The following is a 914,465-nucleotide window of genomic DNA, read 5'->3' as shown; positions in this document are numbered from 1 at the left end:
AAGGGCCGTGCCCACACCCCCCGTAGCCAACGCACCCGCATTGCCATGGGTCAGGATCGCCTGGGCGTTGCCCTGGTGCTTGCGGATCAGCTCGACACCCAGTTGGGCCATGTTCAAATTGGCTTCCCGATCACTTTCGTGGATCGCAATGGCCTCGGCCTCCAGCACGGCCAACGGATCGGCGTGCTTTTTGAGGCGATCCAGACGATCGCGCATGCGTTTCAGGGCCCAGAACAGGTTCGACGCAGTGGGACGGCTTTCAGCCAACATTGCGTAGTCTTCTTCCCACGCAGCCTGCCAGTCACCGCCCTCGGCGATACGTTCACGGGCCGCGAGCACCAAGCCATAGGCCGCGCTGATGCCGATCGCCGGCGCACCGCGCACGACCATGGTGCGAATCGCTGCAGCCACGGCCTCAACCGTGGAGCACGCCACCCAGCTTTCCCGGGACGGCAAGGCACGCTGATCGAGCAGGTACAGCGCGCCATCACGCCAATCGATGGCCTTCACTTTCTCCGCAGCCAACAGTCGATCGCGCATCCCTTACTCCGCACTCATGAACAAAAGCCGCCGATTATAGCGATCCGCCAGCCGGGACGCTCGGGTATACTTCGGCCTTCTTTTATAGCTGCCTGGGAAGAAGCCTGCGATGACCGCCACTGCCGCCCCGCTCGACTTGGTATTACTGCCCACCTGGCTGGTGCCCGTCGAACCTGCCGGCGTGGTGCTCAAGGAACATGGCGTGGGCATCCGTGATGGGCGCATTGCCTTTATCGGCCCACGGGCGGCGGCATTGAAGCTGGCAGCCACCGAGGTCCGCGAGTTGCCGGGCATGCTCCTCAGCCCCGGCCTGGTCAACGCCCACGGGCATGCGGCGATGAGCCTGTTTCGCGGCCTGGCCGATGACTTGCCACTGATGACCTGGCTGGAAAAACACATCTGGCCCGCCGAGGCCAAGTGGGTCGATGAGGCTTTCGTACGCGACGGCACCGACCTGGCTATCGCCGAGCAGCTCAAGGGTGGCATCACCTGTTTCTCGGACATGTACTTCTACCCCAAGGTCGCCAGTGACTGCGTGCATAACAGCGGCATGCGTGCGCAAATTGCGATTCCGATCCTCGACTTCCCGATTCCCGGCGCCGGCAGCGCCGACGAGGCCATCCGCCAGGGTGTCGAGCTGTTCGGCGACCTCAAGCACCACCCGCGCATCAAGGTCACCTTCGGCCCTCATGCGCCCTACACCGTGTGCGATGCCAACCTGGAAAAAATCCGCGTGATCGCCGAAGAGCTGGACGCCGCGATCCACATGCACGTGCACGAAACCGCCTTTGAAGTGCAGCAAGCCGTCGAGCAGACCGGCGAGCGCCCACTCGCGCGCCTGGGCCGCCTTGGGTTGCTGGGCCCGCGCTTCCAGGCCGTTCATATGACCCAAATCAGCGAAGATGACCTGGCTTTGCTGGTAGAAAGCAACACCAGCGTGATCCACTGCCCGGAATCCAACCTGAAACTGGCCAGCGGCTTCTGCCCGGTGGAGCGCTTGTGGCAGGCTGGCGTCAACGTGGCCATCGGCACCGATGGCGCCGCCAGCAACAATGACCTCGACCTGCTGGGCGAAACCCGCACGGCGGCGATGCTGGCCAAAGCCGTCGCCGGTTCGGCCACTGCCCTGGATGCCCACCGCGCCCTGCGCATGGCCACCCTCAACGGCGCACGGGCCATGGGCCTGGAAAGCGAGATTGGCTCACTGGAAGTCGGCAAGGCGGCGGATATGGTCGCCTTCGATCTGTCGGGGCTGGCGCAACAACCGGTCTACGATCCAGTCTCACAGCTTATATATGCCACCGGACGCGATTGCGTGAAACACCTTTGGGTCGCCGGCAAGCAATTGCTCGACGACCGGCAATTGACCCGCATGGATGAACAGCAACTGACCGCCACGGCCATGGCCTGGGGCAAGCGCATCAGCGGGCACCACGAATAACGCCGGCCTTGAAGCCGTACGTTCAAGACCGACAAACCGATTTATCAGATTTAGAGGATGCACCATGAGCAACGTCGACCACGCCGAAATCGCCAAATTCGAAGCCCTGGCCCACCGCTGGTGGGACCGCGAAAGCGAGTTCAAACCCCTGCACGACATCAACCCGCTGCGGGTCAACTGGATTGACGAACGCGTCAACCTGGCCGGCAAGAAGGTGTTGGACGTCGGCTGCGGCGGCGGCATCCTCAGCGAAGCCATGGCCCAGCGCGGCGCCACGGTGATGGGTATCGACATGGGCGAAGCGCCACTGGCCGTGGCCCAACTGCATCAGCTGGAGTCCGGCGTTAACGTCGAATACCGCCAGATCACCGCCGAAGACCTCGCCGAAGAAATGCCCGAGCAATTCGACGTGGTCACCTGCCTGGAAATGCTCGAACACGTGCCGGACCCGTCCTCGGTAATCCGCGCCTGCTTCCGCATGGTCAAGCCGGGCGGCCAGGTGTTCTTCTCCACCATCAACCGCAACCCCAAGGCCTACCTGTTCGCGATCATCGGCGCCGAATACATCATGAAGCTGCTGCCGCGTGGCACCCATGACTTCAAGAAATTCATCCGCCCGTCCGAGCTGGGCGCCTGGAGCCGCCAGGCCGGGCTGACCGTCAAGGACATCATCGGCCTGACCTACAACCCGCTGACCAAGCACTACAAACTGGCCAGCGACGTGGACGTCAACTACATGATCCAGACCCTGCGCGAGGAGTAAGCCTGTGAAGTTGCGAGCGGTTCTCTTCGATATGGACGGTACGCTGCTGGACACCGCGCCGGACTTTATCGCCATCTGCCAGGCCATGCGCGCCGACCGTGGCCTGGCGCCGATCAACGATGCGCACATCCGCGATGAAATCTCCGGCGGTGCGCGGGCGATGGTCGCCGTGACCTTTTCGATGGACCCGGAATCCCCAGGCTTTGAAGAGTTGCGCCTGGAGTTCCTGGAGCGTTACCTCAAGGGTTGCGCGGTGCACAGCAAACTGTTCGATGGCATGGCCGAACTGCTGGCGGACATCGAGAAGTCCAAACTGGTCTGGGGCGTGGTCACCAACAAGCCGCTGCGCTTTGCCGAACCGATCATGCAGCAACTGGGCCTGGCCGAGCGCTCGGCCCTGCTGATCTGCCCGGACCACGTGAAAAACAGCAAGCCGGACCCGGAGCCGATGATTCTGGCGTGCAAGATGCTCGACCTGGACCCGGCCAGCGTGTTGTTCGTGGGCGATGACCTGCGTGACATCGAGTCTGGCCGCGATGCCGGCACCCGCACCGCGGCGGTGACCTACGGCTATATCCACCCGGACGACAACCCGCGCAACTGGGGCGCCGACGTGGTGGTGGACCATCCGCTGGAACTGCGCAAGGTGCTGGATAACGCACTGTGCAGTTGCTGATAAAACACTGAGCCTACAGGTCAATGAAGATCCAAATGTGGGAGCGGGCTTGCTCGCGAAAACGGAGTGTCAGTCACAGATACTTCAACTGAACCACCGCATTCGCGAGCAAGCCCGCTCCCACAGGGGATCTTCACTGTTTTCAAGTCTGGTGTTTGCAACCTGTTGAATTTTGTCGAGGCTATTTATGTTTGATTACTCTGCACGTCCAGAACTGCTCAAAGACCGGGTGATCCTGGTCACCGGCGCCGGTCGCGGGATTGGCGCGGCAGCGGCAAAAACCTACGCCGCCCACGGCGCCACCGTGCTGCTGCTGGGCAAGACCGAAGCCAACCTGGCCCAGGTCTATGACGAAATCGAAGCAGCCGGCCAACCTCAGCCGGTGGTGATCCCCTTCAACCTGGAGACCGCCCTGCCCCATCAATACGATGAGCTGGCAGCGATGATCGAAAAGGAATTCGGCCACCTCGACGGCCTGCTGCACAACGCCTCGATCATCGGCCCACGTACGCCGATCGAGCAGTTGTCCGGTGAGAACTTCATGCGGGTGATGCACGTGAACGTCAACGCGATGTTCATGCTGACCAGCACCTTGCTGCCGCTGCTCAAGCTGTCCCAGGATGCGTCGGTGGTGTTTACCTCCAGCAGCGTCGGGCGCAAGGGTCGGGCGTACTGGGGGGCTTATGGTGTGTCGAAATTTGCCACTGAGGGTTTGATGCAGACCCTGGCGGATGAGCTTGAGGATGTGGCAGCGGTACGCTCCAACAGCATCAACCCAGGTGGCACACGCACCAGCATGCGCGCCCAGGCGTATCCGGGGGAGAACCCGATGGAGCGGCCGGCGCCGGAAGAAATCATGCCGGTGTACCTGTACCTGATGGGGCCGGACAGTGCTGGCATCAACGGCCAGGCGTTTGACGCGCAATAACACCTGACACACCACAGAACCAAATGTGGCCACAAAAAAATGTGGGAGCGGGCTTGCCCGCGATGGCGGAGTGTCAGGCGAGGTATTCGTCACTGACAGACCGCCATCGCAGGCAAGCCAGCTCCCACAGTTGATTTATGTTGTTGGTGAGGACTTAGTTTTTTACGACTTCTTCAAGGGTGAAACGCCCCAGCGGGTTTTGCAGGAAGTTGCTCACATTCTTGCGTGAGATGTTGATGTACGGGCTGTAGTACAAGTCAATCCAGTTCACATCCTGCTTCGCCAACTTCTGCAACTCCACATACATCTGCTCACGCTTGACCGGGTCGGCCTCGATCCGTGCGGCTGCCACCAGGTCCTTGACCTTGTCGTTCTTGTAGCGGGTCATGTAGTTCTGGTTGGTGTCGTGGCCCAGCACGAAGGTGGTCTTCTGGTCCGGGTCGAGGATGTCGTTGGTCCAGTACATCACCGAAATATCGTACTCACCGTCCACCAGCATCTGCCAGCTTTGGGTCGGGTCGACCTTTTGCAGGTTGGCGGTCACGCCGACCTTGGCCAACTGGTCCTTGATGATCACCGCGATCTGCTCATCGGCTTCGTTGCCGGCGTTGACCACGTAGTTGAGCTTCAAGTCCTTGGCGCCGGCATCGGCCAGCAGCTTCTTGGCGGCCGTCGGGTCATACGGGCGCTGCAGGTTGTTGGCGTAGTGGTACAGCGAGCCTTTGGGGATGTAGGAATAGGCAACGGTGCCTTGGCCGTAAGTGGCGGTCTTCACCAGCGATTGTTTGTCGATGGCCAGGTCCAGCGCCTGACGCACTTCGGGCTTGGCCAGCAGGCCGTGCTCGTGGTTGATCAGCAGGTGATCTTCACGGGTCGACGGATCGGCATGGATCACCACGTTCTTGTCTTTCTTCAGCTCTTCAACGCGGGAGAACGGCACGAAGATCGCCGTGTCCAGTTCGTTGTTCTGCACCATGCGCATGCGCGTGTTGTCGTCGGTCACGGAGACCCACTCCACGCCGTCCAGGCTGACGTTCTTGGCCTGCCAGAAGTTCGGGTTCTTCTTCAGGATCACGCGGTCGCCCTTGCGCCACTCGTCCACGGTAAACGCGCCGGAGGTTACCGGGTTTTCCGAGTAGGCGTCTTCGCCCATCTTGGTCATGGCCTTTTCCGACAGGATCGACACCGTCGGCGACGCCAGTTGCGAGAGGAAGGCTACAGCTGGGGTCTTGAGGGTGACCACCAGGGTCTTCGGATCGGCCGCCTTGGCGGTGTCGATCAGGCTGAACGGATCGCTCCACAGCGAGGCCTTGTTGTCACGGATGCGCAACAGGCTGAACGCCGCGTCGTCGGCGCTGATCGCCGAGCCATCGGAGAACTTCGCATCGCGCAGCTTGAAGGTGTAGGTCAGGCCGTCCTTGGAAATGTCCCAGCTTTCTGCCAGCCCCGGTTCCATTTTGGTGCCCAGGTTATCCACGCGTACCAGGGTGTCGTACACGTTGGCGAATACCCAGGTGTCACGGTTTTGCGCGCTTTTGATCGGGTCGAACGTGGTGCTGTCTTCACGGCAGCCGATGGTCAGTACACCGGCGGCTTGCGCCAACCCGGCAGTCAGGGACCATGCGGTCAATGTAGCGGCGGCGAGAGACTTCAAATGGCGCGATTGCATATCACAACTCCTTGTTAATGAATGGCAGAAGGTTAAAGCAACGGTTCTTCAAGCACGCAACTGTACCGATGCTCGTGCAGGAAATGGGTAGGCGGCAACACCACGGAACACATCGTTTGCGCATGCCGGCAACGCGGGTGAAAGGCGCAACCGGTAGGCAGGTTCAGTGGGCTTGGCGGCTCACCGGGCAAAGGCTCCGTAGGCAACGGCCGATGGGGATCGATCTCGGGAATCGCCTCGATCAACGCCGCCGTATAGGGATGGCGCGGCGCGGTGAAGACCGCTTCCACCGGCCCTTCCTCGACGATCTTGCCCAGGTACATCACCGCCACGCGGTCGCACAGGCGACGCACGATGGCCAGGTCATGGGCGATAAACAGGATCGCCAGGTTCATGCGCTGTTGCAGTTCCAGCAACAGGTTGATGATCTGGCCCTGGATCGACACATCCAGCGCCGCCACGCACTCATCGGCGATGATCAGGCGCGGCTCCACCGCCAATGCGCGGGCGATACCGACGCGCTGGCACTGGCCGCCGCTGAGGGAGCCGGGCTTGCGGCTGGCCAGTTCGGGGCGCAAGCCGACCAGGTCGAGTAGCTCATCGACGCGGCGCGGGATTTGGTCCGGCGTGACCTTGCGCTGCACCCGCAGGACCTCGGCGATGGTTTCGCCGATGGTGTGGCGCGGGTTCAGCGCCGCGTAGGGGTCCTGGAAGATCATCGCGGTTTCATGGCGCAGGCGGGCGATGTCGATAGGGCTGCCATGGGCCATGTCGATGCCATCGAACAGCACCTGCCCGGCGCTGATCGGATTGAGGTGCAGGATCGCCCGGCCCAGGGTGCTCTTGCCACTGCCGGACTCGCCCACCAGTCCCAGGGTTTCCCCCGCCGCCAGGTTCAGCGAAACACCGTTCACCGCCCTCACCCACTGCTTGTTCAACCCCAGGAAACCGCTGCCGGACGCGGCAAACTTCACCTCCAGGTCCTTGATCTGCAACAGGCTCATGCGTGCGCTCCCAACGGGTAGTGACAGGCCACGCGCGCACCTTGCGGTACCTGCTCAGTACACAAGGCGCCCACCTGCGGGCAACGCGGGTTGAAGCGGCAACCGGCGGGCAACGCATCAAGCAGCGGCGGCTGGCCGGCAATGGTGCGCAGCAAGGCGTGGCCGCTGCTGTGGGCCGGCTGGCAAGCGATCAGGCCGGCGGTATACGGGTGTTGCGGGCGCGCCAACAGGTCGTACTTGCTGCCCTGCTCGCACAGGCGCCCGGCGTACATCACCGCGATGGAATCACAGGTCTGCGCCACCACGCCAAGGTCGTGGGTGATCATGATGATCGACAGGCCGCGCCGGTCGCGCAGGTCCAGCAGCAGGCGCAGGATTTGTGCCTGCACGGTCACATCCAGGGCCGTAGTCGGCTCGTCGGCAATCAACACTTTAGGGTTGCAGCCCAAGGCGACGGCGATCATCGCGCGTTGGCGCATGCCCCCAGAAAACTCGTGGGGATAGTTGTCCACCCGCACCTGAGGGTCGGGAATGCCGACTTGGCGCAGCACCTCGATGGCTTGCCGACGCGCGTCTTTTTTCGACGCGCCCTGGTGCAGGCGAATGCCCTCGGCAATCTGCTCGCCGATGCGCATCAGCGGGTCGAGGTGGCTGCTGGGGTTCTGGAAGATCATGCCCAACTGTCCACCGCGTACGGCGCGCATGCCGGCATCGTCCAGCGTCAACAAATCCTGGCCGGCCAGCCGCACGCCACCACCTTGCACCCGCAGGTTCGGCGACGGCAACAAGCGCATGAGCCCGCGACAGGCCATGGTCTTGCCCGAGCCGCTTTCGCCCACCAGCCCGAGGATTTCGCCTTCGGCCAGGTCGAAGGACACACGGTCCACCAGCGTCACATCGCGCCCGGCGTTGTTGGCGATCACGCTCAGGTCCTGCACCTGCAACAGGCTCATGAGCGGTCCCCCAACACTTGCGCGACACCGTCGGCCAGCAGGCTGAAGCCCATGGCCAGGGTGACGATGGCCAGGCCCGGGAATGTACAGATCCACCAGGCCGTGGTGATAAACGCCTGCCCTTCGGCAACCATCGTGCCCCACTCGGCGGTTGGCGGTTGCACCCCCAGGCCCAGGTAACTCACGGCGGCGCCATTGAGCAGCACCAGCACCGCATCCGACATGGAAAATACAATGGAGCCGAACATCGCATTCGGCAGCAAATGCCGGAACAGAATGCGCCCATGGCCAAAGCCCAGGCTCTTGGCGGCCAGGGCAAAGTCGCTTTCCTTGAGCACCAGGATCTGCGAGCGGATCAACCGCGCATACGACACCCAGCCCACCAGCGCCATGGCGATATAAAAGCTCTTCAAGCCCGGCCCGAGGATGGCCATGATCGCCAGCATCAACACCAGGAACGGGAACGCCAGGATCACGTCGATCACGCGCATGCAAAAGCTGTCGAACCGCCCGCCGATGTAGCCGGAGACCGCGCCGACAAAGGTGCCGATCATAAATGGGAAAATCACCCCGACGATGGCCAGTTGCAGGTCGATGCGCGCGCCCCAGATCACTCGGGAGAGAATGTCGCGGCCATAGTTATCGGTACCGAAAGGATGGGCCAGGCTTGGGGCCAGCAAACTGAACTCGGTGTTCTGCGCAATCGGGTCGTAGGGGGCGATCCACGGCGCAAACAGTGCCAGGGCAAACCACAGCAACAGGATCAACAGGCCCCACGCAGCGGTCAGCCGGCCATTGCGAAAACCAAAGCGCAGGCGCAGGCGCCATGGGGCAATCAACGGGCGGCTGCTCATTGCATCTTCACCCGTGGGTCGAGGGCTACCGTCACCACGTCGGCAACAAAATTGACCAGTACCGTCGCGCAGGCCAGCACCATCGCCACGCCCTGCACCACCATGTAGTCGCGGGTAAAGATGCCGCGCACCAGCAATTGGCCGATGCCGGGGATGGCGAACAGGCTTTCGATCACCACCGTGCCGCTGATCAGCCAGCCGATATTCACCGCCAGCAGGTTGACCGCCGGCACCAGGGAATTGGGCAGCACGTGTCGGCGAAACACCGCCGCTTCCGACAACCCGCGCGCCCGGGCGGCGGTGACGTGATCGGCCTGCAACTCCATCAACATGCTCGCCCGCAGGTTGCGAACCAGCACCGCCGACAGCGCCAGGGCAATGGTCAGGCACGGCAAGACCATGTGATGCGCCTTGTCGAGAAAGGTGCGGCCGTAGCCAGACACCGGAAACAGACCCCACTTCACACTCAGCAGCAGGATCAGCATCAACCCCAGCCAGAACGCCGGCATCCCCAGGCCGACCGTGGTGAACACACGGATCAGGTTGTCCACCCAGCCGCCCTTGTTGCGTGCCGCCAGGGTGGCCAGCGGCACCGCGATCAACAGCGCCAGCAGCACGCTACCGAGCACCAGCACCAGGGTCGGTTCGATGCGGGTGACGATCAGCTTCAGGGCATCGACCTTGTACAGCAGCGATTGGCCGAGATCACCCTTGAGCAGGTTCTTCAGGAAGTAGAAATATTGCAGCCACAACGGCTGATCGAGGCCGTACTGGGCGCGGATTTTCAGCAGCGCGTCCGGTGTGCTGCGCGAGCCCAGCAAGGCGCGCGCCGGATCGCCGGGGATCGAGCGCACCAGGATAAAGGTGATCAGGCTGATGCCAAACAACACCGGCAGCAATTGCAGCGGCCGGGACAGCACAAAACGGTAGCGCGCCAGATTCATCCGTCAGCCTCGGTGACGCGCGAGGAAGTCCAGCAACACCGGGAAATAAGCCTGGGGCTCTTCGTAAAACGGCATATGGCTGCTGTTGGGAAACACGTGCAGCTCGGCATGCTTGACCGCCATCTTCATGCGCATCGCACAGGCCGGGGTGAGTTCGTCGTGCTGGCCGGTGGTGATCAGCGTGGGCATCTTGAAGGTGGCCATCTCGGGGATGCGGTTCCAGTCCTTGAGGTTGCCGACATAGAGGAACTCGTTGGGCCCCTGCATGGTTTCGTAAGGGCCCATGTTCCAGTCGCCGAGGGAGCGCTTGACCGGCTCGGGCCATTCGTCCAGGCGGCACACGTGGCGATAGTTGAGCAAAGTGATGGCGGCCTGGTACTGCGGATGGTCGAGGGTGCCCATGGCTTCGTGGCGCTGCATCATTGCCACGGTTTCACTGCCGAGGGCGCCGCGCAGGCGTTCAAGCTCTTGGGACAGGTGCGGAATGTCACCGACGGTGTTTTCGAGGATCAGGCTTTTCAGTGCATCGGGGTAATGGATGGCGTATTCGATGCCGAGCCAACCGCCCCAGGAATGCCCGAGCAGATGCACGCGCCCAAGGCCCAGGGTTTGGCGCACGGTTTCGACTTCTTCGACATAACGGCGGATTTCCCACAAGGAAACATCGGTCGGTCTGGCTGATGCGCCAGTGCCAAGCTGGTCGAATGCTACCACTCGCAGGTTATGGTCCTTGAGCCAGCCATGGGCGTCGCGCAAGTAGTCACACGGCAGACCCGGGCCGCCGTTGAGGCACAAGAGCACCTCATCGCCTTCGCCGAAGCTGTAGACCACGAGGTTATGGCCGTCGACTTGCACGTTGTACTGCTGGTCGGGGGCAATTTCACGCCACATGCATACATTCCTTGTGTGGTATCGGCCTGGCTGGCAGCGGCCGTTGATCAGGCCAACACTACCGAGGATGCCGTGCGTCCATAACCTAGTATTTCTTATAGGTTTGGCCTGGCAGTCCTTCGCCGGGGCGTGGCATTCTACTTGCCGCAAGTCGAGATTCAAATGAATTCGGGAGCAGAACGGATGCTGGCCAAGCTTACTGCCTTCAATAACCGTCTGATGCCGGGCAGGAGCCTGGACGAACAGATGGACAACACCTTTATCCTTGCCCAACAGTTGGGCTTCGATGCGCTGGTGTACGACTACACCCCGGTGCCCATGGACCATGACGGCGCCTTGATCACCCCCTCGGTACTGGAACTGCGCAACACGCCGCCCGACTGGCACGCGTTGTGGTGTGGCGAAGGGTTCTACCAGATTGACCCGGTGCAGCACCTGGCCTTGAGCACGGTATCGCCATTTGTCTGGTCCTACGAGGCCAAAGCCCAGACGGCCCTGCAAAAGATCATCGACCCCTGCCACGCCCCTGTGTCCTCGTACCTGCATGAACGCCAACTGACCTGCGGCGTCAGCGTGCCCATCCACTTGCCACGCGGTGGCTTCGCCTCGTTGACCGGCTTGCGCATCGGCAAGGCCCGCAGTGTGTTGCAGGATGCCCAGCAGACCCTGGCGGATTTCAGCCTGATCACCCACGCCTTGCAGGAAGCGGCCTACCCGCTATTCAGCAAAGAGCTACGCACATACCCGCATATCCACCTGACCAAACGCGAGCGCGAATGCCTGAAATGGGCCGCCGACGGCCTCACCGCCGCTGAAATCGCCACGCAATTGAGCCGTTCACTGGCAGTGGTCACCCTGCACCTGGCCTCGGCGATGCACAAGCTGGGGGCCAAGAACCGCGTCCAGGCGGTGGTGCGCGCCACCCATTACCGCCTGTTGGAAGATTGACCGATGGGTAAAACCTAGCTGTTTTGCTAGTTACCTAAATCTGGCGTGCCGACTATCGTGTCCCTGATCCTTTTTCCAAAGAGCAGGGTACGAAATGGAATTCATCGAACAGATCCGCGAAGGGTATGCGGCTTTTGGCGCCTACCAGACCTGGTACCGCGTCACCGGCGACCTGACCACCGGCCGCACGCCGCTGGTGATCATCCACGGCGGCCCCGGTTGCACCCATGACTATGTCGACGCCTTCAAGGACGTCGCAGCCAGCGGCCATGCCGTGATCCATTACGATCAACTGGGCAACGGCCGCTCCACCCACCTGCCGGACAAAGACCCTTCATTCTGGACCGTCGACCTGTTCCTGGACGAACTGGACAACCTGCTCGACCACCTGAACATCCGCGATAACTACGCGATTCTCGGCCAGTCCTGGGGCGGCATGCTCGGCAGCGAACACGCGATCCGCCAGCCCAAGGGCCTGCGCGCGTTTATCCCGGCCAACTCGCCGACGTGCATGCGCACCTGGGTCAGCGAAGCCAACCGCCTGCGTAAGTTATTGCCCGAAGGCGTGCATGAAACCCTGCTCAAGCACGAAGCCGCCGGCACCTATCAAGACCCGGAATACCTCGCCGCCTCGCGGATTTTCTATGACCAGCACGTGTGCCGCGTCAATCCGTGGCCGGAAGAAGTCGCGCGCACCTTTGCCCAAGTCGACTCGGACCCCACGGTGTACCACGCCATGAGCGGCCCGACCGAGTTCCACGTGATCGGCAGCTTGAAGGATTGGAAATCGATTGGCCGGTTGTCGGCGATCAATGTGCCGACCCTGGTGATCTCCGGGCGGCATGACGAGGCCACGCCATTGGTGGTCAAGCCGTTCCTGGATGAAATTGCGGATGTGCGCTGGGCGCTCTTTGAAGACTCCAGCCACATGCCCCATGTCGAAGAACGCCAGGCGTGTATGGGCACTGTGGTGAAGTTTTTGGATGAGGCGTGCTCAGTCCCGTTCAAAACTCTCAAGGCCGGGTGAGTTCCCAATGTGGGAGCGGGCTTGCTCGCGAAAGCGGTGGGTCAGCTTGCACATGTACTAGCTGATCTACCGCTTTCGCGAGCAAGCCCGCTCCCACATTTTTCAAACCTCAGTGGTCTCGGGCTTTGCGCTCTTCTTTTGGACATCCGCCACCAACGGAATCTCCTTGCCCTCAGCATCAAACAGCTTGCCGCCCCGGAAGTAATCCCCGTCGCGCAACGCGGCCACATCGTGGAAACACAAACTGCGCTCCGTCCCCGCCACAAACACCGATTGCTGGTCCGAGTTACCGGCAGTGAAGTGGTTGAACGCCAGGTTCAGCAGGATCGCCATGATCGCCGACGAACTGATCCCCGAGTGGAAAATGGTCGCGAACCAGGTCGGGAAATGATCATAGAAGCTTGGAGCGGCAATCGGGATCATGCCAAAACCGATGGAAGTGGCGACGATGATCAGGTTCATGTTATTGCGATAGTCCACCTTCGACAGCGTACGGATACCGCTGGCCGCCACGGTGCCAAACAGCACAATGCCCGCCCCGCCCAGCACTGAAGTCGGCACCGCTGCGATCACCCGCCCCATAAATGGCAACAGGCCGAGGATCACCAGGAACAACCCGCCCGTCGCCACCACAAAGCGGCTCTTCACCCCGGTAACCGCCACCAGTCCTACGTTCTGGGCGAAGGCACTCTGGGTGAACGAGCCAAAGATCGGCGCGAACATGCTCGACAGCATGTCGGCGCGCAAACCATTGCCCAAGCGCTTGGAATCGACCTTGGTGTCAATAATCTCGCCCACCGCGAGGATATCCGCCGAGGTTTCCACCAGCGTCACCATCACCACGATGCACATGGAGATGATCGCGGCCACATGGAAGGTTGGCATGCCGAAATGGAAGGGTGTGGGGAAACCGAACATCGGCCCCTGGGTCACCCCGGAGAAGTCAGCCATACCCAGGAACACGGCAATCACGGTGCCGATCACCATCGCCAGCAGGATCGACAGACGGGAGATGGTCGCGCTGCCGATCTTGCTCAACAGCAACACCAGCATCAGCGTCAACGCGGCCAGGCCGATATTGGACATGCTGCCAAAATCCGCCGCGCGGCTGTTGCCGCCCATCGCCCAACGCGCCGCAACGGGCATCAGGGTCAGGCCGATGGTGGTGATGACGATACCGGTCACCAGGGGCGGGAAGAATTTGGTTATTCGCGAGAACACCGGGGTAATCAACAGCCCGATGAACGACGCGGCCATCACCGCCCCGAGAATCGCCGGCACCCCGCCGGCGCCATCACTGCCGACGATCGCCACCATAGTGGCCACACCGGCAAACGACACGCCCTGCACCAGCGGCAACTGACAACCAAAAAACGGTAAACCCAAGGTTTGCAACAACGTGGCCAGGCCACCGGCAAACAGCGACGCGGCGATCAACAAGCCAATGTCTGCCGGCGACAACCCGGCCGCCTGGCCGACGATCAGCGGAACGGCAACGATGCCGCCGTACATGGTAAGCACATGCTGCAGGCCGTAAGCCATGTTGGCGGCGACGCCGAGATTTTCATCTTCAGGCCGCTGCGGTGACGCCTTCGGGATAGTCATGGTGAGGGGATCTCTGTTTTTGTTGTGCAATCACTGTATGCAAAGGAAACACGGGATGTCCATAGAGTTGTATACAATCAATTCCACAACAAGCTTGTAATCATCGTTACAAAAATCCATTCAGCCGCCCTATCCCATGGCCTGAAGACCTGCGCAAAAGGACCTGAAAAAAATGCTCAACCGCAAACTGCGCATCCACGCCCCGGCGATCTATTACTTCGACATGGTGCGGCGCTGCCATTCGATCCGCGAAGCCGCGCGGCGCTTGAACGTGGCGTCATCGGCGGTGAATCGGCAGATCCTCAAGCTGGAAGATGAGATGGGGGCGACGCTGTTTGATCGCTTGCCGGGCGGCCTGCGTGTGACGGCGGCCGGCGAAATCCTCACGCGCCACATCACGCTGCTGTTGCAGGATGTGGAACGGGTGCGCGGTGAACTGGATGGATTACACGGGGTGCAAACCGGCCATGTGGAGATCGCCACAGTGGAAGGGGCTGCCGTCGAACTGCTGCCCGCCGCCCTCAAGCGCATGCGCGAGCGCTATCCAAAGGTGACGATTGGCGTCACGGTGCAAGGCTCGCAGTCCATTCCCAGCGCAGTGGTCAATGGCCAGGCGGATTTGGGACTGGCTTTTGCCCTACCTCGCGGTGGCGAAATCACCCAACTGTGTATCGGCCATTTCCGCCTCGGCGCGTTGATGACACCGAGCCATGCGTTGGCCGGCGAAAGTCATGTCAGCTACGCACAGTGTTGCGAACACGGAGTGATCCAGGCCAAGAGCGAGCTGTCGGTGCATCACCTGATCGCCCCGCTGCACAAGCGTGCTGCGCCGAACAAGGCGCTGCTGCACAGTAACTCCATGGAGTTGGCCCGGCAGTTGGCACGCCAGCAATTGGGCATTGCCTTCCAGACCCGCATTGGCATCGAGGCCGACCTGGCACGTGGCGAATTGCTGCATATCCCCTTGAGTGACCAGGGTGGAATCTTCAGCGACCTGGGCGTGTGTGCGCGCAAAGACCGCGACTTGCCCGTGGCAGTGCAAGCGTTGGCGCATCTGCTGGGTGAAGAAATTGCCTTGCGCGAACGCGATGAAATGAGCGCGGCCCCGCGTATTTCCTGACTTCCAGGGCAGCCCAGCTGCTGCCGTTTCGGCATCGGCCCAGGCGAGATTCTGTTCTTTGGCGTGCGCCATCCTTGTGTCGATACTGCGCCCGGCGACCCCTGCAAGGTCGCCATGAGCCAAACGCCAAAGGAATTAAAACAATGAAAAAGGCACTGCACGGCGCGACCGTATTGCTCACCCTCCTCGGCGGCGGGGAGGCTGTCGCGGTGGAATGGATGAACAACAGCGTAGGATTCCGCTACGGCCAACAGTTCACTAATCCGAACAACCCCGACGAATTCAGCAAGCGTATCTACAGCTTCACCCATGCCAGCGGCTACACGTACGGCAGCAACTTTCTCAACCTGGACGTGTTCCTGTCCGACAGCAGTGACCCGCGCAAGGGCACCGATCACGGCGGCAGCGAAGTGTACGCGGTGTATCGACACCAGCTGTACGCGTCACGGGTGTTCGATGTGCCGTTGGGCACCGGGCTGGTCAAGGATTACGCGCTGACCCTGGGCTTCGATGCCAACCGCAACAACAACTTCGCCTCGGCGAAAAAACGTGCGGTGGTGGTCGGCCCCACCTTGAAGTTCAACACCGTCGGCGTGTTGGATCTGAGCCTGCTGTACTACAAGGAAAAGAACCACACCGGCATTCCCGGCGCGCAAGAGTCGAACCACACCTTCGACGACACCTACATGCTCAACCTGACCTGGATGCGCCCCTTCGAAATCGCCAACCACGCGGCGAAATTCCAGGGTTTCATCAACTACGTCGGTGAAAAAGGCAAGGACTACCACGGCCGCGACACTGCGCCCGAAGCGCTGATGCGCGGTGCACTGATGGTGGCGGTGCTTCCGGGGAAAAACGTGAAGCCGAACCTCTATCTCGGGGTGGGTTACGAGTATTGGCACAACAAGTTCGGGGTGGACGGCGGCCGGGGTAGCCGCACGTCGACGCCAACGGTGAATATGGAAGTGACGTTCTAGATCTCTACTGGCGAACCCGGATCAAAATGTGGGAGCTGGCTTGCCTGCGATGCTGGCGACTCGGTGTTTCAGATACACCGAGGTGATGCTATCGCAGGCAAGCCAGCTCCCACAGTTGATCGCATTACACTTCTAAGCTTGTGCCAGCTTCGAACCGTCAGCCTTCGGCCGCGCCAACCAGTACCCCAACACCGCCAACGGCGCGGTCGCCAACATCACGATCACGGTAATCAGCAACGGTTGGTCAATCATCGACGACACCAACAGGCTGCTGAGAAAACACAGTCCCAGTTGCAGGGTGTTTTGCAGCGCCGCCGCCTTGCCAGAATTTTCCGCAAACGGCATCAGCGCATTCGCCACCACAATCGGGTAGCTGGCACCGTTGACCAGCGCCATCAGGCAGAACGGAATCAGCAAGGTGGTGAGGGTTGGTACGGTCAGTGTCGCGACCAGGTACAGCGCCACCATGCTGATGCAATACGCCACCAGCAACCAGGGCAACAGGGTCTTGCCCTGGAAGCGCTGCAAGGCGCTGCGGCAACTGTAGCCCCCCACCAGAAACGCCAATGTCGGCAGCACATAGCTCAGGCCAATATCATTCGGGCTGTAGCCCATATCGCCGAGGATAAAGGGCGAAGCCGTCAGCCAGGCGAAGAAACTGGCCGAACACGCGGCAAAGATCATCACGTTGCCGGTGAACACCCGAGAGCTGAGCAATTGGCCATAGCCGAGGCGCGAAGGTGCGCCCTCTTCTGCCGGACGTTTCGGCATACGGCGCAGGAGCAATGTCGGCAGCAGCAACAGCAGCGACACCCCCAGCAACACGCCAAAGATCGCCTGCCAACCAAAGTGATTCAACACGATCGCCCCCAACAACGGCGCCAACGCGGGCGACAGGGACATCAGCGGCATGATGCTGGCGAACACGCGGTGGGCCTTCTCAGCCGGATAGCGGTCGATCACCAGTGCCTGCCAGCTCACGGCGGCGGAACATACGCCAATCGCCTGGATAAAACGCAGCGCGAGCAGTTGCGACGCGGTCTCGACCCAGAACATGCCCGCGCAACCGAGCACGAACAGGCTCAAGCCGGCGAGCAGAATCGGCTTGCGCCCCAGGCGGTCGGACAATGGCCCCCACAGCAACTGCCCTACCGCGAAGCCGGCGAGAAAAATACTCAAGCTGGCGCCCACCGCGCCCGCGCCAATCTGCAATTGCTCGCCCATGGCGCCGAACGCCGGCAAGTACATGTCCATGGCGAGATAGCCGAGCATGCTCAGCCCCGCCAGATACCAAGTGAAACCAAAAGAGTTTTTCATCGAAGCCTTGTTAATCCTGCCATCAAACTATTTGCTGACTGGCGCCCATTATGAAGCTGACAGTTTCTGTGTGAAGCGATAATAATTGAACACTCTTATCAATAAATTTGAAGGCAACGGCCATGTGGTCCGAATACTCCCTGGATGTAGTCGATGCGGTGGCACGCCACGGTAGCTTCAGCGCCGCAGCGCAGGAATTGAACCGCGTGCCGTCGGCCATCAGCTATACAGTGCGTCAGATTGAGGAGTGGCTGGCGGTGCCGTTGTTCGTGCGTCGGCACCGCGATGTCGAGTTGACTGCCGCCGGGCGCCTGTTTGTCGACGAGACACGGGGCGTGATGAAAAAAATGCTCGGCACCCGGCGCTTGTGCCAGCAGGTGGCCAATGGCTGGAGCGGCCAGTTGAAAGTGGCGGTGGACTCCATCGTCAAACCCCAGCGCTGTCGGCAGTTGGTGCTGGATTTCTATCGGCAGTTTCCCGAGGTGGAATTGCTGCTGGAGTACGAGGTGTACAACGGCGTGTGGGACGCCCTGGCCGACGAGCGCACTGATATCGTGATCGGCGCCACCAGCGCAGTGCCGGTGGCCAGTCACTTCACCTTTCGTGACATGGGCCTGTTGAACTGGCTGTGCGTGGTCAGCGCGCGGCATCCGTTGGCGGCCGTGGAAGGCTTGCTCAGTGACGATCAACTGCGGCCCTTTGCCTCGCTGTGCATGACCGACACCTCGCGCAACCTGCCCAAGCGCGACACCTGGACCCTGGATAACCAACGCCGGCTGGTGGTGCCGAATTGGGCCTCGGCCATCGATTGCCTGCGCGACGGCCTGTGCGTCGGCATGGCGCCAGCACATCAGGTGTTGCCGTGGATCGAACGCGGTGAGTTGGTGGCGTTGCAGTTGAGCCGGCCGTTTCCGGCCAGCCCATCGTGTGTAGCCTGGGCGCAGAGCAAGTTGTCGCCGGCGATGGCTTGGTTGTTGGAGTACCTGGGGGACAAGGAGACGATGAATCAGGAATGGCTCAATGGCCTCTGAAACATATGGGTATCCCTATGTGGGAGCGGCGGTGCGACGATTCGACTTGCTCGCGAAGGCTGTGTATCAGACACGGATTTATTCACTGATACACCGCCTTCGCGAGCAAGCCCGCTCCCACACAAGCCCGCTCCCACATTTTTTGATTGGGGTTAGTCCAACAAGCGGGTGATGGCCCGTACGATCATCTCAACCTCTTTGGCATCCAGGGTCAGCGGCGGCAACAGGCGAATGATCTTGCCCCGTGTCACGTTGATCAACAAGCCATGCTCCTGCGCCGCACGCTGGGCCAGGTCACGATAGGGGCTGGCCAGCTCGATGCCGATCATCAAGCCCTGGCCACGAATCGCCAGCACCTGTGGGTGCTCACTCAACTCTACCCGCAGCCGGGCCAGCAGGCGCTCGCCCTGTTGCGCAGCGTTCCGGAGCAAACCTTGCTCTTCAATAATATCCAGCACCGTGCAGCCTACGCGGCAGGCCAGCGGATTGCCGCCAAAGGTGCTGCCGTGACTGCCCGGGGTGAACAGCTGCGCCACCGCCGACCGCGCCAGGCAGGCGCCGATGGGCACGCCGTTGCCAAGGCCTTTGGCCAGGGTCATCACATCCGGGAGAATGCCTTCGTGCTGGAACGCAAACCAGGTGCCAGTGCGGCCGATGCCGGTCTGTATTTCGTCGAGCATCAGCAGCCAACCGTGGCGTGTACAGTGATCACGCAGGGCGTGTAGATAGCCGGGCGGTGCGGGCAGCACGCCACTTTCGCCCTGGATGGGTTCCAACAGGACGGCGGCGATACGCGCGCCGTACGCCTTGGTGATCGCCTCGATCGCCGCGATATCACCAAACCCCACCTTGATAAAATCCCCCGGCAGGCGCTGGAAGCCCAGCCGCACCGATGGCCCGTCGCTGGCCGCCATGGTGCCCAGGGTGCGGCCGTGGAAGGCGTTTTCCATCACCACCACCAACGGCTCTTCGATGCCCTTTTTCCAGCCATGCAAGCGCGCCAGTTTCAGCGCCGTCTCGTTGGCCTCGGCGCCGGAGTTGTTGAAGAACGCGCGGTCGAGGCCGGACAACCGGGCCAGACGCTGGGCCAAGCGTTGTTGCCAGTCGATGTTGTAGAGATTGGAGGTGTGCAGCAGCAGTCCTGCCTGCTCACTAATGGCACTCACCAGTCGGGGATGGGAATGCCCCACATTGGTCACCGCCACACCCGCCACCGCGTCCAGGTATTCGCGGCCTTGCTGGTCCCACAGGCGCGTGCCCAGACCACGGGTAAAACTCAGGGCCAAGGGTTGATAAGTGGTCATCAAGCAGGTGGCGGTCATGGTTGCAGCTCCAATACATCGTTGTGATGCTTGCAGTATCGTTAGCCACCTGAGCTGGATAAACTGCGCTTTCATGCAATGACTTTGAACCAGGACTTGATAATGGATTTGTTCCAGGCGATGTCGGTGTACGTAAAAGTCGTGGAAACCGGCAGCATGACCGCCGCCGCACAGGCCTGCGGGATGTCGACCACCATGGTCGGCAATCACCTGCGCGCCCTCGAACAGCGCCTCGGGGTCAGCCTGCTCAAGCGCACCACGCGTAAACAGAGCCTCACGGAATTCGGCGGGCAGTATTACCAGCGTTGCCTGGAAGTGCTGGGGCTGGTGGCCGACTCCGAGCAACTCGCCGAGCAGGCCCACAGCGACGTGCCCAAAGGCACCCTGCGCATCACCGCGCCACCGGCCTTTGGCACCGAGCGCCTGGCCCCGGCCTTGAGCGAATTTTCCCAGCGCTACCCGCTGATCAAGCTCTATGTCGTACTCAGCAACCAGCGCATGGACATGGTCGACAGCGGCTTCGACGTCGCCATCCGCCTGGGCGACCTGGAACCCTCCAGCCTGATCGCCCGCCCCATGCAGGATTACACCATCACCCTGTGTGCCTCGCCGAGCTACCTGGCGCGACGCGGCACGCCGCAAACCCCCGACGACCTGCAACAGCACGACTGCCTGGCATTCGCCTACCCCTCCACCGACGATTGGCGCAACGCCGACAAGCTCTGGCGCATGAGCGGCGCCGAAGGCGAAGTGGAAATTCCAGTGTCCGGCTCGCTGACCATCAACAGCTCGCAAGCGCTGCGCCAGGCTGCCGTGCAAGGCATGGGCATCGTCATGCTGCCCGATGCCCTGGTGCAACCCGACTTGCAGGACGGCAAGCTGACGGCCTTGCTGACCGCCTATCAACTGCCCAGCCGCCCCATGCACTTGCTGTACGGCCAGGACCGTTATCGCCTGCCAAAACTGCGGGCGTTCGTCGATTTCGCCATGGAGAAATGGACGCGCTAGAAACCCACCCCCAACTCCCGCAGGCAGGCGGCGGTGTGCTCGGCAGATACGTGGTGAATGCCCTGCCAGCCCAGGGCTACCGCCGCCTCGATATTGCCGGCCACATCATCGATGAACACCACCTCCGCCGGCTGGATATCCGGCAGGTGGGCGCGTATCTGGTTGAGGCTCGCGTGGTAGATCGCCGCGTCGGGCTTGATCAACCGCAGTTCGCCGGACACCACGATGTCGCGAAAACACTGCAGGAACGGGTAGTTGGCCCGCGCATAGGGAAAGGTCTCGGCCGACCAGTTGGTGAGCCCGAACAACGGCATGTTGGCCTGGTGCAATGCCTTGAGGATCGCCACGCCTTCCGCCAGCGGACCGCGCAGCATCTCGTGCCAACGCGCGTAATAGGCTCGGATCAACGCTTCATGATGGGGGTGCTGCTCGACCAGGCTGCGGGTGCCTTCAGCCAATGAACGGCCCGCGTCCTGCTCGGTGTTCCAGGCCTGGGTGCAGATGGTGTCGAGGAACCATTGCCGTTCGCGGTCGTCGGCAATCAGTTTGCGGTACAGATGGTGCGGGTTCCAATCGAACAGGACACCGCCGAAATCAAAAACTACTGCACGAATCGTCATCAGATCCTCCGTTAGCGTGAGTGATAGCTAGCGGAGTCTGGCAGATCGGATAGACCAAGCGCGCTCAAAAAAGCGTAAGAAAGTTCTGAGAACACACAAAACAAATGTGGGAGCGGGCTTGCCCGCGAAAGCGGTGCATCAGTCGCCTTATTCAGCGCCTGACACTCCGTATTCGCAGGCAAGCCCGCTCCCACATTTTTTGCTCTACCGGATTTTAGGCCTGGATCAAGCCTTTGATCTTCACGTCCGGGTTCACGTCAGCGTCGTAATCCACGCCGTCGATTTCAAAGCCGAACAAGCGCAGGAACTCCGCCTTGTAGCCGGCAAAATCGCTGATCTCGTTGACGTTGTCGTCGGTCACCTGGTTCCACAGCGCCGCCACGGCGTCCTGGACCTTGGGTTCCAGCTCGGCCAGGTCGGCACGCAGGCGACCGTCGGCGTCGAGTTTCGGCTCGCTGCCGTACAGGCTGTCCTTGAACAGGCCGTAGACCTGCTCGATGCAACCTTCGTGGGTGCCCTGCTCTTTCATCACCTTGAACAGCAGCGACAGGTACAGCGGCATGATCGGGATCGCCGAACTCGCCTGTGTGACCACGGCCTTGAGCACCGACACACGGGCGTCGCCCTTCAGCGCTGCGAGGTTGTCGCGCAGGGTCAGGACTTTTTTGTCGAGGTCTTTCTTGGCTTCGCCGATGGAGCCGTTCCAGTAGATATCCTGGGTCAGCTTTTCACCGAGGTAGGTGAACGCGGTGGTCTTGGCGCCTTCGGCCAACACGTCGGCGTCACGCAGGGCGTCGATCCACAGCTGCCAGTCTTCGCCACCCATGACTTTCACGGTGCCGTCGATTTCTTCCTGGGTCGCCGGCTCCAGGGTGGTGTCGACCACGACGCCTTTGTCGGTGTTGATACCGCGCAGGGTTACGGCCTTGCCGATCGGCTTGAGGGTGGAGGTGTGCACCACGCCTTGCGGATCGGTACGGCGTGGCGCGGCCAGGCTATAGACCACCAGGTCGATCTTGCCCAGGTCTTTCTTGATGGTTTCGATGGTCAGGCGCTTGATCTCGTCGGAGAACGCGTCGCCGTTGATGCTCTTGGCGTACAGGCCTTTCTCGACAGCGAACTTCTCGAATGCGGCGCTGTTGTACCAGCCGGCCGAACCGAGCTTGCCGTCTTCACTTGGCTTCTCAAAAAACACGCCCAGGGTGTCGGCACCGCAGCCAAACGCAGAACTGATGCGCGCGGCCAGGCCGTAGCCGGTGGAAGCGCCGAGGACCAGCACCTTCTTGGCGCCGCCTTCGATGACGCCGTGTTGGGTCACGTAGTCGATCTGTTGCTTGACGTTCGCTTCACAGCCAACAGGGTGAGCGGTCACACAGATAAAGCCACGAACCCGCGGTTTGATGATCATAAAATTTCTGCCTCTTCCAAGGGGTCGATGGCCAGTGGTGGCCATTCAACTTCAATCGTACCGGTCTATGACGCCCGAAAAACCGAAGCGTCACGATAGTCGCAAATCTTCTGTTTACAAAATCCAATCGGTAAACACGTATGCCGTTAAAAACTGTGTAAAGCGTTCACAATTTCGCAATATTTGTAACGCCTGCCCGGCGCTGGACGCCTTATCATGACGCAGTTGTTTCATTATGTTTCAAAACCCACCACTCGCGGCCACGGATCCGGACCTGTCGATTGGCGTCCAGCCGGAGCTGAGTTTCATGAACAAGTCTGCCTTACGCAAAAAAGCAGTGTCCATCGCCTGGATACTTGGCGTGCTCCTGATTATTAGTCTGTTCCCCCTGACCACCATGGTTTTCCTCGGCCTGGTGCTGGTGTGTGGTGTGTATGATTTCCTGCGCAACGGCCTGTATGACGCGCCCACCATCAAGAAATACTTTATCGGCAGCGGCCGCAACACCTGGTTGCTGGCGCCGTTCAACACGTTGTTCGACCTGTTGAGCTCACGCAACCGCCACGTCTACACAATGAACGACCTGCCACCTGCCTGGCGTGAGGACCTGCAACAAGTGCTCAACGAAGCCATGGGCCACAAGGATGAAATCATCGGTTACCTGGACGAACGCATGGCCGAGAAGAAGCGCGGCATGTTGTTTTTCCAGTGGTACGGGCGGCCAATCGAAACCACCCTGGACATTCCGAAACTGCGCGAAAAGCTGCCATTCGTGAAGACCATCGGCGTATCGGTGTTCAACGAAAACCGTTCGACCTCTTTTCACTTCGGCCCACTGCGCATGATGTTCCGGGTGCTCTACAACATGGCACCCGCGCCCCATCATGACGGCGTCTACATCCAGGTCGGCGAGCACAGACATTACTGGCACGACGACCCGCTCTTCATCTTCGATGACACGCTGATGCACGCCTCCTTCAACAAGAACGATGCAAAGCGTTACTGCCTGTTTATCGATATCGTGCGGCCGACCCCGCTGCCGCAGGTGCTCAATGCCGTGATCGCGGGGTTTGCCGCAATGGTCTTTACCCTGCGTCGGGTTTTCTACAAAAACTGGAAGCTGATTCAGTAAGTTCTGCGGCATGATGATGTGCGACGGTGTTTGCACTCGGCCTTGCGCCTGAGGTAAACAATGGTCACGTGCGACCGAGTTCGGCGCCCATCATTCTCCAGCCATCGCAGCCCCTTGCGGGTGTGGTGGCTGCGCTTTCAAGGAATCAGAATGCCCCAACGTCAAGTCATCAATGCCTCCGTCAGCCCCAAGGGCAGCCTCGAAACCCTGTCCCAGCGTGAAGTGCAACAACTGAGCGAAGCCGGCACCGGCAGCACGTACACCCTGTTCCGCCAGTGCGCCCTGGCGATCCTCAATACCGGCGCGCATATCGACAACGCGAAGACCATCCTCGACGCCTACAAAGATTTTGAAGTGCGCATCCACCAGCAGGATCGTGGCGTGCGCCTGGAGCTACTGAACGCGCCGGCCGATGCCTTCGTTGATGGTGAAATGATCGCCAGCACCCGTGAGATGTTGTTCAGCGCCCTGCGCGACATCGTCTACACCGAGAACGAACTGGACAGCCAGCGCATCGACCTGAGCAACTCCCAGGGCATCACCGACTACGTGTTCCACTTGCTGCGCAACGCCCGTACGCTGCGCGCCGGTGTCGAGCCGAAAATCGTGGTGTGCTGGGGCGGCCACTCGATCAATACCGAAGAATACAAATACACCAAGAAAGTCGGCCACGAACTGGGCCTGCGCAGCCTGGACGTGTGCACTGGTTGCGGGCCCGGCGTGATGAAAGGTCCGATGAAAGGCGCGACTATTTCCCACGCCAAGCAACGCATTACCGGTGGGCGCTACCTGGGCCTGACCGAACCCGGCATCATCGCCGCCGAAGCCCCCAACCCGATCGTCAACGAGCTGGTGATCCTGCCGGATATCGAAAAACGCCTGGAAGCGTTCGTGCGCGTCGGCCACGGCATCATCATCTTCCCGGGCGGCGCCGGCACGGCGGAAGAGTTCCTGTACCTGCTGGGCATCCTGATGCATCCGGACAACCGCGACCTGCCGTTCCCGGTCATCCTCACCGGGCCGAAACACGCCGCGCCGTACCTGCAACAACTGCACGCGTTCGTCGGGGCAACCCTCGGCGAAGCGGCACAGGCGCACTACCAGATCATCATCGACGACCCGGCCGAAGTGGCCCGCCAGATGACTGCGGGGCTCAAGGGCGTGAAGCAGTTCCGCCGTGAGCGCAACGATGCGTTTCACTTCAACTGGCTGCTGAAGATCGACGAAGGCTTCCAGCGCCCGTTCGACCCGACCCACGCCAACATGGCCAGCCTGCAACTGAGCCATGCGCTGCCGCCCCACGAACTGGCGGCCAACCTGCGCCGCGCGTTCTCCGGGATCGTGGCAGGCAACGTCAAGGACAAGGGCATCCGCCTGATCGAAGAACACGGCCCGTACGAGATCCACGGCGACCCGGCCATCATGAAACCGCTGGATGAGCTGCTGCAGGCATTTGTTGCCCAACACCGCATGAAACTGCCTGGCGGCGCGGCCTATGTGCCGTGCTATCGCGTGGTGCAATAACGCCAACGCCAGCAGTTGGTCATACGTTGTAGCGCTTTGGGCGCGTTCCAGGGCGTGCTGATGGTGTGAATCGGGCTAGGGTTCAGTGAGTCCGATTCACTCACAGCAGAAGGCACAACCTATGGACCAACGGATCTTGTCCTCCATAATTCCTTACCCTAAGGTAAGGAGTATCACGATGGAGATTTTCAATATGGCGACCGCCACACTCACCTCGAAAGGGCAAATCACCATTCCTGTCCAGGTAAGGACCGCCCTGGGCCTTGAGACAGGTGATCGCGTTGAGTTTGTCGAAATGGAAGACGGCAGGTTTTCGATCATTGCCGCGAGCAAAACCGTGCATGACCTGAAGGGCCTGATCCAGAAACCCGCCAAGGCCGTATCCTTGGAAGACATGAATCGCGCTATCGCGGCACAGGGAGCAAAAGCCGGATGATCGGCCTGGATACCAATGTGCTGGTGCGCTATGTCACCCAGGATGATCCAATCCAATCGGCCAAGGCTTCAGATCTGATTGAATCGCTCACCACGCTGTCACCGGGCTTTGTAAGCCTGGTCTCGGTGGTGGAACTGGTATGGGTGTTACAGAGCTGCTATCAATCGGCCAAGAGTGACGTGGTGGTAGTTTTAGAGACGTTACTGCGCACCCGCGAGCTGACTATCGAGCATGCCGAAACCCTCTGGCAGGCACTCCGACGGTTTACCGCAAGCAAGGCCGACTTCGCCGACTGCCTGATTGAACGCTGCGCCCATGCAGCTGGATGCGAGTACACCGCCACCTTCGATCTCAATGCCGCGAAGGCAGCGGGCATGAAGCGACTGACCTAGCCGTGCAGGGCTCAACGAACCCAGCCACCGCCCTGCCAATGGTAACCGTCATTGCGCTGCACCCAGTGCGGATGTACATAACGATAGCCTTCGCGCACCGGCTCCCAATGGCCGTGTACCGCGACATAGCGCCCACTCTCCCAACGCCAGTAACCGCGTGACCACACATAGCCGTAACGTGGCACGGGTTCGACTTCGATCACTTGCACCGGTGGCGGCTGTGGCGCGATGACTTCGACATACTCCCGCTGCACCGGCCTGCGCTCATGCACGACACGCTCCTGTACACACCCCGACGCGGCAACCACCACTGCCGCCAATGCTGCATAACGTAGCAACATACAAACCCCTCGGGCGTTATCGCCCTAAGCCTACACCGGTAAAAAATCCCCCCTTGTCGCAGCCGCGCTCCTGCTTGGCCTGGATTCTTTTTAACAGGTGGTGTCTGTCGGATTGCTGAACCCATCGCCGCCAAAACGCTGCAGCACAGCGTCGACAAATCGACGTAACTTGGCGGTGCGCTGCCGGTTCGCGGTGTAGACCAGGTGCATCGGCCGGCTCGGTGCATCAAAGTCTGGCAGTACCCGCACCAACTCCCCCTTGGCCAACGCCGTGCGTAAAAAATCTTCGGGGCCAAGCACGATGCCAAATCCATCCAGCGCTGCCGACATCAACGCCCTGCTTTCATTGATCTGCAACCGGCTGGCTACCCGTATGCGGTAAGAAGCCGAGCCTTGATGCAGAACCCATTCCCGATCCGCCGGGCGCGACCAGAAGGCGTACCCCAGGCATTCATGATCTTCAAGATCCACCGGCACCCGCGGCACACCTCTATTCCGCCAGATAAGCGGGCGATGCGCAGAGCACCAGCCGATACGGCGCCAGGGGCCGGGCGGTAAGACTAGTTGTCGCAAGGGGCCCGATACGAAAGGCCACCTCGTAGCCCTCCTCGACCAGATCGACAAAACGGTCGGTCAAGTGCAGGTCAATTTCCACATCGGGGTGGTCACGCAAAAACTGGGTAATCAGCGGCATCAGGCTGTAGGAGCCGAAGGTCACCGGCGCGGTGATTTTAAGCTTGCCGCGCGGCGTTTCATTCATGATCTGCGCAAGGGAGTCGGCGGCATCAGCCTCTGTCAGGATGTGCTTGCAACGCTCGTAGTACGCACTACCCAACTCCGTCAGGCTTTGCCTGCGCGTGGTGCGGTTGAGCAAGCGGGCGCCCAGGCGCTGTTCAAGCGCAGCAACATGCTTGGCCACCATCTGCGGCGACATGTTCAAGCGCTCGGCAGCACGCGCGTAGGAGCCCAACTCGGCAGCCATCACAAAGGCATTCATGCTTGAAAGACGGTCCATCATTCACCACCCTGAGTAACAACAGCGACATCAAAACGGTTATTTATCACCAAACAGTTGCCAATCATCATAACCACTCCCGCAACTCACCGGAGCAAGGACATGAACATTGGCGTGATTGGAGCAGGCTTCATCGGGCGCGCCGTGGCGCAATTGGCACTGGCTGCCGGGCATGAGGTGATGCTGAGCAATTCCCGTGGCCCGCAGAGCATGACCAGTGTAGTCAGCGGCATACTCGGCGTGCAGGTCGGTAGCGCTGAAGAGGCCGCCAGGTTTGGTGATGTGGTACTTGTTGCCATTCCTTTTGAGCATTACCGCAGTATTTCCCCGCAATGGCTGGCAGGAAAAACGGTGATGGACGCCAACAACTACTACCCAAACCGCGACGGGCATTTCCCTGTGCTGGACCGCTTTGAAACCACCACTAGCCGGCTGCTCGCCGACCACCTGCCACAGGCGCACGTGGTGAAGGTGTTCAACGCGATATTCGCCCCCGACCTGACCCAGGACGCCCGCCCTCATGGCGCAACAGACCGCCGTGCACTCCCGGTGGCTGCGGACAATGCAACGGCCAAGGCGCAAGTGATCCACCTGCTCGACGAGCTAGGTTTTGACGCCGTGGATGCAGGCGGGATAGACGAAAGCTGGCGATTTGAGCGGGCTAAACCAGCCTATTGTGTGTCGCTGGACCAGGCCGGCTTGAAAGCGGCGCTGGCCGCAGCCGAGCGAACAGTGGAATTGCCTGCAGTCGAGCGGGTTCGCACCCTCGCGTAAACACACACGCACAAAAAAGCCCGCTGACCGTTACCGGTTCAGCGGGCTTTTTCTGTCTCAGCGTGGCCCTAGGACCACGGCTGTTTCTTACAACGCCAGGTCAGACGCTGGCTTGCTCGGCTCAGCCGCTGGCTTGGCAGCTTCGACAGCTTTCGGCGCAGCGCTCTGTGGGATCACAGGCGGTGTCGGCAGTTGCAGGACTTCGGCGGTGTAGGCCCATTCCTTGGCAACAGCCTCAGGGCTATCGTTCAGCTTGGTGCCGTAGCTCGGTACGATCTGGTGCAGTTTTGCCTGCCACTCAGGGGTCGCAACCTTGTCCTTGAACACTTTCTGCAGCACGGTCAGCATGATCGGAGCCGCGGTGGATGCGCCTGGCGATGCACCCAACAGGCCGGCGATGGTGTTGTCGGCGGAGCTGACCACTTCGGTACCGAGTTTCAGGACGCCGCCCTGCTCTTCGTCACGCTTGATGATCTGCACGCGCTGACCGGCTTGCCACAGGCGCCAGTCTTCTTTCTTGGCGTTCGGGAAGTACTCTTGCAGTGCCTTGAAGCGGTCGTCATCCGACAGCATCAGTTGGCCAGCGAGGTACTCGACCAGTGGGTATTCACGAATACCGACTTTGGTCATTGGCCAGATGTTGTGGGTGGTGGTGCTGGTCAGCAGGTCCAGGTACGAGCCTTCCTTCAGGAACTTGGTGGAGAAGGTCGCGAATGGGCCAAACAGGATCACGCGCTTGCCATCCAGCACGCGGGTGTCCAGGTGCGGAACCGACATCGGTGGCGCGCCAACCGACGCTTTACCGTAGGCCTTGGCCAGGTGCGCCTCGGCCACGGTTGGGTTATCGGTCACCAGGAACGAGCCACCTACCGGGAAGCCAGCGTATTCCTTGGCTTCAGGAATGCCCGACTTTTGCAGCAGGTGCAGTGCACCGCCGCCCGCGCCGATGAACACGAACTTGGCGTCGGTTTCGGTCTTGGTGCCATCTTTCAGGTTTTTGTAGCTCACACGCCACGAACCGTCGGCGTTCTTGGTGATGTCCTGCACTTCGCTCGACAGTTTCAGGTCGAACTTAGGCGTGGTTTGCAGGTGAGCGACGAACTGGCGGGTGATCTCGCCGAAGTTCATGTCGGTACCCAGCGGGCTCCAGGTGGCCGCGATCTTCTGGTTCGGGTCACGCCCTTCCATCATCAGCGGAACCCACTTCGCGATCTGCGCCGGGTCTTCGGAGTACTGCATGCCGGCGAACAGCGGGCTGGCTTGCAGGGCTTCATAGCGCTTCTTCAGGAACTTGATGTTGTCATCGCCCCACACAAAGCTCATGTGCGGAGTGGTGTTGATGAACGAACGCGGGTTCTTCAGCACGCCCTGCTGGACCTGCCAGGACCAGAACTGACGGGAGATCTGGAACGCTTCGTTGATTTCGACCGCCTTCGGGATCTCAACGTTGCCGTTCTTGTCTTCCGGGGTGTAGTTCAGCTCAGCCAGGGCCGAGTGACCGGTACCGGCGTTGTTCCAGCCGTTGGAGCTTTCTTCGGCCACGCCATCGAGGCGCTCGACCATTTCCATCGACCAGCCCGGTTCCAGCTCATTAAGCCAGACACCCAGGGTCGCACTCATGATGCCGCCGCCGATCAGCAGCACATCGACTTTCTTTGCCTCTTCCGCGTGAACGGACGTGATCCCCATCGACAAAGCCAGCCCCAGCAGGGCAGTGTTTACTTTCTTAAACATCAGTAGCACCTATGATAAAACGCCATCCGCCCCACTGCCCCTGATCATGGGCAACCCTCCTTCACACTGCGCCAGGCAACGCACTGCGGGGTTTGCACACTCACTTAAAGGCCGCAGGGTGGGCACACAAGGCCGACGTATCGACCTCACTTTTATGTCCCTTCTGCGCTGACTTCTTATCATTATTGGCTTCAGCTACCTGGGCGACAGCCAACCGTCGGCGCGTATTCGGGTGAACGCACCTTGGAAAGCGTAGACCAAGACGGCGCGCAGAATATCACGCTCGGGGAGGATGGGGCGTCTGATATGGACTTGGCGGTCGAATGCTGCCGCCGACTGGCTGGCCTGCCATGCCCCCCATGCGCCGATCTGAAACTATTTACCTCTAAACTCTGCCAATCCGCCCTTGGATATAACAACTGTAACAGCAAACATTTTTAACTACTCTACACTCAGCGGAACGTATCTAAAGAGCTATTAGTGAGCAGCATGAAAACGCCAAATGATCAATGTAAGGATGACGAAATTGACCTCCTGCCTCTTATTCATGCGCTGTGGAAGAGTAAACTCAAGATCGTCGTAGCTATCGTGATTGGGATGGCGTTGGCCCTTGCGGCGTTTTATGCCTTGCCGCCGAAATGGGTGGCCAGCACCTACCTAACCAAAGGTTCGCTACTCAGCGTATACAGAGAAGTTCGCAGTACCGAAACGGTACCCGTCTCGACGACACAACCGATAGAAATCAGGCTTTACAACTCAATCCAGGACGATGTGTTTTACGTCGCCATGGGCATCATGACGGCCAACAAAATAGTGGTCGCAGCCACACCCCAGCCGTTCATCCACCTTGCCTCGTCCAAGGCAAGCTCAAAAGAGCTGGCCGTATCAAAACTGAAATCGGTATTGGACAAAGCCAACACTCAAGCCCTCAACCTCAACCTCCCCTCACTGACCGCCGATCACAACCTAAGAGCCTTCAATATCTTGGGCGAAATCAAGGTTATCAAATCAAAAAGCATAGTGGCGTATCTCGCCATCGGTGCTTTCCTGGGTTTTATAGCGGGCTGCTTATTAATTTTCTTCCCACTGCTTAAAGCCTATTACGCACGTGCAATTGACAAATAAAACCGCTAAAGCCGCCCTACTTGGCTGACAATAAGAGCCCGCACCAAAACAATGAAAACTATTTTTAAAATAAAATTTTTTTAGCACTTACGAACCTTCAAGCACCCACACAAATTAGTTGCCATACAACAAATAGGATTTCATCTACGCAACGCGTTCAACTGCCTGTGCCCAAGCTTTCTCGCCCAGCACGTGCGCCCATGGAATTTTGCATGAAACACCTGTCCTAGACGCCTCCGACGATGTTCTTTAGCATCACCGGCTTACCTTGTGCGCCGTAGAGAGCAGACCCCCCCATGTCTATCCACCAAACACCCGGGCACGTCTTGCCCGCGCGCAGCGCCGCCAAAATGGAAGCGGCCATGGCCGTCGGCAGCTTCGCTATCGGTACCGGCGAGTTCGCGATCATGGGGTTGATGCCCGACATCGCCAGCAATCTGCACCTGAGTGAACCCCAGGTCGGACACGCCATCAGTGCGTATGCCCTCGGTGTGATGGTCGGCGCGCCGCTGCTGGCAATCCTCGGCGCCAGGCTTTTGCGCAAACATATGCTGTTGTTGCTGATGGGCCTTTATGCCTTGGGCAACCTGGCCACTGCCTTCACCCCGACATTCAGCTCATTGGTGGCTTTTCGCTTTATCAGCGGCCTGCCCCACGGCGCCTACTTTGGCATCGCCGCTGTAGTGGCCTCTAGCATGGTGTCATCGGACAAACGCGCCGGCGCCGTTGCGCGGGTAATGATGGGCCTGACCCTGGCCATGCTGTTGGGCAACCCAATCGCGACGTTCCTCGGGCAGCATCTGGGATGGCGCTCGGCGTTCGCACTGGTGAGCCTGATCGCCCTCTGCACCATCGCGCTGGTCTGGCGCTTCGTACCCGAGCGTCGCGATGAACCGCGCAGCGACCCGCGCAAAGAACTGCGGGCCTTCACCAAGCCCCAGGTGTGGATGGCCCTGTCGATTGGCGCCATCGGTTTCGCCGGGATGTTCTGCGTATTCAGCTACCTCGCGCCAACCATGCTCGAAGTCACCAAAGTCACCCCTCAGTGGATTCCATTCGGCCTGGCGGCGTTCGGCGTCGGCGGCATCATCGGCAACATCGCGGGCGGCAAACTCTTCGACCGCCTGCAGTTTCGCGCCGTGGGCCTGATCCTGGTGTGGTCGATGGCGGTGCTGGTGTTTTTCCCATTCGCTGCCGGCTCACTCTGGGGCGTGCTGCTGGGCATTGGCCTGGTGGGCACCATGGTGGCACTGGCCGCGCCATTGCAAATCCGCTTGATGGACATCGCCCACGAAGCGCCGAGCCTGGCAGCGGCGTCCAACCACGCCGCGTTCAACCTGGCCAATGCTCTGGGCCCATGGTTTGGCGGGATTGCGATCACCGCCGGTTTCGGCTGGACCAGCACCGGCTATATCGGCGCAGCGACCGCACTGATCGGCCTGGGGGTATACCTGGCAGCACGTCGAATGCACGGTGGCACCTAAAGCAAGACAACACCTGAGTCAATGGCGGCGAAATCAAAAAACTGCCATTGACGATGACTATTTATTCATCGGACAGGCTAGGTTCAGGTTGGATCCAATAGCGGCATACGTGTAACATCCCTGTAACATTTACCTAATGACAAGGATGCGTTTTGATTTTCCCCGACAGAGGTGTCCTTCAGAGTTTTCCCTCGATACTTGACCACCGTAAAGCCAGGATTTTTCTGACAGAAGACACTGATATCAATGTCGAACTGGCCATCCAAGATCTGATCGACAGCCGGCACCAGTTGCAAGATCGCATCAGCGCCCCGCTCCAAGGCATGGAAAGCGACCTCTTCGCCAAATTCCAGCCCCTCGACAGCTTCAAGCCCAAGTTGAGAGTGACCCTCGGACGTGCAAAGCGCGACGGCGCCTTCGATTGGCCGGTCGAAGAAGTCATCAACACCCACACCGCACAACAACGCGGCGCCCCCATCGCCAACCTGCTCGGATTTGGCTACCGCAAATCCGCGATTGGTTTGATCCAGGAATTCTTCATCTTCACCGAGATGCTTGATGACCACGTCAACGGCCTGCAATGGCTCGACCAAAGCCGCGACATCCGCGGCCTGATCAGCCTGTCGTTCGACCTGCTGCGCGCCCTGCATGAAAAGGGCATCGTGCATATGGACTTCTGGGCGAACAACGTAATGATCCAAACCGATGCGCCAGACTCAGCCAAAGCCATTGACCTGGAAAACTGCTTCCTGACCCCTACCGACCACTTGGCCGAAGTACTGGCGTTTCAATTCGGGTTCTATTATCGACGAGAAGTTTTCCGCTTCATGATCGAGCAGGAATACGATCAGATGGTCATGGAAGAACTGCACAAATACGGCGAAATCGACCGCAGCCGGTTTGACGGCATGTATGCAGCATGCAAACACGAGAATATAAGCCGTCGCGCCAGGCGGGAGATTTTTCATAGGGGCACCGTTGTTGCGGGATGACGGCGATGGCACCTGTCGGAGCCGGGGCCGCAGCGCACGATTTCTGCGCCCTGATTCCTGATAAACTCGCGGCCTCTGTCCTGTCCACTCAGATTGTCCAATGTCCTTGACTACTGCTGCATCGCAATCCTTCTCTCGGCGCTTTTCGGTCGCGCCGATGATGGATTGGACCGACCGCCACTGCCGCTTCTTTCTGCGCCTGTTGTCGAAAAACGCCCTGCTCTACACCGAGATGGTGACCACCGGCGCGATCCTGCATGGCGACCACGAGCGCTTCCTGCGTCACAACGACGCCGAGCACCCGCTGGCATTGCAACTGGGCGGCAGCGTTCCGGCAGACCTTGCCGCGTGTGCGCGAATGGCTGAGGCCGGTGGATACGACGAAGTGAATCTCAACGTCGGCTGCCCCAGCGACCGCGTGCAGAACAATATGATCGGCGCCTGCCTCATGGGCCACCCCGCGCTGGTGGCGGATTGCGTGAAGGCGATGCGTGATGCGGTGGCGATTCCGGTGACGGTGAAGCATCGCATCGGGATCAATGGCCGCGACAGTTATGCGCAGCTGTGTGATTTTGTCGGCCAGGTGCAGGACGCGGGGTGCACCAGTTTTACGGTGCATGCGCGCATTGCGATTCTGGAGGGTTTGTCGCCCAAGGAGAATCGGGATATTCCACCTTTGCGCTATGACGTGGCGGCGCAGTTGAAGCGGGACTTTCCAGAGCTGGAGATCATTCTCAACGGCGGGATCAAGACACTGGAACAGTGCGCGGAGCACTTGCAGGTGTTTGATGGGGTGATGCTGGGCCGCGAGGCTTATCACAACCCCTACCTGCTGGCGGAGGTGGATCAGCAGTTGTTTGGCAGTACCGAGCCGGTGATCACCCGGGCCGAGGCGCTGGCGCAATTGCGGCCCTATATCGCGGCGCATTTGGCGACGGGCGGCTCGATGCATCACATTACCCGGCATGTGCTGGGGCTGGGGACGGGCTTCCCGGGGGCGAGAAAGTTTCGGCAGTTGTTGTCGGTGGATATTCATAAGGCGAGCGATCCGCTGGCGTTGCTGGATCAAGCTGCGCACTTGCTGGACGGGCGCTGATACCCTCATCACAGGTCATCAGGGTTGAACCTGCTGGCCTTTTTGCCCTCCTATCTACCAGCAAGGCCGGTCATTCAAACGGCTGTTTTCAGGTTGTTGCCCTCGCAAACGATCGAACGCATTTGCGCCCTTGAGCGCCTGTCGGCGCTCGGGTAATGTCATCAGACCCATAGGACAGAGCACGCCCATGACTTCCAAGCTGGAACAACTCAAGCAAATCACCACCGTCGTAGCCGATACCGGCGATTTCGAAGCTATCGCTCGGGTCAAACCGCAAGACGCCACCACCAACCCTTCCCTGCTGCTCAAGGCTGCGTCGATCCCGGCCTACGCCAAGCTGCTGGACGAGTGTGTCAAAGACTGCAACGGTGATGTCGGCCTGGCCAGCGATCGTTTTGCGGTCGCGGTGGGTCAAGAGATCCTGAAAGTGGTTCCGGGGCGTATTTCCACTGAGGTGGACGCACGCCTGTCGTTCGACACTGACGCGGTACTCAAGCGTGCGCACCGCCTGATCGACCTGTACGAAAAAGCCGGCATTGGCCGCGACCGCGTACTGATCAAGATCGCGTCCACCTGGGAAGGTATCCGCGCAGCCGAAAAGCTGGAAAAAGAAGGCATCCAGACCAACCTGACCCTGTTGTTCTCCTTCGCCCAGGCCGTGGCTTGCGCAGAAGCGGGCGTGTTCCTGATTTCGCCGTTCGTGGGCCGTATCTACGACTGGTACAAGAAGGCCAACGGCAGCGACTACACCGGTTCGGAAGACCCGGGCGTGCAGTCGGTGACGCGCATCTACAACTACTACAAGGCCAATGGCTACAAGACCGTGGTGATGGGCGCCAGCTTCCGCAACCTGAGCCAGATCGAAGAACTGGCCGGCTGTGATCGCCTGACCATCAGCCCGGACTTGCTGGAGAAACTGGCGGCCGACAATGGCAAGCTGGAGCGTAAGCTGGCTCCAGGCCACGCCGGTGAGGCGCGTGTGCATCTGACTGAAGCGCAGTTCCGTTGGGAGTCCAACGAGGATGCGATGGCCACCGAGAAACTGGCCGAGGGCATTCGTCAGTTTGCTCGCGACCAGGAGAAGCTGGAGGCACTGCTGAGCGCCAAGTTGTAAGGCAGGCAGTAACAAAAAGGGCGATACCTGTGAGGGTATCGCCCTTTTTTGTATTTCACCGATCCAAAGCCGAACGCAGATCAACTGTGGGAGCGGGCTTGCTCGCGAAGGCGGAGTGTCAGGCGACTCACCTTTTACTGACCCACCGCATTCGCGAGCAAGCCCGCTCCCACACAAGCCTGTCCCACAGTTGGATTGTGTTTCGCCTGGAGTCTAGTGGCGTTCCAGGGCGTTGACGAGGTCGTGGAACGCTTCGCGGTTGGACTCGTTCAAGCCCATCAGGATCTTGTGCGCTTCCAGCACCTTGACCCGCACCACCTCTTCGGACTGGTCCTGCGACGGCAGGTCGGTCAGGCATTCCGGGCACGGGATCGGGCGATCAACGATGTTGAACACCTGATCGAAACCCATGGACTGCAACAAACGGGTGATGTCTTCGTGGGTGGTGACGACCGTGGGCAACAGGCCGACCTTCTGCCGAGACAAAATGGACAACTTGGCCAACAACCCAAGGGTGGTGCTATCGATGCTGCGGGTTTCGGTCAGATCGATCACGATCGCCGAGAAGTTCAGCGCGGTGAAAATCCGCTCAATCGTCGCATCCAGCGCCGAACACAAGGTCAGGCGCACTTCACCGACAAACTTCAGGACAAAGGTCCCGTCTTGCTCGGCGAATTGGATTCTTCCGGTACTCATCAAAGATTCCTGCTCAACACCAATAGGGCGATATCATCCGGCATCTCCCCCAGCGTGGCCAATCCAAACACTTGCCGCAGGCCATCCAGGCTGCCGCCCGCCGACTTGACCTTTTGGGGCAAGGCGGCTTCTTTCTCCTTGAGTGTAGGCTCTGGAAGCAAGTCCAGGATACCGTCGGACATCAGCGTCAGGCTGAAGGTCGGCGGCAGCTCCAGGATGTGGTCTTCGTAGGTGGCTTCATTGAACAAGCCTACGGGCAGACCACGTCCTTCCAGGTAGCGCACACTGTCAGGCGTATACAAAACAGGCATCGGCAGGTGACCGCCAATACTGTAGGTCAAAAGACCGGTTTCTTCATCAATCACACCGCCGACCATCGTCACGTGCTTGCCCAGCTTGCAGCTGATCAAACCTCGGTTGATGTGGCCCAGCACCTCGGATGGTGTGAACTCCGGCAAGGTGCCATTGCGCTTGGATTCGAACAGCAACCGCGTGGTCATGAACTTCAACAGCACGGTGACAAACGCGGAAGAGGCGCCGTGGCCGGAGACGTCGGCCAGGTAGAACGCAACGCGGCGCTCATCCACGCGGAAATAATCGACAAAATCACCCGACAGGTACAACGACGGGATGATCTGGTGAGCAAACTGGAATTCGTCGATGGTCCACGGGCTCACCGGCAACATGTTCATCTGCACCTGGCGACCAGCGTTCTGGTCTTCCTGGAGCAGGTTCAGGCTGGCTTCAAGTTCGCGGTTGGCGGTTTCGAGCTTTTCGCGGTAGCGCTGGTTTTCCAGGAGCAGACGTGCACGATCCAGGGCACGGCGCACCGAGTGCTCCAGCACCGCCAGGTCTTCCAGGGGCTTGATCAGGTAGTCGGCAGCGCCCAGGCGCAGGGCCTCGACCGCGTCGTTCATCACCCCGGCACCGGACACCACAATCACCGGCGTCTGCGGCGCAAGCTCAGTCACCTGGCGAATCAGCTCCAGGCCGCCCATCTGGGGCATGCGCAGGTCGCAGATCACAAGGTCGGGCTTGTCGCGCTCGAATACCTGGAGACCCTGTTGGCCATTACTGGCCTGCAGGACGCTGAAGCCACTGTCTTCCAAATAGGCCGCGAGACTCGCGCGCACTACTTCGTCGTCATCGATTATCAGCAGCGTGGCACTGGTTTTTTGCATGTGGGCAAACGGCGCCAGAATTAGGTTGGCGTAGGCAGCTCGGCAATGGCCGGACTCACACTACTGGATTCGCTTTCTAGCCACTCTGTCCTACAAAGCACGGGCTTTTGGCCTACGCACAACTGTAAAGCAGAGGTGCCCTTCTAAGGCGCAGACGGTACTCCCATCCGTCAGGGGTTTCAAGCTCATGCCGATGGTCGCCGGGCGTCTTTACATCGCAAATCACTGGGAGTTATAAGAACAGCCAATACCACAACACAAAGTAAGGATGGAACCCGTGAGCGAACACGAGCGCGACTACGCCGAAAAACGCGATTTCATCCGCATGCGAGTGGATGCCGATGTGTCTTTGATCCACGCCGGGCAAGAGATTGCAGGGGTTTGCGTGGACCTTTCCAGTTCCGGCATGCAAGTGCAGGCACCTCGCCAATTCCAGGTAGGCGACAAACTGACCGTACGCATCGATTCCGAGCACACCGCCCTCACAGGTCTGGAAGCGGACACCGAGGTGGTCTGGACCAAGACAAACGGCCCAGACCAGCACCTGGGCCTCAAGATCTTGAAAATGCGCTGAAATCCGCGCACAAAAAAAGGCGACCGTTGAGGTCGCCTTTTTCATTTCAAGACATCACGACTTAAAAGTCGTCAACAACCTTGCCGTCCTTCACCTTGAACTCGCGGTTCTGCAAGTAGGCGTTGCGGATGAAGGTGTATTTGTCGCCGGTGATCAGCTTCTCGCTGTCGAGCAGGCTGGCACGGACATCAACCACGTTCAGGCCGAAGGTGCTGTTGCGCCAGCCGATATCGTTCATGTAGCGGTACGGCTGGGTGTAGCTGTCGACGTACTTGGACGGCGCGTCACGCAAGGTGCTCGGGCCCAGCAGCGGCAGCATCACGTAAGGCCCGCTGCCCACGCCCCAGTAGCCGAGGGTCTGGCCGAAGTCTTCATCACTGCGTTGCAGCCCCATTTTGGTGCCGACGTCGATAAAGCCCAGCACGCCAAACGTGGTGTTCATCAACAAGCGCGCCGTATCCACACCCGCCGCATGCGGCTTGAGCTGCAGCACATTGTTGGCCAGGTTGCCGACATCGCCGATATTGCGGAAGAAGTTATGCACGCCATCCTGCATGAATTGCGGGGTGACGAACTGATAGCCTTGGGCCAATGGCTTGAGGGCATAGGTATCAACGGTGTCGTTGAAGGTGAAGATCGGGCGGTTCACGCTTTCCCAGGGATCATCTTCCGAGGCGGCCTGTGCGGCGAACGGGGCCAGCAGGACAGTGGCACACACTGACAGCTGAGCGAAGTAGTGGCTCCAGCGCATAGCTTTTGCTCCTTGAATGGTCTGTCATGGGCGCTATGCCCTGAATAAGGCCGTGAGTATATGACGGAAGTGTCCATTTAGGCAGTAATCAGGAAACGTCCTGCTAAAAATGCACAAAATTCCTACAATTAAAGCCGGGTGTCATCGGCTTGTCATCCCGCGCCGATAGGGTCAGAGCTATTTCAGGGAAGTCCCCATGCCTCACGCCGAGATTGCCATTGCCAGCGCGCCTGCCTTGACTGCCGTTCTGTTTGGCCTGAGTGGTTGCCTGGTGGACTTCGGTTCCCAGGCACGCAGCGATTCGCCCTCGCCCGACTCCCTGGCCACCCCCGGCGCCCTGAAAATCCTGCGCAGCCTGCAAGAGCAGGGCGTGCCCTGCGCCTGGCTGGACGAACTCCCCGCCTCGATCACCACGCCATTGGCCACGGTGCTGCCCAACTGGCTGAAAGCAACATCGCCCTCCTCCATTCGCTGGCCTGCACCTCATGCCTGCTGGCAGGCCTTGATGGAATTGAACATCGAACGCCTCGAAGGCTGTGTGCTGGTCAGCGGCGAACCGCGCTTGCTGCAATCGGGGCTCAACGCCGGCCTGTGGACGATTGGCCTGGCGTCCTGCGGCTCGCTGTGCGGCATGGCCCCGGCGCAATGGCAGGCATTGAGCGAGCAAGAGCGCGAGCACAAGCGTGGCAAGGCCACCGTGGCCCTGTACGGGCTGGGCGTGCATTCGGTGATCGACCACCTGGGCGAGCTCGGCACCTGCCTCGCCGACATCAGCCTGCGTCAGCTCAAAGGCGAAAAGCCCTGATCGAGATCATGCACAGTCGGCGCAGGTGGATTAGTCTACAGGTCAGCCCGTAGACCTTTCTCGGCGTGCCGCGGTCTATGCCAGTGCCTATCGATAAAAGGAAACACGTCATGCCTGATCGCAAAAAACTGGAAGAACAGGTCGAGATCCTGCGCGGGCAGCTGGAACAGGAACCGCCTCTTTCGGAAGAAAAACGTACAGCACTGGAAGCCTTGATTGCCAAGTTCGAACTACAACTGGAACTTGAACCGGCTACTCAGACACCCAGTATTTCCGACGATGTGAATCAAGCGGCCATAGAGTTCGACGCTGAGCACCCGCTGATTTCCGGGACATTGCGCAATATCATGATCACCCTGGGCAACATCGGGATCTGACCCAGGTTTCAGCCAGACACAGAAACCAATGTGGGAGCGGGCTTGCTCGCGAAGGCGGCGTGTCAGTCAACAGATTCATTGGCTGATCTACCGCATTCGCGAGCAAGCCCGCTCCCACATTTAGTTCTGTGTGAAGGCTATTGGCGGGCCAGGCGCACGTTCTGGAACGCCACATCCTCAGTACTGCGATACGGGTTGATATCCAACCCACCACGCCGCACATAACGCGCATACACCGTCAACTTTTCAGGCTTGAGCAAACGTTGCAGGTCGAGAAAGATCCGCTCCACACATTGCTCATGGAAGTCCGAGTGCTGGCGAAAGCTCACGATGTATTCCAGCAGGCTGGCGTGATCCAGTGCGGATCCGCGGTACTCCACCACCACGCTGCCCCAGTCGGGCTGGCTGGTCACCGGGCAGTTGGATTTGAGCAGGTGGCTGTGCACGCTCTCCTCGACAATGCGCGAAGCATCGCAACGCAGCAGTTCCGGGCGCGGGTGCTCATAATTGCTGACGCTGATATCCAGCTCATCGATGCACACGCCCGGCAACGCCATCACGCCTTCGGCCTCGATCTCGGCCAAGCTGCGGATACGCACACTGACCGGCTTGCCGGCAGCGGCGCTGAGGTCGGTACGCAGGGTCGCCTCCAGGCTCGCCGTGTCGGCGAATGCGGTCTGGTTGAGCGAGTTGAGGTACAGCTTGAAAGACTTGGACTCGATGATATTCGGCGAGTCAGCCGGGATGCTGAACTCACCGATGGCCACCACCGGCTTGCCCGACGGCAGCAGCCAGGACAGTTCGAAGCAGTTCCAGAAGTCCACGCCTTTGTAAGGCAGGGTCTCGGCGCTCAGGCCCAGCTCGGCCCATTTGGCGGCGCGAGGGATCGGAAACAGCAACGACGGGGTGTAGGTGGAGATGTATTCACTGGACTTGCCCAGCGGCGAATGTTCGGCTGCGGGATGCATGGCGGAAACCTGGCTAAATAAACGCCGCCAGTCTACCAGCCTTTGCCCCCGCCTTTGCGGCCTACTCGACGTTCAGCTCTCCCACCATGCCCGCCTGGTAATGCCCTGGCAGGTTGCAGGCGAACTCCAGGCCCGTGGACTGGGTGAAGGTCCAGGTCAACTCGGCGGTTTTCCCAGGCTCGACCAACACACTGTTGGGATCATCGTGTTTCATCATCGCGCCATGGCCCATGGCACTGTGATCCATCTTGCCCATGCCGGTGGCGGTGAGCATGCCACTGGCCTGCATCTGCAACATTTCCTTCTGGTGTTCGGCATGCATCGCCGCGTCGCCCAGGTTGAATTCGTGAAGCAGCTGGCCTTTATTGACCAAGACAAAGCGCACGGTCTCACCGGCTTTTACGTCCAATGACTTGGGCGAAAAGGAAATATCCTGCAAGGTCACTTCCACGGTGCGCGTGGCCTGGCCGGCCGCTGCCGCGTGGCCGAATGCATAGGTATGCGCCGAGTCCGCCATCGCAGCAAAACTCGCCACCAACAGGCAACCCGCCAATAACAGGGGTGTACGCAACGCCATCTCAACTCTCCAAAAATGTGTAACACGCTGAACAGCACTCTAAGATGGGGCTGCTGCCAGCTAGCTGACTGCTAGATTACAACTTTGTCAGGTTGCGCCCCTACCCTGGAACCCACGGTATAAAGCGCCTCGTGCACCGCCACTCAGAGCCGCCCATGAAACTGCTGATCGTCGAAGACCAACCGAAAACCGGCCATTACCTGCGCCAGGGCCTGGCCGAAGCCGGCTTTACCACCGAGCTGGCGGCCGACGGCACCAGCGGCCAGCACCTGGCACTGACCGGTGACTACGATCTGCTGATTCTTGACGTCATGCTACCCGGTCGCGATGGCTGGCAAATCCTGCAAGCGGTGCGCAGCGCCGGCCTGGAGACGCCAGTGCTGTTCCTCACCGCCCGCGACGCCGTGGAAGACCGCGTACACGGCCTGGAACTGGGCGCCGATGATTACCTGGTCAAGCCTTTCGCCTTTTCCGAACTGCTGGCTCGGGTGCGCAGCCTGTTGCGCCGTGGCAGCAGCACGCCACAGGAAACCGCCCTGCAACTGGCCGACTTGCGCCTGGACCTGATCCGCCGCCGCGTCGAGCGGGACGGCCAGCGCATCGACCTCACCGCCAAGGAGTTCGCCCTGCTGGAACTGTTGCTACGCCGCCAAGGCGAAGTGTTGCCCAAATCGCTGATCGCCTCCCAGGTCTGGGACATGAACTTCGACAGCGACACCAACATCATCGAAGTGGCGATCCGCCGCCTGCGCCTGAAAGTCGACGACAACTTCCCCAACAAGTTGATCCACACCGTGCGCGGCATGGGTTACGTGCTGGAGGAGCGCTTCAATTGATCCAGCGCCTGTCCCTGGCCAGCCGCCTGGCACTGTTGTTTGCGGCATGTACCGCGGTGGTCTCACTGCTCGCCGGCGTGCTGTTCAACCGCGCCAGCGAGGCGCACTTCATAGAGCTGGACCAACAACAGCTCGACAGCCAGCTCGTGGCCCTGCGCAGCACTTTGCAGGGTGTGGACTCGGCCGAATCCTTCGCCCAGCGCGAAGCGCAACTGCGCGCCGAACTCAGTCACCAACCCGACCTCACGCTGCGCATTACCCGTGCGGGCCAGCGCTGGTTCGACGGGGCTCCGGGCATGACCTTGCCCGAGCCCCCCGGCCTGCACAGCCTGCAAGACGCCGGCACCGACTACCGGGTGTACAACGCGCCATTGATGGCCGGCACACCAGACTCGCCACAGCTGAGCCTGATGCTCGACATCACCCACCACCAGCACTTCCTGCAACGCATGCAGCACCTGATCTGGCTGACGGTTGGCCTGTCGGCACTCGCCACCGCCTTGCTGGGTGCCTGGGCCGCGCGCAGCGGGTTGCGGCCGTTGCGGCGCATGGGTGAAGTGGCGGCAGGCGTATCGGCCCACTCCCTGACCCAACGCCTGCCTCAGGCGCAGATGCCGGCCGAGCTGGCCGAACTGGCCCAAGCCTTCAATGCCATGCTCGGCCGCCTGGACGATGCCTTCCAGCGCCTCTCGGCGTTCTCCGCCGATATCGCCCATGAGCTGCGCACACCGCTGTCGAACCTGCTGACCCACACTCAGGTCATCCTCACCCAGCCGCGCCCGCTGGAGGACTACCGCGAAGCGCTGCACAGCAATCTGGAAGAGCTGCAATGGATGGCGCAATTGGTCAACGACATGCTGTACCTGGCCAAGGCGGACCACGGCTTGCTGATGCCCAAGCGTGAGCCCTTGGCATTGGCCGAAGAAGTGGACACGTTGCTGGAGTTTTTTGCGTTACTGGCGGAGGACGCCCAGGTCAGCCTGGTGCGCGAAGGTTCTGCACATACGGCAGGCGATCGCGGCATGTTGCGTAGGGCCTTATCGAATCTGCTGGATAACGCCCTGCGGTTTACGCCGACGGGGGGCGAAGTGCGGGTGCGGATAGAGGACGGTGTGCGGCTGACTGTCGAAAATACCGGGGAAGGTATTCCAGCACAGTTGCTACCGAGGCTGTTTGACCGATTCTACCGGGCGGACCCGGCGCGCCATGAGGGCAGCAGCGAGCATGCGGGGCTGGGGTTGGCGATTACCCAGTCGATTGTGCGGGCCCATGGCGGGCGGATTTTTTGTGAGTCGGGGGCGGGTTGGACTAGGTTTGTAATCGAGTTGCCTTCCCTGGATGATCGTTCCCACGCTCTGCGTGGGAACGCCTCACCGGACGCTCTGCGTCCGCTCTTGTGACGCAGAGCGTCACGGGCTGCATTCCCACGCGGAGCGTGGGAACGATCAGGTTTACGAATATCTCAGGGCATGCGCCGGCTCAATCTTCGCCGCCCGATACGCCGGATACAGCGTCGCCAAAAAGCTCAACACAAACCCCGCCGTGCAAATCAGCAACACATCCCCACCTTGCAGCTCCGAAGGCAGGTTGCTGACAAAATACACGTCCGAACTGAAGATATGCTGCCCGGTCACCCGCTCCATCCAGCCCACCAGCGCACTCACGTTCAGCGCCGCAATCACCCCCAGCACGCCGCCGATCAAGGTGCCGACGATGCCGATCACCGTGCCCTGCACCATGAAGATCGCCATGATCTGCCGTGGCGTGGCGCCGATGGTGCGCAGGATGGCGATGTCGGCGCCCTTGTCGTTCACCACCATGATCAGGGTGGCGATGATGTTGAACGCCGCCACCGCGACGATCATCAGCAACAGCAGGCCGATCATGGTTTTTTCCATTTTCATCGCGCTGAACAGGCTGCCCTGGGTGTGGGTCCAGTCGTCCGCCTTGTAGGCCGCGCCCAGGCTACCGGCGATATCCGCCGACACCTTGGGCGCCGCATACAGGTCTTTTACCGCCAGGCGCACGCTTTGCACCTGGTTGGGCTGCCAGTGCTGGATCTCTGCCGCGTCGGCCATGTGGATCAAGGCCATGGAGCCATCCAGTTCGGCGCCGACCTTGAAAATACCCACCACGTTCAAGCGCTGCATGCGCGGGGTGATCCCCCCCGGTGCCGTGCTGATTTCCGGGACGATCAGGGTCAGCTTGTCGCCCACATTCAAGCGAAAGCGCCGGGCGGTGATTTCACCGACCACCACGCCGAACTCGCCGGGTTTCAGGTCCTCCAGCTTGCCCTGCACGATGTGCTGGGCCACGATCGATACCTTGCCTTCCTGGGCCGGGTCGACGCCGCTGATCTCAATCGGCTGCATCGCGCCTTTGTAGGAGAACATGCCGTCCATCTGCGTGAACGGTACTGCGGCGGTCACTTCAGGATTCTTCATCGCAGCGGCGGCCACTGGCTGCCATTCGTCAATCGGGTTCACGCCGACGATGGTAGCGTGGGGTACCATGCCGAGAATGCGTGAGCTCATTTCGCGCTGGAAGCCGTTCATCACCGACAACACCACGATCATCGCCAGCACACCCAGGGCGAGGCCGATCATCGAGGTCATCGAGATAAACGAAACAAAACGGTTGCGGCGCTTGGCGCGGGTATAGCGCGTGCCGATGAAAATCGATAACGGTCTGAACATTCGCGGGCACCGTTGGAAAAATAGAAAACCCGACGTCAGACACCGGGCTTGAAACAGGTCAGATGGCGACCAGATGACCTTCCTGCAGGTGCAACACACGGTCCATCTGGCGGGCCATGCTCATGTCATGGGTCACCACCAGGAACGCGGTGCGCATCTGCGTGCTCAGTTCCAGCATCAAGTCCTTGATGCCCTGGGCGGTGTGGGAGTCGAGGTTGCCGGTAGGCTCATCGAGCATCACCAGGCCCGGGTTGTTGACCAGGGCGCGGGCGATGGCCACACGCTGGCGCTCGCCGCCGGACAGTTCGGCTGGCTTGTGCTCCAGACGATGGCCGAGGCCGACGCGTTCCAGCAGCGCCTTGGCGCGCTGGCGCGCTTCCGGGATGGCGGTCTTGCCGATCAACAGCGGCATGCACACGTTTTCCAGTGCGGTAAATTCCGGCAACAGGTGGTGGAACTGGTACACAAAACCGAGGGAACGGTTGCGCAACTGGCCACGGGCCTTTTCCCCGAGGGCCGACAGTTCTTCACCGGCCAGCCATACGCTGCCCTGGGACGGCGTATCGAGGCCGCCCAACAGGTTCAGCAAGGTACTTTTGCCAGAGCCGGAACTGCCGACAATCGCCACGCGCTCGCCCGGGTGCAACTCCAGTTGCAGGTTCGACAGCACCACCACCGATTCCGGGCCTTCCTCGTAGGATTTGCCCAGGTTGCGGCAGCTCAAGATTGCTTTTTCACTCATGCCCGATTCACTCATAACGTAAGGCCTGTGCTGGCTGGGTACGTGCCGCGCGCCAGGCTGGATACAGGGTGGCAAGGAAACTCAATACCAACGCGGCGCCGCCGACCATCAACACATCCGGGGCCTGCACCTGGGACGGCAAGTAGTCGATGAAGTAGACGTCGGCGTTGAGAAACTTGTGGCCGATCAGGGTTTCGAGGCCGGCGATGGCGGCGCTGACGTTCAGCGCGGCAAGGATGCCGACGGCGGTGCCGATCAGGGTACCGACCACGCCAATCACCGTGCCCTGCACCATGAAGATCGCCATGATCTGCCCCGGCGTGGCGCCAAGGGTGCGCAGGATGGCGATGTCGCCTTTCTTGTCATTCACCACCATCACCAGCGTGGAGATGATGTTGAACGCCGCCACGGCGACGATCAGCAGCAACAGCAGGCCGATCATGGCTTTTTCCATGCGGATGGCCTGGTACAGGTTGCCGTGGGTACGGGTCCAGTCGCGGGCGTAGTACTGGCTGTCGCCCAGGTGCTGGGCGATTTCCCAGGAGGTACGCGGCGCATCGAACAGGTCATTGAACTTGAGGCGCAGGCCCTGCACCTGATCCGGCTGCCAGCGGTGCAGGCGGGCCAGGTCGGTGAGATTGGTCAGGCCAAGGTAGCCGTCGATCTCGCCGGCGCCCACATGGAAGGTGCCGACCACAGTGAAGCGCTTCATGCGCGGGAACATGCCGGCCGGGGTCACGGTGACTTCCGGCGCGACGAAGGTCAACTTGTCGCCCAGGCCCACGCCAAGCTTGGCGGCGGCCTTGTCGCCGATCACGATGCCAAACTCGCCGGGCGCCAGATCATCGATTTTGCCTTGCAGCATGAACTTGTCGATGATCGAGACGTTGCGCTCCTGGGCCGGGTCGATGGCATTGAGCAGGATCTTCTGCACCTTGCCGTCGTTGGTCAGTAACCCCTGCATCTGGGTAAATGGCGCGACGGCCAGTACCTTGGGGTTCTGCTTGACCTTGTCGGCCAGGCTTTGCCAGTCACTGATGGGCGCATCGCCCTCGATGGTCGCGTGGGGCACCATGCCCAGCACGCGGGTACGCATCTCATGATCGAAGCCGTTCATCACCGACAGCACCACGATCATAACGACCACGCCCAAGGCGAGCCCGATCATCGAGGTCAAGGAAATGAACGACACAAAATGATTGCGACGCTTTGCACGGGTATAACGCGTGCCGATAAATACGAAGAGAGGTCTGAACATGTCGGGGCTTGTTCGGAGGAAAAGAAGACGTCCCGGTGGCGGGGTCTGGTAAGCAGCTTTACACTCAGACCATTAACGCTAGCTGGGGTTCGCCATGTCGACATTAGATGAAGAAGAGCGCCGCGAATACTACCGTATCGACGACATGATCGCACTTCAAATCAAAAGCCTGTCCGCCCCTGAAGCGGCGAGCAAGGAAGTGTTGCAGGATGAGTCGCCGCTGTTCAATTTGCTCAGCGAGCTGCACCTCAGCGAATTCGAAGCCCAGCACCTGCTGCGCCAGATCAGCGAGAAGGATCGCAGCCTCGCCGCCTTCCTCAAAGTCCAGAACAAGCGCCTGGACCTGCTCAGCCAGGTCATGGCGCAAAGCCTGCGCACGGCCGTTGGCGAGCCGCAGCCGGTGATCATTTCCGAAGGCGGCATCGACTTCCAACACCCTACCCCCCTCGCCCCTGGCGCACACCTGGCGGTCAAGCTGGTGCTGATGCCCCAGGCGCTGGGCCTGCTGCTGCGCGCGCGGGTCACCCATTGCGATCCCAAAGGCGCAGGTTTTGACGTGGGCACGGAGTTCGAATCCATGACCGACGCCCAACGCCAACTGCTCGCCCGCTACATCCTGCAGAAACAAGCCCAGGAACGCCGCCTGGCGCGGGAACAAAGCGACGCCCAAGACACCTGAATAGCATTCACCCCGCCAGACACGCTGGCGCATAGGAGCAACTGTGACCCTGATTTACGGCCACCGCGGTGCCAAAGGCGAAGCACCGGAAAACACCCTGACCAGCTTTCAGCAATGCCTCAAGCACGGCGTACGCCGCTGCGAACTGGACCTGCACCTGTCCATGGACGGCGAGTTGATGGTCATCCACGACCCAACCCTCAAGCGCACCACCGACCGGCGCGGCAAAGTCGTCGAGTACTCGGCAGCGGACCTGGTGAAGATGGACGCGCGCAAAGGCGGCCCGGGCTGGGTCAAACCGTGCCCGATCCCACGCCTGGAAGAGTTGTTCGAGCAATGCGACTTCGATCACTGGCAACTGGAAGTCAAAAGCGCCTCACGCACCCGCGCAGCCACCACCGTGCTGGCGATTCGCGAGATGGCCGTGCGCCACGGCCTGATGGACAAGGTCACGGTCACGTCAAGTTCGCGGGAAGTGCTGAAAGCGGCGGTGGAACTCACCCCCGACCTGTCACGCGGCCTGGTGGCCGAATACGCCTGGCTCGACCCGCTGAAGGTCGCGCAAAACTACGGCTGTGAGATTCTGGCGTTGAACTGGACGTTGTGCACCCCTGAGCGTCTGGAAAAAGCCCAGCGCCAGGGCTTGCACGTGTCCGTGTGGACGGTCAACGAACCTGCGCTGATGCGCAGGCTCGCCGACTTCGGCGTAGATAGCCTGATTACAGACTTTCCCGGTTTGGCCACTGCCACCCTCGAGAATTACTGAAATCGGTCTCCCCGGCCGGCTCAGGCCACCGGCCGGAGCCGCTCAAAAAAGCCGGTTGAGGCCGTCGTAGGCCGCGACCCGATAGGCTTCGGCCATGGTCGGGTAGTTGAACGTGGTGTTGACGAAGTACTTCAGGGTATTGAGTTCACCCGGCTGGTTCATGATCGCCTGGCCGATGTGCACGATCTCCGACGCCTGGTAGCCGAAGCAATGCACGCCAAGGACTTCCAGGGTTTCGCGGTGGAACAGGATCTTCAGCATGCCTTGCGGCTCGCCGGCGATCTGCGCACGCGCCATGCTTTTGAAGAACGCCTTGCCCACTTCGTAAGGCACCTTGGCCTTGGTCAGCTCGTGCTCGTTCTTGCCGATCGAGCTGATCTCGGGAATCGTGTAGATCCCGGTCGGCACGTCGTTTACATAACGCCAGCTGCCATTGTCGACGATGCTGCCAGCGGCCGAACGGCCCTGGTCATGCGCCGCACTGGCCAGGCTCGGCCAGCCGATCACGTCGCCGGCGCCGTAGATGTTCGGCACGCAGGTGCGGTAGTTCTCGTCCACCTCGATCTGGCCACGGCCGTTGACCTTGACCCCGATGTTTTCCATGCCCAGCTTGTCGGTGTTGCCGGTACGGCCGTTGCACCACAGCAAGGCATCGGCCTTGATCTTCTTGCCGGACTTGAGGTGCAGGATCACCCCGTTGTCCAGGCCTTCGACCCGCTCATACTCTTCGTTATGGCGCACGGTGATGTTGTTGTTGCTGAAGTGGTAGCTCAACGCCTGGGAGATTTCCGAGTCGAGGAAGCTCAGCAACTGGTCGCGGTTGTCCACCAGCTCCACCAGTACACCCAGGCCGCTGAAGATCGAGGCGTATTCACAGCCGATCACGCCGGCGCCGTAGATGATCAGTTTGCGCGGGGTGTGGCCCAGGCTGAGGATGGTGTCGCTATCGTAGATACGCGGGTGGTGGAAATCGATATCGGCCGGACGATACGGGCGCGAACCGGTGGCGATGATGATGTGCTTGGCCACCAGCTTCTCGACCACGCCGTTGGGGCAGACCACTTCGACGGTTTGCTCGTCGGCAAAGCTGCCGGTGCCGAAGAACAGGTCGACACGGTTACGGGCGTAGTAACCGGTGCGCGAGGCCACTTGCTTGGAGATGACTTTCTCGGCGCTTTTCAACACGTCCGGGAACGAGAACCAGCGCGGCTCACCAATGGCCCGGAACATCGGGTTGGTGTTGAACTGCATGATCTGGCGCACCGAGTGACGCAAAGCCTTGGACGGGATGGTACCCAGGTGGGTGCAGTTACCGCCGACCTGGCGACGGCTATCGACCATCGCCACCTTGCGTCCTGCCTTCGCGGCGTTCATCGCCGCACCTTCTCCAGCCGGGCCGGAACCCAGTACCACCACGTCGTAGTTGTAGACAGCCATGCGTACTCCTCAGAACAGGCCAGGCGTACGGTTGGACGCCTGGCTAAATCATGCCGCGGCCAGCGGTCATGAAGGACATTTTGGCTCAAGTGTGTGAACCGGGGCACAGTCTATATAAGGCTCAACGCCGCGCACATTAACCCTTGGTCGCGTCGTAGGCCAGTCTTGCCGTTACTACAGCGTAAGGAAATTGCAATTACACTGCCAGCAAGCACCTTTGCAGGACGGGCCATTATGCGGCATGTCGCTTTCTGTTTATTGATGATGTTGTCGGTCATGGTTCAAGCCAATGAAGCCGACCGGCTCAGGCAAGCCGGTTTTCCTGCGCAATCACGTGAACTGGCCTTGAAAAACCAGGTGGTGCTGACCTATCTCTGGGCTGATGTGTACGCGGCAGCGCTGTATGCCCCGCCCGAGATGCGCGCCAAGCACGCCTGGGCGCAGCAAAAGGCCCTGCGCCTTGAGCTGTATTACTTTCGCGATATCGACCGTGGCGATGTGATCAAGGCCGCCAATACGACGCTGGAGCGCCAACGGGTAAGCGCACGATTGAAACCCGAGGTAGAAAAACTGCATGCCCGCTTTCGCAACATCCAGAAGGGTGATCGCTATGCGCTGGATTTTCGCCCTGGGCGCGGGTTGAATCTGGAGATCAATGGGGAGGTGGTGTTCAGCAGCACCGATGACGAACTGGCGCGGGCTTACCTGGGGATCTGGTTGGCGCCCAAGGGGTTGTCGGAGGGGTTGCTGAATTGAGGGTGTGTCAGTGCTGCCGCCATCGCGGGCAAGCCCGCTCCCACAGTTGAATGTATTCACAAATAGAAATGTGTGAACCCGGTCCAATGTGGGAGCTGGCTTGCCTGCGATGAGGCCCTTACAGCCCCCACAAAACCTTCAGGCACAAAAAAGCCCCGAACCAGTCGGGGCCTTTTCATTCAGCGCAAAGGCTTAGCGCGGAAACGCAGGCGGGTTGACCCCAGCCATGTCTTCCATCACGCGAACCACCTGGCAGCTGTAGCCGAACTCGTTGTCGTACCACACGTACAGCACAACACGGTTGTCCTGGGTAATGGTCGCCTCGGCGTCCACCACACCGGCGTGGCGCGAGCCCACGAAGTCGGTGGAAACCACTTCCTGCGAGTTGACGAAGTCGATTTGCTTATGCAGATCGGAGTGCAGCGCCATGAAGCGCAGGTACTCGTTCATCTCTTCACGGGTGGCGGCTTTCTCAAGGTTCAGGTTGAGAATGGCCATCGACACGTTTGGCGTCGGCACGCGGATCGCGTTACCGGTCAGCTTGCCGGCCAGCTCAGGCAGGGCCTTGGCAGCAGCGGTGGCAGCACCGGTCTCGGTGATCACCATGTTCAACGCGGCGCTACGGCCACGGCGATCGCCCTTGTGGAAGTTGTCGATCAGGTTCTGGTCGTTGGTGTACGAGTGAACCGTCTCAACGTGACCGTTGACGATACCGAACTTGTCATTCACAGCCTTCAGCACCGGCACGATGGCGTTGGTGGTGCAGGAAGCGGCGGACACGATCTTGTCGTCAGCGGTGATTTCACCGTGGTTGATGCCGTGAACGATGTTCTTCAGCTTGCCCTTGCCCGGTGCGGTCAGGACAACGCGGTCGATACCCGGGCAGGCCAAGTGTTGGCCCAGGCCTTCGGCATCACGCCATACGCCGGTGTTGTCCACCAGCAGCGCGTCTTTGATGCCGTACTGGGTGTAGTCCACTTCAGCCGGGTTCTTCGCGTAGATCACCTGGATCAGGTTACCGTTGGCGGTGATGGTGTTGTTTTCTTCGTCGATGACGATGGTGCCGTTGAACGGACCGTGTACCGAGTCGCGACGCAAGAGGCTCGCGCGTTTGGTCAGGTCGTTGTCGGCGCCTTTGCGCACCACGATGGCACGCAGGCGCAGGCCATCGCCGCCACCGGTTTTTTCGATGAGGATGCGCGCCAGCAGACGGCCGATACGACCGAAGCCGTAGAGCACAACGTCAGTGCCTTTGCGGCCACCGGCGTTTTGCTGGCCAACCACATCGGCCATCTCTTCACGCACGAACTGCTCGGCGCTGCGGCCGGCACCTTCTTTGCGGAATTTATAGGCCAACTTGCCCAGGTCTACCGAAGCCGCGCCGAGCTTGAGCTCGCTCATGGCCTTGAGCAGTGGGAATGTTTCGTGGACGGAGAGTTCGCTGTCGTCGGCAGAACGGTGACGCGCAAAGCGGTGGGCTTTGAGAATCGCGATGACAGACTGGTTGATCAGGCTGCGGCCATAGATCGAGCTCACCACATTGTTATTGCGGTACAGCTGGCCGATAAGCGGAATCATCGCTTCTGCGAGTGCTTCACGGTCGATCCATTCACCAAGACACTGGTCGGGCTTCTGAGTCACGGGAACCTTCCACATGTAGGGGCAGAAAAAAGGGGCTACATTATGCCGCCCGACCGGCCTCGGAGCAATGCGCCCCTGGAAACAAAAAGTGCTTGCGAAAAAAAGGCACCCCGCTGGAGCCCAGTAAATACGCGGGTTCCAGAAGGCCACTAGTTAAGCGAAGCGCACGACTTGTCCGTAACCCTCCGAAAACCTGAGCAGTTTTGGCACTACATAATGAGTCAAAACCCGCCTTTGTTTGTCTTAGCCACTACATTTCCTACAAACCGTAATAGGCTCAGTCAGCAACTGACAGACGGCGCCTAGGACCGTTACAATTACCGACTTTGTCGCAACGCTTGGAGCTCAACCTTCCGTGCCCGTCCTGCGTCTACCGCTTCTCCCTGCTGCGGCAGGCAAACAGCACTGGGGCAACCTGCCCGGTGCCGCCCTGAGCCTGGCCATTGCCGAGGCTGCCAGCGCAGCCAAGCGCTTTACCCTGCTGCTGACCGCCGATAGCCAAAGCGCCGAACGGTTGGAGCAGGAGCTGAGCTTCTTCGCCCCCGATTTGCCGGTGCTGCATTTTCCCGACTGGGAAACCCTGCCCTACGATCTGTTCTCGCCGCACCAGGACATCATCTCCCAGCGCATCGCCAGCCTCTACCGCCTACCGGAACTGGCCCACGGCGTGCTGGTGGTGCCGATCACCACGGCCTTGCATCGCCTGGCGCCGACCAAATTCCTGCTGGGCAGCAGCCTGGTGCTGGATATCGGCCAGAAGCTCGATGTCGAGCAGATGCGCACACGCCTGGAAGCCAGCGGCTACCGCTGCGTGGACACGGTGTACGAGCACGGTGAATTCGCGGTGCGCGGCGCGCTGATCGACCTGTTCCCGATGGGCAGCAAACTGCCCTATCGCATCGACCTGTTCGATGACGAAATCGAGACCCTGCGCACCTTCGACCCCGAGAACCAGCGTTCCATCGACAAGGTGGACTCGATCAAGCTGCTGCCCGCACGGGAATTCCCGCTGCAAAAAGACGCGGTCACCCGCTTCAAGGCGCGCTTCCGTGAACGCTTCGACGTGGACTTCCGTCGTTGCCCGATCTTCCAGGACTTGAGCAGCGGGATTACACCCGCCGGTATCGAGTACTACCTGCCGCTGTTCTTCGACGAAACTTCCACGCTGTTCGATTACCTGCCCCAGGACACCCAAGTGTTCTCACTGCCGGGCATCGAGCAAGCGGCGGAAAACTTCTGGAACGACGTACGCAACCGCTACGAAGAGCGCCGCGTCGATCCGTCCCGGCCTTTATTGCCGCCCGCCGAGCTGTTCCTGCCGGTGGAAGACTGCTTCGCCCGCCTGAAAAGCTGGCCGCGCGTGGTCGCCAGCCAGCAGGACGTGGACGCCGGCAGTGGCCGTGAGCGCTTCCCCGCGCAGGCGCTGCCTAACCTGGCGATTGAAGCCAAGGCCAACCAGCCACTGGAAGCGCTGTCCAACTTCCTCGGCGACTTCCCCGGCCGCGTGCTGTTTACCGCCGAATCCGCCGGCCGCCGCGAAGTCCTGCTGGAGTTGCTGGAACGCCTGAAACTGCGGCCAAAAACCGTCGACAGCTGGCCGGACTTTGTTAAGAGCAAAGACCGCCTGGCGATCACCATCGCACCGCTGGACGAAGGTTTGCTGCTGGATGACCCGGCGCTGGCACTGATCGCCGAGAGCCCGCTGTTCGGCCAACGCGTGATGCAGCGCCGCCGCCGGGAAAAACGCGCCGACGCCAACAACGACGCGGTGATCAAGAACCTCACCGAACTGCGCGAAGGTGCGCCGGTGGTGCATATCGACCATGGCGTCGGCCGTTACCTCGGCCTGCAAACCCTGGAAATCGACAACCAGGCCGCCGAATTCCTCACCATGGAATACGCCGAGGGCGCCAAGCTCTATGTGCCGGTGGCCAACCTGCACCTGATCGCCCGTTACACCGGCAGCGACGACGCCCTCGCACCGTTGCACCGTCTGGGCTCCGAGACCTGGCAGAAAGCCAAGCGCAAGGCCGCCGAGCAAGTGCGCGACGTCGCCGCCGAACTGCTCGACATCTATGCGCGCCGTGCGGCGCGCGAAGGTTATGCGTTCGCCGACCCGAAAGCCGACTACGCCACCTTTAGCGCCGGCTTCCCCTTCGAAGAAACCCCAGACCAGCAAACCACCATCGAAGCGGTACGCGCCGACATGCTCGCGCCCAAGCCGATGGACCGCCTGGTGTGCGGCGACGTGGGTTTCGGCAAGACCGAAGTGGCCATGCGCGCCGCCTTCATTGCCGTACACGGCGGCCGCCAGGTTGCGATCCTGGTGCCCACCACCCTGCTCGCCCAGCAGCACTACAACAGCTTCCGCGACCGCTTTGCCGACTGGCCGGTGACCGTGGAAGTGATGAGCCGCTTCAAGTCGGCCAAGGAAGTGAATGCCGCCATCGCCGATTTGGCCGAAGGCAAGATCGACATCGTGATCGGCACCCACAAGCTGCTGTCGGACGATGTGAAGATCAAGAACCTGGGCCTGGTGATCATCGACGAAGAACACCGCTTCGGCGTGCGCCAGAAAGAACAGCTCAAGGCCCTGCGCAGTGAAGTCGACATCCTCACCCTCACCGCCACGCCGATTCCGCGCACGCTGAACATGGCGGTGTCGGGCATGCGCGACCTGTCGATCATCGCCACGCCGCCGGCGCGTCGTTTGTCGGTGCGCACCTTCGTGATGGAGCAGAACAAAAGCACGGTCAAGGAAGCACTGTTGCGCGAACTGCTGCGCGGCGGGCAGGTGTACTACCTGCACAACGACGTAAAGACCATCGAGAAATGCGCCGCCGACCTCGCCGAGCTGGTGCCGGAGGCGCGTATCGCCATCGGCCACGGGCAGATGCGCGAGCGCGAACTCGAACAAGTGATGAGCGACTTCTACCACAAGCGCTTCAACGTGCTGATCGCCTCGACCATCATCGAGACCGGCATCGACGTGCCGAGCGCCAACACCATCATCATCGAGCGTGCCGACAAGTTCGGCCTGGCGCAGTTGCACCAGCTGCGTGGCCGCGTCGGGCGCAGTCACCACCAGGCGTATGCCTATTTGCTCACGCCGCCGCGCCAACAGATCACGTCCGACGCAGAGAAGCGCCTGGAAGCCATCGCCAACACCCAGGACCTGGGCGCCGGCTTTGTGCTGGCCACCAACGACCTGGAAATCCGTGGCGCCGGCGAACTGCTGGGCGACGGCCAGAGCGGGCAGATCCAGGCCGTGGGCTTCACGCTTTATATGGAGATGCTCGAGCGAGCGGTGAAAGCCATCCGCAAGGGCGAACAGCCGAACCTCGATCAACCGCTGGGCGGCGGCCCGGAGATCAACCTGCGCTTGCCGGCGTTGATCCCCGAAGACTACCTGCCCGACGTGCACGCACGGCTGATCCTGTACAAGCGCATCGCCTCGGCCACCGACGAAGAAGGCCTCAAGGACTTGCAAGTCGAGATGATCGACCGCTTCGGCCTGCTACCGGAACCGACCAAGAACCTGGTGCGCCTGACCCTGCTGAAATTGCAGGCCGAGCAGTTGGGCATCAAGAAAGTCGATGCCGGGCCGCAAGGCGGGCGCATCGAGTTTGAAGCGCAAACGCCGGTGGACCCGTTGGTGCTGATCAAGCTGATCCAGGGCCAGCCCAACCGCTACAAGTTCGAAGGGGCTACGCTGTTCAAGTTCATGGTGCCGATGGAACGTGCCGAAGAACGCTTTAATACCCTGGAGGCGCTGTTTGAGCGCCTCATCCCGAAATCTGTTTGAAGGACGCCATCATGCGCCTGTTCCGCATCCTGAGCCTGTTGTTGGTGGTCGTGGCCCCGTCGGCATTCGCCGACAGCCTGTACCAGGTGGAAATGATCCTGGTGCGCCAGAATGCGGAGCCGGTCATCAACAGCCGCGCCGCCCCGGAAAACTGGGATGCAGGGGCTGTGCGCCTGGATTCCGACAAACTGAGCCCGCCACGCCTGAACAATATCGTCGACAAGCTGCGCGCCGATAACAGCTATACGGTGTTGGCGCACAAAGCCTGGGAGCAAAACCTCGGCGAACAACCGGTGAAAATCGCCATCACCGACGGCCAGGAACAGTTCGGCCAATTTCCTATCGAGGGTGTCCTCAATCTGCAACTGGGCCGTTTCACCGACATCGACGCGAACTTCTGGATCAACCAGTTCGACAGCAACGGCAGCGTGATCGCCAGCGAACACCTGAACCAGACAGACGTGCGCACCAAGAACAACCAACTCAATTACCTGGACGGCGGCCACCTCGCGTTGCTGATCAAGATCACCTCGCTGACCGCCAAGCCGCCCAGTGCACCACCGCCCGACGTTCAGGACTGATCACGCGCCATGCCCCTGACGTCGCAGTTGACCAAACCCCTGGCCCCGTCGTGGGCCAATCGCTTTAAAGAGCAGAGCCTGGAGCGCGGGCGCCGTTATGCCCTGGAGAACCGCGTGCGCATCGTCGAGTGCGGCGACAGCACCATCGTCGCCAGTTGCGAAGGCTCGGGCGGCAATGTGTACCGGCAGACCATCTCCCTGCGCGAATCGGCCAAGGGCACGCTGATCCTCGTCGACAGCCGCTGCACCTGCCCGGTGCATACCAACTGCAAACACATCGCCGCCGTGCTGCTCAAGGTCCAGGAAACCCTGGCCTACCCGGCCGCCGCCCAGGATGCCGAGCTGCTGGAAAAGCTCCAGGCCGTGCTGGATAACCGTGTGGTGTTGCCGCAAGTGGTGATGGAGGACGTGCCACCGGTGCCGCGCCTGTGGCTGGCCAGTGTCGAATTCAGCGCGTTTGAACCGCGCAACGGCAAGATGCAGCGTTATATCCAGCACCGTGCGGCGCTGTCGTTCAACTACCTGGACAACTATGTCAGCGGGCAGAAAAACGCCGACATCATCGTCCGCCAGGACACCCAGAGCCTGCGGATCAAGCGCCATCCCGAACTGGAACAGCCCTATCGCGAGCAACTGCGCTTGCTCGGTTTCAAGATCGCCACGCGCCAGAGCAAGGCCTTGCCGGAAAGCGCCGGTGAGCTGTTCGAGATGGTCAATGACAGCGCCTGGCTGAACTTCACCCTGAACGTATCGCCCACCTTGCGCGCCGAGGGCTGGGAGTTGCTGATCGATGACGATTTCGGCTTCGACCTGAGCGCCGTTGACGATTGGTACGCCACCGTCGACGAGGGGCCGGAGCGCGATTGGTTCGACCTGGAGCTGGGGATCATCGTCAACGGCGAGCGCCTGAGCCTGCTGCCGATCCTGTTGAACCTGATGCGCTCCCACACCGAGATCCTCAACCCGGAGAAGCTCGCACGGCGGCGTGATGATGAGCTGATCCTGGTGAATATCCCCGGCCTGCCCAACGGCCATGGCCCATTGCAAGTGGCGCTGCCCTACGGCCGATTGAAGCCCGTACTGGCAACCCTCGGCGAGTTTTACCTACAGGAGGCCGGCACCACCACCTTGCGCCTGGCCAAGGCCGACGCCATTCGCTTGAACCCGCTGGAAGACCTGCCCTTGCAATGGGAGGGCGGCGAAAAAATCCGCAACTTCGCCCAGCGCCTGCGGGACATCAAGGACTTCACCTGCGTGGCACCCGAGGGGCTGAATGCCACCCTGCGCCCGTATCAGCTGGAAGGCTTGAGCTGGATGCAGTCGCTGCGCCAGCTGGATGTGGGCGGCATTCTTGCGGACGACATGGGCCTGGGCAAAACCCTGCAAACCCTGGCGCACATTCTCACGGAGAAAAACGCCGGACGCCTGGACCGCCCCTGCATGGTGGTGATGCCCACCAGCCTGATCCCCAACTGGCTCGATGAAGCGGCGCACTTCACCCCGCAACTCAAGGTGGTGGCCCTCTACGGCGCCGGGCGCAAGAAGCACTTCAAGAACCTGCAGGACTATGACCTGCTACTGACCACCTACGCCCTGCTCCCCAAGGACATCGAACTGCTCGCCGCCCAGCCGCTGCATGTGCTGATACTCGACGAAGCCCAGTACATCAAGAACCCCAACAGCAAGGCGGCCCAGGCCGCGCGCGAGCTGAATGCACGGCAGCGCCTGTGCCTGAGCGGCACGCCGTTGGAAAACCACCTGGGTGAACTGTGGTCGCTGTTCCACTTCCTGCTGCCCGGCTGGCTGGGTGACGTGAAGAGCTTCAACCGCGATTACCGCGTGCCCATCGAAAAGCGCGCCAGCGAAGTGCGATTGCAGCACCTCAACGGTAGGATCAAACCCTTCCTGCTGCGCCGCACCAAAGAACAGGTGGCCACGGAGTTGCCGCCCAAGACCGAGATCATCCATTGGGTCGATCTCAACGAAGCCCAGCGCGACGTATACGAAACCATGCGCCTGGCCATGGACAAGAAGGTGCGCGACGAAATCACCCGCAAGGGCGTGGCACGCAGCCAGATCATCATTCTTGAAGCGCTGCTCAAGCTGCGCCAGGTCTGCTGCGACCTGCGCCTGGTCAACGACGCCGCCCTGCCCGCCCGTGGCAGCAGCTCGGGCAAGCTCGACAGCCTGATGGAAATGCTCGAAGAACTGTTTGCCGAGGGGCGGCGAATCCTGTTGTTTTCGCAATTCACCTCGATGCTCAGCCTGATCGCAGCCGAACTGAAAAAGCGCGGCGTTGCCTACGCCCTGTTGACCGGCCAGACCCGCGATCGGCGCACGCCGGTGAAGGACTTTCAGAGCGGCAAGCTGCAGATTTTCCTGATCAGCCTGAAGGCCGGCGGCGTGGGCCTGAACCTGACCGAAGCCGACACGGTGATCCACTACGACCCCTGGTGGAACCCGGCCACGGAAAACCAGGCCACCGACCGCGCGTACCGCATCGGTCAGGAGAAGCCGGTGTTCGTGTACAAGATGATTGCGCGGGGCACGGTGGAGGAGAAAATCCAGCATCTGCAGAAGGAAAAGTCCGACTTGGCGGCGGGCGTGCTGGATGGGCGTACGACGGGGGATTGGCAGTTGGGTAATGAGGATATCGAGGCGTTGTTTGCGCCGTTGCCCCATAAGCAAGAGAAGCGCTGATTTCGAGACCGCTTTCGCGAGCAAGCCCGCTCCCACATTTGACTGCATTCCAAAGTTGGAACTCGGTCGAATGTGGGAGCGGGCTTGCTCGCGAAAGCCGCGCCGCGGTCTTCAGCCAATCAACTGAGCATCCCGCAACGCCGTCAGCGCCGCCAACCAACGCGGATCCTGCTTGTAATCCGTAGAAGCAATCGCCTGCCCACGCATCCGCGCAATCCGCGCAGAAGGCTTGACCTTCATCCGCTGCGCAGCAGTCAATGCCAACTCCGCCGCCGCACGATCGTTACACACCAGCCCCATGTCGCAACCCGCCGTCAGCGCAGCCTCGATCCGACTGGCCGCATCACCGACCACATGGGCACCCGCCATGGACAGGTCATCGCTGAAAATCACCCCATCAAACTGCAACTCGCCGCGCAGGATGTCTTGCAACCAGCGGCGCGAAAAGCCTGCGGGTTGGGAATCGACCTTTGGGTAGATCACGTGGGCCGGCATGACTGCGGCCAACTGCTGGCTCAAGCGTGCGAAAGGCACCAGGTCATTGGCGCGAATCTGTTCCAGGCTGCGTTCATCATTGGGAATGGCAACGTGGGAATCAGCCTCAGCCCAACCGTGCCCCGGGAAATGTTTACCGGTGGCGGCCATGCCGGCGCTGTTCATGCCACGGATAAAGGCGCCGGCGAGCACGGCGGCACGCTCGGGGTCGCCTTCGAAGGAACGGGTACCGACCACGGCGCTGCGCTGGTAATCCAGGTCCAGTACCGGGGCGAAGCTCAGGTCGAGACCCACGGCCAGCACTTCAGTGGCCATGATCCAGCCGCACTGTTCGGCCAGGTATTCGGCGTTGGGGTTGTCGGCCAGCGCACGCATGGCCGGCAGGCGCACAAAGCCTTGGCGCAGGCGCTGCACACGACCGCCCTCCTGATCGACGGCCAGCAGCAGGTCCGGACGCACGGCACGAATCGCCGCGCTCAGTTCCCGCACCTGGCGCGGATGCTCGATATTGCGCGCAAAAATGATCAGGCCGCCCACTTCAGGCTGGCGCAACAGGTGACGATCCTCGGCCGTCAGCCAGGTGCCGGCCACGTCAACCATCAAAGAACCTTGCAGGGCAGCAGTCATAAACCTTCCTTAAATAACGCACACAACCCGCCGCACTCACCCAATGCGATGAGCACGGTGAGCACAGCAGGTTGCGAGTAAATAGCTGAATTCGGCATGGGCGGCTAGCTTAGCGGATGCAAGCGGCCGCGCACACCCGCAAGGGTCAAACCTTGGCGACTGCCGGCGTGGATTTGCTGCGTGGGCGCAATTGCGCGGCCGCCATGGCCTGGTCGGTCACCCCGGACTCGGCACGCATGCCGGCGGCGAGGAACGGCACCATCAGGCGCATGACCTGCTCGATAGAGGTATTCACCCCGAAGTCGGTTTCGGCAATGGCGCGCAGGGCCTTGATCCCGGACATGCTGAACGCCGCAGCGCCGAGCATGAAGTGCACGCGCCAGAACAGCTCGATGGGCGGAATGCGCGGGGCGGCTTCGTTGACCAGCAACATATAGCGACGGAAAACCTTGCCGTACATGTCTTCCAGGTAACGGCGCAAGTGACCCTGGCTCTGGCTGAACGCCAAACCCAGTAAACGCATGAAAATCGACAGGTCGTTGCCGCTGCGCGGTTGTACCACCAGCGCTTGCTCGACAAGGATCTCCAGCAGGTCTTCCAGGCTTGGCTTGTTTTCGGGCTTGGTCTGGCGGCGTTCCAACTCGCGGTCGAGACTGGCGCAGAACGGCCCCAGGAAGCGCGAGAACACCGCCTGGATCAGGGCTTTTTTCGAGCCGAAATGGTAATTCACCGCGGCGAGGTTGACCCCAGCCTTGCTGGTGATCAGCCGCAATGAAGTTTCAGCAAATCCTTTTTCCGCGAACAATTGCTCGGCAGCATCGAGAATGCGTTCAACGGTTTCCGACTGGGCCATGGCTACTCCGCCTGACAAACACTTGTTTGAAACATACGTTTCAGGTTGTGTCTTGTCAACCCTGAGGGGCCGTTTTCCGGCCGGGCAGTCATCTATTTCATCGCTATTTAATCACATCCGTCCCGCTCTGTAGGCAGCGCTATCTCCGGCTTGTAGGAGGAGTGACGAATGACCGTCCAGCGGAGTGACAGAAAAGGATGATTGCCAAGCGCAGTTCACTGTATATAATCCCAGTCACTGTATAAAAAGACAGAGCGATCAACATGCTAAAACTGACGCCACGCCAAGCTGAGATTCTGGCTTTTATCAAGCGCTGCCTCGATGACAACGGCTACCCGCCGACACGAGCGGAAATTGCGCTGGAACTGGGGTTCAAGTCCCCCAACGCCGCCGAAGAACACCTCAAGGCCCTCGCTCGCAAAGGCGCGATCGAGATGACCCCAGGTGCCTCACGCGGCATTCGCATCCCTGGCTTCGAAGCCAAGGCCGACGAATCGACACTGCCGATCATCGGTCGCGTCGCCGCCGGTGCGCCGATCCTGGCGCAGCAGCACGTCGAGGAATCCTGCAACATCAACCCGACCTTCTTCCATCCTCGCGCCGACTATCTGTTGCGCGTCCATGGCATGAGCATGAAGGACGTGGGCATCTTCGATGGCGACCTGCTGGCCGTCCACACCACCCGCGAAGCCCGTAATGGCCAGATCGTTGTCGCCCGTATCGGCGATGAAGTCACCGTCAAACGCTTCAAGCGCGAAGGCAGCAAGGTCTGGCTCCTGGCCGAGAACCCTGAGTTCGCCCCGATTGAAGTGAACCTGAAAGATCAGGACCTGGTGATCGAAGGCTTGAGCGTCGGCGTCATTCGCCGCTAAAGGAGGCATCATGCAGCTCGTGCACACCCCGCAACACACACAACTGTCGCTGTTCGAGGCCTTTATGGCCCAACCCCTTGCGCCCATCCTCAAGGAAACGGTCGAGGCGCCCTGGAGCGCCGAGCCTGAGGCGTTCAGTGAATTGTCGTTGCGCGGTGCGGCCGGGAGCTGCCTGAGCCTGCTGGCGCCAATCCTGCGCGAGCTGAGCGAAGAACAGGACGACGCCCGCTGGCTGACGCTGATCGCCCCGCCCGCCAGCCTGACCCAAGCCTGGCTGCGGGATGCCGGCCTCAACCGTGAACGCATCCTGCTGCTGCAACCGCGCGGCGCGCAAAGTGCCCAGCAGTTGACCTGCGAAGCGTTGCGCCTGGGCCGTAGCCATACGGTGGTGAGTTGGTTGAATCCGTTGAATGCAAGTGCCAAGCAGCAACTGATCAGTGCTGCACGTACGGGCGATGCACAAAGCTTGAATATTCGATTGGGATAAACGCTAGCAGTGTCAGACTCGCGGCTAGCTGACGGATGTCAGTGCCCGCGATGGACACGAGGCTTCTTCAGGACTGAGAAGCCGATCTGTAACAAACAGCCAAAAATGGACCAACGGACTCAGTGGAGCACCCGCGGCCCATCATCCTTCTCCGGCTCGCCTTCCGCCAGGCGACCTGCCATCTGCACACCCACGCTCAACATGGCTTTTGCCACTTCCACGTGCTGGCCTTGCAGGAACGCCTTTGCGTCCTCGGAAAAGTCCAAAGTCACCAGAGAACCCTCGTCCTCAGCCCGGCGCAGCTCGATTCGACCGTCAGGCAGTTCAACAATTTCCAGAAAGGACGTTGGCATAAAAGTCAGTTCTCCACGAAAGGCCGGGATTATATCAGTCATCCACCCGGCCCCGCTGAGGATCTGAAGAGGTTTCTTTACAGCATGATGAATGGTGCTTTGCGCTGCTTATAGGATAAGTGGGGATGCATTAGCACTCGTTCAAGCCTTCACGAAAACGCAGCGCCATTTTCTTCAGCTCCTGACGCCAGTTTTCAAGCTCTTCCCGGCTCAGAGGCTTGGGCTCGTCTTCTTCCAGCGCCACTGCCACGATCAATGGCTGGGTCACATCACCCTTGGGCACATGGGGAACACGTGGTGGCTGAAACATATCGGCATGGGCCTTAAGCAAGCGCGCAACCCAACTGTCGGGGCTCTGGGCCATCTCTACCAACTCAGCAAGCTCAGGAATCGCCATTGTGTCCAGCACTTCACGATTCATGATCATTTCTGCACGCGGCGAACCAGCCTGGGGCAAGCGATAGAACCCGGCGATTTCATGGCACAACCCCAGCAACGCACCGTAGAGGTGGAACAACGCCGCCTCACGCCCCGCCTGGACCAACGCGATGGCATTCATCTCCTTCCCTTCCTCGGCGCGGCCAAGGGCTTCCAGGGACAAACCCGCGAAGTAAATTTTCTGATTGGTACGGGTATAGAGTTCGTTGGCCATAACGGCAGTCTCCACAACGAAAAGAGGCGTGATGCTGGCTTTGTAATGTGGCGAGGGAGCTTGCTCCCGCTGGGGTGCGCAGCGCCCCCAAAATCTTGGGCCTGCTGCGCAGTCCAGCGGGAGCAAGCTCCCTCGCCACAGCAAGCCCGTCCCTACAACCTGGTCAGACTAGCCGATCAAGCGCCCTGGCGCTTGTCCTCGACCTTCCACTTGCCACCGTCGTAGAACGCTTTCCAGCCAGTAGGCTTGCCGTCCACTTCGGTCTGCACGTACTGCTCCTTGCTCTTGCGGCTGTAGCGGATCACGGCTGGACGACCATCCGGGTCCTTCTTCGGCGCTTCACACAGGAAGTGGTACTTAGGATCGATCTCGTCCTTGTGCGGCACGATCTCCATCACCAACGGCGCACGGGTCTCGCGGTTTTTCGGGAACTGGCTCGCGGCCAGGAACAGGCCCGAAGCACCGTCACGCAGGATATAGGTGTCGTTGACCTTCTCGCACTTGAGCTCCGGCATCTTCACCGGGTCCATTTTCGGCGGCGCCGCATCACCGCTTTTCAGCAGCTTGCGGGTGTTCTTGCAGGTCGCGTTGGTGCAACCGAAGAACTTGCCGAAGCGGCCGGTCTTGAGCTGCATTTCACTGCCGCACTTGTCGCATTCCAGGCTCGGACCTTCGTAGCCCTTGATGCGGTAGGTGCCCTCTTCAATCTCGTAGCCGTTGCAATCCGGGTTGTTACCGCAGATGTGCAGCTTGTGCTTCTCGTCCAGCAGGTAAGCGTCCATCGCCGTGCTGCAGATCGGGCAGCGGTGCTTGCCACGCAGTACCAGCGACTCGGATTCACCCTCGTCGTCAGCCGCAATTTCATCGCCCGGCACCAGGTTGACGGTGGCCTTGCAGCGCTCTTTCGGCGGCAGGCTGTAGCCCGAGCAACCGAGGAACACGCCAGTGGATGCGGTACGGATCTGCATCGGACGGCCGCACGTCAGGCACGGGATGTCCGTCATCACCGGCTGGTTGGCGCGCATGCCGTGCTCTGGGCTTTCGGCCACTTCGAGCTTCTTCTTGAAGTCGCCGTAGAACTCGTCCAGCACGCTTTTCCAATCACGCTCGCCCTGGGCCACGTCATCGAGGTTCTCTTCCATGCCGGCGGTGAAGCCGTAGTCCATCAGGTTGGAGAAGCTCTCGGACAGACGCTCGGTAACGATGTCGCCCATCTTTTCCGAGTAGAAGCGACGGTTATGCAGCGCAACGTAGCCACGATCCTGAATGGTCGAGATGATCGCCGCATAGGTCGAAGGACGACCGATACCGCGTTTTTCCATCTCTTTCACCAGGCTGGCTTCCGAGTAACGGGCCGGCGGCTTGGTGAAGTGCTGGGACGGATCAAGCTTGATCAGTTTCAGCGTATCGCCCTGGGCCATGTCCGGCAGCACGTCGTCGTCACCAGGCTTGGCGATTTGCGGCATCACGCGGGTGTAGCCGTCGAACTTGAGGATACGGCCCTTGGCACGCAGCTCGAAGTCGGAAGCCGCCACGGTCACCGTGGTGGACAGGTATTGCGCTGGCAGCATCTGGCAGGCCAGGAATTGGCGCCAGATCAGCTCGTAGAGGCGCTCAGCGTCGCGTTCCATGCCGGTCAGCTTGGCCGGCGTGGTGTTGGCGTCAGAAGGACGAATCGCTTCGTGAGCCTCTTGTGCGCCTTCCTTGCTGCTGTAGACGTTCGGGTTCTCCGGCAGGTACTTCTTGCCGAACTCGCCTTCAATATAAGTACGTGCCATCGCCACCGCGTCTTGCGACAGGTTGGTGGAGTCAGTACGCATATAAGTGATGTAGCCGGCTTCGTACAAGCGCTGGGCCATCATCATGGTTTTCTTCACACCGAAGCCCAGGCGGTTGCTCGCGGCCTGTTGCAGGGTGGACGTGATGAACGGCGCCGACGGCTTGCTGCTGGTCGGTTTGTCTTCACGCTTGACGATGCTGTAGCTGGAAGACTTGAGCTTCTCCAGCGCGGCCATGGCCTGGGCTTCGTTCAGCGGCTTGAAGGCCTCGCCTTTCTCACGGGCCACTTCGAAGCGCACATTGGCGCCCTTGGCGGTGCCGAGGTCGGCGTGGACTTCCCAATATTCTTCAGGGATGAACGCACGGATCTCGCGCTCACGCTCCACCACCAGCTTCACCGCCACCGATTGCACACGGCCAGCAGAGAGGCCACGGGCGATCTTCGCCCACAGCAGCGGCGAGACCATGTAGCCCACGACGCGGTCGAGGAAACGCCGGGCCTGCTGGGCGTTGACGCGGTCGATGTCCAGCTCGCCCGGCTTGGAGAAGGCTTCCTGGATGGCTTTCTTGGTGATTTCGTTGAACACCACACGCTTGTAGCGGCTGTCATCACCGCCGATGGCTTCCCGCAGGTGCCAGGCAATGGCTTCCCCTTCGCGGTCCAAGTCCGTTGCGAGATAGATGGTGTCGGCATCTTTGGCGAGCCGGCGCAGCTCTTCGATGACCTTTTCCTTGCCCGGAAGGATTTCGTACTTGGCCTTCCAGCCATGATCCGGGTCGACACCCATGCGCGAGACCAGCTGCTTGCGCGCTTTCTCTTTAGGCGTGAGCACCGGACCTTCGCCCGCAGCGGCCTTGCCGCGCTTGGCGGCAGGCTCCTTGCTGGCGCTAGCCGAACCGCTGGTGGGCAGGTCTCGGATATGGCCGATACTCGACTTCACCACGTACTCGTTACCCAAGTACTTGTTGATGGTCTTGGCCTTAGCCGGGGATTCCACAATGACCAGCGATTTGCCCATGGATCGGAAAATTCCTGAATTCGAGAAGTGAGAGGCAGTTGGCGCCTGTCGCGGCAACGCTATATATAGTGGCAACAAGGTGAGGTCAAGCGCAGCATTCTGCGCGACCTGCCGTTATTGCCCGGAAAAAAGACTGGCTTCGGCCTGCACCAAAGCAAAGCGCGGGACCTGCTCGCCGTCAACTTCGACGGTCTCCAGGAACATGCTCAAAGGGCGCACCCAAAAGCCGTAATCGCCATACAGTGCTTGGTAGAACACCACTTCCTCTTCGGTCTCGGAGTGCCGCGCCACACTGAAAACACGGTACTGCGGACCTTTATAATGCTGGTAGAGCCCTGGTTTGACTTGCATGCTCTGGCCCTCTTACAAAATTTGTTAAAAAAAAAATACAAAACCACCCAAAAACAAAAACCGGGGCACTGGGCCCCGGCTTCCGTCAACTCAACGCTTAGACGCGTTCGAAGACGGTGGAAATGCCTTGGCCGAGACCAATGCACATGGTTGCAACCCCAAGGTTGCCGCCATTTTGCTTCATCACGTTAAGCAAAGTGCCGGAGATACGTGCACCGGAGCAACCGAATGGGTGGCCCAGGGCAATCGCACCGCCGTGCAGGTTAACCTTCTCATTCATCTTGTCGAGTACTTTCAAATCTTTCAGCACTGGCAGGGCCTGTGCGGCGAAAGCTTCGTTGAGCTCGAAGAAGTCGATATCGGAGATGGTCAGGCCCGCGCGCTTCAAGGCTTTTTGTGTGGCCGGTACTGGACCATAGCCCATGATTGCCGGGTCCACACCCGCCACTGCCATCGAACGGATCACCGCCAGCGGCTGGATACCCAGGTCCTGGGCACGCTGCGCCGACATCACGATCATGCACGAAGCACCGTCGGTGATTTGCGACGAAGTGCCCGCTGTCACGGTGCCGCCCTTCGGATTGAACGCTGGCTTCAAGGCCGCCAGGCTTTCCAGGGTGGTGTCCGGACGAATGGTTTCGTCGTAGTCGAACAGTTTCAGGAAACCGTTCTCGTCGTAACCGTTCATCGGGATGATCTCATCCTTGAACTTGCCTTCCACGGTCGCCTTGTGGGCGAGCTGGTGGGAACGCACACCGAACGCGTCCTGGGCTTCGCGGGTAATGCCGTGCATTTTGCCGAGCATTTCCGCAGTCAGGCCCATCATGCCCGAGGCTTTCGCCGCGTATAACGACATGTGCGGGTTAGGATCGACGCCGTGCATCATGCTGACGTGGCCCATGTGCTCCACGCCGCCGACCACGAACACATCACCGTTGCCGGTCATGATCGCTTGCGCAGCGGTGTGCAGCGCGCTCATCGACGAGCCACACAGGCGGCTGACGGTCTGGCCGGCAGCGGTGTGCGGGATCTGGGTCATCAGCGACGCCATGCGCGCGATGTTCCAGCCCTGCTCCAGGGTCTGGTTGACGCAGCCCCAGATCACGTCCTCGACTTCGTTCGGATCGACCTTGACGTTACGTTCCAGCAATTTGCTGATCAGGTGCGCCGACATGTCTTCGGCGCGGGTGTTGCGGTGCATGCCGCCCTTGGAGCGGCCCATTGGCGTGCGACCGAAGTCGACAATCACCACGTCTCTTGGATTCAAGCTCATAAATATTCTCGCTCTAGTCGTCTGGGCGCTTAACCGAAGAAGCTCTGGCCGTTCTTGGCCATTTCACGCAGCTTCGCGGTCGGGTGGTACAGCGGGCCCAAATCAGCGTATTGATCAGCCAGGGCAACGAACTCGGCCACACCGATCGAGTCGATGTAACGCAGCGCACCACCACGGAATGGAGGGAAACCAATACCGTACACCAAGCCCATATCGGCTTCGGCGGCGGTCTCGACGATGCCGTCTTCCAGGCAACGTACGGTTTCCAGGCACAGGGCGATCATCATCCAGTTGATGATGTCTTCGTCCGACACCTCACGCTGCTCGTAGATGACAGGCGCGAGTACTTCGTGAACCGATGGATCGGCCACTTTCTTCTGCTTGCCCTTCTTGTCAGCCTCGTAGGCATAGAAACCCTTGCCGTTCTTCTGGCCCAGGCGCTCGGCCTCGTAGAGCGCGTCGATCGCCGAGCGGCGGTCGTCTTTCATGCGGTCCGGGAAGCCTTCAGCCATTACGTCGCGACCATGGTGGCCGGTGTCGATGCCGACCACGTCCATCAGGTACGCCGGGCCCATTGGCCAGCCGAATTTTTCCATGACTTTGTCGATGCGCACGAAGTCCACACCGGCGCTGACCAGCTTGGCGAAACCGCCGAAGTACGGGAACAGCACGCGGTTGACCAGGAAGCCCGGGCAGTCATTGACCACGATCGGGTTCTTGCCCATTTTCTTCGCGTAGGCAACGGTGGTGGCAACAGCCAGCTCGCTGGACTTCTCGCCACGGATCACTTCCACCAGCGGCATCATGTGCACCGGGTTGAAGAAGTGCATGCCGACGAAGTTTTCCGGACGCTTGAGGGCCTTGGCCAGCAGCGAGATGGAAATGGTCGAGGTGTTCGACGCCAGAATGGTGTCTTCCTTCACGTGGCCTTCGACTTCAGCCAGTACGGCCTGCTTGACCTTCGGGTTCTCGACAACCGCTTCGACCACCAGGTCGACGTGGCCGAAATCGCCGTAGGACAGCGTAGGACGAATGCCGTTAAGCACTTCAGCCATCTTCGCGGCGGTCATACGACCTTTGTCCACGCGGCCGACCAACAGCTTGGCGGCTTCCGCCAGGCCTTGCTCGATGCCGTGCTCGTTGATGTCTTTCATCAGGATCGGCGTGCCTTTGGACGCCGACTGATAGGCGATGCCGCCGCCCATGATACCGGCACCGAGAACGGCAGCCTGTTTCACGTCGCGAGCGATTTCGTCGTAGGCCTTGGCCTTTTTCTTCAGCTCCTGATCGTTCAGGAACAGGCCGATCAGGCTCTGGGCTGCCGAGGTTTTCGCCAGTTTGACGAAGCCTGCCGCTTCCACTTCCAGGGCTTTGTCGCGACCGAAGTTCGCCGCCTTCTGGATGGTCTTGATCGCTTCAACCGGCGCAGGGTAGTTCGGACCGGCCTGGCCAGCCACGAAACCTTTGGCGGTTTCGAACGACATCATTTGTTCGATGGCGTTGAGCTTGAGTTTTTCCAGCTTCGGCTGACGCTTGGCCTTGTAGTCAAATTCGCCGCTGATGGCGCCCTTGATCAGGTTCAGTGCGGCTTCGGCCAGTTTGTCCGGGGCAACCACGGCATCGACGGCACCGACTTTCAGCGCGTCTTCGGCACGGTTTTCCTTGCCGGCGGCGATCCACTCGATGGCGTTGTCGGCACCGATGATGCGCGGCAGACGGACGGTGCCGCCAAACCCTGGGTAGATGCCCAGTTTGACTTCAGGCAGGCCGATCTTGGCCGTGGCCGACATGACGCGGAAGTCTGCTGCCAGGCACATTTCCAGGCCGCCGCCCAACGCGATGCCATTGATCGCGGCGACGGTCGGTACGTTGAGGTCTTCGAAATCGCTGAAAATCTTGTTGGCTTCGAGGTTGCCAGCCACCAGCTCGGCATCGGGCAGCTTGAAGTTGTCGACGAATTCGGTGATGTCCGCGCCGACGATAAACACGTCCTTGCCGCTGGAAACGATCACACCCTTGACCGAAGCATCTGCTTTGATGGTGTCTACGGCCTGACGCAATTCATTCAGGGTTAGACGGTTGAACTTGTTGACGGACTCACCCTTGAGGTCGAATTTCAATTCGACGATGCCACTTTCAAGAGCCTTAACCGTGATGGCTTTACCTTCGTAAATCATCAACTGATCTCCACGATATGGACGCTGAACAGTACACATTGGACGCTGGCCTATTGGTTGGACATTGAGGTTTTCGTCAACGTTCAGGCCAATCCGCCAGGCACACCCGCCAATGCGATAGTCGGGGTTCTGTATGAGCGGTCTGACAGACAAACGCTCAATTCATACGCCCGTTTGATTTGGGTACGCCACCTTCATCCAATTCCGGGCAATTGTCAATCGCTCGAAAGGCTAGGAAAAACGCGACTTTCCAGTCATTTCAGAACCCGAACCACGGAGCAGCGCCTCGTCAATATTCAAATATTCACGAAATCAATAATAGAAAAGATCTGGAAAAGGGCTGTACAGAACGGGATATGCGGCTAGGCTAGCCGCAACCGTAAAGCGTCTGGATGAATATCCGCCGCGAGTAGCACGAAATTACCGGCCTGCCTGGCCAACTCCAGCCCGATGATGATGTCGGGCTTTTTATTGCCTGTTGTTTATCAGGCCAGGGCCTTGAGCAGCGTGTCGATGTCCTGCAACACACTCGCCTCGCCCTTCTCGCCCCAATACAAGGCGATCATCTGCTTGTCGGCCTCGATCTTGTAGACGTTGTCCGGCAGTTTTGAAAAATGCGGCAACAACTTCTCATCGACGCAGACTTCACGCCATTGGTTGACCCACACCCCCGGTTCCAACTGCCAGTAACTCCACAGCGCCGGCGTGCTGCCACGCCGTGGCCGACAGTACTGCGCACAAGGGCTCGGCGGCTCCTGCTTGAGCCAATGCGGCCACTCCTGGGGCGACAGCTGCATGGCCAGGCCGATGCGGCGCGCCTCCATGCGCAGGGCCATGCGCCCGCTCTGATGGCGCGACGGACGCAGCCATGCCAGAGGGCTCAACACCACCACAAGGATTGACACCACTATCCAGACCGTCATATGTGTACTCCCGAATTTCTAGATGAGCGGATTTGATCTGACGCAACCCCATCCGCTTGAAAGCAGCCATACTGAACTTATTGCAGTCCCCTGGAGGAACGCCTCATGCCCTACCAACATATTCTGGTCGCTGTCGATCTGACCGAAGAGTGCGATCCAGTGATCAAGCGCGCGCAGGAATCTGCATTGGCCAATGGCGCCATTCTCTCGCTGGTGCACATCGTCGAGCCCATGGCCATGGCCTTTGGGGGGGACGTGCCGATGGACCTTTCCCAGTTGCAGCAACAACAATTCGACCAGGCCAAGGAGCGCCTTGACCGTTTGATTCTCAAATACCCGCACTTGAAAAAGGAAGACTGCCACCTGACCTACGGCCAACCGCGCCAGGAAATCCACCACCTGGCCAAGGAAAAGGCTTGCGACCTGATTGTGGTCGGCAGCCATGGCCGTCACGGTTTGGCGCTGTTGCTGGGCTCCACTGCCAATGATGTGCTGCACGGCGCGCCGTGCGACGTACTGGCCGTCAAGCTGGTCAAAGCCCCTTAAGCCCTACCGAGATCAACCTGTGGGAGCTGGCTTGCCTGCGATAGCGGTGTATCAGTCGCCAAATGCATCGACTGATACACCGCTATCGCAGGCAAGCCAGCTCCCACATTTTTTAGATCGCATTTCATATAAAAAGCCCGGTGTTCATACGAATGAACGCCGGGCTTTTTTATTGCACTGAGATCACTCAGGCATCCAACTCAGCCCAACGCTCAACCAGCACTTCCAGCTCCTGGTTCAATGTCTCCAGGGAAGCAATGACCTTGGCCGTCTCAGCCGCCGGACGCAGATAAAAGCCCGCGTCAGCCATGTCCGCTTCGACCGCCGCGATCTGCTGCTCCTTGGCCTCAATATCACCCGGCAAGGCTTCCAGCTCACGCTGCAGCTTGTAGCTCAGTTTCTTCTTGGCAGCCGGTGCAGCTTCGACAGCCGGCTCATCAGCAGCCACCGGAGTGACCACCGCCGAGTTCAAGTCGGCCTTGCCAGACTTGCTCTCGGTCACGCCCAGCAGGCGCGGCGAGCCGCCCTGGCGCAGCCAGTCCTGGTAACCACCGACGTATTCACGCACCTTGCCTTCACCTTCAAAGACCAGGGTGCTGGTAACCACGTTATCGAGGAATGCCCGGTCGTGACTGACCATCAGCACGGTGCCGTTGAAGGTCAACAGGACCTCTTCCAGCAGCTCGAGGGTTTCCACGTCGAGGTCGTTGGTCGGTTCGTCGAGCACCAGCAGGTTGGCCGGCTTGCTGAACAGCTTGGCCAGCAGCAGGCGCGCACGCTCACCACCCGACAAAGCCTTCACCGGCGTACGCGCACGTTGCGGGCTGAACAGGAAGTCGCCCAGGTAGCTGAGGACGTGGCGGCTCTGGCCGTCGATGTCGATAAAGTCGCGGCCTTCGGCGACGTTATCGATCACGGTTTTTTCCAGGTCCAACTGGTGGCGCAATTGGTCGAAGTAGGCCACGTCGATACGCGTGCCCTCTTCCACGCTGCCACTGGTCGGTTGCAGGCCGTTGAGCATCAGCTTGAGCAAGGTGGTCTTGCCGGTGCCGTTGGCGCCGAGCAGGCCGATACGGTCGCCGCGCTGCAGGACCATCGAGAAGTCCTTGATCAGGAACGGACCGTCCGGGTGATGGAAGCTGACATTCTCCAGCACCATCACCTGCTTGCCCGACTTGTCAGCGGTATCCAGCTGGATATTGGCCTTGCCGGTACGCTCACGACGCTCGCTGCGCTCAACACGCAGGGCTTTCAGGGCACGTACACGGCCTTCGTTACGGGTGCGACGGGCCTTGATGCCCTGGCGGATCCAGACTTCTTCCTGGGCCAGCTTTTTGTCGAACAGGGCGTTGGCGGTTTCTTCAGCGGCCAGCGCGGCTTCCTTGTGTACCAGGAAGCTGGCGTAGTCGCCGTTCCAGTCGATCAGGCCGCCACGGTCCAGTTCAAGAATGCGAGTGGCCAGGTTCTGCAGGAAGGAACGGTCGTGCGTGATGAACAGCACGGCGCCCTGGAATTCCTTGAGGGCTTCTTCCAGCCAGGCGATCGCGCCGATGTCCAGATGGTTGGTAGGCTCGTCGAGCAACAGCAGGTCCGGCTCGGACACCAGGGCCTGGGCCAGCAGCACGCGACGACGCCAGCCACCGGACAACTGGGCGAGGGTCTTGTCGGCCGGCAGTTGCAGGCGGCTCAGCGTGCTGTCCACCAGTTGCTGCAAGCGCCAGCCGTCACGGGCTTCGAGGTCTTGCTGGACATGCATCAGCTTGTTCAGGTCGTCTTCGGTGACGCAGTTCTGCGCAAGGTGATGGTACTGAGCCAGCAACTCACCGACGCCGTCGAGGCCTTCGGCAACCACGTCGAACACTGTCCGTCCGTCGGCCACCGGCAATTCTTGCGGCAATTCGCCGATCTTGAGGCCCGGGGCACGCCAGACAGAGCCGTCATCGGGCTTCTGGTCGCCCTTGACCAGCTTCATCATGCTGGACTTGCCGGTGCCGTTGCGGCCGATGATGCACACCCGCTCACCACGGGCGATCTGCCAGGACACCTTGTCCAACAACGGCATAGCGCCGAAAGCAAGGGACACATCGCTGAATTTGAGCAGGGTCATACGCTTCTCCAAAAACTGGGCGCGCATTCTACCTGAGTTAGGGGTGGGATGCGGCTGGCATTTTCTATATAGACACGTTCTGTAGGACATTTCCGAGCAACCTGAACGAACCGGCTGGCAAAGCTTTCGCCTGCGTCGAGCAAAAGGCTAAGCTAGGGGCAATCAGTGTCGGCCGCGCCGGCGCTATTCGTGATTTCTCTGCACGGACGTCTCATGCGCAGTCGCCTTTTCAACTTTTTATCTTGTCTGCTTCTTTCCGCCACTGCCGCCCAATCTGCCCAGGCCGTGGACCTCACCACCCAACGCCAGTATTACGATGAAGCCAAGCGCGCCCTGGCCAAGGGTGATTCCGGCCCTTACATGCAATACAGCCAGGCGCTGGCCGACTATCCGCTGACGCCGTACCTGGCCTATGACGAGTTGACTGCGCGCCTGAAAACCGCGAGCAACGAGGAAATCGAACAGTTCCTCGGCAAAAACGGCGACCTGCCCCAGGCCAACTGGATGAAGTTGCGCTGGTTGCGCTGGCTGGCCGAGCGTGGCGACTGGCAGACCTTTGAAAAGTACTACGACCCCAAGCTCAATTTCGTCGAGCTGGACTGCCTGCACGGCCAGTTCCAGCTCACCCATAATTTGAAGGCCGAAGGCTACAAGACCACCGAAAAGCTCTGGCTGACCGGCAAGTCCCAGCCTGCCGCCTGTGATGCCACCTTTGCCCAATGGGCTGCCGATGGCCAACTCACCGAGCAGAAGATCTGGGACCGCGCCAAGCTTGCCGCCGAAGCGCGCAACTACGCGCTGGCCAACAGCCTGATAAAAACCCTGCCCACCTTGGGCGCCCAAGGCCGCTTGATGGTGGATGTCGCGCAAAAGCCCGACATGCTCGGCGACCCGTCGCGCTTCCGACCAGTCAACGAGGCCATGTCTGACGCCGTAGGCCTGGGCCTGCGCCGCCTGGCGCGCCAGGACCCGGACAAGGCCATGGCCCTGCTCGACGGCTACGCCAGCAGCATGCACTTCTCCCGTGACGAAAAAGTGTCGATCGCCCGCGAAATCGGCCTGACTCTGGCCCGTCGCTACGACCCGCGCGCCCTCGACGTGATGACCCAATACGACCCGGAATTGCGCGACAACACCGTGTCCGAATGGCGTCTGCGCCTGCTGTTGCGCCTGGCACGCTGGGAAGATGCCTACCAGCTCACCCGCAAGCTCCCACAGGATCTGGCGACCACCAACCGCTGGCGCTACTGGCAGGCCCGCAGCCTGGAACTGGCCGAGCCGAAAAACCCGCAAGCGCTGGTGCTATATAAAAATGTGGCCAAAGAGCGGGATTTCTACGGCTTCCTCGCCGCCGACCGCTCCAAATCCCCGTACCAGTTGACCAACAGACCGCTGGTGATGAGCCAGGCACTGGTCAACAAGGTGCGCAACACCCCAGGCGTACGCCGTGCCCTGGAGTTCTACGCCCGCGGCCAGATCGTTGATGGCCGCCGCGAGTGGTACCACGTCAGCCGCCACTTCAACCGCGATGAAATGGTCGCCCAGGCCAAGCTGGCCTACGACATGAAGTGGTACTTCCCGGCGATCCGTACCATCAGCCAGGCGCAGTACTGGGACGACCTGGACATCCGCTTCCCGATGGCCCACCGCGACACCCTCGTGCGCGAAGCCAAGGTGCGTGGCCTGCATTCGAGCTGGGTGTTCGCGATCACCCGCCAGGAAAGCGCCTTCATGGACGACGCCCGCTCCGGCGTCGGCGCCAGCGGCCTGATGCAACTGATGCCCGGCACGGCCAAAGAGACTGCACGCAAATTCAGCATCCCCCTGGCCTCCCCGGCCCAAGTGCTCGACCCGGACAAAAACATCCAGCTCGGCGCCGCCTACCTGAGCCAGGTGCACAGCCAGTTCAACGGCAACCGCGTGCTCGCCTCCGCCGCCTACAACGCCGGCCCCGGCCGCGTGCGCCAATGGCTGCGTGGCGCCGACCACCTGAGTTTCGATGTATGGGTGGAAAGCATCCCATTCGACGAAACCCGCCAGTATGTGCAGAACGTGCTGTCTTATTCGGTGATCTACGGGCAGAAGCTCAACTCACCGCAGCCGCTGGTGGATTGGCATGAGCGTTATTTTGATGATCAGTAAGGCGTAAAGCAGAAATGAAAATGCCCGCATTGAGAGATGCGGGCATTTTTTATGGGCTGGCGTTTAGTGTGAAACCTGTTCTTCAACCCCATCACTGAACTGCAAGGCCGCCAACCGCGCATACAACGGATTGCTCGCAATCAACTGCTGATGCGTGCCCACCGCCACCAGCTTGCCCTGGTCCATCACCGCAATCCGGTCGGCGTTCTTCACCGTCGCCAGTCGATGGGCGATCACCAGCGTGGTGCGCCCTTGCATCAGTTGCGGCAGCGCTTGCTGGATCAAATGTTCGCTCTGCGCATCCAGCGCGCTGGTGGCTTCGTCGAGCAGCAGTATCGGCGCATCCACCAGCAAAGCGCGGGCGATGGCCAGGCGTTGGCGCTGGCCGCCGGAAAGGCCCATGCCGCCGTCGCCCAGGTGGGTCTGGTAGCCGTCGGGCATTTGCAGGATGAAATCGTGGGCGTGGGCGATGCGTGCGGCGGCTTCGACCTGTTCCTGGGTGGCGGACGGGTTGCCGTAGCGGATGTTCTCTTCGACGCTGCCGAAAAACAGCGCCGGGCTTTGGGACACCAGGGCGAAGTGACGGCGCAGGTCCATGGGGTCTAGCTCGGTCAGCGGCAGGCCTTCGATCAGGATGCGACCGTGCTGGGGGTCATAGAAGCGCAGCAACAGATCGAAGATAGTCGATTTTCCCGCGCCGGACGGGCCGACCAGCGCCAGGGTTTCACCGGGATTGATCGTCAGATTCAGGCCGTCGATGGCGTAGCTGTCGGGCCGCGACGGGTAGGAAAAGCGCAGGTCTTGCAGCTCCATACGCCCGCTGACCCGCCCCGGCAGTTGGACCGTGCCAGTGACCGGCGCCTGGATCTCGTTGCTCGACTGCAGCAATTCACCAATGCGCTCGGCCGCACCAGCGGCGCGCTGCAACTCGCCCAGCACTTCGCTGAGGGTGCCGACCGCACTGCCGACGATCAGGCTGTAGAACACGAACGCCGCCAGCTCACCGCCGGAAATGCGCCCATTGATCACGTCCATGCCGCCAACCCACAACATCACGCCCACCGCCCCCAGCACCAGCATGATCACCAGGGTAATCAGCCACGCGCGTTGGAGGATGCGCTTGCGCGCCGTGGTAAACGCCTCTTCCACGGTCACAGCGAAGCGCTTTTCGTCCTGTACCTGGTGGTTGTAGGCCTGCACGGTCTTGATCTGGCCAAGGGTCTCGGACACGTAGCTGCCCACGTCCGCGATGCGATCCTGGCTCTGGCGCGACAGACTGCGCACGCGGCGGCCGAAGATCAGGATCGGCGCCAACACCAGCGGCAATGCCACCACCACGATGCTGGTGAGCTTGGGATTGGTGACAAACAGCAACACGATGCCGCCGATCACCATCAAGGCATTGCGCAGGAACAGCGACAGCGAAGAGCCGATCACCGATTGCAGCAACGTGGTGTCGGTGGTCAGCCGCGACTGGATTTCCGAGCTGCGGTTGTTCTCGTAGAAGCCGGGATGCAGGTAGATCAGGTGATTGAACACCTGGCGCCGGATGTCCGCCACCACCCGCTCGCCGATCCACGACACCAGGTAGAACCGCGCAAAGGTGCCCACGGCCAGGCCCAGCACCAGCAGCATGAACAAGCCGATGGACTGGTTGAGCAGGTGCGGTGACTGGGTCATGAAGCCCTGGTCCACCAGCAGGCGGATGCCCTGCCCCATGGACAAGGTGATGCCCGCCGTGACAATCAGCGCCAGCAAGGCACCCAACGCCTGCCAGCGATAGGGCGCAATAAAGCGGCTGGCCAGGCGAATCGCACGGCGTTGACGGATCGAGAACATGGAGGGCTTCACCTGCGCAAGGAGGATAGGTATCTACACAGCAACATTGGGGGAACTTGGGTAAATAACAATGAGTCAGGTTAATTATGCCCGCCGATATGGGCCCCTAGAGGCTATCGGTCTAATGCCCGGCTGGAAATCTGTAGCGGTTTCTGGTGGACTGAGGGTTCGAACCGGTGATCTTGCAAGGAGTTGTAACAGCGCGGTCACGCGGGGGAATTAGAGTAGGTACACAACCTGATGAGGAGACAGGCCATGACCTTGCACACTAGCAGCACTGACAAAGTAGAAGTCGTCCGCACAGCGCATCAGGCCAATCTGGGTTGCTCGATCATCGACGCCCAAGGCCGCGAAGTGCCGATTACCGAAGACATGATCCAGCAAGCGTGCCGCGAGCTGGAACAGCGACTGGTCACGCCTGCCAAGCAAGGCTGAAGCGCCCAAGCTCTTTCTGACCCGGCCCAGGTGGCCGGGTTTTTTATGGGATCAAATTGCCGTAGCGCCCAATGCCGACACGATATTTGCCAGCGCCGCAGACTCCCCATTGATACGCACCTTCAAGCCATCGATCTCGCGGCGTGCCGGGTAATGCTTGCGCAGCAGGTCAAAAGCCTTGCGCTGCTCTTCCACGGTACCTACAAGGCTGCGGCGGAAATCTGCATCATCGCGGCGCGGGTCGTACACGCTGCGGCACAAGGTCGCCAGCGCCCAGGCCGGATCGGTTTCGGCATTCAGATGCACTTCGGCCAGCCACAGCTGCGGCAGCAGGTCACTCAGTTGAATGCTCGGCGCCTGGCCCAGGTGCGCACAGAACGCCTGGTATATCTGCGCCGTGCCGCTCTGGCGGCCTTCCAGGCTATAACCGGCGATATGGGGCGTGGCCAGCACGCACAGGTCAGCCAGATCGACATCCACCCCAGGCTCGCCCTCCCACACATCGAGCACCGCTTGCAGGTCTTCGCGCTCCAGCAACACCTCGCGCAGGGCCGCGTTGTCCACCACCGGGCCACGGCTGGCGTTGATCAGCCAGGTGCCGGGCTTGAGTTGCTCAAGGCGCTGGCGGTCGAACAGGTGCCAGGTGGAGCCCTTGCCGGACTTGGTCAGCGGCGTGTGCAGGCTGATCACATCACACTGCTCGATGATCTGCTCCAGGCTGGCGTAATCGCCCCCTTCGGCGCTCTGCCGGGGCGGATCGCATACCAGCACGTTCCAGCCCAGGCCCTTGAGGACCTTGACCAGCCGCCCGCCGACTTCGCCGGCACCGACAATGCCGTAAGTGCGCTGATTGAGGTCGGCGCCTTCGATCTCGGCCAGGGTCTGCAGGCTGCCCAGCACGTAGTCCACCACGCCCCGCGCATTGCAGCCGGGGGCGCTGGACCACTGGATGCCGGCCTGCTTGAAGTAATCCAGGTCCAGGTGATCGGTGCCGATGGTGCAGGTGCCGACAAACTTAACCGGCGTGCCTTCCAGGAGCGCGCGGTTGACGTTGGTCACCGAACGCACCAGCAGCACATCGGCCTGCTCGACCGTGGCACGGTCGATGGCACGGCCGGGCACGCGGCGGATCTCGCCAAACCCTTCGAAGAAGGCGTCGAGCAGCGGAATATTTTCGTCGGCAACAATCAACATGGCAGGCTCCTTTCGCGGACCCGCAGTGTACAGGCTTGCGATCTGTGTTCCAGCGCAGATCCACTGGGATGAACGGGCTGTTGTGGGAGCTGGCTTGCCTGCGATAGCGGTATAACAGCCACCACACTATTGACTGATCCACCGCTATCGCAGGCAAGCCAGCTCCCACAGGGGATTGAGGGTTTGTCAGTTGCCACAGTGAACTTGCGGTGATTGGGAGGGCGCTTACAAATCCGCAACACAGGATTTTTCCTGACCATCACGTCAAGGCGTAGAATCCGCCGTCCCTGCGCCTCCCTTTATTCCTGGACACCCGTACGTGAACACTGCCACCGCCGCCCTCACCCGCCCCGCCCGCATCAGCCGGGAAGTGCGCGACCTGCTGACGCTCGCCCTGCCGATCATGATCGGCCAGTTGGCCACCACTGCAATGAGCTTTGTCGATGCGGTGATGGCCGGGCGTGTCAGCCCGCAGGATTTGGCGGCGGTGGGCCTGGGCAATTCGATCTGGATTCCGGTGTACTTGCTGATGTCCGGCACCCTGCTGGCCACGACGCCCAAAGTCGCCCAGCGTTTCGGCGCCGGCCACTTCAGCGAGATCGGACCGTTGGTACGTCAGTCGCTGTGGCTGGCAGTCGTAGTCGGGATCATGGGGGCGCTGTTGCTGTTGTGCGCCGAACCGATCCTGCACGCCATGAAAGTCGAAGCGGACCTGATCGAACCGTCCATGGGCTACCTGCACGGTATCGCCGCTGGCATGCCGGCCATCGCGCTGTACTACGTGCTGCGCTGTTTCAGCGATGGCCTGGGCCGCACGCGGCCGAGCATGGTCATGGGGCTGTTCGGCCTGGCGCTGAATATTCCGATGAACTACATCTTCATCTACGGTCACCTCGGCCTGCCGGCCATGGGCGGCGTAGGCTGCGGCTGGGCCACGGCCATTTCGATGTGGGCGATGGCGATTGGCCTGGCCGTATGGACACGCTTCGGGCCGGCCTACCAGAGCAGCGAACTGTTCAAGCGCTTCGACTGGCCGCAATGGGCGGTGATCAAGCGTGTACTGGGTATCGGCCTGCCGATTGGCATCGCGATCTTTGCCGAATCAAGCATTTTTGCAGTGATTGCGCTGCTATTGGGCAGCCTCGGGGCCACCGTGGTGTCCGGCCATCAAATCGCCCTGAACGTCAGCTCGCTGGTGTTCATGATCCCCTACTCTTTGAGCATGGCTGTCACCGTGCGCGTCGGCCAGGCCCTGGGCCGCGGCGAGCCGCGTGAGGCACGCTTTGCCGCCGGCGTCGGCATGGGCACTGCGGTGGCCTACGCCTGCCTGTCGTGCAGCCTGATGCTGGTGTTTCGCGAGCAGATTGCGGCGATCTATACCCCGGACCCGATCGTGATTCACCTGGCATCGACGCTGATCGTATTTTCCGCGCTGTTCCAGTTTTCCGACTCGATCCAGGTCACGGCGGCCGGGGCACTGCGCGGCTACCAGGACACCCGGGTGACCATGGTGTTGACGCTGTTTGCCTACTGGGGCGTCGGGCTGCCGGTTGGCTACGCGCTGGGGCTCACCGACTGGCTCGGCGCGCCAAGCGGCCCGAGCGGTTTGTGGCAGGGCCTGATCGTCGGCCTGAGCTGTGCGGCAGGGATGTTGCTGGTACGCCTGGCGCGCAGTGCACGCCGACGCATTCGCGCAGCAAAAGCCGTGGGTTAAGCGGACTTCTTGCGGATCCAGTACAGGTACGTACCGGCCTGTTCCTGCTGATCCACCAGCTCGTGGTCAAGGAACACGCAAAACTTGGGGATATCGCGACGGGTCGACGGATCGGTCGCGATCACCTTGAGCAAACCGCCGGGCGGCAGGTCGCGGATGTGCTGGTGCAGCATCATCACCGGCTCGGGGCAGTTGAGGCCGGTGGCGTCGAGGATGCCGTCGACCGGCAGATCCTGGGATTGGCTCATATCTCACTCCTGAAAACGGCCCGCTCTTGTGTGGGAGCGGGCTTGTGTGGGAGCGGGGTTGCTCGCGAATGCGGTTTTCCAGTCACTGATGATTTGACTGAACCACCGCTTTCGCGAGCAAGCCCGCTCCCACAGGGGTTTTGTGGTCACTTCAAGTATTCAGCGGTTCTTGGGCTTCTTGGCGGTTTCCAGGCGACGCAGGTGGCAGGTCACTTCCTCGCGGTCGTGGTAAAGCTGCTTACAGCCAATCTCCACCCGAATGCCGCGCGCCTTGAAGCCCTCTTCAATGCGTTCCAGCAAACGCTTCACTTCAGCATAACGCTGCTTCATCGGCAGCTTCAGGTTCACCACCGCTTCACGGCAATGCCCCTCGCCGATCCAGGTTTCCAGCAACGCCGCGTTGCGCGCAGGTTTCTCGACGATGTCACACACCATCCAGTCCACCGGCTGCTTGGGCACGAAGGTGAAGCCGTCGGCCATCAAGTGTTGCACCAGGCCGGTGTCCATCAGGCTTTCGGCCATGGGGCCGTTGTCGATGGCGGTCACCAGCATGCCACGGTTGACCAGTTGCCAGGTCCAACCGCCCGGCGCGGCGCCGAGATCGACGCCGGTCATGTCGCCATGCAGGCGCTCGTCCCACTGGTCGCGGGGGATGAAATGGTGCCAGGCTTCTTCCAGCTTGAGGGTCGAACGGCTTGGCGCGTCACGCGGGAATTTGAGGCGCGGGATGCCCATCGGCCACATCGCCGAGTTGTTCGACTCGGCCAGGCCCATGAACACTTCGCGGCCGCTCTTGAAGGTCAGCAGCAGGCGCGGCTTGCTGGGGTCGTCCACCAGCTTGCCGGCGTTGAGCAACGCCTTGCGCAGGTGCACTTCGAATTTCTTGCAAAAGTTAGACAGCTCTTTGCCGTCATTGGTATCGACCATCTCCAGCCAGAGGCTGCCGCACACCGGGAATTCGCGCAGGTGGGCGAGGATCACGCTGATGCGGTCGGTTTCCGGCAGGTCGATGAAAACCCCGCGCGCCCACTGCCGCGGGAAGATCAGCTCGGCAAAACGCTGGCCGTGCATCAGGCGCTGGGCGCCGTCTTCTTCGGTGCAGACAAATTCGGCGCAGGCGCTGCCGGTCTTGGCCTTGGCGTAGCCGGAAACGTTCAGGCGCGCGGCGTGTTCCGCGATCTCGGAACAGACTTCGCCTTCAAAACCCGGGCGGCAGTGCATAAAAAGGGTGTTCATCAACTCTCCTGGCAACTGGCTTGCTGTAGCGCAAGGCCTGTCATGAAAACGCGCGCATGATAACTGAGTTCGGAACCTTGGACTTAACCATAGAGTCCAGTTATTAGCCTGCTAATGAAAACAGGGCTAACTTGATAGCTCTGTCCGTCCCGTCAGGTCCGTAGCCGTGCGGATCATAAGGAGTCGCGTCATGTCATCGCTTGATAGCCTGAAAACCCTTAAAACCCTGGAAATAGACGACAAGACCTACCACTACTTCAGCCTGCCCGAAGCAGCCAAGCGCCTGGGCGATCTGGATAAGCTGCCGATGTCGCTCAAGGTGCTGCTGGAAAACCTGCTGCGCTGGGAGGACGACAAGACCGTCACCGGCGCCGACCTCAAGGCCATCGCCGCCTGGCTCAAGGAGCGCCAGTCCGATCGCGAGATCCAATACCGCCCCGCCCGGGTATTGATGCAAGACTTTACCGGCGTGCCCGCCGTGGTCGACCTGGCCGCCATGCGCGCCGCCGTGGCCAAGGCCGGTGGCGACCCGCAGCGCATCAACCCGCTGTCGCCGGTGGACCTGGTGATCGACCACTCGGTGATGGTCGACAAGTTCGGCAACGCCGACGCGTTCGAACAGAACGTCGATATCGAAATGCAGCGCAACGGTGAACGCTACGCCTTCCTGCGCTGGGGCCAGAGCGCCTTCGACAACTTCAGCGTGGTGCCGCCGGGCACCGGCATCTGCCATCAGGTCAACCTCGAATACCTCGGCCGCACCGTGTGGACCAAGGACGAGGACGGCCGCACCTACGCCTTCCCCGACACCCTGGTCGGTACCGATTCCCACACCACCATGATCAACGGCCTCGGCGTCCTCGGTTGGGGCGTGGGCGGCATCGAAGCGGAAGCGGCGATGCTCGGTCAGCCAGTGTCGATGCTGATCCCGGAGGTCATTGGCTTCAAGCTCACCGGCAAACTGAAGGAAGGCATCACCGCCACCGACCTGGTGTTGACCGTGACGCAGATGCTGCGCAAGAAAGGTGTGGTGGGCAAATTCGTCGAGTTCTACGGCGACGGCCTGGCGGACCTGCCGTTGGCCGACCGCGCCACTATCGCCAACATGGCCCCGGAATACGGCGCCACGTGCGGTTTCTTCCCAGTGGATGAGGTGACGCTGGACTACCTGCGCCTGTCGGGTCGTCCGTCAGCCACCGTCAAACTGGTGGAGGCCTACACCAAGGCCCAGGGCCTGTGGCGCAACGCCGGCCAGGAACCGGTGTTCACCGACAGCCTGGCCTTGGACATGGGCAGCGTCGAAGCCAGCCTGGCCGGGCCGAAACGCCCGCAAGACCGTGTCTCGCTGCCGAATGTCGGCCAAGCGTTCAGCGACTTCCTCGACCTGCAATTCAAACCGGCCAACAAAGAGGTCGGGCGCCTCGAAAGCGAAGGCGGCGGCGGTGTTGCTGTCGGTAATGCCGATTTGGTGGGTGAAGCCGATTACGACTACGAAGGTCAGACCTATCGCCTGAAAAACGGCGCCGTGGTCATCGCCGCAATCACATCCTGCACCAACACCTCCAACCCCAGCGTGATGATGGCGGCCGGGCTGGTGGCGAAAAAGGCCGTGGAAAAGGGCCTCACACGCAAACCTTGGGTCAAGACTTCCCTGGCGCCGGGCTCCAAAGTCGTCACCGACTACTACAAGGCGGCGGGCCTGACCCAATACCTCGACAAGCTCGGCTTTGACCTGGTCGGCTACGGCTGCACCACCTGCATCGGCAACTCCGGCCCGCTGCCCGAGCCGATTGAAAAAGCCATCCAGAAGGCCGACCTGGCTGTGGCCTCGGTGCTATCCGGCAACCGCAACTTCGAAGGCCGCGTGCACCCACTGGTGAAAACCAACTGGCTGGCCTCGCCGCCACTGGTGGTCGCCTATGCGTTGGCCGGCACGGTGCGTATCGACATTAGCAGCGAGCCACTGGGCAACGACAAGGACGGCAAGCCGGTGTACCTCAAGGACATCTGGCCGAGCAGCCAGGAAATCGCCGACGCGGTGGCTCAGGTCAGCACCGGTATGTTCCACAAGGAATACGCCGAGGTGTTTGCCGGTGATGCGCAGTGGCAAGCAATTGAAGTGCCACAGGCCGCAACCTACGTGTGGCAAAAGGACTCCACCTACATTCAGCATCCACCTTTCTTCGATGATATTTCCGGGCCATTGCCGGTGATCGAAGACGTCAAGGGCGCCAACGTGCTGGCCCTGCTCGGCGACTCGGTGACCACCGACCACATCTCCCCCGCCGGCAACATCAAGGCCGACAGCCCGGCCGGGCGTTACCTGCGCGAGCAAGGCGTGGAGCCGCGTGACTTCAACTCCTACGGCTCACGCCGGGGCAACCATGAAGTGATGATGCGCGGCACCTTTGCCAACATCCGCATCCGCAACGAAATGCTCGGCGGTGAGGAAGGCGGTAACACGCTGTATATCCCCACCGGCGAGAAAATGGCGATCTACGATGCTGCGATGCAGTACCAGGCGTCGGGTACCCCGTTGGTGGTGATTGCGGGCCAGGAATACGGCACCGGCTCAAGCCGCGACTGGGCGGCCAAGGGTACCAATCTGCTGGGAGTGAAGGCGGTCATCGCCGAGAGTTTCGAGCGCATCCACCGTTCCAACCTGGTGGGTATGGGCGTGCTGCCGTTGCAGTTCAAGCTGGATCAGAACCGCAAGACGCTTAAGCTCAGCGGCAAGGAGAAGTTCGATATTCTCGGGCTGACGGACGCGGAGATCGTGCCGCGGATGAACCTGACGCTGGTGATTACGCGGGAGGATGGCAGCAGCGAGAAGGTCGAGGTGTTGTGCCGGATTGATACGCTTAACGAGGTGGAATACTTCAAGGCGGGGGGGATCTTGCACTACGTGCTGCGCCAACTGATCGCGTCCTAAGCAACGCTGCAAATCAAATGTGGGAGCTGGCTTGCCTGCGATAGCGGTGGGTCAGCTAATCAAATGTTGACTGGCCTGCCGCCATCGCAGCGATGCGGCGACCCGACAAGCCAGCTCCCACAGTTTTGACCGTATTTCAAATCAGCCGAACAGCCACTTCCAGAGCAGTACCAACACAATGACGGCCAACACCGGCCGCGCAATTCGGTAAGCCTTCGGATGCTTGCGCTTCCACTGCTTCACCACACCACTGAACTTGTCACTGAAGGTCTTGCTCCAGGCATACGCCTGGTTGATCCCGCCGACGCGCTCGTCATCCAGGTTCTGCGGCGCCGTGGCGCGGCCCAGTTGCTTGCTGACCCAACGGTTGACGCGGGTCATGAAGCCATTGCTCAACGGCCGTTCGATGTCGCAGAACAGGATCACGCGGGTCTGCTCGGTCTCGTTCTTCACCCAGTGCACGTAGGTTTCGTCGAACATCACGTCGTCGCCATCACGCCAGGCGTACTCCTGGCCGTCGACAAAGATGCGGCAGGCGTCGGAGTTCGGCGTGGACAAGCCCAGGTGATAACGCAAGGAACCTGCAAACGGATCACGGTGCGGGTTGAGGTGGCTGCCGCCTGGCAACAGCGCGAACATCGCCCCCTTGACGTTGGGAATGCTGCTCACCAGCGCCACGGTTTTCGGGCACAGCGCCTCGGCCGAGGGCAGCGGTTTGTCGTACCACTTGAGGTAGAAACGCTTCCAGCCCTTCTTGAAGAACGAACCGAAACCGGCGTCGTTGTTCTTTTCGGCGGCACGGATGTAACCCTCGTCGAACAGGTGCATGGCCTCTTCGCGGATCACTTCCCAGTTGTCCTTGAGCACATCCAGTTCCGGGAACTTGCTGCGGTCCAGGTACGGTTTGGACGGCACGGCCGAGAACAAGTACATCAAGGCGTTATACGGGGCGAACAGCGCCGAATGGTTGACGAACTGGCGCAACAGCGGCAAACGGGCCTTGCCACGCAGGTGCACGTACAGCGTGCTGCCGATAAACAACAGCAACACCGACAGTTTGGCGGCCAAAGAAAAGGTCATGCAGCAACTCCTGGAAAAATGCGCCGGGCATCATAAACACTTGGGCCATTATGCAGAAGGCCCAAGGTTGATCGTTCCCACGCTCCGCGTGGGAATGCATCACGTGACGCTCCGCGTCACTCCCTACGCGGGACGCGGAGCGTCCGGGGCGGCGTTCCCACGCGGAGCGTGGGAACGATCATCAAGCCTGGTTTTCCTGATCGGTAAACAGATCGCTGAACAGCATGCTCGACAGGTAGCGCTCACCGGAGTCCGGCAGGATCACCACGATGGTCTTGCCCTGCATCTCCGGCTTCTGCGCCAGGCGCACGGCCACGGCCATCGCCGCACCGCAGGAGATACCGCACAGAATCCCCTCTTCCTGCATCAGGCGCAGGGCCATGGCCTTGGATTCGTCATCACTGGCCAGTTCAACACGGTCAACCATCGACAGGTCGAGGTTTTTCGGCACGAAACCGGCGCCGATGCCCTGGATCTTGTGCGGGCTCGGCTTGATTTCTTCACCGGCCAGCGCCTGGGTGATCACCGGCGACACAATCGGCTCCACGGCCACCGAGAGGATCTGCTTGCCCGCGATGTTCTTGATGTAGCGCGACACGCCGGTGATGGTGCCACCCGTGCCCACGCCGGCCACCAGCACATCCACGGCGCCATCGGTGTCGTTCCAGATTTCCGGGCCGGTGGTTTTTTCGTGGATCGCCGGGTTGGCCGGGTTTTCGAACTGGCCCGGCATAAAGTATTGGGCCGGGTCGCTGGCGACGATTTCTGCGGCTTTTTCAATCGCGCCCTTCATGCCCTTGGCCGGTTCGGTCAGCACCAGTTCGGCGCCGAGAGCCTTGAGTACCTTGCGGCGCTCGATGCTCATGGACGCCGGCATGGTCAGCAGCAGCTTGTAGCCACGGGCGGCGGCGACAAACGCCAGGCCAATGCCGGTGTTGCCCGACGTCGGTTCGACAATGGTCATGCCCGGCTTGAGTTTGCCGGTGCTTTCCGCGTCCCAGATCATGTTCGCGCCAATGCGGCACTTCACCGAGTAACCGGGGTTACGCCCTTCGATCTTGGCCAGGATGGTCACGCCACGCGGGGCGATACGGTTGATCTGCACCAGGGGCGTGTTACCGATGGAGTGCGCGTTGTCTGCAAAGATGCGGCTCATGGCGGGTCCTATGTTGGCGGTATTCAGGAAGGCCCCAAGGGTATGCCTCGTGTCGCAACGCGTCCAGTCGAGGAACGTTGCGCGCCTCACAAGAGTCCATCTCCTACAGACATGGAGAATGCCAATGAAACGTCGCTACAGCTGGCTGCTATGGACCGTTGCCGGGCTGGTGGTGCTGCTGGTCGCCCTGGACCTCGCGCTACCCTATCTGGTGCGCAACTATTTGAATGACAAGCTCGCCGACATGGGCGACTACCGTGGCCAGGTCAGCGACGTGGACGTCGCCCTGTGGCGCGGCGCCTACAAGATCAACGGCCTGGAGATCATCAAGGTCGATGGCAAGGTGCCAGTGCCGCTGCTCAAGGCGCCGTTGATCGACTTGTCAGTCAGCTGGCCAGCGCTGTGGGCCGACCATGCGGTGGTGGCCAAGGTGCGCTTTATCAGGCCTGAGGTGAATTTCGTCGATGGCGGCGCCAACAAACAGGCATCCCAGACCGGTAAAGGCACCGACTGGCGCGCGCAACTGAGCAAACTGGCACCGATCACCCTCGACGAAGTGCGCATCGAAGACGGCAAGATCGCCTTCCACAACTTCAGCTCCAAACCACCGGTGAAGATCGACGCCACCGAGGTCAACGCCAGCTTCTACAACCTGACCAACATCGTTGACGTCAAAGGCAAGCGCGACGCGCGCTTCGAAGGCAAGGCCCGGCTGCAAGGCCAGGCGCCGCTGGAAGCCAGCGCGACTTTTGATCCGCTGAGCAATTTCGAAAACTTCGAGTTCCGTTTCCGCGCCAAGGATTTGCAGCTCAAACGCATGAACGCTTTCGCCTCCGCCTACGGCAAGTTCGATTTCAAGGCCGGCAGCGGCGACGTGGTGATCGAAGCCCAGGCGGAAAAAGGCCAACTCACCGGCTATATCAAGCCGCTGCTGCGGGACGTGGAAGTGTTCGATTGGCAGCAGGACGTGGAAAACAAAGACAAGAACATCTTCCGTTCGATCTGGGAAGCCGTGGTGGGTGCCAGCGAGACGGTGCTGAAGAACCAGCAGAAAAACCAGTTCGCCACCCGGGTGGAGCTGAGTGGCAGTGTGCATCAGCAGGATGTCAGCGCGTTCGGTGCGTTTTTGGCGATTTTACGCAATGGTTTTATTCAAGCTTTCAATGCCCGCTACGAGCAACCCAAGCCGAGCGCGGACTAACTGTGGAAGCTGGTTTGTGTGGGAGCTGGCTTGCCTGCTCCCACATGGGTACGAGTACAGATTAAAGGACGTGACCCGCCATTCAGAGACTGAATAACCCGCCTGCGTTCACAGTCGCCGGGGCTGCGCGGTATAGTCCGGGCATTGATGAATGCGAGGAAACACCGATGAAGTTCGAAGGCACCCAGGCCTACGTTGCCACCGACGACCTGAAACTGGCCGTCAACGCCGCCATCACCCTGGAGCGGCCGCTGCTGGTCAAGGGCGAGCCCGGCACCGGCAAGACCATGCTCGCCGAGCAACTGGCCGAATCCTTCGGCGCCAGGCTGATCACCTGGCACATCAAGTCCACCACCAAGGCCCACCAGGGCCTGTATGAGTACGACGCGGTGAGCCGCCTGCGCGACTCGCAACTGGGCGTGGACAAGGTGCACGACGTGCGCAACTACCTGAAAAAGGGCAAGCTCTGGGAAGCCTTCGAGTCTGAGGAGCGAGTGATCCTGCTGATCGATGAAATCGACAAGGCCGACATCGAGTTCCCCAACGACCTGCTGCAAGAACTCGACAAGATGGAGTTCTACGTCTACGAAATCGACGAGACCATCAAGGCGAAGAAACGCCCGATCATCATCATTACCTCCAACAACGAAAAAGAACTGCCGGACGCGTTCCTGCGCCGCTGCTTCTTCCACTACATCGCCTTCCCCGACCGCACCACCCTGCAAAAGATCGTCGATGTGCACTACCCCGACATCAAGAAGGACCTGGTCAGCGAAGCGTTGGACGTGTTCTTCGACGTGCGCAAGGTGCCCGGCCTGAAGAAAAAACCGTCCACCTCCGAACTGGTGGACTGGCTCAAGCTGCTGATGGCCGACAATATCGGCGAAGCCGTGTTGCGCGAACGCGACCCTACCAAGGCCATCCCACCACTGGCCGGCGCCTTGGTGAAGAACGAGCAAGACGTACAGTTGCTGGAGCGTCTGGCGTTCATGAGCCGTCGCGGTAACCGCTGATGCTGCTCAACCTGTTCAATGAAATGCGCGCCGCCAAGGTGCCGGTGTCGGTGCGCGAGCTGCTCGACCTGATCAACGCGCTGAAAATGCGCGTGACCTTCGCCGACATGGACGAGTTCTACTACTTGGCCCGGGCGATCCTGGTCAAGGACGAGCGACACTTCGACAAGTTCGACCGGGCCTTCGGCGCCTATTTCAATGGCCTGGAAAAACTCGATGACCACCTGCAGGCGCTGATCCCCGAAGACTGGCTGCGCAAGGAGTTCGAACGTTCGCTGAGCGATGAAGAGCGCGCGCAGATCCAATCCCTTGGCGGCCTCGACAAGCTGATCGAAGAGTTCAAGAAGCGCCTGGAAGAACAGAAAGAACGCCACGCCGGCGGCAATAAGTGGATCGGCACCGGCGGCACCAGCCCGTTCGGTTCCGGTGGCTACAACCCGGAAGGCATTCGCGTCGGCGACGCGGGCAAGCGCCAGGGCAAGGCGGTGAAGGTCTGGGACCAGCGCGAGTACAAGAACCTCGATGATCAGGTGGAACTGGGCACGCGCAACATCAAGATCGCCCTGCGCCGCCTGCGCAAATTCGCGCGCCAGGGTGCGGCTGAAGAACTGGACATCGACGGCACCATCGACCACACCGCCCGCGATGCCGGCTTGCTGAATATCCAGATGCGCCCGGAGCGGCGTAACACCATCAAGTTGCTGCTGTTGTTCGACATCGGCGGCTCGATGGATGCCCACGTGAAGATCTGCGAAGAGCTCTTCTCGGCGTGCAAGACCGAGTTCAAGCACCTGGAGTACTTCTACTTCCATAACTTTGTGTACGAGTCGGTGTGGAAGAACAACCAGCGCCGCACCTCGGAACGCACCTCCACCCAGGACCTGCTGCACAAGTACGGCGCGGACTACAAAGTGATCTTTATCGGCGATGCGTCGATGGCGCCGTACGAGATCACCCAGGCCGGCGGCAGTGTCGAGCATTGGAACGAAGAACCCGGGTATGTATGGATGCAGCGCTTCATGGCCAAGTACAAGAAGCTGATCTGGATTAATCCGTATCCGAAGGACACTTGGGGGTATACGGCGTCGACGGGGATTGTGCGGGAGTTGGTGGAGGATCAGATGTACCCGCTGACGTTGCGGGGGCTTGAGGAAGGAATGCAGTTTCTTTCCAAATAAGTAATCGGTTAAAGGAGCTGGACTCAACGTCAAGCCCCTTTAATTCACACATCAAGACCTTGGGGCGGAGGGTGGCCTGGCATTGAACCAACCCAGCGTCAGGAAGGCAGTGCAGAACATACGAATCTGATCGGCATCAATGAAGTCAACTTCGCCATCCCCATTGACGTCCGGGTTGACTGCCCCCTGTGGCCCGTCAGCCACGCTGTAGAACTTAGCACTGAACGCCACATGCGCCTCACCGACATGAAACTTCAGATGTACGGTTTCGGAAGAGCAATTACTATCCAAGTCATAGGCCGATACCTTCAGGTATTTGTTGAACGACTGATCGCGGCTGAACCAATTGAATTCAAGAAATTGGCGAGCCAAGGCAATCGACTTGAACCGGTCCCACTCATTACTGACGCCGTCGTTATCAATATCTTCCGGCTGTGCGCTATCCAATTTACCGTCATTGTCCATGTCGAATACAGTGACGCAACGGATAAGCGACGGAGTCCTCTGACTGTCGTGCCATTCCAACGTCACAAGGTCGGGCGTGCCATCGGGGCAATAGTCTTGTGCGGAGAGTTTCATGTAGCGCATATAAGTGTACCTTCGCCTACGAGGTGGACCACCTGGGCGGTTCTCAAAAGAATTAGCAGGATCTCAACGTCACAGGTTCGTCTTGTTACAGAAGCTGTAACTGACAAAACTTATGGTCGTGAGCGCCGTACCAGCGGAATGAAAGGAACTTGAGCGCAAACCCATGGACGAGTTGGGCGTCCACATAATTGGTCTGTTGGTCGCCATTGACGTCGGGAAAGATGGTCAACTCCATGCCTTTGCCATCGGCATTGGTTTGGTAGGCGGCGCTGAAGGCCATGGAGTCTGTGCCTTTAAAAAACTGCAGACGCACCGTTTGAGCCACACCGCAGACGTCAAAATCCTCGGCGAAGATTTTCATGTATTTGTCGAAGGGCGGATCCGGGCTAAACCAGTTGAACTCAAGAAACTGCTGCGCGAAGCTCTCTACCAGGCGTTTATCCGCCTCATCCACTACGCCATCTTCGATAACGTCATCAGTCGTCACCTCATCAAGCTTGCCGGAATCACGCAGATCCTCGGCCAGTGCCTCCTTGACGAGGTGAGGGGGCGTCCCTTCCTCGCGCTCATAAAAACTAAGGTGGACAGCAGGTACATCGTCGTCTTTGGCGTCTTTGGCCGTTACTATCAGATATCGCATATGAAACCCTCCTCCTAAATGGAGAAGGTTTGCACCACGACGCCAAAGGCACCACCTCGAAAAGACTCTTTGCACTGAATGAAATTTCCGAAACTGTAACCCTCAACATTGTGCATCGTACCGAACCAAGGGCCTCACGGTTCTTATTGAGGCAAGTACCGCTCAAACTTCGCAACAGGCGACAGAAACGGTTAAGCGTTTCGTCGCGCGAAGCCTAAATTTTCGCGGCAATTCTTCTAAAATGGCATCCCAGACGGCGTAACGAGCACCCGCAAGCCCAAAGTATTAAACCGGCGTACCGACGAACGAACAAGGCTTTACTACTCGGACGTTATTCCAATTGCACTTTAGAAAATCACGACAAAACTCTTCCACCTGAACTTAAGAAACCGCCTGGCCAATGCACGCGCCAACTCACTATCGACGTTACTAACAACTCCGTTGCCGTCAATGTCATCGGCGATGACCTCGCCCATTAGCCACCTCAAGCTTGCGTGGTCTTGATCCGGGGGTGTTCATCGCCAAGGCCTCGGCAAGCGCTTTAACTTTCACACCATCAAAAACTCTAAATGAATGGTATCGATCACATCGTTATCGCAGTAATCCTGAGCCGTCATCATCAAATAACGCATCGCATATTCCTTAAAAAAGAAAAACGATATTTTCATTACCTGAATGTGAACACCATGGCCGCCTGTGGACAGAGCGTGTCTGAAACTCGATATTGAGGTGCACGATGTTTAAATCACGGCGATGTAACTACAGTGGTTGCGGGCTGCGGTATTGCGCCAAAAACCTTACATGCTGCTCATAAGCACTGTGCTGCACCACCGGCGCCAACCGCACCTTCTCCCCCGGCAAGCACTGCGCCAGCCGCGCCAGCGCCAAGGGCGTCAGCGCGCCCAAGCGCGGGTAACCACCAATCGTCTGCCGATCATTGAGCAACACAATTGGCTGCCCATCCGGCGGCACCTGGATCGCCCCCAACGGAATCCCTTCGGAAATCAGCGACGGCCCCTGGTACTGCAACGGTGTGCCCAGCAAACGCATGCCCATGCGGTCGGCGCGGCTGTCGAGGGACCATTCGGTGTTGAACGCATCGAACAGGCTTTGCCCGCTGAACTGGCCGATCTGTGCGCCGACGATCACGTCCAGCGCGGCCTTGGCGGGCAGGTTGGGATCGTTCAGCACTTTCATCGCACCACCGGCACCGCAATAGGCCAGGCGCCCGCCTTCGACCAACGCCTTGCCAAAACCGTCCACACCGCCCAGTTCCTCACGCACAACCGTGGCGCAACTGCCCAGCACAGCCGGCGCATCAAACCCGCCCGGCGCCGCCAGGTAAGCCCGCGCGCCGTTGAACGGTTGGGTGAAGCGCAAACGCTGGCCCTTTTGCAGGATAAAACTGCGGCCGGGGCTGATGGCCCGCTCGTCGATGTACGCCCCGAGGTCCGCACCAGCCAAGGCCAGCAAGCTGTAGTCCTCGGCCTGCACGGTGAATCCGCCCAAGGTGATCTCTACCACCGGCGCGTCCAACGGGTTGTCCAGCAGCCAGTTGGCCCAGGACATCGACACCCAATCCAGCGCCCCACCCTGGGTCACGCCCAGGTGGCGCACGCCAAAGCGCCCGGCGTCCTGCAACAGGCACAGCGGCGTGCTGGCCTCGATGATCAAGTGGCTCATGCCTGCGCCTCCAACGGCGTGTCATCGCCACCCAATTTAATGAATTCAGCGTGGTCAACGGGCTCGAAGCGCACCGTGTCACCGGGTTGCATCAGGCTGTAGCCGTCGCGATCGCGGTCGAACAACTTGGCCGGGGTGCGGCCAATCAGGTTCCATCCACCGGGCGACACCACTGGATAGGCGGCGGTTTGCCGTTCGGCGATGCCGACGCTACCCGCCGCGACGCGTTTGCGCGGAGTGCTCAGGCGCGGGGTGGCGAGGATTTCATCCACCAGCCCCATAAAAGCAAAACCGGGGGCGAAGCCGAGGGCGAATACCTGGTATTCGTGGGCGCTGTGCTGGCGGATCACTGCATCGACACTCAAACCGCTGCGCTGGCTGAGCAAGCTCAGTTCGGGGCCGACGCTCAGGTCGTACCACACCGGCAGCACATGGCACTGGCCGCTGCCCTGGGCTTGCGGTTGCAGGTCGGTCAGGGCTTGCTCGATCAATTCCCGCGCCTGGGCCGGGCTCAACGCGGCGAGGTCGTAATGCACCATCAAGGTGGTGTAGGACGGTACCAGGTCCACCAACGCCGGGCCAAAGCCATCGCGCAAGCGCTGGGTGGCGGCGAGCATCCACGGCATGTTGGCTTCGGCGATGGCATCAAACAGACGCACCATCAGGCAGTCGATGGCCACTACTTCAATGCGTGGCTTCATGCGCTCTTCAATGCCTCGCGGATGCGCTGCACGGCAGCGACCGAACTGGCGTTGTCACCGTGGACGCACAGGGTATTGGCCTGCAACAGCAGCGGGCTGCCGTCGCTGGCGATCAGCGGTTCGCCACGGGAAATGGTCAGGGCTTGGCCGACGATGATGTCGGCATCGTGGTGCACGGCGCCGGGCAACTGGCGCGAGACCAGATGGCCGTTGTTATCGTAGGCACGGTCGGCGAAGGCTTCGAACCACAGGGTGACACCATATTCATCGCCCAAGGCCTGCGCGGCGCTGTTGTCGCGGGTCGCCAGCAGCATCAGCGGCAGGTCGCCGTACGCCGCCACGGCCTGGATGACGGCACGCAGCTGCGTCGGGTTGGCCATCATGTCGTTGTACATCGCGCCGTGGGGTTTGACGTAGCTCACCCGCCCGCCCTGGGCCCGGCAGATGCCGTCGAGGGCGCCGATCTGGTAGTGCAACAGGTCCTGGATTTCCTGCGGCGTGTAGGCCATGGAGCGGCGGCCGAAACCTTGCAAATCCTGATAAGCGGGGTGTGCACCCACTTGCACGCCGTGCTTGAGCGCCAGGCTGACGGTCTTGCGCATGATGCTCGGGTCGCCGGCATGGAAGCCGCAGGCCACGTTGGCGCAATCGATGAACGGCATGACCTCGGCGTCCAGACCCATGGTCCAGTTGCCAAAGCTTTCGCCGATGTCGCAATTCAGTAGCAGGCGGCTCACTGTGGTCGCTCCTGTAGGTTTTGTTTTTTTGTAGTGTGGGATTGTTTACACAGAACTCGCAACTTGTCCTGACACCCCCACGACGCTTATCGTGGAATAGCTCGATTTTTGGCGCTGGCCCGGTGCGGCGTCCAACTAATAAAAACCGATCCATGCATAAGAAAAAGTTGATCCCATGAATTTGAAGTTCCTCGAAACCTTCGTCTGGGTGGCCAAGCTCAAGAGCTTTCGCCTGACCGCCGAGAAGTTGTTCACCACCCAGGCCTCGATCTCCAGCCGCATCGCGGTGCTGGAAAGCGAACTGGGGGTGAAGCTGTTTCTGCGCGATTCACGCGGCGTGAGCCTGACCCCGGAAGGCGTGAAGGTGCTCGATTACGCCGAGCAGATGATGGTGACCATGCAGGGCTTGAAGCAGTCCCTGGAGACCACCAGCAGCAAGGTCGGGCGCATACGCATCGGGGCGATGGACACGGTGATCCACACCTGGCTCAGCCCGTTGGTGGCGGAACTGATGGACCATTTCCCGCTGGTGGAAATCGAATTGGTCGCCGATACCGCATTGAACCTCAGCGATCAGCTGCAAAAAGGCTTTCTCGACCTGATCCTGCAAACCGACCTGCTGCGCCTCGAAACCGTGCGCAGCCTGGAACTGTGCAGCCACCCCATGGCCTGGATCGTCGCCAGCCAGTCGATCTACCACCGCGACTACGCGTCCCTCGCCGAACTGGCCCAGGAGCGCATCATCACCTACTCGAAAAACTCCCACCCGCACCAGGACGTGCTGCGCCTGATGCAAGCCAACGGCGTGGCCGCGCCACGGATGAACTGTGTGAATTCGGTGTCGGCGATTACCCGCTTGTTGCGCGATGGCTTCGGGGTCGGCGCGCTGCCGCCGGTGCTGGTGATGGAGGAGCTGGCGCGGGGGGAATTGGTGATGTTGCCGATGGCGCAGAAACTGCCGAACTTGCAAGTGGTGGTGTCGTGGCGCGTGGGAGTGGAGTTGGTGGAGGAGATTGTCGGGTTGTGCCAGAGGGTGGTGGCCCGCTATGCCGAAGAAGTCGGCCCAGAGCGGATGATCCTGGCTTGATCGTTCCCACGCTCTGCGTGGGAACGCCTCCAGTGACGTTCCGCGTCACGCTTTTGGACGCGGAGCGTCCTGGGCTGCGTTCCCACGCGGAGCGTGGGGACGATCATTCAGAGGCCTTTCAGGTCACGCTCCTCAATCGGCCGGCTCTGGCGCAAACGCTTGCCGCCCAACACCACCCAATCGATCAACCGGAACAGGCATTCCAGCCCGAACGACAACAGCATCGCCCCGCCCAACCCCCAGCCCATGGCCTCTGGCGTCAGCAGGATCTGGTAGCTGTAGCCATTCCAGGTCTCCTGGCGGATATCCGGGTCAGCCGCCACCGCCACTTGCAGCACGCGGATGTACCACGGCCCTTGCATCGCCTGGAATTGCTTGTCCAACGCCACCTGGCGGTCAAGCATCGCGCCCAGGCTGTTGGCGTCGCTCTGGAACACCGGGTCATCACTGGCGCGGTAATGCGCGACCAGGGCCTGCAAGTCACCCTTGAAGAACTGCTGCGCGGTGGTTTCAAACCCGCGCAAGCCGGTCTGGGCCTCGATCAGATGGGCTTCGACGCGCTTGGCGTAGTCGTTGATAAACCCCGGCACCTGTACGCCGACCAACAAACCGATGGCAAACAACACCAACCGCAGATAGCTGAGCAACATGGTCGATATCCTTACTCGGTGATGCCCTGGCTGACGCATTCACCGCGTCGCCACAGGCTCCATTGGCCCGGTTCGTAGCGGGTCCAGTTTTCGTTGTCGGTCAGTGGCTCGGTGGCGATCACCGTAACCACGTCATTGGGCGTGGTTTCTGCCTGAAAATCGACGATCACGTCGACATCTTTCAAGCGTGCCGGGCCAAACGGCGCGCGACGAGTGATTTGTGCCAGCTTGGTCGAGCAGTAGCAAAACAGCCAGTCGCCGTCGCTGAGCAGGCAATTGAACACGCCTTTGCTGCGGTATTCGGCGCAGGCGGCGATCAGGTCCGGCAGCACCTGCTCAATGTCCACCGGCTCGGGGAAGGCTTCACGCACGCGGTTGAGCAGGTCGCAGAAGGCCGCTTCGCTGTCGGTATCGCCCACAGGCCGATAGAACGTGGCGCGGGGGTTGAAGTCCGCCAGTTGACCGTTGTGGGCGAAGCACCAGTTGCGCCCCCACAGCTCGCGCACGAACGGGTGGGTGTTGGACAGGCACACCTTGCCCACGTTGGCCTGGCGGATATGGCCAATCACCACTTCACTTTTGATCGGATAACGCTGCACCAGCAGCGCGACTTCCGACTCACTGCTCGCCGCCGGGTCCTGGAACAGACGCAGGCCACGGCCTTCATAGAAGGCGATGCCCCAACCGTCGCGATGGGGGCCGGTGCGGCCACCGCGCTGCATCAGCCCGGTAAAGCTGAACACGATGTCGGTGGGGACGTTGGCACTCATGCCCAATAATTCACACATGCCAGGGCTCTCGCTACAACGTTAAAGGCGCGGTTCGACGCGCATGCCGCTCACAGGTGCCGGGCGGCGGAAAGGTTCGTCATCATCGGCCGGCTCGGCGGCCAGGGCTGCATCGGCGGCGGCCTTGCGCTCGCGGCGGGCCTTGGCGGCGCGCTCGATGGGCCAGCGGATCAACACGATCACCAGGTACACGGCGAAGGCGATCATCGTGTACATGAACAAGTCGGAAATGGCCCGCCAGGCGTTGTTGCCGACCTTGAGCACCAGGTCCAGCGCGGTGATGGCCACAGCTGGCGCGAACTGGGTCTTGACCGGGTCGACGATGGTCGGGCTGAACAGCAACACCGCCATCAGCAATTGCAGCGGCTCGCGCAACCAGCGCCAGATCCAGCGGGTCATGCGCCACCACACCAACAGGCAGCCCAAAGCGGCGAAGGCGTATAGGCCCCAAGCGGTCAGATAGTCGTTCTCGGTCATGGTGTCCATGGCAAGGCTGGCAAAGAGGCGGCTATGATAACGGCTTTTGCGTGTCGCGGCTGCAAAGCCTGCCACCGTCCGCCAGATAGAGAATAATCCATGCCTACATCGCCAGCTCCGATTGCCCGCAAGGCCCCAGGCCAGGATCCCTATGCCTGGTTGCAGGAACGCGACAGCCCTGAAGTCCTCGATTACCTCAAGGCCGAAAACGCCTACCAGGAAGCCCGGCTCGCCGACCAGCAGGCCCTGCGTGAAACCCTGTTCGAAGAGATCAAGGGCCGCATCCTCGAAACCGACCTGTCCCTGCCCTCCCCGTGGGGCCCATACCTGTATTACACGCGCACCACCGCCGGTGACGAATACGCCCGTCACTACCGCTGCCGCCGCCCGGCGGACGACAGCAACCAGGTGGACGACAGCAGCGAAGAGCTGCTGCTGGACCCGAACGTGCTGGCCAACGGCGGCTTCTTCTCCCTGGGCGCGTTCAGCATCAGCCCCGACCACCAGCGCCTGGCCTACAGCCTGGATACCAGCGGTGAAGAGATTTTCACCCTGTACGTGAAGGAATTGGCCAGCGGCAAGGTCAGCGAACTGGAGTTCGCGGACTGCGACGGCAGCATGACCTGGGCCAACGACAGCCTGACCCTGTTCTTCGGCGAACTGGACGACACCCACCGCCCGCACAAGCTGTATCGCTATCGCCTGGACGGCACGGCGGCGCAGGAAGTGTTCCACGAGCCCGACGGACGTTTCTTCCTGCATTGCTACCGCTCCAGCTCCGAACGCCAATTGCTGCTGGCCTTGGGCAGCAAGACCACCAGCGAAATCTGGGCCCTCGATGCCGAGCAGCCGCACCTCGATTTCACCTGCCTGGCACCTCGGGTCGAAGACCATGAATACGATGTCGACCACGGCCAACTGAATGGTGCCTGGACCTGGTTTATCCGCAGCAACCGTGATGGCATCAACTATGCCTTGTTCACCGCGACCGACATTGGCGACGTGCCAACCGAGGCCGAGTGGCAGAACCTGATCCCCCACAGCGACGAGGTGATGCTCGACGGCGTGAGCCTCAACGCCAGCGCCATGACCTTGAGCCTGCGCATCGGCGGCCTGCCGGTGATCGAAGTGCATCCAGAAGGTCTGCCCGCCTATCGCGTGGAATTGCCCGACGCCGCCTACAGCCTCTACGTACAAAACAGCCTGGAATTTCCCAGCGACAAGATCCGCCTGCGCTACGAAGCCCTGAACCGTCCGGCCCAGGTGCGCCAGTTGGAACTGGCCAGCGGCGCGCAAGTCGTCCTCAAGGAAACCCCGGTACTGGGCGCGTTCAACGCCGACGACTACGTCAGCCAACGCCTGTGGGCGACGTCCGCCGACGGCACCCAGGTGCCCATCAGCCTGGTGGTCAAGCGTGACCAACTCGGCAAGCCAACACCGCTGTACCTGTACGGCTACGGCGCCTACGGTTCGAGCCTCGACCCGTGGTTCTCCCACGCACGCCTGAGCCTGCTCGACCGCGGCGTGGCGTTTGCCATTGCGCACGTACGCGGCGGTGGCGAGCTGGGTGAGGCCTGGTACCGCAACGGCAAGCAGGAACACAAACAGAACACCTTCAGCGACTTTATCGCCTGCGCCGAACACCTGATCGCCGAGGGTTTGACCACCTCCAAGCAATTGGCCATCAGCGGCGGCAGCGCCGGCGGCCTGTTGATCGGTGCAGTGCTCAACCAACGCCCGGAGCTGTTCCAGGCGGCGATTGCCGAGGTGCCGTTCGTCGATGTGCTCAACACCATGCTCGACCCGGAGCTGCCGCTGACCATCACCGAGTACGACGAGTGGGGCAACCCGGAAGAACCTGAAGTGTACGAACGGATAAAGGCCTACGCGCCGTACGAAAACGTCCACGCCCAGGCTTATCCGCACCTGCTGGTGATCGCCGGCTACAACGACAGCCGCGTGCAGTACTGGGAAGCGGCCAAGTGGGTGGCCAAGTTGCGGGATACCAAAACCGACGACAACCTGCTGCTGCTCAAGACCGAACTCGGCGCCGGCCACGGCGGCATGAGCGGGCGCTACCAGGGATTACGTGACGTAGCACTCGAATATGCATTTGTGTTCAAAGCATTGGGATTGATTTAGGAACTAAGCGCGGCGGTTCTGTCTGAACACAGAACCGCCCTACAAGATTGACGGACCAAGATTGCCGCTATGCCAGAACCGACCTTACTCAATAACGAAATCCGCGACATGCTCATGGACTGCGGCCTGTTCGATCCTCTGCTGCCGGAAGATTTTCACATCGCCGCCGGCTACTTCAACATCAGCAGCATGGCCCGGGACGAAGTGATTTTCCTCGAAGGCGATGCCGGCACCTTCATGTGCATCCTTCACAGCGGCCAGGTGGCGGTGCAGAAAGCCAACCCCAGCGGCCAGCGCCTGACCATCGCCACCCTGCGCAGCGGGCGAGCGTTTGGCGAAATGGCCGTGCTCGATGGCGAGCGACGCTCCGCCAGTTGCGTGGCCGCTTCAGATTGTGTGCTGTTGAACCTGGGCAAGGATTCCCTGGAGAAAATGCTCAATGACGCGCCCAGGGTCGCGGCGAAGATTATCCGTGCCATCGCCATTGCCCTGTCCAAGCGCCTGCGCATGGCCGACGGGCAATTGCTCTCCCAGCAGTTTTAACCGCCTGGGGTCTTCGGCTTGCTGTCGTTCTGCTGCAAACCGGGCACAGTCTGGTCTTTTGGCGGCGTCGGCAACACGATCGGCACCAGCGCGGGGGAACCGTTAGCCGTGGCCTTGGGCGCAACCGGCGGGGTGACCTGCGGGTACAACGTCGGCGTGGGTGTGCCCGGTGCGCCTGGGGTGGGTGCCGGCGCAACCGGTACGGTTTGCAACTCCTGAGCCTGCGCCGCACCCAATGTGAGCGCGCTCAACACAATGACCGTTAGAATGCTGCACTTCATCGATGGCTCCATGGCCTGACCGGAATGTCGTAAGGCTACTCCCAACCGCGCAAGAATGCCCTTCCCAATGAGATTTCCATGAAACGTTTCGTTCTGCTGGACACCACTCCGATCCCCGACAACGGCGGTGCCTTGTGCCTGTTCGAATACGGCGAGGATTTTGTGATCAAGATCCAGGGCGGTGACGGCGGCCAATTGATGAACACGCGCATGCACGGCTCCGAAGACGCGCTGGCGGAGATCCCTTGCCGCAAGGTCGCCGGGCGCGCGGATTCGCGGGTGCTGATTGGCGGCCTGGGCATGGGCTTTACCCTGGCCTCGGCGCTCAAGCATTTGGGCAAGACCGCCGAAGTGGTCGTCGCTGAGTTGGTGCCCGGCGTGGTGGAGTGGAACCGTGGCCCGCTGGGGGAGAAATCCGGTCGCCCGCTGCTGGACCCACGCACGGTGATCCGCATGGAAGACGTGGCCAAGGTGTTGCAAGCCGAACCCCTGGGGTTTGACGCAATCATGCTCGACGTCGACAACGGCCCCGAAGGCCTCACGCAAAAAGCCAACAGCTGGCTGTACTCCGCCGGTGGCCTCGCCGCCTGCGCCAAGGCCCTGCGCCCCAAGGGCGTGCTGGCGGTGTGGTCGGCCAGTGCCGACAAACTGTTCAGCGACAAACTGCGCAAGGCCGGCTTCAAGGCCGAAGAGGTGCAGGTGTTCGCCCACGGCAACAAAGGCACACGCCACACCATCTGGATTGCCGAAAAGCTCAAGGGCTAACTGCGCCGAGAACGGCTAGAATCAAGCGTATCCGTGACCACCAAAATATAGGAGCCATGATGAGCTCAACCAACCCGCCCTCCCACACCGCCAAGCTGGACCGCATCCTCGCCGATGCCCAGCGCGACCGGGAAATGGGCTACCGCGACAAAGCGTTGAAGATGTACCCCCACGTGTGCGGTCGCTGCACCCGTGAGTTCTCCGGCAAGCGCTTGAGCGAACTGACCGTGCATCACCGCAACCATAACCATGATGACAACCCTCAGGATGGTTCCAACTGGGAGTTGCTGTGCCTGTATTGCCACGACAACGAGCACTCGCGGTATACCGACCAGCAGTACTTCAGCGAAGGGTCGACCAGCAGCCCGACGATTGCCAAGGCCACGCATAACCCGTTTGCGGCGTTGGCGGGGTTGATGAAGAAGGACGACTGATAGCCTTTTGTTGGCTGTACTGGCCTCATCGCAGGCAAGCCAGCTCCCACAGTTGACCGCATTTCAAAGTTGGAATGCAGTCAAGTGTGGGAGCTGGCTTGCCTGCGATAGCGATCCGCCAAGCACCACAGCCCCTCAGCACCGTATAATCGCGTTTTTTTCTCCAAGGCACCCTTCCCCGTGGGCAATAAACGCTACAGCTGCATCGGTCTGTACAACCCCAAATCCCCCGAAAACGTCGGCTCGGTGATGCGCGCCGCCGGCTGCTACGGCGTGGCCTCGGTGTTCTACACCGGCGTGCGCTACGAGCGTGCGCGGGATTTCATCACCGACACCAAGAAGGTCCACCACGACATTCCGCTGATCGGCATCGATGACCTGAAAAAGATCCTACCCCTGGGCTGCATCCCGGTCGCCGTGGAACTGGTGGACGGCGCCCGCCCGCTGCCCGAATACACCCACCCCGACCGCGCGCTGTACATCTTCGGCCCCGAAGACGGCTCCCTCGACAAAGAGATCCGCGACTGGTGTGAAGACGTGGTCTACATCCCGACCACCGGCTGCATGAACCTTGCCGCCACCGTCAACGTGGTGCTCTACGACCGCCTGGCCAAGGGCAACAACACCCGTTCGGGCCCCAAGTACTGAGTTTGCGGGAACATCCGGCGCCTGCGGGCGGTCAGCTACGTATCACTTGCCCAGGTTGGAGACAGATCATGAACGACAGCAAAAACGTACACGGTTTGGAACGTATCGGCTCACTGGCCGGTGGCGTGATGATGGTAGGCAAAGGCCTGCGCCGTGGCGGGATTTTCGGCTTGATCCAGGTGGCGATTGGCGGCGTGGCGTTGGCTCGTGGGTTTACGGGGCATAGTTCGCTCAAGGACAAGCTTGAGCAGGGGCGCCAGGAGATGAACACAGTTCGCACGAAGATCGAGCGCGTGGGGGCCGAGTTGAAAAACCTGAAGACCTCGGCTGAAGTGGCTGCCGAAAAACCGATCAAATCAACCGGCTAACCCCAATCCCATGTGGGAGCGGGCTTGCCCGCGATAGCAGTGTGTCAGCTCATACATCTGGCACAGGTAGACCGCTATCGCAGGCAAGCCAGCTCCCACATTGATCATTCCCACATTGGTTTTTGTGTCAGTGCAGTAATTTGCTATCCAGCACCACCGACCCTTCACCGATCACGCTTTCCGCGAGCTGCACGAACTCAGCAGTCGTGATGCTATTGGCCCGCATCACCGCCTGCGCCAGGTCATCCAGCGAGCGCTTGTTGTGGGTTTTCACGCGAATCTCGCGATCCAGTTCCTGCAACACCACCACCGCCCGCGACACCGTGGCGCCGCTGACGTGTTCGCCGCGCAAGGTGGTGACGTCCTTGCCTTCCTTCGCCAGCCGCGCCTGAATCGCCTGATAGCGCTCATCGGTAATGCCCCCGGCACGTCGCACCAGTTCAATGGCGTAATACTCCGCCAGGCCTTCGCTGATCCAGTCGCTGGTGTCGTGATCGTTGAAGCGCCCAATCGCCTGCACCACTTCACGGATCAACGGGCTGCTGCCGTTTTCGCTGACCAACGGCGTGCGGCTGTTGAGGTATATCGAGTCGCGAGCCGAAAACGCTCCACGGCGCATCGGGTCGCTGGCGCCGACGATCAGCAACTTGGCCGGATGCCGTGGGAATGCGGCTTCCACCTGCGGCCAGACGAAGGTCAGCAGCGTCAACACGTCCATACGGCGCATGGCCTGGCCCTTGGGCGAGGCCACGGTGACTTCGGTTTCGCCCAGGCGCACGCGGCGGCTGCCGAGGGTGCCGGCGAGCATCCAGCCAGTGGGCCGGTCGAACAGGCGTGAGACGTTGTCGATGCGGAACTTGTTTTTGCCGATGCGCGGCCAGGCGGTCTCGATGCTTTTCCAACCGGCAGGCAATTCGAACACCAGGCGCGAGACCAACTCGACACCGTCCTGCTGGTCGAGTCGCGCGGCGGGCACCAGGTCTTCGCCGCGAAACAGCGCCCAGCTCGGCGTCATGCGTGCTTCATAGAGGCCTGCCTTGCGCGCGTGGGTGAGGCGTACGCGGTAGGTCAGGCTGGCCTTGTCGGCGCTGGGTTGCCACACGCCACGGCTGTCGCTGATCTTCCACTGGCCGTCGGCCTTGAAGTCGCTGTAGTCACCGTCGTGACCCAGGTCAAAGTCCAGGCTGCGCACCGCCGAACCCTGGGACAGGCTGACCCGCACTTCGGCCTGATCGCTCTGGGGCAGCAACTTGACGTGATAATCCAGATCGACTTTCTTCGCGCACCAGCCCGGCACGCTCAGCGCCAGCAACACCAGGGTGGCGGCCAGCTTGACTGCGATCGTCATGGCGACTCCTTTCTCAGCCTGCGCGGAAGATCAGGTAATCCTCCCAGTCGTCTTCGGGCACGCTGCCTTCGGCGAGCATGCGCCCGGACTGGGAAATACGTTCGTTGTGCACGGCGTCGCGGTCGCCGCAGACCAGGTGGTGCCAGAGGGGCAGGTCCTTGCGCTCGCTGACCAGGCGGTAGCCGCAGGTCGGCGGCAGCCATTTGAACTGGTCGGCCTGGCCGGGCGTGAGCTGGATGCAATCGGGCACCGAGGCGCGGCGGTTGGGGTAGTCCGTGCACTGGCAGGTTTTCAGGTCGAGCAGTTTGCAGGCGATGCGCGTGTAATAGACGCTGTTGTCGTCTTCATCCTCAAGCTTTTGCAGGCAGCACAGGCCACAGCCGTCGCACAACGACTCCCACTCCTCCTGATCGAGGTGTTCAAGGGTTTTGCGTATCCAGAAAGGTTCGACTTTGGCGGCCATGGCTCTACATCAGTATCGGTAGGTGAAAAGGCCGCCAGTCTAGTGCCCAGGGCCCCGGGAACCAAGCGCTTACGACTGGCGGTGTAACAACACTTGTCAGTCTAGTGGCCGCGCAGTAGCTTTGAACGCCGAATCGACCCTCAGGAACCGCCCATGACACGTGTTGCCGATTACCCGATCCACTCCCAGTTCACCGACCGCTGGTCGCCCCGCGCCTTTACTGGCGAGAGCATCCCGCAAGAAACCCTGCTGAGCTTCTTCGAAGCCGCGCGCTGGGCACCGTCGGCCTACAACTCGCAGCCATGGCGTTTTCTCTACGCGCGCCGCGACACGCCGAATTGGGAACGCTTCCTCGGCCTGCTCAATGAATTCAACCGTGGCTGGGCGCAACACGCCTCGGCGCTGGTGATCATCGCCTCGAAGACCGACTTCACCGCCCCCGGCGCCAGCGAAGAAACCCCGGCGCTGTGGCACACCTTCGACACCGGTTCGGCCTGGGGCCACCTGGCGTTGCAAGCCAGCCTCAGCGGTTATCACACCCACGGCATGGCCGGCTTCGATCAGGAACTGACCCGCAAAGAACTGAAAATCCCGGAAGGTTATGCACTGCATGCCGCCGTGGCGGTGGGCAAGCTGGGGGACAAGTCGACCTTGCCGGAGTACCTGCAAGGTCGTGAAGTACCGAGCCCGCGTCGGCCGTTGAGCGAGCTGGTATCAGAAGGTGAATTCAGCCTCTAAGGGCCTATCGGCCTGCCGACGGCGAATCAATCCTGAATCACCGTCGGCGCGTCACCGAGGAATTACGCCGGCATCAACAGCTTGTTTAAATTTTTATACAAGTCAGCCTTAAACAGTTCGTAGTCATCCATAAGATCCTCCGGTATAGGGTCGCCTACATTGAGGTCGCTACGCGAGTTAGGGCTGATATCCACCGGATAAATTTTCTTGTCTCGCGCAGAGTACAAAAAATTCCCCAGATGCAGATCACCCTGGAAGATATTTTTCTCTTCAAGTGATCTGAACACATCATCCAAAAGACCGCGTACTTCCACCGGTAAGCTCTCGGCTTGAAAACTTGCAAGGCTGACACCATCAAGTTTTTTCATCTTGATATAAACGCTGCCCATGCTATCAACCGCCTCTGCAAAACCCTCGCCGTAGTATAAATTCAGGGCATCGGCCTGATTAAAGACAGCATTGATATCAAATGACTCGAGGTCGGTGTCAAAACATTTGTACACACTGGCGCCATCGCGACTCTCATACAGTACAGCCTGCATGCCCGAACCAATCTCGCGCCCACAATCACTGTTCACTCGAGACGGATAGCCGCCCCTGGCGCCCAGACGTTGCCACTGGTCACCCTGGACATGCTGCACCAGCAACTCGGTTTGCCGATTGTTGTGATAAATCCGCGCCTGGATCATCCCGTCTTCACTGCGGGTGACCTGCCGAACCTCATAGACAGCCTGCTGCCCCCGTTGATCGGTGTGGCGTATGAACGATTGATGCCCGTTCGCCGCGGTATAAACGCCTTGGCTGTTGCGCGACAGCCCAGTGATCGTCGACTCCGGCACCTTGAAGGCGGTATGCAACGTATTGTCTAACTGAGCGCCCTGCGGGATTTCCTTCGCGCGGATCACACCTTTCATTGCATGGGTGTTAGGCACAAACGCTTCAAGCGGACTGCCATAGGGCTGCAGTTTTTCCACATCCAGCGCATACCACTGGCCCTTGTGTAAAACCGCCCCACCGTCAACGGTTTCTCCTGCCACCTTGAAGGTGCCTATTGCAGCGGCGCCATGTTGCCGGCTTGCGGCTTTGAGCAAGTCGTAGCTAGCGCTTGCCCCCCTGAGCCGGTTGACCCCGTCAATACTTTTGGAAATCAAGCGGCTGGCGCCTTTTTTGATAAGCCTGCCGACACCCTGGGCCAGGTCACCGGCACCGCTCAAGGGGTTGAATACCTCGATGGCCGCTGCGCCGACAAATCGCGCGGCCTTGGCCGCCCCGCGCACGCTGGAAATACCTTTTGAAAAGGCCTTGCCCGCCTGCGCCGCCTTGCCCGCGCCCAACGTGACCAGGCCAATAAAATCCAGGCTCAGGTCGAACAACCCGGCGCCAATGTCGCCGTTGCCGAAGTTGACGATGGCCGACCGCAGGGGAATCAGGTCCAGGAAAAACTCACCGACCGCCTTGAGGCTGGCCGCCTCCTTGTCGAAGGACGTCACCCCCCGGGCCTGGTCCGACAAGTCCTGGTTGCGCAAATCCAGGGACTCGGCAAACACCCTGCCGATGTATTCACTGCGCGCCGAGCCAAAGGCTGGCAGCTTGTCACCCGCACCGGACTGCGCCTTGGCCAGGTCCGGCTGCTCATCCTTGAAGGGCTTGAACAGCAGCGTTTTGCTGATCAAATCGCCGTCTACCCGTTGCAGGTTCTTATCCGTGTAGGGCGGCGTGTAGCGCCTTATCCAGAAGTTCTGCTTTTCAACCGTGCCCGCCTTGGTGTCGATCTCATAAATATTCACCTCGCCGCCCAACGTGGTTTTGACCCGCAGGGTGTGCCCCCTCTTTTTCAGGGTTTTCGACGGCGCAATGACCATACCAAAGCCCATTTTGTACTCGTTGGTATGAAAGAACTCCAACTCACCGTACTCAAGGTTCTTGCGGTCTTGCGGGGGTAACGTCGCCAGCAGCGCTTGGGCCAGGCCCTGGTGACCTTTTTTGGCCGCCGTGATTGCCTGGTCATATTCGCTTTCAAAGGGCTCAGCGACCTCCAACTTGCCGCTTTCGCGCAACACGCAAAACGCGGCGGCGGGAAGGCGTTTGTCCGCAGATTCCCAATGCTCATGCTCGCCCAGCTTTTTACCGTGCATGACAATGTCCAGCATCGAGCGTGGCCCATCGACCCTGCCGGTTCTTCCGGGGACTCGAAACACGCCAATCATTCCCTCCACTTCGAACAGCGCGGGGTCAAGGTCGGGAAACGCCGCCTTGAGCGCGTCCAGCGCCATCTCCCGGCGGCTGGGGATCGGCGTCTTCGCCAGGCTGCTGGCGGTGGTCAGGGCGAGCATCTGGCGGTTGTACTCGACCCGTACGGTTTCCAGCTCGAGGTCTGTGGGCGTGGCGCGGGTGAGCAAGCCGTTCGCGACGGCCCAGTCCGTCATGGCTTTTTTCTGAATGTCTTGCAGTACCGCGCTGCCGGTATTGAGCTCGGCGGCACACGCCAGCACTTCGGCATAGTTCATCGAGAGCGAACGGCCGGGCGTGTCCGCTTCGATCCTGGCGGCAGCAATCGCCAGTTGGGCCCAGGTGAGGCTGCCGTAGGTGACACTGCGCGGAATATCTTTGACCAGAAACTCCGGGGCTGCTTTGGCCAGCAGCAGGCGCGCGCCCAGGCTGGCTGTTTGTGCCGTGACCCGGCCTTTATCCAGCAAGTACTGGGCGAGGTTGTCGACGATTGTCTTCGCCCCTTGCCCTCTGTGGGCTTCACGCGCCAGGTCGAAGCCGGCGACCGTACCCGGCGCCGGTGCATCCAGCGACTCCGGGTCCAGCCCCAGGTGGATAGCCGCCAGCAGGTATTCATTGCGGCTACTGTCCGTGGCATAACCGCCCAGTTGCGTCTGTATCGCCTGCCCCAGCGCCTGGGCCTTGGCCGAACCGAGCAGTTTTTCGATGGCGACTGTGGGCTTGTTAAAATCGGATTCCGACACAGCACTGCCACTGAGCAGATAACCCAAGGTGCCTTTTCGCTCATCCGCCAATGGCAGGCCAGGCAATTGCGTGGTGGTGCCTTGCAGCAGCGTCACAATCGAGCGCTGATCCTGGGTGCTGGGCGGCGCAGGCCAGGACAGCGCGCCGCTGAAATTGCCCAATGGCGGCGTCTGCGCCCGCTTGACCACCAGGCCGTTGAGCGTGATCAATTCCTCCAGGGTCCTCGGCACGTTTAGCCCGCTGCCACGAATAAAGGCTTCCACGCTGACTTTGTCGGGAATGCTCAGCGCGTTTTGGCGGAAATAGGTGGAGTCTTCACACACCACCATTAAGGTGTTTTTCAAGCGCGAGGCTGGGTTGCTGTCGCCAGTGTCCAGCGCCTGAATGATCGCCTTCAGATGCTTGGCCAGGGTTTGCCAGTCGCAGTTGTCACCGAAGGCGGTTTTCAAGGCTGCCGGGTTGTCGAGCCGGTTCGGCGTGTGGGGCGGGGTCGAAACAGATGCCTGCTCGGTTAGCGTGGGTGACTGTACGACCAATAACGGCGGGATTGAAGGCGTGAAACGAGAGTGCGCAATGAGCGTCATGGGGTACCTGTCCATAGCTAGGAGTCGTCCAATGGGAGGCGCTTGTCGGCGCCTCCCAGGCTCACTGGGTGTCAAAACCCTGGGACGTGGTTCCCGCTTGAATGTCAGGCTTTATGTCAATGGAGAAATGCTGAAGCTTGGCTCAGTAACCCCGCTCGAAGCTGACTTCGCCGCGTAACGCTTGCTTGGCCTTGTACGCTTGCACATTCTGCAAGAACAACTCCACCATCATCGGTGGCGACGTCGGCGCCGAGCTGTGCCCGGTCAACAGCAACCCCCACGCGGTCCAGAACGGATGGCGCTGCGGCAACGGTTCCTGGCGGCACACATCAATCACCGCGCCGGCCAGATGCCCTTCTTTCAACGCCTCGACCAGATCGGCATCCACCACCGAAACCCCGCGCCCGACGTTAATGAACAACCCGGTCGGCTTGAATTGCGTGAACAGCGCCGCGTCGTACAGGTCGTGGGTATTGGGCGTGTTGGGCAGCAGGTTGATCACATAATCAACTTCGCCCACCAAGCGGCCCAATTGATCCAGACCGGCCACTTCGACAAAGGGTGCCTGCTCCCGCGCCGTGCTGGCGATGCCATACAGCGTGACGCCAAACGGCACCAGGAACTCGGCGACGCTCTGGCCGATATCGCCGGTGCCAACGATCAACACCTTGCGCCCCGCCAGGCTCTGGCCCATGCGGCTGTCCCACTTGCGCTCCACCTGGCTGACCAGCCGCGCCAGGACTTCGCGCTCGTGGCCGAGCATGTAGGTGAGGACAAATTCGGCCATGACCTGGCCATAAATACCCACCGCGCGAGTCAGGCGATAGTTGCGCGGCAAACCGTCGGCCAGCAGCGGCGTGATACCCGCCCAGGTCGATTGCAGCCACTGCGGCTGATGGCCTTGGCGCAACAGGGTGGCCAGTAGGTCGGGTTGGCCCAGCCAAACCGGGCAATCGGCGGCCAGGCGTGACAGTTCGGCCGAGTCGCCGCTGGTCAATACCTCAAGGTCCGGTGCCGCTTCGCCCAGCAATTGGGCGTAGAGCGGGTGATCCTGTTCAGCAATCAGAACACGCATGCTTAAAACCTTTCAAAAACAGTGCAGACGGCCGCCCGCATCCTTACGGCCACCGCCCACCAATACGATTGCATTGAAAAATGTGCCCCGAATGGGGCACTGACCGATCACATCGGGTCGTTGCGGCGCAGCAGTTCTTCGGGCAAGTGTTCGATGTACTCGTCCTCGGGTGGCGGCATTTGCAGGTGGTAGCCCTGCTTGTCGAGGTTTTCCAGGACCTGCGCGATGTCTTCCTGTTGCAGCTTGCGCTCAGGGGTCAGCACCAGGTTGAACGCGTGCACCGGTTTGCCGAATACAGTGAGCAGGCCTTCGGGCACCCGTTCCAGCACATCGCTTTTGAGCACGTAGAGGTACATGCCGGCGCGTTTGGGGCTGCGGTAGATGGAGCAAATACGTTTCAAGGCTGTTCTCCGGCAGTGGCCAGGCTGTCGAGCAGCGTCTGGCCCATCAACTCGCGGCGCCAGCCACGCAGCGAGTCTGGCAATTTATAAGGCCCATCGGGGTAGCCACTTTTGACCAGGGCTTCGAGGGTTTTCTTGCGCAGCATCAGTTCCGGGGCCATGTCCAGGCGCTCGGCTTCGGCCTGGCCCAGGGCACGCAGCTGCTTGATCAGCGTGGCAGCGTCCACCGGCAACGGCTCGGCAACGGCTGGCGGCCATTGGTCGATGGAGACACTGCCAGCACGCTTGATCAGGTCCAGCAGGAACTGGCCATCCTGACGCACGGTGCGCGGGTGCATGTCTTCGATCTTGCCCAGGGCGGCGAGATTATCCGGCTGGGTCTTGGCCAGGGGCCACAACGAATGCTCACGAATGATGCGGTTGCGCGGCAGGTCACGGGCACGCGCTTGCTGCTCGCGCCAGGCGCACAGTTCACGCAATACGGCGAGCTGGGCGCGGGACAGTTTCCACGCCAGCTTGGCGTCGCGGTACACCTCGTACGGGTCGGTTTCGCGGCGCAGGTTGGCCACCAGCTCCGCACCGTCTTCCAGCACCCAGGCATATTTGTCATCGGACAGCTGCGGGCGCAGGCGCACGTAGACTTCGGCCAGGTGCACCGCGTCTTCGGCGGCGTAGCTGATCTGCGTCTCCGACAACGGCCGCTGCAGCCAGTCCGAGCGGGTCTCGCCCTTGGGCAGTTCGATATCCAGCACCGCTTGTACCAGGCGCGAATAGCCCATGGAGAAGCCGAGGTTCAGATAGGCGGCAGCCAATTGGGTGTCGAACAACGGCACCGGCAGGCTACCAGTCAGGCGTAGCAACACTTCCAGGTCTTCGCTGCAGGCGTGCACCACCTTGATCACCGCCGGGTTCTCCAGCAATGCGGCCAAGGGTTGCCAGTTGTCGATGGTCAGGGGATCGATCAGGTAAGCGCGTACGCCATCACCAATCTGGATCAGCCCGGCAATGGGATAAAAGGTGTCGACCCGCATGAATTCGGTGTCGAGGGCGACGAATGGCAACTGCTGCCATTCGGCGCAATGCTGGCCGAGGCTATCGTTGTCGCAGATCCAGTGAATATCGATGGCCACACGGCTCTCCCTTGAAGAATGGCGCGCAGTATATATCGCGAAAGGGCCTCGCGAGCACCCGCAGAACACCCGCCATCGTGAAAACTCCGACAAGAGACGAAAGAATAGTCCGACAGGCGGTAGTTATCCTCTCTTACGCAGCACGTAGACCCGCCACAGCTTGGAGCCGGGCATGAATTCCTGATGATTGAGCACGCTGAAACCGGCCTGGCGAAATTCGTCTTCCACGGCCACGGCCGAATTGACCGAGACGATCACCGTGTCGCGGCTGACCCGATGAAACTCGCGCAGCAAGGCCAGGCGCCCTTCGCTGCTGGGCACATGGCGAAACAGTTCCAGGCAGAAAATGCAGTCCACCGCATTCGCCGACAAGCCGATGGAAAACGCCGAGCCCTGGAACGTCTTGATCCGCTTGAGCAGCGCCGCCGGATGGTGGGTGCGGGCGTGGTCGAGCATGTCCTGGGAATTGTCCGAGGCCAGGATCACCCGGTTGACGTGCTCGGCCAACACCGGCCAGAAGCGCCCGGAGCCGCAGGCCAGATCAAGGATCAACCCCGGCTCGCCCGCCACCTTGAGCGCGTGGCGCACCAACCGTTCATCACGCCATGCCGTCAGGCGCTGCAACAGGCCAGGCGGACGCGTGTCGCCGCAGACCCGCGCGTGCTCACGGTCACAGCGCTCGGCGTATTCGATCTCGATGGAGGATGGAGGTTGTGACGACATCACGGGCCCATATGAATGAAACGGTAGTGAACGACCTTATGCCGCAGCTTAACCACTGCAACGTGAAAAAAAGGTCGAAGCCCTCACTGCCGCCAACCCGTTCAGGCTTGATGCAGATACCAGCGCCAATCCTGCTCGCCGACCTCGCCCATGAACTGGCGGTACTCGGCGCGTTTTACCGCGAGGTACACGTTGAGGAACTCGCTGCCAAACGCGTCCCGCGCCCAGCTGGAACCTTCCAGCGCGCGCAAGGTGGTCAACCAGTCGGTGGGCAACAATTCCTTGGCCTGGGCGTAACCGTTGCCTTCCACCGGCGCGCCGGGGTCGCGCTGTTCGCGGATGCCGCGATGGATGCCGGCGAGGATCGCGGCGGCGGCCAGGTAGGGGTTGGCGTCGGCGCCGCAGATGCGGTGTTCGATGTGCCGGGAGTTGGCCGGGCCGCCGGGCACGCGCAGGCTGACGGTGCGGTTGTCCACGCCCCAGGTGGCGGCCAGCGGCGCGTAGCTGTTGGTCTGGAAGCGCCGATAGGAGTTGGCGTTGGGGCAAAACAACAGCAGCGAGTCGAGCAAGGTGCTGAGCATGCCGCCCACCGCCTGGCGCAGCAGCGGCGTGCCATCGGCGGCCTCGCTGGCGAACAGGTTGCGGCCCGCGGCGTCCGCCAGGCTGACGTGCATGTGCATGCCGGTGCCGGCCAGGTCGTCGAACGGTTTGGCCATGAAGCAAGCGGTCATCCCGTGTTTGTGCGCCACGCCCTTGACCAGGCGCTTGTAGCGCACGGCTTCGTCCATCGCTTGCAGGGCGTCGGTGCGGTGCTCCAGGGTGATTTCCACCTGGCCCGGGGCGTATTCGGAAATCGCCGTGCGCGCCGGGATGCCTTGCAGTTTGCAGGCGCTATAGAGGTCGGCGAGGAACGGTTCGATCTGCTCCAGCTCACGCAGGCCGTAGACCTGGGTGGAGCGCGGGCGCCCGCCGTCCACGTCCCGCGCCGGTTGCGGGCGGCCATCGCTGTCGGGCTTCTGGTCCAGCAGGTAGAACTCCAGCTCGGCCGCCATCACCGGGTAATAACCGTCGGCCTTGAGCCCGTCGATCACCTTGGCCAGCAAATGCCGGGGATCGGCCACGGTGGCGGGCAACCCTTCTGTCGGATGCATACTGACTTGCACCGCCGCCGTCGGTATCAGCCGCCACGGCATACGCTGCAGACTGCCGCTGATCGGGTAGGCGCGGCAGTCGATATCGCCGACGTCCCAGACCAGCCCGGAGTTTTCCACGTCATCGCCATTGATGGTCAGGCCGAGGATGGTGCTGGGCAACGGCCGGCCGCTTTCGTACACCGCCAACAGCTCATCGCGGTGCAGCAACTTGCCCCGTGGCACGCCGTTGTTGTCGAGGATAAACAGCTCGAACATCTCGATGTCCGGGTGTTGCGCAAGAAAGGTGTGGGCTTCGTGCAGGCAGGCAAAAACACTCATGGGAATTCTCATACGTGTGCGTCAGGCAGGCGCGCAGGTGCACGCCCTACGGGGGGCGGATCAACGTAGGAGAACGGCGTCTGGTGGGCGCGCGTGCCGGCAATGGAACAGTGCCCAGAAAGCCAGCTCGGGAAGCGTGTCGCGGGAACCGTCCATGGGGGATCACAGTGAGGTCGATGCCCGCAGCGTCACACGCGCGGATAGTTGGATAAATTCAGGGTTGACGGAGTTTGGTTGCAGTTTGGCTAAACATTCGGCTTCGCCTTGATCAATTCGACAAACGCCGTGCGCTGCGGCAACGCAGGGCTGATCGCCACTGCGTGCAAACCCGAATGGGCCGTGGCAATCGCGCTGGGCAGGACTGTGGCCAGCGCGGTATGGCGCACGATTTCAATGATCGCGCTGATGTACCGTTTCTACGAAATGCTGCAGGTCTACGGCTCCACCCTCAAGGCCCTGGATAGCAAGTACCTGCCCACCAAACCCTTCTGAATCGGCAACGACCGTCTACGCTCTTGGCACACAGACAAGAACGAGGGACGGACCATGAAGGCAATGCTGCGCATCACCTGGCTGCTGCTGTTGTGTTGCAGCCAGGTACACGCCGCAACCGTTGAGGAAGCGGACGCGCAAGCCGCCAAGGCTTTGCTGGAAAAAGCCTTGGCGTATTACCAGACCCAGGGCGACAAGGCCTTCGCCGCCTTCAGTCGCCAGGGCGAATTCATCGACCAGGACCGCTACGTGTTCGTGGTCGATACCCAGGGCGTGCTGCTGGCCAGCGGCGGGCCCTCTTCCGCCTTGATCGGTCGCGACGTCAGCGAAGTGCTCGGGCCGGATCTGCGCCAGTCGTTCAAGGACGCACTCAAGGTGCCCGAAGGCCAAGGCATCCAGCAGGCCGACTACCGTTGGCAGAACTGGAACGACGGCAAGGTCGAGCACAAGCATGTGTTCTACCAGCGCGTCGGCGAACGCATCCTCGCGGTGGGTTACTACCTGCCACGGGCCACCCCGGAACAGGCGCGGGCGCTGCGCAACAAGGCGGTAGACGCACTGGTCAAGGACGAGGCCGGCACACTCAAGGCGATCAATTCATTGCAGGGCGGTTTCCTGCAGGATGACCTGTATGTGTTTGTGGTCGATCTCAACACCGGGCGCTACGTGGCCCATGGCACCAACCTGCGGCTGATCAACACCGACTTCAGCAAGATCAAGGACCCCGACGGCAAGCCGGTGGGCGAACCGATCCTCAAGCTGATGAGCGAGCAGGACCAGGGGGAATACAAGTACCGCTGGAAGAATCCGGTGACTGGCAAGGTGGAGAATAAGCATGCGTACTTGCGCAAGAGTGGGCATTACATGGTGGCGGTGGGTTACTACAGCCCCTGAGGATAAAATGCAGTCAAAAACTGTGGGAGCGGGCTTGCTCGCGAATGCGGTGGATCAGTCAAAGATATTTCGATTGATCCACCGCATTCGCGAGCAAGCCCGCTCCCACATAAGCCAGTTCCTACAGTCGGATATTGTGGTGTTCGTTATTCGATGGCTTCGTAGGGAAGTCCCACATAATTCTCGGCAATGGTCCTACGCCCCGCTTCGGAATGAATGAAGTACTCCAGCTCACTCTCTGCAATCCGTTGGCTAAACCCATCCGCCTCAGGAAACTGATGCAACATCGAAGTCATCCACCAGGAAAACCGCTCCGCCTTCCACACCCGCCGCAGGCAGATTGCCGAGTATTTCGCCAAGAGATCCACACGCCCCTCGCCATACACTTTGAGCAAAATGCGGTACAAGGTGCTCACGTCACTCGCGGCCAGGTTCAAGCCCTTGGCCCCGGTGGGCGGCACGATGTGCGCCGCATCGCCGAGCAGGAACAGGCGCCCGTACTGCATCGGTTCCACGACAAAGCTGCGCAAGGGCGCGATGCTTTTCTCGATGGACGGTCCGGTCACCAGTTTTGCGGCCAATTCGCCAGGCAGGCGGGTTTTCAGCTCATCCCAGAAGCGTGCGTCTGACCATTCATCCAACGGCTCCTCCACCGGCACTTGCAGGTAATAGCGGCTGCGGGTCGGCGAACGCATGCTGCACAGGGCAAAGCCACGCGCGTGCTTGGCGTACACCAGCTCGGCATGCACGGGCGGGGTGTCGGCGAGGATGCCGAGCCAACCGAAGGGGTACACACGCTCGAATATTTTCCGTGATTCTTGCGGAATCGACTGACGGGCAACGCCGTGGAATCCATCGCAACCGGCGATGTAGTCGCACTCCAGGCGAAAGGCTTCGCCCTGATGTTCGAAGGTAAGCCATGGCCGATCACTTTTCACATCATGGGGCTGCACGTTGCGCGCTTCATAGAGGGTGCTGGCGCCTGCTTCGGCGCGGGCGTGCATCAGGTCGCGGGTGACTTCGGTCTGGCCGTAGATCATCACCGACTGGCCGCCGGTCAATGCCTTGAGGTCGATGTGGGTGAGCTGGCCGTTCAGGGCCAGTTCAAAACCATCGTGCACCAGCCCTTCACGGTCCATGCGCTGGCTCACACCGGCTTCGCGCAACAGATCGACCATGCCTTGCTCCAGCACCCCGGCACGGATGCGGCCTTGTACATAATCGGCGCTTTGGCGTTCCAGGATCAGGGTCTGGATACCGGCGTTATGCAGCAGCTGGCCGAGCAACAATCCTGAAGGACCGGCGCCAATAATGGCGACTTGAGTTGTCAGGGTTTTCATTATTCTTATCGCCTGTGCATTCCACCCGAACGGATTGAGTGAAAGAGTTGTCATTGGTCGTGTGGCTGACATTTTTCACTTGAGTCACCGGCATAAGAAGGTGAAAACTGAGCCAAAGCCTGCGCTTTTTGCCAATCGGGGCGATTACCGCACCACTCTCCTGGGTATCGGATTGAAACCATGACCAAAACCGCGATTCCGGTCTTCAAGCTTTACGGGGAGGACCAGCAATGGCCGACCCCCGATTTGTTGCACTGCGAAACCATTTCCCGGCGCAGTCGGGAATACCAGTGGGAAATCCAACCCCACCGGCACGCGGATCTGTGCCAATTGTTGTACGTGCACAAAGGCCAGGCGCACCTGGAAATCGAAGGCCAACGCACCACGATCAACGAGGCGACACTGCAGGTGCTGCCGCCGCTGTGCGTGCATGGGTTTCGGTTTGCCGAAGATGTCGAGGGCTACGTGGTAACACTGGCGGCGCCGCTCGTCAGCCACTTGCAGGCGCAACTGGGGGGCACGGTAGATGGCCTGCAGGCCTTGGGAAATTATCCGGCAGGCAAGGACAGCGATTACCTCAACCACCAGTTCGCCCGCCTGCAGGACGAATACGCCGATGAACAACCGGCGCGGGACATGATGATGCACGCCCTGGTCAGCGTGCTGCTGGTGTGGATCAGCCGCCAGGCGATCCAGCGCCGTCACCCACGGGCGCCGCGCGGGCGCGAGTATTTTCGGCGGTTTACCCAGCTGGTGGAGCAGCATTACCGCGAGCATCCGAAGATTGAGGACCTGGCCCACAAGCTGGGGATCTCGGTCTCACACCTGAACGGCACATGTCGGGAATTGGGTGGGCAACCGGCGTTGCAGATCATGCATGACCGCCAGTTGCTGGAGGCCAAGCGCCTGCTGACTTACACCAGCATGAGCATCAATGAAATGTCCGAGGTGCTGGGGTTCTCCGACCCGACGAACTTCTCGCGGTTGTTTCGTCGACGGGTGGGGTTTTCGCCGAAGGCGTTTCGTGAGCAGCTGAAGGCCGAAGCAACACAGAGCTAGAAAGGTGGAAACGAATTTTATGTGGGTATGGGCTTGTGTGGGAGCGGGCTTGCTCGCGAATACGGTGTGTCAGCCACCCGATGAGTCGACTGAACCACCGCATTCGCGAGCAAGCCCGCTCCCACACAAGCCCGCTCCCACATTAAATTTCCAGCAGGCCGGACTTAGCGCAACGCGCTGAAACTGCCGGTATGCGGAACACATTGGTCCTGATGACAGCTGATCGCAAAGCTCGGCTGCATGCGGGTTTGCTCGACGCGGTAGGCGGCAGTGCCGTACAGCGCGCTGGCAAGCGCGCAGAGGGAGAAAATCATCAGGTACTTTCTGGTTTTGATGCTCATGGCACAGACCTCTGAGCGGGACTACAAGGTGCTGTTTAAAGCATAGGCCAGCCGCGGCGAGTTGCCATTATTGGGCGACATTCAACCGGTTTATATCAGCCTACAAACCGACGTCCCATGCTGGCTCCTGCGGAAACCTCACGACCAGAAAATCCAACAAGCTGCGCAACGCCGACGGCATGTGCTTGCGCGAGGCGTACACCGCGTAGATGTTCATCTGCCGGGGCTCGGCCTCGGGCAGCAGGCGCACCAGTTCGCCACGGCGGATGTGATCGCCCGCCTGATAGCTGGGCAGCATGCCAATACCGGCACCGGCCAGCGTCACGCGCAACAGGGTACTGGCCTCGTTGGCGGTGATATTGCCGTGCACCGGCACCGACACGTGCTCACCGCCCTCCTCGAAATGCCACAGGCTTTTGCCGAAGTAGGAATGGGTGAGGCAGTTATGCCGCGCGAGGTCTTCGACTTTCTGCGGCGCCGGATGCTCCAGTAGGTACGCGGGGCTGGCGCACACCACGGAGCGACAGACGGTCAAGCGCCGGGCGATCAGGTTGGGGTCCAGGTCCGTACTGGTGCGAATGGCCAGGTCGATCCGCTCATCCACCAGGTTCACCGTGCGGTCGAGCATTTGCATGTCCACCGTCACCAGCGGGTAGCGCTGGACGTATTCGGCGATGACGTCGGCCAACTGCGCCTGGCCGAACGAGGTGCTGACGCTCAGGCGCAACAGGCCACGGGGCGCGTCGTCGGGTTCGCTGACGGCGGCCTGCATGTCGCAACTCAGCTCCAGCAGTTGCCGGCAACGCGGCAGGGTTTCGCTGCCGGCGGCGGTCAGGCTGAGCTTGCGCGTGGTGCGATGCAGCAGGCGTGCGCCGACCCAGTCTTCCAGCTCCGCCAGGTAGCGCGAGACCACCGGGCGCGACAGGTCCAGATGGTCGGCGGCGGCGGACTGGCTGCCCAGGTCCACCACGGTGACAAACACGCGCATTGCTTGAAGACGATCCATGATTTGCCCGATTTTAGAAACAAACTATGTCCCAGCATCGCATTTTTAGTTGCGTTTGGTGCAACTAAGCTCTGTGCATCCTTTGAATCGACTGCTGGAGCTGCCCGATGCTGTCCACCCTCAAGCGCTTTACCCTAGCCACCGCCGCCCTGGCCTTCGTCGCCCATGCGGCCGCGGCCGACCTGACCCTCGACGTGTATAACCCAGGCGAAGCCGCAATCTTCCCGGTCAGCTCGGTGCTGGTCAGCGGCGCGAAAGACGCGATCCTGGTGGACGCGCAATTCGGCAAGGCCCAGGCCGAACAGCTGGTGCAGAAGATCCGCGCCAGCGGCAAGCACCTGACCACCATCTACATCAGCCACGGAGACCCGGACTACTACTTCGGCCTCGACACCCTCACCGCAGCGTTCCCCGACGCCAAGGTGCTGGCGCCGCAACCGGTGGTCGATCACATCAAGGCCACGGTGGCCGGCAAGCTGGAATTCTGGGGGCCGAAAATGGGCGCCGACAAGCCGGCTAAAACCATCGTGCCGGACGTGCTGCCAGGCCGCAGCCTGAGCCTGGAAGGCCAGCAACTGGAGGTCATCGGCCTCGACGGCCCGCAGCCGGACCGCAGCTTTGTGTGGATTCCGTCGATCAAGGCCGTGGTCGGTGGCGTGGTCGTCGCCGAGAACATCCACCTGTGGATGGCCGACACCCAGAGCGCGCAGTCCCATAAAGACTGGCTGGCGACACTGCAACGCATCCAACAGCTGAAACCGCAGACAGTGATCCCGGGCCACTACCTCGGCACACCGACGCTGCAATCGGTGGCCTTTACCGCCGACTACATCAAGGCCTTCGATATCGAGACCGCCAAGGCCAAGGATTCCGCTGCCCTGATCGCGGCCATGAAAAAGCGTTACCCGACCCTCGCCGACGAAAGCTCGCTGGAGCTCAGCGCCAAAGTCGCCAAGGGCGAAATGAAGTGGTGAATGGTTTCAAAACCCTATCGAACTGGAGAACGTCATGAGCAAGATTGCAATCATTGGTGCCACCGGCCGTGCCGGTAGCCAACTGCTGGAAGAAGCGCTGCGTCGTGGGCATACCGTTGTGGCGATCGCACGCAATATTGAATCCATCGACGCGAAACCTGGTGTGACAGTCAAGCAGGCTGATGCCTTGAACGCTGACGAACTGCAACAGGCTGTCAATGGAAGTGATGTAGTGATCAGTGCTGCACATTTTGCGACCGTGCCAGCCGAGGCCGTAATCGGTCCGGTGAAAAAAGCCGGTGTGAAGCGCTTGCTGGTAGTCGGTGGTGCAGGATCTTTGTTGCTGTCGACCGGCGAGCGCGTCATCGACAGCGCTGGATTCCCCGAGGAATATCGTGCCGAGGCAAGTGCAGGCAGCGCGTTCCTAGACAAGTTGCGTCACGAGAAAGAGTTGGATTGGTCATTCCTGTCGCCGTCAGCAGAGTTCGTTGAAGATGTGCGTACAGAGGACTTCCGCTTAGGCCAGGACCACCTGCTCATCAGCAGTAAAGGCAGAAGCTGGATCAGCTTCTCCGACTACGCCATTGCGTTGATCGATGAAGTTGAATCGCCAAAACACTCGCGCCAACGTTTCACCGTGGGCTACTGACACAACCGGATCAAAACTGTGGGAGCGGGCTTGCTCGCGAAAGCGGTGTGTCAGTCAAAGATGTTCCAACTGACCCACCGCATTCGCGAGCAAGCCCGCTCCCACATTTGGATTCTCAGTGTTGTGCAGATTGTGCCTGGCTGACCAACCAATTCATTAAAGCCTCAAGCCCCTCCGACGGCACCGTCTCCGGCGGATATACCAGGAAATACCCCATCCCCGTCGGCACCCTCAACTCAAACGGCATCACCAACCGCCCCGCCTTCACATCCTCGCCAATCAGCGCACTGTCGCCTATCGCCACGCCGGAGCCTTGGGACGCTACCGTCATTGCCAGATCCAGGGTTTCAAAATGATGCCCCTGGGCCAGGTTGCTCAAGTGTGTGTTCGCGGCTTTCAGCCACAGCGCCCAATCCCGCTCGTCTCGCGTAGGGTGCAACAGCACCTGTTGCTGCAAATCCAGCGGGCGCTGCAAGTCGCCCAGCAGCGCGGGCGCGCAGACCGGTGTAAGTTGCTCATCGAATAAATGCCGCGCCTCGGGTGGTTGCTCGGCGATGGGCGCGTAGATCAGCGCCGCATCGAATTGTTCGCGGCGAAAGTCCACGCTGTAAGCCACGGTGGTGGTGAGTTCCACCGGCACGTCCGGGCGTTCTTTTTGCCATTGCATCAGGCGCGGCAGCAGCCAGCGCATCACGCAGGTGGACGCCTTGAGTTGCAGGGTCTGGCGACGGCGGCCGATCTGCTCCACGGCGTCACCGATCAGGCCGAATACCTGCTGCGCGCGCAGTGACCATTCACGGCCTTCATCGGTGAGGCTCAAGCCGCGCGCCTGGCGTTGGAACAGCGCATAACCCAAATGACTTTCCAGCCCGGCGATCTGCCGGCTCACCGCACCTTGGGTGATGTGCAATTGCTCGGCGGCGCGGGTGAAGTTGCAGCACTGGGCGGTCACCCAAAAGGTGTGCAGCGCGGGCAGCGGCGGAAGACGTTTCATTGGGGCGCAGCCATGACGTGAGGACATGGCTAGTATGACTTTTTATCGATTGTTGCCGCTACCGGCCAGCCGCTCCAATACCGCCTCGAATCCATAACAAGAGCGACCTCAATGGCGACCTGCGGCGAAGTATTGGTCAACCTCCTCGAAGGCTACGGCGTGGACCAGGTGTTTGGCATCCCCGGCGTGCACACCGTGGAGTTGTATCGCGGCCTGGCCCGCTCGGGCATCCGTCACGTCACCCCGCGCCACGAACAGGGCGCCGGTTTTATGGCCGACGGCTACGCGCGCACCAGCGGCAAGCCCGGTGTGTGTTTCATCATCACCGGCCCGGGCATGACCAATATCACCACGGCCATGGGCCAGGCCTATGCCGACTCGATCCCGATGCTGGTGATTTCCAGCGTGCAATCGCGCAGCCAATTGGGCGGCGGGCGTGGCAAGTTGCATGAGCTGCCGAACCAGGGCGCGATGATGGCCGGTGTCGCCGCGTTCTCCCATACCTTGATGTCGGCAGCGGAGTTGCCCGGCGTGCTGGCGCGGGCGTTCGCATTGTTCCAGGCCGGGCGGCCGCGACCGGTGCATATCGAGATTCCGCTGGATGTGCTGGTGGAAAACGCCGATGCCCTGCTGGGCAGCGAGCCGGTCAGCGTGGCGCGCGCAGGGGCCGCGCCGGCGGCGGTGAAGCAGATGAGCCAGTTGCTGGCGGCGGCCAAGCGGCCATTGATTCTGGCCGGTGGCGGCGCCATCGATGCGGCGCCCGAGTTGGCCCAGCTTGCAGAAGCGCTGGGCGCGCCGGTCGCGCTGACCATCAACGCCAAAGGCCTGCTGCCTTCAACGCATCCGCTGCTGATCGGCTCAACCCAAACCCTGGTCGCCACTCGCGCCCTGGTGGCCGAAGCGGACGTGGTGCTGGCCATCGGCACCGAGCTGGCCGAGACCGACTATGACGTCACCTTCGCCGGCGGCTTCAAGATCCCCGGCGCCTTGCTGCGCATTGATATCGACGCCGACCAGACCGTGCGCAACTACCCGCCGCAGGTGGCGCTGGTGGCCGACGCGCAGATCGCTGCCGAGGCGCTGCTCAGCGAATTGAACCGCCAGCCGCTGCCTGCGCGTGATGCAGATTGGGGCGCGCACCGCGTCGCCCAACTGTGGGCCGAACTGGCGCCCACCTGGGACGCCGCCACCCGCGCACAAACCCTGTTCCTCGACACCGTCCTGCAAGAACTGCCCGCCGCCGTCATCGTCGGCGACTCCACGCAACCGGTATACAGCGCCAACCTCACGCTGAACCTCGACCACCCGCGCCGCTGGTTCAACTCGTCCACCGGCTACGGCACCCTGGGCTATGCATTGCCCGCCGCCATCGGCGCGTGGCTGGGGCGTGGCGACGGGCAACCGGTGGTGTGCCTGATCGGCGACGGCGGCCTGCAATTCACCCTGCCGGAACTGGCCAGCGCCGTGGAGGCACGCACGCCGATCATCGTGCTGCTGTGGAATAACCAGGGCTACGAAGAGATCAAGAAATACATGGTCAACCGCGCGATCGAACCGGTCGGCGTGGACATCTACACCCCGGACTTTATCGGCGTGGCCAAGGCACTCGGTTGCGCCGCCGAACGCATCCACGGCATCGAACATTTGCGCAGCGCCCTGCGCGCCGCGACGGACCGCCAGGGGCCGACGCTGATTGAAATCGACCAGACACTTTGGATGCAGGCGGTGGCGCAATGAACGGTGTGTATATCAACGGTGAGTGGCGTGAAGGCAGCCCGGTGTTGGAGGTGATCAACCCGGCCACCGAAGCGCTGCTGGCGCACGTCAGCGTGGGCGACGCCGCGGCGGTGACACTGGCGGTGGATGCCGCCAGCGCAGCCTTTGCCGACTGGTCAAAAAGCACCGGCCGTGATCGCGCCGCGCTGTTGCGCAAGATCGCCGAGGGCGTGGGCGCGCAGCGTGAACAGCTGATGCACTTGCAGTCGAGCAACAACGGCAAGCCGCTGTTCGAGGCGGGCATCGATGTGGATGACGTGATCGCCACGTTCGAATACTACGCCGGCATCGCCGAAGCGCTGGACGCTGGCCAGGACAGCCCGGTCGAGCTGCCCAGCACCGATTTCAGCGCACGCCTGCGCCGTGAACCTTGCGGCGTGGTCGGGCTGATCGTGCCGTGGAATTTCCCGATGGTGACCACCGCCTGGAAACTCGCTCCGGCCCTTGCCGCGGGTTGCTGCGTGGTGCTCAAACCGTCGGAAGTCACGCCGCTGGCCGAGCTGCAACTGGCGCGGATCATCGCTGAGGCGGGCTTGCCGGCGGGCGTGTTCAACCTGGTGTGCGGCACAGGCTTGGCAGTGGGCGCACCGCTGGCGGCGGACCCTCGGGTGGCGAAGATTTCCTTCACCGGCAGCAACGCGGTGGGCGTGCAGGTGATGCAACGCGCGGCCGAAACCATCAAGGGCGTGAGCCTGGAATTGGGCGGTAAATCGTCGCTACTGGTGCTGGCGGATGCCGACCTCGACCTGGCCGTGGAGCTGGCGTGTGGCGGTGGATTTTTCAACGCCGGGCAGATCTGTTCGGCGACCAGTCGTGTGCTGGTAGCTGACAATTTGGCCGACGAATTCCTACGCCGCTTACAGCTGCGCGCTGAAGGCATCCGCGTGGCTGATCCGTTTAGCGACGACGTGGAAATGGGCGCGCTGATCAACCGCGTGCAGTACCAGCGGGTGCTCGGGCATATCAGGCGTGGCATCGAGGATGGCGCGCGGTTGCTGTGTGGCGGTGAGCGTCCTGAGGGGTTGGAGAAAGGCTTTTTCATTCGGCCGACGGTTTTTACCGATGTACCGCTGGACAGTGCGTTGTGGAACGAAGAGATCTTCGGCCCGGTGTTGTGTGTCAGACGTTTTGCCACTGAGGACGAGGCTGTTGCCTTGGCCAACGACAGCGATTTCGGCCTGGTGGCCAGCGTGGTCAGCGCCAATGCCGACACCGCCGAGCGCGTGGCCAATGCCTTGCAGGCCGGGCTGGTGTGGATCAACGCGCCGCAGGTGATCTTCCCGCAGACGGCGTGGGGCGGCTACAAGCAGAGCAGCATCGGCCGCGAGCTGGGGCCGTGGGGGTTGGCGGCGTTTCAGGAGGTCAAGCATGTGATCAGATCCGTCTGACACCGAAGCTCCCCTGTGGGAGCGGGCTTTTGTGGGAGCGGGCTTGCTCGCGAATGCGGTGGATCAGCCACAGATGTGTCGGCTGACACTCCGCATTCGCGAGCAAGCCCGCTCCCACATAAGCCAGTTTCCACATTTAGAGAGGTGGTGTGTCAGTCACCCGCATTTTTTAGATAGCGCCTGCGACTTTCTCATTTGCCCCCCTGCCCCACCCATGGCCTGATTCGCCCTCGCTCATTCAAGGCAGGCCCATGGAAAACGTTCAGGCAAAACCCACCACCGCCGTTTGGCTGATGATCAGCGTGGTGCTGGTCGCCCTTAACCTGCGTCCGTCGATGGCGGCCGTGGGCCCGTTGTTGTCGTCGATTCGCGGCGACGTGCCGCTGAGTTTCAGCAGCGCCGCGTTGCTGACCATGTTGCCGGTGATGGCCATGGGGCTGGCGATGTTTTTCGGCATGGGCGTGGCCAGGCGCCTTGGTGAGCACCGCAGCATTGTGCTGTCACTGTTGGTGATTGGCGTGGCGACGCTGTCGCGGTTGTTTCTGGATTCGGCACTCGAGTTGATCGTCAGTGCGATTGCCGCCGGGGTCGGGATTGCCTTGATCCAGGCGTTGATGCCGGCGCTGATCAAGTCGCGGTTCAGCGACAACGTTTCACTGTTCATGGGGTTGTACGTCACCGCCATCATGGGCGGCGCGGCGTTGGCGGCGTCGTTCGCGCCGTTTGTGCAGGTGCAGACCGGCAGTTGGCGTATCGGCCTGGCGGTGTGGGCGGTGCTCGCCGGGTTGGCGCTGGTGTTCTGGTATGCGCAGCGCTCGGCTTTGCCGCCGTTGGTGCCGGCCGGTTCCACCCGGCAGGAATCGTTTTTCGGCAACCGTCGCGCCTGGCTGCTGGCGATCTTTTTTGGTCTTGGTACGGCGTCCTACACCTGCGTACTCGCCTGGTTGGCGCCGTACTACGTGGAGCAAGGCTGGAGTGAACAGAGCGCCGGTTTGTTGCTGGGTTTTTTGACCGCAATGGAAGTGGTCTCCGGCTTGGTCACCCCGGCCATCGCCAACCGGCGCCAGGATAAACGCGGGGTGGTCGCGGTGCTGCTAGTGCTGATCATCCTCGGCTTCTGCGGCCTGATCCTCAGCCCACAACACCTCAGCCTGTTGTGGCCTTGCCTGCTGGGCCTGGGCATTGGCGGTCTGTTCCCGATGAGCCTGATCCTGTCCCTCGATCACCTCGACAACCCGCGCCGCGCCGGTGGCCTGACGGCCTTTGTACAAGGCATCGGCTACCTGATTGCGGGCTTGTCACCGCTGATCGCGGGGATGATCCGTGACCAGTTGGGCAGCTTCGAATGGGCCTGGTGGTCGCTAACGGCGGTGGTCGTGGTGATGCTGCTGATCGTCACGCGCTTCAATCCCAAGCATTACGCGCGGCATATCCGCTGACGTCGTGTTGCTAACAGTATTTGTCCCACGCCAAACATAGAAACGACCTACAGAGCTTTCTAATGGTACGGCCGTTCCGTTAAGCTTTTGCGCTGTCTTGTACTGAGTTCGGTACAACGGGTTTACGGACGAAACCGATGTTAAACAGTAACTTGCTCAGAAAGCTCGATATGCAGGACCTGATGGTGTTTATCGCCGTCTACGACCAGAGCAGCGTTACCGACGTGTCCGAAACGTTGTTCGTCAGCCAGTCCACCGTGAGCTACAGCCTGAAGAAACTGCGCACCAGTTTTGAAGATGAGCTGTTTATCAACACGCGGGCGGGCATGCGTCCGACGTACAAGGCCACCAGCATGTACGGCCATGTACAGAAGATCCTCGAAAGCATCAACCTGTGCCACGCCGGTGGCCAGGCGTTCGATCCGACGCAAAAGGCGGTGACCTTCAATGTGTGCGCGCCGGAATACTTCGAACAGTTGATCCTGCCGCGCCTGCTGAAGACCTTCGACCGTGCCGACCTGCCGGTGATCGTCAATGTGCAGAAGCTGGAGACGGACATCCCCGCTGACGACCTGCGCGAAGGCCGCCTGGACCTGGTGATCTGCTTCGGCCCGAACTTTCATCGCGCCCACAAAGACTTCAAGACGCAGATGCTGCTGGAAGACGACCTGGTGTGTGTGTTCGACAAGCGCTCAGCGCCGAGGGAGCCCGCGTTCAGCCTGCAATCCTTCGTCGAACGGCGCCATGTGTTCCCCACGCCGTGGACCTCCGACACCAACATGATCGACGGCTGGCTGGGGCGCCAGGCCCACAAGCGCCAGGTGATCGCCCGCGCCAACAGCTACGGCGCGGCGCTGAAGATGATCACCGGCACCGACTTCATCGTGACCCTGCCGCGCCGCGTGCAAAAACTGCTGGCACCGGCCAGTGTGTTTGGCCATTGCGAAGCGCCCAACGGCTTGCCGGGGTTCACCCTGGATATGCAGTGGAATGAAACCAGCGAACAGGACAGTGCCAATACCTGGTTTCGTGAGCAGGTGGTGAAGGTGTGCGCGGATCAGGGCTTGTTGTAGTCCATCAGCCGATGGCGACTTTGCTGTAGGAATCGCGATCCATGTCTACTAGCAGGACACTCAGCTGAACCTGGATACCCTCTGGCCAGTCGCCCAGATCCTGCAAGGCTGCCAGCAGGCTTTCCGACAACTGCTTCTTGACCTGCGGTGAGCGACCGCTGAGCAGTGACAACTTCACCGCGACAAAGCCGCGTGGATCGAGGGACGTGCCCACCTGGAACGTCTCAACCTTGACCGCTCGACTTTTGATATCGAATTCGGACCCGAACTGGCCAGACACCATCAGCACGTTATTGAGCCGCAACAGGGTTTTCTCAACGGCAAGGCCTGTCAGGTTGGCGGTGTATTCCAGGTGCAGGTGTGGCATGGGTGGCTCCGAGACAAACGTAGGAAGATTCCTAGATATATCACGGATAAAACCCTCAGGCTTGGCTTGCCTGCCCTCGGTCACTCATAAACGCTTCCAGCCGTGAGCGCACCCAGCGCTCGGCCGGGTCGGTGTCCACATGACTGAGCCAGACCATGGACAAATCCAGGGTCGGCGTTTCGAACGGGAACGGCTCACAAAACAGGTGGCCCGACACGGCCATGGCCTCGGCGGTGTAGTCCGGCAGGCTGGCGATCAGATCGGTACCGGCCAGCAGTGCCGGCAATGCGCTGTATTGCGGCACCGACAACACCACCTGGCGCTTGCGGCCGATTTCCGCCAGCCACTCATCGGCAAACCCCGACACGTTGGCGGTGTGGGACACCAGCACATGAGGGCGTGAGCAATATTCATCGAGGGTCAACGGTGTGTCGGACGCATCGGCACGCAGGATGCGCGGGAGAATATGGCGCAACAGCTTGCGTTTGGCATTCGCCGGCAGGCCACGGGTCTGGGTGATGCCCACGGTGATGTCGCCGGACGCGAGCAGGTCGGGAATGCGCCAGTAGTCCACGTGCTGCACCACGAACACCACGTTCGGCGCTTCCCGGCGCAAGCTGCGCAGCAACGGTGGCAACAGGCCAAACTCGACATCATCGGACAGGCCGATGCGAAAGGTCATGGTGCTGATGGACGGGTCGAAGTCGTGGGTCAGGCTCAAGGCCGACGACAGCGAATCCAGGGCTGGCGACAGGTGCTGGATGATTTCCTCGGCGCGCGCCGTGGGTTCCATGCGGTGGCCGACGCGAATGAACAGCGGGTCGTTGAATAATGTACGCAGGCGGTTGAGGGCCGAACTGATGGTGGGCTGGCCGAGAAATAGTTTTTCGGCAACCCGCGTGACGTTGCGCTCCAGCATCAGTGCTTCGAAGACCACCATCAGGTTGATGTCGGCCTTGCGTAATTCATTGCGATTCATCGGCGCCTGCCCCTTCCCCAAGACAAGCCGCAGTTTAGAAAGCCCGTGGGGCTGCGTCTATGTGCACACTGTTCATCGGCAGGCTTTGGGACTATAAATCAGCTTTCCAGGGTCGCAGGAACACCATCGTGCTGGTTATTCTCGCCTTGGCCATTGTCGTGGCCGGGTTCTGCCTATGGATTGTCCGGTTTGTCGCACACCCCACGGTGAGGACGTTGCTGCGGGTGTTTGTCGGTTTGTGCCTGGCGGCGCTGGTCGCTTTCCTGGTGCTGGCCTCGGGGTTTCCCATTGCGCTGCTGGTCTCATAATCCAACGTACAGTCATTCTTTGAGCAAGGACCGCTGAATCATGAAATTTGCCTACACCATCATCTACGTGCCCGACGTGGCCGCCTCCCTGGAGTTCTTCGAAAAGGCCTTCGGTTTCAGTCGCCGTTTCCTGCATGAGTCGGGGACGTACGGTGAGCTGGAAACCGGTGAGACCACCCTTTCGTTTGCCGCGCATGAATTGGGCGAGATGAATTTCCAGGGTGGGCATGTGCAGGCGCATGCGTCCAAACAACCCTTGGGGATGGAAGTGGGGTTTGTCACCGAAGATGTGCTTGTCGCCCATGCTAAGGCTCTTGCGCAGGGCGCAACGGAGCTGTCGGCGCCGAGCGCCAAGCCTTGGGGGCAGGTGGTGTCTTATGTGCGTTGCCCGGATGGGACGCTGGTTGAGTTGTGCACGCCGATTTCGGGCTGAGTATTGGACCAATGTGGGAGCGGGCTTGCTCGCGAAGGCGGCGTGTCAGTCAGCGAATTTGCATCTGCCCCACCGCATTCGCGAGCAAGCCCGCTCCCACACAAGCCCACTCCCACATTTGATCTTCAGCGTCTGACGGATCAGGGCTTGAGCGGCCGCTCCTGATCCCTCTCGGAAAGCTCTGTGCCGTCATCTGGATGCTTCCAGGTCTGTGGCTTTTCTTCCTCACGTCGCCGGGGTTGCTCACCCTTTGGCGCTTCCCGTGGTTTCTGTTCGTCAGTCATGTCCATCTCCTGTCCTTAAGAATGGGTCGCACCTTCAAGCATAGAACAGCGCCGGCATTTTCGACGGGCTCACCAATTGATAGCCAACACGCATCAATCCATCCAAATTTGTCACTTATCATTTCTAAATGTGTCAGCCACTATCCTAAGTCTTAGGCGAAACAAGCACTTTAAAAAGAACGCTGGAGACACAAAACCATGACTAGCCCTACCAGGCCCGACGCTGCCCGCTCGAAAGTTGGCGCGGTATTTCGCGTTACTTCGGGCAACTTCCTCGAACAGTTCGACTTCTTCCTGTTCGGTTTCTACGCCACCTACATCGCTGCCGCGTTCTTCCCCGCCGCTAATGAGTTTGCGTCATTAATGATGACCTTCGCCGTGTTCGGCGCGGGCTTCCTGATGCGTCCGCTGGGCGCGATCATTCTGGGTGCCTACATCGATGACGTCGGCCGCCGTAAAGGGTTGATCGTGACCCTGTCGATCATGGCCAGCGGTACGCTGCTGATCGTGCTGGTGCCGGGTTATCACACCATTGGCTTGTGGGCACCGTTGCTGGTGCTGCTGGGCCGCTTGCTGCAAGGCTTCTCGGCCGGTGCGGAACTGGGCGGTGTGTCGGTGTACCTGGCAGAAATGGCCACCCCGGGCCGCAAAGGCTTCTACACCAGCTGGCAGTCGGGCAGCCAACAGATCTCCATCGTGGTTGCCGCCGCGCTGGGTTATGGCCTGAACGTGTGGATGGAACCTGCCGTGGTGGCCGATTGGGGCTGGCGTATTCCGTTTGCCGTCGGTTGTGTGATCATCCCGTTCATCTTTGTGCTGCGACGCAACCTGCAGGAAACCGAAGAGTTCGCCAACCGCAAACACCGCCCGACCATGCGCGAAGTGCTGGCCACCCTGGTGACGAACTGGACCGTGGTCATCGGCGGCATGCTGATGGTGGCGATGACCACCACCGCGTTCTACCTGATCACCGTGTACGCGCCGACCTTCGGCAAGACCGTGCTGCAACTGAGCACCTCAGACGCGCTGCTGGTGACCTTGCTGGTGGCCGTGTCGAACTTTGTCTGGCTGCCCATCGGCGGCACCCTGAGCGACCGTTTCGGCCGCAAGCCGGTGCTGATCGCCATGACGACGCTGACCGTTCTGACGGCTTATCCGGCACTGTCCTACGTGGTCAACTCGCCCAGCTTTGCCCATATGCTGGAAACCCTGCTGTGGTTCTCCTTCCTCTATGGCATGTACAACGGTGCGATGATCCCGGCCCTCACCGAGATCATGCCAGTGGAAGTGCGCGTGGCGGGCTTCTCCCTGGCCTATAGCCTGGCGACCGCGATCTTCGGCGGGTTCACCCCGGCGATCTCCACCTGGTTCATCCACATCACCGAAGACAAAGCCTCGCCGGCCTACTGGATGATGTTCGCGGCGGCCTGCGCCCTGTGTTCGACCCTGGCTCTGTATCGCCGCGCCAACACACGCGGGCAGGTGATGCAGGAGGCTGCGTAATGAAGCCGCTGCTGAACACCCTGACGGCCCTGGCTCTCGGCGCATTGGCGCTGACGGCCCAGGCCGAAGAGCTCAAGGTGATGACCTCTGGCGGCTTCACCGCTGCCTATAAACTGCTGGGCCCGCAATATGCCCAGCAGAGTGGCGACACCCTGGACACCATCCTCGGCCCGTCGATGGGCAAGGCGCCGGAAGCGATTCCCAACCGCCTGGCCCGTGGCGAACATGCGGACGTGGTGATCATGGTCGGCTATGCCCTCGATGAGTTGATCAAGCAGGGCAAGGTTGACAAGGCATCCCGCGTGGAACTGGCGGACTCGCGCATCGGCCTGGTGGTGAAGGCCGGCGCGGCCAAACCGGCAATCAGCACCGATGCCGAGCTTAAGGCCGTGCTGAGCCAGGCCAAGTCCGTGGCGTATTCGGACAGTGCCAGCGGCGTATATGTGGAGAAGGAGTTGTTCCACAAACTCGGCATGCCGGCCAAGGGCAACATGATCGAACGCATCCCGGTGGCCTCCGTGGTAGCCAAGGGGGACTACGAAGTCGGTCTGCAACAGGTCGCGGAATTGTTACCGGTGCCGGGGGTGACTTACGTCGGCAAAATCCCGGAAGACGTGCAGTCCGTGACGCGTTTTGCGGCGGGTATTCCGGTCAACGCCGAACACCCGGCCGAAGCCAAGGCGCTGCTGCAATTCCTCGCCTCGCCCGCGGCGCAACCGGTGGTGCAAGCCACCGGCCTGGACTCGGTGTCACGCTGAACGAAACGGCATCTCCCGCACCAACCGCTCCAACTCCAGCGCCGCCGGTGGCAATGTCCGCCCGCGGCGCTTGATCAAGCCCACATTGCGCATCACCTGCGGCTCCACCAGCGGCACACTGACCAGAATCGGGTGTTCGTTCGCCGGCATCGCAATCGATGGCACCATCGCCACCCCCAACCCTGCCTCCACCAGCCCGATCATGGTGGTCACGTGGTGCGTCTCGCAGATGCTCGGCTTTTTCACCCGCACGCCACGCAGCGCCTGGTCCAGCAGGAAACGGTTGCCGGAGGTCTTGTCCACGGTGATGTAGTCGTGCTCGTAGGCTTCGGCCCAAGGCACGCTCTCGCGCCCGGCCAACGGGTGATCGCGACGACAGGCCAGCACGTAGCGCTCCTGCAACAGCAACTCGAACTCCACTTCGTCGGCCAGGCTGCCGCTGAAACTCACGCCAAAATCCGCCTCGCCACTTTCCACCGCATTGCACACCTCACCGGCACTGGCATCCAGCACCCGCAGGCGAATCTTCGGATACAGCTTGTGGAATTCGGAAATCACGTGGGGCATGAAGTAGTACGCGGTAGACGGCACACAGGCGATGGTGACATTACCCATGCGCGTGGAGGCCACGTTGCTGATGCCCATCAGCGCGATGTCGAGGTCGTCGAGCATGCGCTCCACCTGCGGCAGGAACGCGCGACCGACCATGGTCAGGCTGACTCGCCGCGTGGTGCGCTCGAACAGCTTGACGTCGAGGGCGGACTCCAGCTTTTCGATGCGCCGGCTGAGGGCTGGCTGCGAAATACGGATGGCCTCGGCGGCGCCGCGAAAACTGCCTTTGTCTACCACAGCGCGGAAGGCTTGGAGGTCGTTGAGATCGAAGTTGATGATCACGAGGATGGGCCAGTGAGGTCGATTTGCCGAACATTATCGTACGAATGTAACGGCAACAGGCCTACGCGCATTTAAAAAACACCCTCACCTGCGTAGTCTGCATGCCGAATCCAATCGACTGAGCGATCAATGACCACCCCATCCAATAACAAAAACCCATTGCGTTTCTGGCGCCTCGCGGCGTGCCTCGTAGGCGCTCCGGTGATCGCCGCCCTCGGTTTCTTCGCCTGGCAAAGCTTCTACCCCGTAAGTGCGGCGACCGGTTGGAGCGTGCAAGTGGTACATCGCGACGTGGCGAAAGCGGCATCGCTGATGCCGTTGTCGGATGGTTCGCTGGTGGTCAGCCAGGAACTCGACAAGGGCAAGGGCAGCATCGTGCGCATCCTCCCCGACGGCTCGCGTGAGGTGGTGGTGGCCAACCTGTCAAAACCCGACGGCATGGTGCCAACCCGTGGCGGTTGGGTGTTCAGCCAGGAGTCAGACGGCTTACCCGTCAGCTTCTACAAGGACGGCGTGGTCACCAAACTGTTCAAGGGTGACAGCGTGCAAGGCCTGTGGGTTGAGGGCGACGACCTCTACGCCATCGAGGATCGCAAGCCGGCCGGCCGCCTGCTGCGTTACCGCTGGAGCGACCAGTCGCTGACCGTGTTGCGCGACCAGGTGCAGGAAGGTGAAGCCATCGTGCGCTGCACGGACGGGCGCCTGCTCTACAACGAGAAGCAAAAGGGCGTGGTGCGCGAGCTGACCGCCGACGGCAGCGACCCGGTGGTGCTGAGCAATTTGAACCAGCCGACCTTCCTGATGTGCGACGAGCGCGGGCTGTGGATCAATGAGGATGCCACGCATCGGGCGCGGTTGTTGCTGATCGATAAGCAGGGGCGCCAGCAGACCATTTTGTCGTTCCTCAAAGCCCCCCAGTCGATTGTGCCGAGCGGGCGCGGGACTTATTTGGTGGCTGAGGGTGGGAGAAGTCGGGTGTTGGAGTTGACGCCGGAGTAGCGTCTGCCCCGAGGCAGATCACGGCGGCTGAAATCGTGACGCCGGTAAACGACAATATTGAGAACGTTGAAACATTCCCCCAAGTCGGTTTGAAATGGAAAAAACTCTAATCACCTGCGCACTGATCGCTTGCCTGACCGGCTGTGTCGGTGCGCAGCTTTCACTTCCTGATGAAAAACACGAGGCTGTTTCAGATCAGCGGGATTCAACCGCGAAAGAAGCTGAGCGCGAATGGTGCGGCATGACGCTTTGGGTTGGGTTGCCACTGCCGCTGCAACTGCCGGTTTGCCAGTCACGTCCGCCTCCGTCTTACCTATATGCATGCGGTCCTTTCATGTTTCTGGGGCCGATCATGCAGAGCTATGAGGGAAATGCTTTGTGTGGGAAGTTTCTTTGATCGCCACTGGCGTACAAGAAAACTAACGGTTGCACGGGGCAAGCCCTATGCCAGACGCGTCGCATCGATAGCACTGATGATTACTATCGAAACGAGCGCCTGCTCGATATTCCCGACCGATTCATATAATCCTCGCCTGACTCCCTCCCCTCGCCTGGCTTCAGGCGACATGCACCTTGGAACCCCAACACCATGCCAAGCGCCAGCCAGGCCCCTAGCGGCCTTCCCGAACATAATCAACAAAGCGTCAAACAGCAGTGGCTGGCCATTCTCTCGGTGGCCGTGGGCGCCTTCGCCTTGGTCACCAGTGAATTTCTGCCGGTAGGCGTGCTCAACGACGTCGCCAGCGACCTTGGCATCAGCGCCGGCCATGCAGGCCTGATGGTGACCCTGCCCGGCATCATGGCCGCCCTCGCCGCGCCTTTGCTGTCGGTGTTTATTGGCACCATGGACCGTCGCTACCTGCTGATCAGCCTGACGCTGATCATGATCATCGCCAACTCGGTCGTCGCCTTCGCCAGCGACTTCAACCTGCTGCTGTTCGGACGCGTGCTGCTGGGCATCAGCATCGGCGGTTTCTGGGCCACGGCGATCGCCCTCAGCGGCCGCCTGGCGCCCAAGGGCGTGGGTGTCGCGAAGGCCACCTCGATCATCATGATGGGCGTGACCCTGGCCACCGTACTGGGCGTGCCCGTCGGCACCTGGCTGAGCGGCCTGATGGGTTGGCGCATGACCTTCCTGGTCACCGCGCTGGTGGGAGTGCCGGTGCTGCTGGCGCAGGTATTCCTGCTGCCCCGGCTCACCCCGGAAAAGGCCATTCGCGTCAGTGACCTGCCCGCGTTGTTTATCAACCCACAAGCGCGGGTCGGCTTGATCGCGGTATTGCTGATCGGCTTGGCGCACTTTGCTGCCTATACCTACGTCGCGCCGTTCTTCAAACAGAGCGCCGGCTTCGATGGGCCAACGATTGGTTCGCTGCTGCTGCTCTACGGCGTGGCCGGGGTATTGGGCAATATCTTTGCCGGTTTCGCCGCCAATCGCAGCGTGCGCAACACCTTACTGCTGGTAGCACTGATGATCGGCACCAGCACCGCCCTGTTCCCCCACTTCGCCACCGGCATGACCGGCGCAGCGATGCTGATCGCACTCTGGGGCTTCGCCTTCGGCGCCTTCCCGGCGTGCGCCAGCATCTGGATGTTCGTCGTCGCACCCAAGGACGTCGAACGTGGCATGCCACTGTTCGTCGCCCTCTTCCAGGTAATTATTGCCTTGGGCTCGTTCTTTGGCGGGCGCATCGTCGACCAGATGGGCAGCGCGGTGCTGCTGAGCCTGGCCACGATGTTGGTGGGCGCGGGCTTTGTGACGGTGTTGGTGTTGGGGCGCAAGGTGAGTAATAGCTTGGTGGCTCAGCCGGCCTGAGCAGAACGTTACCGTCCAAAAAAGCCTGCTGAGCATTGAGCCCAGCAGGCTTTTTCAGTTTTAGGCCGGAGCATCATTTCGGCAATCGCAGTTTCGGCAAATCATTCGTAATGAGCCCTCACACAATGGAACGTGTAAGCCCAAGCGCCTGAACTAGCCTTGAAAAGGTCGCCGACGTGGCGACAGGCTGATAAGGAGCTTATATGCCAACGAAGTATCGTGATGCGGTCACCGGGGAGTACGTGACAGAGGGTGAAGCAAAGAAAAGACCGAGGGAGACGGTAAGGGAGACGGATAAAAAACCTTCGCCAAAGCCGAAGGGTAAGAAGTAGGTTCGCGCGGGAGACGTGGACGCCATATGTCGAATCAGACTTGAAACCCTGACACTCTTGATCCAATGTAATGACAAACGTCATTACATGAGGAGTCTTCCATGGCATCCATAAACATTCGAATCGACGACGACCTGAAAGCTCGCGCCTATCTGGAGCTTGAGAGACTCGGCGTCACGCCTTCCGAACTGATGCGCCAGGCCCTGCAATACGTGGCAGATCGCGGTCAATTGCCTTTCAAGCCGGTCCTCATGACTGAAGACGATGAAGCCTTGATGGCCACCGTGCGGGAACGTTTGGCATCCCCCCAACGAGTAAGGGTTTCGATAGATGACCTATAGCCTTGATTTTGATGCGCGCGCATTGAAGGAATGGCAGAAACTCGGCAACACCATCCGTCAGCAGTTGAAGAAGAAGTTAGTGGAGATACTGAACAATCCACGGATTGAAGCCAATCGCCTGCATGGGCTGCCGGACTGCTACAAGATCAAGCTGCGCAGCAGCGGTTACCGGTTGGTCTATCAAGTCATTGATCAGGAAATCACGGTGGTAGTGGTGGCCGTTGATAAGCGCGAGCGTGATCAGGCTTATCAAAAGGCGGCAGAGCGTTTGAGCTAGTCATGCAATGGGTGGCCAATTACAAAAATCACCAAAACAAAAAAGCCCCGTAGCTTATTCAGCTACGGGGCTTTTTCTATGTAATGGCGGAGAGATAGGGGTTCGAACGCTTTGAAGCGGACGCCGGGGCCGGTTCAAGCCGTCTATCTCGGTGGTTTTGGGTTTTGGGATGGCGTGGAGATGCCTAGAAAGGCCTTGGGTTTGCCCTAGAAATGCCCTAAGTCTTCGTAAATTATCTATGACTGTCTCGCAATTGATGGGGACATCAGAAGCATCCGGATTCGTATTGAACGCACCATCATCCACCGCGCTAGAATCCGTCTGCGATTACGTTGCTCTCAGAGACCGCTAGCTGGAGTAGCACCAGCACACAAGTGACTAAGCCCTTCAGGTCGATCGCCCCAGCCAGATAGCATTACACGTAGCATCACTGTGCTACCATCAACGACTTTCAGCTGACGCCAGAGGCGTCGGCAATCATGGTCAATACGGACGAGCATGGCATGGACGATCAAACGCAGACTACACCTGATGCTAATCCAGATGCGCAAACTAAAAGCTCTGAGGTGAAGTCGCTCGTTGTGTTGAACGCATGTGCAGCAAAGTTTTTCAAGAAAAAACTCGGTGGCCTATTATTCTACGATAGTAATAAAGGAAGTGATTGGGATCTTGAGTCTCCAATATGTGTTGACTTTGTTAATCTCATTGGAAAAAAGTTTTCCAAAACTGGAAGAATCTACGGGTACGTAGATCCAAACATGCTCGCTGCTGCCGATAATTTCTCAAAATATTCCAGCAATGCCGATTTTGACGCGCTTGTCGCTGGCGTGATGGAACGGTTGTGCCACGAAGCAAACGACCCCGCACGCCGCTCTCTCAATGAAGGCTACGTGGTATTTTCACACTATCGTGATTACCGGCAGGTGGATCATCTCTTGATCGTTATGCTTGGCAAAAGGGGAGGATATGATTTTGACGATGACACAAATCTTAATCCCAGAGGGACGGAGAGTTTAAACCTCCAGGACTTTCGCCAAGCAGCCTGTATGGACCTGACAGAATTTAGAAAAGGATTCCCGCAGAATACAGGCGATTCCTATCTTTATTTTATTAATGGAAATTCAAAAAGCGAATTTTTCAACGTCGCACTGGGCTGCTCTGATTCAATGCCGGGAAAGGTCTGCGTTAATAACTTAAAAGAAGCCTTGGGTGCATACCTTACGGACCATGCAGGTGACTTGCCTTCCTCGGAACGGCGCACAATTCACAATCGTGTTGTTAGCTATATAGAAAACAAAGCCGGCGAACGTGTGCACCTTTCCGAAATCCAGCACGTTATTAATAAATGTCTTCAACCGGGATCGCCTCACCTTGGCGGCCTCATCAAATTTATTTCAGAAAACTCTGAGCGTTTTAAGGTAAGTGAAGAGTTCCAGCCCTCTGGTGTTGCCGCGAAGAGCATGGGATATGTCGATGTTAAATTACCCTCGGGTGAGTTCGCGGGCCGCTTGAAGCTAGACGCCGTAGCCGTTGGTGAGAGCAATGCCGACCTCAGCGTCGACAAGGATTTCGTGTATTTGAAAATCAAGCTTCCAACCGAGGTATCAAACAGACTCAAGGGCATAAACGCCGATGCCCACTCGTCAGGCTCAAAAAATGCTTGATCGTATCTCGCAGGATGATGATCAGCTCATACTCGATACGAAGTCTCTCGATATAAAAGACGCCCGTGAGTTTCTCAAAACTTATGGCTGTCACAGCCCTGACAGTCTGGATCTGATTGGGAATGAGCTTTTCCTGCTGAAGCCCTCAGCATGGGACGAGGGTTATGTGCCGTTCTTTACGAACGTCGAAACGATGTGGTTTTCGTTACGAACGCGCAGCACGAAGCCTGAACACATGCACATCATCGGCATGGACCAAGATCAACATGCGTCGATTTCCCGACTGTTATCCCTGTATTTTTTGGTCAGAGAAACACTCAAAACGCTCTGCCATAGCGAAGGCGACGACAGCCAGACTCTCAAATATATTTTCTTCAGCTCTAAAGAGTCACTTCTTTCAAAGCTAGAAGTCTCATATTTGATGGAGTGCTGTGACCTAATGAGCATTGAGGTCGATGACAAGGGAGTGAAGCACGCTCAAACAATTCATGCAGCCGCAATGGCCGATGATGACGTTCATTGTGAAGAACGGCGTCATGTTATGAGGGAAACGTTGACGGATTTTTTGAAAGATGAAAAAAACTGCAATATCTACATAATTATGGCATCCATCTCGACTTTCTACAAAAAATACAACGAACGCTATAAGGTTTATGTAAGTAAATTCTCAGTCAACAAAATTCTGACTGATATTGAAAGCGATTGTGTGAATTTTTTAGGAAAAGTTCAAGACGCAATTATTGCTCAGCAAACAAAAGCATTTGCCGTGCCTGGCGGCATAGTCGCAGTGGGTGCTATTTTAAAACCTGCCACAACCACTTGGGACTATCTAGTAATACTCGTCGGACTGATCATTTCGACCTGGATGATAACCTCTTTAAACAACAACGTAATCAGTCATATCAACCTGCTTTCGGAAGAATTTGAACGTTCAACCAAGAAATACGATGACATCGTTGTGGGCGTAGAAGATATTCAAGAAAAAATTGAAGACTCAAGGAAAAGTCTCTTAGACTCGTCTAAATTAGCTAACGCCAAGCTTAATGGGCTAACTCGAGTATGTTGGTTGATTTTCATATTGATAAGCTTGATCTTGCTAAAGCGCTTCTTGGAGGCTGATCAGCTTTGAAAAAAGGGCACACCACTGCACTAGCTGCCGTTGATGGCCGGCAGCTATCGGCCGATTCTGTTGAAAGCAGTCGACTTCGAACTCCACGGCAGAAAAGTACACGCCTGAGATTGAAATCTGAATTCTTGGCAGTAAGTTCGGGGCTCGGATTTCACATAGCAGCGTGCAAAAGAGGTCTTTTCACACATACGTATTCGAGCGTTTTGGGCAAGCCGACTTTTTCAACACAATCGGCCAAAAAGAGTCAGTCGGATCTTTCTACAAAACTAAGGGCTATTCATACTGCTAATCTTAAGAAAGCAGAGGTCAGGCATCGTGGTGCGAACCAATGTCGACATACGTTTGCCAGTCAAATGCTGTCGAGCTACGTGCCGGTCGAGTGGGTAGCTCGGCAGCTGGATCATGCGGATACCACCATGGTGAGAAGGCACCACGGCAGGTGGATTCCAAAAGATACCAAAAGCATGGCGGGCATCGTTTCAAAAATGCTCGGCCTTAGGCATTGACTAGTCTTAAACAATTAAATATGCATGACACCGTAGGTGTACCAACTGAAAGCACCTAAACTTAACCACCACCTCTTCAAAAACATATTTGCGAACCACAAATATGCCATGAAATAGATACCGCACCCTTGCATAAAGATTAATGCATTTAGCAAAACACCATTCACCCTCCTTTTAACTAACGAGTGTTGACAGTATAAAGCTTTGACTTCTCTACAGCACCAGAAAACCCTAACACATCCTTAATATAATGGCGCATAGCATTACAAAGCTCGTCCGGAGCTCTAGGATCAAGAAGTACAGAATCAATTAAATCGACACCAGAGAACTCAACAGAAATACCCTTTAGAACACCACCTTCTTTTCGCTCAGCATTGGAGTCAAACAAAATCGCCCTAACTTCATTCTCATGCTCAAACGCAGATCTTTTGATACATAGTAGATCAGCCCCCAATGAAGGACAGCTATAGTCATCATCAGCTATGAGTAGCTCAATTTGAGTAGTTTCCTTCTTATAACTCGCCTGATCTAGGTATTCAACCTCTTTCAGACGCCTTTTAAAGCCTTCATTCTTTGCGGTATAGCTTTGCATAGCCTTCGCAAGCTTACCAGCTTTCGTACGAAGTCGAACGCCAAGAAAATTAGGCGAATATATTCTCCACATCGCATCCGACATGCTGGCCGTCGTCCAGCACTGAGCAAAAATCGCATGATCATAGTTATGTTTTACATGTGTTTCATAAGGATCTTCCCATTGAGATGGATGCGAGAAGTAGAGCGATCCTTTCAGAACCTGCACAGCATGGTCAAACCTCATAATCCTATACAAAAACTTATTACTTGAAATCATCTAACTCACACCATATAAATTCAACAAATAAAATAAATTACATAAAAATTAAAAACCACCTTACCTCGATCTTAAAGCCCCGTCACCAGCAAGATAAGCTAAACATTACCCAACCCACGCAAACCCTCAAATTGAATAAATCTCCATTCCTCCAAAACTCTAAAAACTCCGCGAAGATCAGTTGATTCTCCGAGAATTTTTTGAATCCCTGAATGTAGAGGAAAATCCATTGTCTCAAAAACATCAAAAGCATTCAAAACCTTCATAGTTCTAGGATCCGGCTTTAACTCCCACTCATCCCTATGCTTGAAAAAATTCGCTAGCGCATTGATAAACTCTACTTGCGTGAACCCATTAATAACTAAAGAGCCCTGCCTATACAACTCAAATTTATTTATTCGGGGCTCACCAAGTAAATTTCTAATTCTATTAACATCTGCGACCACCCCAGCCGCATACGCCTGACATGCAACTAATACAGCCCCATTGAAGTATTCAGAATATTCTAATGCAGTAACATTATCAAAAAGCCCAAACTCACGAAAACTGAGTAGCTCAGAGACCGCATTAGTCGCGGATGTGCAAAGAGTTAGCAGCGGCGTAGATCGAAAATCAACTTCGTCGATGGACATTTGGCAGATCTCCTCATAGCAAAAAAACTATCCGGTATTCACCGCTGGTGGAACATTTGTCATTCCCAATACCAAGTCGCTGCTTTAGCCCCTATCAGCCACAGCAACGCCCTTTAAGCATTCATGCGAACGGTATGGCAATCAGCTATGCCCAGAGGTCCAGGCGCAGTAGCAACAGGCATGCAAACAAAAAAAAACAGCGAAATAGCTACGCGAAATACCTTCATGCTTACTGCCCCGTTGTCATCAGCTTAGGGTATCTGGCAAGATCGCAAAATGCCATCACACCCATCGACTTTCAGAACACTACTCTGATCTGCGTCCAAAAACTGGCAGTACGAACACCAAAGGAACGACCATGCCAAGGAAATGGGATTTAGCAGCACTGAAAGAACACATTCGCATCAACGAACCCAACAAGGCCTGGCTTTTGAGCACTGTGGACTCTGTGAGCCACTCCCTGCTTATCTACCAGTATCACAAGTGTCTTGCTCGCGACGCATTCGCCTCTTATCAAGCTGAGCACGACCCTGATGGGATAAAAATGTTCGCCGGGGCAATGATGATGGGAGCCGATGATGAGTTCGAAGATGCAAAACTCGCCAGCGAAGCGAACCTAATTGCTGCAATCAATATCACTCGCAACGCATTCGACATCTTTGCTCAGATTGTGAATGCCTTAGCCCTGCCTCAGCCCTTCTGCATAGAACACTGCAACATCAGCAAGGTGAGGGATGGACTTCCCCAGGGCCCCCTGAAAAAGGAGATAACCCGAGTCACCAAACTCCCTTGGTTCCGCTATCTCTCGGGTTTCAGCAATACGATCAAACACCGCCAGCTCGTCTCTCATCTACCGTCCCAGAGGCGCCATGATGCTACTGGCGAATATCAGGGAGGGGGAGCTGAAGTAGCAGCCTTCGAATATCAAGGAAGAGCGTTCAGGAGCTACTGGGTGCAGGAGGTACTTTTAGGCACCGTCGAGATACATAACGAAATGCTGACTCTGGGTATAAGTCTCAACGAATGGTGCCTACGTTCAGATCAGTAACCTAACCGCCAGAAGAGATAGTTCAGCAATTCGCAGTTTTGCCCAAAATTTGCCCTAAACCAAACCCCAACAACGAAAAAGCCCCTGAAATGTTCAACCATTTCAGGGGCTTAGTCGTATTCAATAATGGCGGAGAGATAGGGATTCGAACCCTAGGTACCGGTGAAGGTACAACGGATTTCGAATCCGTCCCATTCGGCCACTCTGGCATCTCTCCAACGGCGCGCATCATAACAGTGTGATTCAGGAAAGCAAAGCTCGAAACGAGATTTTTTTCCGTGCTATCAGATGCTTGCGTCGATTAAAGCGGTACGCCGAGACGATTGGCGACTTCTTCGTAAGCTTCGATGACGTCACCGAGGCCTTGGCGGAAGCGGTCTTTGTCCATCTTCTTCTTGGTGTCCTTGTCCCACAGGCGGCAGCCGTCCGGGCTGAATTCGTCGCCCAGGACGATGGAGCCGTCGTGGAATACGCCGAATTCAAGTTTGAAGTCCACCAACAGCAGGCCGGCGTCGTCGAACAGCTTGTTCAGCACGTCGTTGACCTTGAGGGACAACTCCTTCATGCGCGCCAGTTGCTCAGCGGTGCCCCAGCCGAACGCCACGACGTGGGATTCGTTGATGAACGGGTCGCCCTTGGCGTCGTCCTTCAGGAACAGTTCGAACGTGTAAGGATTGAGCTTGAGGCCCTCTTCCACGCCCAGGCGCTTGACCAGGCTGCCGGCGGCGTAGTTACGCACAACGCATTCGACCGGGATCATGTCGAGCTTCTTCACCAGGCACTCGTTGTCGCCCAGCAGTTTGTCGAATTGGGTCGGAATACCGGCCTCTTCGAGTTTCTGCATGATGAAGGCGTTGAACTTGTTGTTCACCATGCCCTTGCGATCCAGCTGTTCGATGCGCTTGCCGTCGAACGCCGAGGTGTCGTTGCGAAACAGCAGGATCAGGCGGTTGGCGTCGTCGGTCTTGTACACCGACTTGGCTTTGCCGCGGTAGAGTTCTTCACGTTTTTCCATGATGGGCTCCGCTTTGAGTGAGGTGGGCTAGGCGATGTGTCGCCAGTCGAGCCCTGAATCTTGATCGGCCAGTTGCAGCCAGTCCGGGTCGCACCCGAGGGTGTCGACAAAACATTGCCGGGCAAGCGTCGGCAGGTTGTTCTTGCTGCTCAAGTGGGCCAGGACCAGGTGTTGCAGGTCTTGCCAGCCCAACTCGTACACCAGGTACGCCGCCTGGTGGTTGTTCAAATGTCCCAGTTCGCCGCCCACCCGCTGCTTGAGAAAGCGAGGGTAATGACCACGCGCCAGCAGGTCTCGGCAGTGGTTGGACTCGATCATCAACGCATCGAGGTCGCGGTAACCGTCCAGTACCTTGGAGCAGTAGGAACCCAGGTCGGTGAGCACGCCGAAACGTCGCTCTCCGCCACTGAATACATACTGCGTCGGTTCATGGGCATCGTGGGCGACGGCAATCACATCGACGCTCAAGGCACCGATTTGCAGTTGCTCACCACCGGCCAGGAAACCTGCGGGTTCTATGGGTTTGCGCATCCCGCGCAAGGTGCCGCGACTGAGGTACACCGGAAGATTGTAGCGCCGAGACAGCAAACCCACGCCATGCACGTGGTCGGCATGTTCGTGGGTCACCAGTATCGCGCTCAGCTGCGCGGGGTGAACCCCCAGGCGCAGCAGGCGTCGCTCGGTTTCTTTTAACGAGAAACCACAATCCACCAGCACATACGTGTCGTCATGTGCGACCAGCGTGCCGTTCCCTTGGCTACCGCTGCCGAGAACGGCAAAACGCATCGGATCAGCCCAGGTTGTCCTGAATCACGCCCAACACTTTGCGCGCTGTTTCAGCTGGCGCAACGGTGTTGATGTTCTTCTCGACGGTGACTTGCACGCTTTCGCCAACCTTGCTCAAACGAACCTGGTAACGCTCGGCACGGGTCTCGATCTCTTCTTTGGTCGGCGCACTGCCAAACAATTTGCTGAAGAAACCTGGCTCTTCATCTTTACGCTCGGCCTTTTCAGCCACGTTGATGTAGTAGAGGCCCAGGCTGCGGTTGATGTCTTCAACACGCCAAGGGCCCTGCTCCAGGGCGCGACCAACGCTGGCCCATGCACGGTCCAGGTCTTCGCCGAGGTTCAGCACCACGTTGCCGCTGCCGTCTTCGGTGAGGCTGACGCGGCTTGGGGTGTCGTAATCACGTGCCGCGAGCAGGGAAACCGAACCGCCCTTCTCGGAGATACGGCTCATGCTGGCCAGCATCTCGTCGACCAATGCCGAGTCGACACCGGTGTTGACCGAACGGTTGGTGAAATCAACGTTGGCCGTGCTGCCGGCAGGACGCTCGGCGCTGACCACATAGACTTCACTGGTATTACGCTGCACGCCTGGCTCGATGCGCACACGCACACGGGCTTCGCTGTCGGCGGCTACACCACCGGCTTGCAGGCGCTTGGCCATGGTGGCGGACAGTTCGCTGCCCTGCTGCCATGCCGTGGTGAATTCGCCGGTCTGCGGGCGTTGCTGGTCGATGCGGAAACCGTTGTCCTGGAAGAACTGCACGGCCACCGGCCAGACTTCGGCAGGTGGGCGCTGAGCTACGATCCAGCGCGAATCACCGCTTTTTTGCAGGCTGTAGTCGCTGGCATCCGCCACGGCCGAGATCGGCTGTGGGCGTGGCACGACGTACTCACCCTTGGTGGTGTCGTCGGCAACGTTGCGCGGGATCGGCAGCAACGGGTCAAGGCGCTTGGCGACGTTGACGTCCGGCGGCAGTTGCATCGGTTTGGTTGCTTGTGCTTCCAGGTAATCGCTGCCGCGGTCACGGAAGTAGCCTTCCGGGCCCCAGATCCAACCGCAGCCACTGGTGCTGGAGATAATCAAGGCAAGTGCGGAAAGTCCGGCCAATCGCTTCATGCGTAGTGCTTCCTCAATTAAACCAGGACGCCGGACTGGCGCAGGGCCTGTCGCAGCGGTTCGTGACAGGCTTCGCTGAGACGGGTGAGCGGCAGACGGATACCGTCCGGCATCATGCCCATTTCAGTCAGCGCCCATTTCACGGGAATAGGGTTGGATTCGATAAACAGTGTCTTGTTGAGCGGCATCAGCTTCTCGTGGATCGCACGCGCGGTCACGGCGTCACCGGCGATGGCGGCGGCGCACATTTCGCTCATGGCACGCGGGGCCACGTTGGCGGTCACGGAGATGTTGCCCTTGCCGCCCAGCAGGATCAGCTCGACCGCAGTAGCGTCGTCACCGGAATACAGCAGGAAATCGCTGCTCACGCCGGCCAGGATGTCCTTGGCGCGCTGCAGGTCGCCGGTGGCTTCCTTGATACCGATGATGTTCGGCACGGTGGACAGGCGGATCACGGTCGCGGCCTGCATGTCGCAAGCGGTGCGGCCCGGCACGTTGTAGAGGATCTGCGGGATATCAACGGCTTCGGCAATGGTGCGGAAGTGTTGGTACAAGCCTTCCTGGGTCGGCTTGTTGTAGTACGGGGTCACCAGCAGGCAGGCATCGGCGCCGGCCTTCTTGGCGTTCTTGGTCAGCTCGATCGCTTCACGCGTCGAGTTGGCGCCCGTACCGGCGATCACGGCGATACGGCCCGCAACGCGCTTGACCACGAATTCGATGACCTGGATGTGTTCTTCCACATCGAGGGTGGCCGATTCACCCGTGGTGCCGACGGCCACAATGGCGTTGGTGCCTTCTTGCAGGTGGAAGTCCACCAGTTTGCCCAGGCTGTCCCAGTCGAGATGACCTTGTGCATCCATGGGTGTGACCAGTGCCACCATACTGCCCGCAATCATGCAACCGCTCCTGCCGGAAAAAGAGAGCCGTAATGGTACTGGCGCCAAGATGCTTGCACAAGCGAAGTACCGCCTGAGGATGCGTTCTGGCGCAACTAAACGACGGGCAATGCCATCATTGGGCCAAAGCCTGCCTTTAAGAGGGTCGAAATCCAGCCGTTCACGCAATGAAAACGCCACCTCCTAGCCCTTGGCTGCGCTTTTCGCTACCCTTCAGCCTTTGATCGATACAGCCCACGCGGTATCGACCGCTCATCGCTTTAGGAAGGCTGCATGTCCACCCCCACAGTTCGCGAACAATTCCTTGTTATCAGTGCCCTCGGCGCCAACCCCATGGAGCTGACCAACGTCCTGTGCCGCGCCAGCCATGAGAACCGCTGCGCCGTCGTGACCTCCCGCCTGACCCGCCACGGCGAGTGCAGTGCACTGGTCTTGCAGATCTCCGGTTCCTGGGACGCCCTGGCGCGCCTGGAAACCGGCCTGCCCGGCCTGGCCAAGAAACACAATTTCACCGTCAACGTGGTGCGCAGCGCCGCCCTGGAAAACCGCCCGCAGGCCCTGCCCTATGTGGCCTATGTCAGCTCGGCCTACCGCTCGGACATCGTCAACGAGCTGTGCCAGTTCTTTATCGACCACAACGTCGAACTGGAGAACCTGACCTGCGACACCTACCAGGCGCCACAAACCGGCGGCACCATGCTCAACGCCACGTTCACCGTAACCTTGCCGGCCGGCGTGCAGATCAGCTGGTTGCGCGATCAGTTCCTGGACTTCGCCGATGCGCTGAACCTCGACGCACTGATCGAACCTTGGCGCCCACAGAACCCAATGTAAGGAACGCTCCATGCCGGTTGTCATCGACACACCCGTAGCCGATTTCGAAGCCCAGGCCACCAGCGGCCAGACCTTCAGCCTCGCCGCCCTCAAGGGCAAGCAAGTGGTGATCTACTTCTACCCGAAGGACAGCACGCCGGGCTGCACCACCGAAGGCCAGGGTTTCCGCGACCAGTACGCGGCGTTCAAGGCCGCCAACACCGAAGTGTTTGGCGTATCGCGGGACAGCGTGAAGTCCCACGAGAACTTCAAGGCCAAGCAGGAATTCCCCTTCGAGCTGATCAGCGACAAGGACGAGGCGGTTTGCCAGCTGTTTGATGTGATCAAGCTGAAGAAACTGTATGGCAAGGAATACCTGGGTGTTGATCGCAGCACATTCCTGATCGACAAGGACGGCGTGCTGCGTCAGGAATGGCGCGGCGTGAAAGTGCCTGGGCATGTGGATGCTGTTTTGGCAGCGGCGCAGGCATTGAACAAGGGATAAAAGCGCGAGCTTGTTGTGGCGAGCGAGCTTGCTCGCGCTGGAGTGCGCAGCGCTCCCAGCTTTTTTGGGGGCCGCTACGCAGCCCAGCGGGAGCAAGCTCCCTCGCCACAGAAGCCCCTACAGTTACAACAGCGGTGCTACCACTGGCTCTTGCCGAGGCCACGCATCCAGCACCGCCTTGAACAGCGTCGCCAGGGGAATCGCAAAGAACACCCCCCAGAATCCCCACAACCCGCCAAACAACAACACCGCGCAGATGATCGCTACCGGATGCAGGTTGACCGCCTCCGAGAACAGCAGCGGCACGAGCACGTTGCCGTCCAGGGTCTGGATAATCCCGTAGACCGCCATCAGGTAGATGAACTGGTCGCTCCAGCCCCACTGGAACAACGCGATCAACGTCACCGGCACCGTCACCACCACGGCGCCGACATAGGGCACCACCACCGACAACCCCACCAGCAAGGCCAGCAGCGCGGCGTAGTTCAGGTCCAGGGCGATGAAGGCGATGTAGGTCACGCCGCCGCAGATGATGATCTCGATGACCTTGCCACGGATGTAGTTGGCGATCTGCCGATTCATCTCTTCGGCTACCCGGGTAATCAACGCCCGTTCGCGCGGCAGGTAGCCGCGCACCCAGCGCCCGATCATGGCGCGGTCCTTGAGGAAGAAAAACACCAGGATCGGCACCAGCACCAGGTAGATCATGATGTTGACCAGCAACGGCAAGCTGGACAGGGAAAAGGTCAGCGCCCATTGCCCGAACTTTCCGATCTCGCCGCGCGCCACTTCAATGGCCTGCAACACCTGCTCATCCGACACCAGGTGCGGGTAACGCTCCGGCAACAACAGCAACAACGACTGCCACTTGGCGAGCATGCCGGGCAGTTCGTTGAACAAGGTGATCAGTTGGTGCCACAGCAACGGCAGCACCACCACGATAAACAGCACCAGCAGCCCCATGAACAACGCGAACACCAGCCCCACCGCTGCGCCGCCCGGAAGGCGCAAACGCTCCAGGGTGGTGACCAGGCCCTGCATCAGGTAGGCCAACACCATCCCCGCCAATACCGGCGCCAGCATGCCGCCCAAGGTGAGCACCGCCGTAAAGGCGAGAAACAGCAGGACCGCCAGCACCACCGCTTCTTCATCGGAAAAGTAGCGCTGAATCCAGTCTCGTAACACTTTGAACATCAATCAACCTCGGCATGGTGGGGCTATTTTTTCAGGCCTTGCGCAACCAGTAGCGGTACACACCGGCGGCGTCTTCTTCGTGCAACAGGGTATGACCGGCCAACCTGGCAAACGTCCTGAAATCCCGCTGGGAGCCTGCGTCCGTGGCGATGACCTTGAGCACTGCGCCGCTGGCCAATCGGTTGAGTTCCAGCTTGGCCTTGAGCAAAGGCAACGGGCAATTGAGGCCGCTGGCATCGAGTTCGGCATCGAAGGCTACAGCGTCGGTCATGGTTTTACTCCGGGCATGCGTTTGGGCTGCTTAGAATATCTGGTCCGAAGCTCAGTGTCCGGCTACAGTAAGCTCTTTGTCGAAAGGCTCTGTGCATGACTTTTTTGCGCCCCACCCTGCTGACGCTGGCTTGCCTGCTGGCCTCCCCAGGCTTCGCTGACGACCTGCCGTCACTTGGCGACGCCAGTTCTGCCATTGTCTCGCCTCAACAGGAATACCAGCTGGGCCGTGCGTGGCTGGCCTACCTGCGCGGCCAGGTCTCACAGCTCAACGACCCGCAGCTCAAGGATTACGTCGAAACCAGCGTGTACAAACTGGTGGAGACCAGCCAGGTGAATGACCGGCGCCTGGAGTTCATCCTGATCAACAGCCCGCAGCTCAACGCCTTCGCCGCACCTGGCGGGATCGTCGGGGTCAACGGTGGCCTGTTCCTCAACGCGCAGACCGAAGGCGAATACGCCTCGGTACTGGCCCACGAATTGGCGCACTTGTCGCAACGCCACTTCGCACGTGGCGTTGAAGCCCAGCAACGCATGCAGATCCCGATGATGGCCGCCCTCCTCGGCGGTATCATCGCCGCTGCCGCCGGTGCAGGCGACGCCGGCATTGCCGCAATTGCCGGCACCCAGGCCGCAGCCATCCAGGAGCAACGCCGGTTCTCGCGCCAGAACGAGCAAGAGGCTGACCGTATTGGCATCCTCAACCTGGAAAAAGCCGGCTACGACCCGCGGTCCATGCCGTCCATGTTCGAACGATTGGGGCGCCAATACCGCTTCGACGCCAAGCCGCCTGAGTTCCTGCTGACGCACCCGGTAACCGAATCGCGGATCGCCGACACCCGCAACCGGGCCGAACAAGCCAAACCTGGCGGCAAGGAAGACAGCCTGCGCTATCAATTGATTCGCGCACGGGTGCAGTTGCAATACGAGGACACGTCAGGCCTAGCCGCCAAACGCTTCCAGGCACAATTGGACGAGAACCCGAAAAACGATGTGGCGCGCTACGGCCTGGCCATTGCTCAGATCAAAGGCTCCCAGTTCAAACAAGCGCGGGAGAACCTGACGGCGCTGCTTGCCAAGGCGCCGAACGACATTACTTACAACCTGGCGCTGATCCAGCTGGAAATCGACAACAACCATCTGCCCGATGCCCAGCAGCGTACCGATCGAATGCTGACCCAATATCCCGGCAATTACCCGCTGAATCAGATCCGGGTAGACCTGCTGCTCAAGCAGAACCGCACCGCCGAGGCGGAGAAGGCCTTGGACGGCCTGCTTAAATCCCGTCCTGATGATCCCGATGTCTGGTATCAAGTTGCCGAAACGCGCGGCCTGTCCGGCAATATCATTGGCCTACACCAGGCACGCGCCGAGTACTTCGCATTGGTGGGCGACTTCCAGCAGGCCATTCAGCAACTGGACTTCGCCAAACGCAGGGCGGGCAGCAACTTCCCGCTGTCGTCACGCATCGACGCGCGCCAGCGTGAGCTGATCGAACAGGAACGCTTGGTGAAAGGAATGATGAGCTAAACCCCACACGGTGAACGTGATCGTTCCCATGCTCCGCGTGGGAATGCCTCCGGTGACGCTCCGCGTCGCCGGTACAGCGGGACGCGGAGCGTCCGGGGCTGCACTCCCAGGCAGAGCGTGGGAGCGATCTGAGCCAGCAAATTCCGCCCACAAAAAAGCCCCGCCTTCGTTAACCGAAGGCGGGGCTTTTTATTGAGCTAGCGGATTACTCGGCCAGCTTGAAGGTAATGAAGCTGGCACGCCCCTGACGCAACACACGCATCGACACCGAGCGATTCTTCGGCAGCGCCTTGGCGATGTCGGTGAACTGCTTGGTGCTGTCGATCGCCTGATTGTTCAGGTGGGTGATGACGTCACCTGGCTGCAGGCCAATCAGGGAAGCAGGACCGTCCTGCACTTCCTTGATCACCACGCCACTCTTGAGGTCGAAGCTCTTTTTCTGCTCATCGGTCAACTCGACCACGGCAATGCCCAGGCGGTTGCTGCTGCGCTCGGCGCCCGACTTGGCGTTGCCCAGGGCATCCAGCGTGGCGCCCTCTTCCGGAATGGCACCGACTGTCAGCTCAACGTTCTGGCGCTTGCCTTCACGGATCACTTCCAGCTTGGCCTTGCTGCCGGCCTTGAGTGCGCCGACCAGATGGGGCAGATCCGCCGACATGACGATCGGCTGACCGTTCATGGTCAAGATCACGTCACCTACCTGCAGACCACCTTTGGCCGCTGGGCCGTCGTCCTGGATCTGTGCAACCAGGGCACCCGCCGGTTTGTCGAGACCAAACGACTCAGCCAGATCCTTGTTCACTTCCTGGATCACCACGCCCAACCAGCCACGGCTGACCTTGCCACCGCTTTTCAGTTGGTTGGAAACGTCCATGGCCACGTCGATCGGGATAGCGAACGACACGCCCATGAAACCACCGGAACGGGTGTAGATCTGCGAGTTGATGCCCACGACCTCGCCGGCCAGGTTGAACAGCGGACCACCGGAGTTGCCCGGGTTGATCGGCACGTCGGTCTGGATGAACGGTACGTAGTTCTCGTTCGGCAGGCTGCGGCCAATGGCGCTGACGATGCCTTGGGTCACAGTGTGGTCAAAACCGAACGGTGAACCAATGGCGACAACCCACTGCCCGGCTTTCAAGTCCTGGGATTTGCCCAGCTTCAGCACTGGCAAGTCTTTGCCTTCGATCTTCAGCAAGGCCACGTCGGAGCGCGGGTCAGTGCCCACCAGCTTGGCTTTCAGCTCACTGCGATCCGCCAGGCGTACGAGGATCTCGTCAGCGTCGGCAATCACGTGGTTGTTGGTGAGGATGTAGCCATCCGGCGAGATGATGAAACCCGACCCCAGGGACTGGGCCTCACGCTGGCCACCGCCACCACGCGGGGAACGCTGTTGTGGCATGCCGCGCTCGAAGAACTCGCGCAGCATCGGCGGCAAGCCTTCAAGGTCTGGCATCTGCTGGTTGGAGACTTTGCGATCCGGCAGTTTCTGCGTGGTACTGATGTTCACCACCGCAGGCGAGGCCTGTTCAACCAATTGGGTGAAGTCAGGCAGCTCGGCCGCTTGCGCAGGCAAGGCCTGGCCCAGCACCAATACCGTGGCGACTATGGATAGATAAGACTTCAAACGTGGTATCGACATACAGCTCCCGTTACGACGAGCAGGGTTGAGCGACAGGGTTCAAGAAACGTCGGAAACTGCGACCGACATTTTTGTTCCGCGAACAAAACAAGGCCAGGGCCGACAAGCCCTGACCTATAAAAAACATGGGGGATTTTTGCAAGTGAAAATGCTGATCCATTCATTTCATGCTCTCGGCAACCGACCCGGCATGGGCCTCACAGTGAAAGCTCAAGATGAACATAGGATTAACAACTCACGGCTGGGCGGTGGTCTTTTTTTCACCGCGCACGGATAGCGCGATACGTTCGGCGGTACCAATGGGGATTTCGCCAACAACCGTCACCATCATCTCACCGTCCACCGTATTCAGGCGGCGCGAGACGGCAACCGTAGGGCCCAGCTGGGTGCGGGTCTCAGTCACGCTTGCGTCGTTGATCGGCTCAAGGAACACCGAGAAACGCGCCAGGCCGTCTTCATACATCAGGCTGTCGACTGTGGCTTTTGTCTGGGTGTCTTTGCGGGCACTGCTGTTGGTCAGTTGAAAACCTGGGGGCAACCATTCCAGATGCCAGTGCTCGGTTGAAGCGACTTCTGGCGCGTTACCGTTGGCCGCGGCAATAGCCTTGCATTCGCTGCTGGGCTGCAAATCGCGATCATCGGGCACCGCCGATGTGTTCAAGCGCGTGAACTGGAAACGCTCCAGCAACTGCCCTTGGTCATTGAGTAACAGGGACTTGAGCGGCAAGGCGGTTTCACGGTCCAGGTGCAGCTCAAAGCCGTAACGGTATTGATCACGCGGCGTGATTGAAACGATCACCGCATGACGACCGGCCACGCGGGATTTACCGATGACGGCCAGTTCATAGAATTCATTGAGTTTTTGCGGATCGAGCGCACGTGATGGTGCATCACGCGAATTACCAAGGCCTGCGACAAGGGCGCCGCTGACACACTGGGTGCGGCCATCCAACCGCACGACTTCCTGGGCAGAGCCATCGAGCTGCAAGAGCCGCTCACGGACCTGACCGTCCTGGACACGATGCCAGATGTCATGGGTAGAAAAACTGCCGTTACGCTCGTAGACGAACGTACCTTGAAAGCTTTGCTGCTGCTCTGCACGCCCAAGTCGAGTCAGCCAGTCTTGGGCTTCATCGGCATGGGCGGGGAGTGCAAACCAACCACTGAGCAAAAGCGTAAGGAGCGGTATGGCGCGCATAAAGCTCCTTACGGATTAGCGGTTTTCCAGGCTTGCTGCGCGAGCATAGGGCAGAGCGGTTTCAGTGCCTTTCAGAGCTGATTCCTGAGCGTGTTGGCGCAGGTAGCCTGGAAGACGCTGGTCTTGCCAGCCGGATTGCCCTTGCAGAACACCATTGGCCATCGGGCCGGTGGTGTCAGAGCTTTCCTTGTAGCCGGCCAGTACCGCTGGGCCTTTGACCTGGGGTCCAGCCATCACCGGTTGCTGAGTCTGCTGGGCCAGTTCGGCACCGGCGATTTCGTCCTGGTTGTACAGGCGAACGCCTGCCAACACAGCAACGGTCACCGAGGCAGCGACTGCCAGGCGACCCAGGCTGCGCCATGGACCACGAGCAGCTTTTGCCGGAACGGCTTCATCAGCCAGAGCGGCAGAAACGGCCGCAGCAATATCCAGACGAGGGATTAGAAGATCCTTGTGCATCACCGCCCGAGCGACTTGGTAACGAGACCAGGTGTCACGGGTTTCGGCATCATCAAATGCGTTGAGCACTCGACGAAGTTCCAGTTCATCCGCTTCGTTATCCATCACTGCGGACAGCGATTCCTGCAGGGCATCACGACTCATGGCGGTTCCTCTCTTGGCTGTCGCCGCTGTCTTTAGTTTTCCTGCAACAACGGTTGCAAGGCTTTATCGATGGCTTCCCGGGCCCGGAAAATCCGTGACCTTACAGTCCCCACCGGACACTGCATGACGCTCGCAATGTCTTCGTAACTCAGACCGTCGAATTCACGTAAAGTTAACGCCGTACGCAAATCTTCTGGCAGTTGCTGAATGGTGCGATGAACGGTGCCTTCGATCTCGTCGCGCAGCAATGCACGCTCCGGCGACTCGAGATCTTTGAGGCCGTGATCACCATCGTAGAATTCAGCATCTTCTGAACTAACATCGCTATCCGGTGGGCGGCGTCCGCGAGACACCAGATAGTTCTTCGCCGTGTTGATGGCGATGCGGTACAGCCACGTATAAAACGCACTGTCACCGCGGAAATTGCCAAGTGCACGGTACGCCTTGATAAAGGCTTCCTGTGCAACGTCCTGCGCTTCATGGGTGTCGTGCACAAACCGCACGATCAACCCGAGAATTTTGTGCTGGTATTTCAGCACTAGCAGATCAAAAGCTCGCTTGTCGCCGCGTTGAACGCGCTCGACCAGCTGCTGATCCTCTTCCTGGGTTAGCATGAACACTCCTCGTTGTACTTGAAGGAGGCTTGCATAACTAAACGATCAGGCTTGCAAACATAGACTAGGACTTTTCGCAAAAGTTCTCCCCCTTCAAGCAAGTTTCCGGCATGCACTGATTTGGCACACACGAAAAACGCAGCACGGGCAACGCCGGCTGCGCGAATAATCTTGTCGCCGGTTTTCTGACGCGTCCAATGCTCCCGACGGGCCAATAAACTCAACGTTTTCCCAGCTTTCGGGCAACCTGCTATTGAGTCGGGGCTCATGCAAAAAGTTCCCACTTCAATAACCGGCCGATTTACCCACGCCGTGCACCGTAATCTCACATTGCCACGAATGCCCGGCTATTGTGCCGCTCCCCCCCTCTATATACTAGTGGTCCGTGTGACCCTTTGATTCGCCGATCCAGGCGTCCTGTTTGCGCCAGCCCTTTGGATCGCTTTTTGCGGAATCCTTCAAATGAGCCAACAGTTTCAACACGATGTTCTGGTGATCGGTAGCGGCGCGGCCGGCTTGAGCCTGGCGCTGACCCTCCCCAGCCACCTGCGAATTGCCGTACTGAGCAAAGGCAACCTGGCCAACGGCTCGACATTCTGGGCCCAGGGCGGTGTCGCCGCCGTGCTGGACGACACCGACACGGTGCAATCCCACGTCGAAGACACCCTTAACGCCGGCGGCGGCTTGTGCGACGAAGACGCAGTGCGCTTCACCGTCGAGCATAGCCGCGAGGCCATCCAATGGCTGATCGACCAAGGCGTGCCGTTCACCCGCGATGAACACGCGGGCAGCGACGACGGCGGTTTCGAGTTCCACCTGACCCGCGAGGGCGGCCATAGCCACCGTCGCATCATCCACGCCGCCGACGCCACGGGCGCCGCAATCTTCACGACCCTGCTCGAACAAGCGCGCCAACGCCCCAACATCGAACTGCTGGAGCAACGCGTCGCCGTCGACCTGATCACCGAAAAACGCCTGGGCCTGGACGGCGAGCGCTGCCTCGGCGCCTACGTGCTCAACCGCGCCAGCGGCGAAGTCGATACCTACGGCGCACGCTTCACCATCCTGGCCTCAGGCGGCGCCGCCAAGGTTTACCTCTATACCAGCAACCCCGACGGCGCCTGCGGCGACGGCATCGCCATGGCCTGGCGTTCGGGCTGCCGGGTGGCGAATCTGGAATTCAACCAGTTCCACCCGACCTGCCTGTATCACCCGCAGGCCAAAAGTTTCCTGATCACCGAAGCCCTGCGCGGCGAAGGCGCCCATCTGAAACTGCCGAGCGGCGAGCGTTTCATGCAGCGCTTCGATCCCCGCGCCGAACTGGCGCCGAGGGACATCGTCGCCCGCGCCATCGACCATGAAATGAAGCGCCTGGGCATCGACTGCGTCTACCTGGACATCAGCCACAAGCCCGAAGCCTTTATCAAGACGCACTTCCCAACCGTCTACGAGCGCTGCCTGACGTTCAACATCGACATCACCAAAGGCCCGATCCCCGTGGTCCCGGCCGCGCATTACACCTGCGGCGGCGTGATGGTCGACCAACACGGCCGTACCGACGTGCCCGGCCTGTATGCGATTGGCGAAACCAGCTTCACCGGCCTGCACGGCGCCAACCGCATGGCCAGCAATTCACTGCTCGAATGCTTCGTCTACGCCCGTTCGGCAGCGGCGGACATCCTCGAACAACTGCCGCGCATCGCCGTGCCAGACGCCCTGCCCCGCTGGGATGCAAGCCAGGTCACCGATTCGGACGAAGACGTGATCATCGCCCACAACTGGGACGAGCTGCGCCGCTTCATGTGGGACTACGTGGGGATCGTGCGCACCAACAAGCGCCTGCAACGCGCGCAACACCGCGTACGGCTGCTGCTGGATGAGATCGACGAGTTCTACAGCAACTATAAAGTCAGCCGCGACCTGATCGAGTTGCGCAACCTGGCCCAAGTGGCGGAACTGATGATTCGCTCTGCCATGGAACGCAAGGAAAGCCGCGGCCTGCATTACACCCTCGACTACCCCGACCTGCTGCCCGAGGCTCGCGACACTATTCTGGTGCCAACCACCTACGGCGACTGAACTTCAAGCGCACCCGCAGGCGTCGATGCAGATCGGCGGCCTGCGAATCGGCAGGCACACAGATCGAGCGCACCCACCACTGCCCCGGCACCCGGTAACGCAGCACCACGATCAACGGCAACGCCAGGCTGTCGGGACGCAACTGCACGCCGTGCCAGCCACGCGCCGCGCTCCACAACTGCCAGCCGCCTTCATCGCGGCGCAGGCCACGAACCGACGAACGGTGAGTCAACAGCACATGGCGCGGCATAACCCAGGCAGCATGCGCCAGGCACACCAGCACGCCGAGGCTTGAGTAAGGCAGGTCGAGGGACAACAGCGCACCCAGCGCGAACAGCTGGGCAAGGAGATACGCCGCCAGCAACAGCCGTGAGGCCTGCCAGCGGCATTCAAACGTATTACTTGGGCTGGACACGATCCAGAATCATCCGAACCATGCGCTGCAGCTCCGGGTCTTCAGATTCGGCGCGTTCCATGAACCAGCCGAACATGTCCTGGTCTTCGCATGTCAGCAGCCGGACGTAGAGGTCGCGGTCCACCTTGTTGAGCGTCGCGTAGACCTCTTTGGTGAAAGGCACCAACAACACATCCAACTCCAGCATGCCGCGACGGCTGTGCCAATAGAGGCGATTGATTTCTACATCTTCGACCATGGAGCGCTCCTCAAATAGGCGGCAAGTATACAGGCCCGGCCGCACCGGAACAGTCGGCTTTGGTCGCCCCATACGGAAACTATCCATTTGCCGGGCGCCCCTCTATGATGCACCCATGACTTTTTGACCTGCGATGACCCATGGCTGACTCCGCTTTCTTCTGCCCCCTGTCCCACGAAGGCGTTCTCGCCGTCCGCGGCGCCGACGCTGCCAAGTTCCTGCAAGGGCAACTGACCTGCAACCTCAATTACCTGAGCGACACCCAGGCCAGCCTCGGCGCGCGCTGCACGCAAAAAGGGCGCATGCAGTCGAGCTTCCGCATCCTGCTGCAAGGTGACGGCGTGTTACTGGCCATGGCCAGCGAACTGCTGGAGCCACAACTGGCCGACCTGAAGAAATACGCGGTGTTCTCCAAATCCAAACTCACCGACGAAAGCGCCGCCTGGGTTCGATTCGGCCTCATCGGTGCGGATCAGGCACTCGCCGCTCTCGGCCTTGAGCTGCCCGCCGACACCGACAGCGTTGCCCGCACTGAACACTTGATCGCCATTCGAGTTTCGCCCGGCCGCGCCGAACTCTGGGTGCCCGTCGAGCATGCCGATACCGTACGCAGCCAATTGGCGGCACAGCTTGAAGAAGCCGGTCTGAACGAATGGCTGCTGGGGCAGATCCGCGCCGGCATCGGCCAGGTCATGCCGCAAACCCGCGAGCTGTTCATCCCGCAGATGCTCAACCTGCAGGCCGTCGGTGGCGTCAGCTTCAAGAAAGGCTGCTACACCGGCCAGGAAATCGTCGCGCGCATGCAGTACCTGGGCAAGCTCAAGCGTCGCCTGTATCGCTTGCGCCTTGATGGGGCCGAGATGCCCGAGCCAGGTACCCCGCTGTTTTCCCCCAGCCATAACAGCTCGATCGGCGAAGTAGTGATTGCAGCAAAAGCTGACCAGGCGGTTGAACTTTTGGCCGTATTGCAAGCCGAAGCAGCCGACAGTGGCGATGTGCACCTCGGCACCCTGGAAGGCCCCGGTTTGCACCTGCTTGACCTGCCTTACACACTCGACCGTGATCGAGAGATCCAGCGTTAGTCGCCGTACCTTTTTGCAACACCCTAGAGATCATGAATGAACAAGCTGGCGGAAAAAGTCCAACAGGCTTTGATTACGGCCATCGATAACGATGACCTGGTTCTGCCGACATTACCGGAAGTGGCGCTGAAAATTCGTCAGGCCGCTGAAGACCCGGAAATCAGCATCAGCCACTTGAGCAAAGTGATCGGGCGCGACACCGCGCTGTCGGCGCGCCTGATCAAAGTGGTCAACAGCCCGTTGTTGCGCGCGACCCAGGAAGTCACCGACCTGCACACCGCCATCACCCGGCTGGGCACCAACTACAGCAGCAACCTGGCCATCGGCCTGGTGATGGAACAGATCTTCCACGCCCGCTCCGAAGCGGTCGAACAGAAGATGCGCGATGTCTGGCGCCGCAGCCTGGAAGTGGCGGGCGTCAGCTATGCGTTGTGCCGCAGCCACAGCCAGCTCAAGCCGGACCAGGCTGCCCTGGGCGGCCTGGTGCATCAGATTGGCGTGCTGCCGATCCTGACCTATGCCGAAGACCACTACGAACTGCTGTCGGACCCGGTGGCGCTCAACCATGTAATCGACAGCATCCACCCGTTGCTCGGCGACAAGCTGCTGCGCGGCTGGGATTTCCCGGAGATGCTCGCCAACCTGCCGGGACAGTACCTGGATATGGAGCGTGACTCCCCTACCCTCGACTACATCGACCTGGTGCAAATCGCCGTGTTGTATTGCTATCGCGGCACTGACCATCCCTTGGCGAATGTCTCGGCCGCCACCCTGCCGGCACTCAAGAAGCTGCGGGTCGACCCCTACAGCGAAGCCCTGCGCGCCGAGCTGGATGAAGCACGCTCGATGTTCTACTGATCAGCCGGCGATAAAGCTCACCCGTACCTTCAAGCCCGCCCGCTCGCCATCGTGCAGGCTGATCTGCGCCAGGTGCGCGCGGCAGATCTCGCCGACAATCGCCAGCCCCAGGCCAGACCCCAGGCCTTGCTGGCTGCGTCGGTAGAAGCGCTCGAACACCCGGTCGCGCTCATCCAGCGGAATGCCCGGGCCGTCATCTTCCACTTCCAGCACCGCCGGCGCCGTGACCCGCAAGATCACATTACCGCCCGGTGGCGTGTGCGCCAGGGCGTTGTCCACCAGGTTGCTCAACAACTCGTTCAACAACGTCGGCTCGCCACGCAGCCACACCGGCTCATCGGCTTCCAACGCCAACGCCACGCCACGCGCATGGGCCAAGGGCGCCATGGCCATGCCCAATTCCCGCGCGAGCTGGCTGAGGTCGAGCAACTGCGCACCGCCCTCGGCAATCGCCCGCGCGCCGTTTTCGATACGCGCCAGGGACAACAGTTGATTGGCCAGGTGGGTCAGGCGATCGGTGCCCTGGGCGGCGCTTTCCAGGGTGCTGCGCCAGGTCGGCGGGTCTTCGGCACGCAGGCCCAATTCGAGACGGGCCTTCAGCGCGGCCAACGGCGTGCGCAGTTCGTGGGCGGCGTCGGCAATAAACTGCGCCTGGCGCTCGAACTGACCGCGCAGGCGTTCGGTAAAGTGATTGAGGGAACGCACCAGCGGGCCGAACTCATGCTGCACTTCCACCAGCGGCAGCGGCCGCAGGTCGTCGGGCTGGCGTTCTTCCACGGCAGTGCGCAAGCGCTCCAGCGGGCGCAACGCCGCGCTCACGGCGAACCACACCAGCAGCAACGCGCCCACCGCGAGCATGCCCAGGCGCAGCAAGGTGTCGGCCATCAGGCTGCGGGCCATGCTGACGCGCGCTTCATCGGTTTCGGCCACGCGGATTTCCGCCATGCCGTTCATGTTCGGCTCGGATACCGCCTTGAGCAGGCTTACCACACGCACCGGCTGGCCCTGATACACCGCGTCGTAAAAGCGCGCCAGGGCCGGATAATCATCGGTGCGCGGCGTACCGGGCGGCGGGCCGGGAAGGTTTTCGTAGCCGGAAATCAGCTTCTGATCAATGTCATTGACCTGGTAATAAATGCGCCCGGCGCTGTCGTAGGCGAAGGTATCCAGCGCCACATAGGGCACGTTGGCGCTGAGGGTGCCGTCGACCTGGGTCAACCCGGCGGCGATGGTCCGCGCCGAGGCGAGCAAGGTGCGGTCGTAGGCGGTGTCGGCCGCCTCGCGCCCGTTCCAGTAGGCACTCATGCCGCTGGCGAGCATCAACAACACCAGCAATAGCGCCAGGTTCCACAGCAGGCGCCAGCGCAGACTGCTGGGTTTATGCATCGCGCGCTTCCAGCAGATAGCCGAGGCCACGGAAAGTCACGATGGCGATCGGTTGGCCGTCGAGTTTCTTGCGCAAGCGGTGCACGTAGATTTCGATCGCATCGGGGCTGGCCTCTTCATCCAGGCCGAACACCTGGGACGCCAACTGCTCTTTACTCATGACCCGCCCCGGACGCGCAATCAGCGCTTCCAACACCGCTTGCTCGCGGGACGTCAACGTCATCAGCTCGCCACCCACGGTGAAACGGCGAGTGTCGAGGTCGTAGACCAGCACCCCGCACGTCTGCTGGCGCTCGCCGCCCAGCACGCTGCGCCGCAGCAGGGCCTTGACCCGGGCTTCCAGCTCAGTCAGTTCGAACGGTTTGGCGAGGTAATCGTCAGCACCGAGGTTCAGCCCGTGCACACGGTCTTTCACATCGCTGCGCGCGGTCAGCATCAACACCGGCAGATTTTTCCCACGCGCCCGCAAGCGCGCCAGCACCTCGAAACCGTCCATGCGCGGCAAGCCCACATCAAGGATCGCCGCGGCGTACTCCTCGCTGCTCAAGGCCAGGTCCGCGGCCACCCCATCGTGCAACACATCGACGGTCAAACCCGTGCTCTTGAGCGCCTGGGCGACACTTTCGGCGAGTTGCAGGTGGTCTTCAACCAACAGGACACGCATGGATTTGTACCTCGTTCAGGGGTGGGCGACGCCACGCTTTGGCGGGCAGTTTACAGGCGCAACCTGCCCTGTGAAGCCCGAAAACATTGAAAGGCCATTGAAAGGTTAGTGAAAGCTTCGCCCTTTAGCATCCAGTCACGGTGGTCTATGCCCACCGAGCTGCCTTCGCGCCGCGCCCGAAAAACGCCTTGAAGCGTTTTCGTCAAAATAAGAACAATAACGGAGTACACCACGATGCTGTCGACACAGCCCCAGGCATTCTCGCCTGTGCGTTTTTCCCGCCTGACCCAGACCGCCCTCGCCAGTGCCGCTGCCCTTGCCGGCTTTTCGCCGCTTAGCCAGGCTGCCTTCTTCGAAGACAGTAGCGGTACCCTGGAAACCCGCAACATGTACTTCAACCGCGACTTTCGCGACGGCACCAGCGCGCAGCAATCCAAGCGCGACGAATGGGCCCAGGGCTTCATGCTCAACCTGCAATCGGGCTACACCGACGGCACCGTCGGCTTTGGCGTGGATGCGTTGGGCATGCTCGGGGTCAAGCTCGACTCCAGCCCCGACCGCACCGGCACCGGCCTGCTGCCGCCCCACGATGATGGCCGCGCCGCCAACGAGTACTCCAAGCTGGGCCTGACCGGCAAAGTAAAAATCTCCGCTACTGAACTGAAGATTGGCTCACTGGCCCCCGAACTGCCGATCCTCAAGCCCAACGACGGGCGCATCCTGCCGCAGACCTTCAACGGCGGCCTGATCACCTCCAAGGAATTCAAGAACCTGGTGTTCACCGGTGGCCGCCTGGACAAAGCCAAGGACCGCGACGACAGCAACTACGAAGACATCGCCCTCAACAACAAGAACAGCCGCTTCGTCAGCGGCGCCACCGGCAAGCACTTCAACTTCGGTGGCGTGGACTACAAGTTCGCCGACAAGATCACCGGCAGCTACCACTTCGCCCAACTCGACGACGTGTACCGCCAGCACTTCCTCGGCTTGGTCGCCGCCCGCCCGATGGGCCCCGGCACCTTCGCCACCGACCTGCGCCTGGCCATCAGCGATGACACCGGCAGCGCCCGTGGCGGCAAGATCGACAACACATCCCTCAACGGCCTGTTCAGCTATGCCCTCAATGGCCATAAGCTCAGCGCCGGCTACCAGCACATGTCCGGCGACAATGCGTTCCCCTATGTGGATGGCAGCGACCCGTACCTGGTCAACTTCGTACAGATCAACGACTTTGCCGGCGCCGAAGAACGCTCCTGGCAGGCGCGCTACGACTTCGATTTCGTCAAACTGGGCATTCCCGGCCTGAGTTTCATGAGCCGTTACATCTCGGGTGACAACATCAAACTCAAGAACGGCGACACCGGCAAAGAGTGGGAACGCAACAGCGAGATCAAGTACGTGGTGCAAAGCGGCACCTTCAAGGATGTGGCCGTGCGCCTGCGCAATGCCACCTACCGCTCCAACTACTCAGCCCGTGATGCGGATGAAATGCGCGTGCTGGTCAGCTACAGCGTCGCCCTTTGGTAAGTAGCCACTCATAACAACAAAGACGGAGATAAAACATGACCCTTTCACTGCGTAAATTGGCCCTCGCCGCCGGCTGCGTACTGTTCGCTGGCCAACTGCTGGCCGCCGAAGAACCCAAGCGCCCGGAATGCATCGCCCCGGCCTCCCCTGGCGGTGGTTTTGACCTGACCTGCAAACTGGCGCAAAGCGCGCTGGTCAACGAAAAGTTGCTGAGCAAGCCGATGCGCGTGACCTACATGCCCGGCGGCGTCGGTGCGGTGGCCTACAATGCCGTGGTCGCCCAGCGCCCGGCGGATGCCGGCACCTTGGTGGCGTGGTCCAGCGGCTCGCTGCTGAACCTGGCCCAGGGCAAATTCGGCCGCTTTGATGAAAGCGCCGTGCGCTGGTTGGCAGCGGTCGGCACCAGCTACGGTGCTATCGCGGTGAAAGCCGATTCGCCCTACAAGACCCTCGACGATCTCGTCAAAGCCCTGAAGAAAGATCCGGGCAGCGTAGTGATCGGTTCCGGCGGCACCGTCGGCAGCCAGGACTGGATGCAAACTGCACTGATCGCCAAGGCCGCCGGGATCAACCCGCGTGAACTGCGCTACGTGGCGCTTGAAGGCGGCGGCGAAATCGCCACCGCCCTGCTCGGTGGTCACATCCAGGTGGGCAGTACCGACATCTCCGACTCCATGCCCCACATCCTCAGCGGTGACATGCGCCTGCTGGCGGTGTTCTCCGAAGAGCGCCTGGACGAGCCGGAAATGAAGAATATTCCGACCGCCAAAGAACAAGGCTACGACATCGTCTGGCCCGTAGTACGTGGCTTCTACCTCGGGCCAAAAGTCAGCGATGCCGACTACGCCTGGTGGAAAGACGCGTTCGACAAACTGCTGGCCTCCGACGAGTTCGCCAAGCTGCGTGACCAGCGCGAGCTGTTCCCGTTCGCCATGACCGGCCCAGAGCTGGACACCTACGTGAAGAAACAGGTGGCTGACTACAAAGTGCTGGCCAAAGAGTTCGGCCTGATCCAGTAACCGCCCCTGCCTGTCACATGGCCACGCCCTCTTCAACCGGGCGGCGTGGCCCAGGAGTTTCACATGCTCTTACAACGCATTTTCGCCAGCGTCATGCTGCTGGTCTGTGCCGGTCTCGCGCTGATGGCGTGGCCGTACCAGGCCGCGTTTTCTTACGAGCCGGTCGGGCCACGTGCCTACCCGCTGCTGATGCTCGGGCTGATGAGCCTGGGCCTGATCTACATGATCATCCGCCCACAGCCGACCAATCACACCGAAGAAGAACCGGCGCTGGACCGCGAAACCTTGATCAAGATCGGCATCTGCGTCGGCCTGTTGATCGTGTTCGCCGGCACCTTCGAGCCCCTGGGTTTCATCCTCAGCAGCATGCTGATCGGCATCCCCATGGCGCGCCTGTATGGCGGCCGCTGGTTGCCGAGCGTGGTGATCGTCAGCCTCATGGCCATCGGCCTGTACCTGCTGTTCGATAAAGCCATGGATGTACCGCTGCCCCTGGGCCTGCTCGACGTTCTGGAGAACTGATATGGATACTTTCAGCTATTTGGGCCAGGGCTTCGGCGTTGCACTGTCCCCGTACAACCTGGTGACCGCGTTGTGCGGCACCTTGATCGGCACCGTGGTCGGCCTGTTGCCGGGCCTGGGTCCGATCAACGGCGTGGCGTTGTTGATCCCCATCGCGTTCGCCCTGGGCCTGCCGCCGGAGTCGGCGCTGATCCTGCTGGCGGCCGTGTACCTGGGCTGCGAATACGGCGGCCGGATCAGCTCGATCCTACTGAACATCCCGGGCGAAGCCTCCACCGTGATGACCACCCTCGACGGTTACCCGATGGCCCGCAAAGGCCTGGCCGGTGTGGCGCTGTCGTTGTCGGCGTGGAGTTCGTTCATCGGCGCGTTTATCGCCACCTGCGGCATGGTGCTGTTTGCGCCGCTGCTGGCCAAATGGGCGATTGCCTTCGGCCCTGCGGAATATTTCGTACTGATGGTGTTCGCGATTGTCTGCCTGGGCGGCATGGCCGGTGACAAGCCATTGAAGACCTTTGTCGCGGCGCTGATCGGCCTGTTCCTCTCGGCGGTGGGCATCGACGCCAACAGCGGCGTGTACCGTTTTACCGGCGACAACATCCACCTCACAGACGGCATCCAGTTTGTCGTACTGGTACTGGGCCTGTTCTCCATCAGCGAGATCCTGTTGCTGCTGGAAAAAACCCACCGTGGCCAGGAAGCGGTGAAAGCCACCGGACGGATGATGTTCAACCTGAAGGAAGCGTCCGCAGTCTTCGTGGTGAATATCCGCTGCGGCCTGCTCGGTTTCATCATGGGTGTATTGCCCGGCGCCGGCGCCACCTTGGCCTCGGCCGTTGCCTACATGACCGAAAAACGCCTGGCCGGTGCCAGCGGTAAATTCGGCCAGGGCGACATGCGCGGCCTCGCCGCCCCGGAAACCGCGATTGGTGCTTCTGCCTGCGGCGCCCTGGTACCGATGCTGACCCTCGGCGTACCCGGTTCGGGCACCACAGCGGTGATGATCGGCGCGCTGTCGCTGTACAACATCACCCCGGGCCCGCTGCTGTTCCAACAGCAACCGGACATCGTCTGGGGCCTGATCGCCTCGTTGTTTATCGCCAACATCATGCTGGTGATCCTCAACATCCCGATGATCCGCATCTTCACCCGTATCCTTGCCGTGCCGAACTGGGCGCTGGTGCCGGTGATCGCGATCATCACCGCGATTGGTGTGTACGCCGTTCACGCCACCACCTTCGACCTGTTCCTGATGGTCGGCATCGGCATCTTCGGCTACATCCTGCGCAAACTGGACTTCCCGCTGTCGCCAGTGCTGCTGGGCTTTATCCTCGGTGGCCTGATGGAGCAGAACCTGCGCCGTGCGCTGTCGATTTCCAACGGTGCGCTGGACATCCTCTGGTCGAGCCCGATCACCTTTGGGGTATGGGTCCTGACCGCGCTGATGCTGGCCTTCCCGCTGGTGCGTATCTACCGCAAACGTGCCCTGCAGCGTCGTGCCGTGGCCGATGTCTGAGGTCACCTTTAAACATTGGTGGGGAACACCGCTGGTCGGTCTGGCCGGCGGTTACCTGGCCAGCCTGGTCGGCTGGCCTTTGCCGTACATGGTCGGCTCGTTGCTGGCGATCATCCTCGTACGTTGCCTCACGCCGTGGCAGTTGGCGGAGATTCCCGGTGGGCGCAAATGCGGCCAGTGGGTGGTGGGGATCGGCATCGGCCTGCACTTTACGCCGGTGGTGATCGAGCAGGTCATGAGCCACTTCGGGCTGATCTTCTTCGGCGCGCTGGTCACCAGTCTCTCCAGCGTGGTTGGCGTGTGGCTGATGCGGCGCAGCGGAGAAGACCGCGCCACCGCGTTTTTCTCCAGTATGCCCGGCGGTTCCGGGGAGATGGTCAACCTCGGCGCACGCAATGGCGCGGTGCTCAGCCGTGTCGCGGCGGGGCAGAGTTTGCGGGTGTTGGTGGTGGTGCTGTGTGTGCCGGCGATCTTCAAGTATGTGCTTGAGGGCGGCGCGCCGCAGTTTCATCCGGCACCGGTGAGTTGGCCTTGGCTGTTGGCGTTGTTTCCGCTTGGCGCGCTGGTGGCCTGGGGTTGGCAGCGCTTGCGTCAACCGAACCCGTGGTTGTTCGGGCCGTTGCTGGTGAGTGCGACGGCCAGTGTTGTATGGGATCTGCATATCGGCCTGCCCGATGGCGGCAGCCAGATTGGCCAGTGGCTGATCGGCAGCGGTTTGGGTTGCCACTTCAATCGGCAGTTCTTTCGCCGGGCGCCGTCGTTCATGGGCCGCACCTTGATCGGCACTGCGCTGACCATGGCGCTGGCGACGTTGGCGGCGGTGGGGCTGAGCGCGCTGACTCATCTGGACTTACGCTCGTTGACCCTGGGCATGATGCCCGGCGGGATTGCCGAGATGAGCCTTACGGCAGAGACCCTGCAATTGTCGGTGCCGTTGGTGACGGCGATGCAGGTGATGCGGTTGTTGTTTGTGTTGTTTCTGGCTGAACCACTGTTCCGACACTGGAACCGCCAGCCGGAAAAACTCTAAACACGCACACAGTTCAAATGTGGGAGCGGGCTTGCTCGCGAATGCAGTGTGTCAGTCACTGAAAATGTTGACTGATGCACCGTTTTCGCGAGCAAGCCCGCTCCCACATTCGATTGCGGATAACTGTTATACCGACGGCAACCGCCACTCGATCGCCTTCTCGCCATTCTGCTCAAGAAACTTGTTGGTGCGGCTGAAATGCCCACACCCCAAAAACCCGCGATACGCCGACAACGGCGACGGATGCACCGAGGTCAGCACCAGGTGCTTGGTGGCATCGATCAGCTTCTGCTTGCCCTGGGCATGGGCGCCCCACAGCAAAAACACCAAGTGCGGCTGATGCGCGCTGACCACTTCGATAATCCGATCAGTAAAGAACTGCCAGCCCTTGCCCGCATGGGCGTTGGCGTTGGCGCGTTCCACGGTCATGGTGGTGTTGAGCAGCAGCACGCCCTGGTCGGCCCAGCTTTGCAGGCAACCGTGGTTGGGGATGTCGATGTTCAGGTCGCGCTTGAGTTCTTTATAGATATTGAGCAGCGACGGCGGCGTTGGGATGCCCGGTTGCACCGAGAAGCACAGACCATGGGCCTGGCCGGGGCCGTGGTACGGGTCCTGGCCGAGGATCACCACCTTGACCTTGTCCAGCGGCGTGGAGTTGAGCGCGTTGAAAATCAGCGGGCCGGGCGGATAGATCTCTTTGCCGGCCGCATGTTCATCGCGCAGGAACTCGCGTAACTGGTTCATATACGGTTGCTCGAACTCATCGCGCAGGGCGTGCTTCCAGGTGGGTTCGAGTTTGATACGGTCGCCTTCGGTCATGTTGGAATGGTCTTGTCAAAAAGAATGAGGCGAACCCTAGGAAAGCCGACCCCGCTTGTCAATTGATCTGACACACCACCAGCACTTTCCTACGAAGCGATCATACTCATCCTCTACCTTCCCGAATGAGGTCACGATGAACCTGCACTTCGAAGAGCTGACCGGCAACGACGGTGCCCGCATCGGTATCGCCAGCCTGGACGCAGAAAAATCCCTTAACGCCCTCTCCTTGCCGATGATCCTGGCCCTGGGCGAACGCCTGGACACTTGGGCGAAAGATCCGAATATCGTTTGCGTGCTGCTGCGCGGCAACGGCCCCAAGGCCTTTTGCGCCGGAGGCGAAGTGCGCAGCCTCGCGATGGAATGCCGTGAACAGCCCGGCGTTGTTCCGGCACTGGCCGCGCAATTTTTTGCGGCGGAATATCGCCTCGACTATCGCCTGCATACCTATCCAAAACCGGTGATCTGCTGGGGGCACGGCTACGTGCTGGGTGGCGGCATGGGCCTGTTGCAAAGTGCGGCGGTGCGCATCGTCACGCCGAGCAGCCGCCTGGCCATGCCCGAGATCAGCATCGGCCTGTTCCCGGACGTCGGCGCCAGTTGGTTTTTGTCGCGCCTGCCGGGCAAGCTCGGGTTGTTCCTCGGCCTGACCGGTGCGCATATCAACGGTCGCGATGCCTTGGACCTGGGCCTGGCCGACCGCTTCCTAGGCGATGACCAGCAAGATGAGTTGATCGACGGTTTGCTGCAATTGAACTGGCAGGAACAAACGCCGATGCAGCTCAACAGCCTGCTCAAGGCCCTGGCCCAGGAAGCGCTCAGCCAGCAACCCGAAGCGCAGTGGCTACCGCGCCGGGCGCAGATCGACGAATGGCTGGATGTCGGTGATGTGCACTGCGCCTGGCGCGCCTTGAGCCAATTGCGCGACCACAGCGACCCGCTGTTCAGCCGAGCCGGCAAGACCCTGAGCGAAGGCTGCCCATTGACCGCGCACCTGGTGTGGGAACAGCTCCAGCGTGGCCGTCAGTTGTCCCTCGCCCAGGTGTTCCAGATGGAATACACCGTGAGCCTGAACTGCTGCCGTCACCCGGAATTTGCCGAAGGGGTGCGCGCGCGGCTGATCGACAAGGATCAGCAGCCCCATTGGCATTGGCCGGATGTGAATACGGTGCCCCAAGCGGTGGTGCAGGCGCATTTCCACAAAGCGTGGGAAGGCCGGCACCCCCTGGCGGATTTATCTGAGCGTTAACGGTGCCCGCGATGGCCGCCGTCACCACGGCCGCCTCGGTCGTGACCACCGCGATTGTCCCAACCCTGGTTCGGGTAAGGCCGGTAACCGGGCCGTGGATAATAACGCGGCGCTGGCTGGTAATAACGCGGTGCCGCTTGATAGTAGCGTGGCGCAGGATAGTAGCGCGGTGCTGGCGTGTAATAGCTGCGCCCATAGTAGGAAGAACCGCCGCCGTAGTAATACGCTGGCGCCGGGGTGGTGTAGACCTCGGAGCGATAGTAGGTGCCGCCACCGTCGTAATAAGGCACACACGCGGATAAGGTCAGGCCGAGCAAGGCAGTGAGTAGCAGTCGTCGATACATGGCGGCCTCCTGGACCGCGGAAGAGCTCCTCCAGCGACGCTGGGGGGCGGCATTCAGCTTTCACCGAATCACGAAATATCTGACATCAAAAACCGAATCTGGTGCGTTTTTGACACAGTTTGAAACACGTAGATCGGACGACCGGAGCGCCGTCATTTTCCGGCCGGTTTGGCACGGTCTGCGGCGACGCTGTATCGTGCCACCCCACCGAGATCCTGCCTGAACCGAGCCATGACCACGCCAACCCTCTGCCCCGCCTGCGGCGCCCGCAACGACTGCACCCTGGCCGACCCACGCACCGCCGACCAAGCGTGCTGGTGCTACGGCGTCACCATCGACCCGGCCGTGCTTGAGGCGTTGCCCGATGCGTTGCGCAACCAGGCTTGCCTGTGCCCACGATGCGCTCAAGTGGACGCGCAATTGCGCGGCGATGAACAGCCGTAATGCGTGTTGATCGGTTCCTCAGCAACCTGCCGCGTTTCAATCGCCAGCAGGTGCGCGTGTTGCTGGTTGAACGGCGTGTGACGGTGGATGGCGTGTCGGTCAGCGATCCCCATCACGAGGTGCGCGAATTCAGCCGTGTGTGTGTCGACGATGAGGTATTGCAGGCCGGCAAACCGGCGCGCTACTTCATGCTGCACAAGCCGCAGGGGTGTGTGAGCGCCACGTCGGACCCACAGCACCCGACCGTCCTCGACCTGCTGGATGTGCCGGACAAAGGTGAGCTGCACATCGCCGGCCGTCTGGATTTCAACACCACCGGTCTGATGCTGATCACCAATGACGGCCAGTGGTCGCGGCGCCTGACGCAACCGCAAACCAAATTGCCCAAGGTTTACCTGGTGGAAACCGAGCAAGCGATCGGCCCGGAATACGCCATCACGTTTGCCGCCGGCCTGTACTTTGCCTTTGAAGACCTCACCACCCAACCTGCCACCTTGGAGCTGCTGGGGCCGAGGACGGCGCGATTGGGCATTGTCGAAGGGCGCTATCACCAGGTGAAGCGCATGTTCGGGCATTTCGACAACAAGGTGATCGGCTTGCATCGCGAACGAATGGGGCCTTTGGTGTTGGATGCGAACCTTGCGCCGGGGGAGTATCGGGCACTGACCGACGACGAGATCCGACAGGTCTGACGACCGTTCAGCCGGTGATGGCAAAAAACCAGTTTGGCGCCTTGCGAGGTGACGCCTGTGCTGCTTGAATCAAATCGTCAGCCGAAATATGACTGGCGAGTCGCCTATAACCTCCAAGAAACACTTTGCCCCCGCCCGCGCTTGATCTACGGGCCTTCCAGGCAAAACCGCCCGCCATAACAACAGCCGTCGACCAGCCGTCATCGGATCGACATGGGCCTCCCTTTTCCAGGCGTATGCCTACCTGTCACAAAGCTCGTGCAGAGTTATCTGCGCGCCCTACCCGCTTGCCAGGAGTCTTACGACATGAGGCCAGAAATCGCTGTGTTGGATATACAGGGTCAGTATCGGGTTTACACGGAGTTCTATCGCGCGGACGCTGCTGCAAAGACCATCATCATGGTCAATGGCTCCATGGCCACCACGGCATCCTTCGCCCAAACCGTGAAAAGCCTGCACCCGCAATTCAATGTGGTTTTGTACGACCAGCCCTACGCTGGCCGCTCCAAAATCCATAACCGCCATGAGCAAATGCTGACGAAGGACGTCGAAGGCCAGATCCTCCTGGAACTCATCGACCACTTCGCCGCCGAACACGTGCTGTCGTTCTCCTGGGGCGGCGCCGCCACCCTGGTCGCCCTCGCCCACCGCCCGCGGCGTGTGGAGAAGGCGGTGATCAGCTCGTTCTCACCGGTCATCAACACGCCCATGCGCGACTACCTTGAACGTGGCGTTGACTACCTCGGCAACCTCGACCGCGACCGCGTCGGGCACCTCGTCAACAACACCATCGGCAAACACCTGCCGTCGTTGTTCAAGCGCTTCAACTACAAGCATGTGAGCAGCCTGGCCGAGCACGAATATGGGCAGATGCACTTCCACATCAGCCAAGTGCTCAACAGCGATCGGCTGTGCTACCTCAAGGCGGCCAAGCAGATCGACATTCCGGTTCTGTTCTTGAACGGCGAATGGGACGAATACACCAGCGCCCAGGACGCCAAGCTGTTCGGCCAGCATGTGGCCCACAGCAGCTTCAGCACCATCCAGGCAACCGGACACTTCCTGGACATGGAGCACAAGGCCGCATGCCGGGACAGCCGAGAGGCCGTTGTTGGGTTTCTGAAGTCGCAGCGGCCGGTCAGTCGATTGCGTTATCACCAGGGTCAGACTCAACATGCCTTTGCGATCTAATTGTGTGGGAGCTGGCTTGCCTGCTCCCACATAGGCCTGTAACCCACACATTTTTGAAGAAAAACTTCAAATCCGGGTGAACATCTGGTACAAAGTCAGCCGCTCTGAGCGGGTATAGTTTAATGGTAGAACAGTAGCTTCCCAAGCTTCCGACGAGGGTTCGATTCCCTCTACCCGCTCCACTTCTGCTTTTCCCTCGCTTTTCCGCATCCTCCCCCACGTTTCCATATCAGCAACCAGCCCAGTAAATTCGGGGCTTTCAGCGATTCCGTACGTTCCCTCGCACTCCGTCGTTTGTCTTCTCAGTCTGGAATTTTTTGTATAGCGGTTTGTATAGTGGAGTTAGATCGAACCACGCTATACAAACGCCATGAAACGTACTGATATCAAGCGCCTGCGCCCGGCCGATATGGTGTTGGCTGCATTGGAGCCTGGCGAAGGACTACTACCAAAACTACGGGGCTGACCGCCTCTACTTCCTTGTAACCAGTGCGGGTCGTAAGCGCTGGGTGCTGCGGTATAAAAAGCCCAATGGGAAATGGGGCTGGCACGGGTTGGGCACCTATCCTGATGTCAGCGCCAAGTACGCCCGAGAAAAGGCGCGTGCTGCGTTGAAGCTTAATGCTGATGTGTAGACCCCATTACGCACAAAGCTGCCCTGAAAGCGGCACAGGCCGTCGCTGAGGCCAATACGTTCAAAGTGGCGGCTGATTTGTGGCTGGAAAAGAAAATCAAAGATGGTCGCGCTAAGAAAACCCTCCAGGGGATTAACGGCGCCCTGAAGAACGACTGTAGTGGTCTAATGAAACCGGACACCTATTTAGGCGAGAATGCTCGCCAGATCGAGGTGTCAGATGACCAAACAACGCCGCTCCTTTACGCCTGAATTCAAACGCGAGCGGCCACAGAGCAAACTCCATAGGTAGCGAACTCGTCAGGAGCAGGTTACCGTCCTGGGCACTTGCAGCTTATCAGGGAACGAAAATGGGTCTGCTTACTAAATGGAAGCTGGCGCGCTACCTACGTATTCAACAAAACGAACTGACGTCATTCACTGACCAACTGCGCCAAATGGATTCAGATGAGATCAGAATGGTAGTGGCCTTGGTTGCAGATACTAGAAACCGACTGGAAGAGGCCGGGTTTCTCCTGATTGATCCAATCGGAGCATACACAGTCGAACCAGAAACCCCGCAAGCTCTCAACGGTATGATCCGAAGCCTGCAAACGGAAGGTCGATCTCAAGAAGCGGCTGCGTTAATGGTTTGGCTCCATACGGCCAGGGTCGGAGCACGGCTTGAATTAAGGCCCCTAGCGCGGGAGATGTGGAGGCAGTTAGAAAGAGGCTTTCCATACGCCGAAGAAGCGGCCGGTGCGCTCATGAGGATCTTTCTGCGCCCGCTTCTTTTGGCGGGTTACGACCAATTTCCGAAAGGCCTTTCTCCGGATCCACTTTGAAACCATGAAAAAAACAATTTCTGCTGTTGAGAAACGCTACCCACGAGATTCATTCACCAAGAAGCTGACAAAGATCTGCGAACGACTCGATGAGTCTAGTCAGCGTAGTGTCACGCACAAATATATTTACGAAGAGGAAACGTCTGAACTCGAAATCATTTCAGTCTGGGTTGTAGGGTCCCCTGCCCTTAGTGCGCTGCTACGTCGGAACACCAACTGACAACACATCAGGTATCCCCTTCGTCGAGGCGGTTCAAATATGGTCAGGGCGTGGCTGCAATTGGTCCTCAGCTCTCGAATCAATCACACCGGATCCTCATGCTGGCCGAGCTGAAAGGGCCACAGATGTCATCCCTCTTCGCGGCGAACAATTGCGCACCTACAACAATGAAACCTACGACGCGGTAGATATGCACCGTGACGGGCTACTGGCGTGGGACTTCGTCGAAATAACGCCGGAAATGCTCATCCCCATCTCTTCCGACAACTTTAAAGAAAATGAACGGGCGCTGAAAAATCTTGGCCCCATCATGGGACGCAAATCTCAGGAACTCGTACCTGTAATCATCAGGCTGATGAGAGATCTGGAGCCCTTCGGGTCCTGGTCGTCAAATGGCAGTGATAAAACCATGTTCAAGTGCGGCAGTACCCACCTGCATTTGGGTCGTCCAGCATTACCGTTGAAGCTTTTCGATAAAAATCCCGCATTACGCCAATTGGTTTTAATCCCTCACCTCAGCGCACGAGGCCCTAATGGGGCGTGGATCCTCCGTCGAGGACCAGAGCACATCGGCTCAAAGTTATTCTCAGATAAATATGCCTTCTACGCTCGAGATGATGGCGCACCGTTCACGTTCCAGAGCTCTAAAGACCTTGAAACCTGGTCTTCGGTCGACACAATGGTGCTTTTTGCAACAGAGGAGGCTGCTCGCTCCTTCGCTCAAAGCTGGGATGACGAAGAGGAAACTGCCTCGACTGATGTCGGGCGAGCTGAAGGCGCAGAGCTTTTTGCCCTTTTCGGTTTGGTGGATGTTGTTGAAACAGAGGAGCATCAGCTAGCAGTCACATTCAGAGGAGCCAGAGGCTTGGATCAACCTGTTTCGAGCCTTGAGACGCTTGCGTCAGCGCTGCCCTCAACACCTGGGCAAGACTAATGCAGTAAGCCCGGCACCAAGCCGGGCTTTGAACCGATCAGCTCAAACAGCGTTCAGCCGCTCAACCATATCCGGGAAGCGCTCAACCAGCTTAATCAACAGCGCCGCCTGAGCATTGGGCTTGGACTTCGACTGCTCCCAGTTTTTCAGCGTGTCAGGACTGGTCCTGATCTGCCGGGCGAATACTGGCTGTGACATGTGCAGCTTTTCACGGATAGAAATGATTTCAGCAGCCGTCACTTCTGGGGGCGCAAGGGCCTCCACTTCGTACTGACGAAGCGTAATCTTCCCCTGCCGGTGTTCAGCCATCTCGCCAACACCTTGCATCAGTTCTGCAAACAGATCGCGCTTTTTCATTTTCCACCTCGTTTTTTCAGCTCTGCATCAATCGCAGCTTTCAGTGCTTTCTCCTGATCAGCGGTCAGGTTCGCCATTTCATCCTTGTCGTAGATCGCGAACATCCAAAACTGACCGTCATTCATCAGCCAGTAGTAAATGACACGCAGCCCACCACGCTTTCCCTTGCCTCGACGAACGTCCTGCCAGCGGAGCTTTCTGAAGCCTCCGGTACGTGGCATCACATCGCCTGCTTCAGGATTCGCCTGCATTTCGGTCTGAAGCTGCCGATACTCATCGTCAGTCAGGTAGTCACCGACAGTGGCGGTGAAGCTTGTGGTTTCGAAGAAGACCGTTTTCATAGGAAAGTATACGCAAATTGCTTACACTTAAAATAACTCATCCACGGGCCGTCGTCACCCCCAGTGCGCTACGTCGTGACAGGCGATGCGGGGTCCGCCGCCCCGAAAATGCTTGTATAGCGGTTTGTATAGCGAACCGAAAAAAAGCCCTGAAACCCACGCACCACGTGGCCCATTCGACCCCCTCTACCCGCTCCACCTAATTGTTGGTCCCGCGTCTGGATGGTTTTGACGGGGGATGCATGAAAAAACCGGCTCTGGTGGCCGGTTTTTTTATGTATGGGATTCGGTGGTTCGACACGCGTGGCAACCTCGCACAGGCATAACCCAGGCGATTCGGATGGCCGCGTAGGCGGTTTCGCTAAATTCAACACTACGCCTACGAGCCCATTCTCCTGGCAAATTCTGGCAACAGAAAACGTCTTTGAAAGCGATGTGTCCCCGCCCCATCCTCCGCGACCTTTCGATCAATCATTCCAGCTGCAAGTCATCGCAAGAAGCCGATATCCGACGGGCAAAAAAATGGCAAAGGAGGTTTGAAAATGCCGAAAACACTGACGACATTCGATATGGCCGAGCTGCTCGACAGCGACGAGTCTATCAGTGAGTACCTCTCTCAGGTGCTGGCCGACGGCGATAACGAAGAGTTTCTGCGTGCAATCGGCTACGTGGCCAAAGCCCGAGGAATGACAAAGATCGCCACTGAGACGGGTATGGGTCGCGAGAGTCTTTACAAGGCGTTCTCCCCCGGCGCAAAACCACGCTTTGAAACAGTCCTCCAAGCACTCCACTCGCTAGGCATTGATCTGTTTGCACGGCCTGGACATGTCACCAATCACTCAGCTATTTGAGTACGTGGCCCGGCCGGATCGGCGACGACGCCCGTCAAGGCATTGAAACCAGCGCAGGTTTAACAGGTTTCCAACCGACCAAGGCGATAAACAACGTCATCAACTGAAAGGCGACAATCAACCCCACACACCCCGCCCAGCCCCACCGCTCCCAGATCAATGCCGGGACGATCGCCCCGCAACTGCCGCCCAGGTAATAGCAGGTGAGATAAATACCCACAGCTCCCGCCTTGTTGTCGCCAGCGTTGGCCGTAGTGAACGCATTGGCGGCGGCCTGTGCGAGGAATACGCCGGTGGAGCTGAGGGCCAGCCCCAACACGATGCACCACAGCGTTGGCATCAAGGTCAGCACCGTACCCGTGATGCCCAGCACGACGGCGACGGTCAGCAATTCGCCATGGGGCCGGGCTTTGCTGAGGCGCCCGGCAATGGGGATCACGATCAATGCCAGCAGGAACACCATGTAAAGCGTACCCAAAGCCGCAGGACCGAGGTTGAATGGCGGCAAGCCAAGGTACAGCCCCACGTAGGTAAACGCCGCAACCTGGGAAAACAACACGCAAAAACCTACGGCATAAGCCGCCAGCAATGGCTGACGAAAAACCCCCGATGAAACGGTTGCCAGCGGCACCGTACGCGCCCGGCTAACCGGCAACAGAAACTGAATGAACCCGCCCACCATCAGGCTCAGCGCCGCGAGCAACTCGAAGGCTTCGCGCCAGCCCACATACTCCGTCATCACACCAGTGACGAACCGCCCGGCAAAACCTCCCAGCACGGTGCCCGCCACGTACAGGCTGGTGACTTCGGTAACCGTGCCACCACTCCAACGGTCGCCGATATAGGCCACGCTGGTGGCGAACACCACCGGAATCACCATGCCCTCGACAAACCGCCACACCAGCACTTCGGTAAAACTGTCGGCATACGCCGTCATCAACGCGGGCACGGCCAACAGCAGCGCTGCCACGCAGATCACCGTGCATTGCTCGAAACGGCCTGTCAGGCGGCTGACAAAGGGCGCCGTGATCGCGACAGCCAACGTCGTCACAGTAATACTCCACCCCGCCGACTTGGCGCTGATCTGAAACTGCGCGGCAAAGGTCTGGAGGATGCTCTGGGTCGCATAAAGGTTAAGAAACGCCGCGCAGCCACACAGGAACAGGGCAAGACGGGCACAATGCAGGCGCGGTTTCATGAAACCTCTCGTTTTATTTTGAGCGGTCTTTATAGAATGCCCGGCAGGTCTTGGACCAATACCGAATCAGGACCGATCAATACCCGAGGGCCAGGATGCTCGACCTACGCAAGCTGCGATACTTTCTGATGGTCGCCGAAGAATTGCACTTCGGCCGCGCCGCCCTTCGCCTGCACCTGGCCCAGCCGCCGCTGACCCGACAGATCTCGGCGCTGGAAGCCGAGCTGGGTTTCAAGCTGTTCGATCGCACCAGCCGCACGGTGACGCTGACGGCACAAGGCCGGTCGTTTCTACCTTATGCGCGTGGCGTGCTGGAGCAGGTGGAGCTGGCGCAAGTCATCGCCGGCAAACTCGCAGCAGGCACCGCCGGGCAACTGACGCTGGGGTATGTCAGTTCAATTGCCTTGTCAGACCTGTTCAGCCAGGCAATCCAGGCGTTTGCCCAACGCTTTCCCGATGTGCAACTGACCCTGGTGGAATGTGCCTCCGGCAGCCTGGGTGCGCAGGTGGCAGACGGGCGCCTGGACGTCGGGCTGAGTCGTTTGTTGCCACAGGGCAAGGCGGTGCAAGCGCTGTCGCTGGGCGAGGAACGGCTGGTGGCGGCCTTATCCACTGACAACCCGTTGGCGAGCCAGGCGCAAGTCAGCTTGGCGCAGCTCAGTGCTTATCCGCTGATCCTGTTCCCGGCGGATTACGGATCGGGGCTGAACCAGTCCATCGAGCAGCTTTACCGCCACCACGGCCAGCCTCTGCGACCAGGGCCGACCGGGCGGCAGATCACCTCGATCATCGCTCTGGTCGCCGCCGGGCAAGGCGTGGCGCTGGTGCCGCAATGCACGCAAAGCTTGATGAACAAAGGCGTGACCTACCGGCCGTTGGTGGAAGTGGATGCGTGTGCCCAGTTATTGGTGCTGAAGCCAACTGAATCAAAAAGTGTACTGGTTGATGCGTTTCTCAGCGTGATGACGCAGGCCCTACATACCCGGTAATACCTGCGCAAAACCTCGCAATACCTCTCTCTGGCGCCGTTGCGGCGTGCTCATACACTTCAGTCACTGCCTGGCGAAATACCGGTCATCGACCGTCGGTGGGTAGAGTGTTGATAACTTATTTTTTGTGGTTATAGTCACCACCAACACACACCACAAGGAGGTGTTGTGGATAGCCGATATTTGATAGGTCACATCGTCGCAGACGGTTGGTATCTGGTGCGTACCCGAGGCAGCCATCACCACTTCAAGCACCCGACCAAACCGGGACTGGTGACCATCCCTCATCCAAAAAAGGACCTGTTGGACAAGACCGCCAAGAGCATTTTGAAACAAGCTCTGCTGAGTTGACCGTCCCTGGAGGACAACAGACATGCTTTATCCCATCGCAATTTCAACCGGTGACGAAAACCACGCCTGGGGTGTGGAAGTACCGGACATTCCCGGCTGCTACTCCGCCGGCGACGACTTGGACGACGCCATGGCCATGGCCCGTGAAGCCATCGAAGGGCACTTCGAGATCCTCGCGGAAGACGGTGCGCCGATCCCCAGCGCGCAGAAAGTCACCCTGCATGCCGCCAACCCACAGTACGCAGGTTGCACGTGGGCAGTGGTCGACATCGATATCACCAAGTACTTGGGCAAGGCGCAGAAACTCAACATCACCCTGCCGGGCTACCTGTTGAAGCGCATCGATGAATATGTGCTACACCATCCTGAAGAAAAAAGCCGCTCGGGTTTCCTCGCATCAGCGGCGCTCAAGGTGCTTCAACAAGAACACTGATTCAGCCAATTCCTACATGAATGAGGAAGCTCGACTATCAAGATCGCAAGCACGCTATCCCAGTAACAGGACAAACCAGAATGCGCCCTCCGGTAGAAAAAACGGCGAGACAAGCCTTTAGAAAAGTGGTGGGTTTGGTGCTGATCATCCCACTGCTGTTACCTCTGACACCGATACCCTTCGGCCTGGGGCGCGTGGCATCGGCAGCAGCCGTTGCAAGTTCCATCTACGGCGCGTGGTATGCGAGGCAGCATGCCAGCCGCGGTGTGACAATCGGCGCAGGAATCATGGCGTTACTCAATCTCGCCTCATTGATAGCGCTGTCGACGCCCTCGATAGTCTGGTTTATCTTCCAAGTCAGTTGGGCGTATGGGTCTGGCAACTGGATTCACTGGAACTTTTACCGGCCGCAGAATTAAACCGCAAGAAACAGATTCCCCCCCGAGGCTCGCACATTGGATAGTGACACTGTACCTCTTCAAGGATTCTACTCATGCCCTACGAATACAAGCTCATGCCTTCCCCCGTCGGCCAGCTCACCCTAGTAGCGCGCAACGATAAACTCAGCGCCATCCTCTGGGAAACCGAACGCGCCAACCGCGTGCGCCTGGGTGAATTGCACGAGGCCAACGACAGCCCGGTGCTGCTGGAGGCGCAGCGCCAATTGCAGGAATACTTCGCCGGCACCCGTAATCAGTTCACCCTGGAACTGGACTTCACCGGCACCGACTTCCAGAAACAAGTCTGGCAGGCACTACTGACTATTCCCTTCGGCGAAACCCGCAGCTACAGCCAGATCGCCCAGCAGATCGGCAACCCCAAGGCGGTGCGCGCCGTGGGCGCAGCCAATGGGCGCAATCCGATCTCGATCATCGCGCCCTGCCACCGGGTGATTGGCGCCTCGGGCGAGCTGACCGGGTTTGCCGGCGGCCTGCAAGCCAAGCAATATTTGCTCGCACTGGAAGGCACCGGCCAGGCGGAATTGGCCTTCTAAACAAGCAACAAAAAACGGCGGTTGGATTGACTCCAGCCGCCGTTTCGCGTTTCAGATGCTCGATTCAACCGTCACCCTGGTGGTCTTTACCGTAGGTCGATGCCAGGGCGCGGGCCTTCTGCAAGCGCTCTTGCAACTTGGGCAGCGTCTCATCCACCAGCGCTTTTATTTCCGGCACATCCGACGCAGCGCCTTCCTGTTTGAACAGGGCAATGGCCTCTTCGTTTTCCTTGACCTGTTGCGCGGTGTAGGCCGCATCAAAGGAGTCGCCGTCCTTGAGCTCGGGCATCAGGGTCTCGGCTTTGTTGACGATCTTTTCCCGCGGCGCCACCGGCAGCTCCAGCTTCTTGGCGATGGCCGCCAGATGTTGGTTGGCCAGGGTGCGCTCGTTGATCACCTCAATGGTGTAATCCTTGATCTCCTGGGACGAGGTCTTGGCGTGGGCCATGCGACTGGTTTCGATATCGGCCATGCCTTTGGCCGACGCCTGTTCGATGAATTCAGCAGGCGACTGGGCGAAAGCATTGCTGGCGCCGAGGCCCAGCAGCATCGCGAAACTGGCGGTGCGTAACCGGATAGCCATGCGGCTCATGATGGGTTCCTCCAGGGCAAAAAAAATAAGCGCGGGGGAACACTCCCCGCCCTGAATTCGAATTTTCACGGCGGCAAAGGTTTAGAAAATACTTGCCAGTGCGACGAACGGTCGTCCCTGTATGGGAGTGCACTGCCTGACCCACCGCTATCGCAGGCAAGCCAGCTCCCCCAATTGATCTCTGTTGTTCTCCAGATTCCACAGCTCAAACTGGCAGCTTCAGCCCCTGTATCTGCGCCATCAACCATTGCAACCCCGAATCCCCACCCCGCCGCACATTCCACGCCAACTCCACCGCAAACGAGGGGATATGAAACGGTGGTGGCACCGCCAACAGGTGGGGGTGATCAATATTGAGCAAGCCCCGCGACGACACCGTCAAGATCAAATCCGTGCCCTGGATCAACTGCGGTGCCACGCCCCAATGCGGCAGGCTGATGGCCACATGGCGTCGCTCGCGAATCGCCGTCAGAGCCCGCTCGATTTCCGGCGTGCCACTGCCGCGCATTTCCAGCAACACATGGGGACGCGACAGGTAAGTGGGCAGGTCTAACACGCCGTCATCCGGCAAGCTGTCGCGGTCTACCAGGCAGGTGTAATGCTCTTCAAACAGCGGCGTAGTACGCAGTTCCGCAGGCATGTCAGGAAAGACTCCGGCAGCAAGGTCGAGATCGCCATTGAGCACGCCATCTACCATGCCCTCGCGGCTGGCCTGGATGATTTGCAGGTCGATACCGGGCGCTTCGCGGCGCAGCATGCGGACCAAGTCCGGTAGGAAAATCGCCGCGCTGTAGTCGGACATCGCCACGCGAAAGCGCCGCTTGGCCGAGGCCGGATCAAACCGATTGGGCGCCAACAGCGCCTGCACCTGGGCCAGCGCCTCGGCAAGCGGTGCAGCCAATTCCAACGCGCGAGCGGTGGGCACCAACGTGCCGCCCTGGCGCACCAGCAACGGGTCGCCGAGCAAGTCCCGCAACCGTGCCAGCGCATGGCTGACCGCCGGCTGGCTCAGGTGCACGCGTTCAGCGGCGCGGGTGACGTGTTGCTCGGCGAGCAAGGCGTCGAGGATCACCAGCAGGTTGAGGTCAATGCGGCGCAGATCATTCATCAACTGCATGCTCGGCATAAGAATTTGGAATTTAAATTTGCGCGACGAATACCTTAGAGTCCAGCAAAACCTCTGGGAGATTCACGATGACAACGTTGCATTGGCTGGGTTTATTGGCGCTGGCAGTGATCGCCGGGGCGGTGGTGCCGTTTCAAAGTGCGATCAACGCCAACCTCGGGCGCGGGCTGGGGCACCCGTTATGGGCCACCTTGGCGTCGCTGCTGGTAAGCATTGTCGTGTTGCTGCCGGTGATTCTGGCGCTGCGCTTGCCCCTGCCGAGCCTGGGTTTTATCAGCAAGGCGCCGTTGTGGATGTGGGCCGGTGGTGCATTTGGCGTGTGCTTTATTTCCCTGGCGTTGATGCTGCTGCCCAAGCTCGGTGCGTCAGGCTTCATTGCGCTGGCCATGGCCGGGCAGATTCTCGCCTCGCTGCTGCTTGATCACTTTGGCCTGTTCGGCCTGGCTGAGCGCCAACTGACAACGCCCCGAGTGCTGGGGGCGTTGTTGTTGATTGGCGGGGTGGCGTTGATTCAGTTCAGCGCCACGCCAGCAAAGGCCTTGGCCGCAGCGTGATAATTCGTCAACGCTTGTCGGATGTACGCAGTTTTTGCGGCAGCCCCCACAGCAACAGCGCAGCGGCGATCAATGCACATACACCAATCACGTAGAGCGCCGGGGTGGTGCTGCCGCTGATGTCCTTGATCCGCCCAACCATTACCGGGCTGACGATACCGCCCAGTTGTCCCAGGGTGTTGATCAAGGCAATCCCGCCCGCCGCACCGGCGCCCGCGCCGGCCAGCAATTTGGGCGGCAAGGTCCAGAAGGTCGGGATGGCGGCGATGATCCCCGCCCCCAACAGGCTCAGCGCAACGATCAGGAACGTGGTGTGGTCGTCAAAGATACCGGCACAGAAAAATCCTACCGCGCCCAATGCCACCAGCCCACTGACAAACTTGCGGCGTTCACCGGTGGCATCCGACCAGCGTCCTACCAACACCATGGTGATCGCACCACAGATGTAGGGGATGGCAGTCAACAAGCCGATCACCACCGAGCTTTCGATACCGGTGCTGCGGATCAATTGCGGGGCCCAGAAGTTAAGGCCGTAAGACGCCACCTGGATCAGGAAGTAGATCAACCCCAACATCAGGAAACCGGGAATTCGCAGGGCCTGGAGCAGCGAGCCCTTCTTGTGCACCTCATGCACGGCGATGCGGCTGGACAGCAAGGTTTTCTCTTCGGCGCTCAGCCACGGCGCATCTTCAATGCGGTCTTTGAACTGCGTCAGCACCATCCACGCCAAGACCACGCACGGCATGCCGCCGAGCAGGAACAGCCAGTGCCAGCCGCGCATTTGCAGCACCCCATCCATGTGCTCCAGCACCAGCCCGGAAAACGGCGCCCCCACTAGCCCGGCAAACGCCGAAGCGAGGAACAGCATTGAGGTAATACGCCCACGGAAGTCCTGGGGAAACCACAGCGTCAGGTAATACAGCACGCCCGGCGCAAAGCCTGCCTCCATGGCGCCAATCAAAAAGCGCAGCGCATAGAACTGCCACTCGGCGGTGACAAATACCATGGCCGCCGTCGCCAGCCCCCAGGACACCATGATCCGCGCGATCCACCGGCGCGCCCCAACCTTGTAGAGCATCATGTTGCTCGGCACTTCGAAAATCACATAGCCCACCACAAACAACCCAGCCCCCAGGCCATACGCGGTGTTGCTTAGGCCAAGGTCGGCCTGCAGTTGGAACTTGGCGAAGCTGATGTTGATACGGTCAAAAAAAGCGAACAGGTAGCAGACCATGATCAATGGCATCAGGCGCCAGGCGACCTTGTTGACCACGGCTTTGATCGGATCGACTTCAACTGCCGGGCGCGCGCCGGCCTCTAACGGATTAGTGCTCATGCTTTCTCTCCAGCGGGCTGCTCACAGGCGCCCGATTGTTTTTGTTGTCTGGTGCGGGGTTACAGCGTGGCGATGTACGCCGGTGGTGGATGCAGGTCGCAATTGCGCCCGGCCTTGGCCACCTGGCCGGGCAACTCGTGCCCCAGCAGAGCCGGCAATCGGCGGGACAGGTGCAGCAGGTGCGGCAAGTCGATCCCGGTGTGAATCCCCACTTCTTCACACAGGTTGACCAGGTCTTCGGTGCAGATATTGCCCGACGCCCCCGGCGCAAACGGACAGCCACCGAGGCCGCCGAGGGCCGCGTCAAACCGCCGGGCGCCAGCCTCGTAGGCCGCCAGCACATTGCACAAACCCAGGCCGCGGGTGTTGTGGAAATGCAAGGTCAGGTCACTGGCAGGCACGCGCTCCAGCACTCGTTTGACCAGACGCGCCACCTGACGCGGGTTGGCCATCCCGGTGGTGTCGGCAAGGCTGATGCCCTGGATGCCCAGTTCGCGATAAGCGTCGACTATTTGCAGGACGCGGTCTTCATCAATCTTGCCCTCGAACGGGCAACCAAACGTGGTGGCGATGCTGGCGTTGAGGCGCACCGGGTGGTCGGCGGCAAAGCTGACAATGTCACCGAACGCCGCCAACGAAGCCTCGCAACGCATGCGCATATTGGCCAGGTTGTGGGTCTGGCTGGCGGACATCACCAGGTTCAATTCATCGGCGCGGGACTCGATAGCACGTTGGGCGCCCTTGAGGTTGGGGATCAACGCCACGTAAATCACACCGGCTTTGCGCTGGATGCCCTGGAACACCTGCTCGCCATCACGCAGTGCGGGAATGGCCTTCGGTGACACGAACGAACCGGCTTCGATCCGCGAAAACCCGGCCAGTGAAAGCTGGTCGATCAGGGCGATCTTGTCGGCGGTCTCGACCCAGGTCGGTTCGATCTGCAGGCCATCACGCGGGGAGACTTCCTGCACGATCAGCGGGTCTGAATAGTCATGAATCATTGCACCACTCCCGACGTTTTCAGGCGTTGTATGTCGGCGCCGGTAAGACCCAGGCTGCCAAGGATGTCATCCGTATGTTGGCCGAGGGCCGGACCCGACCAGTTCACCCCGCCAGGCGTTTGCGAGAGCTTGGGCACGATGCCGGGCATCTTCACCGACACGCCACCGGGCAGCTCGGCGCTGAGCAACATATCCCGCGCCTGATAGTGCGGATCGCTGACGATGTCCGCCACGGAATAGATGCGCCCGGCCGGCACTTCGGCGGCCTCCAGCGCGCTGAGTACCTGGTCGATGGGCAGGCTGCTGGTCCAGTGGGTGATCGCCGCATCGAGCAGCCCGCTCTTGGCGGCGCGGCCATCGTTATGGGCGAACTCGGGCGCTTCGCCCAGGTCGGCGCGGCCGATGGCGGTCATCAGGCGCTTGAAAATCGGGTCGCTGTTGCCGGCAATCACCACGTAGGCGCCATCGGCGGTCAGGTAGGTGTTGGACGGCGCGATACCGGGCAAGGCGCCGCCGCTGCGTTCACGCACATGACCGAGCATGTCGTATTCCGGCACCAGGCTTTCCATCAGGTTGAACACGCTTTCGGCCAACGACACATCGACAATCTGCCCATCGCCCTGCCCGGTCTTGACTCGCAGCAACGACATCAGCGCGCCGATCACGCCGTGCAATGACGCGAGGGAATCCCCCAGGCTCACGCCCACCCGCGCCGGTGGCGAGTCCGGGTTGCCGGTGGTGTAGCGGATGCCGCCCATGGCCTCGCCAATGGCACCGAAACCTGGGCGGTCGCGGTACGGCCCAGTCTGGCCATAACCGGAGATGCGCACCAGGGTCAGCTTGGGGTTGAGGGCGTGCAACACGTCCCAGCCCAGGCCGAGTTTTTCCAGGCCGCCGGGGCGCAGGTTTTCAATGAGGACGTCGGCATCGCCAAGTAGCTGTTTGATCAGGTCCAGGCCTTCAGGGGACTTGAGATCCAACGCCAAGGACTTCTTGTTACGCGATTGCAGGTACCACCACAGCGACGTACCTTCATGCAGCTTTCGCCATTTGCGAAGCGGATCGCCCTGGCCCATGGCTTCGATCTTGATCACCTCGGCGCCAAACTCGGCCATCAACCGGGCGGCGAACGGCGCGGCAATCAGGGTGCCGATCTCAATCACCTTGATACCGCTCAGGGGACCCGTCATGGGATGTACCTCTTGTTCTTGGAATGTGGTGCCAAGACTAGAGGGCCGACACGGGAGAAATCCAACCGTCAGTTGGCAAGGAGCGTTCGCGAAACGCGAACGACCAGAGAATTATCTGTAGGAATCTGTGGTCTTGCTCAGGTAATCAAAGAGCAAACGGCTTACGGGCGATAACTGTGCCTCATCACGTACCACCAGGATCAGGCTGCGATCCGACCAAGCGTCCGTTAGCGGTACGGCATGCAAACCCAAGGCACGACCGAACAATTCATACGCCTTGTGAGGCAGGATTCCGATGCCCATGTTCGCCTGGACCATCCGGCACATCGCATCAAACCCCGGCACATGAATGCGCAGGCGCAACATTTTCCCCGCCTCGCGAGCGGCCGCGTGGGTGCGCATATTGATGGAGCTGGCGGCATGCAAGCCGACGTAATCGCTGTCCAGGGTCTCGGTAAACGCCAGGCTCGTGCGCGTCGCCAAAGGATGATCCGCTGGCATCAACACCACCAGTTTATCCAGGCGATAAATCACGCTGGGCAGCCCTTTGGTGTCTGTGTCGCTGGAGCAGATCCCCAGGTCCGCCACACCATCCAGCACGCCCTGGACCACGCCGTTGCTGGGACGTTCTTCCAGGTCGGTTTTGACCTGAGGGTGCAGATCGGAAAAATCCCTCAGGTCTTCGGGAAGGAACTGAATGATCGCCGAGAGGTTAGCCAGCATCCGCACATAACCGCGTACACCATGGCTGTGCTCGCCCAGTTCCAGGCCCATTTTTTCGACGTTGAACAGCATCTGCCGCGCATGGTGCAGCAAGGTTTCACCAGCGGCTGTCAGGTTCATGCCCTTGGCGCGCCGCACAAACAGGCTAAGGCCCAGCACCTGCTCCAACTCCATCAGCCGCTTGCTGGCGGCCGACACCGCAATCGCTTCGCGCGCAGCGGCGCGGGTCAGCGTGCCTTCTTCGAACACCGCGACAAACAGCTGCAGAGTGATCAGATCCAGGCGGCGCACCAGGCCCTTGTGCAACATCAGCGGCGCTCGCCGGCCAGTCGATTGATCTCAGCCTGCTCCACCACCGGCTGCGGCGCACCATGACTCGCCGCCTGCAACATCGCCCGGCCAACCGTTTCGGTGCTCACCACCCAACCCGGTTTGACCCGGCGCAGCAACGTCAGCAGCGGCCCCAGCACGGAATAAAACGCCTGGTACAACGGCGTCTTCGAGCGCACGCCGTGCAACGGTTGGATCACCCCCGGCCGGAACAGGTACACCGCCTTGAACGGCAAGCGCAGCAAGGCATTCTCGGTCTTGCCCTTGACCCGCGCCCACATTGACTTGCCCGCCTCGGAACTGTCGGTACCGGCGCCGGACACGTAGATAAAAGTCATCTGCGGATTGAGCCGCGCCAGGGTACTGGCCGCAACCAAAGTGAGGTCATAGGTGAGGTGGGTGTACTGGATTTCGTTCATGCCCGCCGAAGACACGCCGAGGCAGAAGAAGCACGCATCAAAGCCTTGCAGCAGGTTTTCCAGGGGTTGGAAATCGAGCATGTCGCTGTGCAGCACCTGATGCAGCTTGCCGTGTTCCTGGGTCAGTGCCGTGCGGCCGACGGCGACGACTTCCTGCACGTCGGCGGCCAGCAGGCATTCACGCAGAACACCCTGGCCGACCATGCCGGTGGCGCCGAATAACAGAACTCTCATAGGGGGACCTCAGCGGCAAGCCGCAAGCTTCAAGCGACAAGTTGAATGCAGTTCAGCTTGTAGCTTAACGCTTGCAGCGTGTCACTGCCCCGTCAGAAAGCGCTGCGAAAGATCTCTTCTATTTGCCTTTGATCCGCGCGCCGTGGATTGGTCAGCCCGCACGCATCCTTCAACGCATTGCTGGCGAGCAATGGAATGTCCTGCAACTTGGCGCCAAGCTCACGCAGGCCGGCCGGGATATCTACGTCCTGAGACAGGCTGCGGATCGCCGCGATCGCCGCCTGAGCCCCCTCTTCCACGGTGACGCCTTTGACATCGGCACCCAACGCGCGGCCCACGTCGCTCAAGCGTTTGGCGCTGACGCTGGCGTTGAAGCTCTGCACATGGGGCAACAACACGGCGTTGCACACGCCGTGGGGCAAGTCATACAGGCCGCCCAACTGGTGCGCCATGGCGTGGACAAAGCCCAGGGACGCGTTGTTGAACGCCATGCCGGCGAGAAATTGCGCGTAGGCCATGTTCTCCCGCGCGGCCTTGTCGCTGCCGTCGCGCACGGCCAGGCGCAGGTTGGCGCTGATCAGTTCGATGGCCTTGATCGCGCAGGCGTCGGTGATTGGCGTGGCAGCGGTGGACACGTAGGCTTCGATGGCGTGGGTCAGTGCGTCCATGCCGGTGGCCGCGGTGAGGCCCTTGGGCATGCCGACCATCAGCGCCGGGTCATTGACCGACAGCAGCGGCGTGACGTTGCGATCGACGATGGCCATTTTCACGTGGCGGCTTTCGTCGGTGATGATGCAGAACCGGGTCATCTCGCTGGCGGTGCCGGCGGTGGTGTTGATGGCCACCAGCGGCAGTTGCGGTTTACTCGACTGGTCAACGCCTTCGTAGTCGCCAATATGCCCGCCGTTGGTGGCACACAGCGCGATGCCCTTGGCGCAGTCATGGGGCGAACCGCCGCCCAGGGACACCACGAAATCACAGGCGCTTTCCTGCAACAGCGCCAGGCCTTTCTCGACGTTTTCCACATTGGGGTTGGGCTTGGCGCCGTCGTAGATCACCGAGTCGATGTCCTGCATCGCCAGTTTCTCGGCGATCATGCTGGCCACGCCGGCTTTGGCCAGGCCCACGTCGGTGACAATCAACGCTTTGCGAAAGCCATAGTTGCGGATGGCGGTCATCGCTTCGTCGAGGCAGTCGGTGCCCATGATGTTGACGGCGGGAATAAAGAAAGTGCTGCTCATGGCTAATCCTCGTAGGCTTTATGCCTACAGAATCAACCGCTGACGGCCACAGCATCTTGATCAGGATCAACGCCCGCTCGTGATAAAGTCACCGCCCAGCCGAATTCGAGTAGACCCGCCGCAATGAAGGATTTCCAGGATATTGACGCCCACCTTGAAGACTGGAGCGCCCTGCGCAGCGCCATCGACTTCAGCGGGATTCTGATCGGCAATGGCGCCAGCCGTACGATTTGGGAAGACTTTGCCTACGACTCGCTGTTCGAAAACGCGCGCACCGTCGAAGAAAAACCCCTGAGCCCATCCGAACTCAGCGTGTTCGACGCCCTGCAAACCCGCAGTTTCGAGCAGGCCCTGGGCGCCCTGAAAACCACCAGCCGGGTCAACAAGGCGCTGGCCGTCAGCTCGGCGGCGCCGCGCAATCGCTACTACGCGATCAAGGAGGCGCTGATCAACACCATCCACGCCGTGCATATCCCGTGGCGCCTGGTGCAGCCGTCGACACTGGAGACGATCAACCGCGAACTGGCGAGCTACGCCACGGTATTCACGAGCAACTACGACTTGCTCAACTACTGGGCGATCCTGCACACACCGGGCATCGACGACCTGTTCCGCAGCGCCGACGCCAGTTTTGACCTGCGCAACACCCACACCAACGCCACACGCATCCTCTACTTGCACGGCGGCCTGCACCTGGTGCGCAACCTCGACGGCACCGCGCGCAAATTGCCGACCACCGACAGCACCTTGCTCAGCAGTTTCGCGATCAACAACACGATCAAGACCCTGGATGATGTGCCGCTGTTTGTCAGCGAAGGCAAGGTGGAAGAGAAATTGAAGACCATCCGCAGCTCGGATTATCTGTCGTTCTGTTATGAGCAGTTGCTCGGCCATGAAGGGGCGTTGTGCATCTTTGGCCACGACTTGGGCGCGCAGGATAAACACTTGGTGGATGCGATTCGCCAGGCCAGGTTGAGCACCCTGGCGATTTCGGTGTCGGGGCGCAGTGATGGGTTTATTCGCCAGCAGAAGCGGCGGTATTCGGAGATGTTCGAGGGGACGGGTTTGGAGCTGAGGTTCTTCGCCGCACGTACCCATGCGCTCGGCAATCCCGCACTGTCCGTCCCTGTCGAACGCTGATCTCCAATACAAAGGAGATCAACTGTGGGAGCTGGCTTGCCTGCGATAGCATCACCTCGGTTCGAATGAATGACCGAGGCGTCTGCATCGCAGGCAAGCCAGCTCCCACACAAGCCAGCTCCCACACTGGACTGCATTTCAAAGGGTAATCAGCGTCACTCTTCGGCGCTGTGAACGACCACCAGCAACTGCGCCTGCACCGGCCCCACCGACCTCAGCCGATGGGGCTTCTGCGCATTGAAATGCAGCGCATCGCCGCGCTCCAGAATCACCCGTTCATTCATGAAATCCACTTCCACCTGGCCTTCATGCACGAACAGAAACTCCTCCCCCAGGTGCTCCTTGAAGGTCTTGTCGGTGAACTCCGCCGGCGGGTAAATGATGAACGGCAGCAGGCTGCGTTCACTGACCTGATGGGCCAGCACCGCATAACCCGGCGCGGTGTCGGGCCGTTCATGGCTGCGCACCAGGCTGTAGCTGTCGAGGCTGACGTTGTCTTCGCTGAACAGCTCTTCGACCTTCACGTTCAACGCCTTGGCCAGTTTCAGCGCGGCCGCAATCGACGGCGTATTGAGCCCGCGTTCAACCTTGGACAGGTAACTCTTGGTCATCCCGGACTTTTCGGCCAGCACGTCCAAGGTTACGCCAAGTTTTTTTCTCAATAATTTCAAACGGATAGACATGTGCTGCGGTTAGTCCATGCAGAAAACGATAAGCTGCGCTTGCCAATGACACTTTGTGTCATATAGCATCTTTAGTGTCATTTGCGTTCACCCAACGACCTTGCGAGCAGCGGGAGACCGGCAAACCAGACGTCCATTGAACCACCCAAAGGACACCGATATGGCCAAGACATTAGCACTCCCCAAAGACCAACTGGTCAAGCAAGCGCTGATCCAGATGCAAAACACCCTGGCGGATAATACGTGGACCGACCGGCAAAAGCTGGCGCTCACGTGCCGCATCCTGTTCGAGAACGGCCACGACTCCGGCCTGGCCGGGCAGATCACCGCCCGTGGGCCAACGCCTGGCACCTATTACACTCAGCAACTGGGCCTGGGCTTTGACGAAATCACCGCCAGCAACCTGCTGCTGGTCAACGAGGACCTTGAAGTGCTGGAAGGCCATGGCATTCCCAACCCGGCCAACCGTTTCCACAGTTGGGTGTACCGTGGGCGGCCGGATGTGAATTGCATCATCCATACGCACCCCACGCACATCGCTGCGTTGTCGATGCTGGAAGTGCCGTTGCAGGTGTCCCACATGGACCTCTGCCCGCTGTACGAAGACTGTGCATTCCTGGAAGCCTGGCCGGGGGTGCCGGTGGGCAATGAAGAAGGTGAAATCATCACGGCAGCCCTGGGCGACAAGCGCGCGATCCTGCTGTCGCACCACGGCCAACTGTCCACGGGGGCGAGCATCGAGGAAGCCTGTGTGATCGCGCAGTTGATCGAACGTGCGGCCAAGTTGCAGTTGCTGGCGATGGCGGCGGGCACCATCAAACCGATCCTGCCGGAACTGGGGCGTGAAGCCCACGACTGGATTTCCCGGCCCAAGCGCCACGGCGCCGCGTTCAACTACTACGCCCGGCAAAACCTGCGCCAACACGCCGATTGCCTGAACTGATTGCCCTTTTTCGACCGGAGACCTCTCATGTCCAGCCCAACTATTCACGGCATCATCGGCTACACCATCACCCCTTTCAGCGCCGACGGTTCACGCATTGACCTCGACGCCCTGGGCCGCTCCATCGACCGTTTGATCGCCAGCGGCGTGCATGCCATCGCACCCTTGGGCAGCACCGGCGAAGGCGCGTACTTGAGCGACGCCGAGTGGGATGAAGTGAGCGCCTATAGCCTGGCAAAAATCGCCCGGCGCGTGCCCACCGTCGTCAGCGTGTCCGACCTGACCACCGCCAAGGCCGTGCGCCGTGCCCGTTACGCCGAAGCCAATGGCGCCGACGTGGTGATGGTGCTGCCCGCCTCGTACTGGAAGCTCAGCGAAGCGGAAATCCTCGCCCACTACGCCGCGATTGGCGACAGCGTCGGCGTGCCAATCATGCTTTACAACAACCCGGCCACCAGCGGCACCGACATGTCGGTGGAGCTGATCCTGCGCATCATCAAGCAGGTCGCCAACGTGACGATGGTCAAGGAAAGCACCGGGGATATCCAACGCATGCACCAGTTGCATCGCCAGAGTGACGTGCCGTTCTACAACGGTTGCAACCCGCTGGCGTTGGAAGCGTTCGCGGCCGGTGCCAAGGGTTGGTGCACGGCGGCACCGAACCTTATTCCACAGCTCAACCTGGATTTGTATGAGGCGGTGTTGGCCAATGACCTGACAAAGGCACGGGCACTGTTCTATCGCCAGTTGCCGCTGCTGGAGTTCATTCTCAAAGGGGGCTTGCCGGCGACGATCAAGGCTGGGTTGCGCTTGACCGGGCTGGGGGTGGGCGATCCACGGTTGCCGGTATTCCCGCTGGGTGAAGCGGCGATCGAACAGCTCAAAGCGCTACTGCGCTAACCACCACAATCCAACGTTAAGAGTAAAAAGTAACCTGTGGCGAGGGAGCTTGCTCCCTCGCCACAGGGACAGCGTGAGCTCTTAATTAGCGCTTTGCATTTCAGGTCTTGTCTTTGATCGTGGTACTCGGGCCATTGCTCTTGACGCTCGCAATGCCATTGTCCCGCGCCGCTGTCGAGGAATACTGCTCGCTGTTGCCGATCACTTGGTGATTGGCGGCCTTGAGGGTGAAATACAGCTGGCCATTGCTGGCCACTTTTCGCTCATAGCGCTCGTCATGCGGGCTGTTGGTCTGCACAGAAGCAATGCCATTTTCAGCTGCGCTGCGGGTGGTGTAGCGTTCGCTGGTCAAAATGATCTCAGCGTTCGCTGCTTTCAATACAAAGCGGAACTGCCCGTCGCTGCTCTTGCTCAACTCATACCATCCAGCCATGACTTTCTCCTTTTTGAGTGGGATTTAGTTCACCAGCGTGTAGGAGTAAAGGTCATGTTCGGCTTATTGCCAGCCAAGCATCGGCAGCGACACATTTAGATAGAGACAAATAGCAATGGTTCTCGATACCATTCGCGACTTTCCTACGTCGTGCTTCGTCAAGAAGGATATCCATGTCTCGTCCCAAGCCCGACCCGTTGTCGGCCGATGCCTTTCGCGGTTTTTATACAGATATCCTGTATTTCCTGCGCAAACGCACGGACAACGCCAGCGACGCCGCGGACATGACCCAGGATGTCTTCACCCAATGGCTGGACTACCGCGACCGCGCCAACGTCGAGCAGCCACGGGCGTTTCTGTTCCAGATGGCGCGCAACCTGCTGCGCGATCACTGGCGTAAACAGAAGGTACGGCAGACCGTCCACCAGGATCAGGCCGAAAGGGAAGTGGAGCCTGCCACCGACGAGCAAAACGAACCCATGGCCGCCGCGCAACGCTTGCAACGCCTGGAACAGTTGAAAGAAGTCCTCGCCGAACTCTCGCCCCGCCGACGAGAAGCCCTTATGCTGCACCGCTTCGAAGGCCTGAGCCAGGCGCAGATCGCCGAACGCATGGGCATTTCCACCAGCATGGTGGAAAAGCACATCGCCTTGGGCCTGCTGCATTGCAAGCGACGCCTTCAACCTGAACCCGGCACGGAGCAGCCAGAATGAACCGCCTGAGCGACATCGACATCGAGGACAGCGACTCCATCGACGCCCAAGCCGCCAGCTGGTTTGCACGCAACCACAGCGACACCGACCGCGCCGACCGCAAGGCCTTTGCCGCCTGGCAGGCCGAGCCGGCCCATGCCCGCGCCTATGCCGAATTCGAGCAGCTGTGGGCGGACCTCGCCCAGTTGCAGCAACTGAACAAACCCGTGGCGCTGCCGCCGCGCAAACCGTCCGTGTGGCGCCCGGCCCTGGCAGTGGCTGCGGCGGTGATCTGCGCGGTGCTGGCCACACACATTGGCGCGCCCCGCGAGCTTTATCACAGCCAGGTCGCCGCCCATGCCAAAGGCATGCGCACCCTCAACCTGCCCGATGGCAGCACCCTGTACGTGAATGCCAACACCCAGTTGCGCGTGGACTTCAACGCCCACCAGCGCATCGTGCACCTGGACAAGGGCCAGTTGTACATCGAGGTGGCGCCCGACAAGGAACGGCCACTGTTCGTACAAGCCGGTGAGGCCAATGTGCGGGTGGTCGGCACCGGCTTCGATGTGCGGCGCAGCCAGCAGCAACTGGTGGTCAGCGTCGCCCATGGCCAGGTGGCGTTCGAGCCGGATGCCAAAACCCCCGTCACCCTATTGGGCGCGCAGCAGCGCGCGATCTTCAGCTACGCCAAGGGCACGTTGCAGCAGCAGACCCTCACCGCCGAAGAGGTGGCCGACTGGCGCAGCGGTCACCTGTCGTTTCGCAACCGCGAGCTGGTCAGCCTGATCGATGAATTGAGTCTGTACCGCCCACAGGCACCGTTGCAGGTCAGTAACGCCGTGGCGCACTTGAAGGTCTCGGGCAACCTGGATGTGAATGATCCCGACGCCCTGCTCAACGCCCTGCCCGCCCTGTTACCGGTGAAAACCGTGGCGTCGGCCGATGGCGTCGTACGCATCGAACCGAGCAAATAACCCTGCAAAATTCTTATTTGAGAATATTTTGCATTCGCAGGTGTGGTTTTTTCGAGCAGCCGCGTCTTCCCCCGGTCTGCGTTTGATACGTACACCTTTTCGGCCACTTGGCCACACCGGGGGATTTCATGTTTCGCGCGCCTTGCCACGCTTCGCACCTGTTTCTTCGACCGACGCTCATCGCTAGTTGCCTGGTATTCAGCCTCAGTGCACAGGCCGATTCGCTCACGCTGCAACTGCCAGCGCAGTCACTGGCCACGTCCCTCAGCCAAGTGGCGCAACAGGCACAGATCCAATTGCTGTTCGATGAAGAGCTGCTCAAGAACGTGCAAGCCCCCGCGCTCAACGGCGACTTCACGCCGGAAGTGGCGATTCGTACCCTGCTGAAAAATGGCGAGTTCACCCTGATCAAGGTCGGCAGCACCTACGTCGTGCGCCCCGATGAGGGCAAGACCACCAACAGTGGCGTTGTTCAACTGGATGCACTGAGCGTGATCGGCACTGGTAGCCAGGTAGACTCCAGCACCGTGGGCCGCTCCACACTGAGCCAGGCGGATATCGACCGCTACCAGCCCGATAACATTCCTTCGCTGTTGCAGACCCTGCCCGGGGTATCCATGGGTGGTTCACCCAAGCCGGGCGGCCAGACCATGAACATCCGCGGCATGGGCGATGCCGAGGACGTGCCGATGACCGTGGATGGCGCGGCCAAAAGCGGTTTCGAGCGTTATCAACAAGGCACTATCTTCATTGAACCCGAGCTGATCAAAAGCATTGAGGTGGAAAAAGGCCCTTACTCGCCATTTACCGGTAACGGCGGTTTTGGCGGCACGGTCAACATGATTACCAAGGACGCACCCGACCTGCTCAAGGACGGGCAAAATGCCGGGGCGATGGTCAAATACGGCTACGCCAGCAACACCCACGAGCAGGTCTACACCGGCGCCGTGTATGGCCGCACCGACGACGGCCGCATGGACGGCCTGGCCTACCTGACCAAGCGCGACGGCGACGACCTCAAGCTTGCCGGCACGCCGCCCGACCCGCGCAATGAATACCCGATCAACCCCAAACGCTTGCCCAACAGCGCGCAGGATGTCGAAGGCCAGCTGTTCAAGTTCAACGCATATTTCACCGATGAACACAGCATGGGCGTGTCTTACTCTCGCGCCCAAAGCCAACGTATGACGCCGTTTTCGGCTAAGTCCTACCCATCACCCCCGACACAATCGGCCATCGACCGCTACGGGTACGCCACCGCGGTGTCTCGCTTCCTGGCCGACCGCGACACGGTGGACACCACCTGGTCGAGCAAGTACGAATACCACCCCCTGAACAACCCGCTGATCGACCTGAAGCTGAGCTACTCGGAGTCCAATACCGACCAGACCGATGAGCGCGCCGAGAATGCCGTCATTGGCCTGGCCACCGGCGGACGCAAGATGGACACGTCCTACACCGACCGCATCCTTGAATTGCGCAATACCAGCCTGCTGACCACCGGCCCGCTGGAGCACGCGGTGACCACGGGCGTGCAGATCCGCAAGCACAAGCGCGAAACCGAAAGCTGGATGCCGGGCGCGGCCTACAACACCGCCAGATACAACTATGGGCATTTCCAGCCGTATTTCATGCCTCACGGCAAGGTCGATACCAACGCATTCTATATTCAGGACGCGATTACCCTGGGCGACGTGACCATTACGCCGTCCCTGCGTTACGACCATGTGCGCAACCGCGGTCAAGCCAATGACGCGCCGTACTACAGCAGCCCTGACCCGAAAGTGGGCCACGACTACAGCGACCGCACCTACACCGGTTGGTCACCACGCCTGGCGGCGTTCTGGAACGTGACCCCGGATGTGGCCTTCTTCGCCAGTTGGAACCGTACGTGGCGCGCGCCGGTGATCGATGAACAGTACGAAGTCCAAGGCGCTATCAGCACCCGTAGCGCCACCAGCCTGAACCTCGACCCGGAGCGCATTACGGCGATTACCGCGGGCAACGTCACCAACTTCTCGGGGCTATTCACCCGCGAGGACAACCTGCAACTGCGCACCACGCTGTTCCACAACCGTATTGAAGACGAAATCATGAAAGCCACCGGCGTCGGCTGCGAGCGGCAACTGACAGTATCGGGCAGCATCGACGCGGTATGCAGTGACGCGGCGTCCAGGACCAACTATCGCAATGTGGGTGGCATGACCATCAAGGGCGTCGAGCTGGAAAGCTACTACGACTCGACCTACCTGTTCGGTTCCCTGACTTACTCCTGGGCCACAGGCAAGCGCGACAACCCCTACACCAATCCCTGGGCGAGCAACCTGCACGTCTGGGCGCGGGATATCCCACCGGCCAAATGGGTGGTGGTGCTGGGTACCAAAATCCCGAGCTGGGATGCGCAGGTGGGCTGGCAGGGCCAGTTCGTACGCAAGACCGATCGCGTGCCTACCGATGTTTACGCGGGCGGTTTGAACTCCAGCATCGGCGACTTCATCTACGACCAGACGGAGAACGCCAGCTACGACACACAAGGCCTGTTCGCCAATTGGAAACCGCAGCAGGCCGGTCTCAAGGGCACCGAGATCAACTTCACCGTCGACAACCTGTTCAACCGCTTCTACCAACCGGCACTCAGCGGTGAAGGTGTCTACAGCCAAGGCCGCAACGCCAAGATCAGCATCACGCGCTTCTTCTGAAAAAACTGTACGGATAAATCCGCACCCAGCTGTAGGCCCTTGATTGGCGGGGGGTGTGGCTAGATGGGCTTCCCTTGAAGCCCTCTAGATTCTGGTTGCCTTCCATGAGCTCGCGCGAAAACACCGGCATGGCCCTCGGCCTGCTCGGCGTCATCATCTTCAGCCTGACCCTGCCCTTCACCCGCATCGTGGTGCAGGAAATCCACCCGCTGCTCAACGGCCTCGGCCGTGCGCTGTTCGCAGCGGTCCCGGCGGCGGCGTTGTTGCTGTGGCGTCGTGAGCAATGGCCGACCTGGCGCCAGGTGCGCGGGCTGTGCCTGGTGATTGCCGGGGTGATCCTCGGCTTCCCGGTGCTGTCGGCGTGGGCCATGCAAACCCTGCCGGCGTCCCATGGCGCGCTGGTCAACGGCCTGCAACCGCTGTGCGTGGCGTTGTATGCGGCGTGGCTGTCCCACGAGCGGCCGTCCAAAGCCTTCTGGGCCTGCGCGGCGCTGGGCAGTGGCTTGGTGTTGAGTTATGCGTTGATCACCGGCGCCGGCAGCATTCAGGCGGGCGATTTGTTGATGCTCGGCGCCATCGCCGTGGGCGGCCTGGGTTATGCCGAAGGTGGCCGACTGGCCAAGGAGATGGGTGGCTGGCAGGTGATCTGCTGGGCGCTGGTGCTCTCGACGCCGGTGTTGATCGGCCCGGTGTGGTACCTGGCGGCGCAGCATCAAGGGGCGATTTCCATGGGCACCTGGTGGGCGTTTGGCTATGTGTCGCTGTTCTCGCAGTTCCTGGGGTTCTTTGCCTGGTATGCCGGGTTGGCCATGGGCGGGATCGCGCGGGTGAGCCAGATCCAGTTGTTGCAGATCTTCTTTACCATCGCGTTTTCGGCGTTGTTCTTTGGTGAACAGATCGAGCCGATTACCTGGGTGTTTGCGTGTGGGGTGATTGTGACGGTGATGCTGGGGCGCAAGACCAGCGTGCAGCCAGCCCCTATAGCCAAGGCTGGTTCAATCTAATGTGGGAGCCAGCTCCCACAGGGACCGTGCTCACTTCAGTTCAGGTAACCATCAGCCCGCAGCAGGGTTTCCAGGCAGTGTTCAGTGATGTGGTAGAACGCCTTCAATTCCTGGATCTTCTCCAGCAACTGCGCATTGTCCATCGGCTCCGCACGCTTCACCGCCAGGATCATCTTGTTCTTGTTGGTGTGATCCAACGAGATGAACTCAAACACCTTGGTTTCATAACCACAGGCTTCCAGAAACAGCGCACGCAAACTGTCGGTGACCATCTCGGCCTGCTGGCCCAGGTGCAAACCGTATTGCAGCATCGGTTTCAACAACGCCGGGCTCTGGATCTGCAGGCGGATCTGTTTGTGGCAGCACGGCGAGCACATGATGATCGACGCGCCGGAGCGGATGCCGGTGTGGATCGCATAGTCGGTGGCAACGTCACAGGCATGCAGGGCGATCATCACGTCCAGCTCGCTGGGTGCCACGCTGCGCACGTCGCCGCATTTGAACACCAGCCCCGGGTGTTCCAGGCGCGCGGCGGCGGTGTTGCACAGGGTCACCATGTCTTCGCGCAGCTCGACGCCCGTCACTTCGCCCTCGGCCTTGAGGGTGTTGCGCAGGTAATCGTGAATGGCGAACGTCAGGTAGCCCTTGCCCGAACCGAAATCGGCCACGCGCACCGGCTGGTCCAGCTTGAGCGGTGAAGTGGTCAACGCATGGCTGAACACTTCGATGAACTTGTTGATCTGCTTCCACTTGCGCGACATCGACGGGATCAGCGCCTGCTTGGCGTCGGTCACCCCCAGGTCGGCGAGGAATGGCCGGCTCAGGTCGAGGAAGCGATTCTTCTCGCGGTTGTGCTCGGCGCTCGGCGCCTCACGCAATTGCTGCGGCTTGCTTTTGAACAGCGAGCTTTTGTTCTTCTTGCTGTATTCCAGCTGGGCTTCGTCGGTCAGCGACAGCAGGTGCGCGTTCTTGAACTGCGCCGGCAGCAACGCGGCAATCGTCGCCACGCCCTCGGCGACGGGGAAGTTCTTGGTGATGTCGCGGGTTTTATAGCGATAGACGAAGGACAGGCACGCCTGCTCCTTGACCGTCACCGCCTTGATGATCAGGCGCTGCAACTCGGCTTCGTCACCGACGTACTTGGCCAGCACCAGCTTGATAAAGGCGTTCTGCGCGAGGCTGGTGCCCAGCAATTCGATGAACTGGGCGTGGTGGTCGCTGACGGGTTGAGCGGTGACAGACATGAACAAAAACGCCTCGGGCAGGGAATGCCGGGCATTTTAGGGGGGATGGCTCGCCAGGGCACGGAGTTATTTGATCAACGGTCAGTGTATTGACTCACACAAAACCAAATGTGGGAGCGGGCTTGCTCGCGAATGCGGTGTGTCAGTCAAAGATATTTCAACTGATCCACCGCATTCGCGAGCAAGCCCGCTCCCACATTTAGAACTGTATTGTCTGGATTACTTGAGTACGACCAGGCGGTTGGGCAGTTCGTTACGGGTCTGCGTCACCGGCACATGCACCTTGAGCAACTCGCCACACGCCTCGATGCAGTCGATAAACCCCGCCAACGTCTGCCCCTGCTTCACCTGCTGGGTAAACGCCTGCACGATGGCCTCCCAACTGCCGTCATCCAAGCGCTTGGAAATCCCGTCATCCACCAGGATCTCCACATACCGCTCCGCCTCGCTGACAAAGATCAGCACGCCGGTGCTGCCCAAGGTGTGATGCAGGTTCTGCTCCAGAAACTGCCGCCGTGCCAGGTTGGACGCACGCCAGTGGCGTACCGACCGCGGGATCAGCCGTGTGGTGACCTTGGGTAGACGAAACACCAGGCACAACACGATAAACGTCGCCCATTGCGCCAGTAGCAAGGTGTACATGGTCAGGTAGCCCGACAGGTAATGCACCACACCCGGCACCACCAAGGCGATGAGGCTGGCCCACAGCAACGGAATATAGGCGTAGTCGTCGGCGCGGGCGGCCAGCACGGTCACCAGTTCCGCGTCGGTGGTTTTCTCCACGCGAGCAATCGCTTCGGCGACTTGGCGCTGCTCGTGTTCAGTCAGTAATGCCATGGTTGTAGACGCTCTTTTCTAGTTATTGTCATTACCAGCCACCCGATGCACCGCCGCCGCCGAAGCCGCCACCGCCGCCCCGGAAACCTCCGCCGCCGCCACCTCCGCCACCGCGACCACTGCTGCTGAGGATCGCCAGCAGGATCGCGCCCACCGGCAGGCCCAGGCGATTGCACAGCCACAACACGCCGATCAGCAGGATAAACAGGCCAATGGAAAACCCCGGATTATCCTTGGCAAAGTTGGCATCCGCCACATGCGCAGGCACCGCCAGCGGTTCACCGCCCACCACCTGCACCATCGCCGCCACGCCGTCGCTGATGCCCTGGCTGTAGTTGCCGGCCTTGAACTTGGGCGCGATCACCTGGTTGATGATCACCCACGACTGCGCATCGGTGAGCACGCCTTCCAGGCCGTAGCCGACTTCGATGCGCAATTTGCGCTCATCGCGGGCGACGATCAACAGCGCGCCGTTGTCCTTGCCCTTCTGGCCGATGCCCCAGTGGCGGCCCAATTGATAACCGAAGTCTTCAATGGGCACGCCCTGCAGGTCGGGCACGGTGACCACCACGATCTGGTCGCCCGAGGTCTGCTCCAGCGCCTGCAATTGCTGGGTCAGTTGCTCACGCGTGGCCGGGTCGATCATCTGGGCGGTGTCCACCACCCGCCCGCTCAGCGCCGGGAACGTCAGCGCTGCCTGGGCCACGCCCACGCAGGCCAACAGCCACAGCGCCAGGCCTATCCTTAATAAACGCATCGACACCTCAATGCAGCGTTATTTGAACTTCACTTGCGGTGCTTTATCGGCATCGGCGCTGGTGGCTTCAAACGTGGCGCGGATCGGCAAGTCGCTGTACATCACGCTGTGCCACAGGCGGCCTGGGAAGGTACGGATCTCGGTGTTGTAGGCCTGCACCGCCTGGATAAAGTCGCGGCGCGCCACGGCGATGCGGTTTTCGGTGCCTTCAAGTTGCGATTGCAGGGCCAGGAAGTTCTGGTTGGCCTTGAGGTCCGGGTAGCGTTCTGACACCACCATCAAACGGCTGAGGGCACCGCTCAAGCCGTCCTGGGCTTGCTGGAACTGCTTGAGTTTTTCCGGGTTGTCGAGGGTGCTGGCATCCACCTGGATCGAGGTGGCCTTGGCCCGCGCTTCGATCACCGCGGTGAGGGTGTCTTGCTCATGGGCAGCGTAGCCCTTGACCACTTCCACCAGGTTGGGGATCAGGTCGGCGCGGCGCTGGTACTGGTTCTGCACCTGGCCCCAGGCGGCCTTGGCCTGTTCGTCCAGGGTCGGGATGTTGTTGATGCCGCAACCGCTCAGCACGCTGCTGATCAGTAGCAAAGCCGCGGCTTTCAAGCCCCAGCGGTAACCTTGTGCTGCTTGCATGGTGTTTCTCCTGGCGAACCTTGATGGAATTGGGCAGTCGTGAGGCATAATCCGCGACCACGACTGGATTGCATCGAATCAATCAGCTAAAAAGATGCCCACCGCTAATAAGAGTTCCGAAGTGTGCGGCATTTGTCGGTATAACACTCGAACAACAACATACGTCCCCCACATTTTGGCAGAGCAGCGCATTTTTGCTGTGCAGTGAGCCGAAAAAGGATATTCATGAAAAAGCTGTGTTTGCTCGGCCTTGTTGCCACTCTGGCCAGTCACCCCGTATGGGCAGAAACAAAGCCTGCTGCGCTTAAAGACAAGGACGCGTTTGTCAGCGACCTGCTCAAGCAGATGACCCTCGATGAAAAGATCGGCCAATTGCGCCTGATCAGCATCGGCCCCGAAATGCCCCGCGAGCTGATCCGCAAGGAAATCGCCGCCGGCCGCATCGGTGGCACGTTCAACTCCATCACCCGCCCGGAAAACCGTCCGATGCAGGACGCGGCCATGCGCAGCCGCTTGAAGATCCCGATGTTCTTCGCCTACGACGTGATCCACGGCCACCGCACGATCTTCCCGATCAGCCTGGCCCTGGCCTCCAGCTGGGACATGGACGCGATCCACCGCTCCGGGCGCATTGCCGCCCAGGAAGCTGCCGCCGACAGCCTCGACATCACCTTTGCGCCGATGGTCGATATCTCCCGCGATGCACGCTGGGGCCGCACGTCCGAAGGTTTCGGCGAGGACACCTACCTGGTCTCGCGCATTGCCGAAGTGATGGTCAAGGCGTTCCAGGGCACCAGCCCAGCCAATGCCGACAGCCTCATGGCCAGCGTCAAGCACTTCGCCCTGTATGGCGCGGTGGAAGGCGGCCGCGACTACAACGTGGTCGACATGAGCCCGGTGAAGATGTACCAGGACTACCTGCCGCCGTACCACGCAGCGATCAAGGCCGGTTCCGGCGGCGTGATGGTGGCGCTCAACTCGATCAACGGCGTGCCCGCCACCGCCAACACCTGGCTGATGAACGACCTGCTGCGCCGCGACTGGGGCTTCAAGGGCCTGACCGTCAGCGACCACGGCGCGATTTTCGAGCTAATCAAGCACGGCGTGGCCAAGGACGGGCGTGAAGCCGCGAAACTGGCGATCAAGGCCGGTATCGACATGAGCATGAACGACTCGCTGTACGGCAAGGAATTGCCGGGGCTGCTCAAGTCTGGCGAGATCGAACAGAGCGACATCGACAACGCCGTGCGCGAAGTGCTCGGCGCCAAGTACGACATGGGCCTGTTCAAAGACCCGTACCTGCGTATCGGCAAGGCCGAGGATGACCCGGCCGACACTTACGCCGACAGCCGCCTGCACCGCGCCGAAGCCCGCGACGTTGCGCGCCGCAGCCTGGTGTTGCTGAAAAACCAGAACGACACATTGCCGCTGAAAAAGTCCGCGACCATCGCCCTGGTCGGCCCGCTGGCCAAGGCCCCGATCGACATGATGGGCAGTTGGGCCGCCGCTGGGCGCCCTGCGCAATCGGTCACCCTGCTGGACGGCCTGAACGCCGTGATCGGTGAAAAAGGCAAAGTGATCTATGCCCGTGGTGCCAACATCACCAACGACAAGGCCGTGGTCGATTACCTCAACTTCCTCAACTTCGATGCCCCGGAAGTGGTGGATGACAAACGCGCACCGCAGGTGTTGATCGACGAGGCGGTGAAAGCCGCCAAAAGTGCCGACGTGATCGTCGCGGCAGTGGGCGAGTCCCGTGGCATGTCCCACGAATCCTCCAGCCGTACCGACCTGAACATCCCGCAGAGCCAGCGCGACCTGATCAAGGCCCTGAAAGCCACCGGCAAGCCGTTGGTGCTGGTGCTGATGAACGGCCGCCCGCTGTCGATCCTGGAAGAAAACCAACAGGCCGACGCGATCCTGGAAACCTGGTTCGCCGGCACCGAAGGCGGCAACGCCATCGCCGACGTACTGTTTGGCGACTACAACCCGTCGGGCAAGCTGCCGATCACCTTCCCACGTTCGGTGGGGCAGATTCCGACCTACTACAACCACCTGACCATCGGCCGGCCGTTCACCCCGGGCAAGCCGGGCAACTACACCTCGCAGTACTTCGATGACACCACCGGGCCGCTGTTCCCGTTTGGTTATGGCCTGAGCTACACCACGTTCAGCCTGTCGGACATGGCGTTGTCGTCCACCACCTTGAACAAGACCGGCAAGCTCGACGCCAGCGTCACCCTGAAAAACACCGGCAAGGTCGATGGCGAAACCGTGGTGCAGCTGTATATCCAGGACGTGGCCGGCTCGATGATCCGCCCGATCAAGGAGCTGAAGAACTTCCAGAAGGTCATGCTCAAGGCCGGCGAGGAGCGCACAGTGCACTTCACCATCACCGAGGACGACTTGAAGTTCTACAACACCCAGCTCAAGTTCGCGGCGGAGCCGGGTGAGTTCAATGTGCAGATCGGGCTGGATTCCCAGGATGTGCAGCAGCAGACCTTCGAACTGCTCTGACCTGATCGTTCCCACGCTCCGCGTGGGAACGCAGCACGGGACGCTCCGCGTCCCAAAGCGTGACGCAGAGCGTCACAAGAGGCGTTCCCACGCAGAGCGTGGGAACGATCAACCCCTTCTATCCAGCAGGTTGACCACCAACCGATCAATCCACCCCCACACCCGCTGCTTCACCCGCCGCCACAGCGGCCGCGACTGCCACGCCTCCAGGCTCACCGCCAGGCTCTGGGCAAAGTCCCGCTCGAAACTGCCCGCCACTGCCCGCGTCAACTCAGGGTCCAACGCCTCCAGGTTGGCATCCAGGTTGAAGCGCAAATTCCAGTGGTCGAAATTGCATGACCCCACACTGACCCAATCGTCCACCAGCACCATTTTCAGGTGCAAAAAGCACGGCTGGTATTCAAAAATCTGCACCCCCGAACGCAGCAGGCGCGGGTAATACCGGTGCCCGGCATAACGTACGGACGGGTGATCGGTGCGCGGCCCGGTGAGCAGCAAACGCACATCCACCCCACGCCCGGCGGCACGGCGCAAGGCGCGGCGCACGCCCCAGGTCGGCAGGAAATACGGGGTGGCAAGCCAGATACGCTGCTTGCCGCTGTTCAACGCACGAATCAGCGATTGCAAAATGTCGCGGTGCTGGCGGGCGTCGGCATAGGCGACACGGCCCAGGCCCGGCCCTGTGGCGGGCATCTTGGGCAAGCGCGGCAAACCGAAACGGGTGGCGGGCTTCCACTCCCGACGCGCAGCGTTGGCGTGCCATTGGCGGTCGAACAGCGCTTGCCAGTCCTGCACCAACGGGCCGTCCATCTGCACCATCACTTCATGCCAGTCGGCCGTGTCATTGCCCGGGGTCCAGAATTCATCGGTAACGCCCGTGCCGCCGACAAAGGCGCTGCCTTGGTCAATCAGCAACAGCTTGCGGTGATCGCGGTACAGGTTGCGCATCCAGCGCCGCCAGTTCAGGCGATTGTAGAAACGCAGCTCCACCCCGGCGTCGGTCAGGCGCTTGCGCAGCCCGAGGGTAAACGCCAGGCTGCCGTAGTCATCAAACAGGCAGCGCACCTGCACGCCACGCTCGGCGGCCAGCACCAGCGCTTGCACCAAGGCTTCGGCACAGGCGCCGGCTTCCACCAGGTACAACTCCAGGTCGACCTGGCGCTCGGCGCGGGCAATGCCCACCAGCATCTGCGGGAAAAAAGCCGGCCCGTCGATCAACAACTCGAAGCGATTGGCGCTGCGCCACGGGAACACCGCGCCGCTCACGGTCAGCGCGCCGTGAAGATCAGCACCGCACCCACCGGCACCGACAAACTGATGGACGCCAAACCGGCCGCCTTGCGCAATGTGGCCACACCCGGCGCCAGGTCAAAGTCCTCGGCGTGCATGACCAACGGCTCCAGGGTCACCACCTGAAACCGCCGGTCATCCAGCCGCGTGGCGAGCAGCTCGGCGCTGTAGGTCTGGGTCTTGCCGTGCAGGGTCACGCTCAACGGCAAGCGCAATTCCAATTGCGCGCCGGGGGCCAAATCATTGATCGGTTGCAGATTGATCTGCGCGCTGATCACCGCCTCGGGAAACGTCTTGACCTCGAACAGTTGATTGCGCATGCGTTCATCGCGCAGCGGAATGCCGCTGTTGACCGACTCCAACTCCACTTCCAACTGCGCCGCGCCGTTGCTGTCGACCTTGCCGTGCAGCACCAGGAAGCGCTGGACTTCAGCGATCTCGGTATTTTTGGTAGTGACGAAAGACAGGCGTGAGGACTCGTTATCCAGGTACCAGTCGGCATGGGCAGGCACGGCAGCGGCGGCCAGCAGGGCGAAGGCCAGGGGTTTGATCAGCATTAAGAACTCGCGGGGGGAAAACCTGCACGAACCTTAAGCGCAATGTCACAAGCGACGCAAATCCAATGTGGAGCGGGCTTGTGTGGGAGCGGGCTTGCTCGCGAAGGCGTAGTGTCAGACATTGAATAGTTGACTGACCCACCGCTTTCGCGAGCAAGCCCGCTCCCACAGGGGGTATGAGGTGTGTCAGGGGTTCAGGCGACAGCCCTGGCGGTCGCCGAGCCAGCGCGCCGTGTGGCTACGCCCCATGCCACTGGCCGTCACTTCGCTGCGCTCGGGGTTATCGCTGAATGCGCTGGTGGGCACGTACTGCTTCACGTAACCCCGGCAATACTCCGCCGGATTATTCGCCACATACCGGCACGAGCAATACTCCTTGGCCGTGTACGCCGCAATGATGTCGGGAAAGGCTTGCAGGTTGACGCGCTCGTGCCACACCCAGCCCACCAGCGCGAGCAACAACACCAGAAGCAGGCTGGTAAACGGCCGACGTCGGATCATGGCTGCACCGCCGCAAGCACGCGCTTGAGCAATTCGTTGTGGCGGTAGCTGCCGTCGCGGTCATCGCCGTAGCGCACGATCACCAGGTGTTCGGCGGGCAATACGTACAGTGCCTGGCCCCAGTGGCCGAGGGCGGCGAAGGTGTCGGCGGGCGCATCGGGCCAGGCTCTCGATGGACCTTTATTGAGCCACCAATGACCACCGGGCACGGCTTCGTCCTGTCCGGCTTTGTACTTATCGAAGGGCTGGCGGTTGAAGGCGATCCAGTCTTTCGGCAGCAACTGTTGCTCCCCCCAACGGCCGTCTCGCGCCATCAACAAACCGACACGCGCCAGGTCACGGGCAGTGAGGTAGGCGTAGGACGAAGCGACGAAGGTTTCATCCGCATCGGTTTCCCAGGTCGCGTTTCGAATGCCCAGGGGCTTGAACAACGCATCCCACGGATAACTCATATAGGCCTTGTGCCCGAGCATCCCTTTGAGCGCGGCGGACAGGATATTGCTGTCGCCGCTGGAATATCGGAACACCTGGCCGGGGGCGCCGACAGCCTCGGTGTCGGCGGCGAACTCAGCCATATCACCGCGCCCCCGGGTGTAGAGCATCGCCACCACCGAGGATCTCAGCGGGGCGTATTCGTAGTCTTCCTGCCAGTCCAGGCCCGAAGCCCAATGCAGCAGATCAGCCATGGTGACCGTGGGATGCTGCTTCATCGGCGGATAGAAACGGGCGGCGGGGTCGGTCAGCTTGAAGCGGTTCTCGCCGTAGGCCACACCTAACACCGTCGCCATCAAGCTCTTGCTGATGGACCAGGTCAGGTGCGGGGTACTGGCCGTGGTCGGCGCGGCGTAACGTTCATAGATGATTTCGCCATCGCGGATCACCAACAGCGCATCGGTGCGGATGCCTTGGCGGGTTTCGTCATCGCGCGGAGGGAACGCGTAGGTGTTCAAGGCATCGACAGCGGGGCCTGCGATCGGTGTGCCCTTGGCCCACTCCTTGTCTGGCCAGGTTTCGGCGTGGGCGGCAGCGGTGACAAACAACAGCACAACACACAACAAGCCTCTGACCATGGACGCGGACTCAACGGGGGCATTCAAGCCCGCGAGCCTAGCCGAGGGCGATGACAGATTTGCTACAGGGCGGGCTGTCATCCAAGCGTCACCATAAGTTCATGGAGATGACACCGGGCCTCCATAGCCTGACTTTGGACAACAAAGTCGACCGGCCGAAATCGTGGCCGGCACTCGGAGACTCGCCATGACTCAGATCGCCCGCATCAGCGACACCGGCAATGAACGCCGTCTGCAAGCCGAACGCCTGGTTGGCGCACAGGCGTTGCAGGAAGCCCAGGCCTTGCGGTTCAACGTGTTCAGCGGCGAGTTCAACGCCAAGCTGAAAGGCGCGGAACTGGGTCTGGACATGGATGACTATGATGTTCACTGCAGCCACATCGGCGTGCGGGACTTGAACAGCGGTCGCTTGGTGGCCACCACCCGTTTGCTCGACCACGCGGCCGCCAGCACCCTGGGCCGGTTCTACAGTGAAGAAGAATTCAGCCTGCATGGCTTGCTGCACCTGCAAGGCCCGATCCTGGAAATCGGCCGCACCTGCGTCGACCCGGCCTACCGCAACGGCGGCACCATCGCCGTGTTGTGGGGCGAATTGGCCGAGGTCCTCAACCAGGGCGGCTACAGCTACCTGATGGGTTGCGCGAGCATCCCGATGCACGACGGTGGCATCCAGGCCCACGCAATCATGCAGCGCTTGCGCGAACGCTACCTGTGCAATGAACACCTGCGCGCCGAACCGAAGAAACCCCTGCCGGCGCTAGACCTTCCGTCCAACGTCATCGCGGAAATGCCGCCGTTGCTCAAGGCCTACATGCGCCTGGGTGCGAAGATCTGCGGCGAGCCGTGCTGGGACGAAGACTTCCAGGTGGCCGACGTGTTCATCCTGCTCAAGCGCGATGAGCTTTGCCCGCGTTACGCCCGCCACTTCAAGGCGGCCATGTAATGAGCCGCCTGCGGGTGTACGGGCGCATTGCCCGCGTGCTGGTGGTGGTGGGGCTGGGCTTGAGCATGGCCAGTGTGTTTGGTCTGTTCGAGCGTTTGGGCATTGCCAACTCGATGGTGCGGCGCCAGCGTTGGTCGCGGTTTTTCATGGCGCGACTGACCAATGCCCTGCCCTTTCGCGTGACCGTACACGGTGAGTTGCCACAGCAGCCGATGCTGTGGGTAAGCAATCATGTGTCGTGGACGGACATTCCGTTGCTGGGCGCCGTGGCGCCGATGTCGTTTCTGTCCAAGGCCGAAGTGCGCACCTGGCCGGTGGCCGGCTGGCTGGCGGCGAAGGCCGGGAGCTTGTTCATTCGTCGCGGCTCGGGCGACAGCCAGTTGATCCGCAAACAGATGACCCGCCATCTGGAGCAACAGCACCCGCTGCTGATGTTCCCCGAAGGCACCACCACCGACGGGCGCAGCCTGCGCACTTTCCACGGGCGCTTGCTGGCCAGCGCGATTGATGCGGATGTAGCGCTGCAACCCGTGGCGATCCGCTATCTGCGCGATGGCCAGGTAGACCCGCTGGCGCCGTTTATTGGCGATGATGATTTGCTCTCGCACCTGATGCGCCTGTTTGCCAATGACCAGGGCGATGTGGAAATTCATCTGCTCAAGCCGATTGCCTGTGCCGGGCAGGAACGTGCGGCGTTGGCGTATCAGGCGCAGCAAGCGGTGCAGAAGGTGTTGTTTGGGCCGGTGCCGGAGGCTGAGCAGGTGGATGTTCGCCCTGCATTCGCCGCCTGATCTCAAGTGAACACAGTCCAAAATGTGGGAGCTGGCTTGCCTGCTCCCACATTTAGATCTCAGTCGTCAGTTGGGTTTGTGCAAACGTCTGCAACTCGGGGTAGAACACGCGGAAGTCTTCGCTCAACGGCTCATACAACTCACGCAATTCCTGCATCGCAAACCCCAACTCCTCAGGCTGCGACAACCGCCGCGAAATCCCGCGCAACACCTGTTCCATCACCGCAAACTCGCGATAAGACCCCAACCAATCATCTGCCGCCATCCAGGGCGCAATCTGCGCCAGCCGCCCCGGCAACTGTGGCTCGGCCGCCAGCACGCGGTACACCTGCGCGGTGAAGCGCTCCAGCGGCTGGTCGGCGTACAGCGCCCAGTCCCGCGCCAGGCAGTGATCGAAAAACACATCGAGGACGATCCCGGCGTAACGCCTGCGGGTGAGGCTGAAGCGCGACAACGCCTCCCCCACCAACGGGTGGCTGTCGGTAAACCGGTCGATGGAACGGTGCAGCTGGATCGCCGCTTCGATTTGCGGGCTGTATTGGCCTTGCAGGCGGCCCTTGACGAAATCGCCATAGAGGCTGCCCAGCAGTTGTGCAGGAAGTTGGCCGCCCAGGTGCAGATGTGCGAGATAATTCATGGCGCGCAGTTTAGCACTGCCGTCAACGTATCGTTATAACCCGATATACCGATTTGATCTCGTTTAAGACCCAATTCATATTGGCATATCGGAATATAACGATTTAAGGTTCGCCTCATCGCGATATAACGTTTCAAGACACCGAGCACCTGCCATGTCCATCGACCTCGACGAAATAATAAAAGCCCTGGCGCACCCAGTACGGCGAGACATCCTCAACTGGCTGAAAGACCCGAAAGTGCAATTCCCCGAGCAACTGCACAACCACGAATACGGCATCTGTGCCGGGCAGATCGACCAACGCTGCGGCTTGTCCCAGTCCACCGTGTCGGCCCACCTGGCGACGTTGCAACGCGCGGGTTTGATCAGCAGCCAGAAGGCCGGGCAGTGGCACTTTTTCAAACGCAACGAGGAAACGATCCAAGCGTTCCTCGATGCGCTCATCACCGAACTCAGCGCACCGCTGTAACAAGGAAACGATAATGCCCCTCTCGCTACTCATACTGGCCCTGAGCGCCTTCGCCATCGGCACCACCGAGTTCGTCATCATGGGCCTGTTGCCCGATGTGGCGGCGGACCTCGGTGTGTCGATCCCCGGCGCCGGCTGGCTGGTCACCGGCTACGCCCTCGGCGTGGCCATTGGTGCGCCGTTCATGGCACTGGCTACCGCCAAGCTGCCGCGCAAGGCTGCACTGGTAGCGTTGATGGGCATCTTTATCGTCGGCAACCTGCTCTGCGCCCTGGCCAGTGACTACAACGTGCTGATGTTTGCCCGGGTAGTCACCGCGCTGTGCCACGGTGCGTTCTTCGGGATCGGCTCGGTGGTCGCGGCCAACCTGGTGCCGGCCAACAAGCGCGCGTCGGCCGTGGCCTTGATGTTTACCGGTTTGACCCTGGCCAACGTCCTCGGCGTGCCGCTGGGCACCGCACTGGGCCAGGCGGCGGGCTGGCGCTCGACGTTCTGGGCGGTCACCGTGATTGGTGTGGTGGCGCTGATCGGCCTGATCCGCTTCCTGCCGGCCAAGCGTGACGAAGAAAAACTCGACATGCGCGCCGAACTGGCGGCTCTTAAAGGCGCCGGTATCTGGTTGTCGCTGACCATGACCGCACTGTTCTCCGCGTCGATGTTCACCCTCTTCACCTACGTCGCGCCGCTGCTGGGCGACGTCACCGGCATCTCGCCCAAAGGCGTGACCTGGACCCTGTTGCTGATCGGCCTGGGCCTGACCCTGGGCAACATCATCGGCGGCAAGCTGGCGGACAAGCGCCTGGCAGCCACCTTGATCGGCGTGTTTATCAGCATGGCGGTGATCTCCACCGCGCTGACCTGGACCAGCATCGCCGTGATCCCGACGGAAATCACCCTGTTCCTGTGGGCCACCGCCGCGTTCGCCGCCGTGCCAGCGTTGCAAATCAACGTGGTGACCTTTGGCAAGGCGGCGCCGAACCTGGTGTCCACCCTGAACATCGGCGCCTTCAACATCGGCAACGCCCTCGGTGCCTGGGTCGGCGGCAGTGTGATTGCCCACGGTTTCGGCCTGACCAGCGTGCCATTGGCCGCCGGTGCCCTGGCGATCCTCGCGCTGCTGGTGACCTTGATTACTTTCCGTCAGAACGGCGACGCCGACCTGGCCCCTGCGACCCACTGATCAACTTCAAAGAGAAAGGTGTTTTCCCATGACGACTATTTTCGACCCGATCAAACTGGGCGACCTGGAACTGTCCAACCGCATCATCATGGCGCCGCTGACCCGCTGCCGTGCCGACGCCGGTCGCGTGCCCAACGCGTTGATGGCCGAGTATTACGTGCAACGAGCTTCCGCCGGGCTGATCCTCAGCGAAGCCACCTCGGTGACGCCGCTGGGCGTGGGTTACCCGGACACGCCGGGCATCTGGTCCAACGACCAGGTGCGTGGCTGGGCCAACGTGACCAAGGCGATCCACGGCGCAGGCGGCAAGATTTTCCTGCAACTGTGGCATGTGGGCCGTATCTCCCATGAGTCGTACCTGAACGGCGAAACCCCGGTGGCGCCGAGCGCGATCCAGCCCAAGGGGCACGTCAGCCTGGTGCGCCCATTGGCCGACTATCCGACGCCGCGCGCCCTGGAAACCGCGGAAATCGCCGACATCGTCGACGCCTACCGCACCGGTGCAGAGAACGCCAAGGCCGCCGGCTTCGACGGCGTGGAAATCCACGGCGCCAACGGCTACCTGCTTGACCAGTTCCTGCAAAGCAGCACCAACCAGCGCACCGACCAGTACGGCGGCTCCCTGGAAAACCGTGCACGCCTGCTGCTGGAAGTGACCGACGCCGCCATCGAAGTCTGGGGCGCCGGCCGCGTGGGTGTGCACCTGGCACCGCGTGCCGACTCCCACGACATGGGTGACGACAACCTGGCAGAAACCTTTACCTACGTGGCCAGCGAACTGGGCAAGCGTGGTATCGCGTTCATCTGCTCCCGCGAGAAAGAAGCCGGCGACAGCCTCGGCCCGCAATTGAAGAAGGCATTTGGCGGCGTGTACATCGCCAACGAACGCTTCACCAAGGACAGCGCCAACGCGTGGCTGGCCGAAGGTAAAGCGGATGCAGTGGCCTGGGGTGTACCGTTCATTGCCAACCCGGACTTGCCGGCACGTTTGAAAGCCGATGCGCCGCTCAACGATGCACGCCCGGATACGTTCTATAGCAAAGGCCCGGTCGGTTACATCGACTACCCAACGCTGGCGATCTGATCGCCTGAAACGCAAAAAGCCCCGGCTCGCAAGAACCGGGGCTGATCGTTCCCACGCTCCGCGTGGGAATGCCACCCCGGACGCTCCGCGTCCGCTGTTGAAGGCAGTGACGCAGAGCGTCACAGGATGAGTTCCCACGCAGAGCGTGGGAACCAGCGTTCAAAGACCGGGAAACACTCCTTCACACCCCTGCAACAAAATCCCTACAAAATACTTAGCCGGCTACCTATCAACCCCTGGCCAGCACGTATATAAAGTCACCCCACAAATAAGGCAGAAGGACGATTGACCCTCCTTAAGCTTTACTGTTGACACAACCGGATGCAATTACGCATTTTGTCTCAATTGCGCAGGCTGGGGCTCAGGCGCAGCATGTCCAACCCGGCATCGACCCAGCGCTCAGCATCCTGATGCAGTTGGAAGCTGTCGGGGACCAGCAGCCACTGGCCAATCAGCCCGTTGATATAGGCATGAATACACACGGCACCACGGGTGGTGTCGAGGTTTTCCGGCAGCTGGCCACGATGCACTGCATTGCGCAGGGTCAAGCCGATACGCAGATTGCACTCTAGGCTGTGGGTCTGGCGCTGACGGCGCATGTCACACATTTCATCGGTGAATTCACACTTATGGAAGAGGATCTCATTGATGCGCCGGGTTTTCGGGTCCAGGGCCACTTGATGAAACAGATGGATCAACAGCTTGCGCATGCAGCCGAGCGGGTCGAGTTCGTCCTCGCTCTCACTGGCTCGGGCCAGTTCGTCCAGCGGCTCGTGCAACGTGTCGAGCAACGCTTGGAGCAAATCGGATTTGTTGCTGAAGTGCCAGTAGATGGCGCCCCGCGTCACGCCGGCCAACGCGGCGATGTCTGCCAGGGTGGTGCGCGCCACACCGCGCTCATAGAAGGCCTGCTCGGCGGCTTGGAGAATCTGGTTGCGCGTTTCCTGAGCTTCCTCTTTGGTGCGACGAACCATGGCAGTAAAACCTCAATCAGGACACTTGGGACGATTGTTAACGCACAATTAATAGCGGCTAACGATCATCTGAATATTTGTGGGACGACACCATCGTGGGTGCCGAACGTAATGAAATCGAGGCTTTGGGCGTTGCTTTGTCAACATTCCGCGAAGCCTGTCAAGAGTTTACAAACAACCGTGAACGTAAGTATATTGCGTAGCAAGCTACTTATCTACTCACAGCTTGTTTTTTACCCTTCCACATTTCTTGTGCGCACCCTGCGCGCCTGACCCGAGGATCTTCATGCAACTTAAGCCAGCTGTTACCGCTCTGGTCACTGCCGTCGCCCTGGCATCGCTGCTCAGCGGATGTAAAAAGGAAGAAGCGGCTCCGCCCGCTCAAACCCCTCAGGTCGGCGTGGTCACCATTCAACCGCAAGCCTTTACCCTGACGTCCGAGCTGCCAGGCCGCACCACCGCCTACCGCATTGCGGAAGTTCGCCCACAGGTCAACGGCATCATTCTCAAGCGCCTGTTCAAGGAAGGCGGCGACGTGAAGGAAGGGCAACAGCTCTACCAGATCGACCCGTCGGTGTATGACGCCACCCTGAAAAGCGCACAAGCCAGCCTGACCCAGACCAAGTCCATCTCCGACCGCTACAAGCAGTTGGTCGATGAACAAGCCGTCAGCCGCCAGGAATACGACACCGCCGTCGCCAACCGCATGACCGCCGAAGCCAACCTGCAAACCGCCCAGATCAACGTGCGCTACACCAAAGTGTTTGCGCCGATCTCCGGGCGTATCGGCCGTTCTTCGGTGACCGAAGGCGCGCTGGTCAGCAATGGCCAGACCGATGCCATGGCCGTCATCCAGCAACTGGACCCGATCTACGTCGACGTCACCCAGTCTTCGGCAGAGATGCTGAAACTGCGCCGCGATCTGGAAAGCGGCCAGCTGGAAAAAGCCGGCGCCAATGCCGCCAAGGTCAAGCTGACCCTGGAAGACGGTACCGACTACAACCAGGACGGCAAACTGGAATTCTCCGAAGTCTCGGTTGACCAGACCACCGGTTCGGTCACCCTGCGCGCCGTGTTCCCCAACCCTGACCACACCCTGCTGCCGGGCATGTTCGTGCACGCCCAGCTGCAAGCCGGTGTGAACAGCAAGGCCATCCTGGCGCCGCAGCAAGGTGTGACCCGCGACATCAAGGGCATCCCGACCGCGCTGGTGGTGAACAAGGACAACAAGGTCGAGCAACGCACCCTGGTTGCCAACCGTACGTCCGGCGCCTACTGGCTGGTGGAAAAAGGCCTCGACGCCGGTGACCGCGTGATCACCGAAGGCCTGCAATTCATCAAGCCGGGCATCGAAGTCAAGGTCAAGGACGCCGACAACGCCAAGCCTGCCGGTTCTGCTGCTCCTGCTGCCGCTGCTGGCAAAGGGGAGTAATCCATGTCGAAATTTTTTATCGACCGTCCCATTTTCGCCTGGGTAATTGCCCTGGTGATCATGCTGGTCGGGGCACTGTCGATCCTGAAGTTGCCCATCAACCAATACCCGGCCATCGCGCCGACCGCCATCGACATCCAGGTGACCTACCCAGGCGCGTCCGCACAAACCGTGCAGGACACCGTGGTGCAGGTCATCGAGCAACAGCTCAACGGTATCGACAACCTGCGTTATGTCGCCTCGGACAGTAACTCCGACGGCAGCATGACCATCACCGCGACGTTCAACCAGGGTACCAACCCGGACATCGCCCAGGTTCAGGTACAGAACAAGCTGAACCTGGCGACCCCACTGCTGCCGCAAGAAGTGCAGCAGCAGGGTATCCGCGTGACCAAGTCGGTGAAGAACTTCCTGATGGTGATCGGTCTGGTGTCGGAAGACGGCAGCATGACCAAGGACGACCTGTCCAACTACATCGTGTCCAACATCCAGGACCCGATTTCCCGGACGGCGGGTGTGGGTGACTTCCAGGTCTTCGGTTCGCAGTACGCCATGCGTATCTGGCTCGACCCGGCCAAGCTGAACAACTACCAGTTGACACCGGTAGACGTCAGCAGCGCCATCGCCGCGCAGAACGTGCAGGTGGCCACCGGCCAACTGGGCGGCCTGCCTGCCCTGCCCGGCACTCAGCTGAACGCGACCATCATCGGCAAGACCCGTCTGCAAACCGCAGAAGAGTTCGGCAAGATCCTGATGAAGGTCAACGCCGACGGTTCGCAGGTTCGCCTGCGTGATGTTGCGCGCATCGAACTGGGCGGCCAGAACTACAGCATCAGTGCACAGTTCAACGGCAAGCCGGCTTCCGGTATGGCGATCAAGCTCGCCTCGGGCGCCAACGCCCTGGACACCGCCAAGGCCATCCGCGCCACGGTTGCATCCCTGGAACCGTTCTTCCCGCCAGGCATGAAGGCGGTGGTGCCGTATGACACCACCCCGGTTGTGACCGAGTCGATCTCCGGTGTTGTGCACACCCTGGTCGAAGCGATCGTGCTGGTGTTCCTGGTGATGTTCCTGTTCCTGCAGAACTTCCGCGCCACCATCATCACCACCATGACTGTACCGGTGGTATTGCTGGGTACGTTCGGTATCCTCGCGGCGTTCGGTTTCACCATCAACACCCTGACCATGTTCGGCATGATCCTGGCCATCGGCTTGCTGGTGGATGACGCCATCGTCGTGGTGGAAAACGTCGAGCGGGTAATGGCCGAGGAACACCTGTCGCCCAAAGAAGCGACGGTCAAGTCCATGAGCCAGATCCAGGGCGCCCTGGTGGGTATCGCCCTGGTGCTGTCGGCGGTATTGCTGCCAATGGCCTTCTTCGGCGGCTCCACCGGTGTGATCTACAAACAGTTCTCCATCACTATCGTTTCGGCGATGGCGCTGTCGGTACTGGTTGCCCTGATCTTCACCCCGGCCTTGTGCGCCACCATGCTCAAGCCAATCGACCCGGAAAAGCACGGCCAACCCAAGCGTGGTTTCTTCGGCTGGTTCAACCGCACCTTCGACCGTGGCGTACTGAGCTACGAGCGCGGCGTGGGCAACATGATCAAACACAAATTCCCAGCGTTTTTTGTGTACCTGGTCATCGTCGTCGGCATGGTCTGGTTGTTCACCCGCATTCCAAGCGCGTTCCTCCCGGAAGAAGACCAGGGCGTGATCTTTGCCCAGGTGCAAACCCCGGTCGGCTCGTCGGCGGAACGTACGCAGAAAGTCATCGACGACATGCGCGCCTTCCTGCTGAACGACAAGGAAGGCGAGCCAGGCGAAGGCAAGGCTGTGAAGTCGGTGTTTACCGTGAACGGTTTCAACTTCGCCGGCCGTGGCCAGAGCTCGGGCCTTGCGTTCGTGATGCTCAAGCCATGGGATGAACGCGACGCCTCCATGTCGGTGTTCGAAGTGGCCAAGCGTGCCCAGGGTTACTTCTTCGGTGCCTTCAAGGACGCCATGGTGTTCGCCATCGTGCCGCCTTCGGTTCTCGAATTGGGTAACGCCACTGGTTTCGACGTGTTCCTGCAAGACCAGGGCGGCGTCGGCCACGAAAAACTGATGGAAGCGCGTAACCAGTTCCTTGGTATGGCCGCACAAAGCAAGATCCTTGCAGGCGTGCGTCCTAACGGCGTGAACGATGAGCCGCAATACGAGCTGACCGTTGACGACGAGAAGGCCAGTGCCCAAGGCATCACCCTGTCGAGCATCAACCAGACCCTGGCGATTGCCCTGGGTGGCAGCTACGTCAACGACTTCATCGACCGTGGTCGGGTGAAGAAGGTGTACGTGCAGGGCGAGGCCGCTGGCCGTATGTCCCCTGAAGACCTGGACAAGTGGTTCGTGCGAAGCGACTCCGGGAAGATGGTGCCGATGTCGGCCATTTCCTCGGGCAAGTGGATCTTCGGTTCGCCGAAACTCTCGCGCTACAACGGTGTAGCGGCGATGGAAATCCTCGGTACCCCGGCACCGGGCTACAGCACCGGTGATGCCATGGCCGAAGTCGAGCGCATCGCCAAGCAATTGCCGGCGGGTGTCGGCTATGCGTGGACCGGTCTGTCGTACGAAGAACGCCTGTCCGGCTCCCAGGCGCCAGCGCTGTACGCACTGTCGCTGCTGGTGGTGTTCCTGTGCCTCGCGGCACTGTACGAAAGCTGGTCGATCCCGATTGCGGTGGTGCTGGTAGTGCCGCTGGGTGTGGTCGGGGCGTTGATCGCCACGAGCATGCGCGGGTTGTCCAACGACGTGTTCTTCCAGGTGGGCTTGTTGGTGACGGTGGGCCTGGCGGCGAAAAACGCCATCCTGATCGTCGAGTTCGCCAAAGAGTTGCACGAGCAAGGCAAAGGCATTGTCGAGGCGGCCATCGAGGCATCCCGCATGCGTCTGCGGCCGATCATCATGACGTCCATGGCGTTCATCCTCGGCGTATTGCCGCTGGCGATTTCCTCGGGCGCCGGCTCAGGCAGCCAGCACGCGATTGGTACCGGCGTTATCGGCGGTATGATCACGGCCACTGTCCTGGCGATCTTCTGGGTGCCACTGTTCTTCGCAACCGTGTCTGCCGCGGGCGAGCGCAAAAAGACTGAACCTACTGAAACCCCTAAAGAGGCTGGCCTATGAGCAAGTCGCTCCTTTCCTTAGCCGTCACGGCATTCGTGCTCAGTGGCTGCTCGCTGATACCTGACTATCAGCGCCCTGAAGCGCCGGTGGCCGCTCAGTTCCCGCAGGGGCCGGCGTATTCGTCGGCCCAGGCGCCGAACCAGGCCGCTGCCGAGCAGGGCTGGAAGCAGTTTTTCCATGACCCTGCCCTGCAACAGCTGATCCAGGTTGCCCTGGAAAACAACCGCGACCTGCGTGTCGCGGCGCTGAACATCGACGCCTATGCCGCGCAGTACCGCATCCAGCGCGCCGACCTGTTCCCGGCCGTCTCGGCCAATGGCAGCGGCAGCCGCCAGCGGGTGCCGGCGCGTGCCTCGCAGACCGGCGAGTCGAACATCACCAGCTCGTACTCGGCCACCCTCGGGATCAGCTCCTATGAGCTGGACCTGTTCGGCCGTGTGCGCAGCCTGAGCGAAGAAGCCCTGCAAAAGTACTTCGCCACCGAAGAAGCCCGACGCAGCACGCAGATCAGCCTGGTCGCCAACGTGGCCACGGCCTACGTGACCTGGCAGGCTGACAAAGAGCTCCTCAAGCTGACCCAGGACACCCTCGGCGCCTTCGAGCAGAGCTACAAGCTGACCTCGCGCAGCAATGAAGTCGGCGTGGCTTCGGCCCTCGACCTCAGCCAGGCGCGCACCTCGGTGGAAAACGCCCGGGTTGCCCTGGCGCGTTACACCCGCCAGGTGGCCCAGGACGAAAACAGCCTGACCCTGCTGCTGGGCACCGGCCTGCCGGCGAATATCGCCAGCCAGCCGCTGTCGGACAACCTGCTCAGCGAAGTGCCTGCCGGGTTGCCCTCGGACTTGCTGCAACGTCGTCCCGACATCCTGCAAGCCGAGTACAACCTCAAGGCCGCCAACGCCAACATCGGCGCCGCCCGTGCAGCGTTCTTCCCGAGCATCAGTTTGACGGCCAACGCCGGCACCCTGAGCCCGGACCTGAGCGGCCTGTTCAAAGGCGGCTCGGGCACCTGGTCGTTCGCCCCGCAGATCAACATCCCGATCTTCAACGCCGGCAGCCTGCGCGCCAGCCTGGACTACGCGAAGATCCAGAAAGAGATCAACGTGGCGACCTACGAGAAGGCCATCCAGACCGGCTTCCAGGAAGTGTCCGACGGCCTCGCCGCGCGTGAGACCTACAAGGAACAGCTGGAAGCCCAGCGTGGTTTCGTCGCCGCCAACCAGGATTACTACCGCCTGGCCGAGCGTCGCTACCGCATTGGCGTGGACAGCAACCTGACGTTCCTCGACGCCCAGCGCCAACTGTTCAGTGCCCAGCAATCGCTGATCACCGACCGCCTGGCGCAGCTCACCAGCGAGGTCAACCTGTACAAGGCCCTCGGCGGTGGCTGGAACGCCCAGACCGCGAAGAACGAGCCGTTGAAAGAAGAAGCACCGGCGCTGAAGTTGTTCTGATTGCGCTGCTGTAGCTAGACAAAACCGCTTCCCTCACCGGAAGCGGTTTTTTTATGCCCTGAATGTGTCTTTTGTGGGAGCTGGCTTGCCTGCGATAGCGTCGCCTCGGTATGACTGACACACCGAGGTGTCTGCATCGCAGGCAAGCCAGCTCCCACAAAAGCCAGCCCACACAAGCCCGCCCTAAACCCGTCACCTTGCATTTCGTTCAACCTTTCAGGATAAAATTGGTCACAGATTCTTACAGACCACAGAGGGAGCTTGTCGTAATGATCGTAGGAATCGACCTGGGGACCACCAACAGCCTCGCCGCCGTCTGGCGCGGTGACGCCGCCGAGATGGTGCCCAATGCCCTTGGCCAGTTGCTCACCCCCAGCGTGGTGGGCCTGGATGACCAAGGCCGCATCCTGGTAGGCCAGGCCGCCAAGGAGCGCCTGCACACCCACCCGCACCTGACCACCTCGCTGTTCAAGCGCTACATGGGCAGCGCCACCGAAGTGCGCCTGGGCGACCGCTCGTTCCGCCCCGAAGAACTCTCGGCACTGGTGCTCAAAAGCCTCAAGGAAGACATCGAACGCACCTACGGCCACACCGTCACCGACGCCGTGATCAGCGTGCCCGCCTACTTCAGCGACGGCCAACGCAAAGCCACGCGCATCGCCGGTGAGCTGGCCGGGCTCAACGTCGACAAACTGATCAACGAACCCACCGCAGCCGCCCTCGCCTACGGCCTGCATCAGCGCGACAAGGAAACCTCGTTCCTGGTGTTCGACCTTGGCGGCGGCACCTTTGACGTGTCGATCATCGAGCTGTTCGACGGCGTGATGGAAGTACGCGCCAGCGCCGGCGACAACTTCCTCGGCGGCGAAGATTTCGACACCCTGCTGCTGGAACACTTCGTCGACAGCCAGCGCCACGCCGCAGGTTTCCCGCCCACCAGCAGCGTCTTGCACGCCCTGCGCCGTGAAGCCGAGCGCGTGCGCAAGGCCCTGGGCCAGGACGACAGCGCCGAATTCGCCCTGCGCGTCGACGGCCAGCAATGGGTCAAAACCATCACCCAGCAAGAACTCACCAAGCTCTACACGCCCCTGCTGGAGCGCCTGCGTGCGCCCATCGAGCGAGCCCTGCGCGATGCGCGGATTCGTGTCGGCGACCTGGATGAAATCCTTCTGGTGGGCGGCACCACACGCATGCCGCTGGTGCGCAAGCTCGCCGCCGGTTTGTTCGGGCGCTTCCCGTCCATCAGCCTCGACCCGGACCAGGTGGTCGCCCACGGCGCCGCGATCCAGGCCGCGCTCAAGGCGCGCTCGGCAGCGCTGGAAGAAGTGGTACTGACCGACGTCTGCCCCTACACCCTGGGCATCGAAACCTCGCACCAATATGGCGGCCATATCGAAAGCGGCCACTACCTGCCGCTGATCGAACGCAACAGCAGCGTGCCGGTGAGCCGGGTCAAGAGCGTGGTCACCCTGCACGACAACCAGAGCCAGGTGCTGCTGAAGATCTACCAGGGCGAAAGTCGCCTGGTCAAAGACAATATCGAGCTGGGCCAACTGGACATTGCCGTGCCCAAGCGCAAGGCCGGCGAGGTCTCGCTGGAGGTGCGCTTCACCTACGATAACAACGGCCTGCTGGAAGCCCAGGTCAACATCCCGCTGACCGGCGAGCAGCACTCCCTGGTGATCGAGAACAACCCCGGCGTGTTGAGCCCGGGCGAAATCCAGCAACGCCTGCAAGCCCTGGCGCTGCTCAAGGTCCACCCGCGCGACCAACAGGTCAACACCGTGCTCAGCGCCCGCCTCGAACGGCTCTACCAGGAAAACCTCGGCGAGCTGCGCGAACAATTCGGCCACTGGGCCGCGCAGTTCCAGCAGGTGCTCGACACCCAGGACGAGCGGCGCATCCGCGAGGCCCGCAGCGAACTGACCCGCCAACTCGAACAGCTCGACAACGGGTTCTGGCGCTGAGGAAACACCCCATGGATTGCTGGACCGTACTGCAACTGCCGGAAGACACCGACGAACGCACCATCAAGCGCACCTACGCACGGCTGCTCAAAAGCTGCCGTCCGGACGATGACGCCGAAGGTTTCCAGCGCCTGCGCGAAGCCTACGAAGAAGCGCTGGCCTACGCACGCTGGCGCGCTGACTGGGAAGACGACGACACCCGCGTGGAAGAGCCCGTGGCCGCACAGACCTACGGCAACCTCAACGACCTCGCCGAGCTGATGGACGTCAGCGTCCTGCACCAGGCCCCGCTTGAAACGCCCAAGCCCGACCCGGCCCAGGCGCTGATCAGCGGCCTCAACCTGCACAATCTCGACGAGCGCTGGGCCCAGGCGCAGCAGCAAGGCTGTAGCGAAGCGTTCCAGGCCGGCCTGTTAAGCCATTGCTTCGACAGCCCCGGCGAGCGCGGTGCGATTGTCAGCTGGGCCGTGCACCACCTGGAATGGCTGACACCCTGGCAACAGGTGGCCATGACCCCGTGGCAACACGACGCGCTGACCGGCGAGCTGCTCCAGGAATACCGCCGCACCTTGCAGGAACTGCTGGAGCAAAAGGCCGAACGCGAGTTCATCACCCAGCTCAGCCAGTACAACAGCCAGGCCTGGCTGCGGGTGTTCGACCTGCAACAACAATGGCAACGCATCGTCCTGCACCTGCTCCACGACACCACCTGGAGCGTGCCGCTGTTCGAGCGCGTGTGCCAGGCGTTCGGCTGGGACGACCAGCAAGGCGTATACCCGGAACCGGCGTGGATGTGGCGCGACCTGGCCGCGCGTTGCGAGCAGGAAAGTTTTTACGAGCACTTGCAGACCAAAGCGCAGGACCCCACCTGGAAATCCGCCGATGCCATGGCGGCGCGCCTGCTGCTGACGCCCCTGTCCGACACCCAGCAAAGCTGGATGACCGCGCAATTCAGTGACAACGACTGGCAGGCCTGCCAACAACTGGCCGAAACCCTCAACTGGCGTTATCCGCAACTGCTGGAACGCCTGCCCCAGGCCGACGTGTTTTTCTGGCGCAAATTCCTCCCGCGCCCGGTGTCCCATCGCAGCTGGATACGGCTGTGGGGCGCGCTCGCCTTGGCCACGGGACTGGCCATCGCCCCCGAGACCAAGACACTGAGCACCGAGGCGGTCCTGGTGGTGCTGCTGACGGTCATTCCGGCCTTCCTCGCGATCCGTGCCACCCAACTGTGGGCCGCCGTGACCTCACGCTTGATCATCCCCGACTTGTGGCTGACCCAGCGCCTGCTGCCCGAACGCTTCAACCCGCATCAGCAGTGGCTGGTGCTGCGCCACGGCATCCCGCAACTGTGCCTGCTGGTGTTCTTCGGCATGCTGCTGGGGGTGATGGGCATGCTGGGGTACGCCGGGATGATCCTGATCCACTGGCTGCACCCCAAGCGCATCGGTCAGGTCAGCGAGCACGTCGAGCACTATTACCCGTGGTTCAGCGGCCTGCATTGGGCGCATTGGAGCCCGTTGCAAGTGGCGTTCCTGACGGTGATGGTGCCAGCCACCCTGCTGTGTCAGCGCTACCTGCCCGAGATCCCCTGGACCAGCCTGGCGCACGTTCTTTAGGCACAAAAACGCCGGGCCCCAGCGCCCGGCAACTTGCGTGCGATCATCGCCCACAACCCGCCCTCCCCCGATTGAACCGCTTGCACCCCGCCCCGCACCATGGCCCGCACCTGCACAACCCCCAATAACAATAGGTTCAACGCCATGAGCACATTCCATCCTCGCCAGCTATTGCTGGCTGCAGCCGTCACCAGCCTTGCCTTGCCCGTCGTCGCCGAAGAGCACGGCTTCCTGGAAGACGCCAGCGCCAACCTCAACCTGCGCAATTTCTTCTTCAACCGCAATTACACCAACCCCACCAAGACCCAGGGCGGCGCGCAGGAGTGGACGCAGAGTTTCATCCTCGACGCCAAGTCCGGCTTCACCCAAGGCACGGTGGGTTTCGGCGTGGATGTGTTGGGCATGTACTCGTTGAAGCTCGATGGCGGACGCGGCACCGGCGGCACCCAGTTGCTGCCGCTGGACCACGATGGCCGCCCGGCGGACGAGTTCGGGCGCCTGGGCGTAGCGTTCAAGGCGAAGATCTCCAAGACCGAATTGAAGGTCGGCGAATGGATGCCGGTGCTGCCAATCCTGCGCGCGGACGATGGCCGCTCGCTGCCGCAAACCCTGCGCGGCGGGCAGATCACCTCCAGGGAAATCGACGGACTGACCCTCTACGGCGGCCAGTTCCGCGCCAACAGCCCGCGTGACGATAGCAGCATGAGCGACATGTCGATGGTCGGTAAAACCGCCTTCACCTCCGACCGCTTCAACTTCCAGGGCGGCGAATACGCGTTCAATGACAAGCGCACCCAGGTCGGCCTGTGGAACGCCCAGCTCAAGGACATCTACCGCCAGCAGTTCGTCAACGTGATCCACAGCCAGCCCTTGGGCGACTGGACCCTGGGCGCCAACCTCGGCTTCTTCTACGGCAAGGACGACGGCAGCGCCCGCGCCGGCAGCCTCGACAACAAAACCTGGTCCGGCCTGTTCTCGGCCAAGTACGGCGGCAACACCTTCTACGTCGGCCTGCAAAAACTCACCGGCAACAACGCCTGGATGCGCGTCAACGGCACCAGCGGCGGCACCCTGGCCAACGACAGCTACAACTCCAGCTACGACAACGCCCAGGAGAAATCCTGGCAACTGCGCCACGACTACAACTTTGCCGCCCTCGGCGTGCCCGGCCTGACCCTGATGAACCGCTACATCAGCGGCAGCAACGTACACACCGGGACCATCACCGACGGCAAGGAATGGGGCCGCGAAAGCGAAGTGGGTTATACCGTGCAAAGCGGCGTAGCCAAGAACCTCACCGTGCGCCTGCGCAACTCCAGCATGCGCCGCGACTACAGCAACAATGAGTTCGATGAAAACCGGTTGATCGTCAGTTACCCGATCAGTTTGCTGTAAGACCTCATTACAACCTCGTAGGAACGTTTTGGCACAGGCGGACACTTCCAGAAGGTAGGCATACCGCCTGACTCTTCGAAAAGGATCTCAAATGGAAGTGTCCAAAAGCCTTGAAAACGCGCACCGCCCTCCTGTTAAAGGCGAGCACAACTCGACGCAAGCCCCTGTAGTCTCAGTTGAGAACAGTCGCTACGTACCCGCCGCCGCCCCGCCACTGCCGTTCACACCAGATAACCAGATCCAGGCCTACGTACAACCGGTACTGGATGACGGCAACTTGAAGGTCAGTTGCCAATCGATCTGGGAACAGGATGTGACCTACAGTCTGCAGAACAGCCTGATCCTCGAAACCGGTGACAAGGCCGATCAGATTCATGTCAGCCAGACACGCGCGGGACAGTTGGACGTTCGGGTCAACGGTCAGTTGTATCGTTTCGACAGTGAGGATAAAGACGGCAAGCCCCTGACCTTTCACTTCAAAACCCATGACGGTGCGGACAACGTCTACCTTGACGCCAATGTGACTCACCCCATCATCGTGGAGGCCGGCGACGGCAATGACCGCGTGCAGGCCGGTAGCGGTTACACCCGCCTGTTCGGCGGCAAAGGCAATGATGTACTGCGTCTCGGCAGTGGCCTGGGTTATGCCGAGGGCAACGACGGTGACGACACGCTCTTGGGCGGCACTGGCGATAACACCCTGTACGGCAACAATGGCAATGACCGTCTCTACGCCGGTGCGGGGCCCAAAGGCAAAACCAGCAACCTGGATGGCGGCAACGGCAATGATCGACTGTACGCCGGTAGCGGCCATACGGTGCTGCATGGCGGTGCCGGTGACGATCGCTTGATCGGCCACGACCGCAGCACCTTCTACACCGGCGACGGCCGCGATACCGTCATTGCCAATCGTCCAGGCGACCTGATCTACGCTCAACCCGGCGACACGATAAACCACCTGAACGGCTCCCTATTGACCACTGTGTCGGCCGACCCCGAGCCCCAAACAGGATTTGTGATCAAGGGCTCGGCCGAGTTCATCCAACGGGTGGAGGACGATCTGGCCCTGCTGCGCCTATCCCCCACCGGTAAACAGATGTTGGCCGTGATGAGCGCTATCGCCCAGCGCAACGGCGCACCAGTCACACTCGTCGAAGACCTTCTCGACATCGGCAGCGGCTATACCTATGGCAGCCAGGAACTCAAGACATTGCAGCAGTACGAACGTCCGCCCGTGGTCGGCGACGATCCTAAGTGGGGTTTTATGGTCAATGGTGTGCCGGGGTCACGGGCTGATCGGGCTGAAATAGTCTATAACCGCTCAGCGTTGGATGTACTGACGGGGGTCACCTACTCCCCCATCACGACGCTGTATCACGAGATGGTCCACGCCTGGAACGCCGCCAATGGCACCGCGTTGGCGGGTTCAACAGCGGAAGTGTTTGAAGGTAAGACCTACGATGTCCCCAACAGCGAACGTCAAGCCGTAGGACTGCCCACATCGGCAGAGCCGTTTGATTTCGATAATGACCCCGCCACTCCAAAGACCACGACCAACCCCGCCCCCTTCACTGAAAACGCCTTGAATGAAGAAATGGGCAAGCCGCTGCGCGCCCAATACGCCGGCTGACACTTAGCGACGCTCGTTTGTCAGCCTGTAACCTTACACAGCCGATCTTGCTGTATGGTGCGCGCCTGCCGCTGCTGAGCTGAATCAGCAGCGGCTTCTTATTCGAGCCCGTGCACACCATGAAATCCTTCGCTTTAGCGTGCGCCCTGTTTGCCCTGGCCTTGAGCCTCAGCGGCTGCATCGGCGCACCCATCGCCCTCACGCCGCAAACCGAACAACGCCTGCAAGCCCAGGCGCCGATCCGTTTCCTGCTGACCTTCGATGACGGTCCCAGTGCTTCCGGCTACAACAACCCGAGCCGCTCGGTGATCGCCGACCTGGCGCACAACCCGGTGTTGCCGGGGATCAAGGCGGTGTTCTTCCTGCAGACCGAGTCCTCACGCTCCGGTGGCAGCTCACGTGGGCGCAAGACCATGGAGCGAGAGTACGCCGGCGGGCACATCCTGGCCTTCCACACGGCCACGACGTTTCATACCAACCATCGCTGGCTGAATGACGCCGAGCTGGAAAGCACCCTCAGCCAAGGCGCAGCCGACATCGCTTCGATCACAGGCCGCCCGCCTCTGCTGGTACGCCCGCCGTTCTGGAACTACGACCGCCGCACCTTTGCCGCCTACCAGCGTCATGGCATGCACGTGCTGCTGACCGACTTGAGCGCCAACGACGGCAAGATCTGGGGCTTCAACGGCAGCCCGCGGCGCCGCGCGAATTTGTATCGCCAACTGTCGGTGGTGCGCGAGCGCATCGCCCTGGGTGAATTGCCGACGGTGGACGGAGTGATTCCGGTGGTGGTGACGTTCCACGACATCAACCGCTACACGGCGCGGCACATTCAGGAGTACTTGCAGATCCTGCTGGACAGCGCACGGATCAACGGCATGAAGACGGCGGCCGAGCCGTTCTACACCGACACGGCCCAGCTCGAACGCGCCGCGCTGGCCCGCACGGTGAAGGATGTGAGTGAACCGGTGCATCTGCCGGGCGTGTGGAACTGGGTGTGGGACGCCGATTCCCACTGACACCCGAAAATGATCGTTCCCACGCTCTGCGTGGGAATGCCGCCGGTGACGCTCTGCGTCACGTCTTCAAGAACGGACGCGGAGCGTCCAGGGATGCATTCCCACGCAGAGCGTGGGAACGATCAACAACAGTTGATTGCATTTCAGGTTCAGGACGGTTGCCGGGATTCCACGCCCAGTTCATCCCATACCGACTCCGCCAGGTGAAAGGTGGCATTCGCCGCCGGTATCCCGCAGTAGATCGCGCTCTGCATCAGCACTTCCTTGATCTCGGCACGGCTCACGCCATTGCTGGCGGCGGCGCGCAGGTGCAGCTTGAGTTCTTCATTGCGGTTCATGCCGATCAGCATTGCAATGGTGATCAGGCTGCGGGTGTGCCGGGGCAGGCCCGGGCGGGTCCAGATATCACCCCAGGCGTGGCGGGTGATCATGTCCTGGAACTCGCTGTTGAACTCGGTCAGGGCGTTGAGGCTGCGGTCGACATGGGCGTCGCCCAGCACTTCGCGGCGCACTTGCAGGCCGTCGGCGTAACGTTGTTTCTCGTCCACAAAAAACTCCTCAGTGGGCCAGCAAAAATTCGATAACCCGATCGCTGAACGCAGCACCGGCCTGGACATTGGACAGGTGCGCCGCATAGAACTCGGCGTATTCGGCGCCCTGCACATGGTTCTGGATAAAGTGGCTGCCCTCTGGTGGCGTAACCGCGTCGTCGGTACCGGCAATCACCAGGGTCGGGGCCTTGATCGACGCCAGTTGCTCGCGAAAATCCGCATCGCGCACGGCGGCGCAGTTGGCGGCATAACCTTCGGGGGATGTGGCGGCCAGCATGTCGGTGATCTGCTTGGCCTGGTGCGGATTGGCCGCCGCAAAATCGGCGGTAAACCAGCGCGCAATCGACGCATCACGCAGGGCGACCATCGCCGCCGTGCCGTCGCGCAGGACCATCTCGATACGCGGGTCCCAAATCTGCGGCGTGCCGATCTTGGCGGCGGTGTTGCACACCACCAGGCGGTGCAGGCGCTCGCCTGCGTTGATGCCCAGCCACTGGCCGATCAAGCCGCCCATGGACAAGCCACAGAAATGCGCGCGTTGGATATCCAGCGCATCCAACAGCGCGATCACGTCGCGGCCCAGTTGCTCGATGCTGTAGGGTCCCTCGGTGACCAGGGATTTGCCATGGCCACGGGTATCAAAGCGCAACACACGGAAATGCTCGGTGAACGCCGGGATCTGGATGTCCCACATGTGCAGGTCGGTGCCCAGGGAGTTGGACAGCACCAGGACCGGCGCCCCCACAGGGCCGTCCAGTTGGTAATGCAGTTCGCCATCGGCGAGTTGTACAAAGGCCACGGTGGTCTCCTCAAGAGAAGTGTTCGGTTACGGCGCGGCTGACCCAGGTGCGGGCCAGCCCCAGGTAATGGGCGGGGTCGAGCAGGCGGTCGAGTTCGGCCGCGGACAACTCGGCGGTGACCTGGGGTTCGTCCGCCAGCACCGCACGCAAGTGCCGCCCTTCGGCGACGGCGCGTTTGCAGCAGTGTTCCAGCAGATGGTGTGCGGTCTCACGGCCCAGGCGCTGGGCGAGCACGATGCTCACGGCTTCGGCCAACACCAGGCCTTGGGTCAGGTCGAGGTTGTGGGCCATGCGCTGCGCGTCCACTTCCAGGCCTTCGCTCACCAGCAACGCCTGTTGCAGTGCGCCGGACACCAGCCGGCAGATCTCCGGCAGGGTTTCCCATTCGGCATGCCACAGGCCCAGGCTGCGTTCGTGCTCTTGAGGCATGGCGCTGAACATCGTCGCCACCAGGCCGGGCACGCGGGTGGCGGCGCTGATCAGCACGGCGGCGCCCACCGGGTTGCGTTTGTGCGGCATGGTGGACGAGCCACCTTTGCCCGGCGCGGAGGGTTCGAATACCTCCCCCGCTTCGGTCTGCATCAACAGGCTGATGTCGCGCCCCAGTTTGCCCAGGCTGCCGGCGATCAGGCCGAGCACGCTGGCGAACTCCACCAGGCGATCGCGCTGGGTGTGCCAGGGCTGTTCGGGCAGGCTCAGTTGCAACTCATCGGCCAAGGCTTGTGCCACCGGCAGTGCTTGTTCGCCGAGCGCCGCCAACGTGCCGGAGGCGCCGCCGAATTGCAGCACCAGCAAACGCGGTTTCAACTCGGCCAGGCGTTGTCGGCTACGGGTCACCGCCCCCAGCCAACCGGCGATTTTCATGCCCAGGGTGACCGGCGTCGCATGCTGCAACCAGGTACGTCCAGCCAGCGGCACGTCGGCATACCGCTGGGCCTGGGCGGCGAGGATATCGCCCAGGCGCGCCAAATCCGTTTCGATCAGCACCAGCGCCTGGCGCAGTTGCAGCACCAGGCCGGTGTCCATCACATCCTGGCTGGTGGCGCCCAGATGCACATAACGCTCAGCGCCAGCGTCTTCACTGGCGATCAACTTACCCAGCGCCTTCACCAGCGGAATCGCCGAGTTGCCCGCCGTGGCAATCGCCACGCCGAGGGCATCGACGTCGTACAGCGAGGCCAGGCAAGCCTGGGCAATCGGCGCGACGGCGGCTTGCGGGATCAACCCGACCTTCGCCTCGGCCCGGGCCAGCGCCGCTTCAAAATCCAGCATGCCCTGCAAGCGTCCCTGATCGCAGAACACCTCGGCCATGCTGCCCGCCGTGAAGTAAGCGTCGAACAGTTGATTGCTCGTGCGCAGTGTCATAACCCGTCCCTTACAAGTCGTGGTGCAAGTACGCCGCCTGTTTCGGCAGGCGCAAGCTGAACAGGAAAGCGATCGCCATCATCGCCGTCACGTACCAATAAAAACTGTTTTCCATGCCGATGGATTTGAGGCTCAGCGCGACAAATTCCGCCGAGCCGCCAAAGATCGCATTGGCCACTGCATATGCCAGGCCCACACCCAAGGCGCGCACCTGAGGCGGGAACATTTCCGCTTTGACCAGGCCGCTGATGGAGGTGTAGAAGCTGACAATCGCCAGCGCCAGGGTGATCAGCACAAAGGCCAGGAACGGGCTGCTGACGGTTTTCAAGGTGAGCAGGATCGGCACGGTGAACAACGTACCGAGGCCGGCAAACCATAGCATTGAGTTACGGCGGCCGATCTTGTCCGCGAGCATGCCGAACACCGGCTGCATGCACATATACAGGAACAGCGCCCCGGTCATGATGTAGCTCGACGTCTTGGCGTGCATGCCGACCGTGTTCACCAGGTACTTCTGCATATAAGTGGTGAACGTGTAGAAAATCAGCGAGCCGCCAGCGGTGTAGCCCAGCACTGTGATAAACGCTGCCTTGTGGTCGCGAAACAGCGCGGCAATGCTGCCGGCGTCCTTGTCTTCGCGCATTTCCTTGCTGGTGGTTTCTTTCAGGGTGCGGCGCAGCAACAGGGAGATCACTGCCGCAATGGCACCAATCACAAACGGAATCCGCCAGCCCCAGGCACGCAACTCTTCCTCAGTAAGGATTTGCTGCAGGATCACCACCACCAGCACCGCTAGCAGTTGGCCGCCGATCAGGGTCACGTATTGGAAGGACGCAAAGAAGCCACGCTGGCCCTTGAGGGCCACTTCACTCATATAGGTCGCGGTGGTGCCGTATTCGCCGCCCACCGACAGGCCCTGGAACAGGCGCGCGATCAGCAGCAGGATCGGTGCCCAGACACCGATGTCGTTATAGGTCGGCAAAAATGCGATGACCAGGGAGCCGGCGCACATCATCAGCACCGAGATCATCATCGAATTTTTACGGCCGTGTTTGTCGGCCACACGCCCGAACAGCCAGCCGCCGATGGGCCGCATCAGGAAACCGGCGGCGAATACGCCCGCCGTATTCACCAGCTGCACGGTGGGGTTGTCCGACGGAAAGAAGGCCGGGGCGAAGTAGATGGCGCAGAAGGCGTAGACGTAGAAGTCGAACCATTCGACGAGGTTGCCGGAGGAAGCCCCGACAATCGCAAAAATCCGTTTGCGGCGTTCTTCTCCGGTGTAGTGACTGGTGGTTGTTGTCATGATTTTTCACTCAGTGGGAACGGTTATAGCCTAGACATACTTTGCAACAAGCTCGTTCCGCAACAAGACCGATCGTTCCCACGCTCTGCGTGGGAATGCCGCGTGTGACGCTCTGCGTCGTGCTTTGGGACGCGGAGCGTCCTGGGCTGCATTCCCACGCGGAGCGTGGGAACGATCATCCCACGTGGAGCGTGGGAACGATCATCCCAAGTGGAGCGTGGGAACGATCACCCTGTCAGGCAACTCAATAATCGAAGAACACCGTCTCCTTATCGGTCCCCTGCAACACCACATTCCACTGATGCACACCCTCTGCATCCTGCTTGGCAATCAACGTCTCACGCCGCGCAGCCGGCACACACGCCAGCAACGGGTCATCCCCATTCATCGGTTCGCCGTCAAAATAAATGCGCGTGAGCAAGTGCTTCACCAGGCCCCGCGCAAACACCAGCACCACCAGGTGCGGCGCCTGGGTCGTGCCCTTCAACCCTGGCACGGCGCCCGGCTTGATGGTGGTAAAGCGAAACCGCCCTTCGGCATCCACCGGCACCCGGCCGAAACCCTCGAAGTTCGGGTCGAGCGCTTTGTCCTGCTCATCTTCCGGGTGGTCATATTTGCCGGCAGCGTTGGCCTGCCAGACTTCCAGCATGGCGTCATTGACGACATCACCATTGCCATCCACCACTTGCCCGCTGATCGCCACGCGTTCACCCAGGGTGGCGGCAGTGGTCAGGTCTTCGCGGTTCAGCCAGGTCAGGCCGATGTGGTAATACGGCCCGACGGTGTGGGACGTGGTCGCGTTGAGTGTCATCTCATTTCTCCATCGGCGTGGCGTCGCGGCCGCGCAGGACGATGTCCCAGCGGTAGCCGAGGGCATAGGAAGGAATGGTTTTTTCCAGGTCGAAACGGGCGATCAAACGTTCCTTGGCCGAGGTATCGGGCACGCAGTTGTAGATCGGGTCGTATTCCAGCAGCGGGTCGCCGGGGAAGTACATCTGCGTGACCAGCCGCGTCAGCACACTGGGGCCAAACAGCGAAAAGTGGATATGCGCCGGGCGCCACGCGTTGTGGTGGTTGCCCCACGGGTAGGCGCCGGGCTTGATGGTCTGGAACTGATACCAACCGTCGGCGTCGGTGACGGTGCGGCCGGTGCCGGTGAAGTTCGGGTCCAGCGGCGCGTCGTGCAGGTCACGCTTGTGGTTGTAGCGACCGGCGGCGTTGGCCTGCCAGATCTCCACCAGGATGCCCGGCACCGGAAGGCCGTTTTCGTCGAGTACACGACCGTGAATGATGATGCGTTCGCCCTGGGGCTCGCCGTCATGCTGGGCGGTCAGGTCGTTGTCCTTCGCGTTGATGCGCTCGGCGCCGATGGTCGGGCCGGTGATTTCCGACAGGGAATGGGGCAGAAACACCAACGGCTGCGACGGCGAACGGACATTCGTCGATTGGTAGGCCGGGTGCAGGTAATCAGGTTGAGTGCCCGCTTGCGGGCGCCGGTAACCGGGCTTGTCACTCATGGAGCAGTCCTCTCTTATTAGATGCGTTCAATCGCCAGGGCCAACCCTTGGCCGACGCCCACACACATGGTCGCCAGGCCTTTGCGGCCACCGGTTTTTTCCAATTGGTGCAGGGCCGTCAACACCAGCCGTGCGCCGCTCATGCCCAGCGGATGGCCGAGGGCGATGGCGCCGCCGTTCGGGTTGACCTGCGGCGCGTCGTCGGCGATGCCCAGTTCACGCAGTACCGCCAAGCCTTGGCTGGCGAAGGCTTCGTTGAGTTCGATGACGTCAAAGTCGGTGACCGCCAGGCCGAGGCGTTCCACCAGCTTGCGTACCGCTGGCACCGGGCCGATGCCCATCACACGCGGCGCAACGCCGGCGCTGGCCATGCCCATTACGCGGGCGCGGGCGGTCAGGCCGTGTTTTTTCACCGCTTCGGCGGACGCGAGGATCAACGCCGCAGCGCCGTCGTTCACGCCGGAAGCATTGCCGGCCGTTACTGTCTTGTCCGGACCGTTCACCGGTTTGAGCTTGGCCAGGGCTTCCAGGCTGGTGTCCCGTGGATGCTCATCGTGCTCCACCACGGTCTCGCCTTTTTTATGGGCGACCCGTACCGGCACGATTTCCTCGGCGAAGAACCCAGCGGCTTGCGCGGCAGCGGTACGTTGCTGGCTGCGCAGGGCGAAGGCGTCCTGGTCGGCGCGGGATACGTGGTAATCGTCGGCGACGTTATCGGCGGTCTGCGGCATCGCGTCCACGCCGTATTGAGCCTTCATCAACGGGTTGATAAAACGCCAGCCGATGGTGGTGTCTTCCAGCTTCATGTCGCGCGAAAACGCCGCGCCGGCCTTGCCCATCACGAACGGTGCGCGGGACATCGACTCCACCCCGCCAGCAATCGCCAGCTCCATTTCGCCGCTGGCAATGGCGCGAAAAGCCGTGCCAATGGCGTCCATGCCCGAAGCGCACAAGCGGTTGAGGGTCACGCCCGGAATACTTTCCGGCAGGCCCGCCAGCAACAGCGCCATGCGCGCGACGTTGCGGTTGTCTTCGCCCGCCTGGTTGGCGCAGCCGAGGAACACCTCATCCACTGCGGTCCAATCCACCGAGGGGTTGCGCTCGATCAGCGCCTTGATCGGCAGGGCCGCCAGGTCATCGGCACGTACGGTGGCCAGGCCACCGCCGAAACGGCCTATGGGGGTGCGGATTGCATCACAGATAAATACGTCGCGCATCAGGCTTCTCCTGGCGCTTGGCCGTGGGCGGCGGCGGTGCGTGCTTCCAGGTCACGCAGGGCCGTCAGTTCCAGGTCCGTCGGTTCGGCGGTGGTGCTGACCTGCTCGGCAAAACGAATCGCCCAGCCGGTGGCGGCCGTCACTTGCTCGCGGGTCACCCCAGGGTGCAACGCGGTGACGACAAATTCATGGGTGCCCTCTTCCGGCTCCATGATGCACAGGTCGGTAATGATCCCTACAGGCCCGGCGCCCGGCAGGCCCAGACGCTTGCGTGAATCGCCGCCTTCGCCATGGCCTACCGAAGTGATGAAATCCAGCTTGTCGACAAACGAACGCGCCGACTGCTTGAGGATGATCAGCACGCTCTTGGCGGAGCCAGCGATTTCCGGCGCGCCACCGGCACCCGGCAGGCGTACTTTGGGCTGGTGGTAATCACCGACCACGGTGGTGTTGATGTTGCCGAAGCGATCGACCTGGGCCGCGCCAAGGAAGCCGACGTCGATGCGCCCGCCTTGCAGCCAGTAGCGAAAGATCTCACCGGTAGGCACGACGGTATCGGCGGTTTCCGCCAGCTCGCCATCACCGATGGACAGCGGCAACACGCTCGGCTTGGCGCCGATCGGGCCGGACTCGTAGATCAGCACCACGTCCGGCGACGAGGTCAGGCGCGCCAGGTTGGCGGCCTTGGAGGGCAGGCCGATGCCGACAAAACACACGGAACCATTCTTGAGGCGACGCGCGGCGGCGACGGTCATCATTTCATTGGTGGAGTAAGCCATCACTTGGCCTCCTGTGCAGTGGCCAGCTTGGCCTGGAATTCACTGAAGTCGGCGGTGCCGTGGATGTATTCGTTGATCCAGGCAGTAAAGGTCTCACGGTCGCGGGCGATGGGGTCCCACGCCTGATAGAAGCGGTTGTCGCGCTCGTTGTAGCCGTGGGCGTAGGACGGATGCGCGCCACCGGGCACATGGCACACCGCAGTCAGGGCCCAGGTCGGCAATACGCAGCTGTTCATCGGTGCATTCAAGTCATCGACGATTTCTTCGACGGTGACGATGCAGCGCTTGGCCGCCAGGGCCGCTTCCTTCTGTACACCCAGAATGCCCCAGAGCAGCACGTTGCCCTTGCGGTCGGCCTTTTGCGCGTGGATCACGGTCACGTCCGGGCGCACCGACGGCACGGCCGCCAGCACTTCACCGGTGAACGGGCAGGTCACGGTCTTGATCAGCGGGTTGACCTTTGGCAGGTCAGACCCGGCGTAGGCACGCAGCACCGCGAACGGCAGGCCGGAAGCGCCGGCGACGTAGGCGTTGGCCAGGTCGGCGTGGCTGTGTTCTTCGATCTCCAGCGGTTGCGGCCATTGCTTCTCGACCGCGTCGCGCAGGCGATGCAGGGAACCCACACCCGGGTTGCCGCCCCAGGAGAAAATCAGCTTGCGGGCACAACCGGCACCGATCAATTGGTCGTAGACCAAGTCAGGCGTCATACGCACCAGCGTCAGGTCTTTCTTGCCCTGACGAATGATTTCATGACCCGCCGCCGTGGGGATCAGGTGGGTGAAGCCTTCGAGCGCAACGGTATCGCCGTCGTTCACGAAACGCTTTACCGCGTCGGTCAGGGTGAGCATTTCAGCCATGGGGTTGGGCTCCCGGTGTGGATCGAAAAAAGCGCAGAGGTGGCGCCGAAGTGCCTTGAAGATTAAGGCGGGGAAATGGCTCTAACAATCCGATAATCGACTAAGTGTTCGATAATCGAACTAATTGTTGCCTGGCTAACTTTTCCTCCGTGCAGGCCTAAAGTGGGCACCGTCCCTTGTGGGAGCGGGCTTGCTCGCGAATGCGGTGGATCAGTTTAAATATCTGTGACTGACACACCGCATTCGCGAGCAAGCCCGCTCCCACACAAGCCCGGTAGCCACAAAATCAGCGTCGGTCCCTAGGTCGCATCCGCATGGCTGACCATGCCCTTGATCACCACCGCAGCAGTGGCGAGTGCCGCCGGAATCACCAACGCCGTCAGCACCTGCTCGAAATTCCAGCCCAGCCCCAGCAACGTCGCCCCCATCCACGCCCCGAGGATCGCGCCGAACCGCCCAATCCCAAGCATCCACGACACACCCGTGGCACGCCCCTGGGTCGGGTAAAACCGCGCCGCCAGCGAGGGCATCGCCGATTGCGCGCCGTTCACACACATCCCGGCGATCAACACCAAGGTCGCCAGCAGCGTGATATTGCCCAGGCTCTGGCCTACCGCGTAGGCAAACACCCCAGCCAGCAGGTAGAACGTGCCGATAACCTTGTGCGGATTGAAGCGGTCCATCGCCCAGCCCACGCCGACGGCGCTCAGCACCCCGCCAAACTGGAACAACGCGCCGATAAACGCGGCTTGCTCCATGCTTGCGCCACTGTCACGCATCAGGGTCGGCAGCCAGCTGGTCAGCAGGTAGACGATCACCAGGCCCATGAAGTAGGTGAGCCACAGCAACAAGGTGCCGGCGCTGTAGGTGCCGGAAAAGATCACCGCAAACACGTTGCGGGCCTTCACGGTTTTTTGCTCGGGCACGCTGAAGTCGCTGGCTTGGGCGACGATATTCGGCTCGATGGGTGCCAGGGTCTTGCGCACCTTGTCGGTGCCGCGATTGCGCACCACCAGGTAACGCGCCGACTCCGGCAGCCACACCAGCAGCACCACCGCGAGGATCAACGGCAGGATGCCGCCGATCAACAGCAGGCTGTGCCAGCCAAACGCCGGGATCAGCTTGGCCGAGATAAACCCTCCACCCGCCATGCCCAGGTTGAAGCCACAGAACATGCTGGTCACCAGCAATGATTTGTGGCGCTCGGGGGTGTACTCGGAGAGCAGCGTGGTGGCGTTCGGCATGCCCGCCCCCAGGCCAAGCCCGGTGAGAAAGCGCAGCACCAGCAACTGGTCGACGTTGGCGGCGTAGGCCGAGGCCAGGCTGAATGCACCAAACACCAGCACCGCGCCCACCAGCACCATTTTGCGGCCAAAGCGGTCGGCCAACGGGCCGGAGCCGAGGGCACCGAACACCATGCCGATCAGGGCAGCGCTCATCACCGGGCCGAGGCTGGCGCGGTCGATGCCCCAATCCTGGGACAGCGCAGGCGCAATAAAGCCCATGGTCGCCGTGTCGAGGCCATCAAGGAAGACAATCAGGAAACACAGGATCACCACGCGCCACTGGTAGCGCGACAGTGGCTGGGCGTTGATGAAGGACTGGACGTCCAGGGTCGTACCAACAGACGGTTGATTCATTATTGTTATTTCCACACCGATGGGCGGGTTGACGACCTGGGGCCGTCATTATTATTGAGTGAGGCGGCGCTCTAGAGCGCTGCCGCACAGTAATAAGCCGGGGGAAACATCGTCAATTGATAGCGCCGGGATCTGTGCGATCACCGAACAGCTTAGGTAAACAGCTGCGCGCTCAGCTCGCGGCTGGCGCTGAGCATGCTCGGCAGGAAACGTTGCTCCAGCTCGCTGCGGCTGACGCGGCCGGCGTGGGTGCTGACGTTGAGCGCAGCCAGCACCTGGCCGGAGGCGTCATACACCGGCACCGCGATGGAGCGCAGGCCCTGCTCCAGCTCCTGATCGACAATGCACCAGCCCTGCTGCCGCACTTGTTGCAGGCATTCAAGCAAGGCCGCCGGGGTGGTCAAAGTGCGGCTGGTCTTGGTTTGCAGGTCGGCGTGGTCGAGGTAGTCCTGTAGCGATGCATCATCCAGCGCGGCGAGCAGGATGCGTCCCATGGACGTGCAGTACGCCGGCAGGCGCCCACCCACCGACAGGTCCACCGAGATCAGGCGCTGGGTCGTGGCGGAGCGGGCGATGTAGAGGATGTCATCGCCTTCGAGGGTGGCCATGTTGCAGGCTTCGTGAAGCTGCTCGCTCATGCGGTCCAGGTAAGGCTGCGCCGACACCGCCAATGGCGTGGACGACAGGTACGCATGGCCCAGGGTCAACACCTTGGGCAGCAGCGAATACGTGCGCCCGTCGGTGGTGGCGTAGCCGAGTTTGATCAGGGTGTAGAGGCAACGGCGCACGGCGGCGCGGGGTATTTCCGTGCGATGGCTGATCTGGGCGATGGTCAGGTGGCGCTTGCGCTCCTGGAACGCCTGCACCACGGCCAGGCCTCGGGCCAGGGAGGTCATGAAATCGGGATCGCCGGTAAACGCCTGGATGCGCTTGGCCGGTGAGGCCACGATCGGTGGCGCCACTGATGCGAAGGAGTTGCGCAATTGATCGTTCATTTCATGAGTCCTTTTTCTTGTTTTCAACCGTCAGCAGGTTTGGCCGCTATTACAAGCCGCACGGGGCGCAATGCACAACGCCAGGCCAGTGACACTGGGCGATTATCGGACACTCCTCCGATTATCGCAATTTGCGGCACCTGCTATTGCTCAAGCACTGAAAACTTTCTGGCGCCAGATTTTCCGCAATCGACTGACGCGCTCAAGTAACAAAACGCTCACACGAAGTTCGCATTTTTTAACTTTATGGTGATAGTGTTCTTAGCATGCGCCGCTATACTGCAACCTGTGCAGAGGTCAACCCGGTTTCACTATCGGGGCCAGAGCTCGCCAGGCGACACATTCAGTGTGCATCGTCGGTCACAAGTAACCGCTTAAAGTATCGACCTCAGGCCACTCACTCGAACTTGAACGTTAAACCGTTCAACTTTGAAAAGTCTGAAGGCGACTTTCCGGTATGGCACTGCACAATAATCAAACTCAACTCATATTAGGTAATACAGTGACGAAAGATGAACTGCGCGCGGAACTTGAGCGCCAGGAACAACGTTACAAGGACGTTTACGGCGGGGAAGTCACCACCTACGCCGCGCAGCCTGAGCCCGAGCGTAAACCTTGGCGTAAACGCGCCAGCTTGCTCGATCAGGCGTTTGCCCAGGAAATCCAAAAGATTGAGCAGGAACTCAAGGCTGAAGAGCCATAAGCCCTTCGACCTGAGCTGCGGCACTTGCCACCTCCGCTGGCGCATTGCCAGCCGAGGGCTGCGATAGATTCGGCACGCGTCCTATCGTCGCAAACGAAATTTCATACAAATGTTTCAGATATGCCGATTCAGTGGCATTTCCCCCCAGAAACACGCCCTCGCTTTATAAATCAAAGACTTGCCAAAGCCCCGTAAATCCTGGGATGGGCGCCTCTCGCCCCTGGCATTTCAATGAAGATTGTGACCGATGAGCAGCTAGTGCATCGATTACCGAGGTTTTCTGGCATAATCGCGCCCCCTTACGACCGGGTCAGAAAACCTTCATGATCGATTTATTCAGCGGACTGGATGCTTGGGTTCTAGTGAGCCTGCTGCTCGCCCTGGCCTTTGTCCTCGCCTTCGAGTTCATCAATGGCTTTCATGACACCGCTAACGCGGTGGCCACAGTCATCTATACCAAAGCCATGCCGCCGCACCTGGCCGTGTTCTTCTCCGGGGTGTTCAACTTCCTCGGCGTGTTGCTCGGTGGTGTCGGTGTCGCCTACGCCATCGTGCATTTGCTGCCGGTGGAGTTGCTGATCAATGTGAACACCGGCCACGGCCTGGCCATGGTCTTCTCTCTATTGGCGGCGGCGATCACCTGGAACCTGGGCACCTGGTACTTCGGTATCCCGGCTTCCAGCTCCCACACCCTGATCGGCTCGATCCTCGGTGTCGGCCTGGCCAATGCCCTGATCAACGATATCCCCCTGGCTGACGGTGTGAACTGGCAGAAAGCGATCGATATCGGTGCATCCCTGGTGTTCTCGCCAATGGCCGGCTTCCTGGTCGCAGCCCTGGTGCTGATCGGCCTGAAATGGTGGCGCCCACTGTCGAAGATGCACAAGACGCCGGACCAGCGCCGCAAGCTTGATGACAAGAAGCACCCACCGTTCTGGAACCGCCTGGTCCTGGTGATCTCCGCCATGGCCGTGAGCTTCGTGCACGGTTCCAACGATGGTCAGAAAGGCATTGGCCTGATCATGCTGGTGCTGATCGGTATCGTACCGGCGCAGTTCGTGCTCGACCTGGGCAGCACCACCTACCAGATCGAACGCACCCGTGATGCCACCCTGCACCTCAACCAGTTCTACCAGCGCAACCACGAGACCCTCGGTGAGTTCCTGGCCCTGGGCAAAAGCGTGAAGGATGACCTGCCGGGCAAGTTCCGTTGCAACCCGCAACAGACCGAGCCGACCATCAACGCCCTGCTGGGTACGTTGAAAGGTGTGTCCGACTACCACTCGCTGACCGCCGATCACCGTATTGAAGTGCGTCGCTACCTGCTCTGCCTGGACGACACCGCGAAGAAAGTCGGCAAGCTGCCGGGCCTGGACGCGCGTGAGAAGTCCGACCTGGACAAGCTGCGCAAAGACCTGACCGCCACCACCGAGTACGCACCGTTCTGGGTGATCCTCGCCGTCGCACTGGCACTGGGCCTGGGCACCATGGTGGGCTGGAAGCGTGTGGTACTGACCATTGGCGAGAAGATCGGCAAGCAAGGCATGACCTATGCCCAGGGCATGTCGGCGCAGATCACCACAGCCACCATGATTGGTTTCGCCAACATCTTTGCACTGCCAGTGTCCACTACCCACGTACTGTCGTCGGGTGTGGCCGGTACCATGGTTGCGAACAAAAGCGGCCTGCAAGGCGGGACGGTCAAGACCATCCTGATGGCGTGGGTACTGACCCTGCCAGCTACCGTTGGCCTGTCGGCCGGGTTGTTCTGGCTGGCGTCGAAGGCGCTGGGCAGCTGATAAGCCGCCTGCAATAAAAAAGGTGCGATCCGCGAGGATCGCACCTTTTTTTATGATCGTTCCCACGCTCCGCGTGGGAATACCGACCTGGACGCTCTGCGTCCGCTCTTGAAGTTGCGACGCAGAGCGTCACAAGATGCATTCCCACGCAGGGCGTGGGAACGATCACGAACTAGCGGGCAAAAAAAAGGGCGACCGAAGTCGCCCAAAATGCCTTGCGTGCTCATGTAATCCAGAAAGATCTATTTTTTCCGCTTATTGGCGTCTTTCCAGATAAAAAAACCAAACCCTACAAAAAACAGCACCATGAGGCTGACAGTCAGCACTCCGGCAAAAACCACATTATCGAAAAACATGACCGGCCTCCTGCACTTGCCCTGTTGCGATAGGGCTAAGTTAATCGAGAAGGCGGATTGGAAAATTGACGGGGATCAATGTCGCCCACAACGGGGCGTAAAGAAGGGTAATAACTGACCTGCATCAACAGATGCAGGCTGTTTCAACGCTTTTTCGGTTTGTTCTTGGGTTTCTTCTTGGCCTTGCCCAACGGCATGGCTTGCTCGAAGGCCTGGCGTACCTCGTTCAGGCGCTTGTCGTTGAGGTCATGCACACGCTTGGCACGTTCGGCGTTCAGGTCGATCAGCTTGTCGTCATCACTCATGGCTTGGCTTACGTTGTGGCGGGAATGCCTCAATAATGCGGCCTGCCCCGCCCGACGGCAAATCAGCGGGCGACAAAATGCAGGCCATCGCCCAAAATCGGCACTTCTCTCAGGCAACGGAGCGCACTCACGTGGCACTGCACAAGGACCTTCCGCCCTTGCTGGCCCTGCGCGCCTTTGAGGCTGTGGCGCGACACTTGAGTTTTATCAAGGCGGCGCACGAGTTGTCGGTGACCCAGAGCGCACTGAGCCATCAAGTGCAAAAACTTGAGCAGCACCTGGGTAAACCGCTGTTTATCCGACGCACCCGTGCGATTGATCTGACCGTCGACGGCCAACGCTACTACGACGAAATCCGCCCAGCCCTCGACGCCATCGCTGCCGCCACCCGCACCCAACGCGCCGCGCCCAGCACCACGGTGCTGCGCATCGGCCTGCTCGCCTCCTTCGCCACCTTGTGGCTGGCGCCGCGCCTGGCCGACTTTCTGCAGCGCTATCCGCACATCCAAGTGGAGTTGTTACCGGCGATTCAACTGGCTGATGTCGCCGCCGCCGAAGTGGACCTGGCGATACGCTATGGCAAGGGCGATTGGCCCGATGTGCAGGCCACACGCCTGATGGCGGAAGTGATCTCGCCGGTGTGCAGCCCGGCGTTCAAGGCCCGGCATGACAGCCCGCTGCTGATGGCCACCTCCCACCGGCCGTTCGAATGGACCGATTGGTCCGAGCAGTACCACGTCGATCTCGCCAGCCACCCGCGCGTGATGCTGCATGACTACAACATCGTGGTCGAAGCCGCCGTGGCCGGCCAGGGCATCGCCATGGGCCGCCACCGCTTGATCGAGCGTCGGCTCAAGGACGGCAGCCTGGTGCCAGCCTTCGACTGGCCGCCGTATCACAGTGACATCGGCTACTGGCTGATCGCCCCCCAAGGCCCTGCCAGCGAAGCGGCCGAATGTTTCAGCCAATGGCTGAAGGACGCCTGTGGCGATGCGTGAGTTTTTTCGATTCATCGGGTGAGATCTATCCGTTTGTCGCCGGCCGGCCTGGCCGACATGCTCAAGCCTCTTTTACCGTTGAGGATTGATCATGAGCGACTCCCTGCGCCAACGCGTGCAAGCCCTTGGCCTCACGCTGCCGACACCCAGCCAGCCTGCCGCCAACTACATCAACTATGTGATCAGCGCGAACCAGTTGTTCGTCTCCGGGCAGATTCCACTGGTGGAAGGCAAACCGGCCTACATCGGCCGCCTGGGCGAATCCCTCAGCGATGAAGAAGGCACCCAGGCCGCCGAACTGGCAGCGCTGGGCCTGCTGGGGCAATTAAGCCATGCACTGGGGGACGACCTCTCGCGCCTGGTACGCACGGTGCGCCTGGGTGTGTTTATCGCCAGCAGCGGCGAATTCACCCACCAGAGCGCAGTCGCCAACGGTGCGTCGAACCTGCTGGTGAATGCCCTCGGCGACAAGGGTCGGCATGTGCGCACCGCGGTCGGGGTGGCCAGCCTGCCCGCCGGTGTCGCGGTGGAGGTTGACGGGATTTTCGAGCTGCAACCATGAACCTGCTCGACACCCAAGCGCTGCGCGACGCCACACCCGGCTGCCAATCCGGCATCGTCCACTTCAATCATGCCGGCGCCTCGCTGCCGAGCCAGGCGACCCTCGATGCAATCATCGCGCAACTGCACCGCGAAGCCCGCGACGGTCCGATGGAAGCCGGCGAGCATGGCGCCCTGCTATTGGAAAACGCCCGCCGCGCGGCCGCGCAATTGCTCAATGCGCCCGCTTCGTCGATTGCCTTCGCCAGCAGCGGCTCGGCGGCCTGGAATATGGCGTTCCAGGCACTGGCCCCGTGGCAGCCGGGCGACCGTATCCTGGTGGGCCGCCATGAATGGGGCGGCAACCTGGCGAGCATGCAGCTCGCGGTGCAAGCCGGCGCCCGCATAGACGTTATCCCCTGCGATGCAAGCGGCGCGGTGTGCCCGCTGGCGCTGGAAGCGATGATCGACGCCAACGTGAAGCTGATCGACCTCACCTGGTTGCCGGCCAACGGCGGCCTGATCAACCCGGCCCAGGCTATCGGCGAGGTCGCCAAAAAATACGCGATCCCTTATTTCATCGACGCCGGCCAAGCTGTCGGCCAGGTGCCGGTGGATGTCCAGGCGCTGCACTGCGATGTGCTCAAATCGGCGGGCCGCAAGCACCTGCGCGGGCCACGCGGTACCGCGTTGCTGTATGTCCGGCCGGCGTTCCTTGCGCAGTTGAACCCGGCCCAGCGCGATGTGTTTTCCGCACCGTGGACGGCCGACGGATTCGACCTGCGCAACGACGCCCGCCGCTTTGAAACCAGCGAAGTGTCCTACGCCTTATTGGCGGGATTGGGTAATGCATTGCAGGAGATAAATCGCCTGGGTAGCGAGCAGGCGTGGGAAACCATCAAGCAGACCAGCCAGCGGATTCGGGAAGGGCTGCGCCAGATCCCAGGCATTTCCTTGCATGATCTGGGCGCCAGCCAATCGGGCCTGATCGCCTTCAACCTGGCCGGTTGGGACGCCTTTGAACTGAAACGGCGGCTGGGCTTGCAGCGCATCAATATCGGCGCCAACGGCGTGGCCTACACCCCGCTGGATATGCAGGCGCGCGGCCTGGCCAACGTGGCGCGGATTTCCGTCAACCCGCTCAATAACGCGGACGACATCGAGCGGCTGCTGGCCGCCCTGCGGGCATTGCGCGGCTAGACTTCGACATCCACCCACAAGCCCTGGCGCGGCGCATCTTCAATCAGCGGCACCACGGGCACGGTATTGTCGGCATTGAGCACATCCCCCGGAATCGCCAGGTGCTGCTCCGGGTCTTCGTCGGCTTCACGCCGGCGCTTCTGTTGCTCTTGCTGGCGCCGCTGTTCTTCGCGCAGCAGCAGGGTCGATTGCTCGGCGTCACGGTTTTTCAGGTCGATGGTGCTTTCATTGGAGCCCGGTTGTACTGGCACCACGGGCGGGATATCCGGCTTCTGGCGCACCGGATCGAGTTGTGACGTGACCGGCACAACGCTCACGGGCAGCATGGGTGGCAGCATAAGGTTTACTCTCCTGATCAACAGGCTGTCGGCACGCCGGATTGCGACTTGAGCGCGCACTCGCCAAGCTGTGACCCAGTCGACACTCCCAAGTGCCCGCCACCCGTCGATCCGACTTCCGCGCAGCCACGCAAACGGAGTAGTTTTTGTCAGGAGTCCTTTGGCTGAGGGCCGTGTTCCGTTAAGATAGTCGGCTTTTTCACGGCGGGAGTCAGGCAGCATGGCGCAGCAGTATCAACCGGGGCAACGCTGGATTAGTGACAGCGAAGCAGAGCTGGGGTTAGGCACCGTTCTGGCACAGGACGGGCGCTTGTTGACCGTGCTCTATCCGGCCACTGGCGACACCCGCCAGTATGCGCTACGGAATGCGCCCCTCACCCGCGTGCGGTTCTCGCCGGGTGACAGCATCACCCATTTCGAAGGCTGGAAAATGACCGTACAGGAAGTCGACGACGTCGATGGCCTGCTGGTCTACCACGGCCTCAATGGGCAGAACGAGCAGGTCACCCTGCCGGAAACCCAACTGTCCAACTTCATCCAGTTCCGCCTGGCCAGCGACCGTCTGTTCGCCGGGCAGATCGACCCGCTGGCCTGGTTCTCGCTGCGTTACCACACCCTGGAACACACCAGCCGCCAGTTGCAGTCCGCCCTGTGGGGCCTGGGTGGCGTGCGCGCACAACCGATTGCCCACCAATTGCACATTGCCCGTGAAGTCGCTGACCGTATCGCGCCGCGGGTATTGCTCGCCGACGAAGTAGGCCTGGGCAAGACCATCGAAGCCGGCCTGGTGATCCATCGCCAGCTGCTGTCGGGCCGCGCCAACCGCGTGCTGATCCTGGTCCCGGAAAACCTGCAACACCAGTGGCTGGTGGAAATGCGCCGCCGCTTCAACCTGCAGGTTGCGCTGTTCGACGAAGAACGCTTTATCGAAAGCGATGCCGCCAACCCGTTCGAAGACACCCAGCTTGCCCTGGTTGCGCTGGAATGGCTGGTGGACGACGAGAAGGCCCAGGATGCGCTGTTCGCCGCCGGCTGGGACTTGCTGGTGGTCGATGAGGCCCACCACCTGGTCTGGCACGAAGAAAAAGCCAGCGCCGAATACGCCCTGGTCGAGCAACTGGCCGAAGTGATTCCTGGCGTGCTGCTGCTGACCGCCACCCCGGAACAACTGGGCCAGGACAGCCACTTCGCGCGCCTGCGCCTGCTGGACCCGAACCGCTTCCACGACCTGGCCGCCTTCCGCGCCGAGAGCGAGAACTATCGCCCGGTGGCCGAAGCCGTGCAGGAGTTGATGGACAAGGGACGCCTGTCGCCCAAAGCGCATAAAACCATCCAGGGTTTCCTCGGTGACGAAGGCGAAGCCCTGCTCACCGCCGTCAACGATGGCGACACCGAAGCCAGCGCACGCCTGGTGCGTGAGCTGCTCGACCGCCACGGCACCGGCCGCGTACTGTTCCGCAACACCCGCGCCGCCGTGCAGGGTTTCCCGGAGCGCAAGCTGCACGCCTACCCGCTGGCGAACCCGGACGAATACCTCGAACTGCCGCTGGGCGAGCACGCCGAGCTGTACCCGGAAGTCAGCTTCCAGGCACAACCGGACATCGAAGAAGAACACCGCTGGTGGCGCTTCGACCCGCGCGTCGAGTGGCTGATCGACCAGCTGAAAATGCTCAAGCGCACCAAGGTCCTGGTGATCTGCGCCCACGCCGAAACCGCCATGGACCTGGAAGACGCCCTGCGCGTGCGTTCCGGTATTCCAGCCACGGTGTTCCACGAGGGCATGAACATCCTCGAACGTGACCGCGCCGCCGCCTACTTTGCCGATGAAGAATTCGGCGCCCAGGTGCTGATCTGCTCCGAGATCGGCAGCGAAGGCCGCAACTTCCAGTTCTCCCACCACCTGGTGCTGTTCGACCTGCCGTCCCACCCCGATCTGCTGGAACAGCGCATCGGCCGTCTGGACCGGATCGGCCAGAAACATGTGATCGAACTGCACGTGCCGTACCTGGAAACCAGCCCGCAAGAGCGCCTGTTCCAGTGGTACAACGAAGCGCTGAATGCCTTCCTCAATACCTGCCCGACCGGCAACGCCTTGCAGCATCAGTTCGGCCCACGCCTGCTGCCGCTGCTGGAAGCCGCCGACGACGGCGAGTGGCAAGCCCTGATCGACGAAGCCCGCACCGAGCGCGAGCGCCTGGAGCAAGAGCTGCACACCGGTCGCGACCGCCTGCTGGAACTCAACTCCGGCGGCGCCGGCGAAGGCGATGCGTTGGTCGAGGACATCCTCGAGCAAGACGATCAGTTCGCCCTGCCGATCTACATGGAAACCCTGTTCGATGCGTTTGGCATCGACAGCGAAGACCATTCGGAAAACGCCCTGATCCTCAAGCCGAGCGAAAAAATGCTCGACGCCAGTTTCCCCCTGGGCGACGACGAAGGTGTGACCATCACCTACGACCGCAACCAGGCACTCTCGCGCGAAGACATGCAGTTCATCACCTGGGAACACCCGATGGTGCAAGGCGGCATGGACCTGGTGCTGTCTGGTTCGATGGGCAACACCGCCGTGGCGCTGATCAAGAACAAGGCGCTCAAGCCGGGCACCGTGTTGCTGGAACTGCTCTACGTCAGCGAAGTGGTGGCACCGCGCGCCCTGCAACTGGGGCGTTACCTGCCGCCGGCGGCACTGCGCTGCTTGCTGGATGCCAATGGCAATGACCTGTCGGGCCGTGTGTCGTTCGTGACCCTCAACGACCAACTGGAAAGCGTGCCACGCGCCAGCGCCAACAAGTTTATCCAGGCTCAGCGCGACCAACTGACGCCACGGATCAACGCCGGTGAAGAGAAGATCACCCCGCAACATGCCGAGCGAGTGGCCGAGGCCAAGCGCCGCCTGGCGGCGGACACCGACGAAGAACTGGCGCGGTTGACCGCGTTGCAGGCGGTGAACCCGACTGTGCGTGACAGTGAGTTGGTGGCGTTGCGTAACCAGCGTGAGCAAGGGTTGGCGATGCTGGATAAAGCAGCTTTGCGCCTGGAAGCGATTCGAGTCCTGGTCGCAGGCTAGTAAAAAGAAGGCCCGCGCAATGCGGGCCTTTTTTATTTGCCTTTCGGGCCTCTTCGCAGGCAAGCCCGCTCCCACATTTGACTGAGTTTCTCCAGTTGGAATGCAGTCAAATGTGGGAGCTGGCTTGCCTGCGATGAAGTCACCTCGGTCTCAAGCTGCCACCGCCGAACCCGGCACCTCCACCGCACTCAACCCCTCCTTCATCTTCTTGGCATCGCGCACAAAACACCGCGACGCCTGGAACAGAAACAGCATGGTCAAGAACAGCGCCACCGGAATCAGGTACATGGCGTCATGCAACCCCACCGCCTTATAAGCTTCCGTCATCTGCTCCGCACCCGCCGCATACATCGCCGAATGGGCAAAATGGTCCGACAAGCCCCCCACCACGATCGGCCCCATGCCACCGCCCAGCAAGTACAGCCCGGCAAAAAACAGCGCCATCGCCGTGGCCCGCAGGCGCGGTTCGACCACGTCCTGAATCGCCGTGTACACGCAGGTGTAGAAGTTATAGGCAAACAGCCAGCCCACACTGAATACCGCGACAAACACGCCAATCTCAATGCGCCCAGCGTGGAGCGCCCAAGCCGTGGTCACGGTGGAGATAATCAGGCTGAACGCAGCAAACAGCAGCCGGCCGTTAGCCACCCGTTGATGGATCTTGTCGGCCACCCAACCGCCCAGGGTCAGGCCCACCAGGCCAGTCAAGCCGACGATCACCCCGGTGGCCACCGCCGCATCCTGCAACGGCATCAGGAAGTAACGCTGCAGCATCGGCACCAGGAACGAGTTGCACGCATAGGTAGCAAAGTTGAAGCACAGCCCAGCCAGTACCAACCACAGGAAGGTCGGCACGGCCAGGACGCGGCGGATCGGGCGGTCCACACGTTCCTGGGACACTTGCACGGTTTCCGCCGCGCCGCGCTTGGGTTCCTTGATATAGAACATGAACACCGCCAGGATCATCCCCGGCACGGCCGCGATAAAGAACGGCGCGCGCCAGCTGTCGAACGCCTTGACCATCCAGCCGATGGTGAAAAACGCCAGCAACAGGCCCAGGGGCAGGCCGAGCATAAAGATGCCCATGGCCCGCGCGCGGCGGTGGGCGGGAAACAGGTCGCCGATCAGCGAGTTGGCGGCCGGTGCGTAGCTGGCCTCGCCAATACCGATGCCCATGCGCACCAGCAAGAAAGTCCAGAAACTGCCGACCAGGCCATTGACCGCCGTCAGCCCGCTCCAGGCGAACAGGCCCCAGCCCATCAGTTTGCTGCGCGAACCGGTGTCGGCCATACGCCCGAGGGGCAGGCCGGCAATGGCGTAGACGATGGTAAAGGCGGTGCCGATGATGCCGAGCTGGAAGTCGCTCAGGTGCCATTCCATGCGGATTGGCTCGATGATGATCGCGGGAATGGTGCGGTCGAAGAAATTGAACAGGTTGGCGAGGAACAGCAGGAACAGAATGCGCCAGGCATTCGCCGCTTGGGTCGAGTTCTGCATGGGTCCGTCTCTTTTATTGTTATGAGAGCTGCGATGCCCGATGCATCCTGCCCGGTATCAGCAACATAGTCAGGCTGGCGGCGGTTGTCTGTAATGATTCGTAAAGCTGATAGGGCATGATTTCACCCACGATCCCGGGACTTTCCCTACGAAAATATATGTGTGCGCCCCTCTTCCCAACGGCCATGGCGCAGATAGAATGGCGAGCCTTCCGGTAGTACCCCCCTCTTACTTTTCTTATCGATGACGTCCATGTCCGAAGCCAGTCCGTGCCTGAATTGTGGTGCCTGCTGTTCACACTTCCGTGTGTCTTTTTTCTGGGGCGAGTGCGCCTCATCCGGCGGGACGGTACCGGACGACTTGGTGGTGCAGATCAACCCGACGCGCGTGGCGATGATCGGCACCGACCAGAAACCCGTACGTTGCTGCAGCCTTGAAGGGGAAGTGGGCAAAGGCACCAGCTGCTCGATCTACGCGCAACGGTCGAGCACCTGCCGTGAGTTTGAAGCGTCCTGGCACGAGGGCGTGCAGAACGTCGATTGCGATGCCGCCCGCGCTGCCTTTGGCCTGGCGCCGCTGGAGATGCCCTTCGAGTTGGACCTGCCCATCAGCGCTTAGCATCAAACGCTATGGCAGGCATGCCAAAATCGTTGAGAGCAAAGTGCCATTATCCATGGCGAATTCCGCGGGGCTTCTATACTCGAGGTCGTAGGCCATTGCTGTAGGCAATGGCGCAATGACTTTAACGGGACATGCTATGGAATGGCTTGGTCTGCATTTCTTTACCGAGCTTCCAGAGAACGGGCACTTATTACTCAATTGCAGTCATAACCCCTTCCTGGTTCTGCTGGCCTACCTGGTCGCCTGTGCGGCGGGTTTTGGCACCCTTGATATGGCTGAGCGGGTTGGCCACGTCGAAGACCCCACCGCCCGACGCCGCTGGCGCTGGCTCGGCGCCGGTTGCCTGGCCGGCGGCATCTGGTCGACCCACTTCATCAGCATGCTGGCCTTCCAGGCCCCCATCGCCATTCATTACGAACTGATCATGACGTTCGCCTCGCTGCTGATTGCCATGATCGCATCGCTGTTCGCCATGCAAACCCTCAGCCACACCCATTTGCGCTTGCATCAGTACCTGCTGGCATCGGTATGGATGGGCCTGGGCATCGCCTTGATGCACTATGTGGGCATGTCGGCCATGCTTTCCCAGGCCCAGGTGTACTTCGAATCGGGGCTGTTCATGGCCTCGGTGGGTATTGCCATCGGTGCCAGCCTGGCGGCGCTGTTGCTGTCGAGCTACCTGCGCAATGGTGCCGGGGTGTTCCACCAATTGCTCAAGTACGCCGCCAGCCTGGTGCTGGGCGCCGGCATCCTGAGCATGCACTTCACCGGCATGGCGGCAATGCGCATGATAGTGCCCACGGGCGCGGATCTGTCATTGCCACTGGACAACAACCCCATCCAACTGGGCCTGTCCGTGGCGGTGATCACCCTGCTGGTGATCGGCAGCAGCGTCAGCGCGGCCCTCGCGGATAAAAAGCTGCAACATAAGGAACGTGATCTGCGCCGGGTCAACGCCTTGCTCACCGAACTGGATCAGGCGCGCGCCTCCCTGCAACAGGTGGCACATTTTGACGCGCTGACCAGCCTGCTCAATCGGCGTGGGTTCAACCAGATCTTTGCGGAGAAACTGGCAGAAAAAACCGCTTCAAACGGCATGATGGCGGTGATCTTCCTCGATATCGACCACTTCAAACGCATCAACGACAGCCTTGGCCACGATGCGGGCGACCAATTGCTCACCGTGCTCGCCGCGCATATCAAGGGTTCGGTGCGCAGCCATGAAGACGTGGTCGCACGGTTTGGCGGCGATGAGTTCTGCATTCTGATCAGCGTCCATCACCGGGATGAAGCCCGGCACATGGCGCAGCGCATCATGCAAAAAATGAAAGAACCCATCGAACTGGCCGGGCGGCGCATGGTGATGACCACCAGCATTGGTATCAGCCTGTTCCCCGATGACGGCCTCACCGGTGAAGAGTTGCTTAAAACCGCCGACCTGGCGCTGTACCAATCCAAGGACGCCGGGCGCAACGGCCTGACCTTCTTCAGTTCCAACCTGAAAACCCGTGCCTTCCTCGAACTGCAACTGGAAGAAGAGCTGCGCGGCGCCCTGCGTGCACGCAACCAACTGGTGCTGTTCTACCAACCGATCTTCGACATGAAGCTGGGCAAGGTCACGCGCCTGGAAGCCCTGGTGCGCTGGCAGCATCCGGTGCATGGCCTGCTTGCCCCCGATCGCTTTATCGGCATCGCCGAAAGCAATGGGTTGATTGCCGAACTGGACCACTGGGTTTTGCGCCAGGCCTGTCATGAGCTGAGCCTGTTGTCTGACCGCGGCTATACCGAACTGACCATGGCGGTGAACTGTTCGGCCCTCAACCTGGCCCGCGACGAACTGGCCGATGAGATCGAAGATGCCCTGCGTTTCAGCGGTATCGCGGCCCACCGCCTGGAATTGGAAGTCACCGAAAACGCACTGATGGGCAATATCAGCAGTACCCTCGCGCTGTTGCGGCAGATCCGTGCGCTGGGCGTCTCGCTGGCCATCGACGACTTCGGCACCGGGTATTCATCCCTCGCCTACCTCAAGCGTTTGCCGCTGAACACCTTGAAGATCGATCGCTCATTTATCCAGGACATCCCCAAGTCCACCGCCGACATCGAGATCGTCCAGGCAATTATCGGTATGGCCCACACCCTGCACCTGCAAGTGGTGACCGAAGGCGTGGAAACCCAGGCGCAATTCGAGCTGCTGCTCAAACATGGCTGCGATTACGTCCAGGGTTACCTGCTGAGCCCAGCGGTGTGTGCCGCTGACGTTATCGGTGTCATCCAGGGCATTCAGATGCGTAATCCGTTGTACCCGTTCAGCGTGGCGGGCACCAAGGACCCGCTGGCCCCCCGAGCCTCGCCCCCGGTCCGTATCGGCCCCACTTCGGTGATTCGGCCAATTCGCTGACGCCGAAACTTTGGCATTTAGCCATCATTTGCTTAAAGAAACCCGACGGACGGCCGATTCATCAGAGTCCGGTCACGATTTCCCTTGAAAAAGCAGGGTTAAACCCGAGCGTCCCGGACTAAGACGCGCTGCAAAGTCGCGAACTCTCATTCCGTGATGGCTCCTTGAATTTTTGCAGCCATCCGCCCAGGTACATGGCGCCCAATGACTTCCAAAAATAACTCTGCCACCGTAGTCCCCGACGTGTTGCCGACAGCACCTGCGGAAAAATCCCCAGGCTCAAAGTCATTGAGCAGCGCCCGCCCGCTGGCGACCCAGCAGTACTTGTACTTCACCGAAACCAATACTGACCGCATCCTCGACAACCTCGACGGCCTGCGCGACATGGTGTTCCCGCGCCTGCCGCAGCAGGAAGGCGACGGCGACCCGCGCAACGAGCAGGAATTTCCCTCGGTGTGCCTGATCGGCCTGGGCCGCTGCGGTTCGAACATCGCGCTGGACGTCGCCGAGCTGGTGTACAACGCGCGCAAGTTCTACCTGAACGAATTCAGCAACGAAGACAAATCGGTGGACAAGGGCTACAGCCCGGCCCAGTGGATCCGCAACAACCTGCGCCTGGGCGGCGGCAAGGCCAGCAAACCGGTGTTCCTGGTGGAACCGCTGGTGATGCTGGGCGACTTGGACAAGGACATCGCCGGGCGCATCCGCTTCTCGCGCAAGGGCGAAAAAAGCGGCTTCTTGCGCGACTACAGCAAGATGAAAATCATGGACCTCTCGGAAGTCCATGCCGGTGGCGCCGGTAACGCGCCGATCCTCGGCCAGTACCTGGCCAAGATCATCCTCAACAAAGACACCCAGCGGTTCTCCAGCCCCGACTGGAAGATGATCCACTCGTACCTGATCGACTCCTGCGGCATCAAGGCCAACCAGTCGCGCCTGTACTTCTCGATCTTCAGCGCTGGCGGCGGTACCGGCTCGGGCATGGCTTCGGAATTCGGCCTGGCCCAGCAGCACTCCTATATGAACAAGACGTTCGACACCAAGCCCGCCGACGAGCACGACAGCAAGAGCGGCCATGCGTTTGTGTTCGAGCCGATCTTCACCAGCGGCATCTGCGTGCTGCCGAATATTTCCGACCACCGCAGCGAAATGTCCGAGGCGCTGCACATCAACGCCGGGCGTTTGCTCTGCAAGTATCTGTCGGAAGAATGGGATTTCTCGTACAACTTCGCCAACGAAGACAGCAGCGAAGCCAGCGTGAAGGGGCGTATCCGGCCGTGGAACGCGATGATGCTGATCTCCAACGACATCATGCGTTACGCCGAAGAAAGCGATGACGGCAATATCCAGAACATTGACGTCAATGCCATGGAAAAACACGCCAACCAATACATCTCCCAGCAGATCTTCAACATCCTCACCGCCCAGGCGGTGACCACCGACTACGACCAGAACTACTTCCGTCGCGCCGGTATCGACATTGGCGAGACCATCCGCCTGGATGCCAACGACCTGTTCATGAGCCTGGCCGGTCCGGTGGCGATTGCCTACGCCGAATCCGTCGTCCCGGAAACCCCGGCGCCGTCCAATGACAAGTTCAAGGTGTTCGATAAAGAACCGCAGCGCCTGAACATCGACGACCTGTTCTTCCGTTCCATCGACCTGCCGCACTTCAACAAGGTCACCCAGGCCATCGAGGGCATCAGCCTGTTGCCGATCGAGTCCAAACGCTACAAGGCGTCCCTGGAGCAGTACAAGAATTCCGGCTACGACGCGGCGGCGCTGCACGACCTGCACTTCTTCAAGAACTGCTCGTCGGTGGTGTCCATCGTCTCGTTGCCCAAGGACTACAAGCTGTCCTACATGGACCTGAACCGGCTCAAGACCCACCTCAACAGCCTGTTCCCCAACACCACGCTCAAGCGCTATGCCTTGGTGATTGGCGCTTCGGCCAACCTGTCGCTGACCACCCTGATCGCCAAGAGCCCGTGCCTGTCGGATGATTTCCTGACGTTGATCGTGGCGTTTATCAAGCGCTGCTTTGCGCGCAACCCGTACCGCTTCGATGAGACGCTGGACAACTCGATCCTGGACTTCATCATCCACGAGGACTTCGACGAAGACCGCATCGACGAATTGCTCAACGAGTTTGAAAACCCGGCGAAGATCCTCGATACCAACTGGTACGCGATCAAGCCGATGTATGAGAAGAAGTACCGCGAGCTGATCAACGACAAAGAGAAGTTTGTCTCGATCAATGACATTCGTCTGTCACGGGATTGCGTGAAAAAGGCGATCAAGTACCTGCGCGAGATCTACCGTCACCGCATCGGCAAGACCAAGGTCATTTCGCTGAATAACTACACCGGCAAGACGTTCTAGGTCGTGGAGGCGGCGCCACTCGGCGCCACCACTCTGTTACTGGGCCAGGCGCTGGCGCAGGAAGGCCAGGATGGTTTGCTCGTCAGCCGCCCTGGCGGGCCGGGGCATGTGCTGCGGCCAACCGGCGTCTTTCGCCTCCAGCAGCTTTCTCTGCTCAGCTTCGTCCCAACCTCGTATTTCCTTGCAGGCTGATTCCCACCAGCCGTGTCGGCATACGTCGTAGTACGGGTTCTGCGGCGCCGAACTGCCGTAGAGCAAGTCACGACCGACCTTCTTCAAATGCTTGCGCTGGTTGCGCAACTGCCACTTGATCCACACGCGTTGCAGAGGCGATGGCATCGGTTTGAAGCGCGGCACATCCAGGCTACGGGCGATCAGCTCAGGGCTGAACGCCTCACCGTGCAGGCTGAAAAAGTGCGCCTGCATGGCATGGAAGAAACGTTTGTCGGCATAAAAGTGGTGCACGAACTTGCGCGCCTCGCGCACCGGCTTGCCGCGCATTGCGAAGGAAATCGCGACTTGCTCGATGGTGTGGATGTCGAACGACTCGCGGGTCCACTCGTCGATAAAGCCGATGGCGGTTTCGAGCAACGGTGCGTCACTCGCCTGCACGCCGCACAGGCCACTGTTGTAAAGCTTGAAACCGTTGCTGGCGCTGATGCCATGGGCCTGCAGGTCGCGGCCCAACTTGAGGTAGTCCGGGCGCTGGCAGACGTAGCTCCAGTCGTATTCAAACTCGTCCATCACATACTGGCCGGGTTCGATCAGTTCGAGTACGCGATGGGGTGATTTGAGAAACAGCGTATCGGTATCGACGAACAGGGTTTTGTCCGCCAGCGTCAGCCCTTGGGCGATGGCGCAGGCCTTGCGGCGGTGGGTATAGCCGTTGTCGCCCTGCCAGCGGGTCAAGGTCGGCTCATCCAAGGCGATAGTTTCAACTGGCCAGCCGGTGTAATCCTGCGGACGATCCGTCATGACCCGAATGCACAGCGATTCGCCCTGTTTGAGCTGCGACAGGGCGGTGAGGATGCTGAACTTGGCCTCGCGTCGATAAACATCCTGTTCACCGTAGACAAGGTAGAGCAGCTGGTGCGGTGTTTTTTGCAAGGGGGGCAGCGTGGACGGCATGACGAGCTCCATGGAACAAGCCGCGAACTTTACCGGAATCCACCGACAAATCCCCGAACCCCACAGATTTATCTTACAAATGGCCCCTGTTTATTCACACCAGGAAACAATTCCCTCACCGGTTTGGCAGGGTCAAAACTGTTCCCATGACGCGCACGTCACCCTGCGCTGTGACCTTTCTCTACGGCAACATGCCATCACGGCTTCAGCAGTTACTCCGCTACACACTTCTGCCAGGGAAAAACACGCACCTTTTTTGTGCGTGGTTTTCTTACGCTGCCCTTTCCTGGATCAGAATCCACGGTGAAACCACCACGGCCCATAGGCTCGGATCACGCTCGACCAGGTCCAATGCCCGCGTCGCAGACACTTCGCCAAGGCTGCCCGAGGCCAGCCAGGCAGCGACTTTGTCACGGTTGTCCTCGGCCATTCCTTCGGCGGCTTCGATCAAATCCAGGCCGGCATCGACCCACAATAGGGCACCCTTGGCAAAGAACGGTTCAAGCTCCTTCCAGGAAATTTCGGCGGTTTCACCGAGCAGCTTGGCATAGAGGGTGCTAGGTTCTTGCGTCATGGGAGTTCACCTTGGGGAAAAAACGGCGCAATCATAACGTCACGCCCCAAGTAGAAAAACCCAGTTGCAAATGAGGCATCGATAGAAAGTGTCAGAAAAGCCAAGGATTGCCCGAGACTCTGGCATTAACCCGCCGCAATTCTGTCTTTTTCTTTCATTTAAGCGACACACCCGGGTTTTGCCCCCAGCAGCCAGCTTTTCAAGCGATCAACCGGCGCTCTACACTGTACCGGTACAGTTGCCAGGCCGCTGCCGGGGGATATCCGAGATATCCGATCCGGTTCTGCAGCTCACAAGGCCGCTAGAACTATAAAAAATACAACAGTAAGAGTGGAGCACTATGAATAAGGCTACTAAGCAGATTTCCAAACTGTTTGCCGCTATGGTCCTGGCTGGGGTTGCCGGCCATTCGTTCGCAGCTGATACCATCAAGATCGGTATCGCCGGGCCTAAGACCGGTCCTGTGACGCAATACGGCGACATGCAGTTCATGGGTGCCAAGCAAGCCATCAAAGACATCAACGCCAAGGGCGGCGTAGACGGCAAGATGCTTGAGGCCAAGGAATACGACGACGCTTGCGATCCTAAACAAGCCGTGGCCGTAGCCAACAAAGTGGTCAACGACGGCGTCAAGTTCGTAGTCGGCCACCTTTGCTCCAGCTCCACTCAGCCAGCGTCCGACATCTATGAAGACGAAGGCGTGATCATGATTACCCCGGCTGCCACCAGCCCGGACATCACTTCCCGTGGTTACAAACTGGTGTTCCGCACCATTGGCCTGGACAGCGCCCAAGGCCCGGCTGCCGGCAACTACATCGCCGACCACGTGAAGCCGAAAGTCGTTGCGGTGATCCACGACAAACAGCAGTACGGTGAAGGTATCGCCACCGCCGTTAAACAGACCCTCGAGAAAAAAGGCGTGAAAGTCGCCCTCTTCGAAGGCATCAACGCTGGCGACAAAGACTTCGGCTCGCTGATTCAGAAGCTCAAGCAAGCCAACGTCGATTTCGTCTACTACGGCGGCTACCACCCCGAGCTGGGCCTGATCCTGCGCCAAGCCAAGGAAAAAGGCGTGAACGCCAAGTTCATGGGCCCTGAAGGCGTCGGCAACGATTCCATCTCGCAAATCGCCCAAGGTGCTTCCGAAGGCCTGCTGGTCACCCTGCCGAAGTCCTTCGACGCAGATCCAGCGAACAAAGCCATCGTCGACGCCCTCGTCGCCGACAAAAAAGACCCAAGCGGCCCATTCGTGTTCCCGGCCTATTCGGCTGTTGAAGTCATCGCCGGCGGTATCGCTGCCGCGAAGAGCGAAGACACCGCCAAAGTGGCTGCGGCTATCCACGCAGGCACCTTCAAGACCCCTACCGGCGACCTGAGCTTCGACGCCAAGGGCGACCTGAAGGACTTCAAGTTCGTGGTCTACGAATGGCACTTCGGCAAATCTAAAACCGAAGTTTCCCCTCAGTAAGCCAGGCGTTACTGGTCCAACAAGCCCACTGTGAGAGCAGTGGGCTTTGTTTTACGAGGTTTATGGGCCTGTCACCCGCGATCCGGGCGCTGGCTCACCTGAAAATCTTAAAACCGTCACCAGCGGTTCGCTGGCAAACGCTTTGTGCAAATGTGCTCGCAGAACACAGCGCAGGGCCGGAACATGACTCCACCAGTGAAATGCGTATCGGGTTTTTAGGAGCGCTGTAATGCCTGAGATCTATCATTTTTTCCAAACGCTGGTTAACGGCATGACCGTTGGCAGCACCTATGCCTTGATAGCCATTGGCTACACAATGGTTTACGGCATCATTGGAATGATCAACTTCGCCCATGGCGAGGTGTACATGATTGGTTCCTACGTGGCCTTTATCGCCCTTGCCGGGCTGGCCATGATGGGGATCCACTCCCTGCCGCTGTTGATGACCGCTGCGTTCCTTGCGTCGATCATCGTGACCAGTGCCTATGGCTACAGTATCGAGCGTGTTGCCTACCGTCCCTTGCGTGGCAGCAACCGTCTGATCCCGCTGATTTCCGCCATCGGCATGTCGATTTTCCTGCAGAACACCGTATTGCTGTCCCAGGACTCCAAGGACAAGTCCATTCCCAACCTGATCCCGGGGAGCTTCTCCTTTGGCCCGGGTGGCGCACAAGAAGTGCTGGTTTCGTACATGCAGGTCCTGGTCTTCGTCGTCACCCTGGTGGCCATGCTGGGCCTGACCCTGTTCATCTCCCGCTCCCGTCTGGGGCGTGCCTGCCGGGCTTGCGCCGAAGACATCAAGATGGCCAACCTGCTGGGCATCAACACCAACAACATCATCGCCCTGACCTTCGTGATCGGTGCCGCACTGGCCGCCGTCGCGGCGGTGCTGCTGAGCATGCAGTACGGCGTGATCAACCCCAACGCCGGTTTCCTGGTGGGCCTCAAGGCCTTCACCGCAGCGGTCTTGGGCGGCATCGGCAGTATCCCGGGCGCGATGCTCGGTGGCCTGGTGCTGGGAGTGGCCGAAGCGTTCGGTGCCGATATCTTCGGCGACCAATACAAGGACGTCGTGGCGTTCGGCCTGTTGGTTCTGGTGCTGTTGTTCCGTCCGACCGGCATCTTGGGCCGCCCGGAGGTTGAGAAAGTATGAGCAGATATCTTAAATCGGCGTTTTTCAGCGCCTTGCTGGTATGGGCCGTGGCCTTCCCGGTACTCGGCCTCAAGCTGAGCATTGTCGGCATCAACCTGGAAGTGCATGGCACCGGTCCCGTGACCCTGACCATCATTGCCTTGTGTTCGGTGTTGATGTTCCTGCGCGTGTTGTTCAGCGATCAGTTCAGTGCCTTGCTCAAGAGCAACCGCGGCCCGTTGGTCTCGCCCAAGGTCAGCCAGTTCCTGACCCTGCCGCGTACCCAGCGCTACATCATCATCGGCCTGATCGTGGCCGCGTTGGTCTGGCCGTTCTTCGGCTCGCGCGGCGCGGTCGATATCGCCACCCTGATCCTGATCTACGTGTTGCTGGGCCTGGGCCTGAACATCGTGGTGGGCCTGGCCGGCCTGCTCGACCTCGGTTATGTGGGTTTCTACGCCGTGGGTGCCTACACCTACGCGTTGCTCTCGCACTACCTGGGTTGGAGCTTCTGGATCTGCCTGCCCCTGGCGGGCATGGCGGCGGCGACGTTCGGCTTCCTGCTGGGCTTCCCGGTGCTGCGTTTGCGCGGTGACTACCTGGCCATCGTGACCCTGGGCTTCGGTGAAATCATCCGCCTGTTCCTGCGTAACCTCACCGATATCACCGGTGGCCCCAACGGTATCAGCAGCATTCCCAAGCCCACCTTCTTCGGGCTGTCATTCGACCGCAGCGCCGCCGAAGGCATGCAGACCTTCCACGAGTACTTCGGGATCGCCTACAACCCGGTGAGCAAAGTGGTGTTCCTGTACCTGGTGGCGCTGTTGCTGGCACTGGCCGCCTTGTTCGTGATCAACCGCCTGCTGCGCATGCCGATCGGCCGTGCGTGGGAAGCGCTGCGCGAAGATGAGATCGCCTGCCGGGCCCTGGGCCTGAACCCGACCATCATCAAACTCTCCGCGTTCACCCTGGGTGCTGCGTTCGCCGGTTTTGCCGGCAGCTTCTTCGCCGCTCGCCAAGGCTTGGTGACCCCGGAATCGTTCACCTTTATCGAGTCGGCGATCATCCTCGCCATCGTGGTACTGGGTGGCATGGGCTCGCAGCTGGGCGTGATCCTGGCAGCAATCGTGATGATCCTGCTGCCGGAGATGATGCGTGAGTTCAGCGAATACCGCATGTTGATGTTCGGCGCCATGATGGTGCTGATGATGATCTGGCGTCCTCAAGGCCTGCTGCCCATGCAACGTCCACACATGGAGCTGCGCAAATGAGCCGCGAGATCCTGAAAGTCGAAAATCTGAGCATGCGCTTCGGCGGCTTGCTGGCGGTCAACGGCGTGGCCCTGACCGTAAAAGAAAAACAGGTGGTTGCCTTGATCGGCCCTAACGGCGCCGGCAAGACCACGGTGTTCAACTGCCTCACCGGTTTCTACAAGCCGAGCGGTGGCAGCATCCTGCTGGACGGCCAGCCGATCCAGGGCCTGGCCGGCCACGAGATCGCCCGCAAGGGCGTGGTGCGCACCTTCCAGAACGTGCGGCTGTTCAAGGACATGACGGCGGTCGAGAACCTGCTGATCGCCCAGCACCGTCACTTGAACACCAACTTCCTGGCGGGCCTGTTCAAGACCCCGGCGTTCCGCAAGAGCGAGCGCGAGGCCATGGAATTTGCCGCGTACTGGCTGGACAAGGTCAACCTCACCGAGTTTGCCAACCGCCCTGCCGGCACCCTGGCCTACGGCCAGCAACGTCGCCTGGAAATCGCCCGCTGCATGATGACCCGCCCGCGGATCCTCATGCTCGACGAACCGGCCGCCGGCCTCAACCCCAAGGAGACCGAAGACCTCAAGGCGCTGATCGGCGTGCTGCGTGAGGAACACAACGTCACCGTGCTGTTGATCGAACACGACATGAAACTGGTCATGAGCATTTCCGACCACATCGTGGTGATCAACCAGGGCACGCCGCTGGCCGACGGGACGCCGGAGCAGATCCGCGACAATCCTGAAGTGATCAAAGCCTATTTGGGGGAAGCGTAAAATGCTGCAATTCGAAAACGTTTCCACTTTCTACGGCAAGATCCAGGCCCTGCACAGCGTCAACGTGGAAGTGCGCCAAGGCGAGATCGTCACGCTGATCGGCGCCAACGGCGCGGGCAAATCCACCTTGCTGATGACCCTGTGCGGTTCGCCCCAGGCCCACAGCGGCAGCATCCGCTACATGGGTGAGGAATTGGTGGGCCTGCAATCGTCGCAGATCATGCGCAAGAGCATTGCCGTGGTGCCGGAAGGTCGTCGGGTGTTTTCCCGCCTGACCGTGGAAGAGAACCTCGCCATGGGTGGGTTCTTTACCGACAAGGGCGACTTCCAGGAGCAGATGGACAAGGTGCTGCACCTTTTCCCACGGCTCAAGGAGCGCTTCAGTCAGCGCGGCGGCACCATGTCTGGCGGCGAGCAGCAAATGCTCGCCATCGGCCGCGCACTGATGAGCAAACCCAAGCTGCTGCTGCTGGACGAACCGTCCCTGGGGCTGGCGCCGATCATCATCCAGCAGATCTTCGACATCATCGAACAGCTGCGCAAGGACGGTGTAACGGTGTTCCTGGTGGAGCAGAACGCCAACCAGGCCCTGAAAATCGCCGACCGCGCCTATGTCCTGGAAAACGGCCGAGTGGTGATGGAAGGCTCGGGTGAGCAATTGCTGACGGATCCGAAGGTGCGTGAGGCGTACCTCGGCGGCTAAGAGAAGGTTACTGTAGGAACCGGCTCTAAAATGTGGGAGCGGGCTTGCTCGCGAATGCGGTGGATCAGCCAAGTATCTGTTGGCTGACAATCCGCTTTCGCGAGCAAGCCCGCTCCCACATTTGCTTTGTGTGCCCCTTGATTCTCAAGAAATCTGAAATTATTTTTGGTGAGTTTGTAACGGATCCAACCCTCCTGTCTCTAGTGGTACAAGCAGGCACTCAAGCCCGCCAACTCAACCCACTGCTGGAGATCCACCATGACCACCAAACTGTCCGCCGCCACCCTCGTCCTGGCCCTCGGTTCCGCCCTGAGCCTGTCCGCCCTGACCTCCACCGCCCACGCTGCCGATGACATGCAGAAATGCTTCGGCGTCGCTGAAGCGGGCAAGAACGATTGCGCCGCGGGCGCCGGCACCTCCTGCGCAGGCACGTCGAAAACCAAAGACCAGGCCAACGCCTGGAAACTGGTCCCGGCCGGCACTTGCACCCAAACCCCAAGCTCCACCTCGCCGACCGGTTTCGGCCAGGAAGCCGCCTTCACTGCCAAGTCCTGAACCCTGCGCCGCCTGAGTACTGATGATGACCCTTTCATCCTTGCCAGCCGTCTCCCAGGCTCAGGCGCCCGGCCTCCCGCGCCGGGCCGGGCTGGGGCTGAAGCACGAGCACTTCGCCGAAGTGCTCGAGACCGCCCCCGACATCGGCTTTTTTGAAGTGCACGCCGAAAACTACATGGTCGCCGGCGGGCCGTTTCACCACTACCTGGGATTGATCCGCGAGCAGTACCCGCTGTCATTGCACGGCGTGGGCCTGTCCATCGGCGGCGAAGGCCCGCTGGACCGTGAGCACCTGGCACGGCTGGCCACGCTGATCGAGCGTTATCAACCTCACTCCTTTTCCGAACACCTGGCCTGGTCAAGCCACGGCCCGGTGTTTCTCAATGACCTGCTGCCCCTCGCCTACGATGCCGCCACCCTCAAGCGCGTCTGCGAACACGTGGATCAGGTGCAAAGCACGCTCAAGCGGCCAATGCTGCTGGAGAATCCGTCAACCTACCTGCAATTCCAGCGTTCGACCCTGGACGAGACGGACTTCATCAGCGAAGTCATCCGCCGCACCGGCTGTGGCTTGCTGCTGGACGTGAACAACGTCTACGTCTCGTGTATCAATCATCAACGCGACCCGCTGGCCTACATCGACGCACTGCCGTTGCACGCCGTGAGTGAGATTCATCTGGCCGGGTTTGCCGAAGACACTGACAGCCTTGGCGACCGGTTGCTGATCGACGATCACGGTGCGCCCATCGATAACGCCGTGTGGCGCCTGTACGAAACCGTGCTGGCACGCATCGGCCCGGTGGCCACGCTGATCGAACGGGATAACCAGGTGCCGGCCTTCAGCGTCCTTCACGCTGAAGCTCGACAAGCCGACTGGCACTTGTCGCAGGTACTCTCATGAGCCTCTATGACACGTTTGCCAGCGCCCTGCTGACGCCTGAACTGCCCTGCCCCGAGGGCCTGTTCAGCAGCAACGGTGCCGACCCGGCCAGCCGGTTTGCGGTGTACCGCAACAACGTACACAGCGCGTTGATCAACGCGTTGGCCGCGGCACACCCGGTGACCTTGCAACTGGTAGGCGACGCATTCTTTCGCGCCATGGCCGGCCTCTACGTACAGGCCAGTCCGCCGACCAGCCCGCTGATCAGTGAATACGGCGCCTCATTTGCTGCGTTCATCCGCGGCTTCGAACCCGCTGCCAGCGTGCCGTACCTGGCCGATGTCGCACAGCTTGAACGCCTGCGCGTACGGGCTTATCACGCCGCGGATACGCCGGGCCTGGAGCAGCACGCCGTCCTCCAGCACCTGCAAAACCAGGCAGACCTGGGGACATTGCGCCTACACCTGCACCCGTCCCTCGCCACGCTAGACAGCACGTATGCCGTCGTTGCCGTGTGGGCCGCGCACCAGACCGAGGGCGCCCTGGCCACCTTGAACCCCTGGCACCCACAGAGTGCGCTGGTGTTGCGCCACGGCCTGGGGGTCAAGGTGTTCGCCATCGACAGCGGCGCGGTGGCGTTTATCAACAGCCTGAACCACGGTTCAACGCTGCAACGGGCCGTCGCTCATGCCCTTGAGACGTCGACCGAGTTCGACTTGCACAAATGCCTGTCGCTGCTGGTCAGTCACGAGGCCATCACCCATCTGCACCTGGAACAAAAGGTATCGCCATGAACATTGCCCCAACCTGCCTGGTAAAACGGGCAATCGCACTTTTAGAGAAAATCCCCTACAGCCTGATCGCCTTTCTCGCACGCTTCTCCATCGCGGCAGTGTTCTGGAAGTCGGGGCAAACCAAGGTCGAAGGTTTTGTCGTTGACCTGATCAGTGGCACCTTCCAACTGGGCGAACCGCGCCTCGCCGCCTCGACACTGCCGTTGTTTCGCAGTGAATATCACGTGCCATTGCTGTCGCCGGAGGTGGCCGCGCACATGGCGGCGTTTGCCGAGCACTTCTTCCCGGTGTTGATCCTGGTGGGCTTTGCCACACGCTTTTCGGCCCTGGCGCTGATCGGCATGACCCTGGTTATTCAGTTGTTCGTCTACCCGGATGCTTACCCGACCCACGGCACCTGGCTGGCCATACTGTTGCTGCTGACGGCCAAGGGCCCGGGGCGCCTGTCCATCGACCACCTGCTCGCCCGACGCTACGGCTAAAGACGGTCCAGGGCCTCGCCGCTGCGCTTGAACCAGTCCACCAGATAATCGGCCAGCACTTGGGTGCGACGGGGCAGACCGCCTTGATAAGGGTGTACCAGGTACATTGGCATGCTCCGCGTCTGATAATCCCGCAGGAGCCAGCGCAAGCGCCCGTCAGCCAATTCCGCCGGTAGTACGTAGGATGGCAGACGGGCAATACCGGCCCCCACCAAGGCGGCCTTCTTCAGCAGGTTGTAGTGGTTGGACGCGAAGGTGCCGCTGACCCGCACCCGCAACAATTCATGTTGCTGGTGGTACAGCCACTCTTCGCGGCCGCTGTAATGACTGTTGAGCAGGCAGGTATGGGCAGCCAAGTCCGCCGGCGTCTGCGGTTCGCCATGCTGTTCCAGGTAAGCCGGGCTGGCGCAGGTCATTTCATGCCAGGCCAGCAGCGGCTTGGCGACCAGGCGCTGGTTTTCAATCGCGCCCGAGCGCACCCCCAAATCAAAGCCATCCCGTGCCAGGTCGCGGTAGCTGTTGTTCAGTTCCAGCTCGATCTGGACCTGCGGGTATTGCTTGGAAAACTCCAGCAATAAGCCATCAAAGAAGGTTTCACCCAGCGACACGGGAACTGTCATACGTACCGGCCCAGCCAAATCGTCTTTCAGCCGAGCCAATGCCTGACGGGCGCGATCAACCTGCACCACCAGCGCCTGCGCCTGGGGCAACAGCGCCGCACCGGCAGCAGTGAGGCTCAGCTTGCGCGTGGTGCGATGCAGCAACACCACCGAGAACTGCGCCTCCAACTGGCTGATGCGCTTGGACAACTGCCCCTTGCTGCAACCCAATTGCTCGGCCGCCACGGTGAAACTGCCCGCTTCGATCAGCACGGCAAAGGCCGCCAGGTCATCCATCTCGCTCATGGATTGTTTCCAATAGAAAACCAAAGGTTGCCTATTAGCACGTTTATCCATGGAAAAAGCCACTCTAGACTGAAACCTCACTTACCCCTGGAGGAACAGCCCCATGAAAATCCTATTGATTGGTGCCAGCGGCACCGTCGGCTCGGCGATCAAGGCAGAATTGGCACAGCGTCACGAGGTCATCAGCATCGGCCGCAGCAGCGGTGACTTCCAGGTGGACATCAGCGACAGCGCCTCGATCCGCAGGCTGTTTGAACAGACCGGCACGTTCGACGCCCTGGTGTGCGCGGCGGGTAGCGTGAACTTCGCAGCCCTGGGTGACATGAGCGAAGCCGACTTTGAGCTGGGCCTGCGCGACAAGCTGATGGGCCAGGTCAACCTGCTGCTGATCGGCCGCGAGTACGCCAACGATGGCGCCTCATTCACCTTCACCAGCGGCATCCTCAACCGTGACCCGATCCGCACCGGCGCTTCGGCGGCGCTGGTCAATGGCGCACTGGATGCGTTCGTCAAAGCAGCGGCGATTGAGTTGCCACGAGGTCTGCGCGTCAACTCCGTGAGTCCTACGGTGCTTGTGGAGGCCATGGGCAGCTATGCGCCGTATTTTCGCGGCTACAAACCCGCTCCGGGGGCTGATGTCGCATTGGCCTACGCGAAAAGCGTCGAGGGCTTGCAGACTGGTCAGACCTTTATCGTCGGCTGACCTTCACGTCTGACAGAATCGCCTGAAGCTGGCAGGCGGGCTTGTGATGCGGCGTCAGCCTGCGTAACGTGGCGGCACTTGTCTGGAGACCCTCTATGCGTGCCGCTCGTACCCTTGCCCTGTTTGCCCTGCTTCCCCTGTTCGCCGCCTGCCAGATGTTCGAAAGCGAGCCGGCCAAGCCGTCAACTGCCGGCCTGACCCGCATGCAGGGCGAGCTCACGGCAGTCAATGGCAAGCTGCTGTTCCAGCCGTGCAACGACCAACGCAACTATGTGGTCAATGACACCGGCGGCACCAGCATCCTGCAGGAGGCCGCCTCCCTGGCCGGCCAGCAAGGGGCGCTGTTCGCCGACCTGCGCGGCAAGTTCTCCGGTGTGGCCAGCGGCACCCAGGGCAACGTGGACCTGCAGCAGCTCTATCGTGTGGAGCGCTCGACCTCGGCCTGCAACGACCCGGACTTCAAGCGCATGACCCTGCGCGCCAATGGCCACAAACCGGCCTGGGCGATGAACGTCACGGCCAAGGGCATGGTCCTGGAACGTGAAGGCCAGCCGCCACTGGCAGTGCCGTACGTGGAAGAGCAAATCGGTGACGGCCGCTTCAACCTGATGACCGAGGCCAACAACCAGCACGTCGAGCTGTGGGTGGCCCCTCAACGCTGCGTGGACAGCGTCAGTGGCAGCCTGCAACACATGACCGCCGAATTGCGCGTCAACGGCCAGGTGCAGCGCGGTTGCGCGGCGTTTGGCGGCTCGCGCGACGACTGACGCGGCCCTCGGTTGTTTTAACATGACGAGAAATGTCCATTGGGGCTTATAATCACCGGTTTGCAAAACAGCCGGCCTCTTTGCCTGCCGCCTACCGGATCCCGTCATGCTACGAATCACCGAACTCAAGCTGCCCATCGACCATCCCGAAGAAGACCTGCGGCCTGCCATCGTGCAGCGCCTGGGCGTCGCCAGTGATGACCTGCTCGATTTCACCCTGTTCAAACGCAGCTACGATGCGCGCAAGAAATCGTCGGAGCTGTGCTTCATCTACACCATCGACTTGAATGTGAAGGGCGAAGCCGCCCTGCTGCTCAAGTTCGCCGATGACCGCAACATCAACCCGGCGCCGGATGTCAGCTACAAAGTGGTCGGTCAGGCGCCCGAAGGCCTGACCGAACGCCCGATCGTGGTCGGCTTTGGCCCGTGCGGGATCTTCGCCGGGCTGTTGCTCGCGCAGATGGGCTTCAAGCCGATCATTCTTGAACGCGGTCGCGAAGTGCGCCAGCGCACCAAGGACACTTGGGGCCTGTGGCGTAAAAACGTGCTGAACCCCGAGTCCAACGTGCAGTTCGGTGAAGGCGGCGCCGGGACGTTTTCCGACGGCAAGCTGTACAGCCAGATCAAGGATCCGAAATTCCACGGGCGCAAAGTCCTGCACGAGTTCGTCAAAGCCGGTGCACCGGAAGAGATCCTGTACGTCAGCAAGCCGCACATCGGTACCTTCCGCCTGACCGGCGTAGTGGAAAACATGCGCGAGCAGATCATCGCCCTCGGCGGTGAAGTGCGTTTCGAGCAACGCGTCACTGACGTGCTGATCGAAGACGGCCAGTTGCATGGCGTAGTCGTCGACGGCGGCGAGCAGATCCTCTCCAAGCACGTGATCCTGGCCCTCGGCCATAGCGCCCGCGACACCTTCCGCATGCTCCACGGCCGCGGCGTGTACATGGAAGCCAAGCCGTTCTCGGTGGGGTTCCGTATCGAACACCCGCAATCGCTGATCGACGCGGCACGCCTGGGTAAATACGCTGGCCATCCAAAACTTGGCGCTGCGGACTACAAACTGGTGCACCACGCCAAGAACGGCCGCTCGGTCTACAGCTTCTGCATGTGCCCAGGCGGCACAGTGGTCGCTGCCACCTCCGAACCGGGCCGCGTCGTGACCAACGGCATGAGCCAATACTCGCGTAACGAGCGCAATGCCAACTCCGGCATCGTGGTCGGCATCACGCCTGAGGTGGACTATCCGGGTGGCCCGCTGGCGGGTATCGAATTGCAGGAACGCCTGGAGTCCCACGCCTACATCCTCGGCGGCAGCAACTACGAGGCACCGGCGCAGTTGGTAGGCGACTTCATCGCTGGCAAGCCGTCCACCGCCACTGGCAGTGTGGAGCCTTCCTACAAGCCGGGTGTGTCCTGGGGGGATCTGGCCCTCGCGTTGCCGGAATTCGCCATTGAGGCGATCCGCGAAGCGCTGCCGGCGTTCGAGAAGCAGATCAAGGGTTACTCGCTGCACGATGCCGTGTTGACCGGTATCGAGACACGCACGTCGTCGCCACTGCGGATCACCCGCAATGAATCGATGCAGAGCTTGAACGTGAAGGGCCTGTTCCCGGCCGGTGAAGGCGCGGGTTACGCCGGTGGGATTCTGTCGGCGGGCGTGGACGGGATTCGGATTGCCGAGGCATTGGCGCGGGATATGTTGGGCATCGAGGCCTAATACTTTCCCTCCAGTCTCCGCACATCGAATGTGGGAGCTGGCTTGTCGAGTCGTCGCACCGCTGCGATAGCTGAGTGTCAGTCGGTGAAAATATCGACTGAGCCACCGCTATCGCAGGCAAGCCAGCTCCCACATTTTTTTGTGGCAGGTCAGATATTGGCGCGCAGGACGCTGGCCGGTAGCGGCTCGCCTCGTTCCACACTCGCAGCAACAGCCGCAATCAACCCCTCCAACGCATAGCCCTGCGCTTCAAGCCACCCCTGATCATAGTAAGTAGTGGCATAGCGCTCGCCCCCATCACACAAGATCGCCACGATCGACCCCGACTCCCCCGCCGCTTTCATCTGCTGCGCGGCCATCAACGCACCAATCAAGTTGGTCCCGCTGGACCCGCCGACCCGCCGCCCCAATCGTTCAGCCAGGTAATGCATGGCCGCCAACGACAACGCATCCGGCACTTTGACCATGGCATCAATCACCTTGGGCAGAAACGACGCCTCTACCCGTGGCCGGCCAATGCCTTCGATGCGTGAGCCGCAGTCCAGGCGCAAGCTCGCGTCGCCACTCAGGTAGTAATCAAAAAACACTGAACGCTCGGCATCGGCGCACAGCACGCGGGTGCAATGCTGGCGATAACGCACATAACGCCCCAAGGTCGCGGTGGTACCGCCGGTGCCTGGGCTGGAAATCAGCCAGCTCGGCTCGGGATAATGCTCAAAGCGCATCTGTTGGAAGATCGACTCAGCAATGTTGTTATTCGCTCGCCAGTCGGTGGCCCGTTCCGCGTAGGTGAACTGGTCCATAAAGTGACCGCCACTTTCCCGCGCCAAACGCTCGGATTCGGCGTAGATCTGCGTCGGATCGTTCACCAAGTGGCTCTTGCCACCGTAAAAGGCAATCTGAGCGATCTTTTCCTGGGAAGTGGTGGCCGGCATCACCGCGATAAACGGCAAGCCGAGCAGGCGAGCGAAGTAGGCTTCGGAAATCGCCGTCGAACCACTGGAGGCTTCGATCACCGGCGCACCCGGTTTCAGCCAGCCATTGCACAGCGCATAGAGGAACAACGAACGTGCCAGCCGATGCTTCAGGCTGCCGGTGGGATGGCTGGACTCATCCTTGAAGTACAACTCGATACCCGGCAAACCCGGTAACGGCAGCGGGATCAGGTGCGTGTCAGCGCTGCGCTGGAAGTCCGCTTCGATGATGCGAATGGCTTCGCGGGCCCAGGGACGGTGGTCGCTCATGAGGAGTTTCTCTAAGGATTTCACCCCCAATCTTAGGAGGTTTCCTACACTCCACACAGATACAGTACCGACTCAATTGGACACACAATTGCTAGGCTTTGGCGCACCGCCATACCGGACCATCGCTTATAACAAATAAGAATATAACTTTTGTTTTAACAACTAACGGTACGGGTTAGGGTAACCCCCTATTGAACCTGGATTGGAGAGCATCCCTTGCCTCTGCGTAGCACTTTCACCCGTTTCTTCCAGCTGGAAGCCGCCAGCGGCCTGTTGCTGATCGCCGCTGCCGCGCTGGCGCTGATCATCAACAATTCGCCGTTGTCGCACCTCTACAGCGCCTTTCTCGACGTGCCGGTGGTGGCACAGATCGGTGCCCTGAAAATCGCCAAGCCCGCGCTGCTGTGGATCAACGATGGCCTGATGGCACTGTTCTTCCTGCTGATCGGCCTGGAGGTCAAGCGCGAGCTGATCGATGGGCACCTGTCCAAGCCCTCGCAAGTGGTACTGCCCGGTGCCGCGGCGATTGGCGGCATGGTCGTCCCCGCGCTGATCTACTGGGCGATCAACAAGGACTATCCCGCCGCACTCTCCGGCTGGGCGATCCCCATGGCCACGGACATTGCCTTCGCCCTTGGCGTCCTGGCCCTGCTGGGCAAGCGCGTGCCGGTGTCGCTGAAGCTGTTCCTGATGACCCTGGCGATCATTGACGACCTGGGCGCAATCATCGTGATCGCCGTGTTCTATTCGGCCGACCTCTCGGGCGCCGCACTGGCGGGCGCGGGTGCTTGCCTGGTTGCCTTGATCGCGATGAATCGCCTGGGCGTGATCAAGCTCGGACCGTACCTGATCATCGGGTTGATCCTGTGGGTCTGCGTGCTGAAAAGCGGCGTACATGCCACCCTGGCCGGCGTGACATTGGCGTTCTGCATCCCGATGCGCACCAAGAACGCCGAACCTTCGCCCCTGATGACCCTGGAACACGCCCTGCACCCGTGGGTGGCCTATGGCATCCTGCCGCTGTTTGCGTTCGCCAACGCCGGCGTCTCCCTGACCGGCGTCAGCCTGGAAAGCTTTACCCACCACGTGCCGATGGGCATTGCCGCCGGCCTGCTGATCGGCAAGACCGTCGGCGTGTTCGGCCTCACTTGGCTGGCGATCAAGACCGGCCTGGCCGCATTGCCCGAGGGCGCCAACTGGGGCCAGGTGTTTGGCGTGGCGATCCTGTGCGGGATCGGCTTTACCATGAGCCTGTTTGTCGGTTCCCTGGCGTTTGTGCCAGGCGCCAGTGAGTTTGCCGGGGAGGATCGGATGGGGATTCTGACCGGGTCGATCCTGGCGGCGTGTATCGGGTATGCGGTGACGGCGATGGCGAGTCGCAAGAAAGCGTCCCACTAAGATCAATGTGGCGAGGGAGCTTGCTCCCGCTGGGCTGCGAAGCGGCCCCAAAAGCCTTGGGAGCGCTTCGCACTCCAGCGGGAGCAAGCTCCCTCGCCACAATCGTCCTGTTCCCCACCCTCCTCAGATAAGACCTACATCCCCCCTCCCCAGCTTGCCATAACGTCAGACCTCGTTATGCGGCAAGCCAGGAGGGCACGATGGCAAACAACAAGGATACAGTCCAAGTCTGGCGGTCTTACGGCACCGGCACCGGTGGTTACCGCATGCTTGAGCCCATGAACGAGGCCGAACTGAAGGCCCGTGCAACTTGGCAAAAAGACTACCAGGCCATGCTGGACCGCCAGCAAGCGTACGAGAACAACCGCCAGGTTGATCCGCCCCCCGCACCAGAGCCCTTAGTGGGCTGCGTGTTTGCCAAGTCCTGCAACCTGCCGGACAGCATCATCGATTATCACGACCCCACCGGTTATGTCCCTCTCGATAACCTTAACGACTATGGCGAGTTCGCGTTGCTGGGTGGTCGCGAGCCTGACGAATCAGGCGTGCTGCCACTCAAGAAGATCAGTGGCAGCGCTCTGCCTGCGGGGCTGGGAACGCTGGCGTTGGCCAGCACTGTTAGCGGATCAGTCGCCGCTGCCGGGGCCAGCACTGTCGGGGCCGCCTTCCTGGCAGGCCTGGTGGGCTTGATCTGGCCCTCCAGCCTGGGCGACAGCGCGATCTACAGCGAAGAGCAACTGCGCTCTATGGCAAGAGCGCGCACGCGCGTCCGCTTGCATGTCGAGCAACGGGAGGACGGGACACTCAAGGGATATGCCTTCTACACAGGCAAGAATCGCGATTGGGAAATGGTCGATGTGGTGCAGTTTCAGCTGCAAGGAGTGCAGTACATCGCCGACCTGGGTGACGGGATTGAACTGATCTGGACACCTGCCGCCGCCCCCGGCGACACCCTCGGCATCCCGGCATTGGAAGCAGCGCCTTCGACACCGCATATTTGGGTGTACCCGGCCAACGAGAAGGCCGCAGCAATTATCGTCGACCCAATATATCCGCCGGATTACAAAGATTTCATCCTGGTGTTCCCGGTGGGCTCGGGCGTTAGACCGCTCTATATCGTGGTCAGCTGGAAGTACGAAGACGCGCCTTATCACAGCAAGAAGGGGAATTCGGTTAAAAGTAAAAGACCTGAAAACGGACTTGATTCGCTTAATGAGTCGATAGAGGTCAACCCACCAAATTCACGTCGGCGTATAGCAATCGACCCACATACCAAGGAGTTCGTGGTCATAGATCGTACCGCAGACGGTTCGTATCACGCCCACGTAAGACCTTGGAGTGGATTACGACAAGAAATGAAAAACGCGTTGATCAGAGCTGGAAAAACCAACCGCAAGGGAAAAATCCTGGGAGAGACCCAATGACTATGCGATACCACGATCCATCATTGACTCATGATGAGGCAGTTCAATATCTAGCCACTTCGGATGTGAGCAAAGTAACAGAAGCTCTGATTTCAATTGGGCTCGATGAAATGGACGGCGCCTGGGCACAGGAAACCTGCCTCCAGTTCATCGAACACAATGAAGGTGACATTGCCGCTGCAGCTATTGTCGCTATTGGTCACATTGCACGTCGATTCGGAGAGGTAGACATGAAAAAAATCGCTCCCGCGTTTGAGCAAGCAAGACGAAGATCCCCTTCTCTGTCGGCTGCAGTGAACGACGCAATGGACGACATAGAAATGTTCACGTGACTAAAACCAAAAAGCCGCCTCGGCCTAAACCGAGACGGCTCCACTTCTCAGACCTTAGCGGTCATCGAAGCTGTCCCGCAGAAACTTCCAGACGTGATAAGCACGCAGGCAGTTCACTACGAGGCTCCACGTACGTCGTGCAAACTTAGACATACTCGGCCCTCCGTGAGTTGGGCCTTACCTCCAGCGCACTTACCGGAACATGTGGGCCTTCGGATACAGGTCATTGTTTCCTGTGAGGCGGCCGGGTTGATGGTCCAGCCGCATTAATCCGGCACGGATTGCAAGCCCGTGGCGACCGGTCCAAATTCGCCCGCGTACCCGACCAGCTCACATAACAACGAACGCAGAACGAGGGCGATACTAACTCGGCCTTCGAGCAAAGGTGTGTCGAGCGGCACTAAGATGGCCAGCTGGTTCCGTTAAATTCTGTTGCCAGTATTTGCAAAACAACACCAAATAAAAGCCAGGAATATCGACCGCCGCTCATCGTCTTTTCTTGCTCCGCGCCTGGAGCGACAGTAGTATCCACGTCAGGTCATTGTTTCCTGTGAACAGGCAACTCCAGCCGCAAACTGGGCTTGCAACAAAAAACCCCAACCGGTCACCCGGTTGGGGTTTTTTCGTTTCTGCGGCTAACGCTTAGCGAGTAACCCGGCTAGTCCCATCAACAGTCATGATGCGCACACGGTCACCGATGCGGAAGATTTCATTCTCCTGCACGGCCTGCACGTAGGCACGCATGCTGCCGTCGTCTTCACGTACGGTGATTTCCACGCCTTGGGTGCGGGTCAGGCCTTCTTCGGTGGCCGAGCCCAGCAGGCCACCGGCGACTGCGCCGATCACTGCCGTCACGATGCTGCCACGGCCGCCGCCGATGGCGCTGCCGCCAACGCCGCCGATGACTGCGCCAGCAGCGCCGCCGATTGGGGTCTTGGTGCCTTCGATTTTCACCGGGCGCAGGGATTCGATGGTGCCCATGCGAACGCTCTGTACACGACGCGCTTCGTCACGGGAGTACGAGTCGCCGGTCAGACTCGAAGCACAGCCACCCAGCAGAAGTGACAGGGTGGTGAAGCAGGCAACTAGTAAAACGGACTTACGCATAGCATCAACTCCAAAGGACAGGTGGTCATTAGACGCTGCGGCTTGGCGCCTGTCACGGCAAGCACCGCAGAAAATAGCTTTCATTCAGCCTGAGTACAGACTGCCGGCACCACAAAACTCGACCAACGGTAGCCAAGCGTTTGTGCCAAGTGATGTCACGACTGTTTCATCATTGTAGCCGCACAGCCGCATACGGCCGAAGTCTCTGCCATAGAGACGTCGGCGCAGCGGGAAACATTCAGGCGGGATGACGAAAGGCGCTGCTCAGGGTGCCAGGCGTTCGCGGGTCCAGTCGGCACCTTGCAGGCGGTAGTTCAAGCGATCATGCAGGCGGCTGGCGCGGCCTTGCCAGAACTCGATGCGCTCAGGCAGCAGGCGATAACCACCCCAGTGCTCGGGGCAGTCGGGTTGGATATCGCTGAAACGCTGCTCGGTAGCCTTGAGCAAATCGTGCAGTTCTTCACGGTCACGAATGACCTTGCTCTGCGGTGAAGCCCAAGCGCCCAGACGACTGCCCAACGGGCGGACCTGGTAATAAGCATCCGACTCCTCAGGCGACACCTTGACCACCCGCCCCTCGATCCGCACCTGGCGTTCCAGGGTCGGCCAGAAGAACGTCATGGCCGCAAACGGTCGCGCGGCAAGCTGTTCGCCCTTGGCGCTCTGATAGTTGGTGAAGAAGGTAAAGCCCTGTGCATCCAGGCCCTTGAGCAGCAGGATGCGACAGTGCGGGCGCCCGTCCTGGTCAACTGTGGCCAGGGTCATGGCGTTGGCTTCTACCGGCGGCTGTTCGGTTTTCACCGCGTCAGCAAACCACTGGTGGAACAACGCAAACGGCTCGCCCGGGGCCTGGGCCTCGCTCAAACCGTCCCGGGTGTAGTCACGGCGCATATCGGCCAGTGCCTGGGTCATGCGGCTTTATCCTTCTACTTCAACAGGTCAGTTTTTTGCCTGGTCGTTAGCCGGTGCAGCAGCCTTGGCCTTGGCCGGAGCCGCTTTCTTCGCAGCAGGCTTGGCCGGGGCTTTTTTGGCAGCTGGCTTGGCAGCGGCTTTTTTGGCGGCAGGCGCTTTTTTCGCCGGGGCTTTGGCAGCAGGTGCTGGCGCAGGAACGTCCTGCACGGCCACCATTTCAGCCACGGGCGGGGTCTTGCCCGAGTTGTACTTGCTCAGCAAGGCCAACATAGTTGTACGCTGAGTGAACATAATTTCCATGCGACGGTTCAGCGCACGGCCCTGGGTGCTGTCGTTGGCAGCACGTGGCATAAGGTCGCCCATGCCACGCAGCATCAGGCGATCCTGCTTCAAGCCGCTGAGGCTGAAGATCGAGGCGATCGACTGCGCACGCTCCTTGCTCAAGGCCTGGCTCGCTGGCGCGGTGCCGGTGGCATCGACGTGGCCCAGGACCAAAACGGCGGTCTTCGGGTCGGCTTCAACGGCCTTGGCCACACGGGTGAACGGGCCCAGGGTGACCGGCAGCAGCATCGCCGGGCGTTTCGGGTTGTAGGAGCCGTCTACCGGGGCGATCACGACGAGTACGTTGTCACGGCGTTCCAGTTGCAGGTTGCTGTCCTTGATGGCAGCGCGCAGGCGCGGCTCATAGTCGTCCAGCCAGGCCTGGGTGATTTTTGGGTCTGGCATCGGGATGTTGGTCACATCGACTTTGGCCAAGGGTTTTGGCTTGCTTTCGAACGGCCACCACCAGTGAGTTTCGCTGTCGGTCTTGGCCACGGCTGGCGTGGTGGCTGGGGCTGGAGTGGCAGCCTTGAGGTCGGCTTTCAGGTCAGCAGCCTTGGCATCGGCGGCGGCTTTGGCATCCGGCTTGGCGGCAACCTGAGTCGCGGCGTCCTTGGCGGCGGTTTTATCAGACCCAAATGACCCAAATGACCACCAATGTCCGCCATCGGCATCATTTTGTGGAGTTTGTGCGCAGCCAGTAATAGTGAGGCAAAGCGCCAGTGCCAAGGACTTGTTCGATAACATGAGATATCCACAAAATGAGAAAAATGCCAGGGGTCTGGATGACCCGTTAAACAGACGCCAGGACAAGAATAAAGTTACAACTTTTCCGTCAGCCTCTTCTTATAGTTGCCTTTGTAACAAAAAAACGTGAAACAGCAAGGGGTTTACAGACAACCGGCCAATATTCTGACCAACTTCTGTGCACGCGGGTCCATAAGTACATAAGGCCCCAATGTATTAGTCACGAAACCAAACGCAACATCATGCTCAGGGTCGGCAAACCCCACCGAACCGCCCGCGCCCGGATGCCCGAAAGCACGCGGGCCAAGGCCGAAGGTGGCATTGGGCAGTTGTGACTGATCCAACATGCAACCCAAGCCGAAACGGGTTTGTGTCAGCAATGTTTTATCCGGCCCGATACTGTGTTCGCGGGTCAATTCTTCAAGCATGTCGCTTTCGAGCAAACTACCGTCCAGCAAACCACTATAAAAACCCGCCAGGCTGCGCGCATTACCGTGACCATTTGCGGCGGGTTGCTGCATGCGTCGCCATTCAGGTTTATTAGTGCTGGTCAGAATAGACGGTGGATTGGCAAATGCCCGCGTTGTCATCGCATTCGGCTCGCGCATCATTACTTGCAATAAGCGTTGCGCGGCTTCATCGCCCATGTTGCCTTTGCTGCGCGCTATATGGGCAACACGATAAAACTCGTCATCCGCCAGGCCGACATGGAAGTCCAACCCCAATGGCCGCGCAACCCGCGCCACGATGGACTCCCCCGGACCGCGCCCGTCGGCACGCCGCAGCAACTCGCCGACCAACCAGCCATAGGTGATCGCCTCGTAGCCATGGCCCTGGCCTGGCGTCCACCACGGAGCCTCGGCCGCCAGGGTGTCGACCATCAATTGCCAGTCGTACAGGGCTTCGGTGGGCAGCATCTGGCGAATCGCCGGCAAGCCCGCCTGATGGCAGAGCAACTGGCGCAGGGTGATGGCCTCTTTGCCCGCCGCCGCAAACTCCGGCCAGTAATCGGCCACGGGGGCGTCCAGTTTCAACTTGCCCTCGGCCACCAGTTGCAGGGCGGTGACAGCGGTAAAGGTCTTGGTGCAGGAGAACAGGTTGACGATGGTGTCGCTGTGCCAGGCCTCGGCACCGTCCTTGTCGGCGGTGCCGGCCCACAGGTCAACCACGGTTTCGCCGCCGACCTGGATACAGAGCCCGGCGCCACGCTCCTGGGGGTCATCGAACAAGGCGGCGAAGGCTTCACGTACCGCTTCGAACTGGAGCTCGTAATGACCCTGAATCTGCACCTAAGCCCCCTCGGAAAACGCCGTAAAAAGTGGCCGACATTGTTCCAGTCATTGCAGGCTTTGTGAACCCGTCAACGCTGAATCAGTGACCATTTCCCGCGTGCCCGCCCGCATGCCCGGCGCCTTTGCCGGCGCTTGCGCCATTACCACTTTGATGTTCACGGACCGCGCTGGCCGCCTTGGCTTTTTCCGCCTCCTTGCCCAGTTGATCGACGGCCGCCAGGTTGCTCTTGCGCACATTCTCGACAAAACCCTGGAACGGCACATCGGTGATGCCGACCAAGCCAAAGTGTCCGTTCTCCGCGTCCAGCAAACGGCCGGTCACCGGCTGGTCCAGGTACTGGAACCAATGCACACCGACAATCGACGGCTCGGCCATGGCCTGCTTGAGGAAGTTGGCGTACGCCGTGCCGCGCTCTTCTTCCCTCGCCACTTGCGTCACGCCGCCCCAGAACGGGCCACGATCCGCGGAGCCAAAGTTGAATTCGGTGATCAGCACCGGCTTGTCCAGCGCACGCAAGGCCGCGAAGTCATAACCGTCCTGGGGTTTGAGCGTGTACATGTTGAAACTCAGCACATCGCAATACTGCGCGCAGGCGGCCACCGCTTCCGGGGTGCTCACCGCGTAACGGCCACCCAGCAGCAACTGGTTGGGCGCGTGCCATTTCAGCGAGTCAGAGATGGTCTTGAAGTAGGCGTCGGCAAAGGTCTTCTGGAAATACTTGAAGTCGGCCTCGATTTCCGGGTGCTCGGCATTCGGCATCGGTGGCTCAAAACCAGGGTCTTCCATCAGCTCCCAGCCCGCCAAATGGATGCCCCAGGCTTTCGACAGGCCTTCCTCGTTGCGGTACTTGTCGCGCAATTGCTTGAGGAACGCGCGCTTGGCCGGCACGTCAGTGGTCATGCGCAAGGTGCCGTAGGCCAGGGCGTAGCGGGACTTCGCATCATCGCCGGGGCCGGCCCAGGCCAGTTCGTTGTCGGCAAAGAAGCCGATCAACCACGGGTCATCGCGGTGATCACGGGCGGCGATGGCCACGGCGCGTTCGGTGGCCATGGCGAAACGCGGGTCAAACGGATCGGGCATGCCGCCCCACCAGTCGGTGCCGGTGCTGATGCTGGCGTAGTCGCCGACAATCGACAGCGGCAAGGTGTATGGCACGCGGTCGGCGCGGGCCAGGTCTTCGTCGCTCCAGTTGCCCAAGGTGTTGAAACCCCAGGCCTGCAGGCGGTCGAGGGTATGGCTGGCCCAACGTTTCTGGTCAAAACCCTCGCCACCGTAGGTGCGTTGCAGGTTGGCGCCGTAGAAATCGTACCAACGTCCGGCGCCAAAGCTGCGCCCTTCGCCGGCGCCGTTGCCGGTGCGGTTATCGCCGCTGCCGTAGTAGTTATCAAACGGCTCGCCAGCTTTGGGCAGCGCCGCAAACATCCATTCACGGCCGGAAACGTAGGTCTGGCTGTTATCCGCCGCCACGGTATTCACGCCCAGGGAGTAGAACGGATGGCCTTCTGGCGTCACCAGGTACCAGCGGCCGTCACGCTTCTCGGTGCGGAAAAACCCGCTGGCGTCGAACGCCGGGCCCTTGTTCCAGCCACCAAACTTGTCCAGCGCGGATTTATCCCGCGTGGCCAGCCAACCTTGCAGCTGCTGCTGTTCCTTGGCCGCCGCGGCCTTGAGTTGCTCATCGCTGCTGACCTTTTCCGGCCAGCGCGCACGGGTGGATTGACCGTAGGCGTCCACCAGTTCGCTGTAGGCGGCCTTGATCACCGGCTCGCTGTCCTGCACACCAAAGCGTTCCAGCAGGATGCTCTGCGCGGCGTTGGGCTTTTGCATCGACAAGGTCACCGATACCACCTGGCTACGGTCGATCTCGCCAAAGCTGCCGGCCAGCAAGACGCGTTGGCCGTCCACGGTAATCGGCATCGGCGGGCCGGCCTTCATGCCCTGGCTCAGCGGCGAGTTGGCTTGCAGCGGCACCAGCAACGTCTGGGCCGGACCGGCCGGCAGGTCGATGCGACTGCGCAAGGTCTTGCCGTCGGCGCTCTGCACCGTGACGTAGAGGGTCAGCGCCCAGTCCATGGCACTTTGGATGCGCAGGCTCATGGCGCTGGACTGCGACCAGTCCCAGGTGCCGGTCTGCGGGCTGAGCACCAGGCTCGGCTCGGCGGCCGGGTTGAAGGTGATGCGGCGCAACACTTCGCCTTCCGGGGTTTGTTCGGCGTTGTATTGCGGCAGGCTGGCGTCCTGGGTCGCCACCTTGACCACATCGGCCGGCCGGACGAAATTGAACAGGGTCTGTTGCCCGGCAGGCGCGGCCAGCAAAGGCGCGGCGAACAGTAGGGCAAATAGAGCGGGCAGCGTGCGAATCATACAGACAAGGTTCTCCCAGACGGCCGGTGAATGGCCTGATGAAATACAGTGAGATAGACCACGAAGTGGGCGAAACCGCCCACGGTGGCTTAAGAAATTTCGCGCCGGAACGGCGGCAGAGCATTAAGGATAGCTTTGCCATAGCGCTGGGTGACCAGGCGGCGGTCGAGCAAGGTGATGGTGCCCCGGTCTTCTTCGGTGCGCAGCAAGCGACCGCAGGCCTGGACCAGCTTCAACGAAGCGTCCGGCACCGAGATTTCCATGAACGGGTTGCCACCACGCGCTTCGATCCACTCGGCCAGTGCCGCCTCGACCGGATCATCCGGCACCGAGAACGGGATCTTCGCGATCACCACGTGTTCGCAGTAGGCGCCGGGCAAGTCCACGCCTTCGGCGAAACTCGCGAGGCCGAACAGTACGCTGGAATCACCGCCATCCACCCGCGCCTTGTGCTTGTTCAGGGTTTCCTGCTTGGACAGGTTGCCCTGGATAAACACCTGCTTGCGCCAGTCGCGGTCGAGGCCGTCGAACACGTCCTGCATCTGTTTGCGTGATGAGAACAACACCAGGGTGCCACGCGAACCTTCGACCAGCTCCGGCAAGTCACGGATGATCGCGGCAGTGTGCGCTGCCGCGTCCCGTGGGTCGGCCTTGAGGTCCGGCACCCGCAGCACGCCGGCGTCGGCATGATGGAACGGGCTTGGCACCACGGCAGTGACGGCCTTTTTTGGCAGGCCGGCGCGCATGCGGAAGCGGTCGAACGTGCCCAGGGCGGTCAGCGTGGCGGAGGTCACCAGGCAGCCGTAGGCGACGTTCCACAGGTTGCGTCGCAGCATTTCGGCGGCAAGGATGGGGCTTGCGTTGACCTCGATATCAAACAGCGCGCCACTTTCCGACAGGGTCAGCCAGCGCGCCATCGGCGGGTTGTCTTCCGGGTCTTCGACGGTGAAGGCGGTCCACAACTCCCAGTTGCCTTGGGCACGGGACAGCAGGCTGCCGAACAGCGGGTACCATTCTTCGGCCTGGTTGCTGGCGATGCCGATGTTGACCTCGCCGTCCATGCCTTCCTTGAGCAGATCCGTGAGACGGGTAAACAGGTCGGTCAGGCGCGAAAAGCCCTTCTTCAACTCGATACCCATTTCGCGCATGTGCTCGGGGATCATGCCGCCAACAAAACGGTGACGCGGCCGCTCGCGGCCTTCCACGTCTTCGCCCGGTTTAAAGTCGGCGACCTGTTCGCAGGCGCTGAACATGAACTGCTGCTGGGTCTTGATCTCCCGCGCCAGCTCCGGCACTTGCTCGATCAACTTACCCAAGTCGCCGGGCAGCGGGTGCTGGGCCAGCAACTTGGTGAGGTTCTTCGCGGTGGTTTCCAGCCAGTCAGCGGTGGAGCGCAAGCGTGTGTAGTGGGCGAAGTGGCCGATGGCCTTGTCGGGCAGGTGGTGGCCTTCGTCGAACACATACAGCGTGTCACGCGGGTCCGGCAGCACGGCACCGCCACCCAGGGCGAGGTCGGCCAGCACCATGTCGTGGTTGGTGACGATCACATCGACCTTGCCCATACCTTCGCGGGCCTTGTAGAAGGCGCACTGGCCGAAGTTGGGGCAGTGACGGTTGGTGCACTGGCTGTGATCGGTGGTCAGGCGCGCCCAGTCGGAATCTTCCAGGGCATTGGGCCAGCTGTCGCGGTCGCCGTCCCATTTATTGCCGGCCAGCTTCTCGATCATGCTGGTAAACAGCTTCTGGCTGACCTCATCCACCTCGATCTTGAAGCCTTCTTCTTCGAACAGCGAAGCCGTGGCGGTTTGCGCGTGGCCTTCCTGCAACAGCACGTCGAGCTTGGACAGGCACAGGTAGCGGCCACGGCCCTTGGCCAGGGCGAAGGTGAAATTCAGGCCGCTGTTGCGCATCAGGTCGGGCAGGTCTTTGTAGACGATCTGCTCTTGCAGGGCGACGGTGGCGGTGGCGATCACCAGGCGCTTGCCAGCGGCCTTGGCCGTAGGGATCGCCGCCAGGCTGTAGGCCACGGTTTTACCGGTACCGGTGCCGGCTTCGACGGCCACGACCGCAGGGTCGCCACTGCGCCGACCTTCGTCGTCGGTGTCGATATCGCCGAGGACCTTCGCCACTTCGGCGATCATCAGGCGTTGGCCGTAGCGCGGTTTCAAGCTCTTGGCTTCGAGAAAACGCGAATAGGCGCCCTGGATCGTGGTTTTGAGTTCAGTGCTGATCATGGATAGTCGGGCGCAAAAAACGCTGGATAAATTTTCAGTGGTTCGGATCGGCCGCTATCATACCCCGCTAATTAATCCCGCGCAGAACGGAGTACCTCAATGACCGCGTTTAGCCTCGCTTACACCCTGCATGTATTGGCCGCCCTGATCTGGGTCGGCGGCATGTTTTTCGCCTGGATGATCCTGCGCCCCGCCGCTGTGGCGGCACTTGAGGGCCCTGCCCGGCTGACGCTGTGGGCGAATGTGTTTCAACGTTTTTTCGTGTGGGTATGGGTCGCGGTGGCGATTTTGCCGATCAGCGGCATTGGTCTGCTGCAACTGCGCTTCAGCGGGTTTGAGACCGCGCCGCGTTATGTGCAGGTGATGATGGGGTTGTATCTGGTGATGACGGCGTTGTTTATCCGTATCCAGGCGTTGAAGTTCCCGGAGTTGCGCGCAGCGGTGGCGGCGCAGGATTGGCCGACTGGTGCGGCGGTGCTGGGGCAGATTCGACGGTTGGTGGGGATCAATCTGATTGTTGGGTTGGTGGTGGTGGCGGTGGCTTCGGCGAGGCCGATGTTTTAAGGCTGTTCTTTAGGGCCTCTTCGCGAGCAAGCCCGCTCCCACATTCGACCGATTTCCACCTTTGGAATGCGGTCGAATGTGGGAGCGGGCTTGCTCGCGAAGACGTCAGCCCAAACGACTCACAGCCGCTGGATTGTCACCGACCCCGCAGGCCCAACCGGCCCCGGCTGCCCTTCCAGCCCCGGGCGGCCCTTCTCGCCGCCATCGGCCTGATACACCAGGCAACCCTTGGACTGTCCACCCTTGCCCGGTTTACCGGCTGTGCCAGCCAAACCACCCGCACCACCTTCAACCCAGACCTTGATCTGCTCCGCCGGGTAGTCCTTCGGCAACTCGACCCGCACCAGCGCACCCGCGCCGCCGGCCAAGCCGTCGCCACCGTTATCGCCATTGGCGCCACGCCCTGCCGAACCCCACGTGCAACCCGGGTCTGCGCCGTTGGCGCCGTCCAGGCCGGCATAACCTTTGGCCCCGGCGCCTCCACGGGCGTCCACCGACAGCTCGTCGGCCACCAGCGAATTGATGCGCAAGGTCAGGTCACGCCCGGCCTTGGCCGGTTTTTCATGGGTGCCGGGAGCGCCGCGTGAGGTGATCTGGCTGCCATGGTCCAGTTGCGCATGGCGCACCTGCAATTGCAGCGCGGTATTGCCGGGGACGATGGTGATGCGCGCTTCGCGGCCCAGGTGCAGCTCATCCACCGTGACCTGGCCGATGCTGGCCGGAATCAGCAAGGTGCCGTAGTCCGCCACGTCCAGGCGCTCCAGTTGCAACACGCTGGTGCTGCTGGGCAGGCGCATCAGCGAGTTGGTTTCAACACTGACGCTCTGGGCCAGGGCAATGGGGCTGACCAACAGGGCCAACAGTAAAACCTTACGCATCTTGGAGCTCCCCTTGAGTGTGATTCAAAGTTGTTTCTAGTTTTTCTTTGGACGCACAGTAACGACTTCTACCGGCGATTTGCCAGTGAAGGTTCAAAAAAGTTGGGAAGTCGGTGGTTTCAATAAAAGTCGCCAGCAATGCCCCTGTGGATCCCACAGGGGCAAGGGCTGTCAGCGGTTGATCTGGATTTCCACGCGGCGGTTCAAGGCGCGGCCTTCTGCGGTTTTGTTGTCGGCGACCGGATGGCTTTCGCCAGCGCCCGTGACCGAGACAAAACTGCTGCGCGGAATGCCGGAACCGATGAGGTATTCGGTGACCGAGTGCGCACGTTTTTCCGAGAGTTTCTGGTTGTAGGCGTCTTTGCCGACGCTGTCGGTGTGGCCGCTGACCCGCAGTTGGGCGGTTGGCGCTTCTTGTTTCAGGCGGGTGGCGATGGTGTCGAGCTTGGTTTTATCCGCCGCCGTCAACTTGGCCGAGTCGAACTCGAAGTGCACATCACGAATCACGATGGTTTCTTCCTTGACCACCACCACTTCCTCGACCACCGCGACCGGCACCGGTGGGCAGCCGTTGGCATCCACCGGCACGCCTTTCGGTGTGCCTGGGCACTTGTCGCGGCTGTCCGGCACGCCATCGCCGTCTTCGTCGCCATCACCATGCACCCAGCAATAGGCGCCTGCCATGCCGCCGATCAACAACGCACCGGCGCCTGCATAGGCCGAGCTTTCGGTGGCGCCGATCGCCGCACCGGTCACACCGCCGAGGGCGGCGCAGGTGGGCCAATCGGTTTTTTGCAAACCTGCGCAACCTGTCAGTACTCCGGTTAGCAGAATCAAGGGTAGAGCTGTCCGCATGATGCTCATCTGATTTCTCCTGAGGGGATCGGCGGGGGCCGATGGGTGGAGTAAAGACCGCTCTTTTCATCTGCGCCAGTTGGCCACACCCCCGGATTCATTGAGGATCGCCACTCAGGGCTGGCTTTTCGCAATCGCCCGCTCTAGGCCCGCACGCTCAGCCGCGCTAGTCTCTACGGTCCTGATGTGAGGATCTCTGATGACCGCTGGTATTTCTGCCCGTACACCCCAGCAAGCCCTGGCCGCCTTGCTCGACCTGCACCAGCCCAAACGCCTGTTGCTGTTGGGGGCCAGCCAGTTCCCGGCGCTGGAGGCGTTTGCGGCTGAACACCCGGACACCCAAGTGTCCATCGCCCCGCCCGGCCCCTTGCCGGCCACGCTGGCCGCGCAGCGTTTTGACCTGGCGCTGGTGGTCGATTGCCTGGAACACCTGTCAAAAGCGCAAGGCCTGACCTTGCTCGGCGGCATCCGCAACCTCAATGCCAGCCGCATTGCGGTGCTGGTGGACCTGGGCGCATGCGAATGGAAGGACACCGACTTCTTTTCCCTGGCCCTGCAGGCCGGCGAGCGGTTCCAGCGCGATGAGCAGGTTCTGACGCTGTTTACCTACGATCTGCTTGACTATAAACAGGTGCCGGACTGGCTCAACGCACGGTTCTGGGCCAACCCGCAAAATTTCGGAAAGTATTGGTGGTAACCCAATGAGTACATCCATTTGCCCCTGCGGCAGTGGCAACCTGCTGGATGCCTGCTGCGGCCACTATCACGCCGGCCACCCGGCACCGTGCGCCAGCGCGTTGATGCGCTCGCGCTACAGCGCCTACGTGCTGGGCCTGGTGGACTATCTGGTGGCCACCACCTTGCCCGCGCAACAAGCCGGCCTGGACCGCGACGCCATCGGCGCCTGGAGCGCCCAAAGCACCTGGCTGGGCCTGGAAGTGGAAAGCTCCGAGGTGTTCGGCGGCCAGCCGGAACACGCCTTTGTGACCTTTACCGCACGCTGGCATGACAGCACTGGCGAACATAGCCACCGCGAACAGTCTTCTTTCGTACAGAATGACGGGCGCTGGTACTTCATCGACCCCACCGTGGAGGTGAAGGCCGGGCGCAACGACGCCTGCCTGTGTGGCAGTGGGCAAAAATTCAAGAAGTGTTGTTCCAGCTACCTCTAACCCACACAGGACAAACGCCATGCTTCGGATCTACAGCTTGATGCTGGCGTTGACCCTCGGTTTGACCGGCTGCGCGTCGTGGTTCGAAGACGACGCCCCACCGCCCCACGTGTCCCTGGTCAAAGTCGAAGTGGTGCGGGCCAAGCTGCTGGAGCAGAAGTTCAAGCTGTACTTTCGCGTCGACAACCGCGACGACGCCGACCTGACCGTGCGCGGCCTGATCTACAAAGTGACGCTGGATGACTTTGTGCTGACCGAGGGCGAGTCCAACGAGTGGCTCACCGTACCGCCGCGCGGGCATGCCTTCTTCAGGGTCACGGTGCGTACCAACCTGTGGCCGCAGATCCGCGATGTGGTGCAGATGCTGAAAAACCCGGACAAACCGGTGCCCTATCGCCTCGACGGCGAGCTGAAAACCGGATTATTCATCGGTTATGACGTGCAGGTCGCCCACAATGGCGAGATAATCCCCGGCGATTTTATTCCGGAGCGACATCAATGACTCAGCAACCCCATGTCCATGGTCCTGACTGCAACCACGATCACGATCACCATGATCACGACCACGGCCATGTCCACGGCCCGAACTGCGGCCACGCTCACCAGGAGCCGGTGCGCAATGCCTTGAAGGACGTGGGTCGCAACGATCCTTGCCCGTGCGGCAGTGCGAAGAAGTTCAAGAAGTGCCACGGGGCGTAAGCCACGCTGAAAAGCCAACTGAATGAGTGGGCTTGTGTGGGAGCGGGCTTGCTCGCGAAGGCGGTATGTCAGATAAAGATTTACTGATTGACCCACCGCTTTCGCGAGCAAGCCCGCTCCCACATGGGACTGCATTTCACATCAGGCTTTGCGTTGAAACAATAGCTCCACCTCAAGCCCACCACCCTCCCGATTCCTCAAACTCAACCGCCCTTCATGCGCCCTGGCGATGGTGTGAGCAATGCTCAGCCCCAACCCATACCCACCCGTTTCAGCATTACGTGACCCTTCCACCCGATAAAACGGCTCCATCACCTGCTCCAGTTGCGCCTGGGGAATCCCCGGCCCGCGGTCGCTGATGACGATCTTCAAGCTGTCGGCCTGGTCTTCGACCCGCACCACCACTTCACAGCCATAACGCACCGCGTTTTCCAGCAAATTCTGCACGCACCGTTTAAGGCTGCGCGCATACCCCGGCAACGGCTGCTTCGCCCGGCCTTCGATGCGCACGCTTTGCCCCACGTCTTCCAGATCCGCCTGCAAGCTTTGCAGCAGCGCATTGATGTCGATGTTTTGCCGCGCCTCGTTGATTTCGCCGCTGCTGACAAAATCCAGGGTGCTGGCCACCATGTGCTCCATTTCCTCAAGGTCGCTGCGAAAACGTTCCTTGGTCCGATTGTCGTCAAGCATCTCGGTACGCAGGCGCAGCCGCGTGATAGGTGAACGCAGGTCGTGGGAAATCGCCGCGAGAAACCGCGTGCGCTCGGCGATGTTGGCGATCAGCCGTTGCTGCATTGCATTAAACGCCTGGGCGGCGCGGCGTACTTCGGTGGGGCCACTCTCCGATAACGGCGGGCGCTGGATGTCGCGGCCGAGGGCTTCGGCGGCCTTGGCCAACGCGTTGAGCGGGCGGATGGCCAGGCGCACGGCTACCAGGGCGATCACCACCAGCACCAGCACACGCAGCAGGTAGATGCGCATCACGTAATCGAACAGCAGGTCCAGTGGCGAGGTACTGGTCCAGCCCTGTTCTTCACGGGCGTCCACCTGCAACCAGCGCCCGTCGGGCAGGCGCAGGTCGATGAGGAACTGCCCCACCACCGGCTTGGACTCCAGCAAGGTCCAGAGCCCGGCGTTTCGCCCCGCGCCGTCAACCAGCGACAGGTGCAGCAGGATCAGGGTTTGCGCGTAACCGGTTTTTTCCGAGAGCACTTTCTTGATCAGCTGCTCAGTCGGCCGGTCGCTGTCGGTGAGGCTGCTAGGCGTATTGCTCGCCTGGTCGCTCAAGGTCAGGCGAAAATTCGGCGCATCCAGCAGCTTGATCAGCAGATCGGCCTGCTGTGGATCGCTGTGCACCAGGCGCACCACATCGGCCAGCCGGGTGGCGATCAACCGCGCGGGGATCTCCAGCACCTGGCCATGGCGCCGGTCGTACCAGATGCTGCTGGTCAGGGCCTGGGCCGCGAGCATGCCGCTGACCAGAATCAGCACCAGCCGCCCAAACAGCGAACGCGGCAGCAGTCTCACGACGCCAGCACCACATCATCGGCGGTGAGCATGTAGCCCTCGTTGCGTACGGTTTTTATCAGCCCGGCCGGCAGTTGCGAGCGCAGGCGGCTGACGCACACGTCGATGGAGCGGTCGAACGGCGTGCTGTCCTTGTCGAACACATGATTGAGCAGAAAGTCGCGGCTGAGGGGGCGATTGGGGTGCTGCAAGAGCAGGCGCAACACGCGGTAATCCGAATTGCCCAGGCTGACCACCACACCGTCCGGCGAGAGCAATTGCCGCGCCCGGGTGTCGAGTTGCCAGCCGGCGAAACGGATGCTCGGCGCTTCATCCAGCCGCGCCCGGTCCGGGAAGCTCTGCACCCGGCGCAACACCACCTTGATCCGCACCAGCAGTTCACGCGGGTCGAACGGCTTGGGCAGGTAGTCATCGGCGCCGATTTCCAGGCCGACGATGCGGTCGATCAACGACCCCTTGGCGGTGAGCATCACCACCGGTGTGTTGGAGCTGACCCGCAGCTCGCGGCACAGGCTCAGGCCGTCTTCGCCAGGCAGCATCAGGTCGAGGACGATCAAGTCGATGACATTCAATTCCAGGCGCCGGCGCATCTCCTTGCCGTCGGCAGCGGTGGACACCTGAAAGCCCGCGTCGCTCAGGTAGTCGCAGAGCAACTGGCGGATTTGCGGGTCGTCATCAACGATCAGGAGGTGGTCTTGCTTGGCCATGGGCAGTCGATCCGAAAAACTATAAAAACGCAGCAAATAGCCGAAAGTTCAGGCAACGGCGTACGCAAATGTAATGGAATGTTGTGGGAAACGATAATCAAGCATCAGCGATACAAACCCGGGGCAATGCAGGCGGAATCGCTCTTTAGACTACCGAACCTAAATGAGAGTAATTGTAATTTAGACTCGGAAGTAGCCCATGTCATCGCCCACACCGCTCCGCAACCCGCTGCACACCACCCTGGCACCGATGTTCGGTTTTCTCGCGGCCGGCAGCGTGGCCCCGACGGCGTGGGCGGATGCGCCCACCGCCAGCACCCAGGATTCAGTGCTGAGCCTGCCGGAAATCCAGGTCGATGGCGAAGCCACGTCCACCTTCAAGGTCGACCGGGTGACCTCGGCGAAAATCAGCCAGCCCCTGCTGGACGCGCCGCAAAGCGTGACCATCGTGCCGCAGCAGGTGCTCAAGGAACAGAACGCACAAACGTTGCAGGAAGTGTTGCGCAACGTACCGGGCATCACCTTTATGTCCGGCGAAGGCAACCTGGGCTGGGGCGATCTGTTTTCGATCCGTGGCTTTTCCTCCGAACAAAGCCTGACCGTTGACGGCGTGCGCGACGCCGGCATGTCCACGCGCACCGACACCTTCAACCTGCAACAAGCCGAAGTGTTCAAGGGCACCGGTTCCATCGAGTCCGGGGTGTCCGCCGTGGGCGGCAGCGTCAACCTGGTGAGCAAGGAAGCACACCTGGGCGACGCCAACCGCGTGTCCGCCGGGATCGGCACCGATGCCTACCGGCGCCTGACCGCCGACTTCAACAAACAGCTGAACGACACCACCGCCGTACGCGTCAACCTGATGAAGCACTACAACCAAGTGTCCGAACGCGACGACGTGGACTACGACCGCTGGGGCATCGCCACCTCGTTCGGCTTCGGCCTGGGCACCGACACACGCTTTTTCATCGACACGTTCTATCAGAAAGACACCAACACCCCCGACGGCGGCGTACCCATCCAGCGCGGTACGAACGGCGACCGCATGCCCGGGGTAAAACGCTCCAACTGGTACGGCGATTCCAGCCTCTACACCCAAGAGAACAAGACCACCTCGCTGACCGCCCGCTTCGAACACGACTTCGCCTGGAACGACGCCAACCTGCGCAACCAGACGCGCTGGGAGCGCAGCGACAACTTCGCGGTGCTGTCCCCGGCGCGCTTCTTCGCCGCCAGCGCCTCAGGCGGAAAAACCTGCACCGGCACCCGCTGTGCGACCTTGGGCTACACCGGTGTAGGCCCGATCAGCCAAGTGCCCGGCAGCACGGTGAATGCCTACACCGACTATGTGAACAACAGCAACACGTCCTACGGCTTCCTGCGCGGTAGCGACTTCGGTTTGTCCAAGCGCTACACCACCCTCGATAACCAGACCGACTTCAGCTTCAAGTTCAACACCGGTAGCCTGCAACACGCGGTGGTTTCGGGCCTGGAGTTCTATCACGAGACCTACGGCGGCCTGAAACGCAACGCCGAAGTGCCGGCCGGCGACATGCTCTTCGACATGAGCAACCCCAGCCATAGCTTCGCCAGCACCTACGTGACCAAAGGCGTCGGCGAGCCGCGCTCGGTGATCGACAACGCCGGCGTCTACCTGGGCGACACCGTCACCCTCAACGAGCAATGGCAAGTGTTGGGCTCGCTGCGCTATGACAAGTGGCAAGCCGAAACCCGCCAGCGCGGCCAAGCCACCACCCGTAGCCGCGACGGTGCAGTCAGCGGCCGTGTCGGCGCGGTGTTCAAGCCGTTGCCCAACGGCAGCATCTACGTGTCCTACAGCGAGGCGGCACAACCGTCGGCACTGGGCGCGTCCACCAACAACCAGATCTACGGCGCGGCCAGCACCAGCAACTACAGCCCGGCCAAATCCAAGACCTATGAACTGGGCACCAAGTGGGACATTGCCCACGACATGCTCAACGTCACGGCGGCGATCTTCCGCACCGAGCTGGAAAACTCCTGGGAATACCAGGACGGCGAATCCGCCCCGGTGCGTGCCCTGCCCGCCAAACGGGTCGACGGTATCGAGCTGGGCCTGCAAGGCAATATCACCCCGCGCTGGACCGCCTACAGCGGTTTCTCGGCACTCAAGAGCGTGCAGACCAAAGGCATCAACAAAGGCGCCGAAGCCAAGAACGTGCCCGACCTGACCGCCAACCTGTGGACCACCTACGCCTTCACCGATGCGCTGAGCCTGAGCTACGGCGAGCAATACGTGGGCCGACGCCGCTACACCGACAACAAGTACGTCGGCGGTTTGAACAACAACAGCAGCTACGCCAGCGGCGCCTCCGGGGTGTACGCGATCTATACGCGCGACCACGAAAAAGCCCCCGGTTACTGGTTGAGCAACGTGGCGGCGCAATACAAGGTGAACAAGGACACCACGGTCAACCTCAACCTCAACAACGTGTTCAACAAGTTTTATTACAGCCAGGTTGGCGCGTCCCTCGACGGCTTCCAGCTCTACGGCATTCCAGGCGCCGGGCGCACCCTCACCGCCAGTGTTGATTATGAATTCTAAATCCCCTTTTTCAGGAGCCCTTGCCATGCGCAAACCCCGTCAACTGCTCAAGCTCGGCGTACTGTGCGCCGCGCTGGTCCTCGGCCACGCCGAAACCGCTGCCGCCCAACAAGTCACCGATGTGCTGGGGCGCAAGGTCGACGTCAGCGATCACGTCAAGCGCGTGGTGCTGGGTGAAGGCCGGCTGATTTCGGCGTTCGCCCTGCTCGACAAGGACGCGCCGTTCCAACGCATCGTCGGCTGGCAGAACGATTTGAAGCTGCTGGACCAGCACACTTACAACGCCTACGTGGCGAAATTTCCGACGGTGAAAGACATCCCGCTGATCGGCCAGGCGTCGGAACAAAGTGTCAGCGCCGAGGAGATTCTCTCGCTCAAACCGGACCTCGCGGTGTTCAGCATTTCCGGCCACGGCCCGACCGAGCACAGCGCGGTGGCAGACGTGCTGGCCAAGGCCGGCATCCCGGTGGTGTTTGTCGATTTTCGCGTCAACCCGGTGCAAGGCACCCACACCAGCATGACCGCGCTGGGCCAGGCCCTTGGCCGTGAAGCCCAGGCCAAGGCGTTCCTCGACTTCTACGACGCGCATATCAAAGCCATCACCGATGCCGTCGCCACCCTGCCCGCCGGGCCACGTCCAAGCGTGTTCCTCGAACTGCTGGCCGGCGCCTGGCAAGCGCCGGGGCACACCACCGGCAAGAGCGGCATGGGGGAAGTGATCAAGCTGGTGGGCGGGCGCAATATCGCCGCCGATGTGGTGCCGGGGGCATTGGGGGATATCAGCGTCGAGTACGCGCTGAAGGCAGACCCGGATGTGTATGTCGCCACCGGCAATCACAAACCGGGGCTGGTCCTCGGCGCAGGTGTGAACAGCGACGAAGCACGCGAGGCGTTTGAGCGCGTATTGGCGCGGCCAGAGTTCGCCAACCTTCGTGCGATCCGCGAGGGCAATTCCCACGGTCTGTGGCATGACTTCTACAACTCGCCGTACAACGTGCTGGCGATTGAGGCGCTGGCCAAGTGGGTGCAACCGGAGTTGTTTGCCAAGCTGGACCCGCAGGCGACGATGGAGCAGATCAACCAACAGTTCCTCGGGATGCCGTTGCAGGGCGCCTACTGGATCGACACCAAAACCCCTGCAAAAACGCAGTAAAAAACTGTGGGAGCTGGCTTGCCTGCGATAGCGGCCTGTCAGTCACTGAATGAGGTGACTGACACTCCGCTATCGCAGGCAAGCCAGCTCCCACATTTAGATCTCCATTGCATCTGAAATTGTGTGAGCCCCCATGACCACTCAAACCCTCGACCTGGCCAGCGCCACCCACGGCTACCGGCGCCTGCTCGCACGGCGCGCGTGGCTGCTGGCCGCGCTGGGCACGGCGCTGGTCGGCGCCATTCTGGTGGACCTGGCCAGCGGCCCGTCCGGCATGGGCCTGCTGGCCTTGCTCGATGGGATCGTGCACCCCGCCCATCTCAGCGCCACTGACCAGGTGATCATCTGGAACGTACGCCTGCCCTACGCCCTGATGGCGGTGCTGGTGGGCTGCGCGCTGTCGCTGGCCGGGGCCGAGATGCAGGCGATCCTCAACAATCCGCTGGCCAGCCCGTTCACCTTGGGCGTGTCGTCGGCGGCGGCGTTGGGTGCGTCCCTGGTGATTGTGTTTCCGGTGACGACGCTGTGGGTGTCGGCCAACACCGCGATTTCCCTCTCGGCGTTTATCTTCGCCGCTGCCTCGGTATTTTTGCTGCAAGCCATGTCGCGTCTGCGTGGCGCAGGGGTGGAAAGCCTGGTGTTGTTTGGCATTGCGCTGGTGTTCAGTTGCAACGCGGTGGTGGCCTTGCTGCAACTGGTCGCCACCGAAGACGTCCTGCAACAGTTGGTGTTCTGGACCCTGGGCAGCGTGACCCGCGCCAACTGGGACAAGCTCGGCATCCTGGCCGTGGTGGTCGCGGTGGTGTTGCCGTTCTCGTTTGCCGCCGCGCCGCGCCTGACCCTGCTGCGCATGGGTGAAGACCGCGCGCAGAGCTTTGGCGTGGACGTGAAGCGCCTGCGCTTTTTTTCGTTGCTGCGCATCAGCCTGTTGTCGGCCACCGCCGTGGCCTTTGTAGGCACCATCGGATTTATCGGCCTGGTGGGTCCGCATATCGCGCGGATTCTGGTGGGCGAAGACCAACGCTTCCTGCTGCCCGCCAGCGCCCTCACCGGCGCGTTGCTGCTGGCGCTGTCGTCGATTGCCAGCAAGGTGATCATGCCCGGCGTGATCGTACCGGTGGGCATTGTCACCGCGTTGGTGGGCGTGCCGATCTTCGTGCTGTTGGTATTCAAGCGTGGGAGGCAGTTATGAGGGATGGTTTGCGCATCGAGCGCGCGAATGTCAGCTATGGCCGTCGGCAGATTGTGCACGACCTGAGCCTGCCCACCCTGCCCCACGGCAGCCTGACCGCGCTGATCGGCCCCAACGGCGCGGGCAAATCCACGTTACTGCGTGCCGTGGCCGGGCTGGAAAAGATGCATGGTGTTGTGCGATTGGGTGACCTGGACCTGTCCGCCATGTCCGTGGCCGAACGTGCGCGGCGCGTCACCTACATGCCGCAGAACCTGCCACCGGGGCTGAGCCTCAGCGTGATGGAAAGCGTGATCGCCGCCTTGCGCGTGGCCAATGTGGACGGCATTCCCTTGTCCAGCGATGCCTGCCTGCGTGAAGCCTTTGCGGCGCTGCAACGCATCGGCATCGCCCACTTGGCCGATCAACTGTTAAGCACGCTGTCGGGCGGCCAGCGCCAACTGGTCAGCCTCGCCCAACTCATCGCCCGCCGCCCCCAGGTGATGCTGCTGGACGAACCCACCAGCGCCCTCGACCTCAATTACCAATTGAAAGTCATGGACTGCGTGCGCGGCCTGGTGCGCGAACACCAACTGATCGCCGTGGTGGTGCTGCACGACATCAACCTCGCGGCCCGCTTCGCCGACCATATTGCCGTGCTGCGCTAGGGCCGCTTGTACGCCTGTGGCGCGGCGGATGAGGTGCTCGACCCGGCGCTGTTCGCCGAGGTGTATGGCGTGCAGGTGCGCATCGAGCGGTGTTCGCAGCAGTCGTTGCAGGTGTTGGTGGATGGCGCGGTGGCTTAACGCAGCACGTCGCGGGAATGGATCACCGTGGCGTACTCACCGTGCAGGTTGCCCAGCGACATGGCGTGCACCAACTCGGCGGGGTGCAGTTGACCGAAGAAGTCCGGTTTGTCGAAGGTGTAGCACGCGTCTTCGATCACCCAGGTATCAAACCCAAGGTTACCGCCGGTGCGGGCGGTGGCTTCCACCGAGTTGTGGGTGGCCACGCCCACCAGCACCAATTGCGCAATGCCAGCGGCGCGCAAATGCGCCTCCAGCGGCGTGCCGCTGAACGCATCCGGCACGCGCTTTTGAATCACTTGCTCACCGGGCGCCGGCGCGCAAGCGTCCTGGAACTCGACACCGGACTGCCCTGGCCAGAACACCGAATCCGGCAAATGGGACAAATGCTGCACATGGATCACCGGCCGGCCCGTGTGGCGCCAATGCCGCAACAGCGCCTGAATACGCTCCTCGGCCTGTAGGTTATTGCGCCGCCCAAGCTTCGGGTGATGAATGCCTTTCTGTTGATCGATCACGATCAATGCCGCGTCCTGCCGAAATTCCATATCGATAGACCTAAATGTTTCATTGAATTTTCGCACTCCGAACATCACCTCTACCTACAGGCATTCGCGCCTTTGGAGAGCTTCATGATCGATTTGTACTACTGGACCACCCCCAACGGTCACAAAGTATCACTGTTCCTGGAAGAAGCCGACCTGCCCTACAAGGTGCATCCGATCAATATTGGCCAGGGCGATCAGTTCAAGCCCGACTTCCTGAAGATCGCGCCCAACAACCGCATTCCAGCCATCGTCGATCATCAACCGAGCGATGGCGGCGCACCGATTTCGCTGTTTGAATCCGGCGCAATCCTGCTGTACCTCGCGGAAAAAACCGGCCAGTTCCTTGCCAAAGACCTGCGCGGCCGCCAGGAAACCCTGCAATGGCTGTTCTGGCAGATGGGCGGGTTGGGACCGATGGCCGGGCAGAATCATCACTTCAGCCAGTTCGCGCCCGAGAAGATCCCCTACGCGATCAAGCGCTATATAGACGAAACCGCGCGGCTGTATGGCGTGCTGGACCGGCGGCTGGCGGATCGGGCGTTTGTTGCAGGCGAGGACTACAGCATTGCCGATATGGCCATCTACCCATGGATCGTTTCCCACAAGTGGCAGAGTCAGCGGTTGGAAGATTTCCCACATGTGCAGCGTTGGTTCAACAGCATCAAGGAGCGGCCGGCGACGGTTCGGGCGTATGACCTGGTGCAGAAGGTGAATCCGCCCAAGGCTTGATCCAAAGTTCCACACGGTCAAATTGTGGGAGCGGGCTTGTGTGGGAGCGGGCTTGCTCGCGAAAGCGGCGTGTCAGTCACAGGTATTTCGGCTGACATACCGTATTCGCGAGCAAGCCCGCTCCCACACAAGCCCGCTCCCACATTAACCATCACCTGATTCAAGAAGTAATGCTTAACCCCAAACTCCCGCTTGCGTCGTTTCACCGCGCTCACTAACGTAGCGCCTTTACTGACGCTACCCCCCGCAGGAGCTTTGCCATGGCCTCGCCAGCCCTCTCACATTTTCTTCCCCGGTTCGGCGTTGCCGCGGCAGTGGCCAGTGCGTTAAGCCTGGCCGGTTGCCAGCTCCAGAGCACCCAGGACACCCTGCCACCGGTCGCCGGTGTGCAACCGATCAAGGGCCTGGCACAGAATGTGTCGGTGCGTCGCAATGCCCAAGGCATGCCGCTGATCGAAAGCAATACCTTCCACGATGCGCTGTTCAGCCTCGGTTATGTACACGCCAGTGACCGCATCACCCAGATGGTCACCCTGCGCCTGCTGGCCCAGGGCCGTCTGGCGGAAATGTCCGGCCCTGATGTACTGGATGCCGACCGTTTCATGCGTGCGGTCAACCTGAAAAAAAGCGCCGGCGAGCTGTATAACGCCTCGTCACCGCGCCTCAAGCGCTTCTTTGAGGTGTACGCGCGGGGCGTCAACGCCTACCTGTTCCGCTACCGCGACAAGCTGCCGCCGGACCTCGCCCAGACCGGCTACAAACCGGAATACTGGAAGCCGGAAGATTCGGCGCTGTTGTTCTGCCTGCTGAATTTCAGCGAGTCGGCCAACCTGCAAGAAGAAATCGCCTCCCTGGTGCTGGCGCAAAAGGTCGGCGTCGACAAACTGGCCTGGCTCACCCCGAGCGCGCCGGACGAAGCGATCCCGCTGGCCGAAGCGGAAAAACTCAAAGGCGTGAACCTGAGCCAGATCACCGGCCTCGCCGGGCTGGACAGCGTCAGCCAGCAACTCAGTCGCCTCAATTCGCTGGCCGTGACCACATCGAGTAACTGGGCGATTGGCCCGCAACGTAGCCGCAGCGGCAAAAGCTTGCTGGCCAACGACCTGGCCGCCCAGCCGCAAGCGCCGTCGCCGTGGAGCTACGTGCAGATCCGTGCGCCGAAATACCAGGCGGTCGGCGCCTCGATTGCCGGTTTGCCGACCCTGTTGTCGGGCTTCAACGGCAAAGTCGCGTGGAGCATGAGCACGGTCAAGGGCGATACCCAGGACCTGTTCCTGGAGAAGGTCAAACGCCAAGGCAGCGCGTTGTACTACGAGAACAACGGCAAATGGCTACCGGCCGGTGTGCGAAACGAAACCTTCTTCATCAAAGGTCAACGCTCGATTCGCGAAGTGGTGTACGAAACCCGTCACGGCGCCCTGCTCAATAGCAGCCAGGCCCTCACCAGCGGTTTTGGCCTGGCCCTGCAAACCGCCGACTTCAAGGACGACAAGAGCCTGGATGCGTTCTTCGACCTGTCCCGCGCGCAAAACGCCGGCAAGGCCTCGGACGCGACCCGCGAAATCCGCGCCATCGCGTTGAACATGGTGTTCGCCGACGCCAGCAACATTGGCTGGCAAGTCACCGGGCGTTTCCCCAACCGCCGCGAAGGTGAAGGCCTGCTCCCCTCGCCGGGCTGGGACACGCGCTTTGACTGGGATGGTTACGCCGACGCGATGCTGCACCCCTATGACCAGGACCCGGCCCAAGGCTGGATCGGCACCGCCAACCAACGCACCGCGCCGCGTGGCTACGGTATGCAACTGTCCAACTCCTGGGACGCACCGGAACGCAGCGAACGCCTGGCGCAACTGGCCAATGCGGGCAAGCATGACAACCGCAGCATGATCGCCATGCAGTACGACCAGACCACGACCTTCGCCGCCAAGCTCAAGACCATGTTCCAGGCCCCGGGCATGGCCCAGCCGCTGAAACAGGCGATCGATGCATTGCCAGCGACCGAACAGGCCAAGGCGCGTGAAGCGTTGAGCCGCTTGATGGCGTTCGATGGGCGCCTGGTGTCCACCTCCGCCGATGCGGCGATCTACGAGCTGTTCCTGCAGGAAAGCGCCAAGCAGATCTTCCTCGACAAGCTCGGCCCGGAAAACAGCGCCAGCTGGAAGGCGTTTGTCAGCACGGCCAGCCTGTCCTACGCCACCACCGCCGACCACCTGCTGGGCCGCGAAGACAGCCCGTTCTGGGATGACACGCGCACCGCGCAAAAAGAAGACAAACCGGCGATCCTGGCACGCACCCTCGCCGCAGCGATCAGCGTCGGCGACAGCCAACTGGGCGCCGATCACAAGGCCTGGCAGTGGGGCAAGTTGCACAGCACCACCTGGAAAAACAGCCAGGGCCAGGTGATTCGCGGCCCGCTGGCGTCCGGTGGCGACCACAACACCTTGAACCCGGCGCCCTACAGCTGGGGGCAGGACTTCAACACCACGCAGGTGCCGGCGTTGCGCATGATCGTCGACTTCGGCCAAGTGGAGCCGATGACGGGCCAGGGTGGCATCGGCCAATCCGGCAACCCGGCCAGCCCGAACTATGCCAACGGCATCGACCCGTCACTCAAGGCGCAATACCTGAGCTTTCCGATGCAGCCGCAGAACTTCGAGAAGGTGTATGGGAAGACGCGGTTGACGCTGACACCGGGCAAGTAACCTGATCTAACTGTGGAGCGGGCTTGTGTGGGAGCGGGCTTGCTCGCGAATGCGGTGGATCAGAAACACATTCAGTGACTGACACACCGCATTCGCGAGCAAGCCCGCTCCCACACAAGCCCGCTCCCACATTTGCTTTCTTTCACCTCTATTCCCGCGTCAGCCCCGAAATGGTGCTCCGATTTTTCCATGCCCATTTTCGGGCAACGCCTACACGCCAAATCCCTTCGCCCTACCCTTGAAAACGACTTTTCAGAACTATGGTTCAGAAATTGCTACCTACGTTGCGTCTGACACCGTTCAGTAACAGTCCTAAACGCGCCACAAGCGCTTATCTTGGTTTCAAGGGATTACATAATGAAAAAAGCATTGCTGACCCTTTCTGCACTGGCTCTGTGCATGGCCGCAGGTTCCGCGTTGGCCAAGGAATACAAGGAACTGCGTTTTGGTGTCGATCCATCCTACGCGCCATTCGAATCCAAAGCCGCCGACGGCAGCCTGGTGGGCTTCGATATCGACTTGGGCAATGCGATCTGCGCCGAGCTGAAAGTGAAGTGCAAGTGGGTCGAAAGTGATTTTGACGGCATGATTCCAGGCCTCAACGCCAACAAGTTCGACGGCGTGATTTCTTCAATGACCGTGACCACGGCCCGTGAAAAGGCCATCGACTTCTCCAGCGAGCTGTTCTCCGGCCCGACATCCCTGGTGTTCAAGAAAGGTGCAGGCTTCTCCACGCCCGAGTCCCTCAAGGGCAAATCCGTGGGCTACGAGCAAGGCACCATCCAGGAAGCCTACGCCAAGGCTGTGCTGGACAAGGCCGGTGTGACCACCAAGGCCTACGCCAACCAGGACCAGGTGTACGCGGACCTGACCTCCGGGCGTCTCGACGCTTCGGTGCAAGACATGCTGCAAGCCGAACTGGGCTTTTTGAAGTCGCCAGCCGGTGCCGGCTATGAAGTCAGCGCGGCGATTGATGACCCGTTGCTGCCGTCGAAAACGGCGATCGGTATCAAAAAAGGTAACAAAGACCTGAAGGCATTGCTGGATAAAGGTATCAAAGCGTTACACGATGATGGCACCTACGCCACCATCCAGAAAAAACACTTCGGCGACCTGAACCTGTACAGCGGTAAATAACACCCTGGCGCCCACCGGTTCGGGTGGGCGCTTTTTTATCGCCATAGGTCCTGAATTCATGTTTGAAGATCTTTTGCAAACCCTGGGGCTGGGTGCCTTCAGCTTGAAGGGGTTCGGCCCATTGTTGCTGCAAGGGACGTGGATGACCGTGAAGTTGTCGGTCGCTTCCCTGGCTGTCAGTGTCCTGCTCGGCCTGCTCGGCGCCAGCGCCAAGCTTTCCAGCCTGCGCCTGCTGCGCATCCCCGCCCAGCTCTACACCACCTTGATTCGCGGCGTGCCCGACCTGGTGCTGATGCTGCTGATTTTCTACAGCCTGCAAATGTGGCTGACCGGCTTTACCGACTTTATGGAATGGGACTACATCGAGATCGACCCATTCAGCGCCGGGGTCATCACCCTGGGCTTTATCTACGGTGCCTACTTCACCGAGACCTTTCGCGGCGCGATCCTCGCCGTGCCCCGTGGCCAACTGGAGGCGGCAACCGCCTACGGGCTCAAGCGCGGGCAGCGGTTTCGCTACGTGACCTTCCCGCAGATGATGCGCTTCGCCTTGCCGGGCATCGGCAACAACTGGATGGTGATGCTCAAGGCCACGGCGCTGGTGTCGATCATCGGCCTGGCGGACCTGGTCAAGGCTGCCCAGGATGCGGGCAAGAGTACCTATCAACTGTTCTACTTCCTGGTGGTCGCCGCGTTGATCTACCTGTTGATTACCAGCGCCTCCAACTTTGTATTGCGCAGGCTTGAGCGGCGCTACTCTGCCGGGTCCCGGGAGGCGGTGCGATGATCGAGCTCTTGCAGCAATACTGGCGCCCGTTCCTGTACAGCGACGGCCAGCACATCACCGGGTTGGCCATGACGATGTGGCTGCTCAGCGCCTCGCTGGTGATTGGCTTTCTGGTGTCGATCCCGTTGTCCATCGCCCGTGTGTCGCGCAAGCGTTGGGTGCGCTGGCCGGTGCAGTTCTATACCTACCTGTTTCGCGGCACGCCGCTCTATATCCAGTTGCTGATCTGCTACACCGGCATCTACAGCATCGCGGCGGTGCGCGAGCAGCCGTTGCTGGATGCGTTCTTTCGCGACGCGATGAACTGCACCATCCTCGCCTTCGCCCTCAACACCTGCGCCTACACCACCGAGATTTTTGCCGGGGCGATTCGCAGCATGGCCCATGGCGAAGTCGAGGCGGCCAAGGCCTATGGTCTGAGCGGCTGGAAGCTGTATGCCTACGTGATCATGCCTTCGGCCCTACGCCGCTCGTTGCCCTACTACAGCAACGAAGTGATCCTGATGCTGCACTCGACCACGGTGGCATTTACCGCGACCGTACCGGATATTCTCAAGGTGGCCCGGGACGCCAACTCGGCCACCTACATGACCTTTCAATCATTCGGCATCGCTGCGCTGATCTACCTGACCGTGACCTTTGCCCTGGTCGGTCTGTTTCGTCTGGCGGAGCGCCGCTGGCTGGCCTTTCTCGGGCCGAGCCACTAAGGAGTTCGCATGCGTCATCAGGTCCATGAACTGATTGCGCCGGTGCCAGGTACGGCGCGGCAGGTTCACAGTTTCCACTTCGGCCCCGAACAGGCCGGGGGCAAGATCTATATCCAGTCGTCGCTGCATGCCGATGAGCTGCCGGGCATGTTGGTGGCCTGGCATTTGAAGGTACGCTTGGCTGAGCTGGCTGCCGCCGGGCGCCTGCGCAGTGAAATCGTGCTGGTGCCCGTGGCCAATCCGCTGGGCCTGGAACAGGTGCTGATGGATATCCCGCTGGGCCGTTACGAGCTGGAGAGCGGGCAGAATTTCAATCGCCTGTTTATCGACCTCGGTGAAGCGGTGGGTAACCAGGTCGAGGAATTGCTCGGCAATGACCCGCAGCACAATGCGCGGTTGATCCGCGCGGCACTGTCCGCAGCCCTGGCGGAGCAAACCGCGCAGACGCAATTGCAGTCCCTGCGCCTGGTGCTGCAACGCCTGGCGTGCGATGCCGATATGGTGCTGGACCTGCATTGCGACTTCGAAGCCGTGGCGCACCTGTACACCACGCCCGAAGCCTGGCCGCAGGTGGAGCCATTGGCGCGTTACATCGGCTCGGAAGCCAACTTGCTCGCCACCGATTCGGGTGGGCAATCCTTCGACGAGTGTTTCACCTTGGTCTGGTGGCAGTTGCAGCAACGCTTCGGCGAGCGCTTCCCGATTCCCCTGGGCAGCTTTTCGGTGACCGTCGAGTTGCGCGGCCAGGGTGATGTGAACCACGGCCTGGCCAGCCTCGATTGCCAGGCGATCATCGATTATCTGATCCACTTCGGCGCCATCGCGGGTGACGTCGCGCCGCTGCCCGACCTGCCCTACCCGGCCACGCCGCTGGCCGGCGTCGAGCCGGTCGCCACCCCCGTCGGCGGCCTGCTGGTGTTCAGCGCCCTGCCCGGCGAATACCTGGAAGCCGGGCAACTGATCGCCGAAATCATCGACCCCATTACTGATCGCGTAACGCCCGTGCACTGCCAGAAGGCCGGCCTGCTTTACGCCCGTTCGCTACGCCGCATGGCCACTGCCGGGATGGTCATTGGCCATGTCGCCGGTACCGAGGCCTACCGTAGCGGCTATCTACTTTCGCCTTGAGGATGCACGCCCCATGTACAAATTGACCGTTGAAGGCCTGCATAAACGCTATGGCGACAATGAGGTGCTCAAAGGTGTCTCGCTCAAGGCAAAGACCGGTGACGTGATCAGCCTGATCGGCGCCAGCGGCTCGGGCAAGAGCACCTTTTTGCGCTGCATCAATTTCCTGGAAACCCCCAACGACGGCGCCATGACCCTCGATGGCCAGCCGATCCGCATGGTCAGCGACCGCGACGGCATGCGCGTGGCCGACGATGCCGAGTTGCAGCGCCTGCGCACGCGGCTGGCCATGGTGTTCCAGCACTTCAATCTGTGGAGCCACATGAGCGTGCTCGAAAACATCACCATGGCCCCGCGCCGGGTGCTGGGTTGCAGCAAGAAGGACGCCGAGGACCGCGCCCGGCATTACCTGGAAAAGGTCGGCCTGCCCGCGCGCGTGGCCGATCAGTACCCGGCGTTTCTGTCCGGCGGCCAGCAGCAACGAGTGGCCATCGCCCGCGCCCTGGCGATGGAGCCCGAGGTGATGCTGTTTGACGAACCGACCTCGGCCCTCGACCCGGAGCTGGTGGGCGAAGTGTTGAAAGTGATCCAGGGCCTGGCCGAGGAAGGCCGCACCATGATCATGGTCACCCACGAAATGAGTTTTGCGCGCAAGGTGTCGAGCCAGGTGTTGTTCCTGCACCAGGGCCTGGTGGAAGAGCAAGGCGCGCCGGCGGATGTGCTGGGCAATCCGCAGAGCGCGCGTTTGCAGCAGTTCCTGAGTGGCAACTTGAAGTAAACCTTTGCGCGCACTGGAAGGTCTGTGGAATAGACCTTCCAGAGTGTCAACGGCCCCATGGCAAAACCTACTGACTACGCCAAGCAATGGTTTGCCGCCAAGGGTTGGAAGCCGTTCGCTTTTCAACGAGACGTGTGGACGGCGGTCAGGTGCGGCCAGTCGGGGCTGCTCCACGCCAGCACGGGCGCCGGTAAAACTTACGCCCTGTGGTTTGCGACCCTCAACCGCTTTGCCATCACGCGCCCACCCGCGACCGGTAAGCGCAATCCCCCTGCTGAACCGCTAAGCGTGCTGTGGATCACGCCGATGCGCGCCCTGGCCGCCGACACCGCCCGTGCCCTCGAAGCGCCGCTGGAGGCGCTACAGATTCCGTGGAGCGTCGGCCTGCGCACCGGCGATACCAGCAGCAGCGAACGCGCCCGCCAGACCCGGCGCCAGCCGACCGCACTGGTCACCACCCCGGAAAGCCTGACCCTGATGCTCGCCCGTGCCGACAGCGAAACGAGCCTGGCGCACCTGCGCATGGTCATCGTGGATGAATGGCATGAATTGATCGGCAACAAGCGCGGCGTGCAGTTGCAACTGGCGCTGGCGCGGCTGCGACGCTGGCATCCGGAACTGATGGTGTGGGGCATTTCTGCCACGCTGGGCAATCAATCCCACGCCTTGGAGGTGTTGGTACCACAGGGCGGCGGGATTAATGTGCAGGGGCAAACAGCCAAGCAGCTGGACGTCGACACCTTGCTGCCACCGCACGCCGAACGTTTTCCCTGGGCTGGGCATATCGGCCTGAAAATGTTGCCTCAGGTGGTGGCGCAAATAGACGTCAGCAGCAGTTGCCTGGTGTTTACCAATACGCGAGCGCAGTCGGAAATCTGGTTCCAGGCGCTGCTGGATGCGCGCCCCGATTGGGCCGGGGTGATTGCGCTGCACCATGGTTCCCTGTCGCGGGAAACCCGAGACTGGGTAGAACGGGCGTTGAAAGACGGCCAGCTCAAGGCAGTGGTCTGCACCTCCAGCCTGGACCTGGGGGTGGATTTTTTACCGGTGGAGCGCGTGTTGCAGATTGGCTCGGCCAAAGGCGTCGCACGCCTGATGCAGCGCGCCGGGCGCTCGGGGCATGCGCCAGGTCGGCCGTCGCGAGTGACGCTGGTGCCGACCCATAGCCTGGAGCTGCTGGAAGCGGCGGCGGCCCAGGACGCAATTGCCCAGCGCCGTATTGAAGCGCGGGAGTCGCCTTACAAGCCATTGGATGTGCTCGTACAACACTTGGTGAGCATGGCATTGGGTGGTGGCTTTACGCCGGATGCGCTGCTGGAAGAGGTACGCAGTACCTGGGCTTATCGCGACCTCAGCAAAGAGGAGTGGGCCTGGGCGCTGGGATTTGTGCGGCATGGCGGTCTGTCCCTGACCGCCTATCCCGATTACCGCCGCGTGGAACCCGATGAACAGGGCATCTGGCGTGTCCCTGATGCACGCCTGGCACGACGCCATCGCCTGAGCGTGGGCACTATCGTCGGCGACGCCAGCATCCAGCTGAAATTCTGGAGTAAAGCCGGCGGTGGCAAGAACCTGGGCACTGTCGAGGAAGGCTTTATTGCACGGCTCAAGCCGGGTGATGGCTTTCTGTTTGGCGGACGCTTGCTTGAGCTGGTCCGCGTGGAAAACATGACCGCATATGTACGCCGCAGCAGCGCGAAAAAGGCCGCCGTACCGCGCTGGAATGGCGGGCGCATGCCGCTCTCCAACGAGCTGGCACAGGCCGTGGTGGCACGCTTTGATGCGGCGGCCCACGGGCACTTTGACGGCCCTGAAATGCGCGCGGTGCAACCTTTGCTACAGACGCAGTTGCACTGGTCCGGCCTGCCGATGCGAGGATGCTTACTGGTCGAGGTACTGAAATCCCGGGAGGGCTGGCACTTGTTCCTCTACCCATTCGGCGGGCGCCAGGTGCACCAGGGGTTGGCCAGTTTGCTGGCGTGGCGGGTCAGCCAAGGGCAACCGGTGACCTTCTCGATTGCGGTGAACGACTACGGGTTGGAACTACTGAGTGCTACCGCGGTGGATTGGCCCGCATTGTTAAACACTGCATTGCTCAGTCCCGAGAATCTGTTACACGACGTGGCCGCCAGCCTGAATGCCGGTGAGTTGGCCAAGCGCCGTTTTCGTGAGATCGCCCGCATCGCCGGGCTGGTATTTGCCGGTTACCCCGGCGCGCCAAAAAGCATGCGGCAGGTACAGGCGTCCAGCGGGTTGTTCTTCGAGGTGTTCAAACAATATGACCCACAGAACCTTCTGCTGACCCAGGCTGGGGAAGAAGTCCTGCGCGACGAGCTGGATATTCGGCGACTGGAAGAAACCTTGCGTCATCTGTCGACACTGGAACTGGATGTGCACCTGATCGAACGCCCTACGCCACTCGCGTTCCCCTTGCTGGTGGAGCGGATGCGCGAAAGCATGAGCTCGGAAAAGCTCTCGGCGCGCATCGCGCGGATGGTCAAGGACCTGGAAAAGGTCGCGGATAACGGGAAGCGCTGATGCATTGTTCACTGACACTTGAAGGCGAAGAGCTGTGGTTGCTGGCGGACAAGGCGATGTACTGGCCTGCACGCCGCTGCCTGTTGATTGCCGATGCGCATTTTGGCAAGGCGTCGGCTTACCGCAGCTTGGGCCAGCCCGTGCCACAGGGCACCACCACGGCGAATCTTGAGCGACTGGATCGATTGCTGGCGGCGTATGTATGCAACCAGGTGGTCTTTCTCGGGGATTTTCTGCACGGCCCCGGATCGCATGCCAGTAGCACCTTGGGCGCCTTGCGCGCCTGGCGTGACCGTCATGCTGGCCTGCCCCTTACCTTGATTCGCGGCAACCACGACAAACGCGCGGGCGACCCGCCAGCGGACTTGAGCATTGAAGTGGTGCCCGAGCCGCTGCTGATGGGGCCCTTTGCCCTGCAACACGAACCGCACGCCCATGCCAGCCACCATGTACTCGCGGGGCATGTGCATCCGGTGTATCGCTTGCGCGGCAAGGGCCGGCAGAGCTTGCGCCTGCCGTGCTTCCAGATCGGCACGCGGGTCAGCCTGCTGCCGGCGTTTGGCGCGTTTACCGGGGGGCATGGGGTGGAACAGGACAATGACCGCCGAATCTATGTGATTGGCGATCATGAAGTCTGGCCGCTGGGCTAGCTGTCAGGCAACGGGAGCGGGAGGCGGCTCGTCCGGCAGGGTTGGAACGCCTTGCTCATCGGGCTGATCGGGTTGACCTGGGGCGGGATCAGGGTCCGGCTGCCCCGGCACACCCCCCTCGAAGGTTGGATTGGCCATCAGGGACCAGGCCATAACACCAATCTGGTTGGGTTCAAGTCGGGCCAGTTCGGCGCTGATTCGCGGGTCGAGCTTCATAGGGGGACTCCTCAAGCGTGGCTCGGGGCGTTGTGCACGCACCGAGGCAGTACACCCAATAGAGTGCCTGCCCGCTGACAAATTCCCTTTACATGTAAGACCTTTCGATCAAGCGCGTGGGAGGGTGACGCCGCGCTGGCCCTGGTACTTGCCTGCACGGTCTTTATAGGACACTTCACACGCTTCGTCGGACTGCAGGAACAGCATTTGCGCCACACCTTCGTTGGCATAGATCTTCGCCGGCAAGGTGGTGGTGTTGGAGAACTCCAGGGTCACGTGGCCTTCCCACTCGGGCTCAAGCGGCGTCACGTTGACGATAATGCCGCAACGCGCGTAGGTGCTCTTGCCCAGGCAGATGGTCAGTACGTCCCGGGGGATGCGGAAGAACTCCACGGTGCGCGCCAGGGCGAAGGAGTTTGGCGGAATGATGCACACGTCGCTCTTGACGTCGACGAAGCTCTTTTCGTCAAAGTTCTTCGGATCGACGATCGCCGAGTTGATGTTGGTGAACACCTTGAACTCATCGGCGCAGCGCACGTCGTAGCCGTAGCTGGAAACACCGTACGAAATCACAGGGCTATCGCCTTCGCCACGGATCTGGCGCTCAACAAAGGGCTCGATCATGCCGTGCTCTTGCGCCATGCGGCGAATCCACTTGTCCGATTTGATGCTCATGGCGGGTGTCCTGAATAGCGAGGTGGAAAAATTCTGTTGGGCATCTTACCGGGGCCGGCGTTGGGGTTCAAAGGGCGTGGGGCTTTTCTTGACGACAGGCCTGCCTGCTATAAGCCGCAGCCAGCGGGGCCGGGACCCTGCTTGTGGCGACCAGTGGCGATAAATACCACCGCCAGTCACGAAAATAGAGAAACCTTCGGAAATACCATTGGCACGTTCCGGAAAAAGGGTTAAGGTGGCGCCACTGTGCTGCTTGTGTCACTGAGAATCTCTACACGATATGTTGAATTTCGATCCAACCATCTCCAAGAATTTTTCCTGCTCTTTGCACTCAGTCTCGGCCAGGGCTTTTCCTGAGTCGCAGTTAACTTTGTCCAAGGAGATACACCATGTCTAATCGCCAAACTGGTACCGTTAAGTGGTTCAACGATGAAAAAGGCTTCGGCTTCATCACTCCACAATCCGGTGACGACCTGTTCGTTCACTTCAAAGCTATCCAATCCGACGGCTTCAAAAGCCTGAAAGAAGGCCAACAGGTTTCTTTCATCGCTACCCGCGGTCAGAAAGGCATGCAAGCTGAGGAAGTTCAAGTTATCTAACTTGTACTGACTTAGTCGAAAAAACCCCGCCCTTAAAAGCGGGGTTTTTTTATGCCGATCGTTCCCACGCTCTGCGTGGTAATGCCTCCTGTGACGCTCCGCGTCACGCTTGGGGACGCAGAGCGTCCGGGGCAGCATTCCCACGCGGAGCGTGGGAACGATCAACAGCAAAACGCCCGGCGCATTCCCATGCACCGGGCGTTTTGTCATAGCTGTCTTTATCGATCGTTATTGAAACAACGACTCACTCGACAAGCCATTCTTCTCCAGGATCTCACGCAAGCGCTTGAGCCCTTCCACCTGGATCTGCCGCACCCGCTCACGGGTCAGGCCGATCTCCAGGCCGACATCCTCCAGGGTGCTGCTCTCATGGCCGCGCAGGCCGAAGCGGCGGATCACCACCTCACGCTGCTTGTCCGTAAGCTCAGATAGCCACTGGTCAATGCTTTGGGACAGATCATCGTCCTGCAGCAGTTCACAAGGATCTGTAGGGCGATCATCTGTAAGGGTGTCCAGCAGGGTTTTATCCGAGTCCGGACCCAGCGAGACATCGACCGAAGACACACGCTCGTTCAAGCCGAGCATGCGCTTGACCTCCCCTACCGGTTTCTCCAGCAGGTTGGCGATTTCTTCGGGCGAAGGTTCATGATCGAGTTTCTGGGTAAGCTCACGCGCCGCCCGCAGGTAGACGTTGAGCTCCTTGACCACATGGATCGGCAACCGGATCGTCCGGGTCTGATTCATGATCGCCCGTTCGATGGTCTGACGAATCCACCAGGTGGCGTAGGTCGAAAAGCGGAAGCCCCGCTCAGGGTCGAACTTCTCCACAGCCCGGATCAAGCCGAGGTTGCCCTCCTCGATCAGGTCCAACAGGGACAGCCCACGATTGACGTAGCGTCGGGCGATTTTCACCACCAGGCGCAGGTTGCTTTCAATCATGCGCTTGCGCCCGGCCGGATCGCCCTTTTGCGACAAGCGCGCAAAATGGACTTCTTCTTCGGGAGTGAGCAGAGGGGAAAAACCGATTTCATTGAGGTACAGCTGGGTCGCATCGAGCGCCCGCGTGTAATCAATGTATTTGTGTTGCTTCAACGCGGTGGAGTTCTTGGATTTGGTGCGAACTGAAGGTGTTGCAGGTCCCTCATTCGACATCGATTCCTCAGCGATACCGGTCTCCATAAGGAGAACCTCATCGTCGATGTCAAACTCCGGCGCTTCTTTACTGAGAGCCATTGTTATAGTCCTTTGGTGAGTTCGACCTCAAGCTCAAGCGTCGCCTTTATCCTTGGCAACACTGGAGCCTGTTCCTTCTACGTGAGGGAACAGGCTGACAACAAATCAACGACGGGGTAGGAATTGCAGCGGATCTACAGGTTTCCCTTGGCGGCGAATCTCAAAGTGCAGTTTCACCCGGTCTGTACCAGTTGACCCCATTTCGGCAATTGTCTGTCCGACTTTGACCTGCTGCCCCTCCCGAACCAACAGCCTGCGGTTATGTCCGTAGGCACTGACGTAGGTATCGCTGTGCTTGATGATGACCAGCTCGCCGTAGCCCCGTAAACCACTCCCGGCGTACACCACTGTCCCATCAGACGCAGCTAAAACAGGCTGTCCCAAATCCCCGGCGATATCAATGCCTTTATTCAAACTACCGTTTGAAGAGAATTTTCCAATAAGCACTCCGTTTGAGGGCCATCCCCAACCCGTCGGCGCAGGTCCGGCAGGTGGCAGTGACGCAGGTGCAGGCTTGCTCGCAACCGTAGGCGCGGCGGTGCCTGCAGGCCGGGTGATGATGGTGGTTTTGCTCGAAGACGACGGCGAAGACGTGCTGTTTGTGACCACGGCCGCAGGCGTTGAACCGGTGCGCCCATCAAAGCGAATCGTCTGACCCGGATGTATCGTGTATGGCACAGGAATATTGTTACGAGCTGCGAGCGCCTTGTAGTCCCAGCCATAACGGAAGGCAATCGAGAACATCGTGTCGCCTTTGCGCACGACATATTGCCCGGTGGTCACCGTCGGTTTTTGCGGTACCGCACTATTGCGGTCAACCACCCGTGCGCCGCTGCTTGGCGAGCTGGAACACCCCACCAACAAGGAACTCAAGACAAGGCCAAGCACCAGTCGCTGAAAGCTTGTTTTACTCATACGCTGCGCAAGACCTGTGAGACTCACCCGCCGCTCCCTTATATGGTGGCTGAACATGAATGCCTGTATCAGGCTTGAAATATGACGCAAGTATAACTGGGCATTGGCTTTTTACCGGCACACGACTGAAACGAAAAATTCATCATGTTTAATCCCGATCACCCATCATGTTGACTCTGTAGACCCCGGCGTAAGACACATCCTCGCCAACAGAATTCACTGCCGGCGCACAAATGATCAGGCCAGCGGGCCATTAAGCAGCGGGACGAAGCGCACAGCGCCCAGCACATGCCGTGAAAAACCTTCGTCTTCGCGGATGATGAGCATCAATTGTTGCACTTCGCCGGAGCCCACCGGGATCACCAACCGACCACCCGGGGCCAATTGATCGAGCAACGCTTGGGGAACATCAGTGGCCACGGCGGTAACGATAATGCCGTTGTAAGGTGCCAGCGCCGGCCAACCCTCCCAACCATCGCCCCAGCGGAACACCACGTTACGCAGATTCAACTCGGCCAGGCGCTCTTTGGCGCGGTCCTGCAGGACCTTGATGCGCTCCACCGAAAACACCCGTTCCACCAACTGTGACAGCACCGCTGTCTGGTAGCCCGAGCCGGTGCCGATCTCCAGCACCTTGTCCAGTGGCCCCGCCGCCAGCAGCAACTCGCTCATGCGCGCGACCATGTACGGCTGGGAAATGGTCTGGTTATGGCCAATGGGTAGCGCCGTGTCTTCATAGGCGCGATGCGCCAAGGCCTCATCGACAAACAAGTGCCGAGGCGTACGCCGGATCACTTCCAACACCTGGGCGTTGGACAGCCCCTCTTCGTACAGGCGCTGGATCAAACGCTCACGGGTACGCTGGGAGGTCATTCCGATGCCCCGGCGCAGCAGGTCGTCTTGTTCGCGGCCCATCAGTTCAGCGCCTCCAGCCAGCCATCGAGGCTACTGAAGGCATCACTGAAGGTGCGATCAAGTTGCAACGGGGTAATCGACACATAACCTTGCATCACCGCATGAAAGTCAGTGCCCGGGCCGCCGTCTTCGGCATCGCCGGCGGCGGCGATCCAATAACCTTCCTTGCCACGCGGGTCGACCACCTTCAACGGCGCTGCCGCACGGGCACGGTGGCCCAGGCGCGTCAGCTGGATGCCACGGATGTGGTCGAGGGGCAAATTGGGAATATTGACGTTGAGCACCGTACGCGGCGGCAGGTCCAGGGAGCCGTGGGCCTCGACCAGCTTGCGCGCAAAATAGGCCGCGGTCGGCAGATTGTCCAATTGGCGCGAAGCCAACGAGAAGGCGAACGAAGTACGGCCGAGGAAGCGCCCCTCAAGGGCCGCCGCCACCGTACCGGAATACAGCACATCGTCACCCAGGTTGGCGCCGAGGTTGATGCCCGACACCACCAGGTCCGGCTCGCGATCCAACAGGCTGTTGATCGCCAGATGGACGCAGTCGGTGGGGGTGCCGTTCACGCTGATAAAGCCGTTGGCCAGAACCTGCGGGTGCAGTGGACGGTCGAGCGTCAGCGAACTGCTGGCGCCGCTCTTGTCCTGGTCGGGGGCAACCACCACGCACTCGGCGTAATCTTCCAGCGCAGCATAGAGCGCGGCAAGACCGGGTGCGGTGGCACCGTCATCGTTTGATATCAGAATACGCATGGGCTGTCCGTCTGCCCCACCGGCACCAGATCAACAAGCTCGCGCACCAAGACAGTGGCGAAGCATCCGGCCGGCAGGACGAATTCCAATTGCAGAATGTCAGGCCCGGGATAATGCCACGTCAACCCGCCAATGGGCAGTCGCAGAATGCGACGCTCCTGGCTCATGCCCGCATTCACCAGCCAATCGCGCAGCTCGGCTTCGCTGGCGGCGACGGCCTGTTCCAGTGCATGGGTTGCGCCGCTGGCGGGCGAATCGCCCTCCCCCCATTGCGGCCCCGTCGGGTGCAGGTCGAGGATCGCCAGGCGCGGGTCGCTGCATTCAGCCTCGCCGGCCGGGAAAAAGCTGCGACTGTCGGTAAACGCCAGCAGGTCACCGACTTGGGCGCGCTGCCAGGAGCCGTCGGCAACACGGGCCGCCAACACCTTGTTGAAGAGGAAACTGCGCGCGGTGGACAACAGCCGCGAACGCACATTGCGCTGCTCCGGCAAGGCCTTGCGCGCCGCCCACTCACGGGCATCAACCACGTTGCCGCCGTTGTGGCCAAAACGCTGGGCGCCGAAATAGTTGGGAATGCCGTGCTGGGCAATCAGTTGCAACCGCGCGTCGATGGCCGCGGTATCACCGGCCAATTGGGTCAGGCGCAAGGTGAAGCCGTTCGCCGAATGCGCGCCACGTTGCAACTTGCGCTTGTGGCGGGCCATCTTGAGGATCTTGAGCGTGTCGTTTTCCGCACCGCTCATGTCTGGATCAGCCTTGCCCGGCAACTGCACGCTGAACCACTGGCGCGTCAGCGCCTGGCGATCCTTGAGCCCGGCATAGCTGACGGTACGCAACGGCACGCCAGCGGCCTTGGCGATGCGTCGCGCGGCTTCTTCGGTATTGAGGCCACGTTTCTCGACCCACAACCACAGGTGCTCGCCATCGCCGGTCAACGGGATGTCCAGCACTTCATCGACCTGGAAATCTTCAGCAGTGGCCTTCAGCACGGCACTGCCCAACGCCTCGCCATAGGCCCGTGGGCCCAACAGTTGCAGGTCGTTCATGCGCGCAGCAACAAGGCGACGGAGTGCACCGCAATGCCCTCTTCACGACCGGTAAACCCGAGCTTTTCGGTGGTGGTGGCTTTCACGTTCACTTGATCCAATTCTATTTGCAGATCCGCGGCAATCAGCGCGCGCATCGATTCGATATGGGGGGCCATTTTCGGCGCCTGGGCCACGATGGTGTTATCGACGTTGCCGACTTTCCAGCCCTTGGCGTGGATCAGGCCTACAACGTGGCGCAACAGGACGCGACTGTCCGCACCCTTGAAGGTGGGATCGGTGTCTGGAAAATGTTTGCCGATATCACCCAACGCCGCTGCGCCGAGCAAGGCATCGCTCAAGGCATGCAACACAACGTCGCCGTCGGAATGAGCCAGCAACCCATGGTGGTGTGCAATGCGCACGCCACCCAAGGTGATGAAGTCGCCCTCAGCGAAACGGTGCACATCGTAGCCGTGGCCAATACGCATAAAAAAACGCCCCGATTTAATTCAGGGCGTGATTCTACCTACTTTTGCCACACATTAACCGAGCAAAGCACGGCCATGATGTCGCAAATGTTCTTCGATGAAGCTAGCGATAAAGAAGTAGCTGTGGTCGTAGCCAGGTTGCAGGCGCAGTTCCAGCGGATGACCGGCCGCCTTCGCCGCTTGCTGCAAGGCTTCGGGCTTGAGCTGCACGGCGAGGAAGTCGTCGCGGTCACCCTGATCCACCAGCAATGGCAGCTTTTCCGAGGCTTCGCTGATCAGCACGCAAGCGTCCCACTCACGCCACTTCGAGCGTTCTTCCCCCAGGTAACGGGAGAAGGCTTTCTGGCCCCACGGGCAATCCATCGGGTTGTTGATCGGCGAAAACGCCGACACCGACAGGTAACGCCCAGGATTGCGCAACGCACACACCAACGCGCCATGGCCGCCCATGGAATGGCCGCTGATGCCGCGCTTATCCGAAGCCGGGAAATGCGCTTCGACCAACGCCGGCAATTCCTGCACCACGTAGTCATGCATCCGATAGTGCTTGGCCCAGGGTTCCTGGGTGGCATTCAGATAGAAGCCCGCGCCCAGGCCAAAATCCCAGGCGTTGTCCGGGTCGCCCGGCACACCCGGGCCACGTGGGCTGGTGTCCGGCGCGACGATGATCAGCCCCAGCTCGGCGGCCATGCGCTGGGCACCGGCCTTCTGCATGAAGTTCTCATCGGTGCAGGTCAGGCCCGACAGCCAGTACAGCACTGGCAACTTGCCGCCCTGCTCCGCTTGCGGCGGCAGGTAGACGGCAAAGGTCATGTCGCAACCGAGCACATCGGAGTGATGCTTGTAGCGTTTATGCCAGCCGCCAAAGCTTTTCTGGCACGACAGGTTTTCCAGACTCATGGCCGACCTCAGAAGTGGATGACGGTGCGGATGCTCTTGCCTTCGTGCATCAGGTCAAACGCTTTGTTGATATCTTCCAGGCCCATGGTGTGGGTGATGAAGGTGTCCAGCGGGATCTCGCCGGTCTGGGCCATTTCCACGTAGCTTGGCAATTCAGTACGACCGCGCACGCCGCCGAAGGCCGAACCACGCCAGACGCGACCGGTCACCAACTGGAACGGGCGCGTGGAAATTTCCTGGCCAGCACCGGCCACGCCGATGATCACCGACTCACCCCAGCCTTTATGGCAGCACTCAAGGGCGGCACGCATCAGTTGCACGTTGCCGATGCACTCGAAGGAAAAGTCCACGCCGCCGTCAGTCAAATCGACAATCACATCCTGAATTGGGCGGTCGTAGTCTTTCGGGTTGATGCAGTCAGTGGCGCCCAGTTGCTTGGCGATTTCGAACTTGGCCGGGTTGATGTCGATGGCAATGATGCGGCCAGCCTTGGCTTTTACCGCGCCGATGATGGCCGACAGGCCGATACCGCCGAGGCCGAAGATGGCCACGGTGTCGCCCGGCTTGACCTTGGCCGTGTTGATCACTGCACCGATACCGGTGGTGACGCCACACCCCAGCAAGCAGACTTTTTCCAGCGGTGCTTCTTTAGGAATCTTGGCCACGGAAATTTCCGGCAGCACGGTGTACTCGGAGAAGGTCGAGGTGCCCATGTAGTGGAAAATCGGCTGACCTTTGTAGGAGAAACGCGTGGTGCCATCCGGCATCAAGCCTTTGCCCTGTGTGGAACGGATGGCCTGGCACAGGTTGGTCTTGCCCGACAGGCAGAATTTGCACTTGCCGCATTCCGGGGTGTACAGCGGGATCACGTGGTCGCCGACCGCTACCGAAGTCACGCCCTCGCCAATCGCTTCAACCACTGCACCACCTTCGTGACCGAGGATCGACGGGAAGATGCCTTCCGGGTCCGCGCCCGACAGGGTGTAGGCGTCGGTGTGGCACACGCCGGACGCGACCACGCGCAACAGCACTTCACCAGCCTTGGGCATAGCGACATCCACTTCAACGATTTCAAGAGGTTTCTTGGCTTCGAAGGCTACGGCGGCACGGGACTTGATCATCCGGGTTTCTCCATGGAGTTAAAAACTGAGGCGCAGAGTGTAAAACATGGCTGAGTGATGAATAATCCAGGCAAAAGCAAAACATTATTGCTACACAGGGATAATCAAAATGTTGGAAAACCGCTGGGAAGGCATCGATGAGTTCGTCGCCGTCGCCGAGTGCAGCCAGTTCACAGCGGCCGCCGAGCGGCTGGGTGTGTCGTCGTCCCATATCAGCCGGCAAGTGGCGCGCCTGGAAGAGCGGCTGCAAACGCGCTTGCTCTATCGCAGCACGCGCAAGGTCACCCTGACTGAAGCGGGCCAGACGTTCCTGCAGCATTGCCAACGTTTGCAGGACGGTCGCGAAGAGGCCCTGCGCGCGGTCGGTGACCTCACCAGCGAGCCCAAGGGCATGTTGCGCATGACCTGCGCCGTGGCCTACGGCGAGCGGTTTATCGTGCCGTTGGTGACGCGGTTCATGGCGTTGTATCCGCAATTGCGTGTGGATATAGAGCTAAGCAATCGCCAACTGGACCTGGTGCACGAAGGCCTCGACCTGGCGATTCGCCTCGGGCGCCTGCAGGATTCGCGCATGGTCGCCAGCCGCCTGGCACCGCGACGCATGTATGTGTGTGCATCACCGTCCTACTTGGCGCGGTATGGTCGGCCACATAGCTTGTCGGAATTGAGTCGGCATAACTGCCTGATTGGTAGCTCGGACATCTGGCAACTGGCCCAGGACGGGCGGGAGTTTGCCCAGCGCGTGCAGGGAAACTGGCGCTGTAACAGTGGGCAGGCGGTGCTGGATGCGGCGCTGCAAGGCGTCGGGTTGTGCCAGTTGCCGGATTATTACGTGCTGGAACATCTGCACAGTGGTGCGCTGGTGTCGTTGCTGGAGGCGCATCAGCCACCGAATACGGCGGTGTGGGCGCTGTATCCGCAGCAGCGGCATTTGTCGCCCAAGGTTAGGAAGCTGGTGGACTTTTTGAAGGCGGGGTTGGCGCAAAGGCCGGAGTACAGCCAGTGATTATGGGTTGTGTGTGCCGGCCTCATCGCAGGCAAGCCTGCTCCCACCTTTGACCGTATTCCTACAGGATAAACGCGGTCCAATGTGGGAGCTGGCTTGCCTGCGACGAAGTCGACCCGGTGCAGCTGACTACCGCCGGTTAGCCCACCGCAACCGCAACCACTCGAGATCTTCAGGCCGGGTCACCTTGATATTGTCCGAACGCCCTTCAATCAAGCGCGGCGCCTGGCCGGACCATTCCATCGCCGAGGCTTCGTCGGTGATCACCGCATCCGCCACCAAACTATCGGCCAACGCGCGGTGCAACGCACCGAGGCGGAACATTTGTGGCGTGTAGGCTTGCCAGATCAAGCTGCGATCAACGGTTTCCACCACCCGCCCGTGCTTGTCGACGCGCTTGAGCGTATCGCGGGCCGGCACGGCCAACAGGCCGCCGACGGGGTCATCGGCCAGTTCCATCAGCAACTTATCGAGATCATCGCGACTCAGGTTAGGTCGCGCCGCATCGTGTACCAACACCCAATCATCGTCACTGGCGCCCAGGGCATTCAATTGCAGCAACGCATTGAGCACCGAACCCGAGCGCTCGGCACCACCGTCGGCACGCTGGATGCGCGGGTCAGCAGCACAGGCCAGGCTGGGCCAGTAGGGATCATCAGAAGCAAGACTGACCACCAGGCCCTTGAGCGTTGGATGGTCGAGAAAACAGCCAAGGCTGTGTTCGAGAATTGTGCGCCCGCCCAATTGCAAATATTGCTTGGGACGGTCCGCGGCCATACGGGCACCGACGCCCGCGGCAGGAATCACGGCCCAGAAGGCCGGCAAAACGGTACTCATTGGGCCAACTGGTAGAGGGTCTCGCCCTCCTTGACCATGCCCAACTCATGACGAGCCCGCTCTTCCACGGTCTCCGTGCCTTTTTTCAGCTCAAGCACTTCGGCATCGAGGACGCGGTTGCGCTCCAGCAGGATTTCATTTTCGGCGTGCTGTGCAGCAATTTGCTCGGTCAGGTCTTTTACCTGCGCAAAGCTGCCATTCCCCACCCATAGGCGGTACTGCAGGCCAGCCAGCAACAAGAGCAAGACGAGGAACAACCAATTGGGACTGCGCATCGAAATCCGGGTATCCAGTGAAAAAAGACAGCCATGCAAAACTTTTGCAGCAACTGATAGCACGAAGCCTGGAAGAACCAGGCTTGTGCTAGATAGCCATGAGATTAGCGTCGAAATCTACACTGTCGTGTTTTTTCCGACGCAATCCGCCGACTTTTTACCATTTACAGCTCAGCCGCGAAACTCATCGCGACCGTTGTACTTGGCTTTACCAGCCAGTTGCTCTTCGATACGCAGCAATTGGTTGTACTTGGAAACGCGATCGGAACGGCACAGGGAGCCGGTCTTGATCTGGCCCGCCGAAGTGCCCACGGCCAGGTCGGCAATGGTCGAATCTTCGGTTTCGCCGGAGCGGTGGGAGATCACGGCGGTGTAGCCCGCAGCCTTGGCCATCTGGATGGCTTCCAGGGTTTCGGTCAGGGTGCCGATCTGGTTGAACTTGATCAGGATCGAGTTGGCGATCTTCTTGTCGATGCCTTCTTTCAGGATCTTGGTGTTGGTCACGAACAAGTCGTCACCCACCAGCTGGATTTTCTCGCCGATCTTGTCGGTCAGGATTTTCCAACCGTCCCAGTCGGACTCGTCCAGGCCGTCTTCGATCGAGATGATCGGATAGCGCTGGGTCAGGCCCTTCAGGTATTCAGCAAAACCTTCGGAGTTGAACACCTGGCCTTCGCCGGACAGGTTGTATTTACCGTCTTCGTAGAACTCGCTGGCCGCGCAGTCCAGGGCCAGGGTCACGTCGGTGCCCAGCTTGTAGCCAGCGTTGGCCACGGCTTCGGAGATCACTTTCAGCGCATCTTCGTTGGACGCCAGGTTCGGTGCGAAACCACCTTCGTCACCCACGGCAGTGCTCAGGCCACGGGCCTTCAGCACGGCTTTCAGGTGATGGAAAATCTCGGTGCCCATGCGCAGGCCTTCGGAGAAGGACTTGGCGCCAACCGGCTGCACCATGAATTCCTGGATATCGACGTTGTTATCGGCGTGCTCACCACCGTTGATGATGTTCATCATCGGCACCGGCATCGAGTAGACACCCGGCGTGCCGTTCAGGTTGGCGATGTGGGCGTACAGCGGCAGGTCCTGGTCCTGGGCAGCAGCCTTGGCCGCAGCCAGGGATACGGCGAGGATGGCGTTGGCGCCCAGGCTGCCTTTGTTTTCGGTGCCGTCGAGCTTGATCATTGCCAGGTCGAGGGCTTTCTGGTCAACCGGGTCTTTACCCAGCAGCAGGTCGCGGATCGGGCCGTTGATGTTGGCTACAGCCTTGAGTACACCTTTGCCCAGGTAACGGCTCTTGTCGCCATCACGCAGTTCCAGCGCTTCGCGCGAACCGGTAGACGCACCGGACGGCGCACAGGCGCTGCCAGTGATGCCATTATCGAGAAGCACGTCGGCTTCGACGGTGGGGTTGCCACGGGAGTCGAGAACTTCACGACCTTTGATGTCGACGATTTTTGCCATTGTTGTAAACACTCCAAAGTTGACGAAAACGACGCAGCTGAAGGAAAACTTTTGACCGACCGCAAGGGTGGAACAACGGGGCAGGCTTGCAGGCGACAAGGCTCAGGCCCGGGGGCCTGAGCATTTAGCGTGGGATACTTTACCGGAGAAACGCGGCTTACGCGGTCTCTACCGTCGGAAAACTCTTGACCAGTTCGTCCAACTGCTTGAGCTGGGCCAGGAACGGCTCCAGCTTGTCCAGGCGCAGGGCGCACGGGCCGTCGCACTTGGCGTTGTCCGGGTCCGGGTGGGCTTCGAGGAACAGGCCCGCCAGGGACTGGCTGATGCCGGCCTTGGCCAGGTCCAGCACCTGGGCACGGCGCCCGCCAGCGGAATCGGCACGACCACCGGGCATTTGCAGCGCGTGGGTCACGTCGAAGAACACCGGGTATTCGAACTGTTTCATGATGCCGAAACCGAGCATGTCCACCACGAGGTTGTTGTAGCCGAAGCTCGAACCACGCTCGCAGAGGATCAACTGGTCGTTACCCGCTTCCACGCACTTGTTCAGGATGTGTTTCATCTCCTGGGGTGCGAGGAACTGGGCTTTCTTGATATTGATCACAGCGCCGGTCTTGGCCATCGCGACAACCAGGTCGGTCTGGCGCGACAGGAAGGCCGGCAACTGGATGATGTCGCACACCTCGGCGACCACGGCAGCCTGCTCAGGCTCGTGGACGTCGGTGATGATCGGCACGCCGAAGGCTTGCTTGATGTCCTGGAAGATCCGCATGCCTTCTTCAAGGCCCGGGCCGCGATAGGAGGTCACGGACGAACGGTTGGCCTTGTCGAAGCTGGCCTTGAACACGTAAGGGATACCGAGTTTCTCGGTGACCTTGACGTACTCTTCACAGACCTGCATCGCCATGTCGCGGCTTTCCAGCACGTTCATGCCGCCGAACAGCACCATGGGCTTGTCGTTGGCAATCTCGATGTCGCCGACGCGAATGATCTTCTGGGCCATCAGGGTTACGCCTTCTTCTGGTGTTGCGTCAATGCGGCCTTGACGAAACCGCTGAACAACGGGTGACCGTCGCGCGGCGTCGAGGTGAACTCCGGGTGGAACTGGCAAGCGACGAACCATGGATGATCCGGTGCTTCAACCACTTCAACCAAAGCGCCATCACCGGAGCGACCGGAGATTTTCAGGCCAGCCTCTTTGATTTGCGGCAGCAGGTTGTTGTTCACTTCGTAGCGGTGACGGTGACGCTCGACGATCACGTCCTTGCCGTAGCAATCGTGAACCAGCGAGCCCGGCTCCAGCAGGCAGTCTTGCGCGCCAAGGCGCATGGTGCCGCCCAGGTCGGAGGCTTCGGTACGGGTCTCGACCGCGCCGGTGGCATCTTCCCACTCGGTGATCAGGCCCACGACCGGGTGGCCGCTCTTGCTGTCGAACTCGGTGGAGTTGGCGTCTTTCCAGCCCAGCACGTTACGGGCGAACTCGATAACGGCCACTTGCATGCCCAGGCAGATACCCAGGTACGGTACCTTGTTTTCACGAGCGTACTGCACCGCAGTGATCTTGCCTTCCACGCCACGCAGGCCGAAACCGCCTGGCACGAGGATCGCATCCACACCTTCGAGCAAGGCAGTGCCTTGGTTCTCGATGTCTTCGGAGTCGATGTAGCGCAGGTTGACCTTGGTACGGTTGCTGATACCGGCGTGGCTCATCGCTTCGATCAGCGACTTGTACGCGTCCAGCAGTTCCATGTACTTGCCGACCATGGCGATGGTGACTTCGTGCTCAGGGTTGAGCTTGGCGTCAACCACGGCTTCCCACTCGGACAGGTCCGCGCCGTTGCATTGCAGGCCGAAACGCTCGACCACAAAATCGTCCAGGCCTTGCGAATGCAGGATGCCCGGGATCTTGTAGATGGTGTCGGCGTCTTCCAGCGCGATCACCGCACGTTCTTCAACGTTGGTGAATTGCGCGATCTTGCGACGCGAGGAGATGTCGATCGGGTGATCGGAGCGGCACACCAGCACGTCCGGCTGCAGGCCGATGGAACGCAGTTCCTTGACCGAGTGCTGGGTAGGCTTGGTTTTGGTTTCGCCGGCGGTGGCGATGTACGGGACCAGGGTCAGGTGCATCAGCATCGCGCGCTTGGCGCCGACTTCGAAACGCAACTGGCGGATGGCTTCGAGGAACGGTTGGGATTCGATGTCACCCACGGTGCCACCAATCTCGACCATCGCCACGTCGGCATCGCCTGCACCCTTGATGATGCGGCGCTTGATTTCGTCGGTGATGTGCGGGATCACCTGGATGGTTGCACCCAGGTAGTCACCACGGCGCTCCTTGCGCAGCACGTGCTCGTAGACACGGCCGGTGGTGAAGTTGTTGTTCTGGGTCATGGTCGTGCGGATGAACCGCTCGTAGTGGCCCAGGTCCAGGTCGGTCTCGGCGCCGTCGTGGGTGACGAACACTTCACCGTGCTGGAACGGGCTCATGGTGCCCGGGTCAACGTTGATGTACGGGTCCAGCTTGAGCATGGTGACCTTAAGTCCCCGCGCCTCCAGGATGGCCGCCAATGAAGCCGATGCGATGCCTTTCCCCAATGAAGAAACAACACCGCCCGTGACGAATATGTAGCGCGTCATGAAAAACCCTAGAAGTCTGCGTTAAAGCGGTCCGAGCCGCCGGGGAAAGCGAAGAGAGGCCGAAGCCCCCGATCACCTGCATTAATCACAGTGCACCTTTCAAAAAAACCGCCGCGTTGTGACAGACCAGCAATGAAACACCGGTACGTTGATCGCTACACATTTTTTGGAATCGCCCAGCAAAGACTGCTTGGTAATCGGCAACTGCTGCGATTCAGGCGAATCCACAGAAGTTGTATCAAGAAGGGAGCGTAGTCTACCGGAAAGGCTCTATCAGCTCAAACCTTGATCGCACGTCTGTGGCATCCAATGTAATTGCCAGTCGCCCGTCGAGTCTGGCCATAGCCCAGCGAGGGTTGGCACCGCCAGCAATTGCCCGCCCTGATACAGCAGCGGCAATCTGCCACGCATGAAGCCTGGCAAGCCACCTTCGTTCAGCAGACGCTTCAAGTCACGCCGGCCTCGGCCGGGCACTTCGACGATTTCGCCGCCTTGACGATAGCGGATCTCCAGCGGGCCTTCGGGTGGCTTGCCGACAAATTCCAATCGACCATTGCCGAGTAACTCTAGTGGGTTTTGCGGTTGGGGCCAGCTTACCGATGCGTCGGAAAAATCCGACCAAGCGGCAGGCACCCACCAGATGCGCTCGGCGCAACGGTGCAGTTCGCCGTCGGCAAGGCGCCACAGCGGCTGCGCGTCACGCTTGGCATCACGCAGGGAATACCAACTGGCCCAGTGATCGCTGTCGGGTAGACGGGTCAGCGGGGTCAGCCAGTAACGCATGACGTTGCGCTGGCGAGCATCGGAAAGCTCGCGCAATGGCGCAAGCGCCAACGACGGCAGTGGCAGCCAAGGAAATGGCGACGGCTGATCGGCGGCATGCAGGTCGATCTGCGCCAGCTCATCAAGCAGGCCCTGGGCTTCGCCCAGGTGTTCGGCGGTGCGTGCAAGGCTGTTGACAGCTTGCGGCCAGCGCTCCGTCAGCAGCGGGAATACTCGCTGGCGCAGGTAATTGCGCGAAAACCGAGTGTCAGCGTTGGACGGATCTTCAATCCACGTGAGTTGATGTTCGTGGGCATAGGCTTGCAACTCAGCACGTGAGGCATCCAGCAGCGGTCGCACCAAATGCCCAGCCGCCAAGTCGCGATGTAAAGGCATCGCCGCCAACCCACGCACCCCTGCCCCGCGCAGCAGGCGAAACAGCAGGGTCTCGGCCTGATCGTCGCGATGCTGGCCGGTCAGCAACACCTCACCGGCGCCGACCACCTCGGCAAACGCCTGGTAACGCGCCTCACGAGCGGCACGTTCAAGGCTGGCGCCGGGCTGGACCTGTACGCCCATGACGCGCAGGGGCACGCCCAGGCGGTCGCAGATCGATTGGCAATGGCTTGGCCAGGCGTCGGCGGCAGCTTGCAGGCCGTGGTGGACATGGATGGCGTTGAGCGGCGGGAGGTGTTCGGTGCTGGCCAGGAGGTGCAGCAGGACAGTGGAATCAAGACCGCCGGAGAAAGCGATATGCCAGGCGGGGGCGTTGCGCCAGGGGGCCAGGGCTTGCAGGAGTTTGGCGGCTGAGGAAGGTGTCATGAAAAATACCGCCATCAATCTGGAATGCGATAACCCAGCATACACAAAGCAAATGTGGGAGCGGGCTTGCTCGCGAAGGCGGTGTGTCAGTCACTGTAAAGGTTGACTGATCCACCGCTTTCGCGAGCAAGCCCGCTCCCACATTTTAGTACTGCGTCAGCTTACAGGCCGTAGCTCATCAGACGCTCATAACGACGCTTCAACAGCGCTTCGTTATCCAGCTTCTTGAGCATCGCCAGTTGCGAGCCCAGTTCAGCACGGATGGTCGCAGCGGCAGCCGCCGGGTCGCGGTGAGCGCCGCCCAGTGGCTCGGCGATGACCTTGTCCACGATACCCAGGCCTTTGAGGCGATCGGCGGTGATGCCCATGGCTTCGGCAGCGTCCGGCGCCTTTTCTGCGGTTTTCCACAGGATCGAGGCGCAACCTTCCGGCGAGATCACCGCGTAGGTCGAGTACTGCAGCATGTTCAACTGGTCGCACACGCCGATGGCCAGTGCGCCGCCGGAACCACCTTCACCAATCACGGTGGCGATGATCGGGGTTTTCAGGCGGGACATCACGCGCAGGTTCCAGGCGATGGCTTCGCTCTGGTTGCGCTCTTCGGCGTCGATACCCGGGTAGGCGCCCGGGGTGTCGATGAAGGTCAGGATCGGCATCTTGAAGCGTTCGGCCATTTCCATCAGGCGGCAGGCCTTACGGTAGCCTTCCGGGCGCGGCATGCCGAAGTTGCGGCGAACTTTTTCGCGCACTTCACGGCCTTTCTGGTGACCGATGACCATTACCGGCTGGTCGTCCAGGCGAGCGATACCGCCCACGATGGCCGCGTCGTCGGAGAAGTGGCGGTCGCCATGCAGCTCGTCGAATTCGGTGAAGATGTGCTGAATGTAGTCCAGGGTGTACGGGCGGCGCGGGTGGCGAGCCAGGCGCGCGATCTGCCAGCTGGTCAGTTTGCCGAAGATGTCTTCGGTCAGGGTGCTGCTCTTGTCCTGCAGGCGAGCGATCTCATCGCCGATATTCAGCGAATTGTCATTGCCGACCAGGCGCAGTTCTTCAATCTTGGCTTGCAGGTCAGCGATCGGCTGTTCGAAATCAAGAAAATTCGGGTTCATAAGCGTCCGTCTTGGGTCGACGGCCAAGGAGTGCCTGGCCAGCCGGTGGTCTATTCGCGCCCTACCTTAAGGGAGAGGCGCGTTTAGGTCGAGATTAAATGTTCAGTCGAGATCAGGCTTTCTATTGCCACCTGGCCATCAACGGTATTGGAGGAAGACGTTGTCTCGCCCGAACTGGTCACGCAAAGCTTGAATCAAGCCATCCGCGGGATCAATTCGCCAGGTCTCGCCGAACTGCAGCATTGCCTTGGCGTCGCTGCCGGTGTACTCCATGGTCACCGGGCACGCGCCACGGTGGCGTTTGAGCAAGTCGCCCAACCAGCGTAGCTGATCGCCCTTGAGCGCCTCGGTTTTGACCTTCAGGCGCAGGCTTTCGGCCAGGTTGGTGCGCGCGTCTTCCATGCTCATCACCCGCTTGATCCGCAGGCGCAGGCCACCGGAGAAGTCGTCATTGCTGACCTCCCCTTCCACCACCACCATGGCATCGGTCTGCAACAACGACTGCGCCGAATGGAACGCATCGGCAAACAGCGACGCTTCGATGCGGCCCGAGCGGTCGTCGAGGGTGATGAAACCCATCTTGTCGCCCTTTTTATTCTTCATCACCCGCAGGGCGATGATCATGCCGGCAACGGTCTGGGTGTCGCGGGCCGGCTTCAGGTCGATGATGCGCTGGCGGGCAAAACGGCGGATTTCGCCTTCGTATTCGTCAATCGGGTGACCGGTCAGGTACAGGCCCAAGGTGTCTTTCTCACCCTTGAGACGTTCCTTGAGCGTCAACTCCTTGGCCTTGCGATGGTTGCCGTAGACGTCCGCGTCTTCTTCGACAAACAAGCCGCCAAACAGGTCGGCGTGGCCGCTGTCGTGGGTACGGGCGGTCTGTTCGGCGGCCTTGATCGCCTCTTCCATGGCGGTCAGTAGCACCGCACGGTTACGGTCGATATTGGCTTGGTAGGCCTTGGGCTCATCGTGGAAATACGGGCCGAGACGGTCGAGCGCGCCGCTGCGGATCAGGCCATCAAGGGTACGTTTATTGATGCGCTTGAGGTCGACCCTCGCGCAGAAGTCGAACAGATCCGCGAACGGCCCGCTCTGGCGCGCTTCAACAATGGCCTCCACCGGGCTTTCGCCCACGCCTTTGATCGCGCCCAGGCCATAAATAATGCGGCCTTCGTCGTTCACCGTGAACTTGAACTCCGAGGCGTTCACGTCCGGCGCGTCGAGGCGCAGTTTCATGGTGCGCACTTCCTCGATCAAGGTCACGACCTTGTCGGTGTTGTGCATATCCGCCGAGAGCACCGCGGCCATGAACGGCGCTGGGTAGTGGGCCTTCAGCCAGGCGGTCTGGTACGACACCAGGCCGTACGCAGCGGAGTGGGATTTGTTGAAGCCGTAACCGGCGAATTTTTCCACCAGGTCGAAGATGTTACCGGCCAAGTCGGCGTCGATATTGTTGGTGGCGCAACCTTCAATGAAACCGCCGCGCTGCTTGGCCATTTCCTCGGGTTTTTTCTTACCCATGGCCCGCCGCAGCATGTCCGCACCGCCAAGGGTGTAGCCGGCCATGACCTGGGCGATCTGCATCACCTGTTCCTGATACAGGATGATGCCGTAGGTCGGTGCCAGCACGGGCTTGAGGCCTTCGTACTGGTAGTCGGAGTGCGGGTAAGCCAGCTCGGCGCGACCGTGCTTACGGTTGATGAAGTCATCCACCATGCCCGATTGCAGCGGGCCCGGACGGAACAGGGCCACCAGTGCGATCAAGTCTTCCAGGCAGTCGGGCTTGAGCTTTTTGATCAGCTCTTTCATGCCCCGCGACTCAAGCTGGAACACCGCCGTGGTTTCGGCTTTTTGCAGCAACTGGTAGGTCGGTTTGTCGTCCAGCGGGATAAACGCGATATCCAGCGGCGCTTCGTCAACCTTGGCGCGCTCGCGGTTGATGGTCTTGAGCGCCCAGTCGATGATGGTCAGGGTACGCAGGCCGAGGAAGTCGAACTTCACCAGGCCGGCCGCCTCCACGTCATCCTTGTCGAACTGGGTTACCAGGCCGTCGCCGGCTTCGTCGCAATAGATCGGCGAAAAGTCGGTGAGCTTGGTCGGAGCGATAACCACACCACCGGCGTGCTTACCGACGTTACGCACCACACCTTCAAGCTTGCGGGCCATGTCCCAGATTTCGGCGGCTTCTTCGTCGATCTTGATGAAGTCGCGCAGGATCTCTTCCTGCTCGTAGGCCTTTTCCAGGGTCATGCCGACTTCGAACGGGATCATCTTCGACAGGCGATCCGCCAGGCCGTAGGACTTGCCCTGCACCCGCGCCACGTCACGGATTACAGCCTTGGCCGCCATGGAACCGAAAGTGATGATCTGGCTTACGGCGTTGCGGCCGTACTTCTCAGCCACGTATTCGATCACGCGGTCACGACCGTCCATGCAGAAGTCGACGTCGAAGTCGGGCATGGAAACCCGTTCCGGGTTCAGGAACCGTTCGAACAGCAGGTCATATTCCAGCGGGTCAAGGTCGGTAATCTTCTGTACATAGGCCACCAGCGAACCGGCACCCGACCCCCGGCCCGGCCCCACCGGTACGCCGTTGCTTTTGGCCCACTGGATAAAGTCCATTACGATCAGGAAGTAACCGGGGAACCCCATCTGGATGATGATATCCAGCTCGAAATTCAGCCGATCGACGTAGACCTGGCGCTTGGCCTCGTAGTCTTCGGTGGTGTCCTTGGGTAGTAGAACAGTCAGGCGATCTTCCAGACCGTCGAACGACACCTTGCGGAAATATTCGTCGATGGTCATGCCATCGGGAATCGGGAAGTTGGGCAAGAAGTGCTTGCCCAGCTTCACTTCGATATTGCAGCGCTTGGCGATCTCGACGGAGTTTTCCAGGGCCTCGGGCAGGTCGCTGAACAGCTCGGCCATCTCGTCGGCGCTTTTGAGGTATTGCTCTTCACTGTAGTTTTTCGAGCGGCGCGGGTCATCCAGGGCTCGGCCTTCGCCGATGCACACGCGGGTCTCGTGGGCCTCGAAATCTTCCTTCTTGATGAAACGCACATCGTTGGTCGCCACCAGCGGCGCGCCCAGCGTGTCAGCCAGGGCCACGGCGGCGTGCAGGTGCTCTTCGTCGTTGGGGCGGTTGGTGCGCTGCACTTCCAGGTAGAAACGGTCAGGGAAGACCTGCATCCACTCGCGGGCCAGCACTTCGGCTTCCTGCGGGTTGCCGCCCAGCAGCGCGAGACCGATCTCGCCCTCTTTGGCGGCCGACAGCATGATCAGGCCTTCGCTGGCCTCGGCCACCCACTCGCGCTCGATGATGATCGAACCATTGCGCTGGCCGTCGATGAAACCCCGGGAAATCAGCTCGGTGAGGTTGCGGTAACCGACACCGTTCATCGCCAGCAGGCTGATGCGGCTCAGGGCGTTGTCCGGGTCTTTGTTGGACAGCCACAGGTCGGCGCCGCAGATCGGCTTGATGCCGGCGCCCATGGCGTTTTTGTAGAACTTGACCAGGGAACACATGTTGTTCTGATCGGTAACCGCTACCGCAGGCATGTTCATGCCCACCAGGGTTTTGACCAGCGGTTTGATCCGTACCAGGCCGTCGACCAGGGAGTATTCAGTGTGCAGGCGCAGGTGAACGAATGAAGCCGGCATAGTGATCCTGTCTAGAAACTTAGAAACAACAAGGCCCGGGATTGTACCGGGCCTTGAGCAAAACATCAGCCTCGCGACTACAGCTCGCCGAGAGCTTCCCGCGCCTCGTAAGCCAGGCGAACCGGGGCAAACGAACGACGATGGATCGGCGTTGGGCCGAGGCGCGCCAAGGCTTCCAGATGAACGGGCGTCGGGTAGCCCTTATGGCCACCAATGCCGTAGCCGGGGTAGATCAATTCGAAGGCGGCCATTTCACGGTCGCGGCTGACTTTGGCCAGGATCGACGCGGCGGCAATCGCCGGCACCTTGCTATCACCCTTGACCACCGCTTCAGACGGCATCGCCAGTTTGGGGCAGCGGTTGCCGTCGATCATCGCCATTTTCGGGGTGATGTGCAGGCCTTCGACCGCGCGCTGCATGGCGAGCATGGTGGCGTGGAGGATGTTCAGTTCGTCGATTTCTTCGACTTCGGCCCGGGCGATGTGCCAGCTCAGGGCCTTTTCACAGATCTCATCGAAGAGCTTTTCACGGCGGGCTTCGGTGAGCTTTTTTGAGTCATTGAGGCCGAGGATCGGGCGGTTCGGATCAAGGATCACCGCCGCCGTGACAACAGCGCCGCACAGCGGGCCGCGCCCCACTTCATCAACACCGGCCACCAGTTCGTGGGCTTCGGCAACCAGGCTGAAGTCCAGGCCCATTTGCGTCGTCATACTGTTTCCTGTTTTTGACCGATCAAGGTCAGCACGGCATCCGCCGCCTGGTTCGACGCATCACGGCGCAAGACGCGATGAATGGCGTCAAAACCGCGGGTCTGCTCTTCGCCGCCATCGATCAGGGGTAATACGGTTTGCGCCAGGGCTTCGGGCGTTGCGTCGTCCTGCAACAACTCCGGAACCAGCAAGCGTTGGGCCAGCAGGTTGGGCAAGGAGATGTAGGGACTTTTGACCATGCGCTTGAGAATCCAGAACGTCAGCGGCGCCAGGCGATAGGCCACGACCATCGGGCGCTTGTACAGCAGCGCTTCCAGGGTCGCAGTGCCCGAGGCGATCAACACGGCATCACAGGCCGCCAGGGCCAGGTGTGATTGGCCGTCGAGCAGGGTCAACGGCAGGTTGCGCCCTTCAAGCAAGGTTTCGATTTGTGCTCGACGTTGCGGGCTGGCACATGGCAGCACGAAACGGATGCCCGGCTTCAAGGCCATCAGTCGTTCGGCGGCATCGAAAAACAACGCACCCAAACGGCCGACTTCGCCGCCACGGCTACCCGGCATCAACGCCACCAGCGGGCCATCGGGCAAGCCCAGCTCGGCACGAGCCGCCGCGCGATCTGCTTGCAGCGGGATGGCGTCGGCCAGGGTGTGGCCGACAAAACGCACCGGCACGCCCTTCTCTTCGTAGAACCTGGCCTCGAACGGCAGCAGGGTCAGCATCAGGTCGCAGCCTTCGCGGATCTTCAGCACACGCTTCTGCCGCCACGCCCACACGGACGGGCTGACGTAATGCACGGTCTTGATCCCGGCCTGACGCAACTTGAGTTCGATATTGAGGGTGAAGTCCGGCGCGTCGATGCCGATGAAGACGTCGGGCTTTTCTTCGATCAGGGTTTGAATCAGCAGCTTGCGCCGAGCCAGCAGCTCGCGCAGACGGCCCAGCACTTCCACCAGCCCCATGACCGACAAGCGCTCCATGGGAAAGTAGGACGTGAGGCCTTCGGCCTGCATCAGGGGGCCACCCACACCGATAAATTCAACCGCAGGATGCTGGGCCTTGAGGGCCCGCATCAGGCCTGCGCCCAGAATGTCGCCGGAAGCTTCACCGGCCACCAGCGCAATACGCAGATTGGCCATGATCAGCGGGTGATGCCGCGAGTCGATGCCTGGATCGAGTCACGGAATATCGCGACTTCCGGGAACAACGCCGACGGCTCGGCCAGTTCGGTCAGCGCCTGGTCAACCGTCAACCCCTGGCGGTAAACCACCTTGTAGGCACGGCGCAGGGCGTGAATGGCTTCTTCGCTGAAACCACGACGGCGCATGCCTTCGAAGTTCATGCTGCGGGCTTCGGCCGGGTTGCCGAACACGGTGACGAACGCTGGAACGTCCTTGCCGATGGCGGTGCCCATGCCGGAAAAGCTGTGGGCGCCGATATGGCAGTACTGATGCACCAGGGTGAAACCGGACAAAATCGCCCAGTCGTCAACGTGTACATGGCCAGCCAACGCGGTGTTGTTGACCAGGATGCAGTGGTTGCCGATCACGCTGTCGTGGCCGATGTGGGCATAGGCCATGACCAGGTTGTGGTCGCCCAGCGTGGTCTCGGCACGATCCTGCACGGTGCCACGGTGAATGGTCACGCCTTCTCGGATGATGTTGTGGTCACCGATTACCAGGCGTGTTTCTTCACCCTTGTACTTCATGTCCGGGGTGTCTTCGCCTACCGAGGAAAACTGGTAGATGCGATTGTGTTTGCCAATACGGGTCGGACCTTTGAGGATCACGTGTGGCCCGATGACAGTCCCCTCGCCGATTTCAACACCTGCGCCGATGATCGACCAAGGGCCGACCTCAACGTCGGCGGCCAGCACGGCCGACGGATCGATGATTGCGCGAGGGTCAATCAAACTCATAGTTTGCGTTCCGCACAGATGATCTCGGCAGAGCACACCGGCTTGCCATCCACCGAGGCCTGGCACTCAAACTTCCAGATCTGGCGTTTGCAGCTGATGAACTTGGCTTCCAGGATCAACTGGTCACCCGGGGTGACCGGATTGCGGAAACGCAACTTGTCGGAACCCACGAAATAGTAAAGCGTGCCGTCGGCAGGCTTGAGGTCAAGCATTTTGAAACCAAGGATACCGGCAGCCTGGGCCATCGCTTCAATGATCAACACGCCCGGCATGATTGGATGCGCGGGAAAGTGACCGTTGAAGAACGGTTCGTTGATGCTGACATTCTTGTAGGCACGAATGCGCTTTTCCTCGACATTGAGGTCCACTACACGGTCCACCAGCAGGAACGGGTAACGGTGAGGCAGGTATTCGCGAATCTCGTTGATGTCCATCATTTCGGGGGGAAGCCTGTAATAAAGATTGGGGGCGGACTAAAAGCACGCCCCGCTAGCAAATCAAGGAGGCAAGTCTAGCGGCTGTGCACACTTGATATGGAAATGGTATCAGCCTTCTGATGAAGCATTACCGCCAGGGGTCACGTCACCCACACGCTTTTCCAGCTGTTTGAGACGTCGAGCCATGTCATCCAGGTGCCTCAAGCGTGCTGCACTTTTGCGCCATTCAGCTGCGGGCTGCATGGCCGTACCGGAAGAATAGGCACCTGGCTCGGTAATCGAGTGGGTCACCATGGTCATGCCGGTGATGAAGACGTTGTCACAAATTTCGATGTGGCCTACCAGCCCAACGCCACCAGCCAGCATGCAATGCTTGCCGATCTTGGTGCTGCCGGAAATACCCACACAGGCAGCCATGGCGGTGTGATCGCCAATCTGTACGTTGTGGGCGATCTGGATCTGGTTGTCGAGCTTCACGCCATTGCCGATCACGGTATCGGCCAAGGCCCCGCGGTCAACAGCGGTGTTCACGCCAATTTCCACATCGTCGCCGATCAACACACCGCCGACCTGGGCGATCTTGTTCCAGATGCCTTTCGAGTTGGCAAAGCCAAAGCCTTCCCCACCGATCACGGCACCCGACTGAATCACCACACGCTCGCCAATACGCACATCGTGGTACAGGGTCACGCGGGGAGCCAGCCAACCGCCGACGCCGATTTCACAGCGTGCACCAATAAAGCAATGCGCACCGACCGTGACACCCGCCGCAATGCGTGCACCGCTCTCGATCACCGCAAAGGCGCCAATGCTGGCCGCAGGATCAACCTGGGCATCATCGGCGATGACCGCAGACGGATGGATACCGGCGACAGCCTTGGGTTTTGGATCAAACAGGTGCGACGCGCGCGCGTAGGCCAGGTACGGGTCAGCCACCACCAGCGCATCCCCGGTAAACCCTTCGGCGTCAGCGGCTTTCAGCAACACGGCTGCGGCTTGGCTGTCGACGAGGTATTTACGGTATTGAGGATTTGCGAGGAAGCTCAACTGAGCTGGGCCAGCCTCCTGCAAGGTGGCTAGCCCAGTGATTTCTTTCTCCGGGGAGCCGCGCAAGGCGGCCCCCAGGAACTCGGCCAACTCGCCGAGTTTAATAGTCGCGGTCATGGCTTACTTCAGCTGGTTCATGCGCTCGATCACCTGACGGGTGATGTCGTATTGAGGCTTGACGTCGATCACGGCGCCACGCTCGAACACCAGGTCAAAGGCACCTTTCTTGATGACTTCTTCCACGGCGCTGTCGAGTTTCGGCTTCAGCTGCTTGAGCATTTCACGGTCAGCAACAGCCTTGGCTTCGTTCAGCTCCTTGGACTGGAACTGGTAGTCACGGGCCTTTTGCTTGAATTCAAGCTCCAGACGCTCGCGCTCGCCTTGCTGCATCTTGTCGCCACCGGCTACCAGACGATCCTGGATGCCCTTGGCGCTGCTTTCCAGGGTCTTGAGCTTGGTCAGTTGCGGACCGAATTTCTTCTCGGCATCCACGGCGTACTTCTTCGCCGCATCGGATTCCAGCAGAGCCATCTGATAGTTCAGGACGGCGATTTTCATCTCGGCGAAGGCCGGGGTGGTTACCAGCACGGTGGCCAGCAGAACCAATTGAGTCAACTTACGCACGATGTACTCCTACAGAATCCGTTGTCGTTATCTTGGGTCAGACGCTTAGAACGTCTGGCCGAGGGAGAATTGGAAAATCTGGGTTTCAGCGTTATCCGGTTTCTTGATCGGCATGGCCAGAGCAAAGCTCAATGGGCCAAGCGCGGTCACCCAAGTCACACCCACACCCACGGAGCTGGCGAGGTTGCTGAGGCTCACGTCGTTGCACTGAGTGTTGGACTTCACGCCGCTAGGGTTGCGGATCTGCTCGCACTTGGAGTCAAACACGTTACCCACGTCCCAGAATACCGAAGTACGCAGGGAACGCTGATCCTTGACGAATGGCAGCGGGAACAAGATCTCGGCACCACCCTGGATCAACACGTTACCACCGAATGGCAGCGGGTCGTTGTCGGAGTCAGCTACGGTGCCCTGGTTACCGGTTATACCAACGCCACGGCTTGGCGTACCACGTGGACCGAGGGTGCTGTCCTTGAAGCCACGTACGGAGTTGAAACCACCCGCATAGTAGTTCTCGTAGAACGGCAGACCATTGGTCGAACCATAACCGTCGCCATAACCCAGCTCAGTGTGCAGGCGCATGGTGTAGTTGTCGCTCAACGGCTGGAACAGCTGGCCGCGATAATCAAGCTTGAAGAACGACAGGTCGCTGCCCGGCGTGGTGGCTTCCAGGGTCAGGCTCTGGGAGTGGCCACGGGTTGCCAGTACGCCTTTGTTCAAGGTGGACTCGGACCAGCCGGCCGAAGCCTTGAAGTTCAGGAACTTGTCGCCTTCGGTACGCACGAAGTTGAAGATTTCGTCCACGGTGTACACACCGGTCTTGATCTCATCCTGTTGCGCGGTCAGGCCGAAGGTCAGACGCGAGGTCTCACTGATCGGGTAACCAATGTTCACGCCAGCACCCAGGCTGTCGATCGCATAGCTTGCAACGTCAACGTCGAGATCTTTGTAGTCGGTGGTGCGATAGAAGGCGTTGTAGCCCAGGCTCACGCCATCAGCAGTCCAGTAGGGGTCGACATAACCGAAGTTATAGCGGCTCTGGTATTCGCTGCGGGTCAGGCCGATGGAAACCTTGTTACCGGTACCGAGGAAGTTGTTCTGGGTAATCGAGCCACCGAGGATCAGGCCGGCACTTTGTGCGAAGCCGACGCTGGCGGTGATCGAACCCGACGCTTGTTCTTCTACGGCGTAGTTCACGTCAACCTGGTCATCCACACCCGGTACGGCCGGGGTTTCGACGTTCACTTCCTTAAAGAAGCCCAGGCGCTCAAGACGGGTCTTGGACTGGTCGATCAGGTAGGTCGAAGCCCAGCCACCTTCCATCTGGCGCATTTCACGGCGCAGCACTTCGTCCGCAGACTTGGTGTTGCCACGGAAGTTGATGCGGTTTACATAGGCACGCTTGCCTGGGTCGACGACAAAGGTGATGTCCACGGTGTGGTCATCGTCGTGCGGAGTCGGCACGCCATTGACGTTGGCGAAGGTATAGCCTTCGTTACCCAGGCGACGGGTGATCAGTTCGGAGGTGGTGGTCATCAGCTTGCGCGAGAACACCTGGTCCTTCTGCACCAGCAGCAGGGCCTTGACCTGATCTTCAGGAACCTTGAGGTCACCGCTGAGTTTCACGTCACGAACCTTGTATTTCTCGCCTTCGTTGACGTTGACGGTGATGTAGACGTGTTTCTTGTCCGGGGTGATGGATACCTGGGTGGAGGCAATATCCATGTTGATATAGCCACGGTCCAGGTAGTAGGAACGCAGGCGCTCCAGGTCACCGGAGAGTTTTTCACGGGCGTACTTGTCGTCGTTCTTGAAGAACGACAACCAGTTGGTGGTCTTCAGCTCGAACAGATCGATCAGGTCGTCATCAGCGAACTTGGTGTTGCCCACCACGTTGATGTGCTGAATGGCCGCCACGGTGCCTTCGTTGATGTTGACCTTGAGGCCGACACGGTTACGAGGCTGTGGGATCACTTCGGTTTCCACGGACGCCGAGTAGCGGCCCTGGGCAACGTACTGGCGTTGCAGTTCGTTACGCACACCCTCAAGGGTGGCGCGTTGGAAGATCTCGCCCTCGGCCAGGCCGGATTGCTTGAGACCCTTCATCAGGTCTTCAGTAGAGATCGCCTTGTTGCCTTCGATCTCGATACTGGCGACGGAAGGTCGCTCAACCACGGTGATGACGAGGACGTTGCCTTCGCGACCCAGTTGGATATCTTGAAAGAAACCGGTTTTGAACAGCGCACGAGTGGATTCCACCAGGCGACGATCATCAGCCTGTTCCCCGACGTTCAACGGCAGCGCACCAAAGACGCTACCCGCGGAAACCCGCTGGAGGCCGTTGACGCGAATATCGGAGATGGTGAAGGACTCGGCGTGAACTTCGGCGATCATCAATACGGTGAGAACCGCAGTTAGCAGCAGACGTTTCATGAAGTCCTTTCTTATTCCAACTGGCAATAAACAAACTGCCGCAAAATGCGGCAGATTCGCAATTCAGCGAAGCGTTACAGACGTCCCAGATCGTTGACCAGAGCTAACAACATCACCCCGACCACCAAACTGATACCGATCTGTATCCCCCAACCCTGCACCCGATCCGACAAGGGGCGACCACGCACCCACTCGACCAGATAAAACAACAGATGCCCCCCATCCAATACTGGAATGGGCAGCAAATTCAGAACACCCAGGCTAATACTCAGATAAGCCAGGAAATTCAGGAAATCTGCGACACCCGACTGGGCAGAAGCGCCCGCCACTTTAGCAATGGTTATCGGTCCACTCAAGTTTTTTACCGAGAGCTCGCCGAACAACATTTTCTTCAGGGATTCGAGGGTCAGCACACTCATGGTCCAGGTACGTTTCGCACCCTCGCCAATCGCCTCCAAAGGCCCGAAGCTGACCTCGCGCAGCATGGAGGGCGGCCACTCCGGACTCTTCACCCCGGCACCGAGGTAACCCCCGGCCGCCTTGGCCTCCCCACGCAACGACAGGGTTACGGGGACGTCGATTTGAGCACCTTCACGTTCGACTTTCAGCACAATTTTGGTATCAGGGCGTACACGCACCAGGTCGACCACTTGCTGCCAGTCGCCCAGCGCCTGACCATCCAGGGCCAACAGGCGATCGCCGGTCTTCAGGCCGGCAGCCTGGGCCGGACCTTTCGGATCCAGCTCGGCGAGCACTGGCGGCAAGCTTGGACGCCAGATACGAATGCCCAGTGACTTGATCGGATCAGGCTCATCAGCACCCTGCAACCAGCGATCAAGCACCAGTTCACGCGGGGTCTCGGCAGTCGAGTCCTGCTCACGGACCACTACCTTGACGGTACCGCTCTCGCCAAGGCGTCGCACCAACTGCAGGTTGACCGCCCCCCAACCGGTGGTCGGCTCGCCATCAATTGCAACAATTTCCTGGCCTGCGGCCAACCCAGCCTTGGCGGCAATGCTATCGGCTTCGACCGCGCCGATGACCGGGCGCACCTGCTCGCTGCCCAACATGGCCAAGACCCAGAAAAAAAACATCGCCAACAGGAAGTTGGCGATCGGCCCGGCAGCAACGATGGCAATTCGCTGACGAACGGTCTTGCGATTGAAGGATTGGTCCAACTGATCGGCCGGCACTTCGCCTTCGCGCTCATCGAGCATCTTGACGTAGCCACCCAACGGGATCGCCGCGATCACGAATTCGGTGCCCTGGCGGTCGTGCCAGCGCAACAACGGCATGCCGAAACCAACGGAAAAGCGCAGTACCTTGACGCCGCAACGACGCGCGACCCAGAAATGGCCGAATTCGTGGAAGGTAACCAACACACCCAGAGCAACCAGGGTGCCGACAATCATGTAGAGCGCACTCATCTAATTTCTCCGCATTCCAATCCAGTGCCTGAAGGCTCAAACCCACCCAAAGGCTAACGCGCGTTGCGGTTCAACCATTGCTCGGCCAGGGCCCGGGCCTTTGTATCGGCCTCGAACACTGCCGCCAAATCATTTACCGCGACCACAGGCTCAAGGCCCAGGACGTCCTCGATGATACTCGCGATCTGCGGAAAGCGGATGCGCCCTTCGAGAAACGCCGCCACCGCCACTTCATTCGCCGCATTGAGCATCGCCGGCGCACTGTTGCCCGCCTCTGCCGCTTGCCGCGCGAGGCGCAGGCAAGGAAACCGTTGCTCGTCCGGCGCTTCGAAGTCCAGGCGGGCCACCGCAAACAGGTCCAACGGCGCCACGCCAGAATCAATCCGCTCAGGCCAGGCCAGGGCGTTGGCGATCGGCGTGCGCATATCGGGGTTGCCCAATTGCGCCAAAACCGAACCATCCACGTAGTCGACGAGGGAATGAATCACACTTTGGGGGTGAATCACCACCTCGACCTGATCAGGCCGTGCATCAAACAGCCAGCACGCCTCGATCAGCTCCAAGCCTTTATTCATCATGCTCGCCGAATCCACAGAGATCTTGCGCCCCATGGACCAGTTTGGATGGGCACACGCCTGGTCAGGCGAGACATGCTCCAACTCGGCCAATGGAGTCTGCCGAAACGGACCACCGGACGCCGTCAGAAGAATCCGGCGCACGCCCACCTGGCTCAAGCCTCGGGCGAAATCACCCGGCATGCACTGGAAGATCGCATTGTGCTCGCTGTCGAGCGGCAGCAACACGGCGCCGCTCTTGCGCACCGCCTGCATAAAGAGGGTGCCGGACATCACCAGCGCCTCTTTATTGGCCAGCAAAATCTTCTTGCCCGCATCGACAGCCGCCAGGGTCGGGCGCAGGCCCGCAGCACCGACAATGGCCGCCACGACGGTATCTACCTCGGCATCCGCCGAGACCTGGCACAACCCCTCTTCCCCCACCAGCACCTGGGTCGCCAGGCCAGCAGCCCGCAGATCATCCTGCAAGCCTCGCGCAGCGGCTGCCTCAGGCACCACGGCAAAGCGCGGCGCATGGCGCACACACAGGGCCAGCAACTCGCTCAGGCGCGAGTAGCCGGTCAGGGCAAACACTTGATAGCGTTCAGGATGACGAGCGATCACATCCAGGGTGCTCAGGCCGACCGAGCCAGTAGCGCCCAGCACGGTCACTTGTTGCAAGCGGCTCACGACGCGATCATCCACAGCAGCACGGCAAAGATCGGAATCGCGGCCGTCAGGCTGTCGATGCGGTCCAGCACGCCACCGTGACCCGGCAGCAGGTTGCTGCTGTCCTTGATCCCGGCCTGGCGCTTGAACATGCTTTCGGTGAGGTCACCCACCACCGAGATAAATACGACAATGGCTGTGCCCAGCAGGCCGAGGAAAATCTCTTTCACCGACCAGTCGCGCACAAGCCCGACAACCAACGTGATCACCAAGGTCAACGCCAAGCCGCCATACACACCTTCCCAGCTCTTGCCCGGGCTGACAGCCGGCGCCAGCTTGCGCTTGCCGAACGCCCGACCGGAGAAGTAGGCGCCGATATCAGCCCCCCACACCAGCACCATCACGGCCAGGATCAACTCGTTACCAATGGGGTAGCGCTTGATCTCCACCAGCCCTTGCCAAGCCGGCAGCAGGATCAACAAGCCAATTACCAGCTTGCAGGCAACGCTGGACCATTGGCTGCTGGTACGCGGAAAAGTCAGCACCAGGAAGGTTGCCAACGCCCACCACAATACTGCCGCCCCCAGCACCCAAGGCGCGATGTCCGGCAGGATGTACATCAGGAACAACAACAGCGCCACGACAGCGGCGTACGTCACGCGCGGCAACTGGCTGGTGAACCCCGCCAGGCGCGCCCACTCCCAGGCCCCAAGGGTCACGACCAGGCCGATAAACAGCGCAAAGCTGGAACCGTCGAGCAGGAAAAACCCGCACAGGGCAATCGGCAGCAGGATCAGTGCTGTGATGATTCGTTGTTTAAGCATTTAAACCCGGGCTCCAGCTTCGATCTGCTCGCTTGTTTTACCAAAGCGACGCTGACGGGAAGCGAAATCGGCCAGCGCATTGCGCATGGCATCGTGTTTGAAGTCCGGCCAGAACAGGTCGGAGAAGTACAGCTCGGTATAGGCCAACTGCCACAACAGGAAGTTGCTGATGCGGTGCTCGCCCCCGGTGCGGATGCACAAGTCCGGCAACGGCAGATCACCGGTCACCAGGCAGGTTTGCAACAATTCGGGCGTGATGTCGTCCGGGCGCAGATGACCGGCCTGCACTTCGCGGGCGAGCCGCTGTGCCGCCTGGGCGATGTCCCACTGGCCGCCGTAGTTGGCTGCAATCTGCAACACAAAACGGTTGGCACCTGCGGTAATGGCCTCAGCCTCGCGCATGGCCGCCTGCAGCTCTGGATGGAACCGTGAACGGTCACCGATGATTCGCAGGCTGATATTGTTGTCGTTAAGGCGCTTGGCCTCACGACGCAGGGCCTTGAAGAACAGATCCATCAAGGCACTGACTTCTTCGGCAGGGCGCTGCCAGTTTTCACTGGAGAAGGCAAAGAGGGTCAGAACCTCGACCTTGGCCTCGGCGCACACCTCAATCACAGCCCGCACCGCATCGACACCCGCTTTATGCCCGGCAACACCCGGCATAAAGCGTTTCTTCGCCCAGCGATTATTCCCATCCATGATGATCGCGACATGGCGCGGCACCACAGAGGGTACAGTCTGCTTGGTCTTTTCCATGAAGGCGTCCTGACCCCTTATACGGCCATCAGGTCCTTTTCTTTTTCTTCGGTGGCCTTGGTGATCTGAGCCTCGGCATCCTTGGTCAGCTTGTCGATATCGGCGACGGCACGGCGCTCTTCGTCTTCGCTGATTTCCTTGTCCTTGACCAGCTTCTTCAGATCACCCAGTGCGTCGCGACGGATGTTGCGAACAGCAACACGTGCGTCTTCAGCGGCACTGCGCGCCTGCTTGGTGAAGCCCTTGCGGGTTTCTTCAGTCAGGGCAGGCATGGAGATCAGCAACAACTCGCCCAGGTTGGTCGGGTTGAGGTTCAGGCCGGCACTCTGGATGGCCTTGTCGACCGCGCCGAGCATGTTGCGCTCAAAGGCTACGACTTGCAGGGTGCGCGAGTCTTTAACGGTAATGTTGGCAACGCTGCTGATCGGCGTATCGGAACCGTAGTACGGCACCATCACGCTGCCCAGGATGCTCGGGTGCGCCTTGCCGGTACGAATCTGGCCGAACGCGTGGTTCAGGGATTCCAGGGATTTCTGCATACGCGCCTGGGCGTCTTTCTTGATTTCGTTGATCATTGTTGGCCTTCCTCGATCAGAGTCCCTTCAGCGCCGCCGTGTACGATATTCAGCAGGGCGCCGGGCTTGTTCATGTTAAATACGCGCAGCGGCATCTTGTGGTCGCGGCACAGGCAGATTGCCGTCAGGTCCATCACACCCAGCTTGCGATCCAGCACTTCATCGTAGGTCAGATGATCGAACTTCTCGGCATGCGGGTCTTTGAATGGGTCAGCAGTGTATACACCATCAACCTTGGTTGCCTTGAGCACCACATCAGCATCGATTTCGATAGCGCGCAGGCACGCAGCCGAATCGGTGGTGAAGAACGGGTTACCCGTGCCGGCAGCGAAGATCACCACTTCTTTCGAATTCAGGTGGCGCATGGCTTTGCGGCGATCATAGTGATCGGTCACGCCCACCATGGAAATAGCCGACATCACGATAGCCGAGATATTGGCACGCTCCAGGGCGTCACGCATGGCCAAGGCGTTCATCACAGTGGCCAGCATGCCCATATGGTCGCCAGTCACCCGATCCATACCGGCCGCACTCAGTGCCGCGCCGCGGAACAGGTTACCGCCACCAATCACCAGGCCAACCTGCACGCCGATGCCGACCAGTTGGCCGACTTCCAGCGCCATGCGGTCGAGTACCTTGGGATCGATCCCGAACTCTTCCGAGCCCATCAGGGCCTCGCCGCTAAGCTTGAGTAGAATGCGTTTATAGCGAGCCTGATAACCACTGCCCTGCTGAGCCATTGCGAATCTCTCCTGCGGCGTATTTTAAAAATTCTTGGCGAGCCGTTTACGGCTTGCGTTCACTCTAGCTGGACGCTCTCACAGCGCCATCGGAACACGGCTTTGTAAGCCAGTTCCGAAGGGAAACCAAATAAAATTGGCCTTCCCATTTGAAAAGAGGCTGCGCGCGTGAGCGGGCAGCCTCTTTCGGGCGACAGTTGAAAACTGTCTTATTGCTTGGCGGCAGCCAGCTGGGCAGCAACTTCTTCAGCGAAGTTGTCGACCGGCTTCTCGATGCCTTCGCCTACTTTGAAGTAAGTGAAGGAAACGATTTCAGCACCGGCTTTCTTAGCCAGTTCGCCAACCTTGATTTCAGGGTTCTTGACGAACGCCTGCTCAACCAGGCTTGCTTCAGCCAGGAACTTGCTGATACGGCCTTTGACCATGTTCTCAACAATGTTTTCTGGCTTGCCTTTGATTTTTTCTTCGTTCAGCTGCAGGAACACAGCTTTTTCACGCTCGATCGCTTCGGCAGAAACTTCCGAAGGCAGCAGGAACTCAGGGTTGCTGGCCGCTACGTGCATAGCGATGTCTTTGGCCAGTTCAACGTTGCCGCCTTTCAGGACAACTGCAACACCGATCTTGTTGCCGTGCAGGTAACCACCAACAACATCACCTTCAACGCGAACCAGGCGACGGATGTTGACGTTTTCGCCAACCTTGCCGACCAGTACCAGGCGAGCAGCTTCTTGAGCTTCGATCAGAGGCTCAACGGTAGTCAGCTTGTCAGCGAATGCTTTTTCAACGCTGGCAGCTACGAACGCCTTGAAGTCGTCCTGCAGAGCCAGGAAGTCGGTCTGCGAGTTCACTTCCAGCAGAACAGCGGATTTGCCGTCTTCTTTCAGAGCGATCGCGCCTTCAGCAGCTACGTTGCCTGCTTTCTTGGCAGCCTTGATGGCGCCGGAAGCACGCATGTCATCAATGGCTTTTTCGATGTCGCCGTCAGCCTTTTCCAGGGCTTTCTTGCAATCCATCATGCCTTCGCCGGTACGCTCACGCAGTTCTTTAACCAACGCTGCAGTAATTGCTGCCATTTTCAAATTCCTCTTGGATAGGTTTTCAACCATTCCACCCGATTGAACGGGGGATCAATTCTTCCCGAATCACCCTTGTAGGCCGCTGCACGTTACAGATGATGTAGCTGCGCTGCCGACAAATGGTTTTCGAGGTGGCAAAAAGGGGGCCAAGCCCCCTTTTTGCTTACTGAGTCAACGCCAGGGCGTCAATTACTCAGCGGCTGCTACCGGAGCTTCTTCAACGAACTGCTCGGTACCGCCAGCAACGTGGTTGCGACCACGGATTACAGCGTCAGCCATCGAACCCATGTACAGCTGGATAGCGCGGATTGCGTCATCGTTGCCTGGGATGATGTAGTCAACGCCTTCTGGGCTGCTGTTGGTATCGACTACGCCGATAACAGGGATGCCCAGCTTGTTGGCTTCGGTGATCGCGATGCGCTCGTGATCAACGTCGATAACGAACAGTGCGTCAGGCAGACCGCCCATATCCTTGATACCACCCAGGGAACGATCGAGCTTTTCCAGGTCACGGGAGCGCATCAGCGCTTCTTTCTTGGTCAGCTTGGCGAAAGTACCGTCTTCGGCTTGCACTTCAAGGTCACGCAGACGCTTGATGGAAGCACGGATGGTTTTGAAGTTGGTCAGCATGCCGCCCAACCAGCGGTGATCGACGTACGGCGAACCGCAACGTGCTGCTTCTTCAGCAACGATCTTGCCAGCGGAACGCTTGGTGCCGACGAACAGAATCTTGTTTTTGCCCTGGGCCAGGCGCTCTACGAAAGTCAGAGCTTCGTTGAACATTGGCAGGGTTTTTTCAAGGTTGATGATGTGGATCTTGTTACGTGCGCCGAAAATGTATTTACCCATTTTCGGGTTCCAGTAACGGGTCTGGTGACCGAAGTGCACACCGGCCTTCAGCATATCGCGCATGTTGACTTGGGACATGATAGTTCCTTAATAAGTCGGGTTTGGCCTCCACGTATCCCAATGACCAACCAGCGGCATCAAGGCCTCCGGCACCCAGGTCATCGTGTCGACACGTGTGTGGATTTAAGCTTCACGGGGTATCCCCGGAAAGCGGCGCATTTTATACCACAGCATCCGCAAAAACGAAACCCGCAATCGCATTTACCACCCACCACGTTTACGCAACCCCTTGAATAGAGCCAACATCACCCTACCTTATAGAGAGAAGCGATCGTCAGGGGCTCATGATTTGCCGCCCACGTCTGCTAGAATCGCGTTTTTTGGGGCTTGTGCGAATTCTGTAACCTTTTGTCGCACGCCCGTGAACCGTATTGATTTCAGCGCGTCGCGCTAGAGAGAGCCTGTATGACCGTTAGTTTGAAAACCGCCGAAGACATTGCTGGCATGCGCATCGCCGGCAAACTGGCTGCCGACGTGCTGGAAATGATTGCCGAGCACGTCAAGCCCGGCGTCACCACCGAAACCCTCAACCAGATCTGCCACGACTATATCGTCAACGTGCAGGGCGCCATCCCTGCGCCGCTGAACTACAAGGGCTTCCCCAAGTCGATCTGCACCTCGGTCAACCACGTGGTCTGCCACGGCATTCCGGGCGACAAGCCGTTGAAGGACGGCGACACCCTGAACATCGACGTCACCGTGATCAAGGACCGCTACTTCGGCGACACCAGCCGCATGTTCCACGTCGGCACCGTGCCGGTCTGGGCCGAGCGCCTGTCCCAGGTGACCCAGGAATGCATGTACAAGGCCATCGAGATCGTCAAGCCTGGCTGCCGCCTCGGTGACATCGGTGAAGTGATCCAGAAGCATGCGGAAAAGAACGGCTTCTCCGTAGTCCGCGAATTCTGCGGCCACGGCATCGGTACCGTGTTCCACGAAGAACCGCAGATCCTGCACTACGGCCGCGCCGGCACCGGCATGGAACTGAAAGCCGGCATGACCTTTACCATCGAGCCGATGATCAACCAGGGCAAAGCCGACACCAAGGTGCTGGGCGATGGCTGGACCGCTATCACCAAGGACCGCAAGCTTTCGGCCCAATGGGAACACACCCTGCTGGTCACCGAAACCGGCTACGAGATCTTCACCCTGCGCGCCGACGACACGATCCCACGCGTTTCGGCCTAAAGCTTGCTTTGGTTTTCCCATGTAGTGTTGTTGCTGACTGAATAGATAGAAAGGAAAACCGATCGATGCCCCAGGTGGATCCCGAACTCTTCGACCGTGGCCAGTTCCAGGCCGAACTGGCCCTGAAGGCGAGCCCCATCGCCGCCTTCAAGAAGGCGATCCGCCAGGCCCGCGAGGTGCTCGATGAGCGCTTTCGCAGCGGCCGCGACATCCGCCGACTGATCGAGGACCGCGCCTGGTTCGTCGACAACATCCTGCAAAAGGCCTGGGAACAGTTCAACTGGAGCGAAGACGCCGATATCGCCCTGGTGGCCGTCGGCGGCTACGGCCGTGGTGAACTGCACCCCTACTCCGACATCGACCTGCTGATCCTGCTGGACAGCGCCGATCATGAGATCTTTCGCGATTCCATCGAGCGCTTTCTCACCTTGCTGTGGGACATCGGCCTGGAAGTCGGCCAGAGCGTACGCTCGGTGGACGAATGCGCCGAAGAAGCCCGCGCCGACCTCACCGTCATCACCAACCTGATGGAAAGCCGCACCATTGCTGGCCCCGAGCGCCTGCGCCAGCGCATGCTCGAAGTCACCAGCACTGCGCACATGTGGCCGAGCAAGGACTTCTTCCTGGCCAAGCGTGCCGAGCAGAAGGCCCGCCATCACAAGTACAACGACACCGAATACAACCTGGAACCCAACGTCAAAGGCTCACCGGGCGGGCTGCGGGACATCCAGACGATCTTGTGGGTCGCCCGTCGCCAGTACGGCACCCTGAACCTGCGCGCCCTGGCTGGCGAAGGCTTCTTGGTGGAGAGCGAAAACGCCCTGCTGGCCTCCTCCCAGGAATTCATCTGGAAAGTGCGCTACGCCCTGCACATGCTCGCCGGGCGCGCCGAAGACCGCCTGCTGTTCGACCATCAACGCTCCATCGCCACCCTCCTGGGCTTTGAAGGCGAAGATGCGAAAACCAGCATTGAAAGCTTCATGCAGCAGTACTACCGGGTGGTCATGAGCATTGCCCAGCTCAGCGACCTGATCATCCAGCACTTCGAAGAGGTGATCCTGGCCCCCGAAGACGAAGCGCCGCCGCAACCGATCAACGCGCGCTTCCAGTTGCACGACGGCTATATCGAGGCGCGCAACGACAACGTGTTCCGCCGCACGCCGTTCGCCATGCTGGAAATCTTCGTGCTGATGGCCCAACAGCCGGAAATCAAAGGCGTGCGCGCCGACACCATCCGCCTGCTGCGGGAACACCGGCACCTGATCGATGACGAATTCCGCAACGACATCCGCAACACCAGCCTGTTCATCGAGCTGTTCAAGTGCAAGATCGGCATCCACCGCAACCTGCGCCGGATGAACCGCTACGGCATCCTTGGGCGCTACCTGCCGGAGTTCGGTTTTATCGTCGGGCAGATGCAGCACGACCTGTTCCACATCTACACCGTGGACGCCCACACCCTGAACCTGATCAAGCACCTGCGTAAGTTGCAGTACACCCAGGTGTCAGAGAAATTCCCGCTGGCCAGCAAGCTTATGGCCAAGCTGCCCAAGCCCGAGCTGATCTACCTGGCCGGCCTGTACCACGACATCGGCAAGGGCCGGCATGGCGATCATTCGGAAGTGGGTGCGGTCGATGCCGAAGCGTTCTGCCAGCGCCACCAGTTGCCGCTGTGGGACAGCCGCCTGATCGTCTGGCTGGTGCAGAACCACCTGGTGATGTCCACCACCGCCCAGCGCAAGGACTTGTCCGACCCGCAGGTGATCCACGACTTTGCCGGAATAGTCGGCGACGAAACCCGCCTCGACTACCTGTACGTGCTGACCGTCTCCGACATCAACGCCACCAACCCGACGCTGTGGAACTCGTGGCGCGCCAGCCTGTTGCGCCAGCTCTACACCGAGACCAAGCGCGCCCTGCGCCGTGGCCTGGAAAACCCGGTGGACCGCGAAGAACAGATCCGCCGCACCCAAAGCGCCGCCCTGGATATCCTCGTGCGCGGCGGCAACGACCCGGACGACGTCGAGCAACTGTGGTCGCAACTGGGTGACGATTATTTCCTGCGCCACACCGCCGGCGATGTCGCCTGGCACAGCGACGCGATCCTGCAACAACCCGCCGATGGCGGCCCGCTGGTACTGATCAAGGAAACCACCCAGCGCGAATTCGAAGGCGGCACGCAGATCTTCATCTACGCGCCCGACCAGCACGATTTCTTCGCCGTGACCGTGGCGGCCATGGACCAGCTCAACCTGAACATCCACGACGCCCGGGTCATCACCTCCAGCAGCCAGTTCACCCTCGACACCTATATCGTGCTCGACACCGAAGGCGAGTCGATCGGCGATAACCCGGCGCGGGTGAAGAAGATCCGCGAGGGCCTGACCGAGGCCCTGCGCAACCCTGACGACTACCCGACCATCATCCAGCGCCGGGTGCCGCGCCAGCTCAAACACTTTGCGTTTGCGCCGCAGGTGACCATCTCCAACGACGCCCAGCGCCCGGTGACCGTGCTGGAACTCAGCGCGCCGGATCGCCCAGGCCTGCTGGCGCGCATCGGCGGGATCTTCCTGGAATTCGACCTGTCGCTGCAGAACGCCAAGATTGCGACCCTCGGCGAGCGCGTGGAAGACGTGTTCTTCATCACCGACGCCGACAACCAGCCGCTGTCCGACCCTGAGCTGTGCCTGCGCTTGCAGGAAGCCATCGTCCAGCAGTTGAGCGTGACCCAGGAACCCGGCGTCGAACTGACACGCCTGACCATTTGAATTGTTAACTGTGTGAACACGATCCCTGTGGGAGCTGGCTTGCCTGCGATGGCATCGCCGCGGTGTAGCGGGCAGACCGCGTTGCCTGCATCGCAGGCAAGCCAGCTCCCACAAGGTCCGAGTACACCGTGATAGAGGCTTACATGAACAACGCCCTGAACCAGCTGCAGCCCTACCCGTTCGAGAAACTGCGCGCCCTGCTCGGCAGCGTCACGCCAAACTCGGCCAAGCGCCCGATTGCGTTGTCCATCGGCGAACCCAAGCACAAATCCCCGGAGTTCGTGGCCAAGGCCCTGGCCGACAACCTCGACCAGATGGCTGTGTACCCGACCACCCTGGGCATCCCGGCCCTGCGCGAGGCCATCGGCGCCTGGTGCGAACGCCGTTTCAGCGTACCCAAGGGCTGGCTCGACCCAGCGCGCAATATCCTGCCGGTCAACGGTACCCGTGAGGCGCTGTTCGCCTTCACCCAGACCGTGGTCAACCGTGGCGACGACGCGCTGGTGGTGAGCCCGAACCCGTTCTACCAGATCTACGAAGGCGCCGCGTTCCTCGCCGGGGCCAAGCCGCATTACCTGCCGTGCCTGGACAGCAATGGCTTCAACCCGGACTTCGACGCCGTGTCGCCGGACACCTGGAAACGCTGCCAGATCCTGTTCCTGTGCTCCCCCGGCAACCCGACCGGCGCGCTGATCCCGGTCGAAACCCTGAAAAAACTCATCGCCCTGGCCGACGAATACGACTTCGTCATCGCCGCCGATGAGTGCTACAGCGAACTGTACTTCGACGAACAAACCCCGCCGCCCGGCCTGCTGAGTGCTTGCGTGGAACTGGGCCGCGAGGACTTCAAGCGCTGCGTGGTGTTCCACAGCCTGTCCAAGCGCTCCAACCTGCCGGGCCTGCGCTCCGGTTTTGTGGCCGGCGACGCCGACATCCTCAAGGCCTTCCTGCTGTACCGCACCTACCACGGCTGCGCGATGCCGGTGCAAACCCAGCTGGCCAGCATCGCTGCCTGGCAGGACGAAGCCCACGTATTGGCCAACCGCGACCTGTACCGCGAGAAATTCGACGCCGTACTGGCCATCCTCAAGCCGGTGCTGGACGTACAGAGCCCGGACGGTGGTTTCTACCTGTGGCCAAATGTGAAGGGCGACGATGCCGCGTTCTGCCGCGACTTGTTCGTGGAAGAGCACGTGACCGTGGTGCCAGGCTCTTACCTGTCGCGGGAAGTGGACGGTTTCAACCCGGGTGCCGGGCGTGTGCGCCTGGCGCTGGTTGCGCCGTTGGCGGAGTGTGTGGAAGCGGCGGAGCGGATTCGCGACTTTATTCAACGTCGCCGCTAAACACGGGCTTACAAACCCTCGCGGCCCGATCGGAACTTTCCTGCGACTGGGGCGAATAAATCCATACATTCGTCCTCATTCGTCGCAGGAAGGAACTTATGATCAGCAGCACCCCACCTCCCGTTTTGCCCTACAGCCCTCTTGCCTCGTCCGCCGAAAATACTGCCGAGCCCACCCAAGCCCTTTCCAGAAGCCGACGCAATATTGGCGAGCCCGCTAAATACTGGCCCCAAAACAGCACCATTAAAATCGCCATGTACGAGTACGACATGAACGATGAATACGTGTTGGCCGTTAAAAAAGCCGCCAGCGAATGGCTGCCCCACATCAATCTCAAGTTCGAGTTTGTACCTGGAGACGAAGGCGACGTTCGTATCACACAGAACATGCTTGACGACCAGAGTGGCACCTCCGCCGTAGGAACGGACGCACTCGACGACCCTTACAACCCTACGATGTCACTGCCCAAGGACCATAGACACCCCAGGTTCCAGTATGTGGTGATGCATGAATTCGGCCATATGCTCGGCGCTCATCATGCTCATCAACACCCCGATGCCAATATCCCGTGGGATATGGACAAAGTCCATGAAGAGTACAAGCGCATCTATGGGATGGACCGGAAGAGGGTGCAAAACGACGTACTCCCCCTACCTCGCTCCAGTCAATACGACTATCAGCCCTACGATGGCGACTCGATCATGCACTATGAAATCAGCTCCAGTGCCACGCACGGAGAGTGGGCCCAGTCTGAAACCTGGTCCCTGAGCGAAGGAGACATCGCCTGGGCAAAAAAGGCCTACCCGAAATCGACAACCGCTATTTCTTGAGCCCCAGGTTCGCCTCGCTCATATCCAGCTCCGCCAATACCTCCCGCAGCACGTCATCCCCAATCTGGTGATGCCGGCTCAAGCTATACAACTCCAGACGCTGTGCCCGCAGGGCCTTGAGGCGCAACTTGCGCTCAAGCACGTCCATCTGCTGCGCCAGCGCCTGGGCTTCGGCCGAGTCGTTGAACACGTCCAACTGATGGCGATATTCCGACATCAAGCGTGCCTTCAACTCGGCCGCCAATGCTGCCTGGGCGGCGTCCTGGGTTTCGGCTTCAGCGGGCTCCTCGGTCTCCAGGGCATGGATCGCGGCCACGGCGGTTTTCTTCCAGGCCTCGCGAACCTCGTTGTGGCGCTTCTCATCAGGGCTCTTTTCGATGCCACGCAATAGCAACGGCAAGGCGATACACGCCGCGATCAGCGACAACAGGATTACGCCGGCCGCGATAAAGATCAGCAAGTCACGTTCGGGAAAGTCCTGCCCCGGCGCCAACAGCAACGGCACCGACATCACACCGGCCAACGTCACCGCACCGCGCACACCCCCGACGGTCAACAGCCAGCAAGAGCGCGCAGTCGGCACCAGCGTCAGCTCTCCTTTGCCCCGCAGCCTGCGCAGCAGGCCCGACAGTCGCCAGATGCTCTGAACCCAGATAAAGCGCAGCACCAGCAACACCAGGAAGATTGCCACCACGTCCAGGCAGCGATAAAACAACGCCGGCCACAACGTCGGCTCATGGCTCACCACCGCCTTGATGATGTCCGGCAGTTGCAGGCCCAGCAGCAGGAAGATCAAGCCGTTGAAGGCAAACTCCAGCAGCGACCAGACACTACGGTTAAGCAAGCGCGTACTGGTCTGGCGCGGCAGCAGGTCGAGCCAGCTTTGCATCATGCCCGCCGCCACAGCCGAGAGAATCCCCGATGCGCCCAAACGCTCAGCCAGCACATACGCGGCGAATGGCAGCAGCAACATAAACACTACATGCGTCGCCGGGTCGTCCCAACCACGGGCGATCATCCAGGTGCGCAAACGGCCTACCAGCCAGCTCAGCGCCACGCCAACGGCCAGGCCACCGACCGCCACCAGCACAAAGGTGAGGCTGGCATCCGCCAGAGAGAACACCCCGGTCAACGCCGCCGCCAGGGCGAATTTGAAGGTCACCAGGCCCGAAGCATCATTCATCAAGGCCTCGCCCTGGAGCATATGCATCAGCGGCGTGGGCAAACGATTCTGGGAAATGGCCGACACTGCCACGGCATCCGTCGGCGACAACACGGCCGCCAGGGCGAAGGCTACCGGTAGCGGGATCGTAGGCAATATCCAGTGAATGAAGTAGCCGGCGCCGACCACGGTGAACAGCACCAACCCCACCGCCAATGTCAGGATTGGCCCGCGCAGCCGCCACAATTCGCGCTTGGGCATGCGCCAACCATCGGAAAACAACAACGGCGGCAGGAACAGAAACAGGAACAACTCCGGGTCCAGCGCCACATGCAGCCCCAGGGTAGGCCAGGCCAGCAAGGCACCTGCGCCGATCTGCACCAAGGGCAAAGGCAACGGTATGACACGCCCGACCAGACGCGAAACGCTGACCAGCATCAGCAGGATAAGAACGGTGTAGGCGGTTTGCATAACGCGGGGTTCCCGGACAATCGACTTGCGAAGACACACTTGAGGCAACGACTGGCCGTTGAAGTGCCATATTCCCCGGCTATATTACTGGCCTGGCGCGCGCCTGGCATTTGCACATAAGTCGCACGCCGGCATGACGAGCGGCACCACAGGCCGCCGGTCGTGGCATAATCCGTGACCTTTCGTTTCCGTTGGTCCAAAGGGGGGCAATTCCTTGACCGCTTCAAGCAAAACCTTGCACCTTTTCGGCATCAAAGCCTGCGACACCATGAAAAAGGCTCGCACCTGGCTCGATGAGCACGGGCTGAGCTACGAGTTCCACGACTACAAAACGGCCGGTATCGACCGCGAACACTTGACCCAATGGTGCAATGAGCACGGTTGGCAGGTGGTTTTGAACCGTGCGGGCACCACCTTTCGCAAACTCGAAGACGAACGCAAAGCCGATCTCGATCAGTCGAAAGCCATTGAATTGATGCTCGCACAACCCTCGATGATCAAGCGCCCGGTGCTCGATCTCGGTGACAGAACCCTGATTGGCTTCAAGCCAGATAGTTATTCGGCGGCCCTCAAGTAGGCCAGCCCTTTCCATTTTTGTAGAGGTAACAGCATGTCCAATTCCCTGTTCAGCCTGGGCTTCGGCGTCGGCACTCAGAACCGCCAAGGTGCTTGGCTGGAAGTGTTTTACGCGCAACCGCTGCTCAACCCTTCGGCTGACATCGTCGCGGCTATCGCGCCGATCCTCGGCTACACCGAAGGCAACCAGGCGATCACCTTTACCATCAGCCAAGCGCTGCAACTGGCCGATGCGCTCAAGAACGTCGACGCCACCCAAGCCGCGCTGCTCAATCGCCTGGCTGAAAGCCACACCCCGCTGGTCGCTACCCTACTGGCCGAAGACGCCGCGCTGACCTCTACGCCTGAGGCCTACCTCAAGCTGCACCTGCTCTCCCACCGCCTGGTCAAGCCCCACGGCCTGAGCCTGGCCGGTGTATTCCCGCAACTGCCAAACGTCGCGTGGACCAGCCAGGGCGCCATCGACATCAGCGAACTGGCCGAACGCCAGCTGGAAGCGCGCCTGCGTGGCGAGCTGCTGGAAGTGTTCTCGGTGGACAAGTTCCCGAAAATGACCGACTACGTGGTCCCGGCTGGCGTGCGTATCGCTGATGCCGCGCGTCTGCGCCTGGGCGCCTACGTGGGCGAAGGCACCACCGTGATGCATGAAGGTTTCGTCAACTTCAACGCCGGCACCGAAGGCCCGGGCATGATCGAAGGCCGCGTGTCGGCTGGCGTGTTCGTCGGCAAAGGCTCGGACCTGGGCGGCGGCTGCTCCACCATGGGCACCCTGTCGGGCGGTGGCAACATCGTGATCAAGGTGGGCGAAGGCTGCCTGATCGGCGCCAACGCCGGTATCGGTATCCCGTTGGGCGACCGCAACACCGTGGAATCGGGCCTGTACGTCACCGCCGGGACCAAGGTCGCGCTGCTGGACGAGCAGAACCAACTGGTCAAGGTGGTCAAGGCGCGCGAGTTGGCCGGCCAGCCGGACCTGCTGTTCCGCCGCAACTCCGAGACCGGTGCCGTGGAGTGCAAAACCCACAAATCGGCGATCGAACTGAACGAAGCGCTGCACGCTCACAACTAAGCAGCCACTCGATGCCACTAGCGGGCCCCGCTCCTGGGGCTCGCTTATACGAGTCTTGAACACCATGCTAGTGCCCTCTCCCTGGCGCGCCGATTTCCCGGCCATCGCCACCCTGCAACGGCAAGACCAGACCTACCTGGACAACGCCGCCACCACGCAAAAACCCCAGGCCCTGTTGGATGCCATCAGCCATTACTACGCCAATGGCGCAGCCAATGTGCACCGTGCCCAGCATTTGCCGGGTGCCCACGCGACCCAGGCTTTCGAAGACAGCCGCAACAAGGTCGCCCAGTGGTTGAACGCAGGTGACAGCGGGCAGATCGTGTTCACCCACGGCGCAACCTCTGCGCTAAACCTCTTGGCCTATGGCCTGGAGCATTTATTCAATGCGGGCGATGAGATTGTCATCAGCGCCCTGGAACACCACGCCAACCTGCTGCCCTGGCAGCAATTGGCCAAACGCCGCGCCCTGGAACTGGTGGTATTGCCCCTTGGCGATGACGGCGTGATTGACCTCGCGGCCGCCGCCGAGCTGATCGGCCCACGCACGCGCCTGCTGGCCGTGAGCCAGCTGTCCAACGTGCTCGGTGCGTGGCAGCCGCTGCAAGCGTTGCTCGCCCTGGCCCAGCCCCACGGCGCCCTGACGGTCATCGACGGCGCCCAAGGCATCGTCCATGGTCGCCACGACGTACAGGCCCTGGGCTGCGACTTCTACGTATTTTCCAGCCACAAGCTCTACGGCCCGGACGGTGTCGGCGTGCTGTTTGCTCGCAACGAGGCCCTGCATCACCTGCGCCACTGGCAGTTTGGCGGCGAGATGGTGCAACAGGCCGATTACCACAGCGCGAGCTTTCGCCCCGCACCACTGGGTTTCGAAGCCGGCACGCCGCCGATTGCCAGCGTTATCGGGCTGGGCGCTAGCCTGGATTACCTGAGTTCGCTGAATCAGCCGGCAGTGATCGCCCATGAAGCCGCGCTGCATGACTACCTGTTGCGCGGGCTGAAAGCGCGCAATGGCGTGCGGGTGTTGGGCTCGCCCCAGGTAGCGCTGGTCAGTTTTGTGGTCGATGGCGTACACAACGCCGACCTTGCGCACCTGCTCACTGAGCAAGGTATTGCGGTACGCGCGGGTCATCACTGCGCGATGCCGCTGCTCAAGGCCATGCATTTGTCGGGGGCAATCCGTGTGTCCCTGGCGTTGTATAACGACTCCGACGACCTGGAACGCTTTTTTGAAGCGCTGGACCAGGCGCTGGATATGTTGCGATGAGCTTGCCCGTTGATGCGATGAATGCGCTTGAGGCGTTCCAGGCCGTCGGTAGCTGGGAGCAGCGCGCGCGGATGCTGATGCAATGGGGTGAGCGCATGCCTGCCCTGCCCGCTGAAGACAAGGTCGAGGCCAACCTGGTGCAGGGCTGTGAAAGCCTGGTGTGGCTGGTGGGGCGTTTGCAGGAGGGGCATTGGCAGTTTGCTGCTGCCAGCGATGCAAGGTTGATTCGCGGGTTGGTGGCGTTGTTGCTGGTGCGGGTGAATGGGTTGTCGGCTGCCGAGTTGCAGGCGGTGGACTTGCCCGACTGGTTCAATCAATTGGGGCTTTCCCGTCAACTGTCACCGTCGCGCAGCAATGGCCTGAATGCAGTATTACAGCGCATGCGAGCGTTGAGCCATACACAAAACTAAATGTGGGAGCGGGCTTGCTCGCGAAAGCGGTGGGTCAGTGAATACATCTTTGGCTGATACACCGCATTCGCGAGCAAGCCCGCTCCCACATTTTGAATTGTGCACGGTTCTGTAACCTAGGCAGGTTTAACCCGCTCTGAAGGCCGTCGCACTCCAGCCACAATCTTGTCCACCGCCTTGGTCGCCGCCACCATGCCAAAGCTGGCCGTGACCATCATCACCGCGCCAAACCCACCGGCGCAGTCCAGCTTCACCCCATCGCCGACAAAACTCTTCTGCAAGCAAATGCTGCCATCCGGCTTGGGATAACGCAGTTGCTCGGTGGAAAACACACACGGCACGCTGTAGTGGCGGGTCACGGTGCGCGAGAAACCATAATCACGGCGCAGGGTGGAGCGCACTTTCGACGCCAGCGGATCGTTGAAGGTACGGTTCAGGTCACACACCTGGATCAACGTCGGGTCGATCTGCCCACCGGCGCCGCCCGTGGTGATGATCTGGATCTTGCGGCGCTTGCACCAGGCGATCAGCGCGGCCTTGGCATTCACCGCGTCGATGCAGTCGATCACGCAATCAATATCTGGCGTGATGTACTCGGCCATGGTGTCGCGGGTGACGAAGTCCGCCACCGCATGCACCGTGCAATCCGGGTTGATGCCACGCAGGCGCTCGGCCATGACCTCGACCTTGGGTTTGCCCACGGTGCTGTCCAGCGCATGCAGCTGACGGTTGCTGTTGCTGACGCACACGTCATCCAGGTCAAACAGCGAAATCTCGCCCACACCGCAACGGGCGATGGCTTCCGCCGCCCAGGAGCCCACGCCGCCGACGCCAACGATCGCCACATGGGCCGCTTTCAAGCGTTCCAGGCCTTCAATGCCATACAAGCGGGCGACGCCTGCAAACCGTGGATCTTCTGTGCTCATGACCATTACCCCAAAAACCGGCGCGCATTATGGGCTACACGGCGACAAGTTTTAAGCTACAAGTTACAAGTTAAGAACTTAGATGGGCTTTCGCTGACTAACGTCCGGCTTTTCTCTGTCTGCTGTACGCTCAGGGAAGCGCCGGTGTAGGATGCGCGCCGTTCGGCGCAGGCCGACACCTCTTTTCGTTCCACACCCTTTGGAACCCGAAATAGCCATGGCATCGCGTAAATTTGGACTCAACCTGGTGATCGTGCTGGCAATCGCCGCACTGTTCACCGGTTTCTGGGCGCTGATCAACCGCCCGGTCACCACCCCCAACTGGCCTGAACAGATCTCCGGTTTCTCCTACTCGCCGTTCCAGCAAGGCCAGTACCCGCAGAAAAACCAGTTCCCGACCGACGACCAGATGCGCCAGGACCTGGCGATCATGAGCAAGCTGACGGACAACATCCGTACCTACTCGGTTGATGGCACCCTGGGCGACATCCCCAAGCTCGCCGAAGAGTTCGGCCTGCGCGTGACCCTGGGGATCTGGATCAGCCCGGACCTGGAACGCAACGAGCGGGAAATCCAGCGCGCCATCGAAATCGCCAACAACTCGCGCAGTGTGGTGCGGGTTGTGGTGGGTAACGAAGCTGTATTTCGTAAGGACATCACCCCGGAAGCACTGATTGTGCTGCTGGATCGGGTGCGCGCGGCCGTCAAAGTGCCGGTCACCACATCCGAGCAATGGGACATCTGGGAAAAGAACCCACAACTGGCCAAGCACGTCGACCTGATCGCCGCGCACATCCTGCCGTTCTGGGAATACATTCCGATGGAAAAGGCCGGCCAGTACGTACTCGACCGCGCCAAGGACCTGAAAAAACTGTTCCCGAAAAAGCCGCTGCTGCTGTCGGAGGTTGGCTGGCCGAGCAACGGTCGCATGCGCGGTGGCAATGAAACGTCCCCGGCCGACCAGGCGATTTACCTACGCACACTGGTGAATAAACTCAATCGCCAGGGCTACAACTACTTTGTGATCGAGGCCTTCGATCAGCCGTGGAAAGTCAGCGATGAAGGCTCGGCCGGCGCCTACTGGGGCGTATTCAACGGCGCGCGCCAGCAGAAATTCAACTTTGAAGGGCCGGTCGTCGCGATCCCGCAATGGCGCGTACTCGCCATCGGTTCGGTGGTGCTCGCCCTGCTGTCGCTGACCCTGCTGATGATCGACGGCTCGGCCCTGCGCCAGCGTGGCCGCACCTTCCTGACCTTTATCGCGTTCCTCTGCGGTTCGGTGCTGGTGTGGATCGGTTACGACTACAGCCAGCAATACAGCACCTGGTTCAGTGTCACCGTGGGTATCCTCTTGGCGCTCGGCGCCCTCGGCGTGTTTATCGTCTTGCTGACCGAAGCCCATGAGTTGGCGGAAGCGGTGTGGACCCACAAGCGTCGGCGTGAATTCCTGCCGGTTGAAGGGGACTCGGACTACCGTCCGAAGGTGTCGATCCACGTGCCGTGCTACAACGAGCCACCGGAGATGGTCAAACAGACCCTCGACGCCCTGGCCGCCCTCGATTACCCGGACTACGAAGTCCTGATCATCGACAACAACACCAAAGACCCAGCCGTTTGGGAACCGGTGCGCGACTACTGCGAAACCCTCGGCCCGCGCTTCAAGTTCTTCCACGTCGCGCCCCTGGCCGGTTTCAAGGGTGGCGCGTTGAACTACCTGCTGCCGCACACCGCCAAGGATGCCGAAGTGATCGCGGTGATCGACTCGGACTACTGCGTGTCGCCCAACTGGCTCAAGCACATGGTGCCGCACTTCGCCGACCCGAAAATCGCCGTGGTGCAGTCGCCGCAGGACTACCGCGACCAGAACGAAAGCACCTTCAAGAAGCTCTGCTACGCGGAATACAAAGGCTTCTTCCATATCGGCATGGTCACCCGCAACGACCGTGACGCGATCATCCAGCACGGCACCATGACCATGACCCGTCGTTCGGTGCTCGAAGAACTCGGCTGGGCCGACTGGTGCATCTGTGAAGACGCCGAACTCGGCCTACGCGTGTTCGAGAAAGGTCTGTCGGCGGCGTATTACCACGACAGCTACGGCAAGGGCCTGATGCCGGACACCTTTATCGACTTCAAGAAACAGCGTTTCCGCTGGGCCTACGGTGCGATCCAGATCATCAAGCGCCACACCGCCAGCCTCTTGCGCGGCAAGGACACCGAGCTGACCCGTGGCCAGCGCTACCACTTCCTCGCGGGCTGGTTGCCGTGGGTGGCGGACGGCATGAACATCTTCTTCACCGTGGGCGCGCTGTTGTGGTCGGCGGCGATGATCATCGTGCCGACGCGGGTCGATCCGCCGCTGCTGATTTTCGCGATCCCGCCGTTGGCGTTGTTCGTGTTCAAAGTGGGCAAGATCGTGTTCCTGTACCGTCGCGCCGTGGGCGTGAACCTCAAGGACGCGTTCTGCGCGGCCCTGGCTGGCCTGGCGTTGTCCCACACCATCGCCAAGGCGGTGCTGTATGGCTTCTTCACCAGCAGTATTCCGTTCTTTCGCACACCGAAAAACGCGGATAACCACGGCTTCTGGGTCGCGATTTCCGAAGCCCGCGAAGAAATGTTCATCATGCTGCTGTTGTGGGGCGCCGCGCTGGGGATCTACCTGGTGCAGGGCCTGCCGAGCAATGACATTCGCTTCTGGGTGGTGATGCTGCTGGTGCAGTCGCTGCCGTATGTGGCGGCGTTGATCATGGCGTTCCTGTCGTCGTTGCCGAAACCTTCGGTAGCTGCGGAGCCCGCACCCGCTGCGTAAAAACTTGCGCAATGCACTAAACGGCGGCCTCTGGCCGCCGTTTTGCTATAAGATAACGGCCGTTTTGCAAGACTTGGCCTGTGCCAATGCCTTATGTGCAACAGGGCTTTTGTGGGAGCGGGCTTGCTCGCGAACGCGGTGTGTCAGCCACACATTCATTGACTGATACACCGCATTCGCGAGCAAGCCCGCTCCCACATTGGACCTGCGCCACTTTACGTCCTGCGCCCAATACACGCTCCCGGAGTTTTCCCATGACGGCCCATGCCGACCTTTCGCCGACCCTTCAACTTGCCATCGACCTGATCCGTCGCCCCTCGGTGACGCCGATCGACGCCGATTGCCAGAAGCTGATGATGCAGCGCCTGGGCGACGCCGGTTTTGCGCTTGAGCCGATGCGCATCGAAGACGTGGACAACTTCTGGGCCACCCACGGCAAGCACGAAGGCCCGGTGCTGTGCTTCGCCGGTCACACCGACGTGGTCCCCACCGGCCCGGTGCAGGCCTGGCAGAACGACCCGTTCGACGCGTTGATCGACGACAACGGCATGCTCTGCGGCCGTGGTGCAGCAGACATGAAAGGCAGCCTGGCAGCCATGCTGGTGGCGGCCGAGCGTTTCGTCAGCGACTACCCGGACCACAAGGGCTCGGTGGCCTTCCTGATCACCAGCGATGAGGAAGGCCCGGCGCACCACGGCACCAAGGCCGTGATCGAACGCCTGGCCGCGCGCAAGGAGCGCCTGGACTGGTGCATCGTCGGTGAACCATCAAGCACCACGCTGGTGGGCGATGTGGTCAAGAACGGCCGTCGCGGCTCCCTCGGCGCTACCCTGACCGTGCGCGGCGTGCAAGGCCACGTGGCCTACCCGCATCTGGCGAAGAACCCGATCCACCTGGCCGCACCGGCCCTGGCCGAACTGGCCGCCGAGCATTGGGACGACGGCAACACCTTCTTCCCGCCGACCAGCTTCCAGATCTCCAACCTGAACTCCGGCACCGGCGCCACCAACGTGATTCCCGGTGACCTGACGGCGGTGTTCAACTTCCGCTTCTCCACCGAGTCCACCGTCGAAGGCCTGCAACAGCGCGTCGCGGCGATCCTCGACAAGCACGGCCTGGACTGGCATGTGGAGTGGGCGCTGTCGGGCCTGCCGTTCCTCACCGAACCGGGCGCGTTGCTGGATGCGGTCTCGGCCAGCATCAAGACGATCACCGGGCGTGAAACCAAGGCGTCCACCAGCGGCGGCACCTCGGATGGGCGTTTCATCGCCACCCTCGGCACCCAGGTGGTTGAGCTGGGTCCGGTCAACGCAACGATCCATCAGGTCAACGAACGCATTCTGGCCAGCGACCTCGATGTGCTGACTGAAATCTACTACCAGACCCTGATCAAGTTGCTCGCCTGATGCTCGCTTGCCCCATTTGCAGCGCCCCGCTCAACGCGGTGGACAATGGCGTCGCGTGCCCCGCCGGGCACCGTTTCGACCGCGCGCGCCAGGGTTACCTGAACCTGTTGCCGGTGCAGCACAAGAACAGCCGCGACCCGGGCGACAACCTCGCCATGGTCGAGGCACGCCGCGACTTCCTCAACGCCGGGCACTACGCCCCGGTGGCCAAGCGCCTGGCCGAACTGGCCGCTGAACGTGCCCCGGCGCGCTGGGTGGACATCGGTTGTGGCGAGGGTTACTACACCGCGCAAATCGCCGACGCCCTGCCCCGGGCGGACGGCTACGCGCTGGACATCTCCAAGGAAGCGGTCAAGCGTGCGTGCAAGCGCAACCCGGCGCTGACCTGGTTGATCGCCAGCATGGCCCGCGTGCCGTTGGCCTCAGGCAGCTGCCAGTTCCTGGCCAGCGTGTTCAGCCCACTGGATTGGGAAGAGGCCAAGCGCCTGCTCAGCCCAGGTGGCGGCTTGATGAAAGTAGGCCCGACCAGCGGCCACCTGATGGAACTGCGCGAGCGCCTGTACGACGAAGTGCGCGAGTACACCGACGACAAGCACCTGGCCCTGGTGCCGGACGGCATGAGCCTGGCCCACAGTGAAACCCTGGAGTTCACCCTGAGCCTGGCCGAGCCCAAAGACCGCGCCAACCTACTGGCCATGACCCCCCACGGCTGGCGCGCCAGCGCCGAGCGGCGCAGCGAAGTGATCGAGGCGGCCGAGCCGCTGTCCGTCACCGTGTCGATGCGCTACGACTATTTCGTGCTTCAATAACCGACTTTTCCGCGAATGGATTTTCGAATCCCGCAACGAGGAACATCCATGCGCCAACCCGATATCGAGATTTACCTGAAGGACGCCGACGTCGACTACAAAGCCGTCGCCGCCTGGCTGGGTGCCGCCCTGGGCCCGTGCACCGACTGGGTCCAGAAAGGCCAGACCTACAAGTGCAAGGCCGGCAACGTGCCCGTCACCTGGCTGCCCAAGGCTGTAGGCAAATGGAACAGCCTGTACCTGGAAAGCGACCAGACCCCGTGGGACGACGACATCGCCTGCGCCCGCGCCGCGTTTGCCGCGCTGAACGTCGAAGTGCGCTGCGCGCCGGGGACGTGGGTTGAGGAAGAGGGTGAGGAAAGCGCTGATACCTGGATTCGGATCAGCGAAGACGGTGAAGAACAGATCACCTGGAAAACCGCCTGAAGATCGTTCCTACGCTCCGCGTGGGAATGCAGCCAGGGGCGCTCTGCGCCCCACAGTGTGACGCGGAGCGTCACTAGAGGCATTCCCACGCAGAGCGTGGGAACGATCAGCCTTACAGGCCCACCACATCCTCCGCCTGCAACCCCTTTTCGCCGGTCACCACGGCGTATTCCACCTGCTGGCCTTCGGCCAACGAGCGGTGGCCGTCACCGCGAATGGCGCGGTAGTGCACAAACACATCCTTGCCATCATCACGCTGAATAAACCCATAACCCTTTGCATCGTTGAACCACTTCACATTGCCGGTTTCGCGCGTTGCCATCTGTTTAACTCCCACATGCTTTTTATTGTTGAGTCGCTCGCATTGAACTGCCGAGTATAAGACAGGCTCCAAAACGATCAACTCAAGTTTACATCGCTGCTTTTTTGCCGATTTTCGGCGAATACGGCACACTACCCGCCCGAGCGCCTGCTCGGTTTTTCCCACTTGAAGCAGCACGCCTATGACCCGCTCCCCGTTCCGCCGTCTGGTGTTTGGCACCTTGCGCCGACTGTTGTACCTCTGGGTTCGCTCGGAGACGATCAACCAGTCGTCCCTTACCCTCAACCTGGACCGCAGCCGGCCGGTGTTCTACGTCCTGCAATCGCCCTCCCTCACCGAATTGGCCGTGGTCGATGCCGAGTGCACCAAGGCCGGCCTGCCGCGCCCGGTACTGCCGGTAGCGGTGGGACCGCTGATGGAGCCTGCGGCGTTCTTCTACCTCACGCCCGAGCCGGACTGGCTCGGCCGCCAGGACAAGCGCGGCGCGCCGCCGACCCTGACCCGCCTGGTCAACACCCTCAGCGAGCACGTCGAAGAGAATGCACAAATCATTCCGGTCAGCGTGTTCTGGGGGCAGTCGCCCGAGAGCGAGTCCAGCCCGTGGAAGCTGCTGTTTGCCGACAGTTGGGCGGTCACCGGGCGCCTGCGGCGCTTGCTGAGCATCCTGATCCTCGGTCGCAAGACCCGTGTGCAATTCTCCGCGCCTATCAACTTGCGTGAATTGATCGAGCACAATAAAGGTCACGAACGCACGGTGCGCATGGCCCAACGGATCCTGCGGGTGCACTTTCGCAATCTGAAGACCGCCGTGATCGGCCCCGACCTGTCCCACCGGCGCAACCTGGTCAAAGGCCTGGTCAACATGCCGCTGGTGCGCCAGGCCATTCTGGATGAGGCCGAACGGGAAAAAATCAGCCCGGAAAAAGCCAAGGCCCAGGCCCTGCGCTACGGCAATGAGATCGCCTCGGACTACACCTATACCGCGATTCGCTTCCTCGAAGTGGTGCTGAGCTGGTTCTGGAACAAGATCTACGACGGCATCAAGGTCAATAACATCGAAGGTGTGCAAAAGGTTGCCCAGGGCTACGAGGTGATCTACGTGCCTTGCCATCGCAGCCATATTGATTACCTGCTGCTCTCCTACCTGCTGTTCAAGAACGGCCTGACCCCGCCGCACATCGCCGCCGGCATCAACCTGAACATGCCGGTGATCGGCAGCCTGCTGCGCCGTGGCGGTGCGTTTTTCATGCGCCGCACGTTCAAGGGCAACCCGCTGTACACCTCGGTGTTCAACGAATACCTGCACACCTTGTTCACCAAAGGCTTCCCGGTGGAGTACTTCGTCGAAGGCGGGCGCTCGCGCACCGGGCGCATGCTGCAGCCGAAGACCGGCATGCTGGCGATCACCCTGCGCAGCTTCCTGCGCTCCTCGCGCATGCCCATCGTGTTCGTCCCCGTGTACATCGGCTACGAGCGCGTGCTCGAAGGCCGTACCTACCTCGGCGAACTGCGCGGCGCGAGCAAGAAGAAAGAATCGATCTTCGATATTTTCAAAGTGGTCGGCGCGCTCAAGCAGCGTTTTGGCCAAGTTGCGGTCAACTTCGGCGAGCCGATCAAGCTGGCCGAGTTCCTCGACAGTGAGCAACCGGACTGGCGCAGCCAGGAGCTGGGCCCGAACTACAAGCCGGCCTGGCTCAACGAAACCACGAACCGCCTCGGCGAACAGGTGGCGCGCCACTTGAACGAAGCCGCCGCGGTAAACCCGGTGAACCTGGTGGCCCTGGCGCTACTGTCCACTACGCGCCTGGCCCTGGATGAACAGGCCATGGCGCGCCAATTGGACCTGTACCTGGCGCTGTTGCGCCGCGTGCCCTACTCGCCCCACACCACCTTGCCCGAAGGGGATGGCCTGGCGCTGATAAAACACGTCAAGGACATGGACCTGCTGTCGGAACAGAGCGACGCCCTCGGCAAGATTCTGTACCTGGACGAGCAGAACGCTGTCCTGATGACCTACTACCGTAACAACGTGCTGCACATCTTCGCGTTGCCGGCGTTGCTGGCCAGTTTCTTCCAGAGCAGCTCGCGCATGAGCCGCGAACAGATCCTGCGCTACACCCACGCGCTGTACCCGTACCTGCAATCGGAACTGTTTATCCGCTGGTCGTTGGAGGAGCTGGACACCGTGGTCGATCAATGGCTGGACGCCTTTGTCGAACAGGGTCTGCTGCGCTTCGAAAACAATGTGTTCCTGCGCCCGGCGCCCAGCTCGCGGCACTTTGTGTTGCTGACGCTGCTGTCCAAGAGCATCGCCCAAACCCTGCAACGCTTCTACATGGCGATCTCGCTGCTGCTCAACAGCGGCCAGAACAGCATCAGCGCCGAAGAACTGGAAGATCTGTGTACAGTGATGGCTCAGCGCCTGTCGATCCTGCACGGCCTCAACGCCCCGGAGTTCTTCGACAAGAGCCTTTTCCGACATTTTATCCAGTCGTTGCTGGAGCAAGATGTGCTGCGCCGCGATGAAGCCGGCAAGTTGAGTTACCACGACCTGCTCGGCGAACTGGCCGAAGGCGCCGCCAAGCGCGTGTTGCCGGCGGAGATTCGCCTGTCGATCCGCCAGGTGGCGCTGCACCGCGTGGATGACACTCCGGTCGAATCCGAGCCTCTCAATTGCGAAGAAAACCGCTAGATTGAATAAGGCGCCGGGCTGTTTCCGGCGCCGCCGACAAGGAGCTGCACCATGAAAAAGATCATCCTCCTGGGCCTCACCGCCCTGCTCGGAGCCTGCCAAACCATGACGCCCGCACCCAAGGCCAGCCTCGATGGCGAAGTGTTCTACCTGCAACGCATCGCCCTGCCGCCGACCGCCACCTTGAGCGTCAGCCTGCAAGACGTGTCCCTGGCCGATGCACCGGCGGTGACCCTCGCCGAACAGAAAGGCCCGGTCAAAGGCCAGGTGCCGCTGCCGTTTCACCTGAGCTACGACCCGGCCCAGGTCAAGCCTGGCCACAGCTACTCGGTCAGCGCTCGCATCGAAGTGGACGGCAAGCTAATGTTTATCACCACCGAACGGCACTCTGTGCAGCTCAACGGCCAGGATCCACAACCCCTGCGCCTGCGCGTCGATGCTGTGGCCCACTGAACTCGATCAAAAGGAAGCGCCCATGCTCCGTAACTCCCTTCGCTTTACTGTCCTGTGTGCCGGCCTGCTGCTGGGGGCCAACGCCATGGCGCTGGACCTTTCCAGCCTGTCCCAGGGCGACGCTTCCGGCGGCCTCAAGGACGCCCTGACCCAAGGCGCGCAGATCGCCGTGAAACAGCTTGGGGTACCGGGTGGTTTCAGCAACAACCCCGAAGTGAAGATCGGCTTGCCGGGCAAGTTGGGCAAAGTGGCCGACAAGCTGAAGATGTTCGGCATGGGGGACCAGGTCACGCAACTGGAAACCAGCATGAACAAAGCCGCTGAATCCGCCGTGACCCAGGCCCAGCCGATCCTGGTGAATGCCGTGAAAAACATGAGCGTGACCGACGCCAAGGGCATCCTCAGCGGTGGCCAGGACTCGGCCACCCAGTACCTGAACAAAAGCAGCCGTGAACAGATCCGCGCCAAGTTCCTGCCGATCGTGAAAGCCGCCACCGACAAGGTTGGCGTGGCCCAGCAGTACAACGCCCTGGCCGGAAAGGCCGCAGCCTTTGGCGCAGTGGATGCCAAGAGCGCCAACGTCGAGAACTACGTGACCGAACAGGCGCTGGATGGGCTGTTCAAGATGATTGCGCAGCAGGAAGAAACCATTCGCAAGAACCCGGCGGCGGCGGCCACCAGTTTGGCGAAGAAGGTGTTTGGCGCGCTGTAACAGCACACTGCATGTCACCGAGCCGGAAAAACCCTTGCCGGTGAAAACGCCCTGATCGACTCAGGGCGTTTTGGTTTTAGCTACCAGGTAATGGAACGGCTGTGTGCGGATGCCGACGAGGCCGCACTACTGCTACTGGAGCTACTGTTTTGGTTGTTGTTATCGTTGTGAATATGAATATTCACATCGGGTTGACGATTGCCGTTGAACTGACCGAAGCCATTCCCCATCCCCATCGCCGCGCCCATTATTTGCAGCGGTAGAACTAATAACGGTAGCAACATACGCACTCCTTAAGCATCACCGTAGAAACATTCCTGCGCGTTTGACCGCAAGAAGAGTTACCTGCTTAACAGGTAACTCTATGTGGCACTTGCGGCGCAGCAGTTCCCCGGTCAGCCAAAACAAACGTTCCACCGGCCCGAATTTCGTTTGCATGGAAATGTAAACCAGCGTCAATGGATGACCGAATCAGCCAGTCGCCCCATCATGATCGTGGCAAAAAAACAGATGGCTACGGACGTTGCGCGATTGATTCTGAGCGGTGTCAGCCAGGCTTTCTGAACCCCTTCGAAACGACTGCCCAGCACAATCCAGGCCGCCCCCACCGGAACCACCACCAATGCCAGCGTGGTCATGAAGCCGGCATAACCGGGCAACGTGGCAAACGCACTGGCCGGTGCGATGAACGACGCGATCAATAAGCCTTTGGGGTTCATGACCGTCAGCCAGAAGAAATACAGCCCGGAAAAACGGTCGCGGGTCGGGCCGGCCGTGCTGTTCTTGTGCTGCCACAAGTTGTAGGCAAGTCGCAGCAGATAGCAGACTGCAGCCAACTGCGCGACTTTCACCGTCCACGGTGACCAGGCCGACAGATAGAACAACGCCACGCCCCAGACGGACACCTGAAGCAAATACGCCAGGCATTCGATAAAGGCCATCCGCCATGAAGCCCAGAAGCCAAAAAGCACCCCTGCACGCATTAACAAGGTGTTGGTCGGCCCAGGCACGACCAGTAACAACACCAGTGCAGAAACGGTCCCAAACATGAAGATTATCCTCGGGCGAATATGATCCAACGCCTTTGCACCGGTAGCGTTACTGCGCCAGCGTCAACGACCAGGCGACCGTCGCTACCATTAAAATCGCGAAGCTTACGTTAAGTCGCCGGCTCCAGGTCGGATGGATGAACAACGTGCGCATCCGGCTGCCGGCAAACAGCCACAGAAAGTCGAACACCACGCACACCAACAGGCAGATCAACGCCTTTGTACCCTGCTCCCACGCGGGCGCCGTGCCCAAGGTAAAACTGCCCAACAAAGCCGCAAACGCCGCATACGCCTTGATATTCGCAACACCCAGCACAAACCCGGCGCCCCAGCCCGGCGTGACTGCGGACGGCACCTCCTCGATCGGCGGCGCAGTGCCAATGCGGTAGGCCAGCCAAAAGATATAAGCGATGGAGATGACCGTCAGCGTCGTCGCCAGCATCGGAAAACGGTGCAGCACCACATACAGGCCCGTGGCGACCACGGTCATGGCGATCACCAGGCCTAGGGTGATCCCGACAAAAAAACGCGTCGAACGCCGCATGCCATAGGCCGCCCCGCTTGCCGCCAATGCCAGCGTGGCGGGGCCTGGGCTGGCGAGCAAAGCGATAGCGGCGAGAGCGAAAGCCAGTACGGCTTGGTAAATGGGCAGCAGGGTATCGAGCATACAACGCTCCTTCGCGTCAGCGCGCGTGACGACTTAGCGGGGCAATCCATTTTCGTGGCAGTAGTAGACCGTTCGGTGGTTCTTCATAAAGTCGATCACACCATTGGCAACGGCCATCGGGTCCACCTTGTGCTGCAACACCTTGGCAATCTGCTCGGCAATCCACGCCATCTCTGGCTCTTTCATGCCCAGCCGGGTGACCTCGACGGTCCCCAGTCGAATGCCCGTTTCCTTGTAGGGATCTGTGTCCCACGGCAATGGCATTTCATTGGCGATGAGATTGGCGGCCTCCAGGCGCTGCACCGCATCGCGCCCGCTGGCGAAGGGTTTTGAGTCGATTACGATCTGGTGCGTCCTTGTGTAACCCTGGTCCCGATAAAACGCGGTGACGCCTCTGCGATCCAGATGGGTGGCCAGCGCCTGGGCATTGCTCACCACCTGCCGCATATAGGCCTGCCCGTACTCCAGCATTTCGGTGGCCGCCACGGCGAGTGCCGCGACCCGATTGATCTGATGGCTACCGGTCAGGGTGGGGAAAATGGCCTCGTGCACTGCGGGGGTCAACGTCTCGTCGTTCCACAGGATCACACCGCCCTGGGGGCCGCTGAAGGTCTTCCCGGAAGAGCCCGTCATCAAATCCGCCCCTTCCGCTAGCGGGTCCTGAAACATCCCGGCGCTGATCAATCCCAGTTGGTGAGCGGCGTCGAAATACACCTTGCCCCCCCAGGGCGCAACGATGCCCTTGATATCGGCCACCGGCAAAGGGAAGAGGGTCAAGGTCATGCCCAGCCCAATCACCGCAGGCTTCAAGTCACGCGCAATTTCGCTGAAACGCGTAAGGTCAATGTCTGCCGTCTTGTGCACGAAGGGAATGTCCCACACCTTAAGCCCACGGACACCGGGCGGCCCATTGGTGCGGTTACTGGTATCGCCCCCCCGGATCACCGGCACCGTCATGACATTGTCTTCGGGCCGGGCCAGTGCCGTGTATGCGGCGAGCACTGCCGCCATTCCGCCCATCAGACGATGATCGGCGTGCCGGGCGCGCAGGGTGGTTTTCAACAGTTCCACGCAGAGCGATTCCAGTTCGTCGATATTTTTCATCCCCGAGAAAAAACGATTGTCCCGGCCGATATGCCCACCCGATGCACGCGTGCCGACCTCACTGGACAGCAACGCGCGCACCGATGGGCTGGTGGGTGACTCGGCGGCCACGAGATTGATGCACTGCTGCCCGCGCCATTGTTCATTGCGCACGACAGCCGCCCTGACCAAGTCGGCCATGGCAGCGTGTGATTGCGCTTGTTTCAGCAAGGCACTGGCGTGCTGGAGACATTGAATGTCATGCATGATCATCATCCCGTGGGTTTCGACAGATGCGCTTCAGGTCAAGCTCTTGGCGGCCTCGGCGTGCTGGTCTTCCCACCAGCGATCATTGCCGTGCAGGTTGCGAGCGAGGTCTTTTTCAGCGGCCCACGTCATGTTGAGGATGATCCGCGTTGCATCTTCGTTAAGCGGGATAGTGCGGTGCAGGGTGGTGTCGGTGCGCAGGAAGTAAATATCCCCAGTCTTGAAGCCGTATGTCGCAATCGGGTTGCTGCACAGCAGCTCATGAATTCTCGGGTTGGATTTATCCCATGACGTATGCGGTACGCATTGCAACATCCCGCCCTTGGCGATCGGCGGCGTTTCGATAATCCAGATCAGCGCGAAACTGTAATCACCCCAGTGCCAGCCGTGGGTATCGCCTTTGCGTTCCTGCTTGGTGATCAGGTATTCCTCGTCCTTGGAGACAGACGCGACAATCTGCGCCCCCGCGATCTGGGACAAGGTATTGAGCAGTACTTCGGACTTGGACAGCGTGTTGATCAGCGGGCTGTTTTCAGCAATGAACTCGCTGCGCACTACACTCATGTAGCGTGGCGTATTGTCGGTGGTTGCCAAGTGCAAGTCGCGGCGTTCAAGTTGGCGATCGATCAGGCTGTTGACCTCACGCGTTATCTTTTCGCGCAGGTCATCATCGACGATATCGCGCAACTTTATAAACCCATTGCGGGCAAACTCATTGCGCAATGCAAATACGCTTTTTTCAGAAAAGTTATTATCGTGATGTTGTTGCAGGCGAACCTCATCAAGTACGTAGTTCATTTCAATCCCTCGATAAATAGATCAAGTTGAAAGAGCGACACAGTACTGCCTACGACTGCTGGCAAAAACAATAGGCAGAGGCCTTCAAAAAAGCCATTGTTTTTTTGTGGATTCGTGGTATGTAAGATTTTCATGCTATTTCATCAATGTTCGTAAGGCCCATCTAATGAAAAAGCTTACAAAGAGCGATCACAAATTAGACCCGATTGATCGCGCCCTGATTACTGCCCTGCACCAAAACGCCCGCGCATCCATTCGCGCACTGAGCCGTCAGGTTGGGCTGTCAGCGCCAGGCTGCAGCGAGCGCCTCAAGCGTTTGGAGGTGGCGGGAGTCATCAGCGGCTTCAGCGTAGAGTTGGACGCCGAGGCCCTTGGCTTTGCATTGCAAGCGCTGGTGAGGGTTAAACCGTTGGCGGGGAACTTTCAAGCGGTGGAACAGTTACTGGCGCAAATGACGGAATGTATTGTGTGCTACAAAATCACCGGGGAGGACAGTTTTGTGTGCCACCTGTATACCAACTCCGTCCCTCACCTGGACCATACACTGCAACGCATTACACCCTTGGCCGACACCAACACTTCAATTATAAAAACCGTAGAAAAGAAACTTCCCACACTCTAATTAAACCTGTGGGAGACACACTGACTGTCGCAACAGTCATCAGGTGTCGGGCATTTCCCACTGTTCTTGTAGTTACCGGGCGCCTGCACAATTACACACACCCGTCCCTATTAAATACTATTGAGTGTCCTGCTTGACGCGAAACCATGCCGCGTAAAGTGCCGGCAGGAACAATAGGGTCAACGCCGTCGCCACAATCAACCCACCCATGATCGCCACGGCCATCGGCCCGAAGAACACACTGCGCGACAGCGGGATCATTGCCAGCACGGCAGCGAGAGCCGTGAGCACAATCGGGCGGAAGCGTCGGACGGTGGCTTCGATAATCGCCTGCCACGGCGCCAGGCCCGCCTTGATGTCCTGTTCGATCTGGTCCACGAGGATCACCGAGTTGCGCATGATCATCCCCGACAAGGCGATGGTGCCGAGCATGGCCACAAAGCCGAAGGGCTGGCGGAATACCAGCAGGAACAGCGTCACACCGATCAGGCCCAACGGCGCCGTCAGAAACACCATCGCCGTGCGTGAGAAGCTGCGCAGTTGCAGCATCAGCAATGTCAGCACCACCACGATGAACAACGGCACGCCGGCTTTTACCGAGTTCTGTCCACGAGCGGAGTCTTCCACCGTGCCGCCGACGTCCAGCAGGTAGCCATCCGGCAGTTCGGCACGTACGCCTTCCAGGGTCGGCAGGATTTGCTGGACCAGGGTCGCCGGTTGCTCCTTGCCGTAGATATCGGCGCGCACGGTCACCGTTGGCAGGCGGTTGCGGTGCCAGATGATGCCTTCTTCGAAGCCGTACTCCAGGGTGGCGATCTGCGACAGCGCCACGCTTTTGCCGTTGTCGGTAGGCACCGCCAGGCTTGGCAGCAACGACAGTTCGGTGCGCTCATGCACGGTGCCGCGCAGGAGGATTTCGATCAACTCGTTGTCCTCCCGGTATTGGCTGACGCTGGAACCGGTGAGCGAACTTTGCAGAAATTTCGACAGGTTGGCGGTGCTCACGCCGAGGGCTCGGGCGCGGTCCTGGTCGATATTGAGGTAGACAATCTTGCTCGGTTCTTCCCAATCCAGGTGTACGTTGACCACGTGGGTATTTTCGCGAACCTTGGCCGCCACTTTCCGCGCCAGGGCGCGGACTTCTTCGATGTGTTCGCCCGTCACACGGAACTGCACCGGGTAACCCACGGGCGGGCCGTTTTCCAGGCGTGTGACCCGCGAGCGCATCTCCGGGAACTGTTCGTTGAGGGTTTCGATCAGCCACGTGCGCAGGCTTTCGCGCTCTTCGATGGTTTTGGCCAACACCACGAACTGCGCAAAACTCGCAGCGGGTAATTGTTGGTCCAACGGCAGGTAGAAGCGCGGCGAACCGGTGCCGACATAGGCCACGTAGTTGTCGATGCCGGCGTGTTCCTTGAGCAGCGCTTCCAGGCGTTTGACCTGATCGGCGGTGTTGCTCAGGGACGTGCCTTCGGCCAGTTTCAGGTCGACCATCAGCTCCAGGCGACCGGAGGCCGGGAAAAACTGTTGCGGCACAAAACGAAACAGCGCCACCGAGCCGATAAACAGCAGCAAGGTCAGGACAATCACGGTTTTGCGCCGGCGCACGCACCATTCCACCAAACGCCTCACACGTTGGTAGAAGGGTGTGCCGTAGGGATCAGGCCCGTCAGTACCGTGCTTGGCTGCGTGAATCTTCGCCAGGTCCGGCAAGAGTTTTTCCCCCAGGTAGGGCACAAACACCACCGCGGCGACCCACGAGGCCAGCAAGGCAATGGTGACGACCTGGAAGATCGAGCGGGTGTATTCGCCGGTGCTCGATTGCGCGGTGGCAATCGGCAGGAAGCCGGCGGCGGTGATCAGCGTGCCGGTGAGCATGGGGAACGCGGTGCTGGTCCAGGCGAAACTCGCGGCCTTGAGCCGGTCGTAGCCCTGTTCCATTTTGATCGCCATCATTTCCACAGCGATGATTGCGTCGTCCACCAACAGGCCCAGGGCCAGTACCAGTGCGCCCAGGGAGATCTTGTGCAAGCCGATGCCAAGGTAATACATGCTGGCAAAGGTCATGGCCAACACCAACGGAATCGCCAGGGCCACCACCATGCCGGTGCGCACCCCGAGGGAGAAAAAGCTCACCAGCAACACGATGGCCAAGGCTTCGGCCAGTACCTGGACGAATTCGCCGACGCTGGTTTTCACCGCTGCCGGTTGGTCCGACACCTTGCGCAACTCCATACCTGCCGGAAGGTTCTTCTGCAGGCGTGCGAACTCGCCTTCCAGGGCCTTGCCCAAGACCAGGATGTCGCCGCCGTCACGCATGGCCACGGCCAGGCCGATGGCGTCCGCGCCCATGTAGCGCATGCGCGGTGCCGGTGGGTCGTTGAAGCCACGGTGGATGTCCGCCACGTCGCCGATGCGGAAGGTGCGGTCACCGACGCGGATCGGGAAGTTGCGAATCTCGTCCACCGTCTTGAAGTTGCCCGACACCCGCAGCTGCACGCGCTCGGTCGGGGTTTCGAAGAAGCCGGCGGTGGAGACTGCATTCTGTTCCTGCAAGGCCTGCTGTACGGCGGCCAACGGCAAGCCGAGGGTGGCCAGCTTGAGGTTGGACAGTTCGATCCAGATCTTCTCGTCCTGTAGGCCAAGCAACTCGACCTTGCCCACATCCGGCACCCGTTGCAGTTGAATCTGGATGCGGTCGGCGTAGTCCTTGAGCACGGCGTAGTCGAAACCGTCGCCGGTCAGGGCGTAGATATTGCCAAAAGTGGTGCCGAATTCATCGTTGAAAAACGGCCCCTGGATGTCCGGCGGCAAGGTCTGGCGGATGTCGCTGATCTTCTTGCGCACCTGGTACCACAGCTCGGGGATCTGCGCCGAGTGCATGGAGTCGCGGGCCATGAAGGTGACCTGGGATTCGCCGGGGCGCGAGAACGACACGATGCGCTCGTACTCACCGGTCTCCATCAGCTTTTTCTCGATGCGCTCGGTGACCTGGCGCGAGACTTCCTGGGCCGTGGCGCCTGGCCAGTTGGTCTTGATCACCATGGCCTTGAAGGTGAACGGCGGGTCTTCACTTTGTCCCAGCTTGGTGTAGGACAAGGTGCCAACCACCGCCAGCAGGATCATCAGGAACAGTACGATCTGGCGATTTCGCAGCGCCCATTCGGAAAGATTGAAACCCATCGGGGACTACTCCTTGGCCGCCAGATTCACCACTCGATTGGAGCGGTCCACCGGGCGCACCTGCTGGCCCTCATGGAGCACATGCACACCCGCTGCGATCACCCAGTCCGTGGGGCTCAAGCCTTCCAGCACCGGCACGCTTTTCTCGCCGAAGGCGCCGATGCGTACCGGCGTGCGCTTGAGGGTGTTGTCCGCCTGTACTCGCCAGACATAGGAATCGCCGTTTTCTGCACTGAGGGCAGACAGCGGCACCGACAAAGGAATCACACCGTCGGCTTGTATGAAAACGCGGGCGCTTTGCCCCAGTTCAGCGGGGACCTTGCCGCCGGTGAACGCGACGCGTGCGGCAAAGGTGCGTGATTTTGGATCAGCGGCCGGCGACAGTTCACGAATACGCCCGGCGAAACGCTGGTCGGGCTGGCTCCACAACTCGACGGACACCGGCTGGCCGATCTTGAACCGACCGAAACCTTGCTCCGGCAGGCTGATCAACACTTCGCGCTCACCGTCGGTGGCCAAGGTGAACACCGTCTGGCCGGCAGACACCACTTGCCCTACTTCCACCGCACGCTTGGCGACAACGCCGTCCTGCGGTGCGCGTAACGTGGCATAACCGGCCTGGTTGCTCGACACGTCGAACTCGGCCTTGATCTGTTTGAGGCGGGCTTCGCCGGATCGGTAGAGATTTTCCGAATTGTCGTACTGGGAACGGCTGACCATCTGACGGTCCATCAGGGTCTTGTAGCGGTCGCGCTCGGCGCGCACCAGGCTCAGGTTGGCCTCGGCGGCAGCCACTTGGGCGCGGGTGGCTTCCAGCTGCAGGCGCACGTCTTGCGGGTCCAGTTCGGCCAGCGGCTGGTTGGCCTTGACCCGCTCGCCCTCTTCCACCAGACGCTTGCTGACTTTGCCGCCAATGCGAAAGGCCAGGTCTGGCTCATAGCGCGCACGCACTTCGCCAGGGTAGCTGTCGCTCGCCTGCGCCGAGGGCTGCGGTTGCACCACCATGGCCGGGCGGATAACGGTCTGGGGGGCTTCCTCGTGACCGCACGCGGCCAGTAGGAAGGCCAAGCTGACAGGCAACGCAAGGGGCAGGAAAGTACTGCGCATGCTGAAGGACCTTTCGCAAATGGAGCTAGGAATAATTATACTGGCCGGTATGTTATTAATACCAAACTCGCCAGTCCAGTATTAAAGGTGAAAATGTCCGACAATCCTGTAAACACCAATAGCCCCGGGCGTCCCAAGGACATGGCAAAACGCCAGGCTATCCTCGAAGCGGCGAAAGTCCTGTTTTTGAGCAATGGTTACGCCAGTACCAGCATGGACGCGGTGGCACTGGAAGCCGGCGTGTCGAAGCTGACCGTCTACAGCCACTTCACCGACAAAGAGACCTTGTTCACCGCTGCCGTCGTGGCGACGTGCGAGGAACAACTACCGGTGATGTACTTCGAGCTGCCCGCAGGCATGCCCGTGGAGACGGTGTTGCTGAATATCGCGCGGGGGTTCCATCGGCTGATCAATAGCGAGGAGTCGGTGAACCTGCATCGCCTGATGATGACCACCGGCAATCAGGACGTGAAACTCTCACAGATCTTTTTCGAAGCCGGCCCGATGCGCATGCTGCAAGGCATGGAGCGCCTGTTGAGCAAGATCGACCAGAGCGGTGCGTTGAGTATCGACAAACCGTTTACGGCGGCCGAGCACTTCTTTTGCCTGCTCAAGGGCACGGCGAATTTCTGCTTGCTGTATGGCTGTGGCGGGCAGTTGAGTGAGGAAGCCGCCGAGGCGCATGTGCGGGATGTGGTGGGGTTGTTTATGCGGGCTTATCGGGCCTGAAGCCTTGTGGTGGCTGAGCTGGCCCCATCGCAGGCAAGCCAGCTCCCACACTTGATCGTATTCACACATCAAAATGTGGGAGCTGGCTTGCCTGCGATGCAGCCCTCAAGGCCGATGAAGATTCAGCCCTTGAGCGCCTTCTTCGGATAAATATCATACCGGCTCGACTTGCCATCCAGCGCATGGCTGGGCTTTGGCCCCTCAATGCACGGCGCCTTGCGCGGCCGCTTCACCACCACCCGGTGGCTGGCCAGGGCCAACGCCGCGGCAAGCAAGGCCGGGGCATCCGGGTCATCCCCGACCAAGGGCCGGAACAGGCGCATTTCCTTCTTCACCAAGGCGGTTTTCTCACGGTGCGGGAACATCGGGTCGAGGTAGATCACCTGCGGCGGCTCGCCTTCCCAATTGCGCATCACGTCGATGGAATTGCCCTTGAGCAGTTTCATGCGCGCCACGATCGGCGCCACTTCAAAATCATCCGCACCGCGTGCCAGGCCATCTTCGAGCAAGGCGCCGATCAGCGGCTGGCGCTCGATCAGGCTCATGTCGCAGCCCAGGCTGGCCAACACGAACGCATCCTTGCCCAGCCCCGCCGTCGCGTCCAGCACCCGTGGCCGCACGCCCTGGGCGATGCCCACGGCCTTGGCAATCATCTGCCCGCTGCCGCCGCCGTATAAACGCCGGTGTGCCGCGCCGCCTTCGACGAAGTCCACGCGCACCGCACCCGGCGCGTCAGGCCCGAGCTGTTGCAGCTGTAGGCCTTGCTCGCCGACTTGCAGGGAAAAATCCGCATCGGCCAGTTGCAAAGGCAGGTCAAGCCGGGCCGCCCACTGTTCGGCCAGGGCCTGGAAACCCTCGGCCAAGGCCTCGACCCGGATGCGGCTGGCCGCTGGTTGTTCGCTCATCAATCGCTACGCTCAAAAATATTAAGGATCGGCAAACAACGGCCGATAAAACCAACAGTCAGGTATTTTGCCAGAGCTGAGCGTCGACCGAGAAAAATGTCAGACATTCTCCCCCAAACCATCGGTGTACTGCCGACCCACAACCACTACGGCCTGCGTAATACCCAAGCGCTGGCCGGGGTGAGTCATGTGTGGCAGGACTTCTTCGCCCGGGCGTTGGCCGAGCAGCTCGGCGCCACGCCGGACGCGCTCGCCGCCCAGGCGCCGGCATCGCTGGACCCGGAAGTTGAACCTCGCGCTGGCGCCGACCTGCTGTCACAGATCCTCACCCAGCGTGAGTGCGACGTGAAAGACACCGAGATCGCCCCGCCTGAGCCGCTGTTCCTGCCGATTGCCGAGTTCGAGACCGAATTGCTGCCACCGGCGGCCACACCGTTCCCGGACGACGAAATCGTCGCCCAACAGCGCCAGCAGAATTTCGACAGCGGCTGGGTCCGCCCTATCGTGTTGACGGCCGGCCAACCGTTGCCGGAACCCGGCCCGGCCCCCGAACCGCGCCCGCTGCACCTGCCCATCGCCGAGTTCGAACTGGACCTGCTGCCACCCGCCGCCACGCCGTACCCGGACGAAGAACTGGTGGAGCAACAGAAGGCCCTGGACTTCGACTACTACTGGGCGCGCCCGCTGGTCACGCAGAACCTGCGCCTGGCTGCCTGACTCAGTCCTTGAAGAAAGCGTTGGCCTGGCTGAACGGCATTTTGCGTTCGGTGAAGGTAAACGTGCCCAACTCATATACCTCCTGTGCCGCCCGATAGAACTCGCCATACGCCGCCAAGGCCATGGCCGAGCCGACGCTGATGCGCCGCACGCCCATCTCGCTCAATTGCTCGACGCTCAGGTTCAGGCCTCCCGACATCAACACGTTCACCGGCTTGGGCGCGACGGCCTTGACCACCGCCAGCACTTCCTCGGCACTGCGCAGGGCCGGCGCGTAGAGCACATCGGCGCCGGCTTCGGCGTAGGCTTGCAGGCGGCGAATGGTGTCAGGCAAATCAAGACGGCCATGCAGGAGGTTTTCTGCACGGGCGGTCAGGGTGAAGGGAAATGGCAGGCTACGGGCAGCGGCAACGGCGGCTTCCACGCGCTCCACGGACAGGTCAAAGGGGTAGATCGGGTCCACCGCAATGCCCGTGGCATCTTCGATAGAGCCACCGACGATACCGCTGGCCGCCGCGCGCAGGATGGTCTGGGCGCACCCTTCGGGGGTGTCGCTGAAGCCGTTTTCCAGGTCCGCCGCCACCGGCAGCGCGGTCGCCTGTACGATGGCGCTGGCATTGCTCAACGTATCTTCCAGGGACAACGCACCTTCCGCATCGGGGCGGCCGAGGCTGAACGCATAACCGGCACTGGTGGTGGCCAGGGCTTCAAAGCCGAGGCTGGCGAGCATGATCGCGGAGCCGGCATCCCACGGGTTGGGCATCACGAATGCGCGATCGCGCTCGTGCAGAGCCTTGAAGGTTTCGGCGCGAAGGGTTTGGGCATCCATGTCTGGCTCCTGGCGAAAAAAGGAGCCTTAGAGTAACCCCAGTTGCTCGGCGGCGGGCGTTCGATTCAGGGTCGGCAACGGCGCTAATCCGGGCAGGCGTGCCATCAGTTGATCATGGAAGCGCAGGGCCAGCTGCGCGGCCAGGCGGTTGTCCGAGGTGTGCAGGAACACGTAGGGCGTGCGGCCCTCTTCGATCCAGTCGGCGACTTTTGCGACCCACGGAATCAGGAACGGATCGTTGGCTTCCAGCTCGGGATGGCCGATAAATCGCACTTGGGGGAACAGCGTCAGCGCTGCCGGACGTGGCGGCACCTTGGGTTTTTTCGACTGGGCATGCAGCACCGCCGCCGAGGTCGACGTGCAGCTGAACAGCGCACGCGGGTCAAGGCAGATGCGCTCAACACCCCGATCACGCAATAGCCGGTTGAGCATGCGCTCGGCATCGCCCTTGGCGAAGAATTCGGGGTGGCGCACTTCCACCGCCAGCGGGCGTTCCAGGCCGTCGATAAACCCCGCCAGCTCGGCGAGCCGCTGTGGCGAGAAAGTCGCCGACAATTGCAGCCACATCGGCGACACACGCTCACCCAGCGGGCTCATCAAGCCGATAAAGCTTTCCGCGGCCGGCAGTTGCTCACGCAAATCGCCGCCATGGCTGATATCACCCGGGAATTTCGCGGTGAAGCGAAAATCCTCGGGCATGATCTCGGCCCAGCGCTGCACCGTGGCGGCTGAGGGGCGCGCATAAAACGTGGTGTTGCCCTCAACGGCGTTGAAGACCTGAGAATAAAGGGAGAGGTAATCGCTGGAGCGCGCATCGGCCGGGTACAGGTACTCGCGCCAGGCGTTTTCACTCCAGGACGGGCAACCGATGAAATAAGGCAGGCGCATCAGATGTGAATGTCGAGACCCAGCACTTCCATATCCCATTCGACAAAGCCGGCGGTGGTCAGGTAGCTGGCCAGGGCGGTGGCAACGCTTTTGCTCATGGAGCGGGGGAAGACCATGTCTTGCTGACGGGCGGGAAGACCACTGATACGCGCTTGGGCATTGGCCTGCGCATCGGCTTGGACTTCGATGAAGTCCGGCGAATCCTCGACAGCGTCATCCACCGTCGCATTTGCCTTACGCGGCTTGCGCTTGATTGGGTAGGACTGTGAGGAAAAGCCATCAATACGCATGGGCGCGAACTCGCTATCAGTAATGGCATTTTAGTGGCGCAATCCGTAGCGCGCAAATGCTCTGGTGATAACTAGAACACATAATTTGCAAAAGGTTTAAAAGCTGGGGCAAATTCTGACGATTGGCGCATTTAGCGGCGTGTTTGCGTTTGTGGAGGACCTGTGGCGAGGGAGCTTGCTCCCGCTGGGTTGCGCAGCGGCCCCAAAAAAAGCGGGAGCGCTGCGCACTCCAGCGGGAGCAAGCTCCCTCGCCACATTTACAGACCGCGTTCTGCCTTGGTCTGCGCAACTTTATCGCGCAGGTAAACCGGCGCCGCCTGGTCGGCGGGAATCCCTTCGCCACGCTCGAAAGCAAAGCGGGCCAAGGTCAGCAGGTCTTCGGCGTGGGGCAACATCGCTGCGTCCTGGCCCACCAACTGCACACCGATGCGCTCGCCATAACCCCAGCCGGTGCCAGCACCGAACCAGTCACCGCTGGCATCCTGCGGGAGCATCGACGATTCCGGCGGCTGCACGGCTTCGACGCCCACCAGGCGCATCTCCCCCGCCGTCTCGCGGTAGCAGCCCCAATAGACCTCATCCATACGTGCATCGATGGCCGCTGCTACTTGATGGGCGCCGTGCTCGCGCAAGGCGCGCTGGGCCAGCACGGCGAGGTTGGACACCGGCAGCACCGGACGCTCCAGGGCAAACGCCAGGCCCTGCACCACGCCAATGGCAATACGCACACCGGTAAACGCGCCGGGGCCACGGCCGAAGGCAATGGCATCGACCGCCGCCAGGGTGGTGCCGGCGTCTTCCAGCAGTTGCTTGATCATCGGCAACAGCTTCTGCGCATGCAGGCGCGGGATCACCTCGTAGTGGCTCGTAACCTTGCCATCGTGCAGCAGGGCAACGGAGCAAGCTTCAGTCGCGGTGTCCAGGGCCAGCAGGGTGCTCATCGGTGTGGGTGTCCAAGTCGAAAAAAAGTGCGCCAGTATAAACAACAACGGCCCGCAAGCGGGCCGTTATAGGTGCAGCAAATCGAGTGATCAGCTCAGTGCTTGCAGCACTTTGGCAGTGATCGCCTCGACCGAGCCAACACCTGGGATGTGGCTGTACTTCGGCTTGCCTTGGGCAGCCGACAGCTTCTGGTAGAAATCCACCAGCGGCTTGGTCTGGGAGTGGTAGACCGACAGGCGATGACGCACGGTTTCTTCGGTGTCGTCTTTGCGTTGCACCAGCTCTTCGCCGGTCACATCGTCCTTGCCTTCAACCTTTGGCGGGTTGTAGATGGTGTGGTACACGCGGCCCGAGGCTTCGTGAACGCGACGGCCGGCGATACGCTGGACGATTTCTTCGTCTTCAACCGCGATTTCAACCACTGCGTCCAGCTCGACGCCCGCCTTCACCAGGGCTTCAGCCTGGGGAATGGTGCGTGGGAAGCCGTCGAACAGGAAACCGTTCTTGCAGTCTTCCTGGCTGATGCGTTCCTTGACCAGGTTGATGATCAAGTCATCGGACACCAGGCCACCGCTGTCCATCACGCTCTTGGCGATCAGGCCCAGCTCGGTGCCGGCCTTGACCGCTGCACGCAGCATGTCGCCGGTGGAGATTTGTGGAATGCCGAATTTTTCAGTGATGAACTTTGCCTGAGTACCTTTACCGGCCCCGGGAGCTCCCAGCAGAATGACGCGCATTGATGTGCTCCTCAATTTTTTATAGAGATGATGCTCGGATTCGCCGCGTGGGGCCAATCGCGTAAAAATAGGATTCGGGCCGCCCAAACGGCCAAAGGCTGATCAAGATACACAGCGGGCCGTCACCATACAAGCCGCCAAAAGTCGCAGGAACCCGCGCAGGGCATGCGTCATAGGTAGGGTGTGCCCGGGTGCAACCCGCCGCCACAAACGCCGACCGCCCGTTTCCGGGCGGCCGCCGTGGTTTATCTGCAAGCCGTTGAGAACACTTGGAAAACCTCAGCCGGTGTTGCGCAAACCAGCGGCAATACCGGCCACGGACACCAGCAGCGCCTGTTCCAGAGGGCTGTCCTGCGCCGCCTCTTGTTGACGCGAACGGGCCAGCAACTCGGCCTGCAACAGGTGCAAGGGGTCGAGGTAGGTGTTGCGCAGGCGGATAAACTCCAGGGTGTCAGGGCTGTGGGCCAGCAGTTGCGACTGGCCAGTCAGGCCAAGCACCACGCTGCACGCCTGCGACAATAGGTCGCGTAAGTGCGCACCCAATGGCAACAGGTCTGGCTGCACCAAGCGCTCGTCATACAGCCGGGCGATGTCCGCATCGGCCTTGGCCAACACCATTTCCAGCATGTCGATGCGGGTGCGGAAGAACGGCCACTGCTCGCGCATCTGCCCCAGCAGTTCACCTTCGCCACGCTCCAGCGCCTTGCTCAACGCGGCTTCCCAACCGAGCCAGGCGGGCAGCATCAGGCGGGTCTGAGTCCAGCCGAAGATCCATGGGATCGCGCGCAGGCTTTCAATGCCCCCCGCACGGCGCTTGGCCGGGCGACTGCCCAGGGGCAAACGACCGAGTTCCTGCTCCGGGGTGGACTGGCGGAAGTACTCGACGAACTGCGGATTTTCCCGCACCACGGCGCGGTAAGCGCTGACACCATCTGCCGCCAATTCGTCCATCAAATGGCGCCAGGCCGGTTCCGGCGGCGGCGGTGGCAGCAAGGTCGCCTCCAGCACTGCGGCCAGGTAGAGATTGAGGTTTTGCTCGGCGATGTCCGGCAGGCCGAATTTGAAACGGATCATTTCGCCTTGTTCGGTGGTGCGGAAGCGCCCCGCCACCGAGCCTGGCGGCTGCGACAGGATCGCCGCGTGGGCCGGGCCGCCGCCACGCCCCACGGTGCCACCGCGACCGTGGAACAACAGCAGTTCCACCTGCTGCTCGCGGCAGATGTCCACCAAACGCTCCTGTGCGCGATATTGCGCCCAGGCGGCGGCGGTGGTGCCGGCGTCCTTGGCCGAGTCGGAGTAGCCGATCATCACTTCCTGCGGGCCTTGCAGCCGCGCGCGATAACCCGGCAGCAGCAACAGGCGCTCGATCACCGGACCGGCGTTGTCCAGGTCGGCCAGGGTTTCGAACAGCGGTACCACGCGCATCGGCCGCTGCACGCCCGACTCTTTGAGCAACAGCTGTACGGCGAGCACGTCTGACGCAGCGCCGGCCATGGAGATGACATACGAACCGAGGGATGCGGCCGGTGCGGCGGCAATTTCCTTACAGGTATTCAAGACTTCGGCAGTGTCCGCCGACGGCTTGAAATAACCCGGCAGCAGCGGCCGACGGTTGCTCAATTCCTTGGTCAGAAAGCTGATGCGCGCGTCTTCGTCCCAGTCTTCATAACGACCGAGGCCGAGGTAATCGGTGATTTCGGTCATGGCCGCCGAATGCCGACTGGAGTCCTGGCGCACATCGAGGCGTACCAGGAACAAGCCAAAGGTCACGGCGCGGCGCAGGCAATCAAGCAGCGGGCCGTCGGCAATCACACCCATGCCGCATTCGTGCAGCGACTGATAGCACAGCTCCAGCGGGTCGAGCAGGTCACGGTTGTTTTGCAGCACTTCGACCGGCGCCGGGGTAGCTGCGGTCAATGACGCGTGGGCCCATTGCCGGGTAGCACGCAGACGTTCGCGCAACTGTTTAAGCAGCGCGCGATACGGCTCGACGCTGTCGCCGACCTGGGCTTGCAACGCCGGGCTGGCCTGCTGCATCGACAGCTCCGAGGCCAGGTGGTCGATGTCGCGCAGGTACAGGTCCGCCGCCATCCAACGCGCCAGTAGCAGCACTTCGCGGGTCACCGGCGCGGTGACGTTCGGGTTGCCGTCGCGGTCGCCGCCCATCCAGGACGCAAAGCGAATCGGCGCGGCTTCCAGGGGCAGGCGCAGGCCGGTAGCGGCGTGCAGGGCCTGGTCGGCCTTGCGCAGGTAATTGGGGATGGCGTGCCACAGCGAATGTTCAATCACCGCGAAGCCCCACTTGGCTTCATCGACCGGTGTGGGGCGCACGCGACGGATTTCCTCGGTGTGCCAGGCCTCGGCGATCAGCCGTTGCAGGCGCTCGCGGATCTGCTGGCGCTCGGCCGTGGTGAGGTCGCGGTGATCCTGCAACGCCAGTTGCGCGGCAATCGCATCGTATTTCTGGATCAGGGTGCGGCGCGCCACCTCGGTGGGGTGCGCGGTGAGGACCAACTCGATCTCCAGCCGTGCCAGCTGGCGGGCCAGGGATTCATTGCTGTGCCCTTCGCTTTGCAGGCGCGCCAGCAACTCGGGCAACACGCGGGACTCGAACGGCGCCGGCTGCGACTCATCGCGCCGGTGAATCAATTGGTACTGCTCGGCGATATTGGCCAGGTTGAGGAACTGGTTGAAAGCCCGGGCCACAGGCAGCAGTTCGTCTTCCTGCAGTTGGTTTAGGCTGGCACTCAGTTCATCGCCAGCGCCACGCCGGTCGGCCTTGGCGCCTTTGCGGATCTGCTCGATCTTGTCGAGAAACCCGTCGCCATACTGCTCTCGAATGGTATTGCCCAACAGTTCACCCAGCAGGTGAACGTCCTCACGCAAGCGTGCATCGATATCACTCATCAGCCAATCTCCAGCAGGAATCCGGGACGCGCAGGTCTGCCAGAGTGCCGCCAGCATCCATTTCTGACAAGACTTTAAACCTTGTGGGATGCAGCTAGTCTCAACACTGAGTCGCCGCGTTTATCCACGCGCGCGGCTGGTCACTCATCACCGCCTGCTATCGCGGGCTTTACTGAGGTTGCCATGAAAATTCGAGAACTGGCCCAACATTGGGAAGAGAACGCCAAGGGTCGCTTGACCAAGACCGAGTACGCGATCCATCTGGATATGGAGTCCGCCGCACGGCTGGCGGCCATCACCGAGATGTACCCCAAGCGCCACCCTGAAGAATTGCTGGGCGAACTGATCGGCGCCGCCCTTGAAGAGCTGGAAGCCAGCTTTCCCTACATCAAGGGCCAGCAGGTGATTGCCACCGATGAAGAGGGTGACCCGCTGTACGAAGACGTCGGCCCTACCCCGCGCTTCCTTACGTTGTCGCGCCGCTATCTACATGATTTGTCAGCGAGTGCCGACGAACAGAAACACTGACACCTTGCGGTAAACCCCTTGTATTCCGGGCCTCCCCCAGGCCCGGCGTACCCCTGCGCAACGCAGAAGTTCCAAGTTTTTTCGCTGACCGATCAGTCAGATATTTTTTTAGGCAAATCGCCATCTTCTCTGAACTATTCAAAAAAGCCTCCGGTCACAGCCAGTAAGCCATCACTTGGAACGGCCGTTTGAACAGGCGTCACGTGCCTTACCCGCCGGACCCGCAACCGACCTCCCAGGATGGATTTGAAGTTTTTCAGGAGTTATCCAATGGAGTTGAAGACGATGAAGACCAGCACTGCCAAATCCTCGTTTAACCACCTGCGCGGGCTTAAATTGGCCGCGCTGGCAATCGGCACCAGCTTCGTTCTCGCGGGCTGCGCCGGCAACCCGCCGACCGAGCAATACGCGGTGACCCAGTCCGCCGTGAACAGCGCAGTCAGCGCTGGCGGTACCGAGTACGCCGCCGTGGAGATGAAGTCGGCCCAGGACAAGCTCAAGCAAGCCGAAATCGCCATGCACGACAAAAACTACGACGAAGCCCGTCGCCTGGCCGAGCAAGCCGAATGGGACGCTCGCGTTGCAGAGCGCAAATCCCAGGCCGCCAAGGCTGAGCAGGCTGTGAAGGACTCCCAGAAAGCTGTTCAGGAGCTGCGTCAGGAAGGCATGCGCCCGGCTGTGATCAAACAGCAATAAGCCGCCGCCACCCGATTGCATTGCACCCGATATCGAATTGAAAGGACGACACGACTATGCGTAAACAATTGATGATCCCTGCCCTGCTGGCGATGAGCGTTGCCCTGGCGGCCTGCTCCACCCCGCCAAACGCGAACCTGGAAAACGCACGGACCAACTACTCGGCCCTGCAAACCAACCCGCAAGCCACCAAGCTGGCGGCGCTGGAAACCAAGGACGCCAGCGAATGGCTGGACAAGGCCGACAAAGCCTATCGCGACAAGGAAGATCAGAAGAAGGTCGACCAGTTGGCCTATCTGACCAACCAACGCGTTGAAGTGGCCAAGGACACCATCGTCCTGCGCGAATCCGAAGCCAAGCTGAAAAACGCCGGCGACGAACGTGCCCGCGCCCTGCTGGAAGCCCGCGACGCACAGATCAAGCAACTGCAAGACAGCTTGAACGCCAAGCAGACTGATCGCGGTACGCTGGTGACCTTTGGTGACGTACTGTTTGCCACCAACAAGTCCGACCTGAAATCCAGCGGCCTGGTGAATATCACCAAGCTGGCGCAGTTCCTGCGCGATAACCCGGACCGTAAAGTGATCGTCGAAGGCTACACCGACAGCACCGGTTCCGATGCGTACAACCAGAGCCTGTCCGAGCGTCGTGCCGCTTCGGTACAACGTGCACTGGCACAGCAAGGCGTGGATATTTCGCGCATCGTGACCCAGGGTTACGGCAAGGAATACCCGGTTGCCGACAATGGCAGCGTGTCGGGCCGTGCCATGAACCGTCGTGTGGAAGTGACCATTTCCAACGACAACCAGCCGGTCAAGCCACGGTCTTCCGTCGCTAACTGATCGAACGTCATAAAAAAACCCCGCTCGTCAGCGGGGTTTTCTTATTTAGCCGAAGCTGACAGGGCCATTGTTGGGCTCAGGCATTTGGATTTGCGGGCCTTGCATCCGGGCCTGAGAGTCACCCCCATTGCCACCCCCTGCCGAATCACCACCGGCACCACCCGCACCGCTACCGCCTTGGGCGCCTCCCCCGCTGGCCATCAACTCCTCCAGAAGCTTCTTCAACTTCTCGACGTCCATTTGCCCTTGTTGGCCACCGACTTGACCCATCTGGTCCATGCTGCCGACCATATTGCCGCCCATGCCGCCGATACCTGAAATCATATTCACACTCCATACGTTCACGATGAGGTAGGTTGTGTCTCAACTTTGCCGACACGCCCATCAGTGGTCCCGTGAGAAATATGGTTCCGCGTATGGCAGATTATTGCTGTAGCTGCGGCGTTTCCTGCCCCATGCAGCGCACGGCCTGTTTCTTGTTGTTCACCAGCACGCCACTGAGGCCTTTCTGGTCGGTATCAAACATCACCAGCACGCCATCAACGCACTGCGCCACTTGCGCGGCCGGCGTCAGGGAAATCTTGTAATCCTCGCCGGGCACGGTCTTGAGCATGGTGAAGTCGCTGAGCAGCAGCGCATCTTCGGGCTTGGCGAAGTGCAGGTAGCCGTAGAACCACAGGCAGCCGACGGTGCCGATAATGGTGCCGATGCCAGTGAGGATCAGCGGGATCATGTTGCGTTCTTCGCTCATTGCGGGCTCTCTGATGAATCAACTTTGGGAATGGGATAATTCGGAATCTCGCCCAGGCGGCGCAGGCCGTTGAAGTGCTGGGGGTCATCCAGATAGCGCAGCATCACGGTTTGCCAGGTCTTGTCGGCAAAAGTCTGCACATGGCCGCCACGGGTCAATTGCAGCACTCTCGGCGGTGGCGCAGCTTGGTACAGGCGGATCACGTTTGCCACCGGCACAATCGGGTCGTCCAGGCTGTGGAACAGCAGTTTTGGCACGCCGGTCAGCTTCGGCATGGCCTGGATTGCACTGTCGGCGTCCGGCACCAGCCAGGACAAGGGCACCTGCAACGGCCATGTTAACCAGGAGGTGCTCAGGGCGAATTGTCCTACATCACGATAACTGGCGGGCACGCCATCCAGGACCAGCGCCTTGAGTTGCGGCTGACGCTCCGGGTGGGCCGCCAGGTAATGCACCGCCAGCGCACCGCCCAGGCTTTGGCCGAGGACGATCAAAGGCTGGTTTTGCGTTTCGGGGGCCTTGTCGAGCCAACTGAACGCGGCGTCGATGTCTTGATAAACCGCCGGCAATGACGGCTTGCCATCGGACAGGCCATAACCGCGATAGTCCAGCAGCAACACCTGATAACCCTGCTCCGGCAACCACCAGCTGCCGCCCAGGTGCCAGGCCAGGTTGCCGCCGTTGCCATGCAGGTGCAGCACCGTGCCCTTGACCGGCACGCCGGGTTTGGCCGGTAGCCACCAGGCGTGGAGTTTTACCCCGTCGGCGGTGGTGAGGGTGATGTCACGGTAGGCCAGGCGGGCCTTTTCCGGGGTGAACGGCAGGCCGGGCTCGGGGTAGAACAGCAGGGAGCTGCAGCCATTCAAGGTCAGTAGCAGGCACAGAATGCCGAGGATTCTCATCCGTTGAAGCCTCCAGACGGCGCAGAGCGCCACGGGCTGCATTCCCACGCGGAGCGTGGGAACGATCATGTTGGACTCATCTCTCAAGAACAAATGAGATCAACTGTGGGAGCTGGCTTGCCTGCGATAGCGGTGTATCAGTCACAACTGTTTCAACTGAAAGACCGCTATCGCAGCGGTGCGGCGACCCGACAAGCCAGCTCCCACATTTTGATCCGGTTTTGTCTGCCAGATCCTTTATAGGATGTTGGAGTAATCCGCCTCGATCCGATCCAGGCTCAAGTGGTTGAGGAAGTTGGAGAAGCACATCCACGCCGCCAGCGCGTTCATGTCGCGGAACTGCTCCGGCAGGTACTTGGGTGGCACCACCAGGCCTTCGTCCACCAGTTGGCGCAGGGTGCGCATGTCTTCCAGGGTGGTCTTGCCGCAGAACAGCAGCGGCACTTGTTCCAACTTGCCTTTGCGCACGGCCAGCTGGATGTAGTTGTAGACCATGATAAAGCCCTTGAGGTAGGACAAATCCTTGGTAAACGGCAGACCCGTCGGCACCGAGCCACGGAATACGCGACTGGCGTTGCCGTAGCTTTCGGCCATTTCAAAACCCTGCTCACGGAAGAACTCGAACACCTGCAGGAAGTCGGCGCCCTCCTCCACCATGTGTATGGCGCGCGTGCGGTTGGTCAGCTTGCGCAGGCGGCTCGGGTAGGAGGCGAAGGTGATGATCTCCATCAGGATCGCCAGGCCTTCCTGGGTCACGGTGGACGACGGCGGACCCTTGGACAGGAAGGTGCAGATCGGCTGGTTCTGCCCGTTGAGGGTGGTGCCGACGTGCACCAGGCCTTCATGCACTTCCAGGGCGCGCACGTCGCGGTCGTTGAACATCGCGTCGGCGCGGATCTTGATGTAGTCGGCGCCCGCCGCCGCGTCGGCGACAATGCCGTCGGACTCGAACACGCGGATGGTTTCCTCGGCCTCGCCAAACACCTTGTTCAGGCGGGTTTGCAGCAGGGCGACGGCGTCCTTGGCGGTGAGGGTCTTGGCCTCGTCCTTCAGGTCGCCACGGCCGTCGATATTGTTCAGGTAGTCGGAGAGCATCAGGCCGAGGTCGGCCAGGGTCGGGTCGCCGGCGTGGAACGCATCGGAGGCGGCGCCGTAGAGTTCCTGGGAGATCAGGCCGAAGTCTTCGGTGCCACGCGCTTCGAGCATGCGCACCACCATGCGGTATTCACGGCACATGCGGCGCATGATCTGCCCCACCGGACTGAACTGGCCGAGGCGACGGGTGATGTCGCGCTCGATGTTCTGGAACTCCAGCTTCACCGCACTGGAGTCGAACGACAGCGGCCGGTTGAGGTAATAGTCGCGGCTGACGGCCGGCATTTCCTTGCCCTTGGCCTTGAGGAAACCCTGGCGAATGCTGTCGTCCCACTTCACGGCGTCGAGGACGCGAATCGGTGTTTGCGCCAGCACAATGCGATCAGACAAGGTGCGTATCGTCTGCTGGTAATCGTCCACCTGGAACTTCCTCTTTAAACGTTATGTGCCCAAGCAGCCTACGTCAGACCGACGCCAACACCAAATGCATGTAGCGCTTGAGGATTTCAAGCATCTCTTCACCGGTCAGGCTGTCTGCGCTGCCGAGCAGGCCCTGATACTCCATCCGACCGATTATAGCCGTCAACACCTTGGCATCCTGCTGCGGCTCGCGCGAGCCCAACACCTGGAAAAACTGCCCGGTGCCCTGCAACAGGATCTGCTGGTGGGAGCGCACCAACTCGGCCAGGCGCGGGTTCAACAGGGCTTCCTGGCGAAACGCCTGCTCGGCCATCAAGTGTTCACGACGGTTGGTCAGTTGGCGCATCACGTAGTCGGCCGTCAGCCGGGCGATGTCATCGGCCAGTTGCGAGCGCGACTGCGGGCTGCCATCACCGTAGGCGACCATCTCCCGCAGCAAGCCTTCGTTGCGCACCCACAGCTTGCCCATGAACGCGGCGCTGCGTTCGACGTATTGGGCGAAGGTATCGGTGAGCAGGTCGTCGATATCCTTGAAATAGTAGGTGGTGGCCGACAGCGGCACACCGGCCTCCGCCGCCACTGCGCGATGGCGAACGCCACGTACGCCATCGCGCACCACGATGCGCATGGCCGCATCGAGAATGTCTTGCCGGCGCTGCTCGCTGCCCCGGCGGCTGGCCTTGCGGCCTTGGTACTGGACACTTTCAGCCACGGCAGCAGCAATGCCGGCGGCGCCTTCTTGAGCCATAACGCGGTTCACCACAGATCTTCCTTTGAAAGGTGACGCAGAGCGTCAGGGGAGGCATTCCCACGCGGAGCGTGGGAACGATCCCTTGGCGCTGTTTGCTTGACGCTTATTTATGTCACATAAAAAAGCCGCCTTATAAAAGGCGGCTTCGGATTTCGCTTCGCTTACGCTTGTGGCCGCATGTGCGGGAACAAGATCACGTCGCGGATCGACGGCGAGTCTGTCAACAACATCACCAGGCGGTCGATGCCGATACCTTCACCAGCGGTCGGCGGCATGCCGTATTCCAGGGCGCGGACGAAGTCTGCGTCGTAGTGCATGGCTTCGTCGTCGCCGGCGTCCTTGTCGGCCACCTGGGCCATGAAGCGCTCGGCCTGATCTTCCGCGTCGTTCAACTCGGAGTAGGCGTTGGCGATTTCACGGCCGCCGATGAACAGCTCGAAACGGTCAGTGACGTTCGGGTTGTCATCGTTGCGACGGGCCAGCGGCGACACTTCGAACGGGTACTGGGTAATGAAGTGCGGCTGTTCCAGCTTGTGCTCCACCAGTTCTTCGAAAATCATCACCTGCAGTTTGCCCAGGCCTTCGAAGCCCAGCACCTTGGCCCCGGCTTTCTTGGCGATGGCGCGGGCCTTGTCGATGTCGGTCAGGTCGTCAGCGGTCAGCTCAGGGTTGTACTTGAGGATCGAATCGAACACCGACAGACGCACGAACGGCTCGCCGAAGTGGAACACCTTGTCGCCGTACGGCACGTCGGTGCTGCCCAGGACCAACTGCGCCAACTCGCGGAACAGTTCTTCGGTCAGGTCCATGTTGTCTTCGTAGTCGGCGTAAGCCTGGTAGAACTCCAACATGGTGAATTCTGGGTTGTGACGGGTCGAAACGCCTTCGTTACGGAAGTTGCGGTTGATCTCGAACACTTTTTCGAAGCCACCAACCACCAGGCGCTTGAGGTACAGCTCCGGCGCGATACGCAGGAACATTTCCATGTCCAGGGCGTTGTGGTGGGTTTCGAACGGCTTGGCCGCGGCACCACCGGGGATGGTTTGCAGCATCGGCGTTTCGACTTCAAGGAAGTCACGCGCCATCAGGAAGCTGCGGATGTGCGCGATCACTTGCGAACGCACACGGAAGGTGTGGCGCACGTCTTCGTTGACGATCAGGTCAACGTAGCGCTGGCGGTAGCGTTGTTCTGTGTCAGTCAGACCGTGGTGCTTGTCTGGCAGTGGGCGCAGGGACTTGGTCAACAGGCGCACGTTGGTCATCTCAACGTACAGGTCGCCCTTGCCGGAACGGGCCAGGGTGCCTTCAGCCGCGATGATGTCGCCCATGTCCCAGGTTTTCACCGCGGCCAGGGTTTCTTCAGACAAGGTTTTACGGTTGACGTAGACCTGGATGCGCCCGGTCATGTCCTGGATCACCATGAACGAGCCACGGTTGAGCATGATGCGACCTGCCACCTTGACCGGGATCGCAGCCTCTGCCAGCTCTTCCTTGGTCTTGTCGGCGTATTGCTTCTGCAACGCATCGCAGTAGTTTTCGCGACGGAAGTCGTTGGGGAAGGCATTGCCCTTGGCGCGCTCGGCAGCAAGCTTTTCCTTGCGCAGGGCGATCAGGGAGTTTTCTTCCTGTTGCAGGGCTTGCGGGTCGAGTTGTTGGTCGCTCATGTCTTTAAATCTTCCATCACAGAATTAGGGTGTTACAGGCCTGATTTCAGGCTCGCTTCCAGATACTCGTCGATGTCGCCGTCGAGCACCTTGTCGCAGTCGCTGCGTTCGATGTTGGTGCGCAGATCCTTGATCCGCGACGCATCGAGCACATAGGAACGGATCTGGTGACCCCAGCCGATGTCCGACTTGGTGTCTTCCAGCGCCTGGGAAGCGGCGTTGCGCTTCTGCATTTCCTGCTCGTACAACTTGGCCCGCAGCATTTTCATGGCGGTGTCTTTGTTGGCGTGCTGGGAACGTTCGTTCTGGCAGCTGACCACGGTGTTGGTCGGTACGTGGGTGATACGTACGGCCGAATCGGTGGTGTTTACGTGCTGACCACCGGCACCGGAGGAGCGGTAGGTGTCGATGCGCAGGTCGGCCGGGTTGATCTCGATCTCGACCTTGTCGTCGATCTCTGGCGAGACGAACACCGCGCAGAACGAGGTGTGACGGCGGTTGCCGGAGTCGAACGGGCTCTTGCGCACCAGACGGTGTACGCCGATCTCGGTCCGCAACCAGCCAAAGGCGTATTCACCCTTGATATGCACGGTCGCGCCCTTGATACCGGCGACTTCACCGGCGGACAGTTCCATGATGGTCGCTTCGAAACCGCGCTTGTCGGCCCAGCGCAGGTACATGCGCAGCAGGATGTTGGCCCAGTCCTGGGCCTCGGTGCCACCGGAACCGGCCTGGATATCCAGGTAGGCGTTGTTCGGGTCCATCTCGTGGCTGAACATGCGGCGGAATTCGAGTTTGGCGAGGTTTTCCTCGAGACGGGCCAGCTCGGCGACGACATCGCCCACTGCGCCTTCGTCGTTTTCTTCGACGGCCATGTCCAGCAGGTCACGGCAATCGGCCAGACCGGTGTTCAGTTCGTCGAGGGTATCGACGATCTGCGCCAGCGCAGCGCGCTCGCGGCCCAGTTCCTGGGCGTATTCAGGTTTGTTCCAGACAGCAGGATCTTCAAGCTCGCGATTGACTTCGGTCAGACGCTCATGCTTTTGATCGTAGTCAAAGATACCCCCGAATAGTTTCGGAGCGCTCGGACAGGTCCTTGATGGTGTTAAGGATCGGGTTGATTTCCATGGCGGGCAGCACTCGTTGGCGAACTTTTGAAAGCCGGCGAGTATAACGGCAAACGGGGGGGAGCGGCAGTCCGCTTGGCGAAAAGGCTGGGGGTTGGTGGTGGTTTGGCTCGTGTACATATCCGTTGCTGCGGTAACGGCGGCTATTGGTTCCGCCCTTACGGCGGCTCACTTTGGAAAAGCCCCAAAGTAAGCAAAGGGCTCTTGCCCCAACACTCGGTGCCTCGCCTAGGCTCGGCATGCCCCAAATCCATGTCGGATTACCCCCCAAATCCATGCCGAATTCCGGCCAGCGTGTTTAACGGGGCGCCTAAGATCAAAATCAAAAGCAAAGCGAGGCGGCCTGGTAGCCGACCTGATCGATGAAGCGTGCGCGTTTCCCTGTGGGAGCTGGCTTGCCTGCGATGGCATCAACTGGGTGTGCCTGATGTACCGAGGTGTCTGCATCGCAGGCAAGCCAGCTCCCACAGGTGCCGGTTCCCACAGTTGAAAAGTGAACACCATGAGAAATACCGGTCGGCTTTAAGGCCGCCGCGCTCTGGCTTTTGATCTGGGGTCGCCCCGTTAAACACGCTGGCCGAACGCAGGCTTGAATCCGTGGGCAACCCGGCAGGACGCCGGGTTAGCCGCCCCGCGCCATGGATGGCGCGTGGCGGCGGCCCACGGATTCAAGCCGGAGTGAGGGCATGCCGAGCCTAGGCGAGGCACCGAGTGTTGGGGCGAAGGCCTTTTGCTTACTTTTGGGCCTTTCCAAAAGTGAGCCGCTGTAAGAGCGGAACCCTAAGCGGCCGTTACCGAAGAAACGGATATGTACACAACACAACACAACACAACACAACAAAACGAAACGAAACCCAGCCCTACTCAATCCCAACTTGATTCCGCCCATTATGCTTGGCGGTGTAAAGCCCCTTATCCGCCGCCAATATCAGCTGCCGACAATCCGTCCCCTGCTGCGGCGTCAACGTAGACAAGCCAATACTGATCGTCAGGCTAGCCCCCTCAGCCGGCGCAATATGCGGAATCTTCAACGCCGCCACCGCCATGCGCAGCTTCTCCGCCACCAACCGCGCCCCACCCGGCGACGTATTCGGCAACACCAGCGCAAACTCCTCACCCCCATAACGCGCCGGCAAATCCGAAGGCCGGCTACTGGCGTCACGGATAGTCGCCGCCACCTTGCGCAGAGCTTCGTCCCCTTCAACGTGACCAAAGCTATCGTTGTAGGTCTTGAAGAAATCCACATCAATCATCAGCAACGACAACTGCGTCTGATCACGCATGGCCCGGCGCCATTCCAGTTCCAGGTATTCGTCGAAGTGACGACGATTGGACAGTCCAGTGAGCCCATCGGAGTTCATCAGCCGTTGCAGCACCAAGTTGGTGTCGAGCAGTTGCTGCTGGCTGACCCGCAGCGCGCGATACGCCGCATCCCGCTGCAACAGCGTCATATAGGAGCGCGAGTGATAGCGAATACGCGCCACCAGTTCGATATTGTCCGGCAGCTTGACCAGGTAATCGTTGGCCCCCGCAGAGAACGCCGCGCTCTTGATCAGCGGGTCCTCCTTGGTGGAGAGCACGATGATCGGGATATTCGCCGTGGCCGGGTGGTTGCGGTATTCGCGCACCAGGGTCAGGCCGTCAAGGCCGGGCATGACCAGGTCTTGCAGGATCACCGTCGGTTTGATGCGGATCGCCTGGGCAATCGCCTGGTGCGGGTCGGCGCAGAAATGGAAGTCGATATTCTCTTCATGGGACAGGCCGCGACGTACGGCTTCGCCGATCATGGCCTGGTCATCGACCAGCAACACCATGGCGGCGTTTTCGTCGGTCTTGATGTCGTCGATCTGTAAATCATTCATGTGCAGTCACCTGAATTACTACCTGCAAGCCAGCACCGCCGGGGGTCTTGATCATTTTGCAAAGACCTCCAGCAATCGGGGCGCAATTCTATCCAATGGGCGAATTTCAACAGCAGCATCAATCGCCGCCGCCGCTTTGGGCATGCCATACACCGCGCAGCTCTGCTGATCCTGGGCGATGGTCAAATATCCTTGTTCACGCATGAGCTTGAGCCCCTGGGCGCCGTCGCGCCCCATGCCGGTCAGCAATACACCGACCGCGTCGCCGTTCCAGTGGCTGGCGACGCTCTCGAAAAACACGTCGATGGACGGCCGGTAAATCTCGTTCACCGGCTCGGCGGTGTAGGCCAGGGTGCCATTTTTCAGCAGCCGGATGTGATGGTTGGTGCCGGCCAGCAACACCACGCCACTTTGCGGCGGTTCGCCTTCGCGGGCCAGGCGCACCGGCAGGCCGGAGGCGCTGCTCAGCCATTCGGCCATGCCGGCGGCAAACACCTGGTCCACATGCTGCACCAGTACGATGGCCGCGGAAAAGTCCCGGGGCAAGCCCTTGAGCAGGATTTCCAGGGCGGCCGGGCCGCCCGCCGACGAACCGATCGCCACCAGGCTCTCGCGTTTGCCGGTCGCGCGTTGGGGCGCTGCCTCGGCACGCACGCGGCTGCCGCGCTGGCCGATCAGCCAGCCGATATTGAGGATCTTGCGCAGCAACGGCGCCGCCGCGTCCTTGGGGTTGCCCACGCCGAGCGCCGGGGTGTCCACCACATCCAGGGCACCGTGGCCCACGGCTTCGAAGACGCGACTGACGTTAGCCTGACGGTCTACGGTAACAATCACGATAGCGCACGGCGTCTCGGCCATGATCTGGCGAGTCGCCTCCACGCCGTCCATCACCGGCATGATCAGGTCCATCAGGATCAGGTCCGGGGTCACTTCAGCGCAACGCTGCACCGCCTCCAAGCCATTGCTCGCCACCCACACCACCTGATGGGCAGGTTCGAAACTCAAGGCACGGCGCAGGGCTTCAACAGCCAGGGGCATGTCATTGACGATCGCAATCCTCATCCCCGTGCCCCTCCGATCAGTTCCATCACCGCGTCGAGCAAGGCATCGTCGTGGAAGCTGGCCTTGGCTAAATAATAGTCGGCGCCGGCATCAAGGCCACGACGTCGGTCTTCTTCGCGATCCTTGTACGACACCACCATCACCGGCAACGATTGCAGGCGACTATCACGACGCAACAGTGTGACCAATTCAATACCGTCCATGCGAGGCATATCAATATCAGTGATCAACAGGTCGAAATCCTCGGAGCGCAAGGCATTCCAACCATCCATGCCATCCACTGCCACCGCGACCTCATAGCCACGATTGAGCAGCAATTTGCGTTGCAGCTCACGCACGGTGAGCGAGTCATCCACCACCAGCACGCGTTTACGCGGCACTTCGGTGGCCTGCTGGCTACGTCGGGCGATCCGCTCCAGGCGGCCGGTGTTGAGCAGCTTGTCCACCGAACGCAGCATGTCTTCGACATCGACGATCAACACCACCGAGCCGTCGTCGAGCAAGGCGCCAGCGGAAATATCCTGGACCTTGCCCAGGCGATCATCCAGTGGCAACACCACCAACGTGCGCTCTCCAATGAAGCGCTCAACGGCAATCCCGTACACGGCGTCGCGCTCGCGGATGACCACCACTTTCAAGGTGTCCGACGGGCTCTGGCCGGCCGGGCGCTGCAATAACTGGCTGGCGGCGACCAGGCCGACATGCCGGCCCTCGTGCCAGAAATGCTGGCGGCCTTCCAGTTGCACGATGTCGTCGGGCGCCAGGTCGCACATGCGTTCGATATGCGCCAGCGGGAATGCATAGGCTTCCTCACCGACTTCCACCACCAGGCTGCGCACCACCGACAAGGTCAGCGGCACTTCCAGGTGGAAACGACTGCCCTGCCCCGCCGTCTGCTCCAGCACCACCGCACCACGCAGTTGGCGCACCATGTGTTGCACTGCATCCAGGCCGACGCCGCGCCCGGACACCTCGGTAACCTTGTCGCGCAGGCTGAAACCCGGCAGGAACAGGAAGGTCAGCAGTTCCTCTTCGCTCAAGCGCAGGGCTGTTTCCAGCGGCGACAAGTGCCGATCGACGATGGTGCCACGCAGGCGTTCCAGGTCCACACCATTGCCGTCATCGCTCAACTCCAGCACCAGCAGACCGGCCTGGTGGGACGCGCGCAGGCGGATCAAACCTTCCGCCGGCTTGCCCGCCAGCAGGCGCTGCTCGGGCATTTCGATGCCGTGATCGACGGCATTGCGCAATAAATGGGTGAGCGGCGCTTCGAGCTTTTCCAGCACGTCGCGGTCGACCTGGGTCTTTTCGCCCTCGATCTCCAGGCGCACCTGCTTGCCCAGGCTGCGGCCCAGGTCGCGGACCATGCGCACTTGCCCGGCCAGTACGTCGGCAAATGGGCGCATGCGACAGGCCAGTGCGGTGTCGTAGAGCACTTGGGCGCGCTGCCCGGCCTGCCAGCCGAACTCGTCCAGCTCGGCGGTTTTTTCCGCCAGCAGGGCCTGAGCTTCGCTGAGCAAGCGGCGGGTATCGGCAAGGGCTTCCTGGGCTTCGAGGTTCAGGTCCAGGGTCTTGAGCTGGCCGTCCAGCGTGTCCAGGGCGCGTGCGCTCTGGCTTTGGATGCGCTTGAGGCGTTGCATGCTGGACAGGTAAGGCTTGAGCCGCTGGGTTTCCACCAGGGACTTGCTGGACAGATCCAGCAGGCTGTTCAAGCGCTCGGCGGTCACGCGCAATACGCGCTCGCCGCCTTCGGTCATGCGTCGGTTCTGGCGCGGCGGCTCAGCGGTGACGGGCGGCGCAGGCTCGGGCTCCAGCGGCAGCTCTTCAACAAGCGGCGCAGGTGCGGGCTCGGGCGCTGGTGGCACTGGCGGCGACACGGCGTTGACCGGCGCCTGGGACGGATCGAGCAAGCGCTCCATCAACGCCACATAGGCTTCGATATCCGCCGGGCCCACGGTGTTGCCCGGCGTGGCGATGCGCATCAGCAGGTCAGTGCCTTGCAGCAACGCATCGATATGTTCGGGTTGCAGGTACAGCCGGCTTTCCTGGGCGCTGACCAGGCAATCCTCCATCACGTGGGACACGCTGACCCCAGCGTCCACCCCGACAATCCGCGCCGCACCCTTAAGCGAGTGGGCCGCGCGCATGCAAGCTTCAAGCTGGTCAGCCTGGGTCGGGTTGCGTTCCAGGGCCAGCAGACCGGCGCTGAGCACCTGGGTCTGGGCGTCGGCTTCCAGGCTGAACAGTTCCAGCAGCGAGGCGTCGCGCATCTGGTCGGGGGTCATGTGAGGCTCCGGGTCACGGCTGACAACAATTGCGCCTCGTCCAGCCATCGCAGGCTGCGGCCTTTCCACTGCAACACGCCTTGGGTAAAGCGCGCGCTGGCCTGGGTGCCAGAGGCCGACGCGGCCTTCAAGGTGCGCTCGTCGATGGCATGGATGCCATCCACTTCATCCACCGGCACCACCACCGGGCCATCCTGCGCAGCGATGATCAGCATGCGCGGCATGATCCGCCCGCCGCTGGCGCCATTGCTGGTGGTGTCCAGACCGAGCAGCTCCACCAGCGACAGGCACGCCACCAGCGCGCCGCGCACATTCGCCACGCCAAGCAAGGCACGGGAGCGTTGGTGCGGCAGGGAATGGATCGGTTGCAACGGCGCCACTTCCACCAGGCAACGGGTGGCGATGCCCAGCCATTCCTCGCCGAGACGGAACATCAGCAATGACCGCGTGACCACGTCTTCGCCGATTTCCACGGCGGCATGCGGGCGATGGTCGTCCTGCTGCAACGCGTAGCGATCCAGCAGCCGGGTGGCGGCGGCGGAGTACACCGCGCAATTGCGGCAATGGATATGGTCCGCCAGCAAAGGGCAGGACTTGTCGCCATGGATGCCGATGCGGTTCCAGCAGTCGTCGATGGCTTGGGTATCGGCCAGGGTCAGGTCCAGGCCAGTGGTGTCAAGCGCGTGTGGGCTACTCATCGTTTGGACTCACTGTCAGCTCGCTCACTACGCGCGGCACGCGCCTGCAAACGGCGCGCCCCCGCACTGTCGCCCTGGGATTCAAGCAACGCGGCCAGGTGCATCAAGGCCTGCGGGTGCTGGGGTTCCAGGTACAAGGCTTTGCGGTAAAACCCCTGGGCTTCCAGGGCACTGCCCGCCACGTCGCTGAGCAGCCCCAGCCAGTAAAACACTTGGGCGGCCGGCGGATGGTTGCTCAAATAGCGTTCACACGCGGCACGGGCCTCGGCACTTTTGCCTTCGTTGGCCAGGGTGGCGATCTGGCTGAGCAAATCCGCCGCGTCGGACGGTGGCGCCTTGATCGGCACCACCTGGGCACTGAACGTGCTGAACGGGCGCGGCTTGACCGGCAACGCCGTCGCACTGCGCGGGGGCGGCGGTGCGGGAATCGGCACAAACACCGGCTCCGGCTTGACCGGCTCGACATGCCGGCTGAACGCAAACGACTGCGGCACGCCAATCGACTTCATGCCGTGGCGCCCCAAAAGGCTGCCCTCGGCCGGGCCGATAAACAGCACGCCGTCCTCGTGGGTCAGGCCCTTGAGCACATCAAACACTTGCTTCTGGGTCGGCTGATCGAAATAGATCAGCAGGTTGCGGCAGAACACAAAGTCATAGCTCGCCTCGTTCGCCAGCAGCGTCGGGTCGAGCAGGTTGCCGACTTGCAGGCGCACTTGCTCACGCACACGCTCGCTGATGTGGAAGCCGTCGGCGGACTCGCTGAAATGGCGGTCGCGAAACTCGATATCCGCACCGCGAAACGAGTTCTTGCCATACACCCCGCGACGCGCACGCTCCACCGACAGCGGGCTGACATCCAGGCCCAGCACCTTGAACTGGTGCGGCGCCAGGCCGGCATCGAGCAAGGCCATGGCAATCGAATAGGGTTCTTCGCCGGTAGAACACGGCAGGCTGAGGATGCGCAGCGCGCGCATCTGCTTGATCTCAGCCAGGCGTGCCTTGGCCAGGCGGGCCAGCGTGGCAAAGGATTCGGGATAACGGAAAAACCAGGTCTCGGGGACGATCACTGCTTCGATCAGCGCCTGTTGCTCGTCATGGGAGCGTTGCAGTTGCTGCCAGTAATCATCGGCCGTCTGCGCGTGCACGGCCTGGCTGCGCTGGCGCACGGCGCGCTCGATGATTGCCTCGCCGACGGAGGCGACGTCGAGGCCGATGCGCTCCTTGAGGAAGTTGAAGACACGCGGGTCGCTGCTCATACGCTCAACTCGGCCGAGAACAGCAAGGCGCGCACGTCGTCAGTGAGCAGTTCACTCACACCGATCCATTGCATCAGGCCCAGTGCGTCTTCACGCACCGGCCCCAGGTAGGGCGCCTGGCGGTTGTCCAGGCCGTAGGGCTGGAACTCCGCGGGGTCACAACGCAGGGTGTCAGTGGCCTGTTCGAGGACCAGCCCCAGCCAGCGCGATTCAACCTCGGCGCTTGGTTGGTAATTGACCAGCACCAGCCGCGTGCTGGTGCGCGCCTGGGCCGGGGCGCCAAAGGTCAGCGCGCTGAGGTCGATCACCGGCACCAGCGCGCCGCGATGGGCAAAGATCCCGGCGACCCACGCCGGCGCATGAGCGATGGGTTTGAGCGGCAGGCGCGGCAACACCTCGGCCACTTCCGTGGCCTTGAGGGCGTAGCGTTCGCTGCCGATATGGAACACCAGGAACAACGCCTTTTTCGCTGCCGGGACGGCGCCGCGTTTAGCCGCGAGGTCGCTCATCAGACTTTGAAACGCGACACGCCGCTGCGCAGACCGACCGCAACCTGGCTCAGCTCATCAATCGCAAAACTGGCCTGGCGCAGGGACTCGACGGTCTGGCTGCTGGCATCGCCCAACTGCACCAAGGCATGGTTGATCTGCTCGGCGCCGGTGGCCTGGGCCTGCATGCCTTCGTTGACCATCAACACCCGCGGCGCCAGGGCCTGTACCTGGTGAATGATCTGCGACAACTGCTCGCCGACCTGCTGCACTTCAAACATGCCACGGCGCACTTCTTCAGAGAACTTGTCCATGCCCATCACGCCCGCCGATACCGCCGACTGGATCTCACGGACCATCTGCTCGATGTCGTAGGTGGCCACGGCGGTCTGGTCGGCCAGGCGGCGCACTTCGGTGGCGACCACGGCAAAACCGCGCCCGTATTCACCGGCCTTCTCGGCCTCGATGGCGGCGTTGAGCGACAACAGGTTGGTCTGGTCGGCGACCTTGACGATGGTCACCACCACCTGGTTGATGTTGCCGGCTTTCTCATTGAGGATCGCCAGCTTGGCGTTCACCAGGTCGGCGGCGCCCATCACCGAGTGCATGGTTTCTTCCATGCGCGCCAGGCCTTGCTGGCCGGAGCCGGCCGCTACCGACGCCTGGTCGGCGGCGGTGGAGACTTCGGTCATGGTGCGGACCAAATCCTTGGAAGTGGCGGCGATCTCGCGCGATGTAGCGCCGATCTCGGTGGTGGTGGCCGCTGTTTCAGTGGCGGTGGCCTGTTGCTGCTTGGAGGTGGCGGCAATCTCGGTGACCGAGGTGGTCACCTGCACCGACGAGCGCTGGGCCTGGGATACCAGGGCTGTGAGCTCGGTCATCATGTCGTTGAAGCCGGTCTCGACCGCGTTGAATTCGTCCTTGCGCTCCAGGTTCAAGCGCTTGCTCAGGTCGCCGTCGCGCATGGTGCCGAGGATTTCGACGATGCGCTGCATCGGCGCCATGATCGCGCGCATCAGCAGCAGGCCGCACAGGCCAGCGGCCAGGATGGCCACGGCGAGGGACAGGAACATGCTCAGTTTGGCGGCAGAGACGGCATCGTCGATGGCGTTGGTCGCACGATCGGCGACGTTCTTGTTTTCGGTGATGATGTCATTGAGCTTCATGCGGCCTGCGGTCCAGGTCGGCGTGAGCTGGGTGTCGAACTCCTTGCGCGCGGCCACAAGGTCACCGCGTTGCAGGCTGTCGAGCACGCTGGACAGGCTTTTGTTGTAGACCTGGTGCAGGGCTTCGAATCGTTCGAACTCGGAACGGTCATCGCTGCCGGCGATGGTTTGTTCATAGTTGCTCATCTGCTGCTGGATGCGCACTTCGAAGGATTTGAATTCGGCCTTGTCGGCGTCGCTGAGTTTCTTGTCTTCGCGCAGGCCCAGCAATTCAAGGGTTTGCAGGTAGCTGTCAACCCAGGCGCTGCGGATCATCGAACTGAGATAAACCCCTGGCACCGCGTCGTCGCGCACCGCGACTTCGCTGGCTTCGATCTTCAACAACCGTGAATAAGAGACCACAACCATTAACAGCATGATGGCAATAATGACCGCAAAACTTGCCAAGATCCGTTGGCGCAGGGTCCAGTTCTTCACAGTAATTCCTCGCAGGGCCATTTAAATGGAGGGGAGTATAGCTGAGCAGAAGCCCTCATTAATCAACGGGTTTTGATGGAATGCTCACATAATCCAAAAACAACCCGGGCACCCCACAAAGGCGGGAGCCGCCCTCCTCCGGAACAAAGCCTGGCTCGGTAAAAAACTGTGGGAGGGCTTTTGTGGCGAGCAAGCTTGCTTGCGCTGGGGTGCGAAGCGCCCCCAAAAAGCCGGCTCCAGCTTCGCTGTCGAGCGGGAGCAAGCTCCCTCGCCACAGCAAGCCCGCTCCCACATGTTGATCCCTGTTGTGTCAGTGATTACGAGTTCAGGCGCACCTGTTTTTCCAGCTCGGCCTTCAGGCCCGGCTCAAGCTTGAGTTGGCGGGCCAGCTCATCGAGGTAGGCCTTTTCCATAAAGTTTTCCTCGTCCACCAGCATCACGCTGGCGATGTACATCTCGGCGGCCATTTCCGGAGTGCCTGCCGCGCGGGCCACATCGCCCGGGTCCAGGGGTTTGTTGAGTTCGGCGTGCAGCCAGCTTTGCAGCTCGCGGTCGTTGTCCAGCTTGGTGAATTCGCCTTCGATCAACGTGCGCTCGCGCTCGTCGACATGGCCGTCAGCCTTGGCGGCGGCGACCAGCGCCTTGAGGATGGCCTGGCTGTGTTGCTCGACCTGGGCCGGTGGCAGGCGGTCGATGGTCTGCGGCTCGCCCTTCGGTGCATTGGCCTGTTGCGCCTGCCAGTTTCCATAGGCCTTGTAGGCAATCACGCCCAACGCGGCCAGGCCGCCGTAGGTCAGGGCCTTGCCACCGAACTTGCGCGCCTTTTTATTGCCCAGCAGCAGGCCCATGGCCCCCGCCGCCAGGGCCCCACCGCCCGCGCCACCGAGCAGACTGCCCAGGCCGCCGCCGCCCAGCAAGCCGCCCAAGGCGCCTTTATCGTCCTGTTTACGCTGGCCGCCAGCCTTGTTTTGCAACATGTCCTGGCCGGATTTGAGCAGTTGATCGAGCAATCCACGGGTATTCATGCGTAGCCTCCAGACACTTGGGTTCATAGGACCAATAGGCCCCCAGCGTAAAACTAAGTGCCAAAAAGCCCCGATCTAGAGTGCTTCCAGATGTAACGCGACGACCCTTCGCTAAAACCGATATACACTCGAACAAATCTATAAAAACACCCCACTGGTAATTCCAGCATGATGACCTTGCGTCAAATCCGGCACTTTATCGCCGTGGCTGAGACCGGCTCGATCTCGGCCGCCGCGCAGACCGCGTTTATTTCCCAATCGACCCTGACCCTGGCGATCCAGCAACTGGAGCAGGAAATCGGCGTCAACCTGTTCAATCGCCACGCCAAGGGCATGACCCTGACCCACCAGGGTCATCAATTCCTACGCCAGGCCCACCTGATTCTCGCCACCGTCGATAACGCCAAGCGCAGCCTGCAACAAAGCACCGACCAAGTGGCCGGGCAGTTGATCATCGGCGTGACCAGCCTGGTGGCCGGCTATTACCTGGCGGATTTGCTCACCCGCTTCCAGCGCGCCTATCCCAATGTGGAAATCCGTGTGATGGAAGATGAGCGCCCGTACATCGAACATTTGCTGGTCAGCGGCGAAATCGATGTGGGCGTGCTGATCCTCTCCAACCTCGAAGACCGCCACGCCCTGCAAACCGAAGTGCTCACCCACTCCCCGCACCGCCTGTGGCTGCCAGCGCAACATCCGCTGCTGGAGCACGACAGCATCAACCTCGCCGACGTGGCGCGCGAGCCGCTGATCCAGCTGAACGTCGACGAAATGGGCCACAACGCCCAGCGCTTGTGGGCCGGCGCCGGCCTACAGCCACGCGTAACCTTACGCACAGCTTCCACCGAAGCCGTCCGAAGCCTGGTGGCGGCAGGCCTGGGCGTGTCGATCCAGCCAGACATGACCTACCGCCCCTGGTCGCTGGAGGGCGACATTATTGAAGCGCGGCCGATTGCCGACCTCAGCCAGACCCTCGACGTCGGCCTGGCCTGGCGCCGTGGCACCGCGCGGCCGGCGTTGGTCGACCCATTCCTGACGGTCGCCCGCGAACAGCCGCACCCGCGCAAGCCATCTATTTAATCGAATGCTGCATTCAGTATTTAGTATTTGTTGACCTCGCGCCTGACCTCTAGTCTCTGTGCATCCATAAGAGAAAGGTCAGGCCCTCGCAAGAGAACGCCCATGGCCACACAAGAAAAGAGATCGCGAAAAATGTCCGGCGCGCCCACCCCGCTGCTCACTGCGTTGCTGATCGACGGCGAACTGGTCCAGGGCCAGGGTGTTGCCGAGCCAATCCTCAACCCGGCCACCGGTGAAGTCCTCACCCAGATCGCCGAAGCCAGCACCGAGCAAGTCGAAAGCGCGATTCTCGCCGCCCACCGCGCCTTTGCCGGTTGGTCGCGGACCACGCCGCAGCAACGCTCGAACATCTTGCTCGGCATCGCTGACGCCATCGAAAAACAAGCCGATTACCTGGCCCGCCTGGAATCCCTGAACTGCGGCAAGCCGTTGCACCTGGCGCGCCAGGATGACTTGAGCGCCACCGTCGATGTGTTCCGTTTCTTCGCCGGTGCGGTGCGTTGCCAGACCGGCCAGCTCAGCGGCGAATACCTGCCGGGCTACACCAGCATGGTGCGCCGCGATCCTATCGGCGTCGTTGCTTCGATTGCGCCGTGGAACTACCCGCTGATGATGGCCGCGTGGAAAATCGCCCCGGCCCTGGCCGCCGGCAATACCCTGGTGTTCAAGCCCTCGGAACACACGCCGCTGTCGATCCTGGCCCTGGCGCCGGCCCTCAGCCAACTGCTGCCGCGTGGGGTGATCAACATTTTGTGTGGCGGTGGCGAAGGCGTCGGCAGCCATTTGGTCAGCCACGCAAAAGTGCGCATGGTCTCGCTGACCGGCGATATCGTCACCGGGCAGAAAATCCTGCAAGCCGCGTCGAAAACCCTGAAACGCACGCACCTGGAACTCGGCGGCAAAGCCCCGGTGATCGTATGCAACGACGCCGACCTGCAAGCCGTGGTCGAGGGCGTGCGCGCCTATGGCTACTACAACGCCGGCCAGGATTGCACCGCCGCCTGCCGCATCTACGCCCAGGCCGGGATTCACGACAAATTGGTCGCCGAGCTGGGTGCCGCGGTCAGCAGCCTGCGCTTTGCCGGCAAACGCGACGCCGACAACGAGCTCGGCCCGCTGATCAGCACGCGCCAGCGCGACCGCGTGGCCAGCTTTGTCGAACGCGCCCTTGGCCAACCGCATATCGAACGCGTGACCGGCGCCGCCGTGCATTCCGGCGCAGGCTTCTATTACCAGCCGACCCTGCTGGCCGGCTGTAAACAAAATGATGAAATCGTCCAACGCGAAGTGTTCGGCCCGGTGGTCACCGTGACCCGCTTCGACGAACTGGAACAAGCGGTGGACTGGGCCAACGACTCCGAATACGGCCTGGCTTCCTCGGTGTGGACCCAGAACCTGGACAAGGCCATGCAGGTCGCCGCCCGCCTGCAATACGGCTGCACCTGGATCAACAGCCACTTCATGCTGGTCAGCGAAATGCCCCACGGCGGCTTGAAGCGCTCGGGGTATGGCAAAGATCTGTCCAGCGATTCGCTACAGGACTACAGCGTGGTGCGCCACATCATGGCGCGCCACGGCCAGCATCTCTAAAACAACAACTAAGCTCATGCGTCACCGGTTTGCGAAAAACTGCCCCGACCATAATTAAAGAAGAGGGAACCCCCATGTCCGCGCACAAGACCGCACTGCTCAGTGCCCTGGCCACCGCGCTGCTGGCCAGCGCCAGCCTGCAGGCCGCCGAACCGCTCAAGGCCGTTGGCGCTGGTGAAGGCCAGCTGGATATCGTCGCCTGGCCCGGCTATATCGAACGTGGCGAAAGCGACAAGGCCTACGACTGGGTCAGCGGTTTCGAGAAGGAAACCGGTTGCAAGGTCAATGTGAAAACCGCCGCCACCTCGGACGAAATGGTCAGCCTGATGGCCAAGGGCGGCTATGACCTGGTCACCGCCTCGGGCGACGCTTCGCTGCGTTTGATCGGTGGCAAGCGCGTGCAGCCGATCAACACGGCGTTGATCCCGAACTGGAAGAATATCGACCCGCGCCTCAAGGATGCGCCGTGGTACGTGGTCGGCCAACAAACCTACGGCACCCCGTACCAGTGGGGCCCGAACGTGTTGATGTACAACACCGATGTGTTCAAGACCGCGCCCACCAGTTGGAACGTGCTGTTCGCCCCGCAGAACCTGCCGGACGGCAAGCCGAACAAGGGCCGCGTGCAGGCGTATGACGGCCCGATCTACATCGCCGACGCGGCGCTGTACCTCAAGTCGACCCAGCCGGAACTGGGCATCCAGAACCCCTATGAGCTGACCGAAACCCAGTACAAGGCCGTGCTCGACCTGTTGCGCGCCCAGCAACCGTTGATCCACCGCTACTGGCACGACACCACCGTGCAAATGAGTGACTTCAAGAACGAAGGCGTGGTGGCCTCCAGCGCGTGGCCGTACCAGGTCAACGGCCTGGTCAACGAGAAGCAGCCGATTGCGTCGACCATCCCCAAGGAAGGCGCCACCGGCTGGGCCGACACCACCATGTTGCACAGCGAAGCCAAGCACCCGAACTGCGCCTACAAGTGGATGGACTGGTCGCTGCAACCGAAGGTGCAAGGCGATGTGGCGGCCTGGTTCGGCTCGCTGCCGGCGGTGCCTGCAGCCTGTAAGGAAAGCGAACTGCTCGGCGCCGAAGGCTGCAAGACCAATGGCTTCGACCAGTTCGACAAGATCGCCTTCTGGAAAACCCCGCAGGCTGAGGGCGGCAAGTTCGTGCCGTATAGCCGCTGGACCCAGGATTACATTGCGATCATGGGCGGCCGCTAAGCCTGATCGTTCCCACGCTCTGCGTGGGAATGCAGCCCAGGACGCTTTGCGTCCGCCTTTAACACCGTGACGCAGAGCGTCACAGGAGGCATTCCCACGCAGAGCGTGGGAACGATCACCTCTGCCTGAGACTTTTCGGAGCACCGCACCATGACGCTTGCAGTCCAATTCACCCACGTTTCCCGTCAGTTCGGCGAAGTGAAGGCCGTTGACCGGGTTTCCATCGATATCCAGGACGGCGAGTTCTTTTCCATGCTCGGCCCTTCCGGCTCGGGCAAGACCACGTGCCTGCGCCTGATCGCCGGTTTCGAGCAACCGAGCGCAGGCTCCATCCGGATTCATGGCGAGGAAGCCGCGGGCTTGCCGCCGTATCAGCGCGACGTGAACACCGTGTTCCAGGATTACGCGCTGTTCCCCCATATGAATGTGCGCGACAACGTGGCCTATGGCCTCAAGGTCAAGGGCGTCGGCAAGGTCGAGCGCCTCAACCGTGCCGAGGAAGCCCTGGGGATGGTCGCCCTCGGCGGTTACGGCGAGCGCAAGCCGGTGCAACTGTCCGGCGGCCAGCGCCAGCGTGTGGCCCTGGCCCGCGCCCTGGTCAATCGCCCGCGCGTGTTGCTGTTGGATGAGCCGCTGGGCGCCCTCGACCTCAAGCTGCGCGAGCAGATGCAAAGCGAGCTGAAAAAGCTGCAACGCCAGCTCGGCATCACCTTTATCTTCGTGACCCACGACCAGACCGAAGCGCTGTCGATGTCTGACCGGGTGGCGGTGTTCAACAAAGGCCGCATCGAACAGGTCGATACCCCACGCAACCTGTACATGAAGCCGGCCACCACCTTTGTCGCCGAGTTCGTCGGCACCTCCAATGTGCTGCGCGGCGAGCTGGCCCAGCGTATCAGTGGCAGCGCCCAGCCGTTTTCGATCCGCCCGGAACACGTACGTTTTGCCGAAGGCCCGCTGGCTGCCGGCGAAGTGGAAGTCAGCGGCCTGCTGCACGACATCCAATACCAGGGCAGCGCCACGCGCTATGAACTGAAACTGGAAAACGGCCAGGCCTTGAACATCAGCCAGGCCAACAACCAGTGGCTGGACATCAGCAGCGGCCATCAGGTCGGCCAATCGATCACCGCCCGCTGGGCCCGTGAAGCCATGACGCCACTGACCGACATCGCAGGCGAGGTGTGACATGAGCCTGGCCCTTTCCCAACCGCCGATGCGCAGGTTTTCCAACCTGCTGTACCGCAAGCCCAACCTGTACCTGGCGATGTTGTTGATACCGCCATTGATCTGGTTCGGCGCGATCTACCTCGGCTCGCTGCTGACCTTGCTCTGGCAAGGCTTCTACACCTTTGACGACTTCACCATGGCGGTCACGCCGGACCTGACCCTGGCCAACTTCGCCGCGCTGTTCCAGCCGTCGAACTTCGACATCATCCTGCGCACCCTGAGCATGGCGATCGTGGTGTCCATCGCCAGCGCCGTGGTGGCCTTCCCCATCGCCTACTACATGGCGCGCTACACCACGGGCAAGACCAAGGCGTTTTTCTACATCGCGGTGATGATGCCGATGTGGGCCAGCTACATCGTCAAGGCCTACGCCTGGACCCTGCTGCTGGCCAAGGGCGGCGTGGCGCAGTGGTTTGTGCAGCACCTGGGCCTGGAGCCGGTGTTGCAGTTCGTGCTGGGCATTCCCGGCGTGGGCGGCAGCACCTTGAGCACCTCGCACCTGGGGCGGTTCATGGTGTTTGTCTATATCTGGCTGCCGTTCATGATCCTGCCGATCCAGGCCTCGCTGGAGCGTTTGCCGCCGTCGTTGCTGCAAGCCTCGGCCGACCTGGGCGCCAAGCCGCGCCAGACATTTATGCAGGTGATTCTGCCGCTGTCGATTCCGGGGATTGCCGCCGGTTCGATCTTCACCTTCTCGCTGACATTGGGCGACTTCATCGTGCCGCAGCTGGTAGGGCCGCCGGGTTACTTCGTCGGCGGCATGGTCTACGCCCAGCAAGGCGCCATCGGCAATATGCCCATGGCGGCGGCGTTCACCCTGGTGCCGATCGTGCTGATCGCGGTTTACCTGTCCATCGTCAAACGCCTGGGGGCCTTCGATGCACTCTGAAAAATCCAGTTTGGGCCTGAAGATCGCAGCCTGGGGCGGCCTGGTGTTTTTGCACTTCCCGATCCTGATCATCTTCCTGTACGCCTTCAATACCGAAGAAGCCGCGTTCAGCTTTCCACCCCAGGGTTTTACCTTGAAGTGGTTCAGCGTGGCCTTCGCCCGCCCGGATGTGCTGGAAGCGATCAAGCTGTCATTGCAGATCGCGGCCATCGCCACGCTGATTGCCATGGTGCTCGGCACGCTGGCTTCGGCGGCGTTGTATCGTCGCGAGTTCTTCGGCAAGCAGGGCGTGTCGCTGATGTTGATCCTGCCGATTGCGCTGCCGGGGATCATCACCGGTATCGCGTTGCTGGCGACGTTCAAGACCCTGGGCATTGAGCCGGGGATGTTCACCATCATCGTCGGCCACGCGACCTTCTGCGTGGTGATCGTCTACAACAACGTGATCGCCCGTTTGCGCCGCACTTCCCACAGCCTGATCGAAGCCTCGATGGACCTCGGCGCCGACGGCTGGCAGACCTTCCGCTACATCATCATGCCCAACCTCGGCTCGGCACTGCTGGCCGGCGGCATGCTCGCGTTTGCGCTGTCGTTTGACGAAATCATCGTCACCACCTTCACCGCCGGCCACGAGCGCACCTTGCCGCTGTGGCTGCTCAACCAGTTGAGCCGCCCACGGGATGTACCGGTGACCAACGTGGTCGCGATGCTGGTGATGCTGGTGACGATGTTCCCGATTCTCGGTGCCTATTACCTGACGCGCGGCGGTGAAAGCTTGGCGGGGAGTGGCGGTAAATAACTGACTGGAGGAATGCGGTCAACAAATGTGGGAGCGGGCTTGCTCGCGAAAGCGGTGTATCAGAAACAGATGTGCTGACTGACCCACCGCTTTCGCGAGCAAGCCCGCTCCCACAGTTGAACCGGGTTTCTTCAGGGAGATAACAATAGTTTGTGGAGAGCTGAATCATGCAAACCAAATTACTGATCAATGGCCACCTGGTCGCCGGCGAAGGCCCGGCACAAGCCATCTTCAACCCGGCACTCGGCCGTGTGCTGGTAGAAATCAATGAAGCCAGCGAAGCCCAGGTAGACGCCGCCGTGCGCGCCGCCGATGCGGCCTTTGAAGGCTGGTCGCAAACCGCACCGAAGGACCGTTCCCTGCTGCTGCTGAAACTCGCGGACGCCATCGAAGCCCATGGCGAAGAGCTGGCCAAGCTGGAGTCGGACAACTGCGGCAAACCCTACAGCGCCGCGCTGAACGACGAGATCCCGGCGATTGCCGACGTGTTCCGCTTCTTCGCCGGCGCCAGCCGTTGCATGAGCGGGTCGGCCGGTGGTGAGTACTTGCCCGGCCACACTTCGATGATCCGTCGCGACCCGGTCGGCGTGATTGCCTCCATCGCGCCGTGGAACTACCCGCTGATGATGGTCGCGTGGAAAATCGCCCCCGCCCTCGCCGCCGGTAATACGGTGGTGCTCAAGCCGTCGGAACAAACCCCGCTGACCGCGCTGCGCATGGTCGAACTGGCGGCGGACATTTTCCCTGCAGGTGTGCTCAACCTGGTATTCGGCCGTGGGCCAACCGTGGGCAGCCCACTGGTGAACCATCCGAAAGTGCGCATGGTGTCGCTGACCGGCTCCATCGCCACCGGCGCGAACATCATCTCCAGCACCGCCGACAGCGTGAAGCGCATGCACATGGAGCTGGGTGGCAAGGCGCCGGTGATCATCTTCAACGACGCGGATATCGACGCCGCCGTGGAAGGCATTCGTACCTTCGGTTTCTACAACGCCGGCCAGGATTGCACGGCCGCCTGCCGGATCTACGCCCAGGCAGATATCTACGACGCGTTTGTCGAGAAGCTCGGCGCGGCAGTCGCCAGCATCAAGCATGGTTTGCAGGATGACCCGGCCACCGAGCTGGGGCCACTGATCACCGCGCAACACCGCGACCGCGTGGCCGGGTTTGTCGAGCGCGCGGTGGCGCAGTCGCATATCCGCCTGATCACCGGTGGCAAGGCCGTGGAAGGTAATGGTTTCTTCTTTGAACCGACCGTGCTGGCCGACGCACAACAGGACGATGAAATCGTGCGCCGTGAAGTGTTCGGCCCGGTAGTGTCGGTGACCAAGTTCAGCGATGAAGCCCAGGTGCTGGGCTGGGCCAACGATTCGGACTACGGCCTGGCGTCATCCGTGTGGACCGCCGACGTAGGCCGCGCCCACCGTTTGGCCGCGCGGTTGCAGTATGGCTGTACCTGGGTGAACACCCACTTCATGTTGGTCAGCGAAATGCCCCATGGCGGCCAGAAACTGTCGGGGTATGGCAAGGACATGTCCATGTACGGGCTGGAGGACTACACCACTGTGCGGCATGTGATGTTCAAGCACTGACATTTCCCCTGTCGGAACCGGCTTGTTGTGGCGAGGGAGCTTGCTCCCGCTGGGCTGCGCAGCGGCCCCAAAATCTTGGGAGCGCTTCGCACTCCAGCGGGAGCAAGCTCCCTCGCCACAACAGCCCGCTCCCACATGGATCTCCCTATAACAATAAATACTCGTAGGTTTCCCCCATGGACATCACCCGCCGCGACTTCCTCAACGGTGTCGCCATCACCCTGGCTGCTGGCATGACGCCGCTGCAAATCCTGCAAGCGGCCCCCGACGGTCGCTACTACCCGCCCGCCCTCACCGGCTTGCGCGGCAGCCATGTCGGCTCGTTCGAAGTGGCGCACCAGATGGGCTGGGAAAAGAAGGTGTTCGACACCGAAAAGCTGCCGATCAACGAGACCTATGACCTGGTGGTGGTCGGCGGCGGCTTGAGCGGTTTGTCGGCGGCGTGGTTCTACCGTGAGAAGCATCCCAAGGCCAAAATCCTGATCCTGGAAAACCACGACGACTTCGGCGGCCACGCCAAACGCAACGAGTTCCAGGCCGGTGGCCGCATGATCATCGGTTATGGCGGCAGCGAGGCGTTCCAGTCGCCCAACCACCTCTATAGCAAAGAGGTAAACGGGCTGTTGAAGAAACTCGGGGTGAATATCAAGCGCTTCGAAACCGCCTTCGACCGCCAGTTCTACCCAGGCATGGGCCTGTCGCGCGGGGTGTTCTTCGACAAGGAAAACTTCGGCGAAGACAAACTGGTGATCGGCGACCCGACGCCGATGGTGGCGGACGATGTGGCGCCGGACCAACTGAATGCGCGCGCCATCAGCGACTTCATCAACGACTTTCCGCTGCCCCAGGCGGATCGTCTGGCCTTGATCGAATTGCACACCGCGCCCAGGGATTACCTGCCGGGCAAGTCCGCCGAAGAAAAGGCCGATTACCTGGCCGCCACCAGTTACCGCGATTTCCTCCTGAAGAATGTAGGTTTGTCGCAAGGTGCGGTGAAGTACTTCCAGAGCCGCACCAATGACTTCATGGCATTGAGCATTGATGCCGTGGCTTCAGCTGACGCCTATAGCGTAGGTTTCCCAGGCTTTGCCGGAATGAACCTGGCGCCGATCAGCGAAGAAGCAGCGGCAGAGATGGAAGAGCCTTACATCTATCACTTCCCCGATGGCAACGCGTCGGTGGCGCGTCTGCTGGTGCGCAGCCTGATCCCCGGCGTGGCGCCGGGGCACACCATGGACGATATCGTGCTGGCGCCGTTTGACTACGCCCGGCTCGACCAGCCGACGTCCGCCGTGCGGCTGCGCCTGAACAGCACGGCAGTCAGCGTGCGCAACGTCGGCGATGGCGTGCATATCGGCTACAGCCGTGGCGGACAACTCGCACAGGTGCGTGGCAAGCGCTGCATCCTGGCCTGCTACAACATGATGATTCCGTACCTGTTGAAAGACCTGCCGGCAACCCAGGCCCATGCCTTGAGCCAGAACGTGAAATACCCGCTGGTGTACACCAAGGTGGTGATCCGCAATTGGCAGGCGTTCCAGAAGCTGGGGGTGCATGAGATCTACGCGGCGACCCAGCCTTACAGCCGGATCAAGCTGGACTACCCGGTAAGCATGGGCGGCTACGACCATCCGCGCGACCCGACGCAGCCGATTGGCTTGCACATGGTCTATGTGCCCACCAGCCCCAACAGCGGCATGAACGCCCGCGACCAGGCCCGCGCCGGGCGCGGCAGGTTGTATGGGCAGACGTTCGAACAACTGGAAGCGCAATTGCGTGACCAGTTGCAACGCATGCTCGGGCCGGGTGGTTTCCAGCATGAAACGGATATCCTGGCGATCACGGTCAACCGCTGGTCACATGGTTATGCGAGCTTCTCCAACAGCTTGTTTGATGATGCCGATGAGAGCGAAGCGTGGATGAATCTGGCGCGCAAGCCGGTGGGGCATGTGAGCATCGCCAACTCGGATGCGGCGTGGAGTGCTTATGCTCATGCGGCGATTGACGAGGCTTACAGGGCAGTCGGTGAAGTGAGCTGAAATACATTCTAAATGTGGGAGCCGGCTCCCACATTGGATCTTCATCGTTCTTGAGTAATGTGTCCGGCTGCGGCCCCCGGAAATGTCTTGTCGCACTTGCAATGCCATCACCCCGCTATCAATCATTTTTCCTACACCATCGAACCGCTTAAGCTATCCGGCGTCTGTTTATTGTCCGTTGCGTTTGGCCGAAGGCATGTCCGAACCGTAATTTCTGATCCAGCACGTGCCAGGAACGGCGCGGGATTTGCTCACGACAGGTTGTCTCTATGCACCGCAGGAATTTGCTCAAAGCGTCCATGGCCATCGCGGCCTACACCGGGTTGTCGGCCAGCGGCCTGCTCGCCGCGCAGGCCTGGGCCGGAAACCGTGCCGCCGACGGCAAGGCTGTGACATTCGATTTTGAAACACTCAAGGCCCAGGCCAAGCAACTCGCCGGCACTGCGTATAAAGACACCAAGCAGGTGCTGCCGCCGACCCTGGCGACCATGAGCCCGCAGAATTTCAACGCCATTGGCTATGACGGCAACCATTCGCTGTGGAAGGACTTGAACGGCCAACTGGACGTGCAGTTCTTCCACGTCGGCATGGGCTTCAAGACGCCGGTGCGCATGCACAGTGTCGATCCCAAGACCCGTGAGGCCCGCGAGGTGCATTTCCGCCCTTCGCTGTTCAACTACGAGAAAACCACGGTCGATACAAAGCAACTGAAAGGCGACCTGGGCTTCTCCGGCTTCAAGCTGTTCAAGGCACCGGAGCTGGATCGGCATGACGTGCTGTCGTTCCTCGGCGCCAGCTACTTCCGTGCGGTGGACAACACCGGCCAATACGGACTTTCCGCACGCGGCCTGGCGATTGATACCTACGCGAAAAAGCGCGAAGAATTCCCGGATTTCACGCAGTTCTGGTTCGAAACCCCGGACAAGGACGCCACGCGTTTTGTGGTCTACGCCTTGCTCGACTCGCCGAGTGCCACCGGCGCCTATCGTTTCGACATCGACTGCCAGGCCACCCAGGTGGTAATGGCCATCGACGCCCATATCAATGCGCGCACCGCCATCGACCAACTGGGCATTGCGCCGATGACCAGCATGTTCAGCTGCGGTACCCATGAACGCCGCATGTGCGACACCATCCACCCGCAGATCCACGATTCGGACCGCCTGGCGATGTGGCGCGGCAACGGCGAGTGGATCTGCCGCCCGCTGAACAACCCGGCCAAGCTGCAGTTCAACGCGTTCGCCGACAAAGACCCGAAAGGGTTCGGCCTGGTGCAGACCGACCATGAATTCGCCAGCTACCAGGACACCGTGGACTGGTACAGCAAGCGCCCAAGCCTGTGGGTCGAACCGACCACGGCGTGGGGCGAAGGCTCCATCGACCTGCTGGAAATTCCTACCACCGGCGAGACCATGGACAACATCGTGGCCTTCTGGACGCCGAAAAAACCGGTCGCTGCCGGCGACTCGCTCAACTACGGCTACAAGCTGTACTGGAGCGCCTTGCCGCCGGTGAGCACGCCGTTGGCACAAGTCGACGCCACCCGCTCAGGCATGGGCGGTTTCACCGAAGGCTGGGCACCGGGCGAGCACTACCCACCTGTGTGGGCCCGTCGTTTTGCCGTGGACTTCAAGGGCGGCGGCCTGGATCGCCTGCCGGCCGGCACCGGGATCGAACCGGTGGTGACCTGCTCCCATGGCGAGGTGAAGGATTTCAGCATCCTGGTGCTCGATAACATCAAGGGCTACCGCATCCTGTTCGACTGGTACCCCACCAGCGACAGCGTGGAGCCGGTAGAGCTGCGCCTGTTTATCCGTACCCAGGACCGCACCTTGAGCGAAACCTGGCTGTACCAGTACTTCCCGCCGGCGCCGGACCAGCGTAAGTACACCTGATGCAAAATGTGGGAGCTGGCTTGCCAGCTCCCACAGGTTTCAACTGTGCATTCAGAACCGCGACACACTCTTCATCGCCCCAATCAGATACCGCATCGCCACCTGATCGTTCTCGGTCAGGGCGCGGTACTGCGCCAGTAATTCGGCCTCATCCGAACTCAATCTTCGACCCCATAAAGACATTCTGCGGGTCAAAAAAAACGCCACTGCACCCACAACACCATAGGACTTGGCCATGGACTACTACTCCTGATTTCAATCAACTGTTCCTGATGCCCATCAACCGCCTCCCGTGAAGCGCAATGCCTCAGCGGACAAACAGACTGACTCCCTGGGCCAGAAATCAGACTTACCCTAAGCGTAGAAACGATCTTGCCAACCGTGCGATTTTTTTAGAGTAATCACTTAAATAATTGGCGTTGAGCAAAAACCTTGCAGAAATTTCTTACCTGGCCTTTAATTGAGTGACCACTCAATTAATGAATGAGACGACGATGCGCACCGCTGATCCGCTGCAACGTGAAAGCAAACGCATGGCATTGCTCGACGCCGCTTCCCGGTGTTTTGCCGAAGCGGGTTTCGTCGCCACCCGCACGGCCGACATCTGCACCGCCGCCGGGATGAGCGCCGGTAACCTGTTCCACTACTTCGCCAGCAAACATGAAGTGTTACTGGCGCTGGTGGCCCGCGAAGGTGAGCAGATCCAACAAGCGATGGCGCCATTGGCCGCTGCCGAAGACCCGATGGCCGCGCTGCTGGCGTTCGTGGACCACACCTGTGAATTGGCGTGTGACCGCCATTACGCGGGCCTGGCATTGGAAATTTCCGCCTTGGGCCACCGTGATGAAGCCGTCGCTTGCCTGATGAAAGCCAACGACCGCTACTTGCGCGAAGGCCTGGAGGCGCTGATCGAGGCTGCCGGCAAGGCCGGGCAATTGCACACCACCTTGACCGTGCCTGAGGCGGCCAATTGGCTGGCCACTCTGATCGACGGCATGTTCGCCCGAGTGGCGGCCGATGCGGACTTCCACCCGAACCAGCAGATTGATGTGCTGCGCGGCCTGGTGACCCACCTGCTGCAAGGCCACTGAACATGACGCCGACACGCCTGGTACACGTAGACGCGCTGCGCGGCTTTGCCCTGCTGGGCATTCTGGTGGTGAACATCTGTGCATTCGCCGACCCCTACTACGCGTCCGCCCTCAGCAACCCCGACTACGCCGGCACCGGCGACCACCTGATGCGCCTGGTGATTTCGCTGCTGTTCGAAACCAAGTTCTACCTGCTGTTTTCGTTTCTGTTCGGCTACAGCTTTACCTTGCAGATGGCCGCCGCCGAACGCGCCGATGCGGCGTTTGCACCACGCATGGTTCGTAGGCAATTGGCCTTGCTGATCGTAGGAGTGGTCCATGGCGCCTTGCTGTATTACGGCGAAATCCTGTCCACCTACGCCTTGCTCGGCCTGGTGCTGCTGGCAGCGCGCAGCCTGGAACCGGCCAAGGCGTGTCGCTGGGGAATCGGCCTTGTCGTCGTTGCCTGCTCGGGGTGGATGTTGCTCGGTGTGCTGCAAATCCTCGAGGGCGATACCAGCGGCGCCGCCAGCAGCGAACCCGCGACCAAACTCGCGGCCTTCAGCGGCAGTGCCCTGGACACGTTGCGCTTTCACAGCGGCCACCTGTGGAACACCGTGCAGGCACTTTGGCTGCTGCAAGGGCCGAGCGCCCTGGCGATGTTCTTCTTCGGCTATGCCGCCGGGCGGCGCCAATGGCTGGTGGCGCCGTACCCCTGGGAACCCCACTTGCGTCGCCTGTTGTGCCTCACCCTTCCCATCGGCCTGCTGGGCGCGCTGATCTATGCGTTGAGCGCCGCCTACGCGCCCGGAGGCGGCCTGGAAACCTTCGCTTTTGGTGTCGGGCAACTCACGGCACCGTTGTTGAGCGCGGCGTATGCCCTGTTGATGCTGGCACTGTTCAGCTCTGCCGTCGGGCCCTCGCTGTGTCAGTGGCTGGCGCCCGTGGGCAAGATGGCCCTGAGTAACTACCTGTTGCAATCGGCCCTGTTGGGGCTGCTGTTCAGCGGCTATGGCGCAGGCTTGATCAACCAGCTGGAGCCCTGGCTGATGTTACCGGTGGTACTTGGGATCTTTGTCTTGCAACTGTGGCTGAGCGCGCGATGGCTGCGCACTCATCCCTATGGGCCGATGGAGTGGCTGCTGCGGGCAGCCACGTTATGGTCGTGGCCAAGCTGGCGGCGCACCCCATAAAAAACCCACCGTCATCGGTGGGTTCTGCCAAGGCGCGCAGGTCAGTCGCGCAGATCGGACTCGTGGATCGGCTGATCCCGATGGGTCGCCCGCTGGTACTGTGCCGGCCAGATCGCCTTGCGCCCGCCCAGGTCATCGTCGGCATGCAACGGCCAGTACGGATCGCGCAGCAGTTCGCGGGCGAGAAAGATGATATCGGCCTGGCACGTGCGCAGGATGTGCTCGGCCTGGGCCGGCTCGGTGATCATGCCAACGGTGCCGGTGGCGATGCCCGCTTCCTTGCGTACCCGTTCGGCGAAACGCGTCTGGTAACCGGGGCCGGTGGGGATCTCGGCGTTGGCGGCGGTGCCACCGGAGGACACGTCGATCAGGTCAACGCCGAGGGCCTTGAGGCGCTGCGCCAGTTCCACGGTTTCGTCGGGGTTCCAACCGTCTTCTACCCAGTCGGTGGCCGATACCCGTACAAACAGCGGCAATTCTTGGGGCCAGACGTCGCGCACCGCTTTTGTCACCTGCAATACCAGGCGGATGCGGTTTTCAAACGACCCGCCGTACATGTCCTGGCGCTGATTACTGATCGGCGAGAGAAATTGATGCAACAGGTAACCATGGGCGGCGTGGATTTCCACCACTTCAAAACCGGCGGTGAGTGCACGCTTGGCAGCGGCGACAAAATCGGCGATCACTTGCTGGATCTGCCCTTCGTCCAACTGTTTGGGCTGGGTGTGCTGGGGGTCGAAGGCAATCGGCGATGGGCCTACCGGCACCCAGCCACCGTCGTCCGGCTTGACGCTGCCGTGCTTACCGATCCATGGCCGGTGGGTGCTGGCCTTGCGACCGGCGTGAGCCAGTTGAATCCCGGCCACCGCGCCTTGGGCCGCGATAAAACGCGTGATGCGTTGCAGCGGTTCGATCTGTGCGTCATTCCACAAGCCCAGGTCCTGGGCAGTGATGCGACCGTCGGCAGTCACAGCGGTGGCTTCGGTAAAGATCAGCCCGGCGCCCCCCACGGCGCGGCTGCCGAGGTGCACCAGGTGCCAGTCATTGGCCAGGCCCTCTTCAGCAGAGTATTGGCACATCGGCGACACCGCGATGCGGTTGAGCAGGGTCAGTTGACGGAGGGTATAGGGTTCGAGCAGCTGGCTCATGGCGCACCTCTTCTGGGTTCTATGGGCACTGTTCAACAGTGCTTAGAGCCTAGTCGACAACGGTGGATTGCACAGGGTTCAGAAGGAAACCGGGAGCCGATTGCCGGCTCCCGTACTGCAACAGCTTACATTTCGACCTGGGTACCCAGCTCGATCACCCGGTTTACCGGGAGCTTGAAGAAGCGCAGGTTGCCGTTGGCGTTCTTCAACATGAAGGCGAACAGGCTTTCGCGCCAGCGCGCCATGCCTTCGATCTTCGACGCGATCACCGTCTCACGGCTGAGGAAGTAGGTGGTGCGCATCGGGCTGAAATCCAGATCCTCCAGATGGCACAGCTTCAGCGCTTCAGGCACATCCGGCTCATCGGTAAAGCCGAAGTGCAGGATCACACGGAAGAAGCCGTCACCAAAGGCGTCCACCTCGAAGCGCCGCTCTACCGGCACCCGTGGGATGTCTTCGTAGACCACCGTCAGCAGCACCACTTGCTCATGCAACACCTGGTTATGCAGCAGGTTGTGCAACAGCGCGTGGGGCACCGCGTCAGGCCGCGCGGTGAGGAACACCGCCGTACCCTGCACGCGATGGGGCGGCTGCACGCGGATGCTGCTGATGAAGATCGGCAGCGGCAGGCCGCCTTCGTCGAGGCGTTCCACCAGCAATTGCTTGCCGCGTTTCCATGTCGTCATCAAAACAAACAACACAATCCCCGCCAGCACCGGGAAGGCGCCGCCCTGGATGATCTTCGGCACGTTGGCGGCGAAGTACAGCCCATCCACCAACAGGCAGCAGACCAGTACCGGCACCGCCAGGATCGGTGGCCACTTCCACAGCAGCAACATCACCGCCGACACCAGGATGGTGGTCATCAACATGGTGCCGGTCACCGCCACGCCGTAGGCCGAGGCCAGCGCGTTGGAGGACTCGAAGCCCAGCACCAGCAGGATCACGCCGACCATCAGCGACCAGTTCACCGCGCCAATGTAAATCTGGCCCTGTTCGGCACTGGAGGTGTGCTGGATGTGCATGCGCGGGATGTAACCCAACTGGATCGCCTGACGGGTCAGGGAGAACGCGCCGGAGATCACCGCCTGGGACGCGATCACCGTGGCCAGGGTGGACAACACCACCAGCGGGATCAGCGCCCAGCTCGGCGCCAGCAAGTAGAACGGGTTGCGCGCGGCTTCCGGGTCGCCCAGCAGCATCGCGCCCTGGCCGAAATAGTTGAGCACCAGTGCCGGCAACACCAGGATGAACCAGGCGCGGGCGATGGGTTTGCGGCCGAAGTGGCCCATGTCGGCGTACAGCGCCTCGGCGCCGGTCAGTGCCAGCACCACCGCGCCGAGAATCGCCACGCCGATGCCCGGGTGCGCCTCGAAGAAACGCACGGCCCACATCGGGTTCATCGCACTGAGTACTTCCGGGTGCAGGGTGATGCCATACACACCAAGGCCGCCCAGCACGAGGAACCAGGTCACCATCACCGGGCCGAACAGCTTGCCGATGTGATCGGTACCGTGTTTCTGGATCAGGAACAGCGCCACGAGTACGACCAGGGCGATGGGCACGACCCATTTTTCCAGGCCATCGAACGCCAGTTCCAGGCCTTCAACGGCCGACAATACGGAAATCGCCGGGGTGATCATGCTGTCGCCATAGAACAGCGCCGCGCCACACAGGCCACACACCACCAGGAAACTGCGCAGTTTCTTGCGCTCCCCCGCCGCCCGCCGCGCCAGCGCAGTCAGGGCCATGATGCCGCCTTCGCCTTGGTTATCGGCGCGCAGCACAAACAGCATGTACTTGATCGACACCACCCAGATCAACGACCAGAAGATCAGCGCCAGAATCCCCAGCACGCCGTCATGGTTGACCTGAACCCCATAACCGCCGTTGAACACCTCTTTAAGGGTGTAGAGCGGGCTGGTCCCGATATCGCCGTAAACCACTCCGACCGCTGCCACCAGCATGCCAATCGGCTTGGTGGTGGAATGCGCGGCGCCTGCCGCCGGACTACTTGCCTGACCCATCAACCACTCCTGCCCTTTGACCTGAGGTCTTTTATAAACAGCGCGTCTCAGCTGACCGTAGCATGCGCTGTTTTACTTCTCGTAACAGACGTTTTATTGACCTTGGCGTTTTACCTGTGGGCAACGGCGCGAAGCATAGCGCAGCGGTTGGGGGATTTCGCGGTTCGCGTGTGCTGGCCTAAAGAGATGAAGGCCATCTGGCCGCTTTTTGCCTGCATTGAACTCTCCTATCGACAAGGCTACTTTTACCTCCCTTTACGGTTTCCGACGCACGGATTGCTGGACCTCGTATTCAACACAAAAAGCGTTTTATCAAGTTCGTCGGGTGACCCCATACTGAAAACGTAGCCACAATGTAGCTACATTTTTTTGTATAGGAGTTTTGACATGTCCGCATTACTGAAAACCACTGACGTGCGTTGCCGCATAGACGAGGATTTGAAAGAGCGTGCCACTGCTGTGCTCAACGCGTGCGGGCTTAGCCTCAGTGAAGCCTTGCGCCTCTTCCTCCACCAGGTCGTGACAACGCAGGGGCTGCCCTTTGAGGTGCGCGTCCCTTCGGAAAAAACCGCTCGTGCCATGGCACAAGCGCGTGAGATTCGTCGCCAGTTCGACTCAATCGACGAAATGCTAGGGGGCGCTGATGGCGAAACCGCAGAAGAAGCAAAAACGCGCCGACCTGCCAAAACAATGCGCACAGACGCCTGAATTCAAAAAGCCCTGGGAACGCTACAAGCGGGCCGGGCACCGAGATATGAATGAAGTACGGACAGTGATGGTGCTGTTGTTCCTGGGCGAGCAGCTCCCCGCCGAATACCGCGACCATCCACTTACCGGCAATTGGGACGGCTTCAGGGAGTGCCATATCGGTGGCGACTTTCTGATGATTTATGAAAACTCGCGGCCTGACCTGATCACCTTTGTGGACTTGGAGAGCCACGCTGAATTGTTCGCGTAGTCATTGGCGAATCCCCTAACACAGCACTCGTCGCATTTCCCCGCATAAAGCTGGTCAAGTGCGTTGCCCATCGATAGAATTGCGCACTTTTTGATCAGAGGCACACCAAGTGCCCGTCCGCTGCCTGCCCTTCACGGCGGCGGCGTCATTCAATACCGAGGTTAGACATGTCCACCACCATCGCAAAAGCCAACCCCAAGGTTGGCTTTGTTTCCCTGGGTTGCCCGAAGGCGCTTGTCGATTCCGAGCGCATCCTTACGCAACTGCGTATGGAAGGCTATGACGTCGTGTCCACTTACCAGGACGCCGATGTGGTGGTGGTCAACACCTGCGGCTTCATCGATTCGGCCAAGGCCGAGTCCCTGGAAGTGATCGGCGAAGCGATCAAGGAAAACGGCAAGGTCATCGTGACCGGCTGCATGGGTGTGGAAGAAGGCAATATCCGCAACGTGCACCCGAGCGTGCTGGCCGTGACCGGCCCGCAGCAGTACGAGCAGGTGGTCAACGCAGTGCACGAAGTGGTACCGCCGCGCCAGGATCACAACCCGCTGATCGACCTGGTGCCGCCGCAAGGTATCAAGCTGACCCCGCGTCACTACGCGTACCTGAAGATTTCCGAAGGCTGCAACCACAGTTGCAGCTTCTGCATCATCCCGTCGATGCGCGGCAAGTTGGTCAGCCGTCCGGTTGGTGATGTGCTGGACGAGGCCCAGCGCCTGGTCAAATCCGGCGTGAAAGAGCTGCTGGTGATCTCCCAGGACACCAGCGCCTATGGCGTCGATGTGAAATACCGCACCGGTTTCTGGAACGGCGCGCCGGTGAAAACCCGCATGACCGAACTCTGCGAAGCCTTGAGCAGCCTGGGTGTGTGGGTGCGCCTGCACTACGTTTACCCATACCCGCACGTCGACGAGCTGATCCCGCTGATGGCCGCCGGCAAGATCCTGCCGTACCTGGACATCCCGTTCCAGCACGCCAGCCCGAAAGTGCTCAAGGCCATGAAACGCCCGGCCTTCGAAGACAAGACCCTGGCGCGCATCAAGAACTGGCGCGAGATCTGCCCGGAGCTGATCATCCGTTCGACCTTCATCGTAGGCTTCCCCGGCGAAACCGAAGAAGACTTCCAGTACCTGCTGGACTGGCTGACCGAAGCGCAGCTGGACCGCGTCGGTTGCTTCCAGTACTCGCCGGTGGAAGGCGCTCCGGCGAACCTGCTGGACCTGGCCGTGGTGCCGGACGACGTCAAGCAAGACCGTTGGGAGCGTTTCATGGCGCACCAGCAAGCCATCAGCTCGGCGCGCCTGCAACTGCGCATCGGCAAGGAAATCGAAGTGTTGATCGACGAAGTCGATGAGCAAGGCGCCGTAGGCCGCTGCTTCTTCGACGCGCCGGAGATCGACGGTAACGTGTTTATCGACGATGCCAGCGGTTTGAAGCCGGGCGACAAGGTGTGGTGCACCGTGACCGACGCCGACGAATACGACCTGTGGGCCGAAAAGCGCGACTAACGCTGTAAAGATTTGAAAAAGCCCTGCCTCTGGACAAGATGCGGGGCTTTTTTACGTCTATCGTTTTGCCCATCGGCGCCAATCATCGGCAAGGGGCAGCGGGCATGCGTCAGCATTCGGTTATCCACACACCTAAAACCAGCGACTACGTGGAGTTGGCGCGAATTTGGGAGGCTTCGGTGCGGGCCACCCATGACTTTTTGCCGGACAGTTACATCGTGTTGCTCAAGGACCTGGTGCTGACCCGTTATCTGGATGCCGTGATGCTGATCTGCACCAAAGACGTACGCCAATGCATCACCGGGTTTGCCGGCGTGGCGGCGGGCAAGGTGGAGATGCTGTTTATCGACCCGCAGCACCGGGGCCAGGGGCTTGGCCGGCAGTTGCTGGGTTATGCCATCGAGCACATGAATGCCGATGAGCTGGACGTCAACGAACAGAACCCGCAGGCGTTGGGTTTCTATTTCAAGCAGGGCTTCGAGGTCATCGGACGGACGGAGCATGATGGTTTGGGCCAGCCTTATCCGTTGCTGCATCTGCGTTTACGCCAGCAGCAACAAGTAAGTAGCGGCTGACTCAACGCCGAACACCTGTGGGAGCGGGCTTGCTCGCGAAGGCGGTGTGTCAGTCGATACATGTTTGACTGACACACCGCCTTCGCGAGCAAGCCCGCTCCCACACAAGCCCAATCCCACATTTAGACCGAGTTGAGCCAAATAAGGCCATCGCCCTGAAATGGGGCCGGGATTAACCGGCGCCAGGCAGGTACAATAGCCGCCCCCTTTTGTTACGGCCCTTGTCATGACTGACCCCATACGCCTCTCCAAACGCCTTATCGAACTGGTCGGTTGCTCCCGTCGGGAGGCTGAGCTGTTTATCGAAGGCGGATGGGTCTCGGTGGACGGTGAAGTGATCGACGAGCCGCAGTTCAAGGTCACCACCCAAAAGGTCGAGCTCGACCCGGACGCCAAGGCCACCGTGCCTGAGCCGGTGACTATCCTGCTGCACGCGCCAGCGGGCATGGACGCGGAAACGGCGATGGCCTCGATCAGCGCCGACACCCTGTCCGAAGAACACCGCTTCAGCAAGCGCCCGCTCAAGGGCCACTTCCTGCGCCTGACCGCCAGCGCCGACCTGCAAGCCAAGGCCAGCGGCCTGCTGGTGTTTACCCAGGACTGGAAGATTCTGCGCAAGTTGACCGCCGATGCCGCCAAGATCGAGCAGGAATACGTGGTGGAAGTCGAAGGCGACATGGTTGCCCACGGCCTCAACCGCCTGAACCACGGCCTGACCTACAAAGGCAAGGAGCTGCCGGCGGTCAAAGCCAGCTGGCAGAACGAAAACCGCCTGCGTTTTGCGATGAAAAACCCGCAGCCGGGCGTGATCGCGCTGTTTTGCGAAGCGGTTGGCCTCAAGGTCATCGCCATCCGTCGCATCCGCATCGGCGGCGTGTCCATCGGCAAGGTGCCGGTCGGTCAGTGGCGCTACCTGTCGGCCAAAGAGAAGTTCTAAGCCGCTGCCCTTTTTCTCGACACCGCCGGATTTGGGCGGTGTCCTCAGTTGAATACCAGGATTACCCACCATGATTCACAACGACGTACTGCGTAGCGTGCGCTACATGCTCGACATCAGTGACAACAAGATGGTCGAGATCATCAAGCTCGGCGGCATGGACGTGACCAAGGACGACCTGCTGACCTACCTCAAGAAAGACGAGGAAGAAGGCTTCGTGTTCTGCCCGGACGACGTCATGGCGCACTTCCTTGATGGCCTGGTGATCTTCAAGCGTGGCAAGGACGAAAGCCGTCCGCCGCAGCCGATCGAAACCCCAGTGACCAACAACATCATCCTCAAGAAGCTGCGCGTGGCCTTCGAACTGAAAGAAGACGACATGCACGCCATCCTCAAGGCCGCCGAGTTCCCGGTGTCCAAGCCTGAGTTGAGCGCGCTGTTTCGCAAGTTCGGCCACACCAACTACCGCACCTGCGGCGACCAGTTGCTGCGCAACTTCCTCAAGGGCCTGACCCTGCGGGTGCGGGTGTAAGCCATGAGCTACAACGTCTCGCCCGTCGGCTTCGTGCGCTCCTGTTTCAAGGAGAAGTTCGCCATCCCGCGCCAACCGCAACTGGCGCCTGCCGCCCGTGGCGTGCTGGAGTTGGTGGCGCCGTTCGACGGCGGCGAGGCGGTGCAAGGGCTGGAACAGGTGAGCCATGTGTGGCTGCTGTTTCTGTTCCACCAGGCCCTGGAAGACAAACCCCGCCTGAAAGTGCGCCCGCCGCGCCTGGGTGGCAACACGTCCATGGGCGTATTTGCCACACGCGCTACCCATCGGCCCAATGGCATCGGCCAGTCGGTGGTGAAGCTGGACAAGGTCGAGCCGGGCAAGCTGTGGATTTCCGGGATTGATCTGCTCGACGGCACGCCGGTGCTGGATATAAAGCCGTATGTGCCGTATGCCGACATCATCGACACGGCGACCAATGACATGGCCAGCGGCGCACCCACGCTGATTCCTGTGCAGTGGCTGAAGACCGCGCTGCACCAGGCACAAAACCACGCCCAGCGGCTGGATGAGCCGTTGGTGGCGTTGATTGAGCAGTGTTTGGCGCAAGATCCGCGGCCGGCGTATCAGACGCCTGGGCCTGAGCGCGAGTACGGTGCGCAGTTCTGGGATGTGGATGTGCGGTGGCACTATCCCGAAGCGGGCGTCATCTGTGTGCTGGAAGTGCTGCCAGCTAGTTGAATACACCGAAAACCAAATGTGGGAGCGGGCTTGCTCGCGAATGCGGTGTATCAGTCAATAACTCTGTCGACTGACACTCCGCTTTCGCGAGCAAGCCCGCTCCCACATTTTTTGGATCTATGGTGTTACTGACTCAGTATTACTTCTCGACGAACGCACGCTCGATCAAGTAGTCACCCGGCTCACGCATGCGTGGCGAAACTTTCAGGCCGAAGCTGTTCAACACTTCGCTGGTCTCGTCCAACATGCTTGGGCTGCCGCACAGCATGGCGCGGTCGTCCTCGGGGTTGATCGGCGGCAGGCCGATGTCGGTGAACAGCTTGCCGCTGCGCATCAGGTCGGTCAGGCGGCCTTCGTTTTCGAACGGCTCGCGGGTCACGGTTGGGTAGTAGATCAACTTCTCACGCAGGGCCTCGCCGAAGAATTCGTTCTGCGGCAGGTGCTCGGTGATGAACTCGCGGTAAGCGACTTCGTTGACGTAACGCACGCCGTGGCACAGGATCACTTTTTCAAAGCGCTCATAGGTTTCCGGGTCCTGGATCACGCTCATGAATGGAGCCAGGCCAGTGCCGGTGCTGAGCAGGTACAGGTGTTTGCCCGGCTTCAAATCGTCAAGCACCAGGGTGCCTGTCGGTTTTTTGCTGATGATGATCTCGTCGCCTTCCTTCAAGTGCTGCAATTGGGAAGTCAGCGGGCCATCCGGCACCTTGATGCTGAAGAACTCCAGATGCTCTTCCCAGTTCGGGCTGGCAATGGAGTAAGCGCGCATGAGCGGGCGGCCGTTGGGTTGTTGCAGGCCGATCATCACGAACTGACCGTTCTCGAAGCGCAGGCCCGGGTCGCGGGTGCACTTGAAGCTGAACAGAGTGTCGTTCCAGTGATGAACACTGAGGACACGCTCGTGGTTCATGTTGCTCATGTACGGGGAACTCCTGGAAATAGGTCTGCGCCAAAGAGATAGATGCGCAATTGCACAGCATTCTAATGGCGGCGACAATATCTGTTAACTGGATTATTAAGATAAGGGTTATCGGTTATATCGATATGCGATTTACTCTCCGTCAACTGCAAGTCTTCGTCGCCGTCGCCCAGCAGGAAAGCGTCTCCCGCGCTGCTGGCCTTCTGGCCTTATCTCAATCCGCCGCCAGCACCTCGATCACCGAGCTGGAGCGCCAATCCAGCTGCCAATTATTCGACCGCGCGGGCAAGCGGCTGAGCTTGAACGCCCTCGGTCATCAGCTATTGCCCCAGGCCGTGGCGCTGCTGGACCAGGCCAAGGAGATCGAGGACCTGCTCAACGGCAAGTCCGGCTTCGGCTCCCTGGCGGTCGGCGCCACGCTGACCATCGGCAATTACCTGGCCACTTTGCTGATCGGCAGCTTTATGCAGCAACATCCAGAGAGCCAGGTGAAGCTGCATGTGCAGAACACTGCGCATATCGTGCACCAGGTCGCGCACTACGAAATTGACCTGGGTCTAATCGAAGGCGACTGCAGCCACCCGGATATCGAGGTGCAAACCTGGGTCGAGGATGAACTGGTGGTGTTTTGCGCGCCCCAGCATCACCTGGCCAAGCGTGGCGTGGCGAGCATGGATGAGCTGACCCGTGAGGCGTGGATCCTGCGGGAGCAAGGTTCGGGCACGCGCCTGACGTTTGACCAAGCCATGCGCCATCACCGCAGCGCGCTGAATATCCGCCTGGAGCTGGAGCACACCGAGGCGATCAAGCGGGCCGTGGAGTCAGGTTTGGGGATTGGCTGTATTTCCCGGCTGGCGCTACGCGATGCATTCCGCCGTGGCAGCCTGGTGCCGGTGGAAACCCCGGACCTGGACCTGGCCCGGCAGTTCTACTTCATCTGGCATAAACAGAAGTACCAGACCTCGGCCATGCGCGAGTTCCTGGAGCTGTGCCGCGCCTTCACCGCCGGGGTTCAGCGCAGCGACGAGATCGTGCTGCCGAGCATTGCCTGAGCGTTAGATCAGGATCACGGCCCACACCAGGGTGATCATGGTCAGCGCGACGAATTGCGCGGCGCTGCCCATGTCCTTGGCGTTTTTCGACAAGGGATGACGGTCCAGGGAGATCCGGTCGATCGCCGCTTCCACCGCCGAGTTGAGCAACTCGACTATCAAGGCCAGCAGGCACACGGCGATGAGCAAGGCGCGCTCGACCCGGCTGACGTGCAGGAAGAAGCTCAATGGGATCAGGATCACGTTGAGCAACACCAGTTGGCGGAAGGCCGCCTCGCCGGTGAAAGCCGCACGCAGGCCATCCAGGGAATAGCCCCCTGCATTGAAGATACGTTTGATACCGGTTTGACCCTTGAAAGGCGACATAGACGTAGGCAACTGAACCAAAGAAGTGGGGAAACTAGATCACGCCAAGTCAAAAAAGCGTGAATCGGTAACAGCTTAATGCTGCGAAATTGTCTCAAGTTGTTGCAAGAGCAGCGCCGCCTGGGTCCGCGTGCGTACCCCCAGCTTGCGGAAAATCGCCGTGACATGGGCCTTGATGGTCGCTTCCGACACGCTCAGTTCGTAGGCAATCTGCTTGTTGAGCAACCCTTCGCAGACCATGGTCAGCACACGGAACTGCTGGGGCGTCAGGCTGGCCAGGCCATCACGGGCTGCCTTGGCTTCGTCAGACACATTGATTTCTTCAAACGCCTGCGGCGGCCAGGACACGTCACCATCCAGCACACTGCGCACGGCGTTCTGAATGTCTTCCATGGCGCTGGATTTTGGAATGAAGCCGCTGGCGCCGAACTCCTTGGAGCGCACCACAACATCGGCCTCTTCTTGCGCCGAGACCATCACCACGGGAATCTGCGGGTATTGCCCACGCAACAGCACCAACCCCGAGAACCCGTAGGCGCCCGGCATGTTCAGGTCGAGCAGCACCAGGTCCCAGTCGGATTTTTCGGTGAGGCGGGCTTCCAGTTCGGCAATGCTGGCCACTTCGACCAGGCGCACGTCCGAGCCAAGGCCCAGGGTCACTGCTTGGTGCAGGGCGCTGCGAAACAGCGGATGGTCATCGGCTATCAGGATTTCGTATGTGGCCATTGATTAAATGATCCTGTTTTTTATGGGAGCCCTGATGGGTTCAGGGTTCGCCAATACACTAGGCGACGGCCAGGCAGCCATCGCCACAGGGCAAGTTCGACGTCAAAAGCACGTGGAACGACGTCGAAAATTCACGGTTGCGCCCCAATCGGCGCTCAGCATGCCCAGCGTAGCCTGGGGGGTCAAGCACTACGCCCTTGGGCATTTTAGCGGCGGCGGGTTTACGGTGCCATCATGCAAACGTCGTCTGGCTATACCGCTGGGATATAGGGTGCAAGACGAGTATGGACGATGTCGGTGGGGTTCAGGGGTAACTGGAATTTCGCCGCCAGGTAATGGGTACTGAAGACGTCGAGGTAGGCGTCCAGCACTTCACTGGCGGCGCCGTCGTCGGCCAGTTCCAGGCACAGCGCCGCGACCTCGGCCGTGCAGAAATGATCATCGCGCTTGGAACGGCGCAGCTTGTAGCGCGACAGTTGCTCGGGCGCCAGGCTTAGTACCGGCAAATGCTCCAGGTACGGGCTTTTGCGAAACATCTTGCGCGCTTCGCTCCAGGTGCCGTCCAGCAGGATAAACAGTGGGCGCTTGCCCTCTTCCACCTGCACTTGGCTGACAACCCGCTCGGGCACCACGAACTCACCGGGGAATACGATATACGGCTGCCACTGCGGGTCGGCCAGCAAGGTCAGCAAGTCGGGGTCAACTTCGGTGCGCGACCAGGCAAACGCGGTGGTGTCGTCGATCACATCGGCGATCAGCCAGCCGGTGTTGCTGGGTTTCATCGGCTCAACGTCATGCATCAGCAGGCACATCGCGGACTTGGCCGCGACTTTGGGCCGCCAGGCGCACAGGCAGTACTCGGGAATGACTCGGCAGCCGGGGCAACGCTCGGCGCGGGAACCACGATTCAGGAATGGCCTGACGGCGCGGGCCAGACGCTGGGTGCGCAGGCGGGAGACGGCGTGGCTCATCGGATGCGCCGTTGGGACGGGTAAATCGACACGGTGAAAACTCGTGGAGGGCTTTAAGTGGCGGCAGTTTACCAGCGATACGCCTGGCTGTAGTGGCAACGGCTCACCTATAATTGCGCGCCACTGAACGCACAGCGCAGTGGCTGGTCTATGCACCAGTACCCGAATCAGGAGAGTTTCATGTTGCGTTCCATGCTGCGCCTTGCCGCCCCATCCATCGCCCTCGCGCTGGTATTGCCTGTGGGCGCCCAGGCGGCCTCGCTGCTGGAGGCACAAATGAACCGCAAGCTGCAAAGCGTCGCAGCTGAAAGCAACAAGGACCTGCCCCGGGAAATCGACGAAAAAACCCTGGAAGTGGCCTACACCGTTGAAGGCATGCAACTGATCGATCACCTCAGCGTACTGCCCGACCGCGCCGAACAGATGCGCGCCAACCCCAAGGCGGTGTATTTCCAGCTCGGCCAGAGCGTGTGCCTGAACAAGGGCTACCGCGAGCTGATGGCCAAGGGGGCGGTAATGCGCTATGAAATCACTGAGAACAAGACCAACCGCCCCGTGGCGTCGGTAAAGTTTGCCGAAGCAGATTGCCCTGCCCCGGCAAAGAAGAAAAAGTAACGGCATGACCTTCGCGCACCGCCGTCCGGTGGTGCGCACTCCCCCGCTTCAAGTCCTTTCGGGCAGCTAGACTCTCTCTAGCAACCAATAAGTGGTTGCCAGCCAAGGGTTTTCCGGCTCATGATCAAGCCATCCCTACCCTTCAATCACAGCATTTCCCCTGCTGTTCTGTAACATTTTCAGGGCAAAAGAAGGTTGCCCCCAGCGGCAAGCAGCGACACATGCAGTGTCGTAGCCTCCGGCGAATGGCTCGTCGGCCACCCGGGCCCTGCAAGAAGGAGAAGTTGAATGCCTTACGAACCGAATGACCGCCTGCTCCGCCATTTTGAACAAAATGGAGCCGACCTCACGCAACAGGTCGAAGCGCAACTCCAGCTGATTGCCCCCAACAGCCCGAACATCCCTCTTTATCGCGACATGATCCTCACCGTGCTGCGCATGGCCCAGGACAACGGCGACCGCTGGAACGCGAAAATCACCTTGCAAGCCATCCGCGAGTTGGACAACGCATTCCGCGTACTGGAACAGTTCAAGGGGCGCCGCAAGGTCACGGTGTTTGGCTCGGCACGTACGCCCGTCGAAAGCCCTTTGTATGCCTTGGCCCGTGAAGTCGGTGCAATGCTCGCGAAATCGGACCTCATGGTGATCACCGGTGGCGGCGGCGGCATCATGGCCGCCGCCCATGAAGGCGCCGGCCTGGAACATAGCCTGGGTTTCAACATCACCCTGCCGTTTGAACAGCACGCCAACCCGACCATCGACGGCACCGACAACCTGCTGTCGTTTCACTTCTTCTTCACCCGCAAGCTGTTCTTCGTCAAGGAAGCCGACGCACTGGTGTTGTGCCCAGGCGGTTTCGGCACACTGGACGAGGCGCTGGAAGTGCTGACGCTGATCCAGACCGGCAAAAGCCCATTGGTGCCCGTCGTATTGCTGGACGCTCCCGGTGGTGGTTTCTGGCAAGGCGCGCTGGACTTTATCCGCAACCAGCTGGAAGCCAATCGCTATATCCTGCCCACCGACCTCAAGCTGGTACGCCTGGTGTACAGCGCAGAGGAAGCGGTGGCGGAGATCAATCAGTTCTACGCCAACTTCCACTCCACACGCTGGTTGAAGCGCGAATTCGTGATGCGCATGCATCACCCTCTCAGCGATCGGGCACTGGCCCATTTGCAAAGCGAATTTGCCAGCCTGCGGTTGAGCGGGGAATTCCAGCAACTCGCTTATACCGGCGAAGAACATGATGAGCCGAGGTTCAGCCATCTGACGCGTCTGGTGTTCAACTTTAATGGTCGCGACCAGGGCCGCTTGCGCGAGCTGGTGGATTTCATCAACTTGCCGGAGAACTGGGCACAGGCTCAGGGCAAGACGCAGCAGCGGATGGCGCCAGAGCCGGCGTGATTTTTTGAGCAAAAAAAAAGGCCCACTATTTTCATAGTGGGCCTTTTTTGTGGGTGCTTTAGTAGTGGGGGTTTGGGGCTGCTGCGCAGCCCAGCGGGAGCAAGCTCCCTCGCCACAACAAGCTCCCTCACCACAGCAATCCAGATAACAACTCAGTCGTCCATGTCTCGACCGCTGAGTAGGCGGCTGATCATTTCCATCGAAAACCCGCGATAACTCAGGAAGCGGCCCTGTTTCGCACGCTCCCTGGCATCAATAGGCAGATGGCCAGAAAACTTGCGTCGCCAGGTCTCTTCCAACTGCGACTGCCAGCTGATTCCGCACTCACGCAGGGCAAGGTCGATATCAGCACGTTGCAGGCCACGCTGGCTCAACTCTTCACGAATCCGCGCCGGGCCGTAGCCGGAGCGGGCTCGATAAGACACAAAGCTTTCAAGGTAACGGGCTTCCGACAGCAGCCCTTCTTCCGTCAAACGGTCGAGAGCGGTGTCGATCATCTCGGGCTCTGCGCCGCGCTGACGCAACTTACGCGTCAGCTCGACTCGACCATGCTCGCGGCGAGCGAGCAGGTCCATCGCAGTGCGCCGAACGGCGACGAGTGTATCCAGTACAACTGTCATCGTTTGCTTCAGATATCAGTGTCGGCTTCTTCTACTTCTGCAACCGGCTCGCGGTTGGCTGCAGCCTTCACGTCTGGCGCGGCGGTCAGCAGCTTGTCGCGGATCTGCTTCTCAAGCGTGGCGGCGATATCCGGGTTTTCCGCAAGGAACTTGGCCGAGTTGGCCTTGCCCTGGCCGATCTTGCTGCCGTTGTAGGCATACCAGGCGCCGGACTTCTCAACAAAACCGTGCAGAACGCCCAGGTCGATCATCTCGCCGTTCAGGTAGATACCCTTGCCGTAGAGAATCTGGAACTCCGCCTGACGGAAAGGCGGGGCTACTTTGTTCTTCACGACTTTGACGCGGGTTTCGCTACCAACAACTTCGTCGCCTTCTTTCACCGCGCCAGTACGACGGATGTCCAGACGGACCGAAGCGTAGAACTTCAGCGCGTTACCACCGGTGGTGGTTTCCGGGCTGCCGAACATCACGCCGATCTTCATACGGATCTGGTTGATGAAGATCACCAGGCAGTTGGCGTTCTTGATGTTACCGGTGATTTTACGCAGCGCCTGGGACATCAGACGGGCTTGCAGGCCCACGTGCATGTCACCCATTTCGCCTTCGATTTCAGCCTTGGGAACCAGGGCAGCCACGGAGTCGACCACGATGACGTCGATGGCATTGGAGCGCACCAGCATGTCGGTGATTTCCAGCGCTTGCTCACCGGTATCCGGTTGGGAAACCAGCAGGTCGTCAACGTTGACGCCCAGCTTGCCGGCGTATTCAGGGTCCAGGGCGTGCTCGGCATCGACGAACGCGCAGGTGGCGCCCATTTTTTGAGCCTGGGCAATCACCGACAGGGTCAGGGTGGTTTTACCGGAAGATTCAGGACCGTAGATTTCAACGATACGGCCTTTTGGCAACCCGCCAATGCCGAGCGCGATGTCCAGACCCAGAGAGCCAGTGGAAATAGCCGGGATCGCCTGACGGTCGTGATCGCCCATACGCATTACGGCACCCTTGCCGAATTGACGTTCGATCTGACCCAGGGCCGCAGCCAAGGCTTTCTTCTTGTTGTCGTCCATTAAAGTCCTCACGTAATCAATAAGGCCTGACGGCCAACACCTGTATAAGTAGACAGTATTGTTCCACAAAGATCGGGGATCGCCTACCCCTGATTTTCTATTTCTGCTGCAGCTCGTCGCAACAAGCCCTCTAGCGCGGCCTTTACCGTTTGTCGGCGGACCTCATCGCGGTTGCCGGCGAAGTGCTCAAGCTCAGCAGTGACGTCATCACCGACACCAAAGGCAAGCCATACGGTGCCCACCGGTTTGTCCGGCGAACCGCCATCCGGCCCGGCGACACCGCTGACTGCCACGGCAAAGCGCGCCAGGCTTTTTTCCTGGGCGCCACGCACCATCGCCTCCACCACTTCCTGGCTGACGGCGCCCACTTTTGTGAACAAGGCCTCCGGCACATTCAGTTGTCGGGTCTTCTGGCGATTGGAATAGGTGACATAACCCGCCTCGAACCAGGCCGAACTCCCCGGAATCCGCGTGATCGCCTCAGCAATACCGCCGCCGGTACAGGACTCGGCGGTGGTGACGTGGGCATTGAGCACCTGTAGACGGCGCCCCAATTCAGCAGCCAGTTGAGTGATTTCCTTCACGGTCGTCTCCAGTCTTGGGCGGGGGTTCGCCTACCCTACAGGAGCCAATCGCACGCGCAAGTGACGGACTGTCTCAAGAAGCTGGCACGCACCTAAGAAACCCATAGCACCGCCTTCGCCCGCGTCCACAGCCGTAAGCGGCTCTCCAGCCCATTGAGCCCGCCATTGATACGCCGCGTGATCGTGGTGAACTGATCCTTGTCGGCCAGTTCATTCAGGCCGTTGCTCTGCCAGAACCAGGCGGCCGACGCGACGGCCCATTGCGGCTGCTCCAGCAGCGTCGGTTCCCGCAACAAACGATCGTCACCGAACAACGCCTGGCTACAGGCCAGGTAGTTGCGCCGGCCAGTGATCTGGATCAGGCCACGGCCGCGGTACCGCTGGCCATCGCCGTCCTGTTCTGGCGTATTGCCCAGGCGCGCGGCCAATAGCCCCGTGTCGTACTTGCTCAGATACTGCTCGCTCCCAAGCTCCCGTACGTAGCGCAATTCGCCGGACTCATGCCCGATTTGCGCGATAAAGGCAGCGACGCGTCGGGCACTGTCGATCCCATACAGGGCAAACGCGGCATTGAACCCAGGCAAAAAAACGCCCGCTCCAAGGCGGGCTCCCGGCAGAATTTGCATCAGTTGCGCCAGTGTGATCTGCATCAATCGCTCCCTCAAAAGCGCCTATTCCGACAAACCGCCGGCGGTGATGGAACTGCGATACCCCGCCACCGGGTCGCTCGAATTAACTACCTGGGTGATCGACCACCGCCCCTGCATGTAAGCCGGCCAGGTCTCATCGAGCCGCAACAGCCCTTCGGCGGCCAGTAACGGATTGCCAGGGCAGTCGATCAGCAGCTCCAACCCTTCGCGCCCGGCCCTGCGCAGTTCGGCTTCAGCGACGGCACGGGCTTCCGCCGCGTTCTGACACCGTTGGCGCACGGCCTTGAACGGCGCAACACCCACTTCAACCACATGCTGCTTGCCCCCCGCCGCATCCCACCAAGTGACACGGCTACCCTGGTATTTCGCGCGCGTCTTGTCGTTGAGCGTGGCGGTGATAAAGGCCGGATCACCGGGGCGATTGTCCTGGGTCACGGACAATTTCACCTCCGGCAACTGTTGCAAGGTCAATGTCCGGGTTTTGCCGGCTTCGGCGAGTACATACAGTTCGTTGAACGGCTTGGTGATCGCGCAATAACGCTTGGCCAGCCGGGTAATGAAGGCCATGTCGCTTTCATTGGACTGGTCGATATGCGGCACCGGAACGTTTTCCAGCGACGGCGCCACACGCGGCGAAAACCCATGCCGGCTGACCAAATGGCGAAACAGCACGCCCAGCGTGGTAGGCCCATAGCTGGCCGATCGACGCTGGCGATAGCCGCTCGCGTCCTTTTCGCTGAACGGCGCCGCTGTCGCGACAATCAACAAGCGCATGGGAAACAGCACGGGGGTGCGCTGGCTGATCAGAAACTGACCTTTTTCCACCAGCCCCGACTCTTTGTAACCCACGCGCAAGCCAATCTTGCCGCTCAAACTCGGCAGGCCTTCCAGCCCCTCGATATTGAGGGTCAGTTCCAGCCGGTCAGACTGGATGCCGACCCCATCGGTATGGCTCCAGCGCATGACGCGCTGATTGAGCAATGCCGCGTTGGCGCCGTAAAACTCCACGATAGGTGTAAATCCATGTGTCATGCAGCCTCCTTAATCCCACGCCAGAACGGGACGTAGCGCCGCTGGCCGCGATGACATTTCCGGCACGATCACCCACACACCCGCCGGCAGCACCGGGCCGTACTCGGCGAGCGTGGGGTTCAGGCGCCACAGGGTTTCTTCGGCCACATCATCGCAACGCCCCAGCTCGCGGTAGAGCAGCAGGTTGACCGAGTCACCGGCGATACTTCGTACTCTACGCATTGACGAATTCCTCCAGCTCAAGGGTCCAGGTCATCAGCATCGCCGTACCGTCATCGATCACGTTGCTCTGGGTTTCCTTGACCGAATTGATGCGCCACAAGCCCCAGTTGCGGCCAATGCCATCCACCAGCGGCAACGGTGTGCGCAAGCCTTGCAAGGCACGCAGCTCATCCAGGCGTTGCATGCCGATGGCGTACATGGCGTTGCCGCTGAAGGTGAGTTTTTCCAGCTTCTGGCCGCTCTGCCGCGATTGCGGCTTGCTGGCAATAATCGCCAGGTCGCTCCAGCCGCCGTCGCTGTTGCGGATCAGCGAGGCATAGGCAAAGCCCCGGGACAAACCAAAAATGAAATCGCCCAAAACCATCTGTTGTCGCATCAATCACCTCCTGGGTCGGCGAGAGCCGCATTGCGGCGAACCCCCAGCGCGTCCGTAACCATCGGCATGCATTGAAATTGCAGGGCATGGATCACCTGGCTGACCACCTGTTGGGCATCGGCAGGGTTCACGCCGGTGATCTGGATACTTGGCGCAATGGACACCTGCACGTTATCCGTGCGGGCACTGTTGAGCTCTTTGCTCACGGCATCGGGCGCCGGCAGGCGATCACTGGGGCCGAACAGTTTGTCACCCAGCCAGGCGCCCGCTTCGCTGCCCAGCAAACCTCCGATTGCGCCGCCGACAGCGGTACCGATTCCGGGAAACACCAGGGTTCCGATGGCAGCCCCCGCTGAGGCGCCCGCCCACGCGCCACCCGCCGTGCTCAGGCCGGAACCGATGGCGTTGGCGTCGCCGTTGCGTACGCCCTGGATCACGTCCACGGCCGCTGCGGCGGTTCTCAATGGCCCAAGCCGGCGAATGCCGACGGATTGCAGTGTGCCGACAGTATCGGCCAAGGCGCCTGCGCTTGGGTTGGATGCGCGAGCTGCCACGCTGGCCCCGGCAAAGGACTGAAAACGTTGCGAGCTCGCCCCCGGCTGAAAGCTGTTTGACGAACCACCCAAGGCCTGGCGGATTTGCTCGTACAGCCCTGCGCTGCGCCCACCGATTTTTTTGCGACCGTTGTATTTCTTGGTGGCCGCGTCTATGACCAGGTCAACCGTTTTTTCTGCGGCCTTATCTTTCAGCGCGTCCCACAACTCTGCGCCGGCCGTCTTGATCGTGCCCATTACGACACCATCAGGCGGCTCCTTGGGCTGATCCTGCGGCGAGCTCGCGGCCACATCGGCAGCCTTGGGCACCAGCGAATCGCCGTTGATGAACAGCGTGCTGTTGAGCGTCTCCAACGTCTCGCGCAGCCGCACTTGCTCCTGGGTCAAGGCGTTGATGTCCACACTGAGCGTGACCAGCGCAGAGCGCAGTTCCAACTGCGGCTGCACGACCCCATCCAGGCTTACGGGGGCCGCCGCACTGGCGGAGAACGGCGCCAGCACATTGCCAAGGTCGGCATCGCCGATCATCCAGCGCAAGTCCTCCTGGGCGAGCCTCATCCCATATTTAGTTTCTTGCATCCCGCTCTACTCCTGTTTGACGCCAAGGCGAGTGATCGCGATGTCGTAGCGGCGCATGGCTTTGGCGGCGTCCCATTCCAGGATCTCCGCTTCATTGACCGAGTAAACCAGCGGCACCACATCGAGGATTACGTCAATGTCCCGTTGCGAAAGAAGGCCGCCGGTTGATTTAAAAAATCGTCAATGCGCTCCTGCAACCCCGTCCAGTCGGGCACGGTCAGGCCGGCGAGATCGGGGATCATCAGTCCGGTGCAATGGGCGGTAATGAATTCGGCGCGGTCCTTGGCGGTGGCGAGTTTTTTCATCACCTTGGTCGCGCGCAGGGCGGGCATTTCCAGGTCGAGTGCGGCATGGGTGCGACCGGCGGCATCCACCGGCAGCAGCAGTTGCACCGGTTGTTCGTGGCTCGATGGCGCCGGTTCGCCGAGGAAGAACGACGCCGGACGGGTCGACATCTCATGCACGAATTGGGCGATGGTCACGTAGTCCGGGCGCTTGAGTTGGTCGAGCTCTTTTTCCGACAGGCCGGTGGCGAGTTTCGCCAGTTCGAAGAACTGATCGTCCTCATCATCACCGGCCCGGGCCAGCGCGTCTTTTTGCGCGGCGTAGTACAGCGGCTTGAGTTGTACCTGCTCGATCGTCACGCCAGTGTCGGCGGTGATCGGCGAGAGCAGGCGGTGCAGCGGTGGCATCCAGGCCATGGGGCAACTCCTTGGGTAACGTTGTAAAAAAGGGCGAGCGCCGCCCCCTGTGGGAGCTGGCTTGCCTGCGATGCAGGCGACTCGGTCATTCAGCTAGACCGAGGTGATGCTATCGCGGGCAAGCCCGGCTCCCACAGGGAACTCGATCGTCCTTAAGGCATCAGCACGGCGCGGCGTGCATCGCCGAGGATATCGACGCCGTTGAGCACGAACTTCTGGGTGCGTACGTCGATGTCGATCACCGGGATGCCGTTTTCCAGGCGGTTGTAGGTGCGGCAGGACAGCTCCAGGGTGGTGGTGGCCTTGTCGCCCATTTTCAGCTTGGCTTCCTCGAGGGATTTGAGCTTGCCGCCGACCGTGTGGTAGGTGAAATAGGTCTTGCCGTCCTGGTCCTGGCCGGCTTCGCGCACGTTCAGCAGGATGTCGTCACCCAGGCGTACACCCAGGGCCAGCATGATTTCCGGGCCGGCGCCTTGCAGGATCAACTTGGCATTGAGCACCTTGCCGCCCTTGGCCATTTCCTCGGCAATAAAGCGCCCGCCGGACATGGCCTCCATGTCGAACTCGATCTTCGGCGGGGTAAATTCCTCCACCGTCGCGGACAACGGCAGGCCTTGAAGGGTGGCCGCAATGGCCTGTCTGACTCGGTTGGTAAACATTAGAGAACGTCCTCCAGGAACTGCTCGATGATTTCATCGCGGGCATTGAGTTGATAAATCATGTGTTCGTTCGGCGCGTAGCGGCCGTAGTCGATGACGATGAACCAGGTGCCGTTCTTGTACTTCTCGACACTGTTCAGTTCCGGGTGCAGGTACACGCTGCCGCCGGGGATGGTTTCGTCGGCGACCAGGGTTTGCAGCCAGTCGTTGATGCGCTTGACCTCCTGGTCCATGAAGGACTTGGTGAGGTTCTTGGCCATGGCTTTCTGGCCGGCCTTGACCAGCTTGCGGCTGATGGCATCTTCCAGGCCGACATAGCTGATGAACTTGCCGGTGATGGAGCGGTTACCCAACAGCGAAAAACCGCCGAGGATGGTGCGCGCGTAGTAGCTCACGCCGTAGCGGTTGAGCAGGTCGCCTTCGGTGGAGGTGTCGAGGATGTTGTACTCGACCACGCGGGAAACATCCTCGGCGAACGTCACCTGATTGCCCGGGCTTTCCCACTGCTTGACCTTGGCCAATGCGGCAATCGCCAGGGACGACGGCGCGAGGAACACATTCTTCTTCGCTGCCTTGGAGTACACCGACGGCATGTTGTGCACCAGCAGGCAACGGTCGAAGCCAAGGTCGGCGCCGCCCAGCTCGCCGCTGTAGGTCACTTGGCCAGCGACCGCCACGTCCTTGCCATCCAGCACCACGCGGGCCTTGATGCGCTTGCCGAAGGCCGCGAACTCACCGGCCACCGCCTTGACGCCGGTGAAGCCTGGGGCACCGATGATGGTCAGGTCTTCCGGCACGCTGGCCAATGCCGCCAGGCCCAGCTTGCGACCGGTGACCGGCTCGTCGCCGCCGATCACGTTGTTCTGGGTATCGGCCGGGGTGGCGCCCTCCTCCACAATCACCACGTAGACCGGCACCTTCACCACCTTGAGGATCTGGTACACCGCATGAAACAACGTGCCCGACTCGCTGCCGGTAGGATCCAGCAACGCCTGGGTGGTGAAACTGTTGATACGGAACGGCGAATTTTTCGGGATCGACGCGTGGGCTTTCGGCGCGGTGCCGACCAGGCCGATCACGTTATCGCCCAGGCCACCCATGGCCTCGGGGGATTCAGTCGCGTTGACGGTGATGCCGTTGTGCTCGAAGTTCAAAACCTCAGCCATGATTAGTCAGCCTTCTCGGTGGTGGCCTTTGGGGCCGGGGTGGCGTTGAGGACGCTGGTCAGTTCCAGACGGCCAGCGGTGCGCAGGGCGGTTGCTTCGACGTCCAGCAGGTCGAGTGCCTCGCCGACGACAGACCAATGGCCGGCGTGGGTGGGGAATGGGATGAGGACGGTGTAGGTTTGGCGGGTGGGCATATGCACTCCATGCACAAAAAAGCCGCTCTAGGCGGCGGGGTTTAGATCAGGAAAGAAAACGCCCCGTCAGTGCGGGGCGTTATTCGGTTTGGTTGGCGAGCCACGACGGCGCAACAGGCCGATGTTCACTGTTCGGAAAGTCGGATGACTGAGGCCAGTCGCGCAACGCCTGCATATACACCAGCAGTTCTTTGAACTGTGCCTCGGAGAGCGTGGGATCAACTTCAATTTCAAGCTGATCACGATGGCGTTCGCGCAGCCACTTCACTGATGACAATTCATAACCGCGCCAGGCTCGTTCCCGAGCGACAACATCTTCAGCGGTTGGAGAAATACCAGGATCCGAAATTGCGAATCCTCGCTCGCTAAGATCTGCATATGCCTTCTCTGACATTTCAATCACATCGGACGGCATGTTTTTGCCATGCAGCGACAACGAGTAAAGCCCGTGGGTGGACGGTGAGTAAAACATGGAACCTCCTCAATAACCGATTGCAATTACCAGCGGAAAGACAAGCCCTTGATTCGCGGTGCCGAACCACTGAGGAAATAGTTTGATGGTCTCTTTGTTCCAGCTACTTACCTGGAACATCTGGTCAGAAAACACCGTGTCATTACCCATGGTCGTGACGGAAGGAATCAGACACGCATTGGGAAATGCGAGAGGAAAACTAACCGCGGGATAAACGACCGATTCGAGACCGCTGACGGGCCCTTTAAACCACTGGATGACCAACCCGCCCAGCCAAGAGGGAAATGCGATATGCCCAGGCATGCCGAGTGAAATGGAAAACCCGGCGCGCAGCTTTTTGGGGGTCACAACGACTGCATCATCCGCCCCGGCACTCACTTGTGCCTGAGTTGCAACTTTCGCAGTGCCTTGATTGATTTCCGTCGCCTGAACGGCCAAAGGCAGCAACGCCGAAACATCAATATTTCCCTGATTGATCGGCGCGCTCCAGGTCTTGATGCACCACATCACCGCCAGGTTGCGCGGACGGGTTTCATTACCGCCCGTGTACCCGACGTCCTGAAGGACATCAAAAATGGTACCACCGAGAGCTTTAGCACCAGCAGGGCCGGACGCAGAGTTGATACCGGTCTGATAGGGCGGTGTATGGGTGTGGCTCTTGAACGCATCAGCCTGGAAACTGGCAATCACACGCCCAGCATCCACGCCCCGCCCATGATCCCAACCCCGAAAAAACTCCCCTCGCGACTCCGGCAATCGCGTATACCCCACCGCATCGCCAGCAACGTTGAACTTCTTCGCCAGATACGCCGCCAAGTCCGGATAAACAGAATCCCTGAACAGGCTGTTATCCACCTCCAGATACCCCGACGGCACGATTCCAAGCGGAAACGGCACCATCGCCCCGACCGGCAACGCCGACGCCTTGGCGATCAACGCCTCGACCTCTGCCTTGGTATACGACCCCTTCGCCAACTGCTGCGCGAGGTAATCCACTACCCACGCCCGAGTCGCCTTCACCACCGTGTCGTCAATCAACAACGTCACATTGGCGGCATTGGTCGTCTCGAAAATCGAGCGGATGTAAAACTCTTTGCCGGCCCCCGACGTCGTCAACACCGGCTTATACGACTCCGGATATTTCACGATGGCGTACAAGATCCCGCTATCCGTCCACAGCCCGGCTTCCCGCACATACCAGCCGCCGACATTCGACGGGATGGTGACTTCAGCCATCAGCCAGTTGGCGTTTTTTTCATCTTGAAACAGCGCGTTCAACGGCCCGCGCCAGACTTCGCGTTTCAGCGCTTTTGCGCTGGCATCGGGGTTATAGACGGCGCCGTTGCCGTCGCCGACGGAAATCTGCGCCAGTTTGATCGGTACGCCCGCGGCCTTGCAGGCGGTTTCGTAGGCGATCCCCGCGTTGGTGAGCAGGGTGTAATAGTCAGCCATTTAGTGCTCCTGTGGATAAAGGGTGGTGGTTTCGACGGTGTAGAGCCCGGCCGCCAGACAGGCGCGGCCCGTGGCCTCGACGCCGGCCAGCACATTTGGGTAGATCGTGGTGAGTTCGCCGCACAGCGTGGCGGCGCCGATGCTGTGGCGGCCCGACGCGCTCAGGCCGATGGAGACCGAGAAGATGTCGCGCTCACTTTTGGCATCGGCCAGGCGTCGATCGAGTCGCAGGTCAGTGGCTTCGCTGTAGGGCATTTCGGTCCAGACCCGGACGGCAAAGCTGTAGGGCACACCTCGCGGTTTCTGCTCGTACCAGGCACGCACTTCGGGGCGCAGTTGCAGGCCTTTGACGGCGTTTTCCAGGGCTTGGCGAGTGCCGGCCTGGCGGGCGGTGGGCCAGGCGAGTTTGACGGTCAGGCGCTTTTCGGCCTCGGGGGCGGTGGTGCTCCATTCGTTCACCGCGCGATCCGCTGCCAGGTAGGGCAAAAACGCTGCCGGTGTACGATCCGGGTCCATCAGTTGGGGAAACGGCGGCGTGACCCGTTCCAGCAAGTAGCCGAAGCCCAGGTCCAGGGCCTTTTCCAGGGGTGAACTGTTGGCGGGCAACAGGCTCGTCTTGGGCTCACTCATAGCGTGCGCACCTCCACCTCGACGCCCGTGCAGTACGGGGCCTGGAATGCCGAACTGATGATCGGCGCCAGCGGTTCAAGGATCTGCAACTGCGCAGCGCCAGCACTGTGGATGGCGTAATCGATCCAGCTCGGATCGACCCGACCTTCCAGGCGATGACAGGAGTCGGCGTAGGTTTGCAGCAACTGCTGTGCAGCAACCTGGGTCAACCCCGAGTCGGGGCCCGCATTGATCTTGGCGACCACACGGATCTTGTAGCGTTGGATCTGCGCACCTTGGACCGTGACCAGATCGGTTTCCGGTCGTACATCGGGCCGTGCGAAATGTCGCCGCACACCGTCAAGCAAATCGGCAGAGGCGCTGCCATCGCCGTCCCGGGAGAGCACGGTGACCATCACCTCGCCAGGGGCGGTACGTCGACCGTTGCCATCCTTGATCCGCGCGGCATAGCCGTCCGGGTTGAAGGTGTAGCTGACCGTCACTACGCCCGGCGCGGCGCTTTGCACCTTGACCGCTGGCCGCTCGCCCAAGGTGAACACTTCGCGGCGGTATTGCATGCGCGAACCCGCCGCTGGGGCGTGGGGTGCCAGGTAATAGCGCAGGCGAGCGTCATCGTCGCTTTCCAGAATGGGCGGCACAGGTGGGAACGCGGCCGGGTCACCGGGGTCGAGGACCTGGCGCTCCAGCCCCATGTCCGCGAGGCGCGCATCCAGATTGCTGCCGGTGGCCCACCACGCCAGCATCTGCTTGATGCGCGCGTTGTATTGGCGTTCATGGGTTTGCAGGCGTACGCAAAACGCTTCCAGGGCCAGGGTCAGCAGCTCGCTTTCATTGTCGAGGCTGAGCTCGAGCTTGGCCGCGCTTTGCGGCGCACGAGTGGCCACGTAGTCGACGACGAACGCCTTGAACTCCGCCAATAGCGACTCGAAGGCATCGACCGCGATAATCGCCGGTTCCGCCAGTTGGTTCTGGCCAGGGATCAGCATGCTCATGTGACGACCTCAAAGGATTGTTGGCGGTTTTTCCAGGTACCGGCAAAACGCAGTAACAAGCCAGCGCCCTGACGGGTCGCGACGATGACCTGGGGTTGAAAGTCGGTGATGCCGTTCTGCGCGTTGTAGAACGCGTCGGCGGCGTGGCTCTGGGCGAGGATCAACAGGTCATCACCCAGGTTCTGGCCGAGCAATTGCGGGATCTTCGAGCCGTACAACGGGCGCTTCTGGCGAGTGCCCACGGGGGTGGTCAGCGCTCGGGTGGCACGCTGGACGAATTGCAGCCAGTCATCGACCGCTGCCCCGCTGTTCCTATCGATTCCGATCATGGCAAATCCTTATGCGCTGCTGATCACGCGGCCTTGGTGGTCCACCACGGGGCCGCTCAAATGCACGCCGGCGGCATCCAGCAACAAGCCGCTGGCGCCGAGTTGCAGGGTGATGCTGTCCTTAGTCAGCGCCAATGTGGCGGCGCCGACGGTCACGTTCACTTGTTCGCGGGAACCGTTGACCGTGGTCGGCCCGTTGCTCCAGTTGAACGTATGGCTGGCATCGTCGTAGTCGCTTTGGGTGCCGTCCTGATAACGACGCCGGGTCAACGAAGCCACGCCGGACACCGGCGGAAAGAGACTACTGTTGAGGCCGAACAAGGCCACGGATTGTGCTCCCCCTTCCCCACCGCCATAGTTGAGCAACAGGCATTGCTCACCCACCGACGGAATGCGGGTTTCGCTCTGCGAACCGGCGCTGGGGTTGAAAAAACGGATCGTCGGGCTGAGCAAATCCCCATGACTGACCTTGCAGGTGTTGCTGGCGGCGTCGACCTCCTGGCACACGCCAATCCGGCAGAAACTTTCCGCACGGCGATACAGGTCTTCGAGCTGGGTTTCCATTTCCACCAGGCGCTCGACGATCGGCCCGAGTTGCATGCGCAGCAATGCGTCGAACATGGACTACTCCTGGAGTGGGCGATATTGATTCGGGTCGTTGATGTCGGAGACTTCCCAGGTGCGGGCAAATAGTGGTTTGCCTGTGGGATCTTCGAGGAGGCGCGGGCCGAGGTAGAGGGTTTGGCTGAAGGACACGGTCCAGGTGTCGTAGTCCGTTTCCGCGCCGATTGGCACGGAAGGGGCCGCGACGATGGCGACCGGTAAATCGCACTGATCCGACGGCAGGCCCCAGCGGTTGTCCAGAGCCAGGTCCATCAGTTGGCTGGCCAGGTCGCACGCATCAAACGCTGCGGCCCCGCTGGCGACAGTGGCCTTGAGTGAAACAGCCAGCACATGCGCCTTGCGCCCCTCAAGGGAGCGCACGCCGGGGCCATTACGCTCCATGCTGACAAGCACGCCGGTCTTATCGCCAGTGCCGGCGAAGTCTTGGTGATTACCTACACGTAATTGTGGGAAAGCGCTCTTCAGCGCATCCTCAATCGCCATGGGCAGTTGGGAAACTTTTTCGATAGAGGTCATCTTGTTGCGTCCTTGCAGCGGTTACTGCTGATCCGGGCGGTTGACGCCGATACGCTTGGCCGCCCAACGTTCATAAAGGCCGATGGCAACGTCTGCGCCGGCCATGGCGGTCAGGCACCCCAGGGCCGCGGCGGTCCAGACCGACAGGCCGGCGGCGTACAACAGCATCACGGCCGAGACCCCGCAGACCATGCACGCCCCAGACCGCAGGGCCAGTCGACGTACCAGCGACCAGCCCCGGGCGCCGTCCTTGTCGGCGCGCCACATTTCACCGCTGACCCCGCCGATCAGGGCCAGTACGATCACCAGCCAGATCGGCATTTCCGCTAACGCTTGCTGCTCGTTTGTCATGTCACGCCTCCTGGCTGAGCAATGCCGGCACAGTGCCGGGGTTTGGATACTTCCGTGTGTCGGTGGGCATTCCAAAAAGCCCGGCTGCCCAGGCTTTTCAGTAATGCGTCCCGCGAACTGTCGGCGCTACTGGCGCGGTACGGTTCTTCCCTCGATGTTTTTCCGACCACGATCCCTGTCTGCCGGAAAACTGCTTCTGGTGCTTTACGCTGCACACCCGGGTCAGTTGCCAACCCTCTGAACCGTTGAGGCCGGTTCATCGCTGCCTGTTCTTGTCATGCGGTGTAACTAAAGAGCGTCGGCATCCTTGCCGGTGTTTCCTGGCGTCCTTGCCATCGCTGTGATGGCGTCCTTGCCGATGTTGCGTGCCTTCCCTGTCTTCCTTGGCAGCATCCTTGCTGCCTCCACCTAGCCTTCTTGGCTGGCTTGAGATGGAGAATATGCATGTATGCATATACAGTCAATGCGTTAATGCATTTATTTTCACGCATGAATCGCATCAATGCATCGAAAGCCTTGTGGGCATTGGGTACGCCTGTTTTTGAAAGGCGAAAAAAAACCCGCGTATTGGCGGGTTTTGTCTTACATAAGGTGGTTAGCGAGCGTACATACCCCACCAGAACACATGACCAAGGATGCTGATCTGCTCATCCTGGATATCCTGGAAGCTGTAGTCCTCGTCCGGGTGCTCATCGCGATTGAAACTGCGCAGGCGAATCCCGGAAGGCAGGCGATAGAGCTGTTTCACCCGCAGTTGGCCGTTGTGATTGATGGCGTACAAATCACCATCGACGATATCGCCAATCCCGCTCTTGCCCGCGTTGACCCCAACCGTCGCCCCGTCACGCAACACCGGCAGCATGCTGTTACCGCGTACAGTCACGCACTTGGCCTGGTCAAACTGCACGCCGTTATGCCGCAGGCTGCGCTTGCCGAACCGCAGGCTGGCCTTTTCGCTTTCCTCGATGACGAATCTTCCTGATCCAGCAGCCAATTCAACCTCGCGCAGAAAAGGGATCGACACCTCGTCATCATTCACGGGGGTATCGTCGTCCCACAGGCTAATGTCCTTGAGTTCCGAATGGGTTGGGTCACGCAGGTCTTCGCGCAAGACGCCGATGGCCACGCGCCCGCGCAGCTGGTCGGTGCTGACGCGAAAGTACTCGGCGATGCGCGAGATGTGCTTGTCCGAGGGGTCGACGATCTTGCCGCTGAGGATCCGGGACAGCGTGGATTGAGGCACGCCGGTGCGCCGGTGAAGCTCCATGGGGGAGATCCGGTCGCGGTCCAGCAGTTCTCGTAAGACGATAGAAACGTTGCGTTTTTGCATAGCGCGGATAGTGACGGGAGTTTTTTGGGTTGGCAAATGCAAAAATGCATCTTTTGCCATTTATTGCGGCTTTGCACCTATCCGCTTGTGACCTGCGAAGCCCCGACCTCGCGTGTTAACCTTGCGGCCATCGCAAAATCAGCAGGGCCAAGCGCCCCCTTTGCCCCACTCCTTTTAACGAATTTGCCTACTATCCAATGAGTAAAAACACTTCCGACTTGTCCTCCCACACGCCGATGATGCAGCAGTACTGGCGCCTCAAGAACCAGCACCCTGATCAATTGATGTTCTATCGCATGGGCGACTTCTACGAGATCTTCTACGAAGACGCGAAGAAGGCCGCCAAGCTGCTGGACATCACCCTGACCGCCCGTGGGCAATCGGCTGGGCAGTCGATTCCGATGTGTGGGATTCCTTACCATTCGTTGGAAGGTTATCTGGTCAAGCTGGTGAAGCTGGGCGAGTCGGTGGTGATCTGTGAGCAGATCGGTGATCCGGCCACCAGCAAAGGGCCGGTGGAACGTCAGGTGGTGCGCATTATTACGCCGGGGACGGTGAGTGATGAGGCGCTGCTGGATGAGCGTCGCGACAACCTGATTGCGGCCGTGTTGGGCGATGAGCGTTTGTTCGGCCTGTCGGTGCTGGACATCACCAGCGGCAACTTCAGTGTGCTGGAGATCAAAGGCTGGGAAAACCTGCTGGCCGAGCTGGAACGTATCAATCCAGTGGAGTTGTTGATCCCGGATGATTGGCCAAAGGACCTGCCAGCGGAAAAACGTCGTGGGGCCAAACGCCGCGCGCCGTGGGATTTTGAGCGTGACTCGGCGCTGAAAAGCCTGTGCCAACAGTTCTCCGTGCAGGACTTGAAGGGTTTTGGTTGCGAAGCCCTGACCCTGGCCATCGGCGCCGCGGGTTGCCTGCTCGGCTACGCCAAGGAAACCCAGCGCACCGCCCTGCCACATTTGCGCGCCCTGCGTCATGAGCGCCTGGACGATACCGTGGTGCTGGATGGCGCCAGCCGGCGCAACCTGGAGCTGGACACCAACCTGTCCGGCGGGCGCGACAACACCCTGCAATCGGTCGTCGACCGTTGCCAGACCGCCATGGGCAGCCGCTTGTTGACCCGTTGGCTGAACCGTCCGCTGCGGGATTTGAGCGTGCTGCAGGCGCGTCAGTCGTCTATTACCTGCCTGCTGGACGGCTACCGCTTTGAGAAACTGCAACCGCAGCTGAAGGAAATCGGCGATATCGAGCGTATCCTCGCGCGGATTGGCCTGCGCAATGCGCGGCCCCGCGATCTGGCGCGCCTGCGCGATGCCCTCGGCGCCCTGCCCCAACTGCAAGCGGCGATGACCGAACTGGACACGCCACACCTGCAACAGTTGGCCGTGACCACCAGCACCTACCCGGAACTGGCGGCACTCCTGGAAAAAGCCATCATCGACAACCCGCCAGCGATTATCCGTGACGGTGGCGTGCTGAAGACCGGTTACGACAGCGAGCTGGACGAGCTGCAATCCCTCAGCGAAAACGCCGGGCAGTTCCTGATTGACCTGGAAGCCCGCGAAAAAGCCCGTACCGGCCTGGCCAACTTGAAAGTCGGCTACAACCGCGTGCACGGCTACTTCATTGAGTTGCCGAGCAAGCAGGCCGAGTCGGCGCCGATCGACTATCAACGTCGCCAGACCCTCAAAGGTGCCGAGCGCTTTATCACCCCGGAGCTCAAGGAGTTCGAAGACAAGGCGCTGTCGGCCAAAAGCCGCGCGCTGGCGCGGGAAAAGATGCTGTATGAAGCCCTGCTCGAAGACCTCATCGGCCAACTGGCGCCGTTGCAAGACACCGCTACCGCCCTGGCCGAGCTGGATGTGCTGAGCAACCTCGCCGAACGCGCGCTGAACCTTGACCTGAACTGCCCACGTTTTGTCAGCGAGCCGTGCATGCGCATCGTGCAGGGACGCCACCCGGTCGTCGAGCAAGTACTGACCACACCGTTCGTCGCCAACGACCTGTCGCTGGACGATGACACCCGCATGCTGGTGATCACCGGTCCGAACATGGGTGGTAAATCCACCTACATGCGTCAAACCGCATTGATCGTGCTGCTGGCGCATATCGGCAGCTTTGTGCCGGCGGCCAGTTGCGAATTGTCCCTGGTGGACCGGATTTTCACCCGGATCGGTTCCAGCGATGACCTGGCCGGTGGCCGTTCGACCTTTATGGTGGAAATGAGCGAAACCGCCAACATCCTGCACAACGCCACCGAGCGCAGCCTGGTGCTGATGGACGAAGTCGGTCGCGGCACTAGCACCTTCGATGGCCTGTCCCTGGCATGGGCCGCAGCCGAGCGTTTGGCGCACCTGCGTGCCTATACGCTGTTTGCCACCCACTATTTCGAACTGACCGTATTGCCGGAAAGCGAACCGCTAGTGGCCAACGTGCATCTCAATGCCACCGAGCACAACGAGCGCATCGTGTTCCTGCACCACGTGTTGCCCGGGCCGGCCAGCCAGAGCTACGGCCTGGCGGTGGCGCAGTTGGCCGGCGTGCCAAACATCGTGATCAGCCGCGCCCGCGAGCACCTCAGCCGCCTGGAAACCACGGCATTGCCCCATGAAACCGTGGTCGCCAGCCCTGCCAAGGCAGCGAGCAAAAACGCTGCACCGCACCAGAGCGATATGTTCGCCACCCTGCCCCATCCGGTGCTGGAAGAGTTGGCAAAGCTTGACCTGGATGACTTGACGCCGCGTAAAGCGCTCGAAATGTTATATGCACTGAAGGTTCGGATATAACGCTGACGCTTGCAAGCTGGTAGACTCTCGCGCGGTTTGGGATGCTGCGGGCTTTTTAGCCTGGCCTGCAGACTATCGCTCCCGAACCTCGCGAGCCCTGCCACAAAGGGTTTCGCTGCCGCCGCCTGAGGAGAGAATTAGAAATGACCTTCGTCGTCACCGACAACTGCATCAAGTGCAAGTACACCGACTGCGTGGAAGTATGTCCGGTGGACTGCTTCTACGAAGGCCCGAACTTCCTGGTCATCCACCCGGATGAGTGCATCGACTGCGCCCTGTGTGAACCAGAATGCCCGGCCGTCGCTATTTTCTCCGAGGATGAAGTCCCGGCAGAGATGCAGGAATTTATTCAGTTGAACGTCGAGCTGGCGGAAATCTGGCCGAACATCACTGAGAAGAAAGACTCGCTGCCGGATGCAGCTGAGTGGGATGGCGTCAAAGGCAAGATCAAAGACCTCGAGCGCTAACAGCGCCGCCGCCAAACAAAAAAAGGCCCTACGGGGCCTTTTTTGCGTCCGGGGACTTTTCTACGGGCAAAAAAAAGGGGCGGTATGACCCGCCCACATTTTTTCCCTAGTCCCTGTATTCCTTTTCATCATCCTGATGAATCGCATCCTGCGACGTTCCTTCAAACCATCGTTCCTTGATGGCTGTGTCAATCCGTGGACACAGGGCTGATCTTAGAGACTTCCAAAGGAAGTTCAACGGGATCCAACCCGTGGAATGACACACCAGCGCGCTCAACGAAACATATTTAATTGTTATATTTCAGTAAGTTAGAAAGATCCTTCAGAAAATCGGGACATACGTGCCCGGTAAAAAAACCAAACACTTACGAAAAAGTAAGCAAATGCTTACACGAGTAATTGGGCAAAAGCGTAACGGCCACAACCCTGGCATCTTGCAGGCGTTAAAAAGCCCCGACACTGTCGAGGCTTTTTCCCTTCACGCTGCTTAGTCGTCGCTGACAGTAATCGTCGGCATTGCCGGCGCCGCGGCTTCCTGCAGGACGATACGTGCGCCCACATGACGGGCCAGTTCCTGATAGATCATGGCGATCTGGCTGTCAGGCTCGGCCACCACGGTGGGCTTGCCACCGTCAGCCTGCTCGCGAATCAGCATCGACAGCGGTAGCGAGGCCAGCAGTTCAACACCGTATTGCGTGGCCAGCTTCTCACCGCCGCCTTCACCGAACAGATGCTCGGCGTGGCCGCAGTTGGAGCAGATGTGCACCGCCATGTTTTCGACAACGCCCAGCACCGGGATATTGACCTTGCGGAACATCTCCACGCCTTTCTTGGCATCGAGCAGGGCCAGGTCCTGCGGCGTCGTGACGATCACCGAACCGGCCACCGGGACTTTCTGTGCCAGGGTCAACTGGATATCACCGGTGCCTGGCGGCATGTCGATCACCAGGTAATCCAAATCGCCCCAGGCCGTCTGGGTAACCAGTTGCAGCAAGGCACCGGAGACCATCGGCCCGCGCCACACCATCGGCGTGTTGTCGTCGGTGAGGAAGGCCATGGACATGACTTCCACGCCGTGGGACTCGATCGGCACAAACCACTTCTGATCCTTGACCTTGGGCCGCGTGCCTTCGGCGATGCCAAACATCACGCCCTGGCTCGGGCCGTAGATGTCGGCGTCGAGGATGCCCACGCGCGCGCCTTCACGGGCCAGCGCCAGGGCCAGGTTGGCCGCGGTGGTGGATTTGCCCACGCCACCCTTGCCGGAGGCGACGGCGACGACGTTCTTGACGTTGGCCAGACCCGGGATCTGGGCCTGGGCCTTGTGCGGCGCAATCACGCACTGGATATCGACCTTGGCCGAGAGCACGCCGTCCAGGCCTTCGATGGCCATTTGCAGCATCTGCGCCCAGCCGTTCTTGAACAGGCCTGCGGCATAGCCCAGCTCCAGCTGGACCGACACGTGGTCGCCCTGTACCTCGATGGCACGTACACAGCCGGCACTGACCGGGTCCTGGTTCAAATAAGGGTCGGTGTACTGGCGAAGAACGGCTTCCACCGCTGCGCGATTGACGGCGCTCATGGGCTACTCCCGAAAAAAGACTGACTGAAACAGGCGGCTATCCTAACCGTTCCCGCCCGTCAGCGGCATGCTTTCGCAGGCCGGGAAGATGCTGAAACAGCTCCACGGGGTGAAATATATTTCGCGGCGCTTTATAGTGGCCGACCTCCGTTTCATCAAGTAGCCGAGCCCCATGTCCGAGCCACGCAAGATCCTCGTCACCAGCGCCCTGCCCTATGCCAATGGTTCCATCCATCTTGGCCATATGCTTGAGTACATCCAGACCGATATGTGGGTGCGCTTCCAGAAGCATCGCGGCAACCAATGCATTTATGTCTGCGCGGACGACGCCCACGGCTCGGCCATCATGTTGCGCGCCGAAAAGGAAGGCATCACCCCGGAACAACTGATCGCCAACGTGCAGGCTGAACACAGCGCCGACTTTGCCGAGTTCCTGGTGGACTTCGACAACTTTCACTCGACCCACTCCGAAGAAAACCGCGAGCTGTCGAGCCAGATCTACCTGCGGTTGAAGGATGCAGGGCATATCGACCAACGGTCGGTCACCCAGTACTTCGACCCGGAAAAGAAAATGTTCCTGGCCGACCGCTTCATCAAGGGCACCTGCCCGAAATGCGGCACTGAAGACCAGTACGGCGACAACTGCGAAAAATGCGGTGCAACCTACGCGCCGACTGAATTGAAGGATCCGAAGTCGGCTATCTCCGGTGCCACCCCGGTGCTCAAGGATTCCCAGCACTTCTTCTTCAAACTTCCGGATTTCCAGCAGATGCTGCAAACCTGGACCCGCAGCGGCACCCTGCAAGACGCCGTGGCCAACAAACTCGCCGAATGGCTCGACAGCGGCCTGCAACAGTGGGACATCTCCCGCGATGCGCCGTACTTCGGCTTCGAGATCCCAGGCGAGCCGGGCAAGTACTTCTATGTGTGGCTGGATGCGCCAATCGGCTACATGGCCAGCTTCAAGAACCTGTGCGATCGCACGCCGGAGCTGGACTTCGACGCGTTCTGGAACAAGGACTCCACCGCCGAGCTGTACCACTTCATCGGCAAGGACATCGTCAACTTCCACGCCCTGTTCTGGCCAGCCATGCTTGAAGGCTCGGGCTACCGCAAGCCGACCGCCATTGCCGTGCACGGCTACCTGACAGTCAACGGCCAGAAGATGTCCAAGTCCCGTGGCACCTTTATCAAGGCGCGCACCTACCTGGACCACCTGTCGCCAGAATACCTGCGCTACTACTACGCCTCCAAGCTGGGCCGTGGCGTCGATGACCTGGACCTGAACCTGGAAGACTTCGTACAGAAGGTCAACTCGGACCTCGTGGGCAAAGTCGTCAACATCGCCAGCCGTTGCGCCGGGTTTATCCACAAGGGCAACGCCGGTGTGCTGGTGGCCGAGAACGCTGCGCCAGAGCTGACCGACGCGTTCCTGGCCGCCGCGCCAAGCATCGCCGACGCCTACGAAGCCCGCGACTTTGCCCGCGCCATGCGCGAGATCATGGGCCTGGCCGACCGCGCCAACGCCTGGATCGCCGACAAGGCACCGTGGTCGTTGAACAAGCAGGAAGGCAAGCAGGCTGAAGTCCAGGCGATCTGCGCCACAGGCGTCAACCTGTTCCGCCAGCTGGTGATCTTCCTCAAGCCGGTGCTGCCACTGCTGGCCGCCGACGCCGAGGCGTTCCTCAACGTCGCGCCGCTGACCTGGAACGACCACGCCAGCCTGCTCGGCAACCATCAGTTGAACGAGTTCAAGCCGCTGATGACCCGAATCGACCCGGTAAAAGTCCAGGCCATGACCGACGCTTCGAAGGAAGACCTGGTCGCCAGCCAGACCGACACCGGTTCGGCTGCACCCGCTGGCAATGGTGAATTGGCCAAAGACCCGATCTCTGCGGAAATCGACTTTGACGCTTTCGCCGCCGTGGACCTGCGTGTCGCGCTGATCATCAAGGCCGAAGCCGTGGAAGGTGCCGACAAGCTGCTGCGCCTGACACTGGATATCGGTGACGAACAACGCAACGTGTTCTCCGGGATCAAGAGCGCCTACCCGGATCCATCCAAGCTGGACGGTCGCCTGACCATGATGATTGCCAACCTCAAGCCACGGAAAATGAAATTCGGTATTTCCGAAGGCATGGTGATGGCGGCGGGCCCTGGCGGTGAAGAAATCTACCTGCTGAGCCCTGACAGCGGCGCCAAGCCAGGCCAACGCATCAAGTAAGCCTGTAAAACAGCCCTGTCGCTTCGGTGACAGGGCTTTTGCGCTAGTCCCCTCTTCTCGCTTGCCGGATAATCAGGCTCTGTTTGTCTAACCGGCATGCCAATGATCCCAGCATGAACCTCATTCAACGTATCGACGCGCTGCTGCCGCAGACCCAATGCGGCAAATGCGGGCACCCGGGCTGCAAGCCATACGCCGAAGGCATCGCTAAGGGCGAGGCGATCAACAAGTGCCCGCCGGGTGGTCAGGAGACTATTGTCGGTCTGGCACACCTGCTGAACGTCCCTGTGCTGACGCTGGACGCCAGCCGTGGTGAAGCGCCAGCGCAGGTTGCCTACATCCGCGAAGCCGAGTGCATCGGCTGCACCAAATGCATCCAGGCGTGCCCGGTGGACGCCATCGTGGGTGCCGCCAAACTGATGCACACGGTGATCAGCGACGAGTGCACAGGCTGCGACCTGTGCGTGGCACCTTGCCCGGTTGACTGCATCGATATGCGGCCGCTGGTCAACCTGGTGCCAATGGTGGGTGGATTGGCGACCAACGAACACGAGCAGCATGAACGCAGCCTCAAGCGTGACCGGGCGCGGCGGCGTTATGAGCAGCGCAACGCGCGCTTGCAGGGGGAAGAGCAACGCCAGCTAGCAGAACGCCTGGCACGGGCCAAACGCGCGGTGCCGACGCACACTGCACCCGCAGATGCAGGGCAAGCTGCCTCGGATGCAGCAATCAAGAAAGCCAAGATCGGCGTCGCCATGAGCCGTGCGCAGTTGCACAAATCCTTGAAAGCCTTCGGCCATCCGCCAACGTTTGAGCAACAATCGCAGCTGATCATCCTGCAACAACAGTTCGAAGCCGCGGAGCAAGCATTGGCGGCGCTAGAAGCGAGCAGCCCGCCTCCGCTCCCTGCCAACAAAGACCCCGAGCTCAAGCGCGCGAAAATCCAGTTGGCCATGCGGCGCGCCGAGTTGAAAAAGGCTCAAGAGCAGTGCGTCGACGAGCAACAGCTGGCAACGCTCAGCGCGGCATTGACCGCTGCCGAGCAAACCCTGCATGACGTCGAGGCGATCTCCGAGCAACCCCGCCCCGACTTGCAGCGCGTGGAAAAACGCCCCATTGATGCCCAGTTGCGCCAGTTGAAAACCGCCCTGGCCTACGCCCGCGCGGATGTCAGCAAATTACAGCGCCAACCGGGCGTCGACGCAGAAGCGCTGGCTGCGGCGCAACACAAGCTGGAAGAGGTGCAGCGCCAGGTCGATACCCATGTCGGCGCCTGACCTCTATCCTATTGAGGTTGTTGCTTACAGGGCTCCGTGCCTGGAACCGCTTTTCACCATTACGCCGACCGTCTGCAAGGAATTGCCTGCCCCATGAACGCCGTAAAACGCCTGGAAATTTTCCGTAGGTTTCACGAAGACAATCCAGAACCGAAAACCGAACTGGCCTACTCTTCGCCGTTCGAGTTGTTGATTGCGGTGATTCTGTCGGCACAATCCACTGATGTGGGCGTGAATAAGGCCACGGCCAAACTGTACCCGGTGGCGAATACACCAGAGGCGATCCATGCCTTGGGCGTCGATGGCTTATCCGAATACATCAAGACGATTGGCCTTTACAACAGCAAGGCCAAAAATGTCATCGAGACCTGTCGGATGCTGGTGGAGTTGCACGGCAGTGAAGTGCCGCAAACACGCGAAGCCCTGGAGGCGCTGCCGGGTGTAGGCCGCAAAACCGCGAACGTTGTGCTCAATACGGCATTCCGACAGTTGACCATGGCAGTGGACACCCACATTTTCCGGGTCAGTAACCGGACGGGGATCGCTCGCGGCAAGAATGTGGTGGAGGTGGAAACCCAGTTGATGAAGTTCGTGCCCAAGCCCTATCTGCTCGACTCCCACCACTGGTTGATCCTGCACGGACGCTATGTTTGCCAGGCACGCAAGCCACGCTGCGGCAGCTGTCGCATCGAAGACCTGTGTGAATACAAGGACAAGACGTCCGACGATTGAGTAATCATTGTTTTTTTCGATCAGTCGATTGAAAAAATCTTTTTTACCCATTCATGGATTATCGTTATAAGGAGCGCCAACGGCAGTCTTAGCCCGGAGTGAACCTTATGAGCACTGGCAAAGAACAACTGGATGTAGAAGACGACCTCGTCGCAGAATCGGATGACGATGGCGAAGCCCCCGTTGCGGAGGTAGCCAAGACCAATCTAAGCAAACGTCGCACTATCGACAATCTTCTGGAAGAGCGACGCTTGCAAAAACAACTGGCCGATTACGACTTCGACCTCTGACCTGCCCGTTGACGACCAGAAGCCTCCCTGACGGAGGCTTTTTTCTAGCTGGCTCACTGGCCGGATATCACGTGAGTTGTTGCACCCTCCCCTACACGAGCCCGTTGCGTTGGGCCAACTCAATCAGGTCTACCAGCGAACGTGCATTGAGCTTGAGCAGCAAACGCGTCTTGTAGGTACTGACAGTCTTGTTGCTCAGGAACATGCCGTCAGCGATCTCCTTGTTGGTTTTACCGCGCGCCAACTGCTGCAGCACCATCATCTCCCGGCCCGAAAGGCGCTCGACCATGTCGGCCTCACTCGCGTTGCCCATGGTTGAGCGCACCGAGTTCAACGCCTGGTTCGGGAAATAGCTGTAGCCGGAGAGCACCGCCTTGATGGCGCTCAACAACTCAGTCAAGTCCTGCTGCTTGCAGACGTAACCCGCAGCGCCAGCCTGCATGCAACGCATGGAGAAATGACCAGGCGCCTGGGAAGTCAGCACCAGCACCTTGAACGGAGCTGGCTGTTTGACGGAGGAAAGCCGGCAAATAACTTCCAGCCCATCGAGCTTGGGAATTCCAATATCCAGTATGACGATGTCCGGCATATGCTCCCGTGCAAGTTGCAACGCATCGACACCGTTATCGGTCTCGGCAACGACCTCATAACCATGACGCTCCATTAGCATACGCACAGCAAGACGAATGACGGGATGATCATCCACGATCAGCACTTTATTCATAAGGAAAGTCCAATTTCGCTGTTCGAATTATTCAGAGCAAGCACAATAGCCTAGTCGTTTCCTAGTTGGCATAGCGCTCCCCCCTGAGTAACAGCAAGCAGAGACCCAAGCCACAACGATATAGGAATAAGCCTACAAAAAAACACTGATTCAGATGTATCGAGTTTTACGGGGGCTTTCAGACTTTTCTGGACCCACACACAATTTGAATGAAATATCCAACGGGTAGGAGGCAAGCGGTAAAGGTAGCGCACATGACTTTCAGCAAATGCCCCTTGCTTGTTGCCTTCGCGCAGATAAGTCGACAAGAAAAAACCTATCATTTCAGTTCCCTTAAACATATTCACTTACACCATTATTTCCTACAGATGTTTCCCCAAGAAACACCCATATCACGCTTACATGAGTGAATATTCTGTAAGACATGGTTCCTACTTCGGTGTAAATAATTCATTCTCCTTTTAATACGCCACCCTAGAACATTTTCCTACACCCACAAAACTTCAGAAGCGCTAACTACTCAACACTCTTTAAACATCGATAAACATCCCCCAACACAAGGTACCGCCTTACTTTTTTAACAGGCAAAAAAAAGGCCCCTTTAACAAGGGGCCTCTCTTAAAGCGTCACGGGCACTCAGAACAACTTGCGACCTTTGTTGGCCGCAATGCGCATGCGCAATGCGTTCAACTTGATAAAGCCCGCTGCGTCCGCCTGGTTGTAGGCACCGCCGTCTTCTTCGAAGGTAGCGATGTTGGCATCGAACAGCGACTCATCGGACTTGCGACCAGTGACGATCACATTGCCCTTGTACAGCTTCAGGCGCACAACGCCGTTCACGTGGACCTGGGAGGCATCAATCATCTGTTGCAGCATCAGACGCTCAGGGCTCCACCAGTAGCCGGTGTAGATCAGGCTGGCGTACTTGGGCATCAACTCGTCTTTGAGGTGAGCCACTTCGCGGTCCAGGGTGATGGACTCGATAGCACGGTGGGCACGTAGCATGATGGTGCCGCCCGGGGTTTCGTAGCAGCCACGGGACTTCATGCCCACGTAACGGTTCTCGACGATGTCGAGGCGGCCGATGCCGTGTTCGCCACCGATACGGTTCAGGGTCGCCAGCACGGTGGCCGGGGTCATTTCGACGCCGTCCAGTGCGACGATGTCGCCGTTGCGGTAGGTCAGTTCCAGGTACTGCGGCTTGTCTGGAGCGTTCTCCGGGGAGACGGTCCATTTCCACATGTCCTCTTCGTGCTCGGTCCAGGTGTCTTCCAGCACGCCACCTTCATAGGAGATGTGCAGCAAGTTGGCATCCATCGAGTACGGGGACTTCTTCTTGCCGTGACGCTCGATCGGGATTGCGTGCTTTTCAGCGTAATCCATCAGCTTTTCACGGGACAGCAGGTCCCATTCACGCCAAGGCGCAATCACTTTCACGCCTGGCTTGAGAGCGTACGCACCCAGTTCGAAACGCACCTGGTCGTTGCCCTTGCCGGTGGCGCCATGGGAAATGGCGTCAGCGCCGGTTTCGTTGGCGATTTCGATCAGGCGCTTGGCGATCAGCGGACGTGCGATGGAGGTACCCAGCAGGTACTCGCCTTCGTAGACGGTATTGGCGCGAAACATCGGGAAAACGAAATCGCGGACGAATTCTTCGCGCAGGTCGTCAATGTAGATCTCTTTCACGCCCATGGCTTGCGCCTTGGCACGTGCAGGTTCGACCTCTTCGCCCTGACCCAGGTCAGCGGTGAAGGTCACCACTTCACAGTTATAAGTATCCTGCAGCCACTTGAGGATCACCGAAGTGTCCAGGCCGCCGGAATACGCGAGAACGACCTTGTTTACGTCGGCCATGCCATCACTCCACGGGGTTGTACGGAAAGGCGACGATTCTACCGATCAAAACCGTGAAATTACAGGGGCGCGACAGCAAATGAAGATAAAGCGACAGATTATGTCGAACGAGCGACCGATGGTCGCACGTTATGAGGTAGCGGCTGGATTGCTTGGCGCAGTGGCCGTGGGCGCCGGGTTCTCGGGGGCTGCCACCCGTTCCAGCTGAATATTGACGCGGCGGTTGCGCGCTCGGTTGGCCGCATTGGTGTTGGGCACCAGCGGGTAGCTTTCGCCGTGAAAACGCAGGGTGACCTGCGACTCCTGGATGCCGTTGGCCTTGAAGTACTCCATGACCGCCAGGCCCCGCCGGCGCGAAACATCGCGATTGGTCAGGCGATTGCCGCTGTTGTCCGAATGGCCGTTGAGCTCGATGTGGTTGACGGTGGGGTCAGCCTTCATGAATTCAACAATCACCGCCAGCTTCTGTTTGGCTGCGGCGTCCAATTCGATGCCGCCACCTGGAAAGCCGACTTCCGTCTGTTTGACCTGGTCGTAGTTCATCGGCAGCAACTTGGCGGTACACAGTTGATAGTCACTGTAGGCCTTGTTGAAGCGCACCGGCAACAGACGGATTTCCGAGTAGCCACCTTCGCGCCCGTAATGTCGAACCGTCGGCGAGCGGCCCTCAAGCAAGCCGTTGAACAGCCGCCCCGCCTGGGCCTGGGAACTGTTGAACAACACATCGCCGCTGCCGGCACGCACCGCACCCAAGTTGATATCACCACGGCCAGGCTGCCAGGGTGCAGCCGCGGCCAACAAGGTAGCCGAGCCCGCCCCCAGCGATCCGCCATAGGCTTTCAGACGAAACGTCGCCTGCTCGCCCGCCCGGCGCACGAACTCACCCGAACCGAAATCGGTGATCGGCTGGGTCAGACGGCACTCAAACTTGTCGCCCTCCACCTTCCACTCAATATTCTCCAGACGTGTCTGGAACGTGAGGGCCATCGCAGGCAGGCTGGCGAACACACTGAGCAGGGCTAGATATTGCTGGCGCACGGGAGGCTCCACTGGTTTCTACAACACTTCAAAGCGTCATACATCGATAAGGCATACGAAAGGCTATCGGATGCATCCTGCAAAACTTGATAGCGAGTGCCTGCAAGAGTCTTTTCCGGTAGCATTCCCACCAGATTGACCCGCCTGGAATCCCCAATGTCCGACCGCCTGACCCTGCTGCGTCCCGACGACTGGCATATTCATCTTCGCGATGGTGCTGCGTTGCCCCAAACCGTGGCCGATGTTGCGCGCACGTTTGGCCGCGCCATCATCATGCCTAACCTGGTACCTCCGGTGCGTAATGCCGCTGAAGCCGACGCCTATCGCCAGCGTATCCTCGCTGCGCGGCCGGCCGGCAGCCGCTTCGAACCGCTGATGGTGCTCTACCTCACCGACCGCACCCAGCCCGAAGAGATTCGTGAAGCCAAGGCCAGCGGTTACGTGCACGCCGCCAAGCTGTACCCGGCTGGCGCGACCACCAACTCCGATTCCGGCGTGACCAGTATCGACAAGATCCTGCCGGCCATCGAAGCCATGGCCGAAGTCGGCATGCCGCTGTTGATCCACGGTGAAGTCACCCGTGGCGACGTGGATGTGTTCGACCGCGAGAAAATCTTCATCGACGAGCATATGCGCCGTGTGGTCGAGCTGTTCCCGACCCTCAAGGTGGTGTTCGAACACATCACCACCGCCGATGCCGTGCAGTTCGTCACCGAGGCTTCGGCCAACGTGGGCGCAACCATTACTGCCCATCACCTGCTGTACAACCGCAACCACATGCTGGTGGGCGGGATTCGGCCGCATTTCTATTGCCTGCCGATCCTCAAGCGCAACACCCACCAGGTGGCGTTGCTGGATGCCGCGACCAGCGGTAACCCGAAGTTCTTCCTCGGTACCGACTCGGCGCCCCACGCCCAGCATGCCAAGGAGGCCGCGTGCGGCTGTGCCGGTTGCTACACCGCTTATGCGGCGATCGAGCTGTACGCCGAAGCGTTCGAACAGCGCAACGCCCTGGACAAGCTTGAAGGTTTTGCCAGCCTCAACGGCCCGCGTTTCTACGGCCTGCCGGCAAATACCGACCGTATCACCCTGGTCCGTGAAGACTGGACCGCCCCTGCCAGCCTGCCGTTTGGCGAGCTGACCGTTATCCCGCTGCGCGCCGGTGAAACACTGCGCTGGCGCCTGCTGGAGGAAAGCAAGTGAGTGAAGACCATTACGACGACGAACACGAGCACAGTGGTGGCGGCTCCCGCCACCCGATGGCCGAGCGGTTTCGCGGCTATCTGCCGGTTGTCATCGACGTAGAAACCGGTGGTTTCAATTGCGCCACCGATGCGCTTCTGGAAATTGCCGCGACCACTATCGGCATGGATGAACAGGGTTTCGTGTTCCCGGAACACACCCACTTCTTCCGCGTCGAGCCGTTTGAAGGCGCGAATATCGAAGCAGCCGCTTTGGAGTTCACCGGCATCAAGCTCGATCACCCACTGCGCATGGCCGTGAGTGAAGAAGCCGCGCTGACCGATATCTTCCGTGGCGTGCGCAAAGCGTTGAAGGCCAATGGCTGCAAACGCGCGATCCTGGTCGGGCACAACAGCAGCTTCGACCTCGGCTTCCTGAACGCCGCCGTGGCGCGGTTGGACATGAAGCGCAACCCGTTCCACCCGTTCTCCAGTTTTGACACCGCCACCCTCGCGGGCCTGGCTTACGGCCAGACCGTACTGGCCAAAGCCTGCCAGGCAGCCGGTATCGACTTTGACGGTCGCGAAGCCCACTCGGCGCGCTACGACACCGAGAAGACGGCTGATCTGTTCTGCGGCATCGTCAATCGCTGGAAGCAGATGGGCGGCTGGGAAGATTTCGGCGACTGAGCCATTTCCCGCCCATAAAAAAACCGGCCTTCTCAGGCCGGTTTTTTTGTACCTCGACGCAGGCTTACAGCTTGCCAGCGTTCTCGGTCAGGTAAGCCGCAACGCCTTCTGGCGAAGCGTTCATGCCTTTGTCGCCTTTTTTCCAGTTGGCTGGGCAGACTTCGCCGTGCTCTTCGTGGAATTGCAGAGCGTCGACCAGGCGGATCAGCTCTTCCATGTTACGGCCCAGTGGCAGGTCGTTGATGATCTGGGAGCGTACAACGCCCTTGTCATCGATCAGGAACGCGCCACGGAAAGCCACGCCGCCTTCGGATTCAACGTCGTAGGCCTTGGCAATGTCGTGCTTCATGTCGGCAGCCATGGTGTATTTGACTTTGCCGATGCCGCCATCATTGATGGCGGTGTTGCGCCAGGCGTTGTGGGTGAAATGGGAGTCGATGGAAACGGCTACCACTTCAACGTTGCGCGCCTTGAAATCGTCCATGCGGTGGTCCAGAGCGATCAGCTCCGACGGGCAGACGAAGGTGAAGTCCAGCGGGTAGAAGAACACCAGGCCGTATTTGCCTTTGATGGCTTCAGACAGCTTGAAGCTGTCAACGATTTCGCCATTGCCGAGGACGGCGGGTACGTCGAAATCCGGGGCTTGTTTGCCGACGAGTACGCTCATTGGGTATCTCCTGATGTGAGGGTGACGATTGAAGTAAAAGGACCGGCCCAGTCTGGCGCGCATAAGCGACAGCCCTGTGACGCAGTCACGCTTCGTGAAGATCGATCATCATACACTGAAAAAACCGTTCGTCAGTGCGGGCACGCTGCCAGCGAATACCCTACGAATCTACTTTGACAATCATTCTCGTTAACATTAAGATCCACCGCACTTAAGCCTTAAACCCGCGACGGTTCTCCCTTATGTATGTGTGCCTCTGTACTGGCGTCACCGACGGACAAATCCGCGAAGCAATCTACGAAGGTTGCTGCAGCTACAAGGAAGTGCGTGAAACCACCGGCGTTGCCAGCCAGTGCGGCAAATGTGCCTGCCTCGCCAAGCAAGTGGTACGGGAAACCCTGACGCAGCTGCAAACAGCCCAGGCCGCGATCCCCTATTCAGCAGAATTTACACACGCTTAAATTGGCGTGTTTTAAAGAACCGGACTTAGTGTCCGGTTTTTTTATGCCCGCAATTCAATTAGTTAGCGCCAAGACGCGGAACACAAACATTCTTATTCCGATTAATTTTCATTTATTATTCAATAACTTAGGTTTGACACTAAGGTTTTCGCCGCTCAAACTCCGCCCTATACACAGCGATTACAGGGCAGGACCCCAGTCATGAAAGGCGACATCTCAGTCATCCAGCAACTCAACAAAATCCTTGCCAATGAACTGGTCGCGATCAATCAGTACTTCCTGCATGCGCGCATGTATGACGATTGGGGCCTGGAAAAGCTCGGCAAGCGTGAATACAAAGAATCCATCAAGGCCATGAAGGACGCCGACGCGCTGATCAAACGCATCCTGTTCCTCGAAGGCCTGCCGAACGTGCAGGACCTGGGCAAGCTGAACATCGGCGAGCACACCCAGGAAATGATCAGCAGCGACCTCAAGTTCGAACACAAGAGCCACAGCGACATTAAGGCCGCCATCGCTCACTGCGAAACCAAAAGCGACTTCGGCAGCCGCGAACTGCTCGAAGATATCCTCGAAGACCAGGAAGAACACATCGACTGGCTGGAAACCCAACTGGGCCTGATCGATAAAGTCAGCCTGGAAAACTACCTGCAATCGCAGATGGGCGAATAAGCCCTCAGCACGCAGGTGTAAAAAAGCCCCGCTCTCTCACGAGAAGCGGGGCTTTTTATTGCAGGCGCATCAAGCGTCGGTCTTGGCCGCCGCATTTGCTGCTGCTTCTTTGATCAGCGCTTGCAGCGAACCATCAGCCGCCATCTCGACGATGATGTCGCTACCGCCGACCAGCTCACCGGCCACCCACAATTGTGGGAACGTAGGCCAGTTGGCGTACTTCGGCAGGTTGGCGCGGATTTCAGGGTTTTGCAGGATATCCACGTAAGCGAATTTCTCGCCGCACGCCATGATGGCCTGGGACGCCTTCGCGGAGAAACCGCACTGAGGAGCGTTAGGTGCGCCCTTCATGTAAAGCAGAATGGTGTTGGCAGCAATCTGCTCTTTGATCGTTTCGATGATATCCATGGAACACCTCGGCTGGAACTTTGCGACTCACAGGTCGGCACGGTGGCGCATTGTAACGCAAAATTCCAGCCGGGTGCTCAGGCAGCTGCTACCTGCACCGGAACGCCATTAAGCGCAGCGTTGCCCGACAACTCGTCCAATTGCCGTTCGTCGGTCAAGTCGTTCGCGCTCGCCCCCGGCTGCCCGCTGGCAATGCTCATCTGCACACCCGGGCGGCCATGGCCCCAGCCGTGGGGCAGGCTGACCACGCCGGGCATCATGTCCAGGCTGGCCAGCACTTCCACCTCGATCATGCCAATGCGTGAACTCACACGCACCCGCTGGCCATCGCTCAACTGCCGGCTGGACAGGTCATCGGGATGCATCAGCAACTGATGACGCGGCTTGCCCTTCACCAAGCGGTGATAGTTGTGCATCCAGGAATTATTACTGCGCACATGCCGGCGCCCGATCAACAACAGTTCGTCAGCCACCGGCAGCGGCTGCGCGGCAAACCGCGCCAGGTCGGCGAGGATCACCGCTGGCGCCGCCTGCACCTTGCCATCTACGGTTTTCAGACGCTGGGCAAGGTTGGCCCTGAGTGGCCCCAGATCCACGCCATGGGGGTGATCGGCCAGCATCGCGACGGACAGCCTATGCTCGGAGGCATCACCGTACGCCCCGGCCCGTAGGCCGAAGTCGATCATCTGCGCCGGCGCCATGGTCGGCTTGAGCGCTGCCCCCGTCTGCGCGGCGAACGCCTGGGCCAAACCGACAAAGATCTCCCAGTCATGCAACGCGCCTTGCGGCTTGGGCAAGATCGCGCGATTGAAACGGGTGACATTGCGCACGGCGAACATATTGAAGGTGGTGTCGTAGTGATCGTTTTCCAGGGCCGAGGTGGACGGCAGGATCAAGTCCGCGTAACGCGTGGTCTCGTTGATATAGAGGTCGATGCTGACCATGAACTCCAAGCCATCCAAAGCCTGCTCCAACTGACGACCGTTCGGCGTGGACAACACGGGGTTACCGGCAACGGTCACCAGCGCGCGGATTTGCCCTTCGCCTTGCGTCAGCATCTCTTCAGCCAAGGCCGACACCGGCAACTCGCCGCCATACTCCGGACGCCCGGAAACCCGGCTCTGCCAACGATTGAAATGCCCGCCACCGGTGGACGCCACCAGGTCCACTGCCGGCGACGTGCACAACGCACCGCCGACCCGATCCAGGTTACCGGTGACCAGGTTGATCAACTGCACCAGCCAATGGCACAGCGTGCCGAAGGCCTGGGTGGAAACCCCCATGCGCCCGTAACACACGGCCTTGTCCGCCGCCGCAAAGTCCCGCGCCAACTGGCGGATCTGCTCGGCCGGCACCGCACACTGGCGGCTCATGGCCTCAGCGGTAAACCCGGCAATGGCGCGTCGCACATCCTCCAGGCCTTCGACGGGCAAATGACTGGCACGGGTCAGATTTTCGCTAAACAACGTGTTGAGCACTGCAAACAGCAACGCCGCATCCCCACCGGGGCGCACGAACACATGCTGGTCAGCCATCGCCGCCGTCTCACTGCGCCGTGGATCAACCACCACCACCTTGCCCCCCCGGGCCTGGATGGCTTTCAAGCGTTTCTCCACATCAGGCACGGTCATGATGCTGCCGTTGGACGCCAACGGGTTGCCGCCCAGGATCAGCATGAAGTCGGTGTGGTCGATGTCCGGGATCGGCAATAACAAGCCATGGCCGTACATCAGGTAGCTGGTGAGGTGATGGGGCAACTGGTCCACCGAGGTCGCGGAGAACCGGTTGCGCGTCTTGAGCTGGCCAAGGAAGTAGTTGCTGTGGGTCATCAGCCCATAGTTGTGCACGCTGGGGTTGCCTTGATACACCGCCACCGCATTCTGCCCATGCCGGGCCTGGATGCCTGCCAGCCGTTCGGCTACCAGCGCAAACGCTTCTTCCCACGGTATAGGCTGCCATTCGCTGCCCACGCGCAACATCGGTTGATGCAGGCGATCCGGGTCATTCTGGATGTCCTGCAACGCCACGGCCTTGGGGCAGATATGGCCACGGCTGAACGTGTCCAGCGGGTCACCCTTGATCGAGGTGATCGCCAGGCTGCCGTCGTCGGCGCGCGTGGTTTCCAGGGTCAGGCCGCAGATGGCTTCACACAGATGGCAGGCACGGTGATGGAGAGTCTTGGTCATGGCCAGTCTCTTTATTAGGGCTTTGAGTCAACTATGGGCCGCGACCGGCTGGGGCGCCACCAAGGTTCGTCCCGTGAATCGACGGACATCAGGCCAAGCCATGGGTAAGCATGAGTAAATGTTTCAGAAATTTCCCATATCGCCGCTGAAACCGACACAACCCGGCCCAGGCCCGCCCCAGCGGATTGCAAAAGGTTGCGGGGCCAGTGTACAAATGGCTCGCTGCTGTCAGGAATTCGTCTTCAAAAGCGCTCAGGCGCCCTTCTTGAACACCCCTAAAAACGTAGCCCCTATTGGTAAGACGCGACATTTAATGTCAATATCGCGCCTTCCCCTATTTCGTCGCCCCGTGCGGCTTTCGCCGCAGGTCTCGCCCGTTGTCACAATAAACAAGGCTTTGAGTATCTGCGGTCTGTTGCAAAAAGGTAGTTAATGATGAGCGCAAGGCACTTTCTCTCCCTGATGGATTGCACGCCCGAAGAGCTGGTCAGCGTGATCCGTCGAGGCATTGAGCTTAAAGACCTGCGTAACCGCGGCGTACTGTTCGAGCCTTTGAAAAACCGCGTGCTCGGGATGATTTTCGAAAAATCCTCGACCCGCACCCGTGTGTCTTTTGAAGCCGGCATGATCCAACTGGGCGGCCAAGCCATCTTCCTGTCATCGCGCGACACCCAACTGGGCCGTGGCGAGACCGTTGCCGACAGCGCCATCGTGATGTCGAGCATGCTCGATGCGGTGATGATCCGCACCTTTGCCCACAGAACCGTGACCGAATTTGCCGCCCACTCCCGCGTACCGGTGATCAACGGCCTGTCCGATGACCTGCATCCGTGCCAACTGCTGGCCGATATGCAAACCTTCCTTGAGCATCGCGGTTCGATCCAAGGCAAGACCGTGGCCTGGATCGGCGACGGCAACAACATGTGCAACAGCTATATAGAAGCGGCGATCCAGTTCGACTTCCAACTGCGCGTTGCCTGCCCGGAAGGCTACGAGCCTGACGCACGTTTCCTGGCACAAGCCGGCGACCGCGTCACCGTCGTACGTGACCCGCGCGAAGCGGTACTGGGCGCGCACCTGGTGAGCACCGACGTCTGGACCTCCATGGGCCAGGAAGAAGAAACCGCCAAGCGCCTGGCCTTGTTCGCACCATTCCAGGTGACCCGCGCCCTGCTCGACCTGGCCGCACCGGATGTGCTGTTCATGCACTGCCTGCCGGCCCACCGTGGTGAGGAAATCAGCCTCGATCTGTTGGACGACACCCGTTCGGTCGCCTGGGACCAAGCCGAAAATCGCCTGCATGCGCAAAAGGCCCTGCTCGAATTCCTCGTGCCGCCGTCGTACCACCACGCATGAGCCAGCCATTCCTGCTGAACCTGCGCAATCTGGCATGCGGCTATCAAGATCAACGGGTGGTGCAGAACCTCAATCTGCACCTTAACGCCGGTGACATCGGCTGCCTGCTGGGCTCTTCGGGCTGCGGCAAGACCACCACCCTGCGGGCAATTGCCGGGTTTGAGCCGGTACACGAAGGGGAAATCAGCCTGGCGGGCGAAGTGATCTCCAGCGCCGGTTTCACCCTGGCACCGGAGAAGCGTCGCATCGGCATGGTGTTCCAGGACTACGCGCTGTTTCCCCACCTCAGCGTGGCGGACAACATCGCCTTCGGCATTCGCAAGCACCCGCAAAAAGACCGTGTGGTCGCCGAGCTGCTGGAGCTGGTCAACCTGAAGAATCTGGGCAAACGCTTCCCCCACGAGCTTTCGGGCGGCCAGCAACAACGCGTTGCCCTCGCCCGCGCCCTGGCGCCGGAACCGCAACTGCTGCTGCTGGATGAACCGTTCTCCAACCTCGACGGTGAGCTGCGGCGCAAGCTCAGCCACGAAGTGCGCGACATCCTCAAGACTCGCGGCACCAGTGCAATCCTGGTGACCCATGACCAGGAAGAAGCGTTCGCCGTAAGTGATCAGGTCGGTGTCTTCAAGGAAGGCCGCCTGGAGCAATGGGACACGCCCTACAACCTCTATCACGAACCGCAGACAACCTATGTCGCGAGCTTTATCGGCCAGGGTTATTTCATCCGTGGCCAATTGAGTTCGCCGGAGTCGGTCAGCACCGAACTGGGCGACCTGCGCGGCAACCGCGCCTACCCTTGGCCAACCGGTGGTGCCGTGGATGTATTGCTGCGCCCCGACGACATCGTCTACGCGCCAGACAGCGCCTTGAAAGCACGGATCGTGGGTAAGACCTTCCTCGGTGCATCAACCCTGTACCGCCTGCAACTGCCGACGGGCGCGCAACTGGAGTCGATTTTCCCTAGCCATGCCGACCATCAGGTGGGCACGGATGTGGGGATTCGGGTGGCGGCGGAGCATCTGGTGTTGTTCCAGGCGTCGGGCAGTGTGGCGGCGCACATTCCTCAATCCGAGTCAGGCGTGCGGCGCTACAGCCAAGCCCACTGACAAAACCGGATCAAAAATGTGGGAGCGGGCTTGTGTGGGAGCGGGCTTGCTCGCGAATGCAGTGTGTCAGTCACCAGATTCATAGCTGATACACCGCTTTCGCGAGCAAGCCCGCTCCCACATTGGTTTTGCATTGGCTTCAAAAGCAGGGTTCAGGCCCGCCCAATCGGCGCAAACTTGGCCTGGGTATGCTCCGCCAACACCGCCGCCGGCAGCTCAACCTCCAACCCCCTTCTCCCCGCACTCACAAAAATCGTCGCGAACGGCTGCGCCGTCTCGTCGATAAATGTACGCAAGCGCTTCTTCTGCCCCAGCGGGCTGATCCCGCCCAGCAAGTAACCGGTAGAGCGCTGCGCCGCTGCCGGATCAGCCATTTCAACTTTTTTGACCCCCGCCGCGTGAGCCAGGGCTTTCAGGTCCAGACTTCCGACGACCGGCACCACTGCCACCAATAATTCACCCTTCTCACTGCAGGCCAGCAAGGTCTTGAACACCTGCGCCGGATCCAGCGCCAATTTTTCCGCGGCCTCCAGGCCATACGAAGCAGCCTTGGGATCATGTTCATAACTGTGGATACGATGTTCGGCGCGAACTTTTTTCAACAGGTCCAATGCAGGGGTCATGCTGGCTCCAGACGTGGCAAACAGATGGCCAATTCTAGGCCAACCCCGCGCAAAACGCTCTACTCCGCGCGCCTTGACGTACACACATAATGTTACAAGCGTGATCATTCACCAGGTCAATAGTTTGAAAGTGACTGACGGTTCACTTTCGACCTTTGACAGCCGTCATTCTTGTCTATATTTTTTCGTTTCCGAATACTGTAGGAATACACCTGCAGCACTCGAGCAGTAAGCCGTGTCCGGGATGGGGATCCTTGCCACGGTGAAAATCGCGCAACGCTCCGTTGAGAGCGTGCGCCAGACAAGAACAACAACTGAGGTTTTCCATGACAACTGCTCTTCAACAGCCTTCACTTTCGAGCCAATGCATGGCCGAATTCCTGGGGACTGCGCTTCTGATCTTCTTCGGTACAGGATGCGTCGCCGCGCTCAAGGTCGCGGGTGCCAGCTTTGGTTTGTGGGAAATCAGTATTATCTGGGGGGTTGGCGTCAGCATGGCGATCTACCTGAGCGCCGGCATTTCCGGGGCTCACCTCAACCCGGCGGTGAGTATCGCCCTGTGCATTTTCGCCGACTTCGAAAAGCGCAAACTGCCCTTCTACATTCTCGCCCAGATCGCCGGCGCCTTCTGCTCGGCCGCACTGGTATACACCCTCTATAGCAATCTGTTTTTCGATTACGAACAAACCCACCATATGGTTCGCGGCTCCCAGGCCAGCCTGGAATTGGCGTCGGTGTTCTCCACCTACCCCCATGCGCTGCTGAGCACCGCCCAGGCATTCCTGGTGGAAATGGTTATCACCGCGATCCTGATGGGCGTGATCATGGCCCTCACCGATGACAACAACGGCCTGCCACGCGGCCCGTTGGCCCCTCTGCTGATCGGCCTGCTGATCGCCGTGATCGGTAGCGCCATGGGCCCGCTGACCGGCTTTGCGATGAACCCCGCGCGGGATTTCGGGCCCAAGCTGATGACCTTTTTCGCTGGCTGGGGTGAAATAGCCTTTACTGGCGGCCGCGATATTCCTTACTTCCTGATTCCGGTTTTCGCGCCAATTGTCGGCGCATGCCTGGGTGCTGCGGCCTATCGCGGGCTGATCGCCCGTCATCTGCCGAGCGCCGCACCTACTGCTGCAGAAGAAACACCTGACACGGCTGTCAACGGCAAGACCCGTATTTCCTGATAGCGCCAGCCTGGACGCACCTGCCCTTTTTGCGGCCCAGGCTGATTACCGACTTTCTTATTTCCCAAGGCATTCGACATGACCGACATTCAGAATAAGAACTACATCATCGCCCTTGACCAAGGCACCACCAGCTCGCGAGCGATCATCTTTGATCGTGACGCCAACGTGGTCTGCACCGCCCAGCGCGAATTCGTCCAGCATTACCCGCAAGCGGGCTGGGTCGAGCATGACCCGATGGAGATCTTCGCCACCCAGAGCGCGGTGATGGTCGAGGCCCTGGCCCAGGCCGGCCTGCACCATGACCAGGTCGCCGCCATCGGTATCACCAACCAACGTGAAACCACCGTGGTGTGGGACAAGATCACCGGCCGCCCGATCTACAACGCCATCGTCTGGCAGTGCCGCCGCAGCACCGAGATCTGCCAGCAACTCAAGCGTGACGGCCACGAGCAGTACATCAGCGACACCACGGGCCTGGTCACCGACCCGTACTTCTCCGGCACCAAGCTCAAGTGGATCCTCGACAACGTCGAAGGCAGCCGCGAGCGTGCGCGCAACGGCGAACTGCTGTTCGGCACCGTCGACAGCTGGCTGATCTGGAAATTTACCGGCGGCAAGACCCACGTCACCGACTACACCAACGCCTCGCGCACCATGCTCTTCAACATCCACACCCTGGAGTGGGATGCGAAGATGCTGGAGATCCTCGACATTCCCCGCGAAATGCTGCCGGAAGTTAAGTCGTCGTCGGAAATCTACGGCCGCACCAAAAGCGGCATCGCCATCGGCGGTATTGCCGGCGACCAACAGGCCGCGCTGTTCGGCCAGATGTGCGTCGAAGCCGGCCAGGCCAAGAACACCTACGGCACCGGCTGCTTCCTGCTGATGAACACCGGCGACAAGGCGGTGAAATCCAAGCATGGCATGCTCACCACCATCGCGTGCGGCCCGCGTGGCGAAGTGGCCTACGCCCTGGAAGGCGCCGTGTTCAACGGCGGCTCCACCGTGCAGTGGCTGCGTGATGAGCTGAAAATCATCAACGACGCCCACGACACCGAATACTTCGCCGGCAAGGTCAAGGACAGCAACGGCGTGTACCTGGTGCCAGCCTTCACCGGACTGGGCGCTCCGTACTGGGACCCGTATGCCCGTGGCGCGCTGTTCGGCCTGACCCGTGGCGTACGTGTGGATCACATTATTCGTGCAGCCCTGGAGTCGATTGCCTACCAGACCCGTGACGTACTCGACGCCATGCAACAGGACTCCGGCGAACGCCTCAAAGCCCTGCGTGTGGACGGCGGCGCCGTGGCCAACAACTTCCTGATGCAATTCCAGGCCGACATCCTCGGCACCCAGGTCGAGCGCCCGCAAATGCGCGAAACCACTGCACTGGGCGCAGCCTACCTGGCCGGCCTGGCGTGCGGTTTCTGGGGCAGCCTGGACGAGTTGCGCGGCAAGGCGGTGATCGAGCGCGAATTCGAACCGCAGTTGGACGAAGTGGCCAAAGAGAAGCTCTACGCCGGCTGGCAAAAAGCCGTTAGCCGCACCCGTGACTGGGAGCCCCACGAAGGCGCCGAATAAGCCAACGTCAGGTTGTAACTGGCCGGGAGCCGATTCCTGCGTCATCATGGGCCACTTTTGTATGGCAGCCCAAAGGACGCCCAATGAATCTGCCTCCCCGCCAACAACAAATCCTCGAACTGGTCCGCGAACGCGGCTACGTCAGTATCGAGGAAATGGCGCAGCTGTTCGTCGTCACCCCGCAAACCATCCGCCGCGATATCAACCAGCTGGCGGACGCCAATCTGCTGCGCCGCTACCACGGCGGCGCGGCCTATGACTCCAGTGTCGAGAACACCGCGTACGCCATGCGTGCCGACCAGATGCGCGACGAGAAACAGCGCATCGGCGAAGCCATTGCCGCACAGATCCCCGACCACGCCTCGTTGTTCATCAATATCGGCACCACCACCGAATCCATCGCCCGTGCGTTGCTCAACCACAACCACCTGAAAATCATCACCAACAACCTCAACGTCGCCACCATGCTCAGCGCCAAGGACGACTTCGACGTGCTGCTGACCGGCGGCAACGTGCGCCGTGATGGCGGTGTGGTGGGCCAGGCCAGTGTGGATTTCATCAACCAGTTCAAGGTGGATTTTGCCTTGGTCGGGATCAGCGGCATTGATGAAGATGGCAGCCTGCTGGACTTTGATTACCAGGAAGTGCGGGTGTCCCAGGCGATCATTGCCAATGCGCGCCAGGTGATCCTGGCGGCGGACTCGAGCAAATTTGGGCGCAATGCCATGATTCGCCTGGGGCCGATCAGTTTGGTGGATTGTCTGGTCACCGACCAGCAGCCGGTGCCGGCGTTGGTGCAGTTGTTGAATGACCATAAGGTGCGGCTGGAAGTCGTTTAGCGCCTGTACCGCCGCCTTCGCGGGAAAGCCCGCTCCCACATTCAACCGCATTCCCATGCTGGAACTCGGTCCACTGTGGGAGCGGGCTTGCTCGCGAAGGCGATCTATCTAGCACCGACCTCCCCAAGCCTGCATCTGGCTCATGTTCACAAATTTTCCTTCTACAGCCCTTCGATGAATTTTTTCAATCAAAGTCGGGTGGCTGCGCGCGCGTTTATCAGCTACCATTTTCGCAAATGAACATTAATGTTCGAATTCCAAGACGAAAAAATCGCGAGGCCAGCCGATGAACCCTTCCACCTTGCCTGCTCCACCGCTTGCCGAAGTCTATGACGTCGCCGTAATCGGCGGCGGTATCAATGGCGTCGGCATTGCAGCAGACGCAGCCGGGCGCGGTTTGTCGGTGTTCCTTTGCGAAAAGGACGACCTGGCCAGCCACACCTCTTCCGCCAGCAGCAAGCTGATCCACGGCGGCCTGCGCTACCTCGAACATTACGAATTTCGCCTGGTGCGCGAAGCCCTCGCCGAACGTGAAGTACTGCTGGCCAAGGCCCCGCACATCGTCAAGCAGATGCGTTTCGTGTTGCCGCACCGCCCGCACCTGCGCCCGGCGTGGATGATCCGTGCCGGTCTGTTCCTGTACGACAACCTCGGCAAACGCGAGAAACTTGCGGGTTCGAAAAGCCTCAAGTTCGGCCCCGACAGCCCGCTGAAAAGCGAAATCACCAAAGGCTTCGAATACTCCGACTGCTGGGTCGATGACGCCCGCCTCGTGGTGCTGAACGCCATGGCCGCCCGTGAAAAAGGCGCACATATCCACACCCAGACCCGTTGCATCAGCGCGCACCGCAGCAAGGGCCTGTGGGAAATGAACATGGAACGCGCCGACGGCAGCCTGTTCTCGATCCGCGCCCGCGCACTGGTAAACGCCGCAGGCCCGTGGGTCGCCAAGTTCATCAAGGATGACCTCAAGCTGGATTCGCCCTACGGCATCCGCTTGATCCAGGGCAGCCACCTGATCGTGCCGAAACTCTACGAAGGCGCCCACGCCCACATCCTGCAGAACGAAGACCAGCGCATCGTCTTCACCATTCCGTACCTGAACCACCTGACCATCATCGGTACCACCGACCGCGAATACACCGGCGATCCGGCGAAAGTGGCAATCACCGAGGGTGAAACCGACTACATGCTCAAGGTGGTCAACGCGCACTTCAAGAAGCAACTGAGCCGCGACGACATCGTGCACACCTACTCTGGCGTGCGCCCGCTGTGCAACGACGAGTCGGACAACCCGTCGGCCATCACCCGCGACTACACCCTGGCGCTGTCCGGCGGCACGGGCGAAGCGCCGATCCTCTCGGTGTTCGGCGGCAAGCTGACCACCTACCGCAAGCTCGCCGAGTCGGCGATGGCGCAACTGGCGCCGTACTTCACGCAGATGCGCCAGAGCTGGACCGCCAAGGCCAGTCTGCCTGGCGGCGAGGACATGACCACGCCCGAAGCCCTGGCCGAAGCGATTCGCCAGAAGTTCGACTGGGTGCCGAGCGAAATCGCGCGCCGCTGGTCCACCACCTATGGCAGCCGCACCTGGCGCCTGCTGGAAGGCGTGCAGTCACTGGCCGACCTGGGCGAGCACCTCGGTGGCGGCCTGTACACCCGCGAAGTCGATTACCTGTGCACCGAAGAATGGGCGACCCAGCCCCAGGACGTACTGTGGCGCCGCACCAAGCTCGGCCTGTTCACCACGCCGGAAGAACAGGACAACGTGCAGCGTTATCTGAACAAGGTTGATCGCAATCGCGGCAAGATCGAAGCAGCCTGACAGACCGTTCGTACAAAAGCCCCTGCACCGGAAGGTTCAGGGGCTTTTTTATGCCCTCGAGCATTCGGTTTTCCGAACGCAACTCCCGCACTCATTCGGTTTGCCGGATCACATCGCGGAAAACCCACCGTCACACAAAGTTAATCACGTTATAAATCACAGAGTTAACCTTTTATTTAAGGTCTGGCACGACTCATGCTCTACACTCCCTGACGATTGCCTGAGACGCCTCAGGAGCCGTCACGGGCATTCGCTGTACAAGAGAGCCGTCTAGCCGGCTTCATAAAAAAAACAAATGTCGAGGAAGTATTGATGCGCATCGTTCCCCATATCCTGGGCGCAGCTATCGCTGCTGCTCTGATCAGCACTCCAGTTTTCGCCGCCGAACTCACCGGCACACTGAAGAAAATCAACGACTCCGGCACCATCACCCTCGCGCACCGCGACAGCTCCATTCCGTTTTCCTACATCGCGGATGGTTCGGGCAAGCCAGTGGGCTACTCCCACGACATTCAGTTGGCCGTCGTTGAACAACTGAAAAAAGACCTGAACAAACCCGATCTGAAGGCCAAGTACAACCTGGTTACTTCGCAAACCCGTATTCCGCTGATCCAGAACGGCACCGCAGACCTCGAGTGCGGCTCCACCACCAACAACGCCGAACGCGCCCAGCAAGTTGATTTCACCGTCAACATCTTCGAAATCGGCACCCGTCTGCTGGTCAAGAAAGACAAGGATGGCAAGCCGTCCTACGCTGACTTCGCAGACCTGAAAGGCAAGAACGTCGTGACCACCGCCGGCACCACGTCCGAGCGCATCATCAAGGCGATGAACGCCGACAAGCAGATGGGCATGAACGTCATCTCCGCCAAAGACCACGGCGAATCCTTCCAGATGCTGGAAAGCGGCCGCGCCGTAGCCTTCATGATGGACGACGCCCTGCTGGCCGGTGAAGAAGCCAAGGCCAAGAAGCCGAACGACTGGGTCATCACCGGTACTCCGCAGTCCTTCGAAGCCTACGCGTGCATGGTGCGTAAAGACGACCCAGCCTTCAAGAAAGCTGTCGATGACGCCATCGTCGCCCTGTACAAATCCGGCGAGATCAACAAGATCTACAGCAAGTGGTTCGAAAGCCCGATCCCACCAAAAGGCCTGAACCTGAACTTCCCGATGAGCGACAAGGTGAAGGAGCTGATCGCCAACCCAAGCGACAAACCAGCGCCTGACGTAAAAATCTGATACCTGACTAAGCTTATCTCCTGAGGGAGCCAACCCTCCCTCAGGCGTCTGTTACTACCTGCTGGCTTTAATTTGGAACACTCGACCTGGCGGTTTTCGAGCCGATCTTGTGTGCCTGGCGTTCACCGCCGGGCGGGAATGGATTTTCCCCAAGCGGGTGCTTGTACATTGATCGACTTCGAGGGGAGACCCTAATGAATTACAACTGGGACTGGGGCGTGTTCTTCAAGTCCACTGGCGTGGGCAGCGAGACTTATCTCGACTGGTACATCGCCGGCTTGGGCTGGACCATCGCCATCGCTGTCGTGGCATGGATTATCGCCTTGCTGCTGGGCTCCATTCTGGGGGTCATGCGCACCGTGCCAAACCGCCTCGTATCGGGCATCGCGACCTGCTACGTGGAACTGTTTCGTAACGTGCCGCTGCTGGTGCAGCTGTTCATCTGGTACTTCCTGATACCCGACCTGCTGCCGCAAAACCTGCAGGACTGGTACAAGCAAGACCTCAACCCGACCACCTCGGCCTACCTGAGCGTTGTCGTGTGCCTGGGCCTGTTCACCGCCGCCCGTGTGTGCGAGCAAGTACGTACCGGCATCCAGGCGCTGCCACGGGGCCAGGAATCCGCCGCGCGCGCCATGGGCTTCAAGCTGCCGCAGATCTACTGGAACGTGCTGCTGCCCCAGGCCTACCGGATCATCATTCCGCCGCTCACCTCGGAATTCCTCAACGTGTTCAAGAACTCCTCCGTGGCGTCCTTGATCGGCCTGATGGAATTGCTGGCGCAAACCAAGCAGACCGCCGAGTTCTCGGCCAACCTGTTTGAAGCCTTCACCCTGGCCACGCTAATCTACTTCACCCTGAACATGAGCCTGATGCTGCTCATGCGCCTGGTCGAGAAGAAAGTCGCAGTGCCCGGCCTGATCTCCGTGGGGGGTAAATAATGGAACTCGACTTCAGCGGTATCATCCCCGCTATCCCTGGCCTGTGGAACGGCATGGTCATGACCTTGCAGTTGATGGTCATGGGCGTGGTCGGCGGCATTGCGTTGGGTACGGTCCTCGCGCTGATGCGCCTGTCGTCCAGCAAGTTGCTGTCACGCCTGGCCGGCGCCTATGTGAACTACTTCCGCTCGATCCCATTGCTGCTGGTGATCACCTGGTTCTACCTGGCGGTGCCGTTCGTGTTGCGCTGGATCACTGGCGAAGACACCCCGATCGGTGCGTTCACGTCCTGCGTCGTGGCGTTCATGATGTTCGAAGCCGCGTACTTCTGTGAAATCGTACGGGCCGGCGTGCAGTCGATCCCCAAGGGCCAGATGGGCGCAGCGCAAGCGATGGGCATGACCTATGGCCAGACCATGCGCCTGATCATCCTGCCCCAGGCGTTCCGCAAGATGACCCCGTTGCTGCTGCAACAGTCGATCATCCTGTTCCAGGACACCTCGCTGGTCTACACCGTGGGCCTGGTGGACTTCCTCAACTCCGCCCGCTCCAACGGCGACATCATCGGCCGCTCCAATGAGTTCCTGATCTTTGCCGGTGTCGTCTACTTCATCATCAGCTTTTCCGCCTCGCTGCTGGTCAAGCGTCTGCAAAAAAGGTTTGCCGTATGATCTCTATCAAGAACATCAACAAGTGGTATGGCGACTTCCAGGTGCTGACCGATTGCAGCACTGATGTCAAAAAAGGCGAAGTGATCGTGGTGTGCGGGCCGTCCGGCTCGGGCAAGTCCACCCTGATCAAGTGCGTCAACGCGCTGGAACCGTTCCAGAAGGGCGACATCATCGTGGACGGCACCTCCATCGCCGACCCGAAGACCAACCTGCCGAAACTGCGCTCGCGCGTGGGCATGGTGTTCCAGCACTTCGAACTGTTCCCGCACCTGACCATCACCGAAAACCTGACCATCGCGCAGATCAAGGTGCTGGGCCGCAGCAAGGAAGAAGCCACCAAGAAAGGCCTGCAACTGCTTGAGCGCGTGGGCCTGTCGGCGCATGCCCACAAGCACCCCGGCCAACTCTCCGGCGGCCAGCAACAACGTGTGGCGATTGCCCGCGCGCTGGCCATGGACCCGATCGTCATGCTGTTCGACGAACCGACCTCGGCCCTCGACCCGGAAATGGTCAACGAAGTGCTCGACGTGATGGTGCAACTGGCCCAGGAAGGCATGACCATGATGTGCGTGACCCACGAAATGGGCTTCGCCCGCAAAGTGGCCGACCGCGTGATCTTCATGGACGCCGGCAAGATCATCGAAGACTGCCCGAAAGAAGAGTTCTTCGGCGACATCAGCGCCCGCTCCGAACGCGCGCAGCACTTCCTTGAGAAAATCCTGCAACACTAAGTCCTACACAGCTTCCACTGTAGAAACCGGGCCCATGTGACAGTGGGCTTGTGTGGGAGCGGGCTTGCTCGCGAAGGCGTAGTGTCAGTCGATAGGTTGTTCATTGACCCACCGCATTCGCGATCAAGCCCGCTCCCACACAAGCCTGCTCCCACATTGGTCCGCGCAGGATGGCTAGCTCTGGTTGACCCAAGGCATCTGTGATGAAATGCGACCCCAACCAATTTCGCGCCGCACCGCCATCACTTGCCGTGAAACCACGCCTGATTCGCCAACTGTTCCTGCCACCGTTGATCATCGCCCTGATGATCGGCCTGGGTTATGTCGGCTTCTGGATCAGTGAGTACTATGGCATCCGCACCCTCAGCGACACTGGCGAACGCCAGTTGGAGCTGCACGCCCGCACCGTCGAAAGCGAACTGAGCAAATACACCTACCTGCCGAGCCTGCTGGAGCTGGAAGCCAGCGTCTCCAAGCTACTGGCCGAGCCGAGCCAGGAAACCCGCAAATCGGTCAACGACTACCTTGAGGGCCTGAACCGACGCAGTCGCAGCCGGGCCATCTACGTGATGGACACCACCGGCCGCGTGCTGGCCACCAGTAACTGGCGCGACGCCGACAGTTACCAGGGTGAAGACCTGTCCTTTCGCGCCTACTTCCAGAACGCCGTACGCGGCCAGCCCGGGCGTTTCTACGGCATCGGCAGCACCAACGGCGAGCCCGGCTACTACCTGGCCCATGGCCTGGAAGAACACGGCAAGATCATCGGCGTGGCCGTGGTCAAAGTGCGCCTCGAAGCCCTTGAAGAGCGCTGGCAGCGCGCGCGCCTCGAAGCATTTGTCAGCGACGAGAACGGCATCATCATCCTCTCCAGCGACCCGGCCCGCCGCCTCAAGGCCGTGCGCCCACTGAGCGATGACACCAAGGACCGCCTGGCCCACAGCCTGCAATATTACTGGGCGACGCTCAACGAGCTGGAACCCCTGGCCCGCGAGCGCCTCAACGAAGGCACCGAGAAGCTGACCTTCCCGGCCAACAGCGAAGTGGTCAACGACGAGCACGAAGTCAGCTACCTGGCGCAAACCCGCCCGCTCAACGACACGCCATGGAACTTCACCCTGCTCACCCCGCTCAACGACCTGCGCCGCGCCGCGATCAACCAGGGCATCCTGGTGGCCGTAGCCTTTGGCCTGGTGGCCTTCCTGCTGATCGCCTGGAACGAGCGGCGCAAGGTCATCGCCACCCGCCTCGCCGCGCGGGAAGCCTTGCAGGAAGCCAACAGCCAACTGGAGCGTCGGATTGCCGAACGCACCACCGACCTGCGCGCCAGCAACGAACGGCTCAAGGGCCAGATCCGCGAACGGCGTCAGGCCGAAGAAACCCTGCGGCGCGCCCAGGATGAGCTGGTGCAAGCCGGCAAACTGGCAGCCATCGGCCAGATGTCCACCAGCATCGCCCACGAATTGAACCAGCCGCTGGCCGCGCTGCGCACCTTGTCCGGCAATACTGTGCGCTTCCTTGAACGCGGCGCCCTCGACACCGCCAGCGCCAACCTCAAGACCATCAACGAACTGATCGACCGCATGGGCCGCATCACCGCCAGCCTGCGCTCGTTTGCCCGGCGCGGTGACGACCAGGGCGAAGCCAATCTGGGCAAGGCGGTGGATGCCGCATTCCAGGTCCTCGGCGCACGCCTGGACAGCCTGTCGCTGACCGTACACAGGGACTTTTCCCACGCCCAATTGCAGATCGACCAGACGCGCCTGGAGCAGATCCTGGTTAACCTGATCGGCAACGCCCTCGACGCCATGCAAGCCCAGCCGGCCCCCGAACTGTGGCTGGACGGCAGCAGCGCCGAGGGCAAATACCGCCTGCACGTGCGCGACAACGGCCACGGCATCGGCCCCGAGGCGCGCAAGCATTTGTTCGAACCGTTTTTCACCACCAAACCCGGTGAGCAAGGCCTGGGCCTGGGCCTGACGCTGTCCGCCAGCCTCGCTGCGGCCACCGGCGGCAACCTTGCCGTGGAGCATCCGGTGGGGGGTGGTACCGCCTTTGTCCTGTGCCTGCCGTTGGCAGGCGCTCAAAAAGCTGAGCCGACATGACTACTGATCCCAAAGACCTTACCGTCCTGATTGTCGAGGACGACCCCCATGTGCTGCTGGGCTGCCAGCAAGCCCTGGCCCTGGAAGATATTCCCAGCGTCGGCGTGGCCAGCGCCGAGGAAGCGCTCAAGCGCATCGGCAAGAACTTCGCGGGCATTGTCATCAGCGATATCCGCCTGCCGGGCATCGACGGCCTGGAGTTGCTGACCCGCCTCAAGGCCCTGGATAAGAGCCTGCCAGTGGTGCTGATCACCGGGCATGGCGATATCTCCATGGCCGTCGGCGCGATGCGCAACGGCGCCTATGACTTCATGGAAAAACCCTTCTCTCCCGAGCGCCTGGTAGACGTCGCCCGCCGCGCCCTGGAACAACGCGGGCTGGCGCGGGAAGTGTGGGCGCTGCGCCGTCAGCTGGCCGAGCGTGATTCCCTGGAAGGCCGCATCATCGGCCGCTCGCCGGCCATGCAGAACCTGCGCGAGCTGATCGCCAACGTCGCCGACACCTCGGCCAACGTGCTGATCGAAGGCGAGACCGGCACCGGCAAGGAACTGGTCGCCCGTTGCCTGCATGATTTCAGCCGCCGCCACTCGCACCAGTTCGTCGCCCTGAACTGCGGTGGCCTGCCCGAGAACCTGTTCGAAAGCGAGATTTTCGGCCACGAAGCCAACGCCTTCACCGGCGCAGGCAAACGCCGCATCGGCAAGATCGAACACGCCCACGAAGGCACGCTGTTCCTCGACGAAGTGGAAAGCATGCCGATCAACCTGCAGATCAAATTGCTGCGGGTGTTGCAGGAACGCACCCTCGAACGCCTGGGCTCGAACCAGAGCGTGGCGGTGGATTGCCGGGTGATCGCCGCCACCAAATCCGACCTCGACGAGTTGAGCCGCGCCAGCCAGTTCCGCAGCGACCTGTATTACCGCCTCAACGTGGTGACCCTGGAACTGCCGCCCCTGCGCGAACGCCGCGAAGACATCCTGCAACTGTTCGAACACTTCCTGCAGCAGTCGTCCCTGCGCTTTGACCGCGCCGCGCCGGAGCTGGACAACCAGACCGTGTCGAGCCTGATGAGCCACGACTGGCCGGGCAACGTGCGCGAACTGCGCAACGTCGCCGAACGCTTCGCCCTTGGCCTGCCTGCCTTCAAGAAAAGCGGCGCCGCCGGCAGCGGCCAAGGCCTGGCCTTCACCGAAGCGGTGGAAGCCTTCGAACGCAACCTGCTGGTCGACGCCCTGCAACGCAGCGGCGGCAACCTGACCCAGGCCAGCCTGGAGCTGGGCATGGCCAAGACCACCTTGTTCGACAAGGTCAAGAAATACGGGCTGAGCCACTGATGGATCTATTCTTGAAAGCCGCCCTGGGCGCGGCCGTCGTGTTGATCCTGGCCGCGCTGGCCAAGACCAAGAACTACTACATTGCGGGCCTGGTGCCGCTGTTTCCGACCTTTGCGTTGATCGCCCACTACATCGTCGGCAAAGGCCGTTCGGTGGAGGATTTGAAGACCACGATCCTGTTCGGGATGTGGTCGATCATTCCGTATTTTGTGTATCTGGCGACGTTGTATGTGGTGGTGGATCGGTTGCGGTTGGAGGCTTCACTCGCCGTAGCGGCGGTGGCATGGTTGATGGCGGCAACGGTGCTAGTGAGCATCTGGGTCCGCGTCCATACCTGACCCAACTCCCACATGATCGTTCCCACGCTCTGCGTGGGAATGCTGCCGGTGACGCTCTGCGTCACGCCTTCAAGAGCGGACGCAGAGCGTCCAGGGATGCGTTCCCACGCAGAGCGTGGGAACGATCAGCGGACTATCTTGTCGACCTGGATGCCGAGCTTTTTCAGGCGATACCAGAAGCTCCGCTCCGAAATCCCGATCTTCTGCGCAGCCGCCGCCTGCACCCCATTGCTCTCCTGCAACGCCGCCAGAATGTATGCCTTCTCCACCTCCGCCAGCGCCGCATCCAGGTCCTGTGGCACCCCCGGCCCATCACTGAGGATCGCCGCAACACCAACCTCGCTCGGCCGCGACGCAAACAGATACCCCGGCAAATCGATATCTTCGATCACCGGCGTAGCCGCCACAATCGTCGCTCGCTCCACGCAGTTTTGCAGCTCACGGATATTGCCCGGCCAGTGATACGCCGCCATCGCCTGCAACGCCTCGGCGCTGAAGCCGGTGATGCGCTTGCCGGCCGTGGCACTCAGGGTGTGGGCGAAGTGGCGGGCCAGCGGCGCGATGTCTTCCACGCGCTCGCGCAACGCCGGCAGGGGAATCGGGAACACGTTGAGGCGGTAATACAGGTCTTCACGAAACTCCTTGTTGGCCACCGCCTCCAGCAGGTTCTTGTTGGTGGCCGCAATCACCCGCACATCCACTTTGCGCTCGCGAGGGTCGCCCACCGGTTCGATCACCCGCTCCTGCAACGCCCGCAGGATCTTGGCCTGCAACGCCAGCGGCATGTCGCCCACTTCATCGAGGAACAGCGTGCCCTTGTCGGCCTGCTGAAAACGCCCTACCCGGTCCGACACCGCGCCGGTAAAGGCGCCTTTGCGATGGCCGAACATTTCGCTTTCCAGCAAGCCCTCAGGGATCGCCGCGCAATTGACCGCCACGAACGGTTTGTCGGCGCGGCTGCCGTGTTTGTGGATGGCCCGCGCGACCATTTCCTTGCCGGTGCCGCTTTCGCCGGTGAGCAGGATGGTCGCGGCGCTGTCACGCACCGCGTTCACCGCCTGCAGCACGCTGCGAAACGCCGGGCTGTCGCCCACCAGGCTGTCGAACTGGGCGTGTTCATCCAGCTCGGCGCGCAGGCGCGCGTTGTCGCGCAGGATGTCGCGAAACTGCAAGGCCTTGGCCACCGTGATGTCCAACTCGTCGATGTCGAACGGTTTGGCGATGTAGTCATAGGCGCCGTTGCGCATCGATTGCACGGCGTTCTTCACCGTGCTGTAGGCGGTCATCACGATCACCGGCACCTGGGGATAGCGCACCTTGATCTCGGCCAACAGCGCCGGGCCGTCCATGCCGGGCATGCGCCAGTCGCTGATCACCAGGTCGATGTCTTCCTGCTCCAGCACCTTGAGCGCGTGCAAGCCGTTGCCGGCCACAAACACCTGCACCTCGTTCTGGCCCAGGGCCGAGGCCAGCAAGTCGCAGAGCTTGGGCTCGTCATCGACTACCAGAATGTTATGCGTCATGACTGTCCTCGTCGTCTTCGCCGATAGCCGGAATGTACAGGCTGAACGTGGCGCCGGCATCTTTCTCGCTGACGCATTCGATGCTGCCGTCGTGACTTTCCATGATCGAATAGACCTTGGCCAGCCCCAGGCCGGTGCCCGAGGCCTTGGTGGTGACGAACGGGGTGAAGATGCGCTCGATCATTTCCACCGGAATGCCCTGGCCGCTGTCGGCGATGCTGATCAGCGTGTTGTCGCCGACACTGCGAATGCCCAGGGTCAGGCGCCCGCCGTCGGGCATGGCGTCGATGGCATTGAGGATCAGGTTGAGGCACGCCTGCTTGAGTTGCTTGGCATCCGCGTAGATCGTCGCGCCAGGCGCCTGGTCATCGACCTGCACATCGACGTTGTGCGCCGCCAGCTCCGGCGCGCAGAAGCCGAGGATCTCGTCCACCAGAGGCCGCGCCGGCTGCAACACGCGCAACGGCGGGTTGGGCTTGGCGAAGTCGAGAAACTCGGTGATCAGCTCGTTGATGCGGCTGACTTCGCTGACCACATATTCCAGGTGGCGCTTGTCGGTCTCCGCCAGGTCGGCACGCCGATGCAACAGTTGGGTGGCAGTCTTGATAATGCCCAGGGGGTTGCGGATTTCGTGGGCCAGGCCCATGGCGACTTCGCCCAGGGCGTGCAGGCGATCACGCCGGCGCAGTTGCGCTTCGAGGTGATGCAACTCGCCCAGGCGCTCGGTCATATGGTTGAACGTGCTGCTCAGTTGCGCCAGTTCATCGCCGCCGCTGACCGCCACGCGGTGCTGGTAATTGCCGGAAATCACCGCATCCACGCCTTGGGACAAGTCGCGCAAGGGCCGGGTCAAGCGCCGAGACACCAGCACGCCCGCGCCCAGGGACAGCGCCGAGCTGACCAGGAAGATCAGCACAAACAGATTGCTTTGGTTGACCAACCCCACCAGGCTGGAATGGCGCAACAGGCCGCTGAAGATCACACCCTGCAAATCGCCGGCGTCGTTGAAGATCGGCCAGTACAAACCGCTGTAGTTGTTGGTGAACTGCTCGCTCGGCTGCTTGGTGTTGCGCATCGCCGCTTCCACGTCCTTGGGGATGCGCGAAGGGTGATCCTGGAAACGCTGGGTGGAGAAAATCTCCGAGAAACCTTTCGGGTTGGCCAGGTACAGGCGCAGGTCGAGTGAATGCACTTCGGCCACGCTGGTGAGGAAACTGCTGTCCAGGTACGTCGCCACCAGCAGCAGGTAATCCACGCCTTCCTTGCTGGTTTCGAAGGTCGAGACCACGATGCCGGTGTCCACGCCGGACACGCTCACCGTTTGCAGGACCGCGTTGCTGGTCAGGCTGATCTGTTTGACGATGTCATCGGAGGCTGTGCTGAACATGATCTTGTGGTCGCTGACGCGAATCAGCGCGACCACATCGATGTCCGTCGCATCGGCAATGTCGGCGGTCAAGCGGTCGTGCTTGGCGGCCAGGCGGTCCGAGGGCGGGCTGGCGTAGCGCAGGAACAGTTTGGCCATGCGTGCGTTGTCGTGAACGATGTCGCCAATCTCGTCCTTGACGATACGGGTGGACTCTTGCAGCCAGATCCGCACGTTGCTGTCGAAAATCTGCGACAGGGTGGTCGCGGCCAACTCGGCGGCGATCATCGTCGGGATCACGCTGACCAGCCAGAACGCCAGCACCAGCTTGCGCTGGACGCTCCAGCGTGAAATCGCAAACGGACGGGCTTTCTGGCGGGTCTTGGTGATCATCAGGTTTCGCTTATCGCAGCAGCCATGGCAGGGTCGGAACGATCCGGTCGAATAAACAGTTTTACAAGCTTGAGCAGGCCGTTGACCAGCCGGTTGCGGTGGCGGAAGAACACACTGTTGCCCTGGAACTCGCAGCCCAGGCGCAGCTTACTGGCATACCCGGCCTGCCCGCACTCGTACAACGCAATATTGTGTTCAATACAGTAGTCCACATTGGTCAGCCAGCTGCGGAAGTACAGGTTGTAGTCGCGGGTGAATTCGACGTCATGCCCGAAAAACTTGTCCACCAGGCGGTGCTCGTCCACCAGGATCAGGTTGAACGCCACCAGGTTGTCATCCACCCAGTAGAGAACACACACCGCGCGCGCTCCAAGGCGTTCCAGCACACCGGTGAAGTAGCCGGCGGGCAAGCGCTCGAACTGCAAGTCGGCGCGGGTGAGCGTGGCTTCGTACAGGCGCATGATTTCGGGCAGCACATCGTCGATAGTGCGCCGCCACTCCACCCGTGGCCCCGGTGCGCGCAGTTTGCGGCGCAGGTCCTTGCGCGTGGATTTACCCAGGGAACCCAGGTAGGCGTCCACCGAGCCATAGGGCAGCGGCAACACGCCCGTAGGCAAGCTTGGCATGCTTTGGAAGCCGGCGGCGCGGCAGCTGTCGGACCAGTGTGGATCGTTGCTTGGCGCGTCCTTGACCGCGACGAGGCCGATGCCAAACTCATCGGCGTCCTCGCGTGCGGCGGCGAGCAGGTGCTTGAGCAACAGCGGGCGGCGCGATTCAGGCACGCTGCTGGCAAAACCCACATCGCAACGCTCGGCCACCGGTGAGCCGAGGGCATATAAACCCAATTGCAAAAGACCCGGCCACAGTCGGTCCAAGCGTTCGGTCAAACGCTTGCCGGCACCCGACACCGTGGTGTCGAGGCGGTAATGGGTGATGAACGCGGCGGCCACGGCCACCAGCGTTCCATTGTCGTACACCGCGAGGTATCGCCATTGGAAATCCGCGATGGCGGCGCTTTCCACGGCGACGTAATAGTCCCAGTCCTCCAGGGCACCGGGAAAACAGTCATTCCAGGCACTGCGCTGGAGGGCCCGGATGCTCGGGAAGGCTTGCGTCGTAATCACGTATTTCCCGTCCTTCTATGACGATCGCCGGTCAAATGTGGGAGCGGGCTTGCTCGCGAATGCGGTGGTTCAGCCAATGAATGTGTTGACTGATACACCGCATTCGCGAGCAAGCCCGCTCCCACATTTAAACTGAGGTCGGCGGACAATTTCGGTTGGCTGTCAGACCGCCATCGCATGCAAACCAACATCGATCTGCGCTGGCTTGAAGGCGGTGTGTTGCTCGACAAACTCGGCACTCAACTCGATCACCCGGCGGTATTGCAGGTCCACGGTGATCATGTGGTAGCAGTTGTCCAACAGGATCTTGGTCACCGGCCCGCCCAGGTGGCGCTCGACGTAATCGGCGTTCCAGCGGCTGGTGATGTCGTCCTCGATGGAATGCAACACCAGCGCCGGCACCTGGACCTCGGGCATGCGTTTCTTGACCACGGCGTTCATCCGGTGCAACTCGCGCACGGTGATGCCCTCCATGGTCAACAAGCCCGCCTCGCTGCTCTCGCCCTCCTTCATCTGCCGCTCGACGATGGCCCGCAGGCGTTCGTTCTTGATGCCGTACGGCGGCTGCTCTTCGAAGCGGCACAGGTGCACGCCGAACGGAATCTTCATCAGCAACGGCGTGAGGAACGCCAGCTTGTTGATGCTCCAACCGTCGTACTTCAAGGTGGTGGAATACATCAGCAACCCGGCGACCTGCCCCGGGTGCTCGGCGGCCACGTACATCGACATCACCGCGCCCATGGACAAGCCACCGACAAACACCTGTTCATGCCGTCGCTTGACCTCGGCGAAGGTGTTGCGCACACCCGCGTACCAGTCCAGCCAGCCGGTGGCCTGCAAGTCGCTGTTATCGCCGCAATGCCCGGCCAGGGTGGGCACGTACACCGTGCAGTTGCCCGCCTTGGCCAGGCCCTTGGCGACCTGGCGCAATTCCGTCGGCGTGCCGGTCAGGCCGTGGATCAACAGGATCCCGACCGGACCTTCACCGAGAACGAAACCGGCTGTACCTTCACCGAGGTCGATCTCTGCCTGGCTCACCGATTGGTCGCCCGCACCAGCAGTTGCTCAAGCAGCTTCAGGCCCAGGTCGATTTCCGGGTAGCTGATTTCCAGGGACGGGGCCAGGGTGATCACGTTCTTGTAGTAACCGCCCACGTCGAGGATCAGGCCGAGCTTCTGGCCATCCACGATCATGTCGCCTTTCATGCCTTCTTCGACCATGTAGTCCAGGGTCGCCTTGTCCGGGGTGAAGCCGTCCGGGCCGCAGATTTCGCAGCGCAGCGCCAGGCCCAGGCCGTCGACATCGCCGATGATCGGGAAGCGTTTTTGCAGGTCTTGCAGGCCTTCCAGGAAGTATTTGCCCTTGGCCATGACCATCGCGCCGTAGTCGACTTCGCTGGTCATCTTGAACATCTCCAGGCCCACCGCCGTGCCCAACGGGTTGGAGGCGAAGGTGGAGTGGGTCGAACCTGGCGGGAAGATCTTCGGGTTGATCAGTTCTTCACGGGCCCAGATGCCGCCCAGTGGGTTGAGGCCGTTGGTCAACGCCTTGCCGAACACGATCACATCCGGTTGCACGTCGAAGTGCTCGATCGACCACAGCTTGCCGGTGCGGTAGAAGCCCATCTGGATTTCGTCGGAGACCATCAGGATGCCGTGCTGGTCCAGCACATGCTTGAGCTCGCGGTAGAAGTTCATCGGCGGGATCACGTAGCCGCCGGTGCCCTGGATCGGCTCGACGTAGAACGCGGCGTATTCGCTGGAGCCGACTTTCGGGTCCCACACGCCGTTGTATTCAGTCTCGAACAGCCGGGCGAATTGCTGCACGCAGTGGCTGCCGTATTCTTCCTTGGTCATGCCTTTTGGCCCACGGAAGTGGTACGGGAACGGGATGAACTGCGCGCGCTCGCCGAAGTGGCCGTAGCGGCGACGGTAGCGGTAGCTCGAGGTGATCGACGAGGCGCCGAGGGTACGGCCGTGGTAGCCGCCTTCGAAGGCAAACATCAGGCTCTTGCCGTTGGTGGCGTTACGCACCACCTTCAAGGAGTCTTCGATGGACTGCGAACCGCCGACGTTGAAATGCACACGGCCATCGAGGCCGAACTTGTTCTTGGCGTCGACCGCGATCATTTCCGACAGCTCGATCTTGCCCTTGTGCAGGTACTGGCTGGCGATTTGCGGCAGGGTATCGATCTGCTGTTTCAGCGCGTTGTTCAGGCGCGGGTTGGCGTAGCCGAAGTTGACGGCCGAGTACCACATTTGCAGGTCGAGGTAGGCCTGGTCTTCGGTGTCCCACACGTAGGAGCCTTCGCAACGGCTGAAAATGCGCGGCGGCTCGATGTAGTGGACGGTGTCGCCGTAGGAGCAGTACTTGGCTTCTTTATCCAGAAGGATCTGGTCTTCGGCGGTAGCGATACGGATATCAGACATGGTGGAAGAGTTCCTGGTTGTCGGCAGCAGTAAAGGAGGTGGCGTTGGCGGCGTTACCCTGTGGGAGCAGCGCCAGCAATGCAGGCACTTCGGCAAAGGTGTCGAAGCGCGCGTGGGGAATCTGGTGGGTGACGCAGTAATCGGCGAGGCTGCCCTTGGCAAACACAAAGTCGGCGGTGGAAGCCACGCACATGTCGGACTTGCCGTCGCCGATCACCAGCACGCGCTTGTTGCGCGGTGTGGATTTGCACTTGCAGTTGCCGGACGCGGCACGGCAGGCGTCGCTGGCATACGGGAAGTCGATGCGCCAGCTGTTCTGGTCAACCTGGCGCAGGCGGTTGGCGAGGATCGGCAGCAAGGTCACGTAGTTGCGCGACAGGATGCGCGCGATGCCCTGCTCGATGCCGTCACTGACCACTTCGATGGACGCGCCGAGGCCGATGACCTGATCAACGAAATCGGGGAAGTCCGGGTCGATCTCGACGCTGTCGAAGTACGCCAGCAGTTCGGTGGGCGTGGCCTTGATCAGCGCCAGTTGGCGGCTCAGGCATTCGCGCGAACCGATATGCCCATCCAGCCATTGCTGCTCGATGGTTTCCCACTCGGGGCCGGCGAAGCGTTGGAGGACGTTGTCGATGACATCGGTGGGAGTGATGGTCCCGTCGAAGTCGCACACGATATGCCAGTCAATCATTGTGGATACCTTGAAAAGGAGCGCGCTGTCTGCGCTTTCACAAGGGGTAGAGCAGGGACTGTGCCAACTGGCCAGCACCCAGCGGGGCTGGGCTTGCGGGCGCCTATGTGTCGTGGAAGCTACAATTTTTGTAGCTTGCTACAAACAAGATCAGTGCTTGCGCGAAGGCAGCCCTTCGCGCGTTCATGCGCGCATGTTCAGAGAAGGAAGCCGTTCCATGCACAAGGTCAGTTCTGCTGTATTCGCCGGTCTACTGGGGCTGTGGGGCGTTGCCAGCGCGGCCCAGGCCGAAGGCATCAGCGGCGAAGTGGGTGCGGGCCTCAGCTACCAACCCCACGACCCCACCGGCAGCCGCTACGAAACCCGCCCCGTGCCCTATGTGGATCTGGACTGGGGCAACGTCAGCCTGAGCACCGATGACGGCCTGAGCTGGAGCGCGCTGAATACCCAGGGGTTTACCGCCGGGCCGTATATCAATTACTTGCAGGGGCGTACGTCCAACGGCTCGCTGCAGGGCCTGCGCAATGTCTCGGACATGGCTGAAGTGGGCGGTTTCATCCAATACGCCCCGGCCGACTTCTGGCGCGTGTACGCCCAGGTGGGCCAGGCCGTTGGCGGCGGGCGCGACCAAAGCGGCGTGCTCGGCAAGGTCGGCGGCGAGCTGGGCTACCCGCTGGGCGGCGGGATCATCGGCAGCAGCGGCCTGATGGCGCACTTTGCCGACGCGCGCCAGACCCAGACTTATTTTGGGGTGGACGCCAATGAGTCCGCTGCGTCGGGCTTTCGGCCCTATAACGCCAGTGCGGGTTTCCAGAACCTGACGTTGACGCAAAGCTTCGAGTTTCCGCTGGCGCCCAATTGGTCGTTGCTGACCAGTGCCAGTTGGGTGCACCTGGTGGGTTCGGCGGCGAACAGCAGTATCGTCAAGGACACTGGGGATGTGAACCAAGGCCAGGTGCAGACAGCCATCAGCTACAAATTCAACTGATTCAACTGATTCAACTGGATCAAAATGTGGGAGCGGGCTTGCTCGCGAAAGCGGAGTGTCAGTCAATACATCTTTGACTGAACCACCGCATTCGCGAGCAAGCCCGCTCCCACACAAGCCCGCTCCCATATTGGTCCGTATTCCAGGGCCATTATCAGTTTTCTTCGCCTTCGGCCAGCAGCGCAATCCCGCCGATAATCACCGCCACCCCCACCCAGTGCAGCGGGCTGATATGTTCCCCCAGCCCCAGCCACGAACCGAGCAGCACCACCACAAACACCAATGAACTCAGGGGAAACGCCAGGGACAGACTGCTGCGCCGCAGGATCAGCATCCACACGAAAAACGCGCCGATATAGCAGGCAATCGCCGCGAGAATCCCCGGGTTGCGTGCCACAGCGGCCAGCCACTGCCAATTGAAATCCATCTGCCCTAATTGATCGCCGGCCACTTTGGTAAACAACTGCCCGGCGCTTTCGGTACAGATCAACAAGGCCCACAGCACCACCGTGCCGAAGCGCCCATGCAACCACGCGTGCGTATTCATGCCTGCCCTCCTGCAATCGCCACCAACATCACGCCCAGGGTAATCACCCAGGTCCCCGCCCAACGGCGACGGCTGACGGTCTCGCCCAACACCACTTTGCCCACCAGCACCACCCCGCAATAGGCCAACGCCGCGGCCGGAAACAACAGGCTCAACGGCGCGCGGGACAAGGCTTCCAGCCAGACAAAAAACTCGATGACGTAAGCCCCGATCCCCGCCCACAACAGCGGCGCATTGAACACCTGGCCCCAGAACGCATTCAGGCGAAAGCCGCCTTCCAGCTCCGGCAAGCGGTCCAGGCCGAGCTTGAAACACAATTGGCCGATCACATCGAGCACGATGGAAAACGCCACCAGCAACACTACGGTCAACGTCACGGGAACAGCTCCTCAAACAGGTCGATCAGGGCTTCATTGGTCGCGGCATTGCGCTGCAAATCCTCCGGGCTCCAGCGCTCGGCCGGCGGCTGATCGGACTTGGCCTCCCAACGTTTGAACGCGTTGCTGAACGCGGGCTTGGCAAACTCGCCGCACACGTCGATGCCGATGATCCGCTTGCCCGCCGCCAAGGCGCGCAGGGCTTGCAGCAGATGGCTCAGGCGCATGCCGCCCTGGTCCCAGTTGGTGGCGGCGTCTTCACTGGCCAGCACGTCTTTGTCGATGGTGATCCAGACCGCGTCGGTGGGCAGGCTGGCGATCATCTGCTCGAGAAACACGCCCCAGTCCAACTCCGCGAGGTTGCGCCAATGCAGGTGATTCTCCTGCTGTTGGTGACCGGCGCCGTCCCCTACCCGGCCCCAGACTTTCGACGGCGGATGCTGCCAGGGAAACAGCTGCAAATGCCCGCGCTTGAGCGCCCCCAGGTTGCCGCCGCGCAGTTGCGGGTTGTGCAGGTCATCGCTGCACGGGCCGAGGGTGACGATGCGTTTGATCGCCGGCATGTTCAACGCACGGTTGACCCACGAACCACAGTGCCGCTTGGGCGCAAAGCGCACCCAGTCGGGGTGGTTGTCGAAGTGGATCAGGCTGACGGGTTCTTTGAGGTCGGCGAGAAACGCCGGCGTGAGGTGGTGATAGTCGCCGGAGCCGACGAACAGGATTTGCGGCCGTGCATCCACCGGCCGAGGGCGCTGGGCCAGGCGCGCGGTGAAGGATTTCCAGGTTTTTTCGGTGGACCACAGGCGCAGCTTGGGGCCCAGGTCCAGCAGGTCGAGGCGTGTGGCCTGACCGCTGGCCAGACGCCGGGCAATCGGTGCCTGGCTGGTAAGGCTGTGGTCGAGATCAAGAATATTCAAGGCAGAGGTGCCCCCTTTATGGCTTCAGGGGGTCAATGCAAAGGCCGGGCCAGCGGATCTCTTGAGGACAATGAGTAACCCATGTGGGAGCTGGCTTGCCTGCGATAGCGGTGGATCAGTCAGTGCAGCAATAACTGATAGACCGCTATCGCAGGCAAGCCAGCTCCCACATTTGGAATTGTGCTCGGCTTTAGTTTTGGGCGTCGTTGATGATCTGCCGAATCGCCCCCACAAACGCTTCAGCCGGCTGCCCACCGCTCACCGCGTACTGGTCGTTGAACACAATGGTCGGCACCGACGTCACGCCACGGGACACCCACAACTGCTCCTGCTGACGCACCTCGGCGGCATATTCGTCAGAGGCGAGAATCTCAGCCGCGCGCTTCAAGTCCAACCCAACGCTTTCGGCGATGATCGCCAGGGTCGCGTGGTCGGAAGGGTCCTGGCCGTCGCTGAAATACGCCTTGAACAGCGCTTCCTTGAGGTTGTACTGCAAGCCTTCCAGCCCGGCCCAATGCAGCAGGCGGTGAGCATCGAAGGTGTTGTAGATGCGGCTCTGGCCGTCGGTACGGAAGGCGAAGCCCAGTGCAGCCCCCATGTCACGGATGCGCTCGCGGTTGGCCTGGGACTGCTCGGCAGTAGAACCGTACTTTTCAGTGATGTGTTCGACGATGTTCTGCCCTTCGGCGGGCATGTTCGGGTTCAGTTCGAACGGCTGGAAATGGATCTCGGCCTGCACCTCGGCACCCAGCTGGTCAAGGGCTTCGGTCAGGCCGCGCAGGCCGATGATGCACCAGGGGCAGGACACGTCGCTGACGAAATCGATTTTCAGGGGAGTACTCATGGCTAGCAACCTCGTAGGCAAAAACGCGCCGTAAAGGTTGCACGATACACCAATGTCACAGCACCTTCGAAGGCTCGCCCAGGTCAATCTGCGCCCAGTGCGCCGCATCTTCGCGATGGGCTTGCAGGTACGGCAACACCGCCGTCAGCAACGGCGCCTTGAACGCTTCCTGGAAACGGTGGGCCATGCCGGGAATCAGCTTCAATTCGCTGCCCTGGATATGCGCGGCCAAATGCACGCCATGCATCACCGGCAACAGCGGGTCGGCGGTGCCATGCACCACCAGGGTCGGCACGCGCAGTTGGTTGAGCAACGGCACGCGGCTCGGTTCGGCGAGGATCGCCATGATCTGGCGCTTGACGCCGTCCGGGTTGAACGCGCGGTCGTAGGACAGCGCCGCCTGGTGCAGCAGGGCCTGGCGATCATCCTTCACATTCGGGCTGCCCAGCGCCGCCAGCAGGTCGGCCTGTTGCTCCAGCGCCACCTCGCGGTTGGGCGCGCTGCGCCGTGACAGCAATTGCACCAGCGCCGCATTCGGTGCCGGCAAGCCTTCGGCGCCGGAGCTGGTCATGATCAACGTGAGGCTTTCCACGCGCTGCGGGGCCATGGCCGCCAGGTGCTGGGCGATCATGCCGCCCATGCTCGCGCCCAGGACGTGGAATTGCCGGACCTGCAACGCGTCCATCAGGCCGAGCGCGTCGTCGGCCATGTCGGTCAGGGTATACGGCGCCGACACCGGCAGGCCGAGCTTGTAGCGCAGCACTTCAAAGGTCAGGTTGGCGCTGGCCGGCGCCTGGCGCCAAGTGGACAGGCCGACGTCACGGTTGTCGTAGCGGATCACCCGAAAGCCCTGTTGGCACAGGGCGACGACCACTTCATCCGGCCAGTGGATCAACTGCCCGCCCAGGCCCATCACCAGCAGCAACGCCGGATCGGACGCACGGCCGATGCTCTGGTAGGCGATGCTCACCTGAGCCAGATCGACCGTTTGGGTCGGGACATTGACATCACATCGAGAAGCCGCAAAAGACGGCAGGCCGAACAAGAGAGCGGCCAGTAAAAGCAACACGCGCATGAAAAACACCGAAACGCAGAACCCCAGTAGAGCGCGAGTCTGATGAAGTTTGTTCAAGCGCGCTGCCACAGTTCCATGACAGTTTGATGAAGAGTGCCCAGCGGTCAAGGTCGACACAACCTGCAACATGAGACAAACTCACGCGATTCCGATTCGTCACAAATTGCCTTCATGGAGAGCCCGTGCTCGAGATCCGTCACCTCAAGACCCTGCACGCCCTGCGCGAAGCCGACAGCCTGGTGGAAGCCGCCGAGCGCCTGCACCTGACGCAATCGGCGTTGTCCCACCAGTTCAAGGAGCTGGAGGAACGCCTGGGCATGCAGCTGTTCGTGCGCAAGACCAAGCCGCTGCGCTTCACCAGCGCTGGCCTGCGCCTGTTGCAACTGGCCGATGCGGCTCTGCCGCTGCTGCGCGGCGCCGAGCGTGACATCGCGCGGCTGGCCGGCGGCACCGCCGGGCGCCTGCACATGGCCATCGAATGCCACAGCTGCTTCCAGTGGCTGATGCCGACCATCGACCAGTTCCGCGATGCCTGGCCGGAAGTCGAGCTGGACCTGGCCTCCGGGTTCGCCTTCGCGCCGCTGCCGGCCCTGGCCCGTGGTGACCTCGATCTGGTGGTGACCTCCGACCCGCTGGAACTGCCGGGCATTACCTATGTGCCGCTGTTCACTTACGAAGCCATGCTTGCGGTGGCCAACCAGCATGCGCTCGCGGGCAAATCCTACATCGTGCCGGAAGACCTGCTGACGGAAACCCTGATCACCTACCCGGTGGAGCGTGACCGCCTTGACATCTTCACGCGCTTCCTCGAACCGGCCGACGTGGAACCGGCTCAGGTGCGTACGTCGGAGCTGACGGTGATGATGATGCAACTGGTGGCCAGCGGCCGCGGCGTGTGCGGCATGCCCCATTGGGCTCTGCATGAATACAGCTCGCGCGGGTATGTGAAGGCCAAGCGCCTGGGCGAGAAAGGCTTGTTTGCGACGCTGTATGCGGGGATTCGTGCGGACATGCTGGATGCGCCGTATATGCGCGATTTTTTGCTGACGGCCAAGGACACGTCGTTTTCAACGCTGGATGGTGTCAGCGCCGTTCGCTGATCAAAATGTGGGAGCGGGCTTGTGTGGGAGCGGGCTTGCTCGCGAATGCGGTGGGTCAGTTAGAACATCTTTTACTGACACACCGCTTTCGCGAGCAAGCCCGCTCCCACATTGGATAGGGTTTCCACAGTTGGATTTCAGTCGGTCTTCAGTTCGCGCCACATGTGGATCTTGTCGAAGTATTCGACGCCCACCCGCACCGCCAAGGGTTCCAGGCCGTATTGGATGAAACCGCAGCGCTGGTACAGCGCAAAGGCGGCGTCGTTGCCGGCGGTGACCGTCAGTTGAATGACCTTGAGGCGCGGCTGTTTGCGTGCCTCGTCCAAAGCTGCCTCAACCAACTGACGGCCCAGGCCTTGTTGCTGATGAGCGGCATTCACATACATGCCAAACAACGTCACCTTGTGCTGGGCCTTCTCCCGAGGCTCGTACGCCAGGCCGACAATGCCCGCCAGTTCATCCCCGTCAAAAGCACCGAGCAAGCAATCCAACGGGCTGTCCAGGCGCTTCTCCCACCAGCTCAACGGCATCCGCGCGCGCTCGGCCACGCTGGAGGTGAACGCCTGGGGATAAACGCCGTACGCCTCCAGCATCAACGCCCGATAAGCCTCGGCGTCCAGGGGCCCCAGCGTGCGGATGATCATGCGCTGCGGCGCTGCTCAAGCATCAGCCGCAGCGCCAGCGCCGCCAATACAAAGCCCATGAAATAACGCTGCACCGCCAGCCAGGTCGGGTTGTTGATAAACCAGCTGGCAATACTCGCGGCAAATATCGCGATCAGCGCGTTGACCATAAAGCTCACGCTGATCTGGGTGAAGCCCAGCATCACGCTCTGGGTGAACACCGAACCGTGTTCCGGGTTGATGAATTGCGGGAACACCGAGAGGTAGAACACGGCGATCTTCGGGTTCAGCGCGCTGGTGAGAAAGCCCATGGTCACCAGCTTGCGCGTGGAGTCCGGCGGCAGTTGCTGAGCCTCAAACGGCGAACGCGCGCCGGGCTTCACCGCTTGCCAGGCCAACCACAGCAGGTATAGCGCACCGGCCCATTTGAGCACTTCGTAGGCCATCGGCACCGCGAGAAAAACCGCCGTCAACCCCGCAGCAGCGGCGAACAGGTGCACAAAGAACCCCGCGACCACGCCCAGCAACGAGACCAGACCCGCCTTGCGTCCCTGGCAGATCGAACGGGAGATCAGGTAGATCATGTTCGGGCCGGGGGTCAACACCATCAGCAGGCATGCAGCGGCGAAAATCAGCAACTCGTTGAGTGGGATCACGGTTCAGTCCTTTGCGCCTGCATGTCAGGCAGTGGTGGTCAGCGATGCGCGATAAAACGGCAGGATCAGGTCACGTGTCAAGGGCGCCAACACCAGGCCGCCATCGCCGGCCGGGTCGATCCAGCGCACTTCTTCGATCTCGGCGGCGGGCTGAACCGCGACGTCGATCGTGACCTGGAACAGCTCGGCTTCGACGGTGAAACCCGGCTCATTGGCGGCCGGTGCCGAGAAGTGGCCAAGGTAGACGGCGGCGTTGGGGTCGATCCGCAGGTTGAGTTCTTCGTGCAGCTCGCGGGCCAGGGCTTCGGCGGGTTGCTCACCGGCATCGATCTTGCCGCCCGGTTGCATGAACGCCTCGGTGCCGCGCTTGCGCACCAGCAGGGTGTGGCCGTCGCGATCAATCAGGAGGGCGGCGGCGATGCGGATGGTGGACGGCATGGGAGGGTTTCCTTGGCGGCAAAGTGGGCAAGGATCACATGACCAGCCGCCGCGCCGCAATTCAATGTGGGAGGGGCTTGCCCCTCCCACATCTTTTACTGCATCTCGGCTGAGGTTTCCGGGTCTGCCTTGATGAAGACGCTGTACTTCGCGCCCTCCATCGCTTCGAACGCAATCAGCTTGTCCACCAACGGCAGGTTCAGCACCTTGCCGGCGTTGAGCAGCAGCATGCCGTTGTCGGCATTCAGGTTGCGCGCCAGGACCATGCCGGCGGCCAGTTCGCGGGTGGTCAGCACTTTGATCGACGGATCGCCAAGGGTCACGTCACTGAGGAACGTGGCGCACGCGTGGGAGAAGTCTTCCACCAGCGTCGGGTCATAGAGGCGTCCGGTGTATTTTTGGATGTACAGCAGCGCTTCGCCACTGTTCATCTGCCGCTCCAGGATCAGGCCCTTCTGCAATTCGATGAAGTCCACCGCCAGCTTCAACAGGCGCGAACCGAACGGGATCGCCTCGCCCTTGAGGTGATCGGGAAACCCCGTACCGTCCCAACGCTCCTGGTGATGACGAATGATCCGCGCCGCATCCTTCATTGGCTCCAGGGTCATCAGCAGCGATTCGCTCTGGGTCGGGTAGGCGCGGTATTGCTCGCGGTCGGTGCTGTGCAGTTTGTCGGCCGGGGCGCTCAGCATGCTGTCGTTCCAGCTCAGCTTGCCGATGTTGTAGAGCGCGGCGGCCATGGTCAGGTCGCGGGTGCTGGCTTCGTCCATGCCCTGGGCCGCGGCGTATACGCGCACCAGTTCGATCAGCGCGCGGTTGGTCTGTTTGTCCTTGGGCAGGCGCAGGTTGGCCAGCAGCGAAAACACCTCGGTGCCGGTCACGTAGCTGCGCTTGAGTTCGTCGTAGGCCAGGTCGAGCATGTCGGCGGTCTGCTGCAACTCGCTGGTGCGTGCGGCGACGCGTTTTTCCAGGGTGGCGTTGAGCACCTTGAGCTGGTCGTTCTGCACCTGGGTCAGGCGCTCCAGGCGCTGGTGCTCAAGGGCCTGTTGCAGGGTCAGCTTCAGTTCGTCGTCATTCCAGGGTTTACCGATGTAACGGTGGATCTGCCCGTCATTGATTGCCTTGATGATCGTCGGCAGGTCAGCGTAGCCAGTCAGCAGGATGCGATGGGTGCCGGGGGACCGCTCGTGGACCTTGGCCAGCAACGTCGCGCCGTCCATGTTCGGCATGCGCGCATCGCTCATCACCAGGTCGATGGGCTGCGCCGCCAGGATCTCCAGCGCTTGGGCGCCGCTGTTGGCGCTCAACACGTCATAGGGCTGGCCACGCAACAGGCGGCGCAGGCTGTTGAGGATCGGTTCTTCGTCGTCCACCAGCAAAATCGTGGCTTTTTCGGTCGAGAGCGTAGCGAGTTGATCATCCATGGAGACTGCGCCTTCAAATTAAACAAAATTAAGCTAAATTGAACCCTGATAGCTGGCCTTTCGCCTTCGTCATGGGCGCCAGGCCGATAAACGCGGAGTGTCTGCGGGTCTAAACTGGATTGATTTGACGCCAACCGGCCGTCGATTTCAAGGGCACACGACGAAGCAGTCACCGCCGATGTGCGCCCTGCAAAGCAATGGATTCAGGGAAGGAATCGTTATGCTGTCGAACCTTTTGCAGTTACGGAGCGCACCATGAATCCGGACGCTGGGCGGGCCAACCGTCGCATTCTGATCGTCGATGACACCGCGTCGATCCATCAGGACTTTCGCAAGATACTCGGGGCCAACACCGACGACGAGCCTTCCCTGGACAGCCTCGAAGAGAGCCTGTTTGGCACAGTGGCGCCAGTGCGCCAGACGTTCGAGCTGCACTCGGCCTATCAGGGCCAGGAAGCGCTCGCCCTGGTGATCGAGGCGCTGGCCGCCAACAGGCCGTACGCGATGGTGTTTATCGACATGCGTATGCCGCCCGGCTGGGATGGCCTGCAAACCGTCGAGCAGCTGTGGAATGTCGACCCCAACCTGCAAATCGCGTTGTGCACGGCGTACTCCGATTATTCCTTCGAGGCCATCGAAGCCCGGCTGAAGTACAACGATCAGTTGCTGATCCTGAAAAAGCCCTTCGACCACCTGGAAATCCGCCAGATGGCCAGCGCCCTGACCTGGAAATGGCAGTTGGCCCAGGACATCGCGCTCAAGGTCATCGGCCTGGAGCGCACCATCGAAGAACGCGTGCAGGAACTGCTGAAAGTCTCGCACCTGCTGCAATACGACGCGCTGACCCAACTGCCCAACAGCACATTGCTGGGCGACCGGCTGAGCCAGTCCATCGCCCTCAGCCGGCGCCACGATACGCAGTTGGCGGTAATGTTTATCGGGCTTGACCGGTTTAAACGTATCAACAATGGCCTGGGCTACCCGGTGGGTGATGAAGTGCTCAAGCAGGTCAGCCAGAGTTTGGTGGCGACGGTGCGCGATTCCGACTCGGTGTTCCGCTACGGGTCTGACGAATTCGTGGTGGTGCTCAACGACGTGCAACATCCGCAACAAACCCAGCATGTCGCGCAGAAAATTCTCAATACCATCAGCGCCACGCGCCATGTCGCGGGGCATGACCTGAGCATCACCGCCAGCGTCGGTATCTGCATCTACCCCAACGACAGCGGCACGGCGGTGGGGTTAATCAAGCATGCCGAAACCGCGATGCACACCAGCAAGGAACACGGCCCGAACGCCTTCAGTTTCTACACCGAAGACATGAACCTGCGCGCCCAGCGCCAGCAGAATATGGAAAGCGCGATTCGCCAGGCGCTGGACCGTGATGAGTTTGTGCTGCACTTCCAGCCCAAGCTGGACCTGAAGTCCGGCCGGATCGTCGGCGCCGAAGCGCTGATCCGCTGGTATCAACCGCGTTCAGGCTGGGTCAGCCCGGCCGAATTCATTCCGGTCGCCGAGGATAGCGGGCTGATCGTGCGCCTGACCCAATGGGTGTTGCAGCAAGCCTGTGAGCAGGCGCAGACCTGGCGTGCGATGGGTTTGGCGCCGCTGCGCATGTCGGTGAATATCTCGGCCATCGACTTTCGCCAGCGCGACTTTGTCGACAACCTGGCGGAGATCCTCAAGCAGACCGGCCTGCCGCCCGCGCAATTGGAGCTGGAAATCACCGAAAGCGTACTGATGCAGAATGTCGAAGAAACCGTCGCCTTGCTGGAAAGCATCAAGGTCATGGGCGTGCGCCTGGCCCTGGACGATTTCGGCACCGGCTTTTCCAGCCTCAGCTACTTGCGCCGGTTTCCCATCGATGTGCTGAAGATCGACCAATCGTTCGTGCGCGGCCTGAGCAGCAACAGCCAGGACGCACAGTTGATCAGCGCAATCATCGGCATGGGCAGGAGCCTGGACTTGAATATCATTGCCGAAGGCGTGGAAACCCTTGAGCAACTGACGTTCCTGCAAGAACAACTGTGTGAGGAAGGCCAGGGCTTTTTATTCAGCAAGGCGGTATCTTCAAAGGATTTTTGCCACTTGTTGCAAGTGGGATCCGCTACGCTGATGCCCAATCAATAGCCCTACGCCAGCAAGGAGTGCTCGCTTGAGCCAAACATTCACGCTGCGCCTCGGCCTCCTGCTTATGCTGTGCATGGCACTGCCACTGATGGCCGCGCCCCTGGACGAGGCACTCAAGCCGTTGCCTGCGGTGCCGGCATTGGACCCGGCCAAGGTCGAGCTGGGCCGCCGGCTGTTCAACGAGCCTCGGCTGTCGGTGAGCAACACGCTGTCGTGCGCTAGCTGCCACCACCTGGAAACCGGCGGGGCCGACAACAAAGCGCTCTCGGTGGGCTTCGACGGCAAGCCGGTCGAGATCAACACGCCGTCGGTGTTCAACGCCAGCCTCAACTTCAAGCAATTCTGGAATGGCCGGGCGGACACACTGGAAGCGCAGGTCGAACAAGTGGTCGTCAGCCCCGTGGAAATGGGCAGCGACTGGAAAACCGTGGTGCAGAACCTCTCCGCCCTGCCCCTCTATCAAAAAGCCTTCAGCCAGGCCTACCCCGATGGCGTCACCGCCGCCAATGTGCAAAACGCCCTGGCCACTTACGAGCGCACGCTGCTCACGCCCAACTCGCGGTTTGACCAGTACCTGCTGGGAAACACCGACATCCTTACCTTGCAGGAAAAATACGGCTACCAGCGCTTCAAGGATTACGGCTGCATCGCCTGCCACCAGGGCGTGAATATCGGTGGCAACATGTTCCAGAAGTTCGGTGTGATGGGCGACTACTTCAAGGCACGCGGCAATCCGGTCGAAGCAGATCTGGGGCGCTACCTGTTGACCAAGGATGAAGAAGACCGGCACGTGTTCAAGGTACCGAGCCTGCGCAACGTCGCCGTCACCGCGCCCTACTTCCACGACGCATCGGCCAAGACCCTGGAAGACGCGGTGGATGTGATGTTCAAGTACCAGTTGGGGCGTAATCCGTCCCAGGAAGACAAAGACCTGATTATTCAGTTTCTCAAGACCCTCACCGGTGAATGGGCGGGCAAGCCTCTATGACCCTGTCCTCACGCCGTGCCAGCCAAGTGCTGCTGACCCTGATTACCCTGTTGCTGGCTTCGACGTTGGTGTTTCTGTACCAAAAATCGTCGCGTGACCAAACCGTCAGCTACACCGAATCACGCGACCTGATCCGCCAGCTCAAGCAACTCAATGCCCAGTGGGACAGCGAAGTACTCAAGGCGCGGATCGCCATCACCCACAACTACGACCCGCTGGTGACGCCACTCACCGAGATGACCCGGTTGTGGGCCAGCCTGGACGATCGCGGCACCTACCACAGCCCTGAAGACCTACCGCGCTGGCAAGCCACCAAAGAGGCGTACCAAGCTGCGATCCAGGAAAAAGCCCGGTTGGTTGACCAGTTCAAATCCCACAACGCCGTGCTGCGTAATTCGCTGGCGTTTTTGCCAACCGCCGAAGATGACATCCAGGCCCAGTTCAACCGTTATGACGCTGAAGGCCGCTTGCAACTGCAAAGCGTGGCGACCGACACCTATGACCTGTTGCTCAGCAGTCTGGAGTTCGCCCAGGTCACCAGCGACGAACGAGCCGCCGACATACTGGTCGGCCTGGGCAAACTGGAAGTCAACAAGGAGCAGTTGCCCAACGAGTTTCAGGCCCCGGTGGAGATCCTCAGCAACCATGTGTCGCTAATCCTGCGCGAACAGCCGATCGTCAACAGCCTGCTCGAGCGAATTGCAGCGGTGCCCGTTCCCGACCGCCTGGATGAGCTGACCACCCACCTCAACCAGGACCAGCAAGCCGCCGACCTCGTCGACCACCAATACCACCGCTACCTGCTGATTTTCTCAACCCTGCTGGTGGTGGTGCTGCTCTACCTGGCAGTACGCCTGCTGCGCAGTTTTTCTGAGATCAACCGGGTCAACCGCGCGTTGCAAGCGGCAAACGAAACCCTCGAGCAACGGGTGGAACGTCGCACCCAACAGCTCAAGGATGCGCAAAGCGAACTGATGGACAGCGCACGCCAGGCCGGCATGGCCGAAATCGCCACCAACGTGCTGCACAACGTCGGCAACGTGCTCAACAGCGTGAACATCTCCGCCGACCTGGTCACGCGCAAACTGCGCAGCAGCAAGGCGCTGGGCCTGGGCAAGGCGATGCAACTGATCAACGAGCACCCGGCCGACCTGGGCACCTTTCTGACCGAGGATGAAAAGGGCAAGTTGCTGCCCGGCTACCTCAACCAATTGGTCGACGCCATTGCCCAGGAACAACAGGGCATGGCCGAAGAACTGGCGCAACTGAGCAAAAGCGTCGATCACATCAAGGACATCGTTTCGACCCAACAATCCTATGCCGGCGCGTCCGCCCTGCTGGAACCGGTGCACATCAGCGCGTTGATGGACGACGCCCTGCGCATGAACGCCGGCGCCCTGAGCCGACACCATGTCACGGTGGTCAAGGACTACGCGCCTGTGCCGGAAATCCTCGCGGACAAACACCGCTTGCTGCTGATCATGGTCAACCTGATCAGCAACGCCAAATACGCCATGACCCACCTCACCGACCGCCCACGGCAGATGATCCTTTCGGTCCAGCCGCTGGGCGACGGCACGTTGCAGATCAGCGTGAAGGACGACGGCGAAGGCATCCCGCCGGAAAACATGGCGTGGATCTTCACCCACGGTTTTACTACCCGCAAGGAAGGCCACGGTTTCGGCCTGCACAGCTGCGCCCTGGCCGCCGTGGAAATGCACGGCCAGCTCAGCGCCCACAGCGACGGACCTGGCCTGGGCGCGGTGTTTACCTTGACGATCCCCCTGACCCTTGCCGGACACCCCACATGAACCAACCGCCCAATCGGCGCATTCTGCTGATCGATGACACGCCGTCAATTCATGACGATTTTCGCAAGATCCTGATGCCGGACGTGGAGTCCAACCCGGCACTGGACGACATGGAGTCGGCGCTGTTTGGCGGCCCGGCGAAAGTCCAGGCGCAGGCCTTCGACCTGCACTCGGCGTACGGCGGCGAAGAAGGCCTGGGCTTGTTGGCCCACGCCATGGCCGAGAAGTGCCCCTACGCGCTGGCCTTTGTCGACATGCGCATGCCCCAGGGCTGGGACGGCGCGAAGACCATCGAAGAACTGTGGAGAGTCGCTCCTGACCTGCAAGTGGTGGTGTGCACCGCGTACTCGGACTATTCCTGGGAAAACCTGCTGGAACGCCTGCACGCCCACGACCGCTTGCTGATCCTGAAAAAACCCTTCGACAACATTGAAGTGCAGCAAATGGCCAACACCCTGGCCAACAAATGGGACATGGCCCGCCGCGCCGCCTTGCAGACCTCGCACCTGGAACACCTGGTGGAACAACGCACCGCAGCGCTGCAAGTGGAAATCAACGAGCGCAAGCTGCTGGAAAGCCAGTTGGTGCAATCGGAAAAACTCGCCTCGCTGGGGCAACTGGCAGCCGGTGTGGCCCACGAGATCAATAACCCGGTGGGGTTTATCTCCTCCAACCTCAGCACCCTCGACGGCTACTTCAAGCAACTGCAACAGATGCTGGAGGCCTACCAGCAGGCCGAAACACTCGTGCCGGCTGGCGCACAGCGCGACGCGCTCATGGCGCTGCGCCAAAGCCTGGAGCTGGATTTCCTGCGCGAAGACATTCCGGTGCTGATCAGCGAATCCAAGGACGGCATCGGCCGCGTGGTACAGATCGTCAAGGACCTGAAGAACTTTTCACGGGTGGACACCGACCAGACCTGGCAGTGGGCCAACCTGCAACAAGGCATCGACTCGACGCTGAACATCGTCGCCAGCGAACTCAAGTACAAGGCCGACGTGGTGAAGCAATATGCGCCACTGCCGGAAATCGAGTGCCTGGCCTCGCAGCTCAACCAGGTGGTGATGAACCTGGTGGTCAACGCCGCCCAAGCCATGGGCCCGGAGCGCGGCACCATCACCATCAGCAATGGCGTGGAAGGCGAAAACGTCTGGCTCGAAGTGGCGGACAACGGCTGCGGGATTGCCCCGGAGACCGTGCAGAAAATCTTCGACCCGTTCTTTACCACCAAACCGGTGGGCGAAGGGACGGGGTTGGGGTTGTCGCTGTCCTACGGTATCGTCAAAAAGCACCGTGGCGATATTTCCGTCAGCAGCGAACCGGGAAAGGGCACGACATTTCGCGTGGTGTTGCCGATTCGGCAGACGGCGGCGTAGGGCACGCCGCCGAATACTACTCACGCCTCCACTTTTTTCGGACTCGACCCAAACGACGCAAAACGTTTGTTGAACCCGGCGATCCGGCCTTCGACCTGAGTCTTGCGCTGTTGGCCGGTGTAGATCGGGTGCGAGGCGCTGGATACGTCCAGCGGGATGTAGGGATAGGTGTTGCCGTCGCTGTGTGTATGAGTGCGGTCGCTGTCGGCGGTGGAGCCGATCAGGAAGAACACGTCGGCGGCAGTGTCGTGGAACAGCACGGTGCGGTAGTCGGGATGGATTCCAGCTTTCATGGGGCCTCCGGGGCACATTTAATGTTATACAGTAACGCAAATAATGCACCCAAACGAGAACCGATTGCAATAAGAATAGACCCGCCGATTCTATGAAGAACAATCCCTTAGGTTGTCTGTGGTTTCCTTACTGGCGCAGAATGGCGGATCGACCTCAAGAGTCCGAACCCAAGGAAACCGTATGAGCCTGTCTTTGCTAAGCCGTTACGCCTTCTTTGCCGTGTGCGTCATATTCACCCTCGCCAGCCTTCCGTTTATCCAGCATGAATGGCTGTGGCCGATCACCGTGGTCACCGGCATTCTCAGCCTGATCGGCATTTTCGACCTGCTGCAAAGCCCCCACGCGGTGCGCCGTAACTACCCGATCCTGGGCAATATCCGTTATCTGGTGGAAGCCATCCGCCCGGAAATCCGCCAGTACCTGCTGGAGTCCGACAGCGACGCCCTGCCCTTCTCCCGCGCCCAGCGTTCGCTGGTGTATTCGCGCGCCAAGAACGAATCCGCCGACAAGCCGTTCGGCACCCTGATCGACGTGTACCAATCGGGCTTCGAATTTATCGGCCACTCCATGCGCCCCGCGCCGCTGAGCGACCCCAGCGCATTTCGCGTGATGGTCGGTGGCCCGCAGTGCAAGCAGCCGTACTCGGCGTCGGTGTTCAATATCTCGGCGATGAGTTTTGGCTCCCTGAGCGCCAACGCGATCCGCGCGCTGAATCAAGGCGCCAAGCTCGGCAACTTCGCCCACGACACCGGCGAAGGCAGCATCAGCCCCTATCACCGTGAACACGGCGGCGACCTGACCTGGGAGCTGGGCAGCGGCTACTTCGGCTGCCGTAGCAGCGATGGCCGCTTCGACCCGGAACGCTTCGCCGCGCAAGCGCAGAACCCGCAAGTACGCATGATCGAAATCAAGATGAGCCAGGGTGCCAAGCCCGGCCATGGCGGCATCCTGCCCAAGCACAAGGTCACCCAGGAAATCGCCGAGACCCGCGGCATCCTGATGGGCGAAGACTGCATCTCGCCGTCGCGCCACAGTGCGTTCTCCACGCCAATCGAGCTGATGCAGTTCATCGCCCAACTGCGCGAGCTGTCCGGCGGCAAACCAGTGGGTTTCAAGTTCTGCCTGGGCCACCCGTGGGAGTTCATGGGCATCGCCAAAGCCATGCTCGAAACCGGCATCCTCCCGGACTTTATCGTAGTCGATGGCAAGGAAGGCGGCACCGGCGCCGCTCCGGTGGAGTTCACCGACCATATCGGTGTGCCGCTGCGTGAAGGCCTGCTGTTTGTGCACAACACCCTGGTGGGCCTGAACCTGCGCGACAAGATCAAGCTCGGTGCCAGCGGCAAGATTGTCAGCGCGTTCGATATCGCCAGCGTCTTGGCCATCGGCGCCGACTGGGCCAACTCGGCGCGGGGCTTTATGTTCGCCATCGGCTGCATTCAGTCGCAGTCATGCCACACCAACAAATGCCCGACCGGTGTCGCCACCCAAGACCCGCTGCGCCAGCGCGCGCTGGTGGTGCCGGACAAGGCCCAGCGCGTGTTCAACTTCCACCGCAACACACTCAAGGCGCTGGCAGAAATGCTTGCCGCTGCTGGCCTGGATCATCCGTCACAACTGTCGGCCAAGCACTTGGTACGCCGGATGTCGGCGACCGAGATCAAGCTGTTCTCGCAGCTGCATGTGTTCCTCAAGCCCGGCGAATTGCTCACGGGTGAAGTGAACGGCGAGTTCTATTCGCGCATGTGGCAGATGGCGCGGGCGGACAGTTTCGAGCCCCAAGAAGTCAATGCTGCTTAAGGAGCCGCACCGTGTTGAAAGTCATCGCCGAAGATTTCATCAAACCCGAACACGTGGAAACAGTGCGTGCGTGGTACGCCGAACTGGTGGAAAAAACCCGCGAGGAACCGCTGTGCATCGCCTACGATCTGTTCGTTGATCAAAAAGACCCCGGGCACTTTATCTTTGTCGAGTTATGGCCTGACCAAGCCGCGCTCGACATCCATTGCCAGACCGAACACTTCACCCGCCTGGTGCCGCAGATCAACGCGTATCAAGCCAAGCCGTGCCGAGTGCTGCTGATGGATGCGTTCTGAGCCAACCACCTGACCCCCGCTGAACCGGACCACCGACGGCATCGTTGAAACAAGGAGATTCACATGCCGTTGCTGGACTTCACTGCCATTGCCGCACAACTGCCCGACACCTGGAAATCCACGCGCCTGGGCCAAGTCGGCCCGGCGCATATCAAGGTGTTGCGCATGGATGCGCAGGCCTATGAGGAAGAGACCCACGATTACAACGAAGGGCTGCTGGTGATCAGCGGCCATCTTCTGTTGAGCATCGCCGATCAAGCGATTCGCGTGGAGGCCGGCCAGATGTACGTCGTAGAAGCCGGCATTGCCCATAGGGTCCTCGCCGGTAGCCAAGGCACCCTGGTGATCATTGATGTCTAGAGACATTCAGTAATACCCAACCTTTGCAATTGCTTACAAATACCGCCAACCTGCCCGCCCGACGTGCGGCGCATGACGTTGCCCGCGTTCACCTGTCCTTATTAAACCTATTGTTCAAGAGCCCGTAGCCATGCCTAACGGACGCGACCCGCGCATCGATTTCTTTCGGGGCCTGGCGTTGATCTTCATTTTCTGGGATCACGTCCCCCACAACCCTCTCGGCCAGATCACCCTGCGCAACATCGGCTTCAGCGATGCGGCCGAAGTGTTTGTATTCCTCGCCGGTTTTGCCGCCGTGCTCGCCTACGGCAAGATCATGCAGCGCGACGGTTACTGGACGGCCTGCCTGAAAATCCTGCGCCGCGCGTGGGTGTTGTACGTGGTGCATATCTTTTTATTGGCGCTGCTGATGGGCATCGTGTTCTTCGCCAACAGCCATGTGGAAACCCGGGACCTGGTCTCGGAGATGGGCCTGACGCACTTCGTCACCCACCCGCAACAGGCCCTCACCGATGAACTGCTGCTGCGCTTCAAGCCCAACCTGATGGACCCGTTGCCGTTGTACATCGTGCTGCTGGCCGGCCTGGCGCTGGTGCTGCCGATGCTGGTGCGCATGCCGTCGGTGGTGGTGGCGGTATCACTCACCATCTACCTGCTGGCACCCTGGATGGGCTGGAACCTGCGGGCGATCGCCGACGGCGTGTGGTACTTCAACCCGGTCACCTGGCAGGCGCTGTTTGTGCTCGGCGGCGCGGCAGCGATACACAGCCAACGGCCCAAACCCTTGGAAACGCGGCCCCTGTTGCGCCAGCCTTTGTTTGTGAGCGCAGCGCTCTACGTGCTGCTCGCCGGGGTACTCACCCTGTCGTGGCGCTGGCCCGAAGTGCACGATGCGTGGATGCCATCGCGCTTGAGCGACCTGCTCTACCCCATCAGCAAGACCGACCTGTCACCGGTGCGCCTGGTGCACTTCCTCGCACTGGCCTACGTCACCGCCAAGCTGTTGCCGGGTGCTGCATGGACGCAGAACCGCGTGGCCGCTGAAGTCTGCCGCATGGGGCGTTACTCCCTGGAAGTGTTCTGCCTGGGGGTGGTGCTTGCGCCACTGGCGGACATGATCAATGCCATGGCCAACGATGCCGTGGCCATGCAACTGACCACAGCCATCATCGGCGCACTGCTGATGGCGGGGCTGGCGGTGTGGCTGGAGTTCATCAAGCGCCTCGATCAGCGCAAAGTCGCGCTACATAGCTAGCGCCTGACCACCCTGGCTGGGTGCTTCCATTTGCCTTTCCACTTACCCCGTGAAAGGACATGGCCCATGCCTACCCACCTACTGCTCAATGGATTGTCGGGCAACCTGCAATCCAGTGAATCCTGGGCGCGTCAGCAAGCCCTGGAGATGATCCGCACCAACCTGGCGCGGACGATGAGCAGCCTGACCCTGCCACAGCAGCGCGATTACGTCAGGCTGCAACGCGAAGCCCACCTCGCCCTCAAGGCGGTGGATGCGCAAAACAACACCTTCCTTCAGGCGTTCGAGACCGAGGGGGTGGGCCAGTTGCGCGACAAACTCGGTGGTCTCGACCCGCAAGCCATCTACCTGCACACCCGCTATCTGGAAGAGCAACAACCGCCACTGCCGTGGGAACCCAGGGCCAGCAAGCTCAGGCTTGGCGCCTCGTTGCGACGGTTTCGCCGGGCCTACGATGAGTGGAAATACCGCGCCCACATTTCCACCCTGTCGCTGTGGGAAGCCGCGTGCCTGAACTTCGATTTCGCCACCCAGCAGCCGCAGGCCTCGGGGCATACCTTCGTGCATGCGTCCTACCTCAGCGGCGCTGAACAGTCGAAGCTGACGGTCAGCGAATTTATCCAGATAGCCCGCGACCTCGACCTCGGCGGCCAACTGCACACCCGCCTGCAGGGTGCCCTCGGCGAAGGCAGCACACTGCAGAAGCTGCTGCACGCCAGCACCCAGGCGTGCCTGCGTTTCGAAGCCTTGGAGGCCTACCGCAACCGCGCCGTCACCGGCGTGACCCGTGCGCACTATGACAGCCTGGTCGGCGCCATCGACGGCAACGGCCCGGCGCTGGCGTTCGAGACGCTGGGCATGAGTACCGGCATCACCCTACTGCCTGCCGTGCCCTTCGTGCCCTCCGGGGAAACGGTCCCGGTGCCGCTGCTGGTGATCCGGGTGGGCAGTCGCGAGGTGTTGTCATATTTTCCGTTTCGCCCGGGCGGGGCCTTTCGCCTGCATACCGACAGCCGGCAAGCAGCGGCCGACTTTCTCAAGCAACTCAAGGACAGCCACGCCAACGGCGACCTCGGCTGGTTCGCCCGGCAATTGCCGATGACCCAGATGCACGGTTTCAAGCAGTTGCTCAAGGACGCACCACGCCCGGTAGGCCTGAGCCCTGCCGCAGGGTTCCTGTACGACACCTTCCACCGCCTGTTCCCGCAACGCACCCTCGACAACCTGCGCTTCACCCCCGACCCCAAGCACGGCCGAGCGGAAACCCTGGTACAAGCCTGCACCTACCGCGAAGTGCAGCGATATCAGGCCAACCTTGCCACCCTGGCCACACGCCGCTCGGAACGTGACCTGCAAGCCGTCATCGACGGCGCCGCAGCGATTGGCCAGGAAATCCTGGAATTTCTGCTCACCCCCATGCCCGGCGGCGTGACCGGCCTGAACCGCGTGATGCAGGCCGCGATGTTTGGCAGCCTCGCCTACAGCGTGATCGTGGGCATCAACCAGGCCGCCCGGGGCGAGGCCAACGAGTTCGCCGCAGCCCTGGCGGACAGTGTCGACCTGGCCGTCAACAGTTTGCTGATCACCACCGCCGGCCGCGTGCATCGCCTGCGCATCGAACACTTACTGCACCGACTGGGCAACCCGCGAAAAATGCCCAAGGCCGATGGCACTCATTGGCTGTGGAAACCGGATATCGGCCCCTACGCGATCCTCGACCAGCACCTGCTCGACGGCCAGATCGCCAACCCCCAGGGCGTGTTCAAGGTCGACAGCCGCCAATACGCCTGGCTGCAACAGAACGGCCAGCGCTGCGTGGTAGAGGTCAGCTACGACACCAAGCTGATGCGTTTTGTGCTCAAGCTGGAAAACGGCAGCCCGCTCACGCCACCGATCCTGTTCGATCCGGCGATCCAGGCCTGGACCCTCGACCTGCACAACGCCCACACCCTCTCCGATATTCAACTGGCCGAACGCATGCTGCCCAATGGCTCCTCCGCCGTACCGCGCGTCGATATGGAAATGATGCTGCGCAGCACCGCCACCGAGCGCGCCATCCTGGACCTGGTGTGGAGCGGCCAGGCGGCGCCGGTCACCTTGATCGAAGGCGTGCGCCGCCTGCAGGCCGACCAGGTGATCGAACAGTTGATCAAGGACTTTCACCGTCGCGGCCACATGCCGCCCCATGCCGACGGCTCGGTGCTCTGCCTGCTGACCCAGGTACCTGCCTGGCCGACTGACGTGCGGATCAACGTGCATAACCAGCACGGCAGACTGATCGAAAGCTATGCCGCCGCCGACAATGGCCTTACCCACCGCATCGAACTGATGCGCCGCGATGACGGTACCTACAGTCGCCTGACGGACCCTGCTTCCAGCGTGCCGGCCCAGGAGCAACTGTTCGAGTTGATCCTCGAAGCACAACCTGCCAGCTCGCTGCTCGGCAGGGAAGGCAGCCCGCACCTCACGACCGCCCAGCGTATTGCGCGGATCCGCCTGCAGATCAGCGAGCTGGCACGGACGCGACGCCTGGCCCTGTTCAGCGCCATGACCCGCTACCACGGCTACACCCGCGCCGAGCTGGCGGTGGATGACCGCACCCGCGACCTGCTGCCGATGCAGGTCGCTCCGCCGCTAGTGAGCGTGACCCCAGTGTTGAAGAACCTGCGCGAACGCTTCCCGCCGCTGACACCCGCCAACGTGCAACAACTGCTGCTGCGCACGCCCTTGGACAGCCACGAGCAAACCGCTTTCCTGCGCAACGGCAGCCTGCCGGACGCAGTGCGCGACAACCTCGAACACCATCGTACCGCGTTACGCATCGACGCCGTGATCGACGGCCTCTACCACCCCAGGGCCTTCAGCCCCGACACCGACCTGTGGGCCAGGGAGTTCACTGCCAGCCTGCTGCTCAATACCTTCGAGCGCCACTTCGTGGTCACCGACATGAGCAGCGGCATGGCACGCGATCGCTACGTACCCAGCGGACCGGACGACACCACCGTGGAGCTGCTGCATTACGGCGGGGGCCGCTATGAGGCCTACGACATGCGCAACGCCGGGCCGATTCCGGTATCGCCGGACGTCGACAGTTTCTACCTGGCCGTGGGGTCGGTGCTGCAACCGGACGAACGCCTGCAATTGGGCATGACCAGCGCCAGTGACGCCAAAGGCCTGCGCAAGACCCTCGGCGACCTGATGAGTGCCCGCCGCAGCCCCGAAGGCCAAGTGAGCCTGTTGGATCAATCCCTGGGCCAATACGAACAGAGCGTGATCCTGCCCCATGATCTCAAGCCCGACGCCCAAGGCATCTATGAATGGGAAGGCCAGCAGTTACTGCCGCTGTATGGCTCGCTTTACCCGATCACCTTCGACCAGCGCCTGCGCCTGTGGCGGCTCAAACACCCGGAAAAAGTCGGCGTCGACACCCCGCGCCTGGCCCACAACCATCGCGGCGCGTGGCGCCTGGCCAGTGAAAACCCCATGGCCTGGGACGATCACCGGCTGTTCTATCGCCTGGGTCCGGAGAACTTTAACGTCGACCAACCGACCGCCACGCACATCCTGCGCATCACCGACACCCCCGCCAGCGCCTTGCGTGATGTGCACAGCAACAGCCTGCCCCCGCCACCGCTGCTGCTCGACACCAGCAAGCGCTTTCGCATCGAGCGGGAGATCCTGCAGTTCATCAAGGCCATGACGGTGTATTCCGCCACGCGCAACGCACGACCGTCCCTGCAATTGCTGTTGATGAGCAATATGCCCAACTGGCCGGACAGCCACGCGCTGGAGATCGTTGGCAGCGACGGACGTGCCAGCCGCTACCCGAGCCGCAGTTCGGCCGACGCCGCCATCATCCGCCTGAGCGAAGAGGAAAGCCGTGGCCTGGAACCGCTGAAAAACATTGCCTTGAACGACACCGTCTGCCGCGCGCTGCTGGGTGAACTGCCTGCCACCCAGCAAGAGCGGCTGTTCAAACTCTCGAAGAAAATCGCCGAGCATGCCTGGCGTGAACGCGCCCAGTTGTTCGACATTCTCTATACCCAGACTGAACGCGGTAACACGGCGTTGGAGCGTCGCCTGCAACGGCATTTTCCGGCGTTGCCCCTCAGCGCGATCACCGCCCTGCTCGATCATTCAAGCCCCGGAGAACTCAAGCGCTTGCACGAGGACGATCAAGTCAGCCTGCGCGTCGCCGAACAGGCGCGGCTCACCGCCAACGATGCGCGTCTGAACCGCGCCTACGAGGGCCTATACCTGGAAACCCCGGCCAACCCCGACAGCGAAAAAATCATCCTGCACCTGCTCAAGGACCTGCCGCACTGGCCCATCAACCTGCGTGTGGACATCCGCGATGCCAGCCTGGGCGGCAACCTGCTGCACAGTGCCGGCCAGCCCAGCGGCATCGACCGCCGCAGCCTGGTCAAGATCGACGGCGGCTACCAGGCCTACGACCGCGATGGCACGTTACTCAATGAACCAGCCGACAGCACCAGCAGCCTGCTGGGTGCCGTGAACCTGGTGCTGACCGATGGCGAGCGCAGCGCCCTGGGCCTGGATGGCAGCGACGACCTGGCACCGCTGCGGCACGCCATCGCCGACCTGGCCCTGGGCCAACGGGTCGCGATCAAGAACCTGCTCGGTGTGCCTCATATACCGTTTTGGTTGCAGCCGCCGATGTCGGTCAACAGCTCGTTCCAGGCTTACCCGTTTTCCCTGCGCAACGTCTGGCCGTTCGGTGGTCACCAGCCGGTGGACCTGGTCAAGAAAGTCCAGGAGATCTACACCAGTTTCAGCGACGCCAAGGCCCGCGACCTGATCGACGCCCTGGGCCTCAGCGAGCCGGCGGCCCTGCTCGAACTGGAGCGGCGCAAGGCCGAGTACCAGTCGTTGAAATACGCCCTGGGTCGCTGGGTCGAGACGCCGCAGCCCGTGGACGATCCCGCCACCGACCCGGTGGGCTGGAACTACGGCGTACGGCGTAACCTGTCCGAACAAATCCTCAAGGCCTGGCGCCAGGAAACCCACCTGGCCTATGACAGTGACACCGGGCTGTTCGACACGCACCACCTGAAGCTGCGCCTGGGCGGCAACAACCTGCCCGACCCGGACTTTATCCTCGGCACCCGCGCCTTCGAACACATTGAATCCCTGCGGATCGACGGTGATGAATTCCCCGCCACCGGGGACGCGTTTCTCAGCAAATTCGCCGGTCTCACGCACCTTAGAATCGACTGCATGCTCGACGCATTGCCCCCCAGCATCAGCCAGATGAAGCAGTTGAAAAACCTCGACTTGACCGACAACGCGATTGTGCTCAACGAGCCCTCTCGCCTCGGACTGGCGGGGTTGACCCGGCTGGACGGCCTCTATCTGGACGGCAACCCCCTGGGCCTGACACCTGACGTTTCACGCATGCCGCACCTGAGGGTGCTGTCGCTGCGCCAGACCAACATCGACCAGTGGCCCATCGGCGCCGAGACCCGCAGCAGCCTGCGCAGCCTGTTGCTGCAGGAAAACCGCCTGACCACGATTCCCGACGCGGTGTACACCGACGTGCGCATGGGCCCCACCAACCGCAACACGATCCTGCATGACAACCCGCTGAGCGACGACACCCTGGCCAGGATTCGCGCCTATCGCGAGCGCACCGGTATCGTGCTGGGCGGAGCACTGCCAGGCATTACGCACCAGCCGGCGTTGCATACCGATGTCACGCACTGGATGGCCGGCGTGCCGATGCAACAACAGACTCAGCGTCAGACCCTGTGGCAGCAACTGCAACGCAGCGAAGGCGCCAGCCCCGACGATGCCTTCAGGGTGCTGCGCGACCTGACCCAGTCCTGGGCCTATCGACGCAACGCCGCCACCCGACAAGCGTTGACCGCCCGAGTCTGGGTGCTGCTCGAGGCGATGGGCGAGTCCACACAACTGCGCGAGCGGGTATTTCTCAACACCTATGTCGCCGGGACCTGCGGCGACGGCGCGATCCTGGCGTTTATCAATATGGAGATCGAGCACAAAGTGCACAGGGCCCGCAGCCAGGCCGGAAGCAACCAGGCCGACCGCGAATTGCTCGCCCTGGCGAAAAGCCTGTTTTATCTGCGGGAGGTGGATCGGCTGGCCGAGGAGCGCATCGAGCGCCTGCACCAGGAAGGCATTGAACCTGACGAAGCCGAAGTGACGCTTCACTACCGCACGCAATTGCGCACGGACTTCAATTTGCCGATCGGCGCCGAACAGATGCTCTACAGCGCGGAACAGTGGGTGACCGAGCAGGACATCACCGACGCCCGCACCCAGTTGCAGGCCCTGGGCCGTACCCAGGCGCAGCAAAATGCCTTACTGATGGAAGAATTCTGGATCGAGTACCTGACCCAGAGCTATCCGGAACCGTTCTCGGTGATCGAAAACGTGATCCGCCAGCAGCTCAACAACCTGAACCAGGAAGTGGCGGACCGGCGTTCGGACGAATACCTGGAGCGCCGCCAATCCCTGGTCGAACTGGAGATTGCCGAACGTAACCGCCTGGTGCGCCAGTTGACCGAGGAGGCACAACTGGCGCAACAGGCGCACTGAGCACTACGCTGGACGCGTGGCGCGCTGGGCAGCGTTCAAGGGTTGCAGCTTGAACACGTAAAACAACACGGTCAGCAGCACCAGGAAGGCCGGCCCCACATACAGCGCCACGCGGGTATCCGGGAAGTAGGCCATCAGGCCGACGACCAGTACCAGGAAGGCCAGGGCCAGGTACGAACTCACCGGGTACAGCCACATGCGGTACTTGAGCCCTGCCTGCTCGGCCGGGCTCAGGCTCTTACGGAACTTGAGCTGGGCCAGCAGGATCATCAGCCAGGTCCAGATCGCGCCAAAGGTGGCGATGGAAGTCACCCAGACAAACACCTGGTCTGGCACCAGATAGTTCAGCAGCACGCCCAGCAACAACGCGAAGATCGACAACAGCAGCGCCTTGCGCGGTACGCCATTACTCGAGGTGGTGCCGAAGGTGGCCGGTGCCTGGCCGTTCTGCGCCAGGCTGTAGAGCATGCGCCCGGTGCTGAAGATGCCGCCATTGCAGGAGGACAGCGCGGCGGTGATCACCACGAAGTTGATGATGCCCGCAGCAGTCTTGATCCCAAGGCGCTCGAACGTCATCACGAACGGGCTGCCCTGGGTGCCGATTTCATTCCACGGGTAGATCGACAGAATCACGAACAACGCGCCGACGTAGAACAGCAGGATGCGCCAGAACACCGAGCCGATGGCACTGGGGATGGTCTTCTGTGGGTTCTTCGCTTCACCGGCGGTGAGGCCGATCATCTCGACGCCCAGGTAGGCGAACATCACCATTTGCAGCGACATCAAAACGCCTTGCACCCCGTTGGGCATGAAGCCGCCGTGGGTCCACAGGTTGGAAATGCCCAGCGCCACGCCATCGTTGCCAAAGCCAAACGCGATGATGCCGACGCCGCCGATGACCATGGCAATGATCGTGACGATCTTGATCAGCGCGAACCAGAACTCGAATTCACCGAACGCCTTCACGGCGATCAAGTTGATCGTGCCCATACTGATCAAGGCGGCCAGGGCCCAGATCCAGCGAGGCGTGTCGGGGAACCACACGCCCATATACACGGCAACGGCGGTGATCTCCGCAACGCAGGTCACCAGCCACAGGAACCAGTAGTTCCAACCGGTGAGAAAGCCCGCCAGCGGGCCGAGATAGTCTTGCGCGTAACGGCTGAACGAACCGGCGACGGGGTTGTGCACGGCCATCTCGCCGAGGGCGCGCATGATCACCAGGATCGCCAGGCCGCCGATGATGTACGACAGCATGATCGCCGGGCCGGCCATTTCAATGGCCTTGGCCGAGCCGAGGAACAGGCCGACACCGATGCAGGCACCGAGGGCCATCAGGCGAATGTGCCGTTCACCGAGTTCGCGTTTGAGCGGGCCGCCTTGAGCGGTCTCGCCGTGGGGCAGTGGGTTGCCGACGGGCATAGGGGTACAACCTCATTTTGTTATTGGAATGCCCGCCATCGAGCAATGTCGGCGGGGCGTGCAGTATAAAAAGCCGGAGTCAGGGTCATTCACTATAAATAAGGCTCTATTTAGTTAAAGAACCCGCAATAACGTGATTTTACAGGAGCATCTTACCTGCCTGGGGCGACCAAAGGTCACACTACCCTTGCTGAAAATCTCCTACAAACAAAACAGATTTCCCTCACACACAGCCCCCAGCGACTAAGCTTCAGGCAAGTCCGATCAATCTGCGTGTTCAGGATCAATCGACTATGGGCGCACTGTGGCAAACCGACTCGACCAAGGCTGCGAAAGTACAAGGCAGTTCGGACCCAGCGCCGTCACCCGAAAATAAACCCAGGCCCCGATACGGCCGCCGCCTGTTCTGGCTGATCGTGATAATGGCTTTGGTCGCCTTGGGTTTTGCCACCGCCAAGGAGATGCGGACCTCGCGCTTGCAGGCTCAGGAACTCAGCCGCCTGGCCCGCAACCTGACCTATCAGGTCAAGCCCGGCCCCAGCGATGCCATTGTCTATCCCGGTGCCGGCCCGTTCGACCGGCGCCTGGGCTACAGCGACCTCGATACCTTCCTGCCGCGCCTGCTCAAGCGCGGTTATGTGATCGAGGCCCAGGCGCATTTTTCCAAGGCGTTGATGGACTACAGCGCCAAGGGCCTGTTTGTGCCGTATGTGGAAAAAATCCAGGCCGGGCTGTCGATCACCGATTGCCGCGCCGTGCCGCTGTACCAGTACAACTATCCACAACAACTCTATGCCAGTTTCGCGGCCATCCCGCCCCTGGTGACCCAGAGTTTGCTGTTCATCGAAAACCGCGAGCTGCTCGACCCCGCCCAACCCCAGGCCAACCCTGCCGTGGACTGGCCGCGTTTCGCCAAGGCCGCCTGGTCGCAGGTTGCCAAGCTGCTGCACCTGCCCGGCCAGAGCGCCGGCGGCAGCACCCTCGCCACCCAACTGGAGAAATACCGCCACTCGCCGGACGGCCTGACGTTGTCGGGTGGCGAGAAACTGCGGCAGATGTTTTCCGCCGCCGTACGCGCTTACCACACCGGGCCCGACACCCTAACGGCGCGGCAGAACATCCTGCGCGACTACCTCAACAGCGTGCCGCTGTCAGCGGTGCCCGGCCATGGCGAAGTGCACGGCATGGCTGAGGGGCTGCGGGTGTGGTATGGCGCCGACTTCAACCGGGTCAACCAGGCGCTGCTCGGTCCGGTGAGTGCCGAGCAAGGCTTGGCGCTGCGCGAAGTGCTGTCACTGATCATTGCCCAGCGACGCCCGTCCCATTACCTGACCAAGGGTCGCGATGAACTGGTGCAACTTACCGACAGCCACCTGCGCCTGCTGGCCCAGAACGGCGTGATCGAACCGGCGCTGCTCAAGGCGGCACTGGCAAGCAAGGTCACCTACCGCGACTGGGTACAACAACCCACGGTGCAACCGATCGAAACCAACAAGGGCATCAGCGTGGCGCGCAGCCGCCTCGCCGCCCTGCTCGACCGGCCGCTGTACGACCTGGACCGCCTGGACCTCTCGGCCACCAGCACCCTGCAAGCGCAACTGCAGGGCCAGGTCAGCGACTACCTCAAGCACCTCGCCGACCCCGAGTACGCACGCCAGATCGGCCTGCTCGGCGAGCGCTTGCTGACCCCCACCAGCACCGCCCAGGTACGCTACAGCTTCACCTTGTTCGAACTGACTCCGGACGGCTCGCGGGTGCGCGTGCAAACCGACAACACCGACCAACCCTTCGACATCAATGAAGGCAGCAAGCTGGAACTGGGCTCCACCGCCAAGCTGCGGGTGCTCACCACCTACCTGCAAATCATCAGCGAGCTGCACGCCAAATACGCCGCCCAGACCCCGGCCGAGCTGAAAAAAGCCAGCGTGGATGAACAGGACCGTCTGAGCCGCTGGGCCGTCGACTACCTGATCCAGGCGCCGGACAAATCCCTCGCCAAGATGCTCGACGCCGCCCTCGACCGCACCTACTCGGCCAGCCCCGGCGAGCGTTTCTTCACCGGCGGCGGCCTGCACACCTTCCATAACTTCCGCAGCCAGGACAACGGCCGCAGCCCGACCCTGCGCGATGCGTTGCGCGAGTCGATCAACCTGCCATTCATTCGCCTGATGCGCGATGTGGTGCGCTACGTCACCTACTCCGGCGAGAACAACAGCGCCGAGCTGCTCAAGGACGACAAGGACCCGCGCCGCCAGGAATACCTCGCCGGTTTCGCCGACCGCGAAGGCACCACCTTCCTGCTCAAGTTCTGGAAGAAGTACCAGAAGAAAGACACCCAGGCGCGCCTCGACACCTTCCTCGACAGCCTGCACCCTACGCCGATCCGCCTGGCCGCCGTGCATCGCTACCTACTGCCCAACGCCAGCGAGGAGAGCTTCAACCTGTTCGTGCGCTCACATATGACGGGCGTCCAGAGCCCGATCAAACTCACCGACGAACGCCTGGAAAAACTCTACAAAGACTACGGCCCCGGCGCCTACGACCTGCCCGACCAAGGCTATATCGCCAAGGTCCATCCGCTGGACCTGTGGTTGTTGGGCTACCTGCTCAACCATCCCGACGCGACCTTCACCGACGCCGTCAAGGCCAGCCAGTTCGAACGCCAGGAGGTCTACAGTTGGCTGTTCAAGAGTCGCCACCAAAGCGCGCGGGACAGCCGTATCCGCACCATGCTGGAGATCGAGGCGTTCCTGGAGATTCATCAGCGCTGGAAAGCCGTGGGGTATCCCTTCGACCACCTGGTGCCGTCGCTGGCAACCGCCATCGGCAGCTCCGGCGACCGCCCGGCGGCGTTGGCGGAACTGATGGGCATCATCCTCAATGACGGCGTACGCCCCAAAGTACTACGCATCGACACGCTGCACTTCGCCGCCGGGACACCGTACGAAACCCAAGTGGTCAACGACCCGGCACCCGGCAAGCAGGTGATCCCGGTGGAAGTGGCCAGGGCGTTGCGCGGAGCCTTGTCCCAGGTGGTGGACGCCGGCACCGCCAAACGCGTCGCCGGCAGTTTCAAGCTCGCCGACGGCACGCCGCTGGCCATGGGCGGCAAGACCGGCACCGGCGACAACCGTATCGAGGCGATTGGTGCCGGAGGACGCATCCTCAGTTCCAAATCCATCAACCGCACCGCGACCTTTGTGTTTTACCTGGGCGAGCACCACTTCGGCACACTGACTGCGTTTGTGCCCGGCCAGTCCGCCGAGCACTTCACCTTCACTTCGGCGTTGCCGGTGCAGGTACTCAAGGGCATGGCGCCGATCCTGATGCCGTATCTGCAGCCGGGGAGCCAGACCCTGTGTGCACCACTGGCTTCAGTCAACACTGAAAAACAGGCGGCGCGACTCCACTAGTCCTCTCACGACGTGATAGCCATTGACTGTCGTACCACCCGCAGAACTATCACTGCGGCCTACCCCGCAGGTCCTGACGTTCCGACGAACCCTGCTGCCTTGGTTGATATCGCCTGCCGGTGCAACGCGCCTAGAGTCATCCTGCATTCATATCAAGTAAGGGATTGTTTAAATGGACATCAGAGTCAACCACCGGCACATGAGCCGTGAGCAAAAAGACGCCTTCGTCGACGCAATACTGCTGCTGAAAAACGACGTGGACAGCGTCCTGCGCCCAGGCCGGCAACGGCGCTATGACGACTTCGTCCAAGTACACAAAAATGCCATGGGCGGTGACGAACAGTTTTCCCCGATGCCCCACCGCAGCCCGTTGTTTTTCCCCTGGCACCGGGTATTTCTGCGCCAGTTCGAACGCGCCTTGCAGTCCGCCGCCAACAACCCAGCAATCACGCTGCCATTCTGGGACTGGTCAATGGCCGGCCCCAATGATCCGTTCACCGCAAACTTCATGGGTGGCAATGGAGATAGCGGGCAAAACAACCGCGTCACCACAGGCCCTTTTACGCTACAACGAGGGAGGTTCGAGGTGCGAATCTGGGACCTTGACCTCGGTGATCCGGGGCTGCGACGTGACTTCGGCGCAGAGGCAGGTGCGCACCTGCCCGACGCCAACCTGATTGCCACGGCAATGAACAAGGTGCCTTATTCGCCTGGGCCAGACAGTTGGGTCAACTTTGCCGAAGGCATGCTGCATGACCCGGTACATCGTTGGATCGGTGGGAACATGTGGTTCCCGACCTCGCCCAACGATCCGATATTTTTCCTGCACCACTGCCACCTGGATTTGTTGTGGGAACGCTGGCAGCGTCAGCATCCCACCACGGCCCCTTATATGCCGGCCGCAGAGCAACCGGGGTTCGACCTCGACGCCACACTCGTCTTCAACGCCCCAGGCAACCTTGCGCCTTGGGAAGGTAACTGGACCGTCAGGGATTGCCTGACCACCGAACCGCTCGACTACACCTATGGCCTGTTCAGCGCCACGATAAACACCTGCGTGCCGCTGCCGACGACCTGTTCACCTACTCAGGAAGAGGCCACCACCTCATAACTAAGTAACCCCAGGGGCGAAGTTCGCACCTTAGGCTGATGGCCTTGTTTTCAAATCAAGGTCATTCGCCATGCAGCCGTCCCAACCGTCCACAGGCGCTCACTACTCGCTGATCAAACAAAAAATACCGCCCTGGCTACTGAACACCTCCGTGAGCAGGGCCGAGGCGTTACGTGCCACGCCACTGGCTATCGCACCCTGGCATGCCAACGCGACCACCGGCCTGCGCCAGGCCAACGCCCGTGCCTGGACCACTCAGAACGACGTTGATGCCCGCCTGCATGCCATCCAGGATGTGTACGGTTTTGCCGCGCCGCTGCTGAGTCAAGCGCTGACGGAACGGTATGGTCTGCACGACAGTGTCAAGGACACTTACCTGTACCTGCACACCGCCACGGGCACTGTGCTCAAGGGCAGCACCAGCCGCACGGTGTCACTGTTGGACGCCGCGTTGCACAACTTTGCCCGCAGCGAAACCTTCAGCGACAGCTCTTGCTACATCAGCCGCCCCAACGCCCGTGGCCACTTCGACATCAAGCCGCTCACGTCGCGCATCAGCATCGAGCAGTTCGTGCGCCTGTGCCGTGAGCTGGACCTTGGCGCCCGTTACCAGAGGCACCTGCAAACCCACCTGATGGGGCCGGACCTGCAACCTGCCGTCATCGCCAGCCAAAAGGCCGCCCTCGACGCGGCAGCGCACATGGCCCTGGCCCGGCAGGACATCAGCGCGGCCAGCTTCCACCAAGTGCAACGCACCCTGCGCGGCGAACGCGGGGTGATGCAGTTTTATGCGCTGCGGATGCACGACACCGTACTGACCGGGCCACTGTTGATTGCAGCGGACTTGGACAAGGCCCGCGCCAACGTACCCATCACCGTCTACCTGCCCCACGATTCACAGGCACCGCTCAAGGACTACCCGAGTATCCCGGCGTTCATGGACGCGCTGAATGCCCGCCTCAAAAGCACCGATTACCGCCGCGACTTCAGCCAGTTCGTCGACCAGCAACAGCGCGGGCATTTCTTCTCCGCGCTGCAACAGGGCCGACGCGTGACCTACGGCACGCACCGCATCGAGCGCGACCTATGGCCCTGGCGCTACCAGCAGGCCCTCGACAAGATCTTCAATGACGCCCGCGAGCGGGCGGTGTCCACCGCCGACAGCGACAGCCGCGCGCGCTGGGCCTGGTGGGACAACGTCAGCAAAATCCTCGACGAACTGCTCAACGTCGTGTTGCTGGTGGTCACGCCCTTCGTGCCCTTCCTCGGCGAGCTGATGCTGGCCTACACCGCCTACCAGTTGCTGGATGAAGTGGTCGAAGGCGTGGTCGATCTTGCCGAGGGTCAAGCACTGGAAGCCACCGCGCACCTGGTGGGCGTGGTCAGCGATGTGGTGCAACTGGGCGCTCTCGGCGTCGCCGGCAAGCTGGTGCCATCGGCCTTTATCGACCAGCTCAAGCCGGTCAAGGTCAACGGCCATACCCGCCTGTGGAACCCGGACCTGCGCCCCTACGCCTTGCAGGATGAACCCGCGCCTGGCGCCCGCGATGCCTTGGGCCTGCACCAGCAGCAAACCCGTCTGACCCTGGCCGGCATGCACTACGCGGTGCAACGGGATGCCAACGACACCTTTCGCATCCAGCACCCCACCCGCCCCGAAGCCTACGCGCCGCGACTGGACCACAACGGCGACGGCGCCTGGCGCCATGAGGGGGAAGACCCGCGCAGTTGGGACGACGCCACGCTGCTGCGGCGCCTGGGACACTCGCTGGATCACTTCAGCGACGCCCAACTGGAACAGGCCCGCGTCATCAGCGCCACCGAATCCGGCACCTTGCGCGCCGTGCATGCGGATAACAATGCCCCACCGCCGCTGCTGATGGACAGCCTCAAGCGCCTGCGCCTCAACGACGAGGCACAGCGCCTACCCGATCACCTGCGGGCCGGCAAAGCAGTGGATCAGGACACTTACTGGAGCCCGCACATGGCCACCGAATTGCCGGGCTGGCCGGCGGACCAGGCCATCGATGTGTACGAAGACGCCAGCCTCAGCGGCAGCCACCAGCGCTACGGCGCCAGCGATGCGCGCCAAGCCCTGGCTATCAGCCGCATGGCCTTGAACGAAGGCAAGCTCGCCGAGCGCCTGGTGGACAGCCTCGATGAGCGCCATTTACACGCGCTGCTGCCCACCGTGCCCGCTGCGCGTACCGAGCGCATCCAGGCCTTGCGTGAACACCTCGCCGATCAACTTGCGGCTCGCCACCGCGCGGTGTTCGACTACCTCTACGGCCACGACGATCTGCTCAACAGCGCCGACGGTGTGCAGGTTCGCAGCGTCGCACCGGACCTGCCGGCGAGCGCGGTGACGACGCTGCTGGCCGAGGCACGGCCCGCTGAACGGGCCACCCTGCGCGACGAAAACCGCGTGCCGCTGCGCCTCGCCCAGCAGGCCCGAGAGCTGGCCGAAGATGCTCGCCAAGCCCGTGCCCAGGAGGGGTTGCACCTGCCACAGCTGTTTCACATCGACAGCGAACGCCTGATCATCAATACCCTGAAATGGCACACCGACGCCTTCGGCGACCTGCGCCTGGAAGTGCGCGAACACAGCCGCAGCGGCCACCTGCGTTGCTCGGCCGGGCCGGAAGAGGCCGCCACCGTACAGGTGCTGGTGCGGGATGAAAACGCCCGCTACCGCCTTGCATCGAACGCCGCCACAGACTTCTACAGTGCGGTGTTGCAGGCTTTACCCGCCGCACAGCGCGAGCGTTTCAGCGATGGCGACGGCTTACGCCGCTGGGTCATCGAGCGAACGCAGACCCAGGAGGCACGTCGCAATGTGCTGCTCGACCCAACGCCAGCGCGACGGGAAACCCAGCGGCTGGTGCAACGCCCGCGCTTCAAGTGGGTAAGCCGGCTGCTCAGCGGGTCGCCGCCTTCCGTGGAGCAACGGGTCCGAGCGCTGTACCCGAGGCTGCGGGGCGAGCGCCTGAACGCCAAGGTCCAGCAATTGGACACGGTTGAGGGCCGCCAGGCCCTGGCCATTCTGGAAACCGAAAAAAAGACCTTGATCGAAGACCTCGACACCTGGATTCAAGCCCCCACTCGCTGGCACGGCGGTAACCTGCGCGCGCGGGAAGACGAACGCCTGACTCGGACACGCTTGAAAACCGCCTTGTGCCAGGCGTGGGAAAACAGCGCCAGCGGTTATGTGGACTACTACGGTGTGCGCCACCCCGGCAGCCACCTGGACCTGGAAGGTTGGCCCTTGGGCAGCCATCTGCACGCCAATACGGCGCCCCGTTCGCCTTTTCCCTTCGTCACCAGCCTGAGCCTCGTCGACAGCAACTTCGGCGACGAACAGGCCGCGTTTCTCGACCTGTTTCCCAACCTGGTCGCCCTGGAGTTGGCCGGCAACCACCTGACCCGCCTGCCCCACGCCATCAGCGCCATGCCGCACCTGAGCCTGCTCGGCTTGGGCAACAACCCGCTGCGCTGGAACCCCGCACGGCTGGCGCGATTGAGCAGCCTCACCCACCTGCGCGCCCTGGACCTGTCCCACAACCGGCGCCTGACCACCCCCCCGGACGTCGGCGCGATGCGTCACTTGCGCGAGTTGTACCTGGCCAACACTGGCATTCGCGAATGGCCCGAGGGCCTGTTCGAGCACACCCGCTCGTCGCACTTTCACCTTGACCTGCAAAACACCACCATCGACCACGTGCCGCAATTTCTGCCCTGGCAACCCGAGGCCGACCTCGTAGCGCGCACCCGCCTGGACCGCAACCGCCTTACCCTGGAGAACGAGGAACGCATGGTCAGCTACCGCCTCGCCTCTGGTCTCGACCCCTATCGCCACTACCCGCCCAGGGGGCTGCAAGACAGTGCTTTCTGGCTGCGTGGCCTGAGCGATGCAGCGCGCGCGCAGCGCCAGCAACAGTGGGACGAACTGGAGCAGGAACACAATTCCCAGGGCTTTTTTGAAGTGCTGCGCGGCTTGCAGCCACCGGACTATTTCGAAAACCTTGTCGACCAGGCTGACTACAACCGCAACCGCGCCGAACTGACCGCCAACGTATGGCGCATGCTCGACGCGATCCACGCCGACGAACCGCTGCGCCGACGCTTTTTCGTGATGGCCGGCCAACCCGGTAACTGTGCCGACGCCAGCGCGCAGATCTTCAACAACCTGGGCGTGCAGACGCTGCTGCATGAAACCTGGCTTGAGCAGCCCTTGCTCACCCCGCAGGCATTCACTCACCAGTTGGCCAATCTGGCTCGCCAAGTCTGCCGGCTGAACGCGGTGACTGCGCTGGCCGAGGATGAAGTCGCACGACGCATCGCCGCCCCCGAACTGGGCGGCCTAGGCCTGCGCCTGAGTACCGATGTGCTTGACGGCGTACCGGGTACGGTGGATGAGGTGCAGGTGCACGCGGCCTACCAGACCGGCCTCAAGCACTCATTGGACCTGCCTTGGCTCGCCAGTCACATGGTCTACCGCGAAACCGCCGACGTTGACGCCGCCATGCTCGAACGCGCCTACCACGAGGTACTGCGTGGCGAGCGCGGCGACGGGCTGGCCGACCGCATGCTGGAAGTGTCGTTCTGGGAAGACTATTTGCATGTCAATCACGCCGAGGCGCTGGCGAGCAACCTTGCGTACTTTCAGCAGCAGTCCGGGCTGGTGGACGATTTGCAGCAAGCCCAGCACGCCTGGGCCAAGGCCGAAGGCACCGCCAAACAGGCGCTGCGCCCGGCCGTGCAAGCCCTGGCCGATACACTGGGCCTGCCCCACAACCGCGTGTTTACCGAAGAACCCATGAGCGACCTGACCTACAAGCGCTTGCAGGATGACCTGGCGGCACGCAAGCAGGCACTCGCCCGCCAGTTGACGCGCCAGGCGCTGAACGCTTGAGGCTCACACCTGCGAATCCCACACCACTGTGACCGCGCCGGAGTAGGTGCTGCCATTGCCCTGTTCCAGCATCTGCGATACGCCGTCGGCCTTGACCTCGAAATGCAGGGTGCTGGGTTTGCGGTCCACGTAGCGGCTCGGCTGGAACAGCTCGGTGCCGCTGCCATCGCGCCGCAGCGGCAGACGATTGACCGGGCGGTTGGCGCTGTCGGTCAAGCCCGGCGGCAAGGTCACGGCGACATCCAGCGGCACTTGATGGCCGGCGGGGTTGCGCACGCTGCAGGTGTTACCCATGGGGTCGCCGCATTCCAGGGTCATCTTGAACGGCGAGCTGGTCCACAGGTTGACGGTCTGGTCACGGGCGAGGCGCGTCGGTTTGCGGCCATTTTGCAACCAGGCCTGCCAGCCGCCCTGGGGTTCGAGCTGGATACGGTTGCCGCCGGGGGGGACTTCGACTTTGAGGATGTGGTCGACGTCCAGGATGAAATCCAGGATGGCAAGATTGTCGTGGGGTACCACGAAATCCCCGAAATCAAAGTCCATCCCCGCCCCCACGGTGTAAGTCTGACGACCACGATAAATACCAGCCGGCATTGCCAGCGGATTGGGCGTGCGCAGTTCATAGCCGAAGTGAATATAGCGATACTCAAACCGAGGTATATCAAACAAGGCTTGCGTAGCACACGCACCTGCGTTTTCCGGGACCAGCCAAAACCAAAGGATGTAATAGTTTGTTCCGTTCAACCCGCCGGTGGGCAAACAGGGCGCCGGTGCTTTATGCCAGCGACCGGTACTCCACAGATTTTCATGATTACCGCCACCTGTAATCGAACTGATATTGCCGTACAAATCGTGTCGGCCACCAATGCCGGATATGCGAACTTCCAACTCTGCCGTATCTCCATTTTCGTTAGTGACTGAAACCGTGCGCCACTCCGAGGGCACCTTCAAATAAGCCCCCTGACGAGGGTCACTATGGTTTGCGGTTACGGGTCGGCCGGTGGTCTGTGGTAACGGCCCCAGCGGCAGATTGAGACTGAACCACCCGCGTGCTTTACAGAGCGTGATAAACGTTTCGCAATAACCACTGCTGGGAGTCACGTTATTAAACCGATTAACCATCGGGTTCGATGGATCGGGACGAAATTCGGCACGGATTTCTGCAAACCCCGCAAAAGCCGTCCCGGCCATCAGCGCAAGCACCGCACCGCACGCCAGCCGTGCGCTCCTGAAAATCTTCATCAATGACTCCCCGGCGCAAGCGCATCAAACACCATATGAACCGTGCCGAAATAATCCCCCGGCTGGTAATCGTCCGCCGGTTTGATCGCGGCAATTTCCAGGGCCACGCGCTTGCCGGCGTTGGCGTCCAGGCGGGAGACCACCTCCGTGGCGCTGAGGCTCAATGGCTGATTGTTGAAGGTCACCCGCAGGTCGACACGGTCACGGCCATTGAACAGGTAGGCTTCCTCAGCCAGCCGCGCAGCGATGGCACCGCCGATGTTTTTCACGTCGAACTGCGCCCGTAACGGGCTCAGCTGCGAGGACACCGGGTTGTAGGCCAGGTGTTGTTCGCGCTGCACCAGCAGCGGGTCGACGGGCAACACAAAAAACTCAGGGGTGGGGATTTGCACGAACACCTCGAAGGTTTCCCGCTCCACGGCAGCGTGGGAAACGGAGCTGGCGAGCGTGCCGGCGATCAGTAAAGCGGCGTAGGCCTGTGTCTTGAACATCGTTTTTACCTCGGACGGAACCGCCAGGGCTCAGCCCTTGACCTCGATTGTTTTTTTCGCGTCGCCTTCGATCAGCTTGAAGCGGTATTCCCGCCCCGCTTGTTTGTCAAAGCCAAACGAGCGCCCGGCCATCACGTGGTGCCTGACTGTGGGGCGGCAGTCCTGCGGGTTGCCGACGGCGCAGTCCTTGAATTCATCGACCACCACCACACTGTTGCCCTGATTGCGCAGGGCGTAGCGCTGAGCCTGGTTGTCGAGGGTGGTATCGAAGCGGGTCTTGCTGGGGCGCACGAAAAACACCGTGCCGTAGCCAGCCAGCACCCGCACGCCGGCAGCGAGGCTTTGCTTGTACTCCTCGCGCTCCTCTTCACTCACGGCGAACTCGTCTTCGCTCTGGGGCACCACCGGTACAAAGCGCACGCGGAAATAACGCTCCTTGTCGCGGTTGCCCATGAACAACAGGCGCGTGCCCTGGGTACCGTTGGCCGCCACGATCAGCCGCGCCGGGCTGGCCATCAGGCCATCCCGGGCGACCGCACCGGCCTGCTCCTGCAGGGGCACTTCGGAGTAGTTGCCGTCCTTGTCGTAGATCATCTCGAGGATATTGACCTTGACGAAGGCGGTGGAGGTACCGCCGTTGAACACCCGTTTCATGTAGGTGCTCTTGCCGGCGTCCAGGTAGTCGTAGACCACACCGACATTGATCTGCGGCCCGGCCTGGGCCACGTGGGAAAACAACAGGGCAGCGCCCAGAATCCAGATACGTTTCATTGTTGCAACCTCGTGAGTCGAAGGGGGGGTCAACCGGCGGTTGGCGTGCCCTGTAACGCGTCGGCCAGGGTGTCCGGGGTGCAGCGCAGGTCGCCGATCATCAGTACATCGCTTTCCTGGCGCGCCTGGCCGGGGTCCACGCGGAACTGACAGAGCAGCCGGTTGGCGTAGCGCACTTCCAGGGTCGGGGCGCCGGTGGTCATTTCCATGGAGAAGAACCCGTCCACTTCGCTGACCCCACGGCTGGCGTGATTGATCACGTGATGCCCCTTGAGCGGCTTGCCCTGGGCGTCAAGCAGGCGACCGAGCACTGTGACGGTCTTCATCACGCTGATCTTGCGGTACTCCACGCCCCCCTTGTTCAGGTGGTAGTTGCTGCGTGTGGGTTGGATGTTGGCGGCGGGCGGGTGATTGCCCTCGAAGTCGAACGCCAGGGTGCTGCTCTTGTAGGCGGTGATCGGCACAAAGTTGCGGCCAGGGCGCAGGGTGGTGCTGCCGCCGGTGAGGTCATCGGCGCGCAGGGTGATGTCGTCCAGGTCGGTGTCCACATCAATGATCATCCCGGCACCCTGCCCCTGGGGTTGGCTGCTCAAGGCGACGGTACGGCCTCCCACGGCCACGGTGCTGCTGAGGTTGAGGCCGCCGCTGAAATCGTCATTGAACGAGGAGCGCTGTACAAACGCATCGCCATACACCGCGTCGGTCTGGAAGCTGCCGCGCCCCGACAGGCCGACGCCATAGGTATCAGCAATGGCGGTGGCGGAAACACTTTGCAGCGCGTGGTCTTCGAGGGTTTTCTGGTAAGTGAGCGAAGCATTGTTGTCGCGGCCGCCATCGCGGTCGGTGCGCGTGCCAAGGCTGGCTGACCATTGCTCGCCGGGGGCGCCGAGGGACAGGCTGACGCTGAGGTCGACGCCCCGGTTGCGCTTGTCACCGGTGGCAGCGGTGCCGGGACGGTCGAACACCGACAGGCGCCAGTTGGCGTCGCTGCCGAACAACTGCCCACGCTGGTTCCAGCCCAGGTCCAGCCCCAGGCCTTCGATGTTGCCTTGGCTGTAGGCCAGGCGCGAACTGATCGAGCTCTTGTTGCTCAGACGATGGTTGAGCGACAACGATGAGTTGCTGTTCTGGCCGATAAACGTCGTGCGGGGCCGCAAACGCGTACCGTCGGGCAGGACTTCATAGGTGCGGCGGGTGTCCAGCCAGCTGCGGTTGTGACTGAGGACCACACTGCCGTGCCCGTAGCTGTGCATGGCTTGCACGTCCATGCCGGTGCCGTGGTCCTGCGTCTGGTAGACGTTGGCATACAGGCTGCTGCTGTTGGCCAGGGTCCAGTCGACGGACACGCCGTTCTGCAATTTTTCGCGCACTTTGCGCGTGGACAGCCCGAGGATCACCCGGGGGTGGGCCAGGTAGTTGACGCCGGCGCCATAGGTCAGGAACCCAGTGGCCTGTTCGTCCCAGTTGCTGAACAACTTGCTTTCGCGACCGATAAAGCTGCTGTAGCGCCAACGCTCGTCAGCGTTACGCCAATTGTTGGGCTTATACACCAGCTCCTGGGTGGTGGCGGTGGTGCGGCCATCTTCGATCAGGCGCACCTCCACCGCATAGATGCCGCCGGGCAAGGGCCGGGTGTCGAGGGTTTGCAGGCCGGCAGCCACCGGTTGGCTGTTGATCAACAGGCCGTTGCGGTAAATCTCCACCGACGCCTGGCGGCTCGCAGTGACATGAATCGGGTACACGCTGGGCTTGGGATTGTTGATCAGCAGGCTGTCGGAACTGCCGTACATCACGCCCACGGCGGTATCAGGGTTGGCACCGAACGCGCGAATCTGCCGGGTAAGGCCGTCCGAACCGGGCATGAAATAGCCCAGGCGCAGGAAATTGCCTTGCATCTCCCGCTGGGTGTAAAGCTCGTGAACAGCGTGGTAGAGGGTGGTGTCGGTGCCGCCAAAACGCGACAGTTGCAGGTTGAGGGCCTGGGTCCAGTTGCCAAGACTGGAACTGGCCTCCAGGCCAAAACGGCCGCCAAGCTTTTCGTCCTGCCCCCCATTGAGGTTAAGTTGGTTATTGATAATCAGGCCGAGGCTGCCGGACTCAGGCTGGTCATAAAATTGTTTAATCTGGGCATTGCGCTCCACATTTTCAGTGAGGATCGACACCAGGGAATTTTCCAGGCTGTAGTGCACGGCCAGCCACTGCGATGGACAACTTCGCTCGCAACTTCCCAAGGGCAATCCTTGCTGCATTAGTTGCTGCAAGTTGTCCCGCTCACCGTTGGAAAACTTGCTGTCACCGGTGTCGGTGAATTCCAGCAAGGTCATCCGATCATCACGCCCTAATACAATCATGGCTTCGCCGAGAAACTGCTGGTCCAGTTCCACACGCACGGCCAGGGGTACATCAAAGAAGTGCTGTTCGAACTCGGCCGGCAGGCCCTGGGACTGGGACAGCAGGCTGCCCGGCGTGGCACCGGGGGCTACCGGTGCAGCCGACGCATGGGCACACAGCGCCAGCGCCAGCGCCGTCGCAATTGGCATCTTCGAAAACATGGACGGAATACTCGCAAATACAAACAGACAGGGCTGCTGAAAGAGCCGGCGGCTGGGCAGCAGCCGACCCTGGGTCACGTCTGCAGGGCCATCGCGGCCCTGCAGTGATGCCGGGTTATGGCGCCGCGCGCGGCACCGCGTCGAAAATCACGGTGTAGCTGGCGGTGTACAGGCCGTTTTGGGAATCCGTCGGCTTGGCCGGGGTGATGACCAGATCCGCCTGGGTACCTGGGGTGGATTGCGGGTCATCCACCACTTCCTGGGATGTGCCGGTCAGCACCACACCGTTGAAGGTGTTGGTCAGCGCGATGCTATTGCTGCCGTTGTACAGCGCAGCGGCGGTCGGGCCGCCTTCAATGTAGGCGTTGACCGAACCGTCGGTGTTTTTCACGTCAAAGGTGGCGCGCAGCGAACTCAACTCGCCGCTGACCGGGTTGTAGTTCATGGTCTCGTCTTTACCAAAGTTCGGGTCACGCGGTTGGGCGTGGAACTGCTTGGTCGGGATGTCGGCTTTGATGTTGATGGCGGTGCGCGCGCCATCGGCGGCGAAGGCCATGGAAGCCGTCATGGCAATGGCAGTCAACGGTGCTGCAACAGCGAGTTTCTTCAACATGGTGTGAATACCTGTCTTTTAAAAAAGATCTGAAAAGTGCGTGGTGTTCGACACTTTCCAACTAATTGCATTGAACAGGTCGGCGACCCGTTCAAGCCCGTCAAGTATTCGGTGCAACGCGTCGAAAATAAGCAGGGACTTTCGACTTATCGCGTAGCCATGTTACGGCGTGTGTCATAGGACAAATATGGCATTTTGCCCAAACTTTAATAATACCTGTAAGACATGGATTACCTGGCAACTAATGAGAATGATTCATCCCTACACCCGTCTGTAAGACGCCCACTACAACTCTCATCCCACCTTACTGTTTACTTGGTTATTCCGAGGCAGATAAGTTATTACCTTATTACTTGAGTATTTACTCTATATGACCGAAGAGCAGTTGACCGTTCGTCAGGACATCTTGCCCAAGCCATAAGATATATCTTACGTTATATCTAAACCTGCTCTGGAGCCCCTGACCATGAGAGACCATCCCCACAGCCGCGACGGCTTCGACCCACGCCGTGAACGCGGTGGCGGTCGCGGCCCGCGCGTCTTTGCGCCCGGCGACCTGAAACTGCTGCTGCCCGCGTTGATCGCCGAACAGCCGTGCCATGGCTATGACTTGATCCGCCGCATCGAAAGCCTGTTCGATGGCGCCTACACCCCAAGCCCCGGCGTGATCTACCCCACCTTGACCTTCCTGGAAGAGAGCGACCTGATTGTCGGCGACGCCGATGGCGGCAAAAAAAGCTACACAATCACCGACGCCGGTCGTCTCTTCTTGAGCGAGCAAGCCGTTGCGCTGGAGGGCGTGCGCATGCGCCTGGATGTGAGCAAGCGCTCATTGCGCGGCCACGACCGCCCGCCGGAAATTCACGAGGCGGTGCACAACCTGCGCCATGCCTTGCACTCGCACCACGGGCGCTGGAGCCCGGAAGAAATCGTTCGTGTCGCGGCGCTGCTCAACGGCACCGCTCAAGCCATTGCCGACGGGAAAGACCAATGAATACTCAAGTAATCCACCGCGTTAGCCACGAAATCAAACGCCGCCGCCTGCAAGTGCTGCGGGTGGTCGACATCACCCCGCGCATGCGCCGCATCACCCTGGGTGGGCCTGAGCTGGCGGGGTTTGTCAGCCTGGGCAGCGACGACCATATCAAACTGTTGTTCCCGCAGAATGCCGCCGAACAGGCCGCGCTGGACAGCCCGAGCTTCAGCATCAAGGGCGACGGCCCGCAACCAGCCATGCGCGACTACACGCCACGGCGCTTCGACCTGAGCATTGGCGAGTTGGACATTGATTTTGTGCTGCACGGCGATGGCCCCGCGTCGACGTGGGCCGATCAGGTTCAAGTCGGCCAGCACCTGTACATCGGCGGGCCACGGGGCTCGATGATCGTGCCGGACATATTCGACAGCTATCTGCTGATCGGCGACGAAACCGCCCTGCCCGCGATTGCGCGACGCCTGGACGAATTGCCGGCCGGGCGCACGGTGCTGGCGGTGATTGAGATTGCCGATGCGGCGGAAAAACAGGCGCTGAACAGCGCGGCCGATGTTGAGGTGATCTGGGTGATTCGTGGCCAGGATGACCTGGTGGAAACCGTGCGCAAGCTGACGCTGCCGAGTGGTTCGCTGTACAGCTTCGTGGCGACGGAAACCAAGTTGTCGCGCCAAGTGCGACGCGTGCTGCTCGACACGCATCAGGTCAACGAGGAGTTCCTCAAGGCCGTGGGCTACTGGCGAGCGGAAGGCAGCGAAGAAGAGTAACTCTCTGAGGAAGAGTAACCCCTGTGGGAGCGGGCTTGCCCGCTCCCACACTTTTAAGCCCGTGGTGATTTCAAGGATTTATCCAGACCCACCACCGCTAAAGCAATCAGCACAAACCCCACCAGAATCCCCCCGGCATTCACAAACACGTGTGGATAACCGAGGCTGTCCACATCAATGAACGGGTACTGATACTGCCCCAGCAAATGCCCACGCAGCAGCACATAGGCGAAGTACACCAGCGGGTAAACCACCCAGGCGCCGATGTGCTTGAGCTGCAAAGTACCCTTGGGCACGCACCGCCACCAGTAGATCAAAAACAGCACCGGCATCACGTCGTGGAGCAGTTCGTCGGCGATGAATTGAAAGCCTTCCGGCTGCCACAAATGCCGCAGCAACAGGCTGTACGCCAGCCCAACCACGGCGATGCTTACGGCAATGCCACTGCTGACCTTGGGCGCGAGGAAAAACCGCTTCACCGCCGAATCACGCCTGACCAGCGCATAACTCAACACCACCACCGCCAAGGTATTGGTCAGTACCGTGAAGAAACTGAAGAAGTTGATCAACCCGCCCAACAAGCTGGCGCCGCTGGACCAGCGCGAATAGAAAATCAGGTATTGCTGGATTGCCAGCCCCGCCCAGCCGGCCAGCGCCGCTGCGGCCACAAAGCGCTTCACCGTCTCAATCCAACGGGCGTTTGGTGCGCATCAGCTTGACGTACAACCCTTCGACTTTCTCCCGCGCCCACGGGGTCTTGCGCAAAAAGGTCAGGCTCGACTTGATGCTCGGGTCGCTCTTGAAGCAGCGGATATCAATGCGCTCGGCCAGGCCGTCCCATTCGTAGTGTTCCACCAGGGTGGTGAGGACGTGTTGCAGGGTCACACCGTGGAGGGGGTCGTTGCTTGTCGCGGTCATGCCGGGCCTATGAAAAAAGGGTCACTAAGGTGCACACCTTATCACCCCGCCCGCCCAGTGCTAAAAAGTTCCCGTTCCCAGGCGAAAAAGAGATGTTATATTGTAACTATACATATCAAATCTTTTCGCCGTTTTGCCAAGGAATGTCCGATGTCCCTCTCTTCTCTGTGGCGCTTGACCCCGCTTGCCGCCGCCCTGCTGATCAGCTCCCAAACCCAGGCCCTTGAGCTGCAACCCCAAGTCATCACCGGCAACCCGCTGGGCAGCGAGCAACTCGCCTCGCCCACCACCGTGCTGGAGGGTGATGACCTGACCCTGCAACAAAAAGGCAGCCTTGGCGAAACCCTGAACAAGCAGCCAGGCGTGTCGTCGTCGTACTTTGGCCCAGGCGCCAGCCGGCCGATCATCCGTGGCCAGGACGGCGACCGTATCCGCATCCTGCGCAACGGCGTCGGCGCACTGGATGCGTCGTCGTTGTCCTACGACCACGCGGTGCCGCTGGATCCGATCAACGTCGACCGCATTGAAATCGTGCGCGGCCCGGCTGCCTTGCTGTACGGCGGCAGCGCCATCGGCGGCGTGGTCAATACCTTCGACAACCGCATCCCCACCGAAGCCATCGAAGGCATCCACGGCGCCGGTGAACTGCGCTACGGCGGCGCCGACACCACCCGCAGCAGCGCGGGCCGCCTGGAAGCCGGCAACGGCACGTTCGCCTTGCACCTGGACGCCAATGCGCGGGAATTCAACGACCTGAAAATCCCAGGCCAAGCCCGCAGCCGCCACGCCCCCGAAACCGAAGATGCACCCGGTAAAAACGGCCGCCTGGGCAACAGCGACGGGCGCCAGGACGGTGGCGCCGTGGGCGGTTCCTACACCTGGGATGACGGTTATGCCGGCCTGTCCTACAGCAACTATGACGCGAACTACGGCTCCCCCGCCGAACAGGACGTGCGCATCCGCATGAAGCAGGATCACTACGCGTTCGCCTCGGAAATCCGCAACCTGCAAGGGCCGTTTACCTCGGTCAAAGTCGACGCGGGCTACACCGATTACGAACACCGCGAGATCGAAGGCGGCGAGACCGGCACGGTCTTCAAGAACAAGGGATATGAAGCCCGCGTCGAAGCCCGTCACCAACCCATCGGCCCGTTCAACGGCGTGGTCGGCGCGCAAGTGACGCGCAACGAATTCTCGGCCCTGGGCGAAGAAGCCTTCGTACCACAGACCGACACCAATGCCGGCGCGCTGTTTATTCTTGAAGAAATGCAGGCCACCGAACGCCTCAAGCTGAGCCTCGGCGGGCGCCTGGAACACACCAGCGTCGATCCCGACGCCAAGGGCAATGCGCGCTTTGCCGGCGCCGACAAGTCCAATGATTTCACCGCTGGCAGCCTGTCGTCGGGCGCGGTGTACACCCTCACGCCGATCTGGTCGCTGGCCGCGACCCTGGGCTATACCGAGCGCGCCCCGACCTTTTACGAGCTGTACGCCAATGGCGCTCACGTGGCCACCGGCACCTACGAGCTGGGCGACGCCAACCTGAAGAAAGAGAAAGCCGTGTCCAGCGACCTGGCCCTGCGCTTTGACAATGGCACCCACAAGGGCAGCTTCGGCGTGTTCTACAGCCACTTCTCCAACTACATCGGCCTGTTGGGCAGTGGTCGTACGCTGAACGATGAAGGTGAAGAAGACGCGGATGGCATCCCCGAGTACACATACTCTGGCGTACGGGCCCGCTTCGCCGGCTTTGAAGCCCAGGATCACTGGAAACTTGGCGAAGGCGCCTACGGCAAGTTCGCCCTGGAGCTGTCGGGCGACTACACCCGCGCCACCAACCTCGACACCGGCGAAGCCTTGCCCCGCATCGCCCCGCTGCGCTTGAACAGCGGTTTGTTGTGGGAACTGGACCGCTGGCAGGCGCGGATCGACGTAGAACATGCAGCGGGCCAGGGTCGTGTACCGGATAACGAGAGCGGCACCGACGGCTACACCACCCTGGGCGCCAGCGCGGGCTATCGCTTCAACGTCGGCGGCAGCCAGTGGCTGGCGTTTGTGAACGGTGAAAACCTGACGAACCAGACCGTGCGCTATGCCAGCTCGATCCTGCGCGATATCGCGCCGGCGCCGGGTAGAAGCGTGCAGTTCGGCATTCGCACCACCTTCTAACAACACCGCCATTTTCCTGTAAGAACAGGGGTTATGTGGGAGCGGGCTTGCTCGCGAAAGCGGTGGATCAGTTGAAGTTTCTGTGACTGACACACCGCTTTCGCGAGCAAGCCCGCTCCCACAAAAGCCCGCTTCCACAGGGTTTATTGCAGCGACACTTGGTCACTGTTACCAATTCAGAAATGATGCATATCGCGATTCGCCCTTTCTCTCCAAGACAACTCCCTTTATCCTTCCCGGCAACAACCTGAAACGTTTCACTCTCCCGGTCGATCCCATCTTGCCGAATTTCCCCCTTCGTAAAGACAGCGCTGTCTTACACCCCTCCGCGCCTGGGAATCAATCGCCCGCCTGTGGATAACCGCCTTTATCCACAGAAAAACCGAATATCGCTGAACCAAGCCTGTGCTGAATCGTCATCTACAGTGAAGCACGGGGTTACATAATTCCAACGTAACGGAGAAACACACTATGAGCACTGATGGTGCTTCAAGTCCAAGCCGCTTGCTGCCCAAGCTGCTAGGCGTCTTGCTGCTGATCATGGGCCTGGCCTTGCTGGCCGGCGGCGTCAAGCTGAGCATGCTTGGCGGGTCGTTGTACTACCTGCTGGCCGGTATCGGCGTCGGCCTGACCGGCCTGTTGCTGCTGGCCAACCGCAGCGCCGCGCTGGGCCTGTACGCACTGGTGTTGTTCGCCAGCACCGTGTGGGCACTGTGGGAAGTCGGCCTGGACTGGTGGCAGTTGGTGCCGCGCCTGGCCCTGCTGTTCGCCTTGGGCATCGTCATGTTGCTGCCGTGGGTCCGTCGCCCGCTGCTCAACGGCCAACCGGCGCCACTGGGCACCGGCGCACTGAGCGTGGCCGTGGTGCTGGCTGGTGCCACGGCTGTTGCCAGCCAATTCACCAACCCGGGTGAGATCAAAGGCCAACTGGACCGCGACGCTGTACCTGGCATGGCCAGCGCTGCACCGGCCCAACCTGATGGCGACTGGAATTCCTACGGCCGTTCGGCGTTCGGTGACCGTTACTCGCCACTGGCCCAGATCACCCCGCAAAACGTGAGCAAGCTGGTGCCGGCGTGGACCTACCGCACCGGCGACATCCCTGGCCCGAACGATCCAGGCGAGACCACCGCGGAAAACACCCCGCTGAAAGTCAACGGCATGCTCTACGTGTGCACCCCGCACAGCCAAGTGATTGCCCTGGACCCGGACACCGGCAAGGAAATCTGGCGCTTCGATCCGAAGATCAGCAGCATGGGCGCCGAGAACTTCAAAGGCTGGGCCCACATGACCTGCCGCGGCGTGTCGTATCACGATGACGCTGTGTACGCTTCCGAGCAGAGCCCAACCGGCAGCGCCAGCCCGGCGGCTGCACCGAATGCCTGCCCGAAACGCATCTTCGTACCGACTGCCGACACCCGTCTGATCGCCCTGAACGCCGACACCGGCAAGATGTGCGAAGACTTCGGTGACAAAGGCCAGGTCGACCTGCGCGCCAATATCGGCGGCTTCGCCCCAGGCGGTTACTACTCCACCTCGCCACCGGCCGTGACCAAGAACCTGGTGGTGATCGGCGGCCACGTCACCGACAACGTTTCCACCGACGAGCCGAGCGGCGTGATCCGCGCGTTCGACGTACACACCGGCAAGCTGGTGTGGAACTGGGACAGCGGCAACCCGGACGACACCACCCCGTTGGCCGAGGGCAAGACCTACACCCGCAACTCGCCGAACATGTGGTCCATGTTCTCGGTGGATGAAAAACTCGGCATGCTCTACCTGCCGATGGGCAACCAGATGCCCGACCAATACGGCGGCGACCGTACCGAAGACTCGGAAAAATACAGCGCCGGCCTGACCGCCCTGGACATCGACAGCGGCCACGTGAAATGGACCTTCCAGTTCACTCACCATGACCTGTGGGACATGGACGTAGGCGGCCAACCGTCGCTGATCGACATCAAGACCGAAGCCGGCGTGAAGCAGGCGGTCATGGCATCGACCAAGCAAGGCAGCATCTACGTGCTCGACCGTGCCACCGGCCAGCCTGTGGTGCCGATCCACGAAATCGCCGTACCGCAAGGCGCAGTCGCTGGCGACCGCACCTCGCCGACCCAGCCCAAGTCCGACCTGAACTTCATGCCGCCGCCGTTGAAAGAACGCGACATGTGGGGCGTGACTCCGTTCGACCAACTGCTGTGCCGGATTGATTTCAAATCCATGCGCTACGACGGCCCGTTCACCCCGCCATCGCTGCAAGGTTCGATCGTTTACCCAGGCAACTTCGGCGTGTTCGACTGGGGCGGCATCTCCGTCGACCCGGTTCGTCAGCTGGCCTTCGTCAACCCAAGCTACATGGCGTTCAAGTCCAAGCTGATCCCGGCCGCCGACATCGCCAAGCAAGGCCCGCGCGTCAGCGAAACCGAAGGCGTGCAGCCGAACAAAGGCGCGCCGTACGGCGTGATCCTCGAAGCGCTGCTGTCGCCATTGGGCCTGCCGTGCCAGGCTCCGGCCTGGGGTTATGTGGCTGCGGTCGACCTGACCACCCACAAAACCATCTGGATGCACAAGAACGGCACCGTGCGTGACAGCTCGCCAGTGCCAATCCCGCTGAGCATGGGCGTGCCTAGCCTGGGCGGTACGTTCACCACCGCCGGTGGCGTCGCCTTCCTCAGCGGCACCCTGGACCAGTACCTGCGTGCCTACGACGTGAAAAACGGCAAGCAACTGTGGGAAGGCCGCCTGCCAGCAGGCGCGCAAACCACACCGATGACCTACACCGGCAAGGACGGCAAGCAATACGTGCTGGTCGTGGCGGGTGGTCATGGTTCCCTGGGTACCAAGCAGGGCGACTATGTGATGGCGTTTAAACTGCCGGATTAAGCTTCACTGGTAGTAAAAAAAGGCGGCGACCCTCAACAGGTCGCCGCCTTTTTCATATGCAACACAGGCCGAAATGTGGGAGCTGGCTTGTCGGGTCGCCGCATCGCTGCGATGGCGGTGTATCAGCCAGAACAGTTTTCTCTGACCCACCGCTATCGCAGCGATGCGGCGACCCGACAAGCCAGCTCCCACACTTTGACCGCACCAATCTTTAGATGGGAGCTCGCTCGCGGCGCATCCACATCTCGAACGCCATGGCATTCAAGGGCCGGCTGATCAGGTAACCCTGGGCCGTGTCGCACTTCCACTGTTTGAGCAGCTTCAGGCTCGGCGCGAACTCCACGCCTTCGGCCACCACCTTGAGCCCCAGGTTGTGGCTCATCTCGATGGTGGAGCGCACGATCACCCCGTCGCCGCTGGTGCTGTCGAGGTTGCGCACAAAGGATTGGTCGATCTTCAACTCCTGCACCGGCAGGCGCTGCAATTGCGCGAGGGACGAATAGCCGGTGCCGTAGTCATCCACCGACAGGCTGATGCCGCAACCGCGCAGTTGTTCCAGCACGTTCAGTGCCTGTTGCGGGTTGTGCATGATCGCGCTTTCGGTGATCTCGAAAATAAGTTGCTCGGCGGCCACGTCGTATTGCATCAACAAGGCGGTGACGCGAATCGCCAGGTCATCATCGGCCAGGTCGTCCACGGAAATATTCACCGACAGCTGGATATGCAACCCGCGCTGCCCCCACTCGGCGATCTGGCGCACCGCTTCTTCGATCACCCACAGGGTCAGGCTGCCCATGCTGCCGGTGCGCTCAGCCAGGGGAATGAATTCGGCGGGCGACACCTGGCCCAGGGTCGGATGCTGCCAGCGCAGCAAGGCTTCGGCTTGGCGCACATGCCCGTGGTTGAGGTCCAGCTTGGGCTGGTAGCAGAGGAACAACTCGCCCTCGACCACGGCGCGGCGCAAGTCACGGATCAGGGTGATCTGGCGTTGGTGGGCCAGTTCGCGGTGTTGCTGGTAGATCTGCAAATGCCCCGGCAGGCTCGCCGCATCATGCCGGGCAATCGCGGCGCGGCTGATCAACTCTTCCACCTGCTGGCCATCGGCGGGGTAGGCGGCGATGCCGATGCTGACTTCGTGGCGCAACTCGTCATTGCCGACACGCTGGGGCTCGGTGAGCAGCGCATAGAGGCGGTCGGCGCGCGCGACGGCGCGGTCGATCTCGGTGTTTTCCAGCAGCACCAGGAATTCGCTGCCAGTGATGCGCGCGGCGGTGTCGCTGGCCAGCAGGCTCATGGACAAGCAGCGGCTGGCTTCGCGCAGCATTTCTTCCACGCCTTGGGGGCCGAAGCCTTCGTTGATCACCCGGTAGTTTTCGATGCCCACGTACAGCAACACCACGGGCCGGCGTGCACTGATCGCACTGCCCAGGCGCTCCATGGCCAGCGCGCGGTTGGGCAGACCGGTGAGCGGGTCATGCAACGCGTTGTGCGCCAATTGCCGCTCGCGCACGGCGATGCCGCTTTGCATGGCATTGAAGGCACGGGCCAGCAGGCCGAATTCATCGTGGCTGCGCACCCGCACCGGCGTGCGGTAGTCACCGGCGCCAATACGTTCAGCCGCCTCCACCAGCGCATTCAGCGGGCGCGATACCCGCCGCGCCAGGAACAACGCGCCCGCCAGCGACACCAGCAGCACCGCCAGGGCAATCCCGAGGAACTGGCGATCCAGCGGCGCAAAGGATTCGAGGGCATGGTCCAACGGACTTTGCAGCAGCACCCGCACTTCATCGCTGGCACCGGTGTTGGCCAGCGACAGCACCTGGCTGAGCATGCGCTGGCCGTGGAAGCCTTCGATATGGGCCTCGGGATTGACCTGCGCCTGGCGCAACGTCGTGACGATATCCGGCTGGACCGTGTCGGGCTGGGTGGTGAACAACGGCCCGGGGCGGCCGTCCTGCACGGCGAGGAACGACACTTCCAGGTTGCTCATGGCGCGCAGTTCGCTGGCGAACTGCGCCTCCATCGGGAAGCCCATGACGATGCGCGCCACGGGCTGCGGGTTGAAAACGTCCTTTTGCACCAGCAGGTACGGTCGCCCATCCATGGCCACGATGAGCATTTGCAGGCCACTGCGGCGCGCATGGCGCAGGGCGTCATCCTGGGGAAACGGCGTGCCACGGGCAAACAGCGGCAAGGTGCTGACCATCACCTTGCCGTCGAGGCCCAACACAAACACTTCGCTGGAACCGATGCCGGTACCGTGGCGCTCCAGCGCGGCCAGGATCGGCGCAGGCTTGCCCTCGGCCACCGCTTGCTTGAAAGGCTCGTCGGCGGTCAGCCAGTCCAGCCCGTATTGCAGGCGGCGGCCGCGCAGGTCGAGCAGGCGCTCGAACACCTGGCTGCCGGTCTCCAACTGGACCTCGGCCTGGTTCTCCACGGCACGGGTAGTGGCGGTCTTGACGGCGAAGTAAGTGGCCGCGACCACCACCAACAGCAACAGCGCAAGCACCCCGGCGATACGGGTCTGGAACGTATGGCGCCACCTCATCGCTGTGCCCTCTGGCAGCGTGCGTCTCTTTCTGCCACTACGTCCCTGTGTCATAGGCTTCCCTGGCGACTGCTGACCCGGCGTCAAAAAAACATCCATTTGGATTGGATATTCGGTTTAAGCAGATTAGCTGGGAGCTGGGATAAGTACACCCAATAAAACAAGGAATGTTGCTGTCAAGTTATTGGCGGCAAGGGCTTGACTTGGGGGCTGAGCTGGGCGCGGAGCGCCCGTGGAGGCATTCCCACGCGGAGCGTGGGAACGATCGATCGATGGACCTACGACGCTCCCACATAAGCCAAGCCCACTCCTGTATTGAGTCCGGTGCTGCGCGCGCGCATGAAATGATCGTTCCCACGCTCTGCGTAGGAATGCATCCTTGGACGCTCTGCGTCCGTTTCTGAAGGCTTGACGCAGAGCGTCACCGGCGGCATTCCCACGCAGAGCGTGGGAACGATCAACATCAACTACGTGCACGCATGAAATCGCCCCAGCGCCGCACCAGGTAGTTATGCTCATCCATCACCGAGTTCCACACCGCAATATGCCCCATGCGCTGCTCATAAGAACCGCCATCACGCACTTCACCGATATCGATCAACGGCAGGCCATCACTGCCCAGCAACTCTTCCCGCGCAGGTTGGCCGGCGTACCAGTAATCCCACTCGGCGCTGCTCAGGTGGTCGCGGCTGCGCGCCGGGTTGCCGATGTAGTAACCCTGGCGCGCCATCACCGCCCCGGGCCAGCCGGACAGCCACCAGTTGAGGTAGGCGTAGGCCGCATCCAGCACCGGCCCCTGGGCGTGGCGCGACAAGGACAAGCCGCCAAACCAGGCGCGATAGCCTTCACGCGGCACCGCCAGGCGGTATTTGACCCCGGCGCGGTGCAGGCGCATCAGGGTCGGCGACCACAGGCTCTGGATGTCGATGCTCGGGCTGAGCATCAATTGCGCGGCTTCTTCGTCATCCGACCAGAAGGCGGCGAAGTGGCCTTCCTTTTGTTTGCGCACGAGGATGTCGGCGAGCACGTCGATCTCTTCGATGCTCATGTTGCCGATGTCCTTGAACTGCGCCAGCCCCGCGCCCTGCACCGCCAGCGCAGCATCCAGGGCGCCGATGGCGGCGTCGCTCTGCAGCGCGGTGCGCGCGCTCCAGGCCGGGTCGAGCAGCCAGCCCCAGCTCTCATTGCCGTGGCAGAACCCTTCGGGCAGGCGCTCGGGGCGGTAGGCAAAACTGTCGGCGTTGTGGGTCAGGGGCAGCATGCTGATGCGTTCGGTGACGGTGCTGCCGAGGCTGCCATCGTGCTGCACGAACAGGCGCTCGCTGGGCACGCTGCCGCTGCCGAGGCGGTCATCCGGCGACAGGCGGCCGCGCTTGGGCAAGTCGTTGATCTCGTGCCACAGCGCGATACGCCGCGTGTCGATGGGCTGGATCGCCCGCGCCGGCCAGACAAAATCGACGTTGTGGAACCACTGGTCATACAGGTCGTAACTGTCGGGCTGCATCACCGCGATGCGCTGGGCCTGCTCCACATCGTGCACCTGATACACCAGGCGAATGCCCAGCTCTTGCTCGGCGCGTACGCGCAGACATTCCAGCAACGTCACGGACGTGCCAAGGACACGCAGGGTAATCATGGGGCGAACCGCCGCGAGAACACGTCAAACGAGCGGCGCAACTGCGCCGGGTCGAGGCCGCGCAGGATAAACACCAGGCGCGATTGGCGATCGCTGCCTGGCCATGCAGGCAAGTGCACCGGGGCATGCAGGCAGTGCTGCACACCATGAATGACGATGGGGGCGTTGCTGGCGTTCACGTTGAGCAGTCCTTTGACCCGGAGGATTCGTTCGCCGTGGCATCTTAACAGCATCGACAGCCACACCCCGAAGCCGACCCAATCCAGCGGCTGGTCGAAGGTCAGGCAGCACACTTGCGCGGCGCCGTGGGTGGCGGAGGTGGGTTGATGCAGTTGCCAGCGGCTGACTTCGACGGCGGGTTCGGCGCTGCGCAAACCTTCGCCGAGCAGCAGTTGCTCGCCGCTGTGGATGTCCTGGGTATTGAGGATCGGCGTGCCGGCGTTGAGCGCCTGCAAATGCGCGCGCAGCGGGGCGCTGTCGCCGGCCAGGTCGGTCTTGCTCAGCAGCAAGCGATCCGCCGCCGCGACCTGGGCCAGCCATTCCGGGTGCAACCGCTCTTGCAGCGTGGCGTGGCTGGCGTCGACCAGAGTGATCACCAGACCAATATGAAAGCGCCCACGCAGTTGCACGTCGTTGTTCAAGGTGGCGAGGATCGGCGCCGGGTCGGCCAGGCCGGTGGTTTCCAGGATCACCCGTTTGAATGCAGGAATCTCACCACGCTCGCGACGTTGCAACAGGCCGAGCAGCGCGTCTTTCAACTCGCCGCGAATCGAGCAGCACACGCAGCCGCTGGGCAGCAGCACGGTGTCCGGCGCGACCTCTTCCACCAGCAGATGGTCGATGCCGACGTCACCGAATTCATTGATCAGCAATGCCGTGTCGCCGAGGCTTTCGCCTTGCAGCAGGCGCTTGAGCAAGGTGGTCTTGCCGCTGCCGAGAAAGCCGGTGATTACATTCAGGGCAATACTCATGGTCGTTTCCCATTGTGGCGAGGGAGCTTGCTCCCGCTGGGCTGCGAAGCGGCCCCAAAAGCTTGGGAGCGCTGCGCACTCCAGCGGGAGCAAGCTCCCTCGCCACATTCAGTGTTCAAGGTGGTCGAGCAGTGTGGGGTCGAGCGGATCCAACGGACGGCCGAGCATGTGTTCGGCGGCCAGCCACAACTGATCCAGGCCACTCGCCAGTTCTTGCTTGCCGGTGGCGCCGAGCAACAGGTACGAGGCGCCCTGGAAGTCTTCGACCTTGAGCCGGAACACCGCCAGCACCTGATTGATCGCCGCGATCCGGCGCAGGCGTTCGCGGCGCCGGGGCAACTCATCGCCCAGGGGGTCGCTCCAGTGCAGGTCTTCGCCAAGCAGCCCGCAGAGTCCGCACATGGCTACACCCCGCTCATGGCATGACGTCGCCGGAGTTCGGGCCGAGGGTCTGGCCGACGAACAAATTACCGCCCGGTTCGCTGGCCAGCAGCACGGCGGTGGGCGCCACTTCATCGGCCAGGCCGAAGCGGCCCAGGGGCAATTCCTTGGCCTTGGCGCGTTTCCAATCGTCGCTGATGCCGCCCACCAACGGCGTTTCAATCGGGCCGGGGGCGATGGCGTTGACCAGCACGTTGTCCTTGGCGACCTCCAGCGCGAGGGACTTGGTAAAGCCGATCACCCCAGCCTTGGCGGCGGCGTAGTGGGTCAGCTCGGCGCCGCCTTTGATACCCAGTTGGGAGGCGACGTTGATGATCCGCCCCCAACGCTGCGCAAGCATGTGGGGCAAGGCGCGCTGGCTGGCGACGAACACGCTGGTGAGGTCGACGCGCAGCATGTCGTTCCACATCTCGATGGACAAGTCGACACAGCGCGCCTGGGTGAGCATGCCGGCGTTGTTGACCAGGATATCGATGCCGCCGAACTGCTCGACGCAGGTATCCACACTGGCCTGGGCGCCTTCGACGGTGCCGACATCGGCCAGGCATTCGACGACTTCGGCGCCGAGGTTGCGGCAGGTGATCGCGGTCTCGGCGAGGCTCGCGGCGTTGCGGTCGGCCAGCACCAGGCGTGCGCCTTCAGCGGCGTAGGCGCGAGCGATGGCAGCGCCGATGCCGCTGCCGGCGCCGGTGATCACAGCGCGGCGGTAAATCAACATATTCATCTGGTTTCCTCAAGATCGTTCCCACGCTCCGCGTGGGAATGCATCCGGTGACGCTCTGCGTCACAAAAGCGGACGCAGAGCGTCCATTGCGGCGTTCCCACGCGGAGCGTGGGAACGAGCGGCATCAGTCGGGCCAGCGGACTGTTAGGCCGCCATCGATGACGATGCTCTGGCCGGTGAGGTAACTCGACGCCTCACTGGTCAAGAACTGCACCAACGACGCCACTTCATCCGCCCGCCCTACCCGCCCCAGCGGAATTGCCCGTGCGGCTTTCGCCAAGCCTTCCGGCCCCAGCGAGTTCTTCGCATCCAGCGACTGCGGCGTCTCGATCAACCCCGGGATCACCGCATTGCAGCGGATGCCCTTGGCGGCCAATTCCACCGCCAGCGAGCGGCACAGCCCCGGCACGCCGGCCTTGGCCGCGGCGTAATGGCTGTGTTCCTGCCAGCCATACACGCCACCGGCAATCGACGAAATCGCCACCAGCGCGCCGCCTTCGCTCATGTGCCGAGTGGCCGCACGGAAGGTGCGCATCACCCCCGTCAGGTCGACATTGAGCATCTCGTCCCACAGCGTGTCGGTCATCTCCAGCAGCGGCGCACGACGCAGCAAACCGGCGTTGGCCACGGCGTAGTCGAGGCGCCCGAAGTGCTGCACCGCTTGCTCGGCCAAGGCGTCCACCGAAGCCGTGTTGCCGACGTCCAACGGCAACATCAGGCATTCGCCGCCGGCTTCTTCCACCAAGGCCACGGTGGTGTGTGGGTCGTGGGGATCGGCCGGGTAATACCCGCCCACCACGGCCACGCCGTTGCGCGCATAGGCCACGGCGAGGGCTTGGCCGATGCCGCTGGCGGCGCCGGTAATCAAGGCAACTTTACGGCTCATCACACACTCCTTACTGAACGGTTTCCGGGCGCACATGGCGCGCGGCGAACATCAACATGCCGGACAGGAAGCACGGCACGGCACCGAACCACAGCGCGGCGGTCTGCCAGTCGCTGCCGGCGGACAACACCTGGGTCGCGCCAAACCCTGCGACCACCGCGCCGATCGGGCCCATGGCGTGGATGATTGCGCCGCCGGTGGCACGGATGCTGGTGGGAAAACTTTCGCTGATAAAAAACAGCGCCGCCGAGTACGGCCCGATCAGGAAGAACAGGCCCAGGCTGTACAGCCCGACCACCATCGCCATATTGCTCGGGCCAAACAGCATGCCGGCGAATGCCAGGCCGCCGAGCATCCAGCCCAGGCCGATGACGTTGCGACGGCCGATCTTGTCGCCCATCCAGCCGTGGCTGAGGTAACCGCAGTAGCCCACCAGGTTCGACAGCACGAGGATGATCAGCGAGTTCTCGAACGAGATGTGGTGCACGCTGACGATCACCGACGTACCGAGCACGCTGAACACCTGGATCGCCGCCCAGTTGAGCAACAGCGCGGCGCCGATCACCAGGGTGGCGCGGCGGGCCGGTCCACGGAACGCGGCCTTGAGGCCGGCCTTGCTGTGTTCGTCGTAGTCGACGCCATAGGTCACAGCGACGTTTTGCGCTTCGGTCACCGCGCCGCTTTTGCGCAGTTGGCTGATGCGTTCATGGATCTGGAACTGCGGGCTCTCCTTGAGTTTGCGCGCCATGATCGCGATCACAATCGCCGGGATCGCGGCGAAGATGAAGCAGCCCTGCCAGCCGATGATCGGCAGCAACAGCGCAGTCAAACCGGCGGCGATCAACGCACCCACCGGCCATCCGCCCTGCACCAGGCTGTAGATAAAGCCACGGCGCTTGGTCAGGCGCGGGTCTTCCGAGGCGCCATACAGCTCGGTCAAATAGGTGGCGTTGACGGTTTCTTCGGCGTAACCCAGGCCGCCCAGGGAACGGATCAGAATCAACGGCGACTTGCCCCACGCGCCACCGATCGCCGTCAGTGCCGAGCACAGTGCGGAGCCGGCCACGGTGAAAATAATGCCTTTGCGGCGCCCCAGCCTATCGACGATAGGACCGATAGCCAGGGCGACCACGGCGGTACCCACCGCCACCCATGTCGCGATCTCGGCTTGCTCCACTTCACCCCAGCCAAAGTGGCGGCCGATTTCCGGCAGCAAGGTGCCGAAGAGGATGAAGTCGTACACCGCAAACACCCAGGCGAAAAACGCGATCCAGGTGGCGAAGCGCACTTCCTTGGAGGTCAGTTGCCGGGGTTTCCAGCCAGTCAGGTCAAGCTTGTTGTAGATGGACATGAGTCGCGCCTCGGGGAGTAGGAAGGTCAGGTACGCGGTTGACGGCGGATAAAGTCATCGGCGATTTCGTCAAAGGTGACGAAGCGCACGCCGGCATGGCTCTGGATGTGTTCGATCAGGCGCTCCAGCATCAGCAGCACTTGCGGGCGGCCGGACACGTCGGGGTGGATGGTCATGGTGAACACCGCGTGTTCGTGTTCGCGGTAGACCCAGTCGAACTGGTCGCGCCACATTTCTTCGAGGTGACGCGGGTTGACGAAGCCGTGGCTGTTGGGGGCTTTCTTGATGAACATCATCGGCGGCAGGTCGTCGAGGTACCAGTTGGCCGGGATCTCCACCAGGTCGGTTTCTTCGCCGCGCACCAGGGGTTTCATCCAGGTGTCGGGGTGCTGGCTGTAGTCGATCTTGGTCCAGCTGTCGCCCTTGCGTACGTAGTAGGGGTGGAAGTCGTTGTGCATCAGGCTGTGGTCGTACTTGATGCCTTTTTTCAGCAGCAACTCGTTGGTGACCTTGCTGAATTCCCACCACGGCGCGACGTAGCCGGTCGGGCGTTTGCCGGTGACCTGGGTGATCAGCTCGATGGATTTATCGAGGACGATTTCCTCTTGCTCGGCGGTCATGGCGATGGGGTTTTCATGGCTGTAGCCATGCACGCCGATTTCGTGGCCGGCGTCGGCCACGGCCTTCATCTGCTCGGGAAAGGTTTCCATCGAGTGGCCGGGGATAAACCAGGTGGTGCGCAGGCCGTAGCGTTCGAACAATTTAAGCAGGCGTGGCGCGCCGATTTCACCGGCGAACAGGCCGCGGGAGATGTCGTCGGGCGAGTCTTCGCCGCCGTAGGAACCGAGCCAGCCGGCGACAGCGTCAACGTCGACGCCAAATGCACAGAGGATGTCTTTAGCCATGGTGTGTCTCCTTAAATAGTCATTGCAGATTCGACGGACAACGCAGCGCGCAACAGGCGCGCGTCTTCCCCCGTCGGGGCGCTGAGCAGCAGCCCGGTGGGCAGGCCCAGGGCGTCGCGGCCGCTGGGCAAGTTCACGCCAGGCATGTCCAGGAAACTGCCGGGCATGGTCAGGCGCAGGGTGGCGAGGTTGGTGTGGATGAACAGGTCATCGTCGGCTTCCAACGGCGCCAGGGGCGGCGCGACGTGGGCGACGGTGGGGGTGATCAGCAGCGCACCGTCAAGGTCGTCGAGCAGTTGTTGTTGCAGGCGACGGCGGGCTTCGATCAGGTGCAGCAATTGGCTGGCGGGCAGCGCGCGGGCGGCTTCGAGGCGGCGGCGTACGCGGGGGTCGAGGTGGTCGGCGTCGGGGCTGTCGAGCAGGGCTTCGTGCAGGGCGAAGGCTTCGAAGGAACCGAGCCAGCCGTGGTCGCGGATCAACGCCAGGGTGGCCTGGAATGTTGGGCATTCACGTTCTTCGATGAGCGCGCCGTGGCCCTTCAGTTGCTCGACGGCGCGTAGCAGGTTGTCGCGCACTGCCGGTTCGACGTCTTGTTGCGCCAGCACAAAACGCTGGCCCTTGAGGCTGCGGGGCGTGTGGACTTGGCGGCGGCCATGGAGCAGATCATCGATGGCCAGCGCGTCGCGCACGCTGCGGGTCAGGGGGCCGAGGCTGTCGAGGGTGCGCGACAACGGGAACACAGCGTCGCGGCTGTAACGCCGACTGCTGCTGCGGTAACCCACCACACCATTCAACGCGGCGGGGATGCGGATCGAGCCGGCGGTGTCGGTGCCCATGGCAATCGGTACGATCCCGGCGGCAACGGCGACCGCCGAACCCGATGACGAACCACCGGGGATGCGCGCCTGATCGCTGCTGTGGGGGTTGAACGGCGTGCCGAAATGCGGGTTGAGGCCCAGGCCGGAATAGGCCAGCTCGCTGAGGTTGGTCTTGCCCAGGCTGACCATCCCCGCCCGGCACAACAGGCCGACGCTGGGCGCATCGAGCAAGGCCGCGGGAGCATTGCGGCGGTAGGCGGCGCCCGCCGTGGTGATGCTGCCGGCCACGTCGAACAGGTCTTTCCAGGCCAGCGGCACACCATCCAGCACGCTCAACGGCTGACCAGCCCGCCAGCGCGCGGCCGAGGCTTCGGCCTCGCGCCGGGCACGCTCGGCGGTCAGGGAGATAAATACGCTGGGGGCCATGCTCGCGTGGAGGAGTGCCTGTTCAAGCACCTGCACCGGGTCGCTGCGACCGCTGGCGAAATCCTCGGCCATTGAAGTGGCGTCTGACATCAAGATGACCCTCACAAAACGTACATATTAATAAAATGTACATTTTACAAAGGCAGCTTTCATGCCAATCTCTGTGTCGCGGGTTTTACCCAACGCAGGTTTTTTGCCTAGATCTACGGGATAGATAGCTTGGATAGCGGGAAAAATAGTTTGACGGAAGCCGGCGCAACGCCTTGAATGAAATAATGTATCTTTTATTAATAAGTACATTTTGGTGCAGAAAAGTAACATTCCTACATTCCCAGCCCCAAAAAAGTGCCACCGACGTGGCGCAGGGTGACAGGCACAACTTATGAGAGAATCCCCGGCCACCGTCCTGATAGCCCCTGAGAACGCAATGAAAGCAGTGTCTGCCTCGGCCTCCCGCTACGCGATGATTCACCAGGTATTGCGTGACGCGATCGTCAACGGCACGGCCCGCCATGGCCTGGTGTTGCTGGAAGCGCCGCTGGCCGAATTGTTCGGCACCAGCCGCGTGCCGGTGCGCAAGGCCCTGGACCTGCTGCACGACGAAGGCTTGATCTGCCGCTTCAACGGCCGGGGTTACCTGATCAACCCCGAAGGCCTGGCGATGGAGCCGCTGCGCCTGCCCTTGAGCCATGCGCACCTGGGGCTCAATGGTGAAGCGGAGCTGGTGGACACGCGGCCGCTGGGCGAGCGCATCGTCGAGGAAATCGGCGCGGCGTTGTCCACCTGCATTGCCTTCGGCCATTACCGCCTGGATGAGCAAGCAGCCGCCGACCACTACGGCGTCAGCCGCGCCGTGGTGCGTGAGGCGCTGATGCGCTTGCGCGACCGCGGCCTGGTGGAAAAGGAGCCCTACTCCCAATGGCTGGCCGGGCCGCTGACCGCGCGGGAAGTCACCGAAGATTACGAACTGCGCGCCTGCCTGGAACCCGAAGCCCTGCGCCTCAGCGCGCCGGGCCTGGATCGCGAGGTGCTGGAAGCGATGTTGCAACGGGTGCTGGACGCGCAGGACAGCCCGCAGTGCAGCCTGGAAGCCATCGAGCAGATCGAAGAGGATTTGCACCAGCGCTGCCTCGCCGGGTTGCAGAATCGCAAGATCGCCGCGCTGATCCGCCAGGGGCAAAGCCCGATGATCATCAGCCGGATTTTTTACCGGTTGCTGGGGATCGGCGCTGATCCTGCCATGTTGGCCGAGCATCGCTTGATTTTGGAGTTGTTGTTGCATGGGGCGGTGGATGCGGCGGCGTTGAATCTGCGCGAGCATTTGCAGCGCGCCAGGCAAAGAATGTTGCAACGCCTGAAAGTGTTGTCGGTGCTACCGGAGCAACCCCTACCCTCCTACCTGCACAAAATCAGCTGACACTGATCGTTCCCACGCTCTGCGTGGGAACGCCTCTTGTGATGCTCCGCGTCACGACCATTCAAGCTGGGACGCAGAGCGTCCGGGGCTGCATTCCCACGCAGAGCGTGGGAACGATCGCTGAATTCATGCAATTTGTTGCTATCTGCCCTCCACCATTGAAACCACCGCTACCCCGCCCCATCTAACCTGCATACTTCCTTATGCAGGTGCCCCATGAGCGACCAGCAAGAATTCCCCGAATACGACCTGAACGACTACGCCGACCCCGAAAACGCTGAATCCCCTTCGTCCAACACTGGCCTGGCGCTGCCTGGGCAAAACCTGCCGGACAAGGTCTATATCATCCCGATCCACAATCGGCCGTTCTTCCCGGCGCAAGTGCTGCCGGTGATCGTCAATGAAGAACCGTGGGCCGAGACCCTGGAGTTGGTGAGCAAATCCGATCACCACAACCTGGCCTTGTTCTTCATGGACACGCCGCCAGAAGACCCACGCCATTTCGACACCTCCAGCCTGCCGCTGTACGGCACGCTGGTGAAGGTACACCACGCCAGCCGCGAGAACGGCAAGCTGCAATTTGTCGCCCAGGGCCTGACCCGCGTGCGCATCAAGACCTGGCTCAAGCACCACCGTCCGCCGTACCTGGTGGAGGTCGAATACCCACACCAGCCGTCCGAGCCGACCGATGAGGTGAAGGCCTACGGCATGGCGCTGATCAATGCGATCAAGGAACTGCTGCCGCTCAACCCGCTGTACAGCGAAGAGTTGAAGAACTACCTCAACCGCTTCAGCCCCAACGATCCGTCGCCACTCACTGACTTCGCCGCCGCGCTGACGTCGGCCACCGGTAACGAGTTGCAGGAAGTGCTGGACTGCGTGCCCATGCTCAAGCGCATGGAAAAAGTGCTGCCGATGCTGCGCAAAGAAGTGGAAGTCGCGCGCCTGCAAAAGGAAATCTCCGCCGAGGTGAACCGCAAGATCGGCGAGCACCAGCGCGAGTTTTTCCTCAAGGAACAACTCAAGGTTATCCAGCAGGAATTGGGGCTGACCAAGGACGACCGCAGCGCCGATGTCGAGCAGTTCGAACAACGCCTGCAAGGCAAAGTGCTGCCGGCCCAGGCGCAAAAGCGTATCGATGAAGAACTGAACAAACTGTCGATCCTGGAAACCGGCTCGCCGGAATATGCGGTTACGCGCAACTACCTGGACTGGGCGACGGCGGTGCCGTGGGGCGTGTATGGCGAAGACAAACTCGACCTGAAACACGCGCGCAAGGTATTGGATAAACACCATGCGGGCCTGGACGACATCAAGAGCCGCATCCTCGAATTCCTCGCGGTGGGCGCTTATAAAGGCCAAGTCGCCGGTTCCATCGTGCTGCTGGTGGGCCCGCCGGGCGTGGGCAAGACCAGCGTCGGTAAATCCATCGCCGAGTCCCTGGGGCGGCCGTTCTATCGCTTCAGCGTCGGCGGTATGCGCGACGAGGCCGAGATCAAGGGCCACCGCCGCACCTACATCGGCGCCCTGCCGGGCAAGCTGGTGCAGGCGCTGAAAGATGTGGAAGTGATGAACCCGGTGATCATGCTCGACGAGATCGACAAGATGGGCCAGAGCTTCCAGGGCGACCCGGCGTCGGCGCTGCTGGAAACCCTGGACCCTGAGCAGAACGTCGAATTCCTCGACCATTACCTGGACCTGCGCCTGGACCTGTCCAAAGTGCTGTTCGTGTGCACCGCCAACACCCTGGATTCGATCCCCGGCCCGTTGCTGGACCGGATGGAAGTGATTCGCCTGTCGGGCTATATCACCGAAGAAAAAGTCGCCATCGCCAAGCGCCACCTGTGGCCAAAACAGCTGGAAAAAGCCGGCGTGGCAAAAACCAGCCTGACCATCAGCGACGGCGCCCTGCGTGCATTGATCGACGGTTACGCCCGCGAAGCCGGGGTGCGCCAGCTAGAGAAACAGCTGGGCAAACTGGTGCGCAAGGCAGTGGTCAAGTTGCTGGATGAGCCGGACTCGGTGATCAAGATCGGCAACAAAGACCTGGAAAGCTCCCTGGGCATGCCGGTGTTCCGCAATGAGCAGGTGTTGTCCGGTACCGGTGTGATTACCGGCCTGGCCTGGACCAGCATGGGCGGCGCGACGTTGCCGATCGAGGCGACGCGTATCCATACGCTCAATCGCGGCTTCAAGCTCACCGGGCAGTTGGGTGAAGTGATGAAGGAGTCCGCTGAAATCGCCTACAGCTACATCAGCTCGAACCTGAAGTCGTTTGGCGGTGATCCGAAGTTCTTCGACGAAGCGTTCGTACACTTGCACGTGCCGGAAGGCGCCACGCCGAAAGACGGCCCGAGCGCCGGTGTGACCATGGCCAGCGCGTTGCTGTCGCTGGCCCGTAACCAGCCGCCGAAAAAAGGCGTGGCCATGACCGGCGAGCTGACGCTGACCGGGCATGTGCTGCCGATTGGCGGGGTGCGTGAAAAGGTGATTGCGGCGCGGCGCCAGAAGATTCATGAGCTGATCTTGCCGGAGCCGAACCGTGGCAGCTTTGAGGAGTTGCCGGAGTACCTGAAGGAAGGCATGACGGTGCACTTTGCCAAACGGTTTGCGGATGTGGCCAAAGTGCTCTTCTGATGGTTATGTAGTGCCTGGACTGGCCCTTTCGCGAGCAAGCCCGCTCCCACATTTGACTGAGTACATCCTTTGGAATGCGGTCAAGTGTGGGAGCGGGCTTGCTCGCGAAGGGGCCACCACAATCAACACAAAACCCAGCTCTGTCACACCTTGTCTCATCTTCGGTTATGCTCGCCCTTCGTCGTGAATCAACGGAGCCCCCATGACCGCTGCCCGCCTGCTTATCCCCCTAAGCCTTGCCCTGCTGGCCGGGTGCGCCAGTGCCCCCAAGCAAAATATCAGCGTAGACGCGCAAAGCGCCTGCCCGCTCCAGCTCAAAACCGGGCAAAACCTGATCCTCACCCTGCCCAGCAACCCCACCACCGGCTACCGCTGGGCCATCCAGGATTCCGCCGGCGGCGTACTCCGCGCGCTGAGCCCCGAGGTCTACAGCAGCAGTGAATCCGGGGTGATCGGCGGCGGTGGGCAATCCACCTGGCGCTTCCAGGCCTTTGCCGCAGGCCAGGGGCGTTTGCGCCTGACCTCCCAGCAACCCTGGGAACCCGAAGCCGAACCTGCCGAAACGTTCGATTGCGCCATTACGGTGAACTGATATGCCATGGATGATTCTTGCGTTGATGGGCGCCGGCACCTTTATCTACGGCCTGGCCACCCACGCCACTTTATTGTGCCTGCTGGTCAAACCGCTGCCGGTACTGGCGCTGCTGGGCTGGCTGCATGATGCGCCGCCCACCGACTATCGACGCTGGATCAGCCTGGGGCTGATTTTTTCCCTGGTGGGCGATGTATTGCTCGCCTGGCCGGGCGACCTGTTTATCTTTGGCCTTGGCGCGTTTCTGTTTGCGCACCTGGCGTACCTCAAAGCCTATTTCAGTGACTGCCGGCGGTTGGCGCTGCTGCCATTGCTATTGGCCCTGGGTGTAGGCGCAGTGCTGCTGAGCATCCTGATTTCCCACGGCCTTGGCGACTTGCTGATCCCCGTGGTGGTTTACGCCCTGGTCATCAGCGCCATGCTCTGGCGTGCGCTGGCACGCCTGGGCAGCGACGTGCCGAAGCGTTCGGCGCAGCTGGCGGCGGCGGGTGCGGCGTCGTTTGTGTTTTCTGACACGCTGATCGGTATCAATCGGTTTGTGCTGGCGTTCGATGCGGCGCCGTATCTGTTGATCGCCACTTACTGGCTGGGGCAGTGGGGCATCACCGCGTCGGCTTTCCATCAGACAACCCGCGCACACGAGGGCCAACTTGGCTAAAATGCCGGCCTTTCCCCTTTTCGTCGCCGGAACAACCGTGAGCAAAGAACCCGATCGCCTATTCGCCCAGCCCCTGCCCCAGGTGCCGGACTTCGCCTTTAACGAGGACGTGGTGCGGGTGTTCCCGGACATGATCAAGCGCTCGGTGCCCGGTTACCCGACCATCGTCGAAAACCTCGGCGTGCTCGCGGCGCAGTTTGCCCAGCCCAACAGCGTGCTGTACGACCTGGGTTCGTCCCTCGGCGCCGTGACCCAGGCCCTACGCCGCCATGTGCGTACCGATGGCTGCCGGGTGATCGCGGTGGATAACTCGGCGGCGATGGTCGAGCGCTGCCGCGAATACCTCAACGGCCAGGACTCGATGTTCCAGGAGTTGCTGCCGGTGGAGGTGATCGAGGGCGATATCCTTGCGTTGCAATTCCAACCGGCCTCGGTGGTGGCGCTGAACTTCACCCTGCAATTTATCGCCCCCGACGAACGCCTGGCCTTGCTCGCGCGCATCCGCCAAGCACTGCTGCCGGGGGGCGCGCTGATCCTTTCGGAAAAGCTGCGCTTCAATGATCCCGAAGAACACGCGTTGCTTACCGACCTGCATATTGCGTTCAAACGCGCCAACGGCTACAGCGAACTGGAAATCGCCCAGAAGCGCAGCGCCATCGAAAACGTCATGAAGCCCGACAGCCTCGAAGAACACCGCGAACGCCTGCTGGCGGCCGGGTTCTCGAAAGTCGTGCCGTGGTTCCAGTGTCTTAACTTTGCCTCGTTGATTGCCTTGCCATGATTGATCTGTCTCCCCTCGCCCGCCATTTGGTCGGCACTCCCTTGGCCGTGTGGGCCCAAGGTCTGCAAGCGCAACTCGATAACAAGATGGAAAAAGGCCATGGCGACCTGGAGCGCTGGCAGAGCGCGCTGGATGCGCTGCCGAAGATCCAGCCCAGCGACGTGGACTTGCTCAACGGCCTGACCCTCGACACCGATTGCGATGACGAAACCCGCGCACAAATGCACACCGCGCTGATGGGCCTGAGCCCATGGCGCAAAGGCCCGTTCCACCTGTTCGGCGTGCATGTGGACACCGAATGGCGCTCGGACTGGAAGTGGTCACGGGTGGCACCGCATTTGAACCTGAAGGGCAAACGCATCCTCGATGTGGGCTGCGGCAACGGTTACTACATGTGGCGCATGCTCGGCGCCGGGGCCGACAGCGTGATTGGCGTCGACCCGAACTGGCTGTTTTTCTGCCAGTTCCAAGCGGTACAGCGTTACCTGTCAGAGCCCAAGGCGTGGCACCTGCCGTTCCCGTTTGAAGACCTGCCGGCCAATCTGGAAGGCTTTGATACGGTGTTTTCCATGGGCGTGTTCTATCACCGGCGTTCGCCCATCGAGCATTTGCTGGCGTTGAAAGACACCTTGGTCAAAGGCGGCGAGCTGGTCTTGGAAACCCTGGTGGTGGAAGGCGATCAGCAACAAGTGCTGGTGCCGGAAGACCGTTATGCGCAGATGCGTAACGTATGGTTCCTGCCGTCGGTGCCGGCGTTGATGCTGTGGCTGCGCCGCGCCGGGTTCAGTGATGTGCGCTGTGTAGATGTAAGCGTGACGACGGTGGAAGAACAGCGTGGGACGGAGTGGATGAAGTATCAGTCGTTGAGTGATTTCCTTGATCCTGAAGATCACAGCAAGACGATTGAAGGGCTGCCGGCGCCGATGCGCGCGGTCATCATCGCCAAGAAGTAGCGGTGAGGTATCCCTGTAGAAACAGAGATCAAACTGTGGGAGCGGGCTTGCTCGCGAAAGCGGTGGATCAGCCACCTTATACTTGGCTGACACACCGTATTCGCGAGCAAGCCCGCTCCCACATTTGATCTCCAGTGTTCTTTAGAGTGGGGGCTTCGCGCGGCGGGCCTTGAAGAATTCACTGAGTACGGTACCGCACTCCTCAGCCAACACCCCACCTTCAAACAACACCTTGTGATTAAGAAACCCCTGGGTAAAAAACTGCCCCTGGCTCTGCACAATCCCCGCCTTCGGCTCCAGCGCGCCGTACACCACCCGCGCCACCCGCGAGTGCACGATCAAACCGGCGCACATGCTGCACGGCTCCAACGTCACATACAGCGTGCTGCCCACCAGCCGATAGTTGCTGATGGCCTGCGCCGCGTCACGGATGGCGACCATTTCGGCGTGGGCGCTGGGGTCGTTGCCACTGATGGGGCAGTTGAAGCCGCGGCCGATGATTTCACCGTCCTGCACCAACACCGCACCCACCGGCACTTCACCCAGTGCAGCGCCTTGGGCGGCGAGGGCCAGGGCTTCGCGCATGAAGTGCTGGTCGCGGCTGCGGTCGATGATCGCCACGGGACGAAACTGGCGCATCACGCCACCTCGATGGCGGCCATCAGGCCGGTTTCCATGTGGTCGATGACGTGGCAGTGGAACATCCACACCCCCGGGTTATCCGCCACCAACGCCACGCGGGCGCGTTCGTTCTTGCCCAGCAGGTAAGTGTCGGTGAAGTACGGGATCACCTTGTGGCGGTTCGAGGCGATTACCTTGAAGCTCATGCCGTGCAGGTGGATCGGGTGCTGGTACTGGGTCATGTTCTTCAATTCGAAAATGTAGCTCTTGCCCTTCTCCAGCTTGGCAATCGGGCGGTCGGCGCAGGTCTTGTCGGTGATGTCCCAGGCCTGACCGTTGATCTGCCACAGGCTGGGCGGCCGACCATCGTCGACCGAAACGGTGCCGACCCACTCGAAATTGAAGTTGAGTTTCTCGGCGTTGGCCAGGTCCGGCTCGGCAATCGGGTTGGCGGGCAATGCCGGTGGCCACTCGGTGGGCGCGTCGGTATTGGCCACGGAACGGAACGTACCCAGGCGTACCGGACCGTTGCGGATCGACAGCTCTTCGCCGGCTGGCGGCGCCTTGATCGCCAGGCAGATACGCATGCCAGGGCCCAGCCAGTATTCCTTGCCCAGCGGACGCGGCTCGATGGGGTTGCCGTCCAGCGCGTAGATCTGCGCTTCAACGTCCGGGATGTTGATGCGATAGGTCAGGGTGTTGTCGAGGTTGAGCAGGCGCACGCGGGTGATCTGCCCGGCCGGCAAGTCGATCACCGCCTGGGACACGCCGTTGATCGTCGACAAGCGCCCGGCCGTACCGCCACGTGCTGCTTCACGGGGCACGCTGAACGCGACGAAAGCGCCCTCTTCGTCCACATGCCAGCTCTTCAGGCTGAGGGTGCGTTCGTGTTTGAAACCGGTGGGCTCGCGCTCTTCGATGATCAGCGGGCCGACCAGGCCACGGCCGAGTTCTTCGCTGCTGTTGACGTGGGGGTGATACCAGTAGCTGCCGGCGTCGGGCACACGGAATTTGTAGTCGAAGTACTCGCCGGGCAACACCGGCAATTGCGAGACGTAGGGCACGCCGTCCATCTCCAGCGGCAAGCGGATGCCATGCCAGTGGATGGTGGTAGCGACCGGCAGGTGGTTGATAAAACGCACCCGCAGCCACTCGCCCTGGCGCACGCGCAACTCGGTGCCCGGGGCGGAAGGGCCGAACGCCCAGGCTTCGGTCTTGTGGCCCGGCACTAGTTCCACGTCCAGCGGTGCGGCGATCAGTTCGTAATCGTGGCCCGCTTCGGCCTCGGCGACTTTCCCCAGCCAGTAGCGATAGGCGCCACCGGCACCGACGCCCACTACGGCCAGGCCGGCAAGGCCACCCAGGATTTGTCGACGGGAAAAGGATCGGGACACAACAACCTCACGTATCTGCCGCAAGCCCAGGGCCTGCAAAGGGCAGATACGATACACCTGCATCGCCTAAACAGTAAGGCTTCGCATTGCCGCATGGCTGAATTCAAAGGGTTTCGCCGGGCGACCACAGTTCTGAACACACCAAAGATCAACTGTGGGAGCTGGCTTGCCTGCGATAGCGGTGGGTCAGCCAATGCAGCTTTGACTGGTTCATCGCAATCGCGGGCAAGCCCGCTCCCACATTTTTTGATCTTCAGTGGCCTTTAGACGGTGTTAGGTCAGGCCTTGGCCGCAGCCAGGATCAGAGCTTTCATCTCGGCCACGGCACCTTTGAAGCCGACGAACAGCGCATGGGCCACCAGCGCATGGCCGATGTTCAGCTCATTGATGCCCTTGATCGCCGCCACGGCTTCAACGTTGTGGTAATGCAGGCCGTGACCGGCGTTGACGATAAGGCCTTCGCGCAGGCCAACCGCGACACCGTCGATGATGCGTTGCAGCTCATCGGCCACTTCGGTCGGGGTGGTGGCGTCGGCATAACGCCCGGTGTGCAACTCAATGGCCGGTGCACCGACGCGGCGCGAGGCTTCGATCTGGCGCTCATCGGCGTCGATGAACAGCGAGACTTCGCTGCCGATCTGCGACAGGCGATCCACCGCGGCCTTGATCCGCGCTTCCTGGCCAGCGACATCCAAGCCGCCTTCGGTGGTGAGTTCCTGGCGGGTTTCCGGTACCAGGCAGATGTGCGCCGGGCGGATGCGTTCAGCGAACTGCATCATCTCTTCGGTCACGCCCATCTCGAAGTTCATGCGGGTTTGCAGCACATCCTTGAGCACCAGCACATCACGCTCCTGGATGTGGCGGCGGTCTTCGCGCAGGTGCACGGTGATGCCGTCGGCGCCTGCTTCTTCGGCGTCCAGCGCGGCCTTGACCGGATCAGGGTAACGGGTGCCCCGGGCCTGGCGCAGGGTAGCGACGTGGTCGATATTGACGCCAAGAAGAATGCGATTGCTGCTGGTCACGGAAGCGCTCCTGAAAAGGGAAAGAAACGCTGCACAGCATACACGGGGTTGTCAGGGCTTTCGAAACAACTCGCGACTGACCAGCGGCCGTCCGCCCAAGTGCACAGCCAGGGCTTGGCGCATCAGGCGCTTGGCGGCGGATAAAGCGCCCGGCGCGCTCCAGTCGGCTTCGCTCATGGCCAGCAGCTCGGTGCCCTGGAACAGGCCCGGTTGCAGCAGGTAGACACGCTCCAGGCCGGCGTCCACTTGCAGGCGGTACATGCCGTCGGCGGCGATGGGGTCGCCGTGCAGGTCGTTGACCAGTTCGAAGCCGTAGCCCAGATCGTCGAGCAGGCGCCATTCGAAGGCGCGCAGCAAGGGCTCCAACGGGCGACCTTCGGCGAGGGCAAGCAACGTGGCGGCATAGTGATCGAAGACAGCGGGATGGGGATCTTCGGCAGGGAGCAGGCGAATCAGCAGTTCGTTGAGATAGAGGCCGCTGAACAGCGCTTCGCCATTGAGCCAGGCGGAGGTGCCGACGCTTTCCAGGCGGCCGACGTTTTTCAACTCGCCCTTGCCGCGGAACTCCACGTCCAACGCCACGAACGGCCTTGCCTGCGTGCCCGCCTTGCCCCGCGCGCTGCGCAACACTGCACGCAGGCGGCCTTGGGGCGTGAGGAAGTCCACCAGGGCGCTGGTCTCGCGGTAGGCGCGGCTGTGCAAGACGTAGGCGGGTTGGCTGAGGGGCTGGGACATGAGACGGGAAATCTCTAAAGAGGAAGAGCGCTTCTGTGGCGAGGGAGCTTGCTCCCGCTGGGCTGCAAAGCAGCCCCTCTATCAGCCACCGAGTTTTATCTGAAAAAACTCAGTGGTTTTGTTGGGGCCGCTGCGCGGCCCAGCGGGAGCAAGCTCCCTCGCCACAGCAAGCCCGCCAACCGTCAAGCGGTGTTCTTACAGGTCGCCGTAGCCCAGGGAGCGCAATGCACGCTCATCATCGGACCAACCACCCTTAACCTTCACCCACAGGTTAAGCATGATCTTGGAATCAAACAGCAGTTCCATGTCCTTGCGCGCCTCGGTGCCGATGCGCTTGATGCGCTCGCCCTTGTCGCCAATGATGATTTTCTTCTGGCCGTCACGTTCGACGAGGATCAGCGCATGGATATGCAAGGTTTTCCCCTGCTGCTTGAACTCTTCGATCTCGACGGTGATCTGGTACGGCAGCTCGGCGCCCATCTGGCGCATGATTTTCTCGCGCACCAGTTCGGCGGCCAGGAAACGGCTGCTGCGGTCGGTGATCTGGTCTTCCGGGAAGAAGTGCTCGTTCTCCGGCAGGTGCTCGGCGATCACGCGCTCCAGGGCTTCCAGGTTGTGACCGTGCTGGGCGGAGATCGGGATGATCTGCGCGTTCGGCAGTTGTTCCTGCAGCCAGCTCAGGTGCGGCATCAGCTCGGCTTTGTCTTCGATACGGTCGGTCTTGTTCAACGCGACGATCAACGGGCCGGTGACGTACTGCACACGCTCAAGGACCATCTGGTCTTCGTCGGTCCACTTGGTGCGGTCGACCACGAAGATCACCACGTCGACGTCTTTCAACGCCGCCGAAGCGGTCTTGTTCATGTAGCGGTTGAGGGCTTTCTCGCCACCTTTGTGCATGCCCGGGGTATCGACGTAGACCGCTTGCACGTTGCCTTCGGTCTTGATGCCCAGCATGTTGTGGCGGGTGGTCTGCGGCTTGCGCGAGGTGATCGCGAGCTTCTGGCCGAGGATGTGGTTCAGCAGCGTGGACTTGCCCACGTTCGGGCGGCCGACGATGGCAACATAGCCACAGCGTGTTGCGGTTGAATCAGTCATGGCCATTCTCCACGCCCAGGGCAATCAGTGCTGCAGCGGCCGCTACCTGTTCGGCAATACGACGGCTCACACCCTGACCTCGGCTTTTTTCGTTCAGTAAGGTGATTTCACATTCCACGAAGAACACGCGGCAATGGGGCTCACCCTGGATATCCACCACTTCGTAGCGTGGCAGTTCGCAACCACGAGACTGCAGGAATTCCTGCAGGCGGGTCTTGGGATCTTTGTTGGTATCGACCAGCGTGAGGCTTTCGATCTCGGAGGTCAGCCACGCGGTAACGCGTTCCTTGGCTGCTTCCATGCCTGCATCGAGGTAGATCGCACCGATCAGCGCTTCAAGGGCATCGGCAAGGATCGACTCACGGCGGAAACCGCCGCTCTTCAGCTCGCCAGAGCCCAGGCGCAGGTACTCGCCCAGGCCGAAACCACGGGCCAGCACGGCCAGGGTCTCGCCCTTCACCAAGCGTGCGCGCAGGCGCGACAGCTGGCCTTCACGGGCTTGCGGGAAGCGCTCGAACAGCGCCTCGCCGGCGACGAAATTGAGGATGGCGTCACCGAGGAATTCCAGGCGTTCGTTGTTACGCCCTGCAAAGCTGCGGTGTGTGAGGGCAAGGACCATCAATTCCTGGTCCTTGAAGGTGTAGCCGAGCAGACGCTCGAGACGTGCTAGAGAAACGGTCACGGTTTACCCATATCTGTGTGGTGGCACCGGCGGCCATCGACGATTGACGCAGTGTTCAAATTCAAATCCTGGTTGGTGCAGCATGGGGCCGGAATTTGTCCAAGCCCCAGAAAAGCATTCGGCGCTGTGTTCACAGCGCCGCCTGTATTACTTGATCAGCCCGACTCGCGAGAAGTTCGGCAAGTGGCTGAGCTTGGACTCCGGCCAACTCATCCAGACCGCGAAGGCCTTGCCGACGATATTCTCGTCGGGAACCATGCCCAGCATGTCCTTGGGAATGTTGGGATCGTTCCAATAGCGGCTGTCATTGGAGTTGTCACGGTTGTCGCCCATCATGAAGTAATGCCCTGCAGGCACTTTCCACTCGCCATCAGGCTGGCGGTAGCGCGACATTTCCTTGCGGATCTCGTGCTCCACCGCGCCGAGTTTCTCCTGGTACAGCTCGGCGCTGCCCAGGGAATTCGGCTCGGAACCGATCAGCTTCTCAGCCACCGATTCACCGTTGATGAGCAGGCGCTTGTCACCGGTGTAGCGGATCACGTCGCCCGGCAGGCCGATCACACGCTTGATGTAGTTGACGTTCGGGTCGCTCGGGAAGCGGAACACCATCACATCGCCGCGTTGCGGGTCGCCGACTTCAATGACCTTCTTGTCGATCACCGGCAGGCGAATGCCGTAGGCAAACTTGTTCACCAGGATGAAGTCGCCCACGTCCAGGGTAGGTTTCATCGACCCCGAAGGGATCTGAAACGGCTCCACCAGGAACGAGCGCAGCACCAGCACGATGAACAACACCGGGAAGAACGACTTGCCGTATTCAACCAGCAGAGGCTCTTTGTTCAGCTTCTCGACCACCACGGCATCGGGCTGGCTGACGCTGCCCTGATAGGACGCGATAGCCGCCCGCCGACGCGGGGCGAAGAACACCAGATCGAGCAACGCCAGGAGACCACAGACGGCAACGGCGATGACCAGCAACAGCGGGAAATTTAGCGACATAGGACCTAACTATCCAACCTGAGCACCGCAAGGAAGGCTTCTTGTGGAATTTCCACGTTGCCCACTTGCTTCATGCGTTTTTTACCGGCCTTTTGCTTCTCAAGCAGCTTGCGCTTACGGCTTACGTCACCGCCGTAGCATTTGGCCAGTACGTTCTTTCTGAGAGCCTTGACGGAGGTCCGTGCAATGATCTGCCCGCCAATGGCGGCCTGGATCGCGACGTCGAACATCTGGCGCGGAATCAGTTCTTTCATCTTCTCGGTCAACTGGCGACCTTTGTAGTGCGCGTTGTCCTTGTGCACGATGAGTGCCAGGGCATCAACCTTGTCGCCGTTGATCAGCACATCCAGTTTCACCAGATTAGCCGATTGGTAACGGTCGAAATGGTAATCCAGCGAAGCATAGCCGCGACTGGTGGATTTGAGACGGTCGAAGAAGTCCAGGACCACTTCGTTCATCGGCAGATCGTAGGTCACTTGCACCTGGGTACCGAGGAACAGCATGTCGTGCTGCACGCCACGCTTTTCGATACACAGGGTGATCACGTTGCCCAGGTGCTCTTGTGGCACGAGGATGTTGGCCCGCACGATCGGCTCGCGCATGTCTTCGATGGAAGACAGGTCTGGCAGCTTGGACGGGTTGTCGACGTAAATCGTTTCACCGGTTTTCAACGCCAGCTCAAAAATAACCGTTGGCGCGGTGGTGATCAGGTCCAGGTCGTATTCGCGCTCCAGGCGCTCCTGGATGATCTCCATGTGCAGCATGCCGAGGAACCCGCAACGGAAGCCGAAGCCCAGGGCGTCGGAGCTTTCCGGGGTGTACTGCAACGACGAGTCGTTGAGGGTCAGCTTCTGCAGGGCTTCGCGGAAGTCTTCGAAGTCGTCGGAGCTGACCGGGAACAGGCCGGCGTAAACCTGCGGCTGGATGCGTTTGAAGCCCGGCAGCACGTCAACGTCAGGGGTGGAGCTCAAGGTCAGGGTGTCACCTACCGGTGCACCGTGGATGTCCTTGATACCGGCAATGATGAAGCCCACTTCACCGGCTTTCAGATCGGTGGTCGCGGTGTGCTTCGGGTTGAATACACCAACGCTGTCCACCAGGTGGATCTTGCCGGTGGATTTGACCAGGATCTTGTCGCCTTTCTTCACGCGGCCGTGGCGCACGCGGACCAGGGACACAACGCCCAGGTAGTTGTCGAACCAGGAGTCGATGATCAACGCTTGCAGCGGATCTTCGTAGTTGCCGGTCGGCGCGGGAATGGTCTTGACCAGGCGTTCGAGCACTTCGTCGACACCCAGGCCGGTCTTGGCGCTGCACTCGACGGCGTCGGTGGCGTCAATGCCGATGATTTTTTCGATTTCTTCTTTGACGCGGTCTGGATCGGCCTGTGGCAGGTCGATCTTGTTCAGCACCGGCATCACTTCCAGGCCTTGCTCGATCGCGGTGTAGCAGTTGGCGACGGACTGGGCTTCAACGCCCTGGCCCGCGTCGACTACCAGCAAGGCGCCTTCGCAGGCGGCCAGCGAGCGGCTGACTTCGTAGGTGAAGTCAACGTGGCCGGGGGTGTCAATGAAGTTCAACTGGTACTTGATACCGTCTTTGGCGGTGTAGTACAGGGTAACGCTGTGGGCCTTGATGGTGATGCCGCGCTCACGCTCGAGGTCCATGGAGTCCAGGACCTGGGCTTCCATTTCACGCTCGGCAAGGCCACCGCACATTTGAATGAACCGGTCGGCCAGCGTCGACTTGCCATGGTCAATGTGGGCGATGATGGAGAAATTGCGGATATGACTCAAATCACTCACGGATCAACACTCAAAAAGGCTGCAGGCAGATTGCCCGCTGAAAAATAGCCGGGAATTGTACCTGATGCTCTGCCCGGGCGTCATCTTTGCTGACCAGAACAAAAATGCCCCGATCTCTCGACCGGGGCATTTTTTGAACATAAGCGCCGTATCAGCCGGCTCGGCGCAACAGCCAGAACCCGGCCACGGCACAGATCGCGGTCGGCACCAGCACCGCAAACAGCGGCGAGAAACCGAACACCAGGCTCGACGGACCGAGCAGGTCCTGGGCGATGCGGAAGGTGAAACCCACCAATACGCCGGTAAACACGCGCTGGCCGAGGGTCACGGAGCGCAATGGGCCGAAGATGAACGAAATCGCCATCAGCACCAAAGCCGCGGTCACGACCGGCTGCAACACCTTGACCCAAAACGCCAGCCAGTAACGACCGTTGTTCAGGCCCTGCTCCTTCAAGTAGTGGATGTAGCTCCACAGCCCGGAGATCGGCAGACTTTCGGGGATCATTACCACGGTATTGAGCAGTTCCGGCTTGAGGGCGATGTCCCACGCCTCAGTCGGTGCGTTGATCACTTCGGTGCTGGACTTGGTGCCTTGGCCCGCGTTGCGGAAATACGTCGTGGTGATGTCGGTCAGTTCCCACTTCTCGGCGCTGTACTGCGCACGTTTGGCGAAACTGGACGACAGCAGGTGGCGCTCCTTGTCGAACGTGTAGCGCGTCACACCAATCAACAGGCCGCCGGGTTGCACGGCGTTGATGTGGATGAACTCGTCACCCTGGCGGTGCCACAGGCCATGCTTGGAGCTTTGTGCATCCCCCGAACCCTGGGCCAGGGCGCGGTTGGCCTGGGCCGTGGTTTCGGCCGGTGGCGCGACGTACTCGCCGATCAGCACGCTGCACAGCATCAGCAGCAGCATCGGTTTCATCACGGCCCAGACGATGCGGCCGATGGAAACGCCGGCGGCACGCATGATGGTCAGTTCGCTGTTGCTGGCCAGGCTGCCCAGGCCGATCAGGCAACCGATCAGCGCGGCCATCGGCATCATGTCGTAGAGACGGCGCGGCGCGGTGAGCGCCACGTAGCTCAGTACGTCCCACACGGTGTAGGTGTCGGTGACGTTGCCGACTTCATCGATAAAGGCGAACAACGAGGCCAGGCCCAGGATGATGCCCAATACCGCCAGGATGGCGATCAGTACGCTGCTACCAATGTAGCGATCGAGCTTAGCCACGAGCCAACTCCTTCTGGCCACGACGGCTCAACATTTTCAGACGGATAGGTTCCCAGTAGAGCAGCCCGAGGCCGATCACCAGGAAGATCCCGTGAACCCACCACAGGCCCAGGGTTGGCGACAGCTTGCCCTTCTCCAGGGAGCCACGGGCGGAAATCAGGATGGTCAGGTACGCCATGTACAGCAGGATCGCCGGCAACAGCTTGAGGAAACGGCCCTGGCGCGGGTTGACCCGCGACAGCGGCACGGCCATCAGGGTCACGATAAACACCAGCAGCGGCAGGGAAATCCGCCATTGCAGCTCGGCAATGGAACGCAGTTCCTTGCTGCCAAGCAGCTCGGTGGTCGGAATGGCATCACGGTCGGTGACTTCGTCGCTGACGTCCGGGCGCGCCAGCAGCACGCCGTAGGTGTCGTACTTGATCGCACGGTAATCGGCCATGCCGGGGCTGCCGTCATAGCGGTAGCCGTTTTCCAGGATCAGGTAGCGGCTGCCGTCCGGGCGTATTTCCTGGCGACCGGAATCGGCCACCAACACAGAGATGCCACGGTCTTTCTTGTCCTGGCCCAGGCGCTTCTCGGAGATGAACACCCCGCCGAGGTTGGCGCGGTCTTCGGTCATGGTTTCGGTGTAGGTGACCCGCGTGCCGTCATTGAGCGCCTGGAAGCGGCCCGGTTCGAGGGTATCGAACTCGGTCATGGCGTCCTGCTTGTTCAGCACCAACTGGAACTGCATGGCCCCTTGCGGCGCCAGGCTCAGGCTCAGCCAGGCGACGATCAGCGCCACACCGGCGGCCGGGATCATGGTCATGCCCAGCAGGCGTTGCTGGCTCATGCCGGTGGCCGAGAGCACGGTCATTTCGCTTTCGAGGTACAGGCGGCCATAAGCCAGCAAGATCCCGAGGAACAGGCCCAGGGGCAGGATCAGCTGCAGGAACCCCGGCAGGCGAAAGCCCATGATCAGGAACAGCGACCCTGGGTCCAGGGCGCCGGAAGCAGCCTGGGCCAGGTATTTGACGAAACGACCACTCATGATGATGACCAGCAATACCGCACTCACGGCACTCAGGGTCAACAGGACTTCGCGGGACAGATAACGGAAGACGATCAAACCAGACACTCCAGGGTTGTCAGGCTAAGGCGGCCAAACAAGCAAGCATACCGAGTCGACCTGTTTGCACAGGCCGGCTAAAAAGATGGCGCATTATCCTGTGATTGGCCGCGCCTGTCACGGAGCATGCTCATCGAGGGGGACAAAGCTTGCGCCAAGGGTTGTCAGGCTCCGCCGCCGAGGTTCAAACTGCGGCCTTTGTCGCTGGCGGTTTACACAGCTGCCAAGCATTAAAGCCTGCGTACAGACGCAAGGCTCTCAGACCTTGATAAGGGACCCGAAAATGGAATTGGTTGTAAAAAGCGTTAGCCCCGAAACGTTGAAAACCGCCACCCTCGTGGTCGCCATCGGCGAAGGCCGCAAACTCGGCGTTGCCGCCAAGCAACTCGACGAACTGAGCGGCGGCGCCATCAGCGCCATCCTCAAGCGCGGCGACCTGGCCGGCAAAGTCGGCCAGAGCCTGCTGCTGCAAAGCCTGCCAAACCTCAAGGCCGACCGCGTATTGCTGGTGGGCGTGGGCAAGGACGCCGAACTGGGCGACCGCCCGTTCCGCAAGATCATCAGCGGCATCCTCACCACCCTCAAGGGCCTGGGCGGCAGCGATGCCACGCTGGCGCTGGATGAAGTCGTGGTCAAGGGCCGCGACAGCTACGGCAAGACCCGCCTGCTGGCCGAGAGCCTGGTGGACGGCGGCTATATCTTCGACGAGTTCAAGAGCACCAAGGCCGAACCCCGCGCCCTGAAGAAAATCACCCTGCTGACCATCAAGGCCGCCCAGGCTGAAGTGCAGCGCGCCGTGACCCACGCCACCGCCATCGCCAACGGCATGTCGTTTACCCGCGACCTGGGCAACCTGCCGCCGAACATCTGCCACCCGACCTTCCTCGGCGAACAAGCCAAAGCGCTGGGTAAAGAATTCAAGGGCCTGAAAGTCGAAGTCCTCGATGAGAAGAAGATCAAGGAACTGGGCATGGGCTCGTTCTATGCCGTGGGCCAGGGCAGCGACCAGCCGCCACGCCTGATCGTGATGCAATACAACGGCGGCAAAAAGGCCGACAAGCCGTACGCCCTGGTCGGTAAAGGCATCACCTTCGACACCGGCGGCATCAGCCTCAAGCCGGGCGCCGGCATGGATGAAATGAAATACGACATGGGCGGCGCCGCCAGTGTGTTCGGCACCCTGCGTGCCGTGCTGGAGCTCAAGCTGCCGATCAACCTGGTGTGCATCCTGGCCTGTGCCGAGAACATGCCAAGCGGCGGCGCGGCGCGTCCGGGCGACATCGTCACCACCATGAGCGGCCAGACCGTCGAGATCCTCAACACCGACGCCGAAGGCCGCCTGGTGCTGTGCGATGCCCTGACCTACGCCGAGCGCTTCAAGCCGCAAGCCGTGATCGACATCGCCACCCTGACCGGCGCGTGCATCGTCGCCCTGGGCTCCCACACCTCGGGCCTGCTGGGCAACAACGACGAGTTGATCGAGCAACTGCTCAGCGCCGGCAAGGCCGCCGACGACCGCGCCTGGCAACTGCCGCTGTTCGACGAGTACCAGGAACAGCTGGACAGCCCGTTCGCCGACATCGCCAACATCGGCGGGCCGAAAGCCGGCACCATCACCGCAGCCTGTTTCCTGTCGCGTTTCGCCAAGAACTTCAACTGGGCGCACCTGGACATCGCCGGCACGGCCTGGACCAGCGGCGGCAAGGACAAGGGCGCCACTGGCCGTCCGGTTCCATTGTTGACCCAGTACCTGCTGGACCGCGCCAAAGCCTGAAAATGAGAACCCCAGGGCGGTTTTTATAAAGCCCCCCTGGGTTCCAGGAACCGCAATGACCCAAGTCGACTTCTATATATTGCCCAGCGCCGACCCGCTCGCGCGCCTGGACTTCGCCTGCAAACTCACCGAAAAAGCCTGGCGCATGGGCCACCGCATCTACCTGCATTGCAGCGATGCCGCCCAACGCGACGAGCTCGACGCCCGCCTGTGGCGCTTCAAGGGCGAAAGCTTCGTGCCCCACGGCCCTGCCGAATCTGAACCCGAAGGCCTGGTTGTGCTGGGTTTGGGCGACAGTTGCGGCGAGCACCATGACCTGCTGGTCAACCTCGACCTGAAAGTGCCGCCGTTCGCCAAGGCGTTTGCCCGCGTGGCAGAGGTGGTGGTGGAAGATCCGGCTATTCGTCAGGCCGCGCGGGAGAGTTTCCGTTTCTATCGCGAACAGGGCTATCCTTTGCAGGATCACCGGCTACAACGACTTTGAGTAAATGATGGACACTCCCAACCCTATAAAAAAAGACGACCACCTGCTGGACGACCTCGAGTCGATCCGCCAGTTGCTCGGTGATGATGATTTGCAACCGCCGCTGTTGACCGATTCGGTCGATCCAGAGGTACAGATTCCGCTGTTGTTCGACATGGTCGGCGCCAAGGCCGCTGCGCCGGAGCCGGTTGCCGACGCTGTAGAACCCGCCCCCGCCGAAAAAGGCCCGGACGCCCTGCTGCTGCACCTGGACAACGAACTGCGCGCCGCCGCGCAATTGATCATGCAAGACGTGATCGATGACTTCGCCCCGCATATCGAGACCGAGATCAAACGCCGGCTGGATGCGCGGATGGAGCGGTTGCTCAGCCAATACCAATCCTGAATTAAACACAGATCCCCTGTGGGAGCGGGCTTGCTCGCGAATGCGGTATGACAGTCAACACATACTTTGACTGATCCACCGCTTTCGCGAGCAAGCCCGCTCCCACATTTGTTCAGCGTACATTTCAAGCCAGTCTTCGCCTCGCCCTGCGCCCTATCCCCCGTTATACTTGCCGGCTTTCCTGAATAAATGCCAACTAGGGTCCCGCCGCGCATGGATAAGACCTACCAGCCGCACGCTATCGAAACTTCCTGGTACAACACCTGGGAATCCGAGAATTATTTCGCCCCGCAAGGCGCGGGCGATTCCTACACCATCATGATTCCGCCACCGAACGTCACTGGCAGCCTGCACATGGGCCATGGCTTCAACAATGCGATCATGGATGCGTTGATCCGTTTCCGCCGCATGCAGGGCCGCAACACCCTGTGGCAGCCAGGCACCGACCACGCCGGTATCGCCACGCAAATGCTGGTGGAACGCCAACTCGAAGCCACCGGCCAGAGCCGTCACGACCTGGGCCGCGAGAAATTCCTGGAAAAGATCTGGGAATGGAAAGACCAGTCCGGCGGCAATATCAGCCGTCAGATCCGTCGCCTGGGCTCGTCCGTAGACTGGAGCCGCGAGCGCTTCACCATGGACGACGGCCTGTCGGAAGCGGTGAAGGAAGCCTTCGTGCGCCTGCATGAAGACGGCCTGATCTACCGCGGCAAACGCCTGGTCAACTGGGACACCAAGCTGCACACGGCCATTTCCGACCTTGAAGTGGAAAACCACGACGAGAAAGGTTTCCTGTGGAACCTCAAGTATCCGCTGGCTGACGGCGCCAAGACCGCCGAGGGCAACGACTACCTGATCGTCGCCACCACCCGTCCGGAAACCATGCTCGGCGACGCCGCCGTGGCCGTGAACCCGAACGACGAGCGCTACCAGGCGCTGATCGGCAAGTTCGTCGAGCTGCCATTGGTCGGCCGCCGCATCCCGATCATCGCGGACGACTACTGCGACCCTGAATTCGGCACCGGCTGCGTGAAAATCACCCCGGCCCACGATTTCAACGACTACGAAGTCGGCAAGCGCCACAACCTGCCGCTGCTGAACATCTTCGACAAAAATGCTGCCGTGCTGCCAGCCTGCCAGGTGTTCAACCTGGACGGCACGCTGAACGAGAGCATCGACGGCAAGATCCCGGCCGAATACGCCGGCCTCGACCGTTTCGAAGCGCGCAAGCAGATCGTTGCGGCCTTCGACGCCGCCGGTTTGCTGGTGAGCGTGGACGACCACGGCCTGAAAGTGCCGAAGGGCGACCGCTCGGGCACCATCATCGAGCCGTGGTTGACCGACCAGTGGTACGTGTCCACCAAGCCGCTGGCCGAGCCTGCGATTGCTGCCGTGGAAGACGGCCGCATCCAGTTCGTGCCAAAACAGTACGAAAACATGTACTTCTCATGGATGCGCGACATCCAGGATTGGTGCATCAGCCGTCAGCTGTGGTGGGGCCACCGCATTCCGGCCTGGTACGACGAGTCGGGCAAGGTCTATGTGGGCCGCGACGAAGCCGAAGTGCGTGCCAAGCACAACCTCGGTGCCGACATTGCGCTGCAACAGGACAACGACGTACTGGACACCTGGTTCAGCTCGGGCCTGTGGACGTTCTCCACCCTGGGCTGGCCGCAGCAGACCGAATTCCTCAAGAAATTCCACTCCACCGACGTGCTGGTCACCGGTTTCGACATCATTTTCTTCTGGGTTGCCCGGATGATCATGCTGACCATGCACCTGGTGAAGAACGAGGACGGCACCCCGCAAGTACCGTTCAAGACCGTGTACGTACACGGCCTGGTGCGTGATGGCCAGGGCCAGAAGATGTCCAAGTCCAAGGGCAACGTCCTCGACCCACTGGACATCATCGACGGCATCGACCTGGAAACCCTGGTGCAGAAACGCACCTCGGGCCTGATGCAGCCGAAACTGGCGAAGAAGATCGAGAAGCAGACCCGCGACGAGTTCGCCGACGGCATCGCCAGCTACGGCACCGACGCCCTGCGCTTCACCTTCTGTTCGCTGGCGTCCACCGGTCGCGACATCAAGTTCGACATGGGCCGCGTCGAAGGCTATCGCAACTTCTGCAACAAGATATGGAATGCGGCGCGCTACGTGCTGGACAAAGGCGAAGACTGCGGCCAGAACGGCGAAGCCTACGAGCTGTCCCTGGCGGATCGCTGGATCATCTCGCAACTGCAACGCACCGAAGCCGAAGTGACCCGCCAACTCGACCAGTTCCGTTTCGACCTGGCGGCACAAGCCCTGTACGAGTTCATCTGGAACCAGTACTGCGACTGGTACCTGGAACTGTCCAAGCCAGTGCTGTGGGACGAAAACGCCCCGGTCGAGCGCCAGCGCGGCACCCGTCGCACCCTGGTGCGCGTGCTGGAAGTGGCGCTGCGCCTGGCACACCCGTTCATGCCGTTCATCACCGAAGAAATCTGGCAGCGCCTCGCGCCGCTGGCCGGTATCGAAGGCAAGACCATCATGCTGCAACCTTGGCCAGTGGCCAATGAAGCGCGTATCGATGAGGCGGCCGAAAGCGATATCGAATGGCTCAAGACCCTGATGCTTGGCACGCGCAACATCCGCGCCGAGATGAACATCGGCCCGGGCAAGCCACTGGCCGTGTTCGTCAAGAACGCCAGCGCTGAAGATCAACGTCGCCTTGCTGAGAACGATGCGCTGCTCAAGAAGCTGGCGAAGCTGGAGTCCATCACTGTACTGGCGGCCGACGCCGAAGCACCGCTGTCCGCCACTGCACTGGTCGGCGAGATGGAAGTGCTGGTGCCAATGGCTGGCCTGATCGATAAGGGCGCGGAACTGGCTCGCCTCGATAAGGAAATTGCACGCCTGCAAGGCGAAGTGCAGCGCGTGGGTGGCAAGCTGTCCAACGCGGCGTTCGTCGACAAGGCCCCGGCCGAAGTGATCGACAAGGAACGCGCCAAACTGGCCGAGGCCGAACAGGCCCTGGGCAAGCTGGCGGAGCAACATGCGCGGATTTCCAGCTTGTAAGCTGCAATCTGTGTAGAAAAGAGGCCTTCGGGCCTCTTTTTTTTGGCCTGACAACCCAATCAATGTGGGAGCGGGCTTGCTCTCGAATGCAGTGTGTCCGGCACTGCATCTGTTTCTGATGGACCGCATTCGCGAGCAAGCCCGCTCCCACATTTAACCGAGTTCACCCTGAGAATGTGTGACAATGCCCACCACTTTGAGCCAACACCAGAATCATCATGACCGCCCCCAGCACACCCAAGCCTCCGCGCAAGAAGCCTAAAACCGCCGCCACGGCCAAACCCGTCGCGCCGCGCAAAGAGGCCACGCTGCACCCGCGCAACCGCCACACAGGCCGTTACGATTTCCCGGCGCTGATCAAGACCACGCCGGAACTGGCGAAATTCGTGATCATCAACCCGTACGGCAAAGAGAGCATCGACTTCGCCAGCCCGGATGCGGTGCGCGTGTTCAACCGGGCGTTGCTCAAGTCCTTCTATGGCATCCAGCACTGGGACATCCCGGCCGACTACCTGTGCCCACCGGTACCGGGGCGTGCGGACTACGTGCACTTCCTCGCCGACCTGCTGGCCAGCGTCAATGACGGCAAGATCCCCCGTGGCTCCATCGTCAAGGTGCTGGACATCGGCATGGGCGCCAACTGCGTCTACCCGCTGATTGGCTACATGGAGTACCGCTGGAACTTCCTCGGCTCCGAGGTCGACCCGATCGCCGTGGCGGCAGCCAAGGCCATCGTGCAGTCCAACGACCTGAGCAAGGTCATCCAACTGCGCCAGCAGACCAACCCCAAGCAGATCCTGCTGGGCCTGTTGGAGCCGGGCGAGCGGTTTGACCTGACCATGTGCAACCCGCCGTTCCATGCGTCCATGGACGAAGCCACCAAAGGCAGCGAGCGCAAATGGCGCGCCTTGGGCAAGGCTGATCCCAAGCGTAAATTGCCGGTACTGAACTTCGGTGGCCAATCGGCTGAACTGTGGTGTGAAGGCGGCGAAGCGCGGTTTGTGACCCAGTTGATCGCCGAGAGCGCCCATTTTGCCCACAAGGTGTTGTGGTTCAGCTGCTTGGTGTCAAAAGCGTCAAACCTGCCCGCGATCGAGACAGCCCTGAAAAAGGCCGGCGTGCTGGAAAGCCAAGTGGTGGAAATGTCCCAGGGGCAGAAACAAAGCCGCTTTGTCGCCTGGACCTTCCAGACCAAGAACGAGCAGCAGATCTGGCGCCAGCGCTGGGTTCGCGACTGACAAATCGCAGGCAACAAAAAACCGTGCCCGGATCGCTCCGGAGCACGGTTTTTTTTGCTGCGTCTTACTTGTTAACAGCGTCGGTCAGGCCTTTGGCCACAACCAGCTTGATAACTTTCTTGGCAGCGATTTCGATGGCAGCGCCAGTCGAAGGGTTACGGCCAGTACGGGCAGGACGCTCGGTCACTTTCAGTTTGCCAACGCCTGGCAGAGTGATTTCGCCGCCGTTTTCCAGCTGATCAGCAACAACTTGGCTCAGTTGGTCCAGCAGAGCGCGCACGGTAGTTTTCGGTGCGTCTACGGCTTCAGCCAAGTCAGCGATCAGTTGGTCTTTAGTAATAGCCATTGTGGTGTTCCTTCCCTATCAAATTCATATGGATTGCAGAGTGCAGTGTCAGCCATCGAGCCCGACCGTCAAGGCCTGGCACCCCTGACCATAACCACGAAGTTCGGGGTTATAGATGCTTGAAACGGGGATTGGTTCGACCTGACAGATGCTGAATGCACGCTTAACGCCGAGACTTGGCGTAAGACCGGGCAAAACTAGCACAGAGACGGGGAAATATCCGCTTCTACCTACCCATTTGGTCAGCTTTATCGCTCTAAAGCGTGAAAAAAAGGAATATGCCCCGTCGGAGAGTGCCAAAACGGCCTTCGGAGCACGTCTTGCCCAATGGGTGCGGTACACTGGGCGACTTTTCGGGGAGGCCAACCGCTCCCCTTCAACCAGCCGAGAAGCCTATGCCGATCCGTCATTGCATCGTCCACCTGATCGACAAAAAACCCGACGGCACCCCCGCAGTTCTCCACGCCCGTGATTCGGAACTGTCCGAATCGGCCGCCATCGAGAACATGCTTGCCGACCTCAACGAGAGCTACAACGCCAAGCAAGGCAAGGCCTGGGGTTTCTTCCATGCCGAGTCCGGTGCGCACCCGTTCAGTGGCTGGTTGAAGGAATATTTCGACGGTGGCCAGGATTTCACCACCTTCAGCCGCACCGCCGTCGAGCATCTGCAAAAGCTGATGGAAGAGTCCAACCTCTCCACCGGCGGCCACGTGCTGTTTGCCCACTACCAACAAGGCATGACCGACTACCTGGCCATCGCCCTGCTGCACCACAGCGAAGGCGTGGCGGTGACCGACGAGCTGGACGTGACCCCGTCGCGCCACCTGGACCTCGGCCAATTGCACCTGGCGGCGCGCATCAACGTCTCCGAGTGGCAGAACAACAAGCAGTCCAAGCAGTACATCTCGTTCATCAAAGGCAAGAACGGCAAGAAGGTCTCGGAGTACTTCCGCGACTTTATCGGCTGCCAGGAAGGTGTCGACGGCCCGGGCGAGACCCGCACCCTGCTCAAGGCGTTCAGTGACTTCGTTGAAAGCGAAGACCTGCCGGACGAATCCGCCCGCGAAAAAACCAAGACCCTGGTGGACTACGCCAGCAGCCAGGCCAAGCTCGGCGAACCGATGGGCCTGGAAGAACTGTCGGGGTTGATCGATGAAGATCGGCCTAAGGCGTTCTATGACCACATCCGCAACAAGGACTACGGCCTGTCGCCGGAAATTCCCGCGGATAAGCGCACCCTCAACCAGTTCCGCCGCTTCACCGGCCGTGCCGAAGGCTTGTCCATCAGTTTTGAAGCGCACCTGCTGGGCGACAAGATCGAATACGACGAAGCCGCTGGCACCTTGATCATCAAGGGCCTGCCGACTCAACTGACCGACCAGCTCAAGCGCCGCAACTGATGCTCGGCGGGGTCTTTAAAAAAGTCCTGCTGGTGTTGCTGGTCGTGGTGGTGATCCAGAACTGGGGCAAGATCGAGCGGGTGTTCAACCCGTCGCAGGTGGTTTCGGAGCAAACCCGGGCTTCGGCGCGGGTGGTGCTCTATTCCACCGAGTGGTGCGGGTACTGCAAGCAGATCCGCCGCTTCCTCGATCAGAAGGGCATTCCGTATCAGGCGTTCGATATCGACAAGGACGCCCAGGCGCGCAAGGCGTATGAGGCGTTGGGCGGCGGCGGGATTCCGTTTGTGGATGTGAACGGCACGTTGATCCGGGAATTCAGCCCGGAAAAAATCACGGCGGCGCTGAAGTAATCAGCGCACCACGATCATCCGCCCCAGCACGTGATGCTGTTCAAACCCCAGCACCGCCTGCAACGCATTCAACACCGCCTGCGGGTCTTTGCTCGGGAAGCTGCCACTGACGCGCTTGGCGCCCATCTCTTCGTTGAGCAGCAGGATGCGGCCCGGGTAGTAACGCTCCAGGTCATTGACCACATCGGCCAATGGCGCCTTGTAATAGTTGAGCCAACCGTCGCGCCAGGCCAGGCGCGATTCGCTGTCCACCGGGTGCATGGCATCGGCCACACCCTCGGCGTAGGCCACTTGCTGCCCGGCGGTAAGAATCTGCTGCTGGCCCTGTTTGGACGGCGTCACGCCGACCCGACCCGACAACACCGTCACCTGTGCGCCCGCAGGTTGCAGGCGCACTTCGAATTGTGTGCCCAGCACCCGCGCTTCACCGCTGCCGGCCTGCACCACAAAGGATTCTCCGGTGTGGGTCACGCTGAAAAAACCCGCGCCACGGCGCAGTTGGATATGCCGCTCGCCATGGCTGAAATCCACGGCAATCGCACTGTCGGCGTCGAGAGTGACTTGGGACTTGTCGGCCAGGGTGACCGTCTTCACCTCCCCCGGCGCGCTCACATAATCGGCGCCAAAGTCATCGACCCAGCGCGAGGGCTGCCAACCCGCACCCATGCACACCATCAACAGCAGGCACGCCGCCATCGCCAGGGCGCCAGACCAACGCACCGCCCGTGAGCGCCTGGAGGTATTCATCGCATTCAGGTAACCCTGCAACGCCAACGCCTCTTCGTCCGCGAGTTTCCGCGCAGGCACTTCACTCAATTCCCACAGCACCTGGGCCTGCGAATAGGCCTCGACGTGGGCCGGGGCGGCGCGCAGCCATCGGCTGAACGTGGCCTGGTCGCCGCTGCTGGGTTGGTCGTGCAACAGGCTCAGCCAGGCCAGAGCGGCGTGTTCCTGGTCAGGCGTGGGGGTGCGGTTCACGGTGCTTTCCCTGGCGTGCGTGGGGGTGATGGCTCACGAAGGCTGGCTTTGCAGGCTTCGAGGGCACGCATCATATGTTTTTCCACGGCACTTTGGGACAGACCCATGGCCTTGGCGATCTCCGCGTACTTGCGGCCGTGGATGCGGTTGAGCAGGAAAATCTGCCGGGTGCGCTCCGGCAAGCTGCGCAACGCAGCTTCGACGTGACGCAAATCATTGCCCGCCTCCAACGCCGCCTGGGGTTCGGACCCCTGATTGTCTTGCTGTTCCGGCAGCCAACCCTCGCTGCTGCGCACCCGCGCGCCTTCGCTGCGCAAGTGATCGATGGCGATATTGCCGGCACAACGCAGCAGGTAGGTGCTGAGCTCTTCGACCTGCACCAGCGGGCGACGCCAGAAGCGCAGGAACAAGTCCTGCACCAGGTCGGCGGCCGTGGCCCGGCAGCCTACGCGCCGATTGACCAGGGCTTCCATCTGCGAACGCTGCGAGAGAAACACCTGTAGGAAATGCGCACGCCCACCCGCTGATTCAGCGCGCTGGCTGTCCTCGGACTCCGGTGGGGTGCTGATCATCATGGGCGGTGCTCAGAGGGTGGCGAAAGCAGCGACGGGGCTGGCCAGTAGGCCAACACCCGCCAGGATCAAGGCCAACCTTGGTCGATAGGGCAACAGCAACACCAGCAGCAACGCGCTGAGCATCAGCACGGCGCACCAGTCCACCAAGCCACGGCTCCAACCGCCGAGCGCCACGGCTGGCCAGATCGACAGCACCAGCAGCAACCACCCCGCTACGCGCAAACCCAGGCGCCGACGGGGCGACGGCTTGCTGTGCAGCAGCTCACCGTGGTGACGGTCAGTGGACAGGCACAGCGCAGTAAACCCTGCGTAGCACATCAAGAGCGCGAGCAGCATTCAGTTCGTCTCCTGCTTGAGGGTCAACGGCCGCGCGCGTTCAGCCTTGGCTTGCGGTGCCACGCGGTGCTGCATCTTCCAGGCTGCCCAGGCGAGAAACACGCCGCTCGCCAGGCAGGTCAGGTCGAAGCCGGCCATGGCCCAGTCGCCCGTCGCCAATGAAACGCCCAGGTGGTGCGAGGTGGTCAGCGCGTTGAGCAACGGAATCACGGCAAACAACAGCGCGCCGAAACCCAATTGCTCGACCCAGCCCTGGCGGCCACGGCGCAGAATCGCGTGCAGCAAGCTCAAGCCCCAGGCAATAAAGAAGGTTTGCACTTCCCAGTCCGAGCGCTCGGCGAAGTTCACCGGCAACAGGCGGTTGGCCCAGAAAAACGCGGCAATGGCGATCATCAGCCCGGACATGCTGGCGATGTTCAGCACTTCCACCAGGCGCAGTTCAAACGGCATCACGCCGCTCTTGGCATGCTTGAGCTGGCGCTTGCCAAGCCAGATCACCAGCCCGGTGCCGATCATCGCCGTGCCCGCCAGGCCGCAGATAAAGTACAGCCAGCGCAGCACCGGGCCGGCGAAATGGCCCATGTGCAGGCCATAGAAACTGCCACCGATAATCGCCGGCAGCGATTGCCCGTCACTGCTGCGCAGCAGTTCGCCAGTGGTGCCGTTGAACGACACGATGCTGTTGAATTCATGCACCACGCTGTCGGAACTGGCGCGAAACACATTGACCGAAGCATTCACATCACTGGGGTTGTTCACCCCCAGCCGGCCTACGTGGCCACCGTCCCACTGCGCCCGCGCCTGTTCGTACATCGGCAACAGCGGCAGCAATTGGCCCGGTTGCCCCAGCGCCGGCGCGTTATTAGTGGCAGGGAACACTTCGTTGAAAAAGGCGCGAGTATCGCCGCTGTAAGAGGCGAGGATCGGCGCTGGCATCACCATGCTCATGAAAATCACCAGGCTGCTGTAGGTGATCATCAAATGGAACGGCAACACCAGCACGCCCACCGCGTTATGCCCGTCGAGCCAGGAGCGCTGGCCTTTGCGGGGGCGGAAGGTGAAGAAGTCCTTGAAGATTTTCTTGTGGGTGATGATCCCGGTGATCAACGCGACAAACATCACCATCGCGGCGATGGTGGACAGCCAGCGGCCCCAGGGGTGAGGCATTTGCAGTTGGAAGTGGAAGCGATAGAAGAAGTCGCCGCCCATGCTTTCGCGGGCCTGCACGTCCTGGCCGGTGACCGGGTCGAGGGTTTTCTGCATGAAGTTGCCGCGCCGGCCAGGGTCGAGCTTGTCTTGCCACATCACCGACAAGGCCGGGTCGCGCTCGTCCGGCAGGTTGATAAACCAGCGCGCGGCCTTCGGCGCCGTTTGTTGCAGATAGGTTTGCGCCACGTTCAGGCTGCGTGCGTTGTCCAGTGGATAGGCCTGCACTTCGGGCTGCATCCAGTGGCTGATTTCTTCCTTGAAATACGCCAAGGTGCCCGTCAGGAAAATCGCAAACAACAGCCAGCCAAAGATCAGCCCGCTCCAGGTGTGCAACCAGGCCATGGCCTGGCGAAAGCCCTCTTTCATGTGCGCACCATCCACAAGCCCACACCCGCCAGGGTGGCAAACGCCGCGCTCGGCAACATCACGCCAAACCAGGCACGCCAGGCCGTACGGCACGCAAAGCACCAGAGCACCGCCAGCAGATAGAACACAAACGAACTCATCATCCCGGTGATCACCGCGTCGGCGCGGGACGTGGGCAGCCACAGCGCCAGGCAGATGGCGGCCAGGGAGGCCATCAGATAGCCGCCGACCACAGCTGCAAGCACCCGTGATGTCACGGCAAGACGGTAAGCGACGGGAAGTGAGGTTTTGCTTTTCATGCAGGAGGCGCCAGGTTCATCAGCGCGCAATATTAATGATAAATATTCTCATAAGCAAAACAGAACGGATGAAACACCGCTGCTGGCGGATTGCCGAACCGTATCGGGCCGCCTACAATGCGAACAATTCTTGTTCTCTAAAGCATGCGAAATGCTTGTGGAGTGATTGCGTTGCAGCCGTCCAACACCGTCGAAGTTCTGTACAACGACCATCACCACTGGCTCACCGGCTGGTTGCGACGCAAGCTCGGCTGCCCGGAAAGTGCCGCCGACCTGGCGCAAGACACCTTCATCCGCGTGCTCACCGCCCGTGAAGCGCCCACGCTGATCGAACCCCGCGCCTTCCTCACCACCGTGGCCAAGCGCGTGCTGTTCAACTTCTACCGCCGCCAGGACCTGGAGCGCGCCTACCTCGACGCCCTCGCGCAGATGCCCGAACACGTGGCGCCCTCGGAAGAAGAACGCGCCATCATCCTGCAAACCCTGGTCGAACTGGACCAGTTGCTCGACGGCCTGCCCACCCCAGTCAAACGCGCCTTCCTGCTGGCCCAGCTCGACGGCCTGACCTACGCACAAATCGGCGCGGAACTGGGCATCTCCATCGCCACCGTCAAACGCCACCTGAATAAAGCGGCCATGCGCTGCTACTTTGCCCTATGAACTTCTCCACCCAAGTCGCCGAACAAGCCGTGCATTGGCTGATGGAAATGCAGCAAGGCAGCCTCAACCCGCGCCAGCACGCGGCGTGGCAGCACTGGCTGAATGCCCACAGTGAACACCAGCGCGCCTGGGACCATATGCAACGCGTCAACCAGCGCCTGCGCGGCATGCCCTCGCCCCTGGCCCATGCGGCGTTGAACGCGCCAACCTCCACCAGCCGGCGCCAGGCCCTCAAGCTGCTGCTGATTCTCGGTGCCGGTTCGGCCGCCGCCTGGAGCCTGCGCCAGCAACATATCCTGCCGCCGCTGACCGCCGACTACCGCAGCCCGGTGGGCCAACGGCGCAAGGTACAACTGGCCGACGGCAGCCAGTTGCACCTCAACACCGGCAGCGCGGTGGATGTGCACTTCGACGGCCAGCAACGCCTGGTCCGCCTGCTCGAAGGCGAGATCCTGCTGACCGGCGTCAAAGGTCCTGCACCGCTCAAAGTCTTGACCGGCCAGGGTCTGCTCAGCAGCCAGGCTGCACGCCTGAATGTGCGCCAGTTCAACGACCACACCCAACTGGCGGTCCTCGACGGCCACGTGGACGTGATGCCCAACACCTACAGCGGCCTGCCGCTGCGCGTCGACGCGGCGCAGCAGGTCAACTTCACCCGCAAAGGTTGGGACACCCCGCGCGCCACCGACGCCAATAGCGGCGCCTGGGCCGACGGTATGCTGGTCGCAGCCCACATGCGCCTGGAAGATTTCCTCAGCGAACTGGGACGTTATCGCCGTGGCCAGCTCAACTGCGACCCGCAAGTCGCCAACCTATTGATCTCCGGCAGCTACCCGCTGGACGACAGCGAACGCATCCTCGACCTGCTCACCGTGAGCCTGCCGGTCAAGGTGCGGCGCTTTACCCGCTATTGGGTGACCGTCGAGGCGCGCGCCTGAAATTATTTTCAATACCTGTGAGCCGTTTTCCACACCTCGCGTGACAGAGAAGGAAAGCCACCTTGATCCTTCCTTCTCAGGACGCTCTTCATGCCCCAGCAACCGACGCTTCTTGCCCGCTCCCTGCGCCAACTCCTACTCGGCGCCAGCTTGAGTCTTACCGTGCTGCCTGCGGTGATGGCGGCTGACGCCAAGCCCTATCACATCGCACCGACCTCGCTGGAAACCGCCCTGAACCAGTTCGGCCGCGAAGCCGGTGTGCTGATTTCCTTCGGTTCAGAAGTCACCGCGGGCATGCAGAGCCCTGGCCTGTCCGGCAACTACAGCGCCGCCGAAGGCCTGCAGAAACTGCTGGAAGGCACCGGCCTGCAAGCCCGCGCCGAAGGCGACAATGCCTACAGCCTGCAGTCGGCCAATGCACCGGCGACCATCGAGTTGGGCACCTCCAGCGTGGTCGGCGACTGGCTCGGCGATGCCGCGCAAACCAACGTCTTCGAACACCCCGGCGCCCGTGACGTGATCCGCCGCGAAGAATTCGAACGCCAGGGCGCCACCCAGGCCCGCGACGTGCTCAACCGCATCCCCGGCGTCAACGCCCCGGAAAACAACGGCACCGGCAGCCACGACATGGCGCTGAATTTCGGCATTCGCGGCCTCAACCCGCGCCTGGCGTCGCGCTCCACGGTGCTGATGGACGGCATCCCGGTGCCCTTTGCACCCTATGGCCAGCCGCAGTTGTCATTCGCACCGATCAGCATGGGCAACATGGACGCGGTAGACGTGGTGCGCGGCGGCGGCGCCGTGCGTTACGGCCCGCAGAACGTCGGCGGCGTGGTCAACTTCGTGACCCGCGCAATCCCGGATGCGCCCACGGTCAAAGGCGGCTTCCAGACCGAAACCAGCCCGTCGTCCAGCCATGATGGCTTCAAGACTACCGGCAACCTGCTGGCCGGCGGCACGGCCGACAACGGCCTGGGCGGCGCGATCCTGTACTCCGGCACCCGTGGCGGCGACTGGCGCGAAAACAGCAACACGCGCATCGACGACCTGATCCTCAAGGGCAAATACCAGCTGGACGAAGCCAACAGCTTCAACGCCATGGCGCAGTACTACGAAGGCCAGGCGGATATGCCCGGTGGTTTGAACGTCAAGGACTACAAGGCTGATCCGTATCAGTCCACCCGGCCCTACGACAAATTCTGGGGCCGCCGTACGATGTTCAACGCCGGTTACCGCTACCAGGAAGACCGCCGCGAATTCACCGTGAACACTTTCTTCACCACCACCCTGCGTAACGGCTACCTGGACCAGACCCGCTTCCTGTCCCTGTCGCCCCGCGAATACTGGGTGCGCGGCCTGGAAACCCGCTTTGCCCAGGGCTTCGACCTCGGCAACACCAGCCACGAAGTCGGCGTGGGCTATCGCTATATCAACGAAGCCGGCCACGAGTTGCGCTACACCACGCCGATCTCGGCCAACCAGCAAATTCCTACCACCAACAGCAAGAACGACCGCGATACCCGTGGCAGCACCGAAGCCAATGCGTTCTTCATCGACGACCGGATTGATATCGGCAAGTGGACCATCACCCCGGGCGTGCGCTACGAGATGATCAAGTCCGAGCAGACCGACCACATCAACAACCTCAACTACAAAGGCAACTACAACACCGCGTTGCCGGCGTTGAACGTGCTCTACCACCTCACCGACAGCTGGAACCTCTACGCCAACACCGAAGGTTCGTTCGGCAGCGTGCAGTACAGCCAGATGGCCAAGCGTGTGCCCAAAGGCCAGGTCAAACCGGAAAAAGCGCGCACTTGGGAAATCGGCACGCGCTACGACGACGGCGCCTTGCGTGCAGAAATCGGCGCGTTCCTGATCAACTTCGACAACCAGTACGAAAGCAACCAGACCGACGACTCGGTGATCGCCCGTGGTGAAACCCGCCACCAGGGCATCGAGAGCAGCATCAACTATGCCCTCGACGGTTTGAGCCCGGCGCTGGCCGGTTTTGATGTGTACGCCAGTTACGCCTACGTCGATGCGACCATCCGTGAAGACGGCCCGAACAAAGGCAACCGCGTGCCCTTCTCGTCCAAGCACAAAGGCACCCTGGGCGTGGGTTACACCGAAGGGCGCTGGAAACTTAACGTGGACAGCAGCTACCAGAGCAGCCAGTTCGCCGACAACGCCAATACCGAGCAGGAAAATGCCGACGGCAACACCGGACGCATCCCTGGCTACATGCTGTTCAGCAGCCGTGCGGCGTATGACTTTGGCCCACAGCTGTCAGATTTGAACGTCGCCGTCGGTGTGAAAAACATCTTCAACAAGCAGTACTTCACCCGCTCGTTCGACGACAACAACAAGGGCAAGTACGTCGGCGAGCCGCGCACGGTGTACGTGCAGACCTCCATCGCGTTCTAACCACATAAACCCCTGTGTCAGGGGAGCTTGTTGTGGCGAGGGAGCTTGCTCCCGCTGGACTGCGCAGCAGTCCCATTCGTTCAAACAACGCGTGGGGCCGCTTCGCGCCCCAGCGGGAGCAAGCTCCCTCGCCACATTAGCTGCCCGCCAGGCAACTGGGGGTCGCGGCGACCAATGCGTCGATGGCGCAGCGGGTCTTGGCCGGCATGTGCGGTGCGGTCGGCCAAATCACGTGGATCGGCGAAGGCTGTTCACGGTAGCCCGGCAGCACCGCTTCCAGTTGCCCACGCAGGACGTAATGGGCAATCAACCAACTCGGCAACCAGGCCAGGCCGACGCCCGCGATGGCGGCATCGGCCACGGCCTGGAGGTCGTCCAGTACCAGCGGTGCTATCAGCCGTGAGCGATGCGGGGTGTTGGTTCTGTAGGCAATCTCCCGACGGCCTGCCAGATCATCGATGGATTCGATGTGCCCCACACGTTGCAGGTACGCCGGCGATGCGGCGAGGCCCATGGCTTGCTCCCCCAGGCGGCGGGCGCTGAGGCGATCGGTGTCGGGCAACGGTCCGATACGCACGGCGATATCAAAACCTTCCTGCACCAGATCGATCATGCGATCAGCAAAACTGATCTCGATTTCCAACTCTGGATAACGATCCATCAGCCCCCATAACGCAGGCGCCGCGTAGTGATGCCCGAACGCCAGCGGCACGCTCGCCCTTAACCGCCCGCGTGGTTGCTGGCGCCCACTTTCCAGCACCGATTCGGCCGCCTCCAATTCCGCCAAGGCGCGTAGGCAATGCTCGTAGTACGCCTGCCCGTCTTCTGTCAGATGCTGTCGACGGGTAGAACGCTGCAACAGGCGCGTGCCCAGGCGTGCTTCCAACCGCGCCAAACCTTTGCCCACCGCCGAACGGGTGAGGTTCAGGCGCTCGGCGGCTTCCGTCAGGTTGCCGCTTTCCACCACTTGCAGAAACAGTTCAACGCCATCAAAACGTGGGGTGGCCATGATTCAATTGTCGCTCTTGATTCCCTTATCAGCGGAAAACTTATCACGAATAAAGAAATTGATTCCCCTGAAAATAGCCCGACTTCACTATGACCAGGAGAATCCCATGCCACCTGCCGCCACGATATCCGCCGCCAACCCACCACACGCCACCAGAGACCGCCTCGCCCTCACTGCCGTGTGCCTGGTGGCCCTGATGTTCGGCCTGGAAATCTCCAGCGTGCCGGTCATCCTGCCCACCCTCGAACAGCAACTGGGCACCGGTTTCCAGGACGCCCAATGGATCATGAATGCCTACACCCTGGCCTGCACCAGCGTACTGATGGCGGCGGGCACCTTGGCGGACCGCTTCGGCCGGCGACGCATGCTGGTGCTATGCCTGTGGTTGTTTGCCCTGGCCTCGCTTGCCTGTGGCCTGGCCAACGATGCTTCCACGCTGATCGCCGCACGTTTCGTACAAGGTATTGGCGCCGGGGCGATGATGATCTGTCAGTTTGCGATTCTGTCGCACCAGTTCCGCGAACCGGCGACGCGCGCACGCGCCTTTGCGGTGTGGGGTGTGATCGCAGGCGTCGGGCTGGGCTTCGGGCCAATGGTCGGCGCGTTGATCCTGGCCGTGGCGGACTGGCGCTGGGTGTTTCTCGTGCATGTGCCGCTGACGCTTCTTACATTGGGATTGCTGCATATCAGCGTGCAGGAATCCCGCGACCCGGCCGGCCATCGCCTGGATATCGCCGGCATGCTGACCTTAACGCTGGCGGTGTTTGCCTTGGTGTACTTCATCACCCAAGGCAGCGAACTCGGCTTCGGCACCCCGGCCATGCTGGGTTGGGCGGGTTTGTCACTGCTCGGCCTGGTGCTGTTCATGGTTATCGAGAAACGCAGCGCCCACCCGATGTTTGATTTCTCGGTGTTTCGCATCCAGCGGTTCAACGGTGCACTGATGGGTTCCATCGGCATGAACTTCAGCTTCTGGCCGTTCATGATCTACCTGCCGCTCTACTTCCAGGCTGGCCTGGGCTACGACACCCTGACCACCGGCGTCGCCCTGCTCGCCTACACCTTGCCGACCTTGCTGGTGCCGCCACTGGCCGAACGCCTGGCCCTGCGTTACGGCGCCGAACGCATCATTCCCCTGGGGCTGGGGTTGATGGGTGCGGGGTTCTTGAGTATGGCTGCCGTCAACACTGCGGCGCAGCCGAGCATCGTGCTGGTGCTGGTCAGCTGCGTGATAGCCGGCGTGGGCTTGGCGTTGACCAACTCGCCAACCACCAACACCACCACCGGCTCGGTGTCGGCCGACCGCGCGGGCATGGCTTCGGGCATCGATCTCAGCGCACGATTGATCACCCTGGCACTCAACATCGCGTTGATGGGGCTGGTGCTGTTGCTGGGCATCGGCCATCAACTGGCAGCTATCTTGCCCGCCAGCACGGCTTTGGATTGGCCAGCCATCAGCCAGGACATTGCGGCGGGCAAGCTGACAGGGTCCATGGGGCTGTCGTTCGCCGAGGCCCAGGCCGCACTGCGTCATGGCACAGGTTGGGCGATGCTATTCGCGGGCATGGGTGCGGGCGGGTTGGCGTTGTTGAGCGGGTACTTCTTCCGACGGAACCACTAAACGCAAACGGGCCTGCAAATGCAGGCCCGTTCTCAGTGGGATGGAAAAAACTGTCAGCTATTGAGTGCAGCGTTTTCGTTTTCCAGGAATTCCTCTTCAAGCGCGTCATCATTCACGCTTTTGGCTGGCTGGGGTTTCGCGGCAGCGCGGGGCTTGCCTTGCAGTTTGCCAAACAGATGCTCCAGCGCGTGGTCCAGCTTGGTCGCAGCACCGTCGATCGCCTGTTCCAGGGTATCGGCCTTGTGCAGTACCGAGAGCGGCTGATGGCCTTTTGGCCGTGCTTCCAGGCGGCAGCTCAAATCGTGGGGACCGGGCTTGTCGCCGTTCTCATCCCGCAGGTAGACCTCAACGCGGGTCAGGTCCTCTTCGTAACGTTCGAGCGTGCTTTCAATGGTAGTACGTACCCACTCCTCCAGTCGGATGCTGCTTTCAATATGGTTATCGCTATTGACTTGGATTTGCATAGTTTTTCCCTTATTTCAGCTAGCTCGCGAGAGGTCACAACTGCAACACCGATGCGGTGAAACCATGACCTCTTGACTACACAATTGAGCAGTCAGCCGAACAATTCAAGCCCTTTTCAAAGATAAATCCCACATTACAAATTAACACTGACTACGATCAAAAACGCTGTTAGGGTGGGGAGTTAGTTACAACTTCCTACGCCCAGCAATCCTCACAATTGCCCGTCGCCCAACGGGTGCAAGCCGCGAAAAATCGCCGCTTCTTCCACCAGCCAATCATGCACCGCACGCACGCCCGGGTGGCTCAGCGCGCCTGGCGCATACAGCAGCACATAGCGTTTATGGTTGGGCACGGCCAGGCCGAACGGCACGATCAAGGTGCCGCGTTCCAGTTCGTCGTTGAGCAAGGTGCGTCGCGCAATGGCCACGCCCATGCCGGCGATGGCGGCTTCGATGGTCAGGTGGTTGCGGTTGAAGGTGTGCCCACGGCGCACGTCGGCTTCGTGATAGCCGATGGCATTCAGGTAAAACTCCCACTCCGCGTATTCATAACTCCCACGCCAGGCGGTGATGTCGTGCAGCAGCGGGAAATGCGCCAGATCCGCCGGACCATGCAACGGCGGTCGCCCACGCAGCAGGCTCGGCGCGCACACCGGAAAAATCTGCTCGTCCAACAAGGCTGTGGATAACAGGCCGGGGTAGCTGCCGTCGTTCAAGTCGATGGCCAGGTCGAAGTCGCCCTCGTGCAGGGCGATGCTGCTGTCTTCGGCGACCATGCGCAGTTGAATGTCCGGGAAACGTTGCTGCAAACGCGGCAAGCGCGGGGTCAGCCATTTGCCGAGAAACGACGGGATCGAGCGCAGGCGCAAGGTGCCGCTGATCATCCCCGCGTCCAGCCGCTGCAACTCGGCATCGATGCTGCCGTAGGCCTCCCCCACCGTCGCCGCCAGGCGCTGGCCTTCGGCGCTGAGCTCCACACCCCGTGCGCGGCGATGGAACAAGCGGAACCCCAGGCGCTCCTCCAACTGGCGAATCTGCTGGCTCACCGCCCCCGGCGTGATGTGCAGTTCTTCGGCGCAGCGGGTGAACGACAAATGCCGCGCAGCGCAGGAGAAAACGTGCAACCAGACGTAGGTCTGGCCATGGAGGGGACGGGTCTTAAGGGTTTAGTCCTGCTAAAGGGTGTCTTAGGATAATTCGTTGGTCAGTGCCGATCCAGAGGCTCAGTATCGCGCCAATTGCGCTCGTCCTACAAAACATGGCAGCGATTCCTACTCCATTGCTTGTAAGGCTTTAGCATGGCTATCAGTGTTTTTGATCTATTCAAGGTGGGCATCGGCCCGTCCAGCTCCCACACCGTCGGCCCGATGCGGGCGGCGGCGACCTTCGCCCAAGGGCTTATCGACCAGCACTTACTGAGCGACACCCGCCGCGTTGAAGTGCGCCTGTACGGCTCGCTGTCCGCCACCGGTGTCGGCCATGCCACTGACCGTGCCTGCGTGATGGGGCTGATGGGCGAGTGGCCGGACCAAGTCGACCCCACCTCGATCAATACCCGTATCCAGCACCTGCGCGAATCCGGCCGGCTGTTGCTCGCAGGCCTCCAGGACATTGCCTTCAACTGGCAAAGCGACCTGCTGCTGCTGGACGAAAGCCTGCCCTACCACCCCAACGCCATGTCCCTGCACGCCTTCGGCGACAGCGGCCTGTTGAGCGAACAAACCTATTACTCGGTGGGTGGCGGTTTCATCATCGAAGCGGCTGAGGCTGAATCGGGTATTGCGCCGACCAGCGACGTGCAATTGCCCTACGACTTTTCCAGCGCCGTGGAACTGCTGGCCCTGTGCAACAAACATGGCCTGCGGGTTTCCGAACTGATGATGGCCAACGAACGCGCCTGGCGCAGCGACGAGCAGATCCGCAGCGGCCTGCTGCACATCTGGTCGGTGATGCGCGAGTGCGTGGAACAAGGCCTGCGCGATGAAGGCATCTTGCCGGGCGGCCTGGATGTGCCGCGCCGCGCCGCGAAATTGCACCGCAGCCTGTTGGAAATCGGTAAACCGAACGTCATCACGTCGACCTTGTCTGCAATGGAGTGGGTCAACCTCTTCGCCCTCGCCGTCAACGAAGAAAACGCTGCGGGCGGGCGCATGGTCACGGCACCGACCAACGGCGCGGCGGGGATCATCCCGGCAGTGCTGCATTACTACATGAAATTCAACCCCGAAGCGTCGGATGACGACGTGGTCAATTTCTTCCTCGCCGCTGCCGCCGTCGGCATCCTGTGCAAGAAAAACGCCTCGATCTCCGGCGCCGAAGTTGGCTGCCAGGGCGAAGTCGGCTCGGCCTGCGCCATGGCCGCCGCCGGTTTGGCCGATGTGCTCGGCGCCACCCCGGAGCAACTGGAAAACGCCGCCGAAATCGGCCTGGAGCACAACCTCGGCCTGACCTGCGACCCAGTCGGCGGCCTGGTGCAGGTGCCGTGCATCGAGCGCAACGCCATCGCCGCCGTCAAAGCGATCAACGCCACGCAAATGGCCCTGCGCGGTGACGGCAAACACTTCATCTCCCTCGACCGGGTGATCCGCACCATGCGCGATACCGGCGCCGACATGCATGACAAATACAAAGAAACTTCACGGGGCGGCCTGGCCGTGAGCTGGGTGGAATGCTGAGGAGCATTCCCTGACCGTCCCAACGTGAGCCCGCGCAAAAATAATAACGAGGCAATAACGATGACCGATGTACGTACACCTGCTGCCGAAAATCCTGCTGAAACTGCAACAACGACCGTGAGCAAAGGCTGGACCAAACACGACACCACCTGGATGCTCGGCCTTTACGGCACCGCCATTGGCGCCGGCACCCTGTTCCTGCCGATCAACGCCGGTGTCGGCGGTTTCTGGCCGCTGATCGTGCTGGCGCTGCTGGCCTTCCCGATGACCTTCTTCGCCCACCGTGGGCTGACGCGCTTTGTGCTGTCGGGCAAATCCGGCGACATCACCGAAGTGGTCGAAGAACACTTCGGTGTGGGTGCAGGCAAGCTGATCACCCTGCTGTATTTCTTTGCCATCTTCCCGATCCTGCTGGTGTACAGCGTGGCGCTGACCAACACGCTGAGCAGCTTCATGGAACACCAACTGCACATCGCCCCGCCGCCCCGGGCGATCCTGTCGCTGGTGCTGATCCTCGGCCTGATGGCCATTGTGCGTTGCGGCCAGGGCGTGATCGTCAAGGCCATGAGCGTGCTGGTATACCCGTTTGTCGCCGCGCTGCTGTTGCTGGCATTCAGCCTGATCCCCAACTGGAACGGCGCGTTCTTCGCCTCGGCCGGTGATGGCATGCCCATGCCACTGTTCTTCAAGACCCTGTGGCTGGCGATCCCGGTGATGGTGTTTTCCTTCAACCACTCGCCGATCATTTCGGCGTTCGCCGTCGATCAAAAACGCGTGTACGGCCCACAGGCCGAGCGCAAAAGCAGCGGCATCCTCGCCACCGCCCACGGCATGATGGTGCTGACGGTGATGTTCTTCTGCTTCAGCTGCGTGCTGGCCCTGTCACCGGCTGACCTGGCGGCCGCCAAGGCGCAGAACATTTCGATCCTGTCGTACCTGGCCAACCACTTCCAAACCCCGGTGATCGCCTACGCGGCACCGTTGATCGCGTTGGTGGCTATTACCAAATCCTTCCTTGGCCACTACATCGGTGCCAGTGAGGGCTTCCAAGGCTTGATCGTCAAATCTCTGCGTGGGCGCAACCGCTCGATGTCGGCCAAATGGCTGGAGCGCTCCACCGCGATCTTCATGGTGTTGACCTGCTGGGCCGTGGCCACTTTCAACCCAAGCATCCTCGGCATGATCGAGACCATGGGCGGGCCGATCATCGCGTGCCTGTTGTTCCTGATGCCGATGTACGCGATTCGCCGCGTGCCATCGCTGCGCCAGTATTCGGGCTAGGTGTCGAATGTGTTTGTGGTGGTGATTGGGCTGATTGCGCTGTCTGCGATCGTTTTTTCGGTATTGCCCTGAAACAACGCACAAACCTGAAGAACAACACTGAATAAATGTGGGAGCGGGCTTGCTCGCGGATGCGGTGGATCAGTCAATGAATACTTGGCTGATGTACCGCATCCGCGAGCAAGCCCGCTCCCACAGGGGTGCTGTACGGCACGGCCCTTGCTGTACAGGGAATAAGGGAAATGGCCGGTGGTCAGGAAACGCGAACTATTCCCGCCACCGGCCGTCAATGACTGCATGTTCTTATCAGGCGGTACGCACCATGGACAATCCTTTTCAGATCATCACTGACACCTTCACACCCGAGTACCGCGTCAACCTCAGCATTCAACGGCTGGATGGCAGCATCATGCTCACCCTCTCCAACGAGGCGGGCGTGGTGGCCAAACGCATGATCAGCGCCGAGCAACGCAACGACCCGCAACGGCTCAAACGCCTGGTGCAAAGCATCCAATTCGGCATCGCCATCGAGCAGGGCCACAGCGCCATGGAGATCCTGGCGGTGATGACCGACGGCGATCACAAACTATTGCAGCGCCCGCCGGCGCGAGCGCTGCCCTTCAGCGTCGGGCTTTAAAGCTCGCCTTTCTCGGTTTCCAGGCTCGCTTGGCCCTTGCGACGCGGGCCTTCGACTTTCACCGAGGGGAACGCCGACGAAGCGTAACGCACCACCAGGATCGAGAACGCCAACAGTAGAATCCCACCGCACAGGTAGATGATGCCTACGTCTGGCGGGTTGTGGTGGGACACGTTGGAGATCAGCAGGCGCGTCAGCGCGGTGATTGCCACGTAGATCAGGAAACGCACGGGCATGTGGTTGGTCTTGAAGTAAATCCCGACCATCGCGCCCAATTCCAGGTAGATGAACAGCAGCAAGATGTCATCGATCTTGATATGCCCGTTCTCCAGCATCCCCAAAAATTCCATCACCGCCGCCCAGGCCGTCACCGCACCAATGGCGAACAGCGCCAGGTAGTGGAACGACTCGACAAACAGGTTACCCAGGGACTCGGCCAGTTCATGCACGTTCTGGCGCAGCCTTTCGGCCCAGTTGATTTTCACGATGATGCTTCCTTAGGTCGGCTCGACCGGATAATGCGGGTTGGACGTGACGGTTGCTCTGCATGCAGAAAAAAGGCCAGACACTGCTAGGTGAGATGATGGCGGGGTGACATGAGACACTTCAAACCTGTATTTACGGACTACAGTAAAAAACTGCTACCCAAACCCCCCGGTTTGGCTTACCCTTTTAGCTGTATATAAATACAGTAGTCGCAAAAGACAACTATCGTGAAGGCATGTGAGGTGGTGAATGGCCGTCGAAGTGGTATACCGCAGCAGCCGAGATCTGGAGCGTTTGTTCATGGATAAAGCCGAAGCTGACCGTCATGACAAAATGCTTGAACTCGCTGAGTTGCTCGCAGAAGTGTTGCAAAAGGCCGTGCCGTCGTTGAGCGAACAGCAGGTTGAGGAAGCCGGGATCTACATGGCGAAGAACCGCGATGTGTTTGCCAAGGCGTTCAAGAGCCAACCGGACGCGCTGTCCGAGTTGCTGAACCCGCCGGCGGAATAAAGCCCGAATTGAACAGGCCCTGAATCATGGATTCAGGGCCTTTTTAATGCGTGGATTATTTGTAGAGCAGGCGCTCGGCCAGTTCGTCCGCCACCCGCGCAGGGCTGCGTTTTTCGGCTTGGGCGTGGGCGAAGATTTCCGTCAGGCGCGTGCCGATTTTCGACAGGTGCGCGGTGATATCGGGCAGGTCTGCGCCGTTGTGCTTGAGGGCGACGTAGATCAGACCGCCGGAATTGATCACGTAGTCGGGGGCGTAGAGGATGCCGCGTCCTTCCAGTTGGTCGGCAATGTCCAGGTTGGTCAGCTGCGCGCTGGCCGAGCCGGCCACGGCGGCGCAGCGCAGTTGGCCGACGCTCTGGCGGTTGAACACGGCGCCGAGGCCGCAGGGCGCGAGGATGTCGCAGGGGGTGCTGAGCAAGGCGTCGTTGGCGATGGGATGCGCGCCCAGTTGCTCCATGGCCAGTTGCACTTTGCCGTGGTCGATGTCGCTCACCAACAGCTCGGCACCGGCCGCGTGCAGTTGTTCGGCGAGGGCGAAGCCGACGTTGCCCAAGCCCTGGACCGCCACACGCAAGCCTTCGAGGTTGTCACTGCCCAGGCGCGCCATGGCGGTGGTGCGGATGCCGGTGAACACGCCCATCGCGGTATGGGAGGAAGGATCGCCGGCAGCCGTGGTGCTGGTGACGAAACGCGTGTGCTGGGCGATGCAGTCCATGTCGGCCACTGAGGTGCCGCTGTCGATGGCGGTGATGAAGCGACCGTCGAGGTTTTCGACACAGCGGCCGAATGCTTCAAACAATGCGGCGCGGCTTTCCACGTGCACCGGGCGAAGGATCACCGCCGTGCCACCGCCCACCGGCAAACCGGCCAGGGCGGCTTTGTAGCTCATGCCTTGGGCCAGGCGCGCGGCATCGGCCACGGCACTTTCGTCGTCGGGGTAAGCGAGGTAGCGACAGCCGCCCAAGGCGGGCCCGAGGCGGCTGTTATGGATGGCGATGACCGCCTTCAGCCCGGTGACCGGATCGACGCTCAGGTGCAGCGATTCAAGGCGGGTGCTGTGCATGAGCGCAAACATCGTCAAGCTCCCGAATCACTTCTGGTAGTGGCCCAAGTATAGGCTTGCGGTAGAAATCCGACGGACTACGCTGGAATAAGCCGTGCGTTTTTGTAGGTCACGCGACATAAGCAAGCAGGATATTTTCCAAGCTACTGGACGAAAATTCCCAGCAAGGCTAAAACGGGAGCATCCGCCGGAGAATGCAATGAATCCCCGCACCGCCTTTTTCGCCTGCCTGGAACGTTCGCCCCCTGCACTGTTTGAGGCAGCCCTGTGGATTGCCGCCGAGCACGACCCCACTGTGCAGCCGTTGCTGATCCTGCAGGAACTGACGGTGCTGCAACAGCAAGTCAGCGTGGCAATGCCCATGCTGCCGGCGGATGAACTGGGCCAGCCGTTGCTGCGGCGCCTGAATGACCTGGGGTTTGCCCAGGACGACTTTACCCCGCTGCGCCCCGCCGCTGCCCTGTTGGATAAAGTGCTGATACGCAAGCGCGGGCAACCCCTGGTGATGGGGCTGATCGCACTGGAACTGGCGCGACGCCTGCACATCCCGATGGTCGGCGTGAATTTCCCCGGGCACTTCCTGCTGCGGGTGCCCGGCGCCGATCACCTGCTGGACCCCTGCGGCGGCCGGCGCCTGTACCCCAACGATTGCCGCGAACTGCTGCAACGCCAATACGGCCCCAACCTCAAGCTGCAGGCCGAGCACCTGCACAGCGCCGACCCGCGTTCGATCCTGCAACGGCTGTCGCGCAACCTGCGCCAACTGCACCTGGCCAATGACGCGCCGCTGGAGGCCTTGGTGGATGCCGAACGCGTACTGGAGCTGGGCAATGCCAGCGCCGCCGACTATCTGGCGCGGGCCAGCCTGTACCAGCGGCTGGATTGTCCCAATGCCGAACGTTTTGACCTGGAACACGCGCTGATGCTCAGCGAAGACCCGATCCAGCGCCTGCGCTTGACCGAACGATTGGGCCATTTACCGCCCAACTCAGTGGTGCACTGACCAAGTGAGGTCTGGCTTGTGTGGGAGCGGGCTTGCCTGCGATAGCGGTGGGTCAGCCACTACATTGTTGACTGTTGCACCGCTATCGCAGGCAAGCCAGCTCCCACATTTTGAACGGCGGTGAATCAGTGGTTGATCGGTGCTTTGAGAATGTCGCCATGCAATGGACTCACTGGCTCATGTGAGCCCGGTGATCGCACCTGGATAATCAACAACGCCGCCACCACCGCCGGAATCGCGCAAAAGAAAAAGATCTGCTGCACAGGAATATGCATCGCCAACAACAGGCTGCCAAACAGCGGCCCCAGGATCGAGCCAAACCGACCCACACCCAGCGCCCAGCCTGTTCCGGTGGCGCGTACGTGCGCCGGGTAGAAATTGCTGGCGAAGGCATTCAGGGTCAGTTGCCCACCGATGATGCAAAACCCGGCGGCAAACACGCAGGCCACCAGATAACGCGGGTTGTCGTGATTCAAGCCGAGCAGGATCGTGCACAGCGCAGCCGTTGCCAACACGCCGGAGAGCAGGCGCACTTTGCTTTTCAAGCGGTCGGCAAACCAGGCCATGCCGATGGCGCCCACGGTGCCGGCAAACAGGAACATCGAGGTCACCAGGTTGGCTTCCTTGAGCGCCAGGCCACTTTCCAATAGCAGCGACGGCAACCAGCTGATCATGAAATACAGCAGGATCAGGCTGACAAAAAACGTCGCCCATATCAGCAGCGTCGGGCGTGCATAGCCGTTGCGGAACAGCTCCACCACCGTCAGTTTACTGCCCTGCTCCTGTAGGTTTTCTGCCGTGCTGGGCGGCGGTGCCTGCCAACCGGGCAACATGCGCGTGGTGACCTGGTGCAAGCGTGCATAGGGCGGCGCATCCCGCAGCAAGCGTGGCAATGACTCCGGCAGCAGCCACAGCAGAAACGGGAACAGCAGCAACGGCGTCACGCCACCGGCGAGGAACACCGCCTGCCAGCCGAAGCTGTCGATAAACCCTGCGGCCACAAACCCGCCTGCCGCGCCGCCAAACGAGAAGCCACACGCGGCCAGCGTCACCATCAAGGTGCGCAGGCGCGGCGGTGAGTAGTCCGACATCAGCGCCATGGCGCTGGGCATGGCGCCGCCCATGCCGATGCCGCAGATAAAACGCGCGGCCATCAGGCTGGTCAGCGAGTTGGCGAACACCATCAATAGGGTGAGGCTGGCGTAGATCAACACGCAGCCCAACAGGATGCGCCGCACGCCAAAGCGGTCAGCCAGCGGCGTCACCAGCAGCGAGCCGAGGGTCAGCCCCAGCAGGTTGGCGCTGAAGACCGGGCCGAACGCGGCTTTTTCCAGGCCCCAATCCTTGGCCAGGGCCGGCACCACATAACCCAGCACCTGGGCGTCATAGCCATCGGTCACCAGCAACAGCGCCAGCAACAGGAGGATCAACCACTGATAGCGCGACACCGGACGGGCGTCGAGTGCCGCGCGAAAGCTGGCAATCTGATTGTGCATCGCAAGGTACCTGTCTTATTTTTATTGGAACAACGCGGATCACAATGTGGGAGCGGGCTTGTGTGGGAGCGGGCTTGCTCGCGAAGACGGTGGGTCAGTTAGAACATTTTTGGCTGACAGACCGCTTTCGCGAGCAAGCCCGCTCCCACACAAGCCCTCTCCCACATTTGTATTTAGGGAGTGTCAGGTTGATTGGCGGGATGTGCCTGGATAAAGGCTGGATGTTGAGCGGCCAATGCGGCCACCCTTCCTATGCGCGGATACGCCACCAACGGCACCTTGAAGCGCTCCGCCGCATACAACTGCGGAATCAGAAACGCATCCGCCATGCCCGGCTGCTCACCAAAGCAATAACCCTTGTCGCCAATCAACTGCTCCACCGCGCCCAGGCCCTGGCTGATCCAATGGCCGATCCACGCCAGCACCTGTGCCTCGTCATGCCCCCACTGGCGCAGCAGGTTCTGCGTGCTGGAGTTGTGCAGCGGATGAATATCGCAACCAATGATCGACGCCACCGCACGTTCATGGGCACGGGTGGCCAGGTCTTTGGACAGCAGCGGCGCCTGTGGATAACGTTCGTCGAGGTACTCGATGATCGCCGGCGACTGAATCAACAGCTCGCCGTCCTCGGTGCGCAAGGCTGGCACGCGGCCCTGCGGGTTGATCGCCAGGTACTCGGGCTGGCGGTTGGCGCCACCGGCCGGCACCAGCAGGTTGACCGGCACCGCGGTGAAGCCCACGCCCTTGAGCGCCAGGGCGATACGCACCCGGTACGACGCGGTAGAACGGTAGTAGGTATAGAGTTCCATCACCCGAGCCCTCTTAACGCGCGGCGACGACCGTGCCACGGCACTCGCCAAAGCCGATGGAGGCAAAGCCCTCGCGGCGGCAACGAGCACGCAGGATGATTTCGTCACCGTCTTCAAGGAACTTGCGCACTTCGCCGGACGGCAACTCGACCACTTTCTTACCACCTTCAGTCATTTCCAACAGGCTGCCAAACTGCCCTTCCTGCGGGCCAGACAACGTGCCTGAACCAAACAGGTCACCGGCCTGCAACTGGCAGCCGTTGACGCTGTGATGCGCAACCAACTGCGCAACCGTCCAGTACATGTGCAGGCTATTGCTCAGGGCCAGGCGATGGGCCGGCAGGTTTTGTTCGCGCATCGCAGCGGTGGTCAGCAGCACTTCCAGTTCGATATCCAGCGCGCCAGCGGCCTGGTCACGTTTATCCAGCAGGTACGGCAGCGGTTGTGGATCGCCTTCGGGGCGGGCCGGTTGGGCCTTGCGGAACGGTTCCAGGGCTTCGGTGGTGACCACCCATGGCGAGATGGTGGTGATGAAACTTTTCGACAGGAACGGTCCCAGCGGCTGGTATTCCCAAGCCTGGATGTCCCGCGCCGACCAGTCGTTGAGCAAGCAGAAACCGGCGATATGCTCGGCCGCGTCGCCAATGGCAATCGAGTCGCCCATGGCATTGCCCTGGCCGATCCAGATGCCCAGTTCCAGTTCGTAGTCCAGGCGGGCGCACGGACCAAACGTCGGCTCGGTGTGGCCGGCAGGCAGGGTCTGGCCTTTGGGACGGCGCACATCCACACCCGACGGGCGAATGGTCGAGGCACGACCGTGATAGCCAATCGGCACGTACTTGTAGTTCGGCAGCAACGGGTTGTCCGGACGGAACAGTTTGCCGACGTTCTGCGCATGTTCGATACCGACGTAAAAGTCGGTGTAGTCGTTGATGCGCGCCGGCACATGCATCTGGCAATCGGTGGCGCGGTGCAACACCTGGGCTTCACGGGATTGCAGCGGGCTGCCTTCGGCGAGCAGTTCAAGCAGGCGCTCGCGCAACGCCACGCGCGGGCCACGGCCGAGTTCGAAAAACGCGTTCAACTGGCCACCGGCAGTGGCTTCGACAGCACGGCGCGCCTCGCCTGCAAACGCGTCGATGGCCGCGTGCAGATCGAGGATCGAATCACCAATCGCCACGCCGCAGCGCGGCGCAGAACCGTTGACGCTGAACACGCCCAGCGGCAGGTTTTGCAGCGGGAAATCGGCGTGACCGTTAGCAGAAGATACCCAACTGCGGGTAGTGGTTGGCTGAGTCATGGGTTATCTCCGGTTCGGGTTGAAGGTGGCGGGCAGCGAGGCCCAGCACGCGTCATAAGAAGGTTGCAGTTGCGGGCAGTCCAGGGCGAACTGGGTCGGGCGCAGCACTTGGCTGGTCTCGAACATGAAGGCCATGGTGTTGTCGATCTTGTGCGGCGCCAGCTCGACGTTGATCGCCTTGGTGCAGGTCTCGCCGTCCGGGCCGTGGGCGCTCATGCAGCTGTGCAGCGACGCGCCACCGGGCAGGAAGCCTTCGGCCTTGGCGTCGTAGGCACCCTGGATCAGGCCCATGTACTCGTTCATCAGGTTGCGGTGGAACCACGGCGGCCTGAAGGTGTTCTCGGCCACCATCCAGCGCGGCGGGAAGATCACGAAGTCGAGGTTGGCCAGGCCGTGCACGCTGGTGGGCGAGGTCAACACGGTGAAGATCGACGGGTCCGGGTGATCGAAACTCACCGTGCCAATCGTGTTGAAGCGCCGCAGGTCGTATTTGTACGGCACGTTGTTGCCGTGCCAGGCCACCACGTTGAGCGGCGAGTGGTCGAGCTCGCAGGCCCACAGTTCGCCGAGGAATTTTTGCACCAGGGTTGTCGGTTGTTTCAGATCTTCGTAGTGCGCCACCGGCGTGAGGAAATCCCGCGGGTTGGCCAGGCCGTTGCTGCCGATGGGACCGAGGTCCGGCAGGCGCAGCGGCGCGCCGTGGTTTTCGGCGACGTAGCCACGCGCCTGAGCGTCCAGCAGTTCGACGCGGAATTTGAGGCCACGGGGCAGCACGACGATTTCCAGCGGCTCCACGTCCAGCACGCCCAGCTCGGTGGCGATGCGCAGGCGGCCTTGCTCGGGAACGATCAACAGTTCGCCATCAGCGTTGAAGAACACCCGCTCCATCGAGCGGTTGGCGCGGTAGTGGTGGATGCTGATGCCTGAGGGTTTTTCCGACCTGGAGTTGGCGACCATGCCGACAAGTCCGTCGATAAAGTCCGTCGGCTCGCCGGGAATATCCAACGGGTTCCAGCGCAAGCGGTTCGGGGTCACCGCGCCCAGCGGCCCACCGGCCAATTGCCGCTCCAGCTTGATAAACGCCGGGTGATTGGCCGACGGCTGGATGCGGTACAGCCAGGTGCGCCGGGCTTCGCTGCGGACCATGGTGAAGGCGGTGCCGGAGAAGAGTTCGGTGTACAGCCCGTAGGGCGCTTTTTGCGGGGAGTTCTGGCCGACTGGCAATGCGCCAGGCAGGGCTTCGCTGGCGAATTCATTGCCGAAGCCCGACAGGTATTCGAGGTTCATGGATCATCCTCTACGCGGAAGTTGTTTTTATCGTAATCCAGTTACGCATAACGTAATTTGATCACTATCGACCGTCAAGCTATAAAGACGCCCATTCATCTCTCGGATTCTCGCCCTTCCATGGAAAAGCCCCGCGACACCGGTAAACAGAAAGTCCGCTCGGCCGAAGTGGGCACCGACATCCTCAAGGCCCTCGCAGAACTGTCGCCGGCCACTTCGCTGTCGCGCCTGGCCGAACATGTGCAGATGCCCGCAAGCAAGGTGCATCGCTATTTGCAGGCGTTGATCGCCTCGGGGTTTGCCGAACAGAACACCGCCACCAACCATTACGGCCTCGGCCGCGAAGCGTTGCGCGTGGGTCTGGCCGCGCTGGGCAGCATGGACGTGCTGAAGGTCGGCGCCCTGCCCCTGGCCGAGCTGCGCGATGAGCTGAATGAAACCTGCTTCCTGGCGGTGTGGGGCAACCAGGGCGCAACCGTGGTGCACATCGAGCCCGCCGTGCGTGCGGTCACGGTGGTGACGCAACTGGGTTCGGTGTTGCCGCTGCTCAGTTCGTCCACGGGATTGGTATTCAGCGCCTTCCTGCCGTCGCGGGAAACGGTGGATTTAAGGGCGCGCGAGATCGAGGCAGGGATCGCCCACGCCCTGGCCGACGATCAGGCCTACGCCACCACGTGCGAACAGATCCGCAACCGTGGCCTGCACTTTGTGCATGGCTTGCTGATGCCCGGTGTGGATGCGCTATCAGCGCCAGTATTCAATGCCGTCGGGCAAGTGGCGGCAGTCATGACCGTGGTCGGCCCCACCTCACTGTTCCACGCCGATGAAGACGGCCCGGCGGCGCAGCACTTGCTGGCGGCGACCCGGGCCGTGAGTTGGCGCATGGGTTATCAGCCCTGAGTCACCAGTTGGCCAAGGTCAGCGCGACGCGGTTTTCCAGGGCCTTGATCTGCGCGCCACTGGCCAGGTAATTGTTGCTGATCATCGAGAACACCAAGCGGCGCCCGTGGGCGTCGGTGATGTAGCCCCCCAATGAGGAGACGCCGGCCATGGAGCCGGTCTTGGCGTGCAGGTTATTCGCCGCCGGGGTTTCGCGCAGGCGAAAGCGCAGGCTGCCGCCGGTCATGCGCTCGCGGTTGCCGGCGATCGGCAGCGCGTTGTACCAGGCATCGAACCAGGGCTGTTTGCTCGCGGCCAGTAACAGGTCGGTGAGCGCTTGCGAAGACACCAGGTTCATCCGCGACAGACCCGAGCCGTCCACCTGCCTCAACATCGTCGTATCCAGCCCCTGTCGCTGCATGAAGCCCGCCACCGCCGCCACGCCTGCCGACGCTGTCCCGCTATTCGACGCTTTGCGGCCCATGGCCTTGAGCAAGGCTTCGGACATGTTGTTGTTCGACAGCTTGAGCAACGGCGTGATCAGCGCCTGCAACGGCGCCGACTGGTGCTCGGCCAGCACGCTCGCCGTGGCCGGGCTTGCGCCGCCGATCACGCGACGACCGAGCACGGTGATGCCCTGCTGCGCCAGCGCCTGCTCGAACAGGTTGGCGACCAACTGCGTCGGTTCCCACACACTCACCAGTTGCCGGCTCTGCTTGCCCGGCGCGACCGCGCCGCTGAGTTGCAACAGGTTGGTGCCGTGGCGACGGTTGATCCCATAGGTGTTGCCCGGCCCGCTGATGGCGCGGTTGCTCAGTTGCAGGTAGTCGGTGGGCGGAAAGATCGTCACCGCCACCGGCTGGCCAGTCCGCACCGGCGCCTTGGCCGTGACCAGCACGGTGCCTGCATCAAAATCCGCATTGGGTGACACGGTCAGCGCCGAAATCTGCGCGCCGTAGTAGGTGCTTTCATCATCGTGGGACCAATCGACGCCCAGTCGCTCAGCGTCAAACCAGGTGTCATCGAACACCAGGTCGCCCTGCACCTGGCGGATGCCCTTGCTTGCCAGTTGTGCGGCCAGGGCCTGGTAGTCGGCGAATTGCAGGGTCGGGTCGCCCAGGCCGCGCAGGTAGAGGTTGCCGTTGAGGCGCTCGCCCTGCTGCACACCGCTGCTCAACAGTTGGGTGGCAAAACGGTACTGCGGACCCAGCACATCCATCGCCGCCGCGGTGGTCAGCAACTTGAGGTTGGAGGCCGGCACCAGCCGCGTGCGCGGGTTGTGCTGATAGAGCGTGGTGCCACTGCGGGCATCGCGCACGGTCAGCGAAACCGTGGCGCCGTGCAGCGCCGGGTCGGCCAGCAGTTGGTCGAGGGACGTGGTTTGCGAAACGCTGGCGCAGCCATTCAGCAGCAACAGCAGTGCGCTGGTGTAGATCAACTTTGCAAATTGCATCGGTGCTTTGTTTCCGCGAGAAATCAGTGCAGCAACGCTACCAGCTCACTCCCCCTGTGGCGAGGGAGCTTGTCGAATCGTCGCCACAGGGGTCAGGCTTAGAACTCCAGCGTGCTGGACACCGAGAACTGCCGCGCATCGCCAATCGACACAAACAGGCGGCTGGCCGCCGAGGTGTAGTAGGTGCGGTCGAACATGTTCTTCACGTTGAGCTGGAACTTGACCTTCTGCCCGTCAATCTTGGTGTCGTAGGTGGCAAACGCGTCCGCCACGGTGTAGCCCGGCAGGGTGAAGTCGTTGGCCGCGTCACCTGCGCGCTCGCCGACGTAGCGGGCGCCAGTGCCCACACGCAACTGGTCGCCGCCGAAAATGCTGCCGAAGTCGTAGGCCACCGACAGCGAGCCGGTGTGCTTGGCGACGTTTTGCAGGCGGTTGCCTTCCAGGGTCGGGTCCTTGTCCTTGACGTCTTCGGCGTCGGTGTAGGCGTAGCTGCCGATCAGGCTCCACTGGTCGGTCAACTGGCCGCTGGCGTCCAGTTCCAGGCCACGGGAGCGGACTTGGCCGGCAATGCTGTAGATAGTGTTCGCGCCGGAACCGACGGAGACCAACACATTGCGCTTGTCGATATTGAACAGCGCCGCGCTGGCGGTGATGCGTCCAGGAATATCGAGCTTGGCCCCCAGTTCCCAGAACTTGGATTCCTCGGGTGTCAGGTCGCCGGTCAACTTGCTGCCATCCGCCAGGGCGGCAATGGTGGAGTTGGGTTTGAACGATTCGGTGTAGCTGCCGTAGAACGACAACTCGTCGGTGTAGCGATACACCAGGCCCGCACGCGGCACCCAAGCCTGGCCATTACCGTTGGTGTTGGCCTTGAACGGCACGCCCTTGCCGGCGTATTGGTCGTACATCTGGTAGCGCGCGCCGGCGACGAAGATCCACTGGTCGGTGAGGTGGATCGCGTCCTGGAAGAATAGCGAGTCGCTGCGCAGCAGGTCGGTCTGGGCGCTGTCGGCGGCACTGACGGTGGTGCCAGCGACTTCGTTGCCGTAGACCGGGTTGTAGTAGTTGAACGAGCCACGCGAGTTCTGACGGATCAAGTCGGCACGGTAGATCTTGCGGTACTCGTCATCCATGCCGAACACCAGGTCGTTTTGCAGGCCGAATGCGTTGACCTTGCCTTCGAGGCTGGCGGTGGTGAAGCGGTCGGTGGTGATCGCGCCCTTGGTGCCGTCCATCTTGCGGGTCAGGGTGCCGTCGGTGGCCACCGCACTGACGCGCACTTGGCTGGCGTCGTAGGTCTCGCGGTTCCAGCTGTAGCCGAAGTGGGCTTTCCAATCGTCGTTCAGGTCGTGGTCGGCTTCGAAGCGATACAGGTCGGAGCGGCCTTCCATATTGTTGAAGGGCTCGTCCAGACGGCGGGTGGACGGGATGTCCAGCGGGTGGTTGGACTTGTCGATGGCGGTGCCACGGTCGAACGGCGAGAGAAACTCGCGGTGCTCGTAGGCAAACAGCAACTTGGTATTGTCGCCGTACCAGGCCAGGGACGGCGCCACCAGCGTCTCGCGGTGGGTGCCGAAGTTGCGCCAGTAATCTTCGTCTTCATGGTCGACGATCAGTCGGTAAGCCAGGCCGCTGTCACCGATCGGGCCGGTGGTGTCGAGGCTGCCGCCGCTGCCGTTCTTGCCGTCGCCAAAGGTCGAGCCGCGCACGGTCAGGGCGGTGGACTGCACCAGTTCCGGCTTTTTGCTGACGATATTGACCACGCCGCCCGGGTCCTGGATGCCGTACAGCAACGACGACGGGCCCTTGAGCACTTCGACGCGCTCGGCGGTGGCGTTCAGTGCACGGCCCTGCACCACCGGCATGCCGTCGCGCATGATCGAGCCGTTACGGTTGTCGCCAAAACCGCGCAGCATCACCGCATCCTGGGTGCTGGCCAGCGTGTTGGCCTGGGTGATGCCGCTGATATTGCCGAGGGCGTCATCCAGGTTGCGTGGGGTCTGGTCGCGCAGCACTTGGGCCGGGACGACGTTGACGGTTTGCGGGGTTTCCAGCAGCAGCGCCTTGGAGCGCATCACCGAACTGGTGGGCGGCGGCTGGTAGCTGGTGCTGTCCTGGGTCTGCTGGCCGACGCCGCTGATGGTGGTGGCACCGAGGTTGACCGCGCCGTCAGTGGGTGCAGGTTCCAGTGCGAGGGTGCGTGCGTCGATCTGGCGGAAAGTAAAGCCGGAGTTGCCGAGCAGACGTTGCAGAGCCTGGGTAGCGCTCATCTGCCCGCTGACGGCTGGAGCCTTGAGGCCGTACGGCGCTTCATCGGTGTAGATCACGCTGATCCCGGTGACGCGGCTGAAATCGCTCAGGGCCTGGGGCAGCGGCTTGGCTGCCAGGGCAAAGTTGAACTGGGCGCTTTGTTGCTCTTGCGCCTGCGCCACGGCCAGGGGCAGCAACGCCAACCCCGAGACCGCCAATACCGAGGCTCCCAGCCACTGTTTAACCCAACCGCCCGCCGTCAACTTCATGCTGTGAGAACCCGTGTAGAAAACGCTGTTAATGCGAATTGATCGCAGTTTCAAGCACTACACGGATGGGCCGCAGGTTTACCTCACATAAAATTCAAAATATTTCCGAGAACAAGACGCGGAGCGTCGGCGGATGCGTTCCCACGCAGAGCGTGGGGACGATCTTATTGCGCCTGAATGCGAAAACCCATGCGTGGGAAATGCACATGCACGGTGCCAGCGCGTTCATCGCTACGGCGCAGGATCAGCTCTTCGCGCCCGGCAAACAGCAGTTCACCCGCAACGGGGTCGGTGCCATAGTCGGTGGCGCTGATGGTCACTTGCTGGCCCCGGGTGAAGCCATTCAAGTCGTCGAACACTTCGTCCGGCAGATTGGCCGGCGTGGCGTTGCGCGAAATTTCCAGGGCCTGCTCGGCGCTCATCTGGGTGGAGGTGCCATGGCCGAAGCCCAACACGCGGTCCAGCCAGGCGGCAACAGCCGGGTAAGCGTCCACCAGCGGCGATGTCACCGAGGAGCCCTTGAGGAACCACAACGGGTGAGCCAGGGAGAAGTCGGCAATGGAAGGCTCACCGAACAGGAAATCCCCGGCCTGGTGCTTCAATTGTTGATCGATACGGCTGACGATCGCCGGCCATTGGTGCAGGGCCTGGTCCAATTGCACGCGCGCCGCCGTGCCGCCACTGAACAGTTTGCCGCGATCAGCCACCAGCACCTGGAGCATTTGCGGCGGCACCTTGGCAAACTTGACCGCCAGGGATTCGGGTTGAAACACCAGCGCCACCGCATGGGAAAACACCACCGAGTCGGCCCAGGCGGCGAAGCCTTGGCTGACCAGTTCCAAGCCTTGGGGAAACAGCGCCGGGGCAGATTTTTCCTGTTCCAGGCGGCGGGCGATCAAGGCGGTGTCGCAGTAAATGTCTGCGCCGACTTGCAGTACCGGGGTCTTGCGATAGCCGCCGCTGAGGGCAGTCAGGTCAGGCTTGGGCATCACTGGCGGGATCAACACCGAACGCCAGGACAAACCCTTGAAGCCCAGCAACAGGCGGGCTTTTTCAGCAAAGGGGGATTGCGGGTAATGGTGAAGAATAAGCTCAGACATGCCGGACTCCGCTCTAGAAGTGAGCCGCTAGCTTAGCCTGCAACATCCCGTTTGGGGGCGATGGGAACCCATCAGTCAAATCAATGAACCACTGGCCGCCAGGCATTCCTTGGCGCTTTTCTTCAATTTCTTGATCAGCCGTTCCTGGCGCAACGCCTCGCCCTTGCTCGCGCATTGCTCGGTGTACACCAGGGCCACGGCCGGGCTGGAAAGGAAAAACCGCGCGCCCTTGCCGCTCTGGTGCATGGCAAAACGGCGCAGCGGGTCATTGCTGATGCCGCAATACAGCGAGCCGTTGGCAGCGCGTACCAGGTAGACAAACCAGGGTTTGGGTTCAGGTGTGTTCACAGATGGATTCGGCAAGGCAAAGAGGCGCCAAGCTTATCAACGACTGGCCTGGAATGCCTTCAAACCGCGCAATGCCTGGGCACGCACTGCGTTTTTCACCAACGGCGTCCAGCCCAGCAACAAGCCCTTGGTGCCCAACGCCTGACGCGACCAGCGCCACAAGTCGAAACTGTCGTGGTGCTCGCTGATCTTGCCGTCACGAAAGACAAAGCGCGCCTGAATATCGTTGACCACGGTGTTGCCGGTGGCGCTGAACAGGTAGGTCGCCACCCAATGCGCGCCGCCGCTGTGTTCGTCGCTACGCACGTTGTCGAAGGTCAGGGAAAAGTCCTTGGCGCGGGTGGTGAGCATGCGCCACATATCACCAGCATCGCGCCCGTGCAGTTCGCCGAAGGCCGGGTCGCTGAACACGACATCGTCGGTGTAGCAGGCGGCCATGGCTTCGGCGTCCAGGCGCTGGAACGCTTGGTAGAAGCGGGTGATCAGGGCGTTATGGGTATCACTCATGGCAGGCTCCGAGGGTATCGTCAGGATGTCGCACAATAGTCCCGACAGAGCAAGAAAGCCATGATCCCTCTACAGCGCAGGTACTGGGTGCGCTTACAGGTAAACGACGTCGAAGGTGGCGCTGCCGTCCAGCAGTATTTCTTCTGTGATAGGCAGTGATCGCTTCTCAGCAAGGGTCGGAGCAATAATCACATCGACCTTCAAGTTTTGCAGCGGCAGTGGTGTCGCCGCTCCACCCGAAGCGCCATTTAGCGTGCGCATCCAGCCAACCTGCCAAATGGTATCCCACGCATCTATCCAACTGTTGCCATCCTCAGATTCAATAATTGCCCGGGACACTCCGTCGCCTGTCGCATTGGCCATTTTCAACAGGTACCAACCAATTTTTTTATCGCCGCTGGCCAGGCCCAGGCCAAAGTTTTTCAAGAACGCACCAGGCTCGGCGGACGTTCCAGGACGGTTGTCAGTGCTTTTGACGGCCATCAGCGTTGCCGCTTCACACGCCACCGACAGTTCCAATCTGCCCTCGGGTAATGGGGTAAAACCGTTAGGCTTCAAATCCTGGGCGGAGATCTTGCCGTAGTCCACTACGCCCCCGCCCGACAAGGTGGGAACACAGGCCGAAGGAGTGATCATCCCTTTGACACTCAGGTCTACGCTGGATGCAGCGAACGAAGTTGATACGCCGGACAGCATCAGCGCGGCCGCCAGCAGGGTTAAAGACTGTTTCATTAGTTAAGGCTTCCATCTATAGCCTGACAGCGAGTCAATAAGCACGAGCACCCTCTCGCCCGACAAATCATTCACTGTCGACTTTATTATTTAGGACTAGGATTTTAGGTTTCAATCATTCAAGACCGAAACACGTGGCTACTGTAGATCCCGCCAACGCTTAGTTGAATACAAACATTACGATTTGGAGACTTACGATTGTCACACGCCACAATTTACTTAGGCTCAGAGATAAATGACGGTAAACGTGACACTGCCATCCATCTCAATCTCGCTCGTGATCGGCAGAGAACTTTTGTCACTGATCCATGGGGCAATGACTATATCGGTTTGAAACACTTGCATCGGCAGCGGAACATACTTTCCGGCATTGAGCGTACGCTCCCAACCGGGTTGCCAAGACATGTTGCCTTCCACGTCCATCCAACCACCGCCATCAATGCTGCGCTCGATCACAGGGTGAGGCACGCCGTCCCCTATCGCATTTTCCGTTGCCATCTCATACCCGCCTATTCTCGCCCCACCGGGAGCCAAGCCTAATCCGTAGTAGGGCAGTCCGAGCGAGCTGTCGCGGCGGTTATCCGAGGCCTTCACCGCCATCAAGGTCTGGGCGTCACAGTTGACCGTCAGTTGCACCCGCTCTTTGCGCAGCAGTGTACGGCCCGTGGGGTTCAGGTCCTGGGCTGAGATCTTGCCGTAATCCACCGAACCTCCACGTGACAGGACCGGTGTGCAAGCCACCGGGGTAATCAACCCTTTGACGCTCAGGTCCACGCCGGAGGTAGCGAACGCAGGGGTAACTCCGGCCAGTAGCAAAGCCGCAGGCAAATACATCAGCTTGAATGTCATCAGTTATAATTCATGGAAAGTGTGTGGTCGCGGGCAAGTGCACTTCACGCTCACTCATTCGCAGGGACGAAACCGACAAGCCAAGGAAACTTGCCACAACGGACCCACAGTAAAACGCGGCCGTTATAGAGCGCCACTCTAATAGACCCTAGCGTTATTAGGCATTCAACTAATACGAAAAGACCTGACCACTTCGACCGTCATAAAACTGCAACTAACACTCAAACATCAGGGCACCATGCCACTTTCCCGAGCATAAGCAAACAAATCTACGTCCGTGGAAATACATAACCGCAACATCGCCGTACTCTTCTGTTTGCTGATGGTCGAAATACTGCGATTGACCTGAGCGGCAATCTGGCTGACGGTCATGCCACTGGCCAACATGCGTACGACCTCACGCTCTTTGCCGGATAACTGGGGCGGCTGATCACTGCTGGCACCCGCCATATCCAATTGGGTACGCAAGCACTCGCTGACAAATGTGCGCCCATTGATCACTGCCTTCAGGGCCAACGGCAGCTCGCTCGCGGAGGCGCTCTTGGCCACAATGGCGCGGGCGCCGTGGCTGAAAGCAGCCCTGAGCGTGGCCACGTTGGCGAACATGGTGACCAGAATCACCGGCAGCGTCGGATGCTGGCGCTGTAGCAGTCCCAACAAGCCAAAACCGTCTGCCTGTTGGTCACCGGGCATGGCAAAGTCGGTCACAATCACATCGCATGGCGTAGTCGCCATCAATGCCAGGAGCTGGTCGGGACCATTGGCTTCCCCAACGACCTTGAACACGCCGCTGGCCTCTATGACCACTTTTTGACCAACACGAACAATGGGGTGATCGTCGGCAATTATTATCCGAAACATCGTGCTATCCATGATGGCAATTTGAGTTTTTTCAAAATACCTCGACACGCTTGTTACAACAACACTTGGAAACGATCCGATTTCCTGTACGCCCTTTATTTATGCGGCGAAAACTTATGCCTACAACATAAAAAGAATCGGAGTACAGAAACAACCTACATGACAGAAAGGAAACTTCCTTCTTATTTATGTAGGACGCTACAGATTGGCCAAGTAAGACAGATACCGCTCGATTTCTTGCTCGAACCGTTCAAGCAGGGGTTTATTGGCCGCGATACCACTGCGCCGGACCCGCTCGATCAAGCAGATTGCACGTTGCTCCAGACCGGTATCGCCGAAAAAAGCCACCCCGCCCACCAGCCGGTGCAGATGTTCGACGGTCAACTTGACGTCCAAGTCTTCGCGCGCCAGCTCAAGCGCGGCGAGGTCATCGTGCGCTTCCTGGAGCAGGCAGAACAACAAGGGCTCCACTACCTCCCAAAAGCCGAACATGGCAATAAGGCTGGCGCGCGTCGGAAACCGGCCATGCATACGTGCCAAATTGGCCGCATGCCTTGTCGGGTGTACACGGGACTTGGGATCGGGCAACCAATACAGCAGCGCTTCACGCAATTGCTCAAGGGTGACGGGTTTGAGCATCCAGTCATCCATGCCGCAGCCAACACAGCGGCGCATCTGCTCGGCATCGAGGCCGGCCGTCATGGCGATCACCGGTAGACGTGCGGTTCCAGCCCGGCTCTCACGACGGCGCAGCTCCCGTGTCAGGGCATAGCCATCCATCCCGGGCATGCGGCAGTCACTGATCAGCAGGTGAAAAGGTCGTGCGGCCAATGCATCAAGGGCCGCTTGCCCGTCACCGACGGTTTGGTGCGCCACACCCAGCGTGCTCAAGAAGGAGCCGATCAACAAACGATAGGCCCGGTGATCGTCTGCCAGTAACACCCGCACTTTCTGCCAATGGACAGGCGAGGGCACTGACGGGGGAAAGCATTGCGGACTACAGCCAGCAGTCGGATCCTGCATAGCTACCTCGTGCAAAACGATCAGCGCGCCAGCCCAACAACAAGGGACGACGGTTGCCGACCTGTCGGTCGACCTCACTCGATTTTTCGCGCAAGGGCCTTTACAGCCATTCAAAATGAATGAATAGCCATTATTTAAGTGCGCAGAAAATATCCGAATGGGTAAATGATGGCGATACAACAACTACGACAACGCAGAACTTCCTACAGACACAGAGAGCCCTTCCAACGCACCTGCAACACCGGCGAGCACTATCGTAATAGTTGCATTCACCCTCGCATGCCCCACCGCTAAAGTCGCCGTCGCTCGGGCTCAAGAAGGCGCGAGGGGGCTTAAAACAACCCACTGCCACTCCCTCAGCGCACCGCCTAGAGCTCCCCGTCCCTTTAATACGCTAGGAGCCCCATTCAATGAAAGCCTCATTCGCCACGCTGGTGGCGGTCGCCCTGCTGGGCGGTACGTCTTGCGTACTAGCCGCCAGCAGCGCCGATCTGACCGTTAAAGGCAGCATTACACCCAGTGCGTGCACACCCAGTCTGTCCCAGGGAGGAAGCGTCGATTACGGCAAGATCCCAGCCAAGGACTTGGCTGTGGAGCGCATGACAGACCTCCCTGAAGTCATGCTCCAACTAGGCGTCAACTGCGAATCAGCAACCGTATTTGCGCTGCGTGCTTCGGACAATCGTGCTGGCTCGTCCTACTTGTCATTACCGATTTTTTACGGGCTGGGCTTGGTCAATGGCAGCCAGAAACTGGGGGTCTATGAGTTGAGGCTTTTCAACCCGGTCGGGGACAGCCCAGTGACCCCCTTGTACTCCGCCGACAATGGCGAAACCTGGTTGAGCAACCCCTCTGGCACCTATTTCGCCACGGATTCCTGGGCAGGTTTCGGCGATACCTCCACTGGCGGGCCTTACTCCCCCAAGGCGCTGCGTAACGTAGCGGTTGACCTGAAAGTAATGACCAGCATTGCCCCCGCCAAAAGCCTGACCTTAACCGGGGAGGTCCCCCTGGACGGCCACGCCACGATAGATCTGGTGTACCTCTGACCCTCAATCGAAAGACACCCACTCACAAGGATTTGTGCCCATGCAGAGAAGCACCCCTGCCGTCTTCGCACTCGTGTTGGCGACCCTCACCCCCGGCGCCTTTGCCGCCAGCAATACGGACTTGAGCGTCACCGGGATCATCACCCCGGCGTCGTGCACGCCTGTGCTGTCCGGCGGTGGCGTGATCGACCACGGCAAGCTGACGGCCAAGGATTTGCACCCGGACTTTCCCACCAGCCTGCAAGCCGGGGAAATGCAACTGCAGGTGCAGTGTGAGGGGGCAACGTTTTTCACCCTGACCACCGTCGACAATCGCGCCGGCAGCTCGGCGATCAACCCGGCACACCACGGGCTGGGCATCATCAACGATGACCAGAAACTCGGCAGCGTGGCGTTTGGCGTGTTCGACCCGGTGGCCGATAGCGTGCCGGTGCAAACCATCCTGTCCCGCGACAACGGCGCCAGCTGGCGTCCGTCCTCGTACCTGGGGCACGCAGCCCTGACTTCGTTCGCCCCGCCTGCAGGCCCTTATACCCCGATGGCCCTACAAACCCTCAGCGCACGTTTGCGGGCATTCACCGTGATCGTGCCCGCCAGCGACCTGACCCTGCTCGACGAAGTGCCCATCGATGGCCAGGCCACGCTGCAACTCAAGTACTGGTAACCCCTACTTTTAATCTCAACCTGGAGCCTCACCATGAACACCGTATTCAAATCCGTCACCGCCGCCCTGCTGGTCGCCAGCAGCGCCACTGCGTTTGCCGCGTCCAGTGTCGACCTGACGGTCAAGGGCCTGATCACCCCAAGTGCCTGCACGCCGGCGCTGTCCAACGGCGGGGCCGTGGACTACGGCAAGATCTCGGCCAAGGACCTGAACATCGATAAGGTGACCCCTCTTGCCCAGCAATCCCTGCAGCTCACCGTCACCTGTGACGCGGCGACCCTGATGGCCCTTGACGCCGACGACAATCGCGCCGGGTCGAACCACGGCAACGACATGATGGAATTCGGCCTGGGCTTGATCAATGACACCGAAAAACTCGGCGCCATGACCCTGCGACTGATGTCGCCTATTGCCGATGGCGTGGGGGTCAAGGCCATCGGTTCCGAAGACGGCGGCGTCACATGGTTCAGTGAGCGCTACCTGATGCCCGAGAACCTGATCTCGGTCGCCAACACCAGCGCCGATGCGCCGATCCCGGTTCAGGTGCTGACATCAGAAATACGTGTCGACCCCAAGATCGCCCCAGCCAGTGGCTTGACCCTGACCAACGAAGCCGCCATCGACGGCTCGGTGACCATCACCGTGCGCTACCTGTAACCCCAGAAGCGTGCAACGGCAGCCCTTCCTGCCGTTGCCGCGCCTAGACCACTGAACCAGGCAACCGGTGAACCTCCTCCATGAAGCACGTCCCTTCACGCCTTCTTGCCCTGTTTTATCTGCTCAGCGTCGGCTCATCGGTGCTGGCAGCGTCCAGTACCGAACTGAACGTCACGGGCTTGATCACGCCCAGTGCATGCTCCCCCACGTTGTCGGCCGACGGCATCGTCGACCATGGCAAGGTACCGGCACGCAGCCTCAATCAGTACGAGTACAGCGCCCTGCCTGCCCAGGCCCTGGACCTGACGGTGAGTTGCAACGAGCCGGTGCTGTTCGTACTGGTCGGCATGGACAACCGCGCTGACTCTTCGTTGGGTCCGGGTTTTTATTACGGCCTGGGTACCAACATCCATGTACCCACTGAACGTCTGGGCACCGTGTCACTGGCGTTTCGCGAAGTCATGGGCGATGGCGAGCGCGTGCTGGTGCTGGCGTCCAGCAACCAGGGCCTGACCTGGTTTCCGGAATCCAATGCATACCCGAACAACTACATGGGCTTTGCCCACCCCGGCACGCTGGTGCCGGAGCCACACCGGCTGCTGACAGCCACATTGCAAGTCAACACGTCCATCAACGCCGCCGCCTATCTGACCCTCAAGCAGGAGGTGCCTCTGGACGGCTCCATCGTGCTTGACCTGAGGTATCTGTAGCCATGACTCCCCTACCCTTTTTTACTCGACTGTTCACGTACCTGCGCTACGCCGGCATTTACCTCGCCTCACTCGCCCTGGCATCCGGCGCGCCTGCGCTGGTACTGGCCGATGGCATGGTGCCCGACACCTCGGTGGTGATCGTCAATGAAGCCGAAGGTGAAGCATCGGTCACCGTCACCAACACCGACGACAAGCTGGCCCTGTTGCACGTCACCCTCGAAGACATCCCCGAAGACAAGGCTTCGCTGCTGTTCGTCACGCCTCCCCTGGCGCGGGTCGAGCCGACCAAGAGCCAACTGATCCGCTTCATCCTGCAATCCCCCGAGCCCCTGACCACCCAGCGCTTGAAGCGGGTGATTTTCGAAGGCATGCCCCAGGGGCGTGCCGCAGCACTGGCCGGGCATGCGCGGGTGGGTGTCACCGTGCGCCAGAACCTGCCAGTCATTCTGCACCCCAAGGGCCTGGCGCCCAATCGCACGCCGTGGACCGGGCTGGAGTGGCGTTTGAACAGCGACCAATTGAGCGTGAGCAACCCGACGCCCTACGTGGTACGCCTGGCCCAGGAGTTGAAGCTGTTGCCCGGTGGTGGTTCGGCGTTGTTGCCGCGCACATACGTGCTGCCGGGTGAAACCCTGAAGGTGACGGCCAGCGGCAGCGGTGCGAACCGTGTGCAGTTGCAGCCGGCCACGGTGTACGGCTTTGCCGTGGCGCCCTACGAAGCACCCATCAGCCTATAAAAAAGAGTGGCCTGCCAACGCCACCATCAGGCCTGACTCACCACAGAGTGAGCGGGCCGCCAACTGTTGAGTACGACCTTGTGAGCACAGCTATGACTGACCGCGACGGCGGCGCCGTGCCTGGCGTTTCACCACGCCCGGCACCTTATATTCTGGCGGGGCTGGCCCTGGCGTTGGGCAGTGCACTGCCCATGGGAGAGGCACGGGCCCATGATGACCTGATCGCCGGCTCCTTCGACCCCCAAACCCTGTCGAGACGCGGCATCGACCCGGAACTGGCCAACCTGCTGCTGGAGGCACCGCGCTTTGCCTCGGGCCGGCACGCCGTCAACCTGAACGTCAACGGCCAGCGCCGTGGCCGGGTGGATGTGACCTTCGAGCCACAGGGTGGCTTGTGTTTCAACCGCACACTGCTGGATGCCGCAAACCTGATCGTGCCCGATGACAACGGCACCCCGACCTGCCATCGCTTTACCGAACGCTTCCCGCAGACCGTGATCGAGCAAGACCCCGCCAGCCTGAGCCTGGCCCTGGTCGTACCGACCGACGCCTTGCGCCCAGCGCAACAGGACATCTCCGGCTACCAGACCGGCGGCTTTGCCGGTCTGCTCAACTACGACCTGACCGGTCTCTACAACGAGTTCGGCGACAGCACTAGTCGCTTCGGTTCGGCCAATACGGAAGTGGGTTTCAACGCCGGTGATTGGATCGTGCGCAGCCGCCAGGTAAAGACCTGGCAGGACAGCCGCTCGCGCACCACGCACCTGGACGCCTACGCCCAGCGCACCTTCGCTGAACAGCGGGCAGTGTTGCAGGCGGGTCAGATCAGCCTCTACAACCCGGTGCTGGCCGGCACGCAGATCACCGGTGCCCAGGTGCTGACCGAAACGGCGCTGCAGGACCAGAACCAGGGTGCAACCATTACCGGTATCGCCAACAGCCCGGCCCAGGTGGAGGTACGCCAGAACGGCGCACTGATCCACTCAACCGTGGTACCCGCCGGCCCATTCGCCCTGACCGATGTGCGACGCTTGAACAGCCGCTCGGACGTGGAAGTCACGGTCAAGGAAACCACCGGCGAAGAGCGCCGCTTCACCGTGCCCGCCGGCATGCTCGGCCTGGGATTGCCGGCGCCAGGCTATTCGATGGCCGCCGGCCGCGTGCGCCAGATTGGCAACAGCGACGGCAAGGAGCCTTGGGTAGTCAGCGCCGGCTGGAGCGGCACGGTGCACCCGCAAGTCAGCGTGGGCGGTGGGGTGCTGATGGCCGATGCGTATCGTGCCATTGGCGTGAACCTGGGTTGGCTGCCCTGGCAGGACAGCCAGTTGCAGTTCACCGCCCAGGCCGCCGAAGCCAGCCGCGAGGGGCGTGATCGCGGGGTACAGACGGATCTTTCCTGGTCCCAGCGCTTGAGCGACAACTGGTCGGTCAGTACCGCCGGTTCCTGGCGTTCCCAGGGTTATCGTGACCTCGAGGATTCCACCTACATCGGCAACAGTCGCGACCAACAACGCTCGCGCTACCGCGATCAGCAAAGCGTCACCGCCTCCTGGGCGCATCCGGCGCTAGGGGCGTTCAGCGCAGGCGTATCGCGCACGGCGTCGTATAACGGCGAAAGCAGCAGCCGCGCGCTTGCATCCTGGGGCACCAGCTTTGGCCGGGTGTCGGTGTCTGCCAGCGCCGAGTGGCAGGTCGGTGGCCGCCAGCAGAACGACAACAGCGTCTACCTGAACCTCAGCGTGCCGTTGGGCGAAAGCCGACGCGGCCGCGCCTGGGCGCGTCGCACGGGTGGCGAACATCGCCTCGGCGTCGGGGTGAGTGACCAGCTCAACGATCAACTCAGTTACCGGGTGGGCGTGGAGCGCGACAGCCGCGACCGCGAGGTGGAGTCGTCGCTCGGCGTATCGGCCTTGCCGTGGTACAGCCAGCTGGACTTCAACTACACCCGCAGCGACGACGAGCGCTCCAGCTACCAGGGCGGAGCTCGTGGCGGCGTGGTGGTGCATGGCGAGGGCGTGACCTTCTCGCCCTACCCGGTGCGCGACACCTTCGCCGTGATGTCGGTGGGCGAGATGTCCGGGGTCAAGGTCAGCACCCCTAGTGGCCCGGTCTGGACCGATTGGCAAGGCCTGGCCGTGGTGCCGCAGGTCAGCGCCTATGGCCGCAGCCCGGTGGAAGTGCAAACCCGCTCGCTGCCGCGCAATGCCGATATCCACAACGGCCTGGCGGTGATCTCCGCCGGGCGCGGGGCGGTGGACAAGGTGCAGTTCGGCGTAGCCCTCACCCGCCGTGCATTGCTCAACGTCACCACCGACAGTGGCCAGCCAATCCCAAGGGGGGCCACCGTCAGTACCGCTGAAGGTGAGTTCGTCACCCTGGTGCAGGAAGGCAGCCAAGTGTTCCTGCCCGACGTGCTCGACCCACGCCCACTGTGGATCAAGGCTCAGGGGCAACCGCGCTGTCGCCTGGAATTCGACCTGCCGGAAGACGCCGACCCCGAGGTGTATTTCGAAACCGCACCGGCCCGTTGCCGCCCGTCATGAGGACTAACACCATGGGCTTCAAACACCTGTTGCATCCCTTGGCTTTGCTGCTGAGCACCCATGCCTGGGGCGTGGAAGACTGCCAGCTCAACCTCAGCCAGGCCGAGTTGGACTTCGGCCTGACGAACCGCGCCGTGGCGCTTGTGCCCGCACCCGAGCGGCTGCTGGGCGAGCGACGCATCAGCCTGACGCTTAACTGTCCGCAGCCCACCGACTTGAACCTGTTCTACCGAGCGCCGGGCGCGAGCGATGAGCGCTTTCGTTTCACCGAGCGCGGCAGCTACGCGTTGCGGGTCAGCGAAGCCGTGCTGGATGGCCAGGCCGTCGAGCTGGGCCGGATTGCCGGCCAGGGCCAGGCGCCGTCGGTGGTCAGCGCGCAACTGGCCTGGCAACCAGGCCATGGCCTGGTGCCGATGCGCGGCGGCGTTGCCGTGTTGGGGCGCAACCTGTCGTTGCAAATCGACGCCAGCGCCTGGGCCAGTGAGGACGCCGCGCGGGTGCGCGAAGCCGTGACCTGGGACGCCACCGGGCTGTTCGATGCGCTCGCCGCCGGTCGCTCGCGGGAGCTGCGCTTACAGGCACGTTTCGCGCCGGCGGCGTGCACACCCACGCTGTCCAACGGCGGGCATGTGGCGTTGGGCAAGTTGTCGGTCAGTGATCTGAATGTCGACAAAGACACGCTCCTGGCACCGCGGGCGGTATCCCTCAGCGTGGTCTGCGATGCCCCGACCGCGTTCGCCCTACGCATGCAGGACAACCGCCAGGGCTCGGCCACCGGCGTCGCCGATGAAAGCACCTACGGGCTGGGCCTGGACGCCCGCCAACAAAAGATCGGGCGCTACCGCTTGCTGTTCGATCCGGCCCACATCAATGCCGACACCTTCGCCCAAGTGTTCAACACCGACTCCGCCACCGGTGGGCTGCCCTGGAGCAGCGCCAGCAGCCGCACGGCGGCGGTCGGTGCCAATCGCTACCTGGGCTTTAGCGCCACCTCCGGCAGTACCGGCGGCCCCAGCGCCATTCAAAACCTCAACGCCACGCTGAGCCTGGAGGCGGTCATTGCGCCCCTGGGTTCGCTGGATTTGGGCAACGAGGTCCGGATCGACGGTTCGGGCACTCTCGAAATTCACTATTTATAGGAGCACTGCATGAAACCTTTTCTGATGCCTTTAGCCGTCCTGGCCTGGCTGGCCACTGTGCCATCCCAGGCAGCTTCCAGCGTTGACCTGAACGTGACTGGCCTGATTACCCCCAGTGCCTGCGAACCCAGCCTGTCCAATGGTGGCCTGTACGACCTGGGCAAAATCGCCGCCAAAGACCTCAACACCGACCAGCCCACCCAGCTGCCAGAGCACACGCTGCAGCTGTCGATTATCTGCGACGCATCGACCCTGCTAGCCCTGCAACCCAGGGACAATCGCCTCGGGTCCAGCGAAGCAGGCGCCCCACGGTTTGGCCTAGGACTGGTCAACGGAACCGTACCGTTGGGCTATATGCGGCTGGACCTCAACGCCATCGTGGCCGATGGTGTCGGCATGCACCCGATAGGTTCCAGCGGGCCATCCACTTGGGCCCCCACCAGTCTGCTGTCCCATTACTTTCTCTCGTCCTTCGCACTTGCCCCGACCCTGCCCATTCCAGCACCGGTGCAGCAACTCACCGCAGGCGTGCTGATCAGGCCCACCATCGCCCCCGCGAACAGCCTGCCGCTGAACGAAGAAGTGCCCATCGACGGTTCCGTGACCCTGTCCATGAACTACCTGTAGGAGCTAGACCATGAAAACGTTACTGATCCCTCTGGCGACCTGTGCATGGCTGGCCAGCGCACTGCCCGCCCAGGCCGCTTCCACCGTCGAACTGACCGTCGGCGGCCTGATCACGCCCATGGCCTGCACCCCCGTGCTGTCCGGCGGCGGCTTGATCGACTTCGGCAAGATATCCCAGCAGGACCTCAACCAGGCCACCGGCACGCGGCTGCCACTCAAAACCCTGAACCTGACTGTCAGCTGCAACGCCCCCGGCCGCTATGCCCTGCGCATGGCCGACAACCGAGACGGCACGGCCCACGTCAACAGCGAGATCTACTACGGCCTGGGCCTGGACAGCGCAGGCAACCGGATTGGCGTGTACTCGGTCAAATTCGACCCCAAGCAAACCGTGGCCGACGACTTGGCAGTGGCCTATGGCACCGAGTCGACCACCGGCGGCGTGGCCTGGCGTACGTCCAATACCAACCCCATCGACATCGGTTCACGCAGCTTGCTGGGCTTTACCGATGTGGCGGGCAGCACCGCCGGGCCTTCGGCCATCCGGAACCTGACAAGTACCTTGACTCTGGAAGCCGTGATCAATGCCAGGCAGAACCTGGATCTGAGCGTCGAGACCCCCATGGACGGCTCCGCGACGCTGGAAGTGGTGTACCTGTAATCAGACCTTTTCGCTGGTGACGCCGACGAACCCGGCGCGCCCCGCCCCGCAACCCGTGACAATTGCACCGACGCCGATCACCGCGAAAACCCAACCGGTGGCTCCCCAGCCACCGGTCCAGTCATGCAGGACGCCCACCGCCAGCGGTCCCATGGACGCCAGGGTGTAGCCGAACCCCTGGGCCATGCTCGACAGGTTGGCCGCCACATGGGAGTCCCGTGAGCGCAGCACGATCAAGGTCAGCGCCAGGCTGAAGGTGCCGCCCTGGCCCAGGCCAAGCAGAATCGCCCAACCCCACAGCCCTTCGATGGGCGCATACAGGCAACCGAACAGACCGCCGAGGGTCAGCAGCATCACCACCACGATGGCCAGGCGCTGGTCCTTGCCACGGGTGGCCAGCCACGGCGCGGCGAGGGAGCTGATCAACTGCACGATGATCGAACCCGACAGCGCCAACCCGGCCTCAGTGGCACTCAGGCCGCGGCCGATCAGAATGGACGGCAGCCAGCCAAACACGATGTAGGCCAACGACGATTGCAGGCCCATGTACAAGGTGACTTGCCAGGCCAGCGGATCACGCAGCAGCCCCTTCACGCGGTAGGCAACCCGGTGAGTACCCTGTTTGTGCCCGACCTGAGGCAGCCAGAACAACGCCGCTACCACGGCAGGCACAATCCAGAATCCCAGGCCGATATTCCAACTGTCGTCGAAATACTGGCTCAGGGGCACCGTCGCCCCTGCCGCCACCGCCGCGCCCAGGCACAGGGCCATGGTGTAGACACCGGTCATGGTGCCTGCCTGCTTGGCGAAATCTCGCTTGACGATGCCCGGTAGCAACACGCCGATGATGCCGATGCTGGCGCCTGCGATCAGGCTCCCGGCGAACAACCCTGCCTCGCCAAACGAGCTGCGCAGGATGATGCCTGCGGCCAGCGTGAGCAGAATCCCCAACACCACCCGCTCCGCCCCAAAACGCCGCGCGAGGATTGGCGCCAGCGGCGCGAACAGCCCCAGGCACAGCACCGGCAAGGTGGTCAGCAAACCGGCCTTGGCCGCCGACAGTCCCAGGCTGTCGGACACTTTGCTGAGCAGCGGCGAAAGACTCGACAGCGCCGGACGCAGGTTCATTGCCACCAGGACCAGTCCCACGATCAACAACCACGGGCGGCTCACCACCGGCGGAAGGTGTTCCACCACTTCGTCGTCGGCTTCGGCGTCGATCAACAGTTCTTCAAGCTTGGTTTCAGAGGTCATGGATCAAACGCCGGCAGAGGGATGGGCGTTTGCCCTGATCACTGGTTGAAAAGTCCCACAGCCTATTCGGACGCGCCTACAAGAGCAACGCACTAGGTTTTTCAGGCAGGAAAAGGAGCAGTATTTTCGATTGGTAAAATTACCCTTTGAGGGTAATTATTGGACTCAGGTGTCTTATGGAAAAGTACACACCTCATTAAGATTTGGCCTTGGTTAAGGCTGAAGTCATCAGATCAGGTAGAAAGGCGTTTACAGCAAGTGCCTGGGAAGGCCCTCGGCGACTCAAGTTGTGCACGAGCCAAATGCAACAGGTGGTCTGCGCGCTTGAGCAGCGCATGTTGCACAAATCAATGACGACGTACGCAGACCATCGGGTATGGCAGGACGTCTACCTGAGCAAGATTTACGGCACGGAGATTTACATCAAAGTGACTTACCGCCCTGGCGGTGGGCCTCCCGTAATTGCCTTCAAGGAGAAAACCCTATGAGAACCCAGCAATGCATGAGCTGTGGAACCCATGACGCAATGCAGCATTTCGAAGGTCGCACCTTCACGATTAACACGCGGGGAATGATTCGGGATATTCCTGACATTGCAGGCTGGGAATGCGAGGTCTGTCATGAAGTTGAATTCGATCACGACGACGACAGTGCTGAACGATATCGAGAGGCTTCCGATCAGCTATTGATCGACGCGCGTAAAATCATCGCCGCCGAAATGAAGCGCATCCGCCGCAAGCTGCACCTCACACAGAAAGACGCGGTGCGGCTCTTGACCGTCCGCGGGCACAATGCATTTTCTCGTTATGAACGGGCCGAGATTTTTCCGCCGGAACCGTTGCTCACATTGATGCGCCTGCTCGATAAACACCCTCACCTGCTGGCAGAGATAGAGGCCCTGAATGTCGGGGAAGACTTGAACCGACTGCTCATCGAAAAAGATGCACAGCTGCTGGCGGCTCAAGCCTCCTGACACAATGCAGCAGGCAAAAATAAACCCGGCACCAGGCCGGGTCTATTTATTCACGCATCGATCAATGAATGATCTGGCTCAAGAACAACTTGGTCCGCTCATTCTGCGGGTTGTCGAAGAAGTCGTTCGGCGCCGCCTGTTCGACGATCTCGCCCTTGTCCATGAAGATCACGCGATTGGCCACGGTGCGCGCAAAGCCCATTTCGTGGGTCACGCACAACATGGTCATGCCGTCTTCGGCCAGGCCGATCATGGTGTCCAAGACCTCTTTCACCATTTCCGGGTCGAGCGCCGAGGTCGGCTCATCGAACAGCATGATTTTCGGCTTCATGCACAACGCGCGGGCAATCGCCACACGCTGTTGCTGACCGCCAGAGAGCTGGCCCGGAAACTTGTGGGCCTGCTCCGGGATGCGCACGCGCTCCAGGTAGTGCATGGCAATTTCTTCGGCCTTGCGCTTGGGCATCTTGCGCACCCACATCGGCGCCAACGTGCAGTTTTGCAGGATGGTCAGGTGCGGGAACAGGTTGAAGTGCTGGAACACCATGCCGACTTCGCGGCGGATCGCTTCGATCTGCTTGAGGTCGTTGGTCAGTTCCACACCGTCCACCACGATGCGGCCCTGCTGGTGTTCTTCCAGGCGGTTGAGGCAGCGGATGGTGGTGGACTTGCCCGAACCCGACGGGCCGCACAGCACGATACGCTCGCCCTGCTTGACGTTGAGGTTGATGTCTTTCAACACGTGGAACTGGCCGTACCACTTGTTGACGCCCTGCATCTGGATAATGCCTTCAGGGCTCACAGGCTGTTTGATCGCTTCGCTCATAACAACAACTCCTAACGCTTGTGGCCTGTGTCGAGCTTATGTTCCAAATGAATGGAATAGCGCGACATACCAAAACAGAAAATCCAGAACACCAGGGCGGCGAACACGTAGCCTTCAGTGGCCATGCCCAACCATTTCGGGTCGGCGGCGGCTTGCTTGACGCTATTGAGCAGGTCGAACAGGCCGATGATGATCACAAGGCTCGTGTCCTTGAACAGCGCGATAAACGTGTTGACGATGCCGGGGATTACCATCTTCAGGGCTTGCGGCAGGATCACCAGGCCCATCGAACGCCAATAACCCAGGCCCATCGCTGCGGCCGCTTCGTACTGACCTTTGGGAATCGCCTGCAAGCCACCGCGCACCACTTCGGCGACGTAGGCCGACTGGAACAGGATCACACCGATCAGCGCCCGTAGCAGTTTGTCGATGCCCATGCCTTCGGGCAGGAACAACGGCAGCATCACCGAGGACATGAACAGCACGGTGATCAACGGCACGCCGCGCCAGAATTCGATGAAGGTCACGCAGACCACACGAATCGCCGGCATGTTCGAACGCCGCCCCAGTGCCAGCACAATCCCCAGCGGCAACGCACCGGCGATACCCACGGTGGCGATCACCAGGGTCAGCATCAGGCCGCCCCATTGGCTGGTGGCCACGTTGCTCAGGCCGAAGATCCCGCCGTGCAACAGGAAGAACGCGATGATCGGGTACAGCACCAGGAAGCCCAGGCCGTAGATCGCCTTGCGCGGGAAGCGCGAGATGAACAACGGCGCCACGCCGACGATGGCCAGCCACACGGTCAGGTCCACGCGCCAGCGCAGGTCGCCGGGGTAGTAGCCGTACATGAACTGCCCGAAGCGCTGTTGGATAAACACCCAGCAGGCGCCTTCCTTGGTGCAATCGGCGCGTGTGGTGCCGACCCAGTTGGCATCCAGGATCGCCCAATGCAGGATCGGCGGCACCACCAGATAGACCAGGTAGAACGCCAGCAACGTCAGCAGGGTATTGAGCCAACTGGAAAACAGGTTGGCGCGCATCCATGCCACCGGGCCGAACACTTTGCTCGGCGGCGGCATATCAGGTTTGAAAGTATGCGTACTCATGCAGGTTTCCTCACCGCTCGATCAGCGCAATGCGCTTGTTGTACCAGTTCATCAGCAGGGAAATGCTGATGCTGATCGCCAGGTACACGCTCATGGTGATGGCAATAACCTCGATGGCCTGGCCGGTCTGGTTGAGCACCGTGCCGGCAAACAACGAAACCATTTCCGGGTAACCGATACCGGCGGCCAGCGACGAGTTCTTCGCCAGGTTCAGGTATTGGCTGGTCAGCGGCGGAATGATCACCCGCAGGGCCTGCGGGATGATGACCTTGCGCAGCGTCGGCCCAGGGCGCAGGCCCAGGGAGCGCGCGGCTTCGGTCTGGCCGTGGCTGACGGACTTGATGCCCGACCGCACGATCTCGGCGATAAACGCGGCGGTGTAGACGGTCAGTGCCAGGGTCAGTGCCAGCAGTTCGGGGATGAGTACCCAGCCGCCGACAAAGTTGAAGCCTTGCAGCTTGGGCATTTCCCAGTGCAGCGGTGCACCGAAGATCAAGGCGCACAACGCCGGGATCACGATGAACAGTGCCAGGCCGGCCCAGAACTTGTGGAACGGTACGCCGGTCGCTTCAAAACGCTTGTTGGCCCACCGCGCCATCAGCACGATTGCCACGATGGCCACCACGACGCTGACCACAAACGGCCAGAAGCCGTCGGCGGCAAGCGCGGCCGGCATGTTCAGGCCACGGCTGCTGACAAAGAAGGTATCGCCGAAGTTATGGCTGTTACGCGGCCCCGGCATGGTCAGGAACACCGCGAAATACCAGAACAGGATTTGCAGCAGCGGCGGAATGTTGCGGAACACTTCCACATACACCGTCGCCAGCTTGTTGATCATCCAGTTCGGCGACAGCCGCGCCACGCCGATGATGAATCCCAGCAGGGTCGCGAGGATCACGCCGATCACGGTGACCAGCAAGGTGTTGAGCAAGCCGATGACAAAGACCCGGGCATAGCTGTCCGATTCGGTGTAGTCGATCAAATGCTGCGCGATGCCGAAGCCGGCACTGCGTTCAAGAAAGTCGAAACCCGAGGTAATGCCCCGGTGCTGAAGGTTGGTCTGGGTATTGTTGAAGAGGTACCAGCCCAGCGAGACCACCGCCACAATCGTGATGATCTGGAAGAGCCACGCACGCACTTTGGGATCGCTGAAGCTGAGCTTCTGCTCTGGTGCGCCGATTTGATTTTGCATGAAGTGCCCCGAAAATAATGGAACAGAACATCACCCGGCGGTTGGCCCACCGGGTGATAGAACCATCAGCGATCAGCGCACAGGTGGTGCGTATTGAATGCCGCCGTTGTTCCACAGCGCGTTCAGGCCACGGTCGATTTCCAACGGGGTGCTCTTGCCGAGGTTGCGCTCGAACACTTCGCCGTAGTTACCGACTTGCTTGACGATCTGTACCACCCAGTCTTTCTTCACTTTCAGGTCTTTGCCGTATTCGCCGTCGGCACCGAGCAGACGAGCGACGTCCGGGTTCTTGGTGGACTTGGCTTCAGCTTCTACGTTTTTCGAGGTGATGCCGGCTTCTTCCGCGTTGAGCATGGCGTAGCCAACCCAGCGCACGATGGCCAGCCATTCGTCGTCGCCGTTACGCACGACCGGGCCCAGCGGCTCCTTGGAGATGGTTTCCGGCAGGACCACGTAGTCCTTCGGCGACGCCAGCTTGCTGCGCTGGGCGAACAGTTGGGACTTGTCGGAGGTCAGCACGTCGCAACGCCCGGATTCCAGCGACTTGGCGCTTTCATCGGAGGTGTCGAAGGTGATCGGGGTGTATTTCAGGTTGTTGCCGCGGAAGTAGTCGGAAACGTTCAGCTCGGTGGTGGTACCGGCCTGGATGCAGATGGTTGCACCGTCCAGTTCCTTGGCACTTTTCACGCCCAGCTTGTTGTTAACCAGGAAGCCGATACCGTCGTAGTAGGTAATGAAGCCTGGGAATTTCAGGCCCATGCCGGCATCGCGGGAGCTGGTCATGGTGGTGTTGCGGGACAGAATGTCGACTTCGCCCGACTGAAGCGCGGTGAAACGCTCCTTGGCGTTCAACTGGCTGAATTTGACCTTGGTCGCGTCGCCGAATACGGCAGCGGCAACAGCACGGCACACGTCAGCGTCGATCCCGAGGATCTTGCCGCTGGCATCCGGCACCGAGAAACCCGGCAGGCCGTCACTCACGCCACATTGCACAAAGCCTTTCTTCTGCACGGCATCCAGGGTGGCGCCGGCTTGGGCGAAACCACTGACACCCAATACGGCCGCCGCAGTCACGATGGCCAGGGTGGATTTCAATACCTTCATTCAAACCTCCAGTTGCTCTTGTTGTGTCGGAGCTCAAACCTCAGCGCACCCTTATGAGGCGGTATTGACCCGTGTTGGCTTTTTTTAGGGTCAAGCAGCATGAAGTTGTCGCAGTAATTCCAGCTGCTTTCCCACAGGCGGTAGGCACTGATAGTGTTACCGTCTCAGGAAAGTTCTGACATCGACCTACACATAGCAAGGCGCGTACCAGAGTGCTGGCTGAGTCGTTTCAGCCCACTAGCAAGCGCAAAAGATTCAACCTTGCGACATTCTCTTAACAGATCAACCTGACGCGCACCGTTGAGTCGCACTTAATCGGAGCGCACGCACATATATGGAGCAGACATGACCGAACCCTTGATTCTTCAGCCCGCCAAGCCCGCAGACGCCTGCGTAATCTGGTTGCATGGCCTGGGTGCCGATCGCTACGACTTCCTGCCGGTGGCCGAAGCCCTGCAGGAAAGCTTGCTGACCACCCGTTTCGTTTTGCCCCAGGCGCCGACCCGTCCGGTGACCATTAATGGCGGCTACGAGATGCCCAGTTGGTACGACATCAAGGCCATGAGCCCGGCCCGTTCCATCAGCCTGGAAGAGTTGGAAGAATCGGCAAAAATGGTTACCGATTTGATCAAGGAACAAAAAAGCAGCGGGATAGACGCGTCGCGGATTTTTCTCGCCGGTTTTTCCCAGGGTGGCGCGGTGGTTTTCCACACGGCGTTTACCAAATGGCAAGGTGCCTTGGGTGGCGTGATTGCGCTCTCCACCTATGCGCCGACCTTCGGCGATGAGCTGGAGTTATCCGCCAGCCAACAGCGCATTCCCGCCCTGTGCCTGCACGGCCAGTACGACGACGTGGTGCAAAACGCCATGGGCCGCAGCGCCTATGAGCATTTGAAGAGCCGTGGTGTCACCGTGACATGGCAGGAATACCCAATGGGCCACGAAGTGTTACCCGAGGAAATCCGCGATATCGGCACTTGGTTGACCGCACGCCTGGGCTGAAACTTAAGTTTATGTAGCCGTATGACAGACGCACTACGCCGCGCCCGTTTCTTGCATTACACTGGCCGGCGTACATTCCTTAACCAATTAATGAGATCACCGTGCTCGAAGCACTCAAGAAGATGTTCGGCAAAAGCGAGGCCGAGCCGCTCGCGCCTGTTCCCAGTGCTCCTGCCCCGACTGCCGGCAGCCGCCATGACGGCCAACAGCCCGCACGGACTGCGCCTGTCGCCCAGCCGACGACGCCTACGGTGACCGCGCCTGAACCGGCAAAAGAAGCAGCGCCGGCCCCCAAGCCGCGTCGCGAACGTGCGCCAAAACCGCCGGTAATCCCGTGGAAACTCGAAGACTTCGTCGTCGAGCCCCAGGAAGGCAAGACCCGCTTCCACGATTTCAAACTCGCCCCGGAACTGATGCACGCCATCCAGGACCTGGGTTTCCCGTACTGCACGCCGATCCAGGCGCAGGTGCTGGGCTTCACCCTGGCCGGCAAAGACGCCATCGGCCGCGCCCAGACCGGCACCGGCAAGACCGCCGCGTTCCTGATCTCGATCATCACCCAGCTGCTGCAAACGCCGCCGCCAAAAGAGCGCTACATGGGTGAACCGCGCGCGCTGATCATCGCCCCGACCCGCGAACTGGTGGTGCAGATCGCCAAGGACGCCGCCGACCTGACCAAGTACACCGGCCTCAACGTCATGACGTTCGTCGGCGGCATGGACTTCGACAAGCAGCTCAAGCACCTCGAAGCCCGCCACTGCGACATCCTGGTGGCAACGCCTGGCCGCCTGCTGGACTTCAACCAGCGCGGCGACGTGCACCTGGACATGGTCGAAGTGATGGTGCTGGACGAAGCCGACCGCATGCTCGACATGGGCTTTATCCCACAAGTACGCCAGATCATTCGCCAGACCCCGCCGAAAAACGAGCGCCAGACCCTGCTGTTCTCCGCGACCTTCACCGAAGACGTGATGAACCTCGCCAAGCAGTGGACCACCGACCCGTCCATCGTCGAGATCGAAGCGGAAAACGTCGCCAGCGAAAACGTCGAGCAACACATTTACGCCGTGGCCGGTGCCGACAAGTACAAGCTGCTCTACAACCTGGTCAACGACAACGGTTGGGAGCGCGTGATGGTGTTCGCCAACCGCAAGGACGAAGTGCGCCGCATCGAAGAGCGCCTGGTGCGTGATGGTGTCAACGCCGCGCAATTGTCGGGTGACGTGCCGCAGCACAAGCGCATCAAGACGTTGGAAGGCTTCCGCGAAGGCAAGATTCGTGTGTTGGTGGCTACCGATGTGGCCGGGCGTGGGATTCACATTGATGGCATCAGCCATGTGATCAACTTCACCCTGCCGGAAGTGCCGGATGACTACGTGCACCGTATTGGCCGTACCGGTCGTGCGGGGGCTGCGGGTGTGTCGATCAGTTTTGCCGGGGAAGATGACTCGTACCAGTTGCCGTCGATCGAGACCTTGCTGGGGCGCAAGATCAGCTGCGAGACGCCACCGACGCACTTGCTGCGCCCAGTAGAACGCAAACGCCCGTAAAGCTGAAATACGATAAAAATGTGGGAGCGGGCTTTTGTGGGAGCGGGCTTGCCTGCGATGGCATCACCTCGGTTCAACTGAAAAACCGAGGCGCCTGCATCGCGGGCAAGTCGAGGCGTCGAACCGCCGGCTCCCACAAAAGCCCGCTCCCACATTTGGTTTGGTGTTCGACCCGCTATTTCCAGCGGTCAGCGGCGGTGTGGTCGCTGCTACGCCCTTCCACCCAACGCGGCCCTTCGCTGGTATTTTCTTTCTTCCAGAACGGCGCCCGCGTCTTCAAGTAGTCCATCACAAACGCACAGGCATCAAACGCCGCCTGGCGATGGGCACTCGCTGCCCCGACAAACACAATCGGCTCACCCGGTTCCAGCGCGCCAATGCGATGCAACACTTCCAGCTTGAGTAACGGCCAACGTTGCTCGGCTTCCACGGCGATCTTGGCCAGGGCTTTCTCGGTCATGCCCGGATAGTGCTCCAGGAACATCCCCGCCACATCCAGGCCATCGTTGAAGTCGCGCACGTAGCCGACAAAACTCACCACCGCGCCCACGCCCACATTGGCCGCATGCATCGCATTCACTTCTGCACCCGGGTCAAACGCCTGGGCCTGCACACGAATGGCCATGCTCAGCCTCCGGTCACCGGTGGGAAGAATGCCACTTCGTCACCCGCCTGCACCGGCTCATCGAGGCCGCACAACTCTTCGTTGCGCGCACACATCAGGCTGGTCTCGTTGAGTACGGCAAACTCCGGGTCACTGGCCAACGCCAGACGTACTGCGTCGACAGTGGCGAAATCGCCCTCCATCTCCAGCGAGTCAAACCCCACCGCCTCGGCGTAACGCGCAAAAAACAATACGTTGATGCTCATACCTGGTCCGCCTTGAAATGCCCGCTCTTGCCGCCCAGCTTTTCCAGCAGGCGAATACTTTCGATGGTCATGCCGCGATCCACGGCCTTGCACATGTCGTAGATGGTCAGGGCAGCGACGCTGGCGGCGGTGAGGGCTTCCATCTCCACGCCGGTCTGCCCGGAGAGTTTGCAGCGCGCCAGGATGTGCACCGAGTCTGCGCCGTCGGCGCTCAGTTCGACCTTGACGCCCGTCAACATCAACGGGTGGCACAGCGGGATCAAGTCACTGGTTTTTTTCGCTGCCTGGATCCCGGCGATGCGGGCCACGGCAAACACGTCGCCCTTGGGGTGGGCGCCGTCGACAATCATTTGCAGGGTCTCGGGCAGCATGCGCACCCGGGCTTCGGCCACTGCTTCACGGAACGTCACGGACTTGTCGGTGACGTCGACCATGTGGGCGCGACCTTGGGAATCGAGATGAGTCAGCACAGGGATACTCCTGATCAGGAGCATCGATTGTAAACCCGGCGGTCAGATTTGCGCAGGCCTTTGTGGGAGCTGGCTTGCCTGCGATGCAGGCACCTCGGTGGTTCAGGTAAACCGAGGTGATGCTATCGCAGGCAAGCCAGCTCCCACATTGGTTACAGGTGAGATTCTGCGTATTCAGCCAGAATCGAGCGCGGCACCCCTTGCAGCGCAATATGCACGCCGTTCGGGAAGTCCTTGAAGCGTTCCGTCAGGTAGGTCAGCCCGGAGCTGGTCGCGGACAGGTAAGGGGTGTCGATCTGTGCCAGGTTGCCCAGGCACACCACTTTGGAACCGGCGCCGGCACGGGTGATGATGGTTTTCATCTGGTGCGGCGTGAGGTTCTGGCATTCATCGATCAAGATCAGGCTTTGCTGGAAGCTGCGACCCCGGATGTAGTTGAGGGATTTGAACTGCAACGGCACTTTGCTGAGGATGTAGTCGACGCTGCCATGGGTGTTTTCGTCATCCATGTGCAAGGCTTCGAGGTTGTCGGTGATCGCCCCCAGCCACGGCTCCATTTTTTCTGCCTCGGTGCCGGGCAGGAAGCCGATTTCCTGGTCCAGGCCCTGCACGCTGCGGGTGGCAATGATACGGCGATAGCGTTTGGTCACCATGGTCTGCTCGATGGCGGCAGCCAGAGCGAGGATGGTTTTGCCGGAACCGGCGGCGCCCGTCAGGTTGACCAGGTGGATGTCCGGGTCGAGCAGCGCGTACAGCGCCAGGCTCTGGTAGATGTCACGCGGTTTCAGGCCCCAGGCTTCCTGGTGCAACAGGGGCTCCTGATGCAGGTCGAGGATCAGCAGCTTGTCGACCTGGATCTCTTTGATCCAGCCCACGAAGCCCTGTTCATCGACGATGAATTCATTGATATGCACGGCCGGCAGATTTTCGATCAACTGCACCTGGTGCCAGGTACGGCCATGGTCCTGCCGGGTTTCAACCTTGCTGACGCGGTCCCAGAACGAACCCGTAATCATGTGATAACCACGGGACAGCATCGACACGTCATCGACCAGTTGGTCGGTGCTGTAATCCTCGGCCGCGATCCCACACGCACGGGCCTTGAGGCGCATATTGATGTCTTTGGTCACCAGCACCACGCGCAGGTCCTTGTCACGCGCATGCAGGTCGATCAATTGGTTGATGATCTTGTTGTCGTTGAGGTTTTCCGGCAGCAGGCTGTTGGGCTCGCTGCGCTTGCTCATCAGGATCGACAGCAAACCCTTGGGCCCGCTTTTGCCACGCTGGATCGGTACGCCGACTTCAACGTCCTCCGGCGATGCTTCGCCCAGGGTCTTGTCGATCAGGCGGATCGCCTGGCGGCATTCGGCGGCAACGCTGTGGTGCCCGCTTTTGAGTTTGTCGAGTTCCTCAAGCACGATCATCGGGATGGCGACGTGGTGTTCTTCAAAATTGAGCAGTGCGTTTGGATCGTGGATCAATACGTTGGTATCAAGCACATAAAGGATTGGCTGGTCGGAAGAAGGGGTGCGTCCATGATCATCCATACTCGGTCACCTTTTGTGGGAGCCAGTCGACGCAATACCTGGGCGGTGCTGCGCCTCGATTCGACCACCGAATGCACCTGAGGGACGTCAAGTGCATGCCCACATGAGGAGTCTTGAAAGACGCCACCTGTGTTGCAGGTTTCGGCGATCTGACTTCGTAATACCGCAAAACATGTGACAGGAAAAAGCACTTTGACGCTTTTTTGAAGTTTATTTTTCAGGATGACGAATAGCACTAGCCGAGTGCCATGCACCCCGTTAAAGTCGGAAGTCCGCCTGCATCGATTTGTCGCACAAAATCACCCCAGAAATGCCTCGCACCCAACAGGGCCGGGCACTTCAGCGAAACGCCTCGCGGCAGTCCTGCCAACCCAAGCCACTCTGTGCCGTCGCCTGCATCAACTGCGGCAATGCGACCCGCGCCTTGTCCTGGGTGTCGTGAAACACAATCACGCCTTTGCGCCACAGCAACATCAGCGTCAGCACCCGCTGCGCCGACTCATCGGCCTTGAGCTTGCCCGGTTCGTCCTGGGAATCGATGTCCCACAACGCCACCTGCAAGCCCTGGGACTGGAAGAAACCCTGGCTGTCGGCGCGGCGCTGGCCGTACGGCGGGCGGAACAGCGGTACATAGTTTTCCGGCATCAGGTTCTGCGCCAGCGAGGCGCTGCGGGTGATCGAGCTTTGCCAATCGACCCAGTGGCTGTGTGAGCGGTACTGCCAACCCTGGGTGCCCACGCACTGGCCCTGGTACAACGCCTGCACATCGGCGGCGGAACTGCGCTCTACCCGCGTTTGCAGGCTACTGCCGAGGACAAAGAAGGTGGCGTTCATCTTTTGCTTGCGCAGGTAGTAGGCGAGCCAGTCGGTATTGCCACTGACCGGCGCGGGGCCACCGTCAAATGTCAGCAGGAACAGGCGGTCGTTGAATTCATCGCCATTGCGCTCGTGGTCGCCGAAACGCGCGATTTCACTGCTGATCTGCGGAAACAGCGCGGCCTTGCGCAGCAGCTCATCCAGATAGCGTTCATGAAAGGCATGGCTGGGGGCCGCCCAACCTATATAGAAAGAATTTTCGCTGACCTCGAACTTGCCGGCCTGCTCGCGCAAGTCGTCCATGTTTTCCACCAGGTAGCAGAACGAGGCATCCTCCTCACAGCTCTGCTGGGCGAAGGTGTAGTTCTCCAGCAGGCGCTGCCAGAGCTGGCGGCGCAGGTCATCGATGGCTGCCAGGTTGACGATCTTCAACCCCAGGCGCTGCTTGAGGGCGGTCTCATCCTGGGCTTCGCTGGCCAGCAGGCTGTGGGCGAACATCAGGATTTCTGCGCGCGAGGCCACGTCGAACAGCGCCGGACTGCTGAGTTTTTCCGGCCAGGTGCCACGGTCCAGGCTGGCCACATCTGCCGGGGCGGCCTGGACATTCAGGCATAGCAGGCATGCCGACAATAAAAGCGCTATTCGCACGCAGGGTCTTCCTCTCCAGAGTTACCGGCCATCATAACGGATCGTGCCTATCGCCATCATAGGTGGAGTCAAACCGCCCAACCCCCTAGAATCCCCGCACGATTTAAGGAGACGACTTCATGCTGACGGTGATTTCCCCCGCCAAGACCCTCGATTTCGAGACCGCGCCTGCAACCGAACGCTTCACCCAGCCGCAGTACCTGGACCATTCCCAGGCACTGATCGAGCAACTGCGCGAGCTCAGCCCGGCGCAAATCAGCGAGCTGATGCACGTCTCCGACAAGATCGGCGGCCTCAACGCCGCCCGCTTCGGCAGCTGGACCCCAGCGTTCACCCCGGCCAACGCCAAGCAGGCCCTGCTGGCGTTCAAGGGCGACGTGTACACCGGCCTGAATGCCCAGACCTTCAGCGACGCCGACTTCAGCTACGCCCAGGACCACCTGCGCATGCTCTCGGGCCTCTACGGCCTGCTGCGTCCCCTGGACCTGATGATGCCGTACCGCCTGGAGATGGGCACCAAGCTGGCCAACGCCCGTGGCAAGGACCTCTACGCCTTCTGGGGCACGCGCATCAGCGAATGGCTGAACGAGGCCCTGGCCGAGCAAGGTGACGATGTGTTGCTGAACCTGGCGTCCAACGAGTACTTCTCGGCGGTCAAGCGCACGGCCCTGAACGCGCGGATCATCAACACCGAGTTCAAGGACCTGAAGAACGGCCAATACAAGATCATCAGCTTCTACGCCAAAAAGGCCCGGGGCATGATGAGCCGCTTTGTGATTGAGGAACGCATCAACGACCCGGCCAAGCTGAAAGAATTCGACGTGCAGGGTTATCGCTTCAATGCGGAGCAGTCCAAGCCGGACAAGCTGGTGTTTTTGCGCGATCACGCACCGGAATAAAGCCAAACCCGCCGGTTTCAGACAATGAGATCCAAATGTGGGAGCGGGCTTGCTCGCGAATGCGGCGTGTCAGTCGATAGATTCTTATCTGACACACCGCATTCGCGAGCAAGCCCGCTCCCACAGTTTTGATCGCATTTCAGCTTCTGGATCGCCATTATTTTGGCGTCAAAAAACATTTTGACTTACTCCTAACAATTCTTTCACTCGACATTCGTCATTTTTTTTCGTAGTGGCACCACTTTTTTCAAACACTGGTGGCACAAAACTATCCCCGCGCACCAACTCCCCATAACTACTGGCCCAAATAGCAAGTGCTATCAATATAGTACCAGTGCCATCTTTACTAATATTTCAAGAAATTTCTGGAAACAGGATGAGCGGGCTGGAACTTCGTCAAAATGGGCGGCTCATACCACCGGTAACGAAATTCTCTGTTTCTGTAGGAGATAACTTACACAGCGATTCAAGGAAGTAGCGAAGTTGCCCCAGCAACTTTGACTCATGGGTCACATCATCAACTGATATGAGTTGAGGGCAGCGATAAGGATTAATTGCTATCCCCTATAGGCCAAGGCAGCGCTTACCCAAATGTGTCAGTGATGACACCCAAGGTATTGATAGTTAAGGGCTTAACGCCTCTATCAAGACCCTGCGGCACTGGCGCCGGGCCCTTCCCCCAGGAAGGCCGGCTGCATTTGAGGGCAAGCCCCAATAACAAGGCCAAGTTGCGCACAACTTGAGTGCAATAGTTAGTCACTCGTTATTCAACATGCCTGTACGCGGTAAGTCGGCGTCTATTCGCCTAACTTCCGTGGCATCAGTGACGCTTGCAAACATGAACTCCGGCCAATTATTGGCATGAATATTAAAGAGGTAAATGCGATGCGCATCAGCATATTTGGTCTCGGTTACGTTGGCGCAGTCTGTGCCGGTTGCCTGTCTGCCCGTGGCCACGAAGTGGTCGGCGTAGACATCTCCAAGGACAAGATCGACCTGATCAATGCAGGCAAATCGCCGATCGTTGAACCAGGTCTGGGTGAACTGTTGAGCCAGGGTATTGCAACCGGCCGACTGCGCGGCACCACCAACTTCGCCGACGCCATTCGCGATACCGACCTGTCGATGATCTGCGTCGGTACCCCGAGCAAGAAAAATGGCGACCTGGAACTCGACTACATCGAAGCCGTGTGCCGCGAAATCGGGTTTGTCCTGCGTGACAAGTCCACCCGCCACACCGTCGTGGTGCGCAGCACCGTGCTGCCCGGCACCGTGGCCAACGTGGTGATCCCGATCCTCGAAGACTGCTCCGGCAAGAAAGCCGGCGTCGACTTCGGTGTGGCGGTCAACCCGGAATTCCTGCGCGAATCCACCGCCATCGCCGACTACGACCTGCCACCGATGACGGTCATCGGCGAATTCGACAAAGCCTCCGGCGATGTCCTGCAGTCGCTGTACGAAGAACTCGACGCGCCGATCATCCGCAAGGACATCGCCGTCGCCGAAATGATCAAGTACACCTGCAACGTGTGGCACGCCACCAAGGTCACCTTCGCCAACGAGATCGGCAACATCGCCAAGGCCGTCGGCGTCGATGGCCGTGAAGTGATGGAAGTGGTGTGCCAGGACAAGACCCTCAACCTGTCCCAGTACTACATGCGCCCAGGCTTTGCCTTCGGCGGTTCGTGCCTGCCCAAAGACGTGCGCGCCCTCACCTACCGCGCCAGCTCCCTGGACGTGGAAGCGCCGCTGCTCAACTCGCTGATGCGCAGCAACGAGTCCCAGGTGCAAAACGCCTTTGACATCGTCAACAGCCACGACAAGCGCAAAGTCGCCCTACTGGGCCTGAGCTTCAAGGCCGGCACCGACGACCTGCGTGAAAGCCCGCTGGTCGAGCTGGCCGAGATGCTGATCGGCAAGGGTTTCGACCTGAGCATCTACGACAGCAACGTCGAGTACGCCCGTGTCCACGGCGCGAACAAGGACTACATCGAAGGCAAGATCCCCCATGTGTCGTCCCTGCTCAACTCGGACTTCGATGATGTGATCAACAACTCCGACGTGATCATCCTCGGCAACCGTGACGAGAAATTCCGCGCCCTGGCGCAGAACGCCCCGCACGGCAAGCAAGTGATCGACCTGGTGGGCTTCATGTCCAAGGCCACCTGCACGACCGGTCGCACCGAAGGCATTTGCTGGTAACAGCAACGGCAAGTTCCCGGCGGCGCGCGTTTCCATCCCCAGCGCGCGCCGCCTGGAGCCTTCATCACCTTCGGATGACGCTTATGTCCAAGTTAAAACATGTACTGCTGCAATCTGCCGGCTGGCTGTTCTTTCTCAGCCTGCTGATGGGACTCGCCCTGCTGTTGCCGGCGAGTACGTTCGACTCGGAGTCGAAGAATTTTATTTTCCTGATTGGCGCCGTCGGCATCTGGCGCTACTCGATGGGTGCTACGCATTTCTTTCGCGGCATGCTGTTCCTGTACGTGGTCTACCCGCACCTGCGCCGTAAAGTGCGCAAGCTGGGCAAGGCCGCCGACCCGTCCCATGTGTTCCTGATGGTCACCAGTTTCCGTATCGATGCGCTGACCACCGCGCAGGTCTACAGCTCGGTGATCCGCGAAGCCATCGAATGCGGCTTCCCCACCACCGTGGTCTGCTCGCTGGTAGAGATGTCCGATGAGCTGCTGGTGAAAAGCCTGTGGGAACGCATGAACCCGCCAGAGCACGTCAAGCTCGACTTCGTGCGCATCGCCGGTACCGGCAAGCGCGACGGCCTGGCCTTCGGCTTCCGTGCGATTTCCCGCCACTTGCCGGATGACCGCGCCGTGGTTGCGGTGATCGATGGCGACACCGTGCTCGCCGAAGGCGTGGTACGCAAGACCGTGCCGTGGTTCCAGCTGTTCGGCAATGTCGGTGGCCTGACCACCAACGAATTCTGCGAAGTGCGCGGCGGCTACATCATGAGCGAGTGGCACAAGCTGCGCTTCGCCCAACGCCACATCAACATGTGCTCCATGGCCCTGTCCAAGCGCGTGCTGACCATGACCGGGCGCATGTCGGTGTTCCGCGCCAGTGTGGTCACCAACCCGGACTTCATCGCCGACGTCGAAAGCGACTCGCTGCAACACTGGCGCCTGGGCCGCTTCAAGTTCCTCACCGGCGACGACAAGTCCAGCTGGTTCAGCCTGATGCGCCTGGGCTACGACACCTTCTACGTGCCCGACGCCGCGATCAACACCGTGGAACACCCGCCGGAAAAGAGCTTTATCAAGGCCAGCCGCAAGCTGATGTTCCGCTGGTACGGCAACAACCTGCGCCAGAACTCCCGCGCCCTCGGCCTGGGTGTACGTCGCCTGGGCCTGTTCACCAGCGTGGTGCTGTTCGACCAGCGCGTGTCGATGTGGACCTCCCTGCTAGGCCTGACCGTGGCAATCATCGCCACCTTCAAATACGGCGGCGCCTTCATCCTCGCGTACCTGCTGTGGATCGGCATCACCCGCCTGATCCTCACCCTGTTGCTGTCGTGCTCCGGCCACAAGATCGGCCCGGCGTACCCGGTGATTCTCTATTACAACCAGATCATGGGCGCGCTGGTGAAGATCTACGTGTTCTTCCGCCTTGATCAACAGTCCTGGACCCGCCAGGACACCAAACTGACCCGCGATTTGGCCAGCTTTCAACGTTGGTTCAACACCTGGTCGTCTCGGACCATGACCTTCTCCGCCGGCAGCATTTTCGTCGCCGTGTTGCTGATGATGGTCTGACCCAGCCAAGCCTGAATTAACTAGGAACTACACACCATGAATAGCCAAGCAAACGTCAATGTTGTCCACGAATCCGAAGCCCAGCGCCAACATGCGCGGGTCAAAATCCCGGCCAAGCTGCGCTTCTTCGGCAATGACGGCAAACCCACCGAAGCGCGGGTGATCGACCTGTCTGCCGGCGGCCTGGCGTTCACCGCCACCCAGCCGCTGAACGTCGGCGAAGTGCACAAGGGCCGCCTGCAATTCGTGATCGATAACCTTGGCCTGGCGATGGACGTGGAGCTGCAAATCCGCTCCCACGACCGCCAGAGCGGCCGCACCGGTTGCCAGTTCCAGAACCTGGAGCCGCAGGATATTTCCACCCTGCGCCACCTGATCACGTCGCACTTGTCCGGTGACATCGTGTCCATGGGCGAAGTATTGGCGACCCTGCAACGCGACAACTTCACCAAGGCGCGCAAGGTCAAGGACAGCGGCAGCGGCATGACCGCCTTCGGCCGCCTGCGTGCCGTGGTGTTCAGCGCAGGGATCTTCATCGTCGGCCTCGCCGCCTTTGGTTTCGTCTTCAAGTCGGTGTACGGCATGTACTTCGTCAGCCACGCCCAGGCCGGTCTGGTCAGCGTGCCCGGCATGAACGTGACCATGCCCCGCGACGGCACCGTGCAGAGCCTGCTCAAAGGTGACGCGATTGCCGCCAAAGGCGCACCGCTGGCGACTTTCAGCACCAGCATGCTGGATGTGCTCAAGGGCCACCTGGACGAAGACCAACTGCAACCGGCCAAGGTTGAAGAACTGTTCGGCAAGCAAATGACCGGCACCCTGACTTCGCCATGCGACTGCGTGGTCGCCCAGCAAATGGTCGCCGACGGCCAATACGCCAACAAAGGCGACGTGATCTTCCAACTGGTGCCACGTGGCAGCCAAGCCAATGTGGAAGCGCGCTTCACCTATCGCCAGTTCGCCGACGTGCGTCCAGGCACCCAGGTGAGCTTCCAGGTCGCCGACGAAGAACAGACCCGCACCGGCACCATCGTCAGCAGCACCAGCCTGAACAGCGCCGACCTGTCTTCCGACATCCGCGTGCAGATCAAGCCTGACGCGCCGCTGGACAGCACCTACGCCGGCCGCCCGGTGGAAGTGACCAGCGACCGCGGCCCATCGCTGAACTGGCTGATCGACAAAGCCATGGCCCACGGTCTGTAAGCAGAGGACATGCCTGTGAACCCTATTTCAACAACAACACCGGCCAATGTGGGAGCCGGGCTTGCCCGCGATGGCGGTGGTGAATTCAACATCGCCATCGCAGCGATGCGGCGACCCGACAAGCCAGCTCCCACACAGAGCAGATCTCATTCAGCCGCTGTGTATTGCGTACTGGCATTGGCGGTCAGCCTCGCCGGATGTGCCGGTTTGCCAGATCAGCGTTTAGCCAATGAAGCGCTGAAACGCGGCGACACCGTCACCGCCCAGCAGAACTACCAGCAACTGGCCGACCTGGGCTACAGCGAGGCCCAAGTCGGCCTGGCCGATATCCAGGTGGGCACCCGCGATCCGGCGCAGATCAAACAGGCCGAAGCCACCTACCGCGCAGCGGCCGATACCTCGCCGCGCGCCCAGGCCCGTCTCGGTCGCCTGCTGGTGGCCAAGCCCGGCAGCACCGAAGCCGAGCACCGCGAAGCCGAAGGCCTGTTGAAAAAAGCCTTTGCCAATGGCGAAGGCAACACCCTGATCCCGCTGGCGATGCTGTACCTGCAATACCCCCACAGTTTCCCGGACGTAAATGCCCAGCAGCAGATCAGTAAATGGCAGGCCGCCGGTTACCCGGAAGCCGGTCTGGCCCAGGTGCTGCTGTATCGCACCCAAGGCACCTACGACCAGCATCTCGATGATGTAGAACGCATCTGCAAAGCCGCGCTGAACAGCACCGATATCTGCTACGTCGAGCTGGCCACGGTCTACCAGAAACAAGCCGCGCCCGAAAAACAAGCCGAGCTGCTCAAGCAACTGGAAGCGGGCTACAGCCGTGGCACCGTCACCGCCCAGCGTGTCGACAGCGTCGCCCGTGTACTCGGCGATGCCAGCCTCGGCACCCCGGACGAAAAAACCGCCCAGGCCCTGCTGGAAAAAATCGCCCCCGGCTACCCGGCGTCCTGGGTCAGCCTGGCGCAACTGCTCTACGACTTCCCTGAACTGGGCGATGTGGAGCAAATGATGAAGTACCTCGACAACGGCCGCGCCGCCGACCAGCCGCGCGCCGAGCTGTTGCTGGGCAAGCTCTACTACGAAGGCAAGTGGGTGCCGGCCGACGCCAAGGCTGCCGAAGCACATTTCCAGAAAGCCCAGGGCAAGGAAGTCGCCGCCGATTACTACCTCGGCCAGATCTACCGCCGTGGCTACCTCGGCCAGGTCTACTCGCAAAAAGCCCTGGACCACCTGCTGACCGCTGCGCGCAACGGCCAGAACAGCGCCGACTTCGCCATCGCCCAATTGTTTTCCCAAGGCAAGGGCACCAAGCCCGACCCATTGAACGCCTATGTCTTCAGCCAGTTGGCCAAAGCCCAGGACACACCGGAAGCCAACGACCTGGCCACGCAACTTGAAGCCCCGCTGACAGCGGAGCAACGCGCCCAAGGCCAACGCCTGGTGCAACAAGAACTGGCCACCCGCGGCACCCTGGCCCAGAGCACGTTGCAACTGCACGCCCTGGAAGAAGACGACGGCGAGGAATCCCTATGAAGCTCAACCCATTCGTCAAGGCCGGCATCGGCCTGACCTTCGCCCTGCTGTGGTCGTGCCCGACCCTGGCCGCACTCACCGAAGCGAAGAACTTCGGCCTCGAAGTGAAAATCACCGGCCAGTCCGAAGACGACCGTGACCTCGGCACGCAAAAAGGCGGCGACGTCAACGGCATCGGCCTCGACGTGCGCCCGTGGGTCTACGGCGAAAGCGGCGCGTGGAGCGCCTACGCCATGGGCCAGGCCGTGGCCTCCAGCGACATCATCGAGACCGACACCCTGCAACAGTCGGCCGATGACGAGAACCAGCAGACCAGCAACAACGACCGCAAGACCAAGAAAAACTACCTGGCCCTGCGCGAGTTCTGGGTCGGCTACAGCGGCTTCACGCCCTACCCTGGCGAGATCCTCAAGCTCGGCCGCCAACGCCTGCGCAATGACGACGGCCAGTGGCGCGACACCAATATCGAAGCGCTGAACTGGACCTTCGACACCACCTTGCTCAAGGCCAATGTGGGCGTCGCCGAGCGCTTCAGCGAATACCGCACCGACCTCAAAGAACTGGCGCCGGTGGACAAAGACCGCCAGCACCTCTACGCCGACGCCGCCTACCAGTGGACGCCGGGCCAGTGGATCGGCCTGCGCGGTCACCACACCCATGACAACGGCAAGCTCGACTACCCGCAACCGGGCGTGGCCACCGACTCGCTGGACAAGCGCGAGAACGGCGACCTGACCTGGCTCGGCATCGAAGCCAACAGCGACGCCTATAACTGGCGCAACACCAACACCGTCAACTACTGGGCCAGCATCACCGGCATGCGCGGCGACCGCGACAAGGTCAACGCCTTGCAGGCCGACGGTTCCAGCCCCGCCCAAGCCAAGCGCAGCGACGACTTGAGCGGCTGGGCCACCGACATCGGTATCCGCCTGCGCCTCGACCCGCAGTGGCAAGTCGGTGCCGCCTACTCCCGTGCGAGCGCCGAGTACGAGCAGAACGGCCTGCAAAGCAACCGCTCGAACTGGACCGGCACCCAGTCCCGCGTGCATCGCTTCGGCGAAGCGTTTCGCGGCGAGATGAACAACATGCAGTCCATGAGCCTGTTTGGTTCGTGGCAGTTGCGTGAGGACTACGACGCCAGCCTGGTCTATCACAAGTTCTGGCGCGTGGACGGCAACAAACCGGTGGGCAGCAACGGCATCGATGCGGTGCAGAACAACACCGACGACGTCACCGGCGCAATCGTCTCCAGCACGTCCCTGCCGTTGGCAGACGGCAAGAAAGACCTCGGCCAAGAGATGGACCTGGTGGTCACCAAGTACTTCAAGAAGGGCCTGCTGCCCGCCGCCCTCAGCCAGTCCATCGACGAGCCTTCGGCCCTGGTGCGCTTCCGTGCCGGCGTGTTCAAGCCGGGCGACGCCTACGGCAGCCAAGTCGATTCCTACATGCACCGCGCGTTTGTTGATGTGGTGTGGAGATTCTGATGGGAGCCTGCGCGATGAAACCTCATACGTTGCTGGTCGCCGCGATGCTGATGGCCAACGCCACAGCCTTCGCCGACACCACGCAGCAGGCCAAGGCGCCGACCATCGCCAAAGGGCTGCAACAGGCCAAGACCTACACCATTTCCAGCCCGCCGACGGCGCCGCTGGAAATGGCCAAGCCGGCCTTGCCTGACCTGTCGGGTTACACCGCTGCGGCGATGGAAAAGAAGATCGTGCGCAGCAAACAGGGCAAGGCCAGCATCCGCCGCATGATGCAGGAAGACGCCCTCAAGGACTTTATCGGCGGTGACAACAAGATGGCCGAATGGGTGGTGCGCCAGCACGGCATTCCCCAGGCGATCTTTGTCGACGACGGCTACATGAACCTCAAGGACTTGCTCGGCAAGGTGCCCAAGCAGTACTTCAGCGAAACCTCGCCGGGTGTGTTCCTCGCCAAGCTGCCGATTGTGGTCGGGCGCAAGGGCATCCTCGACATCGACGGCAAGACCCAGGAGTTGCGCCTGTCCCAGGAAGCCGGCTCGTTCCTGATCAACGACGGCCAGCTGTTTGTGCGTGATACGAAGGTCACCGGCTGGAGCGAAAAAGCCAACGGCCCGGCGCTGTTCAAGTCGCCCAAGGAATTCCGCCCGTTCCTGCTGGCCTGGGGCGGCACCGAGACCTATATCTCCAAGACCAAGATGGCCAGCTTTGGCTACGCCAACAGCAAGTCGTACGGGGTGAGTATTTCCCAGTACACGCCGAACATGGCCAAGGTGCTCAAGCGTTCCGAGCCGACCGGCTGGATCATCGACTCCGAGTTCTCGGACATGTGGTACGGCTTCTACTGCTACGAAACCGAAGGCTTTGTGATCAAGGGCAACACCTACAAAGACAACATCGTCTACGGCATCGACCCCCACGACCGTTCCCACGGCCTGATCATCGCCGACAACACGGTCTACGGGACGAAGAAGAAGCACGGCATCATCATTTCCCGGGAAGTGAATGACAGCTTCATCTTCAACAACCGCAGCTACGACAACAAGCTCTCGGGCCTGGTGCTCGACCGTAACAGCGTCAACAACATCGTGGCCGACAACGAGTTCTACCGTAACCACACCGACGGCATCACCCTCTATGAGAGCGGTGACAACCTGCTGTGGGGCAACAAGGTGATCGCCAACCGTCGCCACGGTATCCGCGTGCGCAACAGCGTGAACATCAAGCTGTACGAGAACACTTCGATGGCCAACGGCCTGACCGGCCTCTACGGCCACATCAAAGACCTGACCGACACCGACCGCGACATCGCCCTCGACCCGTTTGACGCGAAAGTCTCGCTGATCGTGGTCGGCGGCGAACTCGCGGGCAACGGCAGCGGGCCGCTGTCCATCGACTCGCCATTGAGCGTGGAGCTGTACCGCGTATCGATGCTGGCGCCGACCAAATCCAGCGGCATCAGCTTCAACGGTGTGCTGGGTGATCGCCAGGAAGAGATTCTCGACCTGCTGGTGCGCCAGCAGAAAGCCGTGCTGATCGACCCTGTCGAACGCCAGACCGAAATGCAGGACTGAGGATGACCCTTATGCACCCACACATGATCAAACTGCTGAGCCTCTCGGGTCTGACCCTCGGCCTGCTCGCGGCCAGCCAGGGCGTGCGCGCCGATGAAGCACAGGCGCCGAGCTTTACTGCCGAACCGTGCTGCAGCCTGTGCCCCGCCGCCCATGACGCGAAGAACTACACCACGCGCTACCAGCAGAACTTCACCACCCTGGTGCAAGCCCAGGGCGACTGGCTGTTCCGGACCCAGGAAGACCTGCGCACCGAATTCGACACCACCCCCGCCGGCTACAAACGCATGCAACAACTGCACGATGCGTTCAAGGCCAAGGGCGTGGAACTGGTGGTGGTCTACCAGCCGACCCGTGGTTTGGTGAACCGCAACAAGCTCAACCCTGAAGAGAAAGCCAAGTTCGATTTCGACAAGGCCCTGGGCAACTACAAGACCATGCTTGGCCGTTTCGCCAAGATGGGCTACGTGGTGCCGGACCTGTCGCCACTGACCAATGAGCAGTTGCCGGATGAACTGCCGGCCCACGATTTCTACTTCCGTGGCGACCAGCACTGGACCCCATACGGCGCCCAGCGCACGGCAAAAATCGTCGGCGCGAAAGTGCGCGCCATGCCCGAGTTCGCCGATATTCCCAAGCGCGAATTCGAAACCACCCGCTCCGGGCGCATGGGCAAGACCGGCACCCTGCACAACATGGCTGGGCAACTGTGCGGCACCAGCTACGCGATCCAGTACATGGACCAGTTCACCACCGAGCCCAAGGGCGAAGCGGGCGACGGCGACCTGTTCGGCGATTCGGGCAACCCGCAGATCACCCTGGTGGGCACCAGCCACAGCGGCAAGAACTACAACTTTGCCGGCTTCCTCGAACAGGAAATCGGTGCCGACATCCTCAACGTCGCCTTCCCCGGCGGTGGCCTGGAAGGCTCGATGATCCAGTACCTGGGCAGCGATGAATTCCAGAAGAGCCCGCCGAAAATCCTTATCTGGGAATTCTCGCCGCTGTACCGCCTGGACCAGGAGACCATCTACCGCCAGATGATGTCGCTGCTGGACAACGGCTGCGAAGGCAAGCCGGCACAGATGAGCGCCAGCACTTCTTTGAAGCCGGGCAAGAACGAATTGATGGTCAACAGTTCGAACAAAGACCTGCGTAACGCCAATCACCAGGTTGATATCCGCTTCGCCGACCCGTCGGTGAAAACCCTGCAAGCCACCCTCTGGTACATGAACGGGCGCCACGAGGACATCAAGATCGAGAAACCCGAGACATCCGATACAGACGGGCGTTTCGCCTTCGAACTGCGCACCGATGAAGACTGGGCCGCGCAGAACCTGCTCGCCGTGGAAGTGCAGGGTCCAGAAAAGGGCGCGCAGAAGGTTGAAGCGAAAATTTGCACACGCAACGTATTCCCTGCCGGTGGTCAACAGACCGCCTCAGCCGGGCAATGAGGTTACCTATGCAGAAGTTATTGATCCCCACGTTGCTGGGCTTGGCGATGTTCGCCGGCGCAGTCAACGCCGCCGCGCCACTGCGTCCGCCCCAGGGTTATTTCGCCCCGGTGGAAGCGTTCAAGACCGGCGACTTCAAGAATGACTGCGACGCCATGCCGGCGCCGTACACCGGTTCGCTGCAATTTCGCAGCAAGTACGAAGGTTCGGACAAGGCTCGCGCCACCCTGAACACCCAGTCGGAAAAAGCCTTCCGCGACAGCACCGCCGACATCACCAAGCTGGAAAAAGACACCAGCAAACGCGTGATGCAGTTCATGCGCGACGGGCGCCCGGAGCAGCTGGAGTGCACCTTGAATTGGCTCACCAGCTGGGCCAAGGCCGACGCGTTGATGTCCAAGGACTTCAACCACACCGGCAAGTCCATGCGCAAATGGGCGCTGGGCAGCATGGCCTCGGCCTATGTGCGCTTGAAGTTCTCCGACTCGCACCCGCTGGCCAACCACCAGCAGGAATCGCAGTTGATCGAGGCGTGGTTCAACAAACTTGCCGATCAAGTGATCAGCGACTGGGACAACCTGCCGCTGGAAAAAACCAACAACCATTCCTACTGGGCCGCGTGGTCGGTGATGGCAACGTCCATCGCCACCAACCGTCGCGACCTGTTTGATTGGGCGGTGAAGGAATACAAGGTCGGCGTGAACCAGGTCGATGACCAGGGCTTTTTGCCGAATGAATTGAAGCGCCAGCAACGCGCCCTGTCGTACCACAACTACGCCCTGCCGCCGCTGTCGATGATCGCCAGTTTTGCCTTGGTCAACGGTGTGGACCTGCGCCAGGAAAACAACAGCGCGCTCAAGCGCCTGGGTGAAAAAGTCCTGGCCGGCGTGAAAGACCCGGACATCTTCGAACAGAAGAACGGCAAGGAGCAGGACATGAAGGACCTCAAGGAAGACATGAAATATGCCTGGCTTGAACCGTTCTGCAACCTCTACACCTGCGCCCCGGATGTGCTCGAGCGCAAGCACGGCATGCAGCCGTTCAAGACGTTCCGCCTGGGGGGTGACCTGACCAAGGTCTACGACCCGGCGCATGAAAAAGGCAACAAAGGTTCCTGAATAACTAACTGAAGGAACAGGGTCCCCATGTGGGAGCGGGCTTGCTCGCGAATGCGGTGTGTCAGTCGACACATCTGTAACTGAACCACCGCATTCGCGAGCAAGCCCGCTCCCACAGTTGAACCGGTTTCGACAGTTGGAATGGTGTACCGCCCTCCCCCGAATTTTCGTGGGGGGGTTTGGGGGGGCTGCGGCCCTTGACTGTTGGTTAAACATGGAGAGATCGGGATGGTTTTCTCGTCCAATGTGTTCCTGTTTCTGTTCTTGCCGATCTTCCTCGGCTTGTACTACTTGAGCGGGCAACGCTATCGCAACCTGCTGCTGCTGATTGCCAGCTATGTGTTCTACGCCTGGTGGCGAGTGGACTTCCTGGCGCTGTTCGCCGCCGTCACGCTGTGGAACTACTGGATCGGCCTCAAAGTCGGTGCCGCGGGTGTGCGTACCAAGCCGGCCCAGCGCTGGCTGCTGCTCGGCGTGGCCGTCGACCTGTGCATCCTCGGCTACTTCAAGTACGCCAACTTCGGCGTCGACAGCATCAACCTGATGATGAAGTCGGCGGGCCTGGAGCCGTTCATTCTCACCCACGTGCTGTTGCCGATCGGGATCTCGTTCTACATCTTCGAGTCCATCAGCTACATCATCGACGTGTATCGCGGCGACACCCCGGCCACGCGCAACCTCATCGACTTTGCGGCGTTCGTGGCGATCTTCCCGCACTTGATCGCCGGCCCGGTGCTGCGTTTTCGCGACCTGGCCGACCAGTTCAACAACCGCACCCACACCCTCGACAAATTCTCCGAGGGCTGCACGCGGTTCATGCAGGGTTTCATCAAGAAGGTGTTCATCGCCGACACCCTCGCGGTGGTGGCCGACCATTGCTTCGCCCTGCAAAACCCGACCACGGGCGATGCCTGGCTCGGCGCGCTGGCCTATACCGCGCAGCTGTACTTCGACTTCTCCGGCTACAGCGACATGGCCATCGGTTTGGGCTTGATGATGGGTTTCCGCTTCATGGAAAACTTCAAGCAGCCGTACATCAGCCAGTCGATCACCGAGTTCTGGCGGCGCTGGCACATCAGCCTGTCCACCTGGCTGCGTGACTACCTGTACATCACGTTGGGCGGCAACCGCAAAGGCACGCTGACCACCTACCGCAACCTGTTCCTGACCATGCTCCTCGGTGGCCTGTGGCACGGCGCGAACATCACTTACATCCTGTGGGGTGCGTGGCACGGCATGTGGCTGGCGATTGAAAAAGCCATCGGCCTGAACACTTCGCCGCGCAGTTTCAACCCCGTGCGTTGGGCCTTCACCTTCCTGCTGGTGGTGGTCGGCTGGGTGATCTTCCGCGCCGAGAACCTGCACGTCGCCGGCCGCATGTATGGCGCGATGTTCAGCTTCAACGAGTGGTCACTGTCGGAACTCAACCGCGCCAGCCTCACCGACCTGCAAGTGGCGACCCTGGTGGTGGCGTACGCAACCCTGGCGTTCTTCGGCCTGCGCGATTTCTACCGTGATCATCCAGCGACGCCAAACCCGGCGCGCACCGTACCGGGCTACGCCATGCGTGCCTGTGTGCTGCTGCTGTTCGCGGCGTCGATCCTGAAACTGTCGGCGCAGAGTTTCTCGCCGTTCCTTTACTTCCAATTCTGAGGGAGCCGACATGACCCGTTCATTCCGCGTGCTCTACATCACTGTGTTCCTGGCCATGCTGCTGGTGCTGGGGCTGTGGTCGACGCGCAGTTTCCTGGGCTTCAGCACCAACGCCGACGCGACGGTGCTCAACGGTCGCTGGACCAAGGCCGTCGAGACCCATTACGACGACGAGTTCCCGATCAAGCGCATCGGCACCAACCTCTGGGCAGCGCTGGACTACAAGCTGTTCAACGAAGGCCGCCCTGGCGTGGTGCTGGGTCGCGATCACTGGTTGTACAGCGACGAGGAATTCAACCCCATCGTCAACGAAGACCAGAACCTGCAAGGCAACTACGCGCTGGTCGAAGGCGTGCGCCAGAAGCTCAAGGCCCAAGGTATCCAATTGGTCATGGCGATTGTGCCGGCCAAGGTGCGCCTGTACCCGGAACACGTCGGTGACGTGAAGCCGGCGAGCATCCACGCCAACCTGTACCAGGACTTCCACGCCCGTGTCGCCGCCGACAAGATCCCGGCACCCGACCTGCTCGGCCCGCTGCAACAGGCCAAGCTGGACGGCACGCAAGTGTTCCTGCGCACCGACACCCACTGGACGCCGGACGGTGCCGAGATCGCGGCCAAGCAACTGGCCAAGACCATCACCGAGAAAACCCCGCTGAGCGGCGAGCCGCAGCGCTTTGTCACCGAGGCCGAGAACACCGCACCGCACAAAGGCGACCTGCGTCTGTTCCTGCCCCTGGACCCGCTGTTTGAAAACCTGATGCCACCGAAAGAACCGCTGCAAAAACGCGTCACCCACCTGGCCGAAACCGGTGGCGACGACGCGCTGTTCAGCAACAGCGAAACCCCGGTGGCACTGGTCGGCACCAGCTACAGCGCCAACCCCAACTGGAACTTCGTCGGTGCGCTCAAGCAAGCCCTGCACAGCGATGTCATCAACTATTCGGAAGACGGTCACGGCCCAATCCTGCCGATGCTCAGCTACCTGAAAAGCGATGACTTCAAGAACAACCCACCGCAAGTGCTGATCTGGGAATTTCCTGAACGTTATCTGCCCGTGAACAACGAAATCGGTGATGCCGACCCGACGTGGGTTGCGCAGCTTAAACAAGCCGGTTCGCGCCAACAGAACATGGCTTTGAACACCCCAGTTAAAAACCAAAAATCCGAGACGCCCGACCGGGCGCAAAACTGAAAGAGAGGTAACTCACATGACTTTCACTACTACTCCTCGTCGTCTCGCCAAGACCCTGGCCCTCGCCGCTGGCATGAGCATCGCATCGATGTCGGCCTTCGCCGGTGATGCCGCGTTGTACGGCCCCGTTGCACCGAAAGGCTCCAGCTTTGTGCGCGTGTTCAACGCCTCGAACCAGGAAGTCAGCGCGACCGTTGGCAGCACCAACCTCAGCGACGTTGCGCCCCTGGCCAGCAGCGACTTCAGCTTCATGCCCGGCGGTGACTACAGCGCCAAGGTCGGCAGCCAGACCGTGCCGGTCAAACTCGCCGCCGACCACTACTACACCCTGGTCAACAACGGCAGCGGCCAGCCGCAACTGATCGAAGAGCCGCCGTTCAAGAACAAGCAGAAATCCCTGGTGCGCGTGCAGAACCTGAGTGACAAGGCCCTGACCCTGAAGACCGCCGACGGCAAGACCGATGTGGTCAAGTCGGTGGCGGCCAAGGGCCGTGGCGAGCGTGAGATCAACCCGGTGAAAGTGAGCCTGGCGTTGTATGACGGTGACAAGAAAGTCGGTGATGTGAAGCCGGTTGCGTTGGAACGTGGTGAAGCGGCGGTGCTGTATGTCACAGGCTCCGGTTCGAGCCTGTCGCCAGTCTGGGTGAAACGCCCGGTATCGACCCGCTGATTAGCTTTTCAACTTGAGGTCCGCCCCAGTAGGGGCGGGCTCTGACCCCAATCGATTCAAGGAGAAACACCCATGATCCCAGTAATCCTTTCCGGTGGTAGCGGCTCCCGTCTTTGGCCACTGTCGCGTAAACAGTTCCCGAAACAATTCCTGGCCCTGACCGGCGAGCACACGCTGTTCCAGCAAACCCTGGAGCGCCTGGTGTTCGAAGGCATGGACGCGCCGATTGTGGTCTGCAACAAGGACCACCGCTTCATCGTCAACGAGCAACTGAGCAACCGCAAACTCGACTGCCAGCGCATCCTGATGGAACCGTTCGGTCGCAACACCGCGCCAGCCGTGGCCCTGACCGCGATGATGCTGGTCAACGAAGGCCGCGACGAGCTGATGCTGGTGCTGCCGGCCGACCACGTGATCGACGACCAGAAAGCCCTGCAACGTGCGCTGGCCCTGGCCACCGTGGCGGCCGAGCGTGGCGAGATGGTGCTGTTCGGTGTGCCGGCGACTCGCCCGGAAACCGGCTACGGCTATATCAAGTCCACCGCCGATTCGCTGTTGCCCGAGGGCGTGAGCCGCGTCGAGCAGTTCGTGGAAAAACCCAATGAAAAACGCGCGGTCGAGTTCGTCAAAAGCGGCGGCTATTTCTGGAACAGCGGCATGTTCCTGTTCCGCGCCAGCCGCTTCCTCGAAGAGCTGAAAAAGCACGATCCGGACATCTACGACACCTGCCTGCTGACCCTTGAGCGCAGCGAACAGGACGCCGACACCGTATCCTTCGACGAAGCGACGTTCGCCTGCTGCCCGGACAATTCCATCGACTACGCCGTGATGGAAAAAACCCAGCGCGCCTGCGTGGTGCCGCTGAGCGCCGGCTGGAGCGACGTAGGTTGCTGGGCCTCGCTGTGGGCGGTCAACGATAAAGACGCCAACGGCAACGTGACCAAGGGCGACGTGGTGATCCAGGACAGCAAGAACTGCATGATCCACGGCAACGGCAAGCTGGTGTCGGTGATCGGCCTGGAAAACATCGTGGTGGTGGAAACCAAGGACGCGATGATGATTGCCCACAAGGACAAGGTCCAGGGCGTCAAGCAGATGGTCAACACCCTCAACGAACAGGGGCGCAGCGAGACCCAGAACCACTGCGAAGTCTATCGTCCGTGGGGCTCCTACGACTCGGTGGACATGGGTGGGCGGTTCCAGGTCAAGCACATCTCGGTCAAACCGGGTGCATGCCTGTCGCTGCAAATGCACCACCACCGCGCCGAACACTGGATCGTGGTCAGCGGCACGGCCGAAGTGACCTGCGACGAGAATGTGTTCCTGCTGTGTGAGAACCAGTCCACCTACATCCCGATTGCGTCGGTGCACCGCCTGCGCAACCCGGGCAAGATCCCGTTGGAGATCATCGAAGTGCAATCGGGCAGCTATCTGGGCGAAGACGATATCGAGCGCTTTGAAGATATCTACGGGCGTTCGACGCCGGTGGAGCGTGGCGTGTCGGTGAAAACCATCGCGCAGTAATACCGCCGTACAAAAAGCCCCCGTCCAGCCGACTGCGTCCCCTATCCGCAGCCGGTTGGGCGGGGGCTGATCGTTCCCACGCTCCGCGTGGGAATGCCGCCTTGGACGCTCCGCGTCCTGCCTGCTGCAAATGGGTGACGCAGAGCGTCACGGGATGCATTCCCACGCAGAGCGTGGGAACGATCATCTCAAGCCACCCAATCCCACCTAAGCTTAAGTTAGGATGCTCGTTCCCCATTCGAGGTGGTCTCCATGTTTTTCGGCGTTCTCCTGATCATCACCTGGCTGATCCTGCTGCTGCGCTACCCCGCCAAGGCCCTGCCGGTATCCCTGGCCGCCGCCGTGGGCCTGGGTTTTGTCGCCATCTGGGTGGTCTGGCTGGACAACCGCGAAGCCTCGCAACTGGCACGCCTGGAACTGCGCATCACCTACGCGCCCGAGGAGTGCCCCGCCGACCGCCCGCTGAAACTGATCCTCAACAACGGCAACGACGTGCCCCTTACCGAACTGCGCTGGCGCGTCGCCGCCTATGCGCCGGGGGACACCGTCAACCTGGCCGATAACGTCTACGCCGCCCCACGCTATCGCGGGCCCGGCGAGTTGCAGGCCGGCGCCACCTGGGACGATTGCCTGCCCGCCCCACCGCTGCGCCCCGGCTACCGCCCGCAAACCCTGGAATTTCGTGCCGAGCATCTGCAAGGCAGTTTCTCGGACTGACAAAGGACTGATCCATGCCCAACGTACTTATCACCGGCTGCTCCAGCGGCATCGGCCGCGCCCTGGCTGACGCGTTCAAAGCCGCCGGCTACAGCGTGTGGGCCAGCGCCCGCCGCACGGAGGATGTCGCCGGTTTGGCCGCCGCCGGCTTCAACGCCGTGCAACTGGACGTCAACGACAGCGCCGCCTTGCAGCACCTGGCAGAACAACTGGGCGAGCTGGATGTGCTGGTCAACAACGCCGGCTACGGCGCCATGGGCCCGTTGCTCGATGGCGGCACCGAAGCGATGCAGCGTCAATTCGAGACCAACGTGTTTTCCATCGTCGGCGTAACCCAGGCGCTGTTCCCGGCCCTGCGGCGCAGCAAAGGCCTGGTGGTGAACATCGGCAGTGTTTCCGGCGTATTGGTCACGCCGTTTGCCGGTGCCTACTGCGCGTCGAAAGCCGCCGTGCATGCCCTGAGCGATGCCCTGCGCATGGAAGTGGCACCGTTTGGTATTCGCGTGATGGAAGTACAACCGGGGGCCATCGATACCAGCTTCGCAAAAAACGCCGGCGCCCAGGCCGAGTTGTTGATCAACGAAAAATCCCCCTGGTGGCCATTGCGCGAAGGTATCCGCGCACGCTCCCAGGCTTCGCAGGACAACCCGACGCCGGCCACCCGGTTTGCCGCGCAAGTGCTCAAGGGCGTACAACAACCGACGCCACCGCGCCTGTTGCGCGCAGGAAATGGCAGCCGCGCGTTGCCATTGATGGCGGCGTTGTTGCCCAAAGGTTTATTGGAGAGTGTCTTGAAGAAGCGCTTTGGCTTGGAACGGAGTTTGTAATGATCGACTACAGCGATTTTTTTGAAGAAGTGATCCAGACCCATGTCGAGATCGAGCAATGGTTCGCCGGCGTCGCGCCGGAGGGCACCTTGCAAAGTCTGCTCGCGCGTTTTTCCCCGGAGTTCAGCATGGTCGCGCCCGCCACCGGCACACGGGTGAATGCGGCCGGGGTCAACGCGTTGTTCACCCGCCTGGGCGGGATGCGCCCGGGGTTGAAGATCACCTTGAGTGAAATGGCCGGGATTGACCGCCATGCGCGTGGGGCGACGGTGACTTATCGCGAGCATCAGGTGGATGACAGCGGCACGCAGACCGACCGACGCGCCACGGTGGTGTTCGAGAAACAAGCCAGCGGCGCGCTGCTGTGGCGCCATCTGCACGAGACCTTCATCAAGGCCTGATGCGGTTAAAAAAATGTGGGAGCGGGCTTGCTCGCGAATGCGGTGTGTCAGACGACACATTTGTTGCTGAACCACCGCATTCGCGAGCAAGCCCGCTCCCACATTTTTAGATTTGTGTTGGGTTCGTAGGGCCAGGTACTACAAGAAACAGCGAACCGCCTGACATCATTTCAAGGAACCAATCCTCAGGCTCTTTCACCTCTGTCTACCCACAGGTGAAAGGATGCCAAGGGATTTCCTGCAAAGCGGCGTGCCAACCGCGCACACCACCACGCGCCAGCGACTGACCAGCCTGCTGGACCTGCCAAAACTCTATCAAACCATTGACGCCGACCCGGCCATCGTCGGGGCTGGGGTGGTGCATATTGGCAGTGATTATCAGGTGACGGTGCTCCGGGAGTTTGTACCGCTGTGCAGTGTCAGGCCCAAGCGCGTGATTTTGCGGGAGGTGACCGGGCAGATAATGACTGCTGATGAGTACGCAAAGCTGGCGGCAAACTCGCCGCGTGAGTCGCAGTTATGGAAGGAGGCATCAGGGCTGGCGTTTTCATGCGCCGGGGCTGCGATTGGAATCTTCGTTGCCAGGGCAGGCATCGCAGCGGCGCCCTTAAGTGCAGGCGTTAGTCTTGCCGTCACTTACATTGCTTATACAGCTTCCGCCGCCAGTGCCATGCAATGTGCCAACGGCTTATGGCGAACCTACAAAGAGCTAACCAACCCAGCCGAAAACGATTTTTACGACAGCCTGAGTTGGTATCAGGCGATGACTCTAGCCTTGGACGGCATTTCGCTGGTGGGCGCGGGTAGCACGACGTTTGCCACGGTAAAGACCGTCATGACTATCAAAACCACCACGGGCCGCGACCTGAATGACATTTTGAGGCGCATGAGCCGCCAGGAACGCGCAAAACTGACAAGTGAAGTTCTGCGTCTACAAAACATTCGCCGTCCTCGCGAAATGATCCGGTTAATGCAGTTGGCCGGGAAACTCCCCAAACGCTTCAGCAATGCCCAACTACGTCGGGACATTTTCATTCAACTGGCCGATCAGGTGGGCGCCGCGTTTGCGGTAATGGGCAGCGGCATTTCGGGAAATATCAACCACGTCGTCATTGCTATTTACGAGGAGTTCGGCAGCCATGAGCAATAACATCGACACCGTGCAAGCACCACGAACATTGCGTCGTTACACCCAACGTTTTGCATTCACTGTGGGAAGTGCGGTGTCCATGAATATGGTCGCCATTTCAGGCAACCTCTCACATAGCCTGACGTATTACGCACGAATAAATTATCTCCCCAGCGAATACGCAGTAGCGGCCAGTTTGGTATTGCTACTCGCAATGTGCATTGGGCTAGCCCTGGTAGCGGCTGGGTTTCGACTAGGGCCGCCATTGCTCGTCTGCGTCGCTGTTTTGAACGCTTTGCTGTCGGCGGACTATCTTGGGAACCACCCCGTGACGATGTTTGCAGTATTCCCTCTGTTCCAATCCCTGGCCTGCCTAGTGATGCTCCAGACAAGAAACCACCGTCGTTTCGTCAGCATGCTGCGGGTCAAGCGCCGACGCAAAACCAGAGCCGCCGGGTCGCTCAGTCACTGACATGACTGACTCAGTGTGGCGAGGGAGCTTGCTCCCGCTGGGGTGCGAAGCGCCCCCAAACCCAACAGCCGGCGACTGCTACGCAGTCGAGCGGGAGCAAGCTCCCTCGCCACACAAGCCCCACATTCAGTTGTGTGTTTGGTTAACGATCACGGTGCAGGTAATACCGGCAGCCAGCAGTACGCCTTCCGGCACTTCATCAATATGAATCCGCACCGGCACCCGTTGCGCCAACCGCACCCAGTTGAACGTCGGGTTCACATCCGCCACCAACTCGCGGCTTTCGGGGTTGTCACGGTCGTAGATGCCCCGCGAGATGCTTTCCACATGGCCCTTCAAGGTCTCGCCGCTCATGAGCTGCATGTCGGCTTTGTCGCCCACCTTCACATGGGGCAGCTTGGTTTCTTCGAAGAAGCCGTAGACCCAGAAGGAATTCATATCCACCACAGCCATTTTCGCCTCGCCGATGCGCGCATAGTCGCCGCGATGCACGTTGAGGTTGGTGACATAACCGTCCACCGCCGCCAGCACCTGGGTGCGCTTGAGGTTCAGCTCAGCCGCTTCCAGTTGCGCCAGCGCGTGCTGGTAATCGGCCAGGGCGGAGTCGGCGATGTTGCTGGCGTCGTCGCGGTTTTCCTTGGAGATCACCAGGGCGTCGAGGTCGGCGCGGCGGTGGGCGTTGACCTTGCGCATTTCCCAGGTGGCTTTGCGTGACGCCACCAGCGATTGCGCCTGTTTGACGGCGATGCGGTAGTGCTCGGGGTCGATCTGCATCAGCAGGTCGCCCTTTTTGACTAGCTGGTTGTCGCGCACCGGCACGTCCACCACTTCACCAGTAACATCGGCGGCGACGTTGATGATGTCGGCGCGCACGCGGCCGTCGCGGGTCCACGGGGTTTGCATGTAGTGCACCCACAACGTGCGGCCAATCCAGATCGCCAGAGCCAGTACCAGCAAGGTGGCGAGCAGGCTGAAAAACTTTTTCATCGGGGCATTCTCAACGGTAGACGGTCAGCGCGAGGGCGCCGAACAGGCAAACGAACAGGCTCAGGCGCAGCAACGCCGGGTGCCAGAAAAAACGGTACAGGTCGAACCCGGCCAGGAAGCGGTCCAGGGCCCAGGCCACGGCGGCCGCGATCAGGAACATCAGGGTCATGGTCGGCATGTAGATGCCGTGGAACGCGATTTCACGGGGCATGCGCAGCTCCTTTGAGGGCAGCGAGGGGCGATTGCGGGTCCAGCAGCGAGGTGCGGATAAAGTGCAGGTAGCTCTTCACGCGGCGCAGGGCCGAGGTATCGAAGTGCGGGGCGAAGGGTTCGTCGGTGGCCTGCACGCGGCTGATCGCATGGTCCACGGCGATCAGGCCGCGCTCCAGGTTGCTCGCGCTGGGTTGCAGGAACAGGCGCACCAGCGAGCGGCCCATCACGCGGATCGCCTGGCGCCACGGCTGGGACTCGGCATACGCCGGATGAATCGGCAAAATCGCCTGCTCCTTGCGCAACTCGATGATCGCGTGGCCGACTTCCAGCACTACAAACATCCAGCGCAGCAGGTCGCGCTGCACCTGCGGCTGGCCGACGGCGAGGCCATAGGCCTGGTGCAGCAAGTCGCGGGTGCGGCTTTCGAAACTCGACGCCAGGCCCTTGAGCTTGCCGCTGATGGCATACACCACTTGCTCGCGCAGGTCCTGCTCCAGGCGGCGCCACAGCCAGCGGCTGTTGGGCGGCAGGATGATCGCCCCCGCCGCCGCGCAGACGAGCATGCCGATGATCATCGCGATATAGTCGTTGATAAAGGTGTAGGGGTTGTAGACCGTGAGGTTGTCCGGCACCGAGCCGGTGCTGAAGAAGATCAGCAGGCCGACGCCTACCCCGGCGTATTGCGGGCGTGACGCGAGGAAGGCGCCGAGAATGATCACCGGTGCGAGCATCACGCATAGCAGCGGGAAGCCGTCGATCCACGGGAACACGAAGAACATTTCGACAAAGCCCACCAGCGCCCCGATCAAGGTGCCGCAGGCCATCTGGAAGGCCATGCGCTTGGGGTTGGGCGTGGCGGCGGACAGGCCGACGGTGGCCGCTGCGATCAGGGTCATGGTCGCGCCGCTGGGCCAGGCGGTGGCGACCCAATAACTGCCGAGCACGATAAGGATGAACGACGCACGAATCCCCGAGGCGGCGCAGGCCAGCCAGTTGGTTTTCGGCGTGTAGGGTTCGTCCCAGTCTTCGCGGGCGTGGCTGTGATCGGCCAGGGACGCGTGGGTCAGCGCGTAGTTGTGCAGGTCGTCGACGAAGCGATAGAGCAACTCATAGGCCGTGTGGAAATCCAGCTGCTCCGCCTCGGTGGGCTCGCCTTCCTGGAATACCGCCCGCAGGCTGCGCACCTTGGCGGGCAAGTCGTCCTTGTAGGCGGCGAGTTGCGCCACCAATCGGGCCGCATCCGGGCTGGTGAGGGCGCGACCAGAGAAGCCGTCGAGCACTTCGGCAAGGTCGTGCAAGCCCGGCTTGATCGCCGCGACCACATGATCGGCCGCATCCGTGCGCAACCGCTCAAGCAACTGGTGCAAGGCGTTGAAGCGCGTGGTGATGCTCATGAATTCGCTGTTGAGGCGACTGAGCCGGCCATTGCGCCGGCGCATGTGCGGGTCTTCGAACACCGTGAGGCTGCGCAGCCCTTCCAGGCCCACGGCTTCGGCGATAAACCGCACGTTGCTGGCCTCGAATCCTTCACGCTGGCTACGCCCACGCAGGCCGTCGGTGACGAATAGCGCAAACACGCCGAAGCGTTGGTACAGGGCGTTGCGCATGGCGGCGCTGGAGGTCTGCGGCAGGATCGCGGCGCTGACCAGGGTGGAGCACAGAATGCCCAGGGAGATTTCCAGCACCCGCCACACCGCCGCCATGAACGCGCCGTCCGGGTGCGCCAGGGCGGGTAATCCCACCATCGCTGCGGTATAGCCGGCCAATACAAAACCATAGGCGCGGAAGTTGCGATTACGGGTCGCGCCCGCCGTGCAGACGCCCACCCAGATCGCCAATGCGCCGAGGAACAATTCAGTGTTCTGCGCAAACAAGGCGATCAGCAACACCATCACCGCCGACCCCGCCAAGGTGCCGAGGAAACGGTAGAAACTCTTGGCAAACACCTGGCCGCTCTGCGGCTGCATCACGATAAACACGGTGATCATCGCGGTACGCGGTTGCGGCAGTTCCAGGCGCATGGCCAGCCACAGCGTGAGGAACGCAGCGATCAGCACCTTGAAGATATACACCCAGGTCACGCCGTCGCTGCGTGCCCAGTCGAAGAAACCGCGACGCCACTCAAGGGCGTGCAGCCAGCGCAGCGGTACAGGCAAGGGAGTCATCAAATCCTACTCAGTGATCAAACACGGCGAGCGCCGCCGGGGTCTTGCTCGGGAGGGTCTTGGTGTCTTGCGGCACGTCGTCGCCGGCCTGGAGGCCGCCGCCCAAGGCGGTGACCAGTTCGGCATGGGCCGTCAGGCGTGCGGCCTGGACCTGTTGCGCGATCTGCTGCTGGTGAAACAGCAAGGTCTGCGCATTGAGCACATTGAGGTAATCGGTGAGGCCGCGCTGGTAGGCGATCATCGCGATGTCGTAGGTTTTCTGCGCCGAGGCCACCGATTGCGCGGCGAATGACGATTGCTTATCCATGGACTCGCGGCGGATCAATTGGTCGCTGATGCCCTTGAGCGCATTGACCAGGGTCTGGTTGTACTTGGCCACGGCGATGTCGTAGCCCGCGCTGGCTTCGCCCAATTCGGCACGCAGACGCCCGCCATCGAAGATCGGCAAGGTGATCGCCGGGCCGACGTTGTAGTTGAATTTCTTGCCGGCGAGAAACTCCAGCATGCCGCCGCCGGTGGCCATGTAGCCGAGGCTGCCGACCAGGTCGACGTTGGGATAAAAGCCGGCGTGGGCCACATCGATGCCACGGGCCTGGGCCGCGACCTGCCAGCGGCTGGCGACCACGTCCGGACGCTGGCCGAGCAATTGGGCGGGCAGGCTCGACGGCAATTTCAGCGGCGCGGCCAGGGCCAGGCTCGGCCGTTGCAGCTGCGCGCCCTCCCCCGGGCCTTTGCCCGCCAAGGCCGCGAGCTGGTTGCGGCTCAGGGCGATTTCTTCATCGAGGGCGTCCAGTTGGCGATGGGTTTCCGGCAACGGGGTTTCGGCCTGGCTGACGTCGAAGTGCGTGCCGATCCCGGCGTCCAGGCGCTTGTTGGCCAAATCGAGAATCTGTTGTTGTTGGGCCAGGGTGGCCGCAACGATGTCGCGGTTGGCGTAGTGCAACGACAGCTGGATATAGGCGCGCACCACATTGTTCTGCAGCTCAAGCTGAGCCTGGCGTGCTTCGGCAGCGCTCATATGGGCCAGGTCCACGGCACGTTCGCTGGTGTTGCTTTCGCGGCCCCACAGGTCGAGGGCATAGCTCAGGCCCAGGGACGAATTGTTGTCCCAGGTGTTGGCACCGCTCAACTCGCCGGGGCCGTAGAACTGATCCTTCGGCCAGTTGTGGCGTTTGAGGGTGGTATTGCTGTTGATCTGCAACGACTCGGCCGACTCGGCAATCCCGGCCATGGCCCGTGCTTCGCGAACGCGCGCGGCGGCCATGGCCATGCTCGGGCTGTTGTGCGTGGCGAGGGCCACCCAGTGGTTGAGTTGCGGGTCGCCGTAGGCTTGCCACCATTGGGCGGTGGGCCAATGGGCATCCCTGGCGGCGCTCTGGATTGCTTCGTCGGTGGCCAGGGTATTGGCGCTGAGGGCCTGGCCTTGGGGGGCGATTCCTCCGGTTCCGATGCAGCCGCTGATTGCTAACGATAAGGCCCAAACACTGAGAGTCTTGAACTCTCTGCTGATGCGACGCGGCACGGCGAACGAATTCCTGAGGTGGTATTGCGGGGTAGGTGGCGCAATTCTAGGCGGCGGCACTGAGGACGATAAGCTGGCATTCCTGTGAATCTTTGTTACCGTTCAAGCGATAATCCGTTGGTAGGGATCACTGGACGGCGTAACTTTCTGTCACAATTTGCTATCTCCCTTGAGAACACCCCATGGACACTTTGCAAAACATGCGCGCTTTCAGTTGCGTGGCCGAGGCCGGCAGCTTCACCGCCGCCGCCGCGCAACTGGACACCACCACAGCCAACGTCTCGCGCGCGGTCTCCAACCTGGAGGCCCACCTGCAAACCCGCTTGCTCAACCGCACCACCCGCCGCATCGCGCTGACCGAAGCCGGTAAACGTTATTTGCTGCGCTGCGAACAGATCCTGGCCTACGTCGAAGAGGCCGAAGCCGAAGCCAGCGACGCCCACGCGCGCCCCGCCGGGCAGTTGAAAGTGCACACCATGACCGGCATCGGCCAGCACTTCGTGATCGACGCCATCGCCCGCTACCGCCGCACCCACCCGGACGTGACCTTCGACCTGACCCTGGCCAACCGCGTGCCGGACCTGCTCGACGAGGGCTACGACGTGTCCATCGTGCTGGCCAGCGAGCTGCCGGATTCGGGTTTCGTCTCCCAACGCCTGGGTATCACCTACAGCATCGCCTGCGCCTCGCCGGATTACGTCAAGGCCAAGGGCTGTGCGCAACGCCCCACTGACTTGCTCAACCACGCCTGCCTGCGCCTGGTCAGCCCGGTGATCCAGCTGGACAAGTGGACCTTCAACGGCCCCGAAGGCCAGGAAAGCGTGGCCATCAACAGCTCGCCGTTCCTGGTCAACTCGGCCGACGCGATGAAAACCGCGATCACCAGCGGCATGGGCGTTGGCCTGTTGCCGGTGTATGCGGCCATTGAAGGCCTGCGCAACGGCACCCTGGTACGGGTGATGCCGACGTACCGCTCCCAGGAGCTGAACCTGTACGCCATCTACCCGTCGCGCCAGTACCTGGATGCGAAGATCAAGACGTGGGTGGAATACCTGCGCGGGTCGTTGCCGGAGATTCTCGCGGCGCATCAGGCGGAGTTGGCGGCGTATGAGTTGAGTGGGGGGTTGGGGGCCGTGCGGTTGACCACTTGAGTCGCAGCCGTGTTCGTAAACAGCGCCGGCAATTACCCTTATCGTAGAAAGATCTGAAAAAATGCCGATAACTGTTATTTATGACAGTAGAAGCGAATGGCTCAACTTCTGACAATAAAGCGGAATCTCACTGTGGAGTTCCGCCATGTCGTCTTCCTCTCCCTCCGCCGTTCGCGAATGCACCGCCACGATAGCGACAAAACCTCGGTTTACCGCGACGCAAATCTCGTACTCAGTGAATCCTTTCTTCACCATTATCAAGGCCGTCGAAGACGTTGACGCGAACCTATCCAGGTCAATCGCAATAACGTTGGGCGTCTATATCCCCCTCGGCGACACCCCTTACGAACAAGGCAGCGAACACTTCGCGCACTTCGCCTACTCGGAGACCACCCACCAATCAGGTTCCAGTACGACGATCACTTACAGCGGCGTTGATCATTCCGGTGGGGTAACCGTCATCCGTTCTGATCCTTCCAACAACGCGGTGCATGCCACCTTCAAGCTTTCGGTGCAAAAGGGTAACGAGCCGCCATTGTCAGTGGACGGGTTGATCAACTACGACCCCAATTAAGGCCGTACCCACAGCAGTTTCTGCGGCGCAGGCTGCCCAATCGCCACGAGGAATGTTAGCTTGCTTGGCATTCTCCCGTAGTCGATGAGCCCGCCTGCAATGAAAAAGACTGTCCTCGCCTTCAGCCGCATCACCCCGCCAATGATCGAACGCCTGCAAGAGGATTTCGAGGTGATCGCGCCCAACCCCAAGCTGGGTGACATCAACGCGCAGTTCAATGAAGCCCTGCCCCACGCCCACGGCCTGATCGGTGTGGGCCGCAAGCTGGGCCGTGCGCAACTCGAAGGCGCGGGCAAGCTGGAAGTGGTGTCCAGCGTATCAGTGGGCTATGACAACTACGACGTGCCGTACTTCACTGAACGCGGGATCATGCTCACCAACACCCCTGACGTGCTCACCGAAAGCACCGCCGACCTGGCGTTCGCCCTGCTGATGAGCAGCGCACGCCGCGTCGCCGAGCTGGACGCCTGGACCAAGGCCGGCCAGTGGAAAGCCAGCGTTGGCGCGCCGTTGTTTGGCTGCGATGTGCACGGCAAGACCCTGGGCATCGTCGGCATGGGCAATATCGGCGCGGCCGTGGCCCGCCGCGGGCGCCTGGGGTTCAACATGCCGATCCTCTATAGCGGCAACAGCCGCAAGACGGCACTGGAACAGGAGCTGGGCGCGCAGTTCCGCAGCCTCGACCAGTTGCTCGCCGAAGCAGACTTTGTGTGCCTGGTGGTGCCATTGAGCGACAAGACCCGCCACCTGATCAGCACCCGCGAGCTGGGCCTGATGAAATCCAGCGCGATCCTGATCAACATCTCCCGTGGCCCAGTGGTGGATGAGCCGGCGCTGATCGAAGCGCTGCAAACCCAGCGGATTCGCGGGGCGGGGTTGGATGTGTATGAGCAGGAGCCGCTGGCGGAGTCGCCGTTGTTCCAGCTGAGCAATGCGGTGACCTTGCCGCATATCGGCTCGGCGACCCATGAAACCCGTGAGGCCATGGCCAATCGTGCTCTGGAGAACCTGCGCAGTGCCCTACTGGGCCAGCGCCCTCAGGATCTGGTGAACCCGCAAGTGTGGAAAGGCTGACATAAATCTCCCTGTGGAAGCGGGCTTGTGTGGGAGCGGGCTTGCTCGCGAATGCGGTGTATCAGGCACAGATGTGTTGTCTGACCCACCGCATTCGCGAGCAAGCCCGCTCCCACATTAAGACCGAGTCCACACAAAATCCGGTTAAAGCCTGGCTCCCCCAAGTCGATAACTCTGTATAGATCATCATCCCTGATCCACAGAAGGTTTTTATGTCCACCACCAAAGCCCGCGCAGATTCACTCTCGCTTCTGCTCTTTACCTTGCGCAGTGGCAAGCTGATGGCAATCAACCTGCTGAAAGTCAGTGAAATCATTCCCTGCCCGCCGCTGACCAAGCTGCCGGAGTCGCACCCCCACGTCAAAGGCATCGCCATCCTGCGCGGGGCTTCGCTGTCGGTGATCGACCTCAGCCGTGCCCTGGGGGAAATGCCCCTGCAAGACCCGGACGGTGGCTGCCTGATCGTCACCGATGTGAGCCGCTCCAAGCAGGGCCTGCATGTGCAGGCAGTGAGCAAGATCGTGCATTGCCTGACCACCGACATCCGCCCGCCGCCCTATGGCTCTGGCGGCAACCGCGCGTTTATCACCGGGGTGACCCAGGTGGAAGGCGGCCTGGTGCAGGTGCTGGATATCGAGAAAGTCATCCACGGCATCGCCCCGGCGCCGATCGAAGCCGCGCCGACCGACCTGACCATGGAAGAAGCCGAAGTGCTGGGCAATGCCCGCATCCTCGTGGTGGACGACAGCCAGGTGGCGCTGCAACAATCCGTGCATACCTTGCGCAACCTCGGCCTGACGTGCCACACCGCGCGCAGCGCCAAGGAAGCCATCGATGTGCTGCTGGAGCTGCAAGGCACGGCCGAGCAGATCAACGTGGTGGTGTCAGATATCGAGATGTCCGAAATGGACGGCTATGCGCTCACCCGCACCCTGCGTGAAACCCCGGATTTCAAGGACCTCTACGTGCTGCTGCACACCTCTCTGGACAGCGCGATGAACAGCGAAAAAGCCCGCCTGGCCGGTGCCGACTCGGTGCTGACCAAATTCTCGTCGCCCGAGTTGACCAAGTGCCTGGTGGTGGCCGCGCAAACAGTGGCGCAAAAAGGCCTGTGAGCGAATATTTCCAACTGCTGCGCCGCGATCTCACCGCCAGCCTGCCCGCGCCGCAATGGCCGGCCGGCACGCAGTTGGATCATTACCGCGACGAGCTGGCCCCGGCGATTCATGCGGTATTGCGCATGACCCAGGACCAGGGCGGCGGCCGCGTGCCAAACCTGGAGGAATGGCGCCAGCAGTTCGTCAGCGATGCCGAGTTCGACCCCACGCTGTGCCTGGTCGCCAGTAACGCCGACGGCATCCTTGGCGTCGCGCAATGCTGGACCAGCGCCTTTATCAAGAATCTTGCCGTTCATCCCTGCGCCCAAGGTCAAGGGCTGGGCCGCGCGTTGTTGCTGCACAGCTTCCAGGTATTCAAGCAACGCGGCGAACCCTATGTGGACCTCAAGGTGCTGGAGAGCAACCTGCGCGCGCGCAAGCTCTACGCCAGCGCAGAAATGCGACTTGTCCTACGCGACGTAGTGGCAGCGGACTGAAGGCACTGGCGCACAACTTGCTTCCAGAGTGGCAATACGGTGAACAGAGGTAAAAACCCGTCACCGTTCCAGCGAGCCCTCTGACCTAGCCTGGTGACAGATCCGCCATGAACACCCATTTTTCCTGCGTCGGTTGTGGCAAGTGCTGCACCGACCACCATGTGCCCCTGACCCTCGACGAAGCCCGTATGTGGGCGGCGGACGGCGGCAATGTCATCGTTTTGGTAGAAGGTTTCCTGGCCAGCGGCCTGGGCCTGCCCGTACAACAACGCGAACATGCCGAACGCCGTTCGGTGGTGGTGCCCAGCGGCAACACCGAGGCGTTTGTGGCAATCACCTTTGCCGCCTACAACGCCGGACGCTGCCGGAATCTTGACGAAGACAACCTGTGTCGCATCTATGAGCGGCGGCCGTTGGTGTGCCGGATCTACCCGATGGAGATCAATCCGCATATTCCGTTGAACCCTGGCGCCAAGGACTGCCCGCCCGAATCGTGGGAACAGGGCCCGGCGTTGATCGTCGGCGGTGAGCTGGCGGATCCGCAGTTGGCCGCGTTGATCCAGCGCTCACGCCAGGCCGACCGCGACGACGTGCAGACCAAGGAAGCGGTATGTGCCTTGCTGGGTATCCGTACCACTGCGCTCAAGGGCGATGGGTTTACCGCGTATCTGCCGGACATGAGCGCGTTTGCCCAGGCGATTGAGTTGGCGGTGGAGCGGCCGGCGGTGGCCGGTGAGTGGGTGTTTCATGTGTCCGCGACCGATATCGCCGGGCAGCTGTTGGAGGCGGGGGCGCAGTTGGCGACTGAGGTGCCGGCGAACTATGCGTTTATTTCGTTGAGGGCCGCGTAGGGCTTACTGGCCTCATCGCGGGCAAGCCCGCTCCCACAGGTTGGAATGCGATCCCCTGTGGGAGCGGGCTTACCCGCGATGAGGCCCGCACATTCACTACAAGTCCCAGCTAGTGCCGCTTGCCCCAAAACTCCTGCGCCAACTGCCGCAAATCCTCCGCCAACGCCGCCACATCCCCAGAACTGAGCTGGCTCTGCTGCCCCGCACTGACAGTGGCCTCCCCGGCATTGCGAATACCGACGATATTGCGATTGATATCTTCACTCACCGCACTTTGCTCCTCCACCGCCGCCGCAATCTGCTGGCTCATGGCGGTGATCTGGCCAACACGCTGGCTGATCCCGTCCAGGGCCGCTGCCGCCCGTTGCGCCTGCTCGACGCTGGCATCGACATGCTCGCTGCTTTGCGCCATGGCCTGCACCGCATCCCGCGCGCCGCCTTGCAGGGTGCTGATCATGCGCTGGATTTCGTTGGTCGATTGCTGGGTGCGTTGCGCCAGGCCGCGCACTTCATCGGCGACCACGGCAAAACCACGGCCCTGCTCACCTGCCCGCGCCGCTTCGATGGCGGCATTGAGCGCCAGCAGGTTGGTTTGTTCGGCAATGGTGCGGATCACCTCCAGCACACCGCTGATTTCACCGCTGTGGCTTTCCAGTTGATGAATCACCTCGGTCGCGCGGGCCAGCTCCTGCGACAGGCGCAACACCGCATCGCGACTTTCATCCACCCGCAAATGGCCTTCACGGGTTTCATCGCCCGCCTGGCCCGCCGCCTTTGAAGCCTCGACGGCATGGTTGGCCACCTCGGCCACGCTCGCCGCCATCTGGTGGATCGCCGCCGCAACCTGATCGGTCTGGGTCTGCTGGCCCAGGCTACTGGTGTGGCTGCTGTCCAACTGCTCGACCAGTTGCGCCGCATGCCCAGACAGGCGCAGGGACGCGTCGCCGATCCGCCCGACCACTGCGCCCACTTGGGCTTCGAGCATGTGCAGGGCAAATTCGATCTGCCCGCATTCATCATCGCGCCCGGTGTAGATCCCCTGGCTCAAGGGGTTGTCGGCGATTGCGCGAGCCCGTTGATCCAATTGTGCCAAAGGCCGCAGGATAGCTTTAACACCCACCGCGCCGACCGCGCAGCCAGCCACCAACGCCAGCAGTTGCCAGGCCAGCGAATAGGTGGCCAAGCCCAGCCCCAGCGCCCAGGTCACGCTACTGGTAGCAGCCACCCAAGCCGTTAATTTCACCCCCAGGCCGAGCCTCGGCAAGCGCCGTCGCTTGCCCGCCCGCAGCCGCGTGTAGGCACGTTCTGCTGCTGCCACCCTGCGCGCATCGGGCTTGGTGCGCACCGATTGGTACTCCACCGTCACGCCATCTCGGGTCACCGGTGTGGCGTAGGCGCTGACCCAATAGTGGTCACCGTTCTTACAGCGGTTTTTCACCATGCCCATCCACGAGCGCCCGCTTTTCAAGGTTTTCCACATGTGTGCGAACGCCGCAGCCGGCATGTCGGGATGGCGCAGGAGGTTATGCGACGCGCCGATCAGCTCCTCACGGCGGTACCCGCAGACGTTGATAAAGTCCTCGTTGGCGTAGGTAATCGCGCTGGTCAGGTCGGTGGTCGAGAGGATATTGGCGTCAGGGGCAAAGTCCACACTTCGACCGGTAACCGGCAGATTGATTTTCATGGATAAGCGCGCTCGTGATTGTTGAAGGAGTCGGCAGGGCGACCGACTCTAAGCGCACGGAGGGGGCAAATACTGATCCAGCGCATGTTCTGCGCAATTAGTTCGCCATCATTGCGTGGCGGAAGGGCTGTCATCCAGGCGATAGGGTTGGATGATCCGCTGGTACTCGCCGTTGTGGATCAGTTGCTCAAGGGCGCGGTTGAGGTCGCTGCGCAACGCCGTATCGGGCTTGCGCACCGCAATCGCCACGCTATTACCCAACAATTGCGCTGAGACGGCCGGCCCGAGGAAGTCGAAATCCTCACCATCGGCGGTGTCGAGCAGGGCCTCGCGAATTTCTACGGTGCCTTGCAATGTTGCATCGATGTCGCCGGCCACCAGGCTGCGGACCAGATCCTCGTTGAGCCAGAAACTCTTGACGATTACGCCGGCCGGCGCCCACTTCGCCAGCGCGAAAGCCTCGCGATTACTCTTCAATAGCACCCCGACACGCTTGCCTTTGAGTGACTGCTTGGTCGGCAGCAAGCCAGAAGCCTTGCGCGCCACCAGGCGCGTGGTAAAGGGATAGAGGTCTTCGGTGAAGCTCACCCGCAGGCGCCGTCTGGACGTAGGAGCCATGCCCATGATCGCGTCGAACTGCCGCGCTTCAAGGGCCGGAAAATTTTCCACCAGGACCTGATCGACCCAGATGCAACGCACATTGAGTTGCTGGCACAACGCATTCCCCAAATCGATGTTCAAGCCCACCATCTGCCCTTGGCTGTCACGGCTTTGGAACGGGGGGAACTGCGCGGCGACGGCGAAGCGGATTTCGCGGCGTGCCGGCTCTTCGGCCAGCGTGTTGGCGCTGGTGAGCACGCCCAACAACAGCACGACGAGGGAAATACGCAGGTAGACAAGTACCATCAGGAACGTCCTTTTCCAGAAAAGCCGGCGCCACCTTCACCCAGTCCGATGAAAAAACCGGGGAGAAGAGGCGGCGTGAAAGCTTTCAAGAAAAAGACGTGGGCCTACAATCAGAAACGTCAGCACTAGCTGTAGGCAATAACCACTACATAACGTGGATTCTACTCTTAGCGTTTACCCATGGAACGACGAGTACCCGGTGGCGCCATGCCTGGGGACTTGGTGTGGCCGTTCTTTGCGCCGTTTTTGTACCAAGGCTGGGCAGCATTCTTGGCACCCGATAGTTCACCGGGTTTAAACGGAAACTTGAAGGCCGGAATCTCGGCTTTTTCAACGCCGTCGGCATTGGCCGATTCGACGAGGTCGACCGCTTCAATAGGGGTTTGTGTCGGGGAAGTCATGAGCGCTCCGGAGCGTGCAAAAAATGATGCGGACCCGAGTTGCGAGCCACAATGGCAGGAAGTATACCTGCGCACCTCAGATCTTTGACCAACGTCGTACGAATGGTCAGGAGCTAACTGTCGTGGCTGTCAGATAGCGGTCACTTTACTGACCGGGTCTACGCGCTATAAATACTCCCCCGTCTCTCCATTCCCTGCCCTGGCGCCTTACAAGCATGCACACCCTTAAAAGAAGAACTGTATTGATCGTGGCAGTCCTACTGGTACTGGCTGTCGCGGCCTGGGCGTTGACCCGGCCCGCCAAGACCAGGTTGGTGGCTTCCACGGCCGTGCCAGTTCGGGTGATGAAAGTCGTTGAGCAAGACCTGCCACGTTATGTCACGGGGATCGGCTCGGTGCTGTCACTGCACAGCGTGGTAATCCGCCCGCAGATTGATGGCGTTCTCACCAAGTTGCTGGTCAAGGAGGGTCAGTTGGTCGAGGCCGGCGACCTGCTGGCAACCATCGACGACCGTTCGATCCGCGCCAGCCTCGACCAGGCCAGGGCGCAATTGGGACAAAGCCAGGCGCAACTGCAAGTGGCGCTGGTCAATCTCAAGCGCTACAAGGACCTGAGCGTCGATGACGGCGTGTCGAAGCAGACCTACGACCAGCAACAAGCGCTGGTCAACCAGTTGAAGGCGACGGTGCAAGGTAACCAGGCCGCTATCGATTCTGCCCAGGTACAACTTTCCTACACCCAAATACACTCGCCAGTCACAGGTCGCGTTGGCATTCGCACCGTGGATGAAGGCAACTTCCTGCGCATGAGCGACGCCCAGGGCCTGTTCTCAGTGACCCAGATCGACCCGATTGCCATCGAGTTCTCCCTGCCGCAGCAGATGCTGCCGACACTGCAAGGCCTGATCGCCGCCAGCGACCCCGCCCGCGTCGATGCCTTCCTGGGTGCCGATACCGAGGGCGCCAACAGCGACCTGCTGGGCCAGGGCCGCTTGAGCCTGATCGACAACCAGATCAGCAGCACCACCGGCACCATCCGCGTCAAGGCCGAGTTCCGCAACAACGCGCAGAAGCTGTGGCCTGGGCAACTGGTGACGGTCAAGATCCAGACCGCACTCGACCGCAACGCCCTCGCCGTCCCGCCCACCGTGGTGCAACGCGGCCTCGACGCGCACTTCGTGTACCGCGTCAACGGCGACAAGGTGGAAATCGTGCCGGTGCAGGTGGTGTATCAGGACAGCGATCGCAATATCCTCAAGGGCATCCAGGCCGGTGATGTGCTGGTCAGCGACGGTCAGTCGCGGCTCAAGGCGGGGGCACAGGTGGAGATTCTCAAGGACACGCCCCAGGTGAACCAGACCGCCGATATCCAGGTGCAACCATGACGTCGCGGGGTTCGATTTCCGCCTGGTGCATCGACCGCCCGGTCGCCACCTTGCTGTTGACGTTCGCCCTGGTGCTGCTTGGGCTGATTGCCTTCCCTAAGCTACCCATCGCCCCACTGCCGGAAGCGGAATTTCCGACGATCCAGGTCACCGCACAGTTACCCGGCGCCAGCCCCGACACCATGGCCTCGTCGGTCGCCACGCCGCTGGAGGTGCAATTCAGTGCCATCCCCGGCATGACCCAGATGACCTCCAGCAGCGCCTTGGGCTCCAGCCTGCTGACCCTGCAATTCACCCTCGACAAAAGCATCGACACTGCTGCGCAGGAAGTCCAGGCGGCGATCAACACCGCAGCCGGCAAACTGCCCAGCGATATGCCAAGCCTGCCGACCTGGCGCAAGGTCAACCCGGCGGACAGCCCGGTACTCATTCTCAGTGTCAGCTCCCACGACATGCCCGGCACCGAACTGAGTGACCTGGTGGAAACCCTGCTGGCCCGGCAGATCAGCCAGATCGACGGCGTCGGCCAAATCAACATCACCGGCCAGCAACGCCCGGCGATCCGGGTGCAGGCCTCGCCCGACAAACTCGCCGCCATCGGCCTGACCTTGGCCGACGTGCGCCTCGCCATCCAGCAATCGAGCCTCAACCTGGCCAAGGGCGCGCTGTACGGCAAGAACAGCGTCTCGACCCTGGCGACCAACGACCAACTGTTTCACCCGGATGAATACGGCGACCTGATCATCTCCTACAAGAACGGCGCCCCGGTGCAGCTGCGTGATGTGGCCAAAGTGGTCAACGGTTCGGAAAACGCCTACGTCCAGGCGTGGGCCGTGGACACGCCCGGCGTCAACCTGGTGATCACCCGCCAACCCGGCGCCAACATTGTCGAGACCGTCGAGCGTATCCAGGCCGAGCTGCCGCGCCTGGAGGCGATGCTGCCCGCGTCGGTGCAGGTCAGCGTATTGATGGACCGCACCACCACCATCCGCGCCTCGTTGCACGAAGTGGAAATGACCCTGCTGATCGCCGTCTTGCTGGTGGTCGGGGTGATGGCGATTTTCCTGCGCCAGTGGTCGGCAACGCTGATTGTGTCCAGTGTGTTGGGGGTGTCACTGATCGCCAGTTTTGCCCTGATGTATGTGCTGGGTTTCAGCCTGAACAACCTGACCCTGGTGGCCATCGTGGTGGCCGTGGGGTTTGTGGTGGACGATGCAATCGTGGTGGTAGAGAACATTCATCGCCACCTCGAAACCGGCCTGGACAAACGCGAGGCGGCGCTCAAGGGCGCCAGCGAAATCGGCTTTACCGTGGTGTCCATCAGCGTGTCACTGGTGGCGGCTTTCATTCCGTTGCTGTTCATGGGCGGGGTGGTCGGCAGGCTGTTCAAGGAGTTTGCCTTGACCGCCACCTCGACCATTCTGATTTCCGTGGTGGTGTCCCTGACATTGGCCCCGACATTGGCCGCACTGTTCATGAAAGCGCCGAGCCATCGCCCCCACGACAAGCCCGGTTTTGGCGAGCGCCTGCTGGCGGCTTACGAACGCACCCTGCGCCGCGCCCTCGCCCACCAACGCACGATGGCGGGCATTTTCATGCTGACCCTGGCATTGGCTGTGGTGGGTTATGTGTTTATCCCCAAGGGTTTCTTCCCGGTGCAGGACACCGGTTTTATCCTCGGCACCAGCGAAGCGGCGGCGGATGTGTCTTACCCGGACATGGTCGCCAAGCACAAGGCGCTGGCAGAAATCATGAAGGATGACCCGGCCGTACGGGCGTTCTCCCACTCGGTGGGTGTGACCGGCAGCAACCAGACCATCGCCAACGGCCGCTTCTGGATCTCCCTCGTGGACCGTGGTGACCGGGATGTGTCCGCCAGCCAATTTATCGACCGCATCCGGCCCAAGCTGGCCAAGGTACCGGGGATCGTCCTGTACCTGCGCGCCGGCCAGGACATCAACCTCAGCTCCGGCCCCAGCCGCAGCCAGTACCAGTACGTGCTCAAAAGCAATGACGGGGCGACGCTGAACACCTGGACCCAGCGCCTCACCGAAAAACTGCGGTCAATCCCCGCCTTCCGCGATATTTCCAACGACCTGCAATTGGGCGGCAGCATCACCCACATCAGCATCGACCGTCGCGCCGCCGCACGTTTCGGCCTGACCGCCACCGATGTCGACCAGGCGCTGTACGACGCCTTCGGCCAGCGCCAGGTCAACGAGTTCCAGACCGAAATCAACCAGTACCAAGTGGTGCTGGAACTGGACACCCAACAACGCGGCAAGGCCGAAAGCCTGAACTACTTCTACCTGCGCTCGCCGCTGACCAATGAGATGGTGCCGCTGTCGGCCGTGGCCACGGTGGATGCGCCCACGGTCGGGCCGTTGTCCATCAGCCATGACGGCATGTTCCCGGCGGCCAACCTGTCGTTCAACCTGGCGCCCGGCGTGGCGTTGGGGGATGCGGTGATCCTACTCAACCAGGCGAAAAACGAGATCGGCATGCCGGCTTCGATCATCGGCAACTTCCAGGGCGCGGCGCAGGCGTTCCAAAGCTCGCTGGCCAGCCAACCGTGGCTGATCCTTGCGGCGCTGGTGGCGGTCTACATCATTCTCGGCGTGTTGTATGAGAGCTTTGTACACCCGCTGACGATCATCTCGACGTTGCCCTCGGCGGGCCTGGGAGCACTGATCATGCTGTGGCTGTTGGGCCAGGACTTTTCGATCATGGCGCTGATCGGCCTGGTGCTGTTGATCGGCATCGTCAAGAAAAACGGCATCCTGCTGATCGACTTCGCCCTGGAGGCCCAGCGCGAACGGGGATTATCGCCTCATGATGCAATCTTCGAAGCCTGTATCACGCGGTTCCGGCCAATCATCATGACCTCCCTCGCCGCGTTGCTCGGTGCTTTGCCGCTGATGCTCGGCTACGGCGCCGGCGCGGAGCTGCGCCAGCCGCTGGGTATCGCGGTGGTCGGCGGCCTGCTGGTGAGCCAGGCGCTGACGCTGTTCACCACACCGGTCATATACTTGTACCTTGAGAAGTTTTTCCACAGGCCCAAACCAGCCCTTGAGCTGGCGACCACACATTAAGGCCTAGGCCCCGTCCTGGAACAAAAGGCTCATGCGCGTCCTGATTATTGAAGATGAAGAAAAAACCGCGGACTACCTGCACCGCGGCCTGACGGAGCAAGGCTACACCGTCGATGTGGCGCGCGAAGGCGTCGAGGGCTTGCACCTGGCGCTGGAAAACGACTACGCGGTGATCGTGCTCGACGTCATGCTGCCGGGCCTGGATGGCTTTGGCGTATTGCGTGCGTTGCGCGCGCGCAAGCAGACGCCGGTGATCATGCTCACCGCCCGCGAACGCGTGGAAGACCGCATTCGCGGCCTGCGTGAAGGCGCCGATGATTACCTGGGCAAGCCGTTTTCCTTCCTGGAACTGGTGGCGCGCCTACAAGCCCTGACCCGCCGCAGCGGTGGCCATGAACCGGTGCAGGTCACAGTCGCCGACCTGTGGATCGACCTGATCAGCCGCAAGGCCAGTCGCAATGGCCTGCGCCTGGACCTGACCGCCAAGGAGTTCTCGCTGCTCAGCGTGCTGGCGCGACGCCAGGGCGAGATCCTCTCCAAGACCGCGATTGCGGAAATGGTCTGGGACATCAATTTCGACAGCGACGCCAACGTGGTGGAAGTGGCGATCAAACGCCTGCGCGCCAAGCTGGACGGGCCGTTCGAACAAAAATTGCTGCACACCATTCGTGGCATGGGCTATGTGCTGGAGAGTCGCAGTGTCGACTAACTCAATCGCGCTGCGCCTGAGCGGCATGTTCACCCTGGTGGCGCTGCTGATTTTCGTATTGATCGGCGGTGCGCTGTATCAACAGGTGGACCGGGGCCTCGGCCTGTTGCCGGAGGCCGAACTGGATGCGCGCTACAGCGTGCTGGAGTCGTCGGTGGGCCGCTTCGGCACGCCCGATCATTGGGCGAAGATCACCAGCAAGCTCAAGCTGCTCAGTGAAGAAGACAAGCGCATCCGATTCTGGGTGGTCAGCAGCGATCCGTCCTACGAATATGGCAGCCCCGATGCGCAGATCCGCGCCTTTGCCGAGGGCGGCAGCGGCAAGCGCGATTTGCGTCTGCCAGGCTACGACCATCCGTTCAAGGCACTGGTGAGCCAGTTTCCGGCCAAGGACCAGCGGCCGCCGTTGCGTTTCATCATTGCCATCGACACCGAAAACTTCCACGCCACCCAGCATCATTTGCTGATGGCCCTGATCGGCCTGGCGTTTGTCGGTGTGGTGTTGGCCGCGCTGCTGGGGTTCTGGGTGTCGCGAATCGGCCTCAAGCCGCTGGGCAAACTCTCGGATGAGGCGCAAAAACTGGCACCGCCCAAGCTCTCCGGGCGTCTGCAGTTGTCACCGCTGCCGCCGGAGCTGAGCCAGTTCGTCAACTCGTTCAACGCCACGCTGGATCGTGTGGAACTCGCCTATTCGCGCCTGGAATCGTTCAACGCCGATGTAGCCCATGAGCTACGCTCGCCGCTGACCAACCTGATCGGCCAGACCCAAGTGGCGCTGACGCGCGGCCGCTCGGCTGAGCATTATTTCGAGGTCCTGCAATCCAACCTCGAAGAGCTGGAGCGCCTGCGTTCAATCATCAACGACATGCTGTTCCTCGCCAGCGCCGACCAGGGCAGCAAGGCCACCACGCTGATTGAAAGCTCGCTGGCCGACGAAGTGGCAACCACCCTCGACTACCTGGACTTCATCCTGGAAGACGCCCAGGTCCAGGTGCGCGTACGCGGTGACGCTACGGTACACATCGAAAGAGCCCACCTGCGCAGGGCCTTGATCAACCTGCTGAGCAATGCGGTGCAGCATACCGCGCCAGGGCAGGTCATCGATGTGAAGATAGACCTGCAGGCAAACCGGGTGGCAATCGCGGTGACCAATCCGGGTGCCGTGATCGCCAGCGAGCACTTGCCACGGCTGTTCGAGCGGTTCTATCGAGTTGATGCGTCGCGCAGCAACAGCGGCGGCAATCACGGCCTGGGGCTGGCCATCGTCAAGGCGATAGCGCTGATGCATGGCGGTGACGTGTTCGTGCGTAGCGAAGGCGGCGGCAATACCTTTGGTATCACCCTGCCCGTCTAGACACCTCGGATAAAAAATGTGGGAGCGGGCTTGCTCGCGAATACGGTGTGTCAGTGATACATAAGTTGACTGACCCACCGCATTCGCGAGCAAGCCCGCTCCCACACAAGCCCGCTCCCACATGGACTCTGCTTCTTTGCCACTGTTGCGATTTGGGCAACAGTCATTATCTTGTTACACTCTGTATCGCACCGCTCGCCCGCGTTAATTTGACGCACCGATGAGCGCGACGGCAAAGACAGTTATCCGCTTACCCGAATTTCCCTCGACTTATTTCCAGGGCTCTACACTGGGAATCTGTTTTAAAGCCGCTGACTTCAGCGGCTTTTTTTTGCCGTAAAAAAGGCCAGGAACACCCCCACGACATGGCCGTTTTCGATTGACCAAAGGAGCTCCACCGGTGAAGAACTCGCTGACGTTCACCCCGCTATTCCTGGCGATTGCAGCAACGATCGCCCCTCTCGCCCACGCGGCAGACACCACCCCCGCCGACGGTTTCGTCGAAGGCTCCCACCTCACGATCAACACCCGCAACTACTACATGAACCGCGACCGTCGCGATATTCACACCGATGACAGCAAGGAATGGGGCCAGGGTTTTCTCGGCACCTTTGAATCCGGCTACACCCAAGGCACCGTCGGCTTTGGCCTGGACGCCCACGCCATGCTCGGCCTCAAGCTCGACGGCGGTGGCGGCACCGACGGCTCCAGCATCCTTCCCTACGGCAGCGGCAACGGCATGGCGCCCGGCTCGTTCTCGACCGCCGGCGGCACCTTGAAAATGCGCGCATTCGACACCGAGCTGAAGGCCGGCGACCTGTTCCTCAACAACCCGGTGATCGCCGGCGGCATGACGCGCATGCTGCCGCAGACCTTTCGTGGCGTCAGCCTGAACAACCGCAGCTTCGACGGCTGGATGTTCGAAGGCGGCCAGGCCAGCTTCACCAAGCTCTACAACCAGAGCGGCCACCAGCGCATCGGCACCAGCTACGGCGCCCTGCCAAGCCATACCGACGCCCAGCACATCAACTGGGCCGGTGTGTCGTTCAGCGGCATCCCCGGGCTGACCAGCAACCTCTACGCCTCCGAACTCAAGGATGTATGGAACCAGTACTACTACGACCTGGACTACACCTACGCCCTGAACGACCTGGTCAGCCTCAATCCGGGCCTGCACTACTACCACACCCAGGACACCGGCCAATCGCTGCTGGGGGATATCGACAACAACACCTACAGCCTGCACTTCACCGTCGGCGTGGGTCATCACAGCGTCACCGCCGCCTACCAGCGGGTCAACGGCAACACGCCGTTCGACTACATCACCCAGGGCGACAGCGTGTACCTGGACAACTCCCAGCAATACTCGGACTTCAACGGCCCCAACGAACGGTCGTGGAAACTCAAGTACGCCTACGACTTCGCCGGCCTCGGCCTGCCTGGCCTGACCTCGGCCGTGTCCTACATCAGCGGCAAGACCGACCTGACCAAGGTCGACCCGCAAAGCCGTGGCTACAGCCGCTGGTACAGCGCCGATGGCAAGGACGCCAAGCATTGGGAACGGGACATCGACCTCAAATATGTGGTGCAAGGCGGCAAGGCCAAGGACTTGGCCGTGCGCCTGCAATGGGCGACCAACCGCGGCAGCAACGGTTATTCGGCGGTGGACAATGACGTGGATGAGTACCGCGTGATCGTCGACTACCCGATCAACGTGTTCTAAGCCGCGAACTTTCTTTCTTAACCAACTATTTAATTTTCATCGGGTAGCACTAAACTGCCAGCATTCCAAGTGCTGAAGTCTGCCCGATGAGCCAAGACCGTGGTCGTACCCTGCCTTTACGCCCAGAGCTATTGCTGCTGCTGGGCAGTGGCCTCACTGTCGCCCTTATCATGGTCATCGTCGCGGCGCTGCTGATCCGCGAACATGCCAGCACCCTGCAGTCGGCCAAGCGCGCCACCACCAACATTACCCAACTGATCAATGCCGATGTGCTGCGTAACGTCGAACTCTACGACATGGCGCTGCAAGGGCTGATCGCTGCCACCACGCGCAAGGACTTGGCGCAGGTGCCGGCGGATATCCGGCACCTGGTGCAGTTTGATCAATCCACGGCAGCGCCCTTCAAAGGTGAGGTGCTGTTGCTGGACGCCAATGGCGCGGTGGTCGCCGACTCTTCGACGCTGTGGCCAACGCCACGTAATTTCGCCTACCGCGATTATTTCCAGATTCATCAGAACAACGCCCAGGCAGGCCTGTTTATCAGCCGCCCGTTCAAGATCCGCTGCGCCTGCGATCAAGTGTGGCGCATCGCGTTCAGCCGACGCGTATCGGGGCCAAACGGTGAGTTTGCCGGCGTCGCCGTGGCCACCATGCGCCTGGCGTATTTCGATCAGTTGTTCAACCGCCTGACCATCGGCAATGGCAGCAGCGTGAACCTGATGAACACCCACGGCATTCTCCTCGCCCAGCAGCCGCTGCTGGAACGCGAAATGATCGATAAGGACCTCAGCGATCGCCCCAACTTCAAACGCATGTTGCGCGAAGGTGAAGGCAGTTTCCGGGCGATCTCCTCCATGAGCGGCAAAGAACGCTTGTACACCTTCAGCAACGTCGGTGAACTGCCGCTGATTGTGGTGGTGGCCCTGTCCAGCGAAGACGTGTTCGCGCCCTGGGAACGCGCCGCACTGTTGACCGCCGGCGCCACCGGCGTGTTGTGTATCGGCTTGTTGTGGTTGACCTGGATGCTGCGCCGGGAACTGCGCCGCCGTTATCGCACCGAGCGGGTGCTGTCAGAACTGGCAGCCACCGACGCCCTCACCGGCCTGGCCAACCGCCGTATTCTCGACGAACGCCTGCGCCTGGAATGGGACCGCGCGCAACGCTCGACCGAGCCGCTGACGCTGCTGATGATCGACGTGGACCACTTCAAGGCCTTCAACGACCGCCACGGCCATCACGGCGGCGATGAAGCATTGCGCACTGTGGCCCAGGTGATCGGTACCAATATCCGCCGCCCTGCCGACTTGGCCGCACGCTATGGCGGTGAAGAGTTTGCGGTGGTGCTGCCGCACACCGATGCCAAGGGCGCCGAGGTGATCGCCGAACATATCCGCAGCGGCATCGAGCATTTGCCTAGGGTGGCGGGCGATGAGCGGCCGATCACGGTGAGTATTGGGATGAGCACGTGGGACAAGCGCAGCCGTATGTCGTTGGAGGCGTTGTTGTTGAGTGCGGACCAAGCGCTGTATGAGGCCAAGCACACTGGGCGCAACCGGATTGTGGATGCTGCGACCCTCTGACTGATCGTTCCCACGCTCCGCGTGGGAACGCAGCCCTGGACGCTCCGCGTCCGCCCTTGAAAGCTGGACGCGAAGCGTCCAAAGAGGCATTCCCACGCAGAGCGTGGGAACGAGCAAGATCTCCGTAGGGCTTGAATTGCAGGCATAAAAAAAGGCCACCCGAAGGCAGCCTTTCAAAACTAAAGAAAGAGAGTTGTTACTTACACCGCCGCAACGGGACGCATGTAAGAGATCGGTGCGGTGCTGGCATCTTCGAAGGTCACGACTTCCCAAGCGTCTGTCTGCTCAATCAACTTGCGCAGCAGCTGGTTGTTAAGGGCGTGGCCCGACTTGAAGCCTTTGAACTCGCCTATCAGGCTATTGCCCAGCAGGTAGAGGTCACCGATTGCATCGAGGATCTTGTGCTTCACGAATTCGTCTTCATAGCGAAGGCCGTCTTCGTTCAGTACACCATCCGCGTCGACCACAATGGCGTTTTCAACGCTGCCGCCGAGTGCGAGGTTGTGCTTGCGCAGGTACTCGATGTCACTCATGAAACCAAAGGTACGGGCGCGGCTGACTTCTTTTACGAACGAAGTGCTGGAAAAATCCACGCTTGCACTTTGGGTGCGGTCACGGAATACCGGGTGATCGAAATCGATCTCAAAGCTCACTTTAAAGCCTTCGAACGGGACGAAGGTGGCGCGCTTGTCGCCGTCTTCTACTGTCACTTCCCGCAGAATGCGAATGAACTTCTTGGCTGCGTCCTGTTCTTCCAGGCCGGCAGATTGAATCAGGAATACGAAAGGTCCAGCGCTACCATCCATGATCGGGACTTCAGACGCGGAGAGCTCGACGTAGGCGTTATCGATGCCCAGGCCAGCCATGGCCGAGAGCAAGTGCTCCACCGTGTCCACTTTGACGTCACCGTTGACCAATGTGGTCGACATGGTGGTTTCGCCAACGTTTTCCGCGCGAGCAGGAATCTGCACCACAGGGTCCAGGTCGGCACGAACAAACACGATGCCGGTGTCGACAGGTGCAGGTTTGAGGGTCAGGTATACCTTCTCCCCGGAGTGCAGACCTACACCTGTGGCACGGATAATATTCTTCAGGGTGCGTTGTTTAATCATGGCTTGGACCGCTTGAGCGCAAATTGCGAACTGGTATCAACAAAGGCTGGCGATAATAGCAGACCAGACCTTTGCTGAACACCAATCACCTTCATAGCCCTGATACATTCCATCAATCGGCCTGACGACGCAGGAATGCCGGGATGTCCAGGTAGTCCAGATCATCTTGCGGATTCGGGCTACGGGACGCCGCAGCACCGGCCTGAGCCTGGTTGCGCATCACGGTCGGACGGTCCAGGTCACGGTAGTTCACCGACGGCAGTTCCTGGCGCGAAGGCGCTGGAGCGGCAGCCGCTTGGCTCACCTGGCTGGTGTGCAGGGTGTTGTCGATGACCTTCACAGGCTTCTCGATCTTGGCACCCAGGCCGGTCGCAACCACGGTCACGTGCAGTTCGTCGCGCATGTCCGGGTCGATAACGGTACCGACTTTGACCATGGCGTGCTCGGAAGCGAAGGCTTCGATGATGCTACCCACGTCGGAGTACTCACCCAGGGACAGGTCAGGACCGGCGGTGATGTTCACCAGGATGCCGCGTGCGCCTTGCAGGTTCACGTCTTCCAGCAACGGGTTGCGGATGGCCGCTTCAGTGGCTTCACGCGCACGGTTCGGACCGCTGGCGCAGCCAGTGCCCATCATCGCCATGCCCATTTCGCTCATCACGGTACGTACGTCGGCAAAGTCGACGTTGATCATGCCTGGGCGCTTGATGATGTCGGAGATACCGCGAACGGCACCGGCCAGTACATCGTCAGCCTTGGCGAATGCGGACAGCAGGCTCGCGTCCTTGCCCAGGATGGTCAGCAGCTTCTCGTTGGGAATGGTGATCAACGAGTCGACGCTTTCAGACAGCAGACGGATGCCTTCGTCGGCGATCTGCATGCGCTTGCGGCCTTCGAACGGGAACGGACGTGTCACGACCGCGACAGTCAGAATGCCCATTTCCTTGGCCACTTCGGCAATGATCGGCGCTGCACCGGTACCGGTACCGCCGCCCATGCCCGTGGTGATGAACACCATGTTGGTGCCTTGCAGCACTTCGGCAATACGCTCGCGGTCTTCCAGGGCGGCTTGACGGCCGACTTCCGGATTGGCGCCAGCGCCGAGGCCTTTGGTCACCGCGGTGCCCAATTGCAGGATGGTCCGCGCGCCGATGCTTTTCAGCGCCTGGGCATCAGTGTTGGCGCAGATGAATTCAACGCCTTCAATGTTGCTCTTGACCATATGGTTGACAGCGTTGCCGCCGCCACCGCCGACACCGATCACTTTGATGACCGGGCTTGCGGGGATGTTGTCTACGAGTTCGAACATGTTCCCTCTCCTTTCGTTTTCTCTAGTTTTTTCGCCTACTGCTTCCAGCGGTGTTGCGGTAAAGCTTTAAAAATTGCCTTTGACCCACGCTTGCAGACGCTCGAACAACGGCGCTTTCGCTTCGTCGTCACTGCGGTAGCTGTCGCGGATGCTCGGGCCCGACAGGGAAATGCCGTCGGTCTGCTTTTGCAGGCCGTACAACAGCAAACCCACGCCAGTGGAATAAATCGGGTTGCGCACCACGTCGCCCAGACCTTTGACGCCATGGGGCACGCCCAGGCGCACCGGCATGTGGAAGATTTCCTCGGCCAGTTCGACCGCGCCTTCCATCTTCGAGGTGCCACCGGTCAGCACGATGCCGGCCGGGATCAAATCTTCGTAGCCGCTGCGACGCAGTTCCGCCTGGATCAGGGTGAACAGCTCGTCGTAGCGCGGTTCGACCACTTCGGCCAGGGCCTGGCGCGACAGTTCGCGCGGTGGACGGTCGCCCACGCTTGGCACCTTGATGGTCTCGCCGGCGCCGGCCAGTTTGGCCAGGGCACAGGCGTAGCGGATCTTGATTTCTTCGGCGTACTGGGTCGGTGTGCGCAGCGCCATGGCGATGTCGTTGGTCACCTGGTCACCGGCAATCGGGATCACGGCGGTGTGACGGATCGCACCTTCGGTGAAGATCGCGATGTCGGTGGTACCGCCGCCGATGTCCACCAGGCATACGCCCAGTTCTTTTTCGTCGTCGGTCAGCACGGAGTAAGCCGATGCCAGCTGCTCCAGAATGATGTCGTCGATTTCCAGGCCGCAGCGGCGCACGCATTTTTCAATGTTCTGTGCGGCGTTGACGGCGCAGGTCACCACGTGAACCTTGGCTTCCAGACGTACGCCCGACATGCCCAGGGGCTCGCGAACGCCTTCCTGGTTATCGATCACGTAGTCCTGCGGCAGGGTGTGCAGCACACGCTGGTCAGCCGGGATCGCCACGGCCTGGGCAGCGTCGAGTACACGCTCAAGGTCGGCGGCGCTGACTTCACGGTCGCGGATCGCCACGATGCCGTGGGAGTTCAGGCTGCGGATATGGTTGCCCGCCACGCCGACGAACGCCGAGTGAATCCGGCAACCGGCCATCAGCTGCGCTTCTTCGATGGCGCGCTGGATCGACTGCACGGTGGACTCGATGTTCACCACCACGCCCTTCTTCAGGCCCCGGGACGGATGCGTGCCGATACCGACGATCTCGATTACGCCGTCTTCTCCGACCTCGCCGACCAGCGCCACCACCTTGGAGGTGCCGATATCGAGACCGACGATCATTTTGCCGCTTTGCACGTTTGCCATGGGTCCTGCCTCTTCTTAATTCTTCGCGACAGCGGGTTGCGCTGCCGTGGGCGCAGCCGGTTCACGCCAGCCGACGGCAAGGCCGTTGGCGTAACGCAGGTCGACGCTCGCAATGTTCGTAATCTGTTCTTTCAAGGTCTTGTCATAGATGGCAATAAAGCGGCGCATCTTTTCCACCAGGCGGTCGCGTCCGAGCAACAACTGGATGCCCGGGCCGGAACTGCCGGCCCCGGTAGTCAAAAACCAACTGCCCCGCTCACGCAATTCCAGGCGTGCAATGGAGAAGCCCATTGGCCGCAGCATCTGGCTCAAGGCCTGGTACTGCTGCATCACTTGCTGCTGCGCCCGCTGCGGCCCGAACAACTGCGGCAGGTGCTCGTAGTTGGCCAGTTCACGCGGGGTGAACGCCTGGCCCTGGTTGTTCAACAGCGCTTCGTCACCCCAACGGGCCACGGGCAGTTGTTCTTCCAGGCGGATCGTCACCTGGTCCGGCCAGACGCGGCGGACTTCGGCGTGGGCGATCCACGGCATCTGTTCCAGCTCACCGCGCATACCGGCCAGGTCGATGGTAAAGAAGCTCGCCGCCAGGTACGGGCCGATGCGCTGCTGTACTGCCTGCTGGCTGATGTAGCTCAAGTCGCCCTGCACGCTGATCTTGGTGATCGGTCGGTCCGCATACGGCAACAGGCGCTGCGCGCCCTCGTAGGTGCCGAAGCCCAACACCACCAGCAACACCGGCCAGAACAGCGCCTTGAGAAAACCAAAGTTGGCTTTCGGCAGGCGCGCCGACATCGGCTCTTTAGCCACCATGCGGCTGGCACCCCGTGGCACCGGCTTGCGGCCGGGTGTTGGGGGTTGCTGATGTCGAAGCGATGCGCCGTTCATGTCTGTCAGCCTCTAGGCTCAATGCTTGCTGCGAGGATCGCCAGCACCAACTGCTGGAAGTCCAGGCCCGCTGCACGAGCAGCCATGGGTACCAGGCTGTGATCGGTCATGCCGGGAGCGGTGTTGACTTCCAGGAACCAGAAATTCCCTTGGTCATCCTGCATCACGTCTGCCCGCGCCCAACCGGCGATACCCAGCGCCTCACAGGCTTTCGCCGTGAGGTCCATCAATTCCTGTTCCTTGGTTGCGTCGAGGCCGCACGGGATCCGGTACTGGGTATCGGAGGCCACGTACTTGGCGTCGTAGTCGTAAAAGGTGTGGGGCGTGCCCAATGCGATAGGCGGCAACACCTGGCCACGCAGGGTGGCGATGGTGAACTCGGGACCTTGAATCCACTGTTCCACCAACACTTGTGAGTCGTAGGTACTTGCCGCTTTCCATGCGTCGATCAATTCGGCGGCCGAGTTCACTTTGGCCATGCCGATACTGGAGCCTTCATGGGCAGGTTTGACGATCAAAGGCAGGCCCAGTTCCTTGGCTGCAGAAATACAATCGTCTTCGCTGCACAAAACGCTGTGACGCGGGGTTGGAATACCCAGGCTGTGCCACACCTGCTTGGTGCGCAGCTTGTCCATGGCCAGCGCGGAAGCAAGAATGCCGCTGCCGGTGTACGGGATGCCGGCGCATTCCAACAGGCCTTGCATGCTGCCGTCTTCACCGCCACGGCCGTGGAGGATGACGAAGGCGCGGTCGATCTTCTCGGCCTGCAAGCGGGCGAGGAAGTCATCACCCACGTCGATGCCGAAGGCGTTCACGCCAGCACTTTGCAGGGCTTCAAGCACGGCATTGCCGGACTTGAGCGACACTTCGCGCTCAGCACTTTTGCCGCCGAACAATACCGCTACGCGACCGAAGTCGGCAGGGGCGATTTTGGAGAACAGGGAGGCGTAGTCAGTGATCATTTCGACTTCCCCTTCTCGGCGGCGGCAAACAGCGGGCTCGCCAGCAATTTCGGGGCAAGGCCACCAATGTCACCGGCGCCCTGGCACAGCAGGATGTCGCCGGCACGCAGCAGCGGCTTGACGATTGGCGCCAGGTCCACGCCACGCTCGATGTAGATCGGGTCCAATTGGCCACGCTGACGGATGCTGTTGCACAGCTTGCGGCTGTCGGCGCCCGGGATCGGTTCTTCACCGGCCGGGTACACCTCCATCAGCAGCAGCACGTTGGCATCGGCCAATACATTGACGAAATCGTCGTACAGATCGCGGGTACGGCTGTAGCGGTGCGGCTGGTAGACCATCACCAGGCGGCGCTCCGGCCAGCCACCGCGCACGGCCTTGATCACGGCCGCGACTTCGGTCGGGTGGTGACCGTAGTCGTCCACCAGCATCACGTCGCCGCCTTCTACCGGCAGTTGGCCGTAGACCTGGAAGCGCCGACCCACGCCGGCAAAACGCGACAGGCCTTCGACGATGGCTTCATCGCTGACACCCTCGTCGCTGGCGATGCAGATGGTCGCCAGGGAGTTCAATACGTTGTGGTTGCCCGGCATGTTCACCGATACATCCAGCGGCTCGCGATCAGGGCGCAGCACGGTGAAGAAGGTTTGCATGCCTTCCTGGCGCACATTGATCGCGCGCACGTCAGCGTCTTCGCTGAAGCCGTAGGTCACGGTCGGGCGCTTGACCTGGGGCAGGATTTCACGCACCACCGGGTCGTCCAGGCACACCACGGCCAAACCGTAGAACGGCAGGTTGTGCAGGAACTCGACGAAGGTTTTCTTCAACTTGTTGAAGTCACCGTCGTAGGTGGCCATGTGGTCTTCGTCGATGTTGGTGACGACGGCGACCAGCGGCTGCAGGTGCAGGAAGCTCGCGTCGCTTTCATCGGCTTCGGCGATCAGGTAACGGCTGGTGCCCAGTTGTGCATTGGTGCCGGCTGCATTCAGGCGGCCACCGATCACAAAGGTCGGGTCCAGGCCACCGGCGGCGAACACCGAGGCGATCAGGCTGGTGGTGGTGGTCTTGCCATGGGTACCGGCGACGGCGATGCCGTGGCGATAACGCATCAGCTCGGCCAGCATCTCGGCACGTGGCACCACCGGAATACGGCGCTCAAGGGCGGTGGCCACTTCCGGGTTGGAAGTGTTCACGGCACTGGACACCACCAGCACATCGGCTTCGGCGGCGTTCTCGGCACGGTGGCCGATAAAGATCTGGGCGCCGAAGCTTTTCAGGCGATCAGTGACCGGCGACTCTTTCAAGTCCGAGCCGGACACCTGGTAGCCCAGGTTCAGCAACACTTCGGCAATGCCGCACATGCCCACGCCGCCGATACCGACGAAGTGGATACGACGGATGCGGCGCATCTCGGGATGTGGCATGGCTTTCTGATTCTCAACCATGGGCCACCTCCAGGCAGATATCGACCACGGTGCGGGTTGCGTCAGGTTTGGCCAGGCGGCTTGCGGTGCTCGCCATGCTGTTGAGTCGTTCCGGTTGCATCAAAACCTCGGTCAGGCGTGCGGCCAAATCGGCGGCGCCAGTCGTTCTTTGCGGCAGCAGGAAGGCAGCGCCCTCCCCGGCCAAATATTCGGCGTTGCGGGTCTGGTGATCGTCGATTGCGTGGGGCAAAGGCACCAGCAAGGACGGCAGACCGGCGGCGGCCAGTTCACTGACGGTCAACGCGCCGGAGCGGCAGACCACCAGGTCGGCCCAGCCATAGGCTTGGGCCATGTCTTTGATGAAGGGCTGGACGTTCGCCTCGACACCGGCTTCGCGATAGCGCGAGGCGGTGACTTCACCATGATCTTTGCCGGCCTGATGGAAGACCTCCGGACGCAATTCCACAGGGAGTTGCGCCAGGGCTTCCGGCAGCAGTTTGTTCAACGGCTCGGAGCCCAGGCTGCCGCCCATGATCAGCAGGTGCGCCTTGCGCCCGCTCAGTGCTTCGCGAGCGATGTCCATGAACAGTTCGGTGCGCACCGGGTTGCCGGTGGTGCGCAGTTTGTCGGATGCGTCGAAAGTCTTCGGGAAGGCCTCGCACACCCGTGCAGCCAAGGGCACCAACAGGCGGTTGGCAGTCCCGGCCACGGCGTTCTGCTCGTGCACGATCACCGGCACACCGGCGAGCTTGGCGGCGACGCCACCCGGGCCGGTCACATAACCACCAAAGCCCAGCACACACACCGGCTGCACTTCGCGAATCACCTTGCGCGCCTGCCACACCGCCTTGAGCAACACGAACGGCGCCTTGAGCAGGGACAACTTGCCCTTGCCACGCAGGCCAGTGACGTTGATCAGGTGCAGCGGCAAACCGGCATTCGGCACCAAGTCGTTTTCGATACCGCGCGGCGTGCCCAACCAGTGCACGGTGTAGCCACGGTTCTGGAATTCACGCGCGCACGCCAAGGCCGGGAACACATGGCCCCCGGTGCCGCCCGCCATGATCAGCACGTTAGCGCCCATGGGTTGGCTCCTCGGCAAAATCGCTCTCACTGAATTCCATCTCTTCGCTGCCCAAGTGGGTTCGACTCTCCCACTCGATGCGCAGCAACAAGCCCAGGCACGCGCAGCAAATCACCAACGAACTGCCGCCGTAACTGAGGAACGGCAAGGTCAGGCCCTTGGTCGGCAGCAGACCGACGTTCACGCCGATGTTGATCAGGAACTGGCCGATCCACAGGAACGACAAGCCGTACGCCACATACGCGGCGAAATACTGTTTGGCCTTCTCGGCCCACAAGCCGATGTACATGCCGCGTACACACACGAACACGAACAGCGCGACGGTGCACAACGACCCCACCACGCCGAGTTCTTCGGCGAGTACCGAGAACACGAAGTCGGTGTGGGCTTCCGGCAGGTAGAACTGCTTTTGCACGCTGTTGCCCAGACCCACGCCCAGCCACTCGCCGCGCCCGAACGCGATCAACGCCTGGGTCAACTGGTAGCCGGAACCGAACTGATCGGACCACGGATCGGTAAAGGTAATCAGACGGGCCATCCGGTAGGGTTGCGCCTGCACCAGGATGGTCACGGCCGCGACGGCCAGTACCACCATCAAGGTGAAACGGAACAGGCCGACGCCGCCCAGGAATAGCATCGCCGCCGCGGCGCCCATCATCACGACGGTGGCACCGAAGTCGGGCTCCATCAGCAACAGGCCAGCCATGGGCAGCAGCACGATGAACGGCTTGAAGAAGCCCATCCAGCTTTCGCGCACTTCTTTCTGGCGACGCACCAGGTAGCCGGCCAGGTAGATCACCACGAACACCTTGGCGATTTCCGACGGCTGCACGTTGAACGCACCGAAGCCGATCCAGCGCATCGAACCGTTCACCTCGCGGCCGATGCCTGGCAGGATCACCATGATCAGCAAGCCAAACGCGCCGATCAGCATCAGCCAACCCAGGCGCTGCCAGGTGGCGATGGGAATCATCATGGTCACGATGCACGCGCCGAGGCCGATCACCAGATACACCAAGTGACGGATCATCATGTACAGGGTGTTGCCCGACTGCACGGCGGCCACTTCGGACGATGCCGACGTGATCATCACCAGGCCCAGGCCCAGCAGCGCGAGGCAACCGGCAAGCATGGGGAAGTCGAGGTCGATACCGCGCCCGGTGATGATCGGCGACGGGTACGGCTTGATGATGTTTCTCAGACCGAGGCTCATACCAAAGCCTCCACGGCGCGGGCGAACAACTGGCCGCGCTCTTCGTAGTTCTTGAACATGTCGAAGCTGGCGCACGCCGGCGACAGCAGCACCGCATCGCCCGGCTGGGCCAGGGCCTTGCACTGGGCAATGGCGTCGTCCAGGGACGTGGCGCGCACTTGCGGCACCGCGTCACCAAGGGCGGCGGCGATCAGGTCGGAATCCCGGCCCATCAGTACCACGGCGCGGCAATGTGCGGCGACCGGGCCTTTAAGGTCCTTGAAGTCGGCGCCCTTGCCATCGCCACCGGCGATCAGCACCAGCTTGCCGTCGATATCGGCACCCAGGCCTTCGATGGCAGCCAATGCGGCGCCGACGTTGGTGGCCTTGGAATCGTTGTAATAGTTGACGCCATCGAGTTCGCGCACCCATTGGCAGCGATGCTCAAGACCGCCGAAGCTGCGCAGCGCCGACAACATGGCATCGAACGGCAAGCCCACGGCATGCCCAAGTGCCAGCGCCGCGAGGGCGTTGGACTGGTTATGGGCGCCACGGATTTTCAGCTCGCGCACCGGCATCAGGTTCTGGAATTCGAAGGCCAGGTATTTCTCGCCGTTCTCTTCACGAATGCCGAAGGCTTTGAAGTCGGGTTTGCCGAGACCAAAGGTCCAGCAAGGCATGCCCTCACCCATCAGCGGACGGCTCAGGGCATCCTGGCGGTTGACCACAAATTGCTTGGCGCCACGGAAGATCCGGTGCTTGGCCAGGTGATAAGCCGGCAGGCCGCTGTAGCGGTCCATGTGGTCTTCACTCACGTTCAACACAGTGGCCACTTCGGCACCGAGGTCGTGGGTGGTTTCCAGTTGGAAGCTCGACAGCTCCATCACGTATAACTCGACGTCGTCGCTGAGCAGGTCCAGTGCCGGCACGCCAAGGTTGCCGCCCACGGCGACGCGCTTGCCGGCCGCAGCCGCCATCTCGCCGACCAGGGTGGTCACGGTGCTTTTTGCATTGGAGCCGCTGATGGCCACAATCGGCGCCTTCGCGTTACGCGCGAACAGGTCGATGTCACCGGACAGCTTCACGCCACGTGCGGCGGCGGCTTGCAGGGCCGGTGTCGCCAGGGCCAGGCCGGGGCTCACGTAGAGCTCGTCGGCACGGCACAGAAACTCGACATCCAGCTCGCCACAACGCACTTCCACGTGCGGGTAGTCACGGCGCAGCGTGACCAGCTCCGGTGGATTTTCCCGCGTATCGGCGACGGCAAACGACGTGCCCCGGTTCGCCAGGAAGCGAACGAGGGACATGCCGCTCTTGCCGAGGCCGACAACGATGCGGAAGTGGTCTGAAGCGATCAGGGACACTCGTTTCTACCTCAGTTTCAGGGTGGCAAGGCCGACCAGCACGAGAATCACGGTGATGATCCAGAAACGGACGATCACACGCGGCTCAGGCCAGCCCTTGAGTTCAAAGTGGTGGTGAATCGGCGCCATGCGGAACACGCGGCGCCCGGTCAACTTGAAGGAGGCCACCTGGATGACCACCGACAGGGTTTCCATCACGAACACACCGCCCATGATGAACAGCACGATTTCCTGGCGCACGATCACGGCGATGGTGCCCAGGGCTGCGCCGAGCGCCAGTGCGCCGACGTCGCCCATGAACACTTGCGCCGGATAGGTGTTGAACCACAGGAAGCCCAGGCCGGCACCGATCAGCGCGCCGCAGAACACGATCAGCTCGCCCGCGCCCGGTACGTAGGGGATCAGCAGGTATTCAGCGAATTTCACGTTACCCGACAGGTAGCAGAAGATGCCGAGCGCGCCGCCCACCATCACCGTCGGCATGATCGCCAGGCCGTCGAGGCCGTCGGTGAGGTTCACCGCGTTGCTGGAGCCGACGATCACGAAATAGGTCAGCACCACGAAGCCCACGCCCAGTGGAATGCTGGCGTCCTTGAGCATCGGGATGATCAGGGTGGTTTCCACCGCACTTGGCGCCGTCATGAACAGGAAGATCGCTGCACCCAGGCCGAATACCGACTGCCAGAAATACTTCCAGCGGCTTGGCAGCCCCTTGGAGTTTTTCTCGATCACTTTGCGGTAGTCATCGACCCAGCCGATGGCGCCAAACAACAGGGTCACCAGCAACACCGTCCACACGTAGCGGTTGTGCAGGTCGGCCCAGAGCAAGGTGCTGATGCCAATCGACGACAGGATCAACGCGCCGCCCATGGTCGGAGTACCGGATTTGGACAGGTGCGACTGCGGGCCGTCATTACGAACCGATTGACCAATTTGCAGGTTCTGCAGGGTGCGGATCATCCACGGCCCCAAAAACAGCGACAGCGACAGCGCGGTCAGCACACCCAGGATCCCGCGCAGGGTCAGGTACTGAAAGACCGCGAAGCCTTTGTGGAACTGTTGCAGATACTCAGCCAGCAGCAGCAGCATTAATGTTTCTCCGTACTTGAGCCACACAAGGCCGCGACGACGTTTTCCATCACCGCGCTGCGCGATCCCTTGATCAAAATAGTGGTTTGTTTGTCGTGTTCGGCCGCCGCCAGCGCCTGGATCAACTCGGCCTGGGTGGCGAAATGCCGTGCGCCGGGGCCGAAGGCATTGACCGCGTGGGCCATGTTCGTACCCACGGCATACAGCGCGTCGACCTTGCCAGCGGCATAGGCACCGACTTCGCGGTGGCCTTGCTCAGCCCAGTCGCCCAGCTCACCGATATCACCGAGCACCAGCACCTTGCGGCCGGCAAAGCCCTTCAGCAGATCAACGGCGGCATTAATGGAGGACGGGTTGGCGTTGTAGGTGTCATCGATCACACGCATGCCATTGGTCGCCAACTGCGCCACCGTACGGCCCTTGACCGGCTGCACCGCACCCAGGCCAGCGGCAATACCGAACAGCGACACGCCCAGGGCGTGGGCGGCAGCGGCGGCGGCCAGTGCATTGGCGACGTTATGGTTGCCCAGCAGGTTCAACTGCACCTGCTCACTGCCTTGTGGCGTGTGCAAGGTGAAGGACGGGCAGCCACGGGCATCAACGGTGATGTTGGACGCATGGAAATCAGCCGCGGCATTGCGCACGGCAAACGTCAGGGCCTTGCGACCGGCGGCGCGTACACGCCAGGTCTCGAAGGCCTTGTCGTCCAGATTCAATACAGCGGTGCCCGAGGCATCGAGGCCCTCAAGGATTTCGCCCTTGGCTTCGACAATTTTCTCCGGGCCGCCGAACTCGCCGACGTGGGCGGTACCGGCGTTGTTGATGATCGCCACGTGGGGCTTGGTCAGCGCCACGGTGTAGGCGATCTCGCCAATGCGCGACGCGCCCAGCTCGATGACGGCCGCCGTGTGCTCCGGGGCCAGTTCGAGCAGGGTCAGCGGTGCGCCAAAATCATTGTTCAGGTTGCCACGGGTAGCGAGCACCGGGCCGCGCGTGCGCAGGATGCCGGCGAGCAGTTCCTTGACCGTGGTCTTGCCGCTGGAGCCGGTGATGGCTGCAACAGGCTTATCGAACGCGGCACGGTTCAGCGCGCCCAACTGGCCCAGGGCCAAGCGGGTATCGGCGACCAGCAATTGCGGCAAGGTGGAATCTGCCACTTCACGCTGCACCAAGGCGCCCACGGCACCTTTGGCAGCGACGTCATTCAGGTAGTCGTGACCATCGAAACGCGGGCCCGCCAAGGCGACGAACAATTGGCCCGGCTTGATGTTGCGACTGTCGATACTGACACCGTCGAAGCGGCAATCGCTCGACAGTACACGGGCCGCCAGGGCCTGGGTCAGTTCGCTGAATGTCATCGCCTTAAGCATGGGCGACCTCCCAGGCGGTCAAGGCGTGATCGGCCTCGACCAGATCGGAGAAGGCATGGCGTTCGCCGTTGATTTCCTGGTAGTCCTCGTGCCCCTTGCCGGCCAGCACCACGACGTCATCCACACCGGCGCTGGCAATCAGCTGGGCAATGGCGGCGCCCCGTCCGGCGACAAACGTCACCTTGGACGCGTCTTTGAAGCCGACACGGATGTCGTCGAAAATCTGGCTCGGGTCTTCGCTGCGCGGGTTGTCGTCGGTGACGAGCACACCGTCTGCGAGGCGCTCGACGATCTCGGCCATCAACGGACGCTTGCCGCGATCACGGTCGCCGCCGCAGCCGAACAGGCAAAGCAATTTGCCCTTGGCATGTGGGCGCAGGGCGACCAGGACTTTTTCCAGGGCATCCGGGGTGTGGGCGTAATCGACCACCACCAGTGGCTGCGAACCGCCACCCAAACGCTGCATGCGACCGACCGGGCCTTCCAGCTTGGGCAGAACCCGCAGGATTTCGTCGAGGGCGTAATCCAGGCCGAGCAACGCGCCGACAGCGGCGAGGACATTGCTCAGGTTGAAGCGACCGAGCAGGCTGCTACGCAGATGGTGCTCGCCTTGTGGCGTCACCAGCGTGGCACGCACGCCCTCGTCATTAAATTGGGCATCGCGGCAATACAGGTACGCACTGGAATCTTCCAGGCTGTAGCTGATCAGGCGCGACTCATGCTCTTGCGCCGCCAACTGGCGACCGAATTCGTCGTCCAGGTTCACCACCCGGCACTTCAGGTCATTCCAGGCAAACAGCTTGGCCTTTTCGGCAGCGTAAGCCTCCATGGTGCCGTGGTAGTCCAGGTGATCGCGGGAAAGGTTGGTCATCACCGCCACATCAAAGGCCAGCGCAGCAACGCGGCCCTGATGCAAACCGTGGGACGAGACTTCCATGGCAACCGCCTTGGCACCGGCCTTTTTCAGGTCGGCCAGGGTCGCTTGCACGGCGATAGGGTTCGGCGTGGTGTGCAGGCCGCTGTGCAGCGCGCCATAAAAACCGGTGCCAAGGGTGCCGATAATGCCGCAGTGCTGACCGAGCAGATCCAAGGCCTGGGCGACCAACTGGGTCACGCTGGTCTTGCCATTGGTGCCGGTGACGCCCACCAGATTGACGTGACGGCTCGGGTCGCCATAAAAACGCCCGGCGATGTCCGACAGCTGTTTGGCCAGGCCCTTGACCGGAATCAACGGCACGTCAGTGATCGGCAGCACGGTAGCGCCTTCCACTTCATAAGCCACCGCCGCCGCGCCGCGCTGCAAAGCATCGGCGATATGGTCACGACCATCGACCTTGCCACCCGGCACGGCCAGGAACAGGTCACCGGCACGCACATTGCGGCTGTCCAGGCTCAGCTCGCGGATCAATAGATCGCGGCCAGCGTGGGCGAAAATCTTGTTCAGGCTCAGAGACATCAGCCGCGCCCTCCATTGGCTTTTACGGCAGCGGCCGGTGGTCCGGCGTTCGCTTGTTGGGTCGGCGGCAGGTTGTCCGGCGTGATGTTCATCAGGCGCAGGGTGCCGGACATCACTTTGCTGAACACCGGCGCCGATACCAGGCCACCGAAGTAGCCCGCTTTACTCGGTTCATCGATCACTACGACGATGGCGTAGCGCGGGTCGCTCATCGGGCCGAAGCCGGCGAACAGCGAACGGTAGGAGTTTTCGGCATAGCCCTTGGTGCCCACCGACGTTTTACGCGCGGTACCGGACTTGCCTGCCACGTGATACGCCGGCACCTGCGCACGGAACACGCCACGTGGGGCTTCGATCACTTGTTGCAGCATGCCTTGCATGGTCTTGGCGACGTTTTCCGGGATCACCTGGGTGGCTTTCGGCGCTTCGTCGACATGGATCAGGCTCAGCGGAACCATGCGGCCATTGTTGGCCAAAACAGAGAACGCGTGGGCCAGCTGGATCGCGGTCACCGACAGGCCGTAGCCGTAGGACAGCGTGGCGGTCTCGGCTTTTTTCCAGTCGCGGTAGTTCGGCAGGTTGCCCACGCGCTCACCTGGAAAATCGAGGCCGGTGGGTTGGCCCAGGCCGATTTTCTGCGCCAGGTGGTAGATGGTTTCGCCGCCGATATCGAAGGCGACCTTACTCATGCCCACGTTACTGGAGTTGATCAGGATACCTGTCAGATCCAGCACCGGACCTTCGGTGCGGGACACGTCACGAATGGTGTATTTGCCCAACTGCAAGGTACCCGGATACACCTCGACCTTGTCGCTGGGCTTCCAGCGGCCGGTTTCGAGGGCGGCACTCATGGAGATGGCTTTCATGGTCGAACCCGGTTCGAACACGTCGATCATCGCGCGGTTACGCATCATCGCCGGTTGCAGGTTGCGACGGTTGTTCGGGTTGTAGGTCGGCTGGTTGACCATGGCGAGGATCTCGCCGGTCTTCACGTCCATGATCACCAGGCTGCCGGCCTTGGCGCCGTTCTCGATGATCGCGTTACGCAGCTCGCGGTTGGCCAGGTATTGCAGGCGCAAGTCAATCGACAACGCCAAGGGCTTACCGGCCTTGGCGTTTTTGGTGACTTGGACATCCTTGATCAGTCTGCCGCGCCGATCCTTGATGACTTGTCGTTTGCCGGGAACCCCGGCCAGCCATTCATCGTAGGCCAGTTCCACGCCTTCGCGACCGTGGTCGTCGATGTCGGTAAAGCCGACCATATGGGCGGTGGTTTCACCGGCGGGATAGAAACGACGGAACTCCTCGATGCCATAGACACCGGGGACTTTAAGGTCGAGCACTTGCTGGCCCTGTTCAGGGGTGAGCCCGCGAACAAGGTAGATGAATTCTTTGTTGGCCTGGGCTTCCAGGCGTTCGGCCAGGGCTTTCGGGTCTTGGCCGAGGGCACTGGCCAGTGCCGGCCAGCGATCCTTGGCCACCTGCAATTCCTTGGCGTTGGCCCACAGGGTGGTCACCGGGGTACTGACGGCCAGGGGCTCGCCGTTACGGTCGGTGATCAGGCCGCGGTGTGCAGGAATCGGGATATGACGCAGGCTACGGGCGTTGCCCTCGCCGATCAGGAAGTCGCGATCGACCACTTGCAGATCGATGATCCGCCAGGCAATCGCGCCCACCATCAATGCCAGCAAGCCGAGCATCAGGCGGAAGCGCCATGGGTAGAGCGCGCCTTCGAGTTTCATCATGGCGCCACCATGCGGACTTCGGCCGCGCCAGGGATGTGCATTTTCAGCTGTTCGGTGGCCAGCACTTCGATACGGCTATGGGCCGTCCAGGTGCTTTGTTCCAGGATCAGCCGGCCCCATTCCGCTTGCGCCTTGTCGCGCACACTCAACTCCCCATACAGGGTGTTGAGCAATTGGCGGTTGTAGTGGGCGCTGTAGGACACCGCAATCGCGGACACCAGCACGCCGACGTACAGCAGCATCATGAAGAAGCTGCCGCCCGGGAGGGGCTTGGCAAAAAGCTTGCTCACCGCAGCTTCTCGGCAACGCGCATGACAGCGCTGCGGGAGCGTGGGTTGGCCTTGAGTTCGGCTTCGGAAGCGAACTGCGCTTTGCCATGGATTTTGATTTTCGGCACAAAGGCTTCGAAACGTACCGGCAAGTTGCGCGGCAGGTTGTCGGACTCACCCTTGACCAGGCGACGCATGAACAGTTTGACGATACGGTCTTCCAGGGAGTGGAAGCTGATCACCACCAGGCGACCGCCCACTTCCAAGGCGTCCAGCGCGGCTTCGAGGCCCGCCTCCAGATCGCCCAATTCGTTGTTGACGTGAATGCGCAGGCCCTGGAACGCACGGGTTGCCGGGTTCTTGCCCTTTTCCCACGCCGGATTGGCGACTTTCAGCACTTCGGCCAGGTCGGCGGTGCGCTCGAACGGCTGGATTTCACGACGCTCGACCACGGCACGGGCCATGCGACCGGCGAAGCGCTCTTCACCGTATTCCTTGAACACGCGGGTGATTTCTTCATGGGGCGCGGTGGCGATGAACTGCGCAGCGCTGATGCCCCGGGTAGGGTCCATGCGCATGTCGAGGGGGCCATCGTTCATGAAACTGAAGCCGCGCTCAGGGTCGTCAAGCTGTGGCGAAGACACACCCAGGTCGAGCAAAACCCCGGCCACCTTGCCTGCCATGCCGCGTTCGGCCACTTCGGCACCCAGCTCGGCAAAGCTGCGCTGCACAACGACAAAGCGGCCGTCTTCGGCCGCTAGCGCTTGCCCGGTGGCAATCGCTTGGGGGTCTTTATCGAACCCGAGGAGTTTACCGTCGGACCCGAGCTGGCTGAGTATCAACCGGCTGTGCCCGCCCCTGCCGAATGTGCCATCCAGATAGCAACCATCCGCGCGCACGGCGAGAGCCTCAACGGCTTCGTCAAGCAATACGGTGATGTGGTTAAAGCCGCTATCAATAGTCACAGGATCAAATCACGCAGTTCATCAGGCATGGCGCCCGGTTGTTGAATAGCAGCCAGGTCAGCTGCAGAAACAGCATCCCAGGCATCTTCGTCCCACAATTGGAACTTGTTCAGTTGGCCCACCAGCATTGCGCGCTTGTCCAGCTTGGCGTACTCGCGCAAACGCGGCGGCACCAGGAAACGACCACTGCCATCGAGCTCAAGGTCAACGGCATTGCCAATCAGCAAACGCTGCAGGCGGCGGTTTTCTTCACGCAATGAAGGCAAGGCACGCAACTTGGTTTCAATCAGTTCCCACTCATCGAGGGGGTAAACACATAAACAAGGGTCAACGGCATCGATAGTGATGATCAACTGCCCGGAACTTCGCGAAATCAGCTCGTCACGATACCGGCTCGGCATAGCGAGACGGCCTTTTGCATCGAGACTGATAGCGTTAGCTCCGCGAAACACAGATGCGTTTCTCCAAATTTTAGCGTTTTACGTTCAAAAAACCCACTTTGTGCCACTTTCCGCCACTTGCGCACACTATAGGAATGCGCCCACCACACCGTCAAGGCGCGGATTCAAGGAAAAGCCTTACAGAACGGAGATTTAGGAGCGTAAAGGGAGGAGAAACGAGAGTTTGGCGATGTTTTTGACCCAACAAGCACAAACAGCTCAAAGAGCTATGGCTCGAAGTTAAAGTAATTTATTAAGAGTAAGATTTTTTTGGTATTACGAAGATGCATCTGCCAATGATTTGGCAGGGAGGGATTCTTGCGTTACTACCGGGTTTCTGCCCGAGATTCGGACAGAAGGAAAAAAGGTGGAGAGTCGATCTGTAAGCCGGGTTCTGTCTTGAACAGTCATTCGTCTACGATGGCCATCACTGGACACCTTTAGCAACCTACCCGGTCCCAGCGCGGGCCACGCCTTGGGACCCTATTTGGTCTTGCTCCAAGTGGGGTTTACCTAGCCACGAACTGTTGCCAGTCGTGCGGTGCGCTCTTACCGCACCTTTTCACCCTTACCGGCACCGAAGTGCTTAGGCGGTTATTTTCTGTGGCACTTTCCGTAGGCTCACGCCTCCCAGGCATTACCTGGCACTTCGCCCTATGGAGCCCGGACTTTCCTCCCCCCCCTAATTTTCATAGAGGGCAGCGACTGTCCAATCGACTCTCCGCCGCGCAGGTTAACGGCACGGCGGACTTAGGACAAGTAATAAAAGTTCAGAATTGCCATCACGTTCAGACGAAATACAGCTTTCGCCCCTGAACTATTCGGCTTTCTGTTTATCCAGCGCCACTTGATACAACACGTTCTTGCGCAGACCGGTAATTTCCGCAGCCAATGCAGCGGCACGCTTGAGGGGCATCTCCTTGAGCAACAGGTCGAGGATGCGCATGGCTTCGCTGCCCACGGCATCTTCGCTCTCCGGCGCCGTCCAGCCTGCGACCAGCACCACGCACTCGCCGCGCTGCTGGTTGCTGTCACCCTCGACAAAGGCGCGCAGTTCTTCCAGAGGCAGGCCCTTGAGGGTTTCAAAGGTCTTGGTCAGCTCGCGGGCCAGCAGCGCCAGGCGCTCGCCACCGAATACCAACTCCATATCCTGCAGGCATTCAAGGATGCGATGGGGCGCCTCATAGAAGATCAACGTGCGCGGCTCCTCCTTTACCGCCTCAAGACGCGCACGCCGCCCCACGGCCTTGGCCGGCAGGAAACCTTCGAAAATAAAGCGGTCCGACGGCAGGCCCGCAGCAGACAATGCAGCAATCAGCGCGCACGCCCCCGGAACAGGCACTACATTGATACCAGCGGCCCGCGCCTGGCGCACCAGGTGATAACCCGGGTCCGAGATCAACGGCGTGCCCGCATCGGAGATCAGTGCCACATCGTCACCGGCCAGCAGGCGCACGATAAAACGGCTGCCTTCTTCGCGCTCGTTGTGCTCGTGACAAGCCGCTAGTGGCGTGCTGATACCAAAATGCTGCATCAAGCGTTGGGAGTGCCGCGTGTCTTCCGCCGCGATCAATTTAACGTCACGCAACACTTTCAGCGCCCGGGCACTGATGTCGTCCAGGTTGCCAATGGGCGTCGCCACGACAAAAAGCGAGCCTGCAGTGGAATTCAAAGGACCTGGAGCAGTCAAAACGCACACCTCGATGGTTGGCAAAAGTCGCATTGTAGCGCGTAGACGCCTGGAAAATATGCCATCAGGGCCGATGCCTTTTCAGCCACGGACGGTCACCAGCAACATTTGCACGACCTAATTCGACGGTTTCACGCCAGTAACATCGCGCCTGGGCCAGTGCTTGGGTACAATTCCACGCTAATTTGATCGGTATCAGGAACACTTACATGATCGCTTGCCTGCGGCTGCTCTCCGCCCTCTGCCTCGCTGCCCTTCTGGCGGCCTGCGCCAGCTCGCCCTCGTCCAGCCTTGGCGACCTTCCACGGACCCCGGACGCCAGTATCGAGCAATTGCTCGAACAGGCCACCACCGCCAAGACGCCAGAAAAGGCCGCACTGCTGCGCCTGAGTGCGGCAGACATGGCCTACAAGCAGAACAACCCTGGCCGCTCGTCGCAGATTCTTGCGCAAGTGCCCCTGGATGTCCTAAAGCCCGCCGCGCAAGTCTTTGCCAGCACCCTGGCCGCCGAACTGGCCATGGCGCGCAACCAGCCCAAGGCCGCGCTGACGGCGCTGAGCCATCCCAGCCTGCTCAGCCTGAAGGACCTGCCGACCGAGCAGCAGCTGCGCACCGGCAGCGTACATGCCCGCGCCTATGAAGCCGATGGCCAGACACTGGCCGCCGCCCGCGAGCGCGTGGCCATGGCGCCGCTGCTCAGCGGCGATGCCGCCAAAAGCAATCACGAAGCTATCTGGGCCCTGATTGCCGCTGTGCCTGCAGACCAACTGCAAGCCAGCGGCAACCCGACGCTCGACGGCTGGATCACCCTGGCCCAGGCGGTCAAGGGCGCCGGCACCCTGGAGCAACAGCAAGCCGCCATCGACACCTGGCGCGCGCAGAACCCAGGCCATCCTGCGGCGCTGCAACTGCCAACTCCGCTGACCAAGCTCAAGGAACTGGCCAGCCAGCCCCTGACCAAGATCGCCCTGCTGTTACCGCAGGAAGGTCCGTTGGCTTCCGTTGGCAAGGCACTGCGTGAAGGCTTCATGGCAGCGCACTACCAGGCTGAGCAAGCCGGGCAGAAGCCACCGGTCATCGAGTTCTTTGACAGCTCGCGCATGACCTCCATCGATGACTTCTACGCCAAGGCCCAGGCTGCCGGCGTACAACTGGTGGTCGGCCCGCTGGAAAAACCTCTGGTCAAACAGCTGAGCGCCCGCCCGCAATTGCCGATCACTACCCTGGCACTGAACTACAGCGAGGCCGACCAGAACCCGGCGCAGCTGTTCCAGTTCGGCCTGGCAGCTGAAGACGAAGCCCGCGAAGTCTCGCGCCGCGCCCGCGCCGACGGCCTGCATCGTGCGGCGGCCATGGTGCCGCGTGGCGAGTGGGGCGAGCGTGTCTACAAAGCCTTCCGTCAAGATTGGGAAGCCAATGGCGGCACCGTTGTCGGCGTCGAATACGTCGATCAACCGGTGGCCCTCGCCCAGCAGATCGCCGACCTGTTCCAACTGCGCAAAAGCGAAGGCCGCGCCAAGAGCCTGCAAAGCACTGTCGGCACTGACGTTGCTGCACAGCCTTCGCGCCGCCAGGACATCGAATTCATCTTCCTGGCCGTGACCCCGCAACTGGCCCAGCAGATCAAGCCGACCCTGAACTTCCAGTACGCCGGTGATGTACCGGTGTATGCGACGTCCCACGTGTTCAGCGCCAGCGGTGACAAGAACCAGTACCTGGACATGACCAACGTGATGTTCTGCGAAACCCCTTGGCTGCTCAACAGCACCGACCCGCTGCGCAACCAGGTTGCCGCACAATGGCCGCAAGCCAATGGCAGCCTGGGTCGCCTGTACGCGATGGGCGTTGACGCCTATCGCCTGGCGCCGCGCCTGGGTCAGCTCAAGGCACTGCCGGACACCCGCATTGACGGCCTCTCTGGCAACCTGGGCATCAGCGCCAGCCAGCGCGTTGACCGCCAGATGCCATGGGCCAAGTTCGTCGGCGGCGACATCCAGCGCCTGCCCGACACACCGCGCTGATGCCCGAGCGGTCCAGCGCACAAAGCGGCAAGGACGCCGAACTGCAGGCTCTGAAACATTTGCAACAGCAGGGTCTGCGCCTTCTGGCGCAGAACTGGTTGTGTAAACGCGGTGAGCTTGATCTGGTCATGCTTGACGGCGATACAGTAGTATTCGTCGAAGTCCGCTACAGAAAACACGCACAATGGGGTGGCGCGCTCGCCAGTATCGACGAGCGCAAGCGTCAGAAGCTGATACTCGCCGCGCAGTTTTTCCTGCAAAAAGAGCATCGCTGGGCCGACGCCCCCTGCCGTTTCGATGTGGTTGCCATAGAACGCACACCGTCTGGTCAGGCTGATCTGAACTGGCTCAAAGATGCCTTCGACAGCTGATTCGCCGGACATCTTCACCACACACTTTTGCTCTTTGCTTTGCGGGCTGCACATTCCTGTGCCAAACAGCCGCGCTACTTAAGGTCACACAGATGGACATGCAATCCCGAATTCGCCAGCTTTTCCAGGCCAGCATCGACACCAAGCAACAGGCGATGGACGTACTTGCACCGCACATCGAGCAAGCCAGTCAGGTCATGGTCAATGCCCTGCTCAACGAGGGCAAAATGCTTTCGTGCGGCAACGGCGGTTCGGCCGGTGATGCCCAGCACTTCTCGTCCGAGCTGCTCAACCGCTTCGAACGCGAACGCCCGAGCCTGCCGGCCATCGCCCTGACCACCGACTCGTCGACGATCACCTCGATCGCCAACGACTACAGCTACAACGAAATCTTCTCCAAGCAGATCCGCGCCCTGGGCCAGCCTGGCGACGTGCTGCTGGCGATTTCCACCAGCGGCAACTCGGCGAACATTATTCAAGCGATCCAGGCCGCACATGATCGCGAAATGATTGTCGTAGCATTGACCGGGCGCGATGGCGGCGGCATGGCCTCGCTGCTATTGCCAGAGGACGTGGAGATTCGCGTCCCGGCCAACGTCACTGCACGTATCCAGGAAGTCCATCTGCTGGCGATCCACTGCCTGTGCGATCTGATCGACAGCCAATTGTTTGGGAGTGAAGAATGACCGTTAACCGCCTCAGCCTATTGGCCATCACGCTGTGCCTTGCTATCACCGGTTGCAGCACCGCCATCACCGCAACACGTGACACCCCGATCCAGGACGACAAGGGCACTCGCACCTTCGGCAGCAAGATCGACGACTCGTTGATCGAAACCAAGGTTGAGGTCAACGTCGCCAAAGCTGCTACCGACCTGGGCAACGGCGCCTCGCGCATCGTCGTCACCAGCTTCAACGGCGTGGTCCTGCTGGCCGGCCAAACCCCGCGTGCCGACCTCAAGGCCCAGGCTGAACAAGCCGCCTCGGCCGTGCAGCGCGTGAAAAAGGTCCATAACGAACTGCAAGTCATGGACCCGATCACCCTGCTGGCCATCAGCAATGACGCGCTGCTGACCACCAAGATCAAGGCCCAGATGCTGACTGACAACGCGATTCCCGGCTCCCGGATCAAAGTCGTCACCGACAACGGTATCGTCTACCTGATGGGCTTGTTGACCCAGGCGGAAGCCACCCGCGCAGCCAACCTGGTGCAGGGCGTGTCCGGTGTGCAGAAGATCGTCAAGGTGTTCGAGTACATAGACTGATGTAACCGACAGCCACAAAAAAGGGCGCCGTGCATTGATTGCACGGCGCCCTTTTTATTGGTGCGGCGTTACCTGATCGTTCCCACGCTCTGCGTGGGAACGCCTCTTGGGACGCTCCGCGTCCCGCCAGACAGCGCCTCACTCAAGCCCTGAGCAATGGTGACGCAGAGCGTCACAGGGAGCATTCCCACGCAGAGCGTGGGAACGATCAAACAAAAAGGGCGCCGTGCATTGACTGCATGGCGCCCTTTTTTGTGGCTGCGGCGTTATTGGTACTGCGAGTACGGGTTGCCCTGGAACTGGTTGTTCTGTTGCGGCGCCTGGGCGCCTGGCTGGCCGTACTGCTGGCCAGGGATCGGGCCGAGGTTCACTTCTACACGACGGTTCTGGGCACGGCCGTTGACGTCGGCGTTGCTGGCAATCGGGTTATCCGGGCCGGCACCACGCACACTCAGGTTGGCCGAGCTCACACCCTGGGAAGTCAGGTAGTTGGCCACGCTCTGCGCACGACGCTGGGACAGGTCCATGTTCAACTGGCGGCTGCCGGTGCTGTCGGTGTAGCCGACGATCTGGATGGTGTTCTGGTTGAACTGCTTGAGGGAGTTGGCCAGGTTGTTCAGCGGCTGGTAGAAGCTGCTGGAGATCGCATCCGAGTTGGTGGCAAAGGTGATGTTGCCCGGCATGATCAACTTGATCTGGTCACCCTGGCGCTGCACTTCAACCCCGGTATTGGCCATGCTTTCACGCAGTTTCTTTTCTTGCTGGTCGGCGTAGTAGCCGTAACCCGCAGCACCCGCGCCGGCCACCACGGCACCAATCAGCGCACCCTTGCCACGGTTGTTATGGTCGATGGCGGCACCTGCCAATGCACCGGCCAGAGCACCCAGGCCACCATATTTGGCAGTCTTGCTCATGCCGCCGGATTCATTACTTGCCTGCCCCTGGCTGCTGCCGTCATAAGGGTTAGGCGTAGCGCAGCCGGATAACAGGGCCACGACGGTAGCGACAACAAGCAGACGACGGGAAGTGAACATGAAGGAAGCTCCTACTTTTGCATTCTGTGATGCAGAGGACATTGGCAATGGACCTGTGCCGAGTTTGGAACACGAGAAAGGGTAAAAATTCCATGGGCGGCAGGCGCCCGCTCTACAACAGGTGAGCACACTAAAACCCTAGCAGACAGTAGCTGAACGGGAATTGTCTTTTTCTCTGTAAGTTTCGTCGGACGGTCGCCACTGGATATCCGGAAAAATACCCAGGAGCTTCTCAAGCCCTGACAAACGGGTTCTCACGCATCTCGTCACCCAATCGCGTGTCCCGCCCATGCCCGGTCACGACCGTCGCGTCTTCGTCCAGGGTATACAAGCGCTGCTTGATCGAGCGCACGATGGTCGCCTGATCCCCGCCCCACAAATCCGTGCGCCCCACACCGCGCCGAAACAAGGTGTCCCCGGCAATCAGCAGCTTGGCATCGGCAAACCAGAAGCTCATCGAACCCGGCGTATGCCCCGGGGTATGCAGCGCTACACCACAACCGCAGGCCAGCTCCTCATCATCTTCCAGCCAGCGATCCGGCGACGGCACCGGGGTGTAGGGCACGCGAAACATCTGGCACTGCATCTCAAGGTTGTCCCACAGGAATTGGTCTTCCTTGTGCAGGTGCAAGGTGGCGCCGGTCTTCTCTTTCAACTGGCCGGAAGCGAGGAAGTGGTCCAGATGGGCGTGGGTATGGATGATGCTCACCACCTTGAGGCCCAGCGCATCCAGACGCGCGAGGATCAATTCGTGATTGCCACCCGGATCGACCACGATGGCTTTTTTGGTGATGGGGTCGCCGATGATGGTGCAGTTGCACTGCAACGGGCCGACGGGGAAGGTTTCGCGGATAAGTGTCGGTGTCACGGTTTCCATGAACGGTCCTCTAGTGCAAATCACATGGAATTTTCGGGCGACTATCGCCGGAATAATTGCACTATTAAACCAGACTGGCCTCAGGCGTTAGCCAATCAACCGCAACTCCTGCGCCCGCGCCACCGCCTGGGTGCGCCGCTCCACGCCCAATTTGCTGTTGATATGGCTGGCGTGGGTCTTGACCGTGTGCAGGGAGATGAACAACCGGTTGCTGATTTCCTGGTTCGAACAGCCCTCGGCGATCAATTGCAGCACCGCCATCTCCCGCGCGCTCAGGGTTTCCTGCATGGGCGAGGCGTCCACCACCACGACCACCGGCAACAGCGCCAGCAGCGCCTGATTCAATAGGCCGTGGGGGTCTTTGCCCAGTTGTTCGCGCATCCACTCGGGATGGTTTTCCAGCAGGCGCTGGAAGGGTTGCAGTGCGCCGCCGGTGCCCGACTCCAGGGCCTGAGCCACGATCAGGCGGGCCTTGGCGTCTTGGCCGCTCTCCAGCAGCAACTGTGCCTGCTGGGTCAGCGCCATGAGGGCGATCATCTGCCGGCCGCTGTTATGCGCCTGTTGCGCCAGCTCTTCAAGGCGATGCAGGGCAGCGGCGGATTGATGGCGCGTGGCATCCAGCGCGGCCTGCTGCAAGCCGATATGTTGCGGCAGATGCGGATGAAACTCCGGCGCGGCCGCGGCGTGTTCACCGTTGTAGGTTTGCCCCAGCCGGGTCAACCAGGCATCGGCCAGGTCGGTGCGGCCCTGGGCCAGCCACAGTTCGCATTTGATCAGGGTGATCATCGCCAGGTAGTAGATCGGCGGCACGTCCCAGATATGCATCAAGCGCTCCGCCTCGGCCAACTCGGCGAACGCCCTGGGGAAGTCACCACGGCGCCCTTCGAAGTTGGCGATCACGCAATGCCCAATGAGCACGCTGATATCGCGGCAGGCGCGGGCCTCCGCCAGGCCAGCACGCAAACGTGTGATCCCGGCTTCGGGCTGGCAGCGCATCAGCAACAAGTAGCCTTCGTAAAGCGCCAGGCGTGCGCGCACTGCGTACAACCGCTGCGGTGCAAGCCCTTGCAAACGCTGCAAGCCCTGGCGGACTTCGTCCAGGGAACGCAGGATTTCGCCACGGGCCTGTAGGACGCGTGCGCGATCGTAGTGGGCCAAGGCTTCAAACAGTGGATTGCCGACACGCTGCGCCAGCTCCAGGGATTCGCGGTTCAGGCCACGGGCGCGCCATAGATCGGCATCGACGATGGCCAGGTTGGAGAGTGTCGACAGGCACATCAACCGCTGGCCGTAACGCCGCTGCGGCAGGCTTTCCAGCGCTTCGCTGCAATAACGCTGGGTCAGCTCGCGATCACCCCGGCCGCGCGCAATGATCCCGCTCAATGCCAGCCACTGAGCCAGCATCGATTTTTGCGCGGTGGCCGACGGCGCCGGCAGGAAGCGGCTGAGATAACCGGACAATTCTTCCGCCGCATCCAATTGGCACGCCAGGCCCAAGGCCCAGCTGTAGAGCACGATCAAGCGCGGTGTGCTGATCAGCAGGCTGTCGGGCAAGTCCATCTTCCAGCGCAGCAGCATGCCGACATTCTGCTCGGCCAGCAGTTGTTCCTCGGACAGGTTCTGCACCAGGTTGGCCGCCACGTCCAGGTGACCGGCGCGCAGCGCCTGCTCGACCGCCTCGTCGATCAAACCCTGGGCATTGAACCAGCGGCAGGCGCGCAAATGCAGGCTGGCGGGCGGCAATACGTTGCTGCTGGCGCGACGGGTGCGCAGCAAATCAGAGAACAAATGGTGATAACGGTACCAGTGGCCTTGGTCGTCCAGCGGCACCAGGAACACTTGATGGGCTTGCAGGTAGCGCAGGATTTCGGCGCTGTCGTGGGCTTCGCGGACGGCGTCGCACAACTCGCTGCAAAACCGCTCTTGCGGCGCGGTGTCGTAGAGAAACGCCTGCACTTCCGGGGGCAGGCAGTCGATGACCTCTTCCAGCAGATAGTCACGGATCAGCCCTTCACCACCATGCAGGCTTTGCGGCAACGCGCCGTCGCTGCCGGCTTCGGAAGCCGCCAGCACCCAGAAGCGCAGGCCAGCCACCCAGCCTTCGCTGCGGCGAATCAGGTTGTCGAGGGCTTCGCCGCGCAATGAGCTGCTGTGGCGGTCCAGCACGGCCAGGGACTCGGCATGGGTAAGGCGCAAGTCTTGCTCATGCAGCTCCAGCAAGTGCCGCGACAAACGCAGTCGCGCCAGGTGCCAATCGGGACGCTGGCGGCTGGTGACCAATACCACCAGGCCATCGGGCAAATGATTGAGGAAAAATTGCAGGCAACGGTCGAGCACCGGGCCCTGGGCCAGATGATAGTCATCCAGCACCAGCAACAGCGGCGCGCGGGTGGACAGGTGGACCGTCAACTCATCGAGCAGGCCATCGAGCCATTCTTCAAAGGCGAACGGTTGATGACGCTGGCGCATCTTCAACAGGCCCAGGGATTGGGCGCCGAGTTGCGGAAAATAGTGCTGCAAGCCGTCGAGCAAGCGCTCCAGGAAACGCCCGGGATCATTGTCCCGTGGGCTCAGGCCCAGCCACAGGCTTTGCCAGTGCGCGGGCAGGCTCTGGCAGAACTCCACCGCCAGCGAACTCTTGCCGAACCCCGCCGGCGCGCTGACCAGCAACAGTCGCCCGTCCAGCCCGGCAGCCAGCCGTTCGCACAGCCGCGGTCGCAGCACGTAGCCGTCAGGCAAGGGAGGCCTGTAGAAGCGACCTTCCAGGGTCGGAATCACCGCACTGGCAGGCCCTTGGATTCGGGACAGATCAGTCATCGCCGGGCTCTTGTAGAAGGCTGTTGTCGGCATTGCAGATGTCCGCAGACTAGCGGTAAAAGCGGCAGGTTTGTAGATCTTTGCAACATTTGCCTGAAAAAGAACTGCGACAAAAAAATTCGACACAAGCAAATGTGGGAGCTGGGCTTGTGTGGGGAAGGCTTGTCCGCGATGCAGGCACTTCGGTTTATTCAGATCTACCGAGGTGATGCTATCGCAGGCAAGCCAGCTCCCACACAAGCCCAGCTCCCACATAGGTGAACTACATCGTTATCGCTGGTTAGCGAACACCGTCCTGGCGCAGGGCCGCTGGGGTGAAGTCGCTGGTGCTGGCCTTGAAGCCGAAGTCATACGCCTGTTTCTCTTCGTTCTTCATGCCCAGGGCCAGGTAGCGACCGGATTGCAGGTCGTAGATGGTTTCCAGGGCATACCACGGCACTTGCTTGTCGTAGTAGTTCTCGGCATGGGCTTCGGACACGCGCCACAGCTGGTTGCGACCGTCGTACTGGTCGATCACCGCCGCCTGCCAGGTATCTTCGTCGATGTAGAAGTCACGCTTGGCGTAGATGTGGCGCTGGCCTTCCTTCAAGGTGGCGACCACGTGCCAGACGCGGCGCAGCTCGTAGCGGGCCAGGTCCTGGTTGATGTGGCCGGCCTTGATGATGTCGGCATACTTGAGTTTCGGGTCGTCAAGCTTGTAGCTGTTGGAGGCGATGTACATCTCTTTCTTGCCTTCCAGCTTCCAGTCGTAGCGATCCGGTGCGCCGTTGTACATGTCGAGGTTGTCGGAAGTACGCAGGCCATCGGCGGCCGTACCCGGGCCGTCATAGGACACTTGCGGGGCCCGGCGCACACGGCGCTGGCCAGCGTTGTAGACCCACGCCGAACGCGGTTCCTTCACCTGGTCCAGGGTTTCATGCACCAGCAATACGGTACCCGCCAGACGCGCAGGCGCGGTTACTTCCTGCTTGAAGTAGAACAGGATGTTTCCCGGATTTTTCGGATCGTAATCCTTCATCTTGTCGCGGAAAACAAACTGGTCGCGGAAGTACACCAGGCTGTAGGAACCGTTCGTTTGCGGAGTAGCCTGGGTCACCAGACGCGTCACACTGCCGCCGCGATAGCGGGTGATGTGGTTCCAGATGACCTCGACGCCGCTTTTCGGAATAGGGAACGGAATGGCGGACTCGAAGTTTTCCAGGCCGTTGCCGCCGGACACCAGGTTGGTGCTGGTGGCGTTCTTCTTGATCGAGGCGAACACATCAGCCGGCACCGTGGCGCCACGATGGGTCGGGTAGACCGGGATCTTGTAGGTCTCCGGGTAACGCTTGAACATCGCGTACTGGCCAGGGGACAAGTTGCCCTTGTACTGATCGACGTTCTGCGCGGTGATGACGAGCTTGGGTTGCTCGCTGGCGTAAGGGTTGGCCAGGAAACCACGGGCATCAACGGCACCGGCGTTGGTCGGCAACGGCTGCCAGGCGGTGATGGTGCCCGCAGCGTTGGCGCCGCGTTCAGCGCCCATTGGGGTAAGGGTTGTGTCGAGCTTGGCGGCCTCGCTCGCCGAGACTGCCGCCATGACGTTGCTCGCCAGGATCGACAGCCCAAGCACACCCACGTGCAACAGACTTTTAGTTATTTTCATATGCTGGTTCTTCCTGAAATACGGTCGCTTAGAAGTTCATGCCGAAGCTGAGCGCAACAAAATCCCGGTCATCCACCGTGGTGTACTTGCCATCAAAGAAGTTGGTGTACGACAGACCGGCGGTGTAGGTGTTCTGGTATTCAGCATCCAACCCAAGGCTGACGGCCTTGCGGCCTTCTTCGAAGTTGCCACCAGGGCCAGGCGAATAACCGCTCACGTCATGGGACCAGGCCACGCTTGGCTTGAGGTTGACGCCGGCGAATACGCTGTTGTAGTCCCATATTGCCCGCCCGCGGTAACCCCAGGAGTTGGCCGTGGTGAAGCCGTCGTTTTCGCAGTAGCGCGACACGTTGTTCATGGCTGCGCCGGCCAATGTGCTCGCGTTCAGAGTCTGGCAGCGGCCACTCGGCAGAGGACCTGGCCCATAAACCGGGTCGCGGCCATAACGTGCTTTCGACGTGCTTTCCAGCCCGCCCACATGGGTGAAGCCAATCTCGCCCACCAGGGTCAGCCGCTCTGCGCCCATGACTTGGTCGAAGAAGTGGGTGAACGTTGTCTGCAGCTGGGTGATTTCCTTGCGGCGATAGCCCGGCTGGTCGGTATCCGCCTTGCCTTGCAGAACCGACGCATTCTTGTCCAACGGGGTCAGGCCGGAATACAGGATATCGGTGGTATTGAGCTGTACAGGCGCGTTCGGGCGATAGCTGATTTCACCGCTCCAGGCCGTACCGGTAGGCAACGTGGTGGAGAAGCTCAACCCGTAGAGGCGGATGTCTTCAGGGTACTCGACGTAGTAGCTGGAGTTACCCGCAACCACCAACGGCATAAGGGATGTCAGTAGCGCTGGGTTGGTCGCGATCCCGGCTGGGACGCCCGCACCAATCAAGGAACCGGCCAATGCATTAGGGTTGTAGGCACTTGCAGGCGCCCCTCTACCGCTGAAGATCGGCGCACGGCTGTGGTAGTTCATGAAGTAGGCACCGAACTCGGTGTCCAGCGGCTCGAACATGTAACGCAATGCCAAACCGAACTGACCGCTGTCTCGCGCGTCGCGATCAGGGCCGCGTTTGACAATGGTGCCCTCATCCGGGCTACCGAAATTCACGCCTCGTGCCTGCAGGGTGTTGATGATCGAGGAACGGAAGTTGGCCGGAATCCCACGGGCAGCCAGGCCATTGTTCAAGTTGTTACGGGTAGCCAGTACGGCCAGGTTGTTATTGCAGCCGTCGGAAATCACGTCAGGCTGTGAAAAGAAGGTACCGCAGTTATCGGTGACGGTCTGATCCCATTCAAGCTGATAAAAACCTTCGGCCGAAAGGTTGTCGGTAATGCTCTGGGACAGATAGAACATGTTGACCGGAATCAAGCCCTCTTTGATCTCGGCCCCCGGACGACGGAATGCGGACACGTCGATCGGGTTGATGGAGTTGATACCGCCGCCGATGAAGGTACTTTCACCCCAGCTGACCACTTGCTTGCCGAAGCGCACCGAACCCGGCAGATCGGCAATGTTGTAGTTGTGATAGATGAAGGCGTCGAGAATCTGCGCGCCCGAGGACTTGGCGCCCTCTTTGCGGTTGCTGTCGCTGATGTCCTTGAACGGACGGCTTTCATCCTTGAGCTCAAAGTCGTACCAATACTTGCCACGCACAAATACACCGGTGTCGCCGTACTTCAGTTCCAGGTCGTGGATACCCTTGAAGATCTTCGAGAACGTTTCGCCGCGCTTGAAGTTCAAGTGCCCGTCGTCAGAAGTCTGGGAGAGACCATGCCCGCCATTGTTGGAACCGATGAGGTTCTTGTTGGCTTTTTCTGTAGACCAACTGGCACCCACGGAAAGCGACGAGTCAAAACTCCCTTCGATTTCACCGACGTTGAAACTGACGCCGAATGCGGGCCCGGCGAGCGTAGAAGCGAGACTGACGGCCAGGGGCAGTCTTGCCCGGCGCCAGAACTGGTTTACTGAGGTCATCGACGCTACTCCATGTGCATTATTGTTATGGCAGTGAGTTCAATCTTCTGGATGCATGTAACGGCCGGAATACAACGATTCCAATGCCGGACGGCAACCGAGCCCCCATGGCCCGAAGCGCAACATCCTTGAAAAACTCAGGGGGGACTATAGCCAGCAGGGGGGTAGTGCTTGATCCCTCTAAAGTGTGATTTGCATCACCGACCCGTCTGCCTCAACCCTTTCGCCACGTCGGCGAGGGCCGACGCGGCAAGGATGGCTGAAAATCGGCAAATCACAAGTAAAGGTGCCAGATAGAGCATTACCGTGCCCGAACGGGCACGGCAAGGGCCGTCAGAGGGTGGACAGGAACGTGCTGTTGTTGGCCTGCCATTCAATGATGTCGATGCGGATACGCTTTTTGTCGAGCTTGCCGACACTGGTCTTGGGAATTTCCGTAACAACGGCAATCTGGCTAGGGATCGCCCACTTGCTCAAATGGCCCAATTCCACAAACGGCTTCAGGTGCTCCTTGAGCTCGCGGGCCCCTATCACATGGCCATCACGCACCACCAGCAAGGCAAACGGGCGCTCGCCCCACTGCGGATCGGCAATGCCCACCACCGCTACTTCGCGTACCGCCGGGTGACGGCTGACCAGGTCTTCGAGGGCCAGGGACGAAACCCACTCGCCACCGGTCTTGATCACATCCTTGATGCGGTCACGGATATCGATCACCCCAAACGCATCCAGCGTGGCCACGTCGCCGGTGTGCATCCAGCCGCCTTCCCACAGCTCGGCGCCCTTCTGCGGCTCGTTGTAATAGCCTTCGGTCAGCCACGGCGCGCGCAGCACCAGTTCGCCCTGGGACTCGCCATCGGCGGGCAGGAAATTGCCGTCACCGTCGACAATCGCCGCCTCCACCAACGGCCCGGGCACGCCGGCCTTGATGCGGTAGGTGGTGCGTTCGTCTTCGCTGCCGGCCATCAACTCTTCGTTGAGGTGGGCGCAGGACACCAACGGCCCGGTCTCGGACATGCCGTACGCCGCCGTCAGCTGGATCCCACGCGCCTTGGACACTTCGTACAGCGTTCGGTTAAGCGCACTACCACCAATGACGATTTTCCAACCGCCAAAGTCCACACCCTGCGCCGCCTTGGCGTTGAGCAGCATTTGCAGGATGGTCGGCACGCAGTGGGAGAAGGTGACCTTTTCCTTGCGCCACAGCTCCACCAGGTATTCCGGATCGTAGCGCCCGGGATAGACCTGCTTGAGGCCAAGCATGGTCGCCACATACGGCAGGCCCCAGGCGTGTACGTGGAACATCGGCGTGATCGGCATGTAAACGTCGTTGGTGCCGAGCAGGCGCACGCTATCGACGCTGCCCATGATGGTCGCTACACCGATGGTGTGCAGCACCAGTTGGCGGTGGGTGAAGTACACACCCTTGGGATTGCCAGTGGTGCCGGTGGTGTAGAAGGTGGTCGCGACGGAATGCTCGTCGAAGTCCTGGAAATCGTATGTCGGGCTGGCGGCGGCCAGCAGGGTTTCGTACTCGCCCACGAGGTTGGGCAGCTCGGCGGTTTTCGCGCCCCCATCGGTCAGCAGCAAGGTCTTGTCGACGGTGGTGAGCTGCCCGGCAATCGCCTGGTAGAGGCCCACGAACTCACTGTTGACCAGCACGAAGCGGTCCTCGGCGTGGTTCATGGTGTAGAGGATCTGTTCCGGCGACAGGCGCACGTTGATGGTGTGGATCACCGCGCCAATCATCGGGATGGCAAACATGCATTCCAGGTAACGATGGCTGTCCCAGTCCATCACTGCCACGGTATCACCGGCCTTGACCCCGGCTTCGGTCAACACATTGGCCAGGCGCGCGACGCGCTCGATCAGGGTCGGGTAGGTGTAACGCAGCTTGTCGCGGTACACGATTTCGCGGGTTTTCTCGTAGCGGGCCCCGGACATCAACAGGCGTTTGATCAACAACGGGTACTGGTACGCGCCTTCGGCGGGCGGGATAACACGGGTCTGCAACATAGGAATCCCTTTTTATGACTGCACGGTCTTGGCTGAAAGATCTGCACTGTAGAGCGCTTATGTTTCAGCCAAATCAGCCAAAGGAATGATTTGCAGAGGGTGGCGGATGATAGCCTTGAGCTATCAGCGTGGATTGATGGAGATCAAATGTGGGAGCGGGCTTGCTCGCGAAAGCGGAGTATCAGTCGAAAAATATTGTGACTGATCTACCGCATTCGCGAGCAAGCCCGCTCCCACAGGGACTGTGCTCGCTCAGGTTTTATTTCATGCTGGTGAAGGCTAGCTTTACTCCGATAGCGATAAGCACCGCGCCCATCGTCCGATCAAACCAATGCCCCATCCGCGCAAAACCCGCGCGCACGCGCTGCTGGCTGAACAGCATGGCCACCAGGCAGAACCACACCGCCGTCGCCACCGCCAGGTACAGGCCATAACCCGCCTGGATCGCCAACGGTGTGTGCGGGTTGATCACCACGGTAAACAACGACAGGAAGAACAGCGTCGCCTTTGGGTTCAAGCCATTGGTCACGAAGCCTGCGGTAAACGCCCCGCGTGGGGTGCGTTCGCCGGCTTCGCGGTGCAACTCGCCTTCGGCGGCAGGCTTGGCCGGCTGGGCACGCAGGGCCTTGAAGCCGATGTACAGCAGGTACGCGGCGGCGGCCCATTTGAGCGCGTTGAACAGCACGATGGACTGGGACACGATCAAGCCAATCCCCAGCAACGAATACCCGACGTGCAGGAAAATCGCCGAGCCGACGCCCAGCGCGGTCCAGGTTCCGGCGCGGCGGCCGTGGGTAACACTTTCGCGTACCACCACGGCGAAATCCGGGCCCGGGCTGGCCACCGCCAACAAGTGAATCAAGGCCACGGTCAAAAACTCGGCGACGTACATGCGCGCTCCAATTCAAGTAACTGATTATTTCATCTGATAGGCTCGGGAGATTACGCCTTCGAACCCTGTCGCAAAAGGTACAGTTGATGACGAACAATCGCCGCGCGGTCTTCCTCGATCACCCCTCCCTGGACCTGGGAGACCTCGACCTCAGCGAGCTGCGAGACAGCTTCAGCGAACTGCAATTATTCGAGCAGACCACGCCGCAGAATGTGCTTGAACGCCTGCAGGGCGCCCAGGTGGCAATCAGTAACAAAATCGCGATCAACGCCGAAACCCTGGCGGCATGCCCAGACCTCAAGCTGATCCTGGTGTCAGCCACCGGCACCAACAATATCGATCTGCAAGCCGCCCGCGCCCATGGCATCACTGTGAGTAACTGCCAGGGCTACGGCACGCCGTCGGTGGCGCAGCATACGATCATGTTGCTGCTCAACCTGGCGACACGCTTGCAGGACTATCAACGGGACGTCAGCGCCGGCCAGTGGCAGCAAGCCAAGCAGTTCTGCCTGCTGGATCATCCGATTGTCGAACTGGAAGGCAAAACCCTCGGCCTGCTTGGCCATGGTGAGTTGGGCAGCGCCGTGGCGCGCCTGGCCGAAGCCTTTGGCATGCGCGTGCTGCTCGGCGCGATTCCCGGGCGCCCTGCCCGCGCCGATCGCGTGCCGCTGGATGAGCTGCTGGCCCAAGTGGATGCCCTGACCTTGCACTGCCCCCTCAACGAACACACCCGTGACTTTATCGGTGCCCGCGAGCTGGCGCTGCTCAAGCCGGGCGCGTTTATCGTCAATACTGCACGCGGTGGTTTGATCAATGAACAGGCCCTGGCCGATGCGCTGCGCAACGGTCATCTGGGCGGCGCGGCGACCGACGTACTCAGCGTGGAGCCACCGGTCAACGGCAACCCGCTGCTGGCCGGTGACATCCCGCGGCTGATCGTTACCCCCCACAACGCCTGGGGCAGTCGCGAAGCGCGCCAGCGCATCGTCGGCCAACTGGCGGAAAACGCCCGGGGCTTTTTCAGCGGCGCCCCGCTACGTGTTGTCAGTTGATAAACTGCGCTCCTTTTCAAGGAGCAGACCATGGATCCGCGCAGTGAAGTACTGCTTCGTCAGGCCGAACTTTTTCAAGGCAACCTACTGCTGGTAGGCTTGCCCGCCGACGACCTGCTGGGTCGCCTGCCCAACGCCCACGGCTGGTGCTGGCACGCCGGCGACCAGGCGGCACTCGATGCACGCTTCCCCGAACGCAGCCAGTTCGGGGTAAACGTGCCCGAGCGTGCATTTGATGCGGCGGTGATTTTCCTGCCCAAATCCAAGGACCTCACCGACTACCTGCTCAATGCCGTGGCCGCACGTTTGCCCGGCGCCGAGCTGTTTCTGGTGGGCGAGAAAAAAGGCGGTATCGAAAGCGCCGCCAAGCAAATGATCCCCTTCGGCAAGCCGCGCAAGCTGGACAACGCGCGGCATTGCCAACTGTGGCAAGTCACCGTGACCAACGCGCCGCAGGCGGTCGAACTGGAAAGCCTGGCTCAAGTGTTCGAAGTGCCGCTGCCTGAAGGTCCGCTCAAGGTCGTGAGCCTGCCGGGCGTATTCAGCCACGGTCGCCTGGATCGCGGTACTGAACTGCTGCTGGAGCATCTGGACAAACTGCCCAGCGGTCACCTGTTGGACTTCGGTTGCGGTGCAGGCGTGTTGGGCGCAGCGGTCAAACGTCGCTACCCGCACAACACGGTGACGATGCTAGATGTGGATGCCTTCGCCGCCGCCAGCAGCCGCCTGACCCTGGCTGCCAATGGTCTGGAAGCCGAAGTGCTGACCGGCGACGGGATCGACGCTGCGCCGATGGGTTTGAACACGATTTTGAGCAACCCGCCGTTCCACGTCGGCGTACACACGGATTATTTCGCCACGGAAAACTTGCTGCGAAAAGCAGCGAAACACCTGGCAAAAGGCGGCGAACTGCGCTTGGTCGCCAACAGCTTCCTGAAGTACCAGCCGCTGATCGAAGAGCATCTGGGCGTGTGCGCAATCAAGGCCGAAGGCAATGGTTTCCGCATCTACCGCGCCAAGCGCGGCTGACGGGCGTTTGAAAAAGAAGGCTTGCCGAATGGGTTTTGCCTAGGCAGAATCCGCTCCGTCCTAGGGGAGTAGTCTCCCACGAGCGCCATGCTCGTCCGGCATACGTCAACATACTTGGTCAACAGACCATGGCGTATGCGACCCAGGTGTCCGCACAGACGGACCGGGGTTTGACAAGACCTATGACACGCACACCTTACCCGGGGCGGGAAGGCTGTACGTGTCATAGCCGTGTCGACCCGCCCCTGGAAACCTACCTGATGCTGGATTCATTACTCGTTCCTACCGCAATCGTTGCCTTGGCCGAAATCGGCGACAAGACGCAACTGCTCGCGCTCATCCTGGCCGCACGCTTTCGCAAACCCTGGCCGATCATCGCCGGCATCGTCGCCGCGACCCTGGCCAACCATGCGGCCGCCGGTGCCGTGGGCGCGTGGTTTGGCAGCTTCTTCTCGGATGCGGTGCTGCACTGGATCCTCGCGGCGAGCTTCTGCGCCACCGCGCTGTGGACCCTGGTGCCAGACAAACTCGATGACGACGAAGCCAGCACCACCCGCAAGTTCGGGCCGTTCCTGACCACGCTGATCGCATTCTTCATCGCCGAAATCGGTGACAAGACCCAGATCGCTACAGTGATGCTGGCGGCACAGTATCCCGAGTTGTGGCTGGTGATTATCGGCACCACCCTGGGCATGCTGATTGCCAACGTGCCGGTGGTTCTGGCGGGGAATTTTGCCGCGGAGAAGCTGCCGCTGACCCTGATTCGTCGATTGGCGGCTACGGCGTTCTTTGTGCTGGCGGTTGTTGCGGTGTACAAGGCCATGCAGAGCAGCGGCTGGATCTAAGACTCCAAAACCAATCCAACGTGGGAGGGCTTTAGGCTTTCTGCGCAAACTCGTGCAGTTCATAACCCGCAACGGTCGAAGCGCTACACAGAAGGGCTCGCTAGTGCGCGAGCCCTTGCGGAATTATCTGAAGGAACACTTCCACGTCCGAATACCACACACGTGTCATAGCCCTTTCTATGCAATGGGAGCTACCGATGGACACGTCATCTCCAGTTTCTTCGTCTAACGCCGATCAACGACAACATTCAAGCGCGGATGATAACGACCGAGCCGCATACAAAAATGCGAGTGACCCTGCCTATCAAGCGGCGAACGCTGCGCCTTACATGGCGAATGTGCCATTTACGTACAACAACAACTCTGAACCATCCACATCGGAGCAGCGCTCGATCGGCGTTAGCTCGATTCCCCAAGGCGACGCGGGGGGTATGTCCCATCAGCCTGAGCAAAGGGGCGGCGGTGGTTCCAGCTATCAGCGCGGTCCCACGCCAGAACAGATCCGCTATGAGGCCCAAGGCCACAAAGGACCGATTCAATACGGCAGCCCTCAATCGTCGTCTGCACCAACCAAGGTTGACCTGAGTAACGGATTCAATGATGGGAATGTTCGAATTGAATACTCCGCAGAGCGCCCGGACGGCTCAAATACAGTCCACGAAAGGCTGTCGATTGAAACCGGCCAGGGAAATGATGCGGTTTATGTTACCGGGGGGCGAAATGGCGGAATTGTTGCACAGGTAAACGGGCGGTCTTACGAGATTCCTTTTGAGGCAAACAGGCGGAATCAACAGACCATTGATGTCAATACTGGCGATGGGAACGATTCCGTCGTTATTGATAACAGACTCTCGCATGACGTCAACATCGACCTTGGAAAGGGCGATGATAGTGCGTTCGCCGGGGCTGGAAGGACCAAAATCTTCGGAGGGCCTGGCCAGGACAATATCAATCTGGGAAGTGGCGAAGGCTACGCTGAAGGCGGTGATGGGGATGACTTCATCACTGGTGGCTCAGGACATGCAACGATTTACGGTGGACCTGGCAGTGATGAGATACGTGCGGGTGGAGGGCCGGATACGAAAATCAACTACGTGGACGGGGGAGACGGCAGGGACCTCATCTATGGCGGGAGGGGTCGTAACGTGTTGTTTGGAGGGAACGGAGATGACTACATCTACGCGGGTGACAGCAGCACTATTGTTCCAGGCAAAGGTAACGACTGGGTGCAGACATACTCCAGGAATGATCATGTCATTGGGGAAGAAGCAGACGATCTTAGTCATGTCCACCCGTCGTCGTCCTTTGAGCACACCATACCCTCCCCTAATGCCGGCGAGCGCGGCATTAACATCCAGGGTAGTCCTGCATTCAGGCAGCGCGTGAATGATGACCTGGAGTCCCTGAGAAGTACTCGGGCCGGGCAGGAAACCCTGAAAATCATAGATTCGCTTGATGCACCTGTTACCGCAAGAGAAGGCGTATCAGGTAGTTTCTATTATTACTCCGACCCGGGCGGGCGTCGCATGGACGAGGAGCAGCATGGTTTGGCGCGAACGGCTGGCGTAATAAAAGGCGGTGTTGCAGGTACTCCGGCGCAAAACCCAGTGGTTGAATATGACCGAACATTCATTTCTCCCGGGCACCAGCGGCCTCCACTGGTTATTCTCCAGCATGAGCTTTCCCATGCGGTCAACGGGGGGCGTGGCACGGTTCTGCCGGGGTCAACGCCAGCCTGGAATGGCAGCAGTTTCGAATGGGAGTCGAATTATGAGCGCCAGGCGGTAGGACTCCCCACAGGGAGCTATTTTGACTTTGACGGCAATCCCCGGACGCCGCCTACGAACACTAATCCCTGGCCTTACAACGAAAACGCGCTCCTCGGCGAGCTTAGGTTGCCACTGCGGCGAAGATACGGTGACTAGCTCATCAAGGCATCACACAAGTGGCCTGCGTAAAAGACGATGGCGCTTTTTCAGAGCCCCCCAATAGCAGTGTGTCAGTACCGTCTTCATTAACTGACACCTTGCTAACGGGGTGCCCCCCACAACATTTGGGTTTCTATAAGAGTGGGGGTATCAGGATTTCTTGGCCTGCTGATACAACGGCATCACCTTCGGAATCGCCGCCTGCAACGAGGCGATCCGGCTATCCGACGCTGGGTGGGTGCTCATGAACTCCGGTGGCGCACCTTCCGAAGCCTTGGCCATCTTGTTCCACAGCGTGATCGCCGCATTCGGGTTGTAACCGGCGCGAGCCGACAGTTCCAGGCCGATCAGGTCTGCCTCGTTTTCATTGGCGCGACTGTTGGGCAAGGTCATGCCGTAGTTGGCCACGGTATCGGCCAATGCCAGGCTGTCCTGACCCAGGCCGAACAGCGCACCAGCGCCCTGCTTGGCCATCTGGATACCATAGGCCTTGGACATGGCTTCGCGGCCGTGTTCGCGCAAGGCGTGGGCGATTTCATGGCCCATCACCGCAGCCAGTTCGTCATCCGTCAGCTTGAGGTTGTCGATCAGCGCGCTGTACACAAAGATCTTGCCGCCAGGCCCGCAGTTGGCGTTCATCTCGTCGCTTTTGATCAGGTTCACTTCCCACTTCCACTGCGCCGCATCGGGGCGGAAGGTCGGTGCCTGGGCGATCAAGCGGTTGGCGATGGCCTGCACACGCTTGGCATTGGTGCTGGTCTTGTCCAGTTGGCCCTTGGTGCTGGCTTCGCCCAAGGTCTGCTGGTAGGACTGGGCATACATCTGGTCGACTTCCTGGCTCGACAGCATGCTGAACATATATTGCTTGCGCTCAACCCCGACGGCACCGCCGCTGGTGGTGTTGACCGACTGGCAACCGGCCAGCAGCAGCGCGGCTGCCAGTACGTTTATTGCCAATGATTTCTTCATGAACACTCTCCCTGAAAACATGGCGCGTATCGTAGGCGGTCATGTGTATCGACGCCAGATACAACAGACGTGTAACCGCAGAATTTCAGACACATCCCACTCGCCGCTCAACCTGGCGTCAGACATTCCGGCCCGTTCAGCTTCGGATCGTTGACCATATTGGCCAAGACACGCTCACGCAACGCCGCAGGCTCGCTGGCCAATAACGCCTGAAGGGTGTGCAACGGTGTCTCAGGATTAAGCCAGGCCTCTTGCCCCGCCGCATCCAGGATCAGCGGCCGGCGCTGGCTCTGCGCCGGCTGGGTGACCACCGCCGTGCTCAGCCACACTTGCTCCTGCACCGGATAGGCCTCCCAGATCGCCGCAAAAAACAGCGTGGAGCCCTCCCCCGGCGTCAACCAGTACGGGCGCTTGCGCTGGGTGCCGCGCCATTCGTAGAAGCCATTGGCGGGCAGCAGGCAGCGGCGCTGGCGAAACGCTTCGCGAAACATCGGTTGCTCGGCCAGGGTTTCGGCGCGGGCATGGGCGGGCGTGCGCGAGAGGTCGGTCAGCCAGGGCGGTGTCAGGCCCCAGCGGGCACGAGCCAGGGTGCGTTGGCCGGCATCGGAACGCTGGATCAGCACCGAGTCATTCGGAGAGATGTTCCACTGGGCCTGCTGGTCGGCCGGAAAGCCCGGCAAGGCAGCAAAGGAGGGGGTCCAGCGAAACAGGGCATAACGTCCACACATGGGGCAACACGACTCTTGGGTAAACCGACCGACAGCCTAACAGACCAACACGTCGGGGAAGCTGTCAGGTTCATCGCCCGGCATGGGTTGCGCGCCGATGTAGGCAGTAATCAACTCACGGGCACACGCGGCCTGGTCGTTGTCCACTTCCAGCCCCAGCAAGCCGAAAATCGGCAGCTCGCCGGTGCCTCCGAGCAAATGGCGCCCCACCAGGTGCGCCTCGATACCCTCGCTGGCGAGCATCTGCTGCAGCAACTCGCCCTCCATCAGGTTTTCCGGTTCGTAGATTCGCTGCATGGGCGGTCCTATCATTCGTTTTCACTGCGGGTTTCAAGCATCCACTCGTCGCCATGGACCTGTAGATCGAAAATGATCGGGCGGCAACACACCTGGCAGTCCTCTATATAGTTCTGGTCACCGCCAGACAAATCCACCGTTGTCTCAACCTCTTCACCACAATAAGGACAATCGTACGTCGCGGTTTCCAGCATCGCAGCCTCCAGAGTGACTTGTGCGTATAATCGCCGGTCTATTTACAGGGCTATTTCCGGCCGGGCCCATTTCCCGGACCGTTCCCTGGCATTTCCTTTACTTACCCTAGCCGTTTCTAACAAGAGAGCATGATGGGCCAATTCGATACCATCCGACCTTACAACGACAGCGAAGTCCCGGCAGTGCTGGACCGGCTGTTCAGTGACAAGGCCTTTCTGGACATCCTGACCCACTTCCGCTTTCCGCGCTTCGCCGGCGCCCTGGGCTGGCTGCTCAAGCCGATGATCGCCCGCAAGCTGCGCCGTGAATTCGCCGGCGTCACTACCGTGGCGACGCTGCAGGACAAAGTCGAGTACTACGTCGATCACACCATCGACCGCGCGACCGACGGCGTGACCTACACCGGCGTCGAGCAGCTCAAGTCCGGCACCGCCTACCTGTTCCTGGCCAACCACCGCGACATCGTGATGGACCCGGCCTTCGTCAACTACGCCGTGTACCACGCCGGCCTGCCGACGCCGCGTATCGCCATCGGCGACAACCTGCTGCAAAAGCCGTTTGTCAGCGACCTGATGCGCCTGAACAAAAGCTTTATCGTGCACCGCTCGATCACCGGGCGAAAAGAAAAGATGGCGGCGTTCAACTTGCTGTCGGCCTACATCAACCATTCGATCCGCAACGACTGCGAGTCGATCTGGATCGCCCAGGCCGAAGGCCGCGCCAAGGATGGGGATGACCGCACCGAGTCGGCGATCCTCAAGATGTTCCACGTCAGCCGCAAGGATGAGCCGTTTGCCGAGGTGATCCAATCGCTGAACCTGACGCCGGTGTCCATCAGCTACGAATACGACCCGTGCGATTCGGCCAAGGCCCGCGAACTGTACATCCGCGCCACCACCGGCACCTACAGCAAGGCACCGGGCGAAGATGACGTGAGCATTGCCCTGGGCATCACCGGCTACAAGGGCCGGGTGCATGTGAACTTCGCCCCGCCGATCACCGAGCGCTTCGAAGACACCAAAGTGCTGGCGATGGAGATGGATCGGCAGATTCTCGGCGGCTACCGCTTGTTCCCGGTGCATTACCTGGCGTATGCGCAGTGGAGCGAGGCTGATCCGCAATTGCAGGTGCCGACGGCAGCCGAGGTGTTCCCGGCGGATGAACTGGCCAAAGCTAAGGCGGAGTGGGAACGGCGCTTGAACGAATGCCCGGTTGAGCATCGGCCGTTTCTGGTGGTGCAGTATGCGACGCCGGTGCGTAACCAGTACCGCGTGAAGGCTGGCATTGCGCTGTAAAATAGCAACGCAAAAAAATGTGGGAGCGGGCTTGTGTGGGAGCGGGCTTGCTCGCGAAGGCGGAGTGTCAGGCAAAGATGCATTCACTGACCCACTGCATTCGCGAGCAAGCCCGCTCCCACATTTGGTTCTGTGGTGCGCTTTAGAGGCGGGTACTGATCCAGGAGATCAGCAGCGCCAACCCCAGGCAGGCGAACCCGATGCGGTACGCCAAGCGATGCGCCCGTTCGGTGCGCACATCCAGAAACAGCATCGGCTGGTCAATCGCGCGCGCTTCGCTTTGTGCGGTCAGGTCAGCCATCGCGCGTTGCTCGCGCAGGCGAGTGATGGCCAGCAGCGCCGCCCCCGGAAGCGCCACCGCTAGAGCTACAACATTGATCAACAGTGCGGGCAGTGCCATCGCAAACCTCGGGGAAACAGTGCCTGGGTGTCAGTTCGGATACCTATCCGGACGCAGTGGCATCATCGGCCACCAATGTTTCATTCCCAGCATGGACGGCTAATGTAGCCAGTAATTTACGGCGTCACCTGAACGTCACCTTAACAAGCCACTCTGTTGCCCTTCGAACGTTCGGGAGCTTGTCATGCTGCACGCGCACAACCAGGATCGGCTGTATCTGATCGCCCAGAGCGATGAGCAAGAGGCGCTGGTCGGCGGCCTCGCGTTCAACGTGCAGGACCGCCACTGGCTGGTGTATTGCGCCCTCGGCGGGCACCAGCATGCGGACTTGCCGGAAGCGGATTTATTGACCGGCGTGAGCCTGCTGGACTTCTGTATCGACACCGCCGCGTGAAACTCAAGGCGCAAAAAAACCGGGCTCATCACTGAGCCCGGTTTTTTTATGCAGCGGTTATTGCGAGCTGAGCAACGAACCGATGCTTGGGTCCTTGAACAGGCGGGTCAAGGCGTCACTCAACACGTCGCTGACCAGCTTGGTGTTGGTGTCCTGGTTCGGCGACATGCCGAAGCGCTGATTCAGCGATGCGCCGTAGCGGCCGCTGTAGCGACGGGTGCCAGCGGTGACGTCGGACTTGAACGTCGCGCCGATGGAGGCTTCGGTCACATACAGACCTTCTTTAGGCGACTGATACTTCAGCTCTGCCAGGGTGATGGTCAACTGCGGAGCGCCCGGCGCGTTCGGGCTTGGGGTAAAGCCCAGCAGGCGCACAGCGGCTTCGGCCTGGGCTTGCAGCTTGGGCAGTACGTCCTGGCCCGTAACCGAAATCAGCGCGGTTTCCGGGTACAAGCCACCACGGGAACCCAGGGTTGGCGACGGACGGCCGTCCACTACACGCACCGACACCGGCTGGCCGTGGCCCACTGGCGCCAGCTGCGTGGTGAGTTTCGGTTGCGGGCTGAGTTGTTGCGGGCTGTTGGCGCAGCCAACCAGGGCCAAACTGGTCACAGTGATCAAACCGAACAACAGGCGTTGCAACATGCGCTTCTCTCCAGAAATCAGGTACCGACAGGCGGGCAGTATAGCGGTGCGCCACTGCCGGGAACTAGCATCAGTTACATCCTGAGACCGGCACCGGCCGAAGCGGTTCGATGTCACCGAGATGTCACAGCCGATACATGCACTCGTCATCCCGGGCTGGCAAGCTTTACCTCAATCTCAGGAGGCTATCACCATGAATTTTCTCTGGTCGCTGTTCATGCGCAAACCCGCCCTGCGTCAGTTCGCCCTGCTCGATGCGCAAGGCCGCTGCCAGGCCTTTAAAGAGTGCAACCAACCACCGGTGGGCAATGGCTGGGTGGAAATCGACGAGATTCGCCTGAGCTGGATGCACCGCCCGCTGCCGGCCCGCGCCCGCGTAAGCCCGCGTCCAGCGCGGTCGTCCCGGCACCAGCCGTTGGCCGCCTGACCGAACACCTAATAAAAGTCATAAAACACGCCCATTTCCTTGGCGTTCTTCGCTACAATCTCCCCCCGATTATAAGGACGTCTCCTGATCGGGCCCCGCAGCATCGTTAATGCCTCGGTATTAACCCCCCAATCGCCCACAGAGAGCCGCCCACACAGATCGAATAGAGCTGGCGTGCTTGCTGTTTTAGTTGCAACCCACCCCTCTTTATATCGCATCTGCCAGAGCTGCCATTGCGCTCGGCCACTTGAGTTGTTTGCCCGTTTTGCCGCGTGTCGGCAAGGTATCCGGGCCAGGTGCCAGGCTGAGGCAGCCCTTTTTTGAGGTTCACGTCTTCAAAAGAGCGTGAAAAAAACGGGTTTTCACAACTTCACAAGAGTGTGGCGAGCAAATGAATAGTTTGGCGTTTGTACAAGCACCATCAGCGTCTTTAACAGCCCAACCACACAGGACCGAGCACTCCTCAAAAACCGGAGCTTGAGCCTGTCCGCTACGGATTGGTTGCACGAATCGCACGCTTTGACCATAAGTCGAATTGCCACAGGCGCCCATGAATGCGTTCATAGGCAGATTAGCCCGGCAGGAAGCGTGTGCTGAAGTTGCAAAGAATTGCGAAACGGACATGGCGATCCTGGCCATGGGTAACCTGGGGCAACACGTGAACCGCCCCGTCACTCCTGGCAGCCATGCCGTCAATTTGGTGCTGCAGATTTTGGAGACGCGTTAAATGGCGCATAACGAAGCAGTCGACGTAGTACTGGTAGGGGCCGGCATCATGAGTGCCACCCTGGCCGTGCTGCTCAAAGAGCTCGACCCCGGCCTCAAGCTGGAAGTCGTTGAGCTGATGGATTCGGGTGCCGCGGAAAGTTCCAACCCGTGGAACAACGCCGGTACCGGCCACGCCGGGCTGTGTGAGCTGAACTACACGCCGCAGGCCGCCGATGGCTCCATCGACATCAAGAAAGCCGTGCACATCAACACCCAGTTCGAGGTGTCGAAGCAGTTCTGGGCGTACCTGACCCAAAAGGGCACCTTTGGCTCGTCCAAGTCCTTTATCAGCCCGGTGCCGCACCTGAGCTTCGTGCAGGGCGAAAAAGGCGTGGACTTCCTCAAGAAGCGCTTTGAATCCCTCAGCCAGCACCACGCGTTTTCGGACATGCACTACACCGAAGACCGCAGCGAGATGGCCGAGTGGATGCCGCTGATGATGCCGGGCCGCCCGCTCGACGAAAAAATCGCCGCCACCCGTGTGCTCAACGGCACCGACGTCAATTTCGGCGCCCTGACCAACCAGCTGCTGGGGCACCTGACCAGCTCGCCGGATGCCCAGGTCAAGTACTGCAAGCGCGTCACTGGCCTCAAGCGCAATGGCGACGGCTGGACCGTGAGCATCAAGGACGTCAACAGCGGCAACAGCCGTGAAGTGGACGCCAAGTTCGTCTTCCTCGGCGCCGGTGGTGCGGCCCTGCCGCTGCTGCAAGCCTCGGGCATCGAAGAAAGCAAAGGTTTTGGCGGTTTCCCGGTCAGCGGCCAGTGGCTGCGTTGCGACAACCCGGACGTGGTCAAGCACCACCAGGCCAAGGTCTACAGCCAGGCCGCCGTGGGTTCGCCGCCGATGTCCGTGCCGCACTTGGACACCCGCGTGGTCGATGGCAAGAAATCCCTGCTGTTCGGGCCATACGCAGGCTTCACCACCAAGTTTCTCAAGCACGGCTCGTTCCTTGACCTGCCGATGTCGATTCGCGCCGGCAACATCGGCCCGATGCTGGCCGTGGCCCGCGATAACATGGACCTGACCAAGTACCTGGTCAGCGAAGTGCGCCAGTCCATGGAGCAGCGCCTGGAATCGCTGCGCCGCTTCTACCCTGAAGCGAAAGCCGAAGACTGGCGCCTGGAAGTGGCCGGCCAACGGGTGCAGATCATCAAGAAAGACCCGAAGAAAGGCGGCGTGCTGCAATTCGGCACCGAGCTGGTCGCGGCCAAGGACGGCTCGCTGGCCGCACTGCTGGGCGCATCCCCGGGTGCTTCGGTGACGGTTTCGATCATGCTGGAACTGATCGAGAAGTGCTTCCCGCAGAAAGCGGCTGGTGAATGGGCAGCCAAGCTGCACGAGATCTTCCCGGCACGGGAAAAGGTTCTGGAAACGGATGCCGACCTGTACCGCAAGATCAACACGCAGAACAACATCAGCCTGGAACTGGTTGAGCCTGCCGCCGAGACCGAGAGCTACGCTTGAGGTTGTGACGCATAGCGTCACCGGATGCATTCCCACGCAGAGCGTGGGAACGAGCGCCCCGCCCTCTGCATGAGGACGGGGCGTTTTTTTATGCCTTGGGAATCAGCCGCGGGCTTTTTCGATCAGTTCGATGTACTCGTCCGCGTTGCGCTGGTCCTTGATCAGGTCGACAAAGGTCTGGCCATGCTCGTCCTTGCCGTCGAGGTCCAGGCCGGCTTCCTTGAAAAAGCCCAGGAAACGCTCGAAGTCGTCGATACGCAAGCCACGGTAGGCCTTGATCAGTTTGTGCAGGGACGGGGAAGTCGCGTCAACCGGCTCGAAGTCCAGGAACAACTTGATTTGATCGTCGCCGATCTCATCGCCAATCACCTGTTTCTTATCTTTACGCATTACCGACTCCAGCCTGCAGACATTTACACGGGACTGGAAGTCTACCTGCGCGACGCCGCCTTCGAAAGCGCTGGAGGACCAATGTGGGAGCGGGCTTGCTCGCGAAAGCGGTGGGTCAGCTGAAACAGCTCTGACTGACACACCGCTTTCGCGAGCAAGCCCGCTCCCACATTTGGATCTACGGTGTTCTGACTATTTGGTACGGACGGCACCGGTGTGCAGGTCTGCCCAGATGTGGCCGTTGGCGTAGCTGAGGAATTGCACATACAGGGTGTCGTTACGCAGCAAGTCGACGATGACGCGGTACTGCGCCACCGGATACGACAAAGTCAGGGTCTTGCTCTTATCGTCATACGCCGGCTTCTTCAGGCTTTTGCTTTCAGCGTCGAAATTGAGCACCACTTGAGTAATGGTCGCGCCCTTGTTCAGGGACTTGCCCTTGAGGCGGATCATCAGTGGCGACGTCACCGGAATCGGTTGCTGGCTGGATTGACGCTGATTCCCCACCACCACCGCGTACTCGGTGACTTGCAGCAATTGCTGCTGGTCGGGCGTTTCGGCGCGCAGGGTCAGGTCGTCTGGCGGCAGGAATTGGCTGTGCAGGGGGGCTGCAGCCAGGGGCAAACTGAGGGTCAGCGCCAGGGCGGCGCACGTGCGGATCAACAGGCTCATGACAGGCTCCAGACGCAGGGCCAGGCACTCTAGCATGCCGGCCCCACACCTGATGAAGCGCGTTTACATGCCTTTGACGGCGTAGATGCCGTTGGCATTGCGCCAGTAGCCTTTGTAGTCCATGCCGTAACCGAAGATGTAACGGTCAACGCACGGCAGGCCGACGAAATCCGCTTTCAGCTCAGGGCGTGCCTTGCGGTCGTGATCTTTATCGATCAGCACGGCGGTGTGCACTTTGCGCGCGCCGGCGTGTTTGCAGAAGTCGATGATCGCGCCGAGGGTGTGACCTTCGTCGAGGATGTCGTCGATGATCAGCACGTCGCGGTCGATGAACGACACTTCTGGCTTGGCTTTCCAGAACAGGTCGCCGCCGCTGGTTTCATTGCGATAGCGAGTGGCATGCAGGTAAGAAGCTTCCAGCGGGAATTGCAGATGAGTGAGCAATTTGCCGGCGAAAATCAGGCCGCCGTTCATCACACAGAAAACCACCGGGTTGGTGTCGGCCATTTCGCGGCTGATATGGGCGCCGACCTTGGCGATAGCCTCTTCGACTTGCGCTTCGGTGTACAGGCAGTCAGCCTCGCGCATGATTTGACGGATATGCTCGAGATCAGCGGACATGGCGCTCTCCAAGGGGGTGCTGTGGCAAGAAAAGCGGGCGAAGGTACGCTTCTCGTGCGCTCGGATCAAGCCTTAATGGACTAACGTACTAGATGTCTATAGGACAACACCCTCGGATAGATTAATCTAGGCCGGTTTTTTTGCCCGCCGCCGGAGCCTTTCCCATGCCCACTCGCGAGATCCGCCACCCGCTGATCCAACACAAACTCGGCCTTATGCGCCGCGCCGACATCAGCACGAAGAATTTCCGTGAGCTTGCTCAGGAAGTCGGAGCGTTGCTCACTTACGAAGCCACCAAGGATCTGCCCCTGGAAACCTACGAGATTCCAGGTTGGGCCGGTCCCGTGCAGGTCGAAAAAATCGCCGGCAAGAAGATCACTGTGGTGCCGATCCTGCGCGCCGGTATCGGCATGCTCGAAGGCGTGCTCAGCCTGATCCCGGGCGCCAAGGTCAGCGCCGTGGGCGTGGCCCGCAACGAAGAAACCCTGGAAGCCCACACCTACCTGGAAAAACTCGTCCCGGAAATCGACGAGCGCCTGGCCATGATCATCGACCCAATGCTCGCCACCGGCAGCTCCATGGTTGCCACCATCGACCTGCTGAAAAAAGCCGGTTGCAAGGACATTCGCGCCATGGTGCTGGTGGCCGCTCCCGAAGGCATCGCCGCCGTCGAGAAGGCCCACCCGGACGTGCAGATCTACACCGCGTCCATCGATCAGCGCCTGAACGAACACGGCTACATCATCCCAGGCCTGGGCGATGCCGGTGACAAGATCTTCGGCACCAAGCAGAAGGACGCGTGAGCATGCAGGATGAATTCAACGACCCGCTTTGGCGCCAGATCCTGTCTGGCGCACAAATGCTCTTCGTGGCATTTGGCGCGCTGGTGTTGATGCCGCTGATCACAGGTCTTGATCCAAACGTTGCACTGTTTACCGCTGGCCTGGGCACGTTGTTGTTCCAGCTGGTCACAGGGCGGCAGGTGCCGGTATTCCTGGCATCGAGCTTTGCCTTTATCACCCCGATCATTCTCGCCAAGCAGCAGTTCGGCCTGGCGGCGACCATGGGTGGGGTGATGGCGGCCGGTTTCGTCTACACCTTCCTCGGCGCTGCCGTGAAGATCAAGGGCACCGGCTTCATCGACCGACTGCTGCCACCGGTGGTGATTGGTCCGGTGATCATCTCCATCGGCCTGGCCATGGCGCCGATTGCCGCCAATATGGCCATGGGCAAAACCGGTGATGGCAGCGAGCTGATTCACTACCAGACGGCGATGATGATCTCGATGCCGGCGCTGCTGACCACGTTGATCGTGGCGGTGTTCGGCAAGGGCATTTTCCGCCTGGTGCCGATCATCTCCGGTGTGCTGGTGGGCTTTGCGATGGCGTTCTACTTTGACGTGGTCGACACGGCGAAGATCGCCGCCGCACCATGGTTCGCACTGCCCCACTTCACCGCGCCGGAATTCAACTGGCAGGCGATCCTGTTCATCGTCCCCGTGGCCCTGGCCCCGGCGATCGAACATATCGGCGGTGTGATTGCGGTGGGCAGCGTGACCGGTCGCGACTACCTGAAGAAGCCGGGCCTGCATCGCACCCTGCTGGGTGATGGCATTGCCACCACAGCTGCCGGGATGTTTGGCGGCCCGCCGAACACCACCTACGCCGAAGTGACTGGCGCGGTGATGCTGACCAAGAACTACAACCCGAAAATCATGACCTGGGCCGCGGTGTTTGCCATCAGCCTGGCGTTTATCGGTAAGTTCGGCGCACTGCTGCAAAGCATCCCGGTGCCGGTGATGGGCGGGATTCTGTGCCTGCTGTTCGGTTCGATTGCTGCGGTGGGGATGAACACGCTGATTCGCCACAAGATCGACCTCGGTGAGGCGCGCAACCTGGTGATTGTCTCGGTGACATTGGTGTTCGGGATTGGCGGTGTGCTGGTCGGCACCGGTACTGGCCCGGATGATTTCGGCCTGAAGGGCATTGCCCTGTGTGCGGTGGTGGCGATTGCCTTGAACCTGCTGCTGCCGGGTAATGATGGCTGGAAGAACAAGAAGCCTGACGAACCACTGCTGTAATTAACGCCGCAAAACCAATGTGGGAGCGGGCTTGCTCGCGAAAGCGGAGTGTCAGTCTAGAGATGTTTGACTGATACGCCGCCTTCGCGAGCAAGCCCGCTCCCACACAAAGCGCCTACCACATTCTTTGATATTCAGCGTGGCTTACAGCTCGCCGAGCCCATCAATCAACGCCTGGTTCTGCTCCGGCGTACCAATGCTGATCCGCAGGAACTGGGCAATCCGCTCCTGCTTGAAGTGCCGCACGATCACACCCTGCTCACGCAACTTGGCCGCCAGGCCGGCAGCGTCGTGCTTGGGGTGACGGGCAAAGATAAAGTTGGCCGCCGACGGCAACACTTCAAAGCCCTTCCCTTCCAATTGCGCGACCACCGTGTTGCGGCTGTCGATCACCAACTTGCAGGTCTTCTCGAAGTACTCACGGTCTTCAAACGCCGCCGCCGCGCCGACAATCGCCAGGCGATCCAGCGGATAGGAGTTGAAGCTGTTCTTGACCCGCTCCAGCGCCTCGATCAGGTCCGGGTGGCCCACGGCCAGGCCCACGCGCAAACCGGCCAGTGAGCGCGATTTGGACAGGGTCTGCGTCACCAGGAGGTTCGGGTAGCGGTCCACCAGGCTGATGGCGGTTTCGCCGCCGAAGTCGATATAGGCCTCATCGACCACCACCACCGAATCCGGGCTGGCCTTGAGGATCTGCTCCACGGCATCCAGCGCCAGCACGCAGCCGGTCGGCGCGTTCGGGTTGGGGAAGATGATCCCGCCGTTCGGCTTGGCGTAGTCCGCCACGCGGATCTGGAATTGCTCGTCCAGCGGCACCGGGTCGGACTGGATGCCATACAGACCGCAGTACACCGGGTAGAAGCTATAGCTGATGTCCGGGAACAGCAGCGGCAAGTCGTGCTGAAACAGGCCGTGGAAGATGTGCGCGAGGACTTCGTCGGAACCGTTGCCGAGGAACACCTTGCCCGCGTCCACCCCGTAATACTTGGCCACGGCCTGCTTGAGCAGGTCACTGTTGGGGTCCGGGTACAGGCGCAGGTTGTCGTTCAACTCGGCCTGCATCGCAGCCAACGCCTTGGGCGATGGGCCGTAGGGGTTTTCATTGGTGTTGAGCTTGACCAGCTTGGTCAGCTTCGGTTGTTCACCCGGCACGTAAGGCACGAGGTCCTTGACGAAGGGGCTCCAGAATTTGCTCATGCCTCACTCTCCCTTGACGATGCGGTATTCGGCGCTACGTGCGTGTGCGCTCAGCGATTCGCCACGGGCCAGCACCGAGGCAGTCTTGCCCAGCTCGGACGCGCCTTGTGGCGAGCAGAAGATGATCGACGAACGCTTCTGGAAGTCATACACCCCCAGCGGCGACGAAAAGCGTGCGGTGCCAGAGGTCGGCAGCACGTGGTTGGGGCCTGCGCAGTAGTCGCCCAGGGCCTCGCTGGTGTGGCGGCCCATGAAGATCGCACCGGCGTGGCGAATCGATGGCAGCCAGGCTTGCGGGTCGGCAACCGACAGCTCCAAGTGCTCCGGCGCGATGCGGTTGGCCACTTCGATGGCTTGCTCCATGTCGCTCACCAGAATCAAGGCGCCACGGCCATTGATCGACTTCTCGATGATCTCGGCGCGCTCCATGGTCGGCAGCAGCTTGTCGATGCTCGCGGCGACCTTGTCGAGGAACTCGGCGTCCGGGCTGACCAGGATCGCCTGGGCGTCTTCGTCGTGCTCGGCCTGGGAGAACAGGTCCATGGCGATCCAGTCCGGGTCGGTCTGGCCATCACACACCACGAGGATTTCCGAAGGGCCGGCAATCATGTCGATACCGACCTGGCCAAACACGTGGCGCTTGGCGGTGGCGACGTAGATGTTGCCGGGGCCGACCACCTTGTCCACTTTCGGCACGCTTTCGGTGCCGTAGGCCAGGGCGGCAACGGCCTGGGCGCCGCCGATGGTGAATACGCGGTCAACACCGGCGATGCACGCAGCGGCCAGCACCAGCTCGTTGATTTCACCGCGCGGGGTCGGCACGACCATGACCACTTCAGTCACGCCCGCCACTTTGGCCGGAATCGCGTTCATCAGAACCGACGACGGGTACGACGCCTTGCCGCCCGGCACGTACAGGCCGGCACGGTCCAGCGGCGTGACCTTCTGGCCCAGCACGGTGCCGTCGGCCTCGGTGTAGCTCCAGGAATCCTGCTTCTGCTTTTCGTGGTAGCTGCGCACCCGTGTCGCCGCCACTTCCAGCGCTTCGCGCTGCGGGGCAGTGATGCGCGTCAGCGCCAACTCCAGGCGTTCGCGGGGCAGGATCAGGTCGGCCATGGACGCCACGTCCAGGCCGTCGAACTGGCGGGTGAAATCCACCAGCGCCGAATCACCGCGCTCGCGCACGGCCTTGATGATGTCGAGTACTCGCCCGTTGACCGACTCGTCGGACACGCTTTCCCAGCTCAGCAGATGATCCAGATGATGGGCGAAATCCGGGTCGGCAGCGTTGAGTCGGGCAATTGCAGTGGACGTGGTCATAGCGAGGGCCTCAATAGAATTGGCAAAAACTCAGGCGCCCTAAACTAGCAGTCGTTTCCGCTTGGGCACCTGAGAATTCTGGCTATGAGGCGGATAGACGGGCGCGACCTAGGGCCGCGCGGGTGAGTCAACCGCGGTGTCGCGACTCCACTGCCGTGCGCAGGGTGTCGATCAACGCCTGGATACGGGCGTGCTGCATCTTCATCGAGGCCTTGTTGACGATCAGGCGAGAGCTGATGTCGGCAATGAATTCCTGCGGTTCAAGACCGTTGGCACGCAGGGTGTTGCCGGTGTCGACCACGTCGATGATCTTGTCGGCCAGGCCAATCAGCGGCGCCAGCTCCATCGAGCCGTAGAGCTTGATGATATCGACCTGGCGGCCTTGTTCGGCGTAGTAGCGCTTGGCGACGTTGACGAACTTGGTGGCCACGCGCAGGCGGCCCTTGGGCTCGACGTCACCGACACGGCCGGCGGTCATCAGCTTGCACAGGGCGATACGCAGGTCCAGGGGCTCGTACAGGCCCTGGCCGCCGTATTCCATCAGCACGTCTTTACCGGCGACACCGAGGTCGGCCGCGCCATGTTCAACGTAGGTCGGCACGTCGGTAGCCCGCACGATCAACAGGCGAACGTCGTCCTGGGTCGTGGGGATGATCAGCTTGCGGCTCTTGTCCGGATTCTCGGTCGGCACGATGCCCGCTTCAGCCAGAAGCGGCAAAGTGTCGTCAAGGATGCGGCCCTTGGACAGTGCGATGGTCAACATGGGAAACGTCAGTCCTTCATCAGGCTATTGCGGTCCGGTCGCAAACGGCGCCGGACACAGATCGAGGCCATGACAGCCTCGATTTGAAACAAATCCTGTGGTGAGAGAGCAAGCTCCCTCACCAGCATTGCAGCCTCGGGAACTAGCCCGGTACGCGGCGGATTTTCGCGCCGAGCATCTGCAGTTTTTCTTCGATGCACTCGTAACCACGGTCGATGTGGTAGATGCGGTCGATCAGCGTGTCGCCGTCGGCACACAGTGCCGAAATCACCAGGCTGGCCGACGCACGCAGGTCGGTGGCCATGACTGGCGCGCCCTTGAGCTTGTCGATACCGGTGACGATGGCAGTGTTGCCCTCGACCTGGATCTTCGCGCCCATGCGGTGCAGTTCGTACACGTGCATGAAGCGGTTTTCGAAGATGGTCTCGATCACGGCACCGGTGCCTTCGGCAATCGCGTTCAGGGAGATGAACTGCGCTTGCATGTCGGTCGGGAACGCTGGGTACGGAGCGGTACGCACGTTTACGGCTTTTGGACGCTTGCCGTGCATGTTCAGCTCGATCCAGTCTTCGCCGGTGGTGATGTCTGCGCCAGCTTCACGCAGTTTTTCGAGGACGGCTTCCAGGATGGTCGGATCAGTGTCCTTGACCTTGACGCGGCCACCGGTGACGGCAGCGGCAACCAGGTAGGTGCCAGTCTCGATACGGTCGGGCATGACCTTGTAGGTAGCGGTGTGCAGACGCTCGACACCATCAATGGTGATGGTGTCGGTGCCAGCGCCGGAAACCTTGGCGCCCATGGCGTTCAGGAAGTTGGCCAGGTCGACCACTTCCGGCTCGCGCGCGGCGTTCTGCAGGACGCTGCGGCCCTTGGCCAGGGCAGCGGCCATCATGATGTTCTCGGTACCGGTCACGCTGACGGTATCAAAGAAGAAGTTGGCGCCACGCAGGCCGCCTTCCGGCGCCTTGGCCTTGATGTAGCCGCCTTCGACGTCAATCACTGCGCCCATGGCTTCAAGACCACGGATGTGCAGGTCAACCGGACGCGAGCCAATGGCGCAACCGCCAGGCAGTGCGACTTCGGCTTCGCCAAAACGGGCAACCATCGGGCCCAGTACCAGGATCGACGCACGCATGGTTTTCACCAGTTCGTACGGTGCGATCAGGGTCTTGATGGTACGCGGGTCGATTTCGACCGAGAGTTTCTCGTCGATCACCGGCTCGATGCCCATGCGACCGAACAGCTCGATCATGGTGGTGATGTCGTGCAAGTGCGGCAGGTTGGCCACGGTGACCGGGCCATCACACAGCAGGGTCGCTGCCAGGATCGGCAAGGCGGAGTTTTTCGCGCCGGAGATGCGGATCTCGCCATCAAGGCGGGCACCACCGGTAATAATCAATTTATCCATAAGAATCTCGACGCCTTGGGGGCTCAGGTGCGCTCGGCCCAGGCCGCGCGGCTGAAAAATTTCATAGTGACCGCATGGATGCTGCCATCGGTGATCCACGGGTTCAAATGGGCATAGATCTGCTGCTGACGCTTGACCGGGCTCAATGCCGCCAGTTCATCGCTAATCACGTTCAGCTGGAAATTGCAGCCTTCGCCTTCAACTGCAACCTCAGTATCCGGCAGCTTTCCTTCAAGGAAGCTCTTAACTTCTAGGGCCTGCATGCTCAACCTCTATCGGCGCCCAGTGCGCACGGGTCGCACATCATACAAAAAAGCCCCGCGCCTGCGAACCCCGCATAGCAGGACTCTGACGGGGGGCTTCTCTAATAATGTGTATTAAGGATGTGCCAACAGCTCGGTCAGACCGGAAACTTCGGCGATTTCACGCATGTCTTCGGGCATGGCACGGATGCTGACCGTTTTATTGGCCGCCTCGGCGTCACGCATGAAGCACAGCAGCAAGGACAAACCCACGCTGCTGGATTTGGTCACTTGCGAGCAATCCACCACCAATGCGGGCGCGTTGCTGCTGTTGATCAGAGCCTGGCCCTGCTTGCGCAGGCCCGGCCCGGAGCGATAGTCCAGTACGCCACTGATGAACAACTCGCCGGCATCGCCGAGACGAACGGCCGATTCGGTCATTGCGCAGGCTTCCCGGCAGCTTGCTTGTCGGTTTCTTCCTTGGCCTTGGCGACTTCACCGGCCCAACCATTGATGGTCTTGTCCAGGTCGTTGCCATTGCGCTGCATGGCGTCGGCGAACTGGTCACGGAACAGCTTGCCGATGTTGATGCCGTTGATGATCACGTTGCGCAGTTTCCACTCGCCGTTGATCTTCTCCAGGGTGTACTGCACAGGATAGACCGCGCCGTTGGTGCCCTTGACGGTCATGCCAACGCTGGTGCGGTCACCGGATTCATCCTTGGCCGGATCGACGGTAATGCCCTGGTTGTTGTACTCAAGCAAAGCGTTGCCATAGAACTGGAACAGGCCTTTCTTGAAGTTTTCCTGGAAGGTCTGCATCTGTGCAGGCGTGGCCTTGCGCGAATACTTGACCGTCATGATGCTGCGGGAAATACCTTCGGCATCGACCACTGGGCCGACAATGGTGTTCAGCGCGTCGTAGAACTTGGTCGGGTCTTGCTTGTACTGTTCTTTGTTGGCCGTCAGGTCAGCCAACATCTTGTTGGTCGTATCCTGCACCAGCTCGTGCGCAGAACCTGCCGCGTTGGCCATCAGCGGCAACGCTGCAAGCAGTACCAGCAGGCCACGTCGCAAGGTAGAGATCATGAACAGATTCCTCATTTGGCGTCTTTATTGACCGTATTGAGCAGGAATTTACCGATCAGGTCCTCAAGCACCAGCGACGACTGCGTGTCGTGGATGGTCGAGCCATCCTTGAGCAGGGCTGTCTCCCCACCCACGCTGACACCGATGTACTTCTCGCCCAGCAGACCCGCAGTGAGGATAGATGCCGTGGAGTCAGTCGGCAGATTATCTACCTTCTTGTCCAACTGCATCGTCACTCGACCGGTGAAGCTGTCGCGATCCAGATCGATTGCCGTGACCTTGCCGATGGTTACACCGGCCATGGTCACTTTAGCTCTGACAGTCAAACCGGCGATATTGTCGAAGTACGCGTAAAGTTTATAAGTATCGGCGGTCGGGCTGGCCGAAAGGCCGCTGACTCGCAGGGCCAGCAACAGTAAAGCCAGGATGCCAGCCAGCAAGAAAAGGCCGACACCGATTTCCACAGTGCGGTTTTGCATCAGAAATCTCCAAACATCAAGGCGGTCAAAATGAAGTCAAGGCCCAGTACCGCCAGTGAGGCGTACACAACGGTCTTGGTGGTGGCGCGACTGATCCCTTCTGAGGTGGGCTCACAGTCGTAGCCTTGGAATACGGCGATCCAGGTCACTACAAAGGCGAAGACAATGCTCTTTATGATGCCATTGAGCACGTCACCGCTGAAGGTCACGCTGTTTTGCATGTTGGCCCAATAGGAGCCGTCGTAGACCCCCAGCCAGTCCACCGCCACCCACGAACCGCCCCAGATACCGACCACGCTGAAGATCATCGTCAGCAGTGGCAGGGAAATGAAGCCGGCCCACAGGCGCGGGGCAACAATGTACTTGAGCGGGTCCACGCCGATCATTTCCAGGCTGGACAGTTGCTCGGTGGACTTCATGTTGCCGATCTCGGCGGTCAATGCAGAACCTGCACGCCCGGCGAACAGCAAGGCGGTGACCACCGGCCCCAGTTCACGCAGCAGCGTCAGGGCCACCATCTGCCCGACCGCCTGCTCCGAACCGTAGCTGGAGAGGATATTGAAGCCCTGCAGCGCCAGCACCATGCCGATAAAGACCCCGGAGACCACGATGATCACCAGGGACATCACGCCCACTGCGTGCAGTTGCTTGATCAGCAGGCCAAAACCGCCACCAATGCCGCCGCGGCCCAGCAAGGCGTGAAAGAGGAAAATCGTCGACCGGCCGAGCACTTCGATGATGTCGATGCCGGAACGACCGAAAAGGCGGACCTTCTCGATGAGTGAAGTCTTGCGCATCAACGCTTCCCCAGAAGATCTGAGCGGTAGTCCGCTGCCGGAAAATGGAAAGGCACCGGGCCATCGGGGTCGCCCGTCATGAATTGGCGAATGCGCGGGTTATCGGCGTTCATCAGCTCTTCAGGCGTGCCCTGCCCCAGCACCTGGCCATCGCCAACCACATAGAGGTAGTCGGCAATGCTCGCGGTTTCTGCCAGGTCGTGGGAAACCACGATACTGGTAATACCCAGCGCATCGTTGAGCAGGCGGATCAGGCGCACCAGCACGCCCATGGCGATCGGGTCCTGGCCCACGAAAGGCTCGTCGTACATAAGGATCTGCGGGTCGAGGGCAATGGCACGGGCCAGGGCCACACGGCGCTTCATGCCGCCGGACAGTTCGTCGGGCATCAGGTCGATGGCACCACGCAGCCCTACGGCCTGTAGTTTCAGCAACACGATGTCACGAATCATTTCATCGGACAGCTGGGTATGCACCCGCAGCGGGAAGGCTACGTTCTCGAAAACATCGAGATCGGTGAACAGCGCACCGCTCTGGAACAGCACACCCATGTGCTTGCGCGCATCGAACAGATCGCTGCGCGACAACGTCGGCAGATTCTGGCCGTTGACCCATACTTCACCGGCAGTCGGGCGCAATTGCATGCCCATCAGGCGCAGCAAAGTGGTCTTGCCGCAACCGGAAGGCCCCATGATGCCCGTGACCTTGCCGCGGGGAATGCGGATATCGACGTTATTGAAGATGCTGCGCGTCCCGCGCTTGAAGGTAAGGCCCTTCAGCTCGACCGCGTAGGCGTTATCGGCACTCATCTAAACTCCTTGGGATGCAGCCTTTCACTCAGACACCATGTTTGCGCCAAACGTTTGCAACGTTCGTGCAATAGTTAGCCACATGGGCTGGGCGGACCGAACTGGCGGCGAACTATATCACTGCTGGTACAACGCGCCCAAGGCCGGAACCGCGCTTGTTCAGACAGAGGACAGGGAAAAAGCGTTGCTTTAGATGAATCTCACGGGCATTGCGAATAAACCCTGACGAACTTGCGTGAGGGAATTGCGCATTGCCGCTATAATCGCCGACTTTTCGTCAGGCTATACGATTTCAGACATGAGCCAATCCAGCGACCTTATTCAATCCGCACAACGCACCATCCGCCTTGAGCTTGAAGCCGTAGAAGGCTTGCTGGCCCATATCGACGCGGATTTCGTACGCGCTTGCGAGATGATTCTGGCCAGCAAGGGCCGCGTTGTCGTGGTCGGCATGGGCAAATCCGGCCATGTCGGCAACAAGATTGCCGCCACCCTTGCCAGCACCGGGACTACCGCATTTTTTGTGCATCCCGCCGAAGCCAGCCACGGCGACATGGGCATGATCACCAAGGATGACATCATCCTGGCATTGTCCAACTCGGGCACCACCAACGAGATCGTGACCCTGTTGCCGCTGATCAAGCGCCTGGGCATCAAGATGATCAGCCTCACCGGCAACCCCGATTCGACGCTGGCCAAGGCTGCCGAAGTGAACCTCAATGTTCACGTGGCCCACGAAGCCTGCCCGCTGAACCTGGCGCCGACCTCGTCCACCACCGCCGCATTGGTGATGGGCGACGCCCTGGCCGTGGCACTGCTGGAAGCCCGCGGTTTCACCGCAGAAGACTTCGCGTTTTCCCACCCGGGCGGCGCCCTCGGCCGTCGCCTGCTGCTGAAAGTGGAAAACGTCATGCATTCGGGCGATGAATTGCCCCACGTCCAACGCGGCACGTTGCTGAAAGACGCGCTGATGGAAATGACCCGCAAGGGCCTGGGCATGACCGTGATCCTGGAAGCCGACGGCAAACTCGCCGGCGTCTTCACCGACGGCGACCTGCGCCGCACCCTGGACCGTACCATCGACATCCACACTGCCACCATCGACGCAGTGATGACGCCCCACGGCAAGACTGCCCGCCCCGAGATGCTGGCGGCCGAAGCCTTGAAAATCATGGAAGACCACAAAATCGGTGCGTTGGTGGTCGTTGATAGCAACGACTGCCCAATCGGCGCCCTGAACATGCACGACTTGCTGCGTGCGGGAGTGATGTAAATGACCAGCGACCTGCTGCAACGCGGCAAACACATCAAATTGGCGATTTTCGACGTGGACGGCGTGCTGACTGACGGCCGCCTGTACTTCCTCGAAGATGGCAGCGAATTCAAGACCTTCAACACCCTCGACGGTCAAGGCATCAAGATGCTGATGGCGGCGGGCGTGCAAACGGCAATTATCAGCGGCAGAAAAACCCCCGTTGTGGAACGCCGCGCACAAAACCTGGGGATTCCTCACCTGTATCAGGGCCGCGAGGATAAACTGGTGGTTCTGGACGAGCTTCTTGGCCAACTCAACCTAAGCTATGAGCAGGTCGCCTACTTGGGCGACGACTTGCCTGACCTGCCGGTGATCCGCCGGGTCGGCCTGGGCATGGCCGTCGCCAATGCGGCGGCGTTTGTTCGCGAGCACGCCCACGGCATCACCACTGCCCGTGGCGGTGAAGGTGCCGCCCGCGAGTTCTGCGAGCTGATCCTGCGTGCCCAAGGCAGCCTTGAAGCGGCCCACGCCGCCTACCTATAGAGCGTTTTATGCTGAGTAAAAAGATTCGCAACTTCCTGTTATTCGGGGTCATCGCCGCGCTGTTCCTGGCGGTGGGCTACTGGAATATCAGCCCGGAGCGCTTTCTCGACCAGCCTGTCGCGCAGGTTGATCAGGGCGCTATCGACTATTACGCCACCAATGCCTACAGCATCCAGTATCTGCCGGATGGCAAGGTGCAGTACGAGATCACCTCGGACAAGGTCGAGCATTTGAAGACGTCCGAAGTCACCCTGCTGACCAACCCGGACATGAACATCTACCGCGGCACCGAGTTTCCGTGGCACGTCACCAGCAAGCGTGGCGAGGTCAACCCGGACGGCACCGAAGTGGAACTGATCGACTCGGTACGCGTTGCGCGTACCGATGATAAAAACCGTGACACCGTGATTACCAGCAGTCGCATGACCGTATTCCCGCAGAAGCAATATGCGCAGACCGAGCAAGACGTTAGAATCGACGGCGCTGGCGGGGTATCGACTGGCAAGGGAATGAAAGCGTATTTGAAAGAAAGCAGGATACACCTGCTATCGAACGTAAGAGGACAGTATGAGGCTCGTTAAAACTCTCCCTATTTTGCTCAGTCTGGGCGCAGCACTGGGAAGCGTGAGCGCCTGGGCTCTGCCGAACGATAGCCAGCAACCGATCCACATTTCGGCTGACGATGCGCAACTGGACGACAAGCAAGGCGTCGCCACCTACACCGGCGGCGTGATCATCACCCAAGGCTCGATGAAGATCACCGGCAACACGGTGACCCTGACCCGTACCGCCAATGGCGACATTGATGTGGTGACCTCGGTGGGCAACCTGGCTTACTTCGAACAGAAGCAGTCGCCTACCGACACCGGCCCGATGAAGGGCTACGGCAAGACCATCCAGTACCACGCCCAGCAGAACCGCATTGTCCTGATCGACCAGGCCAAGGTGCTCAGCCCGGACGGCAACTCCACGGAAGGCGAGAAAATCACCTACGACACCGTGAAGCAAATCGCCAACGCCGGCCGCGCCAATGGCACCAAGGTGACTGCACCACGTCCGCGTATCGACATGGTTATCCAGCCGAAGAAGAAGGCCGAGTAATGGCAACCCTGAAAGCCCAGCATCTGGCCAAGGCCTACAAAAGCCGTCAGGTCGTGCGTGACGTCAGCCTGTCGATCGACAGCGGCCAGATCGTCGGCTTGCTCGGCCCCAACGGCGCCGGCAAGACGACCTGCTTCTATATGATCGTCGGCCTGGTCCAGGCGGATCAGGGTCGCGTCCTGATCGACGACCTGGACGTGAGCCACCAGCCCATGCACGGTCGTGCACGCGCCGGCATCGGCTATCTTCCGCAGGAGGCGTCGATCTTCCGCAAACTGTCGGTAGCCGACAACATCATGGCAATCCTCGAGACCCGCAAGGAACTCGACCGTGACGGCCGTCGCAAGGAGCTGGAAAGCCTGCTGCAGGAGTTCCACATCAACCACATTCGCGACAACCTCGGCATGAGCTTGTCGGGTGGTGAGCGTCGTCGTGTGGAAATCGCCCGCGCCCTCGCCACCGCGCCAAAGTTCATCTTGCTGGACGAACCGTTTGCCGGCGTCGACCCGATCTCGGTCGGTGATATCAAGCAGATCATCCATCACCTCAAGGCGAAGGGTATCGGCGTACTGATCACCGACCACAACGTGCGTGAAACCCTCGATATCTGCGAAACCGCGTATATCGTCAACGATGGCCAGTTGATTGCCGAAGGCGACGCCGAGACTATCCTTGCCAACGAACTGGTGAAGGAAGTGTACCTGGGTCACGAGTTCCGCCTGTAAACACCGTGGTGTCACGGCCGCTGCCAAGATGCGCGGGAGTCAATGAAAACCTCTGGATTTTTATTGTTACCGCGCTCTAGGCAAAGCCCGCGATATCAGGCATATAATTTGCTTATGTTTGGCGCTCACGCGCCCTGTCGTGGATGGCGCATTGCGCCGGCGAATAAGGTGTTAAGCCCCTGCCATGAAACCATCGCTAGTCCTGAGAATGGGCCAGCAGCTGACGATGACACCGCAGCTGCAACAGGCCATCCGCCTGCTCCAATTGTCGACCCTGGACCTGCAACAGGAAATCCAGGAGGCCCTGGAGTCCAATCCGATGCTCGAACGCCAGGAAGAAGGCGACGACTTCGATAATGCAGACCCGCTGGCCGACAACATCGAGCAAAAACCCAACTCCGACGTGCAAGAACCCTCCTATCAGGAAACCGCCCCAACGGTGGATAACCTGGAAGAAGGCGAATGGAACGAACGCATTCCCAATGAGCTTCCCGTGGACACCGCCTGGGAAGACGTCTACCAGACCAGCGCCAGCAGCCTGCCCAGCAACGATGACGACGAGTGGGACTTCACCACCCGCACCTCCGCCGGTGAAAGCCTGCAGAGCCATCTGCTGTGGCAACTGAACCTCGCGCCGATGTCGGACACCGATCGCCTGATCGCCGTGACCCTCATCGACTGCATCAACAACCAGGGCTACCTGGACGAGACGCTGGAGGAGATCCTCGAAGCGTTCGACCCGGAACTGGACATCGAACTGGACGAGATCGAAGCCGTCCTGCACCGCATCCAGCAGTTCGAGCCCGCCGGCATTGGCGCCCGCACCCTCAGCGAATGCCTATTGCTGCAACTGCGCCAACTGCCCGCCAAGACCCCTTGGCTCGCTGAAGCCCAACGCCTGGTCACGGATTACATCGACCTGCTGGGCAGCCGCGACTACAGCCAGCTGATGCGCCGCATGAAGCTCAAGGAAGACGACCTGCGCCAGGTCATCGAGCTGGTGCAGAGCCTCAACCCGCGCCCAGGCTCGCAGATCGAGTCCAGCGAAGCCGAATACGTGGTCCCTGACGTGATCGTGCGCAAGGACAACGAGCGCTGGCTGGTGGAGCTGAACCAGGAATCGGTGCCGCGCCTGCGGGTCAACCCGCAATACGCGGGCTTTGTGCGCCGTGCCGACACCAGCGCCGACAACACCTTCATGCGCAATCAGTTGCAAGAGGCGCGCTGGTTTATCAAGAGCCTGCAGAGCCGCAACGAAACCCTGATGAAAGTCGCGACCCAGATCGTCGAGCACCAGCGCGGCTTCCTGGAGTACGGCGATGAAGCGATGAAACCGTTGGTGCTGCATGACATCGCCGAAGCGGTTGGCATGCACGAATCGACGATTTCACGGGTGACCACGCAAAAATTCATGCATACCCCACGGGGCATTTATGAGCTGAAATACTTTTTCTCCAGCCACGTCAGTACCTCCGAAGGCGGCGAATGCTCGTCCACGGCGATCCGCGCGATCATCAAAAAACTGGTTGCCGCGGAAAATCAGAAAAAGCCATTGAGTGACAGTAAGATCGCTGGTTTACTGGAGGCACAAGGCATTCAGGTCGCCCGTCGAACCGTCGCCAAGTACCGCGAGTCCCTCGGGATCGCGCCTTCCAGCGAGCGTAAGCGTTTGATGTGACGGGCGGGCCACAGCGTTCCAGTGGCAGGCGCTTTTGCCTGCCGCTTTATGCACTGGCAACGAAGGAGAAGCTGTATGCAAGTCAACATCAGTGGACACCAACTGGAAGTGACCGAACCGCTGCGCGCCTATATCGGCGAAAAACTCAAAAGAATTGAGGGGCATTTCGACAAGATCACCAACGTGCAAGTCATCATGACTGTCGAAAAGCTGAAGCAGAAAATCGAAGCCACCTTGCGTATACCCGGCGGGGAAGTAGTCGCCAATGCCGAGCATTCAGATATGTATGCCGCCATTGACGACCTGACCGACAAGCTGGATCGCCAAATCAAAAAGCATAAGGAAAAGCAGCAGAGCCTTCTCCAGGGCACTGGCCGCTAACACTCCCCACCCATGATTCGACTTGAAACCATCCTGACCCCCGGCCGTTCCCTCGTGAACGCGCCGGGTGGCAGTAAAAAGAAAGCCCTCGAACAAATTGCCAACCTGATCAGCCGCGAAGTGCCTGACCTGGAGATGCAAGATGTGTACGAGGCTCTGATTGCCCGTGAAAAACTCGGTTCCACCGGTTTTGGCAACGGCATCGCCATTCCCCATTGCCGCCTCAAAAGCTGTGAGGCACCTGTCAGCGCCCTGCTGCACCTGGACGCTCCCATCGATTTCGACGCCATCGATGGCGCACCGGTTGACCTGCTGTTCGTCCTGCTGGTCCCGCAAGCCGCCACCGATGCGCACCTGGAACTGCTCCGGCAGATCGCCAGCATGCTCGACCGCAAGGAAGTACGCGACAAACTGCGCAGCGCCAGCAGCAATGAGGCGCTGTACCAGGTTGTCCTGGATGAACAGAACGGGCAGTAATCATGCGTTTGATCATCGTCAGCGGCCGCTCCGGCTCGGGTAAAAGCACCGCCCTCAACGTTCTTGAGGACAACGGTTTCTACTGCATCGACAACTTGCCCGCCGGCTTGCTGCCGGAGTTGGCAGAGCGCGCGCTGATCCACACCGAACTGGCGCAGCCCCTGGTGGCCGTTTCGATCGATGCCCGCAACCTGCCCAGCCACCTTGAGCGGTTCCCGCAACTGCTTGAGGAAGTTCGCGCCAAGCACATTCATTGTGATGTGCTGTACCTGGACGCCGACGAAGAGACGCTGCTCAAGCGCTTTTCCGAAACCCGCCGGCGCCACCCCCTCAGCAGCCCACATCGCTCCCTGGCAGAAGCCATCGAAGACGAAACCAAGTTGCTGGGGCCGATCATCGACCTCGCCGACCTGAAAATAAACACCACCAGCCTCAACCTGTACCAGCTGCGCGACGCCATCAAGCTGCGCCTGCTGAACCAGCCGGAGCCTGGTACTGCGTTCCTCGTCGAGTCGTTTGGCTTCAAGCGTGGCATGCCGGTGGATGCCGACCTGGTGTTCGATGTGCGCTGCCTGCCGAACCCCTATTGGAAACCCGAGCTGCGTGAGCAGTCCGGGCTGGACCAACCCGTGGCCGATTACCTGGCAGCGCAGCCGGATGTCGAAGAGATGTTCCAGGATATCTCCAGCTACCTGCTCAAATGGCTGCCGCGCTTTGCTGCAAGCAATCGGGCGTATGTCACCATTGCCATTGGCTGCACCGGCGGCCACCACCGCTCGGTCTACTTGACCGAACGCCTGGGCCAGGTGCTGCAACAAACCCTCAAGAACGTCCAGGTTCGCCACCGCGACCTTAGCTGAAAGGATCACCCCCGCGATGCCCGCTCTGGAAATTGAAATCATCAACAAGCTGGGCTTGCATGCCCGGGCTTCTGCGAAGTTCGTCGGCGTCGCCGGGCAGTTCCCTTGCCAGATCCGTGCGGGGCGCACCCCGGAATCCATGGTCGATGGCAAAAGCATCATGGCCATGATGATGCTGGCCGCCGGCAAGGGCACCAGGATTCACCTGAAGACAGAGGGTGAGCAAGAGCAGGAAGCGATGGACGCCCTGGTGGCGCTGATCAACAACTTCTTTGATGAGGGTGAGTAAACTCACCCTTTGAGGCGGGCGTGAAGTCGCAACGACTTCAGCCCAATGCGGTATCCATCACCATCATCAAGCAAAAACCGATACACAACCCCAGGCTGGCAAGCTTTTCGTGACCGTTGCGCCGCGATTCGGGGATCACTTCATGAGTCACCACCAGCAACATCGCCCCGGCCGCCAACGCCAGCCCGAGTGGCAGCAGCACCTCTGCCAGGCTCACCAACCAGGCACACAGCACGGCGAATACCGGCTCGACCAAACCTGAAGCCGCACCGATCAGGAACGCCTTGACCCGCGACATCCCTGCCCCGGCCAATACCAAGGCAATCACCAGGCCTTCGGGTACATCCTGCAAGGCGATGCCCATTGCCAGGCTATCGGCATCAGGCATACCGCCGCCTGCCGAAACCCCCACTGCCATGCCCTCCGGGATGTTATGGGCAATGATGGCAAACACGAACAGCCAGATACGCGGCGGTATCACCGGGTGATCCGGTGTCCCCACCAACATTTCCGGGCTCGCGCCGGAGACCTTGCGATCAACCAGATACAGCCCGAACGCGCCCAGCATGATACCGAAGCTGATTAACCCACTGGCGCCCCAGGGCGTGAGCCCCAGGCTTTCAGCAGCGGCGATCCCCGGCACGATCAGCGAAAAGGCTGTCGCCGCCAGCATCACCCCGGCACCAAAACCCAACAATGTGTCGCTCAGCGCTACCGGCATCCGTCGTATGACCAGTACGGGCACCGCGCCAAGCGCCGTGCCCAGTGCGCAAATCGATCCACCTTGCAGGGCGCGCAGGATGCGCGGCTCCAGGTTCAGCCAGTCCAGCCCATGGGCCACCAGCAATGCAGTACCTGCCAATAGCAGCAGCGAGCCAAACGCATAACGAAACATTCGCCCGCTGCTGATCGCCAGTGTTTCAATGCCCATAGTCGGCCTTAGATCTTGTTGTGGTGGTAAATGTCAGGCCAAGGCGGCCTGATAGCGTGCGGCGACTTCCGGCCAGTTGATAACGCTGTAGAAGGCGTTGATGTATTCCGGGCGACGGTTCTGATACCGCAGGTAGTAGGCGTGCTCCCAGACGTCCAGGCCGAGGATCGGCGTATTGCCATTCATCAGCGGGCTGTCCTGGTTACCGCTGCTTTCCACTACCAGGGTCTTTTGCGGGGTTACGCTGAGCCAGGCCCAACCGCTGCCGAAACGGGTCAAGGCGGCCTTGGTGAAAGCTTCCTTGAAGCTGTCGAAACCACCCACTTGCTCATCGATAGCCTTGGCCAGCGCGCCTTCAGGCTTGCCGCCGCCTTTGGGCGACATCACTGCCCAAAACAGCGAATGGTTGGCATGGCCACCACCTTGGTTGATCACGGCGGCACGCAGTTTTTCCGGCAGCTGCTGCACGCTGGACACCAGTTTCTCGACCGGCCAGCCCGCGAATTCGGTGCCCTCGACAGCAGCGTTGAGGTTGTTGATGTAGGTCTGGTGGTGCTTGGTGTAGTGAATCTCCATGGTTTGCGCATCGATGTGCGGTTCCAGGGCGTCGTAGGCGTAAGGCAAGGCAGGCAAGGTGTAGGACATATCAATGTGCTCCGTAATAAGGACTGTTGCGAGTCGACGCATCCTGTTGCGCCGCGGTACCACCCAGCAGGCGATGGGTACGCGGGTACTCGCCGTGATCGCTGATGAAGTTCAACAGTTCGACGTAGGTCTTGCTGCTCTGGCGCAGCGCCGCCTCACGCAATTGCGGGGTCAGGCGCGGGTCCTGCATCGCCTGCAGCAGGCGCTGGTGGATAGCGCAGAGGTATTCCGCACTTTCCTCCGGCTGGTTCAGGCGCAGATGCAGGTCCGCCAGGTTGTGATGGGAAATGACGCAAGCCGCCACTGCTTCGTCGGCATCCGCCCAACGTTCGAACAACACTTGGGCCAGGGCCAGGGCTTGCAAATAGGCCTCGCGAGCATCAACCAGTTCGCCCGCCATAAAGCAGCGATTGGCCCGTTCGATCGTGCGTTTCCAGTGCTCCATGGTGAGCCTCCAAAGCAGGGTCGGTGATTACACGCCGCCGGCCGTGAGCTTTTCCGGGTCCAGCAGGACTTCCAGTTGGCTACGGGGCAAGTCGGTGTGTTCAAGGGCCACATCAATCACCGGGCGGCCTTGTTGATAGGCTTTCTTGGCGATTTCAGCGGCCTTCTGGTAGCCAATGATCGGGTTGAGTGCAGTGACCAGGATCGGGTTACGCGACAGCGCTTCCTTGAGCTTGGCTTCGTTGACCTTGAAGGTGGCAATGGCCTTGTCCGCCAGCAAGCGGCTGGAATTGGCCAGCAGCTCGAGGCTGCTGAGCAGGTTCTGGGCGATGATCGGCAGCATCACGTTCAGCTCGAAGTTGCCGGATTGGCCCGCGACAGTGATGACCGTGTCATTACCGATCACTTGCGCGGCGACCATGGCGGTGGCTTCCGGGATCACCGGATTGACCTTGCCCGGCATGATCGAAGAGCCCGGTTGCAAGCCTTCCAGCTCGATTTCACCGAGGCCGGCGAGCGGGCCGGAGTTCATCCAGCGCAGGTCGTTGGCGATTTTCATCAGCGACACGGCGGTGGCTTTCAACTGGCCGGAGACGGCGACGGCGGTGTCCTGGGAGCCAATCAGCGCAAACAGGTTTTTGCCCGGCGTGAAGGTCACGTCGGTCAAGCTGCTCAGCTGCTGGCTGAAGCGCGCGGCGAATTCCGGGTGGGCGTTGATCCCGGTGCCGACTGCCGTACCGCCTTGGGCCAAGGCCTGCAAGCTCGGGAGCAAATCCTGCAAGTGACCGATGTTGGCCTTGAGCTGCTGCGCCCAGCCATTGAGCACCTGGCTCATGCGCACCGGCATGGCGTCCATCAGGTGCGTGCGGCCGGTCTTGATGAACGGGTGGACTTCCTCCGCCTTGCGCTCGATCACCTGCACCAGGTGCAGCAACGCCGGCAGGGTTTGCTCATGCAGGACCAGCGCAGCGCTGACGTGGATGGTGGTCGGAATGATGTCGTTGCTGCTTTGGCCGCAGTTCACGTGGTCATTGGGGTTGACCGCCTCGCCCAGCAAACGGCTGGCCAGGGTCGCGATCACTTCGTTGGCGTTCATGTTGGAACTGGTGCCGGAGCCGGTCTGGAAAATATCCACCGGGAAGTGCTGCATGAAGTCGCCTTCGAGCAAGCCCTGGGCGGCATCGACGATGGCCTTGCCCTGCCCTTCAGTGATTTGCTTGAGGTCGACGTTGACCTTGGCCGCAGCAGCCTTGGCCAGGATCAGCGCGCGAATGAATTGCGCAGGCATACGCTGATGGCTGATCGGGAAGTTGTTCACCGCGCGCTGGGTTTGCGCACCGTACAAGGCCTCGGCCGGCACTTGCAGTTCGCCCATGCTGTCGCGTTCGATACGGGTGTTACTCATCGTTAGATCCTTGCACCAGGTCGGAGTGAGAAATAGACGGCAGCAATTCGCAGGTCGCCAATCGCCACGCAAAGCTCTGCCAACGCTTGAGGCGGCAGGCACAGTGAGAGAGTTTTTCCAGGTCACGCAGGGGGCGCCAGGCCTGGTCCAGGCACATGGAGCGCCAATGCCAGGGCAATGCGATATCGCTGGCGGTATCGAGCAGCAGACGGAATGAGGTTTCAGCGATCGTCCACGGATGGGTCGCGGTGCAGCACGCCAGGTAGCGACCCTCATTGAGGTAATGCTCGATCAGGCGCGGCTCGTTGGGGTTGAGGCCGCAGCGAATCTGGCGACTCATCCAGCGCCAGCTCTCCAGGTAAGGATCCTCATGCAGGACTGAACTCATGATCCACACTCATCCGGTAATGATATTTATTATTAAATGATATTGAGAATCAAAACAAGAGTGGCCGATTAATCTGCCTGCAACGCAGCCACAAAAAAAGGCGCGCCATCGTTGAGATGGCGCGCCTTTTTAGATAAAGCGTCGGAAGGATCAGCTGCCGGCGACAGTCATCCGCTCGATCAGTACCGAGCCTGTGCGAATGTTGCTGCGCAGTTCCAGATCGTTACCGACCGCGACAATTTGCTTGAACATGTCGCGCATATTGCCGGCGATGGTCACTTCCTGCACGGCAAACTGAATCTCGCCGTTTTCCACCCAGAAACCTGCCGCCCCCCGGGAGTAATCGCCGGTGACCATGTTCAGGCCATGGCCCATCAACTCAGTCACCAGCAGGCCGCGCCCCATGCGACGCAGCAACGCCGCCTGGTCTTCATCGCCATGGGTGACGAACAGGTTGTGCACACCACCGGAGTTGGCCGTGCTTGGCAGGCCGAGCTTGCGACCGGAGTAAGTGCCCAGCACGTAGGACACCAACTCGCCGTTTTCGACGAACGGTTTGGCATAGGTCGCCAGGCCATCGCCGTCGAACGCCGAACTCCCCATGGCTCGCATCAAGTGCGGGCGCTCATCGAGGGTCAACCACTCCGGGAACAGCTTTTGCCCGATTGCGCCCTCAAGGAACGACGACTTGCGGTACAGGTTGCCACCGGAAATCGCGCTGAGGAAACTGCCGAACAAACCACCAGCCAACTCCGCCGAAAACAGCACCGGCACTTCGCATGTTGGCACCGGGCGCGCGCCCAAACGGCTGGCGGCACGTTGTGCGGCACGCTGGCCAATGCTGGCCGGGTCCGCCAGCAACTCGCCCTGGCGGCTTACGTCGTACCAGTAGTCGCGCTGCATCTGGCCGTTGGCTTCAGCGATCATCACGCAGCTCAAGCTATGGCGGGTGGAGGCATAACCGCCGATAAAACCATGGCTGTTGCCATACACACGGCAGCCTTGATGTGTGCTCAACGTGGTGCCATCCGCGTTCTTGATGCGGGCATCAGCGTCAAACGCAGCTGCTTCACAGATCAAGGCCTTCTCGATGGCCTGCTCTGGGGTGATGTCCCATTCATGGAACAGATCGAAGTCTTTCAAATCCTTGGCCATCAGCGCCTTGTCGGCCAAGCCCGAGCTTTCATCCTCGGAGGTGTGCTGGGCAATCGCCAATGCGGCGGCAACGGTCTCGCGAATCGCTTCCGGGCCGCTGGCCGAGGTGCTGGCCGAGCCTTTGCGCTGCCCCACATAAAGGGTGATGCCAAAGCCCTGGTCACGATTGAACTCAACGGTTTCCACTTCGCGCTGACGTACCGACGTCGACAGCCCCTGCTCCAGCGACACCGCCACTTCACAGGCACTGGCCCCCTGGCGCTTGGCCTCGGCAAGGATCTGCTCGACTTGTTCCTGCAGTGCCGGTAACGCTTGCGGACCGACGCTTTGGGCTGCACTCATGGTTTTCTCCACTCAAATTCTGCTTTCGGTTAAGGCCATCGAGCGACCGGGCCGGACAAGCGGCCCCCGACTGGTTATCATGGCGGCGTTTCTTTGCGGACTGCCACCATGGTTGATTCTTACGACGACTCCCTCGATGGGGAGAAAAGCAAAACCCAGGTCAAACGTGAGCTGCATGCTCTGGTTGACCTTGGCGAGCGCCTTACAACGCTCAAGAAAGACTTGATTGCAAAACTGCCCCTGACCGACGAAATGCGCCGGGCGCTTGCGGATGCACCCAAGCACACCGCGAATATCGCGCGTAAACGGCACATCATGTTTATCGGCAAGCTGATGCGCGATCAGGACACTGACGCCATTCTGGCCTTGCTTGATCAAACCGATGCCTCCACTCGCCAGTACAACGAACGTTTCCATAACCTGGAACGTTGGCGTGACCGCCTGATCGCGGGCGATGACGCCGTGCTGGAGAAATTCGTGCTGGACTACCCGGACGCGGACCGCCAGCAATTGCGCTCCCTGATCCGCCAGGCCCAGCATGAGCAGGCGCATAACAAGGCGCCGGCCACCAGCCGTAAAATCTTCAAGTACATCCGTGAGCTGGACGAGACTCAACGCGGTCTGCGCTGATCCTCTTCCCCGGGTGGCGATCTTCGCCACCCGAAGCTCCACCCTTCCTACGAGCCCGTGCCACCCACGGTGATCGCATCAATCTTCAGCGTTGGCTGGCCGACACCTACCGGCACCGACTGCCCATCCTTGCCGCACGTGCCCACGCCGCTGTCCAGCGACAGGTCGTTACCGACCATCGACACTTTGCTCATGGCTTCCGGCCCGTTACCGATCAACGTTGCGCCTTTGACCGGCGCGGTAATCTTGCCGTCTTCGATCAGGTACGCCTCGCTGGTGGAGAACACGAACTTGCCACTGGTGATGTCCACCTGGCCGCCGCCGAGGTTGGCGCAGTAGATCCCACGTTTCACCGAAGCGATGATCTCCGCCGGGTCGCTTTCGCCAGCGAGCATGTAGGTATTGGTCATGCGTGGCATCGGCAGGTGCGCGTAGGACTCGCGACGACCATTACCGGTACGTGCCACGCCCATCAGGCGGGCGTTGAGCTTGTCTTGCATATAGCCCTTGAGCACGCCGTTTTCGATCAGCGTGGTGCACTCGGTCGGGGTGCCTTCATCGTCCACACTCAACGAGCCACGACGGCCAGCCAACGTGCCGTCATCGACAATAGTGCACAGCTTAGACGCAACCATCTCGCCCATGCGCCCGCTGTAGGCGGAACTGCCCTTGCGGTTGAAGTCGCCTTCCAGACCATGGCCCACGGCTTCGTGCAGCAGTACACCGGACCAACCCGAGCCCAATACCACCGGCAACGTACCGGCCGGCGCCGGAATGGCCTCCAGGTTGACCAGGGCCTGGCGCAGCGCTTCACGGGCATAACCCATGGCGCGGTCATCACTGAGGAAATAACGGTAGTCGGTACGCCCGCCGCCGCCATGCCCGCCGCGCTCACGGCGGCCATTCTGCTCGACGATCACACTGACATTGAAGCGCACCAGCGGCCGTACATCCGCCGCCAGGCTGCCGTCGGTGGAGGCCACCAGGATGCGTTCCCACACACCAGCCATGCTCACGGTGACTTGCTGGATACGCGGATCAAGGGCGCGGGTAGCCGCGTCGACACGCTTGAGCAGCTCGACTTTTTCCGCACGGCTGATCACTTCCAGCGGGTTATCCGGCCCATACAACTGCGCCACGTCCTGGGTGGTAAACGCTTGCACCGTGCCGTTCTGGCCTGCACGGGAAATAGAACGTGCCGCACGCGCCGCCAGGCCCAGGGCTTCCAGCGTGATGGCATTGCTGTAGGCAAAACCGGTTTTTTCACCCGATTGCGCGCGCACGCCTACACCCTGATCCAGGTTGAAGCTGCCTTCCTTGACGATGCCGTCTTCGAGGGCCCAGGACTCGGAAATCTGCCCCTGGAAATACAGGTCGGCCGCGTCGATACCCGGCCCGGCCAGATCACCGAGCACGGTTTGCAAGCTTTCGATGGTCACGCCACCGGGTGCCAGGAGGTGTTCACTGACTGAGGACAACAACTCGCTCATAGGTTTGGCCTTAAATTCATCGTTCCGAAGCAGGCCGCTGTGCGCCCTGCGAGAAAAAGCGCCGATGGTTGACCACCGGCATGCGCGCCCGTATCGACGCTTGTTCACTGCTGTCGCGTGCGGCCAACAACACCGCTTCGCCTTGATCCTGTTGTGTCAGCACACGCCCCCACGGATCGACAATCGCCGCGTGGCCATAGGTTTCCCGCGGTCCCGGGTGCACGCCACCCTGGGCCGCCGCCAGCAGGTAACACTGGGTTTCGATGGCCCGTGCGCGAATCAGCACGTCCCAGTGCGCGGCGCCGGTCACCGCCGTAAAGGCCGACGGCGCGGTAATCAATTCAGCCCCCGCCGCCCGTAGTTCACTGTACAGCTCGGGGAAGCGCAGGTCGTAACACACGGTCAGGCCCAAGCGCCCCACCGGCGTATCCGCCACTACCACGCTGCTCCCGAAAGCATAGTCGTCGGATTCGCGATAACGACCGCGCGCATCGGCAACATCCACATCGAACAGGTGCAGCTTGTCGTAGCGAGCAACGATTTCGCCCCGGTCATCGAACAGCAGCGAGCAGGCGTTGGACTTGGCGTTCGGCTGATCCTTGGGCGGCAACGGCAAAGTGCCGGCCACTATCCATAAGGTGAGGTCGCGGGCGGTCTGTTTCAACCACGGCAGGATCGGGCCTTCGCCCAACGCCTCGGCACGGCCGATATCGGCCACATCACGGCGGCCCATGGCGGCGAAATTTTCCGGCAACACGGCCAGCTTCGCACCGCCCGCCGCCGCTTGCTCCAGCAGGCGCCGGGCCTGGGCCAGATTGGCCAGCACGTCGCTCTGGCTGACCATTTGAATTACCGCAAAGGACATGGGCCGACTCTCCGTAATGGGCGTGCGGCCATGCTACTCCACAGGCTCTCAGTTTGGCTTTTCAAATGGCTTGTCGAAGGTGATTTTCGGGTCCTTCCAGGGCCCTTCCACTTTGTATTGCACGCTGGCAAAGCGCGACACACGGTCACCGATCAGCTTGTCGATCAGGAACAATGCACCGCCAATCGCCGGTGCGCCCACAATCAGCGCGGCAATCGGCAAGTTGTTGGTGACCGGCAACGTCACCAGCAGCTTGGCGTCGACACGGTCAGCCACCAGGTCCAGGGTGCCGTTAAGCTCCAGGTTGGTCGATGGCCCGGTCATGGTGATCGGCTCACGGGTGACAAATACGCCGTTACTCGCGGCCAACAAACCTTTGACCCGGTCGTAGCTCAAGCCCTTGCCGAGCAAGTCGGAAAAGTCCAGGCGCAGCCGGCGCCCGATGGAGTTGAAGTTGAGCAGGCCAAACACACGCAGCGCCTGCGCACCGCCTTCCACTTCAACAAACTGGCCGCTGCGGAATGTCGCATCCAGGCTGCCGGAGAAACGCTTAGGCCCCACATAAGCCGGCGAACCCGGCCAGCGACCGTCCACGTCCAGATGGAAGTCCTTGCTCGTCACGGTCGGTGCATAACCCCAGCCTTTGAGCACATCGCCGATATTCTTGCCGTCCAGGCGCCCCTTGTACCAACTGCTGCTGGTCCCGGGGGCGCCTTCCCAGCCGCCGTCACCCTTGAGCTGCATGCCCTTGAGGCCCAAGTCCAGGTTAGTGAAGGTCAGGCCCTTGGTCGTCGGGCGGATCTTCAGCGACCAGGCACCGATCAGGTCCGGCCCCTGGAACAGTTGATCAATGGCGATATCCAGCGCGGGAATGTCCTTGGGATCGATGTCGGCCAAGGGGTCGGGCGCGTTTTCGTCGGCCTGGACGCTCGGGTCCACCGCCGGCAACTTCACGTACTGCAGGTTGATCGCAATCGGCGCGGCCTTGGCGTCCGGCAGGTTGACGCTGCCCTTGGCCTGCTGGCTGTCGAGCTGCAAGGCCCAGGCGGCGGGCTTGCGGTCCAGCTGCAACTTGACCTGGTCGAACTGGGTGCCAAAACCGGTCAGCTTGCCGACCTTGAAGTCGGCGCCACTGAGCAACTGCTTGGCGCTACCGCCGGGGTCATTGCCGGCATAACGGTCTACGAGTTTTTTCCACGGATCGATGTCGAGTTCCGACAAGACCCCGCGAATACGCAAGCCTTTGACCGTAGGCAGCAGCGCATCGCCATCACCGAGGAACAACTCGCCACGGCCTTCGTTGAACTTGTCTGGCGGCGCGGCAAAGGTGAAATTCGCCAACTCGCCATAATCGAACCAGTAGCGCCGCTCGTTACCCTGCAGGGTCATGCGGAACACGCTGTCACGCCCCTGGCTGGCCGGCATGCCGAAAGGCGCCGGCAAATCCACCGCCACACCCTTGAGATTGGAGCTGACCATCAGTTGGCTGTCGGCCCCATCCAGGTTCAGTTGCAACTGGTAGGGAATGTCGCCGGACACTGGCAACGGCTGGCTGACTTTCAACCAGTCCGTCAGCCGCTTGACCGTGACTTGGCCCTTGGCCGTCACGCGCGTGCTGATATTGCCCGCCTTGCCATCGGCAAAGATCTGCGCGGTGATGGGCCGATCAAATGCCTGGGCCGTGATGTTCTGGCCGCTGAGGCCCTTGGCACTGTCGAAACGGAAATCGCCCTTGAGCTGGGTCAGGTCCAGTGTGGGCTCGGCCAGTTGCAGGCGAGCCTTGTCGGTCTTGAAGTCCACCACGATTTTCGGCTCGGTACCCTTGGCCAGCGGCACGTCCAGGTCCAGGCTGCCTTGCAGGTCGCCATCGCCCTTCCAGCCGGCAAAGGTTGCAGCCGTACCAATCGGCGCTTCCTGGAGGATCTTCAGGCCATCACCCAAGCCACCGGCGAAACCACCGGTGAGCAGCAGATGACTGTCCTTGCCAGCGGGTGCATGGGGAATATTGACGTAGATATCCTTGACCTTGGTGTCGAGCAATTGCCCCTTGCTGGCGAGGATGCGCACACCGCTTTCCTCGACAAACACTTCACCCTTGACCTTGCTCACATGGGGCCAGCCGGGCTGGAACGCCAGCTCGGCGTCATGCACCTTGAACAACAGGCTGATATTGCGCGAAGCCGGCAACGCGTCGTGGTTCAGCGAGCCTTGGTACTGGAAGAAACCCTCGTCAACCGCGCCCTTGAGAATCGCCGTACGCAGCCATTCATCCAGCGCCGGGCTCAATACCGCCGGCAGGTATTTGGGGGTGAAGCGCCCATCACCATCGACCATGCCGACCCGCAGGTCCATGTAGTCTTCCTGGCTGTGGTCAAAATGCAGGCGGATCAGGAAGTCGGCGGCGACCTTGCCTTCTTCCCCCAGCACCTTGATATACGGCGCGATCAGGGTGAAGCCTTCTTTATCCAGCTTCCATGTCAGCCGTGCGTTGGCCTGGATGTACTGCCAGGGCTTGGCGAAGATCGGATCGAGGTGCAGGGAGAAGTCCTTGCTGTCCATGCGCAGTTCGCCATGACCAAGGTCACCGCTGATGCTGCCGGAAATGTTACGGGCAGCCGGCGCACCGAAGTAGGCGTCAAAACCGACGCGCTCCAGGTTGGCGGCAAAACTGACTTTTTGATCCGTGGTGTCCTGAGGGCGGAAGTCCACCAGCACATTGCGCAGCAGACCCGTGGCCTTCAAGTGTTCAATGGTTTTGGCAAACCCCTCCGGCAACGGTGCCAGGGCATTCAACAGCGGTGTGATGGGAGTCAGGTCCAGGCGGTCGGCCTGGAGTTTCCAGGTTTCCTGCTCCTTGTCGGTGGCCAGGCTCTGCTGCAATTGCAGGCGTGATTCCCAGCGGGTCTCCCCGAGGTTCATCGCCAGCGAATCGAACACCACCTTGAGGCCCGTATCACTGCGTTGCAGGTAGGCGTTGAGCGCAAGGTTTTCAATGTGCACCGGCTTACGCTCGGCGTAACTGCCCTTCACCTGTGGCGAGTTGAGTCGCACCACTGCGCTTTGCACGGCACCCTTGGCCCAGGTCAGCCAGAATTCGCCGCCGGCCTTGAATTGGCTGAGTTTCCACTGCTGCGTCAGCCGGGCCGGAATCCACTTGGCCCAGTCGCTCTGCGGCAGGCTCAAGTAGGCCTGGACCTCGCCGTCCTGCCATTGGCTGGCGCGAATCCGCGTGCGCAAGCTCAACGCCAGCGGCTGGCCGTCGGGTAGGGTCAGGCGCGCGTCGAGGCGCTGGCGGGTTATGCCGGTGTGCAGGCTCAGGCCGACGTACGTCAGGGTCAACGGTGGCTGGTCGAAGGGTTGCAAGGTGACCTGGCTGTCGAGCAACGACACGCGCTTGACCATCTGCATGCGCTGGAGCAGTTGCTGCGGGTCCAACGGTTGCTCATCCTGCACCGGCAGGCCTTGCAGCGCCCAGTGGCCGTCCTTGTCTTCCTTGACGCTCAATTGCAGGCCGCTGACTTCCAGGTGGGCAATGCGCACTTCACGGGCCATCAGGCTGGCCCAGACATCCGGCACCACTTCAACCTGGTCCAGGCGCAAGGCACTGCTGCCCTCGCCCACCATCACGTCGTGGGCCAACAGCACAGGGGCAAAGCCGCTCCAGCGGCCTTCAAGGCTGCCAATGTGCAGGGGCATATCCACCGCTGCCTGGGCCTTGGCTTCAACCTCGGCACGGTATTCGGCCACCAGCGGGGTCAATTCGCGACCCAGGCTCACATACACCGCCGCCAGGACCAGCAACAGCGCACAGAGACCCAGGCCCCAACGGGTCAAAGCGGCAAAAAAGCGTATCAGACGCTCCATGTCAGGCGACCCTCAAGGCAGTAAATAGAAAGCGAATGGGGATCAGAGCAGCACCACGTCGTATTGTTCCTGGGAATACATGGTTTCAACCTGGAAACGAATCGTGCGCCCGATAAACCCCTCCAATTCCGCGACGTTGCCGGACTCTTCATCCAGCAGCCGGTCGACCACTTTCTGGTTGGCAAGCACTCTATAACCTTCGGCCTGATAGGCCCGCGCCTCTCGTAAGATTTCCCGGAAAATCTCGTAGCAAACCGTTTCCGGGGTCTTCAATTTACCGCGCCCCTGGCAACTGCTGCACGGTTCGCACAGCACTTGCTCAAGGCTTTCGCGGGTGCGCTTGCGGGTCATCTGCACCAGGCCCAGCTCGGTGATGCCGATGATATTGGTCTTGGCGTGATCGCGCTCCAGCTGCTTCTCCAGGGTGCGCAGCACTTGGCGCTGGTGCTCTTCGTCTTCCATGTCGATGAAGTCGATGATGATGATGCCGCCCAGGTTGCGCAGGCGCAGCTGTCGGGCAATCGCGGTGGCGGCTTCAAGGTTGGTCTTGAAGATGGTTTCTTCGAGATTGCGATGCCCGACGAACGCGCCAGTGTTGACGTCGATGGTGGTCATGGCTTCCGCCGGGTCCACCACTAGATAGCCACCGGACTTGAGCGGCACCTTGCGCTCCAGGGCTTTCTGGATTTCATCTTCGACACCGTACAGGTCAAAGATCGGTCGCTCGCCAGGGTAGTGCTCCAGGCGGTCAGCAATTTCCGGCATCAGCTCGGCAACAAACTGCGTGGTGCGCTGGAAGGTTTCCCGCGAGTCGATGCGAATTTTCTCGATCTTCGGGCTGACCAGGTCACGCAGGGTGCGCAGGGCCAGGCCGAGGTCTTCATAGATCACACTCGGCGCGCCGATGGTTTTGATCTGTGCGCCGATCTGGTCCCACAGGCGTCGCAGATAGCGAATATCCATGAGGATTTCATCGCCGCCGGCACCTTCGGCTGCCGTGCGCAGGATAAACCCACCGGCTTCCTTGATGCCTTCGGCGGCCACGCAGTCGCTAACGACCTTTTTCAGGCGCTCACGCTCGCCTTCGTCTTCGATCTTCAGGGAAATGCCGACATGGGCGGTACGCGGCATGTACACCAGGTAACGCGATGGAATCGACAGTTGCGTGGTCAGGCGTGCGCCTTTGGAACCGATGGGGTCCTTGGTGACTTGCACCACCAGGCTCTGCCCTTCATGCACAAGGGCGCTGATGCTCTCTACTGCCGGGCCTTCGCGCAGGGAAATTTCAGAGGCATGGATAAACGCGGCACGATCCAGGCCGATATCGACGAATGCCGCCTGCATCCCCGGCAGTACGCGTACTACCTTGCCTTTGTAGATATTGCCGACGATCCCGCGCTTCTGGGTGCGCTCGACGTGCACTTCTTGCAGAACACCGTTCTCTACCACCGCCACGCGCGATTCCATCGGCGTGATATTGATCAGAATCTCTTCACTCATGGCTGGGTCTCGTTCAGGCGTTTTCACAATAGTGACCGATCGCTTATGGCTGGGCGCTGGCGTAAGGCGCTCAGCGCGCGGTAAGGTTTTGCCAACAGGGTATGCCGAATTGGTCGAGCAGTTGCGCGGTTTCGCACACCGGCAGGCCTACCACAGCGGAATAACTGCCATTGAGCCCGGCGACAAACACCGATCCAAGCCCTTGAATAGCATAGCCGCCCGCCTTGTCCTGGGGTTCGCCACTGTGCCAGTAGGTTGTAGCCTCCTCGACAGTAATGGCGCGAAAACGTACACGACTGCTTACACAAACAGTTTCGCAACGCGGGCCGTCGGTGAGCGCAATGGCGGTGAGGACTTCATGTTCACGCCCCGTCAGGGCCATCAACATCGCCAGCGCATCCGCCTGATCCACCGGTTTACCGAGGATCTTGCCGTCCACGATCACTGCGGTGTCAGCGCCCAGCACGCAGGCGCCGGTGGTGTTTTCGAGCGCAGCAAAACCCGCCGCTGCCTTGCCGCGCGCAAGACGCTCGACGTAGGAAACGGCGGATTCATTTGTAAGAGGGGTTTCATCAATGGCGGCGCTGACAGCGGTGAAAGGCACACCGATCTGGGTCAGCAGTTCACGCCGCCTCGGAGAGCCCGAGGCCAGATAAAGCGAATTCATGCAGACTCTCCCTGTAGGGCGCGATAACCAGGCAGAGCCTCGCAATCCATTCAATTGATCTTATAGCGACGACGTAACCCACGCAGGCCAAAACTGATCCAAGGCCACAGCAGCGCACTCACCAACGCCGGCAACACCAACGCCAGGGTTGGCTGGCGATTGCCAGTCAAGGCACTGAGCCACAGTTGAACAAGCTGCGCCAGGCCAAAGATCACCAGGATCACCAGGCACTGCTGCCACATCGGGAACATACGCAAACGCTGCTGCAACGACAGCACCAGGAACGTGATCAGCGTAAGGATCAACGCGTTCTGGCCCAGCAAGGTGCCATACAGCACATCTTCCGCCAAGCCCAGAAACAGCGCGGTGACCATGCCGATTTTATGCGGCAGGTTCAGCGCCCAGAAGGCCAGCAGCAATGCCAGCCACAGCGGACGCAGAATTTCCATGAATTGCGGCAAGGGTGAAACGCTGAGCAGCAAGCCGACCGCGAAGGTCAGCCAGACGATCCAGCCATTGCGCGAATGAGTACCGGCCATTATTCCTCCCTCTGCCGCGTGGTTGCCGGGGCCGTTGCCGCTGGACGGGCAGCTGGGGCAGCAGCAGGCGGTTTAGTCGCCGGCGTTGCAGCGGTGGGCGCCGAAGCCGGTGGCTTGGTGGCCGCAGGCTTGACCGGCTGCGCGTTGTGTGCCGCAGGCTTGACGGGTGTTGCAACAGGCGCGGCCGCAGCGGGAGCAGGTGTGGCCGGGGTGGCAGCGGCAGGCTTGGGCACGGTTGCTGGGACAATCGGCGTGATGCCGTTCTGCTTGTCTTCTGCTTCCTGGGCCTGGGCGGCCTCATTGGCGCGCTCTTCCGGCGTGCGGTTGTCGCTGAACACCAGCAACAGGTAACGGCTGCGGTTCAGGGCGGCCGTCGGCACGGCGCGGACGATGGCAAACGGCTGGCCGGAATCGTGGATCACTTCCTTGACCGTCGCCACCGGATAACCCGCAGGGAACCGCTGACCCAGGCCGGAGCTGACCAGCAGGTCGCCTTCCTTGATGTCGGCGGTGTCGGCCACGTGGCGCAATTCCAGGCGCTCCGGGTTGCCGGTGCCGCTGGCAATCGCACGCAAGCCGTTGCGGTTGACCTGCACCGGAATGCTGTGGGTGGTGTCCGTCAGCAGCAGCACACGTGAGGTGTAGGGCATCAACTCGACCACCTGGCCCATCAGGCCACGGGCGTCGAGCACCGGCTGGCCAAGGACCACACCGTCGCGCTCACCTTTGTTGATGATGATGCGATGGGTGAAGGGGTTGGGGTCCATGCCGATCAACTCGGCGACTTCGACCTTCTCGTTGACCAGCGCAGAAGAGTTGAGCAACTCGCGCAGCCGAACGTTCTGCTCGGTGAGGGCCGCGAGCTTTTGCATGCGCCCCTGCAACAGCAGGTTTTCAGTCTTGAGTTTTTCGTTCTCGGCGACCAGTTCGGTGCGGCTGCCAAATTGGCTGGCCACGCCCTGGTAGAGACGTTGCGGCAGGTCGGTGATCCAGTAGGTCTGCATCAACACCAGCGACATCTGGCTGCGCACGGGCTTGAGCAATGCAAAGCGGGCATCGACCACCATCAGCGCGACCGAAAGCACGACCAGCACCAGCAGGCGCACGCCCAATGAGGGGCCTTTGGCAAAAAGCGGTTTAATAAGCCGCTCCTCCCAGGCAAATGTTTTCTTTATTCATACGGCTTCTAACCGGCCTGGATGCAGATTGAAGAAGATAAACGCCAACAGGCAGCACTGCAAAGTGCTGCCTGTTGGCCAAGCCTGTACCGCTCACCGCAGCTTATTCGCTGGAGAGCAGGTCCATGGTGTGTTTATCCATCATTTCCAGTGCACGACCACCGCCACGAGCAACGCAGGTCAGCGGGTCTTCGGCGACGATCACCGGCAGGCCAGTCTCTTGGGCCAGCAGCTTGTCGAGGTCGCGCAGCAAGGCGCCACCACCGGTCAGCACCAGGCCACGCTCGGCGATGTCGGAAGCCAGTTCCGGCGGCGATTGCTCCAGGGCGCTTTTCACAGCCTGAACGATGGTGGCCAGGGACTCTTGCAGAGCTTCCAGCACTTCATTGGAGTTCAGGGTGAAGGCACGTGGAACGCCTTCGGCCAGGTTGCGACCGCGAACATCGACTTCGCGCACTTCGCCGCCCGGGTAAGCGGTACCGATTTCCTGCTTGATGCGCTCTGCGGTGGATTCACCGATCAGGCTGCCGTAGTTGCGACGCACATAAGTGATGATCGCTTCGTCGAAACGGTCGCCGCCAACCCGTACGGATTCGGCATACACCACACCGTTCAGGGAGATCAGGGCGATTTCAGTGGTACCACCACCGATATCCACCACCATCGAACCGCGGGCTTCTTCAACCGGCAGGCCGGCACCGATCGCAGCAGCCATTGGCTCTTCGATCAGGAACACTTCACGGGCACCGGCGCCAAGGGCCGATTCACGGATGGCACGACGCTCCACCTGGGTAGACTTGCACGGAACGCAGATCAGCACACGAGGGCTGGGCTGCAGGAAACTGTTTTCGTGAACCTTGTTGATGAAATACTGCAGCATCTTCTCGCAGACACTGAAGTCGGCGATCACGCCGTCTTTCATCGGACGAATGGCAGCAATATTGCCTGGTGTACGGCCGAGCATGCGCTTGGCCTCGGTGCCGACGGCAACGACACTTTTCTGATTACCATGGGTCCGAATGGCCACAACCGATGGCTCATTCAGAACGATACCGCGCTCGCGCACGTAAATAAGGGTGTTGGCAGTGCCCAGGTCAATGGAAAGATCGCTGGAAAACATGCCACGCAGTTTCTTGAACATGGGGAAAGGACCCTAGGCAACGCGTGGGTAAAAAAGTGCGGCAAACTCTAACAACGACAGGGATTTTGGGCAAGGCGCCAATGTGCTAAATTGGCCGACTTTCTACGCACCAACCCCCACAATCGCGGCCATATGACCGTAGAAATGCGGTAGTGTTCCGACAATCTAACACACGGACGCCCTCCGTTCTGTTTTCCACTGGAGAATCCCATGGCGCTTGACCGCTCCGACGTGGAAAAAATCGCTCACCTCGCCCACCTGGGCCTGGCTGAAGCCGATCTTCCACCGATTACCGCAGCCCTGAACAGCATTCTCGGGCTGGTTGACCAAATGCAGGCCGTGAATACCGACGGCATCGAGCCCCTGGCGCACCCGCTGGAAGCCAGCCAGCGCCTGCGCGCAGACGTTGTAACCGAAAGTAATAATCGCGAGGCCTACCAGTCCATCGCGCCAGCGGTCGAAAACGGCCTGTACCTGGTTCCGAAAGTCATCGACTAAAGGGAAAGAGCCTTTCATGCATCACATGACTCTGGCCGAGATCGCCCGCGGTCTCGCCGACAAAAAGTTTTCTTCCGAAGAGCTGACCAAGACCCTGCTGGCGCGTATCGCCGAGCACGATCCAAAGGTCAACAGCTTCATCAGCCTCACCGAAGAACTGGCCCTGAGCCAGGCCAAGGCCGCCGACGTGCGTCGCGCCAACGGTGAAAATGGTGCGTTGCTGGGGGCTCCCATCGCCCACAAGGACTTGTTCTGCACCCAGGGCATTCGCACCAGCTGCGGCTCGAAGATGCTCGACAACTTCAAGGCGCCCTACGACGCCACCGTGGTGTCCAAGCTGGCTGCCGCCGGGGCCGTGACCCTGGGCAAGACCAACATGGACGAATTCGCCATGGGTTCGGCCAACGAATCGAGCTACTACGGCGCGGTGAAAAACCCGTGGAACCTGGAGCACGTGCCGGGCGGTTCGTCCGGTGGTTCGGCTGCAGCCGTGGCGGCGCGCTTCCTGCCGGCGGCCACCGCCACCGACACCGGCGGGTCGATCCGCCAGCCTGCGGCGTTCACCAACCTCACCGGCCTGAAGCCGACCTACGGTCGCGTTTCCCGCTGGGGCATGATCGCCTACGCCTCCAGCCTCGATCAGGGCGGCCCTCTGGCTCGCACCGCCGAAGACTGCGCGATTTTGTTACAAGGCATGGCCGGGTTCGATAAACAGGACTCCACCAGCATCGATGAGCCAGTGCCGGACTACAGCGCGAGCCTCAACACCTCGATCAAGGGCCTGCGCATCGGCGTGCCGAAGGAGTACTTCAGCGCCGGTCTCGACCCACGCATCGCCGAACTGGTGCACAACAGCGTCAAGGAGCTGGAAAAGCTCGGCGCCGTGATCAAGGAAGTCAGCCTGCCGAACAATCAGCATGCGATTCCTGCCTACTACGTGATCGCCCCGGCAGAAGCCTCGTCCAACCTGTCGCGTTTCGACGGCGTGCGTTTCGGCTACCGCTGCGAGAACCCGAAAGACCTTACCGACCTGTACAAGCGCTCCCGTGGCGAAGGCTTCGGTGCCGAAGTCCAACGGCGCATCATGGTCGGTGCCTACGCCCTGTCGGCCGGCTACTACGACGCGTACTACCTCAAGGCGCAAAAAATCCGTCGCCTGGTGAAGAACGACTTCATGGCTGCCTTTGAAGAAGTCGACGTGATCCTCGGCCCAACCACGCCAAACCCGGCCTGGAAGCTCGGCGCCAAGAATGGCGACCCGGTGGCTGCGTACCTCGAAGACCTGTACACCATCACCGCCAACCTCGCGGGCCTGCCGGGCTTATCCATGCCTGCCGGTTTCGTCGATGGCCTGCCGGTCGGCGTGCAGTTGCTCGCCCCGTATTTCCAGGAAGGCCGCCTGCTCAATGTGGCGCACCAGTACCAGTTGCACACCGACTGGCACACCCGCACCCCTACCGGCTTCTGAGGAGAACACTATGCAATGGGAAGTCGTGATCGGGCTGGAGATTCATACCCAGCTCGCCACCCAATCGAAGATTTTCTCCGGTAGCGCCACCACGTTCGGCTCCGAGCCGAACACCCAGGCCAGCCTGGTCGACCTGGGCATGCCCGGCGTCTTGCCGGTGCTGAACCAGGAAGCGGTGCGCATGGCGGTGATGTTCGGCTTGGCGATTGACGCCGAGATCGGCCAGCACAACGTGTTCGCGCGCAAGAACTACTTCTACCCGGACCTGCCCAAGGGCTACCAGATCAGCCAGATGGAACTGCCGATCGTCGGCAAGGGCCACCTGGACATCCCCCTGGAAGACGGCACCATCAAGCGCGTCGGCGTAACTCGTGCGCACCTGGAAGAAGATGCTGGCAAGAGCCTGCATGAAGAATTCCCGGGCGCCACCGGTATCGACCTGAACCGTGCCGGCACGCCGCTGCTGGAGATCGTCTCCGAGCCGGACATGCGCAGCGCCAAGGAAGCCGTGGCCTACGTCAAGACCATCCACGCGCTGGTGCGTTACCTGGGCATCTGCGACGGCAACATGGCCGAAGGCTCGCTGCGTTGCGACTGCAACGTGTCGATCCGCCCAAAGGGCCAGGCCGAGTACGGCACCCGCTGCGAGATCAAGAACGTCAACTCGTTCCGCTTCATCGAGAAGGCGATCAACAGCGAAGTGCGTCGCCAGATCGAGCTGATCGAAGACGGCGGCAAGGTCATCCAGCAGACCCGCCTGTACGACCCGAACAAAGACGAAACCCGCGCCATGCGCAGCAAGGAGGAAGCCAACGACTACCGTTACTTCCCCGACCCGGACCTGTTGCCGGTGGTCATCGAGGACTCGTTCCTCAATGACGTGCGCGCTACCCTGCCGGAATTGCCGCAGCAGAAACGCGAGCGCTTCCAGGAGCAGTTCGGCCTGTCGGTCTACGATGCCAGCGTCCTGGCCTCCAGCCGAGAACAAGCCAACTACTTCGAAAAAGTCGTGAGCATTGCCGGTGACGCCAAGCTGGCGGCCAACTGGGTGATGGTTGAGCTGGGCAGCCTGTTGAACAAACAGGGCCTGGAAATCGACGAAGCCCCGGTCACTGCCGAGCAGTTGGGCGGCATGCTGCTGCGCATCAAGGACAACACCATCTCCGGCAAGATCGCCAAGACCGTGTTCGAAGCCATGGCGGCAGGCGAAGGCAGCGCTGACGAAATCATCGACAAGCGCGGCCTCAAGCAAGTCACCGACAGCGGCGCGATTTCCGCCGTATTGGATGAAATGCTCGCGGCCAACGCCGAGCAGGTCGAGCAATACCGCGCGGCAGACGAAGCCAAGCGTGGCAAGATGTTCGGCTTCTTTGTGGGCCAGGCGATGAAAGCCTCCAAAGGCAAGGCCAACCCGCAACAGGTGAACGAATTGCTGAAAAGCAAGCTCGAAGGCTGACACCTGATCGTTCCCACGCTCTGCGTGGGAACGCATCACTGGACGCTCCGCGTCCGCTTTTGTGACGCGGAGCGTCACGGGCTGCACTCCCACGCAGAGCGTGGGAGCGATCCTGGGGATACCTTGCATGAAGCGTCTATTCGGCCTCCTGGCTCTTTTTTCCCTTCTGACTGGCTGCGCCAGCGGCCTCGTCAACCCCAACGGCTACGACGAAACCGGCACCGCCTCCTATTACGGCGCCAAACACCACGGCAAAAAAACCGCCAGCGGTGAACCCTTCAACCAGAACGCCCTGACCGCCGCCCACCGGCAATTGCCGTTCGGCACCCAGGTCAAGGTGACCAATCTCAACAACGACAGATCCGTGGTGGTGCGCATCAACGATCGCGGCCCGCATACCCGTGGGCGCTTGATCGATCTTTCACGCAAGGCTGCCGAGCAGCTCGGTATGCTCAACAGCGGCACCGCGCGGGTGCGCGTGCAAGCCCTGAGCAACTAACACGGAGCCCTGGCCATTTTCGGATTAACTGCCCTCTCGCCCTGGAGCCTGCTGGAACTGGTCAGCGGCTTGCTATTGCTGATCACCGGCGCAGAAATCCTGGTGCGTGCCGCCGTGCGCCTGGCTGCCAGCCTCAAGGTGCGGCCGTTGATCATCGGCTTGACCATCGTCGCCTTCGGCAGCAGCGCGCCGCAGATGACCGTCAGCCTGCAAGCCACCCTGGCCGGCAACACCGATATCGCCGTGGGCAGCGTAATCGGCAGCAGCATCTTCAACATCCTGGTGACCCTGGGCCTGTCGGCGCTGATCATTCCGCTGCGGGTCTCGCGCCAGCTGGTGCGCCTGGATATCCCGGTGATGATCATCGCGGGCCTGCTGGTATTTACCCTCGCCGCCAATGAAGCGCTCACGCCCGCCGACGGCTCGCTGCTGTTGGTGGCCCTGCTCGCCTACCTCGGCGTGTTGCACTACCAGACCCGCCACTCCCGCCGCCCGCGCACCCTGGACACGGTGGCCAAGGCGCCCTGGCTGAGCAGCGTGCTGCTGATGTTCGGCGGCTTTCTCGTACTGGTGCTGGCCGGGCACTTGCTGCTGGGCGCGGCGGTGGATGTGGCCGGCGACCTGGGGCTGTCGGAACGGGTCATCGGCCTGACGTTGATCGGCGTCGGCACCTCCCTGCCCTGCCTGGCCACCTCGTTGATCGCCGCCCTGCGCGGCGAGCGGGACATTGCGGTGGGCAACGTGATCGGCAGCAACCTGTTCAACCTGCTCGGCGTGCTGGGGTTTACCGCGCTGGTGGCGCCGACGCCGCTGTCGGTCTCGCCCAATGCCCTGGACTTCGACCTGCCGGTGATGCTCGCCGCGCTGGTGTTGTGCCTGCCGGTGTTCTACACCGGCTACCGCGTGACCCGCGCAGAAGGCCTGGTGCTGCTGGGGCTGTACCTGGCGTATGGGCTGCATGTGATGTCATTCACCACCGGCATGCCCCTGGCCACCAAGCTTGAACACCTGATGCTTTATTACGTCCTGCCAGTGCTGGTGGCTTTCCTGTTGTTCAGCACGCTGCGAGCCTGGCGCCGCCAACACAAGAGGGAATCGCAATGACCGATCAGAAAAAGTCCGGGGTTGAGATGCGTCGCCAGGTCATGGGCGATGTGTTCGTTGACCGCGCCCTGGGCAATGCCACTGAGTTCACCCAGCCGTTGCAGGATTTCGTCAACGAGCACGCCTGGGGCGGTGTGTGGAATCGCGAGGGGTTGCCGCTGAAAACCCGCAGCCTGATCACCCTCGCCGCTCTCACTGCGCTCAAGTGCCCGCAGGAACTCAAGGGCCACGTGCGCGGCGCGTTGAACAATGGCTGTACCGTGGAGGAGATTCGCGAGGCATTGCTGCATTGCGCGGTGTATGCGGGTGTGCCGGCGGCGATTGATGCGTTTCGGGCGGCGCAGGAAGTGATCGAGGCGTATCAGGCTGATCAACAGTGACTGCTAGATAGCTATCGCAGCGATGCGGCGACCCGACAAGCCAGCTCCCACAGTTGACCGCATTCTCATGTTGGAACTCGGTCAACTGTGGGAGCTGGCTTGCCTGCGATTGGCCCTCACAGACACGCAAAAACTCAGATCCAGCCCCCCGCCTGCAACACAAAGATCCCGATATTCGTCGTCACCGCCGCCATCAGCGTAGTAATCACAATAATCGCCGCCGCCAGCTCATGATTGCCCTCAGCCGCCCTGGCCATCACAAAACTGGCCGCTGCCGTCGGTGCACCGAAGTACAAGAACAGAATCCCCAGCTCCGGCCCCCGGAACCCCAGCAGCCAGGCGCCCAGCGTGGCCACCAGAGGCAAACCGATCATCTTCACCAGGCTCGCACTCAAGGCCATGCCGCCGCTTTTGCGCAACGCTGCCAGCGACAAGGTGCCACCAATGCAGATCAGCGCCAGCGGCAAAGTCATGTCCGCCAGGTAGCGGCCCGACGACTCCAGCCACCCCGGCAAGCCAATCTTGAACACCGCGAACGGCGTGGCGACGATCACGCTGATGATCAACGGGTTGGCCACCACGCTCTTGCAGATGCTCCACGGGTCGGACTTGATCACCGGGCTGTACACCGCCAGCACAATGGTCGAAAGGGTGTTGTAGAACAGGATCACCAGCGCGGCGAGGATCGCGCCGAGGGAGATGCCGTAATCACCGTACATGCTGGCCGCCAGCGCCAGGCCGATCACGCCGTTATTACCGCGAAACGCGCCTTGGGTGTAGATGCCGCGGTCTTCACGCGGGCAGCGCCAGATCGCCCAGCCCCAGGCCAGGGCAAAACTGAGCAAGGTGGCGACAGCGAAGTAGATCAGCAAGCCCGGCTTGAGCGCCGAGTGCAGGTCGGCATGCAGGATGCCCAGGAACAGCAGCGCCGGCATGGTGACGTTGAACACCAGGGACGACGCCGTGTGGATAAAGTTATCGTTGATCCAGTCGATGCGCTTGAGCAGCACACCCAGAAACAGCATGGCAAACACCGGCGCGGTGATGGACAGGGTGGTGAGGAAAATTGCCAGCATGCCGGGGAGAACCTTGGTGAGCGTCGTTAGGTGGCTAATGATAAGCCATGCTGGCCTGTAGCGCCTGGTAAGACGCCTTCGCGAGCAAGCCCGCTCCCACATTTGACCGAGTTCCACCTTTGGAATGCGGTCAAATGTGGGAGCGGGCTTGCTCGCGAAGCAGGCGACTCGGTCTCAGGTGATAGGCGCCGGGTTGAACAGGGTAATGTCGTTATGCAGCTTATGCCGCTCCGCCCACGTCTGCTTCTTGCCGCTGGCCACATCCAGGTAAAAGTGGAACAACTCCCACCCCAACTCCTCAATGCTCGCACGCCCCGTGGCAATGCGTCCGGCATCGATATCGATCAAGTCCGGCCAGCGCTGCGCCAATTCCGTACGCGTCGACACCTTCACCACCGGCGCCATCGCCAGCCCGTAAGGCGTGCCACGCCCGGTGGTGAACACATGCAGGTTCATCCCCGCTGCCAACTGCAAGGTGCCGCACACAAAGTCGCTGGCCGGCGTCGCGCAAAAGATCAGGCCCTTGCCCTTGAAACGCTCGCCCGGGCCAAGCACGCCGTTGATCGCGCTGCTGCCGGACTTGACGATGGAGCCCAAGGACTTCTCGACAATGTTCGACAACCCGCCCTTCTTGTTACCCGGCGTGGTGTTGGCGCTGCGATCGGCCTCGCCCTTGGCCAGGTACCGGTCGTACCAGTCCATTTCCCTGACAAGCTCTTGGGCGACTTCCTTGCTCTCGGCGCGTGAAGTCAGCAGGTATATCGCATCGCGGACTTCAGTCACTTCGGAAAACATCACTGTCGCTCCGGCCCGTAGCAGCAAGTCCGAGGCATAACCCAACGCCGGGTTGGCAGTGATGCCGGAAAATGCATCACTGCCACCGCACTGCATGCCTAGGATCAGCTCCGACGCTGGTACGGTTTCGCGGCGGCGCTGGTCGAGCTTCTTCAAGCGCGTCTCGGCCAGTTCCATGATCTGTTCGATCATCTCGGTAAAGCCGTGGCTGGAGTCCTGCAACCGGTACAACCACGGCTCGCTCAGGTCCACCGAGCTGTCGTTGTCGTGCATCACCTGCCCGGCCTGCAATTTCTCGCAGCCCAGGCTGATCACCAGGGCTTCGCCGCCCAGGTTCGGGTTGCGCGCCAGGTTGCGCACGGTGCGGATCGGGATGTAGGCATCCGTCGCAGTAATCGCCACGCCGCAGCCGTAACTGTGGGTCAGCGCCACCACGTCATCGACATGGGGGTACTTGGGCAGCAACTCGTCCTTGATGCGCTTGACCGCATGGTCCAGCACCCCCGTGACGCATTGCACCGTGGTGGTGATGCCGAGAATATTACGCGTGCCCACGGTGCCGTCGGCGTTGCGATAACCCTCGAAGGTAAACCCCTCCAACGGCGCCTGGGTTGGCGGCACCTCGGTGGACAGCGGCAAACTGTCCAGCGGCGGCGCAGTGGGCATGCGCAGTTGATCTTCCTGGACCCAACTGCCGCGGGGAATCGGCGCCAAGGCGTAACCGATGGTCTGGCCATAGCGAATAATCTGACCGCCCTCGGGGATATCCTCCAGGGTCACCTTATGGCTCTGGGGGATGAAATCCACGGTCACCAGGCCGTCCGGGAACTCGGTCCCGGCCGGAACGCCCTGGTCGTTGACCACGATCACTACGTTGTCGCGCTCATGCAAACGAATGGAGCGCGGCGAGTCGGCATGTTCAATCAACTGCATTACATCGCCCCTCAGGAGTGCGCTTCGGTAAGTTGGGTCAGCTCTGGGCCCTTGGTTGGTGGCTCTTTGAGCACCACGCGTTTGATCGGGCCAACGATGACCAGGTAGCTGAACACCGCCACCAACGCGTTGGCGCCGACGAACACCAAGGCCCATTTGAACGAGCCAGTGGTGCTGATGATGTAGCCGATGACGATCGGCGTGGTGATCGACGCGAGGTTACCGAAGGTGTTGAACAAGCCGCCACTGAGGCCGGCGATTTGTTTCGGCGAAGTGTCGGACACCACCGCCCAACCCAGTGCGCCAACGCCTTTACCGAAGAAGGCCAAGGCCATGAAGCCCACCACCATCCATTCGATATCCACGTAGTTACAGGCCACGATGCTGCTGGAGATCAGCAGGCCACCGATGATCGGCGCCTTGCGGGCGAAGGTCAGCGAATGGCCCTTGCGCAGCAGGTAGTCGGAAATCACCCCGCCGAGCACACCGCCGATAAAGCCGCAGATCGCCGGCAACGAGGCGATAAAACCGGCCTTGAGGATGGTCATGCCACGGTCCTGCACCAAGTACACCGGGAACCAGGTCAGGAAGAAGTAGGTGATGCCATTGATGCAGTATTGGCCCAGATACACGCCGAGCATCATGCGGTTGGTCAGCAGTTGGCGGATGTAATCCCACTTCGGACCGTCAGTTTTTTTACCTTTGCCCTTGTCCTGGTCCATATCCACCATCGCACCATTGGCGGCGATATGGTTGAACTCGGCTTCGTTGATCAGCGGATGCTGGCGCGGACTGTGGATAACTTTCAGCCAGATCAGCGAGAAGATAATGCCGATCACGCCCATCACGATAAACACGTGCTGCCAACCGAAGCTGTAGACGATCCAGCCCATCAGCGGTGCAAACAATACCGTGGCGAAGTACTGCGCCGAGTTGAAGATCGCCGAAGCCGTACCGCGCTCGGCAGTAGGAAACCACGCCGCGACAATACGGGCGTTTCCGGGAAACGACGGCGCTTCGGCCAGGCCCACCATGAAGCGCAGCATAAACAGCGCAACCACGGCGGTGGAGACACCGAACTCACCGACATAGCCTTGCAGCACGGTGAACAGTGACCAGGTGAAGATGCTCAGGGCATAGACTTTTTTCGAACCGAACCGGTCCAGCAGCCAGCCGCCGGGAATTTGCCCGGCCACGTAGGCCCAACCGAATGCAGAGAAGATGTAACCGAGGGTGACCGCGTCGATGCCGAGGTCTTTTTGCAGGCTGGAGCCCGCGATGGCGATGGTGGCCCGGTCGGCGTAGTTGATCGTGGTCACCAGGAACAGCATGAGCAATATCAAATAGCGGACGTGGGTCGGCTTGGTCGCTTGCATGTAGAAGTACTCCCACTAATTATTTTTTTTGCGGGTAATTATTTGTTGTTGCCACTGAGGACCGCTGTCTGTGGGAGCTGGCTTGCCTGCGATAGCATCACCGCGGTGTGCCGGACACACCGAGGTGCCTGTATCGCAGGCAAGCCAGCTCCCACAGGAACCGGCGCCTACAGGTGTTGCGTCTTACGAACCGATGTAACTGGTCTTCACCACGGTGTAGAACTCTTGCGCATAGCGACCTTGCTCACGCGAACCATAGGATGAACCCTTACGGCCACCAAATGGAACGTGATAGTCCACACCGGCAGTCGGCAGGTTGACCATCACCATCCCGGCCTGGGAGTGGCGCTTGAAGTGGTTGGCATACTTGAGCGACGTCGTGGCAATGCCCGCCGACAACCCGAACTCGGTGTCATTGGCCATGGCCAGTGCCGCTTCGTAGTCCGCCACGCGCACCACGTTGGCCACCGGGCCGAAGATCTCTTCGCGGCTGATGCGCATGGCGGCTTCGCTGTCGGCAAACAGCGTCGGCGCCAGGTAGTAACCTTCGGTGTCGCAGGTCACCAGGCCGCCACCGCTCACCAGCCGCGCGCCTTCGCTTTGGCCGATGTCGATGTACTTCAAGTCCTGATCCAACTGAGCCTGGGAAACCACCGGGCCGATGTCGGTACCACTTTTCAGCGCGTGGCCGACCTTGATCGACTTCATGCGCTCAGCCATCGCCGCGACGAACTGGTCGTGAATCCCAGCAGTGACGATCAGACGGCTGGAGGCGGTGCAACGCTGGCCGGTGGAGTAGAACGCGCTCTGCACCGACAGCTCGACGGCCTGCTTGAGGTCGGCGTCGTCGAGAATGATCTGCGGGTTCTTGCCGCCCATTTCCAACTGCACCTTGGCCTGGCGCGACACACAGCTGACAGCGATCTGACGCCCCACACCGACGGAGCCGGTGAAGCTGATGCCATCGACTTTCGGGCTGTTGACCAGCACATCGCCGACCACACGGCCGCTGCCCATCACCAGGTTGAACACGCCTGCCGGGAAGCCCGCGCGGGAGATGATCTCCGCCAGGGCCCACGCACAGCCCGGCACCAGTTCGGCAGGTTTGATCACCACGCAGTTGCCGTAGGCCAGGGCCGGGGCGATTTTCCACGCAGGGATCGCAATCGGGAAGTTCCAGGGGGTGATCAGGCCTACCACGCCAAGGGCTTCGCGGGTCACTTCAACGTTGACGCCCGGGCGCACCGAGGGCACGTAGTCGCCGGACAAACGCAGGCATTCACCGGCGAAGAATTTGAAGATGTTACCGGCGCGGGTCACTTCGCCAATGGCTTCGGGCAGGGTCTTGCCCTCTTCCCGGGCCAGCAAGGTGCCGAGCTCTTCGCGGCGGGCGAGAATTTCGCTGCCGACTTTATCCAGGGCATCGTGGCGCGCCTGAATCCCGGAGGTGGACCAGGCCGGGAACGCGGCGCGTGCCGCCTCGATGGCGGCGTTGACTTGGCCGACATCGGCCTTGGCATATTCGCCAATCACATCGGACAAGTCCGACGGGTTGAGGTTGACGCAATAGTCGGCACCGGCCACCCATTGGCCGTTGATGTAGTTTTCAAAACGCTGGGCTTGGGACACGAATCTTCTCCTGACGCAAAAGGCCGCTGATCTCTCAGCGGCCTTGTAGATAGTTTATTGCGCGCCTTGCTTGTCGATCAGCGCGGCCAGGGCTTCGTATTCTTCCGGCAGCAGGTCGGTCAGCGGGGTGCGCACGGGGCCTGCGTCGTAGCCGACGATCTTGGCGCCCGCCTTGACGATGCTCACGGCATAGCCAGCCTTGCGGTTACGGATGTCCAGGTACGGCAGGAAGAAGTCATCGATGATCTTGTCGACGGTGGCGTGATCTTCGCGGGCAATGGCGTGGTAGAAATCCATCGCGGTTTTCGGGATGAAGTTGAACACCGCCGAGGAGTACACCGGCACACCCAGGGCCTTGTAGGCAGCGGCGTAAACCTCTGCAGTCGGCAGGCCGCCGAGGTAGCTGAAACGGTCACCGAGGCGACGGCGGATCGAGACCATCAACTCAATGTCGCCCAGGCCGTCTTTGTAGCCGATCAAGTTCGGGCAGCGCTCGGCCAGGCGTTCCAGCAGTGGCGCGGTGAGGCGGCAGACGTTGCGGTTGTAAACCACCACACCAATCTTGACCGACTTGCACACCGCTTCAACGTGGGCGGCAACCCCGTCCTGGCTGGCTTCGGTGAGGTAGTGCGGCAGCAGCAGCAGGCCTTTGGCCCCCAGGCGCTCGGCTTCCTGGGCGTACTCGATGGCCTGGCGGGTCGAACCGCCCACACCGGCGAGGATTGGCACGCTGGTGGCGCAGGTATCAACCGCGGTTTTCACTACTTGGGAATATTCGCTGGCGGCGAGGGAGAAAAACTCACCGGTGCCGCCGGCAGCGAAAAGGGCCGTGGCGCCGTAGGGGGCCAGCCATTCCAGACGCTTGATGTAGCCCGCCTGGTGGAAGTCACCCTGCGCATTGAAATCGGTCACGGGGAAAGACAGCAGACCGTGGGAGAGGATGGACTTCAGTTCTTGTGGATTCATTATTCGAACACCCTGGGCGAAGACTTTCTGTCGAAAGGTTGTTGTTGGTTTTGGTGATGTCGTACGTCATCGTACAACTATAAAAAGATTCGTCAACTGCAATTCGTCGAGGTCCGTCCAGGGCTCGATGTGTTACCTGCCTTCTTGACGTAGGAAATTATTCCTCTATGCTGGCATGAACTGTATATACATACAGTTATTACGGAAGATTCCTACGACATAGCAAGGAGCTAACATGTCAGGTCTTGAACTCGCAGCACCCGCAAAACACCTACCGATCCTGCGCTTCGAAGGCGGCGAACACACCGCCATCGGCGACGACACCCTGTTGCGTTTCGCCAAGGACGCCCCAGCCATCCCCGCCCGACAAGTCGAGCTGCACCTGCCCAACGGCCTGGCGTTGACCTACGGCCAAGTGATCGCCCTGGGCGGCGACTTCTATGGCGTTCCCGGTCAACCCATCAGCGATGGCAACTCCCCCACCGACCGCGTGCAACGCTTCACCGCCGCATTCAACTCGCTGGCGGTTTTGCCAGCGTCGCGGGAAGAAGCGCGCAAGATCCTCGCGGTGATGCAAAAGGAGATCAACGCGGTCAACCAGGCGATCAGGGACGGCAAGCAAGCCCATGAGGCCTACGACGCGCTGGGTGATACGTTGTCCGAGGAGTGGAACCGTATCACCGGTGGCGGCAGTGCGGTTTCGGCGCTGGTGCCATTGGGGCGCTACTTGAAACTGGCGGCGGAAAATGCCGACCACTTTGGTGAATGGGCGCTGTCGGCGTATCTGGCGGGGCATACGGCGGCGCTGCAACAAGCCGTCGTAGCTCACCAGACCGGCACCGACCAAGCACTGGAACTGGCCTATGCCATGAACAGTTTTGCTGATCACTTTTTGACCGACCTGTTTTCTGCCGGGCACTTGCGAGTGCCACGCAAGCAATTGGCAGCGGTGGTGACGCCGGGGGAATTGGGCTCGCTGATCAGCCGCTTCATGCACGATGAAGACAGCAAGTTCGGGCTCAAAGTGCGCAATGCCCTCGGGGAGCAATGGCATGCCTATGGGGACAAGCGCTACTTCGATGCCATCGATGCGGACAATCGGGTGCAGGTCAAACGTGCGGTGCAGGCTTCGGCGGATGAAATCTTCGACACCTTTATCAGCGGCGTGGCGCCCTCCCCGGCCAACTTCAAGGCGCCCTTGTATGTGCCGGACTTGAACGCCGCGCAAAACCCGGCGAACAACTTTTCGCCGCTGTTCAAGATGGAAGGAGACAAGGTGCTGCGGCGCAAGGAAGTGAATGACTTGAACGACAAGCGCTGGACGGATGATTGGTGGGGGTGGAGTACGTATCTGTTGCTCAAGGACTACAAGCCGAATCATCCTGCCTGACCCAGATGATCGTTCCCACGCTCCGCGTGGGAATGCATCCAATGACGCTCCGCGTCACCTTGCGCTACCAGGACGCGGAGCGTCCGGGGAGGCGTTCCCACGCAGAGCGTGGGAACGATCAAAAGCCATTCGTCGACACTGTCAATTCTGACAGTGTCGCCCAATTTCAGATAATCCTAACGTTGCCACTGGCTCTCCAGTGTTCAGCCAAGTATGGCTAAGCAGCGTAAGCACCTGGAGAGGCAACATTGTTTTAACAATCAATGAGGTGCAACGATGGCGAGCAAACCCAAACTCACTTTTAAGGTCAACGGCATCAACCAGCCCCAAACCCAAGAGGGTTGCGTTGACGTCAGCGAGATTATCGCGGTAGGCGACTTTGTCGTTCAAGACGGCACCAGGTTCCGTGTAAACAGCAAAACGTTCGTCATGGAAGATGACGTCGTAGTCGGTATTGAGTACGACATGGAACCCGCCTGAAATCCCCCGTTGCTATCGCTGCGACTCTGCCTCTTCATGGGCATGGCGCAGCCGCTCCCGGCTATTGGTCAAATGCAACCGCATCGCCGCCCGCGCCGCATCCGAATCCTTACGGGCAATCGCCTCGTAGATTTCTTCGTGCTCACGGCTCAGGCGCCCCATGTAGTGCTGCTGGTCATCATGGGCCAGGCGTGCGGAATTCAGGCGCGTACGCGGAATGATGCTGGTGCCCAGGTGGGTCATGATGTCGGTGAAGTAGCGGTTGCCGGTGGACAGGGCAATTTCCAGGTGGAAAGCAAAGTCGGACGCCACCGCATCACCGGCATGCGCTGCGCTTTCATTCAGGGCGTCGAGGGCGGCGCGCATGGTCGCCAGTTGTTCGTCGGTGCGGCGCAATGCAGCCAAGCCAGCGGACTCGACTTCCAGGCTGATCCGCAACTCCAGGATTGCCAGCACATCACGCAGGGTCACCACCGTGGCCGGGTCGATACGGAAGCCGCTCGGGCTTGGCGTATCCAGCACAAAGGTGCCGATGCCGTGACGGGTCTCCACCTGCCCCGCCGCCTGCAAGCGCGAGATGGCCTCACGTACGACGGTGCGGCTGACCCCGTGGGCTTCCATGATCGCCGACTCGGTGGGCAGCTTGTCACCGCGCTTGAGTTCGCCGTCGCGGATTTGCTCGGACAACACCGTGACCAATTCCTGGGCAAGGCTGCGGCGCTTGCGGGGAAGACGAGGGGCGGTGTTGGTGTTTTCCATGATGAATCATCTTTCTCGGCGAACTTGAGCAGGCATCATAGCCCATGGCGGTTGTACGATCACCGTCCGTACACGACTTTCATCCATATCCTGGGCGCAAAAAAATGCCCCGGCACAAGCCGAGGCATTTTTCAGGCGTGCCCGAGGGCGACCGCCGTTTACTTCACCACTTTCAGGCTCGGCCGGCCGCTTGGACGCGGTGGCTCGGCATCCGGTGGCAGATCACCGTCGTCATCGCCTTCGATCGATTCATCGCCGTCGAACGGCGACTCCAGATCAAACACCATGCCTTGGCCGTTCTCCCGGGCGTAGATCCCGAGAATGGCGCCAATCGGCACGAACAGCGTATGCGGCACACCGCCGAAACGCCCTTCGAAGCTCACCGCTTCGTTGTCCATGTGCAGGTGGCGCACGGCACTGGGCGATACGTTCAGCACAATCTGCCCGTCACTGGCAAAACCCTGCGGTACCTGAACCGCAGGAAATTCGGAATTGACCAGCATGTGCGGGGTGCAATCGTTGTCCACAATCCACTCATAGAGCGCGCGGACCAGGTAAGGTCGACTGGAGTTCATCAGCGGCTCCTTAAGCCTTAGCGCATATCGCGTTCGACACCAGACAGACTCGCCTGGAAAGCCTCACGCGCAAACTGGCGCTCCATGTAATCAAGCAGCGGCTTGGCTGGCCGCGGCAGTTCAATACCGAGAATCGGCAAGCGCCAGAGTATCGGTAATAGGCAGCAATCCACCAAGCTTTGTTCCTCGCTGAGGAAAAAAGGTTTATCGGCGAACAGCGGCGAAACGCCAGTCAGGCTCTCGCGCAATTCCTTGCGCGCCTGCACCCGAGCGGCTTCTTTGGAACGCGAATCCAGAATCACATCCACCAGCCCGCACCAGTCACGCTGGATCCGATGGATCAGCAGGCGGCTGTTGGCACGTGCCACCGGGTACACCGGCAGCAAAGGCGGATGCGGGTAACGCTCATCCAGGTATTCCATCACCACGGTCGACTCCCACAACGCCAGGTCACGATCGACCAGGGTGGGCAAGCTGCCGTAGGGGTTCACTTCGATCAGTTTCGGCGGCTGACGGCCCGCCTCCACACTGATGATCTCGGCGCTGACACCCTTCTCTGCGAGCACGATACGTACTCGGTGGGAATAGTGGTCGGCGGGGTCGGAGTAACAGGCCAACCGATTGGTCACGCCCATGGCGGTCCTCCTCGCTTGTTGAAATTATCGAAAGCTCAAAAACGAGCGCGCCCAGGGAGCATCTCTGTAACAACCGGTTCAAACAGGCTGCTACGTATTCAGAGATGCCGCTGGGCGCGCAAGATTAACAGCAATTGCTTACGGTTGGATCAATGCACATCCTTCCAGTATTCACGTTTGAGCAGATAGGCGAATACAAAGAAGAAAGCCAGGTACAGCAAGACGTAGGTACCGATGCGCTGGTGCTGCAGTTTGACCGGGTTGGCCGAGTAGGCCAGGAAGGTCACGAGATTTTTCACTTTCTCGTCGAACTGCTCTTCGTTCAGCGCGCCGGTCTTGGGCACGATGGTCAGTTGATCGCACGCTTCGTGAGTCAAAGGCGTACCGGTCAACGGGTCATATTGCTTCTTGCCGTCTTCGACGACCTGAACCTGCTTGCATCCTACCACTTGGCGACCCTGCAGGCCGACCAGAACGTTAGGCATGCCGACGTTCGGGAAGACCTTGTTGTTCACGCCATACGGGCGCGCCGGGTCTTCGTAGAAGGATTTCAGGTAGCCGTACAGCCAGTCGGTGCCACGTACGCGTGCCACCAGGGTCAGGTCGGGCGGTGCAGCACCGAACCAGGCCTTGGCGTCGGCAGGCTTCATGCCGATGTTCATGTGGTCGCCGATCTTGGCGCCGGTGAACACCAGTTTCTCCAGCATCACTTCGTGTGGGATACCGAGGTCATCGGCAACCCGCTCATAACGCTGGAACTTGGCGCTGTGGCAGCCCATGCAGTAGTTGGCGAACGTCCGCGCGCCGTCTTGCAGGGCGGCTTTATCCGACACGTCGATATCGACTTTTTCCAGCTCCGGGCCGCCGTGTTCGGCAGCGAAGGACAGCAGCGGCAGGGCCGCAAGCATCAATGCAACGAATAATTTTTTCATCAGCCAGTCACCCTTTCCGGTACCGGTTTGGTCTTCTCAAGCCGGGTGTAGAACGGCATCAGAATGAAGTAGGCGAAATACAGGAAGGTGCACACCTGCGACAGCAACGTACGCTCAGGGGTTGGCGCCAATACGCCCAACACGCCCAGGATCACGAAGGCAATGCAGAACACCCACAACCAGATCTTGCTCAGCCAGCCCTTGTAGCGCATGGACTTGACCGGGCTACGGTCGAGCCAAGGCAACACGAACAGCACAGCGATGGCCGCGCCCATGGCGATCACGCCCATGAGTTTGTCCGGGATCGCGCGCAAGATCGCGTAGAACGGCGTGAAGTACCAGACCGGGGCAATGTGCTCAGGTGTCTTGAAGGCGTTGGCCTGTTCGAAGTTAGGTTTCTCCAGGAAATAACCACCCATCTCCGGGAAAAAGAACACGATCGAGCAGAACACGAAGAGGAACACGACCACGCCGACAATGTCCTTGACGGTGTAGTACGGGTGGAACGGAATGCCATCCAGTGGGATGCCGTTCTCGTCCTTGTGCTTCTTGATGTCCACGCCATCCGGGTTGTTGGAACCGACTTCGTGCAGCGCCAGGATGTGCAGCACCACCAGGCCGAGGATCACGATCGGCAAGGCCACCACGTGCAAGGCAAAGAAGCGGTTCAGGGTGATGCCGGAGATCAGGTAGTCACCACGGATCCACTGGGTCAGGTCGTTGCCGATCACCGGGATCGCACCAAACAGCGAGATGATCACCTGGGCACCCCAGTACGACATCTGGCCCCACGGCAGCAGGTAACCCATGAACGCTTCAGCCATCAGCGCCAGGTAGATCAGCATGCCGAACACCCACACCAGCTCACGAGGCTTCTGGTACGAGCCGTAGAGCAGGCCACGGAACATGTGCATGTAGACGACGATAAAGAACGCCGAGGCGCCGGTGGAGTGCAGCAGGCGCAGGATCGAGCCGTACTCGACGTCACGCATGATGTATTCAACGGAAGCGAACGCTTCTTCTGCCGACGGCGTGTAGCTCATCGTCAGCCAGACGCCAGTGACGATCTGGTTGACCAGCACCAGCAGTGCCAACGAGCCGAAGAAGTAGAAGAAGTTGAAGTTTTTTGGTGCGTAATATTTGCTGAGATGGTCTTCCCACATTTTTGTGGCGGGGAAGCGCGCATCCACCCAATCCATGAACTTGCTCATCACGCGTTCTCCTTATCGAGGCCAATGACAATGAGGTCGTCAGTTTCGTAGGTATGCGGAGGCACGGGCAGGTTCAGGGGAGCAGGCTGGGACTTGTAGACGCGACCGGCGAGGTCGTAGTGCGAGCCGTGGCAAGGGCAGAAATAACCACCGACCCAATCCTTGCCCAGATCGACCGGAGCGACTTCCGGGCGGAAGGTAGGCGAGCAACCCAGGTGAGTACAAAGACCGACCAGCAGCAGAATTTCTGGCTTGATCGAACGCGCTTCGTTTTTGGCGTAGGCGGGTTGGTCGGACTTCTCGGATGTCGGGTCAGACAACTGGCCTTCGATCTTCTTGAGATTCCCCAGGATTTCCTCGGTACGACGAACAATGAAGACCGGCTGGCCGCGCCACTCAGCAATCATCTGCTGGCCTGGCTCGATCTTGCTGATATTCACCTTCACCGGTGCACCTGCGGCTTTCGCCTTGGCACTGGGAAACCATGACCCCACGAACGGGACCGCAGCCCCCACCGCTCCTGCAGCACCCACCACGGATGTGGCTGCTACCAAGAAGCGACGCCGGCCTGCATTCACGCCGTCATTGCTCATTCAGTCCTCTCCCATCAGCTTTTTGGCCTGTTAAATCAGGCGTCTACTAAGTGTTGAATCTTTACTTATAAAAATTTTGCCGAATGGTAATGAAAAGCCCCACGGTTGACAAGGTAATTGCCCAGGGCTCAGCCTCCAGGCCTTGTAGTATAGGGGGTCTACGGATGTGGCAAGTTGTCACGCACAAATTTGTGCATAAATCGCAGGCAATAAAAAACGCCCAGCTCCGTGAGGAGGCTGGGCGTTTTTGTGGAACGTAAAGCGAATTAACGCTTCGAGTACTGCGGACGCTTACGCGCTTTACGCAGACCGACTTTCTTACGTTCAACTTCACGGGCATCGCGAGTCACGAAGCCAGCTTTGCGCAGAGCGCCACGCAGGGTTTCGTCGTACTGCATCAGAGCGCGAGTGATACCGTGGCGGATTGCGCCAGCTTGACCACTTACACCGCCACCGATAACGGTGACGTAGATGTCGAACTTCTCAACGGTCTCGGTCAGTTCCAGCGGCTGACGAACTACCATGCGGGCAGTTTCGCGACCGAAGAAGTTTTCCAGAGTGCGGTTGTTGATCGAGATGTTACCAGTGCCCGGACGCAGGAAAACGCGTGCGGTTGCGGTTTTGCGACGGCCAGTGCCGTAATTTTGAGTCGCCGACATAATGAACTATTCCGTTAAAACTTCAGTTCTTGGGGCTGCTGAGCAGCATGAGGGTGTACAGCGCCCGCATAGACTTTCAGCTTGCGAAACATATCGCGACCCAGTGGGCCCTTAGGCAGCATACCTTTGACCGCGATTTCGATCGGGGCTTCAGGCTTCTTGGAGATCAGGCCTTCGAAGTTCGAAGACTTGATACCGCCTGGGAAACCGGAGTGACGGTAGTACATTTTGTCTTGCGCTTTGTTGCCGGTAACACGTACCTGCTCAGCGTTGATGATCACGATGTAGTCACCGGTGTCAACGTGAGGGGTGTACTCAGGCTTGTGCTTGCCACGCAGACGGCTGGCGACTTCAGTGGCCAGACGACCCAGGGTCTGACCAGCGGCGTCGACGACAAACCAGTCGCGCTGAACTGTTTCCGGTTTTGCAGTAAAAGTTGTCATTCTTTAATAGCCTCAGGGGCCGCCCTGTAAATTAGACGGCGGATCTTACTGAATAGTGCGTACTTTGACAAGTCAAAGGCAGCCGGATACAGACGCTATCGGGGGCTCGGGTCGGCGCGTCCGTTCAACGGCAAGATTCTTCGGCAGGCGGCGCATCACTTCCACTGCAGAAAGAGGTGGGCAATTATGCAGATTGCGAAAAAAAATTCAACCTGCTTTTATGATTGTTTTCCCTGAAGGAGTACCCGATGGATTATCGACAGCTGGGCCGTACGGATCTGAACGTGAGCGCGATAGCCTTGGGCACCATGACCTGGGGCGAGCAGAACAGCGAGGCAGAGGCCTTCGCCCAGATTGAGCGGGCCAAAGGCGCGGGGATCAACTTCCTCGACACGGCGGAAATGTACCCGGTGCCACCCAAGGCCGACACCTATGCCACCACCGAGCGCTACATCGGTAATTACTTCAAAAGCCGTGGTGATCGCGCCGACTGGGTCCTCGCCAGCAAGATCGCCGGCCCCGGCAACACCATCGACTACATCCGCGACGGCCACCTGCGCCACAACCGCAAACACATCGGCCAAGCCCTGGATGCCAGCCTCAAGCGCCTGCAAACCGACTGGATCGACCTCTACCAGTTGCACTGGCCGGAGCGCAGCACCAACTTCTTCGGCCAGTTGAGCTACAAGCACAAGGACGAAGACAACCTCACCCCGCTGGAGGAAACCCTCGAAGCGCTGGACGAACAGGTGAAGGCCGGCAAGATCCGCCATATCGGCCTGTCCAACGAAACCCCATGGGGCACCATGAAGTTCCTCGCCCTGGCCGAAGCCCGTGGCTGGCCTCGCGCCGTGTCGATCCAGAACCCCTACAACCTGCTCAACCGCAGCTTCGAAGTAGGCCTGGCGGAAATCGCGATTCGCGAGCAATGCGGCCTGCTGGCCTACTCGCCCCTGGCGTTCGGCATGCTCAGTGGCAAGTATGAAGGCGGCGCACGCCCGGCCAAGGCGCGCCTGACGGAATACAGCCGCTTCAGCCGCTACTTCAACCCGCAGTCGGAAGCGGCGTGCAGCCGTTACGTGGCGCTGGCGCGCGAGCATGGTCTGGACCCGGCGCAGATGGCGTTGGCGTTTGTGACGCAACAACCGTTTGTGACCAGCAATATCATTGGGGCGACGTCGCTGGAGCAGCTGGATAGCAACATTGCCAGTGCCGACCTGAAACTGTCGAAAGAGGTATTGGAGGGGATTGAGGCGATTCAGAAGGATCATCCGAACCCTGCGCCTTGATTGACCTGTAGGCCGCCATCGCAGGCAAGCCAGCTCCCACATGATCGTTCCCACGCTCTGCGTGGGAACGCCTCTTGTGACGCTCCGCGTCAGGACTTTAAAAGGGGACGCGGAGCCTCCAGGGCGGCATTCCCACGCAGAGGGTGGGAACGATCAGAGCGCCCGCGCAATGATCTCCTTCATGATCTCATTGGTCCCCGCATAAATCCGCTGCACCCGCGCATCCGCCCAGGCCCGCGCAATCGGGTATTCCCACATGAAGCCGTAGCCGCCGTGCAGTTGCACGCACTCATCGAGCACCTTGCATTGCAGGTCCGTGGCCCAATACTTGGCCATCGCAGCGGTAGGCACATCCAGCTTGCCCTCCAGGTGCAACGCCATGCACTTGTCCACAAACACGCGGCCGATCTGAATCTCGGTGGCCATCTCCGCCAGCTTGAAGCGGGTGTTCTGAAAATCCGCAATCGCCTTGCCAAACGCCTTGCGCTCGCGGGTGTAGTCCAGGGTCCATTCCAGCGCGGCCTCGGCAGATGACACGGCACCGATGGCCACGGTCAAACGCTCCTGGGGCAGCTCCTGCATCAAGTACGCAAAGCCCGCGCCGGCCTGGCCCAACAGGTTTTCCTTGGGCACACGCACGTCCTGGAAAAACAGCTCTGAGGTGTCCTGCGCCTTCATGCCGACCTTCTCCAGGCGCTTGCCCTTGGCAAAGCCCGGCGTGTCGGCTTCCACCAGAAACAGGCTGGTGCCCTTGGCGCCGGCCTTGGGATCGGTCTTGGCGACGACGATCACCAGGTCGGCCAGGTAACCGTTGGTGATAAAGGTCTTGGAGCCGTTGATCACGTACTCATCACCGTCCAGCACGGCGGTGGTCTTGACCCCTTGCAGGTCGGAACCGGCGCCCGGTTCGGTCATCGCAATGGCCGTGACCATCTCGCCGGAGATCAACTTGGGCAGGTACTTGTGCTTCAGCGCCTCACTGCCGTAATGCAGGATATACGGCGCAACGATGTCCGAATGCAGGGAAAAGCCGATGCCGGTCAAGCCCAGGCGGCTGACCTCTTCGATCACCACCGCGCTGTAGAGAAAGTCCGCGCCCAGGCCGCCGTATGCCTCCGGCAGATGGGAACACAACATCCCCGCCTCCCCCGCCTTGCTCCACAAATCGCGGTCGATATAGCCCTGTTTCTCCCATTGCCCATGGAACGGCGCGGCGTGTTTTTCGAGGAAGGTGCGCACGCTCTCGCGAAAGAGTTCGTGTTCCGGGCTGTACAAGGTTCTGGGGATCATGGCTCACCTGCGGGGATTGTCGGACAAAAACAAGCCCACAGAGACTATGCCGCGAAGGCATCACAGGACACTGGACACATGCGACAAAAAATAAGACGATCCAGCCGTCTGGTGACCACTTTCCCCTATAAGAATAAATGAAATTATGTCTAACCAAATCTCCACGCCCTTGCGGCGCGTCAGCATTTTGGCCATTGATCGGGTATTCGCTTCCACCCTCATGCAAGCCAAGGATTTCTTCCACCTCGCGAGCCTGCGTTACGGCAAGCAACAAGGCCTGGGCCTGACCCCAGCGTTCGAAACGCGCCTGGTCAGCCCCGACGGGCAATCAGTGCGTAGCTTCAGCGATGTGATCATGCCGGTGGACGGCGGCCTGGAAGACGCCGATATCATCGTGCTACCGGCCTTCTGGGACGACTTCGACGCCCTCTGCACCCGCTACCCACAAGTACTGCCGTGGCTGCGCGCACAACACGCACGCGGCGCCGTGCTCTGCGGCGAAGCCACCGGGGTGTTCTGGCTGGCCGAAGCCGGCTTGCTCGATGGCAAGGAGGCGACCACCTACTGGCGCTTCTTCAACGCCTTCAGCGAACGCTTCCCGAGGGTCCAGCTCAACCAGGACAAGCACCTCACCGACGCCGACAACCTGTATTGCGCCGGCGGCACCACCTCGGCGTGCGACCTCTACATCTACCTGATCGAACGTTTCTGCGGCGCCAACATCGCCCAGGCCGTGGCCCGCGATATCCTCTACGAAGTGCAGCGCAGCTACGCGCCAGGACGCATCGGTTTTGGTGGGCAGAAGCTGCATCAGGACGTGATCATCCTGCAGATCCAGCATTGGCTCGAAGAACACTTCGCCGACAAATTCCGCTTCGAAGACGTCGCCCGCGAACATGGCATGAGCATCCGCAATTTCATGCGGCGCTTCCAGACGGCGACCGGTGACAAGCCGCTGCACTATCTGCAACGCCTGCGTATCGAGACGGCCAAGGGGTTGCTTTCGGGCAGCCGCAAGAGCATCAAGACCATCAGTTATGAGGTGGGGTATGACGATGCGAGTTTCTTTGCGCGATTGTTCAGGCAGCACACGGAGCTGTCGCCGAACCAGTATCGGCAGCAGTTCCAGCAGGCTGCGTAACCCCACGCCGGTGCCGTGAACGCCCCCCCTGCAACAGCCCGATGCTGCAGGGATGCACCGATTACATGCCCTCCTGCAAAACTACCTTTTCCCACAGCGAGACCGGAGAAAGACCAACCAGTCACGCTGAGGGTACTGGCAGCATGAGCGATGGAAAACCCAATGCTTGACGGGATTGAACCCCGCAGAGCAATGGGTTTCGTCAAATCCATTCAGCTCAGACTTGCACGAGGACTTAATCATGCAATCGATCGAGAACCGCTCTTTCAGCCCGGCCACAGCCACATATTCGAACAACACTGCGGAGGGCGATAAGCCCACCGAGAGCAGCACGGAACAATGCTCGAACAAGGAGGAAGAGGACAAGAAGATGCAAGATAAGGAGAACAAAGAGGACAAGGAGACCTTCAAGATAAATCCCGACGGTTCAGTCTATAGACAAAAAAACCAGGTTTGGACTCAGGTGTCGCCGCCCACCTTCCCCCAAGAGGATTCGGAGCAAATCCTTTTTTAACGCTCGACATAAAAAAGCCCGCTTCACTGCGCGGGCCTTTTTACACGACGACGCGATTACTTAAGGCTTGTGCCCACGCGCCAGGAACTCGTGGGACTGCATTTCCAGCAAGCGACTCAGGGTGCGCTGGAACTCGAAGTTCAAGCGCCCACCCGTGTACAGGTCCTTCAGCTCTACTTCCGCCGAGATGATCAGTTTCACGTTGCGGTCGTAGAACTCATCGACCATGTTGATAAACCGTCGCGCGATGTCGTCGGTGGTCACGCTCATCTGCTCCACGCCGCTCAAGATCACCGCATGGAAGATCTTGCCCAGTTCGATGTAGTCGTTCTGACTGCGCGGGCCGTCGCACAGGGCGCGGAAGTCGAACCACGCCACGTCATCGCACGTACGCAGCGCAATGATTTCGCGGTTCTCGATCATCAACTTGTCGTTTTCCACCGCCTGGGTGCATTCCGGCGTGAGGGCGCGGAAGCTCTTGCGCAGGCTTTCGTGCGCCGCTTCGTTGAGCGGGAAGTGGAACAGCTCCGCTTGCTCGAGGTGACGCAGACGGTAGTCGACGCCGCTGTCGACGTTGACGATCTCGGTGTTCTGCTTGATCAGCGCGATGGCTGGCAGGAAGCGTGCGCGTTGCAGGCCGTCCTTGTACAGGCCGTCCGGCACGATGTTCGAGGTGGCAACCAGGGTCACGCCGTTCTTGAACAGCTCTTCCATCAAGGTGCCGAGGATCATGGCGTCGGTGATGTCGGAGACGAAGAATTCATCAAAGCAGATCACCCGCGCTTCGTCGGAGAAGCGCTTGGCGATGATGGTCAGCGGGTTTTTCTCGCCCGGCAGGGTCTTCATCTCTTCGTGCACGCGCTTCATGAAGCGGTGGAAGTGGGTGCGGACCTTTTCCTTGAACGGCAGCGCTTCGAAGAAAGTGTCTACCAGGTAAGTCTTGCCCCGGCCGACGCCACCCCAGAAGTACAGGCCTTTGACCGGCGTGTGGTCTTTCTTGCCAAACAGCTTGCTGAACATTCCCGGCTTGCTTTGCGAGGCCGCGACGAGGTCGTCGTACAGGCGCTGCAAGTGACGCACCGCCGTTTCCTGGGCAGCGTCATGGAAGAATTCAGGGCGTTTCAGATCAGCTTGATATCGTTCTAGGGGCGTCATAATTTCGTTAGCAAGGCAACAAAAACGGGCCGTCACTGTAACGACGGCCCTGATTAATGGCAATCAACCCTTGGTCGGGTCAATCTTCGATTGGCGTCAACGCGATGCGCAGGGCAGCGATGGCGGCGTCGCGGGAGGCGGCGTCGGCGAACTCGGCGCTGTCGGCCACGGCATTGCCTTCCAGCCAGACGCTGAAGCCCAGGGCGTCGCTGCGCACGTCCAGCGCGTCACCGTTTTGCAATTGCTTGGTCACGGCACCGGCGGCCTTGCCGTCAGCGAAGTTGCGCGACAGCAGCAGTTGCTCGCCATCGGCGGCCAGCAGGCGGAAGCGGAAGCTGCCGTCGTCTTCGCGGAAACTCACGAAACGTGCGGCTTTCGCGGCTTTCTTCTTGGCGGCAACCGGCGCAGCGGCTTGCTCGACGAAGGAGCGCAGGCCAACCGCCTCACGCAGTTCGGCGAGGAACGGTGCCGCCACGGCTCGGGCCTTCTTGGCGCCGATCAGCAGCAGGTCTTCCATGTCCGACGGGCGCGACATCAGTTGATGGTAACGTTCACGGGCTTCGCCCAATTGACCGTCCAACAGTTGGAACAGACGGCTCTTCGCCTCGCCCCAGCCCAGGCCTTGCAGCAGTTCGGCGCGGAACTCTTCTTCCTGGGCCTTGCTGGCGAATGCCTGGAACAAGGTGAACAGGTGGGAATTGTCCGGGTCCTTGGCTTCGCCCGGCGCGCGCGAATCCGTGACGATGCGCGAGATCGCGTCCTTCATGTCCTTGGCGCTGGTGAACAACGGGATGGTGTTGTCGTAGCTCTTGGACATCTTGCGGCCATCCAGGCCCGGCAAGGTGGCGACGCTTTCTTCGATCAGCGCCTCGGGCATGGTGAAGAACTCTTTACCGTTGCCGAACAGATGGTTGAAGCGCTGGCCGATGTCGCGGGCCATTTCCACGTGCTGGATCTGGTCGCGACCTACTGGAACCTTGTGCGCATTGAACATCAGGATGTCCGCCGCCATCAGCACCGGGTAGCTGTACAGGCCCATGGTGATGCCCGCATCCGGGTCTTCGCCGGCTTCCACGTTCTTGTCCACCGAGGCCTTGTACGCGTGGGCGCGGTTGAGCAGGCCCTTGGCGGCAACGCAGGTGAGCAGCCAGGTCAGCTCGGGGATTTCCGGGATGTCCGACTGGCGGTAGAAGGTCACCCGGTTCACATCCAGCCCACCGGCCAGCCAGGTCGCGGCGATTTCCATGCGCGAACGCTGAATGCGCTGCGGGTCATCGCACTTGATCAGGGCGTGGTAGTCGGCCAGGAAGTAGAAGGAGTCGGCATTGGCGTCTTGGCTTGCGAGGATCGCCGGGCGGATCGCACCGGCGTAGTTGCCCAGGTGCGGCGTGCCGGTGGTGGTGATGCCGGTGAGGATACGGGTACGAGTCGTCATGGGTAATCGCTTATCAGACTGCTATCAATTCGAGAGGCGCGGCAGCACCAGATCCTTGAGATCGGTGAGCTTGCCATGAAAAAAGTGCCCGCATTCTGCCACTTTCAGCAGCTCATGGGGGCGATTCAGGGCGGCGGACCAGTCGTAGACGGTCTGCGGGTCGACCACTTCGTCGGTTTCCGGCTGGATCAGGGTCAGCGGGCAGCCCAACGGCAGCGGGTCGGTGTCGCACAGGCGCATCACCGCCGCGGCGACCATGAACAGGTGCGCGAGCTTCTCACCCTTGGCTTCCAGGCGGCCGCCGAGGCTGGCGGCCACGTAGCCACCAAAGGAGAAACCGAGCAGGGTCATCGGCAGATCGGGGTGTTTTTCCCGCAGCCAGGTGGCGGCCGCTTCGGCATCGTCCACTTCACCGGTGCTCATGTCGTGGGTGCCGGCACTCGCGCCGACACCACGGTAATTGAATCGCAATGTAATCAAACCGGCATCGCGGGCGGTGCGTTGCAGGGTCGATACGACTTTATTGAGCATGGTGCCACCCTGTACCGGGTTGGGGTGGCAGATCAGCGCCAGGCCCCGTGGTTCGGGGTGATCCAGGTACAGCGCTTCCAATTGGCCGACCGGGCCATCGATCAAAACGGGGGTTTCACGCATGAGCAAGAGATGAACTCCGTGACCTCTCAAAGGGTCAACTCGTCTAGCTAAAAGTCTGTGCTTGGCATCATTGCGAGCTTAATCGCGGTATACAGCGCAGGTTTGAGCCGTTAACGTAAAGCAAAGCCGTTTATAGAGGAAGGACTCGTGGAACACTCGCTCTTAGTTTGGTTGTTGCCGACTCTTGCCCTGGTTGCCGGTGTCGCCATTGGATTCCTGGTTGCTCGCCTGCTGCCGAATGCCGCGCCTAACCGCACGCAGCGTCAGCTGGATGACATTCAGGAACGTTTTGACAGTTATCAGAACGAGGTTGTTACCCACTTCAACAGCACCGCGACCCTGGTCAAGAAGCTCACCCAGAGCTACCAGGAAGTACAAGACCACCTCGCCGATGGCGCCAACCGCCTGGCCCTCGACGACATCACCCGTCAGCGTCTGCTGGCCGCGCTGCATTCCGATGCACCGCAAACACCACGTGAGCGCCTGACCCCACCCCGGGAAAACCAGGAGCCGCCACGGGACTACGCGCCAAAAACGCCGAACGCCCCAGGCATGCTGGATGAGCATTACGGTTTGAAGAAGTAAGTTTTCTTCAAGCACTAAAAAGCCCGGCTGATCGATGATCAGCCGGGCTTTTTGTTACCTGCTCATTCCATCTGGCACCGCGGTCAACTGTGGGAGCTGGCTTGCCTGCGATGCTGGCGCCTCGGTCTGTCAGTTAAACCGCAGCGATGCCATCGCAGGCAAGCCAGCTCCCACACAAGCCAACTCCCACATTAATTGAGTAGCCCCTTAAGCAGGTTGTTGCTCCTCGAGTCGCCCCTCCTCAATCCGCACATGCCGCCCATGGAAGCGCTTGAGACTGCTGCGATGCCCCACGCTGACAATGCTCAACCCCGGCAACTCATCGATCAACGCCTGGTACAACGTCGCCTCATCCTCTTCATCCATGGCCGACGTCGCTTCGTCCATGTACAACCACTGCGGCGCGAACAACAACGCACGGGCAAACGCCAGGCGCTGCTGCTCACCCGGCGAAAGCATGCGTTGCCAGTGGTTGGCTTCGTCCAGACGCTCAACCAGGTGCGGCAAGCGGCAAGTCTCCAGCACCTGTGCATAACGTTCTGCCGGGTAAGCGCTGTCGTCTTGTGGATAACTCAACACCGCCGTCAACGTACCGATCGGCAGGTAAGGCTTCTGCGGCAAGAACAGATAACGCGCAGCCGGCAAACGAATACTGCCGTGCCCCGCCGGCCACAGATGGCCCATCGCACGCAGCAGGGTACTTTTGCCGCTGCCTGAACGCCCGCTGAGCATGACGCGCTGGCCGGGCTCCACCGTCATGTCCGCATCGGTCAGCAAGTGGCGACCATCGGCCAGGTCCATGCCCAAGCCCTGCACCACCAGGCGCTCGCCTTGCGGGCGCACGTCAATGGCTGGCGGGCGCTGCTCATTGTCAGTCATGGCCTGTTGAAAGCTCAGCAGACGATCACTGGTGGCACGCCACGACGCCAGGTCGGAGTACGCGCTGATAAACCAACTGAAGTTCTCCTGCACGTTGCCGAATGCCGAGTTGATTTGCATCAGCTCGCCCAACTCGATCTTGCCGGCGAAGTAGCGCGGCGCGGCGACGATAAAGGGGAAGATGATCGCGATCTGGCTGTAACCAGCGGTGAAAAAGGTCAGGCGCTTGGACACTTTCATGATGTCCCAGAAGTTGTGCCAGACCTTGCCGAAGCGTGTGCTCAAGCGCTGCTGCTCATTCGGCTCGCCGTTGTACAGCGCGATGCTCTCGGCGTTTTCACGCACGCGCACCATGGAGAAACGCAGGTCCGCTTCGAAACGTTGTTGTTGGTTGCTCAGGCCGATCAAGCGACGGCCGATCAAATGCGTCAGCCAACTGCCCACGGCGGCGTACAGCAACGCACACCAGAACATGTAGCCGGGGATGGTGATGCCGAACACTTCGATGCTGCCCGACACACCCCACAGGATGATCGAGAACGACACCAGGCTGACCACATTGCGCAGCAAGCCAAGGCCGAGGCTCAAGGTGTTGGCGGTAAAGTTGTTGAGGTCTTCGGAAATCCGCTGGTCCGGGTTATCGGTGTAACCGCCCTGCTCCAGCTGGTAGTAGTTCTTGTAGGCGAGCCAACGGGCGAAGTGCTTTTCGGTGAGCCAGGCACGCCAGCGGATGGTCAACATCTGGGTCAGGTACAGGCGGTACACGGCCCCCAGGATCGCCACGGCGGCAATCGCGCCGAAATAGCCGATCAACTGCCAGAACGCGGCCGTGTCCTTGTGTTCAAGGGCGTTGTAGAAATCCTTGTACCAGCGGTTGATCCACACCGAAACCGCTACGCTGAACAGCGACAGACCAATCACCGCCGCCAGCAGCAACCAGGCTTTGCCTTTCTCTTCACTGCGCCAATACGGCGTGATCATCGCCCAGGTTCGGCGCAGGAATTGCCCACGCACCGCGTCATTCACGGCGCCGTACTCAGCGTTCTGGTTCATCGTTCGGCTCGGCGCAATAGTGTGAGTTGATCATAACGGATGGTTTAAACGCATCGGTTAATTCAGAACGCTCATTCAGCCGATGTTCAGTGTTTATTTGACACATATCGACGGGCAACCCGCATTTGAAAACACCCCACTCACTCTCGGCACTTTAAAACGCCTGCAGAGAGAGAACGCCACATGATCGCGTCCACATCGCCTCAGTTTGTACGCCTGCCAGCCCTACCCTTGCAGCCCGGCACACCTGCCGCCCAGGAACAAAGCATTGACGATGCCAAACAAGCGCCCGCCTCGCCGGGCCGGGATACCGAAGCCTATGAAACAGTCGACGCCTCCCACTCCAGTCCAAGCGTTGAGCGCCTTATAAAAAACGCCAGCCAAGCCATGCTGACACCGGCCCAGGAAACCTCGAAAATAATTGCCAACGCACTGCGCAATAAATTCAACCTCCATGTAGACCCCGACCGTACCTACATCGTAACCACCAACTACGACGCCACCCAACCGACGCCGTCGAACGGCAAGATCCTCAATCAGGTCAGCCTCACCGAAGCCGCGCTGAACAATCTCCGTTCGATGAACACGAACGATGAATCGTCTACCGCAATAGCGAAACAGCATCCCTGGCAATCCTTTTTATTCAATGGCGCTCGGATCCTTCCCTTCGGGCAAGTCGTCCAAACGGTCTACGACTTGCTGAACCCGCCGCACGAATATGTCGTTCGAAGCACCGGCACCGCCCGGGACTCGGCGCCGGACCTGTCGTCAAAGGTCTCGATCACCCCACAGCAGTTCCGGGATCTTGCCTGGGACACCGCGTTGGTGGGGCCCTACAAAACCTACCTTGACGGGTTCTGGGCAAGCAATCAGAAGCCCTATGAATTGCTCACCCGAGTAGCGCTGATACAGGCCGCCCATACGCAGCAAAAGGAGGGTAGCCTGAGTGAAGAGGAGACCCGGCTGGTCCTGCGCGCATCGGGCCTTCGACCTGACAAGCCGTGGCTTGAGACCACTGTGAACAACCTGCAAGCTGCGTATGCCAAGGATCCCGGTGTCGACGTTGGCCTGCTGTCGATCAATGGCGACGTATCCACCGACCTGCTGTACATCATCGACAAAAAGGTCCGCCTTGATCACGACGGCAAAGCGATTAAAACCACCCTGCTGCATATTCCGGGCAACTCGTCACCGATCCACCGATTCGACAGCCCCGAAGCCATGAAAAGCTGGCTGGCGGAACAGGCAGCCGACCCGATCAAACGGGCAGCATTGCTGACCCACTTCAGCAAAAACGACCAGGACGACAAGATGTTGTCTGATGGCGTGAAACAGTCCCTCGAAGGACTGGGAGGTTGGATCGCAGCACAAAAACCCAATGCACTGGGCTTCACTGGCCTCAGTGACTGGGACCCACAGCGCTATATCACCCTGGAGCCCTTGAAGGGCGACCCCTTCAAAGCCATGACCCAGCGCCATAAAGAGCGCGCCTACGCCGACGCCGATCACGACATCACCACCGATGGCGATGTGATCAAGAACACCGCAATGAAACTGGCAGAGGCCGCAACCGCCACGGCACTGCTGATGACACCCTTGGCGTTTGTCATGCCGGAAGTCGGCCTGGCGCTGGATGTGATCTACGCAGGAGCGGGCATTACCCAGGTCGGAGTCGGTATCGATGACCTTGCCCACGGCAAATCCCACGGCACCGAACGGATCGTATTTGGCGTACTCAATGCGGTGCCCGGCATCGCTGGAGGCGTATCCAGGATAAGCAAAGGGACAGAGTTGATTGAGTCGGCGGCGGTGCAGAATGCTGTCGAGGAAGCCCCCGTGCCACCTGCCGAGGACGTGACACCACCGCCCCACGCCGAAACCGCCAATCGCCTGCGCGCCGAAGAATCCAGCAACATCAGCGACCATGCCGTCGACGGTGGAGAAAAACTCATAGAGCACGCACCGAAGAACGCCCACAACATCTATCACGTCACCGACGCTGAAGGCCTGGACCGATGGTTCATTCGCCACACCGATCGCTCCGCCATAGAACGGGTTTATGAAATCAAAAACAATTTCAAACTGAGCGATCAGTACGTCGAGATTGTCGACCCGACCTCCAGAAAACCGGTCATGACCGTGCATCTCGACAAGCAGGGCAATTGGGTTCGCCTGGACAAGGGGGCCGGCATCACTTTCCCGTGGAGCGCCGGTAGACCTTCCCCCAAAGCTCAACTCGCCCAAGACATCAGCCAGATCAATAAAGACAAGGACGCACTCAGCGATGCCGAGCGCAACCAGGTCGTGGACGAGTTGACCCGTTTGATACAGCAATCCAAAGCTGAAGGTTACGAAAGCCTGGGTGAGTACACCGAAGCCGGTTCGGACGAAATAAATAAAGTCCTTCGCACCCAGCACGACCCAAACAACTATCCGCCAAGTGTGAAGGAATTCCTGTCCGACTTGAGTGAACAAACCAACTACGACGGTAAAGCCTACCGGTACGCCGTCGTGACATCGGAGGGCGCCCAAACGCTTAAAAATGGGGTTGGAAAAGTCTTCAGGGACAGCGGTGTTCAATCGGCGTCTACTCAGGCCTTCAACGCGAAAGGCTGGGAAACCTGGGCAAACAACGCAATGCCCGGGCAAAACCGGCAACCGGTGATTTACATCTTCGACGAATCGATCACCAAGAAGAACCTGTCCAGCAGTACCCTCCCCGACCACGTGGCGATCAAGCCGGAGGCCTCACTTGAAGTGAGCGCGACCAAGATGAAGGACGGCATTTTGTATGTCTCCTTCAAAGCGCCCGCCAAACTGCCAGATAAGCGCTATGACCTGTTCGACGGCCGCGTCGCTTTCCCTTACTGAGCACCCGCAGCGCAAAAAAAAACAACCCGGGAAGTCCGGGTTGTTTTGATCAGCTATCGTTCAGCGGCGTACCGGACCCGGAACTTTTCTGACCACGTAACCACACAAAAGGGACTCATTGCGCTTCCCCGGACTACGCCTATGCACCTCAACTCTACAACCACGTCCGCCTATCGTAACTTTGCTGAACCAGAGTTAGCCCGCCAAGACAACGCTGATCAGTCCACGCATGCACGCCGACGTGATAGACGCGCTATCGACACAAATCCAAGTGACAAGAACAGTGTCAGTAATAACTCCGAACCCGACAAAAACATCGGCACTGGTCAGAAAGTAACGGCCCCCGTTGATGTAGGTTCCAACCCCAGCATTGACCCCGCCACGGCAGAGCTTAGCCAGTCGTTCAAAACCGTCTCAGAAGAAGCCTCGATTTTTCTAAAGAACAAATTCGCCGAGATGGCAGCGAAGGCAACAACCCCTGCCGAAAAGGAAATGTGGAATATAGACCCGGATAACACTTATCTGGTTACTTTCGACTACAACAAAAAAGGCGATGCCCCTTACCCCGCGAAAATCGTCCAGAGAATCTCACTGACCCAGGCGCTGATCACCAACGCACAAGATGCGCCAAAAGGAAAAGGCTTCCTGGTGCCCTACTACGCAGGTGGCCCAGAAGTCATAGTCAAGCCCAGCATAGAAGCTCAAAAGCCTCAGTCGAGTGACTTCTCGAGCCGCTTCAACCCATACCGTGAAAAAGCTGACGTCACGCACACCTATCAAGGGATTTACATTGAATCCCCTGAATTGCCTGCACCGGTGTACAACGGGGGCAACCAAAGTCCGATCACACCGGCAGAGTTCAAGAAACTGATTTGGAAGGCCGACTTTAAAAAGCCCTACGATAAGTTTTTGGACAACTTCTGGAGCAGCCACAAAGAACAATATCCGACGCTCACCAAAGCATCCTTCGCCAAATCAGCCATGGCCCAGCACCAAGAAGGCAGCTTGAGCGCTGAGGCCCGGGAACTGGCGGCGCGGGCGGCCGGTTTGCCAGACAACAAAATGTCATGGCCGGACATCACATATGAACAGCTGAAGAAAGATCCGCCGAAGGATCCCAATATAGAAGCTGGCCTGCTGAAGCTTGGCAGCTATCCGTCCACCGACCTTATGTACGTCACCGATACCAAAGTCAAACTGGACGCCAACGGAAAAAAGGTCCCTCCACTGACCCTGCTTTACATACCCGGGAACTCCTCGCCCATTCACACATTCAGCAGCCAAGCTGAAATGAAGAAGTGGCTCGCTGAGCAAATGACTGACCCGGTTAAACGTGCAGCGCTCGCCGCGCACTTCCCCCTCAAGGACAAGCCCAATCGCTTCTTGAGCCCGGGTCTAGACAAAACACTCGAAAAACTCGGGACTTGGCCGAAGGGCCTCTACACACACAGCGGGTTGAAAACCGAGGAGTATCGACGATATGGCGATTTAGGGAACCCGCAAACAACCATCACGACAGAGCCCTTCAAATTACCGTTCGATGAAATCGCAAAACGCCAAAAGGATCGCTCTTATGCCGATGCCGACACCAAAATAACCACCGATTTAGACGTCAGCAAAAGACATGTTCTTGAAGGCTTCGATAAGGTTGCGAAAGCGGCGCTGTTTCTAGCCCCGCTGGCTTTAGTGATGCCTGAAGTCGAGATAGCGCTGAGCGCGTACTATCTGGCGACAGGGATAATCACAGCAGGTATCGGGGTCGACGATGAAATAAGAGGTAAGCCAGGAGGCATTAAGCGAATTGTATTCGGCGTACTCAATGCCGCGCTGATCGTAGCCCCCCATATCCTGAAAGGGGGCAGTGCTGGAGAAGCTGCTGTTAATGACATAAAGCCCCCTGAGACAATACCCGAAGAATCGCCCATGCCGGACAGTGGCGAGCCAACGCCCTCTGAGCCCGCGCCTGAAAACGAGGTTGAGCCGAACGTCAATCGCCCGTCGGGTATTGAGTCGAACGACATCAAGGACTACGCCGTAGAGGACGGTGAACAACTGATCTCAGGCGCCACCCCAAACGCCAACGGTATCTATCATGTCAAAAGCTCGAGCGGTGAAGACCGGTGGTTGATCAAAGTCAGCTATGACGAACACACCACCCGGGTATTTGAGATCAAGAGCAACTTTAAACTGGGCAGCGGCAACGTCGAGATTATCGACCCATCCACCCGCAAAACGGTGATAACCGTACGCAATGTCGGCGACGAGACATGGGAGGCGGTTCGCGGGCAGGGTGGGGTCAAGAAAATACCGGAAAAACAAACCGTCCCAAATAACGACAAACCCTCAACATCGACATCGAACAAGCCATTGCTCAATAACCCAAATTGGCAATCGATACTGGATTCGGGGACGTACAACGGCAAACCCGTTTACATTCACTACACCGACAAGGCTGGCCTAGAAGCCATCACGCGGCAGCAGCGCATTAGTGATGTCTTGCGTAATGAAACGCGCGCTGGTTCCAAAGGCGGTATCTACGTCAACCCACCCGGGCAGCAATTTAATGGGGAGAATGTCGAAAACCTGTTGTTTTTAGGTAATGAACGCTATGTGGGCAGGGGCGACTATATGGTGATATTCAGTAGCGACCAGGTTCCGCAGAATCTAGGGCCTATCACGTCAGGCAGCCCGTTCATTGAGATGAAGATGCCCAAGGACATCATTTTGACACCGTCGAACGTCCTGTACATGGGGCCGAATAAGTTCCCTGACTATTTCGGTTGAGGCGTCCTGAAAGAGCAGGAAATACACTGCAACAACCGGACATTCTCCGTTGATGACGCCGTCAGCAATTGCTTGATGACGGCGCACGCCAGGATGTAATTCTGACTCTTTTTCAGCCGACTCAGCGGCGTACCGGGCGTTTCTGCAACTTGCGCTGCAAGGTACGACGATGCATGCCCAGGGCGCGGGCGGTGGCGGAGATGTTGCCTTCGTGCTCGGTCAGCACGCGCTGGATGTGTTCCCACTGCAGGCGGTCCACCGACATCGGGTTTTCCGGCACCAGGGTATCGAGGTCGGCGTGCTCGGAAAGCAAGGCGGCCAGCACGTCGTCGGCATCCGCCGGTTTGCACAGGTAGTTGCAGGCACCGCGCTTGATCGCCTCGACGGCGGTGGCAATGCTGGAGTAACCGGTGAGGATCACCACGCGCATTTCCGGGTCGAGTTCCAGCAGCTTGGGCAACAGCACCAGGCCCGAGTCGCCGTCCATTTTCAGGTCGAGCGCGGCGTAGTCCGGCAGGTCGGCCTGGGCGATGGTCAAGCCTTCTTCGGCGGAACCGGCGGTGCTCACGCGAAAGCCGCGACGGCTCATGGCGCGTGCCATCACGCGGGTAAAGGTGGCGTCGTCATCTACCAGCAACAGGTGCGGCAGTTCTTCGCCTTCGACTTGGATCTCGTCACTCATCGATATCTCCTCGTGCGACACGGGGCAGGCGCAGCTCGGTGAGCGTGCCACCTTCCTCATGACTATAGAGCTTCACTGAGCCGCCCGCGCGGGTCACGCTGGCCTTGCTCAAAAACAGGCCGAGGCCGAAGCCTTTGCCCTTGGTGGTAAAGAACGGTTTGCCGATCTGCTCGGCAATGGCCAGCGGCACGCCCGCGCCGTGGTCACGAATGCTGATGGTCACGTCTTCCGCATCCCAGTCCAACTGCACGCCCAGGCCTTCGGGGCAGGCGTCGGCGGCGTTGTTCAACAGGTTGAGCAACGCCTGGGTCAGGTCGGGCGGCGGAGCCATGCGCGGGACCGCGCCCTGGCCAAGCAGGTGAAAGCGGTAACTGGCTTCGGGGCGCATCAGGTGCCAGCGGTTCAGGGCTTCGTCGAGCCACTGGGTCACGTCCTGCATCTCGACCGCCAGGCGGCGATTGGCTTCGGCGGCGCGTACCAGTTGCTGCAAGGTCTGCTTGCACTGCTTGACCTGTTCCTGCAACACACTGAGGTCTTCCTGCAGGGCTGGGTCGTGGTGGTCCTGGATAATTTCCTTGAGCAGTACGCTCATGGTCGCCAGCGGCGTGCCCAACTCATGGGCGGCGCCGGCTGCCTGGGTGGCGACGGCCAATAGTTGCTGGTCGCGCAGGCCTTCTTCACGACGGATGGCGCGCAGCTCTTCCTGGCGGCGCAGCTCTTCGGCCATGCGTGCGGCGAAAAAGGTGATAACGGCGGCGGACAGGGCGAAGCTCAGCCACATCCCGTAGATCTGCAGGTTTTCCCGGGCGATGGGGAAGGTTTGCAGCGGATAGAACCGCGCCAGCAGCAGGGTGTACAGCGTCAGCGCGATGCCCGACAGCACCACCGAATAGCGCCACGGCAAGGTCACTGCGGCAATGGTCAGCGGCACCAGGTAATACGACACAAACGGGTTGGTGGAACCACCGGAGAAATACAGCAACACACTGTGGATAAACAGGTCGCAGGCCAGTTGCAGCGCATATTCCAACTCGGTCACCGGCCAGGTGGTACGCAAGCGGATCGCGGTAAACACACACAGCACGGTGGAGAAGCCCAGGGTCACCCCCAGTTGCAGCCACGGCAGTGGCAGCAAGTCGAACCAATAGGCAAGCCCAACGGAGCCGGCCTGTGCGGCCAGGACCAGCGTGCGAATGAACGTCAGGCGCCAAAGGTTCTGGCGGGTGGCGGAAGTCAGTTTTACGGCGGCGAGCATGAGCTCTCCCGGTGAGCGCTGCAGGCGGATCGGCAGGAGTATAAACGATGCCGGCCGGCTGGCACGGCGTGTGTGGCTCTTTGCCGCAGGCTGGGCAAATGACCGTTCGTCGGCACCTGCACAACTTGTAGCGAATGTGTAAACCCGAAGAACCGGATGCCACCGTCTACAGTCATACCGAACACGACTATCTCAAGGAGCTCTCATGTCCCGTTTCACTCGCAGCGCAGCTGTCATCACCCTCGGCGTAGCCACTCTTGCCAGCCTGCCGGCCGTGGCTGCCGAAGGTCTGAACTACAACCAGATTTCCCTGCGCGCCGAGGCCAGCCAGGAGGTTGCCCGCGACAAGATGATCGTGACCCTCTACACCGAGTCCCAGAACAGCGACCCGGCCAAGCTCGCCGCCGAAATCACCACCACCATGAACAAGGCCTTGGGCCAGGCCCGCGAAGTCAAAGGCGTGACCTTGCGCCAAGGCAGCCGCAACAGCTACCCGATCTACGACAACAAGAACCAGAAGATCACCGGCTGGCGTGAACGCGCCGAGCTGCGCCTGGAAAGCGCGGACTTCCCGGCCCTGTCCAAGCTCACCGGCGAACTGTTGAACACCCTGAAAATGGACAGCATGGACTTCGCCATCGCCGACGCCACGCGCAAGGCCAGCGAAGACGCATTGCTCAAGGACGCGGTCGCTGCCTTCAAGGCACGCGCCCAACTGGCCACCGATGCACTGGGCGGCAAGGGCTACAAGATCGTCAACCTGAACTTCAATACCAATGGCTATCCACAGCCGTACGCCCGTGGCGGGATGATGATGAAAGCTGCCGCGATGGATTCAGCGCCCACCCCGGACGTGGAAGCTGGCACCAGCCAGGTGAGCATGAGTGCCGATGGGGTGATTGAAGTCTTGCAATAACTGCACAAAAAGGCGGTAACAACGGCGCATCCCTCGCAGGTTTGCGCCTTTTTTTTGGGCATTGTCATATGCCGCAGTATGTTCGCTGGAATCCTCGACCGGTTTTTCCCGACACAGACAATGCCGCAGCTACAAGGAATGCTGCGTAGGCATTTTGTCTACCTCAGGAGAACCCAGATCATGTCTATCTCTGCGACTTACGCTACGCCCCTCCAACAACATTCCACCCATTTACCCACGCGCTCCCCCGTAACACCGGTGCCACAGGCGGGCTCCGGTACAACGGCGTCCCCTCACGAGACCGCTCTGCTCAACGCATACATTGCAGCGGTACAACGTAAAGTACTGCACAACGATGCAGGTCTGGTGAAGGTGCCACCCCAGAGCGTGCTGGGCCAATGGCTGGAGCTGTATCGGGCCCAAGTGGAACACCCGGTTGTGCAAGGCTGGATGCGCGAGCAGGAGATCGATCCCTCTGCCTTGCTTTCAATCGACCCCTTCAAGGGCACGCTGACCGTCGGGGCCGGCGCACAGACCAAAACCTTTTCTCTCTCGGACACCTCCGGCTGGGGCCAGGTTTCTGGCCCGTTGCTGGACGCTGCAAAAGTGATCGCCCCCGAAAACAAAGGTGCCTTGCGCGTGCGATTCGGTGATGGCGACACACAGGTCAGCGACGAAGTGGTGGCGAACTTCCAGGGCATTGCGCTGCCTGCAAGCCGTTCCAAGGCCACTGATCAAATCAGGCATCTGGAGCAGCAAAAAGCCTTCGACCCTATCCCGGCGGACGACCGTGTGCGCCCGGCCAGTAGCCGCTCAGCGGGCGCCCTGGAGGTGCACAAAAAAAATGCAGCCACGTTCTACAGCAGCGCTCCTCAAACGCTGGAGTACAAGCATCTGGCAGTCGATGTTGCTACTAACCTGCCTGACACACGGGCAGAAGCAAAGAAGTGGGCGGAGGCACTCATTTTCAAGTTGACCGGCAAACATGTCGACGCGGACACCCTCTATTTCAATCGCTTCGACAACTACAACACTCCGCTGAACGGAGCCACCGCCTCAGGCGCCGAGCATCTCAACGATGAACCAAAATCGTCGTTGCGCCTGCCCGATGCGCTGCTGAAAAACTTCTCCGAACATGACGGAATTCCAGGCGAATTGGATACTCACGCCGGCCTATACACCGTTGGATACGGCGCAGGTGCAACAGGCGGATACGGCGCCCGTAACGAATTCCCCTTGGCCCCCTCCAAACTCATGCACGAGAGCTGGAAAACCGATTTCCAAGGCCAAATGGACAAGAAGATCGACAAGTTCTGGAGCACGCATACCGAAAATTATGAGGTCGCCATCAAAGGAGAGTTCACCTACCAGGCCCGCAAGCAATTGAAGGCGGCCGAGGCCAAGCCCGCGGCAGAACAAGCGGTGCAGGCGCCCGAACATCGATTTACGCGTGACGACTACCGCTTGGTCATGGGCGCCGTGTCCAACCTGCCACTCGATGAAAACGCGCCGCTAAGCGTAGAGCAACTCAAGACCAAGGCTCCGGTCAACGACGTTGTAAAGGCGTACGCCCTCAACATCCACGGGATTACGTCCAGCGATATTGTGCGATTCAGTGCGCACGACGGTAGCCGGCAAGTCATCTACATACCGGGAGCCGTGCCGGCGTTTCTGAGATTCGATTCTCTCGAGCAGTTGAATAAGTGGATCACTAACCAAGCCAATGACCCAAAAAAACGCGAGGCCTTGGCTGCTCATTTTCCGCTGGCCTCTCGGCAAGACCATACGCATAAACCAGGCGTAGGTGAGAGCATTCTTGAGGGGTTGATCCCAGGACTCGCTCTTGTAACTTCGGCTGCTAAATCCAAAGGTCTGGACACCGTACTCAGCGAAATGGCAGACGGTAGCCTGAAGGGGCCGGCCATCAGTGCCAGCCACTCAAAGATCGAAGGCGATGTGTTTTCCACACTGGCATCTGCCAGCAAAGTGCGTATGAGCAGCGATGCAGACATCGTGATCAAATCCAACAGCGAGGTGATCCGGGATACTTGGCTGAACGACATTACCGTGGCCGCAGGCTTACTGGTCAAGCTGGCCCCCATCGCGGCACCGGTTGCGGCTGTCTCGCTCATCACAAGCTTGGCTGAGGTGGGACTGGGAACAGAAAAGGCATCGTCCGGTGACACCGAGGCGGAACGCAAGGACGGTGCGTCCAAGGCGTTCGATGGGGTGCTGAACGTGTTGTTCTCGGCCGGCGCCAGCGCCACCCCCGAAGACCCGTTTGCAGCGCCCGCCGAGCAACCACGACCGCCCGCGGAACCGCGCCCTAAACCCGAAGCCCCTGCGGTCGAAGAACCCCAGCCTGGCACCTCCACTGGCAGTCAAACGATCGACTCACCGGCGCAGTCGCCTCTGCCAAACTCGCCTTCACTGATTCCCATGGCCCAATACGCCGTACCCGAAGGTGAAGCGCTGATCAGCAATGCCGTGCGCGATGCGTCCGGGGTTTACCGGTTGACTGACGCCAATGGGATATTCCGCCAATTCGTACGCGTCACCGACGAGACGGGCAAGAGCGGCATATTTGAAATCTCCGGTCGCTACCGGTCGGGAGATTCTTTCGCCCGGATCATTAATCCGAACACAGGCGCGGGGCTGATGGTGGTAACGCCTGGACGCGATGGCGAGTGGGCACGTGCGCCGGGGGATGGCGGTAAATGGTGGTCTCGTACGCCTTCGCCAACGCCGAGCAACGGGTCAGGAACAGTCGTACGGTTTACCCAGCAATTTGTCGAGTCGGATGGTTCGCGCATTAGCGGTGCAGAGAAATTTGACAACTATTTGAACTTCAATCCTGACAAGGATTACCTCCTCAGCAGCAAGTTCTATGAAGAGAATGGAACGCTCAAGAGAAAGCTGAACACGTCATGGACGGTGGATGACGGTAATTTTTCCGTCACCGAAGGAGAATCGGCACAGAAATCGCCTTATTCAGAAAGTGAGTACTCCTCAAGCTTCGCACCGGACTTGAAGCGTGAGCATTACACGGTGGTCACCAAAGACCCGGCCGGTGACGTAAAGACCGAACTGAGCTATAAAGCAGAAGACGAGGAAGACACGCTCAAACACCGTTTGGAAAAATTTGAGGCCACCATTCCCGACGCGGCACTACGCGCGCGAATTTCGGAAGTGGCCCATCAAGGGGCGTCATTTCCCGCTTCTATTGAATTGACGCCACCCACGCTGAAAGAGGGCTTCAGCGTAAAGGCTTCAGATAAGTTCTACACGATCACGTACGACCCGAAAGGTGAAGTGCAAACGGTCACGGCCGTCACCCAATGGAAGCTACGTACGGAGATGGGAGACGATCTTGTCACGACTCGGGACTTGGATGTAAGCAGCACTCGAACGTTCAAGATACGGATGAGCAATGAATTGGACAGCGACGGTTACACCATCGACAAAAGCGCCCCCACCAAAATTGAAATTTCAACCTCGGTCATAATATAAACAGAGGGGCCCCACCAACAGTCACTTTGTGTGCCTACCTACCTGACAGTCGTAAACGGCGGTAACCTCGGTGACCGCCGTTTACGTATGGGCAGCCTACACCTGCCACCTCAGGGGTCTCCATGGAAAGAATCACCTTCAAACCGCTCCTCCTCGCCGTCAGCCTGCTGGCCTGCATGCCCGTGGCCCAGGCGGCCAGCACCCTGGTCTACTGCTCCGAAGCCAGCCCCGCCGGTTTCGACCCCAGCCAGTACACCAGCGGCACCGATTTCGACGCCTCGGCTGAAACCGTGTTCAACCGCCTGACCCAGTTCAAACGCGGCGGCACCGAAGTGGAACCCGGCCTGGCCACAAGCTGGGACGTGTCCAAGGACGGCCTGACGTATACCTTCCACCTGCGGGATGGCGTCAAGTTCCACACCACGGACTTCTTCACCCCGACCCGCGACTTCAACGCCGAGGATGTGCTGTTCACCTTCAACCGCCTGCTGGATGCCCAGAGCCCGTTCCGCAAGGCCTACCCATCCGAGTCGCCGTATTTCACCGACATGGGCTTGAACACCACGATCAAGAGCGTCGAAAAACTCGACGAGCACAGCGTGCGCTTCAACCTCAACAACGTCGACGCCTCGTTCGTGCAGAACCTGGCCATGAGCTTTGCCTCGGTGCAGTCCGCCGAATATGCCGCCCAACTGTTGAAAGACGGCAAGGCCGAAGACATCAACCAGAAACCCATCGGTACCGGGCCGTTCGTGTTCAAGCGTTACCAGAAAGACTCGCAGATTCGCTATGTGGCCAATAAACAGTATTGGAAACCCGAGGACGTGAAGCTCGACAACCTGGTATTCGCCATCACCCCCGACGCCGCGTCGCGCCTGCAAAAGCTCAAGGCCGGCGAATGCCAGGTCAGCGGTTACCCGCGCCCGTCCGACATCGAGGTGATGAAACAGGACCCCAACTTGCGGGTGCTGCAACAAGCCGGGTTCAACCTGGGCTTTCTGGCCTACAACGTGACCCATCCGCCGCTGGATCAGCTCAAGGTGCGCCAGGCCCTGGACATGGCCATCGACAAGCCGGCAATCATCAAGGCCGTGTACCAGAGCGCCGGGCAATTGGCGCAGAACGCCCTGCCACCGGCACAGTGGTCTTATGACCCGAACATCAAGGATGCCCCCTACGATCCCACCAAGGCCAAGGCGCTACTAAAAGAAGCAGGCGTCGCACCGGGCACCACCCTCAACCTGTGGGCAATGACGGTCCAGCGTGCATCCAATCCCAATGCGCGAATGTCGGCACAAATGATCCAGCAGGATTGGGAAAAAATCGGCATCAAGGCCAACATCGTCAGCTATGAGTGGGGCGAATACATCAAGCGCGCCAAAAATGGCGAGCACGACGCAATGATTTACGGTTGGACCGGCGACAACGGCGACCCGGATAACTGGCTTGGCGTGCTCTACAGTTGTGCTGCGGTGAAGGGCAGCAACTACGCCAAATGGTGTAACCCTGACTACGACAAACTGGTGCAACAGGCCAAGGTCAGCAGTGACCGCGAGCAACGCATCAAGTGGTATCAGCAGGCGCAAAAAATCCTTAAGGAACAAGTACCTATAACACCTATTGCGAACTCGACGGTTTTCCAGCCCCTGCGCAAGGAAGTGCGCGACTTCAAGATCAGCCCGTTCGGGCTCACGCCCTTCTACGGCGTCAGTCTAGATAAGTAACAGCAACGCCCCAACCGAGTGCGCTAGACGCCTCGGTTGGTCTCTTTTGGTGCGCCCTGCGCACCGAAAAAAACCTCAATATGTACTCAATTATGTAGAAACTTTCATAATTGCGACATTCCTGTACGTTCGTACCACTGTTTCAACCTCGTAACGGTTCTGCATCTTGCAATGGGTATGGCCCCTGCATAAGTATCCGCAGGCCGGCTCACGAGGTCGCCCTCACCACCAAAAATGACAACAAATCATGAGGCCAACATGCTTAAACACGCAGTCATTCCGTTAATTGTTAGCGCTGGCCTTATGGCCGCAGCTCCTTTCGCCCAAGCGGCGACTAACCTGGTGTTCTGCTCCGAAGGGAGCCCGGCCGGTTTTGACCCAGGCCAGTACACCACCGGAACAGACTTCGATGCTTCGGCAGAGACCATGTTCAACCGCCTGACCCAGTTCGAACGCGGCGGCACCGCTGTGATTCCTGGGCTCGCCACCAAGTGGGACGTGTCCGCGGATGGCCTGACGTACACCTTCACCCTGCGCGACGGCGTGAAGTTCCACACCACCCCGTACTTCAAACCGACCCGTACCTTCAATGCCGATGACGTGCTGTTCACGTTCAACCGCATGATCAACAAGGACGATCCGTTCCGCAAAGCCTACCCCACCGAGTTCCCGTACTTCACGGACATGGGGATGGACACCAACATCAAGAACATCGAGAAAGTCGATGACCACACCGTCAAGTTCACCCTTGGCACCGTGGACGCGGCTTTCATCCAGAACCTGGCCATGAGCTTCGCTTCGATCCAGTCGGCCGAATACGCCGCTCAACTGTTGAAAGACGGCAAGCCCCAGGACATCAACCAGAAGCCGGTCGGCACTGGTCCGTTTGTGTTCAAGAGCTACCAGAAAGACTCGAACATCCGTTACACCGGCAACAAGGATTACTGGAAACCTGAAGACGTGAAGATCGACAACCTGATCTTCGCCATCACCACCGACCCGTCGGTGCGTATCCAGAAGCTGAAGAAAAACGAATGCCAGGTCACCCTGTTCCCGCGTCCGGCCGACCTCAAGGCGCTGGGCGAAGACAAGGACCTGAAACTGCCGCACCAGGCCGGTTTCAACCTGGGCTACATCGCCTACAACGTCATGGACAAGGTCAAGGGCAGCGATCAGCCAAACCCGCTGGCCGACCTGCGCGTACGCCAGGCACTGGACATGTCGGTGAACAAGCAGCAAATCATCGACTCCGTGTACCAGGGCGCCGGCCAACTGGCTGTCAACGCCATGCCGCCGACCCAATGGTCCTACGACACCACCATCAAAGACGCCAAGTACGACCCTGAGAAAGCCAAGTCGCTGCTCAAGGAAGCTGGCGTCAAGGAAGGCACCGAGATCGTGCTGTGGGCCATGCCGGTTCAGCGTCCGTACAACCCGAACGCCAAGCTGATGGCTGAAATGCTGCAGAACGACTGGAAAAAGATCGGTCTCAACGTGAAGATCACCAGCTACGAATGGGGCGAGTACATCAAGCGCTCCAAAGGCGGCGAGAACCAGGCCATGATCATTGGCTGGAGCGGCGACAATGGTGACCCGGACAACTGGCTGAACGTGCTGTTCGGCTGCGATTCGCTGGCCGGTAACAACTTCTCCAAATGGTGTGACAAGAAATTCGACGACACCGTGAAAGAAGCCAAGGCTACTTCGGATGTCGCCAAACGCACCGAGCTGTACAAGCAGGCGCAACATATCCTCAAAGATGCTGTCCCGATGACACCTATCGCGCACTCGACGGTGTATCAACCCATGCGCAACAACGTGCAGGACTTCAAGATCAGCCCGTTTGGCTTGAACTCCTTCTACGGCGTGAGCGTAAGCGGCAAGTAAGGGTCACTAGCGGCGACGTTTCATAACGTCGCCGTTATTGCATCCGCCCAGGACGTAGGAAATAGACCACAGCCGAACCCGTTGCCGTCCTACGGCAACAAACTTCGACCTGCGTCTCCGTTACCTACAACAACAGTCAGATTTTGTGCATTTACTGCGCAGCCCTCGACCCATAACGTCGTAGGGCCGCAGAAGCTTCAATCTGATAGGGCACTTGCCGTGTGGGGTCAGCGATGCATCCCGGTTCTCAACGACCGGGTGATTGCTCGCTGACGACAACTACAAACAAGGATCGGGATCGTCATGCGCCATACCACCGTTCTATCTGCACTGTTTGCCACCAGCCTGCTGGCTGTGGCCACGATGGGCCACGCCGCCGAGAAGAAGAGCCTGGTGTTCTGCTCCGAAGGCAGCCCCGCTGGTTTTGATACCGCGCAATACACCACCGCCACCGACAACGACGCGGCCGAGCCGCTGTACAACCGCCTGGTCGAGTTTGAAAAAGGCGAGACCAACGTAGTACCTGCTCTGGCAACCAAGTGGGATATTTCGCCAGATGGCCTGACCTACACCTTTCACCTGCGTGAAGGGGTGAAATTTCACAGCAACAAGGAGTTCAAGCCGACGCGCGATTTCAACGCCGACGACGTGCTGTTCACCTTCAACCGCATGCTTGACCCCGAGCACCCATTCCGCAAGGCCTACCCCACCGAGTTTCCGTACTTCAACGGGATGAGCCTGAACAAGAACATCGCCAAGGTCGCGAAAACCGACCCGCACACCGTGGTGATGACCTTGAACACGGTAGACGCCGCGTTCGTGCAGAACATCGCCATGAGCTTCGCCGCGATCCTGTCGGCCGAGTACGCAGAGCAACTGCTCAAGAGCGGCAAGCCCAGCGACATCAACCAGAAGCCGATCGGCACTGGCCCGTATGTGTTCCAGCGCTACCAGAAAGACTCGCAGATCCGCTACGCACCCAACAAACAGTACTGGGACCCGAGCAAGGTCAAGCTGGACCAGTTGATCTTCGCCATCAACACCGACGCGTCGGTGCGCGTGCAAAAGCTCAAGGCCGGCGAATGCCAGGTGACCCTGCACCCACGCCCCGCCGACGTCGACGCCCTCAAGGCCGACCCGAACCTGCAATTGCTGACCAAGCCGGGCTTCAACCTCGGTTATATCGCCTACAACGTGCGCCACAAGCCCTTCGACCAGCTCGAAGTGCGCCAGGCGCTGGACATGGCGGTGAACAAGCAAAGCATCCTGAACGCCGTGTACCAGGGCGCCGGGCAAATGGCGGTCAACGCCATGCCGCCGACGCAGTGGTCCTACGACGACACCATCAAGGACGCCGCCTACAACCCGGAAAAAGCCAAGGAACTGCTCAAGGCTGCCGGCGTGAAAGAAGGCACCGAGATCACCCTGTGGGCGATGCCCGTACAACGCCCCTACAACCCCAACGCCAAGCTGATGGCAGAAATGCTGCAGAACGATTGGGCCAAGATCGGCCTGAAAGTGAAGATCGTCAGCTACGAGTGGGGCGAATACATCAAGCGCACCAAGAACGGTGAGCACGATGTGAGCTTGATCGGCTGGACCGGCGACAACGGTGACCCGGACAACTGGCTGGGCACCCTCTATAGCTGCGACGCCATCGGCGGGAACAACTACTCCATGTGGTGTGACCCGGCGTACGACAAGCTGATCAAGCAAGCCAAGGTCGTCACCGACCGCGAACAACGGACTGTTCTGTACAAACAGGCGCAGCAACTGCTCAAGCAGCAGGTGCCGATCACGCCGGTCGCCCACTCGACGGTCAACCAGCCGTTAAGCGCCAAAGTCGAAGGTTTCAAAGTGAGCCCCTTCGGCCGCAACGTGTTCTCGGGCGTCAGTATCACCCCATAAGAAAATAACCGGATGGCGCAGAGCGAAGTTGGCTCTGCGGCAAACGTGCAGCCTTATTTCGGGAATTCCCTTAAGGCAAACGTTTGCAAAGGCTTGAACGAGTTACAAACCCAATAGCCGGATCACCTAATAAGACCGGCATAAAAAAGAGAACCAAAGGAGCTTCACCCATGAAACTGAGCAGCAAAGCGCTTCTGGCCCTGGCCATCAGCACCATCACGGCAACCGCCTACGCTGAACCCGCCAGCCAGGACTTCGTTCCTACCACACTGGCCGGCACGAGCGCACAAAGCGAGGCCAAAGGCTTTATCGAAGATTTCAGCCTGGGCGGCACCACGCGTAACTGGTACTCCCACGAAAGCCTGTACCGTGGCGGTGCCTGGAAATACCGCGAGCATGACCAGATCAAGACCGACCGTAACCGTACCAACTGGGTACAGGGCACCATCCTCAACGCCAGTTCCGGTTTCACCCAGGGCACCGTGGGCGTCAAGACTGAAGTGGCGCTGTACAACGCTCTGGTGCTGGACCGCAGCAAGCGTGATATCAAGGGCGGCTCCAACCGCACCCTGGCTGATTCGAACGGCAATGCTGTAGACCAGTGGAGCAAACTGGGCCTGGCCAACGTGCAGTTCCGCGCGTCGAACACCACCTTGACCGCAGGTCGCCAAAACTTCAGCACACCGATTGTTGACAATATCGGTAACCGTGCATTGCCTTCGAGCTTCCAGGGCGTGAGCTTCGACAGCAAAGAATTCAGCAACCTGTCGTTCCAGGGTGGCGTGTTCGACCGCGTTTCCCCACGTACCGAGCAGAGCCTGTCGAAGTTCCGCGCAGAGTACAGCCAACAAGGTGCCAAAAGCGCGACGACTGACAAGGTCTACACCCTGGGTGCCAACTACCAGCCGTTTGAAAGCCTGAAAACCAGCTTCTTCGGCGCCCAAGTGAAAGACTTCTGGAACCAGTACTACTTCGGCGCAACCCACGAGTTGGGTGACAGTCAGACCCTGTCTCTGACCACCGGCCTGAACTACTACAAAACCGTCGATGAAGGCAAAAAGTTGATGGGCTACATCGACAACGACACTTACTCGTTGTCGCTTGGCCTTACGCACCAGGCTCACAGCCTGACGTTCGCCTATCAGGAAGTGAACGGTAACGAGTATTTCGACTACCTGCACGAAACCAACGGCATCTACCTGGCCAACTCCCTGACCTCCGACTTCAACGGTCCGAACGAGAAATCCTTCCAGGTCGCCTATGGCCTCAACATGGCCGAATACGGCGTGCCGGGCCTGAAGTTCAACATCTACACGGCTCGCGGCTGGGGCATCGACGGTACTCACTACACAGGTAACCGTAACGGTGCGTTCGCCTATACCGGTATCGAGACACAGGACGGCGAGAAGCATCAGGAATACGGTGTAGGGACCAGCTACGCAATCCAGAGCGGCCCGCTCAAGGCCACCGCGATTCGCGCCACCTACGTCGAACACCGTGCCAGTGCAAACCAATCTGACGGTTCTATCAAAGAGTTCCGTCTGGTTACCACCATCCCGTTCAACATTCTTTAATTAGCGCCAGGTAGACGGCGGGCTCAGGACGAGCCCGCCGTTTACGCTTGTCTGGTCCCATCGATTGTTCGAGGTCTGCGAATGAAAATGCTCCCGCTACAAGCCGCTATCGCCGCTGCGCTGTTGAGCGTGGCCGTCGGCATTTCGGCCAAACCGCTGGTGGTCTGCACCGAAGCCAGCCCGGAAGGCTTCGATCCGGTCCTGTACACCACGGCCGTCACCGCTGACGCCGCTGCGGAAACAATGTTCAACCGCCTGGTGGACTTCAAGCCCGGCACCACCGAAGTGGTTCCGGCGCTGGCCAAGGCCCTGCCTGAAATCAGCGAAGATGGCCTGACCTATACCTTCCACCTGCGTGAAGACATCAAGTTCCACACCACCGACTACTTCAAACCCACGCGCAACCTGAATGCCGACGACGTGCTTTGGAGCTTCCAGCGCCAGCTGGACCCGAACCATCCGTGGCACAAAAAGTCCCTCGTGGGCTACCCGTACTTCGAAAGCATGGGCTTCAAGGAACTGCTCAAGAGCGTAGAGAAAACCGACGATCACACCGTCGTCTTTACCCTGACCCGTCCTGAAGCGCCGTTTTTGGCCGACCTGGGCATGGCGTTTTCCTCGATCCACTCCGCCGAATACGCCGACCAGTTGCTCAAGTCCGGCAAGACCGATGACCTGAACGCCAAGCCGATCGGCACCGGGCCGTTTATCTTCACGCGCTACGCCAAGGACGCCCAGGTGCGCTACAAGGCCAACCCGGAGTACTTCCGTGGCAAGCCGCCGGCCGATCCGCTGATCCTGGCGATTACCACCGACAACAACGTGCGCCTGCAAAAGCTCAAGGCCAACGAGTGCCAGGTCGCGCTGTATCCAAAACCGGATGACGTGGCGAGCATGCAAGCCGACCCGAACCTGAAGGTCGACGGGTTGGCGGCAATGACCACCAGCTACATCGCCATGAACACCACCCACAAATACATGAGCGACGCGCGGGTACGCCACGCCATCAACATCGCGTTCGACAAAGCCGGCTATACCGACGCACTGTTCGGCAAAGGCAACGCGGTGGTGGGCACCGGCCCGTATCCGCCGACCTTGCTGGGCTTCAACGACAAGTTGAAAAACCCGCCACGGGACCTGGACAAAGCCCGCGCCCTGCTCAAGGAAGCCGGCGTACCGGAAGGCACCGAATTTACCTTGTTCACCCGTAACGGCGGCGGGCCGACCAACCCCAACCCAATGTTGGGCGCCCAGCGCATGCAGGCTGACCTGGCGCAGATTGGCCTGAAGATCAATATCAAAGTCATGGAATGGGGCGAAATGCTCAAGCGCGCCAAAGGTGGCGAGCACGACATGGTCTCGGCCGGCTGGGTGGGCGATAACGGCGACCCGGATAACTTCCTCACGCCGAACCTGAGTTGCGATGCAGCGAAAAACGGCGAAAACTACGCGCGCTGGTGTAACAAGGAGTTTCAGGACTTGATCGACAAGGCCCGTGCCGCCAAGGAACCCGCCACACGCGCGGCGCTCTATGAACAAGCACAGGACGTTTTCGAACAAGACCAACCATGGCTTCCCATGGCGTACCCGAAACTGTTCACCGCCATGCGCAAAAACGTAGAGGGCTACACCCTTAGCCCTCTCGGCACCAATAACTTCGCCACTACCCAGGCGAAGTAAATAAGAAAAACGCTCGGCACCGCCCACCTGGGTGGTGCCGGACCTGCCTAACCGGCTGATTGAGGTACACGACAAGATGTTTAGTTTTATTGCCCGCCGACTGGGGTTATTGATCCCCACGTTTTTCGGCATCACGTTGCTCACGTTTGCGTTGATTCGCATGATCCCTGGCGACCCCGTCGAAGTGATGATGGGTGAAAGGCGCGTCGACCCCGAGATGCACGCACAGGCAATGGAACGCCTTGGCCTTAACAAGCCGTTGTATGCGCAATACCTGGACTACGTCGGCAAGCTCGCCCAGGGTGACCTTGGCGAATCCCTGCGTACCCGCACCAGCGTGTGGACCGAGTTCACCGCCCTCTTCCCGGCGACCCTGGAACTGTCCATGGCCGCCCTGTTGTTCGCCGGTATCCTGGGCCTGCTGGCCGGGGTGATCGCGGCCTTGAAACGAGGATCGCTGTTCGACCACGGGGTGATGGGCATCTCCCTCGCGGGATATTCGATGCCGATCTTCTGGTGGGGCCTGATCCTGATCATGTTCTTCTCGGTGAGCCTGGGCTGGACCCCGGTGTCCGGGCGTATCGACCTGCTCTACGACATCGAGCCGCGCACCGGCTTCATGCTGATCGACACCCTGCTGGCTGACGAGCCGGACGCCTTCTGGGACGCGCTGCACCACCTGATCCTGCCGGCCATCGTGCTCGGCACCATCCCGCTGGCAGTGATCGCACGGATGACCCGTTCGTCGATGCTCGAAGTGCTGCGCGAAGACTACATCCGTACCGCCAAGGCCAAGGGCCTGTCGCCGGCGCGCGTGGTATTCGTCCACGGCCTGCGTAACGCGCTGATCCCGGTACTGACCGTGGTCGGCCTGCAAGTCGGCACGCTGTTGGCCGGTGCGGTCCTGACCGAAACCATCTTCTCGTGGCCCGGCATCGGCAAATGGCTGATCGAAGCCATTGGCGCACGGGACTACCCGGTGGTGCAAAACGGCATCCTGCTGATCGCCTGCCTGGTGATCCTGGTGAACTTCGTGGTGGATATCCTCTACGGCTTCGCCAACCCACGCATCCGTCACCAGCGCTGAGATTATGACCATGACCACACCAACTCCCGTGTCAGCAGTCGATCAAAGCCTGCTGTACCCGTCCCCGTACAAAGAATTCTGGCAAGCCTTTTCCAAGAACAAAGGCGCGGTTGCCGGCCTGGCCTTCATGCTGCTGATCGTGTTCTGCGCGCTGTTCGCCCCTTGGGTGGCGCCGCATAACCCCAGCGAGCAATACCGCGACTTCCTGCTGACACCGCCAGCCTGGCTGGAAGGTGGGCAGATCCAGTTCCTGCTGGGCACCGACGAACTGGGCCGTGACCTGCTCTCGCGCCTGATCCAGGGCTCGCGCCTGTCGTTGCTGATCGGTTTGTCATCGGTGGTGATGTCGCTGATCCCGGGCATCCTGCTGGGCCTGTTCGCCGGGTTCTTCCCGCGCTTGCTTGGCCCAACCATCATGCGCCTGATGGACATCATGCTGGCCCTGCCGTCGCTGCTGCTGGCCGTAGCCATTGTCGCGATCCTCGGCCCTGGCCTGATCAACACCGTGATCGCCATCGCCATCGTCTCGCTGCCGTCCTATGTGCGCCTGACCCGTGCCGCCGTGATGGGCGAACTGAACCGTGACTACGTGACCGCCGCCCGCCTCGCCGGCGCCGGCCTGCCACGCCTGATGTTCATCACCGTGCTGCCCAACTGCATGGCGCCGCTGATCGTGCAGGCCACCCTGAGCTTCTCGTCGGCGATCCTCGACGCGGCCGCCCTGGGCTTCCTCGGCCTTGGCGTACAACCGCCAACCCCGGAGTGGGGCACCATGCTGGCTTCGGCCCGTGACTACATCGAACGCGCCTGGTGGGTGGTGAGCTTGCCTGGTTTGACCATTTTGCTCAGCGTGCTGGCAATCAACTTGATGGGTGACGGCCTGCGCGATGCGCTGGACCCGAAACTCAAGAACGCCGCCTGAGGAGATTCCCATGTCACTGTTAGAAATCAAGAATCTCAACGTCCGCTTCGGCGACAAGACCGCCGTACCGGTGGTCGATGGCCTCGACATCTCCGTCGACAAAGGCGAAGTACTGGCGATCGTTGGCGAGTCGGGCTCGGGTAAATCCGTGACCATGATGGCGCTGATGGGCCTGATCGAGCACCCCGGCATCGTCACCGCCGACGCCCTGAACTTCGACGGCAAGGACATGCTCAAGCTGAGCAACCGCCAGCGCCGCCAGATCGTCGGCAAAGACCTGGCGATGGTGTTCCAGGACCCGATGACCGCGCTGAACCCCAGCTACACCGTGGGTTTCCAGATTGAAGAAGTGCTGCGCCTGCACCTGAAAATGTCCGGCAAGCAAGCGCGCAAACGCGCCATCGAACTGTTGGAAAAGGTCGAAATCCCCGGCGCTGCCAGCCGCATGGATGCCTACCCGCACCAACTGTCCGGCGGTATGAGCCAGCGCGTGGCAATCGCCATGGCAATTGCCGGCGAGCCGAAACTGCTGATCGCCGATGAGCCGACCACTGCACTGGACGTAACGATTCAGGCGCAGATCATGGAGCTGCTGCTGGCCCTGCAGAAAGAGCAGAACATGGGCCTGGTGCTGATCACTCACGACCTCGCAGTCGTGGCTGAAACCGCCCAGCGTGTGTGCGTGATGTACGCCGGCCAAGCGGTAGAAGTCGGCCAGGTGCCGCAGTTGTTCGATATCCCGGCGCATCCGTACAGCGAAGCGCTGCTCAAGGCGATCCCCGAGCACAGCCTGGGCGCCACGCGCCTGGCCACGCTGCCGGGTATCGTTCCCGGTCGTTATGACCGCCCGCAGGGTTGCCTGCTGTCGCCACGTTGCCCGTATGTGCAGGAATCCTGCCGTGCCCAGCGTCCGGGGCTTGATCCAAAAACCAACAGCCTCGCGCGCTGCTTCTACCCCTTGAACCAGGAGGTGGCGTAATGGCCGTCGTTCTTACCGCCCGCGACCTTACCCGTCACTACGAAGTGTCCCGTGGCCTGTTCAAGGGCCATGCGCTGGTGCGTGCACTCAATGGCGTGTCCTTCGAGCTGGAAGCCGGCAAGACCCTCGCCGTGGTCGGCGAGTCGGGCTGCGGCAAATCCACCCTGGCCCGTGCACTCACGCTGATTGAAGAGCCGTCTTCGGGCTCCTTGAAAATCGCCGGCCAGGAAGTCGCCGGCGCCGACAAGGCCCAGCGCAAGCAATTGCGCAAAGACGTGCAGATGGTGTTCCAGAGCCCGTACGCGTCGTTGAACCCTCGGCAGAAAGTCGGCGATCAACTCGGCGAGCCGCTGTTGATCAACACCAACCTGTCCGCCGCCGAACGCCGCGAGAAAGTGCAGGCGATGATGAAGCAAGTGGGCCTGCGCCCCGAGCATTATCAGCGCTACCCGCACATGTTCTCCGGTGGCCAGCGCCAGCGCATCGCGTTGGCCCGGGCGATGATGCTGCAACCGAAAGTGCTGGTGGCAGATGAGCCGACCTCGGCACTCGACGTATCGATCCAGGCCCAGGTGCTCAACCTGTTCATGGATTTGCAGCAGGAATTCAACACCGCCTACGTGTTCATTTCCCACAACCTCGCGGTGGTGCAACACGTCGCCGATGACGTGATGGTCATGTACCTCGGCCGCCCGGTGGAAGTCGGTCCCAAGGAAGACATCTACGCGCGCCCGCTGCACCCGTATACCCAGGCGCTGCTGTCGGCCACCCCGACCATCCACCCGGACCCGAACAAGCCGAAGATCAAGATCGTCGGCGAGCTGCCCAACCCGCTGAACCCGCCGCCCGGCTGCGCTTTCCACAAGCGCTGCCCGTATGCGACAGCACGGTGCAGCAGCGAGGAGCCGCAGTTGCGCGCCCTGGATAACCGCCAGGTGGCTTGCCACTACGCGGAGCAGTTTGTGGCGTAAGGATCGTTCCCACGCTCTGCGTGGGAATGCCGCTTGGGGCGCTCTGCGCCCCGCCGTTCGGCGCAAGGCTCAAGAATGGTGACGCTGAGCGTCACTGGAGACATTCCCACGCAGAGCGTGGGAACGATCGCCCTGGGTGATCAGGCCCAAGGCATTACAAGAGTTCTACCGCCCCACCCGTCGGATTGCGCATCAGTCCGGCAGGTGGGGCTTTTTTTCGCCTCGACTCAAGTATCGCTGTCACCTTCGCTGTCATCGTCTTCCGGTGGGGCTTGCTGGTCGTCGTCATCCGCGGAGCCGCCTTGGTCTTTGTCACCGGCTTCTGATTCGCTCTTGGCCAGAAGCAAGCTCTTCGCCGCCACAAACCCAGGCGCCTGGCTTTGCACGGCGCTATTGGCCCATGCGGTGGTGGTACCCAGCGTTAACAGCACCAACACTTTCAGCAGCAGCACTAAACGTTGAAAGATAGTCATCGTCGGTTTCCGTCCAGTCAGTGAACTACGTGCCCCGGCGTTCGGCCGGTGCTCACCATCAAGCTAGTTCCGATCCAGGGTTTGCGCCACTCGCCCTTCAGGTGTCGCCGTCGTCGTAGGTTTCGCTGTCTTCCCCTTCGTTGTAGGGGTTTTCGGCGTCTTCCTTGGGCGCGGGCTGGGCCTGGGGCTGCCAACTGCCGGAGTTGACCTCCTGTTGCTTGCGCTTGGTGACCGGGCCGGTGTCTTTCCACTGGGGTGTGCCGGCGCCGGCCAGGGCGGGGGCGGCGGGTAGCGCCAGGCCGGCGAGTAGAACCAGATGGATAACGCGTTGAATACTAAACACAGCGGTCTCCTTTACGGTCGGTGGGTAAAAACTAGACCCGATATAGGGTTCTCGCCAATCCCAAGGCTGATGAAGACCAAAATGTGGGAGCGGGCTTGCTCGCGAATGCGGAGTGTCATTCACAGCATCTGCTGGATGATCCACCGCATTCGCGAGCAAGCCCGCTCCCACACAAGCCCATTCCCACAGTTAGTGTTGTGTCGGGCATGAAAAAGGGTGAAGCCATCACAGCTTCACCCTTCTCGATACCGCTCAGCCCTTAGTGGTGCTCGCGGGTCGCGCGGAATTTCACATCCGGCCAGCGTTCTTCCATCAACGCCAGGTTCACCCGGGTCGGGGCCAGGTAGGTCAAGTGACCACCGCCGTCCACCGCGAGGTTTTCCACAGCCTTGTTGGAGAACTCTTCCAACTTCTTCTTATCGCTGCAATCGATCCAGCGCGCGGAGTACACGGTGATTGGCTCGTAGGAGCATTCAACCTTGTATTCCTCTTTCAAGCGGCTGGCCACCACATCGAACTGCAGCACACCGACGGCGCCGAGGATGATGTCGTTGCTGCGCTCCGGGAAGAACACCTGGGTGGCGCCCTCTTCCGCGAGTTGCTGCAGGCCCTGGCGCAGTTGCTTGGATTTCAGCGGGTCACGCAGGCGTACGCGGCGGAACAGTTCCGGGGCGAAGTGCGGGATACCGGTGAAGCCCAGCGCTTCGCCTTCGGTGAAGGTGTCACCGATCTGGATGGTGCCGTGGTTGTGCAGGCCGATGATGTCGCCGGCGTAGGCCTCTTCCAGCTGTTCACGCTCGGAGGAGAAGAACGTCAGGGCGTCGCCGATGCGCACGTCCTTGCCGGTGCGCACGTGGCGCATCTTCATGCCTTTTTCGTATTTGCCGGAGCAGATACGCATGAAGGCGATACGGTCGCGGTGTTTCGGGTCCATGTTCGCCTGGATCTTGAACACGAAACCGGTGAATTTCTCTTCCACAGGCTCCACGGTGCGCTCATTGGCCACGCGGGCCAGAGGCTTCGGCGCCCAATCCACAACGGCGTCGAGTACGTGGTCGACACCGAAGTTACCCAACGCAGTACCGAAGAACACCGGGGTCAGTTGGCCGTCGAGGAACTCCTGCTGGTTGAATTCATGGCAGGCGCCCTGCACCAGTTCCAGCTGCTCGACAAAGCGGTCGTACTCGTCACCCAGGTGGGCGCGGGCTTCGTCCGAATCGAGTTTCTCGATGATCTTGGTTTCGGTGCGTTCGTGACCGTGGCCAGCGGTGTAGACAATGATGTAGTCGTCAGCCAGGTGGTACACGCCCTTGAAGTCGCGGTAGCAACCAATCGGCCAGGTGATCGGCGCGGCCTTGATCTTCAGGACGGCTTCGATTTCATCCAACAGCTCGATCGGGTCGCGGATGTCGCGGTCGAGTTTGTTGATGAAGCTGACGATCGGCGTGTCACGCAGACGGCACACGTCCATCAGGGCGATGGTGCGTGGCTCGACGCCTTTACCGCCGTCGAGGACCATCAGCGCCGAGTCGACCGCGGTCAGGGTGCGGTAGGTATCTTCGGAGAAGTCTTCGTGGCCCGGGGTGTCGAGCAGGTTGACCATGTGGTCGCGATACGGGAACTGCATGACCGACGTGGTAATGGAAATACCCCGTTGTTTTTCCATTTCCATCCAGTCGGAGGTGGCATGGCGGTCGGATTTGCGGGATTTCACCGTGCCGGCCACAGCGATTGCCTTGCCCATCAGCAAGAGTTTCTCGGTGATGGTGGTTTTACCGGCATCGGGGTGGGAAATAATGGCGAAAGTGCGGCGTTTCGCGACTTCGGCGGCCTGGTGGGTCATGGGAAATCGCCTGGCAGGTGAGTCAAAAAAGGGCGGCGAGTATAGCGCAAACCCCGGGCGCCGGACCACCGTTCACCCGATTAGGGGTGGCTAAATGCTGCCAAGTATGGAACCTTTTAAAAGGTCGAGACGTCCACTCCCCTGCTACCGCACTCGGAACAGGGGCTGATAAATCAGCAAGTTAGCCTGACGAGGCTGCGCTCATGGCTTGATCTCCCGTCGTCTTACCGACGAGACCAAGCTGCTTTTCGCGAACTCATTCGCCGACAGCCAGGAATGGCATTGCCGCTCGGAAATGTGTTCGCCGACAAAAGAAAAAAGGAGTCCGCCTGTGGCTATTCGCTATGGCAAAGGGCTGATAGGAGGTGCGGTTGTCGTCGCCCTTCTGGCCCTGCTGATCCACTGGATCGGCATCAACACGATCGAACTGTACCGCGACGATTTGTTGTTTTACCTGCAAGCACACCTGATCCTCGTTCTAGTCTCCATGCTGGCCGCCCTTGTTGTGGGCATCCCCGCCGGTATCCTGCTCAGCCGACCGCACATGGTCGGGCGCGCAGAACGCTTCATGCAGATCTTCAACATCGGCAACACCGTCCCTCCCCTGGCCGTACTGGCCATCGCCCTCGGCGTGCTCGGCATCGGCAGCGGCCCGGCGATCTTCGCGCTGTTCCTCGCCTCCCTCCTGCCCATCGTGCGCAACACCTACGAAGGCCTGAAAAACGTCCAGGGCTCCCTGAAAGAAGCCGCCACCGGCATCGGCATGACGCCGCGCCAGGTCCTGCTGCGGGTGGAATTGCCCAACGCCGTGCCGATCATCATCGGTGGCGTGCGCGTGGCCCTGGCGATCAACGTCGGCACCGCACCGCTGGCGTTCCTGATTGGCGCCAACAGCCTGGGCAGCCTGATCTTCCCCGGCATCGCCCTGAACAACCAGCCGCAATTGCTGCTCGGTGCCGCGTGTACCGCGTTGCTGGCATTGCTGCTTGACGGTCTGGTGACCCTGGCCAGCCGCCTCTGGCTGGAACGCGGGTTGCGCGCGTCTTAAGGCTTGGCAAAGGAATCGACATGAAAAAACTTAGCTTGATATTAGGCTGCGTCCTGCTGTTCGCAGGCATTGCGCAAGCCGCTGAAAAACCAGTAATCCGCATCGGCGCCCGGGTGTTCACCGAACAGACCCTGCTCGCCGAAATCACCTCCCAATACCTGCGCACCAAGGGTTACGACACCCGCGTGACCGGTGGCCTGGGCAGCAACCTGGCGCGCAGTGCCCAGGAAAGCGGGCAACTGGACCTGATCTGGGAATACACCGGCGTGTCGCTGGTGGCCTACAACCATGTGGACGAGAAGCTCGACAGCGAACAGTCCTACGCCCGAGTGAAAGAACTCGACGCGAAAAAAGGCCTGGTCTGGCTCTCCCCTTCGCGCTTCAGCAACACCTACGCCCTGGCACTGCCGGAAAAAGTGGCTGCCGAGCATCCCGAGATCAACAGCATCAGCGACCTGACCCAAGCCGTGGCGGACGATGCCCAAGCCCATCGCCTGGTGGCCCTGGACACCGAGTTCGCCAACCGCTCCGACGGCCTGGCTGGCATGGTCAAGCTGTACGACATGAACCTGACCCGCAAGAACACCCGGCAGATGGACGCCGGCCTGGTCTACACCGCGCTGCGTAATGGCCAGGTGTTTGCGGGCTTGGTCTACACCACCGACGGTCGCCTCAACGCCTTCAAATTGAAGCTGCTGGCAGACGACAAACACTACTTCCCGGACTACACCGCCGCGCCCGTGGTGCGTCAGTCGTATCTCGACGCCCACCCGGAACTGGCCGCTGACCTCAAGCCATTGGCCGATCTGTTCGACGACGAAACCATGCGCCAGTTGAACGCACGGGTCGACGTTGACCATGAAAGCCCATCCGCAGTTGCCGCAGATTTCCTGCGCCAACATCCGATCAATCAATAAGAGGAGAAGACATGGAATTCCTGAACGCCTTTTCCCATCTTGATTGGGCCCAAGTCCTGCACCTGACCTGGCAGCACATCACCTTGGTGGGTATCGCCGTGATCCTCGCGATCTTCATCGGCGTGCCCCTGGGTATCCTGATGACGCGCTTCCCGAGCCTGGCCGGCCCGCTGCAAGCCAGCGCCACGGTGCTGCTGACCGTGCCATCCATCGCCCTGTTCGGCCTGCTCTTGCCGTTCTACTCCAAATTCGGCCAGGGCCTGGGGCCGATGCCGGCGATCACCGCCGTGTTCCTCTACTCCCTGCTGCCGATCATGCGTAACACCTACCTGGCCCTGACCGGCGTCGAACCGGGCATTCGCGAAGCCGCGCGCGGCATCGGCATGACCTTCGGCCAGCGCCTGCGCATGGTCGAGTTGCCCATCGCCGTGCCGGTGATCCTCGCCGGCGTGCGCACCGCCGTGGTGATGAACATCGGCGTGATGACCATCGCCGCCACCATCGGCGCCGGTGGCCTGGGTGTACTTATTCTGGCTTCCATCAGCCGCAGCGACATGTCGATGCTGATCGTTGGCGCCGTGCTGGTCAGTCTCCTGGCCATCTTCGCCGACCTGCTCTTGCAATGGCTGCAACGCTCGCTGACTCCAAAAGGATTGCTCAAATGATCGAACTTCAAAACCTGTCCAAGACCTTCCAAAGCAACGGCAAGACTGTCACCGCCGTGAACGATGTAAGCCTGACCGTCAACGAAGGCGAAATTTGCGTATTCCTCGGCCCCTCGGGCTGCGGCAAGAGCACCACGCTGAAGATGATCAACCGCCTGATCAAGCCGACCTCGGGCAAGATCCTGATCAACGGCGAAGACACCACCGACCTCGACGCCGTGACCCTGCGCCGCAACATCGGTTATGTGATCCAGCAGATCGGCCTGTTCCCCAACATGACCATCGAGGAAAACATCGTGGTCGTGCCGAAACTGCTCGGCTGGGACAAGCAGAAATGCCACGACCGCGCCCGCGAATTGATGAGCATGATCAAGCTGGAGCCCAAGCAATATCTGCATCGCTACCCGCGTGAATTGTCCGGTGGTCAGCAACAGCGGATCGGCGTGATCCGCGCGCTGGCGGCCGACGCGCCGTTGCTGTTGATGGATGAGCCGTTCGGCGCGGTCGACCCGATCAACCGCGAGATGATCCAGAACGAGTTCTTCGAGATGCAGCGCGCGCTGAACAAGACCGTGATCATGGTCAGCCACGACATCGACGAAGCCATCAAGCTGGGCGACAAGATCGCGATCTTCCGTGCCGGCAAGCTGCTGCAGATCGACCACCCGGACACGCTGCTGGCGCACCCGGCCGACGAGTTCGTCAGCAACTTCGTGGGCCAGGACAGCACCCTCAAGCGCCTGCTGCTGGTGAAGGCCGAAGACGCGGCGGACAACGCGCCATCGGTCAGCCCGGAAACCCCGGTGGCCGACGCGCTGGAACTGATGGACGAACATGACCGCCGCTATGTAGTGGTCACCTGTGCCGAGAACAAGGCGCTGGGTTATGTACGACGTCGCGACCTGCACCGTCAGACCGGTACCTGCGGCCAGTACCTGCGCGAGTTCAACGCCACGGCGGCGTATGACGAGCATTTGCGCATCCTGCTGTCGCGCATGTACGAGTTCAACCGCTCGTGGTTGCCGGTGATGGATGCGGAGCGGGTGTTCCTTGGGGAGGTGACCCAGGAGTCGATTGCCGAGTACCTGAGTTCCGGCAAGTCCCGGGGGGGCAAGACCAGCATCGTTTCGCCTGCCGAAACTGCGTTGGCTTGATCTGACACCCTGCGGTTAAAACTGTGGGAGCGGGCTTGTGTGGGAGCGGGCTTGCTCGCGAAGGCGGTGTATCAGTCAACCATCTATCGACTGACACGCCGCTTTCGCGAGCAAGCCCGCTCCCACATTGGATCTCCATTGTGTCTGAAACACCTCAATTTGCCCCATCCGGGGAACATCATTCCGTCACACCTGTCGGTTACATAAGTAGCTGCACGGGTCCTCGCGACGAACGCGTGCAAAAACGCGACATTTTTAGTTGATCTCAAGCCCCTCACGCCCTAAAGTTCGCGCCGAACGTCCATGCTGGAAACGATCCATCCGGCTCAAGTACTGACGACGAGACAGCAAGGCCAAGGGAAGCGGTTATTCCCGTGGCCTTTTTGCTTTCGGCGACATGCCTTGGGAAGTAGGCGAACCAAAGTGGGGATACGGAGGACGTTCATTTGCACCCATTGATCAATCTAGTTTGCCCTTAGGAGTTCCCAGCATGTCGATCAACGTCGAAGACTATTTCGCGCGCGCCACTTTTGACAAAATGAAGGCGTTCGCCGACAAGCAAGAAACCCCGTTCGTGGTGATCGACACCGCGATGATCAGCCAGGCCTACGACGACCTGCGCGCCGGTTTCGAATTCGCCAAGGTGTACTACGCCGTCAAGGCCAACCCGGCCGTCGAGATCATCGACCTGCTCAAAGAGAAAGGCTCGAGCTTCGACATCGCCTCGATCTACGAGCTGGACAAGGTCATGGACCGCGGCGTCAGCGCCGACCGTATCAGCTACGGCAACACCATCAAGAAATCCAAGGACATCCGCTACTTCTACGAGAAGGGCGTGCGCCTGTTCTCCACCGACTCCGAAGCCGACCTGCGCAACATCGCCAAGGCCGCCCCGGGTTCGAAAGTGTATGTGCGTATCCTCACCGAAGGCTCGACCACGGCTGACTGGCCTTTGTCGCGCAAATTCGGCTGCCAGACCGACATGGCCATGGACCTGCTGATCCTCGCCCGCGACTTGGGCCTGGTGCCGTACGGCATCTCGTTCCACGTCGGCTCGCAACAGCGCGACATCAGCGTGTGGGACGCGGCCATTGCCAAGGTCAAAGTGATCTTCGAGCGACTGAAAGAAGAAGACGGCATCCACCTGAAGCTGATCAACATGGGCGGCGGCTTCCCGGCCAACTACATCACCCGCACCAACAGCCTGGAAACCTACGCGGAAGAAATCATCCGTTTCCTCAAGGAAGACTTCGGCGACGACCTGCCGGAAATCATCCTGGAGCCGGGCCGTTCGCTGATCGCCAACGCCGGTATCCTGGTCAGCGAAGTGGTACTGGTTGCGCGTAAATCCCGCACCGCCGTCGAGCGTTGGGTGTACACGGATGTGGGCAAATTCTCCGGCCTGATCGAAACCATGGACGAAGCCATCAAGTTCCCGATCTGGACCGAGAAGAAAGGCGAGATGGAAGAAGTGGTCATCGCCGGTCCTACCTGCGACAGCGCCGATATCATGTACGAAAACTACAAGTACGGCCTGCCGCTGAACCTGGCGATTGGTGATCGGTTGTACTGGTTGTCCACCGGTGCGTACACCACCAGCTACAGCGCGGTTGAGTTCAATGGCTTTCCGCCACTGAAATCCTTCTACGTCTGACCCCCGCCCGATCGTTCCCACGCTCCGCGTGGGAATGCATCTTGTGACGCTCCGCGTCACGCTTCCAGGAGCGGACGCAGAGCGTCCAGAAAAGCATTCCCACGCAGAGCGTGGGAACGATCAAAGCTCAGCGACCCGTTGTTGGTACGCCTCAGCCATCGCCCGAATCTGCGGATCATTCGCCGCGGCCAGCGCCTTTTGCGCCGTGCGCAAAAACTTCAAATTCCCCCCCGCCAACGCCTTGCGCAACCACTCCAACGCCACATCAACCTGGCCTCTGTCCGCCAGCACCGCCGCATAACTGAACTGCCCGCGAAAATCCCCGCCTTCGGCCGAACGACGATACCAATCCACAGCTGTGTCCAGATCCTGCGCACAGAACCGCCCGTCTTCCAGATAACGCCCCAGCAGGTTCATCGACTTGGCATGACCTTGCTCGGCTGCCCGGCGATACAAAGTCAGCGCTTGCGATTGGTCTTCGGCAACACCACGCCCAGTCGCCAGCAGATTGGCGTAGTTGTACTGCGCCCAATCCAACCCAGCCTCGGCCGCCAAGCGATACGCCTTCGCCGCAGCAACCTCATCGGCGCTACAGCCCCAACCATGCTCCAGACACCGCCCGGCCATATTGCGCGCCATCAAGTGCCCGCCCTGGGCCGCGATCTGGAACCAGCGCAAACCCAGCGCTTCATCCCGCGCAATGCCACGACCTTCCAGGAGGATTTGCCCGAGCAGCGCCTGGGCATCCACCACGCCTTCTTTCGCCGCCATCAGGATCGCCTGGGCGGCGCGCACCGGGGAGTCGTCGAGCATGGCTTGCAGTTGCTCGACGTTGAGCACTTCTTCGCGGCGCAGCAGGAAGCCCATGTCAGACCTCGACCCAGCGGCGCAACAGGTTGTGGTACGTGCCGGTGAGCTGGATCAGTGCCGGATGGTCGGGCACATCGGCGGTCAGTTGCTGGATCGCGCCGTCCATTTCGAACAGCAGGGTGCGCTGGCTGTCTTCGCGCACCAGGCTTTGGGTCCAGAAGAACGAGGCGTAGCGCGCGCCACGGGTCACGGCGTTGACTTTGTGCAGGCTGGAGCCGGGGTACAGCACCATGTCGCCAGCCGGCAACTTGACCCGTTGCAAGCCGAAGGTGTCCTGGATCTCCAGTTCGCCGCCGTCGTATTCCTCCGGGTCGCTGAAGAACAAGGTGGACGACAAGTCCGTGCGCACCCGCTCAATGCTGCCCCGGGCCTGGCGCACCGCGTTGTCGATATGGAAGTCGAAACTGCCGCCACTGGTGTAGCAGTTGAACAACGGCGGGAAGACCTTGTGCGGTAACGCCGCTGACATAAACAGCGGGTTTTTCCACAGCCGCTCCAGCATCGCCGCGCCGATTTCCTTGGCCAACGGGTGGCCTTCGGGCAATTGCAGGTTGTGCTTGGCTTTGGCGGACTGGTGCCCGGCGGTGATTTTGCCGTCGGCCCAGTCGGTGGTTTCCAGGGCTTGGCGGATGCGCTGCACTTCCTCACGAGAGAACAGGCCGGGAATGTGCAGCAACATGGGCGATACCTGAATGCAGAGAGGCGCCAATGGTATTGATTCTTATCAATCCTGTAAAACGCCGTGGACGGATGACATCGTAAAAACCGTAAGCAAAAAGTGTAAAGAATGTAAATTCAATGCAATTAGCAATGTATCGCAATTGATAGAAAGTCGTGTTCGCCCTATATTCCGCCGCCTCACATCCTTGGGGAAAGGACACGTCATGTCGCGCACTTCAATAAAAACACCTGCCAGTTCACCACGCCTGCTGGCTTCGGCCATCGGCGTCGCCCTGACCGCCGGCTCTGCTGCCCACCTGGCGCAAGCGGCCGACGACACTGAACAAAAAGGCGAGCGCAACAGCATTTCCCTGGGCGCCACCAGCATCACCGGCCAGGAACAGGACCAGACCTCCTACCAGGTCGAAAAGGCCTCCTCGCAGAAGTACACAGCGCCGCTGGTAGATACCCCGCGCTCGGTCACCGTGGTGCCGCAACAAGTCCTCAAGGACACCGCCGCGACCTCGCTGCAAGATGCCTTGCGCACCGTGCCGGGGATCACCTTCGGCGCCGGCGAAGGCGGCAACCCACAGGGCGACCGTCCGTTCATCCGGGGTTTTGACGCCCAGGGCGACACCTACCTCGATGGCGTACGCGACACCGGCGGCCAGAGCCGCGAGATCTTCGACATCGAGTCGATCGAAGTCAGCAAAGGCCCGAACTCGTCCTTCGGCGGTCGCGGTTCGGCCGGTGGCAGCCTCAACCTGGTGAGCAAGACCCCACAAGCGCGGGACTTCACCAACGGCGGCTTCACCTACGGTTCCGACCAGACCCGCCGCTACACACTCGACGTGAACCGCCAGTTCCTCGACGACAGCGCCGCGTTCCGCCTGAACCTGATGAGCCACGAACAAAATGTCGCCGGCCGTGATGCCGTCAATTACGACCGTTGGGGCGTGGCCCCGTCGCTGACCTTTGGCCTGGGCACCCCGACCCGCGTCAACCTCAGCTACTACCACATGGAAAGCAACGACCTGCCGGACTCGGGCATTCCGTACGGCTATGGCTCGTCTACCGCGACGGCCCACGTGCATGACAAACCCAACGACGGCGGCGACAGCGATAACTTCTACGGTCTCAAGGATCGCGACTTCCGCAAGACCCGCGCCGACATCAGCACGATCTCTGTCGAGCACGACCTGAACGACACCATGACGCTGAAAAACACCCTGCGCCATGGCAGCACCGGTCAGGATTACATCCTGACGCAACCGGACGACAGCAAGCTCAACGTCAACAAGTACGGCACCGTATGGCGTCGCGCCAACAGCCGGGTCTCGACCACAACCACCACCACCAACCAGACCGACCTGTTCGGCAGCTTCCAGGCCCTGGGCTTCAAACACAGCTACTCCACGGGCCTGGAGTTCACCGGCGAAGAAACCCGCGTGAGCAACTACACCATCAGTCCCAACACCAACCCGATCTGCACCGTGGGCAAAGGCAGCCTGGGCGGCCAGTGCACCTCCCTGAGCAATCCGAACCCGGATGACGCCTGGAGCGGCAGCATCGCGCGCAACTACTACGGCACCAGTACCAAAGCCACCAGCCGTGGCGCCTATGTGTTCGACACCATTGAGCTGGACCCGAAATGGTTGCTGAACGTCGGCCTGCGCTACGACACCTTCGACACCGTTGCCAACACCGACTCCGCGACAGGCCGCAGCAAAATCAAAGAAGACAGCCAATTCTTCAATTGGCAAGCCGGCCTGGTCTGGAAGCCGGTGGAAAACGCCAGCATCTATGCGTCCTATGCCACATCGGCGACGCCTGCCGGTGGTCTGGTCGGTGAAGGGTCGGACGGCAACCCATTGTCTGCCGGTGCCGCCAGCAGCGACTTGCAGCCGGAAGAAACCGTCAACTACGAGCTGGGCACCAAGTGGGACCTGTTCCACGATCGCCTGTCCCTGACCGCTGCGGTGTTCCGTACCGAGAAGAAGAACACGCGCATCCTGGTCGACGCTCTGACCTACCAGAACGCCGGTGAGTCCCAAGTCGACGGCGTGGAATTGTCCGCCAGCGGCAAGATCACCGAGCAATGGCAGGTGTTCGCCGGCTACAGCTACCTTGACAGCGAATTGGTCAAATCCGGCCTGAACGGCCGCAACGGTGTGGTCAGCTCGGGTTCGAGCAAAGGCAATCAAATGCCCAACACGCCGAAGAACACTTTCAGCCTGTGGACCACCTACGACGTCACTTCCAAGCTCACCATCGGTGGTGGCGCGTTCTACGTCGACCAGGTTTATGGCGATGCGGGCAACACCGTGTATGTACCGTCCTACACCCGCTACGACGCCATGGCCAGTTACAAGCTGACAAAGAACGTCGACCTACAATTGAACGTACAAAACCTGACGGACAAGCTGTACTACGACAAAGCCTTCTCGACACACTTCGCCAACCAGGCGGCGGGTCGCACGGCGTTGCTGTCCACCAGCTTCCACTTCTAAAAGCGGGCAGCAAACGGCCAAAGCCCCACGCATCGGATGCGTGGGGCTTTTGCGTGTTAAACAGAATATTTCTCGATAACCCACGGCATAATGCGCGCCGTGCATTTACAACCAGATAGACGAGGCGGTCAGACGTGTTGAAGAAAACCCTGTTCCAGTTGCACTGGTTCTTCGGCATTACGGCCGGGCTGGTGCTGGCCTTGATGGGGATCACCGGGGCAGCGGTTTCGTTTCAGGATGAAATCCTGCGGGCACTCAACCCCAGCGTACTGACGGTGGAAAAACGCGACGCCGGCGTGCTGCCGCCCGCCGAACTGGTGCGCAAACTGGAGGCCACCGAAGGCCAGACCGTGGCCATGCTCTTCGTCGAAAGCGACAGCGGCAATGCCGCGCGCGTGTTCTTCACCCCGCCACCCGGCGAGCGCCGTGGCCAGTTGCGCTATTTCGATCCATACACCGGCGACTACATGGGCGACGTGGTCGGCCAGGACGTGTTCGGCTTCCTCCTGCAATTCCATCGCTTCCTCGTAATGGGCGACACCGGGCGCAACATCACCGGCGCGTGCACGCTGATCCTGGTGTTCTTCTGCCTGTCCGGCCTGTACCTGCGCTGGCCGCGCCAGGTCGCCAGCTGGCGCGTATGGCTGACCCTGGACTGGCGCAAGAAAGGTCGCAGCTTCAACTGGGACCTGCACTCGGTGTTCGGCACCTGGTGCCTGCTGGCCTACCTGCTGGCGGCGTTGACCGGGTTGTATTGGTCCTACGACTGGTACAACCAGGGCGTGACCAAACTGCTGTCCGACGCGCCGCAAAACGAGCGCATGCGCAAGCGCGGCCCACCGCCGCAAGGCCCGGCGCCCGTGGCCAACTATGACGCGATGTGGAGCAGCATCTACAGCAGCGCCGGCCCTGGCTTGAGTGCCTACAACATCCGCATGCCCGCCGTCGCCGGGCAACCGGCCACGGTCTACTACCTGCTGAAAGACTCGCCCCACGACCGCGCGCTGAACCAGCTCAACCTCGACACCGCCACCGGCGAGGTCAAATCCCACGACCGTTACGCCAGCAAGACCCTCGGTTCCCAGTTGCTGACCAGCGTCTACGCGCTGCACACCGGCAGCTACTTCGGCCTGGCGGGGCGCATCATCCTCACCGTCAGTTCGTTGCTGATGCCGTTGTTTTTCATCACCGGCTGGCTGCTGTACCTCGACCGTCGCCGCAAAAAACGCCAAGTGCGCGACGCGCGCAAAGGCCTCGGCGCCAACCACAGCGATGCCCCGGCGTGGCTGATCGGCTTCGCCAGCCAGAGCGGTTTCGCCGAACAACTGGCCTGGCAAACCGCCGGGCAATTGCAGGCCGCCGGCCTGCCGGTGAAGGTGCAGCCCCTGGGCAGCGTCAGCCAGGATGACCTGCGCCAGTCCGAAAACGCCCTGTTCGTGGTCAGCACCTTCGGCGACGGCGAAGCGCCCGACAGCGCCCGTGGTTTTGAGCGCAGCGTGCTGGGCCAGGACCTGCCCCTCAAAGGCTTGAACTACTCGGTATTGGCCCTGGGTGATCGGCAGTACGAACACTTCTGCGGCTTCGCCCGGCGCCTGCATTTCTGGCTGACCAACCAGGGCGGCAACCCGCTGTTCGCCCCCGTGGAAGTGGACAGCGGCGACACCACTGCCCTGCTGCACTGGCAACAACAGCTTGGGCAACTGACCGGTCACGCCCCCACTGCAGCATGGCCGACCGCGCAGTACGAAAACTGGACGCTGGCCCAGCGCACCCTGCTCAACCGCGACAGCAGCGGCTCCGACGTCTACCTGCTGGGCCTGACCCCGGCGTCACCACAGACCTGGCAAGCCGGCGACCTGGTGGAAATCATCCCGCGCAATTGCCCCTGGGCCATCGAGCACTTCCTCGAAGGCCTCGGGCTGGCCGGCAGTGACGGCGTGTTGATCGACGACCTGGCGCACACCCTCGACCAGGCCCTGGCCACCCGCCAACTGCCGACCCATCGCGCTCATCTGGTGGGCCTGCACGCTCAGGCGCTGGTGAATGCGCTGGTGCCCCTGGGCATGCGTGAATACTCCATCGCCTCGATTGCCAGCGACGGCGTGCTGGAGCTGATCGTGCGCCAGGAACGCCACCCCGACGGCAGCCTGGGCCTGGGTTCCGGTTGGCTCACCGAACACGCCGCCCTTGGCTCGGCCATCAGCCTGCGCCTGCGCCGCAACAGTGGCTTCCACCTGCCGGACGCGCCGGTGCCGATGATCCTGCTGGGCAACGGCACCGGTCTGGCGGGCCTGCGCAGCTTGCTCAAGGCACGCATTGCCGATGGCCAGCAACGCAACTGGCTGCTGTTCGGCGAACGCAATATCGCCCACGACTTCCTCTGCCAGGACGAGCTGCAAGGCTGGCTGGCCAGCGGCGACCTGGCGTTGCTGGACCTGGCGTTTTCCCGCGACCAAGAGGAAAAAATCTACGTGCAGGACCGCCTGCGTGAATCGGCGGACGTGCTGCGCAAGTGGCTGGCCGAGGGTGCGGCGATTTATGTGTGCGGGAGTTTGCAGGGAATGGCGGCTGGGGTGGATCAGGCGTTGGTGGATATTCTGGGCAATGAAGCGGTAGAGCGCCTCATTGAGCAGGGCCGCTACCGTCGCGACGTGTACTGACCCTCCAAAGCCAATGGAGATCAAAATGTGGGAGCTGGCTTGCCTGCGATAGCGGTGTATCAGTAGCAAATGTGCAAGCTGACACACCGCTATCGCAGGCAAGCCAGCTCCCACAGTTTTAATTGCATTCCAAGTCAGACGGGTTGGAGTTTTTGCTCGAACACTGAGACCCCATCCAGATCCCGCAAGATCACCGTCAACTCCGCCGTCTGCCCATCAATCTGCACCTCACCAAAAAACTGAAACCCGGCAAACGGCGAGGTGTTCTGTGCCGGTGGCGCCTTCTCAAACACCACTTCCGGCCCGAAGGTTTTATCCAACGGATTCGGCCCAAAACTCCCCGCATTCAAAGGCCCCGCGACAAACTCCCAAAACGGCTCGAAATCCTGGAACGCCGCGCGATCCGGGTGGTAGTGATGCGCCGCGCAGTAATGCACATCGGCGGTCAGCCACACATGGTTGCGCACCTTTTGCGCCCGCAAAAACCCCAGCAGTTCGGCAATCTCCAGCTCACGCCCTTGGGGCGCGCCTGGGTCATTGTTGGCAATCGCCTCCCAACGCGGCACGCCGGGGCTCACCTCGCCATCCGGCACGCCAAGGCCGATGGGCATATCGGCGGCAATGACTTTCCACTGCGCCTGCGAGCCCTTGAGCTCACGCTTGAGCCAATCCAATTGCGCACGGCCGAGGAAGGGCTTTTCGCCGCCCAGGTTGTCATCGTTGGGCCCGCGATAGCTGCGCATATCCAGCACAAAGACATCCAGCAGCGGCCCGTAGCTGAGCTTGCGATAGATCCGCCCGCCACCGTCGGCGGCCTGGCGGCGCATCGGTGAATATTCCAGCCAGGCCTGGCGCGCGCGGCCGACCAGGGTGTTGATGTCCTTGGTCTGGTAACGCTCATCGAGCTGCTTGCTCGGCGACCAGTTGTTGACCACTTCGTGATCGTCCCACTGCCAGATCTGCGGCACTTCGGCATTGAAGCGGCGCACGTTTTCATCCAGCAGGTTGTAGCGGTAGTTGCCGCGATATTCGTCGAGGGTTTCCGCGACTTTGCTCTTGGCTTCGGTGGTGATATTGCGCCAGATACGCCCGCCTTCGGTGACCAGTTGCGCGGGCACCGGGCCGTCGGCGTAGATGGTGTCGCCGCTGTGAATAAAGAAGTCCGGCAGGCGCAGGCGCATGGCTTCGTAGATGCGCATGCCGCCGATGTCCGGGTTGATGCCGAAGCCCTGGCCGACGGTGTCGCCGCTCCACACAAAACGAATGTCGCGGCGCTGTTGCGGCATGCTGCGCAGGTGGCCGAACCAGGGCTCGCTGGCAACGCCGGTCTGGGCGTCTTCGAAGTGCACGCGGTAGAAGATCGCCTGGTCGGCGGGCAGCCCGGTGAGTTCGACGCGGGCGGTAAAGTCGCTGCGGTTGTCGGCCAGGGGTGAGATGAACTTGCGCGGGTTGCTGAACACGCTGCGGGTGTCCCACTCCACCACCATACGGGCGGGGCGGTCGCTGCGGCTCCAGATCATCGCGCGGTCGCCAAGCAAGTCGCCGGACTGCACGCCATCGGTGAGTTGCGGGCGGTCCTTGACCGAAGCAATCACCGCCGGCGCCAGGCCCGGCAGCAACAGCCCGGCGCCGACGGCTTGCATCACACGGCGACGGCCGAGATCGAAGTGGCTCATGCGAGGTGCCCTCTTGAATATCAAAAGGACAACTTAAGCATGCAGGCATGAAGCGGATATGACACAGGTCTTGCGATCAATGGAGATCAAAATGTGGGAGCGGGCTTGCTCGCGAAAACGGTGGGTCAGTTAGAACATCTTTGACTGACCCACCGTTTTCGCGAGCAAGCCCGCTCCCACAGTTTTTAGATTGCGTCAGGCTTCAACAGGTGCAACCGACAGCTCGACCACTTCCGGCCGCTTGATCACCGCATACACCAACCCCGTCAACACACTCCCCGCCACAATCGCCAGCAAATACAGCAGCGCATGGTTCATCGCATTCGGGATGATCAACACAAACAACCCACCATGAGGCGCCGCCAGCACGCAGCCAAAATACATCGACAACGCCCCCGTCAACGCCCCCCCGGCAATACTCGCCGGGATCACCCGCAGCGGGTCCTTGGCGGCAAACGGGATCGCGCCTTCAGAGATAAAGCACATCCCCAGGATCATCGCCGCCTTGCCCGCCTCGCGTTCGGTCTGGGCAAACTTGCGCCGTGCCAGGAACGTCGCGATGCCCATGCCAATCGGCGGCACCATGCCAGCGGCCATGACCGCGGCCATCGGCGCGCCGCTGTGGGCCGCCAGCAGGCCGACCGAGAACGCATACGCCGCCTTGTTGATCGGCCCGCCGAGATCGACGCACATCATGCCGCCGAGCAGGATGCCGAGCAGCACGGCATTGGTGGTGCCCATGGTGCTGAGGAAGTCGGTCAAGCCCGCCAGCATGCGCGCCACTGGCGGACCCACCAGGTAGATCATCGCCAGGCCGGTGATCAGACTCGCCAGCAACGGGATGATCAGGATCGGCTTGAGCGCCTCCAGGCTCTGGGGCAATTTCACCGCACGGGTGATCAGCTTGACGCAGTACCCGGCGAGGAAACCGGCGAAGATCCCGCCGATAAAACCCGCACCCAACGTACCGGCCAGCAGGCCACCGATCATGCCGGGCGCGATGCCAGGACGGTCGGCAATCGAGTAGGCGATATAACCCGCCAGCAGCGGCACCATCAACATAAAGGCGCGATCGCCGACGGTTTTCAGCGCGGCGGCCAGCGTGCCTTCCTGTTCAAAAGCGGTAATGCCGAACATGAATGACAACGCAATCAACAACCCGCCCGCCACCACCATCGGCAGCATGAACGACACACCGGTGAGCAAGTGTTTGTACACGCCGGTCTTTTCCGCCTTGGCCACCGCAGCGCTACCGCTGCTTTCCACCGCGCCTTCGGCCAGGGCCTTGTTGAGGGTCGCTTCGGCTTGCTTGAGGGCAATACCGGTGCCGCAGCGGTAGATCTTCTTGCCGGCGAAGCGCTCGGTGGCGACTTCGATATCCGCCGCCAACAACACCACATCGGCATCAGCGATGGCTTGCGGGCTCAACGGCGTACGCGCGCCGACCGAACCCTGGGTCTCGACCTGCAAGTCATAGCCCAGGCGCTTGGCGGTCTGCTGCAAGGCTTCGGCGGCCATGAAGGTGTGCGCCACACCAGTTGGGCAAGCGGTGACGGCAACGATACGCGGCGCGTTCTTGGCCGCGCCTTCAGGGGCGACATACACCACCGCCTCTTCGGCGCCACGGCGCAACACCGCTTCAACATCCGCCAGCGCCTGGGCCGGCGTGCTCTGGAACACGCGCTTGCCGACAAACCGCTGCATGTCCACCGGCGTGCTGCTGACCAGCAACACCCACTCGGCATCGTCGATGATCGCCTGGGACAACTGACGTTCCGGGCGCTGCACGTCGACCACTTCGACGCTGGTGCTCCAGCCCTGGCGTTGCGCGGCGGCGTCCAGCAAGCGGGCGCACAGCACACTGGTGACCATGCCGTTCGGGCAGGCAGTAACAATGGCTAACTTCATCACAAACCCTCTTATTGTTCTGTCAGCGTGCGTACATCGACGCCGCTTTCGAGGCGCGCCAACTGCGCGTCATCGCTGATGCCAAAACCGATCTGCGTCACCGCCATCGCGGCAATCGCCGTGGCGCGGCGCAGGGTCTGCTCCGGGGTGTCGCCACTGAGCAAACCGTGGAGCATCCCGGCGAGCAGCGAGTCGCCCGCGCCCACCGTGCTGGCGACCGTGACCTCTGGCGGCGTGGCATGCAACGCGGCACCGGGGCGGTACCAGTTCACACCGGCAGCGCCGTCGGACACCACCACGTGTTCCACTCCCAACCGGTGCAATTGGCTGATGGCATCACTGGCATTGCCCAAGGCCTCGGCCAGCTCTTCGGTGTTGGGCTTGACCAGCCACGGGCCCGCCTGCAAACCGGCGCGCAACGCTTCGCCGCTGGTGTCGAGGGCGACTTTCAAGCCGAGGTTTTTCAGCTGCGCCAGCAAGTGCTGAAACCACTGCGGGCTGACGCCGCGCGGCAAGCTACCCGCAACAACGACCGCATCAAAACCGGATGCCATCTGCGCCAGCTTTTCGAGCAAGGCGTGCTGCGCCTGTTCACTCACTTGCGGCCCCGGCGCGTTGATATCGGTGACCCGCCCGTCCTGTTCGGCGATCTTGATATTGCTGCGGGTTTCGCCGGGCACGCGGATGAACGCGTCGGCAAACCCACGGCGGTCGATCAGCGCGTCAAACGGCTGTGGATTGTCTTCACCCAGGAAGCCACCCACGGTCACTTGATGGCCGAGGTCAGCCAACACCTGCGCCACATTCACGCCTTTGCCGGCGGCATGGGTGAGCATGGTTTCGCTGCGGTTGACCTCACCCGCCTCCAAGCGCGCCAGGCGAATGGTCAGGTCCAACGCCGGGTTCAGCGTCAGGGTCAGAATCCTTGCCATCTACACGGCCTCCACAAGGGCACGCACTTCGGCGGGCGAACCCACCGCAAGTGCTTTTTGCGCCAGGCCCTGGGCCTCGCTCAGACTGAATTCACGCACCCGCGCCTTCACTTCGGGAATGCTGCGGGCCGACACGCTCAACTCGTCCACCCCCAGGCCGATCAGCACCGGCACGGCCAGCGGGTCCGCCGCCAGCTCGCCGCACACACCCACCCATTTGCCATGGGCATGGGCCGCGCGCACGGTGATGTCGATCAGTTGCAACACCGCCGGGTGCAGGCCATCGGCCTGGGCGGACAGGGTCGGATGGCCACGGTCGATGGCCAGGGTGTACTGGGTCAGGTCGTTGGTGCCAACGCTGAAGAAGTCCACTTCCTTGGCCAGCACCGGGGCGAGCAAGGCCGCCGACGGCACTTCGATCATGATCCCCAGTTGCAGGTCGGCCACCGGGATTTCCAGGCGCAGGCGCTCGGTCATGTCGCGGGCGGCGCGCCATTCATCGACGCTGCCGACCATGGGGAACATGATGCGCAGCGGACGGCTATCCGCGGAACGTAGTAGCGCGCGCAATTGCGCTTCCATGATCTGCGGACGCTGCAAGGTCAGGCGAATGCCGCGCACGCCGAGGAAGGGGTTTTCTTCCTGGGCAATCGGCCAATACGGCAGCGGTTTGTCCCCGCCCACATCGAGGGTGCGCACCACCAGCGGACGCCCGCCAAGGCCATCGAGGACGCGGCGGTATTCGGCTTCCTGGGTGGCTTCGTCCGGCGCTTGTGGGTGGGCCATAAAGATCAGTTCGGTGCGCAGCAAACCAATGCCTTCGGCACCCTGCTCCACCGCACTGGCCACACCGGCGCTTTCGCCGATATTGGCGAACACTTCCACGGCGTGACCGTCACGGGTCAGCGCCGGTTCATGGCGCTGGGCCGCAGCGGCTTGCAGGCGTTGCTCGCGGGTGTCGCGCTCGACGGTAGCCCGTTGCAGGGTGGCGGCGTCGGCGTCCACATGCAGGCGGCCGCGCTGGCCGTCCAGCAGCAGGGGCGTGCCGGAGGCCAGCAGCAAGACAGCGGGCCCCGCGCCCACCAGCGCCGGAATGCCGAGGGCACGGGCGACGATGGCGCTGTGGGCCGTTGCGCCGCCACGGGCAGTGAGGATGCCGGCGACGCGGGTCGGATCAAGGCGCGCCACGTCGGACGGGCCGACTTCGTCCATCACCAGGATGTACGGCTCGCTGGGCTCGCGGGCGGTTTCGACACCGCACAGTTGCGCCAGCACGCGGCGGCCAATGTCCCGCAGGTCGGCGGCGCGCTCGGCGAGCAAGGCGTCCTGCAACGATTCCTGCTGCTTGGCGGCGGCTTCGATCACGCTCATCCACGCGGCTTCGGCGCTTTCGCCTTGCTTGAGGCGCGTATCGACTTCGTCGCTGAGTTCCGGGTCGTCGAGCATTTCCTGGTGGGTGATGAAAATCTCGCGGATCGCCTTGGCCTGGCTGCGTTCGATCAGGCCCTGGATATCGCGGCGCACATCGGCCAGGGCGGCTTGCAGGCGCTGGCGCTCGATGGCCGAGGACTCGCCACGCAGCGGGTAATCGAACACTTGTTGAATCTGGATATGCGCCGGGCCGATGGCGATGCCCGGCGCGGCGGCGATGGCCTGGAGCTGGCTGCCGCTCAACGGTGCGCTGAGCAGCGGTTCGACCTCGACCGTGGCCGGTTGCGCGCTGACGGTCGGCAGCGGCTCGATCTCTTCACCCAGGCCTTCTGCTACGGCGGCCAACAGCGCTGGCAGCGCGTCGCCGGCAATCGTCGGTTCGGCGACAAATTCCAGCACCTGGCCACGGCGGGCGCCAAGGCTCAGCAGTTTGCTCAAGCTCTTCACCGAGACGGCGCCCACCGGGCCATCGACGATGCGCACGCGCAGATCGCCGTCAAAACTTTTTGCCAATTGCGCGAGGATCTTCGCCGGCCGCGCGTGCAGGCCGTGGGCGTTGGCCAGGGTAATGCGTGCGCTGGGCCAGTCGGGCGGCAGTTCGCCGCCGAGCACTTCGAGTACGGCGCGGCTGCTGGTGGCGCGGCCCAGTTCCTGGCCACGGCCTTCGATCAGCAGGGCGCACAGGCGCTCCAGCAAGGTTTGGTGGGCTTCGCCAAGGCTGGCCAGGCAGAACAGGCCGTTGAGCGGCTGACCGAGGTAGCGCATGGGTTTGTCCGGGGTGACAAACGCCAGGCCCGGGCGCTTGACCGTCTGCTCGCTGTGCAGCCACCACAGGCCATCGCCCAGGGGCAGCGCATCGACCTGCTGCAACACGGCGGCGAAGCCGTTGCTCACACAATCGGCCTGGCGCAACAGGCGCGCACCTCTCCAGACAAGCTCTTCGAAATCATCGGCCGACACGCCCAGGCTGATCATCTGCGCATCCAGCGCCAGTTCCTGCGGCGCGCCTTGCAGCAGTTTGAGCAAGGCTTCGGCGCTACCGGCGCGGCGCAGTGCCTGGCCGAGGTCGGTCTCACCGAGGGCGCGGGTCAGCAGTTGCAGCAGGCGCAAGTGTTCATCGGATTTGGCCGCAATGCCGATCGCCAGGTAGACGATCTGGCCGTCGCCCCAGTCCACCCCTTCGGGGAACTGCAGCAGGCGCACGCCGGTGGCAAACACCTGGTCGCGGGTTTCGGGGGTGCCATGGGGGATCGCAATACCTTGGCCGAGAAAGGTCGAGCCTTGGGCTTCACGGGCTTGCAAACCGCTGAGGTAACCCTCGGCGACCAGGCCGTCGGCCACCAGTTTTTCAGCGAGCAGGTGCAAGGCAGCAGACTTATCCACAGCCACCTGGCCCATGGAAATCTGCTCGTGGGTGAGCTCAAGCATGCCGTTCTCCTAGTTAGTGCGATGGGCGCACTAGGTATTGTTTTGAATAAACAGTGTAATGGCGTTGCGCAATAGCTGACTGAGTAGTCAATTGGCAGTGGCCACTCAGTAGCGAAGATCGTAAAAATACGCTTGCTGAAACGTTTAATCTAGAATTTATGGCAGATTACGCGTTAATTGAGCATCCTTGAAGGACCACTCGGCACTTGAGCTAGGACATTGGTCGTGTGCAGTAATCGGTTACGATTGGACAAAATGTCGGGGCAAGCTCCAAAAAACAAGGAAATCCCGGTTTGAAACTCAGTGATATTGCACGCTTGGCCGGTGTGTCCGTGACCACCGCCAGCTACGTCATCAATGGCAAGGCCGAACAACAACGGATCAGCAACGCCACCGTCGAACGGGTGCGTGCCGTGGTTGAAGCCCATGGGTTTACGCCCAACCCCCAAGCCGCCGGGCTGCGCAGTCGGCACACGCGCACCTTGGGTTTTATCCTGCCCGACCTGGAAAACCCCAGTTACGCACGCATCGCCAAGCTGTTGGAGCAAGGTGCACGGGCACGTGGCTATCAGTTGCTGATCGCCAGCTCCGACGATGACGCCAACAGCGAGCGCCAGTTGCTGCAACTGTTTCGCGCGCGGCGCTGCGATGCGCTGTTTGTCGCCAGCTGCCTGCCGGCCAGCGACGACAGCTACCGCGAACTGCAAGCCAAGGGTCTGCCGGTCATCGCCATCGACCGGGTGATGGAGACCGCGCAGTTCTGCTCGGTGGTCAGCGACGACCGCCAGGCCTGCCAGCAACTGACCAGCAGCCTGTTGCAACCGCTGCCCAAGCAGATCGTGCTGATCGGCGCACGGCCAGAGCTGAGCATCAGCCAGGAGCGTGCGGCGGGTTTCCGTGACGCGCTGCAAGGGTTCGGCGGTGAGGTGATCGTCGAACAGGGCGAAGCCTTCAGCCGTGACTGTGGCCGACAGTTGATGGAGCAACTGCTGCAACGCCTGGGGCATTTGCCTGACGCGCTGGTGACAACGTCCTACGTGCTGCTGCAAGGCGTGTTTGATGCACTGCATGACTTCCCGCTGAAGTCGCGCCCCCTGCGCCTGGGCACGTTTGGTGACACGCAACTGCTGGATTTCCTGCCGCTGCCGGTCAACGCCATGGCCCAGCAACATCAGTTGATCGCCGATACCGCGCTGAAACTGGCGCTGGCAGCGATTGAAGAGCAGCACTACCAGCCGGGCGTGCATGCCATTGGCCGGACCTTCAAGCAGCGTATCCGCGAGGCCTGAACGTGGAGCTGATCGACACACACACCCACCTGGACTTCGCGGACTTCGACAGCGACCGCCGTGAAGTCCTCGCCCACAGCCGTGCACTCGGTGTGCGCCGCATGGTGGTGCTGGGGGTGTATCAGCAGAATTGGCAGCGGTTGTGGGATCTGGTGCAAGCGGATGAAGGTTTGTTCGCAGCCTTTGGCCTGCACCCGGTGTACCTCGATGAGCATCGCCCCGGCGACCTGGTGGAACTGGGGGATTGGCTGACCCGCTTAAACGGCCATCGGCAACTGTGTGCAGTGGGCGAGATCGGCCTGGATTACTTTCTCGAACACCTGGACCGCGAGCGCCAACAAAGCCTGTTTGACGCCCAGCTGAAACTCGCCGCAGACTTCCAACTGCCGGCGCTGCTGCACGTACGCCGCAGCCACGCGGCCGTAATCGCCACCCTCAAGCGCATCCGCCTGCCACGGGGCGGCATCATCCATGCCTTCGCCGGCAGCTCGGAGGAAGCCCGCGAATACATCAAGCTGGGTTTCAAGCTCGGCCTGGGCGGCGCGGCCACCTGGCCCCAGGCGTTGCGCATGCATAAGGTGCTGGCGCAGTTGCCGCTGGACAGCGTGGTGCTGGAGACCGACTCGCCGGATATGGCCCCCGCCATGTACCCTGGCCAGCGCAATAGCCCGCAGCACTTGCCGGATATTTGCAGCGCCCTGGCCGAACGCATGGGCATCGCCCCGCTATTGCTCGCGCAGGCGAGTACACGCAATGCGTGCGAGCTGTTCGATTGGTAGCCGGCTGACGCTGTGCAGGTTGAGGGTCATGCGTTGCCGGTAGCGGGCATAACGCAATACCAGGAAATGAATCAACACCGTCACCAGCGAGATATTGAACTGCCCGATCACGCTGATCAGCCCCACCCACTCTGCCACCAACGCCACCAGCAAGGCCGCGCAGGTCAGGATGATCATGCTCGGGCGCACCAACCCCCACTGGTTCAAGGCGCGGAACTGACACAGCTGTTTTTGGCTGACCAACCTGAGACACGACTGGCAATACGTGCATTCAAAGGGTTCGTCGATGGCGATGGAATTCAATTGCCAAGGCTTGAGTTCAAACGTCATGTTGCATTGGGCGCAATGGCCTCGAATGCCGATTATTGCGGTCATCGCCGAGTCTCCCGAGACCGTGGTTAGATGAAACAAAATCTCACCAACTCAGGTCGCAATGAAAGATCAGCAAGTAAATCAAGACAAGCACCACACCCCTTAAGATTAAATCCTACTCTCGATTCCTACACTCGAAATGCCCCGATCAGTCGCTTCAACTCAATCACCTGCATCGACAGCTGGCGGCTGGCCGCTTCGGTCTGATGCGCACCGTGGGCCGCATGCTCGCCAGCGCGATTGATTTCGACGATGTTCTGATCGATATCATGGGCAACCGCCGTTTGCTGCTCCACGGCGGCGGCAATCTGCTGGTTCTGATCGACGATCATGCCTACAGCACCGAGGATGTTTTCCAAGGCCTGCTGGACTTTTTCTGACTGCCCCACCGTGCCATTCGCCATTTCATGGCTACTGCCCATGGCCTTCACCGCTGCGGCCACGCCGTTGTGCAAGCGGCTGATCATCTGCTCGATTTCTTCGGTGGAGTGTTGCGTGCGCCGGGCCAGGGTACGCACCTCATCGGCCACCACCGCAAAGCCACGCCCCTGCTCGCCGGCACGCGCGGCCTCGATAGCAGCATTGAGCGCCAACAGGTTGGTTTGCTCGGCAATGCTTTTGATCACTTCCAATACGCTGCTGATGGACTGGCTGTCGGTGGCCAATTGGTTGATCACCCGCACCGACTGGTCGATCTCCGAGGCGAGCCGCGCGATACTGCCCTGCTGGGATTGCACCAGGCTGCGCCCGCTGACGGTTTCATCGTTGACGCTGTGGGCGCTGCTGACCGCCGCCGCCGCGCTGCGCGCCACTTCCTGGGCGGTGGACGACATCTGGTTCATCGCCGTCGCCACTTGTTCGATCTGGCTGCGCTGGCCGGACACCGCGTGGTTACTCTGGGCCGATACCGTCTCCACCTGGCCGGCCTGGACTTCGACCTGGCTGACGGTGTGGCCGACGCGTTCGATCAGGTCATGGATTTTCGCCACGGTGCCGTTGAACACCTGGCCCAACTCCCCCAGCTCATCGCGGCTATGGGCAACGAAAGTGACGGTCATATCGCCCGCCGCGACTTTATCCATCATCGCACCCAGGCGGCTCAGGGTGGTGCGGGTGGAGGCGTAGAAGCCGGCGTACAGATAGAAGATCAGCAAAAACACCGCCGAGAGGGCGCAAACCAGCCCGACCATGTGCGTGCGGTTTTGCGCCAGCCGCTGCTCCAGCTGCTGCCCGAGGAAGGTCAGGGTCGCCTCGTCGAGTTGGTAAGTCTGGGCCATCAGTTGGCTGACGTGGTCGTAGAACCCTTGCCAGGGCGCGTCGAGGGTTTCGGCCATGACCACTTGTTCTTCAAACAGCTCGCTGCCTTGCTTGAGGCTGGCATTGCTGGCCTGGGCCAGGCCATCGAGCGCGGCGTGGGCGGCCTTGCTGGAGCCCAGGGCATCCTGCAGTTTCAGGGCGTATTCGCCGTGGAGTTTTTCCAGCTGTTGCAGGAGTTCGTCAAAGCGCGTGCTGGAGGATGAGTTGAGAAAACCCTGGCCCAGGGAATACGCGCCCATCGCCCGACCTTCGCCGAGGGTCTGGGTGACTTGCGGGGTGATGCTGGTGATCAGCTCGGTGAGTTGGCGCAAATCGCCCTGGGGGTCCCGGCTCAGGCCGGACTGGCTGGCAATCACCTGGCTGAGCATTTGCGCCTTGTTAAGCAACTTGCCGATCAGCGCGCTTTTGCTCAGCAACGAGGTTTCCTGTTGCTGGGCCTTGAAGGCGGCGATCAACTCATCGCGCTTGGCGTCAAACGCAGCGATTTGCTCGGGCTCGGTGGCCATCGCATTGAGGCTTTGCAGGCGGCTCAGCACACTCTGTTCCAAGGTGCTGATCTTGCCCTCCAGGTCACCGGCCTTGCCAGACTGGCCGAGGGTCGCGTTGATCTGCACCTGGTTGTTCAAGGTTTCGAGATCGCGGCGCAGGGCCAGGCTGCTGCCGAGCAAATCCAGGCTTTGCAATTCGATGCGCGTGCCCTGGAATTCGCGCCAGGAGTCGCGCACAAGGTAATAGTTGGTGGCCAGCATCGGCAGCAGGAACAACACGCTGATCAGGCTGAATTTCATGCCGAAGCTCAAGCGATTCATCAGCGCGACGGCGGGATAGAGCAAGCTCTTCACAGGTGAACTCCCTTTCTTTTATTTTTATTGAGGCGCAGGGCAGCGGCAGAACGCCATCACCTATATAGCTCAATTTGAAAGGGAGTTTTGTAACGTAAGGTTAACGACCGCCAAGACACCACAAAACAAATGTGGGAGCGGGCTTGCTCGCGAATGCGGAGTGTCAGTCAACATATTCATCGACTGACCCACCGCATTCGCGAGCAAGCCCGCTCCCACATTTTTGACCGCGTTCGCTTGATTAGGGCAACACGGTCCAGATCGCAAAGCCGGCATACCACAGCACCGCCGCACGCAGCAGCAGTTCCCACAGCCGGTCGAGGCTGTTGATGCCGTCGGCGCCTACCACCGGTGGTGGGATTTCGGCGGCGACCAGCCCGACTTTTTCCACCAGCTGAGCCGCGCTGATATCCCAACTCAGCAGTTCGTGGAGCATCACGCGGCTGACCGCGACGAAGTTGCCCACCAGGGCAAAGCTGGCCGCCAGCAAGCGCACCGGCAGCCAGTCAAAAGCATGGCGCAGTTGCCCGGCGCGTTCGGCCACCAGCGGGTTTTTACTGTGCTCGCTAGCCAATGCCAACAGGCGATACGCCAGTGCAGCAACCGGGCCCAGCAGGAAGTACCAGAAGATCACGGCGAAAAAGCTCTGGTACGCCTGCCACAGCAGATGTCCTTGAACGCGTTCGAGGAGTTGTTCGCCGCTGTCGGCGCCCAGGTTCAGGTCGCGCTCGGCCACGTGCTCGGCGGCTTGCAGGTCGCCACGCCGCCAGGCATCACGAAACGGCCCGAGCCCGGCCAATAGATCGCCACGCCCCAAGCTGTAGATCACCACCAACAGGTGTACCGGCAGGGCCAGCAGGCCGTAAGCCACGGGTTCCAGCACCAGCAGCAACAGCGCCAGCAATGCCACGGGCAGCAACACCAGCAGCACCAGGATCAGCCAGGGCTGCTTGCCCATGCGCGGGCTCGATTCCAGCTTGGCCAGCTCGCGCAGCCATCCACCGTCGCACTGCAACCGCTGGCGCAAGGCCGAGAATTTCTCGATCCACACTGCCAGCACCAATACCAGGAAACTCATTGTGCGTGTCCTCCATCCTGCAGGGCGCCGCGAAAGCGCGCCCAATCAAAAGCCGGGCCGGGGTCGGTCTTGCGCCCCGGGGCGATATCGCTGTGACCACAGATACGCTGGCGGGTAATGCCGGGATAAGCCGCCAGCAATTGACGGGTCAGGTCGATCAGCGCCGTGTATTGGGCGTCGGTGAACGGCAAATCATCCGTGCCTTCCAACTCGATCCCCAGGGAAAAGTCATTGCACGTCTCACGCCCCTCGAAACACGAGACCCCGGCATGCCAGGCCCGGTCGATGCAGGACACAAACTGCGTCACGGCGCCGTCGCGTTCAATCAGAAAATGCGCAGACACGCGTAGGTCGGCGATCCCTTCAAAGTAAGGGTGTTCCGTGACATCCAGGCGGTTCTGGAAAAATTCCTGCACCTTGCCAGTGGCAAACTGCGCCGGTGGCAGGCTGATGTTATGCACCACCAACAGCGAGATTTCGCCGGCGGGGCGCTCGTTGAAGTTGGGTGAAGGGCAATGACGGATGCCCTTGCACCAACCGCTGAGGGGGTCCAACTGCATACAGGGTCCTTGAGCGTGACAAAGTGTGACCAGTATGCCGCGTTCAGCCCTGTGGTTGCGATGGTTTGCCGCGATTGAGTTGGCGCAGATTGCCCAACACCGAGGCCAGCGCCCGGTCAAACAACAGCCCGTCGTCAAGCCTGCGCAGGGCGCCACGCTTGAAGGCCTGGGCCAATTGACCGAGGTTTTGCTCCAGCACCTTGAGGCCGCTGTGGTTGATGAAAATGTAACGATTGGCCGGCGCCACAACCGCCGTCAACTTGCAGCGCAGCACGGTGTCGGGGCCTTGCTGGAACTCGATCCAGTCACCGATGCGCATCTGCAGGGCACTGATCAGGTCGGGGTCATCACCCGGCAAGTCCTGGGCGGTGTCGGGCAACTCGGTGCCGAAGGTGAAAGGCTCACGGACAACGCTCAACACTTCGACGCCCGTCAGGGGCTGCACGTGCAATACCTGCAAGCGCACAAAAAATTCACGGGTGCTGAAAGGGTCGAACGCGGCGCTGGTCAAGCCGTCGCGCAACGCTTTGAGCAGCCCCGGCAGGCGCTCCAGCAGATGCCGCCCAGCCTCGGTGTCGCTTTGCAGGCCCACGCTCCAGATCAACTCATCCAGGGTGCGCAGCGCCGACTGCCACTGCACCGACTGCTCGCCATGCTTGAGGCTGGCCAGCAACATCACCTGGCTCCACGCCTGCTGTATAAACTGCACCACTGCGGGCGGCAATGCCTTGCCCAACAGCCGTTGATTCAGCACCTGGGCAACCCGCTCGCGGGACGCGTCGTTCAGCACCCGCGATTGCTCGGCGTCACGGGTGTGCTGCTCGACCAGCTCGCTGCGGCGCTGCTCATCGGCAATAAACGCCGAGAACTGCGCGAGCAACAGGGAAAAAATCGCCGGATCTTCGACAAACTCATTCAGCAGACGCTGCACGACTTGCTCGATATGCAGGTACAGGCTGTCCCGCTGATAATCTTCCCGTGGGCTCCACTGCGCGGCGGCACAACCGACTTCATTGAGCAGCCGCCGTACCGGGTGGCTGGGGCGGCTGAAAAAACTCTTGTCCAGCACCGCGACTTTAAGCAGCGGAATCTGCAACCGGGCAATCAACGCCCTGAGCGCGCCCGGCAAGTTGCGGTCCTTGCGAATGAACTCGAACAGCATGGCCATCAGGTTGATCACGTCTTCGTCCGCAACCTCTACCACCCGGGATTTGCCGCTCTTGACGCTGACCCGGGTCAGTAACTGCCCCAGCTGGTTACGCAGGTCAACATCGTCCTCGGTGTCTGGGGTGGGCACGTACTGCTGCAAATGGGACAGCAGCCGCAGCAGGTCGCGCGTTGCGATCGGCTGCAGTTCAGCGCTGGCTTCCAGGGTGGGCGCCACGCTGCCACGCACGGCCTTGAGCAGTTCCTGCAAGGCGCCGAACGCTTGCTGGCCGTTTACGTCCAACGGCAGATCGATCGCCGGCAAGCTGTCTTTACGCAAGTGTTCACGGGCTGCCCGCCCGCCGGGGCGCCGCGAGGGCGCCGCCTTGAGCTCAGGCAACACGCCGGTGGCGACCAACAGCTGATTGGCTTCGCCATACAGTTGATCGGCGTCGCTGAGCACGTACTTCTCAAACAGCTTGAGCATGATCAGCTTGACGCGAATTTCCACACCCAGGCTGCGCCCCGCCCGCAGGAAGAACTCGCACAACAGTGCCGGCCCCAATGGGTTCTCGCGCTCATCCAAACCCTTGACCAGCACGGCACTCAAGCGCGCCGTCAATTGCCCCAGGGCCAGGCCGTCGCGGTGTCGCACCCGCCCCAGCATGGCCTCCAGCGCCACGGCTTTCTCCAGCTCGTCGCGGGATGTGCCCGGCACCGCGTCGTAGGACACCACCGGCACCAACTGCCGCTCCCCCTGCCCCGCCAGGCCCAGGTGGGCGAAGGCAGCGAACAGTTGCTCCATGAACACGCGCTCGAAATTCTTGCGCTTGAGGCGCAGGTCGCGCATGGCTTCAAAGAAAATATGGTGGTCGAGGTTGTTGCGCGCCTTGTCGGCCATTTCGAAGAGGGTGTCGTCGGCGTTATCGAACAGTTCCTGCAGACCTTGCTGCAACTGCTGCGCGGCCTTGTCACGGACCTGCAGCAACACCACCGGCAAGCGCGCGAGCGGCGATGGCATAGCCTGTGCCTTGTTGATTGGCACCACCTTTCCGTCATTGTGCATCCTGGCCTCCTGATACGGCGGTGTCTGTTGGGAGATGATGGCGCGGGCGCTGCGCGATTCCAGTCATCACCAGGACGTCAAAGCTATGACGCCAATTGCAAGGCGCGAGATTATCTTGCAAATAGGGGTAGTTGCGCCAGCAAACTCTGTCATTCGCCTGTAATTGAGCGGTGGGTTATGGGTTCGAACGCACACTGCCCCTATAATCCAGGCACTTTGTTTGTGGAGCCTGTTATGCCGAATCTCCGTCTTGCCGACCTCACCGCCGAAATCGAAGCCAACGTGCGCCGCGCGCTGCTCGAAGACATCGGCAGCGGCGATATCACCGCGCAATTGATCCCGGCCGAGCGGCTGGCCAAGGCCACGATCATTACCCGCGATGCGGCGGTGATTGCCGGCACAGCCTGGGTGGATGCGGTATTCCGCCAATTGGACCCACGGGTCGCCGTGCATTGGCAGGTGGCCGACGGTGAACGTGTCAGCCCCAACCAGGTGCTGTTCCACCTCGAAGGCCCGGCCCGCTCACTGCTCAGTGGCGAGCGCAGTGCGCTGAATTTCCTGCAACTGCTCTCTGGCGTGGCGACGCGCGCCCAGTTCCTGGCGGACTTTGTCGCCAGCACCCAGGTCAAGCTGCTGGACACCCGCAAGACATTGCCGGGCCTGCGCCTGGCGCAGAAATATGCGGTCACCTGCGGCGGCTGTCACAACCACCGCATCGGTTTGTATGACGCCTTCCTGATCAAGGAAAACCATATTGCCGCCTGCGGTGGCATTGCCCAGGCCATTACGGCCGCCCACAAGATCGCGCCGGGCAAACCGGTGGAAATCGAAGTGGAAAGCCTGGAGGAATTGCGTGAGGCGCTGGCGGCGGGCGCCGACATCATCATGCTCGACGAACTGAGCCTGGACGATATGCGTGAAGCGGTGCGCTTGAATGCGGGCAAGGCCAAGCTGGAAGCCAGCGGCGGGATCAATGAAAGCACGCTGCTGCCCATCGCTGAAACCGGCGTGGACTACATCTCCATCGGCGCGATGACCAAGGATGTGAAGGCGGTGGATTTGTCGATGCGGCTCAGTCTCTGAGGAGCTGCAAGCTACAAGCTGCTGTGCAACAACTTGCAGCTTGTAGCTTGAAACTTGTGCCGGCGCTTAAACCACCAGATTATTCATCTCGCAATACTCTTCCCACTCGACACCCAGCACTTCCGCGGCCTCCTTGTGCAAGGCCAGCCGTGCGGTGTCGAATTCGTCCGCTGTCGAGGTGTACTTGAGGGTCAGCTCCCAAGGCTGCAAGCCCTGGCTCTCGGCTTCGTCCTCGAATGCCCACTGGATCTGGTCACGCTGGTCATCAGCGCTCAGGTCCTTGATCTCTTCTTTAAGCTGCGGCGTGCCTTCAAGGTATTTCTTGAGGGCTTCTGCGTGCCGAACTTCCTGGGTCATTTCAGTCGTGGTCATGTCGTTCTCTTAGATCGAGGAATGGGGATGCATCTGGGTCATCAAGGTTGCGCAGATACAAAAGAGCGGGCGTGAATACCGACTCGTCTGGCCTTCAGAACCATTCTGGGATCATCTGAAAACAGTGCTGCCTTTTTGCCCGAGACAGGAATCGAACCTGCGACCTTCGCGTTACGAGTGCGCTGCTCTACCAACTGAGCTACACGGGCGGTGGGCTAAAGCTAGCACCGCATCGGGTGTCCGGCAACTCACGACCCTGGCAGCGCAATCACCCCCTGGGCCCAGAAGCGCGGCTGGAGATGGTTGTGGGTGTCGCCGACATAACGTTGCTGGGCCTGCGCGATGTGCGGCACATCACGAACGGCAACAAATATCAGCAGACCAACGGCCAACACGCTCAACAGTTTCCACAGGTGACTGACCGGTGCCGGCGAGGCAGTCGGCGCCACCGCCCAGCTGTGCAGCGCCATCAGCCAACCCACCACCAACGCCAACCACAGCTGGGAAATGGGCATCACGATCACGCCATCGACCATGGACTGGGTCAGCGCGCCGACCAATGCGGCAAACAGGCACAGGCGCAGCACGTCCGAACGCTGCGCCGACAACGCCCGCTCACGCAGCAAGCAGACAGTGGCCCAGCCGCCGCGCCAGGCCAATACGGCGACGCAAATCGTCGAAGGCACGCCCCACTCACTGGCCCATTGCAGGATCGCTTGATGAGGATGGGTCGCCACGTCGTTGGGGATGTCGGCAAACTGCATCGGCCCAAAACCCAACCAAGGGCGTTCGACGATCATATGCCAGGCCTGCCACCAGATCTCGGCACGCCCCGACAGTGACGTGGTGAGGCGATCGCTGGCACCGCTTGAGGTTTCGATGCCCAAATACCCCGTCAGCACCGTGAAAAATAGCCAGTACAGCGCTAGGCCGGCGCTTGCCGCCGCCAGTTGCCAGGCCAACCAGCGTCGCCCTAAGGGCCCCAACACCATCAGCAAGACACCCGCCGCGCCCATGCCGAGCCATGTGCCCCGCGTGCCCCCGCTGATGGCGATCAACCACCACACCGACAGCAAGGCAAACACACCAACGCGCAAGGAACGAGGGAGCTTGGGCATCAGCAGGGGCAGTGCCAGCAATGGCAGGGTGAAGGTCTGAAATTGACCGTAGAAACGCTTGTTGGAGAAACCCGACAGCAACAGATCGAGGTCCAGCACGTGCTGGCCACTGCTGAATGCCAGCATCACCGCATGCAGGTACTGGATCGACTTGATCAGGCACAGCAGCACAATAACCAGCAACAGGACACGGTCCAGCGGCTCGCCGCCATAGCGGCGAAGCGTGGCGAACGCCAGCGCAATCACGCCACAACTGACCATCAGCGCCACCTCGGTGAACGCCCAGAGAGGTCGGTGGGCCAGGGCCGAAGACAGCAGGCCCAGGGCGATCACCAGCCCCAGGCCGAGGGCGGTGGGCCGGTCCACCCACGCCGTGTTGGGGGCCGCCAGCCCATACAGCAGCGCGCCCAGCGCCAGGGCAATCTGCAGCGTGCGTTGCAGGTCGTGCCCGCTGAAAGGGGCACAGACCCCCAGCACCAGCAAGCACACCGCCAGCACCAGGAACACATTACCGCGCTGCTGTATGGAAAACGCCATCAGCCACCTCTACGTCCGTGTGGATGGTCGGGCCGTTACGCCCCGTTGGCGCCGCAGCCCTTGGCGACGTATTTTTCTTCGGCGTTGGTCACACATTTCCAGCCCTTGGTGGCGTCGCGGGTCAAGGTGATGGCCTTGCCCAGCACCGGTGCCGGGGCGTCGAGGATTTCGCAGCTGATGGAACCGACGCCCGTGGCCACATCCCCTGCCACGTCGATCTTGCAATTGGCGGTCGGGCTGGTGCCACCGATCAAGGCCACGGTGGGCACTGTGCCTTGGTTGAAAACGTCCTCGTAACCCGCCTTCAACGCCGTGATTTCAGCCAGCCCCGCCGTGAACTTGGCCTTGGCCTGGTGCGTGGTGTACATCGGCAAGCCGATGGTGGCCAAAATGCCGATGATTGCCACGACGATCAGCAACTCGATCAAGGTAAAGCCTTTCTGACGTATCACATTCACTCTCCAGAATAGAACCTATGACAAGGCGCGTCCTGCGCCCCGTAGTGTGCAGCGGCGCCAGTGTACTCACCCGCAACGGGGCAAGCGCCTGCAAGACGCACATTCTGACATTTTATCGCGCGCGGCCAACCCGTCTGAATCCGTCACCTGACTAAGCTATAAATCTTCCACTCCCCGTATGCGGAACCGTGACATGGACGACGCTTCAACGATCTACGCCTGGGAAGGCACCAACCGCAAAGGGCGCAAGGTGTGCGGGCAAACTGCTGGCCACAACCCCGCGATGATCAAGGCACAACTGCGCCTGCAAGGGATCTGCCCTGGCCGCGTGCGCAAGCGCCCCAGCGTTTTGCCAAACCTCACATCACCGATCAAACCGCTGGATATCGCCCTCTTCACCCGCCAGTTGGCCACGCTGCTGAAAGCGGGAATCCCCCTGCTGCAAGCCCTCGACATTGTCAGCGAGGGCTTCGAAAACCCGCGCATGCAGGCACTGGTAAGCGGGTTGAAACAAGAGATCGCCGCCGGCACCAACCTGGCCACGGCGTTGCGTAAACAGCCACGCTATTTCGATGAGTTGTACTGCAACCTGATTGCGGCAGGCGAACAAGCTGGCGCCCTGGAAGCACTGCTGGAACGCGTGGCGATACACCTGGAGAAAACCCAGAAACTCAAGGCGCGAGTCAAGAAGGCCATGACCTATCCCGCAGCGGTGCTGGTAGTCGCAGGCGTGGTCTGTACGCTGCTGCTGATGCACGTGGTGCCGCAATTCCAGAGCCTGTTCGCCGGCGTCGATGGCGAACTACCCGGTTTTACCCTGGGGGTGATTGCCCTGTCCGAATTCCTGCAACGCGCCTGGTGGATCGTCGCGCTTTGCCTGGGTGTAGCAATGGCCACGCTGCGCCAGGCTTATCGTGTGTCCCCGGGGTTTCGTCACGGGTTGCAAGCCGGTTTATTGAAAGCGCCCCTGGCAGGCACACTGCTGAAAAAATCCGCCGTCGCCCGCTACGCTCGCACACTCTCGACTACGTTTACCGCAGGCGTTCCCCTGGTGCAGGCCTTGGACTCAGTGGCCGGGGCTGTCGGTAACGGGCCATTCAGACTCGCCATCGAGCGCATGCGCCATGATGTCGCCACCGGCATCCAGTTGAATCAAGCCATGAGCGGCAGCGGCCTGTTTCCCCGAATGGCGATCCAGATGACGATCATCGGCGAAGAGTCCGGTACGCTGGACCGCATGCTGGAAAAGGTCGCCAGCCACTATGAAGCTGACGTAGACAGCCTGGTGGATAGACTCACAAGCTTGATGGAGCCGCTGATCATGGTCGTGCTGGGAAGCATTGTCGGGGGACTGGTAATTGCGATGTATCTGCCGGTGTTTCAATTGGGGAGCGCATTTTGAGCCTGCTGCTGAGTGAAAAACCCTGGCTTTTTGTCGGCATGGCGCTGGTGCTGGGCCTGATCGTCGGCAGCTTCCTCAATGTGCTGGTGTGGCGCCTGCCGAAAATGCTCGAACGTGAATGGCGCGCCCAGGCCCAGGAAGTCCTCGGCCTGCCGACCGACCAGGCCGGGCCGACCTACAACCTGATGTTTCCCAATTCCTGCTGCCCCCATTGCAACCAGCCGATTCGCCCTTGGGAAAATATCCCCGTGCTCAGCTACCTGATGCTCCGGGGGCGCTGCGCCCACTGCCGCGGGCCGATCAGTGCTCGTTACCCCTTCACCGAACTGGCCTGCGCGCTGATTTCGGCCATGGTCGCCTGGCATTTCGGCTTTGGCTGGCAAGGGGCGGCGATCATGCTGCTGAGTTGGGGGCTGCTGGCGATGAGCCTGATCGATGCCGATCACCAACTGCTGCCGGATGTATTGGTGCTGCCGCTGTTGTGGCTGGGGCTGATACTCAACAGCTTCGATTTGCAGGTGACGTTGGCCGATGCCGTATGGGGCGCAGTGGTCGGTTACATGAGCCTGTGGTCGGTGTTCTGGCTATTCAAGCTGGCCACCGGCAAAGACGGCATGGGCCATGGCGACTTCAAGTTGCTGGCCATGCTCGGTGCCTGGGGCGGCTGGCAAATCCTGCCGATGACCTTGCTGATGTCATCGCTGCTCGGGGTGATTGGCGGGCTGATCCTGATGCGCCTGCGCAAGACCCAGGCGTCGGCCCCCATGCCGTTCGGCCCCTATCTGGCAATTGCCGGCTGGATTGCATTGCTCTGGGGTGGTCAAATAACCGACTTCTATTTGCAGTCTGTCGGTTTCAGATGACCACTTGTGTTGCAACACCCTGGACTCTTGGCCTCACCGGCGGCATCGGCAGCGGCAAAAGCGCGGCGGCCCAGCACTTTATCGACCTGGGCATCGACCTGGTGGACGCCGATCACGCCGCCCGCTGGGTCGTCGAACCAGGCCGGCCGGCACTGGCACGTATCGCCGAGCACTTTGGCGCGGGCGTGCTGCAACCTGACGGCCAACTGGACCGCGCCGCGTTGCGCAAGCTGATCTTTGAAGTCCCCGAACAGCGCCGCTGGCTGGAAGCCTTGCTGCACCCGTTGATTGGCGAAGAAATTCGCAGCCACCTGGCGCGCGCACAATCGCCTTACGCGATCCTGGTGTCGCCGTTGCTGATCGAATCCGGCCAGCACAGCATGACCCAGCGCATCCTGGTGATCGACGTGCCGCAATCGCTGCAGATTCAGCGTACCCTGCAGCGCGACGGCATCAGCGAACAGCAGGTGCAGGCGATCCTCAAGGCGCAATCCAGCCGCGAAGAACGCCTGAAACATGCCGATGATGTGCTGGTCAATGACAAGGACCTCGCCTGGCTGCACAGCGAGGTCGAGCGACTGCACCACTTTTACCTTACTTTGCGTGGAGGCCGATCATGAGCCAACCCTTGACCGTCGATTGCCCAACCTGCGGTGCCCCCGTGGAATGGACAGCGACCAACCTCAACCGGCCGTTCTGCTCGGACCGTTGCAAACTCATCGACCTGGGTGCCTGGGCCGCAGAGGAACACAAGATCCCCGTGGCCCCGGATGCCGAAGATGAGCTGTTTTCCGAAGACCTGACGCCGCGTCACTAAGGGCGCATAAAGGCGTACTCCTGCTGGTCGTCGAGATTCTCTGCAAGGTATTGCAGCTCGTCGGCCAGGTCTTCGAAACTGCGCACGCCCTTGCTCTGCTGCACCACCGCACTGAGCATGGCGCGCAGGGTCAAGCCTGGGTCAAAACCGATTTCCTGTGCCGCGTCCTGACTTCTGCGCAATTCCTGCCGTGCCCACTCGTACACACTCATGATCCGTGCTCCTGGAAAATTTGGCAGAGCATGGGCCTGCGCGTGGGCGCGGGATTTGATCTGGATCAACGCGGCGAATCGTCGTCGTTCCAGGGTGCCGAGAGGTATCGGGTGCGATTGAAGGTCTCCAGCCATTCCGGGCAAAACACCACCAAAGCGCTGATGACCATGCCGTTGATAAAGGCTTCGGGGAAGATGATCAGCCATAGGTAGCCGACGAAATCTTCCAGCCATTCCGGCATGGCAAACCGCCCGTCGAACCACAGCAGGCCCAGCCCCAGCAACAGGCAGAGCAAGGCCGACAGCGCGGCGGCGAAAAAGCCCGAGCAGAAGATATACACAAAGGGATTGCGTGGTTGCGCGCGCTCCACCAGCAGCGCGCAGGTTTCGGTGACCAGCACCGGCAGCACGATCAACAACAGGCCGTTGACGCCGAGCGCTGCCAGGTCCTGGCGCCCCAACACCATCAAACCGAGCTGGGCGGCAAACCCGCCGACGATTGCCAAGGGCCAATCCAGCAGCAGGGTCACGGCGGTCATGCCGATAAAGTGGTAGGAAACCCCGGTATCGAAATCCCGCCGCACCAACCACAACATAAACAGCGCGAACACGGTGCCGAACAGCAAATGCTGGCGCCGTCGGTCGGCAAACAGCTCGACCCAGGGCGAACGCAAGATGGCCCATAGCACCACGGGCACAAACAGCAGCCAGCCGAGGCCCAAGGTTTGTGGTGCGAGCACTGCAGCACTGATCACGACGGCCCCCTGCTTGAATAACAGTCGAGTGAGCAGTCTACACCGACCTTTTGCAACGGGACTTCCTGTGGTCATCATTTGGACGCTAAGCTGCAAGCATGGATGACTCAGATTACTTGCGCCTGCTCACCGTAGCGGCCGAACAAGCCAACGCGTTCTTGTCCAATGCCCGCAAATGGGAGCGTGAGCGTTGGGTCTGCCAGCGCCTGCTGCAAGGCTTGAATGTGCCCTACCGGGCCGAAGAGTTTCACGCCGCCGGGCAAGAGCCGCCGGACGTGCTGTTTCGCGATGCCAGTTTCGAGGTGTTTTTTGTACTGGACGAGGGTCGGCGCCTGAACGACGAATGGCGCGACGAGTTGCTGCGCCGGCGCAGCGCCTTCTCCCTCAGCCAGTTGGTGCGGCGCGAAGCCAAGCCGCGACGCATCCCCGCCCATGAGTTTTTGCTACGCCTGGCGCCGACGTTGCGCAAAAAGGCGCACAACTATAAAGAACGCGGAATAGAGCTGGGGGAGCTGGACCTCGTCGCCTTCACCAGCCTCAAGCGTGAAGTGCTCGACCTCAACAGCCATTTCCCGCCACCGACGGAATATCTGCGCCAGGGTTGGCGCTCGCTGTCACTGGTGGGGCCGACCTTTGCCCGCGTGCTGTTTGCCCACCCCGACGCACCGGATTTCTTGCGCAACAACCTGGGCCGCAGCATAGTGTTCGACGTGGGCATCAGCCTCTGAGCCCCCGGACTGTAACGTGGCGCCCTTTTGCAACGTCTACCTGACGAGGCCTTTATGACCAGCCGCCTGAACCCCGATGACCAACAGCATGTCGAAGAGTACCTGCAACTCTCCCAGAACCGAGTCGAGCGCAAGCCTTTCCGGCCGTGGCTGCTCCTTGGTGTGGTGCTGGTTGTGGTGATCGGCCTCGGCCTGCTGAGCCGCCTTTTGAGTTACCTGACGCTATGAGCTGCCTGGCGCTCGCGGGGGTAACTGCTCCGATTTCTTTTAGCCTTGCGAGATATCCCCATGACCCATCGTATTATTATCGTCGGCGGCGGCGCCGGCGGCCTGGAGTTGGCTACCCGCCTGGGTAAGACTCTGGGCAAGCGCGGCACCGCCAGCATCACGCTGGTGGACGCCAACCTGACCCATATCTGGAAGCCCTTGCTCCACGAAGTCGCTGCCGGTTCGCTGAATTCTTCGGAAGACGAACTCAATTATGTTGCCCAAGCCAAATGGAACCACTTCGAGTTCCAGCTGGGGCGCATGAGCGGGTTGGATCGTGAACAGAAGAAAATCCAGCTGGCCGCTACCCTCGATGAAGAAGGCCGTGAGCTGGTACCCGCGCGCGTGCTGGGTTATGACAGCCTGGTCATCGCTGTCGGCAGCACCACCAACGACTTCGGCACCGAGGGCGCGGCGCAGCACTGCCTGTTCCTCGACACGCGCAAGCAGGCCGAGCGTTTCCACCAGCAACTGCTCAACCACTATCTACGCGCCCATGCCGGGCAAACCGATGCGGTCGAGCAGATCAGCGTCGCCATCGTCGGCGCCGGTGCCACGGGCGTCGAATTGGCCGCCGAGCTGCATAACGCCGCCCATGAACTGGCAGCCTATGGCCTGGACCGCATCAAGCCGGAAAACATGCACATCACCTTGATCGAAGCCGGCCCACGGGTATTGCCTGCCCTGCCGGAGCGGATTGGCGGGCCTGTGCATAAAACCCTGGAGAAGCTCGGTGTGACCGTGCTGACAGACTCGGCGGTGAGCGAAGTGACGGCCGACGCGCTGATCACCAGCAGTGGCCAGGTGATTCCCGCCAGCCTGAAGGTGTGGGCGGCGGGGATTCGCGCACCGGGTTTCCTCAAGGACATCGATGGCCTGGAAACCAACCGCATCAACCAATTGCAGGTGTTGCCGACGCTGCAAACCACCCGTGACGAGAACATTTTTGCCTTCGGCGACTGCGCGGCCTGCCCGCAACCGGGCACAGACCGCAACGTGCCGCCACGGGCCCAGGCCGCTCACCAGCAGGCTTCACTGTTGGCCAAGTCGCTGAAGCTGCGCATCGAAGGCAAGGACCTGCCGAGCTACAAATACACCGACTACGGCTCGCTGATCTCGCTGTCGCGCTTCTCGGCGGTGGGCAATCTGATGGGCAACCTGACTGGCAGCGTAATGCTGGAAGGCTGGTTGGCGCGGATGTTCTATGTGTCGCTGTACCGCATGCACCAGATGGCGCTGTATGGCTTCTTCCGTACAGCAATGCTGATGCTGGGTAGCAAGATTGGCCGAGGCACCGAGCCACGCCTCAAATTGCATTAACAACCGGGTCTAGAATGTGACCTGGTAAATGTGGGAGCGGGCTTGCTCGCGAAAGCGGTGTGTCAGTCAGTACATCTGGCACTGAACCACCGCTTTCGCGAGCAAGCCCGCTCCCACATTTTTTTGCGCTGAACTTGAGGTTATTCAACAGGCAAAAAAAATCCCCGTATCTTTCGATACGAGGATTTTTAATATGGTCGGGGTAAGGGGATTCGAACTCCTGACATCCTGCTCCCAAAGCAGGCGCGCTACCGGACTGCGCTATACCCCGGTAAAAAAAAGGCGACCTTTCAGTCGCCTTCTTCGATCAGTGCTTTTGGCCTCTGATCTTAAGATCTGATCCCAGCGTTAACTGGTTTCAAAAATGGTGGGTCGTGTGGGATTCGAACCTACGACCAATTGGTTAAAAGCCAACTGCTCTACCAACTGAGCTAACGACCCAAAAATGGTCGGGGTAGGGGGATTCGAACTCCCGACATCCTGCTCCCAAAGCAGGCGCGCTACCGGACTGCGCTATACCCCGGTTTGAAATTGGCTCCGTGACCAGGACTCGAACCTGGGACCCAATGATTAACAGTCATTTGCTCTACCGACTGAGCTATCACGGAACTACATATTTCAAAGTACAACTTCTACTGCGGTGTAACCTTCTCTTCGAGTCTTCCGTATCGCTACGTTGTCATGTCTGAGGCGCGCTATTCTACAATCTTAAAAACCCCTGTCAACCCTTTAAATTGCTTTTAAGACAATGATTTGCGCTTGTTTCTGATTTCTTCTTGGGGAGAAGAAACCCGTGGGCTGACGTTGTTGCGGGGCGCACTTTACTAGCCTTTTCCTTACAGTTCAACGCCCTATCGAAAAAAAAGGCCCCGCGATGCGGGGCCTTCTTTTATAGCGCCAGTGACTGGGCTCAGTGGAAGACGATTTCGTCGTTCTCCACCGTCGCCGCGACGCTGGTGCCAGGCATGAAGCTGCCCGACAGGATCAGCTGCGCCAGCGGGTTTTCGATCCAGCGCTGGATCGCACGTTTCAGAGGCCGTGCGCCATACACCGGGTCGTAGCCAACCGCGATCAGCTTGTCCAACGCCTCGCTGCTCAGCTCCAGGGCCAGCTCGCGCTCGGCCAGCCGGCTGCGCAGGCGACCCAGTTGGATCTCGGTGATGCCTGCGATCTGATCCCGTGCCAGAGGCTCGAAGATCACCACTTCATCGACCCGGTTGATAAATTCCGGGCGGAAGTGGCTGGTCAGCGCATCCATCACCGCAGCACGCTGGCCTTCACGATCACCGACCAATTCCTGGATCTGCGCCGAGCCCAGGTTGGAGGTCATCACGATCACCGTGTTGCGGAAGTCCACGGTGCGTCCGTGGCTGTCCGTCAGCCGGCCATCTTCCAACACTTGCAGCAACACGTTGAACACATCCGGGTGAGCCTTCTCGACCTCATCCAGCAGGATCACCGAGTAAGGCTTACGCCGCACAGCTTCGGTCAGGTAGCCACCTTCCTCGTAGCCCACATAGCCTGGTGGTGCGCCGATCAAGCGAGCCACCGAGTGTTTCTCCATGAATTCGGACATATCGATCCGCACCATGGCCTCTTCAGTATCAAAGAGGAACTCGGCCAAGGCTTTGCACAGCTCGGTCTTACCCACGCCGGTCGGGCCGAGGAACATAAACGAGCCGCTCGGACGGTTCGGGTCGGACAACCCGGCCCGCGAACGCCGCACCGCGTTGGACACGGCCACCACGGCTTCTTCCTGGCCAATCACACGTTGGTGCAACAGGCTTTCCATCTTCAGCAGCTTGTCGCGCTCGCCTTCGAGCATTTTCGACACCGGAATGCCGGTCCACTTCGAGACGACTTCGGCAATTTCTTCCTCGGTCACCTTGCTGCGCAGCAACTGGTTCTCGGCTTTGCCGTGCTGGTCAACCATTTGCAGGCTGCGTTCCAGGTCCGGGATCACCCCGTACTGCAACTCGGCCATGCGGTTCAGGTCGCCTTTACGGCGTGCGGCTTCCAGTTCCTGGCGGGACTGCTCGATTTTCTGCTGGATCTGCGCAGAGCCCTGCACTTCGGCTTTTTCCGAGGTCCAGATTTCTTCCAGGTCCGAATACTCGCGTTCCAGACGGACGATTTCTTCCTGGAGTTTTTCCAGGCGTTTTTTCGCCGCGTCGTCTTCTTCTTTCTTCAGGGCCTGGGATTCAACTTTCAGCTGAATCAGGCGCCGATCCAGACGGTCGAGCACTTCCGGCTTGGAGTCGATCTCCATGCGGATGCGGCTGGCCGCTTCGTCGATCAAGTCGATGGCCTTGTCAGGCAACTGACGATCAGTGATATAGCGATGGCTCAATTTCGCCGCCGCAATGATCGCACCGTCAGTGATCGCCACCTTATGGTGGACCTCATAACGCTCTTTCAGGCCACGCAGGATCGCGATGGTGTCCTCTTCGCTCGGCTCTTCCACCAGCACTTTCTGGAAGCGACGCTCAAGGGCCGCATCCTTTTCAATGTACTGGCGATACTCGTTGAGCGTCGTGGCACCGACGCAGTGCAACTCACCCCGCGCCAACGCTGGCTTGAGCATGTTGCCCGCATCCATGGAGCCTTCGCCTTTACCGGCGCCGACCATGGTGTGCAGTTCGTCGATAAACAGAATGATCTGCCCTTCCTGCTTCGACAGTTCATTGAGCAGGGATTTCAGGCGCTCTTCGAACTCGCCACGGAACTTGGCACCGGCGATCAACGCCCCCATGTCCAGGGACAGCAGGCGCTTGCCTTTAAGGCCGTCCGGCACTTCACCATTGATGATGCGCTGGGCCAGACCTTCGGCAATCGCGGTTTTACCCACGCCAGGCTCACCGATCAGCACCGGGTTGTTCTTGGTGCGACGTTGCAACACCTGGATGGTGCGACGAATTTCATCGTCACGCCCGATCACCGGGTCAAGCTTGCCGTCTTCGGCGCGCCTGGTCAGGTCGACGGTGTATTTATCCAGGGCCTGGCGCGACTCCTCATGGTTGGGGTCGTTCACCGCGTCGCCGCCACGCAGGTTGTTGATGGCATTTTCCAGGGCTTTCTTGCTCACGCCCTGGCCCAGCAACAACTTGCCGAGTTTGCTGTTTTCGTCCATGGCGGCGAGCAGCACCAGTTCGCTGGAGATGAACTGGTCGCCCTTTTGCTGGGCCAGGCGGTCCGCTTGGTTAAGCAGGCGCGCCAAGTCCTGGGACATATTCACGTCGCCGGTCGGATTTTGGATTTTCGGCAGTTGGTCGAGCTCTTTGCTCAACTCCTTGCGCAGGCTGTTGACGTCGAAGCCCACCTGCATCAGCAAGGGCTTGATAGAACCACCTTGCTGCTCCAGGAGCGCCTGCATCAAGTGCGCAGGCTCAATGGCCGGGTGGTCGAGGCCCACCGCCAGGGATTGAGAGTCAGATAATGCCAACTGCAATTTGCTGGTTAAACGATCAATACGCATTAGTCACCTTCCTTTTGAGCAGGCCGGAGATATAAAACATCCTGAATGAAGAAACCTGCCAGATACCCTTATAGATGGGGTGGATTCTGGGAGTTTCAAGCGCCGGGCAGTTGACGCAAGTCAGAAGAGTCTAGCGGTCAAGCCAGATAAGGGAGGCAAACCGGCCGGTACGAGGACTGCGGCGGTAAGAAAAGAAGCGCGGATCGGTCACGGTACAGAAACCGCCACCATAAACAGCGGTGACGCCGCGTGCGGCAAGGCGCAGGCGAGCGAGCTTATAGATGTCGGCCATGAACTTGCCGGGGTTGCGACTGGGCACGAAGGCTTCAGCGGTGATCGGCAGTTGCTGCATGAAGGCTTCGCGCACTTCCGGGCCGACCTCAAAGGCTTGCGGGCCAATGGCCGGGCCGAGCCAGACCAGAACTTCGCCGGGCTCGGTATCCAGGCTTTCAAAAGCGGCTTCCAGCACGCCCGCCGCCAGGCCACGCCAACCGGCATGAGCGGCGGCGACGCGAGTGCCAGCACGGTTGCAGAACAGTGCGGGCAGGCAATCGGCAGTCATTGAGGTGCAAGCGATGCCAGGGGTGCTGGTCCAACTGCCATCGGCTTCAGCGGTGCGGCCTGGGTCAGCTTCGACCACGGTCACACCATGAACCTGACGCAGCCAGGCCGGCTGGATAGCAAAGGCATCACTTAAACGACGGCGATTCTCAAGGACGGCCTCCAGGCTGTCCTCGACGTGATCGCCCAGGTTGAGGCTGTCGAACGGCGCCAGGCTGACGCCGCCCGCACGGGTGGTAACGCAGGCTTTTACCCGAGCCGGCGCGGGCCAGTCAGGAATCAGCCAGTCACTCATCCGATAAACGCCTCGCGATCCTGCTTGAGCAGCGACAGCAACCAGACCAAATCGTCTGGCAAAGGCGATTCCCAGCTCATGCGCTTACCGCTCGTCGGATGATCCAGCTCCAGGAAACGTGCATGCAGTGCCTGGCGCGGGAACGACTTCAGCGATTCGACCATGGTCTGACTCGCCGCTGGCGGAATACGGAAGCGGCCGCCGTAGGCCGGATCTCCGACCAACGGGAAGTTGATGTGGGCCATGTGCACGCGAATCTGGTGGGTACGACCGGTTTCCAGCTTGACCCGCACGTGGGTGTGGGAACGGAAACGCTCCAGCACACGGTAGTGGCTGACGGCCTGCTTGCCACCTTCCATCACCGCCATACGCTGGCGCTGCTGGCCGTGACGACCGATCGGCGCGTTGATCTTGCCACCGGCCACCACGACACCGATCACGATGCACTCGTAGATGCGACTGACGCTGCGGCTCTGCAATTGTGTGACCAACTGCGTCTGCGCCTGAATGGTCTTGGCCACCACCATCAAGCCGGTGGTGTCCTTGTCCAGACGGTGCACGATGCCGCAGCGCGGGACATTGACGATGTCCGGCACGTGGTGCAGCAGGGCATTGAGCAAGGTGCCATCAGCGTGCCCGGCCGCCGGGTGTACCACCAGGCCTGCGGGTTTGTTGATGACCAGGATGTCGTCGTCTTCATAGACGATATCCAGCTCAATGTCCTGGGCGATCCATTCTCCCTGGGCTTCCTGCTCGGCAGTCAGCTCAAGAATCGCACCACCATGGACTATGTCTCGCGGGCGGATAACCGCTCCATCCACAGTCAGGCGGCCGTCTTTGATCCAGGCGGAAAGGCGCGAGCGCGAGTGCTCAGCGAATAATTGTGCGGCGACTTGATCGAGGCGTTGGCCGCCCAATTCGGACGGCACCTCTGCGCGAAGTTCAATTTTATCGGACATGCTCAGACTAGGCGTGGCACAGCCTTTGGTTTCGGCTGCGCGCTTGTGGTTAAATACGGCGTCTTTTGCCCCGAGGCTTTCAACGGGGCGCTCATCATAACAGGACGGCCCCGCCCAAGACAGCGGCCGTCATAGGGACGCAAGCCGCCATGCAAGTGAAACACCTGCTGCTGATCGCCATCCTCGCCATGACTGCTGCTTGCTCGTCAACAAAGGACGTCGTCGACGAAAACCTGAGCGAAGTCGAGTTGTACCAACTGGCTCAGAAAGACTTGGACAATAATAGCTACACCAGCGCCACAGCCAAGCTGAAGGCACTGGAGTCGCGTTATCCGTTCGGCCGCTACGCCGACCAGGCGCAGCTTGAGCTGATCTACGCCAACTACAAGAACGCCGAGCCGGAAGCTGCCAAGTCCGCTGCCGAGCGTTTTATCCGCCTGCATCCGCAGCACCCGAACGTGGACTACGCCTACTACCTCAAGGGCCTGACCTCGTTTGACCAGGACGTTGGCCTGCTGGCGCGCTTCCTGCCGCTGGACATGACCAAGCGTGACCCGGGCGCTGCCCGCGACTCCTACAACGAGTTCGCCCAGCTGACCAGCCGCTACCCGAACAGCCGCTACGCGCCGGACGCCAAGCAGCGCATGATCTACCTGCGCAACCTGCTGGCCTCCTACGAGATCCACGTTGCCCACTACTACCTGACCCGTCAGGCCTATGTCGCTGCCGCCAACCGTGGCCGCTATGTAGTGGAAAACTTCCAGGAAACCCCATCCGTGGGTGACGGCCTGGCCGTGATGACCGAGGCTTACCAGCGCCTGCACCTGGACGACCTGGCCAGCACCAGCCTGGAAACCCTGAAGCTGAACTACCCCGACCACCCAAGCCTGAAAGACGGCCAGTTCGTGCCGCAGGTCGCCGAAGCGGACAACCGCTCGTGGCTGAGCAAGTACACCCTGGGCCTGATCGAGTCCCGTCCACCGCTGCCGCCGGGCGAAACCCGCGCCAACCAGGACGTGATGAAGCAGTTCCAGGACGCCAAGGAAGCCATTCCTTCGGAGCTCAAGCCTCATGACGAGAACGGCGACGTAATCGAAGAAGAAGCCCCGCAAGCCCTGGGCAACAACCAGGACCGCTCGTGGTTCAGCTACATGACCTTCGGTGTGTTCGACTGATCCGTTGACGCAACGCAAAAAGGGAGCCCCACGGGGCTCCCTTTTTTATGGGCAAGCATTATTGCGCTGTGCGCCTGCGATGTCCTTGGCTAAACTGGCGCATTACCCGTCGAGAAGCTGCCCACCATGGTTCGTCTACTGTTCTGGATTGCCATCATTGCCGCCGCAGTATGGTTCTGGCGTAAATTCAAAAGCCCGGCTGCCAAACAGCAGCGCGCCGCCGAACCCGACGCCGCATTGATGGTGCGCTGCGCCCACTGCGGCGTGCATTTGCCGCAGAATCACGCCCTGAGCTCAGGCCAGGTGTGGTACTGCAGCCAGCCCCACCTGGAACAAGGGCCGAAGTCTATCCAGCGTTGATTCGACCTTGTGGGGCATATGGCGCCGGGTCGATGATCGGCGCACGCCCCAGCAACAAGTCGGCAAACAACTGGCAGGACGCCGGCGCCAGCACCAGGCCGTTGCGGTAATGCCCGCAGTTAAGCCACAAGCCATTGAACCCCGGCACTTGGCCGATATACGGAATGCCTTCCGGCGACCCCGGGCGCAAGCCTGCCCAATGCCCGACCACTTCGGCCTCGGCCAAGGCCGGAATCAGCTCGACCGCCGACGCCTTCAAGCTTTCCAGCGCAGTGTCGGTAGGCGTCTTGTCGAAACCCTCATGCTCCAGGGTGCTGCCAATCAAGATATGTCCGTCACGCCGCGGGATCGCATAACGCCCCTTGGCCAGGACCATGCTCGACAGGAAATCCGCAGCACACTTGTACAAGATCATCTGGCCTTTGACCGGCTCCACCGGTAGCGACAAGCCCAGCGTGCCCAGCAACTCACCGCTCCACGCCCCCGCCGCCAACACCACCTGATCGCCAAGGATCGGGCCGCCAGTGGTGTTCACCCCCACGACATTGCCGGCGTCCTGTACAAAACCGGTCACCTCGCATTGCTCATGCAGGGTCACACCCGGCAACGCCAACAACGCAGCCTTGAGGGACTTGACCAGCCGGGGATTGCGCACATTGGCGACATTGGCCATGAAGATCGCTTGGGAATAGCCGCCGCCCAACACCGGCACCGCATCATGGGCGGCCGAAACATCCACCTTGCTCAAGGGGCGGCCTTCACGTGCCGCCCAGGCCAGCGCTTCGGCTTCGTCTTCGAGATCGAGCCAGTACAAGCCGGTGGTGTGAACCTCAGGATCGACACCCGTGGCAGCAAACAGGCGCTCGGCCAGTTGTGGATAGAAATCCTGCGACCAATGGGCCAGCGCCGTGACCGCCGGGCTGTAGCGCCACGGGTACAACGGCGAAACAATCCCGCCGCCCGCCCAGGAAGACTCCTGCCCCACGCCGGCACGCTCCAGCAGCACCACCGCCTGCCCCTGGGTCGCCAGGTTGAACGCCGTCAACAAGCCGATTACGCCACCGCCGACCACCACCACTCGCTGTTGCTTAGCCATTATTCGATCCAGCCGATAAATAGGGACAAGCGCACCCGGCGCCCAATCATCCAGCACTGTCATCATTGCCCCCAGCACAGCGTGCGCGACATGTCCGGTGCTGCGCCAGGGTTGGCCCGCGCGCCGGTGCTGGTCAGGCTGAAGCCGCCGCAAGGGTCAGCGGCCATCACCGAGTCAGCAATGGGCGTGGCCTGCAGGCGGAAATCCTGAGGGTTCAATACAGCGGTGATTCTATAGCGATCATTGCCCGCACTGACGCCGCTGGCGTCAATAAAACTGCCATTACGTGCATAAAACCGCTCCAGGTACTGCGCCTGCTCGGTCAACAGCGCGACAATTTGCCCGCGATAGACCTTTTTGACCTGGCCGCTATACCCGGGGTAAGCAATCCCGGCCAGCACCCCGATGATTGCCACGGCAACCAGTAACTCGATCAGGGTAAAACCCCGGCTATCCTTGTCCATCCCACCGCTCCTTATTGAAGTTGCCGCCAGGCCACCCGCCGAAACCGCGAGCCGCCCTCCCCGTCTACCCGCGCGTACACGCTCTCCAAGACCGTGCGGGATTGGCCGCTTAGCCCAACCGCCGTCACTCGATACACGGCGGCCGATACTTGCAGCGGTAAATGAGCCAGCCCCACGGCAGGCCCCAAGGACTGAATGCCGTAGAAACCACCCTTGAGAGCGACCCAGGTGACGCCAGAAATAGGATTCGCACCGGCGACATTCAATGAAAATGCTTCACTCGGCGGCGCGCAGGTGACGACGGACCGGCACACCGGCAAGGCCGCCGATACCCGCTGTACGACCGACTCCCCCAGCCTCAGCCCACTTTCGGCACTTTGCAGCGACTGGTTGCGATGCCACAGGCTCGCGGCGGCCTTCTGCTGGGACACCGCACCCTGCATCGACGCCAAGCCCATCAGCGACAACAACAGCAGGAACACCAGGCTGATCAGCAGCACCATGCCCGCCTGCCGCACATTTGCGCGTAGAGAAATACCCATGCTCGCCCTACCCCAGTCGGTTTCGCAGCGCCGCCACAACGCTGTAGGTTTGCGCCTTGACCCGCCCCGTGGGGTCCTGCAGCGTCATCAGGATGCGTACGCTGCGGATCAGGGATTCATCACCGGGACTGGCGTCATAACGCACCACTTCCTCCGAGGAGGGCTCGGCGGCCACGCCGAAATTGATAGCGAATGCCTGCACGTTATCCACCAGCACCGCCTTGGCCGGTGCCGCAGGCGTACTGACCTTCAACTGGCCCGCCTCGAAGGTGTAGGTGATTTGTCGTAACGCAAAACCAATCTGCCCAGGCAAAGGCACTGGCGCACTGCCAGTGAACGCCTCGGCTGTCCCCGTGCAATCGGACAGCACCGTCCAGTCGGGCTTGCCACCACCATCGCCGACATCCGCCGTCACCAACGTCAGCGACGCTGAACCATTCCCGGCACTCCAGCGCACGGGCTGATCAAAGGCCGCCGGGGCATTCTCGATAAACGCCAGGCCCAGGCAGCCAAACATGCCCGCCTGGCGGATATCCTGAATCATCTTGCCAAGCACAAACCGCGCATCATCCTGCAGCAACATCGCCGCCTGCTGGCTGGCCTGTGTCACGCGGGAGCTGATCACCACCTGGCTGCCCCCAGCCACCAGTACCAGCCCGATAGCCAGCGCCAGCAGCAACTCAATCAGGCTGAAACCGCGAAGACGCGAGGTCATGGCAGCACCCCGGGCTCATGACCGATTCGGCTGGTCAGGGTAAAGGTCTCGCGTGCGTCGCTGGTGTCTGTGGCCCGTCGGTCATCCCAACTGATGGTGACGGTCACTTCATTGGCGCTGACCGCCACCGAGCCTTTGGCACTCGGCCCGGCAAACTCGAGGATATTGGCTTCGAAATCATGCAGATCCAGGTCACGCACATTGGCGCTGGCACTGCTTGCCGGTGCACGTTCTGCACGGCCCCACGCGTAGTCGGCAGCAGCGTTGGCGCGGATGCGGTCGAGCATGTCGTAGGCAATGAAACTGGCCTGGCTGACCATCCTGGAACTGTCGGTGTACTTGAGCGCATTGAGCTGGATAGCGGCCGCGCCCAACAGGCCAACGGCGAGAATCAACAGGGCGACCAGCACTTCGATGAGCGTCATGCCGGTTTGACGCCGGGGCAAGGCGCTGGAGAAAAACGTGTTCGGGCAGGCAAGCATTACCATCGTCGTCCGTGTCGAAGGCCAAAAAAGAAGCAGGAAAACCTGCTGTGCAGCCCAAGACTAGCGCCGGTTTTTCAACCGTGGCGCTGCCGGAACAAAGGGAAATACTTTGGACAAGAAGGCCATCATCCAGGGTCAAGGCGCAGGCGCTATACCTAGGACTGCACCCACATCCACGGAGGGATGACCTATGCAACAACGCGGTTTCACCCTGATTGAACTACTGCTCGGACTGATCATGAGCGGCATCCTGGCCAACCTGGCAGTGCCCAGTTTCAGGCACCTGCTCGAATCACAGCAACGACATAACGCAGCACAATCCCTGGCAGGAGGGCTGCGCTACGCGCGTACCGAAGCCATCGCGCGCAACCGGGCCGTAGTCATTCATGCGCAGGACGAAGACTGGAGCCGAGGTTGGCGGGTGATCGTGGATGTGAGCGGGCGCGGCCACCTGGACGAGGGCAATCCGGTGTTGCTGGAACACCAGGACAGCGGGCGCGTGGCGATTGTCGGCAATGGCCCGGTCAAGAGCCAGGTGCGCTTCAGCGGGCTGGGCGAACCGGTATTTTCAGGCGGGGGGTTTCGGGCGGGCACTGTGCATGTGTGCGCCACCGACCAGGCGCAAAGCCAGTACCAAGTGGTACTGGCACCCAGCGGGCGCATCAGCCTGCGCAGCGACAGGGCCGAACAGGCATTGTGCCGGAGTTACTCCAGCACCCTGGCACTCAGAGCAACGAGCGAACCCGCAGCTCCTTGGGCATGGAGAAAGTGATGTTTTCTTCACGGCCGGCCAACTCATCGGCACCGGTGGCGCCCCATGCATGCAACTGCTGGATCACGCCGCGCACCAGGACTTCCGGGGCCGAGGCACCGGCGGTGATGCCGATACGTTCGACGCCATCGAACCAGCTGCGTTGCATGTCTTCCGCGCCGTCGATCAGGTACGCCGGTGTAGCCATGCGCTCGGCCAGCTCGCGCAGGCGGTTGGAGTTGGAGCTGTTAGGGCTGCCGACCACCAGGACCACATCGCACTCGTTGGCCAGTTGCTTGACTGCGTCCTGGCGGTTTTGCGTGGCGTAGCAGATGTCGTCCTTGCGCGGGCCACCGATGGCCGGGAAGCGACTGCGCAGGGCGTCGATCACGCGGCTGGTATCGTCCATGGACAACGTTGTCTGGGTCACGAATGCCAGGCGCTCGGGATTGCGCACCTGCAGGTTGGCGACGTCTTTTTCATCTTCGACCAGGTAGATGGCGCCACCATTGCTGGCGTCGTACTGGCCCATGGTGCCTTCTACTTCTGGGTGCCCGGCGTGGCCGATCAGGATGCACTCACGGCCATCACGGCTGTAGCGTGCAACTTCGATGTGCACCTTGGTTACCAGCGGGCAGGTGGCGTCGAAGACCTTCAGGCCACGGCCTGCGGCCTCGGTGCGCACCGCCTGGGAAACACCGTGGGCGCTGAAGATGACGATCACGTCGTCCGGCACCTGGTCGAGTTCTTCGACGAAGATGGCGCCGCGTGCGCGCAGGTCTTCGACCACGAATTTGTTGTGGACGACTTCATGGCGCACGTAGATCGGCGGCCCGAAGACTTCCAGGGCGCGGTTGACGATTTCGATCGCACGGTCCACGCCGGCGCAGAAGCCACGGGGGTTGGCGAGTTTGATGTGCATGCTGTGCCTCGTGTCTTGCAGCCACTTGGGTTCAAGCTAGACGCTAACCCACCTGACAATAGAGATCAAAGGTGGGAGCGGGCTTGCTCGCGAATGCGGTGGGTCAGTAAATACATCTGTTGACTGACACTCAGCATTCGCGAGCAAGCCCGCTCCCACATTTTTAACCGCGTCGTTGATCAGAGCGCTTTAACGTCGATGATTTCAACGTCAAAGGTCAAGGTTTTACCGGCCAACGGGTGGTTGAAGTCGATGGTCACTTGCGTGTCATCGAAGGTTTTCACCACGCCAGGCAATTCGGTATTCGCCGCATCATTGAAGATCACCAGCAAGCCTTCCGACAGGTCCATGCCTTCGAACTGCGAACGCGGGATGATCTGCACGTTTTGCGGGTTGGGCTGGCCAAAGGCGTTTTCCGGCAGGATCTGCAGGTTGCGCTTGTCGCCAGCCTTGAAGCCGAACAGGGCCGCTTCGAAACCCGGCAGCAGGTTGCCGTCGCCGACCTTGAAGGTCGCCGGGGCTTTGTCGAACGTGCTGTCGACCGTGTCGCCATTCTCCAGGCGCAGTGCGAAATGCAAGGTGACTTCCGTGTTCTGGCCGATGCGTTGCTCAGCCAATACCTGATCAGTCATTGACGGTCTCTCCGGTTTTCTTACTTTTGAACATGTCCAACGCCAGCATGATCGCACCGACGGTGATGGCGCTGTCGGCAAAGTTGAACGCCGGGAAGTACCAGCGGTTCTGCCAATGCACGAGGATAAAGTCGATCACATGGCCCAGGGCAATGCGGTCGTACAGGTTGCCCAGCGCGCCGCCCAGTACCAGGGCCAGCGCGATGGCCAGCCAGGTGTCGTCGCGGCCCAGGCGCTTGAGCCAGACCACCAGCACCGCACTGACCACCACGGCAATCAGGGCGAACAGCCAGCGCTGCCAGCCGCCACCGTCGGCGAGGAAGCTGAACGCCGCGCCGGTGTTGTAGGCCAGGGTCCAGCTGAAGTAGTCAGGGATGACCACGATTTGCTGGTACATCTGCAAGGCGCCTTCGAAGTGAGCCTTGCTGACCTGGTCGATGACCAGGACCAGCACGCTCAGTACGAGCCAGCCCAGGCGTCCATAACGACTGGCTGCATTAGGCATAGTGACGAACCTCGCCCGCACCGCTGATGTTGTCGACGCAACGACCACAGATTTCCGGGTGCTCAGGGTTCACGCCGACATCTTCACGGCAGTGCCAGCAACGGGCGCACTTGGCGAAGGCCGACTTGACCACCTTGAGCTTGAGGCCCGGCACTTCGGTGGCGACTGCGTCCGCCGGGGCCTGGGCGAATGGCGCCAGGCTCGCGGTGGAGGTGATCAGCACGAAGCGCAGCTCGTTGCTCAGCTTGGCCAGGTCGGCGGTGAGGCCTTCCTCGGCAAACAGGGTGACTTCGGCTTGCAGGTTGCCACCGACGGCCTTGGCCGCACGCTGCACTTCCAGCTCCTTGTTCACCGCAACCTTGACGGCCATCACGCCTTCCCAGTACTCGCGGCCCAGTTCGAAGTCGGCCGGCAGTTCGGTCAGGCCTTCGTACCAGGTGTTGAGCATCACGGATTCGTTACGCTCGCCCGGCAGGTATTCCCACAGTTCGTCGGCGGTGAAGGCCAGGATCGGTGCGATCCAGCGCACCAGCGCTTCGGAGATGTGGTACAGCGCGGTCTGCGCCGAACGGCGTGCCTTGCTGTTGGCGCCGGTGGTGTACTGGCGGTCCTTGATGATGTCGAGATAGAAACCACCCAGCTCCTGCACGCAGAAGTTGTGGATCTTCGAGTAGACGTTCCAGAAGCGGTATTCGCCGTAGTTTTCCTGCAACTCGCGCTGCAGCAACAGGGTACGGTCCACAGCCCAACGGTCCAGGGCGAGCATGTCCTCGGCCGGCAGGATGTCGGTGGCCGGGTTGAAACCGGTCAGGTTCGACAGCAGGAAGCGTGCGGTATTTCGGATGCGACGGTAGGCATCGGCGCTGCGGGCCAGGATCTGGTCCGACACGGCGATTTCGCCGGAGTAGTCGGTCGACGCCACCCACAGACGCATGATGTCGGCGCCCAGGGTGTCGTTGATCTTCTTCGGCTCGATCACGTTTTTCAGCGACTTGGACATCTTGCGACCCGTCTCATCGACGGTGAAGCCGTGGGTCAGCAGTTCGCGGTACGGCGCGTGGTTATCGATGGCGCAACCGGTCAACAGGGACGAGTGGAACCAGCCACGGTGTTGGTCCGAGCCTTCCAGGTACAGGTCGGCGCGCGGGCCGGTCTCGTGACCCATCGGGTGCGAGCCGCGCAGGACGTGCCAGTGGGTGGTGCCCGAGTCGAACCACACGTCGAGGGTGTCGCTGATCTTGTCGTACTGCGGCGCTTCGTCGCCCAGCAATTCGGCGGCGTCCATCTTGAACCAGGCTTCGATGCCTTCCTGTTCAACGCGCTGGGCCACGACTTCCATCAGTTCGACGGTGCGTGGGTGCAGCTCGCCGCTTTCCTTGTTCAGGAAGAACGGGATCGGCACGCCCCAGTTACGCTGGCGCGAGATGCACCAGTCCGGGCGGTTGGCGATCATCGAGTGCAGGCGCGCCTGGCCCCAGGCCGGGACGAACTGGGTCTCTTCGATAGCCTTGATCGCGCGGTTGCGCAGGGTGTCGCCGCTGGTTGGCTCTTTGTCCATGCCGATGAACCACTGCGCGGTGGCGCGATAGATCAGCGGGGTCTTGTGGCGCCAGCAGTGCATGTAGCTGTGCTTGATGGTTTCGGTGTGCAACAGCGAACCGACTTCCTTCAGCTTGTCGATGATCGGCTCGTTGGCCTTGAAGATGAACTGGCCGCCGAAGAACTCCAGCGACGGCGCGTACACACCATTGCTCTGCACCGGGTTGAGGATGTCATCGTTGACCATGCCGTAGGCTTTGCAGGTCACGAAGTCGTCCACGCCGTAGGCCGGAGCGGAGTGAACCACGCCCGTGCCCGAACCCAGCTCAACGTAGTCAGCCAGGTACACCGGCGACAGACGGTCATAGAACGGATGACGGAAGTTGATCAGCTCCAACGCCTTGCCGGTGCTGGTCGCGATGACCGAACCTTGCAGCTCGTAGCGGGCCAGGCAGGCTTCGACCATTTCTTCGGCCAGCACCAGCAGGCGATCACCGACGTCCACCAGGGCGTAGGTGAATTCCGGGTGCACGTTCAGCGCCTGGTTGGCCGGGATGGTCCACGGGGTGGTGGTCCAGATCACGATGGCGGCAGGCTTGGCCAGCGATGCCAGGCCGAAGGCCTCGGCCAGCTTGGCGTCGTCGGCGATCGGGAAGGCCACGTCGATGGTCGAGGACTTCTTGTCTTCGTACTCGACTTCGGCTTCGGCCAGGGCCGAACCGCAGTCAAAGCACCAGTTCACGGGCTTGAGGCCCTTGAACACGAAACCGCCCTTGACGATTTCGGCCAAGGCACGGATTTCACCGGCCTCGTTCTTGAAGTTCATGGTCTTGTACGGGTTGTCCCATTCGCCAAGCACGCCCAGGCGGATGAATTCGGACTTCTGCCCTTCGATCTGCTCGGTGGCGTAGGCACGGCACAGTTCGCGGGTTTTATCCGCGCCCAGGTTCTTGCCGTGGGTCACTTCGACCTTGTGCTCGATCGGCAGGCCATGGCAGTCCCAGCCCGGGACATACGGCGCATCGAAGCCCGAAAGGGTCTTCGAACGCAGGATCATGTCCTTGAGAATCTTGTTCAGCGCATGACCGATGTGAATCGTGCCGTTGGCATAAGGAGGGCCGTCGTGCAGGACGAATTTCGGACGATCCTTGCCAATCTCGCGCAACTTTCCGTACAGGCCAATACTGTCCCAGCGCTGCAGGATCTGCGGTTCGCGCTGTGGCAGGCCGGCCTTCATTGGGAAGGCGGTGTCCGGAAGGTTTAGCGTGGCTTTATAGTCGGTCATTTAAGGCTCTTCGGTTAGCGATGGGCGCTAGGTGCGGCTAGTGCACGGGCGGCGGCGACATCCGCATTGATCGCCGTTTTCAACGCCTCAAGGGAGGCGAAACGCTGCTCTTCACGCAGCTTTTGGTGGAAAACCACCGTCAAACGCCGGTCATACAAATCACCGGCAAAATCCAAAAGGTGAACTTCCAGGTGGGCCTTGCCATCACCTGCAACCGTGGGCCTGACGCCTATGTTGGCGACTCCCGGCCACGGTTGGCCGTCGATATCGACACTCACCAGGTAAACCCCGGTGAGCGGCACACGACGGCGCTTGAGCTGCACGTTGGCGGTTGGCGTGCCCAGTTGGCGCGCCAGCTTCTGGCCGTGCAGGACCCGCCCGGCAATGCGGAACGGGCGACCGAGCAAACGCTCGGCCAACGCGAAGTCGGCAGCAGCCAGGGCGTTACGCACCTGGGTACTGCTCACGCGCAGGCCGTCCAGTTCGACGGTTTGCGCGGCTTCGACGGTAAAACCTTGGTTAGCGCCAGCCTTCTGCAGGAAATCGAAATCGCCGACGCGGTCGCACCCGAAACGGAAGTCGTCGCCGACCTCCAGGTGCTGCACGCCCAGGCCGTCCACCAGGATTCGGTCGACGAACTCGGCGGCGCTGAGGCTTTGCAAACGCTGGTTGAAGGCCAGGCAGAGGACACGGTCCACACCCTCTTCGGCCAGCAGTTGCAGCTTGTCCCGCAAGCGGGCCAGACGTGCCGGCGCCGTTTCGGGGCTGAAATATTCCCGCGGCTGTGGCTCAAATATCACCACGCAGCTGGGCACGCCCAACTCGACCGCACGCTCGCGCAGCCTGGCCAGGATAGCCTGGTGGCCACGGTGAACACCGTCAAAGTTGCCAATAGTGGCGACGCAGCCCCGATGCTGGGGGCGCAGGTTGTGGAGACCTCGAACCAGCTGCATAACGCGCTTCTTGCTCATAAAGTGGTCGATTATAACCACACCCAGCCCCGGACGACAGGCAACAGAACAGGCCAAATGGGTCGAATCGATAAAACAACGGTTTTATCGCGGCAAACGCTCTAGCCAATCGACTTGCGATTGAAATCCCGCAGGCGGAAGCCCTGCAACAGCAACATCCCGAAGTACACCACCACACCGGCCACGACCAGCACGCCAAGCCGCAGGAAACGCTCCAGCATATGGCCTTCGTCCCAGGCGGGCATAAAGTGCATCAGGCCGAGCAATACCGCCGACATCGCCGTCACCGCCACCACCAGTTTGAGGGCAAACAGGCCCCAGCCCGGCTGCGGCTGGAACATCTGCTGCTTGCGCAGTTGGTAGAACAGCAGCCCGGCGTTGATGCACGCGCCGGCACTGATGGCCAGGGCCAGGCCGGCATGGGCCAGCGGGCCGATAAACACCAGGTTGAGCAGTTGCGTGACGATCAGCGTGAAGATCGCGATTTTCACCGGCGTACGGATGTTTTGCTGGGCGTAGAAGCCCGGCGCCAGCACTTTGATCACGATGATGCCGAGCAAACCGACCGAGTAGGCCACCAGCGCGTGCTGCGTCATCAGGGCGTCATGGGCATCGAATTGACCGTACTGGAACAACGACACGGTCAGCGGCTCGGCCAGAATCCCCAGTGCCAGCGCGCACGGCAGCACCAGCACAAAACACAGGCGCAGGCCCCAGTCGAGGATGCGCGAGTATTCCTGACGGTCCTTGCTGGCGTAGGTGCGCGCCAGGGTCGGCAGCAGGATGGTGCCCAAGGCCACGCCGAGCACGCCGGACGGCAGTTCCATCAAGCGATCCGCGTAGTACATCCACGACACCGAACCCGAGACCAGCAGCGAGGCGAACGCGGTGTTGATGATCAGGGAAATCTGACTGACGGACACACCGAGGATCGCCGGCAACATATTGCGCATCACGCGCCAGACGCCGGTGTCCTTCAGATTGAGGCGCGGCAGCACCAGCATGCCGATCTTTTTCAGGTGCGGCAGTTGGTAGAGCAACTGTGCCAGGCCACCGGCCAGCACGGCCCAGCCCAGGGCCATGACCGGCGGATCGAAGTACGGCGTGAGGAACAGCGCGAAGATGATCATGCTGACGTTCAGCAGGGTCGGCACGAAGGCCGGCACCGAAAAACGGTTCCACGTGTTGAGGATCGCGCCGGCCAGGGATGACAGGGAAATCAGCAATATATAAGGAAAGGTCACCCGCAGCAGGTCAGTGGTCAGCGCGAATTTTTCCGGGGTATTGGCAAAACCGGGGGCCGTCGCCCAGATCACCCAGGGCGCAGCGAGCATGCCGAGGACGGTTACCAGCATCAGCACCAAAGTCAGCAGGCCCGACACGTAGGCAATAAAGGTGCGCGTCGCTTCCTCGCCCTGCTGGGTCTTGTATTCGGCCAGGATCGGCACGAACGCCTGGGAAAATGCGCCCTCGGCGAAGATCCGCCGCAGCAGGTTGGGCAGCTTGAACGCAATGAAGAAGGCGTCCGTGGCCATGCTGGCGCCAAAAATGCGCGCCAGCAGGGTGTCGCGCACGAAGCCCAAAACCCGCGAGATCATCGTGATAGAGCTGACGGCGGCCAACGATTTGAGGAGGTTCATTGAAAGAGTTTGCGCCTATTAGATAAACAGCAGGCGAACAACGCGCCTACTTATGCGATACTGCGCGCCTGCAACAGCACAGAGCCAAAGCTCGCGAGTTTACAGGTCAAGCGCCGGAAATAAATCACCCGCCTCTTCAGATCGACCACTCAGCAGTTCGCATCAGCCGCCCTTGACAACACATCAAGTCATCGGCATGATTCGCGGCCTATTTTGTTTGCTATTTCCTAAAAAGTCTTTCGAGGAGCTCGACGGTGGCCAACACACCTTCCGCCAAAAAACGTGCAAAACAGGCTGAGAAGCGTCGCAGCCACAACGCCAGCCTGCGTTCCATGGTTCGTACCTACATCAAGAATGTAGTTAAAGCCATCGACACCAAAGACGCTGAAAAAGCTCAAGCAGCTTACGTTCTGGCTGTGCCTGTTATCGACCGTATGGCCGATAAAGGCATCATCCACAAGAACAAGGCCGCTCGTCATAAGAGCCGTCTGAATGGCCACATCAAGGCTCTGAACGTCGCTGCAGCAGCCTAAGTGGTAACAACTGGCGCGTAACCCAGGTTGCGCAACAGTTAAGAAATGCCCCGTACCGAAAGGTGCGGGGCATTTTTGTTTGTCCACGGAATCACCACAGCTCTCCTTGTGGGAGCGGCTTGTGTGGGAGCGGGCTTGCTCGCGAATACGGTGGGTCAGTGAAAGATTTAGCGACTGACACTCCGCATTCGCGAGCAAGCCCGCTCCCACATTTGGATTGTGTACATTCTTTGGGCACAAAAAAAAACGCCCCGAACCAGTCGGGGCGTTTTTGCTAGCAGCCGATCAATGCATCAATCAGTGCTGGTGACCGCCTTCACCGTGAACGTGGCCGTGAGCCACTTCTTCCTGGGAAGCGTCGCGGATGGCAACGATCTTCACTTGGAAGTTCAGGCGCTGGCCAGCCAGCGGGTGGTTGCCGTCAACGGTGACGTCGTCGCCGTCCAGATCACGGATGGTGACGATCTGCATTTGGCCGTCCGGCGCGGAAGCGTGGAACTGCATGCCCACTTCCAGCTCGTCAACGCCTTCGAACATGCTGCGGCTCAGGGTGCTGACCAGTTCGGCCGAGTACTCACCGTAGGCATCTTCAGGTTCTACGGCAACCGTCAGTTCATCACCGACGTTCTTGCCTTCCAGAGCCTTTTCCAGGCCTGGGATGATGTTACCTGCGCCTTGCAGGTAGACCAGCGGCGCGCCGCCGGCGGAGCTGTCGATGACCTCACCAGCGTCGTTGGTCAGGGTATAGTCGATGGAGACAGCCTTGTTAGCGGCGATCGTCATGGGGCGAGACCTTTTGCATAAGAATGAAGAACGGACAAGTCTAAACAAGGATTTGCCCGAAAGCGAACAGAACCCGGACAGACGGGGTCGCACACGCGACTCGACGGTCACCGGTTTTCATCTGGACGACGACCAGCATTGGGTTGCCGAGCTTTCTTGCGGCCACACCCAGCACCTGCGCCACCAGCCGCCATGGCAGTCCCGCGCCTGGGTGCTCGACCCCGCACAGCGTCAGAAAAAAATAGGCCAGCCCTTTGCCTGCGGCTGGTGTGCGCAAGCGCACGAATAACGATAACCTTGGCGCCTGATTCGCGGTAGACACTCAGCCATAGAGCGTCACCCAAGCCATGCACCTCCAGAGAATTCGCATGCAGACTTTTTTTATCGCGCCCACCGATTTTGGTGTGGGTCTGACCTCCATCAGCCTTGGGCTGGTGCGTACCCTTGAGCGGGCCGGGCTGAAAGTCGGGTTCTTCAAGCCCATTGCCCAGCCGCACCCCGGCGACACCGGCCCCGAACGCTCCACCGAACTGGTGGCGCGCACCCACGGCTTGAAGCCGCCACAACCCCTGGGCCTGGCCCATGTGGAGCGCATGCTCGGCGACGGCCAGCTCGATGAGCTGCTCGAAGAAATCATCACCCTGTATCAACAGGCCGCCGTGGGCAAGGATGTGCTGATCGTCGAAGGCATGGTGCCGACCCGCAGCGCCAGCTATGCCGCCCGGGTCAACCTGCACCTGGCCAAGAGCCTGGATGCGGAAGTGATCCTGGTCTCGGCCCCGGAAAACGAAGTGCTCACCGAACTCTCCGGCCGTGTGGAATTGCAGGCCCAGCTGTTTGGCGGCCCGAAGGACCCGAAAGTGCTCGGCGTGATCCTCAACAAGGTGCGCACCGACGAAAGCATGGAGGTGTTCTCCGCGCGCCTGAAGGAACATTCGCCGCTGTTGCGCAGCGGTGATTTCCGCCTGCTCGGCTGCATTCCCTACCAGCCGGAACTCAACGCCCCACGCACCCGCGACGTGGCCGACCTGATGGGCGCGCAGATCCTCAACGCCGGCGACTACGAAAGCCGGCGCATGACCAAGATCATCATTTGCGCGCGCACCATGCGCAACACCGTGGAGCTGCTCAAGCCCGGCGTACTGGTAGTAACCCCGGGCGACCGCGACGACATCATCCTCGCCGTCAGCCTGGCCGCGATCAACGGCGTGCCCCTGGCCGGCCTGCTGCTGACCAGCGACACCCTGCCCGACCCGCGCATCATGGACCTGTGCCGTGGCGCGTTCCAGGCCGGGCTGCCGGTGCTGTCGGTGAGCACCGGTTCCTACGACACCGCCAACCAGCTCAACAGCCTCAACAAAGAAATCCCCATCGATGACCGCGAGCGCGCGGAGATCATCACCGACTTTGTCGCCAGCCACCTCGATGCACGCTGGCTGCACCAACGCTGCGGCACGCCACGGGAGATGCGCCTGTCGCCGGCGGTGTTCCGCTACCAGCTGATCCAGCGCGCCCAGGCGGCCAACAAGCGCATCGTCCTGCCCGAAGGCAGCGAGCCGCTGACCGTGCAAGCTGCCGCCATCTGCCAGGCGCGCGGGATTGCCCGTTGCGTGTTGCTGGCCAAACCAGCGGACGTAGAAGCCGTCGCCCGCGCCCAGGGCATCGAATTGCCCGAAGGCCTGGAGATTCTCGACCCGGACCTGATCCGCCAGCGCTACGTCGAACCGATGGTGGCCCTGCGCAAGAGCAAAAGCCTCAACGCACCGATGGCCGAGCAGCAATTGGAAGACACCGTGGTGATCGCCACCATGATGCTCGCACTGGATGAGGTGGACGGCCTGGTCTCCGGCGTCATTCACTCCACGGCTAACACCATCCGCCCCGCCCTGCAGTTGATCAAGACCGCGCCGGGCTGCACCTTGGTGTCGTCGGTGTTCTTCATGCTGTTCCCGGAGCAGGTGCTGGTGTACGGCGACTGCGTAATGAACCCGCACCCAAGTGCGGCGGAACTGGCGGAGATTGCCCTGCAAAGCGCCGACTCGGCTGCGGCGTTCGGCATCACACCGCGCGTGGCGATGATCAGCTATTCCAGCGGCGACTCGGCCAGCGGCGAAGAAGTGGAGAAAGTCCGCGAAGCCACCCTGCTCGCCCACGAGCAGCAAAGCTCGCTGCTGATCGACGGCCCGCTGCAATACGACGCCGCCGCCAACGAAAACGTGGCCCGCCAATTGGCACCGAACAGCCAGGTCGCCGGTAAAGCCACTGTGTTCGTATTCCCCGACCTGAACACCGGCAACACCACCCACAAGGCCGTGCAACGCAGCGCCGATTGCGTGAGCCTGGGGCCGATGCTTCAGGGCCTGCGCAAACCGGTCAACGACCTGCCACGCGGCGCCCAGGTGGATGACATCGTGTACACCATCGCACTGACTGCGATCCAAGCCGCCAACCGACCTATGGATATCTAAATGCTGGATTTTCTACCTGCCGCCCTGCGCGGGGTGATCGCGTCGTTGTTGCTGGCGCTGAACACGATCCTGTTGTGCTCGTTCCTGTTTATCGTCGCGCTGTTCAAGGCGTTGCCGTTCGCCAAGCGCTTCAGTGAATGGCTGATGAACCACACCCACGAAGCCTGGGTGACCAACAACAAAGGCTGGATGAACCTGGTGCGGCGCACACGCTGGCACATCAAAGGCCTGGAAGGGCTGGATTACCAGCACTCGTACCTGGTGACCAGCAACCACCAGAGCTGGGTCGACATCATGGTGTTGCAGTACGTGCTCAACCGCCGGATTCGCCCGCTCAAGTTCTTCCTCAAGCAAGAGCTGATCTGGGTGCCGGTGATTGGTCTGGCCTGGTGGGCCCTGGGCTTTCCGTTCATGAAGCGCTACACCAAGGCGTACCTGGAAAAGCACCCGGAGAAGAAAGGCAAGGATCTGGAAACCACCCGCAAGACCTGTGCAAAGTTTCGCGACAACCCGGTGGGCATCTTCAACTTTGCCGAAGGTACGCGGTTTACCCCGGGCAAGCATGCGCAGCAGAAATCGCCGTTCCGTTATCTGCTCAAGCCCAAGGCTGGCGGGATCGCATTTGTGCTGGACGCCATGGGTGAGCAGTTGAAATCACTGGTGAACGTGACCATTCACTATCCTGCCGGGCGCCCTGGGTATTGGGATTTGTTGTGCGGGAATGTGCAGGACGTTGTGGTGCAGTTTGAAGAGGTGCAGATCCCGGCTGAGTTCATTGGCAAGAATTATGAGCAGGATGGGGAGTATCGGACGGCGTTCCAGGGTTGGATCAATAAGCTGTGGGAAGACAAAGACCAACTGCTGGAAAAACTGCACACACAATTCCCAGGCAAACAGTAATCCAAATGTGGGAGCGGGCTTGCTCGCGAAAGCGATGTGTCAGTCAGCAAATGTATCGACTGATCCACCGCATTCGCGAGCAAGCCCGCTCCCACATTTGACCGAGTTGTTTTCAAGCCCTACAAAAAAGCCCGCCACCGAGTGATCGGTGGCGGGCTTTTTTGTGGCGGCAATCCTTAGATCGCGCCGCGCTGACGCAACAGCTCCAGCACTTGCTTGACGCTTTCTTCCAACGACAACGCCTGGGTGTCGATCACCAGATCGGCATTCAACGGCACGTCGTACGGGAACGACTCGCCCGGGATGTTATCCCCACCGGCAGCATACAAGCCTTGCGGATCACGCTCGGCACACACCAGCGGCGACGCTTGCACGTAGACCGTCAGCAAACGATCACCGCCGATCAGGGCCTTGGCCTGTTCACGGCCTTCGGCATCCGGTGCGACGAACGCGGCCAGGGTCAGCAGGCCCGCTTCGTTGAACTGACGCGCCACGTGCGCGGCACGACGCCAGTTCTCGGTGCGGCCGGCACGGTCTTGCGGCAAGCCTTTGTTCAGGTCGTGACGCAGGTTCTGCCCATCCAGTACAAACACCGCACGGCCCATGTCGAACAGCTTGCGCTCGACCGCATAGGCCAGGGTGCTCTTGCCAGCGCCCGACAGGCCGCTGAACAGCACGGTGGCCGGTTGCTGGCCGAAGCGCTGGGCACGTTCTTCGGTGGCCACGTGGGCCAACTTGCCGTGCTGCGCCGAACTGCCGTGGCTCACCGGTGGCGCGATGATCATCCCCGCCGCCACGGTGCCGTTGGTCAAACGGTCGATGACGATGAACGCACCGGTGGTGCGGTTGCTGTCGTAACCGTCCAAGGCGATGGCGGCGTCGAGGCTGACCTTGACCCGGCCGATCTCGTTCAATTGCAGCGAACTCGCCGGGCCTTCGGCCAGGGTGTTCACGTCCACGCGGTGCACGATGCTGGTGATGGAACCCGGCACGTAGCTGGTGGCGCGCTTGATGTCGTATTTCTTGCCCGGCAGCATCGGCTCTTCGGCCATCCACACCAGCATGGCGTCGAAGGCGTCGGTCACTTGCGGCACGTTGTCGGCATGCACCAACAGGTCGCCACGGGAGATGTCGATCTCGTCTTCCATGGTCAGGGTCACGGCCTGGCCGGGACCTGCGTGTTCCAGCTCACCTTCAAAAGTGACGATGGATTTGACGCGGCTGCTCTTGCCCGACGGCAGCACCACGACTTCGTCGCCCTTGTGCACGATGCCGCTGGCCAGGGTGCCGGCGAAACCACGGAAGTTCAGGTTCGGACGGTTGACGTACTGCACCGGGAAACGCAGGTCGGTGTAGTTGCGGTCGTTGGCGATCTCGACGGTTTCGAGGATCTCCATCAGCGACTGGCCGGTGTACCAAGGCGAACGCTCGCTCTTGTTCACCACGTTGTCGCCCTTGAGCGCCGACATCGGCACGAACGCCATGGTGCTCGGCTTGAACGCGATACCCTCGGCGAACTTCAGGTAATCGGCCTTGATCGACTCGAACACGCTTTGGTCAAAGCCGTTGATGTCCATCTTGTTGACGGCAATCACGATGTGCTTGATGCCCAGCAACGAGGCGATATAGCTGTGGCGACGGGTCTGGGTCTGCACGCCGTAGCGGGCGTCGATCAGGATGATCGCCAGGTCACAGGTAGACGCACCGGTGGCCATGTTGCGGGTGTACTGCTCATGGCCGGGGGTGTCGGCGATGATGAATTTGCGCTTGGCGGTGGAGAAGTAGCGGTAGGCAACATCAATGGTGATGCCCTGCTCACGCTCGGCCTGCAGGCCGTCGACCAGCAACGCCAGGTCGATGTCGTCACCGGTGGTGCCGACTTTCTTCGAATCGCGGGTGATGGCTTCCAGATGATCTTCGTAGATCATCTTGGAGTCGTGCAGCAGGCGCCCGATCAGGGTGCTCTTGCCGTCGTCGACGTTGCCACAGGTCAGGAAGCGCAACATTTCCTTGCGCTCGTGCTGGCCCAGGTAGGCGAGGATGTCCTCGCTGATCAAATCAGATACGTGCGACATGACAACCCCTTAGAAATAACCCTGACGTTTTTTATCTTCCATCGAGCCTGCACCATCGTGGTCGATGACACGGCCCTGGCGCTCGGAAGTTCGCGTCAGGAGCATTTCCTGAATGATGTCCGTCAGCGTCTCGGCTTCGGACTCCACCGCGCCCGTCAACGGGTAGCAGCCAAGGGTACGGAAACGTACTTTCTTTTTGACGATTCGGGCTTTGTCTTCGTCGGACAAATGCTCAAGGATGCGGTCGTCGTCGATCATGATCAACGTGCCGTTCTTCTCGATCACTTCACGCTCGGCGGCGAAGTACAGCGGCACGATCGGGATGCCTTCGAGGTAGATGTACTGCCAGATGTCCAGCTCGGTCCAGTTGGACAGCGGGAACACACGGATCGACTCGCCCTTGTTGACGTTGCCGTTGTAGACGTTCCACAGCTCCGGGCGCTGGTTCTTCGGGTCCCAGCGGTGTTTGCTGTCGCGGAACGAGTACACGCGCTCTTTGGCGCGGGATTTCTCTTCATCGCGACGGGCACCGCCGAAGGCTGCGTCGAAACCATGCTTGTCCAGGGCTTGCTTGAGGCCCTCGGTCTTCATGATGTCGGTGTGCTTGGCGCTGCCGTGGGTGAACGGGTTGATGCCCTGCGCCACGCCATCCGGGTTGACGTGGGTGATCAGGTCCAGGCCCAGTTCCTCGACCATCTTGTCGCGGAACTTGTACATCTCCTGGAATTTCCACTGGGTGTCCACGTGCATCACCGGGAACGGCAGCTTGCCCGGGAAGAACGCCTTGCGTGCCAGGTGCAGCATCACGGCGGAGTCTTTACCGATCGAGTAGAGCATCACCGGGTTATCGAACTCGGCGGCGACCTCGCGGATGATGTGGATGCTTTCCGCCTCCAGCTGTTTCAGATGCGTCAGTTTGTCGACCATGGTTACTCACGGAAAAACGATCTTATGGACGGCCAGCGGGCCGTGTTCGAGCGGGGCATGCTAGCACAGCACCTTCTTCTAATCAGGGAGCTGGCTAGATCGAAACGGTATATGAATATGCCCTGATGTTTGGGCCGAACTCGGTCAACTGTGGGAGCGGGCTTGCTCGCGAATGCGGTGGTTCAGTCAAAACATCTGTGACTGATACTCCGCCTTCGCGAGCAAGCCCGCTCCCACACAAGCCCTTTCCACATGAGTTCTGTGGTGGGGCTTAGATCGGATTGGGGCAATCGATGAACAGGTGCTCCAGCGCAAACCGCCGCGCCAGGTAATCCCCCAGCGCCTGCACACCATAACGCTCGGTGGCGTGATGGCCAGCGGCAATAAAGCTGATGTCGTTTTCCCGCGCACTGTGGAAGGTCTGCTCGGACGCTTCGCCGCTGAGGAACAGATCGACACCCGCCGCAACCCCATGGTCGATGTAACCCTGGCCACCACCGGTGCACCAGCCCACGCGGCGGATCATCTCACTGCCTTCGATCAGCAGCGGCTCACGCCCCATGACTTCCTGCACGCGGCGGGCGAAATCCCGTGGCGACAACGGCTCGGCAAGGGAGCCGACCAGGCCGACGACCTTGGCGTCATTGGGGTCCAGCGGGCCTTCGACGGTGATGTCCAGCTGGCGTGCGAGCTGCACGTTGTTGCCGACATCGGGGTGCAGGTCCAGCGGCAGGTGGTAGGCCAACAGGCTGATGTCGTGCTTGAGCAGGGTTTTCAGGCGGCGCTGCTTCATGCCGGTGATGCAGGGGTTTTCTCCTTTCCAGAAATAACCGTGGTGCACCAGCACCAGGTCAGCCCCGGCTTCGACGGCGGCATCCAGCAGGGCCTGGCTGGCGGTCACGCCGCTGACGATGCGCATCACCTGCGGACGCCCTTCCACTTGCAGGCCATTGGGGCAGTAATCGGCGATTTTGGAGCTGTTCAGGTAGCGGTCAGCTTCATCGACTAATGTGCTCAGGGCAACGGCCATAAAAGACTCCTAAATATCCCGTTCGAAGGCACTCACAGCCTCGTATAATGCGCGACATTATGGGCGCTCTCCCGCCCCCTGCAACCTGTCAGGACTTACTTGATGCTCAAGGCACTGCGTTTTTTTGGATGGCCATTGTTGGCTGGCGTGCTGATCGCGATGCTGATCATTCAGCGTTATCCCCAGTGGGTGGGCTTGCCCAGCCTGGACGTAAACATGCAGCAGGCACCGCAGACCAACGCGGTGGTGCAAGGCCCGGTGACCTATGCGGACGCGGTAGTCATCGCCGCGCCGGCCGTGGTCAACCTGTACACCACCAAGGTCATCAACAAACCGGCGCACCCGTTGTTTGAAGACCCGCAGTTCCGTCGCTACTTCGGCGACAACGGGCCCAAGCAACGGCGCATGGAGTCCAGCCTGGGTTCGGGCGTGATCATGAGCCCGGAAGGCTACATCCTCACCAACAACCACGTGACCACCGGCGCCGACCAGATCGTGGTGGCCCTGCGTGACGGCCGCGAAACCCTGGCCCGCGTGGTCGGCAGCGACCCGGAAACCGACCTGGCGGTACTCAAGATCGACCTGAAAAGCCTGCCCTCCATCACCCTCGGCCGCTCCGACGGCCTGCGCGTGGGCGATGTGGCGCTGGCCATCGGCAACCCGTTCGGCGTCGGCCAGACGGTGACCATGGGCATCATCAGCGCCACCGGGCGTAACCAGCTCGGCCTGAACAGCTACGAAGACTTCATCCAGACCGATGCCGCGATCAACCCCGGCAACTCCGGCGGCGCGCTGGTGGATGCCAATGGCAACCTGACCGGCATCAACACGGCGATTTTCTCCAAGTCCGGCGGCTCCCAGGGCATCGGCTTTGCGATCCCGGTGAAGCTGGCGACGGAAGTGATGAAGTCGATCATCGAGCACGGCCAGGTGATTCGTGGCTGGCTGGGCATTGAAGTGCAGCCGCTGACCAAGGACCTGGCCGAGTCGTTTGGCCTGACCGGGCGCCCGGGCATCGTGGTCGCCGGGATCTTCCGTGACGGCCCGGCGCAGAAAGCCGGCCTGCAACTGGGCGACGTGATCCTCAGCATCGACGGCGAACCGGCCGGCGATGGCCGCAAGTCGATGAACCAGGTGGCGCGGATCAAGCCGACCGACAAGGTGAGCATCCTGGTGATGCGCAATGGCAAAGAGATCAAGTTGTCAGCGGAAATCGGCCTGCGCCCACCACCGGCACCGGTGAAAGAAGAGGAATAAGCACCCTCGCCCAGGTGCCCGCTCGCGGGCACCTGTAAGCTCATATTTCTTAGCGATTCATTCTCATCGGTCATGTTATATTGTTTCAATACCGCTATTGGAACGCTCTATCATGCCGTCTCGAAAAATCGCCCCCTTGGCTGGCCTGGCCCTGGGTTTGCTGCTCGACCCCGCCTTTGCCGAAGACAACACCCTGGAACTCGACACCATCAGCGTCACCAGCGACGCCTACGAGTCCGCCACCAGCCCGGTCAAAGGCTACCGCGCCACCCGCTCGGCCAGCGCAACCAAAACTGACACGGCGTTACGCGACATCCCACAATCCATCAGCGTGATTCCCGCCACGGTGCTCAAGGACCTGGGCAGCACCAGCGTCGAGCGCGCCCTGGAGTTTGCCGGCGGCGTGTCCAAGCAAAACAACTTCGGCGGCCTCACGCTTTACGAATACAGCGTGCGCGGCTTCACCACATCCGAGTTCTACCAGGACGGCTTCAGCGCCAACCGTGGTTACCCGAGCACCCCGGACGCGGCCAATATCGAACGCATCGAAGTGCTCAAGGGCCCCGCCGCCAGCCTGTACGGGCGTGGCGATCCTGGCGGCACCGTCAACATCGTGACCAAGAAGCCCCAACCGGAAGCCTTCACCACCCTGCAGACCAGCGCCGGCAGTTGGGACCGCTACCGCACCGCCCTCGACGTCAACACCCCACTGGACAGCGAAGGCCACGTGCTGTCGCGGGTCAACCTGGCGGTGGAAGACAACCACAGCTTCCGCGATCACGTGCAGAGCAAACGGGTCTTCGTCGCGCCGTCGTTCAGCTGGCAGCTGGACCCGGACACCACCCTGCTCGTCGAAAGCGAATTCGTGCGCCACAGCTCCACCTTCGACCGTGGCATCGTCGCCGCCCCCGGCGTATCGCGCTCCACCTTCCTCGGCGAACCCAACGATGGCGACATCGACAACCACAACAACCGCCTCCATGCTACCCTCGAGCATCACCTCAACGATGCCTGGAGCCTGCGCCTGGCCAGCCACTACAAACAAGGCAGCCTGTGGGGCGACGCCTCGGAAAACCGCGCGCTGAACGCCGATGGCCACACCCTCAACCGCCGCTACCGCGAGCGCTCCATGGGTTGGCACGACAGCATCACCCAGCTGGAACTGCGCGGCCTGTTCGACATCGGCAGTTGGCAGCATGAGTTACTGGTGGGCACGGAATACGAGGACTACCGCAAGAAAGAACGCGTCACCGCCATCGCCGGCAGCCCCTACGCCATCGACCTCTACAACCCGGTCTACGGCCAGGCCAAACCCAACGGCGCACGAAGCGGCACCGACTTCTTCGAGCAGACCAAAAGCCACGCGCTGAACCTGCAAGACCAGATCGTTTTCACCGACCGCCTGCGCGGCATGGTCGGGGCGCGCTTCGAGCACTTCGAGCAACGCATCGACAACTACATCGGCAACACCCCGCCGAACAAACAAACCCACGACGCCCTGACCCAGCGCGCCGGCCTGCTTTACCAGCTCACGCCGCAAGTCGGCGTGTTTGCCAACGCCTCTACCTCGTTCAAACCCAACAGCGGGCTGGACGCCAACAACAAAGGCTTCAAGCCGGAAGAAGGCGTGGGCTACGAAGTGGGGATCAAGAGCGAGCTATTCGACGACCGCCTCAGCACCACGCTTGCCGCGTTCCATATCGAGAAGGAAAACGTGCTCACCCTCGACCCGGCCACCAACCTCAACCGCGCCATGGGCAAGGCCCGCAGCCAGGGTTTTGACCTGCAACTGACAGGGCAAGTGACGGATGCCGTACGGGTGATCGGGGCCTTTGCCTACATCGACGCAGAGGTAACCAAGGGTGACAAGGCCATTCCCGCCGGCAGCCGCATCCTTGGCGTAGCCAAGCGCAGCGGCAGTTTGTTGGGGGTGTATGAATTCCAGGACGGCGCGTTGCGCGGGTCGGACGTGGGCGCGGCGTTTACCTATGTGGGGGATCGTTCCGGTGAGGCGGGCACGAGCTTTGAGCTGCCGGCGTATCACACCGTGGATTTGCTGGCGCATTACAAGGCCACGGAGAATGTCACCGTAGGACTGAACCTCAATAACCTGTTTGATGAGAAGTACTACGAGCGGTCCTACAGCAACTACTGGGTCAACCCCGGCGAACCGCGCAACCTCACGGTCAGCCTGACCCTAAACCTGTAACCCGGTAAAAACTGTGGGAGCGGGCTTGCTCGCGAATGCGGTGTGTCAGTCACTTATTATTTGACTGATCCACCGCATTCGCGAGCAAGCCCGCTCCCACAGTTTGATCTTCACTTGGTTCGGTTACAGCGTTGCTGGCGCCCTTTCACACAAGGCATTCAACGCCTTCGCCCACTGCGGATCATCATTCAGGCACGGCACCAGCACCAACTCCTCGCCCCCCGCCTCGCGGAACTGCTCCAGCCCGCGATCACCAATCTCCTCCAGCGTCTCGATGCAGTCGGCGACAAACGCCGGGCACATCACCAACAGCTTTTTCACGCCTTGCTGGGCCAGGGTTTCCAGGCGAGCTTCGGTGTAGGGTTCAATCCATTTCGCCCGGCCCAGGCGCGATTGAAAGGCCACCGACCATTTATTTTCCGGCAAGCCCATGCGCGCGGCAAAATCCCGCGCGACGCTGAAACACTGCCCGCGATAACAGGTGGCGCGCACTTGCGCCGAGGCGTTCGCGCAGCAATCGGTAGCGCCGTCGAAGGTGTGGCCAGGGTTGAGTTTTTGCAGGTGCCGCTCCGGCAAACCGTGGAAGCTGAACAGCAGGTGATCGTAATCCTGCTGCAAATGCGGCTTGGCGCTGGCCACCAGGGCGTCGAGGTATTCGGGTTGGTCGTAGAAGGGTTGCAGGATCGCCAACGGCAGGTCGAGCTTTTTCTCACGCAGCACACGGCGGGCTTCTTCCACCACAGTGGTCACGGTGCTGTCGGCAAACTGCGGGTACAGCGGCGCCAAGGTGACCTTGCGAATGCCCTGACTGGCGAGACGGGTCAACACGCTTTCAATCGACGGCTCGCCGTAGCGCATCGCCAGCTCCACCGGGCCGTGGCTCCACTGCGTGGTCATCTGTTGTTGCAGGCGGCGGCTGAGCACCACCAGCGGCGAACCTTCGTCCCACCAGATGGATGCATAGGCGTGGGCTGACTGCTCGGGGCGCTTGATCAGGATCAGCGACACCAGCAAACGCCGCACCGGCCACGGCAGGTCGATCACATAAGGGTCCATCAGGAACTGATTGAGGTAGCTGCGCACATCGGCCACCGAAGTGGACGCCGGTGAACCCAGGTTGACCAGTAATAACGCGTGATCCGTCATGCAACATCCTATGGCTAGAGGCGGCTGGACAAGTCGTCCAGGGCCGCGCGCAACTCTGTGAACTGAAAAGTGTAACCGGCCGCCAGCAGCCGTTCGGGGAGAGCCTTCTGCCCGCCCAACAGCAACCCGGACAACTCGCCCAACCCGACCTTCAACGCAAAGGCCGGCATGGGCATGAACGCCGGGCGGTGCAACACCTGGCCCAACGTCTTGGCAAACTCGCGGTTGCGCACCGGGTGCGGCGCGCATGCATTATAAGGACCGCTGGCCTGTGCGTTGTGCAGAAGAAAATCAATCAGGCCGATTTGATCCTTGATATGCACCCACGGCATCCACTGCCGACCGTTGCCAATCGGCCCGCCCAGCGCCAGTTTGAAGGGCAGCAACAGGCGCGACAAAAAGCCGCCCTCGGCCGCCAGCACCAGGCCGGTGCGCACCAGCACCACACGCACGCCCAGGGCCTCGGCGCGCTGGGCGGTTTCTTCCCAGGCGACGCACAACTGGCTGGGGAAGTCGTCCTGCACCGGGCCGCTGGCTTCGGTCAATTCGCGCTCGCCACCGTCGCCGTACCAGCCTACGGCGGAGCCGGAGATCAGCACCGCCGGTTTTTGCGCCAGGCTTTCCAGCCACGCCAGCAGGGTTTCGGTCAGGCCGATGCGGCTGCTCCACAACAACGCCTTGCGCTTGTGGGTCCAGGGGCGGTCTGCAATGGGCGCGCCGGCGAGATTAATAACCGCGTCCACCGGGCCGATAACCTGTTGTAGGCGGCCGACTCCCGACACCTGAGCGCCGCAGACCTTGGCGACCTGTTCCGGGTGGCGGCTCCACACGGTCAGGCGATGACCCTGGGCAAGCCAGTGTTGGCAGAGTTGGCGGCCGATCAAGCCGGTACCGCCGGTCAGCAAAATATGCATGGGACGCTCCTCATGTAACGTTCGCTGCCGATCACTGGTCTATTTTATAAGGCAGGGATCATTTGTAATCGGGCGTAACGTTGGCTAAAGCCTCAGCTTTAACCATAGGTCACACCGCATAGAACAGGTACGCCAAAACTTATACCAAAAAACAATATTGTACAGCTATTGGTGTCGGCGTAGTCTGTACCCAACGGTAAAACGAGGCCTCCCATGACTGTTCCCATCGCGATCATCGGCACCGGCATCGCCGGTCTCTCCGCCGCCCGAGCGTTACGAGACGCGGGGCACGTTGTACAACTCTTCGATAAAAGCCGCGGCAGTGGTGGCCGCATGTCCAGCAAGCGCAGTGATGCCGGCGCCCTGGACATGGGCGCGCAATACTTCACCGCCCGCGACCGGCGCTTCGTCAACGAAGTGCAGCGCTGGCAAAGCAACGGCTGGGTCGCGCAGTGGAAACCCCAACTGTACAACTTCAAATCCGGCCAACTCACCCCCTCCCCCGATGAACAGACCCGCTGGGTCGGCACACCGCGCATGAGTGCGATCACCCGCGCGCTGCTCGACGACTTGCCGGTGACGTTTGGTTGCCGCATCACCGAAGTCTTCCAGGGCACCCAACACTGGAACCTGCTGGACGCCGACGGCGGCAACCACGGCCCGTTCAGCCATGTGGTCATCGCCACGCCCGCGCCCCAGGCCACCGCCCTGCTGGCGGCCGCGCCCAAGCTGGCCAGCGCCGCCGCCGGGGTGAAGATGGACCCGACCTGGGCCATCGCCCTGGCGTTCGACAAGCCCTTGGACACGCCGATGGAAGGCTGCTTCGTGCAAGACAGCCCCCTCGACTGGCTGGCCCGCAACCGCAGCAAGCCGGGGCGCGACGCCACCCTCGACACCTGGGTGCTCCACGCCACCAGTGCCTGGAGCAAGGCACATCTGGACTTGCCCAAAGAAGCGGTGATCGAACACCTGCACGGCGCCTTCGCCGAACTGTTGCACAGCGCCATGCCCGCGCCGTCCTTTAGCCTGGCGCACCGCTGGCTCTACGCGCGTCCGTCCGCCAGCCATGAGTTCGGCGTGCTCGCCGACGCCGACCTGGGCCTGTACGTGTGCGGCGACTGGTGCCTGTCCGGGCGCGTGGAAGGTGCCTGGCTCAGCGGCCAGGAAGTGGCGCGACGCCTGATCGAGCACCTGCAATGAACCGCATCAACCCCGCCAAATTGCTGCTGTCCAAATGGACAGCAGCGCACCCTCGAAACAAGGAAAAACACTTCCTGGTGACCGAACTGTTTCGCGACGACGAAGGCACCGTGCTGGAAATCGAACTGCAAGCCGTGATGACCCGCCGCGCCGAGCGCCTGACGTGGCAAACCCTGCAAAATGCCGAAGACTGGAAGATCGGATGGCAATAGTCCAACCGCACAACCTGTACAAATAATTTGACTTGTACAACATCAGTTCTATGATGGATTTAGTTGTACAAGATAAATATCTTGTACAGGAATCTTGCAGGGGTTCGCCTATGTCCAGCACCAAACCAAAGATCGCCATCAGCGCCTGCCTGCTCGGCGAGAACGTGCGCTTCAACGGCGGGCACAAGCAATCGCTGCTGTGCAGCCAAACCCTCGCCGACTATTTCGATTTTGTGCCGCTGTGCCCCGAAGTCGCCATCGGCCTGGGCATTCCCCGCGAACCGATCCGCCTGGTGGGCGACCCCGCCCGCCCGCAAGCCGTCGGCACCGTACACACCGAGCTGAACGTAACCCAGCCCCTGCACGACTACGGCCTACAGATGGCCGAGCAACACACCGACCTGTGCGGCTACATCTTCATGCAGAAGTCGCCGTCCTGCGGCCTGGAACGGGTCAAGGTCTACCGCGCCAACGGCACGCCAGTGGACGGTGGTGGGCGCGGCATCTACGCCCAGGCCTTTTGCGCGCAGCACCCCAACCTGCCGGTGGAAGAAGACGGTCGGCTGAATGACCCGGTGCTGCGGGAAAACTTCCTGACCCGCGTGTTTGTCTACGCCAGCTGGCAGCAACTGCTCGCCGACGGCCTGAGCCGCCACCGCTTGCTGGCCTTTCACTCGCGCTACAAATACTTGCTGATGGCCCACAGCCCGGCGCACTACAAGCGCCTCGGCCACCTGCTGGGCAGCATGGGCAAAGGCGTCAACCTGGATGAGCTGGCCGCCTGCTATTTCAGCGACCTGATGACCGGCCTGACCCAGTGCGCCACCCGTGGCACCCACACCAACGTGCTGCAACACATCAGCGGCCACCTCAAACAGGCCATCAGCGCCGACGACAAACAGGAGATGCAAACCGTCATCGGCCAATACCGCCACGGCATCGTGCCGCTGGTGGTGCCCCTGACCTTGCTCAAGCATCACTTTCGCCAACACCCGGACCGCTACATCGCGCAACAGGCCTACCTGCAACCGCACCCGGAAAACCTCAGCCTGCGTAATGCGATCTAACCCATGAAAGTTGCCCCACCAGAAGACCTCGCCCAAGCCTTCGAAGACGGCTGGCTGCCGATCCGCGAAGTGGCGCGCCAGACCGGCGTCAACGCCGTGACCCTGCGCGCCTGGGAACGCCGTTACGGCCTGATCGTGCCCCAGCGAACGCCCAAGGGGCACCGGCTGTTCAGCGACGAACACGTGCAGCGCATCCACACCATCCTCACCTGGCTCAACCGTGGCGTACCGGTCAGCCAGGTGAAAACCCTGATCGACTCCGCCCAGACCAGCCCCGATGCCGTCGAAAACGAGTGGCACGCCCTGCGCCAAAACCTGCTGCACGCCATCAGCGAGTTGGCCGAGCGGCGCGTCGATGACGTCTTCAACCAAGCCATGGCGCTGTACCCGCCGCGCACCCTGTGCGAGCAATTGCTGTTGCCGCTGCTCAACGACCTGGAGCAGCGCTGGCAAGGCCAGTTCGGCGCGCAGATGGAGCGGGTGTTTTTCCTCTCGTGGCTGCGCAGCAAATTCGGCGCGCGCATCTATCACAACAACCGCCAGCTCCAGGGTGCGCCGCTGCTGCTGGTCAACCAGTCCGACCTCCCGCTGGAGCCACACCTGTGGCTCAGCGCCTGGCTGGCGAGTAGCGCCGATTGCCCGGTGGAAGTCTTCGACTGGCCATTGCCGGCCGGCGAGCTGGCGCTGGCGGTGGAACACCTGCAACCGCGCGCTGTGCTGTTGTATTCGAGCAAGGCCCTGCATCTGCCGACCCTCGGCAAGCTGCTGGCCGGCGTGCAGTGTCCGACGCTGATTGCCGGACCAACGGTATGCATCCACCAGGCCGAGTTGGCCGTATTAACCGGTGACATCCCCCAATTGTGCGTGGCCGAAGACCCGTTGTCGGCCCACCAGCTACTGATCCAGCGTGGAATCGTCTAAATGCATTTGATCTGGCTGCGCACCGACCTGCGCCTACACGACAACACCGCCCTGGCCGCCGCGAGCCAGCGGGGCCCGATCGCGGCCGTCTACCTGATCACGCCTGAACAATGGCTGGCCCATGACGATGCGCCGTGCAAAGTGGACTTCTGGTTGCGCAACCTGCGCGAACTGAGCACAACCCTTGGCCAACTGAACATTCCCCTGCTGATCCGCCACGCCGCGACTTGGGACCAGGCGCCCGCCGTGCTGAGCGAGCTGTGCCGCGAACTGGCGGTGGCGTCTGTGCACGTCAACGAGGAATACGGTATTCACGAAAGCCGCCGCGATGCCGCCGTGGCCAAGGCGCTGGAAGCCGACGGCGTGACGTTCCACAGCTACCTCGACCAGCTGTTTTTCCAGCCCGGCAGCGTGCTGACCAAGACCGGCACCTACTTCCAAGTGTTCAGCCAGTTCCGCAAGGTCTGCTACAGCCGCCTGCACAGCGCCCTGCCGCGCCTGGTCCCAACGGCCAAGGCCCAAGCGAAGCTCAACGTTGAAAGCGATCCGATTCCGCAGACCGTCGCGGGTTTCGAGCCGCCCAGCGATACCCTGCGCGCCCTCTGGCCCGCCGGCGAAGACGAAGCGCGCCGCCGCCTCGACGCCTTCGCCGACCAGCAGATCAGCTACTACAAGGACGAACGCGACTACCCAGCCAAGCCCGGCACCAGCCAGCTCTCGGCGTACCTCGCCGCCGGTGTGGTATCACCGCGCCAATGCCTGCACGCCGCGCTGCAAACCAATCAGGGCGAGTTCGAAAGTGGCGACATCGGCGCCATCACCTGGATCAACGAGTTGCTCTGGCGCGAGTTCTACAAACACATCCTGGTGGGTTACCCACGGGTGTCGCGCCACCGCGCGTTCCGCCCCGAGACCGAAGCCGTGGCCTGGCGCGATGCACCCAAGGACCTCGCCGCCTGGCAGGAAGCGCGCACCGGCTTGCCGATCATCGACGCGGCCATGCGCCAACTGCTGGAAACCGGCTGGATGCACAACCGCCTGCGCATGGTGGTAGCGATGTTCCTGACCAAGAACCTGCTGATCGACTGGCGTGAAGGCGAGCGTTTTTTCATGCGCCACCTGATCGACGGCGACCTGGCCGCCAACAACGGCGGCTGGCAGTGGAGTTCGTCTACCGGCACCGATTCGGCGCCGTATTTCCGGATTTTCAGCCCGCTGAGCCAGTCGGAAAAATTCGACGGCGAAGGTGTTTTCATCAAGCGCTGGCTGCCCGAATTGGCCGCGCTGAATAAAAAGGAAGTGCACAACCCCGAAGCCGTGGGTGGCCTGTTCGGTGTGGCGGACTATCCGCGCGCCATCGTCGACCTGAAAAAATCCCGCGAACGCGCCCTGGCTGCCTTCCGCAGCCTGCCTTCGCGCGAAGCCGCCGGAGGCATCCATGAGTGACTTCCTGCGCCGGTTCGCCCAAGCCTTTGCCACGCTGGACAAGCACAACCTGCACCTGCTCGACAGCCTCTACAGCAAGGACATCGCCTTCGCCGACCCGCTGCATCAAATCCACGGCCTGCCCGCCATGCACCGCTACTTTGCCGAGCTGTACAGCAATGTCAGCCAGTTACGCTTCGACTTTCACGGCTTCGACCAAGTCGCCGAAGGCGAAGGCTACCTGCGTTGGAAGATGAGCTTCTGCCACCCGAGCCTGGCCAACGGCCAACTGATCCGCGTGGAAGGCTGCTCGCACCTGATGTGGCACGACAAGGTCTACCACCACCGCGACTACTTCGACGCCGGTGCCCTGCTCTACGAACACCTGCCGGTACTCGGCCGCGTCATCCGTTGGCTGAAAAGGAGAGTGGCATGAACCTGACCCCGCCCCGCCGTTATTGGCTGACCGGTGCCAGCAGTGGCATCGGCGCCGCGCTGGCCGTGGAGTTGCTCAACAGCGGCGCCCACGTGGCGCTCAGCTCACGCAGCAAAGGCCCGCTGGAAGCCCTCGCCCAACGCTATCCGGGGCAAGTGCTGGTGGTGGCCGGCGACCTGACCAACAGCCAGACCGTACGCGAGATCGGCGAGCATATCGCCGTGGTCTGGGGCTCATTGGACACGGTGATCCTCAACGCCGGCACCTGTGAATATGTGGATGCCAGGCAGTTCGACTCGTCGATCATCGAACACGTGGTGCGCACCAACCTGCTGGCCAGCAGTTACTGCATCGAGGCCGCGCTACCCCTGTTGCGCGCCGGGCAAACGCCGCACCTGGTCGGCGTGGCCAGCGCCGTGACGTACCTGCCGATGCCCCGCGCCGAAGCCTATGGCGCGTCCAAGGCCGGCTTGCGGTATCTGTTCGAAGCGCTGCGCATCAGCCTGTCGCCGGAAAACATCGACGTCACGGTGATCAGCCCCGGTTTTGTCGAAACGCCGCTGACCGACCGCAACGATTTCCCCATGCCCCTGAGTTGGTCGGCCGACAAAGCCGCGCGGCATATCTTCGCCAAGCTGGACAAACGCCCGCTGGAAATCGCTTTCCCCGCGCTGTTTATCGCCACTCTCTGGCCGCTGTCGAAACTGCCCAACCGTGCGCAGTTGTTCATCGGCAAGCGCATGTTGCGCAGCCCGCCACCGCAGAAGGACCGCCTGTGAAAATCGCCATTATCGGCAGCGGCATCGCCGGGCTGACCAGCGCCTACCTGCTCAGCCGTCGCCACGACATCACTCTGTTTGAAGCCGGCGACCGCATCGGCGGGCATACCCACACGGTCAACGTCAGCGTCGAAGGCAAAAGCTATGCAGTGGACACCGGTTTTATCGTGTTCAACGACTGGACCTATCCCAACTTCATCCGCCTGTTGGGGCAAGTCGGCGTGGGCTTCAAGCCGACCGAGATGAGCTTTTCGGTACACGATGAGCAGCAGCGCTTCGAGTACAACGGCAACAACCTCAACAGCCTGTTTGCGCAGCGGCGCAATATCCTCTCGCCGGGGTTCTGGGGCATGTTGCGCGATATCCTGCGCTTCAACCGCCAGGCGCCGCTGGACCTGCAGGAACAGCGCATCAGCGCCGAGATGACCCTCGGCGATTACCTCAAGGCCGGCGGCTATGGCGAGCGGTTTATCCGCCACTACATCGTGCCGATGGGCGCGGCGATCTGGTCGATGTCCCTGGCGGACATGCTCGGCTTCCCCTTGCAGTTCTTTGTGCGCTTCTTCAAGAACCACGGCTTGCTGTCGGTGAGCAATCGCCCGCAGTGGTGTGTGATCGAGGGCGGTTCCAGCAGTTACATCGAACCGCTGACCCGGGGTTTTCGCCAACAGATTCGTCTCAATTGCCCTGTGGATAAAGTCGCGCGCAGCGAGGCTGGCGTGGTTATCCACAGCCCGGCCGGTGTCGAGCATTTCGACCGCGTGGTGTTTGCCTGTCACAGCGACCAGGCCCTGGCGTTGCTGGCCGACCCAAGCCAGGCCGAGCAAGAGATCCTCGGCGCCCTGCCCTACGCCGACAACGACGTGGTGCTGCACACCGACACGCGCCTGTTGCCGGATCGCAAACTGGCCTGGGCCAGCTGGAACTATCGGCTGAGCGGCAATGCGCAGAGCCAGGCCGCCGTGACCTATGACATGAACATCCTGCAAGGCATCGACAGCGCCACCACCTTTTGCGTCAGCCTCAACCAGACGGCAGTGATCAACCCGTTGAAGGTCCTCGCCCGCTACACCTACGCCCACCCGCAATACAGCCTGGCGGCGGTGGCGGCGCAGGCGCGCTGGCAGGAAGTGTCCGGCGTGCGCAATACCTTTTATTGCGGCGCCTACTGGGCCAACGGCTTCCATGAAGACGGCGTGGTCAGCGCCCTGCGCGTCGCCGATGCCTTTGGGGAAAGCCTGTGAACAGCGCCCTGTACAGCGGCTGGATTGCCCATCGCCGGTTTGCGCCCAAGGCTCACGCCTTTCGCTACCGCATCGGCCTGCTCTACCTGGATTTGAGTGAAGAACAGCAAGTGCTGGAGCTCTCACCCCTGGCCGGGCCGAGCCGTTTTGCGCCCTTTGGTTTCCGCCAGCAGGATTACCTGCGTGCATTCACGCGCAGCGGCATGAGCTTGAGCGATGCGGTGCGCCAGGAAGTCGGCAAGGCCCTGGGGCGTACACCCCAGGGCGCTATCTGCCTGCTGACCCAGGCCCGCAGTTGGGGCCTGGCTTTTAACCCGGTGAGTTTCTTCTACTGCTTCGAGGCCGACGGACAACTGGCCGCGATCCTGTGTGAAGTGACCAACACCCCATGGCGCGAGCGCTATCACTACGTGCTGCCGGCCCAGGCGCTCGGCGCCGATGAGCACCAGCACTTTGCCGTGGCCAAGGCCTTCCATGTGTCGCCGTTCCTGCCCAGGGACCTGGAATACCGCATGAGCTTCAGCCCGCCCGCCAGCAAACTCGGCGTGCACATGGCCGACTGGCAGGGCACGCAAAAGGTCTTCGATGCCACCTTGAGCCTGGAAAAAGAAGCCCTCGACCGCGCCAGCCTGCACCGTTACCTGTGGCGCTTCCCGTGGATGACCGCCAAGACCTGCCTTGCGATTTACTGGCAGGCCCTGCGCCTGTTGCTCAAACGCACGCCGATTTTCCCTCACCGAGCCGCCGATGGCGCCTCCCGTATTGCAGTCGGGTATACCAAGGATCGCCGCCATGAAAACCCCTAGCTTATCGGTCAAGTCCCGTCGCCTGAACGTCAACGGCATGACAAGCGACCTGCTGCGCAAAGCCGTGCTGCGCCAACTCAGCCAACTGCGCCACGGCCAATTGGTGGTAATCGAAGACGGCGAACGCCAGGTCTTCGGCGCACGGGAAGCGCACCTGCTGGGGGAGATCCACATCCTCGATTCTGCCGTGTGGGGCCTGGTGGCGGCCAACGGTTCCATCGGCGCGGGCGAAGCGTTTATCCATGGTTACTGGAGCAGCCCTGACCTGACCGCCGTGGTGCGTGTGATGGTCAGCAACCTCGACGTGCTCGACGCCATGGAAGGCGGCCTCGCGCGCCTGGCCCGCCCGTTTACCCAGGGTCTGCACTGGCTCAACCGCAACACGCGCAAGGGCTCGCAGAAGAACATCGCGGCCCACTACGACCTCGGCAACGACCTGTTCGAGGAATTCCTCGACCCGACCATGATGTATTCGGCGGCGCAATTTCTCACCGCCGACGACACCCTGGAACAGGCGCAACTGAACAAACTGGAGCGCATTTGCCAGAAGCTCGCGCTCAAGCCCGGCGACCATCTTCTGGAAATCGGCACCGGCTGGGGCAGCATGGCGCTGTACGCGGCGCAGCATTACGGCTGTAAGGTCACCACCACGACGTTGTCCAAGGAGCAGTTTGCCTACACCAAACAACGCATCGCCGCCCTGGGGCTGGGTGATCAGGTGACGCTGCTGTTGCAGGACTACCGCGACCTGACCGGCCAGTACGACAAACTGGTGTCCATCGAGATGATCGAAGCGGTGGGCCACCGCTTCCTGCCCACCTACTTCAAACAGTGCGCGCAATTACTCAAGAGCGATGGCTTGATGTTGCTGCAAGCCATCACCATTCGCGACCAGCGCTACGAACAGGCGAAGACCAACGTCGACTTTATCCAGCGCTATATCTTCCCGGGCGGCGCCTTGCCCTGTGTGCAAAAGATGCTCGAGATCGTCAGCCGCGATACCGACATGAACTTGCTGCACATGGAGGATTTCGGTCTGCACTACGCACGGACCCTACGCTTGTGGCATGAGAATTTTCGCCGTGCTCATGGCCGCCTCGCCGAGCTGGGCTACGATGAGTACTTCCTGCGCTTGTGGGAATTCTACCTGTGCTACTGCGAAGGGGGCTTTATGGAGCGTACGATCGGTACCGCACAATTGCTGCTGGCCAAACCCGCCGCAATCAACCCGCCGCTGCTCGGGCGTTTCGATGCTTAAACCGCTGGCCAATGCCGTCCTGTTCCAGTGCGGCTGGTTCGCCTGCGTGCTGGGCGGCAACAGCCCCTGGTTGCTGGTCGCGGTGGCCGCACTCGCCGTGCATCTGCTGTGGATCAGTTCATGGTCGCGCGAGGGCCAGGCGATACTCGCCGTGACCCTGCTGGGCACGGTGATCGACACCTCGTTGCGCATCTTTGGCGTGTTTCATTTCAGCATGCCCGGGCCGTTGATTCCGCTCTGGCTGGTGGTGCTCTGGGCGCTGCTGGCAACCACCTTGCGCCATTGCCTGGCCTGGAGCGCACGCCCCTGGTGGCGGGCCAGCCTGCTGGGCGCGGTGGGCGGGCCATTGTCGTATTACGCGGGCAGCCAACTGGCCGGGGTGAGTTTCGGCTACGGCACCACGCCGACCGTGATCGGCCTGGCGTTGCTGTGGGCCCTGTTGTTCCCGGTCCTGCACTGGGTGGCCCGACAACTGGAGCGCTGACGCCCGTCAGAGCATTCATACGCGCAACGGCGGCTTGCCTTACACTGCGCGCCTATGACTAACATCCCCCACACCCAAATCGCCGAACCCGCCGTCACCTGCTCGACATGTGCGGCCTGCTGCTGCCAGCTGGAAGTGATGCTGATCACCGACACCGGCGTACCGGAGCGTTACATCGACACAGACGATTGGGGCGGCGAAGTGATGCTGCGCCTCGACGACGGTTGGTGTGCGGCGCTGGACCGGGACACGATGATGTGCACGATCTATGAGCGGCGGCCGTTGATTTGCCGGGAGTTCGAGATGGGCGCGCCGGAGTGTCTGGAGGAAAGGCAGGGGATTGCGACGGCCTATCGCTGATCCTGCGACAAGTGGGTGTCCAAATGTGGGAGCGGGCTTGCTCGCGAATGCGGTGGGTCAGCAACAGATGCATTGACTGACACACCGCATTCGCGAGCAAGCCCGCTCCCACACAAGCCCGCTCCCACAGGGGATTTTCATTAGCCAGAAAAATTATAGCGCCAGGGTGTAGTGCAACGAGTAGCTCTCGACCCCATCGTTGTTACTGCTCAGCCCCGCATTGGAATAGTGCGTCGCGCGAATGCCGACTTCATGCCCGCCATTGAAGCGCAAGCCGAAGCCCAGCCGGTCTTCGAACTGAAAGGCCTGGCCAATATTGTTGTCTTCGACCCGCGTGCGCGAAAACACCGCCACGCCAACCCCTGCCTCGATGTACGGCTTGACCGTCTCCCCGGCAAATTCATACACAAACACTGGCGAGAACGACAGGCTGCTGACGCTGGCACGTTTGTCACCGTCCCAGTAGGTGTAGGCGCCGCTCCAGTAACCGGTCAAGCGACCGGTATCGCTCTGCCACCAGCTTTTATCCCACTGCGATGTCAGCCCCAACCGGTAGGTCATGGTTGAATCACTGGTACTCCCCACCCCCAATTCCAGGCCAGCGGCCTGGGCTGAAACGGAGTGTCCTACAACGACGGCCGCAATCGCAGCCAAACAGAACAAGCGCTTCATAAGAAACATCCCTTCCGAACGTAGTTATATGGTTTGTGTACACACTATCTCGCTAATAGAAGCCGGCGCGTAGACAGAAGTTCCCGCCGATAACACCGTCATTTCACGAAATTTTCACGCCCCGAAGCTTCGCACAACGCCCGGATATTTCCATAGTGTCGGTAGGATATTTCTTAGGTGATACACATCGCCGCTGGTCCAGAACTGTGCCGGTTCAGGATGGCCGCTGGCCAACAGGTCGCGCTCGCCCAGCAAACGCTTGAGCTGGCGGGCCACGGCGGCGCCGGTGTCGATGAGGATGATGCTGGGGGGCAGCATCTGTGCCAGGAGTGGCTTGAGGAAGGGGTAGTGGGTGCAGCCGAGAATGATGGTGTCGCAACCGGCGCTGAGCAACGGGTCGATATAACCCTGCAACAACTGGCGCAACGCAGGGCTGTTCAGGTCGCCGGTCTCGATCAGTTCCACCAGGCCTGGGCAGGGTTGGGTGACCACGCGCACATCGGTGGCGAAGCGGTCGAGCAAGGCGGCGAACTTGGCGCTTTGCAAGGTGCCGGTGGTGGCAAGCACGCCAACCACACCGCTGCGGGTCGCGGCGGCAGCGGGTTTGACGGCGGGCTCCATGCCCACCAGCGGCCAGTCGGGAGAATCCAGGCGTAGGTCGGCCACGGCCGCGACGGTGGCGGTATTGCAGGCAATCACAAACGCCTTGGCGCCCTTCTCGCGGAAAAAGGCGGCGACTTGTCGCGAACGCTCAAGAATAAAGGCCGGGCTTTTCTCGCCATACGGAATATGCCCGCAATCGGCCACATACAGCAGCGATTCGTGGGGCAGCAGTTGCTGGATTTCGTCCAGCACCGTCAAGCCGCCGATGCCGGAATCGAACACACCGATGGGCGCGTCCTTAACCATGTTGCGGCCCGCACACGCTGCAACCGGGGTCGCGCTTGACGCGCAGCTCACGGAAACGGCTGGTCAAGGCATCGATCAACAGCAGGCGCCCCACCAGCGGCTCGCCGAAACCGGCCAGCAGCTTGAGGGCTTCCAGCGCTTGCAGGCTGCCGACCAGGCCCACCAGCGGGCCGACCACGCCGGCTTCGCTGCAGGTCAGTTCGGTGTCGCTGCCGTGCCCGTATAAACAGTGGTAACACGGGCTTTCGGCGCGACGAGGGTCGAACACCGACAACTGTCCTTCCAGGCGAATCGCCGCGCCGCTGATCAACGGCTTGGTCGCGGCGACGCAGGCGGCGTTGACCGCTTCGCGGGTGGAAAAGTTGTCGCTGCAATCGAGCACCACATCCACCGCCGCAACCGCAGCGGCCAGCGAATCGGCATCCAGCGCGCTGCGATGGGCCACCAGCTTGATTTCAGGGTTGATCGCGCTCAGGCGGCGCAGGGCCGAATCGACCTTGGTCTGCCCGACGCTGTCGGTGTCGTGGATGATCTGGCGTTGCAGGTTGGTCAGGTCGACAGTGTCGAAGTCCGCCACGTGCAACTCGCCAACACCGGCCGCCGCCAGGTACAACGCCACCGGCGCGCCCAGGCCGCCGAGGCCGATGATCAGGGCGCGGCCATGCTTGAGGCGCAACTGGCCGTCGATGTCGACCTGCTGCAACAGAATCTGTCGGCTATAGCGCAACAGCTCCTGATCGGTCAGCACGGCCGGCGTCCCAGGGTGATGCGTTCGTGGCCGCCCAGGTCGACGCGGCTGTGGACGTCTGCAAAGCCTTGGTTCAGCAACAGATCACGCACGGCCGGGGCCTGGTCGTAACCGTGTTCGAGCAGCAACCAACCACCGGCATTCAGGTGCGTTGGTGCTTCGTGGATGATGTGGCGCAAGTCGTCCAGGCCGTCGCGGCCCGCCACCAGCGCGCTGGCCGGTTCGAAGCGCACGTCACCGGCGACCAGGTGCGGGTCGTTGTCGGCGATGTACGGCGGGTTGCTGATGATCAGGTCGTAGGTGTGGCCTTGCAGGGCGCTGAACCAATGGCTGTTCAGTACCGTGACATTATTCAGGTGCAGGCGTTGGCGATTGCGTTCGGCCAGGGCCACGGCTTCCAGCACGCGGTCGACGGCGGTGACCTTCCAGGCCGGGCGCTCGCTGGCCAAGGCCAGGGCGATGGCGCCGCTGCCGGTGCCGAGGTCGAGGACCTGGGTCGGCGTGGCCGGCAATAATTCCAGGGCCGCTTCTACCAGCAACTCGGTGTCCGGGCGTGGAATCAGGGTGTGGGGCGCGACCTCCAGGTCCAGCTTCCAGAAGCCTTGCTGGCCGAGGATATACGCCACTGGCTCACCGCCACGGCGACGCTGCAGGTAGCTGGCAAAGGTCAGCGCGTCTTCGCTGCTGACGATTTTTTCTGGCCAGGTGTGCAGGTAGCTGCGGGGTTTGCCCAGGGCCGCCGCCAGCAGAAGCTCGGCGTCCAGGCGCGCGGTGGGCGAGTCGGGCAGGTCGGCGGCGCGCAGCAGGCTGGCAATGATGGTCATTTATTCACCTATCGCCGCTAATTGATCGGCCTGGTATTCGGCGAGCAACGGCTCGATCACGGCATCGACGCCACCGGCGAGAATCTCGTCGAGGGAGTAAAGCGTGAGGTTGACGCGGTGGTCGGTGACCCGGCCCTGGGCAAAGTTGTAGGTACGGATGCGCTCGGAGCGGTCGCCCGAACCCACCAGCAACTTGCGCTCGCTGGCAATCGCGTTGGCGGCGGCGCTGGTCTGCTGGTCGTTGAGTTTGGCCGACAGCCAGGACATGGCCCGCGCCCGGTTCTTGTGCTGGGAACGCTCTTCCTGGCACTCCACCACGATGCCCGACGGCAAGTGGGTGATGCGGATCGCGGAATCGGTCTTGTTGACGTGCTGGCCGCCGGCGCCCGACGAGCGGTAGGTGTCGACGCGCAGGTCAGCCGGATTGATCTCGATGGCTTCCTGCTCGTCCGGCTCGGGCAACACGGCCACGGTGCACGCGGAGGTGTGGATACGGCCTTGGGATTCGGTAGCCGGCACGCGCTGTACGCGGTGCGCGCCGGACTCGAACTTGAGCTTGCCGTAGACGTTGTCGCCTTCGACCCGCGCGATGACTTCTTTATAGCCGCCGTGCTCGCCCTCGTTCTCCGAGAGGATCTCGACCCGCCAGCCGCGACGCTCGGCATAACGCGAATACATGCGGAACAGGTCGCCGGAGAAGATCGCCGCCTCGTCGCCGCCGGTGCCGGCGCGGATTTCGAGGAACACGTTGCGCCCGTCATTCGGGTCTTTGGGCAGCAGCATGCGTTGCAGGTCGCCTTCCAGCGCGACCAGTTTTTCCTTGGCCTCGCGGACTTCTTCCACGGCCATTTCGCGCATGTCCGGGTCGCTGTCCTTGAGCAGTGCCTGGGCACCTTCGAGGTCGGCCTGGGTTTTCAGCCACTGGCCGTAGGTGGTCACAATCGGCTCAACTTCCGCGTATTCCTTGGAATAGGTGCGGAATTTGGTCTGATCGGAGATGACTTCGCCATCGCCGAGCAAGGCGGTCAGTTCTTCGAAACGGTCCTGGAGCACGTCCAGTTTATTGAGCAGTGACGCTTTCATTGCGGTTTTTTATCCGAAGAGCTATCTGACGCGCCCTCACCGAGGGCAAAGAGTTCCTGGGCCATGGCCAGCGCATCGAGGCGGCCTTCGGCGGTAAGCTTTTTCAGTTGCACGCTGGGGGCATGCAGTAATTTGTTGGTCAGGCCCCGGGCCAGTTGCATCAGCACCTCTTCGGCGCTGCTGCCGTTGGCCAGCAAGCGCTGGGCCTTGCTCAGTTCCTCGTCGCGCAGGCGTTCGCCCTGCTGACGATACGCCTTGAGCACGTCCACCGCTGCCAGTTCACGCAGGCGCACCATGAAATCGTCGGCGCCGGTGCTGACCATCTCCTCGGCCGCCTGGGCAGCGCCCTGGCGGCTCTTGAGGTTTTCGGCGACCACTTCGTGCAGATCGTCGACGCTATAGAGGTAAACGTCGTCCAACTCGCCGACTTCGGGCTCGATATCCCGGGGAACGGCGATATCCACCATAAAGATCGGCTTGTGCTTGCGCAGCTTCAGCGCGCTCTCGACCGCGCCTTTACCGAGGATCGGCAACTGGCTGGCGGTGGAGCTGATGACGATATCGCTGCGCACCAGTTCGGCCGGGATGTCCGACAGCAACACCGCGTGGGCGCCAAACTGCTCGGCGAGGATACTCGCGCGTTCCAGCGTGCGATTGGCGACCACGATGCGCTTCACGCCCAAGTCGTGCAGGTGGCGGGCCACCAGGGTGATGGTTTCACCGGCGCCGATCAACAGGGCCTGGCTGCGCTGCAAGTCACTGAAAATCTGTTTGGCCAGGCTGACCGCGGCAAACGCCACGGACACCGGGTTTTCGCCGATGGCGGTGTCGGTGCGCACCTGCTTGGCCGAATTGAACGTGGCCTGGAACAGGCGGCCCAGCAGCGGCCCCACGGTGCCGGCCTCACGCGCCACGGCGTAAGCGGACTTCATCTGGCCGAGGATCTGCGGCTCGCCCAACACCAGCGAATCGAGACCGGCGGCCACACGCATCATGTGACGAACTGCCGCATCTTCTTCGTGCACATAAGCACACGCGCGCAGCTCTTCGAGGCTTAAATGGTGGTAATCAGCCAGCCAGCGCAGCACCACATCCGCTGAAAGATGTTCCTGCTCTATATAAAGCTCGCTGCGATTGCAGGTTGAAAGGATTGCAGCTTCGCGGCTGTCGGTGAGCCGGCAGAGCTGTTGCAAGGCCTCAACCAACTGCTCTGGCGTAAACGCCACGCGCTCGCGCACGTCTACGGAAGCAGTCTTGTGGTTAATACCGAGTGCGAGGAAGGCCATTCAATATCGCTGATGATGTCGGGAAGCCGACAATTGTCCTACTTCGAAAGATTCAGAACAACCACCGTCGTCTATTGTCCCTATACGTTGTGCCTATAAATACACCAACTGAGTCTCGGTTATGTTTGGCCGAAGGCTTGTGTCATGATGATCCGACCGCAGGTTAGTCGTCCTCTTCCTATATGAATAGATCTTCCGCGTTGCTCCTTGCTTTTGTCTTCCTCAGCGGCTGCCAGGCCTTGGCCCCGGTGTCGCCGGACGGTACGCCGCCGGTGGAAGACAGCACCCCCGCCCCTGAAAAGCCCAAGGTTTATTCCTCGTTCAGTGAAGAAACGGTGTTCAGCCTGCTGAGCGCGGAGCTGGCTGGCCAGCGCAATCGTTTCGATATTGCGCTGGATAACTACGTGACCCAGGCCATCAACACCCAGGACCCGGGCATTTCCGAGCGGGCGTTTCGCATCGCCGAGTACCTGGGCGCCGATCAGGCTGCGCTGGATACCTCGCTGATCTGGGCGAAAAACGCCCCGGATGACCTTGAAGCGCAACGCGCGGCCGCCGTGCAATTGGCACGCGCCGGGCGCTACGACGACTCCATGATCTATATGGAGAAGGTCTTGCAGGGCAAGGGCGACACCCATTTCGACTTCCTCGCGCTGTCGGCTGCCGACACCGACCAGGACACGCGCAATGGCCTGATGAAGAGTTTCGACCGCCTGCTGCAAAAACACCCGAAGAACAGCCAGCTGATTTTCGGCAAGGCCTTGCTGTTGCAACAGGACGACGAGGCGGATGCGGCGCTGACGCTGCTGGAGCAGAACCCACCGGAAGAGGGTGAAATCGCGCCGATCCTGCTGCGCGCGCGCCTGCTGCAAAACCTCAATCGCGGCAAGGAAGCGATTCCACTGCTGGAAAAAAGCATCAAGAAGTACCCGGACGACAAGCGCCTGCGCCTGACTTACGCGCGCATGCTGGTCGAGCAGGACCGCATGGAAGACGCCAAAGTGCAGTTCGCCAACCTGGTCCAGCAATACCCGGACGACGATGAGCTGCGTTATTCCCTGGCGCTGGTGTGCCTGGAAGCCAAGGCCTGGGACGAGGCCAAGGGTTATCTGCAAGAGCTGATCGAACGCGAAAGCCATGTGGACTCCGCACATCTGAACCTGGGTCGCATTGCAGAAGAGAAAAACGACCCGCAGGCCGCCCTGCTCGAATATGCCCAGGTCGGCCCCGGCAACGACTACTTGCCGGCGCAACTGCGCCAGGCCGATATCCTGATGAGCAATGGCCGCACCGACGAGGCGGAAAAACGCCTGGCGGCTGCGCGCGATGCGGAACCGGACTACGCGATCCAGCTTTATCTGATCCAGGCTGAAACCTTGTCGGCCAACAAACAGGGCGAGCGCGCCTGGAAATTGCTGCAACAAGCCTTGCTGCAGTACCCCGACGACCTGAACCTGCTTTATACCCGCGCCATGCAGGCGGAAAAACGCAATGACCTGGCGCAGATGGAAAAAGACCTGCGCCTGATCATCAAGCGCGACCCGGACAACGCCATGGCCCTGAATGCCCTGGGCTACACCTTGTCCGACCGCACGACGCGCTACGACGAAGCCAAGGCGCTGATCGAACAAGCCCACGCGCTCAACCCGGAAGACCCGGCCGTACTCGACAGCCTCGGCTGGGTGAATTACCGCCTGGGCAACCTCGATGAAGCCGAACGCTTGCTGCGCCAGGCCCTGGAGCGGTTCCCCGACCAGGAAGTCGCGGCGCACCTGGGTGAAGTGTTGTGGGCCAATGGCAAGCAGCGCGAAGCCCGTCAAATCTGGGAAAAGTTCCTCAAGGAACAACCCGAAAGCCCTATCCTGCGCGGCACCATCAAGCGCCTGACCGGATCCGAGACCCTTTAAGCTTATGTTCTTGCGCCACGTTGTAGTGTTCAGTCTCATCGCCCTGCTCGCCGGTTGTGCGGGCATCGGCAGCCGTGAATCCGTCGAGGGCCAGGGCAACCCGGCGCAATGGCAACAGCACAAGGATCAGCTCAGCAGCATCGATGGCTGGCAGATCGAAGGAAAAGTCGGCGTTCGCGCGCCGAAAGATTCCGGCAGCGGCACCTTGTTCTGGCTGCAACGCCAGGACTACTACGATATTCGCCTGTCTGGCCCATTGGGCCGCGGCGCAGCGCGCCTGACCGGCCGACCGGGGCAAGTCAGCCTGGAAGTGGCCAACCAGGGCCGCTATGAGGCGACGTCACCGGAAACCCTGCTGGAAGAACAGATGGGCTGGAAGCTGCCGGTATCGCACCTGGTCTGGTGGGTACGCGGGTTGCCCGCGCCGGACAGCAAAAGTCGCCTGAGCCTGAACGGCGACAGCCGCCTGGCCACCCTGGAGCAGGATGGTTGGCAGGTCGAGTATTTGAGCTATGTGCAGCAGAGCGGTTATTGGCTGCCGGAGCGCATCAAGCTGCATGGCACCGACCTGGATGTCACGCTGGTGATCAAGGATTGGCAACCGCGCAAATTGGGGCAATAACGTGACCGTACAAAAGCTGACCCTGCCCTCCCCCGCCAAACTCAATTTGATGCTGCATATTCTTGGGCGCCGTGAAGACGGCTATCACGAGTTGCAGACGCTGTTTCAATTCCTCGACTACGGCGATGAGATGACTTTCGCCGTTCGCGACGATGGCGTGATCCAGTTGCATACGGAATTCGAAGGCGTGCCCCACGACAGCAACCTGATCGTGAAGGCCGCAAAAAAACTTCAGGAACAATCCGGCTGCACGCTCGGCATCGACATCTGGATCGATAAAATCCTGCCCATGGGCGGTGGTATCGGCGGCGGCAGTTCGAATGCGGCCACCACGTTGCTGGGTCTGAATCACTTGTGGCAGCTGGGTTGGGACCACGATCGCCTGGCGGCGCTGGGCCTTGCGCTGGGGGCCGACGTCCCGGTTTTCGTGCGTGGACACGCCGCATTTGCTGAGGGTGTCGGGGAAAAACTCACCCCTGTAGACCCCGAAGAGCCGTGGTATCTCGTGCTTGTGCCGCAAGTATCTGTAAGTACAGCAGAAATTTTTTCAGATCCGTTGTTGACACGTAACTCTTCTCCCATTAAAGTGCGCCCCGTTCCCAAGGGAAACAGTCGAAATGACTGCTTACCGGTTGTAGCAAGGCGTTATCCAGAGGTACGTAACGCTTTGAATTTGTTAGGTAAATTTACCGAAGCAAAATTAACCGGAACTGGAAGTTGTGTGTTTGGGGGCTTCCCAAACAAAGCTGAAGCTGATAAAGTCTCGGCCCTTCTTACAGAGACCCTTACAGGGTTTGTAGCAAAGGGAAGCAACGTTTCGATGTTGCATCGCAAGCTGCAAAGTCTGCTCTAAAAGGAACCGAGTGTTAGGCACTCGTTGCAACAGATACAGGGGCGTCGCCAAGCGGTAAGGCAGCAGGTTTTGATCCTGCCATGCGTTGGTTCGAATCCAGCCGCCCCTGCCATTTTCTAATACTCATCCAGGTTACCCTCAGCCTCTAGGTACTGCGCGTGTCCAAGATGATGGTCTTTACGGGGAACGCCAACCCCGATCTGGCTCGACGTGTCGTACGTCAGCTGCATATCCCTCTCGGTGACATCTCTGTCGGTAAGTTCTCCGACGGCGAAATTACAGCCGAGATCAATGAAAACGTCCGCGGTAAAGACGTCTTCATTATTCAGCCGACTTGCGCTCCGACCAACGATAACCTGATGGAACTCGTCGTGATGGCTGATGCCTTCCGCCGCTCCTCAGCGACTCGAATCACAGCTGTAATCCCTTACTTTGGTTATGCCCGTCAGGATCGCCGTCCGCGTTCCGCACGTGTAGCTATCAGCGCGAAAGTCGTTGCTGACATGCTGACCGTGGTAGGTATCGACCGTGTTCTCACGGTTGACCTGCACGCTGACCAAATCCAGGGGTTCTTCGATATTCCGGTAGATAACATCTACGGTTCGCCAGTATTGGTGGATGACATCGAAGACCAGCGCTTTGAAAACCTGATGATCGTGTCCCCGGACATTGGTGGCGTCGTGCGTGCACGGGCTGTTGCCAAATCCTTGGGCGTGGACCTCGGGATCATCGACAAACGCCGTGAAAAAGCCAATCACTCTGAAGTGATGCATATCATCGGTGATGTCGAAGGGCGTACCTGTATTCTGGTTGATGACATGGTCGACACCGCCGGCACCCTGTGCCACGCGGCGAAAGCCTTGAAAGAGCACGGTGCCGCAAAAGTCTTCGCCTACTGCACACACCCTGTGCTGTCGGGCCGAGCGATCGAGAACATCGAGAACTCCATGCTGGACGAACTGGTGGTGACTAACACCATCCCGTTGTCCGCAGCAGCTCAAGCCTGTTCGCGTATCCGTCAACTGGATATCGCACCGGTAGTTGCCGAGGCGGTTCGCCGCATCAGCAATGAAGAATCGATCAGCGCGATGTTCCGTTAAGGGTCAAACCTTCGGATCATTTCACTGACGAAAAGCGCCCCGCCCCAGCATTCTGTTGGGGCGGGGCTTTTTTGCCCATATCGCCTTTAGCGCTGGTCGCAAACGCTGGGGCGAATGTGGTTATTTTGGAGATACAACATGAACGATTTTACTCTGAATGCTGAAGCGCGTTCCGACCTGGGGAAAGGTGCGAGCCGCCGCCTGCGTCGTCTCGCAAGCCTGGTTCCAGCTGTAGTTTACGGTGGCGAAAAAGCCCCTGAATCCATCAGCATGCTGGCCAAAGAAATCGCCAAACTGCTCGAAAACGAAGCTGCCTACAGCCACGTTATCGAACTGAACGTTGGCGGCACCAAGCAAAACGTAATCATCAAAGCTCTGCAACGTCACCCGGCCAAAGGCCACGTGCTGCACGCTGACTTTGTACGCGTTGTTGCTGGTCAGAAACTGACCGCGATCGTTCCAGTTCACTTCGTTGGTGAAGCTGCTCCGATCAAGAAAGGCGGCGAAATCTCGCACGTTGTTGCTGAGATCGAAGTAACTTGCCTGCCGAAAGACCTGCCTGAGTTCATCGAAGTCGATCTGACTAACGCTGAAGTCGGCACCATCATCCACCTGTCCGACCTCAAAGCCCCTAAAGGCGTTGAGTTTGTTGCACTGGCTCACGGTGATGACAAAGCTGTTGCAAACGTACACGCTCCACGCGTTGCACCAGAAGCAGACGCTGCAGAGTAATTCACTCTGTAACGTCGGAGCTTGAGGAAACATCGCGGACCGGAACGTAGCGAGAAAGCGGGCGATAACGCGGCGTTTTACTCTTGAGTAAATAGCTTCTGTCGTCCACTTTCGCCGCACAACGGTTGCGGCGATGTTATCCACAACTCCAAAGGAAGGGCCCCTGTCGTGACTGCCATTAAACTGATCGTTGGCCTGGGAAATCCAGGCGCCGAATACGAACAGACCCGGCATAACGCGGGGGCCCTTTTTGTTGAGCGTATCGCCCACGCGCAAGGTGTGAACCTTGTGGCCGATCGCAAGTATTTTGGCCTGACCGGGCGCTTCTCGCACCAGGGTCAGGATGTTCGTCTGTTGATTCCCACCACCTACATGAACCGCAGCGGCCAGGCTGTCGCGGCGCTTGCGAATTTCTTCCGGATCAAACCCGAAGAAATCCTGGTGGCCCATGACGAACTGGACCTGCCACCCGGCGTTGCCAAGCTCAAGCTCGGCGGCGGGCATGGCGGGCACAATGGCCTGCGCGACATCATCGCGCAGTTGGGTAATCAGAATAATTTCTACCGTCTGCGGCTTGGCATTGGCCACCCAGGCGTCGCCAGTATGGTTTCAAATTTCGTCCTGGGTCGTGCGCCACGCGCCGAACAGGAAAAACTCGATGCCAGCATCGACTTTGCCCTCGGCGTGCTGCCGGATATCTTCGCCGGTGAATGGAACCGCGCGATGAAAAACCTGCACAGCCAGAAGGCCTGACTCTTACCGAGGGGAAACACCATGGGATTCAATTGCGGCATCGTCGGCCTGCCCAACGTCGGCAAATCCACCCTGTTCAACGCCCTGACCAAGTCCGGTATTGCGGCGGAGAACTTCCCCTTCTGCACCATCGAGCCCAACAGCGGTATCGTGCCGATGCCGGACGCTCGCCTGGATGCACTGGCGGCCATCGTCAATCCCAAGCGCATCCTGCCGACCACCATGGAATTCGTCGACATCGCCGGCCTGGTTGCCGGCGCGTCGAAAGGTGAAGGCCTGGGCAACAAGTTCCTGGCCAACATCCGCGAAACCGATGCCATCGCCCACGTGGTCCGCTGCTTTGAAGACGAGAACGTGATTCACGTCTCCAACAGCGTCGACCCGAAACGCGACATCGAGATCATCGACCTGGAACTGATCTTCGCCGACCTCGACAGCTGCGAGAAGCAACTGCAGAAGGTCGCGCGCAACGCCAAGGGCGGCGACAAGGACGCAGTGGTCCAGAAAGGCCTGCTGGAACAACTGATCGCGCACTTCACCGAAGGCAAGCCTGCACGCAGCCTGATGAAGAACATGGGCGCTGATGAGAAGGCCGTGATCAAGGGCTTCCACCTGCTGACTACCAAGCCAGTGATGTACATCGCCAACGTTGCCGAAGACGGCTTCGAGAACAACCCGCTGCTGGACGTGGTCAAGGCCATCGCCGACGAAGAAGGCGCGATCGTGGTGCCGGTGTGCAACAAGATCGAAGCAGAAATCGCCGAGCTCGATGACGGCGAAGAGAAGGACATGTTCCTTGAAGCCCTGGGTCTGGAAGAACCTGGCCTGAACCGCGTAATCCGCGCCGGTTACGAAATGCTCAACCTGCAGACTTACTTCACCGCCGGTGTCGAAGAAGTCCGTGCATGGACCGTCAAGGTCGGCGCCACCGCGCCACAGGCCGCCGGCGTGATCCACACCGACTTCGAAAAAGGCTTTATCCGTGCCGAAGTGATCGCCTACAACGACTTCATCCAGTTCAAGGGTGAAGCCGGTGCCAAGGAAGCCGGTAAATGGCGCCTGGAAGGCAAGGACTACATCGTTAAAGATGGCGATGTGATGCACTTCCGTTTCAACGTATAAGTTTTCCCTGCGGCCTTGCCGCAAACAAAAAGCCGATGCCATGCATCGGCTTTTTTGTGGGCGCTGAACGCGCAGACAAGAATATATCGTCGCACTTTAAACTTGAATTTAAGATTTATCTTACTGACACCCCGCGCAACTTCGTACCTAGCAATAAGCACCCAACTCAAATAGCAAACACCTCTTACTTTTCGTACAGCATCTTGGCCATTTGACCCTTACCTGTCCAAAGACAAACTTGTTAAGTTTAATTGTCCTGATTGATATCGACAGCGCATCAGACCAACAATGAAGTGATCGCGACAGTGGAGCACCCTCACTATGTCGGCCTCGTTTCAAATAGACAAGGAAGTGGACCCTCTCTTTATTGAAGGGTCGGATATTGAAGAAACGATCAATGCTACTGCGACCCTCAACATTGACATCCTGCTACTGGGGGAAACCGGCACAGGCAAGGACACCCTGGCACAACGGGTGCACCTTCTCTCAGGGCGGCGAGGCAGTTTCATTGCAGTGAACTGCGCGGCCATCCCGGAAAGCCTTGCGGAAAGCCAATTGTTCGGCGTCAACAGCGGTGCCTATACCGGGGCCATGCAATCACGGGCCGGGTTCGTGGAGGCGGCTCACCTGGGCACTCTATACCTGGATGAAATCGACAGCATGCCGCTGACCCTGCAAGCCAAGCTATTGCGGGTGCTGGAGTCGCGCGGCGTGGAGCGCCTGGGATCGACCCGCTTCATCCCCGTCGATATGCGCGTCATTGCATCGGCCCAACACTCGTTGCACGCGATGGTCGAGCAAGGCACGTTCAGGCGCGACTTGTACTTTCGCCTGAATGTCGTCCACATCCAACTTCCAGCCCTACGGGATAGACGCGAGCGCATCATCCCGCTGTTCCTGGAAATGGTCCAGCAAGAAGCCGCCCATTTCGGCTGTTCGGCCCCGCCGCCGCCCAGCGGGCTGCTCCAACAATTGCTGAGCCAGCCTTGGCTGGGCAACGTCCGCGAACTGCGCTCGACGGCTAAACGGTTCGTGCTGGGCTTACCTCTGCTATCGCCTCCCGGCAGCAACCGGCAAGAAACCGTGATGAGCCTGAAAACACGCCTGCAACAACTTGAAAAATCCTTGATTGAAGAAGCGTTGTTCCGCCACGAGCACAGTGTCGATAGCACCGCAGCAGAGCTAGGCGTGGCCAAACGCACGCTCTACTACAGAATGAAACAACTTGATATATCACTGATCCAAGCCGACACCAAGAACATTTAGAAACATCTGACACTGAAATACTTGGAACGCCTTATTTCCAAATACCACATAAATATGGCCAGGCTAGCATCGAAATAAACCATGTAAAAGCATGGCTCTGGCCAGGCTAATGATGCGTACATCAAACCTTCAAATATTGAAATTGGAGCTTCACATGAATATTTCCGGCATATCGGCGAGCAACGGTATAAATAACGCAGCCTCCCAAGCCTCTTCGGGAACAAAACCCGGTGGTGGGAACAGCAACGAAGAACTGCTGGGAAAAGCAGAAGCCATTGCCCGAGAAGGCTTTGAACTGAGTCTGAAAGCCAAGCAAATCACCAACAAATATGCCGCAGCCAAAGAGGTTCGATAACACGATCATCTCCCCGATTCATGTATCGGGGAGATTTTCATGTTCGCTGGAACAGCAACTTTAGGTATCAGCCTTCATTTGAACGCTGCGTCGAACATCTACATTGCAGGCTCTATATGCAGATAGAAAAACCAGGCTTTTCAGCGCAAAACAACAGCCTTGAGCGTGCCGTTGATACGCGGGGGCATTCAGCATTTACATCCGATGTTGGTTTTTTCGCCTCACTACTCGAACGTCCGGCACCGCCTGTCACCCGCGCCGAAAACGATCGCAAGCCTACGTTGCTGGCAGAGGTAGGGAACCATGTCAAAACAATGGAAGCTCGCCTTGCAAAATCACTGAGTTCCGCCAAAAAAGGCGACGCCCAGGATGAGTTCACGCAATACCCGCGTGAATTGTCCAACGTCGTACTGACCTCGCAGCTGCTCGTAAAAAGCTTGGGCAAGGCCACCCAATGCATCGACAAAATCAGCAACCTGCAATAGCGGCCATGAATACATTCCTTCCTGTCGCATTGCTCCTGACGGTTGCACTTTTGATGGGCGGTTGCAGCGACCGTGTCGAACTGCATCGCCAACTGTCCGAGCAAGAGGCCAATGAGGTCATCGCAGAGTTGGCGGATAAACATATCCGCGCGCAGAAAATCCCGGCTAAAGATGGTGTCATCGTAGCGGTCAATGCCACCGACATCGGGCGCGCCGTACGCACGCTGGAGGCCGTCGGTCTGCCCAGGGTTGCCCGCACCACCTTGGGCGATACGTTTCGCAAGGAGGGGGTCATTTCCACGCCGCTGGAGGAACGGGCACGCTACATCTATGCCTTGTCCCAGGAGCTTGAGTCCACCTTATCCAATATTGACGGCGTGATCGTTGCCCGTGTTCACGTGGTGCTGCCGGAGCGTATCGCACCGGGTGAGCCGGTCCAGCCAGCATCCGCATCTGTGTTCATCAAACACGATCCACGCCTGGACCCCGACAACATCCGCGCTCGCGTGCGCAGAATGGTCGCAAGCAGCATCCCGGGGATGACCACGGCAGTGGACAACCCGCAAAAGCTCAGCACGATATTCGTGCCGGCCACAACGTATCAGGAGCAGCAGCGCCTGACCTATTTCGGGCCGTTCCTGGTACCCGGCGAGGATCTCGGATTCTGGCGGACCAGTGTCACCCTGTTTCTGCTCGGCCTGCTAGCTCTCACGGGCGGCGCATTGTTGCTGCATGCTCGGCGCCAGCGCGCGCAACGAGGGACGCCTGAAGTAGGCGCACAAGTCGGTGCTGCCCATGACGCCTAGCATCGATCAGCCGATAAATGAACATCTGGCCTGGGCCCAATGGTGGGCATTCCCCCTCAAGTACGCCCACGAAGACTGGAGAGATGACGCGTTCTCTGCGATGGATGCATTCGCGCGCAGTGGCGGACTGCTCCCGTGCCCGCCCCCGGGTGTTGCCACCTGCCTGCCTCCGGCACCTCATGCCACCGTTCTTCGCCTGGCCCTTGCCTCTATGGAGCAACTCGACCTGGCGCTGACGCTGATTCACGACACCTTCAGCCCGCAAGCCTCGTCGACCTTGAGCGAAAGTCATCGACTGTGGTGCACGCGGCTCTCCAAGGCCCTGCCTCCAGCGCTGCTGCTGCCCGATGCTGATCCATTGCAACTGCTCCATAGCTGGGTCGAACCCTCGATCTGGCAGCGCCTTCGATTGCGCTTCCCCCGCGAGCGCGTACGCGAGTCGGAAAAAAAACCGCCTATCAAGAGCGCCAGCAGTCCGTTGAACACGCTATGGCAGGCCGTTGTCTGGCGGGTTACGACAACGGCAAGCGACACCATGCCCCCTGGCTCGGATGGGTAAGGAGATCACTGATGTTTTGCCGACACACCCTTGAGCTGCTTGACGGCGCTGCTGGTTTGCCACGCAACCTGATCCCCCGGGAAGAACTAAAGGACTGGGAGCAGGCCAACCAACTTCTACGCCGCGCCAATACCCAGGCCGACGAGCTGCTGCGCCAGGCCGCAAAAAAATGCGAAGTGTTGCAGCAAGAAGCCTCACTGCAAATCTGGCAGCGCGCCGATGCCCAACTCAAGCAGTGGGAACTCGACCGCCAAGCGATGTGTGATCACCTGGAGCATTACGCCACCGACATCACCAACCAGGTTATTCGTTGCCTGCTTGACGACATCGCACCTCCCCAGAGGCTGGCTGCCCTTCTGAAGCAATTGCTGGCCAGCCAAGTCCAGGAAGTCAACGCAACGCTGTTGTGCCACCCACAAGACCTTGAGGAGATCAAACAGTGCCTTTCCCAGCGCAACGCCACGTACTGGAAGCTTCACACCGACGAGGCAGTCTTGCCTCAGACACTCGTTCTGAAAACCGACGAAGGCGACTTTCGTATCAGTTGGAGTTCACTGCTCGAAACCTTCTTCAATAACAGCAAAGCGTACTGGATAACTACCTGACCGCATACGCACGACAGCGGTCATATCGCCCTGCAAAAAAGTCGATCCACGTATTCAAACCCACAGGCATGAAGGACACACCATGGACTTTTTTA

852 protein-coding genes, 8 tRNA genes, 1 other RNA gene, 8 pseudogenes and 1 riboswitch (2 of these 870 only partly in view) are annotated in these 914,465 nt (G+C 60.9%); of the genes and pseudogenes, 414 read left to right on the top strand and 455 right to left on the bottom strand.

Annotation, left to right across the window (positions count from 1 at the left end; translation table 11 throughout):
* Positions 1-540, bottom strand: partial view of an S-methyl-5-thioribose-1-phosphate isomerase gene (gene mtnA, locus ACZRMO_RS04620; RefSeq protein WP_463972049.1) — the 5' portion only. The gene continues 531 nt to the left of window position 1, outside the view; the window shows 540 of its 1,071 coding nt (coding positions 1-540); its start codon is at positions 538-540; its stop codon lies off the left edge, out of view.
* A gap of 109 nt (positions 541-649) precedes the next feature.
* On the opposite strand from mtnA, the gene ACZRMO_RS04615 reads away from it, so the two are divergent.
* The 4 genes from ACZRMO_RS04615 (at position 650) to ACZRMO_RS04600 (ending at position 4,348) form a co-directional block, all read left to right on the top strand.
* A complete protein-coding gene (locus ACZRMO_RS04615; RefSeq protein WP_207046226.1) occupies positions 650-1,981 on the top strand; it encodes a TRZ/ATZ family hydrolase in 1,332 nt (443 codons plus the stop codon).
* 64 nt (positions 1,982-2,045) lie between these two features.
* Entirely contained in the window at positions 2,046-2,744 is a 699-nt protein-coding gene (ubiG, locus tag ACZRMO_RS04610; RefSeq protein WP_017734479.1) for a bifunctional 2-polyprenyl-6-hydroxyphenol methylase/3-demethylubiquinol 3-O-methyltransferase UbiG, read from the top strand.
* Positions 2,745-2,748: 4 nt separating this feature from the next.
* Positions 2,749-3,420, top strand: coding sequence for an N-acetylmuramic acid 6-phosphate phosphatase MupP (gene mupP, locus ACZRMO_RS04605; protein WP_026136488.1), 672 nt, complete (start codon positions 2,749-2,751; stop codon positions 3,418-3,420).
* A 187-nt stretch (positions 3,421-3,607) separates the two neighbouring features.
* The gene (locus ACZRMO_RS04600; RefSeq protein WP_457293437.1) at positions 3,608-4,348 is read left to right on the top strand and encodes a YciK family oxidoreductase; all 741 of its coding nucleotides are present in this window, start codon (positions 3,608-3,610) and stop codon (positions 4,346-4,348) included.
* Between the two features lie 154 nt (positions 4,349-4,502).
* Here ACZRMO_RS04600 and ACZRMO_RS04595 read toward each other — a convergent pair whose 3' ends face one another.
* The 6 genes from ACZRMO_RS04595 to ACZRMO_RS04570 are packed head-to-tail and all read right to left on the bottom strand — an operon-like array spanning position 4,503 to position 10,663.
* Entirely contained in the window at positions 4,503-6,017 is a 1,515-nt protein-coding gene (locus ACZRMO_RS04595; RefSeq protein ID WP_463972048.1) for an ABC transporter substrate-binding protein, read from the bottom strand.
* A gap of 32 nt (positions 6,018-6,049) precedes the next feature.
* The gene (locus ACZRMO_RS04590) at positions 6,050-7,021 is read right to left on the bottom strand and encodes an ABC transporter ATP-binding protein (RefSeq protein WP_463972047.1); all 972 of its coding nucleotides are present in this window, start codon (positions 7,019-7,021) and stop codon (positions 6,050-6,052) included.
* Positions 7,018-7,974 carry an ABC transporter ATP-binding protein gene (locus ACZRMO_RS04585; RefSeq protein WP_463972046.1) on the bottom strand — a complete coding sequence of 319 codons (957 nt, stop codon included), beginning with the start codon at positions 7,972-7,974 and terminating at the stop codon, positions 7,018-7,020. The genes ACZRMO_RS04590 and ACZRMO_RS04585 overlap by 4 nt, the downstream gene beginning before the upstream one ends.
* On the bottom strand, positions 7,971-8,828 hold the full coding sequence (locus ACZRMO_RS04580) for an ABC transporter permease (RefSeq protein WP_463972045.1): 858 nt from the start codon (positions 8,826-8,828) through the stop codon (positions 7,971-7,973). Before ACZRMO_RS04580 ends, ACZRMO_RS04585 begins: the two co-directional genes overlap by 4 nt.
* Complete coding sequence (locus ACZRMO_RS04575; protein WP_463972044.1) at positions 8,825-9,772, bottom strand: ABC transporter permease; 948 nt, start codon at positions 9,770-9,772, stop codon at positions 8,825-8,827. Before ACZRMO_RS04575 ends, ACZRMO_RS04580 begins: the two co-directional genes overlap by 4 nt.
* Before the next feature lie 3 nt (positions 9,773-9,775).
* Positions 9,776-10,663 (bottom strand): proline iminopeptidase-family hydrolase, encoded by an 888-nt coding sequence (locus ACZRMO_RS04570; RefSeq protein ID WP_463972043.1) that lies wholly within the window; start codon positions 10,661-10,663, stop codon positions 9,776-9,778.
* A gap of 183 nt (positions 10,664-10,846) precedes the next feature.
* Between ACZRMO_RS04570 and ACZRMO_RS04565 the strand changes: the two genes are divergently transcribed.
* A complete protein-coding gene (locus tag ACZRMO_RS04565; protein ID WP_463972042.1) occupies positions 10,847-11,611 on the top strand; it encodes a LuxR family transcriptional regulator in 765 nt (254 codons plus the stop codon).
* Positions 11,612-11,705: 94 nt separating this feature from the next.
* Entirely contained in the window at positions 11,706-12,638 is a 933-nt protein-coding gene (locus ACZRMO_RS04560) for a proline iminopeptidase-family hydrolase (RefSeq protein WP_463972041.1), read from the top strand.
* A 102-nt stretch (positions 12,639-12,740) separates the two neighbouring features.
* Here the strand turns inward: ACZRMO_RS04560 and ACZRMO_RS04555 are convergent, their stop codons facing one another.
* Positions 12,741-14,243: a nucleobase:cation symporter-2 family protein gene (locus tag ACZRMO_RS04555; RefSeq protein ID WP_463972040.1), complete on the bottom strand. Its 1,503-nt coding sequence runs from the start codon at positions 14,241-14,243 to the stop codon at positions 12,741-12,743.
* A 172-nt stretch (positions 14,244-14,415) separates the two neighbouring features.
* On the opposite strand from ACZRMO_RS04555, the gene ACZRMO_RS04550 reads away from it, so the two are divergent.
* Both ACZRMO_RS04550 and ACZRMO_RS04545 read left to right on the top strand, forming a co-directional pair.
* Positions 14,416-15,363 (top strand): LysR family transcriptional regulator, encoded by a 948-nt coding sequence (locus ACZRMO_RS04550; protein ID WP_463972039.1) that lies wholly within the window; start codon positions 14,416-14,418, stop codon positions 15,361-15,363.
* Between the two features lie 143 nt (positions 15,364-15,506).
* Positions 15,507-16,340 carry a nucleoside-binding protein gene (locus ACZRMO_RS04545; protein WP_463972038.1) on the top strand — a complete coding sequence of 278 codons (834 nt, stop codon included), beginning with the start codon at positions 15,507-15,509 and terminating at the stop codon, positions 16,338-16,340.
* Between the two features lie 132 nt (positions 16,341-16,472).
* Here the strand turns inward: ACZRMO_RS04545 and punC are convergent, their stop codons facing one another.
* The gene (punC, locus tag ACZRMO_RS04540; protein WP_463972037.1) at positions 16,473-17,657 is read right to left on the bottom strand and encodes a purine nucleoside transporter PunC; all 1,185 of its coding nucleotides are present in this window, start codon (positions 17,655-17,657) and stop codon (positions 16,473-16,475) included.
* Positions 17,658-17,779: 122 nt separating this feature from the next.
* On the opposite strand from punC, the gene punR reads away from it, so the two are divergent.
* Positions 17,780-18,688, top strand: coding sequence for a DNA-binding transcriptional activator PunR (gene punR / locus ACZRMO_RS04535; RefSeq protein WP_463972036.1), 909 nt, complete (start codon positions 17,780-17,782; stop codon positions 18,686-18,688).
* A 152-nt stretch (positions 18,689-18,840) separates the two neighbouring features.
* Here punR and ACZRMO_RS04530 read toward each other — a convergent pair whose 3' ends face one another.
* Positions 18,841-20,010, bottom strand: a complete 1,170-nt coding sequence (locus ACZRMO_RS04530) for an acetylornithine/succinylornithine family transaminase (protein ID WP_463972035.1) — start codon at positions 20,008-20,010, stop codon at positions 18,841-18,843.
* A 102-nt stretch (positions 20,011-20,112) separates the two neighbouring features.
* Between ACZRMO_RS04530 and ACZRMO_RS04525 the strand changes: the two genes are divergently transcribed.
* Positions 20,113-21,018 carry a LysR family transcriptional regulator gene (locus ACZRMO_RS04525; protein ID WP_463972034.1) on the top strand — a complete coding sequence of 302 codons (906 nt, stop codon included), beginning with the start codon at positions 20,113-20,115 and terminating at the stop codon, positions 21,016-21,018.
* On the opposite strand, the gene ACZRMO_RS04520 is transcribed toward ACZRMO_RS04525, so the two are convergent.
* Both ACZRMO_RS04520 and fabV read right to left on the bottom strand, forming a co-directional pair.
* A complete protein-coding gene (locus ACZRMO_RS04520) occupies positions 21,015-21,638 on the bottom strand; it encodes an HAD family hydrolase (RefSeq protein WP_463972033.1) in 624 nt (207 codons plus the stop codon). The genes ACZRMO_RS04525 and ACZRMO_RS04520 overlap by 4 nt on opposite strands.
* A 214-nt stretch (positions 21,639-21,852) precedes the next feature.
* Positions 21,853-23,046 (bottom strand): enoyl-ACP reductase FabV, encoded by a 1,194-nt coding sequence (gene fabV, locus ACZRMO_RS04515; RefSeq protein WP_463972032.1) that lies wholly within the window; start codon positions 23,044-23,046, stop codon positions 21,853-21,855.
* Positions 23,047-23,353: 307 nt separating this feature from the next.
* Here fabV and ACZRMO_RS04510 point away from each other — a divergent pair, with 307 nt between their 5' ends.
* The 4 genes from ACZRMO_RS04510 (at position 23,354) to ACZRMO_RS04495 (ending at position 26,530) form a co-directional block, all read left to right on the top strand.
* Positions 23,354-24,178, top strand: coding sequence for an aspartyl/asparaginyl beta-hydroxylase domain-containing protein (locus ACZRMO_RS04510; RefSeq protein WP_463972031.1), 825 nt, complete (start codon positions 23,354-23,356; stop codon positions 24,176-24,178).
* A 150-nt stretch (positions 24,179-24,328) separates the two neighbouring features.
* Positions 24,329-25,702 carry a nucleotide 5'-monophosphate nucleosidase PpnN gene (ppnN, locus tag ACZRMO_RS04505; protein ID WP_017737369.1) on the top strand — a complete coding sequence of 458 codons (1,374 nt, stop codon included), beginning with the start codon at positions 24,329-24,331 and terminating at the stop codon, positions 25,700-25,702.
* A 178-nt stretch (positions 25,703-25,880) separates the two neighbouring features.
* Positions 25,881-26,138 carry an AbrB/MazE/SpoVT family DNA-binding domain-containing protein gene (locus ACZRMO_RS04500; RefSeq protein ID WP_207045350.1) on the top strand — a complete coding sequence of 86 codons (258 nt, stop codon included), beginning with the start codon at positions 25,881-25,883 and terminating at the stop codon, positions 26,136-26,138.
* Complete coding sequence (locus tag ACZRMO_RS04495) at positions 26,135-26,530, top strand: PIN domain-containing protein (RefSeq protein WP_463972030.1); 396 nt, start codon at positions 26,135-26,137, stop codon at positions 26,528-26,530. The genes ACZRMO_RS04500 and ACZRMO_RS04495 overlap by 4 nt, the downstream gene beginning before the upstream one ends.
* Before the next feature lie 11 nt (positions 26,531-26,541).
* On the opposite strand, the gene ACZRMO_RS04490 is transcribed toward ACZRMO_RS04495, so the two are convergent.
* Both ACZRMO_RS04490 and ACZRMO_RS04485 read right to left on the bottom strand, forming a co-directional pair.
* Entirely contained in the window at positions 26,542-26,871 is a 330-nt protein-coding gene (locus ACZRMO_RS04490; protein WP_026136855.1) for a YXWGXW repeat-containing protein, read from the bottom strand.
* 90 nt (positions 26,872-26,961) lie between these two features.
* Positions 26,962-27,889: pseudogene (locus ACZRMO_RS04485) on the bottom strand (LysR family transcriptional regulator).
* A 66-nt stretch (positions 27,890-27,955) separates the two neighbouring features.
* Between ACZRMO_RS04485 and ACZRMO_RS04480 the strand changes: the two are divergent.
* Positions 27,956-28,660, top strand: a complete 705-nt coding sequence (locus tag ACZRMO_RS04480; protein ID WP_463972125.1) for an NADPH-dependent F420 reductase — start codon at positions 27,956-27,958, stop codon at positions 28,658-28,660.
* Positions 28,661-28,747: 87 nt separating this feature from the next.
* On the opposite strand, the gene mqo (ACZRMO_RS04475) is transcribed toward ACZRMO_RS04480, so the two are convergent.
* Entirely contained in the window at positions 28,748-30,394 is a 1,647-nt protein-coding gene (gene mqo, locus ACZRMO_RS04475) for a malate dehydrogenase (quinone) (RefSeq protein WP_207045353.1), read from the bottom strand.
* A gap of 489 nt (positions 30,395-30,883) precedes the next feature.
* Here mqo (ACZRMO_RS04475) and ACZRMO_RS04470 point away from each other — a divergent pair, with 489 nt between their 5' ends.
* From ACZRMO_RS04470 to tal, 5 genes are all read left to right on the top strand, one after another.
* On the top strand, positions 30,884-31,519 hold the full coding sequence (locus ACZRMO_RS04470; protein WP_463972124.1) for a Wzz/FepE/Etk N-terminal domain-containing protein: 636 nt from the start codon (positions 30,884-30,886) through the stop codon (positions 31,517-31,519).
* Between the two features lie 296 nt (positions 31,520-31,815).
* Positions 31,816-33,003, top strand: a complete 1,188-nt coding sequence (locus ACZRMO_RS04465) for an MFS transporter (RefSeq protein WP_463972029.1) — start codon at positions 31,816-31,818, stop codon at positions 33,001-33,003.
* Between the two features lie 152 nt (positions 33,004-33,155).
* Positions 33,156-33,995, top strand: coding sequence for a hypothetical protein (locus tag ACZRMO_RS04460; RefSeq protein WP_463972028.1), 840 nt, complete (start codon positions 33,156-33,158; stop codon positions 33,993-33,995).
* A 100-nt stretch (positions 33,996-34,095) separates the two neighbouring features.
* On the top strand, positions 34,096-35,091 hold the full coding sequence (gene dusA, locus ACZRMO_RS04455; RefSeq protein ID WP_463972027.1) for a tRNA dihydrouridine(20/20a) synthase DusA: 996 nt from the start codon (positions 34,096-34,098) through the stop codon (positions 35,089-35,091).
* A gap of 187 nt (positions 35,092-35,278) precedes the next feature.
* The gene (tal, locus tag ACZRMO_RS04450; protein WP_017737360.1) at positions 35,279-36,205 is read left to right on the top strand and encodes a transaldolase; all 927 of its coding nucleotides are present in this window, start codon (positions 35,279-35,281) and stop codon (positions 36,203-36,205) included.
* A gap of 213 nt (positions 36,206-36,418) precedes the next feature.
* Here tal and rssC read toward each other — a convergent pair whose 3' ends face one another.
* On the bottom strand, positions 36,419-36,901 hold the full coding sequence (gene rssC, locus ACZRMO_RS04445) for an anti-sigma factor antagonist RssC (RefSeq protein WP_003172602.1): 483 nt from the start codon (positions 36,899-36,901) through the stop codon (positions 36,419-36,421).
* Positions 36,901-38,082 carry a two-component system response regulator RssB gene (rssB, locus tag ACZRMO_RS04440; protein WP_017737359.1) on the bottom strand — a complete coding sequence of 394 codons (1,182 nt, stop codon included), beginning with the start codon at positions 38,080-38,082 and terminating at the stop codon, positions 36,901-36,903. The genes rssC and rssB overlap by 1 nt, the downstream gene beginning before the upstream one ends.
* Before the next feature lie 277 nt (positions 38,083-38,359).
* Here rssB and ACZRMO_RS04435 point away from each other — a divergent pair, with 277 nt between their 5' ends.
* Entirely contained in the window at positions 38,360-38,656 is a 297-nt protein-coding gene (locus tag ACZRMO_RS04435; protein ID WP_463972026.1) for a PilZ domain-containing protein, read from the top strand.
* Positions 38,657-38,717: 61 nt separating this feature from the next.
* Here ACZRMO_RS04435 and ACZRMO_RS04430 read toward each other — a convergent pair whose 3' ends face one another.
* Positions 38,718-39,407 (bottom strand): MlaA family lipoprotein, encoded by a 690-nt coding sequence (locus tag ACZRMO_RS04430; RefSeq protein ID WP_017737357.1) that lies wholly within the window; start codon positions 39,405-39,407, stop codon positions 38,718-38,720.
* Positions 39,408-39,603: 196 nt separating this feature from the next.
* On the opposite strand from ACZRMO_RS04430, the gene ACZRMO_RS04425 reads away from it, so the two are divergent.
* Positions 39,604-40,212, top strand: coding sequence for an HAD family phosphatase (locus ACZRMO_RS04425; protein ID WP_463972025.1), 609 nt, complete (start codon positions 39,604-39,606; stop codon positions 40,210-40,212).
* Positions 40,213-40,322: 110 nt separating this feature from the next.
* Entirely contained in the window at positions 40,323-40,589 is a 267-nt protein-coding gene (locus tag ACZRMO_RS04420) for a DUF4404 family protein (RefSeq protein WP_448184629.1), read from the top strand.
* A 137-nt stretch (positions 40,590-40,726) separates the two neighbouring features.
* On the opposite strand, the gene queF is transcribed toward ACZRMO_RS04420, so the two are convergent.
* Positions 40,727-41,557, bottom strand: coding sequence for an NADPH-dependent 7-cyano-7-deazaguanine reductase QueF (gene queF / locus ACZRMO_RS04415; protein ID WP_124528047.1), 831 nt, complete (start codon positions 41,555-41,557; stop codon positions 40,727-40,729).
* Between the two features lie 61 nt (positions 41,558-41,618).
* Positions 41,619-42,134, bottom strand: coding sequence for a copper-resistant cuproprotein CopI (gene copI, locus ACZRMO_RS04410; RefSeq protein ID WP_463972024.1), 516 nt, complete (start codon positions 42,132-42,134; stop codon positions 41,619-41,621).
* 155 nt (positions 42,135-42,289) lie between these two features.
* Between copI and ACZRMO_RS04405 the strand changes: the two genes are divergently transcribed.
* Positions 42,290-42,970 (top strand): heavy metal response regulator transcription factor, encoded by a 681-nt coding sequence (locus tag ACZRMO_RS04405; protein WP_463972023.1) that lies wholly within the window; start codon positions 42,290-42,292, stop codon positions 42,968-42,970.
* Positions 42,967-44,370 carry a heavy metal sensor histidine kinase gene (locus tag ACZRMO_RS04400; protein ID WP_463972022.1) on the top strand — a complete coding sequence of 468 codons (1,404 nt, stop codon included), beginning with the start codon at positions 42,967-42,969 and terminating at the stop codon, positions 44,368-44,370. Before ACZRMO_RS04405 ends, ACZRMO_RS04400 begins: the two co-directional genes overlap by 4 nt.
* A 51-nt stretch (positions 44,371-44,421) precedes the next feature.
* On the opposite strand, the gene ACZRMO_RS04395 is transcribed toward ACZRMO_RS04400, so the two are convergent.
* From ACZRMO_RS04395 to ACZRMO_RS04385, 3 genes are read right to left on the bottom strand one after another with little or no spacing between them, the layout of a single operon-like run.
* Positions 44,422-45,666, bottom strand: a complete 1,245-nt coding sequence (locus ACZRMO_RS04395; RefSeq protein WP_463972021.1) for a lipoprotein-releasing ABC transporter permease subunit — start codon at positions 45,664-45,666, stop codon at positions 44,422-44,424.
* 58 nt (positions 45,667-45,724) lie between these two features.
* The gene (lolD, locus tag ACZRMO_RS04390) at positions 45,725-46,408 is read right to left on the bottom strand and encodes a lipoprotein-releasing ABC transporter ATP-binding protein LolD (RefSeq protein WP_017477213.1); all 684 of its coding nucleotides are present in this window, start codon (positions 46,406-46,408) and stop codon (positions 45,725-45,727) included.
* 7 nt (positions 46,409-46,415) lie between these two features.
* The gene (locus ACZRMO_RS04385) at positions 46,416-47,666 is read right to left on the bottom strand and encodes a lipoprotein-releasing ABC transporter permease subunit (protein ID WP_463972020.1); all 1,251 of its coding nucleotides are present in this window, start codon (positions 47,664-47,666) and stop codon (positions 46,416-46,418) included.
* A gap of 94 nt (positions 47,667-47,760) precedes the next feature.
* On the opposite strand from ACZRMO_RS04385, the gene ACZRMO_RS04380 reads away from it, so the two are divergent.
* Together ACZRMO_RS04380 and ACZRMO_RS04375 are read left to right on the top strand one after the other, a co-directional pair.
* Positions 47,761-48,345, top strand: a complete 585-nt coding sequence (locus ACZRMO_RS04380) for a PilZ domain-containing protein (protein WP_017737348.1) — start codon at positions 47,761-47,763, stop codon at positions 48,343-48,345.
* Between the two features lie 43 nt (positions 48,346-48,388).
* Entirely contained in the window at positions 48,389-49,111 is a 723-nt protein-coding gene (locus ACZRMO_RS04375; protein ID WP_207045387.1) for a glycerophosphodiester phosphodiesterase family protein, read from the top strand.
* A gap of 42 nt (positions 49,112-49,153) precedes the next feature.
* Here the strand turns inward: ACZRMO_RS04375 and sthA are convergent, their stop codons facing one another.
* Positions 49,154-50,548, bottom strand: a complete 1,395-nt coding sequence (gene sthA, locus ACZRMO_RS04370) for a Si-specific NAD(P)(+) transhydrogenase (RefSeq protein ID WP_463972019.1) — start codon at positions 50,546-50,548, stop codon at positions 49,154-49,156.
* A gap of 234 nt (positions 50,549-50,782) precedes the next feature.
* Here sthA and ACZRMO_RS04365 point away from each other — a divergent pair, with 234 nt between their 5' ends.
* Positions 50,783-51,304, top strand: a complete 522-nt coding sequence (locus ACZRMO_RS04365) for a chalcone isomerase family protein (RefSeq protein ID WP_463972018.1) — start codon at positions 50,783-50,785, stop codon at positions 51,302-51,304.
* Between the two features lie 192 nt (positions 51,305-51,496).
* Here ACZRMO_RS04365 and ACZRMO_RS04360 read toward each other — a convergent pair whose 3' ends face one another.
* Entirely contained in the window at positions 51,497-52,960 is a 1,464-nt protein-coding gene (locus ACZRMO_RS04360; RefSeq protein WP_463972017.1) for a glyceraldehyde-3-phosphate dehydrogenase, read from the bottom strand.
* A gap of 340 nt (positions 52,961-53,300) precedes the next feature.
* Here ACZRMO_RS04360 and mfd point away from each other — a divergent pair, with 340 nt between their 5' ends.
* Genes mfd through ACZRMO_RS04345 form a run of 3 tightly spaced genes read left to right on the top strand, consistent with a single transcriptional unit; the run spans position 53,301 to position 60,031 of the window.
* Positions 53,301-56,750 carry a transcription-repair coupling factor gene (gene mfd, locus ACZRMO_RS04355; protein ID WP_463972016.1) on the top strand — a complete coding sequence of 1,150 codons (3,450 nt, stop codon included), beginning with the start codon at positions 53,301-53,303 and terminating at the stop codon, positions 56,748-56,750.
* An 11-nt stretch (positions 56,751-56,761) separates the two neighbouring features.
* On the top strand, positions 56,762-57,331 hold the full coding sequence (locus ACZRMO_RS04350) for a CsiV family protein (protein ID WP_463972015.1): 570 nt from the start codon (positions 56,762-56,764) through the stop codon (positions 57,329-57,331).
* A 9-nt stretch (positions 57,332-57,340) separates the two neighbouring features.
* Positions 57,341-60,031 carry a DEAD/DEAH box helicase gene (locus ACZRMO_RS04345; protein ID WP_463972014.1) on the top strand — a complete coding sequence of 897 codons (2,691 nt, stop codon included), beginning with the start codon at positions 57,341-57,343 and terminating at the stop codon, positions 60,029-60,031.
* A 111-nt stretch (positions 60,032-60,142) separates the two neighbouring features.
* Here ACZRMO_RS04345 and nagZ read toward each other — a convergent pair whose 3' ends face one another.
* On the bottom strand, positions 60,143-61,153 hold the full coding sequence (gene nagZ, locus ACZRMO_RS04340) for a beta-N-acetylhexosaminidase (protein WP_463972013.1): 1,011 nt from the start codon (positions 61,151-61,153) through the stop codon (positions 60,143-60,145).
* 145 nt (positions 61,154-61,298) lie between these two features.
* A complete protein-coding gene (locus tag ACZRMO_RS04335; RefSeq protein ID WP_124528036.1) occupies positions 61,299-62,006 on the bottom strand; it encodes a TetR/AcrR family transcriptional regulator in 708 nt (235 codons plus the stop codon).
* A 263-nt stretch (positions 62,007-62,269) separates the two neighbouring features.
* Between ACZRMO_RS04335 and lexA the strand changes: the two genes are divergently transcribed.
* Both lexA and sulA read left to right on the top strand, forming a co-directional pair.
* Entirely contained in the window at positions 62,270-62,878 is a 609-nt protein-coding gene (gene lexA, locus ACZRMO_RS04330; RefSeq protein ID WP_003172575.1) for a transcriptional repressor LexA, read from the top strand.
* Positions 62,879-62,888: 10 nt separating this feature from the next.
* Positions 62,889-63,365, top strand: a complete 477-nt coding sequence (sulA, locus tag ACZRMO_RS04325) for an SOS-induced cell division inhibitor SulA (protein WP_124528035.1) — start codon at positions 62,889-62,891, stop codon at positions 63,363-63,365.
* A 119-nt stretch (positions 63,366-63,484) separates the two neighbouring features.
* Here sulA and ACZRMO_RS04320 read toward each other — a convergent pair whose 3' ends face one another.
* The 7 genes from ACZRMO_RS04320 to ACZRMO_RS04290 form a co-directional block, all read right to left on the bottom strand.
* Entirely contained in the window at positions 63,485-63,718 is a 234-nt protein-coding gene (locus tag ACZRMO_RS04320) for a hypothetical protein (RefSeq protein ID WP_026136850.1), read from the bottom strand.
* A gap of 130 nt (positions 63,719-63,848) precedes the next feature.
* Entirely contained in the window at positions 63,849-64,370 is a 522-nt protein-coding gene (locus ACZRMO_RS04315; protein ID WP_124528034.1) for a DUF6586 family protein, read from the bottom strand.
* Positions 64,371-64,546: 176 nt separating this feature from the next.
* A complete protein-coding gene (gene topA, locus ACZRMO_RS04310; protein WP_463972012.1) occupies positions 64,547-67,168 on the bottom strand; it encodes a type I DNA topoisomerase in 2,622 nt (873 codons plus the stop codon).
* A gap of 114 nt (positions 67,169-67,282) precedes the next feature.
* Positions 67,283-67,519, bottom strand: a complete 237-nt coding sequence (locus ACZRMO_RS04305) for a DUF1653 domain-containing protein (RefSeq protein WP_463972011.1) — start codon at positions 67,517-67,519, stop codon at positions 67,283-67,285.
* A gap of 97 nt (positions 67,520-67,616) precedes the next feature.
* Positions 67,617-68,792: an acetyl-CoA C-acyltransferase FadA gene (fadA, locus tag ACZRMO_RS04300; RefSeq protein WP_026136849.1), complete on the bottom strand. Its 1,176-nt coding sequence runs from the start codon at positions 68,790-68,792 to the stop codon at positions 67,617-67,619.
* 29 nt (positions 68,793-68,821) lie between these two features.
* The gene (gene fadB, locus ACZRMO_RS04295; RefSeq protein WP_463972010.1) at positions 68,822-70,969 is read right to left on the bottom strand and encodes a fatty acid oxidation complex subunit alpha FadB; all 2,148 of its coding nucleotides are present in this window, start codon (positions 70,967-70,969) and stop codon (positions 68,822-68,824) included.
* Between the two features lie 485 nt (positions 70,970-71,454).
* Positions 71,455-71,892, bottom strand: coding sequence for a hypothetical protein (locus ACZRMO_RS04290; RefSeq protein WP_463972009.1), 438 nt, complete (start codon positions 71,890-71,892; stop codon positions 71,455-71,457).
* Positions 71,893-71,997: 105 nt separating this feature from the next.
* Between ACZRMO_RS04290 and ACZRMO_RS04285 the strand changes: the two genes are divergently transcribed.
* Positions 71,998-72,438: a universal stress protein gene (locus ACZRMO_RS04285; RefSeq protein ID WP_124528029.1), complete on the top strand. Its 441-nt coding sequence runs from the start codon at positions 71,998-72,000 to the stop codon at positions 72,436-72,438.
* Between the two features lie 187 nt (positions 72,439-72,625).
* Here the strand turns inward: ACZRMO_RS04285 and ACZRMO_RS04280 are convergent, their stop codons facing one another.
* On the bottom strand, positions 72,626-74,545 hold the full coding sequence (locus ACZRMO_RS04280) for an ATP-binding cassette domain-containing protein (protein WP_463972008.1): 1,920 nt from the start codon (positions 74,543-74,545) through the stop codon (positions 72,626-72,628).
* A gap of 213 nt (positions 74,546-74,758) precedes the next feature.
* Between ACZRMO_RS04280 and ACZRMO_RS04275 the strand changes: the two genes are divergently transcribed.
* Positions 74,759-76,687: a transglycosylase SLT domain-containing protein gene (locus ACZRMO_RS04275; RefSeq protein WP_463972007.1), complete on the top strand. Its 1,929-nt coding sequence runs from the start codon at positions 74,759-74,761 to the stop codon at positions 76,685-76,687.
* A gap of 63 nt (positions 76,688-76,750) precedes the next feature.
* Here the strand turns inward: ACZRMO_RS04275 and ACZRMO_RS04270 are convergent, their stop codons facing one another.
* Entirely contained in the window at positions 76,751-78,526 is a 1,776-nt protein-coding gene (locus ACZRMO_RS04270; RefSeq protein WP_124528028.1) for an ABC transporter transmembrane domain-containing protein, read from the bottom strand.
* Positions 78,527-78,781: 255 nt separating this feature from the next.
* Between ACZRMO_RS04270 and ACZRMO_RS04265 the strand changes: the two genes are divergently transcribed.
* Complete coding sequence (locus tag ACZRMO_RS04265) at positions 78,782-78,961, top strand: PA1571 family protein (protein WP_017737326.1); 180 nt, start codon at positions 78,782-78,784, stop codon at positions 78,959-78,961.
* 51 nt (positions 78,962-79,012) lie between these two features.
* On the opposite strand, the gene pdxB is transcribed toward ACZRMO_RS04265, so the two are convergent.
* The gene (gene pdxB, locus ACZRMO_RS04260) at positions 79,013-80,155 is read right to left on the bottom strand and encodes a 4-phosphoerythronate dehydrogenase PdxB (RefSeq protein WP_463972006.1); all 1,143 of its coding nucleotides are present in this window, start codon (positions 80,153-80,155) and stop codon (positions 79,013-79,015) included.
* Between the two features lie 319 nt (positions 80,156-80,474).
* On the opposite strand from pdxB, the gene ACZRMO_RS04255 reads away from it, so the two are divergent.
* Complete coding sequence (locus ACZRMO_RS04255) at positions 80,475-81,869, top strand: MATE family efflux transporter (RefSeq protein ID WP_463972005.1); 1,395 nt, start codon at positions 80,475-80,477, stop codon at positions 81,867-81,869.
* On the opposite strand, the gene tusA is transcribed toward ACZRMO_RS04255, so the two are convergent.
* Together tusA and rlmM are read right to left on the bottom strand one after the other, a co-directional pair.
* Positions 81,866-82,117, bottom strand: a complete 252-nt coding sequence (tusA, locus tag ACZRMO_RS04250; protein ID WP_017737323.1) for a sulfurtransferase TusA — start codon at positions 82,115-82,117, stop codon at positions 81,866-81,868. The two genes, ACZRMO_RS04255 and tusA, sit on opposite strands and share 4 nt — an antisense overlap.
* A gap of 159 nt (positions 82,118-82,276) precedes the next feature.
* Positions 82,277-83,353 carry a 23S rRNA (cytidine(2498)-2'-O)-methyltransferase RlmM gene (gene rlmM / locus ACZRMO_RS04245; protein WP_124528025.1) on the bottom strand — a complete coding sequence of 359 codons (1,077 nt, stop codon included), beginning with the start codon at positions 83,351-83,353 and terminating at the stop codon, positions 82,277-82,279.
* Between the two features lie 190 nt (positions 83,354-83,543).
* On the opposite strand from rlmM, the gene acnA reads away from it, so the two are divergent.
* A complete protein-coding gene (acnA, locus tag ACZRMO_RS04240; protein WP_463972004.1) occupies positions 83,544-86,285 on the top strand; it encodes an aconitate hydratase AcnA in 2,742 nt (913 codons plus the stop codon).
* 141 nt (positions 86,286-86,426) lie between these two features.
* Here acnA and ACZRMO_RS04235 read toward each other — a convergent pair whose 3' ends face one another.
* The gene (locus ACZRMO_RS04235) at positions 86,427-87,365 is read right to left on the bottom strand and encodes an aspartyl/asparaginyl beta-hydroxylase domain-containing protein (protein ID WP_463972003.1); all 939 of its coding nucleotides are present in this window, start codon (positions 87,363-87,365) and stop codon (positions 86,427-86,429) included.
* Positions 87,366-87,546: 181 nt separating this feature from the next.
* A complete protein-coding gene (gene cysK / locus ACZRMO_RS04230) occupies positions 87,547-88,521 on the bottom strand; it encodes a cysteine synthase A (RefSeq protein WP_463972002.1) in 975 nt (324 codons plus the stop codon).
* A 124-nt stretch (positions 88,522-88,645) separates the two neighbouring features.
* Here cysK and ACZRMO_RS04225 point away from each other — a divergent pair, with 124 nt between their 5' ends.
* The 3 genes from ACZRMO_RS04225 (at position 88,646) to ACZRMO_RS04215 (ending at position 91,913) form a co-directional block, all read left to right on the top strand.
* The gene (locus ACZRMO_RS04225; RefSeq protein ID WP_463972001.1) at positions 88,646-89,722 is read left to right on the top strand and encodes a DUF748 domain-containing protein; all 1,077 of its coding nucleotides are present in this window, start codon (positions 88,646-88,648) and stop codon (positions 89,720-89,722) included.
* Between the two features lie 167 nt (positions 89,723-89,889).
* Positions 89,890-90,735, top strand: a complete 846-nt coding sequence (locus tag ACZRMO_RS04220; RefSeq protein ID WP_003189627.1) for an AAA family ATPase — start codon at positions 89,890-89,892, stop codon at positions 90,733-90,735.
* The gene (locus ACZRMO_RS04215) at positions 90,735-91,913 is read left to right on the top strand and encodes a vWA domain-containing protein (RefSeq protein ID WP_463972000.1); all 1,179 of its coding nucleotides are present in this window, start codon (positions 90,735-90,737) and stop codon (positions 91,911-91,913) included. Before ACZRMO_RS04220 ends, ACZRMO_RS04215 begins: the two co-directional genes overlap by 1 nt.
* Before the next feature lie 51 nt (positions 91,914-91,964).
* Here the strand turns inward: ACZRMO_RS04215 and ACZRMO_RS04210 are convergent, their stop codons facing one another.
* The 5 genes from ACZRMO_RS04210 to ACZRMO_RS04190 all read right to left on the bottom strand — a co-directional run bounded on the left by ACZRMO_RS04210 (position 91,965) and on the right by ACZRMO_RS04190 (position 96,262).
* On the bottom strand, positions 91,965-92,501 hold the full coding sequence (locus ACZRMO_RS04210; RefSeq protein WP_463971999.1) for a hypothetical protein: 537 nt from the start codon (positions 92,499-92,501) through the stop codon (positions 91,965-91,967).
* Positions 92,502-92,586: 85 nt separating this feature from the next.
* On the bottom strand, positions 92,587-93,141 hold the full coding sequence (locus ACZRMO_RS04205; RefSeq protein ID WP_463971998.1) for a hypothetical protein: 555 nt from the start codon (positions 93,139-93,141) through the stop codon (positions 92,587-92,589).
* Between the two features lie 759 nt (positions 93,142-93,900).
* Positions 93,901-94,824, bottom strand: coding sequence for a 5-oxoprolinase subunit C family protein (locus ACZRMO_RS04200; RefSeq protein ID WP_463971997.1), 924 nt, complete (start codon positions 94,822-94,824; stop codon positions 93,901-93,903).
* On the bottom strand, positions 94,821-95,525 hold the full coding sequence (gene pxpB / locus ACZRMO_RS04195) for a 5-oxoprolinase subunit PxpB (protein WP_463971996.1): 705 nt from the start codon (positions 95,523-95,525) through the stop codon (positions 94,821-94,823). Before pxpB ends, ACZRMO_RS04200 begins: the two co-directional genes overlap by 4 nt.
* Complete coding sequence (locus ACZRMO_RS04190; protein ID WP_463971995.1) at positions 95,522-96,262, bottom strand: 5-oxoprolinase subunit PxpA; 741 nt, start codon at positions 96,260-96,262, stop codon at positions 95,522-95,524. Before ACZRMO_RS04190 ends, pxpB begins: the two co-directional genes overlap by 4 nt.
* Positions 96,263-96,437: 175 nt before the next feature.
* Between ACZRMO_RS04190 and ACZRMO_RS04185 the strand changes: the two genes are divergently transcribed.
* Positions 96,438-97,349, top strand: a complete 912-nt coding sequence (locus ACZRMO_RS04185; protein WP_463971994.1) for a LysR family transcriptional regulator — start codon at positions 96,438-96,440, stop codon at positions 97,347-97,349.
* Positions 97,350-97,456: 107 nt separating this feature from the next.
* Here the strand turns inward: ACZRMO_RS04185 and ACZRMO_RS04180 are convergent, their stop codons facing one another.
* The 3 genes from ACZRMO_RS04180 to ACZRMO_RS04170 are packed head-to-tail and all read right to left on the bottom strand — an operon-like array spanning position 97,457 to position 99,339.
* Entirely contained in the window at positions 97,457-97,999 is a 543-nt protein-coding gene (locus tag ACZRMO_RS04180; protein WP_463971993.1) for a DUF2937 family protein, read from the bottom strand.
* Between the two features lie 11 nt (positions 98,000-98,010).
* Complete coding sequence (locus ACZRMO_RS04175) at positions 98,011-98,787, bottom strand: class II glutamine amidotransferase (RefSeq protein ID WP_026136743.1); 777 nt, start codon at positions 98,785-98,787, stop codon at positions 98,011-98,013.
* Between the two features lie 21 nt (positions 98,788-98,808).
* Positions 98,809-99,339 carry an MFS transporter gene (locus tag ACZRMO_RS04170; protein WP_463971992.1) on the bottom strand — a complete coding sequence of 177 codons (531 nt, stop codon included), beginning with the start codon at positions 99,337-99,339 and terminating at the stop codon, positions 98,809-98,811.
* A 24-nt stretch (positions 99,340-99,363) separates the two neighbouring features.
* On the opposite strand from ACZRMO_RS04170, the gene ACZRMO_RS04165 reads away from it, so the two are divergent.
* Both ACZRMO_RS04165 and ACZRMO_RS04160 read left to right on the top strand, forming a co-directional pair.
* Positions 99,364-101,406 carry a S9 family peptidase gene (locus ACZRMO_RS04165; protein ID WP_463971991.1) on the top strand — a complete coding sequence of 681 codons (2,043 nt, stop codon included), beginning with the start codon at positions 99,364-99,366 and terminating at the stop codon, positions 101,404-101,406.
* Positions 101,407-101,475: 69 nt separating this feature from the next.
* Positions 101,476-101,949, top strand: a complete 474-nt coding sequence (locus ACZRMO_RS04160) for a cyclic nucleotide-binding domain-containing protein (RefSeq protein WP_463971990.1) — start codon at positions 101,476-101,478, stop codon at positions 101,947-101,949.
* Here the strand turns inward: ACZRMO_RS04160 and ACZRMO_RS04155 are convergent.
* Positions 101,946-102,230, bottom strand: a complete 285-nt coding sequence (locus ACZRMO_RS04155) for a hypothetical protein (protein WP_017736284.1) — start codon at positions 102,228-102,230, stop codon at positions 101,946-101,948. The two genes, ACZRMO_RS04160 and ACZRMO_RS04155, sit on opposite strands and share 4 nt — an antisense overlap.
* Positions 102,231-102,308: 78 nt before the next feature.
* Between ACZRMO_RS04155 and ACZRMO_RS04150 the strand changes: the two genes are divergently transcribed.
* From ACZRMO_RS04150 to ACZRMO_RS04135, 4 genes are all read left to right on the top strand, one after another.
* Positions 102,309-102,995, top strand: a complete 687-nt coding sequence (locus ACZRMO_RS04150; RefSeq protein WP_463971989.1) for a spermidine synthase — start codon at positions 102,309-102,311, stop codon at positions 102,993-102,995.
* A gap of 59 nt (positions 102,996-103,054) precedes the next feature.
* A complete protein-coding gene (locus ACZRMO_RS04145) occupies positions 103,055-103,429 on the top strand; it encodes a YajD family HNH nuclease (protein ID WP_017736286.1) in 375 nt (124 codons plus the stop codon).
* Positions 103,430-103,609: 180 nt separating this feature from the next.
* Positions 103,610-104,077 (top strand): RNA methyltransferase, encoded by a 468-nt coding sequence (locus ACZRMO_RS04140; RefSeq protein WP_014717486.1) that lies wholly within the window; start codon positions 103,610-103,612, stop codon positions 104,075-104,077.
* Positions 104,078-104,145: 68 nt separating this feature from the next.
* Positions 104,146-104,445: a YgaP family membrane protein gene (locus ACZRMO_RS04135; protein ID WP_463971988.1), complete on the top strand. Its 300-nt coding sequence runs from the start codon at positions 104,146-104,148 to the stop codon at positions 104,443-104,445.
* A 127-nt stretch (positions 104,446-104,572) separates the two neighbouring features.
* Here the strand turns inward: ACZRMO_RS04135 and ACZRMO_RS04130 are convergent, their stop codons facing one another.
* The gene (locus tag ACZRMO_RS04130) at positions 104,573-105,793 is read right to left on the bottom strand and encodes a M61 metallopeptidase family protein (protein WP_463971987.1); all 1,221 of its coding nucleotides are present in this window, start codon (positions 105,791-105,793) and stop codon (positions 104,573-104,575) included.
* Between the two features lie 13 nt (positions 105,794-105,806).
* On the bottom strand, positions 105,807-106,256 hold the full coding sequence (locus ACZRMO_RS04125) for a YcgN family cysteine cluster protein (protein WP_463971986.1): 450 nt from the start codon (positions 106,254-106,256) through the stop codon (positions 105,807-105,809).
* Between the two features lie 153 nt (positions 106,257-106,409).
* On the opposite strand from ACZRMO_RS04125, the gene ACZRMO_RS04120 reads away from it, so the two are divergent.
* Positions 106,410-106,994: a nitroreductase family protein gene (locus ACZRMO_RS04120; RefSeq protein ID WP_463971985.1), complete on the top strand. Its 585-nt coding sequence runs from the start codon at positions 106,410-106,412 to the stop codon at positions 106,992-106,994.
* Between the two features lie 62 nt (positions 106,995-107,056).
* Here ACZRMO_RS04120 and ACZRMO_RS04115 read toward each other — a convergent pair whose 3' ends face one another.
* From ACZRMO_RS04115 to ACZRMO_RS04085, 7 genes and pseudogenes are all read right to left on the bottom strand, one after another.
* Positions 107,057-110,551, bottom strand: coding sequence for an OspG family effector kinase (locus tag ACZRMO_RS04115; RefSeq protein ID WP_463971984.1), 3,495 nt, complete (start codon positions 110,549-110,551; stop codon positions 107,057-107,059).
* A gap of 142 nt (positions 110,552-110,693) precedes the next feature.
* Positions 110,694-111,626 (bottom strand): D-2-hydroxyacid dehydrogenase, encoded by a 933-nt coding sequence (locus tag ACZRMO_RS04110; protein WP_463971983.1) that lies wholly within the window; start codon positions 111,624-111,626, stop codon positions 110,694-110,696.
* A gap of 107 nt (positions 111,627-111,733) precedes the next feature.
* Positions 111,734-112,027 carry a YcgL domain-containing protein gene (locus tag ACZRMO_RS04105; protein WP_185709408.1) on the bottom strand — a complete coding sequence of 98 codons (294 nt, stop codon included), beginning with the start codon at positions 112,025-112,027 and terminating at the stop codon, positions 111,734-111,736.
* The gene (gene rnd / locus ACZRMO_RS04100; protein ID WP_463971982.1) at positions 112,024-113,157 is read right to left on the bottom strand and encodes a ribonuclease D; all 1,134 of its coding nucleotides are present in this window, start codon (positions 113,155-113,157) and stop codon (positions 112,024-112,026) included. The genes ACZRMO_RS04105 and rnd overlap by 4 nt, the downstream gene beginning before the upstream one ends.
* A gap of 123 nt (positions 113,158-113,280) precedes the next feature.
* Positions 113,281-113,880: a class I SAM-dependent methyltransferase gene (locus ACZRMO_RS04095; RefSeq protein WP_124528006.1), complete on the bottom strand. Its 600-nt coding sequence runs from the start codon at positions 113,878-113,880 to the stop codon at positions 113,281-113,283.
* 101 nt (positions 113,881-113,981) lie between these two features.
* Entirely contained in the window at positions 113,982-115,352 is a 1,371-nt protein-coding gene (locus ACZRMO_RS04090; protein ID WP_463971981.1) for a glutamine synthetase family protein, read from the bottom strand.
* A gap of 245 nt (positions 115,353-115,597) precedes the next feature.
* Positions 115,598-115,759: pseudogene (locus ACZRMO_RS04085) on the bottom strand (transcriptional regulator CynR); the annotation flags it as partial.
* On the opposite strand from ACZRMO_RS04085, the pseudogene ACZRMO_RS04080 reads away from it, so the two are divergent.
* Together ACZRMO_RS04080 and ACZRMO_RS04075 are read left to right on the top strand one after the other, a co-directional pair.
* A pseudogene (locus ACZRMO_RS04080) lies at positions 115,758-115,844 on the top strand (cyanase); the annotation flags it as partial. The pseudogenes ACZRMO_RS04085 and ACZRMO_RS04080 overlap by 2 nt on opposite strands.
* Positions 115,845-115,898: 54 nt before the next feature.
* Positions 115,899-116,738: a cache domain-containing protein gene (locus tag ACZRMO_RS04075; RefSeq protein WP_463971980.1), complete on the top strand. Its 840-nt coding sequence runs from the start codon at positions 115,899-115,901 to the stop codon at positions 116,736-116,738.
* A 146-nt stretch (positions 116,739-116,884) separates the two neighbouring features.
* Here the strand turns inward: ACZRMO_RS04075 and pobA are convergent, their stop codons facing one another.
* A complete protein-coding gene (gene pobA / locus ACZRMO_RS04070; protein WP_463971979.1) occupies positions 116,885-118,078 on the bottom strand; it encodes a 4-hydroxybenzoate 3-monooxygenase in 1,194 nt (397 codons plus the stop codon).
* A gap of 180 nt (positions 118,079-118,258) precedes the next feature.
* On the opposite strand from pobA, the gene ACZRMO_RS04065 reads away from it, so the two are divergent.
* Positions 118,259-119,137: a helix-turn-helix domain-containing protein gene (locus ACZRMO_RS04065; protein WP_463971978.1), complete on the top strand. Its 879-nt coding sequence runs from the start codon at positions 118,259-118,261 to the stop codon at positions 119,135-119,137.
* A 164-nt stretch (positions 119,138-119,301) separates the two neighbouring features.
* On the opposite strand, the gene ACZRMO_RS04060 is transcribed toward ACZRMO_RS04065, so the two are convergent.
* Both ACZRMO_RS04060 and ACZRMO_RS04055 read right to left on the bottom strand, forming a co-directional pair.
* Positions 119,302-119,478 (bottom strand): hypothetical protein, encoded by a 177-nt coding sequence (locus ACZRMO_RS04060; protein ID WP_463971977.1) that lies wholly within the window; start codon positions 119,476-119,478, stop codon positions 119,302-119,304.
* A gap of 100 nt (positions 119,479-119,578) precedes the next feature.
* Positions 119,579-120,484: a LysR family transcriptional regulator gene (locus tag ACZRMO_RS04055; protein WP_463971976.1), complete on the bottom strand. Its 906-nt coding sequence runs from the start codon at positions 120,482-120,484 to the stop codon at positions 119,579-119,581.
* A 107-nt stretch (positions 120,485-120,591) separates the two neighbouring features.
* Here ACZRMO_RS04055 and ACZRMO_RS04050 point away from each other — a divergent pair, with 107 nt between their 5' ends.
* Together ACZRMO_RS04050 and ACZRMO_RS04045 are read left to right on the top strand one after the other, a co-directional pair.
* A complete protein-coding gene (locus ACZRMO_RS04050) occupies positions 120,592-121,458 on the top strand; it encodes an MBL fold metallo-hydrolase (protein ID WP_463971975.1) in 867 nt (288 codons plus the stop codon).
* Between the two features lie 34 nt (positions 121,459-121,492).
* Positions 121,493-122,107: an NAD(P)-dependent oxidoreductase gene (locus tag ACZRMO_RS04045; protein ID WP_463971974.1), complete on the top strand. Its 615-nt coding sequence runs from the start codon at positions 121,493-121,495 to the stop codon at positions 122,105-122,107.
* A 115-nt stretch (positions 122,108-122,222) separates the two neighbouring features.
* Here ACZRMO_RS04045 and ACZRMO_RS04040 read toward each other — a convergent pair whose 3' ends face one another.
* Positions 122,223-123,101, bottom strand: a complete 879-nt coding sequence (locus ACZRMO_RS04040; protein ID WP_463971973.1) for a LysR substrate-binding domain-containing protein — start codon at positions 123,099-123,101, stop codon at positions 122,223-122,225.
* Positions 123,102-123,212: 111 nt separating this feature from the next.
* Here ACZRMO_RS04040 and ACZRMO_RS04035 point away from each other — a divergent pair, with 111 nt between their 5' ends.
* From ACZRMO_RS04035 to ACZRMO_RS04020, 4 genes are all read left to right on the top strand, one after another.
* The gene (locus tag ACZRMO_RS04035) at positions 123,213-124,838 is read left to right on the top strand and encodes a 5-guanidino-2-oxopentanoate decarboxylase (RefSeq protein ID WP_463971972.1); all 1,626 of its coding nucleotides are present in this window, start codon (positions 123,213-123,215) and stop codon (positions 124,836-124,838) included.
* Positions 124,835-126,265: an aldehyde dehydrogenase family protein gene (locus tag ACZRMO_RS04030; RefSeq protein ID WP_463971971.1), complete on the top strand. Its 1,431-nt coding sequence runs from the start codon at positions 124,835-124,837 to the stop codon at positions 126,263-126,265. Before ACZRMO_RS04035 ends, ACZRMO_RS04030 begins: the two co-directional genes overlap by 4 nt.
* 251 nt (positions 126,266-126,516) lie before the next feature.
* Complete coding sequence (locus tag ACZRMO_RS04025; RefSeq protein ID WP_463971970.1) at positions 126,517-127,704, top strand: cyanate transporter; 1,188 nt, start codon at positions 126,517-126,519, stop codon at positions 127,702-127,704.
* 137 nt (positions 127,705-127,841) lie between these two features.
* Complete coding sequence (locus ACZRMO_RS04020; protein WP_032864824.1) at positions 127,842-128,777, top strand: LysR family transcriptional regulator; 936 nt, start codon at positions 127,842-127,844, stop codon at positions 128,775-128,777.
* Between the two features lie 4 nt (positions 128,778-128,781).
* On the opposite strand, the gene ACZRMO_RS04015 is transcribed toward ACZRMO_RS04020, so the two are convergent.
* Positions 128,782-129,144, bottom strand: coding sequence for a 5-carboxymethyl-2-hydroxymuconate Delta-isomerase (locus ACZRMO_RS04015; RefSeq protein ID WP_017736313.1), 363 nt, complete (start codon positions 129,142-129,144; stop codon positions 128,782-128,784).
* 55 nt (positions 129,145-129,199) lie between these two features.
* Positions 129,200-130,123, bottom strand: coding sequence for a LysR substrate-binding domain-containing protein (locus tag ACZRMO_RS04010; RefSeq protein ID WP_463971969.1), 924 nt, complete (start codon positions 130,121-130,123; stop codon positions 129,200-129,202).
* A 128-nt stretch (positions 130,124-130,251) separates the two neighbouring features.
* Between ACZRMO_RS04010 and ACZRMO_RS04005 the strand changes: the two genes are divergently transcribed.
* Positions 130,252-130,431, top strand: coding sequence for a hypothetical protein (locus ACZRMO_RS04005; protein ID WP_463971968.1), 180 nt, complete (start codon positions 130,252-130,254; stop codon positions 130,429-130,431).
* A 40-nt stretch (positions 130,432-130,471) separates the two neighbouring features.
* Entirely contained in the window at positions 130,472-130,864 is a 393-nt protein-coding gene (locus ACZRMO_RS04000) for a VOC family protein (RefSeq protein WP_463971967.1), read from the top strand.
* A 140-nt stretch (positions 130,865-131,004) separates the two neighbouring features.
* On the opposite strand, the gene ACZRMO_RS03995 is transcribed toward ACZRMO_RS04000, so the two are convergent.
* Positions 131,005-131,148, bottom strand: coding sequence for a hypothetical protein (locus tag ACZRMO_RS03995; RefSeq protein WP_177414022.1), 144 nt, complete (start codon positions 131,146-131,148; stop codon positions 131,005-131,007).
* Positions 131,149-131,346: 198 nt separating this feature from the next.
* Between ACZRMO_RS03995 and tcuC the strand changes: the two genes are divergently transcribed.
* Entirely contained in the window at positions 131,347-132,651 is a 1,305-nt protein-coding gene (tcuC, locus tag ACZRMO_RS03990) for a tricarballylate/proton symporter TcuC (RefSeq protein ID WP_463971966.1), read from the top strand.
* Positions 132,651-133,409 carry a substrate-binding domain-containing protein gene (locus tag ACZRMO_RS03985; protein WP_463971965.1) on the top strand — a complete coding sequence of 253 codons (759 nt, stop codon included), beginning with the start codon at positions 132,651-132,653 and terminating at the stop codon, positions 133,407-133,409. Before tcuC ends, ACZRMO_RS03985 begins: the two co-directional genes overlap by 1 nt.
* Here ACZRMO_RS03985 and ACZRMO_RS03980 read toward each other — a convergent pair.
* Entirely contained in the window at positions 133,401-134,303 is a 903-nt protein-coding gene (locus ACZRMO_RS03980) for a LysR family transcriptional regulator (protein ID WP_017736319.1), read from the bottom strand. The two genes, ACZRMO_RS03985 and ACZRMO_RS03980, sit on opposite strands and share 9 nt — an antisense overlap.
* Before the next feature lie 129 nt (positions 134,304-134,432).
* On the opposite strand from ACZRMO_RS03980, the gene ACZRMO_RS03975 reads away from it, so the two are divergent.
* From ACZRMO_RS03975 to ACZRMO_RS03945, 7 genes are all read left to right on the top strand, one after another.
* Positions 134,433-135,302, top strand: a complete 870-nt coding sequence (locus tag ACZRMO_RS03975; RefSeq protein WP_463971964.1) for an SMP-30/gluconolactonase/LRE family protein — start codon at positions 134,433-134,435, stop codon at positions 135,300-135,302.
* Positions 135,303-135,396: 94 nt separating this feature from the next.
* The gene (locus tag ACZRMO_RS03970) at positions 135,397-135,699 is read left to right on the top strand and encodes a hypothetical protein (RefSeq protein WP_463971963.1); all 303 of its coding nucleotides are present in this window, start codon (positions 135,397-135,399) and stop codon (positions 135,697-135,699) included.
* 192 nt (positions 135,700-135,891) lie between these two features.
* The gene (locus tag ACZRMO_RS03965; RefSeq protein WP_463971962.1) at positions 135,892-137,118 is read left to right on the top strand and encodes an MFS transporter; all 1,227 of its coding nucleotides are present in this window, start codon (positions 135,892-135,894) and stop codon (positions 137,116-137,118) included.
* Positions 137,119-137,551: 433 nt separating this feature from the next.
* Positions 137,552-137,791 carry a type II toxin-antitoxin system RelB/DinJ family antitoxin gene (locus ACZRMO_RS03960; protein ID WP_124525834.1) on the top strand — a complete coding sequence of 80 codons (240 nt, stop codon included), beginning with the start codon at positions 137,552-137,554 and terminating at the stop codon, positions 137,789-137,791.
* Entirely contained in the window at positions 137,781-138,068 is a 288-nt protein-coding gene (locus ACZRMO_RS03955) for a type II toxin-antitoxin system RelE family toxin (protein WP_124525835.1), read from the top strand. The genes ACZRMO_RS03960 and ACZRMO_RS03955 overlap by 11 nt, the downstream gene beginning before the upstream one ends.
* Positions 138,069-138,571: 503 nt before the next feature.
* Positions 138,572-139,732 (top strand): nucleoid-associated protein, encoded by a 1,161-nt coding sequence (locus ACZRMO_RS03950; protein WP_463971961.1) that lies wholly within the window; start codon positions 138,572-138,574, stop codon positions 139,730-139,732.
* Positions 139,701-140,861 (top strand): hypothetical protein, encoded by a 1,161-nt coding sequence (locus ACZRMO_RS03945; protein WP_463971960.1) that lies wholly within the window; start codon positions 139,701-139,703, stop codon positions 140,859-140,861. Before ACZRMO_RS03950 ends, ACZRMO_RS03945 begins: the two co-directional genes overlap by 32 nt.
* A 684-nt stretch (positions 140,862-141,545) precedes the next feature.
* Here the strand turns inward: ACZRMO_RS03945 and ACZRMO_RS03940 are convergent.
* Both ACZRMO_RS03940 and ACZRMO_RS03935 read right to left on the bottom strand, forming a co-directional pair.
* Positions 141,546-142,217: a DUF2971 domain-containing protein gene (locus tag ACZRMO_RS03940; RefSeq protein WP_463971959.1), complete on the bottom strand. Its 672-nt coding sequence runs from the start codon at positions 142,215-142,217 to the stop codon at positions 141,546-141,548.
* Between the two features lie 98 nt (positions 142,218-142,315).
* The gene (locus tag ACZRMO_RS03935) at positions 142,316-142,849 is read right to left on the bottom strand and encodes a hypothetical protein (protein ID WP_463971958.1); all 534 of its coding nucleotides are present in this window, start codon (positions 142,847-142,849) and stop codon (positions 142,316-142,318) included.
* A gap of 358 nt (positions 142,850-143,207) precedes the next feature.
* Between ACZRMO_RS03935 and ACZRMO_RS03930 the strand changes: the two genes are divergently transcribed.
* Positions 143,208-143,897 carry a hypothetical protein gene (locus tag ACZRMO_RS03930; protein WP_463971957.1) on the top strand — a complete coding sequence of 230 codons (690 nt, stop codon included), beginning with the start codon at positions 143,208-143,210 and terminating at the stop codon, positions 143,895-143,897.
* A gap of 127 nt (positions 143,898-144,024) precedes the next feature.
* Here ACZRMO_RS03930 and ACZRMO_RS03925 read toward each other — a convergent pair.
* The 5 genes from ACZRMO_RS03925 to dapA form a co-directional block, all read right to left on the bottom strand.
* Positions 144,025-144,114 (bottom strand) — tRNA-Ser (locus ACZRMO_RS03925).
* Positions 144,115-144,198: 84 nt separating this feature from the next.
* Positions 144,199-144,912 (bottom strand): phosphoribosylaminoimidazolesuccinocarboxamide synthase, encoded by a 714-nt coding sequence (purC, locus tag ACZRMO_RS03920; RefSeq protein ID WP_017736329.1) that lies wholly within the window; start codon positions 144,910-144,912, stop codon positions 144,199-144,201.
* Between the two features lie 27 nt (positions 144,913-144,939).
* Positions 144,940-145,698 (bottom strand): MBL fold metallo-hydrolase, encoded by a 759-nt coding sequence (locus ACZRMO_RS03915; RefSeq protein ID WP_207044702.1) that lies wholly within the window; start codon positions 145,696-145,698, stop codon positions 144,940-144,942.
* A 4-nt stretch (positions 145,699-145,702) separates the two neighbouring features.
* Positions 145,703-146,818 carry an outer membrane protein assembly factor BamC gene (bamC, locus tag ACZRMO_RS03910; protein WP_124525837.1) on the bottom strand — a complete coding sequence of 372 codons (1,116 nt, stop codon included), beginning with the start codon at positions 146,816-146,818 and terminating at the stop codon, positions 145,703-145,705.
* Positions 146,819-146,835: 17 nt separating this feature from the next.
* Positions 146,836-147,714: a 4-hydroxy-tetrahydrodipicolinate synthase gene (gene dapA, locus ACZRMO_RS03905; RefSeq protein ID WP_124525838.1), complete on the bottom strand. Its 879-nt coding sequence runs from the start codon at positions 147,712-147,714 to the stop codon at positions 146,836-146,838.
* Between the two features lie 273 nt (positions 147,715-147,987).
* Here dapA and ACZRMO_RS03900 point away from each other — a divergent pair, with 273 nt between their 5' ends.
* On the top strand, positions 147,988-148,548 hold the full coding sequence (locus ACZRMO_RS03900; RefSeq protein WP_017137336.1) for a glycine cleavage system transcriptional repressor: 561 nt from the start codon (positions 147,988-147,990) through the stop codon (positions 148,546-148,548).
* 10 nt (positions 148,549-148,558) lie between these two features.
* Positions 148,559-149,032: a peroxiredoxin gene (locus ACZRMO_RS03895; protein WP_463971956.1), complete on the top strand. Its 474-nt coding sequence runs from the start codon at positions 148,559-148,561 to the stop codon at positions 149,030-149,032.
* A gap of 123 nt (positions 149,033-149,155) precedes the next feature.
* Here the strand turns inward: ACZRMO_RS03895 and ACZRMO_RS03890 are convergent, their stop codons facing one another.
* Positions 149,156-150,226, bottom strand: coding sequence for an AI-2E family transporter (locus ACZRMO_RS03890; protein ID WP_124525840.1), 1,071 nt, complete (start codon positions 150,224-150,226; stop codon positions 149,156-149,158).
* A 31-nt stretch (positions 150,227-150,257) separates the two neighbouring features.
* The gene (locus ACZRMO_RS03885; protein WP_064451315.1) at positions 150,258-150,497 is read right to left on the bottom strand and encodes a sulfurtransferase TusA family protein; all 240 of its coding nucleotides are present in this window, start codon (positions 150,495-150,497) and stop codon (positions 150,258-150,260) included.
* Positions 150,498-150,592: 95 nt separating this feature from the next.
* Here ACZRMO_RS03885 and ACZRMO_RS03880 point away from each other — a divergent pair, with 95 nt between their 5' ends.
* Positions 150,593-152,026 (top strand): M48 family metalloprotease, encoded by a 1,434-nt coding sequence (locus tag ACZRMO_RS03880; protein ID WP_017736335.1) that lies wholly within the window; start codon positions 150,593-150,595, stop codon positions 152,024-152,026.
* Between the two features lie 205 nt (positions 152,027-152,231).
* On the opposite strand, the gene ACZRMO_RS03875 is transcribed toward ACZRMO_RS03880, so the two are convergent.
* From ACZRMO_RS03875 to rpoE, 4 genes are all read right to left on the bottom strand, one after another.
* A complete protein-coding gene (locus ACZRMO_RS03875) occupies positions 152,232-153,668 on the bottom strand; it encodes a DegQ family serine endoprotease (RefSeq protein ID WP_124525841.1) in 1,437 nt (478 codons plus the stop codon).
* 235 nt (positions 153,669-153,903) lie between these two features.
* Positions 153,904-154,866 (bottom strand): MucB/RseB C-terminal domain-containing protein, encoded by a 963-nt coding sequence (locus ACZRMO_RS03870; RefSeq protein WP_463971955.1) that lies wholly within the window; start codon positions 154,864-154,866, stop codon positions 153,904-153,906.
* Positions 154,867-154,881: 15 nt separating this feature from the next.
* Positions 154,882-155,469 carry a sigma-E factor negative regulatory protein gene (locus ACZRMO_RS03865; protein WP_016975168.1) on the bottom strand — a complete coding sequence of 196 codons (588 nt, stop codon included), beginning with the start codon at positions 155,467-155,469 and terminating at the stop codon, positions 154,882-154,884.
* Positions 155,470-155,501: 32 nt separating this feature from the next.
* Positions 155,502-156,083, bottom strand: a complete 582-nt coding sequence (rpoE, locus tag ACZRMO_RS03860; protein ID WP_003172477.1) for an RNA polymerase sigma factor RpoE — start codon at positions 156,081-156,083, stop codon at positions 155,502-155,504.
* Positions 156,084-156,545: 462 nt separating this feature from the next.
* On the opposite strand from rpoE, the gene nadB reads away from it, so the two are divergent.
* Positions 156,546-158,162 carry an L-aspartate oxidase gene (gene nadB / locus ACZRMO_RS03855; protein ID WP_463971954.1) on the top strand — a complete coding sequence of 539 codons (1,617 nt, stop codon included), beginning with the start codon at positions 156,546-156,548 and terminating at the stop codon, positions 158,160-158,162.
* Here nadB and ACZRMO_RS03850 read toward each other — a convergent pair.
* Positions 158,131-158,577 carry a protein YgfX gene (locus ACZRMO_RS03850; protein ID WP_463971953.1) on the bottom strand — a complete coding sequence of 149 codons (447 nt, stop codon included), beginning with the start codon at positions 158,575-158,577 and terminating at the stop codon, positions 158,131-158,133. The two genes, nadB and ACZRMO_RS03850, sit on opposite strands and share 32 nt — an antisense overlap.
* Positions 158,561-158,815 (bottom strand): FAD assembly factor SdhE, encoded by a 255-nt coding sequence (locus ACZRMO_RS03845; protein ID WP_010212215.1) that lies wholly within the window; start codon positions 158,813-158,815, stop codon positions 158,561-158,563. The genes ACZRMO_RS03850 and ACZRMO_RS03845 overlap by 17 nt, the downstream gene beginning before the upstream one ends.
* A 140-nt stretch (positions 158,816-158,955) precedes the next feature.
* Between ACZRMO_RS03845 and ygfZ the strand changes: the two genes are divergently transcribed.
* Both ygfZ and ACZRMO_RS03835 read left to right on the top strand, forming a co-directional pair.
* Positions 158,956-159,897 carry a CAF17-like 4Fe-4S cluster assembly/insertion protein YgfZ gene (ygfZ, locus tag ACZRMO_RS03840; protein WP_463971952.1) on the top strand — a complete coding sequence of 314 codons (942 nt, stop codon included), beginning with the start codon at positions 158,956-158,958 and terminating at the stop codon, positions 159,895-159,897.
* Positions 159,898-159,933: 36 nt separating this feature from the next.
* Positions 159,934-160,755 carry an HDOD domain-containing protein gene (locus ACZRMO_RS03835; protein ID WP_257780275.1) on the top strand — a complete coding sequence of 274 codons (822 nt, stop codon included), beginning with the start codon at positions 159,934-159,936 and terminating at the stop codon, positions 160,753-160,755.
* On the opposite strand, the gene ACZRMO_RS03830 is transcribed toward ACZRMO_RS03835, so the two are convergent.
* Together ACZRMO_RS03830 and ACZRMO_RS03825 are read right to left on the bottom strand one after the other, a co-directional pair.
* The gene (locus ACZRMO_RS03830) at positions 160,756-162,141 is read right to left on the bottom strand and encodes a sensor histidine kinase (RefSeq protein WP_017736360.1); all 1,386 of its coding nucleotides are present in this window, start codon (positions 162,139-162,141) and stop codon (positions 160,756-160,758) included. It lies immediately after the preceding gene.
* Positions 162,134-162,805: a response regulator gene (locus ACZRMO_RS03825; RefSeq protein ID WP_017736361.1), complete on the bottom strand. Its 672-nt coding sequence runs from the start codon at positions 162,803-162,805 to the stop codon at positions 162,134-162,136. The genes ACZRMO_RS03830 and ACZRMO_RS03825 overlap by 8 nt, the downstream gene beginning before the upstream one ends.
* Before the next feature lie 234 nt (positions 162,806-163,039).
* Here ACZRMO_RS03825 and ACZRMO_RS03820 point away from each other — a divergent pair, with 234 nt between their 5' ends.
* The 5 genes from ACZRMO_RS03820 (at position 163,040) to ACZRMO_RS03800 (ending at position 168,419) form a co-directional block, all read left to right on the top strand.
* Positions 163,040-164,332, top strand: coding sequence for an OprD family porin (locus tag ACZRMO_RS03820; RefSeq protein WP_463971951.1), 1,293 nt, complete (start codon positions 163,040-163,042; stop codon positions 164,330-164,332).
* A gap of 35 nt (positions 164,333-164,367) precedes the next feature.
* Entirely contained in the window at positions 164,368-165,351 is a 984-nt protein-coding gene (locus tag ACZRMO_RS03815; RefSeq protein WP_124525852.1) for a Bug family tripartite tricarboxylate transporter substrate binding protein, read from the top strand.
* A gap of 63 nt (positions 165,352-165,414) precedes the next feature.
* The gene (locus ACZRMO_RS03810; protein ID WP_463971950.1) at positions 165,415-165,873 is read left to right on the top strand and encodes a tripartite tricarboxylate transporter TctB family protein; all 459 of its coding nucleotides are present in this window, start codon (positions 165,415-165,417) and stop codon (positions 165,871-165,873) included.
* 1 nt (position 165,874) lies between these two features.
* Positions 165,875-167,389 (top strand): tripartite tricarboxylate transporter permease, encoded by a 1,515-nt coding sequence (locus tag ACZRMO_RS03805; protein WP_124525854.1) that lies wholly within the window; start codon positions 165,875-165,877, stop codon positions 167,387-167,389.
* Positions 167,382-168,419: an AbrB family transcriptional regulator gene (locus ACZRMO_RS03800; RefSeq protein ID WP_124525855.1), complete on the top strand. Its 1,038-nt coding sequence runs from the start codon at positions 167,382-167,384 to the stop codon at positions 168,417-168,419. Before ACZRMO_RS03805 ends, ACZRMO_RS03800 begins: the two co-directional genes overlap by 8 nt.
* A gap of 126 nt (positions 168,420-168,545) precedes the next feature.
* On the opposite strand, the gene ung is transcribed toward ACZRMO_RS03800, so the two are convergent.
* Positions 168,546-169,238: a uracil-DNA glycosylase gene (gene ung, locus ACZRMO_RS03795; protein ID WP_463971949.1), complete on the bottom strand. Its 693-nt coding sequence runs from the start codon at positions 169,236-169,238 to the stop codon at positions 168,546-168,548.
* Between the two features lie 136 nt (positions 169,239-169,374).
* Between ung and ACZRMO_RS03790 the strand changes: the two genes are divergently transcribed.
* The gene (locus ACZRMO_RS03790) at positions 169,375-170,487 is read left to right on the top strand and encodes an enoyl-CoA hydratase/isomerase family protein (protein ID WP_463971948.1); all 1,113 of its coding nucleotides are present in this window, start codon (positions 169,375-169,377) and stop codon (positions 170,485-170,487) included.
* Here the strand turns inward: ACZRMO_RS03790 and ACZRMO_RS03785 are convergent.
* Entirely contained in the window at positions 170,484-170,831 is a 348-nt protein-coding gene (locus ACZRMO_RS03785) for a hypothetical protein (protein WP_463971947.1), read from the bottom strand. The two genes, ACZRMO_RS03790 and ACZRMO_RS03785, sit on opposite strands and share 4 nt — an antisense overlap.
* A 231-nt stretch (positions 170,832-171,062) precedes the next feature.
* Between ACZRMO_RS03785 and ACZRMO_RS03780 the strand changes: the two genes are divergently transcribed.
* From ACZRMO_RS03780 to ACZRMO_RS03750, 7 genes are all read left to right on the top strand, one after another.
* The gene (locus tag ACZRMO_RS03780; RefSeq protein ID WP_463971946.1) at positions 171,063-171,275 is read left to right on the top strand and encodes a cysteine-rich CWC family protein; all 213 of its coding nucleotides are present in this window, start codon (positions 171,063-171,065) and stop codon (positions 171,273-171,275) included.
* Complete coding sequence (locus ACZRMO_RS03775) at positions 171,275-171,967, top strand: 16S rRNA pseudouridine(516) synthase (RefSeq protein WP_463971945.1); 693 nt, start codon at positions 171,275-171,277, stop codon at positions 171,965-171,967. The genes ACZRMO_RS03780 and ACZRMO_RS03775 overlap by 1 nt, the downstream gene beginning before the upstream one ends.
* Positions 171,968-172,273: 306 nt before the next feature.
* Entirely contained in the window at positions 172,274-173,158 is an 885-nt protein-coding gene (locus ACZRMO_RS03770) for an alpha/beta fold hydrolase (RefSeq protein ID WP_463971944.1), read from the top strand.
* Between the two features lie 108 nt (positions 173,159-173,266).
* Positions 173,267-173,340, top strand: a tRNA-Gly gene (locus ACZRMO_RS03765).
* Between the two features lie 198 nt (positions 173,341-173,538).
* Complete coding sequence (locus ACZRMO_RS03760; RefSeq protein ID WP_463972123.1) at positions 173,539-173,793, top strand: Arm DNA-binding domain-containing protein; 255 nt, start codon at positions 173,539-173,541, stop codon at positions 173,791-173,793.
* A gap of 349 nt (positions 173,794-174,142) precedes the next feature.
* A complete protein-coding gene (locus tag ACZRMO_RS03755) occupies positions 174,143-174,616 on the top strand; it encodes a hypothetical protein (RefSeq protein ID WP_463971943.1) in 474 nt (157 codons plus the stop codon).
* Between the two features lie 371 nt (positions 174,617-174,987).
* A complete protein-coding gene (locus ACZRMO_RS03750) occupies positions 174,988-175,770 on the top strand; it encodes a hypothetical protein (protein ID WP_463971942.1) in 783 nt (260 codons plus the stop codon).
* A gap of 42 nt (positions 175,771-175,812) precedes the next feature.
* Here ACZRMO_RS03750 and ACZRMO_RS03745 read toward each other — a convergent pair whose 3' ends face one another.
* Both ACZRMO_RS03745 and ACZRMO_RS03740 read right to left on the bottom strand, forming a co-directional pair.
* Positions 175,813-176,127, bottom strand: coding sequence for a helix-turn-helix domain-containing protein (locus ACZRMO_RS03745; RefSeq protein WP_017529609.1), 315 nt, complete (start codon positions 176,125-176,127; stop codon positions 175,813-175,815).
* A complete protein-coding gene (locus ACZRMO_RS03740) occupies positions 176,124-176,468 on the bottom strand; it encodes a type II toxin-antitoxin system RelE/ParE family toxin (RefSeq protein WP_191958315.1) in 345 nt (114 codons plus the stop codon). Before ACZRMO_RS03740 ends, ACZRMO_RS03745 begins: the two co-directional genes overlap by 4 nt.
* Positions 176,469-177,010: 542 nt before the next feature.
* Between ACZRMO_RS03740 and ACZRMO_RS03735 the strand changes: the two genes are divergently transcribed.
* The gene (locus tag ACZRMO_RS03735) at positions 177,011-177,319 is read left to right on the top strand and encodes an addiction module antidote protein (RefSeq protein ID WP_463971941.1); all 309 of its coding nucleotides are present in this window, start codon (positions 177,011-177,013) and stop codon (positions 177,317-177,319) included.
* Between the two features lie 34 nt (positions 177,320-177,353).
* Here the strand turns inward: ACZRMO_RS03735 and ACZRMO_RS03730 are convergent, their stop codons facing one another.
* Entirely contained in the window at positions 177,354-178,517 is a 1,164-nt protein-coding gene (locus tag ACZRMO_RS03730; protein WP_463971940.1) for an MFS transporter, read from the bottom strand.
* Positions 178,518-178,612: 95 nt separating this feature from the next.
* Here ACZRMO_RS03730 and ACZRMO_RS03725 point away from each other — a divergent pair, with 95 nt between their 5' ends.
* From ACZRMO_RS03725 to ACZRMO_RS03705, 5 genes are all read left to right on the top strand, one after another.
* On the top strand, positions 178,613-179,506 hold the full coding sequence (locus tag ACZRMO_RS03725) for a LysR family transcriptional regulator (protein WP_463971939.1): 894 nt from the start codon (positions 178,613-178,615) through the stop codon (positions 179,504-179,506).
* Positions 179,507-179,674: 168 nt separating this feature from the next.
* Positions 179,675-179,857, top strand: a complete 183-nt coding sequence (locus tag ACZRMO_RS03720; RefSeq protein ID WP_017736377.1) for a type II toxin-antitoxin system HicA family toxin — start codon at positions 179,675-179,677, stop codon at positions 179,855-179,857.
* Positions 179,858-179,879: 22 nt separating this feature from the next.
* Positions 179,880-180,290, top strand: coding sequence for a type II toxin-antitoxin system HicB family antitoxin (locus ACZRMO_RS03715; RefSeq protein WP_463971938.1), 411 nt, complete (start codon positions 179,880-179,882; stop codon positions 180,288-180,290).
* Between the two features lie 80 nt (positions 180,291-180,370).
* On the top strand, positions 180,371-180,709 hold the full coding sequence (locus ACZRMO_RS03710) for a hypothetical protein (RefSeq protein ID WP_463971937.1): 339 nt from the start codon (positions 180,371-180,373) through the stop codon (positions 180,707-180,709).
* 74 nt (positions 180,710-180,783) lie between these two features.
* Positions 180,784-181,284 (top strand): methylated-DNA--[protein]-cysteine S-methyltransferase, encoded by a 501-nt coding sequence (locus ACZRMO_RS03705; protein WP_463971936.1) that lies wholly within the window; start codon positions 180,784-180,786, stop codon positions 181,282-181,284.
* 64 nt (positions 181,285-181,348) lie between these two features.
* Here the strand turns inward: ACZRMO_RS03705 and ACZRMO_RS03700 are convergent, their stop codons facing one another.
* Positions 181,349-181,876, bottom strand: a complete 528-nt coding sequence (locus ACZRMO_RS03700; RefSeq protein ID WP_463971935.1) for a DUF4142 domain-containing protein — start codon at positions 181,874-181,876, stop codon at positions 181,349-181,351.
* Between the two features lie 205 nt (positions 181,877-182,081).
* Complete coding sequence (locus tag ACZRMO_RS03695; RefSeq protein ID WP_463971934.1) at positions 182,082-182,993, bottom strand: LysR substrate-binding domain-containing protein; 912 nt, start codon at positions 182,991-182,993, stop codon at positions 182,082-182,084.
* A 77-nt stretch (positions 182,994-183,070) separates the two neighbouring features.
* Between ACZRMO_RS03695 and ACZRMO_RS03690 the strand changes: the two genes are divergently transcribed.
* Positions 183,071-183,556: a DMT family transporter gene (locus tag ACZRMO_RS03690; protein WP_124525914.1), complete on the top strand. Its 486-nt coding sequence runs from the start codon at positions 183,071-183,073 to the stop codon at positions 183,554-183,556.
* 7 nt (positions 183,557-183,563) lie between these two features.
* Here ACZRMO_RS03690 and ACZRMO_RS03685 read toward each other — a convergent pair whose 3' ends face one another.
* From ACZRMO_RS03685 to yiaY, 6 genes are all read right to left on the bottom strand, one after another.
* Positions 183,564-184,892: an MFS transporter gene (locus ACZRMO_RS03685; RefSeq protein ID WP_463971933.1), complete on the bottom strand. Its 1,329-nt coding sequence runs from the start codon at positions 184,890-184,892 to the stop codon at positions 183,564-183,566.
* 59 nt (positions 184,893-184,951) lie between these two features.
* A complete protein-coding gene (locus ACZRMO_RS03680; RefSeq protein WP_463971932.1) occupies positions 184,952-185,893 on the bottom strand; it encodes a hydroxymethylglutaryl-CoA lyase in 942 nt (313 codons plus the stop codon).
* Positions 185,890-187,083 (bottom strand): CaiB/BaiF CoA transferase family protein, encoded by a 1,194-nt coding sequence (locus ACZRMO_RS03675; RefSeq protein WP_463971931.1) that lies wholly within the window; start codon positions 187,081-187,083, stop codon positions 185,890-185,892. Before ACZRMO_RS03675 ends, ACZRMO_RS03680 begins: the two co-directional genes overlap by 4 nt.
* Positions 187,084-187,194: 111 nt before the next feature.
* Positions 187,195-188,115 carry a LysR family transcriptional regulator gene (locus ACZRMO_RS03670; RefSeq protein ID WP_463971930.1) on the bottom strand — a complete coding sequence of 307 codons (921 nt, stop codon included), beginning with the start codon at positions 188,113-188,115 and terminating at the stop codon, positions 187,195-187,197.
* Positions 188,115-188,789, bottom strand: coding sequence for an NAD(P)H-binding protein (locus ACZRMO_RS03665; protein WP_463971929.1), 675 nt, complete (start codon positions 188,787-188,789; stop codon positions 188,115-188,117). Before ACZRMO_RS03665 ends, ACZRMO_RS03670 begins: the two co-directional genes overlap by 1 nt.
* Positions 188,790-188,881: 92 nt before the next feature.
* A complete protein-coding gene (gene yiaY, locus ACZRMO_RS03660) occupies positions 188,882-190,030 on the bottom strand; it encodes an L-threonine dehydrogenase (protein ID WP_124525920.1) in 1,149 nt (382 codons plus the stop codon).
* A gap of 123 nt (positions 190,031-190,153) precedes the next feature.
* Here yiaY and ACZRMO_RS03655 point away from each other — a divergent pair, with 123 nt between their 5' ends.
* The gene (locus ACZRMO_RS03655; protein WP_463971928.1) at positions 190,154-191,170 is read left to right on the top strand and encodes a DUF4917 family protein; all 1,017 of its coding nucleotides are present in this window, start codon (positions 190,154-190,156) and stop codon (positions 191,168-191,170) included.
* A 155-nt stretch (positions 191,171-191,325) separates the two neighbouring features.
* On the opposite strand, the gene ACZRMO_RS03650 is transcribed toward ACZRMO_RS03655, so the two are convergent.
* Entirely contained in the window at positions 191,326-191,853 is a 528-nt protein-coding gene (locus ACZRMO_RS03650; RefSeq protein ID WP_463971927.1) for a helix-turn-helix domain-containing protein, read from the bottom strand.
* Positions 191,854-192,013: 160 nt separating this feature from the next.
* Between ACZRMO_RS03650 and ACZRMO_RS03645 the strand changes: the two genes are divergently transcribed.
* A complete protein-coding gene (locus ACZRMO_RS03645; RefSeq protein ID WP_124525923.1) occupies positions 192,014-192,796 on the top strand; it encodes an aldolase in 783 nt (260 codons plus the stop codon).
* 27 nt (positions 192,797-192,823) lie between these two features.
* On the top strand, positions 192,824-193,696 hold the full coding sequence (locus ACZRMO_RS03640; protein ID WP_463971926.1) for a dihydrodipicolinate synthase family protein: 873 nt from the start codon (positions 192,824-192,826) through the stop codon (positions 193,694-193,696).
* 100 nt (positions 193,697-193,796) lie between these two features.
* On the opposite strand, the gene ACZRMO_RS03635 is transcribed toward ACZRMO_RS03640, so the two are convergent.
* Positions 193,797-194,129, bottom strand: a complete 333-nt coding sequence (locus ACZRMO_RS03635; RefSeq protein ID WP_463971925.1) for a YegP family protein — start codon at positions 194,127-194,129, stop codon at positions 193,797-193,799.
* A 173-nt stretch (positions 194,130-194,302) separates the two neighbouring features.
* Here ACZRMO_RS03635 and ACZRMO_RS03630 point away from each other — a divergent pair, with 173 nt between their 5' ends.
* The 4 genes from ACZRMO_RS03630 to ACZRMO_RS03615 all read left to right on the top strand — a co-directional run bounded on the left by ACZRMO_RS03630 (position 194,303) and on the right by ACZRMO_RS03615 (position 199,501).
* On the top strand, positions 194,303-194,842 hold the full coding sequence (locus ACZRMO_RS03630; RefSeq protein WP_463971924.1) for an RNA polymerase sigma factor: 540 nt from the start codon (positions 194,303-194,305) through the stop codon (positions 194,840-194,842).
* On the top strand, positions 194,839-195,798 hold the full coding sequence (locus tag ACZRMO_RS03625) for a FecR family protein (RefSeq protein ID WP_463971923.1): 960 nt from the start codon (positions 194,839-194,841) through the stop codon (positions 195,796-195,798). The genes ACZRMO_RS03630 and ACZRMO_RS03625 overlap by 4 nt, the downstream gene beginning before the upstream one ends.
* A 128-nt stretch (positions 195,799-195,926) precedes the next feature.
* Entirely contained in the window at positions 195,927-198,497 is a 2,571-nt protein-coding gene (locus ACZRMO_RS03620) for a TonB-dependent receptor (protein ID WP_463971922.1), read from the top strand.
* A gap of 104 nt (positions 198,498-198,601) precedes the next feature.
* On the top strand, positions 198,602-199,501 hold the full coding sequence (locus ACZRMO_RS03615) for a DMT family transporter (RefSeq protein WP_448184517.1): 900 nt from the start codon (positions 198,602-198,604) through the stop codon (positions 199,499-199,501).
* Positions 199,502-199,536: 35 nt separating this feature from the next.
* Here the strand turns inward: ACZRMO_RS03615 and ACZRMO_RS03610 are convergent, their stop codons facing one another.
* From ACZRMO_RS03610 to ACZRMO_RS03595, 4 genes are all read right to left on the bottom strand, one after another.
* Positions 199,537-200,745, bottom strand: a complete 1,209-nt coding sequence (locus ACZRMO_RS03610; protein WP_463971921.1) for a class I SAM-dependent methyltransferase — start codon at positions 200,743-200,745, stop codon at positions 199,537-199,539.
* 219 nt (positions 200,746-200,964) lie between these two features.
* The gene (locus tag ACZRMO_RS03605; RefSeq protein WP_463971920.1) at positions 200,965-201,582 is read right to left on the bottom strand and encodes a TPM domain-containing protein; all 618 of its coding nucleotides are present in this window, start codon (positions 201,580-201,582) and stop codon (positions 200,965-200,967) included.
* A 31-nt stretch (positions 201,583-201,613) separates the two neighbouring features.
* A complete protein-coding gene (locus tag ACZRMO_RS03600; protein WP_017737109.1) occupies positions 201,614-202,339 on the bottom strand; it encodes a TPM domain-containing protein in 726 nt (241 codons plus the stop codon).
* Between the two features lie 18 nt (positions 202,340-202,357).
* Positions 202,358-202,969, bottom strand: coding sequence for a LemA family protein (locus ACZRMO_RS03595; protein WP_017737110.1), 612 nt, complete (start codon positions 202,967-202,969; stop codon positions 202,358-202,360).
* 225 nt (positions 202,970-203,194) lie between these two features.
* Between ACZRMO_RS03595 and bglX the strand changes: the two genes are divergently transcribed.
* Complete coding sequence (gene bglX, locus ACZRMO_RS03590) at positions 203,195-205,486, top strand: beta-glucosidase BglX (protein WP_463971919.1); 2,292 nt, start codon at positions 203,195-203,197, stop codon at positions 205,484-205,486.
* A gap of 108 nt (positions 205,487-205,594) precedes the next feature.
* On the opposite strand, the gene ACZRMO_RS03585 is transcribed toward bglX, so the two are convergent.
* The 4 genes from ACZRMO_RS03585 to ACZRMO_RS03570 form a co-directional block, all read right to left on the bottom strand.
* Entirely contained in the window at positions 205,595-206,752 is a 1,158-nt protein-coding gene (locus ACZRMO_RS03585) for a phospholipase D-like domain-containing protein (protein WP_463971918.1), read from the bottom strand.
* Positions 206,753-206,754: 2 nt separating this feature from the next.
* Complete coding sequence (locus tag ACZRMO_RS03580; protein WP_463971917.1) at positions 206,755-207,333, bottom strand: YceI family protein; 579 nt, start codon at positions 207,331-207,333, stop codon at positions 206,755-206,757.
* Between the two features lie 186 nt (positions 207,334-207,519).
* Positions 207,520-207,834 (bottom strand): amidase, encoded by a 315-nt coding sequence (locus tag ACZRMO_RS03575; protein ID WP_463971916.1) that lies wholly within the window; start codon positions 207,832-207,834, stop codon positions 207,520-207,522.
* The gene (locus ACZRMO_RS03570) at positions 207,831-208,904 is read right to left on the bottom strand and encodes a serine hydrolase domain-containing protein (protein ID WP_463972122.1); all 1,074 of its coding nucleotides are present in this window, start codon (positions 208,902-208,904) and stop codon (positions 207,831-207,833) included. Before ACZRMO_RS03570 ends, ACZRMO_RS03575 begins: the two co-directional genes overlap by 4 nt.
* Positions 208,905-209,091: 187 nt before the next feature.
* Here ACZRMO_RS03570 and olsB point away from each other — a divergent pair, with 187 nt between their 5' ends.
* On the top strand, positions 209,092-209,847 hold the full coding sequence (gene olsB, locus ACZRMO_RS03565; protein ID WP_017736899.1) for an L-ornithine N(alpha)-acyltransferase: 756 nt from the start codon (positions 209,092-209,094) through the stop codon (positions 209,845-209,847).
* Complete coding sequence (locus ACZRMO_RS03560; protein WP_463971915.1) at positions 209,847-210,638, top strand: lysophospholipid acyltransferase family protein; 792 nt, start codon at positions 209,847-209,849, stop codon at positions 210,636-210,638. Before olsB ends, ACZRMO_RS03560 begins: the two co-directional genes overlap by 1 nt.
* A 52-nt stretch (positions 210,639-210,690) precedes the next feature.
* On the opposite strand, the gene ACZRMO_RS03555 is transcribed toward ACZRMO_RS03560, so the two are convergent.
* A complete protein-coding gene (locus tag ACZRMO_RS03555; protein ID WP_463971914.1) occupies positions 210,691-211,275 on the bottom strand; it encodes an acyl carrier protein phosphodiesterase in 585 nt (194 codons plus the stop codon).
* A gap of 154 nt (positions 211,276-211,429) precedes the next feature.
* Between ACZRMO_RS03555 and ACZRMO_RS03550 the strand changes: the two genes are divergently transcribed.
* Genes ACZRMO_RS03550 through ACZRMO_RS03540 form a run of 3 tightly spaced genes read left to right on the top strand, consistent with a single transcriptional unit; the run spans position 211,430 to position 214,008 of the window.
* Entirely contained in the window at positions 211,430-211,744 is a 315-nt protein-coding gene (locus tag ACZRMO_RS03550; protein ID WP_017736896.1) for an ArsR/SmtB family transcription factor, read from the top strand.
* A 13-nt stretch (positions 211,745-211,757) separates the two neighbouring features.
* On the top strand, positions 211,758-212,924 hold the full coding sequence (locus ACZRMO_RS03545; protein WP_207046967.1) for an MFS transporter: 1,167 nt from the start codon (positions 211,758-211,760) through the stop codon (positions 212,922-212,924).
* Positions 212,925-212,952: 28 nt separating this feature from the next.
* A complete protein-coding gene (locus tag ACZRMO_RS03540; RefSeq protein WP_124525941.1) occupies positions 212,953-214,008 on the top strand; it encodes an alkene reductase in 1,056 nt (351 codons plus the stop codon).
* A 341-nt stretch (positions 214,009-214,349) separates the two neighbouring features.
* Here the strand turns inward: ACZRMO_RS03540 and ACZRMO_RS03535 are convergent, their stop codons facing one another.
* A complete protein-coding gene (locus ACZRMO_RS03535; protein ID WP_463971913.1) occupies positions 214,350-214,982 on the bottom strand; it encodes a TetR family transcriptional regulator in 633 nt (210 codons plus the stop codon).
* Between the two features lie 286 nt (positions 214,983-215,268).
* Between ACZRMO_RS03535 and ACZRMO_RS03530 the strand changes: the two genes are divergently transcribed.
* From ACZRMO_RS03530 to ACZRMO_RS03510, 5 genes are all read left to right on the top strand, one after another.
* On the top strand, positions 215,269-216,414 hold the full coding sequence (locus ACZRMO_RS03530; protein ID WP_124525943.1) for an efflux RND transporter periplasmic adaptor subunit: 1,146 nt from the start codon (positions 215,269-215,271) through the stop codon (positions 216,412-216,414).
* Between the two features lie 3 nt (positions 216,415-216,417).
* Positions 216,418-219,579 (top strand): efflux RND transporter permease subunit, encoded by a 3,162-nt coding sequence (locus ACZRMO_RS03525; RefSeq protein ID WP_463971912.1) that lies wholly within the window; start codon positions 216,418-216,420, stop codon positions 219,577-219,579.
* Positions 219,576-221,033 carry an AdeC/AdeK/OprM family multidrug efflux complex outer membrane factor gene (adeC, locus tag ACZRMO_RS03520; protein ID WP_463971911.1) on the top strand — a complete coding sequence of 486 codons (1,458 nt, stop codon included), beginning with the start codon at positions 219,576-219,578 and terminating at the stop codon, positions 221,031-221,033. Before ACZRMO_RS03525 ends, adeC begins: the two co-directional genes overlap by 4 nt.
* Positions 221,034-221,302: 269 nt before the next feature.
* Positions 221,303-223,000, top strand: coding sequence for a molecular chaperone HscC (locus tag ACZRMO_RS03515; protein WP_463971910.1), 1,698 nt, complete (start codon positions 221,303-221,305; stop codon positions 222,998-223,000).
* Between the two features lie 11 nt (positions 223,001-223,011).
* On the top strand, positions 223,012-224,619 hold the full coding sequence (locus tag ACZRMO_RS03510; protein ID WP_463971909.1) for a J domain-containing protein: 1,608 nt from the start codon (positions 223,012-223,014) through the stop codon (positions 224,617-224,619).
* Here ACZRMO_RS03510 and ACZRMO_RS03505 read toward each other — a convergent pair.
* Positions 224,616-224,765 carry a hypothetical protein gene (locus tag ACZRMO_RS03505; RefSeq protein ID WP_463971908.1) on the bottom strand — a complete coding sequence of 50 codons (150 nt, stop codon included), beginning with the start codon at positions 224,763-224,765 and terminating at the stop codon, positions 224,616-224,618. The two genes, ACZRMO_RS03510 and ACZRMO_RS03505, sit on opposite strands and share 4 nt — an antisense overlap.
* Between ACZRMO_RS03505 and ACZRMO_RS03500 the strand changes: the two genes are divergently transcribed.
* The 3 genes from ACZRMO_RS03500 to ACZRMO_RS03490 all read left to right on the top strand — a co-directional run bounded on the left by ACZRMO_RS03500 (position 224,764) and on the right by ACZRMO_RS03490 (position 228,663).
* The gene (locus ACZRMO_RS03500; protein ID WP_463971907.1) at positions 224,764-226,014 is read left to right on the top strand and encodes an OprD family porin; all 1,251 of its coding nucleotides are present in this window, start codon (positions 224,764-224,766) and stop codon (positions 226,012-226,014) included. The genes ACZRMO_RS03505 and ACZRMO_RS03500 overlap by 2 nt on opposite strands.
* A 91-nt stretch (positions 226,015-226,105) precedes the next feature.
* A complete protein-coding gene (locus tag ACZRMO_RS03495) occupies positions 226,106-227,644 on the top strand; it encodes a M91 family zinc metallopeptidase (RefSeq protein WP_463971906.1) in 1,539 nt (512 codons plus the stop codon).
* Between the two features lie 119 nt (positions 227,645-227,763).
* The gene (locus tag ACZRMO_RS03490; protein WP_463971905.1) at positions 227,764-228,663 is read left to right on the top strand and encodes a polysaccharide deacetylase family protein; all 900 of its coding nucleotides are present in this window, start codon (positions 227,764-227,766) and stop codon (positions 228,661-228,663) included.
* Positions 228,664-228,812: 149 nt separating this feature from the next.
* Here the strand turns inward: ACZRMO_RS03490 and pcaC are convergent, their stop codons facing one another.
* The 11 genes from pcaC to pcaR form a co-directional block, all read right to left on the bottom strand.
* On the bottom strand, positions 228,813-229,211 hold the full coding sequence (pcaC, locus tag ACZRMO_RS03485) for a 4-carboxymuconolactone decarboxylase (RefSeq protein ID WP_463971904.1): 399 nt from the start codon (positions 229,209-229,211) through the stop codon (positions 228,813-228,815).
* A gap of 10 nt (positions 229,212-229,221) precedes the next feature.
* The gene (gene pcaD, locus ACZRMO_RS03480) at positions 229,222-230,013 is read right to left on the bottom strand and encodes a 3-oxoadipate enol-lactonase (RefSeq protein ID WP_463971903.1); all 792 of its coding nucleotides are present in this window, start codon (positions 230,011-230,013) and stop codon (positions 229,222-229,224) included.
* A 10-nt stretch (positions 230,014-230,023) separates the two neighbouring features.
* Positions 230,024-231,379 carry a 3-carboxy-cis,cis-muconate cycloisomerase gene (locus ACZRMO_RS03475; protein WP_463971902.1) on the bottom strand — a complete coding sequence of 452 codons (1,356 nt, stop codon included), beginning with the start codon at positions 231,377-231,379 and terminating at the stop codon, positions 230,024-230,026.
* 10 nt (positions 231,380-231,389) lie between these two features.
* The gene (locus ACZRMO_RS03470; RefSeq protein WP_124525955.1) at positions 231,390-232,685 is read right to left on the bottom strand and encodes an MFS family transporter; all 1,296 of its coding nucleotides are present in this window, start codon (positions 232,683-232,685) and stop codon (positions 231,390-231,392) included.
* Between the two features lie 244 nt (positions 232,686-232,929).
* Complete coding sequence (gene pcaG / locus ACZRMO_RS03465; RefSeq protein WP_463971901.1) at positions 232,930-233,496, bottom strand: protocatechuate 3,4-dioxygenase subunit alpha; 567 nt, start codon at positions 233,494-233,496, stop codon at positions 232,930-232,932.
* Position 233,497: 1 nt separating this feature from the next.
* Positions 233,498-234,202 (bottom strand): protocatechuate 3,4-dioxygenase subunit beta, encoded by a 705-nt coding sequence (pcaH, locus tag ACZRMO_RS03460; protein WP_124525957.1) that lies wholly within the window; start codon positions 234,200-234,202, stop codon positions 233,498-233,500.
* Between the two features lie 17 nt (positions 234,203-234,219).
* Positions 234,220-235,422, bottom strand: a complete 1,203-nt coding sequence (gene pcaF / locus ACZRMO_RS03455) for a 3-oxoadipyl-CoA thiolase (RefSeq protein WP_463972121.1) — start codon at positions 235,420-235,422, stop codon at positions 234,220-234,222.
* Complete coding sequence (locus tag ACZRMO_RS03450) at positions 235,419-236,201, bottom strand: CoA-transferase subunit beta (protein WP_463971900.1); 783 nt, start codon at positions 236,199-236,201, stop codon at positions 235,419-235,421. The genes pcaF and ACZRMO_RS03450 overlap by 4 nt, the downstream gene beginning before the upstream one ends.
* Entirely contained in the window at positions 236,198-237,055 is an 858-nt protein-coding gene (locus tag ACZRMO_RS03445; RefSeq protein ID WP_463971899.1) for a CoA transferase subunit A, read from the bottom strand. The genes ACZRMO_RS03450 and ACZRMO_RS03445 overlap by 4 nt, the downstream gene beginning before the upstream one ends.
* Before the next feature lie 299 nt (positions 237,056-237,354).
* The gene (pcaK, locus tag ACZRMO_RS03440) at positions 237,355-238,695 is read right to left on the bottom strand and encodes a 4-hydroxybenzoate transporter PcaK (protein WP_463971898.1); all 1,341 of its coding nucleotides are present in this window, start codon (positions 238,693-238,695) and stop codon (positions 237,355-237,357) included.
* Positions 238,696-238,847: 152 nt separating this feature from the next.
* Positions 238,848-239,690: a pca regulon transcriptional regulator PcaR gene (gene pcaR / locus ACZRMO_RS03435; protein ID WP_017735916.1), complete on the bottom strand. Its 843-nt coding sequence runs from the start codon at positions 239,688-239,690 to the stop codon at positions 238,848-238,850.
* 502 nt (positions 239,691-240,192) lie between these two features.
* On the opposite strand from pcaR, the gene ACZRMO_RS03430 reads away from it, so the two are divergent.
* Together ACZRMO_RS03430 and ACZRMO_RS03425 are read left to right on the top strand one after the other, a co-directional pair.
* A complete protein-coding gene (locus ACZRMO_RS03430) occupies positions 240,193-240,393 on the top strand; it encodes a hypothetical protein (protein WP_003172389.1) in 201 nt (66 codons plus the stop codon).
* Positions 240,394-240,716: 323 nt separating this feature from the next.
* Entirely contained in the window at positions 240,717-242,192 is a 1,476-nt protein-coding gene (locus ACZRMO_RS03425) for an inorganic phosphate transporter (protein ID WP_124525962.1), read from the top strand.
* 242 nt (positions 242,193-242,434) lie between these two features.
* On the opposite strand, the gene ccoM is transcribed toward ACZRMO_RS03425, so the two are convergent.
* Complete coding sequence (gene ccoM / locus ACZRMO_RS03420) at positions 242,435-242,548, bottom strand: cytochrome c oxidase subunit CcoM (protein WP_017735918.1); 114 nt, start codon at positions 242,546-242,548, stop codon at positions 242,435-242,437.
* Positions 242,549-242,691: 143 nt separating this feature from the next.
* Positions 242,692-242,853 (bottom strand): hypothetical protein, encoded by a 162-nt coding sequence (locus ACZRMO_RS03415; RefSeq protein WP_003172386.1) that lies wholly within the window; start codon positions 242,851-242,853, stop codon positions 242,692-242,694.
* A 131-nt stretch (positions 242,854-242,984) separates the two neighbouring features.
* Between ACZRMO_RS03415 and ACZRMO_RS03410 the strand changes: the two genes are divergently transcribed.
* The 3 genes from ACZRMO_RS03410 to ACZRMO_RS03400 all read left to right on the top strand — a co-directional run bounded on the left by ACZRMO_RS03410 (position 242,985) and on the right by ACZRMO_RS03400 (position 245,591).
* Positions 242,985-243,851 carry a LysR substrate-binding domain-containing protein gene (locus ACZRMO_RS03410; RefSeq protein ID WP_463971897.1) on the top strand — a complete coding sequence of 289 codons (867 nt, stop codon included), beginning with the start codon at positions 242,985-242,987 and terminating at the stop codon, positions 243,849-243,851.
* 91 nt (positions 243,852-243,942) lie between these two features.
* Positions 243,943-244,413, top strand: a complete 471-nt coding sequence (locus ACZRMO_RS03405; protein WP_463971896.1) for a RidA family protein — start codon at positions 243,943-243,945, stop codon at positions 244,411-244,413.
* Positions 244,410-245,591 (top strand): aminotransferase class V-fold PLP-dependent enzyme, encoded by a 1,182-nt coding sequence (locus tag ACZRMO_RS03400; RefSeq protein ID WP_463971895.1) that lies wholly within the window; start codon positions 244,410-244,412, stop codon positions 245,589-245,591. Before ACZRMO_RS03405 ends, ACZRMO_RS03400 begins: the two co-directional genes overlap by 4 nt.
* On the opposite strand, the gene ACZRMO_RS03395 is transcribed toward ACZRMO_RS03400, so the two are convergent.
* Positions 245,588-245,929 carry an aspartate-semialdehyde dehydrogenase gene (locus ACZRMO_RS03395; protein WP_463971894.1) on the bottom strand — a complete coding sequence of 114 codons (342 nt, stop codon included), beginning with the start codon at positions 245,927-245,929 and terminating at the stop codon, positions 245,588-245,590. The two genes, ACZRMO_RS03400 and ACZRMO_RS03395, sit on opposite strands and share 4 nt — an antisense overlap.
* Positions 245,930-246,149: 220 nt before the next feature.
* Between ACZRMO_RS03395 and rapA the strand changes: the two genes are divergently transcribed.
* On the top strand, positions 246,150-248,996 hold the full coding sequence (gene rapA, locus ACZRMO_RS03390; protein WP_124525966.1) for an RNA polymerase-associated protein RapA: 2,847 nt from the start codon (positions 246,150-246,152) through the stop codon (positions 248,994-248,996).
* A 150-nt stretch (positions 248,997-249,146) separates the two neighbouring features.
* Here the strand turns inward: rapA and ACZRMO_RS03385 are convergent, their stop codons facing one another.
* Complete coding sequence (locus ACZRMO_RS03385) at positions 249,147-250,493, bottom strand: spinster family MFS transporter (RefSeq protein ID WP_463971893.1); 1,347 nt, start codon at positions 250,491-250,493, stop codon at positions 249,147-249,149.
* A gap of 252 nt (positions 250,494-250,745) precedes the next feature.
* On the opposite strand from ACZRMO_RS03385, the gene ACZRMO_RS03380 reads away from it, so the two are divergent.
* From ACZRMO_RS03380 to ACZRMO_RS03370, 3 genes are all read left to right on the top strand, one after another.
* Positions 250,746-251,111, top strand: coding sequence for a YkgJ family cysteine cluster protein (locus ACZRMO_RS03380; protein WP_463971892.1), 366 nt, complete (start codon positions 250,746-250,748; stop codon positions 251,109-251,111).
* 139 nt (positions 251,112-251,250) lie between these two features.
* Entirely contained in the window at positions 251,251-253,515 is a 2,265-nt protein-coding gene (locus ACZRMO_RS03375; RefSeq protein ID WP_463971891.1) for a putative bifunctional diguanylate cyclase/phosphodiesterase, read from the top strand.
* Positions 253,516-253,719: 204 nt separating this feature from the next.
* Complete coding sequence (locus ACZRMO_RS03370) at positions 253,720-255,897, top strand: hypothetical protein (RefSeq protein ID WP_448184482.1); 2,178 nt, start codon at positions 253,720-253,722, stop codon at positions 255,895-255,897.
* A gap of 36 nt (positions 255,898-255,933) precedes the next feature.
* Here ACZRMO_RS03370 and ACZRMO_RS03365 read toward each other — a convergent pair whose 3' ends face one another.
* Both ACZRMO_RS03365 and ACZRMO_RS03360 read right to left on the bottom strand, forming a co-directional pair.
* Entirely contained in the window at positions 255,934-257,025 is a 1,092-nt protein-coding gene (locus ACZRMO_RS03365) for a hypothetical protein (RefSeq protein ID WP_463971890.1), read from the bottom strand.
* A gap of 271 nt (positions 257,026-257,296) precedes the next feature.
* On the bottom strand, positions 257,297-257,599 hold the full coding sequence (locus ACZRMO_RS03360; RefSeq protein WP_017735930.1) for a DUF2288 domain-containing protein: 303 nt from the start codon (positions 257,597-257,599) through the stop codon (positions 257,297-257,299).
* A gap of 340 nt (positions 257,600-257,939) precedes the next feature.
* Between ACZRMO_RS03360 and ACZRMO_RS03355 the strand changes: the two genes are divergently transcribed.
* The 9 genes from ACZRMO_RS03355 to ACZRMO_RS03315 all read left to right on the top strand — a co-directional run bounded on the left by ACZRMO_RS03355 (position 257,940) and on the right by ACZRMO_RS03315 (position 265,648).
* Positions 257,940-259,067 (top strand): branched-chain amino acid ABC transporter substrate-binding protein, encoded by a 1,128-nt coding sequence (locus ACZRMO_RS03355; RefSeq protein ID WP_124525973.1) that lies wholly within the window; start codon positions 257,940-257,942, stop codon positions 259,065-259,067.
* Between the two features lie 229 nt (positions 259,068-259,296).
* Complete coding sequence (gene livH / locus ACZRMO_RS03350; protein WP_124525974.1) at positions 259,297-260,220, top strand: high-affinity branched-chain amino acid ABC transporter permease LivH; 924 nt, start codon at positions 259,297-259,299, stop codon at positions 260,218-260,220.
* On the top strand, positions 260,217-261,470 hold the full coding sequence (locus tag ACZRMO_RS03345) for a high-affinity branched-chain amino acid ABC transporter permease LivM (protein WP_463971889.1): 1,254 nt from the start codon (positions 260,217-260,219) through the stop codon (positions 261,468-261,470). Before livH ends, ACZRMO_RS03345 begins: the two co-directional genes overlap by 4 nt.
* Positions 261,467-262,234, top strand: a complete 768-nt coding sequence (gene livG / locus ACZRMO_RS03340) for a high-affinity branched-chain amino acid ABC transporter ATP-binding protein LivG (RefSeq protein WP_124525976.1) — start codon at positions 261,467-261,469, stop codon at positions 262,232-262,234. Before ACZRMO_RS03345 ends, livG begins: the two co-directional genes overlap by 4 nt.
* A gap of 1 nt (position 262,235) precedes the next feature.
* A complete protein-coding gene (locus ACZRMO_RS03335; protein WP_017735935.1) occupies positions 262,236-262,937 on the top strand; it encodes an ABC transporter ATP-binding protein in 702 nt (233 codons plus the stop codon).
* A 258-nt stretch (positions 262,938-263,195) separates the two neighbouring features.
* Entirely contained in the window at positions 263,196-263,492 is a 297-nt protein-coding gene (locus tag ACZRMO_RS03330; protein ID WP_017735936.1) for a BufA1 family periplasmic bufferin-type metallophore, read from the top strand.
* A 22-nt stretch (positions 263,493-263,514) separates the two neighbouring features.
* Positions 263,515-264,393, top strand: a complete 879-nt coding sequence (bufB, locus tag ACZRMO_RS03325) for an MNIO family bufferin maturase (RefSeq protein ID WP_463971888.1) — start codon at positions 263,515-263,517, stop codon at positions 264,391-264,393.
* Positions 264,390-265,166 carry an HvfC/BufC family peptide modification chaperone gene (locus ACZRMO_RS03320; protein WP_463971887.1) on the top strand — a complete coding sequence of 259 codons (777 nt, stop codon included), beginning with the start codon at positions 264,390-264,392 and terminating at the stop codon, positions 265,164-265,166. Before bufB ends, ACZRMO_RS03320 begins: the two co-directional genes overlap by 4 nt.
* On the top strand, positions 265,163-265,648 hold the full coding sequence (locus ACZRMO_RS03315) for a DoxX family protein (RefSeq protein ID WP_463971886.1): 486 nt from the start codon (positions 265,163-265,165) through the stop codon (positions 265,646-265,648). The genes ACZRMO_RS03320 and ACZRMO_RS03315 overlap by 4 nt, the downstream gene beginning before the upstream one ends.
* On the opposite strand, the gene ACZRMO_RS03310 is transcribed toward ACZRMO_RS03315, so the two are convergent.
* Entirely contained in the window at positions 265,645-266,553 is a 909-nt protein-coding gene (locus tag ACZRMO_RS03310) for a LysR family transcriptional regulator (protein ID WP_463971885.1), read from the bottom strand. The two genes, ACZRMO_RS03315 and ACZRMO_RS03310, sit on opposite strands and share 4 nt — an antisense overlap.
* A 103-nt stretch (positions 266,554-266,656) precedes the next feature.
* Here ACZRMO_RS03310 and ACZRMO_RS03305 point away from each other — a divergent pair, with 103 nt between their 5' ends.
* From ACZRMO_RS03305 to ACZRMO_RS03295, 3 genes are all read left to right on the top strand, one after another.
* A complete protein-coding gene (locus tag ACZRMO_RS03305; protein ID WP_463971884.1) occupies positions 266,657-267,256 on the top strand; it encodes a short chain dehydrogenase in 600 nt (199 codons plus the stop codon).
* A gap of 95 nt (positions 267,257-267,351) precedes the next feature.
* Entirely contained in the window at positions 267,352-268,023 is a 672-nt protein-coding gene (locus ACZRMO_RS03300) for a COG3650 family protein (RefSeq protein WP_463971883.1), read from the top strand.
* A 106-nt stretch (positions 268,024-268,129) separates the two neighbouring features.
* Positions 268,130-269,743: an NAD(P)/FAD-dependent oxidoreductase gene (locus ACZRMO_RS03295; protein WP_124525984.1), complete on the top strand. Its 1,614-nt coding sequence runs from the start codon at positions 268,130-268,132 to the stop codon at positions 269,741-269,743.
* A 149-nt stretch (positions 269,744-269,892) separates the two neighbouring features.
* Here the strand turns inward: ACZRMO_RS03295 and ACZRMO_RS03290 are convergent, their stop codons facing one another.
* Positions 269,893-270,987, bottom strand: coding sequence for a PLP-dependent cysteine synthase family protein (locus ACZRMO_RS03290; RefSeq protein WP_463971882.1), 1,095 nt, complete (start codon positions 270,985-270,987; stop codon positions 269,893-269,895).
* A 216-nt stretch (positions 270,988-271,203) separates the two neighbouring features.
* Between ACZRMO_RS03290 and nhaA the strand changes: the two genes are divergently transcribed.
* The 3 genes from nhaA to ACZRMO_RS03275 all read left to right on the top strand — a co-directional run bounded on the left by nhaA (position 271,204) and on the right by ACZRMO_RS03275 (position 274,141).
* On the top strand, positions 271,204-272,385 hold the full coding sequence (gene nhaA, locus ACZRMO_RS03285) for a Na+/H+ antiporter NhaA (RefSeq protein WP_463971881.1): 1,182 nt from the start codon (positions 271,204-271,206) through the stop codon (positions 272,383-272,385).
* A 200-nt stretch (positions 272,386-272,585) separates the two neighbouring features.
* Positions 272,586-273,809 carry an S-type pyocin domain-containing protein gene (locus ACZRMO_RS03280; protein WP_463971880.1) on the top strand — a complete coding sequence of 408 codons (1,224 nt, stop codon included), beginning with the start codon at positions 272,586-272,588 and terminating at the stop codon, positions 273,807-273,809.
* Positions 273,806-274,141 (top strand): hypothetical protein, encoded by a 336-nt coding sequence (locus tag ACZRMO_RS03275; protein ID WP_463971879.1) that lies wholly within the window; start codon positions 273,806-273,808, stop codon positions 274,139-274,141. The genes ACZRMO_RS03280 and ACZRMO_RS03275 overlap by 4 nt, the downstream gene beginning before the upstream one ends.
* Before the next feature lie 642 nt (positions 274,142-274,783).
* On the opposite strand, the gene ACZRMO_RS03270 is transcribed toward ACZRMO_RS03275, so the two are convergent.
* From ACZRMO_RS03270 to dinG, 6 genes are all read right to left on the bottom strand, one after another.
* Entirely contained in the window at positions 274,784-275,248 is a 465-nt protein-coding gene (locus tag ACZRMO_RS03270; RefSeq protein ID WP_026136695.1) for an outer membrane lipoprotein, read from the bottom strand.
* 264 nt (positions 275,249-275,512) lie between these two features.
* Positions 275,513-276,160: a pyridoxamine 5'-phosphate oxidase gene (gene pdxH / locus ACZRMO_RS03265; protein WP_463971878.1), complete on the bottom strand. Its 648-nt coding sequence runs from the start codon at positions 276,158-276,160 to the stop codon at positions 275,513-275,515.
* Between the two features lie 27 nt (positions 276,161-276,187).
* Positions 276,188-277,228 carry an OmpA family protein gene (locus ACZRMO_RS03260; RefSeq protein ID WP_124525988.1) on the bottom strand — a complete coding sequence of 347 codons (1,041 nt, stop codon included), beginning with the start codon at positions 277,226-277,228 and terminating at the stop codon, positions 276,188-276,190.
* A gap of 143 nt (positions 277,229-277,371) precedes the next feature.
* Positions 277,372-278,517 (bottom strand): serine hydrolase domain-containing protein, encoded by a 1,146-nt coding sequence (locus ACZRMO_RS03255; protein ID WP_463971877.1) that lies wholly within the window; start codon positions 278,515-278,517, stop codon positions 277,372-277,374.
* An 82-nt stretch (positions 278,518-278,599) separates the two neighbouring features.
* Complete coding sequence (locus ACZRMO_RS03250; protein ID WP_463971876.1) at positions 278,600-280,885, bottom strand: beta-galactosidase; 2,286 nt, start codon at positions 280,883-280,885, stop codon at positions 278,600-278,602.
* 89 nt (positions 280,886-280,974) lie between these two features.
* Positions 280,975-283,119: an ATP-dependent DNA helicase DinG gene (dinG, locus tag ACZRMO_RS03245; protein ID WP_124525991.1), complete on the bottom strand. Its 2,145-nt coding sequence runs from the start codon at positions 283,117-283,119 to the stop codon at positions 280,975-280,977.
* Between the two features lie 99 nt (positions 283,120-283,218).
* On the opposite strand from dinG, the gene ACZRMO_RS03240 reads away from it, so the two are divergent.
* Positions 283,219-283,683: a CopD family protein gene (locus tag ACZRMO_RS03240; protein WP_257782064.1), complete on the top strand. Its 465-nt coding sequence runs from the start codon at positions 283,219-283,221 to the stop codon at positions 283,681-283,683.
* A 119-nt stretch (positions 283,684-283,802) separates the two neighbouring features.
* On the opposite strand, the gene ACZRMO_RS03235 is transcribed toward ACZRMO_RS03240, so the two are convergent.
* Positions 283,803-284,561 (bottom strand): collagen-like protein, encoded by a 759-nt coding sequence (locus tag ACZRMO_RS03235; protein WP_463971875.1) that lies wholly within the window; start codon positions 284,559-284,561, stop codon positions 283,803-283,805.
* A gap of 171 nt (positions 284,562-284,732) precedes the next feature.
* Positions 284,733-285,425, bottom strand: coding sequence for a PA1041 family peptidoglycan-binding anchor lipoprotein (locus ACZRMO_RS03230; RefSeq protein WP_124525994.1), 693 nt, complete (start codon positions 285,423-285,425; stop codon positions 284,733-284,735).
* A 190-nt stretch (positions 285,426-285,615) separates the two neighbouring features.
* Here ACZRMO_RS03230 and ACZRMO_RS03225 point away from each other — a divergent pair, with 190 nt between their 5' ends.
* From ACZRMO_RS03225 to ACZRMO_RS03210, 4 genes are read left to right on the top strand one after another with little or no spacing between them, the layout of a single operon-like run.
* Positions 285,616-286,113 carry a DUF6231 family protein gene (locus ACZRMO_RS03225; protein ID WP_463971874.1) on the top strand — a complete coding sequence of 166 codons (498 nt, stop codon included), beginning with the start codon at positions 285,616-285,618 and terminating at the stop codon, positions 286,111-286,113.
* Between the two features lie 4 nt (positions 286,114-286,117).
* A complete protein-coding gene (locus ACZRMO_RS03220) occupies positions 286,118-286,588 on the top strand; it encodes a YchJ family protein (protein ID WP_135310924.1) in 471 nt (156 codons plus the stop codon).
* Positions 286,589-286,607: 19 nt separating this feature from the next.
* The gene (locus ACZRMO_RS03215) at positions 286,608-287,090 is read left to right on the top strand and encodes an LEA/WHy family protein (protein WP_463971873.1); all 483 of its coding nucleotides are present in this window, start codon (positions 286,608-286,610) and stop codon (positions 287,088-287,090) included.
* Positions 287,087-287,287, top strand: a complete 201-nt coding sequence (locus ACZRMO_RS03210) for an SEC-C metal-binding domain-containing protein (RefSeq protein ID WP_026136698.1) — start codon at positions 287,087-287,089, stop codon at positions 287,285-287,287. The genes ACZRMO_RS03215 and ACZRMO_RS03210 overlap by 4 nt, the downstream gene beginning before the upstream one ends.
* A gap of 141 nt (positions 287,288-287,428) precedes the next feature.
* Here ACZRMO_RS03210 and ACZRMO_RS03205 read toward each other — a convergent pair whose 3' ends face one another.
* Complete coding sequence (locus ACZRMO_RS03205) at positions 287,429-288,814, bottom strand: ATP-binding protein (RefSeq protein ID WP_463971872.1); 1,386 nt, start codon at positions 288,812-288,814, stop codon at positions 287,429-287,431.
* Positions 288,811-289,521 (bottom strand): response regulator, encoded by a 711-nt coding sequence (locus ACZRMO_RS03200; protein WP_207039773.1) that lies wholly within the window; start codon positions 289,519-289,521, stop codon positions 288,811-288,813. Before ACZRMO_RS03200 ends, ACZRMO_RS03205 begins: the two co-directional genes overlap by 4 nt.
* Positions 289,522-289,720: 199 nt before the next feature.
* On the opposite strand from ACZRMO_RS03200, the gene ACZRMO_RS03195 reads away from it, so the two are divergent.
* The 4 genes and pseudogenes from ACZRMO_RS03195 to ACZRMO_RS03180 all read left to right on the top strand — a co-directional run bounded on the left by ACZRMO_RS03195 (position 289,721) and on the right by ACZRMO_RS03180 (position 295,232).
* Positions 289,721-292,102 (top strand): TonB-dependent receptor, encoded by a 2,382-nt coding sequence (locus tag ACZRMO_RS03195; RefSeq protein WP_463971871.1) that lies wholly within the window; start codon positions 289,721-289,723, stop codon positions 292,100-292,102.
* 25 nt (positions 292,103-292,127) lie between these two features.
* Positions 292,128-293,255 carry an ABC transporter substrate-binding protein gene (locus ACZRMO_RS03190; protein WP_463971870.1) on the top strand — a complete coding sequence of 376 codons (1,128 nt, stop codon included), beginning with the start codon at positions 292,128-292,130 and terminating at the stop codon, positions 293,253-293,255.
* A 133-nt stretch (positions 293,256-293,388) separates the two neighbouring features.
* Entirely contained in the window at positions 293,389-294,447 is a 1,059-nt protein-coding gene (locus ACZRMO_RS03185) for a FecCD family ABC transporter permease (RefSeq protein ID WP_463971869.1), read from the top strand.
* Positions 294,444-295,232, top strand: a pseudogene (locus ACZRMO_RS03180) (ABC transporter ATP-binding protein). Before ACZRMO_RS03185 ends, ACZRMO_RS03180 begins: the two are co-directional and overlap by 4 nt.
* Here the strand turns inward: ACZRMO_RS03180 and ACZRMO_RS03175 are convergent.
* On the bottom strand, positions 295,229-295,780 hold the full coding sequence (locus tag ACZRMO_RS03175; RefSeq protein ID WP_463971868.1) for a cysteine hydrolase family protein: 552 nt from the start codon (positions 295,778-295,780) through the stop codon (positions 295,229-295,231). The pseudogene ACZRMO_RS03180 and the gene ACZRMO_RS03175 overlap by 4 nt on opposite strands.
* A gap of 84 nt (positions 295,781-295,864) precedes the next feature.
* Between ACZRMO_RS03175 and ACZRMO_RS03170 the strand changes: the two genes are divergently transcribed.
* From ACZRMO_RS03170 to pdeM, 9 genes are all read left to right on the top strand, one after another.
* Positions 295,865-296,509 (top strand): glutathione S-transferase N-terminal domain-containing protein, encoded by a 645-nt coding sequence (locus tag ACZRMO_RS03170; protein ID WP_463971867.1) that lies wholly within the window; start codon positions 295,865-295,867, stop codon positions 296,507-296,509.
* Positions 296,510-296,769: 260 nt separating this feature from the next.
* Positions 296,770-299,211, top strand: a complete 2,442-nt coding sequence (locus ACZRMO_RS03165; RefSeq protein ID WP_463971866.1) for a penicillin acylase family protein — start codon at positions 296,770-296,772, stop codon at positions 299,209-299,211.
* A gap of 357 nt (positions 299,212-299,568) precedes the next feature.
* Entirely contained in the window at positions 299,569-300,348 is a 780-nt protein-coding gene (locus tag ACZRMO_RS03160; RefSeq protein WP_017739082.1) for a transporter substrate-binding domain-containing protein, read from the top strand.
* 58 nt (positions 300,349-300,406) lie between these two features.
* Positions 300,407-301,135 (top strand): ABC transporter permease, encoded by a 729-nt coding sequence (locus ACZRMO_RS03155; RefSeq protein WP_207039783.1) that lies wholly within the window; start codon positions 300,407-300,409, stop codon positions 301,133-301,135.
* On the top strand, positions 301,132-301,842 hold the full coding sequence (locus ACZRMO_RS03150) for an ABC transporter permease (RefSeq protein ID WP_017739084.1): 711 nt from the start codon (positions 301,132-301,134) through the stop codon (positions 301,840-301,842). Before ACZRMO_RS03155 ends, ACZRMO_RS03150 begins: the two co-directional genes overlap by 4 nt.
* Before the next feature lie 9 nt (positions 301,843-301,851).
* Positions 301,852-302,970, top strand: coding sequence for a succinylglutamate desuccinylase/aspartoacylase family protein (locus ACZRMO_RS03145; protein WP_463971865.1), 1,119 nt, complete (start codon positions 301,852-301,854; stop codon positions 302,968-302,970).
* 13 nt (positions 302,971-302,983) lie between these two features.
* Entirely contained in the window at positions 302,984-303,748 is a 765-nt protein-coding gene (locus ACZRMO_RS03140) for an ABC transporter ATP-binding protein (RefSeq protein WP_463971864.1), read from the top strand.
* 57 nt (positions 303,749-303,805) lie between these two features.
* A complete protein-coding gene (locus ACZRMO_RS03135) occupies positions 303,806-306,286 on the top strand; it encodes a ligase-associated DNA damage response DEXH box helicase (protein ID WP_463971863.1) in 2,481 nt (826 codons plus the stop codon).
* Entirely contained in the window at positions 306,286-306,936 is a 651-nt protein-coding gene (gene pdeM / locus ACZRMO_RS03130; RefSeq protein ID WP_463971862.1) for a ligase-associated DNA damage response endonuclease PdeM, read from the top strand. Before ACZRMO_RS03135 ends, pdeM begins: the two co-directional genes overlap by 1 nt.
* A gap of 3 nt (positions 306,937-306,939) precedes the next feature.
* Here pdeM and ACZRMO_RS03125 read toward each other — a convergent pair whose 3' ends face one another.
* Both ACZRMO_RS03125 and dcd read right to left on the bottom strand, forming a co-directional pair.
* Entirely contained in the window at positions 306,940-307,152 is a 213-nt protein-coding gene (locus ACZRMO_RS03125; protein ID WP_463971861.1) for a hypothetical protein, read from the bottom strand.
* Positions 307,153-307,260: 108 nt separating this feature from the next.
* Entirely contained in the window at positions 307,261-307,827 is a 567-nt protein-coding gene (dcd, locus tag ACZRMO_RS03120; RefSeq protein WP_017739095.1) for a dCTP deaminase, read from the bottom strand.
* A gap of 389 nt (positions 307,828-308,216) precedes the next feature.
* Here dcd and ACZRMO_RS03115 point away from each other — a divergent pair, with 389 nt between their 5' ends.
* On the top strand, positions 308,217-308,426 hold the full coding sequence (locus tag ACZRMO_RS03115) for a cold-shock protein (protein ID WP_002554837.1): 210 nt from the start codon (positions 308,217-308,219) through the stop codon (positions 308,424-308,426).
* 228 nt (positions 308,427-308,654) lie between these two features.
* Here the strand turns inward: ACZRMO_RS03115 and rpoS are convergent, their stop codons facing one another.
* From rpoS to ACZRMO_RS03075, 8 genes are all read right to left on the bottom strand, one after another.
* Positions 308,655-309,659, bottom strand: coding sequence for an RNA polymerase sigma factor RpoS (gene rpoS, locus ACZRMO_RS03110; protein WP_124526014.1), 1,005 nt, complete (start codon positions 309,657-309,659; stop codon positions 308,655-308,657).
* 105 nt (positions 309,660-309,764) lie between these two features.
* Positions 309,765-310,601: a peptidoglycan DD-metalloendopeptidase family protein gene (locus ACZRMO_RS03105; RefSeq protein ID WP_463971860.1), complete on the bottom strand. Its 837-nt coding sequence runs from the start codon at positions 310,599-310,601 to the stop codon at positions 309,765-309,767.
* A 210-nt stretch (positions 310,602-310,811) separates the two neighbouring features.
* A complete protein-coding gene (locus tag ACZRMO_RS03100; RefSeq protein WP_177325361.1) occupies positions 310,812-311,447 on the bottom strand; it encodes a protein-L-isoaspartate(D-aspartate) O-methyltransferase in 636 nt (211 codons plus the stop codon).
* Between the two features lie 41 nt (positions 311,448-311,488).
* A complete protein-coding gene (gene surE, locus ACZRMO_RS03095; RefSeq protein ID WP_124526016.1) occupies positions 311,489-312,238 on the bottom strand; it encodes a 5'/3'-nucleotidase SurE in 750 nt (249 codons plus the stop codon).
* A complete protein-coding gene (gene truD, locus ACZRMO_RS03090) occupies positions 312,226-313,284 on the bottom strand; it encodes a tRNA pseudouridine(13) synthase TruD (RefSeq protein ID WP_124526017.1) in 1,059 nt (352 codons plus the stop codon). The genes surE and truD overlap by 13 nt, the downstream gene beginning before the upstream one ends.
* Positions 313,281-313,754: a 2-C-methyl-D-erythritol 2,4-cyclodiphosphate synthase gene (gene ispF, locus ACZRMO_RS03085; RefSeq protein ID WP_012722614.1), complete on the bottom strand. Its 474-nt coding sequence runs from the start codon at positions 313,752-313,754 to the stop codon at positions 313,281-313,283. Before ispF ends, truD begins: the two co-directional genes overlap by 4 nt.
* Positions 313,755-313,808: 54 nt before the next feature.
* Positions 313,809-314,654, bottom strand: a complete 846-nt coding sequence (fghA, locus tag ACZRMO_RS03080) for an S-formylglutathione hydrolase (protein ID WP_124526018.1) — start codon at positions 314,652-314,654, stop codon at positions 313,809-313,811.
* Between the two features lie 8 nt (positions 314,655-314,662).
* Positions 314,663-315,775 carry an S-(hydroxymethyl)glutathione dehydrogenase/class III alcohol dehydrogenase gene (locus tag ACZRMO_RS03075; protein WP_124526019.1) on the bottom strand — a complete coding sequence of 371 codons (1,113 nt, stop codon included), beginning with the start codon at positions 315,773-315,775 and terminating at the stop codon, positions 314,663-314,665.
* 109 nt (positions 315,776-315,884) lie between these two features.
* On the opposite strand from ACZRMO_RS03075, the gene ACZRMO_RS03070 reads away from it, so the two are divergent.
* The gene (locus tag ACZRMO_RS03070) at positions 315,885-316,781 is read left to right on the top strand and encodes a LysR substrate-binding domain-containing protein (protein ID WP_463971859.1); all 897 of its coding nucleotides are present in this window, start codon (positions 315,885-315,887) and stop codon (positions 316,779-316,781) included.
* A 129-nt stretch (positions 316,782-316,910) separates the two neighbouring features.
* Here ACZRMO_RS03070 and ispD read toward each other — a convergent pair whose 3' ends face one another.
* The 23 genes from ispD to rpsB all read right to left on the bottom strand — a co-directional run bounded on the left by ispD (position 316,911) and on the right by rpsB (position 343,061).
* Positions 316,911-317,618 carry a 2-C-methyl-D-erythritol 4-phosphate cytidylyltransferase gene (ispD, locus tag ACZRMO_RS03065; protein ID WP_463971858.1) on the bottom strand — a complete coding sequence of 236 codons (708 nt, stop codon included), beginning with the start codon at positions 317,616-317,618 and terminating at the stop codon, positions 316,911-316,913.
* Entirely contained in the window at positions 317,615-317,893 is a 279-nt protein-coding gene (gene ftsB, locus ACZRMO_RS03060) for a cell division protein FtsB (protein WP_003231201.1), read from the bottom strand. Before ftsB ends, ispD begins: the two co-directional genes overlap by 4 nt.
* A gap of 171 nt (positions 317,894-318,064) precedes the next feature.
* A complete protein-coding gene (eno, locus tag ACZRMO_RS03055; protein ID WP_017739105.1) occupies positions 318,065-319,354 on the bottom strand; it encodes a phosphopyruvate hydratase in 1,290 nt (429 codons plus the stop codon).
* Positions 319,355-319,511: 157 nt separating this feature from the next.
* Entirely contained in the window at positions 319,512-320,357 is an 846-nt protein-coding gene (kdsA, locus tag ACZRMO_RS03050) for a 3-deoxy-8-phosphooctulonate synthase (protein ID WP_010212442.1), read from the bottom strand.
* A 5-nt stretch (positions 320,358-320,362) separates the two neighbouring features.
* A complete protein-coding gene (locus ACZRMO_RS03045) occupies positions 320,363-321,994 on the bottom strand; it encodes a CTP synthase (RefSeq protein ID WP_010212443.1) in 1,632 nt (543 codons plus the stop codon).
* Between the two features lie 273 nt (positions 321,995-322,267).
* Positions 322,268-323,578, bottom strand: a complete 1,311-nt coding sequence (gene tilS, locus ACZRMO_RS03040) for a tRNA lysidine(34) synthetase TilS (protein WP_463971857.1) — start codon at positions 323,576-323,578, stop codon at positions 322,268-322,270.
* A 161-nt stretch (positions 323,579-323,739) separates the two neighbouring features.
* A complete protein-coding gene (locus ACZRMO_RS03035; RefSeq protein WP_017137153.1) occupies positions 323,740-324,687 on the bottom strand; it encodes an acetyl-CoA carboxylase carboxyltransferase subunit alpha in 948 nt (315 codons plus the stop codon).
* A gap of 138 nt (positions 324,688-324,825) precedes the next feature.
* A complete protein-coding gene (dnaE, locus tag ACZRMO_RS03030; protein WP_124526023.1) occupies positions 324,826-328,347 on the bottom strand; it encodes a DNA polymerase III subunit alpha in 3,522 nt (1,173 codons plus the stop codon).
* A 77-nt stretch (positions 328,348-328,424) separates the two neighbouring features.
* On the bottom strand, positions 328,425-329,057 hold the full coding sequence (gene rnhB, locus ACZRMO_RS03025; protein ID WP_124526024.1) for a ribonuclease HII: 633 nt from the start codon (positions 329,055-329,057) through the stop codon (positions 328,425-328,427).
* Positions 329,054-330,193, bottom strand: a complete 1,140-nt coding sequence (gene lpxB, locus ACZRMO_RS03020) for a lipid-A-disaccharide synthase (protein WP_463971856.1) — start codon at positions 330,191-330,193, stop codon at positions 329,054-329,056. The genes rnhB and lpxB overlap by 4 nt, the downstream gene beginning before the upstream one ends.
* Before the next feature lie 2 nt (positions 330,194-330,195).
* Positions 330,196-330,972, bottom strand: coding sequence for an acyl-ACP--UDP-N-acetylglucosamine O-acyltransferase (gene lpxA, locus ACZRMO_RS03015; protein WP_124526026.1), 777 nt, complete (start codon positions 330,970-330,972; stop codon positions 330,196-330,198).
* A complete protein-coding gene (gene fabZ, locus ACZRMO_RS03010) occupies positions 330,969-331,409 on the bottom strand; it encodes a 3-hydroxyacyl-ACP dehydratase FabZ (protein ID WP_003172281.1) in 441 nt (146 codons plus the stop codon). Before fabZ ends, lpxA begins: the two co-directional genes overlap by 4 nt.
* 108 nt (positions 331,410-331,517) lie before the next feature.
* Positions 331,518-332,573, bottom strand: coding sequence for a UDP-3-O-(3-hydroxymyristoyl)glucosamine N-acyltransferase (gene lpxD / locus ACZRMO_RS03005; protein WP_463971855.1), 1,056 nt, complete (start codon positions 332,571-332,573; stop codon positions 331,518-331,520).
* Between the two features lie 3 nt (positions 332,574-332,576).
* A complete protein-coding gene (locus ACZRMO_RS03000) occupies positions 332,577-333,080 on the bottom strand; it encodes an OmpH/Skp family outer membrane protein (protein ID WP_003172279.1) in 504 nt (167 codons plus the stop codon).
* Positions 333,081-333,125: 45 nt separating this feature from the next.
* Entirely contained in the window at positions 333,126-335,513 is a 2,388-nt protein-coding gene (gene bamA / locus ACZRMO_RS02995) for an outer membrane protein assembly factor BamA (protein WP_124526028.1), read from the bottom strand.
* Between the two features lie 74 nt (positions 335,514-335,587).
* Positions 335,588-336,940, bottom strand: coding sequence for a sigma E protease regulator RseP (gene rseP, locus ACZRMO_RS02990; protein ID WP_017739114.1), 1,353 nt, complete (start codon positions 336,938-336,940; stop codon positions 335,588-335,590).
* A 53-nt stretch (positions 336,941-336,993) separates the two neighbouring features.
* Complete coding sequence (gene ispC, locus ACZRMO_RS02985; RefSeq protein ID WP_463971854.1) at positions 336,994-338,184, bottom strand: 1-deoxy-D-xylulose-5-phosphate reductoisomerase; 1,191 nt, start codon at positions 338,182-338,184, stop codon at positions 336,994-336,996.
* Entirely contained in the window at positions 338,181-338,987 is an 807-nt protein-coding gene (locus ACZRMO_RS02980; protein ID WP_124526031.1) for a phosphatidate cytidylyltransferase, read from the bottom strand. Before ACZRMO_RS02980 ends, ispC begins: the two co-directional genes overlap by 4 nt.
* A complete protein-coding gene (gene uppS, locus ACZRMO_RS02975; RefSeq protein WP_016974405.1) occupies positions 338,988-339,743 on the bottom strand; it encodes a polyprenyl diphosphate synthase in 756 nt (251 codons plus the stop codon).
* Between the two features lie 17 nt (positions 339,744-339,760).
* Positions 339,761-340,318: a ribosome recycling factor gene (gene frr, locus ACZRMO_RS02970; RefSeq protein WP_124526032.1), complete on the bottom strand. Its 558-nt coding sequence runs from the start codon at positions 340,316-340,318 to the stop codon at positions 339,761-339,763.
* Positions 340,315-341,058 (bottom strand): UMP kinase, encoded by a 744-nt coding sequence (gene pyrH, locus ACZRMO_RS02965; protein WP_003189161.1) that lies wholly within the window; start codon positions 341,056-341,058, stop codon positions 340,315-340,317. The genes frr and pyrH overlap by 4 nt, the downstream gene beginning before the upstream one ends.
* A 209-nt stretch (positions 341,059-341,267) precedes the next feature.
* Positions 341,268-342,131, bottom strand: coding sequence for a translation elongation factor Ts (gene tsf / locus ACZRMO_RS02960; RefSeq protein WP_017739118.1), 864 nt, complete (start codon positions 342,129-342,131; stop codon positions 341,268-341,270).
* A gap of 192 nt (positions 342,132-342,323) precedes the next feature.
* Positions 342,324-343,061 (bottom strand): 30S ribosomal protein S2, encoded by a 738-nt coding sequence (gene rpsB, locus ACZRMO_RS02955; RefSeq protein ID WP_003189158.1) that lies wholly within the window; start codon positions 343,059-343,061, stop codon positions 342,324-342,326.
* A 387-nt stretch (positions 343,062-343,448) separates the two neighbouring features.
* Between rpsB and map the strand changes: the two genes are divergently transcribed.
* The 4 genes from map to ACZRMO_RS02935 all read left to right on the top strand — a co-directional run bounded on the left by map (position 343,449) and on the right by ACZRMO_RS02935 (position 349,172).
* The gene (map, locus tag ACZRMO_RS02950; protein ID WP_012722594.1) at positions 343,449-344,231 is read left to right on the top strand and encodes a type I methionyl aminopeptidase; all 783 of its coding nucleotides are present in this window, start codon (positions 343,449-343,451) and stop codon (positions 344,229-344,231) included.
* A 65-nt stretch (positions 344,232-344,296) separates the two neighbouring features.
* Positions 344,297-346,999 carry a [protein-PII] uridylyltransferase gene (locus ACZRMO_RS02945; protein WP_448184431.1) on the top strand — a complete coding sequence of 901 codons (2,703 nt, stop codon included), beginning with the start codon at positions 344,297-344,299 and terminating at the stop codon, positions 346,997-346,999.
* Between the two features lie 143 nt (positions 347,000-347,142).
* The gene (gene dapC, locus ACZRMO_RS02940; RefSeq protein WP_463971853.1) at positions 347,143-348,342 is read left to right on the top strand and encodes a succinyldiaminopimelate transaminase; all 1,200 of its coding nucleotides are present in this window, start codon (positions 347,143-347,145) and stop codon (positions 348,340-348,342) included.
* 98 nt (positions 348,343-348,440) lie between these two features.
* The gene (locus ACZRMO_RS02935) at positions 348,441-349,172 is read left to right on the top strand and encodes a M12 family metallopeptidase (protein ID WP_463971852.1); all 732 of its coding nucleotides are present in this window, start codon (positions 348,441-348,443) and stop codon (positions 349,170-349,172) included.
* Here ACZRMO_RS02935 and ACZRMO_RS02930 read toward each other — a convergent pair.
* Positions 349,162-350,805 carry a Na+/H+ antiporter gene (locus tag ACZRMO_RS02930; protein ID WP_463971851.1) on the bottom strand — a complete coding sequence of 548 codons (1,644 nt, stop codon included), beginning with the start codon at positions 350,803-350,805 and terminating at the stop codon, positions 349,162-349,164. The genes ACZRMO_RS02935 and ACZRMO_RS02930 overlap by 11 nt on opposite strands.
* A 214-nt stretch (positions 350,806-351,019) precedes the next feature.
* Here ACZRMO_RS02930 and ACZRMO_RS02925 point away from each other — a divergent pair, with 214 nt between their 5' ends.
* The 4 genes from ACZRMO_RS02925 (at position 351,020) to ACZRMO_RS02910 (ending at position 354,130) form a co-directional block, all read left to right on the top strand.
* A complete protein-coding gene (locus ACZRMO_RS02925) occupies positions 351,020-351,382 on the top strand; it encodes an ArsC family reductase (protein ID WP_207039812.1) in 363 nt (120 codons plus the stop codon).
* Positions 351,383-351,415: 33 nt separating this feature from the next.
* On the top strand, positions 351,416-352,450 hold the full coding sequence (gene dapD, locus ACZRMO_RS02920; RefSeq protein WP_463971850.1) for a 2,3,4,5-tetrahydropyridine-2,6-dicarboxylate N-succinyltransferase: 1,035 nt from the start codon (positions 351,416-351,418) through the stop codon (positions 352,448-352,450).
* Positions 352,451-352,514: 64 nt separating this feature from the next.
* Positions 352,515-353,720: an aminotransferase class V-fold PLP-dependent enzyme gene (locus ACZRMO_RS02915; protein WP_463971849.1), complete on the top strand. Its 1,206-nt coding sequence runs from the start codon at positions 352,515-352,517 to the stop codon at positions 353,718-353,720.
* On the top strand, positions 353,717-354,130 hold the full coding sequence (locus tag ACZRMO_RS02910; RefSeq protein ID WP_463971848.1) for a SufE family protein: 414 nt from the start codon (positions 353,717-353,719) through the stop codon (positions 354,128-354,130). The genes ACZRMO_RS02915 and ACZRMO_RS02910 overlap by 4 nt, the downstream gene beginning before the upstream one ends.
* A gap of 116 nt (positions 354,131-354,246) precedes the next feature.
* Here the strand turns inward: ACZRMO_RS02910 and tcdA are convergent, their stop codons facing one another.
* On the bottom strand, positions 354,247-355,056 hold the full coding sequence (gene tcdA, locus ACZRMO_RS02905) for a tRNA cyclic N6-threonylcarbamoyladenosine(37) synthase TcdA (RefSeq protein ID WP_026136540.1): 810 nt from the start codon (positions 355,054-355,056) through the stop codon (positions 354,247-354,249).
* Between the two features lie 217 nt (positions 355,057-355,273).
* Here tcdA and ACZRMO_RS02900 point away from each other — a divergent pair, with 217 nt between their 5' ends.
* The 4 genes from ACZRMO_RS02900 (at position 355,274) to ACZRMO_RS02885 (ending at position 360,506) form a co-directional block, all read left to right on the top strand.
* The gene (locus tag ACZRMO_RS02900; protein WP_463971847.1) at positions 355,274-357,865 is read left to right on the top strand and encodes a glycosyltransferase; all 2,592 of its coding nucleotides are present in this window, start codon (positions 355,274-355,276) and stop codon (positions 357,863-357,865) included.
* A gap of 254 nt (positions 357,866-358,119) precedes the next feature.
* A complete protein-coding gene (gene dapE, locus ACZRMO_RS02895) occupies positions 358,120-359,271 on the top strand; it encodes a succinyl-diaminopimelate desuccinylase (protein ID WP_463971846.1) in 1,152 nt (383 codons plus the stop codon).
* Positions 359,271-360,080 (top strand): putative RNA methyltransferase, encoded by an 810-nt coding sequence (locus ACZRMO_RS02890; RefSeq protein WP_463971845.1) that lies wholly within the window; start codon positions 359,271-359,273, stop codon positions 360,078-360,080. The genes dapE and ACZRMO_RS02890 overlap by 1 nt, the downstream gene beginning before the upstream one ends.
* 48 nt (positions 360,081-360,128) lie before the next feature.
* A complete protein-coding gene (locus tag ACZRMO_RS02885) occupies positions 360,129-360,506 on the top strand; it encodes a hypothetical protein (RefSeq protein WP_017734665.1) in 378 nt (125 codons plus the stop codon).
* Positions 360,507-360,618: 112 nt separating this feature from the next.
* Here ACZRMO_RS02885 and ACZRMO_RS02880 read toward each other — a convergent pair whose 3' ends face one another.
* The gene (locus tag ACZRMO_RS02880; protein ID WP_017738302.1) at positions 360,619-360,828 is read right to left on the bottom strand and encodes a cold-shock protein; all 210 of its coding nucleotides are present in this window, start codon (positions 360,826-360,828) and stop codon (positions 360,619-360,621) included.
* Between the two features lie 181 nt (positions 360,829-361,009).
* Between ACZRMO_RS02880 and plsB the strand changes: the two genes are divergently transcribed.
* Genes plsB through ACZRMO_RS02865 form a run of 3 tightly spaced genes read left to right on the top strand, consistent with a single transcriptional unit; the run spans position 361,010 to position 364,685 of the window.
* Positions 361,010-363,520, top strand: coding sequence for a glycerol-3-phosphate 1-O-acyltransferase PlsB (gene plsB / locus ACZRMO_RS02875; protein WP_463971844.1), 2,511 nt, complete (start codon positions 361,010-361,012; stop codon positions 363,518-363,520).
* A 51-nt stretch (positions 363,521-363,571) separates the two neighbouring features.
* Positions 363,572-363,973 (top strand): YbaY family lipoprotein, encoded by a 402-nt coding sequence (locus tag ACZRMO_RS02870; RefSeq protein ID WP_124526046.1) that lies wholly within the window; start codon positions 363,572-363,574, stop codon positions 363,971-363,973.
* A 22-nt stretch (positions 363,974-363,995) separates the two neighbouring features.
* A complete protein-coding gene (locus ACZRMO_RS02865; protein ID WP_463971843.1) occupies positions 363,996-364,685 on the top strand; it encodes a DUF4197 domain-containing protein in 690 nt (229 codons plus the stop codon).
* Between the two features lie 80 nt (positions 364,686-364,765).
* On the opposite strand, the gene ACZRMO_RS02860 is transcribed toward ACZRMO_RS02865, so the two are convergent.
* The 5 genes from ACZRMO_RS02860 to ACZRMO_RS02840 all read right to left on the bottom strand — a co-directional run bounded on the left by ACZRMO_RS02860 (position 364,766) and on the right by ACZRMO_RS02840 (position 368,549).
* Positions 364,766-364,969 carry a hypothetical protein gene (locus ACZRMO_RS02860; RefSeq protein WP_463971842.1) on the bottom strand — a complete coding sequence of 68 codons (204 nt, stop codon included), beginning with the start codon at positions 364,967-364,969 and terminating at the stop codon, positions 364,766-364,768.
* A 171-nt stretch (positions 364,970-365,140) separates the two neighbouring features.
* A complete protein-coding gene (locus tag ACZRMO_RS02855; protein WP_463971841.1) occupies positions 365,141-365,734 on the bottom strand; it encodes a LysE family translocator in 594 nt (197 codons plus the stop codon).
* 49 nt (positions 365,735-365,783) lie between these two features.
* On the bottom strand, positions 365,784-366,401 hold the full coding sequence (locus ACZRMO_RS02850) for a LysE family translocator (protein WP_463971840.1): 618 nt from the start codon (positions 366,399-366,401) through the stop codon (positions 365,784-365,786).
* A 33-nt stretch (positions 366,402-366,434) separates the two neighbouring features.
* Positions 366,435-367,751, bottom strand: coding sequence for a serine hydroxymethyltransferase (locus ACZRMO_RS02845; protein WP_463971839.1), 1,317 nt, complete (start codon positions 367,749-367,751; stop codon positions 366,435-366,437).
* A gap of 33 nt (positions 367,752-367,784) precedes the next feature.
* Positions 367,785-368,549, bottom strand: a complete 765-nt coding sequence (locus ACZRMO_RS02840; RefSeq protein ID WP_463971838.1) for a HalD/BesD family halogenase — start codon at positions 368,547-368,549, stop codon at positions 367,785-367,787.
* A 166-nt stretch (positions 368,550-368,715) separates the two neighbouring features.
* On the opposite strand from ACZRMO_RS02840, the gene ACZRMO_RS02835 reads away from it, so the two are divergent.
* Complete coding sequence (locus tag ACZRMO_RS02835; RefSeq protein WP_463971837.1) at positions 368,716-369,171, top strand: Lrp/AsnC family transcriptional regulator; 456 nt, start codon at positions 368,716-368,718, stop codon at positions 369,169-369,171.
* A gap of 117 nt (positions 369,172-369,288) precedes the next feature.
* Here the strand turns inward: ACZRMO_RS02835 and ACZRMO_RS02830 are convergent, their stop codons facing one another.
* Together ACZRMO_RS02830 and ACZRMO_RS02825 are read right to left on the bottom strand one after the other, a co-directional pair.
* Entirely contained in the window at positions 369,289-372,354 is a 3,066-nt protein-coding gene (locus ACZRMO_RS02830) for an efflux RND transporter permease subunit (RefSeq protein WP_463971836.1), read from the bottom strand.
* A gap of 6 nt (positions 372,355-372,360) precedes the next feature.
* Positions 372,361-373,461: an efflux RND transporter periplasmic adaptor subunit gene (locus ACZRMO_RS02825; protein ID WP_017738310.1), complete on the bottom strand. Its 1,101-nt coding sequence runs from the start codon at positions 373,459-373,461 to the stop codon at positions 372,361-372,363.
* 93 nt (positions 373,462-373,554) lie between these two features.
* Here ACZRMO_RS02825 and ACZRMO_RS02820 point away from each other — a divergent pair, with 93 nt between their 5' ends.
* Positions 373,555-374,190 (top strand): TetR/AcrR family transcriptional regulator, encoded by a 636-nt coding sequence (locus ACZRMO_RS02820; protein WP_463971835.1) that lies wholly within the window; start codon positions 373,555-373,557, stop codon positions 374,188-374,190.
* Between the two features lie 122 nt (positions 374,191-374,312).
* Here ACZRMO_RS02820 and ACZRMO_RS02815 read toward each other — a convergent pair whose 3' ends face one another.
* On the bottom strand, positions 374,313-375,095 hold the full coding sequence (locus tag ACZRMO_RS02815; protein WP_305432908.1) for a class I SAM-dependent methyltransferase: 783 nt from the start codon (positions 375,093-375,095) through the stop codon (positions 374,313-374,315).
* A 96-nt stretch (positions 375,096-375,191) separates the two neighbouring features.
* On the opposite strand from ACZRMO_RS02815, the gene ACZRMO_RS02810 reads away from it, so the two are divergent.
* On the top strand, positions 375,192-375,812 hold the full coding sequence (locus ACZRMO_RS02810; protein ID WP_463971834.1) for an energy transducer TonB: 621 nt from the start codon (positions 375,192-375,194) through the stop codon (positions 375,810-375,812).
* 1 nt (position 375,813) lies between these two features.
* On the opposite strand, the gene ACZRMO_RS02805 is transcribed toward ACZRMO_RS02810, so the two are convergent.
* The 6 genes from ACZRMO_RS02805 to ppc form a co-directional block, all read right to left on the bottom strand.
* Entirely contained in the window at positions 375,814-376,641 is an 828-nt protein-coding gene (locus ACZRMO_RS02805; RefSeq protein ID WP_463971833.1) for an isocitrate lyase/PEP mutase family protein, read from the bottom strand.
* A 27-nt stretch (positions 376,642-376,668) separates the two neighbouring features.
* On the bottom strand, positions 376,669-377,529 hold the full coding sequence (locus ACZRMO_RS02800; protein ID WP_463971832.1) for a DUF72 domain-containing protein: 861 nt from the start codon (positions 377,527-377,529) through the stop codon (positions 376,669-376,671).
* Positions 377,529-377,819: a hypothetical protein gene (locus tag ACZRMO_RS02795; protein WP_017738316.1), complete on the bottom strand. Its 291-nt coding sequence runs from the start codon at positions 377,817-377,819 to the stop codon at positions 377,529-377,531. The genes ACZRMO_RS02800 and ACZRMO_RS02795 overlap by 1 nt, the downstream gene beginning before the upstream one ends.
* A 257-nt stretch (positions 377,820-378,076) precedes the next feature.
* A complete protein-coding gene (gene tsaB / locus ACZRMO_RS02790; protein WP_463971831.1) occupies positions 378,077-378,760 on the bottom strand; it encodes a tRNA (adenosine(37)-N6)-threonylcarbamoyltransferase complex dimerization subunit type 1 TsaB in 684 nt (227 codons plus the stop codon).
* A gap of 90 nt (positions 378,761-378,850) precedes the next feature.
* Positions 378,851-379,498, bottom strand: a complete 648-nt coding sequence (gene adk, locus ACZRMO_RS02785; RefSeq protein ID WP_017738318.1) for an adenylate kinase — start codon at positions 379,496-379,498, stop codon at positions 378,851-378,853.
* 279 nt (positions 379,499-379,777) lie between these two features.
* Positions 379,778-382,405, bottom strand: a complete 2,628-nt coding sequence (gene ppc, locus ACZRMO_RS02780) for a phosphoenolpyruvate carboxylase (RefSeq protein ID WP_463971830.1) — start codon at positions 382,403-382,405, stop codon at positions 379,778-379,780.
* A gap of 183 nt (positions 382,406-382,588) precedes the next feature.
* On the opposite strand from ppc, the gene ACZRMO_RS02775 reads away from it, so the two are divergent.
* The 3 genes from ACZRMO_RS02775 to lptF (ACZRMO_RS02765) all read left to right on the top strand — a co-directional run bounded on the left by ACZRMO_RS02775 (position 382,589) and on the right by lptF (ACZRMO_RS02765) (position 384,471).
* Entirely contained in the window at positions 382,589-382,933 is a 345-nt protein-coding gene (locus ACZRMO_RS02775) for a hypothetical protein (protein WP_021492446.1), read from the top strand.
* Between the two features lie 285 nt (positions 382,934-383,218).
* Positions 383,219-383,629 (top strand): DUF4398 domain-containing protein, encoded by a 411-nt coding sequence (locus ACZRMO_RS02770; protein WP_463971829.1) that lies wholly within the window; start codon positions 383,219-383,221, stop codon positions 383,627-383,629.
* A gap of 56 nt (positions 383,630-383,685) precedes the next feature.
* A complete protein-coding gene (lptF, locus tag ACZRMO_RS02765; RefSeq protein ID WP_463971828.1) occupies positions 383,686-384,471 on the top strand; it encodes a lipotoxin F family OmpA-related lipoprotein LptF in 786 nt (261 codons plus the stop codon).
* A gap of 45 nt (positions 384,472-384,516) precedes the next feature.
* Here the strand turns inward: lptF (ACZRMO_RS02765) and ACZRMO_RS02760 are convergent, their stop codons facing one another.
* The 15 genes from ACZRMO_RS02760 to ACZRMO_RS02690 all read right to left on the bottom strand — a co-directional run bounded on the left by ACZRMO_RS02760 (position 384,517) and on the right by ACZRMO_RS02690 (position 401,500).
* Complete coding sequence (locus tag ACZRMO_RS02760) at positions 384,517-384,795, bottom strand: hypothetical protein (protein ID WP_463971827.1); 279 nt, start codon at positions 384,793-384,795, stop codon at positions 384,517-384,519.
* Between the two features lie 100 nt (positions 384,796-384,895).
* Positions 384,896-385,222, bottom strand: a complete 327-nt coding sequence (locus ACZRMO_RS02755; RefSeq protein WP_124526059.1) for a hypothetical protein — start codon at positions 385,220-385,222, stop codon at positions 384,896-384,898.
* Positions 385,219-386,124, bottom strand: a complete 906-nt coding sequence (locus tag ACZRMO_RS02750; RefSeq protein ID WP_463971826.1) for an alpha/beta hydrolase — start codon at positions 386,122-386,124, stop codon at positions 385,219-385,221. Before ACZRMO_RS02750 ends, ACZRMO_RS02755 begins: the two co-directional genes overlap by 4 nt.
* Positions 386,125-386,361: 237 nt before the next feature.
* Positions 386,362-387,639 (bottom strand): flavohemoglobin expression-modulating QEGLA motif protein, encoded by a 1,278-nt coding sequence (locus tag ACZRMO_RS02745; RefSeq protein WP_017738326.1) that lies wholly within the window; start codon positions 387,637-387,639, stop codon positions 386,362-386,364.
* A gap of 43 nt (positions 387,640-387,682) precedes the next feature.
* Positions 387,683-388,399, bottom strand: a complete 717-nt coding sequence (locus tag ACZRMO_RS02740) for a TetR/AcrR family transcriptional regulator (RefSeq protein WP_026136994.1) — start codon at positions 388,397-388,399, stop codon at positions 387,683-387,685.
* 152 nt (positions 388,400-388,551) lie between these two features.
* A complete protein-coding gene (gene lysS / locus ACZRMO_RS02735; protein ID WP_463971825.1) occupies positions 388,552-390,054 on the bottom strand; it encodes a lysine--tRNA ligase in 1,503 nt (500 codons plus the stop codon).
* 32 nt (positions 390,055-390,086) lie between these two features.
* Positions 390,087-391,182, bottom strand: a protein-coding gene (gene prfB, locus ACZRMO_RS02730) for a peptide chain release factor 2 (RefSeq protein ID WP_102591687.1) whose coding sequence is annotated in 2 segments (ribosomal slippage) — positions 390,087-391,109 and positions 391,111-391,182 — 1,095 coding nt in all. Because the reading frame shifts where the segments join, the coding sequence is not laid out codon by codon here.
* 859 nt (positions 391,183-392,041) lie between these two features.
* Positions 392,042-393,043, bottom strand: coding sequence for a diguanylate cyclase (locus ACZRMO_RS02725; protein ID WP_463971824.1), 1,002 nt, complete (start codon positions 393,041-393,043; stop codon positions 392,042-392,044).
* A gap of 51 nt (positions 393,044-393,094) precedes the next feature.
* A complete protein-coding gene (cheB, locus tag ACZRMO_RS02720) occupies positions 393,095-394,105 on the bottom strand; it encodes a chemotaxis-specific protein-glutamate methyltransferase CheB (protein ID WP_463971823.1) in 1,011 nt (336 codons plus the stop codon).
* A complete protein-coding gene (locus ACZRMO_RS02715) occupies positions 394,102-396,390 on the bottom strand; it encodes a response regulator (RefSeq protein ID WP_463971822.1) in 2,289 nt (762 codons plus the stop codon). Before ACZRMO_RS02715 ends, cheB begins: the two co-directional genes overlap by 4 nt.
* Positions 396,387-397,088 carry a chemotaxis protein CheW gene (locus ACZRMO_RS02710; RefSeq protein ID WP_463971821.1) on the bottom strand — a complete coding sequence of 234 codons (702 nt, stop codon included), beginning with the start codon at positions 397,086-397,088 and terminating at the stop codon, positions 396,387-396,389. The genes ACZRMO_RS02715 and ACZRMO_RS02710 overlap by 4 nt, the downstream gene beginning before the upstream one ends.
* Positions 397,085-398,344 (bottom strand): CheR family methyltransferase, encoded by a 1,260-nt coding sequence (locus tag ACZRMO_RS02705; protein ID WP_463971820.1) that lies wholly within the window; start codon positions 398,342-398,344, stop codon positions 397,085-397,087. The genes ACZRMO_RS02710 and ACZRMO_RS02705 overlap by 4 nt, the downstream gene beginning before the upstream one ends.
* Positions 398,341-398,853 (bottom strand): chemotaxis protein CheW, encoded by a 513-nt coding sequence (locus tag ACZRMO_RS02700; RefSeq protein WP_463971819.1) that lies wholly within the window; start codon positions 398,851-398,853, stop codon positions 398,341-398,343. Before ACZRMO_RS02700 ends, ACZRMO_RS02705 begins: the two co-directional genes overlap by 4 nt.
* A complete protein-coding gene (locus ACZRMO_RS02695; RefSeq protein ID WP_463971818.1) occupies positions 398,853-400,475 on the bottom strand; it encodes a methyl-accepting chemotaxis protein in 1,623 nt (540 codons plus the stop codon). The genes ACZRMO_RS02700 and ACZRMO_RS02695 overlap by 1 nt, the downstream gene beginning before the upstream one ends.
* A gap of 317 nt (positions 400,476-400,792) precedes the next feature.
* Positions 400,793-401,500, bottom strand: coding sequence for a tellurite resistance TerB family protein (locus ACZRMO_RS02690; RefSeq protein WP_463971817.1), 708 nt, complete (start codon positions 401,498-401,500; stop codon positions 400,793-400,795).
* Between the two features lie 168 nt (positions 401,501-401,668).
* Between ACZRMO_RS02690 and ACZRMO_RS02685 the strand changes: the two genes are divergently transcribed.
* The 9 genes from ACZRMO_RS02685 to ACZRMO_RS02645 all read left to right on the top strand — a co-directional run bounded on the left by ACZRMO_RS02685 (position 401,669) and on the right by ACZRMO_RS02645 (position 413,837).
* Positions 401,669-402,580, top strand: a complete 912-nt coding sequence (locus ACZRMO_RS02685; protein ID WP_012722545.1) for a LysR family transcriptional regulator — start codon at positions 401,669-401,671, stop codon at positions 402,578-402,580.
* A 132-nt stretch (positions 402,581-402,712) separates the two neighbouring features.
* A complete protein-coding gene (locus ACZRMO_RS02680) occupies positions 402,713-404,170 on the top strand; it encodes a gamma-aminobutyraldehyde dehydrogenase (protein ID WP_463971816.1) in 1,458 nt (485 codons plus the stop codon).
* Positions 404,171-404,244: 74 nt separating this feature from the next.
* The gene (gene ydcS / locus ACZRMO_RS02675; RefSeq protein WP_463971815.1) at positions 404,245-405,396 is read left to right on the top strand and encodes a putative ABC transporter substrate-binding protein YdcS; all 1,152 of its coding nucleotides are present in this window, start codon (positions 404,245-404,247) and stop codon (positions 405,394-405,396) included.
* Positions 405,397-405,546: 150 nt separating this feature from the next.
* Entirely contained in the window at positions 405,547-406,581 is a 1,035-nt protein-coding gene (locus tag ACZRMO_RS02670; protein WP_463971814.1) for an ABC transporter ATP-binding protein, read from the top strand.
* Between the two features lies 1 nt (position 406,582).
* Positions 406,583-407,512 (top strand): ABC transporter permease, encoded by a 930-nt coding sequence (locus tag ACZRMO_RS02665; RefSeq protein ID WP_207039851.1) that lies wholly within the window; start codon positions 406,583-406,585, stop codon positions 407,510-407,512.
* Complete coding sequence (locus ACZRMO_RS02660) at positions 407,502-408,311, top strand: ABC transporter permease (protein WP_463971813.1); 810 nt, start codon at positions 407,502-407,504, stop codon at positions 408,309-408,311. Before ACZRMO_RS02665 ends, ACZRMO_RS02660 begins: the two co-directional genes overlap by 11 nt.
* A gap of 167 nt (positions 408,312-408,478) precedes the next feature.
* Positions 408,479-409,903 (top strand): gamma-aminobutyraldehyde dehydrogenase, encoded by a 1,425-nt coding sequence (locus ACZRMO_RS02655; protein ID WP_463971812.1) that lies wholly within the window; start codon positions 408,479-408,481, stop codon positions 409,901-409,903.
* Between the two features lie 176 nt (positions 409,904-410,079).
* Positions 410,080-411,942 carry an NAD(P)/FAD-dependent oxidoreductase gene (locus ACZRMO_RS02650; protein WP_463971811.1) on the top strand — a complete coding sequence of 621 codons (1,863 nt, stop codon included), beginning with the start codon at positions 410,080-410,082 and terminating at the stop codon, positions 411,940-411,942.
* 269 nt (positions 411,943-412,211) lie between these two features.
* On the top strand, positions 412,212-413,837 hold the full coding sequence (locus ACZRMO_RS02645) for a glucan biosynthesis protein D (RefSeq protein ID WP_207039854.1): 1,626 nt from the start codon (positions 412,212-412,214) through the stop codon (positions 413,835-413,837).
* Between the two features lie 51 nt (positions 413,838-413,888).
* On the opposite strand, the gene ACZRMO_RS02640 is transcribed toward ACZRMO_RS02645, so the two are convergent.
* The gene (locus ACZRMO_RS02640; RefSeq protein WP_017738236.1) at positions 413,889-414,074 is read right to left on the bottom strand and encodes a hypothetical protein; all 186 of its coding nucleotides are present in this window, start codon (positions 414,072-414,074) and stop codon (positions 413,889-413,891) included.
* A gap of 257 nt (positions 414,075-414,331) precedes the next feature.
* Between ACZRMO_RS02640 and ACZRMO_RS02635 the strand changes: the two genes are divergently transcribed.
* Positions 414,332-414,928 (top strand): TetR/AcrR family transcriptional regulator, encoded by a 597-nt coding sequence (locus ACZRMO_RS02635; protein ID WP_463971810.1) that lies wholly within the window; start codon positions 414,332-414,334, stop codon positions 414,926-414,928.
* 2 nt (positions 414,929-414,930) lie between these two features.
* On the top strand, positions 414,931-416,100 hold the full coding sequence (locus ACZRMO_RS02630) for a DUF418 domain-containing protein (RefSeq protein WP_463971809.1): 1,170 nt from the start codon (positions 414,931-414,933) through the stop codon (positions 416,098-416,100).
* 41 nt (positions 416,101-416,141) lie between these two features.
* On the opposite strand, the gene ACZRMO_RS02625 is transcribed toward ACZRMO_RS02630, so the two are convergent.
* Together ACZRMO_RS02625 and ACZRMO_RS02620 are read right to left on the bottom strand one after the other, a co-directional pair.
* Entirely contained in the window at positions 416,142-417,248 is a 1,107-nt protein-coding gene (locus ACZRMO_RS02625) for an NADH:flavin oxidoreductase/NADH oxidase (protein WP_463971808.1), read from the bottom strand.
* 125 nt (positions 417,249-417,373) lie between these two features.
* Positions 417,374-419,275 (bottom strand): potassium transporter Kup, encoded by a 1,902-nt coding sequence (locus ACZRMO_RS02620; RefSeq protein ID WP_124526080.1) that lies wholly within the window; start codon positions 419,273-419,275, stop codon positions 417,374-417,376.
* A 387-nt stretch (positions 419,276-419,662) separates the two neighbouring features.
* On the opposite strand from ACZRMO_RS02620, the gene ACZRMO_RS02615 reads away from it, so the two are divergent.
* The 7 genes from ACZRMO_RS02615 (at position 419,663) to tsaA (ending at position 424,484) form a co-directional block, all read left to right on the top strand.
* A complete protein-coding gene (locus tag ACZRMO_RS02615) occupies positions 419,663-419,983 on the top strand; it encodes a type II toxin-antitoxin system RelB/DinJ family antitoxin (RefSeq protein WP_124526081.1) in 321 nt (106 codons plus the stop codon).
* The gene (locus tag ACZRMO_RS02610) at positions 419,919-420,233 is read left to right on the top strand and encodes a type II toxin-antitoxin system YafQ family toxin (RefSeq protein WP_463971807.1); all 315 of its coding nucleotides are present in this window, start codon (positions 419,919-419,921) and stop codon (positions 420,231-420,233) included. Before ACZRMO_RS02615 ends, ACZRMO_RS02610 begins: the two co-directional genes overlap by 65 nt.
* Before the next feature lie 167 nt (positions 420,234-420,400).
* On the top strand, positions 420,401-421,741 hold the full coding sequence (gene rimO, locus ACZRMO_RS02605; RefSeq protein WP_003231334.1) for a 30S ribosomal protein S12 methylthiotransferase RimO: 1,341 nt from the start codon (positions 420,401-420,403) through the stop codon (positions 421,739-421,741).
* Positions 421,742-421,845: 104 nt separating this feature from the next.
* Positions 421,846-422,316 carry a GNAT family N-acetyltransferase gene (locus ACZRMO_RS02600; protein ID WP_463971806.1) on the top strand — a complete coding sequence of 157 codons (471 nt, stop codon included), beginning with the start codon at positions 421,846-421,848 and terminating at the stop codon, positions 422,314-422,316.
* A gap of 226 nt (positions 422,317-422,542) precedes the next feature.
* A complete protein-coding gene (locus ACZRMO_RS02595) occupies positions 422,543-423,253 on the top strand; it encodes an rRNA pseudouridine synthase (protein ID WP_124526084.1) in 711 nt (236 codons plus the stop codon).
* A gap of 70 nt (positions 423,254-423,323) precedes the next feature.
* Entirely contained in the window at positions 423,324-423,785 is a 462-nt protein-coding gene (locus ACZRMO_RS02590) for a YehS family protein (protein ID WP_463971805.1), read from the top strand.
* 3 nt (positions 423,786-423,788) lie between these two features.
* Positions 423,789-424,484 (top strand): tRNA (N6-threonylcarbamoyladenosine(37)-N6)-methyltransferase TrmO, encoded by a 696-nt coding sequence (gene tsaA, locus ACZRMO_RS02585; RefSeq protein ID WP_463971804.1) that lies wholly within the window; start codon positions 423,789-423,791, stop codon positions 424,482-424,484.
* A gap of 139 nt (positions 424,485-424,623) precedes the next feature.
* Here the strand turns inward: tsaA and fpr are convergent, their stop codons facing one another.
* The gene (gene fpr / locus ACZRMO_RS02580) at positions 424,624-425,403 is read right to left on the bottom strand and encodes a ferredoxin-NADP reductase (RefSeq protein ID WP_124526086.1); all 780 of its coding nucleotides are present in this window, start codon (positions 425,401-425,403) and stop codon (positions 424,624-424,626) included.
* Between the two features lie 125 nt (positions 425,404-425,528).
* Between fpr and ACZRMO_RS02575 the strand changes: the two genes are divergently transcribed.
* Positions 425,529-426,455: a LysR family transcriptional regulator gene (locus ACZRMO_RS02575; protein ID WP_017738246.1), complete on the top strand. Its 927-nt coding sequence runs from the start codon at positions 425,529-425,531 to the stop codon at positions 426,453-426,455.
* A gap of 3 nt (positions 426,456-426,458) precedes the next feature.
* Here ACZRMO_RS02575 and ACZRMO_RS02570 read toward each other — a convergent pair whose 3' ends face one another.
* The 3 genes from ACZRMO_RS02570 to ACZRMO_RS02560 form a co-directional block, all read right to left on the bottom strand.
* The gene (locus ACZRMO_RS02570) at positions 426,459-426,821 is read right to left on the bottom strand and encodes a diacylglycerol kinase (protein WP_017137081.1); all 363 of its coding nucleotides are present in this window, start codon (positions 426,819-426,821) and stop codon (positions 426,459-426,461) included.
* A 75-nt stretch (positions 426,822-426,896) separates the two neighbouring features.
* The gene (gene erdR / locus ACZRMO_RS02565) at positions 426,897-427,547 is read right to left on the bottom strand and encodes a response regulator transcription factor ErdR (protein ID WP_463971803.1); all 651 of its coding nucleotides are present in this window, start codon (positions 427,545-427,547) and stop codon (positions 426,897-426,899) included.
* Positions 427,548-427,798: 251 nt separating this feature from the next.
* Complete coding sequence (locus ACZRMO_RS02560) at positions 427,799-428,518, bottom strand: tRNA-uridine aminocarboxypropyltransferase (protein WP_463971802.1); 720 nt, start codon at positions 428,516-428,518, stop codon at positions 427,799-427,801.
* A 180-nt stretch (positions 428,519-428,698) separates the two neighbouring features.
* Here ACZRMO_RS02560 and ACZRMO_RS02555 point away from each other — a divergent pair, with 180 nt between their 5' ends.
* Positions 428,699-429,133, top strand: a complete 435-nt coding sequence (locus tag ACZRMO_RS02555; protein WP_124526088.1) for a PA3611 family quorum-sensing-regulated virulence factor — start codon at positions 428,699-428,701, stop codon at positions 429,131-429,133.
* A 288-nt stretch (positions 429,134-429,421) separates the two neighbouring features.
* Positions 429,422-430,534, top strand: coding sequence for an LOG family protein (locus ACZRMO_RS02550; RefSeq protein WP_463971801.1), 1,113 nt, complete (start codon positions 429,422-429,424; stop codon positions 430,532-430,534).
* Positions 430,535-430,686: 152 nt separating this feature from the next.
* On the opposite strand, the gene recX is transcribed toward ACZRMO_RS02550, so the two are convergent.
* The 21 genes from recX to ACZRMO_RS02445 all read right to left on the bottom strand — a co-directional run bounded on the left by recX (position 430,687) and on the right by ACZRMO_RS02445 (position 445,634).
* Positions 430,687-431,154: a recombination regulator RecX gene (gene recX, locus ACZRMO_RS02545; protein WP_026136987.1), complete on the bottom strand. Its 468-nt coding sequence runs from the start codon at positions 431,152-431,154 to the stop codon at positions 430,687-430,689.
* An 8-nt stretch (positions 431,155-431,162) separates the two neighbouring features.
* Entirely contained in the window at positions 431,163-432,221 is a 1,059-nt protein-coding gene (gene recA, locus ACZRMO_RS02540; RefSeq protein WP_017738252.1) for a recombinase RecA, read from the bottom strand.
* Positions 432,222-432,304: 83 nt separating this feature from the next.
* Complete coding sequence (locus tag ACZRMO_RS02535; RefSeq protein ID WP_463971800.1) at positions 432,305-432,805, bottom strand: CinA family protein; 501 nt, start codon at positions 432,803-432,805, stop codon at positions 432,305-432,307.
* A 92-nt stretch (positions 432,806-432,897) separates the two neighbouring features.
* Positions 432,898-433,455: a glycoside hydrolase family 19 protein gene (locus ACZRMO_RS02530; protein ID WP_463971799.1), complete on the bottom strand. Its 558-nt coding sequence runs from the start codon at positions 433,453-433,455 to the stop codon at positions 432,898-432,900.
* A gap of 21 nt (positions 433,456-433,476) precedes the next feature.
* Positions 433,477-434,487 (bottom strand): phage late control D family protein, encoded by a 1,011-nt coding sequence (locus tag ACZRMO_RS02525; protein WP_463971798.1) that lies wholly within the window; start codon positions 434,485-434,487, stop codon positions 433,477-433,479.
* Positions 434,488-434,496: 9 nt separating this feature from the next.
* The gene (locus ACZRMO_RS02520; protein WP_463971797.1) at positions 434,497-434,709 is read right to left on the bottom strand and encodes a tail protein X; all 213 of its coding nucleotides are present in this window, start codon (positions 434,707-434,709) and stop codon (positions 434,497-434,499) included.
* A complete protein-coding gene (locus tag ACZRMO_RS02515) occupies positions 434,702-435,085 on the bottom strand; it encodes a phage tail protein (RefSeq protein WP_463971796.1) in 384 nt (127 codons plus the stop codon). The genes ACZRMO_RS02520 and ACZRMO_RS02515 overlap by 8 nt, the downstream gene beginning before the upstream one ends.
* Positions 435,085-436,218 (bottom strand): hypothetical protein, encoded by a 1,134-nt coding sequence (locus ACZRMO_RS02510; RefSeq protein ID WP_463971795.1) that lies wholly within the window; start codon positions 436,216-436,218, stop codon positions 435,085-435,087. Before ACZRMO_RS02510 ends, ACZRMO_RS02515 begins: the two co-directional genes overlap by 1 nt.
* A 128-nt stretch (positions 436,219-436,346) precedes the next feature.
* Entirely contained in the window at positions 436,347-436,919 is a 573-nt protein-coding gene (locus ACZRMO_RS02505) for a phage tail assembly protein (protein ID WP_463971794.1), read from the bottom strand.
* 152 nt (positions 436,920-437,071) lie between these two features.
* Positions 437,072-437,578, bottom strand: coding sequence for a phage major tail tube protein (locus ACZRMO_RS02500; protein ID WP_463971793.1), 507 nt, complete (start codon positions 437,576-437,578; stop codon positions 437,072-437,074).
* A complete protein-coding gene (locus ACZRMO_RS02495) occupies positions 437,578-438,744 on the bottom strand; it encodes a phage tail sheath protein (RefSeq protein ID WP_124526098.1) in 1,167 nt (388 codons plus the stop codon). Before ACZRMO_RS02495 ends, ACZRMO_RS02500 begins: the two co-directional genes overlap by 1 nt.
* 2 nt (positions 438,745-438,746) lie before the next feature.
* A complete protein-coding gene (locus ACZRMO_RS02490) occupies positions 438,747-438,938 on the bottom strand; it encodes a hypothetical protein (protein ID WP_463971792.1) in 192 nt (63 codons plus the stop codon).
* Positions 438,939-439,017: 79 nt separating this feature from the next.
* A complete protein-coding gene (locus tag ACZRMO_RS02485; protein WP_463971791.1) occupies positions 439,018-439,410 on the bottom strand; it encodes a phage tail assembly chaperone in 393 nt (130 codons plus the stop codon).
* A gap of 9 nt (positions 439,411-439,419) precedes the next feature.
* Entirely contained in the window at positions 439,420-440,862 is a 1,443-nt protein-coding gene (locus tag ACZRMO_RS02480) for a phage tail-collar fiber domain-containing protein (protein WP_463971790.1), read from the bottom strand.
* The gene (locus ACZRMO_RS02475) at positions 440,863-441,492 is read right to left on the bottom strand and encodes a phage tail protein I (RefSeq protein ID WP_463971789.1); all 630 of its coding nucleotides are present in this window, start codon (positions 441,490-441,492) and stop codon (positions 440,863-440,865) included. It lies immediately after the preceding gene.
* The gene (locus ACZRMO_RS02470) at positions 441,489-442,484 is read right to left on the bottom strand and encodes a baseplate J/gp47 family protein (RefSeq protein ID WP_463971788.1); all 996 of its coding nucleotides are present in this window, start codon (positions 442,482-442,484) and stop codon (positions 441,489-441,491) included. The genes ACZRMO_RS02475 and ACZRMO_RS02470 overlap by 4 nt, the downstream gene beginning before the upstream one ends.
* The gene (locus ACZRMO_RS02465) at positions 442,481-442,813 is read right to left on the bottom strand and encodes a phage baseplate protein (protein WP_017738269.1); all 333 of its coding nucleotides are present in this window, start codon (positions 442,811-442,813) and stop codon (positions 442,481-442,483) included. Before ACZRMO_RS02465 ends, ACZRMO_RS02470 begins: the two co-directional genes overlap by 4 nt.
* Before the next feature lie 9 nt (positions 442,814-442,822).
* The gene (locus ACZRMO_RS02460; protein ID WP_463971787.1) at positions 442,823-443,434 is read right to left on the bottom strand and encodes a phage baseplate assembly protein V; all 612 of its coding nucleotides are present in this window, start codon (positions 443,432-443,434) and stop codon (positions 442,823-442,825) included.
* A gap of 3 nt (positions 443,435-443,437) precedes the next feature.
* Positions 443,438-443,953 (bottom strand): hypothetical protein, encoded by a 516-nt coding sequence (locus ACZRMO_RS02455; protein WP_463971786.1) that lies wholly within the window; start codon positions 443,951-443,953, stop codon positions 443,438-443,440.
* Positions 443,954-443,974: 21 nt separating this feature from the next.
* On the bottom strand, positions 443,975-444,304 hold the full coding sequence (locus ACZRMO_RS02450; protein ID WP_463971785.1) for a phage holin family protein: 330 nt from the start codon (positions 444,302-444,304) through the stop codon (positions 443,975-443,977).
* Positions 444,305-444,899: 595 nt separating this feature from the next.
* Positions 444,900-445,634: a LexA family transcriptional regulator gene (locus tag ACZRMO_RS02445; RefSeq protein ID WP_463971784.1), complete on the bottom strand. Its 735-nt coding sequence runs from the start codon at positions 445,632-445,634 to the stop codon at positions 444,900-444,902.
* A gap of 197 nt (positions 445,635-445,831) precedes the next feature.
* Between ACZRMO_RS02445 and mutS the strand changes: the two genes are divergently transcribed.
* Positions 445,832-448,423, top strand: a complete 2,592-nt coding sequence (mutS, locus tag ACZRMO_RS02440; RefSeq protein ID WP_463971783.1) for a DNA mismatch repair protein MutS — start codon at positions 445,832-445,834, stop codon at positions 448,421-448,423.
* A gap of 143 nt (positions 448,424-448,566) precedes the next feature.
* Positions 448,567-448,890, top strand: coding sequence for a ferredoxin FdxA (fdxA, locus tag ACZRMO_RS02435; protein WP_017738276.1), 324 nt, complete (start codon positions 448,567-448,569; stop codon positions 448,888-448,890).
* 487 nt (positions 448,891-449,377) lie between these two features.
* On the opposite strand, the gene apbC is transcribed toward fdxA, so the two are convergent.
* Entirely contained in the window at positions 449,378-450,472 is a 1,095-nt protein-coding gene (gene apbC, locus ACZRMO_RS02430; protein ID WP_463971782.1) for an iron-sulfur cluster carrier protein ApbC, read from the bottom strand.
* A gap of 172 nt (positions 450,473-450,644) precedes the next feature.
* Here apbC and metG point away from each other — a divergent pair, with 172 nt between their 5' ends.
* From metG to ACZRMO_RS02410, 4 genes are all read left to right on the top strand, one after another.
* On the top strand, positions 450,645-452,696 hold the full coding sequence (gene metG / locus ACZRMO_RS02425) for a methionine--tRNA ligase (protein ID WP_463971781.1): 2,052 nt from the start codon (positions 450,645-450,647) through the stop codon (positions 452,694-452,696).
* Between the two features lie 83 nt (positions 452,697-452,779).
* Positions 452,780-453,973: an electron transport complex subunit RsxB gene (gene rsxB, locus ACZRMO_RS02420; RefSeq protein WP_463971780.1), complete on the top strand. Its 1,194-nt coding sequence runs from the start codon at positions 452,780-452,782 to the stop codon at positions 453,971-453,973.
* A 93-nt stretch (positions 453,974-454,066) separates the two neighbouring features.
* On the top strand, positions 454,067-454,705 hold the full coding sequence (gene nth / locus ACZRMO_RS02415; protein WP_207039885.1) for an endonuclease III: 639 nt from the start codon (positions 454,067-454,069) through the stop codon (positions 454,703-454,705).
* A 107-nt stretch (positions 454,706-454,812) separates the two neighbouring features.
* Positions 454,813-454,995, top strand: coding sequence for a PA3496 family putative envelope integrity protein (locus ACZRMO_RS02410; protein WP_124526113.1), 183 nt, complete (start codon positions 454,813-454,815; stop codon positions 454,993-454,995).
* A 91-nt stretch (positions 454,996-455,086) separates the two neighbouring features.
* Here ACZRMO_RS02410 and ACZRMO_RS02405 read toward each other — a convergent pair whose 3' ends face one another.
* The 3 genes from ACZRMO_RS02405 to ACZRMO_RS02395 form a co-directional block, all read right to left on the bottom strand.
* Complete coding sequence (locus ACZRMO_RS02405) at positions 455,087-455,719, bottom strand: response regulator transcription factor (RefSeq protein WP_122719714.1); 633 nt, start codon at positions 455,717-455,719, stop codon at positions 455,087-455,089.
* Positions 455,720-456,355: 636 nt separating this feature from the next.
* Positions 456,356-457,573 (bottom strand): argininosuccinate synthase, encoded by a 1,218-nt coding sequence (locus tag ACZRMO_RS02400; RefSeq protein WP_029295244.1) that lies wholly within the window; start codon positions 457,571-457,573, stop codon positions 456,356-456,358.
* Between the two features lie 129 nt (positions 457,574-457,702).
* Positions 457,703-458,611, bottom strand: coding sequence for a flagellar protein MotY (locus ACZRMO_RS02395; RefSeq protein ID WP_463971779.1), 909 nt, complete (start codon positions 458,609-458,611; stop codon positions 457,703-457,705).
* A gap of 156 nt (positions 458,612-458,767) precedes the next feature.
* Between ACZRMO_RS02395 and pyrC the strand changes: the two genes are divergently transcribed.
* Both pyrC and rnt read left to right on the top strand, forming a co-directional pair.
* Positions 458,768-459,814: a dihydroorotase gene (gene pyrC, locus ACZRMO_RS02390; protein WP_032891786.1), complete on the top strand. Its 1,047-nt coding sequence runs from the start codon at positions 458,768-458,770 to the stop codon at positions 459,812-459,814.
* On the top strand, positions 459,811-460,482 hold the full coding sequence (gene rnt, locus ACZRMO_RS02385; RefSeq protein WP_017738287.1) for a ribonuclease T: 672 nt from the start codon (positions 459,811-459,813) through the stop codon (positions 460,480-460,482). The genes pyrC and rnt overlap by 4 nt, the downstream gene beginning before the upstream one ends.
* Before the next feature lie 64 nt (positions 460,483-460,546).
* Here rnt and ACZRMO_RS02380 read toward each other — a convergent pair whose 3' ends face one another.
* On the bottom strand, positions 460,547-461,149 hold the full coding sequence (locus ACZRMO_RS02380; RefSeq protein ID WP_003172097.1) for a peroxiredoxin: 603 nt from the start codon (positions 461,147-461,149) through the stop codon (positions 460,547-460,549).
* 242 nt (positions 461,150-461,391) lie between these two features.
* On the opposite strand from ACZRMO_RS02380, the gene ACZRMO_RS02375 reads away from it, so the two are divergent.
* Positions 461,392-461,610 carry a bacterioferritin-associated ferredoxin gene (locus tag ACZRMO_RS02375; RefSeq protein WP_003208706.1) on the top strand — a complete coding sequence of 73 codons (219 nt, stop codon included), beginning with the start codon at positions 461,392-461,394 and terminating at the stop codon, positions 461,608-461,610.
* A gap of 201 nt (positions 461,611-461,811) precedes the next feature.
* Positions 461,812-462,282, top strand: a complete 471-nt coding sequence (gene bfr / locus ACZRMO_RS02370; protein WP_463971778.1) for a bacterioferritin — start codon at positions 461,812-461,814, stop codon at positions 462,280-462,282.
* 69 nt (positions 462,283-462,351) lie between these two features.
* On the opposite strand, the gene grxD is transcribed toward bfr, so the two are convergent.
* Both grxD and ACZRMO_RS02360 read right to left on the bottom strand, forming a co-directional pair.
* Entirely contained in the window at positions 462,352-462,690 is a 339-nt protein-coding gene (grxD, locus tag ACZRMO_RS02365; RefSeq protein ID WP_017738289.1) for a Grx4 family monothiol glutaredoxin, read from the bottom strand.
* A gap of 77 nt (positions 462,691-462,767) precedes the next feature.
* A complete protein-coding gene (locus ACZRMO_RS02360) occupies positions 462,768-464,876 on the bottom strand; it encodes a molybdopterin oxidoreductase family protein (RefSeq protein ID WP_463971777.1) in 2,109 nt (702 codons plus the stop codon).
* 435 nt (positions 464,877-465,311) lie between these two features.
* Between ACZRMO_RS02360 and argF the strand changes: the two genes are divergently transcribed.
* Together argF and ACZRMO_RS02350 are read left to right on the top strand one after the other, a co-directional pair.
* The gene (argF, locus tag ACZRMO_RS02355) at positions 465,312-466,232 is read left to right on the top strand and encodes an ornithine carbamoyltransferase (RefSeq protein ID WP_463971776.1); all 921 of its coding nucleotides are present in this window, start codon (positions 465,312-465,314) and stop codon (positions 466,230-466,232) included.
* Positions 466,229-467,338, top strand: a complete 1,110-nt coding sequence (locus ACZRMO_RS02350; protein WP_463971775.1) for an ABC transporter ATP-binding protein — start codon at positions 466,229-466,231, stop codon at positions 467,336-467,338. Before argF ends, ACZRMO_RS02350 begins: the two co-directional genes overlap by 4 nt.
* 152 nt (positions 467,339-467,490) lie before the next feature.
* Here ACZRMO_RS02350 and ybaK read toward each other — a convergent pair whose 3' ends face one another.
* Complete coding sequence (ybaK, locus tag ACZRMO_RS02345; RefSeq protein ID WP_463971774.1) at positions 467,491-467,961, bottom strand: Cys-tRNA(Pro) deacylase; 471 nt, start codon at positions 467,959-467,961, stop codon at positions 467,491-467,493.
* Between the two features lie 326 nt (positions 467,962-468,287).
* Here ybaK and ACZRMO_RS02340 point away from each other — a divergent pair, with 326 nt between their 5' ends.
* The 11 genes from ACZRMO_RS02340 (at position 468,288) to ACZRMO_RS02290 (ending at position 480,752) form a co-directional block, all read left to right on the top strand.
* Entirely contained in the window at positions 468,288-469,145 is an 858-nt protein-coding gene (locus tag ACZRMO_RS02340; protein ID WP_207039893.1) for an MIP/aquaporin family protein, read from the top strand.
* A 78-nt stretch (positions 469,146-469,223) separates the two neighbouring features.
* On the top strand, positions 469,224-470,729 hold the full coding sequence (gene glpK / locus ACZRMO_RS02335) for a glycerol kinase GlpK (protein WP_463971773.1): 1,506 nt from the start codon (positions 469,224-469,226) through the stop codon (positions 470,727-470,729).
* A gap of 83 nt (positions 470,730-470,812) precedes the next feature.
* On the top strand, positions 470,813-471,568 hold the full coding sequence (locus tag ACZRMO_RS02330) for a DeoR/GlpR family transcriptional regulator (RefSeq protein WP_034118315.1): 756 nt from the start codon (positions 470,813-470,815) through the stop codon (positions 471,566-471,568).
* Between the two features lie 286 nt (positions 471,569-471,854).
* Positions 471,855-473,393: a glycerol-3-phosphate dehydrogenase gene (gene glpD / locus ACZRMO_RS02325; RefSeq protein WP_463971772.1), complete on the top strand. Its 1,539-nt coding sequence runs from the start codon at positions 471,855-471,857 to the stop codon at positions 473,391-473,393.
* 312 nt (positions 473,394-473,705) lie between these two features.
* Positions 473,706-474,632 carry a glutamate/aspartate ABC transporter substrate-binding protein gene (locus ACZRMO_RS02320; protein ID WP_463971771.1) on the top strand — a complete coding sequence of 309 codons (927 nt, stop codon included), beginning with the start codon at positions 473,706-473,708 and terminating at the stop codon, positions 474,630-474,632.
* 194 nt (positions 474,633-474,826) lie between these two features.
* A complete protein-coding gene (locus ACZRMO_RS02315; protein ID WP_017738299.1) occupies positions 474,827-475,573 on the top strand; it encodes an amino acid ABC transporter permease in 747 nt (248 codons plus the stop codon).
* Positions 475,573-476,244 (top strand): amino acid ABC transporter permease, encoded by a 672-nt coding sequence (locus tag ACZRMO_RS02310; protein ID WP_124526122.1) that lies wholly within the window; start codon positions 475,573-475,575, stop codon positions 476,242-476,244. The genes ACZRMO_RS02315 and ACZRMO_RS02310 overlap by 1 nt, the downstream gene beginning before the upstream one ends.
* Entirely contained in the window at positions 476,241-476,975 is a 735-nt protein-coding gene (locus ACZRMO_RS02305; RefSeq protein ID WP_017738301.1) for an amino acid ABC transporter ATP-binding protein, read from the top strand. The genes ACZRMO_RS02310 and ACZRMO_RS02305 overlap by 4 nt, the downstream gene beginning before the upstream one ends.
* A gap of 203 nt (positions 476,976-477,178) precedes the next feature.
* Positions 477,179-479,080, top strand: a complete 1,902-nt coding sequence (gene aauS, locus ACZRMO_RS02300) for a two-component sensor histidine kinase AauS (RefSeq protein WP_463971770.1) — start codon at positions 477,179-477,181, stop codon at positions 479,078-479,080.
* A complete protein-coding gene (aauR, locus tag ACZRMO_RS02295) occupies positions 479,077-480,414 on the top strand; it encodes a two-component response regulator AauR (RefSeq protein WP_463971769.1) in 1,338 nt (445 codons plus the stop codon). Before aauS ends, aauR begins: the two co-directional genes overlap by 4 nt.
* On the top strand, positions 480,414-480,752 hold the full coding sequence (locus ACZRMO_RS02290) for a GlpM family protein (RefSeq protein WP_124526125.1): 339 nt from the start codon (positions 480,414-480,416) through the stop codon (positions 480,750-480,752). Before aauR ends, ACZRMO_RS02290 begins: the two co-directional genes overlap by 1 nt.
* A 125-nt stretch (positions 480,753-480,877) precedes the next feature.
* Here ACZRMO_RS02290 and ACZRMO_RS02285 read toward each other — a convergent pair whose 3' ends face one another.
* The 6 genes from ACZRMO_RS02285 to ACZRMO_RS02260 form a co-directional block, all read right to left on the bottom strand.
* Positions 480,878-482,275, bottom strand: coding sequence for a sigma-54-dependent transcriptional regulator (locus ACZRMO_RS02285; RefSeq protein ID WP_463971768.1), 1,398 nt, complete (start codon positions 482,273-482,275; stop codon positions 480,878-480,880).
* Complete coding sequence (locus ACZRMO_RS02280; protein WP_463971767.1) at positions 482,265-484,034, bottom strand: sensor histidine kinase; 1,770 nt, start codon at positions 484,032-484,034, stop codon at positions 482,265-482,267. Before ACZRMO_RS02280 ends, ACZRMO_RS02285 begins: the two co-directional genes overlap by 11 nt.
* Entirely contained in the window at positions 484,034-485,158 is a 1,125-nt protein-coding gene (locus ACZRMO_RS02275) for a GNAT family N-acetyltransferase (protein WP_463971766.1), read from the bottom strand. Before ACZRMO_RS02275 ends, ACZRMO_RS02280 begins: the two co-directional genes overlap by 1 nt.
* Before the next feature lie 162 nt (positions 485,159-485,320).
* Positions 485,321-486,196: an alpha/beta hydrolase gene (locus tag ACZRMO_RS02270; protein WP_463971765.1), complete on the bottom strand. Its 876-nt coding sequence runs from the start codon at positions 486,194-486,196 to the stop codon at positions 485,321-485,323.
* Positions 486,193-487,587, bottom strand: a complete 1,395-nt coding sequence (locus ACZRMO_RS02265) for an aspartate aminotransferase family protein (protein WP_463971764.1) — start codon at positions 487,585-487,587, stop codon at positions 486,193-486,195. Before ACZRMO_RS02265 ends, ACZRMO_RS02270 begins: the two co-directional genes overlap by 4 nt.
* Entirely contained in the window at positions 487,580-488,281 is a 702-nt protein-coding gene (locus ACZRMO_RS02260) for an MtnX-like HAD-IB family phosphatase (protein ID WP_463971763.1), read from the bottom strand. The genes ACZRMO_RS02265 and ACZRMO_RS02260 overlap by 8 nt, the downstream gene beginning before the upstream one ends.
* A 217-nt stretch (positions 488,282-488,498) precedes the next feature.
* Between ACZRMO_RS02260 and ACZRMO_RS02255 the strand changes: the two genes are divergently transcribed.
* Positions 488,499-489,269: a MipA/OmpV family protein gene (locus ACZRMO_RS02255; RefSeq protein ID WP_463971762.1), complete on the top strand. Its 771-nt coding sequence runs from the start codon at positions 488,499-488,501 to the stop codon at positions 489,267-489,269.
* 154 nt (positions 489,270-489,423) lie between these two features.
* Here the strand turns inward: ACZRMO_RS02255 and ACZRMO_RS02250 are convergent, their stop codons facing one another.
* From ACZRMO_RS02250 to ACZRMO_RS02230, 5 genes are all read right to left on the bottom strand, one after another.
* On the bottom strand, positions 489,424-489,816 hold the full coding sequence (locus ACZRMO_RS02250) for a DMT family transporter (RefSeq protein ID WP_124526132.1): 393 nt from the start codon (positions 489,814-489,816) through the stop codon (positions 489,424-489,426).
* The gene (locus tag ACZRMO_RS02245) at positions 489,813-490,193 is read right to left on the bottom strand and encodes a DMT family transporter (protein WP_017736270.1); all 381 of its coding nucleotides are present in this window, start codon (positions 490,191-490,193) and stop codon (positions 489,813-489,815) included. Before ACZRMO_RS02245 ends, ACZRMO_RS02250 begins: the two co-directional genes overlap by 4 nt.
* Complete coding sequence (locus ACZRMO_RS02240; RefSeq protein WP_463971761.1) at positions 490,190-491,110, bottom strand: arginase family protein; 921 nt, start codon at positions 491,108-491,110, stop codon at positions 490,190-490,192. Before ACZRMO_RS02240 ends, ACZRMO_RS02245 begins: the two co-directional genes overlap by 4 nt.
* Positions 491,111-491,300: 190 nt before the next feature.
* A complete protein-coding gene (locus ACZRMO_RS02235) occupies positions 491,301-491,954 on the bottom strand; it encodes a DsbA family oxidoreductase (RefSeq protein ID WP_463971760.1) in 654 nt (217 codons plus the stop codon).
* Between the two features lie 55 nt (positions 491,955-492,009).
* Entirely contained in the window at positions 492,010-493,029 is a 1,020-nt protein-coding gene (locus ACZRMO_RS02230; protein ID WP_124526135.1) for an alpha/beta fold hydrolase, read from the bottom strand.
* 182 nt (positions 493,030-493,211) lie between these two features.
* Between ACZRMO_RS02230 and metR the strand changes: the two genes are divergently transcribed.
* A complete protein-coding gene (gene metR / locus ACZRMO_RS02225) occupies positions 493,212-494,129 on the top strand; it encodes a transcriptional regulator MetR (protein WP_017736266.1) in 918 nt (305 codons plus the stop codon).
* A gap of 137 nt (positions 494,130-494,266) precedes the next feature.
* On the opposite strand, the gene ACZRMO_RS02220 is transcribed toward metR, so the two are convergent.
* The 4 genes from ACZRMO_RS02220 to nosR all read right to left on the bottom strand — a co-directional run bounded on the left by ACZRMO_RS02220 (position 494,267) and on the right by nosR (position 497,270).
* Entirely contained in the window at positions 494,267-494,773 is a 507-nt protein-coding gene (locus ACZRMO_RS02220) for an N-acetyltransferase family protein (protein WP_463971759.1), read from the bottom strand.
* Positions 494,770-495,408, bottom strand: a complete 639-nt coding sequence (locus tag ACZRMO_RS02215) for a LysE family translocator (RefSeq protein WP_463971758.1) — start codon at positions 495,406-495,408, stop codon at positions 494,770-494,772. Before ACZRMO_RS02215 ends, ACZRMO_RS02220 begins: the two co-directional genes overlap by 4 nt.
* 24 nt (positions 495,409-495,432) lie before the next feature.
* A complete protein-coding gene (locus tag ACZRMO_RS02210; RefSeq protein ID WP_463971757.1) occupies positions 495,433-495,846 on the bottom strand; it encodes an NUDIX hydrolase in 414 nt (137 codons plus the stop codon).
* Positions 495,847-495,941: 95 nt separating this feature from the next.
* On the bottom strand, positions 495,942-497,270 hold the full coding sequence (gene nosR / locus ACZRMO_RS02205) for a response regulator c-di-GMP phosphodiesterase, NosR family (protein WP_463971756.1): 1,329 nt from the start codon (positions 497,268-497,270) through the stop codon (positions 495,942-495,944).
* Positions 497,271-497,525: 255 nt separating this feature from the next.
* On the opposite strand from nosR, the gene ACZRMO_RS02200 reads away from it, so the two are divergent.
* From ACZRMO_RS02200 to ACZRMO_RS02185, 4 genes are all read left to right on the top strand, one after another.
* A complete protein-coding gene (locus tag ACZRMO_RS02200) occupies positions 497,526-499,400 on the top strand; it encodes a putative bifunctional diguanylate cyclase/phosphodiesterase (RefSeq protein ID WP_463971755.1) in 1,875 nt (624 codons plus the stop codon).
* A gap of 64 nt (positions 499,401-499,464) precedes the next feature.
* Complete coding sequence (locus ACZRMO_RS02195; protein ID WP_463972120.1) at positions 499,465-500,388, top strand: cytochrome-c peroxidase; 924 nt, start codon at positions 499,465-499,467, stop codon at positions 500,386-500,388.
* Positions 500,385-502,199, top strand: a complete 1,815-nt coding sequence (locus tag ACZRMO_RS02190) for a DAHL domain-containing protein (protein ID WP_463971754.1) — start codon at positions 500,385-500,387, stop codon at positions 502,197-502,199. Before ACZRMO_RS02195 ends, ACZRMO_RS02190 begins: the two co-directional genes overlap by 4 nt.
* The gene (locus ACZRMO_RS02185; RefSeq protein ID WP_463971753.1) at positions 502,196-503,575 is read left to right on the top strand and encodes an ATP-binding protein; all 1,380 of its coding nucleotides are present in this window, start codon (positions 502,196-502,198) and stop codon (positions 503,573-503,575) included. Before ACZRMO_RS02190 ends, ACZRMO_RS02185 begins: the two co-directional genes overlap by 4 nt.
* Before the next feature lie 20 nt (positions 503,576-503,595).
* On the opposite strand, the gene ACZRMO_RS02180 is transcribed toward ACZRMO_RS02185, so the two are convergent.
* Complete coding sequence (locus tag ACZRMO_RS02180) at positions 503,596-503,868, bottom strand: type B 50S ribosomal protein L31 (protein ID WP_463971752.1); 273 nt, start codon at positions 503,866-503,868, stop codon at positions 503,596-503,598.
* 181 nt (positions 503,869-504,049) lie between these two features.
* Here ACZRMO_RS02180 and ACZRMO_RS02175 point away from each other — a divergent pair, with 181 nt between their 5' ends.
* The 5 genes from ACZRMO_RS02175 to ACZRMO_RS02155 all read left to right on the top strand — a co-directional run bounded on the left by ACZRMO_RS02175 (position 504,050) and on the right by ACZRMO_RS02155 (position 514,159).
* Positions 504,050-505,669 (top strand): FMN-binding glutamate synthase family protein, encoded by a 1,620-nt coding sequence (locus tag ACZRMO_RS02175; protein WP_463971751.1) that lies wholly within the window; start codon positions 504,050-504,052, stop codon positions 505,667-505,669.
* Positions 505,670-505,680: 11 nt separating this feature from the next.
* A complete protein-coding gene (locus ACZRMO_RS02170; protein WP_463971750.1) occupies positions 505,681-505,965 on the top strand; it encodes a putative quinol monooxygenase in 285 nt (94 codons plus the stop codon).
* A gap of 63 nt (positions 505,966-506,028) precedes the next feature.
* A complete protein-coding gene (locus ACZRMO_RS02165) occupies positions 506,029-506,325 on the top strand; it encodes a cupin domain-containing protein (RefSeq protein ID WP_463971749.1) in 297 nt (98 codons plus the stop codon).
* Positions 506,326-506,455: 130 nt separating this feature from the next.
* The gene (locus ACZRMO_RS02160) at positions 506,456-507,580 is read left to right on the top strand and encodes an OpgC family protein (RefSeq protein ID WP_463971748.1); all 1,125 of its coding nucleotides are present in this window, start codon (positions 506,456-506,458) and stop codon (positions 507,578-507,580) included.
* 66 nt (positions 507,581-507,646) lie between these two features.
* The gene (locus ACZRMO_RS02155) at positions 507,647-514,159 is read left to right on the top strand and encodes an NEL-type E3 ubiquitin ligase domain-containing protein (RefSeq protein ID WP_463971747.1); all 6,513 of its coding nucleotides are present in this window, start codon (positions 507,647-507,649) and stop codon (positions 514,157-514,159) included.
* Positions 514,160-514,162: 3 nt separating this feature from the next.
* On the opposite strand, the gene ACZRMO_RS02150 is transcribed toward ACZRMO_RS02155, so the two are convergent.
* On the bottom strand, positions 514,163-515,581 hold the full coding sequence (locus ACZRMO_RS02150) for an amino acid permease (protein WP_463971746.1): 1,419 nt from the start codon (positions 515,579-515,581) through the stop codon (positions 514,163-514,165).
* A gap of 293 nt (positions 515,582-515,874) precedes the next feature.
* Between ACZRMO_RS02150 and ACZRMO_RS02145 the strand changes: the two genes are divergently transcribed.
* The 4 genes and pseudogenes from ACZRMO_RS02145 (at position 515,875) to ACZRMO_RS02130 (ending at position 525,017) form a co-directional block, all read left to right on the top strand.
* Positions 515,875-518,994, top strand: a complete 3,120-nt coding sequence (locus tag ACZRMO_RS02145; protein ID WP_463971745.1) for a transglycosylase domain-containing protein — start codon at positions 515,875-515,877, stop codon at positions 518,992-518,994.
* Between the two features lie 172 nt (positions 518,995-519,166).
* Positions 519,167-520,105 carry a tyrosinase family protein gene (locus ACZRMO_RS02140; protein WP_463971744.1) on the top strand — a complete coding sequence of 313 codons (939 nt, stop codon included), beginning with the start codon at positions 519,167-519,169 and terminating at the stop codon, positions 520,103-520,105.
* Positions 520,106-520,175: 70 nt separating this feature from the next.
* A pseudogene (locus ACZRMO_RS02135) lies at positions 520,176-521,099 on the top strand (dermonecrotic toxin domain-containing protein); the annotation flags it as partial.
* Positions 521,100-522,215: 1,116 nt separating this feature from the next.
* Positions 522,216-525,017, top strand: coding sequence for an NEL-type E3 ubiquitin ligase domain-containing protein (locus tag ACZRMO_RS02130; RefSeq protein WP_463972119.1), 2,802 nt, complete (start codon positions 522,216-522,218; stop codon positions 525,015-525,017).
* Between the two features lie 3 nt (positions 525,018-525,020).
* On the opposite strand, the gene ACZRMO_RS02125 is transcribed toward ACZRMO_RS02130, so the two are convergent.
* From ACZRMO_RS02125 to ACZRMO_RS02105, 5 genes are all read right to left on the bottom strand, one after another.
* Entirely contained in the window at positions 525,021-526,259 is a 1,239-nt protein-coding gene (locus ACZRMO_RS02125; protein ID WP_463971743.1) for a hypothetical protein, read from the bottom strand.
* Positions 526,259-526,750 carry a CS1 type fimbrial major subunit gene (locus ACZRMO_RS02120; protein WP_463971742.1) on the bottom strand — a complete coding sequence of 164 codons (492 nt, stop codon included), beginning with the start codon at positions 526,748-526,750 and terminating at the stop codon, positions 526,259-526,261. The genes ACZRMO_RS02125 and ACZRMO_RS02120 overlap by 1 nt, the downstream gene beginning before the upstream one ends.
* Before the next feature lie 30 nt (positions 526,751-526,780).
* Positions 526,781-527,521, bottom strand: a complete 741-nt coding sequence (locus tag ACZRMO_RS02115; RefSeq protein ID WP_463971741.1) for a molecular chaperone — start codon at positions 527,519-527,521, stop codon at positions 526,781-526,783.
* Between the two features lie 29 nt (positions 527,522-527,550).
* Entirely contained in the window at positions 527,551-530,073 is a 2,523-nt protein-coding gene (locus tag ACZRMO_RS02110) for a CS1-pili formation C-terminal domain-containing protein (RefSeq protein WP_463971740.1), read from the bottom strand.
* Between the two features lie 115 nt (positions 530,074-530,188).
* The gene (locus ACZRMO_RS02105; RefSeq protein ID WP_463971739.1) at positions 530,189-530,686 is read right to left on the bottom strand and encodes a CS1 type fimbrial major subunit; all 498 of its coding nucleotides are present in this window, start codon (positions 530,684-530,686) and stop codon (positions 530,189-530,191) included.
* A gap of 466 nt (positions 530,687-531,152) precedes the next feature.
* Between ACZRMO_RS02105 and ACZRMO_RS02100 the strand changes: the two genes are divergently transcribed.
* Together ACZRMO_RS02100 and ACZRMO_RS02095 are read left to right on the top strand one after the other, a co-directional pair.
* A complete protein-coding gene (locus tag ACZRMO_RS02100) occupies positions 531,153-531,680 on the top strand; it encodes a PadR family transcriptional regulator (protein ID WP_463971738.1) in 528 nt (175 codons plus the stop codon).
* Positions 531,677-532,444: a siderophore-interacting protein gene (locus ACZRMO_RS02095; RefSeq protein WP_463971737.1), complete on the top strand. Its 768-nt coding sequence runs from the start codon at positions 531,677-531,679 to the stop codon at positions 532,442-532,444. The genes ACZRMO_RS02100 and ACZRMO_RS02095 overlap by 4 nt, the downstream gene beginning before the upstream one ends.
* Positions 532,445-532,497: 53 nt before the next feature.
* On the opposite strand, the gene ACZRMO_RS02090 is transcribed toward ACZRMO_RS02095, so the two are convergent.
* Together ACZRMO_RS02090 and ACZRMO_RS02085 are read right to left on the bottom strand one after the other, a co-directional pair.
* Positions 532,498-533,124 carry a Pr6Pr family membrane protein gene (locus tag ACZRMO_RS02090; RefSeq protein ID WP_463971736.1) on the bottom strand — a complete coding sequence of 209 codons (627 nt, stop codon included), beginning with the start codon at positions 533,122-533,124 and terminating at the stop codon, positions 532,498-532,500.
* A gap of 4 nt (positions 533,125-533,128) precedes the next feature.
* Entirely contained in the window at positions 533,129-533,362 is a 234-nt protein-coding gene (locus ACZRMO_RS02085; RefSeq protein ID WP_017738479.1) for a VF530 family protein, read from the bottom strand.
* Positions 533,363-533,512: 150 nt separating this feature from the next.
* On the opposite strand from ACZRMO_RS02085, the gene ACZRMO_RS02080 reads away from it, so the two are divergent.
* Together ACZRMO_RS02080 and ACZRMO_RS02075 are read left to right on the top strand one after the other, a co-directional pair.
* Entirely contained in the window at positions 533,513-535,531 is a 2,019-nt protein-coding gene (locus ACZRMO_RS02080) for a TonB-dependent receptor (protein WP_463971735.1), read from the top strand.
* 471 nt (positions 535,532-536,002) lie between these two features.
* A complete protein-coding gene (locus ACZRMO_RS02075; RefSeq protein ID WP_463971734.1) occupies positions 536,003-538,414 on the top strand; it encodes a glucose/quinate/shikimate family membrane-bound PQQ-dependent dehydrogenase in 2,412 nt (803 codons plus the stop codon).
* 211 nt (positions 538,415-538,625) lie between these two features.
* Here the strand turns inward: ACZRMO_RS02075 and ACZRMO_RS02070 are convergent, their stop codons facing one another.
* From ACZRMO_RS02070 to ACZRMO_RS02030, 9 genes are all read right to left on the bottom strand, one after another.
* On the bottom strand, positions 538,626-540,962 hold the full coding sequence (locus tag ACZRMO_RS02070) for a putative bifunctional diguanylate cyclase/phosphodiesterase (RefSeq protein WP_463971733.1): 2,337 nt from the start codon (positions 540,960-540,962) through the stop codon (positions 538,626-538,628).
* 463 nt (positions 540,963-541,425) lie between these two features.
* Positions 541,426-542,598 (bottom strand): ABC transporter substrate-binding protein, encoded by a 1,173-nt coding sequence (locus tag ACZRMO_RS02065; RefSeq protein ID WP_463971732.1) that lies wholly within the window; start codon positions 542,596-542,598, stop codon positions 541,426-541,428.
* Complete coding sequence (locus ACZRMO_RS02060) at positions 542,595-543,569, bottom strand: CobW family GTP-binding protein (RefSeq protein ID WP_463971731.1); 975 nt, start codon at positions 543,567-543,569, stop codon at positions 542,595-542,597. Before ACZRMO_RS02060 ends, ACZRMO_RS02065 begins: the two co-directional genes overlap by 4 nt.
* 108 nt (positions 543,570-543,677) lie before the next feature.
* Positions 543,678-543,971 carry a hypothetical protein gene (locus ACZRMO_RS02055; RefSeq protein WP_463971730.1) on the bottom strand — a complete coding sequence of 98 codons (294 nt, stop codon included), beginning with the start codon at positions 543,969-543,971 and terminating at the stop codon, positions 543,678-543,680.
* 13 nt (positions 543,972-543,984) lie between these two features.
* Positions 543,985-544,734, bottom strand: a complete 750-nt coding sequence (locus ACZRMO_RS02050; RefSeq protein WP_463971729.1) for an SDR family NAD(P)-dependent oxidoreductase — start codon at positions 544,732-544,734, stop codon at positions 543,985-543,987.
* 124 nt (positions 544,735-544,858) lie between these two features.
* A complete protein-coding gene (locus ACZRMO_RS02045; protein WP_463971728.1) occupies positions 544,859-545,620 on the bottom strand; it encodes an SDR family NAD(P)-dependent oxidoreductase in 762 nt (253 codons plus the stop codon).
* Between the two features lie 10 nt (positions 545,621-545,630).
* Positions 545,631-546,971 carry an MFS transporter gene (locus ACZRMO_RS02040; RefSeq protein ID WP_463971727.1) on the bottom strand — a complete coding sequence of 447 codons (1,341 nt, stop codon included), beginning with the start codon at positions 546,969-546,971 and terminating at the stop codon, positions 545,631-545,633.
* 26 nt (positions 546,972-546,997) lie between these two features.
* Entirely contained in the window at positions 546,998-547,876 is an 879-nt protein-coding gene (locus tag ACZRMO_RS02035) for a polysaccharide deacetylase family protein (RefSeq protein WP_003234086.1), read from the bottom strand.
* A gap of 11 nt (positions 547,877-547,887) precedes the next feature.
* A complete protein-coding gene (locus ACZRMO_RS02030) occupies positions 547,888-549,210 on the bottom strand; it encodes an amidase (protein WP_463971726.1) in 1,323 nt (440 codons plus the stop codon).
* A 337-nt stretch (positions 549,211-549,547) separates the two neighbouring features.
* Between ACZRMO_RS02030 and ACZRMO_RS02025 the strand changes: the two genes are divergently transcribed.
* From ACZRMO_RS02025 to cmoB, 6 genes are all read left to right on the top strand, one after another.
* Positions 549,548-550,537 (top strand): GntR family transcriptional regulator, encoded by a 990-nt coding sequence (locus ACZRMO_RS02025; protein WP_207039932.1) that lies wholly within the window; start codon positions 549,548-549,550, stop codon positions 550,535-550,537.
* A 216-nt stretch (positions 550,538-550,753) separates the two neighbouring features.
* Positions 550,754-553,174 carry an endopeptidase La gene (gene lon / locus ACZRMO_RS02020; RefSeq protein WP_463971725.1) on the top strand — a complete coding sequence of 807 codons (2,421 nt, stop codon included), beginning with the start codon at positions 550,754-550,756 and terminating at the stop codon, positions 553,172-553,174.
* Positions 553,175-553,376: 202 nt separating this feature from the next.
* Positions 553,377-553,766, top strand: a complete 390-nt coding sequence (locus tag ACZRMO_RS02015) for a protease inhibitor I42 family protein (RefSeq protein WP_463971724.1) — start codon at positions 553,377-553,379, stop codon at positions 553,764-553,766.
* A 1-nt stretch (position 553,767) separates the two neighbouring features.
* The gene (locus tag ACZRMO_RS02010) at positions 553,768-554,424 is read left to right on the top strand and encodes a lysoplasmalogenase (RefSeq protein WP_463971723.1); all 657 of its coding nucleotides are present in this window, start codon (positions 553,768-553,770) and stop codon (positions 554,422-554,424) included.
* 1 nt (position 554,425) lies between these two features.
* Positions 554,426-555,205, top strand: coding sequence for a carboxy-S-adenosyl-L-methionine synthase CmoA (cmoA, locus tag ACZRMO_RS02005; protein WP_463972118.1), 780 nt, complete (start codon positions 554,426-554,428; stop codon positions 555,203-555,205).
* The gene (gene cmoB, locus ACZRMO_RS02000) at positions 555,202-556,158 is read left to right on the top strand and encodes a tRNA 5-methoxyuridine(34)/uridine 5-oxyacetic acid(34) synthase CmoB (protein WP_463971722.1); all 957 of its coding nucleotides are present in this window, start codon (positions 555,202-555,204) and stop codon (positions 556,156-556,158) included. Before cmoA ends, cmoB begins: the two co-directional genes overlap by 4 nt.
* Positions 556,159-556,299: 141 nt before the next feature.
* Here the strand turns inward: cmoB and tadA are convergent, their stop codons facing one another.
* From tadA to lptF (ACZRMO_RS01950), 10 genes are all read right to left on the bottom strand, one after another.
* Positions 556,300-556,797, bottom strand: a complete 498-nt coding sequence (gene tadA / locus ACZRMO_RS01995) for a tRNA adenosine(34) deaminase TadA (RefSeq protein WP_463971721.1) — start codon at positions 556,795-556,797, stop codon at positions 556,300-556,302.
* On the bottom strand, positions 556,797-558,173 hold the full coding sequence (locus ACZRMO_RS01990) for a multicopper oxidase domain-containing protein (RefSeq protein ID WP_207039936.1): 1,377 nt from the start codon (positions 558,171-558,173) through the stop codon (positions 556,797-556,799). Before ACZRMO_RS01990 ends, tadA begins: the two co-directional genes overlap by 1 nt.
* 278 nt (positions 558,174-558,451) lie before the next feature.
* Entirely contained in the window at positions 558,452-559,195 is a 744-nt protein-coding gene (gene pdxJ / locus ACZRMO_RS01985; protein WP_463971720.1) for a pyridoxine 5'-phosphate synthase, read from the bottom strand.
* Between the two features lie 51 nt (positions 559,196-559,246).
* Entirely contained in the window at positions 559,247-559,930 is a 684-nt protein-coding gene (gene recO / locus ACZRMO_RS01980) for a DNA repair protein RecO (protein ID WP_463971719.1), read from the bottom strand.
* 195 nt (positions 559,931-560,125) lie between these two features.
* Positions 560,126-561,028 (bottom strand): GTPase Era, encoded by a 903-nt coding sequence (era, locus tag ACZRMO_RS01975; RefSeq protein ID WP_028618988.1) that lies wholly within the window; start codon positions 561,026-561,028, stop codon positions 560,126-560,128.
* Positions 561,021-561,710, bottom strand: coding sequence for a ribonuclease III (gene rnc / locus ACZRMO_RS01970; RefSeq protein WP_026136456.1), 690 nt, complete (start codon positions 561,708-561,710; stop codon positions 561,021-561,023). Before rnc ends, era begins: the two co-directional genes overlap by 8 nt.
* A gap of 147 nt (positions 561,711-561,857) precedes the next feature.
* Positions 561,858-562,709 (bottom strand): signal peptidase I, encoded by an 852-nt coding sequence (lepB, locus tag ACZRMO_RS01965; protein ID WP_463971718.1) that lies wholly within the window; start codon positions 562,707-562,709, stop codon positions 561,858-561,860.
* A gap of 5 nt (positions 562,710-562,714) precedes the next feature.
* Positions 562,715-564,514 carry a translation elongation factor 4 gene (gene lepA, locus ACZRMO_RS01960; RefSeq protein ID WP_003210439.1) on the bottom strand — a complete coding sequence of 600 codons (1,800 nt, stop codon included), beginning with the start codon at positions 564,512-564,514 and terminating at the stop codon, positions 562,715-562,717.
* Between the two features lie 151 nt (positions 564,515-564,665).
* Entirely contained in the window at positions 564,666-565,745 is a 1,080-nt protein-coding gene (gene lptG, locus ACZRMO_RS01955; RefSeq protein ID WP_207039939.1) for an LPS export ABC transporter permease LptG, read from the bottom strand.
* The gene (gene lptF / locus ACZRMO_RS01950) at positions 565,738-566,856 is read right to left on the bottom strand and encodes an LPS export ABC transporter permease LptF (protein ID WP_017734285.1); all 1,119 of its coding nucleotides are present in this window, start codon (positions 566,854-566,856) and stop codon (positions 565,738-565,740) included. Before lptF (ACZRMO_RS01950) ends, lptG begins: the two co-directional genes overlap by 8 nt.
* 283 nt (positions 566,857-567,139) lie before the next feature.
* On the opposite strand from lptF (ACZRMO_RS01950), the gene ACZRMO_RS01945 reads away from it, so the two are divergent.
* From ACZRMO_RS01945 to rlmF, 5 genes are all read left to right on the top strand, one after another.
* Positions 567,140-568,630 carry a leucyl aminopeptidase gene (locus ACZRMO_RS01945; protein ID WP_124527338.1) on the top strand — a complete coding sequence of 497 codons (1,491 nt, stop codon included), beginning with the start codon at positions 567,140-567,142 and terminating at the stop codon, positions 568,628-568,630.
* 55 nt (positions 568,631-568,685) lie between these two features.
* On the top strand, positions 568,686-569,114 hold the full coding sequence (locus tag ACZRMO_RS01940) for a DNA polymerase III subunit chi (protein WP_463971717.1): 429 nt from the start codon (positions 568,686-568,688) through the stop codon (positions 569,112-569,114).
* A gap of 7 nt (positions 569,115-569,121) precedes the next feature.
* The gene (locus tag ACZRMO_RS01935; RefSeq protein WP_463971716.1) at positions 569,122-569,499 is read left to right on the top strand and encodes a DNA polymerase III subunit chi; all 378 of its coding nucleotides are present in this window, start codon (positions 569,122-569,124) and stop codon (positions 569,497-569,499) included.
* A gap of 213 nt (positions 569,500-569,712) precedes the next feature.
* The gene (locus ACZRMO_RS01930) at positions 569,713-572,559 is read left to right on the top strand and encodes a valine--tRNA ligase (protein WP_124527342.1); all 2,847 of its coding nucleotides are present in this window, start codon (positions 569,713-569,715) and stop codon (positions 572,557-572,559) included.
* Positions 572,560-572,777: 218 nt separating this feature from the next.
* Entirely contained in the window at positions 572,778-573,797 is a 1,020-nt protein-coding gene (gene rlmF / locus ACZRMO_RS01925; protein ID WP_463971715.1) for a 23S rRNA (adenine(1618)-N(6))-methyltransferase RlmF, read from the top strand.
* 64 nt (positions 573,798-573,861) lie between these two features.
* On the opposite strand, the gene ACZRMO_RS01920 is transcribed toward rlmF, so the two are convergent.
* The gene (locus ACZRMO_RS01920; protein WP_003188840.1) at positions 573,862-574,143 is read right to left on the bottom strand and encodes an HU family DNA-binding protein; all 282 of its coding nucleotides are present in this window, start codon (positions 574,141-574,143) and stop codon (positions 573,862-573,864) included.
* Positions 574,144-574,538: 395 nt separating this feature from the next.
* Between ACZRMO_RS01920 and yejK the strand changes: the two genes are divergently transcribed.
* Both yejK and ACZRMO_RS01910 read left to right on the top strand, forming a co-directional pair.
* Positions 574,539-575,543 carry a nucleoid-associated protein YejK gene (gene yejK, locus ACZRMO_RS01915; protein ID WP_003171997.1) on the top strand — a complete coding sequence of 335 codons (1,005 nt, stop codon included), beginning with the start codon at positions 574,539-574,541 and terminating at the stop codon, positions 575,541-575,543.
* Positions 575,543-575,893 (top strand): glutaredoxin family protein, encoded by a 351-nt coding sequence (locus ACZRMO_RS01910; protein WP_463971714.1) that lies wholly within the window; start codon positions 575,543-575,545, stop codon positions 575,891-575,893. The genes yejK and ACZRMO_RS01910 overlap by 1 nt, the downstream gene beginning before the upstream one ends.
* On the opposite strand, the gene ACZRMO_RS01905 is transcribed toward ACZRMO_RS01910, so the two are convergent.
* The 5 genes from ACZRMO_RS01905 to ACZRMO_RS01885 are packed head-to-tail and all read right to left on the bottom strand — an operon-like array spanning position 575,894 to position 579,656.
* Positions 575,894-576,871 carry a FecR family protein gene (locus tag ACZRMO_RS01905; RefSeq protein ID WP_463971713.1) on the bottom strand — a complete coding sequence of 326 codons (978 nt, stop codon included), beginning with the start codon at positions 576,869-576,871 and terminating at the stop codon, positions 575,894-575,896.
* A complete protein-coding gene (locus ACZRMO_RS01900; RefSeq protein WP_124527346.1) occupies positions 576,868-577,446 on the bottom strand; it encodes an RNA polymerase sigma factor in 579 nt (192 codons plus the stop codon). Before ACZRMO_RS01900 ends, ACZRMO_RS01905 begins: the two co-directional genes overlap by 4 nt.
* Positions 577,447-577,455: 9 nt before the next feature.
* On the bottom strand, positions 577,456-577,782 hold the full coding sequence (locus tag ACZRMO_RS01895; RefSeq protein ID WP_463971712.1) for a DUF3325 domain-containing protein: 327 nt from the start codon (positions 577,780-577,782) through the stop codon (positions 577,456-577,458).
* Positions 577,783-579,357, bottom strand: a complete 1,575-nt coding sequence (locus ACZRMO_RS01890; RefSeq protein WP_463971711.1) for a PepSY-associated TM helix domain-containing protein — start codon at positions 579,355-579,357, stop codon at positions 577,783-577,785. It abuts the gene before it with no gap.
* Entirely contained in the window at positions 579,354-579,656 is a 303-nt protein-coding gene (locus tag ACZRMO_RS01885; RefSeq protein WP_124527349.1) for a DUF3649 domain-containing protein, read from the bottom strand. The genes ACZRMO_RS01890 and ACZRMO_RS01885 overlap by 4 nt, the downstream gene beginning before the upstream one ends.
* 171 nt (positions 579,657-579,827) lie before the next feature.
* Between ACZRMO_RS01885 and ACZRMO_RS01880 the strand changes: the two genes are divergently transcribed.
* The 3 genes from ACZRMO_RS01880 (at position 579,828) to fecA (ending at position 583,681) form a co-directional block, all read left to right on the top strand.
* Entirely contained in the window at positions 579,828-580,316 is a 489-nt protein-coding gene (locus ACZRMO_RS01880) for a sigma-70 family RNA polymerase sigma factor (RefSeq protein ID WP_463971710.1), read from the top strand.
* A complete protein-coding gene (locus ACZRMO_RS01875; RefSeq protein WP_463971709.1) occupies positions 580,313-581,254 on the top strand; it encodes a FecR domain-containing protein in 942 nt (313 codons plus the stop codon). The genes ACZRMO_RS01880 and ACZRMO_RS01875 overlap by 4 nt, the downstream gene beginning before the upstream one ends.
* A 90-nt stretch (positions 581,255-581,344) precedes the next feature.
* Positions 581,345-583,681: a TonB-dependent Fe(3+) dicitrate receptor FecA gene (gene fecA / locus ACZRMO_RS01870; protein WP_463971708.1), complete on the top strand. Its 2,337-nt coding sequence runs from the start codon at positions 581,345-581,347 to the stop codon at positions 583,679-583,681.
* Positions 583,682-583,817: 136 nt separating this feature from the next.
* Here the strand turns inward: fecA and ACZRMO_RS01865 are convergent, their stop codons facing one another.
* Positions 583,818-584,690 (bottom strand): LysR family transcriptional regulator, encoded by an 873-nt coding sequence (locus tag ACZRMO_RS01865; RefSeq protein ID WP_463971707.1) that lies wholly within the window; start codon positions 584,688-584,690, stop codon positions 583,818-583,820.
* A 106-nt stretch (positions 584,691-584,796) separates the two neighbouring features.
* Here ACZRMO_RS01865 and ACZRMO_RS01860 point away from each other — a divergent pair, with 106 nt between their 5' ends.
* A complete protein-coding gene (locus tag ACZRMO_RS01860; protein WP_463971706.1) occupies positions 584,797-586,311 on the top strand; it encodes an MFS transporter in 1,515 nt (504 codons plus the stop codon).
* 53 nt (positions 586,312-586,364) lie between these two features.
* Here ACZRMO_RS01860 and ACZRMO_RS01855 read toward each other — a convergent pair whose 3' ends face one another.
* Positions 586,365-586,775, bottom strand: coding sequence for an HPF/RaiA family ribosome-associated protein (locus ACZRMO_RS01855; RefSeq protein WP_017736189.1), 411 nt, complete (start codon positions 586,773-586,775; stop codon positions 586,365-586,367).
* A 212-nt stretch (positions 586,776-586,987) separates the two neighbouring features.
* On the bottom strand, positions 586,988-587,899 hold the full coding sequence (locus tag ACZRMO_RS01850) for a LysR substrate-binding domain-containing protein (protein WP_463971705.1): 912 nt from the start codon (positions 587,897-587,899) through the stop codon (positions 586,988-586,990).
* Positions 587,900-588,073: 174 nt separating this feature from the next.
* Here ACZRMO_RS01850 and ACZRMO_RS01845 point away from each other — a divergent pair, with 174 nt between their 5' ends.
* The 3 genes and pseudogenes from ACZRMO_RS01845 to ACZRMO_RS01835 all read left to right on the top strand — a co-directional run bounded on the left by ACZRMO_RS01845 (position 588,074) and on the right by ACZRMO_RS01835 (position 591,368).
* Positions 588,074-589,450 (top strand): L-serine ammonia-lyase, encoded by a 1,377-nt coding sequence (locus ACZRMO_RS01845; protein WP_463971704.1) that lies wholly within the window; start codon positions 588,074-588,076, stop codon positions 589,448-589,450.
* A gap of 60 nt (positions 589,451-589,510) precedes the next feature.
* A pseudogene (locus tag ACZRMO_RS01840) lies at positions 589,511-590,803 on the top strand (serine/threonine transporter).
* 250 nt (positions 590,804-591,053) lie between these two features.
* Positions 591,054-591,368, top strand: a complete 315-nt coding sequence (locus ACZRMO_RS01835; RefSeq protein ID WP_207039954.1) for a DUF3509 domain-containing protein — start codon at positions 591,054-591,056, stop codon at positions 591,366-591,368.
* On the opposite strand, the gene ACZRMO_RS01830 is transcribed toward ACZRMO_RS01835, so the two are convergent.
* Positions 591,365-591,853, bottom strand: a complete 489-nt coding sequence (locus ACZRMO_RS01830; protein ID WP_463971703.1) for a phosphate-starvation-inducible protein PsiE — start codon at positions 591,851-591,853, stop codon at positions 591,365-591,367. The genes ACZRMO_RS01835 and ACZRMO_RS01830 overlap by 4 nt on opposite strands.
* Before the next feature lie 250 nt (positions 591,854-592,103).
* On the opposite strand from ACZRMO_RS01830, the gene ACZRMO_RS01825 reads away from it, so the two are divergent.
* The gene (locus ACZRMO_RS01825) at positions 592,104-592,364 is read left to right on the top strand and encodes a YebG family protein (protein WP_010564043.1); all 261 of its coding nucleotides are present in this window, start codon (positions 592,104-592,106) and stop codon (positions 592,362-592,364) included.
* A 55-nt stretch (positions 592,365-592,419) separates the two neighbouring features.
* Here the strand turns inward: ACZRMO_RS01825 and ACZRMO_RS01820 are convergent, their stop codons facing one another.
* On the bottom strand, positions 592,420-593,439 hold the full coding sequence (locus ACZRMO_RS01820; protein ID WP_463971702.1) for a Glu/Leu/Phe/Val dehydrogenase family protein: 1,020 nt from the start codon (positions 593,437-593,439) through the stop codon (positions 592,420-592,422).
* A 187-nt stretch (positions 593,440-593,626) separates the two neighbouring features.
* Between ACZRMO_RS01820 and ACZRMO_RS01815 the strand changes: the two genes are divergently transcribed.
* On the top strand, positions 593,627-594,430 hold the full coding sequence (locus ACZRMO_RS01815; protein ID WP_463971701.1) for a SirB1 family protein: 804 nt from the start codon (positions 593,627-593,629) through the stop codon (positions 594,428-594,430).
* Positions 594,431-594,555: 125 nt separating this feature from the next.
* On the opposite strand, the gene ACZRMO_RS01810 is transcribed toward ACZRMO_RS01815, so the two are convergent.
* The 4 genes from ACZRMO_RS01810 to hmgA form a co-directional block, all read right to left on the bottom strand.
* The gene (locus ACZRMO_RS01810) at positions 594,556-595,926 is read right to left on the bottom strand and encodes an MFS transporter (RefSeq protein WP_463971700.1); all 1,371 of its coding nucleotides are present in this window, start codon (positions 595,924-595,926) and stop codon (positions 594,556-594,558) included.
* A 173-nt stretch (positions 595,927-596,099) separates the two neighbouring features.
* Positions 596,100-596,735, bottom strand: a complete 636-nt coding sequence (gene maiA / locus ACZRMO_RS01805) for a maleylacetoacetate isomerase (RefSeq protein WP_463971699.1) — start codon at positions 596,733-596,735, stop codon at positions 596,100-596,102.
* 13 nt (positions 596,736-596,748) lie between these two features.
* Complete coding sequence (gene fahA, locus ACZRMO_RS01800) at positions 596,749-598,035, bottom strand: fumarylacetoacetase (RefSeq protein WP_463971698.1); 1,287 nt, start codon at positions 598,033-598,035, stop codon at positions 596,749-596,751.
* A gap of 3 nt (positions 598,036-598,038) precedes the next feature.
* Positions 598,039-599,322, bottom strand: a complete 1,284-nt coding sequence (gene hmgA / locus ACZRMO_RS01795) for a homogentisate 1,2-dioxygenase (RefSeq protein WP_463971697.1) — start codon at positions 599,320-599,322, stop codon at positions 598,039-598,041.
* Positions 599,323-599,442: 120 nt separating this feature from the next.
* Between hmgA and ACZRMO_RS01790 the strand changes: the two genes are divergently transcribed.
* Positions 599,443-600,222: an IclR family transcriptional regulator gene (locus ACZRMO_RS01790; protein ID WP_463971696.1), complete on the top strand. Its 780-nt coding sequence runs from the start codon at positions 599,443-599,445 to the stop codon at positions 600,220-600,222.
* A 1-nt stretch (position 600,223) separates the two neighbouring features.
* On the opposite strand, the gene dacB is transcribed toward ACZRMO_RS01790, so the two are convergent.
* The 9 genes from dacB to ACZRMO_RS01745 form a co-directional block, all read right to left on the bottom strand.
* Complete coding sequence (gene dacB / locus ACZRMO_RS01785) at positions 600,224-601,654, bottom strand: D-alanyl-D-alanine carboxypeptidase/D-alanyl-D-alanine endopeptidase (protein ID WP_463971695.1); 1,431 nt, start codon at positions 601,652-601,654, stop codon at positions 600,224-600,226.
* A gap of 98 nt (positions 601,655-601,752) precedes the next feature.
* A complete protein-coding gene (locus ACZRMO_RS01780; protein WP_463971694.1) occupies positions 601,753-604,173 on the bottom strand; it encodes a TonB-dependent siderophore receptor in 2,421 nt (806 codons plus the stop codon).
* Between the two features lie 164 nt (positions 604,174-604,337).
* The gene (locus ACZRMO_RS01775) at positions 604,338-605,273 is read right to left on the bottom strand and encodes a glutathione S-transferase family protein (protein WP_463971693.1); all 936 of its coding nucleotides are present in this window, start codon (positions 605,271-605,273) and stop codon (positions 604,338-604,340) included.
* A 75-nt stretch (positions 605,274-605,348) separates the two neighbouring features.
* Positions 605,349-605,621 (bottom strand): GIY-YIG nuclease family protein, encoded by a 273-nt coding sequence (locus tag ACZRMO_RS01770; protein ID WP_463971692.1) that lies wholly within the window; start codon positions 605,619-605,621, stop codon positions 605,349-605,351.
* Between the two features lie 36 nt (positions 605,622-605,657).
* Positions 605,658-606,128 (bottom strand): nuclear transport factor 2 family protein, encoded by a 471-nt coding sequence (locus ACZRMO_RS01765; RefSeq protein ID WP_463971691.1) that lies wholly within the window; start codon positions 606,126-606,128, stop codon positions 605,658-605,660.
* Between the two features lie 93 nt (positions 606,129-606,221).
* The gene (locus tag ACZRMO_RS01760; RefSeq protein WP_463971690.1) at positions 606,222-606,860 is read right to left on the bottom strand and encodes a DUF1120 domain-containing protein; all 639 of its coding nucleotides are present in this window, start codon (positions 606,858-606,860) and stop codon (positions 606,222-606,224) included.
* A 225-nt stretch (positions 606,861-607,085) separates the two neighbouring features.
* Complete coding sequence (locus tag ACZRMO_RS01755; RefSeq protein WP_463971689.1) at positions 607,086-607,709, bottom strand: DUF1120 domain-containing protein; 624 nt, start codon at positions 607,707-607,709, stop codon at positions 607,086-607,088.
* 228 nt (positions 607,710-607,937) lie between these two features.
* The gene (locus ACZRMO_RS01750) at positions 607,938-608,570 is read right to left on the bottom strand and encodes a response regulator (RefSeq protein ID WP_463972117.1); all 633 of its coding nucleotides are present in this window, start codon (positions 608,568-608,570) and stop codon (positions 607,938-607,940) included.
* A gap of 198 nt (positions 608,571-608,768) precedes the next feature.
* Positions 608,769-609,512 carry a response regulator gene (locus tag ACZRMO_RS01745; protein ID WP_463971688.1) on the bottom strand — a complete coding sequence of 248 codons (744 nt, stop codon included), beginning with the start codon at positions 609,510-609,512 and terminating at the stop codon, positions 608,769-608,771.
* Between the two features lie 491 nt (positions 609,513-610,003).
* Between ACZRMO_RS01745 and ACZRMO_RS01740 the strand changes: the two genes are divergently transcribed.
* The 9 genes from ACZRMO_RS01740 to ACZRMO_RS01700 all read left to right on the top strand — a co-directional run bounded on the left by ACZRMO_RS01740 (position 610,004) and on the right by ACZRMO_RS01700 (position 618,383).
* On the top strand, positions 610,004-610,642 hold the full coding sequence (locus ACZRMO_RS01740) for a DUF1120 domain-containing protein (protein WP_463971687.1): 639 nt from the start codon (positions 610,004-610,006) through the stop codon (positions 610,640-610,642).
* A 40-nt stretch (positions 610,643-610,682) separates the two neighbouring features.
* Complete coding sequence (locus tag ACZRMO_RS01735; protein WP_463971686.1) at positions 610,683-611,306, top strand: DUF1120 domain-containing protein; 624 nt, start codon at positions 610,683-610,685, stop codon at positions 611,304-611,306.
* Positions 611,307-611,339: 33 nt separating this feature from the next.
* The gene (locus ACZRMO_RS01730; RefSeq protein ID WP_463971685.1) at positions 611,340-611,963 is read left to right on the top strand and encodes a DUF1120 domain-containing protein; all 624 of its coding nucleotides are present in this window, start codon (positions 611,340-611,342) and stop codon (positions 611,961-611,963) included.
* 80 nt (positions 611,964-612,043) lie between these two features.
* A complete protein-coding gene (locus ACZRMO_RS01725) occupies positions 612,044-612,673 on the top strand; it encodes a DUF1120 domain-containing protein (RefSeq protein WP_463971684.1) in 630 nt (209 codons plus the stop codon).
* Positions 612,674-612,675: 2 nt separating this feature from the next.
* Positions 612,676-613,413: a fimbria/pilus chaperone family protein gene (locus tag ACZRMO_RS01720; protein WP_463971683.1), complete on the top strand. Its 738-nt coding sequence runs from the start codon at positions 612,676-612,678 to the stop codon at positions 613,411-613,413.
* A 92-nt stretch (positions 613,414-613,505) separates the two neighbouring features.
* Complete coding sequence (locus tag ACZRMO_RS01715; RefSeq protein WP_463971682.1) at positions 613,506-615,956, top strand: fimbria/pilus outer membrane usher protein; 2,451 nt, start codon at positions 613,506-613,508, stop codon at positions 615,954-615,956.
* Positions 615,957-615,967: 11 nt separating this feature from the next.
* Entirely contained in the window at positions 615,968-617,095 is a 1,128-nt protein-coding gene (locus ACZRMO_RS01710) for a DUF1120 domain-containing protein (RefSeq protein WP_463971681.1), read from the top strand.
* Positions 617,096-617,104: 9 nt separating this feature from the next.
* Positions 617,105-617,722 (top strand): DUF1120 domain-containing protein, encoded by a 618-nt coding sequence (locus ACZRMO_RS01705; protein ID WP_463971680.1) that lies wholly within the window; start codon positions 617,105-617,107, stop codon positions 617,720-617,722.
* 10 nt (positions 617,723-617,732) lie between these two features.
* Complete coding sequence (locus ACZRMO_RS01700) at positions 617,733-618,383, top strand: DUF1120 domain-containing protein (RefSeq protein ID WP_463971679.1); 651 nt, start codon at positions 617,733-617,735, stop codon at positions 618,381-618,383.
* Here the strand turns inward: ACZRMO_RS01700 and ACZRMO_RS01695 are convergent, their stop codons facing one another.
* Entirely contained in the window at positions 618,384-619,637 is a 1,254-nt protein-coding gene (locus ACZRMO_RS01695; RefSeq protein ID WP_463971678.1) for a CynX/NimT family MFS transporter, read from the bottom strand.
* 203 nt (positions 619,638-619,840) lie between these two features.
* Here ACZRMO_RS01695 and ACZRMO_RS01690 point away from each other — a divergent pair, with 203 nt between their 5' ends.
* Together ACZRMO_RS01690 and ACZRMO_RS01685 are read left to right on the top strand one after the other, a co-directional pair.
* Positions 619,841-620,125: a type II toxin-antitoxin system MqsR family toxin gene (locus ACZRMO_RS01690; protein WP_463971677.1), complete on the top strand. Its 285-nt coding sequence runs from the start codon at positions 619,841-619,843 to the stop codon at positions 620,123-620,125.
* Positions 620,122-620,610: a type II toxin-antitoxin system MqsA family antitoxin gene (locus ACZRMO_RS01685; protein ID WP_463971676.1), complete on the top strand. Its 489-nt coding sequence runs from the start codon at positions 620,122-620,124 to the stop codon at positions 620,608-620,610. Before ACZRMO_RS01690 ends, ACZRMO_RS01685 begins: the two co-directional genes overlap by 4 nt.
* 61 nt (positions 620,611-620,671) lie before the next feature.
* On the opposite strand, the gene ACZRMO_RS01680 is transcribed toward ACZRMO_RS01685, so the two are convergent.
* The 4 genes from ACZRMO_RS01680 to ACZRMO_RS01665 form a co-directional block, all read right to left on the bottom strand.
* Positions 620,672-621,436: an amino acid ABC transporter ATP-binding protein gene (locus ACZRMO_RS01680; RefSeq protein WP_463971675.1), complete on the bottom strand. Its 765-nt coding sequence runs from the start codon at positions 621,434-621,436 to the stop codon at positions 620,672-620,674.
* A gap of 11 nt (positions 621,437-621,447) precedes the next feature.
* Entirely contained in the window at positions 621,448-622,545 is a 1,098-nt protein-coding gene (locus tag ACZRMO_RS01675) for an amino acid ABC transporter permease (RefSeq protein ID WP_207039986.1), read from the bottom strand.
* A 10-nt stretch (positions 622,546-622,555) separates the two neighbouring features.
* A complete protein-coding gene (locus ACZRMO_RS01670) occupies positions 622,556-623,737 on the bottom strand; it encodes an amino acid ABC transporter permease (protein WP_463971674.1) in 1,182 nt (393 codons plus the stop codon).
* Positions 623,738-623,809: 72 nt separating this feature from the next.
* Positions 623,810-624,841, bottom strand: a complete 1,032-nt coding sequence (locus ACZRMO_RS01665) for an amino acid ABC transporter substrate-binding protein (protein ID WP_053254520.1) — start codon at positions 624,839-624,841, stop codon at positions 623,810-623,812.
* 345 nt (positions 624,842-625,186) lie between these two features.
* On the opposite strand from ACZRMO_RS01665, the gene ACZRMO_RS01660 reads away from it, so the two are divergent.
* Positions 625,187-625,843, top strand: coding sequence for an alpha/beta hydrolase (locus ACZRMO_RS01660; RefSeq protein ID WP_463971673.1), 657 nt, complete (start codon positions 625,187-625,189; stop codon positions 625,841-625,843).
* A gap of 101 nt (positions 625,844-625,944) precedes the next feature.
* Positions 625,945-627,393, top strand: a complete 1,449-nt coding sequence (gene rhlB, locus ACZRMO_RS01655; protein WP_463971672.1) for an ATP-dependent RNA helicase RhlB — start codon at positions 625,945-625,947, stop codon at positions 627,391-627,393.
* Between the two features lie 175 nt (positions 627,394-627,568).
* Here the strand turns inward: rhlB and moaE are convergent, their stop codons facing one another.
* The 5 genes from moaE to ACZRMO_RS01630 all read right to left on the bottom strand — a co-directional run bounded on the left by moaE (position 627,569) and on the right by ACZRMO_RS01630 (position 631,744).
* A complete protein-coding gene (gene moaE / locus ACZRMO_RS01650; RefSeq protein WP_463971671.1) occupies positions 627,569-628,018 on the bottom strand; it encodes a molybdopterin synthase catalytic subunit MoaE in 450 nt (149 codons plus the stop codon).
* A gap of 2 nt (positions 628,019-628,020) precedes the next feature.
* The gene (gene moaD, locus ACZRMO_RS01645; RefSeq protein ID WP_033899587.1) at positions 628,021-628,263 is read right to left on the bottom strand and encodes a molybdopterin converting factor subunit 1; all 243 of its coding nucleotides are present in this window, start codon (positions 628,261-628,263) and stop codon (positions 628,021-628,023) included.
* Positions 628,260-628,733 carry a cyclic pyranopterin monophosphate synthase MoaC gene (gene moaC / locus ACZRMO_RS01640; protein WP_257783748.1) on the bottom strand — a complete coding sequence of 158 codons (474 nt, stop codon included), beginning with the start codon at positions 628,731-628,733 and terminating at the stop codon, positions 628,260-628,262. The genes moaD and moaC overlap by 4 nt, the downstream gene beginning before the upstream one ends.
* Positions 628,734-628,885: 152 nt before the next feature.
* Positions 628,886-630,280 carry a PhoH family protein gene (locus ACZRMO_RS01635; protein WP_207039993.1) on the bottom strand — a complete coding sequence of 465 codons (1,395 nt, stop codon included), beginning with the start codon at positions 630,278-630,280 and terminating at the stop codon, positions 628,886-628,888.
* 339 nt (positions 630,281-630,619) lie between these two features.
* The gene (locus ACZRMO_RS01630) at positions 630,620-631,744 is read right to left on the bottom strand and encodes a polysaccharide deacetylase family protein (protein ID WP_463971670.1); all 1,125 of its coding nucleotides are present in this window, start codon (positions 631,742-631,744) and stop codon (positions 630,620-630,622) included.
* 119 nt (positions 631,745-631,863) lie between these two features.
* On the opposite strand from ACZRMO_RS01630, the gene yaaA reads away from it, so the two are divergent.
* The 18 genes from yaaA to ACZRMO_RS01540 all read left to right on the top strand — a co-directional run bounded on the left by yaaA (position 631,864) and on the right by ACZRMO_RS01540 (position 653,364).
* The gene (gene yaaA / locus ACZRMO_RS01625) at positions 631,864-632,643 is read left to right on the top strand and encodes a peroxide stress protein YaaA (protein WP_124527393.1); all 780 of its coding nucleotides are present in this window, start codon (positions 631,864-631,866) and stop codon (positions 632,641-632,643) included.
* An 885-nt stretch (positions 632,644-633,528) separates the two neighbouring features.
* On the top strand, positions 633,529-634,845 hold the full coding sequence (locus ACZRMO_RS01620; RefSeq protein ID WP_124527395.1) for a nucleotide sugar dehydrogenase: 1,317 nt from the start codon (positions 633,529-633,531) through the stop codon (positions 634,843-634,845).
* Between the two features lie 83 nt (positions 634,846-634,928).
* Positions 634,929-636,410, top strand: coding sequence for a mannuronan synthase (gene alg8 / locus ACZRMO_RS01615; protein ID WP_207039997.1), 1,482 nt, complete (start codon positions 634,929-634,931; stop codon positions 636,408-636,410).
* 36 nt (positions 636,411-636,446) lie between these two features.
* Complete coding sequence (locus ACZRMO_RS01610) at positions 636,447-637,613, top strand: PilZ domain-containing protein (protein ID WP_463971669.1); 1,167 nt, start codon at positions 636,447-636,449, stop codon at positions 637,611-637,613.
* A gap of 105 nt (positions 637,614-637,718) precedes the next feature.
* The gene (algK, locus tag ACZRMO_RS01605) at positions 637,719-639,146 is read left to right on the top strand and encodes an alginate biosynthesis TPR repeat lipoprotein AlgK (protein ID WP_463972116.1); all 1,428 of its coding nucleotides are present in this window, start codon (positions 637,719-637,721) and stop codon (positions 639,144-639,146) included.
* Positions 639,143-640,630, top strand: a complete 1,488-nt coding sequence (locus ACZRMO_RS01600; RefSeq protein ID WP_124527398.1) for an alginate export family protein — start codon at positions 639,143-639,145, stop codon at positions 640,628-640,630. Before algK ends, ACZRMO_RS01600 begins: the two co-directional genes overlap by 4 nt.
* The gene (gene algG / locus ACZRMO_RS01595) at positions 640,630-642,204 is read left to right on the top strand and encodes a mannuronan 5-epimerase AlgG (protein ID WP_463971668.1); all 1,575 of its coding nucleotides are present in this window, start codon (positions 640,630-640,632) and stop codon (positions 642,202-642,204) included. Before ACZRMO_RS01600 ends, algG begins: the two co-directional genes overlap by 1 nt.
* Positions 642,205-642,215: 11 nt before the next feature.
* On the top strand, positions 642,216-643,658 hold the full coding sequence (locus tag ACZRMO_RS01590) for an alginate O-acetyltransferase (RefSeq protein WP_463972115.1): 1,443 nt from the start codon (positions 642,216-642,218) through the stop codon (positions 643,656-643,658).
* A gap of 8 nt (positions 643,659-643,666) precedes the next feature.
* A complete protein-coding gene (locus ACZRMO_RS01585; protein ID WP_463971667.1) occupies positions 643,667-644,776 on the top strand; it encodes a mannuronate-specific alginate lyase in 1,110 nt (369 codons plus the stop codon).
* A gap of 228 nt (positions 644,777-645,004) precedes the next feature.
* Positions 645,005-646,429, top strand: a complete 1,425-nt coding sequence (locus ACZRMO_RS01580; RefSeq protein ID WP_463971666.1) for an MBOAT family O-acyltransferase — start codon at positions 645,005-645,007, stop codon at positions 646,427-646,429.
* A 10-nt stretch (positions 646,430-646,439) separates the two neighbouring features.
* Positions 646,440-647,624, top strand: a complete 1,185-nt coding sequence (locus tag ACZRMO_RS01575; protein ID WP_463971665.1) for an alginate O-acetyltransferase — start codon at positions 646,440-646,442, stop codon at positions 647,622-647,624.
* Between the two features lie 16 nt (positions 647,625-647,640).
* Positions 647,641-648,294 (top strand): alginate O-acetyltransferase AlgF, encoded by a 654-nt coding sequence (locus ACZRMO_RS01570; RefSeq protein ID WP_192297567.1) that lies wholly within the window; start codon positions 647,641-647,643, stop codon positions 648,292-648,294.
* A gap of 72 nt (positions 648,295-648,366) precedes the next feature.
* On the top strand, positions 648,367-649,818 hold the full coding sequence (locus tag ACZRMO_RS01565) for a mannose-1-phosphate guanylyltransferase/mannose-6-phosphate isomerase (protein WP_124527404.1): 1,452 nt from the start codon (positions 648,367-648,369) through the stop codon (positions 649,816-649,818).
* A gap of 252 nt (positions 649,819-650,070) precedes the next feature.
* The gene (locus ACZRMO_RS01560) at positions 650,071-650,535 is read left to right on the top strand and encodes a hypothetical protein (RefSeq protein WP_017738666.1); all 465 of its coding nucleotides are present in this window, start codon (positions 650,071-650,073) and stop codon (positions 650,533-650,535) included.
* A 14-nt stretch (positions 650,536-650,549) separates the two neighbouring features.
* Entirely contained in the window at positions 650,550-651,362 is an 813-nt protein-coding gene (locus ACZRMO_RS01555; protein WP_463971664.1) for an SDR family oxidoreductase, read from the top strand.
* Entirely contained in the window at positions 651,362-651,763 is a 402-nt protein-coding gene (locus ACZRMO_RS01550) for a hypothetical protein (protein WP_017738669.1), read from the top strand. The genes ACZRMO_RS01555 and ACZRMO_RS01550 overlap by 1 nt, the downstream gene beginning before the upstream one ends.
* A gap of 223 nt (positions 651,764-651,986) precedes the next feature.
* Positions 651,987-652,913: an NAD synthetase gene (locus ACZRMO_RS01545; protein WP_463971663.1), complete on the top strand. Its 927-nt coding sequence runs from the start codon at positions 651,987-651,989 to the stop codon at positions 652,911-652,913.
* Positions 652,903-653,364, top strand: a complete 462-nt coding sequence (locus tag ACZRMO_RS01540; protein WP_463971662.1) for a hypothetical protein — start codon at positions 652,903-652,905, stop codon at positions 653,362-653,364. The genes ACZRMO_RS01545 and ACZRMO_RS01540 overlap by 11 nt, the downstream gene beginning before the upstream one ends.
* 126 nt (positions 653,365-653,490) lie before the next feature.
* On the opposite strand, the gene ACZRMO_RS01535 is transcribed toward ACZRMO_RS01540, so the two are convergent.
* The 4 genes from ACZRMO_RS01535 to ACZRMO_RS01520 are packed head-to-tail and all read right to left on the bottom strand — an operon-like array spanning position 653,491 to position 658,251.
* Positions 653,491-654,351, bottom strand: a complete 861-nt coding sequence (locus tag ACZRMO_RS01535; protein ID WP_463971661.1) for an efflux RND transporter periplasmic adaptor subunit — start codon at positions 654,349-654,351, stop codon at positions 653,491-653,493.
* Positions 654,352-654,361: 10 nt separating this feature from the next.
* Positions 654,362-654,562, bottom strand: a complete 201-nt coding sequence (locus ACZRMO_RS01530; RefSeq protein ID WP_463971660.1) for a DUF1656 domain-containing protein — start codon at positions 654,560-654,562, stop codon at positions 654,362-654,364.
* Positions 654,552-656,729: an FUSC family protein gene (locus ACZRMO_RS01525; protein ID WP_463971659.1), complete on the bottom strand. Its 2,178-nt coding sequence runs from the start codon at positions 656,727-656,729 to the stop codon at positions 654,552-654,554. The genes ACZRMO_RS01530 and ACZRMO_RS01525 overlap by 11 nt, the downstream gene beginning before the upstream one ends.
* A gap of 10 nt (positions 656,730-656,739) precedes the next feature.
* Complete coding sequence (locus ACZRMO_RS01520; RefSeq protein ID WP_463971658.1) at positions 656,740-658,251, bottom strand: efflux transporter outer membrane subunit; 1,512 nt, start codon at positions 658,249-658,251, stop codon at positions 656,740-656,742.
* Between the two features lie 182 nt (positions 658,252-658,433).
* Between ACZRMO_RS01520 and ACZRMO_RS01515 the strand changes: the two genes are divergently transcribed.
* The 6 genes from ACZRMO_RS01515 to ACZRMO_RS01490 all read left to right on the top strand — a co-directional run bounded on the left by ACZRMO_RS01515 (position 658,434) and on the right by ACZRMO_RS01490 (position 663,495).
* Positions 658,434-659,402, top strand: a complete 969-nt coding sequence (locus tag ACZRMO_RS01515; RefSeq protein WP_463971657.1) for a LysR family transcriptional regulator — start codon at positions 658,434-658,436, stop codon at positions 659,400-659,402.
* Positions 659,403-659,547: 145 nt separating this feature from the next.
* Positions 659,548-659,976, top strand: a complete 429-nt coding sequence (locus ACZRMO_RS01510; RefSeq protein WP_463971656.1) for a hypothetical protein — start codon at positions 659,548-659,550, stop codon at positions 659,974-659,976.
* 99 nt (positions 659,977-660,075) lie between these two features.
* Positions 660,076-661,050 (top strand): 2-hydroxyacid dehydrogenase, encoded by a 975-nt coding sequence (locus ACZRMO_RS01505; protein ID WP_463971655.1) that lies wholly within the window; start codon positions 660,076-660,078, stop codon positions 661,048-661,050.
* Between the two features lie 212 nt (positions 661,051-661,262).
* Positions 661,263-662,165, top strand: a complete 903-nt coding sequence (locus ACZRMO_RS01500; RefSeq protein ID WP_124527415.1) for a chemotaxis protein CheV — start codon at positions 661,263-661,265, stop codon at positions 662,163-662,165.
* Positions 662,162-662,644 (top strand): GNAT family N-acetyltransferase, encoded by a 483-nt coding sequence (locus ACZRMO_RS01495; RefSeq protein ID WP_463971654.1) that lies wholly within the window; start codon positions 662,162-662,164, stop codon positions 662,642-662,644. The genes ACZRMO_RS01500 and ACZRMO_RS01495 overlap by 4 nt, the downstream gene beginning before the upstream one ends.
* 107 nt (positions 662,645-662,751) lie before the next feature.
* Positions 662,752-663,495, top strand: a complete 744-nt coding sequence (locus tag ACZRMO_RS01490) for a YkgJ family cysteine cluster protein (protein ID WP_463971653.1) — start codon at positions 662,752-662,754, stop codon at positions 663,493-663,495.
* 109 nt (positions 663,496-663,604) lie between these two features.
* Here ACZRMO_RS01490 and ACZRMO_RS01485 read toward each other — a convergent pair whose 3' ends face one another.
* The 4 genes and pseudogenes from ACZRMO_RS01485 to ACZRMO_RS01470 all read right to left on the bottom strand — a co-directional run bounded on the left by ACZRMO_RS01485 (position 663,605) and on the right by ACZRMO_RS01470 (position 666,486).
* Complete coding sequence (locus tag ACZRMO_RS01485) at positions 663,605-664,678, bottom strand: methyl-accepting chemotaxis protein (RefSeq protein WP_463972114.1); 1,074 nt, start codon at positions 664,676-664,678, stop codon at positions 663,605-663,607.
* Between the two features lie 219 nt (positions 664,679-664,897).
* Positions 664,898-665,179: pseudogene (locus ACZRMO_RS01480) on the bottom strand (PAS domain-containing protein); the annotation flags it as partial.
* Between the two features lie 108 nt (positions 665,180-665,287).
* On the bottom strand, positions 665,288-666,085 hold the full coding sequence (locus ACZRMO_RS01475) for a transporter substrate-binding domain-containing protein (RefSeq protein ID WP_463971652.1): 798 nt from the start codon (positions 666,083-666,085) through the stop codon (positions 665,288-665,290).
* 167 nt (positions 666,086-666,252) lie between these two features.
* The gene (locus ACZRMO_RS01470; RefSeq protein ID WP_124527420.1) at positions 666,253-666,486 is read right to left on the bottom strand and encodes a hypothetical protein; all 234 of its coding nucleotides are present in this window, start codon (positions 666,484-666,486) and stop codon (positions 666,253-666,255) included.
* Positions 666,487-666,701: 215 nt separating this feature from the next.
* Here ACZRMO_RS01470 and ACZRMO_RS01465 point away from each other — a divergent pair, with 215 nt between their 5' ends.
* The 6 genes from ACZRMO_RS01465 (at position 666,702) to ACZRMO_RS01440 (ending at position 676,329) form a co-directional block, all read left to right on the top strand.
* Complete coding sequence (locus ACZRMO_RS01465) at positions 666,702-667,871, top strand: efflux RND transporter periplasmic adaptor subunit (RefSeq protein WP_463971651.1); 1,170 nt, start codon at positions 666,702-666,704, stop codon at positions 667,869-667,871.
* A complete protein-coding gene (locus ACZRMO_RS01460; protein ID WP_463971650.1) occupies positions 667,868-670,963 on the top strand; it encodes a multidrug efflux RND transporter permease subunit in 3,096 nt (1,031 codons plus the stop codon). Before ACZRMO_RS01465 ends, ACZRMO_RS01460 begins: the two co-directional genes overlap by 4 nt.
* Before the next feature lie 31 nt (positions 670,964-670,994).
* Complete coding sequence (locus ACZRMO_RS01455; RefSeq protein ID WP_124527423.1) at positions 670,995-671,672, top strand: heavy metal response regulator transcription factor; 678 nt, start codon at positions 670,995-670,997, stop codon at positions 671,670-671,672.
* Entirely contained in the window at positions 671,662-673,026 is a 1,365-nt protein-coding gene (locus ACZRMO_RS01450) for a heavy metal sensor histidine kinase (protein ID WP_463971649.1), read from the top strand. Before ACZRMO_RS01455 ends, ACZRMO_RS01450 begins: the two co-directional genes overlap by 11 nt.
* Positions 673,027-673,426: 400 nt before the next feature.
* Positions 673,427-674,749, top strand: a complete 1,323-nt coding sequence (locus ACZRMO_RS01445; RefSeq protein ID WP_463971648.1) for an OprD family porin — start codon at positions 673,427-673,429, stop codon at positions 674,747-674,749.
* 86 nt (positions 674,750-674,835) lie between these two features.
* On the top strand, positions 674,836-676,329 hold the full coding sequence (locus tag ACZRMO_RS01440; RefSeq protein WP_463971647.1) for a sensor domain-containing diguanylate cyclase: 1,494 nt from the start codon (positions 674,836-674,838) through the stop codon (positions 676,327-676,329).
* A gap of 200 nt (positions 676,330-676,529) precedes the next feature.
* Here the strand turns inward: ACZRMO_RS01440 and lpxC are convergent, their stop codons facing one another.
* The 18 genes from lpxC to rsmI all read right to left on the bottom strand — a co-directional run bounded on the left by lpxC (position 676,530) and on the right by rsmI (position 696,047).
* A complete protein-coding gene (gene lpxC, locus ACZRMO_RS01435) occupies positions 676,530-677,441 on the bottom strand; it encodes a UDP-3-O-acyl-N-acetylglucosamine deacetylase (RefSeq protein ID WP_003171886.1) in 912 nt (303 codons plus the stop codon).
* 112 nt (positions 677,442-677,553) lie between these two features.
* On the bottom strand, positions 677,554-678,750 hold the full coding sequence (gene ftsZ / locus ACZRMO_RS01430) for a cell division protein FtsZ (protein ID WP_017738690.1): 1,197 nt from the start codon (positions 678,748-678,750) through the stop codon (positions 677,554-677,556).
* 66 nt (positions 678,751-678,816) lie between these two features.
* Entirely contained in the window at positions 678,817-680,079 is a 1,263-nt protein-coding gene (ftsA, locus tag ACZRMO_RS01425; RefSeq protein WP_017738691.1) for a cell division protein FtsA, read from the bottom strand.
* A 15-nt stretch (positions 680,080-680,094) separates the two neighbouring features.
* Entirely contained in the window at positions 680,095-680,964 is an 870-nt protein-coding gene (locus ACZRMO_RS01420) for a cell division protein FtsQ/DivIB (RefSeq protein WP_463971646.1), read from the bottom strand.
* Positions 680,965-680,969: 5 nt separating this feature from the next.
* Positions 680,970-681,926, bottom strand: coding sequence for a D-alanine--D-alanine ligase (locus tag ACZRMO_RS01415; RefSeq protein WP_463971645.1), 957 nt, complete (start codon positions 681,924-681,926; stop codon positions 680,970-680,972).
* Positions 681,923-683,371, bottom strand: coding sequence for a UDP-N-acetylmuramate--L-alanine ligase (gene murC, locus ACZRMO_RS01410; RefSeq protein WP_124527428.1), 1,449 nt, complete (start codon positions 683,369-683,371; stop codon positions 681,923-681,925). Before murC ends, ACZRMO_RS01415 begins: the two co-directional genes overlap by 4 nt.
* Positions 683,364-684,434, bottom strand: coding sequence for an undecaprenyldiphospho-muramoylpentapeptide beta-N-acetylglucosaminyltransferase (murG, locus tag ACZRMO_RS01405; RefSeq protein ID WP_463971644.1), 1,071 nt, complete (start codon positions 684,432-684,434; stop codon positions 683,364-683,366). The genes murC and murG overlap by 8 nt, the downstream gene beginning before the upstream one ends.
* A complete protein-coding gene (gene ftsW / locus ACZRMO_RS01400; RefSeq protein WP_463971643.1) occupies positions 684,424-685,647 on the bottom strand; it encodes a putative lipid II flippase FtsW in 1,224 nt (407 codons plus the stop codon). The genes murG and ftsW overlap by 11 nt, the downstream gene beginning before the upstream one ends.
* A complete protein-coding gene (gene murD, locus ACZRMO_RS01395; RefSeq protein WP_207040027.1) occupies positions 685,644-686,990 on the bottom strand; it encodes a UDP-N-acetylmuramoyl-L-alanine--D-glutamate ligase in 1,347 nt (448 codons plus the stop codon). The genes ftsW and murD overlap by 4 nt, the downstream gene beginning before the upstream one ends.
* 6 nt (positions 686,991-686,996) lie before the next feature.
* The gene (mraY, locus tag ACZRMO_RS01390; RefSeq protein ID WP_017738698.1) at positions 686,997-688,079 is read right to left on the bottom strand and encodes a phospho-N-acetylmuramoyl-pentapeptide-transferase; all 1,083 of its coding nucleotides are present in this window, start codon (positions 688,077-688,079) and stop codon (positions 686,997-686,999) included.
* Positions 688,079-689,449 carry a UDP-N-acetylmuramoyl-tripeptide--D-alanyl-D-alanine ligase gene (locus ACZRMO_RS01385; protein WP_463971642.1) on the bottom strand — a complete coding sequence of 457 codons (1,371 nt, stop codon included), beginning with the start codon at positions 689,447-689,449 and terminating at the stop codon, positions 688,079-688,081. The genes mraY and ACZRMO_RS01385 overlap by 1 nt, the downstream gene beginning before the upstream one ends.
* Positions 689,442-690,905, bottom strand: a complete 1,464-nt coding sequence (locus tag ACZRMO_RS01380; protein WP_463971641.1) for a UDP-N-acetylmuramoyl-L-alanyl-D-glutamate--2,6-diaminopimelate ligase — start codon at positions 690,903-690,905, stop codon at positions 689,442-689,444. The genes ACZRMO_RS01385 and ACZRMO_RS01380 overlap by 8 nt, the downstream gene beginning before the upstream one ends.
* On the bottom strand, positions 690,905-692,647 hold the full coding sequence (locus tag ACZRMO_RS01375; RefSeq protein WP_017738701.1) for a peptidoglycan D,D-transpeptidase FtsI family protein: 1,743 nt from the start codon (positions 692,645-692,647) through the stop codon (positions 690,905-690,907). The genes ACZRMO_RS01380 and ACZRMO_RS01375 overlap by 1 nt, the downstream gene beginning before the upstream one ends.
* Positions 692,647-692,940 carry a cell division protein FtsL gene (gene ftsL, locus ACZRMO_RS01370; RefSeq protein WP_017738702.1) on the bottom strand — a complete coding sequence of 98 codons (294 nt, stop codon included), beginning with the start codon at positions 692,938-692,940 and terminating at the stop codon, positions 692,647-692,649. Before ftsL ends, ACZRMO_RS01375 begins: the two co-directional genes overlap by 1 nt.
* Positions 692,937-693,884 (bottom strand): 16S rRNA (cytosine(1402)-N(4))-methyltransferase RsmH, encoded by a 948-nt coding sequence (gene rsmH / locus ACZRMO_RS01365; RefSeq protein ID WP_026137039.1) that lies wholly within the window; start codon positions 693,882-693,884, stop codon positions 692,937-692,939. The genes ftsL and rsmH overlap by 4 nt, the downstream gene beginning before the upstream one ends.
* Positions 693,881-694,336 carry a division/cell wall cluster transcriptional repressor MraZ gene (gene mraZ / locus ACZRMO_RS01360; protein ID WP_003171868.1) on the bottom strand — a complete coding sequence of 152 codons (456 nt, stop codon included), beginning with the start codon at positions 694,334-694,336 and terminating at the stop codon, positions 693,881-693,883. Before mraZ ends, rsmH begins: the two co-directional genes overlap by 4 nt.
* A gap of 355 nt (positions 694,337-694,691) precedes the next feature.
* Positions 694,692-695,045, bottom strand: an RNA gene (rnpB, locus tag ACZRMO_RS01355) — RNase P RNA component class A.
* A 96-nt stretch (positions 695,046-695,141) separates the two neighbouring features.
* Positions 695,142-696,047 (bottom strand): 16S rRNA (cytidine(1402)-2'-O)-methyltransferase, encoded by a 906-nt coding sequence (gene rsmI, locus ACZRMO_RS01350; protein ID WP_463971640.1) that lies wholly within the window; start codon positions 696,045-696,047, stop codon positions 695,142-695,144.
* A gap of 176 nt (positions 696,048-696,223) precedes the next feature.
* Between rsmI and ACZRMO_RS01345 the strand changes: the two genes are divergently transcribed.
* The 4 genes from ACZRMO_RS01345 to ACZRMO_RS01330 all read left to right on the top strand — a co-directional run bounded on the left by ACZRMO_RS01345 (position 696,224) and on the right by ACZRMO_RS01330 (position 699,670).
* A complete protein-coding gene (locus ACZRMO_RS01345) occupies positions 696,224-698,035 on the top strand; it encodes a penicillin-binding protein activator (RefSeq protein ID WP_463971639.1) in 1,812 nt (603 codons plus the stop codon).
* Entirely contained in the window at positions 698,035-698,406 is a 372-nt protein-coding gene (locus tag ACZRMO_RS01340) for a YraN family protein (protein ID WP_305432770.1), read from the top strand. The genes ACZRMO_RS01345 and ACZRMO_RS01340 overlap by 1 nt, the downstream gene beginning before the upstream one ends.
* Positions 698,407-698,498: 92 nt before the next feature.
* The gene (locus tag ACZRMO_RS01335) at positions 698,499-699,092 is read left to right on the top strand and encodes a phosphoheptose isomerase (protein WP_007904374.1); all 594 of its coding nucleotides are present in this window, start codon (positions 698,499-698,501) and stop codon (positions 699,090-699,092) included.
* Entirely contained in the window at positions 699,089-699,670 is a 582-nt protein-coding gene (locus tag ACZRMO_RS01330; protein WP_124527438.1) for a BON domain-containing protein, read from the top strand. Before ACZRMO_RS01335 ends, ACZRMO_RS01330 begins: the two co-directional genes overlap by 4 nt.
* A gap of 266 nt (positions 699,671-699,936) precedes the next feature.
* Here the strand turns inward: ACZRMO_RS01330 and ACZRMO_RS01325 are convergent, their stop codons facing one another.
* The 7 genes from ACZRMO_RS01325 to ACZRMO_RS01295 all read right to left on the bottom strand — a co-directional run bounded on the left by ACZRMO_RS01325 (position 699,937) and on the right by ACZRMO_RS01295 (position 710,923).
* On the bottom strand, positions 699,937-700,704 hold the full coding sequence (locus tag ACZRMO_RS01325) for an OmpA family lipoprotein (RefSeq protein WP_026137042.1): 768 nt from the start codon (positions 700,702-700,704) through the stop codon (positions 699,937-699,939).
* A 232-nt stretch (positions 700,705-700,936) separates the two neighbouring features.
* Entirely contained in the window at positions 700,937-701,581 is a 645-nt protein-coding gene (locus ACZRMO_RS01320) for an MBL fold metallo-hydrolase (RefSeq protein WP_124527439.1), read from the bottom strand.
* 87 nt (positions 701,582-701,668) lie between these two features.
* Entirely contained in the window at positions 701,669-704,398 is a 2,730-nt protein-coding gene (locus tag ACZRMO_RS01315) for a LuxR C-terminal-related transcriptional regulator (RefSeq protein ID WP_463971638.1), read from the bottom strand.
* Positions 704,399-704,678: 280 nt separating this feature from the next.
* Positions 704,679-706,043: a DUF1329 domain-containing protein gene (locus ACZRMO_RS01310; protein WP_463971637.1), complete on the bottom strand. Its 1,365-nt coding sequence runs from the start codon at positions 706,041-706,043 to the stop codon at positions 704,679-704,681.
* Positions 706,044-706,071: 28 nt separating this feature from the next.
* Complete coding sequence (locus ACZRMO_RS01305; RefSeq protein ID WP_463971636.1) at positions 706,072-708,015, bottom strand: DUF1302 domain-containing protein; 1,944 nt, start codon at positions 708,013-708,015, stop codon at positions 706,072-706,074.
* Positions 708,016-708,348: 333 nt separating this feature from the next.
* Positions 708,349-710,031 (bottom strand): fatty acid--CoA ligase, encoded by a 1,683-nt coding sequence (locus ACZRMO_RS01300; protein WP_463971635.1) that lies wholly within the window; start codon positions 710,029-710,031, stop codon positions 708,349-708,351.
* 259 nt (positions 710,032-710,290) lie between these two features.
* Positions 710,291-710,923 (bottom strand): LysE family translocator, encoded by a 633-nt coding sequence (locus ACZRMO_RS01295; RefSeq protein ID WP_124527445.1) that lies wholly within the window; start codon positions 710,921-710,923, stop codon positions 710,291-710,293.
* An 86-nt stretch (positions 710,924-711,009) separates the two neighbouring features.
* Here ACZRMO_RS01295 and ACZRMO_RS01290 point away from each other — a divergent pair, with 86 nt between their 5' ends.
* The 4 genes from ACZRMO_RS01290 (at position 711,010) to ACZRMO_RS01275 (ending at position 715,774) form a co-directional block, all read left to right on the top strand.
* The gene (locus ACZRMO_RS01290; RefSeq protein ID WP_463971634.1) at positions 711,010-711,975 is read left to right on the top strand and encodes a 2-hydroxyacid dehydrogenase; all 966 of its coding nucleotides are present in this window, start codon (positions 711,010-711,012) and stop codon (positions 711,973-711,975) included.
* Positions 711,976-712,005: 30 nt separating this feature from the next.
* Positions 712,006-713,004 carry a methyltransferase gene (locus tag ACZRMO_RS01285; RefSeq protein ID WP_463971633.1) on the top strand — a complete coding sequence of 333 codons (999 nt, stop codon included), beginning with the start codon at positions 712,006-712,008 and terminating at the stop codon, positions 713,002-713,004.
* Between the two features lie 50 nt (positions 713,005-713,054).
* A riboswitch (yybP-ykoY riboswitch) is annotated at positions 713,055-713,176 on the top strand.
* A gap of 88 nt (positions 713,177-713,264) precedes the next feature.
* Entirely contained in the window at positions 713,265-713,849 is a 585-nt protein-coding gene (locus ACZRMO_RS01280) for a TMEM165/GDT1 family protein (protein WP_124527448.1), read from the top strand.
* Positions 713,850-714,046: 197 nt separating this feature from the next.
* Positions 714,047-715,774: a M91 family zinc metallopeptidase gene (locus tag ACZRMO_RS01275; protein WP_463971632.1), complete on the top strand. Its 1,728-nt coding sequence runs from the start codon at positions 714,047-714,049 to the stop codon at positions 715,772-715,774.
* Positions 715,775-715,927: 153 nt separating this feature from the next.
* On the opposite strand, the gene ACZRMO_RS01270 is transcribed toward ACZRMO_RS01275, so the two are convergent.
* From ACZRMO_RS01270 to ACZRMO_RS01255, 4 genes are all read right to left on the bottom strand, one after another.
* Positions 715,928-716,746 (bottom strand): M48 family metallopeptidase, encoded by an 819-nt coding sequence (locus tag ACZRMO_RS01270; protein ID WP_124527449.1) that lies wholly within the window; start codon positions 716,744-716,746, stop codon positions 715,928-715,930.
* 107 nt (positions 716,747-716,853) lie between these two features.
* Positions 716,854-717,474 carry an SOS response-associated peptidase gene (locus tag ACZRMO_RS01265; RefSeq protein WP_463971631.1) on the bottom strand — a complete coding sequence of 207 codons (621 nt, stop codon included), beginning with the start codon at positions 717,472-717,474 and terminating at the stop codon, positions 716,854-716,856.
* 36 nt (positions 717,475-717,510) lie between these two features.
* Positions 717,511-717,771, bottom strand: a complete 261-nt coding sequence (locus ACZRMO_RS01260; protein ID WP_124527451.1) for a putative signal transducing protein — start codon at positions 717,769-717,771, stop codon at positions 717,511-717,513.
* A gap of 11 nt (positions 717,772-717,782) precedes the next feature.
* The gene (locus ACZRMO_RS01255; RefSeq protein WP_017738733.1) at positions 717,783-717,965 is read right to left on the bottom strand and encodes a CPXCG motif-containing cysteine-rich protein; all 183 of its coding nucleotides are present in this window, start codon (positions 717,963-717,965) and stop codon (positions 717,783-717,785) included.
* 132 nt (positions 717,966-718,097) lie between these two features.
* On the opposite strand from ACZRMO_RS01255, the gene ACZRMO_RS01250 reads away from it, so the two are divergent.
* Complete coding sequence (locus tag ACZRMO_RS01250; RefSeq protein ID WP_463971630.1) at positions 718,098-719,261, top strand: 1-acyl-sn-glycerol-3-phosphate acyltransferase; 1,164 nt, start codon at positions 718,098-718,100, stop codon at positions 719,259-719,261.
* 142 nt (positions 719,262-719,403) lie between these two features.
* On the opposite strand, the gene ACZRMO_RS01245 is transcribed toward ACZRMO_RS01250, so the two are convergent.
* Entirely contained in the window at positions 719,404-719,661 is a 258-nt protein-coding gene (locus tag ACZRMO_RS01245) for a hypothetical protein (protein ID WP_463971629.1), read from the bottom strand.
* A 184-nt stretch (positions 719,662-719,845) separates the two neighbouring features.
* Between ACZRMO_RS01245 and ACZRMO_RS01240 the strand changes: the two genes are divergently transcribed.
* Complete coding sequence (locus tag ACZRMO_RS01240; RefSeq protein ID WP_105696144.1) at positions 719,846-720,055, top strand: hypothetical protein; 210 nt, start codon at positions 719,846-719,848, stop codon at positions 720,053-720,055.
* Positions 720,056-720,112: 57 nt separating this feature from the next.
* Here the strand turns inward: ACZRMO_RS01240 and ACZRMO_RS01235 are convergent, their stop codons facing one another.
* Positions 720,113-720,700: a YajG family lipoprotein gene (locus ACZRMO_RS01235; protein ID WP_463971628.1), complete on the bottom strand. Its 588-nt coding sequence runs from the start codon at positions 720,698-720,700 to the stop codon at positions 720,113-720,115.
* A 193-nt stretch (positions 720,701-720,893) separates the two neighbouring features.
* Between ACZRMO_RS01235 and ACZRMO_RS01230 the strand changes: the two genes are divergently transcribed.
* A complete protein-coding gene (locus ACZRMO_RS01230; protein ID WP_463971627.1) occupies positions 720,894-721,127 on the top strand; it encodes a hypothetical protein in 234 nt (77 codons plus the stop codon).
* A gap of 727 nt (positions 721,128-721,854) precedes the next feature.
* On the top strand, positions 721,855-723,363 hold the full coding sequence (mqo, locus tag ACZRMO_RS01225; protein ID WP_463971626.1) for a malate dehydrogenase (quinone): 1,509 nt from the start codon (positions 721,855-721,857) through the stop codon (positions 723,361-723,363).
* Between the two features lie 102 nt (positions 723,364-723,465).
* Here mqo (ACZRMO_RS01225) and ACZRMO_RS01220 read toward each other — a convergent pair whose 3' ends face one another.
* From ACZRMO_RS01220 to ACZRMO_RS01210, 3 genes are all read right to left on the bottom strand, one after another.
* Positions 723,466-723,753, bottom strand: coding sequence for a PA4642 family protein (locus ACZRMO_RS01220; protein ID WP_017738740.1), 288 nt, complete (start codon positions 723,751-723,753; stop codon positions 723,466-723,468).
* 192 nt (positions 723,754-723,945) lie between these two features.
* Positions 723,946-724,425 (bottom strand): hypothetical protein, encoded by a 480-nt coding sequence (locus tag ACZRMO_RS01215; RefSeq protein WP_463971625.1) that lies wholly within the window; start codon positions 724,423-724,425, stop codon positions 723,946-723,948.
* A gap of 63 nt (positions 724,426-724,488) precedes the next feature.
* Positions 724,489-725,046, bottom strand: a complete 558-nt coding sequence (locus ACZRMO_RS01210; RefSeq protein ID WP_017738742.1) for a hypoxanthine-guanine phosphoribosyltransferase — start codon at positions 725,044-725,046, stop codon at positions 724,489-724,491.
* A gap of 164 nt (positions 725,047-725,210) precedes the next feature.
* Between ACZRMO_RS01210 and upp the strand changes: the two genes are divergently transcribed.
* Together upp and ACZRMO_RS01200 are read left to right on the top strand one after the other, a co-directional pair.
* The gene (gene upp, locus ACZRMO_RS01205; protein ID WP_463971624.1) at positions 725,211-725,849 is read left to right on the top strand and encodes a uracil phosphoribosyltransferase; all 639 of its coding nucleotides are present in this window, start codon (positions 725,211-725,213) and stop codon (positions 725,847-725,849) included.
* Positions 725,850-725,851: 2 nt separating this feature from the next.
* A complete protein-coding gene (locus ACZRMO_RS01200; protein WP_463971623.1) occupies positions 725,852-727,126 on the top strand; it encodes a uracil-xanthine permease family protein in 1,275 nt (424 codons plus the stop codon).
* Between the two features lie 144 nt (positions 727,127-727,270).
* On the opposite strand, the gene hisC is transcribed toward ACZRMO_RS01200, so the two are convergent.
* From hisC to ACZRMO_RS01150, 10 genes are all read right to left on the bottom strand, one after another.
* The gene (hisC, locus tag ACZRMO_RS01195; RefSeq protein WP_463971622.1) at positions 727,271-728,323 is read right to left on the bottom strand and encodes a histidinol-phosphate transaminase; all 1,053 of its coding nucleotides are present in this window, start codon (positions 728,321-728,323) and stop codon (positions 727,271-727,273) included.
* Positions 728,324-728,326: 3 nt separating this feature from the next.
* Complete coding sequence (gene hisD, locus ACZRMO_RS01190; RefSeq protein ID WP_463971621.1) at positions 728,327-729,643, bottom strand: histidinol dehydrogenase; 1,317 nt, start codon at positions 729,641-729,643, stop codon at positions 728,327-728,329.
* 127 nt (positions 729,644-729,770) lie between these two features.
* On the bottom strand, positions 729,771-730,406 hold the full coding sequence (gene hisG, locus ACZRMO_RS01185; RefSeq protein WP_071494135.1) for an ATP phosphoribosyltransferase: 636 nt from the start codon (positions 730,404-730,406) through the stop codon (positions 729,771-729,773).
* 142 nt (positions 730,407-730,548) lie between these two features.
* Positions 730,549-731,814 (bottom strand): UDP-N-acetylglucosamine 1-carboxyvinyltransferase, encoded by a 1,266-nt coding sequence (murA, locus tag ACZRMO_RS01180; RefSeq protein ID WP_207040053.1) that lies wholly within the window; start codon positions 731,812-731,814, stop codon positions 730,549-730,551.
* A 23-nt stretch (positions 731,815-731,837) separates the two neighbouring features.
* Complete coding sequence (locus ACZRMO_RS01175) at positions 731,838-732,077, bottom strand: BolA family protein (RefSeq protein WP_105520873.1); 240 nt, start codon at positions 732,075-732,077, stop codon at positions 731,838-731,840.
* 114 nt (positions 732,078-732,191) lie between these two features.
* The gene (locus tag ACZRMO_RS01170; RefSeq protein WP_463971620.1) at positions 732,192-732,497 is read right to left on the bottom strand and encodes an STAS domain-containing protein; all 306 of its coding nucleotides are present in this window, start codon (positions 732,495-732,497) and stop codon (positions 732,192-732,194) included.
* On the bottom strand, positions 732,494-733,144 hold the full coding sequence (locus ACZRMO_RS01165) for an MlaC/ttg2D family ABC transporter substrate-binding protein (protein ID WP_124527462.1): 651 nt from the start codon (positions 733,142-733,144) through the stop codon (positions 732,494-732,496). The genes ACZRMO_RS01170 and ACZRMO_RS01165 overlap by 4 nt, the downstream gene beginning before the upstream one ends.
* 11 nt (positions 733,145-733,155) lie before the next feature.
* Positions 733,156-733,623, bottom strand: coding sequence for an outer membrane lipid asymmetry maintenance protein MlaD (gene mlaD, locus ACZRMO_RS01160; RefSeq protein ID WP_003171814.1), 468 nt, complete (start codon positions 733,621-733,623; stop codon positions 733,156-733,158).
* Positions 733,623-734,420, bottom strand: a complete 798-nt coding sequence (mlaE, locus tag ACZRMO_RS01155; protein WP_463971619.1) for a lipid asymmetry maintenance ABC transporter permease subunit MlaE — start codon at positions 734,418-734,420, stop codon at positions 733,623-733,625. The genes mlaD and mlaE overlap by 1 nt, the downstream gene beginning before the upstream one ends.
* On the bottom strand, positions 734,420-735,229 hold the full coding sequence (locus ACZRMO_RS01150; protein WP_017738751.1) for an ATP-binding cassette domain-containing protein: 810 nt from the start codon (positions 735,227-735,229) through the stop codon (positions 734,420-734,422). Before ACZRMO_RS01150 ends, mlaE begins: the two co-directional genes overlap by 1 nt.
* 298 nt (positions 735,230-735,527) lie before the next feature.
* Here ACZRMO_RS01150 and ACZRMO_RS01145 point away from each other — a divergent pair, with 298 nt between their 5' ends.
* The 10 genes from ACZRMO_RS01145 to ACZRMO_RS01100 all read left to right on the top strand — a co-directional run bounded on the left by ACZRMO_RS01145 (position 735,528) and on the right by ACZRMO_RS01100 (position 742,538).
* Positions 735,528-736,502, top strand: coding sequence for a KpsF/GutQ family sugar-phosphate isomerase (locus ACZRMO_RS01145; protein WP_463971618.1), 975 nt, complete (start codon positions 735,528-735,530; stop codon positions 736,500-736,502).
* Complete coding sequence (locus ACZRMO_RS01140; RefSeq protein ID WP_017738753.1) at positions 736,503-737,027, top strand: KdsC family phosphatase; 525 nt, start codon at positions 736,503-736,505, stop codon at positions 737,025-737,027. It begins immediately after the preceding gene.
* Between the two features lie 8 nt (positions 737,028-737,035).
* Entirely contained in the window at positions 737,036-737,608 is a 573-nt protein-coding gene (gene lptC, locus ACZRMO_RS01135) for an LPS export ABC transporter periplasmic protein LptC (RefSeq protein WP_207040057.1), read from the top strand.
* The gene (gene lptA / locus ACZRMO_RS01130) at positions 737,595-738,128 is read left to right on the top strand and encodes a lipopolysaccharide transport periplasmic protein LptA (protein ID WP_124527465.1); all 534 of its coding nucleotides are present in this window, start codon (positions 737,595-737,597) and stop codon (positions 738,126-738,128) included. The genes lptC and lptA overlap by 14 nt, the downstream gene beginning before the upstream one ends.
* A complete protein-coding gene (lptB, locus tag ACZRMO_RS01125; protein ID WP_005784841.1) occupies positions 738,128-738,853 on the top strand; it encodes an LPS export ABC transporter ATP-binding protein in 726 nt (241 codons plus the stop codon). The genes lptA and lptB overlap by 1 nt, the downstream gene beginning before the upstream one ends.
* Before the next feature lie 184 nt (positions 738,854-739,037).
* Entirely contained in the window at positions 739,038-740,531 is a 1,494-nt protein-coding gene (locus tag ACZRMO_RS01120) for an RNA polymerase factor sigma-54 (RefSeq protein ID WP_016974289.1), read from the top strand.
* Positions 740,532-740,606: 75 nt separating this feature from the next.
* Positions 740,607-740,912, top strand: coding sequence for a ribosome hibernation-promoting factor, HPF/YfiA family (gene hpf, locus ACZRMO_RS01115; RefSeq protein WP_010170586.1), 306 nt, complete (start codon positions 740,607-740,609; stop codon positions 740,910-740,912).
* Between the two features lie 12 nt (positions 740,913-740,924).
* Complete coding sequence (ptsN, locus tag ACZRMO_RS01110; RefSeq protein WP_017738757.1) at positions 740,925-741,389, top strand: PTS IIA-like nitrogen regulatory protein PtsN; 465 nt, start codon at positions 740,925-740,927, stop codon at positions 741,387-741,389.
* A gap of 2 nt (positions 741,390-741,391) precedes the next feature.
* The gene (gene rapZ / locus ACZRMO_RS01105) at positions 741,392-742,249 is read left to right on the top strand and encodes an RNase adapter RapZ (protein ID WP_028618857.1); all 858 of its coding nucleotides are present in this window, start codon (positions 741,392-741,394) and stop codon (positions 742,247-742,249) included.
* A gap of 16 nt (positions 742,250-742,265) precedes the next feature.
* Positions 742,266-742,538, top strand: a complete 273-nt coding sequence (locus tag ACZRMO_RS01100; protein ID WP_017738759.1) for an HPr family phosphocarrier protein — start codon at positions 742,266-742,268, stop codon at positions 742,536-742,538.
* A gap of 37 nt (positions 742,539-742,575) precedes the next feature.
* Here ACZRMO_RS01100 and ACZRMO_RS01095 read toward each other — a convergent pair whose 3' ends face one another.
* The 6 genes from ACZRMO_RS01095 to pmbA all read right to left on the bottom strand — a co-directional run bounded on the left by ACZRMO_RS01095 (position 742,576) and on the right by pmbA (position 747,848).
* Positions 742,576-743,469 (bottom strand): ZIP family metal transporter, encoded by an 894-nt coding sequence (locus ACZRMO_RS01095; protein WP_463971617.1) that lies wholly within the window; start codon positions 743,467-743,469, stop codon positions 742,576-742,578.
* A gap of 33 nt (positions 743,470-743,502) precedes the next feature.
* Positions 743,503-744,114: a superoxide dismutase gene (locus tag ACZRMO_RS01090; RefSeq protein WP_124527467.1), complete on the bottom strand. Its 612-nt coding sequence runs from the start codon at positions 744,112-744,114 to the stop codon at positions 743,503-743,505.
* Between the two features lies 1 nt (position 744,115).
* Positions 744,116-744,559 (bottom strand): hypothetical protein, encoded by a 444-nt coding sequence (locus ACZRMO_RS01085; RefSeq protein ID WP_124527468.1) that lies wholly within the window; start codon positions 744,557-744,559, stop codon positions 744,116-744,118.
* Positions 744,560-744,586: 27 nt separating this feature from the next.
* Positions 744,587-745,963: a class II fumarate hydratase gene (locus tag ACZRMO_RS01080; RefSeq protein ID WP_124527469.1), complete on the bottom strand. Its 1,377-nt coding sequence runs from the start codon at positions 745,961-745,963 to the stop codon at positions 744,587-744,589.
* On the bottom strand, positions 745,956-746,351 hold the full coding sequence (locus tag ACZRMO_RS01075; protein WP_017738764.1) for a hypothetical protein: 396 nt from the start codon (positions 746,349-746,351) through the stop codon (positions 745,956-745,958). The genes ACZRMO_RS01080 and ACZRMO_RS01075 overlap by 8 nt, the downstream gene beginning before the upstream one ends.
* 150 nt (positions 746,352-746,501) lie before the next feature.
* On the bottom strand, positions 746,502-747,848 hold the full coding sequence (pmbA, locus tag ACZRMO_RS01070; RefSeq protein WP_463971616.1) for a metalloprotease PmbA: 1,347 nt from the start codon (positions 747,846-747,848) through the stop codon (positions 746,502-746,504).
* A gap of 108 nt (positions 747,849-747,956) precedes the next feature.
* On the opposite strand from pmbA, the gene yjgA reads away from it, so the two are divergent.
* On the top strand, positions 747,957-748,478 hold the full coding sequence (gene yjgA / locus ACZRMO_RS01065; RefSeq protein WP_017738766.1) for a ribosome biogenesis factor YjgA: 522 nt from the start codon (positions 747,957-747,959) through the stop codon (positions 748,476-748,478).
* Positions 748,479-748,525: 47 nt separating this feature from the next.
* Here the strand turns inward: yjgA and tldD are convergent, their stop codons facing one another.
* The 8 genes from tldD to mreB form a co-directional block, all read right to left on the bottom strand.
* On the bottom strand, positions 748,526-749,968 hold the full coding sequence (gene tldD / locus ACZRMO_RS01060; RefSeq protein WP_124527472.1) for a metalloprotease TldD: 1,443 nt from the start codon (positions 749,966-749,968) through the stop codon (positions 748,526-748,528).
* Positions 749,969-749,984: 16 nt separating this feature from the next.
* Positions 749,985-750,833, bottom strand: coding sequence for a carbon-nitrogen hydrolase family protein (locus ACZRMO_RS01055; protein WP_463971615.1), 849 nt, complete (start codon positions 750,831-750,833; stop codon positions 749,985-749,987).
* Between the two features lie 48 nt (positions 750,834-750,881).
* The gene (locus tag ACZRMO_RS01050; RefSeq protein ID WP_463971614.1) at positions 750,882-754,697 is read right to left on the bottom strand and encodes a YhdP family protein; all 3,816 of its coding nucleotides are present in this window, start codon (positions 754,695-754,697) and stop codon (positions 750,882-750,884) included.
* A 42-nt stretch (positions 754,698-754,739) separates the two neighbouring features.
* Positions 754,740-756,197, bottom strand: coding sequence for a ribonuclease G (gene rng / locus ACZRMO_RS01045; RefSeq protein WP_017738770.1), 1,458 nt, complete (start codon positions 756,195-756,197; stop codon positions 754,740-754,742).
* A 70-nt stretch (positions 756,198-756,267) separates the two neighbouring features.
* Entirely contained in the window at positions 756,268-756,864 is a 597-nt protein-coding gene (locus ACZRMO_RS01040; protein WP_463971613.1) for a Maf family protein, read from the bottom strand.
* Between the two features lie 50 nt (positions 756,865-756,914).
* Positions 756,915-757,403 carry a rod shape-determining protein MreD gene (gene mreD / locus ACZRMO_RS01035; RefSeq protein WP_017738772.1) on the bottom strand — a complete coding sequence of 163 codons (489 nt, stop codon included), beginning with the start codon at positions 757,401-757,403 and terminating at the stop codon, positions 756,915-756,917.
* Complete coding sequence (mreC, locus tag ACZRMO_RS01030) at positions 757,403-758,545, bottom strand: rod shape-determining protein MreC (RefSeq protein WP_463972113.1); 1,143 nt, start codon at positions 758,543-758,545, stop codon at positions 757,403-757,405. The genes mreD and mreC overlap by 1 nt, the downstream gene beginning before the upstream one ends.
* Positions 758,546-758,684: 139 nt before the next feature.
* Entirely contained in the window at positions 758,685-759,722 is a 1,038-nt protein-coding gene (gene mreB, locus ACZRMO_RS01025) for a rod shape-determining protein MreB (RefSeq protein ID WP_002555108.1), read from the bottom strand.
* Positions 759,723-759,932: 210 nt separating this feature from the next.
* On the opposite strand from mreB, the gene gatC reads away from it, so the two are divergent.
* The 6 genes from gatC (at position 759,933) to ACZRMO_RS00995 (ending at position 765,127) form a co-directional block, all read left to right on the top strand.
* Positions 759,933-760,220, top strand: coding sequence for an Asp-tRNA(Asn)/Glu-tRNA(Gln) amidotransferase subunit GatC (gene gatC / locus ACZRMO_RS01020; protein ID WP_017738774.1), 288 nt, complete (start codon positions 759,933-759,935; stop codon positions 760,218-760,220).
* A 16-nt stretch (positions 760,221-760,236) separates the two neighbouring features.
* Positions 760,237-761,688, top strand: coding sequence for an Asp-tRNA(Asn)/Glu-tRNA(Gln) amidotransferase subunit GatA (gene gatA, locus ACZRMO_RS01015; RefSeq protein ID WP_463971612.1), 1,452 nt, complete (start codon positions 760,237-760,239; stop codon positions 761,686-761,688).
* A gap of 10 nt (positions 761,689-761,698) precedes the next feature.
* On the top strand, positions 761,699-763,144 hold the full coding sequence (gene gatB, locus ACZRMO_RS01010; RefSeq protein WP_463971611.1) for an Asp-tRNA(Asn)/Glu-tRNA(Gln) amidotransferase subunit GatB: 1,446 nt from the start codon (positions 761,699-761,701) through the stop codon (positions 763,142-763,144).
* A gap of 127 nt (positions 763,145-763,271) precedes the next feature.
* Positions 763,272-763,643: a septal ring lytic transglycosylase RlpA family protein gene (locus ACZRMO_RS01005; RefSeq protein ID WP_463971610.1), complete on the top strand. Its 372-nt coding sequence runs from the start codon at positions 763,272-763,274 to the stop codon at positions 763,641-763,643.
* 57 nt (positions 763,644-763,700) lie between these two features.
* Positions 763,701-764,747, top strand: coding sequence for a calcium/sodium antiporter (locus ACZRMO_RS01000; protein WP_463972112.1), 1,047 nt, complete (start codon positions 763,701-763,703; stop codon positions 764,745-764,747).
* On the top strand, positions 764,744-765,127 hold the full coding sequence (locus tag ACZRMO_RS00995; protein ID WP_124527480.1) for a carboxymuconolactone decarboxylase family protein: 384 nt from the start codon (positions 764,744-764,746) through the stop codon (positions 765,125-765,127). Before ACZRMO_RS01000 ends, ACZRMO_RS00995 begins: the two co-directional genes overlap by 4 nt.
* A 134-nt stretch (positions 765,128-765,261) precedes the next feature.
* Here the strand turns inward: ACZRMO_RS00995 and ACZRMO_RS00990 are convergent, their stop codons facing one another.
* From ACZRMO_RS00990 to kdgD, 5 genes are all read right to left on the bottom strand, one after another.
* Positions 765,262-766,203 (bottom strand): AEC family transporter, encoded by a 942-nt coding sequence (locus ACZRMO_RS00990; protein ID WP_463971609.1) that lies wholly within the window; start codon positions 766,201-766,203, stop codon positions 765,262-765,264.
* A gap of 174 nt (positions 766,204-766,377) precedes the next feature.
* Complete coding sequence (gene garD / locus ACZRMO_RS00985) at positions 766,378-767,931, bottom strand: galactarate dehydratase (protein WP_463971608.1); 1,554 nt, start codon at positions 767,929-767,931, stop codon at positions 766,378-766,380.
* 11 nt (positions 767,932-767,942) lie between these two features.
* Positions 767,943-769,307, bottom strand: coding sequence for an MFS transporter (locus ACZRMO_RS00980; protein WP_017738782.1), 1,365 nt, complete (start codon positions 769,305-769,307; stop codon positions 767,943-767,945).
* A gap of 183 nt (positions 769,308-769,490) precedes the next feature.
* Positions 769,491-770,936 carry an aldehyde dehydrogenase family protein gene (locus ACZRMO_RS00975; protein ID WP_463971607.1) on the bottom strand — a complete coding sequence of 482 codons (1,446 nt, stop codon included), beginning with the start codon at positions 770,934-770,936 and terminating at the stop codon, positions 769,491-769,493.
* A 54-nt stretch (positions 770,937-770,990) separates the two neighbouring features.
* Positions 770,991-771,902 (bottom strand): 5-dehydro-4-deoxyglucarate dehydratase, encoded by a 912-nt coding sequence (gene kdgD, locus ACZRMO_RS00970; protein ID WP_124527484.1) that lies wholly within the window; start codon positions 771,900-771,902, stop codon positions 770,991-770,993.
* A 235-nt stretch (positions 771,903-772,137) separates the two neighbouring features.
* Between kdgD and ACZRMO_RS00965 the strand changes: the two genes are divergently transcribed.
* Positions 772,138-773,292: a phospholipase gene (locus ACZRMO_RS00965; RefSeq protein WP_463971606.1), complete on the top strand. Its 1,155-nt coding sequence runs from the start codon at positions 772,138-772,140 to the stop codon at positions 773,290-773,292.
* A gap of 276 nt (positions 773,293-773,568) precedes the next feature.
* The gene (locus ACZRMO_RS00960; protein WP_463971605.1) at positions 773,569-773,772 is read left to right on the top strand and encodes a hypothetical protein; all 204 of its coding nucleotides are present in this window, start codon (positions 773,569-773,571) and stop codon (positions 773,770-773,772) included.
* A gap of 12 nt (positions 773,773-773,784) precedes the next feature.
* On the opposite strand, the gene ACZRMO_RS00955 is transcribed toward ACZRMO_RS00960, so the two are convergent.
* From ACZRMO_RS00955 to rplM, 8 genes are all read right to left on the bottom strand, one after another.
* Positions 773,785-774,531 (bottom strand): FadR/GntR family transcriptional regulator, encoded by a 747-nt coding sequence (locus tag ACZRMO_RS00955; protein ID WP_305432724.1) that lies wholly within the window; start codon positions 774,529-774,531, stop codon positions 773,785-773,787.
* A gap of 158 nt (positions 774,532-774,689) precedes the next feature.
* Entirely contained in the window at positions 774,690-775,106 is a 417-nt protein-coding gene (locus ACZRMO_RS00950) for a ClpXP protease specificity-enhancing factor (RefSeq protein ID WP_124527486.1), read from the bottom strand.
* Between the two features lie 17 nt (positions 775,107-775,123).
* Positions 775,124-775,741: a glutathione S-transferase N-terminal domain-containing protein gene (locus tag ACZRMO_RS00945; protein WP_084376331.1), complete on the bottom strand. Its 618-nt coding sequence runs from the start codon at positions 775,739-775,741 to the stop codon at positions 775,124-775,126.
* Between the two features lie 149 nt (positions 775,742-775,890).
* Positions 775,891-776,673 carry a cytochrome c1 gene (locus ACZRMO_RS00940; RefSeq protein WP_017734512.1) on the bottom strand — a complete coding sequence of 261 codons (783 nt, stop codon included), beginning with the start codon at positions 776,671-776,673 and terminating at the stop codon, positions 775,891-775,893.
* A complete protein-coding gene (locus tag ACZRMO_RS00935) occupies positions 776,673-777,884 on the bottom strand; it encodes a cytochrome b (RefSeq protein WP_017734511.1) in 1,212 nt (403 codons plus the stop codon). The genes ACZRMO_RS00940 and ACZRMO_RS00935 overlap by 1 nt, the downstream gene beginning before the upstream one ends.
* A complete protein-coding gene (petA, locus tag ACZRMO_RS00930; protein WP_124527487.1) occupies positions 777,884-778,477 on the bottom strand; it encodes a ubiquinol-cytochrome c reductase iron-sulfur subunit in 594 nt (197 codons plus the stop codon). Before petA ends, ACZRMO_RS00935 begins: the two co-directional genes overlap by 1 nt.
* A gap of 266 nt (positions 778,478-778,743) precedes the next feature.
* Complete coding sequence (gene rpsI / locus ACZRMO_RS00925) at positions 778,744-779,136, bottom strand: 30S ribosomal protein S9 (RefSeq protein ID WP_003216038.1); 393 nt, start codon at positions 779,134-779,136, stop codon at positions 778,744-778,746.
* A gap of 14 nt (positions 779,137-779,150) precedes the next feature.
* The gene (rplM, locus tag ACZRMO_RS00920; RefSeq protein WP_003171742.1) at positions 779,151-779,579 is read right to left on the bottom strand and encodes a 50S ribosomal protein L13; all 429 of its coding nucleotides are present in this window, start codon (positions 779,577-779,579) and stop codon (positions 779,151-779,153) included.
* A gap of 248 nt (positions 779,580-779,827) precedes the next feature.
* On the opposite strand from rplM, the gene ACZRMO_RS00915 reads away from it, so the two are divergent.
* Entirely contained in the window at positions 779,828-780,868 is a 1,041-nt protein-coding gene (locus ACZRMO_RS00915; protein ID WP_463971604.1) for an NADP(H)-dependent aldo-keto reductase, read from the top strand.
* Positions 780,869-781,021: 153 nt separating this feature from the next.
* Here ACZRMO_RS00915 and ACZRMO_RS00910 read toward each other — a convergent pair whose 3' ends face one another.
* Entirely contained in the window at positions 781,022-782,158 is a 1,137-nt protein-coding gene (locus ACZRMO_RS00910) for an acyl-CoA dehydrogenase family protein (protein ID WP_463971603.1), read from the bottom strand.
* Between the two features lie 220 nt (positions 782,159-782,378).
* Here ACZRMO_RS00910 and ACZRMO_RS00905 point away from each other — a divergent pair, with 220 nt between their 5' ends.
* Both ACZRMO_RS00905 and ACZRMO_RS00900 read left to right on the top strand, forming a co-directional pair.
* Positions 782,379-783,299 (top strand): GlxA family transcriptional regulator, encoded by a 921-nt coding sequence (locus ACZRMO_RS00905; RefSeq protein ID WP_177325302.1) that lies wholly within the window; start codon positions 782,379-782,381, stop codon positions 783,297-783,299.
* Positions 783,300-783,540: 241 nt separating this feature from the next.
* A complete protein-coding gene (locus ACZRMO_RS00900; protein WP_463971602.1) occupies positions 783,541-783,813 on the top strand; it encodes a hypothetical protein in 273 nt (90 codons plus the stop codon).
* 60 nt (positions 783,814-783,873) lie between these two features.
* Here the strand turns inward: ACZRMO_RS00900 and zapE are convergent, their stop codons facing one another.
* The 3 genes from zapE to ACZRMO_RS00885 form a co-directional block, all read right to left on the bottom strand.
* Positions 783,874-784,968, bottom strand: coding sequence for a cell division protein ZapE (zapE, locus tag ACZRMO_RS00895; RefSeq protein ID WP_207040079.1), 1,095 nt, complete (start codon positions 784,966-784,968; stop codon positions 783,874-783,876).
* 79 nt (positions 784,969-785,047) lie between these two features.
* Positions 785,048-786,403 carry a tryptophan--tRNA ligase gene (locus ACZRMO_RS00890; protein ID WP_463971601.1) on the bottom strand — a complete coding sequence of 452 codons (1,356 nt, stop codon included), beginning with the start codon at positions 786,401-786,403 and terminating at the stop codon, positions 785,048-785,050.
* Positions 786,404-786,427: 24 nt separating this feature from the next.
* Entirely contained in the window at positions 786,428-787,057 is a 630-nt protein-coding gene (locus ACZRMO_RS00885) for an alpha/beta hydrolase (protein ID WP_463971600.1), read from the bottom strand.
* 147 nt (positions 787,058-787,204) lie between these two features.
* On the opposite strand from ACZRMO_RS00885, the gene ACZRMO_RS00880 reads away from it, so the two are divergent.
* Positions 787,205-787,642, top strand: coding sequence for a Z-ring associated ZapG family protein (locus ACZRMO_RS00880; RefSeq protein ID WP_003171734.1), 438 nt, complete (start codon positions 787,205-787,207; stop codon positions 787,640-787,642).
* A gap of 207 nt (positions 787,643-787,849) precedes the next feature.
* Here ACZRMO_RS00880 and ACZRMO_RS00875 read toward each other — a convergent pair whose 3' ends face one another.
* Complete coding sequence (locus ACZRMO_RS00875; protein WP_463971599.1) at positions 787,850-789,574, bottom strand: ABC transporter ATP-binding protein/permease; 1,725 nt, start codon at positions 789,572-789,574, stop codon at positions 787,850-787,852.
* A gap of 183 nt (positions 789,575-789,757) precedes the next feature.
* Between ACZRMO_RS00875 and ACZRMO_RS00870 the strand changes: the two genes are divergently transcribed.
* Positions 789,758-792,445 (top strand): dermonecrotic toxin domain-containing protein, encoded by a 2,688-nt coding sequence (locus ACZRMO_RS00870; protein ID WP_463971598.1) that lies wholly within the window; start codon positions 789,758-789,760, stop codon positions 792,443-792,445.
* A gap of 141 nt (positions 792,446-792,586) precedes the next feature.
* The gene (locus tag ACZRMO_RS00865; RefSeq protein ID WP_463971597.1) at positions 792,587-795,229 is read left to right on the top strand and encodes a dermonecrotic toxin domain-containing protein; all 2,643 of its coding nucleotides are present in this window, start codon (positions 792,587-792,589) and stop codon (positions 795,227-795,229) included.
* 121 nt (positions 795,230-795,350) lie between these two features.
* Here ACZRMO_RS00865 and ACZRMO_RS00860 read toward each other — a convergent pair whose 3' ends face one another.
* A complete protein-coding gene (locus tag ACZRMO_RS00860; RefSeq protein WP_003171731.1) occupies positions 795,351-795,911 on the bottom strand; it encodes a response regulator transcription factor in 561 nt (186 codons plus the stop codon).
* Positions 795,904-797,166, bottom strand: coding sequence for an ATP-binding protein (locus tag ACZRMO_RS00855; RefSeq protein ID WP_124527493.1), 1,263 nt, complete (start codon positions 797,164-797,166; stop codon positions 795,904-795,906). The genes ACZRMO_RS00860 and ACZRMO_RS00855 overlap by 8 nt, the downstream gene beginning before the upstream one ends.
* Positions 797,167-797,371: 205 nt before the next feature.
* Here ACZRMO_RS00855 and ACZRMO_RS00850 point away from each other — a divergent pair, with 205 nt between their 5' ends.
* From ACZRMO_RS00850 to ACZRMO_RS00800, 11 genes are all read left to right on the top strand, one after another.
* Positions 797,372-798,082: an SIMPL domain-containing protein gene (locus ACZRMO_RS00850; protein WP_463971596.1), complete on the top strand. Its 711-nt coding sequence runs from the start codon at positions 797,372-797,374 to the stop codon at positions 798,080-798,082.
* A gap of 180 nt (positions 798,083-798,262) precedes the next feature.
* The gene (locus tag ACZRMO_RS00845; protein WP_463971595.1) at positions 798,263-801,592 is read left to right on the top strand and encodes a dermonecrotic toxin domain-containing protein; all 3,330 of its coding nucleotides are present in this window, start codon (positions 798,263-798,265) and stop codon (positions 801,590-801,592) included.
* Positions 801,593-801,714: 122 nt separating this feature from the next.
* Complete coding sequence (locus ACZRMO_RS00840; RefSeq protein ID WP_463971594.1) at positions 801,715-803,316, top strand: ABC transporter substrate-binding protein; 1,602 nt, start codon at positions 801,715-801,717, stop codon at positions 803,314-803,316.
* 258 nt (positions 803,317-803,574) lie between these two features.
* Positions 803,575-805,203 (top strand): ABC transporter substrate-binding protein, encoded by a 1,629-nt coding sequence (locus tag ACZRMO_RS00835; RefSeq protein WP_463971593.1) that lies wholly within the window; start codon positions 803,575-803,577, stop codon positions 805,201-805,203.
* A 303-nt stretch (positions 805,204-805,506) separates the two neighbouring features.
* Complete coding sequence (locus ACZRMO_RS00830) at positions 805,507-807,111, top strand: ABC transporter substrate-binding protein (RefSeq protein ID WP_463971592.1); 1,605 nt, start codon at positions 805,507-805,509, stop codon at positions 807,109-807,111.
* A 170-nt stretch (positions 807,112-807,281) separates the two neighbouring features.
* Positions 807,282-808,685, top strand: a complete 1,404-nt coding sequence (locus ACZRMO_RS00825; RefSeq protein WP_463971591.1) for an OprD family porin — start codon at positions 807,282-807,284, stop codon at positions 808,683-808,685.
* 81 nt (positions 808,686-808,766) lie between these two features.
* Positions 808,767-810,365, top strand: a complete 1,599-nt coding sequence (locus tag ACZRMO_RS00820) for an ABC transporter substrate-binding protein (RefSeq protein WP_463971590.1) — start codon at positions 808,767-808,769, stop codon at positions 810,363-810,365.
* Between the two features lie 76 nt (positions 810,366-810,441).
* Positions 810,442-811,452 carry an ABC transporter permease subunit gene (locus tag ACZRMO_RS00815; protein WP_003171721.1) on the top strand — a complete coding sequence of 337 codons (1,011 nt, stop codon included), beginning with the start codon at positions 810,442-810,444 and terminating at the stop codon, positions 811,450-811,452.
* A 10-nt stretch (positions 811,453-811,462) separates the two neighbouring features.
* Entirely contained in the window at positions 811,463-812,374 is a 912-nt protein-coding gene (locus tag ACZRMO_RS00810; protein WP_026137147.1) for an ABC transporter permease subunit, read from the top strand.
* A gap of 10 nt (positions 812,375-812,384) precedes the next feature.
* On the top strand, positions 812,385-813,353 hold the full coding sequence (locus ACZRMO_RS00805) for an ABC transporter ATP-binding protein (protein ID WP_017739469.1): 969 nt from the start codon (positions 812,385-812,387) through the stop codon (positions 813,351-813,353).
* Positions 813,353-814,324, top strand: a complete 972-nt coding sequence (locus ACZRMO_RS00800) for a peptide ABC transporter ATP-binding protein (RefSeq protein ID WP_017138288.1) — start codon at positions 813,353-813,355, stop codon at positions 814,322-814,324. The genes ACZRMO_RS00805 and ACZRMO_RS00800 overlap by 1 nt, the downstream gene beginning before the upstream one ends.
* Positions 814,325-814,551: 227 nt before the next feature.
* Here ACZRMO_RS00800 and ACZRMO_RS00795 read toward each other — a convergent pair whose 3' ends face one another.
* From ACZRMO_RS00795 to ACZRMO_RS00785, 3 genes are all read right to left on the bottom strand, one after another.
* Positions 814,552-814,797 carry a hypothetical protein gene (locus ACZRMO_RS00795; RefSeq protein ID WP_463971589.1) on the bottom strand — a complete coding sequence of 82 codons (246 nt, stop codon included), beginning with the start codon at positions 814,795-814,797 and terminating at the stop codon, positions 814,552-814,554.
* Positions 814,798-814,894: 97 nt separating this feature from the next.
* The gene (locus ACZRMO_RS00790; protein ID WP_448184134.1) at positions 814,895-815,140 is read right to left on the bottom strand and encodes a hypothetical protein; all 246 of its coding nucleotides are present in this window, start codon (positions 815,138-815,140) and stop codon (positions 814,895-814,897) included.
* 259 nt (positions 815,141-815,399) lie between these two features.
* Positions 815,400-816,983, bottom strand: coding sequence for a peptide chain release factor 3 (locus tag ACZRMO_RS00785; protein WP_124527502.1), 1,584 nt, complete (start codon positions 816,981-816,983; stop codon positions 815,400-815,402).
* 331 nt (positions 816,984-817,314) lie between these two features.
* Here ACZRMO_RS00785 and ACZRMO_RS00780 point away from each other — a divergent pair, with 331 nt between their 5' ends.
* The 5 genes from ACZRMO_RS00780 (at position 817,315) to ACZRMO_RS00760 (ending at position 822,421) form a co-directional block, all read left to right on the top strand.
* Positions 817,315-818,031, top strand: a complete 717-nt coding sequence (locus ACZRMO_RS00780) for an ABC transporter permease (protein ID WP_463971588.1) — start codon at positions 817,315-817,317, stop codon at positions 818,029-818,031.
* A 20-nt stretch (positions 818,032-818,051) separates the two neighbouring features.
* Positions 818,052-818,948, top strand: coding sequence for a glycine betaine ABC transporter substrate-binding protein (locus ACZRMO_RS00775; RefSeq protein ID WP_463971587.1), 897 nt, complete (start codon positions 818,052-818,054; stop codon positions 818,946-818,948).
* An 11-nt stretch (positions 818,949-818,959) separates the two neighbouring features.
* Positions 818,960-819,613 (top strand): ABC transporter permease, encoded by a 654-nt coding sequence (locus ACZRMO_RS00770; protein WP_124527505.1) that lies wholly within the window; start codon positions 818,960-818,962, stop codon positions 819,611-819,613.
* Positions 819,610-820,767, top strand: a complete 1,158-nt coding sequence (locus tag ACZRMO_RS00765) for an osmoprotectant ABC transporter ATP-binding protein OsmV (protein WP_124527506.1) — start codon at positions 819,610-819,612, stop codon at positions 820,765-820,767. The genes ACZRMO_RS00770 and ACZRMO_RS00765 overlap by 4 nt, the downstream gene beginning before the upstream one ends.
* A gap of 490 nt (positions 820,768-821,257) precedes the next feature.
* On the top strand, positions 821,258-822,421 hold the full coding sequence (locus ACZRMO_RS00760) for a type III PLP-dependent enzyme (protein WP_010213203.1): 1,164 nt from the start codon (positions 821,258-821,260) through the stop codon (positions 822,419-822,421).
* A 120-nt stretch (positions 822,422-822,541) separates the two neighbouring features.
* Here ACZRMO_RS00760 and ACZRMO_RS00755 read toward each other — a convergent pair whose 3' ends face one another.
* Together ACZRMO_RS00755 and ACZRMO_RS00750 are read right to left on the bottom strand one after the other, a co-directional pair.
* Positions 822,542-823,288: a tetratricopeptide repeat protein gene (locus ACZRMO_RS00755; protein WP_463971586.1), complete on the bottom strand. Its 747-nt coding sequence runs from the start codon at positions 823,286-823,288 to the stop codon at positions 822,542-822,544.
* Between the two features lies 1 nt (position 823,289).
* Entirely contained in the window at positions 823,290-823,970 is a 681-nt protein-coding gene (locus ACZRMO_RS00750; RefSeq protein ID WP_463971585.1) for a Fe2+-dependent dioxygenase, read from the bottom strand.
* 205 nt (positions 823,971-824,175) lie between these two features.
* Between ACZRMO_RS00750 and ACZRMO_RS00745 the strand changes: the two genes are divergently transcribed.
* Together ACZRMO_RS00745 and ACZRMO_RS00740 are read left to right on the top strand one after the other, a co-directional pair.
* The gene (locus ACZRMO_RS00745; protein ID WP_463971584.1) at positions 824,176-826,461 is read left to right on the top strand and encodes a TonB-dependent receptor; all 2,286 of its coding nucleotides are present in this window, start codon (positions 824,176-824,178) and stop codon (positions 826,459-826,461) included.
* A 134-nt stretch (positions 826,462-826,595) separates the two neighbouring features.
* Entirely contained in the window at positions 826,596-829,121 is a 2,526-nt protein-coding gene (locus tag ACZRMO_RS00740; RefSeq protein WP_463971583.1) for a PepSY domain-containing protein, read from the top strand.
* A gap of 134 nt (positions 829,122-829,255) precedes the next feature.
* On the opposite strand, the gene ACZRMO_RS00735 is transcribed toward ACZRMO_RS00740, so the two are convergent.
* The 4 genes from ACZRMO_RS00735 to ptsP form a co-directional block, all read right to left on the bottom strand.
* Complete coding sequence (locus ACZRMO_RS00735) at positions 829,256-830,797, bottom strand: alkaline phosphatase D family protein (RefSeq protein WP_463971582.1); 1,542 nt, start codon at positions 830,795-830,797, stop codon at positions 829,256-829,258.
* 195 nt (positions 830,798-830,992) lie between these two features.
* Positions 830,993-832,705 (bottom strand): PTS fructose-like transporter subunit IIB, encoded by a 1,713-nt coding sequence (locus ACZRMO_RS00730; protein WP_463971581.1) that lies wholly within the window; start codon positions 832,703-832,705, stop codon positions 830,993-830,995.
* Positions 832,706-832,716: 11 nt separating this feature from the next.
* Positions 832,717-833,637, bottom strand: coding sequence for a 1-phosphofructokinase (pfkB, locus tag ACZRMO_RS00725; protein WP_463971580.1), 921 nt, complete (start codon positions 833,635-833,637; stop codon positions 832,717-832,719).
* Entirely contained in the window at positions 833,638-836,496 is a 2,859-nt protein-coding gene (gene ptsP, locus ACZRMO_RS00720; protein WP_463971579.1) for a phosphoenolpyruvate--protein phosphotransferase, read from the bottom strand.
* A 293-nt stretch (positions 836,497-836,789) separates the two neighbouring features.
* Between ptsP and cra the strand changes: the two genes are divergently transcribed.
* Positions 836,790-837,785, top strand: coding sequence for a catabolite repressor/activator (gene cra, locus ACZRMO_RS00715; protein ID WP_463971578.1), 996 nt, complete (start codon positions 836,790-836,792; stop codon positions 837,783-837,785).
* A 2-nt stretch (positions 837,786-837,787) separates the two neighbouring features.
* Positions 837,788-838,564, top strand: a complete 777-nt coding sequence (locus ACZRMO_RS00710) for a TatD family hydrolase (RefSeq protein ID WP_463971577.1) — start codon at positions 837,788-837,790, stop codon at positions 838,562-838,564.
* Here the strand turns inward: ACZRMO_RS00710 and ACZRMO_RS00705 are convergent.
* From ACZRMO_RS00705 to ACZRMO_RS00680, 6 genes and pseudogenes are all read right to left on the bottom strand, one after another.
* Entirely contained in the window at positions 838,511-838,939 is a 429-nt protein-coding gene (locus ACZRMO_RS00705; protein ID WP_463971576.1) for a hypothetical protein, read from the bottom strand. The genes ACZRMO_RS00710 and ACZRMO_RS00705 overlap by 54 nt on opposite strands.
* 125 nt (positions 838,940-839,064) lie before the next feature.
* Positions 839,065-839,769, bottom strand: coding sequence for a methyl-accepting chemotaxis protein (locus ACZRMO_RS00700; protein ID WP_463972111.1), 705 nt, complete (start codon positions 839,767-839,769; stop codon positions 839,065-839,067).
* A 153-nt stretch (positions 839,770-839,922) separates the two neighbouring features.
* Positions 839,923-840,126, bottom strand: a pseudogene (locus tag ACZRMO_RS00695) (HAMP domain-containing protein); the annotation flags it as partial.
* 1,210 nt (positions 840,127-841,336) lie between these two features.
* The gene (ampE, locus tag ACZRMO_RS00690; RefSeq protein WP_463971575.1) at positions 841,337-842,173 is read right to left on the bottom strand and encodes a regulatory signaling modulator protein AmpE; all 837 of its coding nucleotides are present in this window, start codon (positions 842,171-842,173) and stop codon (positions 841,337-841,339) included.
* Positions 842,170-842,733: a 1,6-anhydro-N-acetylmuramyl-L-alanine amidase AmpD gene (gene ampD, locus ACZRMO_RS00685; RefSeq protein ID WP_124527520.1), complete on the bottom strand. Its 564-nt coding sequence runs from the start codon at positions 842,731-842,733 to the stop codon at positions 842,170-842,172. The genes ampE and ampD overlap by 4 nt, the downstream gene beginning before the upstream one ends.
* A 43-nt stretch (positions 842,734-842,776) precedes the next feature.
* Positions 842,777-844,945 carry a DUF1631 domain-containing protein gene (locus tag ACZRMO_RS00680; protein ID WP_463971574.1) on the bottom strand — a complete coding sequence of 723 codons (2,169 nt, stop codon included), beginning with the start codon at positions 844,943-844,945 and terminating at the stop codon, positions 842,777-842,779.
* Between the two features lie 234 nt (positions 844,946-845,179).
* Here ACZRMO_RS00680 and nadC point away from each other — a divergent pair, with 234 nt between their 5' ends.
* Positions 845,180-846,028: a carboxylating nicotinate-nucleotide diphosphorylase gene (gene nadC / locus ACZRMO_RS00675; protein WP_463971573.1), complete on the top strand. Its 849-nt coding sequence runs from the start codon at positions 845,180-845,182 to the stop codon at positions 846,026-846,028.
* Between the two features lie 66 nt (positions 846,029-846,094).
* Here nadC and ACZRMO_RS00670 read toward each other — a convergent pair whose 3' ends face one another.
* From ACZRMO_RS00670 to ACZRMO_RS00655, 4 genes are all read right to left on the bottom strand, one after another.
* A complete protein-coding gene (locus ACZRMO_RS00670; protein ID WP_017737933.1) occupies positions 846,095-846,400 on the bottom strand; it encodes a DUF6388 family protein in 306 nt (101 codons plus the stop codon).
* Positions 846,401-846,536: 136 nt separating this feature from the next.
* Positions 846,537-846,609, bottom strand: a tRNA-Thr gene (locus tag ACZRMO_RS00665).
* A 39-nt stretch (positions 846,610-846,648) separates the two neighbouring features.
* Positions 846,649-848,055 carry an O-antigen ligase family protein gene (locus ACZRMO_RS00660; protein ID WP_463971572.1) on the bottom strand — a complete coding sequence of 469 codons (1,407 nt, stop codon included), beginning with the start codon at positions 848,053-848,055 and terminating at the stop codon, positions 846,649-846,651.
* A 35-nt stretch (positions 848,056-848,090) separates the two neighbouring features.
* Positions 848,091-848,504, bottom strand: a complete 414-nt coding sequence (locus ACZRMO_RS00655; protein WP_463972110.1) for a pilin — start codon at positions 848,502-848,504, stop codon at positions 848,091-848,093.
* 202 nt (positions 848,505-848,706) lie between these two features.
* On the opposite strand from ACZRMO_RS00655, the gene ACZRMO_RS00650 reads away from it, so the two are divergent.
* The 4 genes from ACZRMO_RS00650 to yacG are packed head-to-tail and all read left to right on the top strand — an operon-like array spanning position 848,707 to position 851,595.
* On the top strand, positions 848,707-849,915 hold the full coding sequence (locus ACZRMO_RS00650) for a type II secretion system F family protein (protein WP_463971571.1): 1,209 nt from the start codon (positions 848,707-848,709) through the stop codon (positions 849,913-849,915).
* Complete coding sequence (locus ACZRMO_RS00645; RefSeq protein ID WP_463971570.1) at positions 849,912-850,778, top strand: prepilin peptidase; 867 nt, start codon at positions 849,912-849,914, stop codon at positions 850,776-850,778. Before ACZRMO_RS00650 ends, ACZRMO_RS00645 begins: the two co-directional genes overlap by 4 nt.
* Positions 850,775-851,398, top strand: a complete 624-nt coding sequence (gene coaE, locus ACZRMO_RS00640; RefSeq protein ID WP_463971569.1) for a dephospho-CoA kinase — start codon at positions 850,775-850,777, stop codon at positions 851,396-851,398. The genes ACZRMO_RS00645 and coaE overlap by 4 nt, the downstream gene beginning before the upstream one ends.
* A complete protein-coding gene (gene yacG, locus ACZRMO_RS00635) occupies positions 851,395-851,595 on the top strand; it encodes a DNA gyrase inhibitor YacG (RefSeq protein ID WP_017737928.1) in 201 nt (66 codons plus the stop codon). Before coaE ends, yacG begins: the two co-directional genes overlap by 4 nt.
* On the opposite strand, the gene ACZRMO_RS00630 is transcribed toward yacG, so the two are convergent.
* Together ACZRMO_RS00630 and ACZRMO_RS00625 are read right to left on the bottom strand one after the other, a co-directional pair.
* Positions 851,592-851,807 carry a hypothetical protein gene (locus ACZRMO_RS00630; protein WP_003171680.1) on the bottom strand — a complete coding sequence of 72 codons (216 nt, stop codon included), beginning with the start codon at positions 851,805-851,807 and terminating at the stop codon, positions 851,592-851,594. The genes yacG and ACZRMO_RS00630 overlap by 4 nt on opposite strands.
* A 65-nt stretch (positions 851,808-851,872) precedes the next feature.
* On the bottom strand, positions 851,873-852,562 hold the full coding sequence (locus ACZRMO_RS00625) for an energy-coupling factor ABC transporter permease (RefSeq protein WP_463971568.1): 690 nt from the start codon (positions 852,560-852,562) through the stop codon (positions 851,873-851,875).
* A gap of 98 nt (positions 852,563-852,660) precedes the next feature.
* Between ACZRMO_RS00625 and ACZRMO_RS00620 the strand changes: the two genes are divergently transcribed.
* Genes ACZRMO_RS00620 through ACZRMO_RS00610 form a run of 3 tightly spaced genes read left to right on the top strand, consistent with a single transcriptional unit; the run spans position 852,661 to position 854,877 of the window.
* Entirely contained in the window at positions 852,661-853,290 is a 630-nt protein-coding gene (locus tag ACZRMO_RS00620) for a DUF1780 domain-containing protein (protein WP_463971567.1), read from the top strand.
* A 54-nt stretch (positions 853,291-853,344) separates the two neighbouring features.
* Positions 853,345-853,518: a DUF3094 family protein gene (locus tag ACZRMO_RS00615; RefSeq protein ID WP_016976295.1), complete on the top strand. Its 174-nt coding sequence runs from the start codon at positions 853,345-853,347 to the stop codon at positions 853,516-853,518.
* A gap of 60 nt (positions 853,519-853,578) precedes the next feature.
* Positions 853,579-854,877, top strand: a complete 1,299-nt coding sequence (locus ACZRMO_RS00610; protein ID WP_207040114.1) for an NAD(P)/FAD-dependent oxidoreductase — start codon at positions 853,579-853,581, stop codon at positions 854,875-854,877.
* A gap of 194 nt (positions 854,878-855,071) precedes the next feature.
* Here the strand turns inward: ACZRMO_RS00610 and ACZRMO_RS00605 are convergent.
* From ACZRMO_RS00605 to rluD, 7 genes are all read right to left on the bottom strand, one after another.
* Positions 855,072-855,148, bottom strand: a tRNA-Pro gene (locus ACZRMO_RS00605).
* A gap of 94 nt (positions 855,149-855,242) precedes the next feature.
* Positions 855,243-855,318 (bottom strand) — tRNA-Lys (locus ACZRMO_RS00600).
* Between the two features lie 5 nt (positions 855,319-855,323).
* Positions 855,324-855,400, bottom strand: a tRNA-Pro gene (locus ACZRMO_RS00595).
* Between the two features lie 9 nt (positions 855,401-855,409).
* Positions 855,410-855,485, bottom strand: a tRNA-Asn gene (locus ACZRMO_RS00590).
* Positions 855,486-855,787: 302 nt separating this feature from the next.
* A complete protein-coding gene (clpB, locus tag ACZRMO_RS00585; protein ID WP_463971566.1) occupies positions 855,788-858,352 on the bottom strand; it encodes an ATP-dependent chaperone ClpB in 2,565 nt (854 codons plus the stop codon).
* A 130-nt stretch (positions 858,353-858,482) separates the two neighbouring features.
* Entirely contained in the window at positions 858,483-859,208 is a 726-nt protein-coding gene (gene pgeF / locus ACZRMO_RS00580) for a peptidoglycan editing factor PgeF (RefSeq protein WP_463971565.1), read from the bottom strand.
* The gene (gene rluD / locus ACZRMO_RS00575) at positions 859,205-860,167 is read right to left on the bottom strand and encodes a 23S rRNA pseudouridine(1911/1915/1917) synthase RluD (RefSeq protein ID WP_017737920.1); all 963 of its coding nucleotides are present in this window, start codon (positions 860,165-860,167) and stop codon (positions 859,205-859,207) included. Before rluD ends, pgeF begins: the two co-directional genes overlap by 4 nt.
* Positions 860,168-860,316: 149 nt before the next feature.
* On the opposite strand from rluD, the gene ACZRMO_RS00570 reads away from it, so the two are divergent.
* Entirely contained in the window at positions 860,317-861,342 is a 1,026-nt protein-coding gene (locus tag ACZRMO_RS00570) for an outer membrane protein assembly factor BamD (protein WP_124527531.1), read from the top strand.
* A 126-nt stretch (positions 861,343-861,468) separates the two neighbouring features.
* A complete protein-coding gene (locus ACZRMO_RS00565) occupies positions 861,469-861,702 on the top strand; it encodes a PP0621 family protein (protein WP_463971564.1) in 234 nt (77 codons plus the stop codon).
* On the opposite strand, the gene thiO is transcribed toward ACZRMO_RS00565, so the two are convergent.
* The 5 genes from thiO to pilV all read right to left on the bottom strand — a co-directional run bounded on the left by thiO (position 861,689) and on the right by pilV (position 865,001).
* Complete coding sequence (thiO, locus tag ACZRMO_RS00560; RefSeq protein WP_463971563.1) at positions 861,689-862,798, bottom strand: glycine oxidase ThiO; 1,110 nt, start codon at positions 862,796-862,798, stop codon at positions 861,689-861,691. The two genes, ACZRMO_RS00565 and thiO, sit on opposite strands and share 14 nt — an antisense overlap.
* A gap of 62 nt (positions 862,799-862,860) precedes the next feature.
* Entirely contained in the window at positions 862,861-863,262 is a 402-nt protein-coding gene (locus tag ACZRMO_RS00555) for a type IV pilin protein (protein ID WP_463971562.1), read from the bottom strand.
* A gap of 11 nt (positions 863,263-863,273) precedes the next feature.
* Positions 863,274-863,804 (bottom strand): PilX N-terminal domain-containing pilus assembly protein, encoded by a 531-nt coding sequence (locus ACZRMO_RS00550; protein WP_463971561.1) that lies wholly within the window; start codon positions 863,802-863,804, stop codon positions 863,274-863,276.
* 7 nt (positions 863,805-863,811) lie between these two features.
* Positions 863,812-864,519: a PilW family protein gene (locus ACZRMO_RS00545; RefSeq protein ID WP_463971560.1), complete on the bottom strand. Its 708-nt coding sequence runs from the start codon at positions 864,517-864,519 to the stop codon at positions 863,812-863,814.
* Positions 864,516-865,001, bottom strand: a complete 486-nt coding sequence (gene pilV, locus ACZRMO_RS00540) for a type IV pilus modification protein PilV (protein WP_463971559.1) — start codon at positions 864,999-865,001, stop codon at positions 864,516-864,518. The genes ACZRMO_RS00545 and pilV overlap by 4 nt, the downstream gene beginning before the upstream one ends.
* Positions 865,002-865,194: 193 nt before the next feature.
* Between pilV and ACZRMO_RS00535 the strand changes: the two genes are divergently transcribed.
* Positions 865,195-865,776, top strand: a complete 582-nt coding sequence (locus ACZRMO_RS00535; RefSeq protein WP_463971558.1) for a GspH/FimT family pseudopilin — start codon at positions 865,195-865,197, stop codon at positions 865,774-865,776.
* On the opposite strand, the gene ispH is transcribed toward ACZRMO_RS00535, so the two are convergent.
* The 6 genes from ispH to murJ form a co-directional block, all read right to left on the bottom strand.
* On the bottom strand, positions 865,730-866,677 hold the full coding sequence (gene ispH / locus ACZRMO_RS00530) for a 4-hydroxy-3-methylbut-2-enyl diphosphate reductase (protein ID WP_124527538.1): 948 nt from the start codon (positions 866,675-866,677) through the stop codon (positions 865,730-865,732). The genes ACZRMO_RS00535 and ispH overlap by 47 nt on opposite strands.
* Before the next feature lie 179 nt (positions 866,678-866,856).
* Complete coding sequence (locus tag ACZRMO_RS00525) at positions 866,857-867,294, bottom strand: FKBP-type peptidyl-prolyl cis-trans isomerase (RefSeq protein ID WP_177325344.1); 438 nt, start codon at positions 867,292-867,294, stop codon at positions 866,857-866,859.
* Positions 867,295-867,301: 7 nt separating this feature from the next.
* On the bottom strand, positions 867,302-867,814 hold the full coding sequence (gene lspA, locus ACZRMO_RS00520; protein WP_463971557.1) for a signal peptidase II: 513 nt from the start codon (positions 867,812-867,814) through the stop codon (positions 867,302-867,304).
* On the bottom strand, positions 867,807-870,638 hold the full coding sequence (gene ileS, locus ACZRMO_RS00515; RefSeq protein WP_463971556.1) for an isoleucine--tRNA ligase: 2,832 nt from the start codon (positions 870,636-870,638) through the stop codon (positions 867,807-867,809). The genes lspA and ileS overlap by 8 nt, the downstream gene beginning before the upstream one ends.
* A gap of 14 nt (positions 870,639-870,652) precedes the next feature.
* A complete protein-coding gene (gene ribF / locus ACZRMO_RS00510; RefSeq protein WP_177414097.1) occupies positions 870,653-871,591 on the bottom strand; it encodes a bifunctional riboflavin kinase/FAD synthetase in 939 nt (312 codons plus the stop codon).
* Positions 871,592-871,710: 119 nt separating this feature from the next.
* Positions 871,711-873,249: a murein biosynthesis integral membrane protein MurJ gene (gene murJ, locus ACZRMO_RS00505; protein WP_017737906.1), complete on the bottom strand. Its 1,539-nt coding sequence runs from the start codon at positions 873,247-873,249 to the stop codon at positions 871,711-871,713.
* Between the two features lie 254 nt (positions 873,250-873,503).
* Here murJ and rpsT point away from each other — a divergent pair, with 254 nt between their 5' ends.
* Positions 873,504-873,782, top strand: coding sequence for a 30S ribosomal protein S20 (gene rpsT, locus ACZRMO_RS00500; RefSeq protein ID WP_003171647.1), 279 nt, complete (start codon positions 873,504-873,506; stop codon positions 873,780-873,782).
* Positions 873,783-874,079: 297 nt separating this feature from the next.
* Here rpsT and ACZRMO_RS00495 read toward each other — a convergent pair whose 3' ends face one another.
* Entirely contained in the window at positions 874,080-874,565 is a 486-nt protein-coding gene (locus ACZRMO_RS00495) for an FKBP-type peptidyl-prolyl cis-trans isomerase (RefSeq protein WP_016976314.1), read from the bottom strand.
* Between ACZRMO_RS00495 and ACZRMO_RS00490 the strand changes: the two genes are divergently transcribed.
* From ACZRMO_RS00490 to ACZRMO_RS00480, 3 genes are all read left to right on the top strand, one after another.
* A complete protein-coding gene (locus tag ACZRMO_RS00490; protein ID WP_124529956.1) occupies positions 874,564-874,854 on the top strand; it encodes a DUF3565 domain-containing protein in 291 nt (96 codons plus the stop codon). The genes ACZRMO_RS00495 and ACZRMO_RS00490 overlap by 2 nt on opposite strands.
* Positions 874,855-874,933: 79 nt before the next feature.
* A complete protein-coding gene (gene pta / locus ACZRMO_RS00485; RefSeq protein ID WP_463971555.1) occupies positions 874,934-877,033 on the top strand; it encodes a phosphate acetyltransferase in 2,100 nt (699 codons plus the stop codon).
* Positions 877,034-877,933, top strand: a complete 900-nt coding sequence (locus ACZRMO_RS00480) for an acyltransferase (protein ID WP_463971554.1) — start codon at positions 877,034-877,036, stop codon at positions 877,931-877,933.
* A 176-nt stretch (positions 877,934-878,109) separates the two neighbouring features.
* Here the strand turns inward: ACZRMO_RS00480 and cysN are convergent, their stop codons facing one another.
* The 3 genes from cysN to ACZRMO_RS00465 form a co-directional block, all read right to left on the bottom strand.
* The gene (cysN, locus tag ACZRMO_RS00475) at positions 878,110-880,008 is read right to left on the bottom strand and encodes a sulfate adenylyltransferase subunit CysN (RefSeq protein ID WP_463971553.1); all 1,899 of its coding nucleotides are present in this window, start codon (positions 880,006-880,008) and stop codon (positions 878,110-878,112) included.
* A 9-nt stretch (positions 880,009-880,017) separates the two neighbouring features.
* Positions 880,018-880,935: a sulfate adenylyltransferase subunit CysD gene (gene cysD, locus ACZRMO_RS00470; RefSeq protein WP_124529841.1), complete on the bottom strand. Its 918-nt coding sequence runs from the start codon at positions 880,933-880,935 to the stop codon at positions 880,018-880,020.
* A 271-nt stretch (positions 880,936-881,206) separates the two neighbouring features.
* Positions 881,207-881,965 carry a Nif3-like dinuclear metal center hexameric protein gene (locus ACZRMO_RS00465; RefSeq protein WP_448184096.1) on the bottom strand — a complete coding sequence of 253 codons (759 nt, stop codon included), beginning with the start codon at positions 881,963-881,965 and terminating at the stop codon, positions 881,207-881,209.
* Between the two features lie 102 nt (positions 881,966-882,067).
* Between ACZRMO_RS00465 and algW the strand changes: the two genes are divergently transcribed.
* Both algW and ACZRMO_RS00455 read left to right on the top strand, forming a co-directional pair.
* Positions 882,068-883,222: a Do family serine endopeptidase AlgW gene (gene algW / locus ACZRMO_RS00460; RefSeq protein ID WP_124529846.1), complete on the top strand. Its 1,155-nt coding sequence runs from the start codon at positions 882,068-882,070 to the stop codon at positions 883,220-883,222.
* Between the two features lie 112 nt (positions 883,223-883,334).
* Complete coding sequence (locus ACZRMO_RS00455; protein WP_463971552.1) at positions 883,335-885,431, top strand: TonB-dependent siderophore receptor; 2,097 nt, start codon at positions 883,335-883,337, stop codon at positions 885,429-885,431.
* Between the two features lie 123 nt (positions 885,432-885,554).
* On the opposite strand, the gene hemH is transcribed toward ACZRMO_RS00455, so the two are convergent.
* Both hemH and ACZRMO_RS00445 read right to left on the bottom strand, forming a co-directional pair.
* Positions 885,555-886,577, bottom strand: coding sequence for a ferrochelatase (hemH, locus tag ACZRMO_RS00450; RefSeq protein ID WP_463971551.1), 1,023 nt, complete (start codon positions 886,575-886,577; stop codon positions 885,555-885,557).
* Positions 886,578-886,591: 14 nt separating this feature from the next.
* Positions 886,592-887,491: a TIGR01777 family oxidoreductase gene (locus tag ACZRMO_RS00445; protein ID WP_463971550.1), complete on the bottom strand. Its 900-nt coding sequence runs from the start codon at positions 887,489-887,491 to the stop codon at positions 886,592-886,594.
* Positions 887,492-887,704: 213 nt separating this feature from the next.
* Here ACZRMO_RS00445 and ACZRMO_RS00440 point away from each other — a divergent pair, with 213 nt between their 5' ends.
* The 12 genes from ACZRMO_RS00440 (at position 887,705) to ACZRMO_RS00385 (ending at position 897,683) form a co-directional block, all read left to right on the top strand.
* On the top strand, positions 887,705-888,691 hold the full coding sequence (locus ACZRMO_RS00440) for an NAD(P)/FAD-dependent oxidoreductase (protein WP_463971549.1): 987 nt from the start codon (positions 887,705-887,707) through the stop codon (positions 888,689-888,691).
* Positions 888,688-888,903, top strand: coding sequence for a TIGR02450 family Trp-rich protein (locus tag ACZRMO_RS00435; protein ID WP_463971548.1), 216 nt, complete (start codon positions 888,688-888,690; stop codon positions 888,901-888,903). The genes ACZRMO_RS00440 and ACZRMO_RS00435 overlap by 4 nt, the downstream gene beginning before the upstream one ends.
* Before the next feature lie 110 nt (positions 888,904-889,013).
* Positions 889,014-889,970 (top strand): YbgA family protein, encoded by a 957-nt coding sequence (locus tag ACZRMO_RS00430; protein WP_463971547.1) that lies wholly within the window; start codon positions 889,014-889,016, stop codon positions 889,968-889,970.
* Positions 889,971-889,973: 3 nt separating this feature from the next.
* Positions 889,974-890,891, top strand: coding sequence for a MerR family transcriptional regulator (locus tag ACZRMO_RS00425; RefSeq protein ID WP_463971546.1), 918 nt, complete (start codon positions 889,974-889,976; stop codon positions 890,889-890,891).
* Entirely contained in the window at positions 890,892-892,337 is a 1,446-nt protein-coding gene (phrB, locus tag ACZRMO_RS00420) for a deoxyribodipyrimidine photo-lyase (RefSeq protein WP_463971545.1), read from the top strand.
* A complete protein-coding gene (locus ACZRMO_RS00415; RefSeq protein WP_463971544.1) occupies positions 892,330-892,752 on the top strand; it encodes a nuclear transport factor 2 family protein in 423 nt (140 codons plus the stop codon). The genes phrB and ACZRMO_RS00415 overlap by 8 nt, the downstream gene beginning before the upstream one ends.
* Positions 892,749-893,531, top strand: a complete 783-nt coding sequence (locus ACZRMO_RS00410; protein ID WP_463971543.1) for an SDR family NAD(P)-dependent oxidoreductase — start codon at positions 892,749-892,751, stop codon at positions 893,529-893,531. Before ACZRMO_RS00415 ends, ACZRMO_RS00410 begins: the two co-directional genes overlap by 4 nt.
* Positions 893,528-894,775 carry an NAD(P)/FAD-dependent oxidoreductase gene (locus ACZRMO_RS00405; protein ID WP_463971542.1) on the top strand — a complete coding sequence of 416 codons (1,248 nt, stop codon included), beginning with the start codon at positions 893,528-893,530 and terminating at the stop codon, positions 894,773-894,775. Before ACZRMO_RS00410 ends, ACZRMO_RS00405 begins: the two co-directional genes overlap by 4 nt.
* Positions 894,772-895,581 carry a DUF1365 domain-containing protein gene (locus ACZRMO_RS00400; RefSeq protein ID WP_463971541.1) on the top strand — a complete coding sequence of 270 codons (810 nt, stop codon included), beginning with the start codon at positions 894,772-894,774 and terminating at the stop codon, positions 895,579-895,581. The genes ACZRMO_RS00405 and ACZRMO_RS00400 overlap by 4 nt, the downstream gene beginning before the upstream one ends.
* On the top strand, positions 895,568-896,839 hold the full coding sequence (locus ACZRMO_RS00395) for a class I SAM-dependent methyltransferase (RefSeq protein WP_463971540.1): 1,272 nt from the start codon (positions 895,568-895,570) through the stop codon (positions 896,837-896,839). Before ACZRMO_RS00400 ends, ACZRMO_RS00395 begins: the two co-directional genes overlap by 14 nt.
* Entirely contained in the window at positions 896,832-897,323 is a 492-nt protein-coding gene (locus ACZRMO_RS00390; RefSeq protein WP_463971539.1) for a DUF2878 domain-containing protein, read from the top strand. The genes ACZRMO_RS00395 and ACZRMO_RS00390 overlap by 8 nt, the downstream gene beginning before the upstream one ends.
* Positions 897,324-897,377: 54 nt before the next feature.
* Entirely contained in the window at positions 897,378-897,683 is a 306-nt protein-coding gene (locus ACZRMO_RS00385; RefSeq protein WP_071491045.1) for a YkgJ family cysteine cluster protein, read from the top strand.
* A gap of 153 nt (positions 897,684-897,836) precedes the next feature.
* On the opposite strand, the gene ACZRMO_RS00380 is transcribed toward ACZRMO_RS00385, so the two are convergent.
* The 6 genes from ACZRMO_RS00380 to hemA form a co-directional block, all read right to left on the bottom strand.
* On the bottom strand, positions 897,837-898,355 hold the full coding sequence (locus ACZRMO_RS00380; RefSeq protein ID WP_463971538.1) for an acyloxyacyl hydrolase: 519 nt from the start codon (positions 898,353-898,355) through the stop codon (positions 897,837-897,839).
* Positions 898,356-898,469: 114 nt separating this feature from the next.
* Positions 898,470-899,264 carry a glutamate racemase gene (gene murI / locus ACZRMO_RS00375; RefSeq protein ID WP_463971537.1) on the bottom strand — a complete coding sequence of 265 codons (795 nt, stop codon included), beginning with the start codon at positions 899,262-899,264 and terminating at the stop codon, positions 898,470-898,472.
* On the bottom strand, positions 899,257-900,012 hold the full coding sequence (locus ACZRMO_RS00370; RefSeq protein WP_463971536.1) for a molybdopterin-synthase adenylyltransferase MoeB: 756 nt from the start codon (positions 900,010-900,012) through the stop codon (positions 899,257-899,259). The genes murI and ACZRMO_RS00370 overlap by 8 nt, the downstream gene beginning before the upstream one ends.
* A complete protein-coding gene (gene prmC / locus ACZRMO_RS00365) occupies positions 900,006-900,836 on the bottom strand; it encodes a peptide chain release factor N(5)-glutamine methyltransferase (RefSeq protein WP_463971535.1) in 831 nt (276 codons plus the stop codon). Before prmC ends, ACZRMO_RS00370 begins: the two co-directional genes overlap by 7 nt.
* On the bottom strand, positions 900,837-901,919 hold the full coding sequence (gene prfA / locus ACZRMO_RS00360) for a peptide chain release factor 1 (RefSeq protein WP_122489521.1): 1,083 nt from the start codon (positions 901,917-901,919) through the stop codon (positions 900,837-900,839).
* Positions 901,916-903,205 carry a glutamyl-tRNA reductase gene (gene hemA, locus ACZRMO_RS00355; RefSeq protein WP_124529887.1) on the bottom strand — a complete coding sequence of 430 codons (1,290 nt, stop codon included), beginning with the start codon at positions 903,203-903,205 and terminating at the stop codon, positions 901,916-901,918. The genes prfA and hemA overlap by 4 nt, the downstream gene beginning before the upstream one ends.
* A 182-nt stretch (positions 903,206-903,387) precedes the next feature.
* Here hemA and ACZRMO_RS00350 point away from each other — a divergent pair, with 182 nt between their 5' ends.
* From ACZRMO_RS00350 to ACZRMO_RS00280, 15 genes are all read left to right on the top strand, one after another.
* Positions 903,388-905,112 (top strand): tetratricopeptide repeat protein, encoded by a 1,725-nt coding sequence (locus ACZRMO_RS00350; protein ID WP_463971534.1) that lies wholly within the window; start codon positions 903,388-903,390, stop codon positions 905,110-905,112.
* Between the two features lie 4 nt (positions 905,113-905,116).
* Complete coding sequence (lolB, locus tag ACZRMO_RS00345) at positions 905,117-905,734, top strand: lipoprotein insertase outer membrane protein LolB (protein ID WP_463971533.1); 618 nt, start codon at positions 905,117-905,119, stop codon at positions 905,732-905,734.
* A 49-nt stretch (positions 905,735-905,783) separates the two neighbouring features.
* Complete coding sequence (gene ispE, locus ACZRMO_RS00340) at positions 905,784-906,587, top strand: 4-(cytidine 5'-diphospho)-2-C-methyl-D-erythritol kinase (protein ID WP_463972109.1); 804 nt, start codon at positions 905,784-905,786, stop codon at positions 906,585-906,587.
* A 37-nt stretch (positions 906,588-906,624) separates the two neighbouring features.
* Positions 906,625-906,699, top strand: a tRNA-Gln gene (locus tag ACZRMO_RS00335).
* 46 nt (positions 906,700-906,745) lie between these two features.
* Positions 906,746-907,687 carry a ribose-phosphate pyrophosphokinase gene (locus tag ACZRMO_RS00330; RefSeq protein ID WP_003208392.1) on the top strand — a complete coding sequence of 314 codons (942 nt, stop codon included), beginning with the start codon at positions 906,746-906,748 and terminating at the stop codon, positions 907,685-907,687.
* A gap of 138 nt (positions 907,688-907,825) precedes the next feature.
* Complete coding sequence (locus ACZRMO_RS00325) at positions 907,826-908,419, top strand: 50S ribosomal protein L25/general stress protein Ctc (protein ID WP_124529895.1); 594 nt, start codon at positions 907,826-907,828, stop codon at positions 908,417-908,419.
* A gap of 168 nt (positions 908,420-908,587) precedes the next feature.
* The gene (gene pth / locus ACZRMO_RS00320; protein WP_017735148.1) at positions 908,588-909,172 is read left to right on the top strand and encodes an aminoacyl-tRNA hydrolase; all 585 of its coding nucleotides are present in this window, start codon (positions 908,588-908,590) and stop codon (positions 909,170-909,172) included.
* Between the two features lie 21 nt (positions 909,173-909,193).
* Positions 909,194-910,294: a redox-regulated ATPase YchF gene (gene ychF / locus ACZRMO_RS00315; RefSeq protein ID WP_124529897.1), complete on the top strand. Its 1,101-nt coding sequence runs from the start codon at positions 909,194-909,196 to the stop codon at positions 910,292-910,294.
* A 321-nt stretch (positions 910,295-910,615) separates the two neighbouring features.
* Positions 910,616-911,560 carry a sigma 54-interacting transcriptional regulator gene (locus ACZRMO_RS00310; protein WP_463971532.1) on the top strand — a complete coding sequence of 315 codons (945 nt, stop codon included), beginning with the start codon at positions 910,616-910,618 and terminating at the stop codon, positions 911,558-911,560.
* A 154-nt stretch (positions 911,561-911,714) separates the two neighbouring features.
* The gene (locus tag ACZRMO_RS00305; protein ID WP_463971531.1) at positions 911,715-911,915 is read left to right on the top strand and encodes a hypothetical protein; all 201 of its coding nucleotides are present in this window, start codon (positions 911,715-911,717) and stop codon (positions 911,913-911,915) included.
* Between the two features lie 116 nt (positions 911,916-912,031).
* A complete protein-coding gene (locus tag ACZRMO_RS00300) occupies positions 912,032-912,400 on the top strand; it encodes an EscI/YscI/HrpB family type III secretion system inner rod protein (protein WP_463971530.1) in 369 nt (122 codons plus the stop codon).
* Positions 912,401-912,405: 5 nt separating this feature from the next.
* The gene (gene sctJ / locus ACZRMO_RS00295; protein WP_463971529.1) at positions 912,406-913,206 is read left to right on the top strand and encodes a type III secretion system inner membrane ring lipoprotein SctJ; all 801 of its coding nucleotides are present in this window, start codon (positions 912,406-912,408) and stop codon (positions 913,204-913,206) included.
* Positions 913,196-913,765 (top strand): type III secretion protein, encoded by a 570-nt coding sequence (locus tag ACZRMO_RS00290; protein ID WP_463971528.1) that lies wholly within the window; start codon positions 913,196-913,198, stop codon positions 913,763-913,765. The genes sctJ and ACZRMO_RS00290 overlap by 11 nt, the downstream gene beginning before the upstream one ends.
* 56 nt (positions 913,766-913,821) lie before the next feature.
* Complete coding sequence (gene sctL / locus ACZRMO_RS00285) at positions 913,822-914,370, top strand: type III secretion system stator protein SctL (protein ID WP_463971527.1); 549 nt, start codon at positions 913,822-913,824, stop codon at positions 914,368-914,370.
* Between the two features lie 82 nt (positions 914,371-914,452).
* A protein-coding gene (locus ACZRMO_RS00280) for a hypothetical protein (protein WP_463971526.1) crosses the window boundary here: on the top strand, positions 914,453-914,465 show its 5' end (the start). Its footprint extends 203 nt past the window's final position; only the first 13 of its 216 coding nucleotides appear in the window; its start codon is at positions 914,453-914,455; the stop codon falls past the right edge of the window.

The sequence above is a fragment of the Pseudomonas sp. B611 genome, from assembly GCF_055407965.1.
The sequence above is the reverse complement of the archived record's forward strand: the minus strand, read 5'-3'. Positions and strand labels throughout refer to the sequence as shown.

Excerpts from the sequence above, each read along its gene's own strand:
- ACZRMO_RS03365 (WP_463971890.1), bottom strand. The coding sequence starts at position 257,025 with ATGCCGTCCACGCTGCCCCCCTTGCAAAAAACACCGCACCAGCTGCTC.
- ACZRMO_RS00910 (WP_463971603.1), bottom strand. The coding sequence starts at position 782,158 with ATGATCCCCAGAACCTTGTACAGCCCGGAACACGAACTCTTTCGCGAG.
- dacB (WP_463971695.1), bottom strand. The coding sequence starts at position 601,654 with ATGCAATTTGCAAAGTTGATCTACACCAGCGCACTGCTGTTGCTGCTG.
- ACZRMO_RS03170 (WP_463971867.1), top strand. The coding sequence starts at position 295,865 with ATGATCGATTTGTACTACTGGACCACCCCCAACGGTCACAAAGTATCA.
- ACZRMO_RS02595 (WP_124526084.1), top strand. The coding sequence starts at position 422,543 with ATGACTGACCCCATACGCCTCTCCAAACGCCTTATCGAACTGGTCGGT.
- ACZRMO_RS00570 (WP_124527531.1), top strand. The coding sequence starts at position 860,317 with ATGCAAGTGAAACACCTGCTGCTGATCGCCATCCTCGCCATGACTGCT.
- purC (WP_017736329.1), bottom strand. The coding sequence starts at position 144,912 with ATGGAAAAACGTGAAGAACTCTACCGCGGCAAAGCCAAGTCGGTGTAC.
- ACZRMO_RS02070 (WP_463971733.1), bottom strand. The coding sequence starts at position 540,962 with ATGAGGTGGCGCCATACGTTCCAGACCCGTATCGCCGGGGTGCTTGCG.
- ACZRMO_RS03970 (WP_463971963.1), top strand. The coding sequence starts at position 135,397 with ATGGAAAAAACTCTAATCACCTGCGCACTGATCGCTTGCCTGACCGGC.
- ACZRMO_RS03400 (WP_463971895.1), top strand. The coding sequence starts at position 244,410 with ATGAACCTGCTCGACACCCAAGCGCTGCGCGACGCCACACCCGGCTGC.
- ACZRMO_RS01260 (WP_124527451.1), bottom strand. The coding sequence starts at position 717,771 with ATGCAGCGAATCTACGAACCGGAAAACCTGATGGAGGGCGAGTTGCTG.
- ACZRMO_RS03470 (WP_124525955.1), bottom strand. The coding sequence starts at position 232,685 with ATGACAACAACCACCAGTCACTACACCGGAGAAGAACGCCGCAAACGG.
- ACZRMO_RS02680 (WP_463971816.1), top strand. The coding sequence starts at position 402,713 with ATGTCCGGCGCGCCCACCCCGCTGCTCACTGCGTTGCTGATCGACGGC.
- ACZRMO_RS02470 (WP_463971788.1), bottom strand. The coding sequence starts at position 442,484 with ATGAGCATGCTGATCCCTGGCCAGAACCAACTGGCGGAACCGGCGATT.
- ACZRMO_RS03770 (WP_463971944.1), top strand. The coding sequence starts at position 172,274 with ATGAGGCCAGAAATCGCTGTGTTGGATATACAGGGTCAGTATCGGGTT.
- ACZRMO_RS04075 (WP_463971980.1), top strand. The coding sequence starts at position 115,899 with ATGAAGGCAATGCTGCGCATCACCTGGCTGCTGCTGTTGTGTTGCAGC.
- ACZRMO_RS01570 (WP_192297567.1), top strand. The coding sequence starts at position 647,641 with ATGACTTTCACTACTACTCCTCGTCGTCTCGCCAAGACCCTGGCCCTC.
- ftsA (WP_017738691.1), bottom strand. The coding sequence starts at position 680,079 with ATGGCAAACGTGCAAAGCGGCAAAATGATCGTCGGTCTCGATATCGGC.
- ACZRMO_RS03570 (WP_463972122.1), bottom strand. The coding sequence starts at position 208,904 with ATGGTCAGAGGCTTGTTGTGTGTTGTGCTGTTGTTTGTCACCGCTGCC.
- ACZRMO_RS02350 (WP_463971775.1), top strand. The coding sequence starts at position 466,229 with ATGAGCCAGCCATTCCTGCTGAACCTGCGCAATCTGGCATGCGGCTAT.
- nadC (WP_463971573.1), top strand. The coding sequence starts at position 845,180 with ATGCCGAATCTCCGTCTTGCCGACCTCACCGCCGAAATCGAAGCCAAC.
- ACZRMO_RS02180 (WP_463971752.1), bottom strand. The coding sequence starts at position 503,868 with ATGAAAGCTGGAATCCATCCCGACTACCGCACCGTGCTGTTCCACGAC.
- ACZRMO_RS01810 (WP_463971700.1), bottom strand. The coding sequence starts at position 595,926 with ATGCACAATCAGATTGCCAGCTTTCGCGCGGCACTCGACGCCCGTCCG.
- ACZRMO_RS01790 (WP_463971696.1), top strand. The coding sequence starts at position 599,443 with ATGGAAAAGCCCCGCGACACCGGTAAACAGAAAGTCCGCTCGGCCGAA.
- ACZRMO_RS03240 (WP_257782064.1), top strand. The coding sequence starts at position 283,219 with ATGACCGCGTTTAGCCTCGCTTACACCCTGCATGTATTGGCCGCCCTG.
- ACZRMO_RS00565 (WP_463971564.1), top strand. The coding sequence starts at position 861,469 with ATGGTTCGTCTACTGTTCTGGATTGCCATCATTGCCGCCGCAGTATGG.
- ACZRMO_RS01385 (WP_463971642.1), bottom strand. The coding sequence starts at position 689,449 with ATGCTTAAGGCGATGACATTCAGCGAACTGACCCAGGCCCTGGCGGCC.
- ispD (WP_463971858.1), bottom strand. The coding sequence starts at position 317,618 with ATGAGTACCGTTTTGCCGGCCTTCTGGGCCGTGATTCCTGCCGCGGGC.
- ACZRMO_RS03250 (WP_463971876.1), bottom strand. The coding sequence starts at position 280,885 with ATGATTCGCACGCTGCCCGCTCTATTTGCCCTACTGTTCGCCGCGCCT.
- ACZRMO_RS01535 (WP_463971661.1), bottom strand. The coding sequence starts at position 654,351 with ATGAAAAAGTTTTTCAGCCTGCTCGCCACCTTGCTGGTACTGGCTCTG.
- ACZRMO_RS00865 (WP_463971597.1), top strand. The coding sequence starts at position 792,587 with ATGCACCTCAACTCTACAACCACGTCCGCCTATCGTAACTTTGCTGAA.
- ACZRMO_RS03280 (WP_463971880.1), top strand. The coding sequence starts at position 272,586 with ATGGCAAACAACAAGGATACAGTCCAAGTCTGGCGGTCTTACGGCACC.
- ACZRMO_RS00545 (WP_463971560.1), bottom strand. The coding sequence starts at position 864,519 with ATGACCTCGCGTCTTCGCGGTTTCAGCCTGATTGAGTTGCTGCTGGCG.
- ACZRMO_RS01730 (WP_463971685.1), top strand. The coding sequence starts at position 611,340 with ATGAACACCGTATTCAAATCCGTCACCGCCGCCCTGCTGGTCGCCAGC.
- pmbA (WP_463971616.1), bottom strand. The coding sequence starts at position 747,848 with ATGAGTGCAGCCCAAAGCGTCGGTCCGCAAGCGTTACCGGCACTGCAG.
- ACZRMO_RS00995 (WP_124527480.1), top strand. The coding sequence starts at position 764,744 with ATGACCGATCAGAAAAAGTCCGGGGTTGAGATGCGTCGCCAGGTCATG.
- ACZRMO_RS01100 (WP_017738759.1), top strand. The coding sequence starts at position 742,266 with ATGCCCGCTCTGGAAATTGAAATCATCAACAAGCTGGGCTTGCATGCC.
- ACZRMO_RS00775 (WP_463971587.1), top strand. The coding sequence starts at position 818,052 with ATGAAAAAACTTAGCTTGATATTAGGCTGCGTCCTGCTGTTCGCAGGC.
- ACZRMO_RS01345 (WP_463971639.1), top strand. The coding sequence starts at position 696,224 with ATGATCGCTTGCCTGCGGCTGCTCTCCGCCCTCTGCCTCGCTGCCCTT.
- ACZRMO_RS04490 (WP_026136855.1), bottom strand. The coding sequence starts at position 26,871 with ATGTTGCTACGTTATGCAGCATTGGCGGCAGTGGTGGTTGCCGCGTCG.
- ACZRMO_RS00680 (WP_463971574.1), bottom strand. The coding sequence starts at position 844,945 with ATGCACAATGACGGAAAGGTGGTGCCAATCAACAAGGCACAGGCTATG.
- ACZRMO_RS03740 (WP_191958315.1), bottom strand. The coding sequence starts at position 176,468 with ATGAAAACGGTCTTCTTCGAAACCACAAGCTTCACCGCCACTGTCGGT.
- ACZRMO_RS02475 (WP_463971789.1), bottom strand. The coding sequence starts at position 441,492 with ATGAGTGAGCCCAAGACGAGCCTGTTGCCCGCCAACAGTTCACCCCTG.
- ACZRMO_RS01835 (WP_207039954.1), top strand. The coding sequence starts at position 591,054 with ATGGACAATCCTTTTCAGATCATCACTGACACCTTCACACCCGAGTAC.
- ACZRMO_RS03395 (WP_463971894.1), bottom strand. The coding sequence starts at position 245,929 with ATGCTGCCACCCATGCTGCCCGTGAGCGTTGTGCCGGTCACGTCACAA.
- ACZRMO_RS03690 (WP_124525914.1), top strand. The coding sequence starts at position 183,071 with ATGACAACGTTGCATTGGCTGGGTTTATTGGCGCTGGCAGTGATCGCC.
- ACZRMO_RS04430 (WP_017737357.1), bottom strand. The coding sequence starts at position 39,407 with ATGCGCTGGAGCCACTACTTCGCTCAGCTGTCAGTGTGTGCCACTGTC.
- plsB (WP_463971844.1), top strand. The coding sequence starts at position 361,010 with ATGACCCGCTCCCCGTTCCGCCGTCTGGTGTTTGGCACCTTGCGCCGA.
- ACZRMO_RS03125 (WP_463971861.1), bottom strand. The coding sequence starts at position 307,152 with ATGAAGCTCGACCCGCGAATCAGCGCCGAACTGGCCCGACTTGAACCC.
- ACZRMO_RS03900 (WP_017137336.1), top strand. The coding sequence starts at position 147,988 with ATGTCCACCCCCACAGTTCGCGAACAATTCCTTGTTATCAGTGCCCTC.
- pgeF (WP_463971565.1), bottom strand. The coding sequence starts at position 859,208 with ATGAGTGACTGGCTGATTCCTGACTGGCCCGCGCCGGCTCGGGTAAAA.
- ACZRMO_RS04095 (WP_124528006.1), bottom strand. The coding sequence starts at position 113,880 with ATGTCGTCACAACCTCCATCCTCCATCGAGATCGAATACGCCGAGCGC.
- ACZRMO_RS01760 (WP_463971690.1), bottom strand. The coding sequence starts at position 606,860 with ATGAAACAGTCTTTAACCCTGCTGGCGGCCGCGCTGATGCTGTCCGGC.
- ACZRMO_RS03330 (WP_017735936.1), top strand. The coding sequence starts at position 263,196 with ATGACCACCAAACTGTCCGCCGCCACCCTCGTCCTGGCCCTCGGTTCC.
- ACZRMO_RS01865 (WP_463971707.1), bottom strand. The coding sequence starts at position 584,690 with ATGGCCACCCCACGTTTTGATGGCGTTGAACTGTTTCTGCAAGTGGTG.
- ACZRMO_RS04465 (WP_463972029.1), top strand. The coding sequence starts at position 31,816 with ATGTCTATCCACCAAACACCCGGGCACGTCTTGCCCGCGCGCAGCGCC.
- ACZRMO_RS02710 (WP_463971821.1), bottom strand. The coding sequence starts at position 397,088 with ATGAGTAGCCCACACGCGCTTGACACCACTGGCCTGGACCTGACCCTG.
- rpsI (WP_003216038.1), bottom strand. The coding sequence starts at position 779,136 with ATGTCGGCGACTCAAAATTACGGCACTGGCCGTCGCAAAACCGCAACC.
- ACZRMO_RS04425 (WP_463972025.1), top strand. The coding sequence starts at position 39,604 with ATGCCTCACGCCGAGATTGCCATTGCCAGCGCGCCTGCCTTGACTGCC.
- ACZRMO_RS00935 (WP_017734511.1), bottom strand. The coding sequence starts at position 777,884 with ATGAGCAAGTTCATGGATTGGGTGGATGCGCGCTTCCCCGCCACAAAA.
- ACZRMO_RS03755 (WP_463971943.1), top strand. The coding sequence starts at position 174,143 with ATGGGTCTGCTTACTAAATGGAAGCTGGCGCGCTACCTACGTATTCAA.
- ACZRMO_RS02505 (WP_463971794.1), bottom strand. The coding sequence starts at position 436,919 with ATGGCCTGGATGCCACCGCTGCACCGCCTGCTCTCGCCGATCACCGCC.
- ACZRMO_RS04315 (WP_124528034.1), bottom strand. The coding sequence starts at position 64,370 with ATGGCCAACGAACTCTATACCCGTACCAATCAGAAAATTTACTTCGCG.
- ACZRMO_RS03510 (WP_463971909.1), top strand. The coding sequence starts at position 223,012 with ATGGATTGCTGGACCGTACTGCAACTGCCGGAAGACACCGACGAACGC.
- ACZRMO_RS02155 (WP_463971747.1), top strand. The coding sequence starts at position 507,647 with ATGCCTACCCACCTACTGCTCAATGGATTGTCGGGCAACCTGCAATCC.
- ACZRMO_RS04050 (WP_463971975.1), top strand. The coding sequence starts at position 120,592 with ATGCTGTCCACCCTCAAGCGCTTTACCCTAGCCACCGCCGCCCTGGCC.
- ACZRMO_RS00885 (WP_463971600.1), bottom strand. The coding sequence starts at position 787,057 with ATGCGTGAAACCCCCGTTTTGATCGATGGCCCGGTCGGCCAATTGGAA.
- ACZRMO_RS00965 (WP_463971606.1), top strand. The coding sequence starts at position 772,138 with ATGTCAGGTCTTGAACTCGCAGCACCCGCAAAACACCTACCGATCCTG.
- ACZRMO_RS01620 (WP_124527395.1), top strand. The coding sequence starts at position 633,529 with ATGCGCATCAGCATATTTGGTCTCGGTTACGTTGGCGCAGTCTGTGCC.
- dinG (WP_124525991.1), bottom strand. The coding sequence starts at position 283,119 with ATGATCAGCACTGAACTCAAAACCACGATCCAGGGCGCCTATTCGCGT.
- ACZRMO_RS00765 (WP_124527506.1), top strand. The coding sequence starts at position 819,610 with ATGATCGAACTTCAAAACCTGTCCAAGACCTTCCAAAGCAACGGCAAG.
- ACZRMO_RS03370 (WP_448184482.1), top strand. The coding sequence starts at position 253,720 with ATGACTTCCAAAAATAACTCTGCCACCGTAGTCCCCGACGTGTTGCCG.
- ACZRMO_RS01920 (WP_003188840.1), bottom strand. The coding sequence starts at position 574,143 with ATGGCTATTACTAAAGACCAACTGATCGCTGACTTGGCTGAAGCCGTA.
- ACZRMO_RS00310 (WP_463971532.1), top strand. The coding sequence starts at position 910,616 with ATGTCGGCCTCGTTTCAAATAGACAAGGAAGTGGACCCTCTCTTTATT.
- tilS (WP_463971857.1), bottom strand. The coding sequence starts at position 323,578 with ATGACACCTTCCTCAGCCGCCAAACTCCTGCAAGCCCTGGCCCCCTGG.
- ACZRMO_RS00890 (WP_463971601.1), bottom strand. The coding sequence starts at position 786,403 with ATGACGACTCGTACCCGTATCCTCACCGGCATCACCACCACCGGCACG.
- ACZRMO_RS04040 (WP_463971973.1), bottom strand. The coding sequence starts at position 123,101 with ATGAAACGTCTTCCGCCGCTGCCCGCGCTGCACACCTTTTGGGTGACC.
- lolD (WP_017477213.1), bottom strand. The coding sequence starts at position 46,408 with ATGAGTGAAAAAGCAATCTTGAGCTGCCGCAACCTGGGCAAATCCTAC.
- lysS (WP_463971825.1), bottom strand. The coding sequence starts at position 390,054 with ATGAGCGACCAACAACTCGACCCGCAAGCCCTGCAACAGGAAGAAAAC.
- gatA (WP_463971612.1), top strand. The coding sequence starts at position 760,237 with ATGCATCACATGACTCTGGCCGAGATCGCCCGCGGTCTCGCCGACAAA.
- livG (WP_124525976.1), top strand. The coding sequence starts at position 261,467 with ATGAGCCGCGAGATCCTGAAAGTCGAAAATCTGAGCATGCGCTTCGGC.
- ACZRMO_RS03345 (WP_463971889.1), top strand. The coding sequence starts at position 260,217 with ATGAGCAGATATCTTAAATCGGCGTTTTTCAGCGCCTTGCTGGTATGG.
- ACZRMO_RS04520 (WP_463972033.1), bottom strand. The coding sequence starts at position 21,638 with ATGACGATTCGTGCAGTAGTTTTTGATTTCGGCGGTGTCCTGTTCGAT.
- ACZRMO_RS00620 (WP_463971567.1), top strand. The coding sequence starts at position 852,661 with ATGGATGACTCAGATTACTTGCGCCTGCTCACCGTAGCGGCCGAACAA.
- ACZRMO_RS01140 (WP_017738753.1), top strand. The coding sequence starts at position 736,503 with ATGACCAGCGACCTGCTGCAACGCGGCAAACACATCAAATTGGCGATT.
- ung (WP_463971949.1), bottom strand. The coding sequence starts at position 169,238 with ATGACCGAAGGCGACCGTATCAAACTCGAACCCACCTGGAAGCACGCC.
- ACZRMO_RS00850 (WP_463971596.1), top strand. The coding sequence starts at position 797,372 with ATGTCCCGTTTCACTCGCAGCGCAGCTGTCATCACCCTCGGCGTAGCC.
- ACZRMO_RS03230 (WP_124525994.1), bottom strand. The coding sequence starts at position 285,425 with ATGAGCATCATGCGGACAGCTCTACCCTTGATTCTGCTAACCGGAGTA.
- ACZRMO_RS00350 (WP_463971534.1), top strand. The coding sequence starts at position 903,388 with ATGAATAGATCTTCCGCGTTGCTCCTTGCTTTTGTCTTCCTCAGCGGC.
- ACZRMO_RS03825 (WP_017736361.1), bottom strand. The coding sequence starts at position 162,805 with ATGCGTGTCCTGTTGGTTGAAGACCACCTGCAACTCGCCGAAAGTGTC.
- ACZRMO_RS03200 (WP_207039773.1), bottom strand. The coding sequence starts at position 289,521 with ATGGCCAAGCAAGACCACCTCCTGATCGTTGATGACGACCCGCAAATC.
- ACZRMO_RS02115 (WP_463971741.1), bottom strand. The coding sequence starts at position 527,521 with ATGAAACGTATCTGGATTCTGGGCGCTGCCCTGTTGTTTTCCCACGTG.
- ACZRMO_RS02865 (WP_463971843.1), top strand. The coding sequence starts at position 363,996 with ATGCTCCGTAACTCCCTTCGCTTTACTGTCCTGTGTGCCGGCCTGCTG.
- ACZRMO_RS00915 (WP_463971604.1), top strand. The coding sequence starts at position 779,828 with ATGGATTATCGACAGCTGGGCCGTACGGATCTGAACGTGAGCGCGATA.
- ACZRMO_RS00390 (WP_463971539.1), top strand. The coding sequence starts at position 896,832 with ATGCTTAAACCGCTGGCCAATGCCGTCCTGTTCCAGTGCGGCTGGTTC.
- ACZRMO_RS02120 (WP_463971742.1), bottom strand. The coding sequence starts at position 526,750 with ATGTTCAAGACACAGGCCTACGCCGCTTTACTGATCGCCGGCACGCTC.
- ACZRMO_RS04165 (WP_463971991.1), top strand. The coding sequence starts at position 99,364 with ATGCCTACATCGCCAGCTCCGATTGCCCGCAAGGCCCCAGGCCAGGAT.
- murA (WP_207040053.1), bottom strand. The coding sequence starts at position 731,814 with ATGGATAAATTGATTATTACCGGTGGTGCCCGCCTTGATGGCGAGATC.
- algW (WP_124529846.1), top strand. The coding sequence starts at position 882,068 with ATGCTCAAGGCACTGCGTTTTTTTGGATGGCCATTGTTGGCTGGCGTG.
- ACZRMO_RS00785 (WP_124527502.1), bottom strand. The coding sequence starts at position 816,983 with ATGACCCACCAGGCCGCCGAAGTCGCGAAACGCCGCACTTTCGCCATT.
- ACZRMO_RS04365 (WP_463972018.1), top strand. The coding sequence starts at position 50,783 with ATGCGGCATGTCGCTTTCTGTTTATTGATGATGTTGTCGGTCATGGTT.
- punC (WP_463972037.1), bottom strand. The coding sequence starts at position 17,657 with ATGAAAAACTCTTTTGGTTTCACTTGGTATCTGGCGGGGCTGAGCATG.
- ampE (WP_463971575.1), bottom strand. The coding sequence starts at position 842,173 with ATGAGTTTCCTGGTATTGGTGCTGGCAGTGTGGATCGAGAAATTCTCG.
- topA (WP_463972012.1), bottom strand. The coding sequence starts at position 67,168 with ATGGGCAAATCGCTGGTCATTGTGGAATCCCCGGCTAAGGCCAAGACC.
- erdR (WP_463971803.1), bottom strand. The coding sequence starts at position 427,547 with ATGGCCACATACGAAATCCTGATAGCCGATGACCATCCGCTGTTTCGC.
- ACZRMO_RS02775 (WP_021492446.1), top strand. The coding sequence starts at position 382,589 with ATGAAAATTCGAGAACTGGCCCAACATTGGGAAGAGAACGCCAAGGGT.
- bufB (WP_463971888.1), top strand. The coding sequence starts at position 263,515 with ATGATGACCCTTTCATCCTTGCCAGCCGTCTCCCAGGCTCAGGCGCCC.
- ACZRMO_RS03930 (WP_463971957.1), top strand. The coding sequence starts at position 143,208 with ATGCCAAGGAAATGGGATTTAGCAGCACTGAAAGAACACATTCGCATC.
- ACZRMO_RS01580 (WP_463971666.1), top strand. The coding sequence starts at position 645,005 with ATGGTTTTCTCGTCCAATGTGTTCCTGTTTCTGTTCTTGCCGATCTTC.
- ACZRMO_RS02555 (WP_124526088.1), top strand. The coding sequence starts at position 428,699 with ATGTTGCGTTCCATGCTGCGCCTTGCCGCCCCATCCATCGCCCTCGCG.
- ACZRMO_RS03540 (WP_124525941.1), top strand. The coding sequence starts at position 212,953 with ATGACGACTATTTTCGACCCGATCAAACTGGGCGACCTGGAACTGTCC.
- ACZRMO_RS00490 (WP_124529956.1), top strand. The coding sequence starts at position 874,564 with ATGGGGCGAGACCTTTTGCATAAGAATGAAGAACGGACAAGTCTAAAC.
- ACZRMO_RS03160 (WP_017739082.1), top strand. The coding sequence starts at position 299,569 with ATGAAAAAAGCATTGCTGACCCTTTCTGCACTGGCTCTGTGCATGGCC.
- ACZRMO_RS03315 (WP_463971886.1), top strand. The coding sequence starts at position 265,163 with ATGAACATTGCCCCAACCTGCCTGGTAAAACGGGCAATCGCACTTTTA.
- lolB (WP_463971533.1), top strand. The coding sequence starts at position 905,117 with ATGTTCTTGCGCCACGTTGTAGTGTTCAGTCTCATCGCCCTGCTCGCC.
- ACZRMO_RS04285 (WP_124528029.1), top strand. The coding sequence starts at position 71,998 with ATGCCCTACCAACATATTCTGGTCGCTGTCGATCTGACCGAAGAGTGC.
- cysD (WP_124529841.1), bottom strand. The coding sequence starts at position 880,935 with ATGGTCGACAAACTGACGCATCTGAAACAGCTGGAGGCGGAAAGCATC.
- ACZRMO_RS03800 (WP_124525855.1), top strand. The coding sequence starts at position 167,382 with ATGTCTGAGGTCACCTTTAAACATTGGTGGGGAACACCGCTGGTCGGT.
- fabV (WP_463972032.1), bottom strand. The coding sequence starts at position 23,046 with ATGATCATCAAACCGCGGGTTCGTGGCTTTATCTGTGTGACCGCTCAC.
- ACZRMO_RS03715 (WP_463971938.1), top strand. The coding sequence starts at position 179,880 with ATGCTTTATCCCATCGCAATTTCAACCGGTGACGAAAACCACGCCTGG.
- ACZRMO_RS01215 (WP_463971625.1), bottom strand. The coding sequence starts at position 724,425 with ATGAGCCTGTTGATCCGCACGTGCGCCGCCCTGGCGCTGACCCTCAGT.
- pdxH (WP_463971878.1), bottom strand. The coding sequence starts at position 276,160 with ATGACCCAGGCACTGGCCGATATGCGCCGTGACTACACCCGGGACGGT.
- ACZRMO_RS00770 (WP_124527505.1), top strand. The coding sequence starts at position 818,960 with ATGGAATTCCTGAACGCCTTTTCCCATCTTGATTGGGCCCAAGTCCTG.
- ACZRMO_RS04385 (WP_463972020.1), bottom strand. The coding sequence starts at position 47,666 with ATGTTCAGACCTCTCTTCGTATTTATCGGCACGCGTTATACCCGTGCA.
- ACZRMO_RS01415 (WP_463971645.1), bottom strand. The coding sequence starts at position 681,926 with ATGATCACTGACTACGCCTCCCTGTTCTCCAAAATCGCCCCTGCCGAC.
- ACZRMO_RS01855 (WP_017736189.1), bottom strand. The coding sequence starts at position 586,775 with ATGCAAATCCAAGTCAATAGCGATAACCATATTGAAAGCAGCATCCGA.
- ACZRMO_RS02125 (WP_463971743.1), bottom strand. The coding sequence starts at position 526,259 with ATGAAGATTTTCAGGAGCGCACGGCTGGCGTGCGGTGCGGTGCTTGCG.
- ACZRMO_RS03780 (WP_463971946.1), top strand. The coding sequence starts at position 171,063 with ATGACCACGCCAACCCTCTGCCCCGCCTGCGGCGCCCGCAACGACTGC.
- ACZRMO_RS02310 (WP_124526122.1), top strand. The coding sequence starts at position 475,573 with ATGGAACTCGACTTCAGCGGTATCATCCCCGCTATCCCTGGCCTGTGG.
- ACZRMO_RS02290 (WP_124526125.1), top strand. The coding sequence starts at position 480,414 with ATGGATCTATTCTTGAAAGCCGCCCTGGGCGCGGCCGTCGTGTTGATC.
- ACZRMO_RS02105 (WP_463971739.1), bottom strand. The coding sequence starts at position 530,686 with ATGTTGAAGAAACTCGCTGTTGCAGCACCGTTGACTGCCATTGCCATG.
- ACZRMO_RS02380 (WP_003172097.1), bottom strand. The coding sequence starts at position 461,149 with ATGAGCGTACTCGTCGGCAAACAAGCCCCGGATTTCGACGTACCCGCC.
- ACZRMO_RS04380 (WP_017737348.1), top strand. The coding sequence starts at position 47,761 with ATGTCGACATTAGATGAAGAAGAGCGCCGCGAATACTACCGTATCGAC.
- mlaE (WP_463971619.1), bottom strand. The coding sequence starts at position 734,420 with ATGCGCAAGACTTCACTCATCGAGAAGGTCCGCCTTTTCGGTCGTTCC.
- ACZRMO_RS03670 (WP_463971930.1), bottom strand. The coding sequence starts at position 188,115 with ATGTTGCACAAGGGCCTGGTGCGCCGCCTGGATCTGATCACTCTGCAG.
- ACZRMO_RS02035 (WP_003234086.1), bottom strand. The coding sequence starts at position 547,876 with ATGGCTAAAGACATCCTCTGTGCATTTGGCGTCGACGTTGACGCTGTC.
- lptB (WP_005784841.1), top strand. The coding sequence starts at position 738,128 with ATGGCAACCCTGAAAGCCCAGCATCTGGCCAAGGCCTACAAAAGCCGT.
- ribF (WP_177414097.1), bottom strand. The coding sequence starts at position 871,591 with ATGCAGCTGGTTCGAGGTCTCCACAACCTGCGCCCCCAGCATCGGGGC.
- prmC (WP_463971535.1), bottom strand. The coding sequence starts at position 900,836 with ATGACCATCATTGCCAGCCTGCTGCGCGCCGCCGACCTGCCCGACTCG.
- ACZRMO_RS03705 (WP_463971936.1), top strand. The coding sequence starts at position 180,784 with ATGCCCTACGAATACAAGCTCATGCCTTCCCCCGTCGGCCAGCTCACC.
- ACZRMO_RS01755 (WP_463971689.1), bottom strand. The coding sequence starts at position 607,709 with ATGACATTCAAGCTGATGTATTTGCCTGCGGCTTTGCTACTGGCCGGA.
- rpoS (WP_124526014.1), bottom strand. The coding sequence starts at position 309,659 with ATGGCTCTCAGTAAAGAAGCGCCGGAGTTTGACATCGACGATGAGGTT.
- ACZRMO_RS01375 (WP_017738701.1), bottom strand. The coding sequence starts at position 692,647 with ATGAAACTCGAAGGCGCGCTCTACCCATGGCGCTTCCGCCTGATGCTC.
- ACZRMO_RS01270 (WP_124527449.1), bottom strand. The coding sequence starts at position 716,746 with ATGAAGAAATCATTGGCAATAAACGTACTGGCAGCCGCGCTGCTGCTG.
- ACZRMO_RS01735 (WP_463971686.1), top strand. The coding sequence starts at position 610,683 with ATGCAGAGAAGCACCCCTGCCGTCTTCGCACTCGTGTTGGCGACCCTC.
- ACZRMO_RS03035 (WP_017137153.1), bottom strand. The coding sequence starts at position 324,687 with ATGAACCCGAATTTTCTTGATTTCGAACAGCCGATCGCTGACCTGCAA.
- ACZRMO_RS00750 (WP_463971585.1), bottom strand. The coding sequence starts at position 823,970 with ATGTTGCTGCACATTCCCGGCCTGTTCTCTCGTGAGGAAGTGCAGCGC.
- ACZRMO_RS01600 (WP_124527398.1), top strand. The coding sequence starts at position 639,143 with ATGAAGCTCAACCCATTCGTCAAGGCCGGCATCGGCCTGACCTTCGCC.
- ACZRMO_RS03290 (WP_463971882.1), bottom strand. The coding sequence starts at position 270,987 with ATGAGCGACCACCGTCCCTGGGCCCGCGAAGCCATTCGCATCATCGAA.
- glpD (WP_463971772.1), top strand. The coding sequence starts at position 471,855 with ATGAACCCTTCCACCTTGCCTGCTCCACCGCTTGCCGAAGTCTATGAC.
- ACZRMO_RS01510 (WP_463971656.1), top strand. The coding sequence starts at position 659,548 with ATGTCGTCTTCCTCTCCCTCCGCCGTTCGCGAATGCACCGCCACGATA.
- metG (WP_463971781.1), top strand. The coding sequence starts at position 450,645 with ATGTCCGAGCCACGCAAGATCCTCGTCACCAGCGCCCTGCCCTATGCC.
- ACZRMO_RS03960 (WP_124525834.1), top strand. The coding sequence starts at position 137,552 with ATGGCATCCATAAACATTCGAATCGACGACGACCTGAAAGCTCGCGCC.
- ACZRMO_RS04045 (WP_463971974.1), top strand. The coding sequence starts at position 121,493 with ATGAGCAAGATTGCAATCATTGGTGCCACCGGCCGTGCCGGTAGCCAA.
- ACZRMO_RS04000 (WP_463971967.1), top strand. The coding sequence starts at position 130,472 with ATGAAATTTGCCTACACCATCATCTACGTGCCCGACGTGGCCGCCTCC.
- ACZRMO_RS02725 (WP_463971824.1), bottom strand. The coding sequence starts at position 393,043 with ATGAATGATTTACAGATCGACGACATCAAGACCGACGAAAACGCCGCC.
- moaE (WP_463971671.1), bottom strand. The coding sequence starts at position 628,018 with ATGGCCATTCGTGTGCAGGCCCAGGCGTTTGACCCGGGTGCAGAAGTG.
- ACZRMO_RS00855 (WP_124527493.1), bottom strand. The coding sequence starts at position 797,166 with ATGCTCGCCGCCGTAAAACTGACTTCCGCCACCCGCCAGAACCTTTGG.
- ACZRMO_RS02630 (WP_463971809.1), top strand. The coding sequence starts at position 414,931 with ATGACGCCGACACGCCTGGTACACGTAGACGCGCTGCGCGGCTTTGCC.
- ACZRMO_RS01275 (WP_463971632.1), top strand. The coding sequence starts at position 714,047 with ATGGACACGTCATCTCCAGTTTCTTCGTCTAACGCCGATCAACGACAA.
- ACZRMO_RS01320 (WP_124527439.1), bottom strand. The coding sequence starts at position 701,581 with ATGGAAACCGTGACACCGACACTTATCCGCGAAACCTTCCCCGTCGGC.
- fabZ (WP_003172281.1), bottom strand. The coding sequence starts at position 331,409 with ATGATGGACATCAACGAGATTCGCGAATACCTGCCTCACCGTTACCCG.
- ftsZ (WP_017738690.1), bottom strand. The coding sequence starts at position 678,750 with ATGTTCGAACTCGTAGACAACATCCCCGCAAGCCCGGTCATCAAAGTG.
- ACZRMO_RS04495 (WP_463972030.1), top strand. The coding sequence starts at position 26,135 with ATGATCGGCCTGGATACCAATGTGCTGGTGCGCTATGTCACCCAGGAT.
- ACZRMO_RS03735 (WP_463971941.1), top strand. The coding sequence starts at position 177,011 with ATGCCGAAAACACTGACGACATTCGATATGGCCGAGCTGCTCGACAGC.
- ACZRMO_RS02285 (WP_463971768.1), bottom strand. The coding sequence starts at position 482,275 with ATGACGCATAACATTCTGGTAGTCGATGACGAGCCCAAGCTCTGCGAC.
- ACZRMO_RS04595 (WP_463972048.1), bottom strand. The coding sequence starts at position 6,017 with ATGCAATCGCGCCATTTGAAGTCTCTCGCCGCCGCTACATTGACCGCA.
- ACZRMO_RS01685 (WP_463971676.1), top strand. The coding sequence starts at position 620,122 with ATGAGAACCCAGCAATGCATGAGCTGTGGAACCCATGACGCAATGCAG.
- ACZRMO_RS01545 (WP_463971663.1), top strand. The coding sequence starts at position 651,987 with ATGCCAAGGGATTTCCTGCAAAGCGGCGTGCCAACCGCGCACACCACC.
- cysN (WP_463971553.1), bottom strand. The coding sequence starts at position 880,008 with ATGTCGCACGTATCTGATTTGATCAGCGAGGACATCCTCGCCTACCTG.
- ACZRMO_RS02460 (WP_463971787.1), bottom strand. The coding sequence starts at position 443,434 with ATGTTCGACGCATTGCTGCGCATGCAACTCGGGCCGATCGTCGAGCGC.
- ACZRMO_RS00660 (WP_463971572.1), bottom strand. The coding sequence starts at position 848,055 with ATGGCGTTTTCCATACAGCAGCGCGGTAATGTGTTCCTGGTGCTGGCG.
- ACZRMO_RS01715 (WP_463971682.1), top strand. The coding sequence starts at position 613,506 with ATGACTGACCGCGACGGCGGCGCCGTGCCTGGCGTTTCACCACGCCCG.
- ACZRMO_RS03870 (WP_463971955.1), bottom strand. The coding sequence starts at position 154,866 with ATGCGCGCCATACCGCTCCTTACGCTTTTGCTCAGTGGTTGGTTTGCA.
- ACZRMO_RS03605 (WP_463971920.1), bottom strand. The coding sequence starts at position 201,582 with ATGGCATTACTGACTGAACACGAGCAGCGCCAAGTCGCCGAAGCGATT.
- livH (WP_124525974.1), top strand. The coding sequence starts at position 259,297 with ATGCCTGAGATCTATCATTTTTTCCAAACGCTGGTTAACGGCATGACC.
- ACZRMO_RS00950 (WP_124527486.1), bottom strand. The coding sequence starts at position 775,106 with ATGAACTCCAGTCGACCTTACCTGGTCCGCGCGCTCTATGAGTGGATT.
- ACZRMO_RS01285 (WP_463971633.1), top strand. The coding sequence starts at position 712,006 with ATGGATCCGCGCAGTGAAGTACTGCTTCGTCAGGCCGAACTTTTTCAA.
- ACZRMO_RS00705 (WP_463971576.1), bottom strand. The coding sequence starts at position 838,939 with ATGACCGCAATAATCGGCATTCGAGGCCATTGCGCCCAATGCAACATG.
- ACZRMO_RS03185 (WP_463971869.1), top strand. The coding sequence starts at position 293,389 with ATGACCACTCAAACCCTCGACCTGGCCAGCGCCACCCACGGCTACCGG.
- ACZRMO_RS02375 (WP_003208706.1), top strand. The coding sequence starts at position 461,392 with ATGTATGTGTGCCTCTGTACTGGCGTCACCGACGGACAAATCCGCGAA.
- ACZRMO_RS02560 (WP_463971802.1), bottom strand. The coding sequence starts at position 428,518 with ATGAGCCACGCCGTCTCCCGCCTGCGCACCCAGCGTCTGGCCCGCGCC.
- ACZRMO_RS00755 (WP_463971586.1), bottom strand. The coding sequence starts at position 823,288 with ATGGGCTTCCTGCTGCGCCGCGAAGAAGTGCTCAACGTCGAGCAACTG.
- ACZRMO_RS03445 (WP_463971899.1), bottom strand. The coding sequence starts at position 237,055 with ATGGCTGAAATGCTCACCCTGACCGACGCGGTAAAGCGTTTCGTGAAC.
- ACZRMO_RS02040 (WP_463971727.1), bottom strand. The coding sequence starts at position 546,971 with ATGTCCATCTACAACAAGCTTGACCTGACTGGCTGGAAACCCCGGCAA.
- mqo (WP_207045353.1), bottom strand. The coding sequence starts at position 30,394 with ATGTTTAAGAAAGTAAACACTGCCCTGCTGGGGCTGGCTTTGTCGATG.
- ACZRMO_RS02610 (WP_463971807.1), top strand. The coding sequence starts at position 419,919 with ATGGCGAAACCGCAGAAGAAGCAAAAACGCGCCGACCTGCCAAAACAA.
- ACZRMO_RS00940 (WP_017734512.1), bottom strand. The coding sequence starts at position 776,673 with ATGAAAAAATTATTCGTTGCATTGATGCTTGCGGCCCTGCCGCTGCTG.
- ACZRMO_RS03140 (WP_463971864.1), top strand. The coding sequence starts at position 302,984 with ATGTACAAATTGACCGTTGAAGGCCTGCATAAACGCTATGGCGACAAT.
- ACZRMO_RS02690 (WP_463971817.1), bottom strand. The coding sequence starts at position 401,500 with ATGAATACCCGTGGATTGCTCGATCAACTGCTCAAATCCGGCCAGGAC.
- ACZRMO_RS01465 (WP_463971651.1), top strand. The coding sequence starts at position 666,702 with ATGCACACCCTTAAAAGAAGAACTGTATTGATCGTGGCAGTCCTACTG.
- ACZRMO_RS01825 (WP_010564043.1), top strand. The coding sequence starts at position 592,104 with ATGGCCGTCGAAGTGGTATACCGCAGCAGCCGAGATCTGGAGCGTTTG.
- ACZRMO_RS04305 (WP_463972011.1), bottom strand. The coding sequence starts at position 67,519 with ATGCAAGTCAAACCAGGGCTCTACCAGCATTATAAAGGTCCGCAGTAC.
- ACZRMO_RS00380 (WP_463971538.1), bottom strand. The coding sequence starts at position 898,355 with ATGAAGCGCTTGTTCTGTTTGGCTGCGATTGCGGCCGTCGTTGTAGGA.
- ACZRMO_RS01710 (WP_463971681.1), top strand. The coding sequence starts at position 615,968 with ATGGGCTTCAAACACCTGTTGCATCCCTTGGCTTTGCTGCTGAGCACC.
- pdeM (WP_463971862.1), top strand. The coding sequence starts at position 306,286 with ATGCATTGTTCACTGACACTTGAAGGCGAAGAGCTGTGGTTGCTGGCG.
- ACZRMO_RS02050 (WP_463971729.1), bottom strand. The coding sequence starts at position 544,734 with ATGAATATGTTGATTTACCGCCGCGCTGTGATCACCGGCGCCGGCAGC.
- rng (WP_017738770.1), bottom strand. The coding sequence starts at position 756,197 with ATGAGTGAAGAGATTCTGATCAATATCACGCCGATGGAATCGCGCGTG.
- phrB (WP_463971545.1), top strand. The coding sequence starts at position 890,892 with ATGCATTTGATCTGGCTGCGCACCGACCTGCGCCTACACGACAACACC.
- ACZRMO_RS03500 (WP_463971907.1), top strand. The coding sequence starts at position 224,764 with ATGAGCACATTCCATCCTCGCCAGCTATTGCTGGCTGCAGCCGTCACC.
- ACZRMO_RS00830 (WP_463971592.1), top strand. The coding sequence starts at position 805,507 with ATGCGCCATACCACCGTTCTATCTGCACTGTTTGCCACCAGCCTGCTG.
- ACZRMO_RS03655 (WP_463971928.1), top strand. The coding sequence starts at position 190,154 with ATGAAGGATTTCCAGGATATTGACGCCCACCTTGAAGACTGGAGCGCC.
- ACZRMO_RS00610 (WP_207040114.1), top strand. The coding sequence starts at position 853,579 with ATGACCCATCGTATTATTATCGTCGGCGGCGGCGCCGGCGGCCTGGAG.
- ACZRMO_RS00800 (WP_017138288.1), top strand. The coding sequence starts at position 813,353 with ATGGCCGTCGTTCTTACCGCCCGCGACCTTACCCGTCACTACGAAGTG.
- adeC (WP_463971911.1), top strand. The coding sequence starts at position 219,576 with ATGAGCAAGTCGCTCCTTTCCTTAGCCGTCACGGCATTCGTGCTCAGT.
- tusA (WP_017737323.1), bottom strand. The coding sequence starts at position 82,117 with ATGAGCCAATCCCAGGATCTGCCGGTCGACGGCATCCTCGACGCCACC.
- fghA (WP_124526018.1), bottom strand. The coding sequence starts at position 314,654 with ATGAGTCTGGAAAACCTGTCGTGCCAGAAAAGCTTTGGCGGCTGGCAT.
- ACZRMO_RS03650 (WP_463971927.1), bottom strand. The coding sequence starts at position 191,853 with ATGTCTATCCGTTTGAAATTATTGAGAAAAAAACTTGGCGTAACCTTG.
- ACZRMO_RS02405 (WP_122719714.1), bottom strand. The coding sequence starts at position 455,719 with ATGAATAAAGTGCTGATCGTGGATGATCATCCCGTCATTCGTCTTGCT.
- fadA (WP_026136849.1), bottom strand. The coding sequence starts at position 68,792 with ATGAGCTTGAATCCAAGAGACGTGGTGATTGTCGACTTCGGTCGCACG.
- ACZRMO_RS02945 (WP_448184431.1), top strand. The coding sequence starts at position 344,297 with ATGCCCCAGGTGGATCCCGAACTCTTCGACCGTGGCCAGTTCCAGGCC.
- ACZRMO_RS03260 (WP_124525988.1), bottom strand. The coding sequence starts at position 277,228 with ATGTTATCGAACAAGTCCTTGGCACTGGCGCTTTGCCTCACTATTACT.
- prfA (WP_122489521.1), bottom strand. The coding sequence starts at position 901,919 with ATGAAAGCGTCACTGCTCAATAAACTGGACGTGCTCCAGGACCGTTTC.
- ACZRMO_RS04335 (WP_124528036.1), bottom strand. The coding sequence starts at position 62,006 with ATGGCCCAGTCGGAAACCGTTGAACGCATTCTCGATGCTGCCGAGCAA.
- upp (WP_463971624.1), top strand. The coding sequence starts at position 725,211 with ATGCCCACTCGCGAGATCCGCCACCCGCTGATCCAACACAAACTCGGC.
- ACZRMO_RS01555 (WP_463971664.1), top strand. The coding sequence starts at position 650,550 with ATGCCCAACGTACTTATCACCGGCTGCTCCAGCGGCATCGGCCGCGCC.
- ACZRMO_RS02075 (WP_463971734.1), top strand. The coding sequence starts at position 536,003 with ATGAGCACTGATGGTGCTTCAAGTCCAAGCCGCTTGCTGCCCAAGCTG.
- ACZRMO_RS02645 (WP_207039854.1), top strand. The coding sequence starts at position 412,212 with ATGCACCGCAGGAATTTGCTCAAAGCGTCCATGGCCATCGCGGCCTAC.
- ACZRMO_RS02045 (WP_463971728.1), bottom strand. The coding sequence starts at position 545,620 with ATGAGCCGTAAAGTTGCCTTGATTACCGGCGCCGCCAGCGGCATCGGC.
- ACZRMO_RS03835 (WP_257780275.1), top strand. The coding sequence starts at position 159,934 with ATGAACAAGCTGGCGGAAAAAGTCCAACAGGCTTTGATTACGGCCATC.
- ACZRMO_RS00805 (WP_017739469.1), top strand. The coding sequence starts at position 812,385 with ATGTCACTGTTAGAAATCAAGAATCTCAACGTCCGCTTCGGCGACAAG.
- ACZRMO_RS01820 (WP_463971702.1), bottom strand. The coding sequence starts at position 593,439 with ATGTTTGCGCTCATGCACAGCACCCGCCTTGAATCGCTGCACCTGAGC.
- ACZRMO_RS04590 (WP_463972047.1), bottom strand. The coding sequence starts at position 7,021 with ATGAGCCTGTTGCAGATCAAGGACCTGGAGGTGAAGTTTGCCGCGTCC.
- sthA (WP_463972019.1), bottom strand. The coding sequence starts at position 50,548 with ATGGCTGTCTACAACTACGACGTGGTGGTACTGGGTTCCGGCCCGGCT.
- ACZRMO_RS04585 (WP_463972046.1), bottom strand. The coding sequence starts at position 7,974 with ATGAGCCTGTTGCAGGTGCAGGACCTGAGCGTGATCGCCAACAACGCC.
- ACZRMO_RS03275 (WP_463971879.1), top strand. The coding sequence starts at position 273,806 with ATGACTATGCGATACCACGATCCATCATTGACTCATGATGAGGCAGTT.
- ACZRMO_RS02830 (WP_463971836.1), bottom strand. The coding sequence starts at position 372,354 with ATGGGTTTCAATCTTTCCGAATGGGCGCTGCGAAATCGCCAGATCGTA.
- ACZRMO_RS02185 (WP_463971753.1), top strand. The coding sequence starts at position 502,196 with ATGAACCAACCGCCCAATCGGCGCATTCTGCTGATCGATGACACGCCG.
- coaE (WP_463971569.1), top strand. The coding sequence starts at position 850,775 with ATGACCACTTGTGTTGCAACACCCTGGACTCTTGGCCTCACCGGCGGC.
- ACZRMO_RS01930 (WP_124527342.1), top strand. The coding sequence starts at position 569,713 with ATGGATAAGACCTACCAGCCGCACGCTATCGAAACTTCCTGGTACAAC.
- ACZRMO_RS02625 (WP_463971808.1), bottom strand. The coding sequence starts at position 417,248 with ATGAGCCAGCTGCTCGAACCCTATACCCTCCGTCAACTGACCCTGCTC.
- ACZRMO_RS00840 (WP_463971594.1), top strand. The coding sequence starts at position 801,715 with ATGGAAAGAATCACCTTCAAACCGCTCCTCCTCGCCGTCAGCCTGCTG.
- zapE (WP_207040079.1), bottom strand. The coding sequence starts at position 784,968 with ATGACGCCCCTAGAACGATATCAAGCTGATCTGAAACGCCCTGAATTC.
- dusA (WP_463972027.1), top strand. The coding sequence starts at position 34,096 with ATGTCCTTGACTACTGCTGCATCGCAATCCTTCTCTCGGCGCTTTTCG.
- lexA (WP_003172575.1), top strand. The coding sequence starts at position 62,270 with ATGCTAAAACTGACGCCACGCCAAGCTGAGATTCTGGCTTTTATCAAG.
- clpB (WP_463971566.1), bottom strand. The coding sequence starts at position 858,352 with ATGCGTATTGATCGTTTAACCAGCAAATTGCAGTTGGCATTATCTGAC.
- hpf (WP_010170586.1), top strand. The coding sequence starts at position 740,607 with ATGCAAGTCAACATCAGTGGACACCAACTGGAAGTGACCGAACCGCTG.
- ACZRMO_RS03425 (WP_124525962.1), top strand. The coding sequence starts at position 240,717 with ATGATCGATTTATTCAGCGGACTGGATGCTTGGGTTCTAGTGAGCCTG.
- tsaA (WP_463971804.1), top strand. The coding sequence starts at position 423,789 with ATGAGCTACAACGTCTCGCCCGTCGGCTTCGTGCGCTCCTGTTTCAAG.
- ACZRMO_RS01720 (WP_463971683.1), top strand. The coding sequence starts at position 612,676 with ATGACTCCCCTACCCTTTTTTACTCGACTGTTCACGTACCTGCGCTAC.
- ACZRMO_RS01305 (WP_463971636.1), bottom strand. The coding sequence starts at position 708,015 with ATGACCTCAGTAAACCAGTTCTGGCGCCGGGCAAGACTGCCCCTGGCC.
- ACZRMO_RS00410 (WP_463971543.1), top strand. The coding sequence starts at position 892,749 with ATGAACCTGACCCCGCCCCGCCGTTATTGGCTGACCGGTGCCAGCAGT.
- ACZRMO_RS03620 (WP_463971922.1), top strand. The coding sequence starts at position 195,927 with ATGTTTCGCGCGCCTTGCCACGCTTCGCACCTGTTTCTTCGACCGACG.
- ACZRMO_RS01080 (WP_124527469.1), bottom strand. The coding sequence starts at position 745,963 with ATGAGTAACACCCGTATCGAACGCGACAGCATGGGCGAACTGCAAGTG.
- ACZRMO_RS03225 (WP_463971874.1), top strand. The coding sequence starts at position 285,616 with ATGACCGCTGGTATTTCTGCCCGTACACCCCAGCAAGCCCTGGCCGCC.
- ACZRMO_RS03935 (WP_463971958.1), bottom strand. The coding sequence starts at position 142,849 with ATGTCCATCGACGAAGTTGATTTTCGATCTACGCCGCTGCTAACTCTT.
- ACZRMO_RS03775 (WP_463971945.1), top strand. The coding sequence starts at position 171,275 with ATGCGTGTTGATCGGTTCCTCAGCAACCTGCCGCGTTTCAATCGCCAG.
- ACZRMO_RS02860 (WP_463971842.1), bottom strand. The coding sequence starts at position 364,969 with ATGTTGCTACCGTTATTAGTTCTACCGCTGCAAATAATGGGCGCGGCG.
- ACZRMO_RS04125 (WP_463971986.1), bottom strand. The coding sequence starts at position 106,256 with ATGGCCGCCAAAGTCGAACCTTTCTGGATACGCAAAACCCTTGAACAC.
- mreD (WP_017738772.1), bottom strand. The coding sequence starts at position 757,403 with ATGGCCGGTACTCATTCGCGCAATGGCTGGATCGTCTGGCTGACCTTC.
- ACZRMO_RS03385 (WP_463971893.1), bottom strand. The coding sequence starts at position 250,493 with ATGCAGAACTCGACCCAAGCGGCGAATGCCTGGCGCATTCTGTTCCTG.
- ACZRMO_RS01230 (WP_463971627.1), top strand. The coding sequence starts at position 720,894 with ATGAATTTTCTCTGGTCGCTGTTCATGCGCAAACCCGCCCTGCGTCAG.
- ACZRMO_RS01210 (WP_017738742.1), bottom strand. The coding sequence starts at position 725,046 with ATGTCCGCTGATCTCGAGCATATCCGTCAAATCATGCGCGAGGCTGAC.
- ACZRMO_RS00875 (WP_463971599.1), bottom strand. The coding sequence starts at position 789,574 with ATGAACCAGAACGCTGAGTACGGCGCCGTGAATGACGCGGTGCGTGGG.
- lptF (WP_463971828.1), top strand. The coding sequence starts at position 383,686 with ATGCGTAAACAATTGATGATCCCTGCCCTGCTGGCGATGAGCGTTGCC.
- rapZ (WP_028618857.1), top strand. The coding sequence starts at position 741,392 with ATGCGTTTGATCATCGTCAGCGGCCGCTCCGGCTCGGGTAAAAGCACC.
- tsaB (WP_463971831.1), bottom strand. The coding sequence starts at position 378,760 with ATGAGCACCCTGCTGGCCCTGGACACCGCGACTGAAGCTTGCTCCGTT.
- ACZRMO_RS03515 (WP_463971910.1), top strand. The coding sequence starts at position 221,303 with ATGATCGTAGGAATCGACCTGGGGACCACCAACAGCCTCGCCGCCGTC.
- ACZRMO_RS04185 (WP_463971994.1), top strand. The coding sequence starts at position 96,438 with ATGAATTTGAAGTTCCTCGAAACCTTCGTCTGGGTGGCCAAGCTCAAG.
- ACZRMO_RS01475 (WP_463971652.1), bottom strand. The coding sequence starts at position 666,085 with ATGGTACTTGTCTACCTGCGTATTTCCCTCGTCGTGCTGTTGTTGGGC.
- mqo (WP_463971626.1), top strand. The coding sequence starts at position 721,855 with ATGGCGCATAACGAAGCAGTCGACGTAGTACTGGTAGGGGCCGGCATC.
- mraY (WP_017738698.1), bottom strand. The coding sequence starts at position 688,079 with ATGCTGCTGCTGCTGGCTGAGTATCTGCAACAGTTCCACAAAGGCTTC.
- surE (WP_124526016.1), bottom strand. The coding sequence starts at position 312,238 with ATGCGTATTCTGATATCAAACGATGACGGTGCCACCGCACCCGGTCTT.
- ACZRMO_RS03625 (WP_463971923.1), top strand. The coding sequence starts at position 194,839 with ATGAACCGCCTGAGCGACATCGACATCGAGGACAGCGACTCCATCGAC.
- ACZRMO_RS02670 (WP_463971814.1), top strand. The coding sequence starts at position 405,547 with ATGACGCTTGCAGTCCAATTCACCCACGTTTCCCGTCAGTTCGGCGAA.
- ACZRMO_RS03985 (WP_463971965.1), top strand. The coding sequence starts at position 132,651 with ATGAAGCCGCTGCTGAACACCCTGACGGCCCTGGCTCTCGGCGCATTG.
- mutS (WP_463971783.1), top strand. The coding sequence starts at position 445,832 with ATGAGTAAAAACACTTCCGACTTGTCCTCCCACACGCCGATGATGCAG.
- ACZRMO_RS00445 (WP_463971550.1), bottom strand. The coding sequence starts at position 887,491 with ATGCATATTTTGCTGACCGGCGGTACCGGCTTGATCGGCCGCCAACTC.
- ACZRMO_RS03745 (WP_017529609.1), bottom strand. The coding sequence starts at position 176,127 with ATGAAAAAGCGCGATCTGTTTGCAGAACTGATGCAAGGTGTTGGCGAG.
- ACZRMO_RS02525 (WP_463971798.1), bottom strand. The coding sequence starts at position 434,487 with ATGACACATGGATTTACACCTATCGTGGAGTTTTACGGCGCCAACGCG.
- ACZRMO_RS04120 (WP_463971985.1), top strand. The coding sequence starts at position 106,410 with ATGACACGTGTTGCCGATTACCCGATCCACTCCCAGTTCACCGACCGC.
- ACZRMO_RS04135 (WP_463971988.1), top strand. The coding sequence starts at position 104,146 with ATGAACGACAGCAAAAACGTACACGGTTTGGAACGTATCGGCTCACTG.
- ACZRMO_RS00955 (WP_305432724.1), bottom strand. The coding sequence starts at position 774,531 with ATGGAAAACACCAACACCGCCCCTCGTCTTCCCCGCAAGCGCCGCAGC.
- ACZRMO_RS04545 (WP_463972038.1), top strand. The coding sequence starts at position 15,507 with ATGAAAAAGGCACTGCACGGCGCGACCGTATTGCTCACCCTCCTCGGC.
- ACZRMO_RS03115 (WP_002554837.1), top strand. The coding sequence starts at position 308,217 with ATGTCTAATCGCCAAACTGGTACCGTTAAGTGGTTCAACGATGAAAAA.
- ACZRMO_RS00845 (WP_463971595.1), top strand. The coding sequence starts at position 798,263 with ATGTCTATCTCTGCGACTTACGCTACGCCCCTCCAACAACATTCCACC.
- ACZRMO_RS01590 (WP_463972115.1), top strand. The coding sequence starts at position 642,216 with ATGCACCCACACATGATCAAACTGCTGAGCCTCTCGGGTCTGACCCTC.
- lepB (WP_463971718.1), bottom strand. The coding sequence starts at position 562,709 with ATGTCGCTAAATTTCCCGCTGTTGCTGGTCATCGCCGTTGCCGTCTGT.
- ACZRMO_RS04470 (WP_463972124.1), top strand. The coding sequence starts at position 30,884 with ATGAAAACGCCAAATGATCAATGTAAGGATGACGAAATTGACCTCCTG.
- ACZRMO_RS02195 (WP_463972120.1), top strand. The coding sequence starts at position 499,465 with ATGCTGTGCATGGCACTGCCACTGATGGCCGCGCCCCTGGACGAGGCA.
- ACZRMO_RS01885 (WP_124527349.1), bottom strand. The coding sequence starts at position 579,656 with ATGAAAAGCAAAACCTCACTTCCCGTCGCTTACCGTCTTGCCGTGACA.
- ACZRMO_RS01530 (WP_463971660.1), bottom strand. The coding sequence starts at position 654,562 with ATGCCCCGTGAAATCGCGTTCCACGGCATCTACATGCCGACCATGACC.
- ACZRMO_RS00980 (WP_017738782.1), bottom strand. The coding sequence starts at position 769,307 with ATGCAAGCGACCAAGCCGACCCACGTCCGCTATTTGATATTGCTCATG.
- ACZRMO_RS01200 (WP_463971623.1), top strand. The coding sequence starts at position 725,852 with ATGCAGGATGAATTCAACGACCCGCTTTGGCGCCAGATCCTGTCTGGC.
- ACZRMO_RS04035 (WP_463971972.1), top strand. The coding sequence starts at position 123,213 with ATGGCGACCTGCGGCGAAGTATTGGTCAACCTCCTCGAAGGCTACGGC.
- ACZRMO_RS02455 (WP_463971786.1), bottom strand. The coding sequence starts at position 443,953 with ATGACCTCTATCGAAAAAGTTTCCCAACTGCCCATGGCGATTGAGGAT.
- grxD (WP_017738289.1), bottom strand. The coding sequence starts at position 462,690 with ATGGATATCATCGAAACGATCAAAGAGCAGATTGCTGCCAACACCATT.
- ACZRMO_RS01330 (WP_124527438.1), top strand. The coding sequence starts at position 699,089 with ATGACCGTTAACCGCCTCAGCCTATTGGCCATCACGCTGTGCCTTGCT.
- ACZRMO_RS03145 (WP_463971865.1), top strand. The coding sequence starts at position 301,852 with ATGCGTCATCAGGTCCATGAACTGATTGCGCCGGTGCCAGGTACGGCG.
- ACZRMO_RS00455 (WP_463971552.1), top strand. The coding sequence starts at position 883,335 with ATGCCGTCTCGAAAAATCGCCCCCTTGGCTGGCCTGGCCCTGGGTTTG.
- ACZRMO_RS02140 (WP_463971744.1), top strand. The coding sequence starts at position 519,167 with ATGGACATCAGAGTCAACCACCGGCACATGAGCCGTGAGCAAAAAGAC.
- ACZRMO_RS00670 (WP_017737933.1), bottom strand. The coding sequence starts at position 846,400 with ATGACCACGACTGAAATGACCCAGGAAGTTCGGCACGCAGAAGCCCTC.
- garD (WP_463971608.1), bottom strand. The coding sequence starts at position 767,931 with ATGCAGTTGATTGAACATGCCGACTCGCCGCGCTCCATTCGTTTGCAT.
- ACZRMO_RS01240 (WP_105696144.1), top strand. The coding sequence starts at position 719,846 with ATGCTGCACGCGCACAACCAGGATCGGCTGTATCTGATCGCCCAGAGC.
- ACZRMO_RS00495 (WP_016976314.1), bottom strand. The coding sequence starts at position 874,565 with ATGACGATCGCCGCTAACAAGGCTGTCTCCATCGACTATACCCTGACC.
- ACZRMO_RS04575 (WP_463972044.1), bottom strand. The coding sequence starts at position 9,772 with ATGAATCTGGCGCGCTACCGTTTTGTGCTGTCCCGGCCGCTGCAATTG.
- ACZRMO_RS03320 (WP_463971887.1), top strand. The coding sequence starts at position 264,390 with ATGAGCCTCTATGACACGTTTGCCAGCGCCCTGCTGACGCCTGAACTG.
- ACZRMO_RS03555 (WP_463971914.1), bottom strand. The coding sequence starts at position 211,275 with ATGAATTATCTCGCACATCTGCACCTGGGCGGCCAACTTCCTGCACAA.
- ACZRMO_RS02320 (WP_463971771.1), top strand. The coding sequence starts at position 473,706 with ATGCGCATCGTTCCCCATATCCTGGGCGCAGCTATCGCTGCTGCTCTG.
- yjgA (WP_017738766.1), top strand. The coding sequence starts at position 747,957 with ATGGTTGATTCTTACGACGACTCCCTCGATGGGGAGAAAAGCAAAACC.
- ACZRMO_RS01750 (WP_463972117.1), bottom strand. The coding sequence starts at position 608,570 with ATGTTTCGGATAATAATTGCCGACGATCACCCCATTGTTCGTGTTGGT.
- ACZRMO_RS04395 (WP_463972021.1), bottom strand. The coding sequence starts at position 45,666 with ATGTTCAGACCGTTATCGATTTTCATCGGCACGCGCTATACCCGCGCC.
- ACZRMO_RS02890 (WP_463971845.1), top strand. The coding sequence starts at position 359,271 with ATGCTCGCTTGCCCCATTTGCAGCGCCCCGCTCAACGCGGTGGACAAT.
- apbC (WP_463971782.1), bottom strand. The coding sequence starts at position 450,472 with ATGAGCGCCGTCAATCGCGCAGCGGTGGAAGCCGTTCTTCGCCAGTAC.
- ACZRMO_RS01500 (WP_124527415.1), top strand. The coding sequence starts at position 661,263 with ATGTCCACCACCAAAGCCCGCGCAGATTCACTCTCGCTTCTGCTCTTT.
- mlaD (WP_003171814.1), bottom strand. The coding sequence starts at position 733,623 with ATGCAAAACCGCACTGTGGAAATCGGTGTCGGCCTTTTCTTGCTGGCT.
- ACZRMO_RS02900 (WP_463971847.1), top strand. The coding sequence starts at position 355,274 with ATGGCATCGCGTAAATTTGGACTCAACCTGGTGATCGTGCTGGCAATC.
- ACZRMO_RS01565 (WP_124527404.1), top strand. The coding sequence starts at position 648,367 with ATGATCCCAGTAATCCTTTCCGGTGGTAGCGGCTCCCGTCTTTGGCCA.
- ACZRMO_RS00325 (WP_124529895.1), top strand. The coding sequence starts at position 907,826 with ATGAACGATTTTACTCTGAATGCTGAAGCGCGTTCCGACCTGGGGAAA.
- ACZRMO_RS02820 (WP_463971835.1), top strand. The coding sequence starts at position 373,555 with ATGTCCGACAATCCTGTAAACACCAATAGCCCCGGGCGTCCCAAGGAC.
- queF (WP_124528047.1), bottom strand. The coding sequence starts at position 41,557 with ATGCATCCCGCAGCCGAACATTCGCCGCTGGGCAAGTCCAGTGAATAC.
- ACZRMO_RS03830 (WP_017736360.1), bottom strand. The coding sequence starts at position 162,141 with ATGCATAAACCCAGCAGTCTGCGCTGGCGCCTGCTGTGGAACCTGGCG.
- ACZRMO_RS00430 (WP_463971547.1), top strand. The coding sequence starts at position 889,014 with ATGTCCAGCACCAAACCAAAGATCGCCATCAGCGCCTGCCTGCTCGGC.
- ACZRMO_RS01740 (WP_463971687.1), top strand. The coding sequence starts at position 610,004 with ATGAAAGCCTCATTCGCCACGCTGGTGGCGGTCGCCCTGCTGGGCGGT.
- ACZRMO_RS04055 (WP_463971976.1), bottom strand. The coding sequence starts at position 120,484 with ATGGATCGTCTTCAAGCAATGCGCGTGTTTGTCACCGTGGTGGACCTG.
- ACZRMO_RS01525 (WP_463971659.1), bottom strand. The coding sequence starts at position 656,729 with ATGACTCCCTTGCCTGTACCGCTGCGCTGGCTGCACGCCCTTGAGTGG.
- ACZRMO_RS03045 (WP_010212443.1), bottom strand. The coding sequence starts at position 321,994 with ATGACGCGCTACATATTCGTCACGGGCGGTGTTGTTTCTTCATTGGGG.
- ACZRMO_RS03710 (WP_463971937.1), top strand. The coding sequence starts at position 180,371 with ATGCGCCCTCCGGTAGAAAAAACGGCGAGACAAGCCTTTAGAAAAGTG.
- ACZRMO_RS03865 (WP_016975168.1), bottom strand. The coding sequence starts at position 155,469 with ATGAGTCGTGATGCCCTGCAGGAATCGCTGTCCGCAGTGATGGATAAC.
- punR (WP_463972036.1), top strand. The coding sequence starts at position 17,780 with ATGTGGTCCGAATACTCCCTGGATGTAGTCGATGCGGTGGCACGCCAC.
- ACZRMO_RS02655 (WP_463971812.1), top strand. The coding sequence starts at position 408,479 with ATGCAAACCAAATTACTGATCAATGGCCACCTGGTCGCCGGCGAAGGC.
- ACZRMO_RS04155 (WP_017736284.1), bottom strand. The coding sequence starts at position 102,230 with ATGAAGTGCAGCATTCTAACGGTCATTGTGTTGAGCGCGCTCACATTG.
- ACZRMO_RS00615 (WP_016976295.1), top strand. The coding sequence starts at position 853,345 with ATGACCAGCCGCCTGAACCCCGATGACCAACAGCATGTCGAAGAGTAC.
- hisG (WP_071494135.1), bottom strand. The coding sequence starts at position 730,406 with ATGTTGACCATCGCACTGTCCAAGGGCCGCATCCTTGACGACACTTTG.
- ACZRMO_RS03680 (WP_463971932.1), bottom strand. The coding sequence starts at position 185,893 with ATGATTCATGACTATTCAGACCCGCTGATCGTGCAGGAAGTCTCCCCG.
- ACZRMO_RS01380 (WP_463971641.1), bottom strand. The coding sequence starts at position 690,905 with ATGTCTCTGAGCCTGAACAAGATTTTCGCCCACGCTGGCCGCGATCTA.
- ydcS (WP_463971815.1), top strand. The coding sequence starts at position 404,245 with ATGTCCGCGCACAAGACCGCACTGCTCAGTGCCCTGGCCACCGCGCTG.
- ACZRMO_RS03165 (WP_463971866.1), top strand. The coding sequence starts at position 296,770 with ATGGCCTCGCCAGCCCTCTCACATTTTCTTCCCCGGTTCGGCGTTGCC.
- ACZRMO_RS02055 (WP_463971730.1), bottom strand. The coding sequence starts at position 543,971 with ATGTGCGGACTCTGCGGGCTGCTTGGCGAAGACCTGCACTGGAGCGAC.
- ACZRMO_RS03375 (WP_463971891.1), top strand. The coding sequence starts at position 251,251 with ATGGAATGGCTTGGTCTGCATTTCTTTACCGAGCTTCCAGAGAACGGG.
- gatB (WP_463971611.1), top strand. The coding sequence starts at position 761,699 with ATGCAATGGGAAGTCGTGATCGGGCTGGAGATTCATACCCAGCTCGCC.
- ACZRMO_RS01700 (WP_463971679.1), top strand. The coding sequence starts at position 617,733 with ATGAAAACGTTACTGATCCCTCTGGCGACCTGTGCATGGCTGGCCAGC.
- ACZRMO_RS01665 (WP_053254520.1), bottom strand. The coding sequence starts at position 624,841 with ATGAAGGTATTGAAATCCACCCTGGCCATCGTGACTGCGGCGGCCGTA.
- ACZRMO_RS02410 (WP_124526113.1), top strand. The coding sequence starts at position 454,813 with ATGAGCACTGGCAAAGAACAACTGGATGTAGAAGACGACCTCGTCGCA.
- ACZRMO_RS03100 (WP_177325361.1), bottom strand. The coding sequence starts at position 311,447 with ATGACCTCCCAGCGTACCCGTGAGCGTTTGATCCAGCGCCTGTACGAA.
- lpxB (WP_463971856.1), bottom strand. The coding sequence starts at position 330,193 with ATGGCCAATCTGCGTATTGCGCTGGTGGCCGGTGAAGCTTCCGGCGAC.
- ACZRMO_RS03950 (WP_463971961.1), top strand. The coding sequence starts at position 138,572 with ATGGACGATCAAACGCAGACTACACCTGATGCTAATCCAGATGCGCAA.
- rssB (WP_017737359.1), bottom strand. The coding sequence starts at position 38,082 with ATGCAAAAAACCAGTGCCACGCTGCTGATAATCGATGACGACGAAGTA.
- lptA (WP_124527465.1), top strand. The coding sequence starts at position 737,595 with ATGAGGCTCGTTAAAACTCTCCCTATTTTGCTCAGTCTGGGCGCAGCA.
- ACZRMO_RS02025 (WP_207039932.1), top strand. The coding sequence starts at position 549,548 with ATGAAAGCAGTGTCTGCCTCGGCCTCCCGCTACGCGATGATTCACCAG.
- ACZRMO_RS04420 (WP_448184629.1), top strand. The coding sequence starts at position 40,323 with ATGCCTGATCGCAAAAAACTGGAAGAACAGGTCGAGATCCTGCGCGGG.
- ACZRMO_RS03700 (WP_463971935.1), bottom strand. The coding sequence starts at position 181,876 with ATGAGCCGCATGGCTATCCGGTTACGCACCGCCAGTTTCGCGATGCTG.
- fecA (WP_463971708.1), top strand. The coding sequence starts at position 581,345 with ATGCCCCAGCAACCGACGCTTCTTGCCCGCTCCCTGCGCCAACTCCTA.
- nosR (WP_463971756.1), bottom strand. The coding sequence starts at position 497,270 with ATGGATGATCAACTCGCTACGCTCTCGACCGAAAAAGCCACGATTTTG.
- ACZRMO_RS03560 (WP_463971915.1), top strand. The coding sequence starts at position 209,847 with ATGAGCCGCCTGCGGGTGTACGGGCGCATTGCCCGCGTGCTGGTGGTG.
- ACZRMO_RS00835 (WP_463971593.1), top strand. The coding sequence starts at position 803,575 with ATGCTTAAACACGCAGTCATTCCGTTAATTGTTAGCGCTGGCCTTATG.
- ACZRMO_RS02340 (WP_207039893.1), top strand. The coding sequence starts at position 468,288 with ATGACAACTGCTCTTCAACAGCCTTCACTTTCGAGCCAATGCATGGCC.
- ACZRMO_RS03545 (WP_207046967.1), top strand. The coding sequence starts at position 211,758 with ATGCCCCTCTCGCTACTCATACTGGCCCTGAGCGCCTTCGCCATCGGC.
- fdxA (WP_017738276.1), top strand. The coding sequence starts at position 448,567 with ATGACCTTCGTCGTCACCGACAACTGCATCAAGTGCAAGTACACCGAC.
- ACZRMO_RS03380 (WP_463971892.1), top strand. The coding sequence starts at position 250,746 with ATGTCCGAAGCCAGTCCGTGCCTGAATTGTGGTGCCTGCTGTTCACAC.
- acnA (WP_463972004.1), top strand. The coding sequence starts at position 83,544 with ATGTCATCGCTTGATAGCCTGAAAACCCTTAAAACCCTGGAAATAGAC.
- ACZRMO_RS04550 (WP_463972039.1), top strand. The coding sequence starts at position 14,416 with ATGCTCAACCGCAAACTGCGCATCCACGCCCCGGCGATCTATTACTTC.
- ACZRMO_RS03135 (WP_463971863.1), top strand. The coding sequence starts at position 303,806 with ATGGCAAAACCTACTGACTACGCCAAGCAATGGTTTGCCGCCAAGGGT.
- ACZRMO_RS03940 (WP_463971959.1), bottom strand. The coding sequence starts at position 142,217 with ATGATTTCAAGTAATAAGTTTTTGTATAGGATTATGAGGTTTGACCAT.
- uppS (WP_016974405.1), bottom strand. The coding sequence starts at position 339,743 with ATGGAAAAGACCAAGCAGACTGTACCCTCTGTGGTGCCGCGCCATGTC.
- ACZRMO_RS02845 (WP_463971839.1), bottom strand. The coding sequence starts at position 367,751 with ATGCATGACATTCAATGTCTCCAGCACGCCAGTGCCTTGCTGAAACAA.
- ACZRMO_RS03630 (WP_463971924.1), top strand. The coding sequence starts at position 194,303 with ATGTCTCGTCCCAAGCCCGACCCGTTGTCGGCCGATGCCTTTCGCGGT.
- tsf (WP_017739118.1), bottom strand. The coding sequence starts at position 342,131 with ATGGCAGCAATTACTGCAGCGTTGGTTAAAGAACTGCGTGAGCGTACC.
- ACZRMO_RS03675 (WP_463971931.1), bottom strand. The coding sequence starts at position 187,083 with ATGACGGGTCCCCTGAGCGGTATCAAGGTGATTGAGATCGGCACCCTG.
- ACZRMO_RS01055 (WP_463971615.1), bottom strand. The coding sequence starts at position 750,833 with ATGTCCTTTGCGGTAATTCAAATGGTCAGCCAGAGCGACGTGCTGGCC.
- ACZRMO_RS03190 (WP_463971870.1), top strand. The coding sequence starts at position 292,128 with ATGCGCAAACCCCGTCAACTGCTCAAGCTCGGCGTACTGTGCGCCGCG.
- ACZRMO_RS04065 (WP_463971978.1), top strand. The coding sequence starts at position 118,259 with ATGACCAAAACCGCGATTCCGGTCTTCAAGCTTTACGGGGAGGACCAG.
- bfr (WP_463971778.1), top strand. The coding sequence starts at position 461,812 with ATGAAAGGCGACATCTCAGTCATCCAGCAACTCAACAAAATCCTTGCC.
- ACZRMO_RS01340 (WP_305432770.1), top strand. The coding sequence starts at position 698,035 with ATGCCCGAGCGGTCCAGCGCACAAAGCGGCAAGGACGCCGAACTGCAG.
- ACZRMO_RS00825 (WP_463971591.1), top strand. The coding sequence starts at position 807,282 with ATGAAACTGAGCAGCAAAGCGCTTCTGGCCCTGGCCATCAGCACCATC.
- ACZRMO_RS01170 (WP_463971620.1), bottom strand. The coding sequence starts at position 732,497 with ATGACCGAATCGGCCGTTCGTCTCGGCGATGCCGGCGAGTTGTTCATC.
- ACZRMO_RS02795 (WP_017738316.1), bottom strand. The coding sequence starts at position 377,819 with ATGCGTATTGATGGCTTTTCCTCACAGTCCTACCCAATCAAGCGCAAG.
- rssC (WP_003172602.1), bottom strand. The coding sequence starts at position 36,901 with ATGAGTACCGGAAGAATCCAATTCGCCGAGCAAGACGGGACCTTTGTC.
- ACZRMO_RS03595 (WP_017737110.1), bottom strand. The coding sequence starts at position 202,969 with ATGCAAGCAGCACAAGGTTACCGCTGGGGCTTGAAAGCCGCGGCTTTG.
- ACZRMO_RS01910 (WP_463971714.1), top strand. The coding sequence starts at position 575,543 with ATGCTCGGCGGGGTCTTTAAAAAAGTCCTGCTGGTGTTGCTGGTCGTG.
- ACZRMO_RS02480 (WP_463971790.1), bottom strand. The coding sequence starts at position 440,862 with ATGGCTGACTATTACACCCTGCTCACCAACGCGGGGATCGCCTACGAA.
- ACZRMO_RS01250 (WP_463971630.1), top strand. The coding sequence starts at position 718,098 with ATGGGCCAATTCGATACCATCCGACCTTACAACGACAGCGAAGTCCCG.
- ACZRMO_RS04405 (WP_463972023.1), top strand. The coding sequence starts at position 42,290 with ATGAAACTGCTGATCGTCGAAGACCAACCGAAAACCGGCCATTACCTG.
- ACZRMO_RS01265 (WP_463971631.1), bottom strand. The coding sequence starts at position 717,474 with ATGTGTGGACGTTATGCCCTGTTTCGCTGGACCCCCTCCTTTGCTGCC.
- ACZRMO_RS01585 (WP_463971667.1), top strand. The coding sequence starts at position 643,667 with ATGCAGAAGTTATTGATCCCCACGTTGCTGGGCTTGGCGATGTTCGCC.
- recX (WP_026136987.1), bottom strand. The coding sequence starts at position 431,154 with ATGACAGTTGTACTGGATACACTCGTCGCCGTTCGGCGCACTGCGATG.
- ACZRMO_RS03475 (WP_463971902.1), bottom strand. The coding sequence starts at position 231,379 with ATGACACTGCGCACGAGCAATCAACTGTTCGACGCTTACTTCACGGCG.
- ACZRMO_RS01680 (WP_463971675.1), bottom strand. The coding sequence starts at position 621,436 with ATGAGCGAAGCGATCAAACAGCCTGTGAGCCCTGAAGGCATTATCCAG.
- ACZRMO_RS01120 (WP_016974289.1), top strand. The coding sequence starts at position 739,038 with ATGAAACCATCGCTAGTCCTGAGAATGGGCCAGCAGCTGACGATGACA.
- ACZRMO_RS03640 (WP_463971926.1), top strand. The coding sequence starts at position 192,824 with ATGTCCAGCCCAACTATTCACGGCATCATCGGCTACACCATCACCCCT.
- ACZRMO_RS03195 (WP_463971871.1), top strand. The coding sequence starts at position 289,721 with ATGTCATCGCCCACACCGCTCCGCAACCCGCTGCACACCACCCTGGCA.
- ACZRMO_RS03575 (WP_463971916.1), bottom strand. The coding sequence starts at position 207,834 with ATGATCCGACGTCGGCCGTTTACCAGCCTGCTTCTGGTGTTGTTGCTC.
- rluD (WP_017737920.1), bottom strand. The coding sequence starts at position 860,167 with ATGTCCGATAAAATTGAACTTCGCGCAGAGGTGCCGTCCGAATTGGGC.
- ACZRMO_RS04225 (WP_463972001.1), top strand. The coding sequence starts at position 88,646 with ATGAAACGTCGCTACAGCTGGCTGCTATGGACCGTTGCCGGGCTGGTG.
- ACZRMO_RS04560 (WP_463972041.1), top strand. The coding sequence starts at position 11,706 with ATGGAATTCATCGAACAGATCCGCGAAGGGTATGCGGCTTTTGGCGCC.
- ACZRMO_RS01295 (WP_124527445.1), bottom strand. The coding sequence starts at position 710,923 with ATGTACGTCGCCGAGTTTTTGACCGTGGCCTTGATTCACTTGTTGGCG.
- ACZRMO_RS03915 (WP_207044702.1), bottom strand. The coding sequence starts at position 145,698 with ATGCGTTTTGCCGTTCTCGGCAGCGGTAGCCAAGGGAACGGCACGCTG.
- ACZRMO_RS01245 (WP_463971629.1), bottom strand. The coding sequence starts at position 719,661 with ATGGCACTGCCCGCACTGTTGATCAATGTTGTAGCTCTAGCGGTGGCG.
- recA (WP_017738252.1), bottom strand. The coding sequence starts at position 432,221 with ATGGACGACAACAAGAAGAAAGCCTTGGCTGCGGCCCTGGGTCAGATC.
- ACZRMO_RS03405 (WP_463971896.1), top strand. The coding sequence starts at position 243,943 with ATGAGCGACTCCCTGCGCCAACGCGTGCAAGCCCTTGGCCTCACGCTG.
- ACZRMO_RS03535 (WP_463971913.1), bottom strand. The coding sequence starts at position 214,982 with ATGGTTCGTCGCACCAAAGAGGAAGCTCAGGAAACGCGCAACCAGATT.
- ACZRMO_RS01635 (WP_207039993.1), bottom strand. The coding sequence starts at position 630,280 with ATGGATGATCATGGACGCACCCCTTCTTCCGACCAGCCAATCCTTTAT.
- dnaE (WP_124526023.1), bottom strand. The coding sequence starts at position 328,347 with ATGCCGGCTTCATTCGTTCACCTGCGCCTGCACACTGAATACTCCCTG.
- ACZRMO_RS04510 (WP_463972031.1), top strand. The coding sequence starts at position 23,354 with ATGAACAAGTCTGCCTTACGCAAAAAAGCAGTGTCCATCGCCTGGATA.
- ACZRMO_RS02870 (WP_124526046.1), top strand. The coding sequence starts at position 363,572 with ATGAAAAAGATCATCCTCCTGGGCCTCACCGCCCTGCTCGGAGCCTGC.
- tcuC (WP_463971966.1), top strand. The coding sequence starts at position 131,347 with ATGACTAGCCCTACCAGGCCCGACGCTGCCCGCTCGAAAGTTGGCGCG.
- aauR (WP_463971769.1), top strand. The coding sequence starts at position 479,077 with ATGACTACTGATCCCAAAGACCTTACCGTCCTGATTGTCGAGGACGAC.
- ACZRMO_RS01725 (WP_463971684.1), top strand. The coding sequence starts at position 612,044 with ATGAAGCACGTCCCTTCACGCCTTCTTGCCCTGTTTTATCTGCTCAGC.
- ACZRMO_RS02615 (WP_124526081.1), top strand. The coding sequence starts at position 419,663 with ATGTCCGCATTACTGAAAACCACTGACGTGCGTTGCCGCATAGACGAG.
- ACZRMO_RS01845 (WP_463971704.1), top strand. The coding sequence starts at position 588,074 with ATGGCTATCAGTGTTTTTGATCTATTCAAGGTGGGCATCGGCCCGTCC.
- ACZRMO_RS01780 (WP_463971694.1), bottom strand. The coding sequence starts at position 604,173 with ATGAAGTTGACGGCGGGCGGTTGGGTTAAACAGTGGCTGGGAGCCTCG.
- ACZRMO_RS04565 (WP_463972042.1), top strand. The coding sequence starts at position 10,847 with ATGCTGGCCAAGCTTACTGCCTTCAATAACCGTCTGATGCCGGGCAGG.
- pilV (WP_463971559.1), bottom strand. The coding sequence starts at position 865,001 with ATGCTTGCCTGCCCGAACACGTTTTTCTCCAGCGCCTTGCCCCGGCGT.
- rseP (WP_017739114.1), bottom strand. The coding sequence starts at position 336,940 with ATGAGTGCGCTCTACATGATTGTCGGCACCCTGGTTGCTCTGGGTGTG.
- ileS (WP_463971556.1), bottom strand. The coding sequence starts at position 870,638 with ATGACCGACTATAAAGCCACGCTAAACCTTCCGGACACCGCCTTCCCA.
- ychF (WP_124529897.1), top strand. The coding sequence starts at position 909,194 with ATGGGATTCAATTGCGGCATCGTCGGCCTGCCCAACGTCGGCAAATCC.
- ACZRMO_RS00945 (WP_084376331.1), bottom strand. The coding sequence starts at position 775,741 with ATGGGCGTGACCAATCGGTTGGCCTGTTACTCCGACCCCGCCGACCAC.
- ACZRMO_RS02800 (WP_463971832.1), bottom strand. The coding sequence starts at position 377,529 with ATGCGCCTGCCTTATTTCATCGGTTGCCCGTCCTGGAGTGAAAACGCC.
- ACZRMO_RS03310 (WP_463971885.1), bottom strand. The coding sequence starts at position 266,553 with ATGAGCGAGATGGATGACCTGGCGGCCTTTGCCGTGCTGATCGAAGCG.
- pyrC (WP_032891786.1), top strand. The coding sequence starts at position 458,768 with ATGTCCGACCGCCTGACCCTGCTGCGTCCCGACGACTGGCATATTCAT.
- ACZRMO_RS01940 (WP_463971717.1), top strand. The coding sequence starts at position 568,686 with ATGACCCAAGTCGACTTCTATATATTGCCCAGCGCCGACCCGCTCGCG.
- ACZRMO_RS01945 (WP_124527338.1), top strand. The coding sequence starts at position 567,140 with ATGGAATTGGTTGTAAAAAGCGTTAGCCCCGAAACGTTGAAAACCGCC.
- ACZRMO_RS03635 (WP_463971925.1), bottom strand. The coding sequence starts at position 194,129 with ATGGCTGGATGGTATGAGTTGAGCAAGAGCAGCGACGGGCAGTTCCGC.
- murG (WP_463971644.1), bottom strand. The coding sequence starts at position 684,434 with ATGGGCGCTAACGTGCTGATCATGGCGGGCGGCACCGGGGGCCATGTG.
- pyrH (WP_003189161.1), bottom strand. The coding sequence starts at position 341,058 with ATGGCTCAGCAGGGCAGTGGTTATCAGGCTCGCTATAAACGCATTCTA.
- tldD (WP_124527472.1), bottom strand. The coding sequence starts at position 749,968 with ATGAGCGAGTTGTTGTCCTCAGTCAGTGAACACCTCCTGGCACCCGGT.
- ACZRMO_RS01505 (WP_463971655.1), top strand. The coding sequence starts at position 660,076 with ATGAAAAAGACTGTCCTCGCCTTCAGCCGCATCACCCCGCCAATGATC.
- tal (WP_017737360.1), top strand. The coding sequence starts at position 35,279 with ATGACTTCCAAGCTGGAACAACTCAAGCAAATCACCACCGTCGTAGCC.
- ACZRMO_RS01935 (WP_463971716.1), top strand. The coding sequence starts at position 569,122 with ATGGACACTCCCAACCCTATAAAAAAAGACGACCACCTGCTGGACGAC.
- ACZRMO_RS04210 (WP_463971999.1), bottom strand. The coding sequence starts at position 92,501 with ATGCGCTACATGAAACTCTCCGCACAAGACTATTGCCCCGATGGCACG.
- ACZRMO_RS02490 (WP_463971792.1), bottom strand. The coding sequence starts at position 438,938 with ATGCCCACCCGCCAAACCTACACCGTCCTCATCCCATTCCCCACCCAC.
- rapA (WP_124525966.1), top strand. The coding sequence starts at position 246,150 with ATGGCGCAGCAGTATCAACCGGGGCAACGCTGGATTAGTGACAGCGAA.
- ACZRMO_RS02840 (WP_463971838.1), bottom strand. The coding sequence starts at position 368,549 with ATGAACTACGTACTTGATGAGGTTCGCCTGCAACAACATCACGATAAT.
- ACZRMO_RS03995 (WP_177414022.1), bottom strand. The coding sequence starts at position 131,148 with ATGACTGACGAACAGAAACCACGGGAAGCGCCAAAGGGTGAGCAACCC.
- ftsB (WP_003231201.1), bottom strand. The coding sequence starts at position 317,893 with ATGCGCAGTCCCAATTGGTTGTTCCTCGTCTTGCTCTTGTTGCTGGCT.
- ACZRMO_RS02495 (WP_124526098.1), bottom strand. The coding sequence starts at position 438,744 with ATGGCTGAGGTTTTGAACTTCGAGCACAACGGCATCACCGTCAACGCG.
- dcd (WP_017739095.1), bottom strand. The coding sequence starts at position 307,827 with ATGAGCATCAAATCGGACAAGTGGATTCGCCGCATGGCGCAAGAGCAC.
- dapC (WP_463971853.1), top strand. The coding sequence starts at position 347,143 with ATGAACAACGCCCTGAACCAGCTGCAGCCCTACCCGTTCGAGAAACTG.
- mreB (WP_002555108.1), bottom strand. The coding sequence starts at position 759,722 with ATGTTCAAGAAACTGCGTGGCATGTTTTCCAGCGATCTTTCCATTGAC.
- ACZRMO_RS03355 (WP_124525973.1), top strand. The coding sequence starts at position 257,940 with ATGAATAAGGCTACTAAGCAGATTTCCAAACTGTTTGCCGCTATGGTC.
- ACZRMO_RS01540 (WP_463971662.1), top strand. The coding sequence starts at position 652,903 with ATGAGCAATAACATCGACACCGTGCAAGCACCACGAACATTGCGTCGT.
- ACZRMO_RS04220 (WP_003189627.1), top strand. The coding sequence starts at position 89,890 with ATGAAGTTCGAAGGCACCCAGGCCTACGTTGCCACCGACGACCTGAAA.
- ACZRMO_RS02705 (WP_463971820.1), bottom strand. The coding sequence starts at position 398,344 with ATGAGCAGCGACCCGCGTGTCTTCAACTTCCTCAAGGAGCGCATCGGC.
- ACZRMO_RS02530 (WP_463971799.1), bottom strand. The coding sequence starts at position 433,455 with ATGCAGATCACACTGGCGCAACTGATGCAAATTCTGCCGGGAGCCCGC.
- ACZRMO_RS01550 (WP_017738669.1), top strand. The coding sequence starts at position 651,362 with ATGATCGACTACAGCGATTTTTTTGAAGAAGTGATCCAGACCCATGTC.
- ACZRMO_RS00860 (WP_003171731.1), bottom strand. The coding sequence starts at position 795,911 with ATGAGTGACGAGATCCAAGTCGAAGGCGAAGAACTGCCGCACCTGTTG.
- ACZRMO_RS04205 (WP_463971998.1), bottom strand. The coding sequence starts at position 93,141 with ATGCGATATCTGATAGTAACGGCCAAAGACGCCAAAGACGACGATGTA.
- ACZRMO_RS00395 (WP_463971540.1), top strand. The coding sequence starts at position 895,568 with ATGAAAACCCCTAGCTTATCGGTCAAGTCCCGTCGCCTGAACGTCAAC.
- ACZRMO_RS02150 (WP_463971746.1), bottom strand. The coding sequence starts at position 515,581 with ATGCCCGTCGGCAACCCACTGCCCCACGGCGAGACCGCTCAAGGCGGC.
- ACZRMO_RS03495 (WP_463971906.1), top strand. The coding sequence starts at position 226,106 with ATGGAAGTGTCCAAAAGCCTTGAAAACGCGCACCGCCCTCCTGTTAAA.
- ACZRMO_RS02635 (WP_463971810.1), top strand. The coding sequence starts at position 414,332 with ATGCGCACCGCTGATCCGCTGCAACGTGAAAGCAAACGCATGGCATTG.
- ACZRMO_RS04270 (WP_124528028.1), bottom strand. The coding sequence starts at position 78,526 with ATGTTCTCGATCCGTCAACGCCGTGCGATTCGCCTGGCCAGCCGCTTT.
- nadB (WP_463971954.1), top strand. The coding sequence starts at position 156,546 with ATGAGCCAACAGTTTCAACACGATGTTCTGGTGATCGGTAGCGGCGCG.
- fadB (WP_463972010.1), bottom strand. The coding sequence starts at position 70,969 with ATGATTTACGAAGGTAAAGCCATCACGGTTAAGGCTCTTGAAAGTGGC.
- ACZRMO_RS01175 (WP_105520873.1), bottom strand. The coding sequence starts at position 732,077 with ATGCAGGCCCTAGAAGTTAAGAGCTTCCTTGAAGGAAAGCTGCCGGAT.
- ACZRMO_RS04570 (WP_463972043.1), bottom strand. The coding sequence starts at position 10,663 with ATGTGGCGTGAAATTGCCCCCGACCAGCAGTACAACGTGCAAGTCGAC.
- ACZRMO_RS02825 (WP_017738310.1), bottom strand. The coding sequence starts at position 373,461 with ATGCGCAGTACTTTCCTGCCCCTTGCGTTGCCTGTCAGCTTGGCCTTC.
- ACZRMO_RS02590 (WP_463971805.1), top strand. The coding sequence starts at position 423,324 with ATGATTCACAACGACGTACTGCGTAGCGTGCGCTACATGCTCGACATC.
- ACZRMO_RS01860 (WP_463971706.1), top strand. The coding sequence starts at position 584,797 with ATGCCACCTGCCGCCACGATATCCGCCGCCAACCCACCACACGCCACC.
- ACZRMO_RS02445 (WP_463971784.1), bottom strand. The coding sequence starts at position 445,634 with ATGCAAAAACGCAACGTTTCTATCGTCTTACGAGAACTGCTGGACCGC.
- ACZRMO_RS04060 (WP_463971977.1), bottom strand. The coding sequence starts at position 119,478 with ATGAGCATCAAAACCAGAAAGTACCTGATGATTTTCTCCCTCTGCGCG.
- pobA (WP_463971979.1), bottom strand. The coding sequence starts at position 118,078 with ATGAAAACCCTGACAACTCAAGTCGCCATTATTGGCGCCGGTCCTTCA.
- ACZRMO_RS03790 (WP_463971948.1), top strand. The coding sequence starts at position 169,375 with ATGAACCTGCACTTCGAAGAGCTGACCGGCAACGACGGTGCCCGCATC.
- ACZRMO_RS03150 (WP_017739084.1), top strand. The coding sequence starts at position 301,132 with ATGATCGAGCTCTTGCAGCAATACTGGCGCCCGTTCCTGTACAGCGAC.
- ACZRMO_RS00300 (WP_463971530.1), top strand. The coding sequence starts at position 912,032 with ATGCAGATAGAAAAACCAGGCTTTTCAGCGCAAAACAACAGCCTTGAG.
- ACZRMO_RS02210 (WP_463971757.1), bottom strand. The coding sequence starts at position 495,846 with ATGCCGTCCACCATCCGCATCGCCGCCGCCCTCCTGATTGATCGCGAC.
- ACZRMO_RS01455 (WP_124527423.1), top strand. The coding sequence starts at position 670,995 with ATGCGCGTCCTGATTATTGAAGATGAAGAAAAAACCGCGGACTACCTG.
- hisC (WP_463971622.1), bottom strand. The coding sequence starts at position 728,323 with ATGAGCAAATTCTGGAGCCCCTTCGTCAAGGACCTCGTGCCTTACGTG.
- ACZRMO_RS04580 (WP_463972045.1), bottom strand. The coding sequence starts at position 8,828 with ATGAGCAGCCGCCCGTTGATTGCCCCATGGCGCCTGCGCCTGCGCTTT.
- ACZRMO_RS02885 (WP_017734665.1), top strand. The coding sequence starts at position 360,129 with ATGCGCCAACCCGATATCGAGATTTACCTGAAGGACGCCGACGTCGAC.
- ACZRMO_RS04360 (WP_463972017.1), bottom strand. The coding sequence starts at position 52,960 with ATGTGGAAGGTTCCCGTGACTCAGAAGCCCGACCAGTGTCTTGGTGAA.
- ppnN (WP_017737369.1), top strand. The coding sequence starts at position 24,329 with ATGCCCCAACGTCAAGTCATCAATGCCTCCGTCAGCCCCAAGGGCAGC.
- gatC (WP_017738774.1), top strand. The coding sequence starts at position 759,933 with ATGGCGCTTGACCGCTCCGACGTGGAAAAAATCGCTCACCTCGCCCAC.
- ACZRMO_RS02060 (WP_463971731.1), bottom strand. The coding sequence starts at position 543,569 with ATGAGTATTGCCCTGAATGTAATCACCGGCTTTCTCGGCAGCGGCAAG.
- ACZRMO_RS02660 (WP_463971813.1), top strand. The coding sequence starts at position 407,502 with ATGCACTCTGAAAAATCCAGTTTGGGCCTGAAGATCGCAGCCTGGGGC.
- ACZRMO_RS01255 (WP_017738733.1), bottom strand. The coding sequence starts at position 717,965 with ATGCTGGAAACCGCGACGTACGATTGTCCTTATTGTGGTGAAGAGGTT.
- ACZRMO_RS04600 (WP_457293437.1), top strand. The coding sequence starts at position 3,608 with ATGTTTGATTACTCTGCACGTCCAGAACTGCTCAAAGACCGGGTGATC.
- tcdA (WP_026136540.1), bottom strand. The coding sequence starts at position 355,056 with ATGAGCACAGAAGATCCACGGTTTGCAGGCGTCGCCCGCTTGTATGGC.
- pcaH (WP_124525957.1), bottom strand. The coding sequence starts at position 234,202 with ATGAGTGACAAGCCCGGTTACCGGCGCCCGCAAGCGGGCACTCAACCT.
- copI (WP_463972024.1), bottom strand. The coding sequence starts at position 42,134 with ATGGCGTTGCGTACACCCCTGTTATTGGCGGGTTGCCTGTTGGTGGCG.
- ACZRMO_RS02910 (WP_463971848.1), top strand. The coding sequence starts at position 353,717 with ATGAGCTTGCCCGTTGATGCGATGAATGCGCTTGAGGCGTTCCAGGCC.
- ACZRMO_RS03955 (WP_124525835.1), top strand. The coding sequence starts at position 137,781 with ATGACCTATAGCCTTGATTTTGATGCGCGCGCATTGAAGGAATGGCAG.
- ACZRMO_RS02510 (WP_463971795.1), bottom strand. The coding sequence starts at position 436,218 with ATGCAAGAAACTAAATATGGGATGAGGCTCGCCCAGGAGGACTTGCGC.
- ACZRMO_RS01490 (WP_463971653.1), top strand. The coding sequence starts at position 662,752 with ATGAACACCCATTTTTCCTGCGTCGGTTGTGGCAAGTGCTGCACCGAC.
- ACZRMO_RS03335 (WP_017735935.1), top strand. The coding sequence starts at position 262,236 with ATGCTGCAATTCGAAAACGTTTCCACTTTCTACGGCAAGATCCAGGCC.
- ACZRMO_RS02600 (WP_463971806.1), top strand. The coding sequence starts at position 421,846 with ATGCGTCAGCATTCGGTTATCCACACACCTAAAACCAGCGACTACGTG.
- adk (WP_017738318.1), bottom strand. The coding sequence starts at position 379,498 with ATGCGCGTCATTCTGCTGGGAGCTCCCGGGGCCGGTAAAGGTACTCAG.
- ACZRMO_RS03810 (WP_463971950.1), top strand. The coding sequence starts at position 165,415 with ATGCTCTTACAACGCATTTTCGCCAGCGTCATGCTGCTGGTCTGTGCC.
- ACZRMO_RS03615 (WP_448184517.1), top strand. The coding sequence starts at position 198,602 with ATGAGCTCGCGCGAAAACACCGGCATGGCCCTCGGCCTGCTCGGCGTC.
- ACZRMO_RS02010 (WP_463971723.1), top strand. The coding sequence starts at position 553,768 with ATGCCATGGATGATTCTTGCGTTGATGGGCGCCGGCACCTTTATCTAC.
- ptsP (WP_463971579.1), bottom strand. The coding sequence starts at position 836,496 with ATGCTTGAGCTCACCCACGAGCAGATTTCCATGGGCCAGGTGGCTGTG.
- ACZRMO_RS03975 (WP_463971964.1), top strand. The coding sequence starts at position 134,433 with ATGACCACCCCATCCAATAACAAAAACCCATTGCGTTTCTGGCGCCTC.
- ACZRMO_RS02165 (WP_463971749.1), top strand. The coding sequence starts at position 506,029 with ATGCCGTTGCTGGACTTCACTGCCATTGCCGCACAACTGCCCGACACC.
- sctJ (WP_463971529.1), top strand. The coding sequence starts at position 912,406 with ATGAATACATTCCTTCCTGTCGCATTGCTCCTGACGGTTGCACTTTTG.
- ACZRMO_RS02880 (WP_017738302.1), bottom strand. The coding sequence starts at position 360,828 with ATGGCAACGCGCGAAACCGGCAATGTGAAGTGGTTCAACGATGCAAAG.
- lpxC (WP_003171886.1), bottom strand. The coding sequence starts at position 677,441 with ATGATTAAACAACGCACCCTGAAGAATATTATCCGTGCCACAGGTGTA.
- ACZRMO_RS00810 (WP_026137147.1), top strand. The coding sequence starts at position 811,463 with ATGACCACACCAACTCCCGTGTCAGCAGTCGATCAAAGCCTGCTGTAC.
- ACZRMO_RS01310 (WP_463971637.1), bottom strand. The coding sequence starts at position 706,043 with ATGAAAATAACTAAAAGTCTGTTGCACGTGGGTGTGCTTGGGCTGTCG.
- hisD (WP_463971621.1), bottom strand. The coding sequence starts at position 729,643 with ATGACCACGTCCACTGCAATTGCCCGACTCAACGCTGCCGACCCGGAT.
- ACZRMO_RS00385 (WP_071491045.1), top strand. The coding sequence starts at position 897,378 with ATGACTAACATCCCCCACACCCAAATCGCCGAACCCGCCGTCACCTGC.
- lptC (WP_207040057.1), top strand. The coding sequence starts at position 737,036 with ATGCTGAGTAAAAAGATTCGCAACTTCCTGTTATTCGGGGTCATCGCC.
- ACZRMO_RS03505 (WP_463971908.1), bottom strand. The coding sequence starts at position 224,765 with ATGGCGTTGAACCTATTGTTATTGGGGGTTGTGCAGGTGCGGGCCATG.
- ACZRMO_RS00535 (WP_463971558.1), top strand. The coding sequence starts at position 865,195 with ATGCAACAACGCGGTTTCACCCTGATTGAACTACTGCTCGGACTGATC.
- algK (WP_463972116.1), top strand. The coding sequence starts at position 637,719 with ATGCGGCGACCCGACAAGCCAGCTCCCACACAGAGCAGATCTCATTCA.
- ACZRMO_RS02235 (WP_463971760.1), bottom strand. The coding sequence starts at position 491,954 with ATGAGTACTCCCCTGAAAATCGATTTCGTCAGCGACGTGTCCTGCCCC.
- ACZRMO_RS01470 (WP_124527420.1), bottom strand. The coding sequence starts at position 666,486 with ATGACTTCCCCGACACAAACCCCTATTGAAGCGGTCGACCTCGTCGAA.
- ACZRMO_RS04200 (WP_463971997.1), bottom strand. The coding sequence starts at position 94,824 with ATGAGCCACTTGATCATCGAGGCCAGCACGCCGCTGTGCCTGTTGCAG.
- ACZRMO_RS00550 (WP_463971561.1), bottom strand. The coding sequence starts at position 863,804 with ATGGGTATTTCTCTACGCGCAAATGTGCGGCAGGCGGGCATGGTGCTG.
- ybaK (WP_463971774.1), bottom strand. The coding sequence starts at position 467,961 with ATGACCCCTGCATTGGACCTGTTGAAAAAAGTTCGCGCCGAACATCGT.
- ACZRMO_RS04010 (WP_463971969.1), bottom strand. The coding sequence starts at position 130,123 with ATGAATCGCAATGAATTACGCAAGGCCGACATCAACCTGATGGTGGTC.
- ACZRMO_RS04530 (WP_463972035.1), bottom strand. The coding sequence starts at position 20,010 with ATGACCGCCACCTGCTTGATGACCACTTATCAACCCTTGGCCCTGAGT.
- ACZRMO_RS02550 (WP_463971801.1), top strand. The coding sequence starts at position 429,422 with ATGCCTTACGAACCGAATGACCGCCTGCTCCGCCATTTTGAACAAAAT.
- ACZRMO_RS01660 (WP_463971673.1), top strand. The coding sequence starts at position 625,187 with ATGACCGAACCCTTGATTCTTCAGCCCGCCAAGCCCGCAGACGCCTGC.
- ACZRMO_RS02835 (WP_463971837.1), top strand. The coding sequence starts at position 368,716 with ATGAAAAAGCTTACAAAGAGCGATCACAAATTAGACCCGATTGATCGC.
- ACZRMO_RS00815 (WP_003171721.1), top strand. The coding sequence starts at position 810,442 with ATGTTTAGTTTTATTGCCCGCCGACTGGGGTTATTGATCCCCACGTTT.
- hemA (WP_124529887.1), bottom strand. The coding sequence starts at position 903,205 with ATGGCCTTCCTCGCACTCGGTATTAACCACAAGACTGCTTCCGTAGAC.
- ACZRMO_RS01695 (WP_463971678.1), bottom strand. The coding sequence starts at position 619,637 with ATGACCTCTGAAACCAAGCTTGAAGAACTGTTGATCGACGCCGAAGCC.
- ACZRMO_RS02085 (WP_017738479.1), bottom strand. The coding sequence starts at position 533,362 with ATGACCGCGACAAGCAACGACCCCCTCCACGGTGTGACCCTGCAACAC.
- ACZRMO_RS01895 (WP_463971712.1), bottom strand. The coding sequence starts at position 577,782 with ATGCTGCTCGCGCTCTTGATGTGCTACGCAGGGTTTACTGCGCTGTGC.
- ACZRMO_RS02980 (WP_124526031.1), bottom strand. The coding sequence starts at position 338,987 with ATGCTTAAACAACGAATCATCACAGCACTGATCCTGCTGCCGATTGCC.
- ACZRMO_RS02400 (WP_029295244.1), bottom strand. The coding sequence starts at position 457,573 with ATGGCCGACGTAAACAAGGTCGTTCTCGCGTATTCCGGCGGCCTGGAC.
- ACZRMO_RS00440 (WP_463971549.1), top strand. The coding sequence starts at position 887,705 with ATGACTGTTCCCATCGCGATCATCGGCACCGGCATCGCCGGTCTCTCC.
- bamC (WP_124525837.1), bottom strand. The coding sequence starts at position 146,818 with ATGAAGCGATTGGCCGGACTTTCCGCACTTGCCTTGATTATCTCCAGC.
- era (WP_028618988.1), bottom strand. The coding sequence starts at position 561,028 with ATGACTGATTCAACCGCAACACGCTGTGGCTATGTTGCCATCGTCGGC.
- olsB (WP_017736899.1), top strand. The coding sequence starts at position 209,092 with ATGACTCAGATCGCCCGCATCAGCGACACCGGCAATGAACGCCGTCTG.
- murC (WP_124527428.1), bottom strand. The coding sequence starts at position 683,371 with ATGGTTGAGAATCAGAAAGCCATGCCACATCCCGAGATGCGCCGCATC.
- ACZRMO_RS02160 (WP_463971748.1), top strand. The coding sequence starts at position 506,456 with ATGCCTAACGGACGCGACCCGCGCATCGATTTCTTTCGGGGCCTGGCG.
- ACZRMO_RS01315 (WP_463971638.1), bottom strand. The coding sequence starts at position 704,398 with ATGACTGATCTGTCCCGAATCCAAGGGCCTGCCAGTGCGGTGATTCCG.
- ACZRMO_RS02305 (WP_017738301.1), top strand. The coding sequence starts at position 476,241 with ATGATCTCTATCAAGAACATCAACAAGTGGTATGGCGACTTCCAGGTG.
- ACZRMO_RS02315 (WP_017738299.1), top strand. The coding sequence starts at position 474,827 with ATGAATTACAACTGGGACTGGGGCGTGTTCTTCAAGTCCACTGGCGTG.
- ACZRMO_RS00960 (WP_463971605.1), top strand. The coding sequence starts at position 773,569 with ATGGCGAGCAAACCCAAACTCACTTTTAAGGTCAACGGCATCAACCAG.
- ACZRMO_RS03965 (WP_463971962.1), top strand. The coding sequence starts at position 135,892 with ATGCCAAGCGCCAGCCAGGCCCCTAGCGGCCTTCCCGAACATAATCAA.
- ACZRMO_RS03300 (WP_463971883.1), top strand. The coding sequence starts at position 267,352 with ATGCGTGCCGCTCGTACCCTTGCCCTGTTTGCCCTGCTTCCCCTGTTC.
- ACZRMO_RS03890 (WP_124525840.1), bottom strand. The coding sequence starts at position 150,226 with ATGTTCAAAGTGTTACGAGACTGGATTCAGCGCTACTTTTCCGATGAA.
- ygfZ (WP_463971952.1), top strand. The coding sequence starts at position 158,956 with ATGGCTGACTCCGCTTTCTTCTGCCCCCTGTCCCACGAAGGCGTTCTC.
- alg8 (WP_207039997.1), top strand. The coding sequence starts at position 634,929 with ATGTCCAAGTTAAAACATGTACTGCTGCAATCTGCCGGCTGGCTGTTC.
- ACZRMO_RS01095 (WP_463971617.1), bottom strand. The coding sequence starts at position 743,469 with ATGGGCATTGAAACACTGGCGATCAGCAGCGGGCGAATGTTTCGTTAT.
- ACZRMO_RS03695 (WP_463971934.1), bottom strand. The coding sequence starts at position 182,993 with ATGCAGTTGATGAATGATCTGCGCCGCATTGACCTCAACCTGCTGGTG.
- dapE (WP_463971846.1), top strand. The coding sequence starts at position 358,120 with ATGACGGCCCATGCCGACCTTTCGCCGACCCTTCAACTTGCCATCGAC.
- ampD (WP_124527520.1), bottom strand. The coding sequence starts at position 842,733 with ATGCAGTTGGACCCCCTCAGCGGTTGGTGCAAGGGCATCCGTCATTGC.
- maiA (WP_463971699.1), bottom strand. The coding sequence starts at position 596,735 with ATGGAACTCTATACCTACTACCGTTCTACCGCGTCGTACCGGGTGCGT.
- ACZRMO_RS02260 (WP_463971763.1), bottom strand. The coding sequence starts at position 488,281 with ATGATTGACTGGCATATCGTGTGCGACTTCGACGGGACCATCACTCCC.
- ACZRMO_RS02450 (WP_463971785.1), bottom strand. The coding sequence starts at position 444,304 with ATGACAAACGAGCAGCAAGCGTTAGCGGAAATGCCGATCTGGCTGGTG.
- dapA (WP_124525838.1), bottom strand. The coding sequence starts at position 147,714 with ATGATTGCGGGCAGTATGGTGGCACTGGTCACACCCATGGATGCACAA.
- rpoE (WP_003172477.1), bottom strand. The coding sequence starts at position 156,083 with ATGCTAACCCAGGAAGAGGATCAGCAGCTGGTCGAGCGCGTTCAACGC.
- ACZRMO_RS03785 (WP_463971947.1), bottom strand. The coding sequence starts at position 170,831 with ATGTATCGACGACTGCTACTCACTGCCTTGCTCGGCCTGACCTTATCC.
- ispF (WP_012722614.1), bottom strand. The coding sequence starts at position 313,754 with ATGCGTATTGGCCACGGCTACGATGTGCACCGTTTCGCTGAGGGCGAC.
- yejK (WP_003171997.1), top strand. The coding sequence starts at position 574,539 with ATGCCGATCCGTCATTGCATCGTCCACCTGATCGACAAAAAACCCGAC.
- ACZRMO_RS02650 (WP_463971811.1), top strand. The coding sequence starts at position 410,080 with ATGGACATCACCCGCCGCGACTTCCTCAACGGTGTCGCCATCACCCTG.
- kdgD (WP_124527484.1), bottom strand. The coding sequence starts at position 771,902 with ATGAATCCACAAGAACTGAAGTCCATCCTCTCCCACGGTCTGCTGTCT.
- rlmM (WP_124528025.1), bottom strand. The coding sequence starts at position 83,353 with ATGAACACCCTTTTTATGCACTGCCGCCCGGGTTTTGAAGGCGAAGTC.
- ACZRMO_RS00760 (WP_010213203.1), top strand. The coding sequence starts at position 821,258 with ATGTCGATCAACGTCGAAGACTATTTCGCGCGCGCCACTTTTGACAAA.
- ACZRMO_RS02770 (WP_463971829.1), top strand. The coding sequence starts at position 383,219 with ATGAAGACCAGCACTGCCAAATCCTCGTTTAACCACCTGCGCGGGCTT.
- ACZRMO_RS02230 (WP_124526135.1), bottom strand. The coding sequence starts at position 493,029 with ATGCGCGTGTTGCTTTTACTGGCCGCTCTCTTGTTCGGCCTGCCGTCT.
- ACZRMO_RS01290 (WP_463971634.1), top strand. The coding sequence starts at position 711,010 with ATGACGAACAATCGCCGCGCGGTCTTCCTCGATCACCCCTCCCTGGAC.
- rplM (WP_003171742.1), bottom strand. The coding sequence starts at position 779,579 with ATGACAACTTTTACTGCAAAACCGGAAACAGTTCAGCGCGACTGGTTT.
- ACZRMO_RS03175 (WP_463971868.1), bottom strand. The coding sequence starts at position 295,780 with ATGGAATTTCGGCAGGACGCGGCATTGATCGTGATCGATCAACAGAAA.
- pcaK (WP_463971898.1), bottom strand. The coding sequence starts at position 238,695 with ATGAATCAACCGTCTGTTGGTACGACCCTGGACGTCCAGTCCTTCATC.
- cmoB (WP_463971722.1), top strand. The coding sequence starts at position 555,202 with ATGATTGATCTGTCTCCCCTCGCCCGCCATTTGGTCGGCACTCCCTTG.
- ACZRMO_RS03880 (WP_017736335.1), top strand. The coding sequence starts at position 150,593 with ATGACTTTTTTGCGCCCCACCCTGCTGACGCTGGCTTGCCTGCTGGCC.
- ACZRMO_RS00820 (WP_463971590.1), top strand. The coding sequence starts at position 808,767 with ATGAAAATGCTCCCGCTACAAGCCGCTATCGCCGCTGCGCTGTTGAGC.
- ACZRMO_RS00900 (WP_463971602.1), top strand. The coding sequence starts at position 783,541 with ATGCAATCGATCGAGAACCGCTCTTTCAGCCCGGCCACAGCCACATAT.
- cmoA (WP_463972118.1), top strand. The coding sequence starts at position 554,426 with ATGCCGGCCTTTCCCCTTTTCGTCGCCGGAACAACCGTGAGCAAAGAA.
- ACZRMO_RS04215 (WP_463972000.1), top strand. The coding sequence starts at position 90,735 with ATGCTGCTCAACCTGTTCAATGAAATGCGCGCCGCCAAGGTGCCGGTG.
- ACZRMO_RS04350 (WP_463972015.1), top strand. The coding sequence starts at position 56,762 with ATGCGCCTGTTCCGCATCCTGAGCCTGTTGTTGGTGGTCGTGGCCCCG.
- ACZRMO_RS04160 (WP_463971990.1), top strand. The coding sequence starts at position 101,476 with ATGCCAGAACCGACCTTACTCAATAACGAAATCCGCGACATGCTCATG.
- rpsB (WP_003189158.1), bottom strand. The coding sequence starts at position 343,061 with ATGTCCCAAGTCAACATGCGCGATATGCTGAAGGCCGGTGTGCACTTC.
- sulA (WP_124528035.1), top strand. The coding sequence starts at position 62,889 with ATGCAGCTCGTGCACACCCCGCAACACACACAACTGTCGCTGTTCGAG.
- ACZRMO_RS02130 (WP_463972119.1), top strand. The coding sequence starts at position 522,216 with ATGGCCTTGAACGAAGGCAAGCTCGCCGAGCGCCTGGTGGACAGCCTC.
- ACZRMO_RS04145 (WP_017736286.1), top strand. The coding sequence starts at position 103,055 with ATGAGCTCAACCAACCCGCCCTCCCACACCGCCAAGCTGGACCGCATC.
- rimO (WP_003231334.1), top strand. The coding sequence starts at position 420,401 with ATGTCCACCACCATCGCAAAAGCCAACCCCAAGGTTGGCTTTGTTTCC.
- ACZRMO_RS01575 (WP_463971665.1), top strand. The coding sequence starts at position 646,440 with ATGACCCGTTCATTCCGCGTGCTCTACATCACTGTGTTCCTGGCCATG.
- ACZRMO_RS01675 (WP_207039986.1), bottom strand. The coding sequence starts at position 622,545 with ATGAGTACGCATACTTTCAAACCTGATATGCCGCCGCCGAGCAAAGTG.
- ACZRMO_RS02930 (WP_463971851.1), bottom strand. The coding sequence starts at position 350,805 with ATGCAAACCGCCTACACCGTTCTTATCCTGCTGATGCTGGTCAGCGTT.
- ACZRMO_RS01050 (WP_463971614.1), bottom strand. The coding sequence starts at position 754,697 with ATGGAGCGTCTGATACGCTTTTTTGCCGCTTTGACCCGTTGGGGCCTG.
- ACZRMO_RS02330 (WP_034118315.1), top strand. The coding sequence starts at position 470,813 with ATGAATCTGCCTCCCCGCCAACAACAAATCCTCGAACTGGTCCGCGAA.
- ACZRMO_RS02030 (WP_463971726.1), bottom strand. The coding sequence starts at position 549,210 with ATGTCAGACGCCACTTCAATGGCCGAGGATTTCGCCAGCGGTCGCAGC.
- ACZRMO_RS00795 (WP_463971589.1), bottom strand. The coding sequence starts at position 814,797 with ATGACTATCTTTCAACGTTTAGTGCTGCTGCTGAAAGTGTTGGTGCTG.
- ACZRMO_RS03945 (WP_463971960.1), top strand. The coding sequence starts at position 139,701 with ATGCCCACTCGTCAGGCTCAAAAAATGCTTGATCGTATCTCGCAGGAT.
- ACZRMO_RS01300 (WP_463971635.1), bottom strand. The coding sequence starts at position 710,031 with ATGTTGCAGACCCGTGTTATCCCGCCCGCCGAAGGCGCGTACCAGTAC.
- ACZRMO_RS01890 (WP_463971711.1), bottom strand. The coding sequence starts at position 579,357 with ATGAAAGAGGGCTTTCGCCAGGCCATGGCCTGGTTGCACACCTGGAGC.
- ACZRMO_RS01325 (WP_026137042.1), bottom strand. The coding sequence starts at position 700,704 with ATGTTCACTTCCCGTCGTCTGCTTGTTGTCGCTACCGTCGTGGCCCTG.
- argF (WP_463971776.1), top strand. The coding sequence starts at position 465,312 with ATGAGCGCAAGGCACTTTCTCTCCCTGATGGATTGCACGCCCGAAGAG.
- ACZRMO_RS03730 (WP_463971940.1), bottom strand. The coding sequence starts at position 178,517 with ATGAAACCGCGCCTGCATTGTGCCCGTCTTGCCCTGTTCCTGTGTGGC.
- ACZRMO_RS03155 (WP_207039783.1), top strand. The coding sequence starts at position 300,407 with ATGTTTGAAGATCTTTTGCAAACCCTGGGGCTGGGTGCCTTCAGCTTG.
- ACZRMO_RS03580 (WP_463971917.1), bottom strand. The coding sequence starts at position 207,333 with ATGCTGATCAAACCCCTGGCCTTCGCCCTGCTGGCCGCCGCTGCCGTG.
- ubiG (WP_017734479.1), top strand. The coding sequence starts at position 2,046 with ATGAGCAACGTCGACCACGCCGAAATCGCCAAATTCGAAGCCCTGGCC.
- ACZRMO_RS02220 (WP_463971759.1), bottom strand. The coding sequence starts at position 494,773 with ATGATCATCCGCACGCTGGGGCCCCTGGACGCCGAGGCTTATCGGGCG.
- ACZRMO_RS02760 (WP_463971827.1), bottom strand. The coding sequence starts at position 384,795 with ATGATTTCAGGTATCGGCGGCATGGGCGGCAATATGGTCGGCAGCATG.
- ACZRMO_RS03235 (WP_463971875.1), bottom strand. The coding sequence starts at position 284,561 with ATGCGTAAGGTTTTACTGTTGGCCCTGTTGGTCAGCCCCATTGCCCTG.
- ACZRMO_RS01670 (WP_463971674.1), bottom strand. The coding sequence starts at position 623,737 with ATGCAAAATCAAATCGGCGCACCAGAGCAGAAGCTCAGCTTCAGCGAT.
- ACZRMO_RS01560 (WP_017738666.1), top strand. The coding sequence starts at position 650,071 with ATGTTTTTCGGCGTTCTCCTGATCATCACCTGGCTGATCCTGCTGCTG.
- lon (WP_463971725.1), top strand. The coding sequence starts at position 550,754 with ATGAGCGACCAGCAAGAATTCCCCGAATACGACCTGAACGACTACGCC.
- ACZRMO_RS04555 (WP_463972040.1), bottom strand. The coding sequence starts at position 14,243 with ATGACTATCCCGAAGGCGTCACCGCAGCGGCCTGAAGATGAAAATCTC.
- lspA (WP_463971557.1), bottom strand. The coding sequence starts at position 867,814 with ATGCCTAATGCAGCCAGTCGTTATGGACGCCTGGGCTGGCTCGTACTG.
- pdxB (WP_463972006.1), bottom strand. The coding sequence starts at position 80,155 with ATGTTGATTGTTGCCGACGAAAATATTCCGCTGCTCGACGCCTTCTTC.
- ACZRMO_RS02750 (WP_463971826.1), bottom strand. The coding sequence starts at position 386,124 with ATGAGAATCCTCGGCATTCTGTGCCTGCTACTGACCTTGAATGGCTGC.
- cysK (WP_463972002.1), bottom strand. The coding sequence starts at position 88,521 with ATGAGCCGCATCTTTGCAGACAACGCGCACTCCATCGGTAACACGCCC.
- ACZRMO_RS04525 (WP_463972034.1), top strand. The coding sequence starts at position 20,113 with ATGGATTTGTTCCAGGCGATGTCGGTGTACGTAAAAGTCGTGGAAACC.
- ACZRMO_RS01150 (WP_017738751.1), bottom strand. The coding sequence starts at position 735,229 with ATGAGTGCCGATAACGCCTACGCGGTCGAGCTGAAGGGCCTTACCTTC.
- ACZRMO_RS04275 (WP_463972007.1), top strand. The coding sequence starts at position 74,759 with ATGCGCAGTCGCCTTTTCAACTTTTTATCTTGTCTGCTTCTTTCCGCC.
- ACZRMO_RS04235 (WP_463972003.1), bottom strand. The coding sequence starts at position 87,365 with ATGACCTTTTCTTTGGCCGCCAAACTGTCGGTGTTGCTGTTGTTTATC.
- ACZRMO_RS02465 (WP_017738269.1), bottom strand. The coding sequence starts at position 442,813 with ATGATCGGAATCGATAGGAACAGCGGGGCAGCGGTCGATGACTGGCTG.
- ACZRMO_RS03815 (WP_124525852.1), top strand. The coding sequence starts at position 164,368 with ATGACCCTTTCACTGCGTAAATTGGCCCTCGCCGCCGGCTGCGTACTG.
- ACZRMO_RS00415 (WP_463971544.1), top strand. The coding sequence starts at position 892,330 with ATGAGTGACTTCCTGCGCCGGTTCGCCCAAGCCTTTGCCACGCTGGAC.
- eno (WP_017739105.1), bottom strand. The coding sequence starts at position 319,354 with ATGGCAAAAATCGTCGACATCAAAGGTCGTGAAGTTCTCGACTCCCGT.
- ACZRMO_RS01235 (WP_463971628.1), bottom strand. The coding sequence starts at position 720,700 with ATGTTGCAACGCCTGTTGTTCGGTTTGATCACTGTGACCAGTTTGGCC.
- ACZRMO_RS03270 (WP_026136695.1), bottom strand. The coding sequence starts at position 275,248 with ATGCGTAAGTCCGTTTTACTAGTTGCCTGCTTCACCACCCTGTCACTT.
- ptsN (WP_017738757.1), top strand. The coding sequence starts at position 740,925 with ATGATTCGACTTGAAACCATCCTGACCCCCGGCCGTTCCCTCGTGAAC.
- ACZRMO_RS03600 (WP_017737109.1), bottom strand. The coding sequence starts at position 202,339 with ATGCGTTTATTAAGGATAGGCCTGGCGCTGTGGCTGTTGGCCTGCGTG.
- yaaA (WP_124527393.1), top strand. The coding sequence starts at position 631,864 with ATGCTGACGGTGATTTCCCCCGCCAAGACCCTCGATTTCGAGACCGCG.
- ACZRMO_RS03490 (WP_463971905.1), top strand. The coding sequence starts at position 227,764 with ATGAAATCCTTCGCTTTAGCGTGCGCCCTGTTTGCCCTGGCCTTGAGC.
- ACZRMO_RS02575 (WP_017738246.1), top strand. The coding sequence starts at position 425,529 with ATGCGATTTACTCTCCGTCAACTGCAAGTCTTCGTCGCCGTCGCCCAG.
- ACZRMO_RS02805 (WP_463971833.1), bottom strand. The coding sequence starts at position 376,641 with ATGGATGCCCAAACCCTTCGCGCCGAAACCTTCAAGGCTCTGCACGAG.
- fpr (WP_124526086.1), bottom strand. The coding sequence starts at position 425,403 with ATGAGCAACATGAACCACGAGCGTGTCCTCAGTGTTCATCACTGGAAC.
- lpxD (WP_463971855.1), bottom strand. The coding sequence starts at position 332,573 with ATGACCGCGACTATTAAACTCGGCGAGTTGGCCGAGTTCCTGGGGGCC.
- ACZRMO_RS02255 (WP_463971762.1), top strand. The coding sequence starts at position 488,499 with ATGCACAAGGTCAGTTCTGCTGTATTCGCCGGTCTACTGGGGCTGTGG.
- ACZRMO_RS04320 (WP_026136850.1), bottom strand. The coding sequence starts at position 63,718 with ATGCCAACGTCCTTTCTGGAAATTGTTGAACTGCCTGACGGTCGAATC.
- ftsW (WP_463971643.1), bottom strand. The coding sequence starts at position 685,647 with ATGAGCCTCGGTCTGAGAAACATCATCAAGCCGTACCCGTCGCCGATC.
- ACZRMO_RS02190 (WP_463971754.1), top strand. The coding sequence starts at position 500,385 with ATGACCCTGTCCTCACGCCGTGCCAGCCAAGTGCTGCTGACCCTGATT.
- ACZRMO_RS01765 (WP_463971691.1), bottom strand. The coding sequence starts at position 606,128 with ATGAGTGATACCCATAACGCCCTGATCACCCGCTTCTACCAAGCGTTC.
- ACZRMO_RS02850 (WP_463971840.1), bottom strand. The coding sequence starts at position 366,401 with ATGCTCGATACCCTGCTGCCCATTTACCAAGCCGTACTGGCTTTCGCT.
- ACZRMO_RS02810 (WP_463971834.1), top strand. The coding sequence starts at position 375,192 with ATGTCAGACATTCTCCCCCAAACCATCGGTGTACTGCCGACCCACAAC.
- rnhB (WP_124526024.1), bottom strand. The coding sequence starts at position 329,057 with ATGACGACGCAAATGGGCCTGGACTTCAGCCTGGTTGCCGAAGCCCAC.
- ACZRMO_RS03645 (WP_124525923.1), top strand. The coding sequence starts at position 192,014 with ATGGCCAAGACATTAGCACTCCCCAAAGACCAACTGGTCAAGCAAGCG.
- ACZRMO_RS02015 (WP_463971724.1), top strand. The coding sequence starts at position 553,377 with ATGACCGCTGCCCGCCTGCTTATCCCCCTAAGCCTTGCCCTGCTGGCC.
- truD (WP_124526017.1), bottom strand. The coding sequence starts at position 313,284 with ATGAACGACCTGCAACTGTTGGGCCCACGGGCCTATGGCGAGGCGTTG.
- ACZRMO_RS04500 (WP_207045350.1), top strand. The coding sequence starts at position 25,881 with ATGGAGATTTTCAATATGGCGACCGCCACACTCACCTCGAAAGGGCAA.
- ACZRMO_RS04265 (WP_017737326.1), top strand. The coding sequence starts at position 78,782 with ATGACCTTGCACACTAGCAGCACTGACAAAGTAGAAGTCGTCCGCACA.
- murJ (WP_017737906.1), bottom strand. The coding sequence starts at position 873,249 with ATGAACCTCCTCAAATCGTTGGCCGCCGTCAGCTCTATCACGATGATC.
- map (WP_012722594.1), top strand. The coding sequence starts at position 343,449 with ATGACCGTTAGTTTGAAAACCGCCGAAGACATTGCTGGCATGCGCATC.
- hemH (WP_463971551.1), bottom strand. The coding sequence starts at position 886,577 with ATGACGGATCACGCGTTATTACTGGTCAACCTGGGTTCACCGGCGTCC.
- yacG (WP_017737928.1), top strand. The coding sequence starts at position 851,395 with ATGAGCCAACCCTTGACCGTCGATTGCCCAACCTGCGGTGCCCCCGTG.
- ACZRMO_RS02915 (WP_463971849.1), top strand. The coding sequence starts at position 352,515 with ATGCTAGTGCCCTCTCCCTGGCGCGCCGATTTCCCGGCCATCGCCACC.
- ACZRMO_RS01165 (WP_124527462.1), bottom strand. The coding sequence starts at position 733,144 with ATGATCTCTACCTTGCGACGTGGCCTGCTGGTACTGCTTGCAGCGTTG.
- ACZRMO_RS01875 (WP_463971709.1), top strand. The coding sequence starts at position 580,313 with ATGAACTTCTCCACCCAAGTCGCCGAACAAGCCGTGCATTGGCTGATG.
- ACZRMO_RS00745 (WP_463971584.1), top strand. The coding sequence starts at position 824,176 with ATGTCGCGCACTTCAATAAAAACACCTGCCAGTTCACCACGCCTGCTG.
- ACZRMO_RS00425 (WP_463971546.1), top strand. The coding sequence starts at position 889,974 with ATGAAAGTTGCCCCACCAGAAGACCTCGCCCAAGCCTTCGAAGACGGC.
- ACZRMO_RS02755 (WP_124526059.1), bottom strand. The coding sequence starts at position 385,222 with ATGAGCGAAGAACGCAACATGATCCCGCTGATCCTCACTGGCATCGGC.
- ACZRMO_RS03845 (WP_010212215.1), bottom strand. The coding sequence starts at position 158,815 with ATGGTCGAAGATGTAGAAATCAATCGCCTCTATTGGCACAGCCGTCGC.
- aauS (WP_463971770.1), top strand. The coding sequence starts at position 477,179 with ATGAAATGCGACCCCAACCAATTTCGCGCCGCACCGCCATCACTTGCC.
- ACZRMO_RS03075 (WP_124526019.1), bottom strand. The coding sequence starts at position 315,775 with ATGATCAAGTCCCGTGCCGCCGTAGCCTTCGAAGCCAAGAAACCTCTT.
- ACZRMO_RS01005 (WP_463971610.1), top strand. The coding sequence starts at position 763,272 with ATGAAGCGTCTATTCGGCCTCCTGGCTCTTTTTTCCCTTCTGACTGGC.
- ACZRMO_RS02815 (WP_305432908.1), bottom strand. The coding sequence starts at position 375,095 with ATGAGCGAACAACCAGCGGCCAGCCGCATCCGGGTCGAGGCCTTGGCC.
- ACZRMO_RS03530 (WP_124525943.1), top strand. The coding sequence starts at position 215,269 with ATGCAACTTAAGCCAGCTGTTACCGCTCTGGTCACTGCCGTCGCCCTG.
- ACZRMO_RS04025 (WP_463971970.1), top strand. The coding sequence starts at position 126,517 with ATGGAAAACGTTCAGGCAAAACCCACCACCGCCGTTTGGCTGATGATC.
- ACZRMO_RS02665 (WP_207039851.1), top strand. The coding sequence starts at position 406,583 with ATGAGCCTGGCCCTTTCCCAACCGCCGATGCGCAGGTTTTCCAACCTG.
- ACZRMO_RS01815 (WP_463971701.1), top strand. The coding sequence starts at position 593,627 with ATGAATCCCCGCACCGCCTTTTTCGCCTGCCTGGAACGTTCGCCCCCT.
- ACZRMO_RS02515 (WP_463971796.1), bottom strand. The coding sequence starts at position 435,085 with ATGCGACAACAGATGGTTTTGGGCGATTTCATTTTTGGTTTGTCCCGG.
- ACZRMO_RS04110 (WP_463971983.1), bottom strand. The coding sequence starts at position 111,626 with ATGCGTGTTCTGATTGCTGAACAGGATCACCCGCTCTACGCCCAATTG.
- ACZRMO_RS04015 (WP_017736313.1), bottom strand. The coding sequence starts at position 129,144 with ATGCCACACCTGCACCTGGAATACACCGCCAACCTGACAGGCCTTGCC.
- ACZRMO_RS01085 (WP_124527468.1), bottom strand. The coding sequence starts at position 744,559 with ATGGAGCACTGGAAACGCACGATCGAACGGGCCAATCGCTGCTTTATG.
- ACZRMO_RS02110 (WP_463971740.1), bottom strand. The coding sequence starts at position 530,073 with ATGTTTTCGAAGATGCCAATTGCGACGGCGCTGGCGCTGGCGCTGTGT.
- ACZRMO_RS04290 (WP_463972009.1), bottom strand. The coding sequence starts at position 71,892 with ATGACGGTCTGGATAGTGGTGTCAATCCTTGTGGTGGTGTTGAGCCCT.
- glpK (WP_463971773.1), top strand. The coding sequence starts at position 469,224 with ATGACCGACATTCAGAATAAGAACTACATCATCGCCCTTGACCAAGGC.
- ACZRMO_RS04030 (WP_463971971.1), top strand. The coding sequence starts at position 124,835 with ATGAACGGTGTGTATATCAACGGTGAGTGGCGTGAAGGCAGCCCGGTG.
- pfkB (WP_463971580.1), bottom strand. The coding sequence starts at position 833,637 with ATGGCAAGGATTCTGACCCTGACGCTGAACCCGGCGTTGGACCTGACC.
- ACZRMO_RS02935 (WP_463971852.1), top strand. The coding sequence starts at position 348,441 with ATGATCAGCAGCACCCCACCTCCCGTTTTGCCCTACAGCCCTCTTGCC.
- ACZRMO_RS03875 (WP_124525841.1), bottom strand. The coding sequence starts at position 153,668 with ATGTCGATACCACGTTTGAAGTCTTATCTATCCATAGTCGCCACGGTA.
- rlmF (WP_463971715.1), top strand. The coding sequence starts at position 572,778 with ATGACCGCCCCCAGCACACCCAAGCCTCCGCGCAAGAAGCCTAAAACC.
- ACZRMO_RS01515 (WP_463971657.1), top strand. The coding sequence starts at position 658,434 with ATGGACACTTTGCAAAACATGCGCGCTTTCAGTTGCGTGGCCGAGGCC.
- ACZRMO_RS00730 (WP_463971581.1), bottom strand. The coding sequence starts at position 832,705 with ATGAAGTTAGCCATTGTTACTGCCTGCCCGAACGGCATGGTCACCAGT.
- murI (WP_463971537.1), bottom strand. The coding sequence starts at position 899,264 with ATGGTTAAGGACGCGCCCATCGGTGTGTTCGATTCCGGCATCGGCGGC.
- ACZRMO_RS03725 (WP_463971939.1), top strand. The coding sequence starts at position 178,613 with ATGCTCGACCTACGCAAGCTGCGATACTTTCTGATGGTCGCCGAAGAA.
- ACZRMO_RS02265 (WP_463971764.1), bottom strand. The coding sequence starts at position 487,587 with ATGTCTGATATCCGTATCGCTACCGCCGAAGACCAGATCCTTCTGGAT.
- ACZRMO_RS01440 (WP_463971647.1), top strand. The coding sequence starts at position 674,836 with ATGAGCCAAGACCGTGGTCGTACCCTGCCTTTACGCCCAGAGCTATTG.
- ACZRMO_RS04150 (WP_463971989.1), top strand. The coding sequence starts at position 102,309 with ATGAAACGTTTCGTTCTGCTGGACACCACTCCGATCCCCGACAACGGC.
- ACZRMO_RS04280 (WP_463972008.1), bottom strand. The coding sequence starts at position 74,545 with ATGACCCTGCTCAAATTCAGCGATGTGTCCCTTGCTTTCGGCGCTATG.
- ACZRMO_RS03210 (WP_026136698.1), top strand. The coding sequence starts at position 287,087 with ATGACTCAGCAACCCCATGTCCATGGTCCTGACTGCAACCACGATCAC.
- dapD (WP_463971850.1), top strand. The coding sequence starts at position 351,416 with ATGTCCAATTCCCTGTTCAGCCTGGGCTTCGGCGTCGGCACTCAGAAC.
- yiaY (WP_124525920.1), bottom strand. The coding sequence starts at position 190,030 with ATGAGCAGCACTTTCTTTATTCCCGCCGTCAACATCATGGGCACCGAC.
- ACZRMO_RS03305 (WP_463971884.1), top strand. The coding sequence starts at position 266,657 with ATGAAAATCCTATTGATTGGTGCCAGCGGCACCGTCGGCTCGGCGATC.
- ACZRMO_RS02095 (WP_463971737.1), top strand. The coding sequence starts at position 531,677 with ATGAATACTCAAGTAATCCACCGCGTTAGCCACGAAATCAAACGCCGC.
- ACZRMO_RS01040 (WP_463971613.1), bottom strand. The coding sequence starts at position 756,864 with ATGAATTCGCTTTATCTGGCCTCGGGCTCTCCGAGGCGGCGTGAACTG.
- thiO (WP_463971563.1), bottom strand. The coding sequence starts at position 862,798 with ATGGCTAAGCAACAGCGAGTGGTGGTGGTCGGCGGTGGCGTAATCGGC.
- ACZRMO_RS01900 (WP_124527346.1), bottom strand. The coding sequence starts at position 577,446 with ATGATGATCAGCACCCCACCGGAGTCCGAGGACAGCCAGCGCGCTGAA.
- ACZRMO_RS02500 (WP_463971793.1), bottom strand. The coding sequence starts at position 437,578 with ATGTTTACCAACCGAGTCAGACAGGCCATTGCGGCCACCCTTCAAGGC.
- ACZRMO_RS02570 (WP_017137081.1), bottom strand. The coding sequence starts at position 426,821 with ATGTCGCCTTTCAAGGGTCAAACCGGTATCAAACGTATCTTCAATGCA.
- ACZRMO_RS01075 (WP_017738764.1), bottom strand. The coding sequence starts at position 746,351 with ATGAGTTCAGTCCTGCATGAGGATCCTTACCTGGAGAGCTGGCGCTGG.
- ispH (WP_124527538.1), bottom strand. The coding sequence starts at position 866,677 with ATGCACATCAAACTCGCCAACCCCCGTGGCTTCTGCGCCGGCGTGGAC.
- ACZRMO_RS03550 (WP_017736896.1), top strand. The coding sequence starts at position 211,430 with ATGTCCATCGACCTCGACGAAATAATAAAAGCCCTGGCGCACCCAGTA.
- ACZRMO_RS03665 (WP_463971929.1), bottom strand. The coding sequence starts at position 188,789 with ATGAGAGTTCTGTTATTCGGCGCCACCGGCATGGTCGGCCAGGGTGTT.
- ACZRMO_RS02620 (WP_124526080.1), bottom strand. The coding sequence starts at position 419,275 with ATGGGTCAGGCAAGTAGTCCGGCGGCAGGCGCCGCGCATTCCACCACC.
- ACZRMO_RS03360 (WP_017735930.1), bottom strand. The coding sequence starts at position 257,599 with ATGACGCAAGAACCTAGCACCCTCTATGCCAAGCTGCTCGGTGAAACC.
- ACZRMO_RS01220 (WP_017738740.1), bottom strand. The coding sequence starts at position 723,753 with ATGCGTAAAGATAAGAAACAGGTGATTGGCGATGAGATCGGCGACGAT.
- ACZRMO_RS03885 (WP_064451315.1), bottom strand. The coding sequence starts at position 150,497 with ATGACCGACGCTGTAGCCTTCGATGCCGAACTCGATGCCAGCGGCCTC.
- ACZRMO_RS01705 (WP_463971680.1), top strand. The coding sequence starts at position 617,105 with ATGAAACCTTTTCTGATGCCTTTAGCCGTCCTGGCCTGGCTGGCCACT.
- ACZRMO_RS02250 (WP_124526132.1), bottom strand. The coding sequence starts at position 489,816 with ATGAATACGCACGCGTGGTTGCATGGGCGCTTCGGCACGGTGGTGCTG.
- ACZRMO_RS00555 (WP_463971562.1), bottom strand. The coding sequence starts at position 863,262 with ATGGACAAGGATAGCCGGGGTTTTACCCTGATCGAGTTACTGGTTGCC.
- ACZRMO_RS04020 (WP_032864824.1), top strand. The coding sequence starts at position 127,842 with ATGTTAAACAGTAACTTGCTCAGAAAGCTCGATATGCAGGACCTGATG.
- ACZRMO_RS03685 (WP_463971933.1), bottom strand. The coding sequence starts at position 184,892 with ATGAGCACTAATCCGTTAGAGGCCGGCGCGCGCCCGGCAGTTGAAGTC.
- ACZRMO_RS03220 (WP_135310924.1), top strand. The coding sequence starts at position 286,118 with ATGAGTACATCCATTTGCCCCTGCGGCAGTGGCAACCTGCTGGATGCC.
- ACZRMO_RS02145 (WP_463971745.1), top strand. The coding sequence starts at position 515,875 with ATGGGCGCACTGTGGCAAACCGACTCGACCAAGGCTGCGAAAGTACAA.
- ACZRMO_RS03610 (WP_463971921.1), bottom strand. The coding sequence starts at position 200,745 with ATGTCTGTCACCGCTCAACCCGTCAGCGACCACCACGCCCAGTTCATC.
- nagZ (WP_463972013.1), bottom strand. The coding sequence starts at position 61,153 with ATGACTGCTGCCCTGCAAGGTTCTTTGATGGTTGACGTGGCCGGCACC.
- ACZRMO_RS00290 (WP_463971528.1), top strand. The coding sequence starts at position 913,196 with ATGACGCCTAGCATCGATCAGCCGATAAATGAACATCTGGCCTGGGCC.
- ACZRMO_RS01460 (WP_463971650.1), top strand. The coding sequence starts at position 667,868 with ATGACGTCGCGGGGTTCGATTTCCGCCTGGTGCATCGACCGCCCGGTC.
- ppc (WP_463971830.1), bottom strand. The coding sequence starts at position 382,405 with ATGAGTGATATCGATGCACGCTTGCGTGAGGACGTTCACCTGCTGGGT.
- tadA (WP_463971721.1), bottom strand. The coding sequence starts at position 556,797 with ATGCGCCAGTTTCGTCCCGTGGCGATCATCGACCGCAGCCGCGACCAG.
- bamA (WP_124526028.1), bottom strand. The coding sequence starts at position 335,513 with ATGAAACGTCTGCTGCTAACTGCGGTTCTCACCGTATTGATGATCGCC.
- ACZRMO_RS01145 (WP_463971618.1), top strand. The coding sequence starts at position 735,528 with ATGAGCCAATCCAGCGACCTTATTCAATCCGCACAACGCACCATCCGC.
- ACZRMO_RS02280 (WP_463971767.1), bottom strand. The coding sequence starts at position 484,034 with ATGATCACCAAGACCCGCCAGAAAGCCCGTCCGTTTGCGATTTCACGC.
- ACZRMO_RS02855 (WP_463971841.1), bottom strand. The coding sequence starts at position 365,734 with ATGTTTGGGACCGTTTCTGCACTGGTGTTGTTACTGGTCGTGCCTGGG.
- hmgA (WP_463971697.1), bottom strand. The coding sequence starts at position 599,322 with ATGAACCTCGAATACCTGTCGGGCTTCGGCAATGAATTCGCCAGCGAA.
- ACZRMO_RS04615 (WP_207046226.1), top strand. The coding sequence starts at position 650 with ATGACCGCCACTGCCGCCCCGCTCGACTTGGTATTACTGCCCACCTGG.
- ACZRMO_RS03820 (WP_463971951.1), top strand. The coding sequence starts at position 163,040 with ATGCTGTCGACACAGCCCCAGGCATTCTCGCCTGTGCGTTTTTCCCGC.
- nth (WP_207039885.1), top strand. The coding sequence starts at position 454,067 with ATGAACGCCGTAAAACGCCTGGAAATTTTCCGTAGGTTTCACGAAGAC.
- ACZRMO_RS00700 (WP_463972111.1), bottom strand. The coding sequence starts at position 839,769 with ATGTCGTCCACCGCCCAGGAAGTGGCGCGCAGCGCGGCGGCGGCGGTC.
- ACZRMO_RS04130 (WP_463971987.1), bottom strand. The coding sequence starts at position 105,793 with ATGACGATCGCAGTCAAGCTGGCCGCCACCCTGGTGTTGCTGGCGCTG.
- ACZRMO_RS00465 (WP_448184096.1), bottom strand. The coding sequence starts at position 881,965 with ATGGCCGTTGCCCTGAGCACATTAGTCGATGAAGCTGACCGCTACCTG.
- ACZRMO_RS04090 (WP_463971981.1), bottom strand. The coding sequence starts at position 115,352 with ATGAGTGTTTTTGCCTGCCTGCACGAAGCCCACACCTTTCTTGCGCAA.
- ACZRMO_RS02065 (WP_463971732.1), bottom strand. The coding sequence starts at position 542,598 with ATGATTACCCTGCGTGTCCTTGGCACGTCCGTGACGTTGCTGGAATGT.
- ACZRMO_RS01335 (WP_007904374.1), top strand. The coding sequence starts at position 698,499 with ATGGACATGCAATCCCGAATTCGCCAGCTTTTCCAGGCCAGCATCGAC.
- cheB (WP_463971823.1), bottom strand. The coding sequence starts at position 394,105 with ATGAGGATTGCGATCGTCAATGACATGCCCCTGGCTGTTGAAGCCCTG.
- ACZRMO_RS02520 (WP_463971797.1), bottom strand. The coding sequence starts at position 434,709 with ATGCGTAGAGTACGAAGTATCGCCGGTGACTCGGTCAACCTGCTGCTC.
- ACZRMO_RS00870 (WP_463971598.1), top strand. The coding sequence starts at position 789,758 with ATGATCGCGTCCACATCGCCTCAGTTTGTACGCCTGCCAGCCCTACCC.
- ACZRMO_RS04180 (WP_463971993.1), bottom strand. The coding sequence starts at position 97,999 with ATGTTGCTCAGCTATCTGCGGTTGGTGTTGTTTGCCATCGGTTTGTTG.
- ACZRMO_RS02200 (WP_463971755.1), top strand. The coding sequence starts at position 497,526 with ATGAATCCGGACGCTGGGCGGGCCAACCGTCGCATTCTGATCGTCGAT.
- ACZRMO_RS04115 (WP_463971984.1), bottom strand. The coding sequence starts at position 110,551 with ATGACGCTCATTGCGCACTCTCGTTTCACGCCTTCAATCCCGCCGTTA.
- moaD (WP_033899587.1), bottom strand. The coding sequence starts at position 628,263 with ATGAGCATCAACGTATTGTTTTTTGCGCGTTACGCCGAGGCGGTGGGG.
- ACZRMO_RS02685 (WP_012722545.1), top strand. The coding sequence starts at position 401,669 with ATGATGACCTTGCGTCAAATCCGGCACTTTATCGCCGTGGCTGAGACC.
- ACZRMO_RS01775 (WP_463971693.1), bottom strand. The coding sequence starts at position 605,273 with ATGTCTGAGCTTATTCTTCACCATTACCCGCAATCCCCCTTTGCTGAA.
- lpxA (WP_124526026.1), bottom strand. The coding sequence starts at position 330,972 with ATGAGTTTGATTGACCCTCGCGCAATCATCGATCCGTCGGCCGTGCTG.
- ACZRMO_RS00630 (WP_003171680.1), bottom strand. The coding sequence starts at position 851,807 with ATGAGTGTGTACGAGTGGGCACGGCAGGAATTGCGCAGAAGTCAGGAC.
- ACZRMO_RS02640 (WP_017738236.1), bottom strand. The coding sequence starts at position 414,074 with ATGGCCAAGTCCTATGGTGTTGTGGGTGCAGTGGCGTTTTTTTTGACC.
- ccoM (WP_017735918.1), bottom strand. The coding sequence starts at position 242,548 with ATGTTTTTCGATAATGTGGTTTTTGCCGGAGTGCTGACTGTCAGCCTC.
- pxpB (WP_463971996.1), bottom strand. The coding sequence starts at position 95,525 with ATGAAGCCACGCATTGAAGTAGTGGCCATCGACTGCCTGATGGTGCGT.
- ACZRMO_RS02715 (WP_463971822.1), bottom strand. The coding sequence starts at position 396,390 with ATGACCCCCGACCAGATGCGCGACGCCTCGCTGCTGGAACTGTTCAGC.
- rsmI (WP_463971640.1), bottom strand. The coding sequence starts at position 696,047 with ATGCGACTTTTGCCAACCATCGAGGTGTGCGTTTTGACTGCTCCAGGT.
- ispE (WP_463972109.1), top strand. The coding sequence starts at position 905,784 with ATGCTGCATATTCTTGGGCGCCGTGAAGACGGCTATCACGAGTTGCAG.
- ACZRMO_RS00435 (WP_463971548.1), top strand. The coding sequence starts at position 888,688 with ATGAACCGCATCAACCCCGCCAAATTGCTGCTGTCCAAATGGACAGCA.
- ACZRMO_RS00735 (WP_463971582.1), bottom strand. The coding sequence starts at position 830,797 with ATGAGCCACTTCGATCTCGGCCGTCGCCGTGTGATGCAAGCCGTCGGC.
- ACZRMO_RS03215 (WP_463971873.1), top strand. The coding sequence starts at position 286,608 with ATGCTTCGGATCTACAGCTTGATGCTGGCGTTGACCCTCGGTTTGACC.
- ACZRMO_RS04345 (WP_463972014.1), top strand. The coding sequence starts at position 57,341 with ATGCCCCTGACGTCGCAGTTGACCAAACCCCTGGCCCCGTCGTGGGCC.
- ACZRMO_RS02175 (WP_463971751.1), top strand. The coding sequence starts at position 504,050 with ATGAGCCTGTCTTTGCTAAGCCGTTACGCCTTCTTTGCCGTGTGCGTC.
- ACZRMO_RS02485 (WP_463971791.1), bottom strand. The coding sequence starts at position 439,410 with ATGTTTTACTCACCGTCCACCCACGGGCTTTACTCGTTGTCGCTGCAT.
- kdsA (WP_010212442.1), bottom strand. The coding sequence starts at position 320,357 with ATGGCCCAGAAGATCATTCGCGTCGGCGACATCGAGATTGCCAACGAC.
- ACZRMO_RS00305 (WP_463971531.1), top strand. The coding sequence starts at position 911,715 with ATGAATATTTCCGGCATATCGGCGAGCAACGGTATAAATAACGCAGCC.
- ACZRMO_RS03895 (WP_463971956.1), top strand. The coding sequence starts at position 148,559 with ATGCCGGTTGTCATCGACACACCCGTAGCCGATTTCGAAGCCCAGGCC.
- ACZRMO_RS03805 (WP_124525854.1), top strand. The coding sequence starts at position 165,875 with ATGGATACTTTCAGCTATTTGGGCCAGGGCTTCGGCGTTGCACTGTCC.
- fahA (WP_463971698.1), bottom strand. The coding sequence starts at position 598,035 with ATGACTCAGCCAACCACTACCCGCAGTTGGGTATCTTCTGCTAACGGT.
- bglX (WP_463971919.1), top strand. The coding sequence starts at position 203,195 with ATGAAAAAGCTGTGTTTGCTCGGCCTTGTTGCCACTCTGGCCAGTCAC.
- ACZRMO_RS00650 (WP_463971571.1), top strand. The coding sequence starts at position 848,707 with ATGGACGACGCTTCAACGATCTACGCCTGGGAAGGCACCAACCGCAAA.
- frr (WP_124526032.1), bottom strand. The coding sequence starts at position 340,318 with ATGATCAACGAAATCAAGAAAGACGCCCAGGCGCGTATGCAGAAATCC.
- recO (WP_463971719.1), bottom strand. The coding sequence starts at position 559,930 with ATGTCCCAGCCCCTCAGCCAACCCGCCTACGTCTTGCACAGCCGCGCC.
- pta (WP_463971555.1), top strand. The coding sequence starts at position 874,934 with ATGCAGACTTTTTTTATCGCGCCCACCGATTTTGGTGTGGGTCTGACC.
- ACZRMO_RS01610 (WP_463971669.1), top strand. The coding sequence starts at position 636,447 with ATGAATAGCCAAGCAAACGTCAATGTTGTCCACGAATCCGAAGCCCAG.
- ACZRMO_RS01280 (WP_124527448.1), top strand. The coding sequence starts at position 713,265 with ATGCTGGATTCATTACTCGTTCCTACCGCAATCGTTGCCTTGGCCGAA.
- ACZRMO_RS01090 (WP_124527467.1), bottom strand. The coding sequence starts at position 744,114 with ATGTCCTACACCTTGCCTGCCTTGCCTTACGCCTACGACGCCCTGGAA.
- petA (WP_124527487.1), bottom strand. The coding sequence starts at position 778,477 with ATGAGCAATGACGGCGTGAATGCAGGCCGGCGTCGCTTCTTGGTAGCA.
- pcaG (WP_463971901.1), bottom strand. The coding sequence starts at position 233,496 with ATGACACTCAACGCGACCACGTCCCACACCGTCGGGCCGTATTACCAC.
- ACZRMO_RS02080 (WP_463971735.1), top strand. The coding sequence starts at position 533,513 with ATGTCCCTCTCTTCTCTGTGGCGCTTGACCCCGCTTGCCGCCGCCCTG.
- ACZRMO_RS02700 (WP_463971819.1), bottom strand. The coding sequence starts at position 398,853 with ATGAGCGACCTCGCGGCTAAACGCGGCGCCGTCCCGGCAGCGAAAAAG.
- ACZRMO_RS02100 (WP_463971738.1), top strand. The coding sequence starts at position 531,153 with ATGAGAGACCATCCCCACAGCCGCGACGGCTTCGACCCACGCCGTGAA.
- pcaR (WP_017735916.1), bottom strand. The coding sequence starts at position 239,690 with ATGAACGATCAATTGCGCAACTCCTTCGCATCAGTGGCGCCACCGATC.
- ACZRMO_RS02360 (WP_463971777.1), bottom strand. The coding sequence starts at position 464,876 with ATGACCAAGACTCTCCATCACCGTGCCTGCCATCTGTGTGAAGCCATC.
- ACZRMO_RS03070 (WP_463971859.1), top strand. The coding sequence starts at position 315,885 with ATGTTGGAAAACCGCTGGGAAGGCATCGATGAGTTCGTCGCCGTCGCC.
- ACZRMO_RS03295 (WP_124525984.1), top strand. The coding sequence starts at position 268,130 with ATGCTACGAATCACCGAACTCAAGCTGCCCATCGACCATCCCGAAGAA.
- ACZRMO_RS00905 (WP_177325302.1), top strand. The coding sequence starts at position 782,379 with ATGCAAGCCAAGGATTTCTTCCACCTCGCGAGCCTGCGTTACGGCAAG.
- ACZRMO_RS01420 (WP_463971646.1), bottom strand. The coding sequence starts at position 680,964 with ATGAACGGCGCATCGCTTCGACATCAGCAACCCCCAACACCCGGCCGC.
- ACZRMO_RS04175 (WP_026136743.1), bottom strand. The coding sequence starts at position 98,787 with ATGTGTGAATTATTGGGCATGAGTGCCAACGTCCCCACCGACATCGTG.
- ACZRMO_RS00990 (WP_463971609.1), bottom strand. The coding sequence starts at position 766,203 with ATGCTGGCAATTTTCCTCACCACCCTGTCCATCACCGCGCCGGTGTTT.
- ACZRMO_RS03415 (WP_003172386.1), bottom strand. The coding sequence starts at position 242,853 with ATGAGTGATGACGACAAGCTGATCGACCTGAACGCCGAACGTGCCAAG.
- ACZRMO_RS00480 (WP_463971554.1), top strand. The coding sequence starts at position 877,034 with ATGCTGGATTTTCTACCTGCCGCCCTGCGCGGGGTGATCGCGTCGTTG.
- algG (WP_463971668.1), top strand. The coding sequence starts at position 640,630 with ATGGGAGCCTGCGCGATGAAACCTCATACGTTGCTGGTCGCCGCGATG.
- ACZRMO_RS03525 (WP_463971912.1), top strand. The coding sequence starts at position 216,418 with ATGTCGAAATTTTTTATCGACCGTCCCATTTTCGCCTGGGTAATTGCC.